797 protein-coding genes, 9 tRNA genes and 3 pseudogenes (1 of these 809 cut by a window edge) are annotated in these 922,746 nt (G+C 56.9%); 434 read left to right on the top strand and 375 right to left on the bottom strand.

The window, feature by feature from the left end; all coding sequences use genetic code 11:
- Positions 1-5: 5 nt before the first annotated feature.
- Together M504_RS09550 and fucP (M504_RS09545) are read right to left on the bottom strand one after the other, a co-directional pair.
- The gene (locus M504_RS09550) at positions 6-2,516 is read right to left on the bottom strand and encodes a hypothetical protein (protein ID WP_047494288.1); all 2,511 of its coding nucleotides are present in this window, start codon (positions 2,514-2,516) and stop codon (positions 6-8) included.
- A 123-nt stretch (positions 2,517-2,639) separates the two neighbouring features.
- Entirely contained in the window at positions 2,640-4,028 is a 1,389-nt protein-coding gene (fucP, locus tag M504_RS09545; protein WP_369792895.1) for an L-fucose:H+ symporter permease, read from the bottom strand.
- Positions 4,029-4,224: 196 nt separating this feature from the next.
- Between fucP (M504_RS09545) and M504_RS09540 the strand changes: the two genes are divergently transcribed.
- Positions 4,225-5,310, top strand: coding sequence for a substrate-binding domain-containing protein (locus M504_RS09540; RefSeq protein WP_198137563.1), 1,086 nt, complete (start codon positions 4,225-4,227; stop codon positions 5,308-5,310).
- A 112-nt stretch (positions 5,311-5,422) separates the two neighbouring features.
- The gene (locus M504_RS09535) at positions 5,423-6,685 is read left to right on the top strand and encodes an MFS transporter (protein WP_047490561.1); all 1,263 of its coding nucleotides are present in this window, start codon (positions 5,423-5,425) and stop codon (positions 6,683-6,685) included.
- Here the strand turns inward: M504_RS09535 and M504_RS09530 are convergent.
- The gene (locus M504_RS09530) at positions 6,673-7,437 is read right to left on the bottom strand and encodes a GntR family transcriptional regulator (RefSeq protein ID WP_232296227.1); all 765 of its coding nucleotides are present in this window, start codon (positions 7,435-7,437) and stop codon (positions 6,673-6,675) included. The two genes, M504_RS09535 and M504_RS09530, sit on opposite strands and share 13 nt — an antisense overlap.
- A 100-nt stretch (positions 7,438-7,537) precedes the next feature.
- Between M504_RS09530 and M504_RS09525 the strand changes: the two genes are divergently transcribed.
- The 5 genes from M504_RS09525 to M504_RS09505 all read left to right on the top strand — a co-directional run bounded on the left by M504_RS09525 (position 7,538) and on the right by M504_RS09505 (position 14,547).
- Positions 7,538-8,440, top strand: coding sequence for a dihydrodipicolinate synthase family protein (locus tag M504_RS09525; protein WP_047490557.1), 903 nt, complete (start codon positions 7,538-7,540; stop codon positions 8,438-8,440).
- Positions 8,437-10,023: a fucose isomerase gene (locus M504_RS09520; protein ID WP_047490554.1), complete on the top strand. Its 1,587-nt coding sequence runs from the start codon at positions 8,437-8,439 to the stop codon at positions 10,021-10,023. Before M504_RS09525 ends, M504_RS09520 begins: the two co-directional genes overlap by 4 nt.
- A gap of 96 nt (positions 10,024-10,119) precedes the next feature.
- Positions 10,120-11,643 (top strand): sugar ABC transporter ATP-binding protein, encoded by a 1,524-nt coding sequence (locus tag M504_RS09515; protein WP_047490551.1) that lies wholly within the window; start codon positions 10,120-10,122, stop codon positions 11,641-11,643.
- On the top strand, positions 11,640-12,593 hold the full coding sequence (locus M504_RS09510) for an ABC transporter permease (protein WP_047490549.1): 954 nt from the start codon (positions 11,640-11,642) through the stop codon (positions 12,591-12,593). The genes M504_RS09515 and M504_RS09510 overlap by 4 nt, the downstream gene beginning before the upstream one ends.
- Positions 12,586-14,547, top strand: coding sequence for a substrate-binding domain-containing protein (locus M504_RS09505; RefSeq protein ID WP_047490546.1), 1,962 nt, complete (start codon positions 12,586-12,588; stop codon positions 14,545-14,547). Before M504_RS09510 ends, M504_RS09505 begins: the two co-directional genes overlap by 8 nt.
- A 12-nt stretch (positions 14,548-14,559) precedes the next feature.
- Here M504_RS09505 and M504_RS09500 read toward each other — a convergent pair whose 3' ends face one another.
- Positions 14,560-15,690: a YncE family protein gene (locus M504_RS09500; RefSeq protein ID WP_084214248.1), complete on the bottom strand. Its 1,131-nt coding sequence runs from the start codon at positions 15,688-15,690 to the stop codon at positions 14,560-14,562.
- Between the two features lie 266 nt (positions 15,691-15,956).
- Between M504_RS09500 and M504_RS09495 the strand changes: the two genes are divergently transcribed.
- The gene (locus tag M504_RS09495; protein WP_047490543.1) at positions 15,957-17,030 is read left to right on the top strand and encodes a beta-propeller fold lactonase family protein; all 1,074 of its coding nucleotides are present in this window, start codon (positions 15,957-15,959) and stop codon (positions 17,028-17,030) included.
- Positions 17,031-17,162: 132 nt separating this feature from the next.
- Positions 17,163-17,498: a cytochrome c gene (locus tag M504_RS09490; protein ID WP_047490538.1), complete on the top strand. Its 336-nt coding sequence runs from the start codon at positions 17,163-17,165 to the stop codon at positions 17,496-17,498.
- A 46-nt stretch (positions 17,499-17,544) separates the two neighbouring features.
- Here M504_RS09490 and M504_RS21270 read toward each other — a convergent pair whose 3' ends face one another.
- Entirely contained in the window at positions 17,545-18,357 is an 813-nt protein-coding gene (locus tag M504_RS21270) for a zf-HC2 domain-containing protein (RefSeq protein WP_052200580.1), read from the bottom strand.
- The gene (locus M504_RS09480; RefSeq protein WP_047490535.1) at positions 18,354-18,929 is read right to left on the bottom strand and encodes an RNA polymerase sigma factor; all 576 of its coding nucleotides are present in this window, start codon (positions 18,927-18,929) and stop codon (positions 18,354-18,356) included. The genes M504_RS21270 and M504_RS09480 overlap by 4 nt, the downstream gene beginning before the upstream one ends.
- 197 nt (positions 18,930-19,126) lie before the next feature.
- Between M504_RS09480 and M504_RS09475 the strand changes: the two genes are divergently transcribed.
- Together M504_RS09475 and M504_RS09470 are read left to right on the top strand one after the other, a co-directional pair.
- Complete coding sequence (locus M504_RS09475) at positions 19,127-21,889, top strand: TonB-dependent receptor (RefSeq protein ID WP_047490534.1); 2,763 nt, start codon at positions 19,127-19,129, stop codon at positions 21,887-21,889.
- Between the two features lie 95 nt (positions 21,890-21,984).
- Entirely contained in the window at positions 21,985-23,094 is a 1,110-nt protein-coding gene (locus M504_RS09470) for an FUSC family protein (RefSeq protein WP_052200579.1), read from the top strand.
- 6 nt (positions 23,095-23,100) lie between these two features.
- Here M504_RS09470 and M504_RS09465 read toward each other — a convergent pair whose 3' ends face one another.
- Complete coding sequence (locus M504_RS09465) at positions 23,101-23,742, bottom strand: HAD family hydrolase (protein WP_232296226.1); 642 nt, start codon at positions 23,740-23,742, stop codon at positions 23,101-23,103.
- A 63-nt stretch (positions 23,743-23,805) separates the two neighbouring features.
- Between M504_RS09465 and M504_RS09460 the strand changes: the two genes are divergently transcribed.
- The 9 genes from M504_RS09460 to moaC are packed head-to-tail and all read left to right on the top strand — an operon-like array spanning position 23,806 to position 34,437.
- Positions 23,806-28,344 carry a DEAD/DEAH box helicase gene (locus tag M504_RS09460; protein ID WP_052200578.1) on the top strand — a complete coding sequence of 1,513 codons (4,539 nt, stop codon included), beginning with the start codon at positions 23,806-23,808 and terminating at the stop codon, positions 28,342-28,344.
- Positions 28,341-28,526, top strand: coding sequence for a DUF5522 domain-containing protein (locus tag M504_RS09455; RefSeq protein ID WP_047490529.1), 186 nt, complete (start codon positions 28,341-28,343; stop codon positions 28,524-28,526). The genes M504_RS09460 and M504_RS09455 overlap by 4 nt, the downstream gene beginning before the upstream one ends.
- Before the next feature lie 19 nt (positions 28,527-28,545).
- Entirely contained in the window at positions 28,546-28,818 is a 273-nt protein-coding gene (locus M504_RS09450) for an oxidative damage protection protein (RefSeq protein ID WP_047490527.1), read from the top strand.
- A complete protein-coding gene (hemE, locus tag M504_RS09445) occupies positions 28,819-29,907 on the top strand; it encodes a uroporphyrinogen decarboxylase (protein ID WP_047490525.1) in 1,089 nt (362 codons plus the stop codon).
- Positions 29,904-31,136, top strand: a complete 1,233-nt coding sequence (hemH, locus tag M504_RS09440) for a ferrochelatase (protein WP_047490521.1) — start codon at positions 29,904-29,906, stop codon at positions 31,134-31,136. Before hemE ends, hemH begins: the two co-directional genes overlap by 4 nt.
- Positions 31,137-31,139: 3 nt before the next feature.
- On the top strand, positions 31,140-32,504 hold the full coding sequence (hemG, locus tag M504_RS09435) for a protoporphyrinogen oxidase (RefSeq protein ID WP_047490519.1): 1,365 nt from the start codon (positions 31,140-31,142) through the stop codon (positions 32,502-32,504).
- A 10-nt stretch (positions 32,505-32,514) separates the two neighbouring features.
- Entirely contained in the window at positions 32,515-33,738 is a 1,224-nt protein-coding gene (gene glp, locus M504_RS09430) for a gephyrin-like molybdotransferase Glp (RefSeq protein WP_047494272.1), read from the top strand.
- A gap of 10 nt (positions 33,739-33,748) precedes the next feature.
- The gene (locus M504_RS09425) at positions 33,749-33,946 is read left to right on the top strand and encodes a hypothetical protein (RefSeq protein WP_047490516.1); all 198 of its coding nucleotides are present in this window, start codon (positions 33,749-33,751) and stop codon (positions 33,944-33,946) included.
- Entirely contained in the window at positions 33,943-34,437 is a 495-nt protein-coding gene (gene moaC / locus M504_RS09420; protein WP_047490513.1) for a cyclic pyranopterin monophosphate synthase MoaC, read from the top strand. Before M504_RS09425 ends, moaC begins: the two co-directional genes overlap by 4 nt.
- Before the next feature lie 24 nt (positions 34,438-34,461).
- Here the strand turns inward: moaC and M504_RS09415 are convergent, their stop codons facing one another.
- The 10 genes and pseudogenes from M504_RS09415 to M504_RS09370 all read right to left on the bottom strand — a co-directional run bounded on the left by M504_RS09415 (position 34,462) and on the right by M504_RS09370 (position 47,522).
- The gene (locus tag M504_RS09415; protein WP_047494268.1) at positions 34,462-35,370 is read right to left on the bottom strand and encodes a glycosyltransferase family 2 protein; all 909 of its coding nucleotides are present in this window, start codon (positions 35,368-35,370) and stop codon (positions 34,462-34,464) included.
- A 475-nt stretch (positions 35,371-35,845) separates the two neighbouring features.
- Positions 35,846-37,558 carry a capsule assembly Wzi family protein gene (locus M504_RS09410; RefSeq protein WP_232296225.1) on the bottom strand — a complete coding sequence of 571 codons (1,713 nt, stop codon included), beginning with the start codon at positions 37,556-37,558 and terminating at the stop codon, positions 35,846-35,848.
- A 359-nt stretch (positions 37,559-37,917) separates the two neighbouring features.
- Entirely contained in the window at positions 37,918-40,392 is a 2,475-nt protein-coding gene (locus tag M504_RS09405; RefSeq protein ID WP_232296224.1) for an SLBB domain-containing protein, read from the bottom strand.
- A gap of 515 nt (positions 40,393-40,907) precedes the next feature.
- Positions 40,908-41,738, bottom strand: coding sequence for a glycosyltransferase family 2 protein (locus tag M504_RS21265; RefSeq protein ID WP_052200575.1), 831 nt, complete (start codon positions 41,736-41,738; stop codon positions 40,908-40,910).
- Positions 41,739-41,824: 86 nt separating this feature from the next.
- Positions 41,825-43,063 carry a glycosyltransferase gene (locus M504_RS09395; RefSeq protein ID WP_047490509.1) on the bottom strand — a complete coding sequence of 413 codons (1,239 nt, stop codon included), beginning with the start codon at positions 43,061-43,063 and terminating at the stop codon, positions 41,825-41,827.
- Between the two features lie 81 nt (positions 43,064-43,144).
- Positions 43,145-44,317, bottom strand: a complete 1,173-nt coding sequence (locus M504_RS09390; RefSeq protein WP_047490507.1) for a glycosyltransferase — start codon at positions 44,315-44,317, stop codon at positions 43,145-43,147.
- Positions 44,301-45,239, bottom strand: a complete 939-nt coding sequence (locus M504_RS09385) for an NAD(P)-dependent oxidoreductase (RefSeq protein WP_047490505.1) — start codon at positions 45,237-45,239, stop codon at positions 44,301-44,303. Before M504_RS09385 ends, M504_RS09390 begins: the two co-directional genes overlap by 17 nt.
- Positions 45,240-45,277: 38 nt before the next feature.
- Positions 45,278-45,427 (bottom strand): annotated as a pseudogene (locus tag M504_RS22725) (DapH/DapD/GlmU-related protein); the annotation flags it as partial.
- Positions 45,428-45,974: 547 nt separating this feature from the next.
- The gene (locus tag M504_RS22660; RefSeq protein WP_084214243.1) at positions 45,975-46,556 is read right to left on the bottom strand and encodes a DapH/DapD/GlmU-related protein; all 582 of its coding nucleotides are present in this window, start codon (positions 46,554-46,556) and stop codon (positions 45,975-45,977) included.
- Between the two features lie 75 nt (positions 46,557-46,631).
- A complete protein-coding gene (locus M504_RS09370; protein WP_052200574.1) occupies positions 46,632-47,522 on the bottom strand; it encodes a hypothetical protein in 891 nt (296 codons plus the stop codon).
- 195 nt (positions 47,523-47,717) lie between these two features.
- Here M504_RS09370 and M504_RS09365 point away from each other — a divergent pair, with 195 nt between their 5' ends.
- Together M504_RS09365 and M504_RS09360 are read left to right on the top strand one after the other, a co-directional pair.
- Positions 47,718-49,070, top strand: coding sequence for a flippase (locus tag M504_RS09365; protein ID WP_198137562.1), 1,353 nt, complete (start codon positions 47,718-47,720; stop codon positions 49,068-49,070).
- A gap of 96 nt (positions 49,071-49,166) precedes the next feature.
- Entirely contained in the window at positions 49,167-50,399 is a 1,233-nt protein-coding gene (locus tag M504_RS09360) for a hypothetical protein (protein WP_156993654.1), read from the top strand.
- Positions 50,400-50,409: 10 nt separating this feature from the next.
- On the opposite strand, the gene M504_RS09355 is transcribed toward M504_RS09360, so the two are convergent.
- From M504_RS09355 to M504_RS21785, 3 genes are all read right to left on the bottom strand, one after another.
- Positions 50,410-51,603 carry a GNVR domain-containing protein gene (locus tag M504_RS09355; protein ID WP_084214242.1) on the bottom strand — a complete coding sequence of 398 codons (1,194 nt, stop codon included), beginning with the start codon at positions 51,601-51,603 and terminating at the stop codon, positions 50,410-50,412.
- A 635-nt stretch (positions 51,604-52,238) separates the two neighbouring features.
- A tRNA-Ala gene (locus M504_RS09350) sits at positions 52,239-52,314 on the bottom strand.
- Positions 52,315-52,405: 91 nt separating this feature from the next.
- Complete coding sequence (locus M504_RS21785; protein WP_084214241.1) at positions 52,406-52,729, bottom strand: YXWGXW repeat-containing protein; 324 nt, start codon at positions 52,727-52,729, stop codon at positions 52,406-52,408.
- A gap of 284 nt (positions 52,730-53,013) precedes the next feature.
- Here M504_RS21785 and M504_RS09345 point away from each other — a divergent pair, with 284 nt between their 5' ends.
- From M504_RS09345 to M504_RS09320, 6 genes are all read left to right on the top strand, one after another.
- The gene (locus M504_RS09345; RefSeq protein ID WP_047490492.1) at positions 53,014-53,769 is read left to right on the top strand and encodes a sigma-70 family RNA polymerase sigma factor; all 756 of its coding nucleotides are present in this window, start codon (positions 53,014-53,016) and stop codon (positions 53,767-53,769) included.
- Positions 53,766-54,401, top strand: coding sequence for an energy transducer TonB (locus M504_RS09340; RefSeq protein ID WP_052200571.1), 636 nt, complete (start codon positions 53,766-53,768; stop codon positions 54,399-54,401). The genes M504_RS09345 and M504_RS09340 overlap by 4 nt, the downstream gene beginning before the upstream one ends.
- An 83-nt stretch (positions 54,402-54,484) precedes the next feature.
- A complete protein-coding gene (locus M504_RS09335; protein WP_047490489.1) occupies positions 54,485-56,347 on the top strand; it encodes a lipopolysaccharide assembly protein LapB in 1,863 nt (620 codons plus the stop codon).
- A gap of 15 nt (positions 56,348-56,362) precedes the next feature.
- The gene (gene murQ, locus M504_RS09330) at positions 56,363-57,259 is read left to right on the top strand and encodes an N-acetylmuramic acid 6-phosphate etherase (protein WP_047490486.1); all 897 of its coding nucleotides are present in this window, start codon (positions 56,363-56,365) and stop codon (positions 57,257-57,259) included.
- Positions 57,260-57,301: 42 nt separating this feature from the next.
- The gene (locus tag M504_RS09325) at positions 57,302-58,576 is read left to right on the top strand and encodes an MFS transporter (RefSeq protein ID WP_052200570.1); all 1,275 of its coding nucleotides are present in this window, start codon (positions 57,302-57,304) and stop codon (positions 58,574-58,576) included.
- Between the two features lie 63 nt (positions 58,577-58,639).
- Positions 58,640-59,047 carry a hypothetical protein gene (locus M504_RS09320; RefSeq protein ID WP_047490484.1) on the top strand — a complete coding sequence of 136 codons (408 nt, stop codon included), beginning with the start codon at positions 58,640-58,642 and terminating at the stop codon, positions 59,045-59,047.
- 47 nt (positions 59,048-59,094) lie between these two features.
- On the opposite strand, the gene M504_RS09315 is transcribed toward M504_RS09320, so the two are convergent.
- Positions 59,095-59,171 (bottom strand) — tRNA-Arg (locus M504_RS09315).
- Between the two features lie 421 nt (positions 59,172-59,592).
- On the opposite strand from M504_RS09315, the gene M504_RS09310 reads away from it, so the two are divergent.
- Entirely contained in the window at positions 59,593-60,297 is a 705-nt protein-coding gene (locus M504_RS09310) for a hypothetical protein (RefSeq protein ID WP_047490481.1), read from the top strand.
- 401 nt (positions 60,298-60,698) lie between these two features.
- Here M504_RS09310 and M504_RS09305 read toward each other — a convergent pair whose 3' ends face one another.
- Positions 60,699-61,544 (bottom strand): TIGR03435 family protein, encoded by an 846-nt coding sequence (locus tag M504_RS09305; RefSeq protein ID WP_047490478.1) that lies wholly within the window; start codon positions 61,542-61,544, stop codon positions 60,699-60,701.
- Positions 61,545-62,096: 552 nt separating this feature from the next.
- Here M504_RS09305 and M504_RS09300 point away from each other — a divergent pair.
- From M504_RS09300 to M504_RS09245, 12 genes are all read left to right on the top strand, one after another.
- Positions 62,097-63,002, top strand: coding sequence for a cytochrome c3 family protein (locus tag M504_RS09300; protein WP_047490475.1), 906 nt, complete (start codon positions 62,097-62,099; stop codon positions 63,000-63,002).
- A 20-nt stretch (positions 63,003-63,022) separates the two neighbouring features.
- Positions 63,023-66,142, top strand: a complete 3,120-nt coding sequence (locus M504_RS09295; RefSeq protein ID WP_232296223.1) for a TAT-variant-translocated molybdopterin oxidoreductase — start codon at positions 63,023-63,025, stop codon at positions 66,140-66,142.
- The gene (gene nrfD, locus M504_RS09290) at positions 66,142-67,590 is read left to right on the top strand and encodes an NrfD/PsrC family molybdoenzyme membrane anchor subunit (protein ID WP_047490469.1); all 1,449 of its coding nucleotides are present in this window, start codon (positions 66,142-66,144) and stop codon (positions 67,588-67,590) included. The genes M504_RS09295 and nrfD overlap by 1 nt, the downstream gene beginning before the upstream one ends.
- Positions 67,590-68,132 (top strand): DUF3341 domain-containing protein, encoded by a 543-nt coding sequence (locus M504_RS09285; RefSeq protein WP_047490466.1) that lies wholly within the window; start codon positions 67,590-67,592, stop codon positions 68,130-68,132. Before nrfD ends, M504_RS09285 begins: the two co-directional genes overlap by 1 nt.
- A gap of 32 nt (positions 68,133-68,164) precedes the next feature.
- Complete coding sequence (locus M504_RS21780) at positions 68,165-69,271, top strand: c-type cytochrome (RefSeq protein ID WP_156993652.1); 1,107 nt, start codon at positions 68,165-68,167, stop codon at positions 69,269-69,271.
- 31 nt (positions 69,272-69,302) lie between these two features.
- Positions 69,303-70,655: a hypothetical protein gene (locus M504_RS09275; protein ID WP_047490463.1), complete on the top strand. Its 1,353-nt coding sequence runs from the start codon at positions 69,303-69,305 to the stop codon at positions 70,653-70,655.
- Entirely contained in the window at positions 70,645-71,379 is a 735-nt protein-coding gene (locus M504_RS09270) for a hypothetical protein (protein WP_047490460.1), read from the top strand. The genes M504_RS09275 and M504_RS09270 overlap by 11 nt, the downstream gene beginning before the upstream one ends.
- Before the next feature lie 22 nt (positions 71,380-71,401).
- Positions 71,402-72,319, top strand: a complete 918-nt coding sequence (locus tag M504_RS09265; protein ID WP_047494233.1) for an SCO family protein — start codon at positions 71,402-71,404, stop codon at positions 72,317-72,319.
- 88 nt (positions 72,320-72,407) lie between these two features.
- Positions 72,408-73,460: a cytochrome c oxidase subunit II gene (gene coxB, locus M504_RS09260; RefSeq protein ID WP_047490457.1), complete on the top strand. Its 1,053-nt coding sequence runs from the start codon at positions 72,408-72,410 to the stop codon at positions 73,458-73,460.
- A complete protein-coding gene (locus tag M504_RS09255) occupies positions 73,457-75,118 on the top strand; it encodes a cbb3-type cytochrome c oxidase subunit I (protein ID WP_047490453.1) in 1,662 nt (553 codons plus the stop codon). The genes coxB and M504_RS09255 overlap by 4 nt, the downstream gene beginning before the upstream one ends.
- A gap of 79 nt (positions 75,119-75,197) precedes the next feature.
- Positions 75,198-75,947, top strand: a complete 750-nt coding sequence (locus M504_RS09250) for a cytochrome c oxidase subunit 3 family protein (RefSeq protein WP_052200569.1) — start codon at positions 75,198-75,200, stop codon at positions 75,945-75,947.
- Positions 75,948-76,025: 78 nt separating this feature from the next.
- The gene (locus tag M504_RS09245) at positions 76,026-76,418 is read left to right on the top strand and encodes a cytochrome C oxidase subunit IV family protein (RefSeq protein WP_084214239.1); all 393 of its coding nucleotides are present in this window, start codon (positions 76,026-76,028) and stop codon (positions 76,416-76,418) included.
- Positions 76,419-76,544: 126 nt separating this feature from the next.
- Here the strand turns inward: M504_RS09245 and M504_RS09240 are convergent, their stop codons facing one another.
- Entirely contained in the window at positions 76,545-77,492 is a 948-nt protein-coding gene (locus M504_RS09240; RefSeq protein WP_047490450.1) for a helix-turn-helix domain-containing GNAT family N-acetyltransferase, read from the bottom strand.
- Positions 77,493-77,654: 162 nt separating this feature from the next.
- Here M504_RS09240 and M504_RS09235 point away from each other — a divergent pair, with 162 nt between their 5' ends.
- Both M504_RS09235 and M504_RS09230 read left to right on the top strand, forming a co-directional pair.
- Positions 77,655-78,002, top strand: coding sequence for a PadR family transcriptional regulator (locus tag M504_RS09235; RefSeq protein ID WP_047494226.1), 348 nt, complete (start codon positions 77,655-77,657; stop codon positions 78,000-78,002).
- A complete protein-coding gene (locus M504_RS09230; protein ID WP_232296222.1) occupies positions 77,999-80,674 on the top strand; it encodes an ABC transporter permease in 2,676 nt (891 codons plus the stop codon). Before M504_RS09235 ends, M504_RS09230 begins: the two co-directional genes overlap by 4 nt.
- 53 nt (positions 80,675-80,727) lie before the next feature.
- On the opposite strand, the gene M504_RS09225 is transcribed toward M504_RS09230, so the two are convergent.
- From M504_RS09225 to M504_RS21255, 3 genes are all read right to left on the bottom strand, one after another.
- A complete protein-coding gene (locus M504_RS09225; protein WP_047490447.1) occupies positions 80,728-81,255 on the bottom strand; it encodes an N-acetyltransferase in 528 nt (175 codons plus the stop codon).
- Between the two features lie 23 nt (positions 81,256-81,278).
- Complete coding sequence (locus M504_RS09220) at positions 81,279-82,295, bottom strand: hypothetical protein (RefSeq protein WP_084214406.1); 1,017 nt, start codon at positions 82,293-82,295, stop codon at positions 81,279-81,281.
- Positions 82,296-82,758: 463 nt separating this feature from the next.
- On the bottom strand, positions 82,759-83,520 hold the full coding sequence (locus tag M504_RS21255; protein ID WP_052200567.1) for a TIGR03435 family protein: 762 nt from the start codon (positions 83,518-83,520) through the stop codon (positions 82,759-82,761).
- A gap of 92 nt (positions 83,521-83,612) precedes the next feature.
- Here M504_RS21255 and M504_RS09210 point away from each other — a divergent pair, with 92 nt between their 5' ends.
- The 4 genes from M504_RS09210 (at position 83,613) to M504_RS09195 (ending at position 89,053) form a co-directional block, all read left to right on the top strand.
- Positions 83,613-85,601 carry a M2 family metallopeptidase gene (locus M504_RS09210; protein ID WP_052200566.1) on the top strand — a complete coding sequence of 663 codons (1,989 nt, stop codon included), beginning with the start codon at positions 83,613-83,615 and terminating at the stop codon, positions 85,599-85,601.
- A gap of 195 nt (positions 85,602-85,796) precedes the next feature.
- Positions 85,797-86,723, top strand: a complete 927-nt coding sequence (locus tag M504_RS09205; RefSeq protein ID WP_047490444.1) for an ROK family protein — start codon at positions 85,797-85,799, stop codon at positions 86,721-86,723.
- 187 nt (positions 86,724-86,910) lie between these two features.
- Positions 86,911-87,576, top strand: coding sequence for an OmpH family outer membrane protein (locus tag M504_RS09200; RefSeq protein WP_047490441.1), 666 nt, complete (start codon positions 86,911-86,913; stop codon positions 87,574-87,576).
- A gap of 322 nt (positions 87,577-87,898) precedes the next feature.
- Positions 87,899-89,053 (top strand): serine hydrolase, encoded by a 1,155-nt coding sequence (locus tag M504_RS09195; protein ID WP_047490438.1) that lies wholly within the window; start codon positions 87,899-87,901, stop codon positions 89,051-89,053.
- Here the strand turns inward: M504_RS09195 and M504_RS09190 are convergent.
- Positions 89,050-91,560: a glycogen/starch/alpha-glucan phosphorylase gene (locus tag M504_RS09190; RefSeq protein ID WP_047490435.1), complete on the bottom strand. Its 2,511-nt coding sequence runs from the start codon at positions 91,558-91,560 to the stop codon at positions 89,050-89,052. The genes M504_RS09195 and M504_RS09190 overlap by 4 nt on opposite strands.
- Positions 91,561-91,667: 107 nt before the next feature.
- Here M504_RS09190 and M504_RS21250 point away from each other — a divergent pair, with 107 nt between their 5' ends.
- The gene (locus M504_RS21250; RefSeq protein ID WP_232296221.1) at positions 91,668-92,243 is read left to right on the top strand and encodes a thiamine phosphate synthase; all 576 of its coding nucleotides are present in this window, start codon (positions 91,668-91,670) and stop codon (positions 92,241-92,243) included.
- On the opposite strand, the gene M504_RS09180 is transcribed toward M504_RS21250, so the two are convergent.
- Both M504_RS09180 and mutM read right to left on the bottom strand, forming a co-directional pair.
- Positions 92,244-92,786, bottom strand: a complete 543-nt coding sequence (locus M504_RS09180; RefSeq protein WP_047490432.1) for a hypothetical protein — start codon at positions 92,784-92,786, stop codon at positions 92,244-92,246.
- The gene (gene mutM / locus M504_RS09175) at positions 92,783-93,598 is read right to left on the bottom strand and encodes a bifunctional DNA-formamidopyrimidine glycosylase/DNA-(apurinic or apyrimidinic site) lyase (protein ID WP_047490431.1); all 816 of its coding nucleotides are present in this window, start codon (positions 93,596-93,598) and stop codon (positions 92,783-92,785) included. The genes M504_RS09180 and mutM overlap by 4 nt, the downstream gene beginning before the upstream one ends.
- A gap of 82 nt (positions 93,599-93,680) precedes the next feature.
- On the opposite strand from mutM, the gene efp reads away from it, so the two are divergent.
- Positions 93,681-94,256: an elongation factor P gene (gene efp / locus M504_RS09170; protein ID WP_047490429.1), complete on the top strand. Its 576-nt coding sequence runs from the start codon at positions 93,681-93,683 to the stop codon at positions 94,254-94,256.
- 23 nt (positions 94,257-94,279) lie between these two features.
- On the top strand, positions 94,280-94,639 hold the full coding sequence (locus tag M504_RS09165; protein WP_047490427.1) for a YidH family protein: 360 nt from the start codon (positions 94,280-94,282) through the stop codon (positions 94,637-94,639).
- A gap of 14 nt (positions 94,640-94,653) precedes the next feature.
- Here the strand turns inward: M504_RS09165 and M504_RS09160 are convergent, their stop codons facing one another.
- On the bottom strand, positions 94,654-95,811 hold the full coding sequence (locus M504_RS09160; RefSeq protein WP_047490424.1) for a hypothetical protein: 1,158 nt from the start codon (positions 95,809-95,811) through the stop codon (positions 94,654-94,656).
- Between the two features lie 164 nt (positions 95,812-95,975).
- The gene (locus tag M504_RS09155; protein WP_156993650.1) at positions 95,976-96,302 is read right to left on the bottom strand and encodes a hypothetical protein; all 327 of its coding nucleotides are present in this window, start codon (positions 96,300-96,302) and stop codon (positions 95,976-95,978) included.
- A 163-nt stretch (positions 96,303-96,465) separates the two neighbouring features.
- On the opposite strand from M504_RS09155, the gene M504_RS09150 reads away from it, so the two are divergent.
- The 3 genes from M504_RS09150 (at position 96,466) to M504_RS09140 (ending at position 98,838) form a co-directional block, all read left to right on the top strand.
- On the top strand, positions 96,466-97,788 hold the full coding sequence (locus M504_RS09150; RefSeq protein ID WP_047490417.1) for an adenylosuccinate synthase: 1,323 nt from the start codon (positions 96,466-96,468) through the stop codon (positions 97,786-97,788).
- Positions 97,785-98,072 (top strand): putative quinol monooxygenase, encoded by a 288-nt coding sequence (locus M504_RS09145; RefSeq protein ID WP_047490413.1) that lies wholly within the window; start codon positions 97,785-97,787, stop codon positions 98,070-98,072. The genes M504_RS09150 and M504_RS09145 overlap by 4 nt, the downstream gene beginning before the upstream one ends.
- A 199-nt stretch (positions 98,073-98,271) precedes the next feature.
- Positions 98,272-98,838: a nuclear transport factor 2 family protein gene (locus M504_RS09140; RefSeq protein ID WP_047490411.1), complete on the top strand. Its 567-nt coding sequence runs from the start codon at positions 98,272-98,274 to the stop codon at positions 98,836-98,838.
- 87 nt (positions 98,839-98,925) lie between these two features.
- Here the strand turns inward: M504_RS09140 and M504_RS09135 are convergent, their stop codons facing one another.
- Positions 98,926-99,093, bottom strand: a complete 168-nt coding sequence (locus M504_RS09135) for a hypothetical protein (RefSeq protein WP_156993648.1) — start codon at positions 99,091-99,093, stop codon at positions 98,926-98,928.
- Positions 99,094-99,374: 281 nt separating this feature from the next.
- On the opposite strand from M504_RS09135, the gene M504_RS09130 reads away from it, so the two are divergent.
- A complete protein-coding gene (locus M504_RS09130) occupies positions 99,375-99,995 on the top strand; it encodes a hypothetical protein (protein WP_047490406.1) in 621 nt (206 codons plus the stop codon).
- Positions 99,996-100,002: 7 nt separating this feature from the next.
- Here M504_RS09130 and M504_RS09125 read toward each other — a convergent pair whose 3' ends face one another.
- Positions 100,003-100,224, bottom strand: a complete 222-nt coding sequence (locus tag M504_RS09125; protein ID WP_156993646.1) for a hypothetical protein — start codon at positions 100,222-100,224, stop codon at positions 100,003-100,005.
- A 77-nt stretch (positions 100,225-100,301) separates the two neighbouring features.
- On the opposite strand from M504_RS09125, the gene M504_RS09120 reads away from it, so the two are divergent.
- Positions 100,302-100,877, top strand: a complete 576-nt coding sequence (locus M504_RS09120) for an HIT domain-containing protein (RefSeq protein ID WP_047490401.1) — start codon at positions 100,302-100,304, stop codon at positions 100,875-100,877.
- Positions 100,878-100,901: 24 nt separating this feature from the next.
- Positions 100,902-101,999 carry a hypothetical protein gene (locus M504_RS09115; protein ID WP_052200564.1) on the top strand — a complete coding sequence of 366 codons (1,098 nt, stop codon included), beginning with the start codon at positions 100,902-100,904 and terminating at the stop codon, positions 101,997-101,999.
- Between the two features lie 46 nt (positions 102,000-102,045).
- Here M504_RS09115 and M504_RS09110 read toward each other — a convergent pair whose 3' ends face one another.
- Both M504_RS09110 and M504_RS09105 read right to left on the bottom strand, forming a co-directional pair.
- Positions 102,046-102,891, bottom strand: a complete 846-nt coding sequence (locus tag M504_RS09110; RefSeq protein WP_047490399.1) for a hypothetical protein — start codon at positions 102,889-102,891, stop codon at positions 102,046-102,048.
- Positions 102,888-103,202 (bottom strand): PadR family transcriptional regulator, encoded by a 315-nt coding sequence (locus M504_RS09105; protein ID WP_047490396.1) that lies wholly within the window; start codon positions 103,200-103,202, stop codon positions 102,888-102,890. Before M504_RS09105 ends, M504_RS09110 begins: the two co-directional genes overlap by 4 nt.
- A 137-nt stretch (positions 103,203-103,339) precedes the next feature.
- Here M504_RS09105 and M504_RS09100 point away from each other — a divergent pair, with 137 nt between their 5' ends.
- The 10 genes from M504_RS09100 (at position 103,340) to M504_RS09055 (ending at position 113,924) form a co-directional block, all read left to right on the top strand.
- The gene (locus tag M504_RS09100) at positions 103,340-104,056 is read left to right on the top strand and encodes an ABC transporter ATP-binding protein (RefSeq protein WP_232296220.1); all 717 of its coding nucleotides are present in this window, start codon (positions 103,340-103,342) and stop codon (positions 104,054-104,056) included.
- Positions 104,049-105,719 (top strand): hypothetical protein, encoded by a 1,671-nt coding sequence (locus M504_RS09095; RefSeq protein ID WP_047490390.1) that lies wholly within the window; start codon positions 104,049-104,051, stop codon positions 105,717-105,719. The genes M504_RS09100 and M504_RS09095 overlap by 8 nt, the downstream gene beginning before the upstream one ends.
- A gap of 319 nt (positions 105,720-106,038) precedes the next feature.
- The gene (locus tag M504_RS09090; protein ID WP_047490388.1) at positions 106,039-107,070 is read left to right on the top strand and encodes a hypothetical protein; all 1,032 of its coding nucleotides are present in this window, start codon (positions 106,039-106,041) and stop codon (positions 107,068-107,070) included.
- 82 nt (positions 107,071-107,152) lie between these two features.
- Positions 107,153-107,776 carry a TetR/AcrR family transcriptional regulator gene (locus M504_RS21245; RefSeq protein WP_198137560.1) on the top strand — a complete coding sequence of 208 codons (624 nt, stop codon included), beginning with the start codon at positions 107,153-107,155 and terminating at the stop codon, positions 107,774-107,776.
- A 144-nt stretch (positions 107,777-107,920) separates the two neighbouring features.
- Entirely contained in the window at positions 107,921-109,180 is a 1,260-nt protein-coding gene (locus M504_RS09080; RefSeq protein WP_084214236.1) for a DUF3500 domain-containing protein, read from the top strand.
- Positions 109,177-110,307: a DUF3500 domain-containing protein gene (locus M504_RS09075; RefSeq protein ID WP_052200562.1), complete on the top strand. Its 1,131-nt coding sequence runs from the start codon at positions 109,177-109,179 to the stop codon at positions 110,305-110,307. The genes M504_RS09080 and M504_RS09075 overlap by 4 nt, the downstream gene beginning before the upstream one ends.
- Entirely contained in the window at positions 110,304-111,608 is a 1,305-nt protein-coding gene (locus tag M504_RS09070; protein WP_052200561.1) for a HupE/UreJ family protein, read from the top strand. Before M504_RS09075 ends, M504_RS09070 begins: the two co-directional genes overlap by 4 nt.
- 597 nt (positions 111,609-112,205) lie before the next feature.
- Positions 112,206-112,670: a hypothetical protein gene (locus M504_RS09065; RefSeq protein WP_156993644.1), complete on the top strand. Its 465-nt coding sequence runs from the start codon at positions 112,206-112,208 to the stop codon at positions 112,668-112,670.
- A 284-nt stretch (positions 112,671-112,954) separates the two neighbouring features.
- On the top strand, positions 112,955-113,443 hold the full coding sequence (locus tag M504_RS21240; protein ID WP_156993642.1) for a hypothetical protein: 489 nt from the start codon (positions 112,955-112,957) through the stop codon (positions 113,441-113,443).
- Positions 113,444-113,531: 88 nt separating this feature from the next.
- Positions 113,532-113,924, top strand: a complete 393-nt coding sequence (locus M504_RS09055; RefSeq protein WP_047490381.1) for a hypothetical protein — start codon at positions 113,532-113,534, stop codon at positions 113,922-113,924.
- Between the two features lie 960 nt (positions 113,925-114,884).
- On the opposite strand, the gene M504_RS09050 is transcribed toward M504_RS09055, so the two are convergent.
- Positions 114,885-116,867: a M14 family zinc carboxypeptidase gene (locus tag M504_RS09050; protein ID WP_047490376.1), complete on the bottom strand. Its 1,983-nt coding sequence runs from the start codon at positions 116,865-116,867 to the stop codon at positions 114,885-114,887.
- A gap of 170 nt (positions 116,868-117,037) precedes the next feature.
- On the opposite strand from M504_RS09050, the gene M504_RS09045 reads away from it, so the two are divergent.
- The 8 genes from M504_RS09045 (at position 117,038) to M504_RS09010 (ending at position 128,762) form a co-directional block, all read left to right on the top strand.
- Positions 117,038-117,874 (top strand): c-type cytochrome, encoded by an 837-nt coding sequence (locus M504_RS09045; RefSeq protein ID WP_232296219.1) that lies wholly within the window; start codon positions 117,038-117,040, stop codon positions 117,872-117,874.
- Positions 117,871-119,490 (top strand): acido-empty-quinoprotein group A, encoded by a 1,620-nt coding sequence (locus M504_RS09040; RefSeq protein WP_156993640.1) that lies wholly within the window; start codon positions 117,871-117,873, stop codon positions 119,488-119,490. Before M504_RS09045 ends, M504_RS09040 begins: the two co-directional genes overlap by 4 nt.
- A gap of 302 nt (positions 119,491-119,792) precedes the next feature.
- Positions 119,793-120,722: a c-type cytochrome gene (locus M504_RS09035; RefSeq protein ID WP_232296218.1), complete on the top strand. Its 930-nt coding sequence runs from the start codon at positions 119,793-119,795 to the stop codon at positions 120,720-120,722.
- 11 nt (positions 120,723-120,733) lie between these two features.
- Positions 120,734-122,428, top strand: a complete 1,695-nt coding sequence (locus tag M504_RS09030; protein WP_047490371.1) for an acido-empty-quinoprotein group A — start codon at positions 120,734-120,736, stop codon at positions 122,426-122,428.
- A gap of 18 nt (positions 122,429-122,446) precedes the next feature.
- Positions 122,447-122,941, top strand: a complete 495-nt coding sequence (locus M504_RS09025; RefSeq protein ID WP_052200557.1) for a DinB family protein — start codon at positions 122,447-122,449, stop codon at positions 122,939-122,941.
- Positions 122,942-123,116: 175 nt separating this feature from the next.
- Positions 123,117-124,034, top strand: a complete 918-nt coding sequence (locus tag M504_RS09020) for a DUF5996 family protein (RefSeq protein WP_047490364.1) — start codon at positions 123,117-123,119, stop codon at positions 124,032-124,034.
- Between the two features lie 130 nt (positions 124,035-124,164).
- On the top strand, positions 124,165-125,340 hold the full coding sequence (locus M504_RS09015) for a glycerophosphodiester phosphodiesterase family protein (protein ID WP_047490362.1): 1,176 nt from the start codon (positions 124,165-124,167) through the stop codon (positions 125,338-125,340).
- A gap of 83 nt (positions 125,341-125,423) precedes the next feature.
- A complete protein-coding gene (locus M504_RS09010) occupies positions 125,424-128,762 on the top strand; it encodes a TonB-dependent receptor (RefSeq protein ID WP_047490359.1) in 3,339 nt (1,112 codons plus the stop codon).
- A 70-nt stretch (positions 128,763-128,832) separates the two neighbouring features.
- Here the strand turns inward: M504_RS09010 and M504_RS09005 are convergent, their stop codons facing one another.
- On the bottom strand, positions 128,833-131,145 hold the full coding sequence (locus M504_RS09005; RefSeq protein ID WP_047490355.1) for a GH92 family glycosyl hydrolase: 2,313 nt from the start codon (positions 131,143-131,145) through the stop codon (positions 128,833-128,835).
- A 93-nt stretch (positions 131,146-131,238) separates the two neighbouring features.
- Between M504_RS09005 and M504_RS22295 the strand changes: the two genes are divergently transcribed.
- Positions 131,239-131,895, top strand: a complete 657-nt coding sequence (locus M504_RS22295) for a hypothetical protein (protein WP_052200555.1) — start codon at positions 131,239-131,241, stop codon at positions 131,893-131,895.
- Between the two features lie 49 nt (positions 131,896-131,944).
- Here the strand turns inward: M504_RS22295 and egtD are convergent, their stop codons facing one another.
- Positions 131,945-132,967: an L-histidine N(alpha)-methyltransferase gene (egtD, locus tag M504_RS08995; RefSeq protein WP_047490352.1), complete on the bottom strand. Its 1,023-nt coding sequence runs from the start codon at positions 132,965-132,967 to the stop codon at positions 131,945-131,947.
- Between the two features lie 8 nt (positions 132,968-132,975).
- A complete protein-coding gene (gene egtB, locus M504_RS08990; protein WP_047490350.1) occupies positions 132,976-134,295 on the bottom strand; it encodes an ergothioneine biosynthesis protein EgtB in 1,320 nt (439 codons plus the stop codon).
- A gap of 521 nt (positions 134,296-134,816) precedes the next feature.
- Between egtB and M504_RS21770 the strand changes: the two genes are divergently transcribed.
- The 4 genes from M504_RS21770 to M504_RS08970 all read left to right on the top strand — a co-directional run bounded on the left by M504_RS21770 (position 134,817) and on the right by M504_RS08970 (position 137,785).
- Complete coding sequence (locus M504_RS21770) at positions 134,817-135,551, top strand: ComF family protein (RefSeq protein ID WP_198137559.1); 735 nt, start codon at positions 134,817-134,819, stop codon at positions 135,549-135,551.
- An 86-nt stretch (positions 135,552-135,637) separates the two neighbouring features.
- Complete coding sequence (locus M504_RS08980) at positions 135,638-136,255, top strand: HNH endonuclease (RefSeq protein ID WP_052200553.1); 618 nt, start codon at positions 135,638-135,640, stop codon at positions 136,253-136,255.
- A 399-nt stretch (positions 136,256-136,654) separates the two neighbouring features.
- Positions 136,655-136,834: a hypothetical protein gene (locus M504_RS08975; protein WP_047490347.1), complete on the top strand. Its 180-nt coding sequence runs from the start codon at positions 136,655-136,657 to the stop codon at positions 136,832-136,834.
- Between the two features lie 60 nt (positions 136,835-136,894).
- Positions 136,895-137,785 (top strand): hypothetical protein, encoded by an 891-nt coding sequence (locus tag M504_RS08970; protein WP_047490343.1) that lies wholly within the window; start codon positions 136,895-136,897, stop codon positions 137,783-137,785.
- A gap of 229 nt (positions 137,786-138,014) precedes the next feature.
- Here the strand turns inward: M504_RS08970 and M504_RS08965 are convergent, their stop codons facing one another.
- A complete protein-coding gene (locus M504_RS08965; protein ID WP_052200552.1) occupies positions 138,015-139,880 on the bottom strand; it encodes a 30S ribosomal protein S1 in 1,866 nt (621 codons plus the stop codon).
- Positions 139,881-140,295: 415 nt separating this feature from the next.
- A complete protein-coding gene (purD, locus tag M504_RS08960) occupies positions 140,296-141,552 on the bottom strand; it encodes a phosphoribosylamine--glycine ligase (protein ID WP_047490337.1) in 1,257 nt (418 codons plus the stop codon).
- A 63-nt stretch (positions 141,553-141,615) separates the two neighbouring features.
- On the opposite strand from purD, the gene M504_RS08955 reads away from it, so the two are divergent.
- Positions 141,616-142,953 carry an Nramp family divalent metal transporter gene (locus M504_RS08955; RefSeq protein ID WP_047490333.1) on the top strand — a complete coding sequence of 446 codons (1,338 nt, stop codon included), beginning with the start codon at positions 141,616-141,618 and terminating at the stop codon, positions 142,951-142,953.
- A gap of 66 nt (positions 142,954-143,019) precedes the next feature.
- On the opposite strand, the gene M504_RS08950 is transcribed toward M504_RS08955, so the two are convergent.
- Positions 143,020-145,002: a YXWGXW repeat-containing protein gene (locus M504_RS08950; protein ID WP_052200551.1), complete on the bottom strand. Its 1,983-nt coding sequence runs from the start codon at positions 145,000-145,002 to the stop codon at positions 143,020-143,022.
- Between the two features lie 354 nt (positions 145,003-145,356).
- Between M504_RS08950 and acnA the strand changes: the two genes are divergently transcribed.
- Both acnA and M504_RS08940 read left to right on the top strand, forming a co-directional pair.
- On the top strand, positions 145,357-148,170 hold the full coding sequence (acnA, locus tag M504_RS08945; RefSeq protein WP_047490330.1) for an aconitate hydratase AcnA: 2,814 nt from the start codon (positions 145,357-145,359) through the stop codon (positions 148,168-148,170).
- A gap of 132 nt (positions 148,171-148,302) precedes the next feature.
- A complete protein-coding gene (locus tag M504_RS08940) occupies positions 148,303-149,202 on the top strand; it encodes a trypsin-like peptidase domain-containing protein (protein ID WP_047490327.1) in 900 nt (299 codons plus the stop codon).
- 141 nt (positions 149,203-149,343) lie between these two features.
- On the opposite strand, the gene M504_RS08935 is transcribed toward M504_RS08940, so the two are convergent.
- Positions 149,344-149,649 carry a DUF3861 domain-containing protein gene (locus M504_RS08935; protein WP_047490324.1) on the bottom strand — a complete coding sequence of 102 codons (306 nt, stop codon included), beginning with the start codon at positions 149,647-149,649 and terminating at the stop codon, positions 149,344-149,346.
- Positions 149,650-149,730: 81 nt separating this feature from the next.
- On the opposite strand from M504_RS08935, the gene M504_RS21230 reads away from it, so the two are divergent.
- Both M504_RS21230 and M504_RS08925 read left to right on the top strand, forming a co-directional pair.
- On the top strand, positions 149,731-150,456 hold the full coding sequence (locus M504_RS21230) for a hypothetical protein (RefSeq protein ID WP_052200550.1): 726 nt from the start codon (positions 149,731-149,733) through the stop codon (positions 150,454-150,456).
- Positions 150,457-150,487: 31 nt separating this feature from the next.
- Positions 150,488-151,357 carry a Nif3-like dinuclear metal center hexameric protein gene (locus M504_RS08925; protein ID WP_084214233.1) on the top strand — a complete coding sequence of 290 codons (870 nt, stop codon included), beginning with the start codon at positions 150,488-150,490 and terminating at the stop codon, positions 151,355-151,357.
- A gap of 18 nt (positions 151,358-151,375) precedes the next feature.
- Here M504_RS08925 and M504_RS08920 read toward each other — a convergent pair whose 3' ends face one another.
- The 3 genes from M504_RS08920 to M504_RS08910 all read right to left on the bottom strand — a co-directional run bounded on the left by M504_RS08920 (position 151,376) and on the right by M504_RS08910 (position 155,426).
- A complete protein-coding gene (locus M504_RS08920; protein ID WP_047490321.1) occupies positions 151,376-153,139 on the bottom strand; it encodes a VWA domain-containing protein in 1,764 nt (587 codons plus the stop codon).
- Positions 153,140-153,256: 117 nt separating this feature from the next.
- Positions 153,257-153,925 carry a peptide-methionine (S)-S-oxide reductase MsrA gene (gene msrA / locus M504_RS08915; RefSeq protein WP_047490319.1) on the bottom strand — a complete coding sequence of 223 codons (669 nt, stop codon included), beginning with the start codon at positions 153,923-153,925 and terminating at the stop codon, positions 153,257-153,259.
- A 37-nt stretch (positions 153,926-153,962) separates the two neighbouring features.
- Positions 153,963-155,426 carry a serine hydrolase gene (locus M504_RS08910; protein ID WP_047494168.1) on the bottom strand — a complete coding sequence of 488 codons (1,464 nt, stop codon included), beginning with the start codon at positions 155,424-155,426 and terminating at the stop codon, positions 153,963-153,965.
- A gap of 68 nt (positions 155,427-155,494) precedes the next feature.
- On the opposite strand from M504_RS08910, the gene M504_RS08905 reads away from it, so the two are divergent.
- The 3 genes from M504_RS08905 (at position 155,495) to M504_RS08895 (ending at position 159,370) form a co-directional block, all read left to right on the top strand.
- On the top strand, positions 155,495-156,739 hold the full coding sequence (locus M504_RS08905) for an NAD(P)/FAD-dependent oxidoreductase (RefSeq protein WP_232296217.1): 1,245 nt from the start codon (positions 155,495-155,497) through the stop codon (positions 156,737-156,739).
- A 59-nt stretch (positions 156,740-156,798) separates the two neighbouring features.
- The gene (locus M504_RS08900) at positions 156,799-158,277 is read left to right on the top strand and encodes an RNB domain-containing ribonuclease (RefSeq protein WP_047490316.1); all 1,479 of its coding nucleotides are present in this window, start codon (positions 156,799-156,801) and stop codon (positions 158,275-158,277) included.
- A gap of 67 nt (positions 158,278-158,344) precedes the next feature.
- Positions 158,345-159,370: a DUF4434 domain-containing protein gene (locus tag M504_RS08895; protein WP_052200547.1), complete on the top strand. Its 1,026-nt coding sequence runs from the start codon at positions 158,345-158,347 to the stop codon at positions 159,368-159,370.
- A gap of 65 nt (positions 159,371-159,435) precedes the next feature.
- On the opposite strand, the gene M504_RS21225 is transcribed toward M504_RS08895, so the two are convergent.
- From M504_RS21225 to M504_RS08865, 6 genes are all read right to left on the bottom strand, one after another.
- The gene (locus M504_RS21225; RefSeq protein ID WP_052200546.1) at positions 159,436-160,497 is read right to left on the bottom strand and encodes a sensor domain-containing diguanylate cyclase; all 1,062 of its coding nucleotides are present in this window, start codon (positions 160,495-160,497) and stop codon (positions 159,436-159,438) included.
- 121 nt (positions 160,498-160,618) lie between these two features.
- The gene (locus M504_RS08885; protein ID WP_047490313.1) at positions 160,619-161,800 is read right to left on the bottom strand and encodes an MFS transporter; all 1,182 of its coding nucleotides are present in this window, start codon (positions 161,798-161,800) and stop codon (positions 160,619-160,621) included.
- Positions 161,793-162,221, bottom strand: a complete 429-nt coding sequence (locus M504_RS08880; protein ID WP_047490310.1) for a MerC domain-containing protein — start codon at positions 162,219-162,221, stop codon at positions 161,793-161,795. Before M504_RS08880 ends, M504_RS08885 begins: the two co-directional genes overlap by 8 nt.
- On the bottom strand, positions 162,218-163,666 hold the full coding sequence (gene purF / locus M504_RS08875) for an amidophosphoribosyltransferase (RefSeq protein WP_047494157.1): 1,449 nt from the start codon (positions 163,664-163,666) through the stop codon (positions 162,218-162,220). The genes M504_RS08880 and purF overlap by 4 nt, the downstream gene beginning before the upstream one ends.
- A gap of 23 nt (positions 163,667-163,689) precedes the next feature.
- Entirely contained in the window at positions 163,690-166,200 is a 2,511-nt protein-coding gene (gene purL / locus M504_RS08870) for a phosphoribosylformylglycinamidine synthase subunit PurL (protein ID WP_084214231.1), read from the bottom strand.
- 49 nt (positions 166,201-166,249) lie between these two features.
- Positions 166,250-167,320, bottom strand: a complete 1,071-nt coding sequence (locus M504_RS08865; RefSeq protein WP_047490308.1) for an aldo/keto reductase — start codon at positions 167,318-167,320, stop codon at positions 166,250-166,252.
- Positions 167,321-167,418: 98 nt separating this feature from the next.
- On the opposite strand from M504_RS08865, the gene M504_RS08860 reads away from it, so the two are divergent.
- Positions 167,419-167,952 carry a GrpB family protein gene (locus M504_RS08860; protein WP_052200545.1) on the top strand — a complete coding sequence of 178 codons (534 nt, stop codon included), beginning with the start codon at positions 167,419-167,421 and terminating at the stop codon, positions 167,950-167,952.
- Between the two features lie 24 nt (positions 167,953-167,976).
- Here M504_RS08860 and dut read toward each other — a convergent pair whose 3' ends face one another.
- From dut to M504_RS08815, 9 genes are all read right to left on the bottom strand, one after another.
- Positions 167,977-168,411, bottom strand: a complete 435-nt coding sequence (gene dut, locus M504_RS08855) for a dUTP diphosphatase (protein ID WP_047490306.1) — start codon at positions 168,409-168,411, stop codon at positions 167,977-167,979.
- Between the two features lie 34 nt (positions 168,412-168,445).
- Entirely contained in the window at positions 168,446-168,607 is a 162-nt protein-coding gene (locus M504_RS08850; protein ID WP_198137558.1) for a hypothetical protein, read from the bottom strand.
- Between the two features lie 101 nt (positions 168,608-168,708).
- Positions 168,709-169,296 (bottom strand): histidine phosphatase family protein, encoded by a 588-nt coding sequence (locus tag M504_RS08845; protein WP_047490300.1) that lies wholly within the window; start codon positions 169,294-169,296, stop codon positions 168,709-168,711.
- 18 nt (positions 169,297-169,314) lie between these two features.
- Entirely contained in the window at positions 169,315-169,689 is a 375-nt protein-coding gene (locus M504_RS08840; protein ID WP_052200544.1) for a RidA family protein, read from the bottom strand.
- A gap of 23 nt (positions 169,690-169,712) precedes the next feature.
- Positions 169,713-170,144, bottom strand: a complete 432-nt coding sequence (locus tag M504_RS08835) for a RidA family protein (protein WP_047490297.1) — start codon at positions 170,142-170,144, stop codon at positions 169,713-169,715.
- 37 nt (positions 170,145-170,181) lie between these two features.
- Positions 170,182-171,960: a DNA primase gene (gene dnaG / locus M504_RS08830; protein WP_047490294.1), complete on the bottom strand. Its 1,779-nt coding sequence runs from the start codon at positions 171,958-171,960 to the stop codon at positions 170,182-170,184.
- Positions 171,961-171,973: 13 nt separating this feature from the next.
- A complete protein-coding gene (locus M504_RS08825) occupies positions 171,974-172,321 on the bottom strand; it encodes a cupin domain-containing protein (RefSeq protein ID WP_047490290.1) in 348 nt (115 codons plus the stop codon).
- Positions 172,322-172,324: 3 nt separating this feature from the next.
- Positions 172,325-172,843 carry a molybdenum cofactor synthesis domain-containing protein gene (locus tag M504_RS08820; protein WP_047494143.1) on the bottom strand — a complete coding sequence of 173 codons (519 nt, stop codon included), beginning with the start codon at positions 172,841-172,843 and terminating at the stop codon, positions 172,325-172,327.
- A gap of 71 nt (positions 172,844-172,914) precedes the next feature.
- The gene (locus M504_RS08815) at positions 172,915-173,955 is read right to left on the bottom strand and encodes a hypothetical protein (RefSeq protein ID WP_047490287.1); all 1,041 of its coding nucleotides are present in this window, start codon (positions 173,953-173,955) and stop codon (positions 172,915-172,917) included.
- Positions 173,956-174,910: 955 nt separating this feature from the next.
- On the opposite strand from M504_RS08815, the gene M504_RS21765 reads away from it, so the two are divergent.
- The 8 genes from M504_RS21765 (at position 174,911) to M504_RS08780 (ending at position 180,947) form a co-directional block, all read left to right on the top strand.
- Positions 174,911-175,471 carry a DUF177 domain-containing protein gene (locus M504_RS21765; protein ID WP_232296216.1) on the top strand — a complete coding sequence of 187 codons (561 nt, stop codon included), beginning with the start codon at positions 174,911-174,913 and terminating at the stop codon, positions 175,469-175,471.
- A 120-nt stretch (positions 175,472-175,591) separates the two neighbouring features.
- A complete protein-coding gene (gene rpmF / locus M504_RS21760) occupies positions 175,592-175,777 on the top strand; it encodes a 50S ribosomal protein L32 (RefSeq protein ID WP_084214228.1) in 186 nt (61 codons plus the stop codon).
- Positions 175,778-175,804: 27 nt separating this feature from the next.
- Positions 175,805-176,845 carry a phosphate acyltransferase PlsX gene (gene plsX, locus M504_RS08800; RefSeq protein WP_047490281.1) on the top strand — a complete coding sequence of 347 codons (1,041 nt, stop codon included), beginning with the start codon at positions 175,805-175,807 and terminating at the stop codon, positions 176,843-176,845.
- 248 nt (positions 176,846-177,093) lie between these two features.
- Positions 177,094-178,314, top strand: coding sequence for a S9 family peptidase (locus M504_RS08795; RefSeq protein ID WP_047490279.1), 1,221 nt, complete (start codon positions 177,094-177,096; stop codon positions 178,312-178,314).
- 6 nt (positions 178,315-178,320) lie between these two features.
- Positions 178,321-179,181 (top strand): hypothetical protein, encoded by an 861-nt coding sequence (locus M504_RS08790; RefSeq protein ID WP_047490276.1) that lies wholly within the window; start codon positions 178,321-178,323, stop codon positions 179,179-179,181.
- Positions 179,182-179,336: 155 nt separating this feature from the next.
- Positions 179,337-179,960, top strand: coding sequence for a 30S ribosomal protein S4 (gene rpsD / locus M504_RS08785; RefSeq protein ID WP_047490275.1), 624 nt, complete (start codon positions 179,337-179,339; stop codon positions 179,958-179,960).
- Positions 179,961-180,011: 51 nt separating this feature from the next.
- Positions 180,012-180,236 carry a hypothetical protein gene (locus tag M504_RS22050; protein WP_156785143.1) on the top strand — a complete coding sequence of 75 codons (225 nt, stop codon included), beginning with the start codon at positions 180,012-180,014 and terminating at the stop codon, positions 180,234-180,236.
- A 192-nt stretch (positions 180,237-180,428) separates the two neighbouring features.
- Complete coding sequence (locus tag M504_RS08780; RefSeq protein ID WP_232296215.1) at positions 180,429-180,947, top strand: hypothetical protein; 519 nt, start codon at positions 180,429-180,431, stop codon at positions 180,945-180,947.
- A gap of 99 nt (positions 180,948-181,046) precedes the next feature.
- Here M504_RS08780 and M504_RS08775 read toward each other — a convergent pair whose 3' ends face one another.
- Positions 181,047-182,444, bottom strand: a complete 1,398-nt coding sequence (locus tag M504_RS08775) for a hypothetical protein (protein ID WP_156993636.1) — start codon at positions 182,442-182,444, stop codon at positions 181,047-181,049.
- 132 nt (positions 182,445-182,576) lie between these two features.
- Between M504_RS08775 and M504_RS08770 the strand changes: the two genes are divergently transcribed.
- Genes M504_RS08770 through M504_RS08760 form a run of 3 tightly spaced genes read left to right on the top strand, consistent with a single transcriptional unit; the run spans position 182,577 to position 184,516 of the window.
- Positions 182,577-183,137, top strand: coding sequence for an RNA polymerase sigma factor (locus tag M504_RS08770; protein WP_232296214.1), 561 nt, complete (start codon positions 182,577-182,579; stop codon positions 183,135-183,137).
- On the top strand, positions 183,134-183,793 hold the full coding sequence (locus tag M504_RS08765) for a hypothetical protein (RefSeq protein ID WP_047490266.1): 660 nt from the start codon (positions 183,134-183,136) through the stop codon (positions 183,791-183,793). The genes M504_RS08770 and M504_RS08765 overlap by 4 nt, the downstream gene beginning before the upstream one ends.
- The gene (locus M504_RS08760; RefSeq protein ID WP_052200543.1) at positions 183,794-184,516 is read left to right on the top strand and encodes a hypothetical protein; all 723 of its coding nucleotides are present in this window, start codon (positions 183,794-183,796) and stop codon (positions 184,514-184,516) included.
- 65 nt (positions 184,517-184,581) lie between these two features.
- Here M504_RS08760 and creD read toward each other — a convergent pair whose 3' ends face one another.
- From creD to M504_RS08730, 6 genes are all read right to left on the bottom strand, one after another.
- Positions 184,582-185,988 (bottom strand): cell envelope integrity protein CreD, encoded by a 1,407-nt coding sequence (gene creD, locus M504_RS08755; protein ID WP_084214227.1) that lies wholly within the window; start codon positions 185,986-185,988, stop codon positions 184,582-184,584.
- 52 nt (positions 185,989-186,040) lie between these two features.
- On the bottom strand, positions 186,041-186,415 hold the full coding sequence (locus M504_RS08750) for a transcriptional regulator (RefSeq protein WP_047490263.1): 375 nt from the start codon (positions 186,413-186,415) through the stop codon (positions 186,041-186,043).
- On the bottom strand, positions 186,408-187,025 hold the full coding sequence (locus tag M504_RS08745; RefSeq protein WP_047490260.1) for a hypothetical protein: 618 nt from the start codon (positions 187,023-187,025) through the stop codon (positions 186,408-186,410). The genes M504_RS08750 and M504_RS08745 overlap by 8 nt, the downstream gene beginning before the upstream one ends.
- A 102-nt stretch (positions 187,026-187,127) precedes the next feature.
- Entirely contained in the window at positions 187,128-189,131 is a 2,004-nt protein-coding gene (locus tag M504_RS08740) for an LVIVD repeat-containing protein (RefSeq protein WP_198137556.1), read from the bottom strand.
- Complete coding sequence (locus M504_RS08735) at positions 189,128-189,763, bottom strand: DUF305 domain-containing protein (protein ID WP_232296213.1); 636 nt, start codon at positions 189,761-189,763, stop codon at positions 189,128-189,130. Before M504_RS08735 ends, M504_RS08740 begins: the two co-directional genes overlap by 4 nt.
- Positions 189,764-189,913: 150 nt before the next feature.
- Positions 189,914-190,804 carry an SDR family oxidoreductase gene (locus tag M504_RS08730; protein WP_047490254.1) on the bottom strand — a complete coding sequence of 297 codons (891 nt, stop codon included), beginning with the start codon at positions 190,802-190,804 and terminating at the stop codon, positions 189,914-189,916.
- A gap of 94 nt (positions 190,805-190,898) precedes the next feature.
- On the opposite strand from M504_RS08730, the gene M504_RS08725 reads away from it, so the two are divergent.
- The 3 genes from M504_RS08725 to M504_RS21220 all read left to right on the top strand — a co-directional run bounded on the left by M504_RS08725 (position 190,899) and on the right by M504_RS21220 (position 194,418).
- A complete protein-coding gene (locus M504_RS08725; protein WP_084214226.1) occupies positions 190,899-191,888 on the top strand; it encodes an AraC family transcriptional regulator in 990 nt (329 codons plus the stop codon).
- 161 nt (positions 191,889-192,049) lie between these two features.
- The gene (locus tag M504_RS08720; protein ID WP_047490251.1) at positions 192,050-192,715 is read left to right on the top strand and encodes a BON domain-containing protein; all 666 of its coding nucleotides are present in this window, start codon (positions 192,050-192,052) and stop codon (positions 192,713-192,715) included.
- 140 nt (positions 192,716-192,855) lie between these two features.
- A complete protein-coding gene (locus M504_RS21220) occupies positions 192,856-194,418 on the top strand; it encodes a zinc dependent phospholipase C family protein (protein ID WP_084214225.1) in 1,563 nt (520 codons plus the stop codon).
- A gap of 46 nt (positions 194,419-194,464) precedes the next feature.
- Here the strand turns inward: M504_RS21220 and M504_RS08710 are convergent, their stop codons facing one another.
- The 6 genes from M504_RS08710 to M504_RS08685 form a co-directional block, all read right to left on the bottom strand.
- Positions 194,465-194,776: a hypothetical protein gene (locus M504_RS08710; RefSeq protein ID WP_047490246.1), complete on the bottom strand. Its 312-nt coding sequence runs from the start codon at positions 194,774-194,776 to the stop codon at positions 194,465-194,467.
- 772 nt (positions 194,777-195,548) lie between these two features.
- The gene (locus tag M504_RS08705) at positions 195,549-195,773 is read right to left on the bottom strand and encodes a hypothetical protein (protein WP_047490243.1); all 225 of its coding nucleotides are present in this window, start codon (positions 195,771-195,773) and stop codon (positions 195,549-195,551) included.
- Positions 195,774-196,181: 408 nt separating this feature from the next.
- Positions 196,182-196,748 carry a hypothetical protein gene (locus tag M504_RS08700; RefSeq protein WP_047490240.1) on the bottom strand — a complete coding sequence of 189 codons (567 nt, stop codon included), beginning with the start codon at positions 196,746-196,748 and terminating at the stop codon, positions 196,182-196,184.
- Positions 196,749-197,020: 272 nt separating this feature from the next.
- Positions 197,021-199,399, bottom strand: coding sequence for a P-loop ATPase, Sll1717 family (locus M504_RS08695; protein WP_047490237.1), 2,379 nt, complete (start codon positions 199,397-199,399; stop codon positions 197,021-197,023).
- A gap of 30 nt (positions 199,400-199,429) precedes the next feature.
- Positions 199,430-201,382, bottom strand: a complete 1,953-nt coding sequence (glmS, locus tag M504_RS08690) for a glutamine--fructose-6-phosphate transaminase (isomerizing) (RefSeq protein ID WP_047490235.1) — start codon at positions 201,380-201,382, stop codon at positions 199,430-199,432.
- Between the two features lie 50 nt (positions 201,383-201,432).
- Complete coding sequence (locus tag M504_RS08685) at positions 201,433-202,539, bottom strand: alpha/beta fold hydrolase (RefSeq protein ID WP_047490231.1); 1,107 nt, start codon at positions 202,537-202,539, stop codon at positions 201,433-201,435.
- Positions 202,540-202,876: 337 nt separating this feature from the next.
- Here M504_RS08685 and M504_RS08680 point away from each other — a divergent pair, with 337 nt between their 5' ends.
- Positions 202,877-204,544 (top strand): cbb3-type cytochrome c oxidase subunit I, encoded by a 1,668-nt coding sequence (locus M504_RS08680; RefSeq protein WP_047494118.1) that lies wholly within the window; start codon positions 202,877-202,879, stop codon positions 204,542-204,544.
- A 59-nt stretch (positions 204,545-204,603) separates the two neighbouring features.
- Here the strand turns inward: M504_RS08680 and M504_RS22045 are convergent, their stop codons facing one another.
- Positions 204,604-205,233: a Crp/Fnr family transcriptional regulator gene (locus tag M504_RS22045; protein WP_052200540.1), complete on the bottom strand. Its 630-nt coding sequence runs from the start codon at positions 205,231-205,233 to the stop codon at positions 204,604-204,606.
- A gap of 183 nt (positions 205,234-205,416) precedes the next feature.
- Between M504_RS22045 and M504_RS08670 the strand changes: the two genes are divergently transcribed.
- Positions 205,417-206,469: an alpha/beta hydrolase gene (locus tag M504_RS08670; RefSeq protein WP_047494110.1), complete on the top strand. Its 1,053-nt coding sequence runs from the start codon at positions 205,417-205,419 to the stop codon at positions 206,467-206,469.
- A 5-nt stretch (positions 206,470-206,474) separates the two neighbouring features.
- On the top strand, positions 206,475-207,200 hold the full coding sequence (locus M504_RS08665; RefSeq protein WP_047490229.1) for a DUF72 domain-containing protein: 726 nt from the start codon (positions 206,475-206,477) through the stop codon (positions 207,198-207,200).
- Between the two features lie 145 nt (positions 207,201-207,345).
- Here M504_RS08665 and M504_RS08660 read toward each other — a convergent pair whose 3' ends face one another.
- On the bottom strand, positions 207,346-207,564 hold the full coding sequence (locus tag M504_RS08660; protein ID WP_047490226.1) for a hypothetical protein: 219 nt from the start codon (positions 207,562-207,564) through the stop codon (positions 207,346-207,348).
- A gap of 112 nt (positions 207,565-207,676) precedes the next feature.
- On the opposite strand from M504_RS08660, the gene M504_RS08655 reads away from it, so the two are divergent.
- The 3 genes from M504_RS08655 to M504_RS08645 all read left to right on the top strand — a co-directional run bounded on the left by M504_RS08655 (position 207,677) and on the right by M504_RS08645 (position 209,763).
- Positions 207,677-208,618: a sensor domain-containing diguanylate cyclase gene (locus tag M504_RS08655; protein ID WP_047490224.1), complete on the top strand. Its 942-nt coding sequence runs from the start codon at positions 207,677-207,679 to the stop codon at positions 208,616-208,618.
- 83 nt (positions 208,619-208,701) lie between these two features.
- Positions 208,702-209,439 (top strand): hypothetical protein, encoded by a 738-nt coding sequence (locus tag M504_RS08650; RefSeq protein ID WP_047490221.1) that lies wholly within the window; start codon positions 208,702-208,704, stop codon positions 209,437-209,439.
- 96 nt (positions 209,440-209,535) lie between these two features.
- Entirely contained in the window at positions 209,536-209,763 is a 228-nt protein-coding gene (locus M504_RS08645; RefSeq protein WP_047490218.1) for a DUF2892 domain-containing protein, read from the top strand.
- A 10-nt stretch (positions 209,764-209,773) separates the two neighbouring features.
- Here the strand turns inward: M504_RS08645 and M504_RS08640 are convergent, their stop codons facing one another.
- Positions 209,774-210,724, bottom strand: coding sequence for an energy transducer TonB (locus M504_RS08640; RefSeq protein WP_047490215.1), 951 nt, complete (start codon positions 210,722-210,724; stop codon positions 209,774-209,776).
- 20 nt (positions 210,725-210,744) lie between these two features.
- Positions 210,745-212,601, bottom strand: a complete 1,857-nt coding sequence (aspS, locus tag M504_RS08635) for an aspartate--tRNA ligase (RefSeq protein WP_255347717.1) — start codon at positions 212,599-212,601, stop codon at positions 210,745-210,747.
- Positions 212,602-212,720: 119 nt separating this feature from the next.
- Between aspS and M504_RS08630 the strand changes: the two genes are divergently transcribed.
- Complete coding sequence (locus M504_RS08630; protein ID WP_156993632.1) at positions 212,721-214,211, top strand: hypothetical protein; 1,491 nt, start codon at positions 212,721-212,723, stop codon at positions 214,209-214,211.
- A 14-nt stretch (positions 214,212-214,225) separates the two neighbouring features.
- Here M504_RS08630 and M504_RS08625 read toward each other — a convergent pair whose 3' ends face one another.
- Complete coding sequence (locus M504_RS08625; protein WP_052200539.1) at positions 214,226-214,909, bottom strand: TetR/AcrR family transcriptional regulator; 684 nt, start codon at positions 214,907-214,909, stop codon at positions 214,226-214,228.
- A 111-nt stretch (positions 214,910-215,020) separates the two neighbouring features.
- Here M504_RS08625 and M504_RS08620 point away from each other — a divergent pair, with 111 nt between their 5' ends.
- Complete coding sequence (locus tag M504_RS08620) at positions 215,021-215,797, top strand: VOC family protein (protein ID WP_047490205.1); 777 nt, start codon at positions 215,021-215,023, stop codon at positions 215,795-215,797.
- A gap of 71 nt (positions 215,798-215,868) precedes the next feature.
- Here the strand turns inward: M504_RS08620 and ggt are convergent, their stop codons facing one another.
- Complete coding sequence (gene ggt / locus M504_RS08615) at positions 215,869-217,650, bottom strand: gamma-glutamyltransferase (RefSeq protein ID WP_047490201.1); 1,782 nt, start codon at positions 217,648-217,650, stop codon at positions 215,869-215,871.
- 159 nt (positions 217,651-217,809) lie between these two features.
- Between ggt and M504_RS21215 the strand changes: the two genes are divergently transcribed.
- From M504_RS21215 to M504_RS08595, 4 genes are all read left to right on the top strand, one after another.
- Positions 217,810-219,264 carry an MHYT domain-containing protein gene (locus M504_RS21215; protein ID WP_052200538.1) on the top strand — a complete coding sequence of 485 codons (1,455 nt, stop codon included), beginning with the start codon at positions 217,810-217,812 and terminating at the stop codon, positions 219,262-219,264.
- Positions 219,265-219,523: 259 nt separating this feature from the next.
- The gene (gene rplU, locus M504_RS08605; protein WP_047490199.1) at positions 219,524-219,856 is read left to right on the top strand and encodes a 50S ribosomal protein L21; all 333 of its coding nucleotides are present in this window, start codon (positions 219,524-219,526) and stop codon (positions 219,854-219,856) included.
- Positions 219,857-219,969: 113 nt separating this feature from the next.
- Positions 219,970-220,227 (top strand): 50S ribosomal protein L27, encoded by a 258-nt coding sequence (gene rpmA, locus M504_RS08600; protein WP_047490196.1) that lies wholly within the window; start codon positions 219,970-219,972, stop codon positions 220,225-220,227.
- A gap of 192 nt (positions 220,228-220,419) precedes the next feature.
- Positions 220,420-222,189 carry a nitrous oxide reductase family maturation protein NosD gene (locus tag M504_RS08595; protein WP_047490193.1) on the top strand — a complete coding sequence of 590 codons (1,770 nt, stop codon included), beginning with the start codon at positions 220,420-220,422 and terminating at the stop codon, positions 222,187-222,189.
- A gap of 22 nt (positions 222,190-222,211) precedes the next feature.
- Here the strand turns inward: M504_RS08595 and M504_RS08590 are convergent, their stop codons facing one another.
- Both M504_RS08590 and M504_RS08585 read right to left on the bottom strand, forming a co-directional pair.
- A complete protein-coding gene (locus tag M504_RS08590; protein ID WP_047490189.1) occupies positions 222,212-222,976 on the bottom strand; it encodes a TIGR03435 family protein in 765 nt (254 codons plus the stop codon).
- A gap of 109 nt (positions 222,977-223,085) precedes the next feature.
- A complete protein-coding gene (locus M504_RS08585; RefSeq protein ID WP_156993630.1) occupies positions 223,086-223,781 on the bottom strand; it encodes an ankyrin repeat domain-containing protein in 696 nt (231 codons plus the stop codon).
- Positions 223,782-223,909: 128 nt separating this feature from the next.
- On the opposite strand from M504_RS08585, the gene M504_RS08580 reads away from it, so the two are divergent.
- Positions 223,910-224,656, top strand: coding sequence for a TIGR03435 family protein (locus M504_RS08580; RefSeq protein ID WP_047490182.1), 747 nt, complete (start codon positions 223,910-223,912; stop codon positions 224,654-224,656).
- A 253-nt stretch (positions 224,657-224,909) separates the two neighbouring features.
- On the opposite strand, the gene M504_RS08575 is transcribed toward M504_RS08580, so the two are convergent.
- The 9 genes from M504_RS08575 to M504_RS08535 all read right to left on the bottom strand — a co-directional run bounded on the left by M504_RS08575 (position 224,910) and on the right by M504_RS08535 (position 240,383).
- On the bottom strand, positions 224,910-227,627 hold the full coding sequence (locus M504_RS08575; protein ID WP_047490178.1) for a glycoside hydrolase family 3 C-terminal domain-containing protein: 2,718 nt from the start codon (positions 227,625-227,627) through the stop codon (positions 224,910-224,912).
- A gap of 94 nt (positions 227,628-227,721) precedes the next feature.
- Complete coding sequence (locus M504_RS08570; RefSeq protein WP_084214221.1) at positions 227,722-229,137, bottom strand: PAS domain-containing sensor histidine kinase; 1,416 nt, start codon at positions 229,135-229,137, stop codon at positions 227,722-227,724.
- A gap of 39 nt (positions 229,138-229,176) precedes the next feature.
- Positions 229,177-230,586 carry a sigma-54 dependent transcriptional regulator gene (locus M504_RS08565; RefSeq protein ID WP_232296212.1) on the bottom strand — a complete coding sequence of 470 codons (1,410 nt, stop codon included), beginning with the start codon at positions 230,584-230,586 and terminating at the stop codon, positions 229,177-229,179.
- A 17-nt stretch (positions 230,587-230,603) separates the two neighbouring features.
- Entirely contained in the window at positions 230,604-232,592 is a 1,989-nt protein-coding gene (locus M504_RS08560; protein ID WP_232296211.1) for a TolC family protein, read from the bottom strand.
- Between the two features lie 47 nt (positions 232,593-232,639).
- Positions 232,640-233,320: an ABC transporter ATP-binding protein gene (locus M504_RS08555; protein WP_047490175.1), complete on the bottom strand. Its 681-nt coding sequence runs from the start codon at positions 233,318-233,320 to the stop codon at positions 232,640-232,642.
- A gap of 36 nt (positions 233,321-233,356) precedes the next feature.
- Complete coding sequence (locus M504_RS08550; RefSeq protein WP_047490172.1) at positions 233,357-235,816, bottom strand: ABC transporter permease; 2,460 nt, start codon at positions 235,814-235,816, stop codon at positions 233,357-233,359.
- A 20-nt stretch (positions 235,817-235,836) separates the two neighbouring features.
- Entirely contained in the window at positions 235,837-238,335 is a 2,499-nt protein-coding gene (locus M504_RS08545; RefSeq protein ID WP_047490169.1) for an ABC transporter permease, read from the bottom strand.
- A gap of 49 nt (positions 238,336-238,384) precedes the next feature.
- Positions 238,385-239,110 (bottom strand): ABC transporter ATP-binding protein, encoded by a 726-nt coding sequence (locus tag M504_RS08540; protein WP_047490166.1) that lies wholly within the window; start codon positions 239,108-239,110, stop codon positions 238,385-238,387.
- 13 nt (positions 239,111-239,123) lie between these two features.
- On the bottom strand, positions 239,124-240,383 hold the full coding sequence (locus tag M504_RS08535; protein ID WP_047494092.1) for an efflux RND transporter periplasmic adaptor subunit: 1,260 nt from the start codon (positions 240,381-240,383) through the stop codon (positions 239,124-239,126).
- Positions 240,384-240,579: 196 nt separating this feature from the next.
- Here M504_RS08535 and M504_RS08530 point away from each other — a divergent pair, with 196 nt between their 5' ends.
- The 3 genes from M504_RS08530 (at position 240,580) to M504_RS08520 (ending at position 243,567) form a co-directional block, all read left to right on the top strand.
- Complete coding sequence (locus tag M504_RS08530) at positions 240,580-241,566, top strand: alpha-E domain-containing protein (protein WP_047490163.1); 987 nt, start codon at positions 240,580-240,582, stop codon at positions 241,564-241,566.
- A gap of 15 nt (positions 241,567-241,581) precedes the next feature.
- Complete coding sequence (locus M504_RS08525; RefSeq protein WP_047490160.1) at positions 241,582-242,580, top strand: transglutaminase family protein; 999 nt, start codon at positions 241,582-241,584, stop codon at positions 242,578-242,580.
- Between the two features lie 84 nt (positions 242,581-242,664).
- The gene (locus tag M504_RS08520) at positions 242,665-243,567 is read left to right on the top strand and encodes a glycerophosphodiester phosphodiesterase family protein (RefSeq protein WP_047494090.1); all 903 of its coding nucleotides are present in this window, start codon (positions 242,665-242,667) and stop codon (positions 243,565-243,567) included.
- A gap of 60 nt (positions 243,568-243,627) precedes the next feature.
- Here the strand turns inward: M504_RS08520 and galU are convergent, their stop codons facing one another.
- From galU to mfd, 4 genes are all read right to left on the bottom strand, one after another.
- A complete protein-coding gene (gene galU / locus M504_RS08515; protein WP_047490156.1) occupies positions 243,628-244,503 on the bottom strand; it encodes a UTP--glucose-1-phosphate uridylyltransferase GalU in 876 nt (291 codons plus the stop codon).
- Positions 244,504-244,621: 118 nt separating this feature from the next.
- A complete protein-coding gene (locus tag M504_RS08510; RefSeq protein ID WP_047490153.1) occupies positions 244,622-246,376 on the bottom strand; it encodes a DUF885 domain-containing protein in 1,755 nt (584 codons plus the stop codon).
- Between the two features lie 38 nt (positions 246,377-246,414).
- Positions 246,415-247,083, bottom strand: a complete 669-nt coding sequence (locus M504_RS08505) for a YdeI/OmpD-associated family protein (RefSeq protein WP_047490150.1) — start codon at positions 247,081-247,083, stop codon at positions 246,415-246,417.
- Positions 247,080-250,706 carry a transcription-repair coupling factor gene (gene mfd, locus M504_RS08500; protein WP_047490147.1) on the bottom strand — a complete coding sequence of 1,209 codons (3,627 nt, stop codon included), beginning with the start codon at positions 250,704-250,706 and terminating at the stop codon, positions 247,080-247,082. Before mfd ends, M504_RS08505 begins: the two co-directional genes overlap by 4 nt.
- A gap of 112 nt (positions 250,707-250,818) precedes the next feature.
- On the opposite strand from mfd, the gene M504_RS08495 reads away from it, so the two are divergent.
- Positions 250,819-251,733: a PD40 domain-containing protein gene (locus tag M504_RS08495; RefSeq protein WP_198137555.1), complete on the top strand. Its 915-nt coding sequence runs from the start codon at positions 250,819-250,821 to the stop codon at positions 251,731-251,733.
- A 66-nt stretch (positions 251,734-251,799) separates the two neighbouring features.
- On the opposite strand, the gene M504_RS08490 is transcribed toward M504_RS08495, so the two are convergent.
- Positions 251,800-253,809 carry a DUF3857 and transglutaminase domain-containing protein gene (locus M504_RS08490; RefSeq protein WP_047490145.1) on the bottom strand — a complete coding sequence of 670 codons (2,010 nt, stop codon included), beginning with the start codon at positions 253,807-253,809 and terminating at the stop codon, positions 251,800-251,802.
- 34 nt (positions 253,810-253,843) lie between these two features.
- Positions 253,844-255,838 carry a DUF3857 and transglutaminase domain-containing protein gene (locus M504_RS08485; RefSeq protein WP_052200536.1) on the bottom strand — a complete coding sequence of 665 codons (1,995 nt, stop codon included), beginning with the start codon at positions 255,836-255,838 and terminating at the stop codon, positions 253,844-253,846.
- 178 nt (positions 255,839-256,016) lie between these two features.
- Here M504_RS08485 and gatB point away from each other — a divergent pair, with 178 nt between their 5' ends.
- The 3 genes from gatB (at position 256,017) to M504_RS21210 (ending at position 259,844) form a co-directional block, all read left to right on the top strand.
- Complete coding sequence (gene gatB / locus M504_RS08480; protein WP_047490142.1) at positions 256,017-257,498, top strand: Asp-tRNA(Asn)/Glu-tRNA(Gln) amidotransferase subunit GatB; 1,482 nt, start codon at positions 256,017-256,019, stop codon at positions 257,496-257,498.
- A gap of 427 nt (positions 257,499-257,925) precedes the next feature.
- Complete coding sequence (locus tag M504_RS08470) at positions 257,926-259,395, top strand: hypothetical protein (RefSeq protein WP_047490136.1); 1,470 nt, start codon at positions 257,926-257,928, stop codon at positions 259,393-259,395.
- Positions 259,396-259,448: 53 nt separating this feature from the next.
- Positions 259,449-259,844, top strand: a complete 396-nt coding sequence (locus tag M504_RS21210; protein WP_232296210.1) for a DUF6496 domain-containing protein — start codon at positions 259,449-259,451, stop codon at positions 259,842-259,844.
- A 68-nt stretch (positions 259,845-259,912) separates the two neighbouring features.
- On the opposite strand, the gene M504_RS08455 is transcribed toward M504_RS21210, so the two are convergent.
- From M504_RS08455 to M504_RS08445, 3 genes are all read right to left on the bottom strand, one after another.
- Positions 259,913-260,230 (bottom strand): FmdB family zinc ribbon protein, encoded by a 318-nt coding sequence (locus tag M504_RS08455; protein WP_047490133.1) that lies wholly within the window; start codon positions 260,228-260,230, stop codon positions 259,913-259,915.
- A gap of 25 nt (positions 260,231-260,255) precedes the next feature.
- Positions 260,256-261,848: a phosphoglycerate dehydrogenase gene (serA, locus tag M504_RS08450; RefSeq protein ID WP_047490130.1), complete on the bottom strand. Its 1,593-nt coding sequence runs from the start codon at positions 261,846-261,848 to the stop codon at positions 260,256-260,258.
- Between the two features lie 127 nt (positions 261,849-261,975).
- Complete coding sequence (locus M504_RS08445; RefSeq protein WP_047490128.1) at positions 261,976-262,611, bottom strand: RNA polymerase sigma factor; 636 nt, start codon at positions 262,609-262,611, stop codon at positions 261,976-261,978.
- A gap of 127 nt (positions 262,612-262,738) precedes the next feature.
- Here M504_RS08445 and M504_RS08440 point away from each other — a divergent pair, with 127 nt between their 5' ends.
- Both M504_RS08440 and M504_RS08435 read left to right on the top strand, forming a co-directional pair.
- The gene (locus tag M504_RS08440; RefSeq protein ID WP_047490125.1) at positions 262,739-263,224 is read left to right on the top strand and encodes a MarR family winged helix-turn-helix transcriptional regulator; all 486 of its coding nucleotides are present in this window, start codon (positions 262,739-262,741) and stop codon (positions 263,222-263,224) included.
- 25 nt (positions 263,225-263,249) lie between these two features.
- Positions 263,250-264,050 carry an SDR family oxidoreductase gene (locus M504_RS08435; protein ID WP_047490122.1) on the top strand — a complete coding sequence of 267 codons (801 nt, stop codon included), beginning with the start codon at positions 263,250-263,252 and terminating at the stop codon, positions 264,048-264,050.
- A 92-nt stretch (positions 264,051-264,142) separates the two neighbouring features.
- Here M504_RS08435 and M504_RS08430 read toward each other — a convergent pair whose 3' ends face one another.
- Complete coding sequence (locus M504_RS08430; RefSeq protein ID WP_047490118.1) at positions 264,143-265,375, bottom strand: threonine ammonia-lyase; 1,233 nt, start codon at positions 265,373-265,375, stop codon at positions 264,143-264,145.
- Between the two features lie 46 nt (positions 265,376-265,421).
- Positions 265,422-265,919 carry a MarR family winged helix-turn-helix transcriptional regulator gene (locus M504_RS21205; RefSeq protein WP_052200535.1) on the bottom strand — a complete coding sequence of 166 codons (498 nt, stop codon included), beginning with the start codon at positions 265,917-265,919 and terminating at the stop codon, positions 265,422-265,424.
- A 41-nt stretch (positions 265,920-265,960) separates the two neighbouring features.
- Here M504_RS21205 and M504_RS08420 point away from each other — a divergent pair, with 41 nt between their 5' ends.
- A complete protein-coding gene (locus M504_RS08420) occupies positions 265,961-267,553 on the top strand; it encodes a DHA2 family efflux MFS transporter permease subunit (RefSeq protein WP_047490114.1) in 1,593 nt (530 codons plus the stop codon).
- Between the two features lie 100 nt (positions 267,554-267,653).
- Here the strand turns inward: M504_RS08420 and M504_RS08415 are convergent, their stop codons facing one another.
- The 3 genes from M504_RS08415 to M504_RS08405 form a co-directional block, all read right to left on the bottom strand.
- Positions 267,654-268,583, bottom strand: a complete 930-nt coding sequence (locus M504_RS08415; RefSeq protein ID WP_047490112.1) for a PDZ domain-containing protein — start codon at positions 268,581-268,583, stop codon at positions 267,654-267,656.
- Positions 268,570-269,535 (bottom strand): anti-sigma factor, encoded by a 966-nt coding sequence (locus tag M504_RS08410; protein ID WP_047490110.1) that lies wholly within the window; start codon positions 269,533-269,535, stop codon positions 268,570-268,572. Before M504_RS08410 ends, M504_RS08415 begins: the two co-directional genes overlap by 14 nt.
- A gap of 165 nt (positions 269,536-269,700) precedes the next feature.
- Positions 269,701-270,471: an RNA polymerase sigma factor gene (locus tag M504_RS08405; protein ID WP_047490107.1), complete on the bottom strand. Its 771-nt coding sequence runs from the start codon at positions 270,469-270,471 to the stop codon at positions 269,701-269,703.
- Between the two features lie 230 nt (positions 270,472-270,701).
- Between M504_RS08405 and M504_RS08400 the strand changes: the two genes are divergently transcribed.
- Entirely contained in the window at positions 270,702-271,487 is a 786-nt protein-coding gene (locus M504_RS08400) for an amidohydrolase family protein (protein WP_198137554.1), read from the top strand.
- Positions 271,488-271,497: 10 nt separating this feature from the next.
- Here M504_RS08400 and M504_RS08395 read toward each other — a convergent pair whose 3' ends face one another.
- From M504_RS08395 to serS, 4 genes are all read right to left on the bottom strand, one after another.
- Positions 271,498-272,610, bottom strand: coding sequence for a TIGR03435 family protein (locus M504_RS08395; protein WP_047490100.1), 1,113 nt, complete (start codon positions 272,608-272,610; stop codon positions 271,498-271,500).
- 83 nt (positions 272,611-272,693) lie between these two features.
- Complete coding sequence (locus M504_RS08390) at positions 272,694-273,365, bottom strand: hypothetical protein (protein ID WP_047490099.1); 672 nt, start codon at positions 273,363-273,365, stop codon at positions 272,694-272,696.
- Between the two features lie 76 nt (positions 273,366-273,441).
- Positions 273,442-273,822, bottom strand: coding sequence for a hypothetical protein (locus tag M504_RS08385; RefSeq protein ID WP_047490096.1), 381 nt, complete (start codon positions 273,820-273,822; stop codon positions 273,442-273,444).
- A gap of 4 nt (positions 273,823-273,826) precedes the next feature.
- Positions 273,827-275,146 (bottom strand): serine--tRNA ligase, encoded by a 1,320-nt coding sequence (gene serS, locus M504_RS08380; RefSeq protein ID WP_047490093.1) that lies wholly within the window; start codon positions 275,144-275,146, stop codon positions 273,827-273,829.
- 117 nt (positions 275,147-275,263) lie between these two features.
- On the opposite strand from serS, the gene M504_RS08375 reads away from it, so the two are divergent.
- From M504_RS08375 to M504_RS08335, 9 genes are all read left to right on the top strand, one after another.
- A complete protein-coding gene (locus M504_RS08375; RefSeq protein WP_047490090.1) occupies positions 275,264-276,943 on the top strand; it encodes an alkaline phosphatase family protein in 1,680 nt (559 codons plus the stop codon).
- 11 nt (positions 276,944-276,954) lie between these two features.
- A complete protein-coding gene (locus M504_RS08370; protein ID WP_047494076.1) occupies positions 276,955-277,860 on the top strand; it encodes a dihydroorotate dehydrogenase in 906 nt (301 codons plus the stop codon).
- Between the two features lie 29 nt (positions 277,861-277,889).
- Positions 277,890-278,204 (top strand): nucleotidyltransferase family protein, encoded by a 315-nt coding sequence (locus M504_RS08365; protein ID WP_047490087.1) that lies wholly within the window; start codon positions 277,890-277,892, stop codon positions 278,202-278,204.
- The gene (locus tag M504_RS08360) at positions 278,194-278,538 is read left to right on the top strand and encodes a DUF86 domain-containing protein (RefSeq protein WP_047490085.1); all 345 of its coding nucleotides are present in this window, start codon (positions 278,194-278,196) and stop codon (positions 278,536-278,538) included. Before M504_RS08365 ends, M504_RS08360 begins: the two co-directional genes overlap by 11 nt.
- A 6-nt stretch (positions 278,539-278,544) precedes the next feature.
- Positions 278,545-280,125 (top strand): bifunctional phosphoribosylaminoimidazolecarboxamide formyltransferase/IMP cyclohydrolase, encoded by a 1,581-nt coding sequence (gene purH, locus M504_RS08355; protein WP_047490082.1) that lies wholly within the window; start codon positions 278,545-278,547, stop codon positions 280,123-280,125.
- A gap of 124 nt (positions 280,126-280,249) precedes the next feature.
- Positions 280,250-282,373, top strand: a complete 2,124-nt coding sequence (locus M504_RS08350; RefSeq protein WP_047490078.1) for a tetratricopeptide repeat protein — start codon at positions 280,250-280,252, stop codon at positions 282,371-282,373.
- 47 nt (positions 282,374-282,420) lie between these two features.
- A complete protein-coding gene (gene dgt, locus M504_RS08345) occupies positions 282,421-283,533 on the top strand; it encodes a dGTP triphosphohydrolase (protein ID WP_047490075.1) in 1,113 nt (370 codons plus the stop codon).
- Between the two features lie 130 nt (positions 283,534-283,663).
- Positions 283,664-284,932: an amidohydrolase family protein gene (locus M504_RS08340; RefSeq protein WP_047490073.1), complete on the top strand. Its 1,269-nt coding sequence runs from the start codon at positions 283,664-283,666 to the stop codon at positions 284,930-284,932.
- Complete coding sequence (locus M504_RS08335) at positions 284,929-285,144, top strand: hypothetical protein (protein WP_047490070.1); 216 nt, start codon at positions 284,929-284,931, stop codon at positions 285,142-285,144. The genes M504_RS08340 and M504_RS08335 overlap by 4 nt, the downstream gene beginning before the upstream one ends.
- Here M504_RS08335 and M504_RS08330 read toward each other — a convergent pair whose 3' ends face one another.
- Genes M504_RS08330 through M504_RS08320 form a run of 3 tightly spaced genes read right to left on the bottom strand, consistent with a single transcriptional unit; the run spans position 285,145 to position 288,869 of the window.
- Positions 285,145-286,941 carry an ABC-F family ATP-binding cassette domain-containing protein gene (locus M504_RS08330; RefSeq protein WP_047490067.1) on the bottom strand — a complete coding sequence of 599 codons (1,797 nt, stop codon included), beginning with the start codon at positions 286,939-286,941 and terminating at the stop codon, positions 285,145-285,147.
- Positions 286,942-286,979: 38 nt separating this feature from the next.
- Positions 286,980-287,417: a tRNA (adenosine(37)-N6)-threonylcarbamoyltransferase complex ATPase subunit type 1 TsaE gene (gene tsaE / locus M504_RS08325; RefSeq protein WP_047490064.1), complete on the bottom strand. Its 438-nt coding sequence runs from the start codon at positions 287,415-287,417 to the stop codon at positions 286,980-286,982.
- A gap of 9 nt (positions 287,418-287,426) precedes the next feature.
- A complete protein-coding gene (locus M504_RS08320; protein WP_047490061.1) occupies positions 287,427-288,869 on the bottom strand; it encodes a DUF1015 domain-containing protein in 1,443 nt (480 codons plus the stop codon).
- 143 nt (positions 288,870-289,012) lie between these two features.
- Between M504_RS08320 and M504_RS08315 the strand changes: the two genes are divergently transcribed.
- From M504_RS08315 to M504_RS08270, 10 genes are all read left to right on the top strand, one after another.
- Positions 289,013-290,587, top strand: coding sequence for a DHA2 family efflux MFS transporter permease subunit (locus M504_RS08315; RefSeq protein ID WP_369792894.1), 1,575 nt, complete (start codon positions 289,013-289,015; stop codon positions 290,585-290,587).
- Between the two features lie 305 nt (positions 290,588-290,892).
- Complete coding sequence (locus tag M504_RS08305) at positions 290,893-291,924, top strand: VWA domain-containing protein (protein ID WP_052200534.1); 1,032 nt, start codon at positions 290,893-290,895, stop codon at positions 291,922-291,924.
- Complete coding sequence (locus M504_RS08300) at positions 291,908-293,017, top strand: VWA domain-containing protein (protein ID WP_047490047.1); 1,110 nt, start codon at positions 291,908-291,910, stop codon at positions 293,015-293,017. Before M504_RS08305 ends, M504_RS08300 begins: the two co-directional genes overlap by 17 nt.
- A gap of 117 nt (positions 293,018-293,134) precedes the next feature.
- A complete protein-coding gene (locus tag M504_RS22505; RefSeq protein WP_047490044.1) occupies positions 293,135-293,920 on the top strand; it encodes an N-acetylmuramoyl-L-alanine amidase in 786 nt (261 codons plus the stop codon).
- Positions 293,917-294,600, top strand: coding sequence for a GerMN domain-containing protein (locus tag M504_RS08290; protein ID WP_047490041.1), 684 nt, complete (start codon positions 293,917-293,919; stop codon positions 294,598-294,600). Before M504_RS22505 ends, M504_RS08290 begins: the two co-directional genes overlap by 4 nt.
- The gene (gene murI, locus M504_RS08285) at positions 294,593-295,408 is read left to right on the top strand and encodes a glutamate racemase (protein ID WP_047490038.1); all 816 of its coding nucleotides are present in this window, start codon (positions 294,593-294,595) and stop codon (positions 295,406-295,408) included. Before M504_RS08290 ends, murI begins: the two co-directional genes overlap by 8 nt.
- 91 nt (positions 295,409-295,499) lie before the next feature.
- Positions 295,500-296,399 (top strand): TIGR03435 family protein, encoded by a 900-nt coding sequence (locus M504_RS08280; protein ID WP_084214218.1) that lies wholly within the window; start codon positions 295,500-295,502, stop codon positions 296,397-296,399.
- Between the two features lie 636 nt (positions 296,400-297,035).
- Positions 297,036-298,484: a DEAD/DEAH box helicase gene (locus M504_RS08275; RefSeq protein WP_052200533.1), complete on the top strand. Its 1,449-nt coding sequence runs from the start codon at positions 297,036-297,038 to the stop codon at positions 298,482-298,484.
- Between the two features lie 169 nt (positions 298,485-298,653).
- A complete protein-coding gene (locus M504_RS22040) occupies positions 298,654-299,040 on the top strand; it encodes a hypothetical protein (protein ID WP_156993628.1) in 387 nt (128 codons plus the stop codon).
- Between the two features lie 73 nt (positions 299,041-299,113).
- The gene (locus M504_RS08270) at positions 299,114-300,532 is read left to right on the top strand and encodes a PepSY domain-containing protein (protein ID WP_047490032.1); all 1,419 of its coding nucleotides are present in this window, start codon (positions 299,114-299,116) and stop codon (positions 300,530-300,532) included.
- A 36-nt stretch (positions 300,533-300,568) separates the two neighbouring features.
- On the opposite strand, the gene M504_RS08265 is transcribed toward M504_RS08270, so the two are convergent.
- The 3 genes from M504_RS08265 to M504_RS08255 are packed head-to-tail and all read right to left on the bottom strand — an operon-like array spanning position 300,569 to position 303,613.
- Positions 300,569-301,018, bottom strand: coding sequence for a hypothetical protein (locus M504_RS08265; RefSeq protein ID WP_047490029.1), 450 nt, complete (start codon positions 301,016-301,018; stop codon positions 300,569-300,571).
- Positions 301,019-301,069: 51 nt separating this feature from the next.
- A complete protein-coding gene (locus M504_RS08260) occupies positions 301,070-303,220 on the bottom strand; it encodes a PQQ-binding-like beta-propeller repeat protein (RefSeq protein ID WP_156993626.1) in 2,151 nt (716 codons plus the stop codon).
- Between the two features lie 57 nt (positions 303,221-303,277).
- Positions 303,278-303,613 carry a hypothetical protein gene (locus tag M504_RS08255; RefSeq protein ID WP_047490027.1) on the bottom strand — a complete coding sequence of 112 codons (336 nt, stop codon included), beginning with the start codon at positions 303,611-303,613 and terminating at the stop codon, positions 303,278-303,280.
- Positions 303,614-303,678: 65 nt separating this feature from the next.
- On the opposite strand from M504_RS08255, the gene M504_RS08250 reads away from it, so the two are divergent.
- From M504_RS08250 to M504_RS08230, 5 genes are read left to right on the top strand one after another with little or no spacing between them, the layout of a single operon-like run.
- Positions 303,679-304,017: a YbjQ family protein gene (locus M504_RS08250; protein ID WP_047490023.1), complete on the top strand. Its 339-nt coding sequence runs from the start codon at positions 303,679-303,681 to the stop codon at positions 304,015-304,017.
- Positions 304,018-304,027: 10 nt separating this feature from the next.
- Entirely contained in the window at positions 304,028-304,429 is a 402-nt protein-coding gene (locus tag M504_RS08245; RefSeq protein ID WP_047490020.1) for a VOC family protein, read from the top strand.
- A gap of 25 nt (positions 304,430-304,454) precedes the next feature.
- Positions 304,455-304,937: a cupin domain-containing protein gene (locus tag M504_RS08240; protein ID WP_047490017.1), complete on the top strand. Its 483-nt coding sequence runs from the start codon at positions 304,455-304,457 to the stop codon at positions 304,935-304,937.
- Positions 304,938-304,988: 51 nt separating this feature from the next.
- Positions 304,989-305,627, top strand: a complete 639-nt coding sequence (locus tag M504_RS08235) for a thymidine kinase (protein ID WP_047490014.1) — start codon at positions 304,989-304,991, stop codon at positions 305,625-305,627.
- Between the two features lie 38 nt (positions 305,628-305,665).
- Complete coding sequence (locus M504_RS08230) at positions 305,666-307,039, top strand: phosphatase PAP2 family protein (protein ID WP_052200531.1); 1,374 nt, start codon at positions 305,666-305,668, stop codon at positions 307,037-307,039.
- Positions 307,040-307,103: 64 nt separating this feature from the next.
- On the opposite strand, the gene M504_RS08225 is transcribed toward M504_RS08230, so the two are convergent.
- From M504_RS08225 to M504_RS22635, 6 genes are all read right to left on the bottom strand, one after another.
- The gene (locus M504_RS08225; protein WP_047490012.1) at positions 307,104-307,772 is read right to left on the bottom strand and encodes a riboflavin synthase; all 669 of its coding nucleotides are present in this window, start codon (positions 307,770-307,772) and stop codon (positions 307,104-307,106) included.
- A gap of 9 nt (positions 307,773-307,781) precedes the next feature.
- The gene (gene ribD, locus M504_RS08220) at positions 307,782-309,002 is read right to left on the bottom strand and encodes a bifunctional diaminohydroxyphosphoribosylaminopyrimidine deaminase/5-amino-6-(5-phosphoribosylamino)uracil reductase RibD (protein WP_047490010.1); all 1,221 of its coding nucleotides are present in this window, start codon (positions 309,000-309,002) and stop codon (positions 307,782-307,784) included.
- A gap of 36 nt (positions 309,003-309,038) precedes the next feature.
- Positions 309,039-309,446, bottom strand: coding sequence for a hypothetical protein (locus M504_RS08215; RefSeq protein ID WP_047490007.1), 408 nt, complete (start codon positions 309,444-309,446; stop codon positions 309,039-309,041).
- A gap of 3 nt (positions 309,447-309,449) precedes the next feature.
- Positions 309,450-310,349: a signal recognition particle-docking protein FtsY gene (gene ftsY, locus M504_RS08210; RefSeq protein WP_369792907.1), complete on the bottom strand. Its 900-nt coding sequence runs from the start codon at positions 310,347-310,349 to the stop codon at positions 309,450-309,452.
- A gap of 419 nt (positions 310,350-310,768) precedes the next feature.
- Entirely contained in the window at positions 310,769-311,482 is a 714-nt protein-coding gene (locus M504_RS08205; RefSeq protein WP_047490004.1) for a response regulator transcription factor, read from the bottom strand.
- Positions 311,483-311,527: 45 nt separating this feature from the next.
- The gene (locus M504_RS22635) at positions 311,528-312,280 is read right to left on the bottom strand and encodes a response regulator (protein ID WP_047490000.1); all 753 of its coding nucleotides are present in this window, start codon (positions 312,278-312,280) and stop codon (positions 311,528-311,530) included.
- Between M504_RS22635 and M504_RS22290 the strand changes: the two genes are divergently transcribed.
- Entirely contained in the window at positions 312,261-313,253 is a 993-nt protein-coding gene (locus M504_RS22290; protein ID WP_047489995.1) for a hypothetical protein, read from the top strand. The genes M504_RS22635 and M504_RS22290 overlap by 20 nt on opposite strands.
- Positions 313,254-313,260: 7 nt before the next feature.
- On the opposite strand, the gene M504_RS08190 is transcribed toward M504_RS22290, so the two are convergent.
- The 3 genes from M504_RS08190 to arsM all read right to left on the bottom strand — a co-directional run bounded on the left by M504_RS08190 (position 313,261) and on the right by arsM (position 315,388).
- The gene (locus M504_RS08190; protein ID WP_047489992.1) at positions 313,261-313,749 is read right to left on the bottom strand and encodes a hypothetical protein; all 489 of its coding nucleotides are present in this window, start codon (positions 313,747-313,749) and stop codon (positions 313,261-313,263) included.
- 339 nt (positions 313,750-314,088) lie between these two features.
- Entirely contained in the window at positions 314,089-314,490 is a 402-nt protein-coding gene (locus tag M504_RS08185) for an arsenate reductase ArsC (protein WP_047489988.1), read from the bottom strand.
- Positions 314,491-314,509: 19 nt separating this feature from the next.
- A complete protein-coding gene (gene arsM / locus M504_RS08180) occupies positions 314,510-315,388 on the bottom strand; it encodes an arsenite methyltransferase (protein ID WP_047489985.1) in 879 nt (292 codons plus the stop codon).
- Between the two features lie 69 nt (positions 315,389-315,457).
- Here arsM and M504_RS08175 point away from each other — a divergent pair, with 69 nt between their 5' ends.
- A complete protein-coding gene (locus tag M504_RS08175) occupies positions 315,458-315,868 on the top strand; it encodes a metalloregulator ArsR/SmtB family transcription factor (protein WP_047489983.1) in 411 nt (136 codons plus the stop codon).
- Positions 315,868-316,974 carry an ACR3 family arsenite efflux transporter gene (gene arsB / locus M504_RS08170; protein ID WP_047489980.1) on the top strand — a complete coding sequence of 369 codons (1,107 nt, stop codon included), beginning with the start codon at positions 315,868-315,870 and terminating at the stop codon, positions 316,972-316,974. The genes M504_RS08175 and arsB overlap by 1 nt, the downstream gene beginning before the upstream one ends.
- 74 nt (positions 316,975-317,048) lie before the next feature.
- Here arsB and M504_RS22720 read toward each other — a convergent pair.
- The 3 genes and pseudogenes from M504_RS22720 to M504_RS08160 form a co-directional block, all read right to left on the bottom strand.
- Positions 317,049-317,180 (bottom strand): annotated as a pseudogene (locus M504_RS22720) (DNA translocase FtsK); the annotation flags it as partial.
- A gap of 4 nt (positions 317,181-317,184) precedes the next feature.
- Positions 317,185-318,387, bottom strand: a complete 1,203-nt coding sequence (locus tag M504_RS08165) for a S9 family peptidase (RefSeq protein ID WP_047489977.1) — start codon at positions 318,385-318,387, stop codon at positions 317,185-317,187.
- A gap of 171 nt (positions 318,388-318,558) precedes the next feature.
- Positions 318,559-321,270 (bottom strand): DNA translocase FtsK, encoded by a 2,712-nt coding sequence (locus M504_RS08160; RefSeq protein WP_047489975.1) that lies wholly within the window; start codon positions 321,268-321,270, stop codon positions 318,559-318,561.
- 410 nt (positions 321,271-321,680) lie between these two features.
- On the opposite strand from M504_RS08160, the gene M504_RS08155 reads away from it, so the two are divergent.
- On the top strand, positions 321,681-322,133 hold the full coding sequence (locus M504_RS08155; protein WP_047489972.1) for a PA2169 family four-helix-bundle protein: 453 nt from the start codon (positions 321,681-321,683) through the stop codon (positions 322,131-322,133).
- A gap of 70 nt (positions 322,134-322,203) precedes the next feature.
- Positions 322,204-322,587 carry a DoxX family protein gene (locus M504_RS08150; protein ID WP_047489969.1) on the top strand — a complete coding sequence of 128 codons (384 nt, stop codon included), beginning with the start codon at positions 322,204-322,206 and terminating at the stop codon, positions 322,585-322,587.
- Here M504_RS08150 and M504_RS08145 read toward each other — a convergent pair.
- Positions 322,576-323,715, bottom strand: a complete 1,140-nt coding sequence (locus M504_RS08145) for a hypothetical protein (RefSeq protein WP_047489966.1) — start codon at positions 323,713-323,715, stop codon at positions 322,576-322,578. The genes M504_RS08150 and M504_RS08145 overlap by 12 nt on opposite strands.
- A 108-nt stretch (positions 323,716-323,823) precedes the next feature.
- Between M504_RS08145 and M504_RS08140 the strand changes: the two genes are divergently transcribed.
- Positions 323,824-324,012: a hypothetical protein gene (locus tag M504_RS08140; protein ID WP_232296208.1), complete on the top strand. Its 189-nt coding sequence runs from the start codon at positions 323,824-323,826 to the stop codon at positions 324,010-324,012.
- A 48-nt stretch (positions 324,013-324,060) separates the two neighbouring features.
- Positions 324,061-325,392 carry an amidohydrolase gene (locus M504_RS08135; protein WP_047489961.1) on the top strand — a complete coding sequence of 444 codons (1,332 nt, stop codon included), beginning with the start codon at positions 324,061-324,063 and terminating at the stop codon, positions 325,390-325,392.
- A 21-nt stretch (positions 325,393-325,413) separates the two neighbouring features.
- On the opposite strand, the gene M504_RS08130 is transcribed toward M504_RS08135, so the two are convergent.
- The 7 genes from M504_RS08130 to M504_RS08100 form a co-directional block, all read right to left on the bottom strand.
- The gene (locus tag M504_RS08130; protein WP_047489959.1) at positions 325,414-326,331 is read right to left on the bottom strand and encodes a hypothetical protein; all 918 of its coding nucleotides are present in this window, start codon (positions 326,329-326,331) and stop codon (positions 325,414-325,416) included.
- A 159-nt stretch (positions 326,332-326,490) separates the two neighbouring features.
- Positions 326,491-326,925 (bottom strand): 50S ribosomal protein L11, encoded by a 435-nt coding sequence (gene rplK, locus M504_RS08125; RefSeq protein WP_047489956.1) that lies wholly within the window; start codon positions 326,923-326,925, stop codon positions 326,491-326,493.
- A gap of 122 nt (positions 326,926-327,047) precedes the next feature.
- Positions 327,048-327,686, bottom strand: a complete 639-nt coding sequence (nusG, locus tag M504_RS08120; protein WP_047489953.1) for a transcription termination/antitermination protein NusG — start codon at positions 327,684-327,686, stop codon at positions 327,048-327,050.
- A 52-nt stretch (positions 327,687-327,738) separates the two neighbouring features.
- A complete protein-coding gene (gene secE, locus M504_RS08115) occupies positions 327,739-327,993 on the bottom strand; it encodes a preprotein translocase subunit SecE (protein WP_052200530.1) in 255 nt (84 codons plus the stop codon).
- Between the two features lie 102 nt (positions 327,994-328,095).
- Positions 328,096-328,171 (bottom strand) — tRNA-Trp (locus M504_RS08110).
- A gap of 106 nt (positions 328,172-328,277) precedes the next feature.
- Positions 328,278-329,876 carry a sulfatase gene (locus M504_RS08105; protein WP_156993620.1) on the bottom strand — a complete coding sequence of 533 codons (1,599 nt, stop codon included), beginning with the start codon at positions 329,874-329,876 and terminating at the stop codon, positions 328,278-328,280.
- A gap of 30 nt (positions 329,877-329,906) precedes the next feature.
- Positions 329,907-330,569, bottom strand: coding sequence for a TetR/AcrR family transcriptional regulator (locus M504_RS08100; RefSeq protein WP_047489950.1), 663 nt, complete (start codon positions 330,567-330,569; stop codon positions 329,907-329,909).
- A gap of 35 nt (positions 330,570-330,604) precedes the next feature.
- Here M504_RS08100 and M504_RS08095 point away from each other — a divergent pair, with 35 nt between their 5' ends.
- A complete protein-coding gene (locus tag M504_RS08095) occupies positions 330,605-330,979 on the top strand; it encodes a darcynin family protein (protein ID WP_052200528.1) in 375 nt (124 codons plus the stop codon).
- Between the two features lie 77 nt (positions 330,980-331,056).
- Here the strand turns inward: M504_RS08095 and M504_RS08090 are convergent, their stop codons facing one another.
- The 3 genes from M504_RS08090 to gyrB form a co-directional block, all read right to left on the bottom strand.
- The gene (locus M504_RS08090) at positions 331,057-331,746 is read right to left on the bottom strand and encodes a hypothetical protein (protein ID WP_047489947.1); all 690 of its coding nucleotides are present in this window, start codon (positions 331,744-331,746) and stop codon (positions 331,057-331,059) included.
- 206 nt (positions 331,747-331,952) lie between these two features.
- On the bottom strand, positions 331,953-332,696 hold the full coding sequence (locus M504_RS08085) for a hypothetical protein (protein WP_156993618.1): 744 nt from the start codon (positions 332,694-332,696) through the stop codon (positions 331,953-331,955).
- A gap of 183 nt (positions 332,697-332,879) precedes the next feature.
- On the bottom strand, positions 332,880-335,540 hold the full coding sequence (gyrB, locus tag M504_RS08080; protein WP_047489940.1) for a DNA topoisomerase (ATP-hydrolyzing) subunit B: 2,661 nt from the start codon (positions 335,538-335,540) through the stop codon (positions 332,880-332,882).
- Positions 335,541-335,656: 116 nt separating this feature from the next.
- Between gyrB and M504_RS08075 the strand changes: the two genes are divergently transcribed.
- The 8 genes from M504_RS08075 to M504_RS08040 all read left to right on the top strand — a co-directional run bounded on the left by M504_RS08075 (position 335,657) and on the right by M504_RS08040 (position 343,797).
- Positions 335,657-336,112, top strand: coding sequence for a hypothetical protein (locus tag M504_RS08075; protein ID WP_047489937.1), 456 nt, complete (start codon positions 335,657-335,659; stop codon positions 336,110-336,112).
- A gap of 9 nt (positions 336,113-336,121) precedes the next feature.
- Entirely contained in the window at positions 336,122-336,517 is a 396-nt protein-coding gene (locus M504_RS08070; protein WP_047489934.1) for a cupin domain-containing protein, read from the top strand.
- A gap of 100 nt (positions 336,518-336,617) precedes the next feature.
- Positions 336,618-336,815 (top strand): 50S ribosomal protein L35, encoded by a 198-nt coding sequence (gene rpmI, locus M504_RS08065; RefSeq protein WP_047489931.1) that lies wholly within the window; start codon positions 336,618-336,620, stop codon positions 336,813-336,815.
- 227 nt (positions 336,816-337,042) lie between these two features.
- On the top strand, positions 337,043-337,417 hold the full coding sequence (rplT, locus tag M504_RS08060) for a 50S ribosomal protein L20 (RefSeq protein ID WP_047489928.1): 375 nt from the start codon (positions 337,043-337,045) through the stop codon (positions 337,415-337,417).
- A 119-nt stretch (positions 337,418-337,536) separates the two neighbouring features.
- Positions 337,537-339,165 carry a M1 family metallopeptidase gene (locus M504_RS08055; protein ID WP_047494054.1) on the top strand — a complete coding sequence of 543 codons (1,629 nt, stop codon included), beginning with the start codon at positions 337,537-337,539 and terminating at the stop codon, positions 339,163-339,165.
- A 69-nt stretch (positions 339,166-339,234) separates the two neighbouring features.
- Positions 339,235-340,908 (top strand): alpha-glucosidase, encoded by a 1,674-nt coding sequence (locus tag M504_RS08050; protein ID WP_047494051.1) that lies wholly within the window; start codon positions 339,235-339,237, stop codon positions 340,906-340,908.
- Entirely contained in the window at positions 340,905-342,104 is a 1,200-nt protein-coding gene (locus tag M504_RS08045; protein ID WP_047489926.1) for a serine hydrolase, read from the top strand. The genes M504_RS08050 and M504_RS08045 overlap by 4 nt, the downstream gene beginning before the upstream one ends.
- Positions 342,105-342,123: 19 nt before the next feature.
- Entirely contained in the window at positions 342,124-343,797 is a 1,674-nt protein-coding gene (locus M504_RS08040; RefSeq protein WP_047489923.1) for an alpha-L-fucosidase, read from the top strand.
- Here the strand turns inward: M504_RS08040 and M504_RS21200 are convergent, their stop codons facing one another.
- Positions 343,798-344,415 carry a hypothetical protein gene (locus tag M504_RS21200; RefSeq protein ID WP_052200526.1) on the bottom strand — a complete coding sequence of 206 codons (618 nt, stop codon included), beginning with the start codon at positions 344,413-344,415 and terminating at the stop codon, positions 343,798-343,800.
- A gap of 39 nt (positions 344,416-344,454) precedes the next feature.
- Positions 344,455-345,366, bottom strand: coding sequence for a TIGR03435 family protein (locus M504_RS08030; RefSeq protein WP_047489921.1), 912 nt, complete (start codon positions 345,364-345,366; stop codon positions 344,455-344,457).
- Between the two features lie 84 nt (positions 345,367-345,450).
- Between M504_RS08030 and M504_RS08025 the strand changes: the two genes are divergently transcribed.
- Together M504_RS08025 and M504_RS08020 are read left to right on the top strand one after the other, a co-directional pair.
- Positions 345,451-346,866, top strand: coding sequence for an FAD-binding oxidoreductase (locus M504_RS08025; protein ID WP_084214209.1), 1,416 nt, complete (start codon positions 345,451-345,453; stop codon positions 346,864-346,866).
- Between the two features lie 25 nt (positions 346,867-346,891).
- Positions 346,892-347,650 (top strand): hypothetical protein, encoded by a 759-nt coding sequence (locus M504_RS08020; RefSeq protein WP_047489918.1) that lies wholly within the window; start codon positions 346,892-346,894, stop codon positions 347,648-347,650.
- A 421-nt stretch (positions 347,651-348,071) separates the two neighbouring features.
- On the opposite strand, the gene M504_RS21195 is transcribed toward M504_RS08020, so the two are convergent.
- Complete coding sequence (locus M504_RS21195; RefSeq protein WP_198137552.1) at positions 348,072-349,127, bottom strand: DUF2076 domain-containing protein; 1,056 nt, start codon at positions 349,125-349,127, stop codon at positions 348,072-348,074.
- A gap of 28 nt (positions 349,128-349,155) precedes the next feature.
- On the opposite strand from M504_RS21195, the gene M504_RS08005 reads away from it, so the two are divergent.
- Both M504_RS08005 and M504_RS08000 read left to right on the top strand, forming a co-directional pair.
- Positions 349,156-349,977 (top strand): hypothetical protein, encoded by an 822-nt coding sequence (locus M504_RS08005; protein ID WP_047489909.1) that lies wholly within the window; start codon positions 349,156-349,158, stop codon positions 349,975-349,977.
- Positions 349,978-350,089: 112 nt separating this feature from the next.
- The gene (locus M504_RS08000) at positions 350,090-351,022 is read left to right on the top strand and encodes a peptidoglycan-binding protein (protein WP_047489906.1); all 933 of its coding nucleotides are present in this window, start codon (positions 350,090-350,092) and stop codon (positions 351,020-351,022) included.
- A gap of 80 nt (positions 351,023-351,102) precedes the next feature.
- Here M504_RS08000 and M504_RS07995 read toward each other — a convergent pair whose 3' ends face one another.
- Positions 351,103-352,278: an alanine--glyoxylate aminotransferase family protein gene (locus tag M504_RS07995; RefSeq protein WP_047489903.1), complete on the bottom strand. Its 1,176-nt coding sequence runs from the start codon at positions 352,276-352,278 to the stop codon at positions 351,103-351,105.
- A gap of 97 nt (positions 352,279-352,375) precedes the next feature.
- Between M504_RS07995 and M504_RS07990 the strand changes: the two genes are divergently transcribed.
- The gene (locus tag M504_RS07990; RefSeq protein ID WP_047489900.1) at positions 352,376-352,846 is read left to right on the top strand and encodes a GatB/YqeY domain-containing protein; all 471 of its coding nucleotides are present in this window, start codon (positions 352,376-352,378) and stop codon (positions 352,844-352,846) included.
- A gap of 17 nt (positions 352,847-352,863) precedes the next feature.
- Positions 352,864-353,253 (top strand): hypothetical protein, encoded by a 390-nt coding sequence (locus M504_RS07985; protein ID WP_156993614.1) that lies wholly within the window; start codon positions 352,864-352,866, stop codon positions 353,251-353,253.
- A gap of 24 nt (positions 353,254-353,277) precedes the next feature.
- On the opposite strand, the gene M504_RS07980 is transcribed toward M504_RS07985, so the two are convergent.
- Positions 353,278-354,570, bottom strand: coding sequence for a glycosyltransferase family 39 protein (locus M504_RS07980; protein ID WP_232296207.1), 1,293 nt, complete (start codon positions 354,568-354,570; stop codon positions 353,278-353,280).
- A gap of 33 nt (positions 354,571-354,603) precedes the next feature.
- Here M504_RS07980 and M504_RS07975 point away from each other — a divergent pair, with 33 nt between their 5' ends.
- A complete protein-coding gene (locus M504_RS07975) occupies positions 354,604-355,077 on the top strand; it encodes a DinB family protein (protein WP_047489893.1) in 474 nt (157 codons plus the stop codon).
- Entirely contained in the window at positions 355,077-355,451 is a 375-nt protein-coding gene (locus M504_RS07970) for a hypothetical protein (protein ID WP_047489891.1), read from the top strand. The genes M504_RS07975 and M504_RS07970 overlap by 1 nt, the downstream gene beginning before the upstream one ends.
- Positions 355,452-355,511: 60 nt before the next feature.
- Here the strand turns inward: M504_RS07970 and msrB are convergent, their stop codons facing one another.
- Both msrB and M504_RS07960 read right to left on the bottom strand, forming a co-directional pair.
- Positions 355,512-355,949: a peptide-methionine (R)-S-oxide reductase MsrB gene (msrB, locus tag M504_RS07965; protein ID WP_052200523.1), complete on the bottom strand. Its 438-nt coding sequence runs from the start codon at positions 355,947-355,949 to the stop codon at positions 355,512-355,514.
- Between the two features lie 73 nt (positions 355,950-356,022).
- Positions 356,023-356,421, bottom strand: coding sequence for a Rid family detoxifying hydrolase (locus M504_RS07960; RefSeq protein WP_047494035.1), 399 nt, complete (start codon positions 356,419-356,421; stop codon positions 356,023-356,025).
- 216 nt (positions 356,422-356,637) lie between these two features.
- Here M504_RS07960 and M504_RS07955 point away from each other — a divergent pair.
- A tRNA-Pro gene (locus tag M504_RS07955) sits at positions 356,638-356,714 on the top strand.
- A gap of 42 nt (positions 356,715-356,756) precedes the next feature.
- Here the strand turns inward: M504_RS07955 and gluQRS are convergent.
- From gluQRS to M504_RS07935, 4 genes are all read right to left on the bottom strand, one after another.
- Positions 356,757-357,605 (bottom strand): tRNA glutamyl-Q(34) synthetase GluQRS, encoded by an 849-nt coding sequence (gene gluQRS, locus M504_RS07950; protein ID WP_047489888.1) that lies wholly within the window; start codon positions 357,603-357,605, stop codon positions 356,757-356,759.
- A 59-nt stretch (positions 357,606-357,664) separates the two neighbouring features.
- Positions 357,665-358,546 carry a hypothetical protein gene (locus M504_RS07945; RefSeq protein ID WP_047489885.1) on the bottom strand — a complete coding sequence of 294 codons (882 nt, stop codon included), beginning with the start codon at positions 358,544-358,546 and terminating at the stop codon, positions 357,665-357,667.
- A 111-nt stretch (positions 358,547-358,657) separates the two neighbouring features.
- Positions 358,658-361,456 (bottom strand): phosphoenolpyruvate carboxylase, encoded by a 2,799-nt coding sequence (locus M504_RS07940; RefSeq protein ID WP_047489883.1) that lies wholly within the window; start codon positions 361,454-361,456, stop codon positions 358,658-358,660.
- 37 nt (positions 361,457-361,493) lie between these two features.
- On the bottom strand, positions 361,494-362,498 hold the full coding sequence (locus M504_RS07935; protein ID WP_052200522.1) for a CPBP family intramembrane glutamic endopeptidase: 1,005 nt from the start codon (positions 362,496-362,498) through the stop codon (positions 361,494-361,496).
- Between the two features lie 50 nt (positions 362,499-362,548).
- On the opposite strand from M504_RS07935, the gene M504_RS07930 reads away from it, so the two are divergent.
- Positions 362,549-364,348, top strand: a complete 1,800-nt coding sequence (locus tag M504_RS07930; RefSeq protein ID WP_052200521.1) for a TonB-dependent siderophore receptor — start codon at positions 362,549-362,551, stop codon at positions 364,346-364,348.
- On the opposite strand, the gene M504_RS07925 is transcribed toward M504_RS07930, so the two are convergent.
- Complete coding sequence (locus M504_RS07925) at positions 364,345-366,300, bottom strand: ABC-F family ATP-binding cassette domain-containing protein (RefSeq protein ID WP_047489880.1); 1,956 nt, start codon at positions 366,298-366,300, stop codon at positions 364,345-364,347. The genes M504_RS07930 and M504_RS07925 overlap by 4 nt on opposite strands.
- Positions 366,301-366,365: 65 nt before the next feature.
- Between M504_RS07925 and M504_RS07920 the strand changes: the two genes are divergently transcribed.
- A complete protein-coding gene (locus M504_RS07920) occupies positions 366,366-367,484 on the top strand; it encodes a hypothetical protein (RefSeq protein WP_047489876.1) in 1,119 nt (372 codons plus the stop codon).
- Here the strand turns inward: M504_RS07920 and M504_RS07915 are convergent.
- On the bottom strand, positions 367,459-368,664 hold the full coding sequence (locus M504_RS07915; RefSeq protein WP_047494027.1) for a glycosyltransferase: 1,206 nt from the start codon (positions 368,662-368,664) through the stop codon (positions 367,459-367,461). The two genes, M504_RS07920 and M504_RS07915, sit on opposite strands and share 26 nt — an antisense overlap.
- Positions 368,665-368,709: 45 nt before the next feature.
- On the opposite strand from M504_RS07915, the gene M504_RS07910 reads away from it, so the two are divergent.
- Together M504_RS07910 and M504_RS07905 are read left to right on the top strand one after the other, a co-directional pair.
- Positions 368,710-369,231: a hypothetical protein gene (locus tag M504_RS07910; protein WP_052200520.1), complete on the top strand. Its 522-nt coding sequence runs from the start codon at positions 368,710-368,712 to the stop codon at positions 369,229-369,231.
- 57 nt (positions 369,232-369,288) lie between these two features.
- Positions 369,289-370,200, top strand: a complete 912-nt coding sequence (locus M504_RS07905) for an alpha/beta fold hydrolase (protein WP_052200519.1) — start codon at positions 369,289-369,291, stop codon at positions 370,198-370,200.
- A gap of 89 nt (positions 370,201-370,289) precedes the next feature.
- On the opposite strand, the gene M504_RS07900 is transcribed toward M504_RS07905, so the two are convergent.
- Positions 370,290-371,246 carry a TIGR00730 family Rossman fold protein gene (locus tag M504_RS07900; RefSeq protein ID WP_047489873.1) on the bottom strand — a complete coding sequence of 319 codons (957 nt, stop codon included), beginning with the start codon at positions 371,244-371,246 and terminating at the stop codon, positions 370,290-370,292.
- A gap of 53 nt (positions 371,247-371,299) precedes the next feature.
- A tRNA-Met gene (locus tag M504_RS07895) sits at positions 371,300-371,376 on the bottom strand.
- Between the two features lie 128 nt (positions 371,377-371,504).
- Here M504_RS07895 and kdsB point away from each other — a divergent pair.
- Positions 371,505-372,248: a 3-deoxy-manno-octulosonate cytidylyltransferase gene (gene kdsB, locus M504_RS07890; RefSeq protein ID WP_047494018.1), complete on the top strand. Its 744-nt coding sequence runs from the start codon at positions 371,505-371,507 to the stop codon at positions 372,246-372,248.
- 57 nt (positions 372,249-372,305) lie between these two features.
- Here kdsB and M504_RS07885 read toward each other — a convergent pair whose 3' ends face one another.
- The 3 genes from M504_RS07885 to M504_RS07875 are packed head-to-tail and all read right to left on the bottom strand — an operon-like array spanning position 372,306 to position 374,870.
- Positions 372,306-372,974: an HAD-IA family hydrolase gene (locus M504_RS07885; protein ID WP_052200518.1), complete on the bottom strand. Its 669-nt coding sequence runs from the start codon at positions 372,972-372,974 to the stop codon at positions 372,306-372,308.
- On the bottom strand, positions 372,971-373,417 hold the full coding sequence (locus tag M504_RS07880; RefSeq protein ID WP_052200517.1) for a GyrI-like domain-containing protein: 447 nt from the start codon (positions 373,415-373,417) through the stop codon (positions 372,971-372,973). The genes M504_RS07885 and M504_RS07880 overlap by 4 nt, the downstream gene beginning before the upstream one ends.
- A 1-nt stretch (position 373,418) precedes the next feature.
- Complete coding sequence (locus M504_RS07875) at positions 373,419-374,870, bottom strand: phosphoglucomutase/phosphomannomutase family protein (protein WP_052200516.1); 1,452 nt, start codon at positions 374,868-374,870, stop codon at positions 373,419-373,421.
- A 94-nt stretch (positions 374,871-374,964) separates the two neighbouring features.
- Here M504_RS07875 and recA point away from each other — a divergent pair, with 94 nt between their 5' ends.
- The 6 genes from recA to M504_RS07845 all read left to right on the top strand — a co-directional run bounded on the left by recA (position 374,965) and on the right by M504_RS07845 (position 382,409).
- Positions 374,965-376,074: a recombinase RecA gene (recA, locus tag M504_RS07870; RefSeq protein ID WP_052200515.1), complete on the top strand. Its 1,110-nt coding sequence runs from the start codon at positions 374,965-374,967 to the stop codon at positions 376,072-376,074.
- 94 nt (positions 376,075-376,168) lie between these two features.
- A complete protein-coding gene (gene coaD, locus M504_RS07865) occupies positions 376,169-376,696 on the top strand; it encodes a pantetheine-phosphate adenylyltransferase (RefSeq protein WP_047494006.1) in 528 nt (175 codons plus the stop codon).
- A 49-nt stretch (positions 376,697-376,745) separates the two neighbouring features.
- On the top strand, positions 376,746-377,954 hold the full coding sequence (locus M504_RS07860) for a pyridoxal phosphate-dependent aminotransferase (RefSeq protein WP_047489869.1): 1,209 nt from the start codon (positions 376,746-376,748) through the stop codon (positions 377,952-377,954).
- A 4-nt stretch (positions 377,955-377,958) separates the two neighbouring features.
- Positions 377,959-379,104, top strand: coding sequence for a mannose-1-phosphate guanylyltransferase (locus M504_RS07855; RefSeq protein ID WP_047489866.1), 1,146 nt, complete (start codon positions 377,959-377,961; stop codon positions 379,102-379,104).
- Positions 379,105-379,997: 893 nt separating this feature from the next.
- Positions 379,998-381,959: a TonB-dependent siderophore receptor gene (locus tag M504_RS07850; RefSeq protein WP_047489863.1), complete on the top strand. Its 1,962-nt coding sequence runs from the start codon at positions 379,998-380,000 to the stop codon at positions 381,957-381,959.
- 168 nt (positions 381,960-382,127) lie between these two features.
- Complete coding sequence (locus tag M504_RS07845) at positions 382,128-382,409, top strand: hypothetical protein (RefSeq protein WP_198137551.1); 282 nt, start codon at positions 382,128-382,130, stop codon at positions 382,407-382,409.
- 65 nt (positions 382,410-382,474) lie between these two features.
- On the opposite strand, the gene M504_RS07840 is transcribed toward M504_RS07845, so the two are convergent.
- The 4 genes from M504_RS07840 to M504_RS07825 all read right to left on the bottom strand — a co-directional run bounded on the left by M504_RS07840 (position 382,475) and on the right by M504_RS07825 (position 385,884).
- Entirely contained in the window at positions 382,475-383,812 is a 1,338-nt protein-coding gene (locus tag M504_RS07840; protein ID WP_047489860.1) for a glycoside hydrolase family 27 protein, read from the bottom strand.
- A 51-nt stretch (positions 383,813-383,863) separates the two neighbouring features.
- Entirely contained in the window at positions 383,864-384,529 is a 666-nt protein-coding gene (locus M504_RS07835; protein ID WP_047489856.1) for a hypothetical protein, read from the bottom strand.
- Positions 384,526-384,993, bottom strand: a complete 468-nt coding sequence (locus M504_RS07830; protein ID WP_047489851.1) for a hypothetical protein — start codon at positions 384,991-384,993, stop codon at positions 384,526-384,528. The genes M504_RS07835 and M504_RS07830 overlap by 4 nt, the downstream gene beginning before the upstream one ends.
- A 150-nt stretch (positions 384,994-385,143) precedes the next feature.
- Positions 385,144-385,884, bottom strand: a complete 741-nt coding sequence (locus tag M504_RS07825) for a 3-oxoacyl-ACP reductase family protein (RefSeq protein WP_047493999.1) — start codon at positions 385,882-385,884, stop codon at positions 385,144-385,146.
- A 165-nt stretch (positions 385,885-386,049) separates the two neighbouring features.
- On the opposite strand from M504_RS07825, the gene M504_RS07820 reads away from it, so the two are divergent.
- Complete coding sequence (locus M504_RS07820; RefSeq protein WP_052200514.1) at positions 386,050-386,808, top strand: hypothetical protein; 759 nt, start codon at positions 386,050-386,052, stop codon at positions 386,806-386,808.
- A 258-nt stretch (positions 386,809-387,066) separates the two neighbouring features.
- Here the strand turns inward: M504_RS07820 and M504_RS07815 are convergent, their stop codons facing one another.
- The 3 genes from M504_RS07815 to M504_RS07805 form a co-directional block, all read right to left on the bottom strand.
- Complete coding sequence (locus M504_RS07815) at positions 387,067-387,903, bottom strand: TIGR03435 family protein (protein ID WP_047489848.1); 837 nt, start codon at positions 387,901-387,903, stop codon at positions 387,067-387,069.
- Positions 387,904-387,975: 72 nt separating this feature from the next.
- Positions 387,976-388,656 (bottom strand): response regulator transcription factor, encoded by a 681-nt coding sequence (locus M504_RS07810; protein ID WP_047489845.1) that lies wholly within the window; start codon positions 388,654-388,656, stop codon positions 387,976-387,978.
- Entirely contained in the window at positions 388,653-390,299 is a 1,647-nt protein-coding gene (locus M504_RS07805) for a sensor histidine kinase KdpD (RefSeq protein WP_047489842.1), read from the bottom strand. The genes M504_RS07810 and M504_RS07805 overlap by 4 nt, the downstream gene beginning before the upstream one ends.
- Positions 390,300-390,495: 196 nt before the next feature.
- Here M504_RS07805 and M504_RS07800 point away from each other — a divergent pair, with 196 nt between their 5' ends.
- The 3 genes from M504_RS07800 to M504_RS07790 are packed head-to-tail and all read left to right on the top strand — an operon-like array spanning position 390,496 to position 393,877.
- The gene (locus M504_RS07800) at positions 390,496-390,849 is read left to right on the top strand and encodes a PadR family transcriptional regulator (protein WP_047489840.1); all 354 of its coding nucleotides are present in this window, start codon (positions 390,496-390,498) and stop codon (positions 390,847-390,849) included.
- The gene (locus tag M504_RS07795) at positions 390,846-393,497 is read left to right on the top strand and encodes an ABC transporter permease (protein ID WP_047489837.1); all 2,652 of its coding nucleotides are present in this window, start codon (positions 390,846-390,848) and stop codon (positions 393,495-393,497) included. The genes M504_RS07800 and M504_RS07795 overlap by 4 nt, the downstream gene beginning before the upstream one ends.
- A 14-nt stretch (positions 393,498-393,511) precedes the next feature.
- Positions 393,512-393,877: a CHY zinc finger protein gene (locus M504_RS07790; protein ID WP_052200513.1), complete on the top strand. Its 366-nt coding sequence runs from the start codon at positions 393,512-393,514 to the stop codon at positions 393,875-393,877.
- Here the strand turns inward: M504_RS07790 and M504_RS07785 are convergent.
- Positions 393,862-394,341: a GAF domain-containing protein gene (locus tag M504_RS07785; protein ID WP_047489834.1), complete on the bottom strand. Its 480-nt coding sequence runs from the start codon at positions 394,339-394,341 to the stop codon at positions 393,862-393,864. The two genes, M504_RS07790 and M504_RS07785, sit on opposite strands and share 16 nt — an antisense overlap.
- A gap of 68 nt (positions 394,342-394,409) precedes the next feature.
- On the opposite strand from M504_RS07785, the gene M504_RS07780 reads away from it, so the two are divergent.
- On the top strand, positions 394,410-395,390 hold the full coding sequence (locus tag M504_RS07780) for a c-type cytochrome (protein WP_198137550.1): 981 nt from the start codon (positions 394,410-394,412) through the stop codon (positions 395,388-395,390).
- A gap of 83 nt (positions 395,391-395,473) precedes the next feature.
- On the opposite strand, the gene M504_RS07775 is transcribed toward M504_RS07780, so the two are convergent.
- Both M504_RS07775 and M504_RS07770 read right to left on the bottom strand, forming a co-directional pair.
- Positions 395,474-397,195 carry an FAD-dependent thymidylate synthase gene (locus M504_RS07775; protein ID WP_047489831.1) on the bottom strand — a complete coding sequence of 574 codons (1,722 nt, stop codon included), beginning with the start codon at positions 397,193-397,195 and terminating at the stop codon, positions 395,474-395,476.
- A 19-nt stretch (positions 397,196-397,214) separates the two neighbouring features.
- Positions 397,215-397,517 (bottom strand): helix-turn-helix domain-containing protein, encoded by a 303-nt coding sequence (locus M504_RS07770; RefSeq protein ID WP_047489828.1) that lies wholly within the window; start codon positions 397,515-397,517, stop codon positions 397,215-397,217.
- 91 nt (positions 397,518-397,608) lie between these two features.
- Between M504_RS07770 and M504_RS07765 the strand changes: the two genes are divergently transcribed.
- Positions 397,609-397,974 (top strand): VOC family protein, encoded by a 366-nt coding sequence (locus tag M504_RS07765; RefSeq protein WP_047489825.1) that lies wholly within the window; start codon positions 397,609-397,611, stop codon positions 397,972-397,974.
- Between the two features lie 101 nt (positions 397,975-398,075).
- On the opposite strand, the gene M504_RS07760 is transcribed toward M504_RS07765, so the two are convergent.
- Complete coding sequence (locus M504_RS07760) at positions 398,076-400,250, bottom strand: GH92 family glycosyl hydrolase (protein ID WP_047489820.1); 2,175 nt, start codon at positions 400,248-400,250, stop codon at positions 398,076-398,078.
- 141 nt (positions 400,251-400,391) lie between these two features.
- On the bottom strand, positions 400,392-401,021 hold the full coding sequence (locus M504_RS07755) for a TetR/AcrR family transcriptional regulator (protein WP_047489818.1): 630 nt from the start codon (positions 401,019-401,021) through the stop codon (positions 400,392-400,394).
- Between the two features lie 71 nt (positions 401,022-401,092).
- Between M504_RS07755 and M504_RS07750 the strand changes: the two genes are divergently transcribed.
- Positions 401,093-401,953, top strand: coding sequence for an oxidoreductase (locus M504_RS07750; protein WP_047489815.1), 861 nt, complete (start codon positions 401,093-401,095; stop codon positions 401,951-401,953).
- 48 nt (positions 401,954-402,001) lie between these two features.
- Here M504_RS07750 and M504_RS07745 read toward each other — a convergent pair whose 3' ends face one another.
- The gene (locus M504_RS07745) at positions 402,002-403,012 is read right to left on the bottom strand and encodes a pectinesterase family protein (RefSeq protein ID WP_232296206.1); all 1,011 of its coding nucleotides are present in this window, start codon (positions 403,010-403,012) and stop codon (positions 402,002-402,004) included.
- A gap of 232 nt (positions 403,013-403,244) precedes the next feature.
- On the opposite strand from M504_RS07745, the gene M504_RS07740 reads away from it, so the two are divergent.
- Both M504_RS07740 and M504_RS07735 read left to right on the top strand, forming a co-directional pair.
- Positions 403,245-403,781, top strand: a complete 537-nt coding sequence (locus M504_RS07740) for a peroxiredoxin (protein ID WP_047489808.1) — start codon at positions 403,245-403,247, stop codon at positions 403,779-403,781.
- Between the two features lie 101 nt (positions 403,782-403,882).
- Complete coding sequence (locus M504_RS07735) at positions 403,883-404,419, top strand: carboxymuconolactone decarboxylase family protein (protein ID WP_047489804.1); 537 nt, start codon at positions 403,883-403,885, stop codon at positions 404,417-404,419.
- Between the two features lie 71 nt (positions 404,420-404,490).
- On the opposite strand, the gene M504_RS07730 is transcribed toward M504_RS07735, so the two are convergent.
- The 4 genes from M504_RS07730 to M504_RS07715 form a co-directional block, all read right to left on the bottom strand.
- Complete coding sequence (locus M504_RS07730) at positions 404,491-405,015, bottom strand: DinB family protein (protein ID WP_047489802.1); 525 nt, start codon at positions 405,013-405,015, stop codon at positions 404,491-404,493.
- Positions 405,016-405,104: 89 nt separating this feature from the next.
- Positions 405,105-406,505, bottom strand: coding sequence for an NADP-dependent isocitrate dehydrogenase (locus M504_RS07725; RefSeq protein WP_047489799.1), 1,401 nt, complete (start codon positions 406,503-406,505; stop codon positions 405,105-405,107).
- A 200-nt stretch (positions 406,506-406,705) separates the two neighbouring features.
- Complete coding sequence (locus M504_RS07720; RefSeq protein ID WP_047493987.1) at positions 406,706-408,106, bottom strand: NADP-dependent isocitrate dehydrogenase; 1,401 nt, start codon at positions 408,104-408,106, stop codon at positions 406,706-406,708.
- A gap of 217 nt (positions 408,107-408,323) precedes the next feature.
- Entirely contained in the window at positions 408,324-409,103 is a 780-nt protein-coding gene (locus tag M504_RS07715) for a TIGR03435 family protein (protein ID WP_198137549.1), read from the bottom strand.
- 124 nt (positions 409,104-409,227) lie between these two features.
- Between M504_RS07715 and M504_RS07710 the strand changes: the two genes are divergently transcribed.
- The 3 genes from M504_RS07710 to M504_RS07700 all read left to right on the top strand — a co-directional run bounded on the left by M504_RS07710 (position 409,228) and on the right by M504_RS07700 (position 412,813).
- On the top strand, positions 409,228-410,919 hold the full coding sequence (locus tag M504_RS07710) for a hypothetical protein (protein ID WP_047489796.1): 1,692 nt from the start codon (positions 409,228-409,230) through the stop codon (positions 410,917-410,919).
- Positions 410,920-410,974: 55 nt separating this feature from the next.
- Positions 410,975-411,559 carry a hypothetical protein gene (locus M504_RS21190; RefSeq protein ID WP_052200510.1) on the top strand — a complete coding sequence of 195 codons (585 nt, stop codon included), beginning with the start codon at positions 410,975-410,977 and terminating at the stop codon, positions 411,557-411,559.
- A gap of 180 nt (positions 411,560-411,739) precedes the next feature.
- Positions 411,740-412,813, top strand: a complete 1,074-nt coding sequence (locus M504_RS07700) for a radical SAM protein (protein WP_047489793.1) — start codon at positions 411,740-411,742, stop codon at positions 412,811-412,813.
- A gap of 337 nt (positions 412,814-413,150) precedes the next feature.
- On the opposite strand, the gene M504_RS07695 is transcribed toward M504_RS07700, so the two are convergent.
- The 4 genes from M504_RS07695 to M504_RS07680 all read right to left on the bottom strand — a co-directional run bounded on the left by M504_RS07695 (position 413,151) and on the right by M504_RS07680 (position 416,814).
- The gene (locus tag M504_RS07695) at positions 413,151-413,849 is read right to left on the bottom strand and encodes an alpha/beta fold hydrolase (RefSeq protein WP_232296205.1); all 699 of its coding nucleotides are present in this window, start codon (positions 413,847-413,849) and stop codon (positions 413,151-413,153) included.
- 141 nt (positions 413,850-413,990) lie between these two features.
- Entirely contained in the window at positions 413,991-414,872 is an 882-nt protein-coding gene (locus M504_RS21185) for a helix-turn-helix domain-containing protein (protein WP_052200509.1), read from the bottom strand.
- A gap of 175 nt (positions 414,873-415,047) precedes the next feature.
- A complete protein-coding gene (locus M504_RS07685) occupies positions 415,048-416,328 on the bottom strand; it encodes an amidohydrolase family protein (RefSeq protein ID WP_047489787.1) in 1,281 nt (426 codons plus the stop codon).
- Positions 416,329-416,403: 75 nt separating this feature from the next.
- A complete protein-coding gene (locus tag M504_RS07680) occupies positions 416,404-416,814 on the bottom strand; it encodes an OsmC family protein (RefSeq protein ID WP_047489783.1) in 411 nt (136 codons plus the stop codon).
- A gap of 243 nt (positions 416,815-417,057) precedes the next feature.
- Here M504_RS07680 and M504_RS07675 point away from each other — a divergent pair, with 243 nt between their 5' ends.
- Complete coding sequence (locus M504_RS07675) at positions 417,058-418,107, top strand: cytochrome P460 family protein (protein ID WP_198137548.1); 1,050 nt, start codon at positions 417,058-417,060, stop codon at positions 418,105-418,107.
- A gap of 9 nt (positions 418,108-418,116) precedes the next feature.
- Here the strand turns inward: M504_RS07675 and M504_RS07670 are convergent, their stop codons facing one another.
- From M504_RS07670 to M504_RS07660, 3 genes are all read right to left on the bottom strand, one after another.
- Positions 418,117-419,106 (bottom strand): hypothetical protein, encoded by a 990-nt coding sequence (locus M504_RS07670; RefSeq protein WP_052200508.1) that lies wholly within the window; start codon positions 419,104-419,106, stop codon positions 418,117-418,119.
- A 103-nt stretch (positions 419,107-419,209) separates the two neighbouring features.
- Positions 419,210-419,518, bottom strand: a complete 309-nt coding sequence (locus M504_RS07665; protein WP_232296204.1) for a hypothetical protein — start codon at positions 419,516-419,518, stop codon at positions 419,210-419,212.
- A 148-nt stretch (positions 419,519-419,666) separates the two neighbouring features.
- The gene (locus tag M504_RS07660) at positions 419,667-420,413 is read right to left on the bottom strand and encodes a DUF4397 domain-containing protein (RefSeq protein WP_047493964.1); all 747 of its coding nucleotides are present in this window, start codon (positions 420,411-420,413) and stop codon (positions 419,667-419,669) included.
- Between the two features lie 234 nt (positions 420,414-420,647).
- Here M504_RS07660 and M504_RS07655 point away from each other — a divergent pair, with 234 nt between their 5' ends.
- Positions 420,648-422,165, top strand: coding sequence for a hypothetical protein (locus M504_RS07655; RefSeq protein WP_232296203.1), 1,518 nt, complete (start codon positions 420,648-420,650; stop codon positions 422,163-422,165).
- Positions 422,162-423,271 carry an FtsX-like permease family protein gene (locus M504_RS07650; protein ID WP_047489778.1) on the top strand — a complete coding sequence of 370 codons (1,110 nt, stop codon included), beginning with the start codon at positions 422,162-422,164 and terminating at the stop codon, positions 423,269-423,271. Before M504_RS07655 ends, M504_RS07650 begins: the two co-directional genes overlap by 4 nt.
- A 361-nt stretch (positions 423,272-423,632) precedes the next feature.
- Here M504_RS07650 and M504_RS07645 read toward each other — a convergent pair whose 3' ends face one another.
- A complete protein-coding gene (locus M504_RS07645; protein WP_047489775.1) occupies positions 423,633-424,838 on the bottom strand; it encodes an acyltransferase in 1,206 nt (401 codons plus the stop codon).
- A 171-nt stretch (positions 424,839-425,009) separates the two neighbouring features.
- On the opposite strand from M504_RS07645, the gene M504_RS07640 reads away from it, so the two are divergent.
- Positions 425,010-426,581 carry a glycosyl transferase gene (locus tag M504_RS07640; RefSeq protein ID WP_156993606.1) on the top strand — a complete coding sequence of 524 codons (1,572 nt, stop codon included), beginning with the start codon at positions 425,010-425,012 and terminating at the stop codon, positions 426,579-426,581.
- A 38-nt stretch (positions 426,582-426,619) separates the two neighbouring features.
- Here M504_RS07640 and M504_RS07635 read toward each other — a convergent pair whose 3' ends face one another.
- Entirely contained in the window at positions 426,620-427,801 is a 1,182-nt protein-coding gene (locus M504_RS07635) for an acyltransferase (RefSeq protein ID WP_047489772.1), read from the bottom strand.
- A 555-nt stretch (positions 427,802-428,356) separates the two neighbouring features.
- On the opposite strand from M504_RS07635, the gene rplM reads away from it, so the two are divergent.
- The 10 genes from rplM to M504_RS07585 all read left to right on the top strand — a co-directional run bounded on the left by rplM (position 428,357) and on the right by M504_RS07585 (position 438,593).
- Positions 428,357-428,788: a 50S ribosomal protein L13 gene (rplM, locus tag M504_RS07630; RefSeq protein WP_047489770.1), complete on the top strand. Its 432-nt coding sequence runs from the start codon at positions 428,357-428,359 to the stop codon at positions 428,786-428,788.
- Between the two features lie 27 nt (positions 428,789-428,815).
- On the top strand, positions 428,816-429,211 hold the full coding sequence (gene rpsI, locus M504_RS07625) for a 30S ribosomal protein S9 (RefSeq protein ID WP_047489768.1): 396 nt from the start codon (positions 428,816-428,818) through the stop codon (positions 429,209-429,211).
- Positions 429,212-429,358: 147 nt separating this feature from the next.
- Positions 429,359-430,279 (top strand): 30S ribosomal protein S2, encoded by a 921-nt coding sequence (gene rpsB, locus M504_RS07620; RefSeq protein WP_047489765.1) that lies wholly within the window; start codon positions 429,359-429,361, stop codon positions 430,277-430,279.
- Positions 430,280-430,372: 93 nt separating this feature from the next.
- The gene (gene tsf, locus M504_RS07615) at positions 430,373-431,035 is read left to right on the top strand and encodes a translation elongation factor Ts (RefSeq protein ID WP_084214191.1); all 663 of its coding nucleotides are present in this window, start codon (positions 430,373-430,375) and stop codon (positions 431,033-431,035) included.
- 154 nt (positions 431,036-431,189) lie between these two features.
- Positions 431,190-432,389, top strand: coding sequence for an RtcB family protein (locus tag M504_RS07610; protein WP_047489762.1), 1,200 nt, complete (start codon positions 431,190-431,192; stop codon positions 432,387-432,389).
- Between the two features lie 101 nt (positions 432,390-432,490).
- Complete coding sequence (locus tag M504_RS07605; protein ID WP_047489758.1) at positions 432,491-434,212, top strand: ATP-dependent DNA helicase RecQ; 1,722 nt, start codon at positions 432,491-432,493, stop codon at positions 434,210-434,212.
- Positions 434,213-434,339: 127 nt separating this feature from the next.
- Entirely contained in the window at positions 434,340-435,044 is a 705-nt protein-coding gene (pyrH, locus tag M504_RS07600; RefSeq protein ID WP_047489755.1) for a UMP kinase, read from the top strand.
- A complete protein-coding gene (locus tag M504_RS07595) occupies positions 435,044-436,195 on the top strand; it encodes an acyltransferase (RefSeq protein WP_047489753.1) in 1,152 nt (383 codons plus the stop codon). Before pyrH ends, M504_RS07595 begins: the two co-directional genes overlap by 1 nt.
- A gap of 239 nt (positions 436,196-436,434) precedes the next feature.
- Entirely contained in the window at positions 436,435-438,030 is a 1,596-nt protein-coding gene (locus M504_RS07590; protein ID WP_047489751.1) for an FAD-dependent oxidoreductase, read from the top strand.
- A gap of 74 nt (positions 438,031-438,104) precedes the next feature.
- Positions 438,105-438,593, top strand: coding sequence for a Rid family hydrolase (locus M504_RS07585; protein ID WP_047489748.1), 489 nt, complete (start codon positions 438,105-438,107; stop codon positions 438,591-438,593).
- 302 nt (positions 438,594-438,895) lie between these two features.
- Here the strand turns inward: M504_RS07585 and M504_RS22030 are convergent, their stop codons facing one another.
- On the bottom strand, positions 438,896-439,099 hold the full coding sequence (locus tag M504_RS22030; protein WP_156993604.1) for a hypothetical protein: 204 nt from the start codon (positions 439,097-439,099) through the stop codon (positions 438,896-438,898).
- A gap of 172 nt (positions 439,100-439,271) precedes the next feature.
- On the opposite strand from M504_RS22030, the gene M504_RS07580 reads away from it, so the two are divergent.
- The 15 genes from M504_RS07580 (at position 439,272) to dnaJ (ending at position 458,340) form a co-directional block, all read left to right on the top strand.
- Positions 439,272-442,799 (top strand): TonB-dependent receptor, encoded by a 3,528-nt coding sequence (locus M504_RS07580; protein ID WP_232296202.1) that lies wholly within the window; start codon positions 439,272-439,274, stop codon positions 442,797-442,799.
- A 189-nt stretch (positions 442,800-442,988) separates the two neighbouring features.
- Positions 442,989-443,369 (top strand): iron-sulfur cluster assembly accessory protein, encoded by a 381-nt coding sequence (locus M504_RS07575; RefSeq protein ID WP_047489742.1) that lies wholly within the window; start codon positions 442,989-442,991, stop codon positions 443,367-443,369.
- 143 nt (positions 443,370-443,512) lie between these two features.
- The gene (locus M504_RS07570; protein ID WP_047489738.1) at positions 443,513-444,733 is read left to right on the top strand and encodes a type II secretion system F family protein; all 1,221 of its coding nucleotides are present in this window, start codon (positions 443,513-443,515) and stop codon (positions 444,731-444,733) included.
- A gap of 35 nt (positions 444,734-444,768) precedes the next feature.
- Complete coding sequence (locus M504_RS07565; RefSeq protein WP_047489735.1) at positions 444,769-446,400, top strand: GspE/PulE family protein; 1,632 nt, start codon at positions 444,769-444,771, stop codon at positions 446,398-446,400.
- Between the two features lie 82 nt (positions 446,401-446,482).
- The gene (locus tag M504_RS07560) at positions 446,483-447,415 is read left to right on the top strand and encodes a VOC family protein (protein WP_047489733.1); all 933 of its coding nucleotides are present in this window, start codon (positions 446,483-446,485) and stop codon (positions 447,413-447,415) included.
- Between the two features lie 97 nt (positions 447,416-447,512).
- The gene (locus M504_RS07555) at positions 447,513-448,562 is read left to right on the top strand and encodes a hypothetical protein (RefSeq protein WP_047489730.1); all 1,050 of its coding nucleotides are present in this window, start codon (positions 447,513-447,515) and stop codon (positions 448,560-448,562) included.
- A gap of 1 nt (position 448,563) precedes the next feature.
- The gene (locus tag M504_RS07550; RefSeq protein ID WP_052200505.1) at positions 448,564-449,295 is read left to right on the top strand and encodes a fimbrial assembly protein; all 732 of its coding nucleotides are present in this window, start codon (positions 448,564-448,566) and stop codon (positions 449,293-449,295) included.
- Entirely contained in the window at positions 449,292-449,933 is a 642-nt protein-coding gene (locus M504_RS07545; protein WP_047489727.1) for a hypothetical protein, read from the top strand. The genes M504_RS07550 and M504_RS07545 overlap by 4 nt, the downstream gene beginning before the upstream one ends.
- On the top strand, positions 449,930-450,547 hold the full coding sequence (locus tag M504_RS07540) for a hypothetical protein (protein ID WP_047489722.1): 618 nt from the start codon (positions 449,930-449,932) through the stop codon (positions 450,545-450,547). Before M504_RS07545 ends, M504_RS07540 begins: the two co-directional genes overlap by 4 nt.
- The gene (locus M504_RS07535; RefSeq protein ID WP_047489719.1) at positions 450,544-451,518 is read left to right on the top strand and encodes a hypothetical protein; all 975 of its coding nucleotides are present in this window, start codon (positions 450,544-450,546) and stop codon (positions 451,516-451,518) included. The genes M504_RS07540 and M504_RS07535 overlap by 4 nt, the downstream gene beginning before the upstream one ends.
- Positions 451,519-451,783: 265 nt before the next feature.
- Positions 451,784-453,694, top strand: coding sequence for a molecular chaperone DnaK (gene dnaK / locus M504_RS07530; protein WP_047489716.1), 1,911 nt, complete (start codon positions 451,784-451,786; stop codon positions 453,692-453,694).
- Between the two features lie 380 nt (positions 453,695-454,074).
- Positions 454,075-454,245: a hypothetical protein gene (locus M504_RS22280; RefSeq protein WP_198137547.1), complete on the top strand. Its 171-nt coding sequence runs from the start codon at positions 454,075-454,077 to the stop codon at positions 454,243-454,245.
- A 277-nt stretch (positions 454,246-454,522) separates the two neighbouring features.
- On the top strand, positions 454,523-456,085 hold the full coding sequence (locus M504_RS07520; RefSeq protein WP_047489710.1) for a hypothetical protein: 1,563 nt from the start codon (positions 454,523-454,525) through the stop codon (positions 456,083-456,085).
- Complete coding sequence (locus tag M504_RS07515) at positions 456,069-457,052, top strand: Fpg/Nei family DNA glycosylase (RefSeq protein WP_047489707.1); 984 nt, start codon at positions 456,069-456,071, stop codon at positions 457,050-457,052. The genes M504_RS07520 and M504_RS07515 overlap by 17 nt, the downstream gene beginning before the upstream one ends.
- A gap of 76 nt (positions 457,053-457,128) precedes the next feature.
- Positions 457,129-458,340, top strand: a complete 1,212-nt coding sequence (dnaJ, locus tag M504_RS07510; protein ID WP_047489703.1) for a molecular chaperone DnaJ — start codon at positions 457,129-457,131, stop codon at positions 458,338-458,340.
- Positions 458,341-458,421: 81 nt separating this feature from the next.
- Here dnaJ and M504_RS07505 read toward each other — a convergent pair whose 3' ends face one another.
- A complete protein-coding gene (locus M504_RS07505; RefSeq protein ID WP_052200504.1) occupies positions 458,422-459,753 on the bottom strand; it encodes a glycosyltransferase in 1,332 nt (443 codons plus the stop codon).
- Positions 459,754-459,926: 173 nt separating this feature from the next.
- Between M504_RS07505 and M504_RS07500 the strand changes: the two genes are divergently transcribed.
- The 8 genes from M504_RS07500 (at position 459,927) to atpC (ending at position 466,709) form a co-directional block, all read left to right on the top strand.
- Entirely contained in the window at positions 459,927-460,397 is a 471-nt protein-coding gene (locus tag M504_RS07500; RefSeq protein ID WP_047489702.1) for an ATP synthase F0 subunit B, read from the top strand.
- A gap of 11 nt (positions 460,398-460,408) precedes the next feature.
- Positions 460,409-461,131, top strand: a complete 723-nt coding sequence (locus M504_RS07495; protein WP_047489701.1) for an ATP synthase F0 subunit B — start codon at positions 460,409-460,411, stop codon at positions 461,129-461,131.
- On the top strand, positions 461,131-461,670 hold the full coding sequence (gene atpH / locus M504_RS07490; RefSeq protein ID WP_047489700.1) for an ATP synthase F1 subunit delta: 540 nt from the start codon (positions 461,131-461,133) through the stop codon (positions 461,668-461,670). Before M504_RS07495 ends, atpH begins: the two co-directional genes overlap by 1 nt.
- 80 nt (positions 461,671-461,750) lie before the next feature.
- Positions 461,751-463,298, top strand: coding sequence for a F0F1 ATP synthase subunit alpha (gene atpA, locus M504_RS07485; RefSeq protein ID WP_047489698.1), 1,548 nt, complete (start codon positions 461,751-461,753; stop codon positions 463,296-463,298).
- Between the two features lie 59 nt (positions 463,299-463,357).
- Positions 463,358-463,597, top strand: coding sequence for a hypothetical protein (locus M504_RS07480; protein WP_047489693.1), 240 nt, complete (start codon positions 463,358-463,360; stop codon positions 463,595-463,597).
- 3 nt (positions 463,598-463,600) lie between these two features.
- Positions 463,601-464,734 carry a F0F1 ATP synthase subunit gamma gene (locus M504_RS07475; protein ID WP_047489692.1) on the top strand — a complete coding sequence of 378 codons (1,134 nt, stop codon included), beginning with the start codon at positions 463,601-463,603 and terminating at the stop codon, positions 464,732-464,734.
- Between the two features lie 24 nt (positions 464,735-464,758).
- Complete coding sequence (gene atpD / locus M504_RS07470; RefSeq protein ID WP_047489691.1) at positions 464,759-466,201, top strand: F0F1 ATP synthase subunit beta; 1,443 nt, start codon at positions 464,759-464,761, stop codon at positions 466,199-466,201.
- Positions 466,202-466,280: 79 nt separating this feature from the next.
- Complete coding sequence (gene atpC / locus M504_RS07465; RefSeq protein ID WP_047489690.1) at positions 466,281-466,709, top strand: ATP synthase F1 subunit epsilon; 429 nt, start codon at positions 466,281-466,283, stop codon at positions 466,707-466,709.
- Positions 466,710-466,762: 53 nt separating this feature from the next.
- Here the strand turns inward: atpC and M504_RS07460 are convergent, their stop codons facing one another.
- From M504_RS07460 to M504_RS07450, 3 genes are all read right to left on the bottom strand, one after another.
- Positions 466,763-468,457 carry a retropepsin-like aspartic protease gene (locus M504_RS07460; RefSeq protein ID WP_084214188.1) on the bottom strand — a complete coding sequence of 565 codons (1,695 nt, stop codon included), beginning with the start codon at positions 468,455-468,457 and terminating at the stop codon, positions 466,763-466,765.
- 114 nt (positions 468,458-468,571) lie between these two features.
- Positions 468,572-468,925: a VOC family protein gene (locus M504_RS07455; RefSeq protein ID WP_047489686.1), complete on the bottom strand. Its 354-nt coding sequence runs from the start codon at positions 468,923-468,925 to the stop codon at positions 468,572-468,574.
- A gap of 171 nt (positions 468,926-469,096) precedes the next feature.
- Positions 469,097-472,342, bottom strand: coding sequence for a TonB-dependent receptor (locus M504_RS07450; RefSeq protein WP_047489683.1), 3,246 nt, complete (start codon positions 472,340-472,342; stop codon positions 469,097-469,099).
- Between the two features lie 306 nt (positions 472,343-472,648).
- On the opposite strand from M504_RS07450, the gene M504_RS07445 reads away from it, so the two are divergent.
- From M504_RS07445 to M504_RS07425, 5 genes are all read left to right on the top strand, one after another.
- Entirely contained in the window at positions 472,649-473,566 is a 918-nt protein-coding gene (locus M504_RS07445; RefSeq protein ID WP_047489681.1) for a metallophosphoesterase, read from the top strand.
- Positions 473,567-473,763: 197 nt separating this feature from the next.
- On the top strand, positions 473,764-476,289 hold the full coding sequence (locus M504_RS07440) for a 2-oxoglutarate dehydrogenase E1 component (protein WP_047489678.1): 2,526 nt from the start codon (positions 473,764-473,766) through the stop codon (positions 476,287-476,289).
- Positions 476,290-476,386: 97 nt separating this feature from the next.
- Positions 476,387-478,132: an MFS transporter gene (locus M504_RS07435; protein WP_052200503.1), complete on the top strand. Its 1,746-nt coding sequence runs from the start codon at positions 476,387-476,389 to the stop codon at positions 478,130-478,132.
- A gap of 123 nt (positions 478,133-478,255) precedes the next feature.
- Positions 478,256-478,732 (top strand): hypothetical protein, encoded by a 477-nt coding sequence (locus M504_RS07430; protein WP_047489675.1) that lies wholly within the window; start codon positions 478,256-478,258, stop codon positions 478,730-478,732.
- Positions 478,733-478,738: 6 nt separating this feature from the next.
- Positions 478,739-479,149 (top strand): hypothetical protein, encoded by a 411-nt coding sequence (locus M504_RS07425; RefSeq protein WP_047489673.1) that lies wholly within the window; start codon positions 478,739-478,741, stop codon positions 479,147-479,149.
- 66 nt (positions 479,150-479,215) lie between these two features.
- Here M504_RS07425 and M504_RS07420 read toward each other — a convergent pair whose 3' ends face one another.
- The 7 genes from M504_RS07420 to M504_RS07390 all read right to left on the bottom strand — a co-directional run bounded on the left by M504_RS07420 (position 479,216) and on the right by M504_RS07390 (position 484,343).
- Positions 479,216-480,448 carry a cation:proton antiporter gene (locus M504_RS07420; protein ID WP_047489669.1) on the bottom strand — a complete coding sequence of 411 codons (1,233 nt, stop codon included), beginning with the start codon at positions 480,446-480,448 and terminating at the stop codon, positions 479,216-479,218.
- A gap of 6 nt (positions 480,449-480,454) precedes the next feature.
- Positions 480,455-480,952, bottom strand: a complete 498-nt coding sequence (locus M504_RS07415; protein WP_047489665.1) for a hypothetical protein — start codon at positions 480,950-480,952, stop codon at positions 480,455-480,457.
- Positions 480,952-481,986 carry a zinc-binding alcohol dehydrogenase family protein gene (locus M504_RS07410; RefSeq protein ID WP_047489662.1) on the bottom strand — a complete coding sequence of 345 codons (1,035 nt, stop codon included), beginning with the start codon at positions 481,984-481,986 and terminating at the stop codon, positions 480,952-480,954. Before M504_RS07410 ends, M504_RS07415 begins: the two co-directional genes overlap by 1 nt.
- Positions 481,987-482,016: 30 nt before the next feature.
- Positions 482,017-482,355, bottom strand: coding sequence for a phage holin family protein (locus M504_RS07405; RefSeq protein WP_047489659.1), 339 nt, complete (start codon positions 482,353-482,355; stop codon positions 482,017-482,019).
- A gap of 56 nt (positions 482,356-482,411) precedes the next feature.
- Positions 482,412-482,735 carry an Hpt domain-containing protein gene (locus M504_RS07400; protein WP_047489658.1) on the bottom strand — a complete coding sequence of 108 codons (324 nt, stop codon included), beginning with the start codon at positions 482,733-482,735 and terminating at the stop codon, positions 482,412-482,414.
- Positions 482,736-482,737: 2 nt separating this feature from the next.
- Complete coding sequence (locus M504_RS07395; RefSeq protein WP_047493944.1) at positions 482,738-483,121, bottom strand: response regulator; 384 nt, start codon at positions 483,119-483,121, stop codon at positions 482,738-482,740.
- A gap of 160 nt (positions 483,122-483,281) precedes the next feature.
- The gene (locus M504_RS07390) at positions 483,282-484,343 is read right to left on the bottom strand and encodes a deoxyhypusine synthase (protein WP_047489655.1); all 1,062 of its coding nucleotides are present in this window, start codon (positions 484,341-484,343) and stop codon (positions 483,282-483,284) included.
- A 242-nt stretch (positions 484,344-484,585) separates the two neighbouring features.
- Between M504_RS07390 and M504_RS07385 the strand changes: the two genes are divergently transcribed.
- Positions 484,586-485,833, top strand: a complete 1,248-nt coding sequence (locus M504_RS07385) for a DUF2264 domain-containing protein (RefSeq protein ID WP_047489652.1) — start codon at positions 484,586-484,588, stop codon at positions 485,831-485,833.
- 1 nt (position 485,834) lies between these two features.
- On the opposite strand, the gene M504_RS07380 is transcribed toward M504_RS07385, so the two are convergent.
- From M504_RS07380 to M504_RS07370, 3 genes are all read right to left on the bottom strand, one after another.
- Positions 485,835-487,289 (bottom strand): GH1 family beta-glucosidase, encoded by a 1,455-nt coding sequence (locus tag M504_RS07380; RefSeq protein ID WP_047489650.1) that lies wholly within the window; start codon positions 487,287-487,289, stop codon positions 485,835-485,837.
- Between the two features lie 342 nt (positions 487,290-487,631).
- Positions 487,632-487,823: a helix-turn-helix transcriptional regulator gene (locus M504_RS07375; protein ID WP_047489647.1), complete on the bottom strand. Its 192-nt coding sequence runs from the start codon at positions 487,821-487,823 to the stop codon at positions 487,632-487,634.
- Complete coding sequence (locus M504_RS07370; RefSeq protein ID WP_047489642.1) at positions 487,816-488,241, bottom strand: hypothetical protein; 426 nt, start codon at positions 488,239-488,241, stop codon at positions 487,816-487,818. Before M504_RS07370 ends, M504_RS07375 begins: the two co-directional genes overlap by 8 nt.
- Positions 488,242-488,396: 155 nt before the next feature.
- Here M504_RS07370 and M504_RS07365 point away from each other — a divergent pair, with 155 nt between their 5' ends.
- The gene (locus tag M504_RS07365; RefSeq protein WP_047489638.1) at positions 488,397-489,782 is read left to right on the top strand and encodes a nicotinate phosphoribosyltransferase; all 1,386 of its coding nucleotides are present in this window, start codon (positions 488,397-488,399) and stop codon (positions 489,780-489,782) included.
- A gap of 8 nt (positions 489,783-489,790) precedes the next feature.
- On the opposite strand, the gene M504_RS07360 is transcribed toward M504_RS07365, so the two are convergent.
- Positions 489,791-490,288 (bottom strand): DUF2062 domain-containing protein, encoded by a 498-nt coding sequence (locus M504_RS07360; protein ID WP_084214186.1) that lies wholly within the window; start codon positions 490,286-490,288, stop codon positions 489,791-489,793.
- Positions 490,289-490,442: 154 nt separating this feature from the next.
- On the opposite strand from M504_RS07360, the gene M504_RS07355 reads away from it, so the two are divergent.
- Complete coding sequence (locus M504_RS07355; RefSeq protein ID WP_084214185.1) at positions 490,443-491,234, top strand: GNAT family N-acetyltransferase; 792 nt, start codon at positions 490,443-490,445, stop codon at positions 491,232-491,234.
- Between the two features lie 68 nt (positions 491,235-491,302).
- On the top strand, positions 491,303-492,055 hold the full coding sequence (locus M504_RS21180; protein ID WP_198137546.1) for a 1-acyl-sn-glycerol-3-phosphate acyltransferase: 753 nt from the start codon (positions 491,303-491,305) through the stop codon (positions 492,053-492,055).
- Here M504_RS21180 and udk read toward each other — a convergent pair.
- Positions 491,967-492,611, bottom strand: a complete 645-nt coding sequence (udk, locus tag M504_RS07345) for a uridine kinase (protein WP_232296201.1) — start codon at positions 492,609-492,611, stop codon at positions 491,967-491,969. The two genes, M504_RS21180 and udk, sit on opposite strands and share 89 nt — an antisense overlap.
- Positions 492,608-493,459 (bottom strand): purine-nucleoside phosphorylase, encoded by an 852-nt coding sequence (locus M504_RS07340; RefSeq protein ID WP_047489635.1) that lies wholly within the window; start codon positions 493,457-493,459, stop codon positions 492,608-492,610. The genes udk and M504_RS07340 overlap by 4 nt, the downstream gene beginning before the upstream one ends.
- Before the next feature lie 166 nt (positions 493,460-493,625).
- On the opposite strand from M504_RS07340, the gene M504_RS07335 reads away from it, so the two are divergent.
- The 4 genes from M504_RS07335 to M504_RS07320 all read left to right on the top strand — a co-directional run bounded on the left by M504_RS07335 (position 493,626) and on the right by M504_RS07320 (position 496,666).
- Entirely contained in the window at positions 493,626-494,090 is a 465-nt protein-coding gene (locus M504_RS07335) for a MaoC family dehydratase (RefSeq protein ID WP_047489632.1), read from the top strand.
- A 54-nt stretch (positions 494,091-494,144) separates the two neighbouring features.
- Positions 494,145-495,191 carry an MBL fold metallo-hydrolase gene (locus tag M504_RS07330; RefSeq protein WP_047489631.1) on the top strand — a complete coding sequence of 349 codons (1,047 nt, stop codon included), beginning with the start codon at positions 494,145-494,147 and terminating at the stop codon, positions 495,189-495,191.
- Positions 495,192-495,260: 69 nt separating this feature from the next.
- On the top strand, positions 495,261-495,752 hold the full coding sequence (locus M504_RS07325; RefSeq protein ID WP_047489628.1) for a hypothetical protein: 492 nt from the start codon (positions 495,261-495,263) through the stop codon (positions 495,750-495,752).
- A gap of 35 nt (positions 495,753-495,787) precedes the next feature.
- Entirely contained in the window at positions 495,788-496,666 is an 879-nt protein-coding gene (locus M504_RS07320; protein ID WP_232296200.1) for a rhomboid family intramembrane serine protease, read from the top strand.
- A gap of 66 nt (positions 496,667-496,732) precedes the next feature.
- Here the strand turns inward: M504_RS07320 and M504_RS07315 are convergent, their stop codons facing one another.
- The 4 genes from M504_RS07315 to M504_RS07300 form a co-directional block, all read right to left on the bottom strand.
- On the bottom strand, positions 496,733-497,113 hold the full coding sequence (locus M504_RS07315) for a helix-turn-helix domain-containing protein (protein WP_232296199.1): 381 nt from the start codon (positions 497,111-497,113) through the stop codon (positions 496,733-496,735).
- Positions 497,114-497,348: 235 nt separating this feature from the next.
- On the bottom strand, positions 497,349-497,864 hold the full coding sequence (locus tag M504_RS07310) for a GNAT family N-acetyltransferase (RefSeq protein WP_047489622.1): 516 nt from the start codon (positions 497,862-497,864) through the stop codon (positions 497,349-497,351).
- Positions 497,861-498,610, bottom strand: a complete 750-nt coding sequence (fabG, locus tag M504_RS07305) for a 3-oxoacyl-[acyl-carrier-protein] reductase (RefSeq protein WP_047489620.1) — start codon at positions 498,608-498,610, stop codon at positions 497,861-497,863. The genes M504_RS07310 and fabG overlap by 4 nt, the downstream gene beginning before the upstream one ends.
- Positions 498,611-498,657: 47 nt before the next feature.
- Entirely contained in the window at positions 498,658-499,215 is a 558-nt protein-coding gene (locus M504_RS07300) for a D-glycero-beta-D-manno-heptose 1,7-bisphosphate 7-phosphatase (protein WP_047489617.1), read from the bottom strand.
- A gap of 197 nt (positions 499,216-499,412) precedes the next feature.
- Between M504_RS07300 and M504_RS07295 the strand changes: the two genes are divergently transcribed.
- The 5 genes from M504_RS07295 to M504_RS07275 all read left to right on the top strand — a co-directional run bounded on the left by M504_RS07295 (position 499,413) and on the right by M504_RS07275 (position 504,896).
- Positions 499,413-499,601 (top strand): hypothetical protein, encoded by a 189-nt coding sequence (locus M504_RS07295; RefSeq protein ID WP_047489615.1) that lies wholly within the window; start codon positions 499,413-499,415, stop codon positions 499,599-499,601.
- A 69-nt stretch (positions 499,602-499,670) separates the two neighbouring features.
- On the top strand, positions 499,671-499,988 hold the full coding sequence (locus tag M504_RS07290) for a hypothetical protein (protein ID WP_047489612.1): 318 nt from the start codon (positions 499,671-499,673) through the stop codon (positions 499,986-499,988).
- Between the two features lie 82 nt (positions 499,989-500,070).
- Positions 500,071-500,146 (top strand) — tRNA-Ile (locus M504_RS07285).
- A 333-nt stretch (positions 500,147-500,479) separates the two neighbouring features.
- Entirely contained in the window at positions 500,480-504,358 is a 3,879-nt protein-coding gene (locus M504_RS07280) for an alpha-amylase family glycosyl hydrolase (protein WP_052200501.1), read from the top strand.
- Positions 504,359-504,410: 52 nt separating this feature from the next.
- Complete coding sequence (locus tag M504_RS07275; protein ID WP_047489609.1) at positions 504,411-504,896, top strand: hypothetical protein; 486 nt, start codon at positions 504,411-504,413, stop codon at positions 504,894-504,896.
- Positions 504,897-504,908: 12 nt separating this feature from the next.
- Here M504_RS07275 and M504_RS07270 read toward each other — a convergent pair whose 3' ends face one another.
- Positions 504,909-505,403, bottom strand: coding sequence for a hypothetical protein (locus tag M504_RS07270; protein WP_047489606.1), 495 nt, complete (start codon positions 505,401-505,403; stop codon positions 504,909-504,911).
- Between the two features lie 89 nt (positions 505,404-505,492).
- Positions 505,493-505,843, bottom strand: a complete 351-nt coding sequence (locus M504_RS07265) for a YraN family protein (RefSeq protein WP_052200500.1) — start codon at positions 505,841-505,843, stop codon at positions 505,493-505,495.
- Positions 505,844-506,021: 178 nt separating this feature from the next.
- Here M504_RS07265 and M504_RS07260 point away from each other — a divergent pair, with 178 nt between their 5' ends.
- The 3 genes from M504_RS07260 to M504_RS21175 all read left to right on the top strand — a co-directional run bounded on the left by M504_RS07260 (position 506,022) and on the right by M504_RS21175 (position 511,373).
- Positions 506,022-508,652: a patatin-like phospholipase family protein gene (locus M504_RS07260; RefSeq protein ID WP_052200499.1), complete on the top strand. Its 2,631-nt coding sequence runs from the start codon at positions 506,022-506,024 to the stop codon at positions 508,650-508,652.
- A 123-nt stretch (positions 508,653-508,775) separates the two neighbouring features.
- Complete coding sequence (locus M504_RS07255; RefSeq protein WP_052200498.1) at positions 508,776-509,453, top strand: YceI family protein; 678 nt, start codon at positions 508,776-508,778, stop codon at positions 509,451-509,453.
- 78 nt (positions 509,454-509,531) lie between these two features.
- Positions 509,532-511,373, top strand: coding sequence for an alpha/beta hydrolase-fold protein (locus tag M504_RS21175; protein ID WP_052200497.1), 1,842 nt, complete (start codon positions 509,532-509,534; stop codon positions 511,371-511,373).
- Between the two features lie 68 nt (positions 511,374-511,441).
- Here M504_RS21175 and M504_RS07245 read toward each other — a convergent pair whose 3' ends face one another.
- Together M504_RS07245 and M504_RS22025 are read right to left on the bottom strand one after the other, a co-directional pair.
- Positions 511,442-512,440 (bottom strand): aldo/keto reductase, encoded by a 999-nt coding sequence (locus M504_RS07245; RefSeq protein ID WP_047489599.1) that lies wholly within the window; start codon positions 512,438-512,440, stop codon positions 511,442-511,444.
- 60 nt (positions 512,441-512,500) lie between these two features.
- Positions 512,501-512,641, bottom strand: coding sequence for a hypothetical protein (locus tag M504_RS22025; RefSeq protein WP_156993598.1), 141 nt, complete (start codon positions 512,639-512,641; stop codon positions 512,501-512,503).
- 109 nt (positions 512,642-512,750) lie between these two features.
- On the opposite strand from M504_RS22025, the gene mutL reads away from it, so the two are divergent.
- From mutL to M504_RS07215, 6 genes are all read left to right on the top strand, one after another.
- Positions 512,751-514,865 carry a DNA mismatch repair endonuclease MutL gene (mutL, locus tag M504_RS07240; protein WP_047489592.1) on the top strand — a complete coding sequence of 705 codons (2,115 nt, stop codon included), beginning with the start codon at positions 512,751-512,753 and terminating at the stop codon, positions 514,863-514,865.
- 244 nt (positions 514,866-515,109) lie between these two features.
- Complete coding sequence (locus M504_RS21170) at positions 515,110-517,824, top strand: hypothetical protein (protein ID WP_052200496.1); 2,715 nt, start codon at positions 515,110-515,112, stop codon at positions 517,822-517,824.
- Positions 517,825-517,992: 168 nt separating this feature from the next.
- The gene (locus tag M504_RS21165; protein WP_156993596.1) at positions 517,993-518,781 is read left to right on the top strand and encodes a TIGR03435 family protein; all 789 of its coding nucleotides are present in this window, start codon (positions 517,993-517,995) and stop codon (positions 518,779-518,781) included.
- Positions 518,782-518,919: 138 nt separating this feature from the next.
- Positions 518,920-520,194, top strand: a complete 1,275-nt coding sequence (locus M504_RS07225) for a S41 family peptidase (RefSeq protein ID WP_047489589.1) — start codon at positions 518,920-518,922, stop codon at positions 520,192-520,194.
- Positions 520,195-520,388: 194 nt separating this feature from the next.
- Complete coding sequence (locus M504_RS07220) at positions 520,389-523,016, top strand: penicillin-binding protein 1A (protein ID WP_052200494.1); 2,628 nt, start codon at positions 520,389-520,391, stop codon at positions 523,014-523,016.
- Between the two features lie 61 nt (positions 523,017-523,077).
- Positions 523,078-523,992, top strand: a complete 915-nt coding sequence (locus M504_RS07215) for a sugar phosphate isomerase/epimerase (RefSeq protein WP_047489587.1) — start codon at positions 523,078-523,080, stop codon at positions 523,990-523,992.
- Here the strand turns inward: M504_RS07215 and M504_RS07210 are convergent.
- The 4 genes from M504_RS07210 to M504_RS07195 form a co-directional block, all read right to left on the bottom strand.
- Positions 523,989-524,945 carry a bifunctional riboflavin kinase/FAD synthetase gene (locus M504_RS07210; RefSeq protein WP_047489583.1) on the bottom strand — a complete coding sequence of 319 codons (957 nt, stop codon included), beginning with the start codon at positions 524,943-524,945 and terminating at the stop codon, positions 523,989-523,991. The two genes, M504_RS07215 and M504_RS07210, sit on opposite strands and share 4 nt — an antisense overlap.
- A complete protein-coding gene (locus M504_RS07205; RefSeq protein WP_052200819.1) occupies positions 524,942-525,724 on the bottom strand; it encodes an MBL fold metallo-hydrolase in 783 nt (260 codons plus the stop codon). Before M504_RS07205 ends, M504_RS07210 begins: the two co-directional genes overlap by 4 nt.
- A gap of 121 nt (positions 525,725-525,845) precedes the next feature.
- Positions 525,846-526,643 (bottom strand): DUF1844 domain-containing protein, encoded by a 798-nt coding sequence (locus M504_RS07200; RefSeq protein ID WP_047489576.1) that lies wholly within the window; start codon positions 526,641-526,643, stop codon positions 525,846-525,848.
- 33 nt (positions 526,644-526,676) lie between these two features.
- The gene (locus M504_RS07195; RefSeq protein ID WP_232296198.1) at positions 526,677-527,657 is read right to left on the bottom strand and encodes a folate-binding protein YgfZ; all 981 of its coding nucleotides are present in this window, start codon (positions 527,655-527,657) and stop codon (positions 526,677-526,679) included.
- Positions 527,658-527,780: 123 nt separating this feature from the next.
- Between M504_RS07195 and M504_RS07190 the strand changes: the two genes are divergently transcribed.
- The 9 genes from M504_RS07190 to M504_RS07150 are packed head-to-tail and all read left to right on the top strand — an operon-like array spanning position 527,781 to position 537,161.
- Positions 527,781-529,352, top strand: a complete 1,572-nt coding sequence (locus tag M504_RS07190) for a hypothetical protein (protein WP_052200493.1) — start codon at positions 527,781-527,783, stop codon at positions 529,350-529,352.
- 29 nt (positions 529,353-529,381) lie between these two features.
- Positions 529,382-530,248 carry an S-methyl-5'-thioadenosine phosphorylase gene (mtnP, locus tag M504_RS07185; RefSeq protein WP_047489573.1) on the top strand — a complete coding sequence of 289 codons (867 nt, stop codon included), beginning with the start codon at positions 529,382-529,384 and terminating at the stop codon, positions 530,246-530,248.
- On the top strand, positions 530,248-530,574 hold the full coding sequence (locus M504_RS07180) for a hypothetical protein (RefSeq protein WP_047489570.1): 327 nt from the start codon (positions 530,248-530,250) through the stop codon (positions 530,572-530,574). The genes mtnP and M504_RS07180 overlap by 1 nt, the downstream gene beginning before the upstream one ends.
- Positions 530,575-530,578: 4 nt before the next feature.
- Positions 530,579-531,520, top strand: coding sequence for a PfkB family carbohydrate kinase (locus M504_RS07175; protein WP_047489564.1), 942 nt, complete (start codon positions 530,579-530,581; stop codon positions 531,518-531,520).
- Entirely contained in the window at positions 531,510-533,267 is a 1,758-nt protein-coding gene (locus M504_RS07170) for a hypothetical protein (RefSeq protein WP_047489561.1), read from the top strand. The genes M504_RS07175 and M504_RS07170 overlap by 11 nt, the downstream gene beginning before the upstream one ends.
- On the top strand, positions 533,264-534,076 hold the full coding sequence (gene dapF, locus M504_RS07165) for a diaminopimelate epimerase (protein ID WP_047489558.1): 813 nt from the start codon (positions 533,264-533,266) through the stop codon (positions 534,074-534,076). The genes M504_RS07170 and dapF overlap by 4 nt, the downstream gene beginning before the upstream one ends.
- Positions 534,073-535,017 (top strand): LD-carboxypeptidase, encoded by a 945-nt coding sequence (locus M504_RS07160; protein WP_047489555.1) that lies wholly within the window; start codon positions 534,073-534,075, stop codon positions 535,015-535,017. Before dapF ends, M504_RS07160 begins: the two co-directional genes overlap by 4 nt.
- 4 nt (positions 535,018-535,021) lie before the next feature.
- Positions 535,022-536,440, top strand: coding sequence for a UDP-N-acetylmuramate:L-alanyl-gamma-D-glutamyl-meso-diaminopimelate ligase (gene mpl / locus M504_RS07155; protein ID WP_047489551.1), 1,419 nt, complete (start codon positions 535,022-535,024; stop codon positions 536,438-536,440).
- Position 536,441: 1 nt separating this feature from the next.
- A complete protein-coding gene (locus M504_RS07150) occupies positions 536,442-537,161 on the top strand; it encodes a 1-acyl-sn-glycerol-3-phosphate acyltransferase (RefSeq protein WP_047489547.1) in 720 nt (239 codons plus the stop codon).
- A 75-nt stretch (positions 537,162-537,236) separates the two neighbouring features.
- Here the strand turns inward: M504_RS07150 and M504_RS21160 are convergent, their stop codons facing one another.
- The 8 genes from M504_RS21160 to M504_RS07110 all read right to left on the bottom strand — a co-directional run bounded on the left by M504_RS21160 (position 537,237) and on the right by M504_RS07110 (position 544,671).
- The gene (locus tag M504_RS21160) at positions 537,237-538,016 is read right to left on the bottom strand and encodes an SPOR domain-containing protein (RefSeq protein ID WP_052200492.1); all 780 of its coding nucleotides are present in this window, start codon (positions 538,014-538,016) and stop codon (positions 537,237-537,239) included.
- A 33-nt stretch (positions 538,017-538,049) separates the two neighbouring features.
- Positions 538,050-538,742, bottom strand: coding sequence for an outer membrane beta-barrel protein (locus M504_RS07140; RefSeq protein ID WP_047489544.1), 693 nt, complete (start codon positions 538,740-538,742; stop codon positions 538,050-538,052).
- 113 nt (positions 538,743-538,855) lie between these two features.
- Positions 538,856-540,193 (bottom strand): nodulation protein NfeD, encoded by a 1,338-nt coding sequence (locus M504_RS21155; protein ID WP_052200491.1) that lies wholly within the window; start codon positions 540,191-540,193, stop codon positions 538,856-538,858.
- Complete coding sequence (locus M504_RS07130; RefSeq protein ID WP_047489541.1) at positions 540,190-541,764, bottom strand: tetratricopeptide repeat protein; 1,575 nt, start codon at positions 541,762-541,764, stop codon at positions 540,190-540,192. The genes M504_RS21155 and M504_RS07130 overlap by 4 nt, the downstream gene beginning before the upstream one ends.
- An 8-nt stretch (positions 541,765-541,772) precedes the next feature.
- On the bottom strand, positions 541,773-543,455 hold the full coding sequence (locus M504_RS07125) for a glycosyltransferase family 39 protein (RefSeq protein ID WP_047489536.1): 1,683 nt from the start codon (positions 543,453-543,455) through the stop codon (positions 541,773-541,775).
- A 44-nt stretch (positions 543,456-543,499) separates the two neighbouring features.
- Positions 543,500-543,799 (bottom strand): DUF3467 domain-containing protein, encoded by a 300-nt coding sequence (locus M504_RS07120; protein ID WP_047489533.1) that lies wholly within the window; start codon positions 543,797-543,799, stop codon positions 543,500-543,502.
- Positions 543,800-543,824: 25 nt separating this feature from the next.
- Positions 543,825-543,909 (bottom strand) — tRNA-Leu (locus tag M504_RS07115).
- 213 nt (positions 543,910-544,122) lie between these two features.
- On the bottom strand, positions 544,123-544,671 hold the full coding sequence (locus M504_RS07110) for an asparaginase domain-containing protein (RefSeq protein ID WP_232296197.1): 549 nt from the start codon (positions 544,669-544,671) through the stop codon (positions 544,123-544,125).
- A gap of 319 nt (positions 544,672-544,990) precedes the next feature.
- Here M504_RS07110 and M504_RS07105 point away from each other — a divergent pair, with 319 nt between their 5' ends.
- The gene (locus M504_RS07105; RefSeq protein WP_047489530.1) at positions 544,991-545,650 is read left to right on the top strand and encodes a VOC family protein; all 660 of its coding nucleotides are present in this window, start codon (positions 544,991-544,993) and stop codon (positions 545,648-545,650) included.
- Between the two features lie 90 nt (positions 545,651-545,740).
- Complete coding sequence (locus M504_RS07100) at positions 545,741-546,523, top strand: SDR family NAD(P)-dependent oxidoreductase (RefSeq protein WP_047489527.1); 783 nt, start codon at positions 545,741-545,743, stop codon at positions 546,521-546,523.
- A 51-nt stretch (positions 546,524-546,574) separates the two neighbouring features.
- Here M504_RS07100 and M504_RS07095 read toward each other — a convergent pair whose 3' ends face one another.
- Complete coding sequence (locus M504_RS07095; protein WP_232296196.1) at positions 546,575-547,828, bottom strand: N(4)-(beta-N-acetylglucosaminyl)-L-asparaginase; 1,254 nt, start codon at positions 547,826-547,828, stop codon at positions 546,575-546,577.
- 105 nt (positions 547,829-547,933) lie between these two features.
- Here M504_RS07095 and M504_RS07090 point away from each other — a divergent pair, with 105 nt between their 5' ends.
- Positions 547,934-548,578 (top strand): HD domain-containing protein, encoded by a 645-nt coding sequence (locus tag M504_RS07090; protein WP_047489521.1) that lies wholly within the window; start codon positions 547,934-547,936, stop codon positions 548,576-548,578.
- Between the two features lie 7 nt (positions 548,579-548,585).
- On the opposite strand, the gene M504_RS07085 is transcribed toward M504_RS07090, so the two are convergent.
- The gene (locus M504_RS07085) at positions 548,586-548,855 is read right to left on the bottom strand and encodes a hypothetical protein (protein ID WP_047489518.1); all 270 of its coding nucleotides are present in this window, start codon (positions 548,853-548,855) and stop codon (positions 548,586-548,588) included.
- Positions 548,856-548,955: 100 nt separating this feature from the next.
- Positions 548,956-549,744 carry an HD domain-containing protein gene (locus tag M504_RS07080; protein WP_232296195.1) on the bottom strand — a complete coding sequence of 263 codons (789 nt, stop codon included), beginning with the start codon at positions 549,742-549,744 and terminating at the stop codon, positions 548,956-548,958.
- A gap of 95 nt (positions 549,745-549,839) precedes the next feature.
- On the opposite strand from M504_RS07080, the gene M504_RS07075 reads away from it, so the two are divergent.
- Positions 549,840-550,787, top strand: a complete 948-nt coding sequence (locus tag M504_RS07075; protein WP_047489515.1) for a GlxA family transcriptional regulator — start codon at positions 549,840-549,842, stop codon at positions 550,785-550,787.
- A gap of 104 nt (positions 550,788-550,891) precedes the next feature.
- A complete protein-coding gene (locus tag M504_RS07070; RefSeq protein WP_047489512.1) occupies positions 550,892-552,106 on the top strand; it encodes a hypothetical protein in 1,215 nt (404 codons plus the stop codon).
- Between the two features lie 223 nt (positions 552,107-552,329).
- Here M504_RS07070 and M504_RS07065 read toward each other — a convergent pair whose 3' ends face one another.
- The 4 genes from M504_RS07065 to hfq all read right to left on the bottom strand — a co-directional run bounded on the left by M504_RS07065 (position 552,330) and on the right by hfq (position 555,853).
- Positions 552,330-552,728, bottom strand: a complete 399-nt coding sequence (locus M504_RS07065) for a VOC family protein (RefSeq protein WP_047493891.1) — start codon at positions 552,726-552,728, stop codon at positions 552,330-552,332.
- A 57-nt stretch (positions 552,729-552,785) separates the two neighbouring features.
- Positions 552,786-553,571 (bottom strand): TIGR03435 family protein, encoded by a 786-nt coding sequence (locus M504_RS07060; RefSeq protein ID WP_047489509.1) that lies wholly within the window; start codon positions 553,569-553,571, stop codon positions 552,786-552,788.
- A 418-nt stretch (positions 553,572-553,989) separates the two neighbouring features.
- Positions 553,990-555,348, bottom strand: a complete 1,359-nt coding sequence (gene hflX, locus M504_RS07055) for a GTPase HflX (protein ID WP_232296304.1) — start codon at positions 555,346-555,348, stop codon at positions 553,990-553,992.
- 193 nt (positions 555,349-555,541) lie between these two features.
- Positions 555,542-555,853, bottom strand: coding sequence for an RNA chaperone Hfq (hfq, locus tag M504_RS07050; protein ID WP_047489503.1), 312 nt, complete (start codon positions 555,851-555,853; stop codon positions 555,542-555,544).
- 326 nt (positions 555,854-556,179) lie between these two features.
- On the opposite strand from hfq, the gene M504_RS07045 reads away from it, so the two are divergent.
- From M504_RS07045 to M504_RS07035, 3 genes are read left to right on the top strand one after another with little or no spacing between them, the layout of a single operon-like run.
- The gene (locus tag M504_RS07045; protein WP_047489499.1) at positions 556,180-557,343 is read left to right on the top strand and encodes a DegT/DnrJ/EryC1/StrS aminotransferase family protein; all 1,164 of its coding nucleotides are present in this window, start codon (positions 556,180-556,182) and stop codon (positions 557,341-557,343) included.
- A 7-nt stretch (positions 557,344-557,350) separates the two neighbouring features.
- A complete protein-coding gene (gene kdsA, locus M504_RS07040; protein ID WP_047489497.1) occupies positions 557,351-558,184 on the top strand; it encodes a 3-deoxy-8-phosphooctulonate synthase in 834 nt (277 codons plus the stop codon).
- The gene (locus M504_RS07035; protein ID WP_047489494.1) at positions 558,181-559,146 is read left to right on the top strand and encodes an SIS domain-containing protein; all 966 of its coding nucleotides are present in this window, start codon (positions 558,181-558,183) and stop codon (positions 559,144-559,146) included. The genes kdsA and M504_RS07035 overlap by 4 nt, the downstream gene beginning before the upstream one ends.
- Here M504_RS07035 and add read toward each other — a convergent pair.
- Positions 559,143-560,162, bottom strand: a complete 1,020-nt coding sequence (gene add / locus M504_RS07030; RefSeq protein ID WP_047489491.1) for an adenosine deaminase — start codon at positions 560,160-560,162, stop codon at positions 559,143-559,145. The genes M504_RS07035 and add overlap by 4 nt on opposite strands.
- A 22-nt stretch (positions 560,163-560,184) precedes the next feature.
- Positions 560,185-561,690, bottom strand: a complete 1,506-nt coding sequence (locus M504_RS07025) for an amino acid permease (RefSeq protein WP_232296303.1) — start codon at positions 561,688-561,690, stop codon at positions 560,185-560,187.
- Positions 561,691-561,827: 137 nt separating this feature from the next.
- Here M504_RS07025 and M504_RS07020 point away from each other — a divergent pair, with 137 nt between their 5' ends.
- Positions 561,828-562,934 carry a glycoside hydrolase family 130 protein gene (locus M504_RS07020; protein ID WP_232296194.1) on the top strand — a complete coding sequence of 369 codons (1,107 nt, stop codon included), beginning with the start codon at positions 561,828-561,830 and terminating at the stop codon, positions 562,932-562,934.
- 3 nt (positions 562,935-562,937) lie between these two features.
- Here the strand turns inward: M504_RS07020 and M504_RS07015 are convergent, their stop codons facing one another.
- The 4 genes from M504_RS07015 to M504_RS07005 form a co-directional block, all read right to left on the bottom strand.
- The gene (locus tag M504_RS07015; RefSeq protein WP_052200815.1) at positions 562,938-564,452 is read right to left on the bottom strand and encodes a glycoside hydrolase family 32 protein; all 1,515 of its coding nucleotides are present in this window, start codon (positions 564,450-564,452) and stop codon (positions 562,938-562,940) included.
- A gap of 86 nt (positions 564,453-564,538) precedes the next feature.
- Positions 564,539-564,691 (bottom strand): hypothetical protein, encoded by a 153-nt coding sequence (locus tag M504_RS22275; protein ID WP_198137545.1) that lies wholly within the window; start codon positions 564,689-564,691, stop codon positions 564,539-564,541.
- Positions 564,692-564,770: 79 nt separating this feature from the next.
- Positions 564,771-567,701, bottom strand: a complete 2,931-nt coding sequence (locus M504_RS07010) for an ATP-dependent helicase (protein ID WP_052200490.1) — start codon at positions 567,699-567,701, stop codon at positions 564,771-564,773.
- Between the two features lie 61 nt (positions 567,702-567,762).
- Positions 567,763-568,452, bottom strand: coding sequence for a ribonuclease T (locus M504_RS07005; protein ID WP_047493881.1), 690 nt, complete (start codon positions 568,450-568,452; stop codon positions 567,763-567,765).
- A gap of 249 nt (positions 568,453-568,701) precedes the next feature.
- Between M504_RS07005 and M504_RS07000 the strand changes: the two genes are divergently transcribed.
- From M504_RS07000 to M504_RS06985, 4 genes are all read left to right on the top strand, one after another.
- The gene (locus M504_RS07000) at positions 568,702-569,013 is read left to right on the top strand and encodes a hypothetical protein (RefSeq protein ID WP_156993592.1); all 312 of its coding nucleotides are present in this window, start codon (positions 568,702-568,704) and stop codon (positions 569,011-569,013) included.
- A 409-nt stretch (positions 569,014-569,422) separates the two neighbouring features.
- Positions 569,423-569,737: a hypothetical protein gene (locus M504_RS06995; protein ID WP_047489479.1), complete on the top strand. Its 315-nt coding sequence runs from the start codon at positions 569,423-569,425 to the stop codon at positions 569,735-569,737.
- Between the two features lie 196 nt (positions 569,738-569,933).
- Positions 569,934-570,491, top strand: coding sequence for a TIGR00730 family Rossman fold protein (locus tag M504_RS06990; RefSeq protein WP_052200814.1), 558 nt, complete (start codon positions 569,934-569,936; stop codon positions 570,489-570,491).
- A gap of 70 nt (positions 570,492-570,561) precedes the next feature.
- Positions 570,562-571,617, top strand: a complete 1,056-nt coding sequence (locus tag M504_RS06985; protein ID WP_047493875.1) for an alkene reductase — start codon at positions 570,562-570,564, stop codon at positions 571,615-571,617.
- 18 nt (positions 571,618-571,635) lie between these two features.
- Here the strand turns inward: M504_RS06985 and M504_RS06980 are convergent, their stop codons facing one another.
- From M504_RS06980 to M504_RS06965, 4 genes are read right to left on the bottom strand one after another with little or no spacing between them, the layout of a single operon-like run.
- Positions 571,636-572,361: a hypothetical protein gene (locus M504_RS06980; RefSeq protein WP_047489476.1), complete on the bottom strand. Its 726-nt coding sequence runs from the start codon at positions 572,359-572,361 to the stop codon at positions 571,636-571,638.
- A gap of 30 nt (positions 572,362-572,391) precedes the next feature.
- On the bottom strand, positions 572,392-573,633 hold the full coding sequence (locus M504_RS06975; protein WP_047489473.1) for a hypothetical protein: 1,242 nt from the start codon (positions 573,631-573,633) through the stop codon (positions 572,392-572,394).
- Entirely contained in the window at positions 573,630-576,866 is a 3,237-nt protein-coding gene (treS, locus tag M504_RS06970) for a maltose alpha-D-glucosyltransferase (RefSeq protein WP_047489470.1), read from the bottom strand. Before treS ends, M504_RS06975 begins: the two co-directional genes overlap by 4 nt.
- On the bottom strand, positions 576,863-578,995 hold the full coding sequence (locus M504_RS06965) for a maltotransferase domain-containing protein (protein ID WP_047489467.1): 2,133 nt from the start codon (positions 578,993-578,995) through the stop codon (positions 576,863-576,865). The genes treS and M504_RS06965 overlap by 4 nt, the downstream gene beginning before the upstream one ends.
- A 115-nt stretch (positions 578,996-579,110) precedes the next feature.
- On the opposite strand from M504_RS06965, the gene M504_RS06960 reads away from it, so the two are divergent.
- From M504_RS06960 to M504_RS06940, 5 genes are all read left to right on the top strand, one after another.
- Positions 579,111-581,009 (top strand): glycoside hydrolase family 15 protein, encoded by a 1,899-nt coding sequence (locus M504_RS06960; RefSeq protein WP_369792893.1) that lies wholly within the window; start codon positions 579,111-579,113, stop codon positions 581,007-581,009.
- A gap of 171 nt (positions 581,010-581,180) precedes the next feature.
- Positions 581,181-583,901, top strand: coding sequence for a malto-oligosyltrehalose synthase (treY, locus tag M504_RS06955; RefSeq protein ID WP_047489464.1), 2,721 nt, complete (start codon positions 581,181-581,183; stop codon positions 583,899-583,901).
- A 58-nt stretch (positions 583,902-583,959) separates the two neighbouring features.
- The gene (gene treZ / locus M504_RS06950; protein ID WP_047489461.1) at positions 583,960-585,723 is read left to right on the top strand and encodes a malto-oligosyltrehalose trehalohydrolase; all 1,764 of its coding nucleotides are present in this window, start codon (positions 583,960-583,962) and stop codon (positions 585,721-585,723) included.
- Between the two features lie 153 nt (positions 585,724-585,876).
- Complete coding sequence (locus M504_RS06945; RefSeq protein ID WP_232296192.1) at positions 585,877-587,115, top strand: DUF5666 domain-containing protein; 1,239 nt, start codon at positions 585,877-585,879, stop codon at positions 587,113-587,115.
- 90 nt (positions 587,116-587,205) lie between these two features.
- A complete protein-coding gene (locus tag M504_RS06940; RefSeq protein ID WP_232296191.1) occupies positions 587,206-590,217 on the top strand; it encodes a carboxypeptidase-like regulatory domain-containing protein in 3,012 nt (1,003 codons plus the stop codon).
- A gap of 68 nt (positions 590,218-590,285) precedes the next feature.
- Here the strand turns inward: M504_RS06940 and M504_RS06935 are convergent, their stop codons facing one another.
- Positions 590,286-591,638, bottom strand: a complete 1,353-nt coding sequence (locus M504_RS06935; RefSeq protein WP_047489455.1) for an aldehyde dehydrogenase family protein — start codon at positions 591,636-591,638, stop codon at positions 590,286-590,288.
- Between the two features lie 234 nt (positions 591,639-591,872).
- Between M504_RS06935 and M504_RS06930 the strand changes: the two genes are divergently transcribed.
- Complete coding sequence (locus M504_RS06930; RefSeq protein ID WP_047489452.1) at positions 591,873-592,358, top strand: nucleoside deaminase; 486 nt, start codon at positions 591,873-591,875, stop codon at positions 592,356-592,358.
- A gap of 5 nt (positions 592,359-592,363) precedes the next feature.
- On the top strand, positions 592,364-593,656 hold the full coding sequence (locus M504_RS06925) for a homoserine dehydrogenase (protein ID WP_047489449.1): 1,293 nt from the start codon (positions 592,364-592,366) through the stop codon (positions 593,654-593,656).
- Positions 593,657-593,659: 3 nt separating this feature from the next.
- On the opposite strand, the gene M504_RS06920 is transcribed toward M504_RS06925, so the two are convergent.
- The gene (locus M504_RS06920; protein WP_047489446.1) at positions 593,660-594,064 is read right to left on the bottom strand and encodes a hypothetical protein; all 405 of its coding nucleotides are present in this window, start codon (positions 594,062-594,064) and stop codon (positions 593,660-593,662) included.
- Between the two features lie 79 nt (positions 594,065-594,143).
- Here M504_RS06920 and nadC point away from each other — a divergent pair, with 79 nt between their 5' ends.
- The 6 genes from nadC to M504_RS06890 are packed head-to-tail and all read left to right on the top strand — an operon-like array spanning position 594,144 to position 601,398.
- The gene (gene nadC / locus M504_RS06915; protein ID WP_047489443.1) at positions 594,144-595,040 is read left to right on the top strand and encodes a carboxylating nicotinate-nucleotide diphosphorylase; all 897 of its coding nucleotides are present in this window, start codon (positions 594,144-594,146) and stop codon (positions 595,038-595,040) included.
- A 4-nt stretch (positions 595,041-595,044) separates the two neighbouring features.
- Positions 595,045-595,839: a biotin--[acetyl-CoA-carboxylase] ligase gene (locus M504_RS06910; protein WP_047489440.1), complete on the top strand. Its 795-nt coding sequence runs from the start codon at positions 595,045-595,047 to the stop codon at positions 595,837-595,839.
- Between the two features lie 30 nt (positions 595,840-595,869).
- A complete protein-coding gene (locus M504_RS06905) occupies positions 595,870-596,697 on the top strand; it encodes a type III pantothenate kinase (protein ID WP_047489432.1) in 828 nt (275 codons plus the stop codon).
- 7 nt (positions 596,698-596,704) lie between these two features.
- Positions 596,705-597,403, top strand: coding sequence for a hypothetical protein (locus tag M504_RS06900; RefSeq protein ID WP_047489430.1), 699 nt, complete (start codon positions 596,705-596,707; stop codon positions 597,401-597,403).
- Positions 597,404-597,406: 3 nt separating this feature from the next.
- The gene (rlmD, locus tag M504_RS06895) at positions 597,407-598,612 is read left to right on the top strand and encodes a 23S rRNA (uracil(1939)-C(5))-methyltransferase RlmD (RefSeq protein ID WP_052200488.1); all 1,206 of its coding nucleotides are present in this window, start codon (positions 597,407-597,409) and stop codon (positions 598,610-598,612) included.
- A complete protein-coding gene (locus M504_RS06890; RefSeq protein ID WP_052200487.1) occupies positions 598,609-601,398 on the top strand; it encodes a ComEC/Rec2 family competence protein in 2,790 nt (929 codons plus the stop codon). Before rlmD ends, M504_RS06890 begins: the two co-directional genes overlap by 4 nt.
- An 8-nt stretch (positions 601,399-601,406) precedes the next feature.
- On the opposite strand, the gene M504_RS06885 is transcribed toward M504_RS06890, so the two are convergent.
- The gene (locus M504_RS06885; protein WP_156993588.1) at positions 601,407-602,870 is read right to left on the bottom strand and encodes a YdiU family protein; all 1,464 of its coding nucleotides are present in this window, start codon (positions 602,868-602,870) and stop codon (positions 601,407-601,409) included.
- A 172-nt stretch (positions 602,871-603,042) separates the two neighbouring features.
- Here M504_RS06885 and M504_RS06880 point away from each other — a divergent pair, with 172 nt between their 5' ends.
- Positions 603,043-603,621 (top strand): YceI family protein, encoded by a 579-nt coding sequence (locus tag M504_RS06880; RefSeq protein ID WP_047489428.1) that lies wholly within the window; start codon positions 603,043-603,045, stop codon positions 603,619-603,621.
- Between the two features lie 446 nt (positions 603,622-604,067).
- Here M504_RS06880 and M504_RS06875 read toward each other — a convergent pair whose 3' ends face one another.
- Both M504_RS06875 and rpmE read right to left on the bottom strand, forming a co-directional pair.
- The gene (locus M504_RS06875; RefSeq protein ID WP_047489425.1) at positions 604,068-605,375 is read right to left on the bottom strand and encodes a tRNA-dihydrouridine synthase; all 1,308 of its coding nucleotides are present in this window, start codon (positions 605,373-605,375) and stop codon (positions 604,068-604,070) included.
- Positions 605,376-605,441: 66 nt separating this feature from the next.
- Positions 605,442-605,669 (bottom strand): 50S ribosomal protein L31, encoded by a 228-nt coding sequence (gene rpmE, locus M504_RS06870; RefSeq protein WP_047489421.1) that lies wholly within the window; start codon positions 605,667-605,669, stop codon positions 605,442-605,444.
- Positions 605,670-605,939: 270 nt separating this feature from the next.
- Between rpmE and M504_RS06865 the strand changes: the two genes are divergently transcribed.
- From M504_RS06865 to M504_RS06845, 5 genes are all read left to right on the top strand, one after another.
- A complete protein-coding gene (locus tag M504_RS06865; RefSeq protein WP_156993586.1) occupies positions 605,940-606,497 on the top strand; it encodes a hypothetical protein in 558 nt (185 codons plus the stop codon).
- Positions 606,498-606,605: 108 nt separating this feature from the next.
- Entirely contained in the window at positions 606,606-607,418 is an 813-nt protein-coding gene (locus M504_RS06860; protein WP_052200486.1) for an ATP-binding protein, read from the top strand.
- A gap of 250 nt (positions 607,419-607,668) precedes the next feature.
- Positions 607,669-608,196, top strand: coding sequence for a DUF2393 family protein (locus M504_RS06855; RefSeq protein WP_052200485.1), 528 nt, complete (start codon positions 607,669-607,671; stop codon positions 608,194-608,196).
- A 594-nt stretch (positions 608,197-608,790) separates the two neighbouring features.
- The gene (locus tag M504_RS06850) at positions 608,791-609,705 is read left to right on the top strand and encodes an OmpA family protein (RefSeq protein WP_047493851.1); all 915 of its coding nucleotides are present in this window, start codon (positions 608,791-608,793) and stop codon (positions 609,703-609,705) included.
- 456 nt (positions 609,706-610,161) lie between these two features.
- Positions 610,162-611,373, top strand: coding sequence for a TCR/Tet family MFS transporter (locus M504_RS06845; protein WP_047489415.1), 1,212 nt, complete (start codon positions 610,162-610,164; stop codon positions 611,371-611,373).
- Here the strand turns inward: M504_RS06845 and M504_RS21150 are convergent.
- Positions 611,370-612,728 (bottom strand): diguanylate cyclase, encoded by a 1,359-nt coding sequence (locus M504_RS21150; RefSeq protein ID WP_198137544.1) that lies wholly within the window; start codon positions 612,726-612,728, stop codon positions 611,370-611,372. The genes M504_RS06845 and M504_RS21150 overlap by 4 nt on opposite strands.
- A 548-nt stretch (positions 612,729-613,276) precedes the next feature.
- Here M504_RS21150 and M504_RS06835 point away from each other — a divergent pair.
- Together M504_RS06835 and M504_RS06830 are read left to right on the top strand one after the other, a co-directional pair.
- A complete protein-coding gene (locus tag M504_RS06835) occupies positions 613,277-613,990 on the top strand; it encodes a DUF4230 domain-containing protein (protein ID WP_047489413.1) in 714 nt (237 codons plus the stop codon).
- A gap of 38 nt (positions 613,991-614,028) precedes the next feature.
- Positions 614,029-615,033, top strand: coding sequence for a L,D-transpeptidase (locus M504_RS06830; protein WP_084214173.1), 1,005 nt, complete (start codon positions 614,029-614,031; stop codon positions 615,031-615,033).
- Positions 615,034-615,086: 53 nt separating this feature from the next.
- On the opposite strand, the gene M504_RS06825 is transcribed toward M504_RS06830, so the two are convergent.
- Entirely contained in the window at positions 615,087-616,040 is a 954-nt protein-coding gene (locus M504_RS06825; RefSeq protein WP_047489410.1) for a PLP-dependent cysteine synthase family protein, read from the bottom strand.
- A gap of 93 nt (positions 616,041-616,133) precedes the next feature.
- Here M504_RS06825 and M504_RS06820 point away from each other — a divergent pair, with 93 nt between their 5' ends.
- The 5 genes from M504_RS06820 to M504_RS22715 all read left to right on the top strand — a co-directional run bounded on the left by M504_RS06820 (position 616,134) and on the right by M504_RS22715 (position 620,776).
- A complete protein-coding gene (locus M504_RS06820; protein WP_047489407.1) occupies positions 616,134-616,580 on the top strand; it encodes a hypothetical protein in 447 nt (148 codons plus the stop codon).
- A gap of 135 nt (positions 616,581-616,715) precedes the next feature.
- A complete protein-coding gene (locus M504_RS06815; RefSeq protein WP_047489404.1) occupies positions 616,716-617,603 on the top strand; it encodes an SMP-30/gluconolactonase/LRE family protein in 888 nt (295 codons plus the stop codon).
- Positions 617,604-617,758: 155 nt separating this feature from the next.
- On the top strand, positions 617,759-619,408 hold the full coding sequence (locus M504_RS06810; protein ID WP_047489400.1) for a cellulose synthase family protein: 1,650 nt from the start codon (positions 617,759-617,761) through the stop codon (positions 619,406-619,408).
- Positions 619,409-619,429: 21 nt separating this feature from the next.
- Complete coding sequence (locus M504_RS21145; RefSeq protein WP_052200483.1) at positions 619,430-619,801, top strand: hypothetical protein; 372 nt, start codon at positions 619,430-619,432, stop codon at positions 619,799-619,801.
- 450 nt (positions 619,802-620,251) lie between these two features.
- Positions 620,252-620,776 (top strand): sugar phosphate isomerase/epimerase family protein, encoded by a 525-nt coding sequence (locus M504_RS22715; RefSeq protein ID WP_369792906.1) that lies wholly within the window; start codon positions 620,252-620,254, stop codon positions 620,774-620,776.
- Positions 620,777-620,842: 66 nt separating this feature from the next.
- On the opposite strand, the gene M504_RS06795 is transcribed toward M504_RS22715, so the two are convergent.
- From M504_RS06795 to aroB, 3 genes are all read right to left on the bottom strand, one after another.
- Positions 620,843-621,889, bottom strand: coding sequence for an NAD(P)-dependent alcohol dehydrogenase (locus tag M504_RS06795; RefSeq protein ID WP_047489389.1), 1,047 nt, complete (start codon positions 621,887-621,889; stop codon positions 620,843-620,845).
- Positions 621,890-621,987: 98 nt separating this feature from the next.
- The gene (ubiE, locus tag M504_RS06790) at positions 621,988-622,740 is read right to left on the bottom strand and encodes a bifunctional demethylmenaquinone methyltransferase/2-methoxy-6-polyprenyl-1,4-benzoquinol methylase UbiE (RefSeq protein WP_047489386.1); all 753 of its coding nucleotides are present in this window, start codon (positions 622,738-622,740) and stop codon (positions 621,988-621,990) included.
- Complete coding sequence (aroB, locus tag M504_RS06785; protein WP_047489383.1) at positions 622,737-623,852, bottom strand: 3-dehydroquinate synthase; 1,116 nt, start codon at positions 623,850-623,852, stop codon at positions 622,737-622,739. Before aroB ends, ubiE begins: the two co-directional genes overlap by 4 nt.
- Positions 623,853-623,907: 55 nt before the next feature.
- On the opposite strand from aroB, the gene M504_RS06780 reads away from it, so the two are divergent.
- Positions 623,908-626,151, top strand: a complete 2,244-nt coding sequence (locus M504_RS06780) for an alpha-galactosidase (protein WP_084214172.1) — start codon at positions 623,908-623,910, stop codon at positions 626,149-626,151.
- 48 nt (positions 626,152-626,199) lie between these two features.
- On the opposite strand, the gene M504_RS06775 is transcribed toward M504_RS06780, so the two are convergent.
- The 4 genes from M504_RS06775 to M504_RS06760 all read right to left on the bottom strand — a co-directional run bounded on the left by M504_RS06775 (position 626,200) and on the right by M504_RS06760 (position 630,209).
- On the bottom strand, positions 626,200-627,147 hold the full coding sequence (locus M504_RS06775; RefSeq protein WP_198137543.1) for a carboxypeptidase-like regulatory domain-containing protein: 948 nt from the start codon (positions 627,145-627,147) through the stop codon (positions 626,200-626,202).
- A gap of 178 nt (positions 627,148-627,325) precedes the next feature.
- Positions 627,326-628,477, bottom strand: a complete 1,152-nt coding sequence (locus M504_RS06770) for an SH3 domain-containing protein (protein WP_232296190.1) — start codon at positions 628,475-628,477, stop codon at positions 627,326-627,328.
- 86 nt (positions 628,478-628,563) lie between these two features.
- A complete protein-coding gene (locus M504_RS06765) occupies positions 628,564-629,700 on the bottom strand; it encodes a beta-propeller fold lactonase family protein (RefSeq protein WP_047489378.1) in 1,137 nt (378 codons plus the stop codon).
- 77 nt (positions 629,701-629,777) lie between these two features.
- Positions 629,778-630,209, bottom strand: a complete 432-nt coding sequence (locus tag M504_RS06760) for a Fur family transcriptional regulator (RefSeq protein WP_047493835.1) — start codon at positions 630,207-630,209, stop codon at positions 629,778-629,780.
- A gap of 179 nt (positions 630,210-630,388) precedes the next feature.
- Here M504_RS06760 and M504_RS06755 point away from each other — a divergent pair, with 179 nt between their 5' ends.
- The 5 genes from M504_RS06755 to M504_RS06735 all read left to right on the top strand — a co-directional run bounded on the left by M504_RS06755 (position 630,389) and on the right by M504_RS06735 (position 634,036).
- The gene (locus M504_RS06755) at positions 630,389-630,817 is read left to right on the top strand and encodes a DUF2203 domain-containing protein (protein ID WP_047489375.1); all 429 of its coding nucleotides are present in this window, start codon (positions 630,389-630,391) and stop codon (positions 630,815-630,817) included.
- Positions 630,818-630,870: 53 nt separating this feature from the next.
- Complete coding sequence (locus M504_RS21135; protein ID WP_052200480.1) at positions 630,871-631,350, top strand: twin-arginine translocase TatA/TatE family subunit; 480 nt, start codon at positions 630,871-630,873, stop codon at positions 631,348-631,350.
- A 16-nt stretch (positions 631,351-631,366) separates the two neighbouring features.
- Positions 631,367-632,152 (top strand): twin-arginine translocase subunit TatC, encoded by a 786-nt coding sequence (gene tatC, locus M504_RS06745; protein ID WP_047489372.1) that lies wholly within the window; start codon positions 631,367-631,369, stop codon positions 632,150-632,152.
- 120 nt (positions 632,153-632,272) lie between these two features.
- Complete coding sequence (locus M504_RS06740; protein ID WP_047489371.1) at positions 632,273-633,196, top strand: TerC/Alx family metal homeostasis membrane protein; 924 nt, start codon at positions 632,273-632,275, stop codon at positions 633,194-633,196.
- Positions 633,197-633,298: 102 nt separating this feature from the next.
- Positions 633,299-634,036 carry a DUF899 family protein gene (locus M504_RS06735; RefSeq protein WP_047489368.1) on the top strand — a complete coding sequence of 246 codons (738 nt, stop codon included), beginning with the start codon at positions 633,299-633,301 and terminating at the stop codon, positions 634,034-634,036.
- Positions 634,037-634,129: 93 nt separating this feature from the next.
- On the opposite strand, the gene M504_RS06730 is transcribed toward M504_RS06735, so the two are convergent.
- The 3 genes from M504_RS06730 to M504_RS06720 all read right to left on the bottom strand — a co-directional run bounded on the left by M504_RS06730 (position 634,130) and on the right by M504_RS06720 (position 639,096).
- Entirely contained in the window at positions 634,130-635,443 is a 1,314-nt protein-coding gene (locus M504_RS06730) for a beta-propeller fold lactonase family protein (RefSeq protein ID WP_232296189.1), read from the bottom strand.
- Positions 635,444-635,503: 60 nt separating this feature from the next.
- The gene (locus M504_RS06725) at positions 635,504-636,742 is read right to left on the bottom strand and encodes a beta-propeller fold lactonase family protein (RefSeq protein WP_047489366.1); all 1,239 of its coding nucleotides are present in this window, start codon (positions 636,740-636,742) and stop codon (positions 635,504-635,506) included.
- A gap of 278 nt (positions 636,743-637,020) precedes the next feature.
- A complete protein-coding gene (locus tag M504_RS06720) occupies positions 637,021-639,096 on the bottom strand; it encodes a M13 family metallopeptidase (protein ID WP_047489363.1) in 2,076 nt (691 codons plus the stop codon).
- 153 nt (positions 639,097-639,249) lie between these two features.
- On the opposite strand from M504_RS06720, the gene M504_RS06715 reads away from it, so the two are divergent.
- Positions 639,250-640,587, top strand: coding sequence for a Gfo/Idh/MocA family protein (locus tag M504_RS06715; RefSeq protein WP_047489360.1), 1,338 nt, complete (start codon positions 639,250-639,252; stop codon positions 640,585-640,587).
- Between the two features lie 203 nt (positions 640,588-640,790).
- The gene (locus tag M504_RS06710; RefSeq protein ID WP_198137542.1) at positions 640,791-642,578 is read left to right on the top strand and encodes a protease pro-enzyme activation domain-containing protein; all 1,788 of its coding nucleotides are present in this window, start codon (positions 640,791-640,793) and stop codon (positions 642,576-642,578) included.
- An 83-nt stretch (positions 642,579-642,661) separates the two neighbouring features.
- On the opposite strand, the gene M504_RS06705 is transcribed toward M504_RS06710, so the two are convergent.
- Together M504_RS06705 and M504_RS06700 are read right to left on the bottom strand one after the other, a co-directional pair.
- Positions 642,662-643,519: a TIGR03435 family protein gene (locus M504_RS06705; protein WP_084214170.1), complete on the bottom strand. Its 858-nt coding sequence runs from the start codon at positions 643,517-643,519 to the stop codon at positions 642,662-642,664.
- Positions 643,520-643,554: 35 nt separating this feature from the next.
- Entirely contained in the window at positions 643,555-644,193 is a 639-nt protein-coding gene (locus M504_RS06700; protein WP_047489351.1) for a redoxin domain-containing protein, read from the bottom strand.
- Positions 644,194-644,226: 33 nt separating this feature from the next.
- On the opposite strand from M504_RS06700, the gene ribH reads away from it, so the two are divergent.
- Together ribH and nusB are read left to right on the top strand one after the other, a co-directional pair.
- Positions 644,227-645,195: a 6,7-dimethyl-8-ribityllumazine synthase gene (ribH, locus tag M504_RS06695; RefSeq protein WP_047489348.1), complete on the top strand. Its 969-nt coding sequence runs from the start codon at positions 644,227-644,229 to the stop codon at positions 645,193-645,195.
- Positions 645,195-645,635, top strand: a complete 441-nt coding sequence (gene nusB, locus M504_RS06690; RefSeq protein WP_047489344.1) for a transcription antitermination factor NusB — start codon at positions 645,195-645,197, stop codon at positions 645,633-645,635. The genes ribH and nusB overlap by 1 nt, the downstream gene beginning before the upstream one ends.
- A 94-nt stretch (positions 645,636-645,729) precedes the next feature.
- On the opposite strand, the gene M504_RS06685 is transcribed toward nusB, so the two are convergent.
- Positions 645,730-648,084: a hypothetical protein gene (locus M504_RS06685; protein ID WP_047489341.1), complete on the bottom strand. Its 2,355-nt coding sequence runs from the start codon at positions 648,082-648,084 to the stop codon at positions 645,730-645,732.
- A gap of 288 nt (positions 648,085-648,372) precedes the next feature.
- Between M504_RS06685 and M504_RS06680 the strand changes: the two genes are divergently transcribed.
- Positions 648,373-649,194, top strand: a complete 822-nt coding sequence (locus M504_RS06680; RefSeq protein WP_232296188.1) for a DUF1080 domain-containing protein — start codon at positions 648,373-648,375, stop codon at positions 649,192-649,194.
- Between the two features lie 62 nt (positions 649,195-649,256).
- Here M504_RS06680 and M504_RS06675 read toward each other — a convergent pair whose 3' ends face one another.
- Together M504_RS06675 and M504_RS06670 are read right to left on the bottom strand one after the other, a co-directional pair.
- Positions 649,257-649,604: a YciI family protein gene (locus M504_RS06675; RefSeq protein ID WP_047489338.1), complete on the bottom strand. Its 348-nt coding sequence runs from the start codon at positions 649,602-649,604 to the stop codon at positions 649,257-649,259.
- Positions 649,605-649,731: 127 nt separating this feature from the next.
- Entirely contained in the window at positions 649,732-650,136 is a 405-nt protein-coding gene (locus M504_RS06670; RefSeq protein ID WP_232296187.1) for a DUF1801 domain-containing protein, read from the bottom strand.
- A 135-nt stretch (positions 650,137-650,271) separates the two neighbouring features.
- Between M504_RS06670 and M504_RS06665 the strand changes: the two genes are divergently transcribed.
- Positions 650,272-651,102, top strand: coding sequence for an alpha/beta hydrolase (locus tag M504_RS06665; protein ID WP_052200479.1), 831 nt, complete (start codon positions 650,272-650,274; stop codon positions 651,100-651,102).
- Positions 651,103-651,162: 60 nt separating this feature from the next.
- Here the strand turns inward: M504_RS06665 and M504_RS06660 are convergent, their stop codons facing one another.
- Positions 651,163-652,407 (bottom strand): MFS transporter, encoded by a 1,245-nt coding sequence (locus M504_RS06660; RefSeq protein ID WP_047489335.1) that lies wholly within the window; start codon positions 652,405-652,407, stop codon positions 651,163-651,165.
- 93 nt (positions 652,408-652,500) lie between these two features.
- On the opposite strand from M504_RS06660, the gene M504_RS06655 reads away from it, so the two are divergent.
- Positions 652,501-653,286, top strand: a complete 786-nt coding sequence (locus tag M504_RS06655; protein ID WP_052200478.1) for a helix-turn-helix domain-containing protein — start codon at positions 652,501-652,503, stop codon at positions 653,284-653,286.
- 11 nt (positions 653,287-653,297) lie between these two features.
- Here M504_RS06655 and M504_RS06650 read toward each other — a convergent pair whose 3' ends face one another.
- The 3 genes from M504_RS06650 to M504_RS06640 are packed head-to-tail and all read right to left on the bottom strand — an operon-like array spanning position 653,298 to position 654,978.
- Positions 653,298-654,170 (bottom strand): TIGR03435 family protein, encoded by an 873-nt coding sequence (locus tag M504_RS06650; RefSeq protein ID WP_047489332.1) that lies wholly within the window; start codon positions 654,168-654,170, stop codon positions 653,298-653,300.
- 32 nt (positions 654,171-654,202) lie between these two features.
- On the bottom strand, positions 654,203-654,628 hold the full coding sequence (locus M504_RS06645) for a hypothetical protein (RefSeq protein WP_047489329.1): 426 nt from the start codon (positions 654,626-654,628) through the stop codon (positions 654,203-654,205).
- Complete coding sequence (locus M504_RS06640; protein WP_047489327.1) at positions 654,625-654,978, bottom strand: PadR family transcriptional regulator; 354 nt, start codon at positions 654,976-654,978, stop codon at positions 654,625-654,627. The genes M504_RS06645 and M504_RS06640 overlap by 4 nt, the downstream gene beginning before the upstream one ends.
- A gap of 135 nt (positions 654,979-655,113) precedes the next feature.
- Between M504_RS06640 and M504_RS06635 the strand changes: the two genes are divergently transcribed.
- On the top strand, positions 655,114-656,649 hold the full coding sequence (locus tag M504_RS06635) for an aldehyde dehydrogenase family protein (protein ID WP_052200812.1): 1,536 nt from the start codon (positions 655,114-655,116) through the stop codon (positions 656,647-656,649).
- Positions 656,649-657,032, top strand: coding sequence for a DUF779 domain-containing protein (locus tag M504_RS06630; protein WP_047489324.1), 384 nt, complete (start codon positions 656,649-656,651; stop codon positions 657,030-657,032). The genes M504_RS06635 and M504_RS06630 overlap by 1 nt, the downstream gene beginning before the upstream one ends.
- 1 nt (position 657,033) lies before the next feature.
- Here M504_RS06630 and M504_RS06625 read toward each other — a convergent pair whose 3' ends face one another.
- The 3 genes from M504_RS06625 to M504_RS06615 are packed head-to-tail and all read right to left on the bottom strand — an operon-like array spanning position 657,034 to position 660,429.
- Positions 657,034-657,414: a carboxymuconolactone decarboxylase family protein gene (locus tag M504_RS06625; RefSeq protein ID WP_047489321.1), complete on the bottom strand. Its 381-nt coding sequence runs from the start codon at positions 657,412-657,414 to the stop codon at positions 657,034-657,036.
- Between the two features lie 41 nt (positions 657,415-657,455).
- Positions 657,456-660,071 (bottom strand): ABC transporter permease, encoded by a 2,616-nt coding sequence (locus M504_RS06620; protein WP_047489318.1) that lies wholly within the window; start codon positions 660,069-660,071, stop codon positions 657,456-657,458.
- A 1-nt stretch (position 660,072) separates the two neighbouring features.
- On the bottom strand, positions 660,073-660,429 hold the full coding sequence (locus M504_RS06615; RefSeq protein WP_047489315.1) for a PadR family transcriptional regulator: 357 nt from the start codon (positions 660,427-660,429) through the stop codon (positions 660,073-660,075).
- 228 nt (positions 660,430-660,657) lie between these two features.
- On the opposite strand from M504_RS06615, the gene dprA reads away from it, so the two are divergent.
- The gene (gene dprA / locus M504_RS06610; RefSeq protein WP_156993850.1) at positions 660,658-661,761 is read left to right on the top strand and encodes a DNA-processing protein DprA; all 1,104 of its coding nucleotides are present in this window, start codon (positions 660,658-660,660) and stop codon (positions 661,759-661,761) included.
- Positions 661,762-661,980: 219 nt separating this feature from the next.
- Positions 661,981-664,818 (top strand): type I DNA topoisomerase, encoded by a 2,838-nt coding sequence (gene topA, locus M504_RS06605; protein ID WP_047489312.1) that lies wholly within the window; start codon positions 661,981-661,983, stop codon positions 664,816-664,818.
- 77 nt (positions 664,819-664,895) lie between these two features.
- On the opposite strand, the gene M504_RS06600 is transcribed toward topA, so the two are convergent.
- A complete protein-coding gene (locus M504_RS06600) occupies positions 664,896-666,503 on the bottom strand; it encodes an ankyrin repeat domain-containing protein (protein ID WP_084214169.1) in 1,608 nt (535 codons plus the stop codon).
- Positions 666,504-667,166: 663 nt separating this feature from the next.
- On the opposite strand from M504_RS06600, the gene M504_RS06595 reads away from it, so the two are divergent.
- Together M504_RS06595 and M504_RS06590 are read left to right on the top strand one after the other, a co-directional pair.
- The gene (locus M504_RS06595) at positions 667,167-667,451 is read left to right on the top strand and encodes a DUF427 domain-containing protein (RefSeq protein WP_047489308.1); all 285 of its coding nucleotides are present in this window, start codon (positions 667,167-667,169) and stop codon (positions 667,449-667,451) included.
- 135 nt (positions 667,452-667,586) lie between these two features.
- The gene (locus M504_RS06590) at positions 667,587-668,282 is read left to right on the top strand and encodes a CDGSH iron-sulfur domain-containing protein (RefSeq protein ID WP_047489306.1); all 696 of its coding nucleotides are present in this window, start codon (positions 667,587-667,589) and stop codon (positions 668,280-668,282) included.
- Between the two features lie 44 nt (positions 668,283-668,326).
- Here M504_RS06590 and M504_RS06585 read toward each other — a convergent pair whose 3' ends face one another.
- The 6 genes from M504_RS06585 to M504_RS06560 all read right to left on the bottom strand — a co-directional run bounded on the left by M504_RS06585 (position 668,327) and on the right by M504_RS06560 (position 674,529).
- Positions 668,327-669,787 (bottom strand): ABC transporter permease, encoded by a 1,461-nt coding sequence (locus M504_RS06585; RefSeq protein WP_047489304.1) that lies wholly within the window; start codon positions 669,785-669,787, stop codon positions 668,327-668,329.
- Entirely contained in the window at positions 669,784-670,695 is a 912-nt protein-coding gene (locus M504_RS06580) for an ABC transporter ATP-binding protein (protein WP_047489303.1), read from the bottom strand. Before M504_RS06580 ends, M504_RS06585 begins: the two co-directional genes overlap by 4 nt.
- Positions 670,692-671,084: a GntR family transcriptional regulator gene (locus M504_RS06575; protein ID WP_047489301.1), complete on the bottom strand. Its 393-nt coding sequence runs from the start codon at positions 671,082-671,084 to the stop codon at positions 670,692-670,694. Before M504_RS06575 ends, M504_RS06580 begins: the two co-directional genes overlap by 4 nt.
- A 63-nt stretch (positions 671,085-671,147) precedes the next feature.
- The gene (locus tag M504_RS06570) at positions 671,148-672,062 is read right to left on the bottom strand and encodes an alpha/beta hydrolase (RefSeq protein ID WP_047489298.1); all 915 of its coding nucleotides are present in this window, start codon (positions 672,060-672,062) and stop codon (positions 671,148-671,150) included.
- A 96-nt stretch (positions 672,063-672,158) separates the two neighbouring features.
- The gene (locus M504_RS06565) at positions 672,159-673,670 is read right to left on the bottom strand and encodes an ATP-binding protein (protein ID WP_047489295.1); all 1,512 of its coding nucleotides are present in this window, start codon (positions 673,668-673,670) and stop codon (positions 672,159-672,161) included.
- 142 nt (positions 673,671-673,812) lie between these two features.
- Positions 673,813-674,529 carry a TetR/AcrR family transcriptional regulator gene (locus M504_RS06560; protein WP_232296185.1) on the bottom strand — a complete coding sequence of 239 codons (717 nt, stop codon included), beginning with the start codon at positions 674,527-674,529 and terminating at the stop codon, positions 673,813-673,815.
- On the opposite strand from M504_RS06560, the gene M504_RS06555 reads away from it, so the two are divergent.
- Positions 674,499-676,118 (top strand): DHA2 family efflux MFS transporter permease subunit, encoded by a 1,620-nt coding sequence (locus M504_RS06555; protein ID WP_047489289.1) that lies wholly within the window; start codon positions 674,499-674,501, stop codon positions 676,116-676,118. The genes M504_RS06560 and M504_RS06555 overlap by 31 nt on opposite strands.
- On the opposite strand, the gene M504_RS06550 is transcribed toward M504_RS06555, so the two are convergent.
- From M504_RS06550 to M504_RS06530, 5 genes are all read right to left on the bottom strand, one after another.
- The gene (locus tag M504_RS06550; protein WP_052200477.1) at positions 676,115-677,137 is read right to left on the bottom strand and encodes an NAD(P)-dependent alcohol dehydrogenase; all 1,023 of its coding nucleotides are present in this window, start codon (positions 677,135-677,137) and stop codon (positions 676,115-676,117) included. The genes M504_RS06555 and M504_RS06550 overlap by 4 nt on opposite strands.
- Before the next feature lie 79 nt (positions 677,138-677,216).
- A complete protein-coding gene (locus M504_RS06545) occupies positions 677,217-677,855 on the bottom strand; it encodes an NAD(P)-dependent oxidoreductase (protein ID WP_047489285.1) in 639 nt (212 codons plus the stop codon).
- A 151-nt stretch (positions 677,856-678,006) separates the two neighbouring features.
- Positions 678,007-679,029 (bottom strand): ketol-acid reductoisomerase, encoded by a 1,023-nt coding sequence (ilvC, locus tag M504_RS06540; RefSeq protein ID WP_047489283.1) that lies wholly within the window; start codon positions 679,027-679,029, stop codon positions 678,007-678,009.
- 88 nt (positions 679,030-679,117) lie between these two features.
- Positions 679,118-679,741, bottom strand: coding sequence for an acetolactate synthase small subunit (gene ilvN, locus M504_RS06535; protein ID WP_047489280.1), 624 nt, complete (start codon positions 679,739-679,741; stop codon positions 679,118-679,120).
- A gap of 6 nt (positions 679,742-679,747) precedes the next feature.
- On the bottom strand, positions 679,748-680,323 hold the full coding sequence (locus M504_RS06530) for a GNAT family N-acetyltransferase (protein WP_047489276.1): 576 nt from the start codon (positions 680,321-680,323) through the stop codon (positions 679,748-679,750).
- Positions 680,324-680,358: 35 nt separating this feature from the next.
- On the opposite strand from M504_RS06530, the gene M504_RS06525 reads away from it, so the two are divergent.
- The gene (locus tag M504_RS06525) at positions 680,359-680,811 is read left to right on the top strand and encodes a transposase (protein ID WP_232296184.1); all 453 of its coding nucleotides are present in this window, start codon (positions 680,359-680,361) and stop codon (positions 680,809-680,811) included.
- Positions 680,812-680,820: 9 nt separating this feature from the next.
- On the opposite strand, the gene ilvB is transcribed toward M504_RS06525, so the two are convergent.
- The 6 genes from ilvB to M504_RS06490 form a co-directional block, all read right to left on the bottom strand.
- Positions 680,821-682,599: a biosynthetic-type acetolactate synthase large subunit gene (gene ilvB / locus M504_RS06520; RefSeq protein ID WP_047493799.1), complete on the bottom strand. Its 1,779-nt coding sequence runs from the start codon at positions 682,597-682,599 to the stop codon at positions 680,821-680,823.
- A gap of 82 nt (positions 682,600-682,681) precedes the next feature.
- Positions 682,682-684,409, bottom strand: a complete 1,728-nt coding sequence (ilvD, locus tag M504_RS06515; protein ID WP_047489273.1) for a dihydroxy-acid dehydratase — start codon at positions 684,407-684,409, stop codon at positions 682,682-682,684.
- Positions 684,410-684,587: 178 nt separating this feature from the next.
- Positions 684,588-685,217, bottom strand: coding sequence for a 3-isopropylmalate dehydratase small subunit (leuD, locus tag M504_RS06505; protein ID WP_047489266.1), 630 nt, complete (start codon positions 685,215-685,217; stop codon positions 684,588-684,590).
- Positions 685,217-686,722, bottom strand: a complete 1,506-nt coding sequence (gene leuC / locus M504_RS06500) for a 3-isopropylmalate dehydratase large subunit (RefSeq protein ID WP_047489263.1) — start codon at positions 686,720-686,722, stop codon at positions 685,217-685,219. The genes leuD and leuC overlap by 1 nt, the downstream gene beginning before the upstream one ends.
- A 48-nt stretch (positions 686,723-686,770) precedes the next feature.
- Positions 686,771-687,871, bottom strand: a complete 1,101-nt coding sequence (gene leuB / locus M504_RS06495) for a 3-isopropylmalate dehydrogenase (protein ID WP_047489260.1) — start codon at positions 687,869-687,871, stop codon at positions 686,771-686,773.
- A 55-nt stretch (positions 687,872-687,926) separates the two neighbouring features.
- Complete coding sequence (locus M504_RS06490; protein WP_052200476.1) at positions 687,927-689,093, bottom strand: 2-isopropylmalate synthase; 1,167 nt, start codon at positions 689,091-689,093, stop codon at positions 687,927-687,929.
- Between the two features lie 121 nt (positions 689,094-689,214).
- Here M504_RS06490 and M504_RS06485 point away from each other — a divergent pair, with 121 nt between their 5' ends.
- Both M504_RS06485 and M504_RS06480 read left to right on the top strand, forming a co-directional pair.
- A complete protein-coding gene (locus tag M504_RS06485; RefSeq protein ID WP_047489257.1) occupies positions 689,215-690,138 on the top strand; it encodes a LysR substrate-binding domain-containing protein in 924 nt (307 codons plus the stop codon).
- 152 nt (positions 690,139-690,290) lie between these two features.
- The gene (locus M504_RS06480) at positions 690,291-690,893 is read left to right on the top strand and encodes an outer membrane protein (RefSeq protein ID WP_047489254.1); all 603 of its coding nucleotides are present in this window, start codon (positions 690,291-690,293) and stop codon (positions 690,891-690,893) included.
- A gap of 68 nt (positions 690,894-690,961) precedes the next feature.
- On the opposite strand, the gene M504_RS06475 is transcribed toward M504_RS06480, so the two are convergent.
- From M504_RS06475 to M504_RS22655, 3 genes are all read right to left on the bottom strand, one after another.
- The gene (locus tag M504_RS06475) at positions 690,962-691,552 is read right to left on the bottom strand and encodes an outer membrane beta-barrel protein (protein WP_047489251.1); all 591 of its coding nucleotides are present in this window, start codon (positions 691,550-691,552) and stop codon (positions 690,962-690,964) included.
- Positions 691,553-691,713: 161 nt separating this feature from the next.
- A complete protein-coding gene (locus tag M504_RS06470; protein WP_047489248.1) occupies positions 691,714-693,648 on the bottom strand; it encodes a hypothetical protein in 1,935 nt (644 codons plus the stop codon).
- Positions 693,649-693,758: 110 nt separating this feature from the next.
- Positions 693,759-694,892, bottom strand: coding sequence for a TonB family protein (locus M504_RS22655; protein ID WP_047489245.1), 1,134 nt, complete (start codon positions 694,890-694,892; stop codon positions 693,759-693,761).
- Between the two features lie 368 nt (positions 694,893-695,260).
- On the opposite strand from M504_RS22655, the gene galE reads away from it, so the two are divergent.
- Together galE and M504_RS06455 are read left to right on the top strand one after the other, a co-directional pair.
- Positions 695,261-696,232: a UDP-glucose 4-epimerase GalE gene (gene galE / locus M504_RS06460; RefSeq protein ID WP_047489242.1), complete on the top strand. Its 972-nt coding sequence runs from the start codon at positions 695,261-695,263 to the stop codon at positions 696,230-696,232.
- Positions 696,233-696,272: 40 nt separating this feature from the next.
- Entirely contained in the window at positions 696,273-696,821 is a 549-nt protein-coding gene (locus M504_RS06455) for a DUF421 domain-containing protein (RefSeq protein ID WP_232296183.1), read from the top strand.
- Here the strand turns inward: M504_RS06455 and M504_RS06450 are convergent, their stop codons facing one another.
- Entirely contained in the window at positions 696,822-697,019 is a 198-nt protein-coding gene (locus M504_RS06450; RefSeq protein WP_047489238.1) for a hypothetical protein, read from the bottom strand.
- A gap of 87 nt (positions 697,020-697,106) precedes the next feature.
- Here M504_RS06450 and acs point away from each other — a divergent pair, with 87 nt between their 5' ends.
- Positions 697,107-699,077: an acetate--CoA ligase gene (gene acs, locus M504_RS06445; RefSeq protein WP_047489235.1), complete on the top strand. Its 1,971-nt coding sequence runs from the start codon at positions 697,107-697,109 to the stop codon at positions 699,075-699,077.
- 21 nt (positions 699,078-699,098) lie between these two features.
- Here acs and M504_RS06440 read toward each other — a convergent pair whose 3' ends face one another.
- On the bottom strand, positions 699,099-701,516 hold the full coding sequence (locus M504_RS06440; protein WP_084214166.1) for a PAS domain S-box protein: 2,418 nt from the start codon (positions 701,514-701,516) through the stop codon (positions 699,099-699,101).
- A 9-nt stretch (positions 701,517-701,525) separates the two neighbouring features.
- Positions 701,526-702,059 carry a DUF4440 domain-containing protein gene (locus tag M504_RS06435; protein ID WP_047489232.1) on the bottom strand — a complete coding sequence of 178 codons (534 nt, stop codon included), beginning with the start codon at positions 702,057-702,059 and terminating at the stop codon, positions 701,526-701,528.
- A 58-nt stretch (positions 702,060-702,117) separates the two neighbouring features.
- Between M504_RS06435 and M504_RS06430 the strand changes: the two genes are divergently transcribed.
- The 3 genes from M504_RS06430 to M504_RS06420 all read left to right on the top strand — a co-directional run bounded on the left by M504_RS06430 (position 702,118) and on the right by M504_RS06420 (position 707,075).
- Positions 702,118-703,536 (top strand): dicarboxylate/amino acid:cation symporter, encoded by a 1,419-nt coding sequence (locus M504_RS06430; RefSeq protein ID WP_232296182.1) that lies wholly within the window; start codon positions 702,118-702,120, stop codon positions 703,534-703,536.
- An 81-nt stretch (positions 703,537-703,617) separates the two neighbouring features.
- Entirely contained in the window at positions 703,618-705,507 is a 1,890-nt protein-coding gene (gene dxs / locus M504_RS06425) for a 1-deoxy-D-xylulose-5-phosphate synthase (RefSeq protein ID WP_047493787.1), read from the top strand.
- A gap of 119 nt (positions 705,508-705,626) precedes the next feature.
- Positions 705,627-707,075 carry a GGDEF domain-containing protein gene (locus M504_RS06420; RefSeq protein WP_052200475.1) on the top strand — a complete coding sequence of 483 codons (1,449 nt, stop codon included), beginning with the start codon at positions 705,627-705,629 and terminating at the stop codon, positions 707,073-707,075.
- Here the strand turns inward: M504_RS06420 and M504_RS06415 are convergent.
- Positions 707,072-707,620 carry an SRPBCC family protein gene (locus tag M504_RS06415; RefSeq protein ID WP_047489229.1) on the bottom strand — a complete coding sequence of 183 codons (549 nt, stop codon included), beginning with the start codon at positions 707,618-707,620 and terminating at the stop codon, positions 707,072-707,074. The genes M504_RS06420 and M504_RS06415 overlap by 4 nt on opposite strands.
- A gap of 301 nt (positions 707,621-707,921) precedes the next feature.
- Between M504_RS06415 and M504_RS06410 the strand changes: the two genes are divergently transcribed.
- Genes M504_RS06410 through M504_RS06400 form a run of 3 tightly spaced genes read left to right on the top strand, consistent with a single transcriptional unit; the run spans position 707,922 to position 712,037 of the window.
- A complete protein-coding gene (locus tag M504_RS06410) occupies positions 707,922-710,627 on the top strand; it encodes a TonB-dependent siderophore receptor (RefSeq protein WP_052200474.1) in 2,706 nt (901 codons plus the stop codon).
- Between the two features lie 6 nt (positions 710,628-710,633).
- The gene (locus tag M504_RS06405; protein WP_232296181.1) at positions 710,634-711,323 is read left to right on the top strand and encodes a tetratricopeptide repeat protein; all 690 of its coding nucleotides are present in this window, start codon (positions 710,634-710,636) and stop codon (positions 711,321-711,323) included.
- Between the two features lie 33 nt (positions 711,324-711,356).
- Entirely contained in the window at positions 711,357-712,037 is a 681-nt protein-coding gene (locus M504_RS06400; RefSeq protein WP_047489227.1) for a Fe2+-dependent dioxygenase, read from the top strand.
- A 98-nt stretch (positions 712,038-712,135) separates the two neighbouring features.
- Here the strand turns inward: M504_RS06400 and M504_RS06395 are convergent, their stop codons facing one another.
- Complete coding sequence (locus M504_RS06395; protein ID WP_047489224.1) at positions 712,136-712,687, bottom strand: fasciclin domain-containing protein; 552 nt, start codon at positions 712,685-712,687, stop codon at positions 712,136-712,138.
- A 153-nt stretch (positions 712,688-712,840) separates the two neighbouring features.
- Between M504_RS06395 and M504_RS06390 the strand changes: the two genes are divergently transcribed.
- From M504_RS06390 to murG, 11 genes are all read left to right on the top strand, one after another.
- Positions 712,841-713,371, top strand: a complete 531-nt coding sequence (locus tag M504_RS06390; RefSeq protein WP_232296180.1) for a DUF2127 domain-containing protein — start codon at positions 712,841-712,843, stop codon at positions 713,369-713,371.
- Between the two features lie 446 nt (positions 713,372-713,817).
- Complete coding sequence (locus M504_RS06385; protein WP_047489221.1) at positions 713,818-714,258, top strand: division/cell wall cluster transcriptional repressor MraZ; 441 nt, start codon at positions 713,818-713,820, stop codon at positions 714,256-714,258.
- Between the two features lie 40 nt (positions 714,259-714,298).
- Complete coding sequence (rsmH, locus tag M504_RS06380) at positions 714,299-715,267, top strand: 16S rRNA (cytosine(1402)-N(4))-methyltransferase RsmH (RefSeq protein ID WP_047489218.1); 969 nt, start codon at positions 714,299-714,301, stop codon at positions 715,265-715,267.
- A 301-nt stretch (positions 715,268-715,568) separates the two neighbouring features.
- The gene (locus M504_RS06375; protein ID WP_084214163.1) at positions 715,569-716,084 is read left to right on the top strand and encodes a cell division protein FtsL; all 516 of its coding nucleotides are present in this window, start codon (positions 715,569-715,571) and stop codon (positions 716,082-716,084) included.
- A gap of 96 nt (positions 716,085-716,180) precedes the next feature.
- Positions 716,181-718,499 carry a penicillin-binding transpeptidase domain-containing protein gene (locus M504_RS06370; RefSeq protein WP_047489213.1) on the top strand — a complete coding sequence of 773 codons (2,319 nt, stop codon included), beginning with the start codon at positions 716,181-716,183 and terminating at the stop codon, positions 718,497-718,499.
- 56 nt (positions 718,500-718,555) lie between these two features.
- Positions 718,556-720,052 (top strand): UDP-N-acetylmuramoyl-L-alanyl-D-glutamate--2,6-diaminopimelate ligase, encoded by a 1,497-nt coding sequence (locus M504_RS06365; protein WP_047489210.1) that lies wholly within the window; start codon positions 718,556-718,558, stop codon positions 720,050-720,052.
- Positions 720,049-721,437 (top strand): UDP-N-acetylmuramoyl-tripeptide--D-alanyl-D-alanine ligase, encoded by a 1,389-nt coding sequence (gene murF, locus M504_RS06360; protein ID WP_047489207.1) that lies wholly within the window; start codon positions 720,049-720,051, stop codon positions 721,435-721,437. Before M504_RS06365 ends, murF begins: the two co-directional genes overlap by 4 nt.
- Before the next feature lie 123 nt (positions 721,438-721,560).
- A complete protein-coding gene (gene mraY / locus M504_RS06355; protein WP_369792905.1) occupies positions 721,561-722,670 on the top strand; it encodes a phospho-N-acetylmuramoyl-pentapeptide-transferase in 1,110 nt (369 codons plus the stop codon).
- An 11-nt stretch (positions 722,671-722,681) separates the two neighbouring features.
- The gene (gene murD / locus M504_RS06350; RefSeq protein ID WP_047489201.1) at positions 722,682-724,040 is read left to right on the top strand and encodes a UDP-N-acetylmuramoyl-L-alanine--D-glutamate ligase; all 1,359 of its coding nucleotides are present in this window, start codon (positions 722,682-722,684) and stop codon (positions 724,038-724,040) included.
- Between the two features lie 82 nt (positions 724,041-724,122).
- Entirely contained in the window at positions 724,123-725,214 is a 1,092-nt protein-coding gene (gene ftsW, locus M504_RS06345) for a putative lipid II flippase FtsW (RefSeq protein ID WP_047489199.1), read from the top strand.
- A gap of 1 nt (position 725,215) precedes the next feature.
- Positions 725,216-726,298 (top strand): undecaprenyldiphospho-muramoylpentapeptide beta-N-acetylglucosaminyltransferase, encoded by a 1,083-nt coding sequence (gene murG / locus M504_RS06340; RefSeq protein ID WP_232296179.1) that lies wholly within the window; start codon positions 725,216-725,218, stop codon positions 726,296-726,298.
- Positions 726,299-726,369: 71 nt separating this feature from the next.
- Here the strand turns inward: murG and M504_RS06335 are convergent, their stop codons facing one another.
- Positions 726,370-727,356 carry a YXWGXW repeat-containing protein gene (locus tag M504_RS06335; protein ID WP_052200473.1) on the bottom strand — a complete coding sequence of 329 codons (987 nt, stop codon included), beginning with the start codon at positions 727,354-727,356 and terminating at the stop codon, positions 726,370-726,372.
- Positions 727,357-727,561: 205 nt separating this feature from the next.
- Positions 727,562-728,713 (bottom strand): YXWGXW repeat-containing protein, encoded by a 1,152-nt coding sequence (locus tag M504_RS21130; RefSeq protein WP_052200472.1) that lies wholly within the window; start codon positions 728,711-728,713, stop codon positions 727,562-727,564.
- 201 nt (positions 728,714-728,914) lie between these two features.
- On the opposite strand from M504_RS21130, the gene murC reads away from it, so the two are divergent.
- The 3 genes from murC (at position 728,915) to M504_RS06310 (ending at position 734,273) form a co-directional block, all read left to right on the top strand.
- Entirely contained in the window at positions 728,915-730,285 is a 1,371-nt protein-coding gene (murC, locus tag M504_RS06325) for a UDP-N-acetylmuramate--L-alanine ligase (RefSeq protein ID WP_047493764.1), read from the top strand.
- Between the two features lie 110 nt (positions 730,286-730,395).
- Entirely contained in the window at positions 730,396-732,654 is a 2,259-nt protein-coding gene (locus tag M504_RS06320) for a GH92 family glycosyl hydrolase (protein ID WP_047489195.1), read from the top strand.
- Positions 732,655-733,145: 491 nt separating this feature from the next.
- On the top strand, positions 733,146-734,273 hold the full coding sequence (locus M504_RS06310) for a radical SAM protein (RefSeq protein ID WP_047489192.1): 1,128 nt from the start codon (positions 733,146-733,148) through the stop codon (positions 734,271-734,273).
- Between the two features lie 3 nt (positions 734,274-734,276).
- Here M504_RS06310 and M504_RS06305 read toward each other — a convergent pair whose 3' ends face one another.
- The 4 genes from M504_RS06305 to M504_RS06280 are packed head-to-tail and all read right to left on the bottom strand — an operon-like array spanning position 734,277 to position 738,803.
- On the bottom strand, positions 734,277-735,314 hold the full coding sequence (locus M504_RS06305) for an Atu2307/SP_0267 family LLM class monooxygenase (RefSeq protein ID WP_232296178.1): 1,038 nt from the start codon (positions 735,312-735,314) through the stop codon (positions 734,277-734,279).
- A gap of 31 nt (positions 735,315-735,345) precedes the next feature.
- Positions 735,346-736,617: an EAL and HDOD domain-containing protein gene (locus M504_RS21125; RefSeq protein WP_156993584.1), complete on the bottom strand. Its 1,272-nt coding sequence runs from the start codon at positions 736,615-736,617 to the stop codon at positions 735,346-735,348.
- Between the two features lie 60 nt (positions 736,618-736,677).
- On the bottom strand, positions 736,678-737,898 hold the full coding sequence (locus M504_RS06285) for a DUF1624 domain-containing protein (protein ID WP_047489180.1): 1,221 nt from the start codon (positions 737,896-737,898) through the stop codon (positions 736,678-736,680).
- Positions 737,899-737,909: 11 nt separating this feature from the next.
- On the bottom strand, positions 737,910-738,803 hold the full coding sequence (locus tag M504_RS06280; RefSeq protein ID WP_047489178.1) for a DMT family transporter: 894 nt from the start codon (positions 738,801-738,803) through the stop codon (positions 737,910-737,912).
- Positions 738,804-738,873: 70 nt separating this feature from the next.
- Here M504_RS06280 and M504_RS06275 point away from each other — a divergent pair, with 70 nt between their 5' ends.
- Entirely contained in the window at positions 738,874-739,782 is a 909-nt protein-coding gene (locus M504_RS06275; RefSeq protein ID WP_047489175.1) for a LysR family transcriptional regulator, read from the top strand.
- 31 nt (positions 739,783-739,813) lie between these two features.
- Here the strand turns inward: M504_RS06275 and M504_RS06270 are convergent, their stop codons facing one another.
- Together M504_RS06270 and M504_RS06265 are read right to left on the bottom strand one after the other, a co-directional pair.
- Positions 739,814-740,611 (bottom strand): type 1 glutamine amidotransferase domain-containing protein, encoded by a 798-nt coding sequence (locus M504_RS06270; protein WP_047489173.1) that lies wholly within the window; start codon positions 740,609-740,611, stop codon positions 739,814-739,816.
- An 80-nt stretch (positions 740,612-740,691) separates the two neighbouring features.
- Complete coding sequence (locus tag M504_RS06265) at positions 740,692-741,543, bottom strand: alpha/beta fold hydrolase (RefSeq protein ID WP_052200470.1); 852 nt, start codon at positions 741,541-741,543, stop codon at positions 740,692-740,694.
- 502 nt (positions 741,544-742,045) lie between these two features.
- Between M504_RS06265 and M504_RS06260 the strand changes: the two genes are divergently transcribed.
- From M504_RS06260 to M504_RS06245, 4 genes are all read left to right on the top strand, one after another.
- Positions 742,046-742,855 (top strand): AraC family transcriptional regulator, encoded by an 810-nt coding sequence (locus tag M504_RS06260; protein ID WP_047489170.1) that lies wholly within the window; start codon positions 742,046-742,048, stop codon positions 742,853-742,855.
- A gap of 168 nt (positions 742,856-743,023) precedes the next feature.
- Positions 743,024-743,362: a hypothetical protein gene (locus tag M504_RS06255; RefSeq protein WP_047489166.1), complete on the top strand. Its 339-nt coding sequence runs from the start codon at positions 743,024-743,026 to the stop codon at positions 743,360-743,362.
- An 87-nt stretch (positions 743,363-743,449) separates the two neighbouring features.
- Positions 743,450-744,076 carry an NAD(P)-dependent oxidoreductase gene (locus M504_RS06250; RefSeq protein ID WP_047489162.1) on the top strand — a complete coding sequence of 209 codons (627 nt, stop codon included), beginning with the start codon at positions 743,450-743,452 and terminating at the stop codon, positions 744,074-744,076.
- Between the two features lie 134 nt (positions 744,077-744,210).
- Complete coding sequence (locus M504_RS06245) at positions 744,211-744,678, top strand: hypothetical protein (RefSeq protein WP_156993582.1); 468 nt, start codon at positions 744,211-744,213, stop codon at positions 744,676-744,678.
- A 297-nt stretch (positions 744,679-744,975) separates the two neighbouring features.
- On the opposite strand, the gene guaB is transcribed toward M504_RS06245, so the two are convergent.
- Positions 744,976-746,493 (bottom strand): IMP dehydrogenase, encoded by a 1,518-nt coding sequence (gene guaB / locus M504_RS06240; protein WP_047489156.1) that lies wholly within the window; start codon positions 746,491-746,493, stop codon positions 744,976-744,978.
- Positions 746,494-746,670: 177 nt separating this feature from the next.
- On the opposite strand from guaB, the gene M504_RS06235 reads away from it, so the two are divergent.
- From M504_RS06235 to infB, 4 genes are all read left to right on the top strand, one after another.
- On the top strand, positions 746,671-748,344 hold the full coding sequence (locus M504_RS06235) for a hypothetical protein (RefSeq protein ID WP_047489152.1): 1,674 nt from the start codon (positions 746,671-746,673) through the stop codon (positions 748,342-748,344).
- Between the two features lie 177 nt (positions 748,345-748,521).
- Positions 748,522-749,127, top strand: coding sequence for a ribosome maturation factor RimP (gene rimP / locus M504_RS06230; RefSeq protein ID WP_047489149.1), 606 nt, complete (start codon positions 748,522-748,524; stop codon positions 749,125-749,127).
- A 152-nt stretch (positions 749,128-749,279) separates the two neighbouring features.
- The gene (gene nusA / locus M504_RS06225; RefSeq protein WP_047489146.1) at positions 749,280-750,971 is read left to right on the top strand and encodes a transcription termination factor NusA; all 1,692 of its coding nucleotides are present in this window, start codon (positions 749,280-749,282) and stop codon (positions 750,969-750,971) included.
- A gap of 174 nt (positions 750,972-751,145) precedes the next feature.
- Positions 751,146-754,388: a translation initiation factor IF-2 gene (gene infB / locus M504_RS06220; RefSeq protein WP_047489143.1), complete on the top strand. Its 3,243-nt coding sequence runs from the start codon at positions 751,146-751,148 to the stop codon at positions 754,386-754,388.
- 121 nt (positions 754,389-754,509) lie between these two features.
- Here the strand turns inward: infB and M504_RS06215 are convergent, their stop codons facing one another.
- The 3 genes from M504_RS06215 to ychF form a co-directional block, all read right to left on the bottom strand.
- The gene (locus M504_RS06215) at positions 754,510-755,280 is read right to left on the bottom strand and encodes an EAL domain-containing protein (protein ID WP_052200469.1); all 771 of its coding nucleotides are present in this window, start codon (positions 755,278-755,280) and stop codon (positions 754,510-754,512) included.
- A 68-nt stretch (positions 755,281-755,348) separates the two neighbouring features.
- Positions 755,349-756,500, bottom strand: coding sequence for a GGDEF domain-containing protein (locus M504_RS21120; protein WP_052200468.1), 1,152 nt, complete (start codon positions 756,498-756,500; stop codon positions 755,349-755,351).
- A 138-nt stretch (positions 756,501-756,638) separates the two neighbouring features.
- Complete coding sequence (gene ychF / locus M504_RS06205) at positions 756,639-757,736, bottom strand: redox-regulated ATPase YchF (RefSeq protein WP_047489140.1); 1,098 nt, start codon at positions 757,734-757,736, stop codon at positions 756,639-756,641.
- 214 nt (positions 757,737-757,950) lie between these two features.
- Between ychF and M504_RS06200 the strand changes: the two genes are divergently transcribed.
- The 7 genes from M504_RS06200 to M504_RS22270 all read left to right on the top strand — a co-directional run bounded on the left by M504_RS06200 (position 757,951) and on the right by M504_RS22270 (position 763,156).
- Complete coding sequence (locus M504_RS06200) at positions 757,951-759,213, top strand: FAD-dependent oxidoreductase (RefSeq protein ID WP_047493749.1); 1,263 nt, start codon at positions 757,951-757,953, stop codon at positions 759,211-759,213.
- Positions 759,214-759,267: 54 nt separating this feature from the next.
- Positions 759,268-759,750, top strand: coding sequence for a hypothetical protein (locus M504_RS06195; RefSeq protein ID WP_047489137.1), 483 nt, complete (start codon positions 759,268-759,270; stop codon positions 759,748-759,750).
- A gap of 103 nt (positions 759,751-759,853) precedes the next feature.
- Positions 759,854-760,663, top strand: coding sequence for a subclass B3 metallo-beta-lactamase (gene bla / locus M504_RS06190; RefSeq protein ID WP_232296177.1), 810 nt, complete (start codon positions 759,854-759,856; stop codon positions 760,661-760,663).
- A gap of 65 nt (positions 760,664-760,728) precedes the next feature.
- Positions 760,729-761,292, top strand: a complete 564-nt coding sequence (locus M504_RS06185; protein WP_047489131.1) for a DUF2911 domain-containing protein — start codon at positions 760,729-760,731, stop codon at positions 761,290-761,292.
- Between the two features lie 79 nt (positions 761,293-761,371).
- The gene (locus M504_RS06180; protein ID WP_047489128.1) at positions 761,372-762,553 is read left to right on the top strand and encodes a Xaa-Pro peptidase family protein; all 1,182 of its coding nucleotides are present in this window, start codon (positions 761,372-761,374) and stop codon (positions 762,551-762,553) included.
- Positions 762,554-762,572: 19 nt separating this feature from the next.
- The gene (locus tag M504_RS06175) at positions 762,573-762,986 is read left to right on the top strand and encodes a DUF6677 family protein (RefSeq protein ID WP_047489125.1); all 414 of its coding nucleotides are present in this window, start codon (positions 762,573-762,575) and stop codon (positions 762,984-762,986) included.
- Positions 762,986-763,156 (top strand): hypothetical protein, encoded by a 171-nt coding sequence (locus M504_RS22270; RefSeq protein WP_198137541.1) that lies wholly within the window; start codon positions 762,986-762,988, stop codon positions 763,154-763,156. Before M504_RS06175 ends, M504_RS22270 begins: the two co-directional genes overlap by 1 nt.
- 128 nt (positions 763,157-763,284) lie before the next feature.
- Here M504_RS22270 and M504_RS06170 read toward each other — a convergent pair whose 3' ends face one another.
- The 4 genes from M504_RS06170 to M504_RS06155 all read right to left on the bottom strand — a co-directional run bounded on the left by M504_RS06170 (position 763,285) and on the right by M504_RS06155 (position 768,771).
- Positions 763,285-764,721, bottom strand: coding sequence for an outer membrane beta-barrel protein (locus M504_RS06170; protein ID WP_084214155.1), 1,437 nt, complete (start codon positions 764,719-764,721; stop codon positions 763,285-763,287).
- A 726-nt stretch (positions 764,722-765,447) separates the two neighbouring features.
- Positions 765,448-766,230 (bottom strand): hypothetical protein, encoded by a 783-nt coding sequence (locus M504_RS06165; protein ID WP_047489121.1) that lies wholly within the window; start codon positions 766,228-766,230, stop codon positions 765,448-765,450.
- 134 nt (positions 766,231-766,364) lie between these two features.
- On the bottom strand, positions 766,365-768,374 hold the full coding sequence (locus M504_RS06160; RefSeq protein WP_047489118.1) for a M56 family metallopeptidase: 2,010 nt from the start codon (positions 768,372-768,374) through the stop codon (positions 766,365-766,367).
- 13 nt (positions 768,375-768,387) lie between these two features.
- Entirely contained in the window at positions 768,388-768,771 is a 384-nt protein-coding gene (locus tag M504_RS06155; RefSeq protein WP_052200808.1) for a BlaI/MecI/CopY family transcriptional regulator, read from the bottom strand.
- Positions 768,772-769,053: 282 nt separating this feature from the next.
- On the opposite strand from M504_RS06155, the gene M504_RS06150 reads away from it, so the two are divergent.
- Positions 769,054-770,832: a capsule assembly Wzi family protein gene (locus M504_RS06150; protein WP_232296176.1), complete on the top strand. Its 1,779-nt coding sequence runs from the start codon at positions 769,054-769,056 to the stop codon at positions 770,830-770,832.
- A 113-nt stretch (positions 770,833-770,945) separates the two neighbouring features.
- On the opposite strand, the gene M504_RS06145 is transcribed toward M504_RS06150, so the two are convergent.
- The 4 genes from M504_RS06145 to M504_RS06130 all read right to left on the bottom strand — a co-directional run bounded on the left by M504_RS06145 (position 770,946) and on the right by M504_RS06130 (position 777,737).
- On the bottom strand, positions 770,946-771,911 hold the full coding sequence (locus M504_RS06145; protein ID WP_047489113.1) for a formylglycine-generating enzyme family protein: 966 nt from the start codon (positions 771,909-771,911) through the stop codon (positions 770,946-770,948).
- Positions 771,908-772,780, bottom strand: coding sequence for a peptidylprolyl isomerase (locus M504_RS21115; protein WP_084214393.1), 873 nt, complete (start codon positions 772,778-772,780; stop codon positions 771,908-771,910). The genes M504_RS06145 and M504_RS21115 overlap by 4 nt, the downstream gene beginning before the upstream one ends.
- A 92-nt stretch (positions 772,781-772,872) precedes the next feature.
- Positions 772,873-776,172: a TonB-dependent receptor gene (locus M504_RS06135; RefSeq protein ID WP_047489110.1), complete on the bottom strand. Its 3,300-nt coding sequence runs from the start codon at positions 776,170-776,172 to the stop codon at positions 772,873-772,875.
- A 59-nt stretch (positions 776,173-776,231) separates the two neighbouring features.
- Complete coding sequence (locus M504_RS06130) at positions 776,232-777,737, bottom strand: sulfatase-like hydrolase/transferase (protein ID WP_084214391.1); 1,506 nt, start codon at positions 777,735-777,737, stop codon at positions 776,232-776,234.
- A 529-nt stretch (positions 777,738-778,266) separates the two neighbouring features.
- Here M504_RS06130 and M504_RS06125 point away from each other — a divergent pair.
- Positions 778,267-779,352, top strand: a complete 1,086-nt coding sequence (locus tag M504_RS06125) for a hypothetical protein (RefSeq protein WP_156993580.1) — start codon at positions 778,267-778,269, stop codon at positions 779,350-779,352.
- A gap of 130 nt (positions 779,353-779,482) precedes the next feature.
- On the opposite strand, the gene M504_RS06120 is transcribed toward M504_RS06125, so the two are convergent.
- From M504_RS06120 to M504_RS06110, 4 genes and pseudogenes are all read right to left on the bottom strand, one after another.
- Positions 779,483-782,710: an error-prone DNA polymerase gene (locus M504_RS06120; RefSeq protein WP_047489105.1), complete on the bottom strand. Its 3,228-nt coding sequence runs from the start codon at positions 782,708-782,710 to the stop codon at positions 779,483-779,485.
- Positions 782,703-783,680 (bottom strand): hypothetical protein, encoded by a 978-nt coding sequence (locus tag M504_RS22475; RefSeq protein WP_232296310.1) that lies wholly within the window; start codon positions 783,678-783,680, stop codon positions 782,703-782,705. The genes M504_RS06120 and M504_RS22475 overlap by 8 nt, the downstream gene beginning before the upstream one ends.
- 78 nt (positions 783,681-783,758) lie before the next feature.
- A pseudogene (locus M504_RS22470) lies at positions 783,759-784,208 on the bottom strand (DNA polymerase Y family protein); the annotation flags it as partial.
- A 2-nt stretch (positions 784,209-784,210) separates the two neighbouring features.
- A complete protein-coding gene (locus tag M504_RS06110; protein ID WP_047489098.1) occupies positions 784,211-785,242 on the bottom strand; it encodes an ATPase domain-containing protein in 1,032 nt (343 codons plus the stop codon).
- Positions 785,243-785,667: 425 nt separating this feature from the next.
- Between M504_RS06110 and M504_RS06105 the strand changes: the two genes are divergently transcribed.
- Positions 785,668-786,054 (top strand): hypothetical protein, encoded by a 387-nt coding sequence (locus tag M504_RS06105; RefSeq protein ID WP_047489095.1) that lies wholly within the window; start codon positions 785,668-785,670, stop codon positions 786,052-786,054.
- Between the two features lie 39 nt (positions 786,055-786,093).
- Here the strand turns inward: M504_RS06105 and M504_RS06100 are convergent, their stop codons facing one another.
- From M504_RS06100 to M504_RS06090, 3 genes are all read right to left on the bottom strand, one after another.
- Positions 786,094-786,465, bottom strand: coding sequence for a YidH family protein (locus tag M504_RS06100; protein ID WP_052200465.1), 372 nt, complete (start codon positions 786,463-786,465; stop codon positions 786,094-786,096).
- A gap of 73 nt (positions 786,466-786,538) precedes the next feature.
- The gene (locus M504_RS06095) at positions 786,539-786,916 is read right to left on the bottom strand and encodes a DUF1622 domain-containing protein (RefSeq protein WP_052200464.1); all 378 of its coding nucleotides are present in this window, start codon (positions 786,914-786,916) and stop codon (positions 786,539-786,541) included.
- A gap of 124 nt (positions 786,917-787,040) precedes the next feature.
- Entirely contained in the window at positions 787,041-788,327 is a 1,287-nt protein-coding gene (locus M504_RS06090) for an ATP-binding protein (protein ID WP_198137540.1), read from the bottom strand.
- Positions 788,328-788,810: 483 nt separating this feature from the next.
- Between M504_RS06090 and M504_RS06080 the strand changes: the two genes are divergently transcribed.
- A complete protein-coding gene (locus M504_RS06080) occupies positions 788,811-789,458 on the top strand; it encodes a response regulator transcription factor (protein WP_052200463.1) in 648 nt (215 codons plus the stop codon).
- Positions 789,459-789,461: 3 nt separating this feature from the next.
- Here the strand turns inward: M504_RS06080 and M504_RS06075 are convergent, their stop codons facing one another.
- Positions 789,462-790,337, bottom strand: a complete 876-nt coding sequence (locus tag M504_RS06075) for a bile acid:sodium symporter family protein (RefSeq protein ID WP_047489086.1) — start codon at positions 790,335-790,337, stop codon at positions 789,462-789,464.
- A gap of 115 nt (positions 790,338-790,452) precedes the next feature.
- On the opposite strand from M504_RS06075, the gene M504_RS06070 reads away from it, so the two are divergent.
- Complete coding sequence (locus M504_RS06070) at positions 790,453-791,658, top strand: hypothetical protein (RefSeq protein WP_047489083.1); 1,206 nt, start codon at positions 790,453-790,455, stop codon at positions 791,656-791,658.
- Between the two features lie 72 nt (positions 791,659-791,730).
- Positions 791,731-792,495 carry a hypothetical protein gene (locus M504_RS06065; protein WP_198137539.1) on the top strand — a complete coding sequence of 255 codons (765 nt, stop codon included), beginning with the start codon at positions 791,731-791,733 and terminating at the stop codon, positions 792,493-792,495.
- A gap of 170 nt (positions 792,496-792,665) precedes the next feature.
- Here the strand turns inward: M504_RS06065 and M504_RS06060 are convergent, their stop codons facing one another.
- Positions 792,666-794,237, bottom strand: a complete 1,572-nt coding sequence (locus M504_RS06060) for an arylsulfatase (protein ID WP_198137538.1) — start codon at positions 794,235-794,237, stop codon at positions 792,666-792,668.
- Positions 794,238-794,680: 443 nt separating this feature from the next.
- On the opposite strand from M504_RS06060, the gene M504_RS21735 reads away from it, so the two are divergent.
- Positions 794,681-795,187, top strand: a complete 507-nt coding sequence (locus tag M504_RS21735; RefSeq protein WP_198137537.1) for a YkvA family protein — start codon at positions 794,681-794,683, stop codon at positions 795,185-795,187.
- 170 nt (positions 795,188-795,357) lie between these two features.
- On the opposite strand, the gene M504_RS06050 is transcribed toward M504_RS21735, so the two are convergent.
- Both M504_RS06050 and M504_RS06045 read right to left on the bottom strand, forming a co-directional pair.
- Entirely contained in the window at positions 795,358-798,051 is a 2,694-nt protein-coding gene (locus tag M504_RS06050) for a glucosidase (protein ID WP_232296175.1), read from the bottom strand.
- A 779-nt stretch (positions 798,052-798,830) separates the two neighbouring features.
- Positions 798,831-802,361: a carboxypeptidase-like regulatory domain-containing protein gene (locus M504_RS06045; RefSeq protein WP_084214151.1), complete on the bottom strand. Its 3,531-nt coding sequence runs from the start codon at positions 802,359-802,361 to the stop codon at positions 798,831-798,833.
- A 262-nt stretch (positions 802,362-802,623) separates the two neighbouring features.
- Here M504_RS06045 and M504_RS06040 point away from each other — a divergent pair, with 262 nt between their 5' ends.
- Positions 802,624-804,051, top strand: a complete 1,428-nt coding sequence (locus tag M504_RS06040) for an ATP-binding protein (protein ID WP_047489073.1) — start codon at positions 802,624-802,626, stop codon at positions 804,049-804,051.
- A gap of 9 nt (positions 804,052-804,060) precedes the next feature.
- The gene (locus M504_RS06035) at positions 804,061-804,756 is read left to right on the top strand and encodes a response regulator transcription factor (protein WP_047489070.1); all 696 of its coding nucleotides are present in this window, start codon (positions 804,061-804,063) and stop codon (positions 804,754-804,756) included.
- A 415-nt stretch (positions 804,757-805,171) separates the two neighbouring features.
- On the opposite strand, the gene M504_RS06025 is transcribed toward M504_RS06035, so the two are convergent.
- Positions 805,172-806,764 carry an outer membrane beta-barrel protein gene (locus M504_RS06025; RefSeq protein WP_047489064.1) on the bottom strand — a complete coding sequence of 531 codons (1,593 nt, stop codon included), beginning with the start codon at positions 806,762-806,764 and terminating at the stop codon, positions 805,172-805,174.
- A gap of 127 nt (positions 806,765-806,891) precedes the next feature.
- Between M504_RS06025 and M504_RS06020 the strand changes: the two genes are divergently transcribed.
- The gene (locus M504_RS06020) at positions 806,892-808,058 is read left to right on the top strand and encodes a cell wall metabolism sensor histidine kinase WalK (RefSeq protein ID WP_047489061.1); all 1,167 of its coding nucleotides are present in this window, start codon (positions 806,892-806,894) and stop codon (positions 808,056-808,058) included.
- Complete coding sequence (locus M504_RS06015; protein ID WP_084214149.1) at positions 808,040-808,771, top strand: response regulator transcription factor; 732 nt, start codon at positions 808,040-808,042, stop codon at positions 808,769-808,771. Before M504_RS06020 ends, M504_RS06015 begins: the two co-directional genes overlap by 19 nt.
- Before the next feature lie 417 nt (positions 808,772-809,188).
- Here the strand turns inward: M504_RS06015 and M504_RS06010 are convergent.
- Positions 809,189-809,264 (bottom strand) — tRNA-Glu (locus M504_RS06010).
- Between the two features lie 123 nt (positions 809,265-809,387).
- On the opposite strand from M504_RS06010, the gene M504_RS06005 reads away from it, so the two are divergent.
- Genes M504_RS06005 through M504_RS05990 form a run of 4 tightly spaced genes read left to right on the top strand, consistent with a single transcriptional unit; the run spans position 809,388 to position 812,917 of the window.
- The gene (locus M504_RS06005) at positions 809,388-810,101 is read left to right on the top strand and encodes a queuosine precursor transporter (protein ID WP_047489055.1); all 714 of its coding nucleotides are present in this window, start codon (positions 809,388-809,390) and stop codon (positions 810,099-810,101) included.
- A complete protein-coding gene (locus tag M504_RS06000) occupies positions 810,098-811,063 on the top strand; it encodes a magnesium transporter CorA family protein (protein ID WP_047489052.1) in 966 nt (321 codons plus the stop codon). The genes M504_RS06005 and M504_RS06000 overlap by 4 nt, the downstream gene beginning before the upstream one ends.
- Before the next feature lie 52 nt (positions 811,064-811,115).
- The gene (locus tag M504_RS05995; protein WP_047489048.1) at positions 811,116-811,559 is read left to right on the top strand and encodes a MarR family transcriptional regulator; all 444 of its coding nucleotides are present in this window, start codon (positions 811,116-811,118) and stop codon (positions 811,557-811,559) included.
- The gene (locus M504_RS05990; RefSeq protein WP_052200462.1) at positions 811,556-812,917 is read left to right on the top strand and encodes a chloride channel protein; all 1,362 of its coding nucleotides are present in this window, start codon (positions 811,556-811,558) and stop codon (positions 812,915-812,917) included. Before M504_RS05995 ends, M504_RS05990 begins: the two co-directional genes overlap by 4 nt.
- Before the next feature lie 268 nt (positions 812,918-813,185).
- Here M504_RS05990 and M504_RS05985 read toward each other — a convergent pair.
- The 3 genes from M504_RS05985 to M504_RS05970 form a co-directional block, all read right to left on the bottom strand.
- Positions 813,186-813,272 (bottom strand) — tRNA-Leu (locus tag M504_RS05985).
- 207 nt (positions 813,273-813,479) lie between these two features.
- Positions 813,480-814,163 (bottom strand): lipid-binding SYLF domain-containing protein, encoded by a 684-nt coding sequence (locus M504_RS05975; protein ID WP_047489042.1) that lies wholly within the window; start codon positions 814,161-814,163, stop codon positions 813,480-813,482.
- 189 nt (positions 814,164-814,352) lie between these two features.
- Entirely contained in the window at positions 814,353-815,003 is a 651-nt protein-coding gene (locus tag M504_RS05970) for a response regulator transcription factor (protein WP_047489039.1), read from the bottom strand.
- Between the two features lie 486 nt (positions 815,004-815,489).
- Here M504_RS05970 and M504_RS05965 point away from each other — a divergent pair, with 486 nt between their 5' ends.
- The 6 genes from M504_RS05965 (at position 815,490) to M504_RS22265 (ending at position 821,578) form a co-directional block, all read left to right on the top strand.
- Positions 815,490-816,434, top strand: a complete 945-nt coding sequence (locus tag M504_RS05965; protein WP_232296174.1) for a DUF481 domain-containing protein — start codon at positions 815,490-815,492, stop codon at positions 816,432-816,434.
- Positions 816,435-816,579: 145 nt separating this feature from the next.
- Positions 816,580-817,803 (top strand): BamA/TamA family outer membrane protein, encoded by a 1,224-nt coding sequence (locus M504_RS05960; protein WP_047489033.1) that lies wholly within the window; start codon positions 816,580-816,582, stop codon positions 817,801-817,803.
- A complete protein-coding gene (locus tag M504_RS05955) occupies positions 817,803-818,855 on the top strand; it encodes a DUF4436 family protein (RefSeq protein WP_047489030.1) in 1,053 nt (350 codons plus the stop codon). Before M504_RS05960 ends, M504_RS05955 begins: the two co-directional genes overlap by 1 nt.
- Before the next feature lie 132 nt (positions 818,856-818,987).
- Positions 818,988-819,416: a response regulator gene (locus M504_RS22710; RefSeq protein WP_084214147.1), complete on the top strand. Its 429-nt coding sequence runs from the start codon at positions 818,988-818,990 to the stop codon at positions 819,414-819,416.
- Positions 819,417-819,694: 278 nt separating this feature from the next.
- Complete coding sequence (locus M504_RS05945; RefSeq protein WP_047489027.1) at positions 819,695-821,281, top strand: ATP-binding protein; 1,587 nt, start codon at positions 819,695-819,697, stop codon at positions 821,279-821,281.
- 105 nt (positions 821,282-821,386) lie between these two features.
- The gene (locus M504_RS22265) at positions 821,387-821,578 is read left to right on the top strand and encodes a hypothetical protein (protein ID WP_198137535.1); all 192 of its coding nucleotides are present in this window, start codon (positions 821,387-821,389) and stop codon (positions 821,576-821,578) included.
- Here the strand turns inward: M504_RS22265 and M504_RS22260 are convergent.
- From M504_RS22260 to M504_RS05910, 7 genes are all read right to left on the bottom strand, one after another.
- Positions 821,556-821,744 (bottom strand): hypothetical protein, encoded by a 189-nt coding sequence (locus tag M504_RS22260; protein WP_047489024.1) that lies wholly within the window; start codon positions 821,742-821,744, stop codon positions 821,556-821,558. The genes M504_RS22265 and M504_RS22260 overlap by 23 nt on opposite strands.
- 76 nt (positions 821,745-821,820) lie before the next feature.
- Positions 821,821-823,146 (bottom strand): BatD family protein, encoded by a 1,326-nt coding sequence (locus M504_RS05935; protein WP_047489021.1) that lies wholly within the window; start codon positions 823,144-823,146, stop codon positions 821,821-821,823.
- Entirely contained in the window at positions 823,143-824,774 is a 1,632-nt protein-coding gene (locus M504_RS05930) for a VWA domain-containing protein (protein ID WP_047489018.1), read from the bottom strand. The genes M504_RS05935 and M504_RS05930 overlap by 4 nt, the downstream gene beginning before the upstream one ends.
- The gene (locus tag M504_RS05925; RefSeq protein ID WP_052200460.1) at positions 824,771-825,820 is read right to left on the bottom strand and encodes a VWA domain-containing protein; all 1,050 of its coding nucleotides are present in this window, start codon (positions 825,818-825,820) and stop codon (positions 824,771-824,773) included. Before M504_RS05925 ends, M504_RS05930 begins: the two co-directional genes overlap by 4 nt.
- Positions 825,807-826,277 carry a DUF4381 domain-containing protein gene (locus M504_RS22705; RefSeq protein ID WP_084214145.1) on the bottom strand — a complete coding sequence of 157 codons (471 nt, stop codon included), beginning with the start codon at positions 826,275-826,277 and terminating at the stop codon, positions 825,807-825,809. Before M504_RS22705 ends, M504_RS05925 begins: the two co-directional genes overlap by 14 nt.
- Positions 826,274-827,203, bottom strand: coding sequence for a DUF58 domain-containing protein (locus M504_RS05915; RefSeq protein WP_047489013.1), 930 nt, complete (start codon positions 827,201-827,203; stop codon positions 826,274-826,276). The genes M504_RS22705 and M504_RS05915 overlap by 4 nt, the downstream gene beginning before the upstream one ends.
- 9 nt (positions 827,204-827,212) lie before the next feature.
- Positions 827,213-828,193 (bottom strand): MoxR family ATPase, encoded by a 981-nt coding sequence (locus tag M504_RS05910; protein WP_047493707.1) that lies wholly within the window; start codon positions 828,191-828,193, stop codon positions 827,213-827,215.
- Between the two features lie 247 nt (positions 828,194-828,440).
- Between M504_RS05910 and M504_RS05905 the strand changes: the two genes are divergently transcribed.
- From M504_RS05905 to M504_RS05890, 4 genes are all read left to right on the top strand, one after another.
- Complete coding sequence (locus M504_RS05905) at positions 828,441-830,024, top strand: arylsulfatase (protein WP_198137534.1); 1,584 nt, start codon at positions 828,441-828,443, stop codon at positions 830,022-830,024.
- 100 nt (positions 830,025-830,124) lie between these two features.
- Complete coding sequence (locus M504_RS05900) at positions 830,125-832,656, top strand: fused MFS/spermidine synthase (RefSeq protein ID WP_232296173.1); 2,532 nt, start codon at positions 830,125-830,127, stop codon at positions 832,654-832,656.
- A 246-nt stretch (positions 832,657-832,902) separates the two neighbouring features.
- Positions 832,903-834,096, top strand: coding sequence for a formylglycine-generating enzyme family protein (locus M504_RS05895; RefSeq protein WP_232296172.1), 1,194 nt, complete (start codon positions 832,903-832,905; stop codon positions 834,094-834,096).
- Between the two features lie 19 nt (positions 834,097-834,115).
- Positions 834,116-835,117, top strand: a complete 1,002-nt coding sequence (locus tag M504_RS05890; RefSeq protein WP_047489010.1) for an HAD family phosphatase — start codon at positions 834,116-834,118, stop codon at positions 835,115-835,117.
- Between the two features lie 66 nt (positions 835,118-835,183).
- Here M504_RS05890 and M504_RS05885 read toward each other — a convergent pair whose 3' ends face one another.
- Positions 835,184-837,382 (bottom strand): TIM-barrel domain-containing protein, encoded by a 2,199-nt coding sequence (locus M504_RS05885; RefSeq protein ID WP_198137533.1) that lies wholly within the window; start codon positions 837,380-837,382, stop codon positions 835,184-835,186.
- Positions 837,383-837,522: 140 nt separating this feature from the next.
- Between M504_RS05885 and M504_RS05880 the strand changes: the two genes are divergently transcribed.
- Together M504_RS05880 and M504_RS05875 are read left to right on the top strand one after the other, a co-directional pair.
- Complete coding sequence (locus M504_RS05880; RefSeq protein WP_084214142.1) at positions 837,523-839,826, top strand: FAD-dependent oxidoreductase; 2,304 nt, start codon at positions 837,523-837,525, stop codon at positions 839,824-839,826.
- 21 nt (positions 839,827-839,847) lie between these two features.
- Entirely contained in the window at positions 839,848-841,098 is a 1,251-nt protein-coding gene (locus M504_RS05875; protein ID WP_052200458.1) for an MFS transporter, read from the top strand.
- On the opposite strand, the gene M504_RS05870 is transcribed toward M504_RS05875, so the two are convergent.
- The 7 genes from M504_RS05870 to katG form a co-directional block, all read right to left on the bottom strand.
- The gene (locus M504_RS05870; protein WP_052200457.1) at positions 841,079-842,782 is read right to left on the bottom strand and encodes a glycoside hydrolase family 2 protein; all 1,704 of its coding nucleotides are present in this window, start codon (positions 842,780-842,782) and stop codon (positions 841,079-841,081) included. The two genes, M504_RS05875 and M504_RS05870, sit on opposite strands and share 20 nt — an antisense overlap.
- Positions 842,783-842,874: 92 nt before the next feature.
- On the bottom strand, positions 842,875-846,405 hold the full coding sequence (locus tag M504_RS05865; RefSeq protein WP_047489001.1) for a carboxypeptidase regulatory-like domain-containing protein: 3,531 nt from the start codon (positions 846,403-846,405) through the stop codon (positions 842,875-842,877).
- A 44-nt stretch (positions 846,406-846,449) separates the two neighbouring features.
- A complete protein-coding gene (locus M504_RS05860) occupies positions 846,450-847,736 on the bottom strand; it encodes a hypothetical protein (protein ID WP_156993578.1) in 1,287 nt (428 codons plus the stop codon).
- Positions 847,737-848,065: 329 nt separating this feature from the next.
- On the bottom strand, positions 848,066-850,360 hold the full coding sequence (locus M504_RS05855) for an FAD-dependent oxidoreductase (RefSeq protein WP_047488995.1): 2,295 nt from the start codon (positions 850,358-850,360) through the stop codon (positions 848,066-848,068).
- Complete coding sequence (locus M504_RS05850) at positions 850,357-851,655, bottom strand: MFS transporter (RefSeq protein WP_084214140.1); 1,299 nt, start codon at positions 851,653-851,655, stop codon at positions 850,357-850,359. The genes M504_RS05855 and M504_RS05850 overlap by 4 nt, the downstream gene beginning before the upstream one ends.
- Positions 851,656-851,733: 78 nt before the next feature.
- A complete protein-coding gene (locus M504_RS05845) occupies positions 851,734-852,762 on the bottom strand; it encodes a LacI family DNA-binding transcriptional regulator (RefSeq protein ID WP_047488989.1) in 1,029 nt (342 codons plus the stop codon).
- A 111-nt stretch (positions 852,763-852,873) separates the two neighbouring features.
- Complete coding sequence (katG, locus tag M504_RS05840; protein WP_047488986.1) at positions 852,874-855,159, bottom strand: catalase/peroxidase HPI; 2,286 nt, start codon at positions 855,157-855,159, stop codon at positions 852,874-852,876.
- A gap of 177 nt (positions 855,160-855,336) precedes the next feature.
- Between katG and M504_RS05835 the strand changes: the two genes are divergently transcribed.
- Positions 855,337-856,251: a LysR family transcriptional regulator gene (locus tag M504_RS05835; protein WP_052200456.1), complete on the top strand. Its 915-nt coding sequence runs from the start codon at positions 855,337-855,339 to the stop codon at positions 856,249-856,251.
- On the opposite strand, the gene M504_RS05830 is transcribed toward M504_RS05835, so the two are convergent.
- From M504_RS05830 to M504_RS05810, 5 genes are all read right to left on the bottom strand, one after another.
- Positions 856,235-857,035, bottom strand: a complete 801-nt coding sequence (locus M504_RS05830; protein WP_047488984.1) for an SDR family oxidoreductase — start codon at positions 857,033-857,035, stop codon at positions 856,235-856,237. The two genes, M504_RS05835 and M504_RS05830, sit on opposite strands and share 17 nt — an antisense overlap.
- A 28-nt stretch (positions 857,036-857,063) precedes the next feature.
- Complete coding sequence (locus tag M504_RS05825; protein WP_047488981.1) at positions 857,064-857,825, bottom strand: SDR family NAD(P)-dependent oxidoreductase; 762 nt, start codon at positions 857,823-857,825, stop codon at positions 857,064-857,066.
- A gap of 18 nt (positions 857,826-857,843) precedes the next feature.
- Positions 857,844-859,157, bottom strand: a complete 1,314-nt coding sequence (locus M504_RS05820) for an enolase C-terminal domain-like protein (protein WP_047488978.1) — start codon at positions 859,155-859,157, stop codon at positions 857,844-857,846.
- Positions 859,158-859,220: 63 nt separating this feature from the next.
- Positions 859,221-860,555, bottom strand: coding sequence for an L-fucose:H+ symporter permease (gene fucP, locus M504_RS05815; protein ID WP_047488975.1), 1,335 nt, complete (start codon positions 860,553-860,555; stop codon positions 859,221-859,223).
- Between the two features lie 53 nt (positions 860,556-860,608).
- Positions 860,609-861,463, bottom strand: a complete 855-nt coding sequence (locus M504_RS05810; RefSeq protein ID WP_047488971.1) for an amidohydrolase — start codon at positions 861,461-861,463, stop codon at positions 860,609-860,611.
- A 53-nt stretch (positions 861,464-861,516) separates the two neighbouring features.
- On the opposite strand from M504_RS05810, the gene M504_RS05805 reads away from it, so the two are divergent.
- Both M504_RS05805 and M504_RS05800 read left to right on the top strand, forming a co-directional pair.
- Positions 861,517-861,894 carry an L-rhamnose mutarotase gene (locus tag M504_RS05805; RefSeq protein ID WP_232296171.1) on the top strand — a complete coding sequence of 126 codons (378 nt, stop codon included), beginning with the start codon at positions 861,517-861,519 and terminating at the stop codon, positions 861,892-861,894.
- 53 nt (positions 861,895-861,947) lie between these two features.
- Complete coding sequence (locus tag M504_RS05800; RefSeq protein WP_047488968.1) at positions 861,948-863,237, top strand: ectonucleotide pyrophosphatase/phosphodiesterase; 1,290 nt, start codon at positions 861,948-861,950, stop codon at positions 863,235-863,237.
- A 72-nt stretch (positions 863,238-863,309) separates the two neighbouring features.
- Here the strand turns inward: M504_RS05800 and M504_RS05795 are convergent, their stop codons facing one another.
- Positions 863,310-863,762 (bottom strand): sulfur reduction protein DsrE, encoded by a 453-nt coding sequence (locus tag M504_RS05795; protein ID WP_047488966.1) that lies wholly within the window; start codon positions 863,760-863,762, stop codon positions 863,310-863,312.
- Positions 863,763-863,858: 96 nt separating this feature from the next.
- On the opposite strand from M504_RS05795, the gene M504_RS05790 reads away from it, so the two are divergent.
- Entirely contained in the window at positions 863,859-864,320 is a 462-nt protein-coding gene (locus M504_RS05790) for a nuclear transport factor 2 family protein (RefSeq protein ID WP_047488964.1), read from the top strand.
- 3 nt (positions 864,321-864,323) lie between these two features.
- Positions 864,324-864,728 carry a nuclear transport factor 2 family protein gene (locus tag M504_RS05785; RefSeq protein ID WP_047488962.1) on the top strand — a complete coding sequence of 135 codons (405 nt, stop codon included), beginning with the start codon at positions 864,324-864,326 and terminating at the stop codon, positions 864,726-864,728.
- Between the two features lie 47 nt (positions 864,729-864,775).
- On the opposite strand, the gene moeB is transcribed toward M504_RS05785, so the two are convergent.
- The 3 genes from moeB to M504_RS05770 all read right to left on the bottom strand — a co-directional run bounded on the left by moeB (position 864,776) and on the right by M504_RS05770 (position 868,522).
- On the bottom strand, positions 864,776-866,269 hold the full coding sequence (gene moeB, locus M504_RS05780; RefSeq protein ID WP_047488959.1) for a molybdopterin-synthase adenylyltransferase MoeB: 1,494 nt from the start codon (positions 866,267-866,269) through the stop codon (positions 864,776-864,778).
- 62 nt (positions 866,270-866,331) lie between these two features.
- Positions 866,332-866,760, bottom strand: a complete 429-nt coding sequence (locus tag M504_RS05775) for a Mov34/MPN/PAD-1 family protein (RefSeq protein WP_052200455.1) — start codon at positions 866,758-866,760, stop codon at positions 866,332-866,334.
- A 106-nt stretch (positions 866,761-866,866) separates the two neighbouring features.
- Positions 866,867-868,522 (bottom strand): CTP synthase, encoded by a 1,656-nt coding sequence (locus tag M504_RS05770; RefSeq protein ID WP_047488956.1) that lies wholly within the window; start codon positions 868,520-868,522, stop codon positions 866,867-866,869.
- Positions 868,523-868,644: 122 nt separating this feature from the next.
- Between M504_RS05770 and M504_RS05765 the strand changes: the two genes are divergently transcribed.
- Positions 868,645-869,709, top strand: a complete 1,065-nt coding sequence (locus tag M504_RS05765) for an SDR family oxidoreductase (RefSeq protein ID WP_047488955.1) — start codon at positions 868,645-868,647, stop codon at positions 869,707-869,709.
- 25 nt (positions 869,710-869,734) lie between these two features.
- Here M504_RS05765 and M504_RS05760 read toward each other — a convergent pair whose 3' ends face one another.
- Complete coding sequence (locus tag M504_RS05760; protein WP_232296170.1) at positions 869,735-870,559, bottom strand: pyridoxamine 5'-phosphate oxidase family protein; 825 nt, start codon at positions 870,557-870,559, stop codon at positions 869,735-869,737.
- 222 nt (positions 870,560-870,781) lie between these two features.
- Here M504_RS05760 and M504_RS05755 point away from each other — a divergent pair, with 222 nt between their 5' ends.
- Both M504_RS05755 and M504_RS05750 read left to right on the top strand, forming a co-directional pair.
- Positions 870,782-871,126, top strand: coding sequence for a PadR family transcriptional regulator (locus M504_RS05755; protein ID WP_047488951.1), 345 nt, complete (start codon positions 870,782-870,784; stop codon positions 871,124-871,126).
- Between the two features lie 9 nt (positions 871,127-871,135).
- Positions 871,136-873,760: an ABC transporter permease gene (locus tag M504_RS05750; RefSeq protein WP_047488948.1), complete on the top strand. Its 2,625-nt coding sequence runs from the start codon at positions 871,136-871,138 to the stop codon at positions 873,758-873,760.
- Between the two features lie 6 nt (positions 873,761-873,766).
- On the opposite strand, the gene M504_RS22015 is transcribed toward M504_RS05750, so the two are convergent.
- The gene (locus M504_RS22015; protein ID WP_156993576.1) at positions 873,767-873,937 is read right to left on the bottom strand and encodes a hypothetical protein; all 171 of its coding nucleotides are present in this window, start codon (positions 873,935-873,937) and stop codon (positions 873,767-873,769) included.
- A 105-nt stretch (positions 873,938-874,042) separates the two neighbouring features.
- Here M504_RS22015 and M504_RS05745 point away from each other — a divergent pair, with 105 nt between their 5' ends.
- Positions 874,043-874,936: an AraC family transcriptional regulator gene (locus M504_RS05745; protein ID WP_047488945.1), complete on the top strand. Its 894-nt coding sequence runs from the start codon at positions 874,043-874,045 to the stop codon at positions 874,934-874,936.
- A 17-nt stretch (positions 874,937-874,953) separates the two neighbouring features.
- Here the strand turns inward: M504_RS05745 and M504_RS05740 are convergent, their stop codons facing one another.
- Positions 874,954-875,535: a TetR/AcrR family transcriptional regulator gene (locus tag M504_RS05740; protein ID WP_047488943.1), complete on the bottom strand. Its 582-nt coding sequence runs from the start codon at positions 875,533-875,535 to the stop codon at positions 874,954-874,956.
- 130 nt (positions 875,536-875,665) lie between these two features.
- Here M504_RS05740 and M504_RS05735 point away from each other — a divergent pair, with 130 nt between their 5' ends.
- A complete protein-coding gene (locus M504_RS05735; RefSeq protein WP_047488940.1) occupies positions 875,666-876,640 on the top strand; it encodes an SDR family NAD(P)-dependent oxidoreductase in 975 nt (324 codons plus the stop codon).
- Positions 876,641-876,708: 68 nt separating this feature from the next.
- Here M504_RS05735 and M504_RS05730 read toward each other — a convergent pair whose 3' ends face one another.
- Positions 876,709-877,557 (bottom strand): aldo/keto reductase, encoded by an 849-nt coding sequence (locus M504_RS05730; RefSeq protein WP_047493677.1) that lies wholly within the window; start codon positions 877,555-877,557, stop codon positions 876,709-876,711.
- Between the two features lie 134 nt (positions 877,558-877,691).
- The gene (locus M504_RS05725) at positions 877,692-878,642 is read right to left on the bottom strand and encodes a pseudouridine synthase (protein ID WP_047488937.1); all 951 of its coding nucleotides are present in this window, start codon (positions 878,640-878,642) and stop codon (positions 877,692-877,694) included.
- Positions 878,643-878,742: 100 nt separating this feature from the next.
- Here M504_RS05725 and adhP point away from each other — a divergent pair, with 100 nt between their 5' ends.
- Positions 878,743-879,777 (top strand): alcohol dehydrogenase AdhP, encoded by a 1,035-nt coding sequence (adhP, locus tag M504_RS05720; protein ID WP_047493674.1) that lies wholly within the window; start codon positions 878,743-878,745, stop codon positions 879,775-879,777.
- Positions 879,778-879,786: 9 nt separating this feature from the next.
- Here adhP and scpB read toward each other — a convergent pair whose 3' ends face one another.
- Positions 879,787-881,061: an SMC-Scp complex subunit ScpB gene (gene scpB, locus M504_RS05715; protein WP_052200453.1), complete on the bottom strand. Its 1,275-nt coding sequence runs from the start codon at positions 881,059-881,061 to the stop codon at positions 879,787-879,789.
- A 96-nt stretch (positions 881,062-881,157) separates the two neighbouring features.
- Between scpB and M504_RS05710 the strand changes: the two genes are divergently transcribed.
- Complete coding sequence (locus tag M504_RS05710; protein ID WP_047488935.1) at positions 881,158-881,679, top strand: O-acetyl-ADP-ribose deacetylase; 522 nt, start codon at positions 881,158-881,160, stop codon at positions 881,677-881,679.
- Positions 881,680-881,699: 20 nt separating this feature from the next.
- Complete coding sequence (locus tag M504_RS05705) at positions 881,700-883,292, top strand: alpha-L-rhamnosidase (RefSeq protein WP_047488932.1); 1,593 nt, start codon at positions 881,700-881,702, stop codon at positions 883,290-883,292.
- A gap of 4 nt (positions 883,293-883,296) precedes the next feature.
- Here M504_RS05705 and M504_RS05700 read toward each other — a convergent pair whose 3' ends face one another.
- The 4 genes from M504_RS05700 to M504_RS05685 all read right to left on the bottom strand — a co-directional run bounded on the left by M504_RS05700 (position 883,297) and on the right by M504_RS05685 (position 887,639).
- Positions 883,297-884,232, bottom strand: coding sequence for a ScpA family protein (locus M504_RS05700; protein WP_047493668.1), 936 nt, complete (start codon positions 884,230-884,232; stop codon positions 883,297-883,299).
- Positions 884,233-884,297: 65 nt separating this feature from the next.
- On the bottom strand, positions 884,298-886,043 hold the full coding sequence (locus M504_RS05695) for a glycosyltransferase family 39 protein (RefSeq protein WP_047488929.1): 1,746 nt from the start codon (positions 886,041-886,043) through the stop codon (positions 884,298-884,300).
- Positions 886,040-887,032 (bottom strand): glycosyltransferase, encoded by a 993-nt coding sequence (locus M504_RS05690; protein ID WP_047488927.1) that lies wholly within the window; start codon positions 887,030-887,032, stop codon positions 886,040-886,042. The genes M504_RS05695 and M504_RS05690 overlap by 4 nt, the downstream gene beginning before the upstream one ends.
- Before the next feature lie 142 nt (positions 887,033-887,174).
- Complete coding sequence (locus tag M504_RS05685; RefSeq protein ID WP_052200451.1) at positions 887,175-887,639, bottom strand: MarR family winged helix-turn-helix transcriptional regulator; 465 nt, start codon at positions 887,637-887,639, stop codon at positions 887,175-887,177.
- A gap of 210 nt (positions 887,640-887,849) precedes the next feature.
- Between M504_RS05685 and M504_RS05680 the strand changes: the two genes are divergently transcribed.
- Positions 887,850-888,320, top strand: a complete 471-nt coding sequence (locus M504_RS05680; RefSeq protein WP_052200450.1) for a flavin reductase family protein — start codon at positions 887,850-887,852, stop codon at positions 888,318-888,320.
- Here the strand turns inward: M504_RS05680 and M504_RS21110 are convergent.
- The 4 genes from M504_RS21110 to M504_RS21725 form a co-directional block, all read right to left on the bottom strand.
- Positions 888,317-889,609, bottom strand: coding sequence for a TlpA disulfide reductase family protein (locus M504_RS21110; protein ID WP_198137532.1), 1,293 nt, complete (start codon positions 889,607-889,609; stop codon positions 888,317-888,319). The genes M504_RS05680 and M504_RS21110 overlap by 4 nt on opposite strands.
- Positions 889,610-889,857: 248 nt before the next feature.
- Positions 889,858-890,661: a DUF3106 domain-containing protein gene (locus M504_RS05670; protein WP_047488925.1), complete on the bottom strand. Its 804-nt coding sequence runs from the start codon at positions 890,659-890,661 to the stop codon at positions 889,858-889,860.
- A 53-nt stretch (positions 890,662-890,714) separates the two neighbouring features.
- Positions 890,715-891,119 carry a hypothetical protein gene (locus tag M504_RS05665; RefSeq protein WP_052200448.1) on the bottom strand — a complete coding sequence of 135 codons (405 nt, stop codon included), beginning with the start codon at positions 891,117-891,119 and terminating at the stop codon, positions 890,715-890,717.
- 27 nt (positions 891,120-891,146) lie between these two features.
- Positions 891,147-892,001 carry an RNA polymerase sigma factor gene (locus M504_RS21725; protein ID WP_084214135.1) on the bottom strand — a complete coding sequence of 285 codons (855 nt, stop codon included), beginning with the start codon at positions 891,999-892,001 and terminating at the stop codon, positions 891,147-891,149.
- A 289-nt stretch (positions 892,002-892,290) separates the two neighbouring features.
- On the opposite strand from M504_RS21725, the gene M504_RS05655 reads away from it, so the two are divergent.
- From M504_RS05655 to M504_RS05645, 3 genes are all read left to right on the top strand, one after another.
- A complete protein-coding gene (locus tag M504_RS05655) occupies positions 892,291-892,779 on the top strand; it encodes a GtrA family protein (RefSeq protein ID WP_047488923.1) in 489 nt (162 codons plus the stop codon).
- A 72-nt stretch (positions 892,780-892,851) separates the two neighbouring features.
- Positions 892,852-893,760 (top strand): NAD(P)-dependent oxidoreductase, encoded by a 909-nt coding sequence (locus M504_RS05650; RefSeq protein WP_156993574.1) that lies wholly within the window; start codon positions 892,852-892,854, stop codon positions 893,758-893,760.
- On the top strand, positions 893,760-894,743 hold the full coding sequence (locus M504_RS05645) for a glycosyltransferase family 2 protein (protein WP_047488916.1): 984 nt from the start codon (positions 893,760-893,762) through the stop codon (positions 894,741-894,743). The genes M504_RS05650 and M504_RS05645 overlap by 1 nt, the downstream gene beginning before the upstream one ends.
- A 69-nt stretch (positions 894,744-894,812) precedes the next feature.
- Here the strand turns inward: M504_RS05645 and rfbH are convergent, their stop codons facing one another.
- A complete protein-coding gene (gene rfbH / locus M504_RS05640) occupies positions 894,813-896,153 on the bottom strand; it encodes a lipopolysaccharide biosynthesis protein RfbH (protein ID WP_047488914.1) in 1,341 nt (446 codons plus the stop codon).
- A 48-nt stretch (positions 896,154-896,201) separates the two neighbouring features.
- On the opposite strand from rfbH, the gene rfbF reads away from it, so the two are divergent.
- The 3 genes from rfbF to M504_RS05625 are packed head-to-tail and all read left to right on the top strand — an operon-like array spanning position 896,202 to position 899,318.
- The gene (gene rfbF / locus M504_RS05635; protein WP_047488911.1) at positions 896,202-896,972 is read left to right on the top strand and encodes a glucose-1-phosphate cytidylyltransferase; all 771 of its coding nucleotides are present in this window, start codon (positions 896,202-896,204) and stop codon (positions 896,970-896,972) included.
- A 40-nt stretch (positions 896,973-897,012) separates the two neighbouring features.
- Entirely contained in the window at positions 897,013-898,086 is a 1,074-nt protein-coding gene (gene rfbG, locus M504_RS05630; protein WP_047488907.1) for a CDP-glucose 4,6-dehydratase, read from the top strand.
- A gap of 50 nt (positions 898,087-898,136) precedes the next feature.
- The gene (locus M504_RS05625; RefSeq protein ID WP_052200447.1) at positions 898,137-899,318 is read left to right on the top strand and encodes a diphosphate--fructose-6-phosphate 1-phosphotransferase; all 1,182 of its coding nucleotides are present in this window, start codon (positions 898,137-898,139) and stop codon (positions 899,316-899,318) included.
- A 1-nt stretch (position 899,319) separates the two neighbouring features.
- Here the strand turns inward: M504_RS05625 and M504_RS05620 are convergent, their stop codons facing one another.
- Entirely contained in the window at positions 899,320-900,369 is a 1,050-nt protein-coding gene (locus tag M504_RS05620) for an amidohydrolase family protein (RefSeq protein WP_047488905.1), read from the bottom strand.
- Positions 900,370-900,532: 163 nt separating this feature from the next.
- On the opposite strand from M504_RS05620, the gene M504_RS05615 reads away from it, so the two are divergent.
- Together M504_RS05615 and M504_RS05610 are read left to right on the top strand one after the other, a co-directional pair.
- Positions 900,533-901,738 (top strand): SIS domain-containing protein, encoded by a 1,206-nt coding sequence (locus M504_RS05615; RefSeq protein WP_052200446.1) that lies wholly within the window; start codon positions 900,533-900,535, stop codon positions 901,736-901,738.
- Positions 901,738-902,688, top strand: coding sequence for a carbohydrate kinase family protein (locus M504_RS05610; RefSeq protein ID WP_047488903.1), 951 nt, complete (start codon positions 901,738-901,740; stop codon positions 902,686-902,688). The genes M504_RS05615 and M504_RS05610 overlap by 1 nt, the downstream gene beginning before the upstream one ends.
- Here M504_RS05610 and M504_RS05605 read toward each other — a convergent pair.
- The 4 genes from M504_RS05605 to M504_RS05590 are packed head-to-tail and all read right to left on the bottom strand — an operon-like array spanning position 902,685 to position 907,315.
- Positions 902,685-904,448: an FUSC family protein gene (locus M504_RS05605; protein ID WP_047488900.1), complete on the bottom strand. Its 1,764-nt coding sequence runs from the start codon at positions 904,446-904,448 to the stop codon at positions 902,685-902,687. The two genes, M504_RS05610 and M504_RS05605, sit on opposite strands and share 4 nt — an antisense overlap.
- Before the next feature lie 7 nt (positions 904,449-904,455).
- Positions 904,456-905,637 carry a biotin/lipoyl-binding protein gene (locus M504_RS05600; RefSeq protein WP_047488896.1) on the bottom strand — a complete coding sequence of 394 codons (1,182 nt, stop codon included), beginning with the start codon at positions 905,635-905,637 and terminating at the stop codon, positions 904,456-904,458.
- An 11-nt stretch (positions 905,638-905,648) separates the two neighbouring features.
- Positions 905,649-905,897 carry a YtcA family lipoprotein gene (locus M504_RS05595; protein ID WP_047488892.1) on the bottom strand — a complete coding sequence of 83 codons (249 nt, stop codon included), beginning with the start codon at positions 905,895-905,897 and terminating at the stop codon, positions 905,649-905,651.
- On the bottom strand, positions 905,894-907,315 hold the full coding sequence (locus M504_RS05590) for a TolC family protein (RefSeq protein ID WP_052200445.1): 1,422 nt from the start codon (positions 907,313-907,315) through the stop codon (positions 905,894-905,896). Before M504_RS05590 ends, M504_RS05595 begins: the two co-directional genes overlap by 4 nt.
- 72 nt (positions 907,316-907,387) lie before the next feature.
- On the opposite strand from M504_RS05590, the gene M504_RS05585 reads away from it, so the two are divergent.
- Complete coding sequence (locus tag M504_RS05585) at positions 907,388-907,987, top strand: TetR/AcrR family transcriptional regulator (protein ID WP_047488889.1); 600 nt, start codon at positions 907,388-907,390, stop codon at positions 907,985-907,987.
- A 9-nt stretch (positions 907,988-907,996) separates the two neighbouring features.
- On the opposite strand, the gene M504_RS05580 is transcribed toward M504_RS05585, so the two are convergent.
- Positions 907,997-909,169 carry a PLP-dependent aspartate aminotransferase family protein gene (locus M504_RS05580; RefSeq protein WP_047488886.1) on the bottom strand — a complete coding sequence of 391 codons (1,173 nt, stop codon included), beginning with the start codon at positions 909,167-909,169 and terminating at the stop codon, positions 907,997-907,999.
- 133 nt (positions 909,170-909,302) lie between these two features.
- Complete coding sequence (locus M504_RS05575; RefSeq protein ID WP_047488884.1) at positions 909,303-910,085, bottom strand: trans-aconitate 2-methyltransferase; 783 nt, start codon at positions 910,083-910,085, stop codon at positions 909,303-909,305.
- Between the two features lie 69 nt (positions 910,086-910,154).
- Here M504_RS05575 and M504_RS05570 point away from each other — a divergent pair, with 69 nt between their 5' ends.
- The 12 genes from M504_RS05570 to recO all read left to right on the top strand — a co-directional run bounded on the left by M504_RS05570 (position 910,155) and on the right by recO (position 922,429).
- Positions 910,155-911,522, top strand: coding sequence for a dipeptidase (locus tag M504_RS05570; protein ID WP_047488882.1), 1,368 nt, complete (start codon positions 910,155-910,157; stop codon positions 911,520-911,522).
- Positions 911,519-912,178 carry a molybdenum cofactor guanylyltransferase gene (locus M504_RS21105; RefSeq protein WP_052200444.1) on the top strand — a complete coding sequence of 220 codons (660 nt, stop codon included), beginning with the start codon at positions 911,519-911,521 and terminating at the stop codon, positions 912,176-912,178. Before M504_RS05570 ends, M504_RS21105 begins: the two co-directional genes overlap by 4 nt.
- 4 nt (positions 912,179-912,182) lie before the next feature.
- Positions 912,183-913,154, top strand: a complete 972-nt coding sequence (locus M504_RS05560; RefSeq protein WP_369792892.1) for an ABC transporter ATP-binding protein — start codon at positions 912,183-912,185, stop codon at positions 913,152-913,154.
- A 71-nt stretch (positions 913,155-913,225) separates the two neighbouring features.
- Complete coding sequence (locus M504_RS05555; protein WP_047488880.1) at positions 913,226-915,268, top strand: CocE/NonD family hydrolase; 2,043 nt, start codon at positions 913,226-913,228, stop codon at positions 915,266-915,268.
- A gap of 249 nt (positions 915,269-915,517) precedes the next feature.
- Positions 915,518-915,934 (top strand): energy transducer TonB, encoded by a 417-nt coding sequence (locus M504_RS05550; RefSeq protein ID WP_047488879.1) that lies wholly within the window; start codon positions 915,518-915,520, stop codon positions 915,932-915,934.
- A gap of 139 nt (positions 915,935-916,073) precedes the next feature.
- Positions 916,074-917,843, top strand: coding sequence for a hypothetical protein (locus tag M504_RS05545; RefSeq protein WP_156993570.1), 1,770 nt, complete (start codon positions 916,074-916,076; stop codon positions 917,841-917,843).
- On the top strand, positions 917,827-918,579 hold the full coding sequence (gene pcaD, locus M504_RS05540; protein ID WP_047488878.1) for a 3-oxoadipate enol-lactonase: 753 nt from the start codon (positions 917,827-917,829) through the stop codon (positions 918,577-918,579). The genes M504_RS05545 and pcaD overlap by 17 nt, the downstream gene beginning before the upstream one ends.
- Before the next feature lie 45 nt (positions 918,580-918,624).
- The gene (locus M504_RS05535) at positions 918,625-919,311 is read left to right on the top strand and encodes a molybdenum cofactor biosynthesis protein MoaE (RefSeq protein WP_047493632.1); all 687 of its coding nucleotides are present in this window, start codon (positions 918,625-918,627) and stop codon (positions 919,309-919,311) included.
- A gap of 72 nt (positions 919,312-919,383) precedes the next feature.
- Entirely contained in the window at positions 919,384-920,307 is a 924-nt protein-coding gene (locus tag M504_RS05530; RefSeq protein ID WP_232296169.1) for a VWA domain-containing protein, read from the top strand.
- A 17-nt stretch (positions 920,308-920,324) separates the two neighbouring features.
- Positions 920,325-921,224: an inositol monophosphatase family protein gene (locus tag M504_RS05525; RefSeq protein WP_047488876.1), complete on the top strand. Its 900-nt coding sequence runs from the start codon at positions 920,325-920,327 to the stop codon at positions 921,222-921,224.
- Positions 921,225-921,351: 127 nt separating this feature from the next.
- Positions 921,352-921,612: a ferredoxin family protein gene (locus M504_RS05520; RefSeq protein ID WP_047488873.1), complete on the top strand. Its 261-nt coding sequence runs from the start codon at positions 921,352-921,354 to the stop codon at positions 921,610-921,612.
- A gap of 73 nt (positions 921,613-921,685) precedes the next feature.
- Positions 921,686-922,429 carry a DNA repair protein RecO gene (gene recO / locus M504_RS05515; protein WP_047488870.1) on the top strand — a complete coding sequence of 248 codons (744 nt, stop codon included), beginning with the start codon at positions 921,686-921,688 and terminating at the stop codon, positions 922,427-922,429.
- 30 nt (positions 922,430-922,459) lie between these two features.
- Here recO and M504_RS05510 read toward each other — a convergent pair whose 3' ends face one another.
- Positions 922,460-922,746 carry the final stretch of a hypothetical protein gene (locus M504_RS05510; RefSeq protein WP_156993568.1) on the bottom strand. Its footprint extends 556 nt past the window's final position, so only the last 287 of its 843 coding nucleotides appear in the window; the start codon falls outside the window, past its right edge; its stop codon occupies positions 922,460-922,462.

Raw genomic sequence — 922,746 nt, 5'->3', positions numbered from 1 at the left:
GGGGTCTACGCCTCCTTCTTGACAACGGGTTTCAACATGACTTCAGCGACCTGGCATCCGCGGCCATTGCCGCCGAGGCCGGCTTCACGCGTCCACGTGAGCAGAAGCTCGCCTGACGCGGTTGCTGATTTGGGAAGCGCGAATGTCTGCGGCGCAGGTGGCCACGGACGCAGCTGCATTGGATGAACTTCAGTGGACTCATTTGCCATCAGCTTCGTCTTTACATTCTTCGAATCGCCGGAAATCACGACCTGAAGGCTGTACTCCACATTCGGATCAAGGCCTGTGTAGTGCATCTTCAGCGGCTCTTCATAGAGGCTTTCAGCCCAATGCTTCCATGCCATTGGTTCATCGGCACCGAAGCGGTCGGGATAGTTTGTTCCAACGTGTGTCGAGCGGCGGAAGTCAAAGTCACCTTCGACGTTTTCGATGACGAGATGCGGCCGGTTGGTGATGTTGCCTAATTCATCATAGAAGCCACCGGGGCCGGGGTTGGTGCGATTCAGCAGAGCGCGAATCGCACTAATCTTTTCTTCCTGCACTTCAATGGAACTCAACGCGCGAAGTCGCTTAAGGAAGTAAGGGGCATCCGTTACTGGATGGTCGATCGTGTCGAGCGGTGCGCCACGTTCCACGCCTTCGCCCTGGAAGCGTTCTACCGAAAGTTGCTGATGGATGCCCTGGAACAGTCCATAGCCAAGCTCGCTGATTCGTGTGCGGAGTGCGGGAGCGATCTGCACCACGGCGGCCTTCCGCAAAATATCAATCGCTTCATCTACGAGATTTTGTGGATCAATACCGTTAGCGGGTATCGGTTCCGGCTTGCCTCCTGTGCCCCATGGAACGGAGGCAAAACCGAAGTCTTCGATGCGCTCCAACACGCTTTGCGCGCGTGCAAGCTCGCCCGATTCAAAGAGCAAACGTCTGCGCACGTATGCATCACAGCAGGCGCGGAACAATGCTTGTTGCCAGCGCCAGTTTTGCAGTAAGAAAGGCGAGGCTGTTCTCTCGATGGAAAGGAACTTCTGCAACGTCACATCGACGAGTTCATTCGTTGCAAGTCGACCTTCCCAGTTGTGTTCCAGATCAAGGAGGCCCTGCGCGTATGCGGAACCATCTTTCGCGCCGATGATGTAATTGCCAAAGTCGCGAACAGCGTCTGTGGCAGGCATCTTCGGATCCCAGGAGACGAGGCTCCAGACGAACTTGTTTACGTCGTCGTTGACGCCTTCGGAGTAACTGACGAAGCCGACTGTGTCCTTCAACATCGAACGCAGAATGGCAGCCTCAATCTCAGGACGCGGATTGATAATTTCGCGTCCTTCGGTGACAACATAAGCGATGTCCCAGTTGTTGATGGAGTACTGCGACTCGATGCTGTGCGTAATGTCCGGATAGAAGCGGATCGGATACTTTGCGGGAAGTGACTTGCGCAGTTCTGTGATGGAGCTTCTGTTCTGCGGACCGAAGACGATGCCGTCAAGCCATGACTGTGTATGCGGATCTGCTGCCAGCTTCAAAAAGTCAGCGAGCCATTCCGCATTGAACGATTGCGGCGACATCCACATCTGCAACTTGGGATGTGTCTTGCGCAAGCTGGCCTTCTGCTTTTCCAGCAACGCCAGCATGTATTTGGGCTCAGTGTGCCCCGGATCGCCGCCGGGAACAAATACTACGTCCACGCGCGGAAGATCGCGCAAAACCTCGGCCCACTTGCTCACTTCTGCGTCGACGGTTTGCGCATCGCCATAGTTCTTGGCCATGGCGGGATACCATACGGAAACATCGAGATCGTATTTATCGCAAATGCGTGACATTTCGATCATCATTTGCTGCGGCGGAATAGCGAAGTGCGGGCTGTCTGCATCATCGTCCGTGATAGGCGGCAGCAGTTCCACCGTGTTTGTTCCGAAGATGGCAAGTTCGCGGATGTATTGATCCCACATCTCCACGGTGAACGCATCGTATGCGTTCGTTTTCGGACGGAAGCCAAGCTGATGACCACGCACTGTGTAGTGCGGCGAACTGGTTAAGTTCATTACCTTCAGGTCGCCGGATACAGCGCGGCGTGTGAGCCGGAGCGAGCGCAGCATGCGCCCTGCGCCGAAGATGAGGCCTCGTTCATCGCTGCCACACACTGCAATCCAAGGGCTGCCGCCGTCATTGCCTGTGGCAATGGCATAGGATTCGGCGGGTAATTTTGCAGCTTTCGCAGAAACACTGGAGACGGCCGAGCCAAGTCCATGCCAGTTGTTGCGTGTGCCTAGATAGATTTTTACCGTGCCTGCAGACGCATTGTTGCCCTTGGTCCACGTGATACCGCAGTGCTTCAGGATTTCATCGACCACCATGTCGGCTGCAACGACTTCGCGTTTGGAAGGTGAGGTGGGAATGATCACCGTACAGCGATTCAGGTCGGTCAAAGTGCTGTCAAGCGCGTACAGCGCCCTGCTTCCACTGATGCAGGAGACTGCAAGCGATGCTGCTGTTCCCTGCAGAAAAGATCTGCGTTTCATTGTTCCTTCTCCCACCGTGTCGTCTGGTTCTTCCGTGCGCAAGGTACGCGTGAAGAATTCCATGTGCGGCTGTTCACTGGTTCGGACATGCGAAGTAATCGCAAGCAAAAGTAGAGATCACACTTATGCGTGCGCCGCGCAATCTGCAACGCGACGCTTTTCGTACTGGCCCATGTATGCTGCATAAGCTGCAACCCCAGCCATGCCCAGCATGGGGATTACAAAGGCGTGCGCGGTGCTGTGCAATGTTTCTGCGAGCCATCCCATAATCGGTGTGAATACGGCACCGCCAACGATTGCCATTACGATGAATGATCCGCCGATATTGGTGTTGGGGCCGAGGTCTTTAATTCCAAACGCAAAGATGGTTGGGAACATCACCGAAAGGAAGAAGCTGGTCAGCAGGAGTGCGATTACGCCAGCCCATGTGGGGAAAAACATGGCGAAGAGAAGCAGTCCCGCGTTGGTCAGGCCGTAGCATGTCATAAGGCTGCTTGCACTAAAGCGCTGCATGAGCGCAGTGGAAACGAAGCGTCCAATGCCGAAGATGATCAGAATGCAGGTGAGCAGAAGGCCTGCTTTTTTGTCGCTTAGGTTTACGTATTCCTTGGAGTACTGAATGAAGTAACTCCACATGCAAACCTGCGAGCCGCATTGGATGAACTGTGCGAAGACGCCAAACAGAAAGTGCGGCTTGTGAAGTAACGAACGCCAGTTACCGCTGGGAGTTTCGCAGCTTTCATCATTCGCATCGAGCTTGGGAAACGTTGTTGCGCCAATGAGTAAAGCCCACACCAGCGCGATCCCGCCAATCACCAGATATGGTGTGACGACGCGCAGTGTTTCCATGTGCAGATAGCTTGCATAGGTGTGATCGGCCTGCTTAACGGCCACTTCCGCAGGTGAAAGTTCAACGCCCGAGAAGATAAAGATTGTGCCGAGCAGGACTCCGGTGATGCATCCCAGCGGATTGAATGCCTGTGCCAGGTTGAGGCGGCGTTCTGACGTTGCCTCAGGGCCAAGCTGTGCAACGAACGGGTTGGAGGCTGTTTCGAGAAAGGCGAGCCCGCTTGCAACTACGAATAGTGCCCCCAGAAAAAAAGTGTATGTGCCAGAGATGGCTGCAGGTAGAAACAAAAAACATCCTGCGGCGAACAGGCATAGGCCTGTGACGAGTCCGCGCTTGTAACCGTAGCGCCTCATCATTAAGCCTGCGGGCAATGCAAGAACGAAGTATCCGAGATAGAAAGCCGACTGCACGAGCCCCGCTTCAAAGCGAGTCAGCGAGAACGATTTCATGAACTGACGGATCAACACGTCGTTCATGCTGTTCGGAATGCCCCACAAGAAGAACAGGCTAGCGACCAAGGCAAAAGGCCGGACTGCACCTGCAGGAATTAATCGCGCAGGAACATGGTGGCTTGCCATTGCATGATCTCTTGCATTGAGAGATGGGACTTCTGACTCTGCGCTGTCAGCACTGGCTTCCGTGCGAATGATTACAGGGTTCATGGAATCTTTGGACAATTCTGTAGTTGTGTTCGTATTATCTGTCATCGCTGCTTCCGGAACCTGTACTGATAGCTCAAGTGCAAGCTGGCGTATGAAATAGGTTTCGAAAGCGAACATTAGCCTTCGTCTCATAGAGATGACAAGCAGATGCAGGGGGAAATCTGTACTTACAGGTTCAATGAAGACACACAAGTACATGTCAGTATTCGAGGGGTTGCAGCGGGACATTCTCAGTGGGAAGTTTGCGCGTGGAAAGCGCCTTCCGAGCGAGACAGAACTCTGCTTGCGCTATAAAGTTTCTCGGCCCACGGCTGCTCGAGCTTTGCGTGAATTGCAACAGATGGGCGTTATCGTGCGGCGTTCCGGAGCGGGGAATTACCTGGCGTCGGAACCGGTCGTGCAAACGGCAAAGACGCATACGCTCGGCATCTTCGTGCCGGGTCTGGGTAAGACAGAGATTCTTGATCCCATCTGCAACGAGATCACCCGTTTCGCACAGACGCTTGGGTGCGCCGTGTTGTGGGGTGATGCCACGACTCCCATTGTGACCGGCGGCGATGCGCTTCAGCTTTGCAATGAGTTCATCGCTCGCAAAGTGGATGGTGTTTTCTTTGCGCCGTTTGAATCCATTCCGGATCGGAGCCACTGGAATCGCAAGCTTGCGGATAAGTTAAGCCAACAGGAAATTCCGATCGTACTGTTGGATCGCGATTTGGGTGAATATCCTTCGCGCAGCGAGTTTGACCTGGTGGGTATCGACAATGTCGCAGCCTCGATTGCGATCACGACACACCTGCTGGAACAGGGGCGCAAGAAGGTTTGCTTTGTCGCGCGCGACAACTTTCCTTCGACCACCGATCTTCGACTCCTGGGGTGTCGTGAGGCGGTGCGTCGATTTGGTTTGAAGGCCCGACACCAGATCCCGTACTTCGGCGATCCTGCTGATCCCAAGTTCGTTTCGAATCTGCTGAAAGTCTCGGAGCCGGATGCAATTCTTTGCTCCAACGATCAAACGGCAGCGTTGCTCATGCGGACACTTGCGCAGTTGAAGCGCGGGATTCCTGATGAGATTGCAGTGGCGGGCTTTGACGATGTGCATTACTCCACGTTGTTGACACCACCTCTGACGACGATGCGACAGCCTTGTCGTGAACTAGCCCAAACTGCGGTGAAAACGCTGCTGGAGCGCATTCAAAAGCCGGATCTCCCGTCCCGTCAGATACTCCATTCGCACACGCTGGTGGTTCGTCAATCGACAATCGCGTCGGACGCGCAGGCGTAATGGAGAAAACAGTCTGCGAAGATCTGTCACCAATTCGTACGTTGCTCATGGGTGTCGACATATGGTACACATTGCGGACTGCGGTCATTTCTATGTTTGAGTTGCCTGTTTCATGTCGCTAGCCTCTGATGATCCAAAGAACGGCCACGCCAGCTCGTATCGCTGGTGGTTGATTGCCATGCTGTGGTGCGTCTGCTTCTGCAATTACGCAGACCGCCAGGCCATCTTCTCCATCTTTCCGCTGTTGCGTACGGATCTGCATCTGACGGATCTGCAATTGGGTGTGGTGGGTTCGTCGTTCATGTGGATGTACGCGCTTGCAGGTCCACTGGCAGGATGGCTTTCGGATCGTGTTTCTCCGCGCAACGTGATCCTTGGCGCGCTGGCCTTCTGGTCTGTGGTGACGGGTGCAACGGCGGTGTGCCATAGCTTCGGCAGCATGGTTTTGTTCCGAACGCTTGGCGGCTTGGGTGAAGCTTTCTATTTCCCCGCGGCGATGGCGCTGATCGGTATGTATCACTCGGCTTCGACCCGTTCGCGTGCCATGGCGCTCCACCAGTCTGGTGTGTATGCCGGAACCATCGGCGGCGGTGCACTTTCAGGATTGATCGCGCAGGAACACGGATGGCGTAGTTCCTTCTTGATCTTCGGTGTTGCGGGAGTCGTGTTGATGGTGATTCTGGCGATGGCTTTGCGTCACCCGCCAGAGAAGACAGCGTCCAGCAACAATGAAAGCCGAGCAGACTTCTTTAGCGGCGTGCGCAATGTCTTGGCTAACGGCCGCGTGCTTACGCTGATTTGCGTGTTCATTGGCGCGAACTTCGTCGCTGTTGTGTTCCTGACATGGTTGCCCACCTACCTGTACACCAAATTCCACCTAAGCCTTGCCAATGCAGGTTTTAGCGCGACAGCATATCTGCAGATGGCGTCAGTTACGGGCGTTTTGCTGGGCGGCTTGCTGGCCGATCGGTTCGCATCGAAGCTTACTGGTGGACGCCAGTTGATCCAGGCGGCAGGCTTGTTCCTGGGGGTGCCATTCCTCTTCCTCACAGGATGGTCGTTGTCCATGGCGGGACTGATCGTGGGAATGATCGGCTTCGGGTTTTTCAAGGGCATGTACGACGCGAATATCTTCGCTTCGTTGTATGACGTAATTCCCGTGGAACGCCGCGGTGTGGCGGCGGGGACGATGAATTCGCTGGGATGGCTGGGTGGCGGATTTGCGCCCATCCTGATTGCGAAGGCTGCGGGACGCTATGGCCTGGGCGTCTGTATGAGCGCGACCTCGCTCATCTACCTCTGCCTGGGTGTGGTGCTTCTGCTGTTGGTGCGGAACATGCGAAAGCAGGCCACAACAGCAGATCACATCGCGTAAGGTGTGGCGGATTCCAACGCTGCAAGGTGGTTTTCGCGCTCCCAGCGATCGAATTGCTCCAATCGTTCGCTTCCGCTGGCCTGAATATGCTCGGCCAGCAGACGTCGGGCTTCTTCAGGATTGCACTGCAGAACAGCTTGCAGAATCGCACGGTGATGGCGATGGATGCGTTCCAACTCGTCGCGGCGATGGCCGCTACGCTGAATGGCGAAGATGCGCATCATCAGTCGCGTGTCATTGACCACCTTGAGGATGCGCGCGTTGGACGCGATTCGAATCAGAAGCGAGTGGAAGCCGAGGTCTGCAACGGTGAACCGCTTCATCTGTTCGGCGTTTAGCTCTGCGGAACCACTGCTCTTCAACTCTTTCAGCAACACCTGTGTTTCCGCCAGCAAACCTTCCAGCCGCTCCTTATCCGCGGGCCGCACACCATTCTGCGCGGCACGGCCGACTGCGAACACTTCCAGAGCCTCGCGCAATTCATACAGGTCAACGATGGCCTGACGTGTGAGTTGCGTCACGAGGAGGCCGCCACCCGGGCTAAGTTCCAGTAGTCCTTCCGCCAACAACTGGCCAGCGGCTTCGCGGATGGGGGTGCGGCTGCTGCCCAGTTCGCGCGCAAGGGCGAGTTCGCTAAGGAGTGATCCGGCGCGAAGCTCGCCCGAGGCGATCTTCTGTTGGATGAGTTGGTACGCCTTCATCCTTACGGACGGTTTGGGGCCGGGGTGATGTGTTTTCGAGCGACGGGGCACGGAGCAAGTGTATCGCGGACTTTGTGTGTGCAAATTGTCGACATACAGAACACGAGTCTGCTACATTTCCTTCGATCGGAAATTTTTGAACGGACCTCCCATGACACAAATCCGCGGAGTTTATGCTGCCCTACTGGCCCCTCGCAACGAATACGGTGCAATCGACACCGATAGCCTGCGCAGGCAATTTGACCTTCCTGAACGTGAAAGCATGACGGGCTATGCCGTTAACGGTGCAACTGGCGAATTCACCTACGCCACGCCGGACGAACTGGCCCTGACCCTGAAGATGGCACGTGCCGTCGCGCCGTCTTCGCGGATTCTGGTTGGAATTGGCGCGGGCGATGTGCGCGGCGCCGTGCTTCGCGGGAAGATTGCCGCCTACCACGGCGCGCAGGCGGTATTGCTGCCCATGCCGTCGTTCTTCCCGTACCGGCAGGATGATCTGCGGGCGTTTTCCATGGCCGTTGCGGATGCGGTGCCAATCCCGGTACTGCTGTACAACCTGCCGCAGTTCACCAGCGGGTTAGAGGTGGACACTGTGCTGTCTCTGTTGCGGTCGCACGACAACATTGTGGGCATTAAGGACAGCGGCGGGTCGCTGGATATTGTTCGCGCCATGACGGTGGAGAAGGTTTCGGGTACGCGCATCATCGGCAATGATTCCGCCTTGTGCCCAGCAATGGAAGAGGGCGTGTGTGACGGCGTCGTGTCGGGTGTGGCGTGTGCTCTTCCGGAGCTGATGACGGAGCTGTTTGCCTCCAAGCCCGGCAGCAAGAACTACGAGCTGAACAAAGAATTGTTGAAGGAATTCATTGAACATTTGAATCCGCTGCCTACGCCGTGGGGCCTGAAAGTGGCCAGCGAGGTGCGTGGATTTACGCGCGCAAGTTATCCTTTCCCCCTGTCGGCCGAGCGCGTATCAGAGATTGCTTCCTTGCAGACGTGGTTTGCGGATTGGGCCAAACAGGTAGTGAGCACAAAGGTAGGTAAAGCAGCATGAAGCAGGTCTATCTCGTCACCAGCGGCGATCTTCGCCTGAGCGCAAACCGTGTATGTTGGCCCGCGCAGGCCGAACTGGAAGCGCGTTTAACGCAGGTCTTTGCCGAAAACGGCTGTGAACTGATCCGTGCATTTCCCGTGGATGAAAAGGCTGGGCATGGCTTTATTTCGAGCCAGCGCATGGGTATGGATGTGTTCCGGAATATCCCTGCGGATGCGCCGCTGGTTTTCGCCACGGCTGCGTGGCAGTACACGCATCACGTGCTGCCGGGTATGCGCTCGCATAAGGGGCCGATCCTGACGCTGGCGAACTGGTCAGGTCAGTGGCCCGGACTGGTGGGTCTGTTGAACCTGAATGGATCGCTGGTGAAGGCCGGTGTTCGTTTCTCCACGCTGTGGAGCGAGAATTTTACTGACGACTTTGCTCTGCGCGGTCTGCGTGAGTGGATTACCACCGGCAATGTGACACACGATCTGTCCCACGTGGCACTGCTGGATACTGCCAACCTTCCGGCGGATGCAAACTCACTGGGGCAGAAGCTGGCAGCGGAGTTGCTGGAACGGAAGATCATCCTGGGCGTCTTCGATGAAGGCTGCATGGGCATGTACAACGCCATCATTGATGATGAGCCGTTGAATCGTGCGGGCTTCTTCAAGGAGCGGCTGAGCCAGTCGGCGTTGTTTGCGCGTATGCGGACCGTGAGCGACGCCGACGCACAGGCTGTGCGCACATGGCTGGATGCGAAAGGACTGAAGTTCAACACAGGCACTGACGAAGCCAGCGAATTGACCGATCGTCAGATTCTGGAACAGTGCCGTATGTACATTGCCGCGCTGCGCATGGCCGATGAGTTTGGCTGTGACAGCGTGGGCATTCAATATCAGCAGGGATTGAAGGACCTGGCTCCCGCTTCGGACCTGGTAGAAGGTTTGTTGAACAATCCTGATCGTCCTCCGGTAAAGAGCGACGATGGCCGCGAACTCTACGCAGGCGATGCGCTGCCGCACTTCAACGAAGTGGACGAGTGCGCCGGTGTGGATGGCGTCATTACGAATCGCTGCTGGAAGGCGTTGGGGCTTGATCCGTCGACCACGCTGCATGATGTTCGTTGGGGCAAGCCGTATGGCGACGATTACGTATGGCTATGGCAGATTTCCGGTGCCGCTCCGGCGAGCCACTTTGTGGGCGGCTATGCCGGTTCGCAGAGTGATCGCCAGCCTGCCATGTATTTCCCACTGGGCGGCGGCACTCTGAAGGGTATTGGACGCCCCGGTGATGTGGTTTGGAGCCGTGTGTTTGTAGAAGGCGGCGCAATGCACATCGATCTGGGATTGGCCAAGGTCATTACGTTGCCGGAAGACGAAACCGAGGCACGCTGGAACGAAACGACGAAGCAGTGGCCCATGGTGAGCGCAGTCACGGAGGGTGTGAGCCGGGATGCCTTCATGGCGCGCCATCGCGCCAACCATGTCAGCATTACCTATGCGGGCAGCCGCGACGAGGCGCTGAAGGCGTTGGCGACTAAGGCCGCCATGTGTTCCGCGCTGGGCATTACCGTTCACCTGTGCGGTGTGCACGTGTAGTCAACCGGTCCTGTTTCGCCAGAAGAATGCGCTCTGCGGTATAACGCTTGTACGCCGCAGGGCGCTTCTTTTTTTGCCGCGAAACTGAGACGATTCATGCCGACTGCTTCCGCTGAGCCACAAGAGATTCTCCGCGTGTCCGCGCTGACCAAGAGCTATGCGGGGGTACGTGCGCTACGCAATGGCTCGCTGGACCTGCGCGCAGGTGAAGTGAATGCGCTGATTGGTGAGAATGGCGCGGGCAAATCGACGCTTACGAAGGTCATCACGGGAGCCATCACGGCGGACAGCGGTGAGCTGAAAATCTTCGGCAATGTGGTGGGAACGAACGATCCCAACATGGCTCGTTCTCTGGGCATCAGCGCCATCTATCAGCAGCCTGCACTGTTTCCAGATTTAACTGTGGCAGAAAACATTGCGCTTGCTTTGGAGCAGGGACAGCGCGGCATTCGCGTGAACTGGAAACAGCGTCGCGAAAATGCACGCCGTTTGCTGGCAGCGGTTGGTAGCGATCTTGACCCTGATCGTCTTGCGAACACGTTGAGCATGGCGGAGCAACAAATTGTGGAAATTGCCAAAGCCATAAGCGCGGAAGCAAAGATACTGCTGATGGATGAGCCCACCGCGCTGTTGAGTGATCGCGAAGTAAACAACCTGTTTGCTCTGATTCGCAAGCTGCGTTCGCAGGGCGTGGCCATGGTGTACATCTCACATCGCCTAGATGAAATTCTTAGCATTGCCGACCGCATCACAGTGCTGCGTGATGGCGAAACCGTTGCCGTGCGGCATGCGTCCGATGTCACGAAGCCGGAATTGATTCAGCTGATGGTGGGGCGCTCCATTGAAAGTGTGTTCCCTAAGCGTGAAGTTCCCATTGGGGATGTGGCATTGCAGGTAAGTGGTTTGCATCATGCCGATGTCGGGCTGAGGGATATCTCCTTCGAGGTTCGCAGTGGCGAGATTCTTGGCTTTGCCGGACTTGTTGGTTCGGGACGCACAGAGCTTGCGCGCACGCTCTTTGGGCTGACTCCTGCAAGCAGCGATGTGATTGTTTTTGGCAATGTGGTGAAAATTGATTCACCTGCTGATGCTGTTGCCGCAGGCATTGCTTATCTTCCGGAAGATCGCCGACAGCACGGTGTGGTGTTGGAGATGCCGATTGCGCAGAACATCAGTATGGCCGACCTATCGCAGGTATCACGCAACGGCCTGATTCAACGCGATGCGGAAGAGGCACTTGCGAACCACTATCGCGAAAGCTTGCGAGTAAAAGCTCCGGATGTGCACGTGACAGCGGGATCATTGTCTGGTGGCAATCAGCAGAAGGTGGCACTGTCGCGATGGTTGGCCACCAAGCCGAAGATCATGATTCTGGATGAGCCCACGCAGGGTGTGGACGTGGGGTCGAAGGCGGAGATTCACGAACTCATCATGGAACTTGCAGAGCAGGGGATGGCGGTGATCCTGATCTCGTCGGAACTGCCGGAAGTGATGGGCATGAGCGATCGCATCGCCGTCTTTCATCAGGGCACGATTGCTGGTGTGTTGCAACGTGATACGTGCACGCAGGAGCGGTTGATGGCGCTGGCCTTCGGACATGCAGCGGAGGATGCTGCTTGAAGCGCCATACTCAGGAAATAGCGATTGCAGCAGCTAACGTTTTGCTGCTGTTACTGCTGGCGTTCACGGTGCAGGGATTCTTCACTGGGGAGAATCTTGCGGATCTGTTCCTGGCGAACATGCCGGTGATGTTGATTGCGCTGGGCATGACGGCCGTGATCGTTACAGCACAGATTGATATTTCGATTGGTTCCATCTTTGCGCTGTGCAGCATTGTTGCGGGTATTACGGCAAAGGCGGGTGCGCCTGCCCCCGTATTTCTTCTGGCGGCGATTCTTACCGGTGCCGCTTGCGGAGCGTTGAATGGTGCGCTGACCGCATGGGTTCGTATCCCTTCGATTGTCGTCACGCTGGGGACGATGGTGGCGTTGCGTGATGGTTTGCGATGGGCAACGCAGGGCGCTTGGGTGGGTGGATTGCCTGCATCGTTTGTGCGTTTCGGTTTGGCATCGCACACGTACACAGCGAGTGTTTTCATCCTTACCGCTTTGATGACTGCAGGATTCGCATGGGCGTTGCGCAATCTGCGTGTAGGGCGAGCGATCTTTGCAACGGGATCGAATGCGGCGGCCGCACAGCAGATGGGATTGAATACGCAGCGTGTTGTCTTCGGAGTCTTTGTCCTGACGGGCGCTTTGACAGGGCTTGCGGCCACGTTGAATGCAGTGCGATTCCAGCAGGTGCCGAGCAACAGCGGCCTCGGTATGGAGTTAAAGGTGATCGCGGCTGTAGCTGTTGGTGGTGCAGCGATTACTGGTGGATCAGCAACGATAACGGGAACGCTGCTCGGCGTTATTTTGCTCGGCATCATCGGTCCTGCGCTTACGTTCCTAGGTGTAAGCGCGTATTGGGAAAAGGCGTTGCAGGGCGCGATCATTCTTGTTGCCGTCAGTTTTCATGCGTTGAGCCAGTACCGCCGTAAGCGTTCCACGGAGGTGGCTCTTGGTTAAGCGCGCGCGTCTCTCTGTGAATGAAATTGCATTGCTCATTGCGCTGCTATTGGAGATTCTCTTCTTCGCAGCATCCGCACCGAGTTTTGCGACATGGGGAAATTTCTTTGAAGTACTGCGCTTCTCTGTAGAGCTTGGGCTGCTGGCTGTTGCGCTGACGCCGATCCTGATTACGGGCGGCATTGATCTTTCGGTTGGTTCCACTATTGGCATCACGGCTGTTTTGTTTGGCGTGATGACACAAAGCGCGCACTGGCACACGGGTGTTGCGATTGTGTTGTCGCTACTGATCGGGCTCGTTGCGGGTGGCATCAATGCTGCGCTGATTGCAGGGCTGCAACTGCCGCCGCTCATCGTCACGCTGGGAACTTATTCGCTTTATCGCGGTATTGCGGAAGGTATTACGCATGGTGCTGTGAGCTTCACTGGCTTCTCGCCTGCGTTTCTGCACTTTGGACAGGGATATTTCCTTAAGGTGATTCCGGTACAACTGCCGCTGTTTTTGCTGGTGGTGGCAGCCTATTGGGTACTGCTTCATCGTTCCGTGATTGGCCGCGCGCTGTATGCAATCGGATTCAATGCAGAGGGCGCGCGCTATGCCGGTATTCCTGTACGCAAGCGGATTGCACTTATCTATCTCCTGTCCGGCTTGGTGGCGGCACTGGCGGGCATTATTTATGTTGCGCATCTTGGACTTGCGAAGTCAGACCTTGGCACCGGGTATGAGTTGCAGGCGATCGCAGCGATTGTTTTAGGTGGCACCAGCGTCTTTGGTGGCCGTGGCACCATTTTCGGATCGTTGTTGGGACTGTTCTTCCTGAGCGTGCTGCAGAACGGCATGCACCTGATGGCGTTGCCGAGCGAACTGAACGGTGTGTTGACCGGCGTGTTGCTGCTGCTGATTGTTTCGGCGGATCAGCTTCGCAGGAAGAAGGCACCATCGGAAACGGGAGCGACAAAACGTACGCCTCTGATTGCAGTTGCCGTGGTTGCGCTTCTGGCAGTCGGTGTCTTCTTTGCGATGCGTGGAAAACATGGCGGCAGTGCACAGCAACTCACTGTCGCTGTCATGCCGAAGGCGAAGGGCGATCCTTACTTCATTAGTGCACGTGCTGGGGCGGAAGAAGCGGCGAAAGAGCTGCATGTGAACATGATCTGGGACGGCCCTACAAGTCTGGATGCGTCACAGCAGAATGAGCTGGTTGAAAACTGGATTACGCGTGGCGTGAACGCGATTGTGGTTGCCGTTGAAAACAAGGGCAGCATCTCTACGGTCTTGCGTAAGGCGCGTGAACATGGGATCGCAGTGCTGACCTGGGATGCTGATGCGCAGACAGATGCGCGCGATTACTTTCTGAATCAGGCGACGCCGGAAGGCATCGGTACTGCACTTGCTGATGAAGCGGCGTTGTTGTTGCCCCAGGGAGGTGACTTCGCCATCGTCACGGGCGCGTTGAGTGCGGAGAACCAGAATGACTGGATTCGCAATATCAAAGCGCGTGTTGCAGCAGCGCATCCGAATCTGCGCTTGGCGACTATTCAGCCCAGCGATGATGATCGCGACAAAGCATTCAGCGCTACGCAAACGATTTTGAAGGCGTATCCGCAGGTGAAGATGGTGATCGCAATCTCTGCGCCTGCTGTCCCGGGAGCGGCTGAAGCGGTGCAGCAATCCGGCCGTTCGGATGTTGACGTGATCGGGCTTTCGCTCCCGAGCATCTGCCGTACGTACATTCATCGCGGCACGGTGCAGGCGATCTATCTGTGGAACACCAAGGACCTTGGCTATCTGACTGTCTATGCCGGAACGATGAAGGCGGAGGGGAAGATTCCGGCCAACGCTACGTCGTTCCATGCGGGACGCCTGGGCGATCTGACGGTGCAGGGAAGCGAGATCATTCTGGGCAAGCCGCTGAAGATCGATCGCGGTAATGTCGATCAGTTGCAGTTTTAAGTTTCTATTTCTCTAAGGACGGGCAGCCCATGTCATTCCGTCTGGTTCGTCGCCGACTGCAAACTTTCCTGTCATTGTGAGTTGATTCAGATCGATGACGGCGACGTAGTTATCTGGTGAGCAGGCGACGAACGCACGCTTGCCGTCCGGCTGCATCACGATGCCTGCGGCGCCGTGCCCTATGGGAATTCGCTTCTCCACCTTGCGGGTATGTGCGTCGAGAATGGTTAGGTCGGAGCCGCTCAGGGTTGAAACAAGAACGCGACGACCGTCCGGTGTGAACTTCAGTCGGTTCGCTCCAGCAACATTCACCTGCAGGGTTTGCACCACACTTTTACTCTGACGGTCGATGATGGAGATGGTGCCATCCTGCGCATTGGCAACCCAGACCTCCCGTCCGTCAGGTGAAAGGTCGAAGCCCTCAGAGCCATTGCCTACGCGCACCACGGTTTGATTCCAGTCGGTACGCGCTCCGGGGCCACTCTGCGGAGGTCGCGGAGCACCCGGAGGTGGAGTCATGCCGGGCGGAGGTCCGGGAATGCGGACGGACTCTTTGTCGATGAGACTGACTGTGCCGGAACTGACATTCGTGGTGATGATGTGATCGCCGCCCGGTGTGACTGAAATCATGTGCGTGCGGTTTTGTCCCGTGCCCACGACGAGATCGACTTTGTCTGCAGCGGGGTCGTATCGGCCCATCACCTTTGCGCCTTCAGCGGTGAACCATACTTTGCCATCCACAAAGGTGAGTCCATGCGGTCCCGTCAGTGCTCCCAGATCGATGGCGGTCAGAGCTTGATGATGCACGAGATCAATCACCGCCAGAGAGTGAAACGCTCCGGAACCGTAGTTCGAAACATAGGCTGTGTGGCCGTCGGATGAGGCGGTGACTTCATGTGGATCGTCGCCGACGGGTACCTTTGCGATCACCTTCAGGTTGCTGGGATCTACGATGGCCAATGCATGTTCGCGTTTGGAGATGACCAGTAGGGCGGATTTGGGCGTGTCTTGCGCCTGCACTGTTATGCCGGCCACGAGGAAAGCAGCGATGATGGCTGCTGCTGACAGTCTTCTGGCGAAGCTGGCGGTTGCACTGAGATGATGGGGGCAAACGTGTTTTGAGTCTCTTGCAGGAATCGCCATAGAAGCCTCCGCAAATTCTCGAACTTGACCCATTCATGAAAACTCTTCCATGCCTTGTCAAGCGTTACGGCGGGGCTACTACGATGGGTTGATCCATTCGTAGCGGAGAATGGCGGGTCCGTAGGAATCGCCATCCGTACGGTGGGCTTTTATAATCGGCAACGCCAGCCGCCGCGTTGCGCCACTGCGGTGAAAAGCCTGAACAGGATCGGGCCGGACAGAATACGGAATCAAGCTACCTTCAACTTTTTGCAAAAGGACATCGCATGCGCTCTTCGCATTCCCTTCTTCTCTCGGCAGGCCTTCTCATGGTTCTGACCGGCTGCAAATCTGCTCCGAAAACCGAAACAGCCTCTGGTCCCGCTCCGCTGACCATGGACACGGCGAAGGGGCCGCGTATCTATGTGACGGATGAAGTCTCCGGCGAACTGACAGTGATTGACGCGACCACCATGACGCAGCTGGAGCAGTTGAAGATTGGTACGCGTCCGCGCGGTATCCACGCTGCTCTCGACGGCAAGACGGTCTACATTGCGCTGAGCGGAACGCCTATTGCCGGCCCCGGCGTAGATGAGAGCACGCTGCCGCCCAGCGATCACTCGAAGGACGGTATTGGTGTTTTTGATGTGGCGCAGAACAAGCTGGTGAAGATCATCCCCGGTGGCAGCGATCCGGAGAACTTTGATCTGAGCAAGGACGGCAAGAAGATTTACGTCTCCAACGAGGACGAATCGGCTGTTTCCATCATCGACATTGATTCGGGCAAGGTCGAAGCCACGATGAAGATGGGTGCCCAGCCGGAAGGTGTAAAGACTTCGCCGGACGGTACGTTCGTTTACGTCACCAGCGAAGAGACGGGTACAATCTCCGTGCTGGATCCGGTGAAGAAGAAGATCACGGGCACCTTCAAGGTGGGCCACCGTCCGCGCAATGTTGCTTTCACTGCCGACGGCAAGACGGCATACATCAATGCTGAGAACGACGCTTCCGTGGTGGTTGTGGACGTTGCGTCGCACAAGATGGTGAAGACGATTGAGATGGGAACGCCAGGACAAGTAAAGCCCATGTTTGTGCTGCTGTCGCCGGATGCTTCCAAGCTTTACGTTTCCACAGGCCGCGGTGGCAAAGTTGCCGCCATTGATACGGCCACCAACACGGTTGCCGGTGACGTGGCAGTGGGCAAGCGTCCGTGGGGAATTGCGCTTTCGCCTGACGGCAAGATGCTGTATTCCGCCAATGGCCCATCGAACGACGTAAGCGCTGTTGATTTGGCTACACTTACGGTCAAAGCTAAGGCACCGTCCGGCGGCAGCCCGTGGGGACTGGTCGTTCTGCCGTAAACTTTCCGTACTACGGCAGACGGAGTTTCACAGCATGCAAAGCCGTTGCAACGGCACCGCGACTTTGTATCTCCGTTTGCCGTCTATCTTTAGGACAGAACATATCCGGCAGCCAGTTTGCCGGAAAGGAAAATGATGCGACCGACCCTGACCCTTTCGCTCCTTGCCGCCACGCTGACCTTTGCCGCAGGCGCCCACGCTCAGTTGAGCGAGGCCGCCACTCACGGCAAGGCCACCTTCGATGCGAAGTGTGCCCTGTGCCACAACGCTGACAGCACCGACAAGAAGATCGGGCCGGGCCTGAAGGGGCTGTACGCACGCGGCACGCTGGCCGATGGCACCACCAAGGTCACCGATGCGACCGTTACGGAGCGCATTGAAAACGGCAAGGTCCCCATGCCGCCGTTCAAGGATCAATTGAAGCCGGAAGAGATCAAGGAACTGGTGGAGTATCTGAAGACGCTGTAAGCGGACTGAAGAATAGAAGGGGCGTGGCTATGGCCGCGCCCTTTTGCTATTTCACGTCGCTGGCTTTGGATTCAGAGTCGATGGCTGCCTGTACGCGAACCGGGCGATCCGCGTGAAAGGTCTTTTTGTAAGCGCCGATCCAATCAGTGGCAATCTGACGCTGTGCTTCTTCCAGTGTCATCTGGCCGCTGCACACCATGCCGTGCAGGCGGGTCTCCAGCGCGTCTTTGGCCTGAGCGTTCCAAACTGTAGCGTGATACGGTTCCGGCCACAGGTTTTGAAACTCGTCATTGCCACCAAGCTGGGGATTGATAAGGTAGTCCACCTGGTATGCGCGCGAGGCCCGATCATCCAGACCATAAGCCTCAAAGACCGCTCGCTGTTTTTCCGGGGTCACAACCGGATCCAGGTTGTCATCCGGCATGATGCACAGTTCCGATAAGTCCGCGTTTCGCACCGCTCCGGGTGTGATGTTGTGGTTCGGTTCCGGGCCGGTTTCCTCGTAGGAAACCATCGCGTTGCGGGGCAGTGCATAAAAGTGTCGATAGGCCAACGCACCGATGCCCAACAGGAGAACCGCGGCAACCTTCATCATGAGCCGAGGACTTAGCCACGCGGGACGGCGTGCTTCTGCGGTCACCGCGATACGTTGTGCCATGCCTTCGCGAACGGTATCCGGCGGTGCGACCTGCGGTTCCAGCACGGTGACTTCTGCGAGCAATCCGGTAAAGGCATCGCGGCGCTGGCGACATTCGGCGCACTGTTCCAGATGTTCGGCGACTGCGGCTGCATGACTTTCGGGCAACTCGCCATCCATCATCAGCAGGAGTGTCTCGTCCGAAATGTGAGGGGAGGTCATCGTTGTTCCATCCTCTGCAGGCGATCAAATGATCGCGCCAAAGATGCTGCCACACTGCCCAGTGAGATACCCAGTGTGGATGCGATTTCACGATAACGCAAACCATCTGCGCGCAGTAGAAGACACATGCGGTCTGTCTCTGTCAGCGCTTCCACCACTGCACGAAGACGATGCTGCCGTTCCTGGAAGAGAACCGTTTCTTCAGGGCCGGGTTGATGATCGCTGACTTCCATTTCGGCGTTGGCTTCCACCACAGCGACCCTCTGTTCGGCATGGACGCTGGCGCGTCGCTTCAACGAGAGATTGTGTGTGGTGCGATACACCCACCCGGGAAGATTTTCGCGTGAACGTCCGGCACGCAGGTGACGGAAGAGGGCAAGAAATACTTCCTGAAGAACATCTTCGCTATCTGGGACAGACAGACCAAACGAGACGGAATAGCGCAGCAATCGGCTGTGCAGCGTGTCGTAAAGCGAAAGTACTTCTGCCTGCAGCGCAGCCGTTTTCTCCGCCGAAACTATTGTCGCGGATGGGTTGAAAAAACCTTCAGGGCTGCTGGACAGGAAAGACATGATTCGCGACCCAATTATGCGTGACGAAAGGTGTGGTTGTCGCGCGGAAGAATTTCGAAAAAAATCCTGAACAAAATCGATTCCACCGGAATTAGCAATTGAATGCTCACTCCTTCCCTCCACTGGTCCCTGCCGGTGGAGTGGTTTTTCTTACGGGCTACAGCCCGCCGATTTTGTTTTTGAGGCCGCCTCGCATCATGTACAGATATCAACGCTCCGCTCTTTTGCTCGCCGGGTTAGGTTTGGCCCAGGCATGCGTCACGGCTACGGCACAATCATCAGCCGGTAATCTTCGTCTTCACGTGCGTGACTCTTCGGGCGCCGCTATCTCTGCCAAAGGTACTCTTTACGGCCCCACCGGTGGACATTCGCAGGCGGTGGAGGCCGCCTCAGACGGATCGCTTCAGGTCAGTGATCTAGCTCCGGGCCGTTACACGCTGGAACTCTCGCAGCCGGGATTTGCGGAGCGGCGTAGCACCTTCGTTGTGAGGTCGGGAACGACTACTACACAGGACATCATCCTGACCGTGGGCGGTGTGAATACGACGGTGGATGTCATCGCGTCCACGCCGATTGGCGCCTTGAATGTGCCGCTGAAAGATGTGCCCGTGCCGGTGCAGACATTGTCCGCGCAGACGCTGCTCGACACGAATGCCATTGATCTGACCGATGCCATGAAGCGCCGCCTGAATGGTGTCTACGTGAACGAGAATCAGAACAATCCGTTCCAGCCCGATGTGAACTATCGCGGCTACACAGCGTCGCCGCTTGTGGGCTCGCCTGCCGGACTGTCTGTGTATCTCGATGGCGTCCGCCAGAATCAGCCCTTTGGCGACGTGGTGCAGTGGGATCTGATTCCGAAGGTCGCCATCAGCTCCATGGAGCTGATCCCCGGTTCGAATCCGTTGTACGGCCTGAACACGCTTGGCGGCGCCATTGCTGTGCAGACCAAGGACGGTATTGCGAACCAAGGCTTTGTCATCTCCGGTTACGGAGGCTCGTTCGGTCGTCGCGCAGTGGATGCGGAGTATGGCGGTAACAAGGGGCCTTGGAACTGGTTTGCTGCGGGCACGCTGTATCACGAAGATGGATGGCGTACTCTTTCGCCGTCCAGTGTGCGGCAGGGCTTTGCCAAGCTGGGTTATGCGCATGGCGGCACGCTGGTGTCACTGTCTGGCGGTTATGCTATCAACAATCTGACCGGCAATGGAACGCAGGATTTCCGCGCCATCAATCGCACCACGGGCCTGAATCATGGCTACAACAGCGTGTACACCATTCCCGACGTCACGTATCAGCACCAACCTTTCGCCACTCTGAATGTGACGCAGGCGGTCTCCAGTTCTGTAACGATTAACGCGAATGCTTACGTACGCTATACGCGGCAGAACACCACTAATGGCGATGCGAATGACGATAGCTTTGACCAGTCGTTGTATACGCTAAGCGCCGGTGACAAAACAGCGCTGACCAATGCGGGTATTCCTTATCCCAGCACCGTGCAAAATGCTTCGACGGTTCCATTTCCTTATCTCCGTTGCATCGCGCAGACTCTGCAAAAGGATGAACCATACGAGAAGTGCACCGGCGTGGACACAGATACCGTTACGCGACAGCATGCCTATGGCTTCAGCGGCGTACTGAACTGGAACACGACGCATAACAAGCTCTCCGTGGGCGCAGGCTTTGATCGAGGTGGGCTGACCTTTCAACAAACGGGTCAGTTCGGCTATCTGAATGCGGATGGCATTAGCATCACACGCGTAAACGCATTTCTGGATGGCACGTACACCGACGACGACGGCTCAGTAGTCGACAACCGTGTGAACCTGCACAGCACAACAACGACGCCTAGCTTCTTCGTGACCGATACCTTCAGTCTGAACAAGTGGGTGCTGAATGTTGGTGGACGCTACAACCACACGAGTATCAACAATGTGGATCGCCTGCCTCCTGCCAGTTATCGCGGCACGCTGACAGCGGTAAACAACTTCCAGCGCTTCAATCCGACTGCAGGCATTGTGTACAAGGCCAGCAGTTTGCTCAACGGCTACTTCAACTACGGCGAAAGCAGTCGTGCCCCAACATCTACGGAACTTGGTTGCGCCGATCCGGACTTCCCTTGCTCGCTGCCGAATGCGCTCGTAAGTGACCCGCCGTTGAAGCAGGTGGTGAGCCGTACTTATGAATTCGGCTTCCGTGGCAATCCTGATGGACGCTATCGCTGGTCCGCTGGATACTTTCACACCAACAACTACGATGACTTGTTGTTCGTGGCAGCACAGGCCACTGGTTATGGATACTTCCAGAACTTTGGCAAGACGCGTCGTCAAGGCGTGGAGGCATCCGCTTCAGCACATCTGCGTAAGCTGGATGCGGGTGCGGAATACACCTTCCTGCAGGCGACTTATCAGAGCTCGCAGACGATCGAAGCAGACAGCAACAGCAGCAACAGCAATGCAAAGAGCGGCGAAAAGGGCGTGGCGGATGGAGGATTAATTACCATCCAGCCAGGCAACAACATTCCGCAGGTGCCGCAGCAGATGTTCAAGCTCTACGCGGATTATCATCCGCTGCGGAAGCTGGGCATCAGCGCGGACTTCAACCTCATCGGCTCAAGCTATGTTCGCGGCAACGAGAACAATCAGCATCAGGCCGATGGCGTCTACTACCTGGGCAGCGGCAAGAGCCCTGGTTATGGCGTTGTGAACCTGGGCTCCAGCTACAACATCACCTCACACTTCCAGCTCTTTGCGCAGATCAACAACCTGTTGAACCGCCATTACTACACGGCGGGTCAGCTTGCCACCACGCCGTATGACGCGAATGGCAACTTCGTTGCGCGGCCTTTCACGGCGTATGCTTCGGGCGACTATGCCGTACGCAACACGACCTACCTTGCACCAGGAGCACCCATCGCTGTATTTGGCGGTTTGCGTGTAGCGCTGGGCAAACGCTGATTGTCATCTACAAACATCCCACTAGGGCCCGCGATTTATTGCGGGCCTTTTCTTTTACATTTTTCTTATTCCTAAGGCGTTAGCATCAGACTGACGTGTCTGAATCTGTTCGCAAGTTAGTCGCCCGTTTTGACTGGCACAAGTCGGAGCCGCTGCACGCATTGCTTTGCATGCCGGGCTTGGCGCTGCCGTTGATTGTGGGCATCCACTACGGTTATCCCGGCACTGCGGCGCTGATGGTGGGCGGGGCGCAGTGTGTGGGCTTCGGGTCCTATCAGCAGCCGTTGTTTACGCGTTCGGGCGCGATGCTTGCAGCTTCGTTCGGCATCGCCCTCTCTGCTCTCGTAGGAGCGTTGTGTCGTGACAATACCGTCGCGCTGCTACTCACAACAATCCTTTGGGCTGTTCTCTATGCGTTCTCCAACAGCATCAGCACCGCGACCGCGTGGGTTGGGCAGCAATGCTGCATCTTCCTTGTTATTTCGGCAGCAGCTCCGAACACGCCGGGAACGACGCATGACCTGCTGTACTCCGCGTTGCTGAGAGGGGCAGGTGTGCTTGCGGGTGGCTTGCTGCAGTTTGCGATTTTGTGGGTCTTCCGCTTGTGGCTGCCGGAGGCACATACAAAGTTCAGCCGCATCGATTTTGATCCAACGCGATTCCAGAGAGCTTTTCTGAGGGAACAGCTCTCACCCGGCAGTGGCACATTTCAGTTTGCGCTGCGCATGGCTGTAACGGCGACTGTAGCTGTCTGGATCTATAAGGCGCAAACGTGGACGAGCGCTTACTGGATAGCCATGACCGCGCTGCTTCTTCCCAAGCCGGAGTTTGTGCAGACCATGGCGCGTGGTCTGCTGCGCGCTACAGGCACTCTGATTGGTGCGGCGCTATGCACGCTGATTGTGGTGGAGTTTCATCCCAGCGGCATGTGGCTTGCGTTTTATGTTCTGGTTTTTCAGGCGGCCACGTATCTGCTGAACACGGTCAATTACGGCGCATTTGCCGTCACGTTGACTGGCTACATCTGCTTCGTACTGGCGGTTGCGCGCCAGCCACCACGCGAGGTGCTACTGCATCGCGTGATGGCCACGCTCATAGGTACAGGTGTTGCATTGAGCGTCCATATTGCATTTCGCTACGGACGCAGGCTGCTGCACATTAAACCGCCAAAGATTCATTCACTAGAGGGAGATACGCAGGTCTAACATTTGCTATTGCACGTTATGGCCAATGTCGCGTGCGCCGCCAGCTTCACGTAAATAATCTTCAATTGCATCGGCGAGCACGCCTTTTGCTTCCAGCACGAGTTCGATCGCATCGCGTCCTGCACCGTGGCCACCGGCATGTGTCGTTACGTAATGTGCGACGGCCTTTACAGGCTCACGCGCATTCCACGTAGCAATGGCCAGACCCACGGAGCGCATAGGTGGAAGATCGATAATGTCATCGCCAACGTAGCAGATCTCCTCGAGAGTGACGTCGCCTTCCTGCATGATCTGGCGAATGGCGTCCATCTTTTGCTGCGATCCCTGGTGAATGAACTCCACTTTCAGATCGCGCAAACGAACTTCAACAGTGTCGCTGGTGCGTTTGGTGATGGCGCCAAAACGCAAGCCCGCAATGCGGCCAATGCCCATACCCAGGCCATCGTGCGCCGAAAACCCTTTAATCTCTACGCTGCTAATAAAGCCATCTTCACGTTTGCCAGTGGGAATGAACCATAGCGTTCCGTCTGTAAGTACCCCATCCACATCAAACACAATGACTTTGATCTTTTCTGCGCGTGCTTTCAGTTCTGCATCCATGTGTCCATCATCGCAGAAAGTGAATACGCTGACGCGTGGTCCAGCCATGTCGGAAGTAGCAAAGCCTTGTTCTTGAAAGCGAAGAAATGACGAACAGAATACAATGACCGCATGACTGCTGCCGTTACCCCCATCTCGGCAATCCATGCATCGCTGGCATGGGCGCACCCCGTCGTGCGGCATTGGTTCGTGCAGAAATTCAGTTCGCCTACCGAACCCCAGGTAGAGGGCTGGCCTTCCATCCTTCGTGGCGACGATACGCTTATTTCCGCGCCCACCGGCAGTGGCAAAACGCTCACGGCGTTTCTTGTTGCTATCAACCGGCTTGTCACGGAAGCGCTGGAGGGATCGTTGCCTGCGTATACGCAGGTTGTTTATGTCTCGCCGCTAAAAGCGCTAGGCAACGATATTCAAAAGAACCTCGATGAGCCGTTGCGCGAGATCCTCGCACTTGCATTGGAAGAGGGATATCTTTGTCCGCGTATCCGCACGGGTGTGCGCACCGGTGACACGCTTCCTAAAGAGCGTGTTGCCATGCTCAAAGAGCCGCCGCATATTCTTGTCACCACGCCGGAATCGCTGTATCTGCTGTTGACCGCTGGAAAGTCACGCGAGAATCTTCGCCACGTGCACACCGTCATTGTGGATGAGATCCACGCCATGGTGGATGACAAGCGCGGAGCGCATCTTTCACTCACCTTAGAACGCCTGGATGCTTTAGTGACGGGCGAGAACAGGCTTGCGCCCAGCGGCATGTTGATGGGGCTTGCGAAACGTCCGCAGCGCATTGGGCTTTCCGCAACCCAGAATCCGATTGAGCTGGTTGCGGATTACCTTACGGGCATTGCCGCAGATCGCACACGCGCCACCATTGTGCAGGTAGGGCAGAGACGCACACTCGATCTTGGTATTGAGATTCCATTCTCGGAACTCACCAGCGTTCGTGACAGCAAGATGTGGCTTGAAGTGGTGGATCGCATGGCAGAGCTGTGCACGCAACATCGTTCCACACTAGTCTTTGCGAACACCCGCAGCATGGTGGAGCGTTTGTGCTGTGCGCTGGGCGAGCGACTCGGACAGGACAATGTCGCGGCGCATCATGGTTCGCTCTCACGTGCGCTTCGGCTCGATGCAGAGCAGCGATTGAAAGCGGGCGAGATTCAGTGTCTTGTTGCAACAGCCTCGTTGGAATTGGGCATTGATATCGGCGCAGTTGATCTTGTTCTGCAACTCAACAGCACACGCGATATTGCGGTAGCCATGCAACGAGTAGGTCGGGCGGGTCATTGGCGCGGGGCTATTCCGAAAGGACGTTTCTTCGCCACCACACGTGACGATCTTTTAGAACAGGCAGCGCTCATTCGTGCTATGCGCACCGGGCAGCTTGACCGGCTTGAGATTCCGCCGCAACCGCTGGATGTGTTGATGCAGCAGATGGTGGCGATGTGTGGTGCGGAGCCGTGGGAAGAAGATGCGATGTACCGCGTGATGACTCGTGCGTATCCGTATCGTCTTCTAACCCGTGATGAGTTTGATGAACTCGTCACGCTGCTGCATACCGGCATTGAGAATTCGCGTGGACGTTATGGCGCGTATCTCTTGCGCGATGGCGTTGCGGGCATACTGCATCCACGCCGCGGTGCGCGTATGACCGCTATTGGCAACGGTGGCGCTATTCCGGATACGTCGATCTTCTCCGTTATCCTGATGCCCGAAGGTGTTCAGATTGCCACGCTGGGCGAGCACTTTGCCGTGGATAGTGGCCCTGGCGATGTGGTGCAGCTTGGCAATGCAAGCTGGCGCATCCTCACAGTAGAAAAAGAAGGCCGCGTGCTGGTGGAAGATGCGCATGGCGCACCGCCTTCCGTCCCTTTCTGGGAGGGCGAAGCTCCACAACGTACCGACGTACTTAGCGACTTCGTCGCAGGGCTTCGTGAAGAGATCAGTTTTCGAACAGAAGGTGTGCATCATGAGATGGTCACGCGCGATGATGTGCGTGTGGATGCAGCGCTGGCATGGCTCATGGAAGAGTGCAGCTTGTGTGAATCTGCTGCACTGCAACTGATTCAATACATCGCGAATGGCCGTGCTGTTCTCGGTCGTGTGCCTACCAAGAACACGATTATTGCAGAGCGTTTCTTCGATGAAGGTGGCGGCATGCAGTTGATCTTGCATGCACCTTTTGGTGGCCGCATTAATCGCGCGTGGGGTTTGGCGCTGCGCAAGCGCTTCTGCCGTGGCTTCAACTACGAACTACAGGCTGCCGCAACGGATAACGGCATCAATATCTGTCTCGCGGAACAACACAGCTTTCCGCTGGCCGATGTGTTCCATTTCCTTACGGAAGTCACAGCGAAGGAGTTGCTGGAACAGGCATCGTTGGCATCGCCTATTTTCAAGACGCGCTGGCGTTGGGCTGCGAATCGTTCTCTGCAACTGCTGCGCTTCCAAAAGGGACGCAAGGTGCCGCCGCAGGTACAGCGCACGCGTGGTGAAGATTTGCTCGCCAGCGTATTCCCGCAGGCGGCGGCGTGCTTTGAAACGATTGTTGGCGATATCGAGATCCCCAACCATCCTCTGGTCCGCGAAGTGATGCAGGACGTGTTGCAGGAGGCGATGGACCTTGCCGGCTTGCAGCAAGTTCTGCGCGACATGGATGGCGGTAAAATCCGTTGCATTGCCGTCGATACGCCGGTGCCATCGGTCTTCTCGCATGAACTGCTTAATGCGAATCAGAACGCCTTTCTGGATGAAGCTGATCTGGGCGAGCGTCGCGCTCGTGCTGTGTCCCTGCGCGGTAGTATTCCGGATTCTGTTTTGGGTGAGGCAGGACGACTTGATCCTGCCGCCATTCGGCAGACACGTTGCGAGATATGGCCCGACCTGCGCGACGAACACGAACTGCATGATCTTCTCTTCAGTGCCATCGCTTTGCCTGTGGCACTGTTCACAGAGCAGAATCCGCTGGCTGCATGTGCCGGTGAAGAAGTGCAGTCGCATCGCATCCATAGCAGTCGTCATTGGCCATTGTTTTTTGAACGTCTGCAACAACGCGGTCGTGCAATTCTCATTCGTTTTGGGACACAGGATTGCTGGGTTGCGACCGAACGTCTGCCTCACGTACAACTCCTGCAATCCATCTCGCAGAGCGTCTCTGTGCCTGTGGCTTGCGAACAGAGTGAAAACGCTGTAAGCATCGGCGAATCGCTCCGTCTGTTGACGCAGGGATTTCTGCAACTTCTGGGGCCGACTACGGCTACGCAGATTGCAGAGCTGCTTGAACTGCAGCCGCGCGCCATCGCGCAACAGCTTGTCGCTATTGAAGTGCAGGGGCTGGCGTTGCGCGGCATCTTCGAAGGCAGTGGTCCCGCAGAGAACGACCAGCATTTGGAGTGGTGCGAACGCCGCATTCTGCAACGCATTCATCGTCTTACGCTTGGTGCACTGCGCAAACAAATTGACGCCGTTACACCTGCTGTTTATCTACGCTGGCTAACGCGATGGCAGCATCTGCAACCGCAGACACAGCTCAGCGGTGAAGAAGGTGTGCTGGAAGCGCTGGTGCGGTTGGAAGGATTTGAAGCGCCCGCCATTGAGTGGGAGCGCAACCTATTGCCGCAGCGTGTGAAGGATTACGACGGCAAGTGGCTGGATGCGTTGTGCCTCTCCGGTGCCGTGGGATGGGGACGCATCTCGCCGCACCCGGCATGGGCTGCGGGTGATGGCGCGGCGCCGCGCCGCGTGATCCCAACGAACATGGCGCCCATCACGTTTTACCTGCGTGAATCCGCTGATTGGCTGCCTGCCGCGCTGGCACAGAAATCAATTGATGAAACGAAGCTGCAACAGGCGCTGAGTCCTGAAGCTCTTTCAGTACGAAATGCTTTACGCGAACGTGGCGCGTCCTTCGCCAGTGATTTGCAACGTTTCTGCGTACTCAGCAAACAACAGACGCAAAGTGCATTGTGGGAACTTGCAACGGCGGGTCTCGCTTCGGCAGATGGTTTCGATCAACTCCGCATCATGATGGACCCGAAGCGCAAACCGCTGGCCGCAGAGCCGGTGACAAACGCCGCGCGGCGAGCCACTCGCAGCACAGCCGGTCGATGGTCACTGTTCATCGAAGATGAGCATCGACAACTCACCATAACCGAACGTGCGCGAGAAGAAGAGACCTCGCTCGTGGCCGCTGCGCGTATGTTGCTGGCACGTTATGGAGTGGTTTTCCGCGATATTCTTACGCGTGAATCCAACGCGCCACGCTGGCGGGATCTGCAGCGCATGTTGCGCCGCATGGAGGCTCGTGGGGAAGTGCGTGGAGGCCGTTTTGTGCAGGGCTTCCATGGCGAGCAATTTGCTTTACCAGAAGCGGTGGAGAGCTTGCGAGCCACCCGCGATCTGCAGCACGAAGAAGTACTCACTCTTGCTGCCAGCGATCCGGTGAATCTCATTGGCATCGTGGTTCCAGGTGAACGGACCAGCGCCGTCGCGGGCCGGAAAGCGCATCTGCGCAATGGGCTGGCATGTGATGCTGAGGGGAATCCAATTGACGCGGTCGCGACGCCGCTGGGGATCAGACGGAATGCGTCTCCAAAGCTGGAAACCCCGCGTGCAGAAACACCCCAACCGCAGGACAGCTTGTTCGCATGAGCACGCAGCCGACGCTGGCCGATGAGGATTTCTATTACGACGGCCCGTTCCTGGTCTTTACAGCGGCATATCATCGCAAACGTGGTTCATGCTGCGGGAATGGCTGTCGCCACTGCCCTTACGACGAAAATGGCGATCTGGTGCCGGGCAAAGGCGAACAGCTTCCCGGCAATTTAGAATAGAAAACGGAAAGAGACACACATGGCACACATGGTTTTCTGCTCAAAGTACAAGCAGGAGCTGGAGGGGCTGGACGAGCCTCCCTTCGACTCCGACTTCGGCAACAAGATTTACAACACCGTCAGCAAGAAGGCGTGGGGCGAGTGGATTGAGCGCCAGAAGATGCTGCTGAACGAGTATCGTCTGCAGCCCTGGACCCCTCAGGCGCAGGAGTTCCTGGTGGAGCAGATGAACGAGTTCTTCTACGGCTCTGGCGGCGAGCTTCCCAAGGAATACGTCGCTCCGACGGCGTAAATGACGGACGTTTCTATAGTTATCGAATCATCAAAGCGTAACGTCGTTGACAGTCGTTTTGTGCGTGCGTGTCTGCGTCAGCCCGTGGATCGCACACCTGTGTGGTTTTTGAGGCAGGCAGGCCGCTACATGCCGGAATACATGGCAGTGCGCCGGCAGCATTCGCTGCTGGATATTTGCCGCACGCCCGATGTTGCTGCCGAGGTGACTATCACCGCAGCAGAACGGCTGGATGTGGACGCAGCCATCATCTTCGCGGATTTGCTGCTGCCGTTCACGCCCATGGGGCTTGATTTTGAGTTCGTGAATGGCGAAGGCCCGGTGGTGCATCAGCCCATCCGGACACGCGAACAGATCGAGGCTCTGCGTACTGACCGGGCGGAAGAGCTCATCTACGTCGCAAAGGCCATTGAAAAGGTGCGCAGCCACTTTGCAGCACCGCGTGCCGACGGCGACCGTCTTGGCATCATTGGCTTCATCGGCGCGCCGTTTACGCTGGCCAGCTACATGATTGAAGGCGGTTCTTCGCGCAACTACGTGGAGATGAAGCGCCTCATGTATGGCGATCCATCGTCGTGGTCGCTGTTGATGGAGAAGCTGAATACCGTGCTTGCGGAATACGCCGCACAGCAGGTGCAGGCAGGCGCAGACGTCATCCAGATCTTCGATAGCTGGGCTGGCGCGCTTGCCGTCAATGACTATCGCGACTTCGTGTTGCCGCACACGCGTGATCTGGTGCAGCGCGTCAAGGCGCTTGGTGTGCCGGTGATTTACTTCGGTGTGGATACCGCATCATTGCTCGGCACCATGAGCGAAACTGGCTGCGACGTTCTGGGCCTCGACTGGCGCGTACCGCTGGATGAAGGCTGGAAGCTTGCCGGAGACACATGCGGTGTGCAGGGAAACCTTGATCCTATCGCGCTGTTCGCTCCGCAGGATCTGCTGAAGCAGCGAGTAAAAGATGTTCTGGACAAGGCCGCAAATCGTCCAGGTCATATCTTCAACCTAGGACACGGTATTGTCCCCGGAACCCCCGTTGACAATGTGATTGCTGTCAGCAAGTGGGTGAAGGAGTTGAGTGCGCGATGAGCCTGCGCGATCTTCCTTTTTTTCTCATTGGTCTTGCGAGCGAGAAGCTCAAGCTGCAGGAGCAGATGACCGCGCCCGCCGTGGCGGCGAAGGAAGCGCGCATCCTTGCGCAGTACGAGATCAGCAATGCAGATCAGATTGCCGCGGCTATGGCTGCTCCTGCTGTGACGCAACCGGAACCAGAGTACTTTGATGCCATCGTTCTTCTCGCACACGGCACACCAGATGTGCTGGGTGAGATGGACGAGTATCTGAAGCTGGTCACTGGTGGCCGTGGTGTTCCCCCGCATGTAGTGCATGAGTTGCAGGAGCGTTATGCCGAAATTGGCTTGAAGGATGAGCCAACCGCAGAAGGCCCACATCTGACGCGGTGGACGCTGCGTGAAGCTGAGCTATTGCGTGAGCGTACGGACATGCCGGTTTACATCGGCATGCGCAACTGGAAGCCGTTTATCGCGGACACCGTGGCGCAGATGAAGCAGGACGGCGTGAAGAAAGTGCGCGCCATCTGTCTCGCGCCACAGAACTCGCGCACCAGTGTGGGGCTGTATCGTCGCGCTATGGAAACGGCAGCCGATGGCGCATTTGAAATCGACTTCGTTGCTGGATGGAGCGAACACTCGCTGCTGATTCGTGCCTTTACAGAACGTTTGCGCAAAGCGCTCGAAGTCGCACCGCAGGACAAGAAAACGGCTGTGCTATTTACAGCGCATTCCGTTCCTTGCCGCACGATCCAGTCAAAGCCAAGCGAACATCATGGCATGTTGTTGACCACGGAAGCGGACACTTATGCGATTGAGTGCAAAGCAACAGCGGCACTCATTGCGAACGAACTCAGCGAGCAGATCAGCGAAAGTGACTGGTATTTCTGCTTCCAGTCACAGGGCATGAGCGGTGGTCCGTGGATTGGACCAAGTGTTGAAGACACGCTGAAGGCACTGCGCGATGGCGGCTATCAACACGTGATCCTGGATCCCATTGGTTTTCTGTGCGATCACGTTGAGATTCTGTACGACATTGACATTGCGTTCCAGAAGACCGCAGCGGAACTGGGCATCACCCTATCGCGTCCTGAGAGCCTGAACGATTCACCGACACTGATCGGCGCCCTGGCTGATCTGGCACGACGCGGCACACGCAGTCTGCCACAGCATCCTCTCAACACAACGGCGCAGCCTGCGGAAGTTGTGCAGACACTTGCGCCAGTGGAAGAACAGGCATCGGTGTAAGGCATGAAGCGCATTGCCATTGTTGGCGGGGGCTTGGCGGGCCTATCGGCTGCTTATGAACTTCAGCGCAATGGCCATAGCTTCACTCTCTTTGAGCAAAGTGATCGCTTGGGTGGCATCGTAGACACGCTGCGACAGGATGGCTTTGTGATTGAACGCGGCCCGGATGGCTGGGTCACAGAGAAGCCGTGGGCGCGCGAGCTTGCAATTGAGCTCGGCTTGGAAGACGAGCTCATCACTTCCAACGATCACGAGCGCATCACGTGGGTGTTGCAGCAAGGCAACCTGCTTCCCATGCCGGATAACATGCGCATGATGGTTCCAGAAAACGTGGACACCATTCTGCAATCGCCATTGTTCAGTGAGGGCGCGCGCAGTGCATACATTGCTGAAGAGCGCCGTGCAGATGAGTTAAAGGCTGCAGCACCGGCACAGGATGAGTCTGTGGCGAGCTTTATACAGCGTCACTTCGGTGAAGAGGTTCTGCGAGTCATCGGAGCTCCATTGCTTGGTGGTGTCTTTGGTGGCGACGTGCATCAACTCAGCGTCCGTGCCGTGATGCCAGCGTTTGTGCAGATGGAGCGCGAGTATGGATCGTTGATTCGCGGGCTTGCTTCGAAGAGGGCACAACGTGGGGATCGACCTGCTTCGCCTGTCTTTACTTCGCTCAAGACGGGCACGGGAACTTTGGTGGAACGCATGGCAGAGACTTTGCCTGATGCTTTTATCCGCCTGAATGCAGGAGTAAAGAAGGTCGAGCGCACTACTGCCGGCTGGTTGATTGACGGTGAGGCGTTTGATCACCTGATGTTGGCGTTGCCTGTGCATCACGCATCGCGACTCCTTGCAGCGACAGATGAGCGCATGGCGGAATTGATTGTGCAGCCGACGAGTTCCGCCGTCATCGTTGGTTTTGGTTATCTTCCGGAGAATGCGCCTGCCACTCCTAAGGGATTCGGATTTCTGTCGCCAGAAGGTGAGGATTGCACGCTGTTGGCTGCAACGTTTTCTGATCAGAAATACACCCATCGCGTGCCGGAAGGCGGCAAGAGTCTGCGTGCTTTCTTTGGTGGCAGAGAGGCAGAAGCTTTGCAACAGGAAAGCGATGAGGCGATCATTGCAGCCGCGACTCGTGAGATGGAGAAGGTGCTGGGCCCCTTACCGCAGCCTGCCATTGCATTTGCGCGTCGTTTACCGTCTTCGCTGCCACAGTATGGCGTGGGACATGGCGAACGCATGGCAGAGTTACAGCAGCGCGTAAATGAGTTGGGATCTCTGCATCTGCTTGGTAACGGATATCGTGGTGTTGGGCTGCCAGATCTGATTCGCGATGGCCGAGCCGCTGCACGCGAATTGCTGGCATCCTGAGGACACTCGCATGGCGCTGATCACCTGCCAGGAAGCACTAGATCTCGTCGCTGCTTATATCGCCGCGTTCTCGCCGCGTACAAAGGTGGATCGTTTGCCATTGGAACAGGCACTGGGGCGCGTTCTTGCACAACCCATTCATGCCGACCGTGATCAGCCGCCGTTTCCCCGTTCCACTCGTGATGGTTATGCTGTGCGAGCTGTAGATCATGGTGTGAGGAGACTTGTTGGTTCCGTCCGCGCGGGTGAAGTATGGACCGGCGCGCCTCTAGCCCAAGGAGAAGCCATTGAGGTGATGACCGGTGCTCCGGTTCCGGAGGGCGCCGATGCCGTGGTGATGCTGGAGCACGTGGAGGTTGTGCCACAAGGAGTGAGCATCGCCGACAATCACTTGCCGAGTGCTGGTGACAACGTAGTTCCGCGTGGGCAGGAAGCACGTACAAGCGATGTCCTGCTGCGTGCCGGAGTCCGTTTGACTGCGGCAGAGATTGCCCTTGCGGCTTCTGTTGGGGCTGCGGAACTCAATGTGTATGTGCAGCCTGTGGCGGCGATATTAGCAACGGGCGATGAATTAGTGTCGGTAGATCAAACTCCTGCGCCGCATCAGATACGCAATAGCAACTCCCATACGCTGGCAGCGCTCACTCGACAGAATGGCGGTGTGCCGCGTGTGCTATCACCTGCGTTGGATAGTCGCGAATCTCTTCTGGAGCGTTTGACCGCAGCACGACACGGCGATCTGTTGTTGCTCAGTGGTGGTGTCTCAGCAGGGAAGTATGACCTGGTCGAAGATGTGCTGCTGGCGCTGGGAGCAGAGTTCTATTTCACTGGTGTTTTCATGCAGCCGGGCAAGCCGGTCGTGTTTGGGCGTTTGCCTGCGACCGACATACACGCGGAGCAGTGGATTTTTGGTCTGCCCGGTAACCCCGTGTCCACGCTGGTAACGGCGCTGCTGTTCGCTATGCCGATGTTGAGAGCACTGGGCGGTGAGTCCTCTCCAAAGCCACGATTTGTACAGGCGGCACTTGCATCTGCGATGAAGGTGCGTCCTGGCCTGACACGGTTTGTCCCCGCAAGGCTTTATTCGTCGCTGGATGTCGTAAGTGCTGAGCCTGTCGAATCACATGGCTCGGGGGACTTAGTCGGCAATGCTCGTGCCGACGGCTACATCGTCGTGCCATCGGATGCGGATTCTCTTACTTCCGGGGCCACTGTGACGGTGCTGCTGCGGTAGGCTCATACACATGAACAAGACCGCGCGCCTGGGCAAACTTTTGATTGGTGCAGCCGTGATCGTGCCTGCGCTGGCCGTGGCGGGGCTCATCGTGGAAAGCCATTACTTCCTGATCCATATTGAACAGAAGCAGCTATTGAAATGGCTTGCGGTGGATGCAGGCGTGCTGATACTGGGATTGATGCTGAGTCGCGGAGAAGATCTGTGAGCAAGCTATCGCACTACAACGAAGCTGGCGAAGCGCACATGGTCGACGTGAGCGACAAAAAACCAACGCGCCGCGAGGCGGTTGCCGAAGCGTTTGTGGAACTGAATGCCGAAGTTCTCGCTGCATTGCCCCAGAATCCTAAGGGAAACCCTCTGGAAGTAGCGCGTTTTGCAGGTATTACCGCTGCCAAGAAGACCGCGGATCTGATTCCCATGTGTCACCCGTTGCCACTTTCCTTCGTGGATGTGGAAGCGACCATTGTGTATCCAGCAGCGCTATTGAAAACCGGTGGAGGCGTGCGCATCCGTGCTACTGCAGCGACCGTCGCGGGAACAGGCGTGGAAATGGAAGCGATGACCGCCGCCGCCGTCGCGGCGCTCACTGTCTACGACATGACAAAGGCGCTGGATAAGGGCATCCGCATCCGCGAAGTGGTGCTGCTGAGCAAAAAAGGCGGCAAGGGCGGAGACTACGTCCGGTCTGAAGAGTAAGACGGCCCCTTCACGCACGTTGCGTTATGACGCATCCCAATACGAGCGCTGTCCAGTCAGTCTGAGCTTAAGGGACAGAGGTAGGTGTGCTTCCATGCGGCCGAGCTTGTAACCCAGATACTTGGCGAAAGTGAGCAGTACCGCGCGGGGTATTGCGAATGGTTCGTGCTTTCTGAGGTACTTCAATTCCGAAACGACAAACTTGCGACCTTCGCCTCCTGCTCCACCAAATGTTTCCATGAGCCACGGCATGCGCGCGTGATATACGCCAGTGTCAAAGTAGCGCGACAGTACCTGCGAGAAGTTGAAGTCGTGGGAATGAATTACCTTTGCGTCACTGCAATAGGCCGTTTTCCAGCCACCCGCGAGCATTCGTGCAGCCATGGTGGCGTCTTCACCAATGATGACATTAGGATCAAAGCCGCCGAGGGCATCGAAGGCGGTGCGTCGATAGGCGGAGAAGCTGTTTGAGAAAAAAGCAGCTCGAAAACCAACCCGTTTGCGGTCTTCGTACGCCCTCACATAGGGGCTGTCCGGGTAGTTGAACAGGCGCCCGTGACGCTCGATCGCGCCCGCGCCTTCTCGTGGAAGTTGTCTCCCGAACGCTGCACCGACCGTTGGATCATCAAAGGTATGGATGAGATTGCGAATGGCTTGCGTGTCCGCCAGCATCGCATCTTGCGTCATGAACACTAAAATTTTTGCATTTGGAACAAAGCTGGTTGCAAGCTGCCTGCTTTTTCCGTGACGAAACTCCCGCGATGGAATGCTTTGCACGCGAAATCCGGCGGCTGTCGCAATTTCGTAGGTTTGGTCTTTGGATTCAGAGTCGAGAACCAGAATCTGATGGACCTGCAAGCCGGACGCAAGGAGCGAGTCTCTGAGTGATGTGAACTCTGGGCCCGCGTTGTATGTCGGGATGATTACTGCCACGTCCGCGAGAGGGGACAGGGTTCGTTCGGTGGTTGTGTTTTCTGTTGTGGCAAGTGCTGGAGCTTGTTCGACTGTTTGTGACGGAGAGAGGTCGTCTTTCAGTTCTTCCTGGGGGAGGGAATCAAGTGGCTTCCAGAACGGTGATGTATGCGATGCCACTATTTCCGTCTCCGCTAAGTAATTCTTTTACAACAGCTTCAAGACCGATGTCTGGCATAAAGTTTCGTGCCGACGATGGGATGCCCCATCTAGATCACTTCAGGCGCATTTGATCGGGTTAAAACTGGCGTTTGTAATCCCGCTTCAGGGTTGCCAGAAAGGTTCCAGACTACACCTTCATTGTAATGAAGAACACCTGCCCGAGACTACGCGACGAGGCTGTCCAAGCGGCATGCAAGTGTCGGCTAGAAATGGTATTAAGGTTATTGCGCCGTCTGCTCTGAGATATCACAGTAGACGGCGTAATAACGGTACCTTAGTGTGAACGGAGGTTCGCGATTGCCTTTCCAGGATCCCAGGTGATCTGCACTCGGACGCTTCCGTTAGTTTGTCGTCCTGTCATGAATGCCGGAATGAGGAATCGTTCGACCTGCGAAAACAATTCAACATTCCAATCTCTTCCAATTGCATACCTTCCCAGGAAGAAGCCATCCGAGACGGTGCCGCCGTTGGTCAGATGCAAGGGACTGATCTTTTCCTGACGGTATCCGCCTTCGATGTGAGTCTTCGCAGAAACCCAATAGCCGAGACGTCCTTCGAAGCTCCGCGCATCTCTACCGGTAACATTCCCAAGTAGAAAGCCCTTGTTGGTGTTTCCATCGCGGTATTGGTTGTTGATGTAGATGCGGTGATTTCCCTCATCCTGCGAGAGTTCTTGGGTTGATGTCATCTCGAAGCGAAAATCCATATTGGGAATTCGTGGCAGTCGAGCGATATAGATGCCGGGTGCCCACGGATTTCTGCGAGGTGCAGCCAAAGGACTGAGATCATCATCCGCGTAGGAATCGGCGTAGATGGTTACAAAATTCGCAAGCCCTGGGACGTGCAAACGGAAATCAAATGCGCTTTTGCGGTCTCCCGGGTCGTTCCGTGCACCGTATCCTGTTGCACCTGTGGAGTTCGCGCTGAAGAAATTGTCTTTGAGTGAACCGAGGGTCATGGGGTGATTTACCCCCCAAAGGATGGACCATCGAGTAAAACTCATTTCGAGATTGCGACCAAAATTGAAGTTAATTTTCTGTCCGTTGAAATACGGTCGCGCGGGATAGTGGTGTCCAGAAAGTTTCCCGAAGACAAGATCGATACTGTAGGTTCCCAGAGAGGGAATGAACGGAAGGTCATGCGGGCGACTGGACATGAGGCGCAGATTGTATGTCGGTTCTGCATTGCTCGAAAACGACAGCGGTCCCATGATGTTTGGACCCCAATAGATTTCCTGTTTACCAAAGGACAGGTTGTATCCGCTAAAGGTCATGCCCGCATAGAGGTCGATCGGACGTTGTCGTACATAGGCTCCGATTGCCGGAGATGCAAGATTAAAGTCGGAAGGCCTGGAGCCAAAATTGTAATTGTCGATGTGATCGTAATAATCGGCCAATGATTGCGAGACCGCAGGTGCGCCAGGCGTGGTCTGCATCTCTTGCCGGACATGGAAGAAGTAGCGGCCGGAGGTAGCGCGCAAGGCATAGCCAGCGATCAGACTTCCCCCGCGGCCTAGGGGACGACCGTAATCATTCCACCAGGTCTGCCCGGTGTGAAAACCGTCTGTGAGCGCAGGTCCCATAATGGAACCATAGCGCGCGTAGACAGATTCCAGTACCACCTTGGATTGCGATTCCGGCTCGCGCAGGTAGTGCTCCAATTCTGGCAACATCGCTTCCGCCTCGGATTGCACGCTTGCGGAGACCGGATGGTCCATAGTGACAAATCCGTGCAGCGATTCCTCTGCCTCACGTACCTGCCTCCTGCACTCCTGGCGAGTCCATGGGCGGATGGCAACTTGCTGTGAGGGGATAAGTCCCATGGCGGCAAGCCGTTCCAGTGCTGGATAGACCCAGCTATCCATGGAAACTAGGGTTGAACCGGTATGGTCATTGTCCAGAGATTGATAGCTGGCGTCGTTTCCAGTACCTGATTGCGTTGCTACTGGATCGACAGAATTCGTTCCTGGCCCTGCTGGGGGCTCCATGGAGAGGAAGGAAAACCGAGGGACGGATGAAATTGCCGACGAAGATGGAGCGTTTGGGAGTTGCGCGACGGCCGCGGAACATGAGAGGAGAATCAGACAACCTGCAAAACGCGTCGACAAACTCAATGTACGATCACTCATCCGTGGATTCTCAAGTTCGCCGTCAATGCTGTAGCGCCCAGTGTTTTGTCTGCAGCCTTCCAAATGTTAACCAAGCCTGGTGAGGAGAAAGCCCGTGTGATTACCTACACGGGTCACAAAGACTTATGCCGTGCGCGGGGGGAAACGAACGAAGACGCACCACGCTGTCAACCTGATTGAGACAGGTTTGACAGCAGAGATACCCCACTACAAGAACGTTACTGAATGACATTGATTGCAGCGACGGCAAGGCCGAAGGCACTCAATATCTGAGAGTAATCAAGCAGGCGCTTGGTCAGGCTTGGCGCAATCGGCTTTTCCGGGATCACGATACTATCTCCAGGGTAGATCTGGCTTTCTTCAAAATGATTCGTGATGACCCCTTTCGCTCGTAGCCGGCTGTAGACGGAGCCATCCGCTCGAACAATGAACGCGTGGTCCTTATCGGCAATTCGATTGGGACCTCCTGCCAGCGCGAGATAGTCGGACACGTGTCGATTCTGTTTATAGAGCAGGACATTCTGTCCGTAGACGGCGCCAATTACGCTCACTGTATTAGGACGAGAAGGGACGTGGAATACGTCGCCATTCTCCAACGGAATATGTGGTACCACAACATTGCTCGAGCTATCAGGGGAAAACTCGAGAACAATACGTCCTGTTGCACGCAGCTCACGCAATTGCGAAACCAGATTGCGCTCCAGAGTCAGAGCATTGGGATCTGATACACCGGTGGATGTGGAAGCCCCGCGTACTGCGGTTTGGCGACTCATATCGGCAGAAAGTTGGGCGATGTAGTCATCCAGCCGCTGCTGTTGAAACGCACGCGTGCTTTCACGCTGAAAGCTGGATCCGTAGAGATAGGCGTTTGTTGTGAAACCACCGGCGCGTGTGACTAGTTCGTCGAGCGTTTCGCCCGGTTTTACGCTGTAGACACCTGCGCCAGGAAACTCTCCTTCCAAGCGTACAAACTTGGTTTGTTCCGCTTGGGGAACCAGGATGTCTCGCTGATTCAGAATCGTAACAATATCTCCTTGCTGCAGCTCCAGATTCTGGGTGGGGTCATGGTCCTGTACCAGCTTGCCAAGGTTGAATGGTACTAACTCCGCTTTCAGAGTTGTAGGATTCAGGCGTTCGATTACGGCATAAGACCAATCAATTTCGGGCGCCGGAAGACGGATAATGTTTTTCGAGAGTGTTGCAACGACGGGTTGCGGGGCTCGTTGTTGCTGTTGCAACTGCTGACTGTTCGTACCTGTTGGTAGATTCAGTTGCTGTCCAGCGGAGCCGGTACCCTGCTGTCCAAGAGGGGAGCTGTTCTGCACAGCAGAAGAGGGATTGAGGTTGGCCTGCCTCGAGCCAGCTTCCAGTGCGGCATTTCGATCCATCTGTGCGGCAGACTGCGAAATAACACCGCTTGCTGCCAACGTTCCCTGAGTCTGGTCTTCGCCTGTGGCATTCGGAGGCAATACGGTGGTGAGAGCGTTTCGCTGAGTTGTTTGTCCGGGGGGCGGTTCGATCACACCGTTTCGCATTTTGATTGAATCAGTGATCGAGCCCTGCGTGGCAGGGGGTGTATTGAACTCGTCGGGCTCAAACAGAGGAGTTGGTACTCCTAAACGATTCCGTTCGCGCCAGTAGTCACCCGTGAGCAGAGCCTCACGGTCCGGCAAAATGTCGCTCAGCCTCATTCCTGGCTTCCAGGCAAAACGCCCTGGGTTTGCCAAGTTGCCACGAATAGTTACGGTCCTCTCGAATCCGGATTCAATGTGGTTGGCGTAGAGAATGTCTCCGTCATGGAGCAGCATCGCCTTGCCTGCTGTGTCCAACGCGATCGTGACGGCGTGCCGCTGCAGATTCGAATCAATGCGCTCTAGACGCAGCTGGTTGGGATTGGCGGTTGGGCCGAGTCCACCAGCTACGGTCAGCAGATCGCTCAATGAACTGGCGACCTGTCCCGCGTTGTCTTCCTTTAGTTCATATACGGCTGGATGGCGCACGCTGCCTGCCAGTGCCACTTGTGGACCCACTGCAGGGATAAACAGCGTGTCTCCACTTTCTAACCTGATATCGCGGCTCTTATCCCCACGGAGGATGAGGTCGTAGAGGTCAAGCGTTGTAACTGTCTGTCCGCCGCGACGGACTTGAATATTACGCATGGAGCCGCCTACATTTGGCCCACCGGATGCGAAAAGCGCATTTAAAACGGTCGACAGGCCGCTGATCGTGTAAGCGCCTGGTCGGCGAGCCTCACCCACTACATAGATCTGAATGGAGCGGAGCCGCCCGAGGCTTACGGAGAGTTGATAATTACGAAAATAATGATCAATCTCTCTGGAAATACGAGCCTGTAATTCGCTAGCCCTGAGGCCCGAGACCTGGATTGCGCCCACACGGGGCAGATAAATCCTGCCTGACGTATCCACTGTGAGCTGGCTATTGTTGTTGACCTGGTCCACGCCGGTGATTCGAAGCAGTACCTCGTCCCCAGGGCCAATCACGTAATCGGGAGTCACAGGAATCTGGTCGGCCGGCGCAAATGTTGAAGGTGGTTGCTGAAACAGATCCCTTCCAAATACAGGTAGCGTCTGTCCAGTCGAAGAGCGAGCTAACTTCTGCAGGTCCGTGACAGGATCCGGGGGGAAGCGCAATTGGTTTCGCTCGTTGGGGATCGTACTACGCCTTTCACTCATTCCTGCCGAGTCCACATACACCTGCGTGGTGTCATTCTGGCGGGATGTAAGAGGGGTAGATTGCTGACTGTCCGATTGAGTCGATCCCTGATTGTTTGCAGAGGGCTGCTGGGAATCCTGGGTAGCTTGTGTTTGACACAACCCAGGAGCAGCAAAAAGGGAGCTATTGCAATCCTGGGCACAAATGTACTGTCCTGTCGCAACGACAAGAGCGGTGAGCATAAGTGGTCGAAGTAACGACCTTCGCTGACGGATGAAGAGGGAAATTCGATCGCGACGGCCAGAAGGTTCCACGTGCTGCTGCCCCATTTCTACGGATGATGCCGAACGTCTTTGGACATTCACAAAAGCGTTCTCCCCAGCCTATCACTACCTCTTGGCACGCCGAACGGTTGCTGGCGGGGCGGAATCGATGCAGGATTTAGCGGGGCGTGAATGGGGAATCGGGCCGACCGTGTGTCACGAGCCATCCGACACTGACCACCGTGCGGGTGCCTCGTCGTACGGTCCGATGGTCAATTCCACCGAGCGGTACGTCCGGTGGATCTCCGATAGAGGTCGGTGGCCCGTTTTAAGACTTGTTCGCCACCAAACTTTTGCAACAGAATCTTCGTCATGGTTTTCAGGTAGAAGAACCCCTCATTCCAGACATTGCGATATTCGACCTCGCGATTGACTCGTAACACCTCTTTCGCTCGCAGCCATGCATACTTCGGCTGTGTGCTGATACCGCCGAGTGGCGATGAGGTGACAACAACGTTCGCAAAGCGAGGCTCGTGTCTTAGCACACTGCGAATCACGAGCTTGCTGTCCGCGCAGATACGATACGACGTATCGAATGGAGTGTCTCCTGCAAGAAGCGCCCGACGGTGGAAGACTCCCTGGTGATGCGGGATCAGGGGACGCCCACCGCTCCATCGGCCTTTCGTTTCAGACCATGCTGCGTTTTCAATCTCTACGAGCCTTCCATCGAGGCTGACAATTGCGACCTGGCCATAGAGGATTTCGGCTTCCGGAGGAACGGCGGTCGCTGCCTTCGCGATTTCCTTTAAGACATTCTCGCTGTGGAGAACATCGCCAGCACCCAGAAATATGGTCCATTCACCGGTGAGTGTCTTGCTGCCCTTATTAAAGGCATCGTAGATGCCATTGTCTCGCTCACTGACCCAGTAATCGATGTCTTGCGAGTGTTCTTTAAGAACCTCAAGTGTTCCATCGGTTGAACCGCCGTCAATCACGATGTACTCAACGTTGCCATATGTCTGCTCACGAACACTGCGAAGCGTTTGCAGGAGAGAGTCTTTCGCATTGAACGTAACGGTTACGACAGAGATGGTCGGTTCCACCGGGTTCTTCCATGGAGAGATCCCAGTTAGTCTGCGCCCACCGCAGAAAGATATCGGCAATCTCTGAGCCTGATCAGAAGGCGCATTCATGGCTGCATCCTTGTGCGGCCTGCACCGAAGTCTATCCGGTCTTTATTCTCCACTAACTCCGTCACACGGTCCCATGCAAGCTGCATCTTTTGGTCGAACTCATGAAATTCCTGAATCTTCTCCTGTCCGGCTTTACTGATTTCCGCCGCTCGTGCAGATGAGTTGAGAATCAGAATGCAGGCATGGGCCAGCTCTTCTGCCGTTTCGCGTATGAGTGCATGTACCTCATTTTGGATACCAGTGCCTTCTGCACCGACATGCGTTGTTATCACCGGCAATCCCGCAGCCATGCATTCCAGCGTTTTAATCTTGATGCCGGCGCCGAGCCTTAAAGGAAGGAGAGCGGCAGTAACACTTGCCATCATTGCAGATACGTCATCAACGAATCCCACCACATGAACCCCTGCCGCGTTCTTGAGTGAGGGGGTAATGGTGTCACTGCCATGACCGGCAATATACAACCGGGCATCCGGGATTTTGCGCCGTATTCGAGGCAGAATCTCTTGGATGGCCCACGTGACCGCATCAACATTTTCCATGCGATTCATAGCCCCCCAGTACAGCAGCCTATTCTGCGGACGCGAACCTGTGGTGACAAGGTTTGTCCGAAGCGATTCAATCTTAGGATGAATATAAGTGGGTGGGTTTTTCGGTTGTGATTCGCGCAGGACGATATCGCGGTCCTTGCCACTAAGCGTTACAAGAAGGTCGGTTCTCTGAAATGCAGATCTCTCCCAGTGCCGCACGCGCTTTGTTTCGACTCGATATGCGAGGGTTCTTAAGGCGTTCTGCTCACTAGATGTCCGTCGCTCCCACATTTGCGAGTAGATATCGTGCAATGACCCTACTGTTACCGAACGAGGATCGCACAGAGGAAGGTACTGCAGCATCTGTCCGTGGTCCAAAATGACAACATCAAATAGGATGCTACGTTGAATCTCTTGGAAGGCCACCGCAAATGGCTCTGAGGACCGGGCAGCAATCAGTGTCGGTAGCGAGGGCGAACGAAGGAGTCCCTTGACCCGGTCTTTATTGGATACCGGAAATACTCTGCTGGATTTGAAGATGCTGCGTTGCGTGTCATCAAAGGTCTCCGCTTCCAGCGCCGTGGCGAATGAAAGCAAATGGACGTCGTGATTGCGCGCGAGCCATTCGCAAATGCCGTAACTGGTTCGTGACCCAGCCTGCCGCGCAGTCGAGCTTGGGAGATGGGCGCTTGCGAACAAAATCTTCATATCTTTAGCCCCCTGCACGCGAAGATGCAATTCGTAGTTTCTATGATGCGACGTGATGGACGGAACGACGAATTTGGGAAATTAGATCAGCGCGCGATCAAGAATTTCTGCATACTGTTTTGCAAAATGTTTTTGCCTCTCCGGAAATTCTTCGTGTGCACGTTGACGCATCGCACGGTCCTGTTCCGCGGAGAATGATTGCAATACAGCCTGCATGACGTTGGCCAATGACTCTGCATCGTTCACCGCAAAATAGTGTCCTAGCTTCGGAGCCTGTTCCTGATGAACAGGAATGTCTGAAAGGATGACGTGTTTCCCCATAGACTTTGACTCTTCGACGCTGGTGCTCCATCCCTCAAATTTTGAGGGGTTTAATAAGGCAACGCAGTCGCGCATAAGGCCAAGCAAATCATCAAATGGGATCTGCCCTAATACGCGGAACTGCTCGGTAACGTTCTGCTCCGCGACGTGAGCCATCAGGCTGTCGAAGAACTGTGGTCGACGGTCATCGTGTGTCGGGCCGGTTGCGAGTACAAGAATGCGTTCTCCGCGTTTCCTTAGGATGGCAAGCGCATCCACTACAACCTGGTGATTCTTGTGCTCCCAGAACTGGTTTGGCAGCAAGAAAAACGGTCCCGCAAATCCATATCGTTCTGCAATCTCTGCAGAAGAAGGTGAGTTAACACCAGAAATCGGACTTGCTACAAAACGAAGGCATTCGATCCGGCCAATGGACGACGAGTCGAACGCTTCAAGATCTTTCTGTGCGGAAAGGCTGCTCACAATAATCTTGTCGCTTGCACAGAGACCCTTCAGGTTGCGGTCGCGAAAGGCTCGTTCTTCCTCATCAAAAAACTGCGGAAGATGAACGTGCTGGAAATCAGGAATCCATGCCAAGGTGGGGAGGCCAACGGTGGCGTTGGCTTGCATGATGTGAGATAGCGCGACGACTGAGTGCCGACGAAGCAGTCGACCCAGTAGTATGTCTTTGCCCAGAGCAACAGAGATGGCTTTGCGGACTATCCAGGGTATGCTCTTGCGCGTGAGTAAAGGTGTTTGAACAACGGTCACGCCGGCGTAGTCGGTGGGCGAGATTGCGTTGTCGGTACCTGTGAAAACAATCGGAAGGTATGGTGTTCCTGGTATCGTCCGCATGGCCAGGAACAGGTTTTTCATATAGTTCTTGCCGCCATTCCAAAATCCCGCAGGAACCAGAAAAGCAATGTTACGTTGCGGGTTATTCTTGGACAGCATGTTCCGCCTTCCACCACTCCGCGTATGCTGTGATGCCATCGCGCCATTTTTTTGTGGGTTGCCAGTTCCATGCGCTTAGGCGGTCCATGGCGGCAATGTAGCGCATGGGGTCACCTATGCGTGCAGTCCCGGTAAAGCATGGTTGCGCCCCACACGCAAGAATGTTGCACAGACATGACACGATATCCCGGACCACGACGCCTTCTCCGGTGCCGCCGTTTACAACAGGACATTGCGAGGATGCAAAGCCCGATGCGTGGATCAGCAGGCTGGCTGCATCTTCGACATGCAGCCAATCGCGTGTCTCCTCGCCGGTGCCCATGAAACTGAAGTCACCTGCATGCAGCTTTTTGCAGGCATCCCATAGCAACTGTTTGCGTAATCCATTTCCATACACCGAGAACAAGCGAACGATGACAACCGGAAGGTTAAATTGACGTCCGTAGGATAAGACCATTTGTTCGGCCATGAGTTTGTGGATGCCATACTGCGAGATCGGCAGGATCGGGGATTCTTCCTGGATTGGCACGGTGGCCACCGTGCCATAGACGCTGGCGCTGGACGGATAGACGATGCGCGCCAAAGGTGCGTACAGGCGGGCATACTCCAGCACGTTGGCCGTTGCCGTTACGGTTCGCTCAAAGTCGGACAGCGGGTGATCAATCGAATACGCGACTGAGCCGCCACCTGCGCAATGGAAGATCAGCGAGGGCGTAATGTTCAATTCAACGAGTGCGTCGCGGTGAATGTCCTGTTCAGCCCAGCGACCGATGCCCCAGGCCTTCCACTCCGCTTCTTCCCATTTCCCATGACCGATGCCCACGACCTGGTAGCCAAGTGCGGAAAGTTCACGGCTGATGTGGCGACCAATGAAACCATTGGCACCGGTAACGAGAGCAGTATGGTGCAGGGTGTCTGGCATAAATCGGAATCTTTTTCATTCTATGCCAGCGACTCTCCAATTACGCGAGCCGGATTGCCGACCACAATAGTGTAGGGGGCCACATCCTTCGTGACAACGCTGGCCGCTCCAACAACCGCTCCCCGTCCAATCGTCACACCTTTCAGAATGGAGGCATTAAATCCGATCCAAGCATCATCCTCGATAACTATCGGGGCAGAGGGCACGTCGTGCAACTGCGTTGGATGGCCACCTGATGCAATTTGTCGGAAATGTTCGTGTCGCGCTCGGGCAGAAAGCGAATGAGAGTTGAAGTCATGAATATTGACATTGTGCGAGATCAAGACGCGGTCTCCGATAACGATCGAGTCAGCCGACCAGATCCGAGACCCTTCACTTACATAAGAGTCGCTGCCGATTCGAATGTGCCCACCATGTCCGAAGACATGCAGCTGTCCCGCAATTTGTGACCTCACCCCGATTGAAATGGCATTTGGGTTGTTCTGAGGATTATGAATGACGCTTGAAAGTGTCAGACGCGCATCTCCGGCGAGTACGCAAGCATTCTTATACCGCATTCGATGGAAAACGCTGGACAAGCGTGAGATAAAGCCGAAGAACTTCCCGGCAATTGAAGCCAATATCCTCATGATGGAGTCCTTCTTCGAGTCCATGACGCAGCATGTGCTGAGCGCTGTCTAGCGTAGAAATACTGAAGTTTCATCTCATATTCTGCATATGCGTTCGTTCCGGTGCTTATGTGTGCCGAGCCTCTTCGGGAATTTCTCGCAAAATACGGGCGGGGTTTCCAGCCGCGATAGTCCAGGGAGGAATGCTGCGAGTTACGACGCTTCCAGCACCCACCACCGCACCTTCGCCAATTTCTACACCTTTTAAGATGATAACGTTCAAGCCAATCCAACTCTTGTTTCCTATCCGCACTGGCCGGATTGGAACATGAGCCCATGATTTAAGGCCGTTGTAATGATCTACGACATCGCGGGAACGTTCGCTCCAGGCGATTGAATGCGAGTTGTGATCGACAATGTTGCATCCCCAGGAGATAAGCACATCACTGCCGACTTCGATGCGTTCTGCTGCCGCGATCGTCGAGCTTCCGATGAAGGTATTTTCGCCGATTATGATCGAGGCGCCTTCGCGTTCCGCTACGAGAGTACCCTCCACTATGCTGCCGGAACCTATATGCAATGTGCTGGCTGCATTGAATCGGATGCCGCGAAAGTTAACCTTTGCACCGGGATGGATCACGATGTTTGGAAGCGCAAGCACCTTGCGCCTAGCTTGGGATTGCAATATCCGCTTTGCTAAATCGAACATCTAAAGTCGCTTCCTAACAGCTTGAAGTCAGCCTACTAAGTTCACTCCGGTCCACTCTCGTATTTAGAGTGCCAGCTACGCAGAAAACAGTGCGTAGCGAAAACGGTTCCTAATGCGTTGCAGAAAACCTTGCCGGTACAGCGACAGAAAACGACGGTCGAGGCTTCGCATTGGCACGAAGTCGAGCGGGTGGATGAGAGGAAACTCAAGCTCAGTGGTTTTCTGAATGAGTCGCTCATCTTCACTCTGAGTGTGTGTGGCGCCCACCCCAAAACCTATGTTTGTAACTTGATTCACTCGAGGCATCGCGATAAGTGAATTATTTTTCAAGCACGAGAATATCCACTGGTAGTCCCAGGTGTTGGGCGCGTTTTCCTTTGCATACATGGTGTCGAACACGTCTGTCCAATATGCTATGACGTTGTTATCACTGAAGATTTCATGGAGTTTCTTCCCTGCCTTAAATCGAGGCCAGTCGTTGAGGTCGCGATCATAACGCTGCCACATCTCTTTCCAGGTTGCCCAGCCCCAAATGCCGCCTAACTGAGAGAAGTAATAGCTCTCAGATGTTGTGACGTAATTTTGCACGAGGTTTGTTCCCGAAATTGCCGCAATGCGATTATCGTGGCGATATCGCTCAAGCAATTCCTGACAAAATGGAAAGAAGGATTGGGCAGGAAGGCAATCATCTTCCAGGATGATTGCTTCTTCCACCAAGGAGAAGACCCAATCCAAACCGCTGATAATCCTCTCCTGGCAGCCCAGATTGCTGTCGGAAAAGTTGGTTTTCACATCACACTGCCAGTCCACCTCGTTGACAATGGAACGCACCTGTTCGCATGCTTCCGCTTCGCCAACTTTTGTTAAACGTGGCCCATCCGCAACCAGCAGCAACGTGCGTGGTCGTGCCTGTGCAACTGCACGGAAGACTCTTTGCGTGGTTGCAGGCCGATTGAAAACGAACATTACGACAGGAGTTTCAAGAGGCCTTGACTGCATAGAGACGCGGTACCAGTGCTAAGGATTTGGTCGCGGTTTTGAGGCGCATGGCATTGCATCAGCCTGTAGAACGACCCGTGGCTTGCGTTAGTATACAGTCTGCGGAAGACTTGCCCGTGCCTATCCGCGGCGTCTGTCAGGGTTCCAGCGCAGCGTAGAAGGGTGTTTCGTTTGACCATGCAGGCGTTTCGTGCAAAGCTTTCGGACAAGTTCGACAAACTCAGCCCAGGTCTTCGCAAAGTCACCGGAAACATGGGTTGGCTGTTCATTGACCGTATTGTGCGGATGGGCATGGGACTTGTGGTCGGGGTGTGGACCGCACGATATCTCGGTCCCGGCGACTTCGGGATTTTCAACTTCGGTATTGCGTTTGTAGCGCTCTTTGCAACGGCTACAACTCTCGGGCTGGAATCCATTATTGTTCGGGAGTTGTTGGAGAAGCCAGAACATGCCCGCGAGATTCTCGGAACATCAATTGTTCTGAGGGCCCTTTCGGGGCTGCTATCCATGTTCTTAGTGGTGGGAGCTGTCAAACTTCTGCAACCTCAAGATCATCTGGCCATTTTGATTGTGGCTATCCTGTCTCCCCAGCTCTTATTTCAAGCTTTTGACACCATTGACTCCTTCTTCCAGTCTGAGGTGCGGTCAAAAATAACCGTTTGGGCAAAGAACGGTGCGTTCCTGATCTGTGCTGGTGTGAAGGTCATCCTCATCCTCCTGCATGCCCCACTATGGGCGTTCGCTGTCGCCACTTCGGGAGAGTTCGGGCTGGGGGCTGTGGGGTTAGTGATAGGGTACCGCGTAGCCGGTGGTCATCTCGCGCAATGGAAGGTAAGCCGTGCACGGGCCAAAGCGCTCATTCAACAGAGCTGGCCGATCATATTTTCAGCAATGGCCATCATGGTATACATGCGCCTAGACATGATCATGCTGAAAGTGATGAAGGGTGACGCTGCTGTCGGCTTGTATTCAGCTGCCACTCGGATTTCCGAGGTCTGGTATTTCATCCCTGCGGCCGTTGTCTCATCCGTGCAACCGTCTATCATTCGCGTCAAGAACGATCCTGTCCTGTTCTATGAACGACAACGTAAGCTGTTCTCTCTGATGACGGTCACCGCTTGTTTGATCGGTTCGGTCGTGGCGTTGCTATCCAACACCATTGTCAGGTTGTTATATTCCCACAGCTACGCCGGTGCAGGGCCTGTCCTTGCTGCACACGTCTGGGCGTCCGTATTCGTCTTTCTCGGGGTGGCCCAATCACCCTGGAACATAGCGCACAATCTTTTGAAGCAGTCCCTGTATCACACCATTGCGGGGGCCGTGATCAACGTGGTTATGAACCTGTATCTTATTCCACGGTATTCCGTGATGGGGGCCGCGCTGGCCACGGTTGTTTCTTATGCCATCTCCAGCGTCTTCGCCAATGCCTTCAGTGCCAGCATGCGTCCAATTTTCTATATGCAGATGCGGTCGTTTCTTCCGACACGTTTCTGGAAGCATGACATTCCTGGCTGATGGACAGAACCATTTGCTGTGTGCCCAAGTGAACATGTTTCGCTTATAGAATGAAATCTCCTTCGCCAAGACATGGCACGTCTACAAACAACCCCTATGAAAACAAATCGCTTCCATCACGAAATATGGTTTGAGAGATTGTTTCTCGGGTTTTTGTTGCTGTCGCCACTGAACAACTCATTTGAAGTCGGGGCCATGATGGTGGGATTGTTACTGCCAGTCGATGGCGTCGCGCCGTGGGCTGTGGCACTCACTCCTGCATATCTTAAAGTCTTCAAGGATGTTTTTCTTGTCGGGGCTCTGCTACTGCTCGCACATGCGTGGCTACGTGATTCGAAGCTTCGCCGCATGTTTTCCCGAGGACCTTTCGTACTGCTGAATATTTTCGTCGTACTTATCCTTTTTCAGTCAGCAGTATCGATATTCTGGCTCCCTTTGGAAGTTGTTCTCATGGGAGTTCGCGGGTATTGGGTTCTAGGACTCGTTTACGCCGGAGCTGCATTCCATCATTTTTCCAGAAGGTTAATCAATAAGGCGTTCGTTGCGCTTTTCGTGCTGCAAATTGTGCTTCAGGTGTGGCAGTACGCTCTTGATCTCGGATATGCCGTGTATGCCGAACATCGGTCTCCCGGCATGTTTATTGTCCCGGCTACCGCGGGGTTTTTCGCACTGGTTATCTATGCCGTTGCTATTGATATGGACAGCACACTGTTGAAAGTCGGTGCATTGGCGTCATTATTGCTGTCTAATAGCTCCTCTGCCCGGCTGGTCTTCATTGTGTATTACATGTTTGCTTATCGCAACAAGATGAAGCCGCGGTTTATTGCATATCCGATCTATGCTTCGATTGTCGCCTTGATCGGGTTAGCTGTTGCGTTGAATCTTGGGGCCATCACCGGCCGTGGCGAAGGCGCTACTGAGTCGGCAAGCTCGCGCATAGGTATCATCGCTGATGTTTCATCGAATGTCGGAACGCTGATCTTCGGAAAAGGTATGGGCATCGCAACCTCGCAGGCCTTCATCTCGGGGCAGGATGGCGCCATCATTGCCGACAACACCTATGTAGGTCTTATCTATAACGCGGGAATAGTACCCGCCATCATCATGCTTGCCTTCATACTTACGACGTATCGATACTTCCGCAACAAAATGCTATTTTTCACTTTGATTGCTTATTCGGCAACAACAGTGATCTTCGAGATTAATCCGGTGGTCCAGATACTTCTTATCTTCCTTGGAGCTGACATTGGGAAAGCGATGAGCAATCCCGCGGAGATAACGGCGCCAGCACTAAGATCTGGTCTATCGGGACTTCCTGAGCGGGTTTAAAGCTACTCTCTCAAGCTGTTGGAGTAGAGCGGAAGCGTGAGCGAAGTTCCTCCATCTGATTGGTTGTCAGAAATAGAATGCGAAATACTCCTATCATCAAACCCACCATCATTCCTACTGCGATGAGCGCCATCCGTGGCGGGAATGACTTCATATCTGGGAGCTTGGCACGGTCCAGCACCTGAACTATCGTGCCTTCCTTTGCTTCCTCTAACCTGGCAGCTTCGTATTGTCGAGCAAGCATTTCAAACAAGGTCTCGTGATACTTAACTTCACGTTCTTTTCGAACAACCTCAAGAGCAACTTCAGGCACTTTTGCTGTTGGAAGTGCTCCCTCCTCACCAGAACCTGATTGCATCGAGTGCAGCTGTGCCTCAAGATTCGCAATTTGGCTTTTTAAGCGGACCACATCCACATTCTGCTCGGTGGATGTCTGTCGCAGAGCAGCTAGTTCCACCTGACGAGCAGCAATCTGTGACCGCGTCTCAGCAATGGTTCGCAATTGCAGCGTAGTTTGGCCTGCAGGTTGGAGAACGCCTGTCGCTTCCTGACTGCGTTTCAGGTCGACCTCGGCGTCAGCTAGTGCATTTTTCTCTGACTTCAGTTGCCGCTCAAAGAACAACCGTCGTTGCGCCGCCGACGTGATTGCCATCTGAGAGTTTGCGGCATCCAAGGCATCTAGGTATCCATTTGCCAGATCACGAGCACGCTCTGGCTTAGAATCAGTTACCTTGATGTAAACAATATTCTGCTTCGTATCTAGCTTCACGGATGTCTTACTCAGAAGACGCGTTTCCGCCTGGCTCATCTTCTTCGTGTGATAAACGTCGGTCAGTTGAAACTTGTTGATCAAACTGTCCAAGACAAGTTTGCTCTGCAGAATGCCCGCATACATTTCTCCGGGTGTCTTAACGCCCGATAGAAGTGAGCTCCCACCCCCGAGTCCAATCTGACTGGTTAGCGCCATTAGGCTTGATCCACTGCCTGACTCGGGTGGAATAAACGAAGCTTCGGCTGTAAATGAAAGAGGCAGAAGATACGCAACCACCCCTGTGACAAGACCAAGCACGAGCATATATTTGATTAGGACTCGTCGACCGGTCCACAGTCTTGCGGCTGTTGCCAAAAGGTCTATAGCTCCATCGTCTGCTGGTCGCTCTGTCACAGTGGGTTCAGTCTTCTCATTCTCTGGATCCGATGTCATAGCCGTTGTTTGCTCGCGCTCCGTTGTTTCTGATATTGGGACGGTCCGCTGTTGGCGACCGCTGTTGAATTGAGAGCCGTCCGTAAGTTTACTCGACGTGATAACAGAGCATGCTGCAATCCTCTCCTGCGGACTTCTCGTCCTCAATAGACGGCACCGCTTGCGGAGTGGAAACCACTTCAAAATTACTTTCAGGCAGCGAGCGAGGGAGTCTGTAGCGATATCGGTGCCATCATTGCTCGGCTGGTTTCTTTCCCTGCTATGTGCTTTCCTCCGCGATAGTTCCTGATCTAGTGGAGGAGATTTAGCTACCTTGCTTACTTCAGGTGCAGGGAAGAGGAAGATCGCAATCTTGGTGAAAAAATCTGTGAAGGTGTTCAAAAAATGCTGTGTCACCCGACCGTGCAAAGACCTCAGTCTGTTCCATACTGATTGTTCTGTCGTAGCGAATTGGTCGATGCGGCCCACGATGAGTTGTCGCGAGAAGGCCTAAAGGTAGGAATTGTTCTAGTGTGCTCATGGGTAACAGCGGCATGCCGGAGCCTCGGTTGAGGTCTCTTGAGCTCATTTATTCTGATGATTCGGGGATTGCTACTAAGCAGCGGATCGTAGGGCATTTTAGATGCCTGAATAGTTGGTGGACCTGATCGGGATCGAACCGATGACCTCTTCCATGCCATGGAAGCGCGCTCCCAGCTGCGCCACAGGCCCACTGGTTCTTAGAATACCGTGATTCCGCGATTCCGTAAACCTTACAGCCATGTCAGAGGCCACCCGTTGCAAGGTGGCCTCTGAGTTCTTTCTAGCGCCAGTAACCCTCGCGCCAGACCCATCCACGCGGTGTGCTGATCCATCGTCCGGCGACCCAGATCACGCCCGGACGAGGCGGGGCCATGTAGCTGCCAGGAACCCACACGTATCGTCCACCGCCCCAGCGGTAATAGCCGCCATGCCAAGCCCATCCTGGACGTGTCGGAGGAGGGCGACGTTCCATCGGCGGTGGCGGTGGGCCCATCCGCGGTCCAGGAGGTGGCGGGCCGTAACGGGGTTGCGCATCGACAACCACAGGGGCGAGTGCTGTTCCCAGCAGTATGGCTGTAAGTCCGATTCCGGTAAATTTCGTCATTTGTAAATCAACCTCTTTGCTGACCAATGCCTAGGTCGCCATCGTGTTCGGATAGACACGGCTACCTTATTTCAGGTTGCTGTCCCAAAAGAGAAATCTTTCTGGCGTATTGTGAAAATCTTTCTTGCAGGACGGGAACAAAGCCTGCGGCACCCGGTGTCTATACGTTCAGAGTGAGCGAGAGCACTCTTTCATCCGCCGGCGGATGAGCCGTTTTCTTCACCTCGGGAATGTGCCATTGCAAGGAAATGCACTGGGGCCGTACCTTAAAAGGAGCAGTAAAGATGAACGGGGCAGCGGTGATGGATCCGGTTACCGGCACGATCGGTGGATTTTCCAAGGCGGGCGGCATGACGGCCTCGCGTCCGGAACTGCCCGTGGAAGAAGTAGCCCTGGTGGCTGCTTTGCAGGCGGGATCTGAGGATGCCTTTCGCCAACTCATTTCACAATTCAGTGGCCCGTTGTATTCGCTGTTGCTGCGTTCGCTAGCCGACCCGGCAGATGCCGCAGACGTCACGCAGGACGTGTTCATCAAGATTTTTCGTTCCGTTGGCAGCTTCCACGGCGACAGCAGTCTTCGCACATGGATTTATCGCATCGCCATGCACGAAGCGTCGAACAGTCGCCGCTGGTGGGTGCGCCATAAGAAGGCCGAAGTCACGATTGACGGCGACAGCAACGAAGACGATGGTGAATTGAATTTCTCTCTGCGAGATACGCTTGCGGACCATCGTGAATCGCCTTTTGAGAGTGCGCGGCAATCGCAACTTCGTTCCGTGGTGGAAGCTGCGCTGCGCGAGGTTCCGGAAAGTTTTCGAACCGTCGTTATCCTGCGCGAGATCGAAGGCATGGCTTACGACGAGATTGCAGAGATTCTGAATATCCACATCGGGACGGTGAAGAGCAGGCTGATGCGTGGTCGCGCAGCTTTGCGAACGAGCCTGGGCGCACGCCTTCCCGAATTTGCACAAGTCGCGCCCAAAAAGATGCCGCAGGCAGCAGCGAAAGCCTCCTCTGCGACATCCAAGGAGGCACGATGAGTTTTTCGTCCAAAGATTTGGAGCACCTGTTGGGGCGTCTTCATGAAGATGAGTCGCAACAGGAGGAATTTGGTTTTGAGCGTTCGCTGACGGATAACGCCTTGCGTACGCTTGCTCCGGCTCAGCCACCGCGCGATCTTTCGTTGCGCATCCGCGTCGCTCTCTCCAAGGAACGCGTGCGCGCACAACATAATTGGCTGCATCGGGTGAAGGAACGTGTGGAGTTGTTCCTGGAGAACACGTTGCGGCCTATGGCCGTGCAGGCTGGCGTCGCAACTGTGGCGTTGGTATCGATTACAGGCGGCGCTCTCATGTTGAGCGCTCCGCAACAGGCTGTGGAAGCAAACGACGAACCCCTGGCTGGCTTCTCTGCACCGCGTTATCTGTATTCGCCTTCGGGAGAATTTCCGCTCGCCAGCGTGAATGAAGCGCCGCTTATCGTGAAGGCAATGGTGGATTCCACTGGCCGCGTGTATGACTACCAGGTACTGTCAGGCGCGTTGGATTCCAATGCTTTAGAGGCGTTGCGTCAACGCATGCTGACTGGTGTCTTCCAGCCTGCACGTGTCTTTGACCATCCGGTCCGGGGCAGCGTGCTGCTCACCTTTGGCGATGTTGTGGTGCGTGGCTGATTAGTGCGCGGGTTTGACCACCTTTCGCCAGCAGCCTAGACTCAGCCTCTGGTACACCTTTCGCTGAGGTCCGTCGAACATCCGTGCGACTTTTTTCCCGTTCCGTCCTTTCTCTCGTAGCACTCCTGGTGTTGTTGCCCGTGCATGCGCAGAAATCGTCCTCGTCTTCGTCTTCCACCGGTGAGCAGGTGGAAGAGCAGCCGTCTTCCACGGTGATTCCGCGTCGCGGTGTGGAGCAGGCAGGCTCTGCTGTTTCGCTGGAAACCAGCGAGACTATGTTCACAATGGCGGCCGCGCTGAACTCCTGCGGCTATGACAACGGACTGGAAAGCTCTTTGCCGGTGCGCGCGGAGATTCGTGCGGAGGTGAGTTCCGCACTGGATCGTTCCGTTGATGTCCGTGAAAGCCAGATCGCACTCTGCAAATACATTGCGAGCCACTCGCAGGGCGGTGCGCAAAACCTGGCGCAATACGTGTCTCTGGCATTGTTCCTGTCGCCTCCGCCCGACCTCACGTTGTCAGTGAGCGAAGGTGATCTTTCGCCCGATGCAGGACAGGTCGTTGGTGTGTTGCCGCTGTTGAAGGACTTTGCGCAGAAGGTGGATCTGCACCTCATCTTCGTGCGTCACCATGCCCAATATGAAGCGGCTGCCGCTCAGGCGCACGACAGCATGACGCGTCTCCTCCTGGAGACGAATTCGTACCTGCACCAGCCGGTCAGCATTTATGACGGGCGCCGCTTTCTCGTTCTGCTCGAACCCATGCTCAGCCCGCAGGCAGTCAATGCCCGTGTGTATGGTTCTGACTATTTCATCGTGACGTCACCGACGAGCATTGATGAAAACACGCCGACCAAGTCGTCGTACGGCTCACGTTTGTCTATCGGATCCCATGCAGGTGGGTTGCAGATGGAACAGGTGAAGCACATCTATCTGCTCTACCAGGTTGATCCGCTCATTTATGCGCGTGCGCAGGCGACGAACCGTCTTTTGCCGATTCTGAAGGTGGTTCAGGATGCGCCCATTGACTTCAATTACAAGAACGACATTGTTGCATTCACCACCGAGTGTCTTGTGAAGGCCATTGAAGCACGTTTGATGGATGTTGGCTTTGACAAGCCTCGCAAGCCGGGAACGGTAAAAGCACGGATCGATATTGGTGATTACAACCAGGCGTTGATCGACTATGACCGTCGTGCCGAAGCCGTGCGTCGTAAGCAGGTGGTGCTCGACATGGAGTCTGGATGGGTTCTTACAGGCTCGTTCTATGACTCGTTGATGAAGGAAGACAAGGACGGCATTACGCTTCGGGATAGCATCGCCGAGATGGTCTACGGTATGGATGTGCCGCATGAAGCGGCTGCAGCGAAGAAGATTCCGTTCTTCGCGCCAGACAGTAACAACCTTGTTGCAGGAGCGGGCGTCACGCGCGCACGCGCTCCCAAGCGCACGCTCTCGGTGATGGATCAGGCCGAGCTGAAATTGCAGAAGGGTGACAAGCTGGGCGCGGAGGAAATTGCAGAGAAGCAGCTCGCGGCCAATCCCTCAGATGCAGAAGCGCAATACATGCTGGCGCGTTTGAAGTTGCTGCAAGGCGAGCCGCAGGAGGCGTTCGACCGTTTCCAGAAGATCGTGGTTTCCGCCAAGGATCCGCGCACCGTTGCATGGTCACATGTGTACCTGGGCCGTTTGTATGACGCACAACAGAATCCGGATCGTTCGAAGGCCGTTGCGGAATATAAGTCAGCGATGAATACCCCGGGAGCGCAGGCGGATGTGCGTGCGGCTGCCGAGCAGGGAATCAAGCAGCCGTTTGCGGCCCCGAAGCGCACCATCCAGGACAGTGATCAGCGGCCCAGCGCGGATGATGAGGAGCTTGATCCCACAGGTAAGAAGCAGAAGGAAAGCTACAGTCCCAACGAAGAGAAGGCACCTCAACCGCGTTGATCTAAAGGCAGAGAGATGAAGTTAGGAAACCTACTTACCGAATCGCGCAATCCCGCATCGGAAAACATCGACATCGTCTCGACCGAAGAGATGCTCGCCATCATGAATCGCGAAGACGCGACGGTGATTCAACGCGTCAATGAAGTGTTGCCGCAGATTGCACAAGCAGTCGACGCGATCTTTGAGCGTGTTTCGGAAGGCGGCCGACTTTTTTATATGGGTGCCGGCACCAGTGGGCGGTTGGGAGTACTGGATGCCAGCGAGTGTCCTCCTACGTATGGGGTGCCTCGCGACATGGTGGTGGGCATCATTGCGGGTGGTGAACCGGCGTTGCGTGTTAGCCAGGAAGGCGCGGAAGATAGCCGCGAGCAGGGCAGCGCGGACCTGTTGCTGAATGGGTTCAACCAGTCGCCGGGACTCGATGTGCTAGTGGGCATTGCTGCGAGTGGACGTACGCCGTATGTGTTGGGTGCTATGGAGACGGCGCGGAATCATGGCTGCCTGACGATTGGTCTGTCATGCGTTCCGGGATCACCCGTGGAGCAGGCGGCGGACATCGCTATCTCGCCTGCGACTGGTGCTGAGGTTGTGACAGGTTCTACACGCATGAAGGCAGGCACAGCGACCAAGCTGGTGCTGAACATGCTCTCTACCGGCCTGATGATCAAGCTGGGCTACGTCTACGGCAACCTGATGACGAATGTGCAGACCACCAATATCAAGCTGGTGGATCGCGCCGAACGCATTATCAGCGCTGCAACCGGCATTCCGCAGGAGCAGGCAGCGGAGTTGCTGAAGCAGGCGGGGAGTGTGCGCGTGGCGATCGTGATGCAGAAGCGTGGCTTCTCTCGCGCGGATGCAGAAGCGGCATTGGAAGCCTCCGGTCAGAGCATTCGCCGCGCGTTGCAGTAGCCAAATCGCGAGAAACCCTTAAAACTCCAGTAAAATTGAGGGATGCAGCACGACGCTCCCCCCACCCACCCTAAAGCACACCTTGGCTTCCTCGGCCTCTGTTGCGGCGTGGGCGTGTCAACCATCTACCTTTGCCAGCCACTGCTCCCTGAGATGGGGGCCACGTTCGGGGCCAATGCCGCTGCGGCGGGGCAGGTGGGTGTGGCTACGCAGGTGGGGTATGCCATTGGCATGCTCACGGTGACGCCGCTGGGCGACATCCGCGAGCGGCGGGGGATGATCCAGCGGATGTTCGGGCTGGTGGCGGTGGCGCTGCTGCTGCAGGCCTGTGCGCCGTCGCTGCCGCTGCTTCTGCTACTGAGTGCTACGTCAGGGTTCATGGCGTGCGTGACGCATCTGGTGCTGCCCATTGCGCCGGATCTGGCGGCTCCTGAGGAGCGTGGCAAGGCCATTGGTGCGGTGATGACTGGCTTGCTGAGTGGCGTTCTGCTGGGACGTACGTTTGCCGGATGGTTGTCTGAGGGCGCGGCACACCTGACGCATCGCGTGGCAAGCTGGCGCGTGGTGTTTGCCGTGGCAGCGCTGGTGTCTGCGGCGCTGGTACCGCTGGTTGGCCGCATGATGCCGGAGCTTCCACCGAAGAGCACGTTGACTTATCCGCAGGCGATGCGGTCGCTGTGGGAGCTGCTGCGTGAGGAGCCGTTGCTCCGTGAGAGTTGCTGGATGGGCGCGCTGTGCTTCGGTGCATTCTCCGCTTTCTGGAACACGTTTGCGTTCGTGATGGAATCGCACGGATTGGGCGCGGCTGTGACCGGGAGCTTTGGGTTGGTGGCTACGGCGGGGGCGTTGGGGGCCAGCGTGTGGGGCCGGATGGCGGACCGCAAGGGACCGCGGCATGTGCTGTCCATCGGCGTGGCGCTGATGGCCGCTGCCTACCTGAGCATGTACCTCGTGGAACGTTATGCCGTCCGTGCGCAGGCTGCGGGACATCTGCATGTGATCCTGTACCTGCTGTCGCTCGGGTTTGCCGTCATCTGGATGGATGTGGGCATGCAGGGCATGCAGATTGGCAACCAGGCCCGTAACTTCGCCCTGCGACCTGAGGCGCGTGCCCGGCTGAACACCATCTACATGACCGCGTACTTCGTCGGTGGTTCCATTGCGTCGGCCTTTTCGCCGGTGCTTTGGCAGCACTTTGGCGCTGCCGGCATCACCACGCTGGAGTTCGTGGTGATCGTGTTGGCGGTACTGCGGCATGTCACTGGCAAACCGATCGTGGCCAGCGCAGAGACCGCGCCTTACACGGTTGCCGAATAGCACCACGGCGGGCATCTCCTGCGCGTGGGGCGGCTTCTTACCTCTGCACAGGAGGGCACCACGATGAGCTTCTCTGGCAGACTTGCACTTCCCCTGATGGCAGTGGCGCTGATGGCGCCAGTAGCCATTCACGCGCAGAGTTCCGGGTCGAACACGTCGGGCTCCACTAATGCAGGATCCACCGCATCCAGTACGGGCACTTCCGCAACGGCTCCCCAGCCGAAACAGACCGGAAAGCGCCACGGAACGGCAACATCCACCGGCACGCCGCAATCCACCAGCACACCACAGTCCAACAGCACGGCACACCCTAACAGCATGGACGTACCCGAGACGCCTGCCGGTGATAAGCCGGTGGTTGATCCAGTGAACCCGAGTTCCAGCCCGGAACCGCCGGTTCCAACCACTTCTGGACCGCCGCCCGCACCGACGACTCCACCTACGAACCAGCCGCAACCACCGCAGAAGTAACGGAGAAGGGGATCGCAGACGCGATCCCCTTTCTCATGTGCAATCTGTGGTGAACCAGGCAGGACTCGAACCTGCGACCCTCTGCTTAGAAGGCAGATGCTCTATCCAGCTGAGCTACTGGTTCTTCCGGTTTTCAGCATATCGTGCGCTGAACGAGATGAGAACTTTTCAGTTTGTACCGGGAGGGTACCCCTCCCCCCTGTTTTTCTAAAATCGTCTATCTATTGGGCTTACGGCGCGGGTGGCTGTAAAATCGTCTGCCCATTGGGGTTAGGGGCAAAATTATCTTTCTAAAGGAGTTACTGGTATCGGGTTCCGACTTAGTAACTCAACCTGCGTGGTGCCTGTTTCTATTTTAGAGCTTTCAGCGAAATACCATGCCAACTTTATTTGCTTTGGTTTGTTGAAGTTGAGTGGTTTTGGGGCTTGACAGGATTCTGGCTTGCCGGGGATTTCTGTTCTTTGAAGTCGAGTAGGATGGGTTTGCATTTTTGTTTTGCATCCCCTATTTCTCTAGCCATTCTTCTTTGAAGGAAACGAGATCTATGAGCTTTCGTCGGCTTTCTTTCGCCTTGTTGTTTGCTATTGGTTTGTTCGCGCCAGTGGTGTGGTCACAGACCTTGATCCGCGTGTATGTGCAGGCGGGTAGCGGTGATTTTGCTGCGAATGGGGCGAGTGATTCCGCGCTGGATCTACGGAAGGCGTTGCTCGGCAAGTCGCAGACTTTGACGGTTGTCGATTCTGCAGCCGATGCCGATGTGGTGGCTCGCGTGGATTCTCGCAACGTCCGTAAAGAGACGTCTGCGATGAACACCTATTCCAATAAGAGCGACGATGGTAAGTCCACAACGAAGACGACCGTTCCAACTGTCCAGACGATCAATGAACTGCATGTGACGTTGCTGGTGGGGAATTCTGAGATTCCAATGCAGTCGGAGTCGTCGCTTTCGTGGAGGCTGGCTGCGAGCAATATGGCTTCGAGCATTGACCACTGGACGAAGGAAAACTCAGCCAAGCTGATGGGGCGTCGTGGTGCCGCTTCTGCTTCACCGGCACCTGCCGCCGCGGCTGCGCCGGGGCCTGTTGCTACGCAGGATGCCTCCATTGCGCCGGGTATGACTGAGGCGGATGTTTTGAAGGCGCTGGGTGCTCCGGACAAGAAGGTCAATTTTGGTCCGAAGTCCCAGTGGAGTTATCGCGGGATGCAGGTGGTGTTTGAGGATGGCAAGGTTACGGATGTGAAGTTCTAGTACTTCGTACCGTTCTCGACGCTACGCGTGGTCGCACTTCGTGCGATGGCAGATTTGTGGCAGGCAGGATAGGGCGGGCCTTTGGCCCTTGGGGTTCGTGGGGCGGGGCTACCTAGGCCTTCGGCCTAGGCTAATATCTGGTCGCGCCTTTGGCGCCTAGTGCGCCGGTTCCCCGTGCATCTACTCACGCCTCTAGCGCTTCGTTCGTTGGTACCTCATACATGCCTGTCGTTGTTTTCGGCGTTGATGGCTTCCAGAGAAATTGCAGTGAGGGATGGGAATGCAGGTCCTTCGGCTGCGCTTCGCTCCGTTCAGGATGACGGCCTTTCGACCATTTGAGCTTCGCTGGTGGACGAACTTCGTTCGTTTGAGCATCGCTTTCCGGACCTGCTGTTTTGTTCTTAGTTTTCGGTGGGTTTGGTGATGTTGTCGAAGACCAGGTTGGGTACGGGTTCGCGCACGGATTCGAGTTTGAGGCCGAGTTGTTCCTGGACGGCGGTGAGGATGTCCGGGAAGGTGTCGGGGTCGTGAGCGGACCATTCGCGGCCGATTTGCAGGGTGTAGTTGTAATAGCCTGCGAGGCCGGTTTTATCCATTACGGGCGCTTCCATCATGGTGCTGAGCACGCTGGTGATGGCCTGCATGTTGGCGTTGGTGCCTACGAATTCCAATCCATGACGCGAGGGGTGCGCCTGCGTATCGACGGGCGGGACGCGAGGCTTTTCACCGTCGGCTGAGGGCGCTGGTGTCGGTATGGGTGTCATCTTCAGGCCGCCTTTGGCGACGACGAGATGGAAGATGGCGCTGCTGCGCGTTTCAATGTGGGACTTGAGGTTCATCCGGTCCGCGAGGAGCAGGCGGATGGCATGGCGCTTTTCGAGACGCACTTCGTTGACAGGGAGTTTGGCGAGGCGTGCGTCGGCGGCTTCGTCAGAGCGTGCGTGGATGTCGTAGAAGCTGTTGTTGACCCAGTCTGGTGCGTTGACGAAGGGAGCGTCGTAGCCGTAGGCGATCTGCAGCAAGGTGCGGACGGGGAGGTTGGTCGCGTCGAAGCGGCTGGAGTCGCGTGGGCTGGTTACGGAGACGCGGAAGTTGGCTCCCGGTGGCGGTGCGACGCGGATGGTGGCTACGTCGAAGGTGAGCGTCGGTTTGTAATCCGGTTCTTCAGTGATGGGTGTTTGTGCGAGGGCGGAGAGGGTGGAGACACAGGCGAGGAGAACGAAGAGTCGCTGAGCGAAGCGGAGCATGCGTTTGAAACTCCTTGATGTGGATGATACGGACAGCGGCTCGGGGTGGTTCCTGTGGACGCGTGAAAAGACCGGGATACCTGCTTGTTTTGCCTGTTGCGTGACGGTCGTCACAGTGCTTTCATGTTTGGTCTGCGATAGTGATTTTCGTAGTTGCGCGAAGATCGAACAAAAGAACCCGGACCAATTTGGACGGAATTTACAAGCCGGATGCCTGTGCGAGAGGGTAGATGTTGTGGTCTGGTGCAGAACCAATGCATCGGGACACGATATGTAGTGCCGCAGTGGTTGGACCATTGGTTCGATTATCGAAGTCGATGAAAGAAAGTCGTTTCGGCATAATGCGACGTACAGTTCAAGCGGTTTCTACGCTGCTATAGTTTTAGGTGGAATCACACTTAGACTCCACCTCGGCCGAAAGGTCGCAGGAACGGATTAAACAGGGCAAACCCGTGGTGGGTTTCCCTGGGTGTTTTGCAGGTTTCAATCTTTTCGAAGGGTAGTCCCCCGCCTAACCTTCGGGATGGACAAGAGAGAGCAGGAAGCACTCACATGGCGCAAGTTTTTGACCGCAGTTCGAACGCTCTGGCCCGTGCAGCCCTCGTGCTGACGGGACTGATCGTGGTCGCACTGGGCGTGGCACTGAACCAGTTGCAGCGCTCCCCGTGGGTTACCCGGCAAGGCCAGCGGGCTGACCAGCCGGTGCCGTTTTCGCATCGCCACCACGTACAGGGCGTTGGTCTCCAGTGCCAGTACTGTCATACGTCGGTGGAGAAGTCGATGTATGCCGGCATCCCCCCGACCAAGACCTGCATGAACTGCCATGCGGAGATCTGGACGAACGCGACGATGCTGGAGCCGGTTCGCAAGAGCTGGGCAACGGGCGAATCGATTCCGTGGGTCCGCGTGCATGATCTGCCGGACTACGTGTACTTCAATCACGAAATCCATGTGAACAAGGGCATCGGCTGCGCAAGCTGCCACGGCCGCGTGGATGAAATGCCCATCATGTATGCCGAGAACTCGCTGCAGATGGAGTGGTGCTTGAACTGCCATCGCGATCCGGTGAAGAACCTTCGCCCGACGAGCGAGATCTACAACATGGCCTGGGCTGGCGCTTCCGGCGACAAGCCGGTCTGGTGCGCCGATACCGGCAAGCTGGCTCCCACGTCGCAGGCTGTTACCTGCACGACAAAGGATCCGGGCGAGGGTAATCCGCAGCTTGCATTCCTGCAGAAGGGTGCTTCGGATGGCCAGGATACGAGCGGCGGCGTGAGGCTGCAGCCACATGCTCTGAACGGCGCTGGCGCAACGATGTCGGATGTACCTCCGATGGCGATCCTGCCGTCCAGCTATCACAAGTTCACGTCGCAGCGCGAGCTGGGAACGTACCTGGCGGATAAGTACCGCATCCGCACACCGAATGAGCTGCAGAGCTGCGAGGTGTGCCACCGATGAGCAACCCGAACGGAAATGGTATGGCTGAGAACAACGCAACCGGCGCAACCGTGATCACTTCGATCGCTCCGGCCAAGATGACGCTGGCGGAGGTTCGCGCCAAGCTTGACGGCAAGCGTGGCAAGCGCTTCTGGCAGAGCATGGATGAGCTGGCCGAAGCGCCGGGCTTCACCGAGATGCTGCACGAAGAGTTTCCGCAGCAGGCTTCGGAGCTGACGGACGGCATCAGCCGCCGCGGCTTCATGAAGGTGATGGGCGCGTCGCTGGCACTGGCTGCAACCACGGGTTGCACCAAGCAGCCGGACGAGCCGATCTTCCCGTATGTGAAGGCTCCTGAGGACCTGGTTCTCGGCAAGCCCAACTATTTTGCAACTGCCTACCCCTTCGCGACGGGCGCTCTGCCGGTCCTGGTGAAGAGTGAGGCATACCGTCCGATCAAGGTCGACGGTAACCCGGAGCATCCGGTATCGAAGGGCCGCAGCGATCTGTTCGCGCAGGCTTCGCTGCTGGATCTGTATGATCCGGACCGTTCCGCGCATGTTGTGAAGCATGTTGGCGGCATGTCGCTGAACTCGGATTTCGGTGCGTTCTCCGATGCATTCCGTTCGGCTGTGCTGATGAGCGGTGGTCAGGGTATCTATGTCCTGTCTGAGCCGATCGTTTCGCCGTCGTTGGCGGCGCAGTGGAAGCAGCTTGCTGCAAAGTATCCGAGCGCGAAGCTGGTTCAGTGGTCGGCGGTCAACAATGATTCGGCACGCATTGCTTCGAAGGCTGCACTGGGCGACTACTACGACGCGCAGTACAAGTTGGAGAATGCAGACGTCATTCTCTCGCTGGATGCTGACTTCCTGTCCTCGTCGGCGTACCCGGGCTTCCTGCCGCTGTCGGCTGCGTATGCAGAGCGTCATCGTTACGAGTCGGGCAAGGTAATGAACCGCCTGTACACGGTTGAGAGCATGCCGACCGTGACCGGCGCGAAGGCAGAGCATCGTTTGGGCCTGAAGCCGAGCGATGTTGCGAAGTTTGCATCGGCGCTGGCGAATGGTGGATCGTTCGCAGGCGACGAGTACTCGCAGAAGTTCTTTGCTGCAGTTCTGGCCGACCTGAAGAAGGCTGGCAGCCGTGCGGTGGTGATCGCGGGCGAACAGAGCCACCCGGCTGTTCAGGCTGCGGCGCACGCTCTGAATGCTCAGCTTGGCGCGGTGGGTTCCACCGTGGTCTACACCGAAACGGTGCAGGCACTGCCGTCGGTGGGCGCGGATGATCTGAAGGCGATGGTTGCCGCGATGAACTCCGGTCAGGCGCGCGTGGTGGTGATCCTCGGCGTGAACCCGATCTACAGTGCTCCGGCTGATCTTAAGTTCGGCGATGCAGTTTCGAAGGTGCCGTTTGTTGCGCACCTTGGTCAGCACCTGGATGAGACCGGTCAGCGCGCTCACTGGCACGTGAATGCTGCTCATTATCTGGAGAGCTGGTCGGATGCGCGTGCATACGACGGTACGATCTCGATCGTGCAGCCGATGATTGATCCGCTGTATGGCGGCAAGACATCGCACGATGTTCTGCAGGCTGTTCTGGACAATCCGCAGAAGACGTCGTACCAGGTGGTTCAGGAGAACTTCAAGACCTACGCAAAGAGCGGCGACGCTACCGCGTGGCAGAAGGCCCTGCACGACGGTTGGGTTGAGGGAACAGCGTTCGAGCCGAAGTCGGGTGTTTCCGGCAAGGCTGTTTCGCTGGATATCTCTGGCTTGGCTGCAGCGGCTGGCGCTTACGAAATCGCGTTCAAGGCTGATCCTTCGGTTTACGACGGACGCTTCGCCAACAACGGCTGGCTGCAGGAAGTTCCGAAGCAGGTCACGCGTATGGCGTGGGATAACGCCGCGCTGATGTCCATGAACACCATGGACGCCCTGAAGGTAGAAGAGCGCGATCTGGTTGAGTTGAACATCAACGGCCAGAAGGTGAACTTCCCCGTACTGATGATTCCGGGACACCCGGATGGCGTGATCACGGTCCACCTTGGTGGTGGTCGCTGGTTTGGTCGCGTGGGTCAGTATGTGGGTTCCGATGCGAACAAGCTGCGTTCGATCAATGCGCAGTGGTCGCAGGCTGGCCTGCAGGCGAAGAAGACCGACGGCGTGTATGACCTCTGCGTGACCCAGGTGCATGATCTGGATCACCGTGGCAAGCTCGCCCAGAGCGATCTTCTGCACCCGACTGATTCGAAGGCTGCAATCTCTGAGCCAGGCCATGAAGCGATGGAGCGCGGTGTGATCCGCACGGCCACGCTGGCGGAAGCACAGAAGAATCCGGGCTACGCGCACGAAGGCAACCTGCTCTACGAGACGCCGCCGAAGGAAGAGTCGTTCTTCCCGGATGACTGGAAGTACGACAAGACCGACAAGTCCAGCGGCAAGATGCAGAATGCCTGGGGCATGTCGATCGATCTGAACTCCTGCATTGGCTGCAACGCCTGCGTGGTGAGCTGCTACGCCGAGAACAACAACCCAGTTGTTGGTCGCGAGCAGGTGAAGATCGGCCGCAAGATGGACTGGATCCGCATCGACACCTACTTCGAGGGCGATCTGCATGCTCCGAAGGCGCACTTCCAGCCGATGCTGTGCCAGCACTGCGAAAACGCCGGTTGCGAACAGGTTTGCCCGGTAGGCGCTACGGTGCACTCGCCGGAAGGCCTGAACACCATGGTCTACAACCGTTGCGTGGGTACGCGCTACTGCTCGAACAACTGCCCATACAAGGTTCGTCGCTTCAACTTCCTCCTGTACTCGGACTTCGATACGGAGAGCCTCAAGTTCATGCGTAACCCCGATGTCAGCGTTCGTTCGCGCGGCGTGATGGAGAAGTGCACCTACTGCGTGCAGCGTATCCAGGCCGTGAAGATCGAAGCCGACAAGGAAGGTCGCGCAATCCAGGACGGCGAAATCGTTACGGCATGCCAGCAGGCCTGCCCGACGGACGCGATCGTCTTCGGCAACATTAACGACAAGAGCAGCCGGGTTGCGAAGCGCAAGGCTGAGGAGCGGGACTACCAAGTTCTGGCCGACCTCAACTACCGGCCGCGCACCAGCTACACCGCTGGCGTGTCTAACCCGAATCCTGAGCTGGAGATGGCGTAATGGCGACCAAACCTCTTCACGATCCATACCGCCAGCCGGTGAACGACCCGATGATCGACCCGGTAACGGGCGAATACGTGGTCCTCGCTCCGGGACATAACTTCACCAGCGTCACCCGCAAGATTGCGAACGTGGTGCTCACCTCGCACACGCCCCTTGGCTGGTTCTTCGGCCTGATTGTGGCGGGAGGTATCGCCTCGGTTGGCCTGATCGCGATCACGTGGCTGGTGCTGAAGGGCACCGGCATCTGGGGTGTAACGATCCCGGGCGCGTGGGGCTTCGCTATCGTCAACTTCGTTTGGTGGATCGGTATCGGCCACGCCGGAACACTGATCTCGGCCATTCTGCTGCTGTTCAAGCAGAGCTGGCGTAACTCGATCAACCGTTTCGCGGAAGCCATGACGATCTTCGCCGTGGTCTGCGCCGGATTGTTCCCGGTACTCCACGTCGGACGTCCGTGGCTTGGTTATTGGCTGCTGCCGTTGCCGAACACGATGAACATCTGGCCGCAGTTCCGTTCGCCACTGTGCTGGGACGTGTTCGCTGTGTCCACGTACGCGACGATCTCGGTGGTGTTCTGGTACGTCGGCATGATTCCTGACTTCGGAACGCTCCGCGACAAGGCGCAGATGCCCTTCGCGAAGTGGTTCTACGGTCTGCTGTCGCTCGGCTGGCGCGGTTCAACCCGCCACTGGATGCGTTATGAAACGGCATCGCTTTTGCTGGCCGGTCTTTCAACGCCTCTCGTGCTCTCGGTACACACCGTCATCAGCTTTGACTTCGCGGTCGCTGCTCTGCCGGGCTGGCACACCACGATCTTCCCGCCGTACTTCGTTGCGGGCGCCGTGTACTCCGGCTTCGCCATGGTATTGACCCTGGCCATTCCGATCCGCAAGTTCTACCACATGGAAGACCTGGTGACCCTGCGTCACCTGGACAACATGGGTAAGGTCATGCTGGCAACCGGTCTGATCGTTGCGTATGGCTACGGCATGGAGGTCTTCATGGCCTGGTTCTCTGCCAGCCACTGGGAATTCTTCATGATGTGGAACCGTATGTTCGGACCCATCGGCTGGGGCTACTGGCTGCTGATCATCTTCAACATTGCGATTCCGCTGTTGACCCTGTGGTGGCGCAGGCTCCGGACGAACGTTGGGTTCCTGTTCTTCCTGTCGATCGTGGTCAACATTGGTATGTGGTTCGAGCGTTTCGTGATCGTTATCACCTCGCTCTACCGTGACTTCCTGCCTTCCAGCTGGGGCACGTACCGCGCTACCAAGTGGGACTACCTGCTGTACCTGGGCACGTTCGGTATCTTCACCTTCCTGTTCCTGCTGTTCGTCCGGTTCATTCCGATGATCCCGATGAATGAAATCAAGATGATGCTGCCGCAGACCAAGTTCTCAGGTGGTCTGGACGCAGAAGAGACGATTGAGGAGACTGCCTGATGCCGGTCGAAGAGGGAGTCTACGGCCTCCTGGCCGAGTTCAATACGCCGCAGGCGATGGTGAAAGCCACTGTTGCCGCACGCGCCGCGGGCTACCGCCGCATGGAATGCTACTCACCCTACCCGGTGGAAGAAGCAGCCACCGCGTTGGATGTGCACCGCAACCGTGTTCCGCTGCTGACGCTGATGGGCGGCGTGATGGGTCTGACGACAGCGTTCCTGATGCAGACGTGGATGTCCGCGCTCTCGTATCCGATTAACATCGCGGGTCGTCCGCTGTTCTCGTGGCCGGCGTTCATTATCCCGGCGTACGAATGGACGATTTTGTTCGCGGGTCTCTCCGCGGCGTTCGGCATGCTGGGACTGAATGGTCTGCCGCAGCCGTACCACCCGCTGTTCAACGCGCCCAACTTCCGTGTTGGCGCGACGGATGACAAGTTCTTCCTGTGCCTGGAGGCGACGGATCCCAAGTTTGAGCTTGGCGAAACGCGCGAGTTCCTGGAGCAGTTCCGCGCGGTAAGCGTGGTGGAGGTAGATCTGTAATGCAGGCAATCGGCAACAGGGAACAGGGAAACATGTCCCGCCGCCTTCTGGCTGCGTCGGTGGCCTGTCTGAGCATGCTGGGTCTTGCCGGCTGCCGTCAGGATATGCACGACCAGCCGAAGTTCTTCCCGCAACGCGGAACGTCGTTCTATGCTGACGGCCGTTCGGTGCGTCCGCAGGTGCAGGGCACCGTGGCACGTGGCCAGGAAGACGAAGGCTCTTACTACCGCACTGGCCTGATCAGCGGCGCAGAAGGCGATGGCCTTCCGGTGCCGTTGACGGCAGAACTGATTGAGCGTGGCCAGGAGCGGTACAACATCTACTGCACATCCTGCCACTCGCGTACCGGCAATGGTCGCGGCATGGTTGTGATGCGTGGGTTCTTCCCCGCAGGCAATCTGCACACGGAGCGCCTGCGTTCGGCTCCGCTGGGCCACTTCTTCAACGTGATCTCGAACGGTTACGGCGCGATGCCGGATTACCAGGCACAGGTCACCGTGGAAGACCGCTGGGCGATTGCAGCTTACATCCGCGCTCTGCAGCTCTCGCAGCACGCTACGACGGCGGATGCGGGCGGCGCAAAGATTGAGAAGATGGAAGATGTGGAGAAGGCCGAAGGCCTGTCTGCGAACTTCGTAAAGGAATGGGACCTGCCGGCAACGGCTGGCCAGATCCAGAAGTCGCAGGTGATGGCCGCTCCGCTTCCGCAGCCCATGCCGCAGCCCGCTGTCGATGCAGCGAAGCCCGCGCAGGTATCTGAAGCAAACCCTAAGTCGGCTCCCCTGGCATCTGCCCTGCCAGTTGGAGCCAAGCCGACCGCGGCAACCGCTGCGGCAGCCAAGACGGAAGCCAGTGCTTCGGTTCCGTCGGCCGCTGCTCCGCATGCCGCCGCGGGCGATGTAGCGAATGGGCAGAAGCTATATATGGCGAACTGCAGCGTGTGCCACCAGCCGACACGCCAGGGTATGCCGCCAATGATTCCGTCGCTTGTGGGCATTGTGGCCCGCGTAGGAGCGGCACATATTCACGCGCAGGTGGCCAACGGGTCACCCACATCGAAACCGCCGATGCCGGCGTTTCCACAACTTTCCAACGAGAACGTGAACGACATCGTCGCGTTTCTGGCAGCAAGCAAGTAATCGAGTTCCCTGAAGGATAAGGCCGCAACGAATGGCACACGGACACGAACATTACGCACTGGAAGGAGCCGGCGATCCCGGCGCAGCTCATAGCGCGCTGCACGCCGATCACGGGCCGCGAGTGCTTCCAGCCGACCTGAGCGCACCCCCAGCGGTTGCCGCGTGGAAGACACGCAGCCTCATCGTTGCAGTGGTGGGCCTGGTGCTCTCCGGAATTCTTGGCGTCCTCGACTTTAACCACGTCGCCCGCGCCTACCTGCAGGCATGGATGCTGGTCTTCGGCCTGTGCGGCGGCGGACTGTGCGTTCTGATGCTGCAGTATATTTCCGGCGGTAAGTGGGGCCTGGTCCTGCGTCGTCCTCTGGAAGCCATGGCGGCTACGTGGTGGGTTGTGGCTGCACTCTGCATCCCCTTCTTCGTGTTTGGCAAGCGCCTGTGGCTGTGGGCTGCTTATCCGACGCATGAAAAGGTCGAAGAGGCTCTGCGTAATCATCTGCTGACCGAAAGCCAGGCGCATTCGCTGGATTGGAAGCGCATCATGCTTTCGCCCGCAAGCGTGACTGTTCAGATTGCTATCGTTCTGGGATTCATCGCGGTCTGTACGACGTTGCTGAACCGCTGGTCGCTGCAGCGTGATGCTGATCCTGAGCGTGGTACACAGGCGTCGTACGAGTACTGGCGTATCAAGTCGGAGAACCTGTCGGGTATCGGCATCCTGCTCTACTCGGGATTGCTGACCCTGGTTGCCATCGACTTTGTGATGGCTCTGGACATCACGTGGTACTCCACGATGTACGGTCTGATCTTCCTGGTGGGGCAGGGCTATGCGGTGCTGGCGCTGGGTGTGAATACGACCATCCGCCTGAGCCTGTACGAGCCGCTGAAGACCATCCTTCGCAAGACCGAGCAGTACGATCTGGGCAAGTTCATGCTGGCCTTCGTCATGCTGAACATCTACCTGAGCTTCGCGCAGTTCCTGATCATCTGGTCTGCGAACTCGCCGGAAGAGATTCCGTGGTACCTAAACCGCATTGGCGGTGGATGGTGGGTGTTCACTTCGCTGGACTTCATCTTCCACTGGGTTGTGCCGTTCTGCTGCCTGCTGAGCCGCAGCTTCAAGTACGACAACCGCAAGATGCTTGGCCTGACCATGTGGATGGTGTTTGCTCGCTGCTTTGATCTGTTCTGGCTGATTGAGCCGAACTTCCCGGATGCTGCGCGCAACTTCCACCTGAGCGCCGGACTCTTCGCATACGTTACTGTGCCGGTCGCCATCGGCGGCATCTGGCTCTACTTCTACTTCACGAACCTCGCCTCGCGGCCGCTGCTTGTCCTGAATGACCCGCACACCGCGGAGGTCCTGGAGCCCGAACATGCCCACTGAGTTCAACGAGCGCGATCACATCGAGAGCGTCAAGGGACCCTCGACCTCTCACGACGAACACGGTCTTCCGAAGCCGGAGCCGCATCCCTCGCCGAAGTTTGACCCGGAACATCCGGGATACGAAGTCACGGACGTTAACACCAACGGTGTCGCAGTGTTCATCGGCGGCCTGGTTGGATTCCTGATCATCTTCTTCGGCCTGTGCTACGTGATGGGTAAGGCCATCAACTATGGCCTGCTGAAGCAGGATATTCAGGATGCGTCGAAGTCGCCTTATGCGGGCGGTAGTCCTCAAGCGGTGCAGCATCGCGGCGCCAGCCTGGCGACGAATCCGGAGCAGGAGCAGGCAGATGCAGCACGCATCGCGCAGAGCTTCCCCTCGCCCCGTATTCCGGTGGACGACGATGATCAGGAAACCGCGGATATGCATGCCCGCGAGGACCTGCTGCTGGAGCACTACACCTACGCCGATCCGTCGGAGGGCCCGGAAGGGACCATCCACATTCCGGTGGAACAGGCGATGGCTCTGGTTGTGAAGCGTGGTCTTCCGACGGCAGCTTCCCCGGCAACCTCCGTGCAGACGAAGATGGCGGGCGACAAGCAGTTCCAGGCCGTTGCGCCGCTGACGAACGGATTTGCGCGCACCGGCTATGAGCTGGAGCAGATTGAAAGCCGCGAGCAGAAGATGGCCGTGGAAAAAGAAGCACAGGAAGCCAAGAAGTAAGTCGTAGTTGATGGAGATGGGAATGAAGCTGCAGAAGACAATCCGGAGAAAGCGCATGGGCGGCCTGTTGGCTATGCTGGCGTTGATGTTCGGCCTGTTGCCTGCGGCTGTTTCCGCCCAGGTATCCAGCATTGGGGATAAGACGACCGGAGAGAATTCCGGCAGCGAGCTTCCCTCTGTGTTGAAAGGTGCGGTCATTGATCAGCATCTGAATACGACTCTGCCGTCCGTTCCTTTTGTGGACGAGACGGGAAAGCCGGTCAATACGACCGACTACTTCAGCAATGGCAAGCCTGCGGTTCTGGCGCTGGTTTACTTCAAGTGCCCGATGCTGTGCTCCGAAGAGCTGGATGGTCTGGTTCAGGGCCTGGCGATGGTTCATCTTGATCCGGCCAAGGACTTCAATGTCCTGGTGGTCAGCATCGACCCGACCGATACGCCGACCGATGCTCTGAAGGAAAAGAAGCTGTACACCAAGCGGTATGCGCGTCCCGGTACCGAGGGTGGATGGCACTTCCTGACTGGCCAGCAGGCTTCGATCGATGCTGTGACCAAGGCTGTGGGCTTTGGCTATGTGAAGATTCCCAGCCCGGACGGCAAGACTACGCAGTTTGCGCACGCCAGCGCGATCCAGATTCTGACGCCCGAGGCGAAGATTGCGCAGTACTACCTCGGCGTTGAGTATGCCCCGAAGGATCTTCTTCTGGGACTTGTGGAGGCGTCGGATCACAAGATCGGATCGCCGGTCGCCAACATTTTGACGTATTGCTATCACTACGATCCGCACCGCAACAAACACAGTCTGATCGTCGCCCGCGTTGTCCAGCTTGGCGGCATGATCACCGTGGCGGGGCTGGGCGGATTTATGTTTTTGATGTTTCGCCGCGACCTGAAACTTGGCCGTGAGCAAGCTTTGACCCGCAAGGACGACCGGACGTAACGACCGGCGCACCAGCGCATTGAACTTTGCGGACAAGAGACCGCAGGACCCGAACGAGAGAACGGACAGGAAGAGATAAAGGCCAACGATGCAGATCAGTCCAGTGCTTTGGCAGTTCCTAACCAAATGGCTCACCAGCTCGGCGCTTTGGCCCGACCAGGCCTCCACAATTGCGCCCTGGGCGGACGCGCTTTACATCTTCCTTTGGCTGATGACAGTGGTGGGCGTGATCCTGGTGGGCGCGCTTGTGCTATTTTTCGCCATCCGCTACCGCAAGGAGCGTCATCCCGAGGCAGTGCAGATTGAAGGCTCAACGCTGCTGGAAGCCACGTGGACGATCATTCCACTGGGTATCTTCCTGTTTGTGTTTGTGTGGGGCGCATGGCTGTACTTCCGCATCTACAACCCGCCAGCAGATGCAATGCAGGTGTACGTTGTGGGCAAGCAGTGGATGTGGAAGGCTGAGCATCCCGGCGGCCAGCACGAGATTAATGCGCTGCACGTTCCCACGGGACGTCCGGTGCAGTTGACCATGATTTCGCAGGACGTGTTCCACTCGTACTCGATCCCGGCCTTCCGCGTGAAGCGTGAAGTGATCCCCGGTCGTTACACCACGGTCTGGTTCAACGCGACGAAGCCGGGAACGTATCACCTGTTCTGCACGCAGTACTGCGGCACGTTGCACTCGGGCATGATCGGTGAGATCACCGTGATGGATCCGGCGGATTACCAGAAGTGGACCGAGGAATCGACGAGCGGCATGAGCCTTGCGCAGAATGGCGAACGCCTCTTTGCATCGCTTGGCTGCATCTCCTGCCACTCGGGCAATGCGACGGCCTCTGGACCGAGTCTGGCCGGTGTTTACGGGTCTAAAATTAAGATGGACGACGGTACGGAGCAGGTGGCCACGGACGGCTTCCTCCGCGACGTGATCCTGAATCCTTCGCAGCACGTTCCCTACGGTTACAAGCCGATCATGCCGACATACCAGGGGCAGATCAGCGAAGAAGGCCTGATTGACCTGGTGGAATACATCAAGGGCTTGAAGACCAACTATCGTGTGCAGCAGACGCTGGACACGTCAAAGTCCGATGACGCGGCGCCCATCACACCCGTGGCTTCGCAGAAGGTGACGCAATGAGTACCATCGTCTCGCTCCCTGATCAGAGCACGGCAACGCTGCCGAAGAAGAACTACATCAACGCCGAGCACGGCCTGCTGAGCTGGCTGCTGACTGCGGATCACAAGCGGATCGCGCTGCTGTACATGTTCAGCATCACGTTCTTCTTCTTCATCGGCGGTTTCTTCGCGGGCATGGTTCGCCTGGAACTGCTGACACCGGCTGGCGACCTGATGGCTGCCGACACCTACAACAAGATGTTCACGATGCACGGCATTGTGATGATCTTCCTGTTCCTGGTGCCGTCGGTCCCGGCAACGCTGGGTAACTTCTTCCTGCCGATCATGATCGGTGCGAAGGATCTCGCGTTCCCGAAGATCAACCTGCTGAGCTGGTACCTGTACATGGCCGCCGGTATCTTCGTGATCACGACGCTGGTGCTGGGTGGTGTGGACACGGGCTGGACGTTTACGACGCCGCTCTCCACGCATTACCTGAACACGCACGTTGCGACGACTGCGACCGGTATCTTCATCGCGGGCTTCTCGTCGATCTTCACCGGTCTGAACTTCATCGTGACCGTGCATCGTATGCGTGCACCGGGTATGACGTGGTTCCGTCTGCCGCTGTTCGTGTGGTCGAACTACGCAGCTTCGGTGCTGATGGTTCTGGGCACCCCGGTTCTGGCAATCGCGATTGTCCTGGTGGCTCTGGAGCGCACGATTGGTATCGGCGTGTTCGATCCGACCAAGGGTGGCGATCCGCTGCTGTTCCAGCATTTGTTCTGGTTCTACTCGCACCCTGCCGTGTACATCATGATTCTGCCCGGCTTTGGTGTGATCTCGGAAGTGGTCTCGACCTTCACCCGTAAGCGCGTCTTCGGCTACACGGCTGTGGCGTTCTCCTCGGTGGCGATTGCGGTGTTCGGCTTCTTCGTATGGGCCCACCACATGTTCATCATGGGTGTGTCGAACTACTCCGCGCTGGTCTTCTCACTGTTGACCATGCTCGTGGCGGTTCCTTCGGCCATCAAGATTTTCAACTGGGCGTTCACCATGCAGAAGGGCTCCATCACGTTTGAGACCCCCATGCTGTATGTGTTCGGCTTCATCGGCTTGTTCACCATCGGCGGTCTGACGGGCGTGTTCCTCGGCTCGCTGGGTATGGACGTGATGCTGACGGAAACCTACTTCGTTGTGGCCCACTTCCACTTCGTGATGGTGGGCGGCATGCTGATGGCGTTCCTCGCGGGCATTCACTTCTGGTGGCCCAAGATGACCGGCCGCATGTATCCGGAAGGCGTTTCGAAGTTCGCTGCTGTGGTGACGTTCATCGGATTCATCCTGACGTTCTTCCCGCAGTTTGTGGTTGGCTACCTTGGCATGCCGCGCCGCTACGCAGCGTATCCCGCTGAGTACCAGGTGCTGAATGTGCTGTCGACCGCAGGCGCTACGGTTCTGGGTGTTGGTTACATGTTGCCGCTGTTCTACCTGGCCTGGTCGCTGAAGTATGGCGCCATTGCAGGTGCGAACCCCTGGCAGGCAACCGGCCTGGAGTGGCAGATTCAGTCGCCGCCGCTGACGGAAAACTTCATCGAAACTCCGATCGTGACGCAGGAAGCTTACGACTACGAGTGGCTGGCGAAGAAGCAGGAACGCGAACTGCAGCACGTTGGCTAACGGCATTTGATTTATCGGGCTGCAGCGTAAAACCTCAGCCCGGGCAACACAAGATTTACGCAGTACGAGAGGGTATTCGATGTCGATCGCTTCGACCATTACGCATCCGCCGGAGCCGGAGATCCATCCGTCGCACGACGTGCATGAGCACCCGTTCTATCAGAAGCACCACTTCGAGACGGCGGAACAGCAGCGTGAAGCCGCCAGCTTCGGCATGTGGTTGTTCCTGCTGACGGAAATCATGTTCTTCGGCGGCCTATTCTTCGCGTACCTGCTGTATCGCAACTGGTACTACGAGGCATTCGTCTCTGCTTCGAACTCTCTGAATATGCCGCTGGGTTTGGTCAACACGATCGTGCTGATCTCGTCTTCGTTCACCATGGCGATGGCGGTGCATTCCTCAGAGATTCGTGACCTGAAGAAGTTGAAGCTGTTCCTGTGGGTCACCATCCTGCTGGGATTTGTCTTCCTTGGCATTAAGACCGTCGAGTACCACGACAAGTTCGTGGAGCACCACGTCCCTGGCGCCTCGTTCGATATCAAGGACTTCGTGAACCCACCCAAGGGCAGCCTGGAAAAGCCGCTTACCGTGGACATGGCGAACAAGACGCAGATTTACTTCTCGCTGTACTTCGCTATGACAGGCGTTCACGCCCTGCACATGATCATCGGTATCGCCATCCTGTTCGTTCTGGTTTGGAAGGCGCGCACCGGTATCTACACCTCAGGGTATGTACAGCCGATTGAGAACTTCGGATTGTATTGGCACTTTGTCGATATTGTCTGGATCTTCCTGTTCCCGTTCCTCTACCTGATTAACAGGCACTGAGTTCGGCCAAGTAATGAATCAAGGGCAGACGGTATGTCTGCCCGGTAACACCGAAGAGATCGCAGTAAAAGGAAGCGCATGAGCGACCACCAGGCAACATCGCAGAACCTGACGCCCGTCGACGCACAGCATCACAATCTGGATGTGCACGATCCGGCGAATGTTACAAACCCGGAGCACGTTGCTCATCACATTGTGAGCCCGGCGGTTTACGGCATGATCTTTGGCGTGCTGATGGTTGGCACGCTGCTGACCGTGGGCGCGTCCATGGTGAACCTTGGACCGTTCAACGCACCTATCGCCATCGGCATCGCTGTGACGAAGGCCGTATTCGTGGTGTTGTTCTTCATGCACGTGAAGTACAGCTCGCGACTGGTGAAGCTGACGGTTGCGGCCGGATTCTTCACCTTCCTGATCCTGGTGTTCATGAGCCTGCTGGACTATGTCTCGCGCGCATGGGGTCAGTGGTAAGGTTCAACCGATTTAGTTAAAAACAAGACACATGGCTCGCCATGTGTCTTTTGTTTTTGGTCAGTGCTGTTTCTGTCGTTGTGGCGGCAACGGGATAGTGGTTCGGCGCGCTCATTCTGTGGCTGGTTATATCGTTTCGCGCGACTTGTTTCCGTCGGCCTTCAAATCGAGCATCCAGGTCTGACCTACGAGGTCCTTGCCAAACATGTGGTGGCTGTTCTCTTCGGTCAAGGTGAATCCGGCAGCCTGATAGATCTTTCGTGCGGACACGAGGACGTCATTTGTCCAGAGAGTCAGCTTGCTGTATCCCAAGTCCCGCGCACGCTGAATGCATTGCTTGACCAGGCGGGAGCCGATACCCAGCCCGCGGGCAGATGGCTCCACGTACAGAAGTCGCAGCTTCGCGATTTGTGCGTCCTGGCTCTTTATGAGGAAGACAGAGCCCGCAACTTCTCCTTCAAGCTCGGCTACCCAGGCGTCTTCGCGGCTCGTATCGAAGTGGGCAACGAAGTCACCTAAGATCTGCGTTACGAGCCCCTCGTACGTCCAATCCCACCCATACTCCTGCTCATAGAGGACTGCTTGTCGATGGGCGATCCATCCCAGATCACCCACCCTGAGCGCTCGAAGTTGCACATCCTGCGGTGACAGCGTTTTTGCGGTCAGCATGTTTTGAATCTCCCGCATGTCCTTTGCAAGGCGTCGGCGATTAGCAGGAGAGAGTGGCTCGAGGAGCGAGGCAATCTGAGACTCGGTGCCATCATTCAGTCTCTGAAATGCCTTTCGGCCAGCGGAGGTCAGTGATAGAAGTTTGTGCTTGCCGTGCTCCGGGCTGATTCGATGTTTCAGCAGGCCTGCTTCTTGAAATCGCGCGACGATTCGGCTGACATGAGCCTTGTCCATCCCGAGGCTGCGAATGATGTCTGCAGCGGTCTGTTCCTGGCATTGGGCCAGCTCATACAGCACCCTGGCTTCCGCCAGGCTGAAATCGCTTGCCGGGAGATGTTCGGCTAGCAGTCCGATCTCTCGCGTGTAGAAGCGGTTGAATGTTCTGACTTGTTCGATGAGGCTCATAGGTACGGTCTTTCTGCAGTGTTGTCATAGACAACATAGCCTATGTAAAACCTCTGCGCAACGGGCATGTTTTGAGGTGTTCGAAATTCTCAGATCAGATTCCTGTTGCTTTCCAAAAGGAAGGTGTGGCACTCTTCTGTTGGTTACCTACAGGTTGGTGCGATGGGGCAGAAGACGGATGTGAAGCAGGGCACGTTGGCCCTGATGGTGTTGAAGACGCTGGATGTGCTGGGGCCTTTGCACGGCTATGGCATTGCGCGGCGGATTGAACAGATCAGTGGGGATATGTTGTCAGTGAACCAGGGGACGCTCTATCCGCTGCTGCTGAAGCTGGAGAACGAGGGTTCGATTGATTCGGACTGGGGCGCGTCGGAGAACAATCGCCGGGCTCGCTACTATCGGCTGACCAAAGTTGGAAGCCGTCAATTGCAGAGCGAGGTGCTGGAGTGGCAGCAGACGACGGAGATCATGGCACGGTTTCTCGCGGCGAGAGCAGAGGAGCTGGGATGAGAGCGCTGCGACGGCTGTGGTTGCGAGCGTGGAATTTTGCGACTCGTCGCAGTGGCGATCAGCGGCTGCGCGAAGAGATGGAGCAGCACATTGCGTTGGAGACCGCTGCCAACATTCATGCGGGAATGACAGCCGCCGAAGCGCATCGCGCAGCAAGGATCAAGTTCGGCTCGGTCGAAGCGGTCCGCGAAAGCTATCACTCAGAGGAAGGGTTGCGCGTTATGGAAACGATTCTGCAGAACTGCGTGTTTGCTCTGCGCATGATGCGAAAGTCGCCGGGCTTCACGGCACTTGCTGCGATCACGCTGGCGCTGGGAATTGGCGCTACTTCCGCCGTTTTCAGCTTGATTCAGGGCGTGTTGTTGACGCCTCCTCCTTACCAAAAGCCGAGCCAGTTAGTGTTGGTTTCCGCTGTGCGCACCGACGGGCACAAGATGGACAGCGAGCGAGGCTGGGCGGCGCAGCAATGGATGGACTGGAACAAGAATGCAATGACGTTGCAGGGCGCTGCGGGGTATAGCTGGAACTTCAATTTCCTGATTCGTAACGACGGCAGCCAGTCGATGCAGGGAATGAATATCAGCAAGGAATACATCCGGCTGATGGGATTGAAGCCAATTACTGGACGGCTTTTTGATGACGCGGAGTATGGGCCTTTTCAAGGCTCGGTTAAGTCAGTTGTTTTGGGATATGAGTTCTGGCAGCGTGAGTTGGGTGGTGATCCAGCGATTGTTGGTAAGACCATACGCGTTAGTCGGTGGAACGCGGCGACGACTGTCATTGGAGTCATGGAACCGGGTGTGCGGTTTCTACCTTCGCCGGGCGCCTCGAAGGAACCGAACTACGATGTCAACGCGACGGTTGACCTATGGGTTCCGATCGAGCCGGCACTTAAGGATTTGAAGGCGCCAGATTGGAATGTGGTCGCGCGATTACGCGACGGTGTGACCGTGCAGAAGGCGCAACAGGAATTGGCTGTATTGACGGCACAGCAGGCGAGTTCCGAGAAAAAGTTTGAAGGATTCACGCCGAAGTTGCAGACCGTGACGGCGGAGATGAATCAGGATGGGCAGAAGATTCTGTATCCGTTGCTTGGTGCGTCGGCGCTTGTGTTGTTGATTGCCTGCGGAAACGTGTCGGCGTTGTTGCTGGTGCGTGGTCTGCAACGGCAGCAGGAATATGCGATTCGCATTGCGATGGGCATGGGGCGCGGCGCGCTGTTGCGACTGATCATGACGGAGAGTTTATTGTTAGCTCTCATCGGTGGTGCGCTTGGCGTGGGGATTGCGTTTGGTGCGGTGACGATGTTCAAGCTGATTGCGATTCACGCTGTGCCTCGGCTGGATGCGGTGACGGCGCGCACAGCAGTGCTGGGTTGGGGATTTGCTGCAGCGGTGGTTGCGGCGTTCATTGCTGGAATGATTCCTGCTCTGCGCGTGTTGCGGCTGGACCCGATGGAAGTGTTGAAGGACGGCGGATCGAAGGGAACGGCTGGAGTTGGAGAGCGTCGCTTGTTGCGCGCGGTGGTGGTGCTGCAAACGTCGTTGACGCTTGCGCTTCTTGTGGGAGCAGGTCTGTTGATACGAACGATGGCGAAGATTGCATCGGCCCCTTCGGGCTATGACACCAGCAGGATTCTGACCATGAGTGTGACCGAGGTGCAGAATCAGGCGTCGTGGAATGACTTTCATCATCGCGCGCTGGAACGCGTTGCGGCGCTGCCCGGTGTGCAATACGCGGCCTTTGCGTGGGGTGTGCCGTTGACCGGGAATAACTGGCCCGGAACGGTGGAGATTGAAGGACAGCCTCCTGCAGTGAAAGAGAGTGACAAGACAGCTCTACCGCTGCGTTCGGTTACGCCTGACTACTTCAAACTGATGGGGCTTGCGTTGTTGAACGGTCGCGGGTTCCGTTCGACTGATGATGGGAAGGCACCGCAGGTGGCAGTGGTGAACAAGACATTTGCAGATCGCTTCTTTCCTGGCCAGACAGTGATTGGAAGAAAGATCTGGCAGAGTGGTCGCGACAAGCCTGGCATCGAGATCGTTGGAGAGATTGCGGATGGCCGCACGGATGATTTAACGCAGCAGGCATCGCCGGAGGTGTACCTGTCATTCTGGCAGGCAGGGCCTTATTCGAAACATCTTGTGATTCGAACTGCAGCTGATCCGCAGGCGATTGTTGCGGGAGTGGAGCGCGAGGTGCGCAGTGTGGATCCTTCTGCGGCGATTGAAAACGTGAAGACGCTGGAGCAGATTCGTGATGACTCTCTTGCTTCGCGTACTTTCGTGATGCGTCTGCTGGTTGGGTTTTCGGTGATTGGAAGTGTGCTGACCCTTGTTGGGATTTACGGCGTGCTTTCGCTGTCCGTGGTTTCGCGGCGTCGAGAACTGGCGATTCGTTGTGCGGTGGGTGCGCAACAGAGTGATCTTCGCCGACTCATCTTTAACGAAGGACTACAGGTGATTGGCGGTGGTGTGTTCTTTGGCGTGATTCTGGCGCTGATCTCGTCGCAGGTGCTGAGTGCGTTTCTTTATGAGGTGCGACCGACCGATCCTGCCACGCTGTTGGTTACAGGTCTGCTGTTTCTAGGAGTGGGGTTGCTGGCGTGTTGGGTTCCGGCGTGGCGCGCGGAGAAGGTGCATCCCATCGAAGCCCTACGGTATAGCTGAGTGGAGTCCTGAGTAGTTAGGTCTGTTACCTAACTACTCAAAGACTTCTCGGTTTAGACTTCGCGGGCCATGACGGCATCGTGGTGAGTGGTGCTGCCTACGGTGAAGAAGCGTTCGCCGATCTGCGTGAAGCCTGCTCTCTCGTAGAAGCGGATGGCGGCATGGTTCTTACCGTAGACACCGAGGATAAGGCGTTTGCGGCCGAGTTTGCGTGTGTATTCGATGGCGCGATCCATCAGCACTTTGCCAATGCCGAGACCCTGGAAGCGATGCAGCAGGTAGATGCGGCGCAGTTCGTAGTCGCTGGGAAGTGTTTCGATAGGGAAGTCTGGTTCGCAGCAAATGATGTAACCCACGGGCACATTGCCTGGAGGAACTTCTGCAACAGCGACGCGGCCGGTGGGCATGGCCATGTATTTCCCGTACATCTCTGGCGAGTGGTTCTTATGAAAATGCGCGAGGATGTCCGGTGCGTCCAGGACATCGGCGAAGGCCTCGAGAAAGCTGGCACCACCCACCAGCGACAGCATCTGTTCATCGCCCGGGCCGCACTGGCGCAGGCGGAATTGGGTCTCAATCATTGAGTAAGGATACCGTTCCCGCTCTATTGTTTCTTCTTTGGATCGTCCGTTGCGCTCTCGGTTGTTGGAGAGGTTGTGGATGCGCCGAGTGCTTTGCCGACTGCATGCAGTGAACGTGACAGAGCGTGGCCGGTTGCATGTGTGGCCGTGCCGAGAGCGTTACCGGTGTGGTTTCCTGCAATGGCGATGGCTGTGTCTGTGGAGCGCGCTCCTGTAAGCGCGCCGTCGATGGCCGCGTTGCCGCCCAGGATGGCGCCCTGTGCGGGGCGCTTCTCAGGATTGGCCCACGCTACATCGGTTGTGGGGAGGCGCAACAGGCGCTCGAGTCTTGCGTCGGTGAAGTCGCTTCGGCTTACCTTGTCCATCAGCGGCCATTGCGTTGAGGTCATCCAGACGGCACCGCCCATGACTGCGCCCGGTTCGCCGAGATTCACTACGGGAAGGCGCGGGGCCTCGTAGCTGTTGCGGCAGACATCGCCGCCGCAGCCGTGATTGCAGAGCTCCGCGTTCAGGAACGATGCGTGTTTGCCGTCGGAGACCCAGATCATAGCGCCGTCGTGTTCCGCGTGCAGCGTGGAGGCGCGGGTTACCTGGCTCGCGTCGCAGACGGTGTCTTCGTGTGCTGCGGCGTACCAGTATTTTGCTTTCCAGTTTTGCGGATCGTCATGCTGCTTGCCGTCGGGTAACAAGAGGGCCGCTACGTGTTCTGTGTCGAGCCAATGTCCGAGGCGTCCGCAGTCTCTGCGCCACAGATGGTAGAAGTGCAGTTCGATGGCGTTCTGGCCGCGTACGCGTCGTGGGGTGGCCTGGCCGTAGAGCGTGCCGTTGTCGGCTTCCGGAGTTGGAGTTGCAACACCGGACGTGAACTGTGCGGGTAGTGCCGAACAGTCGTTGGTGCTGACCATGAGTGTCGGCGCAAATTGCTGAAGAAGCGCTGTTTCCAATGCGTCGGACAAGCCATCGTGATCGCTGTCGACGGCTTGTGCGTGCGACGACAGGGATGCTGCCAGCAAAGCGCAGGCCAGGAGAAGAGATCGCAAGATGAGGCCTCGTTCGGGGGAATCGTGGCAGGGCACTTTGAAGTGCCGATGGACTCCTTGATGATAGCCCTCACCCATAAGTGGTACATCGCGCGCGATGGCGTGTTATGACGCATGCCACCGAGGATTGTTGCAGGCTGCTTTTGGTGAATGGTGATGACGTGGATTTGGCGCGATTCTCATCTTGTCAGAGAGGGCCGCCCTCTCGGGAAGTGAGAAACCGTTATGCATGATTTGATTGTTGCCTTCGCGTTTATCGCCATGATGATGATTCCGTGTGCTGTCGCTAGCTTTGCCGGTAAGGCAGAGGCGTAATCGCGGAAAAGATTTTGCTTTCATCGTTTTATTTCTGACCGCCTCAAACACGCGGTTCCATCGAGATAAAGCTAGTTCCTTCTCCCAGGAAATAAGGCCCGGCGAAGTTTGCCGGGCCTCTGTCATGTGTAGAGAGAATAGACAGATCTCAGTTCTCTGATGGCTTTTCGGCGTGGTCGATCACCAGGACGTCGACGGGCATTTTTTCGTAGACGAGCTTCAAACCTAATTGCTGTTGCAGCGACGTGATGAGCGATGAAGCGGCGTTGTCACCCGCTTCCCATTCCAACGTGATGTCGTAAAAGCCGGTCAGGCCGGTCTTGTCGATGACGAGATTGCCGCGGAATGGGCGTTGTTGTGCGATGCGGTAGGCAAGCGCCGACATGGGGATGCCGGTACCAATCATCTTCGCAGTGCCCTGCGTGCCGTTTTGATTGATGCCCTGCATGGAATTCTGTGGTTGGCCTGTTGTTGCCTGCAGCCTGGGGCCACCGTTGGCGACGGTAAGCGCGTATTCCTTCATGGGGCGCGTCTCATGATGCACGGTGAGGTGGAAGCGATCTGCGAGAAGCTGCTGCAGCAGGGGGCCGAATTCCGCGTTGGAAACGGGTTGGCCGTCGCCTGTATCAGCCTGAAGGTCAAAGCGTGCGGTGGATAGCCAGTTGGGGCCGCCGATGATTTGGAAGTCTAAGACGCCATAGGCCTGCTGAATCATGATGCGCAACGAAAGGTTGGTCGCGGCGATTTTGGTGCCGTTGATATTGACGCCGTTGTCGTGCTCCGAACCGCTGCGGTTTTCGCGTACGGCGGAGATTTCAAAATGTCGCGCAGGTTGTTGTGCGAGCGACGTTGAAAGCGGAAGGAATGTCGCAAGTGCAAGCGTGAGTTGATGCCACACACGAACGGACATAGGTCACTCCTCTTTCTGTAGATACGATTTCGCAGTGCCGATGGGCACATCAAAACTACCACTCCTGCTTTGCAAAGCAGTAGACTTCCGGCATGCGTATTCCCTCCGTACTTTTAGCCTGCTCGCTTGCCGTTTCCGCTGTTGCTCAGAAGCCTTCTACTGCGCCTCCCTCTGTTGCTGAGGCGAAGGCGTTTCTGGATCGTGCGAATGCTGCATTGTTGAAAGCCGCGACCGATGGCAGCCATGCGGAGTGGCTGGCGGAGACGTACATCAATGAAGACAGTGAAGCGACGACGGCTCTGCTGAATGAGCAGGGTTCGAAGCTGTCGCTGGATTTGATTGAAGAGAGTCATCGCTTTGACAAGCTGACGCTGCCAGCGGAGATGCGTCGGCAGATGATGCTGTTGCAGGTGGGGGCGCCTGCTGCGCCGCATGATCCGAAGTTGCTGGCGGAGGAGACGCGGCTGGCAGCGTCGCTGACGGGTGCGTATGGCAAGGGTAGGTACTGCCCTCCAAAGCCAGAGATTCCACAGAACTCCCCATCGATATTGAAGGCTCTATTCAACTGCATGAGCGTGGACGATGTGGATACGTTCATGGCGCAGTCGCGTGATGCGGCAGAGCTAACCCGCGTGTGGGTGGGGTGGCATAGTGTGGGGGCTCCTATGCGTAAGGATTACGAGCGCTTCATTGAGTTGCAGAACATTGGCGCGAAAGAGCAGGGCTACAAGGACACGGGCGACCTGTGGCGTGCGGGCTATGACATGACTCCTGCGCAGTTTTCTGCGGAGGTGAATCGAGCGTGGGCCCAGCTTGAGCCGCTGTATCGCGAGCTACATACTTACGTTCGCCACCGGTTGATTGCGAAGTATGGTGTTGCGGCGGATCGTAAGGATGGCATGATCCCCGCGCAGTTGCTGGGGAATACGTGGGCGCAGGAGTGGGGCAATATCTATGACATTGTTTCGCCCACCGATCCGAAGCTGGCGCAGTTCAAGCCGGTAAATCTTGAGCAAGCGCTGAAGAAGCAGATCGAAGCTAACGATAAGGTTGGCCTCAAACCGAATACAAACGGCACCATCTACTTTGGCGCTGACTGCGAAAATGGTGTAAGTACAAGGGGTGCCCACACGGGCCCCTGCTTCAAGCCTGGTTCCGACGAGTTGCAGGCATCTCGTCTTGCCGCAGCGAAGGACATGGTGAAGTATGGCGAGAGCTTCTTTACTTCACTTGGATTCATGCCGTTGCCAAAGACGTTCTGGGAGCGGTCGCAGTTTGTTCATCCGCGCGATCGAGATGTGGTGTGTCATGCGAGTGCGTGGGACGTGGATCAGGTGGATGATCTGCGCGTGAAGATGTGCATTGAGGTGAATGATGATTACTTCACCACGGTGCATCATGAGCTGGGACATAACTTCTATCAGCGTGCGTATAACCAGCAGCCGATGATCTTTCGCAGTGGTGCGAACGATGGCTTTCATGAGGCCATTGGCGATGCCATTGCTTTGAGCATTACGCCGTCGTACCTGAAGCAGATTGGATTGACGGACAGTGAGCCGCCTGCGGAAGCGGATATTCCGCTGCAGCTTCGTACGGCGTTGGATAAGATTGCGTTTCTGCCGTTTGCGTTGGCGCTGGATACATGGCGTTGGCAGGTGTTCAGCGGCGAGATCAAGCCTGCGGACTACAACAAGGCTTGGTGGCAGTTGCGCGAGAAGTATCAGGGCGTGGCACCGCCAGTGAATCGGAGTGAAGCGGACTTTGATCCAGGTGCGAAGATGCACGTTCCATCAAACGTTCCGTATGTGCGTTACTTCCTGGCGCGGATTTATCAGTTCCAGTTCTACAAGGCGATGTGTGATGCCAGTGGATACAAGGGGCCTTTGAATCGCTGCTCGTTCTATGGATCGAAGGCCGCGGGCGATAAGCTGAATGCGATGTTGATGGCAGGCCAGTCGCAGCCGTGGCAGCAGACGTTGAAGACGATGACGGGCAGCGATCATCTGGATGCGGGGCCGATGATGGAGTACTTTGCGCCGCTGTACAACTGGCTCAAACAGCAGAACGCCGCAGCGAAGTAAGCGGTTACGTCATACGGGATGCGGACCTTTAGGCGGCGGGATGCTGCGCCATGGCAAGCATCCGTCTGCTTTTTGCTTGCGTCTGAAGTGTTTATCAGCGGATAATCCCCGGCACGGCACCTGCTGTTTTTAACCCTTGATTCCCTTTGTTTGCTTTGGGGACAGCAGGTCGCCGGGAAAGCATAGGTTGCTGTTATGAGTGGTCAGGCATGCACCATCGGAGTTGTTCTTTCCAAGCGCATCATTGCAGGTCTTCTGAAGCCGGATGGGACGCTGGATCGCATTCATTCGTACCCGGAAGATGAGTTATACGAAGACGCCCTGGTGGAGATGCCGCGCGAGCATCTGATTGCAGCGCTGTGCGACCAGGTACTTGCCGTGATCAACGCTAATCCGGATGTGCGTCTGGCGGGTATTGGGGTTGCGCTGCCCGGACTGGTGCGCCATGGCGTGGTGGAGGATTCGCCGAATCTGCCGCAGATGAAGGGCGCTCGGATTGTGGCGGAGATCTGCAATCTGTTGAAGGAGCATGGCATCGATCTTCCAGTCACTGCTGTGAACGATGCCGACGCTGTGGCGGCCGGGTTGTCGCACCAGCAAGGCAAGCTGGACAGCATGATTCGCGTATGGACGATTGGCACCGGTATTGGTTTTGGGCGCTATCCGCTGGTGGAGGGCGTCGGAGAAGGCGGCCATACGGTTGTGACGCTCGACGATCGCGAGACTTATTGCGGATGCGGTGGTCGCGGCCACATGGAAGGCATTATGGGCCACCGGGCCATGCGTCTGCGGTTTTTGGATATGGAGCCGGAGGACGTATTTGAAGCGGCGGACAAGGGCGACCAGCGCTGCATTGAATTTAAGAAGCTGTGGCATAAGGCGTTAGCCGCAGCGACAGCGAGCTCAATCCATGTGAGTGGCGCGGGCAAGTTCTATCTGACCGGGTACAACGTTCGGTTCGTGGAACTGCCGCTGCTGAATCACTATATTCAGCAGATGGTGCGGTTAAGTCCTCTGCAGGCATTCTCCGTGGAGATCCATCCGCACAACCCGGAGACGGTGGTGACCGGGGCGGCGGTGATTGGGCGTACGGCTTCGCTGGTGCCGACGGCCGCGGCGTAATCCGGCAATTGACCGCAAAGGAATAGTGCGGGATATAATCGGTGCATTGCGCGCGACCTCCCGGACGCCCCGTTTTGGTGCGTCTTCGGGAACCACGGCCACCGCGGCAAGGGCTAACGGCGACCGCTTCCACGGCGTCGGGCCTTCGACGGACCTTCAGGTGTCCCAAGGAGCTTTACCAGATCTCATGAACCGTGTCTCGAAGTTTGCGACGCTCGCCGTCGGCCTCATTACTCTTGCGTCGTCTCCCGCTGTTTTCGCACAGGCCTCGCCCGCACCGGCAGCAGCCGCGCCCGCAGTGAAGCCCGAAGCCATTCCGGCGAAGGTCGGCCTGATTGCCTTTGAACAGGCTGTCTTTGCCACCAACGAAGGTCAGCAGGCAGTTGCCGCCCTGGGCAAGAAGTACGAGCCCCAGAAGACGAAGATTCAGGGTGAGCAGACGGAAGTAGACAGCCTGCAGAAGCAGCTCCAGGCCGCCACCACCATCTCCGACGAAGATCGTCAGAGCCGCGTGCGCACCATCGACGCAAAGCAGAAGCAGCTGCAGCGCGACGGTGAGGATGCCCAGGCCGCCTACCAGAATGATCTGCAGGAAGCTTATGGCCGTCTGGCTGGCAAGGTAAATGCCGTGATGCAGAAGTACGCTTCTGACAATGGCTTCACCCTGGTGCTGGATGTGAGCGGACAGCAGAGCAATGTTCTGTGGGCTAACGAGAAGACCGACGTTACCCGCGCTGTGATCGAAGCCTACAACGCGCAGGCTGGCGTTGCTGCTCCGGCAGGCCCGGCGCCCGCAGCTGCACCGCGCTCGGCCGCACCGCGTCCGGCTGCCACCAAGCCGCCCGCAAAGTAAATCCGCGACGATCTACCAAACGGGGAGCAGAACTTCAGGTTCTGCTCCCCGTTTTCGTTTCCCGCAGGACATCTCCAAATCACCCATTGGGGGTATTCTTCCTGTGGAAAAAACTGTGGAAGACGCGCAGCCCCAAAAACCGCCTGAACGCGATTGAGTTCCGAAGACATTCGTCCCCTATCAGATTTTGCGTGTAAATAGCAGATAGTAAGATGTTTGCTGCGGGCATCCAGATTGCATCCAATCCGCGGCAAAAGTTACATTTCTGTGACTGCGGCGGACGCTTTCCACAGATCACCCACAGGCTTCCTCAGGAGTCTTCGTGCGATTTTCGCTTGCCACTTTGATTTTGATTGAGTTATTGGCGGTCCGTGGTGGACTGGCGCAGAGGCGGCCGGAGGCGTCCGTTGGGCAGCGTCTGGCGGCGGATTTGACCTGGACGCAGGCGCAGCGGGACGACCGCTTCGGACATATGGATGGCATCTTTCCTGTGCATCGAGTGGCGCGGGGGAAGGTTGTTCGGCCGCTGCCGGCTGGTAAACGGCTGCTGCCGGATTCTCAAGTCGACGATCTGATGCGTGCGGAGCATTTGGCCGGGGTGCTGGTGTTGCAGGATGGGCGCGTTCGTAATGAGCGCTATGGTCTGGGACTAACCCGCGCGGGACACTGGACCAGTTTTTCCATGACCAAGGCTGTTACCGACACGCTGGTGGGCGTGGCGTTGCGGCAGGGGAAGTTGCACTCACTGGATGACGGCGTGACTACATACCTGCCGGAGATGAAGGGCAGCGCCTATGACGGCGTGACGGTTCGGCAGTTGATGACGATGACCAGCGGCGTTCGGTGGAATGAGAATTACACGTCGACGGATGCCGACAATGTTCGGCTTTACACGACGGACGTGGCTCCCGGGAAAGACGCGACCGTGGAATACATGCGGACCCTGCCCCGTGCGTCCGCGCCTGGTACGGTGTGGCACTACAACACGGGCGAGACGGACCTGCTGGGAGTTCTTTTGCGCCGTGCGACGGGCAGGACGCTGGCCGCGCAGTTGTCCGGGGCCATCTGGAGTCACGCAGGAATGGAGCGGGACGCTACGTGGATTGCGAATGATGCTGGACCGACTGGAGAAGAGTTTGGCGGATCGGGGCTTTCGGCTTCGCTGCGTGACTTCGGGCGGTTGGGGTTGTGGGTGATGGACGGCGGCGGGTCGCAGGTGCCTGATGGCTGGTTTGCAGAGGCTACGAAGTCGCAGGTGAAGGCTGGCGGAGCCGCGTATGGCTATGGCTGGTGGCCGCAGCCTGACGGCAGCTTTGCCGCGCTGGGAATCTTTGGTCAGTCCATCCTGATCGATCCGCAGCGGAAACTGGTGGTGGTGATGCTGGGGGATTGGGACCAGGCTACGGGCAGCGAACACAGCAAAGTGCGCGCTGCCTTCTGGCATACGGTGCAGAAGGCAGCGGACGCGGGGCGCTAGCTTACCGGCAGCTTCCAGATGTCGCGGCAGTACTCGCGGATGGTGCGGTCTGAGGAGAACTTGCCGGAACGTGCTGTGTTCAGCACTGACATGCGACCCCATGCGTTTGCGTCTCGATAGGCGTCGCTTACCTGCGTGTGAACGGTGTCGTAGCTGTCGAAGTCGGCGAGCACGAAGAATGGATCCCAACTTAGAAGATTGTCGACCAGCGGAGCGAAGGTCGCGCTATCGCTGCCAAAGAAGCGGCCTGAGGAAATGCCATCTATTACTTCTTTGAGCAGAGGGCTGCGTTCGTAATAGGTGCGTGGTTGGTAGCCAGCGTGTAGCGTGTCTGCGATCTGTGGTGCTGTGAGTCCGAAGAGGAAGAAGTTTTCTTCGCCGCACTCTTTGCGGATTTCAATGTTGGCTCCGTCGAGCGTGCCGATGGTGACGGCGCCGTTCATCATCATCTTCATGCAGCCTGTGCCACTGGCCTCTTTGCCCGCGGTGGAGATCTGTTCCGAGAGATCGGCAGCGGGATAGATGTGCTGGCCGAGCGATACAGAATAGTTTGGTAAGAAAACTACCTTCATAACGTCGCGCGTGGCAGGATCATTGTTTACAAGGTCCGCTACGCTGCACACCAGCTTGATCATGAGTTTCGCCATGACGTAGCTGGGAGCGGCCTTACCACCGAAGAGATATGTGGTGGGCGTGGGATTCTTTAGCGTTCCGTCCTTGATCTGGCAGTAGAGCGAGAGGATGTGGAGTGCCTTCAGGTGTTGGCGCTTGTACTCGTGAATGCGTTTGACGTGAACGTCAAACATTGATGCGGGATCGACGTTGATGCTGAGATTCTCCGCGATGTATTTTGCGAGACTTGATTTGCAACCTTCCTGCGCCTGACGCCAGCGGGCAAGGAAGTTGTTGTCGTCTGCGAAGTGTTCCAGACCGCGCAGGCCGTAGAGATCTTTGTGCCAGCGCGTACCGATTGTTTCGTTAATGAGGTCAACCAGACCGGGATTGGTGAGCATGAGCCACCGGCGTGGTGTTACACCATTCGTCTTGTTACTGAACCTTTCGGGGAACGCTTCGTAGTAGTCGTGCAGCGTGTCCTGTTCCAGAAGTTGTGTGTGCAACTCTGCGACGCCATTGATGGCTTTGCTGCCGATGACGGCAAGTTTCGCCATCTGCACGCTGCGTTCGCCCTCTTCGCCGATGATGCTCATGCGCTGCATGCGTGCATCGTCATTGGGATAACGCTGACGCATGTCGTCGAGGAAGCGCGCGTTGATTTCGTAAATGATTTCGAGATGACGCGGCAGTAGACCGCCGAAAAGGTCAAGAGGCCAGCGCTCCAACGCTTCTGGCAACAGCGTGTGATTTGTATAGCCGAAGGTCTTTTGCGTTACGTTCCATGCGTCATCCCAGGAGAGTTTGTGGTTGTCCATGAGGAGACGCATCAGTTCCGGAATGCCGATGGAAGGATGTGTGTCGTTAAGCTGGATCGTCCACTTCTCGTGGAAGGCGGTGAGTTTGCCGCCGCGCATGCAGTGCAGGCGCAACATGTCCTGCAGTGAGCATGAGGTGAAGAAGTATTGCTGCATCAGGCGGAGGCGTTTGCCCTGGATCTGTTCGTCGGGCGGATACAGCACTTTGCTGATCGTTTCGGATTCCATCTTCTGTCGTACGGCACCCATGTAGTCGCCGCTGTTAAAGATGCTCAAGTCGAAGCTATCAACGGCCTCGGCCTTCCATAAACGCAAGCGGTTCACAGTACGCGTTTGATAGCCGGGGATGGGAGTGTCGTAGGGAATGCCCTTCACGGTGTGGTCGGGCACCCAGCGATGACGCAACAATCCTTCTTCATCGTTATAGGTTTCTGTGTGGCCGAAGAAACAAACGTCGTAGCTTGTGGACGCGCCGATCTCCCATGGATTGCCGTATTGCAACCACTTGTCGGATTTTTCTACCTGCCAGCCGTTGACGATCTCCTGACGGAAGATGCCGAATTCATAACGCAGGCCATAGCCCAGGACAGGGACGTCGAGCGTGGAGAGCGAATCCATAAAGCAGGCGGCCAGACGGCCAAGACCGCCATTGCCCAAGCCCGGCTCCGGCTCCTCTGCGGCTATGGTCGCCAGATCAAGTCCGACGTTTTTTAATGCTTCCTCCATCTGTGGTCGCAGTTCGAGGTTTAGCAGTGCATTTTCAAGGTGTGGGCCGAGGAGATATTCCGCGCTGAGGTAGCCCAGCACGCGGACGTTGTGCTGCTTGTAGCTTTCGATGGTTTCCAGCCACTGATCCATCATGCGGTCGCGCACTACGGCAGCGAGCGCATGGTACTGGTCCAGAGTGCTGCTGTTTTCCAGCGGGCGGCCCACGGTGTGGGTCATGTGGTTGCGGAAGGAGATTTCCAGATCTTTCGCAGATGTGCCCGCGCGATTTTCGTTGGGGTGCGTATCCTGCGCCTGCTGTTCGGGTTCGTGCTGCTGCGGGCGCGGCGCTTCCTGATCCTGAAAGGGCATTGGTCTGGGTCTCCTGCGAAACGTCTGTCTTATGTGGGATGCACGGAAAGCAAGAATGTCTTCGGAAAGCGTGCGCGGTGGCTCATATAAGACGTATTGTGAAAGTCATGTTGCGATATGCGATTACAGACAGACAAATGTTTCCGGGTGATGAACGTTCGCGTGAGGACGCGCTGATTACGCAGGTGGCCCGGCTGTCGAGCGAAGGCGTGGACTATGTTCAGATGCGCGAGAAGGATCTGGGAGAAGCCGCGCAGGCCGATCTGGCGCGGGCGTTGATGCAGGCGATTCGCGATGGCGGTGGTGAAACGAAGTTGCTGCTGAATGGGACGGCCGCATTGGCGCAGTGGGCCGGTGCGGATGGTGTGCATCTGTCTACGACAATGTTTTCGCAGAACCTGCAGTCACATCATGGCTTGCTGGTAAGCGCTTCCTGCCACACGATCAGTGATGTGCGTCGTGCTGCGGAGTTTGCGGACCTGATCCTGTTTGCACCGGTGTTTGAAAAACGAGTGGGCGGGGAAGTGGTGACTGAGGGCGTTGGGCTGGATGCGCTACGTGAGGCATGTGCCAATGCGGGTGATGTGCCGGTGCTGGCGCTGGGTGGCGTGACAGCGGCGAATACGCAAGCGTGTGTGGATGCTGGCGCTGCTGGTGTCGCTGGGATTCGTTTGTTCGTTTGATTAGCGATTTAGGCCAAGCGTGATCAGGTCGCTATTTTGTGTGCTTCCAGAGGGTGTATCAGGAAACATGGAGTAGATTTCGTCTTTGATATGGAAGACCTGTTCTTCCGTAACATAAGGCATGAGCAACGCGTGGCTCCAACCGTGCGATGAATACAGTCCCTGAACCACATCTTTGCCATCACCCGCCAGGAAGTGAAGTTCACCAATATTGAGACGGTCCAATTCGGTGGACCCAACTCTCGACTGAAAACGCACCGTTCGTATATTTATCTCGAGCAGTGCGTGGTCAGGATTCCATGCGGTGTAGAAGCTCCAGCCTGAGCCGATGAAGACGAGCCCAATCCAGGCGAGGTTGTGAGAGTTGAGCGCGTGCCGATGGGCTACGGCGTACCAAATCGCAGAGACGAGAAAGCCAGCGGTCACTACAAGATTTAACGGCGAGATTGACTCGACGGCTTTCACGCGCAGGAGACCCGGTAACCTCTCGTAAGACACTTGAGGTGCTCGATAACGAAACGGCACAGGCCAGTCGATTTTCATTTCTGACAAATCTTACAGAAATGAGTAGACCTACCTCCTACGACAATCTTCTCGATCGGCTTGCCGCAGTCTATGCAGGGTTCGCCGGTGCGGCTGTAGACGCGGTGTTCCAGTTGGAAGAAGCCGCGGACGCCGTCGGCATCTACGTAGTCGCTGACGGAGGAGCCGCCGAGTTTGATGGCGTGTTTTAGTACGGCTTGCAGCGATGCGTGCAGCTTATCGAGTTCGGCGCGTTTGATCTTGCCTGCCGGGCGTGTTGGCCTGATGCCTGCGCGGAAGAGGCTTTCGTCTGCGTAGATGTTGCCTACGCCGTGCAGCAGCGATTGGTTTAGCAGCGCGGCTTTGATGGCGATCTTGCGGCCTTTGAAGAGTGCGGCAAAGTCGTCGGCGGAGATGGTCAGCGGCTCTTTGCCTGGGCCTTCGTAGGTGGTTCCTTCGTCGACGATGCCCACGCGGCCGAAGCGGCGTGGATCGACGAAGCGGAGGTCGCGGCCGTCGTGTAGATGAATGTTCACGTGAGTGTGCGGGGGCACGGGAACATCGCGTTGTGAGACGAGCAGGCGGCCTGTCATGCCGAGGTGGATGGTTGCCTGTGCAGGCTTTTTGTTGCGCTGCTTTACGTCCATCACAATGGTTTTGCCTACGCGGCGGACGTGCTCGATCTTCGCTCCGGTGAGCGTTTCTTCGATGTGTGAGGGCGTGGATTTCAGCGGTTCCTTGTGGGGGCCGATGGTGACAGCATCAATACGGGCGCCCCGCACACGTTCGTTCACGCCATTGGCAACGGTTTCGACTTCCGGCAGTTCTGGCATACCAGACCATTAGACGCCAGCAGGCGCATCTTCGCTTCCGCTATGCTGGATGTGGCTTTTAAGCATTTGGGAGAAGAGAACCATGGCAGGACTGATCGAGGCCATCGACGTTAAGCGCAAGATGTATTTTGAGTTGGAAGGCGTGCCGTATCACTGCCTCGATAAGGAAATCTCCACGCCGACGGCGCGTGGTGGGCAGACGCTGGTGCGTTTGAAGATGCGTAACCTGCTGACGCGTGCGGTTTTTGATAAGACCTTCAAGGCCGACGAGAAGTTCAAGGAACCCGACCTGGAAGATGTTGAGGCGACGTTCCTCTACAGCGATAACGATGGCGGTTACTTTCTGGACCAGACCAGCTTTGAAACCCTGCAATTGAACAGCGAAATGCTGGGGGATGCGCTGGACTGGCTGCTGGAAGGCACGGCGGTTCAGATTGAGAAGTTTGAAGGAAATCCCATTGGCATCCAGTTGCCGATCCATGTGGAACTGGTTGTGAAAGAGACGGAGCCCGGCTTCAAGGGCGATACCGCTACCGGCGTTACGTACAAGCCTGCGACGCTGGAAACCGGCGCGGTGGTGCAGGTGCCCGCGTTTGTCAAAGAAGGCGACAAGATCAAGGTGGCGCCCGAGACGAAGGAGTTCGCGGGCCGCGTCTAGCGTCGCTTTCAGGAGCGTTGTTGATGGCAGATTTGCCGCAGGATGATCCGCGCATTTACTTTGCCGCGGAACGCACCTTCCTAGCGTGGATACGCACCGGGCTCGCGCTGATGGGCGTGGGCTTTGCGGTGGCACGGTTTGCTTTATTTCTGCGGCAAATGCGTGGCAATGCGCAGGTGGGGCTTTCCGTCTATGCGGGCGTCGCGGTGGTGCTGCTGGGAGTTGTGGTGCTGGTGGTGTCCATAGCGCAGCACCTGCAGCTCATCCGCCAACTGCGCGAAGGATCATGGAAGCCAGCAGTGTCACGTACGGCGATTGTCGTCGCGGCAATGCTGGCGATCATTGGAAGTGCGATTGCCGTTTATCTGCTGGTGTCGCACTGAAGCAGGCGTAGCGTTTAGAGGACTTCGTAATCCGCACGGAAGTCGTTGTTGCCAGGAAACGCGACGCCGATGGAACGAGCCACGGTGCCGTGCCGCGCCATCCGAACTGCGCGGATGCCGAGCAACAACGGAAGCGGCGCCTTACCACCCTCCCAGAGCTCGCTCATCGGGCGCATCACACCTTCGCGGTCTTTGTGGAAGGCACGCTCGTCCCAACGCTGCCATCCTGGCATGAAATCCGGATAGTCCGTGACGGCGTCGAGTGTGGAGGCCAGGATGCGGCGCTTCCAGGGCTGCGCATATTGCGGCATGAAGAGCACGTGGCTGCGACGTTCCACTCGAATCTCATGCACGAATTCGTGGAAGTTCTGCGCGTGGGTCAGGTTGATGTTGGCGTTCGGTTCCAGGCCGTGACGGTCGCCTCCGCTGATGAGCAGATGGCCGGTGGAGCGGGCCAATGCGCTGACCTGCCGGTTCTCGCTGGCATGGCGCAGGCCGTTGAGTTCGATGGCGTGCATGCAGTCGCCGACTGCGGTGAGGAATCTGCGCACCTCTGCCATGTGGACCTCGTTGCCCACGGTGTAGAGGTCCCACAGAGGGTGGTTGAAGACGAGAAGCACCTGCGGAATGGCGTGCAGATCGCGCAGGATGGATTCCACTTCGGCTTCATCGGTATTGCTGGTGGCGGCGGTCAGAAGTTCCATCCACGCGCGAGCATCGGCGGTGGGCAGGTTGTGGATGCCCAGATGGAAGCAGGTGCGTCCCCACGGTGCGGTCCATTCCACGGAGACGGGTACGGTGCGGGCGTGCGGCACCATGCGAATCTGCAGGGGAGCGTCGATGTTGTCGTGATCGCTGATGGATACCAGCGGCTTCAGATCAAGATCAGTGATCTGACGTTCTTCAAGGTCATACGCCATGAGAGGCCGTAGCGGGGGGCGCCAGTGGGCGCTTTGAAAGTCGAGCGTCAAGCCGTAGGTGTCGCGGCACTTTGCGGTGTAGTGATCAAACAGCTTTTTGACCAGCGGTAGACCTTTGCTCATGTCGTGAATGAAGGAAAGGCTTTCCTCCGACATGCTGGTATGGCTGTGAAGGGAGACACCCGTGGTGTATGCAGCGGATGCTTCCTTGTTCTTCCAGAGGCACGAGATGGTTGAGTGCGTCGCTTTCATGATGTGCTCCCACCGAGGCGCTGTCTGCCCTCAGCTTGGGCGCACTTTGCGAATGGAAGGTCACCAGAAAACGAATGCTTGCACAAAACACAGTGCAAGGGATGTAACGGCAGGATTGACGGACGATGAATACGTCTGTTTTCAAAGAGGTTGCGGCTTTGCTTTTAGTGATAACTCTCATGCGCCAGCAAGCGCAGGACAGCCTCAGCCTCTTCTCGTCCGAGGCCCAACATGATCTCAGCATTTTCTCCGGCAATTGACATTGCTTGCCGTGACGCGGCAGTCAGTAGCGTCTTGTCTTCTTTCGGCAGGGCGTGGAGGCGGGTGAGCATTTCGTCCGGGGGGAAGTCTTTGAGCTCTTCATCGAGCCGCACCAGGTGCTCTCGCATGGTCACATCTGTGAAGGCATCTGCAGAAATGCTGCGAAGCAAAAGGTTCAGTGCGTTGCCCGTGAGAATCCAGGCGTGAAAACTGCTTTCGGGGGTCTCCAAGTTAAGGCTCCTCTGGTACCGCCGCCCAGTATAAAATGAGGCAGGCGGCAGTTCGTCCCCGTTCGCCTGTCGAACGCATCCAATTGACATTGCGCGAAGTCCTCGGCGGCGCTGTTTCAGGCCGGTTTAGTGGTGTGTGCGTGTGTGTGTGGAGATTTTTTAAATGGCTATGAAAAAGACGGCAGTGGTTCTGGGCGCGCAATGGGGCGATGAGGGCAAGGGCAAGATTGTCGACGTCCTGAGCGAGCGTTACAAGGTAGTTGCGCGCTACGCGGGCGGCCACAACGCGGGCCACACGGTCATCATCGACGGCAAGAAGTTTGTACTGCACCTGATTCCTTGTGGCGTGTTGCGTGAAGGCTGCCTGGGCATCATCGGCAACGGCGTAGTGGTCGATCCGGCAGCTCTGCTGAACGAGATCAAAATGCTGAAGGCGCAGGGCCTGCCGGTGGACGGACAGTTGTTTGTATCGAACCGCGCACAGGTCATCCTGCCGTACCACCGCATGATCGAACTGGCCGCAGAGAATGCGCCGGGACGCACGAAGATTGGCACCACCTCGCGCGGCATTGGACCGGCGTACGAAGACAAGATGCACCGCAATGGTCTGCGAGTTGTGGACCTGCTGAACACTCAGCTGCTGCGCACTCACATCACGAACGCCTGCAACGAGAAGAACCAGATTGCGCATGCTCTGTTCGGTACGGAGCCGCTGAACCCAGCAAAGATTTACGAAGAGTATGCAGCGTATGCGGAGCAGATTGCGCCGTACGTTACGGACACTGCGATTTTGCTGAACAAAGCGATCAAGGACGGCGAGAGCGTGATGTTCGAAGGTGCGCAGGGCGCTCTGCTGGATATCGACCACGGCACGTATCCGTTTGTGACGTCATCCAGCGCGACGGCTGGTGGAGCGGTCATTGGAACCGGTGTGGGGCCGACGACGATCGGCACCGTGATTGGTGTCACGAAGGCGTATGTCACGCGCGTTGGCGAAGGCCCGTTCCCGACAGAAGATTTCACTGCAGTAGGCGATGAGCTGCGTGCTCGTGGCCAGGAATACGGCGCTACGACGGGACGTCCGCGTCGCTGCGGATGGCTGGATCTGCCGTTGCTGCGCTACAGCAACATGGTGAACGGTACGGAATGGCTGGTGGTGACCAAGCTGGACGTGTTGGACTCGCTGAAGGAGATTCCGGTTTGCACGCACTATCGCATTGACGGTGTGGAGACGGACGTTATCCCGGCGGATGTTCGCAGCTATGCGCACATCGAGCCCGTGTACAAGAACCTGCCCGGTTGGCAGACGTCGACGGTGGGTGCGAAGAACTTTGAGTCGCTGCCGGCGAATGCGCAGAAGTACCTGCGCTTCCTGGAAGAGAACAGCGGGGCTCGTATCGGCATGGTCAGCACTGGCCCGGATCGTAACGAGACCTTCTCTGTGCCCGAGTTTGACGTAGCAACGAATGTGGAGGCGGGACTGTGATCTCGTTTACCGTTCGCATGCGCTTTGCGCCGGAAGATCGCGCGGAAATCCGTTCCATCTTGCAGAACCTGGGAGCGGCTTCACGCCAGGAATCGGGGTGCGTCAGCTATGTAGCGCATTCTGTGGAAGCCGATCCAGACGTCATTCTGATCTACGAACAGTATCAGGATGCGGAGGCACTGGAGGCCCATCGTTCCTCGGCGCATTTTGACCAGTATGCGACGAACGGCCTCTACCGCAAGGTGCGGGAACGTACGCTGGAAACGCTCCAGGAGATCGTCTAGCCAACGCTGCGGATTCTTTGTTGGGTTTATGCGAAAAGCATGGACTTGGCGTTGGATTTGCGGCAGGATGACGATACGCACTTATCTGTGAATATTTAGAAAAACGGACGGCCATATTTGCTGGTCAGTCGTTCTTCCACGCAGCTCGGTGCAACTGTTTTGACGAAACCGGAATCCTCCGAGTAGGATGCGATTCTCAATGCACTGGCGCATAGACATCCCGTATCGCTTCTCCCGAGCAGCCGCCGCGGTTCTGTGCATGGTTCTGTGCTGCAGCGCGGTGCTAAGTGCTGCTGCAGACAAGCCCGCAAAACCGAAGAAGGAAAACCGTCGTGCCGAGTCGCACCAGATTGAAGTGCTGGAGCAGAGCTGGCTGCAGGCACTGACGAAATCCGACACGACCGTGTTGGAAAAGCTGATGTCAGATGACTTTCTTGCGATCTCAGCGAACGGGACTCTTTCTGACAAAAAGCAGTATCTGCAGCGCGTAAGTTCCGGGGTCAATTCCTTTACCACCATTGACGTCATGGATATCAAGGTGCGGATGCAGCCGTCCGCTGCTGTGGTGGTGTCGCAGGTCCGTGTTTTGGGGCAGTTAGACAGTCACCCTGTCAACGCTGTGTACCGTTACACCAAGGTGTATGGCCGTACGACAAATGGACAGTGGCACGTGCTGAATCTGGAAGCAACACGCGTTTCGGGGCCGGAAGAAATGGGTATGCACCGCGGCACTCCGCTCAGTTTGCGTCCTAACCAGGAGCATTGATCTTTTCGCCGTGTCGAGTTTGAAGACAAGAAAAGCCCCGCCTATGCTGCGGGGCTTTTATGTACCCTGGGGAGGACTTGGTTCGTCTTACGCCACCTTTAGAGCCGTGGTCGGCTGAGACGAGGCGGAAGCGACGGGCTTGAGATTGAGGGCCAGCAGACGGCGATCAAGGGAGCGCGTCATACCGGTTAACTGTGCATCTTCAGGTTCAGACATTGCGATGGCGGAACGCTTTCCAGGAAGGGAAGCTGCCATCTCGGGGAAATCCATCCGGCGACGAGATGAGCCGGGTCGGATTCCTGCATCGGCGCGCCAATTGCGTTGAGTCCCGATCATAAAATCCTCCCGATTGTCGTTATTTGGAGCGATGAGCCCACGTCAAATGGGATGGAAAAAGCGGCGCGCGAGTTGCCCCATTATTGGCAGTCGGTTCGTGTCGTGAAATGCCGTAGGACGGAAAAACACAGGCATCGTGTCCTTAAAGCACTGCTTCTAACGTTGAGGTTTGTCTTAATGAAAAAGGCGATAATACATCCGTGAAGTCTGCTTTCGTTCTTCTTTCAGCTCTGTTCCTGATTGGCCCGAATTCCAGGGCGCTAGCGCAAGCCAATCAACCCACTGCGATCCGCAAACTGGCTCCGTCGGCATTCGTTATGGTTGGTGGCACCTATACGGGGGTTGGCAGCTTTGGGAGCGCTACACACCGCAACGGCGGCAAGAATATGACGCTTACAGCCGGCGGAGATCTTGGCTTTCTTTCTTTTGGCCGTTACATGCTGGGTGCAGAAGTGCGCGGCAGCTATCCGATCGATAGTGGTCACATCGTGGGAGAGAAGTCCATTCTGGGCGGCGCGCGGATGTCCTACGAGACGGGTGGATTGATTCGGCCCTATGTGGATGGTCTGTTCGGGCGCGGCCAGATGAACTATCAGAATGGTGGCTACCAGGTAGGGAGCCTTTTGTATTCACAGACAGCGACAAACATCTACGATTTCGGCGGCGGCGCGGAGTTCGACGTCTTCCGCCAGATTTCGTTGAAGGTAGACGTTCAGGCCCAGCACTGGAATACGCCGGTGATCGCGAATGGACACGTGTGGAGCGCGCAAGGATCGATTGGGGCTGCCTATCGGTTCGGCGCCGGGCAGGGGCCGCGATAACGCAAGGCTATTCGTCCTGCTTGCGACGGCGCAGAAATGCAAAGCCGCGAATGCCGCACGAAGTGCAAAGGACGGCGATGGCTACTACCGTTCCTACTGCAATCAGCAGCACTGGCAACAGGTGAGACAGGATGGCAACAGCCAGTGCTGCGATGGCCGCGGCCATTGCATGGATTAAGTACGTGATGATGTGAAAGATAGCCACTCGTCGACGAACCCTGTGCAGCATGGGATGCAAATCATCGATTCAGGGTGTCTTATACCGTCGCGGAAAGATGACATGCAGTTGATGGCTATACTGCGGTGATGGACAGGCTTTGGACTCCGTGGCGTTACGCGTATATCACCGGTGAAAAGAAGAGGTTGCGGCAGGGCGTCCCCGTGGAGTTGGATGGTTATCCTGAAGACCATCGCTCCGTCTTCCTGAACATGATCGGCTCTGTGCAGTGGGCCATTCGCGAGAAAGTGATGCCCGCCACAGATGCGGAGAAAGCCGCAGGAGTTCTCCTGCAGGCAGAGCACAACTTCATCTGTCTGAATGCGTTTCCGTACACCTCAGGTCACGTGATGGTGGTGCCATATGAGCACCTTGATTCACTGGCGAAGCTTCCGTCGGAAGCGGCCACTGAGATGATGTCACTTGCGCAACGGATGGAGGCAGCGTTGCGCGCCACGTATCGCCCGGACGGCATTAACCTGGGCATGAATCTGGGCGAAGCGGCAGGTGCCGGTGTTGCAGAGCATCTTCATCTGCATGTTTTGCCGCGCTGGTTTGGCGATAGCAACTTCATGACGGCGACTGCAGAGACGCGCGTGTTGCCGGAGGCGCTCAACGTTACCTGGGATCGTTTGCGCGGCGCACTTGGATTGCCCGTGGAATAGGGCATTTTCATATCTCGTACGACCATGCGACCTTTTTCTGCATCCATCGCAGCAATGGATGCCTGGCGTTGGCGAGTGTTGGCTGTACTAGGTTTGTTGGTCTTACTGTTGCTCGCCTTTTGGGTAGGCCGCAAAACCACGCGTACTGTTACGGTCACGCAAGCCGTTACCGAGCCAATCAAACCTGATCCTTCTGTACCGGATAGCCAGCAGACACGCCTCTGGGCGCATAACCTGCTGTTGCGCAAGGGACCGCACTTCCGCGTCTATGTGCGATGGATTCGCGGACGCATGGTGCGCACCCAACGAGATCGCGTGCCAGATCTGGATGTGCCGGAATCGTTTGTGCTCGAGATTGAAAAAGGCATGGTGGATGCCAAGCTCTCGGATATTGCGGAGTTTATAAACTCTGGCCAGCGCGGCGATCCGCCATTGAAGGACATGAAAGTGGAAAACCACGATGGCATAGTTCAGATCAACGGAACGGCCCATAAGGGTGTTTCTGTGCCGGTTCGGCTCGATGCGGAACTCACGCCTCTTCCTGATGGGCGGCTGAAACTCCACGTGAAGAAGTTGAATGTGCTGAAGGTCCCGGTGAAAGGTCTGTTTGGCCTGTTTCATCTGAAGCTGGACGACCTGATGCCAAAAACGACAGTGCCCGGGATGCAGGCTTCAGGTGATGACATCTACCTGGACACGCAGAAGTTGCTTCCACCGCCGCACATTCACGGACACATCACTTCAGTGCAATTACTGAATGATCGAGCAAGGGTTATCTATGGCGGTGTGACCGAGACAGAAGAGGAGCTGGCGCAGTGGCATAACTTCCTGCGTCTGTCTGGCGGAACTGTTTCGTTTGGAAAACTAACCATGAGAGATGCGGACCTGACGCTGGTCGATGCGGGCAACGACGCATGGTTTGATCTGGACCTGACGAACTATCAGACTCAACTTATCTATGGCACCATGCGCACGACTGCGCAGGCGGGTGTTGAGGCCTACATGCCGGATCTTGACCACCTACCGCCGGGTGCAGAAGCGGTGGCACAGGGTGTCTCGGTGGAATGGTTGAAAAATCGCAACACGGTTCCGCCGTTGGAAGTGGCGCATACAAAACGATGAGTTGTAGCGCCAGCATCGATCGCATGGACATCAGCCTAAGGGTTACTTAATCGCGGAAGAGTTCGCGCCAGGTGCGATCCAACTGTATCCACCGGGCGTTCTCGAACCAGCTTGTTCTCCATTCCGGCTGGTGCAGCAAGCCATGCCCCTGATCACACATTTCTTCGGTTGCGTTGGCGTGGAGGAGAGTCCACGAAGGAACGCCCATGTGTGCCGGGTTTCGTAACGACCGCATGCAGGTTGGGCAGCGCTGCCGCTGATCAGTGAAAACCCACGTCATGGTAAAGGCATTGAATATCAGGCCGCATGCGATGGCCAGGCCTCCCTCCAGCGGTTTCAGAACGGGTGGAAGCAGCAATATCACTTGAACCGCAAGGAAGTAACCGCAGAGAGCAGCCAATACAAACTTCGTGATGAGGAAGCGCCACCTAGCGAAGCGCTGCCATGCTGAGGCGGCGTCACCGCGGTAGGCTTCGCAGGCCCCGTAACCGGAGACAACAACCGTCGACGGGACCGCGAAGATGGCCAGCGTGACGAAGGTCCCGAACGTCCACACTCCCCATATTGAAGAAAGCAAATGGCGTACATGAGGCTGAAGGAAGTTTATGGCGAACAAAACGGCGAGGCAGCCGATGAGAAATTTGATGCAGACCGAAGGAGCTCGCCAGTCAATGCTTTCCCAGCGATGTTGCAAATCAAGCTTTCGGAGACTGATTGCATCGGGCAGAAGGCCCTGCGCCAGGCTATCTGCCGCGGCTGGATCTTCTAAGTACACGTAGCTGATTTCTGCGACCCACTCTGAGTGCCACGTGCTTCGCCGGCTTTTCGGCACAATGGCGCCTGCAATGCGAAGCATGCGATGAAGGCGATGCATCTGGTCGTGCGGGCTCATGCCTTGGCCACCTTTGGGCGTGCGAACTGCGCAATCAAAGGGTACTTCTTTTCTGCTTCTGCAAGCGCTTGATTGCCTGCGCGAGAAATTTTGTAATACCGGCGCGCTGGACGATCTTCACGCAGGGCCTTCTGCTCGCTTTCCCACGAGCCTTCAATCAGTTCCATGGCTTCCATGCGCCTCAGCGCCGGATATACGGTGCCGCTGGGCAAACCTGTGACCTCCATGATGTCGAAGCCGTAGGCCAGGCCCTCCTTGAGGGCCTTCAGGATAAGGGCGGCGGTGTGGGAGAGGCGGGCGGGATCGGGCACGGGACTGAGCCTCCGAAGTATCTATGTAGAAATCTACTTGACTATGCTGAATCGTCAATGTAAGAAGAATGCTACATAGGGTACTGCCAATGCTTGAGCTGAGACAAGTAACAAAACGCTACCGAGGGATACCGGCTGTGGATGACGTCAGCTTCCGGCTGGAGGCGGGGACGGTACTGGGATATCTGGGACCCAATGGTGCCGGGAAGTCGACCACGGTCAAGGTGATCACTGGGATGATTGAACCCACGCATGGGCAGGTGCTGTTTCGGGGAAGGAGTATCTATGAATTCCTGCCTGAGTATCGTGCGCGGTTGGGATATGTGCCTGAGGAGGCGCAGGTGTATACGCACCTGAGTGGATTGGAATACCTGCAGTTGGTGGGCCGACTGCGGGCGATGTCAGAGGATGCGATCGCGCGACGGGCACGCGGCATGTTGAGCCTGTTTGGCTTGGAGCACGCTGCAGAGTCGCCCATCACCGACTACAGCAAGGGCATGAAGCAGAGAGTGCTGCTAAGCGCGTCGTTGATGCATAACCCCGAACTCATCATCTTCGATGAGCCGTTAAGCGGTCTTGATGCTGTGACAGCGCGGCTGTTCAAGGACCTGCTGCTGGTGCTGAAGCGCGAGGGAAAAGCGGTGCTGTACATCTCTCATGTGCTTGAGGTGGTGGAGCAGGTTTGCGATCAGGTCATCATTCTTGCCGGTGGCAAGGTGCTGGCGAACGCTGCGCCGCAGCAACTGACGCAGCTTACATCTCTCCCAACGCTGGAGCGTGTCTTCGCGCAGATGGTGCAGCAGACGGACACTGTCACCGCAGCCGAAGACCTAGTGAGGTTGATGCATGCGTGAGCGTCGCGCTCCAACGCCGCTTCAAGCGTTGTCCCGGCATTTTTTCTGGCGTTTCTTTCAGACGGAGAATGTGGGGGAGGGGGATACTTCGGACACGCCGGTGGTTCGGGCGCTGTCCGGGGTGGCCGTGCCGATGTTGATGGCTGCGTTCTGGAACGCTATGCTTGCGGTTCCCACGACGGCGTGGAATGAAGCTGGTATACACTCCCTGTTCGTTGTGTATGCGTTCTGCTCCATGGGCTGCATTACTGCGCTGCAGTGGGACAAGCTGTTTCCGGAACGTATCGACTTCCTGATCCTGTTGCCGTTGCCGCCAAAACCGCGTGTGCTGTTCCTGGCGAAGCTACAGGCTGTTGCATTGTTCCTGCTGATGTTCGTGGTTGCCGGGAGTATCTTCGGGACGCTGCTGTTGCCTGCGCTTGCGGGCAGGCGTGTTCTCTGGGCCATGCTTGCCCACGGGACCGCGGTGATGTCTGCGGGGATTGCAGCGAGTCTGGCTGTGCTTGCCTTTGAGGCTGTGGTGATTGCTGTGACGCCTGATCGCTGGTTTCGCTATGTTGCGGCTGCGTGCCAGGTGATATTGGTGGCTGCGTTTCTGCTGATTTTCCTTAGGGTGGGAACAATCGATGAGCGTCTGCGGGAGTTGCTGGGTGGCTCGGTGTGGGGGGCTGGGTGGTTTCCACCGCTGTGGTTCGAGTCGGTGTATGAAGTGCTGTTGGGCAGTGGTGCAGCGACTGGCTTTGCGCATGTGTTGGCGATGCGGGCTGTGTACTGTTTGCCGTGGTTGTGTGCGGCGGTTGTGCTGACGTATCCGTTGGCCTGGGCCAAACGGCGGCGGGCTGCGCTGGAAGGTGTGAACGGTCGGCGGTTGCGCGATGGTGTGTGGATTCGTGTGGCGCATCGCACGGTGTTGCGGAGTGCGGATCAGCGCGCGGTGTTCCACTTCATCCGGCAGACACTGTCGCGGCTGAGTCAGTATCACGTGCTTCTGGCTGCTTACTGTGGATGTGGATTGGCTTTGGGGATTGCGTTTGCAGTGTCGGTCAGTTCGGTTGCGGGGCATCTTTATGTGTCGCTTTGGCGGACTGGTGTGCAAGGCGCTGTGCCGTTGCTACTGTTCTGGGCGATTGCGGGTTTGCGTGTGGCTTTCCTGTTGCCTACGGACCTTGCTGCGCGGTGGATCTTTCGGCTTGCGCCGTTGAATACGCAACGCGTTGTGACCACAACGAAGGTGCTTGTGTTCAGTGTTGCTGCGGTTGTGTTGGCGGCTGTTGTTGGAGTGCTTGCGCTATTTGGATGGAGCGCTCGCGACCTGGCTTTGCAGGCTGTCTTTGGACTGATCTATGCGATGTTGCTGACGGATATCTTCTTCTACGGTCAGTCGCACGTTCCGTTTACACGGCCTCGTCTTCCTGGTCGCAGCAGCTTACCGATGACGATTGCCGTGTTCCTGTTCGGCGTGCCGCTTTGTATGTCACTTGCGGTGATTCTGGAACGATGGGTTCGCTATTCGCCGGTTCGCCTGCTGGAGACTTGCGTTGCGGTGTTTGTGTTCCATGCGGTTCAGCGTTGGCTGCGTGGTTTGCCTAGTCACTCGGCGTCTGAAGATCCTTTTCTTGGCGAACTGGATCAGGATGTGCAGACGCTGGGCTTGAGTAGCTAGTCCCCGGTGGGTAGGTACCCCCCCTCCCCCCTGTTTTTGCAAAATCGTCTTTCTATTGGAGTTACGGCGCGAGTGTCTGTAAAATCGTCTGCCCATTGAGGTTAGGGGCAAAATCGTCTTTCTAAAAGGGTTAGGAGTAGGCACAGCCCGTCTGATCGGTTTTGAGTTGGACCTGTTTCTATTGTAGTAAGGTCGGCAGGAAAACATGCCAACTGTATTTGTATTGGAATGAGTGGGTTAAGTGGTTTAGGGGCTTGACAATATCTCGGGTTCAGAGATTCATATTGAATACGTACCAGTTGGTATGTAAATTGAATCTATGAATTCTCATATTTCGCTCTTCTCGCCGGGTCTTGCTGCAATCCTTTCGCGCTTTCTTTTTGCGTTTCTTCTTACCGGTACCGGGGGAATGTTGCCCGCGCAGCGGGTGGAGAAGATCCCCGCTCTGGCTCCTGCTGCGGCCACGGTCGAGTGGCAGTCGCTGAGTGCGCAGCATGCCTATGGGTTTCCTGAGGTGAAGCCGAATAGGAAGGGCACGCTGACCCTGGATGAGGCGGGACTGACCTTTACCGGCAAGACGTTCAACACGACGCTACCGCGTGAATCCATTACGGCGGTGAATGCAGGGAATGATCGTGTGGAGTTGTGGGGGACGGGGGGACGCCTGCTGCGGATGGCCATTCCGCAGGGTGGTGGGTTGGCTGCGGCGGCTGTGATGCACCACCGGGTGGATATGTTGACGGTGGAGTTCCGTGACACGCATGGAGGGGCGCACTCCGCGGTGTTCTACCTGCCTGCGACTGAGGCAGACAAGGCGCTGACGCACTTCACAGTGACACCCGTTACTGACACGACGACGGCAGTGCGAGGATGCGACCAGAACCCGGTGGATCCGCATAGCGTGCTGGTGAAGATGCCGGAGTGGAAGAGTGTGGAAGTGCCTGCTGCGTATCGCGCACTGGTGTATGAGCACATCATCGACCGGATGAAGGCGGTGAAGGATGTTGGCTCTGTGTATCGCGAGGGTGAGCTGACACATGGCATGGCATGCCCGCATTACACCGTTGCGGTGGCGATTGAGGGATACAAGAAGGGCAACCAGGTGGTGCGTGCGGCGACCGGGCCGATTGGCATGTTTATGAGCCCCACGCAGATGCGTTTCGCCGTGACCTATAGCGATGCGATGGATGGTTCCGTGAAGACGGAGGAGGTCAAGGCGACGGTTCGTTCCGAGTCAGAGAGTACGACCGTGGCAGATATGGCGGCGAAGAAGCTGGCGAAGCAGTATGACCATCTGCTGAAGGAGCAGGCGAAGGTGGCGACGGCCTCAGCGAGTCCGCATGTCCAGTAGCGTGATGAAGCTTCCTGCGAGTGTGTGGGAGCTGGAACGGGACAGGTTGCTGACTCCATCCACTAGGATGGAATGCGACCTGATGATAGCCAAGAAGCCGAATCGCCACGAACAGAAGACCCGCGAAACGCGCGAGCAGTTGCTGCTGGCGGCTGAAACGGTGTTTGTGCGCGATGGCTATGAGAAGGCCGACCTGCTGGAGATTGCCAAGCTGGCAGGTCGGACGAAGGGCGCGATCTATGCGCAGTTCAAGAGCAAGGAAGAGGTATTCCTTGCTCTGGTGGAGAAGCATGCACTGCAGCGTCGGGCATTGATGCGGGAGCGCCTGGCTGAGTCCTCCACGGTGGAGGGCAATCTGGCTGCGTTGCGTGCGTACTATGTTGGCCTGGCGGAAGATGATGTGTTCGGCATGCTGATGCTGGAGTTTCGGCTGTATACGATTCGTCATCCGGACGTGCGGGAACGGCTGGCTGAGCTGTACCGATCCCTTCTTCCTGAGAACGAGGAAGCGGCTTACACAGCGATGCTGGGGTCTGCGGGTTCAGGTGAGGATGCGATTCCTCGCGCGACTGCAGTTCATACCGCCTTCATGATGCAGTTTGCGCTGCAGGTGCAGATGAAGTTTGAGCCTGAGGTTTTTCAGTCGACATCGCCGAAGGTGATTGCGGGGCGGATCTTCGATTCGCTGTTTGAGCTGCCCAAGTAAGGCATCCAATCAAGAGGCGATGTCTAAGTAAGGCTTATTCAAAATGAGATGTCGATACCTATAGTGAAACTCTTCCACTAAGAGGTCGTCATTATGTTTACAGGTTTGTCGTTGATTCACGTGCGCACCCTGTGTAGCAGGAGAATGATGAGACGACTGATTGTGCTGGGCTCCGCAGTTGCACTTACGTTTGCACCGCTGTACCTGGGAACCATTCGGGTGCAGGGGAAGACGATCGAGAAACCATCTGCTGACGGCCAGACGGTTGCCGTGGTGAAGGCTACATCTGACTTTCTGGCTTCGTTAAGCGCGGATCAGCGGCAGAAGGTGCAGTTTGCTTTCACTCCGCAGCCGCTGGGCAGCAAGGCACCATTTCACAGAACTGCAGATGGTGGTGTGGCACCGGGTGCACCCGCAGGTGGACAACAGGGAACTGCAGGTGGGCCTGGTCGCGGTCCGGGCGGCGGCCCAGGGGGACCCGGGCGTGGTCCCGGTGGTGGACCAGGTGGAGGAGCTGGTATGGGACCTCCGGGTGGGTTCATCGGCGAACAGTATGGGCAAGCCGTTTGGTCGAATTATCCGGTAAGTGATGTGTTGCGGCCGGGGCTTCGATTGGGAACGCTTACGGCATCGCAGCGCGCCACTGCTATGCATCTGTTGAAGACAGTGCTTAGTCCCATGGGTTATCAGAAAGTGCTGGATATCATGGGCTCCGATCAAGCTTTGACGGATGCCGGTACAAACTTTGCTTCGGGCGAGGCGGTTTACACCATCGGCATCTTTGGCGAGCCAAGCGCGACGAAGCCGTGGATGCTGGAGTTTGGTGGACACCATCTGGGATTGAATATTGTGATTGCCGGTGCAGGTGGAAGCATGACACCAACGCTGACCGGTGCGCAGCCATCTGTGTACAAGCGCGGCGATAAGGTGGTGCGTGTGCTGGCGCAGGAGAACGATACAGCGTTTGCGTTGCTGGATACCTTGACTTCGACACAGAAGAAGCAGGCCATTCTGAACTATGAAGTGAATGACCTGGTGCTTGGGCCGGGGATGGCGGGCAAGCAGATTCAGCCTGAGGGATTGAAGGCTTCCGAGTTGAATGCACAGCAGCGCGCGTTGCTGCTGCATGTGATTGCGCAATGGGCTGGCATTGTGAATGACGCGTATGCGAAGGTTCGCATGGCGGAGATTGAAGCGGACTTAAGCGAAACATACTTTGCATGGAGCGGGCCCACCACGCACGAAGTGGGTAAGAATGGCAGCTCGTATTACCGCATACAAGGTCCGCGGTTGGTGATTGAGTTTTCGCCGCAAGGTGTGGGTGGTGATCCCACGATGCACGTTCACACGATTTATCGCGATCCCACCAACGACTATGGTGTGAAGCTTACGGGGGCGAAATGAAGAGACTCTTTGTTCTTGCGACTACAGCAGCGCTATCGTTTAGTTCATTTGTTTATGCGCAGGCGAATCGTTCCACCGAAGCCGTGGTGCAGGCTGCTGACAGTTTTCTTGCAACGCTGACTGCGGATCAGAAGCAGAAGGTGATGTATGCGTTTGACGACGCAACGCAGCGGGCGCGCTGGTCGAATTTTCCAACGGGTGTGGTTGCGCGCGGTGGCATAAATCTGAAGTCGATGAGTGCTGCGCAACAGCAGGCTGCGATGAAGCTGATGAGCACTGTGCTAAGTCCCATGGGCATGGAGAAGGTGAACGAGATCCGTCAGGCGGATGATGATTTCAAGGCCAACGGATCGAAGCGTGGGCCGGGTGGTGGCGGGCGTCCGCAGGGGCCGCCTCCGGGTGGGCAAGGTGGACCTCCCCCACAGTTTGGTGGTGGTCGTGGTCCCGGTGGGCCGGGTGGTCGTCCCCCGAGTGGCGATCTGTTTGGTAGTGATCTCTACTTCATTTCGTTCCTGGGGAAGCCTTCTCTGACGCAGCCGTGGATGTTGCAGTTTGGTGGTCATCATCTGGCGTTGAACATCACGATCGCCGGCGGCAGAGGTGTGTTGACGCCAACGCTGACGGGCGCGCAACCGGCGATGTTTACGCTGAACGGAAAGACGATTCGTCCTGTGGGGCGTGAAAGCGATAAGGCGCTGGCGTTGTTGCAGGCGTTGGATGATTCGCAGCGCAAGCAGGCGGTGTTGAGTTATCAGGTGGCGGATCTTGTGCTGGGGCCGGGGCAGGATGGGAAGAAGATTGCACCGGAGGGGCTGAAGGCGTCGAGCATGAATGCGCAGCAGCAGGCGATGTTGTTGGATGTGGTTGCAGAGTGGTCCGGCATTCTGACAGAGCCGTATGCCGCCGCGCGCATCGCGCAGATGAAGGCGGACCTGAAGGACACGTACTTTGCGTGGAGTGGAGCTACGGATGGGAAGGCTGGGACGAACATTACGGCGTACTACCGCATCCAGGGGCCGCATCTGGTGATTGAGTATGCTCCGCAGAGTGACGAGCCGGGCAATCATGTCCACACTATGTATCGTGATCCCACCAATGACTATGGAAGTGCGCTGCTGAAGCCATGAAGTGGAAGCTGGCAGCAGTAATCGTTGTGTGCGTGCTGCTGTGTGGGAATACAGCGTGGGCGCACCGGATCGATGAGTATCTGCAGGCGACGATCCTGTCGGTGGAAGCGAACCGCGTGCATGCATCGATGCGGTTGATTCCCGGTGTGCTGGTTGCGCCTGCTGTGATTGCCGCTATCGACAGCGATCACGATGGAGTGTTCTCCGAGACTGAGAAGCGCGCTTATGCAGAGCGTGTTGTGCGCGACCTTTCCATCACAGTGGATGGCAAGGCCGCGCATCCGGAACTGGATGCTTGGACGTTGCCGGAAGCGACGCAGCTGCGTGATGGTCTGGGTGAAATCCATATCGAATATCACGTCGATGTTCCGTCGAGTGCAGGTGCGAATCGCAGCCTGGTGCTTGCGAACCATCATCTGAATGATGCTTCGGTTTACCTGGTGAATGTGGAAGCGCCGCAGGATCGCGCGCTTCGCATTGTGGATCAGAAACGAAATGCGAAGCAGTCAGTTTATGAGCTTGACTATGAGCAGGTGGGTGGTGGGGATACGTCTGCGGGGGCTCGGCGTGGGATGCGTGCGTGGTGGGATGGCGTGCAGGTAGCGAACCTGTTCCGGCTTGGGATGCGGCACATTGCGGAGGGTACGGATCACCTGCTGTTCCTGCTGGTGTTGCTATTGCCTGCGCCGCTGCTGGCTGTGGATGGAAGATGGTCTGCGACGGCTGGAGTTCGGCATAGTCTTCTGCACATTGTTGGTATTGTTACCGCGTTTACTGTGGGACATTCTCTGACGCTGACGCTGGCGGCGATGAACGTTGTCCATGTGGCGAGTCGTCCGGTGGAGGTATTGATCGCAGTGTCCATCCTGCTGTCTGCGATCCATGCTCTGCGGCCCATCTTTCCCGGACGTGAGGCATGGATTGCCGCATTCTTCGGGCTGATTCATGGTCTGGCGTTTGCGTCGACACTGGATCGTTTGGGGCTTTCACGCTGGGATCGCGTTGCAGGGATACTGTCTTTCAACCTGGGAATCGAGACGATGCAGATGCTGGTGGTTGTGCTGGTTCTGCCGTCGTTGCTGTTGATGAGTCGTACTCGGAGTTATGCTGTGCTCCGCGTTGGCGGTGCGGTTTTGGCGAGCGTTGCTGCTGTTCTGTGGATTGCTGAACGCGTGCTGAACGTGCAGACGCCTGCGGATGCTGTGATGAATGGCATTGCGCATCGAGGGTTGATGCTGGCGACTTTGTTGTTCTTTGCGAGTGTTGTTTGCTGGACGTTCGCTCGCAGGCGGGTCTCCTAGCGTGGGGGTACCCCCCCTCCCCCCTGTTTTTGCAAAATCGTCTTTCTATTGGAGTTACGGCGGGGGTATCTGCAAAATCGTCTGCCCATTGGGGTTAGGGGCAAAATCGTCTTTCTAAAGGGGTTAGGAGTAGGGAGTAAGACAGTCAGCAGGTCAGCGAGTCAGCCCTTGTTTTTATTGTAGTGAGGTCGGAGGGGAAACATGCCAACTGTATTTGGATTGGAATGAAGGGGTTAGGTGGTTTGTGGGCTTGACAAGATTCTCACAACTCTTCGACAAACGGGGCGGCTATTAGTCGTATTTGGCGAGTGAGGTTGTTCTCGTGCTCGGTTGCAGGCGGAGCCGTTACAGCAAAGCTGGGCGTGTAGTAAGGCTATTTCGCAGTGACACAAAATTTGACGTTCGTTGCTCGAAAGCTAAGACAACCCGGCCTCAGTCTTCGTCCTGCGCCCTACGCTGCAAAGAGCTGAGGTGTAGGGCAGGCCGAACTATCTTGAGCCATACGGAGCGAATAGATGATGCAATTTAGCGTTGTTAGGTCTTATGCTCATCGCATCAGTTTTGCTGCAACTCTTAATTCTGAAGATTGGAAGGCCCATGCCTGATTCAAAGATCGAAATCAAAGTTGGTGCTGTCTCATTCTCTGGAGAAGGACCAGGGGAATGGCTTTCAAAGCAGTTAGATAAAGTTCTTGCAAAACTCCCTGAACTTACACAGATCGTGGGTTCTGAGGATCATTCATCTGACCATTCCACCGACAGGACTATTGCACCCAAGCGACATAACAATAGCAACGTTACCCTTGCAGCATTTCTGAAGGAAAAGAAAGCGACCTCGAATCAGGTTCGTAAGTTCCTAGCAACGTCGGTGTGGTTGCACGACCATGAAGGCAAGGGACGGGTGACAACCAATGATGTTACGACCGCGCTGAACAGCCACAATCAGGGGAAATTAACGAATCCCACGCAATGTCTTAACCGTAACGTGGGAAAAGGACACGCCGTAAAGGATGGCAGCCAGTTTTATGTATCGGACGATGGCCGCACGGAGCTTGGTAATTGACTCCGGCGTCGACGGCGTTATCGTCTATCCCGTCAGGCTTGCGGATTCCTTTATTGTCGGAGTACCAAACAATCCTCCAGAATTTTTTGGAACATCGGTGGCTACCCTCCGAATTGAGCGGCGGAAGGTTTAGCGAGATTGTGTTCACAATCCTTGATGGGCAAGCAAAGCAATCTTATGCAAATGCCCCAGCTAAGCCGAGGGATTTTGTAGGCTCATGTCGAAAGCTAGAAAGCAATTCTCTGCCCCATGTACCCCGCAGCTTTCAAATATTGATACCGCGAATGCTTCCGGCACTGTATGAGATCCGGAACAACCGAAGTGTCGGGCATGTTGGAGGTGATGTTGATCCTAATCACATGGACGCAGTTGCTGTGTTATCGATGTCGAACTGGATTATGGGCGAGTTGGTTCGGGTATATCACGGTCTCTCGGTCAATGACGCTCAGCGGGTAGTCGACGCGCTCGCAGAAGTTCGTGTGCCTGCCGTTTGGTCTGACGGCGATGTGAAGCGAGTGCTACAGCCACGTCTTAAGATGCCTGACCAAATCATCTTGTTGATCGCGACATCGTTGCCCACGGTAAGCTCCGTTGAATTGCTTCGGTGGGTGGAAGCGTCTGACAAGCGGTATTTTATTAAGCTGCTCAGAGCGCTTCACAAGAAGAGGTTCATTGAGTTCAACGAAGCCACAGATTTGCTGCAAATTCTACCGCCCGGTGCGCAGTATGTTCAGGAGCTGGTTCGGTCGAAAAATCTAACTAACATCCTTTAGTACTCGTCTACGGCATGACGAGACGTGGGACGCGTTCTATTTCGAACATTAGGCTTCGATGAGCGGATGAGGCGAGGTGAGATAACAGATGGGATTGATCGGAGATGGCGTAGAGCTGATGAAGCTCGTGAATGTCGGAGTTAACGCAGACTTATACGAGAAGCTAGCGAAGTACGTGGAACGGTCTCAGGAGTTACAGGCAAAACTTGAGGATTTGGAATCAGAAGTCGCTACTTTGAAAGAAAAACTCAAGTTCAAAGGAACTGTAATTAGACGCGGTGGCGTGACCTACGTAGAAGGTGATGATGATCCCGTCTGTTCGCATTGCGCGGAAGTCGACAACCTACCAGTCCATGTTACCCAACAACACACCAAGGATTTTGGAGTCAAAGCGATTTGCCCACGATGCAAAAACCAAGGAAGAAATATTTCACGTTTTCGGATGGAGCAAATGCTTGCAGAGAAAGCCGGGCAGTTTTAGCTAGACTGCATCCGACCTTTAGAGAAGATTTTGAAAATGTAAGGTGGAAGTGTCCCAATTAATGAGTGGACACTTCCACCTTCATCGTCGCAAACCGATATCTCATGAGAGAGAATGCGAGAGCCGTGCTTTGCCAGTTCTTGGTCCAGACTTCGGCAATGGGGTATTTGTTTACTGCTGAGGGTTGGTAGTTGCTGGGTTCGATCCACTATTTGAGGCGGGCGTCGGGGTCGTGTCAATCCGTTTTTAGAAGCTGCCAGATTCCCGGGGCTATTTGATCTTCTCTGAGACACGGACGCCATCGGGTGATGCATTCGAAGCGGAGGTCCGTGAACGCTCGTTGCGTGGCTTCAGATTCTTCTGTTGTAAACAGCGCTTCGAGTCTGATGCGTCTGTAGTGGATGTAATGGTGATCGCTTGCGCCATCGCTGCTGTGCAGACCCGGCTGATCTCTTTCTATAAATCCTGCTTCGAGTGCAGGCCAATAGGTTTGATTGCGATGCCACATGCTGGTTGGCAGACTGACATCGAGCCCTAACGATTTTTCGGAGACGGTTCCCTGTGAGATGAGCACTCTCGCGGATGCGCGAGAGCTTCGAAGGCCCAAATGATCGAACATCCGGGAGATAACATGAGGGCTATCTTCGTAGACGAATTGAGGAGCGTCAGGAAGCTGGTTATTCAGTTCAATGATGTATTCACAGTCGCTTGATTTCTTGCATTGCACTACGGTAGTGGACCAATGTTGCCACCGATGTACTAGCGATTCTGCATCTGCCTTGGTCGTGCCGTTTATATGCAAGTTAAGTACGTCGGCATGCAGTTGTTCTGCATGCCGACGGAATTGCCATTGCCTTAGCCACAACGCTGTCCATGCCATGAGAAGCAGCAAGGGCGGTACCGATATCCAGAGCAGCGGCTTTCTCATATTGGTGCAGTAAACACGAACAGAGGTTGAAGTTACCAGTTCTTGGTCCAGACTTCGGCTATTGGGTATTTGTTTACTGCTGAGGGTTGGTAGTTGCTGCGTTCGATCCACCATTTGAGGCGGGCGTCGGGGTCGTTGGCGAAGGTTGGGTCGCTGTCTACTTTGGATTGGAATTCTTTCCAGAGTTCGGGGTGGTCGGCGGCTTCTTTTGTTGCGATGGGGACGCTCAGGTATTCGGCTGCGCCGATGCGGCCCATGCGTTCGAAGATGTTATCGAAGAAGCCCCAACGCACTAATGCGTCAGGTGCGGCGGGGTGCAGCATGGCCATGATGATGCGGGCTCGCGGTTGGTTCATGGGGATGTAATAGCTGCCTGCGGGCATGTGCATCTTCTCTTTGACTGGCGTCAGTTTGTAGTCCGTAAACGTGCGGCCTTCGAAGGGGAAGTTCTGCTTGGTGATGTCAGAGAATCGCCATGTTTCAAAGGTCTGATCGCTGAGGTCCTTGGTGGTCTTCTCCATGACGACGCCTTGCAGGGCGAGTTCGTCTGCGATGGATTTCCATGCGATGGGGATGAGGAAGCCTGCGGGGACGGGTGCGGAGGCGGTGGTGTCGACGCCGTCGTGCATGTTGACGGTGAAGTCGTCTTTCTCTGCGGTGAAGTGCTGCACGGGTTTGCCGGTGATGGGGCTTACTTCCGTACCGCGCTTGAGCGAGTGGTAGGTGATGGGGTGCGAGCTGGCTGCGGTCTTGCCGCCGAGGAACATCTCCTGATCGCGCTTGCCGGCGAGTGCTGCGTCTGCGGCGTCGCTGTCCTTTACTGCTTTGCGCAGGGCCTGCGGGTCTTCTGTGACGATGTCGATGGAGTGGACCATGATGTCGTAGTTGGACCATGCGCGCGTCTTGGGCAGTTTGAGCGAGTGCGTTTCGACCAATAGGCATGGGCGATTGCGTGCGCCGGACCAGTAGTGCGAGTAGCGCGGGGAGAAGACTTCGACGTTGAAGTCGCGCTGGCCGTTGGTGCTGGCTGGGGCGGCGCGGCGTGCGCGGTCGTCACCACCACTGCTTCCGCCGTTGCCGCGTGCGCCTGCTGCGGGAGGTGCGAGTGGGCTGCCGCCGCCACCGGCGAATCCCATGCCGTCGCCGCGGAGAGCGCCGTAGGGCGAGACGAGATGGCCGTCGGCTTCCATGCGTTTGTTGAGCTGCGGGATGAAGCGGGAGTTGACCCAGTCGCGTGAGCCGGGGCCGATGTCGTCGTGGTGGGTCATGTCCCAGGTGACGTCGTACTGGTAGTCGGCGCCGTCGGTGACGTGGTTGTCGAACATGAAGTCAGGCAGCCATGCGTTGTAGAGCTTGAGGAAGTTGCGGGTTTCGGGGGCGTCGGCCTTGATGTAGTCGCGGTTGAGGTTGAGCTGCTGTTCCTGCGGGCGGGTGCCGGTGATGTCAGGGCCGTTCTGGTTGGCGCGGTTGTAGGGGCTGCGGTCTTCGTGGCCGTCGATCTCGTAGAGGGGGATGACGACGAAGATGGCTTTGTCGAGCCATGCGGCCTGCTTGGGATGGTTGGTGACGGCCATGTCGCGCATGAGCATCATGGCTGTGTCTTTGCCTTCGATTTCGCCGGAGTGGATGCCGCTCTGGATGAGGATGACGGCCTTGTCGGTCTTGTGTGCGGCTTCGGGTGTGAAGGCCTTGTCTTTGCTGATGATGGCGGCGTACATGGTGCGGCCTTCGGGCGTGGTGCCGAAGGGGATGACCTTGATGAACTTGCTGCGCTTCTCGTAGAGACGCATCATGGCGACGGTTTCGTCGTAGAGGCCGGTCTTCTCCCAGTTGGTTTTTTCGCCGGTGGTGAGCTCGTCCTGCGGTACGCCGGCGGTGGAGTCGGCGAGGGATTTTGCGGCGGCTGCGGCGGGAGGCTCGTACATGCTGTGCGGGCGGAGCTGCGTGGTCTGCGCGAGAGCTGCGATGGGCATGAGCAGAACGGCGGTGCGGGCGAGAGACGTGGCGCGAAGCATGCGGATTCCTTCCGTGGTGCGAGAAAACGTAAAGCGCAGGCCGTGACTTGGCTGCGGTGGTGCGCGCTTATCGGTGTTGCTTATGGGTGCTGCTTTTCTGCGGTATGACGAAGATGCTACAAACAGTTCACCCCAAAATGGAAGCGTCAAAGTCTGTTGTGATTCGAATTATGTTGCGTTGTGCTGTGGCTGCGGTGCTGCTGTGTGTTGGCGCGCGGGCGCAGCAGGGTGCTGTGTCGCATACGGAGGCGACGCACCAGGCGGCTCCTTTTGGTGTGGTGGCGTATCCGGATCGGCCGGAGCAGCCGAAGGAAGTGCTGGATCGCGGTAAGGCGGCGTATAGCGTGAACTGCTCGTTCTGCCATGGGGCGGATGCGGCGGGTGGTTCGGTTGGGCCGAACCTGTTGCGCAGCGAGGTGGTGCTGCGGGATGTGCATGGCGAGTTGATTCTGCCAATTGTGCATGGTGCGCGTTTGGCGCAGGGGATGCCGAAGATTGATCTGCCGGATCTGACTGTCGCGGATATTGCGGCGTGGCTGCACAGCTTGAAGACGGGCGGAAACATGACGCCGACGGAAGAGATCAACATTGTGACGGGGAATGCTGCGGCGGGGAAGGTGGCGTTTGATCGCCGGTGTGGGACTTGTCATTCGGCGAATGGCGATCTGAAGGGATTTGCTGCGAAGTTTGCACAGCCGATGCAGATGCAGCAGACGTGGATTTCGCCGGGAGTGATGAAGGGGCCTGGGATGCCGGGACTGCATGTGCCTCCGGTGACGGCTACGGTTGTTTCCAAGGGCAGGAAGATTACTGGGAAGTTGGGGGCTTATGACGACTTCTCTGTGGTAGTTACGACGGCGGATGGTGTTGCGCATACCGTGCCGCTGGATAACGGTGTGCCGCGTGTGGTGGTGCATGATCCTTTGAAGACGCATCGGGAGATGCTGCCTACTTTGAAGGATGCGGAGATTCATGACATCACGGCTTATCTGGAGTCGTTGCGATGATGCGTTTTTTCTATGCAGCGATGATGGCGGTGTGTGTGTCGACGGCGGGTGCGCAGTCGCTTGATCCTTCTTCGATTCTTCAGCGTGATGTGAAGGCCTGGCCTACTTACTCGGGTGACTACACGGGACAACGGTTTAGTCCGATTGCGCAGATCAACACGAGTAATGTGAAGGGGCTGGTGGAGGCGTGGTCGCAGAAGCTTCCTTCTGAGGTGACGCATAGCGGTGGCGTTGGGACTACGGTTGCGCCACTGGGGCGTGTGTCGGGATCGATTGTGCAGGTGGATGGTGTTCTGTTTGTCACTACGCCTGACAATGTTTGGTCTATGGATGCTGCCACGGGCAAGGTGAATTGGCACTATCAATGGAAGACGCGCGGCGGTACGCACATTGGGAATCGTGGCGTGGGTGTTTGGCGCGATCGTGTGTTCTTTGAGACTCCGGATAACTATCTTGTGGCTTTGAATGCGAAGACGGGCGAAGAGATATGGCACAAGGAAATTGCTTCGTTTGATTTGCAGTATTTCTCCACGATGGCTCCGCATGTTGTGGGCGACCACTTATTAGTTGGTACGGGCAACGATCTGGATGAACCGGGCATGTTGCAGAGCTTCAATCCACAGACGGGCGATGTGGAATGGACGTGGTACGCCACGCCGATGAAGAAGGGCGATGAGGGCTTATCGACGTGGGCTAGTGTGGATGCGGCTTCGCATGGCGGCGGCAATGTGTGGGTGAATGGATCGTATGACTCGGAGACGCACCTATACATCTTTGGCACGGGGAATCCGAGTGCGGCGTTTACGTCGCAACTGCGTGGGCCGGGCGCGAATCTGTATACCTGCTCTACGGTTGCGGTGAATGTGGATACGGGGAAGTTGGCCTGGTATTACCAGACGTCGCCGCATGACACGCATGATTATGATTCGGCGCAGACGCAGGTGCTGGTGGATGGAACGTGGCAGGGTAAGCCACGCAAGCTAGTGATGACGATGGCGCGCAATGGTTATTTCTTTGTGCTGGATCGTGTGACGGGTGAGCACTTACTTACTTCGAAGATGTTTGCTTCTACGAACTGGGCTGAAGAGACGCTGGATGCGAAGGGTGCTCCGGTGCGGATTCCGGCGAAGGATTTTGATTATGCCGGTGCATTGGTTTCGCCTTCAACGCAGGGTATTGTGAACTGGCAGCCACCTGCTTATAGCCCACAGACGGGGTTGTTCTATGTGAATACCTCAGAGACGTGGGAGATGTACTACCTGGCGACAACCGATCCGCGCGGGGCGATGGGATTGGGCGGCGAGCAGTTGATGAATCTGCCATCGAATGGCGGATGGTTGATGGCGATTGATTACACGACGGGGAAGCCGCGGTGGAAGCATCGCTATCCCGGAGTTACGGGTGCGCTGGCGGCTGGTGTGATGACGACGGCAGGGCACTTACTCTTTGCGCCGGATATTCATGGCAACCTTATCGCCTATAACTCTGCGACAGGGCGGCAGTTGTGGCATCAACACATTGGTGCGTCGAATGCGCCGGAGACGTTTGTGTTGAACGGCAAGCAGTATGTGCTGGCTGCTGGTGGCGATACGTTGTATGCGTTTCGTTTGCCGTAATCGCTAAGTCCGTGAGATGTGGGTTGCACAATTGCCCGGGTGAGCTTCGCGCGCCTGGGCAATTACGATTTATTCCCTCCAGAAAAAATAATCAGCACAGAGCCTTTCGTTGCGGCTAAGGCACGCGTCCGTTCGTATTTTGGACAGCGGCTTTTCTTCTGTACGAAGAAGGTGCTACAAACAGTGCGCATAAGAGAGAAAGCCTGAAAGCAGGGTGTATGCGGTTTCCTTTGAGTCGTCTTTGCAAGGGTGCTGTATCAAGTGCCTTTGTTGGAGTGGGGGTCCTGGTGTTGGGGTATGCAGTGCGGCCGTCGACGGCGGTGCATGCGCAACAACAACAGCAACCACGCGGAGGTCGTCCGGGCGGATCGGAACGTCCCGGCGGTGGTGCGGCGGCGGGACCGAACGAAGGCGCGCAGGCGCAGTCGGCGGATCAGTCGCATGGCGCGGCGATGCAGCAGGCTGCACCGTTTGGCATTGTGGCTTACCCGGATCGTCCCGCAGCACCGAAAGAAGTTTTGGATCGCGGCAAGACCGCGTTCAGTGTGAACTGTGCGTTCTGTCATGGGTCGGATGCCGGTGGCGGATCGGTTGGGCCGAACCTGTTGCGCAGTGAAGTTGTGCTGCAGGATGCCGCTGGCGAAAAGATTCTGCCGATTGTGCACGGCGGGCGTGCGGAACAGGGCATGCCGAAGATTGATATTCCCGACAGCAGCGTGGTGGATATTGCGGCGTGGCTTCACAGCTTGAAGACGGGCGGCAATATGCGCTCGACCGAGAAGATCAACATTGTGGTGGGTAAGGCGGATGCGGGCAAAGCGGCGTTTGGTAAGCTATGCGCTTCGTGCCATTCCGTGGATGGTGATCTGAAGGGATTTGCTGCGAAGTATGAAGACCCGCGCAGCATGCAGCAGGCGTGGATGTTGCCTGGTGTGGTGGCGTTTGGACGTCGTGGCGGCGGTGGGCCGCCTCCTCCGCAGCTTCATGTGCCGCCGACTACGGCAACTGTGACGCTGGCCAGCGGCAAGAAGGTGACCGGACGGTTAGGCGTGCTGGATGACTTCTATGCGGAGATCATCACGGACGATGGAGTGGTGCATCGCTTCACGTTGAACAACGGTGTGCCGAAGGTGGAAGTGAATGATCCGCTGAAGGCGCATCGCGCGATGTTCCGCACCATTACCGATACCGAAATCCACGACATCACGGCGTACCTCGAGTCGCTGAAGTAAAGGACAGCCACATGCGTATTGTTCGCAAGATCCAGTGTGCCGCTGCTCTGTGCGCGGCGATGACGATGATGACCACAGCGTTGCAGGCGCAGTGGCTTGACCCGAAAGACATTCTGAAACCGAAACCCGATAGCTGGCCTACGTATTCGGGCGATTACAGCGGGCGTCGGTATAGCTCGTTGACAGAGATCAATTCGCTGAACGTGAAGGGACTGACGCTGGCTTGGGCGCAGCGTTTGACCGGTGGCGAAGGTGCTCCGGCGGGTGGTGGCGGAGGTGGCTTTGGCGGTGGTGCTGCTGTGCCGACAAATGTTGGTGGTGTGGGAACTGCAGTTGCGCCGATGGGTACGATCAAGGGCGCGATTCTGCAGGTGGATGGATTTCTCTACGTAAGCACGCCGGATAACGTGTGGGCGATGGATGCCATGGATGGGCATGTGCTGTGGCACTACCTATGGAAGACGCGCGGCGGCACGCACATTGGCAATCGTGGTGTGGCCATGTGGCACGATCGTTTGTTCCTGGAGACGCCGGACGATTATCTGATTGCGATTGATGCGAAGACAGGCAAGGAGATCTGGCACAAGGAGATTGCGTCGTTTGATCTGCAGTACTTCTCGACGATGGCGCCGGTGGTGATTGGCGATCATTTGCTGGTTGGTACGGGCAACGATCTGGATGAGCCGGGTATGTTGCAGAGCTTTAGTCCGGAGACTGGCGATGTGGAGTGGAAGTGGTTTGCTGTGCCGATGAAGAAGGATGATCCCGGCATTGAGACATGGCGCAACGTGGATGCGGCTTCGCATGGCGGCGGCAATGTTTGGGTGAACGGATCGTATGATCCGGAGACTCATCTCTACATTCTTGGCACAGGTAATCCTACGGCTGCGTACACGTCGCAGATGCGTGGGCCGGGCGCGAATCTGTACACGTGTGCGACCGTTGCGATCAATGTCGATACGGGCAAGATGGCTTGGCATTACCAGACGTCGCCGCATGACACGCATGACTTTGATTCGGCACAGACGCAGGTGTTGGTGGATGGCATGTGGAAGGGTAAGCCGCGCAAGATGGTGATGACTGCTGCGCGTAACGGCTACTTCTTTGTGCTGGATCGCACCACGGGCGAACATCTGTTAACGAGCAAGCTGGTGGATTCGCCAAACTGGGCGGAGGACAAGCTGGATAAGAACGGTGCGCCTGTTCGTATTCCGGCGAAGGACTTTGACTATGGTGGTGCGCTGGTTTCGCCTGCGAATGGCGGCATTGTGAACTGGCCTCCTCCTGCGTTTAGTCCGCAGACGGGCTTGTTCTATGTGAATGCGAACGAGAGTTATGCCATGTATTACCTGGCCACCACAGACCCACGCGGTGCGATGGGGCTCGGTGGCAAGGATGAGGTTGGGCTTGGAACGCTGGGCACGTATCTCGTTGGCATGGATTACAAGACGGGCAAGCCGGCGTGGAAGCATCGTTATCCGGGTGTTGGTGGCGGGTCGCTGATTGGTGTGATGGCGACTGCAGGGCATCTACTGTTCAGCGGCGATCAGCATGGCAACCTGGTGGCTTATGAATCGGCAACCGGTAAGCAGTTGTGGCATACGCGCATTGCTGTGAGCAACGCGCCGGAGACGTACATGCTGGATGGTCATCAGTATGTGCTGGCCGGAGCGGGTGACATGGTGTACGCGTTCCGTTTGCAGTAGCTCGAGCCGGGAGGCGCAGTGTCAGCAGGATTGAGTGGCGAAGAACTACTTGCGTGGAACGACGCCACCTTCGTCAGATGGATGGAGTTGGTGAAACGTCATCCTGAGATACTGCGCCTGCCTTGCGATGTGTATGGCGTTGCGGATATCAATGGCCTGCTGCACCATATTGTTGCTGCAGAACTGCGTTATGCACAACGGCTTTGCGGTGAGGCAGAGACTGCATATGAAGACATTCCTGCGGATGTGGCGGGGATGGAAGCGGCACACGTTGGAATGTTGAAGCGGGTCCGCGAACTTTTGGCGGATGACACGTTTGACTGGGAACTGTCTATTTCATTCCAGACGCGAAGTATGGGGTCGCTGCGGGCTTCGCGGCGTACGGTGCTGAATCATACTTTGCTGCATGGGATCCGACACTATGCGCAGATGGTGATGCTGGTGCGACAGGCTGGTATTGCTCCGGGATGGCCTATGGATTATCTGTTCATGGGAGTTACGGGAAGGGAATAGGAATGTCTCGCGGAGCACAGATGTGCGCTCTTGCAACGTGAGTTCGGGGCGCTGCAAAGTTTGTTGTCCGGTCCGCGATGGATTGCAGGATCGAGACGCTCGGACTAAGCTTCGCGTGTGAAGGTTTTCTTGTAATTCTCCATCGACCCTCGAAACTCCCCTTGGAGGCTACGTCATGTCGGCAACAAAGAACGTCTCTCTCGATTCCTGGCCCGCTCTTGCCTATTCAGATTTCGCGGCGACGCAACACCTTCTTCATATGTGCCTGCAGGTTGTGGGCAAGTTGAAGTTGAACGAACCATTTCAATCGCAATGGGCAGAACTGCCTCTGTGGCTGTCTGCGCGAGGATTGACGACTGGGCCGATCCCGTATGGCGACGGTGCTTATGAGATCTATGTTGATCTGCTGTCGCACGCAGTGGAGTGTGTGACGAGTTGGGGCTTCACGGGACAGTTGCCATTACGGTCCATGTCGGTCGCTCAGTTTACGGAGCAACTCTTCGACTTGCTCCGCAAAGCGGGCGTTGAGGTTTCCATTAACTTGAAGCCGCAGGAAGTACCGAATACGATTCCTTTCGATCAGGACACAGAGCAACGTCCGTACGAGGCATCGCTGGTTACGAGCTGGTGGCGGATTCTTTTGAGCACGCAACGCGTGATGAGGATTTTTCAGGGGCGGTTCAAAGGGAAGACGCAGCCCATTGGCCTGATGTGGGGAACGCTCGATATTCGCGATGTGCGCTATAACGGAAAGCCCGCTTCTGCTGGTCCGAAAGCCGACTACATCCGAAGAAATGCAATGACCGAGGAGTTAGTGGAAGTGGGATGGTGGTCTGGCAGCGCTGCATATCCTAAGGCGGCGTTCTACTCCTTCACGTATCCACAGCCAGAGGGAATTGAAAAGGAAAGCATCAGTCCATCGAGTGCTCGATGGGATGCAGCTATGGGCGAGTTCCTATTGGATTATGACGATTTGCGTAAGTCAGCAGACCCGGACGGCGATCTGCTCGCGTTTTTCGAAACAAGCTACCGTGCTGGTGCAGCGCGCGCAGGATGGAATCCAAACCTTGTTGGGACTGGAACTCCGGAGTAGCTACTACGATTGCTTCTGACTGTATGCTCCTTGGGTGGATGCCGCAGGCCCTTGCGGGTATCGTCGCGTCTCAGATCAACTGCTGGTGATTTACCTTCTCTTCATCTGAATGCTCCATGGTGGACTTGCTATGAATCTTCGACTGTTTCCCACTGCTGTTTTTCTTCTCGCCGCTGCGCCGCTTGTTGCACAGCAGGCTGCATCTACTTCTGATATGCAGAATCCGTGGATCACGCTGATGACGAAGGCCGCTGCTCATGCCAAACAGCATGGCGCGCGTACTCCGCTGCTGTCACCCAATGACCACACTGTGGTGCGCATGACGGGTTCACCTGCAGATATGCCGCTGGTCCCTGTGAAGCAGTTGCAGGCGATGGGCATTCACGTGGTGCCGTGGACGACAAATGATCCGGAACAGATGCGCGCTATTATCCGCACAGGTGTGGATGGACTGATCAGCGATCGCCCGGACTTGCTGCAGCAGGTATTGAAGGAAGAGCGTGCTGCGAATCCTAACGATGAGACGCTGAAGCGTTTTGTTGTGAGCGCGCACCGTGGTGGCCGTGGGCTGCGTCCGGAAAATACTTTGCCGAGTTTTGAAAGCGGTCTGGATCAGCTTGCGACGGAGCTGGAAACAGATACAGGTGTTTCGACCGATGGCGTTTCGACCATTTGGCATGACCAGTTCTATAGCCCGCAGGCATGCCGCAAGGCCGATGGTTCCGCGTACACGATGGAGAATCGCATCTATTTGCGCGATATTTCGTCGACCGATGCGGGGAAGACGCTGATCTGTGACGTGATTCATTTTGGCAATGCGCAGAAGAATGATGCCGCGCTGTCGCCGGTGACGGTTGCGTTTGCGAAGAAGGAAAGCATGCCGTCGATCTATGCCCCGACGAATGTGCCGCAGTTGTTCCGCTTTGTGAAGTTCTATGTGGACTACTACACGACGGGCGCGGGAAAGAGCGATCCGCATGCGAAGGAGCGCGCTGCGAATGCGCGTACGGCGCACTTCAATATTGAGACGAAAATCGTTCCCGACGTGACGATGAGCAGCCAGGGACGTCCGGTGCCGAAGGGTTTCGAGAACCATACGAAGCCGCCGCAGGCGTTTGTGGATGCGCTTGCCGGAACCATTGCCAAGGAACACATGGAAGGCCGTGCCGCAATTCAGAGCTTTGACTTCCGGACGTTGCAACTGATCGAGGAGCAGTATCCGAAGATTCAGACGTTTTATCTGACGGAGAGCCCCAAGACGCTGAGCAGCGATTTTGTTCCTGCGCAACTTCGTGTTGGACGGTAAGTAACTTTCAAAGGTTTACTCTGTAACACTCTGTTGACGCGCCGTTCGCGGCGCGTTTACTTTTGCCGCCTAAGTTTGAGCCTATGCGTACAAGATTTGTATCTTCTCTCGTGATGGCGGCAGTGTGCGTTACTGTACCCGCGATCTCCTTCGCACAATATGAAAACGGTAGCGTGGTTGGAACGGTTCGCGATGCTTCGGGCGCGGTCATTGCGAACGCGACGGTCACCGTAACGAATCGCGCGACGGGCGTTGTGAGCACGCGTCAGAGCGACGACCATGGCGACTTTGAAGTACCTGCGCTGCGCGTGGGGCAGTATGACGTGCAGATTACCAAGGAAGGCTTTGCACCGACTACGGCTACGAACATCACCGTGTCGGTGGCTGCGCGTCAGCGTGTGGACATGAGCCTGGCGGTTGGCACAGCAAGCACCACGGTGGAAGTGAGCGACGTGGCGCTGCGTGTGGAAACGGATACGAGTCAGCGTGGCGAAATTGTGACGCAGCACCAGACGGCAAGCCTTCCGCTGGTGGGTCGTAACTACTCTGACCTTGTGGGTCTTGCCCCGGGTGTTCGCCAGACGGGCAATGCAATTACCACCACCAGCAACACGGGGCTTGTGCGCGAAGGTTCATTCAACGTGAATGGCCAGCGTTCCATGTTTAATAACTATCTGCTGGACGGTATGGATAACAACGCTTACGGCGAATCCAACCAGGGTTTCAGCAACCAGATCATTCAGCCGCCGCCCGATTCCGTGGCTGCTTTCCAAGTTGTGACGAACAATGAGAGCGCGGAGTATGGCCGCGGCAGCGGTGCCACTGTCAACGTGGCTTCGGCGCAGGGTACGAATACGTATCACGGTCGTGTGTATGAATTCATTCGCAACACGGACCTGAATGCGATTGGATTCTTCGCGCCTCCGGGTGGCAAGAAGCCGCAGTTTAACCGCAACCAGTTTGGCGGTAACGTTGGCGGTCGCATTATTCGCGACCACGCGTTCTTCTTCTTGGATTACGAGGGATTGCGCCAGGTGCGTAAGCAGGTGACCTCTGCGACTCTGCCGACGCCTACGCAGTTGAATGGTGTGTTCAGTAAGACTGTGTATGACCCGTATAACAGCACGGCTTATGCCGCGGGTACTTCGATTCTCGCTTCGTCGAATATCTCGCCCATTGCGCGTACGATCGCGGGCTATATCAAGACATTGAATCCAGGAACCGCGGCTGCTTCTAACTTCACGACGCTTCAGCGTTCGAATAACCGCACAGACAAGGGCGACCTTCGCCTGGACTATACGTTTAATCAGCGCAACTCCATGTTTGTGCGCGCGTCGCAGTTGAAGACGAATGCATTGGATGCTCCTGTGTTTGGCCTGCCGCTGGATGGCCAGTCGAATGGAAACCAGCGCATTCTGGATCAGCAGTTGGCAGGCGGTTACACGCGTGTGATTGGTGCGAACCAATTGCTCGATGTGCGTGTAAGCGTTTCGAAGACGAAGGCTGGTAAGTACTCCACTTCGATCGGTACGAATCCGGGATTCACGTTCCCTGGTCTGCCGACAGATCCTACCGTTGCAGGCGGTATCCCTGGAATCGGTATCACTGGCTTTGCTGCACTTGGACGTCAGACGACGAATCCGCAGTTCCAGAATCCTGCTGTGTTCAACCCGAAGGTGAACTATTCGTGGATGCGCGGTAACCATTCGCTGAAGTTTGGTTACGAATATCAGAAGGTTTGGATGGATGTGCAGGACACCAATCCTTTGTATGGCGGCTATACCTTTGGTGGTGGCTTCACGCGCTTCCAGAATGGTGTTGCGCAGGGTACAGCGAACAGCGATAACTACTTTGCGGACTTCCTTTTCGGCGCAAGCAGCGTATATTCACTGTCCAGCTACTTTGTGGCAAAGCTGCGTACCAATGGAAGTTTTGCTTATGTGCAGGATGATTGGAAGGTCTCGCCGAACCTCACGATTAACGTGGGCCTGCGTTATGAGTACGTTTCGCCGTACTCCGACGCGCAGAACCGTTTGACGAACTTCGATCCGACCTCATCGGGTGCCCAGACTGGTTCTATCTCCGCGTTTGTACCTGCAAGCAGCAGTAACAAGTACGGCTTCAGCCCTGACTTCAATAACTTTGGACCACGCGTTGGCTTCTCGTATGCACCGGATTCGAACACCACGGTGCGTGGAGGCTTTGGTATCAGCTTTGCTCACTATGACCGCGCAGGATCTGGCAACGTGCTTGCCATCAACCCGCCAAACGCACTCTTTACCAATGCTTCGCAGACGGCTCCCGCTGCAGGCGGAAGTGCTGGCACGTATGTACGTTTCGATGCGGGCTTCCCATCCACGACACTTACCTTTAACCCGATTACAGCGAACCCAAGCTACATCGATGGCAAGCGCTACCGCGATAGCTATGTGGAGAGCTACTACCTAAGTGTGCAGCGCCAGCTTGCAAAGAACACACTGCTGGATATCGCTTATGTTGGCAATCATGGTTTGAAGCTGCTGCAGCTTGCGAACTATAACCAGAAGGACCCGAACAACAATTTCGCTCGTCCGCTGCCAGCGTATGGTGACATCACGTATCCCATCCGCGAAGCTTACTCTCACTACGACTCCATCCAGGTGAAGTATGAGCAGCAGATGGTGGCAGGACTGACGTTGTTGAACAGCTTCACGTATGGCCATGCGTTGGATAACGCTGGTGCATCGCTGGAGAGCAACACGCCTGCACCGCAGGATCTGCGCAACCTTGGCGCGGATTATGGCAACAGCGATTACAACCAGCCGGTTTACAACGTCACCAGCCTTGTATACGAGTTGCCGTTTGGTCGCGGTCAGCGTTATATGAGCGGTGGCGGTATCACGAATGAAATCGTGGGTGGATGGCAGATTTCTGCGATCAACTCTGCGGCAAGCGGATACCAGTTCAACATCACGGATACACCGGCGGCGAACCTGCAGGTGACGGCGAGCAGCGTGCCGACGTATCGCGGCGGCAATATCTATCGCCCGAACCGCATTAATCCCTCGGCTCCGCTGTACACGCTGGATAAGAAGCGTTCCACTGGAACGTCACTGCAGTACCTGAATGTTGGTGCGACGTATACGCCGTCGAGCGGTGCTGTACTTGCGATTCCGACCGCAACACCGTTCGGCAACATTGCGCGCAATGTTGGGCGTTCGCCTGCGATCAACTTCCTGAACCTTGCTGTGAACAAGCGCTTCACCGTAACAGAGCGTGTGAACATGGAGTTCCGCAGCGAGCTTTACAACATTCTGAACCACACCAATTTTGCATCGCCGGGCGGTGGTATCTCCAACAGCGGTACCACGCTGGCTGGTGGCACGATCAACGCGACGCTTGATCCTCGTATTGTGCAGTTTGGTTTGAAGGTGATCTTCTAAGCTACGACTGTCAAAACAAGAAGAGGAGCAGCTAACCGGCTGCTCCTCTTCTTGTTTGTGTGTTGGTTTTCTATTTCGTCATGGAGTATGGGGCAGTGTGGTTTTTCATGGACCATGCTGCCTTTTCTTTGGTGCTCATGACGAAGTGGAGTTCGCCGCCGTTCATTAGTTCGTCGTGGGTGAGGAAGCTGCGGTCGAGTGGCTTGCCATTGAGTGTGACGTTTTGTACGAAGGCGTTGGTGTCGCTTAAGTTTTCCGCGGTGATGGTGAAGGTCTTGCCGTTGGGCAGGTGCATGGCTGCGTGATCAACGAAGGGTTTGCCGATGACGTATTCATTGCTGGTGGGCGCGACGGGATAGAAGCCGAGCGATGTGAAGACCAGCCACGCGGACATCTGTCCGAGGTCGTCGTTACCGACGAGGCCATCGGGTGCAGGTTTGTATTGCGAATCGACGATCTGCTTGAGGCGTGCCTGTGTGCGCCATGGTTGACCGGCGTACATGTAGAGATAGGGAAGGTGATGGCTTGGTTCGTTGCCGTGGATGTATTGGCCGATCATGCCGGAGATGTCTTCCACGTCAGCGTACTTTGCGGGATCGACTTTCTGATCGAACATCTCGTCGAGTTTTGCGACTAACTTATCGGGGCCGCCGAGTAACTTGATAAGGCCGAGTTCATCCTGCGGCTGATACCAAGAGTATTGCCATGCATTGCCTTCGGTGAAGCCGCTGTTTGCGCCTGCTTTGGTGGGGTCAAAGGGCGTGCGGTAGTCGCCGTTGGCTAGGCGCGGTTCTACGAATCCATCTTTGGTGTTGAAGTTATTGCGCCAGTATTGTGCGCGTTTGTAGAACTCGGTGGCGATGTCTTTGCGGCCCAGTTTTTCTGCGGTCTTGGCGATGGTCCAATCGTCGAAGGCGTATTCGACCGTCTTCGATGCGGCTTCCTGATCGTTGTCCACGGGGACGTAGCCGAGCTTCATGTATGCGCCGAGGTTGCCGTAGGGCGCGTACTTTGCGGATGCAACCATGGCATCGAGTGCGGCGTTTTTGTCGAAGCCGGGGATGTCTTTGGCGATGGCGTCGGCGAGGACGGGTACCGCGTGATAGCCGATCATGCACCATGTTTCAATGCCCTGGAACTGCCAGACAGGGAGGATGCCGAAAGGGCTTTCCTTTTGCGAGGCGAGCATGGAGTTGGCGAAATCACTGGTGCGTGATGCGGGTTGCACCAGCGTCATCAGCGGCTGTTCTGCGCGGTAGGTGTCCCATAGAGAGAGGCTGCTGACGAAGTTGAAACCAGTTGCTTTGTGGATCTGGTTGTCGGGGCCGCGATAGCTGCCGTCGACGTCCATGCTTACGGAGGGAGCGAGGAGCGTGTGATACAGCGCGGTGTAGAGGCTCTTGCGTGTGTCGGCGTCTGCGGTGATTTCGACTGTGCCGAGCGCCTTTTCCCACTGCGCAGTGGCTGCGTGATGGGCTGCGTCAAAGTCGAATGCGGGAACTTCTGCGTCCATGTTGGCGATGGCTTCGTCTTCGCTGGTGGGCGAGATGGCCACCTTCACAACTAAAGGCTTGGGAGATGAGGCGAAGTCGAAGACGCCGATGAGGCCGCGGCCTTCCATGCTCTGCGTGTCTTCCGGTGTGTTGCCGGGAGACTTGAATCCGTTGTAGAGGATGGGTTGCGATTCGCGGTTGTAAAGATGATGCGCGGTGAGTGGTTGCGAAAAACGGATGGCGAAGTAAAGCTGGCGTCCCGGTGCCCAGCCTCGGGTTTCGCGCATGCCGGTGATGGTGCCGTCGTTGCGTACGCGCAGGCGCGACCACAGAACTTTGCCGGGGTAGTTATAGATGCTGGAGCGCAGGTCGATGAGGATGTGTTCGGGCTTGTTGGCGGGGTAACTGTAACGATGTACGCCGACGCGCGTGGTGGCGGTGAGCTCGGCTTTGATGCCGTAGTCTTCGAGCGTTACACCGTAGTAGCCGGGTGATGCTTTTTCCGATACGTGGCTGAACTTTGAGCGATAGCCTGGATGTTCTGCATCGCCGGGCTCGAGGTTCACGTCGCCGCTGATGGGTTGCAGAAGGACATCGCCTAAGTCCGAGTGGCCCGCACCGGAGAAGTGCGTGTGCGAGAAGCCGAGGATGGTGGTGTCTTCATAGCGATATCCGGCGGCCCATTTGTAGCTTTGTTTGAAGGGGCGGATCTGTGTGTCGGGTGAGAGCTGCACCATGCCGAAGGGCACAGCTGCGCCCGGAAAGGTGTGACCTTCTGGGCCGGTGCCAATGAATGGATCGACCGCAGCAACGGGGGATTGCTGAGCGTGGGCCGCAGCCAATAAGAACAGGCTGCACGCGACGAATGTGTGAAGAGATGGGAAACGCATGCCGCTTCAGAGTAAACCCGCGCGATGGACAGATAGAATCGTCAGGCACGGTTTACTGTTTCATGGCATCCAACCAGAGATCGGGAGCGAATCATGCCATTTGATCTAAAGCGTTTTCTGCCTGTTGTTGCGCTTGCAGCCGCAGTTGTTGTGAGTCCGGGCTACGTCAACGCGCAGCCCGGGCAGGGTGGTCCTCCGCCAGGACAAGGCGGCTCACCTCCGGGACAGGGGCCAGGGAACGGCCAGCAGCGGCCACCGCAGAATGGAAACCAACGTCCTCCGCAGAATGGCCAGCGTCCACCGCAACAAGGAAACCAGCGTCCGCCACAGAACGGGCAACGTCCGCCTCAGCAGGGAAATCCGCGGCCTCCACAGAATGGCCAGCGTCCTCCGCAGCCGGGACCACAGCGTCCACCGCAGAACAATCAACGCCCGCCGCAGCGTCCTCCGCAAGGTGGTCCGGGACGGCCTAACTTCCAGTTTGATCAGCACTATCGCAATCAAATGGCGCAGCACTATCGTTCGGATGCGATGCGTTATCGCAATCGGAAGCGTCCGCCATTTGCGCCGGGATATGCGATTCCTCGCAACTACTCGATTCGTCCGGTGCCGTCTTCGTATTGGAGAGGGATGCCGCCACCGCCTCCGGGATATCAGTATGGCTACTATGACGGCTACATGGTCGCCTATAACCCGACTACGCGCATCATTGCAGACGTGATGGATCTGGTGACAGCTTTGGTGAACTAACAGAAGTTTGCTGCAAATGTTTTGGGCTGCCTCTCGAGGCAGCCCATTCTTATTCGGGGGTCGCCAGTGTCACGGCGAACCAATGTTGTTCATCTGTCCATTGTTCTACCGGCGCATAGTTTGCAGTGCGCAGCAGGGAAGCAATGGATGGGCTAGTGAATTTGTAGCTGTTCTCGGTGTGGATGGTTTCACCCTTTGCGAAGTGGAAGGACACATTCAGCGCGGGAATGCGGACAGTCTGTTCCCGCAGTGATTGCAGATGCATTTCAATGCGCGATTGTTCTTCATTCCACACTGCCATGTGGCGAAAGCGTGCGAGGTCAAAGTTGGAGCGAAGGTCCCGGTTGATGCGGCGCAGCAGATTCAGATTGAAGGCTTCTGTCACGCCGTCGTGATCGTTGTATGCGGCTTCAAGCTTGCGGCGATCCTTGACCATGTCTGTGCCCAGCAATAGCGTGTCGCCGGGCTGCAGTTGTCTGCGTAGATTGCAGAGGATAGTGGCTGCTTCCTCTGGATCGAAGTTGCCGATGCTGCTGCCGATGTAGAGCGCCATCGTGGGGCCGTCGTGCTGCGGGATTTCCAACGTGTCGGTGACGTAATTGGCTACCTGTGGCGATACCGTGACGCCGCTCTGCACGCGTCCCATGGAGGCGCATGCTTCGGCCATTGCAGACTCGGACACGTCGATGGGCAGATACTCTGTCTGGCCCTGGCGACGCACTGCGGCGTCGAGCAGGATGCCCGTCTTCGTCGCCGTTCCTGCGCCGAGTTCAAGGATGCGGAGACGGCCGTTCCGACCGGGATGTTTCTGTTGCCATGTGCGGATGGCGGTGCCGATGATGCCGTCGGCGTAGCCCGCGAAGATGGCGCGTTCGGTGCGTGTGGGGTAGTACTCAGGCAGCGTGGTGATGCGTTCAAACAGGCGCGAACCTTCCGCGTCGTAAAAGAGCCACGCGGGCAGCCACTTTGGCGTGCAAGACAAGCCTTCATGCACTGCTGCAGCCACGGCATCCTGAACGAGGTCTGCGGCTGGTGGTGTTAAAAGCTCAGGGGCAGAAACGGATGTGCTCACCGATGGTCCTATTCGTTATGTGAAAAAGCGCGTGCCAGTCGGATGCCGGAAAACTGCCAGCGTGTGCCCGGCGTAAAGAAGTTGCGATAGGCGGTGCGGATGTGGCTTGTCGGTGTGGCGACGGAGCCTCCGCGAAGCACCATTTGGCTGGACATGAACTTGCCGTTGTATTCACCTAGCGCGCCGGGAAGTGGGGCGTAGCCGGGATAGCCGGTGTAGGCGGAGGCTGTCCACTCCCATGCGTAGCCCAGCATTTGTGTGAGGCCGTCGGAGGTGGCGGCGAGAGGATGGAGTCCACCTTGTTCCAAAAGCCCGGTTGATTCCATAGCTGCTTCGCTTGCTGCGTGTTCCCATTCCGCTTCGGTTGGGAGTCGACAACCACGCCAGCGTGCATAGGCGTCGGCTTCAAACAGGCTTACGTGGCATACGGGCGTGGCCAGCATGGTGGAAAGGCCGCGCCATCCACCCATGGTGAAGATGCGCCAGCCTGTGCTGTCATCGGTACATCGCTGCCAGTAGAGCGGCGCTTCCCAGTGTTCCTGTTCGATCGTGTCCAAACCTTCGCTGAGCCACAGTTCGGCGCGCGTGTAGGCGTTGTCGTTCATGAAGGCGAGATATTCGCCGCAGGTGACGAGGCGATTCTCGAGAGCGTAGGGCTGCAGGTACACGCGGTGTTGCGGGGTTTCATTGTCAAAACAGAAGTCGAGCGGGTCCGCTGTGTTGAGGGGGTAGCCAATCTCCTGCACGCCGCCCTCGAACTCTATCCAGCGCGAAGGTGTGGGTTCTGCGTCTGCCGCTACTTGCGCTTCGCGATAGATGGGGTGTAGGGGGTTGGTGAAGAAGGCGTGCTTGATGTCGGTCAGCAGAAGTTCGAGATGCTGCTGTTCATGCTGGATGCCGAGCACGATGCGGCGCAGTGCGTCGTCGGGCACATTGTCTTGCTGCAGCAGTTCTTCGACGTGGCGATTTACATGCGCCCGGAAGGCGACGATGGTTTCCAGAGACGGGCGCGAGAACGATGCTCGGAGTTTTTTCTCAGGAATTTCGTTGCCCAGGCTGCGGTAGTAGCTATTGAAGAGCCAATGGAAATCGGGATGGAATGGCTGGTAGCCGCGCAGGAACTTTGCCAGTACGAAGGTCTCAAAGAACCAGCTTGTGTGCGCCTGATGCCACTTGGTGGGGCTGGCTTCCGAGCAGGACTGCACCATCTGATCCTCGGCGGTCAGCGTGCGGCAGGCTTCCTCGGTGGCTTGCCGAGCGGCCAGAAAGCGTTGCAGCAGCGTGGCTTGCACGGGACTTACGACCTTTGAAACAACAGTGGTGGCCATTCGCATGAAACCTCAGGCAAGGGATTGAGCGCGTGCGCGGACTGGGTAGAGAGGAAGATGTTGCCGTGAGTGGATTGGATGCAGATTTGACGCACTATGTTCTTCCTTCTCATGGAGGGTGCGCCACAAAAAAGTTTTAGGTGGCACGATCCGTGGATGGTGGTGGAATCTTTTCGGATTCCGGGGGACGCGCCCCTTTCGCGGGAGGCGCGAAGCGGCATATACTGCCATCAAATACATCTCCATGCCGTCCTGGGCCGGAAATTACAGGCAATTCCAGGGCTTCGCAGGGGACAATGCCAGCGAGGTGCGTCTTCTCCGAGACGTTGTACGCAGGTCCTGAATTCGAAGTGACAATGGCAGCAGATAGTACTTCCTGCGCCACGAATTTCGTCTCGCCCCGTTCGCTGATCCGCTCCGCTCTCCATTCTGCTACTGCTTTCCTTGCACCTGCTCGATGCCGGATGTGCCGCGTTCAGCCACTGGCCGATGGACGGCTGGTCCCGCTGTGTGATGGATGCATGGCATCCGTTGAGAGCGGTCGCCTGGGTGGTCGCTGCTATCACTGTGCGGAGCCGTTGGGGTATGAGCCGTCGTATCAGGCGTCCGGCGACGAGATTCTTTGCGCCGATTGCGTAGCAACTCCTCCAGCTTTTATGCGCGCGACAGCTTTTGGTTCTTACGAGTTGATGCGGCATGCGCTTCGGCTGTTCAAGTTTGGCAATGTGCGGTCGCTGGCGCGGCCTATGGGGGCATTGTTAGCAGAGGCCGTTCTGGCCCAGGCAGAGGGCATGCCGGAATCGCTGCTGGTGATCCCGGTGCCGCTCTTCCGGCGACGTCGTTTGTATAACCAGAGCCATCTGCTGGCGCTTGCTGCGATGCGTGTGGTTCGGCGACGCCATCCGCACTGGAGGATGGAACTGGCTCCTCGGCGGATGAAGCGCGTTCATCACAGGGAATCGCAGTACCGCTTGTCGCCGGATGAGCGTCGCGAAAATGTGCGTGGCGCGTTTCGCGTGCGAGGCTCCGTTCGTGGACGCCATGTGCTGCTGGTGGATGATGTGTATACCACTGGCGCCACCGTAACGGAATGTACGGAAGTGTTGTTGGCCGCAGGGGCCGAGAGTGTGCGTGTGGTCACGTTGGCTCGCGCCGGTACTCAGACGCCTATGTTGTGGAGCGCGCCTGTAGAAGTTACCGACCATCCTGCGCGCAATAAATTTGGGAGCCCTAATTACTCGCATTCGGTGCCGTAGCCGAGCGCCAGTGCAAAGAGATAGGTAAGAACGACCGGCAAGCACGAACAGATCGATATCGCCCTTCGCAAGGAGCAGTGCTCGAGATGCATTCCGCCAAAGCCCGTAAGCAGAAGTCGCTCGCCAAGTGCCACACCCTCACTCCACCCGGTGAGGATCCGCGTCCGCGTCGTGGAGGAACCACGTTGCAGACGCCAGTGCTGGTATTGAATGCCTCCTATGAACCCATCAACATTTGTGGTGCGCGTCGTGCGCTGGTGCTGGTGCTGAAAGGTGTGGCACGCACGGAAGAAGAGCATGGGCACACGCTGCATGCAGCCTGCATCCGCATGCCTATGCCGTCTGTGATTCGTCTGCTGGAGTATCGTCGTATTCCTCACCAGACACGCGCGCTGTCACGCAAGAACATTCTTCTGCGCGATCGGAACACTTGCCAGTACTGCGGTTGCATCCTGACTGCGAGCGAACTGACGCTGGACCATGTTCTGCCGCGTTCGCGTGGAGGCACGTCTACCTGGGAGAACCTGGTGGCATGTTGCCATGATTGCAACCGGCGCAAAGGAAACCAGCTATTACATGAGCTGCAGGATATGAAGTTGATGCGCGAGCCGCGACCGTTTTCGCTGCATACTTCCCGACATATCATGCGAATGTTGGGGTCTGGAGACGCGGCCTGGAGGAAGTATCTGTATTTTGAAGCGTGAAATATGTTGAATCTCATACACGCGGCGCTCTTTTTTTAGAAGAGCGCCGCTCTTTTTTGATAAGTTCTTCTTAACATCTCCCGGTCTTAATCTAAGACTTTGCACAACACTGCCGATAAGAGCAGTAGCCTCCTTCCTCAGTCCAACGGGTTAGTGAGTGCCGCCGGTGTGCACCGGCCTTCCGAAAGGTTGTGGATTGTGCGCAGGGATTCCTCTGATTTCACGCGTTCTTTTGTTCTGAGGGGTCTTTCTCCTGCTTTCCTAAAATGACTTCAGTAACTGCGCTTGTTATAGGCATTGCTATGTCGTCGGAATGAATGGACGCGGCCTTATCGATCACTTAGGGTAAGTCTTGCCCGGGGACAAGTTTCCGGAAGAGTCTTGGAGGACTACCCAAAAATGAAGAAGACCGTTGTTACCTCTGCCGTGATGTCGCTCCTGCTGGTGCTGGGCGCCGCTTCTACCGGATCTGCAAACGCACAGACCAAAACCACCAAGAAGACGACCGCGACCTCTGCTTCGATCCCCCCGCCGACCTGCCCCCCGGGAGATCCGAACGGCTGCGGTATCTACGACTAAGTTTTTCTGGGTCAGCCGGAACGCTGCTCCTTGATATGCTCTTGCTCAAGGAGATTTCCGGTGTCCACGTTCCCGCTCTACAACACGCTCAGCGCGATCGAAATTGCGCTGAGCGTTGTTGCTTTGGTGTTTCTGGTTCGCGCAGGGGAACTAAAGACATACTGGCCGATGCTGATTGTCAGCAACTGGCAGACAATCCCTTTCTTTACGTTTGAATGGCTCCGCGCACACGGACGCGCGCATGGCATCAGCGCCAGGGCCGCCTACAACATTTACTTCTATTCCTTCTGGTTGTGTTTTGCCCTGGAAGCTCTGTTTGCTGTTCTGATGACCTACTTTGTATTGCGCGAGGCCATGCGCCCTCTCAAAGGTCTCCAGCAACTCGGCAATATCGTCTATCTATGGATTCTTGCAATCACGATCTTTCTGGCGTTTGACGCTTCCCACACGACTGCCGTGCACGGAGAACACGTGATGGTTGGGTTGGTGAGCGAGCTCCAACGCATTGGCGGAACAATCACCGTCAGCCTGGTGATCTTTGTCTGTCTCGCGATTCGTCCTATGGGGCTTTCGCTGCGTAGTCGGGTCTTCGGAACGAGCTTCGGCCTGGCCCTTACGTCGCTGATGAATACGCTGCAGGCTCCTTATTTCTTCCAGACCCACTATCTCTACCGTCCTTATGCAATCGTGCAGATTCTGACGAACTGCACGGCAGAACTGATCTGGATCTGGTATTTCAGCCGGCCCGAACCGAAGCGTAAGTTTGTGCTTCTGGCTACGACATCGCCCTTCCATGCGTGGAACCGCATCGCAGAGCAGTTTGGCGCGGAGCCGGGATATGTCGCCATTGGTGGCGTGCCACCGGATGCCTTTGCTGCGGCTGAGATTGAGGTCTTCCATCGCGCATCGGCGAAGATGACTTCCGAGGACGAGAAAGAAAAAGAGAAATAGATCGTCGTCCTGCTCCCACTGATATGGAACGCGCGACACCGGGACAGGAAAGCCTTTCCTTCTACTTCACGGCGCTATCGCCTGGGATGATGAGCCTTGTTCATCCCGAGGGATGTTCTTTTGAAGTACCCCAACGGAAGGGAACATCGGTAGGGAAGGTCAGGGAAGATCGTAAAGCAGAAGGGCCACCCTTGCGGGTGGCCCTTGCTGATGTTGCATGAGGCGAGAGTTACTCGCGCTCGGAGCGCTTCCAGTTGATGAGGTCGCCCAGCGTGGTGCTGGAGGACGAGCTGCTGGAGGAGCTGGTGGAAGGAGTCTTGTAGCTCTCCACCTCTTCGCGGCTGGCTTCTTCGCCGATACCACGGAGGCTGAGGCCTACCTTCTTCTCGTCGGGGCTCATCTTCACGATCTTGAACTCGTGCTCAGAACCAACCTGGAGTTCCGCCTGCTTGCCGGTCTCGTCCACTGCTTCGGAGACGTGGCACAGACCTTCAACACCCTCGGCGATCTCAACGAATGCGCCGAACTGTGCGGTGCGAAGAACCTTGCCCTTGACCACATCACCAACGCGGTGCTGAGCGAAGAAGGTATCCCATACATCGGGCTCGAGCTGCTTCACGCCAAGGCTCAGGCGACGGTTCTCCGGCTCAACACCGAGAACAACAGCCTTAACCTTCTCGCCCTTCTTCAGAACTTCCGAAGGATGCTTGATGCGCTTCGTCCAGCTCAGGTTCGAAACGTGAACCAGGCCGTCGATGCCGTCTTCGATCTCGATGAATGCACCGAAGTCGGTCAGGTTGCGAACGCGACCCTCAACCGTTGCACCGGTGGGGTACTTGTTCTCCAACTGCTCCCACGGATTGTCCTGCAGCTGCTTCATGCCAAGCGAGATGCGGCGATCGTTCGGGTTTACCTGGAGGATGATGGTGTCGACTTCATCGCCGGGCTTGACCATCTTCGACGGGTGCTTCATCCGCTTGGACCAGGTCATCTCCGAGACGTGGACCAGGCCTTCGATGCCCTGTTCCAGCTCAACGAATGCGCCGTAGTCGGTCACGGACAGAACACGTCCCTTGACCTGTGCACCGATGGGGTAACGCTCGGTCGCGTCGAGCCACGGATCAGGCGTGAGCTGCTTGAATCCGAGCGAAACGCGGTGCTTATCCTTGTCGAACTTGAGGACCTTCACCTGGATCTCGTCGCCCACCTGCACGAGATCGCGCGGGTGGGTGAGGCGACCCCAGCTCATGTCGGTGATGTGGAGCAGGCCGTCAAGGCCGCCCAGCTCAACGAATGCGCCGTAGTCGGTCAGGTTCTTCACAACGCCGGTCAGCACGGTGCCCTCTTCGAGGGTCTCCAGCGTGACGGACTTCTTGGCGTTCTGCTCTTCCTCAAGGATTTCCTTGCGGGAGATAACCACGTTGCCGCGCTTCTTGTTCAGCTTGATAACGCGAACGTCGAGCTGCTGGCCGAGGTAGGTGTCCAGGTTGCGAACAGGGCGAATCTCAACCTGCGAACCGGGGAGGAATGCCTTTACGCCGATGTCGACGGTGAGACCACCCTTAACGCGGGAAAGAACCGTGCCGGTGACGGGGGTCTTGTCTGCAGCAGCCTTCTCGAGCTGATCCCACAGGCGGTGGCGCTGAGCCTTCTCGTAGGAGACGAGGTATCCGCCTTCCGACTCTTCACGCTCTACAACCACTTCCACTGCATCGCCCACGGCCAGCTTCGGCTCGCCGGTGTGATCCAGTACCTGCTCCTTCGGAATCAGACCCTCGGACTTGAGTCCGATGTCGACAACAACGTGCTTGTCGGTGATCTTGACCACGGTGCCGGTGATGACCTTGTCCTCTTCCATAGCGGAGGAGGCAGCGGCCTTTTCTTCGGCCTGTTCCCGGTCAAAGCTTTCGAGCGCGGCTGCAAAGTCAGCTGCGTCGTAATCGATGTCATCGGGGCCATCGGTAATTTCGGCGGTGGTGGTTTCAGGAGCGGGCGTGACGAGGTGGTTTGCGCCTACAGCGGGGTCGCTTACGTTCTCGGTCACGGGGCCATTGGCTTCGTGCAGGTTGTCAGGAGTGGTGGTTTCGGTCGGCATGGTTTCCAGTTCGGTGCTCAGAGGTTTGCTCTCAGTTTCAGAATTTAGCGGGGGATGGCAGCGGGCAGCCACCCAGCTATTGACGCTCCGCAGTGCCTTCAGGATTCAAAAGGGGGCCACTACCGGCAGTGCGCTGAAACGTGTTTCGATGTGTTAGCAGACGACGCACAGGCGCCGCTGGTTGAAACCGCAAGAGCGAATTGTCCAAGGTAGCCCGCGCAAAATCCCCAAAGCGCCAGAGCTTGGTTTAAGTATAGGACTCGAAAAGGCGTGGGTCAATGAAATCAAGCTTTCGAAGGCAAGCGCCAGAAACGGCCAGATGATTGAAGAAGGTTCGCGAGACGAAAACAGAAACAGGGAGAGCCCCTGTTGCGGCTCTCCCTGACTCCTGCTTGAGCGGCTTTGAGATCGTCGGTTATTCCCGTTGGAGCGCGCGCCAGCCGATGTCGCGACGCATCTGCATGCCCTTGAAGGAGATGCCAGAAACGGCGTCGTAGGCCTTTCCGGCGGCTCGGCGAAGGTTCTCTGCTTCGGCAGCGATGGCCAGGACGCGGCCACCTGCGGTAACGATTTCTCCCGCTTCATTGCGCGCCGTTCCGGCATGGAAGACCTCGACATTCGCAGGAAGAGAGGCGTTCAGGCCGTGGATGACGACGCCCTTTTCCGCGCTGGCCGGGTAGCCCGCGCTGGCCAGGATCACGCTGATGGCTGCGCCCGGCTTGAGGCGGATGTCGAGCTTGTCCGCCGTGCCGTCGATGGAGGCATCGACAAGGTCCAGGAAGTCGATTTCGAGGCGGAGGAGGATGGCTTCGGTCTCCGGATCGCCCCAACGCGTGTTGAATTCAAGGACTTTAGGGCCGTTCGGTGTCATCATGAGGCCGATGAAAAGGATGCCGCGGAAGGGGTATCCCTCGGCCTTCATGCCGTCAACGGTGGGCTGTGCAACCTGTTCCAGCACCCAGGTTTTGAGGTCGTCGGGCAGCAGCAGGTCCGTGGAATACGCGCCCATACCGCCGGTGTTGGGGCCAGTGTCGCCTTCGCCGATGCGCTTGTGGTCCTGCGCGGCGGCGATGATTGCCGCGTGCTCGCCGTCGCAGAGGGCGAAGACGCTGAGTTCGTCGCCGGTGAGGAACTCTTCGATGACGAGTGAGCCGTTCATGGGGAGCAGTTCCTGGACGGCGGCGTCGGCTTCGGCGTCGGTGGTGGCGATGATGACGCCCTTGCCCGCGGCCAGGCCGTCGGCCTTCAGGACCACGGGGAGGGAGAACTCTGGCAGCGCGGTCTGGGCTTCGTCTAGGGTGTGGACCGTGACGTAGCGGGCGGTGGGGATGTTGTGGCGCTGGAGAAAGTCCTTGGTGAAGGCTTTGCTGCTTTCCAGTTGTGCTGCGGCCTGTGTAGGGCCAAAAACGCGGATGCCGCGTTCATTGAGAGCGTCCACAATACCTGCGGCCAGAGGGACTTCCGGGCCGATGATGACCAGGTCAGGCTGCACAGCGTCGGTGACGCGCAGCATGTCGGCCACGTCGTCCTGCTTTACGGGCAGGCACTTTGCAATGGTTTCAATGCCCGCGTTGCCTGGTGCGCACACCAGTTCGTTCACACGCGCGGACTTTCGCAACGCCCAGCAGATGGCATGTTCACGGCCGCCTGCACCAATCACCAGAACCTTCATGGTCTCTAGTATCTCGCGGGAATTGTGTGGAAGGTGGCTCAGATGCTGGTATGCTTCATTTAGGTGAGCCTAAAGACTGCCATTTCGGAAGAGAAGGCTGAGACGCGCATCACGATGCGCGAGCTATGGACGTTCTTTGGCCCGGCGTTTGTAGCGTCAGTCGCCTATATCGATCCCGGCAATTTTGCTTCGAATATCGTCGGCGGCGCCAAGTATGGCTACACGCTGCTTTGGGTTTTGCTGTGGTCGAATGCGATGGCCATGCTGGTGCAATACCTGTCCGCGAAGCTGGGAATTGCGACAGGGAATACGTTGCCAGAGTGTTGCCGCGAACATTTCTCAAAGCCTGTGGTGTGGCTGTTGTGGGTGGGAGCGGAGATTAGCGCGATTGCCACGGATCTGGCGGAGTTTCTTGGCGCGGCGCTCGGTTTTTATCTGTTGGTAGGGCCATATTTCCTCGCTCATGGCATGAGCCGTACGACCGTGATGTTTCTGGCTGCACTTGCCACCACGGTGTTTGTGTTTTTGTTACTGGCTTTGAATCAGCGTGGCTTTCGGCATTTTGAGGGCGTGATCATTGCGTTGGTCAGTGCCATTGGTTTCTGCTACGCGATTGAGATCTTCCTGGTACATCCGGATTGGTCGCAGGCGGTGCGTGGAACGCTGGTGCCGCACCTGAATCACGAGACGCTGTACATTGCCGTGGCCATGCTGGGCGCGACGGTGATGCCGCATGTGATTTATCTGCACTCGTCACTGATGCAGCCGCGTTTGTCGACGTTTGTGGAGCATGGCGTCAGCGGTGGTGCCAGTCGCGCGCAGGCAGCAGGTCGTTTGCGCGACTTCCGTCGGCGTTATCTGCGCTTTGAACGTATCGACATCATCTTTGCGATGAACGGTGCGTGGCTGATTAACTCGGCCATGTTGATCATGGCGGCAGCGGCGCTGGGCGGCGTGGGCGAGGGTGCCATCAGCAAGCTGGAAGGCGCGCATCAAACGCTTGGACCTTTGCTGGGGCCCATGGCGCAGGTTGCGTTTGCCGTGGCGTTGCTGTGCAGCGGTTTGTCCTCATCGACGATTGGTGTGTTGGCCGGGCAGGTGGTGATTGAAGGATTCCTGCATGTTAAGTTTCCTATCTATCTGCGTCGCCTGATCACAATCATCCCGGCGCTGGTGGTGATTGCGATGGGACTGGATGAGTTGAAGGTGTTGCTGCTGTCGCAGGCGGTGCTGTCCTTCGGTATCCCCTTTGCGCTCGTGCCGCTGTTGCTGCTGACGGGCAAGAAGAGTGTGATGGGTGAGTTCTGCAATAACCGTGCGACAGCGGTTGCAGGATGGACTGTGGCGATGCTCATCATTGGGCTCAACTGCGTTCTGCTCTGGCAGATGTTCACGGCATAGCGGCAAAAGAAGAGGCCGCACCTTTCAGCGCGGCCTCATGCAAGTTTCCTTCTTTACTACGACAGCTTAGTGACGGTGTTCGCCACCGCCTCCGCCGTGAGGCGCCTGTGGTGGCGGGGCAGCGTGTTGCACCTGCTGTTGCTGATGCTGCATTTGCTGCTGCATCTGGTGTTGTTGCTGTACCTGCTGTTGCATCTGGCGTTGTTGATTCTGTTGCGCCTGATGCTGCTGCTCCTGCATGTGCTGCTGTTGTTGCTGCATCTGTTGCCGCTGCTGGTCCTGCGCCCGCTGTTGTTCGCGTTGCTGATTCTGTATCTGCTGCTGACGCTGTTGTTCCTGAGCGCGCTGTTGTTGCTGTTGCTGGTCACGCTGCTGCTGCTGCACCTGCTGCTGGCGTTGCTGTTCCTGCTGGCGCTGCTGGTTCTGTTGATTTACCTGCTGCTGCCGTTGTTGCTCCTGCTCACGCTGTTGGTTCTGTTGTTGCTGGCGCTGCTGATCCATCTGCATGCGTTGCTGGTTCTGCGTGTTCTGCTGCTGTTGGCGCTGTTGTTCCTGCTGCTGCCGCTGCTGGTTTTGTTGGTTCTGCAGGTTCTGTTGCTGCTGTCGTTGTTGTTCCTGCTGCTGGTGTTGCTGGTTCTGCAGATTCTGCTGTTGCACGCGCTGCTGCTGGTCGAACTGCTGGCGCTGTTGCTGGTTCATGTTCTGTTGCATGCGCTGCTGGTTCTGCAGGTTTTGCTGTTGCTGTCGTTGCTGGTTTTGTTGGTTCTGCTCGAACTGCTGGCGCTGCTGCGGATTCATGTTCTGCTGCATGCGCTGCTGGTTCTGCATGTTCTGTTGTTGAACACGCTGCTGTTGTTCAAACTGCTGCCGTTGCTGTTGATTCGCGTTTGCGGGCAGTGCGCCGTTGAAGCCGTTCTGTCCGGGGTGCAGATTGTTTCCGGGCATGGGGGACATGGTCCGGGGAGGCGCAACGATGCCGCGTTGTGCAGGCAGAGGCTGTGCTGTCGTGACCATGTTGGGGCGGCCGCGATTCTGCTGGAAGAACTGCGAACGGTTCTGCATGGCTGCCTGGCGATTCTGCACCTGCGACTGCATCGGAGGTACACGTTGCTCGCGCACTGCAGCAAATTCCTGCGGTGCAGGGCCGCGGCGAAGACCGCCGTTGCCGCCGTAGTAGGAGACACGCGAGTTGTTGACGTACGTGTTGTTGATGACTTCCACGCGGCGGTTGTAGACGTAGTTGTTTACCCGCCCTGGCTGCACGCGATTGACTGCGGTGTTGTACCAGAAGTGATTGTTATTCCAGTAGCCACCCTGGTAGCCGAAGCCGATGTAGCCGAAGCCGTAATTGATGCCACCGTAGTAGCCGATGTGTTGGCCCCAATAGCCGTGGTGCCAGCGATAGCGACTGCCGTACCAGCCCCACCATCCGGGCGTCCACAACGCACCAACGTACGGAGGCGCAACCCATGCTCCGGGGACGTAGTAGTAACCGGCGGTTGCGTAATCCCAATAGCCGGGGGTCCACATATAGTCAGGGCCGGGGGCTACAGGCTGTTCATAGTCCTGGGGCAATGGGGGAGGTGGTTCTGTTGCAGCGGGAACGTCGGGATCGAGCAGGGCGTTGTATTCGTCGTATTCCGCGGCGTTGGCAGCCTGCTGGTCAGTGTAGGGCTGGCCGTTGCTGTATTGCTGTGGCTGCGAGTTGTCGTAGACGGGCTGCTGCGGTTGTTGCTGCTGATCGTCGCCCTGATAGGCCGGGGGCGTGGTGTTGTACTGCAGAGCTTCATTTTGCGTGTTGCGGCCAGCCTGTGGGGCAGCCTGCGGAGCGGCTTGCGGTGCGTAGCTGGTGCCATTGCTCTGCGGCATGGCGGCGTAGCTAACGCCGGCCACCTGGGTGGGAAGCAGGTTCGCATTGGCAGGATCGGTGGCGGCGGCGTTGCCGTCCACGATAGGCGCGGGATTCGCCGCGTTGCTGCGGCATCCCGTCAGGACGAGGCCCAGCGAGGAAATAAGTACTGCAGACCGGTAGAGCGATACGTTCTTCATAAAAATCCTCAGGGATGGTCAGATGCTGTGGAACTGTCTGCCGTTGATCCCATCCTGCATGAATCAAACCCCGTCTGGGAGAAAGGGTTGCGAGAAACTATTTCCGCATCTCCGGCACTTTTGAAGAGTACCCGTTCCGCGTTACCATAGACCCCATGGACCGCTCCCTGATCAGGTCGAAGCGTTTCCGCCGCGGCAGGCATGATCGCGGCCGTATCTCTCTGTAATTCTGTATCGCTCCTGTTTTGCTACTCTTGATTGCCACAGCCGCCTGGGCCAGGCTTCGCGTTGCGAATGCCGCATGGTCTGCGGCCAGACCCCGCGCCTTTTCAGACGCGACTGAGGACTGTCCTAATGAGCACTTCGTTGAATACTTTCGCAAGCCGCGCCACCCTTAACTCCGGCGGCAAGAGCTACACCTATTACCGTCTGGATTCGTTGGCAGAAAAAGGCGTGGAACTGGCGCGCCTGCCTTTCTCGCTGCGGGTTCTGCTGGAGAATCTGCTGCGCCGCGAAGACGGCGTGACCGTCACCGCGGACGACATTGAATTTCTTGCCAAGTGGCAGCCCAGCGCGGAACCTTCGCGCGAGATTGCCTACATGCCTGCGCGCGTGCTGATGCAGGACTTCACCGGTGTTCCGGCGATTGTGGATCTGGGTGCGATGCGCGATGCCATGAAGGCGTTGGGCGGCGACGCGGAAAAGATCAATCCGCTGATCCCTGCTGAGTTGGTCATCGACCACTCGGTGCAGGTGGATGAATACGGTCTGAAGAACGCGTATGACATCAACTCGCTGCTGGAGTTCCAGCGCAATCGCGAGCGCTACGCCTTTCTGAAGTGGGGACAGAGCGCGTTCAACAACTTCAGCGCGGTGCCTCCGGGCATGGGTATCTGCCACCAGGTGAACCTGGAGTACCTGGCGCGCGTGGTGTTTACGACGCCGGGCGGTGAAGCGTATCCCGATACGTGCGTGGGCACCGATTCGCACACGACGATGGTCAACGGCCTGGGTGTTCTGGGTTGGGGTGTGGGCGGCATTGAGGCAGAGGCTGCGATGCTGGGCCAGCCGGTGTCGATGCTGGTGCCGCAGGTGGTGGGTTTCCGCCTGACGGGCAAGTTGAAGCAGGGAACCACGGCTACCGATCTGGTCCTGACTGTGACCGAGATGCTGCGTAAGCATGGTGTCGTTGGCAAGTTTGTGGAGTTCTTCGGCAGCGGCATCAGCGAACTTCCGCTGGCTGACCGCGCCACGATTGCGAACATGGCTCCGGAGTATGGCGCGACCTGCGGCATCTTCCCCGTGGATGCGGAGACGTTGGCGTACCTTCGCCTGACTGGACGCACGGATGAGCAGGTAAAGCTGGTTGAGGATTACTACCGCGCGCAGGGCATGTTCCACACTGCGGATGCGCCGGAAGCGCAGTACAGCAGCACTCTGGAACTGGATCTTGCCACTGTGGAGCCGAGCGTTGCCGGACCGAAGCGTCCGCAGGATCGCGTGGCGCTGTCGCAGACTGCGGCATCGTTCGCGAAGCAGTTGCCGTCGCTGTATGGTCCGAATGCAAACACCAAGGGCGATCGCCAGATTGTGCGTTGGGTAGGCGAGGGCGGTCATGCATCGGCTGATGGTTCTCTTGAATCCACCGTTGCTACGGCTGAGCCGGGCAAGGATGGCAGCGAACCGATTGCGTCGATCAAGGATCGCTTTGGTATCGACGTTGATCCTTACCTGCATCACGGCAGCATCGTGATTGCGGCGATCACTTCATGCACGAACACGTCGAACCCGTACGTGATGTTGGCTGCTGGTTTGCTGGCGAAGAAGGCCGTTGAAAAGGGACTGAAGACGCCGCCTTGGGTGAAGACTTCACTCGCGCCGGGTTCGCGTGTCGTGACCGACTACTACAACAAGGCTGGGTTGCAGACGTATCTGGACGCGTTGCGCTTCAACACGGTTGGTTATGGTTGCACGACCTGCATCGGCAACTCGGGCGCCCTGCCTACCGATGTTTCGAAGTCGATTGAAGAGCATGGCCTGGTTGCGGTCAGCGTGCTGTCCGGCAATCGTAACTTTGAAGGCCGCATCAACTCGGATGTGCGTGCGAACTATCTGATGTCGCCGCCGCTGGTGGTTGCGTATGCGCTGGCTGGTCGTATCGATTTTGATTTCGATAACGAGCCCATCGGCAAGGGTAAGGACGGCAGCGATGTCTTCCTGAAGGACATTTGGCCGTCGCAGGAAGAAGTTAACAAGACCGTTCACGACAGCATTGATGCGGAGATGTTCCGCACGCAGTACAGCACTGTTTCTGACGGCGATCATAACTGGCAGGCGCTGAAGTTCCCGCTGGGCGATGTGTATGGATGGGAGGCTGACTCCACGTACATCCGCAAGGCTCCGTACTTTGACGGCATGCCTGCGACGCCTGCGCCGGTAACGGACATCCATGATGCGCGCGTGCTTGCGGTGCTGGGTGATTCGGTGACGACGGATCACATCTCGCCTGCTGGCTCTATCAAGCTGAACGGTCCCGCAGGCAAGTACTTGACGGACAACGGCGTGAAGCCTGCGGACTTCAACAGCTACGGTTCGCGTCGCGGTAACCATGAGGTGATGGTGCGCGGCACGTTTGCGAATGTGCGTCTGCGCAACAAGCTGGCCCCGGGAACTGAAGGTGGTGTGACGCGTCTGCTGCCGGAAGGCACCGGCATGAGCATCTATGATGCGTCCGTTGAGTACGCGAAGCGCAACACGCCGCTGGCGATTCTTGCCGGTAAGGAATACGGTTCGGGTTCTTCGCGCGATTGGGCTGCGAAGGGACCGCGTCTGTTGGGCATTCGTTTTGTGCTGGCAGAGAGCTACGAGCGCATTCACCGTTCGAACCTGGTGGGCATGGGCATTCTGCCACTGCAGTTCCAGGAAGGTGACAATGTGGAATCGATGGGCCTGACTGGCGAAGAAGTGTACAGCGTGCCCGGTCTGAAGGACATGCTGGATGCGAAGTTCGCCAACGGCAAGCAGATCACCGTGGAAGCGAAGAAGGCTGACGGTACCGTGCTGCATATTCCGGCAACAGTACGCATCGATACGCCGCAGGAGATCCTGTACTACCAGCACGGCGGCATTTTGCAGTATGTGCTGCGTCAGTTGGCGGGTAAGGCGTAGACGTTCTTGCGGTGGAATTTCCTGTAAAGCTGTTGAAAATCAGGAAAGACAAGGTGCGGACCAGTCATCCGCATCTTCTCCCGCGAATGTTCTCGAGATTTGAGGAGTTCTCGGAGGTGTCCTTTGAAGCGTATGCTCATGGCTTTTGTCTTGGTTATCTCTTCTACCCGTTGGGGCCTTGGGCAAGATCAACAACGATCGTTTCCTAGCGACAATTTAGCGAGCGCCGTTCTGATCGAGGACTCCGAAGGGTCTGGGTCTGGCTTTTTCTTTTCTTACCACGATGCAGTTTATTTAGTGAGTGCACGTCACGTTCTCTTCAAGCCGAAGCATCTCCCAGCGGGTGGGCTGTCGGCTGACTTTGAGCCAATAGCACACGAGTTGACCTTGACGTCATATTCGCAAGATCCAAGTGATACATCAGCTAACGTTTTCAAGATCGACCTCGATGCAGTGGTTCAAACAGCAGTTGCTAAGTATCACCGCAGCCAAGATGTGGCGATTGTGAAAGTCGCGCAGTTAGTCCCATACTCTGATGAAGAGCGAAAGCAGAATCTGACGATAGGCCCGACTGCACTCAAGGCTGTAGGTGTCCCTGGTGTAACGCTTCAAAAGGCATCGAGGAAGGGGCTTCTTGGAGTGTCTGCCGAAAATACGAAGCGTCTCTCGGAGACTCTGATTGGAAACGATATTGTTGTAATGGGCTATCCATCTTCGATTGGTCTGGCAGATTTAAAGCAGATCGACTACGCTAGACCGCTCGTCCGTAGAGGAGCACTTGCAGGAACGAACGCGGCAAATAAGAGTCTTGTGCTTGACTGCCAAGTATTCTTCGGAAACAGTGGAGGCCCGGTCTTTGAGATTGACCACCAAGGGCTTGGCTACTCGTTCAACCTTATTGGAGTGGTGAGCCAGTATGTACCGTTTGCTAATACAGCCGGTTCACAAACTGTGGGTGTTCAAATTCTGACAAACTCAGGCTATGCCATAGCCGTACCCACAGATTTCATCTACGAGCTGATTGATCGTTAAAGGTGCAATATATTCTGCAGGAGATCCTGTACTACCAGCACGGCGGCATTCTGCAGTATGTGCTGCGTCAGTTGGCTGGCAAGGCGTAACGGAAAAATCGCAACAACATGCAGAGGCCCGGATTGCTCCGGGCCTCTGTTGTTACTGCGAGTTTGAAGGCAGTGCTTTCAGGCGTCCGATGAACTCTTTGATGTGCGGCATTAGTGGCTCGAAGAGGGGATCATTGCGGTGATGCAGTGCGACCTCTGCGAACATTTTGAAGCCGATGGCGAGTTGGGCTGCTGTGTCGTCATCCCATAGGCCTTTCGCTTTCTGGCGTTCGAGGATGTTGAACAGATCGTCGTGGTTGTAGGCCTCAAAGGTGATTTTGTCGTCGGCGTTTCCACGTACCACGCCGTCTTTGCCTGCTACGCGTTCCAACGTCAGTTTGTAACGGTACTGATCCATACCTCATTCGACGCAGGGAATGCGAGCTCGGATTCGGGTATGGTGTTCCTTGAACACCTGCTTTAAGGAGCCCGTAAGTAAATGGAAGTGCACGTACCGGAAGAGCCGGTGATGACCTGGCGACAGTTCTTTATTCATATGGGCATCGTGGTGTTGGGGCTGCTGGTTGCCATTGCCCTGGAGCAGACTGCGGAATGGATGCATCGTCAGCACCAGCGGCATGAAGTGCGTGAAGGCATGCAACGTGATCTGGAGATCGCTGTGACGAATGCGGAAGGTGCGCAGCGATATTACGAGGCCATGGTGGCGCGGGACGCTCGTGTGATTCGGCAGACGCAGGATGCGTTTCTGCATCACACTGCGATCCCCGCATTGCCAGAGGTGCCGGGTGTTGCAGACTGGGATCAGCCGAACGATCCTTCCTATCAAGCCGCTAAGGCAAGCGGTCGGTTGGCGCTGTTGTCTGAAGATGAGATTCGTGTCTTTTCGGAAGTGGATGGTCCGATCCAGAATCTGACGGCGTCGTTTAACGTGCTGGATGTGGCGGGTAGCAGTCTGAATGAATTCACCGCGCGCTTCGGTACGCCGGGTGCTGCTGCGAATACATGGAAGGACGCGACGCCAGATGATGTGCGACGTTACATGGCAGCATTGGCGGCGCAGCAGAATCAGGCCCGTAGCATTGCGCTTAACTTTGCCACGATTCACGCCATTGCGGAACAAGCTGTGCATGGAGAGCGTGATCTGCAGACGATCTACAAAGCAGAAAACGAAGCGTACCTGAAGGCGATGCAGCGTATGCAGTAACATGCTGCCGGGATAAGGGAGAGGCGTGCCGATGCATTCACTTGGAAAACGATCATGGTTGGTGGCGGCCTTGTTGCTGGCTACTACTGGTATCTCTGCACAGCAGGCGCTGACTGCGGAACAGTTGATTGCGAAGATGCGTGAGGCTGCCGGGATTGTACCGGGGCCGAACACGGTGGACACGATTAAGGCAGGTGATCCGCAGACAGTGGTTACCGGAATCGCGACGACGATCTCACCCACGATGGATGTGTTGCGCAAGGCAGTTGCTGCGGGCGACAACCTGATCGTCACGCACGAGCCGAGCTTCTATAACCATCTGGATAAAACGGATCTGTATCCGAACGATCCGGTACTCGCCGAGAAGCTGAAGTACATTGCAGATCACAAACTGGTGGTCTTCCGCTGGCATGATGGGGCGCACGCGCATCAGCCGGACTTCATCATGGAGGGCTGGAAGGCGAAGGCGGGTTGGGCCGAGGCTCATCGAGAACCTGGCGCTCCGATGCTGTATACGGCCAAGCCTGTGACCGTTGCAGCACTGGCCGAGCAGTTACGGAAAGCGACCGGCGCGAAGATTGTGCGTGTGATTGGTGACCCAAAGTTGGTGGTGACGAAGATTGCGTATGCGCCCGGCGCGCCCGGTGCGGAGCGCCAGATTAAAGTGCTGGAACGCGATGACGTGGAAGTGCTGGTGGGCGGCGAGATTCCGGAGTGGGAGACGATTTCGTATGCGTGGGATGCTCAGCAGCAGGGACGTCACAAGGCGCTGATCCTGATGGGGCACTACACCAGTGAAGAACCTGGAATGGATAACTTTGCGAACTGGTTACGCAAAACCATGCCCGGCCTGCGCGTGGATTTCATCCCCGCAGGCGAGCCTTACTGGCTGGCTCACTAACGTTGCGATAGCGGCCAATTAATGGGGCTTTGCCGAGGTGCGTATGGCATCCATCGCCATCTGCACTGTGCCTAACTTGTCGGTCATGGCGTCGTGTATGGCAACGCGAACGTAGCCATCGCCCTTGTCTGGTATGGCAACAGTCTGGTGATAGCGCATGCCGCTTTTCATCATCGCCTGATAGCGTGTGGCGTCCAAGGCAAGCGTGGCGCGGTCGTTGCGCGAATCCAGCACTTTACCGTTCTTGTCATAGATGACGGTGGCGACATCCACCACGCCATGCATTTTGCCATCAGCGTCGGGTGAGAACTGCAAGGTGGAGAAGTCCACCAAAGTATTTAATTGATACGTGCCATGAGGTAACGCTTCAAAGACGGGGGCGCCAATGATTTGGGCCTTCACTGTTTCTGAGGCAGGTTTGGAAACCTCAACCTGAAACAGTACCTCGCTGCTTTGCGGCGCCATGGCTTGCATATTGAACGAAGTCTTCTTCGTATTCAGCGGAGTCAGTTCATTTTTCGATGGCCCCAGTGAGTAATAGCCCTTGCGGTAACGCAGGCGCAAGTTTTTGCCCTTGACTGTAACGTCAATGTCGCGAAACTGGCCAGATTTGGCCGAAGCGGGCGGCGTGTACGTCAGCGTATAGAACTGCGATCCGTCGGCTGAAGCTTCGCTGAGAGCGCCACTGATGTCATTGGTGTTGAAGTAGGCCCTGCCGCCGGTGGCATCGGCGAGTTCCTCCATGATGCTGTGTTCCTGATGCTGATCGTTGTAGTACCCCTTGTCCTGCGGGGAGAAGGCACTGCTGGCATTCATGCGCTGCTGTGCTCCTAGGTCGCCCGTGCTACCCCCTTCGGAGGGAAGAGCTGACGGCGGGACAGGGAGGCCGCGCGGATCTACGGGATACAACGCAATCTGGTTTGAGGCGAGGGCATTTTGCAGGTCACGCATTTCGTGATCGAGAACCTCCGTCCCTTGAAATGGCGACGTGGTCGTCTCCGGATCCTTCATGATGTAAATGGGAAAGCCACCTGAGATCCAGACCAGATTTTTACGTCCATTCACACCGCTGAGATATCTCGCCACATCGTGCAGACAGCTCATCGTGTCCAATGATTTGAGTCGTTGAAACTGCATCTGCTCCAGCGCGGTGTATTCAGCAAGTGACTGCATGAGCGCGCTGATCTGCTGTTGCACCGTACTGTTAGAACCTTCATACAAGGTTTCCAGCGATTGCATCCGTGAATCCGGGCCCCTCTGAAGCAACTGCGTGTAACTGGAGAACCTGGTGCCCAAGCGAAGAGCCGCTAGTTTTAATAGGTTGGGATCGGATGTGAAGTCCTGCAACAAATGCACGGATGAATTCATGGTGAAGATTGCAGTTTGCGTGCCGGGTTTCTCTGATGCCAGAAACTTTACGAGCTGATCGCGAAGGTAACGCTGATCCGTTGGTGGAGTGTTCAGGAAGTCGATCAGAATGACGTTGCTCACGCCGCCGCGCGCTACGGTGGCATTCGTAAAAACGCCGGGCGGTGGAGGGTCATAGACGGTGGGTGTATTGCCAAGGTGCTCTTCGAAGTTGCGAATTGTCTGCGGCTGTTTGTTTTCGAGGACGGAAAAGTCGTCTGCCTTCAACCCGCGTACGGGGGTACCCTTTTTATCGGTAACAATGACGTCCACCGTGGTCAGGCGCACATCGGTTCGCAGCGTGGGGACGGCGTTATTTTGGGCAAGTGCTGCGGCAGGGACGATCAGGCAGGCAAACAGGGCAACGAAACGCATCAACGGCAGGCTCCCTCCACGGCCCCAGAAAACGTGGCTCGCATGGTGTGGGAAAGAGCCTATCACCGTCGATGCATGTGCGACTAAAGAAAATGACTCTACGGTCAGCGGTGGCGTTTACTGACCGTGGTACTCCACGAACAGGTCTGGGTATTGCTTCTTCAACGCGCTGATCTTTGGGCGGTCGCATACGAGGATGTACGGGTTATCGGGATTCTTCAGAGCGTAGTCCTGGTGGTAATCCTCGCCGCGATAGAAGCCCTTCAGGGGGGCGACTTCGGTGACGATCTTTGACTTGAAGATGTGCGCTGCGTCCAGTTGCGCAATGTAGGCTTGCGCGATCTGTTGTTGCTCCGGCGTCATGAAGAAGATGGCGGAGCGATAGGACGTGCCAACGTCTGGACCCTGGCGGTTGAGCTGCGTTGGGTCATGCGCTACGGAGAAGAAGATGCGTAACAGTTCGCCGTAGGTGATCACAGACGGATCGTACTGCACCTCAACGCTTTCAGCGTGGCCGGTGGTCTCTGTTGTCACCTGATCGTAAGTCGCTGTAGATGCCTTGCCGCCGGCATAGCCCACGACTGTTTTCTTGACGCCCTTCACGCGTTCAAATACGGCCTGCGTTCCCCAGAAGCAGCCGCCTGCAAATACTGCTGTCTGCAGCTTGCCGGGAGCCTTTGCTGCGTCGACCTTCGGCACGGGAAAGGTGCCGCGATCTACCGCGAAGCAGGCAATCGTGACGGAGAGAAGAGCCGCGGCAAGGACAACACGGAAGAATCGGTGCATGGCGAACCTCACAGTGATTGGACGCGCGGGACAGGCTTTACGGTTCTACCAGGAACTGTTCCAGCTTGCCGTCGTTTTGCGTGTAAGTAGTTACGTCGAGGGTTTTGCCCGCGAACTCTGCATCGTAAGTCCGGAAGATCATGCCACCACGTAGTTTTTCTGACGTTTGGGTTACGGTCTGCAAAGTGCCGAGCGGTTGAAGGCTGGATTTAAAGTCCCCGATCGTCGTTTCGTTGAAATAGAAGTTGGCGTCGGTGGTGAACAGGTTACGATCCAGCGTCCCCTTCTGCAAGCCGAGCAGAATTGTCTTTACCTGTTCTGCATGGGCCTTGTCGTAGATGGGTTCTGCGGGCGCGGTGGCTTCTTCCGGTTTTGGTGTGGCCTTGTTCGGAGCCGCGTTTACCAGCGACGGCAACAGGGTGGGCACAAGAGCGCTTGTTGCCGGGGCTGCTCCGGGGCCTTCGACGTTGGTGAGCGCTGCAAAGGCTATGTCGTCATCTACGTCGATGACGTTGTTGGAAACAAAGCCGCCTACTTCACCGGAATGCGACACGATGCGCTTGCCATTGCGTACCTGTGAGGTCACACCCAGCCCATAGTGCGAGTCGGTTCCATCTTTCAACAGGTAGGGCTTGATCATCTCGTCGTAGCTTGCGGGCTTCAGCAGTGTGCGATGCACAATGCTCTCGTCCCACTGGAGCAGAGTGGCTACGGGCATTGCCAATCCGCCGTCGCCTGTGTACCAGCCGGGCGACTCCAGAATGGCGGGACGCAGCGGCCCCATCGCGTGGCGCTCGTAGCCGCGCACCTGCAGCTTGGCTCGGTCGGTGTCCAGATCCAGAACGCCTTTCAGCTTCAACGGTGTGATGACATTTGCCCAGAGGAAGTCATGGAATTTTTGGCCGCTGACTTTTTCAATGATCAGCGCGGCCAGTTGGAAGTTGGTGTTGCTGTACTGCCACTGTGTTCCCGGTTCAAAGTCGAGCGGCTTCGTGGCCCATTCGCGTATCAGCGTTTCGCTTTTGACTGGCTTGGTCCACGCTGGAATGGTGTAGTCCTGCGGAGCGTAGTCGCTATAGCCGCTGGTGTGTGTCATGAGGTTGCGGATGGTGACTTTGTTGGCTCCCGAGAAGTCGGGAAACCACTTGCTGACGGGATCGTCGAGCTTCAGCTTGCCACGCTCCTGTAGTAGCAGAATGCATGCGGCGGTGAACTGCTTGGAGATGGAGCCGATGGGATACGCCATGGCAGCATCTGCTGGAACGGCGGCCTGGTGGTGTGCTCCCCGCTCTTCCAGTACGGCATAACCAAAGGCCTTGGTGTAAATCACGTTGCCACCACGAGCAATGCCGAGGGAGATGCTCGGCGTTCCGGTGTCGTCCATGACCTTCGTCATGGCCGATTCAATCTTTGTCCGGTCGGCATCGTTGAGCTTCTGGGCGTGCAGGAGGGTAGGGGCTGTCAGCACAACGGAAAGTGCAAAAGCTGGAAGGATTCGCAAGGCGGCATCTCCTGCATTACAGATATTCGCAGTGTAGTCCAAGGATGGTGGCACAATGGACACCTGCCATGAGTACTCCATTTGACGTCATCGTTGTCGGTGGTGGCCCCGCTGGTTCAACGGCTGCCTATAAGTTGGGTAAGGCTGGGGCTAAGGTTCTGCTCATCGATAAGGCTACGGAATTTCCACGTGAAAAGCCGTGTGGTGGTGGACTTTCCGCGCGATTGTTGGATCGTTTTCCCTATGTGCGCGATTTCTTCGATGCAGGTGAAGTGCCGGTCAATCCTGTGAGTCGCGTGCATCTGGAGTCACCGGATGGAACGCGTGTGACCTATCAGCAGGGCGAGCCAATTCTGTATCTTGTGCGTCGCTGGCAGTTTGATGAGGCACTCTTCAAACTTGCAGCATCTGTATGCACCGTGCGGTTGGGAACGATGATTCGCAAATGCGAAGTGAAGCCAACGCATGTGGAGTTGGACACGACGGAAGGCGAGATCATCACCGCGCCAATGATTATCGGTGCGGACTCTGCGAACTCTGTTATCGCGCGGCATACGGGACTTCGCAGTGAAGCGGCGCATAAGGAATATGCCGTGGACATGATGGAGGAGACGGATTATTCGCGGTTGGATGTGAAGGATCGGGATGCCATCTATCTTTTTCTGACACTGACAGAGACCTTTGGTTACGGATATATCTTTCCCAAGACGCATCATCTGAACCTTGGTTTTGGATGCAAGCTGGACTGGTACCTGAAGGAGCTGCGTGGCAAGGGCGCGGAGCATCATGCGCAGTGGGTGGAGACGTTGAAGCAGCATGGTGACGTGACCGGGGAGACGAATCGTAATGGCTACAAGGCGTTCCCTATTCCTGTCAGTGGGCCGCTCGCAAAGACCTATACAGACCGTGTGTTGCTTGCAGGGGACGCGGGTGGATTTGTGAATGCGTTTACTGCAGAGGGTATCTTCTATGCGATGACCAGCGGTGCGCTTGCAGCGGATACGGCACTGAACGCGATTCGGGCAAAACAGTATGACGAGCAAGTGCTGTCAGCTTATGAGAAGGCGTGGAGGCAGGAGATTGGTGACGACCTTTTGCATTCCGTGGATATTCAGCATCGTCTGTTCAACGGTAGTGGGCGCATGGATGCTCTGGTGCGCAAGGCGAAAGAAGATCCTGAGCTGCTGCGTTTGATCATTGGTTACAGCATGGGCGCATCCACCTATGAACAGCTTCGCAATCACATGATGCGTAGTACGGTTCCCACGTGGGTCTGGAATAAGGTGAAATCTGCGGTGGGGTTTGCTCTCTGATTCCTTCATGGCCAGGATGGAATTGACTTCGCAAGGCAATCGGCATCCTATGGATTGCGATGCATAACCATACTCCGTTTAACCTTACGAACGCTGCCGCGGAAGAGATGAAGCTGCAGGGGTTTGAGCTGACACCTTTTCCCGGTCACCAGCAGCAGCTTGCAGACATTCTTGCTGGCAATGTGAAGGATCACCGTAAGCGTACCGATCTGCGCGGGCTTGCGTGGTCGTCGATTGATAACGACACTTCGCGTGACCTTGACCAGATTGAGTGGGCGGAGCGGCTTGAAGATGGCAGTATCCGTGTGCGCGTTGGCGTCGCCGATGTTACATCGACCATTGCCAAGGACACACCGATCGATAAGTTTGCTGCGCGTCAGTGTGCCACGATTTATACCGCGGCTCGCAACTTCCCGATGCTGCCCATTGAGCTGTCTACCGGTTTGACCAGTTTGAATCCCGGTGAAGAGCGGCAGGCCATGGTGGCGGAATTCGTTGTGGATGGGGATGGTTCCGTGCGTGAGCAGCGCATCTTTCCTGCGCTGGTATGCAACTCGGCGCAGCTTGCTTATAGCCATGTGGGGCCTTGGCTTGTGAATCCGGAACATGCCGTGGCGCCTGCGATTGATCCTGCGATCCTGGATCAGCTTCGTCTGCAGGATGAGGTTGCGCAGCGTTTGCGTCGGCATCGGCAGGAAGCAGGTGCGCTGGATTTCCGCCGCACTGAATCGACGCCTGTGGTGGCCGATGGACGCGTGCTGTCGCTGGAAGATGTAGGGCGAAATCGTGCGATGGATCTGATTGAAGATCTGATGATTGCAGCGAACGAAACGGCAGCGCATCTGCTGTCGCAGGCGCATCGCAGTGGTCTGCGTCGTGTGGTGAAATCGCCGGAGCGTTGGCAGCGCATTGTGGATCTGGTCTACGTTACGAGTGCGAATCTTTCGCATCGCGTTACGTTACCTGCAGAACCAGACGCGAAGCCGCTGAATGACTTTCTGTGCAAACAACGCGAACATGATCCGGATCACTATCCCGATCTTGCGCTCGCCATCATCAAGCTAATGGGTGCGGGCGAATATGTAGTCGTGCACGCGAATGATCCTTATCCGCCTGGACATTTTGCACTGGCGGCGAATGATTATTCGCACTCCACGGCGCCGAACCGCCGCTTTCCGGATATGGTGACGCAGCGTGTGTTGCACGCAATGCTGGACAACGCTCCACCACCCTACACAGACGAAGAGTTAGCGGCCATTGCAGATCATTGCAATGAGCGTGACAAGGCTGGCCGTAAGGTGGAACGCTCCATGCTGAAGCGTGCACAGGCGCTGGCATTGGCTTCGAGGATTGGTGAGCACTTTCGCGCGGTGGTTACCGGGGCGGGCAGGAGCGGTACGTTTGTCCGCGTTCTGAAGCCTGCGGTGGAGGGCATGCTGGTGCATGGCGCTGAGGGACTGGATGTGGGCGATCGGTTGAATGTGAAGTTGGTTCACACGGATCCGGCGCGCGCGTTCATTGATTTCGTACGCGTGTAAGCGTTCCTAATTTCAGTCGCGCCTTTGCAAGATCATCTTGATCGTGCCCTCGTATTGGAGAGTGTGAATGCTGAATCGGCGGGAGTTTCTTACAGCTTTTCCGGCAGGTGCGACGGCGTTACACGCAATGCCAACTGCGGTGAAACCGATTGCGGGAAGCTGGTTTGAGTTTCAGCATAGCGGCGCGGTGCAGGCGGTTGATTGGAACAGCCGCTGTGCACGCTTTACTACCGAGCAGTGGCAGGAAAAGGTGCGCGAGATTGCCGGTGCGGGCATGAAATACCTAGTGCTGATTGCTACAGCGCTGCACTACCGCGCGTTCTGGGATACCGCGATCTATCCAAAGTATGAGCTTGCGTGTGCCGATCCGATTGAGGCCGTGCTGGCTGCTGCAGACACATGCGGGGTGAAGTTCTTCATCGGTACAGGCTTTTATGGTGATCTGGGGTCTCCGGGACTGATCAGCGATGCGGATGCGATGACCAAGCGGCTGCAGTCTCTTGAGGAACTTGTGAAGCGCTATGGCCACCATAAGAGTTTTTACGGCTGGTACTGGCCAGATGAGACGCAGATCAATCCCCACTTTACGCCCGAGTACATGACGTATGTAAACACGCTGTCGAAGCGTGCGCGAGCATTGACGCCTAAGGCACAGATTCTGATTGCGCCGTATGGCACGCGACTGGTGAAGCCCGATGATGAGTACCTGCGTCAGATGGATTCGATGGACGTGGACATAATGGCGTATCAGGACGAGATTGGTGTTCAGAAGACGCGCATTGAGGAGTTGCCGCGCATCTTTGCAGGCTTGCGCAAGGTACATGATCGCTCGGCAAAGGCGAAGCTTTGGGCGGATGTAGAGATCTTTGAGTTTGAGGCAAAGCCATATCGTTCACCGGTGCATGCTGCGTCGTTTGAACGCGTGCTGCAGCAGATGACGGCGGTCTCTCCGTATGTGGATGAGATTTTGATTTACCAATACATCGGGCTGGTGAATAAGCCAGGAACGAAGGCTGTTGCCGGGCGTGGCCCTGCCGCGACCAAGTTTTATGACGACTATCGGCGATGGCGCGGTGGCAGCGGCGCACGCTGATTGAGTTCATGCGGATATCGCATGAACTCCTGCACACGAATTACCGGCGTGCAGGAGCTTGATGTCTAGACCCCGACGGCGTCAGCGATCTTGTCGGCATCGTACGATGCGGCGCCGACTTCGACACGATTGCGTCCGGAAGACTTGGCTCGATAGAGTGCGCTGTCAGCGCGGCCAATCAACGAACTAATCGCGTCCTGCACGGCATTTTGCACGATGGAATAGCCAATGCTGCAGGTGACCGCGATAGTTAGTTCTCCAAACGATATGGGCGAGGAGGCGACCTCCTGCCGAATCCGTTCGCTGATGTGTGCGGCTGTTACCAGGTCTGCATCGGGCAGGATGACGAGGAACTCTTCGCCACCGTAGCGTCCCACGGCATCGCTCTTACGAACGGCAGAGCGCAGGCGAGATGCTACCACCCGCAGCACTTCGTCACCGGCGGGGTGACCATGTGTGTCATTGATTGCCTTGAAGTGGTCAATGTCGAGCATGAGCGCGGCCATGGGCTTGTCGATTTGAGCGGCCGCGCATTCTGCATTGGCGATATCAAGAATGGCGCCGCGGTTCCACAGGTGTGTCAGCACATCGATGCGCGCCTTCATCTCCAACTCTTCGTGCGACGCAGCGAGAGCCACCTGTGCTTCTGATAGCGCAGCCAATTGAAGTTCGCGTTCGGCGAGCGAGGCCAGATCGATGAGCGAACTCATCTTCTCTTCATCAAAATCACGCGGATTGCTGTCGCCGATGCAGAGCACGCCGACACGCTCTCCTTCAAAGTGCAGTGGTGCACCGGCGTAAAACACCCAATAGTCTGCCAGCACGCTGTCGAACACTCGCGCATCGGTTCGCGCATCCTGCACCAGACAAACGCCGTCGTCCAGCACCCTGTAATGGCAATAGGAATCTTTACGCAGACCCTCAATGCCATCGAAACCCTGCACGCTCTTCAGCCATGCAAGCTTTTCACCCACGATATCCAGGCACGCCATGGGAACTTCAAACATATGACGTGCAAGGCGAGTGATCTTGTCGAAGCGCTCTTCCGCGGGCGTTCCCAGAAGGCGGAGTTTATGAACAGCAGCAAGACGCCGCGCTTCAAAGGGGGAAGTCGGTGCAGAAGGCATGTCGGTCCTCAATGGGCAGGAGTGAATGTCTTGCAGCGATCATAGGCAGCCACAATTCGGCAGGCTATGCCGCGAAAGCAGTAGGCAATGATGCAGATTTTTGTTGCATTCGTGGCGCGATTCAGCCTGCGTGCATGCGGAGAAGCGCGTCGCTCTTCATGCGATCTGTCCGTTCCCACACCATAGCAAGCAGGGTGAGCGCCGCTGTGAGCGCAGCTACTACAGAGCTTGCCAACGCGAGGCTGCGATAGCCGAAGCCGTGCGTGAGTACAACTGCACCCAAGGCTGCGCCAAGTGCGTTGCCCAGGTTGAAGGCGCCCTGATTCAGCGTGGATGCAAGGTTCTGTGCACCGCGTGCCTGATCCACCACACGCGTTTGCAGCGGCGCGCCAACTGCGAAGTGCAGCATGCCCCACACGGCGATCGCGACCAATACGGACGGCACATGTTCTTCGGCTATCGGCATGATCACGAAGAGAATTGCAAGCGCCAGAAAGCCAAAGGCAACAGCCTGAATCCCCTTCCAGTCCGCCATTACGCCGCCCAACAGGTTGCCGACAGTGATGGAAACGCCAAACAATACCAGCACGCCCGTTACACCATGCGGCGAGATGTGCGTGACGTCCTCAAGAATAGGTGTGATGTACGTCAGGATGCAGAACATGGAGACGGACGACATGGTGCTGATGGCCAACGTCGTCAATACGCCGCGGCGCATCACGGACTTCAATTCGTGCTTGAGATGGACTGGTTCCGAATGTTGATGCGGCACTAATCGCCACACACCTATGGCTGCAATTAAGCCAATGGGCACAATGGCAACGAAGGCTGCACGCCATCCAAAGGCTTGTCCTAGTGCTGTTCCGGCAGGTACACCGAGAACATTGGCCAGCGTGAGTCCGCTGAACATGATAGCGACGGCGCGTGCGCGTTGGTCGCGCGGGACAACGTTCGACGCAACGATGCTGCCGATGCCGAAGAAGGAGCCGTGCATCAGCGCGGTGAGAATGCGAGCCGTGAGCAGCAGACCAAATGTTGGCGCAAGCGCGCACGCCGTGTTGCCCAGAATGAACAGGGTCATCAACAGGATCAGCGCGTTCTTGCGATCGACCTTTGCCAGCGCCAACACCAGCAGCGGCGAGCCGATGGTGACGGCAAGCGCATAGGCGCTGACCAATGTGCCTGCCTTTGGGATGGACACGTGGAAGTCGCGTGCCAGATCCGGCAGCAGTCCCATGATGATGAATTCTGTTGTGCCAATGCCGAATGCGGCAACGGCAAGAGCTAACAGTGGCTTACGCATGGTCCTCACTGGAACAGCACTGGCTGCAATCGCTGCAGAAGGTGTGATTCATCCGGTGCGCTGCAATCATGAACGCGCTGCCGGTCGTGGTGATCCCGACCTCATATAGGTGCAAGGGTAAGCTGTCGCCGAACCATGCACCGAAGAAGATGAATGCGAGTCCCGCTGCCATGAGTGCAAGAATGCGTTTGCGACCGTGGATGCGGAATCCACGGATAAGCGCAATGCCTCCGGCTGCGGCCACTACAGCCGCCAGCGTGCGATGAACGCTCTCTTCTGCTGGCAGGAAGTGAGCAAGCACTGCAGACATGGAAATGAATAGCGGTGTCGCGATGCAATGCACAACGCACAGCGCGGACACCCATATTCCAAAGGTGTCCGCGCCGGATTGGTGTGCCTGTTCTTTCAGTTCCTGCGTCATGCTCCTGCAACCGCTGGCAGGATATCTTCCACGTCTACCCATTGGGTCGGGTACTTGCCGGTGTAGCAGGCGGTGCAGTAGCCGTTTGGCTTCTCATCGCCGGTGGTGCAGCTATGCACGACACCTTCGAGTGAGAGGTACGCGAGCGAATCAGCTTCGATGTATTTGCAGATCTGATCCAAAGAGTTGTTCGCGGCGATCAGGTCGCGCGAGCTGGGTGTATCCACGCCGTAGAAGCAGGGAGAGATGGTTGGTGGGCACGAGATGCGCATGTGGACTTCCGTGGCACCTGCGGCACGCACCATGCGTACGATCTTTCGCGACGTGGTGCCGCGGATGATGGAGTCGTCGATGAGGATGACTCGCTTGCCTTCGAGCAATGCGCGTACTGGGTTCAGCTTCATGCGTACACCGAAGTCACGCACACGCTGCTCCGGTTGAATGAAGGTGCGGCCCACGTAATGATTGCGGATGAGGCCGAAGTTGAACGGGATGCCGCTTTCGTTTGCGTAGCCAATGGCAGCGGTGACACCGCTGTCCGGCACGGGAACGATCAGGTCAGCAGGAACGCCGCTTTCACGCGCAAGTGTGCGACCCATCTCTTCGCGGCTCTTCTGTACCCAGCGGCCAAAGATGCGGCTGTCGGGGCGTGCGAAGTAAACGTGTTCGAAGATGCAGCTTGCCTGCTTGGTTTCGCGATTGAAATAGCGCGAGGTCACGCCGTCTTCGCTGACCATAACCAGTTCGCCAGGCTCTACATCGCGCTCGTACTTTGCGTGCAGCAGATCGAATGCGCAGGTTTCGCTGGCGAAGACGAAGGTGTCAGGAGCGCCGTCTTTGCCTGGGATGCGGCCCATCGACAACGGACGGAAGCCATGCGGATCACGCGCCGCAAAGATGCGATTGCGCGTCATCATCACGATGGAGAAAGCGCCATCGACCTGGCCGAGCGAGTCGGCGATGCAGTCCACCAGCGTGGTCTCTTTCGAGTGCGCGATGAGCTGCACGATGATTTCGGAATCGCTGGTGGTCTGGAAGATGGCGCCGTCGCGTTCGAGACGCTCGCGCGCGGTACCCAGGTTCACCAGGTTGCCGTTGTGCGCAATGGCGATGAGGCCCTTGGTGGATTCCACCTTGATGGGCTGAGCGTTCAGCAGAGCGGAGTCGCCCGTGGTGCTGTAACGCGTGTGACCAATGGCCATGCGGCCGGGCAGCTTTTCCAAAACGGGGTCGGTAAAGATTTCGCTGACGAGGCCCATGCCCTTCAGGTCGTGAATCTCTTCGCCATCGGCAGTAGCAATGCCGCCGCTCTCCTGTCCGCGATGTTGCAGCGAGTACAAGCCCCAGTAGGTGAGGCGTGCGGCATCGTCATGGTTGTAGATGGCCATGACGCCGCATTCTTCGCGCAGCTTGTCGAAGTGCTCTTCCGCTTCGTGATCCTGCATGTCGGTTACTTCGATTTCGTCGATCACGCCAGCACCACCTCAGCTTCCAATTCTTCTTCCAACGCGCCGGAGAAAGCTCCGGCAAGTTCTGCTGTCGTTGTATTCACAACAGCATCACCATCCAACAGCACTTCAAGGCGATCTGCCGTGACCGTGCCCAGCGGCGCAACAAACACACCGTCAATGCCCGCGATTGCGGCGCGCACCTGCTCCAATGTTCCCGGAGCAATGGTGGCGATAACGGACGAACCAATCTCACTGAACAAGCGTTCGATGCGCAGCAACGGATCGTTGCCAACGTTCATTGCAATGCGTGCGCCCAGGCCCTTCGGGAATGCTGCGCGTGCAAACGCGGTGAGGCAGCCACCATCCGTCAGGTCAGAGGCACTGTTCAGCAAACGCTTATCCGCAAGCTGAACCAGCGCCTTGTGCAGCGCAGCTTCTTCCTGTACGTCCAACGCGGTTGGCTTGCCCCAGACTTCACCCAGCACTGTCTGCGCGAACGCAGAGGAACCAAGATCGCGCTGCCATTCGCGTCCACCGCCGCGATACGCGGACAAGAAGACGATCTCATCGCCTACGTTCTGGAAGCCATTGGGCACAGCCTTGGTGACGTCGTCCATGATGCCCACAATGCCGAGTACCGGCGTGGGGAAGATGCCTTCACCCTTCGTCTCGTTGTAGAGCGAGACGTTGCCGCCGGTGATGGGCGTGCCGAGCGCAGTGCAGGCTTCGCTGATGCCGTCGATGGCCTGCGAAAGCTGCGCCATGATCTCAGGCTTCTGCGGGTTGCCGAAGTTCAGGCAGTTTGTTGCCGAAACAGGCGTTGCGCCGGTGCAGGCGACCTTGCGCGCAGCTTCTGCAACGGCGTGCATTGCGCCAAGCTTCGGATCGAGCCATGTCCAACGACCGTTACCAGCAAGCGCCATGGCAAGGCCGCGTTCCGGCTTGCCGTCGCCCCCAGTGCCCTTGATGCGGATGACACCGGCTTCGCAGCCGGGGCCCTGCACGGTGTTGGTCTGCACCATGCTGTCGTACTGCTCGTAGATGTGGCGCTTATCGCAGATGTTTGGCGATGACAGCAGCTTCTTCAGGTCCGCGGTGTAGTCGCGGGGCTTCTGCAGTTCTGCGAGCACAGCGGTAGGAGCGTCGAGTGATACCGGAGCCTTCCACTCGCCTACGGGGCGGTGGTAGACCGGAGCGTCGTCCGTCAGCGATTCGTTCGAGAGGTCCGCGACCAGTTCGCCGTGGTGGCGCACCTTCATGCGGTTCTCCGGGATGACCGTGCCGACGACCGAGGCGTCGAGGCCCCACTTGTCGAATACGTCCAGCACTTCCTGTTCGCGGCCCGCATGGGCTACGAGCAGCATGCGCTCCTGCGATTCAGAGAGCATGATTTCGTAGCTGGTCATGCCGCTGTCGCGCTGCGGAACGAGGTCGAGCTCAATCTCAAGTCCAACGCCGCCACGTCCACCCATCTCGCAGGTGGAGCAGGTGAGGCCAGCCGCGCCCATGTCCTGAATACCCGCAACTGCGCCTGTCTTCATGGCTTCCAGGCAGGCTTCGAGGAGGAGTTTTTCGAGGAACGGATCGCCCATCTGCACGTTGGGGCGCTTCTGTTCGCTGCCTTCCTTGAACTCTTCGCTGGCCATGGTGGCACCGTGGATGCCGTCGCGGCCGGTCTTTGCGCCCACGTAGATCACGGGATTGCCCACGCCGGTGGCCTTGGCGTAGAAGATTTCGTCGTGGCGCACGAGGCCGAGTGCAAATGCATTCAGCAGGGGATTGGTGCTGTAGCACTCTTCAAAGCGCGTTTCGCCGCCTACGTTGGGCACGCCGAAGCAGTTGCCATAGCCCGCGACACCATGGACGACGCCTTCCATTACGCTGCGATTCTTCGCGTAGTCGATATCGTCAGAGCCAGAGGACTTAGCCGTGCTGTCTGCTTCTTCCGAGGTGTCTTCCGTCACACCGTGGAAGGACTCTTCTGCGGAGGCGCGCTTCGTCACGTCCTTGGAGCCAGTAGCAGGCGACAGCGGGCCAAAACGCAACGAATCCATCACTGCATACGGACGCGCGCCCATGGTGAAGATGTCGCGCAGAATGCCGCCCACGCCCGTTGCTGCGCCCTGATACGGCTCAATGTAGCTGGGGTGATTGTGGCTCTCGATTTTGAAGGCGCAGGCCCATCCGTCGCCCACGTCGATAATGCCGGCATTTTCACCGGGACCCTGCATGACAGAGCCTGGACCGCTGGCGCGTGTGCCCTTGGTGGGCAGGCGCTTCAGGTGGACGCGGCTGCTCTTGTACGAGCAGTGCTCGCTCCACATGACGGAATAAATGCCAAGCTCCGTGAGCGATGGAGTACGACCCATCGTGGCGAGAATCTTTGCGTATTCCTCGTCGGTGATGTTGTGTATTTTCAACAGCTCCGGCGTGACGTTACACGGCGTCGGAACTTCTTGTGACTGGGCTGCGGCAGGCGTAGTGGCAACCGCCTCCGCCTCGTGTGGGATGGCTGTGGGCTCGCTCACCCTTCTAGTGTCGCATGAACGACGCCCCGGTTTGCACCCGGAAAGCCGGTTAGCGCCAGCCTTCTACGTCTGTTCCGCTGAAAACGCGCTCCCGGTGCAGCATTCCTGTGAAAAACATGTACGGATGCAGCAGATCCAGCGCGCCCGCAGCGTTCAGTTCAGTCATTTGTTCCGTGGTTAGTTTCACTTCCAGCGAAGCGATGTTGTCCTGTAACTGTTCCAACTTGGTGGCGCCGATGATCAACGAGGAGATGGCCGGACGTGCAAGCGCCCATGCCAGCGCTACCTGCGCCATCGGCCTGTCAATTTCTACAGCCACCTTGCGCAGCGCTTCCAGCGTGGCCCAGTTCTTCTCCGTGTACTTGTGAAAGACGGGGTTCGCGCCGCCGCCCAGAACGCTCAGACGTCCTTCGCCGCTGCCCTTGCCGTCGTCTTCACGCTTGTATTTTCCAGCCAGGAAGCCGCTGGCCAGCGGGCTCCACGGGGTGATGCCGATGCCGAACTCTCGGGCGCAGTCCACGTGCTCGCGTTCAATCGTGCGTTCCACCAGCGAATACTCCAGTTGCAGGCCGATTGGCCCTGGAACGCCATGTGCCTGCGCCAGCGTGGCGACTTTCGCGGCGTACCAGGCTGGGACGTCGCTGAAACCGAAGTAGCGAATTTTTCCTGTTCGTACCAGATCGCCAAGCGATTGAAGCACTTCCTCCGCTGGCGTGACCGTGTCCCAGGCGTGCATCCAGTACAGGTCGATGTAGTCTGTCTGCAGACGTTTCAGGGACGCATCGAGAGCGCGGTACATGTTCTTGCGACCGTTCGCGCTGCCGTTGGGATTCCCCTTTTGCGCTTCGCAGGTCATGGTGAACTTCGTTGCCAGCACCATGCGATCGCGCAGATTCCGTGCGGCCATGTAGCCGCCAATCAGCTCTTCGCTGCGCCCGTTGGCATAGGTGTCGGCGGTGTCGATAAAGTTGCCACCTGCGTCTACATACGCGTTGAAGATGGCTTCGGAAACCTCATCCGGCGAGCCCCAGCGCGGTGTTCCCATGGTCATGGTGCCAAGGCAAAGCGGAGAGACAACAAGTCCCGAACGGCCGAGCGTGCGATAGCTGGTAAGTGTCATAGCAGATTCAGCATACCCCGCGTCGCTATTCGGACTGCTGGCTTGGTTACACTGTCTTTCAAATGCATAGGGTTGAAAATACGAGGCGAGTTTTGGGCATGGTTCGCATCATGCCGCCGGATGCCTCATGGCCAGAGATGTTTTGGCACGAGCGGGAACGCCTGAAGACGTTTCTTGGCAACGTCGCGGATGAGTTGGAACACTACGGTAGCACTGCGGTGCCTGGGCTCAGCGCGAAACCCATCATCGACATGATGGCTCCCATCCCATCGCTGGAGGATGCCGATGCATTGGTGTCGATCCTGGCTGGAGCCGGATATCGCAAGCTCGACGCGGGATTTTTCAAACGGCGCTTCTTTCGCAGAGAGCCGCGGGGACAGCAGCCGGCATTTCATTTGCATCTGGCCGTGTGCCCGAGATGGCCAATCAAGAATGAGTTGCTGGTGCGCGACTGGCTTATCCAACATCCAGACATTGCGCGAACCTATGAGGCCCTAAAGATGGACCTTGCGATGGCGTATGGCGACGACATGCCGCGATATACAGCCGCGAAGACCCCTTTCCTGCGCCACATCACAAATCAGGCACGCGAGAGTCGGGGTCTTCCAATGGAACACGACTGGGAAGAGTAGCCTTTGCAGTTTTTGAAACGGGACCTAGTTGTGTCCCGTTGAGCCGAAGCCGCCTTCGCCACGATGCGTCGCTTCCAGATCGTCCACTTCTTCAAACGTGGCCTGCAGCTTCTTCACAATGCGTAGCTGCGCGATGCGGTCGCCCGCGCTGAGTGTGATGGGGGCATCGGTCACGTTGGTCAGGACGACTTTGATTTCGCCGCGATAGCCGGGGTCGATGACACCCGCGAGCGTGGTGATGCCTTTCACGGCCAGACCGCTGCGGTCTTCCACCAGCGCGCCGTATTCCTCAGGAAAGGCCATCGCCAGACCGGTTGCAACAAGGGCCGTTTTGCGCGGCTCTACCGTGGCTTCGTGAACGCTGTAAAGGTCGGCGGCCAGATCGCCCCATGCGCCCTCATGGGCATACTTGGGCAGCTTGGCATCGGAGTGAAGGCGCTTGGTCGGAATGTGCGGCATGCCTACAAGCTTAGAGCCTTAGGCTGAGGGAATCCTAGACGCCAGCCAGTAACTGCTTCCGCTTGCGCAGCAGCAACACGGCTCTCGCCAGCATAACCATCTGCACGGCAACCACCGCCCACACTACGGACGGATGCTGTGTCGGGTTCACCATGACTGAAATGAACGTAAGGCACGCCGCTGCAATAACCGTCACAACGGACTTCTTCCGCAGCTTGTTCGCTTCGTCCTGCGTCGATGGGTCACAACCGCAGTTGCACATACGTTTATTGTGCGCCTGTTACGGGGCGAAAACAATCACGGAGCGGCATTCCAGCGTGTGATGACGCGGGTGCCATGCTCCCATCCCAGGACGCTGATGGTGGCCGTGGACAGCGCAAGCCGCTGCCCGAAAACGCCCGGTTGCTCAGCCCACACCGCCGCCAGAATGCGGAATATGTGGGCATGCGCGAACAACGCGCAGCGTCCGCCATGCTGCAGGCAGCGATCAATCACCAACTGTGCACGCGCGGCGACCTGATCTATGGATTCGCCACCGGTAATGGGATCGTCCCAAACGCTCCATCCTGGTTCGGCCGCCTGAATCTCCGGAGTGCTCTTGCCTTCGTACACGCCGTAGTTCCATTCCTGCAGATTCGGCTCGACTTCCGCGCGATCACCCAGTCCAGCAAGCGCTGCGGTATCGCGTGCGCGTTGCCGCGGGCTGGTCAGCACCAGGTCAAACTGTGTCTTGGCAATCACTGACGCAAGGGCTGTTGCCTGCTCACGTCCATGTTCCGTCAACGGAAGATCTGTGTAGCTGGTGTGCTTGCCGTTCAGCGACCACTCTGTTTCACCGTGACGAAAGAGCCACAGCTCCGCCTGCCTTGTTTTTTGTTCTGTCATTGCACTCTTTGGATGTGATTAGAGGTAAGCCGTTACATCAAAGCCCACGATGCTGTTCTTCGGCAGCTTCGATTCAATGGTGGTGCGTGCGGGCGCGTTCTTGCCGAAACGTCCGGTGTAAACCTCGTTCATGGCGACGTAATCGTTCATGTCACGCAAGTACACAATAACTTTCAACACCTTGTGCATGGACGAACCGGCGTTCAGAAGTTCCTTCTCCACCTGATCCAGAAGATATGCTGTTGCGGCGCGGATGTCGTCTGGTTCCGGTGCAATCCACGATGTTTTCGCCGAGAGATACACCACGTTGCCGAAAACAACTGCAGGCGAATAAATGCCCGCGTTGGGGTGGTTCGGGTTAATGGCAAGATACTTTGCTTCTTCGGTGCTCATGTCTCTTATTCTCTCGCATGCCGTCAGATGCCGGCGACCAAATCCATCTCTACCAAAGTGGGATGAGGTGTACGCGTGATGATGGTGGTACGTGCAGGTGGGTCTTTGGGAAAGTGCTGCGCAAAGACTTCGTTCATCGCAGGCACATCCTCTGGGCGTTGCAGATAGACGGTGATCTTCAGCACGTTCTCCAGCGATGAGCCTGCATTGGCAAGCTCCTTTGCAAAGGCGTCCAGAACATGATTCGTGCAGCTACGAATATCAGTTGGATCAGGTGCAGTGCCTGAGCCTTTGCCGGAGAGAAACAACAGGCTGCCCCATTGGACCGCGGCCGAATAGACCGCAGCGGTGGCTGGCCCCATGCGATGAATGCGTTTGCGCGGTGGTGCATCTACTGCGGGAATGGATGCAAGCGCGAGTGCGCGCGTGGCAAAGGATCGACGCGTGATCGCCATATCTTCCTCCTGAACGGAAACGAGAGATGCTTATTCGCTACAGCATGCGCAGTGCGCGGTTCACTTCCACAGCTTCCATTTGCAACTGCGTCACCATGTCGGTATCGCCACGTCGTTCGGCTTCTGCAATGAGGCCGCGCAGTTCGCTCTTACGACGCTCCAGTCTGCGTCGTTCAAGCGTATGCAGTACATTGCCCACTTCGTTGGCAAGCATCGCAGGATCGCCTATGGCGTCTTCGTGCAGCAGGCGTGCCAACATCTCTCGGCTACGATCGTCAGGCGCTGACTCCAGCGGATTATCCGTTAAGGGAGCACCGGCAAGCGCTTCGATCAACTCTCCTGCAGCAAGGCCATCAAGCCATTCAGGATGCGCGGTGAGTTCGCTTGCAGCACGTTGGCGTGCGCGGTCTGTTTCAGGCTGCACCAGCGCTCGCAGCAGGATACGCTCTGTCTCGCTCAACTGCATGGCTGACGTACTGCGTACGCTCTCCAGCCGATGCGTTGCCGCATGTTGCAACTCCTGCCGCATCAGGGAGGAGTCGATGCCCAGCTTCTGCGCGGCATCATCGACGAACTGCGTGCGCTGAATTGCAGAGGGCAAACGACGCACATGAGGCAGCAGGAAATTGACTGCTTTTACCTTTGCCTCGGCGGTGCGCTGCGGAAACAGGGTGCGTGCTCGGTCAATCAGGTACTCCGCATGGGGCTTCGCATTGCGCAACGCTTCGGCATAGGCTGCAATGCCACGTTCCAGAACATACCGATCAGGATCAAGGCCACCTTCAAGCGTCATGATACGGACTTCAAACTCCGCTTCAGTTAACAAGGCTAACGATTTCTCGGCAGCGTTTGCGCCTGCAGTGTCGGGATCAAAATTTACGACGACGCGTTTGGTGAATCGCGATAGCAATCGCACCTGATGTTCTGTGAATGCCGTGCCGCTGGTCGCGATCACTGGCTGCAATCCGGATGTGAATACGCGGATGCAATCCATCTGTCCTTCCACTAGCAGCGCGTAATCCTGCGAACGGATCGCGGCCTTTGCCTTGTCGAGGTTGAAGAGAACCTGGCCCTTCGTATACAGCGGCGTCTCGGGCGAGTTCAGATACTTCGGCCCGCTCTTTTCATCGCTGTCCAGAGCACGCGCTGTGAACGCAATCGTCTTGCCTGCTTCATTGCAGATGGGGAAGGTGATTCGCTTGCGGAAGCGCGCATATAAGGACCCAACGGGTCTGCCTTCATCACTCTGCTCGCGCGAGGAGAACAGGCCGCTGGAGCGCATCGCCTCATCATTGAAGTGCTTGGAGAGCGCTTCGCGCATGTGATTGAAATCGTCTGGCGCATATCCGATGCGGAACATGTTGATCGTGTCCGCACTGACCGCTCGGGTGGAGAGATATTCACGCGCACGCGCCGCTTCTGCCGATTGGAGCGCCTGCTGGAAATACTGCGTTGCGGCTTCATGAATGTCGATGAGCTGCCGCCGCAATCCCGCCTGCGCTGCCTCCTCCGGTGAGTTCCATTCGCGTTTCGGCAGCGGGATTCCCATCTTCTGTGCGACGACGCGAACGGCTTCAGGAAACGAGATGTTTTCAAGCTTCTGCACGAAGGTGAATACGTCGCCCTTGGCATGACAGCCGAAGCAGTAAAAGTATCCATGCGCCGCATTCACGCTGAACGACGGTGACTTTTCCTGGTGAAAGGGGCACAGGCCGCTGAAATTTTGCGCGCCACTCTTGCGCAGGCGCACATATTCGCCGATCACCTTGACGATGTCGGTGGCGGCTTTTACCTGTTCTTTGAAGTCGTCGGCCACTGCTGTTTACAGGTTACGCTGGCGTGCGGTCGCCGTGGCTGGGCGGCTGGCTGATGACGAGCATGCGCACGTCAGCCTGGCTGCGGTTGATGGCGGTATGTGCCTGGCCGGGGTGGACTTCGACGCCCTTGCCGGTAGTGACGACGAAGTCATGATGCTCCACTTCCAGCGTTAGTTCGCCCTCCAGCACAAAGAAAAACTGCCGTGACTTTGTGTGGGAATGGCGTTCCTCGCTGCGTCCCGGCGGCATACGTTCCTCAATGACGCTGAGTTCTTCACCTTTGACCAAATGCCATCCATCGCAGTCGATGCCCCACGTGTAATGTTCTGCGTTGCTGGTATCGACGATGCGCGTGGGCATACCTTACTTCTCCTTCAAGCGGGGCATCAGTGCCACAAGATTTCCGGGGCGGGTGCGGCGGTCGAACTGGTGGACAAGTATCTCATCCCATGCCTCAAGTACGGCATTGGTTGAGCCTGGAAGCGCAAAGAGTAACTTGCCGCCACTTACTCCGCCGAGAGCACGCGATAACATCGCTGCTGTTCCAATCTTCTGGTAGGAAAGCATACGGAATAACTCCCCGAAGCCTGGTAATTCTTTGTCCAGGAGCGGTCTCACTGCTTCTGGGGTGATATCGCGTCCTGTGATTCCTGTGCCGCCAATGATGAGGATCGCATCGATCTCCTCAACCGCTATCCATGCACGTAAACATGCTTGAATGCTGGCGATTTCATCGTGCACAACATTGCGTGCTGCCGACAGATGGCCTGCATCGGTCAGCCGCTGCACCAGTGCATCGCCGGAGCGATCATCGGTGATGTTGCGCGTATCACTGACAGTCAGAACCGCAATGCGTATCGGTTGGAAGATAACTTCAGGCATAGATTTCGTTTCTTCGGAAAGAACGAAGGGCATCCTTTTTCGGATGCCCTTCGAGTACTTCGTTGCCTTACTTACATGTTGAAGTTTGGCTCATGCTCATCTTCCACGCCGTAGCGGCGCAGCAGATTCGGCAGGTTCTGCGAGAAGGCCGCACGCGGCATCACAGAGTTGCATCCCGCTTCCACGGCCTTCGCCTTCAGGTCGCCCTGCAGATGCGATAGGAAGCCGATGATTGACGTGCCCTTCTTCAACTTGGCCTTCAGCTTCGGAATCAGGGTAAGCGGCTTGGCGTTGGCATTGTTCAGATCAAACACAATCAGCGACGGATGATCGTGTTCCGGCAGTTCCGCCAGATGGGCAACAATGTCCTTTTCCGGCTTCATGAATGCGACCTTCACACCCTGTAGGCGCGCCGTCTCCTGGATCTTCGCAGTAAAGAACAGGTCTTCAATGAAGAAGTAGATGTGCGTTGGTGCATCTTCCGGAATAGCCACGGCGCGCTGATGGTGCATCAGTTCGGGCGGAAGCCGGTCTTCGTTGAAGTGGTGGTTACGGTGGTTGTTCTGCCGCGAGCGATGGTTGCCGTGGATCTCAATGGTGCTGGCCGGCGTGTCGGCATAGTTGCCGTTCACCTCGCGGTAGCTGTGATCCATGGGACCCACGAACGAACGCGGTCCGCGCTGCTGCTGCTTGCGGTTGCGGCCACGGTTGCCAATGCCGGAGTTACTGCCCTGCAGGCTGTTACCCGGCTCGGGGCGAGGCTGACCATCGCCCCGTCCACCGTGTTTCTTCTTTTTCCAGCGCTTGCCCTGACCCTGGCCTTGGCCCTGCTGCTGACCATTGTTCTGGCGGGGTTGCTGCTGCTGGTTGGCATTCTGCGCGGGAGCGGCCGCTTCGCCACCCTCTGCGCCGACTGTTGCCTGCGGTGTCGCGCCTGCCTCACCGTTTGCGGCACCAGGACGACTCTTGCGCTTGCGACGACGACGGCGGCTCTTTCCTGCTGCTCCGCCGGGAGCGCCATTCGATGCACCTTCCTCGCTGGCTGGGGAGGAAGACGTCGGAGCCACAACGGCAACATTGGGCTCGGGGAAGTTCAGTTGCTCTGCGTTCATGCTTCTTCTTTCTGTCTCTGGCCCTGCGTTTTTGTGCGCGCAGGACTCTTCTGGCGGTTCTTAGCCGCCTTCGTTACGGGTGCCGGGTTGGCCGGCAGACACGGGATGCGTTCAGAAGGGAAGTGCGTCTCAAGCGTTAACTCGAAATCCTGCGGGAGAGGGGCAAATATCTTGCCCGTTTCGTCCCGGAATCCTTGTGCAGTTCGTTTGCCATGCATGCCGCTTACGTTGCGACAGCGTTTGGTATTTCGGCTTGCATCTGAAGGTCGCCGGAAGCGGCTGGCACACAAACGAAATAAAAGGATGTGGTGCCGAGCGGTTCTCTGCGCCTTATCTTCTGCTCTCTGTCCTCGGCACACGAAACCCGGGCCGGACGGAGAGAATTCACTTTCAGTGTCTAAATGATTTCGTTCCTGCCTGCGATCTTCAGCGAGCGGCTACCCGGGCGAAATGCGTGGGCCATGCTCAGCCGGTTCATCAGGCAACACCAATCTACTCGTATTGGAGCAAGGATGCAAGTCCCTCGATGCACTATTTTTTGTGCAATGAAACTCACTCCAACGGAAAACGGCCACTCCGGGTGGCCGTTTCGTCGAACTTAATGGCCATCACTGGCCTCCTAAAGGGTCTTGCTGCCGGGGCCGGGGCGCCGTCTGCTCAGTCCGGACCACTTTGGGTCTCGAATCTGGCGCGGTCTGCATCGCCGGGCCGGGTGGTTCTGGTGCATTGGGCTACCAGCTTTGCCAGCAGCACCTATCCGCACATTCTTCCCGCCTTTCCTTAAAGCAGGTTGTGTGCCAAACCAGTAGTTTCCGTTTTTTACCGGAAATTCGCAGAAATGGTCTGCATATCGTTCTTGCGTATACCAAATTTGGAATATCCGTGAATATCACTTTCTGACAGATGGAATCTGTCCCCTTCTGTGCAGGAGCAGATTGTGGAGGATAATAGATGTGTGACCCGCATTACCCCCGCCGACCTTAATCCCGACCCAATGACACTGGACCTGCGCCTGGAGCCCGGTTCCGTGGACTATGCGCGCGACGTCCGCCAGATCGGCCCGTTGGCCGTCAAGGGCACAGCAGAGCGTCTCGAGGAATATCGCGGTCCCCGCGAGATTGTGGAAGACATTCGCCTGCGTGCACATCTTGCGGGCGACTTCGAATTGCTGTGCGGCCGCTGCCTGGAGCCGATTCAGCGGCACGTGGAGCAGACCTTTGACCTGGTTTTCCGGCCTGCCGGTGCGGATTCTGACCCTGGTGAGCGGAGTATCAGTGAAGCCGAGACAGAAATCGGGTATTATGAAACGAGCGGCCTCCTGCTGGAAGACGCGGTGCGCGAGCAGGTGCTCCTTTCCCTGCCCGATCGCTCGCTCTGCCGGGAGGATTGCAAGGGACTTTGCCCCCACTGCGGAGCGAACCTGAATGAGACAACCTGTAACTGCGGAGAGCAACATAGTGATCCGCGGTGGGCTGCGCTCCAGGGCTTGGGTGTGGAGAAGTTATCCGGCAAGTGACGTGCTGAACGCTGGCACTGCGAGGTTGCACCAGTTCGTAACGAACGCTTCCGAACACGCGACAAAAACGAGCGTGAACGGGGGCGATTGTGTTGATTTTCGTATTGAAAGGTAAGACCGATGCCGAATCCAAAGCGTCGCCATTCCAAGCAGCGTACGGCCAAGCGCCGCTCGCACGATTTTTTGACCGCCCCCAACTCGGCTAACTGCCCCAGCTGCGGCGAGCGCAAGCTGCCTCACCACGCCTGCCCTAAGTGCGGCGAGTACCGTGGTCGGGCCGTTGTGGCCGCGACCAAGGAAGCTTAAACAGCCCCGCATTCGTATTCCTTCTGAATGCTGACTGACATCGTCCTTGACGCAATGGGCTCCGAGAAGGGGCCTGAGCCGGAAATCCGCGGCGCTATTGCCGCGTGCCGACACTACCCAGTGCGTATTCACCTGGTGGGGCCGGAAGACCGGATTGCGCCCGCGCTGAAGCACCATCTGATGGGCGAGCATCTGCCCATTGAGGTGGTGCACGCCTCCGAGTGGATCAGCATGGACGACAAGGCCGCGCAGGCTGTCCGCCAAAAGCGGGACAGCAGCATGCGTGTAGGCCTCAAGCTGGTCCGTGAGGGCAAGGCTCGCGGCTTTGTGACTGCCGGTAACACCGGCGCCGCCATGGCTACGGCCAAGATGGTGCTGGGTACCCTGCAGGGCGTTGACCGCCCCGCCTTGGCGACCATTCTGCCTACGCAGACAGGTTCGCCGTGCGTCATGCTCGACTCCGGCGCCAACGTCGACAGTGATCCCCACAACATCGTTCAATTCGCCCTGATGGGGCAGATCTATGCGCAGAACGTGCTTGGCATTCCTAAGCCACGCATTGGACTGCTTTCCATTGGCGAAGAAGACTCAAAGGGCAACGCGCTGACCCGCGAAACGCTTCCGCTGCTTCGTGACCTGCAGGAGCGGAACGTGCTCTATCACTTCTTGGGCAATGTGGAAGGCCGCGATCTGTTCAACGGCCGTTGCGATGTGGTGGCCTGCGACGGTTTCGTGGGCAATGTCGCCTTGAAGACCACGGAAGGCATCGCCAAGCTGGTATCCGAAAGCCTGAAGCAGACCCTAAAAGCGACGATCACCTCTCAGGTGGGCGCGCTGCTCTCGCGTAAGGCATTCAAGAACTTCAAACGTCGTCTCGATTACTCCGAGTACGGCGGTGCGCCGCTGCTGGGCGTACGTGGCGCATGCATCATCGGGCACGGATCGTCGAACGAGACTGCCATCCTGAACGCCATCCGCGTCGCCAGCCAGTTCGCGCAGGCGGATGTCAGCCGCCACATCGAAGCAGCGCTGGAAGCCGCCAACGGCACAGCGGCTGTCCAGGCCTAAGCACGCCTTAGTCGATCCATCCCACATTCCTTCCGCACGTTCACGCTCGGCGCACCCCTCATTGAGCCTTGCGTTCACCCGGTCCAAGTCGTCATAGACCTTAATGGTCGCTCTCGAGCACGGGGCAACCGAACGTCGTAAGCCCTGTTATTGGGGCGATGTTTCGCCGATATACTGAGGCCATCCCGCACATCCTCTTCACGCTCGCTGCGTGTTTGTGCTGCACCCTCTTGTTTTTTGGAGCTTCTATGTCTCGGATTCGCCTCATGCTGTCACTCGTCTTTTTGAGCGGAATGTTGCTGCATACACCCCAGGTCCGCGCGCAGGAATCCGCAACGGTGCAGGTGTCTTCGGGAGTAAGCTACCAGTTTCTCGGGCGGTGGGATGCGGCGAAGTTGAACCAGGTGCTGAAGGTGGACGCGCCAAAGTTCTTCGGCGTGAACGTGGCCTATACGCCGGCAGTGAATGCGGTGAAGCTGTATCGCATAACTTACTCGTCCGTGATCCCGGAGCGAGGCAATAAGCCTACTGTCGCCAGCGGCTTGCTCGCTATCCCCGATACAGGCGCTTCCAGCTATCCGATGATGTCCTACCAGCACGGCACCGTGTACGGGAAGCAGCAGGTGCCGTCGTTCCCAGAGCAGTCGCCGGAGACGCAGCTTGCTTTGGCCCAGTTCGGCGGCCAGGGATACATCGTCATCGGCGCCGATTACTTCGGCATGGGTACATCGAAGGATCCTGAAGGCTACATGGTGAAGGGAAGTCATCAACAGGCTACCTACGACATGTTGATCGCGGCGCGCGCGGTTCTTACGCAGATGAAGATCGCTTCGCCCAAACTCTTTATCGGTGGCTGGTCGCAGGGCGGTTTCGTGACCATGGCATTTCTTGAAAAGTTAGAGAGCGCGGGTGTCACTGTTTCTGCCGCGGCAACTGCCAGTGCACCGGTGGACGTCTACGCAACGCTGAGCGGCTTCCTCGATTTCCCGCGTAAGAACGATGCTGATTGGGTTACGACGCTCTTCATCCTCTCGTCTTTTTCTTATGAGAATTACTACGGCGTTCCCGGCCTGGCGCACTCCCTGCTGAAAGATGAGTATTACGAGCTGAGCCGTAGCGCCTATGAGCGCACGCCCTTCGACGCGACCAAGGTTCCCACGGACGTCCACAAACTCATCCGCGACGAATACTTCGACCCGCAATTCTTCGCTAACTCAGCCTACGGTCGCATCGTGGCTCAGGCACAGACCTATCGCTGGATCATCAAGAGCCCGGTACACAACTACTATGGCGAGACCGACGAGGCCATTACGCCCGGCATTGGCAAAATGGCAATGACTTATCAGCGCGCGATTGGTGCAGGTAATACCAAGGTGGAGGCGATCTCCACGGGCGATACATCGCATCGCGGAACCTATGCCACTGCGGTGCCGCAGTGGAAGGTGTGGTTCGATTCGCTGGCAAAGTAAGTCGCAATGAACTTGCATCCACGCGTCCTCACTTCCACTTTGCTTGCTGTCGCAATGTCTTCCGGCATGCACGCACAAAACAAAGCCGTGGTGTCCGTTGCAACGGCCCCCGCGGCTGCCACCAATCCCACGTTCCTGTTTCGTTCGCTTTCCATCAGCAACGAATGGGATGGTGTCCATGCAGCAAGCGATACCAACACAACGACGCTCAGCTATACAGAGCCTTTTCGACATGCCGCGAACAGTCTGGGCGTTTCGATTCCTCTCGCAACGACAAGCGATTCCGCGTCGACATCAGAGCCACCTTCGCATCCCTTTGTCGCGTCCACTGCGTCCACAATCGACAAGCCGTCCGTCGTGCTCGGCGATATCTCCGTCAGCGGCCAATGGATTCCATGGCTCACACGGCATAACGGCGTCCTGCTGACAACTACCGTCGGCGCTCCCACATCGCAGGACAGCAGCGTAGGCAAAGGCAAATGGGTTGTAACGCCCAGCGTGGCTGTCTCGCATTTCTGGGGACCGCACTTCCTGCTGGCGCAGTTCTTTCAACAGAAGGTCTCATTAACTGGGCCTGCTTCGCGTCCTGATGTGAATCGGTCCGACCTTGACCTGTACATGAGCGCCAGCCCCCACAGCCTGCGTTGGTGGATGACGGCAGATCTGAATCTGGGCATCGACCAGGCGAATCACAATCACACGCCTTCTTCCGTCACCGCCAGCGTGGGTCGCGGCCTCCGCAAAACGCGAGGCGGATCGCTCAACGGTTCAGTGATGGTAGGCGCGGGTATCGGCGCTTACCGCCCCTACGACGTCGTGGTCACCGCCGGAATCTCATTGGTTGGCTTTCAGTGGAAGCAGCGGTAATTCACTTAAACCGCATATCAGACCATTCAGGTCCTAAATCATGCCATTCGCTGATTTCTCGTCTCGGCTTTAACTAGGACTAATCTAGTCTTCTTTTCGAAGCAGCGTTGAGGGACGTTGCTCTTTCCAGACTCTTCGGAAGGAGTGCAAACAGCATGAGCCATAAAACCAAGTTTAAGATTCAACGCGCCTTAGGTATCGAGCTACCCGGTCTCGGCAAGCCTGGCGCTCTGGAAAAACGGAACTATCCACCCGGCCAACATGGGGCCAGCCGCAAGGGCAAGCCGTCGGAATTTGCCCTTCAGCTTCGTGAGAAGCAGAAGGTGATGTTCCACTACGGCCTGCGCGAGGAGCAGCTTCGGCGCTTCGTTCGCGAGGCGCGCCGAGGCAGCAACAGCGGCAACTGGATTGAGCAGTTGCTCAGCCTGTTGGAACGCCGATTGGACAACGTGGTGTTCCGCCTCGGCTTTGCGCGCAGCATTGCCGCCGCCCGCCAACTGGTTTCCCACGGTCACGTTCTGCTGAACGGCCGCCCGGTCAACATTGGCAGCATCGTGGTTCGCGTGGGCGATTTCGTTCGCTTGACCGAGTACGCTGCCGGAAACATGACGGAACCGGCGCGCACCAATCCGCGTCTGGATCTGCCCAGCTATCTTCAGTTCGCCACACCGGATACCAACACGCACGGCCGAATCCTCAGCATGCCGGGATCGCACCATGTTCCGTTTGAGCTGAACACGAAGCAAGTGGCCGAGTACTACGCGCAACGCGGCGTCTAAAACCTTCCCCTCAACCTTTCACAACTGCAGCAAACAGGAGAACACCACCATATGTGCATTCCGGTACGCAATCATCTCCTTGCCGAACGAGAAGGCCTCGGCGGTGTCTCTCTCTGCGGTTGTGGCACGCTCCACCTCTCTGTAGGCGGAGTTACCCTTCGCCTCGCGCCGGAAGCATTCCATGCCATGCTCACCATGTGCCAGGACGCTGCGCAGCAGCTCCTATTGGAAGGCGGCTTTCCACCGCTCCCAGCTTCCGCCCGCGTCCTCCACTAGCCGCATTCCCGCCGGGGCCTCTTGCTCACGTAAGAGGCTCCGTCCCGCCTTTTATCATTTCCCCGGCTCCAACGCAGCTCTCTTAGGCCATATCCCTGCCATCAGGCATGCGCGGCTCCAGCCGGCACACCTGCTAAACCTGACAGTTCCCCCAGACTGCGAATCGGGTGAGAGTGAGTCAGGAGATGCGCAATGAAGAGACCCTTCCTTACAGTGTTGGCATTCGGCAGTGTGATGTTGCTCGCCCGCATTCCAGCGATTGCACAGGACACCCAGGCACAGACGTCTGCAACCCAAAGTTCTCAGGGTTCAACGGACAAGGATATTGAGCTGCTGCGGAAAGATATTCGATCACAGAAGAAACAGCTCATCGCGGCAAACGTGCCACTAACGGATGCGGAGGCGCAAGCCTTTTGGCCGGTCTACGACAAATACACTGCCGATCTTGTGAATGTGAACAACGACAAATACGAGTTGATCAAGGAATACGCACAGGGTTACGACACGATCACCGATGCGCAGGCCGACGACTGGAGTACGCGTCTGTTGAAACTGGATTCGGCAGTCACATCACTGCGGCTCCAGTATCAGCCCGCCTTCCGTAAAGTTCTGCCGGCCAAAAAAGCCGCGCTATACGAGCAGGTAGAGCGGAAAGCGCAACTGCTCATTGATGTACAGGTTGCTGTAGCGATTCCGATTGCACAGCCGTAGCCTCGTTATTCGTCAAGATAGATTCCATGTAATCCAAGCAGCATTCACCTTTTGGGAATGCTGCTTTTCCTCCAAGTACCGTTCCACGCGTGACTCTGCTCACGGAACCAGTTCGAACTGGCGGAGTTGCATCTTTGCGCCGGAAAGACTGCGTTGCGCAGCAAGGTGGAACTTCACTACAACTTCATTGAAAGCCATGTCGTTCGCGTTCTTCATAGAGAAGCGCAGATCCTCGCGCACGGCAGGGCGATAAATCGAAATAGGGCTTTGCAGGCTGGATACCACAGGCACGCGTCCCAGGGAGCGTTCTATGGTCTGTCCGTTCGCCATCCGGTTACGCAGAATCAATTCCACATCCACACGTCCCAGACGGTTATCTGCATTCGTCAGAGCTACGTGCATTGCAGAACAGCAGCTTGCGTCTACGCGATTCGCCAGCGGCTGCACTGCTTCCATGGTTAGCGGTGATTGGTCGGCGGAATGAACGTTGGCTTTCAGTGGATCGCCTCTCTGCGTGCGTACGCCCGTGGCGCCGGGAAGAGGGTGCACTTCAAAGTAGCGATAGGCGCCATCAAACGCGATCACTAAAGGCTGCGTAGGGCGCATGGTTTGCGACATCGCAGCGATGGACTTCGGCGTGATGTTCACTAGTTTCTGTTTGGGCAGGGGCGGCGCCAGCAACACAATGCCGCGATAACCGAAGAACACGCTTTGTATACGCGGTGGCTGCATGGTTTGCTTCATTCCTGCCAGCACCACGGAACTGACTTTGGAAGAGCCAAGCCCCATCCGTAGAAACGGCGTCAGCGCAAGGCAGGTCAACAGGAAGCAGGGAAGTACAGCAGCGCGGCGACTGTGTGTGCCAATCTTTCCGGTCACGCGTACATCCGCGGGAGCAAGCGTGGTGAAGCACCACACCGTTGCGGCCGTCAGCACAATCATCAACGACATTGCAGTCGTGTTGCGCCCGCCTGCGCCCGCTGCAATCGTCCCCAGGATCAACGCGGCAAGGAACACGGCTTCACGCGCCGGTGGTGTGCGCCGAAGTTTACGCAGCGAATCGAACAGTTCCCACTCTGGGGTGGACGGCATCTCGTCGTGTTCGGCTGCGGTCACGGCCAGATGTTGGCGACGAAAGAAGTGCGTCAGAATCGCAGCAATCGGCAACGGTGCCAGCATCAGCCACACGGCATGTTCGTTCCATACCAGCGTAAGCAATGGAAGCCAGAGGGCCGCGCTCCACGCATACGCTCGCAACGATGCTGTTGGGCTGCCAAGCTCTTCACGAAAGACGCGGCAGATGCCCCAGATCATAGCCAGAGCGCAACCCGCCGCCAGCGCCATCAGCCACGCCGACCGCGAAAACAGCCGTGGCCACGTGAGCGAATGAGCCGCAGGTACGGACACAAATGCCACTACCAACCACGCAGAAAGGAACCCCACCACCATGGGAAGTACCCAGCTGCGCCAGTGCTGTTGCGTCTTTGCGTTGTTCATGAACCGCATTCTGCCTGAATGAATGAACCGCTTGCAGCAAAATTGTGCCTGACGAAAAAATATCGAGCGCACAGCGTGCTTCCCCGTCTGTACCGTTAGAGAGCCATGATGATCTCCGCGGAAGGGTGCCGTTTGACCTTGGCAGTAACGGACAGCATAGAGCAGACCACGCATACCAATGCGGCGGATTCGGTCGCTTCGTTGGTGCCGCTCTATGGCACGCTGCTGTTCCGCGTGGCTCACGCTGCTCTCCGCAATCGGGCAGAAGCGGAAGACGTAGTGCAGGAAACGTTTGTGCGTGTGTTGCAGCATCATCACACGTTGCAGGAAGTGCGCGACATGCGCGTGTGGCTTGTACGCATTGCATGGAATCTTGCGCTGGATCGTCGTCGCCGTATCCGTCCATCGCAGATGGACGATGCTTTTGCCGAAGCGCTCGCTTCTGCTACGGTGCCTGCGGATAAGGCGCTGGTACAGTCGGCCCATCTGCGGTCCGTGTTGGAAGAGATGGAACGATTGCCCAAGGCAGAGTGTCATGTGCTTCTTCTGAATGCAGTCGATGAAATGGGAACCGCGGAAATTGCGGAAGTGCTGCAGAAATCAGAGTCCGCCGTACGAGCGCTGCTTTTCCGCGCACGTACACGGCTTCGAGAACGAGTAGAACGCCGATGGCAGACAAGGAGAAACGCATGACGCACCAAAACCAACATGACCCGGCTATCGAAGATGTCCTGCATGCGCTTCGCACCACGGAGCCATCGCAAGGCTACGAAGCCCGCATTTATAACGCGCTGGCGAGCGCCCAATCAGAACGGAGCGTAGCGAAGGGCCCACTGGCCTCTCTGCTGCCACGTCTCTCGTGGGCAGCAGCCTGTGCAGTCGTGGTTGTACTAGGTATCGCCGTACGGTCACATCTGCAATCGACCTCCATGCAGCAAAGCAGCCCTCGTAATATCGCTCAATCGAATGAGCTATCGCCACAGCCAGACGCTGTCACGACGGCAATGACACCGGTGACTGCACCCAAGAAGCAACCACTGCCGCCACGTACAAAGAACGCACAAAATCTCGAAGAGATCGCGCAGCCTCGGCGTATTGAAGTCGCCATTCAGACACACGAATACATCCCCGAACCGCCCTTGCCGTTGACCCGACAAGAGCGTCTGGTCATTCGCATGATGCGCCATAACACTGCGCAGCAACTCTCCGAATACACACCTGATGCGCGTGCGCGCCAGCTACATGATGACGCGCAGGCTTATCACGACTATTTTGCGGCAACGTCTCTCGATGGCCAGCCCATCTACGTGCAGTCCATGGAACATCCACAAATTTCTGGAGCAAACTAAATGAAACTGTCCGCCCTCGCACTGACCATCACAATGCCTATGGCTCTCGTGCAGTCCCATGCGCAATCCAACGCGCAACAGACCTATCCAATTCACAGTTACCAACTTCACTACGCCACATCGCAAGCAGAACAGAATGAGATCCTCACCGCCATCCGTAATGTCGGCTCGCCAAGCGTAAAGATGTTTCTCGTTCCCAGCCAGAGTCAGATCGTCGTTAGCGGCACGCCAGAGCAGAACGAGCAGATCGTCGAAGTGCTCCACATGCTCGACGTACCGGCCCCGCTCTATCGCCTCACCTACATCTTTACGGAGACCGATGGTGGGAAACGCATTGGTGCACAGCAATACAGCATGGTGCTCGCACCGTCGCAGCGTATGCAGCTAAAAGAAGGTGACAAGGTCCCTGTGATGACCGGTTCCTTAGACAAGGACACAGGCGGCGTCAGCAAGCAGACCACATACCTCGACGTAGGCTTCAGCTTCGAAGCGACCGTCACCCCCTATGGTTCGGATGGAGTTCGTCTTCAGAGCAAAGTGGAGCGTTCCGCCATCGCGCAGGAAAAAACCAGTGTTCTAGCGGAAGACCCACTCATCCGGCAAAGCATGATCAACGGTGTCGTAAATCTCAGCCTCAACAAGCCACAACACCTCGGAAACATCGACGTCATCGGTAGCCCGCGTCAACTTCAAGTGGATGCGCTCGTTGAGGTTGTGAAGTAGCCGTCATCGCCTCCAGTGTTCGGATATCCCGCTACACGCGCAGCAGCGGGATACATCCACACCGCTCAGAGTTCACCCACACGCAATGTTCTGGTCTCCGTCTCGGCGAGTGACTTCACTTTGCCAAACCAGTCCATGTTTCGCGTGAAATACATCGCTGCGGCTACGGTCAGGAAGCTGCCAATCGCGCCGACCATCAGCGCATTGTCCTCAAGCCTTAACAGCAGATAGATCATGGAATACAGCGTGCCGAAGACACCCAGAGCGCGTAGTGCCTGTACACGTGATTCGAAGATCCATCCTGCGTTTGCCGCCAGCAGCAATACAGTGGCACCTCCACCCAGCGCAAAGCCGCAGCCGAATCCGATGTGTTCCGCGAAAGAAAGTAACAGTAGATAGAAGATCAACTGTGCCACGCCCACCAGCACATACTGCGCCACATGTACGCGTCTTCCAGTTGTTGCCTCAAATACAAAATAAGAAAGAAAGATAACGCCAAGAAACAGCGGCGCATACTTCAACGCACGCGTCACCGATTGATAGGGATCGGCTACCTCCACGAGTGAAACGCCCATCGCGGTGGCGTCGAGCCCACTGATATTCTCAGTAACACCTTCTGAAGCTACACCGCGCGCAATGAATGGAATGTTCCACGTTGCGCGGAAACCTTGTGGTGTCACTTCACGCGATACGGGGGCAAACGCGCCATCAAATCCAGGACTAGGCCAGTCGCCCACTTGCGTTACGCGTGTCGATCGTCCATACGCTAACAGTGCGATATGCTGCGCGCCAGATAACTTCATCTTCACTGTCACAGACGTGATAGTCCCACGCGCGATCGCATCGTTGATACCTGTGCCGAACAATGCAACGGACTGTGTATTTTTCTCGGACGAGAGTGACAGGCGAGGCGAGATACGTGAAGGCTGCAGTGTATGTACTGTTCCATCAAGCTCTGCGACTGCATCTGATTGCGCGCCACGAGCGTCACTCATGCCCACCACAATCTCTGCGTCTTTCCAGGCGATTTGCGCATTTTGAGGCAGGTTTGCACTTAATCGATTTGTATCGAATGTGGCACGCATCTCTGCGTCTGCCTGGAATACTGGGACGCGAAACAACGACCGCCGCCGCTCCTGCGTCTGGATCTTCACCGTTGCGTTGGCATCTGTTGCAGAGAGGAAGTACACCTCATGCAGCTCTGGTGCCTTATCTACCGCGGGAATGGAATACGGTATCAGCAGTGTTGGTCCCAGCAGTGTCTGCGCACCACCCACACTGCTACTGATTTCCTTCACAATGTCGCTTTTGCGGCCCGTGCGCTCTTCCACCAGTCCATTGATCCATATGGCAAACAGGCTAAGGATGATCGTGAGCAGAGTCAGAACAAAAAGCTTCATGCCCATCGATACGCTGGTGAATAAACGCCCTGTAACTGCGCTTATAGGTGAGACAGGGGATGTGGATGCCATGCGAACTTCCTCCTATAAAGAACTTTGCAATGTAAAGTTACGATGCAAAAAATTAAACTTCTGCGGGACGCATCCGGCCGCGAGGACTTACCTTCGATCCTTCCGCTACTTTGGCAGCGTCACGAACCACTTGCTCTAGCGTCTCCAAATATTCCAGATAACGCTTCTTTCCATGCGGAGTAATTCGGCACAATGTCTGCGGACGATTCTTCTCGTGTCCTTTTTCAATCACCACCATGCCATCCTGTTCGAGGATGCTGAGGTGGCGACTCAGATTGCCATCCGTCAGAGAACACATTGCTTTGAGTTCAACGAAGGTAAGCCCTTTGGGGTGCGTCAGTAACGATGTCAAAACGCTCAACCGCGCGCGTTCATGAATCAGTCGGTCAAGCCCCTCGTATGCAAATCGTCCTTCCTGTTCAGGCATCGGCATCCTCCTCGGCAGCACCATCAAAACGAAGTACCGCAGCGATCAACATCTGCCCCAGCGCGAAGGGCACACCCATCACCCACGGTGATAGCGCACGTGCGTCGCCGATGGCCATCGCTGCAACGCCTGTTCCCAGGTAGAGGCATGCAGGTGCAAACATTGTCTTTGGCAACGAGCGGCAGGAGGCAAACACTCCCAAGCTGAAGATCACCTGCCACAATCCTGGCAACATCCAAACCGCGTGCGGCACTGCGAGCACCAGTACGAGCGTTACTAACAGGCCCGCGAGCAATGACGGCACAAACTGTTGCGCCGCCATACGAATCATTTCGTCGGATAAGCCTGAGTGCATCCTTCGGCTGCGTGTATAGACCGTTACCCCAGATAACACCAACGACAAGATTGCTGTGGCAAACCATACTGCGAGATAACGCACCGGCATATGCGATGGATCGGGCACCAGATACGGCTGTACCGTTGCCGCGATCACAGCAAACAAGGCCGTACAAACCACGGCAACAGGCCCATAGCCCCGAAACTCGGTGCGATCCGCTACTTGCTTTCGTATCGCGTGAATGTCACCCAGCGCCCGCCGCAGATCCGTCATGGCCGCCCTCTACTTTGCAATGTAAAGTAACTCGGCGAAATGTTGCAAGCAAAAAGAAACGGCCTCTACCGAAGCAGAGGCCGTTTGTTGGAGTGCAATGATTTAGACAGTCGGATTATTCAGGATTGCGGTAAGTGCTTCAATGCGCTTGGCATCTGCGCCTGTGCCGCCGGAGACATCCGCAGCTTCAGCCTTCAGCTTGGCCACATCTTTTGCGGCCAGCTTTGACTTCTCCGCGGAGCTGATCGCCTTGCGCAGCGATGCAATCTTTGCAGAAGGAAGTGCTTGTGAACGCTCCAACTGATCGAGATATGCCTTCGCAACAATCAACTTTGCAGGCCATTCAATGCGTTGCTGATCCTGCACGTTCAGTTCATTCACCTGCACGCTCTTTGCTGCATCGATTTCGTTCTGGGTCAGGAACTTCGACGGCAGAAGTTCGAATACGTCCAGGCCGCGTGAAATCTCGCTGCCGTAGATGTTGCCGTTGTACCAATACGCGGACCAGTCGCCGCCAAGGATCAGCATCTTCGGATCAATGGGGCCGCGATCGAAGTAGCCAATCTCAAACGGCTTCATCGGGTCGGTAAAGTCCATGATGCTGATGCCGCCCTGATACCACGCCTGCACTTCGATATCGCGTCCCGGAACTGGGATGAGCGAACCGTTATGCGCTACGCAGTTTTCCGTATCGCCCTGTGCGGCGGGCAGTTTGTAATAATTTTCAAAATTAAGCTTGTCATCCTTGATGGCAAAGATGGCATCCGCGCCCCACTTCAGCGGATCGTTCGGACGGCAACGCGCGCCCAGACCGCCGCCCCATTCGTCGGTGAAGACAACCTTTGAGCCGTCGTTGGAGAAGGAAGCTGAGTGCCAGTACGCATAGTTAGGATCGTTCACTGCATCTACGCGCTTCGGGTTCACCGGATCCTTAATGTCCAGCAATAAGCCATTGCCAGAGCATGCACCGGCAGCCAGACCAATCTGCGGATAGACAGTGATGTCGTGGCACTGGTTCGTGTCAGCCTTCTTCGTCGGATCCTTATCTTCGTGACTACCGCCGTTGTTCAGGCCGTTGAACGCACCCGTGCGTGCATCCATGAATACACGCGGATGGCTCACAATCGCGGCATCCTGTGGATGCGAAACTGGCACCTTGATCACATCGATGCGGAACAGCGCGGTGTTCTCATCCTTGTCTGGTGTGCCGCCGCTGCATCCTGCAAGCTCTTCGCCCTGACGGACGAAGGACGTGCCAGAGACATAGACGTACACGTTGTCCTTGTCGTTGGGGTCAACCAGCAGCGTGTGCGTGTGTGATCCACGGCAAGTCTGAACAGCAGCTACCTGCTTCGGATTCTTGATGTCAGAGATGTCGAACACGCGCACGCCGCGGAAGCGATCTTTCGATGCAGCAGGCATCGAGTTCTCACGCGTGGGCTTGGTGCCTTCCGGAAGCGGCGGGTTCAGCGGGAAGCCCTGCGTGCCGCAATCCACGCGGCCGTTTGGCATCTCGACACTCATAAACATCAGATGGCCATAGACAGAAACGTCGCCCTGTCCACCGGGGCAAACCATCGTTGTTACCAGCGAAGTCTTTGCCGGATTGCTGATGTCATAAATGCTCACGCCATAAAAATTGCCCTGAAACAGATACTTGCCCTGAAAGGCGAAATCGCTGTTCGCAAATCCAAGATCAGCCAGCACGAGCTTCAGTGGCGCGGGAATCTTGGATGGATCGCCAGCGATGACCTGCTTCAACGTTTCGGTGGTCTTTGCCGAGTTTGGATCGCGAGTACCAAGCTGGAATGCATCGGGCTTCTTCAGCGATGTCAGTCGTTTCATGCCCATAGCGATCTCGCCCGCGTCGTACAGGCCGGGCTTCAGCTTGAAGCGTGGGTCATTCACGTTTGCGCCGGTCATGCCCGCTGGAAGCGGCGGGGCAGGCTGTGCTGCAAATTCGTCCAGTTCGTCTTTCGGCTGAGCTTTCGAAGTAGACTTCGCATCGGAAGACTTTGCATCCTGCGCGAACGAGTGCAAGGGGGAAAGGCTAAGTATGGCAACGGCAAGCGCCGCACATGCCCAGCGTGAGATTCGTGCGTTCATCGGGTCTCCTTCAACATGTCCTGCATAATGCGAATCTCCGCCCGCTGCGTGTTGTCTGCATCGGTGGCGAAGTTAAATAAATCGGCATCCTGTCCTGCTCCGGGAGAGGCAAACAGGTCTTTCACCATCACCAGTGCGCCGTTGTGGTGCTGAATCATCCCGGTTAGAAACAGGTGATCAAACTCAGCTCCGTGCGCTTGTTTCAGTGCATCAATCTGTTGTGGTGTCAGCATACCGGGCATAGGCTTCATGGGCTGACCATGCATGTCCATCTCCGGCATACCGGGCATTGCCATACTCGTTGGTTGTCCACGCGCAATCAGCCAACGCTTCATAAAATTCATTTCATCCGTCTGCGAGGAACGAATCTTGGCACCAAGCAGTTGAATCTTCGGATTCGTGGTGTGCGACGGAATCATCTCTGTCATCTCTACCGCTTGTCCGTGGTGCATGATCATGCCCTGCATGAAGTCGATATCGTCTTTCGACGGCGCAGGCAGCGTGCCATGAGTGTCCGCAGGCAACTGTTTCGACGGTTGCCCAGGAGCACCTGGCTGCACCACGCTGGGCTTCTGCTGCGCTGCGCACAACGTCGTGCTGAGTAACAAAACGAAAATGGGGGAGTTCTTCACGATTGCGATAAGGACAAACTACCATGCTGCCAACGGCGTTACTCAACCCATACGTATCGCGAATCCCCGTGGTTCCCGCCAGATTCCGCCGAAAAACAAAGCGCACCGGCATCCCGTAGAAGGGAACCGGTGCGCATGTTGGTTCTGAGTTTATGCCTGCGAATAGTCCATGGCGTCCAGATCCGCGATCAGGCTGGGGCCGATCGGCTTCCAGTTCAGCTTCTTCTGTGTCAGCGCGCTGGAAGAAGGCATGTCGTGCGGTGCAAAGTGAGCCAGCCAGCCAAAGTGTTCCTGCGCCTGCTCCAAAGGAATGCTGACCGCCGGAATCTTCAAGCCGCGTGCGTGCGCCTCTGCAATCTCCTTCATGGACACTCCCTCTTCACCTACCGCGTGATAGATCGCGCCCGGCTCGGCCTTTTCAAATGCCAGTCGATAGAGCTCTGCCACGGAGGTGATATGTGCCGCGGGCCAGCGGTTTTTCCCTTCGCCAATGTAGGCGGACACGCCTTTTTCCCGCGCTACAGCCAGAAGATACGGCACCAATCCTTGCCTGCGAGTGTCATGCACCTGCGGCAGGCGCACTACGGATGTGTTCACGCCGCGCTCGGTCAGCCCTCTTATCGCTGCCTCGGACGCGCCACGCGGATTCCACGAAGCCAAGGGGCTATCTTCGGTGGAAGGCTTGCCATCGACATTCGCGGCGATGGCCGTTCCAGAGGTGACGACAAACGGACGATCCGATCCTGCCAGCACCTCGCCGATGGCCTCAATCACTCGGCGGTCATCCTCGCAGTTTTGTTGAAACCGCGAAAAGTCATGGTTGAAAGCAAGATGGATTACGCCATCAGAATCGGCGGCTCCTCTGCGCAGGCTGTCCAGATCCTCAATGTTGCCGTGAAGCGGCTGGGTACCAGCGGCCTGCAAAGCTTCCGCGCCGGCTTCTGAACGTGTCAGTCCCACTACCTGATGGCCTGCCTGAATCAGGTTCTGCACAACCGCGGAACCGATGAACCCTGTTGCTCCCGTAACAAAAATGCGCATGATGAATCTCCTCTGAACGCTGCGAAAGTGTTTTCGTCAGCCGTCGATCAGTAGATGGGAGCGCCATGCAGGACGATCTATACTGATAGTCCGCATGAATGGCTCAATCGTCCTGACGGAAGCCTCGGATGTGCAACCCGTCACTGCCGCGGTCTTTGGCCAGGGGCAGACGGTCGATCCTCTTTCGGAAGTTCTCGCACTGCTGAGGCCACGAAGTCTTGCCTGTGGCGCCTTCGCCATCCCGGACGATCTTGCTATCTCGTTCCCAAAGCATCAGGGCATCAAGTGTTACGCGGTTCTGGCGGGCAAATTTTGGCTGACGCTGGACGGCATGGCCGATCCCATTGAGATGAATGTGGGCGATTGCTTCATTCTGCCGCGCGGCCTCCCATTCCAACTTGCAAGCGATCTTGCGTTGAAACCCGTTCCCTATACCGTGGCTCTGGACAGCCTGAAGAAAAGCGCCGAGACGCCGCACCTGGACGATGGCGCGCGGTACATGGCAGGCGGCTTCTTTGCGTTTACTGGAAGTCACGCTGAGATGCTCCTACACTCGCTGCCGCCAGTCGTTCACATTCGCCGTGAGCAGGACAAGGCTGCATTACGGTGGTCGTTGGAACGTATGCGCGAGGAGTTACGCAACCCACAGCCAGGTACTTTCCTAATTGCCGAACAACTTGCCTACATGATGCTGATTCAGGCGTTGCGCTTGCATCTGGCAGATGCGGCAAGCGTTGCGCCGGGATGGCTTTCCGCATTGTCTGATCGACACCTGAGTGCAGCGATTGCATGCATGCACAACGATCCAGGCCATCCCTGGACGTTGCATTTGCTCGCTCAGCGTGTCGGCATGTCGCGCTCCGTCTTTGCCCACCGATTCCGTGAAACCGTGGGCGCGACACCTATGGAATACCTGACGCGATGGCGGATGCTGTTAGCAGCCGACCGGCTTAAAAGTTCCAACGAAGGTCTTTCTGCCGTTGCACAGTCTTTGGGATATGACTCTCCGAGTGCCTTCGGCAAGGCGTTCCGGCGGGTCATGGGATGTTCCCCAAAACGTTACGCACGACCTACCGCTGCCTGATCTGGATGAGGCGATCGCGTCTTGTCCGGCGCCTCTCGTGCGGCAGCAAAATTTTGTTCTTCGTCCGAACAGCAAACCACCCTGGCTTCAGCGTCTTATCTACGTGGAAGCATCCTTCAAATCAATGCATACCGGTACGTGAGTACGGAGGAACGTTAGCAATGAAGAAGATTCTGCTTTGGACTATGACGGCAGCACTATGCGCGGGACAGGTCGCCGTAGCGCAGCAAAATGCGGCCGCACCTACACAACAGCAGCAGATGGAATACAACCAAAAAACCTGGTCGGCAGAGGACGCGCAGCGCATCGTGCAACAGGTGCGTCATGAACTGCTCAGCCTTACGAATTACGGTGTGTTCGATTCGCTTAGTTTTGGCATTCAGGGCAAGACGATTGTTCTGCACGGATACGCTTCGCGGCCTACTCTGAAGAGCGATGCCGAGCGGGCCGTGAAAAAGATCCCAGGTGTGGCCAGCGTCGTTAACCAGATCAAGGTGCTGCCTAACTCACCCTTTGACGATCGGATTCGTGTGGGCGTGTATACACGCATTTACACACAGCCCGCATTGCGTAAATACACCGGTAGCCCGGTTGGTTTCGGAATGGGCCCATCCGTGGCCCGTGCCGCCGGTGGTATCACGCAGGATCCTCCAATGGGCTATCACGCCATTCATATCATCGTGAATAACGGTCACGTCATTCTTACTGGCGTAGTTAACAACGAGTCTGACGCGAGTATCGCAGCGATGCAGGCTAACTCCACACCAGGTACCTTTTCCGTGGACAACGACCTCATGTGGCCCGGCGAAGTGCCCAAGGAAAAGTAATCGTAAGCATTACGAAACAGAAAGCCCCTTCGCATTTCGGAGGGGCTTTCATCTTTTGCGCCTAGCTCCCCATTGGTTCCACCACACGGAAAGGAACCCCATGAGAATTCTGGCAACTATCGTGGCGGTGGCGTACTCTTATGGCTTCCATGCCTCTTAGCCCGATGAAGTCCCTGCGTCGATGCGTTCTCTGGATGATCTGTCTATTTGGTGTGGGCGGTGGCCAGCCTGTGCGTGCCTACTCCGTCATGACGCACGAGCAACTCATCGACCTCACGTGGGATGCTTCCATCGTCCCGCTCCTGCGCAGCCGGTATCCTTCGTTAACACCGGAACAGTTAGAGCAGGCTCGTGCCTATGCCTACGGTGGATGCGTCATCCAGGACATCGGTTACTATCCTTTCGGCGACGCCTTCTTTAGCAACCTGACGCATTACGTTCGCAGCGGAGACTTCGTTGTAAACCTCTTCCGCAACGCAGAGAACGCCAACGAACTCGCCTTCGCCATCGGTGCCTTGTCGCATTACATCGGTGACAACGTAGGCCACGCCACAGCCACCAATCGCGCTGTTCCGGTAGAGTTCGAAAAACTGCAGCAGAAGTACGGCAGCACCGTGAACTACGCGCAGGGAAAACATCAGCATGTTCGCGTGGAGTTTGGTTTTGACATCAACGAGGTGGCGCACCGCCGCCTTGCACCGCAGCACTATCTGAGTCACGTGGGGCTTGAGGTATCCACGCGGCAGTTGTCGCTGGCCTTTTACCAGACCTACGGCATCCGCGCCGACTTCACGGTAAAGCGCTCACATCGCATCAATGTGGACAATTATCGCTTCTCTGTGCGCAGCTTCATCCCGCGCATCGCTTATGCCGTGACGCTACTGCATCACAAGAAACTGCCTCAGGAAATACCCAGCGATGACGTTCTCAAGCTGGACGCAGAGATCGCTACAGTCGCAACGCAGAATCATTGGGATGACTATCGCCAGAAACCTGGCATCGGCACATACTCCCTCGCCGCTCTATTGTGGGTTTTGCCGAAGGTGGGGCCGATTAGTCTGGCGGCGGTGAAGGGGCCCACCCCTGGTACCGAAGCGGAATACATTCACTCCGTGCTGGTCTCCACAGACAGGCTGAATGCGGCGCTACGGCGCTTTACCCCTCCTCCTGCGACAGTAGATGCGCAGACCACTGTGCTGCGCGCACCCACAGGAAAGCTCGACGCGGAACTCACAGGTGAGATCGTGCCTGCAATCGCTAGCGCCTCTTCCCCAGCATCGGGGCCGGGGTCATTGCCTTCCGCAACGTTGGCAAGTGGAACGTCTCTGGCGATTGAGCGGCAGGGGACTCGGACGCCGCCGGACCCCCGGCATCCTCTGGCTAACCGGGACCTGGATACGGGTGTGGTGGTGCGGCCTTCCGGGTATCCGCTTACGGACCAGACGTTCTGCAGGCTGGTGCACACGCTGGTGGAGCAGCCGGGGCTGGCGATTCCGCCGGGCATCAAGCGGGACATATTGGCCTACTACTCCAATATGGGGCTGCCGTTCGATACCCGGAAGCATCCGGACCAGTGGAAGCAGTTGCAGGCTGACCTGGTGACGCTGAACGCCATGGCTACCAGCAACGAGCCGACGCCTTATCCGACCTTCGGGGAAGGGGATGACGATGAGGCTCCTGCCGCTGAGGGCGGAAGCCACTAAGTCAGGTGTGGCGGATTGCCACTATTCGTGATCGTCGGTGGAGACGCTAGGGATGAGCTCCGAGCCAGCGGCGGGCGGTAAAGTCCGTGGCAACGCTGGCTGCGAGGAGGGCTACTGACAGGCTGATTGCGCCTGCAGCCCACAGTAGCGAGATGTGGCCGCGCTGGAAGAAGAAGTCCAGGATGCCGAAGACGAGTACCAGCACCGCAGCCTCTGCAAAGAAGGACGAGCAGCGGCGCGAGGCGATGGTTACCAACTCTGCGCGGGAAGACTGCGTGGAACGCGTGCTGTCTTCCGCCGTGACGAGACGAGGACCTTTGTTCTGGAGGAATGTATTTGTTGCATGCTTGTGGAACATAAAAATACCCTTTGTTACTTATTCAAGTCTGACCCAGATAAGTTACAAAGTCGAGTTAATTTACGGCAAATGCAACAAAACGCGCTATTTATGTATAAGTATACGGAGTTATGCATAGTTATACAGGCTATCCGGGGAGGGTACCCCCCTCCCCCCTTCTTTGGCTAAAATCGTCTTTTCATTGGGTTTAACTTCGCAGGTGGCGCTAAAATCGTCTGCCCATTGGGGTTAGAGGCAAAATCGTCTTTCTAAAGGAGTTAACTTAGGATCGACGGGGCGAAGTTATGCCCTGTATCTAGTTTAGCGGCTGCATGGAAATAACATGCCAACTCTATTTCGTTTCGTTTGTTGAGTTTAAAGGACTTTGGGGCTTGACACGATTTTTAGGCGGTCTTCAACAGCGTCGTCAGCATTGGAGTTCTGCGCTTCGCGGCCAGCCGCCAAATTCTGTGCGAGGCGCGGGATAGGCGGTCTTCTCCTGCGTAGATTGTGGCCGCGCCTTTTCTTTCTTTGGCTTTTTACGGCAGGGCTGAAGGCACTTCGTGCCGTTCTCGGTACTTCGTACGGTTCTCGACGGCTTCGCCGTGGGCCTGTGAAGCGCGCTTAGATTGAGGGAACATCGTCTGCATCAAAGTTCTGCGCTTCGCGGCCAGCCGCCAGATTCTGTACGGGGCGCGGGATAGGCGGGTTTTCTCCTGCGCAGACTGTGGCCGCTCCTTTTCTTTGTTTGGCCTTTACGAAGGCTCAAGCCATAAAGAAATGAGCTCGCGGCTTACGCGGCTGAAGATCGCTTTGCGATGCTACCGGCGGCCTGCTTGAGAATGCGGAGAGCGGCGTTTACGGATTCCGAGTCAGGGAAGGTGTCGAGGAGATCGGCGTCAAGAACGATGATGTTTCGCGACGCCATCGCGCGATCATGGTGTTTGCCACGCGCGCCTTTGCTGAAGTCGAGATTTGGGCGCTCCGCCAGTGGGTCGAGTTCAGCCGACTTCTTCATATTGGTGCCGTTCCGTCGCAGTCGCGAGACGTGCGCCGATGATGCGCACGGTGGATTCGGTTTCAGTGTAGATGAGCTTCGCGGCAAGCCGCCGGATTCTGTACATGGCGCGGGGGAGGCTGTTCTCTCCTGCTTAGATTGTGGCCGCGCCTTTTCTTCTTTTGGACTTTTTACGGCAGGGCTGAAGCCCTGCCCTTCCGAAAGAAGTCGCGCTTTGCGCGATGGAGTGGCTTCCGCCGCTTGTGGTTCCTCGCTTGCTGCGCTCGCGATGGCACTTCGTGCTGTTTTCGACACCTTTGGGCGTGGCGCTTCGTGCTGCTTTCGTCGCCTTCGGGCGATGGCACTTCGTGCTGTTCTCGACGCCTTCGGGGTGTTTTCTTGCGGAGCGAGGGAATGGGGCTGGAGTGTTTAGTGGGTGAAGACGATCTGGCGGACGTCCTCCACGAAGATGGTGAAGGGGCCCAGGTCGCTGTCGCCTGCGAAGGCGTAGTTAGTGCGCAGGTCGCCGGGGACGGTTCGGCCATCGTTCAAGGTGATGGTTACGGCTACGAGGTGCGCGTCGCCGTTGACGTTGCCGAAGTCGATCTGGCGGAGCTTCTCAAAGTCGATGGTCTGGCCGCTATCGAGGTTGAGCATGGTTCCCGTCATGTTGTGGTGGAAGGTCTTGCCTTCCAGGCGGGTGGTCAGTTGCTTGCGCGAGGTAAGGCTCACCGCTGTTATGGGAGTGGCTGATCCTGCGTTGACGGCCGCTGAGGTTTGCGCTGCGGTGCTTTGCGGCGTTGTGCTGGACGAGGGGCTGGTGGCTGCGCCGGAGGTGGGGCCATCGATAATGGCGGCCTTGGGCGGCTTTGCCGGACTGTCCTGATGAAAGATTGCCCAGAAACCCGTGAGGGCTGTGAGCACGGCAGCGATGCCGGTGAGTACGCCGGGGAGCGTGGTGAAGAAACTTCCTTTGCTGGGCTGTTCGTCTGGCAAGGCGTTTTCCCTCAGGAGGAGAGTACCTGAGGTGCCGGGATTTTCATACTTCGTATTGTTCTGGACGGCTTCACCGTTGGGCCGTTTCGTAGCTTCGCGGCCAGCCGCCGGATTCTGTGCGGGGCGCGGGGTGGGCGGTGTTCTCCTGCTTGAATTGTGGCCGCGCCTTTTCTTTTGATTGGTTCTTTACGGCAGGGCTGAAGCCCTGCCCTTCCGAAAGAAGACACGCTTTGTGCGATACCCAGGTTAGCTTTGGGTGCCCGAGGCCCGGCTCAATGTGAACATTGCAAAACCGACCGAAAGGCAGGGTGGATTATGAACTGAGTAGTGTCGTTAGCTTCACGCAACATTCTCTTAACCCCGTATTGGTACATGTATGAATACTTCTCTTCGCCGCTTCTATCCATGATCCCGATAAAGCCAAACCAAAGCAGAATATTCATGGCTTCATCAAGCTTGTCGTCGGTAACCTTCATTTCGATCAGCTTTTCGCGCAGACAGGATTGATCAAACGTAAAAGAAGAGCCTATGAAGCCATAAGGAATATCGGCAAACTCGCTGTTGATGTCTCTGAGTTCATCGAATATCGCTTGCAACTGATCTTCTGAATACTGCTTCTCGGCCTGCAGTATGTCAGCCTCATTGACTTTAGTGTTCCCTCTGTTTACAGCCGTGTTGATGCACAGTCTGAGGAAGCTCAGCAAATCGCGAGGCCGCATCATAGTTCTTCCTAGAATGTAGCTGAAAGAATGTTCCCCCCGTATATATGCTTCGAAGAACAGAGACCACATGTTTTCGAAACTTTCTTCTATTTTTGTACTGGCCATCATGCGGCGATGAATAAGAAGCTTAAATGCTTCTTCGTCGTTCCAGTCCAAAAGAATTGCGGTGTCTTTCCCCTTGTCGGGAATCTGCCCGAGTAGGTGTTCGTAAATATCGTTACGAATAAACACAACGGCTCGGCAATCGATATCGTTCTTCGCGAGTTGCCTTTGGAGTTTTCGAGTAGCTTCCATCAGGCTTCGGATAATCATCATGTCTGCGTCGGTCGCAGCATTGACAGGCCAGCTTTTGTCCAAGTTGTCGATGAGGATGAAGATGCCATCCTTGAACTTCATATACGCCTGTAGAGTCTCTTGAAGACCCCTAATATCTGTTTCGTAAATCAGGCGAGAAATCTCACTTGTTCCTGTGAAGCCCTCGATCTCCACCTTTCTGGCAAGTAGTCTTTCTACGAGAAGCAATAACCTCTCAGAAAAGTCACCTTGCTCTGCATCGATTTCCGGCCCCAGAATCTGAACCAGCCGATCGTATAGCTCGAAGCGTTCGTAATGTTTGTTGGCAATTCTTGAATCTGTCTCAATGACTTTTGCCGCGAGTTCGACAAGTAGCAGATAGTTCCAGAACGCCGTCAAGACATGTTCCTGAACGCCCTGTGAGAGTGAGTTGAGGAGGTGCTCACGTAGTGTGAGGAATTGGTGTCCCTCGGGCTTCAGATCTAGGACGATGTGCTTAGTGCTACTCCAATAGGCGCTACGGACGCCATAAAAGATGGCGGTTTTCCCAGCGCCTTTACGCCCCACGACTAGGCGCGCGTGGCCGCGCTTTACATCGTTGTATTGAGCTGTAGGTAAGAAATAACTCTTCAGAGAGTTGATTTCATTCTCTGCCGCCACGTCGCCCAAATCGAGGGTTTCAAGAGCGTTGAGTGGCAGGGTTATAGGAACGAAACGAGTGCTTTGAATAGCTTCGTAGATGGACTTGATAAAAGGCGTGATGAGGTGTTGGACCTGCTCACCATCCGTGTGAGACTGTACGACATCTCGGTAGTCAATGGGCTGTTGATGTTGCCCTTCTTGAAGGACGCAAACATAAGCACCAGAACTAAGCGCCAGTCCTGCCACAAACGCGCCTCTTGCATTTGATACCGTCGCTCCCTTCCTGAAGTCGGCGAGCAGATAGACACAGACACCCATAGAAGTCTTCACCTGTCGAAAGGCGTCTTGTAAAGAGAGGCGAGGCTGTTCTTTGGGGTCATAGGACCTGAATCGAAGACTAGATTTCTTGATTGCAGAAAGCACCTTGACGAGGCCGTTCGTTGCAATCGGGCTTCGAAGAAGGAACAAAGGGGAACTGGAATTTGGAGTGTATTGAGTCGCAATCGGTATCGCTGCGGAAGCTATTGCAGCTGGTAGCTTCTGCGCAAGCTCTTCCGCATTTTGGAAATCCAAATAGCCCAGTGTGTCTATGAGGCCGAGTGCTTCAAATTCTGCAGAGTCCAGAGTGCAAGTTGTGTCGCGTATAGGTATTACAGGTATTCCCAACCCGAGTGCAAAGCCTAGTTCAAAGAGGAGATTGAAATTCATCGTGGTAACGTCTACCACCGCGACTCTTGTTGAGCGCTGAGCCTTGCATATCTCACAAAATATAAGTTGGCCATTGATAGGCAAATCCCGCCATGTCTTCACATTCCATGAAGAATTTCGGGTTCGCAGCAATTTAGCTGCTTCCTCTATCGTGTCGGCAATGACATCCGGCTTACTCGAATAGAAGAAAAAAACATCTGCACGGGAAATGCCATCGAAGGTTTGATTGCAAGCGCCAGCCGAATATTGGCAAAACTGCGGTGGGACCAAGAGTTCCGAGGCCATCAGCATTCTCAATTGTGGAATGTCGATACTTTACTCGACGGTTACACTCTTGGCTAGATTTCGTGGTTGGTCTACGTCGCAGCCTCTTCTTACAGCTATGTGGTAGGCGAGTAGTTGTAGCGGGACTACTTCGAGGATGGGCAGGAGTAGTTCCGGGGCTTGCGGGATGGTGATGGTGTGTTCTACGAGGCCGGTGAGGTGGCTGTGTTCGATGGGGTCGCTTTCGGTTGCGATGGCGATGACGCGGCCGCTGCGGGCGGTTACTTCCTGAATGTTGCTTAGGGTCTTTTCGTACTTGAGGACGCTGGTGGGGTCTGCGGGGTCCTTGGTGGCGATGCAGACGACGGGGAGTGTTTCGTCGATGAGGGCGTTGGGGCCGTGCTTCATTTCGCCGGCGGGGTAGCCTTCGGCGTGGATGTAACTAATCTCTTTCAGCTTGAGTGCGCCTTCGAGGGCGATGGGGTAGTGGATGCCTCGGCCGAGGAAGAGGAAGTCGCGCGCGGTGGAGAAGGACTTGGCGAGTTCGCTGCATTGGTCGTCGACGGAGCGCAGAATTTCTTCTAACTTGCGGGGGATTTCGGCTAACTCGGCGACGTATTGCTTTGACTGCTGGGGTGTGACGGTGCCGCGTTGTTGTCCTAAGTAAAGCGCGAGGGTGAAGAGTGCGGTGAGCTGGGCGGTGAAGGCCTTGGTGGAGGCGACACCGATTTCCGGGCCTGCGTTGGTGGTGATGACTCCGGAGGCTTTGCGGGTGATGGCTGATCCGACGACGTTGCAGATGGCGAGCGTGGGTGTGCCTTTGCTGACCATTTCAAGCTGCGCGGCGATGGTGTCTGCGGTTTCTCCGCTTTGGGTGATGAGCAGGCCGAGTGAGCCGGGGATGGGGTCGCGGTAGCGATACTCGCTGGCGTAGTCGACGTCGACGGGGATGCGGGCGAGGCGCTCGATCATGAACTTGCCGGCGAGGCCAGCGTGCCAGCTGGTGCCGCAGGCGGCGATGGTGAGGCTGGTGGCTTTTTGTATGTCTTCCCGGGTGAGTTGGAGGTCGGGGAGGAAGACTTCGCCGCTGTCGAGGGAGACGCGACCGAGTGTGGTGTCGCGGACGGCGCGGGGCTGCTCGTTGATTTCCTTGAGCATGAAGTGCTTGTAGCCGGCCTTTTCCGCCTGGATGGGGTCCCAGGTGATGCGCTGTGGCGTGCGGGTGTGGGGCGTGCCTTCGAAGTCGGTGTAGATGACGCCTTCTTTGGTTAGGACGGCGACTTCGTTGTCGTTGAGGAAGACGATGTCGCGGGTGTGGTGGAGGATGCCGGGGACGTCGGAGGCGAGGAAGAATTCGCCGTCGCCGATGCCGATGACGGCGGGCGGGCCGAGGCGTGCAGCGACGAGCTTGTTGGGCTCGCGCGCGGAGAGGACGCCGATGGCGAAGGCACCGGTGAGTCGCTTGACGGCTCGTCTTACGGCTTCTTCGAGCGGGATGGGCGAGGCTGGCGCGGTGACGATGGCTTCGGCGGTGTTGGCTTCGATGAGTTGCGGCGCGGAGACGGTGAGTGCGGCTTTCTCGAGTTCGTCTTCGATGAGGTGCGCGATGATTTCGGTGTCGGTTTCGGAGACGAAGCGATGGCCGCGGGCGATGAGGTCGCGCTTGAGGGCGAGGTAGTTTTCGACGATGCCGTTGTGCACGACGACGAGTGTTCCTGTGCCGTCGCGGTGTGGGTGCGCGTTCTCTTCGGTGGGGCGGCCGTGCGTGGCCCAGCGGGTGTGGCCTATGCCGTAGGTGCCGTGGAGAGGCTTGTCGCGGAGTACGGACTCGAGGTTACTGAGCTTGCCGGGGGCTCGGCGGACGTCGAGTAGCGTGGGGTTATCCGCGATGCCAGCGACGGCGATGCCGGCGGAGTCGTATCCGCGGTACTCAAGGCGGCGCAGGCCTTCCACGATGAGGGGGACGACGTCTTTGGGGCCGATGTAACCAACAATTCCGCACATAGTTAGTGAGTGTAGACGCGGTGCGTGAAAAGAGGTTGCGCGGGTCTTATTTAGTGCGTGGGCTGGGAGCGGCGCATGAGTTCGAAGAGGTAGGGGCGCCAGATGCTGGCGAGCATGTTGGTGCCGTGGCCGCGCGTTTCCGGAGAGATGGGCAGCAGGATGAATTTGCCTTGCTTCAGTTGTGGGGCGTAGTGCTCGGCGATGCGGAGTTCGGGTGGGTTGATGAAGTCGTCTGCGGTGTTGACCCAGGTGATGGGGACGGTGATGCGGTCGAGGTGCTGCGAAGCGTCGTAGTTGCGCGAGCTGTCGATGTAATAGAGGAAGTTGTTCGCGTCGGTGTTGGCGTCGCGCTGTGGGATTGTTTGATCGACGTAGGCTTCAGCCTGCTTGCGTGTGGGTGCGATGCCTTGCAGGACGAGCGGGCTGGTGCCGGTGACAAGCAGGATGGTGTTTGCCGTGTGGATGCTGGGCGGTTGGGTTTTGTATTCGCCGTTGTTGTACGCGGGATCAGTGCGAATGGCCTGCATGGCGGCGTAGCGCATCATGCGGTTTCGTCCGGCGAGTGGCACCGGCAGGCAGGTGAGTGGCATGAGCGCGTCCGCGAATCCCGGATAGGTTTCGCCCCAGACGAAGGTCTGCATGCCGCCCATGGAGACGCCAAGGATGAGTCGCAGATGATCGATGCCGAGTTCTTCGGTCAACATGGCGTGTTGGGTTTGCACCATGTCGTCGTAGTCGTAGTGCGGGAAGCGCGCGTGCAGGCCGTCAGAGGGTTTGCTAGACTTGCCGTGGCCGATGTCGTCAGGGAAGAGGATGTAGTAACGGGTGATGTCGAGCGGATCGCCGGGGCCGAAGAGTGGATCGGCAAAGACGCTGGTGAGCATGCTGTCGCTGCGATCGCCGGTGCCGTGGAGAATCAGGACAGCGTTGTCGATTTTGCCTGCGGCGTTGCGATGCGGCTTGCCTAATGTCTTGTAGTGGAGGCGCAGTGTGCCCAGCGTTTCTCCAGTGCCGAAGTGGACGTTGCGAAGTGCGACGTCGGCGTCGACTGCTTCGCGCTGATATCGGTTCTGCGTGGCCTGCGTGCTTTGCGCGACGCACGGCATTGCGAGCAGAGTTGCCAGTGCGACGAGGCGAGGGATGCGGTGCAATGACATGCGCAGTAGCTCCGGTATGGGTTCTTTCACTCTATCTGCGTTATCGGGATTCGTGTGGGTTGGGCTGACCGTTTCACCTCTTGTGGAGAGCATTGAGGCTCTGGTGACGAAACCCTGACAAACGGTGTGATGGCCGTCACAGATTCGTTTTGCGATTGGGCTGAGGATACGCATACGAGGTTCTGCCCATGCGTATTCCGTCGACGAAGATCTGCCCCAGCTCCAACCGGCCGTGCACCGGTAAGTGTGCAGGCTATGGCACCAGCTCCAACTGCCCGCCGCTGATCGTATTGGCGGTGCTGGCCACATCGGTATGCGATGAAGCGGGAGCATGCCGATGAGTGCTGTTGCACCTGTTTTGCCGGACGTGCGAGCGCCGCGTTACAACGAGCGTAATTATCTGAACAACGGGCATGGGCTCAAGAGCTGGCTGCTCACCAGTGATCACAAGCGCATTGCGCTGATGTACATGGTGGCTGTGACATTCTTCTTTGCGGTGGGCGGCATCTTGGCCATGATTGTTCGCATGGAGCTGCTCACGCCGGAAGCAGACCTGATGAGCTACGACACCTACAACAAGATGTTCACCATGCATGGTGTTGCGATGGTGTTCTTCGTGTTGATTCCGGCGGTGCCTGCCATCCTTGGCAACTTTCTTGTGCCGTTGATGATTGGTGCGAAAGATCTGGCGTTTCCAAAGATCAATCTGCTGTCGTTTTATCTGTATTGTGTTGCCGCTTGTTTGTTGCTGTACACCATCAGCGCAGGTGGCGTGGATACGGGGTGGACGTTCACGACTCCGCTCAGCACACATTATGTGAATACGAATGTGGTGTCTGCTGGACTCGCTGCGTTCGTTGCGGGCTTTTCGTCTATCTTCACCGGACTTAATTTTGTTGCGACGATTCATCGCATGCGTGCGCCGGGGCTTACGTGGTTTCGACTGCCGCTGTTCATCTGGAGCATGTATGCGGCCAGCGTCATCATGATCCTGGGAACGCCTGTGGTGTCGATTGCGATTGTGCTGGTGGCGGTGGAACGCATCTTCAACTTTGGCTTCTTCGATCCTGCCAAGGGCGGCGACCCGCTACTGTTTCAACATCTGTTCTGGTTCTATTCGCACCCGGCTGTGTACATCATGCTGCTGCCCGGCATGGCGTGCATCAGCGAGATCATTGCGTGCTTCAGTCGTAAGCGTGTTTTTGGCTATACGGCTGTTGCGTTCTCTTCCATTGCGATTTCGCTGTTTTCGTTCTTCGTGTGGGAGCACCACATGTACATCATGGGTGTATCGCAGTACTCGGCTCTGGTGTTCAGTTTGTTAACCATGTTGGTGGCGGTGCCTTCAGCGATCAAGGTGTTCAACTGGTCGTTCACTTTGTACAAGGGCTCGATTACTTTCCGCGCGCCCATGATCTATGCGATGTGCTGCCTTGGTTTGTTTGTTGTAGGCGGATGCACGGGCGTGTTTCTTGGTTCGCTGGGTATGGATGTACACCTGACGGAGACGTACTTCATCGTGGCGCACTTCCATTTTGTGATGGTGGGCTTTGTGCTGATGGCGTTCCTGGGTGGCGTTCATTTCTGGTGGCCCAAGATGTTTGGACGCATGTATCCCGAAGGCCCTGCAAAGGTTGCTGCGGTGATGATCTTCGTGGGCTTCTTCGTGACCTTTGGGCCGCAGTTTATCCTTGGCTTCCTTGGAATGCCGCGTCGTTATGCTGCGTATCCGCCGGAGTACCAGGTGCTGAATGTGATGTCGACGGCGGGCGCAACCGTGATGGGTGCTGGCTTCTTCTTCACCATGATCTATCTTGTGTGGTCATTAAAGTTCGGCGCTGTTGCGGGTGATAACCCCTGGCATGCGTATGGGCTTGAGTGGCAGACACAGTCCCCGCCAATCACGGCGAACTTTCTTGAGACTCCGGTTGTCACGCATGAAGCGTATGACTATGAGTCGCTTGATTTCCCGCACCGTGAGCGTCGCGCTCCGGTCCACATCTAGCAACACTTCCGTGCCGCGGCCTGCTGTCTTCTCCTGGCAGGCCGCCCTTTTTTCTTGGACTACTCAGCGCAGTGGCGCAACTGTTGCATGTCTTTCAGGTGCAGGGTGTTTCCATCCATCTGCAACAGACCTTCTTTTCGGAAGGAGGACAGAACGCGGGTCACCGTTTCACGCGAGATGCCAGCCATGTGGCCCAGCTCTTCATGGGTGAGCGGCATGTGGAATCGAACCGAGTTAGGGAAGCGACCGTTGTGATCGTCGTGTTCGCCAGCCAGTACAAGTCCACCCCACTCCACCAGAACGCTGGCGAGTTTTGCGGATGCAGAACTGGAAAGCGCGAGACGTCGTGCGCTGAGAACGGCAGAGTCATATTCGCGCGCCATCGCCATTACGGAGTTGCGACTGACTGCCTGAAACTCTTCCATGAACAACAGGAACTGCGTGCGTGGAATTGCTTTCACCTGGGTGGGCTCCAGCGTTTCCGCGGTGGCTTCGTAACGGCTACGTTTGAGAGCAGCGGCGAGGCCGAGAACATCGCCGGGGCCGACAATGCGCAGCAGCAGCAATCGGCCATCGGGAGATGAAGTTGTCAGCTTGATGGTGCCGCGGCAGACCACGTACACCTGTTCCGGCGCGTAGCCTTCGCGCAGCACAGGTTCATGCGCGCCGAGCTGCATGAAGTGGCCCATGCCGTCGAGCCTTTCAAGGGCGACGCGGTCCAAAGAACAGAAACAGTGCGGACCTTTCGTCTCGCATTGAAGGCAACTGCGGCGCAGCGGCATGGGACTCCCTGCTTCCAGTGTATGGGAGTCGCAAAATTCCCGTAGCTGGCGGGGCTTCGTCTGAAGTAGTTTGGGACGGGGGAAATGGCCATGTTGCGTGTGTCGGTTGCGGTTCTGATGAGTGCGTTTGTGTGCGGTGGCATGTGTGCGCAGGAAAATCCAGCGGCAAACATTCAGACGAATCATGCGGTTACGGAGGCAGACGGCACCGTCCGTATGCAGCGCGTGGTGCCTTTGCCCAAAGGACTTAGCCCGGAGGCGAAGGCGTGGTTGAGTCGTCCTGCAGGTGATGCGGATGTGCCGCAGACGTTGGAGCAGCGCCGCACGATGCTGGATAAATCGCAGGCACAGCACCGCGATGTTCTGTTGAAGATGTTCGAGGTTACTGTTCGCGACAGCACGGTCGCTGGCGTGCCGGTGCGTGAAGTTTTGCCGAAGGAGATGAAGCACCCGGATCGTGTATTGATCTGCCTGCATGGCGGCGGATTCAATGCTGATTCCGGCTCGTACTCGGAATCGATTCCTGTGGCTGCAATGACGGGAAGCCGCATTGTTAGCGTGCTGTATCGCATGGCGCCGGAACATCCGTTCCCCGCTGGTGTGGACGATGTCGTTGCTGTCTATCGCGAACTGTTGAAGAAGTATCGACCGCAACACATCGCTATCTTTGGCAGCAGCGCAGGCGCGGGGCTGACCATGCAGGCAGCGGTACGCATCAAACAGTTGAAGCTGCCCATGCCCGCGGCGCTTGGTCCGTTCTCTGTGCCTGCAGCAATGGATGACGGTGGAGATTCGCGTTCGCTTTACAACACCGATGGTTTGCGCGGCTATGTGCCGGTTCCTAACAACGCAACGCCGAATCCGTACGTTGGTAGTACTGATCCACGCAACCCTGTGTTGTCGCCGTTGTATGCGGACTTGAAGGGTATGCCGCCTGCACTCTTCCTAACGAGTGAGCGCGATCTGCTTCTCAGCAGCACCACCATGCTGCATCGCGCGTATCTTCGCGCGGGCAGCGATGGCCGGTTAGTTGTCTTTGAAGCTCTGCCACATTGTTTTTGGAATAACGCATCACTACCGGAAACCCGCGAAGCATGGACTTACATGGCAGACTTCTTCAACAAGCAACTTGCGCATCCATAGCATGAGTGAATATTCGCATTGGAACCGCAGGATGGACGCTGCCAAAGCAAAGCGCAGCTTTGTTTGCAGAAGAAGGGTCGCACCTGGAACGTTATGCATCGCGCCTCTGTTTTGTAGAGGTGAACAGCAGCTTTCACCGTCCGCATCGCCGCACCACATGGGAGCGATGGGCGCGCAGCGTGCCGCAGGATTTTCGTTTTGCGGTGAAGATGCCGAAGAGCATTACGCATGAAGCAAAGCTGGTGAATACCGGGGCGCGGCTTCTGCCATTCTTTGAAGAGATCAGCGGGCTGGGTGAAAAGCTTGGGCCGGTGCTGGTGCAACTGCCACCGAAGCTGGAGTTTGATGAGGGCGTCGTACGCGACTTCTTCGGCGTGCTTCGGGAACTATACGCAGGTGATACCGTCTGCGAAGCGCGCCACCCAAGCTGGTTTGATGGCCGTGCCGATCGTCTGTTGCGCGAGTTTGATATTGCCCGTGTAGCAGCCGATCCGCCGAAAGGATCGCCACACGCCACAGAGCCCGCGGGCAGCGCGCATCTGCGTTATTGGCGATTGCATGGAACGCCGCGCACATACTATTCGGAATACGGCGAAGCCTTCCTGCACGGCCTTGCAGAGCGTGTGCGACAGCACCCTGAAACGCCTGTGTGGGTGGTGTTTGATAACACGGCGCTCGGCCATGCCACGCCAAATGCGCTGCGTCTCTGTGAACTTTTGCAGAGCGTGTAGTCCGCGCCGGAGGGCCTGCGGTCACACGTGCCATGAAGGGTTACTTTTATCACGCTGCCGCGACAGCGCTTCTGCTGCTGTTTCTCTCCATGGCCACACTTCTTATGCTGCGCGTTTAAGTGCACAGCATAAGAAGGAAAGTGGGTTAACTTTCTTTGCGATAGAGCATGTTGCGGATGGTCTCGCGCCGCGCAGCATCCATTTCGGATTTCTCTTTGCGCTGGTCGGCATCCATTTTTTCCTTCTGTGCTTCCATCTCTTCTTCGGTGCACTCAGGACAGCGGTTAGCAAAGCCGGGCTTGTCCGGCTTTAGTTCGAACTCTTCACCACACACGACGCAGGTTTTGATCGGGAACAACGGCATAACAGGTTTATTTTATCCAGCCGAAGCGGTAGTGCGTACGGGGTATTCGCGCACACTGACGTGGTATGGCGTCCCTCTAAGGTGTTTCCTACACTGCCCAAGAGTCACAAGAATGGAACCCTCCCCCGCAATCGATTTCCTCGCTTTCGCCGAACACAGCGCAGACCTGGTCTGCCGCATTGGTTTGGATTACCGCACCAGCTATGTTTCGCCTGCATCGCGGCCGATTCTTGGTTTTGCGCCGGAAGAGATTTCCGGTCGGAGCGCGGCGGAAATTATTCATCCAGAGGATCTTCCGGCTGCACTGGCAGCGGGCGAACGCCGTTTGCAGGGCGACGAAAGCCAGGCCACGGAGATGCGTGTTCGCAATCGGCAGGGTGACTGGGTGTGGCTGGAGATGCGTGGCAGCGTTCTGCGCGACGCAGAAGGGAAGCCGCTGGAATTCCTGGTTATCTTTCGCGACATTGCTGCGCGCAAGCAGATGGAGCAACAACTGCAACGGCTGGCCATGACCGACGGTCTGACAGAACTGCCGAACCGCCGCGCGTTTGACGAAGCCCTGGACCGCGAATGGCGTCGCGTTTTGCGTGACGGAACGCAGGCTTCGTTGTTGCTCCTGGATGTGGATCATTTCAAAGGCTTCAATGATGAGTACGGCCACGTGGCGGGCGATGACTGCCTTCGTGCTGTGGCGCATGCGGTGCGTGGGGTAACGAAGCGTCCTGGCGACATGGTGGCTCGTTACGGTGGTGAGGAGCTTGCCATCATCCTTCCGGGGACCGATATGCAGGGCGCTCTGCATGTGGCAGAACTTGCATGTGCGGCCATTGAAGAGCTGAATATTACGCACGTTGCCAATGAAGAAGGCCACGGACGTGTCACGGTCAGTATCGGTGTTGCTACGGCGCTGTCTCGCGACGGCGGACGTCTGAAAATGCCGGAAAGCCTGCTGATGGCGGCTGATTCTGCGCTGTATAAGGCGAAGCTGCGTGGACGTAACCGCGTTGCTCATTCGTTGCTGGTGGCCTCGCGCGAGTCTGTCGTAGCCACGTAGTTTGTCCTTGCGGATCAGCGGTTTACCGCGCAAAATACTTTCAATCGTCCTTAAAATCTCTGCTTCAGGAAAAGATCGCTTCCATGGCGACATCCGCGCTTTCCTGGTTTACCGGCGGTGACAGTAAACGTCCCGGCGTGCTTTATCCCTATGCCCAGTGGTGGTTTCTGCTGTGCATCGTGCTCACGTGGGTTGGTTTCGCCCAGAGCTATTTCGCACAGATCAGAACGCAGCCGCTGCTGCACCACATCCATGGCGCGCTCATGGGCGGATGGATTCTTACGCTGATTGTGCAGCCTATCCTTTATCAGCAAAATCGCATCCGGCTGCATCGCACGTTGGGACGCTGGGCTGTGTATTTGCTGGTTCCCGCCATTGTGGTCTGCGCATTCCTGATGCTCCGCAGCATGTTGCGCTTCACCCACATTCCACCCATGTTCGTGAACCATCTGGCGTTTCTGGATGTCGCCGGGCTTATTCTGTTTCCACTGTTTGTTGGACTTAGCGTCTGGTATGCCCGCAATACACAGTTGCATGCGCGATACATCGTATGCACGGTGGTTCTTCTGATGCCGCCTGCATTAGTGCGTGCCGCGCCGCTACTGCCGTTTCTGCGGCGCAGCTTCCTTTTCGATTTGAACCTGATCATTGGCCTCATGAGCTTTGTGCTTCTGCTGCTCATGGTGGATGACAAGCGCAAAGGCAAGCTGTATGCCGCTTATCCCGTCGCGTTTATTGCAAATACCATTGTCGGAATCTGCGCCAACTTCGCGCAGGACTGGGGCTGGTGGCATGTGCTGACGGCATGGATCAAGGGCTGAAATTCACCCAAAAATCTTTACTGGACAACAATCTGTGCGCGGGCGTACTGTGACGCCGCTGGCTGGAAATCTCTCAGCGCAGCGGAGGTGAGTGTCATGGACGAAGTAAACGTCGGTGCGCTCGATATGTTCGTGCGCTTTCTGATTGGAATGGCGCTGTTCAGCCTGGCAACTCTACTCACAGGCAACTGGCGCTGGCTCGCGCTGCTGGGCTTTGTCCCGCTGCTAACCGCGGCATACCGCTTCTGCCCATTGTGGGCGGCACTCGGAATCTGCACATGCGAAGAGCAGCGACGGCTACGAGCTGCTCGCGCCGGACATTAAGGATTGATTGTTAGCGCGGGAGGTCTGGGGCTCGTTGAACCGTGCTGCAGTTTAGTGCGAAATGCAGCGTCACATCGACAGTTTTCTTGGCATCTTCAGCTTTGAAGATCCACTTCTGAAGCGCAGCTTTTGAGGACACCTCGAAAAGTTCGGGGCCGCTTGTCCTACTCGATGATGTCAGGCGGCCGTCCTCCCCGATCACGCCCCGCAGTTCTATATCGCCTTCAACATGTGCGGCTTGAGCAATCGGTGGATAGCCGGGTAAAACGTGTACTCCAGGTTGCACTGTTGAGGACACAAGCGTTACTTCGCTCGACCGTACAGGCACTTGCGATTCGGCATACAGTCTCGATAAGACGTGAGGTGGACGAGCATATAAGTTGTCGTATGCACCCTCCGCGAGCGCGTGTGTTACATCCGTTTGTTCAGTGGAGTTCGATGGGTGCGATTTGAATTCATTAGCCAATCGCTCCATCAGAGACATGGCCCAGGAAACGCCCTTTGGGGGATTGGGACGATCGCTGAATAAGTCTTCTTCCAAAAATTGCATCGGAATGATGCGTTCTTTACCCGAACAGGAAAGACGCATGCTCAACACTGCGCCGCTGAATTGCAGCCCTCTCTTCCTCTTGCTTTCCTTAAGGATTTGCTTATCTGTGATTGTGCACGGGTCATGTTCCAAAAGCGACGCGAGAGTCTTATGTGCGACTACCTGCGAATGCTCAAAGGTCGTCTGCGCATTGCATTGATTTGCCGGTGGAGTCAGGCTGAGAAGATCAATCGATGTATTCTGCCCATCGGGTCTCAGGACGTAGACGTTGTAGAAGCTGAAAGGCGGCCCAAAGTCGAAATAGGAAGCATTCCCAACAATGACTTCATGGCCTGGGTCTTGAGCTTCGACCGAGAAAGAGGAGAAAAATACAGCCAGCAGGAACAGCGTACGTGCGAGCATGGCTGCCATTCTCGCACGTACGCCATAACTTAACTGCGGACGGCTGTCCTCAAATGTAGGTCGCGCATCTGCTGTTCGGTGGGCGCACTTGGCGCGTCCACCATCAGGTCCACAGCCTTCGCGGTCTTGGGGAATGCGATCACTTCACGAAGCGAAGTCGCACCTGTAAGCAGCATCACGATGCGGTCCAAGCCGAGGGCGATGCCGCCGTGCGGCGGTGTGCCGTACTCCAGCGCTTCCAGGAAAAAGCCGAAGCGTTCCTTCGCCTCTTCTTCTGACATGCCGAGCGAACGGAAGATCTCCGCCTGCACATCCTTGCGGTGGATACGGATCGAACCCGAACCAAGCTCAAGACCGTTCAGCACCACGTCATAGGCCAGCGCGCGGACTACGCCCTTGTCGTTGAAGAGTGCGCCACTCTTGATGTCGTCTTCATGCGGCGCAGTGAACGGATGATGCGCGGCATCCCACGTCTTCTTCTCTTCATTGAATTCGTACATCGGGAAGTCGGTGACCCAGAGGAAGCGATAGTCCTCCGCGGTGCCCTTCTTCTCAAACAGCTTGTGCTTGTCGGCGTACTTCTTCGCGAGTTCGAGACGCAGACCACCCACACGCTTCGGAATCCACTGGCGATCGAAGTTCCACATTGCAGGCGTGCCCAGCTTGGGTGTGACCACAACTGCGAGGTCGTCTGTGGTGAAGCTTTCGCCGTTGAAGGCAATGGTGGTCGCGTTCAGATGCGAACCAATCTCTTCTGCCAGAGGCACAAACTGCTCCGCAGTGCGCAGACGTACGAGGTCCAGCGCATCCAGGCCGCTATCGCCAAAGAAGGTACGAATTTCGCTGAGGAGCGCCTTGCGAGCGGTGCTGCTCAGTTCGCCGACCTTCGGAATCACAAAGCCGTAGACTGGCAGGCCCTGCTCGATCTTCAGCGTCGTGCGCAGCTCGTCGGTCAGCACGGTGGACAGGTCGGCCATATGCGGCAGGCGCATATCCGGCTTGTCGATGCCGTACTTACTGATGGCTTCGTCGTACGTCATGCGCAGGAAGGGCGTGTTGATCTTCTGTCCTGCAGCTTCAAATGCGGCGACGAGGAAACGCTCGGCCACACCGAAGATCGTCTCCTGCGTAGGGAAGCTCACTTCAAGGTCGATCTGGGTGAACTCCGGCTGGCGATCAGCGCGCAGGTCTTCATCGCGGAAGCAGCGAGCAATCTGGAAGTAGCGATCAAATCCGCCGACCATCAGAATCTGCTTAAAGATTTGCGGTGACTGCGGCAGCGCGTAGAAGTTGCCGGGATGCACACGTGAGGGAACCAGGTAGTCGCGCGCACCTTCTGGAGTGGAACGTGTCATGAACGGCGTTTCAATCTCAAGGAAGCCTTCGCTGCTCAACTGCGCACGCACAGCCTGCGCAACCTTATGGCGCGTCAGGAAGTTGTGCTGCATCTCCGGGCGGCGCAGATCGATGTAGCGATACTGCAGGCGCAGTTCCTCATTGCCAATGCCTTCTTCGGCAGGCGAGAACGGCGGCGTCTTCGCATCGGAGAGCAGCAGCAGTTCCGTGCAGACGACTTCAATATCGCCGGTGGGCATATTCGGATTCGTCAGGCCTTCGCCGCGCACGCGGACGGTGCCCAGCGACGCCACCACGAACTCGGGGCGAGCGACTTCGGCCTTGGCCAGTGTCTCCGCGCCGGAATTGGAGCGGTCGACCACGATCTGGGTGATGCCGCTGCGATCGCGCAGGTCAAGAAAGATCAGATCGCCGTGGTCGCGGCGCCGGTTAATCCACCCCATCAGGGTGACGTTCTGTCCTGCGTCGGCTGCGCGCAGGTCTCCGCACATGTGTGTGCGCTGGTGTTGGCCGAGAAAATCGAGAGTCACGATGACCCTATTGTACGAAGTTTGGTCACGGATGGCCCTATCCCGCGTCGACTGAATCTGATGTGACTGATTCTTTTGCCAGCTTTCCCGTTCTATGAACCCGGATACCGTCTCTACGAATGGTCGGACTTCGTAGATTCGGGCAATTGGCCGTCTGCGCCTTCCTGCTGGGAAGCTTCGCCCTGCCGGCACAATCCATCCTGCCGGATTCTCCCGGCACGACTATTGAGATATCCCTGCGTCCCCCGGTGCCTTCCGCCCCTGAGCCCCTGTTCACGTCGGCGCGCCGATCGAATCAGCCAAACATTACCTACGCTCCAAATGAAAAATTCCACTGGAAGGGCCTAATTCTGCAATCCATGGGATTCCTGCTGCTGCAGCATAGCGTCCGCATTTCCATGGCCAACGACCATGACATGCACCTGTTGGTGAACAAACCGTATTGGAGTGACTATTGGGCCTCCGTCGACCAATTCAACTGGCGGCGCTGGAACGACGGTGACAGCTTTCCCGTGAATTACATCGGGCATCCCGTTGAGGGAGCCATCGCCGGATACCTGGAAATCCAGAACAACCCTCGTGACCGCGCCGTGAAGTTCGGGAATAACCGGCCCTATTGGATGAGCCGTCTGCGCGGAGCTGCCTGGGCAGCCGTTTACAGCACGCAGTGGGAGCTGGGGCCGCTGGGCGAATCGGCCATCTTTAATCAGGGCGGTTTCACTTACCCGATTCAGTGCAAACCTAACTGCGGACCCTACTCCAAATACACTAACAATACCGGCTGGGTCGATTTGATTGTCACCCCGACCGTTGGAACGCTCTGGGTTGTTGGTGAGGATGTTCTGGATCGCTATGTGACGGATCCTCTTGTGCAGAGACATCCGGGATCGTTTCCGTTCCTGTTGCTGCGCGCGGGCGCCAACCCCTCACGTTCGCTGGCGACGATGCTTCGCGGTCATTACCCCTGGTGGCGCGACTACGAACATTTGGGACAGTACGATTCCGCAATGATCCATGCTTTTCAGAATGCATTGGATAAGGAGCCGGTGGAGCGCGGAGACGTCTCGCTGTACTTCCAGTCACAGTATCTGCGCACGAACCGCGATGGCTGCACGGAATGCAGGCGATGGGTGCGTGGCGGAGGCATCACGGTGGCAGTGCAACTGCGGCGCTACCTGGATGTTTTCGGCGATTTCAGCATGGCGCCGGATGCCAGCCCAGAGTCCAGCACAAACGTTGGCGGCAATATCAGCGAAGCCATGTTCGGACTTCGTTCTGGCTACAACGGCAAACGGTTTTCCGTGAAGGCGTTCCTCGCGCCCGGATTCGTCAGTTATTCCAAAACGTCCGACAGCCCTCCGGGTACGTCTAACGCCAACTACTACCGCACCACGGACTTCGCAGCCACCGTGGGCATCAATTCCGACGTCAAGATCGCGCACAACGTGGGCGTGCGCTTTGAGGTGCACAACACCCTCATTCGATACAAAAGCTGGTATCGCGATCCGGAGGGCATTGGCACGCCGCCGAATCTTTACTTCCTATCGCACGACAACTACATCAACTCAACGAACTGGGGTGTACGCGTGGGGCCCGTCTGGCGGTTCTGACTGGTTTTTCAGTCTCAGGCGCTCAAGCCTTTTTCCACCATATCCAGCAGCCGTTTTCCGAACATCTGAGCGGTCGCTGCATCGAGGCCGCGTAGCGGCCCATCCAGCATCAGCAGCGCCATGCCGTGCACTGTAGACCACGCCAGAAACTCTACGCCCGGTCGATCTTTGGCTTTCAAAATGCCCGCAGCCAACATGCGATCCAGCGCCAGACTCAGTAGCTGAAACGGATTCAGCCCGGTAGCGCCAGCATTCGCAGGGTTCGGCGTCTCAAAGACCGGCGCGGCAACGCTGAACGCTGTTTTGAACAGTCCCGGTTGGCTCAACGCGAAGGTCAGATAACCCGTACCCACCGCTCGAAGACTGCGCCGTGCATAACTTGCTGGATCTTTCCCCGGACGAAGGGTATTCATCTCGGCTTCAATCGCCATGGCCAATTGCGAAATGCACTCGGAACGAACAGCGGCCAGTAAGTCGTTCTGATTTGCAAAATGGCGGTAGGCCGCATTCGGCACCACGCCTGCCTGCCGCGTCGCTTCGCGCAGAACCACAGCTTGCGGGCCGCCCTGCCGCGCCATCTCGATTGCGGCATCTAACAATGCACGGCGCAGATCGCCATGTCGAAACGTGTCGCGCGCAGTGCCTTTCGCAGCTCGTTTTGCGGGTTTTTGTCGCGGCTTTGGTTCGGTTTTTGCCATGGCTGTGAAATCAATTCTAAATCGAAGTTTCATCAAATCGCGTAGACAAAACGCGCATCCGGTGGTTGAATGTGGACACCGTACACATACGGTGAAATGAGGGAGCGGAAAATGGCAGGCAAGGCAGGATTCGTCTGGTATGAATTGACGGCCAGCGGCGACGTGGATGCCGCTGCAAAATTTTATGGCGATGTAGTGGGCTGGGACGTGCGCGATGCCGAGATGCCCGGCATGAAATATCTCATCTTCGGCAAAGGCGGCAAGGATGTTGGCGGCATCATGAGCTGGAAATCCATTGGCATGGACAACCCCAGCGTGTGGAAAGCTCACATCTACACGCCGGATGTCGACGCGGAAGCAGAAGCCGTCAAACGCGACGGGGGCACGGTACATCGTCCCCCGCAGGACATTCCCAACATCGGTCGTTTCGCCGTCGTTTCTGATCCTCAAGGCGTGGAATACATGTTGTTTCAGCCTTCCCGGGAGTACGCGCCGCCACGCCTCGCGCAAAATGAAGTGGGTAATGTCGGCTGGCACGAACTCGTGACCACGGACTGGGAAAAGGCATGGGACTTCTATTCCAAGCATTACGGCTGGGAAAAAGACTTTGCCATGGATATGAAGGAGATGGGCATTTACCAGACCTTCCGCATCGACACGGACAAATATATCGGCGCTATGATGACGCTGCCTCCTGATGGCAGCATGGGGCCCGCGCGGTGGACGTACTACTTCCAGGTGGAAGATGTGGACGCGGCAGTGCCGAAAATCGAAGCAGGTGGTGGCAAGGTCACGCTACCTCCTATGGATGTTCCCGGTGGATCGCGTATTGTGCAGGCAATCGATCCGCAGGGCGGTGCCTTCGCCCTGGTGTCCACCAAGAGCTAAACATCTACAGTTGCCCCAAAAGGAAAGGGTCGCGATGATTCATCGCGACCCTTTTCCTGACCATGAGAGCATCAATACCCATCTGCCTTGCCGTACGGCTTGCGCGTATCGTGGCCGCCGAGTAGTTCACCCGTCTTGGGGTCGACGGCAATCAATTCGCTATCGCCCCACACTCCGGGATTCTTCTCATCGAACTCACCGGAACGCTTGATGACGTATCCGCTTGCCTTCAAAGTATCCGCAACCGCTGCAGGAAACTTCTTCTCCACCTGAAGTTCATCGGGCAAATACTGATGATGGAACCGCGGGGCATCCGCTGCTTCCTGAATGTTCAATCCGTTATCCAGAACACTGATCATGTCATTGGCAACTGTGGTGATGATCGTTGGTCCACCGGGCGATCCCAGCACAAGCCGCACCTTGCCACCCTTGGTCACAATCGTCGGCGTCATGGCAGAGAGTGGGCGCTTGTATGGAGCAATGGAATTGTTCGGCCCTTGGATCAGTCCGAACCCATTGGGTACACCCACCTTACCTGTGAAGTCATCCATCTCGTCGTTCATGGCAAACCCTGCGCCCTTGATCACGACTCCCGAACCGAACAGAAAGTTCAGTGTGTAGGTATTGCTAACGGCGTTGCCATCGGCATCCACCACGCTGAAGTGCGTGGTTTGCGTGCTCTCATGCTTGTCGGTTTGCTTCGGCGGCTCCGGCATAAATCCCGCAGGACGCACCAGGTCTTTTGAGGCTGTTGGCTTCACCGGATCAATCGTCTTGCGCCACGCCTTCGCATAGTTCTTGTCGGCCATCTGCTTCAGCGGCATGGTGGTGAAATCCGGATCGCCAAGATAGTCGCTGCGATCCATAAACGCGCGGCGATAAGCCTCCGTGATGATGTGTACCTGTCCGGGCGAACGGTCCGCGCCCAGCTTCTTCAGGTCATAGCCGGTCAGGATGTTCAGGACTTCCTGCAACACAATGCCACCACTGGAAGGCGGAGGGGCCGTCAGGAATTTATAGCCGCGGTATTTGCCTTCGAGGGGCACACGGTCTTTCACCTGATAGGCGGCCAGATCGGCCTTCGTAATGTTGCCTTCATGCGCCGCCATGTCTGCGGCAATCGCATCGGCAATCGAACCCTTGTAAAAATCCTCGGGATCATTCGAAATGCGTTCCAGCGTCGCGGCCAGATCGGGCAGCTTTACCGTCTCGCCACCCTTGTAGAAATTGCCATCGCGCTGGTAGATTCTGCGTCCCTCAGGATTCGCAGCCAGCACCTTACTCTTCCACGTGCTCAGTTCTTCTTCGGTGGCCACATAACCGTCGCGAGCGTATCGGATCGCGGGCTGCATTGCGGCCTTCAGGCCCAGTTTGCCGTAGTGCTTTTCCGCATATGCCATGCCTGCCACGGTGCCGGGAACACCGCTGGCCTTGTATCCCTGTCGGCTCATGCCGGGAATCACATTGCCATCCTTGTCCAGGTACATATCGCGAAACGCCGCTGCCGGAGCCTCTTCGCGATAGTCAATGAAGTGCGCCTTGCCATCGCCCAGCTTCTTTTCGCCGTGCTTATGAGCCGGGCGAATCAGCATGAATCCACCGCCGCCAATGTTGCCTGCCTGCGGATACACCACGGCCAGCGCAAACGCGACAGCCACGGCAGCATCCACCGCATTACCGCCCTGCTTCAGCACTTCCACGCCAGCATCTGTTGCCAGGTGGTGAATGCTGACGACCATCGCGTGTTGTGTGCGGACGGGCGTGGGCGTGGGCGACACCTGCGCCACCAGCGCGGAAAACGGCGAAACGCCAACAGCGAGAGTTACACATGCGGCAAGCCAGCGAGTCTTCATCGGTCCGGGAAGCACCTCAGCAATGGATGGGATTGGTTCTGAGCATATCGCGAGTACACAGTGACCGCGCTTTTTCACTAGCGAAACATCCCACCTCTACGCTTACAGTAGGGGAACGCAACGCCACTCCCGGAATATCTGCAAGGAAACATACCTTTCGTGCCTGGCACTTTTGATCTTTGGACTGTGTTGTTCTCATTCACCATTGCCTCACTTGCGGGGTTTGTGGCGTTTGAGTCCATGGAGCATACCCGTTATAGCCCGCAGCCCGCGGTGTGGACGATGGTGAGCGGACTTACTCTGGGCCTTGGCATCTGGTCCATGCACTTTGTCGGCATGCTGGCGTGGCAGCCGCCCTTTCCGCTGTACTACTCCATCACACCAACAGTCCTCAGTGTTCTGGTGGCGATCCTCTCGTCGTGGCTGGCCATGTACCTCACCGTCAGCAACCTCAGCAACTCGCGCAACATCGTCCTGGGTTCATTCGTGGTGGGCGCGGGCATCTGCTCCATGCATTACATCGGGATGGACGCGCTGAAGTTCTCCGAGCCGGTCGCGTGGAGTGTCCCCGGTGTGGCGCTGTCTTTTGTGATCGCCATCTTCGCTTCGCTTGGCGCCATGGCCATGCTCCGTCACAGTGGCAGCTTCAGTGTGCGGCGCCAGGTGGCGGCATCGCTCGTGATTGCTGTTGCAATATGCGGCATGCATTACACCGGCATGCTGGCCATGATGCTGCCCGCGGGGGCCGTCTCTGTCCAGCAATCGCACGAATTTTCCGGAGCGTCGCTCGCTCGCGTCGGCGTGGGCAACGCACTTGTTTTCATGGCGTGCCTCCTAGTGGTCTTCTATCGCGACAAGGTCCGGCTTCTGGAAAGCACCACGCAGGCGCAACAGCAGGCCGTCGCTGCGGCACGCACGGCAGAACGCATGGGAGCAGCCGGTCGCATCGCCGCCTCCATCGCGCACGAGATCAACAATCCGCTCGAAGCCGTAACCAACCTGCTTTATCTCGCGGAAAACGGAACCATCGGCTCTGAAGAGCGCAAATATCTGCAAACCGCACAGGACGAGCTTCGCCGCATCGCCGAAATCACCACGCACACTCTGAAGTTCTACCGTCAGCCCTACGCCCCTGCGCAGACCTCGTTGGTGGAACTCATGGAATCCACGCTGGCTGTCTTCCAGAATCGTCTTGAGAAGTGTCGCATCGTCGTTGTCCGCGAATGGGATCCTGCCACTCCGTCGGTTTACTGTCGCGCAGGCGAAATCAGGCAGGTGCTGGCCAATTTCGTCGGCAACGCAATCGATTCCATGCACGCGCACGGCGGTACGCTCACTCTAAAAATCAGCCCTGCGCCTTCCGGCGGGTGCGAAATGCTTGTCTCTGATACGGGCGGCGGCATCTCCGCAGATGATCAAAGGCGCATCCTGGAACCCTTCTTTACAACCAAGGGAGCGGGCGGTACGGGCCTTGGACTTTCCATCTGCGCGGAAATTATTCAGCGCCACGGCGGAACCCTGGACTTTGAGAGCAGCACCACACCAGGCCGTAGCGGCACCACCTTCCGCATCCTGCTGCCCGCGCAGATGCCTTCCGACCCTGCCAAAGCCTGATCGATCACCGCGTGGATCGCAGCAACCATAACGAGAAAGGGAGTTTAGCGCACGAGGCAATTTGGGACGCAATCACCCTTGACCCCATCCCCGATTCACGATATTCTTGTCAGGTTTGGCGCATCAGGCGCATGGCTGTGGGGCATCCGGCCGCGTCGTGGTGGGGTCTGATTTAAAGACCACTCCGTATCGCCTCTCACATATTGAGCTCATGGTGTTTCAGGCGCACCGGCAACACGGCCGGGCGTGGAGGTTTGTGATGTACGCAGTGATCCGTACCGGTGGTAAGCAGTACCGTGTCGCCCCCGGCGACACCTTGAAGATTGAAACGACAGAACACAACGACGGCGCGATCGAGTTCGCAGACGTCCTGGCTGTCAGCGCCGAAGAAGGCAAGTTTGAGCAGGAACTGGGCGGAGCCAAGGTGCTCGCCTCCGTCGTGGGCGAAGGCCGCGGCGACAAGATTCTGGTCTTCCACTTCAAGCGCAAGAAGCAGTACAAGAAGATGCAGGGCCACCGTCAGAACTTCGTTGAAGTCAAGATCAACGAGATCCTGGTCAACGGCAAGAGCTTCAAGGCCGAGAGCAAGTAACTCGCGCCACTGCGTTCCAGTTTTGGTAGTTCGCCGCGTCAGCGGCACAATATTTCTGAAGATTCGCGGACCACGTCACTGAAAGACGATGGCAACCGCAACGAGGCAAAGCAATGGCACATAAAAAAGGTGGCGGTTCCTCTTCCAACGGTCGTGACTCCAACGCGCAGCGCCTGGGCGTGAAGGCCTTCGCTGGCGAGTTGGTCACGGGTGGCAGCATCATCGTGCGTCAGCGTGGCACACCGCTCAAGGCTGGTCTGAACGTCGGTCGCGGCAAGGACGACACCCTGTTCGCCAAGGTTGGCGGACGCGTGATCTTCTCCGATCGTGGCAACCACGGTCGCTTCGTCTCCATCGAGCCGGCTGCTTAAATCGCAGCTTCACTAATTTTGAGAAAGCCCTGCTTCGGCAGGGCTTTTCTGCGTTTGAAGATCTTGTCGGAAACGCTTACCAAAGTTCGCCAGAGAAGTCTTACGCCTATGTCTCCCCGACTGCGTTTTGCTGCCTGTGTGTTGTTTTGTCTTTTTGTTTCATCTTGTTGGACTAGTGCCGAAGCGCAGCGAGTGATTCATGTGCCCGCGGATGCGCCCACGGTTCAGCAGGCGATTGCTGCGACTTCCAATGGCGATACCGTTTCCGTTGCCCCGGGAACCTATAGCGGTGTAATCGACTTTGCTGGCAAAGCGATTACGGTGCAGGGCACAGCCTCTGGCGTGATTTTTCAGGGAGCGAGCGCAGGGCCAGTGGTGTTGTTTCATCATGGCGAGGGCCGCGGGTCAGTACTGGACAACGTGACAGTACAGGGCGGCGCGGCGACTGCAGCGATTGATGCTGGCGGCGTGTGGATTGATCATGCTTCGCCCACGGTGAAGAATTCGACGATCACCGGAAATTCCGATTGCGGCATTGGCATTCACTTCGGCGCGCCGCTAATCACCGGGAACACGATTACTGCGAACAACGGTGGCCGTACGCGTGGGTGCATTCCGCTGTATACAACGGGCAACATTGGAATCGCTGGTGGTGGCCTCACGATTGAGGGCGCGCCCGCTGGCGGCCAGGTCGCGGAGATTTCTGACAATACGATTGCACAGAACACCGCTGTGTGGAGTGCCGCCGGAATCACGGTGCAGGATGCCGGTCACGTGGTGATTCGAAACAATGTGATCACTGCGAATACATCGAATGGCGCAGGATCGGCCATCGCTCTCTACAAAGACGTCTCCGCCGAGATTGTGCAGAACCTGATCTACGCGAACGTGCTAAATCCCACGTTGGGGAATCCGGCGTATGCAGACATTGGTGCGGGTCTGAACCTCGATCTGACGGCAGGTAGCCAGCACAGCACACGCACTGTGGTGGTGAACAACACGTTTGCAGATAACGTTCTGCAGCTTGTTTCCGGAGCGCGGATGGCTGGCAGTCAGGTGCTGTTGTTGAATGCGTATGACAGCATTTCGTTTTACAACAACATCATTGCGTCGTCAGACAGCTTGAGCGCGGTGGACTGCAAGCGAGGTACGCAGCAGCCGATTCCACTGCCTGTGTTTGATCACAATCTTGTGTTTACGCAGGGAACTGCAGGTTCCAGCTTCAGCGCGGATTGCTCGTCGCCTGCTGGTACGAATGGGAACCTGTTTGTCGATCCGCAGTTTGTGGCTCGCAGCGGGAACGCACCGTATCAAGTGGCGAAGGTGTCGCCTGCAGTCGATAGCGGTAACAATAATGCGCCTTCGTTGTTGCCGACGGACTTGCTGGGGAACAACCGTTTGCAGAATGCTACTGGCACACCTTCCGCTGTGATTGATCGTGGAGCCTACGAGGTAGCAGGTGCAGGAGGGACGTTGCCTCCCGCAGCGGGGCTGTCTCTCAGCGTGAATCCTGCTTCGCTTTCCTTACCTTCGGGAAGCAGTGGTGTGGTGCAGGTGACGACTGTGGTGACGGGAGCTTTGCAAGGGCCGGTGCAGTTAGCGTGTACCAATCTGCCTGCGTATGCGACATGTGTGTTTGGTCAAAGCTCGTTGGCGATCAACGGGGCCGGAACATACAACACTAACCTAACGCTGGCTGTAAACAACTCAACCGCGAGTGTGCGTGGTTCATGGGCCGTGTTGGCTGCGGTGATGATGCCAGGAGTATTGCTGGGCCTGCGTAAACGATCGCGTCTGGTGGCTCTAACGGTGTTGCTGATGTCTTGCAGCGTGTTGTTTCTGAGTGGCTGTAAAGACATCGTGTCGATTATCCCGGCCAGCTATAACGTGGTGATCACAGGAACGGATTCGACTTCGGGACAGACTGCGCGGGCGAACCTCCCGCTTACAGTTACGCCGTAGATTGGCGATGCTATCGCTGTCTCTATTGCTCGTCTTTTGGGTGGTCTACGTGATCGATGACGAGGGATGGGACTGGGCGTTCGGCAGGTTTGAGCGTCAGGCCCATCTGCTTTTTCAGCGCCGTTGCGAAGGTATCGCCCTGAGTTTCGTTGGTTCCCATAAGCGGCGAAAAGTCGATCGTCGAGTTCCACTGGCCGGGTAAGTTGGTGTCATCGACGATAGGCCCGCGCTTTTGCCCACCCATGTAGTGGCCCAGGCCGCTGAGCGTGTCTGCAATCTGTGACATGGTTTGGCCGGTGAAGGCCATGTGAACCATGCCGTCTTTCCAACGAAAGTCACTGGTGCAGTTCGCGGGTTGTTGCTGGCACATACCTTTAAAGGGCGCAAGGTTGGTTGACGTGCCAGCCTGCTGAAGCAGCAGGACGGGCATCGTGCGGTTGTCCCAATGTGTGGCGAGTGCGAAGCGTTCTTTGAGAAGCGCCTGGAGCATGAGCCGCAGGTCGGCGAGCGTTGCGCCTTCGGGGATGCGGGTGGTGAGGTGGTACGTCTCTTTCATTGCCCAGAGCGGCAGTTGCGCCATAAGCGCGTCATGCATGCCGCTGTTGGAGACGGAGTAGGCAGTGACGATCATCTCGAATAGGTTGAGATCGATGGTGAGGAGCGAAGGTGCCTTCCAGATGCCCGGATGCGTGGCATCCAGAACGTCAAGCTGGGTGTAATCGGGCTTTGCACCTTCTGGCAGCAGGCGCAGCGAGGCGGCCTCAAAGGTTTGTGCAGCACAGCTCATGCTGATGCATAGAAGCAAAGTGAGTATGAGTCGCAAGAGTGGTCCTGTGGCCAGCACTAACTTAAGACGCTATTCCCAGCACGATACCCGATCGCGCACGAAGAGCAAATTACGGAACCGAGGGAAATCCCACCAGGTTCGCTCGCATCGATTTTCGGTCAGGACGCACTCTGAACTTATCGAAACAGAGCAGCCGCAAAATGGGATCAGGCCGAAGATACCAGCTCGCCCAGCTCAGTGGAGACTCTCCGTTCGCATCTCGGGCATCCACTCTGGCGCCATGTTTGAGAAGCAGCTCGATGGTGTCTTCGCATCCAAAGGCTGCGGCACGATGCAACGGTGTTTCGCCCTTTGTCCTCGCATCACGCATAAAACCTTCTGTCTCCACACCGTTCTTCGTGGCTACATTCGGGTTTGCGCCGCTGTAGAGCAGTACCTCCAGCACTCGGTCGTGCCGGACGCGATCCGTTGTGCACAATGTGCTATGAAGGGGACTCTCGCCGGTTCGGATATCGATGAAATTCGGGTCGGCTCCTTGCTCCAGGAGGAATTTGCATAACCTCCAGTGCCCATGGAAACAAGCTCCGTTCAGGTCAAAGTTTTCGCCCAAAGAAGTCAGGCTTGCACCTTTCGAGAGCAGGTATCGCATCGCGCTGACATCTCCGTAGTAAGAGCACCACTGCAGAAGCGAGACTCCGCTTTCATCCTCACTATTCGGATCAACAGCCGCTTCGATCAGCCCGGATATCAAGTCAGTGCGTCCAGCTGCAAAATCCCGCAACATTGAGGTGAGCCTGTCAGCCATGATGCCCTCCCGGGGAAAGAATACGCCCGGCTTGATCACAGTGGCGAAGTTAGAAGTCTCCACGGGCAAACAATCCACGGAACCCAGGGGCAAAGTTTCGCGTATCGCACGGGGAGGCTGACCAATCCATGCGACTTTCCACCTGTGCGCTCGTTCTTGCGCTTGTTGTCCCCACACTGCACGCGCAAACAAAGCCCATCCATGTTGAAGTTGCTGTAGTTCATCCGCACAAAATCACTGGCGATGATCCATCGAACCGCCAGGTGATCGGCGGACGCTTCGTTGCCACCGCCACCACGGTGCAAACGCTCATTCGCACCGCGTTCGGCATCGATCCCAAAGCCATCGTGAATGCGCCTGCGTGGACAGAGAGCGAACTCTTCGACATGCAGGCCACCATCGCCGACCATGCGGAGATCACCAACCCGGAACAGTTCCAGCAACTGATTCTCTCGCTGCTGCAGGATCAGTTCGGCTTCCGCTTCCATCGCGATCAGCGCGAAGGCCCTGTCTATTGGCTCGTCGTCGATAAGCCCGGCAAAATCGGCCCGGCACTAAAGGAAACCAAACCAGGCACGCCCATGAACATGAGCATGAATGGCGACCGCCGCATTGATATGCGGGTCACCAACGTCTCCATGACGGACTTCGCGAAATCCATTCAGAAGCGCGCAGGCCGCACCGTTGAAGACCACACCGGACTCACCGGCAAGTACGACTTTCAAATTCGCTGGGCCACCGATCCCTCGCCAGAATCCGACGACGCCACGCTCTTCACCGTTATCCGAGAGCAACTCGGCCTCCGCCTGCAATCCGCAAAAGGCCCCATCGATGTCATCGTCGTGGACAACGTGACTCAGCCGGTTTCCGAGTAAATGCTGTCAAGCCCTCTATGCGAATAAACCCAACAAAAGAAAAGAAATAGAGTTGGCATGGTATTTCCGCGAATTCACTAGAATAGAAATAGACGGAAAGGGCCGCGCTTGTGCGCGGCCCTAACTCTTTTAGAAAGACGATTTTGCCGCTAACTCCAATGGAAAGACGATTTTAGCGGCACAGAATCCGTAACTCCAATAGAAAGACGATTTTAGAGAAACGGGGGGAGGGGGTACCCCCACCTGCGCTTGGCTAGTGCGGCAACTCCTGCGTTCCGTCGATGGTGAAGGCTGCTGTCTGTGCTGCGGCCGTGGCACGAGCGTCCTTCGGCTGCGCCCCGCCAACGGCGATGGAGTAGCTGCCCGGTTGCACGGCACGCACACCCTGCGCATCCACCTCGGAAAGCTGGCGCGGAGAAAGCGTGAAGGTGATTTTCTTCGCTTCACCGGGCTTCAGCGAAACGCGCCGGAACCCTTCCAGTTGCTGTTTCGGCGACAGTCCACCATTGCCGTCTGCAGGAGGAAGAAGGTAAAGCTGCGCTACTTCCTCGCCAGCCATCTTGCCGGTATTCTTCACCGTCACTTCGGCGGTCAGCGGTTCACCCGCCTTCAGCTTCGCTGTAGACAGCTTGAGCCCGGAGTAGGCAAAGCGTGTGTAGCTCAGGCCATAACCAAAGCCATACAGTGGCGCACCCGTGAAGTACCGATAGGTCCGGTTCTTCATGGAGTAGTCGTCGAAGGCAGGCAGATCGCTTTCGGCCTTATAGAAGGTCACCGGCAAGCGTCCGCTGGGATTGTTCTTACCCGTCAACGTGTCGGCAATAGCCTGCGCTCCGGCCTCACCCGGATACCAGGATTCCAATACGGCATTGGCATTCTCATCGGCGAAGTTCACGGCGAGTGCCGAACCATTCAGCAGCACGACGACGGTTGGTTTGCCGGTAGCGACGATCTGCTTCAGCAGCTCGTCCTGCGATGCAGGCAGGTTGATGTCGGAACGGTCGCCACCCACAAAGCCCGGCAGCTTCACCGGCATCTCTTCGCCTTCCAGGTCGGGCGACAGGCCCAACATGGCGATCACAACATCCGCCTGCTTCGCGGTGGCAATGGCCTCAGGCAGCAGCGTCTCGGGCTTGGGCGACCATTCCAGGCGGATGCCGGAACCAGCGGATGCAGAGTCCCGGGAGAACTCTACCGTGATGTCGTGTTCCTGCTTGGTGTCGTCAAAGGTGATCTGGAATACGCCGGGACGGTTGGCGCGATCCACCTCAGGCAATCCCGTGGTGCCGTTGATGCGACCTCCCGGAGCGACAGGAGCCTGCCGCTTCAGCTCGGTGACCTGTTTGCCATCCACCGTGACGGTGTATCCCTGCGCGGGACCACAGCCGCGGCAACGGCCGGTCTTCACCAGGAACTCATACGTACCCGCCGCCGGTGCGCTGATGGTGCCACTCCACCGCACGGCAAAGGGCCCGGCAGGAGTAGCGCGCAGCGGGCTGACTCCCGACCAGTCGAAGTTCAGCTCCGGATCGACGCGTGTGGTGACGGGCGAACCGCTGAAGTTCGCCGAGGTGAAGTATTCCGCCTTCAGACCATGCTCCTGCGAGCCTTTGGCGGGATGCAGCATGGTGCGCGAGACCGGCATGGCAAAGCCCGCGACATACGGCGCACCCGGCGCATACAGCACACGTGTGCCACTGAGTGACGTACGCAATGCATCGACCGGCATCACCGGATCATGCGGCTGTCCGTTGTAGTTGCCTTCCAGTGACGACAACGCGGCACCGTTGGGACCAATGACGGCGACCGTCTTGTACTTCTCCCCCCGCAGGGGCAGAATGCCATCGTTCTTCAACAACACCATCGACTCTTCTGCTGCGCGTTTTGCCACCGCAGCATTCGCAGGTGAGTTCACCGCGCTGAAGGGAATCTGCGCATAGGGAACCATCGATGGCGGATCGAAGAGTCCCAGACGAATCCGTGCCTCGAAGAGTCGGCGCAGGCTCACGTCGATGTCTGACTCCTTGATGAGTCCGGCCTTCACTGCGGAATCCAGCTTCTTGTAGGTGCCTCCGCAGTTGGTGTCAGTACCAGCGAGCAGAGCGGTCTTGTCCGCGTGTTCGGCATCGGGATCGGTCTTGTGTCCGTAGCTGCGGTAGAAGTCGTCAATGGCGCCGCAGTCTGAGGTGACGAAGCCCTTGAACTTCCAGTCGTTGCGCAGGATGTCCGCTAGCAGAGTCTTGCTGCCGCATGCGGGAGCGCCATCGATGCGGTTATAGGAGCACATGATGGAGTCGGCTTTGGCATCGACGATGGCCGCGCGGAACTGCGGCAGATAGGTGTCCCACAGATCATGCGGCGAAGGCTGCACGTCAAAGCGGTGGCGGCTTTCCTCCGGGCCCGAGTGCACGGCAAAGTGCTTCGGTGTCGCGATCACCTTGTAGTACTTGGGGTTGGTACCCTGCAGACCCTCTATGAAGTTCACACCAAGCTGCGCAGTCAGGTGCGGGTCTTCACCATAGGTCTCCTGCCCACGCCCCCACCGGGGATCGCGAAAGATATTGATGTTCGGCGACCAGAATGTGAGACCGAAGTAGATGTCGTGATTGTTGTGGCGCAGAGCTTCATTGTTCTTGGCGCGTGCCTCGGTGGAGATGACATCGCCAATGGTTTTCAGCAGAGGCGCGTCCCATGTGGCGGCCATGCCGATGGCTTGAGGAAACATGGTGGCGTAGCCGGAGCGAGCGACACCGTGTAGCGCTTCATTCCAGTAGTCGTATGCAGGAACGTTGAGCCGGGGAATGGCAGCGGCGCCATTGACCATCTGCGCAGCTTTCTCTTCCAACGTCATGCGCCCCACCAAGTCTGCGGCGCGCTGCTCGGGCGAGAGAGAGGTGTTTTGATAGGCCGGTTGCTGCGCTTTCGCAGAGAGGACGGTGGTGAAAAGTAGTGCCGCGATCAAGCGTCGCATCGGATCTGCTCCGGAGGTTCAGGTGAAGGTAGGTTCGCCTGAAGCATAGCCGGAAGGGGATGGCTGTGGCAATTACTTCGCGTGTCGAACGAAGTCAGGCGGGGATGGTAATGCTGACGATGCAACCCACCCGGGAGGGATGATTTGCAAGCTGGACGGTGCCGCTGTGGGCCTCCACGACGTGCTGAGTCAGCAGTAGGCCGATACCGCTGCCTTCCGGTTTGGTGGTGTAGAAGGGCACGAACAGGTTGGATTCGTTCAGGACGCCCAGGCCGTAGTCGCGGATTTCGATGATGAGATCGTCGCCAGCAACTCGCCACATGACTTCAATCGGCCGGGTGGCGCTGCCTTCGTGCGTCGAACGCTCCAGTGTGGCCTCTGCTGCATTCTTGAGAAGGTTGATCATTGCCTGTTCCATCAGCACCGGATCGATCAAAGCGATACGATCTTCGGATTCAGTGATGGTTACAGGAACACCATGATCCAGAGCCGTGACCTGTTGCATGAACGCGAGGATTGCAACCGGCTGACGTTGCAACGCAGGCAGGGTGGAAAGCTTGCGATAGCCCTGCAGGAATCGATTGAGAGAGTCAGCACGCGCCTCAATGATGGCGAGGCCTTTTCTTAACTGCGCATCTCTCGAGGGAGTGTTTTCAAAATCTATCTCGGGGGCGAGACGCAGTTGCAGTGTTCCGGCAATGGACTTGATTGGGGCAAGCGAATTATTGATCTCGTGGCCTAGAACCCGGATGAGTCGTTGCCATGCCTGGCGTTCTTCTTCGCGGAGTGCTGAGCCAATCTCGGTCAACATCACCAGCAAATGCCTACGGCCCTGCAGGCGGAAGGCGCTGCGTCGAAGCATCCATCGTCCGGCAAGGCCACGGGGCGGTTGCGGCATCAATGTGCTGTCCTCTAACTCGAGGAGCGATTCCACTTGTAGTTCTTCTGCCGCGCGGCCTATGTCTGTGAGTTGTAGTCCCAGTGCAGTACGGGCAGCGCGATTGACCATGGCCAATGCGCCATCCTCTGCGAACGCCAGTACTGGCGCGTCCATAGTGGAGAGAACGCGATCGACTAATGCTCGCGCTTCAGTCGCGTCACGTTTCTGTGCCTGCAGCGACTCAGAGAGCAGGTTGATTTCCTTGGCGAGATCGCCTGCGGCATCGCCACGTCGTGCTCCACGCACACGAAATGAAAAGTCCTCGCTGCGAATGGCTGCGATGACATTTGTGAGTGTTTGCAGAGGCGTGACGATACGGTGAAGCGCGCGCTCTGCAAGGAAGAGCCAGAGGATGCCGAGAGTGAGAAGCGCAACGCTATTGGTGAAGCCATCGACGCCCCATGTATGGAATAACGTGCCGCTGAGCAACAGGAGAATTGCGCCGATTGCCGCAAGCCACAATCGCATGCGCAGTTCGTAGCTCACGCTGCGCGAGGATTGTGTGCCGTCTTGTCCGGGCTTCCATGGCGCGGAATCCAGAAAGACTTCGGAACGTTCTTCTTCCTTCATGGAGTCACTCCAGCGAGCAGCGCAACTTGCGTGCTGCGGCTAAAGGCCATATTTTTCCATGCGGCGATATAAAGCGCCACGGCTTAGTCCCAGTGCCTCTGCTGCGGCGCTCACGTTGCCCTGATACCGATTGAGTGCCTTGCGGACCAGGTGCGCTTCCACTGCCTCAAGATCCATTTCATCCAGAGAGTTCGTGGTTGTGGGGCCGTCTGCCTGGAGAGCAAGGTCTGAGAGCGAGAGGTACTCCGCGCGTGCCATCAAGACGGCGCGTTCCAGCGTATGATCCAGTTCGCGCACGTTGCCGGGCCATGCGTAGTACAACATGCGTTCCAGCGCAGCAGGCTCAAAGCCATGTACGGGGCGGCGATACTGTGCGGCGTAGCGTGAAAGGAAATGTGCCGCCAGCAGCGGAATATCTTCGCGCCGTTCGCGCAAAGGCGGCAGGCTGATCTCTACCGTATTAAGGCGAAAGAGAAGATCAGGGCGGAAGGTGCCTGCGGCTGCAGCGGAACGGAGATCGGCGTTGGTGGCAGAAATGACACGGACGTCCGACTTCTGCGTGCGCGAGGAACCGAGGCGTTCAAACTCTCCGGTTTCCAGTACGCGTAAGAGTTTGGCCTGCTGGCGCAGAGGGACGTTTGCGATTTCATCAAGAAAAAGAGTCGAACCGTGCGCGAGTTCGAATCGGCCAACACGTTCTGCGCGGGCGTCTGTGAACGCACCTTTGACGTGGCCAAAGAGTTCACTTTCAAAGGTGCCTTCCGAGAGCGCACCGGTATTCACAGCGACCATGGTGCGCTGCGATCGGAGCGAGATGCGATGCAGCGTTTGTGCGACGACTTCCTTGCCGCTGCCATGTTCGCCGGTGATGAGAACGTTGGCATCCGAGGGACCAACGCGTGAGATCAGTTCCATCACGCGCTGCATGGAAGGCGCCGTTGCGATCATGACCGGAGCGCCTTCTGTATGGAGCATCTTGTTCTCTGCTTCCAGCAGTGCAGCAGAGCGCTGCATCCGGTACAACTCAAGCTGGGTGCGCAATACGGTCAGCAGTCGCGTATTGTCCCACGGCTTTTGGATGAAATCGCTCGCGCCGCTGTGCATTGCTTTTACAGCAAGATCGATGTTGCCCCACGCTGTCATCACGATGATGGGGAGATGCGCATGGTGTCCGCGAATGCGTTCGATGAGTGCAAGACCCTCTTCGCCGCTGGTGGTGTCGCGGGTGTAATTCAGGTCCATCAGGATGCCGTCGAAGTCTTCGCTGGATAGTGCAGAGATAAGCAGCGCAGGTGTACCCGCACGCTCAAGCACATATCCTTCCGGTTCCAGAAGAAGTTCCAGCGCGTCCAGAATGTGCGGTTGGTCATCCGCTAACAACAGACGGCAGGGACGCTGCTGCGTTGCCAGGGCAGCAGCGTGATGCGACGAGTTTGATACGGTTTCCAAAGTGTTTCCTGATGCGACTAGGGCGTTTGTGTTTGCACAGTTGCTGTGGCTGAAAGCTGTGCTTGACCCTGCTTAGCTGATTCTATCGATATGCCATTGTTTTCCAATGTCATACCACCGGCTCGCTCCAATTCGACACGAGCCTTTTCACGTGCATCCACGGCTGCGAAGTAGGCGGATTCAGCAGTCGTAAGGTCATTGCGTGCTGCAAGGGTTTGTACAGCGCTGCCCGCACCAAAGCTCTGTTCCTGCTGCATGATGTCAAAGGTGCGGCGCGCCAGGTCGCGTGCCTTGTCCGCGGAGACAACGCGAGCTTCGGCCTGTCGCAAAGCATACTCGGCGTTGCGGACTTCGATACGAATCTGCTTCTTTAACTGCTGAAGCAGCAGCTCCGCCTGGCGATACTCCAGTTCCGAACGATATTGATCGCTCTTGTTCACGCGGTTGCGGATAGGAATGTTGACGTTGACGCCCACATAGTAATCCGGGGCACTCCCATTGAAGGCGTTGCGGAGTGCTCCGCCGTAGTCTGAAGGGACTGTGGGAGTGACGCCGGCAAGCGGATTGTTCACGCCAGCAAGGCCTGTACCTGCCCAGTAGCCGGTTAGCGCAACCGTGGGAAGCAGTGCGTTGTTTGCCGCCTTGCGGCTGATCTGACGATTGCTCAGATCCAGGTTTTGTTCTTCCATTTCCAGCCGTGAGGACAATGCGCGTGTGACAAGCTCATCGCCTGTGGGCATAGGCTGCAGCGGACGCGACACATCCATGGGAACCACAGGCATCGCTTCCAGCGTTGGATCATCCAGGTTGCGTGTCAGTGCGTTCTTCAACAGTAGCGACTGAAACTCCAGCGTAGACTTTGCAATGCTGAGATCCTGTTCACGCTTTGCAACCTCTGCTTCGTCCTTAAGTACGTCCATAGCAGGAATGGCCTGCAGTGCAAGCTGCTGGCGTCCGGTCTCAAGGGTCTTCTGAGCAAAGTCGAGAGACTCTTGCTTCACGCGTTCGTCCTGCCATGCACTGACAAGATCCCAATACATGTTTTCAATCTGCGAGACCGTTGCGATGATCTGCAGACGGAAAGCAGCATCGGAAATCTTCTGGTTGTTCTTTGCAATACGCAGATAACGAAGGTTTGGACCGAGGCCGAAACCTGCAAGCAGTTGTTGCTGAACTAGCACGCGGAAGTAACTGTCGAGCTGCGGATTCAGGAAGTTGCCCTTACTGTTCGTGGCCACACGATCACCAGAGAAGCTGACCTTCACGCTGGTTCCGGTAGCAAATGCTTGTTGAAGGCTCATGTCGCCTGCAACCGTATTGGATTGCAGAATGGGTACACCGTTGAGCAACAGGTTCGAGAGCGGCTCTGCAAAGTGATGAACGTTGAAATCCCCTGCAAACATAGGGTCATAAGAAGATACTGTCGTACCTGTGCCGAGCGTAGATTGCACAAGACCGGATGCGCCAGCGCCCGCACCGCCTGCGCCCGCACTGGTGCCACCTGCACCACCACCGCCAGAGCTGCCAGAACCTGCGGACCCACCGCTGGGCGTGTTCGAGACGATGCCGGTATTTACGCCGCGAGTTGATCCGCCGGCGCGCGTACGCATTACGTCTGCTTCTGCGATGGGTAGGTTGTATCGCGCAATCGCAAGATCAAGATTGTTTTCCAGCGCGAGTTCGATGGCATCGCGAAGATGCAGCTCAATCTTGCCGTCGTGCGTGAGCGTTTCCAAGCGCGGCGAATTTGCGATGCTGGCAGGCGCTACCGAGCTGGGCATATAAGCACGGAAGGGGTTCCACGAGTGTGGCACGGTGGTCGGCAGCGGCGCGGGTAGCGCGGTTGCGGTGCCTTTCAATTGAGTCGTTGTGGGCGCAGGATTCTGCGGTAGCGGTGCAGCAGCGTCCTGTGCGTGCAGGTGCACAGCGGAGAACGCGAGCGCCATTGTCCCAATGCATGCCGTGCGGAGAAGCTCGCAGTATCGGTCGTGTTTTGCAGATGCCATCAGTCGATCCTTCATAAATTGCGTTTGTTCCGTTGGGGAAGAAAGTGTCATGCAGGTATTTCGTTTTCCGGTGTCATCCAGCCATCGCGCAGTTCGATGATGCGTGAACCAAAGCGCGCATTTTCCATGGAGTGACTTACCTGGACGATGGTGGTGCCTGCCTGGTTCAGCTCTGTGAAAAGCTGCATGACCTCGGCGGCTTGTGCTGAGTGCAGATTGCCAGTGGGCTCATCCGCAAGCAGAAGTTCAGGCTTGTGAATGACTGCGCGCGCGACACCCACGATCTGTTGCTGGCCGCCGGAAAGTTGCGAGGGATAGAGGTCCTTCTTGCCGACAATCTGAAAGCGATCGAGTGTGTCGGCTACCAGCGCCTGCCGTTCGCTCCGCGGCATGTTCTTATAGCTGAGCGGAAGCTCAATGTTTTCCGCCACAGTAAGGTCATCCAGTAGATGAAAGCTCTGAAAGACCATGCCGATCTTCCGACGTGCGACTTCTGCGCGTTGCTTGCGATTCATCGCGTGAATGGGTTCGTGGTCGAGCCAGTATTCTCCTCGCCATCCATCGTCAAGCATGGCGAGTACGTTCAGCAGTGTGGACTTGCCTGCGCCGCTGGGGCCCATCAGCGTGATGAACTCACCCGGACGCACTGTAATGTTGATGCGTCGCAAAACCCACGTCTCGCCGACGGCGTGTTTGTAGCTTCGTTCAATGCTCTTTAGTTCAATCATGGGTTTGCTCGTCGATCCGTCGTAAATGAGAGTGTGCTATTCCGCACGTAAGGCCTGCATCAGTTCTGTGGATGCAGCGCGTTGGCTGGGAATGACTGTGGCTGCAATGGCTAGGACAAAGACCAATGCGGCGGCAATGACAAAGGAGGAGGCATCAGCTTTTGGTAGCTTGCCCACATTCGCGCTGACGACACGCATCAAGGCAATGCTGCCAATCACGCCAGCAACAATTCCAAGCGCTGCGACGATGGCAGAATGAAGCAGCACCATGCCTGCAAGTTGTTCGCGTTGAGCGCCGAGTGCGAATCGCAAAGCAAACTCAAAGCGACGCTGCGCAACGGAGTAGGCTGTGACGCCGTACATTCCAACAGCCGCTAACAACAGGCTAACTGCTGCGAAGGACGCGAGTAGTGTGCTGCGGAAACGATCGGTGCGCTGGCTTTCGCCGATGTTTTCTTTCAGCGTGGATGCAGTTGCGGCAACATCTGGAAAGTTGTTCTGAATGGAGGTGCTCAGTTGCCTGGTCATGATCGCGGGATCGATCTTGGTGCGAGCGATGAGCTGAATGTCAGAAGCGCGTGCAGGATGTTGTGCCAATGGGATGTAGAACGCGGTGCCTGCAGGTGTTCCGGGATTGTCATGACGCACATTGCCGACAACACCAACGATGGTCCACCACTCGCCCTTGCTATCGAGGCCACACATGATCTGCTGGCCAATGGGGTCGGCGTGGGGAAACTGTTCATCAGCGAGCGCCTGGTTAATTACGAGAACCTTCGCTGCACCGAAGTTATCTGCGTCAGTGAGGTTGCGCCCACGCAGGATGGGAACGCCCATTGTGGCGAAGATCTCTGGAGTGACGGTGTGCACGTCTGCATAAGGCAACGTTACGCCGGGTGCGAAGACGGTGCGTCCGCGGATGGCGTAGCCCACATCCGGACTGCCTGCTCCCATGGGCGCGCCGTCAATAGCGGCAGCGGCTTCCACACCGGGTGTTTTGCGAACGGATGTCAGAAGAGCATCAAGACGTGCCATGCGACGAAGACGCCATGCCTGGCGTTCTGCAAGTAGCTGGGGCGTTTCCTGGCCTTCACTGCTAAGGCCGGGGTAAGCATCGCTGGAAACCTGGTGGGTGTCCACCATGAGCAGGTGTTGCGGTTGGAAACCGAGTTCCTGTTGCGCATCCTGCATGAGTTGGCGCGTGAGTGTGACTGCAGTGACGGAGAGCGCGAGCGTGAAGGCGACTTCCGCAACGATGAGCCCGTCACGCAGGCGAACAGAGCGGCGGCTTTCGCTGGTGCGTTCAGAGTCAGCACGCAGAACGGTGGCAGGATCAAGTCGCCATGAGCGCCACACGGGCAGGATGGACGTCAGCAGCATCAGCACTACGCTGACTGAGAGCGAGAAGAGAAAGACATCGCGATTGAGATGAATGTCTGCGAGACGCGGTGTGTCCGGAGGAGCCATGTGCGTAAGTGCGCGGAGGCCGAATGCGGCAACAGCGAGTGCGCCAACGCCACCCGCAACAGCAAGCAGCAGCGACTCCGTCATGGCGCGGATGAGGAGGTCTTTGCGTGTGGCTCCGAGCGCAGCACGCACGCTGATAGCGCGGAGCATGCGCGTGGAGCGGACCAGTTGAAGATGTGTCACGTTTGCGCAGACGATGAGGAGCACTATGCCGACTGAACCCATAAGCAGGCGCAGCGTGGGACGCAGGTTGCCAACAATGGATTCTTGCAGCGAGCGCGCAACGAGTGCGTTTGTCTTCTCTTCGGGATACGTCACCTGCAGGCGATGCGAGAGCCCGCCCAGTTCTGCATCAAGTTGCTTTTGTGAGACGCCCTCACGGCGCTTGCCGACAGCCCACTGGTTGTAGGCAGTGCGGTTCTGCACTTCGGGTTGGATGAGTTCTTCCAGCCAGACTTCACTTTGACGAGGAAAACTGAATCCTGGAGGGAGTACACCGACAATGGTGTAGGCGCGAGCGGCCTTGATTGTTTGACCGAGAGCATTCTGCGCAGAGCCGAAGTGATCGCGCGCGAAGGATTCGCTGACCATGGCTTTGTCTGCTGCGTTGTCATCTTCGCGGAAGGTGGTTCCGGCAACCGGGACAACGCCCATCACCTTGGGGAAGGTTGGGCTGACTCCGCCAATGGGAAGGTAGTATGCCTGTCCTGCGACGGAGATACCGGACTTGCCGTAGAGGTAGTAGTAGGAGACGGAATCGAGTCCTTGTACCTGCTGCAGATCTCTGTAGTCTGCGCCGCCGATGCGCGGATTCAGATGGCCACTCTGTAGCTTGAGTGTGCCGAGCGCAACGATGCGATTCGCATCGTTATAACCGAGTGGTCGTAGCAGAACAGAATCGACCATGGTGAAGATGGCTGTGTTCAGGCCGACACCCACAGCGAGCGTAAGGATCACCGTCATGGTGAAGAGCGGAGCATTGCGCAGGCTACGCCATGCGTAACGAATGTTCTGAAAAAGCTCGTTCATCTTTGGCCTTCCTTTCTGCGTTATTCGCTGCGAAGCGCGCGCATGGGATCAATGGAAGCGGCGCGGCGCGCGGGAAGAGCGCTGGCAATTGCCGCAATCAAAAGCATCAGCATCAGTGCGGTGGCGGCTGCATTCACTTGTTGCAAAAGCGGCATGTGCAGGCTGCCATCGGGTGTGAAGATAAAGTCTGACAGAATGCGGTCAATCAGTCGCGGCATATATGCGGAGGCCAGCATGCCAATGCAAAGCCCAATGGCCGTAAGGCCCATGCCCTGCCACAATACATGCGTCAGCACTCGGCTGCGGCTGGCTCCCAGCGCCATGCGGACGCCGATTTCGCGCGTGCGCTGCACCACTTGATAGCTCAGCAATCCGAAGACACCAATGGAAGTGAGTAGAAGCGTGAATGAGGCGAAGGCGCTGGACATCCATGAGAAGAAGCGTGGCGCGGCTACTGTTTCATCCACAACAGTTTGCATGCGTTCAAATTTTGCGACGGGAAGTTCCGGATCAGCCTGCTGAATTGCGTGCGCAACGGCGGCTGATAGATCCACGCCGCCAGCCTGACGAATGACGAAGGTCGTCGGGAACCAACCGTTGATCATGGTCATGAACTTGTCGTCGATCTGCGTCAATGGGATGTAGAAGAGAACACCGGGACGATCCATCAACGAACGCTCGTGGGTATCCTGCGCGACGCCTACGATTTCAAATTCGCCTGCAGAACCAATCGTGATGCGCTGGCCAAGTGCGGATTGATTGGGCCACCATTTCTTCACCGCGGTCTCACTGGCAATGGCGATGTGTGGTGTGTTGGAGCGGTCTGCATCGGTAACGTCGCGTCCTTGCAACAGAGCAATTCCCAGCGACTGTATGTAGTGCGGTGTAACGAAGCGTGCATTGACGACTCGCCGTTGGTCTTTGTGGTCCGCAGGAGCACCGCTCAGATTCAGCCCACGATCCAAAGGAAGGCCATTTACCGCGCCAACTTGTCTTACTCCAGGCTGCTGCTGAAGGTCCTGCAATACGTTTTGAACGAACTGCACGGTGTGTTGCGCGTTGGCGTATGCCTCACCTTTCAACGTCACCTGGGCAATCGATATCTGTTGCGTATCAAAGCCGGGAGCAATAGAACGCATGCTGAGGAACGCATGCAGCGTGAGCGATGCTGCGGACAACAGGGTGAATGCCAGAGCCACCTGCGCTACGACAAGCACGCGACCGGTACGGCCGTAGCCAACGGATTGACCCTGCGAGCCTGCATCGCGCAGGCTGTCATTTACACCGCGACGCAGCACTAACAAGGCCGGTAGCAGACCGAAGCAAATCGTGGCACATGCAGCCAGAGCGCATTCCACCAACGCCATCATCCAGAGATTGGAAGAGGCATGGAAGTGGGGAAGCGAGATGGGCGCATACGCAACGAATGCGATAGCTGCTGTGCGTGCGACCATGAGGCCAAGCAGGGCGCCCCCGATGGCGAGCAGGATGCTCTCTGAGAGCATGAGGCGCAGCAGATCAGAACGGCTTGCTCCCAGCGCGGTGCGCATGGCGAGTTCGCGTGAACGTGCGATGCTGCGTGCAACCGTAAGACCAGCGAGATTGAGACACGCCACCAGTAGCACTGCTGCGACCGCACCCATCAGAACGATGAGGCTGCCGCGAACGTCACCGACCAGTGCTGTCTGCAGCGGCCACACATGAAACTCATTCAGCGTGCCGTTGGGTGCTTTCCATTGGTAGAACCAGGCGTGCTGTTGCGCAAAGGCTTGTTGCAATGACTGCATCTCTGCCTGTGCCTGCGAGATGGTTACGCCATCACGCAGGCGCGCGATCATCTGATAGTTGTCGCCGTCGTAACCTGGATCTTTCGAACCGAGTTGAAGGGGCTGCCACAGACCGGCGGGAGCGGACTGCGCGGTCCCGCCATAAAGATCGCCGAGTACTCCTTCCGGGAGAACGCCTATCACTGGAACGTCGTCACCGTTGACGCGCACGGTGCGACCCACAATGGTGGGGTCGCCCTGAAAAGTAGTCTGCCAAAGGCGATAGCTCATTAGTGCTGCGCGAGGACCGCCACTGCGATCCTCTTCAGCGGTGAAGAAGCGACCCAGTGCAGGATGCAGTCCGAGCGTGGGGAGGAAGTCACGCGACACACGCAGTTGCTGCACCTGGTACGGGCGGCCACCGCCGGTGGCAGACGGTGCAAGATTCACTGCGGTCGTGCCACCATCCGCAATGCCGAAGGAGGAGAAGGAGTGCGCATGCTCAACAAGGAAATCAGCGACAGAGCCCACCTGCGATGTAGAGGGCTTCTCGTTAGGGAACTGAAAGGCGATGGCGACCAAGCGATCCGGCTGCGCGTATGGCAGCGGTTCCAGCAGCAGCGATCGCACCACGCTGTACATGGCCGTGGTGACACCGATGCCAAGTGCTAGCGTGAGCAGCGCAGTTGCCGTAAACACGGGGCTGCGCCGCAATTGCCGAAATGCGTACTGGAAATTTTGGCCGAGCATCATCGTTGTCGTCCCTTCTGGGCAACTGTCGCCGAACTATATCCGCGGTGGTTTATGCCAGTGCGGCTTCGCTGAGCAGTGCGTTTAATTCGCCTTCGCTGACCACGCGTCCGTCAAAGAGATGAATCTGACGTTCCGCATGCGCGGCGAAGCGCGGATCGTGCGTCACCATGCAGATGGTCGCGCCGTCGGAATGCAGCTCCTTCAGCAACGTCATCACGGCTTCGCCATTCTTTGAATCGAGGTTTCCGGTCGGTTCGTCCGCCAGCAGGATGCTTGGTGAACCGGCCAGTGCACGCGCTACAGCCACACGCTGCTGCTGACCACCGGAGAGCTGTGCAGGATAATGCCGCATGCGGTGCGCCATGTTTACGCGCTCCAATGCTTCCTGTGCGCGACGCTTGCGTTCGGTGGAAGACATGCCAGCGCGATAGGTGAGCGGCAGTTCCACGTTCTCTGCAACAGTCAGGTCGCCGATCAGGTTGAAGCTCTGGAAGATGAAGCCGATCTCCTGGTTGCGGATGCGCGAACGCTCTGCAAAATCCAGTCCGGCAACTTCGCGACCATTAAGCTGGTAGCTGCCGGCAGAGGCGGTATCCAGCAGTCCGACGATGGACAGCAGGGTGGATTTGCCGCAGCCGGAAGGGCCGCTCATGGCCACGTATTCGCCGCGGCCAATCTCAAGCTGGACGCCGCTGAGCGCATGCGTCTCCACTTCATCGGTGTAGAAGACCTTCGTGAGTCCATCAATGTGGATGACGGGTTGCGTGCTTGACATGCGTTTCTTCTCCTTATTCCAGGCGAATGCGGTCTGTGTTGTCGTATTTGGACATGTCCGACAGGATGACGGAGTCGCCAGCCTGCAGTCCGTTCAGAACCCGAAGGTTGTTTACCGAGCCCCGTCCTACCTGTACAGGGACTCTTACGGCTGTTTTGCCGTCGGAGTTCAATTTGAAGAGGCTGATTGTGCTGTTTTCTGCTCCGTTGGCCGGTCGGCCAATTTGCAGAACGTTGCCCATGTTCTCCAGGTTGATGGTGCCGTCCACGCTCAGGTCAGGCCGTGCGCCCTGCGGCAGATCGCCCGCCAGCTCCACATCCACCGTGACCGTGCCGTTCACAACGGCAGGGTCAATGCGCATCACCTTGCCGCTAATTACGCCGTTATGTGTGTCCACTTCCGCGGGCTGGCCAATCGAGATGTCGCGCGCCTGTGTTTCCGGAATCTTCAGGCTGGCCTTCAACTGGTCCGGCTGCACGACCTTAGCCAGCGTCGTGCCCACCGCAATGTGTTCGCCCACCTGGTGTGGCAGGTCTACCAGAACGCCATCAATCCCGGCGCGAACGGTTAGCGCGGCTCCCTGTTTCTCTTTCAGGTCAAGCAAGGCACGCGCCTGATCCACCTTGGTTTGCTGCACTGCAAGCTGCGTCTGGATGGCACGCTCATTCAGCGTCAGGCGCTGCCCTTCAATGCCGTTGCGGGTGTTCAGCTCTTCGGCCTTGCCCTTGGAAGCGGAGTAGGTCAGACCGCTGATCACGCCAAGGTCGTACAGGTGCTTGTCCGTCTCAGCCTGCAGCTTGGCCTGCTTCTCATCCTGAGTCACAGTAGCGGCGGCGCCACGCTGTGTCATCAGATCGCTCTGCAGTTTGGCCTTGGTGTTCACCATGTCCGCTTCCGCAGCTTTTAGTTGAAGACGCGCGTCCATAAGCTCTTGTGACAATTGCGGATCCACCAGCTCCATCAGCGGCGTGTCCTGCGACACATGCGCGCCGGGCAGCACCAGGATGCGCACCACGGTGGCCTCTGTTTGCGAGGGAACAAGCCGCAATTTATCTTCACGGGGCGTCAGAGTTCCAGGCCCGCGGACCTGGCGAAGGAGCGGGCCGTTCTTCACGGTGTCCGTCCAGATGGACGCTCGGTCCACCTCGGGCGCTCCGGGCTTCAGGCGAGAGACGAAGTAAACAGTGACAGCAACGGCAATCGCCGCAACGATGCCGATTACCAACCGGCGGCGAGCTTTTGTGCGCTTTAGATCTGGCCTTGCGATGTCCATGGTTACGTATTGAATACGCAAGCCATGCGCCATTTCGCAGCAAAATAAAACACTGGTTTTATAGGCCTTACGGATAAGGGCAGAGGAATGAGAATGTCCATAAATGGATAAAGTGTCCATTAGCGGACGAAAATGCTGGTGATTCGGTCAGGTGTTGTTACTCTAGACTCCACTCTCCACAGGAGTTGTTCCCCAAATGCTTTCACGAGTCGCCGACAGCCTTTACTGGATGAGCCGCTATCTGGAGCGGGCGGAACACACGACGCGTCTACTGGACGTGAACCTGAACCTGATGCTGGATGAACCAACCAGCGTCGCCGATCGACGGTGGCAGCGTGTGTTGCAGGCGCTGGGTGCGCCGCGCGATGTGCAGTTTGAAGGCGATGCCATCGCACTTGCACGCAGGCTCACGTTCGATGCCTCCAATAGTTCCAGCGTGCTGGGATGCATCATCGGGGCCCGGGAAAATGCGCGGCATGTGCGCGAGCAGATTTCCACGGAGATGTGGCAGCGGTTGAACTCACTGTATCTGCAGGTGACGCGGCCGGAGATGCAGAGCGATACGCATGCCGAATCGCTGTTGCAGCACAACGAGGGCCCTACAGAATTTCTCGGTCAGGTGATGGAAGGCGTCCACCAGTTTCAAGGCGTGACCGACTCCACCATGAGCCACGGGGAAGGCTGGCAGTTCATCCAGGTAGGCCGGTTCATGGAACGCGCGTCTGCGACGGCCATGTTGCTGGAGGCGTATCAGCCGGAACTGTGGGCTAACACGGACGCTCTACCGGATTCGAATGAGTACCTGGAATGGATGGGACTCCTTCGCAGTGCAACGGCGTTTGAAGCCTACTGCAAGGTGTACACAGCCGATCTTTCTCCAGACTGGATTCTGGAGTTTCTGTTGCTGGATGCTGACTTCCCGCACTCGCTGCGATTCTCCATTGACGCCATGCAGCAGGCGTTGGAAGTGGTTCAGGGGCTAAGCGGCGGAGCGCGTGGCGATAAGTTGACACGTATCTCAGGCAGGCTGCGATCCACACTGAGTTACTCCAGCGTGGAAGAGATTATGAGCGGTGATGTGGTGACGTATCTGCACGATATTCAACGGCAGTGCCGCGAGATTCATAACGCCATCTACGAGCTGTATGTTGATTACTCTATTCAGGCTGCGCTTGCAGGTTAGTGAGGAACACGAACTATGTATTACACCGTGCGGCATCTGACCAAGTTCGTATATTCCAACGACGTAAGCGAAAGCATTATGGAGACTCGCATGCATCCGCGTTCGGATGCGTTACAGCGATGCCTGAGTTTTCAACTTTCGGTATCGCCTCGTTGCCGTGTGTTTTCTTACCGTGATCATCTGAACAACAACGTGCATCACTTCGATATTCCGGGTGGGCATGCGCAGCTGGTGATTGTTGCGGAGAGCCTCGTGGAGATGGAAGAAGTTGCTCCCGTCCCGGCGTTTCTGTCGCCTGATGCCTGGGCAGCTCTCGATGCCGATGTTCAGGCGGGAGACTTCTGGGAGTTTCTCTTTCCCAGCGAATTTGCGAAACCGTCGCCGTTGCTGGCTGAGTTAGCAATGGCTTTGGATGTGCGCCGCCGCGACGATCCACTGATGGTGTTGCATGATTTGAACAATAAGCTCTACCACTACTTTGACTATGTTCCGAAGTCTACAGACGTCGATTCACCCATTGACGTAGCACTGACCCAGAAGTGCGGTGTGTGCCAGGACTTCTCACATGTGATGATCGCGCTGGTACGTGAATATCTCAAGATTCCATGCCGTTACGTGAGCGGTTATCTCTATCACGGCGAACGCGACAACGACCGCAGCATCAACTCGGCAACGCATGCGTGGGTGGAGTGTTATCTGCCGCAGCTCGGATGGGTGGGATTCGATCCCACAAACTGGCTCGTGGGGAGTGACCGTCACATCCGCACGGCCGTTGGCCGCGACTATGCGGACGTTCCGCCCACGCACGGCATCTTTCGCGGTTCTGCTTCTTCAAAGTTGAGCGTGGCGGTACAAGTTAGTCCCAGCGAAGGTACGCCGCTACTGGATCAGGAGATGCCGGTGCCTGAGGACTGGTCCATGCTGGTGGAGAAAGCGCAGCAGCTTCCTGCGCCATCGAATCCCGTGGCCGATCACATCAAACACATGCAGCAGATGCAACAGGCACAGCAGTAATAACCCTGTTCACAGCCGGAATGTTTTGAGAGCAATTTCCAAACGGTTCATCGTACGTTGATTGCCGTGATGGATGCTGCATGGATGCGAATCAAACACGTCTTCACTCTGCTGTTATGCACCGCTGCGTGCAGCGCACAAATGGTCGTGGTGCATGGGCATCGCGGATCGCGCGCCACGCGGCCTGAGAACACCATTCCCGCTTTTGAATACGCCATTGCCCATGGTGCCGATGTTCTGGAACTGGACCTCGCGGTCACCAAAGACAATGTTCTGGTGGTGTCGCATTCACCCGTGTTGAACTCAAGCTTTCCTGGCGAGCGCGAATGTGTTGGCCCACCGCTCGCTAAGGACACCCCAATTCATTCGCTGACCTTCCAGCAGTTGCAGCAATATGATTGCGGCGCTAAGACGCTGACAGCATTTCCAAAACAGGTAGCCGTACCCAACACGCATATTCCCACGTTTGGTCAGGTACTGGACCTGGCACCGAAGGGCACCTTCCAGTTCAATGTGGAGACGAAAATCTTCCCGCTGCATCCGGAGATGACACCTTCGCCTGAGGTCTTCGTGCAGATGATCGACACGGCTGTGCGCAACCATCATCTGCAACAGCGGGTAATCCTTCAGAGCTTTGATTTCCGCACACTGCACGCCATGCAGACGCTTGATCCGGCGATTCGCCGCTCCGCTCTCTTTGGTCAGGCGAAGTACGACAAGCTGATGGGCATCAACGAACCTGATAAGAGCTTTGCGAATATGGCGAAGGTGTCAGGCGCAAACATCCTTAGCCCTGATGCAAGCCTCGTGACACCAGAAGAAGTGAGTGTTGCGCACAAGCTTGGTCTGCAGGTGCTGCCGTATACGCCCAATACTCCGGAAGAGTGGAAACGACTGACGGACGCCCATGTCGATGGCATCATCGTGGATGATCCTGAAGCGCTGCGGGATTGGCTGCGTAAGCAGACTCCGCCCTTGCACCAGTAGTGCAAAAGCGAAATGGGATGCGATCATCGCATCCCATTTCGCTTTGTAATGAAGCGCTGCTTACAGGGGGAAGTTCTTCAGCCATTCGCGGAACTTCGGTCCCAGGTCAGGCCGCTGCAGAGCGAACTCTACCGTTGCCTTCAGGAACCCGAGCTTGTCGCCCGCATCATGACGCTTGCCTTCATAGGTAAAGCCATAAACGCTCTCATACTGCAGCAGCGCCTTGATGCCGTCAGTAAGTTGCAACTCGCCACCTGCACCGGGCGTGATTGTCTCCAGCATTTCGAAGATGCGCGGGGTCAGAATGTAGCGGCCAATGATTGCGTTCTGGCTCGGCGCTTCGCTTGGCTTCGGCTTCTCCACCATGTCGGAAACCTTGAGCAAGCGTGAGTCCGAGGCATCAGGTGCGCATGCAAGACAGCCGTAGTTCTGGATCGCATCACCTTCTACGACTTCGCTACCGAGAATCGACGAGCCCGTCTTTGCGAAGGCTTCTACCATCTGCTTCATGCAGGGTGTTTGCGCGTCGACGATATCATCCGGCAGCAGAACAGCGAATGGCTCATCGCCAACGAGCTCCTTCGCCATTAACACGGCATGCCCTAGTCCGAGCGCCTCCGGCTGACGCACATAGGTGATCTTCGCCAGCTTCGTGGTGGAGAGTGCTATGTCCAGCAGCGCATGTTTGCCACGCTTTTCCAGCGAAGCTTCCAGTTCAGGAGCGCGATCAAAGTGGTCTTCCATCGTGCCCTTGCCGCGGCCAGTCACAATGATGATCTCGGTGCACCCTGCAGCCACGGCTTCTTCCACGCCGTACTGGATCAGGGGCTTGTCTACCAGAGGAAGCATTTCCTTCGGTGTCGCCTTGGTTGCAGGCAAAAAACGTGTGCCCATGCCTGCGGCGGGAAAAACAGCTTTACGAATGGTCTTGGTCATCTCTGGCTTATCCAATGGAGGTTTTCGTACAAGACGCTGGGGGCGATTTCGTCATGCTATCGGATTTAACCGAGTTAACCAAATAGCGTTCCATGAAAACTTGTCATCATCTGCGCGATTACAAGACTGGCGAATTATCTTTAAGCATTGCCTGTCGCATAATCTTGATCGGCACAGGTCCTTGCCTCATAAAGTTGTCGTGAAACTGCTGCAAATTGAACGCCGCACCTTGTTTTGCTTTCAGATCGGCTCGTAGTTTCAATATTTCCAGCTTACCGAGCGTGTAGTACAGATAGGTTGGATCGGACGTGCCTCGTTTTGTTTCCATCTTCGCAACAGAAGGGGACTGATATCCCTCGGTTATGAAATACTGCTCAGCCTGATCCGTGCTCCAACCTTCGGTATGCATCTTGATGCCAACTGTGAACCGCGCGTTGCGTAGCAGCGCGTCTTGAATTTGTCCCAGGCGAATCAGCTTCTGTGTGCGAACGTCCGCGCCGGGTGTCTGGAAGCCCTCATCTAACATCATCTGCTCTGTGTAGTGCGCCCACCCTTCCACATTCGTGTTAGCTCCGATCAACTTACGAACGCGCGATGGGAACTGGTTTTGCCATAGGAATTGGGTGAAGTGGCCGGGATAGGCTTCGTGCACGCTGGTGCTTACAATCGTGCCCACGTTGAACTCCGCCATGTGCTCGGCAATATGTTCCGGAGTCCAGCCTTTTTCCGGCAATGTCACGTTGAAGTAAGCCTTGGTAGAGCGTGTTTCAAACGGCCCTGGCGGGTCCATGCTGGCTGATGTGGTGGCGCGCATAAAGGGTGGCGTCTCCTGCAGCACTGGCCGCTCATCGTTGGGCATCGTGATGATGTGATGATCCTTGATGAAGGCAATCTCCGCGGCAAAGCTGTCGCGGAAGGCGTCCAGCAGCTTGTCCGGTGCGGGATGGATGGTCGCCAGTTGCGCCAACACCTGCGCGGGTGTCTTGTTCGGATCAAACTCCTTAGCAATACGCGCAAAGTCCGCCTGGTTCTGCCGCATGTTCGCTTCATTCACTGCAAGCAGCTTGTCCAGCGGCGTGTCCACCATCTCGTCATACAGCAGCTTTTTGCGATAGGTATCTGCGCCAAGCCGGAAGTCGCCGTTAGAGCGCGGCAACAGATCCGACTTCATCCATGTGCCGTAATCCTTTAACGCCTGAATCACCGCGGCGTTCGTCTTTGCAAACTGCACCTTGGCAATGCGATCTGTCGCATCGTTGAAGGCAGAAGGCACATCGGTCTGGAAGAAACTGACAATGCCGTCAATCTGCTCCAGCGCGATCTCCGTGGATATCTTTGCGGGATTCTGCAGGTTCTTTTTCGCTTCTTCAAACACCTGCGGAATCAGGCGTTCTCGAGCAATGACATCACGCAGACGGACATTTGCAGGTGCGAACGGACGCTCCATCAACACAAAAATGCTGCTCGTAACGCCAGAAGAATACGCATCCGGATTTTTGTCCAAAGGTCGAATCACTTCTAGAGTGAGCAACTGCGACCGGATGGAGTTCAGTAGGATTTCGCGGTCCGCGGCGACGGAGGCATCTAGCCCATCTGCGGGAATGTCTTCGAACTTCTTTTCCCAATCATGCAATCCGGCAATCTGCTTTGTACGAGCCGCAGCGGAATAATCCTCCAATTTGGTATCAAACTGGTGATACCCAACGGACGTTCCTGATGTTGGCGTCTTCGGGAAATAAAACTCATCGAAGTACTGGTTCGACAGCACATCAAAGGTCTGCATGGCGCCGTCGGCAGAGATGCGTTGCGCCTGCAGGCTGCATGCCGTGAGGGTCAGAACGGAAACGGTAAGAGTGCGTAGAAGCAGTCGCATGGCTTGCGAACATATTACTGCGCGGTCGGAGTTGTGGATTACTTTCCGGCGCGTTTTTCCGCTTCGTCGCATAACTTCTGAATGCGTTTGGCGCGCGATTCCGGCGTTTGGTAGTAGCCCACGGCCAGCAATCCATTGCGGCGCTGCAACTCTGTCATCTTTGCCCAGCCAGCCTTTGCTTTGGGACGCGCATTCAGCGCCTTTGCAATGGCAGGCGGAAGCTCGCGTTCCCCCTCCATTGCAAACAGCATCCGTTCTGCGCCCTGCTGCGCACGACGCATCCTTGCCTCGTCGCTTTTCACACCAAGAACCCACTTGCCCATCTCGCGGCGCGTGTACTCCGTAAAGGATTCGTAGTATTCACGAAGGCCAGGCTCCTCATCCAACAGTGCGTCCAGTTCTTCCGGCAACTCCGCAGGCCGCGGATCAAGATCAGGCTCAAGCGTGAACGATGCCACATGGCCCAGAGATGCGTTACCTCCTTCTTGCATGGCACGATTTACCAGCAAAAAGTAAGTGCCGGTTTTTCCCGTCACAGGGAAGAGCGAAGTGCGGAATGCAAAGCTGTTGATAGTGCCTTTGACGCGCTGGCGAATCTTCTCTGACCACACCTTCGCAGGATCAAACGGCACGGGGACAATGGTCCAGCCAAGCGTGTCCTGCATCTTTTCTAGCGTGGCCTTAAAAGATTGCGGCTTTGTCTTCATGCAGTCACCGGCGTCAGATCAAGCTGTTCCAGCAATGCTTTCGTTTCTGCAATTACATCTGCTGATTGCGCGCTGGTCAGAGGCCAGTACAGGACACCCTGCGGTGTAAACTTTGCGCCCTTTTTCGTATTGCGCGACACCAGTTTCATCAGCATGCCAGGATCGATCTTCGCTTTCGGATCGAACTTGATGATGATCATCTCGCGGAAGACCTTCTGACGGTTCTCTTCCATCTGCACACGTTTACGATCAAGCTGCGCAATGCTGATGCGCTCGCTCTGCAAACGAATCTCCGCTGCGGCAAGCAGGTTCGCAACGGAGTCAGGAAGCTCGCCGTAGCGATCAATCATCTCAGAACGAACGTCTGCGAGAACACCCGTATCCGTTGCGCCAGCAATACGCTTGTACATGCGCAGGCGTTGGTTTTCTTCTGCGATGTACGTCGGATCAATGCGCAGCGAGATGCCAAGGTTCAACACCACGCCCGGACGCTCATCCTTCAGTTCACCCTTGATGCGGCTTACCGCTTCTTGCAGCATCGATGTATACATCTCAAAGCCGATGGCTTCAATGTGGCCGCTCTGTTCGCCGCCGAGCATGTTGCCAGCGCCACGCAGTTCCAGATCAAGCGCCGCAATCTTGAAGCCCGCGCCCAGATCACTGAATTCTTTCAACGCGGCAAGGCGTCTGCGTGCAACCTCAGTAAGTTCGTTCTCAGGCGGAATCAGAAGATACGCATAAGCTCTACGATCGCTGCGGCCCACGCGACCACGAAGCTGATAGAGCTCACTTAATCCATGGCGATCTGCGCGATTAATGATGATCGTATTTGCGCGCGAAATGTCGAGGCCGTTTTCAATAATGCTCGTGGCGCACAGAACGTCATACTCACCATTCATAAAAGCGAGCATCGCCTTTTCAAGTTCACCTTCTGCCATCTGTCCATGCGCCGTGATCACGCGCGCCTGTGGTACCAGTTCGCGTATCTTCGACGCGAGCTCGTAGATTGTCTCTACACGATTGTGTACGAAATAGCATTGGCCGTTACGTTCCAGCTCTAATTCAATCGCAGTACGCAGCAGCTTCTCATCAAACTTGGCCACTATGGTTTGAATCGCCATGCGGTCTTTGGGGGGCGTTTCAATCACGCTCATATCGCGCAGGCCCAGCAGGCTCATGTGCAGTGTGCGTGGAATCGGCGTGGCACTCATCGCGAGCACATCAATGTGTGCACGCATCTGTTTCAGGCGTTCTTTATGTCGCACACCAAAGCGCTGCTCTTCATCCACAACGAGCAGTCCCAGGTCCTGAAAAACAATGTCTTTCGACAGCAGGCGATGTGTGCCGATGAGGATATCGACTTTGCCCTCTGCAGTGTCTTCCAGAATCTTCTTTTGTTCCTTTGCCGTGCGGAAGCGTGAAACAAGTTCAACGTTCACAGGGAAGCGCGCGAAGCGTTTCTTGAACGATTGAAAGTGTTGGAATGCGAGTACCGTCGTTGGCGTAAGAATCGCCACCTGTTTTGAATCCTGCACTGCCTTGAACGCAGCGCGCATTGCTACTTCGGTTTTGCCATAACCTACGTCACCGCATAGCAGCCGATCCATTGGCTGATTCGATTCCATGTCGTTCTTGATGTCCGCAATCGCGGCAATCTGATCGTCCGTCTCGTTGTAATCGAAGGCGTCTTCAAACTCACGCATCATCTGCGTGTCTTGCGTGTATGCAAAACCCATGGCGGCCTGCCGCTGCGCGTACAGCTTCAGCAGTTCTTCCGTCATGTCCTGCATGGCTTTCTTGACGCGAGCCTTGGTCTTGGCCCACGCCTGCCCGCCCAGCTTGTTCAGTTCCGGTGAAGGCCCGGCTTCGCTGCTGCGATATTTCTGAATCAGATCAAGGCGCGTCAGCGGAACATAGAGCTTTGCCTCGTCTGCAAACTCCAGGATCATCAGCTCCAAGGGAGCGCCTTCCTGGTCAATGGTGCGAAGGCCCATGTACTTCGCAATGCCGTGTTCTACGTGGACAACGTAGTCGCCCACGGTAAGGTCGCGGAAGTCACTGATGAAGGCTGCTGTTTTTGACTTACGCTGAACGGGCCGCGCCTGGACGTCAGCTTCATCATTTAGGTCTTGCGCGCCAAAGATAATGAGTTGCCGCGCCGTCGCTTTGTCCAGATCAAGAAACTGCACGCCAGCAGCAAGCGGCGTACGCACGATGACGGGCGTGCGAATGTCGCCGGTGAGATAGCTACTCTCTTCGTATACCGTTGCAGAGCCGCTCTGCTGCTGCACGCGCGAACCAATGCGATAAGCCAGTCCGTACTCCTGCAACATGCCCGCAAGCCGTTCCACTTCGCCCTGATTGGGCGCGGCGATCATCACGCGCGCATCCGCCTGCTGCAGTGATTTCAGATGTTCTGTGAAGGCAGGAATCGAGCCGTGAAAACGCATCGTGGGACGCGATGCAAATTCAATCTCTGTCTGCGAAGACGTGTCTACTTCCAACACATCTACAGCGCCAAGCTGATCCAGTTCCACACCGGGATAGCGGCGAATGCGATCCTCAAGATCCCATGGCGAGATATAAATATCGCCGGGCTTAACAAGATTTCCAATGCCACTGCGGTCGTGCCGCTGCTCAATCTTGTTCCACCAGCGCTCGCCCTGGTTCTTCACCATGGCGGGCTCTTCCACGTACACGCGTGTCTTCGGGCCCATCAGGTCCAGCAGCGTGCTTGCCGCGCCTGCCACAGGTGCGAAAAACTCCCATCCGGGAAAGACCGAAACATTCCCAACGCTGGATGCAATCTCGCGCGGCTCTTCGCCGCCTTCCAGCTCTGCGCCGGCAGCGCCACCACGAACAAGCCGCGCGTGTACTGCGCCCAACAGCTTTTCTGTTACGGGCGTTTCCGTCAGCGGTAGCAGGGTGATTTCATCCACGGGTGAAGACGAGCGTTGCGTCTCCGGATCGAACTTGCGCATGGACTCGATCTCGTCGCCGAAGAAATCAATGCGGACAGGCCGATCCATCTCTGGCGAATAGACATCCATAATGCCGCCGCGCAGAGTCACCTGTCCGGGCATTTCAACCACATCCACGCGCGTGTAACCCACCGTTAGCAGATGCTCCAGCAGCATGGTGGTGTCATGCTCTTCACCGCGCTTCAGTTCAATGGTGAGTGCCGCGTAATAATCACGACCGAACAGGATCATGCACGCGGCTTCCAATGGCGCAATCACCACACGCGCCGCGCCTGTGCAGATCTTCCATAGAGTGCTTGCGCGCTGCTCGGCAATTTCGGCGTGCGGCGACAGATTCTCAAACGGCAAAACATCATGTGCGGGCAGGCGTAGAACCTCTTCGCACTTCAGCGCACCGGTCAATTCGCATGTGGCATTAAGCTGCGCATGGAGCGCTTCCGCGGCCTTGTTATCGCTTACCAGAATCAGCGCCGGAGCATTGCTGGCGCGAATCATTAACGGCAGATAAATGGCGCGCGCTGTTGCAGTCAGCCCAGAGACGCGGCGTCGCCCCGACCCGCCGGAAAGATGGCGACGCAGGCGCTCAAACGGTTCGGTATGTTCCAGGTCCGCAATCATGTCGCGGACAAAGGGGAGAATCATTGCCTTTTCAGTGTAGTCTTCCGTCGTTCAGAAAAGTGGTGTCAGGTTGTGCCGTGAAGGCGGGATGATGGCTCGATACAGCGTAATTTTAGGATGCCTTGTTACAGGGGCAGTGGTTGCACAGCAGGCAGCAACACCGCCGCCTCAGCCATTGCGCAGCCGCATGTGGATCTATCGCATGAATGACCACAAGACACACCAAGTCTTTCAGGCGGACGCGGTGTGGGAGGCTCCCACATGGTCGCCGGATGGAAAATTCCTGATTGCAAACTCAGGCGGCACGATCTATCGGATGGATCCGCAGCCCGATGGATCTTTGAAGCCACAACGCCTACAGATTCCTTCGGAATATCGCTGTAACAACGACAAGGGCTTTTCGCCGGACGGCAAATTGTTTGTGTTTTCTGCTACGAAAGCTCCCGCAAAGGGATCGAACGTATATCTCGCAAATGCAGACGGCACAAACATCCGTCCGTTAACGACGGAATGGAACAGCTACTTTCACGGTTTCACCCCGGACGGCAACACGATTGTCTTCGTTGCGCAACGCAATGGCACAAAGCAATTTGATCTATATAGCCTTCGGCTCAATAGTGGTTCGGAGGTGAGACTGACAACAGACGAACGCCGCGATGACGGACCGGACGTTACACCGGATGGCCGCACGATCTATTTCAACAGCGAGCGAACTGGGCAGCAATCAATCTGGCGCATGCCTGTTACGGGCGCGGGCCAAGCAGATGAACGCGCTGAGAAGATGATTGCCGATGGCAATGAGGACTGGTTCCCGCATCCATCGCCCAACGGAAAGATGCTGGTTTACATTGCCTACCCGAAGGGAACAGCCACGCACGATCCTCGCACGGTACAGGTGCAGATCATGGGAGTGCCATTGCACAAAGGAACACCAGCATCGGCTCCTAAGCCGTTAGTCACGGCGATCGGTGGGCAGGGAACGATCAATGTAAATTCGTGGTCGCCGGATTCTCATTCGTTTGCCTACGTGACTTACGAACCTATCCCCTGAACGCTACAGCACACACGAAAAAAGAGGCGCTCCCGAAGGAGCGCCTCTTTTTCTATGGATGATTGATTACTGTGCACTAGCGGAAGCAGCCGTTGAGGCAGTGGCAGGGCTGCGTTTGATAACGACATTACTATGATCTTTTGCTTCAAAGTCGTTGTAGAAGGTGCGGAGTTCCTTGTACTTATCATTCGGGAAATAGATATCGCCCATAATGAAGTCGCGCCGCAGTGTGATGGTGTTCGCTTTCTGCTGCGAGGTGAGAGTATAAGCTGCCAGCTTTTCAAACGAGGTTACCTGGTTGACAGGAGCGGAATCTACGGCCCAGCCGGCGGGAAGCGTATAGCGTACGGCATCCTGGCTCAGCTCCGAGTAAGGAAAATAGACGGCTTGATCGCGCTTTTCATGCGGGAAGCGCGGATTGTTATTGTTCTCAAACAATACGCTGGGCAGCATCACACGTGATCCAACACTGTTGCCGATGCGGCCACTTACAGTGGCTTCTACCTTCAGCGGGAGCTCGCCGTTAGTAAGGTTTCCAATCGATGCCACGTTCACTTCAGAGCCACTTGGCAGCATCGATTCGATTTCTTTCTTCAGTTGATCCTTCAGTTCTGCATCGTCGTTCTTCAATGCAACGTGGCGCCAGCGGAGTGCGGGGCTGCCTTCAAAGGTCAACGTCACCTTTCCGGTCATGTGACCATCGTCTGCAATCGTCAAATCTCCCACGCGCGACGTGTGCGAGTACTTATAAGTGTCACTAGGAGTCATGGTGAACTGCTGCGCTGCGTTTTTATTGTCTTCTCGGATACCGCCGGAAATAGTGTGATCCCATTCCAGGTGGCCAAAGGGGGTGTAACGGCTGCCCGGATCCAGGTAATGGTCCTGGCCGCCATAGTTCACAATCGCGATGGTGTCCGTAAGCTGCGAAATATCCAGCCAGCTCACGTCCAGGATGAGATAGGAGCGGTCTGAGACGAGCATGGCATCTGCCTTCAGCCCAGCAGCACGTGCCAGAGCGACATACGTCATGGCAATCTGGTTTGCAGATCCATGCTTCCGCTTCAGAACATCTTCCGCCGACTTGATCTCTTTCTTTTCTTCTTGCGATGTCCGCTCGCGCGTGTAATCCGTATTCTCGAGCGTCATTACAAAGGCATAGAGCTTTCTTGCCTTATCCTCATCCGTGGTTGCGCCTGTAGTGATCTCGTGTGCAGTGGAAGAAACTGTGCTGTTGCTGCCTGTGAACTTGTTGGTGTCGGAGTTCCAATACTTGATCTCCGTATCCCAGTAATCCTTACCGTTGTAGTAAGGCGTGTAATAGAAGAACACGTGGTAACGCGAAGAGTAGATGGGAGGCATGTACTGCTCGTTCGCAAACGGCATAACGTCGGATGCAGTGACCTCAAACTGAATGCGACCGTTCGGCGTCTTAATCTGCGCTACATCCAACCCTGCGGGAAGTGCCTTGGCCCAGGTCAGACGTTCCGAAATATTCTCGCGGCCACCGCGTGATCGTGTCACAAGCGGATGGTCTGTCGGCTTCCAAAGGTAGTGCTCGCTCTTGATATAGAGGTCGCCCTGCATGATCCACCGCGGTGACGAGAACCAGTTATCGTCACGCCGGATCGAGTAGCGATATTCCAGGATGCTGCCCACCTTAGCGGCTGGCAAGGTGTAAGCGCGTCGGGTGTAGTTATTAATTGCGTCCTTCTCCAGGACCTTGTCCATGCCTTTGCCGGTAAATGGAACGATTGTGCCGTCCGGCTGCACAGTGCGTGCAGAGAACTCGCCAATGGTGTAACCGGACGAATCCGTTTTCTTATTGAAATCAACTTCGATGTCGGCGTACTTCAGACCTTTTTCCGTCAGAACTTTGATGCGCATGTAGTGGTGCTGCACATGCATGTCGTCATCGTCGATCTCTTCCTTGTTCAGCACAATGGCATCGGCGCCCGGAACGTCGGCGAATGAAGTCATCTTCAACTCTTCCGGAGTAGGTGCGGTCCATTGTTGTGCATGGTTGAGCGGTGTGATCGCAAGAGCAAGTGCAGCGGCTGCGATAAGGCGGAACTTCATAACGTGGAACTCCTAAGTGGGTCGTACTGAGAAATTAATTGGCGCGCTTTAATACAGCGCTACTTTGTTCGTCGGCTTGAATGATGCGTGCCAACTTCTGCACATCGGCATAACGCTCGGCAGGCAGGCTTACTTCGCGCACGGTGTACGTGCGGCTGTAATGAATCGCATGGTCCACCACTTTGCTCTCGCTGGTATAGGAGGCAAAGCCGAGGTCTATATGTACCGGTGGCGGCAGTTCATCCACAGAGAAGCCTGCTGGTAACTCGATGGTGAAGTCGTCATGGATGAGGCGCGTCTCCCCAAGATCAATGGGAAGGATGCGTGGCTTCTCATCCACCCGCATTGATTCAGTTCCCAGCACGCGCGGACGGATAGCGAAAAGATTGCCGACAGGCTCTGCAAAGTGGTCTGCCTTGATGGTGTATTGAAGCTGCAGGTTGCGATCCAGCGCCGCAGTGTTCTCCATCTTCATGCCTTCCACGTGGAAAGCTCGAAGATCCCTGGCCAGTGACCGATCCAATGCTTGCTGCTGCGTTTTCTCGTCATTCAGAGAGAGCGCGCGCAGGGTACGTGCAATGTCGCCGCCTTCCTCTTGTGTCACGGTTCCTGAAAGCGTGCCGTCTGCTGCGAGCTGGAAGCTGGCTTTGCGCTGAACGTGATTCTGTTCTGGTTTCAGAATGGGGAGACGGATGGCCTGACTGTCGGCTCCATCCACCAGCAATGCATCGCTGCCCTGGAGTTCATGCTCAAGTTGGCCGAACGGTGTCTTCTCCCATGTGGGATCGAAGATCAGAAAGCGTTTTCCGCTCTTCGCTATGACCACGCTATACATCTCTTTGGGCATGTAATTCGCGGGCAGCTCAATGGCGGCAATCATATGGTTGCCCATAAGCGACGGCGCGTCGCTACTGATCATGCCGCGGTGGGTATCCACCATCACCCATGTGGAGCGCACGCCAACTGCATCCAGCATGGCACTCAAAAGTGTGGCCTTGTCCTTGCAGTCGCCATAGCGCGCTCGGAAAATATCCGCTGCGGGATGCGGCTGATTACCACCGACACCAATTTCAATCGCAACATAGCGAATATCACTCTGCACGAAGTTGGATACCGCAGCCACGCGATCACGGAAGTCGGTTTTGCCGGCGACCAGCTCCTGCGCCTTTGCAGTGATTGCTGGGTCCGGCTTGTTACGGTCCTTGGCCAGCCGCTCGTACCATTCGCCAATGCTCTTCCAATCGCCCGTCATCGCTCCATACGGAGTCGTGACCGGACCCTGGTAGAAGATGTCCATGCGCGGTGCAATGGCGAATTGGTTGGGCGATAGCGGAACGCGGTCGTGCGTTACCAGTGACTCCTGGTTCTCCACCTCCCAAAGCGTCTTTCCATGTTCAGCATCCACGGGCTGGGCCTTGGGTTTGCCTTTCCAGGTGGCTTTGTAGGTGTAACCGTCCGGCAGGTTCAGGGTCAGGCGCTCCCGCAAAATCGGGATGTCCTCCCCTGGTCTCCAGATAATGTCGTTTTCGTAGGGTTGTTCCTGCCGCTCATATTCCATGGCGGCAATGCCACCCACATCCATGGCCGGGGGCGTCAGTCCACGGACGCGGAAATCGCTGTACAGTGCGAATCCGCCATCGGTTGCAAGATCGCTTTGTTCCTTGTCTTTGGGGGCATATTCCTTGCCGTCCGGGCCAATGCTCCAGATGTGCAGATAGTTCAGCTTGTCCCGCGAACTGCGGTAGTAGGCAAACATCTCTGTCTGCTTGCGGCCCTGCGGACGCAGAATTTTCACCACGCGGCGCACATGTTCCACAAGCGAACCATTCGGCGCAACGGTATATGCGACTTCTTCCAGCAGGACGGCGGCGTCGGCTTCTCTCGAAACCTTATCGGTGGAGGTTTGGGCTGCGGTTTTCACCCAGTCCGGAACCTGATCTTTGGCAAACGCGGGAATGCAGCATGCTGCCATCAGCCAGGATGCGGCGACGGCGCGAAGCAGGCTGCCAGGCAGGGCAACGGGCGGCATGGGAAAAGTACCTCAAAATATCTGCCGGACAAAGAATTCACCCGGCAGTGTCAATCAGAAAATCGGGATACAGGAGTAATACGTGACCGCGTGCTAACGTGCAAGCGGTCGGAGGACTGCGAATTCTGCGATTCCCAAAATGGTTCTCCACCCGCCTTCGCTAGAATGAAAGATAGATATGTCGCTCGTTGCCGGTGTTTCTCCTGAGATTCTCGCTAAGTACCAGCCCGTGATCGGGTTGGAGGTCCACGTACAGTTACTGACGCAGACGAAGGCCTTCTGCGGCTGCATCAACAAGTACGGTGGCGACCCCAATACCCACGTCTGCCCCGTATGCCTGGGCTTGCCCGGCGCGCTGCCTGTGTTGAACCGGCAAGCGGTGGAGTTTGCTGTGCTGGCGTCAAAGGCGCTGAACCTCACCATCAACGAAGAAAGCATCTTCGCGCGCAAGAACTACTTCTATCCCGACTCGCCCAAGGGTTACCAGATCTCGCAATTCGATAAGCCAATTGCAGAGAACGGATGGCTGGACGTCAGCGATGGCAAGGGTTGCACACGCCGTATCGGCATCACGCGTCTGCACATGGAAGAGGACGCGGGTAAGAGCATTCACGACGGCTTCGCCGATAGCGCCAACCGCACTTATATCGATCTGAACCGCTGCGGAACGCCGCTGGTGGAGATCGTCAGCGAACCCGACCTTCGCACGCCGGAAGAAGCCTACGAGTACCTCACCAAGCTGAAGGAAATCCTTCTGTACACCGGCGTCTCGGACTGCAACATGGAAGAGGGGTCGCTGCGTTGCGATGCCAACGTCTCCGTCATGCTGAAGGGCGCGCCGGAGTATGGCACCAAGGCTGAAGTGAAGAACGTGAACAGTTTCCGCTTCATCCGCGATGCCATCCATTATGAAATTGAGCGTCAGGTGGAAGTGGTGGAGAGCGGTGCGCGTGTGGTGCAGGAATCGCGCCTGTACAACTCTGCCGAAGGCCGCACGTACTCCATGCGCAGCAAGGAAGCCGCGCATGACTATCGCTATTTCCCTGAACCCGATCTTCCGGCACTGATCGTCGATAGCGCGTGGAAGGAATCCATCCTTAAGAATCTGCCGGAGCTTCCGGAAGCCAAACGTGCGCGGCTGATTGCGGAGTATGACCTCACGGCACAGGACGCAGCAACGTTCGCATCGGACCGCAGCTTCGCCGATACCTTTGAAGCTGCGGCAAAGACGGCAAAGAGCGCGAAGCGTGTTGCGAACCTTTTGCTCGGTGAGTTGATCGGACGTTTGAACGCCGCAGGTCTTGAACTTTCGCAGTCGCCGGTATCGATGAAGGGCATTGTGCAGGCTGCGGATCTTCTGGAAGAAGGCAAGCTTTCTTCCAAGCAGTTGAAGGGTCTCTTCGACATCAGCTTTGAGAAGAACGAAGATTTCGCCACAGTCTACGATCGCGAAAAGCCGGAACAGATCAGCGACACCGGTGCGATTGAAAAGATGATCGACGAAGTGATCGCTGCAAATCCAAAGCAGGTGGAGCAGTACAAGGGCGGCAAGACGACAGTGAGCGCATTCTTCGTTGGACAGGTGATGCGTTTGTCGAAGGGCCAGGCGAATCCCGCACTGCTGAACGAACTCGTGGTGAAGAAGTTGAACGAAGGATAGGAATCGTGGGCCGTTTTGATCCCAGGATCGAAGCCCCCAGAGCTCGAGGTGAGAGATGCGCCAACTGACAAGGCTGGAATTTTGGCTTGGCATCTTTCCATCGCTACTCGCAACAGCGATTGCCCCGGTGTTCTTATCAAATAGCTATGCAGGCGTCATAGCCCACGGCCTTGTTGCTCTTTTGACTTTGCCTGGATTCGTAGTCCTTGAACTGGGCCGACTCGCCTTGAGAATGGGCAGTCTACACGGAGACGGGTGGGATCTCCTTTCCATCCCGTTGTCGATCATGGTCTCCCTCTTGCTGATATGGCCTTTCCCTCAGGTAGACAAGAAACAACGAGAGGTCTAGACGCCAAGAGACCTGGCGCATTTTTCTGGTGCATGTCTATATCGACTTCGCGATGCAAAGGTGCATCGTATAAGTTGCATGCGCGCATGGGACGTTCTACGACTCTCCACTCTCTTGCTTCTCGCTGGATGTGCGACGAAGGCGGATGTTGCGCGGAACATTGCCAACGATCAGGCTGCGTTGCCGCCAAACACAGTTGCGCTTTCGCAGATGATGAGCGAGCTTTCGGCGCAGCCGGGCTTCACGGAACAGCTTCTGGATTATCTGAACAAGGGCGGTAAGAACGGCGCATATCTAACGCCGAAGCTCTTTGACACTCTACGAGAGATGATCCTGGGTAAAGACTGGACCGGGCTGGATCGCTTTCCGGGATGGACGATTCATCACGTCACACAAACGGTAGACATCGGCAGCCGCATGGTCAAGACAGACAACCAGCCCTATGACGTTGCCGCCGGCGTGAACATCGGTCCGTACAACCTGACGCAGCCGCAGACAGAGTCGCTGGATGTTCCCAGCGACCGTCCTGAATTTAAGGCAGACATCACGCCTCTTCTGGCGGGGGTAACGCACGGCGATGGCCCCGATCCGAAGATTGCTCCACTGCATAGTGAAAGCGCACGTCTGGCTGAGGTGATGAATCGGCTGTCGCTAAATAGCTATCGCGATACATCGAACTTCACGGTCACGTTGGATCAGCATACCGCACACACACCGCAGGAATTAGTGCAGGCACTCGTGGCCACAGGCCATACAGTCACGGTGGCTGACGCACGTTACTTCGCAAACTTCGGCCACTTCCACTACAACGGCAAAGACGTCGAGATGCCGTTCTTCCTCGACAGCCTGTTGCTGGTACCACGCGATCATTGGTGGAAACCAAAACGTCGCTTGCTGATCCCCGTTGCACATGCTGAATATGAGTGGCTCATCAGTGGGCCGAAGATCAACGCGAACGTTGCGTTCTACTTCGGTATCGACGGCCGCGCAGAATTTCGTACCAACGACGAACAGAATCAACCCTGGGTGATGGGCCGCCACGCCCATGAATACAACGGCGCGGACGCCGTAGAAGTCACGCGACTAACCGGCAACATGCTGCGAGCCTATGCGTATCTCCATGCGGCGCACGCGCAACTACCCTTCGGTGGCTATTACACGCTCGGCGTCTGCCAGGACGTAGTCAACGCGATTGAATTCAAGATGACAGGGAAGACCACGCTCTTTCCCAGCACTGCGCAAACCGAGTTATTCCGAGATCAGCCCGACGCTGAAATTACGAAGTTGATGGAGGCGGTGCCGAAAGACACAGGTGGTGCACCACCGGATCCTGCGCGTATTTTTGGATCACTCCCGACAACGGACTATGCCACGCTCACCGTTCCCGGCCTGCGCGACGATGTGCAGCGAAGTTACGACGCGTGGCAACACGGAACCCTCTCTCGCCGCGTAGTGCTTACCGGCGAACAGATGACGATCATTGGTATCGTCGCCGCAACAGGATTCGTTTTGTGGGTACTGCGCAGAAGGCGTAGCGCCAAACCATGACGCAGCAAAGTCACCCCGCACGAAATGTAGTACCGCATCAGGGAGAAGTAGTTATGGCAACGAAAAAGGCAAGCAAGAAATCTGCAACGAAGAAATCCCCCGCAAAAAAGACCACGGTGAAGAAGTCATCCGTGAAGAAGTCCGCAACGAAGAAAGCTCCGGCAAAGAAGACGACTGCCAGGAAGGTTGCGGCGAAGAAGACAGTTGCAAAGAAAACGGCTGCCAAAAAGACCACCGCAAAGAAAGCTGCGAAGAAGAGCAGCACTCGTAAGTATTCGCCCGCAGCGGGTAAGCAGGTTGAGCGAGAAATGCGCGAGATGAAGGAGGGCACGTTGAAGAGTGGACGCAGCGGCAAGAAGGTCACCAGCCGCAAGCAGGCCATCGCCATCGGCCTCAGCGAAGCTCGCAAGGCAGGCAAGAAGGTGCCGCCCGCACCGAAGAAGAAGTAGCTCTTCGTTCGAAGTGAAGAAGGCCGCAGGCATTTGCCCGCGGCCTTCTGTTATCTGTCGTAAGTTAGTTACTTCGTCGTGCTGCTGGTCGATGCAGTGCTCGGTGCCGCAGTGGAAGTGGTGCTGCTGCTCGACGAGGAAGAATCCGACGAGGACGTAGTGCTTGCTGCAGCGCTTTTATCCCCACCAGATTTTGTTCCACCCTTCGACGACGAGTACAGGTCGGCATACCAGCCGCCGCCTTTGAACTGCACCGCAGGTGCGGATAACAGCTTTTCCAGCTTGCCGGCGCAATGCGGGCATTCGGTCAATTCCGGATCAGAGAACTTCTGCCGCTTTTCCAGCGTGCGGCCGCAGTTCTGGCATTGGTATTCGTACAGTGGCATCGGTGGTCTCCTTTCCTGAAATGCCTTACGAGAGTTCTACGGTGCGAACGCTGGCAATCGCGTCCACCTTGCGCAGGGCCTGGAGCAACTCCGCCACCTTCTCCGGCGTAGCCTCAATCTGCACCACAGCCATGGCCTGTCCCTGCGGCACGCGCTGCGAACGAACGCTCTTGCCCAGTGCGAAGTTGGCAATGTTCACGCCGTGCTCGCCAATCACAGTGCCGATGCGGCCGATCACGCCCGGCACGTCGTGGTTGCGGAAGACAAGCAGCGTGCCCGTGAGCGGCGCTTCAATGTCAATGCCATCCAGCGACAGAAGACGCGGAGCATTGCCATGCAGCACGGTAGCAGAAGCAGACGCATCGCCTTCAGCCGAGTGCAGCGTCAGTTTCAGCACGGAACCCGCACCACCACTGGCAAATTCCTTCTTATCTTCCTGCACGCGGATGCCGCGATCGTTGGCAACAGCGGTCGCGTTGATGGTGTTCACATCGGAATCGCTCAACACTCCGCTGATAACCGCATTACGAATCAGGTCGGTCTTACCAGTGGCGATGCGACCGGAATAGGCAATGTCCATGTTCTCCAGGTTGCCGGGTGTCGCAAGACCAAGGAAGGTGCCCAGGCGCTGCGCCAGGTCAATGTACGGTGCCACTTCGACGTACTCCTCACGCGAAAGCGACGGCACGTTGACCGCATTCTGCACCACGCCATCCTTCAGGTAAGCGCTCACCTGTTCTGCAAGCTGGATGCCGATAGCCTCCTGTGCTTCGTCCGTCGATCCACCCAGATGCGGCGTCAGAATGATGTTGTCGATACCGAAGTACGGCGATTCCTTAAGCGGCTCCTGCCGGAAGACGTCCAGCGCAGCGCCGCCAACAGTACCAGTCGTCAGACCCTCTGCCAGCGCGTCATCCACAATCAGTTCACCGCGGGCGCAGTTCACAATGCGGATGCCCTTCTTCATGATCGCGATGGAGTGCTTGTTGATCAGGCCTTCCGTCTGCGGGGTCAGACCCACGTGCAGTGTCAGGTAGTCGCTGCCCTTGAAGATGGTGTCAATGTCAACGAGCGTTACACCGTTTTCGCGTGCAATCACCGGAGCAACAAACGGGTCATAGCCAATCAGGTCCATGCCGAAAGAGCGTGCACGGCGAGCGACTTCCAGGCCAATGCGACCCAGGCCCACAATGCCCAGCGTCTTGCCGCGCAGTTCGGTGCCCTGTAGCGACTTCTTCTCCCACTTGCCGTTGTGCAGCGCGGCGTTTGCCTTGGGGATCTGGCGCGCCATGGTGATCATCAGGCCCAGCGTCAGCTCGGCGACCGCCACGGCGTTTGCGCCCGGCGTGTTCATCACCACAATGCCGCGCTTGGTTGCAGCGTCCGCATCAATGTTGTCCACACCCACACCGGCGCGACCAATCACACGCAGCTTCGGCGCATGCTCCAGCAACTCCGCCGTCACCTGTACAGCAGAGCGGACAACCAGCGCATCAGCATCGGCCAGTTCAGCTTCCAGGTTGGTGATCTTGTCTGCGGTGACTACCTTCCAGCTTGGTTCCTGCTGGAAGACGGCAAGGGTGGCGGGCGAAACCTTCTCGGCAAGTACGATCTTCATCGCTGCAATATTTTCCTTCTTGGATGACGGAACGGGTGCAAGAACACGGCGGAAATCGCCGGTCCGGAATGAAACAGGTCCCCTCTTATTGTAGCCAACCGTTCCGTCTTGTCCGCAGAAGGCACATTTAGTGCTGCGCAGCCGCCACCGGGACGCTGCTGCCGGTCAGCGCTTCCCGCAAAAACTGCTCAAAGAATCCAATCGCACGGTACAGGCGCGATTTCACTGTCGGCATGTGAATGCCGGTCTTTTCGGCAATTTCACGCATCGTCAGGTCTTCATAAAAGTGCATCTGCAACACTTCGCGGTGGATGGGTTGCAGCCGGTCCATCGTGGCATGCAGCAGGCAGGCCTGTTCGGCCAGCCGAAAGGCTTCCAACGGAGACAAATCAGCAGCCGGCGGGTCGAATGCGGCCGAACCTTCCTCGTCGGGATGCATCATCTCGTCCAGCGAAACCGTGCTGCGGCGGCGGAAATGATCCAGCGCGCGATTGCGTGCCACCGTAAACAGCCACGCATCAAAGTCGCCGCGGTCGTCATACAGATGGCCGCGTTCCAGCACGCGGATCCACGTTTCCTGAAACAGGTCTTCGGCCAGATCCGTGCGTCCGGTCAGGCTGCAAAGGTAGCGCAAAAGGCGGTGTTGGTAACGGTTGATCAATTCCTGCAGCAGGTCCGGATCTTGGCGGCGGAGCCCGGCGGAAATGCGGCGGCGTTCGGTAAGAATTTCGGCGGGGGAAAGTACAGTTTCCGTTTGGGCCATGGCGAAGCAACTCCGGTACTTCGATTTTTCAATAGTACGACAATCGAAGTATCCCGGTTCCGTATTAATTTGGAAAATTTTGTGTCATTACGGCATCGAACCTTTCCAAGCGGGGAGAACTACGCTTATGCTGAGCCAAGAGATGTCGCGCACGCCGAAAACACCGCCCGTTGAAGACAAAACTCCCATGGAGTTCCTGATTGCCCTGTACGGTATGTTTCGGCAGATGTCGATGGCGCCCGGTTCGCGTTCACTGCAAAAGATCAAGACCACGCCGCAGGAAGGCCGCGCTCTCGGCTGGCTTAACCAGCACGGGCCTGCGCTCATGTCCGAGCTGGCAGACTTTATGGACATCCCACTCAGCACTGCCACCAGCCTCGTGAACCGCCTTGTGGAAAAGAAGCAGGTTGTGCGCCAGCGCTCGGAGGAAGATCGCCGCATTGTGCGTGTTCACCTCACACCTGCAGGCCAGCGACTCAGCCAGCGCATGCTGGAAGTCCATCTGGAAGCCAGCAAATTGCTGCTGGAGAAGCTTGGCCGCGACGACCAGCAAACCCTGATCACTCTGCTGCGCAAGGCGGGCTATAACCCTCCTGCAAAGGACGTTTGTTAGTCTCCTCTTTGAGGGACAACGAACGATGTCTGAGACAACAACCGCATTGGAAACACCCCTACCAACGCGCGATCTTTCGCATAACCCCAAGCGTTACCTGGTTTTAGGTGCCACCAGTGGCATCGCAGAAGCCACCTGCCGCATCTGGGCCGCAGAGGGAGCCAACATCTTCCTCGTAGGCCGTTCTGAGGAGAAACTGCGCGCCATGGCGGGCGATCTCCGCGTCCGTGGTGCGGCCTTTGTCGATATTGCCGCCACCGACCTGGATCGTCTTGAAGATCATCCCGGCCTGCTTGCCCACGCCATCACCCAACTCGGCGGCCTGGACGTGGCCTATCTCGCCTTTGGCATCCTGGGAGACCAGCCCAAAGCAGAAACGGACGTGGCCCACGCCGAACAGATTCTGCACACCAACCTCACAGCCCCGGTAAGCATGCTCACATGGCTGGCAAACTTCTGCCTGAAGCAGGGCCGCGGAACGCTGGCAGTGCTGTCGTCTGTGGCAGGTGACCGTGGCCGTAAGAGCAACTACGTCTACGGCGCGTCAAAAGCTGGCCTGACAGCTTTCGTCGACGGCCTCCGCAACCGCATCGACCGCGATGGCGTAGGGGTGCTCACCATCAAGCCCGGCCCTGTGAAAACCGCGATGACGGCAGGCATGCCCGGCAGCGAAAAGTTCGCAGATGTAAATGCCGTAGCAAAGGACATCGCCAATGCGATCGCCAAGGGCGAAGGCGGTGTCATGTACGTCCCCGCCAAGTGGCGTCCCATCATGGCTGTCGTCCGCGCCATCCCGGACTCCGTTTTCAAAAAGCTGAACCTCTGATCACCCAATCCTCAACAAAAAGAAAAAGGGATGCGATCAACTCGCATCCCTTTTCGTTTGTCATCACGCCGACTGCGTCGAGAACGGGGAAGTTAAAGCACTCGCGAGTGCCGATAGCCACCCTCGGTCAACGCATTCAGCAGTTCTTCCACCTGATCGCGTCCGCGCGTTTCCATGGTGATGTCAATGGTCGTATCACCCAAATTCACTCCATAGTAAGCGCGGTTATAGAGCGTATCCACAATATTGACGCCATGTTTCGCAATCAGCGTGGTCAGGTCCTGCAACGCACCAGCGCGGTCAAGCAGGTGAATGCGCAGCCGGATCAAACGTCCATCCTGCACCAAACCGCGTTCAATTATGCGGCTCAGCAATGTGACGTCGATGTTGCCGCCGCACACCAAAACCGCAGTCTTTGCATTCTTCAGCGAAGTCCGTTTTTGCAGCAGCGCAGCAAGAGCAGTAGCACCGGCGCCCTCTGCGAGCGTCTTCTCACGTTCCAGCAGAACAAGGATTGCCGCAGCAATTTCGTCTTCATCTACCGTGACAATTTCATCGACATACTTCTGCACCAGCGGTAGCGTGATGTCGCCGCTGCGACGCACGGCAATGCCGTCGCCGATAGTCGTCGCAGCATCAATCGTGACAGGATGCCCCGCTTCCACAGCAGCCTTCATGCTGGGCAGCCGCGAGGTCTGCACACCCACCACGCGGATGTTCGGGTTGCGCGACTTCACCGCGCAGGCAATGCCGCCGATCAGACCGCCGCCGCCAATGGGGACGACCACGGCTTCCAGCCCATCCACCTGCTCCAGCAGCTCCAGGCCAATGGTGCCCTGACCAGCGATGACCTCCGCATCATCGAAAGGATGAATGAACGTAAGCCCCTCGGCATCGCACAGCCTGCGCGCTTCCGCGTACGCGGCGTCGTAGTTCGGCCCATGCAGAATCACGTTTGCGCCAAAGCGGCGAGTCGCATTCACCTTCACCATCGGTGTCGGCTCGGGCATCACAATGGTCGACTTAATTCCGCGACGTGTCGCGTGATAAGCCACGCCCTGCGCATGGTTTCCAGCGGATGCCGCAATCACGCCGCGCCCAGCCTGTTCCGGTGTCAGCAGGCTAATTCGGTTCAGCGCGCCGCGTTCTTTAAACGCGCCGGTCATCTGCAGGTTCTCCAGCTTCAGGTGAACTTGCTGCCCGGTCAGTTCTGTCAGCGTGTGCGAGAAGGCACACGGCGTATAGTACACGGCGTCGCGCACGCGCTCGCGCGCTGCCTCCACGTCGGCAAGTGTAATGGCGAGTTCAGTTTTTACGGATGGCATGTGCGTCTACCTTCTAGGGTAAATCGCCTACGCAGACAGGGGGAACCTAAACAGGACCATGTTTCAGCATGGGGCGGTCATGCAGGCTGTTCAGGCGAGGCTGGAGGTGGTCCACAGCCAGATTCAGAATCCGGTGCAGTTCTTCCATCTCAGAGAGCTGAATTCCGCCCCACATCTCCCTGCTAATGATGGTCCACAGCTCCATGCCGCGCTCCAACACGCCTCGCCCCTTCGCTGTCAGCGTGGTGGTCAGGATGCGACGGTTCTGCGGAGAAGGGGAGCGCTTGATCCATCCTTCGCGTTCAGCCCGCGCTACCAGGGTCTGCATGCTCTGCGGCGTGACAAAACAAGCGCGTGACAGTTCCGCGGACGAGAGCTCCGCGGTCTCCTCCAGCGTCTTCAGCATGCGCAACTGTGCCAGCGTAATGCCATCGGGCTCCAGTTCCGCCTCCAGCAGCAGGCGCCCTGTGCTGACCAGCCGCTTCATCGCAAGCGAAATGCGGAGTGCCGCTTCATCCCGAATTTCCTGCTTCGATTTCCGCATCCGTATCAGGTCCCTGATACTCTATATATCAGTAACCTGATATGGCTGCAACGACCACAACTCATCACGAAGCTGTCTGGAAGCCGAAGCACAACCCGTGGCTCGTGGCCATGACCGTTACCATCGCCACGTTTATGGAAGTGCTGGATACCTCCATTGCAAACGTCGCGTTGCCACATATTGCGGGCTCCGTAGGCGCCTCGCAGGATGAAGCCACCTGGGTGCTTACCAGCTACCTGGTTGCGTCGGCCGTCATCCTTCCTATCTCCGGATGGATCTCCAATCGCATCGGGCGCAAGCGTTTTTACATGATGTGCGTCGTGATGTTTACGGCGTGCTCGCTGCTGTGCGGTCTCGCGCCCACGCTGCCGTTCCTTATCGTCGCGCGTATCCTTCAGGGACTTGGCGGCGGCGGTCTCGCTCCCAGTGAGCAGGCCATCCTGGCCGATACCTTCCCCATTGAAAAGCGCGGCCAGGCCTTTGCCATGTATGGCGCTGCCGTCGTCGTCGCGCCTGCCATCGGCCCCACACTGGGCGGATGGCTCACCGACAACTACAACTGGCACTGGATCTTCTTCATCAACCTGCCCTTCGGCCTGCTGTCGCTGTATCTGTCGAACCGCATGGTCGAGGACCCACCGGAACTGGTGGAGCGCACCAAGCGCAAAGACCCCGTCGACTTCATCGGTCTTATCAGCGTCGCACTCGGCGTGGGCCTGCTGGAATTCACACTGGACAAGGGACAGGAGAAGGACTGGTTCGGCTCCGGTGAGATTCAACTCACCGCGGCGCTCGCCGTCATTATCCTCATCTTCTTCGTCTTCTGGGAGTGGAACCACCCCGACCCCATCGTGGACTTGAAGCTGTTGAAGAACCGTAACTTCGGCACTGCCGTCTTCCTGCAATTGGTGCTCGGCATGGTTTTGTTCGGATCGACGGTGCTGATCCCGCAGTATCTGCAAACGATGCTTGGCTACACTGCGGAGCTCGCAGGTAAAGTGCTAAGTCCAGCCGGTCTGGTCATGATGGTCATGATGGCCGTCGCAGGCAAAACACTGGGCAAGGGAGATCCGCGCCTCACCGTAATGCTTGGCTATCTCGCGGTCGCTGCAGGTTTGTATAACCTCACACGGCTCGATCTGTACTCGTCTTTCGGAACAGTAACGCTGTGGCGCATGCTGCAGGTCATCGGCCTGCCGTTTATCTTTATTCCCATCTCCACGCTGAATTACGTGGGTGTGCCGCGCGAGAAGAGCAACCAGATTTCGTCGCTCTCCAACTTCGCTCGAAACATCGGTGGATCGGCGGGCACGGCGCTGCTCACCACGTATCTGGCGCGTTCTGCGCAGGTGCACATGAGCAACCTCGGCGCGAACATCACAGCAGGCAGTTACGCATTGCAGGCATACGTCAGCCGCTTTGCCGCAGCCACGCACACAACCTACGCGCAGGCACAATCCATGGCCATGGCATCGGCCTACGGACAGATGGCGCAGCAGGCCACCATGATCGCGTACAAGAACGCCTTCGCTATGCTCGCGTGGGTGGTCATGGCTCTGTCACCGCTGGTGTGGTTGATGCGACTGCCACCCAAGAATGCCAAGGTCGATCCGGAACAGATGGCCGGTCACTAAACCTTCTGGCAAACGGAAAAGAGAAGGGGCGCGGAGAATATCCGCCCCCCTTTCGAATGCTGTCATTTTTCTTTGCCCTCAGAATCAGGTCGGAAACGGTCTAGGGCATCATCAGCATAGGTTCTTCAGACGCGGGCATTTCCACTGAACTGCGTTTCTTGCCATCAGATACCATCGTCAGCGTCTGTTCCTTACGATCGCGCACAATCACCATGGTGATGGGCTTGCCTTTGCCGTCATGCAACGCGCGTGTCCAGTCCTTCTCGGTATTCACGCGGTTCCCATTCATGCGTGTGATCACATCGCCCGCATGAAGGCCCGCAGCAGCAGCAGGGCTGTTGCCTTCTACGGCATGCACCAACAAACCATTGCCATCCTTCACGCCAAAGTAATCCGCAAGCTGTGCGCCCATCGTGTCCACCGTAGCGCCGGTGTAAACAGGCAACAGCGGCAACAGATGGCTTGACATGAACGAATGACCAAACACGCCGCTACTCTTCGGCGCTGCCGGTGGAGGAGCGGGTTCTGCGGAAGCCGTACTCTCGTCGGGATTCGGAACAGTCCAGCGTTGCAACCGTGCCTGCTTATCCACTTCTTCACGAGTAGAGAGCGTGGCCGACAAGGAACGCTCCATGCCATCGCGCCACACGGTAAGCGAAATCGTTCTACCGGATGGCATATCGTGCAGCAGCTTCCGCAGTTGCTCTTCGCCTTCCACGGTCGTTCCGTTCATGCTTAGAACAACGTCGTGCTCACGCAAGCCAGCCTTGCCGGCAGGCCCGTCATGATCCACCATCACGATCTCAGCGCCACGTTTGTCTCTCAGATGTTGCGAGTTGTACGTGGAGTCCGAAACATCATGAAACATGATGCCCAGGTAGCCCTGCACAGGTGTGCTGTGTCCGCCAGCTCCCGCACCATACATCGGTGGCGGTTCCAGGGAACACACCAGCACTTCCTGCGCATGCGCAACCGGTACCGCCAGCAACGTGAGGGAGATCGCGGCCGCAGCCAGGTTATTGAATGCCATCGATATTCCCCAGCGCTTGCATGGATGCATTGCGGATGTAGGGGTTATCGTCCTGTGTGGAAACCGTGTGCAGCACCTGCCGTACGCTGGTGTCGCCTTCCACCGGCTCCAGCATCGCAATGGCGCGTGTACGCACATCGGCATTGGAATCGTGCATCAGGCTTTCCAGCACAGCATCGCGTACGCGCAGGTCTTCACCAATGAAACGCTGCAAACCTTCCAGGGCACGCAGGCGAACCGTCGCGCTCTTGTCATAACGCAGGCTTACCAGCAGCGCATCGCGAACGCCCGTGCGGTCGCCATCGCCATGTTCACAGTGATGTCCTGCAACGCATTCTTTTGCCAGCAGGTCGACGCTGGTTTCGCGCACATCGTTGTTCAGGCCCTTCTGCGCCGCCAGCGTCAGTAACTGACGCACCTGCGGATCATCCAGACGGCCCTGCATGGTCATGGGAACAACGCGGTTATAACGAACTTCCACGCGGTCAGCATCAGGCAAGGGAAGAATGCCGCTGATATTGCTCACAGCGCCTTCCGTGTCGTTCATGGAGACCACGGCGGGCTGGGGAATCGGGGTGCTGGCCAATTGATAACGCGTGAGCAGGTTGCCGCTCAAAAATCCAACACCCACCAGCAGCGTCGCCAGTGCGGGCGCGGCATAAAGATGCTGCCACGTACCCACCAGGGTGTTTCGCAGACGCATTCGCCAGGTGCTCTGGCTGGCTTCGTCCAGCGCTTCATCCAGTCGCAGACGGCTCGCAGCCAGCAGGTTCGCGGGAACCTCCGGTCGAGTCTGTTCGGAAAGAATGGCGGTCAACTCGGCCATGGCATCCGCCTCGGCCTGGCAATCGCTACAGTTCCGCAGATGCAGCTGAAGCTCCGCGTGATCCTCTTCCGGGATCTCGTCGTAAGCCAGCAGAATCAGTTGATCTTTTACCTCATCGCACTTCATGACGCTGTGTTCCTTGTGTATGGCTTCCTGAAAGTTGTTGCTTTTGCGGCGGCGGGTCGTAACGTTTCGAAAACGCTATCGCCTGTCGTCTGATTTGCCCCCGGCTTTGCCGGTGGGGTGTTGCTGCGTCGTACTGGGGGAACGTCTTGATGCGTTCTTGGTGCTTTATGCGTCTGCCAGATTGGCGCGCAATTTACGCGTTGCTCGAAAGAGTGTGTTCTTCGCCGTCTCTTCCGTGGTCTGCAGCATCTCGCCAATGGCGCGAAGCTTCAGACCCTGGTAGTGCTTCAGTTCAAACACCGTCCGCTCGCGCGGTGTCAGTTGGTCCAGCGCTTCCTGAATGCGCCGGTTCAAAGTCTTGCGTCGCAGTTCCAGGTCCGGATTGGCCCCGGCGCGGTCGTCGCTCACGCTGCTCATCAGGTCAATCGTGTCGCCCGAACTGTCGGTGACGATGCTCGGATCTTCGCGGCGGCTCTTACGCCGACGCAGCGCGTCCAGGCAAAGGTTCGTCACAATCCGGTAGAGCCACGTATAAAACGAGCACTCAAACCGAAAATTCTGCAGATGCCGGTATGCCTTCAGGAACGCTTCCTGATGCACGTCCTGCGCATCTTGTTCATTTCCAAGCATATGCAGCGCCAGGCGCAATACCGCGCCATCGTACCGCCGCACAAGCTGGTCAAACGCACCGCGCTGGCCCTTTTGGGCCTGCCGGATCAGCTCGTCATCTTCCAGACGTTGCTGCGCCCGCGCTTCCATCTGCGCTGGTGTCAGCGCCGCTCGCCCTGCCCGACCTGCCGCTACTTTCGCCACTGCTGGCGATTCTACCGCGACCACGCCCGGCGCGAACGCACCGCCTGCATTGAAAACACTTCCTACGGCCGGGTCGTTCAAAGTGCCCGCCGCCAAACCACTGCCAACAATCTGTGTACCCATCGTGCGCTGACTCCGGAAGCCAGAAGATCCGATCTTGTTGTGATAGACCCGGCAATCGCAAAAAGGTTAGTTCCAGTCCGTACCTCAGCACATCAGAAGAAAAATCAGGAACCTCACCACCATCCCAAACGTATCCGCGAGCTATGAAACGAATCCTCCCTGCAGCAGTTGCACTTCTGATATTCGGTGTTTCCGGTGGTCAAGGATTCGCGCAGCAGTACAAAGGGCCCGTGATTGACGCCCACGCCCACATCCGTTTTAGCGACGGCGACGCGGTAAAAGTGGATCAGCCCATCGGCACGGAAAAACTGCTGCAACTGGATTCGCAGGCCGGCATCCGGCAAAGCGCCCTGATCGTGATCGCGTCCAAAGGCCAGCCGGAACAGACCCGCGCCAACAATGACAAGGTATTAGCGGTAGCGGCTGCTTCGCAGGGACGTTTCTACGCCGTCCCGTCGGTGCACCCACTGGATGGCGAAGCCGCCCTGGAAGAACTGCGTCGCCTTGCAAAACTTGGTGTTCGCGAGATCAAACTCCACCCCAACTCCCAGAACTTCGACGTCTCCGATCCAGCAGTCGGAACAGTAGTCGAGGAATGCGGCAAGCTGAATATCGCCATCCTCTTCGACTCCTACAAACCATGGGACCCCAGCCAGCCGGGCAAATTCCTGCTCCTGGCCGTGCAGCATCCGCAGACGCACATCGTGCTGGCGCACATGTTTTTCTCAGAGTTTCGCGAAGCGCTCACCTTCGCGCAGATGAGCAAACTAGGCATGGCGGCAAACGTCTCGTTCGATCTGTCCGCCATCGCCGTCGCTTATCAAGGCTCGCCCGTCGTGCCGGAACTCGTCTGGACAATCCGAAAGATAGGCACTGATCACTTCCTCTTCGGCTCCGATTGGCCAGTCGACAACCCCGGCGATGCGCTCAAAGCCGTCCGCTCCATGGGCTTCACCGCGCAGGAAGAACAATCCATCCTGCACGACAACGCCGCCAAACTATTCGGATTGAAATAGCGAGAAAAGTTCAGTTCGGAGAAGGCCGCGTCACCTGGTCAATCACCATGACCGGAACCGGCGCGGATTTTGGCACAAGCCGGAATCCCAACGGCTGCACAGCGCGTAGAAATGCTGTTGTCTTTTCGCCGCTATCCGCGCTGTCCAACGCAGCAGACGGCAACACCATGCTGAAATCGAATGCCCCGCCCAGCCCCGTCTCGTCCACAACCTGCCGACCCTCAATGAAGTTCATCAGGATATCCACAAACTCCGGCATGGTTTCGTACGTGAAACGGACTTGGGTCGTATCGCCGCCGGGGTCCTGCTTTAGCGAAATGCCATAGCTGTTTAGGCCCGGATTGCTTTTGTTCAGTCCGGGATGTGGGGCGGCCAACGTGAGCGCATACACGGGAAAGGCTTGCTGCACCGTATGAAAGCGGAAGCCGAATCGTTCCGCCAGCAGCTTCTTAACCATGGTGCGGTACTGATCCACGTTCGGCTGGCCAGGAGTATCCGGCTTGGCCGTGATGTCGAACTTCTCCTCGTCCATCCACGCCGGTGCACCAGAAATCTGTCGCGCCCGCACCTGAAACGCAAACTTCACAAGATCGGACAGGGAAGCATTGTGCGCACCGAAATCCCGCGTCCGAATGTCATAGCGATGCCCCTTCGTTCCAGGCGCACTCGGACGAATGCTCGCCACCTCAAACGCCGGATCGGCTGTCCTCGCCATCGCGGCAACAGCCGCGCCGCCATGCTGCCAAGCCTGTTCCGGCGCCGTTCGCATCAGCGTCAGGGAATAGCTCTTTTGGTCCTGCATCCACGCGCCGACCAGCGATTGTCCATCTGCTGACAGCTTGCCGTGAAACGAAACACCGACAACATCAGACTCCGCCGCCAATTCACCGGCATGCAGCTTCACGGAAGAGAATGCGATACCGGCCGGCTCGCGATCCACCCACTGAAACGTACCCCTTGGTGCACCTTCTACAGGCAGGTCCAACCGAAGCACCAAACGGGCGTCATGGTCCACAGGCAGCGTACCTTGCCACACCCCATTCGGTGTTTGTGCCTGCAGCGCCTCAGTCAGCAGACTAAGAAGCAGAAGGCAGATGCCGAACCAACGGTGCGGAAATGTCAAAAGGGCGTCCTCTCGGGTGCTGTCACCAGAAAAGACGCCCTCTACGCGTTTTCGCTCAGAAAAAATGAAAGAGTTTCGCGTAACTACTTCTTCGCGTACTTCTTTGTATCCACCGACTTGTTGTAGCGAATGTTTGTGTAGAACGCGGTACGCGTATCGCCCTCAGGCGTGTACGAAAGCTGCTTCAGCGAAATACCACGCGTCGTGTCGATCCAGATCGTCACATGCGTGAACATGTTCGCCACTGACGGATCCTTCGGCACCAGATCCAACTTCACAGTCGAGACGTTGTCCACTGTCTCTGTGCCCTGCTGCGTAATAGTCCACTGCTTTTCGAGGTCCTTGCCGCTACCGCCAAAACCCAGCGTGATAAAGCTCTCCACGCGCGCCTTGTCCTGCCCCGCATTCAGCGGCGTGTCCTTTTTAGCGATCACGTCGTACATGTCGCCCTTGCCATTCGCAAAGTGGAGATACTTTGTAGGCGGCGTACCCTGTTTCGAGGTCAACGTCGCACCATACTCTGTGGAACTGCCCTTACGGATCACGTACACCGAGCCAAACTGCGACGTCGTCTCGCGCACTACCTTCTCAAACTGATCCCAACGCAGATCCGCCTCGGCGCTCTGAAACTTCGCGGAGGCCGCATCCAGATCGCGCAATGTCTTATCCAGTGCCGGATCGGTGGCCGCGTGTGCGGCGGTGAAGGTGCTCAGAACAATGGCGGCTGTGGCGGTTGTGCGTGCGAAAAAAGTCATCTTGCTCCTGTGGCCCTCAAACCAATTCATTAGACACAGGTTTGAGCGGGATGGCTGCGTCGGTGGCGTTGCGATATTAACGATGAGCCCAGACGCGGTACGCCGTAGTCTGCCCATCGGCGCCAGTGACCGGCTCATAGCGCTCAATCAGAACATCACCCGCAATCGGCTCAATCAATCGGCGCAACGCCCGGCGCATACGCTTTTCCGAATCGTTGCTGGAGACATGCTGAAGGCTCTGCTGCACATCGGATGCCTTCACCTCGTAGGTAATGCTGCCCGTGCCATCGTTCTGCACCATGATCTGCGACGGCAGGTTGTACACCGGCCGGTCGCGGAAATTGATCACATGCGGCGACACAAAGATGAACAACAGAATCAGCGTCACCATCACGTCATAGTGAAAGCTGCCACGTTCATACGTCCAGAACAGGTAGCTGCGTAGTGTCTTCAGCATCGTTTTATAGCCCTGCCTGCTTGGTAATTACGGTCAATCCGCCCATGTACGGCACCAGCACATCCGGCACACGGACGCTGCCATCTTCCTGCAGATAGTTTTCCAGAATCGCAAGATACGTGCGGCCCACGGCCAGACCGCTGCCGTTCAGCGTGTGCACATATTCTGTCTTCTTCTGCCCCGCAGGACGATAGCGGATATTCGCACGACGCGCCTGGAAGCTGCCCATGTTGCTGCACGAAGAAATCTCGCGATAGGTGTTCTGGCTCGGTAACCACACTTCCAGATCGTAGGTCTTCATCGATCCAAAACCCATGTCGCCGGTGCAGAGCAACATGCGGCGATAGGGAAGTCCCAGCTTCTCCAGAACCGCCTCAGCATTCAGCGTCAGCTTATCCAGTTCAGCCATGCTGTTATCCGGCGTGGTGAACTTTACAAGTTCGACTTTCTGAAACTGGTGCTGCCGAATCATGCCGCGCACATCGCGCCCATAGCTGCCCGCTTCGCTACGAAAGCAAGGCGTGTAAGCGCAATAGCTGATCGTCGGATTCAGCTCAATCGTTTCGTCGCGATACAGATTCGTCACCGGCACTTCGGCAGTCGGAATCAGCCAGTGATCGTTGTCTTGCAACTCGCCGGGGACGTAAGCGCCCTTGTCGTCGCAATGGAACAGGTCTTCGGCAAACTTGGGCAACTGGCCCGTTCCAAACAGGCTCTGCGAATTCACCATCACCGGCGGCATCACTTCGGTGTAGCCATGCTCGTTGATGTGTAGGTCCAACATGAAGTTCGCCAGCGCGCGCTCCAGACGAGCACCCGCGCCCACCTGCACCACAAAACGTGAGCCAGAGATCTTCGCGGCACGCTGAAAGTCCAGAACACCCAGCGCTTCGCCAATCTCCCAGTGCGGCTTCGCGTGAGCCAGCGCCTTCGGCTCACCCCAGCTCTTTTCCAGCTTGTTGCCGGTCTCATCCTTACCATCAGGAACGCTGGCGTCGGGGATGTTTGGGATGGCTTCCAGAATGTTGCGCAGCTTCGCATCATGCGCAGTGGCAGCGGCTTCCAGTGATTCCGATTCCTCGCGCAGCGCGCGGACTTCCTCGGTTAGCGCAGAGGCATCGCCGCCCGTGCGCTTTAGCTTGCCAATCTCTTCTGACAGGCGGTTACGCTTCGCCTTCAACTGCTCCACGGCAGTAATGGCCTCGCGGCGGGCGGAGTCGATGGCGGCAAAATCGCCCAGCAGGGCGGCGGGGTCAGCGTTACGGCGGCGAAGCGCAGCTTCCACCTCCGGGAGATTGCCCCGGACGTATGCAAGATCAAGCATTCCTCTATGGTATCGGTTCCGGGCGCTTTAGGCGTCAGAACTCGCCGATGGCAGTCTCTGACGCAATTGTCAGAATCCTGTAAGGATTCGCCGCAAGCATCGCAGTACCATGTCTGCATGCGTTCGTTCCGATCTTTTGCTGCCTCTCTGCTCGTTGCTGCCCTTGCGTCTGCAGCCGTGCCCGCGCTCCACGCACAGGCTTACACCGGCTCGCCCAAACTCGTCGTTGAACTCGTCTTCGACCAGTTCCGCGGCGACTATCTGGACCGCTGGCGCGCCGACTTCAAGGCAAAGAACGGCTGGAACCTGTTCCTGAAGCAGGGCGTGCATTACACCGACTGCTATTACGACTACGCAAACCTCGTCACCGGCCCCGGCCACTCCACCATCGGCACCGGCGCATATACCGATGGTCACGGCATCCCCGTGAACGATTGGTATGAGAAAGGCCCCGACGGCAAGATCCGTTCCGTCCAGTCCATCGACGACGACCGCTACACCATCGTGGGCGAAGCGCCCGGCGCCAAGACGTCCCCCGGCGCCTCGCCACACTTTCAGGTGGCATCCACACTGGGCGATGAACTTGTTCTCGCCACCGGCGGCAAGGCCCGCGTCTACGGCGTCTCGCTGAAAGACCGCGCCGCCATCCTCACCAGCGGCCACGCCACTAAGGCCGCTTTCTGGACCGACCACGAATCCGGTCGCTGGATCACCTCCACGTACTGGATGAACCAGCTTCCATCGTGGGTGGAAGACTTCAATAAGGGTGAGGAAGTCGCAAAGGCACGCGCCGCCTCGAATATCCCGAAAGGCAGCTTCTACGAACTCGTGGGCGCAACGCAGCAGGGCGTGGGCTACCAGCTCGACTTCGCGAAGGCACTCATCCAGAACGAGCACCTGGGCCACAACCCCGATGGCGTGACTGACCTCATCACCATCTCCATCTCGTCCACTGACATTGCCGGTCACCGCTACGGCCCAGACGAAGGCCACCAGCGCGCTCTGGTTGACGGCACAGACGTGGAGCTTGACCGCTTCTTCACCTGGATCGACCAGACCGTCGGCCTGAAGAACGTGTACGTCTCCCTCACCGGCGACCATGGCGTTTCCGCCAGCGTCAACGCGGCCATCGGCATGGGCATGCCCGCACGCGGCATCGCCACCAAGCCGCTGTATGACTTCGTGGAGAAGGCGCTGCACGACAAGTTCAAGCCCAAGAACAGCGTGAAGTACGTGCTGGGCGGCGAATCGCCCTGGCTGCAAATCGATCCCGAACCGTTTGAGGCGCAGGGCATTACGGAAGAGCAGGCAGAAGAAGCTACTTCCAAGGCGGTCTTTGACTACTTCGGCAGCCAGCCGCGCGACACAGCGCAGCACGCCGGTGCCGTTGGCGGACGCCTCCCCGAACCCATGCGCGTGCAGTACGTTTACACCGCAACCCAGCTTCGCAACGGTCAGGTCCCCGACACCGATCAGGGCCGCCGCGAACTTCACAGCTACTCGCCGGTCGTTCGCTGGGCCGTCCATCTGAACTTCGGCGCATACCAGTACTACGGCTCGGAAACCGGTACCACGCACTATTCGCAGAACTCTTACGACCGCCACGTGCCGCTGGACTTCTACGGCGCTCCCTTCCAGCCCGGCACCTATCGCAACATGGTGCAGCCGGTGGACATCGCAGCAACGTTCGCCTCGCTGCTGCGAATCAACCGCCCGTCCGCGGCGGTGGGAACGGTACGCATCGAAGCATTGAAACCCGAACGGACCACGGTGCCAGCTACTACACTGAAGAAGTGAGCAAGCCAAACATGACAGTAGAGGTGGCCGGCGTCGCAATGCGATCGCCGGTCATCGCTGCAAGTGGAACCTTCGGCTATGGCGTGGAGTTCGAGGAAATCCTCGATCTCGCAAAAATCGGCGCTTTCGTCACCAAGGGCCTGTCCCTCCACCCCATGGACGGCAACAAGGCGCCCCGCATCATCGAAACCGCCTCCGGCATGATGAACGCCATCGGCCTGCAGAACATCGGCGTCGATGCATTTATCAAAGACAAGATGCCAGGCATTCGCCGCATGCCCGGCGTCGTCTGCATCGCAAACGTCTTCGGCTACACCATTGAAGACTGTCTCGGTGTCATCGAGCGCCTGAACGACGCCGAAGGCATCGCCATGTACGAACTGAACGCAAGCTGCCCCAACACCAAACACGGCGGCATGGTCTTCGGCACAGACCCCGACTCTCTCGGCGATCTCGTCCACCAGTGCAAAAGCATCTCCAGGCGCCCGCTCATGGTGAAGCTCTCGCCCAACGTCACCAACATCGGCGGCATGGCGCGCGTAGCCCAGGCAGCAGGTGCAAACGCCGTCTCTCTGGTGAACACCTTCCTGTCACTGGCCATCGACGTGAAAACCCGCAAACCCAAGATCGCCAACGTAACCGGCGGTCTTAGCGGCCCGGCCATCAAGCCCATCGCCGTCCGCATGGTGTGGGAAGTAGCGCGCTCCGTCAACATCCCCATTGTGGGCATGGGCGGAATCGTCAAGCCGGAAGACGCGGTAGAGTTCCTACTCGCAGGCGCAACCGCCGTAGAGGTGGGCACCGCCAGCTACGCCGACCCCCGCGCCGTAGAGAAGATCAGCACCGGCCTCGAGCGCTGGTGCGCCGCCAACGGAGTGGCCAACGCAGCCGATCTAACCGGCGGTCTGCGCACATAGCGTCTATTTCCGCTTGCTAAACTATTGCTATGAACGGCCGTCACGAGATCGAATCGCGGCGCGAACAGATAGTAGCCATCTGCCGCGAACACGGCGTCGCACGCCTTCTCGTCTTCGGCTCCGTCACCCGCGACGACTTCAATCCTGAGACCAGCGACATCGATTTTCTCGTGCAGTTCCTCCCAGGTGCCGAAAGGGGATGGATGTCCGAGTTTACGGATCTGAAAGAGGCTCTTCAAAAACTCTTCGGACGAAAGGTCGACGTTATCAGTGAACGTGCTCTAAAAAATCCCTACATGATTGAGAGCGTCGATCAAGACAAAGAGCTTCTCTATGCTGCCTGAAATCAGGCTGTATCTCTCTGAGGTAGTAGGTGCGGCGAGTGAGGTTGTGGAGTACACATCCGGCCAAACCTTCGTTTCCTATATGGCCGATGGCATGCGTCGCCGCAGTGTGGAACGCTGTCTTGAAATCGTGGGAGAGGGCCTTATCCGCATTCGCCGTATCGACGAAGAGTTTGTTCAGCAACTTCCGGATGCTGGCAAGATCATTGGACTCCGCAACATCCTCGCGCATGAATACGGCGTAGTGGATCACGAAATTCTCTGGAAAGCTGTGCGGGAGCAACTGCCGGACTTTCTTAATGCAGTACAAGCTGAACTCGACAGGATTGGATAACTGGAAATGGGTAAGATTACACGCGCACTGCTGAGCGTTACGGACAAGACAGGACTTCTCGATTTTGCAAAGCGCCTCGACGCGCAGGGAGTGGAACTGGTCTCCACCGGCGGCACCGCCAAGATGCTGCGTGACGGCGGCCTCGCCGTCCGCGACATCAGCGATCTCACCGGTTTCCCTGAGATGCTCGACGGCCGCGTGAAGACTCTGCACCCCAAGGTCCACGGCGGCATCCTGCACATCCGTTCCAACGCCGAGCACGTTGCCGCGGTGAGCGAGCACGCCATCCAGCCCATCGATATGGTCGTGGTCAATCTCTACGCCTTTGAAAAGACCGCCTCCAAGCCCGGCGTCAAGCTGGCGGAGATCGTCGAAAACATCGACATCGGCGGTCCCAGCATGGTCCGCAGCGCCGCCAAGAACTACCAGGACGTCGCCATCGTCACCGACGCAGCAGACTACGCAGCCATCGCTGACGAGATGGAAGCCAACGGCGGCTCGCTCTCGCTGCCCACCAAGTGGCGTCTCGCCAAGGCAGCCTTCGCCACCACCGCTGCGTATGACACCGCCATCGCCAATTCACTGGAGAAGCTCCCCGAGCCCGACGGCACCCACGAACAGGCCGCTACGTTCGAAGACGTCCTGCCCAAGTCCCTCCGCCTGAACCTGCCTTTGAAGGGAACGCTGCGTTACGGCGAGAACCCGCACCAGAAGGCCGCCGTCTACACCGACGGCACGGACAAGGGCATCGCCAACGCGAAGCAGCTCCAGGGCAAGGAACTCTCCTTCAACAACCTCGTCGACCTTGACGCCTGCTGGGATCTCGCCAGCGAGTTCACCGAACCCGCCGTCGCCATCATCAAGCACACCAACCCCTGCGGCGTAGCCACGGGCGACACCGTAGCCGACGCCTACCGCAACGCCCTCGCCGCTGACCCCATCTCGGCCTTCGGTGGCGTCATCGGCATCAATCGCGAAGTCGGCGCTGACGCGGCAGAAGAAATCGCCAAGCTCTTCGTGGAAGCCATCGTCGCTCCCAAGTTCACGGCGGAAGCAGTCGAAGTTTTCGCAAAGAAGAAAAATCTTCGTCTCATCGAAATCGATCCGGCACCCGCAAAGATCGCTCTCAAGCAGATCTCCGGTGGCATGCTGCTGCAGGACGCCGATCGCGGCTCGCTGGCCGACGTGGAACTGAAAGTCGTCACCAAGCGTCAGCCCACGCCCGAAGAACTGACCGCTCTGAAGTTCGCGTGGACAGTCTGCAAGTACGTGAAATCAAACGCTATTGTCTACGCCCGCACACACGAGCGCCACGGTCAGTCCGTCGGCATCGGCGCAGGTCAGATGAGCCGCGTTGACGCAGCAAAGTTCGGCGCGCAGAAGGCAGTTCTTCCGCTCACCGGCACGGTCGCCGCGTCTGACGCATTCTTCCCGTTCCCTGACGGCCTGGAAACAGTGGCACACGCTGGCGCAACGGCCATCATTCAGCCGGGTGGCAGTGTGCGCGACAATGAAGTCATCGAAGCTGCGGACAAATTAGGCATTGCCATGATTTTCACGGGAATGCGACACTTCCGTCACGGCTGAGATGTCTGTACGTACAGGTACGCATCCACCGGAGCCCCGTCTTCGTCTAACCTGCTAGCACACATCTGTTGCAAGCCTGGTCGCGCGAGCGAGCGGACGCCGGGCAGAAGGATTGGTTCTTCTGATGATTGGTCCGCAGAACGCTGTTTTATCGTCTTCCCTCCGGCGCGTCTCGCGCTGGATGCCTCTGGTCGCCGCGGCACTCATCGTGTCCGCGGCGCCGCTGTCTGCCCAGAAGAACACGAACGCTCCCGCACCGCTGCCCCCGGTCGCGGCGTCGCAAGACGCCTCAGGCCCCAGCGCGGCTTATTACCACTACGGCCTGGCACACATCTACGAGGAACTCGCCACCGCGCAGGGTCGCAGCGATTACGCCACGCAGGCCATTGAACAGTACAAGCTCGCGCTCGGTGCTGACCCCAATTCCGTCTATCTTCAGGATGGTCTCGCTGGTCTGTACTTCAAACTGGGCCGCATCCGCGAAGCCGTGCAGGTTTCGCAGGACCAGATCAAGAAGAATAACGACGACCTCGAAGCCCATCGCCTCCTCGGTCGCATCTACTACCGTTCACTTGGCGACGCGCAGGGTCCGCAGCAGCAACAGATGGTCGATCTCGCGCGTGCGGAATACGAGATGCTCGTCAAACTCGAGCCCAACGTTGCGGAGAATCATCTTCTGCTCGGTCAGCTTTACGAAGTTAGTCACGACTCGGCAAAGGCTGAGGAACAGTTCAAAGCCGCGCAAAACCTCGACGGTGGCACGGAAGAATCTCTGCTGAACCTCGCGCGTCTCTATAGCGAACAGGGCGACACGCAGCGCGTCGTCAACACGCTCTCCGCTTTGCCGGTGGAAGACCGCACCGCACGCATCGAACTCGCCATCGGCGCCAGCTACGACCAACTGCATAAGCCCAAGGATGCCGCCGCCGCCTACCAGCGCGCGCTGGACAACGAAGGCGACAACATGGACGCCATGCATGGTCTTGCGAACGCGCTTCTCGCGCAGGACAAGCTGGACGATGCGCTGAAGGTATACAACGACATCCTTGCCGCCGAACCGCAAGATGCTCAGACATACATCAAGATCTCGGAAATTCAGCGTCGCCAGGGTCATTACGATACGGCTCTCGCCACGCTGCAGAAGGCGAAAGCCTCCATTCCGGACAATGAAGAACTCATCTTCAACGAAGCTCTACTGTACGACGCTCTCGGCCGTTATGCCGACGCAGAAGCTGCGCTGAAGGGCGTCCTCCAGACCACCGCAAAATCAGACAACAGCTACACCGACGGCGAACGGAACAACCGCGCCATCTTCCTCGATCGCCTCGCCACGCTCTATCGCGAAGAGAACAAGATCGACATGGCCGTGGATGTTTACAAGCAAATGACGGCACTCGGCGGCGAGTTCAAGTCGCGCGGCGTCGGCGGTGCAGTCGATGCCTATCGCGACGCACACGAGTGGGATAAGGCAGAAGCCGTTGCTGCTGCGGCAGCCAAGGCAGCGCCGCAGGATCGCGATGCGCAGATGCTCTGGGCTGGTCAGCTTGCAGACACCGGCAAGGCAGAGGAAGGCATTGCGCTACTGAAGAAGCAGTTGAACGGCAAGGGGCCAGACGATCGCATCACATACCTCACACTGGCACAGGCATACCTTCGTCTGCGCAAGTATGACGATGCGAACGCAGCGCTGGACAAAGCCGAACCGCTCTCCTCGCGCAATGAAGACAAGCTTTACCTCTGGTTCCTGCGCGGCACCATTGACGACAAGGAAAACAAGAAGGACGAAGCGGAAACATGGTTCCGGAAGTCGCTCGACGTCGATCCCACCAACGCGCAGACGCTCAACTATCTCGCGTACATGTTCGCGGAGCGCGGCGTGAAGCTGCCGGAAGCGCTCAGCATGGTGAAGAAGGCCGTGGAGCTTGATCCGCAGAACTACGCTTATCTGGACACCGAGGGTTGGGTCTACTTCAAGATGGGCGAATACGCCCTGGCGGAAGATCTGTTGCAGAAGGCCGTGGAACGCAACGCCACAGATCCCACCGTCCACGATCATCTCGGGCAGGCGTTGGAAAAGCAGGGCAAGCTGAAGCCTGCCGTCGCGCAGTGGGAACGCGCGCTGATGGAATACAGCCGCTCCTTGCCCGCGGATATTGAACCCGATGACGTCAGCAATTTGCACAAGCGTCTTGACTCCGCCAAGGTGAAGCTCGCGAAGAACGCAGCGGGAACGAAGGTGATGCCGTAGGCACAGTCGCTCCAATCGACGCCTGCTATGACCTGCGCGCCTGTAGCGTGCGTGGCGTAGCAGAGCAGGCACTCCTGCAGCGCGAGTGGTCTGAGACTGCAGAGGTTCGTGCCCCCGGCTTTGAGCGTGACCGCGAACGCGTGGTGCAGGCGCGCGCCTTCCGTCGCCTCGCAGGAAAGACACAGGTCTTCACCAGCCGCGAGTCGGACCACTTCCGCTCACGCCTCACCCACACCATTGAAGTGGTGCAGATCGCGCGCGAAGTAGCGCGATGCCTGGGCCTCAATGAAGAACTCGTTGAAACCCTCGCACTCGTTCATGACATTGGTCATCCACCCTTCGGTCACGCGGGCGAACGTGCGCTGGATCAATGCCTGCGGAAACACGGCCTTCGCTTCGATCACAATCTCCACGCGCTCCGCATCGTCGAACACTTTGAAGACTGGTACGCTGCGCATCGCGGTTTGAATCTCACACTCGGTGTGCGCGAAGGCATCGTGAAGCACTCGCGCGACTACAGCGCCATCGACTATCCCGCGCTGCAGCCATACTTTCTCAATCAGCGTCCGCCGCTGGAAGCACAGGTCATCGACCTTGCAGATGAGATCGCATACCTCACCGCCGATCTTGACGATGGCGTGGAGAGTGGCCTTCTCGATATCGAACACATCTGCGCCAACATCGGCATCATGGGGCGTGCCTACGAAAAGGTGCAGGAGATTCATCCCGGCGTCTCGCAAAAGTTCCACTTCCACGAGGCACTGCAGGTCATGCAGAGCGAACTCACCTGCGACCTCGTTGAAAACACCGCCGCCAATGTCATGCAGCATCGCCTGCGTTCACTCGACGATGTGCGCAACTGCCCCGAGCGTGTCGCCACTTTCTCTCTTGCAATGGAAGCGCAACGGCAGGAAGAAAAAGCGTATCTCTACGGCAAGCTTTACACCTGCGACTTCCTCGAAGCGGAACATGCCAAGGCTGAGCATGTCGTCAGCACGCTCTTCCACTTCTACACGCAGGATCCCTCGCGCATGCCCACAGGCTACGTGGAAGAAAGCGCTGTCGACGGCCTTCCCCGCACCGTCGCCGACTACATCGCAGGCATGACAGACAACTACATCCTGCAGCAGTTCTGGATAGCCTCCAAGCTTCGTCGCTAGAAATTTTTCAACGTACATAACACTCACGTGGTCTTGCTGCGCTGCTTGTTGCGACAAAAGGCTGAAGCCGTTCGGGCGAAAAGCTTTCATAGAAAACTGACGTCGCCTCCGGTATGCTGCGAAAACACGCATGAAGATTGCTTCCGTAGCCTTCGCCCTGCTTTGTCCCGCGGCGCTGCTGGCACAACAGCCGCCTCACACCGTCGTGTTGCACGCAGCACGCATCCTCGATGTAGCAGCAGGAAAGACGCTCACTCCCGGCGAAATCCTTGTAGAAGGCAACAAAATTAAGGAAGCAGGAACGCACGTCACACATCCTGCCGGTGCAGAAGTCATTGACCTTGGCGAAACAACACTCATGCCCGGCCTCATTGACGCGCACACGCATCTCTTCCTTCATGTAGGTAACGAAGCTAACCAAACTGTGGACGAAAGCGTTCCGGAGCGCACACTCATCGCCGCCGACGCCGCAAAGCACGATCTCCTCGCAGGATTCACCGCCGAACGCGACATGGGCACCGAAGGCGCGGGCTGCGCAGATGTTGCGGTGCGCAATGCTATCAACCGCGGCCTGATCCCCGGCCCGCGCATGCGCGTCTCCTGCAACGCCATCGACATCACCGGCGGCCACGAAGACAACAGCGGCAAAAATCCTGACCAACATCTGTTAAGCAACGCCGACCGCGCCGACAGCACCGACGAAGTCATGCACACCATCCGCGAACAGCGCAAGCAGGGTGCTGACTTCGTGAAGATCTACGAAACGGGCCGCGACAGCCTGCATGACGGTGTCTTCACATCGCCCTATCAATACACGCAGGAACAACTCACCGCAGCCGTCGCAGAAGCCAAACGCACCGGCAGCCGAGTCGCCGTCCACGCCACAGCAGAACCCGGCACAGGCTACGCTGTCGCCGCCGGCGTAGCATCCGTCGATCACGCCGATTTTCTTTCTGCCGAAACCATGAAGCAGATGAAGGAGAAAGCCATCTTCGCTGTGCCCACCTTCGCCATCAGCGAATACTTCGCAGAACACGCGGAATCACCCACCGCCACGCAGCGTCGCCGCGAAAGCGAAGCCTTTCACGCTGCGGAGTTCAAGAAGCAAATCGCAGCAGGCGTACCCTTCGCCGTAGGTTCTGACGTAGGCCCATTCCCGCACGGCACACAGGCACGCGAGATGGAACTCATGGTGAAGTACGGCATGAGTCCTGCAGACGTCCTGCGCGCAGATCTCATCAACGGCGCAAAGCTTCTCGACTGGGAAAACAGCATCGGTCAGTTGAAGCCTGGCTTCTTCGCCGATGTCATCTCTGTACCCGGCGACCCCGTCAAAGACATTACGGCACTAGAACATGTGCAGTTCGTAATGAAAAACGGCGAGGTGATCAAACGATGAGCCTCTTTACCCGCGCACGCTACGACAAAAAAGGAAAGCGCATCTGCGCTCGTTGCGGCAGCGACCGCTTCGAGCGCGTCCTCCGCGAAGGCATCCTGCAGACGCACATCATGCCGTTCTTCCACCAGTATCCCTGGCGCTGCGTCATCTGCAATCTGACTTTCTACCGCCCGTTGCGCCGCAACGCGGAAGACCCAGCTGAGTGGCGCTGATCACATCGCGCGATCGGCCAGCACTTCCCATCGCGCATACAGTTCCGCCAACTCGCCCTGCGCATTCGTCTGCTCCATCAGCGCATCCTGCAGCGCCGCGGCATCCACTGCAATCGCGGGGGTTGCCAATATAAGCTCGGCCGCCGCGACACGCGATTCTGCAGTGGCAATGCGCTCTTCCAGCGTTGACCACTCACGCTGCTCGTTGAAGCTGAGCTTCTTCTTGGCAACAGGAGCTTCCACGACAGGCTCTGCGACCTTCGCAACTTCCGCAACCACAACTGGCTTCGTATTCATCCAGTCTTCCCACTGCGCAAAGTCCGCAAACTGTTCCGTGTTGCCGTTGCCATCCAGACCAAGCACCGTCGTCGCCACGCGGTTCAGCATGTAGCGATCGTGCGTCACCAGCATCAGTGCACCGGGATACTCCAGCAGGCTCTCTTCCAGAATCTCCAGCGTAGGAATATCCAGATCGTTCGTAGGCTCATCCAGCAGCAGCAAATCCGCAGGCTGCAGCATTAAGCGCGCAATCAACACGCGCGCCCTCTCGCCACCGCTCAATCGTTCAACCGGCTGATTCAACTGCTCACCCGTAAACAGAAAGCGCGCAGCCCAACTGGCCACATGGATCTGCCGACCATTGTGAACAACCGAATCACCTTCAGGTGACAGTGCCTGCCGCAGCGTCAGCTTCGTATCAATCTCACGAGCCTGCGAGAAATACACCACGCGAAGCTGATGTGCCCGTTTGATCGTTCCGCTGGTCGGTTCCAACTCACCGGTTAGCAAACGCAGAATCGTAGTCTTGCCACTGCCATTCGGCCCAACCAAACCAACGCGCGCACGCGCTGTCATCACATAGTTAAGATCACGAACGACCGTCTTCCCATCGAGCTCAAGCGACACGTTCTCTGCTTCAATCAGCCGTTTCGTCTGACGGTCCGTGGCAACAAAATCAATATTCGCAGAAGACTTCTGCGCACGCGCATTACGATCAGCCAGTTCGCCAATCATCTCGTGCGCTTTATCAATGCGTGCCTTGCTCTTCGTCGTACGAGCCTTCGGTCCGCGGCGCAGCCACTCAATCTCCGTCTTCACCTGGTTACGCAGACTCTCCGTCTGTTTCGCCTGCGCTGCCAGGTACAACTCGCGCTCTTCCAAAAACTTTGAGTACGCACCATGCACACGGAAGATGCCGTCAGGATACACACGGTTCAACTCTGCCGTTTCGTTGCTCACAGCCTCAAGAAAATAGCGATCATGCGAAATAATCACGCACGCGCTGGGGATGTAGTTGAGTAAGTCTTCCAGCCACTCAATGCCACCCAGATCAAGATGGTTCGTCGGCTCGTCCAGCAGCAATACGTCGGGCTCAACGATTACGCCTTCGCAGATCGCCAGCCGCTTGCGCCAGCCGCCCGAAAGGCTCCGCGCCTCCGCGTCTTCGTCAGGAAATCCAGTGCGGCCCATCAGCTCGCGCAGTCGCTGTTCATGCTCGTTTTCCGGCACGTTGCCGTCCACCAGCGCACGTTCCAGAACGCCGCGCACAGTCACACCGGCAGGGAACTCGCTGATCTGGTGGATCACACCAACACGCGCGCGCTTGCGCACTGCTACTTCGCCGCTGTCAGCATCTTCGCGTCCAGCAAGAATGTTCAGTAGCGTGGACTTGCCAGCGCCATTCGGCCCTACCAGGCCAAGTCGTTCGCCATCGGAAACAACCAGCGAAACATTCTGAAACAGGACACGTGCGCCATAGCGCTTCGAGACGGATTGCGCGTTAAGAATCGGCGGCATCGTTCTAGTTTATCGGTTTTATGCAAGGGAGAACGTGCCTACAGCATCTGCACAAAGAACCAGCGCTCATCCGGCTCCTCGCCCTGCGTGATCACCACCGCGCCGCGCGCCCGCTGCAGCAGCGACGGAAACTTATCGCCCCACTCCACCAGCACCAGCGCATTCGGATCGGCTTCCATCTCCTCAATGCCCAGCGAAAGCAGTTGCTCGTCTTTTTCAAGACGATACAAATCCAGGTGATACAGCTTCAGCTTCGTGCCTTGGTACTCATGCACCAGCGTGAACGTGGGACTCGTCACGTCCTCAGCATTTGCGCCAATGCACTGCGCAATGCCTCTCACCAACGTGGTCTTACCCGCGCCCAGGTCGCCCTTCAGAATCACGAGGCGCGGCGCAGGCAACATCAATTCCATGATGTTCTGCGCCAACGCCATCGTGCCATTCACGCTGCGTGTTTTCAGCCGTTTTTCAATCATCTACTTCAATTAGTCCAATGCGTAGAAAGCAAGTCCACTCAGCAGCTTCGGATAAAAGTCGGTCGATTTCTGCGGCATCACTTCGCCACCCAGCGACACTTCCTTCATCTGGTCCAGCGTTACGGGCTTGATCAGGAAAGCAATGTCTGCTTCACCACGCGCAACCTGTGCTGCTGCATCTTCCGCACTACGCAGATAACGCAGATTCTCCTGCTGACGAATCGATTCCGGCGTGAGCTCCAGCAACTGCTCCAGCACCAGCGCATGCAACTGAACCACATCCATCACACGCTGACGCGGCGGCACATGCTGTAGCGCGCCTTCCACCGCAGCCTTCTTCGCCTTCAGCAGCCACGTTCCATCAGCCATCACAGCCAGGAACGCAACGCCTTCCGTACCATTCAGCGGTGCAAGACGTTCCGCGGCACTCTCAACACCTTCGGCGTCAGAACCCGCAGCCACAGCCTTCGCTTCCACCTTGCTCACATCGAAGAACTCCGCAGCCTTATCCAAAAACGCCTGCGACGAGAAATTCTTCAGTCCATACACAATGCGGTGCGTCGGCAGAATCGTGATGCCCGGAGCATCCGTGTTCACCAGCGTCATCATCATCGCGGCTTCGGGGAACGGAGGCACCGGCAACTGCGGTCCCATCTTCATGTCCGCATCGTTCGACGGCGATTCGTCTGACTCACCCACCTGCTTCTCACTGTGTTCATGCTGACGCGTCGAGTCCGCAACGCCCAGCTCTGCAGCGCGCTCACGCGCATACGCAGTCGACGTCTCGTAGCGATGGTGTCCATCCGCAATGATCAGCTTCTTGTCAGATAGCGCGCCCACCAGCAGGTTCAGCACATGCGGATCGGTCACCTTCCATACGGAATGAACCACGCCGTACTCATCGGTTACGGTCTCATCCGCAACAATCGTCGGCTCGCCGGAACGGTTGCCAAACACCAGACTCTCCACCGTGAACGAGGGATCGCTGTACAGCATGTAAATCTGTTCGCAGTAAGTACGCGTCGACTTGAACAGCGAAAGACGATCGCTCTTCGGCTTCGCCAGCGTCTGTTCGTGGCGATACACCACCTGCTCGGCATAGTCGTACAGGTGGCCCAGGCAGATCAGGCCGCGGCGCTCGCGCACTTCGTTGGTGCCCGGCACGGTGTAGCGCTGCGCATAGCCAAACAGCGCGGGTTCACGCTCTTCCACCAGCACGGCTTCCTTGCGCCAGTCCTGCAGCGTCTTCGCCGCGCGGCTGTACACATTCTCCGTCTCTGTATCAGCGGGGAAGCGCTTGCCCAGGATCACACGGATCAGGTTGTACGGGCTTTTCTCGTAATACGCTTCCTGCATCGCAGGCGAAATCTTGTCGTACGGCTGTGTAACAACGTCTTCCAGCTGTACTTTTTGCGTGTTGTAACGGAGGGCGCGGAAAGGATAAATACGCATGCGTGCCTTGAGAGGGGTGCTCCTTGCGATTTTCGTTGCCACTCCATTCTATCGGGCCGGAAATCCCGCTTCTTTCCAAGTGTTCACAAAAGCCGTAAATACTCTGGGAAAAGTTTCTGCATCTACCTAAATACATGGCAGACGTGGCGCACGAACAATGGAAACCGCGGGTCAATCCCTGGCTCATCGCTGGTACCGTCGCGCTCGCCGCCTTTATGGAGGTGCTGGACACCTCCATTGCCAACGTGGCCCTGCCCCACATTTCCGGTTCACTTGCTGCCAGCCAGGACCAGGGAACATGGGTGCTCACCAGTTATCTGGTGTCCAACGCCATTGTGTTGCCCCTGGGCGGCTGGGCCTCCAGCGTCATCGGCCGGAAAAACTTCTTCCTGCTCTGCATCACCATCTTCACCATCGCCAGCTTCCTCTGCGGCATCGCTCCCTCGCTGCCTTTGTTGTTGCTATTCCGCGTCTTGCAGGGCGCAGGCGGCGGCGGTCTGCAACCCATGGCGCAGGCCATCATGGCCGACTCTTTCGACCCCAAACAGCGTGGAACGGCGTTTTCGCTTTACGCGCTGGTGGCGGTCCTCGCACCTTCCATCGGTCCCACCCTCGGCGGTTGGATTACCGACAACTACTCCTGGCGATGGATTTTTTACATCAACATCCCCGTCGGCATCCTTGCTTTCCTGCTCGTATCGCGCCTCGTAGACGATCCGCCATGGATTAAGGGCGACAGGAAAAACCTGCTGAACGTCGACTACATCGGCCTGACGTTCCTCACCATCTCCATGGCGGGTCTTCAGATTGCTTTGGACAAGGGCGAAGAAAACGACTGGTTCGCCTCCAACTTCATCCGTACCTTCGCGGCCATGTTCGTCTTCGGCATGATCGCGCTCATCTGGTGGGAACTGCGTGCCAAAAATCCCATCATGAACCTGCGTCTCTTCCGTTTCCGAAACTTCGCCATCTGCTGCTTTCTCATGATGTTGGTCGGCGGCATCCTCAACGCCGGAACGGTGCTGCAACCCCAATTCACCCAGCAACTGCTCGGTTACGACGCCACCAACGCGGGTCTGGCGCTTACGGCGGGCGGATGCGTGCTTCTGGTGTGCGCACCCATCGCCGGAATCCTGTCTGACAAACTTCCTGCGCGAACGTTGGTCGCCTGCGCCTTTGTCTTCTTCGCCTGCGCCTACTGGTACATGTCCACGCACATCACGCTGGGCATCAGCTTTGGCCAGAACTCATTCCTGCGCGTCATCCAGGTCATACCCATCCCGTTCTGCTTCATCGCCATCACGAATGCGGCATACGTGGGCTTGCCGCGCGAAGCGTCGAATCAGGTCAGCGGCCTTGTGAACTTCGCACGTAACATCGGCGGTTCCATCCTTATCGCCCTCTCCGGTGCGCAGGTCACCAATCGCACACTGTTCCACGAAGCACGCCTGCAGAACTACATGAACTACGCCAACGACCAGTTCAATAGCAGCGTTCAGCAGGTCGGCAGTTTTCTCGGCATTCATGCGGGGCAGGCGCAAGGGCCGTATGCCGCACAGGCCAACGTGTACCAGCAGCTCAACCAACAAGCCGCCGTCATGGGCTATGCCGATGTCTATCGCATGCTGGCGTGGATGACAGCAGGCATGTTCTTTCTCGCCTTCCTCCTCAGCAAACCAAAGGGTGGCGAAAAGGCACCCGAGGGCGCCGTGCACTAAACGCATCACTTCTGCGAGCGATCCGTATGCCTGTTTCTCTTCTGATCGGATCGATCGTCAGCCCGCGCACCCGTCTGGAAACCCCTCGCCGGAAGTGCTTTAGCCACACTGTACGTCGCCGGCGCATGCCAACTCTTTGTCACCTTATCCGGCAACATGCCGAAGAAAAACTGTGACAAAGGCACTAACCCCATCGCGTACAATCGTCTTCCCACGGGGGCGTAGAAAACCTCTGCGGGCCGAAACCGTCCAAGTAATGACGAGACGGTTTGCCGAACGCTGTAAGGGACAGCCGGGGGCGATATATGTCAACACGTGGCCGTAATGTCGTTGCGTTACTGTTCTTCTCCTTGCTGCTGTTTCCTGCAGCAGGAACCCTGCGTGCGCAGGAAAACCCGTTGCAGAACCCCCACACTCCCACCAAGCCGGATCCCCCCAAGCCGCCTGCGGGCGAAGTCATCACCGGCAAGGACGTGACAGCCAAAGGCGCGCTCCGCCCCGGCGCCCCCCTCCGGGTCGAAGCGAACCTCGTCCTCGTCCCAATGACGGTCACTGACGACCAGAACCGCCTCGTCACCGGCCTCGAGCGCGAAAACTTCTACGTCTACGAGAACAACCAGCCGCAGACCATCCGCACCTTCTCCACAGACGACGCGCCCATCTCCATCGGCATCATCTTCGATCTCAGCGGCAGCATGAACAACAAGTACACCCGCTCCCGCCGCGCCCTTAGCGAGTTCATGCGCACCAGCAACCCGCAGGACGAGTTCTTCGTCGTCGCCTTCAATGACCGCCCCAACATCGTTGTCGACTACACCAATAACGTCGACGACGTAGACGCGCGCATGGTCATGCTCAAGCCGCAGAACCGCACCGCGCTCATTGACGCCGTCTATCTCGGCCTCGACAAGCTGAAAGACGCCAAGTACGAACGCAAGGCGCTACTGGTGATCTCTGACGGCGGCGACAATCGTTCGCGCTACACCGAAGGGGAACTGCGCAAAGCCGTCCGGGAAAGCGACGTGCAGATGTACGCCATCGGCATCTTCGAACAAAACGCGCCAACCGAAGAAGAACGCAACGGCCCGGCGCTGTTAATGGACATGTGCGATCAAACCGGCGGACGCCTTTTTCACGTCACAGACGTAGCAGAGCTGGGTGACATCGCGTCGCGAATTTCCGCAGAGCTCCGAAACGAATACGTCATCGGATACAAGCCAACGGACCTTCATCACGATGGCAACTGGCGTAAGCTGAAGGTGAAGCTGAATCCGCCACCCGGATTGCCACAGCTCTCCGTACACAATCGCCAGGGTTACTATGCACCGTCGGATTAACTGTTTTGCACCACTTTTGTTCGCTTCCACTCTGACGATGCTTCCCGCGCTCTCTGCGCAGCAAGCCCCCGCGCCCTCGGCTCCATCTCTCAACGTCGACCGCGATCCCATCCCCTCGCCCGACCCTGAGACAGCCCCCACCGCTGCCGGTGCCGACACCAACGGACAGCAGCCCTCCATCGACCAGATTCAGCGCGCCGGTGGCACATACACGCTGCACACTGAAGTCGGCGAAGTCCGCCTCAACGCCAGCGTCATCGACGGCAGCGGACGCTCCGTGCAAACGCTGCAGCCCTCCGCATTCACCGTGTTCGAAGACGGCGTCCAGCAGACCGTAGCCAGCCTGCGCCATGAAGATCTTCCCGTCTCACTCGGCCTCCTCATCGATTCGTCAGGCTCCATGTACGACAAGCGCGCCGCCGTCGGCAAAGCCTCGCTCGACCTCATCAAGCTGTCCAACCCCAAGGACGAAGCCTTCCTCGTCGATTTCTCCTTCGACCCCTACATCGACGCTGACTTCACCCACGACATCAAGAAGCTCGAAGACGGCCTCAACTACGTAAAAGCCAGCGGCGGCACCGCGCTTTACGACGCCGTCATCGCTTCCGCCGACTATCTCTCGCGCAACGCCAAAGAACCAAAGCAGGTCATCCTGCTCATCACCGACGGCGACGACAACGCCTCGTCCTCCACGCTGGAAGAAACCATCCGCCGAGTGCAGGAACTCGATGGCCCCGTCATCTATTGCGTCGGCCTGCTCTTCGGCCCCGATGAAGACAAGCGCGAAAGCCGCCACGCCCGTCGCGTTCTGGAAACGCTCGCAGAACAAACCGGCGGCGTCGCCTACTTCCCCAAGAAGCTCGAAGACGTGGACGCCATCGCCGCGCAGGTCGCCGCAGACATCCGCCAGCAGTACACCATCTCCTACAGCTCCACCAAGTCCGCGCGCCTCGGCGGCTACCGTACAGTCCACGTTACCGCGCAGGCCAAAGGCTTCGGCAAACTCACGGTCCGCACCCGCAGCGGCTACTTCCCCAAGGGTTCCCAGCCAGCTGGCCCCGCACCCGGCCTGAAACCGGAAAACCAAAAGTAAAAGTCCCCAATCCTTCGCAAAGCGAAGAACACGCGAAGCGTCGAGAACGGCACGAAGTGCAACACGCGAAGCGTCGAGTACGGTACGAAGTACCAGCTACAATCACATAGCCATCACGTGAAGCTGCTTATCCCATCCCTCCTGCTCGCTGTCAGCGCCGCCGCCCAGCAGCCGCTAGTGCTCATCGATCCCGCACGCGGAGGGTCCAAAGGTGGCTCGCACATCGCAGACCGTGTCGAAGAAAAGCAGGTCACGCTGCAGGTGGCGCAGCATCTCGGCAATCTCCTGCGCGCCCGCGGCTTCGCCGTGCAGATGACTCGCGAATCCGACGTGGACACCACCAACGACCAGCGCGCCGCCATCGCCAACACGACGCATCCCATCGCCTGCATCCTGCTGTACGCCTCCAGCACTGGCAACGGAATCCATCTCTTCACCACCACGCTGCCGCAGCCGTCAATGGTTGACCCTGCCGCGCCCGTCGTGTGGGACGAAGCACAATCCGCCTACGCCGCGCGTTCGCAGGCACTGGCCAGCGGCTTGCGTGAAGCCTTCGGCCGCACACGCATCCCCATCGCCAGCGGAACCACATGGACGCGCCCACTCGACAACATGCAGTGCCCGGCAGTCGCCATTGAAATGGGGCCTCAGAAAGACGGCACCGCAGCCGACGATCCGCCGTATCAAAACCGCGTAGCCGAAACGATCGCAGACGTTCTTCTTTTCTGGCGCAACAAGGTCGGCAACATGACGCCACCTGCTCCACCCAAGCCGGAGCCTGTCGTACCAACACCCGCACCCAAGCCAGCCACCCCGCAGGCAACACAGCCTGCGCCCAAGCCCGCAGTCCCGGCGCAACCAAAACCGGCAACACCCAAACCCACAGGAGCAGCGCAGCAATGATCCCTCGTTACCAGCGCATCCTGTTCATCGTGTTGCTAAGCGCATCGGTCTTCATGGCCATCTTCCTCGTCTACATGCACCGCAAAAACTTTGCAGATGTGAAGAACGCCGACCACACACCCCTCGAAGCGCCCGTCTATTCCGCGTCGGAACAGGTCACGCTGGACCTCGCAGACGACTCCGACTTCACCCTCACGCCCACCGTGCGTTCCATCGCACTGCCGCAGAACGCCGCCGTCCGCGCACGCGCTCTCGTGGAGCATCTGCTGGCGGAATACTCCCTGCCGCGCTCAAACCATCCGCTCGACGGTGGTATCGCGGTCGACGATGTCTTCCTCGTCCCACTCCCGCTCGGCTCCTCAACGGGTTCCTCATTGCAGCGCGCCCCACTCACAAAAGACGCGCAGGCCGACCCTTTGACACAGGCCACCGGCGAACTCGCCGTAGTGAACCTGCGCTCCTCCTGGGTCGACGGCCACCCCGCCGGCATCACCTCGGAGACGCTCACCATCCAGTCCATCGTCGGTACCCTCCGCGCCAACCTGCCTGACATCACCAAGGTGAAGTTCCTCGTCGATGGCAAACCGCGCGACACCCTCGCAGGCAGCGTGGAGTTCGATCGCATCTTCGATGCAGATACCTCCATCACCGCCCCGGTGCAGACCGCCACACATGACTAACCGCCCGCTCATCGGCGTCTTCGATTCAGGCTTCGGCGGCCTCACCGTGCTGCGCGAACTCCTGCACCATCTCCCCGGCGCAGACTTCCTCTACCTCGGCGACACCGCCCATCTTCCCTACGGCTCCAAATCACAGGCCGCCATCACCCGCTACACCCGCGCGGCCATCCGCGAACTCGTAAGCCGCGGCGCAGAACTCGTCGTCATCGCCTGCAACACAGCCTCGGCATTGGCACTGCCATCCCTTCAGGACAACGCTCCCGTGCCACTCGTCGGCGTCGTCGGCCCCGGAGCAGAAGCCGCAGCCGCCATCGTTCCTCCAGGCGCAACCGTTCTGGTACTGGCCACAGAAGGCACCTGCAACTCCCACGCCTATGCGGAAGCGTGCGCCACCCACGGTCTTCAAGCCGTAGAAAAACCCTGCCCACTCTTCGTCCCGCTGGTAGAAGAGGGCTGGACCGACGGCCCCATCACCGAACAGATCGCCGACGTGTACCTGCAGGAGGCGCTCGCCGCCGCACCACAACCGCCGCAGGCCATCGTCCTCGGCTGCACGCATTACCCTCTGCTTCGACCACTGTTGCAAAGGGAAATAGCGAAACTCGACAGCAACATCCCCATCGTCGACTCCGCCGAAGCAACCGCCCGTCACACCGTCACCCTGCTACCCGCCGCAACAACCCCCGGCAGCGCGGAACCCAAACTGCACTTCCTGGCCACAGACGCAGCCGCCAAGTTCCAGCGCTTCGCCCCCCGCTTCCTCGGCCGCGAAATCCCCACGGTAGAACTCATCACCCTGGAAGACTGATCCATCCTCAAGCGCGAATCCCTTCTGTATCACTGGAACCGTCGTGCCCGATTCTCCGTACCAGAACATAATCGAGAGCGAGGGTCGGGGCATGCGCACGTCTTCTAGGAGTCTGTTGTTCTCTGCAGCAATGGGCTTATTCGTTGTTCCATCTTCGTCTGTCCACGCCCAACCTCCCGCCGCTCCATTGGCATCCCCAAATCCAGCTCTCGGTGAGAACGGTACACCGCTGACATTCGCCGTTGCGTCGGTACGCCGAAACATCACCGGCACAGGGTCCTGTGATCCGGAGCACTTCAGCCTATTGCCCGACGGCTTCCACATGGCCAACTGCCCGTTGATCGCTGTCCTGTTCTTTGCCGAGGTCCCATCCGACGGCACCACGCTTGGCTTTTCGACCAGTGGCCGCACCGTCGGCGCACCGGAATGGATGTCATCCGAGCGGTACGACATTGAAGCGCGCCTGGAAGAGGCCGATCGAGCGGAATGGCAGAACTCCGCCGCGCAGAAAAAAATGTTTCCTACGCTTCTGCAGGCTCTCCTAGAGGAACGCTGCAAACTCACTGTCCACCGCGAACTGCGGGAACGGGCTGTATACGATCTGGTGATCGCGAAAAACGGGCCCAAGCTGTCATCGGCAGAATCCACCCTGCCTGCGGACATCCTCGCGAAACATCCGGGCGTGGGCGCCGTTCCCGGCAGTGGCGGCATGTTTGCAGTGGGTCCCGGCGGCAGCATGGCTCTCTACGGCGTTTCGATGAGGACGCTCTCAACCGTCCTGTCGAACAGAGCCGGACGATTGGTCGTCGACAGGACCGGGCTCACCGGCCTCTATGACATCCACCTTGACGCTCCGGAGCCACACACAGACGAGACCGAGTCCTACATCTTCACCATGCTGCAGGAAAAGTTCGGACTCAAGCTGGTCTCCGCGAAAGAGCAGGTTGAGACGCTTGTCATCGATCACATCGAACGACCGTCCGAGAACTAGGTTCCGCCGAAGGCGTCGAGAACGGCACGAAGTGCTGTCAAGCCCTCAAACCACCCAACCCCAACAAACCAAAAGAAATACAGTTGGCATGGTATTTCCCCGAACCTAATCAGCTAACTCTTTTAGATAGACGATTTTTCCTCTAACTCCAATCAATAGGCGATTTTACGGACACTAGAGCCCTAACCCCAATAGAAAGACGATTTTAGAAAAACAGGGGGAGGGGGGTACCCCTGACTTGTGCTACAATTTCCACAGAGTGATTCTGCTCTGTACGTCGCAGGGAACGGCCCGAAGTGGATTGGGGCTGGCCAGAGACCGCGATGTTCTGTCCCACCGCTGCATGCCATCCCTTGAACAAGAGAGAGGGAAGCGTTGGTTGCTCTGGCTTTGAAGATCACCTGGACTCTCGAGAGATAAACGCATCAGACGTTTACCAGACCGGAGCAGCAGGGATAACGATCTCGCCGTGCAGCAGCAAAGGCCTATCAAGTCAATGCTGATCGAATCGATCCATAGTGTTCCGCTCCACGCCTAAGGAGTGAAAACACACCTGCATCACTACAACGAACTGGCAGGCAGGCAGTCCGCACTGAACGAGGACCGCCGCCGCACACAGACAGAGAAAGATCACACTTGAACACTGGCAATACTGCAGTCGCTGAGCAGAACGCTCCGGCAACCTCTACCGAAACCACCACTTCTTCCCCCCTTTTCACCGACTTCAACCTCTCCCAGCGTCTGCAGGACCGTCTCGCTGCGGCAGGTTATGTCACGCCGACGCCCGTGCAGGCGAAGGCAATCGCTCCCGCTCTGGAAGGCCGTGACGTACTCGCCACCGCAGCTACAGGCACCGGTAAGACCCTCAGCTTCCTCATCCCGATGATCGAGCGCATGGACGCGAACCCGCTCCAGGCTCCCGCACCGGGCGAGAAGCAGGGCAAGCGCCAGAACAAGCCCATCCGCGCCCTTATCCTGCTGCCCACGCGCGAGCTGGCCATGCAGGTGCTCGACAACTACGCCAAGCTGATGCCTGGCCAGAAGAACGATGCCGTGCTGGTCTGCGGTGGTCTGAGCGAAGGCGCACAGCTTGACGCCCTCCGCCGTGGCCCGCGCCTGGTCGTTGCCACGCCCGGACGCCTTGAGGACTACCTGAAGCGCGGTGAGATCAGCATCCGAAACGTGGAGATGCTGGTACTGGACGAAGTGGACCGCATGCTCGACATGGGCTTCCTTCCGGCCATCCGCCGCATCGTCGGCGCTCTGCCGAAGACCCGCCAGACCATGTGCTACTCCGCCACCCTCGACGCCAACATCGCCGAGATCGTGCGCGACTACGTGCAGAAGCCTGTCCGCATCCAGATTGGCACCACCTCCAAGCCGAACGAGCGTGTAGAACTGCGTGCTTATACCGTGATGCAGGACCAGAAGCTGGGCCTGCTGGAGCAGATGCTGAACGAGGAAGAGGGAACGTTCCTGGTCTTCAGCCGCACCAAGCACGGCGCAGACCGCATCGGCCGCAAGCTGGAGAAGCTGGGCTACACCGCCAGCATCATCCACGGCGACCGCTCGCAGTCCCAGCGCACCTCGGCCCTGAAGGCGTTCGCCACCGGCAAGAGCCGCATTCTGGTCGCAACGGACGTCGCAGCGCGCGGAATAGATATTTCCCACATTGCGCACGTTGTGAACTATGATCTTCCCAACGCAAGTGAGGACTTTGTCCACCGCATCGGTCGTACCGGCCGAGCAGGCAAGGAAGGCCTCGCTACCACCTTTGTCATGCCACAGGAGCGCAGCGATGCGCGCCGTATTGAGCGGGAACTGAAGATCTCGTTCATCTGGCGGGAGGCAGATAAGAATCTGGCTAAGGAAGAACGGAACTCACCGGTCGACCTGAGCAAGGTGAGCGACATGATGCAACTGGAGACCCGGGCTTGGAAGACCAATCCGCAGGGCACCAGTCTGGAAGACGCACCCGTACCGCAGGGCCGCAATCACTCGGGCCGCGGCAACGGCAACAGCCGCAGTAGCGGCAATGGTGGACGCGGTGGTGGTGGCGGTTTCCGCCGTCGTCGTAGCCGGTAAAGAATGGTTGATTTCGCGCGGACCCCTTGCGAAGGGCGGCGACGATCGCATCACTTCCTCGCAAACCAGCCTAGTTCTCTCCGTATAAAAGGGACGCCTTCGGGCGTCCCTTTGGACTTCTACACGCAATCCGTTGCCGTGAACGCACGCGTGTGGTTCCATAGCGATATTGCGTAAGCTTCTCGCCATTCTGTTGCTGGTTGTCTTCGGCCTGCCGTTGGCATCGTCGCTCTTCGCGCTCACACCGAGCAGTGAGGCGTCATTGCCTGCCTGCTGCCGCCGCGCCGGCCTGCACCACTGCACACAGATGGCGGAACAGGATTCACAGCCGACGGAACACCGGCACATCTCAGTGGTGCAGGAGAAGTGCCCCTGCTGCCCGGCAGTGCTAAGCCTGGGCAGCATACCCAATCTGCTCGCACCTCCTTCTGCGCCGATGTTGTTCACGGCTCTTCAAGGACAATCAGCGGTTGTCGTACAGGCGGAAGTCAGCCAACGCATTGCGCACGATCGTGCTCGCGGAAAACGAGGGCCTCCTTCCTTACTTACTCGGTAACGCGTCGAGTTCTGCTGCCTGGCAATGCAGCAGAGTCTTCGTCTCCGCTTACATAGAAGGAAGGAAACCTTGCATGGCAACCGCTCCCGCAAACGTCCCTGTCGAAGAACGAGGACGTCGTTTGTATCGCACTATCTGGCGCTGGCATTTTTACGCCGGCATCTTCTGCATCCCTCTTGTCATCTGGCTATCGATTACAGGTTCCATCTATCTGTTCAAGCCGCAGATCGAACGCTGGATGGATCGTCCCTACAACCGTCTGCATCTCACTGGTCCGCGAGCTACACCCGAACAGATCGCTCGCACTGCTGTTATTGCAGTTCCAGGTTCAACGCTGCATTACTACGAATTGCCACCAAGCGACGATGCGGCGGTGCGTGTGATCGTGGGCATGGGCAAGAAGGAGTATCGCGTCTACGTAAACCCGCAGACGCTCGCCATTCTGCACACCATCAGCGAGGACCAACGCTTCATGACGGTTATTCAGCATCTGCATGGTGAGTTGCTGGTGGGAACACCAGGTTCGTACCTGGTTGAGCTTGCTGCTTCATGGGCGATCGTCCTGCTGCTTACCGGCTTGTATCTGTGGTGGCCGCGACAGACGGAGAAGCTTGCGGGTGTTCTGTGGATACGCACACGCAGCGGCAGCCGCATCTTCTGGCGAGACCTCCACGCTGTCACTGGCGTGTGGATCTCAGCCCTGGCACTGTTCCTCATACTCACCGGACTCCCATGGGCCAAAGGTTGGGGCGGCTACTTCAAGAAGGTCCGCCAAGTGACAGGTACATCTGTCGCCAAGCAGGATTGGACGATAAGCCGTGCAGATGCGCTGAACGATCGCATGGCGCAGAACAGCAATAGTCTGAGCAATGCCATGGACGACATGCCGGGCATGGATCACTCCGGCCACATGGGCCACTATATGGACGGCATGGATATGGGCACCGATCCGTACCAACCATTCAACGTACTCGTCCCAGTTGCAGCAACACTGCATCTGGCCGCCCCGGTGGAGATCATGCCTGCCATGAAGACTGGCGGTACCTGGACGATCAAGTCTGACGCACAGAACCGCACACTACGCGATGTGTTGCAGGCCAATCCGGAGACGGGAGCTATCGTAAGCCGGAAGAACTTCAACCAGGGAATGATCCTTGATCGCATTGTTGGTACTGGTATCGCCGCGCACGAAGGACAACTCTTCGGCCTGATGAACCAGTTGCTGGGATTGATCACGGCAATGGGATTAGTGCTGCTTTGCGTGAGCGCAGTTGTCGTCTGGTGGAGAAGACGGTATGTCGGAGTGTTAGGTGCGCCGTTGCCGCTGGCACGTCCGCGCTGGAGCTTTGGATTGGTGGCCGCAGTGGTCGCGCTTGCAATCTATCTGCCAGCGATGGCGTTCTCGCTGATTGCGATATTGCTGCTGGAATGGACGGTGTTATCACGAGTCCCGTCAGTTAGTCGCTGGCTTGGACTTACTGCCATGGCATAAGTAGAAAGGCTGGAGAATAACTCTCCAGCCTTTCCGTTACTTCGAATAAGTGTATGTGCCACACAGCGCGGAGGAGTTATTCAGATCCTCTGCCTTCATACTCGGCATCTTGCTGCCAGAGAAGAAGGCTACCTGCATGGTTTTGCCTTGCACTGCAGTCGCCATGTACTGCGTCTCTTCAGCTCCGCACAGCGTGTTCTTGTGCAGGAATTTGCGGTCGCCCGCGATGCTTAGGCGATACAGCTTGCCATGCACGCCGTCGGGACTGTCGAAGTTGAACACCGCTGCAATCTCTTCCGCATTCAGTTCACGCAGGTCTGCGATGGTGAAGGGCTGGAAGTAAATGGACAGTCGTTCACCAGAGATGATGATGTCACCTGTCACGGAACGCGCAGTATTGCTTGTGGCTTTCCAGTAGCCGTTGTCCTGCGCTACGGCAGATGCAGACAACAGTAGGGCGATCGCGGTGATGACGAGACGCTTCATGACTACAGCATGACACCGTAGAGGAAACATCGGCAAATCATGGTCAGCGATTTATGGCAGCGCAAACGCGACATACTTCGTGCCGTGTTTCGCCTTGCTGTTGTGCGCGCTACTGTTTGCGATGACGACATACTGCTTGCCATTCACCATATATGTGGCAGGTGTGGCGTTGCCAGCGTAGTCCATGGTGTACTCCCACAGCACTTTGCCAGTCTTTGCGTCGAAGCAACGCAGCTTGTTGTCGAAGTTAGTTGCGCCAATGAACAGCAGACCAGTTGCCGTGAGCACGGGGCCACCGTAGTTCTCGCTACCGGTGTTTTTCATGCCCTTTTCAGCGAGTTCCGGATATTCACCCAGCGGTACATGCCATAGGTACTTGCCGGTGTTCAGGTCCAGTGCATTCAGCGTTCCCCATGGTGGCTGGATGGCGGGATAGCCATCAGGGTCGAGGAACTTGTGATATCCCGTGAAGCGATATTTCGCTGGCGGCGCGGCATTCTTGCCGTCGCCGGAAGCTGCTTCCTGTTTGTCGCTGCGGTCGGTTGGTGTGAGGTCGCCGCTGCGCACGTAGGAGAGGAGTGCGTTCAGCGAATCGCCCGTCAGGTTGGTGAATCCCGGCATGCGTCCGCGGCCATTGTGAATCACCTCCGTCATCTGTTGTGCGGTGAGTTTCTTTGTCGCCTCAAGCAATGATGGAAAAACGTCTGCCTGACCTTTGCGGTCAGTGCCGTGGCATACAGCGCATTGTGCATTGTAGAGCGTTGCGCCCGCGCTTTCACCACTCTTTACTGCGGTCAGACCTCCAGTCCAGGCGACATCGTTTGCATTGATATAGAGCACGCCGGTGCGGGGATCGGCTGCTTCGCCACCCCACTCCGCGCCGCCATCGAAGCCGGGGAACACCACCGTTTCCTGATCTACGCGGAAGGGAATGAATTGGCCATCGCTGATGAAGGTGCTGAATTTCTCAGCGGCCCATGCATGCGCCTCCGGCGTGCGGCTGGTCAGCATCTCCGCTGTTAGACGCTGCCGCGCGAATGGCTCAATTGCTGTCGACGTGGGTTGAGTGGGTGATGCAATTTCGCCGGGCACTGTGCTTGCCGGGAACGGTTTCTCTTCGATAGGGAACAGCGGCTTGCCCGTGACACGATCAAAGACGAAGACCTGACCATGCTTTGTTACCTGCGCTACAGCATCGATAGATTTGCCATCCCGATGCAATGTCAAGAGCACTGGCGGCGAGGGGAAATCACGATCCCACATGTCGTGATGCACGGCTTGAAAGTGCCACAGCAGTTTGCCGGTTGCGGCGTCGAGCGCCAGTAACGAGTTTGCGTACAGATCGTTGCCTACGCGATCTGCACCGTAGAAATCGCTGACTGCGGAACCGGTTGGCGCATAGAAGATGCCGCGCGCTTCATCGAGCACTCCGCCTGTCCAGTTATTGGCGCCGCCGGTGTATTTCCATGCGTCTTTCGGCCATGTTTCGTAGCCCGGTTCGCCGGGATGCGGAATCGTGTGAAAGCTCCAGACGAGCGCTCCCGTGTGGATGTTGTAAGCGCGGATATCGCCGTGTGGTGAAGGTTCCGTTTCACCAGTACGGAAGCCAGTAATGAGGACGTCTTTGTAGATCATCCCTGGCGTGGTGATGGCGACGGTGCCTTGCGGCGATTCGGGGCCAAGGTCATTGCGCAGATCGATGTGTCCATCTTTGCCGAAAGGCTGCATTGGTTTGCCGGTGGATGGATCGAGTGCCCAAATTGCGTAGAGTGTCTGCGCGAAGAGGATGTCATGCGAACCTTCGGAGCTTTTCCAGTACGCAAATCCACGCGCAGGTTGGCCGGTGTGGATGCCGGAGTCAAACTTCCATAACTGTTTTCCCGTGGCCGCATCCAGCCCGAATACGATCTGTTGAGGTGAGTAGACGAACATTCTTCCTTGAGCGATCAAAGGGTGCGTCTGCAATCCCGCCAGCGATTCGCCTGTATCAAACGTCCAGGCCACGCGAAGCTTCTTCACGTTGGCGCGGTTGATCTGCGTGAGGGGAGAATAGCGTTGGCCAGCCTTGTTGCCGCCGTACACATTCCAGTCCGTTGATTGCGGATCACTGGAGGCGTGCGCGATGGTGGTGTGCGGAAGGAGGAAGACACACGCCAGAGAGGTAATTGCACCGGTTCGCAGCAATGAAGGAAACAGTTTCATGGAGGCCAGAATTGTAGCCTGCCCGTTTCTCATTTTGAACGTTTGTGTTTTCGATCGTTAGCGAATGTCGAAGTTGATTTCGCGTACCAGGCCGTCACCCGTGGTGGTCCACATGATGGCCGTGTTGAGTGGAGTGGCGGCACCGGGTTGTGTCACCACCGCGTCCGTCTGGCGAAGCGGACAATCATTTACCTGAGCTGCGCCGCTGTCATCCACCAGGATCTTCGCCGAAGCGTCTTTTGTCATGCCGGTGCAGACAATGTGCACGTGACCGTGAAAGTTCGCGGGCACCTGAATCTGCACCTTGCTGGCGCAACCCAGCAAGACGATGCCGGATACCGCGAGTGCCGTGACAAAGTGATGCTTCCGAAGATGAGTCGCAGGGGATTTCATACGCGTACCCCTACGCTATCACGCGTTTGCTCTACAATTGCGGTGCAAATCAGAGAGGAGTCCGCGTGGCACTTCACCCGGCTTTCGTCACTACCGCTCTTGATCTTCCCGGTTATCGCATTGTCCGCAGCCTTGGTCTGGTACGAGGCATCGTGGTCCGGTCGCGTTCGGTGTTTGGTACTATCGGCGCCAGCTTGCAAACGCTGGTGGGCGGCGACATTACGCTCTTCACCAATCTTTGCGAACGCACGCGACATGACGCGCTTTTGCGCATGGAAGAACATGCCGTTGCCATGGGCGCGAATGCTGTTGTTGCTTTTCGCTATGACGCGAATGAAGTAATGCAAGGCGTCACAGAAGTGTTGGCGTATGGCACTGCAGTTGTTGTGGAACCACTTTCCTAGGAGACTACACATGGCTTCAGCGGGCAGAGTTACTGGCGTCGGCGGCGTTTTCTTACGTGCGCGTGATCCGAAGGCACTTACGGACTGGTATCACAAACACCTTGGGTTTCCGCTGACCGATCACGGCATCACGTTTATGTGGACCGATGAAGTCCCCAAAGGCACAGGCATGACGGCGTGGAGCGCCTTCAAGGAAAGTACGGACTACTTCGGCAAAGGCAGCCATCAGGCCGTGATGATCAACTATCGCGTGGACGATATGGATGCTCTGCTGGACAAGTTGAAGGCGGCTGGCGTGGAGATTGATCCGCACCGCGACGACGCAAGTTATGGTCGTTTCGCATGGATTGTTGACCCTGAAGGCAATCGTGTGGAACTCTGGCAGCCGCTTGCAGACAATGCTTCGTCATAGATTGAAAAAAACAGGGAGTTTGAACATGAAGTGTCTTTCTGGCGCTGCATTTGCGCTTGCTGTTATTGCATCGCCACTCGTCGCGCAAACCGCTACGCCGCCCAGCGAAATGATTACCGCCACCACGCTTCGCAGCACGGGTGACGATCTGTTGAAGCAGGCGCTCGCGTCGAAAGATGGCATCGCGTTTAAGGTTCTGCTGACGCGCCCGGATGGTGCAGAACAGCTTGCGGTGCGGGTGAAAAGTGGCCAGGGAGAATGGCATCGCGACTTTGCAGATGTCTTGATCGGCCTGGAAGGTGAAGCGGAAGTAGTGACCGGCGGTACGGTGGTGAACGCGAAAGACACGGCGCCGGGAGAAAAGCGCGGCGACAGTGTAAGTGGTGGCAAACGCCAGCCGTTTCATGCAGGTGACGCCATTCGCATTGAACCAGGCGTGCCGCATCAGATGATCCTGAAGCCGGGCAGCACCTTCCGTTATTTCGTCGTAAAAGTGCGGGCGAAGTAGCGAAGATTTTCACCTAATTTTTCACAAGCCGCTTGCCGGTACGATAGGCCAATGCAGGTTGAAACCAGTTCTCCCTGCCCGGCGACGCCGGGTGTGCTGGAAGTGATCGTTGGACCCATGTTTTCCGGTAAGAGTGAAGAGCTCATCCGGCGGCTGAAGCGTGCGCGCATTGCAAAGCAGCGTGTGGGCTGCTTCAAGCCCGATATCGATCTGCGCTACCACCGTACAGCTATTGCATCGCATTCGGAGCAGACGCACGAAGCTTCTGTGGTGACACCGAATTCTGACCGCCTCCGTGAAGAGCTGTTCGCCACGGGATTGGTGGATCGCGTTGAGGTGGTTGGGCTGGACGAGGTGCAGTTCTTTGATGAAGGTATCCTGCCGCTGACGATGGAACTGATCAATCTGGGCAAGCGGGTGATTCTTGCGGGGTTGGATACGACCTTTGCCAATGAGCCTTTCGGCCCTGTGCCGAACCTGATGGCGCTCGCGGACAAAGTGACGAAGCTGAATGCCGTGTGTATGGTTTGCGGGCAACCTGCCATTCACACGCAGCGGCTGGGCCATTCACAGGAACTGGTTGTGGTGGGTGCAGTCGGCATGTATGAAGCGCGCTGCCGGGCGCATTTTCAGCCCTACGTGGAAGAGCCTGCCGAGCAGATGGATTTGCCAGTCGTCGCCGCAGTGTAGGTTTCTGCGACTACCATGGTACGCGGGAGTCGTTTGTCATGCTGAATCGTCCTTATCGAATTGCCACAGGTCTATTTCGCTTTGTAGCGATCGCATCGCTTTCCATTGCTTGTGTCTCTGCGATTGCGCAATCGCCCAATGACACTGCGCTCCGTGGCCTGTCTCCCGTAACGACCCTCCACAAAACGGCGGACGGACAGGCGGCGCTGAGCGCGAACCTTACCGTCACGGGTGGTATCCAGACGGGCGCTATTCCGCAACCGACGTTGCTTCCGACGGAAGAACAGCGTCAGCTCGCCTTGCGCGATGCGGCGATTACTTCGGCGAATGCGGCGCAGCTTGCGGATGCATTAGGCACAGCGCTTGGCTCAGCGTATGTGGCGCGCGCGCATTACATTGATCGCTCGCATTTCACCGTAGCGTCGCAGAGTGTCACGCAAGTACTTAGCGTCGCGCTTACCACCAGCGGCGCGCATTCGGCTGTCGCGAAGTTCTTCTTTGCTAACGGCACTACTGATGGCAAGACTGTAGCCACGGGCCCTGCGGCAGATGCGATGCATGCAGCGAATGGTGTAACTGATCCGTTTGGCCGTGCGTATCATCTGCCTGCGGGCAGTCCGAATGCAGACATGTATGGCAACTCGCGTCCGTTTCAAACCGAGCCGGAATTTCGCCGCATCGTGGGCCGCGACTACTTCAATCTGGTTACAGATAACACGGTGTACACACGTGGTCCTGTGATGGACCTGACCAACAGCCCGTCGTATCCCAGTGGGCACACGACGTATGGTTATACGGCGTCGCTGGTACTTGGACTATTAGTGCCGGAGCGTTATTCGCAGATGATTGCGCGTGGTGCCGAGTATGGGAATAGCCGCATCATTGTTGGTGCGCACTATGCAATGGATGTGCTGGGTGGACGCACGCTTGCGCTGCATGACATGGCGCATCTGTTGGCGAATGATCCTGCTTACCTGAAGAACAGCAAGATTCCTGATTTTCGTGCGTCAGTTGTTCAGGCTCGTACAGACCTCGCTCATGTGTTGGAAAGTGCTTGTGGCAAGACTGTGGCGGAATGCGCTACAGAAGACACCAGCCGCTACAGTGACGCGTCCGCCGTGTCTGCTTTTTACGCGGTGACGCAGACGTATGGCTTGCCTGTGGTTCACCCGGAGATTGCAGCGAAGGTGGAGGATGTGGGCAAGGTTGCACCGGAAGCGGGTTATCTTCTCACGGTAGCTTATCCATCGCTGACGCTGGCAGAGGCTGACCAAATTCTGACAGAGACCGAAGGCCCAGGCGGTGGTTTCCTGGATGATGGCTCTGCTTTCGGTCTCTATTCCCGCATCAATCTTTATGAAGCAGCTGTGCGTGCTGCTGCGTTGACGAAGTCTCGTGCCGGAACAAAATAGATAGTTCCAAACACGAATGACTGCGTTAAGCCGGGTAGTCGCTTCTCGAATGCAGAACTGTGTTTCAGAATCCCGCAGCGATCAATGAGAGTTCGGTAATCGTTTCGGCCTCGTTCTTCTTCGCTGCACGCTGTTCCGCGTATTTCGCCAGCACATCCACTTCCAGGTTTACAGGATCGCCTGCCTGTAACGTGTGCAAATTGGTCACTGCGTAAGTGTGTGGGATGACGGCCACTACGACTTCTTTTGCGCCGTCTGCTGCAGGTTCTGTCTTCGCGACAGTCAGGGAAATGCCGTTGATAGCAATGGACCCTTTTTCCACGATGTAGGGCGACAGCGAGGCAGGCGCGGCGATCTTTAATGTCCAGTCGGTGTAGTCTGCGTCGGATGTTACCGCTGTGAGTGATAGCAGATAACCCACGCCATCCACGTGTCCCTGCACAACATGGCCACCCAGCGGAGTTCCCGCAGGTGTTGGCAGTTCCAGATTCACATGCGTTCCCGGTGAAAGGTGCGTCAGCGACGTCCGCCGGATGGTCTCTTCCAGAAGGTCGGCTTCAAAGCTCTCCGGAGTGATATTTAGCGCCGTCAGGCATACGCCGGACACGGCAATCGAATCACCTGTGCCAAGCTGCGCGGCCAGAGTGGGGGCGGCAACACGTATGCGTGTAACGCCTACCTTTTTCTCCAGCGAAACTACGGTGCCCGTCTCTGCAATCAGCCCAGTGAACATAGCTCTATTTTAGCGACTTGCGGCGGAAGTAGGTGTGAGCGTGAACGTCTCGGCCCACGGATCGTGCAGTGTGCCGCGTACACACGCGTCAACCTGCCGCGCGCCATTGCTTAGGTCGCTTACAAAATCACAGCGGTCTATATCGGAAAGTTGCTCAATCAAACCAAACGCTGTTGGCCCATGCGAGGCAAACGGAATCGCGTTGCTACCGAGTTCTGTTTCGGAGAAGAAGAGTACGGCTTTATCGACAAGTCCTGCATTGAGAAATGCGCCGTTCAATCCGGAGCCGCTTTCCAATAAAACGCTAAGAATGTCCAAGTCACCAAGCCGCTTCAGCACGGCGCGCAAATCCAACTCCAGTCTGCGTCCTTGTGTGCCGCGCTGTGCGGGTGTCAGCGTGGGAATAGTTTCTACGGTAACGCCGCGCTGACGCAACGCACGTTGACGATCATTTGGCGCGCTCTTCGCGCAGAAGACGATCAGATCGTCATTCACGCTTTCCGCAAGGCGTGATGACAGCGGCAAGCGGCAATGCGTGTCCAGAACTATGCGCAACAGACGCCTACGGCGTTGCAGGTTACTGCGGTCGGTCATCATCGGATCGTCTGCCAGCACAGTGCCAATGCCAGTAAGAATTGCATCGCTTGCGTGACGGAAGCGGTGCACCTCTTCGCGTGCGGCAGTGCCGGTGAGCCAGAACGGTGCGTTCGCAGTGCGTTGCACAGGCAGAGGAGCCAGCATCCCGTCCACACTCAATGCGGACTTCAGGGTGACCAGTGGCATACCTGTAAGAATGTGCCGCGCAAACGCATCGTTCATGCGTCGTGCTTCACGTTGCAGCAAGCCGTGTTCTGCGATGACGCCGCCGTCTTCGAGAATTGCCATGCCCTTACCAGCAACCAGCGGATTCGGGTCAAGCGTCGCTGCTACGACTCGAGCAATGCCCGCATCGAGTAGAGCGTTAGAGCATGGGCCGGTGCGTCCATGGTGTGAACACGGCTCCAGTGTCACGTATGCGGTTGCGCCGCGCACGCGTTCGCCGGCCTGCTTCATGGCAACGATTTCCGCGTGATCGCGCAGGTCGTAGCGGTGTGCGCCCTCGCCTACGATCTCGTTGCCATGCGCAATGACGCAGCCCACCTGTGGGTTTGGTGAGGCCAGTCCCAGCGTCGCGCGCGCCAGTTCCAGCGCTCGCTGCATGTGGGCTTTGTCTGTCGCAGAAAAAGGCATCCGTGCATGTGATGCTACCGCACGGCGGAACGACGCTTATGCGTAGGCCGTCTGCACCTTTACGCCGACCTGCCGCGAGGCCAGCTCGTACAGCAGAAGTGGAAGCAGATTTACCGAATGAGCCAGGTCGCCTGTTTTCGCAGCTGACGGGTCCAGCTTGAAAGTGAAGATCATCTCCAGCAATCCGTCTTCACCGGCAAATTCCGCGAGTGTTGTCTCGTGCTCCTTCACAAAGTGAAGAAGCCCCTCCAATGCCAGATCAAAGTGCTGCTGATTGGCGCCCTGAAATAACGGAGCATGCCACACGCTCGTCTTTCGGACGGAACCTCCAACTTGTTGGCCCGCGCTCATGCAGAAGACTGGTTGTGTGGCGAGTGATTCTGTGAGGAAGTGCAGATCGCGCGATACGTGATGCACCTGAAGGCTGATGGTGAAAGGTGCCATGCGTTACCCCAGCAGTGAATCGAGAAATGCGTCGCTGTTGAACGGGAGAATGTCTTCCATCTTTTCACCCACACCTGCAAAGACCACGGGAAGCTTGAGTTCGCGCGCAATGGCGATAACGATGCCGCCTTTTGCGGTTCCATCCAATTTTGTCAGCACAATGCCAGTAACGCCTGCACTCTCAGTAAACAGGCGAGCCTGCTGCATACCGTTCTGTCCGGTCGTCGCGTCGAGCACGAGGAACACCTGATGAGGAGCGCCCGGCACCAGCTTCTGCGCGGTGCGCCGCATCTTGTCCAACTCGGCCATCAGGCCGGCCTTGTTGTGCAGGCGCCCTGCGGTATCGACAATGACGATATCCGCACCGCGCGCTTTGCCTGCAGTCAGCGAGTCATAGAGCGCGGCAGAGGGATCGCCACCCTGTTTGGTCTTGATGATGTCTACGCCGGAACGCTGTGCCCACACCTCAAGCTGCTCAATTGCCGCAGCGCGAAAAGTATCAGCTGCGCATAGGAGTGCCTTGCGTCCATGCGTGCCATACAGCGCAGCCAGCTTGCCACTGGTGGTGGTCTTGCCCGTGCCGTTCACGCCAACCATCATGATGACTTCGGGCGATTGCGCAGGATGATTCGTGGGCTGTTCCACGGAGTCGAGGATGGCGCGAAGCTCTTCCTTGAGCATCTGCTTCAGCTCGTCCGTGGTTGCCTTCTCACGGAGTGCGCGCTGACGCAGGTTTCGCATGATTTCGCTGGTCGTTGTACTGCCAATATCCGCGGTTAGAAGAACGGCTTCCAGCTCATCGAGTGTGTCCTCATCAACAGTACGGCCCAGGGCAAGAACGTTGTCCAGCCCTGCTCCTAATTGCGAGCGTGTGCGTTCCACAGCATCACGCATCTTGCCCATGAAGCTGGCGTCTTCCTCGGCTTCGCTGGCATAGCCTCCAAAGGAAAATGTGGAGGTCATGGGCTTCAGACCAAACTCGTTGCGTTGAGTATCTGCTACGCGGGCGGGAGCAGGCGTCGTCGCCTGCGGTGCCGGTATGTATTCAACGGCTTCGCTGGTAGTTGCGGAAACGGGGTCCGCCAACGCTTCGACTGGCAGAGCCTCTTCAACCTCGCTTGCGGGCAGTTCGTATGCGTTTTGCGAAGCTGCGGCTTCCGCAGGAATGGAAGGTAGTTCCTCAGCAGGCGTGGCAGATTCAGCGCTCTCGCCGGTTACGGCAGAGCGAACACGTTCAAAGAAACTTGGCTTTCTCGGCTTGTCGTCCGAGTTGAAAAGCGAAATCGGCATCCCTAACAGTCTACGACCGTTGGACGGGTTGACTAAACCGGCTCTACCAGCTTGTGCGAGATGGCGAACAGTGCCAGTTCCAGTCGTGTGGATACGCCTGTCTTATCGAACGTGTTCGAGAGATGACGCTTCACCGTCTCTTCGCTAATGGTGAACTGCTTCGCAATGTCCTTGTTAGAGCAACCTTCGACAATGCACTGCACCACTTCCAGCTCACGTGGCGTGAGGCCGAAGGTCTTCTTCTCGGGCACGGCAGATGCCTGCATCATCAGGCCATGCAGTGCCTGCAGCAGGTTCACGACGCGCTCGCCGCCGATCCAATAATCTCCGCTTGCAACGGCGCGGATCGCTTCGCTCAGATCGCCCGCAACGGAATCCTTCAACACAATGCCGCGTGCGCCAATCTGTAGGGCTTCGATGACCTGTTGCGTGGAGATTGTGCTGGTCAGCAGGATGATTTTTACCCGCGGTGACTTCGACATGATCGCGCGCATTGCCTCCAGACCAGGCAGTTTGGGCATCTGCAGGTCCAGCAGCAGGAGGTCTGGCTCATGCTCCAGGGTTTGGGTAATGGCGTCCTCGCCGTCTTCAGCCTCGGCAACCACTTCAAAGCCCGGATCCATCATCAGCATGTTCTTCACGCCAAAACGGACTACGGGATGATCGTCCGCGACTACCAGCCGGATGCTGGGTGTGCCGGAACGGGGACTCGTCTGGGAACTACCGCTCGGTGCGCTCTTCTGCAAAGTCCTGGTCTCCAACGGTTATCGCCAATGCTTTCTCTGACGGCGCTAGAACTCGCGCAAAAGAAGCTCATCCAGCATACGGCGTATGTGATTGATTTCCCGAAGAAATTCCGGAAAGACGGGGGGTGGCATCGAACTCGCCAATCCGACGTCTTCTAGCGTGGATGCTAATGTGCGCAGACGGGTGGCACCGATCATGCCGCAGGAGCCCTTCATGGCGTGGGCTTCGTTGTGGAGGGTGGTGGGGTCGTCGGCGGTGGCGGCGGCCTCCATACGGTGTACCCGCTGCTCCGCGTCGGTGAGGGCGAAGTCGTAGAGGGCACGGAGCTGGGGCATGGTCATGGCCCTCCGGATGCGCTGGAAGGTGGTCGGGTCGATGGTCTGGTCCTGTTCCAGAGTAGTTGGGGGCTTGGAGATACGGCGGACTTCGGAGGGGGCGAAGGGCTTGGTCAGGATGCCGTCGTAGCCTGGGACGTTGCCCTTGGGTGTGGCGGTCATGGCCAGCAGCATGGGCTTGTTGGGACAGGCGGAGCGCAGATGGGAGGCTAGTTCCTCCCCGCTTATACCGGGCATCTGGAGGTCGCTGAGGATGACTTCGGGTGCGATTGACGGCGCCATTGCCAGGGCTTCCTCGCCGCTGGCGGCTTCGGTTACAACCCATCCTTCGGCGGTGAGTAGGAGCGTCAGCACTTCCCGAGTGGTCTCGTCGTCGTCAATCAGGAGAAGGCGTTCCATGCAAGCACTGTACAGGGTTCTACAATCGGCTGAATCGAGTGTGATGAAGTTTTCCGTTGCCATTGCCGGTTCCTTTGCTTTCATTGCTTTTGCTTCCGTGGCTGTGATGGGGGCGGTAGGGGTGACGGCGCAGGATGGGGCTGCTCCCGAGGCGTCCGTGTCAAGCCCGGTGGATGGGACGGCTGCGCGGTGGCAGAGGGTGCTGTTGCCGCCTGCTGCTACTCCCATGGCGGAGCAGTGCGTGGTAGTGGACGCCGACCTGTATGCCCATGCCGCGCCGGGGTTGCGGGATGTGCGGCTGGTGCAGGATGGGCAGGAACTGCCGTATGCCATGGATGTGAGCTTCGACACCCGCGTGGGTGATGCTGCCGCGCCACCTACGGACGACCGCGCCCTGTATGAGCCGGTGCAGACCATACGGCTACTGCCGCAACCTGCGGCGGGTGTCGCTGGACTGCAGATGGGAGATGTGCCCGATACCTACTACAACGAGACCCTGCTCTCCGCGCATGTGCCGGTGGAACGTGTGCGGATCGTACCTGCGCCCAAGGCGGAGGCAAAGGTGGAGTTACGTGCGTCGGCCCGCATGAACCTGGGACAGGCGGAGGAGCTGCGTGCGGTGCTGACTGCAGACCATCCGGTTGTGCCGTTCACCATTGGGGCTAACCTGCAGGAGCCTGCGGACATACTGGTGCACGTGGTGGATCATGGCGGCGCGCCGCAGGCCATTGTGCTGGAGATGCGGCGGAGGGAGATCTGCTACCAGCCACGGTCCATGTCAGCGGTGCATATGCTGCTGGGTGATGCGACGGCGGTTCCACCGCGTTATGACTATGCGCTACGCTTCCGGCCCAGCGCGCAACCTCTGCTGGCTGCGATGGGGCCGATGGCGGCCAACCCGTCTTACCAGATGCCGCAGACGCCAGCGCCTGTGCTGCGGGTAAGTGCAGGAGTGCGCACCGCGGTGATGCTGGTGATTGCGCTGGGGTCGCTGGCTGTGATGGCGTTTGCCATTGTGGAGCTGCGGCGGAAGTAAGTCCGTCCTACTTCGGCGGTGCAGTGCAGCCTGTTGGATCGCGGCCGCTATCGATCGTCTCCATGGCGCTCTTCGCTACGGTCACATACTGCTCATATCCTGGCGCGTGTTCGGCCTTCTGGAGGAAGTCTTCCAGGGCTACCTTTGCCTCGGGCAGCTTGCACTGGTGCATGAGGTACTGCGCGTGGCTGAAGTAGGGTCGATAGCACTTGGGCGCGGCTACGATGGAGAGTTGCGCGAGGCGTTCCACCTCATTCCACTCGCCGCGTGCGCGTGCGCCTTCGATGGGAAGGATGTACTTCACCTTGGGTGATGTGTCCGTGTAGTGTTGGCCGGACTCGCTGTCGGAGACGATCTGTACGCCGTCAACCGCGCAGGTGTAATGGATCGTCGCGGTGTCGTTGACGGGTTTGTGGTCGTCGTCACCGCCGCGACCCTGCGCGTGGAGAAGAGGAGCGGCAAGGAAGATCAGCAGCGCAGTGGAAGCGAATCGCATGGCGCAGCAATCCTACCAGCATTCTGAAACGATTCAGAAGTGTCTTCCTACGACACCGTAAGGTGGGGTACCCCCTCCCCCTCGTTTTTCTAAAATCGTCTTTCTATTGGGGTTACGGCTGGAGTGGCTGTAAAATCGTCTGCCCATTGGGGTTAGGGGCAAAATCGTCTTTCTAAAAGAGTTAGGGCCGCGCAAATGCGCGGCCCTTTTCCTCTTTGTTTCTATTTTAGCGATTTGGCGGAAATACCATGCCAACTCTATTTCTTTTGGATTGTTGGGTTTGAATGGTATCGGGGCTTGACAGGCACTCGTGCCGTTACGACGATGTTCCCCCGCAACTTAAGTGGAAATGGCCTCGGCTTGCAAAAGGTTCTCGACTCTTTGTTTCACTTCCTCGCGAATCGTACGGACCTGTTCGATGGGGAGTCCTTTGGGATCGCGTAGTGGCCAGTCGTCACGGCGTAGCCCTGGCACGTAAGGGCACTTCTCGCCGCAGCCCATGGTGATGAGGAGATCGGCGGTGCGAGCCAGCTCCTCAGTGAGCTTTTGCGGCTGCGCGGTGCTGAGGTCGATACCGATCTCGCGCATGACTTCCAGAACCTCAGGGTGGACGTGTGTGCCGGGCTCGGTTCCTGTTGATACCGCTCGCGCTTTGGATGGGTCTGCAAGCGCATTGAAGAATGCAGCGGCCATCTGTGAGCGGCCGGCATTGTGAACACAAGCGAAAATTACAGTCTTCATTTTTCCTGTTCTCTCAGAACTAAGGGCGGGGTTTGATGGCGTAGACCTTTACGCTGGCGGCGGCCTGATTTACGTCGTAGGTGTCGAGCAGCGCAGACAAGTCATTATGCAAACTGGTGGCCGTTGGTTCAGGTGTACAGCATGCTTCCTGAACCACGGCGAACGGGTTGGACTCATTCATGGCGGGGGAGCAGCACCCGGCTTGATTTTCAACTTTCTTGTATGCGTTCAGATCGGAGCCGTTGTCGACGATTTCGACATACTCGAACCCGGCTTTCAATAGTTCTTCGCGATAGGTTTCAATGCGGATTGCTCCAGCTATACAGCCGACATACGCAGCAAGGCTTGTCGCGATAGCCTCTGGCAATTCTTTCTTGAGCGCGATATCGCTCACTGCCAAGCGGCCTCCGGGCTTAAGGATGCGTGCGATTTCGCGGAAGACTGCGGGCTTATCTGGCGCAAGGTTTAGAACGCAGTTGGAGATGACGCAATCGACCGAAGCGTCAGGCAGCGGAATGTTGTCGATGTTAGCCAAGTGGAATTCGACATTGGTGTAATCACCCTTCTCCGCATTCGACTTTGCACGTTCAATCATTGCGGCTGTCATGTCGATGCCGATGGCCTTGCCTGTTGGTCCGATCTGTTGGGAGGCGAGGAACACGTCAAGTCCACCGCCAGAGCCCAGGTCCACAACCACTTCGCCGGTTCGCAGGTTTGCAGTGGCTGTTGGGTTGCCGCAGGAGAGACCCATGTTGGCTTCTGCGGGAATGGAAGTTAGCTCTTCGGCGCTGTAACCGAAGGCTTCCGCGACGGCCTTCACGCCCGCATGGTTGCTGGAGAGGGAACTCTCTGCCACCGCGCCGTACTTTGCTTTTACCGAATCCAGAATCTCTGACATGTTCCTCATATATTTGCTAAAGCGAATATATGTATTGCATACATATTCGTCAATGCGTATATATATAACATGGCACGAAAAACGGAATTCGACATGGAGCAGTTCTTTCAGGCGTTGGGGGACAGGACGCGCCTGCGATTGCTCAACCTGATGGGGGAGCAGGAAGTCTGCGTCTGCTACTTCGTTGAAATTCTTGATGCGCCACAGCCGAAGATTTCGCGGCATCTTGCTTATCTTCGCAAGGCCGGAATTGTTTCAGCGCGACGCGAAGGTAAGTGGATGCACTATCGCATCGTGATGCCTGCGCATGTTGGTGCGACACAGATTCTTAAGCAGACACTTGCTTCATTGAAAGAAGAGAAGTCGATGCAGATGGACAAAGCGCGGCTGAGTAAGGCCTGTTGCTCTCCGGCGAAGTACGCACTGGATGGAGCGCCAATCCCTGCGTCAATTTCTGAACCGTGCTGTGAGACCTGCTAATGGCCACCGCTTCCTTTACCAATGGCCAGATCTGCGCTCCTGCAGCGCGCAAGCGGCTTTCGTTTCTGGACCGTTTTCTAACGCTATGGATTTTTCTTGCGATGGCGATTGGCGTTGCAATCGGTCACTTCATGCCGTCGTCTGCGACTTTCGTGAATGGATTCCAGAGCGGAACGACAAACATTCCTATTGCCATTGGCCTCATCGTGATGATGTTTCCGCCGTTGGCAAAGGTGCGCTACGAAAAACTTGGCGAGGTGTTTCGTAACAAACGCGTGCTTGGTCTTTCGCTGGTGCAGAACTGGCTGATTGGGCCGGTGCTGATGTTCCTGCTTGCCATTGTTTTCCTGCGTGGCGAACCGGCCTACATGCGTGGCTTGATTCTGATTGGTATTGCGCGTTGCATTGCGATGGTGCTTGTTTGGAATGAACTGGCAGAGGGCGACACAGATTATGTCGCTGGGCTTGTGGCCATTAATAGCGTCTTTCAGGTGCTGTTTTATAGCGTGTATGCGTGGATGTTCCTGACGGTTTTGCCGAAGTGGTTCGGGCTGACTGGAAGCGTTGTTTCGATTGGCATTGTCGATATTGCGAAGAGTGTTGGCCTGTATCTTGGCGTGCCGTTTGTTGCGGGGTTTCTGACACGCTTCGTGCTGATTCGAGCTAGAGGTGAGGAGTGGTATCGGACTCGCTTTGTGCCGCGCATCAGTCCGCTTACGCTTGTGGCGCTCCTTTTCACCATCCTTGTGATGTTCTCGCTTAAGGGCGACTTGATTGTGCGGCTTCCGCTGGATGTGGTGAGGATTACGATTCCGCTGGTGATTTACTTCCTCATCATGTTTGTGGTGAGCTTCTTTATGGGCAAGCAGCTTGGAGCGGATTACGCACAATCTGCCACGTTGTCGTTCACTGCGGCAGGCAACAACTTTGAGTTGGCGATTGCTGTTGCTGTGGCTGTCTTTGGTTTGAACTCGGGCGAGGCTTTTGTGGGGGTTGTTGGGCCGCTCATCGAAGTGCCCGCGCTGATTGGGTTAGTGAAGGTGGCCTTCTGGTTGCGAGGACGACTGTACGCCGCTCCGGTTCGTAAGGTGGAAGTCGGCTTGTAAGTGTTTTACCTGCATAAAGAACTGCCCTGCGCTTGGTGGCGCAGGGGCAGTTTGTTTTTACAGAAGTTATTGAGTTAGCGAAGTGCTTCGTCTACTTCGCGGTAGAAGTCTGGGGACTTTAGGATTTCGCGGGGCTTGCTGCCGTCTGCGGGGCCTACCAGGCTGTCGCGTTCCATCATGTCGATTAGGGCGGCGGCGCGACTGTATGCGTTAGAACTGCTCGTCGAGCCAGTCAAGAGCTTTGCGGTTGAACAGAGAACGGTTCTGCATTTCGCAATGGGTTCCGGCTCCTTCTGCTGACGAGAACTTGATGAGTGTCTTCGGGCAGCGCAAGGCATCGAGGAAGTATGGCGCGGAGAAACTTAGTCGATCGTCTTCGGCGGCGGTGAGAAGCGTTGGACATTGAATGTTCTCAGCTCGGCCGTCCATTGTGTAACGTTCTGCTTCGCGGAAATAGTCACGTAGATTGCTTACTCCATGAACCCAGAAACCGCGTTGCACAACCTTCCATCGAAGATCCCGGTTGTTTTGGATCATGGAATCCAAGCGTTGCATCGTGGCGTCGTCAAGAGTGCCGAGGTTTGCGGCGGCCTCGGGGGAGACGCCGAGCTTATGAATCGCAGCTTCTTTGAAACCGCCAGCGATGCTCCAGGTGCCGGGGTCTGCAATGAGGGCCGCGATGCGGGGTTCGCCGGAGGCTCCGCGAGGGGCAAGATAGCCGCCCAGACTTGCTCCGCTTAGAGCGATGCGAGTGGGATCGACGATGGGTTGCTGTATTGCAAAATCGACGACTGCTGAGATTACAGTTTCCCAATCGGGACGCAGACGCACGGCGTGTTCATAGAGCATTTCGCCCTGGCCTGGGCCGTCGAACAACAAGCAGTGATAGCCGCGACGCGACGCCGCTACGGCAGACGCGAAGTAGGTGTCTGTCACTGTCGAGTCATATCCGCCATTGAGGATGATGAGCGGTCGCACTTCGTTTGCGCGGCCTTCCGCTGGCACCAGATACGCGGGCATCGAGATCGATTCGAAAGGAATGCGGAGGGGCAGAATGGCTGGTTCGAACAGAGCTAGACCACTGTTCATACTTTCGATTTGTTTGCGGAAAGCGTGGATGAGGCGAGGATCAACCGGCTCGCCGTAGAGTGGGTGATACGAAGCTGCGTAGAAGGAGCTGGCACGCAGGAAAAGATCGCGCGCGCTCTGTTTATGTCCATGCGCCAGTGTGTCTGCTGCCTGCTGTGCGAGACGGTCTGCTGCCTGTAGCCAGGCTGTGTAGTAGGCTGCGTCGTCGCCGCTGCCGATGGCATCAGCTACCGCTTTGACTTCTCCGTAATCTGCGCCGCCGTACGGGATATAAGCCAACGGCCATGTTCCAAAGCTGTCATGAAGTTCGTCTTGAAACAGCATTCGATTCCCCTGAGTTGTTCGGATCGCCCCATAGTACATCCCGTTGCGAGATGGAGAGTTTTAATTGCGGAAGGGAATTCGAGGAACCTGTTCTCATCGCTTTCTTCCATGAGCAAACAAAACAGCCCTGCGCTTGGCGCAGGGCTGTTTGTTTTGCAGATGCTTGTTGAGTTAGCGGAGGGCTTCGTCTACTTCGCGGTAGAAGTCTGGGGATTTTAGGATTTCGCGGGGTTTGCTGCCGTCTGCTGGGCCTACCAGGCCGTCGCGTTCCATCATGTCGATTAGGGCGGCGGCTCGGCCGTAGCCTATGCGTAGGCGGCGTTGCAGTAGCGATGTGCTTGCTTTGCCGAATTCGAAGACGAGGCGGACTGCGTCGTCGAAGAGTTCGTCCTGGTCGTTGTTGCCTTCGCCGTCGAAGAGGCTGTTGCCCTTGTCGTCTTTGGGGCCTTCGAGGAAGCCTTCTGCGTATTCGGCTTCGCCCTGCTGCTTCCAGAACTCGACCACGTCGGAGATTTCCTTCTCGGTAACGAAGGGTGCGTGGACGCGCTGGAGGCGTGATGTGCCGGGCGGCAGGAAGAGCATGTCGCCGCGGCCGAGGAGCGATTCCGCGCCGTTGCTGTCGATGATGGTGCGGCTGTCGACTTTCGTCGCCAAGCGGAAGGACATACGTGTGGGGACGTTGGCCTTGATGAGGCCGGTGATGACGTCGACGCTGGGGCGCTGTGTGGCGAGTACGAGATGGATGCCGACGGCGCGGGCCATCTGCGCGAGGCGGGTGATGGACTCTTCGACGTTGGCCTTGTCGAGCATCATGAGGTCGGCGAGCTCGTCGATGATGATCATGATGTAGGGCAGGGGCTGCTGCTCTTCGCCGTCTTCGTTGAAGAGCTGGCCGCTGTCGAAGAGTTTGTTGTACTGGTCGAGGTTGCGGACATGGCGCGATGCGAGGAGTTTTAGGCGGCGCTCCATTTCGCGGACGGCGTTGCGGAGTGCGTTGGCGGCGAGTTTGGGCTCGGTGATGATGGGCGTGAAGAGGTGCGGGATGCCCTCGTACATGCCGAGTTCGACGCGCTTGGGATCGACGAGGATCATGCGGACTTCTTCGGGTGTGGCCTTGAAGAGGACGCTCATGATCATGGCGTTGATGGCGACCGATTTACCGGAGCCGGTTGAGCCTGCGATGAGGACGTGGGGCATGGCCGCGAGGTTGGCGGTGACGATGCGACCGTTGATGTCCTTGCCCATGGCCATTTCGACCTTGGAGCGGGAGTTGGCGAAGCCTTCGGATTCGACGACGTCGCGGAGCCAGATGGTTTCGCGGTCGCTGTTGGGGACCTGGATGCCGACTGTGGATTTGCCGGGCATGCGTTCGATGAGAACGGACTCGGCGGCCATGGCGAGGCAGAGGTCGTCGGCGAGGCCGGTGACGCGGGAGTATTTGACGCCGGCGTCGGGACGGAACTCGAAGGTGGTGACGACGGGGCCGGGGTTGATCTGGGTGACCTGGCCGTCGACGCCGAATTCGCCGCACTTTTCAACGAGGACGCGGGCTTCTTCGCGCAGGGCTTCTTCGCGGACGGCGGCGTGCTTGTTGTCGTGGTGCAGCAGCGACGACGGCGGCAGCTTGTAGCCGTGGACGGATTTGGCGGTGAGCGTGACGGTCTTGATGGACTCGTCGGCGCGCTTGCCGAAGGAGATCTTGTCTTCCGGCGGAGCGGGCGGTGCAGGGGGTTCCATGCGAACGGCTGCCGGAGCAGGGAAGGGAACGACTTCGGCGGTGCGCGGGCGCTGCTGTTCTCCGCGGCTGTTCATCCAGTCGAAGGGCTGGTCGTCCTGCGCGCTGGGTGCGGATTGATGCCAGTTGGCGAAGTTTTCCTGTGCGGGTGCGGCTTCGAGCAGGCTGCCGTTGAGCGGAGCGTCGATGCCGGTGACTTCGGCCTGGAGTGCTTCGTCGGCTTCCTGCTGCAGGTGGTGAGGCAGTGGCGCGAATTCGGGGTCGGGTGCTGCGTCGACGTTGGTGCGCGGCATCTTGGACCACATGGTGCGGGAGGCGGGCATGTCGTCGATGACTTCGGCGTCGGGACGGATGCCCTTGCGCCAGAGGCTCCACTTGGCGAAGAGGCTGGTGATGAGCGAGCCGCCGCTGGCGGCGCGTTGGGCTGCGGCTGCGGCCTTGGCGTCGATGGCGTCCTGCCGGGCGATTTCGCGTTCGCGGCGGGTTTCCAGCTTGTTGGCGGCGCGTGCGGCTTTCAGGTCGCCACGGTCGCCGCGCCATGCGAGATAGCGCTCGCGGAGGCGGCCGAAGATGCCGAGGCGCTGGCCTGCCCAGTCCTGCGCGGTGTTGAAGGTGAAGGTGGTGGAGAGATAGAGGCTGAGAAGAACGAGCAGGCCCACGACGACGCAAGCGCCGGGGTAGTTGAGCAGGCCGACGATGAAGCCGGAGAGGACGCGGCCGAGTGCGCCTTCGATGGGTAGAGCGCCGCGCCACAGCAGGTGCATGGGCAGGAGTGCGAAGGCAGTGGGTGCGGCGAGGATCCAGAGGACGAGGCCGATGGTCTTGGCGGCGGGGGAGCCCTGCGCCTGCGAACGTATCCAGCAGATGCCCAGACGACCGAGCATGAGGGGGAAGACGAAGGCGGCGATACCGAGGATCTGCAGGAGGAGGTCGCTCAGGAGCGCACCGATGCGTCCGACCCAGTTGTGGACGGGACGGAGGGCGGTGGCTCCGCTGAATCCGCCGACGGTGTTGAGGGAGGGGTCGTCGGGGGTGTAGCTGACCAGCGAAAGTATCAGCAGTACAGCAGTTGCCAGCAGCAGCAGGCCGAGGACTTCGTTCAGCCGACGGCTGCGGGTGGGGGTCATCTCCAGGCGGAGCGGCTTCATAGGCAGCAAATCTCCTGCGAACCTTTCCCTGTACGCGGAAGTGCGGACACGGAGGGTATCATGCCCGATTCTCTACTGGCGGGGAGCGGAAAGGGGGCGCAATCTGGGGGAGGAACCCGCGTGGGCAACCCGCGCGGCAGCAGATGGCTCCTAAGGTTCAGAACAAGCCGGGAAGTTTCCGGTCTACACACTGAACCCGCAGCATGAGCCGCGGGTCCTTGACACAAAGACCATGGCAGGGCGGTGGCGGGGGTTTTCGCGATTTCCTCCCCTCGCCTCCGGCCAAGGAGAATCGCAATGCAACCGGGGGACATCGCCCACGGCCATGGCAAGGATTTTGTTTCTCTCGCAACATGCGGGGATCAATCTAAAACGACACAGGGCAACCAGCCCGCAAGGAAACGAACGCAATGGCAGAGCTGCTGAAGGAAACGGAATCGGTCCTGAAGGACGTCATCGAACGACTTATCGATGGGCAGGAAGGCTTCAAGGAAATTGGCGAGAAGCTGCACGACGAGACTCTGAAGCGCTACTTCCTGGCTGAGAGTCTGAAGCGCGCCTCGTTCAAGGGCGAGCTGGAAGATGTGCTGATCAAGTCCGGCGTGTCTGATGCATTCAAGGAGACGGGCAGCGTGTCCGGAGCCATTCATCGCACGTGGGGCGATCTGAAGGCGAAGCTGGGTGGTGGCGATCACACCCTGCTGGAGACTGCGGAACAGGGCGAGGATGCGGCGAAGAAGGCGTATGCCGATGCGCTGAAGCATGACCTGCCGCTGCCGGTTCACCAGTTGCTGAGCACACAGGCCGCTCACGTGCAGACGAGCCACGACTATGTAAAGGCTGCCCGGGATTCCCGTAAGTAAACGGGACTCTCTGCGCGAAAAGTGCCTCGCTTCGGCGAGGCTTTTTCGTTTGCGGCTGAAAGGGAAATCTATGCGCCGTTGGCTATATCTTGCGGGACTTGTCGTACAGGCGATCTTCTACGTGGCTGCCGGGGTGAATCATTTCTGGCATACGGCGATGTATGTGGCGATCATGCCGCCGCACTACAGCCATCCGGTCGCGCTGGTGCAGATCAGTGGTGTGGCAGAGGTGTTGGGTGGTGTTGGTTTGCTGATGCCGCAGAGCCGACGGTTTGCGGCGTGGGGCATTATTGCCATGTTGGTGGTTTACTTCGACGTGCATATCTATATGGCAATGCATCCAGAGCGTTTCGCCGGGATTCCTGCATGGCTGTTGTACGGGCGTATTCCGTTGCAGTTTGTACTGATTGCATGGGCGGCGGTGTATACGAAGCGCGACGCCTTAACGGCCTGACCATGCTGCGAGCAGCAACTCCGCAGAGCGAATGCCCGTGGCGCCCATGGGGCCCGCAGCGATCAGGTACGCCAGCCATGCAGCGATGTTTTCATTGTTTGTCCATTGCGTGAGTGATTCGCGGACCGCGGTGTTGGTTTGTGCGAGGGCGAGGATGAAGAGGCTGGTGCTCATGCAGGCTGCGCCGATCCATCGCGTGAAGTCATGTCCCAGGTAGCAGAGCATGAGTGGCGAAAGAAAGAGCAGGCATGTGATGGCTTGTTGCCATGAAGGCATGGCTGCTGCGCGCATGGAGCGGCGAAGAAGTTTGCCAAGAAGAAAGAAGTATGGCGCCGCGATGCAGAACGTAAGCGCAAACGATCTCCATATGCCGGGTGTATAGAGGCGGACAACGAGAGCGCGCTGTTCTGCGAAGCTGGAGGCCATTACGTCGTAGACCTGACGTTGAACGCCAACGTCGGTTCTTGCCGTGGACTCTTGAAGGATGGTGTCCGGTGAGACTTTCAATGTGCCGAAGTGCAGGATGGCGAGAAGGGCTGCGCCAATGATAGCCACGTGAGCGATGAGGGCGATCCACGGTAGTCGGCGTGTTCTGCATTGCTCGATCAGGATGGCGACCACGAGCGGATAGAACATAAGCGAGAACGCTTCATGGGCGCAGAGAGCGATGATGCAGAGCGGGATGGTTGCGCATGCGGCTGTAAGCGGCGGCATGGTGAACAGCAGCCACATGCAAAGCAGCAAGAGAAGGAACAGCGTGACGTCGGGTTGCGCGAAGAGATAGCCGATGTGTGGCAGTGCTGCAGGTGCGCTTAACAGCAGCACGGCGATCAAGGAGGTTTCGCGATTGCGAAAGAGTGTGGGGCGGAAGACGACGTAGCAGAGCAGGTAGGCTGCGGCGAGAAAGAGGTATTCCGCGAGCAGAAGCTGGCCGCGTGTGAGATAGGTGAAGTGCGAGAAGAGTTCGCCCACCAATCCGCGTTTGACGAAGCCGTGGTTGTAGTTGAGGAAGTACAGTGCGAAGCCGTAGTTCCAGCCGACGGGGCCGTAACTGGCGAATGCAGCGACGATGAGCGGTGTCCAGGGCAGGAGGGAGGGTCTGCGAGAGACCGGCTGCGTGGCTTCCATGGAATGTAGGATGCGATTATGGGGCTAACGCTTTGCGCGGGGAACCAACCCGGCATGGTGCTGCCCGCGTCCACACAAGAGAAGCATGGGAGATGGATAGTTATGAACATGAAGCGTTTTGTATTTCTGGCGACACTGGCCGCGGGTGTGACCGCCGCTTATCTCATGCAGAAGCGCGGTGAATCGCTGCTGACCATCATCAAGAAGACTGTGAGCAATCCACTGGGCGCGCTGGCTGAGGAGCTTCGGCTGGCACTGTTGCCGGCGTCGCAGCGTTCGCTGCCTTCTGCTACGTAGTTTCTTCTTTTCGGAAAATGTCTTCGTGGCGCGCTTTATACTCGCGCCATGAAGACATTTGCGTTTGCCCTTTCCGCCGCGCTGCTGGCGACCTCCTGCGTTGCACAGATTCCTACAGCTACGCTGCAGAGCGATGCGGCTGCGCAGATGCCTGCGCTGGAGAAGACGTACCTGATGCTGCATCAGGCTCCTGAGCTGTCGCGACAGGAGGAGAAGACGTCTGCGTTTGTGGCGTCGCAGCTTCGCGGGCTGGGCTACCAGGTTACCGATCACATTGGAAAGTATGAGGACGGGAAACCCGCGTTTGGCGTTGTTGGTGTGCTGAAGAATGGCAACGGGCCGACGGTGCTGATCCGCACGGATATGGATGCGTTGCCGGTGACGGAAGAGACTGGCGTGGCGTATGCCAGCAAGGTGCGCGCGAAGAATGCGCAGGGTGAGGAAGTGGGTGTGATGCAGGCGTGCGGGCATGACATTCACATGTCAGCCTTCATTGGCATTGCAACGGAGCTGGCGAAGCACAAGGATGCATGGCATGGCACGGTGTTGATGCTGGGGCAGCCTGCGGAAGAGGTGATCCAGGGCGCGAAGGCGATGATGGCTGATGGCTTGTACACTCGCTTTCCGCGACCGGATTATGTGCTGGGCATGCATGACTTCGGCAACATTGCTGCAGGCACCGTGGGTATTAGTTCGGGGCCGATGATGGCGAGTTCGGATTCGATCACGGTGGTGTTTCACGGTGTGGGCGCGCATGGATCGCAGCCGCAGAACTCGAAGGACCCCATCTTTATGGGCGCGGAGTTTGTGACGCTGTTGCAGGGCGTGGTGAGTCGGCAGATTTCTCCGCAGTCGCCCGGTGTGATCACGGTGGGCACGTTCCATGCGGGAACGAAGAACAACATCATTCCGGCAGAGGCGACGCTGGGCCTGACTGTGCGCAGCTATGACGAAGCGACGTTGCAGAAGCTGTTGACGGGTATTACGAATGCAGCGAATGCCGTGGCTGTTGCATATGGGTTGCCTGCAGACAAGATGCCGACGATTACGCATCCTGAATCGACTGCGCCGACGGTGAATGATGCGGCGTTGACGGAGCGCGTGCGTAAGGTGGCGATTGCTACGCTGGGCCCTGATAAGGTGTTGCCGCAGCAGGCGGTGATGGGCAGCGAAGATGTGGGCTTTCTGACCGACGGATACAAGATTCCGATGACGTTCTTCCGGCTGGGTGCGGGTGACCCGGCAAAGGTGGCAGAGGCGAAGAAGAAGGGCGTAGCGCTGCCGGATATTCACTCGCCGCTGTATGCGCCGGACTACAAGCCAGCGATTGAAACGGGTGTGGTGACGATGACTGCGGTGGCGGTTTCGCTGTTGCAGTAGCTTGTCGGTTTTGCCGCTGGATTATTTAGCTGGAGCTTTCGGCATCTTCGGGAAGAGTAGCGCGACGGATAAGCGCATGCTCCACGGCGAGCCGCTGGTTGGATATGCTGCGTTCCCGTAGAACTGCGCGCTGATGTTGACGGGCTGGAATCCGAGACGCATTACACGACCTGCTCCTCCACCGAAGGGAACGGTCCATACATTGCCGCTGGCGGCCTTCCAGTTGGCCATAATGATGGGGGCTGAGGAGAGAAACCAACCTTTCTTCAGGTTGTAGTTGACGAAGTACTGGAGATTCATCTGGTTCACATCGTTGCGGCTGGAGTCGCCTGCAACGGACCAGACGTTGCTGATCAGGGTGCCAACCGTCCAATGCCCGGGCTGAACCAGAGCCAGAACGGAAGGTCCTATGCTGAATTTGCCTTGCCCGAGCACCTTGCTGGTGGCGGTGGGCAGGACGAACATGGGGCCTGTGCCGAAGATGACCTTGTGGGTTTTGGCGGGAGTAAAGAAGAAGGTCGGAGCCATGTCGCCGAAGCCGCCAATGGCTGCGTGTTGCTGTACGTCCACAGCCGCGAAATACGCGGGTGTGTCCTCGTTGATGCCATACACCTGGAGGTTCGCTGTTCCTGGCGCAGGCTGATAGACGATAGGGGCGATCCAGCGGACGATAAGGTTCAGTTCCGGTGATACTTTCACCGGAACGACTGGCTGGACATTCAACACATTCTGAATACGGTCGTATGGGCCGATGCCGAAGTTGCTGTTGTTCTGGAAGGGAACACTGATCATGCTGGCTACTGGGTTTTGGGTAGCCTTCTGCAGGTTTTCCGTGGAATGCGCTTCTTCTGTCTGAGTCTGCTGTCCTGTTGCGATTCCGCAGAGAAGGCCCATCGATACAAGAGCAGCAAGTGGAAGACTCAGGATGCTTTTGTGCACGCTATACCCCTGTTATTAGAGGAAGGTATTGGGTGCATGCTGTGGCGTCACCTGTCAGTATCAACAGCTGGAAAGAGTACGAGTCATCCGCGAAAAATGCGCAAAGACGAAGGGCGCGGAGAATGTCTCCGCGCCCTTCGACCTATTTCGAAACGATGCTTAGGCGACTACGTCGAGGCCCATGGAACGGGCGGTGCCCTTGATCATCTTGATTGCAGCTTCAACGGTTGCTGCGTTCAGATCGGGCATCTTCTGGGTGGCGATCTCGCGAACCTGAGCTTCGGTTACGGTGCCAACCTTAGCCTTGTTCGGCGTGCCCGAACCCTTTTCGATCTTGGCAGCCTTCTTCAGGAGCACCGGAGCCGGGGGCGTCTTGGTGATGAAGGAGAAGGTACGGTCTGCGTATACGCTGATGACGACCGGGATGGTGAGGCCCGCCATCGACGGATCCTTGGTGCGGTCGTTGAACTGCTTGCAGAACTCCATGATGTTGACCTGCGCCTGACCGAGCGCGGGGCCGATCGGGGGAGCCGGTGTGGCCTTGCCAGCCATCACCTGGAGCTTGACGTATCCAGTAATTTTCTTCGGTGCCATTGTTCTTGTCCTTTTCGATTCAATCGCAAGCGCTATCGCTTACGGCTGGGTCGCGAGCAGGGTAGAAGCCACCGGTACGCGACAGGGTTCATTTGTGCAGGAGAAGCAACGGGTAGTTTCCGCTACTCGATGGTCTTCTCCACCTGCGAAAATTCGACTTCGGTCGGAGTGGGACGTCCGAAGATGCTGACCATGACCTTCAGGGTCTGTTTGTCTTCGTTTACGTCGTCCACAGCACCGTTGAAGTTTGCGAACGGGCCTTCGGTGATGCGGACCTGCTCGCCCTTCTCAAACTTGACCTTCAGCTTGGGCTTGTCCTTCACTACGTCAGCACGGTTCAACATGCTGTTGACTTCAGCTTCGCTGAGCGGGGTGGGGGTGTCGCCGGTCTGGAGGAATCCAGTGACTCGCGGAGTGTTCTTCACCAGGTGCCAGAGGTCGTTGTCGAGGTCCATTTCGACGAAGACGTAGCCGGGCAGGAAGACGCGGTCAATGGTGTACTTCTTGTTGTTGCGAATTTCGGTGACGGGCTCAGTCGGGATCTCGATGCGGCCGATCTTGTGGCCGAGACCGAAGGCGTGCATCCGGCTCTCCAGCGACTCTTTGACCTTGCGCTCAAAGCCCGAGTAAGCGTGGATGATGTACCACTTCAGGTTGCTTTCGGGAGCAGCGGCTTCTGTGCCCTCAGCGGTCTCTTCCGCTGGAGCCGCTTCGGTCGTCGCTTCGGTTGTTTCTTCCGTCGGTGCGAACTCTTCAGCCATCGTGTCCTTCTTCAAAAACTCAAAAAGTGTGCGCCAGGGCGCGGGGTGGAACTTAGTGCGCTGTCAGCTTGGTGATGAGCTTGTTCAGCGTCTGGTTGATGCCGAAATCGACAAGCCAGAAGTATGCAGCAAAGGCGAAGACCGTGACGATCACGACGGCTGTCGTGGTGCGCGTTTCCGCGGTCGACGGCGTTGATACCTTGCGCATTTCGCTGCGCACGTCGCCCAGGAAGTCACCGAGCTTCTTGCCGGGTTCCTTCATCTTCTGGAGTGCTGCGTTCTCTTCTACTACTGCTGCCTTGGCCATGATTGCCTCAACCTTCGTAACTGCTTACTGCATTTACCTTTACTGCTTCCGGACACGCCGCAACAAACCTTCGGCAATGTACAGAATGTGCTGCGGGAAAACTGGCAGGGGAGCTCGGATTCGAACCGAGAAGTTCGGTTTTGGAGACCGACAGTTTAACCGTTGAGCTTACTCCCCTGCATCCAGAGCTATCGCCCTGAAGGAGCACATGCACCACTCAACAGCAGGCACGGCCAACCACATAATGATACCGCATCGCGCGTCACGGGGAAAGTCCGGGGCGATCAGGGTTGGTAGGCGGCGGGAGGTGGCCCGGATTTGCGATACGGGGCGTACCAGTTGTGCTTTGTGGACCACTTTGTCTGGTATTTCCGGTTCTGCGGGCCGGTGGGCAGGCTGTCTTCCGTGCGCATGAACCACATCATGAGTTCGGCCATGAGGGAGGCCTGTTCTTTGGCGTGGGCGGGCTGGTTGAAGAGGTTGTGCAGTTCGCAGGGATCAGCTTTCAGGTTGTAAAGCTGGCCGTAGCCCATCATGTCGAAGACGAGCTTCCAGTCGCCCATGCGCACCATCTTCTGATTGCCGCTGAGGGTGACTTTGTTGAGTTCGTCGAAGGCTGCGCCCTTTGGGTCTTCGGCGATGTTGTAGGGCACGTTGTCTTCATCGGTGTAATACAGGCCGCCGAGGCCGACGCTGGAATAGATGCTGCGGAATTCTTCTGGCGGATAGGACTCGCCCTGGAGCAGAGGCCACAGGCTGCGGCCTTGCACGCCGTGCGGGATGTCTGCGCCCATGACTTCGCAGAGTGTGGGCATGATGTCGGCCATGGAGGTGAAGGCTTGTTGCACCTTTTCGTTGTGACGGACGCCGTGGCCGTTGAAGATGAGTGGCGTGTGCGTGACGGTTTCGCGCAGATCCGCGCCCTTGTGCCCGAGACCGAAGTTCATGAGCGCGTCGCCGTGGTCTGAGGTGAAGAGGAAGAGTGTGTTGTCACGCAGACCGCGTGTGTCAACGTGGTGGAGCAGGCGCTGGATCTGGTCGTCGATGAGACGCAGCATGCCCATGTAGTTGGAGAGGTAGCGGCGCCAGAGCGGTTCGGTTTGTGGTGATGCGTCCTGTTGCATGCGGTATTCCCACTGCATGCGGAAGCCGGTGTCTTTGAGCTTGTCGGGGCCTGCGCAGCGTTCGGGGATGGACTCCGATGGGAACATGTTCCAGTAAGGCGCGGGCACTTGTTCCGGGTTGTGCGGTTCGGGGACGCTGACCTGCGCGAAGAACGGTTGCTGGCCTGCGTTGTCGATGAACTCGATTGCGTCGGAGACGATGCGGTAGGGGAGTTGTGCCTCGACGGGGAACGGTGTGGGCTTGTCCATGACGTTGTAATGCGTGTCCTGGAGGTATTGGTCGAAGGCGGCGTGTTGCGCGTTGTTGGTGTGTGGGCCGCCGGTGTGTGTGTACTCGCGCCAGAAGTCGACGTGGTCTTTGCGCAGGTAGGTGTGGTTCTTGCCGCAGAGAGCGGTGGTGTAACCCTGATCGTGCGCAACCTGGCAGATGTCTTTTTCGAAGTAGGCTTCTGAGGTCATCAGGTTGTTGCGAACGCGATGTGCGTTGGCCCATCGGCCAGTGAGCATGGAGATGCGGCTGGGCACGCAGAGCGGCATGGTGCAGTAGTTGCGTTCGAAGCCGATGCCTTGTTGCTGAAGGCGATCGAGTGTGGGGCTGGTGTCGAGAGGGTAGCCGGTGGCTTTGCTGAGGCCGAAGGTGCGCTGGTCTGCAACGAAGAGGATGACGTTGGGGCGTTGTGGTTGGCTTTGCCCTTGCATCGGCACATGGCTGCCTGCTGCTGCCATTGCGCTTAGTTTGAGGAATTCTCTGCGCTGCACCCTGTTCTCCTAACCAATTCAAGAGCCATCTTAGTGGGATTCGTTGGGTTGATCCTGCCAGAACAAATATGCCGTGAGAGCCCGGACAGTTCTGCGCTCTGCTGTTGCGGCGCTGAGGCCTTCGCGGAGTGCGGCGTCGACCATGGCGCGCGAGATGGTGATGGTGTCGTGTACGGCTTCTTTCATTGGTATGCGCAGGTGGTGGCGATGCTTGCGCAATAGCGCAGCTACGAGAGTCGCGAGTGTCTCTTTGTTTTCAGGGATGTGTTGTTGCAGGCGTTGCTCTTCGGCTTCTAAAACCACGTTGAGTGCGGAGCGGTGGATGTGTGTGCCGTAGAGTGCGCGAACGACGCGTTGGAGTGCCTGTGCCAGTGTGTCGTGTTGCGAAGCAGCGATGGCGGCTTTGACGCTCTGCAACAGGTCGTCTTCAAAGGAACGGATGAGTGCGATGGTGAGCGCGTCCTTACCGGGGAAGTACTGGTAGAGCGAGCCGATGCTAACTCCTGCTTTTTCCGCGACGACGTTGGTGTTGTAGCCCTCAAGGCCGCGGGATTCAAGAATGCGAGCAGCCGCTTCGAGTATGACGGCGACAGTCTCACGCGAACGCTCTTGTGACGGCTGCTTACGCGGGTTTGCAACGGCTTTGCGTGTGGCTTTCTTCTTCGCTGGAACGCGAGTTTTCTTTGCGAGCATTTGCTCACATTCTATTAAGGAAGGAGAAAAACACAATGACTACTGAATCATTAGCGCCGGATGCGGTGCTGCCGGAACATGAAGGCCTGGCGGGCACGTTTCACATTTTTATGAAGGTGAAGACCACGCGGCATTGGCTGGACCTGCCGAACCATGAGCGGGAGGCGTTCTTCCGTGATGTTGTGTGGCCGATTCTGCGGCGTCGTCCGCAGGTAACGCATCGGTATTTCGAATGCGAGGCGTTCAGCGCGGACGCGTCGGACATTCTGGTGTGGGAGACGAAGGACCTGAATGCGTGGGCGTGGGTTGCGGACCATCTGCGCGAGTGCCTGTGGTGGGATCACTACTTTCAGGTGGTGCAGATTCTGCCTGCGATGGAGGCGAATTATCCGTTGACGATGGGAGGGTGACACGGGCTGATCTTTGGCCCCTTGGAGCTCGTGACCAGGTGTACTCCACCTCTCAGAATCGATGACTGGACACTCCTTTATTGAGGGGTGGGGATGGGGAGTAGAGCGAGTGGGGTGGTGCTGCGCAGGTTGATGTTGGTGGTGGCGGAAACGAGGGTGGAGTTGGGTTGGAGGGTGATGCCGGGAATGGTTGAGCCTACGGTGGCCACTGGGACTACAGGATCGGCGGGAAGGGAATTGGGTCGGTCGTGGTATTGCCGATCGATTTGTTCTGGTGTGGGGAGGACGACGCGCGTGTCGTTTGGGGCGCCGTTGGTGGTGCCGGGGTTGCGCTGGACCGCTGGCGTCGGGATGGTGGAGCGGGCGCTTTCGAAGGGTGATCGAGAGTCGGCGTCGAGACTGGATGGGGCGCTGAGTCCCGCTACAGGCGGCGCTGCGGCGAGGCCTGCGATACCAAGGCGGACTGGCACTGTCTGGCCTCCGGCGAGTTCGGCCTGATCGAAGACGATTGTGAGGCGCGAATCGGTGGTTCCTTTGGAGAGTTTGGAGACCTCTGTGACGTGGCCGAGGATGATTGCACCGGGAGGTATACGTTGGCCACCGATTGCGACGAAGCCGGAGTAGCCGCGGACTTTGACGGTGTCGCCAACCTTGGCTTTGCGCGCGTCAACGTTGGTGATCAACACCGCGTTGAGAGGCGTTGCTGCCTGGGCTGCGGCGAGCAATGGTGCAAATGCCATGGCGATGAGTGCGATGGACCGTTTCATCCGAACCCCTCTTTCGTGCGCTGGGCCGCACGGCCAACATCTTACATGCGAGATTGCTGGTTTGAGGTTTGATGGATAGGCGGCCTTCGGCCCCTTCATGACAGGGGCCTGATTGTGGCTGAGGCGCGGGCTGATATAGCGGCGCGCCCTTGGTGCTTATCGCATGCGACAACAGTGGTTTCAAACACGATGCTGTGTTTGTTGATTTATTGCTGTTGGTCTGCGATTGGTAGGAGAACCAGTGGCATGGTGTTGCTCAATGAAACATTGGTTGAGGTGGAAACTAGTATCGATTGCGTTGTTGGGTTGGGCCGGAGCGAAACGCCAGGAATGGTGGACCCAACGGTCGCGATGGGAGCGGTGTGGCTCACGGTTGCGGCGGGGCTGTTCATTGCGTCGTTGTAGGCGAGCTGGCCGAGCGATTTGCGCGTGACACGGTTTCCTCCCGTGTTGCCAGTCGTATTGGTGGATCTGGGTGGTGCGTTGGGATCCATGGAGTTGCCAGTGGAGCGGGTGTTGGGAAATTGCGACTCCGCGCTCATTGCGCTTGTTTCTTCGAGGGCCTGAGGGGGTGGAGCTGCTGCGAGTCCAGCGATACCCAAGTGCACGGCCACCGTTTGGCCACTGGCGAGTTGAGCCTGGTCAAACAGAACGGCGAGACGTGATTCCACGGAGCCTTTGACCAGCTTCGATACTTCCGTGACGTGGCCGAGGACCACTGATCCCGGAGGTACCCGGGTGCTGCCCGGTGCGACAAAGCCGGAGTAGATACGAACCTTGACCGCGTCGCCCACCCTGGCGTGTCGCGTGTCCACGTCGGTCATTAATACAGCGCTCAGTGGCTGGACCATCGGTTGAGGAGCGCTTCTGATGGGGGAGGGTTGATTTGCCTGTCCTGAGGAACACACCGGTACGAGCAGCACGATCAGCATTGTTAGAGAACGCATCATGATGAACCTCCCGACACAGATATTTCGAATCTGCTTCTGGTTCCGCGCCGATCAACATAGCACCACCGTGAGGGTGGAATTGTCACCGAAAAGTAAAAGGGATGCGCTGTGAAGGCGCATCCCTTTATTGGGCTTGATTGTTTTTCACGTCGCGAGAGCGACGTCGAGAACCGAGCGAAGCACCTAGATGTCGAGGTTCTTAACGTCGAGGGCGTTTTCCTCGATGAAGCGGCGACGGCTTTCGACGTCTTCGCCCATGAGGGTGGTGAAGATTTCCTCGGTGGCTGCGATGTCCTCAAGCTTGACCTGCAGGAGGGTGCGGCGTTCGGGGTCCATGGTGGTCTCCCAGAGCTGTTCGGCGGTCATTTCACCGAGGCCCTTGTAGCGCTGCACCTGGTATTCCTTCTTGCCCTGTTCGATGACGTACTCGAAGAGTTCGCGCGGAGTGTCCTTCTGGACAGGGTCCTGGCCGACCTTCGAGCTGCGCTTGGCGCCCTTGGCTTCCGTTGCGGTGCCGGGAGCGGCTGCGATGGTCTCGTTCACGTCCGTCTCGGCGGCTTCTTCTGCCTCTTCCTCTTCTGCGACGGCAGCGGCCTTACCGGCCTTCTGCGCGTATTCGACGAGGAATGGCGGCTTCAGATATTGGCTGATCTGCGCGTACTTGCCGAGCATCTGCCGCATTTCCGGAGCGGAGATGGTGGTGAAGTCGATGTGGCGCGTTGCACCCTGAGCGTCGGTGTAGTCCAGTGACCAGGTGCTGTGCTCTTCGTCCTTCACGGGCTTGCCGACGGCCTTGAACTGGAATTCGCGGGCGATGGACTCGAGGTACGTCGCCATTTCTTCCAGCTTTTCAGGTGTTTCAAAGTCGGAACGCTTTGCCTGCTCCTTGCCCTCGTGGGCGAAGAGTTTTGCGACCTGCTCGGTGACCTTTTCGTTGCGGAAGCGCTTGTCTGCCTTGTCGAAGAAGCCGATGTACTCGTTCAGGTTGCCCATGAACTTGGTGAGTTCGGCACCGTCAATGGTCTGTGCTGCGTCGCCGTAGCGAACGACCATGCCGTCGGCCGCGCGCTTGACCATGACCTTAACGAAGTCGCGATCGTCCTTGATGTACTGCTCGAAGCGACCCTTCTTGATCTTGTAGAGGGGCGGCTGCGCGATGTAGACGTGGCCGCGCTGGATGAGCTGCGTCATGTGACGGAAGAAGAAGGTCAGTAGCAGTGTGCGGATGTGCGAACCGTCGACGTCAGCATCGGTCATGAGGATGAGCTTGCCGTAGCGAAGCTTGTCCAGCGTGAAGTCGTCTTTGCCGATGCCGGTGCCGAGCGCCGTGATCATGGCGCGGATTTCTTCGTGGCCCAGCATCTTGTCGTAGCGGGCTTTTTCGACGTTGAGGATCTTACCCTTGAGAGGGAGGATCGCCTGGAAGCGACGATCGCGGCCCTGCTTGGCGGTACCGCCTGCCGACTCACCCTCGACGAGGTAGAGTTCGCAACGGTCGGGCTGACGCTCAGAGCAGTCGGCGAGCTTGCCGGGCAGACCGCCGCCGTCGAGTGCGCCCTTACGGCGTGTAAGGTCGCGGGCCTTGCGGGCTGCTTCGCGTGCGCGAGCGGCGTCGATGGCCTTGTTGATGATCTTCTTGGCGACCTGCGGGTTCTGTTCAAAGAAGACGCCAAGGCGCTCGTTGACGAAGGACTGCACCTGGCCCGCGATGTCGGAGTTCAGCTTGCCCTTGGTCTGGCCTTCAAACTGCGGCTGCGGCAGCTTGACGCTAACGACGGCTACAAGGCCTTCGCGGACGTCGTCGCCGCTGAGCGCTTCCTTCATGTCCTTGAAGAGACCGAGGGACTGACCTGCCGCGTTGATGGTGCGCGTGAGCGAGGTGCGGAAGCCGGAGAGATGGGTGCCACCGTCAACGGTGTTGATGTTGTTGGCGAAGCTGAAGACCGTCTCGGAGTATGCGTCGTTGTACTGCAGCGCGATCTCCATGGTCAGCTGGCCCTTTTCGGCCTCCATGTAGATGGGCTTTTCATGCAGCACGATCTTGCCCTTGTTCAGGTGGCGGATGAACTCTTCAATGCCGCCCTTGAAGCGGAAGTTGATCTGCTTGAACTCGCCGGATTTGGCGTCGGTGGTGCGCTCGTCGGTGAGGTTGATCTCAATGCCCTTGTTCAAGAAGGCGAGCTGGCGCAGGCGTCCCGCAAGGGTGTCGAAGTTGTACTCGTGGACGGAGAAGATGGACTTGTCGGGCAGGAAGTGGACCTTGGTGCCGCGGCGCTGGGTGACGCCAACTTCGCGCACTTCGCTGATGGGGTCGCCCTTGGAATAGTCCTGCTGGTAGGTGTGACCGTCGCGCCAGACTTCGACGTCGAACTCTTCGGAGAGCGCGTTGACGCAGCTTACGCCCACGCCGTGCAGACCGCCGGAGACCTTGTAGCTGTTGGCGTCGAACTTGCCGCCTGCGTGCAGCTTGGTGAGTACGACCTGGAGAGCGGGCATCTTCACGCCGTTGCCAAGGTCCTTCATGTCCACGGGGATGCCACGGCCGTCGTCGATGACGGTGATGGAGTTGTCGGCGTGGATGATGACGTCGATCCGGGTGGCATGGCCGGCGAGGGCTTCGTCGACGGAGTTATCGACGACTTCGTACACGAGATGGTGCAGACCCTGCTCGGACGTGGAGCCGATGTACATGGCCGGGCGCAGACGAACCGCTTCCAAACCTTCCAGCACACGGATGTTGTCGCTGGTGTAGGTGGGCTGGCCGGTCTCCGACGTGATTTTTGGCTCGGGAGCGTTGGTGGGGTCAGTCTGCTGCAGGTCGATCAGGGGTGTCTCGGTGGCCACTCGTTCTCCTAAGGTTCCGGGTGAGCGCAAACCGGCGAAAATGCAAGGAATTTGCAGGATTTCCGGAGGCTCTGTTCACCTTTTATTCTACCATTTCGGTGGGGGAAGACCGACTAATGAGGTCGTGGCTGGATTTGGTTCTGCTGGCAGTTCAGCTGTCTGTGGCGGGTGCTGGCGCCGTTCTGTATCAGGCGAGCTTTCTGGGGCATGGGGGGCATGGTAGTGAGTTTTTTGTTCCGTCGTGGATTGCGCTGGTGTTGAGCACGATTCCGTCGGCGTATCGCGATCATCGTTTTTTCAAGCAGTATTGGGGCTTTGGTATTTTTGCGATCCAGTCGCGTTTTCCGGGCAAGTTCTTTCCCGCCCGAGAAGAAGGGTGGCTGAATCCCGTGGGATGGGCGCTCTTTGCTTTGGTCGGCCTGCACTTCTTATTAGCGAGCTCCGTTTCCATGTTGAGTTCAAAGAATTGGAACAGTGAATTGGGTTATCAGGGGTTAATGCTGTTTGTAGGGGGCATAATGACCGCTCTTGTTCGTTTCTATCCGCCAACGGAGAAACCGGATCACTCGTAAACTGTGGACATGGAGATTCAACGGGCGGGTTCGAAGGCGTCGGGTATTGGTCCGGCGGATTACTTTACTGGCGCGGTGAGGATTGACCCGTTGTTTCAAGCACCTGATCCTGCACTGGTTGCGGGTGCGAGCGTGACGTTTGAGCCGGGCGCGCGGACGGCCTGGCACACGCATCCGCTGGGACAGACGCTGATTGTGACGGCGGGTCTTGGCTGGGCGCAGCGTGAAGACGGACCGGTGGAGGAGATTCGGCCGGGTGATGTGGTGTGGTTTGCGCCGGGAGAGAAGCATTGGCACGGGGCGACGCCGACCAACGGGATGACCCATATTGCGATTCAGGAGCGACTGGATGGCAAGGTGGTGAATTGGATGGAACACGTTTCCAACGAACAATACCGCCGCTAACCGGGGAAATTGCGCTACAATCAAAGGGTTGTCCAGAACATCGGCGCAACACTCAGGCGGACGCGGTTTCTCGCGTCCAGCTCAAGACAGGAACACCCCAATGCCTAAGATGAAGACCCACACAGGGGCGAAAAAGCGCTTCAGCAAGACTGGCACCGGCAAGATCAAGCGCGGCCAGACGAAGAAGCGTCACATCCTGACCTCCAAGTCGACCAAGGTAAAGCGTAAGTTGACCTCGCAAGCCTATGTGTCCGACGGCGATCACGCCAAGGTCTCCCGGATGATTCCCTACGCCTGAGTCCTGCCTTTCGAGGCAGTCAGGTGACTGACAGAGATTTTCCGCCCAGCCGCTGATGTGGTTATCAGCAACGGTCCGCAAGCGTTACCGGGCCCTCGTTCTTCGAAAGCAATTTTGAAGCGCGATTACGAGGCAGGAAAGCAGCAAGCGTGTGAAGAGGCTCGATCCCGCAAGGGTGACCTTACCTCCAGCCGCTACCAACGAAGTACGCAAAAGGAGATATAACTATGCCCCGCGTAAAACGTGGCACAAAACGTAGAGATCGCCGCAAGAAGATTCTTCGCCGCGCGTCTGGCTACTTCCTCACAAAATCGAAACTGTACCAGGCAGCCCAGGAAGCCGTTGAGCGCGGCCTGAAGTTTGCCTATGTTGGTCGTAAGCAGAAGAAGCGTCAGTTCCGCTCGCTGTGGATCGTCCGAATTGGTGCAGGTGCTCGCCTGAATGGCCTGAGCTACTCGACGTTCATCAGCGGCCTGAAGAAGGCCGGCGTTGAGCTGGACCGTAAGGTTCTGTCGGACATCGCGACGAACGACGCCGCAGGTTTTGCTGCTCTGGCTGCACAGGCTAAGGCTGCAAACGAGAAGGCCAAGGCAGCAGCGTAAGCTTCTCTCCCATATCGGGAAAGTGATGAAGACCCGGTCCCTTAAGGGACCGGGTCTTTCGTTTGCTGGAAGGCAATAAGTTCTGTTCCGAACGCAGTTCTTTCGGCGATACTTTGGCCATGAAGTATTGGGTGTCATTGTTTTTTGTTTTATTTTTGATGGCCTGCTGTCGCAGCTTCGCGCAACAAGATGTTGCTACAGCAAAGAAGATGCAATTGCTGGGTGAGTACGGTCCGTATCGCGCAAACAACGACCTGCTGCATTACACGCTGACGGTACGCGTAAATCCTGAAGATCAGAGCATTGCCGGAGATAACCAGGTGCGGTTTCGCATGCTGGAGGATGGGCAGCGAATTCAACTTGACCTGGCTCAGGAACTGGCGATCGACAAGGTGCTGTACCGCGGGAAGCCAGCGAAGGTGACACGCGAGGAAGAGTCGTTCTTTGTGGATGTGCCACGTGTGATGCGCAAGGGATCGGTGCAAACACTGGATGTGTTTTACAGCGGCCATCCGCGCAAGGCCGGGCGATTTGGCGGCATGAGTTATGAGAAAGACTCTGCGGGCAAGCCGTGGGTGTTTACCGCGTGTGAAGGCAATGGCGCGCGCGTGTGGTGGCCGAACAAGGATCAGTGGAAGGACGAGCCACAGCAGGGTGTTGATCTGCGTGTGAGCGCGCCCAACGGGCTGATGGACGTTTCCAATGGCCGGTTGTTGGGGCATCGCGATCTGCACGACGGATACACGCAGTGGAACTGGCGCGTGACGTATCCGATCAACAACTACGATGTGACCCTGAACGTTGGCAACTATGTTCATTGGAATGATAAGCCGTTAGGTAAGCTAACGATTGATTTTTATGCCAAGCCTGAAGACCTGGAGAAGGCAAAGGCTCAGTTTGTGCAGGCGCGGCCGATGCTGGAGATCTTCAATAAGAAGATTGGCGAGTATGCCTTTGTGCGCGATGGTTACAAGCTGGTTCAGGTGCCGTATGCGGGTATGGAACATCAGAGTGCTGTGGCGTACGGTAACGGCTTCGAGAACAGTTATCACGGTGGTGACTGGACAGGCGTAGGGATTAGTCCGCGGTTCGATTTCATCATCATTCACGAGAGTGGGCATGAGTGGTTTGGCAATGCCATCACAGCGGCTGACCCCGGGGATATGTGGATTCACGAGGGCTGGTGCACTTATGCCGAAGATATCTATGTGGAAGGTCGCTGGGGCAAGGATGATGCCATCAAGTATGTGAATGGCTACAAGAAGAAGGTGAAGAACCAGCGACCAGTTCTGGGGCCGCGCGGCCAGGATCGAGAGCCGCGGGATGAAGATCAGTACTTCAAGGGTGCGTTGTTTCTGAATACGCTGCGTTCTGTGGTGGATGACGATGCGAAGTGGTATGCGGGAATCCATGCGTACTACGAACACTTCAAGTACAAGACGATTCTTACGGAAGATGTAGTGTCGTTCTGGAACAAGTACACCGGCCGCGATCTGACGCCGATCTTCAATGAGTATCTGCGACATGCTGCGTTGCCGAAGCTGGACCTGAAGTTTGATGATGCAGCGGGCACTGTGCAGTATCGGTGGGACGCCGAAGAAGCGGGATTCAATATGCCTGTGAAGGCAGGCGATCCTCAGCACTGGACGTTGCTGCATCCTACGGCGGCGTGGCAGACGATGCGGGCGAAACGCGACAGTTTCAAGGTTGCGGAAGATCTGTACTACATCGATGTTGTAAAGCAGTAGCGAACGCCAAAGTAGAAAACGCCGTGATCCCGAGTGGTCGCGGCGTTTTCATTTGCCATCAGAAACTATATGCAAGATGCGTTGATCCACGGGCAGACGAAACATTGGTGGAAGGAAGCGGTCGTCTACCAGATTTATCCGCGTAGCTTTCAGGATTCCAATGGTGACGGCATTGGCGATCTGCCGGGCATCACGTCGCGGTTGGATTATCTTCGCGATCTTGGTGTGGATGTTCTCTGGCTGTCGCCGCACTACGATTCGCCGAATGCAGACAATGGCTATGACATTCGCGACTATCGAAAAGTGATGCACGAGTTTGGCACTATGCAGGATTTTGATGCGCTACTGGCGGGAATTAAGCAGCGTGGCATGCGGTTGATCGTTGACCTGGTTGCGAACCACACTTCGGATGAGCATGTGTGGTTTATTGAGAGTCGCAAGAGCAGGGACAATCCGTATCGCGATTACTACATCTGGAGGCCGGGAAAGATTGCAGCGAGTGGAGCGGAGCTTCCGCCGAATAATTTCGGGTCGGCATTTTCTGGTTCTGCGTGGACTAAGGACGGGGCGAGTGGGGAGTACTACTTGCACTTGTTTGCAGAGAAGCAGCCGGATTTGAATTGGGATAATCCTGCGGTGCGTGAAGAGATTTACAGCATCATGCGCTTCTGGCTGAACAAGGGCGTAGATGGATTTCGCATGGATGTGATCCCGTTCATCAGTAAAGACGCCACGTTTCCAGATGTATTGCCGCATGAGAGCCAAGTGCACATCAATGCGAATGGGCCGCATCTGCATGACTATCTGCAGGAGATGAATCGCGAGGTGTTGTCAAAGTATGACTGCATGACGGTGGGCGAGGCGCATGGCATCAGTATTGAAGAGACGCCGACGCTGGTGGATGAGCGTCTTCACGAATTGAATATGATTTTCAACTTCGATGCGGTGCGACTGAATCGTGAGGGTCGTAACTGGCGGCAGTGGAAACTTACTGAGTTGAAGGCCATCTATGCGCGTCAGTATGAAGCGTTGGGCATGCATTCGTGGAACACGATCTTCTTTGCAAATCATGACAATCCTCGATTGGTGAGTGCGTTTGGCGATGACAGCGACGCATACCGTGTACGCAGCGCGAAGGCGTTGGCTACGATGCTGCTGACGCTGAAGGGGACTGCTTATCTGTATCAGGGTGATGAGTTGGGGATGACGCATTATCCGTTTCGGTCGATCGACGAGTACGACGACATTGAAGCGAAGAATGCGTGGAAGTTCGACGTACTGACGGGTAAGGAAACCGAGGAGCACTACCTGGACAATCTGGCTAAGGTCAGTCGCGATCATGCTCGTACGCCCATGCAGTGGGATGATTCACCGAATGCGGGATTCACTTCACCGGATGCAAAGCCGTGGCTGGCGGTGAATCCAAACTATCCGAAGATCAATGCGGCGGATGCGCTGTGTAATCCCGATTCGATTTATCACTACATGCAAGATTTGCTGCGGTTGCGGAAGCGCACGCTCGGGTTTGTTTATGGCGACTATGAGGACCTTGCACCAGAGCATCCTTCCTTGTTTCTGTATGCGCGCACGCTCGGCGAAGAAAGGTTTCTGGTTGCGTTGAACTTCTCGCAGGAAACCTTTGCCTTGCCGGATGAGTTTTCGAGTGGACGGATGGTGTTGTCGAACACGGCTTCAATTTCTACGGAACTTGGAGCATGGGAGTCGCGTATTGTGTTGGCATGATCGCTCGTGCCGTTCTTTCGTTGGCTGTTCTTTCTACTGCTGTAATCGCGTCTGCGCAGAATATACGCAAGCTGGATGGTAGCCATGTTTCTGTTGCTGAGGCGGAGCAGTTTGCTGCGAAGACGCTAGCGGCGAACCATGTGACGGGTGCGCAGATTGTTGTAGTGAACGATGGCAAGGTTGCATGGAGCTATGCCTATGGTTTGCGGCGTAAGAATCCTGATCTTCCGATGACGACCAACACAACGACGTGGGCTGCTTCGATTACGAAAGCGGTGTTTGCGACGTATGTGATGCAGTTGGTGCAGCAGGGCAAGTTTGATCTGGATAAGCCGATGCCGCAGCAACTTCCGAAGCCGTGGACCGAGTACGAGGCTTATAAGGATTCCGCTTCAGAGATTGTGAACGATCCGCGATGGGCGAAGCTGACGCCGCGTATGTGTCTTTCGCATACCGGTGGGCTGTTGAACATTGTGAGTATGCAGGAGCCGGATAAGAAGCTGCGTTTTCACTTTGAGCCGGGCGATCATTACTCGTATTCGGGTGAGTGTCTGAACCTGGTGCAGTTTTCGATTGAACAGCAGCAGGGAAAGTCGTTGGACATCCTGATGCAGGATGCGATCTTTGGTCCGTTGCAGATGACGAGAACATCAGAGATTTATCAGGCTCGGTTTGCGGAGGATGTTGCGGATCGTTTTGATAAGGACGAGAAGTTTCGCTCGCAGACCAAACGATTTCCTGCGCGTGCGAGTGGCAACATGACGTCAAGCGCTGCTGATCTTGGTCGCTTCGTCGAAGCGCTGTTTGCAGGAAAGATCATTGATGCGACGACGCAGAAGAAGATGTTGACACCGCAGGTGCAGATCCGCACGCTACATCAGTTTGCCCTGGCCAAGGATGAGCCGGAAGGAACAGAAGCCAAGCAGGTTGGGCTGGCGTATGGACTTGGATGGGGTTTGTTGACGAAGACAAAGTTCGGGCCTGCGTTCTTCAAAGAAGGCCACGGTGATGGCGCTCAGAACTACATGGTGTGCTTCACGCGCCGCAAAGACTGCATGATTCTGCTGACCAATTCGGATAATGGTGAGTTCGCGTTTCAGCCGTTGCTGGAGACGATCTTTGGCGATACGGTGACGCCGTGGGAGTGGGAGATGTATACGACTTCTGCGATTGAAGCGGCGCGCAAGGTGCAGTAACAACAGCTATGATGCGGGGATGAAGTTTCTTCCTCTTGTTCTTGCTGCCGCCGTTTCCACCTCTGCAATTGCGCAACATGCTGTGCAGGACAGGCCTAAGCCTCGTTCGTTGCCGCGGCCTTCTGCGCAGACGGTGCAGCAGTGGCAGGGACAGAAGTTTGGCATGTTCATTCATTTCGGGCTGTATTCGCAGCTTGGCGGCATGTGGAAGGGCAAGCAGATCGACAACGGGTACAGCGAGCAGATCATGGCGAATGCGCCGATCCCGCTGGATGAATATGCCGCGACCGCGAAGACGTTTAATCCTACAAAGTGGGATCCGGATGCCATTGTGAAATTGGCGAAGGATGCGGGGATGAAGTTCATTGTGATCACCTCGAAGCATCACGATGGCTTCAACATGTTTCATACCGCGCAGACGAAGTACAACGTGGTGGATGCCACGCCGTATCACCGCGACATTGTGAAAGAGCTTGCGGATGCGTGCAAGCGCGGTGGCATTGGGTTTGGTGTGTACTACTCGTCGATTGACTGGCATGAGCCGGGGATGGATACGTACATTCCCACGAACAGTAATCCGCTGAGCGATGCGCATGCGAAGTTCAACGTGGCTCAGTTGCGTGAGTTGATGACGCAGTACGGGCCGATTCGCGAGATATGGTTCGACATGGGCAAGCCAACGCCCGCGCAGAGTGATCTGTTTGCGACGACCGTGCACAAGTTGCAGCCGCAGACGATGGTGAGTGGTCGCGTGTGGAACTACGAGGGCGACTTCACGGTGATGGGCGATAACGAAGTGCCGCAGTACGGATTGGATGAGCCGTGGCAGACGCCTGCTTCGATGTTCAACGCGACGTGGGGCTATCGTTCGTGGCAGGCGCGGAAGGATGTTCAGGGAAAGATCAACGAGAACATTCTGAAGCTGGTGCAGGTGGTGAGCCGTGGTGGCAACTACATCCTGAACATTGGGCCGGAAGGTGATGGCAGTGTTGTGCCTTATGAAGCGGATGTGTTGGGTGGTGTGGGCGCCTGGTTGAAGCCGCATGAAGAGGCGATCTATGGCACGCAGGCTTCGCCATTTACGCAACTTGATTTTGGCTATGCGACGGTGAAGCCGGGAACGGTTTATTTGTTTGTGAAGTCGTTGCCGAAGGATGGGAAGTTGCGTTTGCCGTTGGCGGGACGCACGCGGTTTGTTTCTGCGAAGTTGTTGTCGTCAGGCACGGCGCTGAAGGTAGAGCGTGCGGGTAGTGATGCGGTCGTGTCAATGGATGCGTTGTCGCAGGGGTATCTGCCGGTGATTGCGGTGAAGTATAAAGGCGCGTTGTTGCTGGATAAGGTTTTGGTCGCGAAGGGCGATGCGCCGTACGCACTGAACCAGAAGAATGCAGAGATGTTCTGGAATTACAACGGCGAAGGTTATGAGGCGAAGAAGACGCTTTATAAGTTGCGCTGGCTGGTGCCGCAGGGATGCTCGACGATGACATTTCACGTGAGTGGTGAAGGCAAGGTTGCGCTGATTGCAGCGGGTAAGGCTCGCGAAGTGATGCTGCGCGATGGTGTTATGGAGAAGGTCGCGGTGGGTAAGGATGAGTCGTTTGAGATAACGCCTGCGCAGCCTTTTGTGAAGGGGACTCCGCTGCCGTTGACTGTGAACGCTGTGGATGTGGTGCCGGGGGCTTGTGGTCGCTAGTTATTCGCGGTCGTTATCAATCCACTGGGCCTTGCATGCATTACAGCGCCATTGTTGTTCCTGATGCTGGATGCGAATGCCGGTTAACCACTGGATAATGGTGGCCAGTCCCGCAACGGGCGTGACGCGATTGACGTCGATGGAACTGCATTCCGGACAGAGATAGTCTTCGCCAATCCATGTCTCTGCATTCTCTTCGAATGGGATGCCCAATGCGGAAGCATCCATGGGAATGAGGGCCTGTTCCGCGGCTTCGCGATCGCGTTCGAGAACATCCAGACGCAGGCCGCCCGCGATGCCGCTCATGTGCCACGCATTGCGAACGAAGTTTTCGTCACGCAGGAAGCAGGGGATGTTTGCTGCTTCTATAGCAGCTCTTGCGGCCATTGCTTCTGAGATGTCGACAAAGGTGCGGAGTGTGACGATCTTTTCGTCAGGCATTTCTTCCAGAGAGCCATCTGCCAGTGGAGGCATTGGGAGATGACGCGATGCCAATTCTCGTTTGAGAACATCCTGTGCTGTTTCCGAAAGCTCGTTTCTTGTTCTGGCTGCATGCAAGAGTGTTTCGTCTTCCATGTCGCGGTAATAGGGAACAAGTTCCTGTTCGCTTGCTTGCATGCCGCATATTAGCAAGACGTTGGAAGCGCGGTGCTGCCATTAGTTGGCTGATGGCTCTGGATTGATGTGGTCGATGAGCAGGATTGTGACTGGGGCGGTTCGGGGTTCTAGTTTGATGCCGAGTTGATCGCGCAGTGCTCGTTGTAGGTAGGTTTGGCGGCTGTTGCTGTCCATGGGTTCGGTGTCGGAATCTGGTCCCCACTCGAGCGTCAGGTCGAAGGTGCCAGTTAGACGTGTTCCGTCGATGATGGGACGACGGAAGCCTCCCATCTGGCCTAATTGTGCGGCGAGTAATGTGAGCGGGACTTTTTGTCCGGTGATGCGGACGTGGCTGGGCGATGATGCTACGCCGTTGCTTCTTAGACTGCCGCAGAAGTTAGGAGTCGAGGCGATGGATGGTTGGTTCGGTGATGGTGCTGCGCCGGAGCAGGTGTTGTCTGTCGTGGGATGTGCGTGGAGTTCGGGGCCAAGCTTGTCAGGGGTGATCAGGACTATGGCGAGTGTTGGAAGCTCTCGCGTTTCTGTGTGCGTTTGCAGAGCGAAGCGGTCGGCGAGCAATGACTGCACCATGAGGCGCATCTGGTCTTTGGTGGGGTTGGGCACGTCAGACTTGGCGGTGATGTCGAAGCGTTCGGTTGCGATCCATTTGGGCCCGCTGGCTTCGAGGAGGGCGACCTGGCCGTCGGTGAGTTTCCAGGCGAAGCGGATGTAGTCCAGCAGGTTGATGTTCTTTGTGAGGAAGCGTCCGCCGGTGCTGGTGTAAGCATCGCCAGGGCCGAGTGTGAAGTTGCCGCTGGCGGATTCGTCGGATGCGTTGGGTTTGATGGTGGCGACCTCAAAGGCGAGGTGAGTGCCTGCGGCGGTCTGCCAATTGGGCGTGTCCTGGGCGGAAGCGCTGCCTATCGTGATCAGAGCCAAAACCACAACCGTGAGTTGCAGATGCGCCAGCATGCCGCATGGTACCAGGACGTTTGATTGCCGAGGATTCACAAGTTGTTCGGCGGGTTTTGACAGTGGTCCGGTAGACTGGAGGTAATGGATACCCCCGTTCAATCTCCGGAATTGCAGCATCGCACTGTGGCGGCGGATGTACCGCCGGTACGTCCTGAATCGCATTCGGATGACCAGTTTGAAGGCAAAGTGCCGTTTAGCTCGTGGGGGCGCTATCCGAATTACAACGCGACCGTGGTGCCGCTGACCTGGCAGACGGACTATCCCGCCATTGTGAAGAAGTATGACGGCATGCCTGCTGGCGCGCTGGCCGTGGGTATGGGCCGCAGCTACGGCGATAGTTGCCTGCTGAAGGATGGCTTCCTGCTCAATGCGACCGGCATGAATCGCCTGCTGGATTGGGACCAGGAGACTGGCATCCTGACTGCCGAAGCAGGTTTGACGCTGGCGCAGTTGCTGGATTTTGCGGTGCCACGCGGATACTTCCTGCCGGTGTCGCCGGGAACGAAATATGTGACGTTGGGCGGCGCGATTGCCAATGACATTCACGGCAAGAATCATCATGTGAATGGCACGTTTGGCTGCCATGTGACGCAGTTTGAACTGGTGCGCAGCGATGGTACACGGATGCACTGCTCGCCTACGGATAACCCGGATTGGTACGAGGCCACGATTGGTGGGCTGGGGCTGACGGGTGTGTTGACGTGGGTGCAGATCAAGCTGAAGCCGATTGTTTCGCGGCTGATTGATTACGAGGGAATTCAGTTTCACGGTGTGGATGAATTCCTGGCCCTGACGGAGCAGTACAAGCACATTGAGTACACCGTGAGCTGGGTGGACTGCACGGGCACGGGCAAGAACTTTGCTCGTGGCGTGTTCATGATCGGTGACCACTCGAAGATTCCGGATAAGCTGACGCCTTCGCCCGAGCCAAAGCTGGTGTTTCCGATGGATCTTCCGGGACAGGCGCTGAACCAGTACACAGTGACTGCCTTCAACACAGTGTTCTTCCATAAGCAGATCAAACAGCGTGTGCGTGCGCTGCAGGATTACGAGCCGTTCTTCTATCCGCTGGATAAGGTACTGCACTGGAATCGCATGTATGGCAAGAGTGGCCTGCTGCAGTTCCAGTACGCCATTCCGTGGGAGAGCGCGCGCGAAGGTACGATTGCGATTCTGAATGAAGTGTCCAAGTCTGGGCTGGCGAGCTTCCTGGCGGTGCTGAAGGCGTTCGGCGATGTGAAGTCGCCGGGCATGATGAGCTTTCCGCAGGCGGGTATTACGCTGGCGTTGGACTTTCCTATCAAGCCGGGTAAGAGTTTTCCGTTGTTTGATCGGCTGGCGAGCATGACGCTGGATTATGGCGGCAAGCTGTATCCCGCGAAGGATGCGCGCATGACTGCGGCGCAGTTCCAGAAGAGCTATCCGCAGTGGGAGCAGTTCGCGCGGTATAAGGACCCGCTGCTCTCCAGCAGCTTCTGGGAACGGGTTACGCAGTAACGTCGCGCGTGTAAACTGGCTGGCCATGAGATGGCTTGGCGGGGTTTACGCGGTGAGTTTTCTGGTGCTGTGTGTGCCTGCGTGTGCACAGCAAGAGGATGGCGGCGTTAGCTACTTTGGACGTGGGCAGGAGGTGCTGGAAAGCATCTATGTGCCCAACGTGAAGGGTGCGCCCTTTAGCCTGCAGCTTGCCACGGAATGGACTCGTCCTCTGCTGAGCGGTGGAACGATGACAGCCGTGAATTCGCGTCCCATCAAACGCGATAGCGAAGGCCGCATTTACATGGAGCGATGGCTGTTGGTGCCGAAGGGTACGAACGTTCGTTCGCAAATGAGCTACATCCAGATTGATGATCCCGTTGCGAACCTCTATTACGAGTGCAATGCGCGGACGCATGTGTGCACATCGAGTCCGTATGAGGAAGCGCCGCCGCTGAAGGAACCGCCCTCCATGACAAAATCCGGGCCGATTTCAGGCGGCAGGGCGTACAGGCAGCACGAGGATTTGGGCGCAGATACGGTCAAGGGTGTGCCGGTGCATGCGTATCGCGACACGATCACGGTGCAGGCTGGCGCGATGGGAAACTCGCAGACGATGACGTATTACCGCGAGATGAAATATTCGCCGCAGCTTGGGTTCAACCTGGTGTCGATTGTGCAGTTGCCGTCGTTGGGTGAGCAGCGATTTGTGACGACTGAGATTACGACGAGTGAGCCGGAGGCGAAGTGGTTCAAGCCGCCGGAGGGATACAGTGTTGTGGAGAAGAAGAAACAGGTGCAGTAGTGGAATTCGAGACTATCCCTGGAATTCATAAGGATGGAAAGTCGTTTCTAAGTGCTGTATCTCGATTGCAATTGTGCTACGGTGCTGTGGCATGAGACATAAATCGAAGCAACAGATGCGTTCCCACAAGAAGAGGCTTGAAAAGAAGCAGATGGACAGTCGCCAAGATGTTGCCATAGCGATTGCCAAGCAAATTTTGTCTTCTGAGCCGAAGGCTAAGTAGTTAATGGGGGACTCCACAGCGGATAAACGATCTGGTTTTCTTATGCATTGCAGTTTGGCACGTAGAAAAGCAGGTCCTTCGACTTCGCTGCGCTCCGCTCAGGATGACGAACTTCGTTCGTAAGAGCTCCGCTTGTCTTAGACGCAGTAGAGAGTTAGGAGGGCTGCATTCCGATCGGGATGCAGCCCTGATCCTTTACTAGTTGTCGTCACTTGCGCCGAAGTCGCCACCGCCGTCGTCGTAGCTGCTGGAGTCATCGAAGTTGCTGCCGTTGTCGGCGAAGGCGTCGGAGCCGCTGTTGTCGCCTCCGTCGAAGAAGCCGTGGGATTCGCCGCGACGGTCTTCAATGTCGGAGGAGATGTTGCCGTCGTAGCCGTCGGCCTGAGCGAGACGGTCGCCGAAGCCACCAGCACCACTATCGCGGTCGCCAGAGTTCTCGTAGTAGTTGTTCACGGTTTCGCCACCGGTGAAGCCGCGTTCATGGCCGCTGGAGAAGACGTCTTCCAGCGCACGGAAGGCCATCTCGCCCGCGACGACGCCAGCGGCTGTCCGCATGGCTCCTTGCAGGAAGCCGCCACCACCACCGAACATGCCGCCACCCATGGGGGGAGCGGGGTAGCCGCCACCGTAATAGCCTCCCTGTGGCGGATAGCCGGGGTAGGCCTGCGGGGGAGGTGGCGGGGGATAGCCCTGCTGTGGTGGGTAGCCTTGGGGCGGGTAGTAGCCGGTGGGCTGTGTGTAGGCTGGCGGAGCGTTGCGGACCGGGGCGTAGCTGGCGTTGCCCGCGCTGGTGCCGGTGGGGTTGTTGTATTGCGCAGGCGGCTCTGGCGCCTGCTGGGGCTTTTCCTGCTTGTTGAGGCCAAAGAGGTTGCCGAGGAAGCTGCCGTGCGTTTCACTACCGCCATCCTCCCTGAGACGCTGGTTTTCTTCGCGGGCGGCCTGCAGGTCGGTCTGTGATTTTTCCATGGCGAACTGCTGCACCAGGACTGTCTGGCAGAGGATGTAGAGCGCATCAGGGTTCTGGCCGAAACGCGTCTGGAGGAGGCGTTCCGCGTCGGTGTCCTTGGATTGAAGCTGGGTGGAGTTCACACGTTCGATGAGGCCGTTGAGAAGCTGCTCTTCCTGCTGTGTCATTGCTGCCTTTCCGGTGGGCGCTGAGCGCCGATCACCGCAACCATTCCAATGGACGCGTGCGCCCGTGGAAAGTTGTCCTTCCAGTGACAGGGTACGCTCGGATTGATTTCGCGGTTCCATTTTCGTTCCGCAGCGTCTTACGGATGCGATGATGATTTCCATGCGCAAAGTCCTCCCCCTTGTCCTGCTTGCGGCGACGGCCGCCTCCTCCCAGACGAATAAGCCGCTACCCGACATCGAGAGCCTGCGCGCGCGGGCTTTGGAAGTGAACAAGGCTACCGAGGCGCAGCGGGAGCGCTACCTGTGCCGCATCCGCACCGAGACGATTGAACTGGACCCCAAGGGAAACCAGAAGAAGGTGGACGCGGACGAGCGCGAGATCTTCTTTGTGAAGCAGCGGCAGATTACGCAGACGGTAACGCACAACGGCAAACCGTTGAGCGAGCACGATGCGAAGAAAGAAATCGACAAAGTTAAGAAGCAGATACAGGATGCGGAAGCGGGAAAGCCAAACGAGATGGGGATTTCACAGGCGCAGATCATTAAGTTAATTAAGTTAACGAATGAACGCCGCGTGATGATTAATGGTCGTTCGACGATTTTGTTCGATGGTGTTGGCAATCCGCAGGCTAAGGCCAACGGCATGATTGAAAAGGCTGTGCAGGCGATGGAGGGCACCGTTGCCGTGGATGAGGCGACGGGACATGTGCAGGATACGAATGTGCATGGCGTACGCGATGTGAAATTGGCGGGCGGACTTTTAGCCAATATTCATAAGGGTTTTCTGCTGCACATTATTACGGCTCCGCGCAATGACGGTGTGTGGTTGGTGCAGGAAGTGTGGGGTTCTGGCGATGCGCGTGTGGGGTTGTTTATGCACCCAAGTTATCGCTTTCACCAGATCACGGAAGGTTGCCGTCTCTTTGATGTGAATGCGGATTCTGCTGAGGCTTTACAGGAAAAACACTGATCGAAAAGAAATTGCTTGCCGCAGGATTCGGTGTCTTCTAGGGTAGGGACGCTGCGCTTTCTATCTCGAAAGTAGCGGTGTTTTGCGTCCATCTATCGCTGGAGAGAGAACGATGATCACACCCACGCAGAAGCAGACGATCCAGGGGATCGTGAATATCTTTGAGACGGGAAGCGTCACGGGGGATTATGGCAGCGTCGTAGTGATTCCCGGCGATACAGGGCACCTGACCTTTGGCCGGTCGCAGACGACGCTTGCATCGGGCAACCTGGGAAAACTGCTGCACCAGTACTGCGACAATCCAGCGGCAAAGTTTGCAGGGAAGCTGGCGCCCTTTCTGCCTCGATTCGATGCGATCGATCTGACGCTGGATAACGAGCAATATCTGCAGAATGTTCTGCGCGCGACGGCGGATGACCATATCATGCGCGAGACGCAGGATGCCTTTTTCGATGCGGTGTACTGGGGTGCGGCAACGCGTGCAGCGGATGCCGTTGGCATCACCACGCCGCTGGGTGTTGCGGTGGTATACGACAGCACCATCCACGGGTCGTGGGCGAAGATGCGCGACACCACGACGGCGAGTGCGGGAGCGTTTGCGACGATTGGCGAGCAGGCATGGGTTACCGCGTATGTGGCGACACGGCGGAACTGGCTGGCGACCAGTCCACGGAAAGATCTGAACGCCACGGTGTACCGGATGGATGCATTTACGCGGCTGATTGCGTTGGGTGAATGGGGGCTGGAACTGCCACTGGTAGTGCGCAGCAGCGAGATTTCCCTATTGACGTTGAACGCGACGCCGAAGGGCTGCTATGACGGACCTGTTCCGGGTAGCCGCAATGTGTCGGTGCAGACTCCGTTGCTGACGGGACTGGATGTGCGACTGTTGCAGCTTGGACTATCGGCAACGCAACCGGGGATCAAGGCAGATGGTGTGTTCGGACGTGGTTCGGCTGCCGTGTTGCAGGCTTACCAGGCAGCGCATGGACTGCCGGCAACGGGCGTTGCGGACGCAGCCAGCTTTGCGGCGCTTGCGGTCTGACGTTTCAGGTTCGATTGGTCCCGGTTCTAAAACACTAAGGCCCTGCGTTCGCAGGGCCTTTGTGTTTGTTCTGATTGCGATTACTTTGCGGCAGCTTCGGCGAAGACCTTCTGCGCCGGGATGAGCGCGGTGCCGAACTGGACGTTGGGCAGCTTCAGGTCAGTGACTGCAACCTGCTCCAGTGCTGCAAGCAGAGCCATCGTGTCGAGGAAGTCAAAGAAGCCGAGGTGAGCGATGCGGAAGAGCTGGCCCTTCATTTCGCCCTGGCCGTTGGTGATGATGGCTCCGAAACGCGTCTTCAGCGCCTTCACGATCACACCCGAATCAATGCCTTCCGGCGAGAGAACCGCGGTGGCGGCAGGCGACGGCGAGGTGGAGAAGAGCTTGAAGCCGAGAGCAACGCAGGCTTCGCGCGTCATCTTGGCGATGACCTGTGCGTTGTCGACGAGCTTGGCGCGGCCTGCGGCGAGATCGCCGTCAGCCTGACCTGCGATGTAGTCCAGCGCAGCACCGAGAGCAGCGATGAGCGCGACTGCAGGGGTGTATGCGCTTTCACCGTTCTTCGCGTTCTTGCGCTCCTTGCGGAGATCGAAGTAGTAGCGCGGATTGTAGGTGCCTTCCATGCGCTCCCATGCGCGTTCGCTGACGGCGAGGTAGCTGAGTCCCGGGGGAATCATGACAGCCTTCTGCGAGCCACCGACGAGCACGTCAACTCCCCATGCATCCATGTCCAGCGGCGTGGTGCCGAGGCCGGTGATGGCGTCAACGATGAGCAGCGCTTCGCTGTTGACTTCCTTCAGGAGCTTGGCAACGCCTTCCACATCGTGGCTGGTGCCGGTGCTGGTTTCGCTGGCCTGCATGAACACGGCGCGGGTCTCTAGCTTGAGCGCTTCCTTGACTTCGTTCAGATCGAAGGTCTGACCGTAGGGCTTGCTGATGACGTCGACGGAGCAGCCGAATGCCTTGGCGAGAGCCGTCCAGCGCTCGCCGAACTTGCCTGCGGTAAGGACCAGGACGCGGTCGCCGGGCGAGGTCAGGTTCGAGACAGAGGCTTCCATCGCGCCGGTGCCGGACGAAGAGAGGATGATGACGTCGTTCTTGGTGCCGACGAAGTCCTTCAACTGTGCGAGGACGCGCGAATACAGGGCGCGGAACTCTGGCGTGCGGTGATGAATATCCGCGGCTGCCATGGCGAACTGAGCAGCGGGAAGCAGTGGCGTCGGACCGGGCGTGAACAGGCGTGTTTTGCGGATCATGCTTCTAGTTTATCGAGTCGGCGGGGCGGCGGGTTCGCAAGGCAGCGATTTCTTGTCCTATCAGCGGTAAACTCTAGCTGAAAGAAGGTTTGGGACGATGGCTATCGGAGAAAAGATCGGCAAAGACATCATTGAAGCGATGAAAGCACGGGACAGCTTTCGCACCGAGACGCTGCGCATGGTGAAGTCCGCGTTGAAAAGCAAGGAGATCGACAAGCGCAGCGCGCTAACGGAATCCGAAGAGTTGGGCGTGCTGCAGACGATGGTGAAGCAGCGGAAGGATGCTGCGGAGCAGTTTGCCAAGGGCAATCGTCCAGAGTTGGCTCAAAAAGAGCAGGACGAGATCAAGATGCTGGAAGCGTACATGCCGCAGACTGCCAGCGAAGAAGAGATTCGCGCGGTGGTGCAGGGTGCGCTACACACCATGGCGAATGACGGTGCGAAGCCGGGGCCGAAGGATATGGGGCCTGCCATGCGCGTGGTGCAGCAACGCATCATGGCCGATGGCTTGCACGTGGATAACAAGCTGGTGAGCTCGATCGTGAAGGAAGAACTGACGAAGGGGTAGCGCTGGTGGGTTTTCCTGTGGCATGGCAGATCCGGAACGAGGAGTTGTTAAACGACCATGAGTCCCCCGGCGGAGGTAAGGATATCGCCTACCGCATCTGGTTTTCGGTAGGAGTCATGAGCTCACTTGCTGCCGGCTGGAGCCGCGATCATTACGCCGTTCTAGCGCAAATAGCATGGACAATCATCGGTCCTGGGTTCACGCTGTCGCAGATTTGGAAGGAGTTTAGTGCCCTAAAGTCCTACGCATACTTTGGCGTTTTGCTGGCCTTTCATTTTCTGCTGATGCGGTTGATTTTCCGGAGGCTCCCTTTTGGCCATTTTGGTTACGTGCTGATCGCGGGCTTAATTGAACTCATGACCGTCGGATTCGCTTTCCAGGTGTGGTCTCGGCTCCGAACGCAATGAGATGTTCATCGTCAATCGATGGTGTCAATTATCGTCTACCGTCTCGTTGCGTAGTTCTGCGGATTGGAAGAGGTAGACACCGAGGATGCAGATCAGTGGTTCCAGCGTGTGGCGGAAGCGGGCCTGCACGGTGACCAGATAGTAGGGCAGTGGGAGCAGCAGGAATGCGGACAGGAAGACCCATGCCGCGGGTTTCTTGCGCCATACTGCGAGCACTGCACCGAGGATTCCGCAGAGTGAGAGGAACTGGAAGCTCATCAGGCGGAAGTATTCGAGGACGCCTGCTTCTTCCACACTTTTGGGTACGCCCATCCAGTACATCCATGCGCGTTTTATGCTGAGTCTCATGAAGCGGGCGGGGTGCGCTTTGATCCACGCGTTGGCCTTTGCGGCGCGGTCGGCGGCCCATGCTGGTTCGCCCATGCGTGCGTACTCGGCGAGGATCTGGTGGTTTTCCAGAGGCACGGTACGGCCCCACGGGAAGCCGGTGGACCAGTCTGAATTGCCATAGTAGTTTTCTGCTCCGAAGTTGTCACGCAGCGGAATGAAGCGATGGAAGACGGCGTAGTTGCGTGCGGTCCACGGTGCGATGACGGCGAGAAAGAGAACGCCCGCTAGAGCTGCGTGAGCAAGGCGTTTGGTTTGCCATTGCGGAGCAAACAGGATGTAGAGGGCTGTCACCGGCAGCATGATCAGGGGCGATGGATTGACCATGGCGAGTATTCCCCAGAGAAGGCCGAAGGCGGCCCACTGTTGCCATGTCGGTTCAGAGCGTTCTTTGTCGCCGATGCCGCGCATACGCAGCATGAGGACGAGCAGCGCGGTGAAGATGCAAGTGGTGGCGGTCATCTCCCAGATCCAGCGGACGGCATATTGCAGGGCGGCGGGATAGAGCGCCCAGAGCCAGCCGCTCCAGAGTGCGACGCGGCGATTGAAGCAGCGCAAGCCGATCTCGTAGCAGAAGACGGCGGTCAGCGCGGACAGCAGGGAGTTGAACGTGAGCAGGACGAAGGCGGAGAGTTTCGAGTACACGCCGAAGATGCGGAAGACGCCGCCAACCAGCAGGGTGTAGCCGGGTGGAACCCATGCCGTGGGGCCGGTGTGCCCGGTGAAGGGATCGCTGTAGCCGTGGCCGGTGGCGAGGGAGCGGCCGATGCGTCCCATCTCCCAACCGAATTCAAAGTGGTCGTCGCTGGGGCGCACTTTGAAGGTGTGGGCCAGCAGGATGTACAGCACGCGCACGACGAAGGCGGCAGTGAAGATCTGCCAGAGGGCGCGGCGGTTATTGGCTTGGGCTTCGGATTGCAGTTCAGTCACCTCAATTACCTTAACGCGCGATACAGTGTTCGCATGAACCCCTATGCGAGTTACCTGGAAGGCCGCGACGCGGCGGAGATCATGAAGTCCACGCCTGCGGAGTTGCAATCGCTGCTTAGCGGCATGACGACGGGACAGATGGATGCGCCGACTGCGCCCGGCAAATGGAGTGTGCGCGAGATCCTGGCTCATCTGGCGGACTGCGAACTGGTTTGGGCTTGGCGTATTCGCCACACTCTGGAAAAGCCGGGCGCTGCGGTGGCTCCGTTCGATCAGGATGTTTGGGCCGAGCGCTATGCGGCGTATTCGGCGGAGCTTAGCCTGCGGACGTTTCTTACGCTGCGTGAGTGGAACCTGGCCGTTTTGAACACGGTTGCATCTGAAGAGTTTGGGAACCTGTTGACCCATCCGGAGCGCGGGACTTTTCCGCTGTCGGAATTGCTGGAGATGATTGCGGGCCACGACCGCAACCACATTGTCAGGTTGAAGGAGCTGTTTGGACGTTGATGGCTGTGTTTTTCAATCGTGCTGGGCGGTGCTTCGGAGCAGTTGCACTGTTGTTGCCGATGTCGGCGTTCTCGTTTGGCTGCCCGGCTGTGCTGACGACGGCGGATGCGAAGCAGCTTGCGATGTTTACGCCGAACGCTCGCGCTTTCCATGACAACCTGCACGCAACGCTGACGCCTGCGGTGGTGGAAGCCGGTGGCGACACGGTGAGAGTGCGCGTGACGGCGAGGCAGCCGGGGCGGAGCGTGGAGGAAGTTGGGACGTACACCGTGCATCTGCGGACTGGGCGCGTGACGGACGAGGATCAGGAACCCGCGGATGATGACAAGACGGTGGCCCTGAGCAAGCGATTGATGAAACGGCACTGTCCGTGATGACGGAAAAGCGAAAGGCCGGCGATTGCCGGCCTTTTTACTTTTGCGATTTGCGACAAGTTATTTCGCCGTCTCGTCGAAGTTCAGCGATGCAGAATTAATGCAGTAGCGCAGGCCCGTGGGGTTGGGGCCGTCTGGGAAGACGTGTCCCAGGTGAGAACCGCAGTTGGCGCAGACGACTTCCACGCGACGCATGCCGTGGCTGTTGTCTTCAATCGCTTCAATGGCGTCCGGCGAAACCGGCTCAAAGAAGCTGGGCCAGCCGGAGCCGCTGTCGAACTTGGTGTCGCTCTTGAAGAGCGGAGCGTCGCAGGCACCGCAGTGATAGATACCGTCTTTGTGGTTGTCAACGAGTGCGCCGGTGAAGGCGCGTTCGGTGCCCTTCTCGCGCAGAACGTGAAACTGTTCCGGGGTCAGGAGTTGCCGCCACTCTGCTTCCGTTTTCCGCATGCGAGGGCCGCGAGAAACGTTGGCATCGGCTTTCAGATTTTCTGTCATGAGGTTTTCTCCCGTTGTATTAGACGCTGTTGGGGGTGCTCACGAACCATAGCGGCTCCCCCGGACACAGACGCTAGTTTGTTGGGAATCGTGCAGTGATTTCGATCTCTACGAGTGCGTCCTTGGGCAGGCGGGCCACTTCGATGGTGGAACGAGCCGGGGGAGTGGCGCCCTCTGGAGCGAAGCGCTTGGCGTAGGCTGCATTCATGATGGCGAAGTCTTCCATGTTCTTCAGGAAGACGGTGGTCTTGACGACATCGGCAAAGCCAAGTCCGGCAGCAGTCAGCAGGGCTTCAATGTTCGCAAGAACGCGTTCGATCTGCGCGGGCATTCCGCCCTCAACGACCAGGCCGGTTGCGGGGTCGAAGCCGACCTGTCCGGACGCGAATAGAAGATCGCCCGAGCGGATCGCCTGAGAGTATGGGCCAATGGCTGCGGGAGCGTCGGGAGAAGAGATGGCTGTCTTTGTCATGCCTCGATCATATCCGGCACGGTAAACGTCGACGGAAAAGATGTATGAAGAAGCAGTAACGTGGTCATTCCAACGCAATTGAAAAGGGAGGGGATTCCCGCCTGCGCCTTTTGTCCCGCAGCCCGTTTCGGCGGCGAAACTCTGTTACACTAGGCAAGTTGGCTGCTGAGGCGATCAGGCCCCTCGGCTCCTTGTGCCAACCGATCCACCTTGCATCGGGGAGTGGCTCAGCCTGGTAGAGCACCTGGTTCGGGACCAGGGGGTCGGAGGTTCGAATCCTCTCTCCCCGACCATCTTTTTGTGAAAGGGCTACCTTCGGGTAGCCCTTTCTGCTGTTATTCGATCTCTTCCAGAGCCATTTTTCGGACTTCCTGAGGCGTCAGGCCGGATTCGCGCAGGTAGCGGAGACTGCGGGCGTCGTCGCGCTTGGCGAGGCGTTCGCCACGCTCGTTGCGCATGAGTTCTACGTGAGCGTAGGTCGGGATTGGATGGCCGAGGGCCCGTAGGAGCAGGATCTGCCGTGCGGTGGAGCGGAGAAGGTCACGGCCGCGGACGACTTCGGTGATCTGCATGGCTGCGTCGTCGACAACGCACGCGAGCTGGTAGCTGGGAACGCCGTCGCGACGCATGATGACGAAGTCCCCGAAGTCACGCCCGGCGATGAAGGTTTGAGGGCCGAGCAGGGCGTCGCGGAAGCTGACTTCTTCGCCGTCCGTTACACGGAATCGCCACGAGGCGGGTTCGTCTGAGTCTAGGTTTCTTTCGCGACAGGTGCCGGGGTAGAGCGGCTCGTCTTCGTCGTCCGCGTGGGGCGCGTGCGGGGCCGATAGGAGGTCTTTGCGGGAACAGACACAGGGATACAGGAAGCCGGCTTCGTGTAGTTGGTGGAAGGTTGCCGTGTAGAGGGAGCTGCGCTGGCTTTGGGCGTATGGGCCGAGGCTGCCCGTTTCCGCGCCGTTTGTCTGTGGGCCTTCTGCCCAGCGGATGCCGAGCCATGCGAGGTCTTCCAGCATGGCGTGAACGAACTCGGAGCGGGAACGCTGTGTATCCAGATCGTCGTTGCGCAGGATCAGCGTTCCGTTTGCGGCACGTTCTGCGGCAATGAGAAACGTGCGTGCGTGGCCGAGATGCAGAAGCCCTGTGGGCGAAGGCGCAAGTCTGCCACGATAGGGCGTTCCGATCATGTATTCAGAATAAAAGGGCTGCCGCGCGGCAACCCTTTTCGTTGATCGAAAGAGTTTTGTTAGAAGCGATACCCGAACCCGAAAGAGAGAACCGGGAAGACGGATGCGTAGCTCAGATTGTGGTTCTGGCGAGCGGTGAAGCGGGCCAGATCTTTTTGGAAGTCGATGTCCTGATTTACTTTCTGACAACCGATGGCGGGCGGTTGGGATCGATCGCAAGCGGTGCCAGAAAAGTCGATGACCAAATCTGGTTGACCGATGTAATAGAACCCAAGTTCCACCGGGAAGGACCAGTGAGAGCCGAGGCGACGCGGTGCGAGATTGCCGTAGCCAATGGTGAAGCCTGGGGCAACATTGCGTACTCGCACAGTGGCTGAACCATGAAGTGGATCGGTGGCGCTGGAGGCGTAATCGCCGCCGCTGAGGCTGATGGTCTGGCCTGGCGGCACGACTACCGTTACATCTGCTGACGTCTGCACGCCGAAGTACATTTGAGGGCTGATATAGAAGCCGTGAGTGCTCCAAGGGAAGTAGTCCAGGCTGACGTGGCCGCCACCAAGTTTCATACCGGCTTCCACCTGAGCGCCGTCGCTGGTGAAGGATTCATCAAAGCGGAAGTATCCGCCTCCCCCACGAATATTGAAGTGCTGCGCGATGGGTTCAGCTATTTCCAGTCCGATGCCGTTGATGCCTACCGCGAAGCCGAGGCCCGGATGCTTCCATAACTCCGATGAGGGGATGTAGCCGCCTTTGTTTCTTAATTCGGCGGGCGGGATTGTGCCGCTCTGTTGGTCTTGTGTGTCTGCGGAGGACAGGCTGCTGGAACTGGCGGAAATAGAGGGAATCAAAGAGTGAGTGGGGAACCCTTGCGCCGCGATGTTCAATACGGGAACAAGAAGTGAAGAGCAGAAAACCAGGCCGAAGCGCTGGATACGATTCACACGGGCCTCCTGAGCCGTGGCGGTCTATCGCTCACAGCTGGTCGGTTAATAAGTTGTGAACAGCTTCACCGTATTAATGTGCATTCCGGCATGTCTCCCAGGTGGGAGATGTCAGCCAGTGTTACGCAAGCCTGCGGAGATACCGTTAATAGTTCCGGTAATGGCGCGATTCAATGCATCTTCTGGCTGGTCTGTGCCAGCCTGTTTGCGGCGTAGAAGCTCTACCTGGATCCAGCTCATGGGATCCACGTAGGGATTGCGTAGACGGATGGAACGAGCGAGGACGGGGTTGCCTGATAGAAGGTCGGACTGCTGCGTAATCAGCAACAACATCGCGTGTGTCCGGTCGAATTCCTCCTGCAACATCGGAAAGACACGGTCGCGAAGTGCCTCATCCTGCACCAATGAGGCGTAGAGTTCGGCGATGCCGAAGTCGCTCTTCGCGAGTGCTGATTCCACGTTGCGCATCATGTCGAGGAAGAGAGGAAATTCCTTCATCATGCGTTGCAGTTGTTCCAGGCCGTCGCTGTGTTCGCGTGTGAAGCGTTCCAGCGCAAAGCCCACGCCGTACCACGCGGGAACGGTGTGACGCGACTGCATCCATCCGAAGACCCACGGGATAGCGCGGAGATCTGCAAGCGAACGCTTACCTGTGCGCTTGGCCGGACGTGAGCCGATGCGTGCATGTTCCAGTTCGGCAACGGGTGTTGCCTGCTGGAAGTAATCGAAGGTGTCCGGGTTGTCGAGGATGTCCTGACGGTATTGTTCGAACGACCAAGCGGACAGGGAATCCATCGCCTGTTCCCACTCGGGTAGCGCGACGCCGGTGAGGTGTGCGCTGCATCCGCCGCAAGCCTTGCTGTCAGGGCGCGCCAAAGCGTCGAGCGATGCGGCGATCATCAGTTCCAGGCTGCGTTCTGCGAGGACCACGTCGCTGTACTTGAAGTTGAGTACTTCACCCTGTTCGGTGATGCGCAGTTCGCCATTGAAGCTGTTCAACGGTTGCGCGTAGATGGCACGATGCGTTGGACCACCGCCGCGCCCTACTGTGCCGCCGCGTCCGTGAAAGAGGCGCAAATCCACGTTGCATTCGCGTGCTACGTCATAGAGCGCGCGATGTGCTTTCCAGATGCTCCATGTGGAGGCAATCATGCCGCCGTCCTTGTTGGAGTCGGAGTAGCCCAGCATGACTTCCTGCTTGCGTCCCCAGCTTTCCAACAACGGTGCATAGGCTTCGCTGGTCCACAACTGACGGCAGATGTCTGGAGCATTTTCCAGGTCTTCAATGCTCTCGAAAAGTGGCGCGATGAGCAGGCCGGGATCGTTCTCTGATTTTTCAGCGGTCACACCACCGAGGCGCGCGAGCCACAGTGTCTTCAACACGTCGTCAGCAGAGGTCGCGCCGCTGATGACATATTGGCGGATGCTCATGGGATCGTCATTGTGCTTGACCGCGGCGACGGTGCGGAAGGTGTCGATGACCTCCGCGGTCATGGGCGATGGCGCTGGTGGAAGCGAGCCATTTTCGCACCATGCGCTGAGTTCTTTCACTGCTGCAGAGTGCACCTTGGCGTGTTGACGGATGTCCAGCGTCTGCAGATGAAGGCCGTAGGTGCGCGCCTCAAGGATCAAGGGATCGATGATCTCCTCGGCTATGCGCAGGCCGCGATTGTCCGCAAGCGAATTGCGGATGAGTTGGAGGTCGCGCAGGAATTCCTGTGAGCTGCGATAGAGCGGAAGTGCTTCATGCTCTTCGCGCACGATGGTGGTGGTGTCGCCCATGCGCAGCATCATGCACGTCAGCATGAGGCGAAGATGTTCGCAGAGAAAACGTTCGCGAAGCTCGGCTGATACGCCGGGCATCTGCGAGAGGTATTCGTTGACCGCTGCTTCCAAGTCGGGATTTGCCGCGGCCTGCTGCGTGGAAGAAGATACCCGCTGCGCTGCCGCGATGAGGCGTTTGCGATAGTGCGCCCATACGACTTCGCGCGACATGGCGAGTGCTTCCTGCGTCACTTCAGGCGTAACGAAGGGATTGCCGTCGCGGTCGCCACCAATCCATGAGCCGAAATTCACCAGTGTAGGTAGTTCCGTTAACGCGAGATCGAGTCCGTATTCATGGCGAAGAGCATTCGCGACTTCACCGTAGAGCAGGGGCAGCGTTTCAAAGATGCTGTCGTGGAAGTAGTCCAGGCCCATGCGCACTTCGTCGGCCACGGCGGGGCGCTGCAGACGGACATCGTCTGTCTGCCACAGGCCGGTGATCTCTGCGAGCAGTGAATCTTCGCGCTGCGCAATGGCCTCTGCGGTCTGCGGAATTTGATCGAGCTCTTCCAGCAGTGTGGCGATGCGGCGACGCTTGGAGATGACGGAACGACGCGCGACTTCGGTGGGGTGTGCCGTGAAAACGGGTGTGATGCAGATCTCGCTCAGGAAGGCGAGCGCTTCATCTGCGGTGTAGCCCGCTTTGCGCATGCGGCGCAGTGTGCCCTGGAGGCTGCCACGCTGTGGTTCTGCGTCTGGGTTCAATCCACCGGCAAGGCGGCGGCGCTTGCGATGATTCGTTTCTGCAAGATTGATGAGTTCGAAATAAAAGCCAAAGGCGCGAGCGAGTTGATACGCGCGATCTACCGGCAACTGGTGCACCAGCAATAACGCCTGCTGGAGGGCGGATTTCGCCCTGGCGCTGTCGCCCTGGAACTCTGCCTCGCGGCGTTCCGTGGCCAGACGACGCAGCGTCTCCACCTGTTCAAACAGGTCGTCGCCAACCTGTTCGCGCAGCACTTCGCCCAGCAGGGTGCCCAGCGAACGCACGTCACGACGCAGCGGAGCCTCTTTTAGCTCCGTCTCAGTGGCCTGCAACTCGGCAAGCCGCTCACTCCAGTTTCTTGCCTGCCACAACCCGGCCATGTGCCTAGTAGACCAGTGAGATTGCCTTTGCAGCAAGTCAGATGGACGACACGTTCGATTCTGCCGCGGGAGAACCGGGTTGGGGCTTCAATGTGAGGGCGACGATAGCAGTGACCAGAAGGATGATAGCTAGGACCAGAATGCTGCCCTCCGGCCCTGTAAGGCCGCCACTCAGCAGTAGCGGGCCCTGGGGATGCGTGCTCAACAGGCGATGCTGCGAGACGCCGCCGCTGTCTGCCACGCCCCAGACGAATGACTGCGTCCAGTCCCATGCGGCGTGGTATCCAATGGCCCACCACAGGGAGCCGGTGCGCCACAGGCTGTAGGCCAGCACGAGACCGATGAGGCCAGCGCTCAGCAGACCAATGGGCGATTCGCCGGGGTTATTGCCATGCAACAGGCCAAACAACAGGGAGAAGAATCCCGCCGCGACCCAGAAGCCGATGCGTTTGCAAAGTGCTTCGCGGTGACCCATGCGTGAGGCGATGGCTGCGACGCCGCGTGCCAGCTGGAATTGCAGAAAACCGCGCATGAGGTATTCCTCAGCCAGAGCTACGGCAAAAAATGCCAAAGCCCAGAGCACGCCCCATTTCACGATGTCTGTGCCGCGCAAAAGAAGACCGTTAAAGGCCATGGCGCCTGCTACTTTCAACGCCAGCATCAGCAGGCACATGGTGGTGATGCCAATTGCGAGTCCAGCAGAAAACTGGCGGATGCGATTCGGTCGCAGAGCGTCGACGCCGTACTTTCCGAAGCTTCGCTTTTCGATCCGGGAGATCAGGAAGGCAACAAGAGCCGCAACGGCGAAGAGTACTCCATCCACGAGCAGCGTGAAGGTCACTGGCAGTTCGCCTGTGTTCTTCATCACAAGCTGCTGCTGGTGGAGATAGCCGCGAAATGCTCCGAGTGTGACTCTCCCAAGAACGATCGCCAGCGCAAGGAACAGCAGGATGGACCAGATTGCGCGCAGGCCATCGTGTCCGAAGAAAATTCGCCGCACACTGTTGCGTGGTGATGCATCCGGGTTCTGATCGTCCTGCATGCTTACTCCCTATGTGTTCTTCACCATATCCCAGCTACACTCAGCATGGAATGTTTGTTCATTTGCGCCGCGTTGGTTACTTGTTCTCTACGTTTGCTGCTGTGTCATCTTCTGTTGCGTATGCGCAGCAAAGTATTCAGCAGACCGTTACCGTTGTGGGCGAGGCTGAGCCCGTTGCACAGGGACAGACCGCTCGTTCTGTCCAGGTAGTGGATACGCAGCCGATGACGCTTTCGTTGCAGGAAATTGCAGACGGCCTGCGTTCTGACGCGTCCGTGGATATTCAGCAGCGTGGCGCGATGGGCGTGCAGTCTGACGTGAGCATTCGCGGTGGCACGTTTGAACAGACGCTGGTGCTGCTGAATGGATTTCGCGTGAACGATTCGCAGACATCACACTTCAACCTGGATGTGCCGGTACCGCAACAGGCGGTTGCAGGGCTTGCGGTGCTGCATGGTTCGGGCTCGACGCTGTATGGCGCGGATGCGCTTGCTGGGGTGGTCCACGTGAGTACGTGGAAGCCGCAGGAAAGTTCGCTGCGACTGCGCGCAGGCGGCGGAAGCTTTGGTGGCAATCAGCAGGCGATGACGGGTGCGCTTGCGAATCAGATGAGAAGCCTTGTTGCTGCAGGAGAGCGTGATTTCTCTACGGGCTTTATTCCGGGGCGTGATTACCGCAGTGAAGGCGCAAGTGCTGAAGGACGCACGACATCGTCGTTGGGCGAATCGGATTTGTTGTTGGCGGGAAGCGATCGTTCGTTTGGTGCCAATCAGTTTTACGGAAACTACAACTCATGGGAGCGGACGAAGGGTTGGTTTATTGGGTTCACGCAGGCGTTCCGTGAAAAGACCACCGCTGCCGTTGCGTATCGGCGCCATGCGGATAACTACATTCTGATTCGCACGAATCCCGCGTATTACGCGAACAATCACGTCGATGCGAGTTGGCAGGGAGCGTTGCGGCAGAGTGTTTCGCTGGGGCGTGCAGGAAAGCTGTTTGTGGGCGCGGAAGAGAACACGGACAGCATTCACAGCAATAGCCTGGGGCAGCATGGCCGCAATCGCACATCGCTCTATGGTGATGCCGATTTGCATCGTGGAGCCGCGAATTTTTCTATCGGATTACGCGAAGAGATTTTGAGCGGTGGGCGTGTGGTGTCTGCGCCTTCGTTTGCTGCGAGTTTGCTGGTGCATAACGTATGGAAGCTGCGTGGAAGTGCGGGCTATGGTTTCCGGTTGCCGACCTACACCAATCTTTATTACAACGATCCCACGACGACCAGTAATCCTTCACTGAAGCCGGAGACGGCGTGGAATTTTGATGGTGGCGTTGATTGGTATCCGTCGACGCGCGTTGCTGCATCGGTTACGGGCTTTTACGCACGCCAGCAAAACGCGATTGATTATGTCCGGCCCTCCACTGCGGATAAATGGCAGGCGAAGAATCTTGCATCGGTGCGCTTAACCGGTGTGGAAACATCTGTGCAGATGCGGTTGCAGGGTGATCAGCAATTGCGGGTGAACTGGACGGCTATCTTTGGTTCGCAGGATGTTTTGCAGGGGCAGCAGTCGCAGCTTGTGTTCCAGTTCCCAACGAATCGTGCGCGTGTGGAAGCGTGGCTTCACGCGACTTCACAAGTGGCGTTGCGTCCAGCCTTCAGTGTGACGCAGCGTGTGGGACAGACGCCTTACAGCACGGTTGATTTTGCGGTGTCACGCGACCGTGGCATGGTGCGACCGTATGTGCAGGGAACGAACCTGTACAACACCGGCTATGCGGAGATTCAGAACATCCGCATGCCGGGGCGGGGCATCCTTGCAGGTATCGAAATTTCGCTGTCGCGGCGCTAGACGGCTGCGCCTTGTTCTTCCAGTTGTGTAGAGAGGTCTTCCCATTCCAGCATGAGAGATTCGTGTTGGCTGCGCAGTTCTGCAAGCTCTGCGGTCTGACGCTGTGACTCTTCTGCGGAAACGAAGTTGCCCATTGCCGTTTCGATCGCGGTCATGCGGTCTTCCAGGCGTGGCATCTCCTCTTCAGCAAAGCGCACTCGATCCTGCATCTGCTTCAGCTTGATGGGATTCAGCTTCTTTACGTTCGCGGCAGGTGTTGCTGGCGGTGGAGGTGGAGGAGGTGGAGTCTCGATGACAGGGATGTGCGCCTTCTGCATTTCGATGGCGGCCGCCTGCATCTGCTCTGGGCCACCATTCTTGCGCCAAAGATAGTCTTCGTAGTTACCGGGATATACCTGCACCCCGCCGTGTTCGCACTCGAAGACACGCGTGGCGAGGCCGTCGATGAAGTAGCGGTCGTGCGAGACGAACAGCACTGTGCCTGTGAAGTTGCGAATCGCTTCCAGCAACACGTCCTTCGCACGAAGGTCGAGATGGTTTGTGGGTTCGTCCAGCAGGATGAAGTTTGCAGGCGAGACGAGCATGCGAGCCAGTGCGTAACGATTACGTTCTCCACCGCTGAGTACACCGAGTTGTTTGAAGACATCGTCGCCCGTGAAGAGGAATGCACCGAGCAGGCTGCGCAGTTCTACTGTCGGAATTTTCGGTGCGGCGGCGCTGATGTCTTCCAGCATCTTTGCCTGCGGATCAAGCACCTTGTACTGATCCTGCGCGAAGTAATCGGCGAGGACATTATGGCCGTAGCGAACTTCTCCGGTAGTGGGCTCTTCCAATTTGCTCAACATACGGATGAGCGTGGATTTACCCGCGCCGTTCGGACCTACGAGTGCAATGCGATCGCCGCGTTCGATGGTGAAGTTGACGTTGCTGAGAATCTGTTTCGGTTCGTAGCGCTTGGAGAGTCCGCTGACCTCGCACACGATGCGGCCCGATGCGGGCGGCTGCGGGAAGGTGAAATGGATCGTCTCTTCATCTTCAGGAACTTCGATGCGCTCGATCTTGTCTAGTTCCTTGATGCGGCTCTGTACCTGTTTGGCTTTGGTGGCCTGGTAGCGGAAGCGGCCGATGAAAGCTTCGAGTTGGTCGATGCGTTCTCGTTGCGAAGTGTAGTCGCGTGCGAGTTGTTCGCGGCGCTCTGTCTTTTGCTTTACGTACTTTTCGTAGCCACCGGTGTAGAACCACACGCGCTTGTTCCACACTTCGGTGATTTTGTTCACGGTGACGTCGAGGAAGTAGCGGTCGTGCGAGATGAGGATGAAAGCGCGTGGGTACGACTTCAAATACTCTTCAAGCCAGTTGCGGCTTTCTAGATCGAGATGGTTCGTGGGTTCGTCCATCAATAGAAGCGATGGTTTTTCCAGCAGTAATTTTGCGAGCGCGATGCGCATCTGCCATCCACCGGAAAATTCGCCGCAGTCGCGTCGCCAGTCTTCTTTTTGAAATCCGAGTCCGCCGAGCACTGCGCCTACTTGAGCGTCGAGGTTGTAGAGATCGAGCGCCTGCAGCGTTTCACTGACAACAGAGAAACGGTCAGCGGCAATTTCATATTCCGCGCTGGCGGGGTCGAAGTGCGCGAGCTTGTCGCTGAGTTCGCCCATCTCGTGTTCCATGTCCTGGGCCGCTTTGAAGACGCTGAGACATTCGTCGAAAACCGTGCGTCCGCGTAGCGCGAGGCCGTCCTGCGGAAGGTAGCCGATGGTGAGACCTTTGCTGCGATTGAGCTGGCCGTGATCCAGATGCTCGATGCCTGCGAGGATTTTCAGCAGTGTCGATTTTCCGGTGCCGTTACCACCGACGAGACCGGTACGTTCGTCCGGTGTGATGAGCCAGTTGGCCCCTTCAAATAACAGCTTGTGGCCAAAGCGCTTGGCCCCGTCGGCGAGATGCAACATATCTCTATTGTCGCAAATGGCGCGGGATACTGATTTCTGCGGATTTCGACTTAGTATGGAAGGCGATGGTGAGTCGTCGCCAATTCGTTGTTGGATCGCTGCTGGTGGCTACGAGCGCGCGTGCGCAACAACTTGCCCATGCGGGATGGCGGGGCAATGGGATCACGCCTGAGGTGTGGTGGCTGCATGCGTCGATGATCCGCTGTGCGCAGGATGTGACGTTTGCCGACGCGGCGAAGATGCTGGACAGAATGAGCGATGTGGGCGCGGATAGCATCCTGTTGCCAGATCTGGAACCGACGACAAAACAGCCGTATGCGGAGCGTTTTGGTACCGAAGAGGAACTGGATGCCTTGCTGCGTGAGATGTCTGCACGGCGGATGCATCTCCTGCTGCATATCCCGTTGCAGCGTGCCGCAAGCAATGCTGGTGAAGTTCGTTTCTGGATGAGCCGTGGTGTGGCTGGGCTGGATCTAGGCACGCTTGGTTCCGGTGACATGGATGCGGCTCGGCAGTTGCGCGCATCGTTGGATCATTATCCGGGTCATCGCATTCTGCTGGCGCGAACCGCAGGGCAGGAAGCGCAGGCTGTGGCGTCTGCTGCACGCAGGCGTGGTGCATCGTCTTCTGATCCCATCACACTGCACATTCTTTCGCCGCAGGACACTGAGAGTGGAATACGTCATCCAGGTGAAGTGAATGCGGTTGAGATTCCCGGTATGCCGGTCGGCGATGAAAAAGCAGATGCCGCGGCGGCGACGTTTCCGGCCGCTGTTCCGTATGTGAGGAGTCTGTTCCCGCTGCTGCTCGCATCAGGATCGCCGATTCTGGATAGTCGTCTGCTCACGTCGGATATGGCGCGCAAATCAGTGCAGCAGGTGCTCGCATTTCGAAATACACACACGGTGGTGCGTGACGGAAGTGTTGTGGTATTGGCAACGGCACAGCCTTCGTTGCGGGTATGGCTTCTGCGTGCGAAGGGAGCTCGCGGTTCGTTGCTGTTGGCTGCGAACGATGGCACGACACCCGCAAACTTGCTGCTAACGGCGGCGTTGGCATCGAATGGATTTCGTAATGTGTATCTGCGACCGCTGATGCGATCCGATCGTGGCATGGGTGCCATCAATGTGGAGATAGGATCGCTGCCGCCGGGTTCCGCTATTGTCGCGGAGATTCTGCACTAAACTTCAGCGGTTGTATTGCTGGCGTAGTTCGCGGGTATTCAGCGACAACGGCATCGAAGATGGCATCCCACGAACAACCTATGGCATATGTGCGAGCGGCTTCTCCCATAGTGCGAAGACGTTCACGATCCTTCGTAAGTTCTACGATCCCTTCGATCCAGGCCGATGTCGAGCGCACGATACCGGTGCCTTCGTTGGTCACAATAAACTTTGGACCGCCACCATCTGTGACGGCAGCGGGTACGCCACTGGCCAATGCTTCCAGCACTACGTTGCCGAAGGTATCGGTCTCGGATGGGAAGACGAAGAGATCCATGTTGGCGTAGGCCGTCGCGAGTGCTTCACCGCGCAATACGCCTGCGAAATCAGCGTTTGGCAGTGCCTGTCGAAGTGCCGCTTCTTCACCACCATGTCCGATGATGCAGAAGCGCGCATTGACTCTTGCGACGTCGAGCGCCTGCTGAAGAAGAGGAAGAAGAGCGACGTTCTTCTCGATGGAAAGCCTGCCCACGTAGCCAAGAATCAATTCGTCGTTATGGGTGGGACGCGTTCTTCGTGTGGGGGAAAAGAGTTCTGTGTCTACGCCACGACGCATCACGTGGCAGGTGCGCTGCGTTTTGTGCTCGAGCAGAGTGCACAATTCTTCATTCGGTGCGTAAAGCACTTTTGCCAGTCGATAAAAACTTGATGTGGCATGGAGTGCACCAGATTCGATCCATTGCGGCGCTTGTGGCAACATTGTTGCCAGCGGTGCACTACGGCGGCCTGCATACTCATGGAGGTTGGTATGCCAGCTTGCAGCCAGTGGAATGTTTTTGCGCCATGCGAAGTATGCGCCGAAGATGCCGAGTTCGCTGGGACCTGTGATGTGAATGAGATCGGGTTTAAATCGATCCAGTTCCTGGTCGATGGTGATCGCATAACGACTGAATGTTGGATCGAAGCTAAGATCTTTTTCCATCGCGATGCTGAAGGCGCTTCGCGGAAGATCGACTTCAGTAACGGAGCCGTTGGTGTTCAGGTTTGCTTTGCCGCGAACACCCGGAGCGCCGGCGCGGATGCAGAGCATGGGCAGGTTGTGGCGTTTTGCATAAGCAGCAAAGTTGCGCGCGGTGTGCGCTACGCCGTTTACCTCGTGGAACGAATCTGGAAAGAACGCAACGCGCGGCCCAGTCCCCATGCACGTCACCATAGCACTTCTGCATGAGAGACTGTTTGCACATTTATGTCGAACGATCCCGTTCCGCTTCATCGTGTGTTGACAGAGATGTTGCGCCATCCGCTGAGGCTGCTACGCGGATGGAACTGGAAGGCCGCGTCCTTCTCCGCAATTCTGCGTAGTTTATTTTTCCTTTTCGCAAATCTTCACCGTACGCACCATGCCGCAGCAAAGGCGGTGTTGACGGAGTTTGTGTACGGCACATTCGCGGCGGGTGTAGCGGGTGCGGCGCTACAGCGACTGCGCCATGCGGAGCCTGTCAGGAAAACGGCGTTCGTGGTGTGGCTTGGGATTCCGTCAGTGCTGTTGACTGCACAGGCATCAGTGCATCGCGCGATGGGAACGCAGCATATGCGCACTGGGCTGATTGCTTCGTTTGTGTTTGCATCGTTCGCATCAGGATTTAACTGGTTTGCAATGCGCCGTGGCGCGTTTGTGATTGGCGAACAGCGTTCGTTTGCACGCGATCTTCTGCTGGCTCCAAAACTGATCGTGCAGTTTCTGTTTACACCGTTGCAACGAGAGTAGGGTGTAATCTTGAGTGCAAGAGGGACGACCTTCGGATGAAGGCGGCCACTAAACATAATGAAGACAATACTCTGCCTCGCAGCCTGCCTCCTCGCATCTTCCGCAGCCTTTGCACAGAACGCCGATATTTTCGGTCGTCCGCTTCCTGCACAAAAACACACACGCGTCTTCGGACAAGAGATTGCCTATTACGACATGGGTGCTGCCAAGGCTGGTGAGCCCGTGCTGGTGCTGTTGCATGGTTATGGTTCGCAGGCCGATGTGGACTTTGGCCCGTCTCTTCCGTTGTTGGCAAAACACTATCGCGTAATTGCGTTGGATCAGATTGGCGCGGGGCAAAGCGCTAAGCCGCTAATTGCATATCGCGTGCAGACCTACGTTGACTTCCTTGCAGAGTTTTTGCGCACGCAGGGAATTATGCATTTTGATCTGCTTGGTGAATCGCTTGGGGGATGGACCGCTGCTGCGTATGCGCAACAGTCATTGACTTCTGGAAGCACGTTTCCTAAGCCAACTCGATTGATCCTGGAAGATGCTGTCGGCCTCACCGTGCCGGAGAACGTGCTTTCTTCGAATGCCGGTGTTCATTTTTCAGTAAGCACTGTGGGCGACGTTGTTACGGGGCTGCGAGCGGTTTTCTATAACAAGTCGTGGATCACGGAAGAGGTTGCACGGCGTCGTTTCATCACGAAGCTGGCGGCCGATGACGCGATGGCGACGAGTGCGTTCACCGGAAATCCTGCAGTGCGTGGGGAGGCTTTGGGCGAGAAGGCTTCCAGCATTACGATTCCGACGTTGGTCGTGTGGGGCGCGCAGGATACCCTTGTGCCGATTGCAACAGGACAGGCTTTTGCGAAGGCGATTCCACAGGCGAGGCTGGTTACCGTTGATGAAAGTGGGCACATACCTTCGCTGGAGCAGCCACAGAAGTTTGTGAAGGCTGTCGAAGACTTTCTGAGCATGAAGTAAATCCGTTTCAGCTCACGTTCTTGTCTAAAAGTTCAGCGGCATTGCATCTCTGCAATGCCGCTGCTGTTCTTTGCTCAAAGGATAAGAATTTATGAGCGCGTGGCGGAGATATCTGGCCCCAGCAATTCCTGTGCGCTCGGTGCTGGTGTGTCGGGAACGCGTTCGTTCGAACCGGACGCGGAGAGATACTTTTGCAGACCCTCTTGCAGAATGGCGAACGCCTCTTCCGGCGTGTCGGCAAAGCGAAAGAGGTCTGTATCGCCGACAGAGATGGCACCCTTTTCTGCAAGCAAATCCAGGTTGATGACGCCGTTCCAGTACGAGCGGCCGTAGATGATGATGGTCATCTCCTTGGCCATCTTGTGGGTTTGCGCGAGTGTTAGCAGCTCAAACATTTCGTCCAGCGTGCCAAAGCCTCCAGGGAAGACAACAAGTGCCTTTGCCAGGTAGGCGAACCAGAACTTGCGCATGAAGAAGTAATGGAACTGGAAGTTCAGCGCAGGCGTGATGTATGGATTTGGTCGCTGCTCAAATGGCAGAGCGATGTTCAGGCCAATGGTCTTGCCGCCCGCTTCATATGCGCCGCGATTGGCCGCTTCCATAATGCCGGGACCACCGCCGCTGCACACCACGAAACGATGGCGTCGACCAGGGAGGTCCTTCGACCACTCCGTGAGCATGTAGGCGAGTTTGCGCGCGTCTTCGTAATAGCGGGCCATCTCCACTGCTGCGGCTGCGCGCTTGCGCTGCAGATCGCTTGCTTCTGGTGAGGCGTCGGGCTGTTCCTCGGGAGGTGCGGGATGATTGGCATAGGAGTTCGCCAGCAGCTCCATCTCATGGTTCGCCACGTCCAGTGCGGCAAATCGCGCAGAGCCGAAGAAGACCACGGTGTCCTGGATGCGTTCGCGGCGAAAACGCGTCATCGGTTCCTGGTATTCGGCCATGATGCGGAAGATGCGCGCATCCGGCGTTTTCAGGAAGTCGTCATTTTCGTAGGCCAGTGGGGCCTGATCCAGCAGAGTTTCGGGAACGGGAAGGTTTGTCATCCGTTACCTAGGATGCACCATGGGATGGTGACGCGAAAACTGTTGTGAAAGAGTGGTGGCGGTGACTGGAATCGAACCAGTGACCTACGGGTTATGAGTCCGTCGCTCTAACCATCTGAGCTACACCGCCATGGTGTGTGGGACGTGCCTTGCGCTTGGGCGGCGGGGAGCCAGGCCAGAAACGCGCGGGGGCACTCGATGTAGTTTACTGGAAGTCGGGCTTCGGCTCAAATTGCCGTTGTCCGGATGACTGCACGCATGAGTGAAACACGCATTTTGGGAGTAATTCCCGCCCGCCTCGCCTCCACGCGCCTTCCTGGGAAGGTGCTGCGCCCATTATTAGGTAAACCCATGCTGCAGTGGGTAGTGGAGGCCGCATTGCGGTGCCCGCAGCTACAGGAAGTCGTCGTTGCTACGGATTCTGAGGAGGTTGGCGAGCTTTGCCGCACGCACGGATGGCAGTGGCAGATGACAGACGCCGCGCTGCCCAGCGGAACCGACCGCATGCGTGCGGTGGCACTGGAGCGCGAGGCGGACATCTACGTGAATATTCAAGGCGATGAGCCGCTGCTGAAGCCGGAACACATTGATGCGTTGCTGCGTCCGTTTTCGCGTGGCATGCATGTGGAATGCAGCACGGTGAAGACGCTTTGCGCGCCGGAGAACATCCAGAATCCGAATGCTGTGAAGGTCGTGCATGCGACCGATGGCCGTGCGTTGTATTTCTCGCGTGCCACCATTCCGTACGACCGCGATGGAGCGGGTAAGGCCACGTACTGGAAGCATCTGGGACTGTATGCGTATCGTCGCGATGCGCTGCTGCGCTTTGGCACGCTGGCGGCCAGTCCTCTTGAGCAGACGGAGCGGCTGGAACAGTTGCGGCTGCTGGAGAACGGGCTGGCGCTGTACGTTGAGGCCGTGGAGTTCGATACGGTGGGTGTGGACATTGAGGCCGACGTCCCGCGGGTGGAAGCTTTGTTGCGGGAACGATTCGGTGTCTAAAACGAAAGGGCAGCACTCATGGTGAGCGCCGCCCTTTGTTCTTCGCTTTGTTGGCGGCTAGTTCTTTCTTGCCAGCGGGATGTCCACTTGCAGGCCATCAGCATCGGATGTGACCTTTACGATTGCCAGCGAGCGGGCGATCCATGTGGCTGCCTTGAGTTCTGCACGTGGTGTGGAGCTAAGGACGGCAAGCACGCGGCAGCCAGCAGCAATACCACTTTCCACGCCAGATACGGCGTCTTCCACCACGATGCAATCCTCGGGTTTCAGACCAAGCGCTTCAGCGCCGCGAATGTAGGGTTCGGGATCAGGCTTTCCCCTGGAAATATCGTCTGCGGAGACGAGCCTGGGCGGTTCCGGCAGGCCTGCTGCTCTCAGTCGAGCTTCCAGCAGGCGGCGCGTGCAGGAGGTGACCACCGTCCAGCGATCGGGCGGTAGGCTTGCGAGCAATTCACGCACACCGGGCAATACTTCGATGTCGCCTACGTCTTCAATCTCCATGTCTTCGATGACGCGAAGGCCTTCGTCCGGATCAATGTCGGGGCGAAGCATGATGACGATGTCGCGTGCGGGACGACCGTGTGGAAGGACGAAGTTGTCCGCGTTCGGCACCTTATACAGCTTGGCCCAGCGTTTCCAGCATCGTGTGGCCGATGCAATGGAACTGATGAGAACGCCGTCCATATCGAAAAGCAGGCCTTGCGCCTGCACCTGAATCTTACTCACAACAAGTTCTCACTCTCCCAGGCGCCTACGAAGATGCTTGCGCGCTCCGGTCCCAGATACATTTCAAAATCGGTTCGGTACGTTCGTTGAAGACTGCTGTTCCAAATGCGAGACCACGCATCGACGATGCTTTGGGGAAATGGTCCGACGGCGTCGAACACGGCATAGTCTCCGGGCTCCAGAAAAACATCGCGCATGCCTTCCGGCAATGGCGCATCGTCCTCAACATGCTGTCCGAGCAACAGTGTGTATGGCCCTGAAAAGTCACTCTCGTACTCGAAGTACACAGCGTACATACCGCTGCCTTGCAACCGCGTGGGAATGTCCTGTTGTGTGTACTGCGCCCACAGTGCGTGGATGGCTTCAGGCTGGCTATTGACGCATCGCGCAGAGATGCCTGCGATGCGCCGAGGGGTGATCTTTTCAAATCCGTCGGAGGCCAAGTTAGCCCTCCAATACGAATTGTTCCGCTGCTTTAAGGATCTTGTGCACGGCTTCCTGCGAGGTGGATTCGCTGTAAACACGCAGTAGTGGCTCGGTTCCGGAGGCGCGCAACAGCAGCCATGTTTCGGCAGCATTGGACTTGGATTTTGCTTCCGGATTGTCGAGGAAGAACTTGATGCCGTCCATGTCCTCGGTCTTGAGAATGCGGTAGCCGGCGATTTCCGTGAGTCCGCTCGATGCGCGATCGATGGCAGACTTTTTCAAGCGGTCGTCGATGTGCATGTCGATACGGCCGTACTGGTGCTCGCCGAATTCGCTCTGCAACATGGCGACGAGTTCGCCCAGTGTCTTGCCTTCTTCTGCCATTACGTTTGCGAGTAGCAGCGCATTCAGGATGCCGTCACGCTCAGGCAGATGGCGCTTGATGCCAACGCCGCCCGATTCTTCGCCGCCGATGAGGATGTCTTCCGTCAGCATTAAGTCACAGACATATTTGAAGCCGATGCCATGCTCGTGGAGTTTGCGGCCGTATTTCGCGGCGATGCGATCAAGCATCTTGGTGGTGTTGAAGGCACGCGTGATCTCGCCCGGCCACTTCTTCTTTTCCAGCAGCCACCACAACAGGATGGAGAAAATCTTGTGCGCATCGACCACGTTGCCGTGTTCGTCGACGGAGCCGATGCGGTCTGCGTCGCCGTCGGTGATAAGGCCGGCTGCGCACTTCTCTTCAACGACTTTCTTCTGCGTCAGCGCAATGTGCGGCAGGATGGGTTCGGGGTTGATGCCCGGAAAGAGGGGATTGCGCTCTGAGCGAATCTCAATGCAGTCCACGTCAGCGCGTTCAAAGATGCCTTTCAGCACACCTGCGCCAGCGCCAAACATGCTGTCGATGAGGAAGCGCTGCTTCGATTTGGCGATCAACGGCAGATCGGCGAATGCTTCTACCGCTGCGATGTAGTCGGGCATGAAATCCACTTCGGTAATGGCAGCGGGTGTGGCGGCCACGGGGACGTCTTTACCAAGATAGGTCTCGATGCTCTTGATGATGCTCGGCGAACCCGAACCGCCGTAGCTGGCCTTGTACTTCACGCCATTCCATTGCGCCGGATTGTGCGACGAAGTGATCATGATGCCGCCCGCAGCCTTGCGATGTGCCACGCCGTAGCTGAGTGCGGGCGTTGCGGTGACATCTTTCGCCAGCAACACGGGAATACCGGCTTCGCTCAACACCTGTGCTGCCACGCGCGCGAATTGCGGCGAGCCGAAGCGGGTGTCGTAACCAATGCACACACCCTTCGATGCGTCTTCGTGCGCCAGCACGTAATTGGCAATGGCGCGGACGGCGATGCGGACGTTGGCGTAGGTGAAGTCGTCGGCAATGATGCCGCGCCAGCCGTCGGTTCCAAACTTGACCGGACTGGAGAAGGGGGCGCTGGAAGTGGCTTCGCTCATAGTGGCTTCCTGATTTTATAGACCCGTCCGATGATTTTGGGTGTATGGAATTACTTCGCTTTTTCTTTGCCATGCGGCGGCGACGGATGCTAGGATGAGGTTCACTGAAATTGAGGAGATAGATCGCGTGGCCGTGGACGAACGCAGCAGAGCCGTAGAACTTGCCCTGGCGGGCATTGAAAAGCAGTTTGGCAAGGGTTCCATCATGCGCCTGGGCGCGAAGGATGCCATTGTTCCCATCTCCGTCATCTCTACCGGCTCGATCTCGTTCGACGCAGCACTGGGTGTGGGCGGTGTACCGCGTGGCCGTGTAGTTGAGATTTACGGCCCTGAATCTTCGGGTAAAACGACCATCACCCTGCAGATCATTGCAGAGGCGCAGAAGGCCGGTGGTCTGGCCGCGTTCGTCGACGCGGAACACGCGCTTGATCCCGTCTACGCGCGCAAACTCGGCGTAGACACGGATAACCTGCTCATCTCGCAGCCAGATTATGGCGAGCAGGCGCTGGAAATTACAGAAGCTCTGGTGCGCTCTGGCGCGATTGACATTCTCGTGGTCGACTCTGTTGCTGCGCTGGTTCCCAAGGCGGAACTCGATGGCGAAATGGGTGACTCGCACGTCGGCCTGCAGGCACGATTGATGTCGCAGGCGCTGCGTAAGCTGACCGGCACCGTGGCAAAGAGCCGTACCTGCCTGATCTTCATCAACCAGATTCGCGAAAAGATCGGCGTCATGTTCGGCAACCCGGAAACCACCACAGGCGGTCGCGCGCTGAAGTTTTACTCGTCTGTCCGTATTGACATTCGCCGCATTGGTGCGGTGAAGGAAGGCGACGTTGTCGTTGGCTCTCGTACGAAGACCAAGATCGTGAAGAACAAGGTTGCTGCGCCCTTCCGCGAAGCGGAGTTCGACATTCTGTACGGCGAAGGCATCTCTCGTGAAGGTGACGTGCTGGATCTTGCCGTGGTGAACAACATCGTGGAAAAGAGCGGCGCCTGGTACAGCTACGCTGGAGAACGCATCGGCCAGGGACGCGAAAATGTGCGTAACTTCCTCAAGTCCAATCCGGAAGTCTTCCGGCGCATGGACGCTGAGCTTCGTGCCAAGCTGAACATCGGTTCATCTTCGACTGCTCCGATTCCTGCTGCACCTGCGGATGGTGAGGAAAAGGCGCAGGAGGCCGTTAAGCCTTCGCGGAAGTAGTTATTGCAAAAACGTCAACAGAAAGGGCCGCAAACTGCGGCCCTTTCTGTTGTTTGCAGCGGCTAGCGACCTGGTCGGGTATGCTTCCTTTGTCATGGGAATTATCCGCGCCATCTACCCCGGCACCTTCGATCCACCGACGAACGGCCACTTGGACCTGATCAGCCGTGGGGCGAAGATCTTTGATGAGTTGGTGGTCGCTGTATTGCGCAACACCAGCAAAGGTGTCCCCTTGTTCACCACCGAAGAACGCGCGGAGATGCTGAGGGAGGTGACGGCTCCGCTCGGCAATGTCACCGTGGAGACGTTCGACGGCCTTCTGGTTGACTTCGCGAGGGCGAAGCAGGCCAGCGCGGTATTGCGCGGCATTCGCGCTATTTCGGATTACGAGTATGAGTTCCAGATGGCCATGATGAATCGCAAGCTGGACAAGTCGTTGGAGACGGTCTTCATGATGCCTGCGGAGAAGTACACGTATGTTTCGTCGCGGCTGATTAAAGGTGTGTATCAGCTCAACGGCGATATCAGCGAACTGGTGCCGCCATTGGTGCTACGGCGATTGCAGGAGAAGCGAGCCGCACACACGGCTTCACTTGGCGGCGAGGTTCCAGGCGAGGTGTAAATGCCTTTCATTCAGGCAAAGTCTGTGTGGCTCCGTTAGAATCGGAGCCATGAGCGCAGCCGCTGAAGTCCTTACAGGGAAGAAGACCTTCTCTGATCGCATCAACCGTATTGAAGTGTCGGCCACCATGGCCATTACGGCGGAGGCGCTCCGCCTGAAACAAAGTGGTATTGATCTGGCCGACTTTGGTGCTGGCGAACCGCATTTTCAGACCCCGGAACACATCAAGCGCGCCGCGATTGAGGCGATTGAGAAGGGCTACACCAAGTACACGGCGGTGGCGGGTATCCCCGAGGTGCGTCGTGCAGTGGTGGATCGCCATGCAGCAGACTTCGGATCCAACTACACGCCGGAGGAATGCTGTTTTGCCACGGGTGGCAAGCAGGCACTGTTCAACGCCATTGAGTGCCTGGTGGACCATGGCGATGAGGTGATTGTGCCGGTGCCGTACTGGGTGTCGTACAAGGACATCATCCAGTTCGCGGGTGGTACGCCGGTGTTTGTGCAGACCAACGAGGCGGACAACTTCCGGGTGACGCCGGCCATGATCGAGGCGGCTATTACTGACCGCACGAAGGCCATCATCCTGAACTCGCCCTCAAACCCGTCTGGCGCCGTGATGAGCGCCGGGGATGTGGAGGCGATCATCCGCCTGGCACACCGCAAGGGCATCTACATGCTGCTGGACGAGTGCTACACCTACCTGAACTTCATCGGTAAGCCGGTGAGCGGTGGCTCGTTCACGGACTGCAAGGAGCATGTGGTGGTGTTGGGTACGTTGTCCAAGACCTATGCTATGACGGGCTGGCGTGCAGGATTCGCCCTCGGGCCGAAGGCTATTGTTGCCTCTATCGCCAAGCTGCAGTCGCAGAGCACCAGCAATGTGTCCACGCCAGTGCAGTATGCTTCGGTGGCAGCACTGACTGCGTCGCAGCAGTGCGTCGAGGACATGAAGGTGGACTACATCAAGCTGCGTGACCGCATGTTGGCCGGGTTTGCGACCATCCCGGGGCTGACCTGCACCGTGCCGCAGGGCGCGTTCTACGTATACCCGAACATCTCGGCGTTCCTGGGACGCGAAGGCGCGGCGACGGCGTCGCAGGTGGCGTCGCGGCTGCTCAACGAGGCCCATGTGGTGTGCGTGCCGGGTGAGGCGTTTGGTACGGAGCATCATCTGCGGTTCTCGTATGCCACATCGGCAGACGTGATCGACAAGGGCATTGAACGTATGCGTACCTTCTTCGCGGGGCTGGCATAAACCTATGAGCGACTCCGTGACGAAGTCCCTGAAGCTTACGCCGCTGGTGCTTGCCGGTGGTAGCGGTACACGGTTCTGGCCACGCTCGCGGAAGTCGCGGGCGAAGCAGGTGCTGGCGCTGTCCGGCGGCACGGAGACCATGATCCAGGAGACGGTGGCGCGGTTGCTGCCGCTGGCTCCTGCGGATGACTTCCTGGTGATCACCAACGGGTTGCTGGTTGGGACGATTCGGGAGCAGTTGCCGGAGATTCCTCACAGCCGCATCCTGTGCGAGCCGATGGCGCGGAATACGGCTCCGGCTTGCGCGCTGGCGGCCATGATTGTGGAGCGGACCGCGCCGGAGACGATTCTGGGTGTCTTTCCGTCGGACCATGTGGTGACGGATGATGAGCGCTTCCAGCAGGTGATCCATGCAGCCATGCAGATTGCCGCGGCGGGCGAGAACATTGTGGTGCTGGGTGCGCCGCCGACGCGTCCGGAGACGGGTTACGGCTACATCAAGCAGGGAACTGTAGCGGCCGAGTTCGCCGATCTGGGAATGACGGCGCGCTGCGTGCAGCGGTTCACGGAGAAGCCGCAGATCGACCGTGCCATCGAGTTCCTGGCGGACGGGAATTATGCCTGGAATGCGGGCATCTTCCTGTGGTCGGCGAAGACGCTGGCGAATGCTATCCGCGAGCATCGGCCTGCGGTTGCTGGACCGTTGGAGACGATTGCCGCAGCTTACGGAACGCCGGAGTTCGAGGCGGTGTTTGCTGCCGAGTATCCGAAGGTTGAGAACATCTCCATTGACTACGCAGTGCTGGAGCCACGTTCCGCGAAGGGTGCGGCGAGCAACATCTATTGCCTGCCTGCCGATTTCGGCTGGAACGATCTGGGTTCATGGACGGCTCTGCACGAGCATGCCATGGCGAAAGGCGGAGTAAGTCGCGGTCACGGCAACATTGTGGAGTGCGACCAGGCGTTGCATCTCGAGGCGTTTGGCAACTACGTCTATTCGCCGGGTAAGACGGTTGCGTTGTTGGGTGTGAGCGATCTGGTTGTGGTGGAGACGGACGATGCGATCCTGATTACGACCCGCGCGCATTCGCAGGAAGTTGGGCGTGTTGTAAGTGAGCTTACGAAGCGGCAACGTCTGGATTTGATTTAGGTAGTGATGGGGTACCCCCCTCCCCCTGTTTTTCTAAAATCGTCTTTCTAAACGGGTTACGATTTTGATGGCTGTAAAATCGTCTGCCCATTGGGGTTAGGGGCAAAATCGTCTTTCTAAATGAGTTAGGGCCGCCCATTTGCGCGGCCCTTTTCTCTCTATTTCTATTCTAGAGGTTTGGTGGAAATAGTATGCCAACTGTATGTCTTTTGGTTTGTTGGTGTTGGGTGGGATAGGGGCTTGACATCACTCCGTGCTGTTCTCGACGCCTTCGGCGTGGGACAGCTACTACGTTTCAAGTCGGCGAGCGTCAACGGCGGTCATGCGGCTGGTTCGATCCAAAGGATTTCTTCTCGAACCGTGAGCGAAGGGTGGTTTGATCCTGTGTATGTGTGCATCCCCTGTTGTCGACAGTCGAGGACGATAAGCCGGCTTGTCGTTACTTCTGCCCGCTAGTCGGGAATTCGCTTTGTTGCTTTCGGCTATGCTTGAGACGTGCAAGGACACACCACATGTCGCAAGCGCCTGATGGGCTGGCTGTTGTGCGTTATGGTGATCCTGTTTGCGCTTTGTCCTGCAGAATGCACCGCTTGCGATGGAAAATTACCAGTTCAGCGAGCGGTTTCGACCCAGCACGCAGTCGCGGCAGTTCAACTGTTCCCTGCAGATCACTGTGACGGTGCTTGCTCTTGCTGCCTATTGCAAGTACTGCCGACGCATTTTCTGGTGCAGATGCAACAGGAGCGGGTTTCTGAAGCAGTGATGCCCGAAAAGGTTGAACACGAACTCGTTCGTCCTTCCGTTCACTTTCGCCCTCCCCGCCTTTCCATCGTTTCGTAGTGGCCCTCGTGCGCCCTTGAGCGCAAGACACTCACTCGAACTTTGGAGAACCCATGCGTATTCTCGCAACTGCGTGCGCGGCAGCAGCTATCTGCTTGCCGTTGAGTCCCCACATCTACGCGCAAACTACACCACCCAGCAAGCCCTCTTCTGAGACACAGGAAAAACCTGAGACCGTGCAGCAACAGGTAACGGTATACGCGACCCGTACCGAGGGTCGACTGGAAGATCAGCCAACTCGCGTGGAGTTGCTGGATCAGGAAGAAGTGGATGAGAAGACGATGATGACCCCCGGCAACATCGTGATGATGTTGAACGAGACCAGCGGCATCCGTGTGCAGAACACATCGCCTTCGCTCGGATCTTCTACCGTCCGCATCCAGGGCATGAAGGGCCGTTACACGCGCTTTCTTGCTGATGGTCTGCCACTCTTCGGGCAACAGGGCGGCGGCCTCGGGCTCCTGCAAATGCCGCCCGTTGATCTTGGGCGTGTCGAAATCATCAAGGGCGTTGCATCAGCGTTGTACGGGGCTGGCGCGATGGGTGGCGTGGTGAATCTGACCACGAGACGGCCGCAAGACAAACCGGCACGAGAGTTCATCGTGAACCAGACAACGCTGGGGGGCACTGACGTATCGGCTTACATGGATGGCAAGCTCTCGAACCACACCAGTGGATCTCTGTTGGGCATGGGCAACTGGCAGATTGCTCGTGATCTCAACGACGACGGATGGGCCGATGTCGCGGGGTATGATCGCGGCGTTGTTCGGCCTCGCTTGTTCTGGGATACGGGTAAAGGTTCGAGCGGCTTAGTCACCAGCGGAGTGACCTACGAGGATCGTACTGGCGGGACCATGCCAGGACGCACCCTACCGGTAACGGGACTGCCATACATCGAATCACTGCACAGTCTTCGAGAAGATATCGGCGTTTCATCGCAGTTGCTCGCAGCCAGCAAGTATGTGCTCACGCTGCGTGGATCGTATTCAAGCCAGCAGCACCGCCACTTGTTTGGCGACGATCTGGAACGAGACCGTCACGAGTTGTTGTTTGGAGAGGCGTCGGTGCGTGGTGTGCATGGCAAGCAGTCGTGGGTAGCCGGAGGTGCATATGAGCGCGATGCGTACCGTCCCAAGGATGTGCCAGTCTATCGCTACACCTACCGCAATCCCGGTATCTTCGTGCAGGACGACATACAAGCGGCAAGCTGGCTAACGGTGTCATTCGGAGCGCGTGCCGACTTCCACAGCCAATACGGCACGCTCTTCAGCCCGCGATTTGCTGCATTGATGCGGGGTCACGGATGGACGAGCCGCCTGTCACTGGGACAAGGCTTCTCAACTCCAAGTGCATTGACGGAGGACACGGAAGCTGCGGGCCTGAGAAGGCTGACAGTCATACGACCGCTATTTGTGGAGCGTGGCCGTGGGCTTACGTTCGATCTCACTCGAAGTTGGGCTCATTGGACAGCAACGAGTACGTTGTTCACCTCGAATGTTCACCATCCGCTCTATACCGAGCAACAGACTGCGTATACGCTACGCAATCTTGCCGATCCCACCCAGAACATCGGAGTTGAGAACGTGGCGAACTGGCGTAGCGGAAAATTTTCAGCCGTCGCTTCCTACACGTACACGCAGGCGCGAGAGAAGCCCGGCGCGGTTCGGCAGGATGTGGAGCTCACCCCTCGGCACAGTGCTGGCCTTGTCGGAACCTGGGAGCGAGAGAATGTTGCCCGCATTGGAGTTGAAGCCTATTACACCGGAACACAACGCTTGGACGACAATCCGTATCGCACGCAATCAAGGGCTTATGTGTTGTTCGGTTTTCTGGTTGAGAAACGGCTTGGGCGGTTCAAGGCATACGTGAACGCTGAGGACTTGGGGAACGTTCGCCAGACGAAGTATGACCCACTGCTCCGCCCTTCCCGTGGACCCGACGGCAGATGGACTACGGATGCCTGGGCTCCACTGGATGGACGTGTCTTCAACGGAGGCATTCGTGCGAGCTTTTGAGCATTAGTATCGAAAAACGCCGATATCTAGCGCAATGCCAACCCCATTCCTGACTGCGATAGGGTCTCGGTGGACACTCGGCAGTGCTATGAGTGGGACATCAGCCGACATTTGTCGCGACAAGCCGAAGGGGCTGTCCCATACTGCCTAGCAAGAGGGACTCGACTTATGATCGTTCAACCCATGCTTGCGCTCGCCGTTGTGGCGTCGACAGCCGCTACGGATGCTGTGTATGTGCTATTCACCGCTGCTGTCGCCTCGCGCATGCGAGTCAGGGCAGCCACCTGGAGCAGCCTTTGGTATCTTCTCTCGGCGTTCGCGGTCATTAGCTACACGAGACATTGGGTCTACGTCGTCTTCGCCGCCGTAGGATCATGGCTGGGCGCATTCGCTTCTGTGACGTGGCTGAGGTCGTCGGGTGATAAGTCCGTGCAACGTATCGCGTCGTGAAAATCACCTCGAAGCGATTATGACTTTGTGCGCTTTGATCTCAGGTGTGAGATGTTCGTGAGTTTTTATTTGCTCTTAGTTGAGAGGAGCATGGATGCGTGGGGATTGAGGCGGATGTGCAGCGTCTGGCTCGCCGGTAACGTTGTGCCGGTCCACGTGTCTCGCAGAGGCTTGTTGGGGTTTGTGATCCCGATGCTGGCCCATGGCAGATCCTGCTCGATGGGTTGATCTCCTAAGTTGATCATCGCGATGTAGTCGGACGCGCCACCCTTTGTTGTTCGAGCTGTCCATATGCGAACGTCTTTTTCTTTGTAGGCCAGTTTGTTTCCGGTGCCGTGTTGATTTATCGCGAGCACGTCGGCATTTGTAAGCAGGCTGCGCGTGAATGGATCAAGCGTGGCAAGGTCGCCACCGAACATGAGCGGAGAACGCGCGATGCCCCAGAGAGTCATCATCGTCTTCTGTTCGTCCTGCGTCAGCCGCGATTGGCGGTCATCTCCTCGTTCGGCGCGGATACCGATGTGTCCAAGAGGAAGCATGTCGGCGTCGGGCCAATGTCCAGGCTCGACGAGTTGCCACCAGTTCTCCATTCGAGAAGCCATGTTCCTGACTGACTTCCAGTCGTCCCATAGGTCATCCTCGATTCGCCACATCTGCGCGTTTGTACGGAGTGACACGACTTTATCAACAGGGGCGGGGCCGGGCGAGAGGCTTAGTACGATGGGGCGGCCCGAATGCGCGATGGCTTTGTGAAGACCTTCAATCTCTGCATCGTGATAGGGACGGAGCATGTCGTCGGCCTTGATGAAATCGACGCCCCAGCCTGCATACATGGCGACGAGTGAATCGTAGTAGGCCTGGGCTCCGGGCTTTGTCATGTCGACACCGTACATGTCGGTGTTCCAGGTGCAGACACTGTTGCGATCTGCAACGTCTGCGGCGTGAAATGCTGTGCCCATGATGGGCGTGTTCTGCGCGACCGCCTGCCGCGGGATGCCGCGCATGATGTGAATTCCGAATTTCAATCCTTTGCTGTGGACATAGGTCGCTAACTGCTTGAAGCCGGCACCATCCTTCGCGGAGGGAAAGCGATTGACTGCTGGTACGAGTCGACCATTGCTGTCCATGGCGAGCTGCGCGCCTGCGCGATAGCCATGAGCCTTTGCATTGGGTTCATACCATTGAATGTCAACGACGATGTATTCCCAGCCGAAGCGCTTCAGCGTGGCCATAGCATCTGCATTTGCCTTGACCTCTGATTCGCGGACTGTTGTTCCATAGGAATCCCAGCTGTTCCACCCCATCGGTGGTGTTGGAGCGAGTTGTTGTGCGGGCGTGAGGGGTGTTGCGAAGCTGGCGAGAACGGCGGCGAAGAATGCGATTCGTTTCCAGTTGGTGTGCACGATGCATCCTTCGTCGTGAGATGGGGAACTTTGCGTTGGTGAGATTGGCTCTTACTGCGCCCTTTTCTCGAGCATCTCGTTTTGCCGCTTCTGCTGGTAGGCTTGACCGATTTGCATCATGTCCACATACACATCCATCAAACGCCGCGTCGTGGTCACATCGCTGTACTTCACGCTGCTCTGGTAGTTCGGCAGATACACCTGGACCCGCTTCCGCCAGGTCACCAACCTCGTTTCCAAAGTTGTTCGATACTTCTGCGACTCCTCCGCATCAATCGCAGCGGTACTCTCCGCGGCATTCTGCTGCCCCTTTTGCATGCTCGCCACGGTGGCGTCTGTGTGCCTGCCATTCCACTCCATCTGCAGACTCTGCACCTTTTGAGCCAAATCCTGGCCTTCTTCGTACAGCTTCACCACGTCGATTGGTGCCCCGGCCATAGGGTTCAGCGCTGAGCCGACATCTGTCATCTGCGCGCTCAGGTCGTCCAACTTCTTGTTCACATCGCTCAGGTCTAACCGTTCGGCCAGTATCTTGTTCATCAGCGCGATAAGTTGATTTGCCTTCGCCTCGGACATTCCAGCACATCGAATCGTCACGATGCTTTGCGCGCCTGTCACTACCGGGCTGCACGCCCCGGACGTCTTCGTCTGGCCCTGGCCCAATGCACCTGCGCTTGCCGCCAGCAGCGCCACGCCAACCCACCAATGACCTTTCATGGTTTCTTCTTTCCCTTCTTATCGGAATCCGCGGGAACGACGCCGCCGATGTTGACAACTGCTCCGTCACCCGTCACCACCGGCGACTGCGGCCCCGATGTCTCGTTTTGATAGATCACTCGAGATTGAGTTGGCGGCTTCACCGTCGTCAACGGAGTCTGCACAGACTGCCCTGCAGACGTTCCCTTTATCGGAGGATGGAAATAGGACCAACCCAACAGGCCCACACAACAGCAGCAGATCAACACGATGGTCCTCAAAGACCACTTCACGGGTTTCCCTGTCAATTCATTGCTGCGAAGCCACGCCACCGCAATCGTCAGAAGAATCGAGGTCCCCGCTAGGATGTAGCCCACCATTCGGAAGTCGCTCATGAATGAGGCCGCCGTCGAGGTTGCCGTCGCTACTGCCGCGATCGCTGTCGCGTGTCCGTCCCAAGAAAACCCCTGTTGCGCTCGAGTCATCGGTTGCATCTCCGCAGACAGCCGCTTCCTGCTGCAACAATGAGCCGCGGCTGTCTGCCCACGTGGGAAATGTACTTCAGATTGGACATGAGAGGTTTACTTTTTCATGAAGGGCTTGGCCAATCATTTGGCTTAGAGTAACCATGCAAATCAGGCGTCGAAGCCGCCGTCGATCAGGATGCCGGCACCGGTGATGTATCCGGCTTCGGGGCCGGCGAGGTAGGTGACTAATCCTGCGATCTCTTCGCCTTTGCCGTAGCGCTTGAGGGCCATGAGGCCGAGCATTGTTTCTGCGAAGGGGCCGTTGGCTGGGTTAGCGTCTGTGTCGATGGGCCCTGGCTGGATGTTGTTGACCGTGATGTTGCGTGGGCCGAGGTCGCGCGCCAGACCCTTGGTGAAGCTGAAGATCGCGCCCTTGGTGAGAGCGTAGACTGAACCGCCGACAAAGGGCATGCGGTCGCTGTTGACTGAGCCGATGTGAATGATACGTCCACCGTTTGGCATGTGGCGGGCGGCTTCCTGCGTTGCGGTGAAGACGCTGTGTACGTTGATGGCGAGAATGCGTTGGAAGTCTTCCTCCTTGATATCGGTAATGGGACCGAGGACGATGATGCCCGCGTTGTTCACGAGGATGTCGATCTTGCCGAAGTGATCTGCTGCCTGTTGCACGGATGCGCGCACGGCTGCCTGATCAGCTGCGTCGGCCTTGATGGCGATGGCTTCGCCGCCGTCGTTTGCAATCTGCTCAACGAGGCGATTTGCGTGTTCGCTGGAGGCGCTGTAGGTGAACGCTACTTTGGCGCCTTCTTTTGCCAGTCGCTGCACAATGGCCGCGCCGATACCGCGGGAACCACCTGTTACCAAAGCCGATTTGCCGGTCAGAGTTGCCATCACTATCTCCTGAAACTGTTTGCGTGCAATTGAAACATTCAACGCGCCAGAAAGCACTTGAAATTTGAGAGGGCTGATTTTGATGGATGACTCGGTCGCGAGTGGCTGCTTGCAGCATGGCAAAAGATCTGCGGCTACACTGGGGCTGTCGCCGCGCGGATGTCCATGGTGCGCGGCGTTGAGGAGTTGCGCCGCATGCAGCCGCCGGTGGTTCCCACATCGCATCGTGGAAGTGTTCCCAGCTTTTCTGTGATGGCTCGGCAGCCGATGCGGCCTTCCGCGGTGCTGCTGGCGGTGATGATTGCTGGTGGCGTTCTGTCGATGGTTGCCATGGGGCTGGGGCATGGCAGGGCGAGGCACTTTCGCAGCGATGAAGGTGGTAGTGCTGCGCGCGGTGGTGGTGGTTCTTCTTCGAGTAGCTCACACGCGGATGATGATGACGATGACGACCCTTCGCAGGTGGATACGATTGTGCTGGGTGATGCGGGGGATGCGCCTGTGCCTGCGAAGAAGGGGCAACGCATCAGCAATGTGCATGCGACGGTGATCGTGCATCTGCCTCGGTTTGGAGAGCAGTCGGGGTTGATTCCGGATAGTCCTGCGGGGCATTTGTTGTATCGGTGGTTGGCTGCGTTTAACCAGAATAGTTATTCGGACCTGGAAGATGCTTTGCCGAATGATGCTGTGGCTGCGACGGCTGCGGCGCAGATGGAGTTACGCAGGGAGACTGGCGGTTTCAACCTGTTGTCGGCGAAGGAAGTGGAACCGGGGTTGATTGTTTTTCGGTTGCGAGATCAGACTCCTGAAGCGAGGCAAGTACTGGGCACTTTGTACATGCGTCCAAAGTCTGATCCCGCTGCTGTCGCCAGCTTTAGTTTGAGGGCCGTTGAGGTGCGGGAACAAAAGAAAGCCGATGTGCGATAGTGTGCGCCGAATCGTTTGCACGTCGGACGTGTGAGAGAAATGTCCTTCGGCTCTTAGGAAGAGGATGTTGGGTCTGACGAAGCGGAAGATCGGATTCTCCATTGTGATTTTTATGGAGACGTTTTGAACTGCGACTTCAAGAGATATTGGATGAGCTATGGTGCGGCCTGTTGGGGAGCATTGCATGCGCTGAGGTGACGCATGCAATGAGAGTAGCAATGCTGTTGCGAGGATGAATTTCATGGCGGCGCTCCTCACTTAGTTTTCGGTTGGTGCTTTTTCGATGTGGTCGACGATAAGCATCTGTAGCGGTGCTTTGCGTGGCTCGAGTTTGAGGCCGAGGTCCTGTATTGCTTCGAAGAGGGTGATGCGTGGTTGTGCTTCTGCGCCTCCGTCTGCTCCCTGACCGGGGGCGCCGGGACCTCCGCGCATGCGCATGTTGTCTGGCATGAAGGTGAGGTCGATGTCGTAGCGTTCCGGCAGGCCCGTCTGGTCTACGACGGGTTGATCGACAAACATGGATAGCGTTTCACAGAGGCGGCTGAGGGTGAGAGCGGGGCCTTTGAGATGCATGCCCGTGGGACTGCCCATGATTTGGAGATCGCCTCGTACGGGCGTGCCGGGTTTGCGGTTGGGGCTGTCGGGGTAGTCTGTTGCTTTGACTTCGGATGGTTTCAGTTTTGGCCCGTTCTTGCCTACGACGAGTGCGAATACGGCGTGGTCTTTCGTTTCGTTGTGGAATTGGAGTTTGAAGCGGTCGCGAAGGAGAGATTGCAACATCTCCGGCACTTGATCTTCTGTGGCTCCGGCGGGGTATTTGGCTTCGATGTTGTAGCGGTTGCGGATCCAGTCAGGGCCGGTGACCTGGAACTCCTTGACGTTGTAAGCGACGCGGATCATGTCGCGCAGGGACACGTTGACGTAGTGGATCATGGAGCGTTCCGCGTTCATGCGGATTGCGATCATCTCCGCATCTGCGTCTGCACCGGGGCGGATGGAGGCGACTTCAAACGACAGGTTGCTTTGCGGCTGTTGTGCTGTTGCCACCGCGAACGATGCGACGAGTACGAGCGGAAGGACCGAGAGGAATTTCATGACCCTGATTGTGTCGCGATGTGCAGGTCAGGCGTGCAAATTGTATGTAAGGAATGTAAAGGCGCTGCGAGATCAAATGGCGAGTTTGTATCCTGCGCCTTTGATGGTGAGAAGAAAGCGCGGATAGCGCGGGTCTTCTTCGATCTTTTTACGCAGACCTGCAACGTGCACGTCGACGGTGCGGCTGAGCATGCTGCCGTCTGCGGACCACACGTTTTCAAGCAGCTCTTCGCGGGTGATGATGTTGCCGCGATGTTGGTTAAGGTACCTAAGCAACCGAAACTCGATGGGCGTGAGAACTACGGGTATGCCTGCGCGTGAAACTTCATGTTGGCGGAAGTCGATACGGATGTCGCCGAGGGTTGCGATGTCGGGCGATGTTGCAGAGGGTTGGGATCTGCGCAGGAGGGCTTCGATGCGTGCCATGAGTTCGATGGGTTCGCAGTTCTTTTGCACGTAGTCGTCTGCGCCGAGTTTGAGGCCGAGGACGCGGTCGATGACTTCGCCGCGCGCCGTGAGCATGAGTATCGGTGTGGAGATGTTGTCGCGGCGTAGGTCGCGGCAGATGTCGAAGCCGTTCTTTCCGGGGAGCGAGACGTCGAGCAGAATGAGATCGAATGTGTTTGCTGACGCGGCCTGTTGACCTGCGTTCCCGTTGCTCTCCCATTGCACTTCATAGCCCTCTGCGCGCAGGCGGTCGATGAGGCCGATGGCGAAGGCTTGTTCATCTTCGATGAAGAGGATGCGTGTCATGCAGGGATTCTCAGTGTAAAGGTGCTGCCTTGTCCGGGTGTGCTTTCGACGGTGACGGAACCGCCGTGTGCTTCTGCTGCAGAGCGTACGAGGCTGAGGCCGATGCCGGAGCCGGGGATGTTTGTTTCTGTTGCTGCATGGCCGCGATAGAAAGGCTCGAACAGATGTTCGCGATCGGTGGCTTCGATGCCGGGGCCGTGGTCGGAGATGTGTACGAGGATGGCGCGATTGCTGGTGGAGTATTCGGCATGGATGCCGATCCAACGACCGTTGGCTGCGTACTTGATGGCGTTTGAAAGCAGGTTGTCGATAGCTATGCGGAGTAAGCTGGCATCGCCTTGAATTGTCGGAAGGTTGTTAGGGATGTTTTGCTCGACTTGAAATTGTGCGCGGGTTAGTTCGTCGTTGTGCACAGACAGAGCGGTGGTGATTATGTTGGCGATGTTAACTGGGGTGCGTGTTTTTGTGCCGAGGTTGGAGTGGATGCCCGCGTATTGAAGCGTCTGCTCGATCATTTCACTGAGGCGTCGTGATTGTTGGTGGATGAGTTCACCGTATTGCGTAACCTTATCTGCGTCAGTCACGAGGCCGTCTGCTTGATTGCGCGAAAGCATGGAGATGGAGGACACGGGTGTTCGTAGTTCATGTGAAACGGCTGCCACGAATTGCATGCGCTGTTCTGCGGCGCGTTGCATGCGATGTGCGCTCAGCACCAGAAGGATGATGGATGCGCCGAGGAGAAATTCTGCAGCGACGACGAGCAGGAGTTCCTGCTTGCGTTCACGACGGAAAGCGGCAGCTAGAGGCAGGCCGCGATGTGCAACCTGCAATTCCCAGATGTCGCTAGGTGGTGAAGGAGGGCCGTGTGTTTCGGTTTGAATCTGATAGCGCTGGATGATTCGGCCGGGGGGAGTTGGTGCGGTTGATGGGCGGCCTGGTATGGGTGGAAGGTTTCGCAGCGATACGGAGAAGAAAGGCTTTCTGAAATCCGGCTTGATCCTGGGGCCGTAGATTTGCTGTGCATCGCGGTGGCGCGGGACGATAGCGAAATCGTAGTCGTTTATGGAAGATTTGCCGAAGCTTTGCTGAAGCAGGTTTGGAACGAGTGTGGTCTTGATGAAGTCTTCATTGAGCAATGCGACGAAGCAGTGATTGGCATGCGAGATGAGAAAGAGGCTTTGGCCTTGTTTCGTCTTTTCGACGACGGGTTGAAACAGCGGTGTGGTGATGGCGAGTGGTTGCTGGGAAATAGTTGCGGCACATTCTTCGGGATGCATCCAGTTGGGGGTTGCCACTGCTGAGAATGTACCGGCGTTGTTTGCGCGTAGGGCGTGAGGTTGTGCGCCCGAGATGTCGACGAGGTAGAGCTCTTTTATCAGTGTCGGAAGAGACGGAAGTGGTGCGTTTGTGGTCCATGCGGTTTGCGCGTCGTTCTGAAGGAAGCCGACGGCATCTGCGAGGTTGCGGTTGAAGCGTGATGCGAAGAGTGAGGCGGAGAGATCGAGATGTTCGCGTTCGCGCTGGAGATCGGCGGCGAGTACACGTTTTGACCATCGGTACTGCACAAATGCGACGACGCCGAGGAGTACGGCGAGCGTGACGCAGATGGCGATGAGAGTCCGGAAGCCGAAACGCAGGTGCATGGACGTGGATTGTAGCGGTCGAGGGTATGAGATACAAGGCGCGCTTCGTTAACGTAAGTGGTTTGTATGTCGGTGCTTGGACGGTGTTGCGATGGATTTTGATGGGAGAGGGTTAATTTCAAACGGTTTTCTGTTTCCCATAGAAATTCGAGTGGTGTAGTATTCACTCCCATAGGAATTCGAGGGGAGAGCGGTGATGGCGAAGAAGAACCAGGTGGACAGCGAGATGTTGAAGGGGACGCTGGACATGATGATTCTGCGGACACTGGTGGGTGGCGACGCGCATGGTCACACCATTGCCAAAGTGATTGAGCATACGTCAGAAGATGTGTTGGAAGTGGAACAGGGATCGCTGTATCCGGCGCTGCATCGGTTGGAGGATCGGCGTTGGGTTTCTTCGTATTGGGGAGTGAGCGAAAACAATCGCAAGGCGAAGTTCTACAAGCTGACAGCAGAGGGACGTAAGCAATTAGCACGTGAAGTGACGCGGTGGCGACAGATGACTCGCGCGATTGGGTTGGTGATGGGCGAAGAGGGAGGTGCGCAATGAGCTGGTTCCGGTTCTTTCGTCGTAAGCGTTCCGATGCGGAGTTGCAGGAAGAGATGGCGTCGTTTCTGAATGAGGAGATGGCCGACAATGTTGCGCGCGGTATGTCAGAGGAAGAGGCGCGGCGACAGGCTTATGTGAAGTTGGGCAGCAGAGAAAAGGTGCGCGAATCGTTGTGGGCGCAGAACTCATTTCAGCCACTGGCGAGTGTTGCACGCGATGTGAAATTTGCCAGCCGCACGCTGCGACGTACGCCGGGGTTTTCGTTTCTTGCAGTGCTGGTGGTGGCGTTGTGCATTGGTGCAGCGACATCGCTGTTTACGATTGCGCGTTCGGTGTTGCTGCGTCCGTTGCCGTTTCACGATCCGGACAAGCTGGTGATGTTGTATGAGGCTCGAACGAAGAATGGCGTGCCTCCTGCAAAGCCGACGTATAACCCGGTGTCTCCCGCGGACTTTTACGATTGGCGATCGAAGACGCATGGCTTTGAGGACATGGCCGTGACGCGTGGCGATGGCTTCAACCTGACGGGCGAGCATGGTGAATTGCCGGAGTCAGTGGTCGCTGCTGCAGGGTCGTGGAACCTGATTCGGTTGCTGGGTGTGCAGCCTGCGGTGGGTCGCTGGTTCACAGAGGCAGAGGACAAGCCGGGTAGCACCGTAGTGATGCTGACGTGGAGTGTGTATCAACGGCGGTTCGGCGGTGATGCGTCGATTGTGGGTCACCAGATTCATCTGGATGACAAGCCATACACGGTGGTGGGTGTGTTGCCGTCGTGGTTCCGTTATCCCGATGCGTCGATTGTGTTGTGGGTGCCGTATCAGGGCGATATGGGAGAGACGCTATTGCACCATGACTACCACCAGAGCCAGGTGATTGCGCGCATGAAGGATGGCGTGTCGTTGGCGAGTGCTGTGGCGCAGGTGCAGGCGGTGCAGATGCAGCTTCATCTTGCCTATCCGGAGCAGCCTGTGCATGACCTGGTGGAAGTGCGTCCCATGCATGAGGACGTGACGGGTGATGTGAAACAGCCGTTGCAATTGATGCTGGGCGCGGTGGCGTGCATGTTGCTGATTGGCTGTTTGAATGTGTCGAACCTGATGGTGGCGCGTGGGGCAGCACGGCAGCGTGAGGTGGCGATTCGCAGTGCGTTGGGTGCGCAGCGTGGTGCGTTGATTCGCGAACAGATGACGGAGAGTGTGCTGATCTGTATCGCTGGTGGCACGCTTGGCGTTGCGTTGTCGGTGCTGGCGACGCAGACGCTTGCGCATGCATGGAAGGATTTGCCCAGCGTGCAGAGCATTCATCTGGATGGAACAGTGATTGCTTTTGCTTGTGCGCTGGTTTGTGTGGCGGCGCTGGTTGCAGGGCTGCTTCCTGCGTTGTCGTCTACGGACAAGACGATGCTGAGCGCGATGCAGAGTTCTGCGCGCACCGGTGCCAGCAGCCTTGGGCGTACGGCGTTGCGCAAGTGGATGCTGACTGCCGAGATTGCGATTACGGTGGTGTTGCTTGTTGCGGCGGGGTTGCTGGGTAAGAGCTTTTTGAAGCTGCGGGCAACAGATGTTGGTTGTGTGACGAAGGATGTGCTGACGCTTCGTTACAGCCTGCCGAGCAAAGAGTACGACACGCCGGAGAAGATCAATGCGTTTCATCAATCGCTGCTGGAGCGCGTACGCGCGTTGCCAGGAGTGAAGGCAGTTGCGTTGGGCAATACCGTTCCTGCTGCTGGCTACTGGGGAGACTTTGTATTCACGGTGAAGGAGCATCCTCCTCTTCAGGCTGGGGCACCCATACAAGTTGGATTGGAGCGGTGGGCTGATCCAGGGTACTTCACGGGGTTAGGAATTCCGCTGGTGCGTGGGCGCTTCTTCACGATCCAGGATCAGTTGGACCGTGCCGACAAGGTGATCATCAGTAAGCAACTGGCGGACCGTTACTTTCCGGGTGAGGATGCAATCAGCAGACATCTGCACATTGCCGCTCATGCACTGAAAGGGAAGCCGGATGCACTGGATTACGAGATTGTGGGCGTAGTCGACGATGTGATCTACCAGGTGGGTAAGGAAGCTAAGCCGATGATGTACTTCCCGCTGCTGGATGGAACGATGAGCGGTGCAACGCTGGCAGTGCGTACGCAGTATGATCCGTTGCAGTTTGCGTTGCCGGTGCAGAAACAGATTGCGTCGCTTGATCCGGGACTGCCGGTGGCGGATGTGCGGACGATGGATCAGGTCGTCGGTGAGTCGCTGGGTAATCAGAGTCTGAGCGCTGGGTTGGTGCTGGCGTTTGCTGTGCTGTCTTTGTTGCTGGCCTCTGTTGGTTTGTATGGTGTGTTGTCTTACCTGGCGGTGCAGCGGACACAGGAGCTTGGCATTCGGATGGCGCTGGGTGCGCAGCGCGAACAGCTGCTGCAGCAGATGCTGGTGGATGGTATGAAGCCGGCGCTGTTCGGGCTTGGCCTGGGTATGGTGGCAAGCTTTGCAGTGACACGTGTATTGCAGTCGATGCTGTTCGGAACGAAGCCGCTTGATCCGGCAGTGTTGTTTGGTGTTGTTGGAACGCTGCTGGTGGTGGCGATGTGTGCTTGTCTTGTGCCGGCGTGGCGGGCTTCGCGCATTGAACCGATGCGGGCTTTGCGAATGGAGTGATCGCAAGAGGCTTCATGCAAATCTTTCGCGGATGTGTTGCGATAGATTGCGTGGATGTTTTCGGCGTGCAGGTGCGGGGTGTGGGAGTGGATGCGCAGACGCGTTGCGCTCACTATCACTCCGTGCTGGATGTGATTGCGATTCGCATGGCTTGTTGTGGTGAGTACTTCGCCTGCAAGGATTGCCATGAGGAAGTGGAGGGCCATGCGATTACGGTGTGGCCGCGTTCGCAATGGGATACGCGTGCGGTGCTTTGCGGCGCATGCGGTTATGAGATGGCGATCCACGAATATATGGAATGCGGCAACCGGTGTCCGCGCTGTGAGGCTGCGTTTAATCCCGGTTGCCGGAACCACTACCACTTTTACTTTGAAGTTTGAGTGCGCTCGATGAAGCCGCCGATGATGGTGGCGCATGCTTCGAGGAAGTCGCGATCTGCGGCGGTGAAGGCTGCGGCGTCGTGGCTGTCGATGTCGATTTCGCCGATGGCTTTGCCGTGGGCGTGGATGGGCACTACGATCTCGGATTTGGTTTCGATGGAGCAGGCGAGATAGCGCGGGTCGGAATGGACGTCGTCGACGATGACGGTTTGATTTTGCGCTACGGCGGCTCCGCAGATGCCCTGGTGGATCGGGATGCGTGTGTGTTCCGTGGGCGCGCCGTTGAAGGGGGCGAGGACGAGCATTTCCGCGTCGTTGGGGTCGAGCATGTAGAAGCCGGTCCAGTTGTAATGCGGCAGGCGCGACGGAATGATGTCGACGACGAAGTTCTGCAGGGATTCAAGCGATGGGGCGGTGGCGGCGAAGGTGGTGATCTCTTCGAGGATACCGTTGTAAAGGCTCATGCAATTATTGTGCGCTTTTCCTCGCGGTGACGTTGCCAGATGGGCCTGGAATGCGGCAGGATGGCTGGGTGAATTCACACAAGGTTTTTACTGCGTTGTTTGCCGCGCTGGCTGTTGCTGCGCTGGGCTCGTCCGTTGTTCATGCGTATCCGGCTGATGCGCCGAAGGTTCCCGCGTGGGCTTATCCGCAGGGCGTTCACGAAGAGCTTGCGCCGGATGATGGCAAGCTGTATCACCTGCCAGGTACGACCCAGGCGTTTACGGACACGCAGATTAACCGTGTGAATGCGACGATTGACTGGTTTCCCAAGTCGCATCCGACGCCTCCTGCTCCGGTGATCACGGGCACGGAGAAGTATAAGGCGTGTGGCACGTGTCACCTGATGAATGGCGTGGGCAAGCCGGAGACCGGTGATCTGCAAGGGTTGCCGGTGGCTTACCTGCTGCAGCAGTTGGACGATATGAAGAATGATCGTCGTCATCCTGCGTATGTGCCTTCGAGCCTGACTGGCATGGTTGCGATTGCGAAGGCGTTGACGCCGGAAGAGGCGCGACAGGCAGCGGAGTATTTTCACTCGGTTCCGCCGGTTGAACATATTCGGGTGGTGGAGTCGGCGGATGCGCCGGTGACGCATCCGGGACCGCATACGATTCAGCTTCCTGATCCGTCAGGTGCTCGTGCGCCGCTTGGTACGCGCATTGTGGAAGTGTCAGAGAATGTGGAGCGGACGAAGCTGCGTGATCCTTCTACGGGGTTTGTTGCTTACGTTCCGGTGGGCAGCATTGCTCGCGGTGAGGCTCTGGTGAAGAGTGGTGGCGCGAGCAAGATGGCTTGCACGATGTGTCATGGTGCGGATTTAAAGGGGATGGGCGATGCGTTCCCGTCGCTGGCGGGACATTCACCTACGGCTATGGCGCGGCAGTTGTTTGATTTTCGGAGTGGCTCGCGCGATGGGAAGAATGCTGCGGCGATGAAGCCTGTGGTGGCTGGGCTTTCGGACGCGGACATTGTGGATGTGTCGGCTTATCTGGCTTCGTTGAAGCCTTAGCTAATCGATTCGCTTGTGCAACTGCCCAAGTCTTAAACGCGAGACGTGGGCAGTTTGTTTTTCGTAGGTTTGATTTCGTCGATCTAGCGGACCAGCAGGTCGATGGGTTCGTGCGGGTCTCGGATGCGGAAGTGTTTTGCCAGTGATGGGTATTGCTTGGCTACTTCCGAGTACATCTGCCACGCTACGTTGCGATAGCTCCAGTGGCCTGCCGGGGTGCTGCGGAGTTCGCTGATGTAGACGGCTTCTGCGAAGTCCATGGTGAAGAGCGAGCGGCAGCGTGTGGCCAGGGGCAGCACGTAATCGGCTGCGTGCGGGTTGCACTTGTGGGGCTTGTTGTCTGTGGTGGAGGTTGCACTGGACGTTGCAGCCCACTTCATCTGGATGCCTTGTCCGTTGAAATGCGGCAACGGCACGGCCGCTGCGGAATGCGCCGCGAGCTTGGGTGATGTGATGGCTGCTGTCGCGTTGGCAGGGACGCCGGTGGCCTTCGCGTGGAAGGCGAATGCCTGCTGGATGAGTTCTGTATAGCGCGCGAAGACGGGCGATGCTGAGAGCGCGGGCTGCGAGGGGAAATCAGGCAGTTCGTAGCCGTGCGCCGTGGCCCAGGGCTGCAGGAGCTGTGTGCAACGGCGGTGGCGGTGCATGTCGCGGAAGCCGCCGATGTCCATGAGGATGTCAAAACGCAGGCCGTTGGCGGCGGCGAAGGCACGGGGCAGTTCGTCGTGGCGACCGCGGTGCTGCAGGCCGAGGTCGATGATTTCGCTGATGCGCTTTTCGCTGAGTGCGGCGACGGCGTTGCGGATCTGGCGGAAGCGGTACTGCGTGTGCGGGTAGAGCAGTGAGGTTGCGAGGTCGATCTCAAGCGAGAGCGTTTCACCGCCCGGTGGCGTGATGAGTTCGACGTTGGGTGAGTCCGGCGGCATGGGGACGATGGATTCGCCGCCGAGGAGTTCGGCTGCGGCCTGTGCCAGCAGGGGCTTGGTGACGCGCGCAAATTCGCTGGGCGTGGTGTATTTGACGAGCGTGGGGCTTACGCGGACTTCGCGGCGGATGAGGTCGTCGGCGGTTTGCGCGATTTCGGGCTCGAGAGCGCGGATGGCTTCGACAAGATCGCTGCAGGCGACTTCGTTGACCTGCCATGCGGGACCTGCGGCTGCGTCGCGAAGTTTTTCACCGAGCGCGCGGATCTCGGGGTAGTCGCTGCCGAGGAGGCGGGCTACCTGGCCTTCGAGGGTGCGGGCGTTGGTGATCTGGCCGAGCGAGGTGTTGGTGGCCAGCGGCAGCAGGTAACGCGCCATGTCGTAAGCGCGGGCTCGGAGGGTGCGCGTGTACGCAGCTTCGTCCATGCCCTCAGGGCGCGGTGCGTGCGCCTTCAATTCGGTAAGCATGCCTTCGCCGATTTCGGTGTAGCCGTCGAAGAGGCTATCGATGACTTTCGTGTAGTCGGCTTGCTGGTCGGGGTCGTCGAAGGTTGGCGTGTAGTAGCCGGATTTGCGGAAGTTCTGGTAGCGCGTGCTGCGCTCCTGGCCGTCCCATCGCTGCTCGTCGACGAGGTCGATGGCGGCGAGGAGGGAGAGGCGCTCGATGGCGAAGGCGACGTGCGCAAGATCCGCGATGGAGCGATGGCCGTACTGGAAGTAGAAGGTGTTGAGGAACTGCTCAGCCTTCTGCGAGGAGATTTCCGCCAGCGATTCGCGCAGGGTGAGTGCGGAACGGGAGTACTTGGCCATGGCGTAGGCGAGGACTTCGGGGTCGGCCCCGTGGATGGCGTAGACGTCTGTTTCGTTCTGGAGAGTGCTCATTGGCGGTAGGGAAAGGATACTATCGACGGCGTTGTCTCCACGGACGGAGGACGAGGTATTCGGGAGTCGCGGTGGCAGAGGCATGGGTAACGCTGAGGAGTTGACGCTGGATGAGCCATGCGACCGCGGATTGCGCGGCAGAACGGGAGAGGCCTGTTTCGCCAGCGAGCGCAGCGTAGCTAATCGTGATCTTTCCGGCGTTGCGTTCCGATTCCGCTGCAAGCCAGAGATAGACGACAAAGGCCGTGGGTTTGTGATCATGACCGATGAGGTCGCGCATGAGGGTGTGGATGATATAGGCATCCAACTTGATGGATTCCATGGCTGTACCGATAAAAAGTATAGCAATGAATGGGACATTGCATTGGCTTTACGTTGCCTCTAGTCTCCTGCGTGGAGATGGAGAAAAGTCAATGATTCGAGGAATTAAGTTCATCAGCGTGCCGGTGAAAGATCAGGATGCATCGCTGGCGTTTTACACCGGGAAGCTGGGATTCCGTGTGCAGACAGATCAGCCGTTTGGGCTGGGGCAACGCTGGATTGAGTTGGCGATTCCGGGCGCAGAGACGGGAATTGCACTGTTCACGCCGCCCGGACACGAGGACAGGATTGGCGGGTTTCAGCCAATTTCCTTCTGGTGTGATGATGTGTTCCAGACTGCCGAAGTGCTGAAGGCGAAGGGCGTCACGCTGGTGAAGGAACCAAAGAAGGAGTCGTGGGGAACATCCGCCATCTTTGCGGATCTGGATGGGAACCAGTTTGTGCTTTCGAGCCGTTAGACTCCGCGGGCCATTTTTTGGTTCTGAGCATTCTCATCGCACATAGGAACGCCCGGATCTTCAGGAAGTCCGGGCATTCGTATGTGCGATTGTCGGTAGCTTTATTGGAACTTGGTGGGGTCGGTGTGGATGCTGGCTGGCGGGAGGTCTGCGTCCGCGGTGCCGAGGGTGGTGTTGGGGATGTTGCTCATGTTCAGGTTGAGCGTGCCGCCCGAGGTGAGGGTGTTGTGCGTGAACCAGAGGCGGTTGAGCGGTTGGCCGTTCCATGTGGCGGACTGCACGTACTTCGCGTCGCGGCTGGTGTTGGGTGCGCTGACGATGAAGTCCTTGCCGCTCTTCAGGTGGATGGTGACTTTGCTGAAGATGGGGCTGCCGATGTCATAGACCGGGACGCCGGGCGAGATGGGGTAGAAGCCCATCATGGAGAAGACTACGAAGCCGGTGAGGCCGCCGCCGTCTTCGTCGCCGGGGATGCCCTGCAGCGTGGCTGGGAAGAAGGCGTCAATCAGTGAGCGGATGCGCTTCTGCGTTTTCCACGGCTGGCCGAGACGATTGTAGACGTAGGGGATGGGCAGCGAGGGCTCGTTGGCCATGCTGAATTCGCCCATCATGGATGTGCTGTCCGGGAACTTGGCCTGGAAGGTGTACTTGTTTGCAGGCAGCGGCTCGCGGAAGAGTTGATCGAGATTGGCGACGGCTTTCTGCTTGCCGCCCATCAGGTCGAAGAGGCCGTCGTAGTCGTGAACGACGTCCCAGGTGTAGGTGTAGGCGTTGTTCTCGTCGTAATAGTCGCGACCGCCCATGCCGCCGTCGAACTTGGGATCGATGTTGATCCAGTTGCCCTTGTCATCCTTGGGCCATGCGAGGCCCTTGTCAGCACGGAAGAGGTTGCGGTAGTTGGTGCTGCGCTTGAGGAAGAGTTCGCGGTCTTCGGGCTTCTTCAATACGGTGGCGAGCTGTGCGATGGACCAGTCGTCGGTGCTGATTTCATACGTGACGGCAACGGCCTGGCGTTTCTCGAAGTCGCTGACGCCTGCGACGGTTTCCTTTTCGCCGGGATGCAGCGCAGGCATGTAGCCGTGAGTGCTGTAGAAGTCGTCGAGCGAGGTCTTGGGGCCGAGGCTCCAGGGGAGCACGGAGGTGTCGAGCGCGCGCTTGCGCAGACCTTCGTAAGCGGTGGGCAGATCGAAATTGCGGACGCCCTTGTTGTATGCGTCGGCGATCCATGGGGCAGCGTGATAGCCGTTCATGGTGGCGCCGGGGCCGGATGCGAGCGCGAAGGTGGGCATGATGCCGCCCTGCTGATACATGCGGACGTAGGACTGAATCTTGTCGGCCTGCATGTCAGGATTCAGGATTGTCTGCAGCGGTTCCATGGCGCGGAAGGTGTCCCACAGCCAGTTGTCGACGTAGAAGGGGCGCGCGTCGGTGTGGACCTTGTGGTCGTAGGCGGAGTAGTACTTGCCGTCTTCTGTGATGAGGATCATGCGCTCCATGCAGCGATAGAGCGAGGTGTAAAAGACGCGGCGCTGTTCCGGTGTGCCGCCCTCAATGTCGATCTGGCCTAGTGCTTTGTTCCATTCGGCTTTGCCTTCGTCGCTGGTGCGCGTGACGTCCCAGTGATTGATTTCACGGTGCAGGTTCTTCTTTGCCTGCTCGACAGAGATGAAGGAGACGCCGTAGCGGAGTTCGAGATCAGATGTGTGCGCGGTCAGCGTGAGTTTTTTATCGCCGGGTGTTGCGGTGACGGGATGGTTTGTCTCCGCATAGAAGTAGGCGGTTAGGCCCATAGCCTTCTCTTCGCCAGAGATGGCGTCTTTGCCTTCTACCTTGAGCGAGCCGGGATGCAGATTACGCAGCGTTACGGTTGCCGTATCGGTGTCGTAATGAAAGCGGAAGATGCCGGACTGATGCGACGGTGCGAACTGGATATCAATCTTCGATTGATCGAGACGACTGGTGTAGAGATACGGCGTTGCGTGTTCGTTATCGTAGCTCTGCGCTGTGCCGTCGCCGGGAAGGACTGCGAAGAGATCGGGCTGACGATGAGAAAGGATGGTCAGCGGGAAGTACTGAATCTGGTCGTCGAGCGCGTCTTTGCGCACCGGATAGACGCGCACCATGCTGTTGGGGCGGTAGGCAGTGGGACGCGTGGGAACAAGCAGGATGCCGACGTTGCCGATGGTGGTGTCCACTTCGTCGACGGGGGATTTCTGCTGCGCATACGAGGTGGTGGTGGCTACGAAAAGGGCTGCAATGGCGATGAGTTTGCGCAACGGAAAATGCTCCTGCTTAGGGTCGAAGGAAGGATATCGCAGAGACGATACAGGACGGGTTTATGGGTGCTCAAAGCTGTAAGTGTTGCCTTCGCCTGATGCAGGTCTCTTGAAGCGTTTCGCAAGATGTTTGTTGGTGCTTCAGCGCGTGCAGGTTTTCAGGTAGGCGTGGACCATGTCGAGCAGTTGTTCGCGGATGGCAGGCAGGAGCTTTTGTGTGGGTTTGTCTTCCAGCAGGCGACGTGTGACGCCGGTGATGCAGCAAAGAACCATGGTGGTGATGAGTTCCGGTTTGCAGGTAAGGCGTTCCGCTGCTGTGCTGAAGAGTGCGGTGGTGCTGCGGTGCGCGCGGTTGCCAACGTTGCGTGCGATGCGCATGCCGTCTACGTCGGTGGCAATGGCGTAGAGGCTGGCGCTGTTGTTCACGTCGTTGAGCTTGGCGTCGAGATAGGTGTCAATGAGCGCTGTGGCTTGATCGAAGATGCTGCGGTTGCGCTCAGATTTGCAGGTGTCTTCCACGGCCGCGATGACGTGGTCCATGTGGCGGCGCAGCGTGGCTTGCAGTAACGCGCTCTTATTGGGGAAGTATTGGTAGAGCGTGCCAACGGAGACCCCGGCGCGTTGCGCGACGAGTGTGGTGGTGAGTTTTTCCTTGCCGACGTTGACCAGAACCTGAAGCGTGGCCTGCAGAATGGCGTCGACTGTGGCTTCCGAACGCGACTGAACTGGCGTCTTTCTTGGCTGAAATGCGATGGCGAGGGTGGCTGGCAAATGCGAACTCCAAAGCTGAAGGTTTCTTCATCTAAGTGTACGTGCCGCGATTTGTGGCGTGGAGATGAGCGATGAGTGCAGGAACGTATGTTCTGGGTGATGTAGCAGTAAACCGCATGGGATATGGTGCTATGCAGCTTGCAGGACCGGGTGTGTGGGGTCCGCCGAAGGATCGCGCCGCGGCCGAGGCTGTGTTGCGTGAGGCTGTTGCGAGTGGCGTGGATCACATTGACACCAGCGATTTCTACGGGCCGCATACGGTGAATGCGTTGCTGCGCGAAGTGCTGCATCCGTATGAGGGACTGACTGTGGTGACGAAGGTGGGTGGTCGTCGCGGTGAAGATAAGTCGTGGATACCGGCGCAGAGTGTGCCGGAGCTGCAGAGCGCTGTGGAAGACAATCTACGCAATCTGAAGGTGGATGCGCTGGATGTGGTGAATCTGCGCCTGTGGGGTGCGAATGGTCACGTTGTGAATGAAGAGTCGATTGCGGAGCGGTTTGCTGCGTTGGCGAAGCTGCGTGAACAAGGCAAGATCAAGCATCTGGGACTGAGCCATGCGTCGCGTGTGCAGGTGGAAGAGGCGCTGACGATTGCGCCGGTGGTGTGTGTGCAGAACCTGTATAACGTGGCGCATCGTGAGGATGATGCGTTGATTGATTTCCTTGCAGAAAAGGGAATTGCCTATGTGCCGTACTTCCCGCTGGGTGGGTTTACGCCGTTGCAATCTTCTTTGCTGAACGATGTTGCCGCGGAGTTGAAGGTGACGCCGATGCAGGTGGCGTTGGCGTGGCTGTTGCATCGGTCGCCGAATGTTCTGCTGATTCCGGGAACGTCATCGGTTGGACATCTGCGGGAGAATCTTGCCGCAGCGGATTTGGTGTTGAGCGCGGATGTTGTGGCTCGGCTAGATGGGATTGGGAAGGCTGCTTAATACCGTCGTTATAAGAAGAAGCCCACCTTGGTTGGTGGGCTTCTTTCGTTACGGCAGTTGAGCTGATTCGGCTTCTGGGTTCCAGTTGTCTTTGCCTTTGAGGAACTCGCGGGTTTCGAAGTGTTTCAGGTCTGCGGCGGTGAGCTTGCGTGCGTCAGGTGTGCGGGTGGTGGGGCTGGCACCGGGGCCGGTGGAGTTTTGTTCGGCGTAGAAGGCGGTCTTCAGGATGCCGCCGTTGTTCCAGTCAGACCAGCCTGCGGGCTCCAGGCCTTTGTCGATGTTCGTGTTGATAAAGATGACGCGCGAGTAGTTGCGCCAAGGGCGACCGAAGAAGACGCCGTGGGCGGTTTTGTGCGCGGCGCTGTCGGTCATGGCTGTGCCGTCGGCGCCGGGCGCGAAGGTGAGGTGGCTGTCGCGGATGACGTAGCCGGTGGGTTCGGTTTCGCTGAGTCGGCTTTGCGCGGTGATGTAGCCCGGGGCTATAGTGTGGAACTCGGTTTTGCTGAAGACGGCGGTGGCGTTGCCGAAGACGTAATCGACTGCGCCTTCGATGTAGTCGTCGGTGTAGAACTGGCGACCCCAGTTGGCGAAGAGCGTGTCCTGATAGCCGAGGAAGCGACAGTGTTTGAAGATGGCGCGGTCTGCGAGTACGGCGACTGCTACGGCTTGTCCTACATTTCCTGCGGAATTTTCAAAGGTGAGATTGGCAGCGCGGAAGCCGTCGCCCAGGACTTCGACCGTTTGCGTGAAGAAGGTGCCGCCGCTTTGTTTTGCGAAGTGGTCCGAGGTGATGACGGTGTCTTCCGGCTTGCCGAGGCCGACGAGCGTTAGGTTCGGGCGGTTGCGAGGGATCCAGAGACGCTCGTGGTACGTGCCGGGCGTGATGCGGATGGTTACGCGGCCGTTGGCGCCGGGTTCCGGCGCGTGGTCGATGGCGTTCTGGATGGTGGGGTAGACGTCCGGGCCGTTGGGCTTTGCGCCGGGCTGGACGAGGACTGTAACGTCCTGCGCGTGGGACGCGAATGGGGCTGCGAGGGTGGCGAAGAGGATAGCGCTCAAAACGTTTCGCATGCGGCTAGTAGAGCAGCCCGGTTTATCAGTCAGCAAGTGATTGCTGGAACGCTGGATAGGGTTCGGTGGGCGATCTTCGGACAGAAGGGGATGCGAAAGATTGCTGGACAATAACAATTCTTGTTCAATAGGTTTGTGGGGTTTTGTGCTTTTGGGAAATTTTGCAGTACTGCAACACCCTCCAGAGCAATAGAAGCCATTCAAAACAAGGAGATCTACCATGCTTGCTATCGGCGAACAGTTTCCCGACTTCCGCGTGACCGCGGTTGTTTCCCGCGATAAGAACAATGCCTTTCAGACCGTTGACAACACGACCTACGAGGGCAAGTGGCTCTGCGTGTTTGCGTGGCCGAAGGATTTCACCTTTGTGTGCCCGACCGAGATTGCTGCATTTGGCAAACTGAACCGCGAGTTTGCTGATCGCGATTGCCAGATCCTGGGCCTGTCGATCGACAGCGAGTTTGTGCACCTGGCGTGGCGCAACAACCACGACGACCTGAAGGACCTGCCGTTCCCCATGCTGGCGGACATCAAGCGCGACCTGTGCGGTCAGCTTGGCATTCTGGATGAGAAGGAAGGCGTTGCGCAGCGTGCGACGTTCCTGGTTGATCCGCAGGGCGTGATCCGCTTTGTGTACGTGACGGACCTGTCGGTGGGCCGCAATCCACAGGAGGTTCTGCGTGTACTGGATGCTCTGCAGACCGATGAGCTTTGCCCCTGCAACTGGCAGAAGGGCGAAGAGACCATCAACGCTTAGTTCCGTTACCTAACGAAATGAAACTCGCGGGTCGCAGAGTGTTTCTGTGACCCGCTTCTTCCAGTGGCTTGTTCTATGTGGCTGCGGAAAGGAATGTTTGTATGTCTCTTGATGCTTTGATTGACTCGCTTCCGGATTATGCGAAGGATCTTCGTCTGAACTACTCGTCGCTTGTGCGTAACAACACGGAGCTGACGAAGCAGCAGTTGTGGGGAACCGTTGTGGCTTCTGCAGTCGCTACGCGCAATGCTGCGTTGACTGCGGCTGTTGTAGCGGAGGCTGCGAATCATCTTTCGCCGGTGGAACTGGATGCGGCGAAGGCTGCTGGGGCCATCATGGGGATGAACAATATCTACTACCGTTTTCATCACCTGTCGTCGAACGAGAAGTACAGCACGCTGCCTGCGAAGCTGCGCATGAATGTGCTGCGTTCGCATGGTGTGGATCACAATGATTTTGAACTGTGGTCGCTGGCGGTTTCGGCCATCAATGGTTGCGGCAAGTGCGTGGACAGCCATGAGAATGTGGTTCGGCAGAAGGGCGTGACGGAAGAGACGATTGCTGCGGTGATCCGTGTGTGTTCTGTGGTTCACGCGATTGGGCCGGTGCTGGAAGAGAAGGCTGCTACGGCTGCTTAAATCGCTCCATGACCTTCATGAAGAAACGCCGCGGTTTTGTCCGCGGCGTTTCTTATTTGTTTCGTTACTTCCTACTGCATGACGGAGAGGAACTGTGCCCAGGGGCCGATCTCTGGTTTGAGGCGGCGTGCGAGCGTGCGATGAATTTGTACGAGATGCGCCTGATCATGTGCGGCCCATGTGGCGAGTAGTTGATGTGCGGTGGTTTCGCCGAGCGTTGGATGTAGGCCGCACAGAGTGAGATGGTGGTCTTGTAGATTGAGTGCGCGCAATTCCTTCAAGCCTTCTTCGCGTGCTATGCGGAATTCGCGGAGTAGTTGCTCCATGCCTTTGCCCGCGCTCTTTGTGAATTGCGCTTCGCGGTCGAAGGGATCGAATGGGACGCTGGTGCCATGTTGCAGAATGCGCCGCAGCCGCGGCATCCAGTCTTCTTCTTCTGCATGAATCATGTGTCCTACAACGACGAGTGGACTCCATTTGCCTTCGCCTTCGGTTGCGTTGATCCATTCATCGGGCAGGCCGCGGAGTTGTGCTTCGAGAGCAGCAGGTGTGCGTTCAAGAAGAGGCAGGATGGTTGTCAACAGGTCTTGGCTCATGGGGTTTTTATGGCTCTTTCGTTTTTCAGATGAAACAAACACGCCGCGGATTCACCGCGGCGTGTCGTTTGTTGCGGCTGATGCGTGGTTTACATGTTCTCGATCATCTTGCTGGCGAATTCGCTGGTTTTGACTTTGGTTGCGCCTTGCATCTGGCGTTCGAAGTCATAGGTGACGAACTTCTGCTGGATGGTCTTTTCCATGCTGTTTTCAATGAGGCGTGCGGCTTCGCTCCAGCCGAGGAAATCGAACATCATGACACCGCTCAGCATGACGCTGCCGGGGTTGATGACGTCGAGGTCCGCGTATTTTGGAGCGGTGCCGTGTGTCGCTTCGAAGCATGCGAAACCATCGCCAATGTTGGCTCCGGGAGCGATGCCGAGGCCGCCGACCTGCGCGGCTGCAGCGTCGGAGATGTAGTCGCCGTTGAGGTTGGTGGTGGCGAGCACGCTGTAGTCGCTGGGGCGGATGATGATCTGCTGGAAGATGGAGTCGGCGATGCGGTCGTTGACCATGATCTTCGACTTCCATTTTCCGTTGCCGTGTGTCGCACCGACTTTGGCGATGACCTCTTTGATTTCGGCGACGACGGAATCTCCGAACTCTTTAGGAGCAAATTCGATGCCGGGTTCGACGAGTGCTGCGTTCTCTTCCGGCGTGAGATTCGGATTGCTTTCGAGGTTGCCGAGAATCCAGCTTTCGCGTTCGGTGACTACCTGGTCGCGGAACTCCTCTGTAGCTACTTCATAGCCCCACTCGCGGAAGGCACCCTCGGTGAACTTTTGGATGTTGCCCTTGTGCACGAGTGTGACCGTCTTGCGGCCGCTGGCGATCGCGAACTGAATCGCTGCGCGCACGAGACGCTTGGAGCCGGTGATGGAGATGGGCTTGATGCCGATGCCGGAGTCGGTGCGGATTTTCTTCTTGCCACCTTTGAGCATGGTGTCGTTGAAGAAGTCGATGACCTGCTTCACTTCCGGTGTGCCCTGGCGGAACTCGATGCCTGCGTAGATGTCTTCCGTGTTTTCGCGGAAGAGAACGACGTCGAGCTTTTCAGGATGCTTCACGGGGCTGGGCACTCCCTGGTAGTACTTCACGGGGCGCACGCATTGATAGAGGTCCATCAGTTGGCGCAGTGCCACGTTGAGCGAACGAATGCCTCCGCCTACAGGGGTGGTAAGTGGTCCCTTGATGGAGACGCGGAAATCAACCGTGGCTTTGACGGTGTCATCGGGGAGCCAGTTCTGTGTTTGACGATAGGCTTTTTCACCGGCGAGGACTTCGAACCAATTGACTTTGCGCTTGCCGCTGTAGGCTTTTTCAACGGCCGCATCGAAGACCCGTTGCGATGCCTTCCAGATGTCGCGACCGGTGCCGTCGCCCTCGATGTAGGGGATGATCGGGTTGTCAGGGACGGTGAATTTTCCGTTGGTATACTCGATTGCCTTGCCTTCGGTCGGGACAGCAATGCCGTTGTAGCTTGTCTGCATGATGAGAATCGCTCCGTGAATTGCCCTGCAAAGATGGCTGTCTGGCAACGCGAAAAAGCGAGGCGCTGCTGACGCACGACACTATAGACTGCACGGCAAACGACCGGCTACCCTCTGCGCGGCGTTGATGAGCGAAGTTAGCGATAAACATAAGAAAAGGCCCGGAAATCCGGGCCTTCTTTTCATCGTGAGTTTACGGTTTACAGGTTTTCAATCACTCGGTCAGAGAATGCCGTGGTGCCCACCTGCGTGGAACCGGGCATGTTCTTTGCGAAATCGACCGTGACGTACTTCTGACGGATAGTTTCTTCCATCGCCTTTTCGACGCGGTCAGCAGCTTCGTTCCAACCGATGAGGCGCAGCAACATGGCGCCGGAGAGGATGACCGAGCCGGGGTTCACGACGTCCTGATCGGCAAGGCGCGGTGCGGTGCCGTGCGTTGCTTCAAAGACAGCGTAGCCATCGCCAATGTTGGAGCCCGGAGCGATGCCGAGTCCGCCTACCTGCGCTGCAGCGGCGTCCGAGAGGTAGTCGCCGTTGAGGTTGGTGGTGGCCATCACGTCGTATTCCACGGGCTTCATCAGCAAGTCCTGGAACATCGCGTCGCAGATGCGGTCATTGACGAGGATGAGGTCCTTCCACACTCCGTTGCCGTGCGTGGTGCCGATCTTTGCGATGACATCTTTCACTTCAGCCACGATCTTTTCGCCGAATGCGGCAGGAGCGAAGTCGATGCCGGGTTCAACGATCTTTGCGATGGCTTCCGGCGAGATCTTCGGGTCTTTGTCGAGCGCGGCGAGGATCCAGCATTCGCGTTCGGTGACGATCTTGTCGCGGAATTCGGTGGTGGCGACTTCATAGCCCCATTCGCGGAAAGCACCTTCGGTGAACTTCTGAATGTTGCCCTTGTGGACGATGGTCATGACCTTGCGGTCGTGATCCACGGCGTATTGAATGGCCGCACGCACAAGGCGTGTGGAGCCGAGTTCGCTGATGGGCTTGAGGCCGATGCCCGCGTCGTCGCGCAGCTTCTTCTTCGTGTTGCCGAGAAGTTCGTTGTTCACGAAGTCGCGCAGCTTCTGCACTTCAAGCGAACCGGCTTTGAACTCGATGCCCGCGTAGATGTCTTCGGTGTTTTCGCGGAAGATGACTACGTCCACATCGTCGGCGTTGTTCACGGGGCTGGGTACGCCGGGATAGTGCTTCACCGGACGCACGCATTGGTACAGGTCCATGGTCTGACGCAGCGTTACGTTCAGGCTGCGGATACCGCCGCCGATGGGCGTGGTGAGCGGTCCCTTGATGGAGACGCGGAAGTCGAGGCAAGCCTGCACGGTGTCTTGCGGCAGCCAGTCGTTGTGCAGGCGGTAAGCCTTTTCACCGGCGAGAATCTCGTACCACTCCACGCGGCGCTTGCCTTCGTAGCTCTTGGCAACGGCGGCATCGAGAACGCGGCGTGCGTTCTTCCAGATGTCGCGGCCCGCGCCGTCGCCTTCAATGAACGGGATGATGGGGGTGTCCGGCACAACGTATGCGCCGTTTACATAGGTGATTTGTTTTCCGTTCAGAGGAAGGGCGATGCCGTTATAGCTGGTTTGCACGTTGAATCTCTCTCCGTTGCGAGGGGGTTCCGAGCGGCGATTTTCGCCGCGGACGTTCACCTTCCAGTGTATCGGGTTTGGAGGAGGGAGAGCGAAGGGGCGGAGAGTCGTTTGGCGCGGTTTTAGGCGGTTATCGCATGATTTCCTGTAAGCACAGGGACAGCGTGGGAGCTTACTAAGCCCCACGCCCTTCTGTGACGGAGAATGTCGCCGTGTTCTAGTCGGCGCCGGGTTTCTGGACTGTGTCGACTACGAGGACATCCACCGGGCCTTTTGTTGCTTTGAGTTCGAGGCCGAGTTGCTCACGCATGGCGGTGAAAAGGCCGGGAGCGGCATCGCCTTCTGGCGCTTTGATCTGATCGGGCAGCCAGTGGAGAGCGAAGTCGTAGCGTCCGATCAGGCCGGTTTTATCGACTACCGGGCGATCCACGACGTGCTGTATGCCCAGCAGAAGGAAATCTGCCATGGTGCTGTTGGTGAATGTCATCGTCTGGCCATCTGCGCCGTTGTGACCTCCCTGATGCGGGAGGTTGTCTTTGGTCCACGTGGTCTTTGCGAACTTGATTCCGCCGGGCATGACGCGCAGCGCGTAGTCAGGGAGGTCTCGTTTGGCATTGTGCATGTGCAGGCCGAAACGATCCGTCAACAGGCGCTGCAGCAGATACTGATACTGGACGAGGTTTGGCTCGCCTTCCACGTCGGGAACACCGTCTATGTCGAAGAACTCCGCGCTCACCCATTCGGGCGCATCGACCACCTGTTTGGGGTGAAGGGAGTAGGCAAAAATGATGATGTTCAGCACGGATTCGCGCTTCAGCAGGATGTGTCGGCCCTGCAGATCGAAGCCCTGACGGCTTTCGTCGGGAGGCGCGGGCTTTACCGTTACTACTTCAAAGCCGGGTTTCGCATCGGGTGGCATGGACTGCTGGGCGCGTGCGGTCGCAGTGCAGAAGAGTGCGATGGTGACTGTTGCGCGCAAGAGCGTTTTCAGCAGCATTGTCTTTTGTCTCCGGAAGAACGACGGGAATTGTTCTGGAAGAGCAATACGGCGGTTTAGGGTCTTCGGTTCCTCGTATTCAGGCGTTTCCATATCGGCCGTCTTGTACATTCAATGCAAGCCCATGAAGAAGATTGTCCTCACCACCCTGCTTGCCCTGTCTACATCCGCCTTTGCTCAGAAGGTAGAAGTCACATTGCCTGCCGCTGCACAGCATGGTCATTTGATTGTTGTGTTTGCGAAGGACGCGAAGTCCGAACCGCGCATGCAGATGAACGAGCAGTATCAGTCGGCACAGGGATTCGGCGTGGATGTAGGCATTGACGGCATTCCTTCGGCGAAGACCGTGACGGTGGATGCGAAGACGTTTGGTTATCCGCTGCGGTCGCTCACGGATATTCCTGCGGGCGATTACTTTGTGCAGGGTGTCTTCAATGTGTACGAGCAGTTTCATTTGGCAAATGGAAAATCGCCGTGGTTGCCACCGGATAAAGGTGAAGGGCAGAAGTGGAATCGCAAGCCGGGCAATCCTTATTCGAAGCCGGTGAAGGTGCACTTTGATGGCAAGGCGAACTCCTCCATCAAGCTGAATCTTGATCAGACCATTGCTGAGATCAAGGGGACGAAGCAGGATCCCGAAGTGATTGCGCAGGACCCGACGACGAGCAAGTGGCTCAAGTACATGCGCTTTAAGTCAGAGAAGCTGTCGAAGTTCTGGGGCCGCGATATCTATCTGGGCGCTTGGGTGTTGTTGCCGGAGGGGTTTGACGAGCATCCGGATGCGCACTATCCGCTGGTGGTTTGGCAGGGGCATTACAGCGCGGGCATGCAGCCTGCATTTACTGCAGTCGCGGGTGGTGGCGGACGCCGCGGTGACAGCGGCTATCGCTTTTTTCAGGATTGGACGACGGGCCGGTTGCCGCACGCGATTGTGCTGTATGTGCAGAATGCAAACCCGTACTACGACGATTCGTATGACGTGGATTCCGCGAACGTGGGGCCGTATGGATCGGCGATCAACGATGAGTTGATTCCTGCGGTGGAAACGAAGTATCGCGGCATTGGTGCAGGCTGGGCACGCGCTACGGCAGGTGGATCGACCGGTGGATGGGAGGCGATTGCTACGCAGGTCTTCTATCCCGATGGCTACAACGGCACCTACGGTGCTTGCCCTGATCCGGTAGATTTCCATGCGTACCAGAACATCAATCTGTATGACGATCCCAACGCGTTCTTCCGCCACGGTGATTTTGGTAGTGTGCCGGTTCCGGCAGATCGCAAGCCAGATGGCTCGATCCTGGCTACTACGGGCGATGAGTTTGCGTTTGAGTATGTGCTGGGAACGCATGGCCGCTCGACCGAGCAGTGGGGCATCTGGCAGGCTGTGTTCTCGCCGCAGGACAAGGATGGATATCCGGTTGATGTGCTTGATCCCATAACCGGCGAGATTCACAAAGATGTCGTGAAGTATTGGCGTGAGCATTACGACATCAATGCGATTCTGAAACGCGACTGGTCGACGCTGGGACCGAAGGTGGAAGGGAAGATGCATATCGCTGTGGGCGATGGCGATACGTACTTCCTGAACAACGCAGTCCATCTGTTGGATAACCAATTGAAGCTGACGCGGGATCCGCGTTCGGATGCAGAGTTTCAGTATGGGCCAGGCATGCCGCACTGCTATACGGGTGGCCCAAGCGAGTACTCCATGCAGCAGAACAATGCGAACTGGATTCAGCGGTTGTTGCCGCTGATGACGGAGCACATGAAGCAGACGGCTCCGGCTGGTGCAGATGTGAAGAGCTGGGTTTACTAAGGGCGAGCGCGAATCGTGCGCGTTTCTAGAGTTCCAGGCTGAGGGGAATGACCAAGTGAGCAATGGGGACAACGAGGCTCGCGTCCGCGTTATTGCGGAACATAGAACCCGACTGGCGCTAACGCTAGCGGTCATCGCCGTAGTTCTTCTGCCGATCGTTATTCAGGGCGAAATGCCCAGTGGCACCTCAGGGCCGGCGTCAGCACCGGATGTTCAGAGTGCAGACAAAAGTCCAACGGGTGTCGAGGTTCTTTCTGATACACGTGGCGTTTCCTTCAGCCCTTACCTGAAGACGATTCTCTCGGCCATCAGGACCAATTGGCTTGAACTGCTGCCATTGGAAGCCCACCCGCCAACGTCGATCAAGGGCGAAACGGACATCCGGTTCACGATACTGCCCGACGGCACGCTTGGCCCGAACTCCATGCACGTGGACGGGAGTACACACGTCTCAGCACTTGATGTACCTGCTTGGGCCGCCATCGTTAAGACGAAATTTCCGCCGCTGCCGAAAAAATTTGATGGGCCTGGTCTGGAGCTCAGAATCAAATTCCGCGTCAATCTGCAGGACAACGAAGGCCTTTCTCACACTTCTCCGCAGCTAAGCACTCCTGATGCAAGACCCGCTCCAGCGCATTGATGCAGGCTTTGATCTTCCGCTGGAGCTGCGCCCGTTGCCATCGTCCTGTTCTCCGCCGCAGCACTCTTGGGGGAGACAGGTTCGACTGTTCACTCCATTCAGTCCGTGATGGTTCGCTGCAACTCATAGATCGATAAGGTTCTCAGGAGTCCAACCGCATTCCGGTAGAATCTATTCAGTATGTCTACTGCAGTTGCTACGCCTCCGACCCTGGAACTCAAGCCCGGCCACCGGCCCATGCCGCTTCGTCGGCGCTGGAAGGCGGCTACGCGCCGCATGCGCGAGTTGATGGGGATTGGGCATGCGCTGCTCTCGACCGGTCACCCGTACATGGCACAGATTGTGCCCATGCGCCGCTGTAACCTGGCGTGCACGTACTGCAACGAGTACGACGACCATTCTGCACCCACTCCGCTGGATGAGATGCTGCGTCGTATTGACCATCTGGGACGGCTTGGTACTACGGTGATCACCATCTCTGGTGGTGAGCCGCTGATGCATCCGGATCTGGATGAGGTCATCAAGCGCATCCGCAAGACCGGCGCTTTGGCTGGCATGATCACCAACGGCTACTACCTGAACAAGGAACGCATTGAGCGGCTGAACAAGGCTGGCCTTGATCACATGCAGATCTCCATCGACAACGTGATGCCTGACGCCGTGTCGAAGAAGTCGCTCAAGGTTCTGGATCAGCGCCTGATCTGGCTTGCGGAATATGCGGATTTTCATGTGAACATCAACTCCGTGGTGGGTGGCGGTGTGGCCAATCCCCAGGATGCGTTCACGGTATCCAGCCGCGCGCTGGGACTTGGGTTCTCGTCGACCATCGGTATCATCCACGATGGCAGCGGGCAGTTGAAGCCGCTGGGTGGCGAAGAGCGCACCGTCTGGGAGCGTGTCCGCAAGCTGACGCGCCGCAGCTACTCGCGGTTCAACCACTTCCAGGAAGCGATTGCCAACGGACAGCCGAATGATTGGCGCTGCCGTGCTGGTGGGCGCTATCTCTACGTCTGCGAGAACGGGCTGGTGCATTACTGCAGCCAGCAGCGCGGCTACCCGGCGACTCCGCTGGCGGATTACACGACCGCCGACGTGAAGCGGGAGTTCCTGACGGAGAAGGGTTGCGCACCAAACTGCACCATCTCCTGCGTGCATCAGGTCAGCTACATTGACCACTGGCGCGCACCGCAGACCTCGCAGATTACGCCGCCAACCGCGCACAACGGGCATGGCGAACTGGTACAGATCAGCTAGGCACTTCGTGCCGTTCTCGACGCCTTTGGCGTGCCAGCAAGCCAGCGGTTTCCGCTGGCTTTTGCTTTTGGGCTTGGTGCAGGTAAGGGGTACCCCCTCCCCCCTGTTTTTCTAAAATCGTCTTTTGATTGGACTTAGGGTTTTGTTGTCTGCAAAATCGTCTTTCTATTGGGGTTAGCGGCAAAATCGTCTTTCTAAACGAGTTAGGGCCGCGCATCGCGCGGCCCATCCTGTTCCTACTTCTATTGTAGTGAGTTGGCGGAAATACCATGCCAACTCTATTTCTTTTCGTTTGTTGGGTTTGATTGGTTCGGGGGCTTGACAGCGTTTCGAGATCCTAGCGCTTGCCGGTTGCGGCATCCTCGATGAGTTGTGCGACTTCTTTGGGATGGGACAGCATGACCACATGGCTCGACGGCAGGGAGATGGTGGTGGCGTTGAGCTGCTTGGCCATGCTGGCCTCGTGCTCGGGAGCGATCATGCGATCGTTCGTGGCGACCACGTACCACGATGGCTTGGTGTGCCATGCCACCTGGGTTGGCTGGGCTACGAAGATTGCGCCGGAGGTCTGTGGCTGACCGGCCACCATGAGAGCCTTTTCTTCGTTGCTGAGGTCCTGCGCAAAATCCTCTTCGACACCCTGCGGAGACAAGAGCAGGAAGCCATCGCCGATGGGAGCAGCTTTTTGTGGACCGGGAGGGGGAGGGAAGGGCTTGCTGATGTCGACGATGGACTGTCCTGCATCTGGAGCGAAGGCGGCGACATAGACGAGGCTCGTGACCTTGGGATCATTGCCAGCCTCTGTGATGATCACGCCGCCGTAGGAATGTCCCACCAACGTGACTGGGCCGTCCTGCGCGGCGATTGCGCGCTTCGTGGCTGCGACGTCGTCCTGGAAAGACGTCAGCGGGTTTGAAACAGCGGTCACCTTGTATCCCTTGGCAAGCAGCAAGGGAATTACTTTCGACCAGCTTGATCCATCAGCGAATGCGCCATGAACAAGGACGATGTTTTTTGAAAGCGTGGCTTGAGACAAGAGTCTTCCCTCCAGATTGAGACGGCCACGGCTTAACTCATCCCACCATGGGAGGCTTTGATGACCGTCTCTGAGGCAATTCTGAAGCGAGAAAGAACAGCAGCCGTTACCAGATCTTGCTGCCGATTGCCTTTGCTTGCGTTATTGTTGCGCGACCGCTCGAAAGAGAGATGGTGCCATGCCCACTTCGCGGCGGAAGGCACGCGAGAAGTGACTGACATCTTCAAATCCCACGTTGAGGCCGATCTCCGTTACAGATAGAGCGCTGTTCGCAAGCAATGTTTTCGCCTTGTCCAAGCGGCGATCCAGAACGTAGCGCGCAGGCGTTGTGCCAAGACTTTCTTTGAAGCTGCGCAGAAAGTGGAAGACGCTTAGCTTGGCAACGGTGGCAAGATCGGCTAACGCAATTTGTTGGTGAAGGTGATCTTCAACGTAGGTTTGCACGAGACGAATCTGTCGCGGTGTAAGTTTTGGTCCGGTTTTTGTTGTTGTTCGTGTTGCTCCTGCGTAGTCGCAGATGGAAAGAGCGATGGCTGTGGCGATGCATTCAAGTCCCATGCCCTCTTCTGTTGACTCAGTGCTTTCAAGCAGCAGCGCGCGCATGAGGTGTTCGATCTTTGGAGGGCAGTCGGTCAGCGATTGCATGATGGGGAGATTTCGTTTCCCGCCGTGAGACTCCACCAGATCGTCGAAGTAGGAAGGGTCAAACGCTAATGCAATGCCTTCTACTTTGCTTTCAAAACGGACTCCGTGTCTGCAGCCCTCAGGCATGATCCACAGCGCGCCGGAACGGATCCAGCGCAGACCTGTGAACTCAGGGCTTTTGATTTCTGCCTGAGCCGCTTGTCCGGTGTAGAGAAAGATGTTGTGTTGCAGAAGCTCCCGCTCAGGGAATTCCGTTGGCTCTACGGCATGTTGTTCTACGTGGACGCCGCGTGTGGCAAGGCGTGCGTGCCTTCGCAAGACGTTGGGCACGATGGGAATGGTTGCGCTGCCTTGCCGAACTGTAATTGAGCCTTCCACGGTCCACGCTCCCGATCTTGGATGCCTTTTCAGGATTGTCAGGCAATGGCCTGCAGAAGCAAAGCCGTGATTTCTGTGACGAGCGTCTGATGCAGGTTGGCTACAGGATGGTTCGTCACGAACGGAGGGTTGATTCTCTGCCTTGAAAGAAGGCGCGCACCGCATGATGAGAGCGTTATGGCCGGTCTTCGATCACGATGTGTTCGCCCTGCTTCCAACGGTCGACGATGTTGTGTGTCTGTTGCCAGTTTGTAAGTGGGTTGCTGCTGAGGACGAGGAAGCTTGCTTCGTAACCGGGGCGGAATTCTCCTAGCTTTCGTTTGGGGAAGATTGCTTGTGGAGTGGTGACGCAGGCCATTCTTAGTAGCTCGAGGTTTGTCCAGACTCCCAGGCTCTGCAGGTAGTCCATTTCGTGCACCGAATCCTGTCCGTAATGATCCGAGCCAATCAGGATGGGCACTTGCGCCTTCTTCAGTCGCGTGAGGTTATCGATTTGCGATGCTTGTCTTGCTTTGAGATCAGCAGCATCTGTGTGTTCGTCGACGTCGATACCTGCGGTGGCTTGCACCTTCACATGTCGTTGTTCTGCTTCTTGAATGAGTTCATCGGGCAGCCGAACAGTTGCGGGATTGCCCTTGGCTGAGAGGCCGTATCCGGGGAGATGGCCGAGTTCGTCGACGCCTCCTCGAATCGCGATGGCTGCGTCGGTTGCTGTATCGACGTGAGCGGCTACTTTCAAACCGACTGCGTGAGCTTTGGTTGTGATGAGAGGAACAAGAGTGGGATTCAAGCCGAGTCCGAGTCGTGTGTCGGATGAAGATGCAGGTTTCCACTCTTCGCTATTTACGAGATACACCTTGATGAGATCTGGATGGGATGCGAGTATGCGCGGCCAGAGTTGATCTAACTCCGCCGGTGTTTCCATCTCCCAATAGGCCAAGCCGGAACGGCTGTTCGCACGGATTACTTTGTCTTTCTGCTCTGCAGTGGCGGGATAGAAGAAGCCGAGAGGGATGGATTCATACACCTCTTTTGGATGGCCGTTGTAACCGGTAAGACCGCCGTGCGCATAGGTGGCATCCACGGTGGACGGCGTGTTCACACGCTTTGCCTGCTTGACGGCTTCAGCGCCGGTAGAGACATCGGTCATGCCTTGTGCGTAGAAGACTCCATCCTGTAGATAGAGATTTCCCTGCGCCTGCGCTCGCTGGAGGTTGTCAAAGTTGTGTTCGTGCGCATCGCCGTATGGGGGAACGACATAGCCACCCTTCAGGTCGATTTGAAGAGATTGGTGGCAGGGCGTATGGGTCAACACGCCGGAGTCGCTATAGAAGTCATCCTGAGGGAAAGCACGACCGTTGAACCAATGGCCGTTGATGAAGTGAAGACAACCTGCATAAGAGTTGCTGCAGAGTGTGAGTAAGCAACTCAGGAAGAGGGTCTTGTTGCGCCGCATGTTTGCCCCTTTGGACCGGTCCGTTTCGCTGGATTAGACAACGAGATGGGCACACGGTTAGGGAACAAAGAACTGCTACAAGACAATGCACTCCTGCAGAGTGACACGGTTCGTTTGGCGCAGGGTGTTATGAATCTCGGCTACGGTGTCGGTGTGGTGCATGAGTGCGAGGACCTGTTCACGCGGTGCGGGGGATTGAATCGTGGCGCGGTACTGAATTTCCTGCGCGGGTTCGCCGCGACCGCCGAAGCTGCCGGCGACTTCGACCTGAACGGAGTCGATAGGGATGTTGAGGTCTTTGGCTTCGCGATAGATGTCGTTGCAATAGCAGGTGGCGAGCGCGAGGAAGAGCAGTTCGCCACCGTTGATGGCGGAGCCTTGTCCTTCGGTTTTGGCCGGGATGTTGAGGGTTTGCTGGTTATTGCCGGTACGAACTGAGGTTTTGTGTTGTCCGTTTTCATGCAGGACGGTCGCTGCAATCACCATTCTTTTATCCCTTGATTGTTTTTAGACAACGATGCGCCTAGAGTGCACAGGTAACGAAGGTATGTTGACCACGATCTTTTTGAGATTGTTATTTCTCACCTATCAGGTGAGATGTAGTCTTCCCACGTTTGCAGTATGGGAGCAGATGTAGAAAAAATCCATTTCAATTCGTCGGACATCTCTGTTTTCAAAGTCGGTAGTACGAACCATGCGGGATCAGAAACATCCTCTGAGGAGTGCTTCATGCCTGAACTTTTGAGAAACATCGTGGGTCTGTCATGCATCGGTGGCCTGAGCGAAAGCAAAGCCAGCACGCTGAAACATACATTGATAGTTTGTGCGACCGGCGTGATGCTGGGTGGTTTCCTTCAAGGCTGTTCTGCGGGAAAACCTTCTGCGGGTGAAACCGGTCTGGCGAATGCAGCCAAGGACGTTACGATTCCGTTAGAGGCAGGGAAGATGAAGAACCCGCTGCCTGAGACGGATGAGATTGTGAGCCAGGGGCAGGAAGTGTTTCTTGGCGAGTGCGTGCAATGCCATGGTGCAGAGGCTCGTGGAGACACGACTGTGGGACGGAACATGACGCCGCCTGCGATGGACCTTACCTCAGCACACGTGCAGCATTGGAGCGATGCGGAGTTGTTCTGGATTATTCAGAACGGTGTGCGTCTGACGGGTATGCCTGCGTGGAAGTCGACTATCTCAGCGAATGACACTTGGAAGCTGGCGCGTTATATCCACAGTCTTCCCAAGGCTGGTGCTGCTACTGCTTCGATGGCAGGTTCTACGCAGATGCAAGCAGCTACCTCATCGCAGGACAAGTACACGTTGAAGATTCCGAATGGGCTGGCGTTTTCGGAGTTCCGCGGATATGAGGGATGGTCGGTGATTGCCATTAGTCACAATGGTGGTGCGCTTGCGGCGATCCTTGGGAATCCTGAGATGATTGATGCCTTCAAGGCAGGCATTCCGGGGAACGGTAAGGCATTTCCCGATGGAGCCAAGATGGCGAAGGTGCATTGGACTGCGAAGGTGGATTCCACTGAACCGGGTGCGCCGACGGTGCCGGGGCCGCAGCATGATGTGGACTTCATGCTGAAAGACAGCAAGCGATTTGCAGACAGTGGTGGATGGGGTTACGGCGCCTTTGAATATGACGCCGCATCCGGGACGTTCCGGCTTGCCAACTTAGGTGACAAGCCACCGCAAGGCAATGATGCAAAGTGCGGTTTTGCGTGCCATACGAGCGTGAAGAACAAGGACTATGTCTTCACGTCGTACGGCCATCGCTGAGTGGTGTGGCTACTTGGTTAGCCACATGCCGTCAGGGTATTTGCCTGCGGCGACAGTCTTTACGGTTACGCCTTTTACGAGGTCGATCTTTGCGAGGCTGTTCATTTTGGGTGAAGATGCGTAAGCCCACTTGCTGTCTGGCGAGACGACGATTTCATTGAGGCCGGTGATGCTGGGGATGGTCTTGGTGACTTCGAGCGTCTTCAGATCGACGACTGCGACGTTGTCCTGGTTTGCCATGGCGACGAGAACGTATTTGCCATCGGGCGTGGGTGTGGAGCCGTAGCCGACGGCGGGGAGTTTCACGCGTTTCTTGATGGTGTCGGTCTTGGTGTCGATGACGACGAGGTCGGGCGTGGTCTGGTCCGCGGTGAAGATGTAGGCGCCATCGTTGGAGCAGGAAAGACGCTGCGTGTTGTCGGAGATGGGGATGACCTTGATGACCTTGCGGTTGGGGACGTCCATCACGGAGACGCTGCCGGGGTGCACGTTGGCGGAGTAAAGCTTCTTGCCGCCGGGGAGCAGTGTGATCATGTGCGATTGCTCTGCGCCGGTGGGGACTTCGCCGATGATCTTGCCAGTCTTGGGATCGATGATGGCTGCGGCTTTATCGAGTTCGGCAGAGACGAGGAAGGTGCCGTTGGTGGCGTTCCAGATGGGGCGGTGCGGACGCACGCCGTGGGGGAACTTGATGGTGCCGGTGAGCTTGCCGGTGGCGACGTCGTAGATGTCGATGTGGTCGCCGTCCGTGCCCGCGCGGCCTACTCCGGCGTTGCCGTAGATGGGAACGTAGGCGGTCTTGCCGTCGGGTGTGGCCATGACTTCGTGGCCCGCGTCGTCGCTTTCCACGGTGGCGCTGAGCTGTTCGAGGGTTACAGGGTCGAACACGCGGAAGGTGTGGTCTCGCTGCGAGGTGAGCAGCAAACGCGACTGCGCCGAGGCGGTGGCGACGGAGGTGACAGCGAGGCAGAGCGGCAGGATCGTCCGGAGGTTGCGCATGGAAAGCGAGTATAGATCGCGACGATTGCTGTAGAACAGCCTAGAAAAGGAAAGGACCTGCGTGATGGCAGATCCTTTCGCTGATTCAGCCTCCGGTCGCGGCTTAGCGCACGTGCGCGTTGTGCTTATCGCGATAGATGCGGCGGCTCTCAGCATTTTGCTGGCTCTTCAGGGCGCTGCGATCGGCGTGGGTGAGATGGCCGTTGTCTGCCTGACGCATAGCGTGCTCTTCGTGGTTGATCGCGGCTTCCTGGTGCTCCAGGTGCGACGTTTCACGCGGTGTGAGCTCGCCTGAGCGAACGCCATTGGCGATGCGGTCCTGCTGATCGACTTTGCGCTGCTGAATGTCCTGTTGCGCGGCGGCCGTGAGCGTGAGGGTGGAAACGAGTGCGAAGGTTGCAAGCTTCATCATGTGTTACTCCCTTTCGGCGGCGTTGCGAACACCGCTTACGTTCGGGATGAACACGGCTTTTTCAACGGGAGTTGCTGTCGTTGAAAAAGTATATTTTTCTGATTTAAGGCAACTTTTGGGGATAAAAAGGGTCGCTGTGCTCAGCCAACTACTGGGTCGCGGTGGCGGAGTCGTAGTCGTTCGCCATCACTACCTGAACAGATGAGGTGGTGAGGATCTGCTGATCGAGCAGAACGAATGTGCGGGCGCTGCCGGCGGGGTAGGTGGTGGAGGCGCCGGTGTACATGGGCACAGTGGTGGTGGCGACGACTGTGCCTGCGGAGACGACGTAGAGCGTGTACGTTCCGGTGGGCACGTTGATGTATGTAGGCGTATTGCCGAAGTTGACGTTGGTCAGCAGGGGGTTGACCTTGTCGATTGTGGAGCCGTTGGGGACAAGGTAAAGGTCAAGCGCGCCGGGATAGATGGCTTCATCAAGGAAACGCAGGGCGATCTGTCCGGAGGGCGCTGGCTGCGACTGATCCGTGAGCACCTGGGCCTGGAGCGAGGCGGCCGCACTGTTGAAAAGGAGCGTGTACTGCTTGCCGTTCAGGAGCGATGCTCGCACGGACGCGAGGGCTGTCTTTGTGCCGCTGGCGTTCGCTGCAAGGGTGTAAGTCCCTGGATTCATGGGGATGTACGAGGTAATGGTGCCGTAACCCAGGTTGTAGGTGAGGACGCTGCTGCCTGCGTAGATGTCGATGCCGCCAGCATCGGGCGAGGCGTCAATGACACGGAGCTGCGAGACGTTGGCGCTGGTGCTGCCATTGACTCCGCATCCGCTCAGGCCCAGTACGGAGGCAGCGCCCAAAAGGACGAGGGACAGTTGCGCCGCTCTGGCGAAAAAAAACTTCATTCCGGACTGAACCGCAAAAAGAATCATGAAGCAAAAAGACCGTCTGCACTTCGTCAGGATCGCCGCAACGGCAGGCACGTCTTCACTTTATCCCAAACACGCGGATTCCACACGGTTTGAGCGGGATATGCCCGGATATGGACTTTGTTTTCCACGGCTTTCGATATCAGGTTGCAACTCGAGCGGGGTGTTGAGAGGCCGCTGCTTTAGCCATATCTTGCTAGACTGACGCAGATGAAGCTTGCGATGAAGGTCACTCTGCCGACGCACGTACCCATGCGGTACGTATTTTCGGCTGTGGGTGTTCTTTTTGCGCTGCAGGTGCTTGAGGGCACGAGCGCGTATACCTCGCTGGCCTACTGCGCATTCATCGTGGTGATGTCAGACGCCTTCAATGCCTGCGGAGGCATGGTCTATCCCAGTGGAGCGGCCATTTTCTTTATCGGCCTTCTGACTGTGACCGTTGGCGGACTTGTGAAGACAGTACTGGGCGAGCCATTGGATTCGAATGTTCTCGCTCCGCAGAGAACCATGTTGGTCTATCTTGTCGGCGCTTGTTCTCTTTGGGTCGCGTCCAGGATCAATGCGCGCATCCGAAGGAAAAAGCCCTTCCTCCAGTCACTACAGATTCGCGACGGGTTTCAGCAAGCAGCGATGGGGGCTGCGCTGATCGGACAGTTCGGCGCGATATTAGTCCCTACTGCTTTTCTGTCCACGTTCAACCAATTGAACAACTTTCTGCCGCTTGCCATCATGCTGTCCGTATACGGGACTGTGCGGAAGAGCGATGGATGGCGTTCCTTCAGTGTTCTCGCTTTTTTTGTCTCGGTGTGGTTTACGCTGTTCTGGGGAATATTTTCTTTTTCCAAGGCGGGAATGTTCACAGCTCCGGTTGCGTGGGTGCTGGCCGCCACGATCGCTGGCTACTGGATGACAACGAGGCGATTTGTCTTCGTCGCGACGATTGCAATTTCGATGTCCGTGTTTCTGACACCGATTTCGCAATTGGGACGAGTCTACAGGGATGATCCGGATGCACAGGCGAAGGCTCTGGACCTGCTCTTTCACCCTGTGCGGACGCGTGAAGAGTATCAGGTGCAGACGGATCTGCAATTGCAAACCAGCAGCAACTCTTATCATTGGTTCAATGAAGGCCTTGGGTTATTGGATCGCCTTACGGTATTTCCTATTGATGACGCTCTGATCCATCTGACGGACGAAGGGCATTCCGCAACCATTTTCCCCATTGAAACCTATGTGCTGAACATGATCCCTCGTTACCTTGTGAGCGAGAAGACGACGCTTCGCTGGGGTAATGTTTATGCGCACGAGATCGGCATGTTGGGCGCCAATGACAATACGACGGGAATTTCGTTCAGCCCATTCGCCGACGCTTACCATTGCGTGCAGTGGTGGGGAGTGACGCTGGTCATGCTTCCTACCTTCCTGGTGGCGTTCTGGGTCATGGATTCGTTCACGGGAAGCACGAAACAGACGTTCTGGGCGTCCATCTACATTCTTTGGCTTGCCCATGGCGCTGCTGAAGGCATGATGAGCGCTCCTTTTTTTGTGATGAGTGTCGTCACGTTCATGGTGATTCTGGCTGCGTTCTTTGCGACGTATATCCTGCCCCTGGTTGGAGGCCTGTTGATCCCTGTTCGCAGGACAATATTGCCTCTGTCGGTGGATCCTGTGCCGAGACCTGCCCCCTCGTTGGGGCTAGGCCCACGTACAATCGAAGAGAAGCTATGAATAAATTGGTCGTCGGCAACCTGGTCCATCGCCCCCTGCGCTCTCTTATCTCCGCACTCGCGGTTGCGATTGAAGTCATCATGATCCTGTCGATTGTGGCGATCATGCTGGGCATGTTGAACGGCCAGCGAGTGCGCACAAACGGCATTGGCGGTGATGTGATCGCCAAGCCGGGAACAGCCTCAAACCTGATTGGTGTGAGCGGCGCGCCTGCGTCAGTAAAGGTTGGCCCAATTCTGGCGAAGTTGCCGCATGTTCAGGTGGCGGCGCCCGTCTATATCCAACTCACCACATCCGGTGGACGAGTCGAGAATATCTTCGGCATCGAGTACGAGAGCTACAACGCATTGAAGCCGTTTGTATTTCTTGAAGGCGGACCATTCACTGGGCCGGGCGACATCATCATCGACGATATTGCGTCGCACTCTGACAAGGGCTATCACGTGGGAGACCACATGAAGCTGCTTGGACGCGAGTTCCGCGTCTCAGGCGTCGTGGAGCATGGCAAGGGCGGCCGTAAGTTCATCCCCATGGAAACCATCAATGCCATCAACGGCACTGACAACCGTTGCAGCTTGTTCTATCTGAAGACAGAAGATCCGCCGAAGTGGCAGAACGCTGTGCGTGATGAGGTCCATGCCACTGAAGGTATGCAGCAGTGGGATGTGCAGACCCTGGAAGAAGTGCTCTCGCAGATGACACCGGAGAAATACCCTGCATTCAACATCGGTTTGAGTGTGGTGATTACGATTGCCGTGGTGATCGGATTCCTGGTGATCTTCCAGTCGATGTACACCGCAGTGATGGAACGGACCCGTGAAATCGGCATTCTCAAATCGCTGGGTGCGTCGAAGGCTTACATCGTCGGTATTGTGTTGCGGGAGTCTGGACTTCTGGCATTGTGTGGCATTGCAATCGGTGTTGCTATCACCTATCTGCTGCGCGCGTTCCTGGCTGCCAAGATGCCCCAGCTTGAGTTTGAAGTGACGGCAGCGTGGGTGGCGAAGGCTGCAGGGATTGCATTGGTTGGCGCGATCTTTGGCGCTCTGTATCCGGCATTGAAGGCTTCAGCGAAAGATCCGATCGACGCGTTGGCCTACGAATAAACCAGCACTTGCAATGGATGATGCCTACGCATGCCTATAGAGCAATTGGGCGTCCGTGCACGTGGCGGACGCGCGTTTGAGCTCGATGCTCTGCGTGACCTTGCGGTGATCCGGCGCCACCTGCACTTGCCCTGCCCACAGGCGAGGCCTATGCCTGATATCTGGCTTATTACGTCAGGGCATCAAGCGGTATGTTTGTTTTCGTACTTTGCGGATACGTGCTTTCAATGCACTTAATAGGCGCGGCGTATGGCTTAGGGTGACTATCTGATACGTCACGTCTTCCGCACGCATATGGCAAGCGTCTCACGACTCCGAGGGCGATCAAAACACTCCAAAGTGAACTGAGTTCCTGATCACACTAGGATTCGGTCGTGAAGGCGTGGCGATGAGATGTCAGTTCGCGATCGTATTCGAAGTGGATCTTGTAGCGCAGGAAGCGTGATTCAAAGTAGTCATAGCTGACCTTGGATACGAGGAACGTGACGACGAAGTTTGTTGTCAGAGCAACGACGCCTCCCACTGCCATCGAGTGAAATTTCCCGAAACACCAGACGAGGAATTCGATCCAGACCCAGCGGAAGAGCAGATGGTAGATGTAAAAGCCATAGCTGTACTTTCCGAGGACGCGTAGCGGCTTGAGATTGAACAGGCGATACGCAGGACCGCCGGTACGCAACGTCATGCCGATAAGCCCAGCGAAGGCGAGTGCGTAAACGGTGAGTCCTACAATCATTCCCCAGGCTGAATCGTACTCCGGAGACAAGACGAAGATCGCGATTGAGGCCGCGGTTCCGGCGAGGAACACCCACTTGCAACTCCGCTGTATGCGATCCGCGTGCGGACCGCGGAGCAGGAGTGCGAGCATGCCACCTATGAGCAACGCATCCATGCGGAAAGGCAGTGTGCGAACGATCCAACGTTCTGCGACGACTGGTCCCTGCCATGCGAATTCTGCGGCGCGGAGCGCGATGGCCAGCAGGGAGATTGTGACGCCCGCAATGAATATATTGCGACGTTTCCGAAGCAGGAAGACCGCAATGGGCCACAGCATATAAAACTGCTCTTCCACGCAAAGCGACCAGAAATGGCCGATGTTTGCCAGCAGCATGTGGCTGCGCTGCGACTCAACCGAGTAGTACGAAAAGTCGTAGTTGCCCAGAAAGTTTCCCATGTAGATCAGGAAGAGCGCGTGTCCCCAGTGCCATTGGTAGAGCGCGATGGGAGTCAGCAGTAGAAGGACTGCGAAGACCAGATAGTAGATGGGAAAGATGCGAAGGCTGCGTCGCGCGAAGAAGCGCAAGAAGTATCGGCTATCGCCGAGCGTGTCATACAGGATGCCTGTGATGAGAAAGCCAGAGAGCACGAAGAAGAGGTCGACGCCCAGCGATCCGTAGCCACGCAGCAGATTGATGAGATTGAGAATTTTTCCGCCGTGGGAGCCGCCGCCGTAGTGAGCGGCGAAGACACCGCAAATGGCGAGTGCGCGAAGGCCATCCAAAGCAGGAAAGCGCGTACGGAAATCGATGGGGGCGAAGTAACGTGCCGACTGCTGTGTTTGAGGCATGTAAAGGTATCCGGGTTGTTGGTGTAGCGTAGCATGCGCATTGGCTTGTTCTGATGAGCGGTGCGACGCGGCGTGATGGATGTGTGAGTCAAGACTCTAGAATGGGGAGATATATTGTCCCTGATATTGCGCCCTGTAATGGCGTGACTGAATGGCGCGCGGAGAGAACGGATGCAATTGGCAGGTGGCCGGTACGGTAGGAAAAAGACGCTGATCATACCCGCGCTGCTTCTCCTGCTGGCAGGTGTGTTCTGGGCTTTGCACCTGGTGCATCTACGCGCAGATTTTCCGAACCGGTCGCCGTGGGTGGACTGGGCGAAGTACACCGATGAGGGTTGGTATGGCGACGCGGCCATCCGACATTATCTGCGTGGAACGTGGCGATTGCCCGGTGACTTTAATCCTGCTGCGGCGCTGCCGGTGTGGCCGCTGTTAGAAGGATTGGTCTTTCGCTTTGCCGGTGTGGGAATTGTAGCGGCGCGTGCGCTGACCGTGTTTGTGTTTGCCGGTGTGCTGGTGTGTTCGTTTGTGGTGCTGCAGCATGAGGCGCGAGAGGACGAGTCAAAACACCTGCGATGGATGTTTACCGCCGCTGCTGTGTTGTTGATGGCTACGAGTTCGTTCCTGTACGTGTTTACGCGCATGGCGATTCTTGAGCCGCTGCTGGTGTTGTTGACATTGCTGTCGTTGTTGGCGGCGCAGGCGACTCGAAGTGCTTCCACGGAACGACAGCGTGTCTTGTTTGCTGTTCTTGTAGGGGGGCTGGTGTCGTTGATGATTGGCACCAAGACGACCGCGGTGTTTCTTCTGCCAGCAGTCGCGTACATGTTGGCGGATGCTGCAGAGTGGCAACGGCGGCGGGTGTTGCGCATTGCGGCTGTGACAGGTGGTACTGTCGCCATACTTTGGGGCGGCTACATTGCGTGGCTGCTGTATCGCGGCTACTGGAATGACTTCCGCTATCTGTTTGCGGCGAACAATACGACCATTGCAGGGCTGCCTTTCTGGGAGACGGTTGGCAACACGCTGAAGAACGGCACGTGGATGGGGGAGTTGTTGTATCCGCTGGCGATTGCCCTGGTGGTGCTGGCGGGTTTCCACAAGAAGACGTGGCGCGATCCGCTGTTTGTGTCGTTGCTGCTGTGGGTGACGGGGTATCTGTTCTTCCTGGCGTACCACGCGAACATGCAGCCGCGGTACTACGTTGTGGTGGCGGTGCCGCTGATTCTGCTGATGGCGCGTGCCGCGCTGCATATTGCTGCGTGGCATCCTTCTGCTTCGCTGGCGTTTGCGTCGTTGCTGGTGCTGCTGGTGGGGCGCGAAGCGCATGTGACGGTGAGCTATATGCGTCATCCGGAGTACACGTTTCAAACGGCGGCGAACCGGATTGAGCGAATTGTGGAACTAGACCCGACCCACAGCCATACGGTGTTGTCGATCTCGGGAAGTGACCTGTCGCTGATGACGGGCGTTCCCAGCATCTGTGACGACTTTGGCACGATGGATCTGGAGGACCGCATTGCGGCGTATAAGCCGGGGTGGTTCGTGTCGTGGAACTCCATTGAGGACGACAAGATGGAGGCGCTGAACAAGTTTTACCGGTTGACGCGCGTGGCGGAGTTTCCGGCAATGGATGATCCGGACCGGAACGTGATGATTGTGTACCGTCTGGACGCGAAGGATGGGGTCACGCCGCAGCGGAAACACAAGAAGGCAAAGGCGTTGCCAATCTCGCCGGGATAATGCTTGCGGCCCTCAGGATTTCTGGTCGTGAGGGGGGACTACATGACGGCCGGTCGCGGTAAGGGCTTTTTCACGAAGCGAATTCCCAGGCGGTTGCGCAACGTGATGCGAAGCGGGCGTTCGATGTAGATGAACGCCAGCAGAGCCACTGCCTGATTGATTGCAAGTAGAAGAAGGAAACCCCACCAGTGCTGCTGCGGTGCCTCGCCCGGGGTTACGGTCAAGAGGTCTCGCGAAGAGAAGCGCAGCCAGACCCAGAGCACGGAGTAATACACGGCAAGCTGGAGCAGGTAGAAGGAATAGCTTGCTTCTCCCAACAGCACCATGATGGGCCTGCTAAGCAGGCGGCTTGGCCATCCCCTGCTTGCCAAACCGTAGATCAGGCACACGATGCTCAAGAACTTGGCGGTGTTGGGAAGAACGCCGGACGGAAGCCACTGTGCATTGGCAACCGTGAGGTACAGGACGGCGGGGATGGGTAGAAGTATGGCGAAACGCGCCTGTGGAAGTGAATGCCACCGGAGATAGAGTCGTGCGGCAATGATACCCAGAACAAACACGGGCAACATTGTGACTGGATTGCGGGCATGGTTATCGAGGATAGGGGGAAGGCCATAGGCCCATCCCGCGAGCAGGCACATGACTGCTCCAAGTGCGACAAGGCCAGCCGTGCCAAGGCGCACGATGCCCCGCAGCAACCACGGGAACATGAGATAAAACCCGGTCTCAATAGATAGTGTCCATGCGGGACCATTCCACGACACGGCAAAGCGGTCACTGATCCATGACTGGACGAGGAAGACTGATGCCAGGCCTGACCCCACTGCCTTACGTGTTGCCAGCCCTGTGGGTTCAGTCAGAAACCGATGGTGCAAGATAAACGGCGCAAACCAGGCGAATGCCAGTAGATAGACCGGGTACATGCGCGCAAACCGCGCAATCCAGAATTTCTTACGCGCATCCCAGTCGGGTGCGCTGGATTCCATCCGCTCGTAGGCAATCGTCAGGATGAAGCCCGACAGGACAAAGAAGACGTAGACCGAGTCGGTGAATCCATTGCGAATGGAGGAGATAGCCGGACTGGGGTGTGCAAACCAAAGCTCGTAGACAAAGAAGTGCGCCGCAAAAACAGAAAGTGCTGCGAAAAACCGCAGGCCCGTAAGAGCATCCAGATCGTGCTGGCGGGCAATCTCGCCAGTGTTTGTCTTCTCTTGACTCATGCGTGCGGCTATTCCTCTGCGGCTGTGTGCTGGCTTTCAGCGGTTGGCTTTGGGAAAGAAGGTCTTCTAAGCTGCATGGTTGCATGATTCGAAATCCCGGGCAAATGCCGGCGGTGTTGTGTTCTGCCGGTGATATATAGAGGAGCGTAGGACCGCATGGCGCAAAAGCCGTTTGTGATCCGGTCGCCAGAAACCGCTAAAATTTCAGCCAAGTTTCAGGGAGTATCGATGTTGACTCCTGTTCGGATACCGGATATTCTAGGAACTCGCGCAGACTTGCGTCTGCATGCCTGAGGCCGTATTTGGGCTTTTGGGGATGCGGAGGCGGTGACGCGGTGGATCCTGCGGACGTCGGCTCTTGAGTGAGCCGTTGGGGTCTTCGGAGCAGGTGGCCTGGAGCAATTCGGGCTGCGGCGGGCGAAGAGTTTCAGTTCCGGCACAGCACCCACTCGCATTCAGCGGAAATAGCCCCGAGAGGGGTTCTTTGCGTGTGCACGAGACATTGGTTGAGTTGTAGTTAGATTTACGAAATTTGCAGTAACGAAGGAAGACTCGATGTCGACGTTTGTACCCAGTTCGAAGGATTTGAACCGTAAGTGGTTCGTTGTGGACGCCAGCGGAAAGACCCTGGGCCGTCTGGCCAGCGGTGCCGCGCGCGTTCTCAGCGGCAAGAACAACACACAGTACACCCCGTACATTGACACCGGCGATCACGTCATTGTGATCAACGCCGAGAAGATTGTACTGACGGGTCTGAAGTCGCAGCAGAAGCTGTATCGCCGTTACACGGGTTTCCCGGGCGGTCTGCGTGAAGAAGAGTTCACGAAGCTGCTGGCTCGTAAGCCGGAAGCGATTGTGGAGCAGGCCATCAAGGGCATGCTGCCGAAGAGCAAGCTGGGCCGCCAGATGGCGACCAAGCTGAAGGTCTACAAGGGTGACAAGCACCCGCACGATGCTCAGCAGCCCCAGCCACTGGTAGTGGCGTAACCCGTTCGCGAAGGATAGAGAAGAGATATGGCAGATCTGGTGCAGTACTACGGAACGGGCCGCCGCAAGTCGGCGATTGCACGTGTATTTCTCCGCCCCGGCAACGGTGGCTTCACGGTTAATGGCAAGGAACTGAAGGTTTACTTTGTGACGGAACAGCAGCGCGCTGCTGCAGTCCGCACGCTGAAGACCGCTCAGGTGGAAGGCCAGTTTGACGTCATCACCACGGTGAAGGGCGGCGGCGTGACCGCTCAGTCTGACGCTGTGAAGATGGGCATTGCCCGCGCCCTGCTTGAGTTCAACATTGAACTCCGCAAGACGCTCAAGGCAGACGGCCTGCTGACCCGCGACGCTCGTATCAAGGAGCGTAAGAAGTACGGTCAGAAGGGCGCCCGCAAGCGCTTCCAGTTCTCCAAGCGCTAGTCGCTGGGGTCTGGCTCAAGTCCTGCGGCGGATGGTTTGTATGATCATCCGCCGCCTTGCAGTAAAACCCTCAGGAGTTCAATCTCCCAGACGAACGGGATTAATCCCGGCCTGATCCGTCGGGATGCCGCATACAAGGAGCCGATAATGGCATCGATCACAATGAAGGAACTGCTGGAAGCCGGCGTACACTTCGGCCACCAGACCAAGCGTTGGAACCCGAAGATGAAGGAATATATCTTCGGCGAACGTAACGGCATTTACATCATCGACCTGCAGAAGACGCTGAAGATGTTCAAGGAAGCGTCGAAGTTCGTCACCGACCTGACCTCGACCGGTAAGGTGATCCTGTTCGTAGGCACCAAGCGCCAGGCACAGGATGCAGTTGCTGAAGAAGCGAACCGCGCTGGCATGCCGTACATCAACAGCCGCTGGCTCGGTGGTCTGCTGACCAACTGGGTTACCTGCCAGAAGAGCGTAAAGCGTCTTGCTGAGCTGGACGAGATGGCAGTGGACGGCCGCTTTGAGCTGATGACGAAGAAGGAAGTTATCCGCCTGGAGCGCGAGCGTAAGGCTCTGCACACGAACCTGGCCGGTATCAAGAACATGCGCCGCCTGCCGGACGCGATCTTCGTGATCGACAGCAACAACGAAGCGATTGCCGTTTCGGAAGCTCGCAAGCTGGGCATTCCTGTTGTGGCTGTTGTGGACACGAACTGCGATCCGACCGTTGTGGACTACGTGATCCCGGGCAACGATGACGCTCTGCGCGCCATTCGCCTGTTCACCACGAAGATTGCCGATTCGGCCTTCGAGGGTGTGCAGATGATCGGCGACAAGTCGATCGCCAGCGAGTACGCCGATGTGACGCCGGTTGCAACCGAGTCGCACTTCGTTGGCCTTGAGGACGAGGAATCGCAGGAGTCCAACCCTGTTGCAACGACTGCTGCTGAGGAAGCTGAAGAAGAGACGGTTGATCTCAACGCAGCTCTGGGCGGCGGTATCCGCAAGCAGCCGACGTCTGACACCGATGCTGATGAGCCGGTGGCAGCGGAAGCAGGCGCGTAAGCTTCTCCGAATGATTTACACGGAGAGCGTGGCTGCCGCCACGCTCTTTGTGTGTGCAGTGATTGTTTCAAAACAGTAAAGGATACAAACACGATGGCTACCGAGACCGTGAAGATTGATGCAAAGCTGGTGAAGGAACTCCGCGAGAAGAGCGGCGCTCCGATGGGCGATTGCCTGAAGGCGCTTCAGGAGGCCGCTGGCGATATGGAAAATGCATTCGTTGTGCTGCGTAAGCGCGGCATGGCGTCGGCTGCGAAGAAGGCTTCGCGTGCTGCAAACGAAGGCGCTGTGGGCACCTACATTCACGCTGGCGGCAAGATCGGCGTGATGGTGGAACTGGCTTGCGAGAGTGACTTCGTGGCTCGTACCGATGGCTTCCAGGATCTGCTGCGCGATATCGCAATGCACATTGCTGCTGTTGATCCGCGCTTCATCGGCCGTGATGAAGTGACCGAGGCAGACATCGAGCGCGAGAAGGAAATCTACCGCGCACAGGCTGCTGCAAGCGGCAAGCCTGCAAACATTATCGAGAAGATGCTCGAAGGCAAGATGGGCAAGTTCTACGAGGAAGTTTGCTTGCTCGATCAGCCGTTCATCAAGGAACAGTCGCAGACTGTTGCCCAAATCATTGCCACGCAGGTTGGCAAGATGGGCGAGAACATCACGGTGCGTCGTTTCGCCCGATTCAAGATCGGCGAGCCGAACGCAACGTTTGCTCAGGCAAAGGTTGTAGTTTCCGAGGAGCCGCAGGCATAAGCCTCACTCCAGATCGGTACCAACGAGCCCGGGCGACAGCCCGGGCTCTTTCTTTTGCGTACAACGCGAGGAGCGCCGCGGACGCAACCCAACCCCGATTGCGCATGTGCGAGGAACAGCCGTGCGGCGTGATTAGAAAGGAAAGACGAGGAAGATGAAGTACATCGACAACATCCCCGTATGGGGAGTGCATGAAGACAACACGCTGGAACAGGCGAAGGCTTGCGCCCAGAGCGCGGAACGCTTTGCGCTGATGGCAGACGGACACCTGGGCTACGGTGTTCCTATTGGCGGAGTGATCGCGGCGGAGTCGCGAATTTCACCTACGGCAGTGGGATTTGATATCGCTTGCGGCAACAAGGCTGTGCGATTGGATATGCCCGGCAGCGAGTTGCGCGCGAACATCCACTGCATTATGGACGACATCTGGAACACGCTGTCGTTCGGTGTGGGACGGAAGAACAACGAGGCCAACGAACATGCTCTGCTGGGGCGGAACGCGCATCCCGGATGGGATACAGAAGCTGCTGCGCCGCTGAAGCGTAAAGCAGAAGCGCAGTTGGGCACCATTGGTTCCGGCAACCACTATGTGGATCTGTTCACGGATGAGCAGGACCGCGTGTGGGTTGGCGTTCACTTCGGATCGCGTGGTTTGGGACACGGTATTGCGACGTGGTTCCTCAAGGCGGCGGGAGCGAAGGATGGCATGATGGTTGATCCTGTGTGGCTGGATGTGCAGAGCGATCTGGGTGCGCAGTACATTGCCGCGATGCAGTTGGGCGGTGAGTACGCGTATGCAGGCCGTGACTGGGTGTGCGCTCGTGTGGCTCGTCTGTTGGGTGCGGAGGTGATGGAGGAGGTGCACAACCATCACAACTTTGCCTGGAACGAAGAGCACGACGGTCGCATGCTGTGGGTGTGTCGTAAGGGTGCTACTCCTGCGTTCCCCGGCCAGCGTGGATTCGTGGGTGGCACGATGGGTGAGGTGTCCGTGATTTTGGAGGGAACTGAAGCTGTCGATGCAGAGACTCGTGAAGCGCAGCGTGCGGCGATGTTTTCTACCGTGCACGGCGCAGGCCGTGTGATGGGAAGGAAGCAGGCAGCGGGTGTCTACGATCGCAAGACCGGCGCGTGCAAGCGCGAAGGTCTGGTGAAGCCGGAGATGATGAACGACTGGCTGCGCCAGTCCAACGTCGTGCTGCGCGGCGGTGGATTGGATGAGTCGCCTCACTGCTACAAGCGTCTGCCGGAGGTATTGGCGGAGCAGGGTGAGACGGTTCGCGTTCTGCACACGCTGACTCCTGTGGGAGTGGCGATGGCAGGAGCGAACGAGTTCGACCCCTACAAGGACTAAATGCAGAAGGCCCGGTGAATGCCGGGCCTTTCTGCTTGCGTTCGGTATCGGATATACAGCAGGCTGTTGCGGTAAGAATTGCATCCTAATTTCGTCTGGCTATGAAGAAGCTTGTTGAAGAAACCGTGCCCTGGGATTTGTTGAAGCGGGAGGCTAAGGCTCGCTTTGGCATTGCGAAGTTTCGTAGCGCACAGCGGGAGACGCTGGAGGCGGTGATGCGTGGGCGCAGTGTGCTCGCGATTATGCCGACAGGGGCGGGTAAGTCGCTGACGTATCAGTTGCCTGCTTTGTTGTTGCCGCATACGGTGGTTGTGGTTTCGCCTTTGATTGCTCTGATGCAGGATCAGAAGCTGAAGGCGGAAGGGGCTTCGATTGAAGTCAGCAAGATCGATTCGACGCTTACAAAACATCAACGTGAGGAAGCGGACGAAGCGTTGGCTGCGGGGATTCCGAAGCTGTTGTATGTCACGCCGGAGCGATTGGAGAATCCGGAGTTTCTTGCGGAATTGAAGCAGGCGGGTGTGTCGTTGTTTGTGGTGGATGAGGCGCACACGATTGCGCAGTGGGGACATGATTTTCGTCCGGCGTATCTGGGGTTGCGATATGCGCGTGAGGCGCTGGGGAATCCTCCGGTGCTGGCGTTGACTGCAACTGCGACGGAAGATGTGATCCACGAAATCCTGGAGCAGTTGAACGCGAAAGATGCGGTGTTGATTAATGCCGGTAGTGATCGCACGAATCTGTTTCTTGCGGTGCATCCCACGGTGAACAATGATGCGAAGCTGGCGCGGTTGATGCAGATGCTGGCGAACCTGGATGGCACGGGCATTGTGTACACAGCATCAGTTCGTTCGGCTAACGAACTGTATGAGCGATTCAAAGAATCGGGGATTGCCAGTGGGAAGTATCACGGCAAGATGACGGCTCGTGAACGCGAGCGTGCGCAGGCTGAGTTCATGAACGACACCTGCCGCGTTATGGTGGCGACGAAGGCGTTTGGGCTGGGAATTGATAAGCCGAATATTCGGTTTGTATTTCATTACGAGTTTCCGGATTCGCTGGAGAGCTATTACCAGGAGGCAGGGCGCGCGGGGCGCGATGGTGATTCGGCGCAGGCGGTGTTGCTGTATCGGCTGGAGGATCGTCGGATTCAGAGCTTCTTTGCGGCGGGGCGGTATCCGCGGGCCGAGGAGTTGCGGGCTGTGTTGGAGACGCTTTCTGCGACGGACGCGGTGAATGCTGCGTCGTTGCCGGAACGTGCAGGGATTGGGAAGCGTCGGGCTGAAGTGATCCTCTATCTGCTGCGTGAGATGAAGATCGTGCGACGAGTGCGCGCTGGGTATGTGTTGCGGCATGCGGAGCCCATTACGGATGCGCATGTGGAGATGTTGCTCGCGGGGTATATCGAACGCTCCGGTGCCGATCGTTCGCGGCTGGACGAGATGATGCAATATGCGGAGACGGTGCACTGCCGCATGCAGGTGATACGCCGCTATTTCAACGAAGATGAGGGCGCGTTGTGCGGCAAGTGCGATAACTGCGTGAATCGTGCGTGGGAGATGCATGAGCCGGAGGTCGCGCTGCATGGAGCGAGCCAGGACGAGGGCGTGACTCGGATTGAGACGCTGAATGGGCCGATTCTGACGACGGCTCCTGAGACCTTGCCGCAGGTTGTTCCGGTGAAGTTTCAGGAGGGAGTGGTGGTTCGGCACAAGCGGTTTGGCCGCGGCCGTGTGCGGGACGTGGTGGGCGACACGGTGATGGTGCAGTTTGAGGATGGTGGGTGCAAGCGGCTGAAGGATTCGTTCCTAAAGAACGCCTGAAGGGTGATATCAGGAGGGCTTCGGGCCAGCTTATTTTCGGTGTCGTGTAAACCGAGGTTGATGGCGGGTATTCGGTCTTCTGGGCCTTCGGGGAACCGTAACGACCGTGCGATACTGGGGAGCGGTGATGTATAAACGCGTTCTTCTCAAGATTTCAGGTGAGGCACTGGCTGCGGGCCGGGGCTTTGGTATCGACGCCATCTTCGTAAGCCGTGTGGCTTCGGAGATTGTGCAGCTTGCCAGTAGCGGCTGCCAGGTGGCCGTTGTGGTGGGTGGTGGCAACTTCTTCCGTGGCGTAGCGGAACAGGCCATTCATATGGACCGCGTTGCGGCTGACCACATGGGCATGTTGTCCACCGTGATCAACGGAATTGCCATGCAGGACGCGATTGAAAAGCTGGGCATCCAGTGCCGCGTGATGAGCGCGATTGAGATGCATGAAGTGGCCGAGCCCTACATTCGCCGTCGTGCGATCCGTCACCTGGAAAAGGGACGCGTTGTGATCTTTGGCGCGGGTACGGGTAATCCGTATTTCTCCACCGATACCGCAGCTGCGCTGCGTGCCATGGAGATTCGTGCGGATGTGCTGCTGAAGGCGACTTCGGTGGAAGGTATCTACAGCGCTGATCCGAAGAAGGACCCCGACGCGACGATGTTCACGACGATCACGTATATGGACATCATCAAGATGGGCCTGCGTGTGATGGATACGTCGGCGGTGTCGCTTTGCAACGACAACAATATGCCGATGGTGATCTTCTCCATGCGTGAAGAGGGCAACATTGTGCGTGTGGTTGGTGGCGAAAAACTCGGAACGCTTGTGACGTCGTAATGGCGGAAGTGACCGCGGTTGCTCCGCAGAAGAAACCGCCATTGCCCGGATTGACCGGCATCCGGACGTTTCTTGCCATCGGCATCATGTTCTTTCACTTCACGCCTCCGCTGCCGGAGTTTGTGAAGCCCGTGATCAATGCAGGGTTTACGTACATCAGCTTCTTCCTGCTGATCAGCGGATTCGTGCTGGCGTACAACTATGCGCATCGCGCGGATACGCTGAAGCCGGGCAAGTTTTACGCGGCTCGGCTGTCGCGCTTGTATCCGGTGTATCTGCTGTCCTTGTTGATATCGCTGGAAATGCTGCATGCGGAATGGAAGATCCGTCCGCTGAGCGAGTTTGTGCGCGGTGTGGTGCTGACACCGCTGTTGTTGCAGGGTTGGAGCCCGACGCTGGCCACGTTCTGGAATACAGTGGCGTGGACACTGGCTACGGAAGCCATGTTGTATCTGGCGTTTCCGCACATCATCCGCATGAAGTTCTGGCCGCGCTCGACGGGCAAGCTGCTGGCTCTGTTTGGTGTGTTCTGGCTGTGGGAGTTGCTGCTGCCGACGATCTATACGGTTCTGAATCCCGATGGTCTGTACAACATTGATCGCTACTCGTCGGGCTATTGGCTGCGCGCGCTGAAGTACACTCCGCTGCCGTTTGTGCCGATTTTCCTGGCGGGAATTACGCTGGGTCGCCTGCATGCGATGGTGGAACTGAGTGATCGTGTGAAGCTGGGCCTGACGTTGTTGTCGGGTGGTGCTGCTCTTGCCGCGTTCTATCTGCTGGTGCCGCGCTTGCCTTACGTGATGTTGCATGGCGGTATGCTGACGCCGGTATTCGCACTACTGGTTTGGGGTTTGACCGGCGATCACTGGGTTTCGCGGATTCTGGGATGGGGACCGATTGCGGCATTCGGGCGTGCGAGTCTGTGCCTGTATCTGCTGCACTTTAATACGTTTCTGTTCATTCACGATCACCATTTGCCGGAGCGTCTGGGCGTGGCGAAGTATGATCCGTGGATCAGCTACGCATTCATCCTTTGCTTTGCGTATGCGGCATTCAAGCTGGTGGAGCATCCCGCGCAGAAATATCTGCTGAGCCGGTGGGTGTATCGCGAGCCGAAGCCGCCGGTAGAGGTCAGCACTCCTCTCGGTTAGTTCGGCATCCTAATCGTCTGGACCGGCGCGGCAGCTTTCATCGATTTGCGCATTCCGCAGGTTTTCCATTTCGCCTGCGGAAATTGTCTGGCATACTGATGTTGCAATCCTTTCACAATTCATTCAGGGGACCGCGTGTGGTGCGCGTGCTCGTAACGCACATTCGCGTTTTGATTTCCTGTCGCTGTTTGTAACCGCCGGAATTTTCCGGCACAGCAGAAGAAGGAGCCATTTCTTCGATGTCGATGACCCGTCGTAACTTCCTTATGCGCGTCGGCCAGGCCGGCGGTTATTCCGCAACGTTTGCCACCATGCAGGCTCTCGGCGTTATGCCGATGAAGGCTCAGGTGGTGAAGCCGATTGAGGCTCAGGCTGGCGTTGGCAAGGGTGTCAGTGTGGTGATTGCGGGGGGCGGTGTCGCCGGACTGGTGACCGCGTACGAACTGCGCAAGCTGGGCTACAAGGTAACTTTGCTGGAAGCGCGCAGCCGACCCGGTGGACGTAACTGGAGCGCGCGCAACGGCACCAGCGTTGAATTTATTGATGGAACGAAGCAGCAGTGTACGTGGGAGCCGGGGCATTATCAGAACCTCGGTCCCGGCCGACTGCCTTCGGTTCACACCACCATCCTGGGCTATTGCCGCGAACTGAATGTGCCGCTCGAGGTGGAGATCAACACATCGCGCTCGAGCCTTCTGCAGAATGACGCAGTCTATGGCGGCAAGCCAGTCGTGCAGCGCAAGGCCTTGAACGATGCGCGCGGTCACGTGAGTGAATTGCTTGCCAAGTCCATCAAGGGTGGCGCGCTCGACACTGATCTGACTAAGGAAGACAAGGATCGTATGTTGAGCTTCCTGCGCACCTATGGTCCGCTGGGCTTTGACGGTAAGTATCACGGTTCTGATCGCGCTGGCATTAAGCAGTATCCCGGCGCCGGTTCGCAGACCATGCAGATTGAAGAGCCGTTGGACATGCACTCGCTACTGGATGCGAATTTCTGGTCGGGCATTTTGTATGAAGAGGCATGGGACTGGCAGGCAACGATGATGCAGCCGGTGGGCGGCATGGACCGCATTCCGTATGCCTTCGCACGTGAGTTGGATAAAACCAAGACGATCATCTACAACGCTCCTGTGACGTCGTTCAAGCGCACGGGCGCGAACAAAGGTGTGGAAGTCACCTACATGCAGAACGGCAAGGAGCAGGTGATCAAGGCCGACTACATGGTGAATGCCATGCCGCTGCCGATCATCAAGAAGATGAAGAACGATCTCTCTGCGCCGTACAAGACTGCGATTGACGGGGCGACCTATGCAAACAGCTACAAGCTGGCTTGGGAGTCGAACCGCTTCTGGGAGAAGGAATACAACATCTACGGTGGCCTGACTTTCCGTGCACCCGGACCGACGACGGTGATCTGGTATCCATCGGCGAACCTGATGTCAGATAAGGGCATTCTGTGCACGGGCTATGAGGACGAGTTGAACTGGGGATGGGAGAAGCTGACGCTGGAAGAGAAGTTTGCCACGGCGAAGAAGCAACTTGAGAAGGTTCACCCCGGCCACAGCCAGGAGTTGACGAAGCCGATCATCTGCATGTGGCGCCATATTCCTTATAACGAAGGCTCGTGGATTCGCAGCTACGGCGGCGGTGATGCTGGTTACAACACGCTGATTCAGCCAGATGGCCCCATCTTCTTTGCGGGCGATCACACGACGCACGTTGTGGGCTGGCAGGAAGGCGCTTCGCAGTCTGGTCGCCGCGCGGCCGAGATGATCAGCGAGCGCGTGAAGTCTGCACGGATGGCTGGTGACTTCAGCATCGTGGAAGCGTAAACCGATAACGTTCGGGGGAAGGCGATGAGCCTTCCCCCTTTGTCTTTTGCAACGATCACAGAAGGAGCATTCCCATGAAGTTGAAGAGCACGATTCTGGCCGGTGTACTGGCTACCGCCGCTGTTGTTTCCAGCCACGCACAGGTAACGGTGAAGCACATCCAGACCGAGAAGTCGCCCATTGCTACTGCTGTTTGGGCGGGTGACACGCTGTACGTGAGCGGTCAGCTTGCTACGCCCATCACGCCCGCTGATGCAGCAAAGGGAACACCCGCGGTCTTTGGCGATACCAAGCAGCAGACCTTCGACATTCTGACGAAGATCCAGAAGATTTTGCAGGAGCAGGGCCTGGATATGAAGGATGTTGTGAAGGCAACTGTGTTTCTGGCTGCTGATCCCAAGCTGGGTAAGATCGATTTCCCCGGTCTGCAGGCAAGCTTCACGCAGTTCTTCGGGACGAAGGAGCAGCCCAATAAGCCAGCTCGTTCCGCCTTCCAGGTAGCGAATCTTGTGGCGCCTGGATATCTGTTAGAGATCGAAGTGATCGCAGTAAAAGGTAAGTAAGAAAACTAACCGTAATCACAAGCCTTGATATATCAGGCCGGTGATATACGAAAAGTAGTAGGCAAAGAGCGCAACGTCTCCGTGGAGGCTTTGCGCTCTTTGTATTTTGTGTGTGATTTGTTGTGGGAATGGTGCATGCATCTTATTGATGGGAAGAAAAATAGTTAGTTTTCCTTCTCAACCATCATTTCTTCGTTGACACGTTATTGACCTCTCCGTAATATCAGTTCAACCAAACACAACCAACGTGCTTCTTCTTCACCACTTGTCCTAAGTGGGAACTTGATGCACAGCTAGCTGAACTACTTGAAGACGCACCCCTGATAAGGGTGGAACCTTCGCAGTCCCGCAGCACCTTTTGCAAGACGTACCGCCCGCTTTGCTTCACCTGAAGTAACACCGAGTACCTGCAACAACGATCGCAACCCCGGATCAATCTCCGGATATTGCATAGCAGGCACGCCGAACGCAAACGCCTTCGGGGTGACGAGCTGTACCAGCAGCACCGAGTAGCTAATTCATTCTTTGTTACGCGTCGCAACGGAACGCGACGTGGCCGCATTGTTGCATCCTCATGTGCTTGTCGCGTGAGAACGCATAACCATACCTGTCCCGGCGCACCAGAGCGCTGCGGGCAACGAACAGCTATACCCATTTGCCGTACTTAGCAGGAGGCCCATGATGTTCAGACATTTTCATTTCTCCCGACCGTTCGCACTCGCTCCCGTTGTGCTGTTGGCTGCGGCTGTACCCGGACATGCACAGTCGTACTACGGCACATTGAAAGGTCTGGTGAAAGATCCCAGCGGAGCTGCAATTCCGAATGCTGAAATTACGCTGACAGATACGGGAACCAAGATCACGCGTAAGACTGTGACGACAGGCGCTGGCGAATATGTTTTTAACGCGGTTGATCCTGGAACATTTGACCTCTCTGTTTCCGCAAACGGTTTTACAACCTACACGCAGAAGGGCGTGGTGGTTGCCACACAGCAGACCTTAGCCCTGGACGTTCCGCTGACAGTGGGAAGCTCTGGTGTGGTGGTTGAAGTAACCAGCGCAGCGCCGACCATTGATACGGCAACTGCGCAGAACGGCCAGGTCTTTGACTCGCAGAAACTGGTTGACCTGCCGAATCTGGGACGCAATCCATTTCTTCTTACCAAGCTCAACAACAATGTGACGGCAGTTGGCGATCCACGCTTCAATCGTTTTCAGGATCAGTCAGGATCATCCGCGATTTCGATCGCCGGCGGGCCGGTCAACATGAATAACTATCTGATCGATGGTGTTCCGGTGACGGATTTCTCCAATCGCGCGGTGATTATCCCGTCTGTGGAATCCGTGCAGGAAATGAAAACGCAAACGAACACCTATGACGCAGAAGCAGGGCGCACTGGTGGCGGCGTATTCAATACTCTTCTGAAATCCGGAACCAATGCGTTGCACGGCAACCTATACGGATCCACGCGTCAAACGAACTGGTCTGCGAATACATGGATCAACAATCGTACAGGTGCGCCTCGTCCGAATATTGCGCAGTATAGCTACGAAGGTTCTCTCGGCGGTCCTATCTGGAAAGACAAGACATTCTTCTGGGTGACAGAAGAAGGCTATCGTCAGCGTTCTCCCCTGGGAGCTAACTACTATCTTCCGACTGCGGCGGAAAAGGCTGGTGATTTCTCTGCACGCGGTACTGTGTCGAATGGTGTTTGTACCAGTGGCCTTTGTATCTATGATCCGCTGACCACGGATCCCACCACTGGTATTCGTACCGCCTTCGCGGGCAATGTCATTCCGTCGAACCGCATCAACACAGTGGGAAAGAACCTGCTCACCGCACTACCCACATGCGCCGCGGGTTGTAACTCGTCCGCTGCTTATGGCGCTACGAACTTTCAGCCAACCGATCTCTTGGGTGATCGCGCGGATGAGTTCATTGCAAAGGTTGATCACCAGATGACTAAGTGGTGGTTGGCTAATGCTTCTTACCTTCACTATGGATCGAAGGAGCCAGGTGGTAACCCACTGGGATCGTTTGCAGGCGGTACGACTGCTTACCTGCTCTACCGTAAGGTGGATGCGTTCAATCAGAACAACGTAATCACGCTGAACCCTACGACGATCCTGACCGTGTCGTATGGACAGAATCGCTTCCCGAATAACACGCTGGACTTAACTTCCAACTATGACCAGACGCAGCTAGGATTTCCCTCCAGCTATGCGAATAGCTTGCAGAAGAAAGCGTTCCCAGCCATCACCATGCAATCTGCAGCGTCCTTTGGAACGAATAACTCCGGACCCGCGGTATTTTATTCACGCAACATTGTGGTCGCTGTAGCGAAGAGCCTCGGACGGCATTCCGTGAAGGCTGGTTATAACTTCCGCACTATCTCCGTGGACTTTACTAACGTAAGTACCGGAAACGGAAGCTATACCTTCCAGAACACGTTCACATCGCAGAATCCGTTGGCTGGCACGCGCTCTGGCGGTGCGGATGTTGCAGACCTTCTGCTCGGCTATCCCACAAGCGGCTCTGTGCAGGTTGTAACACCGCTTGCGCTGAACGTGAAATACAACGCCGTCTACTTCCAGGACGATATCCGCTTAACGAACAAGCTCACGATCAATGCAGGTCTTCGCTATGAGCTTGAGCCGGGTATTCATGAGCGCAGCAATCACTATGCGGTTGGCTTCGATCGCAACATCACCAGCCCGCTGCAGACGACCGCAGGAGTTACGACCAAGGGTGCGATTGAATACGCCGGACAAGCCGGATACAGCGACCACTGCTGCAGCAATCACTCCATCAATCTCTCACCTCGTATCGGTGCGGCGTATGCGCTGGATGAAAAGACGGTGGTACGCGGCGGCTTTGGTGTCTTCTACGCTCCGCTCTTTTACTCCACCAGCGCCAGCCTTGCTCCTGGCTACGCTGCAACGTCGACCTATGTTGCATCGAACGACAGCAACCGTACCCCTGCTAACTCGCTGAGCAATCCGTTTCCGGGAGGTTTGACGCAGCCCTCTGGTAACAGCCTTGGCCTCTCTCAGGGTATTGGCACCAGCCTCACGACGATTGATCAGGATCGTCGCATGCCATTGATCCAGCAATGGTCACTGGATGTGCAGCGTGAGTTTGCGTTCGGTATGTCTGGAGAACTGGGCTATGTTGCATCGCATGGCCGCAACCTGTTGCCAAGCAATGGTGGTACTTACAACATCGATCAGATCAACCCGGGTGCAATTCCGTACGGACAGGGTGCATGCCCAGCCAACACGGGCAGCAGCACATTCCTCACGGATAGCAGCACCAATCCTTATTCCGGCAAGGGTGGTGCGGGTGTGATTGCGGCAGCAAAGATTGCTAACAATCAGCTCTGCCGTCCATTCGCGCAGTTCAGCGCAGTGAACATTCAGCCCAGCGTCTCAAAGTCCAACTATGAATCGCTGATCATGAATACACGCAAGCGGTTCTCGCACGGCTTCTCTCTGACGGCTGGATATACGTGGTCCAAGAATATGGACAGCGTATTCGCGCAGGGCAGCAACCTGAACGTGGGTGCTAACGGACCGCAGAACTTCTACAACATCAACGGCCCCGGCGGCGAGTACTCGCTGGCCATCAACGACATCCCGCACCGCTTTACCTTCGGTGGCACGGGCGAACTGCCCTTCGGCAAGGGACGCGCGTTCCTGAACAACAACCGTTGGCTTGACCTGATTGTTGGTGGATGGAGCGCGAACGCAACCTTCGTCGGTCAATCGGGCGGCCCGGTGCCGATCCAGAACAACACGAACCTGAACTCTTCCATCCTTGGAACGGCGACGCAGCGTCCGAATGTTCTTTACGGGGTTCCGCTGTGCACGTCCGGTTCGACGCAATCGCGCCTGACCACGTTCTTTAACCCCGCTGCATTCGCTACCCCGCAGCCAGGTAACGGCCAGTTCGGCAACCTGTCCCGCACCAGCAGCGCCTGCCGTGCACCGGGCTCTCGCAATGTGGATATGTCTGTGTTCAAAGACTTTCAGACGGAGCGGGTACACTTCCGGTTCCAGGCGGAAATGCTTAACCTGACAAATACCCCGCTGTTCGCACTGAACTCCAATGGTTTGAAGTACGGGAATGCATCGTTCGGCTCGGTGAACACCTCGGCCATCAACTTCCCGCGCCTCATCTCGCTTGGCGGCAGGATCTCGTTCTAACGCCAAAAAAGGGTGTAACTGCCTCGGGGCCGTAGCCTTGTGCTGCGGCCTTTCTTTTTGATTTCCCTTCCAGACCGCAACTTCCCTGGCTCTGGAGCATCTAGTATTGAAGATCAAATAGCGACCGGCTTGATCGGAGATTGCCGGGGGCTTACACTAGAGATTGAAGTTTTGAAGGAGACAACCACCATGGCAACTGCCGCTCCCACACCCGAAGTAGTCACAGGCCCGGCCCCGACGACCCAGCCCGTTGCGCTGACGCCCTCCGCCATCGCCAAGGTGAAGGAGATTATGGCCACCCAGGATCCGCTCCCGGCTGGTCTGCGCATTGGTGTGGTCGGTGGCGGATGCTCCGGCTTCCAGTACTCCATGAGCTTTGAGAACCAGCAGGGCATGATGGACAAGGTTGTCCGTTTTGAAGACCTGAAGGTTTTTGTGGACGCCACCAGCGCCATGTACCTAAATGGCTGCACCGTGGATTATGTCGAGACGCTTGAAGCTGCTGGCTTTAAGTTCGAGAACCCCCAAGTGAAGAGCACCTGCGGCTGCGGATCGTCGTTCTCGGTCTAAATTTTCAGAAGTTATGCTGCGAACCTGCAGCACCAGTTCCAAAAAGGCCCGCGCAAGCGGGCCTTTCTGTTGGCTATGTTGAAGAAATTGTGCGCCATCCACGTTTGGTCGCCGTAGCCGTCTAAAATTGTGCAGACCATCCGATGACGGAATATGTAGTTAAACTCGCAGACGAACGCGGTCGCGTGCAGGAACAGACCCATCCTGCCGCCAGCGCGGAAGAGTTGCGTGCGCGCTTTTTGCAGGCCGGCTACCTCGTCTATTCCGTAAAGCCGAAGGGCGCTCTTGCGGGTGGATCGACACAGAAAAAGGTGAAGCTGCAGCCGTTTCTGGTGTTCAACCAGCAGTTTGTCACGTTGATCAAAGCGGGTTTGCCTATTCCCGGATCGCTGGAGCTACTGGCGCGTCGGCAACGTGACGAGAATTTTAAGGCGCAGCTGGTGAATGTGGCCGCGCGCATTAAAACGGGCGAGTCGCTTTCCGGTGCGTTCGATGCGCAGGGTGGCTTTCCGCTGATTTTCACCACCACACTGCTTGCTGGCGAACGTTCCGGCAACCTGGCGGAAGTGTTGCAGCGTTATGTGGACTTTCAGCGCGTGTCGCTGACGGTGACGAAGAAGCTGAAGAGTGCGCTGGTGTATCCCACGTTGTTGATCACGCTTGTGGTGGGCCTGTTCATTTTCTTGATTTCGTTTGTGGTGCCACGGTTTGCGCAGTTGTATGACCAGTTGAATGCACCGTTGCCGAAGATTACGGTGTTCCTGCTGGATGTGGGTAACGCTTCGCAGAAGTATGGTTTGTACGTGTTGCCGTTTGTGCTGCTGACGGCATTCCTGGTGTATCGCTGGTCAAAGACGGATGCGGGCGCAACGGCGATTGATCGTGTGCGTTTGTCGATTCCGTTGATTGGCACGATCTGGTTGAAGTATCAGGTAGGGTTGTTTGCGCGTACTCTTTCCACGCTGTTGACGGGCGGTTTGCCGCTAGTGCCTTCACTTGAAACTGCGGCGCGATCGATCTCGTCGCGCCAGGTTTCGAATGCGGTCTTCGCATCTGTCACGCAGGTGCGCGAAGGGCAGGGCTTGAGCCGTTCGCTGGAATCCACGCGCGTGTTCCCGGAGCTTGCGCTGGAGATGATTGAAGTGGGTGAATCCACCGGTGCGTTGCCCGCGATGCTGAACTCTGTTGGCGGCTTCTTTGAAGAGGATGTGGATACATCCACTGCCGCGTTGTTGAGTTTGATTGAGCCCACGCTGCTGATCTTCATGGGCATTGTGGTGGCTGTGATTTTGATTTCGCTTTACCTGCCGATTCTTCAGCTTGGCGCGGGCGCGGCAAGTGGTCAGCCCGGAGCAGGGCAGTAAGTCTTACCTAAGGTTTTAGGAGTTCAAACGAACTTATGGCATCTCCTCTTGCAATCCCCATTGCGAATCCGGAACTGAACGAGACAGAGCGCGCGCAGTTGATGGCGCGGCGCTATCACTGCGAATTCGTTGATCTGCGCGACTTCAAGATTCAGCATGAACTGGTGAAGTCTGTGCCGGTGGAACTGATGTTCCGCTACAACTTCATTCCATTGGAACAGTTGCAGGATCGACTCGTTATCGCTGTCAGCGATCCTTCGCGACTGATGGTGCTGGATGAAATCTCTGGCTTGCTTGGGCAGCGGTTGCTGACGCGTGTGGCCACGCTGTCGCAGATTACCGATCTGCTGAAAAAGACGGAACAGTCGCAGCGTGTTCTGGAAGAGGCAACGGAAGGTCTTACGTTTGACGTTCTGTCTGCGGAAGACAATCCAGACGAGAATATTTCCATTGAACGACTAACGAGTGAAGACGATATCTCACCGATTATTCGACTGGTGGATACGACGATCTTCTCCGCGTTGGAACGGCGCGCTTCGGATATTCACCTTGAAACATACGACGATTCACTGCTGGTGAAGTACCGCATTGATGGCGTGTTGCAACAGGCGATGGCGCCCATCGCGCGTGAACATCATCAGACGATTCTTTCGCGTATCAAGGTTATGAGCGAGCTGGATATCGCTGAGCGCCGCGTGCCGCAGGACGGTCGTTTCCGTGTGCGTTACAAGGGGCGTCTAATCGACTTCCGTGTGTCGATTATGCCCACGGTGCATGGCGAAAATGCCGTGCTGCGTGTGCTGGATAAAGAGTCGATGAGCGAGAAGTTCAAGAAGCTCTCGCTGGATGTTGTGGGCTTTGGCGCGCATGATCTGGAGCGTTTCCGTCGTTACATCAAAGAGCCTTACGGCATGGTGCTTGTTACGGGGCCGACTGGTTCCGGTAAGACGACAACGTTGTATGCAGCGTTGAACGAGATCAAGAGTGAAGAAGACAAGATCATCACGATTGAAGATCCGGTCGAATACCAGATTCGCGGCATTACGCAAATTCCGGTAAATGAGAAAAAGGGCCTGACGTTTGCGCGCGGTCTGCGTTCGATTCTGCGTCATGACCCGGACAAGATTCTTGTGGGTGAGATTCGTGATGCGGAGACGGCGCAGATTGCTATCAACTCTGCGCTGACGGGCCATCTTGTATTCACTACCGTTCACGCGAATAACGTTGTCGATGTGTTGGGTCGATTCCTGAACATGGGCGTTGAGCCTTACAACTTTGTGTCGGCTTTGAACTGCATTCTGGCGCAGCGGCTGGTGCGACAGATTTGCGATTTCTGTGCGACGCATCGTACGTATAGCGATGAAGAACTGGTGGAGAACGGCTTGAATCCCGAAGAATGGCGCGGGTTTCAATTCCGCGAAGGCACTGGCTGCATTGAGTGCGGTGGTACGGGATATCGCGGTCGTTCGGCCATTCACGAGTTGCTGGAACTGGATGATGAAGTGCGCGAAATGCTGCTGGAGAAGAAGCCCGGCAGCGAGATTCGTCGTAAGGCTGCGGCGAAAGGCATGCACTTCCTGCGCGACTCCGCACTGGAACGCGTGCGCGCTGGCGTGACCACGCTTCATGAGATCAATAAGGTGACGTTCATCGAAAGCGGTCGCTGAGCCGCGCATCTTTTGATTGATTCGTACTATGCTGGTGCCGCTTCGCTGCGTGATATTTCTGCGCAGCGTACGAGGGCGAACGATGCGGCTTGGCTTGCGAATTCTTGTTTCTCTTCTAACGGTTGGAGCGGTTGTTGCGCAGGCGCAGCAACGGCCGAAGATCATGGGCATTGCGCATGTGGCGTATGCCTCGCATGAAATTGATGCGTCGCGTGCGTTTTATCGCGACTGGCTTGGGCTTGAAGAGGTGAATGCGTGGATGAGCGAAGGCAAGCTCGCGTTCACGTTTTTCAAGATCAACGATCGCCAATTTGTGGAACTGACTCCTGAGAAGGGAGCCGGTACCGATCGTTTTGGTGATGTTTCGTTTGAGACGAATGATGCTGAGGCGATGCGTCGTTATCTGGCGGCGAAGGGTGTGGTGGTGCCGAAAGAAGTGACGCAGGGACGCATTGGCAACGTGGCGTTCAAGATCGTCGATCCTGCAGGGCATCAGGTGGAGTTTGTGCAGTACATGCCGCAGGGCAAGACTGTGCAGGACTTTGGCAAGCATCTTGGGCCGGAGCGTATTTCGACGCATATGACGCATACCGGACTTATCGTGACGGATCTGGATCCGGAGTATCGCTTTTACACGCAGGTGCTCGGGTTTACGGAGACGTGGCGTGGATCGTCGGACGGCAAGGTGCTTTCATGGATCAACCTGAAGATGCCGGACAGCACGGATTATGTGGAATTCATGCTGTACAAAGATGCGCCTGAGCCCACAAAGCGCGGAGGTGCGCATCACATCTGCCTGGTGGTACCGAGCGTGCCGGAAGCGGTGGCGAAGCTGAAGACCAGGCCCTATGCCGCGACGTATAAGCATCCACTGGAAGATGACCACGTGGGTAAGAATCGCAAACGGCAATCGAACCTGTTTGACGCTGATGGAACGCGGACCGAGTTGATGGAACCAACAACGATTGACGGGACAGTCACGCCGCCTTCGACGGCACCCTGGCCTCCCAAGTGATTGAAATCTCCCATCATGGGACTGCTTAGGTCGTGTCCGTGCTATCGGACGGGCGCAAATCCCGTCTCAAGCATGTAGTCTGGATTAGCTCCGAAGTATGCCTTCCGTTCTTCCGAAATCGACGATGCAGGTGCGCCCCCGCGTGGCCGTAGAGGTTCGCCCTGAGGGCGTGTATGCGGCCTCGTCTCCGGATACCGCGGGACTGCTGGCGCAGGTTGCCTCGGCTACGCTGCCGGTTGGCGCGCTGGTGCCGTCGCTAAGGGTGGGCAACGTGGTGGACCGCATTGCAGTGATTGCGGCGCTACGCAAGGTGTTGAACGCCGTACAAGTGAGCAAAGGGCGCGATGTGACGGTGATCGTGCCGGATACTGCTGTGCGCGTACTGTTGCTGGATTTTGACGAGCTGCCTTCGAAGGCAGAAGAGGCGCTGGCTGTGATGCGTTTCCGGCTGGCCAAGCTGCTGCCGTTCAACCCGGAGCTGGCGCAGGTGAGCTGGCAGGTGATGAGCCGGTATTCGATGGTCCTGCAGGTTCTGGTGGTGGCTATTCCGAACGAGGTGCTGGCGGAGTATGAGTCCGTGGTGCGCGAGGCGGGGTTTGAGCCGGGTGCCGTGTTGCCCAGCACGCTTGCCGTTGCGGCGGCGATTGACGATGTTGCGCAGTCCGCGTCCTTGCTGGTGAACGGCAGCGAATATGCCGTGACGACGGCCATTCTGCGCCGGGGAGAGATTCTGCTGCACCGTACGCTGGAGTTGAAGACGGACGCCATGGCCGAAGCGGCTGCCATCGTGTCTCAGGAACCCGCGAACGTGGCGATTCATGACGAGCTGATGCAGGGCGAGGCAAGCGAAGTGGCCGTGGCAGAGATGGTGCAGGCGAGTGTGCTGGCCAGGACTGACGATCCGTCGCGTGTGGAGTTGGAATTGCTTCAGGCTGTAAGTGTGGCCGCGGCTTATTTTGAAGATTCGTTGAATGTTGCGCCGGAGACTGTATTGACGGCTGGGACGCTGTCGCCTGCAGCGTTGGAAGCGATGCTGGCCGAGACCGGTTTGCGCGCGGAAGAGGTGCTGACGTCGGCAGATTTGTTGTCGGCTACACCAATCGCCCACGGACTGCTGGCGGGTTTACGAGGAGCGCTGAAAGGCTAACGTGCGCGTCTCGATTAATCTCGCAACCCGGCCTTATATAGAGCTGGATCGGCTGCTGAAGCAGCTTCGCATTGCCATTGGAGCACTTGCAGTGCTGGCGCTTGCGTTGGGCGTTTGGCTGTATTCGCAGTCGTCGAAGGCGCGGCAGCAGCAGAAAGAACTGAAGGCACTGCAGACGCAGGAGCAGAAGCTGCAGAGAGAGCGCAATGCGAATGAAGCTCGTTTGCGGCAGCCAGTGAACGCCGCCACGTTGAGCCGTAATCAGTTCCTGAACACGTTGTTTCAGCGCAAGAGTTTTTCGTGGACGGCAGTGCTGATGGATCTGGAGGACGTGCTGCCCGAGGGTGTGCAGGTGTCGTCCATTGAGCCGGTACTGGCGCCGTCGGGTGAAGTGACGATCCGCATGCGTGTTCTTGGGCAGCGTGAGAATACGGTGCAACTGGTGCGCAATCTGGAGAAGTCACATCGGTTCATCGCGCCGCGTCTGGCGGGCGAAGCGCAGCAGACAGCGCAGCGGAACGCTTCGACGATGGGAGCGAACGGATTGCCGCAACCTGCTGCGGTGGTGACCGGCGTGAACGGTCTGCCAGCTATCTCCGGTGTGGAATTTGAGATTGTCTCCGGCTATAACCCGCTGCAGCCGCGTGTTCGTGAAAAGACCGCAGAGAAGGACGACGATGAGGCCGACGACAAGACCGCGGCCAAGACCAAGCCGGAGGTGAAGAAGCCATGAAGCTGCCTTCCGGAATTACAGTGCCGGGTGTGAACCTGAACGATGCGCAGCGCGAACGCATGCGCAAGATCGCCACGCCGGTGAATGCGCATCTCGTCGTGGCTGGTGTGTTGGTACTGCTCTGCCTTTATCTGGGTGTGCGGCTGTACATGGTCAGTGGCAGCACCGGAGTCCAAGGCAGCGAGGCCATCGTCGTGGAGCAGTCGCGCGTGGCCGCGGCAAATCTTGCTGCAGAAAAACTGCGCGGCGTGGATTCCAAGCTGCAGGCTTCGGATACGGAAGCACAGAAGTTTTATACGGATCGACTGCCTTATGCGTACTCCGATGTGGCTGCGGCGATTGGCACGCTGGCGAAGGAGACGAATGTTCGCTGGAGCCGCGCGTCGTATGTGCAGGCCGTGTCCACGGATGGCGTGACGGAACTGCGCATTGATGGTGCCGTGACTGGCGACTATGTCTCCGTGGCGCACTTCATCAATGCCATGGAGCGCAGCAAGAGCTTCTTCCTGATTGAGAACCTGGCACTGACGGGCGCGCAGGGTGGTTTGGTGAATCTGCAGCTTCGCATTGGAACGTATATCCGCGAACCCATGCCCGCGTATGCCACGGCGCAAACCACCGCAGGAGCGCGGCCATGAGCGCTATGAAGGTGGGCACTGAGGATAAGAAGAAGCTGATTGTTGCGGGAGCCTTCGGGCTGTTTGCCGTGGGGTCTCTGGTGTACACCTTTGTCGGTGGCAGCAACAATGAAGCGCCATCCGCTCCGCCTCCAGCCGTGGTGCAGACCGCTCCTCCTGTTTCGACGAATGCTGTAAGTCCGGCGGCGCAGGCCACGGCGCGCGTCACGCCGTCAAAGCTGGATCCCACATTGCACCCCGAAGGAATGCTGCTGACGGAGTCGCTGGTCTACGCCGGGAAGGGCCGGAACATCTTTGCGCCTCCGGGAACGCCATCTGAGACGGCCCAGGCGGCGATCCCGAAACCAATCGCCTCACCGCGCTATGTTCCGCAGGCCCCGGTCAATACGGGACCGCCGCCTCCACCGCCCATCAATCTGCGGTATTTTGGCAATGCGACACGCACAGACGGTGTACGCCAGGCTTTCCTGCTGCAGGGCGAGGACGTCTTCATCGCAGGGAAGGGCGATATCGTCAGCCGCCGCTACAAAATTGGGGAAGTATCCGCGCACGACGTCGAAGTCACGGACCTGACCAACAACAACACGCAGCGCCTTCCACTCATCATGCAATGACCACGCAGAAACCAGTCCGCAAGCACTCAGAAGGAGAGGAAGGGTATCTCCTGTTGGGGTTGGTGGTGGTGTGCTTCTTGCTGCTGCTGGTGTTGGGTGTGGCTGCGCCGCGTGTGGCGAAGCAACTGGAACGCGACCGCGAAGTGGAATCGGAACACCGCGCCCAGGAGTATGTCCGGGCTATCCAGCTTTTCTATAAGAAAAACACTCGTTATCCCACGTCGATCGACGAGCTTTTGGGGAAGGGACCGGGCGGCGGCATGAGCCTGGGTGGCACCTCCACAAACGCGCATTATCTGCGGCAGGAATACAAAGACCCGATTACGGGTGGTGACTATCGTCTGATCCACTTTGGCGAAGCTAAAACAGAAGTCAAGGGCTTCTTTGGCGAACCGCTGCAGGGCATGCCTGCAGGCAATCTGGGCAGCGCCGCTGGCATGGTCTCGAACCTGGGCGGAAATTCCGCGTCGGGCAATCCAACCGCAACAGGCGGATTGGGAACTTCGAATCCCACGAACGGTGCGACCGGAGGCACGAGCGGAGCTACCGGGACAACGGGAAGTACCGGCGGATCGGGTACGCAGAACGGTTCCCAGACGGACGTTACTTCCACGCTCGGTGGCAACAATGCCACGTCATTTCAGGGCAGCAAGGGCGCCATCATCGGCGTTGGCAGCAACGGAAAAGGCCACGGGCTGGTGGAGTGGAACGGATCCGAAAACATCGAGGACTGGGAGTTTCTCTACGATCCTCGTGTGGAGCTGCTGAAGGCCAGGGTGAGCATCTTCGGCGGAACTCCAGCCGCTAACGGGAACGGATCGTTTGGCAGTTTCGGCAATGGGGTTGGGTCACCTCCGGGAACGACAACTCCGGGTAGCCCAACCGGGACCGATCCCAACTCTTCCAGCGGCACGCCGTCTACTTCGGCTCCGACAACCGGAACTCCTTCTACTGGCACAACCCCCCAGTAGAGCCTTCAGCATCGAAAAACTTTGCAGTCGGCAGCGATGTCGGCTTTTTTGCCTCCCGAACCTGGGTTCGTACCGTTTTCTTGCTGATTTTTGGGTGGGAGAGGCAAAATGCGACCAAAAGGTGGTTTACGACATCATATACATTGACAGCAAGTCACTCACATGTGATTCTGGACGTGCCTGAGGTAGACGGCGTCATACTAAGTTTGAGCAGGAAATTGCGGCCAGCACCCTGACGGGAGGCCGCCGGAGGAGCAAGAGACCCATGGGTAAGATCATTGGAATTGACCTTGGAACCACTAACAGCTGCGTTGCCGTGATGGAAGGCGGCGAGCCGAAGGTGATTCCGAATGAAGAAGGCGGTCGCACCACGCCGTCTATCGTTGCGTTTACGAAGAGTGGCGAACGCCTAGTTGGTCAGGTGGCAAAGCGCCAGGCAATCACAAACCCCGAGAACACCATTTACTCCATCAAGCGCTTCATGGGCCGTCGCCCGAACGAAGTGAATGAAGAGATGAAGATGGTTCCCTACAAGGTAGTCGCAAAGGGCGACAACGTTGTTGTGGATGCACAGGGCAAGGAATATACCGCGCCGGAAATCAGCGCGATGATTCTGCAGAAGCTGAAGAAGGCTGCTGAAGATTATCTGGGACAGAGCGTGACGGAAGCCGTCATCACGGTTCCCGCGTACTTCAACGACGCACAGCGTCAGGCCACCAAGGACGCAGGCAAGATTGCCGGTCTGGATGTGAAGCGTATCGTCAACGAGCCCACTGCGGCTGCGCTGGCTTACGGCCTGGATAAGAAGAAGGACGAGACCATCGTTGTGTATGACTTCGGTGGCGGTACGTTCGACGTATCAGTGCTTGAAGTTGGCGAAGGCGTTATTGAAGTGAAGGCCACCAACGGCGACACGCATCTTGGTGGTGACAACCTCGATCAGCGTCTTGTGGATTGGCTGATTGATGAGTTCCGTAAGAAGGAAGGCCTGGACCTGCGCGGCAAGGGCAACGAAATGGCCCTGCAGCGCCTGAAGGACGCGGCTGAGCGCGCGAAGATCGAGCTCTCCACAACCATGGAGACGGAGATCAACCTGCCGTTTATCACGGCAGACGCGACAGGACCGAAGCATCTCGTGGAGAAACTGACACGAGCGAAGTTCGAGAGCTTGGTTGAGGACCTTCTGCAGAAGTCGGTTGGCCCCTGCAAGCAGGCGATGGCTGATGCTGGCATCGACGCTTCCAAGGTGGATGAGGTTGTTCTCGTCGGTGGACAGACGCGTATGCCTCGCATCCAGCAGCTTGTGAAGGAGCTGTTCGGTAAGGAACCGCACAAGGGCGTGAACCCGGATGAAGTTGTAGCGATTGGTGCGGCGATTCAGGGTGGCGTTCTGGGTGGTGAAGTGAAGGACCTGTTGCTGCTGGACGTGACGCCGCTGACCCTGGCTATCGAGACGATGGGTTCGGTTGCGACGCCGATGATCCCGCGCAACACGACCATCCCGACGAAGAAGAGCGAGACCTTCTCGACGGCTGCGGATAACCAGACAGAAGTGGAAGTTCACGTTCTGCAGGGTGAGCGTCCGCTGGCGAGCCAGAACCGTACGCTGGGCAAGTTCAAGCTGTCGGGCATTCCTCCCGCACCGCGTGGCGTGCCGCAGATTGAAGTGACGTTCGACATCGACGCGAACGGCATTCTGAATGTGACGGCGAAGGACCATGCCACTGGCAAGGACCAGAAGATCACCATCACTTCCAGCTCGGGTCTGAGCAAGGAAGAGGTGGAGCGGATGGCGAAGGAAGCCGAAGCTCATGCGGGCGAGGATAAGGAGAAGCGCGACGAAATCGAAGCGCGGAACCAGCTCGACAGCATGGTCTACAACGTGGAGAAGACCTTCCGCGAAAACGGTGACAAGATCAGCGGCGCAGAGCGCGGCGATGTGGAAACTGCACTGGCCGATGCGAAGAGCACGCTGGCAGGAACGCCTTCTGCGGCTGATCTGAAGGCTGCGAACGAGAAGCTGACCGCTGCCAGCCACAAGCTTGCCGAAGCCATGTACAAGGCTGGTGAGGCTCCGACAGACGGCGCTGCTGCCGCTGCGGGAACCACCACCGAAGCGCCCAAGCAGGAAGAGGGCGTGATCGATGCCGAGTACGTGGATGTCGACAACAAGTAAAGCACTTCGTGCTGTTCTCGACGCGCTCTGCGCGTGAATGCAGAGAATGGCAAACAGGCTGGAAGCCGGGGAACTGAAACAAGTTCCCTGGCCTCCTCCGAAAATTTCTACGGATTTCAGTAGAAATAGGAACAAAGACACGAGTCGAAACGTAGTTTCCAGTGTCTAAATAAGTGTGAGTCGCGCTGCTGCAGTCGGCGTGATTCTTGGCAGAAGATGGGGTGCTGCAATCACCGTATCGGAAGCCAGGTGACGAACACCGCCGCGCACAGCACGGCGATGCGAATCGAAACACGAAGAGGGCGCTCGAAAGCCAATCAGCGCATCGAGCGCCCTCCGTGTATATAAGCGCAGACTATCCCGGGAAAGGGGAGAAGGCCATGAATACAGTGATCTGGAAGTGCGAGCAGTACGTCGCAGGCAAGCTCCACGAGAAGACCATTTTTGAGAACGAACAGCAGGCAAGGGACTTCGCCCGCAAGCTCTATGATGTTCGCCCGGATACGATCCTGCGCATTGAACCAATGCCGATTCAGCATGTGTGGAACTAAGTAAGACCAAGTCTAGGAGTAGACGTGCCGATGGCTTATAAGCCATCGGCATTTTGCTTTTGCCCCCGAACATCCGGTGGTAGCAGCGGTGTGTTCAGATGATTGACTTGGATAACGTCACAGACTAGTTGGCCTGCGAAAAGTCGTTGACCTTTGCAACGTGGGCCCTGGTGATTGCCACCAGGGCTGCTGGTGTTGGACTTGTGGCCCCGGGACCTGTCGTGGAACGCCGCTTGGACCCAACAGTCGCGCTTTATGTGGTTGCTATACTGCCGCAATGCAGCCAACACAATCGGGCACACTTCCTCGCTGGGCTCTCTGGTTACTCGTACTCCTTGGGCTGGCGATGCTTGTGGTCGTAGCAGTATTTCCTCTGTTGACGGTGCCAGCGGAAGATGCCGTGATTCTGCATACGTACAGCCGTAATCTGGCGCAGCACGGACTGATCAGCTTCAATCCCGCAGGGCCGCCGGCAGAGGGTGCGACGGACTTTCTGTGGATGCTTTACATTGCGCTGGTGATGAAGCTGGGTACGAGTGCGGAGATCGCCACGGCTGTTGCCAACGTACTCTCTGCTGCGGGGCTGGCATGGGCTCTGCTGCGCTTGGCAAAGGTGCGGTGGAGCTTTCTGGCTGGTCTTGCCGTGATTGGCAGTGTGGCTCTGCTTCCGCAGATACAGTCTGCACTTACAGGCTTTTCTGTTCTCCCGTTTGGCTTTGGACTAGTGTTGCTTGTGCTCTTCAGCGAGGAAGATCGCGATGTGCCTCTGGCAATTGGAGCGCTGCTGCTATGCCTCTTCCGACCAGATGGTGTGGTGTTTGCCGTCCCATTGCTGATCCGCCAGTATCTCAAGCAGCCAACCGCGCGCAAGCTGGCGATTGACGCCGGAGTTTTCGTCATACCCGGGCTAATCTACTTCCTGTGGCGCTGGCATTACTTCGGGCTGTTCTTTCCACTGCCGTTCTACGTAAAGTCCGACACGCATCGGATTCTTGGACTCTATGAACCGTCCAACAAGCAGATCTTCCCTTACCTGATCTTCAGTGTTGCGGTTCTGTGCCTGGCGGTGTGGAAGCGTTTGACGCGGCCAGTGATCACGTTGCTAATTGCAGTGTTCCTGGTGCCCACTCTGTTCTATCTGCGGATGCGTCTGGACCAGAACTGGAATGGTCGTTTCTATTTCTATCTACCGCTGGTGGCTGCTGCTGTGCTGGCCATCATGTGGCATCAGTTGCAGATATCCCGGCGGTCGATTGCGTTGTGCATTGTGGTGGCCTACGCGGTGACGCTGGCGCGTCCAGAACGTTTTGGTGTGGCCATGTCGTATGAGTACCAGAGCGATCTGAGAGCGCGCCGTGCACTTGCGCGGGACATGGATCGCCCAGAGCTGCACGGCACGCTGCTGATTAGTGAGACCGGCGTGATTCCGTTCTATTCCCGCTGGACTGCCTACGATCCTTGGGGCCTGAATACGGCGGAGTTCGCGCAACACCTGATTCAGCCATCTGCAGTGGGCGCGTTACGACCCGATGTAATCGCATTGCATGCCCCGGATTGCGCGGTACGCGTGCAGGACGCACGGCAGGCACGAAGCTGGGACAACATGCTGGTAAACGTGCAGACAGGAATTGCTCAGGACGGCACCTACGTTGCTCTACGGCGCAAGGACCTGCCCTTTGGAAATCTGGGGCCGCTGTTCCGTTTCCGCCAGGGTTCTGGCGAGCAGCTTTGTTGGTACATTTCCAACCGCTACGCTCATCAAGCCGCGCTGGTCGAGATTCTGAAAAAGCATGGAACCGAGGCTCTGACAAAGGACGGAAGCAATGCCGGAAGGCAATGAGATACATCGATGGGCTGAGCGGCATAATGCGGCCTTTGCTGGGCGCAAGGTAAATGTGTTGCCGGGGCCGAACCATCGTTTCAAAGATGCGCATCTGGTGGATGGCAAGAAGATGCTGCAGGTGCATGCGGTGGGCAAGCATCTTGGCTACGAATTTGCGAATGGGCTTTATCTGCACATCCATCTTGGTCGCTTTGGCGATTTCACTGAGGGACTTGGGTCACTGGTAGAGCCGAAGGGAACACTGCGTGCGGTGATGCAGCGTGCCGGTTCGGGCAAGGTATCGCGTAGCGTGAAGGGCAATGCGCACGCGCTGACTGGGCCGTATAACGGGCCTCCTTCGAAGGACGATGGAACGCAGCCGTTCCCCGCTGAAGATGTGGACTGGTGGGAGTTGCGTGGACCTACGGATTGCTCTATATACGACACGGAGAAGTGGCAGGCGTTGCTCAATCGGCTAGGGCCTGATCCTCTGGCGCATGAGCCGGGTGGGCATGACGAGCCGGAACGCGCGATTCACGCAATCCTCGCAAAGAAAACGAGCATTGCCGAGATTCTGATGGATCAGGAGATCATCTCCGGCATTGGAAATATCTATCGCGCGGAGCTGCTCTTTCGTCATCGTGTGAATCCGTTCACACCGGGCGATGCAATGGATGCAAAGACACTGAAGGCTATCTGGAAAGATGCTGCTGTCCTGATGAAGGCGGGCATGGTGGATCGGCGCATCGTTTGCACGAAGAAGAGCGATCGACCATCGAAACAGGAGCCTGCGCTGCGTGGCGAGGAGCATTACGTTTATCGTCGTCATGGTAAGCCGTGTTTCGTGTGTGGAGAGACCATTCTGCGTAAGGATGTGGCAGGCCGTACGCTGTACTGGTGCCCCAACGATCAGCACACCACGAAAGAGCAGACAGCATCGGCTCTGAAACCGGGAATAAGCCTGCGTTCGCAACGTGTGAAATGATTTTTTGTTGCTGTATGAGACACGGCGACGCCGCTGAGTGACTTTCACTCATCTAATCTGGTAGCAAGAAAGACAAATGGCACCCACTCAGACCAAGGACTATTACGGCGCACTCGGCGTGAAGAAGACGGCCACTGCGGATGAGATCCGCAAGGCCTTCCGCAAACTCGCGCGTAAGTATCACCCTGACGTGAACCCCAACGACAAGAAGTCTGAAGAGAAGTTCAAGGAAATCTCTGAAGCCAATGACGTCCTGAGCGACGAGAAGAAACGTAAGATCTACGATCAGCTCGGCTTTTACTCGGACAACATTGACCCGGCGGCGGCGGAGGCAGCAGCCCGTGGTGGTTATGCCGGCGGTCACGCTCACGGCGGCGGCCATGCAGGCGGCGGTGTGCCGTTTGATTTTGGTGGATTCGACTTCTCCGGTGGGAACCCTCAACAGCAGGCGGGTGGTGGATTTGGTGGTTCGTTCCGCGATATCTTCGGCAGCATGTTCAACGGTGGTGGTGGACGCCAACAGACACAGGCTGCGCGTGGGCCGCGTCCGGGAACAGACCTGGAGTACCAGGTAGAAGTTGACTTCTGGACGGCCATCCGTGGCGGCACCACGAAGATCGAAATCTCGCGGCAGGAACAGTGCGGCACGTGCAAAGGAACCGGAACGATTGGTGCTCCGCAAACGTGTCCGCAGTGCAATGGCAGTGGTCAGATCACGCAGATGCAGGGTCGCATGAAGTTCAACGTGGCATGCCCACGTTGCGACGGCACGGGCCGCTTACAAGCAGACTGCGGCACATGCCATGGCGCAGGCACGGTCACGAAGCGTCAGACACTGGAGTTCCGTATCAAGGCCGGCACACGCGATGGTCAGCGTATTCGACTTGCAGGCAAGGGCAACGCGGGAACTGAAGGCGCTCCCGCAGGCGATTTGTATCTCATCATCAAGTCCGGCCCGCATCCGGTGTTTACGCGTGCTGGTGATGACATTCGCGTCACCGTACCAGTGCTGGCGTTTGAAGCAGCGTTGGGAACGAAGATCGATGTACCCACGATTGATGGCCGCACGCAGTTGAAGATTCCGCCGGGAACGCAGACAGGGCAGAAGCTGCGTCTGCGGGAGAAGGGTGTGCCTTCTGCTTCGCAGGATGGTGTGCGTGGCGATCAGATTGTGGAAGTGCAGATCGTTGTGCCGAAGATCCAGGATGAGCGGTCGAAGGAGATTCTCCGCGAGCTTGCCAAGCTGAATCCTGAAGATCCTCGTGAGGAGATGTTCGCGAAGGTTTAGTTACATAAACTAACTTGTTTGCTTCGCCATCCTGCGGCTACCGCTCAGGATGGCGAACGTTTTTTTGAGGCTTTATTGAACCTACGAGACAGTCGCGAGCAGGCGCTCTACAGCGTCTACGGCTGTGGTCGTGCCGTTTTCATTGCGGATCAACTCACCAATCTGCGCGGCGCGTTCTGCGAAGCTGTTGTCGCGTATCAGGCGTATCAACGAGTAATGCGCCTGCCGGTCTCTCCACATTCTGCGATCATGCTTCAGGCCGACGCCGAGTCGCACAATGCGTGCGGCGTTATCGGGCTGATCGAAGTTGAAGGGGACGACGACTTGTGGGCGTCCGGATCGCAGGGCTTCTGCGGTGGTGCCGATGCCTCCCTGGTGCACGATGATGGCGGCATGTGGGAAGAGCTTGCTGTAGTCAGCGTAAGGCACCGTGAGGATATTTGGCGAGCTCAACCCGCGTGGATCGCCTACGAGGATGGCACGCATCTTGAGACGATGCGCGGCGCGAGCACTGATCCAGAAGAAATCGCCGGCTGCGTGCACTGCCGCAGAGCCCAATGTGAAGACGATGGGTGGTGTGCCCGCTTTCAGGAAGTCGTCAATGCGTTCCTGTACGCCATCGTGTTCGGGTTGCGACTCCTGTTCGTAATGCGCGAATCCCGTTTGCAGTGTGTTCGCGGGCCAGTCTGGCTGCGGCTTTGCAAAGTGAGATGAGAACATGGCCAGCACGAGATTCGCCTTCAGCTTGCCGGTGCGCAGGGTCTCGGAATCATCTGGTAAACCGAGACTCTTACGAAACTCGCGCAGGGAAGTACTCCAGCGACGGAATGCAAGGGCGGGCAGCTTGAGAAGCGCCTTCTGGAAGCTCAATGGCCAGCCGAGTGTGAACGATAGGAACTGAAGCGCTGGCAGTACGGAAGGATCATGCGGCGAGAGGAAGCTGATGGGCGAGAGCAGAACGGAAACCCAGGGTATGCCCGTCTTTTCTGCAAAAATGGGCGCGGCCAGCACCATTTCACCTGCGATGAGAAGGTCAGCGTCGGCGCAGATGCGCTCCAGTTCCGCGTACATCTGCGGGATGTGCGGCAGAAACATCTTTCGGAAGAGATATTCCGGGCCGCGGGTGGTGCGCATCAACCGATGCAGTAGTTCCGGGTCCTGTGGAGAAACTGGGGGGCCCAGCGGCTCAAATTCAAATCCGAGGGCCTGAATCCGCTCGCTGTAAAAGGGAGCCGTGGCTATGACGGGGTGGTGTCCGCGGTTGCGAAGCTCCTGTGCCAGCGCCAGAAACGGGTGAAGATCGCCCAGCGATCCAAATGACGCGATGACAATACGTTTTCCAGGAGTTTCAGTCATGCCATCATTCAGGCTACCGTAAGCGTCCGGCTTGAGTGAAAGTGCCGTGAAATCCACAGGAAAACCCCTTCGCCGAAGGTCCGCATACCGCCCCGATTCATTGACCAGAACGGTCCGGGATTGGTATAACAAAGGGGTTGCCGTTGTCCCCTTTGCTCCGCCAAGGTGCCCTCTCCGGGCGCTTGAACGAGAGTCGGGAGCTCCCTTTAGGGCACGGCCCACGGTCCTTCATGCAAGCGATTCTGAACCAACTTGGCGATCTTGTGCTCGGCTCTGTGCCGACCGCCGTCTTTTTCCTGATCCTACTGGCCGCTTACCAGGTGCTTGTCCGCAAGCCCATGGAGAAGGTGCTGGCGGATCGCCATGGCCGTACGGGCGGAGCCATGGATGAGGCAAAAGCAGCGATTGCTGCAGCGGAAGCGAAGACCACGGCGTACGAAACCCGTCTTCGCGATGCCCGCAGCGAAATCTTCAATGCCCGTGCCGCCCGCCAGAAGGCAGCTTCCGATGCGCGCGACAAGGCGCTGGCAGAGGCTCGCACCGCGGCACAGCATCGCATTGGTGTTGCACGTGAGGCCGTGGAGCAGTCCGGAGCCGAAGCGAAGGCACAGATTGAGACGCAGGCAGCCGCCCTGTCGCAGCAGGTGATGGCAGCTATCCTGCCGCATCGTGCTGGAACCGGCGTGGGAGTAGCCCGTTGAAGATTTTCCGTATGAAATTCGTATTTGCAGCACTGCTGGCGCTCACGCTGGCCGCGCCAGCTGTTCACGCCCAGGAGCCTGCTCCCGCATCGCCTTCTACTGCCTCCGGGCAGAAGCTTGAGCCCGAGGCGGTTCCCGAGAAGAACAACCCCGAGCGCAAGGAAGCTGAGGGAGGCGAAGAAGCCTTCCGTAAGTCTCCGTCAGTCATCAAGCTGGGCCACATGCTGGGCATGGAGCCGGGAACGGCTTCTGCAGTATTTGAGTGGTTTAACGCCATCATTCTGCTGGGTGCTGTTGGTTTTGGCCTGGTGAAGGCTCTGCCGAAGGCATTCCGCGCACGTACCGAAGGCATCCAGAAGAACATTGTGGAAGCCCGCGTGGCCACGGAAGAGGCGAAGGCTCGCCTGTCTGCTGTGGAAGGCCGCCTGGCGAAGCTGGATGGCGAGATTGCGGCTCTCCGGATCGAGAACGAAAAGGCTGCAGCGGAAGAAGAAGTTCGTATTCACGCGCAGGCTGAAGAAGAGAAGAAGCGCATTCTGGAAGCTGCAGAGCAGGAAATTTCTGCTGCTTCGGCTGCTGCTACCCGCGATCTGCGTGCCTATGCCGCAGAGATCGCTGTGGACCGCGCTGCTTCGCAGTTGAACATTACGCCGGAAGATGACCGCATCCTGATCGAATCGTTTGCGGGAAAGCTGTCCTCTGTTAAGCCGGGCGCAGAAGGGAGCCGCAACTAATGGCAGCCTTCGAACTCCGTTACGCGCGCGCATTTCAGCAGGTTGCTGCTGCGCAGAATCTGAACATTGACACCATCCGCCAGCAGGTTGCGGACTTTGCAGCCACGCTGGATGGCAGCCGCGAACTCCGCGAGTTCCTGCTGAATCCGGCTCTGGATCATAAGGACAAGGTCAAGGTTCTGGATGCAGTTTCCAGCCGCGTAGGTCTGGACAAGACTGTTCGCAACTTTGTTGCTGTCCTGATGGATCATGGTCGCCTGGAATCGCTGAAGGACATTGCTGCTGAGTTCAGCACGCTGGCCGATCTAGCGAACGGCATTGCCGAAGCAGAGATTGTTACGGCAAAGTCGCTCTCGGAAGACGAGAAGCAGTTGCTGGGCAGCAAGGCAGGAGCGTTGGCAGGAAGCCGGGTTCGTGTCACGTGGACTCAGGATGCGTCGTTGCTGGGCGGAGCGGTGATTAAGCTTGGTTCGCAGGTGTACGATGGCTCGGTTCGCGGACAGTTGCAGCAATTGAAGCGGCACCTGGCAGGCGCTTAAGAAAAGTTTTGCAGTAAACAAGTTTGTATCGCGCCAAGGCAATCGAAAGTTGCACGGGGCGCAGGAGACGAAAGAGACACATGGCACAGCTCAAGGCAGACGAGATTACAGAACTGCTTCGTCAGCAGATCGAGAACTACGAACAGAAGATTGCAGTCGATGAAGTCGGCACGATCATCTCGCTGGGTGACGGCATTGCACGCATCCACGGCCTGGATAAGGTTATGGCCGGCGAACTCATTGAGTTCCCCAAGGGCATTAGCGGCCTGGCTATGAACCTGGATGAAGATCAGGTCGGCGCTGTGCTTCTGGGCGACTTCACTGAGATCAAGGAAGGCGACACGGTCAAGCGCACCGGCAAGATCATGAGCGTGCCCGTGGGCGATGCCATGATTGGCCGTGTGGTCAACGCACTTGGTCAGCCGATCGACGACAAGGGCCCCATCGAAACGCCGTACACGCTGCCTGTTGAGCGCCTGGCTCCTGGCGTTATTGACCGTAAGTCCGTGACCGAGCCGATGGCGACCGGCATCAAGGCCATTGACACCATGATTCCGATCGGCCGTGGCCAGCGTGAGCTGCTCATCGGCGATCGTCAGACGGGCAAGACTGCCATCGCTCTGGACACGATTCTGAACTCGGCGAAGAACGACCTCATCTGCATCTATTGCGCAGTAGGTCAGAAGCGTTCGTCTGTGGCTCAGGTTGTGCAGACGCTGGAAGAGTACGGCGCTATGGCGTACACGATTGTCGTTGCTGCGACGGCCTCTGAGCCCGCACCGATGTCGTACCTGGCTCCCTATGCTGCGACCGCGATGGGCGAGTACTTCCGCGACAACGGCAAGCACGCTCTGATCATTTACGACGATCTGTCGAAGCACGCTGCGGCGTACCGCGAGATTTCGCTGCTGTTGCGCCGTCCGCCGGGCCGCGAAGCATACCCGGGCGACGTGTTTTATCTCCACTCGCGTCTGCTTGAGCGTTCGTCGAAGGTTTCGGACAAGCTGGGCGGCGGTTCGCTGACGGCTCTGCCGATCATCGAAACGCAGGCTGGCGACGTATCCGCGTACATTCCGACCAACGTGATTTCGATCACCGATGGTCAGATCTTCGTGGAAACCGATCTGTTCAACTCCGGTATCCGTCCGGCTGTGAACGTAGGTCTGTCGGTATCGCGTGTAGGTTTTGCAGCCGCGATGAAGGCCACCAAGCAGGTTGGCGCTACGCTGAAGCTGGACCTGGCTCAGTACCGCGAACTGGCTGCCTTCGCGCAGTTTGGTTCGGATTTGGATCCTGCAACGCAGAAGCAGCTGAACCGTGGTTCGCGCCTGGTTGAGATTCTGAAGCAGCCGCAGTTCCAGCCGTTGACCGCTGCACAGCAGGTTTCGATTGTGTTCGCAGGTACCAAGGGCCTGCTGGACGATATCGAAGTGAAGCAGGTACAGGCGTTCGAAGCAGGCTTCCACGAGTACATGAAGACCACCGGCCAGTCGATTCTGGACGCGATCATGGCGAAGAAGGCTCTGGATGACGAGATCACCAAGAACCTGACCAACGCCATCAATGATTACAAGGCCACGTTCAAGGCCGCCCATAAGGACAACAAGGCCGCCCTGGCGACGGCATAACAGGAATCGCCGGACAGGAAGCAGACACTTCCTGCCCGGCCCAGCCAAAGGTTATTCCCATGACGACCTCGGTCGTAGTTCTCGTAGTTGTTTTCGCGGTTCTTAATGTGGCGTTTCTGACATGGTCCCACTGGATGCAGACACGCCGGATGAAACAGATGCACTACCGGCTTGATATTCATTCGCACGATCTGGGCCGGGTGCAGGCGGAGCAGCAGGAAATCGAGGCACGCGTTTCCGTGGGTGAGCAGGAACGCCGCTGGCAGGAAGAGATTCGCAAGGTTTCGGAAAAGTTCTAAACGATGGCAAACGTACTGGATCTAAAGCGGCGCATTCGCTCCGTGAAAAACACGCGGCAGATCACCAAGGCCATGAAGATGGTCTCGGCGGCGAAGCTGCGTCGTGCGCAGGAGCGTGCGTTGCAGGCACGTCCGTATGCGCAGATGCTGGCTAACGTACTGCAATCGCTGGTGCGCCGCGCTGCTCTTTACGGTGACGAAGGCAACGGCGATGTGATGCATCCGCTGCTGGTCGAGCGCGAAGAGAAGAATGTGCTGCTGCTCGTCGTCGCAGGCGACAAGGGCTTCGCAGGCGCATTCAACTCCAACATCGGCAAGGCCGCGCAGAAGTTCATCGACTATCGTCGCGAACCGAAGCAGGTGACCGAAGACGATTCGCGTCCGGGCGAGCAGAACATCGACGTCGAGACGGTCGGCCGCAAGGCACGCGACCTGTTCAAGCGGAAGTATCCGGAAGCCGTGTGGAAGCATATCGATGAGGAGCACGACGAGCCCATCGGTATCTCGCACCACATTGAAGACCTCCGCGAGCGCAAGGCGCCGGTGGAAGTTACCAAGGATCTCGGCTTTCTGCTGGCAAAACTGAACTTCACGGAAGTGGACAAGGCTGCGCACTCGATCATTGACCGCTATGAGCGCGGCGAGATCGATTCGGTCTACATCGTCTACAACGAGTTCAAGAGCGTCATCGCGCAGCGCGTGGTTGTTGAGAAGCTGCTCCCGATTCGCAAGCTGGGATCGCCGGAAATCACTGTCGCGGAAGAGATGTCAGAGGAGTTGAAGGAAGCATCTGCTCGCGCTGCTTCTTCCTCGGGTGTTTCTATCAACGAGCCGGAAGAGACGGAGCTTGACCGCGAGGCGAAGAAGTTTGGCACGGCTGACGTGGATTACATCTACGACCAGGAGCCCGCGAAGCTGTTCAAGCACCTGCTGCCGCGCTACGTGACCACGCAGATTTACCATGCGCTGCTGGAATCCAGTGCCAGCGAACATGCCGCACGTATGACGGCCATGGACGCTGCAAGCAGCAACGCGAGCGACATGATTGATTCGCTGACACTGACCATGAACCGCGTGCGTCAGGCAGCTATCACCAAGGAAATTATCGAGATCGTTTCAGGAGCGTCAGCCATCTAGGCTGCGCCTCTAAAAGAGAGACTTATGGCAGAGAACATCGGCAGAGTAATTCAGATCAGCGGCCCGGCCGTTGATATCCAGTTCGACGAGAAGCACATGCCGCCTATCTATCAGGCGCTGCGCATCACGTCGGAAGGCTTTGATATCCCCACGCCGCTTTCGGTGATCGTGGAAGTACAGCAGCACCTGGGCGAAGGCCGTGTGCGTACGGTTGCTATGGAAGCGACCGAAGGCATGGTCCGCGGCATGAAGGCTGTGGACACCGGCAACCCAATCATGGTTCCCGTGGGCCGTGAGACGCTGGGCCGTGTGCTCAACGTAATCGGCGAGCCCGTGGATCAGCTTGGCCCTGTGCAGACGGAACTGCGCAAGCCCATTCACCGCCAGGCGCCTGCGTTTGATGAGCAGGCAACGGGCGAAGAAATGTTCGAAACTGGCATCAAGGTCGTCGACCTGATCCAGCCGTTCTTGAAGGGCGGTAAGATCGGCCTCTTCGGCGGCGCTGGTGTAGGCAAGACGGTTCTGATCCAGGAACTGATCAACAACGTTGCCATGCAGCACGGTGGTTTCTCCGTGTTTGCTGGCGTGGGTGAGCGTACTCGCGAAGGCAACGATCTGTGGATGGAATTCCAGGAGTCGGGCGTTATCGATCCGACCGACTGGCGCAAGAGCAAGGCTGCTCTGATCTACGGCCAGATGACCGAGCCGCCGGGTGCGCGTCTGCGCGTGGCGCTGACCGGTCTGACCATTGCGGAACACTTCCGTGATGAAGAAGGCTCGGACGTGCTGCTGTTCATCGACAACATCTTCCGCTTCACGCAGGCGGGTTCTGAGGTTTCCACGCTGCTGGGCCGTATGCCTTCCGCCGTGGGTTACCAGCCGAACCTGGCCAGCGAGATGGGCCAGCTCCAGGAGCGCATTACGTCCACGAAGAAGGGTTCCGTTACGTCCGTGCAGGCCATTTATGTGCCCGCTGACGATTTGACCGATCCGGCTCCGGCGACGACGTTTGCCCACTTGGACGCGACCACCGTGTTGAACCGTGCGTTGACGGAAATCGGTATCTATCCGGCCGTCGATCCGCTGGCTTCCACGTCGCGTATTCTTTCGCCGCGCGTTGTAGGCGAAGAGCATTATGCCGTGGCTCAGCAGGTGAAGGGAATTCTGCAGCGCTACAAGGATCTGCAGGACATCATCGCCATCCTGGGTATCGACGAACTTTCGGAAGACGACAAGATTACCGTTGCGCGTGCGCGTAAGGTGCAGAAGTTCCTGTCGCAGCCGTTCCACGTTGCGGAAGTCTTCACCGGCAACCCGGGCAAGTACGTCAAGGTAGCCGACACGGTGCGCTCCTTCAAGGAGATCATCGAAGGCAAGCATGACAGCGTACCGGAGCAGGCCTTCTACATGAAGGGCGGCATCGACGAAGTACTGGAAGCCGCAGCGAAGATGAAGGCAAACGCGTAAGACAGTTTCGGGTATCAGTTGCCAGTTCTGATAAGGGACTGGCAACTGATCACTGACTACTGAGAACGAACAGGAACACATGGCAGACGCAACCACACATTCCGGCCAGCTCGCAGTCCGCATCGTTACGCCGGACCGCGTTCTGATTGACACCACGGCAGACGCGATTGAGCTTCCAGCTCTGTCGGGCTATATTGAAGCGCTGTACGGCGCTGCGCCGCTGCTCGCGGAATTGGGCGCGGGTGAAGTGAAGCTGCACGGCGGCAACTCCGGCAATGCGAAGTTCTTCGTGGCCTGGGGTTTTGTCGAAGTGCTTCCGGAGCGCGTGACCGTTCTCGCTGAGACGGCACTGAAGCCTGAAGAGATCGACGGAGCCAAAGCGCAGCAGGAACTGGCTGACGCAGAGAAGGATTGGGCTCAGGCAGGCGACGATGCTGCGAAGTACGACTACGCCCGCGCAGAGATTCGCGTGGCAGAAGAGAAGATCGCAGCTTCGAAGGATCGCTAAGTAGTTTTCAAAAACAAATACAAAAGGGGCCGGATTTCCGGCCCCTTTTGTATTTACCGCTGTGTGAATGCATCGCTTTGGAACTTTGAATTCACCGGACGCTTAGGATCGTAGGCGAAATGGATCAGCCCATCTCGGTAGTCGATCTGCAATGTCATTTGTCGCAGTGCAGAGAAACCAAGGAAGCCGGAGATATCCACGCTGGCACCTTCTGACAGTCTGTCTGTTGGAATAGAAATCATGCTGTTGAGCGGCAGGTATAGCTTGCCGAAGTGCAGCACGATTTTGTCTGTTAGATAGTTCTGCTGTGTGCGGCCCGATATGCCCACCATGGAGACCCGGCCTGTTGTGGAGACCTTCGTAACAGTTCTGGCGGCGTCTGGATCGATAACGCTTTCCTGCGCACCTGTGTCGGCCATCATCAACTTGATAGGGCCATCATTCAATTGGGTGGGGATCAGAAGGTAGTGATAGATGCGATAGAACTGCGACCAATCTGCCATTTCAGGACTCTTGTAGCGGTCGCGGAGTGGTTCATCCACACCATCTCCTGAGTGCGAGCCGACGCCGCCGCTTGTGTTCAGTGACATTTCCGAAGCTTGTTCACCTTGTCGCGCGGGTAGCTGCGAAACTTTCAGCTCACCCGCCGGATAGTCGAGTGTAAGCAGAAATTTCTGGAAGACATCGCCGCCGATAAGTCCATCAATTTCTTCCATGGCGACCGGGAAGCCGTAGGAGGCGTCCATCATGTCGCGCGGTGGAAGGATGTACACGGCGCAGTTGGAGAATTCCAGGTCACCGATTTTCAGTGAAGCTACGTGAGTGACTTTGCTTTTCTGGCTGCCTTCGTCACCGATGCCGCTGAGAAACGCAGTGTCTTCTACGGCCAGGCCCAGGCGTTCGGCTGCACCTGCCGTCAACGTAAGGCCCGAGGCGCCTGTATCCAATTCAAGTCGGCGTTTTTTTCCATTGAAGCTCATCTCCAGGCCGTAGGCCGGCGGGGAACTTGGCGAGAATCGAATGGCTGAAAAGGGAATGGTGGATTCTTTGGTTGCGGACGTTAGCTTGCATTCCGGCTCACGAGGCTTGTCGCCGTATTTGGTGAGCCGAGCCTTCGCTGCTGTGCGTTGCTTCTCTGTGAAAGACACGCTGGATTCCACAAATTTGCGATATTCCTCCAGAGCCTGAGCCTTTGGCTTGAGAAAAATCCATGATCCTGTGATCTCGTCATCATTTGGATTCAGTACGTGGGCCAGATCGACGTGCTTCTTTTCCGTGGCGTACATCGCGATCATTTGTTCGTACTCGCTCAATACGTAATAGGCACGCCCGTTACAGGGATCGAGCTTCTGGGCTTGCGAGGCCGTCATGTAGGACTCTGGCAGTTGGCCTCGGCGCATCAGTACTTCTGCTTTGGTTGTCAGTGCCAGTCCCGAATCCGGCTTTTCTGCTACCCATGCATTGGCCTTCGTAGAGGCCTCTGTGATGTTCCCTTGTGCCAGTAGATTGCGAATTTGCCAGGCTCGTAGAGAGCTCTTATCTGGGTGAGCGGCGAGCTCGGTAACGAAATGATCGGCAGCCGTCTTGTATTCGTTCTGTTCAAATTCAATCTGCGCAGGGCTGAGAGGCTCTTTGTCAGCTTTGCAGGAAACATTTTTAGAAGGTGCTGGCGATGCGGGTGTAGGTTGCTGGGCCACGGCAGAAAAGCATGCCAAAGTTAGGCATGCGGCCACACAAATGGACTTCATAGATAGAAAAACTCCGTCTCGGGTGTACGAACATTGTGCCACTGCGCATCTTCATGCGTGAATGGAAATCCGTGAATCTTGCGGAGTGATCCCTAAAGAAAAGGTCGGTCGCTTCTATTGTTCTGTCGCGATCGCTAAAGGATGTTTGGGCTGGTAAAGTCCTATCCTCCCGCCGCCAGGCAAAGATATGTAGCAGATTGAACCCCAGCGGGCTTCTTCGACTGCGGAGCACGTGACGTTCTTACGCGTCAGTGTCTCGATTTCTGCATGCAAGTTATCGCACATCAGATACAGCTCATAACCGTTATTGGTTTCGGCTGGGTGGATAGCTGCTTCTGCTGGTGGTAACGCGAAGATGAGCCAGCCGTGCCCTGCATCTACGGCTGCAAAACCCAACACATCACGCAGGAAGGCACGATCCGCCTCAGCATCTGTGCTGGCGAGAACAACGTGTGCGCCAAAGATCATCGGGACACCTCAAATCGTAATTGTTCTTTTGCCAGAAGCTGAAAACAGGTCACAAACATTGTGCCACTAGAGGGATCTGTACTAAGAGCTATTCGTTTCATGTCGAGGGGGAAAATAAGACGGGCCGGAGAGTTGTCCGGCCCGTCTGCTGCTTTCAGTTTGCGTGAAGTTTTAGAAGGTGAGCTTCAGTCCCGCCTGCATTACGCGTGGGCGGATGGGGCCCGTTGCGGTGATACGACCGTAGGTGCCACTGGTGGGATTGTTATTGGGTGTACTGAAGTTGGTGTGGTTGAACGCGTTGAACAGCTCCCAGCGGAATTGCAGATGGTAGCGGTCGCGTGCGGTCCAGTTCTTCATAACGGCTGCATCGCTATAGTTCACGCCCGGTCCTTTCAGGATGTTGCGACCAGTGTTGCCGAAGGTGCCCACAGCATTGGTGGTGAAGGCGGCAGTGGTGAAGTACTGGTTCAGCCACTGTTCCTTGTTGCCTTGGTGCGTTTGTACTGTGACGCCCGGAACGTAGTCCGCGCGATCTCCGCCTTCCTGTGCACCGGAGTTATTCCCAGTGCCGCCAGAGATACCGAAGGGGCGACCCGACTGCATTGTGTAGATCGCACTGATCTCCCAATCGCCCAGCACGCCGCGTGCAACGCTGTTCCAGCCGTGCAGAGCAGGTGTGGTGTAGACAAGATTCGTCACTGAAACCAGCGGCACATTGAGGTCAGAGATACCGCGGTTGTAGCGAAGGTTATAAGGGTTGGCGATGCTGCTGGTGAACGAGGCATTGCCACTTGAGGATATGTCGAGGTTTCTGGACCAGGTGAAGCTGGATTGCGCCTGGAAGTTATGTGAGAAGCGCTTCTCAATCTGCGCCTGTAGCGAGTTGTAGCTGGCTGTACCAATGGACTGGATGGTGAGTATCTGACCAAAATTGGACATGGGGCGAATGCCATACGCTGAGCCCGCGGTCTGTCCTGGGTTCGCATCCAGAATCAGAGACTGGTGATAGCTCTGGCTGCCAACGTATGCAAGATGCAAGACCACGTCGTTTCCAAGTTGCTGTTCTACAGAGGCGTTCCAGCTTTGCGTCATACCGAGTTTGAACTTGGGCGTGAATGCTGCGGGAACCGATGTGGGTGAAGCGAAGGTGGAGTTGCTGGGTGGTGTGCCGCCCGAATACACAAACGGCGGGAACGGACTAACGCCGCCTGTGCCAGCGAAGTTCGCCCACGGGGTTGAGAAGTTAATCGGTGAGGCTGCAGTTTCATTCAGCGTGTACGTCGGGCTGAATGGAGTCACGTCTGCAACGTGGTTGTAAGAGGAGTAAGGCAGCGGTGCAGTGAACAAACCAAAGCCCGCACGAACAGTGGTCTTGGGATGCACCTGCCATGCCACAGCGAGACGTGGTTCAAAGTAACCGTAGGTGTTTGGTGCCAGACCAGCGCTTACGCCGTTGTCGCCGGGGAAGACGAGGCCCTTAGGAGCGTTCGGGAAGACGGTGCTTTGTTGTCCCGGATTCCACACAGCGCCGCGACCGTCCTTCGATTGCGGAGCAAGATTCGGATCCCAGCGAAGACCTGCAGTAACAGTGATGTTGGAGCGCAGCTTGAACTGATCCTGCGCGTAGACGCCGAGCAGGTTGCCGCTGACATCAGCGATTTCGCCCGCGCCTTGTGTGTACGTGCTGACGCGACCCAGCAAGAAGTCCGCAAGGCCGAAGCCAGTGGAATAGCCGTTGAAACTAATGATCGGAGCAGCGGGATAGTAGGTCAGCTCACGTGCGCGCTGATGCCACAGATCGACGCCTGCCGTGATGGTGTGATTGCCAACGATCTTTGTGATGAAGTCAGAGAAGCCCCACGAACGGCGCATCTCGCCGGTGTATTCGGAGTACTGCAAGCTAAAGCCGCCGCTGGCATTTAGGCCTTCGCTATAGCAGGTGCCCGCGGGTTCACTCACGTTGATGTAGCGCGACAGGCAAAACGGAGAGCCGCTGCTGTCCAGTGGTTGACCCACGTTGTAGACGTGCTCCTGGTTCCAGAACAATGACAGCGCGTTGATGAGGCTGGGGCTAACCGTCCATGTGTGGTTCAACACTTCGTTGAAGAACTTGCCCTGCTTGCCTGTGTTCAGCGCAAGGATGTTGCCAGGCGTCGCGGCCTCGCCGCGGTTGTAGTACTGAATGAAGCTGCGCAGCGTCAGGCGATGCTTGTCGTTGGGCGTGTAGTCAATGCGGCCTGTGCCTTCGTTGTACGTCTCAATGGTCTTCGGCACGGTGTAGTAGACAAGACCGCTGGCGGCATCCTGCCCCAGTGGCAGCGCGGTCTTTGCGATCTGCACTGCTGCAGGATTGAACAGCGAAGGATCAATGCGGTTGTTGACGAAGCCGCCGGTCAGCGCCTTGGGATATGCAGAGAAGTCACCATTCAACATGGCTGCTGTCGGCGTGTTCGTGCTGTTGGCAGTGGATGTGGTGGACTGGCGCGTGCCTTGATAGTTGCCAAAGAAGAACAGACGGTCCTTGATGACAGGACCACCCAGGAAGCCGCCGAACTGATTACGCTTCAGCGAGTCAACCTGCTTCGAGAAGTAGTCCGCAGAGTTCAGCGCATTGTTGCGCAGGAACTCAAACGCGCCGCCATGCAGTGCGTTGGTGCCACTCTTCGTGTCGATAGAAACAACCGCGCCCGGCGAGAAGCCATAGTGCGCGTCGAAGTTGTTGGAGATGACGCGGAACTCGCTGGTGGCATCGGCATTCGGAGTCGGTGCAGAGAGCGACATGTAGGTGTCCATGTTCGGAACACCATCGAGAAGATACAGCGTGCTGCCCTGACGTCCGCCACCTGCGGATGCACCGCTTTCATTGGGGAATGTGGTCTCACCCTGCAGCGTGCCTGCGCCCGTGTTCAACACATTCACCGTACCGGGCGAGAGCAATACAAGGCTTGAAGGATCGCGGCCATTCAATGGCAGTTCGCGGATGGCGTGTTCATCCACGGTGTTGCTGACTTCGGCGTTGGTGGTGTTCATCAACGGCGCGCCAGCAGTTACGTTTATCGTCTCTGACTCGCTGCCTACGTGCAGGCCAATGTCGATCGTTGCCTGTTGGCTAACGGTCAGTACCACGCCTGTCTGTTGGAATTTCTGAAAGCCGTTTACGTTCGAAGTGATGATGTAACGGCCGGGAGGAATCGTGGGGAAGCGATACAGGCCGGAGCCGTTGGAGTCAGCATTCAACACCAGATTGGTGTCCACATTGGTGGCGGTCACATGCGCATTGGGAACGGCCGCGCCGCTTGCGTCGGTGACTGTACCGCTCAGGACTGCACTGCCACCCTGAGCGAGTGCTGCAATTGAAAAAAGAGGAACGAGAGAAGCGTATAGAACGGGGCTCCGAAAAAACGGATGAGATCGCATCAAAAGTTAAAGCCTCAAAAGGGGAATCTCAGGCAGCGCAAATGTCTGTGGTTTTGTTCGTTGCCTGTTGTGTTGTTTTAGGCAGGGAAGAAAGGGGAAAATGCCGTAAACAAACGGCAAAAATGCCAACAAATAGCAGACAAAAGCATAACGAGTGAGATGGATCAAAATCCTGCTACGAGACACGCCGGATTGTGCCGTTGGCCTTGCTGGCAGAGCACGGCGCGAATCGGCATAAAACGAGAGGCAGAGCAGGTGATGCCTTTTCTTTTCAGAAAGTTCATGTGCAGTGGGTAGACTCCGCACATGCCGATTCTTGATCGTCGTCGTTTTCTATCGCTTAGCGCGGCCGGAGTTGCCGCATCGTCGTTGCCCTCGTTTGCCTTGTCGCCCGCAGCGTCAGAGGATTTCAGCTTTCTGTTCGTGACGGATACGCACATCCAGCCGGAACTGCACGCAACAGAAGGCTGCAGTATGGCTTTCAAGAAGGCGCGTACTCTGCACGCTGATTTTGCAATCCAGGGTGGCGATCACATCTTCGACGGGCTCGCTGTCCCTCTCTCACGTTCGCAAGAGTTGTTTCACCTGTATGGCGAGACGGAGCAGCAGTTAGGGCTAAAGGTTTATCACGCGATGGGCAACCACGACGTGATCGGACTCTTCCCGAAGAGCGGTATGGATCTGACAGATCCGAACTACGGCAAGAGCTACTTCGAAGACAAGATCGGCCCGCGCCATCAAAGCTTTGATCACAAGGGCGTTCACTTCATCATCCTGGATTCCATTGGCTTCACGCCGGAACGCACCTACTTTGGATTTCTTGATGAAGGCCAGTTGCAGTGGCTGCGTACTGACTTGGCAAAGGTGTCGGCAACCACGCCGGTCATCATTGTGTCGCATATCCCACTGATCACGGCGTATGCCCAGTACTCCGCCCCTCCTGTCACGCCGGCCGTTCATAACAGCCTGTCCGTTTCCAACACGTATGAGATTCTGCCGCTGCTGGCAAAGCACAATGTCATCGGTGTGTTGCAGGGACATACGCACGTCAACGAACGTGTGGAGTTCAACGGCATTACTTACATCACAGGCGGCGCTGTCTCTGGCAACTGGTGGAAAGGCATTCACGAGGGCACCCCGGAAGGCTTCACTGTCTGCACCGTAAAAGACGGAAAGCTGACCACGCGCTACGAAACTTATGGTTTTCATGCGGATGCTGTCTAGATAGAGGATTGCAAGCGGTTCTGCGAACTGGGGTATATCAGCCGATTTAACGAAAGGGCTGATATACCCCAGTTCTATTTGCACGGGATCTCAAAATATGGTGCGAATATCGAACATGAACACCGTAAACCGCACAATGCCACCTCCCCAGCCGTCGTTTGGAAGGTCTATCCTTATAGGCACGAAATCGAGGATGTATGGCAACCAGGGCGAAGGCGAACGGGAAGCAGGCGGCAGGCGTGGCAACACCGGAACAGGACAACAGCAATACGCAGTTGCGGACGGAAGTATTTGAGATTTTCCGCCGGTGGGGTTATCTCCAGGCGACGCTGGATCCCCTGAAGCAGTACCTGCCCCAGGAACCGTTTCCCATTGATCTGCCGGAAGGGTCCGACGCCATTGCAGAAGAGGCACGCCGTTATTACTGCGGCAATGTCGCGCTGGAGTTCTCGCATATCGCGTCGCCGGAGAAGCGTGAGTGGCTCCAGAAGAAGATGGAGCAGACGCACGTTGAGACGCCTCAGCAGCAGGCGACGACGCTGACGCAGCTCATCAAGGCAGATCTCTTTGAGCAGACCATCCAACAGCGTTACCTGGGCACAAAGCGATTCTCGTTGGAAGGCCTGACGGCGCTTGTTCCGTATCTTGATCGCACCTTCGAAGTGTCGTCGGAACTGGGTGTTGATGTCTGTCTGTTCGCTATGAACCATCGCGGTCGTTTGAACGTGATGGTGAACACGGTGGGCCGCAGCGCAGCCGATATCTTTACCAAGTTTGAAGACGTTGATCCGCGCAGCCATTTGGGCGGTGGCGACGTGAAGTATCACCAGGGTGCAACGGGTACATACACTTCGCCGACAGGCAAGACGATTGACCTTCATCTGGCGTCGAACCCTTCGCATCTTGAGGCGGTTGATCCGGTGATCATGGGCCGTGCGCGAGCACGTCAGGTACGCATTGGCGAAGATGGTCCGAAGAAAGTGCTGCCAATCATCATTCACGGTGATGCGGCGTTTGCAGGACAGGGCATTTGGGCTGAGACGCTGGACCTTGCCACCATCAATGGCTACATCGTGGGCGGCACGATTCAGATCGTTGTGAACAATCTGCTTGGATTCACGGCTGAACCGCAAGAATCGAACTCGTCACGCTTTGCCACGGACATGGCGAAACGTCTTCCGATTCCCATCTTCCACGTGAATGCGGAAGACCCGGATGCTGTGGTGCGTGTGGCTGCGATTGCTGCGGAGTATCGCGCTACGTTTGGTTCGGATGTTGTTGTCGATCTCATCGGCTATCGCCGTCATGGTCATTCTGAAGTGGATGATCCTACTGTGACGCAGCCGCGCCGTTACGCAAAGATCAAGGAAACACCGGTGCTCTACAAGAGCTACGCAGAACGTATTGGCGTAGATGCAACGGTAGAGATCAAGCAGATCAGCGAGAAGTTTCTTGCGGACCAGGCAGAGGGCAAGCAGGCGCAACATGTGCCGCATCTGTCGTCGTTGCCAAAGTACTGGGACAACTACAAGGGCGGCTATCTGCCTGCGGATGAGCCAACGAAGACAGGTTTGCCTGCGGCGGAGATCACGCGCCTGACGCAGCTTCTGTTGAAGACGCCCGATGGCTTCAATATCCATCCCAAGATCAAGGCTCTGCTGAAGCAGCGCGAAGAGATGGGCAATGGTGCCAAGCCGTTTGACTACGGAACGGCCGAGCTTGTGGCGTATGCATCGTTGTTGGAGAAGGGAACGCCTGTGCGCCTCTCCGGACAGGATTCGCAGCGCGGCACGTTCAATCAGCGTCACAGCTTCTTCACGGACACCGAGACGGAGAAGCGATGGTCGCCGCTGCAAAACATCGGAGACAAGCAGGGCCGTTTCGAAGCGTATAACTCCATGCTGAGCGAAGCCGGTGTGCTTGGCTTTGAGTATGGCTATGCGCGTGACTATCCAGAAACGCTGGTGCTGTGGGAGGCGCAGTTTGGTGACTTCGCCAATGGCGCGCAGATCATCATGGATCAGTTCATTGCAGCGGGCGAAGCGAAGTGGGGCTTGCTGAGCGGTGTGGTTCTTCTCTTGCCGCACGGCTATGAAGGCCAGGGACCGGAACATTCGTCGGCACGCATTGAGCGCTATCTGCAGCTCTGTGCGACGGACAACATGTATGTGACGCAGCCGTCAAATGCAGCACAGTATTTCCTCCTGCTGCGTCGTCAGGCGCTCAGCGAGTATCGCAAACCGCTGATCGTGTTCACACCGAAGTCGATGCTGCGCCACCCGGATGCGGTGTCGCCCATTGCCGATTTCGGCGCAGAGAAGTTCCAGACGGTGCTTGCGGATACTGAGGCAAAGGATCCGCGCCGCATCCTTGTCTGCTCTGGCAAGATTGGTCACAACCTGCGTGTTGAGCGCGCGAAACGCGGCGATTACTCTACCGCTATCGTGTTTGTGGAACAGCTCTATCCGTGGCCGGAGGAGGCGCTGGCAAAGGCGCTGGAGATGTATCCGAACGCGGAAGAGGTTGTTTGGGTGCAGGAAGAGCCTGCGAACATGGGGCCGCTGACCTATGCGTATCCATTGTTGAAGCGCACTGCCGGCAACCGTCGCGTACTGCGTGTATCGCGTTCTGCTGCGGCCACACCTGCAACCGGTTCGGCCAAGGCGCATGACCTGGAAGAGAAGGCGCTGATCGAATTGGCGTTGGGTAAAGCGAAAAAGTAGTCGTGTTGATCTGTTCGTGCAAAGGTCGGGCGTGTGCCCGGCCTTTGCATTGTGTAAGGTAGCGCGAGTGCTGCATTCTGCATCTAGCAAAGAGAGCATGAATCCAGAAGCAAGCCCTGACACCGTCGAAGAATCGCCCGTACCCGTGATTGCGGCTGCCGCAGCAGCACCACGTCCGGCACAGAACAACGGGTTTGGCCCACTGAAGATACCGCTGTTTCGTGATCGCTGGATTGCTTCCACTGTGTCCAATGTGGGCACGTGGATGCAGGACACTGCGGCCACATGGTTGATGACGGCGCTCACAGGATCGCCGCTACTCATCGCGTCTATGCAAACCGCAGCGAGTCTGCCGGTGTTGATGCTTGGGTTGTTTGCCGGAGCTACGGCAGATATCTTTGAGCGCCGCCGTTTATTGATTTTCTGGCAGGCATGGCAGATGGCCGCCGTGTTTCTGATGGCGGTGCTGGCACTCTTCGGTGTCATCGGTCCCATGGCACTGTTGTCGCTGACGTTCCTGATGAACGTGGGCGCTGCTATGAACAGTCCGGCATGGCAGGCAATTGTGCCGGAGTTGGTGCCGCGCGAAGAAGTGCCGAACGCTGTTTCGCTTGCTTCTGCCAGCAATAATCTTGCACGCGCTGTGGGCCCTGCGATGGGCGGATTGATGGTGGCGTTGTTCGTCAAGGCCAGCACTGGGGCGGGATGGGTCTTCGCTCTGAATGCGGGGTCTTTCGCGGCTGTCATCTGGGTGCTTTACAACTGGAAGCGCAAGCCGATGTTCAAGAGCGCTCTGCCTGCGGAACGCATCTTCGGTTCAGTTGGCACGGGGCTGCGCTATCTGCGTTATGCGCCGGTGTTGCAGGCGATTTTTCTGCGCGCGTTTCTCTTCACGTTTTCTGCTGCTGCCGTGTGGTCATTGCTCTCGCTGATTGCCAGGCGTGAATTTACGCATAGCCATTACATCTCCGGTGCGACGGGCTACGGTGTGTTGAATGGCTCAATGGGATTGGGCGCTGTGTTGGCCGCTGTGGCATTGCCACGCATTCGTGCAAAGTTTTCTGCGGATCGAGTGCTTGCAGTTGCCAGTGTGCAATTCCTGGCCACGCTCTTGGTGTTGGCGTTCATTCACTCGGTCACGCTGGATATTCTGTTCCTCATCGGCGGTGGTTTCGCGTGGACCTGCACGATGGCCACTCTGAATACCGGTGTGCAGTTGTCATCGCCGGGATGGGTGCAGGCGCGCGCTCTGGGCATGTACCAGATGATCTTTCAGGGTGGACTGGCACTGGGTTCGTTCGTCTGGGGCTATGTTGCAGAACACAGCAGCGTGACTGCGTCCATGGCAAGTGCAGCTGTGCTCATTGCGGTGGCAATGCCTGTCACGCTGCGATTGCATGTGTTGCGCGGCAGCTTACCCGACCTTACGCCGTACCAGTTCAAACGTCCTGTGCCTCATCTGGAATTGGAACCTGCTCCGGAGGATGGCCCTGTCCGCATTCTTGTGGACTACATCGTAGACGTGGAGAACTACAACGAGTTTGTCGGTCGTATTCACAAGCTGCGCGAGGTGCGTCTCCGCACAGGAGCGATCCGATGGGCCGTGTTTCGTGATGGCAATGACGCGGAGCGGTTGGAAGAAAGCTTCGTGATGGAAAGCTGGCTGGAGTATCTACGCAGCCGCGAGCGCATGACCACAGCAGACTTCGCCATATTGCAGTGTGTGCGTGACCTGCACAAGGGCGAGGAACTACCCCGCGTGACACATCAGGTGTATGCGAAGGAACGTACGAATGTTGAGCGAGATCCAGAAATTTCTACCGATTCTGGTGTAACAAGTTGAAATCCTGTATGCGCAGTGGAATAAAATCGGAACATGTGCGCAGTTCGCCATTCTCGCAACGCTATTACAAATGGTGATTTTTAAGCTTTACCTGGCTGCGAAATCTTCATTAGTGTTGGTCTCATGAATACCAACCGCATTCACGTGGGTGCTATCCCCGTTCTTTTTGTAGTCGAGGGATGGATGAGAGCCGCGGTTTCGCAGGCGACGACTGTAAAGCCCGAGCGGGATCTGAAGATATTTGAAGCCGCAGTTAGCCTTAGCAATACTCTGACGTCCTGGGCCTTGGTTATGATTGGTGGATCGATCCTGGCTATTCTGAGCACGAGCTATTACCGTCCTAAGTCGCTTTGGTTTCGAAGCACGTATCTGGCTTTTGTGCCGGCCTGGGTGTTTCTCTCTTTGTCGATCTATTCGGGAACGAGAGTCCAGAGCGTATATCTGGCGGCTCTTTATTCACACAACGGCAGTCTGGATAAGCTGGAGGCTGCCCTCAATAGTGATGCCTATGCGCAAATATTCCGGATGGAGGTAGGATTATGCCTCTTTGGACTATGGATATTTGCCTATCTGATGTGGTGGATTTTCAATAAGGAGTAAATAGTAATGGTCGGAAAATATGCGTTTGTCGTACTTTTCGCCGGTTGCCTCTCCTTGGTTCCTATGGCCTGGGGCTGCGACTGTACTCACTTTCCAATCACACCTGCTGCGTGTCTGAAGCCATGTCAAACGGCAGCCCTTTTTAAGTCAGATCAAAACGAGCTCACCAGCATATTCGGCCTGGATGACAGTACGGCCAAGCTGCTTGTCAATAAGCGTGCATCGCTTCCTTCAGAAAGCTCATACGAGTTAAAGCAGGTTATTCCCTCCAATAGTTACTCGAAAATTGTTGCAGGCGCCAGCTCTATCTCTGCGGAAGATACGTCAAAGCTTGCATTGAAATATAAGCTGGACAACGTTGATACGGACAGCGTGATCAATCGTTCGGCGAAGAAACCACAAGCAAAGAACAGGTAGAAGTCAGACACGCATTCCTATTCCTCGCTGAAGCTGTAGTGCAATTCCTCGTGGAACACAGGTCGACTAAGAGGAAATGAACTGCGCCTTGTTGCTGTGATTACGAATGCGCAACAGCGTTAGCAATGGCGAAGTCATGATCGTGGTCACCAGCGCGACAACGACCAGTGCTGCAAACAATGCCGGGCCGAATACGCCCTGCATGTAAGCGATATTCAGCACGATCAACTCAACAAGCCCGCGCGTGTTTAGCATGGCGCCAAGCGCAAATGCGTTGCGCCATGATTCGCCGAGTGGCCTTGCCGCAATAACGCCGCCACCAATCTTGCCCACAACAGCGAGAAGCAAGAGCAGTAGTGTCCACGAAAACACTCCGCTGCCTTGCAACAGATCCAGACGCGTGCGAAGCCCTGTGAGCGCAAAGAAAAACGGCAGCAACAACGATGTGACCGGCACCTGTAACGAATCGTTGAGTGTCTTCTGCCATTTTGGAATGCGTGGGAACGCGAGGCCTGCAACGAATGCTCCAAACAATGAATGGAGTCCAAGCGCATCCGTAGTTGCAGCGGAGAGCAATGCCACCAACACTGAGCCTGCAACGATCGATGCAGAAAGCGAACGTTCATTGTGCCGATTCGCAATGGCTTGTGCGAAGCGCGTCACTACAAGCATCACCAGTAGATACGCGGCGAACAGCATCATGCGCACCGGCATGGAGAGTGCGCTGCCGTTGTGCGGCATGATGGACATGGCTACCGCGAGCAACATCCATGCACATACATCATCGGCTGCAGCGCACAGCAGCGCTGTTACACCCAACGGTGTGGCTGTGAGCCCGCGTTCTTCCAGGATTCTTGCGAGCACAGGAAATGCTGTGATGCTGAGCGAGATGCCAAGGAACAATGTGAACGGAAGTAGCGCGACCGAAGTGGGGAAGCGTGTCATGGTTGGCTTTGCCACCATGACACCCAATGCAAATGGCAACAGCAGGCTTGCCAGCCCTGCGGCAGCAGCGGTCTTCTTCTGCTGATGCATGTGGCTGTAGTCAAGTGAACTGCCAATCAGAAACAGATACAGCACCAGGCCGAGTGTGCTTAGCACATCAAATGCGCTAAGCGTTGCAGGCGTAAAGAGTGCATGCCAAGTGGAAGGCATGAGTCGACCAAGCAACGTAGGCCCCAGCAAGATGCCCCCGGCCATTTCGCCGATCACGCTGGCCTGCCCAAGCCTGCGAGCAATCCATCCACATACAAGAGTCGTGGACAACACCACCAGCATGGAAACGAGAAGAGGGTTCATGCGCTCTTACGCAGCTGCCGCAGCTTTCTTTTTCGCGTTGTGTCGCGCAGTAAGCACCACGAGTCCCTCTGTTACCAGCAACAGCGCGCCGGGAATTGCAAGGCGGGAACCAATGGTGGAAGGCCATAGCAATCGGTAGTCCTGAAAGACGTCGATGGAGAACAGGATGGATCCCACGACAAACAGAACACTGCCACCCCAGCGCCGGAACTGGCTTAGATTGCTTTCGCCTTTGAAGGACTTGCCTGCCACTTCAAACAACGGTGCACCCACCAAGCCGTGTGCGTCATACACGCGGCATCGAACCTGCGGATGGTCGATCACATAGTTCTGCGCATAGGCTTCTGCTTCCGCTGCAGAGGCGAACACGTCGCAGTATGGTGAGCCAGTAAAGCCGTCCGGAAAGCTGGAGTAATGCACGGCGAAGTCACTCGCACCGATGCGCTGGTTCCATGACGATGGTTGTGCCGCCGGATCAAACAGCGGCACGCGTTTGCTGATCATTACTCCCAGCCTTCCAGCACGATCTTGCCAATGGAACGTCCGCTTTCAATCCATGCATGCGCCATCTTCAGATTCTGCGCATTGATCGTGCCATAGCTCTTCGTCATGGTGGTCTTCAGAGTGCCCAGGTCCATCAGCTTGCTGACTTCGGTGAGCGAATCATGTTGGCGAAGGATGTCCGGCGTCTCGTAGTAGCTGCGCGTGAACATGAACTCCCAACAGATGGACGCACTCTTGCGCTTCAGAGGACGCGCATCCACTGGCTTTTGCGGATCGTCAATGATGGCGATCTTTCCCTGTGGCGCAAGCAGTTCTGCGATGCCGGGATAATGCGTATCCGTTGCGGAGAGCAGGGCAATGTATTCCACCTCGCCCAGTCCCAGCTCCTGCATCTGTGTGCGGATGTCGCGATGATGGTCAATGACATAATCCGCACCCATCTGGCGGCACCATTCGGCAGTCTCAGGGCGCGAAGCTGTTGCGACAACAGTCAGCGGCGTCATGTGCGATGCGATCTGCATCAGCATTGAACCCACACCGCCCGCAGCGCCAATGATCAGAATCGATCCCTTACGAGGGGCTCCATAGCCAATGCGACGCTGCTCCACGCCAAAGCGATCGAACAGAATCTCCCAGGCTGTGAGCGAAGTAAGCGGAAGTGCGGCAGCTTGTGCAAAGCTCAATCTCTTTGGCTTGATCGCAACGATGCGTTCGTCTACAGAATGAAACTGCGCATTCGCACCCTGCCGAGCAATGCAACCGGAGTAGTAGACCTCATCGCCCTTCTTGAACATTGAGGTCAGCTTGCCCGTGCCCACAACGACGCCTGCGCAATCCCAGCCCAGCACTTTGTACTCTTTGCCCGCGTCGGGCTTCGCGCTTTTGCGCTGCTTAATATCGACGGGGTTCACGGAGATCGCGCGGACCTCTACCAACAGGTCACGGTCACGCGCTGTGGGCATCTCAAGTTCAATGTCCAGCAATGCGTCTGGGTCTTCGATGGGTAGGGGGGTGTGGTAGCCAACAGCCTTCATAGACCGAGTCTACCGTGCCCCCGCCCGTCATTACACGATGTACGAAAGAAGAACGTTCACCACGGCAACGACCAGCGCGCAGAGAAATGCCGCCGTGAAGTTCTTCACGGAAAACCCTCGCACAAAACGCGACACGATGTAGATCATGATGGCGTCGCAGATCAGGTACATCAAGCCGGGGAGCAGCCACGTGATGGGAAATGCCACCAGGCGGATGAGAAAGCCCAGCGTTGCGTTCAGCAGGCCGATCAGCACGGCAGCAATCAGCGCTGTGCCAAAAGAATCGATCTCCACCGAAGGAAGGAGGTACGCTGCAACAACCAGCGCAAGCGCACTCAGGAGCCATACCAACAAAGCATGAAGAATCATGCCAGTAGGATTAGCACGAAAACACTATCGGTCGGCGCAATATTTTATGACCCTGTTCAATCGGACAGGTGTGGGGCGAGGATTGCTGTCAACGCGTCCACTTGTTCCTGCAGTCGTTCCGGTTGTGGAAGGCCATTGTGATCGAGCGATTGTTCAACTGCGCGTGCAGCTTCGGTAGCGCTGTGCAATCCGAACATTCCCAACGAACCGGCCATCTTATGAGCCGTGGAAACGGCCTCACCTCGCAGATCTTCTTCAAGCGTTCGAGTCGTGCTGAGGTGGTCTGCTGCACGCTGTAGCAGGGTTAAGCGGTCGCGTGTCTGATGCAGGTTTTTCTTCCAGATGGCGGCCAGCGCCGCCTGCATGGGGACTTCTTCCATGGCTAGGCGGCCACACTATCCCAGTGCAGTACTTCGGCAATCTGTTGGGCCAGTGTCATGGGATCAAAGGGTTTGAATAAGACTGCGGCCACACCCAGGTCGGAAAACCGTCGCTGATCGACACCTTGTACCTTAGCCGTCAGAAGGATGACGGGAATGTTCGCCAGTTCCGGGATTTTCTGCATTTCACGGAAGGTGGTCGGGCCGTCCATCTCGGGCATCATCACATCCATCAGGATGGCTTCCGGTTTTTCAGCTAGTGCTGCGCGAATGCCAGCGGTGCCGGAGTCCGCTGTGAGCACACGCCAACCCGCAGTCACTTCCAGAGTGAGCGAAGCCACCTCTCGAATATCGTCTTCGTCGTCAATCAGCAGAATGCGATGCATCGTCGAAGACAATCTTACGGCTGCTGGAAGGCGCGCGTCATGCAGCTTCTGTGGGATATCGGACTCTTCTGGTGTGGTCAGTTGCAATCTGGGAATGCGAGGCAATAGCAAGAACGGCGACCCCGAAGGGCCGCCGTCGATTTTCCTACGGAGGATGCTCTTACGCCGTGACCGGCTCAAGCACCTGGGCAAAGGCCTTGGCGGTGCGGGCTGCGTAAGCCTTCTTGTGGTACGCATAACCGGCGATCAGCGGCAGGGCGATGGTCGCCTCGCTGTACACCATCTGCTCCCAGGTCAGGTCGACCTTGCCCCACGAAGAAGCTTCCTTCAGGGTCGAGCCGGAAAGAGCGCCGTCGCGTGCGTCAGCAACCGTGATCTGGATGGCGTACTTGTGCATGGAAGCTTCCACGCCCAGAATGTCCGCAGCCACCACGATGTCCTGCGCGAAGTTCTTCGGAACGCCGCCGCCGATCATCAGCAGGCCGGTGGTCGGGTTCTGAATCTTCAGCTGGGTCAGTTCGTAGAAGTCCTTGCCGCTGTCAATCGAGCACATGGGCTTGCCCTGGCGAGCGTGCTGGTGAGCCACGATGCCGAAGCCGAACGAGCAGTCAGAGAATGCGGGGCAGAAGATGGGGATGTTCAGCTCATAGGCAGCAAGGACGATGGAGTCTTCGTTGCCGTTCTTGGGCGTGCGGCCGTTCTCGGCCAGGTACTTGCCCATTTCCTTGATGAACTCACGCGAGGAGTACGCACCCGGCTTCATGCCGTTGATGATCTTCTCGGTCGTTTCGTCGCAGATGCGCAGCTCTTCCTCATCGATGAACGTGTCATAGATGCGGTCGATCATCATTTCGCGCAGCTCAGCGTCGCCCGCGCCGTACTTGTACTCTTCGCCGGCAACGTAGTGCTTGAATCCGAGAGCTTCAAAGAAGTCCTGGTCAACGATGTTTGCGCCGGTGGAGACGATAGCGTCCACCATGTTGTTGCGCAGCAGGTCGATGATGACCTGCTGCAGGCCCGCAGAGATCAGCGATCCGGCGAGGCAGAGGATGACGCCGCACTCGGTGTCGCGCAGCATCATGTCGTAAATCGTGGCAGCGCGTGCAAGGTCGCGGGAAGAGTAAGCCATGTGGTTCATGGCATCAACCAGTGCGACAACGTTGTGCTGCTTGATGTCGATGTGCTGGATCGGGTTCTGGAGGAGTTCCTGTTTCGTTGACATAACGTCTACCAGTGTATCGCGTTTTCGCCAGTCGGGACGCGGGTTTTATGAAGATTTCGTGAGCAGAAAACAGTTGCCTTTCTTCACCTTATATTCGCTGTAAAAACATCTATTTCACCGGCAGAAAGCCTCAACAAGTCGCCAAGGCATGTCTTCCGCTGCGATAGGTGCGTTTGAATGTGCAACGTGCAAGCTACCAAATGCACGCGGTAGGATGCTGCACACGAGGACAACAACCGAAGATGAATCGCCGTAACTTTCTCGGAAGCGCAACACTTGCCGCCATCGCTCCCGCTTTCTCCAAGGCACAGTCATCACAAACTGTTTCCAGTACGACCAGCACACGCGAGCAATGGCTTAACTGGGTCGAGAAAGTTTCTGAGCCTGTACTCGCGGCGTTATCGAAACGTGAACTGCGCAAGACCATGCCGGTGGAAGCAGTGAAAGGCCACGAAGCAGAACGCGCGATCGGGACACATCTTGAAGCGCTCGGTCGATTGATGATGGGTCTCGCACCGTGGCTCGAACTTGATCCCGTTGCGGGTGAAAGCGCACTTGAGACAAAGCTGCGCGAAAGGTATCGTGCGATGGCGAAGGAGGCGATCGCATCGGCGGTCGATCCTGCGTCGCCGGATTACATGCGCTTTGGCGATTCCTCGCAGACCGTGGTGGACGCATCGTTTCTTGCGCTTGCCATGCTGCGTGCACCAAAGCAGTTGATCGACACGTTATCGCCAAAAACAAAACAGCAACTCATCGCTGCGATGATCGCGGAACGCAAGGTACTCACTGGTCTCAATAACTGGGTTCTGTTTTCTGCGATGGATGAAGCGCTGCTCTTCCGCCTTGGGGCCGATTACGACAAGATGCGTGTCGCCTATGCGCTCAATTCACTGCATAGCTGGTACAAAGGCGATGGCCTTTACGGTGACGGGCCAGACTTTCATGCGGATAACTACAACAGCTACGTGATGCAACCGTATCTGCTGATGTTGATGCAGGTGTTGGGGGATGAAGCTGCAGTGTGGAAGAACATGCGTGAGGAGATTGCGAAACATGCCACACGTTACGCGGCTATTCAGGAACGAATGATCGGCCCAGACGGCGCATTCCCCGTGCTTGGTCGTTCCATCACCTATCGCGCAGGGGCGTTCCAGTTGCTTGCTGATGTTTCGTTACGCGGACTTCTGGACGAACATGTAAAACCTGCACAGGTGCGAGCAGCACTGACGGCGGTACAGCATCGGACACTGGATGCGGCAGGTACGTTCGACAGCAAGGGCTGGCTGCAGATTGGTCTGGCAGGTCATCAGCCATCGCTAGGCGAAACGTATATCTCCACCGGAAGCCTGTATCTCTGTAGCGCTGCGTGGTTGCCGTTGGGCCTACCGCATTCCCATCCATTCTGGGCCGATGCGGATGCTGCGTGGACGCAGAAGAAGGTATGGGCGGGCGAAGATGCACCCGCCGATCATGCCATTACCGGATAACTTACAGAGAATTCTTGGCGATCACGTTCTTGTAGAAGTCGCTGCTCAGTTTCGGCGTGCGCTTTTGCGTTTTGAAGTCAACATAAGTAATGCCGAAACGTTTGTCATAACCATCAGCCCACTCATAGTTATCCAGCAGGCTCCACAAAAAGTAGCCCTTCACTGGAATACCTTCGCTTACTGCACGTTGCAAATGCATCAGGTAGTTGCGCAGATACATTACGCGGTCTGTGTCATAGATGTGGCCATCGCCTGCGACTACGTCAGAAGAGGAGCAGCCGTTTTCCGTGATGTAGATTTCGTTGATGCCAAACGCTTCGTGTACCAGCTTCGGCGCCCAATAGAGGGCATCGGGGCCAATTGTAAGCCACGGACTTTCCATGTGCGGATACGATGCAGGATTGCCCACCATGTCAAAGCCCAGTTCGTTATTCACCGCACGCGCGTACGTTGCCGTGTAGATGTTCAGTCCCTGGAAGTCCAGCGGTGAACCAATCGCCTTCATCTCATCTGGTGTGAACTTGGGCGCATCCGCTCCCAGCGTCTTCAGGTAGTGATCGGTGTATTTGCCTGTGCGCATCACCGTTAGGTATCCAGCGTTTTGCTCCACCATCGCCTTGCGTGCTGCCGCCACATGTTCCGGTGCGTCATATACCGGCACAATGGCGCTCAGGTTCTCTGCTGCGCCTACCTTTGCTTTCGGCGCCGCCGCCCGCACGGCACCAACAGACAATCCATGACCCAGCACAGCGTGATGCCGAACCTGCGCCAGTTCACCGCGTGACAGTTTCAATCCGGGCGCATGAACACCATTGCCGTAACCGAGTTCCACAAAGGTCCAGATTTCATTCATGGTCATGAAGTTTGAGCAGAGATCGCTGAGTTTGCCCGCGGTGTAGCCTGCGTAGTCAGCGAAGATCTTCGCGGTGTCATGATTGCGCCATCCGCCTTTGTCTTCCAGCGCCTGCGGTAGATCCCAGTGATAGAGCGTGCAATACGGTTCAATGCCTGCCGCCCGCAGCGCTTCGCAGAACTTGCGATAGTGATCGATGCCTTTCTGATTCACCTGTCCGCTGCCCGTGGGAAAGATACGCGACCACGCAACCGAAAACCTGCATGTCTTTAGACCAAGTTCTTTCATCAGCGCAATGTCTTCGGCGTAACGATGGTAGCTGTCTGTCGACACGTCACCCGTATCGCCGTTGTGCGTTTTGCCCGCGGTATGGCTGAACGTATCCCAGATGCTGGGACCGCGCCCGTCTTCATTGACAGCGCCTTCCACCTGATACGAAGCAGTTGCTGAACCCCATAGAAATCCCTTGGGGAAAGGGAGACCTGCATGTGCTGTGGACTGTGGTTGCGCCACGTCTGCAAACAGACGGAGAGGAGAAGCGGATGCGGCTGCAAAGATGCCTGCGAGTTTTCCAAATCCACGGCGGGAGATACGGTACGGCATGGGAGAAGGACCCCTTTCGGAAAAACTTCCTGGTGTCGATAGTAGACCCGGGTTATGCCGTACCGTGTACCGCTTATTTCTGTAGCCAATTTAGAGAGGTAGTGGCGAACTCTCGTCCATCGTGCAAACGCTATGCGCGTGCTGATGCGGAGTATCCTGTGACGGCCGCGTGAGCAACATGAGCGCAGCAAGAACCAGTGCAAGCGGAAGAGCGTAATCGCGAAAGCGGAAATTAGAGTTCATGGAGCTGTCCTTTCAGAAGATGCATTTTGAAGACAAGAGAGGGCGAGCGCGCAGTTGTGCAACTGCCGCAGGAACAAGCTTGCAAGTGTTTTGTGGAATTTAGTCGGCGGTGAAGATTTTTTCGATGGGCAGGCTGAAGAGCTTCGCAATACGGAAGGCCAGCGGCAACGACGGATCGTACTTGCCGGTTTCGATGGCGTTCACGCTTTGCCGTGAGACCTCAAGCTGCTCGGCTAGATACGCCTGTGACCATCCACGTTCGGCTCGAAGATCGCGCAGATGATTATTCATCTTCAACTCCGCGATTCATCATGGAATGGATGGCCTGCACCAGACCCACCGTGATCCAGAAGGCAATGAATTCCGTGAACGCTGGCAATTGCGTGTCGATGCCATAGCTACGCAGAAAGCCGGAGAAGACCGAGAGTGAAAGCGCCACGCCTGTGGCCCACAAAAGACTGCGCACAATCAGGTCGCGTTGGTATTCATCGCGTTCTTCCTTCAGATAACGCGCCACAATGTACGTGAGGCAAAGGATTGGAATGGTGGGCAGGGCAGCAGCCACAAACAGGTGCCAGCCCTTAGGATGCCAGTGGTTCACCATAATGCGTGACGACACAACCAGGCCGACGTACGACATCATGACTCCGAATGTACCCTGCAGATAGCGGTGCTTCGCGGGGCTCGTGCTTCCAGAACAGAACATCATGTGTGATTTCTCCTTCACTCGATGCACCAAAGCGGCCGTTCTCTGATGACAAGTAAACTTTACGTAAAGCTTCCTTGTCATGTCAAGCGTGCTTGTCAAATTATTTTTGACCATTTTGCGACCCTTCGGCGCTTGCTACCCTCTTAAGGACAGCCATGATCATTAACTTCTCCGAGCGCGCGCATAACCATAACTGGGACCTTGACCCCATCGTGCGGTCGCTGCTCGACACAGACTTTTACAAGCTGCTGATGTTGCAGTTCATATGGAAGCACTTTCGCGATACGCGAGTTACGTTCAGCCTGAACAATCGAAACCACAAGTTTCGATTGGCAGAGATGATTCCGCGCGAGGCTGTGATCGCGCAGTTAGATCATGTGAAGAGGCTGCGCTACCGCAAGAGCGAAATGATCTGGCTCGCGGGCAATACGTTCTACGGAACACGCGGCATCTTTGAGCCCGCTTTTCTTGAATGGCTGGAGAACGACTTTGCGCTCTGTGACTATCACTTGTCCGAACGTGACGGTCAGTTTGAATTGACCTTTGAAGGTTCGTGGATCAGCGTGACAATGTGGGAGATTTACGCGCTCTCCATTCTTAACGAGTTGAAGACGCGCGCCGCATTGAAGGGCATGAGCGAGTTCGAACTCGACATCCTGTATGCGCGTGCAAAGACGCGCCTCTGGGGAAAGATCGAACAACTTCGTGATGTTCCTGGCCTTGCTGTTGCAGACTTCGGTACGCGTCGTCGCCATTCGTTTCTATGGCAGGAGTTTGTTGTGGAGGCGATGCACTCGGAGTTGGGTGCAGCGTTCACGGGCACAAGCAATACGTTCCTTGCATACAAGCACGACATGGAAGCCATTGGCACCAACGCGCATGAGTTGCCCATGGCCCTCGCTGCGATAGCCACGAACGATGAAGAGCTGAAAGAGTCGCAGTACCGCATCCTTGAGTTGTGGCAGCAGACGTATCACGGCGCATTGCGTGTGATGTTGCCCGACACGTACGGCACGACGCAGTTCCTGGAACATGCACCGGACTGGGTCGCGGATTGGACCGGCCAGCGTGTGGATTCGAAGGATCCCTTTGTTGCAGGCGACGAGTACATCAGCTGGCTTGCGTCCCGCGGCAAAGATCCGAAAGCAAAGCTGCTGATTGCCAGCGATGGTCTGGACGTGCAGACAATCCTGAGCCTTCATGCGTATTTCTCAGGAACAGTGGCACCGGGTGTGAGTGTGCGCGATTTCCGCAGCGCATCGGATTTCCTCGATACCCGCAGGTGGGAGCTGGATCGGCGTATCCGTTTCTCTGCAGGTTGGGGAACTCTGTTAACGAACGATTTCCGCGACTGCCATCCGCGCAGTGAAGAAGCCCTGGAACCCATCTCGCTGGTCTGCAAACTCACGTCGGCAAACGGACGCCCATCCGTGAAGCTTTCCGACAACTACGAGAAGGCAAGCGGGCCCCAGGAACTGGTCGAGCACTATCGCGACGTCTTCGGTCTTGCCGGGATCAGTCGTATTCCTGTCGTGGTGTAACTGTTCTGTTAAACCGCCGTGCGGGGTTTGCGTGCGGCGCGCTCCAGAATGCGCGTCAGCAGCGTTGCCAGTGCTGGGGTTAAGACTGCAGCCATGACAACCCACAGCACCAGTGCATGCCATTCCCACGTCCACAGCGTGCGCAGCAGATCCAGCGGATGCGTTTTCACCATCTGCAATATTTCTGATGGCTGCAGGGGCAGCGGCCCCATACCGAACACAAGTGAGCCTGCCTGAAGAAAAGGTAGTAGCAGCAGAATCTGAAAAGGATAGGCACTATGCGTGCCAAGCTGCGACGCGGGGTGGTTCAGGCGGAACAGGTGCGAGACAGCAATGGTTAACACTGTCGTGGAACCGATCACCGGATTAATGCCGATGATGAAACCAATCGTCAGGCTCCATGCCAGGCGCTTTGGTGAGGCTCCGCGGCGAAGCAGTCGCACCACGGGCGAAACAATGGTCCGCCGAAGCCATGAGTGCCGCACATCCTGAGCAACTGTAATCACCTGCGTCAGACTACAGGAAATGGCAGCGTGACGTGATTCATCGTTGGCTCACACAGGTGTTCCCGTACTTTTACATTCTGTTTTCAAGTTGTTCTCACAGTCGCGGCACACTCGATTGCAGTACGTCAAAGAACACTGCACTGCCGGAGCCGCTATGTCGACAAGTGTCCTTGTATCTCCTGTCTCCGCGTATCCATTGTCTGCGGTTGCTTCACCATCCCCAGTCATTGCAGAGTTTGGCGCCTATCGTGCGCGTCTCGCAGCCACCATGGACGATCGTCTTGGTGCGTATCGCCTTCGCTTCCTCGTGTTTAACGTGGAGTTGAACGAAGGTCTTGCCTCGTCATACGCCACCGGCTATGACACGGATCAGTTTGATGATGTCTGCGATCACCTGATCGTTGAGCATGCGGGAACAGGCGAAATTATTGGCACATATCGTTTGCAGAGCGGCGATGTTGCAGGACAGTACTTCGGCTATTACTCCGAACAGGAATTTGATTTCTCGCCTTACGCAGAGATGCGCTCCAGCGTACTGGAATTGGGCCGCGCCTGCGTGCATCGCGATCATCGCTCTCCCGAGGTTTTGAACCTATTGTGGAAGGGCATCATGCGCTATGCGAAGTCGCGTGGTCTGCGTTATCTCATGGGCTGCTGCTCACTCACGTCGCAGTGTGCAGACGAGGGAACCGCGGTATTTCGCGCACTGGAACCGCACTTGATTGAGTCATCGCTGATGACGGTGCCCACCAAGGCGTTCGCCATGCCGATGCGCGAAGGTGTGGAGACCATGCAGGAACCGCCGCGCTTGCTGCGTGCATACCTTGCTGTGGGTGCGCGCATCTGCTCCACACCTGCGATCGATTGCAGCTTCGGCACCATCGACTTTCTTACACTGCTTGATCTGGAGACGATGCATCCGCGCATCGCACGCCGCTATCTGTGAGAAAACAGCTTTACTCCATCCCGACAGCATGCATCAGGCTTACATGCCTGTTCGCGATGTTGTTTGGCATGTGGATCGAGAGTACAGTCCGGCCTCTGCGTACCATGCATGAACGTGCGTGCTGGTCGCAGAAGTGGGCTCTTCGCATCCTGCGTTTTCTTCGTTGTCCCGTGCAGATGCGTGGCGCATTGCCGTCGCGTGGTTTAATAGCGGCCAACCACATCAGCTACACGGATGTGCTTGTGCTTGCTGCGTTGACCCCGACGATCTTCGTTGCAAAGGCGGAAGTGCGACGCTGGCCTTTGATTGGCCTATTGTGCGAGCGTGCAGGCGTACTGTTTCTTGATCGCTCTTCCATGCGCGCTGCGGCTGCTGCCAATCGAACCATTGCAGAGGTTTTGCGTGGTGGCCAGTCGGTCGTTGTCTTTCCGGAAGGAACCACGTCAGGCGGAGAAACAATACTGCCGATGTACGCAGCGCTGTTTCAGTCAGCGCTGGATTCCGACGAGCCGATCGTCCCTGCATGGATCACATACGGCGACGCCGCGCAGCGCGAACGCATTGCCTACTGGGGCGACATGACTCTCATGCCGCATCTGCTGCAACTCATGCGTCTGCGTTCGATGGACGACGTATCCGTACAGTTCCGCACCACCGGCATCCCGGCACGGCATCGTACGCAGGCTGCAGAAATGTGTCGCGTGGTGTGGCAGCAGATGATGGAAAAACGCGTCAGGCCGACAACAGGAGACTGCGACGACGCAGCTCCGACAGCACCACTTCAATCGACCAGTCCAGCGCTTCTGTCCCTTTCACAGTGACGTCGGCGCGGTCGCGGCTGGGTAGCACATACTCGTCGGCCATGGGGCGTGCATGCCGTTCGAACTGTTCGCGAACGCTTTCTTCTGTGCGTCCGCGCTCCCGCGTATCGCGATAGATGCGTCGCGTCAGGCACACATCGTGTGGTGCATCGACGTACACCGTCAGGTCATACAGCGGCTTCAAGCCAGCATAGTGAAGCGCAAGAATGCCTTCCACGATGATGAACGCCTGCGGCTCCAGGTGATCTGTCACACCCTTCACACGCGAGTGCGTATTGAAGTCGTAGTTGGGTCGATCAATGGGTTGGTTCTGACGCAACTGCTCCACATGCCGCACGATCAGATCGTGCTCCAATGACTCCGGATGATCGAAGTTGTAATGATCACGCTCTTCACGCGATAGATGAGCCAGGTCGCGATAGTAGAAGTCCAACGGGAACAACACTGCGTCCAGTTGCGCTGCCAGTTCGCGTGCCAGTGTTGTCTTGCCGCTGCCGGAGCATCCACCCACGCCCAGCACCACCGGCTTCATCGTGCTGCCGGAAGAGTTGTTCATGCTTCTGTGACCGCCTTCGGAACAATCGCTGTCAGCAGGGCAGAGAAGCGCTCTGCCGCATGTTTCCCATGCTCCATCACTTCACTGTGATCGATCGATTCGCTTGTAACTCCCGCTGCAGCATTTGTCACCAGCGATAGTCCGAGAACTTCCATCCCCATGTGGCGAGCCACAATCACTTCATGCACAGTGCTCATGCCGACAAGGTCTGCGCCCAGCGTGCGGAAGGCGCGAATCTCCGCGGGTGTCTCATAGCTTGGTCCTAACACGGCAATGTACACGCCTGTCTGCATCGACCATCCGTGTTGCTGCGCCGTCTCCTGCGCCAGTTGCAGCAGTCGCGGTGTATATGCGGTGGTCATGTCGAAGAAGCGAAGGCCGCTGCCGTGCGTCACAGCGAAGCGAGGTTCATTGCGTCCCAGTGCGGCGTTGGTGCCGGTCAGGTTGATGTGATCGGAAATTCCTACGATTGACCCCGGCGCGAAGTCTGTACGGATGCCACCCGCAGCATTGGTCACAATCAGCGTCTGCACGCCCATCAGGCCGAGCACGCGCGCGGGAAAGGTCACCTCATCCATCCGATAGCCTTCGTACGCATGCACGCGGCCCTGCATCACGGCCACGGGCACACCGGCAATCGTTCCCAGCACCATGCGTCCCGAATGGCCTTCCACAGTTGATTGCGGGAAGTGCGGGATCTCGGAATAGGGAACGGCAACGGCGTCTTCCACGCTGTTAGCAAAATCGCCAAGGCCAGAGCCTAGGATGATGCCAAGTTTCGGACGGTGCTTTGTCTGTGCCAGAAGATGGTCGGCGGCGGAGCGTGCTTGTGCGTAAAGGTCACTCATAGGAAACGGGCAAATCTGCCTTCAACAGTGAATCACAATCCGCGAATCGGACGGCAGCTGACCGGATACCGCCCGTGGAACCGTTACAAGCATCGCCTTTGATAGACTTCGGCTCTTATAAAGAGAAGAGAGAATTCCGCGGTACCCGAGGGGAGACAGTTCCACCATGGCAGACGAACTCTACTTTGAAGATTTTCAGCTGGGCCAGAAGTTTGAATCCAAAGGCAGCGTGAAGATCACGGCGCGCGAGATTACAGAGTTCGCTGAAAAGTACGATCCTCAGCCGTTCCATCTGGACGAGGCCGCTGGCAAGAGCACGTTCTTCAAGGGGCAGGCTGCCTCTGGATGGCTCACCGCCGCGATAGTGATGCGAATGCGCGTGGACACCATCAAGGTGCACGGCGGCATGATCGGTGCGGGCGTGGAAGAGATTCGCTGGACGGAACCCGTCCGCCCCGGCGATTCGCTGCATACCGAGACGGAAGTCATCGGCCTGCGAGCCTCCAAGAAGCGCCCGGAACTGGGTCTGGTGACGATTTACACCAACACCTTTAATCAGCGTGGCGAGATTGTGATGAAAAGCACCGTCAAGTTCCTGGCACCATTGCGGAGCGCGCAGCCAGCGGCCTGAATCAACCTAGTTACTACCTCGTAATCCACGTTACGAACCAGTAAACTACCAATCATGATGCGTATGACGGTTCTCGCCTCGGGGTCTAAAGGCAACAGTGCCGTGATTGCGTCGTCGCGGACGCGCATCTTGGTGGACGCTGGCTTTTCCTGCCGCGAACTGATGCGCCGGATGAAACTCGTCGGCGAAGACCCATATGCCCTGAACGCTGTCATCATCACGCACGAGCACGCAGACCATGTAGCTGGCTTGTCCGTTCTGGCGCGTAAGTTGAACATTCCCGTGTACTTCACGGAAGCCACGCATCGTGCCTGGGTGCGTCAGATGACCCCACGCACCACCATGGGCTACAAGCAGTGGTTGGAGAAGACGCGCGCGGAGAAGGAAGCGCGGCTGGAAGCACAGGCTTTAGCGCACCAGATAGCCACTTCCTCGCAGGAGGATCGTCCAGACGATCACTTTTTCGCCACGGACATCGACGTGGATGCCATCGATGCCACCACCGACCCGGAAGCAGCCTTACAGGCTGCCGCGGCAGACGATCTCTGCGAGGACCTGCCGGCAGAGGCGAAGTCCAGTGTGCGCGACAATCCCTCGTATCTCCCTGCAGTGGAGTACTTTGAGGCCGGGAAGCGGCTCTGCATCGGCGATATCGATGTCCTGCCTTTTACCATTCCGCACGACGCGGCAGATCCCTGCGGATTTGTCTTTGAGGGCGAGGGGCTGCGTTTCGGGTTTGCGACGGATCTCGGCTATGTGCCGCAGAATGTGAAGCTTGCTCTCAAGAAGTGCGACGTCCTGCTGCTGGAATCGAACCACGACCTGGAGATGTTGCGGGACGGGCCCTATCCGTGGAGCGTCAAACAGAGGGTGTTGTCGCGGGTGGGACATCTGTCGAATGCCGCCGCGGCGGAATTTCTCACGCGCGATTACGACGGCGGAGCGCATGCGATCATCCTGGCGCACCTCTCAGAAAGCAACAATATGCCGGAATTGGCGCGTCTCGCCGCAGAACAGGCAGTGGGGAACCACCCAAGCCTCCTGGGCAATCGAATTTTACTTGCGGATCAGGCTGCGCCGATGGAACCTCTGGTTATGTAAAGCGTAAGACAAAGTATTGAATCACTACTGGATTCCTTGCGTCTGAACAACTAGAATGGATATGAATCAATGATGAATACCGAACCGAAATCCTACGTGCAAGACCTTCGCACACGCGGATTCGCTGCGTCCATGCTGGGCAGTGAAGACGGCTGCGAAGATCAGGTTGTCGGGGACATCCTCTCCGGATGGCGGTACGACCTTTCATCGGTCTCGCCTGAGGTTCGTGGTGTTTACGAAGATCATCTGCACCAGTGCTGGCACTGCCGCGCTCGTCAGCGTCTTCATCGCACGATCGATGTCGTTCTGCTCTCTGTTTTCACGCTTTCAGCGTTTGCGTTTCTACTGGCGACCATGGTGATTCACCGCGGCCCCTGGGCTCAGGTGACCTTTGCTGAACTCCACATGCGCCACCTTTCGCTTGCGCTTACCACGCAGACCATTGCGGTTGCGGGGTTGCTCCTCTCCGTGCTGATGTGGATTCTGGTTGCGATCGCGACACCGGCACCCGGTGTGATCTCGCACAGTGTTCAGCAGCGCCGTCGCGAACGCGTGCTCTAAACCTATTCCCCTAAGGCCGCACCGCGAACGCTGCGATGTCTATCGAATCTTCCCCGGAGTTTGACGCCTCCCGCTACGGTCCTCCGGCGGATGATGTGCAGCGGGAAGATGCCGCGTTGCAGAATGCCGCAGCGCGTCGCTCCATGGGCAGCCGCATGCCGCGCCTTCGGCAAGCCCCGGCGACGTATCTCCTGCTCGGCATCAACATCGTCGTGTACCTCTGGATGATTCTTCACGGCGTTGATCCCATCTCGCCCGATCCGGATGCTCTCGTTCATTTCGGCGCAACGTATGCACCACTGGTCTTTCTGAATCACGAATGGTTTCGTGTCGTCACAGCCATGTTTGTGCATGTGGGCGCGCTGCATCTTGCTACCAACATGTGGTGCTTGTGGAACCTTGGCGTCATCGGCGAGCCGCTGCTGGGCTTCTTCGGTCTCTGCTCGGTCTACCTGCTGACCGGTATCTCCGGCAATCTGCTCTCGCTCACCTTCAACGCGCGGGGAGGAGTCGTAGGTGCTGGCGCCTCGGGAGCGGTCTTTGGGATTGCTGGCATTCTGATCGTGCTTTTTTCCAATAAAAAGCTGGCAGAGCCGCGTGACGGCTTCCGCGGCATTCCCTTGCAGGATCTCTATGCCATCCGCCGGTCGGTGATCTCTTTCGCAGTGTTGAATCTGTTGATCGGTGTGGGGTCCATGTCCGGAGCACTGATGCATAGCGTTCATTTGGATGGCTTACGCATTGATAACTTCGCACACATTGGTGGGTTAGTTTTCGGATTGCTGTTGGGTCTCCCGCTGCTTCCACGCATGACCAGCGGTCGTCAGGCTTATCTGAGCCGTCAGAAGGTCACGTTCGCCGGGGCGCTGCTCGCGCTGGCGCTCTACGGCTACTTCCTCTCGAACCTGCAGTAACTTCAAGCCAACAAAGAAGGGGACGGCGTCTTCGCCGTCCCCTTCTTGCTCTTGGAGGAGTTTTGTTTAGGTTAGCGCCGTCTGGGCGAACTTCCGCACCATGGCCAGCAACAGCTTGCGGTCGCCGTCAGACAGGTGGGCGCTGTAGCGCTGAATCTGCGTGAGGAAGCGAATCTCGTCTTCAGTGAGGGCGATGGCAGCCACATCTCGGCTGACCGGATCGTCTGCGAAGAACTGGCTCAGCGGTACGTCCAGCGCCGCGGCGATCTTCTGCAGCGTCTCAAGAGACGGAACGGTATGGCCGTTTTCCACGCGCGACAGATAACACCGTAGAAGCCCTGTCCGCTTTTCAATATCGCCTTGCGACATGCCCTTCTGCAGGCGATAGCCGCGAATCGTCGTCCCGATGTTCATCGCCGCGGGGGCCGCCTCTTTTGCCGGAGGCATTGGTATCGGCATCATGATGTGCATGTCAGCCATTGACCAAAAGGTAAAGAGGCTGGTTACTGCTGACAAGAACAAAGTTCATGGTTTAGCGGTTTGGAACCACCGCGGATTCGTGACAAGGGAGAGACCAGCGTCGAATGCCCCGAAAACGGTGCAAAGGCGCGGCGAAAGCAAATCTGCGAATCGGCATTCGCGTATTGCGAAGAGCCACAGTCAATGGCGGCTTGCACACAGGCTACAGCAAATCCATCTTCATGAAGAGCAGTCCAGGGATTGGATTCGCGTTGTGGCGTTCCGTTTCCACAAATCCCATGCGACGGTAGAGCATGACGGCTTCCGGCATGGCTTCTGCAACCGTGTCCAGCAGCAATTCCTTGGCGCCTTCAGTACGCGACCACTCCATGGCCGCCTGGATGAGTTTCCGTCCTAGCCCTGCGCCACGGGCGGACGGTTCCGTCCAGAGGCGTTTCATCTCGCAACTTCCGGGGCGGTCCTTCCGCTGCTTCACCGCGACACATCCCACGGCTTCGTCTGCACGGAACGCGAGCAGCAATACCGCCTTCGGTTCCTGATAACGCTCTGGCAGTGCCGCGAGTTCCTCTTCGTAGTCCGCGAGGCAGATGTTTACCGGCCCCGCGGGATTGTGCAGCAGAAACTCTCCATAGTGGCGCAAAAGCAATTGCGCCGCGTGCAGGTCCTGAGGCCAGCGCGCGGCGCGTATGGTGATCGAGGTTGCTTCGGGGACGATCATCCCATGTACAGGCCACCGTTCACGTCCAGCGTGTGCCCGGTGATGTAGGCTGCGTCATCGCTCGCAAGGAAGCGCACGGCTGCCGCAATGTCAGCTACCGTGCCTGCGCGGCCTAGCGGAACGGCGCCCAGCATAGCGTTTTTCTGGTCTTCCGTCAGCACGTGGGTCATATCCGTTTCAATGAAGCCCGGAGCGACGGCGTTGACGGTGATATTGCGGCTGGCGAACTCGCGCGCCATGGACTTTGTCAGGCCAATCAAGCCTGCCTTCGATGCGGAGTAGTTGGCCTGTCCCGGTGCGCCCAGTTCGCCGTTAACGCTGGAGATGTTGATGACACGACCCCAGCGAGCCTTCATCATGGGCTGCAGCAGGGCCTGCGTGAGCAGGAAGGCGCCCTTCAGGTTGGTGTCCAGCACGTCGTCCCAGTCGCTGGTCTTCATGCGCAGCATCAACGTGTCGCGCGTAACACCGGCGTTGTTCACCAGGATGTGGACGGCGCCGAGCTTTGCAACAATGTCCTTTGCCGTGGCCTTGATGGCTTCTTCGTTGTTCACGTCGAGTGCAAAGCTTTCGGCCTTGCCGCCGGCGGCTTCAATCTCAGCCTTCACTTCAGCTAGCTTGGCTTCGTTGCGAGCAGCCAACGCTACTGTGGCTCCGGCCTTCGCCAGTTCAAGTGCAATGGCCTTGCCAATGCCCTGCGATGCTCCCGTTACCAGCGCGACGCGCCCTTCCAGACTTGCTGCCATGCTCGTTCTTCCAACCTCAACTTTCAGGTGAGATTATACGAAGTTGCTTACGCGGACAGGGTGCGCAGTGTGGTTTCGACTTCGCTCAGCGAGTCGATCTTGCGATACGAACCTTCGCATGGCGCTGCCTCTGTGTTGCCAAAGAGAAACAGATGCGGGATGCCTGCTGCCGTACCGGCTGCAATGTCAGTGCAGCGATCGCCTACAAGGACGGAGCGGCTGATGTCCAGTCCGTGTTCTTCCGCAGCGCGCAGAATCATACCGGGTGCGGGTTTGCGGCAATCGGTATCCAGCTTGTATTCGCCCACGCCGTGTTCGGGATGAAAGGGTGAGAAGTAGATGGCATCCAGTCGCGCATCATGCGGAGCAAGTTCGGCCTGAATATATTCCATCAGGACGTGAAAGTCAGCTTCGCTATACATGCCGCGGCCAATGCCCGCTTGATTCGTAATGACAATGGTCACGAACCCAAGCGACTGTGCAGTTTGCAGCAGTGGAATGATGCCCGGAACCAGACGGCAATCCTCTGGCTTCCACAAATAATGAACTTCTTCGTTGATCACGCCATCGCGATCCAGAAACAGTGCAGGCCGCAAAGTCCTCATCCTTTATCTCTCCACGGTCTTGCCGTGCGACGGTAATCGTTTGTTGTGTCCGTTGAACGAGTGTTGCCCATCGCGACACAAGTCCTTGTCTTCTATCGTCCCATTAATTTTGCAAGGCTGTGCGAAATGCGTCATCGCGGCACCACAGGCATCTTCGAAAGCTCAGTTGTAGTCCTAAGCCGGGAAGGAGTGAAGCCATGGCAGACCCACATCCGGCGAATCAACCCACACACGCTGAACCGAGCGGCCCTCGCGGCGATAATCCAGCCACGGCCGGTCCCGGCAATACGGGTGTCCGTTCCACCACGCCGGAGAATAACGCGGGAAAGATTAATCCTTCTGCACCCGGCGATACTGGAACCACCCCCGGTACGAACGCACAGTAAGCGATCGTTGCACAAAGAAATGCACGGATGGCCGGGTTAGAATTGGGCGGTACCAGTCTCTGTTAACCCATGCCCAAGCTAACCCGTCCACTCCTTCTATCGCTGATTCTCTGCGTGTCTGTCTCCATTGGCTGCACGCGAGAAGTTCACGTGGAAGTGCCAGCGGGATTTCACGGACACGTGGAGATCATCTGCGGCGATGTTGAGCAGGACCAGGACAGCATCATTCGTGTTGGAGAGTCTGGAACGTTGTCCGGCGTAAGTTGCCCGGCGAGGCAGGGCCACTTGCTCATCGCGCGTCCCAGCGGACAGCCCATTCAGACACGCGAAATCTGGAGCACCACCGGCGATGGTATTGTCCGCGAGATCACCTTTGACGTGCCGTAGGGATGCAGATCGGCGCGTGGAACCATTGAAAGTGTTCCACTTGCCCGCAGCGAAGGCTGTAACCCGTTAAAATTACGCTTACGGGCCTATAGCTCAACGGTCAGAGCAGGGGACTCATAATCCCTTGGTTCCAGGTTCGAATCCTGGTGGGCCCACCATACCCTCTCGCCGCCCGGCGTTTGCCGCTGGTTTCAAACACTCCCTGGTGTTTTCGCCTTCTTGCCAACAGATGAATATCCGCAAAATTCCTTGTCTATCGTCCGTGGCGGCGCAATGGAACCGCGATTCCATGCCCCGCTGGAATACTCTAGCGTCAGACACACGATGCGGAATTGCGGCAGAAGCAAAGCCCCGCCCGGACCGTGCATCTTAGTCTCAAGACGCTTCTGTTTGCCTATCCGCAATACTTCGTATGCGCAGAGAGTAAGCTCATGCCGTGGGCTCTGTGCCCGTCCCATTCGCTGCCTGATTCTTGAGGTCCTGAGGTGTTCATGGAGTTCCATATTGCCCGTGTCTTTCGCGACCGATTTCAGTTGCGCGATCTGCTGTTCTCTTACACGGGTAATGTCATCTTTGCGAACGTAGCGGCCAGCCGTCACCTCGCTCAGCAGATGAATGATGCGCGCGTGGCCATGGGCGGTCCCACGGCGCAAGAAGACCCGAATGCCGTGATCCATGCAGGCCAGTTGTTTGCCATGGGTCTCATCGACGAACTGAGTCACGCCGTCATAGAGCACTATCGCAAGCAGCAGGATCCCGATGTATTGAAGGATGCACTGCGCTGGTTCGGCGAGCGCGTGGGCGCAGAGAACGTAGACGCACTTCTGCTCTCGTTCACGGAGCGTTTCCCGAACGTTGCGATCTATAACGGCAAGCTGACTGCGAAGCAATGGCTCGCAGGATCGACTGACGGCATGCCGCATCGCGAAGCCGCGTTGGAAGAGTTGTTGTTGCTGTGGCTGGCAAATCAGAACCCGGCGTACAAGCCTTTCCGAATGCTGTTTGACGATACGACTCTGCGCAATACACTGCCCGCCTACCGCGAGATGCAGAAGGACGCAGATGCCTATTTCGAAACGCGTCCGGAGTTCTCAGCAGAGGCGAAGACGTTGTTGAAGGCGTTGCGGGCACCCTTCGAAGCATCACCCGATTCTCTCAGCGGACAGCTTGATTTCATTCGGCAACACTGGCCGGAGGTGCTTGGTCCAGCGCTCTCGCGTACCCTCCTTGCCATTGATACGTTGCGCGAAGAAGAGGTGGCCATCTGGATGCAGTTTCATCCTGCGGGCCACAACGTGCGCCATCATGGGCCAGTGGAATACGGCGGCAAAGAAGGCTTCGTTGGCGATGAATACATCGGGTTTGACGAGTACTGGGAAGACGTTCGTAACGACGACGGCAGCATCTCGCGCCGCCGCCGGACGCGCGATCAGCGTTACGCAAGCGATTACCAGGCGCCGCTGAACGAGTACGAGGCTTTCTCCGTCGATGATGCGTGGATGCCCAACGTGGTGCTCATGGCAAAGAGCACCTATGTGTGGCTGGAGCAGTTGTCGAAGAAGTACCAGCGCCACATCTATCGGTTGGATCAGATTCCGGTAGAAGAACTGAAGCTGTTGCGCGATCGTGGACTCACAGCGCTGTGGCTTATCGGTCTATGGGAGCGTTCAAGAGCATCACAAACCATCAAGCGCTTGCGCGGCCAGGCGGACGCCGTGGCGTCCGCATATTCGTTGATGGATTACCACATTGCAGAAGACCTCGGCGGCGACGAGGCCTACCAGAAACTGCGTGATCTGGGAGCCACTGTTGGCCTTCGCTTGGCCAGTGACATGGTGCCGAATCACATGGGTCTCGACTCCAATTGGGTGATCGAACATCCGGAGTGGTTCCTGCGTCGCGGCGAAAGTCCGTATCCCAACTACCGTTTTGAAGGCCCAGATCTTTCCACGGATTCTCGCGTTGAGATCAAGATCGAGGATCACTACTACGACCAGACGGATGCCGCTGTGGTGTATCGCATGCGCTGGCGTGATGATTCGAATCGAACAGAGTTCATCTATCACGGCAACGACGGAACAACGTTTGCGTGGAACGACACAGCGCAGCTTGATTATTCGCAGCACGCCGTGCGCGAGCACGTGATTCAGGTCATCCTTGAAGTCGCGCGCAGGTTTCCCATCATCCGTTTCGATGCGGCGATGGTGCTTGCGAAACGTCATGTGCAGCGACTGTGGTTTCCGTTGCCCGGTGTTGGTGGATCGATTCCATCGCGCGCGGAAAACGCGCTTACGCAGGAACAGTTTGATGCGCTGATGCCGCATGAATTCTGGCGTGAAGTCGTCGATCGCGTGCAGCAGGAAGTTCCAGGAACGCTGTTACTTGCAGAGGCGTTCTGGCTGCTTGAAGGCTACTTCGTTCGCACCCTCGGCATGCATCGCGTGTACAACTCCGCGTTCATGGTCATGCTGCGTGATGAAGAAAATGCCAAGTATCGAAGCTATCTGAAGAAGACCATTGAGTTCGATCCGGACATCATGAAGCGCTACGTAAATTTCATGTCGAACCCGGATGAGAAGACAGCTATCGAGCAATTCGGCACTGGCGACAAGTATTTTGGCGTGGCGACGATGATGGCAACGATCCCGGGTCTGCCCATGTTCGCGCACGGACAGATTGAGGGTTACACCGAGAAGTACGGCATGGAATACAAAACGGCCAAGTATGACGAATGGCCGAATGACGAACTCGTCGCACGCCACAAACGCGAGGTCGCTCCATTGCTTGCGAACCGCGCACTCTTTGCAGAAAGCGAGAACTTTGTGTTCTTCGATTTCTGGACGGAACACGGCACGGTCGATGAAAACGTGTTCGCTTATTCCAATCGTCGTGGCGATGAGCGCGCATTCATTATCTACAACAATGCGTATGGATCCACGCGTGGCACGGTTCACCTTTCTGCTGCTTCGATGAACAAGTGGACTGGCCAGTTGTGGCAGCGTCCCATTGCAGATGCGCTGGCTGTTCCGCGCGGGAATGAGTTTTTCATTGCATGGCGCGATGTCTCATCGGGACTGGAATACATTCGCCGCTCCAATGACCTTGTCCACGGTGGTCTTTCCATGGACCTCCGCGGGTACCAATACGCTGTGTTGCTGCATTGGCGGGAATTGCGTGCCACGGCAGAGCAGCCGTGGGATCAGCTATGCGATGGTCTGCATGGCGCTGGCGTTCACAATCTGGATGAAGCACTCACTCACCTCCGCCTTCGTCCGTTTAGCGAGGCATTGCGCCACGCCGTAAGCCACGATGCCGTACGCCTGATCGCACCCAAAGGCGAGCATCCCTACGCTGAGACAGAAGCAGCACGTAAGTGGGGAGAGCACACAAGGGATATCTTCCATCGCTGGGCAGAGCTGGAAACGCCATCATCTCCAGTCGCTACGGATGACCGCTACGTCTCCACCGCGACAGCACTCGGAGCAAGCGCGTTGCAGGCAGTTGCCCTGGCAAAGACGGCTCACGCTCTGCCGCCGCGGATGGCCATGGAAGTACATCCAGAAGCTCTGTGGACGCCTCTGCTCACAGTTGCCGTATTACGTGCACTGCCGTCCGAATCGAAGGACATTGTGGATGATCTTGGCCTGCGTTCCGCCCTCGCTGAGATATTTTCAGAGGTCGGCGTTCTCGGCGAAGACTCATGGCGCGCAGCAGCACGCGTCCGGCTTGCGCTTATGCAGCCAAAGTTCGATGACGTCGCGTTCTGGAACGAAGGCGACGTGCAGTGGCTCGCCGCCGTCAACGAACACGAAGGCGCGCGTTATATAAATCATGAGGCGCTGGAACAGCTTCTGCAGTGGCTTACTCTCACAGCGGCACTGCAGCCCGCCGGTGCAGCAGAGAAGAAGGTGCCGTTAGCTGAAATCCTTACTGCAGCCGAGTCTGTCGACTATTGCTACGACGATTTGGTGAAGTTGCTTACTGATAAGTCGTCTGTGACGAAAGCCGAAAAGTCGTCGGTGAAGCAGCCTGCACAAGTCAAGGATGTTGTTATCGAAGAGATTATGGATGTTGTTATCGAAGAGATAACGACAATGCCAGAGAAGACCGAGGCGAGGGAGGTTCTCACGAAATCGGCGGCAGTCAAAGAAGCGCCGACAAAGCCATCGACAGTAACGTCTTCTGCAAAGACCTTGGAAACCAACGCAGTCATCACACAAAATGGCGATACGTTGAAGGCGCACGCAGCGGACGGTCATCCGACGGTGGACACGGCCAGCATCCCTGACAAGTCAGAGGCAGGCAAGACGGCAGCGGAGACGCCGACGACAAAGAACGTTCCAGGAAAGAAATCGACGCCGGCGCTCTAACGAAAGACGTATTACCGGGTGTAGTCTCTCGCTGAGAGACGGAGGTTTCGCTATGCGTGGTTCCGGAATCGCTCTTCTTCTTGCGTTTGCTTCCATAGCTGCTGCCCAGACTGGCATCATGCCTGCGACTGCAATGGCTATGCCGCAGGGAAGTTGTCCCATTGGTATCGACGTGCACCAGCAGGCGCACAGTGCCTATTTGTTGACTGGCACAGCCGGTTCCTTCCATCCGTCGTTTGTGATCTCGTTTCATCCACGCGGAGATCACGCCATCCAGCAGGTGGTAATGGATGGCTTCGGCCCAAGCGGATTAGGTATCCGTGAAGCGGCCACATTGACCTCGGCTACGCCAAACGCAGATGCCGTGGAAACATTCACCCTCACTGGCTCTGGCGATGCCACGATTGTCACGAAAAAGCTAACGGCTGTGGAATGGTTCAGCCTTGTATCGGTTACATACGCAGATGGCAGCAGTTGGCATCGCAGAGGAACGGATGCCTGCTACGTTCCGCCCAACGGCTTTGTGCCAGTCCACTAAGCGTGGCTCTGCTTAATACGCAAAGATGTGCGGCGCGGGATAGGTAAACGTGCCATCGCTACGCTGCACCGCGATGAAGAGTCGTTTATTCGGATCGCCGTTGATCGTAGCTGCCACGAGCAGTGTGGTGCCGAATGTTCCGGAGCCATCGCTCACGCTTTTATCCACTTTGTGCGATTGGATGGGGCCAACCGGTGAGTACTTCGTCCAGTCTTCCGTGAAGCGCTGCAGCGAATAGCCGCTGTACTTGTCTGGATGCTGTTGCCAGTCGCTGTCGTTCTGGTAGATGCCGTATGCGGTGGCAAAGTCCTTCTGCTCGATCGCGGTCAGGAATTTATTCACGCGATGTTCCGTGTACATGTTGCTGAAGAGCCATCCGTGTCCTGAGATGAAGCCCGCAAACGTGGCGACAATCAGCAATCCCACCAGAATCCCCGCGCCGATCAGCGCATAACGCATCCGTTTGGCTTTTCCGGCGTCGTAGACAGGTGCATTCATCAGCGTCATGGATCGTTCCTCTTCCTGGGCGGTCTTTGCCGCCTCTGAAGCATTAGACACCGCGGCGGTGGAAATTGGTCAACGTGCGCCTGAAAGTTTCAGAAGACATTGCGGATCAGCTGCACATCCGGTCTGCCTTTGTCGCGCAGATGTACCAGCACGGCATCATAGCGAATGGCCACGTTCGGCCTGCGCCCGTCGGGCCAGGGTAGTTCGCGTACATACGCATCCGCCTGGCGCTCCATTGCTTGTTGCTTGTCACCATCGATCGCGGCTTCTGCGGCAACGGGGGAGTTCTGCCTGCGTGTTTTCACCTCAATGAAGCACAGCGTCTCGCCCTCCCAGGCCACAACGTCAATTTCGCCTGGCGTAAAGTCACTCTCCCAACGTTGTGCAACAACCCTGAATCCCTGTCGGCGCAGATGAAAATAGGCAGCATCTTCACCCATGTGGCCTCGCATGGTCGCGCCATCTACGCCTCTTCGCTGGTCGTGCCAGCGCGTTGAGATTGCCGTAAGCCGTTCCATCAGAGCAACTAAGGGGTGTAATCGCAGCATTCGCGTCCAGTATGTCAAATCTGACAGTCGTCACGGAGCGTTTCTGCATCCAACCTGCTAAATCATGGGGATGATGTTTTCCGGAAGCTACAGCCGCCTCTTGGCCTGCACGTTGATGGCAGGGCTTTTCCTACCCGAATTGTCTGCCCAGGCAAACGGAACAGTGCAGGCTCCTGCTTCCGGCGGCGGCTCCAATCAACAAACGACCCCACAGCAGGGTCCGCCTCAGGGCGCCTTGGCTCCACCCCCCATGCAGGGCAATGGCGCGCCCAACTCTCCGGGCGATCCTTTTCCGGATCTCGGTCGTAAACGTATCGGCCTCGCGCTGGGTGGTGGCGGTGCGCTCGCTCTCAGTGAAATCGGCGTGCTTCGATGGATGGAAGAAAATCACATTCCCGTGGACGTTATCGCGGGCACCAGCATGGGTTCGTTGGTTGGTGCGCTGTATGCAACAGGACACACGCCAGATCAGATCTCCGCGCTTACGAGCGATACGGTCTTCTCGAAGGTCTTTCGCATCGACACGGATTTTCGTCAGTTGAACTTTCGTCGTCGCGAAGACCAGCGGTTTCTTCCCGGAGGCTTCAACCTTGGTTTGAAGCACGGTGTTTCCATCCGCAACGGTGTTCTGCTTGACTACGGCCTGAACCAGTTTCTGAACGCACAGTTCCTGCCCTACGGCGCAGACTTCTCGTTTAACAATCTGCCACTGCCATTTCGCTGCGTAGCCACCGATATTCTCGTTGGCCGCGAAGCGGTGTTTACGCGAGGCCCGCTTGCTGAAGCGGTTCGTGCTTCCATCTCTATCCCCGGTCTGTTTCCGCCGCTGGAAGATGGCGGCCATATCTACGTGGACGGCGCGCTGACAGAGAACCTACCTACGGATCTGGTGAAACGCGAGCTTCATGCGGATGTAGTGCTTGCCGTCTCGCTGCCATTGACGCCTCCGGGCGTGGGCGATACCAGTTCGCTCCTCGGCATTTTGGGTCGCAGTTTTTCTGTCGCTTCCTGGAGCAACGAAGTTCGTTCCCGGCAGCTTGCAGACGTTCTCATTGAACCCGTCGCGCCTGCCGGTGCTGGTACTTCGGATTATGCCAAGGCCGATGTCCTGGCGAAGGCGGGTTACCTTGCCGCGCAAAAGATGGCCCCGCAGCTCCTGAAGTACCGCGTCAGCGACGAGGAGTGGGAAGTCTACATGGCCCACCGCGAGCATCGCGAAGCGCGTCCACCGCGCAACATCGCGTCGGTCAAAATCTATGCGCCAAACAATCACAGTGCTGTCGGTGTTCGCGAGACGGTGGACGATCTGCCCGGCAAGCAGCTGAAGACAGACCAGGTAGAGGCCAAGCTGAACGAAGTCCGCAGCGACGGTCGTTACAACACGGAATATTTCCTCTCGCAGCCGGGTCAGGTGCTAAATACCGAAATCACCGGACCGGCCAACGTAGGCCGTCACGTCGAGGGCAGAGAATTGCTGCATCCCGACGAAAAACGCGGCCCCGGGGACGATACGCTGCCAGAAATGGTGGAAGCGGCAGAGCAGCCGGCCGAGACTCCTAACAATACCGTTCCTCCCGGCAAGTCAGAGAAGAAGGAATCGAAGAAGAAAGAACCGAAGCCGGTCTTTGAAACCGTCGCTCCCAGCAGTGCGCGCAAGGTCGCCACTGCCATCGCAACCAAGCCCGGCTATATCGCAGGACCCGGTGATGTGGACTTGAACATGGTGGTGCGTGACCGTCCTGGTGGTCCACCGTATCTCCTGCTTGGTGCAAACATCATTTCTCAATCCGGCGGTACCAATCGTGCCACTCTCGATGCCATCTTCACGCAGCAGGATCTTGGCACATACAAGAGCGAAGGTCGTCTGTTGATGCGGATCGGTCGTGTCACACAGTTTGTACCGGAATACTACTGGCGCCCGAACGATCACAACTTCTTTATTGCGCCACGTCTCCAGCTCTATCGCACACTGGAGCCCGTATGGGTAGACCAGCACAAAGTTTCAGATCGACTGACGCAGACAGCCGGTGGTGGTGTGGATTTTGGTTATAGCCAGAGCCACTTCACCGAGTGGCGTTTCGGTTACCAGATGACCCATCAACTCTGGAACCTCAGTACTGGTAGCGATGGTCAACCTGACATCCATGGCAACTCTCAACAGGTGCGTCTGCAGTACAGCTTCAACGGGCAGGATCGTGCCATGGTGCCGCGTCATGGTCTGCGTACTGATGTGTCCGCGGGATATCTGTTCAATACCGTTAACACTGTGAACGCACCGGTTCTTCAGGCTTCTGGTGCATACTTCTACGACCTTGGGCACAACAACACCGTGTCTTTCAGTCTGGAAGGCGGCACCATGGGCAATCGTCAGGTCGCCGATCCTTTCCGCTTCACGCTCGGTGGACCGCTGCGTCTGACGGCATCCGCATACGATGAATACCGCGGCACAGACTACATGCTGATTCGTCCTGCTTACTTCCGACGCATCGCCCAACTGCCCATGCCCCTGGGGCAAAGCATTTACATCATCGGCACGTATGAGCTAGGCCGCATGTACGCACCAGACCGCGACACGCTCATGCGGCAGGACGTTTTCTTTGGGCTGGCGGCGGAAACACCCATCGGTGCGCTCACCTTCGGTCCGGCAATCGGCGATCACGACCACCGCAAATTCGTCTTCACCCTGGGAAGGTTCTTCTAGCGGCGGAAGATCTGAAATGGAACAATCTCGAAAAGGCCGCAGATTTTTTCTGCGGCCTTTTCTTCTGGCAATCGTCTATTCTGCACAGCATCAGATATCCGAACTTTCTTCTGGAGACCAACCATGTCCCTTCGGCGCATCCTGCCCGCCGCCCTTCTTGCCCTCAGCGCATCGCTCGCCGTAGCTCAGGCCCCCGGAGGCGGGCAGCGTGGTCCCGGAGGCCCCGGTGGTGGACCGCCGCCCCCACCTCCGCCGCCCACCGCGGGCGCTAAGCTCGACATCATTGAAGGTTCGTCCGCCAGCTACCGCGTCACCGAACAGCTTGCCGGCATCGACTTCCCGAATGAAGCTGTTGGCACCACGACGGGTGTTACGGGCACCATCCAGATCATGCCGGACGGCTCCATCGCGCCCAACTCCAAGCTCACCGTCGACCTGAAGGGACTCACCAGCGACCAGGGCATGCGCGATGGCTACATCCGCAACCGCACGCTGGAGACGGATAAGTTCCCCGATGCAGTCTTCGTCCCCACCTCCGTCACGGGCGTTCCGAAGATGGTGCCGTCCACCGGTCAGGTCGGCGTGGCCCTCACCGGCAACCTCACTGTCCATGGTGTCACCAAGCCAGTCACGTTCAAGGGCATCGCAACGCTCGATCCGCGCTCGTCCACCGTGGCAGGCCGTGCATTGGCGACGTTCACCTTCGCCGACTTCAATCTCACCAAGCCCACGCTCGCACGACTGATGAGCGTCGATGACAAGATCACGCTGGAACTGGTCTACAAGTTCAAGCGCAGCTAACGTAGGCACAACTCAGAACCGAAGTGCACGAAGTCCTCACGATGTTCACAGACTGTTTGTGAACTCTGAGCAAACTTCGTGCACTTTGTCTTTCTCGTCTCCTATACTTCGGCCCACATGCGCGCCGCCCTTCTCATCTGCTGCCTATTACTGTCCCTGACCGCGAAAGCGCAGGAACCCTATCCGCTCACGCCCGATTCGGAAGTGCAGAACGTCCCGCACGGCACGGTCGAAAAGACCACGCTGCCACCGGGCCAGTTCTATCCCGGCACACCACACACGGTCAGCATCTACCTGCCACCCAACGCAGGCGCAGAGCCATTGCCTTACATGGTCTTCCTCGACGGCAGCGGCTATCTCGGCGGACGCATGCGCGCAGCCACCGTCTTTGACAACCTCATCGCGAAGCATCAACTACCACCGATGGTCGGCATCTTCATCGACCCCGGCGTGCTACCCGCCATCCGTCCCGATGCGCAGAACCGCTACGAACGCGTCTTCGAATACGACTCGCTTTCGAATCGCTACGTGAACTTCCTCATGCAGGAAGTTGTGCCCTTTGTTGAGAAGCGTCACGCATTATCGAAAGACCCCAACGCACACGCCATCGGAGGCACCAGCACCGGTGCAGTCGGCGCGTTCGTCGCAGCATGGCATCGCCCAGACCAGTTCCGCCGCGTGCTCTCACTTATCGGCACGTACGTCGCGATGAAAGGCGCGGACACCCTGCCCGAACTCGTCCGCAAGACCGAACCCAAACCCATCCGCATCTGGATGCAGGACGGTGCCAACGACCACATCACTCCCGACGAACCTTACGGCACCTTCTTCGCAGGCACCTGGCCACGCGCGAACCAGTTACTCTTCGACGCTCTACAGTTTAGTGGTTATGACGCAAAACTAACCATCGGCACCGGAGGCCACGACACTAAGCAAGGCTCCGCCGAATTGCCCGATGCCTTGAGATGGCTCTGGCGCGACTACTCCCCCGAACACGGCATCGGCACAATCGAAGTCCATCCACCCGCGGCGCAAAGCACCGCAGGCTTCGACAAACGAGGCAGTATCTGGGCCACTGTGGATGCGGTTGGTGGTTGGCAGGAAATTGGCCCCGATTGGGCAGCATCTGACCTTCAGCCAACATCAACAGGCGACCTGTACTTCGTCGATGGTGAAGATCACTTACATCGCTTCGATGGTCAAGTAAGCACGCAACTACACTATGGCGGTTGGCCACGCGCATATACGCTATTCCATGGAGGACCCAATCTTCTCGCTCCAGGATTTTATGACTCGTTGGACGAATACTCCCCGAGCTTACAGAAGCTTAAGGAATGGAAGATGCCACACGCGGAATGGATATGGTCTCTTCTTTCTCTCTCTGATCGAATGGTGTACCTGCTCACAAGCAGGAGTCCAACGAGTCGTGAAGATACTCGAATCTATTGGGCAGACCTCACTACAAGAACGGCCAAGTTCAATTCCGTTAAAGCTCCAGGGTCTCTTCTTGGCACACTAACTGCATCACCTGATCAAGCGATGCTCGTAATCACAGACCGCGAACATCGCCACCAATGGTCCATGCAGTTAGACAAAGACGGCAAGCCCATCAACCCTGAACCCTTCTACCGACTCGAAGTCCTCGACGACGAAACCGGCGCAAAAGGCGCAGCCTTCGACAGTATTGGTCAGGTTTACTTCGCGACAAAGATCGGTGTTCAAATCGCAGAGGCGAACGGCCGCATTGCCATGATCCTCAACAGCCCCATTCCAGACAAGCCGGTGGATAACATTGCATTCGGTGGCCCCGACCAGGATTGGCTCTACGTCACGGTCGATGGCAAACTCTATCGCCGCAAGATGAAAACCCACGCAGTCCCCGTCGACAAACCCGAGAAGCCACCACAACCACCGCTATAGAAACAAAAACGCAGCGCCCACTAACTTCAAGTGAGCGCTGCGTTCGTTAGCTCTTGAAGCGTGCGGTGTTAACGACCGATGGTCTTCATGCCGCCCTCGTTATAGCGATCGCCTGCCACTTCATCGGTAGGCACAGCAGCCTCAAGCTCTGCCACTTCCTCCGCACTCAACTTGATAGAAGCCGCAGCAGCATTCTCTTCCAGATACTTCACACGCTTCGTTCCCGGAATCGGTGCCAGATCATCGCCCTTGGCAAACACCCATGCCAAAGCCAACTGCCCAAGCTTTACCCCGCGACGTTCTGCGATCTCCGAGATGCGATTCACAATCAACTGGTTCTTATCCAGGTTCTCGCCCTGAAAACGCGGATACCGCGCTACACGCGCATCCTTGCCATCGTTCAAATTTTCCTTGGTCAACGCGCCAGTCAAAAAGCCACGCCCCAGCGGGGAATAGGGCACAAAGCCAATACCAAGCTCGCGAAGAGTAGGCAGGATCTCTGTTTCCACATCGCGCGTCCACAGCGAATACTCGCTCTGCAGCGCGGTAATGGGATGCACCTTGTGCGCACGACGAATCGTCTCGGCACCGGCTTCACTCAGGCCCAGGTACTTCACCTTGCCTTCCTTCACCAGTTCCGCCATCGCACCGACGGTCTCTTCAATTGGCGTGTCTGGATCAACGCGATGCTGGTAGTACAGATCAATCACATCCACGCCGAGTCGCTTCAGCGAGGCCTCGCACGCCTGCTTTACATACTCCGGCTTGCCGCTGATTCCCCAGAAATCCGGTTTGGAACGATCACGGAGATTCGCAAACTTGGTCGCCAGAAATACCTCGTCGCGTCGACTCTTGATGGTGTTTCCCACCAGAATTTCGTTATCGCCAAAACCATAAACATCGGCGGTGTCCAGAAAGGTAATGCCAAGATCCAGCGCGCGCAGAATCGTAGCGGCGCTCTCCGCATCATTGCGTTCGCCGTAAAACTCGCTCATGCCCATGCAGCCAAGACCTTCGCGGCTGACCACGGCACCCTGTGATCCAAGTTTGATTTGATCCACGCTCATGCGCACTTGGATGAGGTCTGAGCCTCCCACGATTCGCGTGGCGCGATACGGCTTTTAGCCTTATCCGTGTCCCACGTGAACCTGGCTTGTCAGGGCGAGAATGCAGAAGACTGCCAGGATCCCAAGCATGGTGGTGATCATGCCCCAGAAATAAATCCCGTCGAAGTTTCTGTGGCGCGCGTTTCCTTGCTCGTCGGCCATAACGTTCCACTCCGCTACGAAATTAGACGCCTCCGTTGCCCCAGACTTTGCCTGCTACAGAACATTGCGTACCTTCTTTTCCACTACCGGAACTCCGTAAAATCAATGCATGGGCCGTATCCGCGTACTTTCCGACCAGGTGGCGAACCAGATTGCCGCAGGCGAGGTCGTCGAACGCCCCGCCTCCGTCGTTAAAGAGCTGCTGGAAAACGCCATGGACGCGGGCGCCACGCGCATCCGCATTGAAATTGAGGGCGGCGGCCGCAAACTGATCCGCATCGTCGACAACGGCCACGGCATGGTCCGCGACGACGCCATGCTCGCCTTCGAGCGCCACGCCACCAGCAAGCTGCGCAACGCGGAAGACCTGAACCACATTGCCACGCTCGGCTTCCGCGGCGAGGCTCTGCCGTCCATCGCCTCCGTAGCGCGCGTCGAAATGGACACACGCAGCGAAGACGATGCTGTCGGAACGCGCATTGAAATCGTCGGCGGCAGCATGACCAAGGTGGAAGATGTGGGCGCGCCCACCGGCACCACCATTGCCATCCGCGACCTTTTCTTCAACGTCCCGGCACGCAAGAAATTCCTGAAATCGGAGCCGACAGAGCTGTCGCACGTGGCCGCGCTGGTCACGCATTATGCGCTGGCGCACCCGAACAAGCATTTCGAACTTCACACCGCGACGAACGCGCTGCTCGTGGCGCCCGCCGTCCGCGACGCCAGCGAGCGCGTCTTCCAAATTCTCGGCGGCGACGTTTCGCGTGACATGATCCCAGTCGCAGCGGAGATCGATTTCACCCGCGCAGGTCTGCCCGAACCCCCACCCTGGCGACGCGAAGAAGACTATGTCCCTCCCACCCCCGGCTTCCTGCGTGTGAGTGGCTTTGTCTCCAAGCCCGAGCTGCAAAAGCTCAATCGTGGCTCGATTTACGTCTTCGTCAACGGCCGACAGGTGCGTGACCGTCTCATCCTTCACGCGCTGACTGAGGCTTACAAGAACATCCTTCCGCCCACATCGTTTCCGGTGGTGCTGCTGTTCCTCGAAATGCCTGCTGCGGAAGTGGATGTGAATGTCCATCCCGCGAAGACGGAGGTGCGCTTCCGCCAATCCAGCTTTGTGCATGACTTCGTGCGGGATGCGGTGCGCAACTCGGTGCTGAAAGCGCGGCCCGCAGCCAGCTTCCTCACGGCTGTCGCCCCGCCCATTACGCCACGCGCAGGTGACAACTTCCTGAATGCAACGGAAGGATTCGATCTCGATCCCGTAGTGCGCGGACCGGGCCCCGGCAGTGATGCACCTTGGAGTGAACATCAGATATCTGAAGCGGAGGCGCAGGATCGTCAACGCGAACTGGAACGCGTCAGCGACCGCATCGACGCGCAGGACGCGGAAGGTTTCTCGCTAACGGCAAAGCCCACCACGCCAGTAGCCGGTCGCTTCAGCTTCCCATTGGAAGATCGGGAAGACCAATTCGAAAATCATCCTGAGCGGAGCGCAGCGGAGTCGAAGGACCCGCATTCCTCTACACCGCCATGGACATATCCGGGAAGCGACCCTCACGCCGCAACCCATTTGCCCATCGGCACCCCAAACCAAGCCCCCGCTGCCGAACGCATCGAAGACACCGCCCGCCTCGATGGCCTTGGCGGCCTGCGTCCGCTCGGCCAGCTTCAGAACTCCTTCATCCTCGCCGTCAACGAGCAGGGCCTTTGGATCATCGACCAGCACGTCGCCCACGAACGCATCCTGTTTGAAAAGGTCCTGCGCGAACGTCAGGTGGAGAAGGTCCAACGCCAACGCCTGCTTATGCCGTTGCTCATCGACCTCATCCCGGCGCAAATGGCCAACTTTGCCCAGATGGCCGATGAACTCTCCCGTAACGGCTTCGAAGCAGAGCCTTTCGGCCCACGCACCCTCGCCGTCAAGGCCGCTCCCGTCGGGCTCGAAGGCAAGGAACTCGAACTAGCTCTGGCGGAACTGCTGCAAACCGACGATGACGCTCCGCAGGCCGATAACATGGAGGAGCGCCGCCGCCGTATCGCCGCTTCCATCGCCTGCCATGCCGCCGTGAAGATCAATATGCCCTTGGAACAGAGCAAAATGCAGTGGCTACTCGACGAATTGGGAAAAACTGAGAATCCAATGGCATGTCCACATGGCAGACCCATCGCTTTGCGTTATTCTCATAAAGAGATCCAGCGGGCGTTCCAGCGCATTTAGTTTGCGCTTCTCAGCATCGCCGCAGGCTTTGGGATCTTCCACGAACCATGCAGGTTCCTCTGGACAGCGGGAAGACGACACCCCGCCGGGCAGCATCAGAAAATGGCACACAGCCATTCCATGCTCCCCTTACATCGAATACAGAAGCACAGGCAGCAACGCGGGTCGTCTCCGCGACATGTTGTGCTGTGCATATGCGTAAGCGCCACTCATAAGAACAGGCGCCGGAAAGAGAACTCCGCTCATGGCAACTTCGCCAGTAACCCCTACCCAAAACCAATTAAAACTTGCGCGCGTGGCCCTTTGGCATCAGGACGGCAACGCCCTCCAAACGCTTGACGATCTCCGCACATGGCTCGACGAAGCCGGCATCGTCGCGTACACGCCCCACGCCCAGTTCGCCGCTGCGCCGCAGCCCAGCTTCTCAGAAGCTGTCCTCGGACGCCCCGAAAAGAACTGGATTCCCCAGGCAGAAACCGAAGAGACCGACGGTCCCAGCGAGGATGAATCCTACGCCGTCGAAGTTGAAGATGAAGAACCCGCCGACGAAGTGGAAGACATCGACGAAGACGACGATGAGCCTGCCGACGCTGTAGAGTTCGCTGACGATGAAGCTTCCGATGACGAAGTGATGATCTCCAACGACGACGAGTTCGCAGAAGACGAAGGCGACGAGATCGCCGAAGAAGACAAGATTGAAGCAGACGCCGAAGCAGCTGCTGAAGAGGCTGTCGAAGCGCCGAAGGCCATCAATGGCTTCTCTCTCGAAGAGCGCGAAGAAGTCCGCCGCATGCTTGCCCGTCTCGTTGAGGACGGCACTGCAGTGCCGCTGAACCTCCTTGGTAACTCGCTCGGCGAGCCAGACTTTGTCTGCTCGGCACAGGCGTTTTCGTTTATTTACACCCTCCGCGGTGACAAGAACTTCAAGAACGAACCCTCCCAGACCGGCGCGATGCGCGTCTCTCCTCTCGCTGCCAAGGCATACGATCTGCTGAAGGAAAAGGGCGCCATGGCGCCGCACGAACTCAGCACGGAACTCGGCCAGGGCATCGTGGATTCGGCTGTTCTGCGCGCTCTCAGCGAGCTGTGGTCCATCCTGCGCGTCGTTCCCATCCCGAATGCAGACGGCGAGCCCGCCACCTGGGAAGTTGCCAGCGGCCGCTACCTGCGCCACATCAAGGCAGGCGCCAACGCGGGCCAGCCCACGGCGCTGTCAGCGCTGCTGTCGCTGTACCTGTCGCAGACCGTTGCTGCCACCAGTGACGAGATGGAAATCTTCCTCTCGCCGCTTGCTGCACGTTCGCGCGTCCGCGAAGTCGTGAATGGCCTGTCGGCCTCGCGCCAGCTTGATTCCATCGTGCTGGACGGCAAGACCGCCCACTTCCTCCCCGGCGCGCTCGACAGCCTGCCGGAAGACAACACCGTAGCCTCCACGGAACCCTTCGTGCAGCAGCGTTCGCGCTATGAAGACGACGACCGCCGCGCCATGATCGAAGCCCGCAACGCCCGCTTTGCCGCAGAAGGTGGCACACCGGAAGAGCGCAAGCCCTTCCGCCGCGAAGGCGAACAGGGTGGCTTCCGTCCCCGCCGCGAAGGTGGCTTTGCGCCGCGTCGCGAAGGCGGATTCACCCCGCAACGCCGCTCCGGTGGCTTTGGCGGCAACCGCGAAGGCTTTACCCCGCGTACTGACCGCGAGCGTCGTCCCTTCACCCGCCGCGACGAAGGTGGAACGACCGACCGTCCTCGCAACGAATTTGCACGTCCCTGGGACGAGGATCGTGGAGAGCGCAAGCCCTTCACCCCGCGCGAAGGCGGCGAGCGTCGTCCGTTCACGCCTCGCGGTGACCGCCCCTCCTTTGGCGACCGCAAGCCTTTCGGCGAGCGCAAGAGCTTCGGTGACCGCAAGCCCTTCACCCCACGTGAAGGCGGCGAAGGCCGTCCGTTCACTCCCCGCGGTGATCGTCCGTTCACGCCTCGTGGCGACCGTCCGTTTACCCCGCGTGGTGATCGTCCTTCCTACGGCGACCGTAAGCCCTTCGGTGATCGCAAGCCGTTCGGCGAACGCAAGAGCTTCGGCGACCGCGAAGGTGGCGAGCGTCGTCCCTTCACACCTCGTGAGGGCGGTGATCGTCCGTTTACACCTCGTGGCGACCGTCCTTCCTACGGCGACCGTAAGCCGTTCGGCGAGCGCAAGAGCTTCGGTGATCGCAAGCCCTTCACCCCGCGTGAAGGTGGCGAAGGCCGTCCGTTCACTCCCCGCGGTGATCGTCCGTTCACCCCTCGTGGTGATCGCCCCAGCTTCGGCGACCGTAAGCCTTTTGGTGACCGCAAGCCCTTCACTCCACGCGAAGGGGGCGATCGTCGTCCCTTCACACCTCGTGAGGGTGGTGACCGTCCGTTCACGCCGCGCGGCGACCGTCCTTCGTACGGCGACCGTAAGCCGTACGGTGATCGCAAGAGCTTTGGCGACCGCAAACCCTTCACACCTCGTGAAGGCGGTGAAGGCCGTCCGTTCACCCCACGTGGCGACCGTCCCTCGTATGGCGACCGCAAGCCGTTCACCCCACGCGAAGGCGGCGAACGTCGTCCGTTCACCCCGCGTGGCGATCGTCCCTTCACCCCACGTGGTGACCGTCCCAGCTTCGGCGACCGCAAGCCGTTCGGCGAACGTAAGTCCTTTGGTGGCCCGCGCAAGCCCTTCGGTGCAGACCGTGGCGGCAGCTTCGAGGGTCGTGGCGAGCGCGCTCGCTTCTCCGGCGAACCCGGCGAAGGCCGTCCGTCCTTCCGTAGCGGCGGACACTCGGCAGGTCCCGGCGGAGCCAAGTTCGGCGGCTCAGGCTTCGGACGCGACCGCAAGGGTGGCCCCGGCAGCTTCGGCAAGCCAGGCTTCAAACCCTCCCGCAAGGGACCGGGCGATGGCCCAGGCCGCGGCGGAGCACCCAAGCGCCGCCCCGAATAACCAACCAACTCTGAACATAACTACCCCCGTCCGTGACATCGTCACGGGCGGGGCTTTCTTTTTGTAGGTAAGCAAGTCCCACGGGAAGACCTGTCGGGGTTGGGAATCTATACTGGCCGCGCAGCGATCAAGTCATTCTCAGCAAAGTGGAGCATCGAGGTTTTGCAGATGACCAGGCACAGTCTTCAGTGGATTCTCGTTCTCTTAAGCCTGCCTGCAACCGTTCACGGGCTTAGGGCTCAGCAGGTTCACCAGGACGTCACCTCACCCCTCAAGTTCGACGCGGTGACCGTAAAGCCAAACAAAACCGGCTCATCGACGATGGCCTCCATGTACCACAGTGGTGACATGCTGCAGTTGGAGAACATCACGCTTCAGGTTGCCCTATGGGACGTATTCGACCAGCAAGAGTATTTGATTGATGGCGTTCCCGACTGGGGCAAAAGACTTCACTTCGACATTCAAGGCAAGATCCTCGACGCCACACCGCAGGCCATCGACGCCCTCACTCTCGACCAGAGAAGAGCCATGGTGATCCGGGTGCTACAGGAGCGTTTCGGCCTCAAGACCCACTGGATCACACGCGACGCTCCAGAGTATGCGTTGGTTGTGGCAAAGGGCGGGAGCAAGCTCACACCGACCACTTTCACACGGACGTCCAGCGGTCGAAATCTATACAACTGGTCTGCCGAAAGTGTCACCACGGACGATCTCGCGAAGGGGCTGGCGGGAACCCTTAGGCGTCCCGTCGAAAACCGTACCGGATTGACAGGGCAGTACGACTTTCATCTCAAATGGTCTGCCGACAAATCGGAATTGTCCCCCGGTTCAGCAGCCGACGATGCGCCTTCCATCTTCACTGCTGTCAAAGAGACTCTGGGACTTGAACTTAAGCCAATCACTGGGCCGGTGCAGGTGCTCGTCGTGGATACACTCGAGCTTCCCGACGAGAACTGACAGCCGCCGACTCGAGACATCCCGCCCCGAGCCGCTTCCAGCCTGTCCCTGTGCTTCCTGTACAGAAGGCGTATGCTATCCGAACCGGGGCTGCGTCCAACCGGTGTAGGTCATTGTTCGTAAGGGGTTCGTTACCTGATGCCGAAGTCGCTCAAGATTTCCACGCTGGCTGTTTCCGCTGTTCTGCTGCTCACCATGTTTCTGGGCGCAAACCTGCGTCGGGTACATGCGTCCGGACAGGCGCAGGACGGTGCCTATCGCCAGATGCAGGTCTACAGCGAAGTCCTTCGCCACATTCAGTCTGACTACGTGGTCGACCCCAACATGCCCAAGGTGACCGACGCCTCCATGCGCGGCCTTCTTGAGTCGCTCGACGCCGAATCCAGCTACCTGTCCCCGACTGAGTACAAGCTATACAAGGAGCACGTCGGCAAGCCGCAGGCGGGCATCGGTGCCGACGTAGGCAAGCGTTACGGCATCGCTACTGTTATTTCGGTGGTCGCAGGCGGACCGGCAGACAAGGCTGGCCTCCACAGTGGCGATCGTATTGAATCCATTGGCGATCGCAGCACAATGGAAATGTCGCTGGCAGAAGTACAGATGGCACTGGGTGGCGAAAAGGGGACGCCGGTTGTGCTTTCCATGATCCGCCCCATGAAGAACGCCCCGGAGAAGCTCACGCTCACACGTACGGACACGTCGCTCCCCTCAACCGGCGAAGTCTTCTATGAAGGCGGCTCCATCCTCTACATCAAGCCCGGCATCATCGACAAAGATCACGTGCAGCAGGTGGAGCAGAAGCTGAAGGCCATGGGTCGCACCAACTCCAAGAAGATCCTGCTCGATCTGCGTGACGTTTCCTCGGGCGACGACGCCGAAGGCATCCGTCTGGCCAACCTCTTCCTCAAGTCCGGCACCATCGCCATGCTTGAAGGCCAGAAGGTAGCCAAGCAGACTTTCACCGCAGAGCCCGGCAAGACCGTGAACGAGAAGGCTCCCATGGTTACGCTGGTGAATCGCGGCACCGCGGGCGCGGCTGAGATCGTCGCCGGGGCGCTACTCGATTCCAAGCGCAGCGAACTCGTTGGTGAAAAGACCTACGGCGACGGCGCGCAGCAGCGCGTCTTTGAACTCGCCGACGGCGGCGCCATCATCCTCTCTGTGGCCAAGTTTGAAACGCCCTCCGGCAAGAAGTACCAGGACGAAGGCCTGACACCCACCACCACGGTTGCCACAGCTCAGGAACTGGCAATGGCCGATGGCGACGAAGACGGCGACAGTGAAGCCGCCAGCACCGCCACGGTGAACTCCTCCAAGCCCGCCGCAGCCGCAACCACCGTTGCCAAGCCCGCTGCCAACATCGACGAGCAGCTCAACAAGGCGCTCGACATCCTGAAGGCAAAAGCGGCTTAAAAATATCCACAGAATTTGGCTGAAAGAGGCAGGGAATCCCTGCCTCTTTCTGTTTGCTGCGGGGACGGAACGAGAGCAAAACGCATCACACTTGGGTATACGAAATCGGCACGAAACGCCGTTGACGAACGTGTTTCCTCCGCGTTCGTTCAACTCGGAAACGCCTGCCACCCCGTGCTACCGTTAGGATTGCCGTGCCCAGCCTGTTCACTCGCGAAACTCCGTCCTCCAGCGATCGCAAGTCCGCACCCGGCAACGGCAAGGGACCGTGGCGCCCGCCCCAATCCGGAGGCAGGCCCCCCAAACGCGTCCCCTACGCGCGGACCTGGTGGTACAAGTACTTCCCCACAAGGGCAAAGGCGCGCCGCGCCATCTTCTACAGCCTGCTCGGCTGCTCGGCCGTTTTCGGCTCGCTCGTCGGCCTCACGCTGGTCAACACGGCCGACCTGCCGCAGATGGAAGACCTGGAGCATTACCGCCCGGCCACCACGACCGAGCTGCTCGACATCCACGGCCGCACCATCGGCTCGTTCGCTCTTGAGCGCCGCGTTGTCGTCCCCTACAACGATTTCCCGAAGGTGCTGCACGACGCCATTCTCTCCATCGAAGACAAGAGCTTCGACAAGAACGCAGGCGTAAACCCCTTCCGCGTCATCGGCGCGGCGTACGTTGATCTGCGTTCCAAGGGCCGCCGTCAGGGTGCATCCACACTCACCATGCAGCTTGCGCGCAACCTGTTCCTGACGCTCGATCAGACGTGGAGCCGCAAAATTCAGGAAATCCTGCTCTCTGTCCAGATCGAACGCCACTTCACCAAGGAACAGATCTTCACCCTCTACGCCAACCAGATCTATCTGGGCAGCGGCGTCTACGGGTTTGAGGCGGGCAGCGAATACTACTTCTCCAAGAAGGCAAGGGAACTCACGCTGCCCGAGGCTGCATTGCTCGCGGCACTCCCTAAGGGGCCCAGCAGCTACTCGCCGGTGCGCCATCCGGATCGCGCTCTCAAGCGCCGCAACCTGGTGCTCAGCGAAATGCTCGGCGACGGCTTCATCACCGAACAGCAATTTCAGGAAGCAAAGTCCGCACCGCTGGGCCTCAACATCGAGCCGCCTGCGAACACCATCGCTCCTTACTTCGTAGAAGAAGTGCGCCGCCAGCTTGAACAGGAGTATGGTGCCGACGCCGTTCACGGCTCCGGCCTCAAGGTCTACACCACCATGGACCTCGACCTGCAAACCGTGGCGAACAAGGCAGTGCTCGACAACGTAGCCGCCTACGAACGCCGTCACGGATGGAAGGGCAAACTCACCAACATCTTCGAAACCAACGGCGACCTGCAAACCTACCAGCATCCCGACTGGACGGACTCGATTGAAAACGGCGCATACTTCCACGCGTTGGTCATTGAAGCCACACCCCGCCGCGTCATCGTTCGCATCGGCAAACGTTACGCAGAGATGACTGCGAACGACTGGGCATGGACCACCATGGGCAATGGTGACAAGCTTCTGCAAAAAGGCGACATCGCCTACGTCCGCATTGAAGACGCCACCAGCGGTACCGCCACCATGCACGCGTCGCTGCAGCAGGACTCTGGCGCTCAGGCGTCGCTCATGGCCATGGATAACTCCAATGGCGACGTGCTCGCCATGGTTGGTGGACGCGACTTCAACCTGTCGCAATTCAATCGCGCTACGCAGTCGGAACGCCAGACCGGCTCCAGCTTCAAGCCATACGTGTACACCACGGCGGTTGAGCAGCTTCACACCAAGCCCACAGACATCATCGTGGACGCGCCCACCAGCTTCTACACGCCCAACGGCCCGTACACGCCGCATAACTACGAGCCGAACTACGCTGGACCAATGACCATTCTCAACGCCTTCGCGGAGTCGCGAAACATCCCCGCACTCAAGCTCGCGAATCAGGTTGGCATCCGCAAGGTCATTGAAGTGGCGCATCGCTTCGGCGTCACGTCGAACATCCCCGCGTTCCTGCCGGTGGCCATCGGCTCTGCGGGCATCAAGTTGTCAGAGCAGGTCGGCGCATACTCTGTCTTCCCCAACGACGGCATCCTCGTCAAGCCGCACGTCATCCGCCGCATCGTGCAGGCAGATGGATTGCCGCTGAAACAGGTCTCGCCGCAGGTGAAGGAAGTTATCAGCGTTGAGACCGCGCGCACCATGATGACGCTGCTGAAAGCTGTGCCGCAATTCGGCACGGCAGCCCAGGCAGGCGCTGTGCTGAAACATCCGATCGGTGGCAAAACGGGAACAACCAATAGCTATACCGACGCGTGGTTCCTCGGCTTTTCTCCCTCCGTCACATGTGGCACATGGATCGGTTTTGATGATCCCCGCCGCACACTCGGCGAGAAAGAAACCGGCGCACGAGCCGCGCTGCCCATGTGGATCGACTTCATGAAGGTCGCCATCGCACGGTCGCCGAATGAGCAGTTCCCAACCGCCGCGAAGAAGGCGCTCGCAGTCGACGCAACGACCGAATCCACAGACAACGCAGCACCCGTCGTGAAGAAGCCCGTAGCCCCGAACGACGATTCGGATGACGACTCCGACGACTCTGGCGACAACGCAAAACCCGCAGCGAAACCCGCTCCGGTTGTGCGCGATACACCGCCTGCAGATAACTCGAACGAGACCATGCCGGATGATGCACCCGCAACAAAGACACCCGCCAAGCCCACCGCGCCGGCAAAGGGCTACGTCGCCTCGCCCGTAGGCCCATACAAGCCCTACAGCGGACCACTGCTGCAAAAAGGGCCGTCCCCCGCAGGCGGAAGCTCGCCTCCACCCCGTTAGCTCGTTCGTCCACCCTTTCGATCCACGTGTACGATTGGGTGCGCTATCGAAGGGGACAAACGTGACGCTTCAGCATTCCCGCAGAACATTCCTGGTACAAGCAGCATCGGTGGCTGCGCTTTCTCTATCGCGATCGAACACCGCGTGGGCCGCGGAGAGCAGTCCAATCGGGCTGGAACTCTACACCGTCGGCGCGGTACTGACTCAGGATCCCGCAGGCACACTGAAGCAGGTAAAGGCCATCGGCTACGACGAGGTTGAGGTCTCAGGCTTCGCCAAGCTCACACCCAAAGCACTGCGCGCGCTCATTGATGAGAATGGCCTGAAGTGTCCTGCGGCTCATCTTCAGTTCGGCTTTGAAGACACGGCCAAAATCCTGCAACAGGCAAACGATCTCCGCGTACCTTACGCTGCAAGCTCCATCCTGTTGCCTGAAGCGCCCACCGCAGGCATGGCGGGTGTTCTGGACAAACTGAACAAGCTCACCGCAGACGACTTCAAGAAGATCGCAGAACTTGCCAACCGCATCGGCGAGCAGTCGCAAAAAGCTGGCGTCCAGTTCGCGTATCACAACCACGCACACGAGTTTCGTGATCTGGGCGACGGCAAGACGGGCTACGAAATCCTGTTGGCTGAGACAAACCCCGCGCTGGTGCAGTTCGAACTCGATTGCGGATGGATGATTACAGCGGGTGCGAATCCCGTGGACTACTTCCGTCGTTTTCCCAAGCGGTATCGCGTGATTCACGTAAAGGACTTCCCGGCATCGACCAAGGTCACCACGGTAATGGGCGGCCCGGGGATGCCTCATCCCACGCAACTCGGTGAAGGCCACATCGACTACAAACCGGTAATCGCTGCAGCGCGCACTGCAGGAGTACAGCATTTCTTCGTCGAGCAGGATCCGCCCATGACCGGTCACACGCCACTCGAAGCAGCCGCAATTGACTACAAGTATTTACAAAGCATCTTCTAGCGGACGTTGGTGGACAGCGCGCGCCGCAGTGCAAACCATCGCTCTGCGCGCGCCACGTCCTTGAAGATCTGCGCCTTCAACGCCTCAGGATCAGCAAACTTCTGCTCACTGCGAAGACGCTTATGAAACGTCATCCGCAGCGGCGTCTCTTCCGTCAGATCGACAGGATGAAAGCGCAGCAGGTACGTCTCCACGGCAAACGAATCCGCACCAAACGTAGGCCGATTGCCAATGTTTGTCACACCCTCGAAGCTCTCATCACCAATCCGCAGATCGGTGATGTACACACCATGCGCGGGCAAAAGATTGTCATACGCGGCAAGGTTAATCGTCGGTACGGCATACTTTGTGCCATATCCACGTCCACGCGCAGGCGTTGAATCCACAAAGAACTCGCGACCCAACATGTGCCGCGTCGCAGCCATATCGCCTTCTGCAACGGCATGACGAATGCGGCTGGAAGAGATACTCGTGCGGCCTGATTCAATCGCAGCAAAGGTCTTTGCAGTGAATCCAAGCTTCTGTCCCAGCGCTTCCAGCGAATGCGTATCCGCCTCCGCACCTGAGCCAAAGCGGAAGTTCTCGCCCTCGTACACTTCCACAGCATGCAACGTATCGCGTAGTACCGCAGTGCAGAAGTCCTTCGCACTGGTCGCTGCAAACTCACGCGTAAAGGGCAGCAGCAACACCGCATCCAGCCCGGTCTTCTCCAGCAACTCCAGCTTCACATCCGTAGGCGTAATCAGTTGCAGTTTGCGTTCGGGGCGCAGCACGCGAGCGGGATGCGGATCAAGCGTTACCAGCACGGCCTTCGCATGCAGCGCATGCGCTCGCGCAATCACTTCGCGAATCACTGTCTGATGACCGCAATGAACACCATCAAAATTGCCAATGGTTACAACCGTTGGACCAATGTCAGCGGGCACTTCCGCAAGGCTGCGATAGATGTTCACTGCGCGGCCTCGTTGTTCGTGTGAATGCGAAAGGGAAGCCGCAAGCCGTCATAAGCCAGGTGAATGCTCTCAGGCAATTCCGCTTCCGTTGGCCAATGATCCAGGTCGTGCGAGATGTGCGTGAAGTATGTCTGCTTCGCGCCAATGCGCTGTGCAATCGCAATGGACTTCTCCAGGTGCGAGTGGCTGGGATGCGGCTCGCGTCGCAGCGCGTCCAGGATCACTACGTCCAGCCCCTGCAGCCTCTCATACGACTGCTCTGGCAGATCGCTCATGTCTGTCAGGTAGGCAAGCGAACCAAAGCGATATCCCGCAATTTCATGCCGCCCATGCAGCACTGGAACCCGCTCGATCGTTGCGCCAAACAACTCAATCGTCGTGCCCGGCTCATCACTCAACCGGTGCAGGTCCACACGCGCGCTCGTGGGATAGCGATCCCTCTTGCGAAAGGTGTAGTCGAAGATGCGTTCGATGACATCCGCAGTGGAATCGTCCGCATACAGCGGCATGTTCGCATCTTTCCCAAACGTCAGCGGACGCAGATCGTCAAAGCCCAGCACGTGATCCGCATGGCCATGTGTGTACAGCACGGCATCCACGTGATTCACGCCAAAGCGCAACGCCTGCATGCGGAACTCCTGCCCGGTATCCACCAGCACAGTCCGCTCCGTGCCTTCTGCATCGTCATACCGCAGCGCAATCGATGACCGTGTCCGATTGTTGCGCGGATCGGTCGACGCGCATACGTCACACGGACAACCCAAAGTGGGCACGCCCATAGACGTGCCTGTGCCAAGAAAAAGCAACTCGGCGTCGGGTGCTACTACGTTTGGCTCTTGCTCGACGATCGTTCCGTTCCTTCTCGGCTAACAAAGATCAATGCAGATAGGATGTTCCAGCCTAGCGAACGATCTTCGGTCCGCCACCGCTGAAACCACCGCCACCAAATCCGCCACCACCACTGAAGCCACCACCGCCACCGCTGAACCCGCCACCCGAAGGCGTTCCCGGAGGAGGAGGCGTGGTCTGCCGCGACTGCGCCTGGCGCGCCAGCAACTGCGTAATCTCCAGGAAGCCCATGCGCAGCTCAAACAGCGCGGAGTTCAGCAGATTCTTCTCTTGCTCCGTCAGGTTGCCAGCAGTCTTCTCTTCGATCACCGAGAGCATATCCACGCTCTGCTTCGCACCCAGCAGATCCACACGTGCCTGCTGCCCCTGCTGCGTCCCCGCACCAAGCTGAATCATGGCTGACATGTAGATGGACTGCACCAGTTGCGAGAAGTCCATGGGCGGCAAGTGCTCCGCGCCCAGGTTCTGCGACCGCATCATCGTCTCAATGCGTTCCGCCGTGGCTTCATACGCGGAGCGCACCTGCTCCATCTCTTCAGCGGTCGGCGGCGGCAGCTTGCCCTCTTCTTCGCCGGCAGCCGCGGCTTCCGCAGCAACTTCTTCTTCTGCAGGCTCCGGCACCGGCGTTACCGTGTGTGCGGAGTTCGATGCAGCAGCAGCGTCGCGCACCGGGAAGGGAATGGGCTCCTTGTTCACTGCAGGAGTCGGTTCCGGCGTCGCGGCCTCAGCTTCTGGCGCTGCGGTCTCTGCAACAGGCTCTTCCGGGCGAGGCTCTACGGGTTCGCCGTCCATGCGAAATTTGCGACGGTCGTTAATCACAAAGGGCTTATTTTGTTCGTTCTCAGACATGGGTCGTGTCTCTTTCGGGGATCGTAAAAATCTTTAAGGTGTTGTGGCAGTTTCCAACGCGTTTGCCTGCACCGCAACTCCGCCGGCGTAGGTTATCGCAAGGCCACGATCCAATGCTTCGCGGCGAATAAATCCAAGGGCTAATCGTCGGCCGTCAATCTCTGAAGTGGCCACTGAAGTCAGTTCACCCACCGGTTTTCCTTCCGCCTCCAAAGGCGTTCCCGGCGCGGGTACGTCACCAGTCAAAGCAAAACTGGTAAACGTGCGGTGAACATTGCCGCGCGAACGGATGCGTTCCACAATTTCCTGTCCCAGGTAGCAGCCCTTGTTAAAGTGCAGGGCGCGCGTCTGGTTCGTCTCCTGCGGCAAATCGCGATCGCGGATATCGGTGCCGTAGCGCGGAGTGCCTTCGGCAATGCGCAGCAACTCAAGTCCTTCTGCATCGCACACGGCAGCGCCATCCTGCACCAGTGCCGCACGCAACTGCTCCAGCACAGCGGCATTACGCGACCAAATCTCAAAACGCGGCACCAGTGGGCTGTAAGTGCACACCACCTGAACATCGCCGCCCGCGTAGGGAACCGCCAGCTTCTTCAACAGCTTCGTCGCACGCACGGCAACACCCGCTGCGGTCAGTTTTTCCGCTGCCTGCGGTCCCGCCACCAGCATGCCGTGCCACAGGGCGCTTTCATCGCTCAGTTCCACATCGTCCATGATGATGAACCGGTCCAGCAGCGCCACAATGTTTTCCACCTGCTCCGGGCTGGTCTCCAGCAACAGCAGATCGGGCTTGGCCCAGATCATCAGGTCGCCCTGAATACGCCCCTGCGCGCTCAGCAAAAAGCTGTACGCACCCTCGCCGGGCGTCAGCGCCTGCACGGAGTTCGTCACCATGCCATTCAGCCACCGCACGCGGTCGCTGCCGGTCACGGCAATCCATCCGGCGGCAAGCGAAGCCAAGCCTGCGCCGGTGCGAAAGGCCTGGAGTTGGTCAACTGCGCTAAGAGTCGTCATTTCCTGCATAAGGCACACTTCGGCAAGCGGTTCGGTGCGGCCAAACTGGCCCACTTGCCCGTACACTGGATTATAGGTTCCGCGACGGTGAAGCTGCCTGTACGCCCGCGGACATGCGGAGTTGTGACTGACTTGAAGCCTGCCTGCAGTGCCCCCTGGACGAAGCTCGCCGTGATTGCCGTGGTTCTTTCCCCGGCCCTGTTCTATGCGCAACAGGTGCAGCCTCCGCCGCCAGCACCACCCCCCGTCCAAACCGCCAAACCGCAGTCCGACGCCGACACCCACATGACCAAGTCGCAGGCCGCCGACCTCTTCAAGAGCGTCGACGAGGTTATTGGCTTCGTCGCCTCCGATTCGCACCTGAAGGCCACACGCCCGGTCAAACGCCGCCTGCTCACGCGCCCAGAAGTCAATAAAGAGTTGATGGACCGCATGAAGGAAGACGAAGGCGCCAAACGCCTTCAGCGCAGCGAACTGGTGCTAAAGAAGTTCGGCTTCATTGAGCGCGACTTCCACCTGCAGCCCTTCCTGTTGAGCCTGCTCACGGAACAGGTCGCCGCCTTCTACGATCCCAAGACGCGCACGGTAAACATGCTCGACTGGGTCAAGCCCGACGAGCAGAAGCCCGTCCTCGCACACGAACTCACGCACGCCGTGCAGGACGACCGCGTGAAGCTCGAAAAGTGGGGCAGCCCCGCTCCCACCGCCATCGCAAAAAACGTGCGCGAAGACAACGAACACATCCAGCTAGACGAAGCCTCCACCGCGCGCGAATCCGTCACCGAAGGCCAGGCCATGGCCGTCTTCGTCGATTACGAACTGCAGCCCATGGGCAAAACGCTGAAAGACGCGCCAGAATTTGGCGAACGCGTGCGCGAAATGTCGTCAGACACCAGCGGCTCACCCGTCCTGTCGCGCGCCCCATTGCTCTTGCAGGAATCCCTGCTGTTCCCCTACGGCCAGGGCCTCGCGTTTGAGCAGGCCATCCTGCAGGCAAAGGGAGTGGACGCAGCCTTCGCCGGCACGCTCGATCGCCCGCCCACGTCGTCGCATGAGGTCATGCACCCTGAGGTCTACATGGCAAAAACACCAGTCCCAGTGCTCACCATGCCCAACGTGCATACGTTGCTCGACAAGGATTGGGACCCGTATGACGTAGGCGTCATGGGCGAACTCGACGTTCGCATCATCACGGAACTCTTCGGTGGCCGCGCCATGGCTGACCCGCTCGCAGTCGCATGGAATGGCGGCATCTACTACGCAGCGCAGAAGAAGACGGGGGCAGATAAAGCCTCGCCATCCTCCATCGGCATCGTGTATTACTCGCAGTGGAAGAATCAGGATTCCGCTCGTTCGTTCCTGAAGATTTACGCCAGCCAGCTTCCGCGCAAGTATCGCTCGTTGAAGCAGGTAGATATCCCCAACGGCGACGACGATCATCTCCTCTTCTCCACGGAAGAGGGCGACGTTTGGCTCTCACTGGATGCAGGCGGCGGCGTCTTCCTCAGCGAAGGCTTTGACCGCGACACCGCGAAGAAGCTGGAAACGCTCTATCGCGAAGTGCAGGGACACGGCCCGTTGCAACAGGCATCGGAGCAACCCATGCACGAACTCACCTCAGGTTTGCGCAACTTGATGCCCGGCATCCCGAAAGCAGCACTCGATTACGGGATGCGCACGGCATCGCATAAATAGTTTTGTTACATAACCATTTGGAGAACACATTGGCACAGGCAGAGATCGGCATCATCGGCGGCAGCGGTTTATACAACATGCCGGGATTGACGGACACCACGGAAATCAAGGTGGAGACGCCCTTCGGCGACCCATCAGAAACCATCGTGCTGGGCACGTTGGAAGGTCGTAAGGTTGCGTTCCTCGCACGCCACGGCCGCGGTCACCGCATCCTCCCCACGGAGCTGAACTTCCGCGCCAACATCTACGCCATGAAGAAGCTTGGCGTCAGCTTCATCCTGTCCATCTCCGCAGTGGGATCGCTGAAGGAAGAGCACAAGCCTACTGACTTCGTCATCCCCGACCAGTTCATTGACCGCACCTTCGCACGCAACGCCACCTTCTTCGGCGACGGCATCGTCGGTCACGTAGCGTTCGGCGATCCGATCTGCTCCGTTGCAGCCAAGGCATTCGAACAGGGCTGTAAGGAAGCAGGCGTCGTAGGCAAGCTCGGCGGCACGTACATCAACATGGAAGGCCCGCAGTTCAGCACGCGCGCCGAATCGAACCTGTACCGCTCATGGGGCGCAGACGTCATCGGTATGACCAACTTGCAGGAAGCCAAGCTGGCCCGCGAAGCTGAGATCAGCTACGCCACACTCGCCATGGTCACGGACTACGACTGCTGGCACGAAAGCCATGACGACGTCACCGTCGATCAGATCGTGCAAGTCATCCACGCCAACACTAAGAACGCGCAGGAAGTGCTGAAGGGCGCAGTCAAAGCGCTGCCCAAGGACAACAGCAACACTCCCGTAGCCTCTGCACTGAAGTTCGCCATCATGACTGACAAGAAGGTCATCCCCGCAGCCACACGCGAGAAGCTGGCCATCTTCCTGGATAAGTACGAAGGCTAATGATGACCACCGCGAAGCGCTTTAAGTTGCTGCTTATAGCCTTTGTTTTAGAGGTCGCTGTAACAGCGCTCGTGGTGTCATTTCCTGATGTGGACAGGGGATGGTATATCCCGCTGGTTCCGTTCTTTGCACCGGGTTGGGTACTTATGTTTCTTGTCGGCGGTGGTAATTCGCTGATGGATGGCATTGTTCCAGTCGGGCGGGAAAATCTAGCGTTGGCCTTGGGTTTCCTCTTAAACACGGCGATTATGTACGGCTTCTGTTATCTCGTGACTAGGGTTCACAGCGAAGTCAGACCAGTATTTCGATGGAAGGATTTGAAATAGAAATATGTCGATTGTTGTAGTTGGTTCAGTAGCGTTCGATACGTTGACCACACCGAAGGAGCATCGTGCTCGTATCCAGGGCGGTGCTGCGTACCACTTCGCGCAAAGCGCTCGTTTCTTCACCGACGTGAAGGTCATCGGCGTAGTCGGTAACGACTTCACCGCAGAGCATGAAGCCACCCTCACCAAGCACGGCATCGACACCACCGGCATAGAACATGCGGACGGCCTCTCTTTCCACTGGACCGGTGAATACAAAGGCGCCATGAGCGAAGCCATCACGCTCAACACAGAGCTGAACGTCTTCGGCAGCTTCGATCCCAAGGTCCCCGAAAGCTACAAGTCCTCCGACTATCTCTTCCTCGCCAACATCGAACCTACGCTGCAACTCCGCGTGCGCCAGCAGTTCCCCGATGCAAAGCTCGTCGCAGGCGACACCATGAACTACTGGATCGCAGACCACAAAGCGAACCTGCTCAAGACCATCGCAGAGCTCGACGTTCTCGTCATCAACGACGGCGAAGCCCGCCTCCTTACCGGCGAACACAACCTCGTAACCGCTGCGAAGAAGGTGATGGAGATGGGCCCCAAGTCGCTCGTCATCAAGCATGGTGAATACGGCGCAACGGCTTTCTTCTGCGATCGTTCGTTCCCCGGCGCCATGAACACCGTACCCTTCCGTGCTCCGGCACTACCCATTGAAGAAGTGGTAGACCCCACAGGCGCAGGCGACATGTTCGCCGGCGGCTTCTTCGGTTACATCGCATCGCAGCCGGAGCTCACGCCTCGCGTCTTCCGCACGGCGCTGTTTTACGGCGGCGTAATGGGTTCATTCGCTGTAGAAAAGTTCGGCTCTGAACGCGTGCAGGAACTTACGCGCGAAGAGATCGAAGCACGTTTTAAACTGTTCCGCGAAATCTCGCACCTGGATCTCGATGCCGCGTAAATCCATTCCGGGCCAGCCGTTGCGTTCGCCTCGCACCATCGTGCGCAAGAGCGTTGTGCCGCGTCGCCCATACGATCCAAATGCTGTCTACCCAGCCACGCGCGATGAGTTACGACCCATCGCGCTGGCCTCGGTTGTGCTTGGCTTCCTCGCGTTGATGGTCGTTGCATCGCGCGGATGGATGTTGCTGTATGGCGATGCCGTAGCGCATCTCGGCATCGCACGCCGCATCCTCGACGCGCATTATCCCGGCATCGCGCAACTCGGCGGTGTGTGGTTGCCACTACCGCATCTGCTCATGCTGCCGTTTGTGCAACGCATGGATTGGTGGCAGAACGGTGTCGCTGGTGCATGGCCTTCGCTTGCCGCATACGCCCTTGCGAACACCGGCTGTTATGCGCTCGCACGCAAGCTGGTTCCTCCACCCTGGGCATTCGCTGCAACGGCTTTCTTCGCACTCAATCCGACCCTGATGTCCCTGGCCCCCACCGCCATGACAGAGCCGCTGTTCCTCGCGCTCATGGTCTGGTCCATCGTCGTCGCGTATGAAGCAGTGGAAGCCCTGCAAGCCGCAAAGATTCGCAGTGTGAAGTGGCGCTTCATCATCAGTGGCATCCTCACCTTCACCATGGTCATGACGCGCTACGACGGATGGATCCTCGGCGCAGCCATCTGGCTCGTACTCGCCATCGCATGGTGGCGTTCCGGCGAAGCCACACGCAAAGCCACGCAGACTTCGTTCATCGTGCTGACGCTCATCACCGTCGCTGGCCCCGTCCTCTGGTTCTGGTACAACGCCAAGTATCAGGGCGACTGGCTCGACTTCATGCGCGGACCATATTCCGCAAAGGCCATCGAAGCAAAGACCACGCCACCGGGATCGAAGCCGCGTCGCGGCATGTACAACCCCGGCTGGGCCTTCATCTACTTCACACGTGCCGCACAAGTGGATGCAGTCGCATACGAACTCGGCTTTGGCGTTCTCGCCACAGCCATCATTGGTTCGTATCTCGCGTGGAAGCAGCGACTCTCTCGTGTGGTGCTTCTGCTGTGGGTGCCGTTGCCGTTTTACATCTACTCCATCGCATGGGGCAGCGTGCCCCTCTTCGTGCCGCAGTTGTATCCGGGTTCGTATTACAACTCGCGTTACGGCATGGAACTCCTGCCAGTCTTCGCGATCTTCACCGCAATCGCATGCGCTGCCGTGGAGCGCAAACTCCGCACACAAAGCAAGAAGAAGGCCGACATCTTCTTCTTCCTCGTGCTCGTCGCCATCCTCTTAAACATGATCGCCATGATGGGCAGCTTCGGCAACTTGTTGCAGAAGGTTCGCGGTGAAGACGCGAAGATTCCCAAGTGGCTCAGCGCGCCGCCGCTGGTCTTCCAGGAAGGCATGGTCAACGCATCCACGCGCATCCCGTTTGAGAGAACGCTTGCGCAGGAGATGTTGCGCATCGGCCCAGGCGACACCATCATGTTCAACACCAACGACCACATCGGCGCGATTCAGGACGCAGGCATTCCTCTCAAGCGTCTCATCAGCCCGCTGGATTCCGAGACCTTCAACAAGGCAGCCGAGGCACCTGCAAAGTATGCCAAGGTCATCGTCGCCATCGATGGTGATCCCGTAGCGAAAGCAGTCGCCGCACACCCCGAAGGTCTCAGCGAAATTGAAGTGGTCTGCAACAGTGGCCAGGGCTGCGCGCGTTTCTATCGCAGCGATGTGTATCAGGGAGGCGTTCAGTGATTCCGTTTGTAAAAGCGCATGCGTGCGGCAACGATTTCTTAGTCGTCGAAGAGACGCTTGCCAACGGCAAACACGCGCAGATGGCGCGCCTGCTGTGCTCGCGCAATTACAGCGTGGGCGCAGACGGCGTGGAGTTCCTTGCACGCAAGTCTGACGGCTCTTTCTTCTTACGCCTCTTCAACGCAGACGGCTCGGAAGCAGAACTCTCTGGCAACGGCACACGTTGCGTGGCTGCATGGCTCGGCTTCAACGAAGGTCTTCGCGAAACAAAGATGGGCACACCCGGCGGTGAAAAAATCTGCCGCGTCATCGAGTGCAACGAAGAACACTTCCTCATTGAAACGTCCATGGGCATTCCCAAAGTCGAAGAACGCATCGTCCACGTCGAAGGTGTCGGCGATATCGCTGGCGCAGTTGTCGATGTAGGCAATCCTCACTTCGTCATCTTCACCAACGACGAAACCTTCGCCTCACACGGTCTCACATGGGAAGACCTCGGAGCACGCATCTGCACGCACAAGGACTTCCCTAAAGGAACCAACGTCGAGTTTGTGCGCGTCATCGCTCCCAACGAAATCGCATTCCGCATCTTCGAGCGCGGCGTCGGCCCCACGCAATCCTCCGGCACAGGAACATCAGCATCGTCTGCGGCCAGCATCGTTCTGCGTGGATGCAATCGCACACTCGAAGCATCATCTCTCGGTGGTGCGCAGCGAGTCGTATGGAATGAAGGCGAGCAGTTAATGCTCACTGGCCCTGCGCAGATCGTCTGCAAAGGCGAAGTCAGCCTGCAGGGGATGGAAGCGTGATTCGTCCTGCACGATTGAAAGCAGGCGCGCGCGTTGCCATCGTGTCGCCCGCCAGCACGCCAAAAGAACCATTGGTGCGACTCGGCATGGAGCGCTTCGCATCGCTTCGTTACGAGCCAGTGCTGTTTCCATCCGCACTCGCATCCGGGCCGCTCTATTACGCAGGTGACGTTGCTGCACGCGTAAAAGACCTTCACGATGCCTTCAGCGATCCCGCGATCGAAGCCATCATCTGCACACGCGGTGGGTGGGGTACAGCAGAACTTCTGCCGCATCTCGATGCAGAATTAGTCAAAGCCAATCCAAAACCCTTCATCGGATTCAGCGATCACACCACTCTCCATCTATGGTTCGCGCAAACCTGCGGCCTGCAGACGTTTTACGGTCCCATGATCTCGCCAGACTTCGCACGCGGCGACGTGCTTGCAGACGGCGTCGATCTGCACTCATGGCGTCATGCCTTAGAGCAGACACAGCCGTGGTCGCTGAATGAACGCGAAGGCATGCGTGTTCTTCGCAGCGGCGAAACAGTAGAAGGCACGCTGTACTGTGGATGCCTCGCGCTTCTGACAGAATCCCTCGGAACACCGTGGGCCATGCAGATGCCGGAAGGCGATATCATCCTCTTCGTCGAAGAAGTCGGCACGCACCCCTATCAGTGGGATCGCATGATGCTGCATCTGCAATACGCTGGCTTGCTTGATCGCGTGAAAGGCATCGTCTTTGGCGACATGGCACAATGCGCAGCAGATGCAGAAGAAGCTGCGCTGATTGAAAAGGCATTGCTGCACAATCTTCGCAACTGGAAAGGCCCAATCGCTATCGGTCTGCAGTGCGGCCATGTGAATGCGCCCAACGTGACGTTACCGCTGGGCGTGAAGGTACGCCTCACCTGCGCCGAAGCCGCAGAGTTGCAGATATTGGAATCAGCGGTGGAGTAAGGAAATGCAAGGAACGAAACACATCCATCTCATCGGCATCTGCGGCACGGCCATGGCATCACTCGCAGGCATGTTGCAGGCGCAGGGTCACCGCATCACAGGCTCAGATGCAGCAGCGTATCCGCCCATGAGCGACCAACTGCTCGCCATGGGCATCACGCCCCTGCAGCCCTACAACGAAGCGCATCTCGACCCCACACCAGACCTCGTCGTCATTGGCAACGCCATCTCGCGCGGCAACGTGGAACTTGAAGCGGTGCTTGATCGCCGCTTGCCATTCACCAGCATGGCCGCACTCATTCACGATGAATTCCTGCGCAATCGCGAGCCACTCGTCGTCAGTGGCACGCACGGCAAAACAACAACCACCAGCATGCTCGCGTGGATTTACGAGACTGCATCGAAGCTCGATCCGCAGTTCACCCCATCGTTCTTGATCGGTGGAGTCGCAGAGAACTTCGGCGCCAGCTTCGCCGTACGCGAGTCATCTCCCTTCATCCTCGAAGGCGACGAATACGATACGGCGTTCTTCGATAAAGGCCCCAAGTTCCTACATTACTTCCCATCTGCGGCCATCCTCACACACGTCGAGTTTGACCACGCAGACATCTACGCCGATCTCGCCGCTGTTAAAACGGCATTCAAGCGTCTGGTCAATCTCATTCCCCGCAGTGGACGATTGATCGCTTTTGACGGCAGCGAAAACGTAACTGAGTGCATCGCCAAAGCCTTCTGCCCGGTAGAGCGCTACGGATTTAAAGAAGGTTCGTTCTGGAAACTAACCAACTTCCAGGCCGGAGCTACCTCGCGCTGGACACTACTGCGGCAGGGCGAACACTTCGTAGACCTCGAACTCCCCATGGCAGGCGAACACAACGCGTTGAACGCGTCCGCCGCCGCCGCACTCGCAGCAGGACAGGGCGTTCCCGCTGCCGCCATCATCGAAGGGCTCAAAACCTTCCGCAGCGTCAAGCGTCGCCTGGAAGTGCGCGCCGAGATCGATGGCATAACTATCATCGACGACTTCGCACATCACCCCACGGCCATTCGTGAAACGCTGCGAGCTCTGCGCGGATCGTACCCAGGCCGTCGCCTGGTGGCTGTACTCGAGCCACGCTCCAACACACTACGCCGCAACGTCTTCGAGCGCGAGCTTGTTGAAAGCCTTGCAATTGCTGATCGCGTCGTGCTCGCAGAGGTCTATCAATCCGGCAACATCCCCGCGGAAGAGCGCCTACATCCCGCTGCTGTAGTTGGTGCATTGAACATCGCAGGCGTCCCGGCCACACTGTTGCCCGATGCAGCTGCCATCACCACGGAACTCGCATCCTCGCTGCAAAGCGGCGATGTCGTAGCTATCCTTTCCAACGGCGGTTTCGGCGACATTTACAACAAGCTGCCCGCAGCCCTGAGGTCTCGTTAATATGTGGGCCGCATTCAAAATGGTCATCACCTTCGCCGGGCTCGGTATCCCGGCGGGCCTCGTCCTCATCCCATGGACGTTCCTCACGAAGAAGATTCAGCCCATGTATCGCGTGGGCAAATGGATCTCCGCAGCGGGCATTCGCGCAGCGGGAATCAAAGTAGAACAGCACGGACGCGAAAACATTCCCGAAGGCGCGGCCATCTTCGTGCCCAATCACATCTCCAATCTTGATCCGCCAATCATGGTGCCGCTCATTCCCGGTACACCCAGCATCATGTTGAAGGCGGAACTCCTCAAAATCCCCGTGCTAGGCAAAGCATGGGAGATGGCGAAGTTCGTACCGGTCTACCGCGAAGGTGGCCGTGAAGCCGCAGTGCGCACGGCTCGTTACGCCGAACAGGTGATTCGTGGCGGCCTATCGATGCTCATCTTTGCGGAAGGCACACGTTCAAAGACTGGCCGTCTGCAAGCGTTCAAAGCAGGCCCATTCCACTTCGCTCAATCCACCGGTGCACCGATTGTTCCTGTGGCCATCGTCGGCACGGAATCCATGATGCAGAAGGGCAGCTCAAGGGTCTATCCAGGCGTCGCGAAGGTCACCTTCCTGCCGCCGGTCGATCCCGCTGACTACCCCAATCGCGCTGAAATGGTTGCAGAGGTACGGCGACGCATTATCAGCGCGTTGCCAGACTCCATGAAGCCACTAGAAACCGAATAAGCTGACAAACGGAATAACCCACGAACTCAGCAGGAAACCAGGGCATTCCTTCCAGCCAGGAACACGCACGAAGTGCTATTTCAGGAATGCGTTGTAGCCGTCGGACAGCAGCTTCTGCCGCGTAACTTCTGCAGACTTACGATCCGTGAACGGACCAATCTGCACATGGATCAGGTGATCGTTCGCGTCGCTGCGTTCCACCACCTTGTATCCGCGACGCCCCAGCGCGCTCTTCAGCACGTCAGCATCTTCCTGGTGTGAGACGGCAGCAATCTGCACAAACACTGAGCCAGGCGCAGCAGCAGCGGTTGTTACAGGAGCCGCTGCCGGAGTAGGAACTGCTGGAGGCGGGGTGGTTCGCACAACAGGTGCAGGCGCAGGAGTCGTTGTTGCAACAGCCGGACGCGTAGGAGCCGGAGCAGCAGGCGTCACAACAGCCGTACGAGCGGGAGCCGTAGCAACATTCTGGGTCGACTTGCCGTTCGCATCGTTCGCTTCTTGCTGCGACATGTATCCCGGCACAGGCTGAATTGCTGGCGACCCAGGAGCAGGCTTGTCTGACGCGGAACTATGCGATGCCGCGTCGTCCGCGGAGCTGTCGGTCGCAGTGGAATTCGCTGCGGTCACCGGCGCCTGCGTGGACTTGCGGCCCATCGAGTAGCCAAAGCCGAAGAAGACGGCGCAGATAAGTGCCAGTGCAAAGAACAGCGCCAGCACCGTTCCGGTGTTCAACGTCACTTCACGATCCGCGGGCGAGTGATCGGCCATTTCCACGGAACGTTCGCGGCTGCGATCCTCCGCACCACGGCGGGTGCGGAGAGAAATATCGTCATCCGTATCGAACAGGGAACTCATCGCCGATTGCCTTTCGCAGGAATTTCTACCGCGTTAGAAGTGTACGAAAATTCCCGCTTCAGGTTCCGTGGTGAAGGTGGTCTTCTTGATACGCAGGTAGTTCTGGTCGAAGTCGGGAGCCTTGTAGAACAGCTGGCGAATGCCAAAGCGGAAGCCAAAGTGGTCCGAGAACATCTTCTCGCCACCCACGTGATAGTAGTACGTCATGCGTGCCTGTGTTTGCAGGCTCTGGCCGCCAAACTTCGTCGGCGTGAACGAGTACACACCCGCACCGCCACTGATGAACGGCTGCACTCCGAAGAATTCATGCGGAGGCCGGACCAGGTAGCCGAGTGTGTATTCGTGGGCCGTTGTCTGCGTGGCAAACGGACCGCTGTTGGCACCTGTGCTGGCGTTCAGGTTGCAGCAGGTATAGCTCTGCGTCACACGGCCATAGCTGTAGTTGAATTCCAATCCCTTATAAGCCGACTTCTGCGCGCGGATCGTTGCCAGCACACCGGCTGCGGTGCTTGCGCTCTGCGTCAGGTTGTAGGGAACATTGGGAGCATTGCTGGTGATCGAGCCGCTGACATCCTTCGTGAAGAAGGCCATGCCGGAAACGCCAAGATCAAAGTGCGCGAGAAACTTGCTCGTGCGGGTGGCGGTGGGCTGGGTGTCCTGCGCGTGAGACAGCGCCGGAGAAAGGGACAGAAGAGCAATCAGTAGAGTTGCAAACCGCTTTGGCATCAGACAGCAAAACCTCGGCCGGGCGTATGTTCACCGGATGTTTTCAGTTTACGCGAAGCCAGCCGGATCTGGTCTGGTTCCGCAGGATGGAAGCCGGAACCGCCGGAATTACGTCAGACATTTTCCGTCGCTTGTCGGTCCAGGCTGGAAGCAAGGGGGACGGCCGTTACCTCCAGCAACATGCCGTCGGCGCGCAGCACCTTCACGTGGTCGCCTGCTGCTACGGCACTATCTTTTGAGGTCAGGCGCGCCTGCCAGAGCTCCCCGCGCACCAGAACGTGGCCTTCCGGAGCCAATGGCGTTTGTGCGATAGCCAGCCATCCCAGCATGGCGTCTGATCCAGTTCGCACCTTGGAGCGCCGGGCCTCCAGGCCCAGCACCAACAAAGCGGCGGTAACGCCCCCGAATCCGACACCTGCTCCAATTGCAGTCGCCCAGCTTACCTGCAGTTCCGGAAGTGGGCCGTTGACCAGCCCGGCCAGTCCCACCACCATGCAGATAACAGCTGCTGTCGCGAACCATCCATGTCGGATGCTCTTCGCTTCCAGCATCATCAGCGTAATCGCAACAAGGCACAGCGACATACCGTAGCCTGTCAGCGGCAGCCGCGACAGGGAATACACCGCCAGCAGAACCAGTAGGACACCTGCTGCTCCCGGAACAACCACGCCGGGCGTATTAATCTCCAGGTAAATCAGCAACAGCCCCAGCGTCAGCAGCAAAACACACAGGTTGGGGTTCATCAGGGCAAGCAGCAGATCCGTCTGGGGCGATGGCCAATCGGATTCCACGCGAGCGTGAGTCAGGTCCAGCGTCGTGCTCGTGCCGTTCTTTCGATATCCCTTGTCGCGGAGAAAGCGAAATACATCCGCCTGTTTTTCTGCCACGCCATCAATCAAGCCCATTTGCAGCGCATCGGTCGCGTTGAACCAGTGAATGCCGCTGCTCAGTTCATCCACACCATCCAGTCGTCGCCCATGCCGACGCTGAGCATCCACCAGCGCCAGGGTAAGCCGCTTGCTTCCTGCGGACCTCTCCTGTGGACGCAGTTTGCGGGGCGTCTCTGTCCACAACGGAGTCAGATAACTAGTCTTATCCATCAAGGCCACATCGGCCTCCGCCACCAGGCGCAGCGCCTCTCCGCTCACCCGGCTATCCCCGGCGCCAAGCCACACAATGATCGGTGTCTGCGAACTCCGCATCGCCGCCACCATGCGATCTGCGGACTCACTCATTCCTCCCGGCGAACTCAGATTCACCAGAATCGCGGCTGCACGCAACCGGTTCGCGCGTCTCACGGATTTCACGAACACCTCAGCCCGAGCCGGCTGCAGAGTGTCATGAAACTCAATCACGATCACACGCGGTGGAGGTGGCAACTTCGGCGGTTGAGCACCGTGAAGGTGCAAAACAGACGACAGCATCAGGAGCAGCAGAACAAATCGCTTCATGGCAGCGACACCCCACGTCCTGCCAGCAGATTTTTCATCGCCAATGCCGATCCGTTCTGTGGTTCCAATCGCAAAGCATTGCCCACATCTGAAGCAGCAGCCACGTTGTTATTCACGCTGATATCCAATCGCGCCAATACCAGGTATGCGGCGGCATTCGGCTTGGCATTCAAACTTGCCTGCGCTTCCTTGCGTGCATCGTCGGCATTGCCAGAACGTTCCCGCACCATCGCCAGCCCCACATGCGCCTCTGACGACTTCGGATCAGCCTGCAGTGCCGACTGGAACTCGCGTTCCGCCTCCAGCACCAGGCCCTGGTTCAGATAATCCTGTCCCGCCTGCGTATAAGCGGCGGCCTGCTGATCTACGGGCAACGAAGCAAGGTGCGCCGCACGAATCTGGTCCAACTGAAATGCCGCCTGCCGGAACGCCGCTTCAGAATACGTGCGACGAATACGTTCCTGCGGATCAAATCCTGCAGGTGCCTGCTGCGTCCCGCCAATCACTGCCTGAAGCTGTTTTGCATCCGCATCGTTCGGACGCAGCTTCACCGCCTGATCAATCTGTTCCTTGGCGTGAACGTTATCGCCCTTGCGCCGATAGCTGACCGCGAGATTGAAGTGGTAATCCGCATCCTGTGGGTCAGCCTGCGAAGCTCGAGACAGTTGTCCAATGCCGTCTTTGTGTTGACGAGCCATCGCCACGCCCTGGTTATTCACCACTTCCGGCAGCGGAAGCTTGGTGCTCACCGTGGCAAACGCGGCCTCAGCATCGGCATACTTCGCGCTGTTGAACTGAGCCAGTCCACGATAGAAACCTGCCTCCAGTGCCAGCGGATCATTCGACGGCACCTTGCCCAGCGTCGCCGCGGCAGCTTCATAATCGCCGCGTGTGTACTGCATCTTGCCCAGCGCCAGCAGGGCATCGGTGTTGTCTGGCGCAAGCTGCACAGCCGTCTTCAGGCGATTCAAACGTTCATCCGCAGTAGGAGCCGTAAGCCCGCGGATATAGCTCTCATACGCATCCAACTTCAGCCCCGCCGATGCCGCCTCAAACGTCGTCTGCGACACGTTGAACTTCGGGTCCATCGTGCGCGCCACCAACCACGCCAGGTTGTTCTCCACATCCAGCAGCCGCGGCAGCCCCGCACTCTGTTCCAGCGGCGTAGTCATGTTCAGCTTGTTGACGGCCAGCACTTGCGCACCCGCAGTCACAGTTCCATCGGCAACGTTGAAGCTGCCCACCACCACAAACTGCGCGTCCAGCGTCTGTGCAATACGGATCGTCGTAGCGCGTGAAGGCCGAAAGCCTTCCGGCAATCCAAGGTGATCCAACGCATACACGCGGTCATCACGAGAAATGGTAAGGAAGCCAGCCGACCGTAGTCGTGCGTTCAACGTGTTGGCAAACGACTCGCCAATCCAATCCAGATTCGCCTGTCCGGAACGGTTATCAAACGGCAGCACCAGCACCACACGCCCGCCCGCTTCCTCCTGGGCTTGCGCCGCAAAGGCCGGAACAACGGTGGCAACAGCCACAAGAGCAATCCGGCTGAATGAGGTCAGACGCATAGGCAGGATTATAGTTGTCGGCCCCCACCCATGCCGCGAAACGGAAGTCGTAAGCGCACATCATAGCCGCGCGGGAACGTGATCACCGCAGCCCACTCGCCCTTGCGATCTTCCTCCCAAACAACCTGCCCATGCAGCATCGCAGCGGCCTCCGCTGGCAACAGGTCAGCGTGCCAGTCATAGAAACGTTTGTCATCATCCCGACTATGCCCGGCCAGGTTCAAACCACCCACCGGCGGGTCATACTTTGTGGAAAACACAATCACCACGTCATACGCACCGGGGTCCACCGTGGCCTTACGCAACTCTTCACGCGAAAAATTGTCGACAGCCGCCGTCTTCATCGGCGCTTTGAGATAACCCAACTCAGGCCGCTGCAAGTCCGCCAGCACCGGCCAAGCCGTCAGCACGGTCGCCTGCGGATAACGCTTCGTCACAAAATCAATCGCATGCTGGTGAACCACAATCATGTCGCGATACGCCAGGTTATCTTCCGGCGCAAACGGATACGGCGGATTCACTTCGCACCCAATGCCAAACGCAATCAACGATAACCCGGCAATCAGCGGCCAATGCCGCGTCCGGCTCTGCCATGCCGCCACACATGCCATCAACAACAGCGGATACGCAGGCAGCACATACCGCGTCAGCAGCGCTCCGCCAAGAACGGAGAACGCAACCCACTGCACCACCAGCAACACCGCAATCATGCGCAACGCAGGTTTTGGAAGAATCGGTTTGCCTGTTCGCGAAGGCAGCAGAAAAATCACAACGGCTGCTATCACCGGCAGGAAAAGATTCATGTGCGTTGTCAGATGCACCATCCGATGCCGCAACGACGAAAGCACTCGTGCCACCGACATATTCGCCGTAGCGTTGTAGCGCAGATATTCGGGATTCCCGAACGTGAAGCCCGTCTTCCAGTGGTGATACACGTACCAAAGCACCAGCACCAACGCCGGAGCAACAAGCGCCAGCAACCATCGCCAGTCCAATCGATGAGGCCGCTCTGCATCTTCCGGTAAAGCATCTCCGTGGATGCGAGCCATCACCGCGGGCCGACGATCCGCCAGCAGCATCAACTCAAAACAAAACAGCGCCGCCGGTATAACAATCGCCGTTTCCTTCGCCATGCAATCCAGCGAAAACAGCACGGCAACCCACACCGCATTATGACCAACAGAATTATGCGAACGAGATAAGGTCCATCCCGGCCGATCCGCATAAAAACAAAGCGCCCACAGCGTAAACGCGGCAGCAAACATATCCGCATGCGCCAGTGTGCTCTGCGCAAACCAGACTGGATAAATCGCCGTAAGCACCAGCACAGCAAACGCCGCGGCCTGCCCCACGAACATGCGTGCCAGCTTGAACACAGCCAGCAGCGCAAACGTCGTGACCACGCACATCAACAAACGTGTCGAAAGAATGTGAAAGCCGAAAATCTTCCACCACGCCGCCATCACAACGCTCGGCAGAGGAGGATGCGCATTGCGCACCGTAGTCACGGGAATGACTGTGCCTAAACGGAAAAAGTCCCACGCTGCAGGAATGTAATAGCCACCTTCATCCCAGAAGTAGGGCAGGCGAAGCAGCGTAAGGTGCAGCAGAGTAACCACTGCAAACACAGGAGCGAAGAGACTCGTGACAGAGATCGGCGCGCGTTCCTGTGCGTCCGTCCTGCGTGTCACTTGCTCTTCGCTCCGTGGGTCTTGCGGAAATTAGAAGGAACGGTTTACTGAACCGGTCCGCCCTGTGCCTGCGGCTCCAGCTTGATTTCGCCGAAGGTGCCTTCGTACTGTGCCAGGTTCTGGCCCAGGATGTTGAACAGAGCCTTCGCCTGCTGGGGCGACAGGAAGATGCCCTGCTTCGTGAGGAAGGTAACCTCGTCAGGCGAGTTGGACTGCATGGTGCCGAAGACAAGCTGGAAGTCCCACACGCTCATGCGGATCTGTACGCTGTTGGCGTACACGTCGTTGTAGTCGTCGCTCTGGGTCACGCGAAGGGTGGGTTCGATCTGTGTGTTGTCGCTCATGATCTCTCTGGTGAAACAGGATTCGTGGTGCGGGAGAGGGGACTTGAACCCCTACGGATCGCTCCGCTAGATCCTAAGTCTAGTGCGTCTGCCAATTTCGCCACTCCCGCGGCCGTGCATCCAGTCTAAATGCCTTTTGCTGCCGATACCGACCCGGAACCACGCGGAAATCGTGAATAGTGCAGAAACATTCCGCCACGCCAAAAAGTAGCTCCGGAATCCTAAGCGCCAACGGCGCGACCAAATATTAGCCTAGGGCGAAGCCCTAGGTAATCCCGTATAAAACGACGTAAGGGCGAAAGGCCCGCTCTATCGTCTTTGGCTTATACGTGCCGGAAGCGGCTGTTTTCACGATCTTTAGCCACACGCCCGATAGGGAACACATCGCCATGAAAGACCAGAAACACCCCACCGTTCAACAGTCGGGTGGCAAGCAGGCTCTCTGTCAGGTTCTGAATCGCGTCTGAACCCTCAATTCCAAACGGCGTCATCGCCCCGGTAAACACCACCGGCACATTCCCCGACCCGGAATTGCGCGCCAGTGCATCGGCCACCACCTTGCCGGTTTCCACAACGGTGTCCGTACCATGCGTCACCAGAACCGGAACACCTTCAATCGCCTTCGCCAAAGCTCGTTCGGCAATCAGCCTGCGGTCCTCATCTGTCATGAACAAAGAATCCTTGTTCATCAACTCTTCAACGGTGATTTCAATATCCGGCAGCCGAAGCAAAGAAAGGCAGCGGCGAATCTGCGGCTCAGTATTCTCCATGGAACCTGCCTGCTCCACATACCGCTTCTCAATCGTGCCGCCAGTAGTAATCAGGTGAACGCGATGCATCACCACATCATAAGGCGATACCGAGAAATACATAGCTTATTCGCAGATCTTCACTTGATTGAAGGTGTACACTTCGGCACGTCTGGCCACCATTGCGCGCTGATACATGGAAATGTTTAGCGCAGAAATAACTGCAAGTTTCTTCAAGCAAACAGATCGACAAACTCAAATCCCTGACAGCTTGCCTCTGCCCTCAGACGGCGACATGTCAGCACGCAGCGTCGAGAAAGTCTCCCAATAAAACGTAAGCGGTATTGAGTGTGGCGCTTTTGGAGCTGTTGCCTCTACCCATCAGACGTTCGCATTCAGCCACCAAACTTCCCATGAAGTCGAGCCTCGGAGGAGGAAAGACATGGCAGACGTGAGCATCGCGAAAGTTGACATGAAGTTTGAGATCGTTGTGATCCCTGTCTCAGATATTGATCGCGCCAAAGAGTTCTACATGAAGCTGGGATGGAGATTGGACGCCGATTACGACAACGGCACGGACTTCCGTGTGGTTCAGGTAACGCCACCGGGTTCCGGATGCTCCGTCATCTTCGGCAGAAATGTCACAGCGGCAACGCCCGGCTCCGTCGAAGGTCTATACCTCATCGTTTCTGACGTTGAGGCTGCGCGTGCGAACTTGCTCAGCCTCGGCGTCGCCGTCAGCGAAGTGTTTCACGGTGGAGATAATGTGTACTCCGGCCCGGATAAGCCGTATCTGTTTGGCAGCATTCGCGTCAAAGGGCCTGATCCGGAGCATCGTAGCTATCGTTCTTTCGCCTCGTTCAGTGATCCCGATGGCAACGGCTGGATTTTTCAAGAGATCGTCGCCCGACTACCAGGCCGCATCGATTCCACCGCAACCACATTTGCATCGGTGAACGATCTAACAGCGGCGCTTCGGCGCGCTGAAGCGGCACACGGCGAACATGAAGCCCGCAACGGTGGAAAGCGCGACGAAAACTGGGCGGATTGGTACGCGGTGTATATGGCGGCGGAACAGTCCGGCGCTCCTCTCCCGCAATAGTCGGTTGCTTCATCACGGATGACATCGAACGAGCAACCAGCTCCGTTCGGAAACCGGCTCGTCGATAGTCGAGCAATACAAGGAGAAGTCATGAAGCTCTCAGGCAAAAAGGCTCTCATCACAGGCGGAAACAGCGGCATCGGTCTCGCCACCGCACGCCTCTTCGTGTTGGAAGGCGCTGAAGTCGCCATCACCGGTCGCGACCAAACAACACTCGATGAAGCAATTCTCGAACTTGGCTCGCAAGCGCATGGCTACAAGGCCGACGTGACCGTAGCAGAGGAACGCAAGAAGTTATTCGCGGATCTAGCCAAAGATTTTGGAAGACTCGACATCGTATTCGCCAACGCCGGAATTACAGGAAGAACACCCGTCGGCACAGCAGACGAAGCGGTGTTTGAGAATGTCATCCGCGTTAATCTCAATGGCGCATTCTTCACCGTCAACTCCGCCGCCCCGCTGTTGAACGACGGCGCCAGTGTCATCTTCAACGGTTCAGTACATAACTATCTGGGCCAGGCCGGAGTAGCTGCCTATGCAGCCACGAAGGGAGGAGTCGTCGCCATGGCTCGTGCCATCGCTGCCGATCTTGCGCCTCGCAACATTCGCGTCAACACAGTCTCGCCCGGAGCCACCAGGACTCCCATCTGGAAGCGCGGATCTCGCGCCTCAATCTCCGCGGAACAGTCCGCCAAGGTAGATGAATTATTTTCCTCAACGGTCCCGTTAGGCCGCTGGGCTGAAGCGGACGACGTCGCGAAAGCCGTACTCTTCCTCGCTTCCGACGACTCGTCTTACACCAACGCCGTTGAGCTAATGGTGGACGGAGGACTAACGGGCGCTCCGTTTGGAGCGCCTTTCCTGCGCGGTTGATGACACGAAGTATGGACGTCACCGCTCTTGAAGAGCGATGCATCGCTGCGCCTAAAACGGATGGATGCTCAGCGTGGTTCCTTCAAACAGATACTCGCAAGGCTCTGTCCGCTGCGTTCCATCATGCACCACAAACTTCTTCCGCGACTCAATCCCACGCGTACTCCACAGGCTCACACCTGCATACGCGCCATCCTTGCGAAGGATGTAGTAAATCATGTCCAGATACCGCAGCCGGCTCATGTCGTTGTTGTAGTTCTTCGCAATGCGACGAAGCGCTTCCATCCCCGCTTCCTTCGGACTCCGCCCCTGGCGCATCAGTTCCACAATCGTGTGAGCACCCACCACCTTGATGTTCTCTTCACCATTGCCTGTGGCACCCGCGGAACCAACCTCAGGATCAACAAAACATCCCGCACCCACAATCGGAGAATCACCCAGCCGTCCCGGAATCTTGAACGCCATACCTGAAGTCGTAGTAGCGCTGCTGATCTCACCCTTCGGATTCAGCGCAGAAACATTGATCGTCCCCGTAGTAGGCCACAACAATTCGCGAACCGCGGCCCGCTGCAACGACTCCGGAATCCCAGCCTCCTTAGCAAGCGCAAGACCTCGTTCAATCTGCTGCTTCACCAGAGGCATGTGTTCCGGCCCAGGATGACGCGGCAGTTGCGTAATCGCTCCCGGAGGAGTCGCACGTTGCGCATCGGGCGGCAGCTTGAACTCCGGCGAATCCAACCCCGGCCCCCAGAAGCCGCGACCATGCTCCTTCCACAGCAGCCAGATCTTGCGCGCAGGTTCCGTCAGCAGATTCTCCGCAACAAAACCCTCAGCCACCGCGAAGTCATGCGCACCCTGTCCCGCCAACATCACATGCGCCGTCCGCTCCATCACCGTTCGCGCAAGCTGCCCCACATGGCGAATCTCCGGCACACCACCCACCGCACCACAACGACGCGTCGGCCCATGCATCACCGAAGCATCCAGCTCCACCACACCCGCCTCATTCGGCAACCCGCCATACCCCACCGAGTGATCCGCAGGATCATCCTCGCGCGCAGAGCAAACATGCAGCGCAGCAGTCAGCGTGTCCTCACCCTGCAGCAACATCTGGTAAGCCTCTTCCACTGAGTGGTCACCCGTCTCGCGAGTAATCAGCACAGGCTTCTTCGGCGCACTAAACGTAGGCTCCGCATTGGCAGTGGCTCCCGCAAGCATCGGCCCCGCAAAAACAGAAAGAGCCCCAGAACGAAGAACAGAACGACGTGTCGGCATAAGTGAGAAGAGTGTAGAAGACAAACCCATCCAGCGTCTCGCACACGCTTTATCGCGATGTCATAATTTGCTGGATTTTTGTCATGGAAAACCGTGTAACCAGCCGCCTAAAGTGAAAAGCGAAGGGGCATCGCAATGTCAGTTTCCCGCCGCCACCTCGGCATCCCTGATTCAGTCCTCGCAAACGAAGCCACTCAAATCCTGCGTGAGCACTCGACCGATCTACTCATCAATCACTCCATCCGCGTCTTCCTGTTCGCGGCGGAATACGGTCGTCAAAGCTCGTTGCGTTTTGACACCGAACTCCTCTACGTCGCAGCCGCCTTCCACGACTTCGGCCTCCTCAAAAAGTTTTCAAGTCCCGATGAGCGATTCGAAGTCGACGGCGCAAACGCAGCCCGCCAGTTCCTCACCACGCATCACATCCCTGAAGACGACGTGCAACTGGTATGGGAAGCCATCGCGCTCCACACCACGCCCGGCATCACGCAATATATGCGGCCAGAGGTCGCGTTGCTTTATTCAGGTGTAGGACTCGACGTACTCGGAAGAGGCATCGATACATTCCCTGAGGCATTGCGAAACGAAATCGTCGCTCAGTACCCGCGCAAACAATTCAAGGAACGCTTCATCCGGGAGTATTTTGCAGGCTTCGCACACAAACCTGGCAGTACGTACGGCACAGTCAACAGCAGCGTGTGCGATCGACTTCTACCAGGCTACAAAGCTCCAAACGTATGCGACCTGGTAGCAGCCTCGCCATTTCCTGACAGCGAATAAAGCAGCACTACATCATCCAGTGGGTGTATGCATAAATCGCAATCGTGCCCAGAAGCGGTCCCATCGCAGTCTCAAAGTAAAGGCCCATAAGGATCGCAACCATATGATCCTGATCAAACTCCTCAGAGCTATAAGGATGGACCTTCGCCAATCCACTGGCCAAGTGTTTAGCCGCGGTTATGCGCACTGACTTGAGTGAAGTGCGCAAGCCTGCCTTCTTCGATTGCGATGAAGGCACCGTGCCGGAATAAGGAAAGGTTGAAGTTAGTGTGCTCATGACGACATCTCCTTTTGCGTTGAGTAACTGTGAAAGTAGTGGATCCGCGATGTTTCCAAAGCGCGGATCCAATGAAGTGACGAATGTTCAAACAAGCGCGCTAAACCTCTGAGTTCTGAAAGGGCGAATTCTGAATCTGTTCATAAAAATTGCTGCGTTTGTAGTTACGAAGAAAGTGCGAGCAGATGTCTTCGTTGCACGTGCCTTCCGCCGTCACGGTCTTATGTTCAAAGCCACCAAGAAAAGCTTTGGCAATACCTTGTTTGAAGTCGACACGCGGATACTCCGCCACAACCTTTTCGCGGATGTCTTGTGGGAAATCCTCATATCCAATACCCAACACATCCAGCCCAACGCCGTTGTAAAGCAGCTCAACCTCAATTGGTTTGTAGGCCACAATGCCCGGCGTCGTATGCAGCGCAATCGCATCCCACGCTGTTTGAATGCGAGCATTCGGCACTCCATGGTGCTCCAAAAATTGCCGCACAGCATTCGCACCATCCACCTCAAACCGATCGGCCTCACTGCTGAACTTCTTCAACAGCCCAAGATCATGAAAAGCAGCGCAGATGAAAAGCAACTCCGCATCAAACTTCTCTCCCGCCTGCTTGCCCTGTTCATTCGCCCAAAAGAAAACGCGGTGCGAATGATTGAACAACAGCGGAGTACTGAACTCCCGCAACAATCCCGTCGCTTCGCGCGTCAACTTGCTATCAGGTACGCCCGGCTGCACATGTTGAAATTCAGCGGCAGGTGTCGGCACGGGAATGATCACCTTCGGACGACGAAACATAGTCACCGCTTCTGACCCGCCTTGAGCAAGACCTTCCAGCGCAGGATCCGTCAGTGTGGCCGCGTTCTTCAGAATGTTGTGGGTGTTCGATGTCATATCGTTCTCCTTGTGCATAAACGTAGCCCCGGGCAATCTCCGTCGCCACGACGCGAATACAGCAAATTAGGACATCGCAGCCGTAGAATCCCCGTATGCGAAGGGTCGTCATCGTAGGGCTTCCACCGGTACAAATTCTCGATGTCAGTGGTCCGCTTGAAGTGTTTTCAAGCGCGCCCGGATACACCGTGCAACTCGGCAACCCCGGCACTGACACCAGCCTGCAAACCAACAGAGGAATCGCGTTAGCCGGAGCCCTTCCCATTCACGAAATCACCGGCCCAATCGACACTCTGGTGATCGCAGGTGGCCCGGGCTCTGAAACAGGTTCTTACGATGAAGATTTCGTCGCATGGATCGCCGATGCCAGCACACGCTCCCGCCGCGTAGCATCCATCTGCACCGGAGCCTTCCTTCTTGGCGCAGCCGGCCTCATCGATCACAAGAACGTCGTAACGCACTGGAAGTTCTGTGACGAACTTGCCCGAAAGTTTCCTCTCGCGTGCGTTCAACCTGACCCCATTTACCTGAAAGACGGAGCCATCTATACCTCCGCCGGCATCACCGCAGGTATCGATCTTTCTCTGGCCTTAGTGGAAGAAGATCTTGGTCATGAAGAGGCATTGAAGGTCGCACGATTCCTCGTCATGTTCCTCGTTCGCCCGGGCGGACAAGCGCAGTTCAGCCACATGCTCTCGCATCAAGCCATCACATTTAAGCCTCTACGAGAACTGCAGGTGTGGGCGTTAGAGAACCTGCGCGAAGATCTCACCGTAGAAAAACTCGCAGAGCGAATCGGCATGAGCCCACGGCATTTCACACGCGTCTGCCTACGCGAAACAAAGATGAACCCCGGCCAATTCGTAGACCGCATGCGCGTCGAAGCAGCGCAGCAAATGATCGACAGCTCCGCCATGGGCCTGAAAGAAATCGCAGACGCATGCGGCTTCAGCTCAGCAGACGCAATGCGTCGAACCTTCCTGCGAGTACTAGGAGTCACAGCAGGCGAATACGCAGACCGCTTCAAGAGCACGATGGCTTAGATGTACCAGCCCATTCATAAATCCCAGGAACCGCACTCATTATTTCTTGACTGTTCATTTCTGACTCGGGAACTATCTGACGATCTTGGGTGTCTACCTCAAACATGACGTCTTATAAGTGGGCAGTACGCGTTGTCGCCTTCATCGTCATAGCAGCAGTGTTTCTTTTGCTATTTGCTTTCCTGGCGGTCCAAACGCAGCAGCGCATGCTCCGTTGGCGAGCACAGCAACTATTAACGGATATGCACCAAATCCGGCTTTATCAAACCAACTGGACGGATGCGCAACGGCTTATGTCCCATTGGGGTCCGTGGGGACATTCCAACGGGACTTGCTCAGCGGCAAGCTGCGAGTACGAAATCACAATCAGCAATTCCCCGACTCATGCGTGGCAGACCTGGCTTCTTGCGCATGATCGTTTCAACCTCTATCAGTGGTTTGGCGGCCGCTACTCCGCGTTTCAAGAATCTTTTACCGTTCACAACGGAGCCATTTGGAGGCAAAGCACCTACATTGCCGTCAGCGTCCCCACGAGAAAAATACGAAGAGAGAATGATTTCGACTGGTCTCTTTCGATAGGTGCCGAAAGTTATCAGAGACTTCATCGGACGCTCAAAAATTGGACGCCCTTTATCGATGATTCGGACTTCCAGCTAGCGCAACACCCTTACTACAAAGTAGGCCGCCCGAGTGGCTGCATGGTTAACTGCGAGATAGGTGTCGCTTACTATTCCACCCATACACCGCAAAACGAAATAGAGAACATCACCTCATACGATTTTTCCTGTTTCACGCGGTTCAGCCCATGCACTAGGCTTGAAGATCTGTTGCCGGCAGCCAAAGAATGGCACCTGTACGACAACGCATACGGGCCCGTGCCCATAGCAGACCCTCCACCACCTCCCTGCAATACCATTCCCGTGTGGGCGCAGGCACGAGACGCCCGTTACGTGTTGGTCATCGAAGCTCTATCTGCTAACGACGTGAACGGCGAAAAGAGCAACAGCGAGGATCAGCAAGCCCAAAAGACGGCACGCGTGCTTGGCTCATTGAAGGAAGCCGCCCCATGGCAACCAGGTGACACCGTAAATGTTGGGAACCGTTATGTATCTCAGACTGCTCTGAACGGTAAAGGAGTCGAAGGCATGATTCCAGGAAAGCGATATATCATCTTCCCCATCGGAAATGATCGGCGGGATCAAGTGGTAACCAGAAGTTCTCCACTCACATTCGAACAATGCGGACTTCGCGAAGACACTCCTGAGATACGACAAGAACTCCAAAAGGGCTTCGCGCAAAACGATGTATTTAACCCCTAGAGCGCATGTATAGATTCACCTTCCGGCCTCAAGCCGAAGCTAAAGGAGCTGGGAAGTACCGCGAGGGTCAGCCAACCCGAACCAGCAAGCGGGTCGACTTCTTTCGGAAGGGCAGGGCTTCAGCCCTGCCGTAAAAGCTTCGATGAATAAATCGCGCGGACCACGCCTTTCGCAGGAGTGTAACTTCCTCACCCGCGCGTTCACAACCGCATATGGCTGGCCCTCACGCCGAAGGCGTCGAGAACGGTACGAAGTACCGGGAGGGCCAGCCCACCCGAACCAACAATCCATCCGGCCCAGCAATCCCAACCTCATACAGTCCCCACTCACGATGTCGCAGGACACCACCGGGACGAATGATCAAATCATCCACTCGAGCGGCCACCGCCTCCACATCGGGCGTACGAATAAACACACCAAATGGATTGTGTTCCTCTGGCACGCGCCATGGCCCAGTACCCGCCTGTGTCAGATGTACCTCACATCCCCAGCCCGTCATGATCACGTAATTGGCGTCGCCACCCGTGCGGGCAAAGCCCATTCGCTCCCAGAACGGAATCGCGGCTTTCAGATCATTACTCGGAACAATCGCAAACGCACCAACGCTCGGCATTTCAGACATACGTTTCATTTCCCCAGAAGAATGGAACCGATAAGTTTTCCAGGCACAATCGTGGAATCAATTCTCCGTCGGAGGGGCGGCCGCATCGACGTGAATCGTTCGCACCGGCGCGCGTCCCGCAGCCAGCTTCAGCCCTAACGCATCCACCATCAACTGCGCTCCACGAAGCTTGTCCTTGTTCTCGGGCTCGATGGGTGCCACGCGAAAGTCGTAGACTCCCTCGACTCCGGTCTGATCAATCACCGGACGTTCCAGCGGCCATTCCAATTGCTTCACCAGAAAGCCCATCGTCAGGCTTTGGCCAAATCCCTCGCCCGTAACAACGTCGCCACGCATCACCAACCCACCACGCGGATCGGCAGCCCGCTCCGGGAACTTTGGAGCGTCCAGCTTAAGCGGCCCCTTGCCTCGTTTCAGTATGTAAACGGGCATCTCTACTTTCTCTTCGTGGTACTGCAATCTGAAGCGTTCTTTCAGCATGTTCAGAATCATCGCGCGCTGTTCCGGGGTTGGTGTAGCGGTATGTCCCGGCAGATTGAGTTTTCGGCTTGGAGAATCATCCGGCGGATAGGCCTTCACGTCGTAATACACATTGTTCGCCCAGGCCGGAACGCCGAATACCTCTTGGTCGTCGATATCCAAGGCATACCCGATCAACCTTGAAAGCTTTAAGGTGTCCAGCTCTACGCCACCGCCAGGCGAACTGTAAAAACCGATCTTTCCCGGTTGCCCCTGCGCATGGATATGAATGCTCACCACCTCGAACGCTGGCCCACCAGGAGACTGGGCCGCAGCAACAGAGAACGAAAGTCCAAGCCAGAGGAAGAGTGCGAATTCGCGCATGTCAGTTCACCGGTGCGATGGAGTGTCGGTGTCAGTGAAGACGCGCAGGTACACAACCTGTCACCAGATCAGAACTCTATTGCAAAACTGTCGACCGAACCTAGGGGCAAAACCTGTCAAGCCCCTAAGTCACTCAAGCCAAACATTCGAAAAGGAATAGAGTTGGCATGTTATTTCTTCCAACTCACTAGAATGGAAACAAGGGCAACGAACAGCGGGAAACAATGAGAAACGTCTTCAGTTAAATCATTTAGAAAGACGAATTTGCCTCTAACCCCAATGGGCTGACTATTTTAGCGCCACCAGCGAAGTTAAACCGAATAGAAAGACGATTTTAGAAAAACAAGGGGGAGGGGGTACCCCTGACGTCGGCCCACACACCGAAGGCGTTGAGAACCGCACTAAGTGCCGAAGTGCCTTATCGAGGCGAAGTTTTCGTGCGTGTCCGAATCCTTGGCCGCGCCTCAGTAGGTTCACTCTCCGGCAATTCACCGTGCTCCTGCACAATGTAGCGCCGATAACGCTGCAGCAGCGACGAAGGTCCGCTCGCGGTAAACGTCACCAGATTGCCCTCGTACTTCTTCCGCTCAATGAAGCAGCCAGCTTCCAGCGCCGCCAGGATTCGGCCTTCACGCTGCGGAATCCGGAAGGTCGCCGTAGCAGTCGGATCAGCCGCTTCTGCGCCGCCAATCCGTTCCTCGATAGCCGCAATCAGCGTCTCAATGCCTTCGCCCGAGTGTGCAGAGACGGCAATCGTATCCGGCGCAGGAAACCGCTGCAGGTCAAACCGATCATCCGCGGGCAACAGGTCGATCTTGTTCAGTACCTGGATCGTCGGCGTACGCGATACCTCAAGCTCCGCCAGCACCTTCTCCACCTGCATCTTCTGCTCATCTAGATTGGGCGAAGCAGCATCGCGAACATGCAGCAGCAACTCGGCGCGTTCCACCTCTTCCAGCGTGGCGCGGAAGCTGGTCACCAGAGCATGTGGCAGATTGCGTATAAATCCCACGGTATCGCTCAGCAGTACCTTCCGCCGAGAAGGCAGGTTCAACTGCCGCAGCTTCGGGTCCAGAGTGGCAAACATCCGCGACGACTCCAGAACGCCCGCTTCGGTCAGCCGGTTGAACAGCGTGCTCTTACCCGCGTTGGTGTAACCGACCAGCGCGACCGTAGGAACAGGAACAGCCTCACGCCGCTGCCGTTGCTGCCGCCGATTGCGGCGGACGTTCTCCAACTGTTCCTTCAGCCGATCCACACGCGCACGAATGCGCCGACGGTCCGTCTCCAGCTTGGTTTCACCCGGTCCACGAGTGCCAATACCGCCGCCAAGTTGGCTCATCGCCTTGCCTCGTCCCGCCAGTCGCGGCAACTGGTACTCCAACTGCGCCAGCTCCACCTGCAGATGCCCCTCGCGGGTGCGTGCATGACGGGCGAAGATGTCCAGGATGAGCTGCGTCCGGTCGATCACGCGGCAGGGAAGCGCGCGATCCAGGTTGCGGAGCTGCGATGGTGTCAGGTCATGGTCGAACAGCACCAGGTTGGCGCCAGAGCTGGCCACAACGGCCTCCAGCTCCTCCACCTTACCCGGCCCAATCAGTGTGGCGGGATCGGGCTTGCCGCGTCGCTGGATCACGGTGGCGGCAATCTCCGCCCCAGCCGAAGCCGCCAGCTCCTGGAACTCCGCCAGTGCGGCGTCGAAGTCCATCTCCGCAACCGACTCCAGAGGAGAGTCCTCTTCGCCGTCGTGGAGGCTTGCGGCCTGCCGAGCCAGCATAGCGGTGCTACTCAGCTTCCGCCGGTCGCCGGTAATCTCCACGGCCACCAACACGGCACGCTCCCGAGGAGTCTCCGTCAGGTGACCATCCTCTGGACGCACCTGAGCCGCAGCAGCCTCTTCCAGCCGCGTGCGACCTCGGGTGTTGGTCCTCTTGGTAGGTGTTTCGGTCAGTCCGTGCCGCCCTGGCTCCTTAGGAGCCTACCGTTCCGCCCACTGCGGATGCGCCTTCCGTGCCATGCTCCCTTGACACGGGAGCATGCGTTCCATGGGGACGATCCGTGTGGACCCCACCACCCCGTGTCGACACCACAGTGGAAATCGCATGCTTAAAAATCAATTGTTCCTGCGCGTTGTTTTCGAGCAGAACCGAGTACTTGTCGAAAGAGCGAATCTTGCCCGTCAGCTTGACGCCGCTAACCAGATAAATGGTCACTGCGCTCTTGTCTTTACGAACCGTGTTCAGGAAGGTGTCCTGAATATTCTGTGCCGGCTTGGAATCCATGCTTTGCCGATCTCCTTTTGCGCTTCCGAGCAGCGCTGTTATGAAACTGCCTCAAACAAAACCCGCCAACGCAAGTTCAGCGCTTTCGGGTGAGTACGAGGGGCCTTAGCCCCTAAGACAAAGAACAATACGGGGACACCCACTGCCGTGGCAAGCGAAAAGCGCACGGAAAACCCCCAACCGTTTTGACGGTCATTTTAGACCGCGAAGCGTCCTGGCGATTCCGCCGAGCAACTCCCTCGCATTAGGACGCACGAACAAGCGGAATTGTTCCTAAGCCTGTTCGATTTTCGCCACGAAAACATGATGCCACTGATTCGCCTAACATGGAACTGATGTCGCAGCCTACTTCACCTCCCGTTCCGATTCTTGACCTTAGTCGTCAATATGCCGCTGTGGGTGCCGAAATTGGTGCAGCTATCGCGGACGTTTGCTCCGCTGGCCGCTTCGTCCTCGGAAAAGAAGTCATTGAGTTAGAACGTCAGATATCCGACATGACAACAGCGACTGAAGGTGTGGGATGCGCGAGCGGTACCGATGCGCTCTGGCTCGCCATGGCGGCGCTGGGGATCGGACGAGGGGATGCTGTGGTGACTACCCCGTTCTCGTTCTTCGCAACGGTCAGCAGCATTCTGCGGGTGGAAGCGCGACCCATTCTGGCAGATATTGATCCGGTGACCTTTAACCTGAGTTCGGTGGCTGTGGCAGACGCGATTGCACAGCACGAAGACGTGCGCGCCGTTATGCCGGTCCACCTCTATGGTCAATGCGCCGACTGGGAAAGCTTCGACCGCATGGCAGCCGAGAATGATCTGCTGCTGATCGAAGATGCGGCGCAGGCCTTTGGCGCGGATTGGAACGGCACGCCTGCGGGTGCGCTTGGGCATGCCGCTGCTTTTTCTTTTTATCCCACAAAGAACCTCAGCGCGTGGGGCGATGCTGGACTGACTACGTTTCGCTCGTCAACGATTGCAGAACGCGCGAGGGCGTTGCGCGCACACGGAATGCGTCGTCGCTATTACCACGATGAGGTGGGTTGGAACTCTCGTCTGGATACGGTTCAGGCGGCGGTACTTCTGGTGAAGATGAAGTATATCGCCCAATGGAATGAGGATCGTAGGCAGGTTGCGGCGCGCTATCACAATCTGTTCCATGCAACGAGCTTGTTAGGGGCGGTGGAAGATGGCGGCATTGTGTTGCCTATAGCCGATGCTCGAGGCACACATGTGTGGCATCAGTATGTGATTCGTACGCCGCGTCGTGATGAACTGCGCACGTATCTTTCAGGGCAGGGGATTGGTAGTGAAGTCTATTATCCCGTCCCATTGCACATGCAGGATGCGTTGAAGCACCTGGGATATCGCGAGGGCCAGTTCCCGGAGAGCGAGAAGGCGGCACGCGAAGTGCTTGCGTTGCCTATGTATCCCGAGCTTCGTGTCGATGAGCAGGAGCGTGTTGTCGCGGCAATGCAGAGCTTCTTTGCCGAGTAGGTGACGAATGTTGAACACAGTTGCAATCAGAGACGTTAGGTTTTCCAACGCACTGCCGCTCGCGTTGATCGCCGGGCCATGCCAGATGGAAAGCCGCGCCCATGCGTTGGAAGTGGCTTTTGCGCTGAAAGAGATGGCGACGCGGCTGGGTATTGGACTGGTGTACAAGTCCAGTTTTGATAAGGCGAACCGTACGAGCGCGAATGCTGCGCGTGGCATAGGGCTGGAAGCATCGCTGCCGATCTTTGCGGAGATTCGCGAAAGTCTTGGATTGCCGACACTGACAGATGTTCACGAATCATGGCAGTGCGCGGAAGTGGCACAGGCTGTGGATGTGTTGCAGATCCCCGCGTTTCTTTGCAGACAGACAGATTTGTTGTTGGCCGCTGCCGCCACCGGAAGAACAGTCAATGTAAAGAAGGGGCAGTTTCTCTCGCCGCAGGAGATGGTGCACGTTGTGAAGAAACTGGGCGATGCAAAGGGTGGTGTTCTTGTTACAGAGCGCGGCACTACCTTTGGTTACAACACGCTGGTGACAGATATGCGTTCGTTGCCTGTGCTGGCCCAGACGAATGCCCCCGTCATCTTTGATGCGACGCATTCTGTGCAGCAGCCAGGCGGATTGAATGGAGCAAGCGGTGGTCAACGTGAGTTTGTTCCTGTGCTGGCGCGCGCTGCTGTGGCGGTTGGGGTCGCCGGTGTGTTCGTTGAGACGCATCCTGATCCTGACCATGCGCCCAGTGATGGTCCGAACATGATCGCGCTGAAGAATCTGCCGCAGTTGGTTGAGGACCTGATGGCGTTTGATCAGCTTGCAAAGCAGCGTGCGCTTCGAGGATGAAGACTTCTCGGCAAATTGCGATAGAGACGATTGCCTGCGAACTTCGCGGTCTTGAGTCATTGCGCGAAGCGTTTGCAGGTCCGTTGGGTGATGCATTTGCGCGTGCGGTGGATGTGATTTCCGACGCGCCGGGACGCGTGATTGTTACCGGCGTGGGCAAAAGCGGCCACATCGCGCGGAAGATTGCAGCCACGCTTGCTTCTACAGGGAAGCCTGCACACTTTGTGCATCCTTCGGACGCGAGTCATGGCGACTTGGGCATGATCCGCGAGAACGATGTTGTGTTCGCGCTATCGTGGTCTGGTGAGTCGTCAGAACTATCCGATATCGTGGCGCATTCGCGGCGATTCAACGTTTCGTTGATCGTCAGTACAGGCAACGCAAACAGCACGCTGGCGAAGGCGGCGGATGTGCTCCTGGCATTGCCGCAGTGCGAAGAAGCATGTTCTGACCTGATGGCTCCGACGACGAGCACCACGATGCAGCTGGCACTGGGTGACGCGCTAGTGACAGCATTAGTGAACAAAACGAACTTTTCCGGTGAAGACTTTCACGCATTGCATCCTGGTGGGCGGTTGGGGGCTCGTCTGCTGCGTGTTCGCGCGTTGATGCATACAGGACACGAAATCCCACTCTTGCATGAAAACGCCACGTTGTCCGACGCGATCGTCCGCATGACAAGTGGGCGTTTTGGTATTACGGGGGTGGTGGATGCCGAAGAGAAGCTTGTTGGTTCGATCACGGACGGTGATCTGCGGCGCGCTTTCTCGCAAGGGTTCCATGATCGTCCTGCAAAGGGCGTGATGGGCAGAGCGCCACGCATTACCGTGCCGGATGAGTTCGCACATCGCGCGTTGGCTCGCATGAACGCGGATTCGATTACCAGCCTGTTTGTGGTGGAGGATTCCCGTGTGATTGGCATTCTTCACATCCACGATCTGCTGCGCGCAGGACTCGTTTAGCGGTAGCGTTCCACTTCAGCCAACAAAGCGATCTTGCGCGCAGGTGGAAGGAAGCTCGCTTCTACGGAGTTTGCTGCCAGCTCGCGCATCTGTTCGTTGGTGAATTCAAATTCACGCTGCACGGTTTTGTACTCGTCGAGCAGATTCGCTCCGAACATGGGGGGATCGTCGGAATTGAGCGTGATCATCAGACCGCGCTCAAAGTAGTGGCGGACGGGATGTGTCTCGATGGACTTGCAACAACCTGTGCGCAGATTGCTGGTGACGTTGAGCTCGAGGGGAATTTGTTTCTCTGCAAGCACGTCGAGCAATTCAGGATCATCGACCGCTGACAACGCGTGACCAATGCGCTCTGCGCCGATGTTGATCGCGCTCCAGATGCTTGATGCCGGAACACTCTCACCCGCATGCACGGTCAAGTGCAAACCGGCTGCTTTTGCTTCTGCGTAGAGATCTTTGAACTCAGCGGCAGGACCGCGCGCTTCGTCGCCACCAATACCAATGCCAACGATGCTGGGATATTGCTGTTTCAACTCTGCCGCTTTTGCAAACACCACCGCAGCTTCTTCTACGCCGAAGTGACGGACGGCGTCGAAGATCCAGAAAATGGTGGTGCCGAAATCCTGTTCGGCAAGTTTGCGCCCGCGTTCCACGGCAGCGATCATGTCTTCCACAGTGATCTGTTGCTTGAACCGCAGAAGGATGCCAACGGAGATATAGACCTCGGCATGCTTCACGCCCTGCTGTGAGAGGCGATGGATCATCTCGTAGGTGATCAGCTCGTAATCGGCAGGTGTCTGAATGCGTTCGCTTACGGCCTTGAAGGCCATCAGAAAGCCGATGAAATCTTCGTAGACGTAGAGCTTTTCTGCTCCCCGAAGGGTTAGGGGCTCGGCATCATTGCGCTGGGATAAACGAACCAGGGTTTCGGGCACGATTGTGCCTTCCAGGTGCAGATGCAGCTCGCACTTGGGCAGGCCGCTTAGCCATTCGCGATCAACTTCAATCTTCGTCACTTAGGACAGTGTATTCCGCAGGCTAAGACTGGGCGAATTCGCTGCGCTTGCGGCTATAGAAGAAGTAGACGAACAGGCCGATGATGAGCCAGACGAAGAAGCGCTCCCATGTACGGATGGGTAGGCCGGTCATCAGCAGAACGCAGAAGAGCACGCTTAGCGTTGGGATTATGGCACCGCCGGGGACTCGGAATCCGCGATAGCGGTCTGGCTGGCGACGCCGCAGGACCACCACTCCAATGCTGACCAAGACGAAGGCGAAGAGCGTGCCGATGTTCGAAAGTTCAGCGAGTGTACCTACGTCGAACAGGCCCGCAGGAATCGCCACAAGGATGCCTGCAACCCATGTTGCAAAGGCGGGTGTGCGGTAACGCGGATGCACCTTGGAGAAGATGTCCGGCAGCAGGCGGTCGCGGCTCATGGCGAACCATACGCGTGCTTGACCTAGCTGGAAGACCAGGATGGACGAGATCATGCCCACCAGCGCGCCTAGAAGCACGATCAGTCGTACGATGTGCAGCTTGGTGGAGTGCGTGTCGGTACTGAGGCGCTTCAACGCATTCACGACTGGTGCCGCATCGCCCGCAACAGAGGACCACGGCACCATGCCGGTGAGAACGAGCGCTACGCCGATGTAGAGAATGGTGCAGACGATGAGCGTAGCGATGATGCCAATGGGCACGTCGCGCTGTGGCTGCCGGCATTCCTCACTCGCAGTCGAGACGGAATCAAAACCGATGTAGGTGAAGAAGATGATTGATCCACCGGCAAGCACACCGGGCCAGCCGTTGGGTGAGAACGGGTGGTAGTTGCCGGGATGGATGAAGCTGATGCCCGCGAAGATGAAGATCAGAATTGCAGCAATCTTCACCAGCACCATGATGTTGTTCGTCTTGGCTGATTCGCGAATACCGCGGACCAGGATCATTGTGAGGATGATGACAATGAGGAAGGCCGGGATGTTGAAGCCAAAATGCCAGCCGGACTTGTAGATGTCGTGCCCTTGCAGATCCTGCAGGCCAAGCGGAAGGTATGCGGGCGAGAGCCACTTCGGATGGAAATGGAAACCCAGCCAATCCAGCAGATCAACTACGTGTGCGGCGAAGCCCACACTGACGCTCATGTTGGAGAAGGCGTATTCCAGGATGAGGTCCCAGCCGATGATCCAGGCGATCAATTCGCCCAGCGTGGCATAGGTATAGGTGTAGGCCGATCCGGCGATAGGAATCATGCTCGAAAGTTCGGCATAACAAAGACCGGTAAAGGCGCAGACGATGGCCACCAGGATCATAGAGATGGCCAGCGCCGGGCCAGCGCCTGGGCGTCCGGCAACTGCCCCGTGGTGTAGCAGGAAGTCAATGACCGGAGAGTCCCAGAAAGTGGCCGTTGTTGCAGGGTTGCCCGCGATGGCCGTGCCGATGACGGTGAAGATGCCGCTGCCAATAACGGCGCCGATACCCAGCGCAGTCAGCGAGACAGGCCCCAGCGTTTTTTTCAGCGCTGTTTCCGGCCGCTCCGATTCGTCGATGAGCTTATCGATGGACTTGGTGGCAAAAATCTGTCGGGGCAGGATGGTGTCTCTCGGCTGAATTTACGGTGGTCGCAGGTGTAGTTTAGCGTGTTGCTGGCGGAGATTCGCAATGGGAATCCGCTGCGGGAGGCAGTGTGCGTTTGGGATTGGCCGTAGGTGTCGCAGTGTTCTTGGGGCTGGGAGGGGCTGCGGCAGCGCAGTCGCCGTTTGGAACGTGGACACGGCCGGTGGATCAGCCGGTCATTCGCCCGGTCAAAGACACCACGTTTGTCGATCCCATTACCAGCCAGACCGTGCATTGGCAGGCGCTGCACACCTTCAATCCAGCGGCAATTGTTCGCAACGGCAAGGTCTATGTCCTTTATCGTGCGGAGGATGACTCAGGTTCCATGACAATTGGCGGCCACGTCTCACGGCTTGGTTTGGCGGTGAGTGACGACGGCATTCACTTCCAGCAGATGCCAGAGCCGGTGCTGTACCCCGCGAAGGATGCGCAGGAGGAGCGGGAGTCTCCGGGTGGTGTAGAAGATCCGCGTATTGTCGAATCACCCGACGGAACGTATGTACTGACCTACACGCAGTGGTCACGTAAGCTCGACCGATATTCGGTTGGTATCGCCACTTCGCGCGATCTGACGCACTGGCAGAAGCAAGGGCCGGCATTTCAAGGCGCGCTTGATGGGCGCTACGACACGTATAAGTACAAGTCGGCTGCGATCCTGGCGGAACGCAAGGGCGACAGGCTGGTGGCCGCAAAGGTGAATGGGAAGTACTGGATGTTCTGGGGCGACCTGGGCATTCGGCTTGCGACGTCAGATGACCTGATTCACTGGACGCCCGTGGAAGCCGTTCCGGGCGAGGTGAAGGTCGTCCTAAAGCCGAGGGCCGGGTTGCCGGACAGCGATTTTCCCGAGGCCGGACCGCCTCCGGTGTTAACGAAGCAGGGCATTGTGATGCTCTACAACGGCAAGAACAAGGATGGCGAAGGCCGCGACCCAAAGTTGAAAGCCGGAACCTATGCCGTGTTGCAAGCGGTGTTGTCAGCAGACAATCCTGAGAAGATCGTGGCCAGAACGGATGCGCCAGTCTTCCAGCCGCAACTGCCATTTGAGCAAAGTGGCCAGTATGCAGCAGGAACGACGTTTTCTGAAGGGCTGGTGCTATTCAAAGGCAAATGGTGGATGTATTACGGCTGTGCCGACTCGTTTGTCGGCGTAGCCACAGCAGCTGTGAATCCATAGAGGTCAATGTTTCGCTGCCAGCGTGGATTGCAGATGCCACGCTTCACCGGTGATGCGAATGCCTTTTCCATCCTCAGTAAATGGTTTGAGGGTGGCTGCAGACGTCAGCGGGAAGACAAGATTCGTCATCGCAATGCTGCCGTTCTGCGCGAACGATTCCACTGAGATGCGATCAAGCACCAACCGCAGATCAAGCGGACGTTCCAGTGAGATGGGTGCTTCTGTCTTCGTCGGGAACGATGAGGTGATCTGCATACCGGAGTGCGTTCGGTCCATCCACATCCGCTGGCGCGAAAGATCGAATCCAAGTTCCGTCCAGTGAGAATCGTCCGAGTAAAGGCGAACGCCAAAGATCTTTGCATCCGTCGGAATGAACTTCAGATTCAATTCCATCGGAGCCTGTCCGAGAAGAGTGCCTTTGTCATCCGCCGAAAGGCTTATTGAAATAGCTTTGCCGGTTCTCAGCGGTGAAACAACGGGTTCTTCTGCAAGGGCGATGCCGGCTTTATCGCGCAGCAACGTCAATGTGCGCGGTACCGTCATTTGTCCTCGCCATGGGAAGGAGGGCTGCCTATCGGCGTATTGCCAGTTGTCCATCCAGCCAATCAACGCAGGTTTATGACCTGCGGGCCGATTGTTGTACGACAACGCGCAGTAGCTGTCTTTGCCGTAGTCGCTCCAGCCATGTGAGCCGGACTCAGTGCTCTGCGTGAACTGCTTCCCATCGAAACTACCCAGGAAATACTGCTCCCCCGAACCGCCTTGCAGGCCGCCTGGATTGATGCCGATCTTTAGTGCCCACAGTGATGTGCCTGAGGCGTCAGAGACCTTCACCAGATTGGGGCACTCCCATTGACCGCCGACTGCGCCGGTGGGGCCAAAGCTGCTTACTTTTGTCCACGTCTTCAGATCAGGCGAGGTATAGAAGTACACCTGGTGCATGTTGGGAAGGGCTACCACCATGGTCCACCGCTTTGACTCTTCGTCCCAGAGGACGCCAGGATCGCGGTAGTCAGACATGTGAAGATCAAGGACGGGGTTGCCGTTGTACGGGGTAAAGGTGCGCCCGCGATCCTGGCTCACGGCAATCTCCTGCACCTCTTGCTGTGTTTTTCCGGAGCCGTAGTTTCCGGTATAGATGGCGACGAGACAGGCTTTGCCGTCTTTGCAGAGGCCGCTGGTGTTGTGTTCGTCTACGACAACGCTGCCGGTAAAGATTGCTTCTTCGCCCCGCGCCGGAATGGCGACGCCAAGCTCCTGCCAATGAAGCAGGTCTGTGCTGACGGCGTGTCCCCAACTCATATGCGCCGGGGTCATACTCTCTGGTGCGTATTGATAAAAGAGGTGGTACTCGCCATCAAAGTAGACCAATCCATTCGGATCATTGGTCCAGTTCTGTTCTGGTGAAAAGTGGACGCGCGGACGCAGATCACTCTCGGACGCAGGTTGCTGCTGGGCAAGACTGTGAAGAGGCATTACGGCGATAAGCAGAGCGAGAGCGCGAAGAGGGCGATACATGGCTGCCTGAAACCTTAGTCCAATGGGGACCAAACGAAAAGCCCCGCATTGCTGCGGGGCTTTTCCGTTATTGATTTCGTAAGAGACTAGCGCTTGGACTGGCCCTTGCTGAGCGACTTGAGCTTCTTCTTGTTGCTGCCGCGGGGTTCGGTACGGGCGGCCTTCGGGGCTGCGTTCTTGCGGGCGGTGCGCTTTGCGGTTTTGCGCTCTTCGTGGGACAGTGCCTTGGTGTTTGCCATTGCTTTTGACTTCTTCCTGACTATTTAAAAATTTCGCCGGCGATGCGCCTGCGTGGGCGCTTTCGTTTCCAAGCCCATTTCAGAGCTTTTCAAGCTGGGCGAACTTCTCAACCAGCTTCTTCACGCCGTGCTGTCGAAATTCTACCGTAATCTTGGCGTCGGAGCCCGAACCTTCTCGCGATACCACCCTGCCTTCACCATATTTAGGGTGTCGGACGCCCGCCCCGCGGCTCAATTCGGTAGATCCAGTGGCTTCCGGGATGTCCATCTTCGGCCGTTTGTGGCCACTGAACTGGGTCGATCCGCCGAAGAAACTGGCAATGTTATCGATGCTGTTCGGGTTTGCGGGCTTCTTATGCGCGCCAAACTGAAGGCCGTAGTTACTTTTTGGCTTCTGAGGTGGCGTGGCACCGCTCTGATCTTCGTCTTCGTAGCTGTAGTGGCGTTCGCCAAACTCATCGTCGCCGCGCTTCTTGCCCCAGCGATTACCGCCGCCATAGCGATTTCCACCGTATTCACTACGGAAGGCGGGCCGATCTTCGGGGGAACCGAGGTCCTCCACCAGGCGTGACGGAATCTCTTCCAGAAACCGCGAACCAACGCTGGCATCCGGCATGTCTGAGCCGTAGCGGCGACGATACCGTGCACGTGTGAGAACAAGTGTGTCCATGGCACGCGTCATGCCGACGTAGCAGAGGCGACGCTCTTCTTCCAGCCCATTGGGGTCCTGCAGCGTGCGCGAGGAAGGGAATAGCCCCTCTTCCATTCCGCAGAGGAAAACCAGAGGAAACTCCAGGCCCTTGGACGCATGGAGCGTCATCAGCGTGACACGCGCATCCATGTTGATGCTGTCAGCGTCGCTGACGAGGGCAGCGTGGTCCAGAAAGTCAGCCAGCGTTTCGCCGCGCTCCTGCGCATCCTGCGCAGCGTTGGCAAGTTCCTTCAGGTTTTCAATGCGGCTGAAGGATTCCGGTGTTCCTTCGTTCTCAAGCTGCTTGATGTAGCCACTGCGATCGTTCAGAAACTTAATCAACTCTGGCAACGTAGCTGGATCACCGGGCGCACGAAAGCCGTCAATCCGCGTGCTGGTTTCGACGGGCGTCGTTTGAGATTCAACGATAGGTGTGGCCTTTTCGCGGAGTTCTGCGAAGGTGTCCTGCGCGGAGCGCTTCTGCTTCTTTGCGGCTTGCTGCTTGCTCGCTTCGAAGGGATTGAAAGAAACAGTCTGCTGCGGTGCCGCAAAGAGCGATGGCGTCGCAGATCCGTTGCCGTTGAAGCTGAAATCGAAGCTGGTGTTTTCGCTATCAGTGTCCGCAGCTGCGGCTAGCGCGAGTGGTTCTTCCTCCGCATAACCGAAGTCGAAGCTGGCATCTTCGATGTGCGCATTTTCTGGTGCGATGGTGCTGCGCTCTTCGCTTGGACCAAAGTCGAAACCGAAGTTGAAGCTGGTGTCGAATGAGGTGCCTTCATCCGCGTCGCTTTCGGTGGATGCATTCTCCTCTTCGCCTACGAACTCCGTAGTGGCTGCGATCCCTGCATCTGCGGCGAGAGCATCACCAAAGCCCGAGCCCAGCATAGCGCGCGCATCTCTGATCAGTTGCTGGAAACTGTTCAGTGCAGTGAGCGCGCGCGCAGGGAGGAGCTGCTGCTCTTGTGCGCGCTGAATGGCTTCCCATGTGCTCATGCCCGTGGTCAGCGCAATGCGTTCCAGCGTCTCCATCGTAGTTTTGCCGATGCCGCGTGGGGGCGAGTTGACGACGCGATTCAGCGCGATCGAGTCGTTCGGGTTCTGCACCAGTTTCAGATAACTGAGCAGGTCCTTCACTTCTGCACGATCGTAGAAGCTGAAACCACCGACCATGTGGTACTGGATGTTGTAACGGCGCAGCGACTCTTCTACCAATCGCGATTGCGAATTGGTACGGTACAGCACAGCGCACTTGGGTGTATCGCCTGCTTGGGTAGTTTCGCGGATGTATGTGGCGATGCGATCTGCAATGAACAGCGCTTCATTCTCGCCATCGGGCGCTTCGTAATAGCCGATGAGCGAGCCGCCCTCGCGAGTGGTGTAAAGTTCTTTACCCTTGCGCTGCGTGTTGTTGCGGACGACCGCGCCCGCGCCTTCAAGAATGATCTGCGTGGAACGATAGTTCTGTTCCAGACGGATGATCTTCGTATTCTCGAAGTCTTTCTCGAAATCAAGGATGTTTTTGATGTCCGCGCCGCGCCAGCTATAGATGGACTGATCTTCATCACCAACGACGCAGACGTTGCCATGTTTGCCGCTAAGCAGACGCATCAGTTCGTACTGTGGACGGTTCGTGTCTTGATACTCGTCGATGAGCAGATAGCGGTATTTGCGTTGATAACGTTCGCGAACTTCCTGGCTCGTCTTCAGCAAGCGCACGGTCTCCAGGAGGAGATCGTCGAAGTCCATCGCGTTGTTCTTGTTCAACTCATCTTTGTAGATCTTGAAGATGTGTGCGATGCGTTCTTCCAGCGGATTGGTCGATGCCAGGAAGTATTCCTGTGGATCGATCATGTGGTTCTTCGCCCACGAAATGCGACCCAGCGCTACGCGCGGCTTCAACTGCTTGTCATCCACGCCGAGGCGTTTCAATGCCTGCTTGACGATGGCCTGCTGATCGCTCTCGTCATAGATGACGAAGCTTTTGGTCAGGCCCACACCATTCACACGCAACGCTTCAATGTCGCGTCGAAGAATACGCACGCAGAGCGAATGGAAGGTAGAGATGAGCGGCTTGGCAAGTGACGAGTGACCGATTAGCGCTTCGACACGTTCACCCATCTCCTTCGCGGCCTTATTGGTAAAGGTGACGGCGAGGATAGAATCTGCGGGCACACCTTTGTCTTCGACGAGATGTGCGATGCGATGCGTGATGACGCGCGTCTTACCAGAACCAGCACCGGCGAGCAGAAGGACAGGGCCGTCCACCGTCAGCACGCCTTCCTGCTGCTGCGGATTCATTTTTTCCAGGAAGCGCGACACGATACGAGGGAACTCCAGACCTCTTCATTTTATCGTGTCCGCCTGCTGTGGATGGCGTTCCCTATTGGACGATGCCACCGTTGTTCTGTGGAACGATCTTCACGCTGTTTGCGTGGCAGGCACGAAGGCTTTGGCAGGCAATGGCGTGGATGTCTTTGTCAAAGCATGCTTCGATGGCTGTCAGTTGGTTGTTGCCGCAGGAGAGATTGAAGCTGCCTTGTGGGAATGTGGGGTTTGCTTTGTAGAACAGCGTGACGATCTGCGCGGGGGACATCTGCGCCTCATGATCCAAAGACTGAAAGAACTCCGGGATGGTCACTGACGTGTACGCCTGGCGCGCTGTAGCGAAGAACCCTTCCGGCGATAGTGTTGTGCAGGTGCCGTGTTTGTTCCACTCATGCTTCAGCAACGCGATGTTTGGTGTCATGTCCAGATTGCGTTCCAGGTTTCGTGGACCCGGGCGTTGCGCACATGATGAAGGGTACGAGCCGTTGAAGTTTTGCGGCCACAATCCGTGAAGCACAAACGCACGCGGTGCGGAACACTCCAAGTCTTTGCCAGCACTATTGCGTTCGCTCTCATTCAACGTCTTCATGTTGTCGCAAAAGGCAGGTGACCAGGAGAGGTTCAGCACGTAGTAATCGAATTGTCCCGGTGCTGACTTGATCTCTTGTGCTGAGGCGCGTGGTGACATGTGTCCAAGAACGGACGCTGCAATTGCAAAAGCGGACAGTATGTAGAAAGGTCGCATCGGCTTCTCCGTGAATTGAGAGTAAATGCATGCATGTATGACTATTTTGTAAATCTTCAAATCATCAGTGATGATGCGGTGTTTCGCAGTGTTGAAGGTGCTGATGATGAGACATCGAAGCATTGTTGAAACTTTTTTGAAAAAAGTATGGAACGGAAGCAATCGTGCCACGTATCAGTCAGTGCGCGAACGATGTTCAACTTGCAAGGGAACTTCGCCAGCCTTAACGAAACACCAGGAGAAGTCACCATGATCCGTCGTACTGTTTCCGCTATCGTCCTCGCCGCCTGCACCTTCGCACCGATCGCATCCCACGCATTTCCTCTCTTTGGCAAGAGCGACACAGCACAGGCCAAGGTAAAGACGGTGAAGCTGACGCTGAAGAATAAGAGCGCCGCACCGATGGAAGTGTTCATTGAAGACAAGAGTGTGACGCTGGCCGCGAATGGTGGCGAATATGCACTAAATGCCCCCGAAGGAACCAAGGTCTACGGAGCTGACAAGACCGTGAAGGTCACCGTTACGCGTGATCTTGCAGGCACCGTCTGCTCGTTCCGCTAAGACAGATATCAGTTTTAACAAGCTCGGTTCGAGGGCAGCGGCGCCCTTGAATAGCTCTCCCTTAGAAAAGGCCGCGGTCGTGAGCTGGACGTGAGGAAATCCCTGCCTCACGTCCGTTTTTCTTTCACAGGTATTTCTTCCCCGCAAATGGTTAGTTTTCCTAATGAAAATGGAAAATAAATCCACGGTTAAATAACACTTGTCAAGCTTTTGAGTAGTTATTAGCGGCCGTAGAATACGGCTAGAGTCGATATTCGGAAACCACCCCGGAAAAATCGTGAATACCCCATAAAAACTGGCTTTTCCGGGTAACTTTTCTTAGTCGAAGAGCGTATAAATTCATGCGCGACGATGTTTCAATTGCAGTGGGACTTCGCCAGCAACACAAGCAGTACTTGGAGAAGTCAACATGAAGAAGTTGAGCACCGCTCTCGTCCTTGCCGCCTGTATCATCGCACCTTTGGCATCGAACGCCGCCGATAAGAAGTCTGAAGACAACAACGCGAACATTGCACAGGCCAAAGGCCCCATTGTGCATGTCACGCTAAAGAACCGCAGCGATGTTTCCCAGGACCTTATGGTTCAGGGCAAGCCGATGACGCTGGCGGCAAACGGCGAAATGAAAGTCAATGTGCCTGCAGGTACCCAGATTATGGGGACGGATGGAACCGTAAAGCTGACGATCGTGAAGGAATACGATCATGCAACGGCTTCGTTCCGGTAAGAAGAAAGCGAAAGAGCACGGGCCTGCTCCTGAAGGCCCACGGAGTACAGTACACCGCGTTCCCGTGACCAGCCATTAGAGACTGTGTTTGCGGGAGTATGTTAACCAAAGGATGGACGTGGCGCACGCTGCAATCGCGCGCCACGTCCTTTTCTTTTGCACAAAGTGTTCTGCAGAGACGTTTATCCTCGAAAAGATGCGATTGAAAACGTTATGTGTCTTTTGCGCTTCAGCAAGTGGAGTGCGAGTGGAGTATCAGAGGGATGCTGAGGCTTTGGGCATTGAATTGGCGCGCCGCGGTATCGGTCTTGTCTATGGAGGCGCCAGTGTCGGCCTGATGGGAGTCGTTGCGAACGCCACGTTGAAAAATGGGGGCCGCTGCATCGGTGTTATTCCGCACGTCCTAGTCGATAAGGAAGTGTCACACATTGGCCTGACAGAATTGCACGTGGTGGACACGATGCACACGCGTAAAGCTCTCATGGGCGAGAAGTCGGATGCGTTTCTCATCCTGCCCGGCGGTTACGGAACCATGGAAGAGCTGTTTGAAGTGCTGACATGGCAAACGCTACGCCTCCATGCAAAACCCACGATTCTGCTGAACACAGCAGGGTTTTACGACCGCCTATTGCAATTCCTTGATCATTGTGTCGAGGAGGGCGTGCTGAAACCTGCGGCAAGGGCGAATCTGATGGTCGCCGCCACGGTAGAGGATGCACTGGATCAGATTGAGATGGCGCTCGCTTCAGAGTGAATCCCGCAGACGATAAGTGCCATCGAAAGAAACGCATCTTCCAACCGGGAAGACGGGGAGCGTTCCATCGATGCCGACTTTATTTGATCCCATTCGCGTGGGTGACCTTGATCTGCCGAACCGCATTTTTATGGCGCCACTGACGCGTCTGCGTGGCACGGTCAACCATATTCCACGTCCGGAGCTGATGGCGGAGTATTATCGCCAACGCGCTTCGGCGGGATTGATCATCAGCGAAGGAACGCCGGTCGATCCGAAGGGTGTGGGCTATCCACAGGTGCCAGGTATCTGGTCTGCAGAGCAGGTAGAGGCGTGGAAGCCCATTGTGGAAGCGGTCCACCAGGCGGGTGGCCGCATCTTTTCGCAGATATGGCATGTAGGGCGCATCTCGCATTCTTCGTATCTGGATGGGGAGCCGCCAGTTGCTCCCAGCGAGATTGCAGCGGATGGTCATGTGAGCCTGGTGCGCCCCATCACTGGATTTGAGACGCCTCGCGCACTGACCGTTGGTGAAATTCACGGTGTGGTGGAGCAGTTTGGACGGGCCGCGGAAAATGCCAAAGCTGCTGGTTTCGATGGTGTAGAGCTGCATGGAGCGAATGGTTATTTACTGGATCAGTTCCTGCAGAGTGGAAGCAATACACGCCAGGATGAATATGGTGGTTCCATCGAGAATCGCGCACGGCTCATGTTGCAGGCCACGGATGCTGCGATTTCGGTGTTTGGCCCGGGGCGGGTAGGCATGCATCTTGCTCCACGAAGCGACTCCCACGGGATTAGCGATGCCAATGGAACGGAGACGTTTTCCTACGTGGCCACAGAACTCGGGAAGCGGACGATTGCATTCCTGATGGCGCGCGAGCATGAAGCCGCCGATAGCCGTGGGCCGATGTTGAAGAAGTTGTTCGGCGGCGTTTATGTGGTGAATGAAGGATTCACTCTGCAGAGTGCGAATGCGATTCTTGCGCGTGGAGACGCGGATGCGGTCGGATTTGGCAAGGAATTTATCGCGAATCCTGATCTTCCGCGGCGCTTGAAGGAAGGTGCGGCGCTCAATGCTCCCAACCCCGCGTCGTTCTATTCACACGGGCCTGAGGGATACACAGACTATCCTGCGCTTCCGTAGTCGATGACACAGTCTGCATTAAAAGTGGCGCACGCCGCGGGGTGTATCACTGCGTTCCGCGGCGCGGTCGATCGGTGTGGCCTTCTCCGCAGTGCGCTCCATCGAGCGCGCCACGACATCGCGTGAACCGAGTCCGAAGGCCAATGCCAGTGCCAGCACCATTCCTCCGAAAAGGATGCCGAAACCGATCTCAACAATTCGTCCGCCAACATCCATATGATCCAGAACCATTGCGGCTGTGAATATCAATACAAGCCACTTCACGCCGAGGGACAGTGCGCGCGCATAGTTCAAACGCGCATTGACGGCGCTGATGAGCACGGAGCGCGAAAGGTAACGTGCAAGGATGGTGCCCGCGATCAAGATGATCAGTGCGCCGACAGAGTGCGCGAGATAGGGCAGGATGAACGGAGCAAGATCACTTGTTCCAGCGGCATCGTATGCTGATACGCCGATGGCAAAGCCCAGCACCACGCACATCCAGAAGACAACACGGCTGATGAGCAGCGAAGGACTATGCGACGGTGCCCAATCAGACACGCCGGCGGAGTTGCGTTCTCCCACGCGTTCGTCAAAACGAAGACGCGTTAGCATCGCTCGAATAGCCCATGCCAATGCAGCACCGATCAGCGTCAGTAGCACTACTGCCAGCAGCAACGCCAGTACGCCAGGCAGAAAGACAGCCAGCTTGGTGAGCACCCGGCTGAAGGAATCCATGAGAGCATCTTTGACTTGCGAAAACATGATGGAAATCTCCTGTGTGTTCCGGACGTGCTAAGGGTTGAAGCGATCGGGCCAGCGCCAACGCGAAACCAAATAGGGTTTGTCTGCCTCAAAGGCGCGCGCAAGTATCTCTGGAGGGTTTTCTACGTTGGAGTTGGCTTGTATGTGTGACGCAACCCAGGCCAGATACAACGGGGTGAGCGCACCCAGAAGGTGTCCGCGGTTGATGGTACGCAGGCGGTGCGCGAGCACAAAGTCATAGACGATGCGCACCCACAACGTATCTGGCATGGTGAAACTCTCTGCGGGCAGACGGGACAGGTGCTTCAGGCCAAGAAGTGTTTGCGGCGGCAGTACGAGCGACCATAGCTCATGCAGGTTGCCGTAGCCTATGCGAAAACTCTCGATCAGCTCTGATGTTTCTTCCGGCGACACCGACGGTGCTGGAGCGTTCACGTCAGGCACGTCGTTGATCGAATGCATAACAACGGGCGGACGTGTGCGCTGCCAATAGCTGGCTTTCGTTTCAATTTCGGTGAACAGTGATGCAGTCAGCGCGCCGAGAATGGTGGCGAGGTCAGCCGTTGTTGGATGGGGTATTTCGCGAACACCGGAAGAAACTTCAGCAACTGAGAATCCGGCAGCCGCGGCTTCAACCGTTGGCCATAGTAGGGCGTCGGGTTGTCCCGTGGCTGTTTGTTGTTGGGCCGCTGCGGCCATACGTTCAGCCGCTCGTGTGGAAAGTGCAAGATCCAGCGCCATAGGAAAGGCGTTTCGCACGCCAAAGAGTGCGCGGGTGAGTGGATGAAGGATGGCCGCATTGATCAGACCGTCGTGAGGCCCGATGCTGTAGCGGGGAAGCGCTACGTCTGCATGTTCCATGAGGACGGCATCGAGCAGGCCGCGAATTGCGATCGGAGATAGCGAATGTGCTTCTGCACCCAGCAGCATGCCGCACGAAGCGTCGTGTGCCCGCATGACTTCGTACAAGCTCAGATATGCCGCGGAGGTTTGCACGGTCAATGTGTGGATGCTCGCGAGCGACTGGTACGGTTGCAGCGATAAGCCATCTTCATGCCATGAAGAAGCTTCGGGATCGGAAACCGGATAAGCGATCAGCGTGGATGCAGCCCGATCACCAAGGGCCTCACGCAACACCGCTAACAGCGGTTGCAGATGATCAAAGGGGGCATCGGCATACCATGATCCGAGACAGAGGACAGTCTCCGTGCTCACGGCATTGCTCGCCACCTGTGATTCCATGCGCATCTCCATGGCTGCGGTGGTACTCATGCCCGGCCTCCTGTCATATCCAGCAGACCAAGTATGCCAGCGAGCGGAATAGCAATCCAGTCGGGCCGATTATTTACTTCATAAATGATCTCGTAAAGCGCCTTTTCCAGTAGATAGGCTCGCAGCAGGGTTGCTTCCACTTCCGTGGTCGCACGGTGCGATGAAACAGTGGCTTGTCGATAGCCTTCAAGGAATGCATTTGCTGCGGCATGCTCCCACGCCTCGCGTTCTGCGGAGGGTTTCGTCCCAAAGCCCGCTGCCGCTGCATAAGAGAAAGAACGAAGCATGCCAGCGACGTCGCGCAGCGGCGATTGTTTCATCCGACGTTCCTGAAGTGAACGGGCTGGTTCCCCTTCAAAATCGAGCAGGACGAAGTCTTCTTTTGTGTGAAGTACCTGGCCAAGGTGGTAATCGCCATGGATCCGTGTGCGGATGCCTGCATCTGCTGCCGAAAGATGGCGGAGGCTTTCTGCAAGAGTGAACATGTCATCCCGACGACTGATGAGCGTTGCCACCGATGGGAGAAGGGCATCGGGCAATTTCGCGAAGCTCATCTTGAATGAGTTGATGGCAATGTTGATTTGCGATTCCAGACGCTCGCCATCCCGACCCAGAGCGTCGGTATCGGTTGTTTCCGCTGCAAATGCAGGATTGCTGGTCGGCGTGGCAAGTGCGCGGTGCATCTCGCCAGTTCGTTGCCCAAGCAATCGAACTGCATTGGCGTACGCAGGGCTGTCGGCTGAGTGACGGATTTGCGACAGCATCCACTCCCATCCGTCACCTTCATTCGCTATCAGGCCCTGCAGTAGGCCCAATGTGGTCGTATCACCATCCTTCGGGGTGTACAGCACTTCTCCTGCGAATGGAGCAATGTGTTGGAAATGGGCTGTTTCGGTTAGGAATCTGCCAATCTCCGCGTCGGGATTTTCGCCAGGCTGCAGTCTGCGGAACAACTTCAGGATGAACGAGGCACCGTAGAGCAGAGATGAATTACTTTGTTCTGCAGAAGTTTTGCGCGATGGAATGTTTTCTTCAGTTCCGCGCAGTGATGCAAACGCTGAACTGCGTTTTCCTGTAAGCGCACCTTGGGCATCGCTGGTGAGCGTCAGCTCGGATTCGATGATACGGAGCAATTCCTGGCGGACTTCTTCTATGACGAGGCCATCTACCAGTGCACCGCCTGTACCTATCCCCATCTGCGCCGCGGCAATGATGCTTTGTGGCGATTCTGCGCGAATGTTGTCCGCGCGTCCGGCCGAAATATAGGCAACGGGAAATGTATAGAGATCGCTATCGCCTTCGACGTAGCAGATTTCCAGAATCAGAATTGCCGCGTCGAATCGCTGCAGGGGAACGCTCCCTGTAATGCGAATCGCTTTGATGGTGCGTGCCTTTGCCCCGAACCATCGTTGTGTCAGCAAGAACTTGGGAAGGAACGTTTCCTGCAACAGCTCTGCTCCCGCTCCTGTGATGGCGCTTTGCAGGTTGCCAGCGGGCAGAACCAGCTCGGCTGTTTGCACGTCCAGCGTCGACGGAGTTTCTGATTCATCCTGTGGTGCAGGCTGCAGTTCCAGCCAGAGGAAAGCGTATGGGCCAAGCGTCACGGGATAAGGTTCATCGGTGATCTTGGGAAACGGTACGTACCCAAGCATCTCTACCGGAACCATTCCTTTGAAACGTGAAAGATCGAGTGTCACAGGCTGCGCGAAGCGCGACAGATTTGCAACGCACACCACGCGTTCTGACTCGTACTCACGGAGATACGCGAGTACTTTCCGATTCTCTGGTCGCAGGAACTCCTGTGTGCCGCGACCGAATACCTGGAACAGTTTGCGCAACGCAATCATGTTGCGTGTCCAATGCAGCAATGAGGAGGTGTCGCTTTCCTGCGCCTCTACGTTGATCGCTTCATAACCCCAAATGGGGTCCATGATCACAGGTGAATACAACTTAGCGGGAACGGCGCGGCTGAAGCCTGCATTGCGATCGCTGTTCCACTGCATCGGCGTACGCACACCGTTGCGGTCGCCGAGGTAAATGTTGTCACCCATGCCGATCTCATCGCCGTAATAAAGAATCGGCGTACCGGGGAAGGAGAGCAGAAGCGAATTCAACAATTCAATGCGGCGCCGATTGTTATCCAGAAGTGGAGCAAGCCGGCGGCGAATGCCAACGTTGATACGCATACGCGGGTCTGCCGAATAGGCCAGATACATGTAATCGCGCTCATCGTCCGAGACCATCTCCAAGGTGAGCTCATCATGATTGCGCAGGAAGATTCCCCACTGACAATTCGATGGAATATCCGGCGTACGCGCCATGATTTCTGTGATGGGCAGGCGGTCTTCCTGTCGCAGAGCCATGTAAATGCGCGGCATTAGCGGAAAGTGGAAGGCCATGTGGCATTCATCGCCGTCGCCAAAATACGGTCGCACATCTTCCGGCCACATATTCGCTTCCGCCAGAATCATGCAGTTTTCGTATTCCGACTCCATGACCGCGCGAAGTTCTTTGATGACCAGATGCGTCTCTGGAACGTTCTCGCATGAGGTTCCATCACGCTCGATCAGGTAAGGAATCGCGTCGAGGCGAAGTCCATCAACGCCCATATCCAGCCAGTAACGCATGATGTCGGCAACTGTTTCGCGCACTACCGGATTGTCAAAATTCAGGTCCGGTTGATGCGAGAAGAAGCGATGCCAGTAGTACTGTCCAGCAACCGCATCCCATGTCCAGTTGGATTTTTCTGTATCGGTGAAGATGATGCGGACACCTTCGTACAGCTTGTCCGTATCGCTCCACACGTACATGTTGCGTTCAGGCGACCCGGCCGGTGCATTGCGTGCAGCCTGAAACCACGGGTGCTGATCGCTGGTGTGATTGATGACCAGCTCGATCATCACCTGCATGCCGCGCGCGTGCGCAGCAGCAAGGAACGCCTGAAAGTCGTTGACGGTACCGTAAGCGGGGTTGACGCTCAGATAGTCAGAGATGTCATAGCCATCGTCACGCTGCGGCGAAGGGAAAAAGGGCAACAACCAGATGCATGTGACGCCAAGCTCCTGCAGATAATCCAGCTTTCCCATCAGGCCGGGAAAGTCACCAATGCCATCGTTGTTGCTATCAGCAAACGCTTTTACGTGCAGTTCATAGATAACCGCATCTTTGAACCAGAGCGGGTCAGTGGCGCTGCCGGACTTCTTCCTCTTCGGACGTACGATGCTTGCGCTCAATCTTCGGTACTCTCCGCGGCGGTATGTTCGGAAAGATGCTTGGGATGCAGTAACAGGATGTGTGCCGGCATTTTTTCCGGATTCAGGCTGACATAGTTATAAGACCCTTGCCACAGGTAAGTCTCTCCACTGAGAAGGTCGTGGGCCTCGTACTCACCCGCCAACGGCATGCCGAGGTCCATCAGTTGCAGGTCCGTCCATCCAACCTGAGTTTGATGTGGATCAAGGTTCACAATGGTCAACACTACATCGTCTCCTGCTCGTTTGCTGTAGGCGATGAGCGAATCATTGCCAATGCCGTGGAAGTGGAGAGAATCGTTGGTCTGTAAAGCTGGATGGGCGCTACGCACCCGATTCAACAGCGTGATCAGGGGTGCAATCGAAACTGGATCGCTGCGATCCCATGTGCGGAGCTGATACTTTTCGCTGTCCAGATACTCTTCGCTTTTGGGTTTCGCTGGAACGTGTTCGCACAGTTCATAGGTGGGGCCATAGATGCCGTAGCTGGCGCTCAGTGTTGCGGCAAGAATGACGCGTTGCTGAAAGGCTGCCCGGCCACCCTCCTGCAGAAATTCAACCAGAATGTCAGGGGTGTTTGGCCAAAGGTTAGGCCGGAAGAATTCGCTGACGGGAGGCGTCGTGATCTCCTGCATATATTGCGTGAGCTCGTGCTTCTCCGTTCGCCACGAGAAATACGTGTAGCTCTGCGTGTAGCCAATCTTTGCCAACCCGTACATCACGTGCGGGCGTGTGAATGCTTCTGCCAGGAAGATGACTTCAGGATGTGCGTGATGAATTTCGGCGATGCACCACTCCCAGAAGGGAATTGCCTTCGTGTGCGGATTGTCTACGCGGAAGATGCGTACGCCTTTGTCGATCCAGAAAAGAAAGACGTTGCATAACTCTTCCCACAGGGCACGCCAGTCGTCCGATTCAAAATTAATGGGATAGATGTCCTGGTACTTCTTGGGAGGATTCTCCGCGTATTGAATGCTGCCATCTGGACGAATTTTGAACCAATTTGGATGATCGTGAACCCACGGATGATCGGGGGCGCACTGGAACGCGATGTCTAGTGCGATTTCCATGTTCAGTTTCTGCGCTGTGCCGATGAGTTGTTCAAAATCGGCGAAGGTTCCTAGTTCACGCAGGATGGCTTTGTGGCCTCCATCACGATTGCCGATAGCCCATGGACTTCCCACGTCATCCGGCACGGCAAAGATGGAATTATTCCGACCTTTGCGAAATGCTGTGCCGATGGGATGAATCGGAGGGAAATAGACCACATCAAATCCCATCGCTGCTACGTCCGGAAGTAAAGCCATCGCATCGCGCAGCGTGCCGTGTCCGCCGTTAGCACCGCAGGAGCGCGGGAAAAATTCGTACCACGTGGAGAATCGCGCGCGTTCGCGATCCACCCAGAGCGGAAACCCTTTGGAGTACGTAGTGACGAAGCTTAAATCTGGGTATTGAAGTGCCAGGAGGATGAGGTCGTTGCTGAGAGGGAATTCATAGAAATTCGCGTTCTTTTCCGCAAGAAAACGAAGGGAGCTTGCCGCTCCTTTGAGAGTCTGCGCGTCTGAAGTGCGTGCGCGTGCTGAGGCTTGATCAAGCAGAATGGCGCCAGTACGAAGGGCCAGCGCGATATCGTTCGAGGGGGCTGGGGTGCTGGCTCCTGTGGGTGACTTTTGGGGCGCTTTCAGATCTTCCAGGGCAACGGTATTTCCGTCTGTCGCAGAACCACCCTCGTTCTGTTCAGGACCGCCGGGCATTTCGGTGGGGGTTGCTGTCGTTTGCGCGTCGATTCTCTTATGCAGATCGTGAACCCACGTGCCGAAATGATCGACCCATGCCTGCACGGTGTAAACCCACGGACCTATGGCATCCGCCGTAAACTCAGCTTCCCAGACATCATTGCCGCGTTCCATAAAAGGCGTGGTGCGCCAGGTCTCTTCTGACTCGCGGCGGTAGAGAAGTTTTGCTGCAACGTGATCGTGTCCATCCGAATAGATGGCCGCTGATATAAGAACGCGGTCACCTACTACGCGCTTGACTGCATGGCGTCCGCAGTCTACCTGCGGTTGCACATTTTCGATGATGACGCGGCTTCGGCCTTCCTTCGGCTTCAAGCAATTCCTCCTTGCCGTCCTTTGCAGACACTCCGTGGAGGCCGTTGCTGCATCCAATCACGCTGAGTCGTCCCAGCACGTCTTCAGGTAAGGATGCCGGAGATGAATCAGGCGTTTGCCTGCGTTGCCCTTATACCCCTTATCTACCGGGAGAAATTCCTTGACCAAGGAAGAACACAAAACAGAGAAGCCTCTACACGCGGCTCGGATTGAAGACTACGCCTTGATTGGGGATTGCGAAACGGCAGCGCTTATTTGCCGAAACGGGTCACTGGATTGGCTCTGTTGGCCAACATTTGCTTCCGGTGCATGCTTTGCGGCGTTACTGGGAACGGCGGAGCATGGTTATTTTCAGATTCGGCCATCAGAAGACGAAAGGGTGACCGGCGATGAATGGCGATACAAGCCCCACACTCTGATCGTGGAGAAGGTGTGGAAGACGCAGAACGGCGAAGTTCTTGTCAGCGACTTCATGCCGCCTCGCGGGAATAATTCAGATGTTGTGAGGATTGTGAAAGGGCTTCGCGGCTCTGTAAAGATGCGGATGGACCTCGTCCTGCGATTTGACTACGGCCGCACTATTCCCTGGGTAGAACGCGTGGATCATCACATGAGAGCCATCGCGGGACCAGAACTCGTCGTTTTGCGGACAGCGGCTCCTCTACATGGCGAAGACCTCACGACCGTGAGTGATTTCGAAGTCAGTGAAGGGCAAACAGTCTCCTTTGTGCTGTCGTATGGTTCTTCGCTTCAGGAAGCTCCTGTCGCATTCGATCCTCAGGATGCTTATCGCGACACGGAAGTCTTCTGGACGGACTGGACATCGCAACGAAAAGGCAGCACGGACTGGGAGGACTGCGTTGAGCGATCCCTCATTACCTTGAAGGCTCTGACGTATCGTCCTACAGGCGGCCTGGTCGCTGCGCCGACTACGTCATTGCCAGAGGAGATCGGTGGCATTCGCAATTGGGACTATCGATTCTGCTGGTTGCGCGATACAGCTTTCACTCTACTAGTGCTTCTGCATGAGGGTTACACAGAGGAAGCATTGGCGTGGCGCGGCTGGCTGTTGCGGGCCATAGCAGGTTCCGCGGAACAAATGCAGTCGCTCTATGGACTCGGTGGCGAGAGGCAACTGACGGAATGGCAGGCCGATTGGTTACCGGGATATGAGAATTCAATGCCAGTAAATATCGGGAACAAAGCAGCAGAACAGTTGCAAATGGACGTGTTCGGAGAAGTGATTTCGGCACTCGCGCGCACGCCGACACTCAAAGACGATATCTGGAGAACAGCCGTGCGTTCTCTGGTGGTCAACATGCTCGAACACCTTGAAAACATCTGGCGGCAGCCCGATAGTGGCATTTGGGAAACGCGCGGGCCACAACAGCATTTTGTGCATTCCAAAGTGATGGCTTGGGTTGCGTTCGCGCGTGCGATCGAAGCATACGAGCGCTCGGGCGATCCAGGTGATGAGACATTACGGCAGGCCGTGCAAAGGTGGCGCGGCGTTCGCGATGCGATTCACCGCGATGTATGTATCAACGGGTATGACTCTGACAGAAATACATTTGTGCAGGCTTATGGTTCGCACGCGTTGGATGCTGCACTGTTGAGGATTCCTCTTGTTGGATTTCTGCCGGCGAATGATCCGCGTGTGGTGGGAACCGTGCAGGCGATTCAAAAGGAACTGCAGAGGGGCGATCTTGTCCTCCGATACAACGTGGAGAGTGACGATGGTTTGCCACCAGGCGAAGGCGCGTTTCTTGCTTGTTCTTTCTGGATGACAGGCGTGATGTACCTGACGGGACAGAAAGAAGAGGCACGCGCCATGTATGAACGTCTGTTGAAGTTACGGAATCCGCTGGGGTTGATCTCCGAAGAATATGACATGCGAGAAATGCGTCAGGTAGGCAATTTCCCGCAAGCGTTCTCGCACCTCACGATGGCTCACGCGGCCACCATTCTCAGCGGTGGAAAAGGTCCCTGGAGCGAGGCTTTGGAGTTTGCATAACGCTGTTGAATCGGCGCAGAGTGGCGGCGACTGCCGCCGACTGACGTGGGCAGCCTCGCACCGAACAACCTCACACCGCTGGAGCGGCACCTAAGGGGGGAGAACCACAGGATCAGTACAACGAAAAAGGTTGCCACTGTGCGCGGCACGGAGCAGCCTGTATAGGAGACGATGCGCACACCGCTATCTACATATCGCCTGCAGCTGCATGCCGGATTTACATTTTCCCAGGCCATTGCAATTGCGGAGTACCTTCGTGATCTCGGCATTTCCCATGTATACAGCTCACCCTATCTCCAGGCGGGCAGTGGATCTACGCACGGTTACGACGTCGTCGATCATCATCGCGTGAACGCGGAATTGGGCGGGGCAGAGGGACACGAGGCTTTTTCGAAGAAGCTCGGACAGCTTGGGTTAGGCCAGGTTCTGGACATTGTGCCGAACCACATGTCCGTCGATCGCACGAATCGCATGTGGTGGGACGTTCTGGAGAATGGACCGTCCAGCCGTTTTGCCACGTTTTTCGATATCGACTGGAACTCCTCAGAAGAAAAGCTGCGCGATAAAGTGCTGATGCCGGTTCTTGGAGATCAGTATGGTCGCGTGCTGGAAAAGCGCGAAATACACATCGATCGCGAAGGCGTGCAGTTCAGAGTTCGTTATGGCGAGCAGGAATTTCCTGTTGCTCCACGTTCCTTGTATGGTCTTCTGGCGCGCGCTGCAGAGCTTGCACCTTCTGACACGCTGAACTTCCTTGCTGTTTCCTTCGCACGTTTACCTGCGCCCGATTCCACCGATCGCAGTGTGCAGCTTGCGCGGCATCGCGATAAGCAAGTGTTGCTTGGGCTGCTGCAACGACTGTGTCGCGAAGAAGAAGCCATCTGCCGTTCGATAGACGAAGCGCTTGCAGAACTGAATGGGAACATTGATGCTCTGGACGAAATCCTGAATGCGCAGAACTTCCGTCTTGCTTACTGGCGCACCTCTGATCAGGAACTGGGATACCGTCGATTCTTCGATGTCAACTCGCTCATCGGTCTGCGCATGGAGCGTGAATACGTCTTCGAAGAGACGCACGAGCTGATTTTGTACTGGCTGGACAAGGGCGTGCTGGATGGTGTGCGCATTGATCATCCTGATGGTCTGCGGGATCCCAAACAGTATTTGGAACGTTTGCGGTCACGATCCCCTCATGGGTGGATTGTGGTGGAGAAGATTCTGGAGCCAGGTGAGTGGCTGCGGCAGGATTGGCCTGTGCAGGGAACAAGCGGCTATGACTTCATGAATCTCTGCAATGGTCTGCTGGTGGATCCAAACGGTTTGCGCAGAATTGATGCCATCTATCGTGACTTCACGAACGAACAGGAAAGCTATGCCGATGTCATGTTCGAGAAGAAATCGAAGATTGCGCAGGAAACATTGGCAAGCGATGTAAATCGCCTGGCGAACATATTTGTTGCTATTTGTGAGAACAACCGCGATAGCCGGGACTATACGCGCGCACAGATTCGACGCGCGATTCGTAACGTTGCGGCGTGTTTCGATATCTATCGAACCTATGTCGTGTGGACGCCGGAAGAGCAAGAGATTACGGATGAAGATCGCGAACACATCGGTAAAGCGATTGAAGAAGCGAAGCGGCGGAAGCCAGACATTGATGCTGGCCTGTTTGATTTCATGCGCGACGTTCTGACATTGAAGATTACGGGAAAGTTGGAAGGCGAATTCGTCGCGCGTTTCCAGCAGTTCACCTCTCCAATCATGGCGAAGGGCGTGGAAGACACTGCTTTCTATACCTTCAACCGACTTACCTCGTTGAACGAAGTGGGTGGCGATCCGGGCCTGGATGGCAACAGCATAGAGCAGTTTCACGCTTACAACGCGCACATGCAGGCGACCTTTCCCACGACGATGTTGACGTTGTCCACGCACGACACCAAACGTGCGGATGATGTGCGCGCAAGAATTGCTGTGTTGGCGGAGATGCCTGCGCGTTGGGCCGCAAAAGTAAAGCGATGGTCACGTGTCAACGCGAAGTATCGTACGGGCCCGTACCCTGATCCGAATACAGAGTATTTCCTGTACCAGACGTTGATAGGTGCATGGCCCATTCCTGAAGACAGGTTGAAGCAGTACATGCAGAAGGCCATGCGCGAAGCAAAGCGCATCACGTCATGGCTGGCAAACCATCAAGCCTATGAAGATGCTTTGAACTTGTTCATCGAACGGATTCTGAACGATGCTTCATTTGTTGCCGAGATGGAATCGTTTGTGCAACGCATTCGTCGCGACGGATGTGTCAATTCATTGGCGCAGACGCTGCTGAAATGCACCTCGCCGGGCGTTCCCGATCTGTATCAGGGTGCTGAGCTCTGGGACTATTCGCTGGTAGATCCGGATAATCGCAGACCGGTGGACTACGATCTGCGTCGCAACATGCTGGCTGAGCTTCGGAACCTGTCACGTGAAGACGCTGCACGTTTTGCGCTGGCTCATTTTGAGCAGGGATACCCCAAGCTTTGGGTGATTTTGCAGGCACTGCAACTTCGTTATGAGCGTCCAGCATCTTTCGATCAGTCCGCGACGTATGAACCGCTTCTCCCATCGGGATCAAAGGCGGATCACGTGATCGCTTATGTACGTTCAGAAGATGTAATCACGGTGGTGGCGCGATTCCCACATAAATTGGACAACAACTGGAGCGGTACGGTGCTTGCCTTACCGCCGGGCAAGTGGACGGATCGCATGACGGGTCGTATACACACCGGTGGTGCGCAGATTCGCATCAGTACACTGCTTGATGATTTTCCTGTTGCGTTAATGGTGCGTGACAGCGAGACGACCGACGGTCGTGACGTAAGAAAGACGCGCGGTCGCGACTTGACCGTTTAATAGCTAGGCATCTGAGAAACGAGAAGCGGCGCACGAAGAGCCGTGGGGAGGATTTGTGATGCATCATTTTTCGGTTTGGGCGCCTCGGCGCAACAAGGTATCCGTACGCGTAGACGGCGTGGATTATCCGATGGAGGGACCGTCACAGCGAGGCTTCTGGAAGACCGACGTGGAAGCAGCGGGCCATGGCAGCAACTATGCCTTTCTTCTCGATGACGATCCACGACCATATCCCGATCCACGTTCGTTTTGGCAGCCGAAGGATGTGCATTCTGAATCGCGCGTGCTGGATCATTCTCATTTCCCATGGACTGACGAGAAGTTTCGGCCAATTCCCCTTCCTTCTGCGGTGATCTACGAGATGCACGTAGGGACGTTTACGAAGGAAGGAACCTTCGAAGCAGCGATTGGAAAACTCGACTACCTTTTCGAGCTGGGCATTACTCATATCGAACTGCTTCCCATCTCATCGTTTGAGGGAAAGTTCTCGTGGGGTTATGACGGTGTCTCGCCTTATGCGCCAGACGAAACATACGGTGGCCCAGATGGAGTGAAGCGGTTTGTCAACGCGTGCCATGCGAAAGGGCTCGGCGTCATCCTGGATGTGGTCATGAACCACTTTGGGCCAGCGGGCAATTACACGCAGATGTTCGGGCCGTATTACACGGATCGTCATCACACACCGTGGGGCGCGGCCATCAATCTGGAAGCGGGTGGAAGTGACCAGGTGCGTCGTTTCTTCATCGATAACGCCATCATGTGGTTGCGGGATTACCACTTTGACGGCTTGCGCCTGGATGCAGTGCACGAACTGATTGACCGTTCCGCCATGCATTTCCTGGAGCAACTGTCGCGTGAGGTAGAGGACCTGTCGGCATCGCTGGGTCGCTGCCTATTCCTGATCGGCGAAACCGATTTGAATGACCCGCGCTTCGTCACCCCACGTGAGGCAAATGGTTTTGGTTTGGACGCGCAATGGAGTGACGACTTTCACCACTCATTGTTCACGCTGCTACGCCATGAGCCGCATGGCTATTTCGAAGACTTCGGCACGATTGAAAATCTGGCGACCACGCTTCAGCAAGTGTTTCTGTATGACGGTCGCTACTCCCGTTTCCGCCAGCACAATCATGGACGTCAGATTCACAAGATCAGCTTTCACCGTTTCCTTGGCTACATTCAGAATCACGATCAGATCGGCAATCGCGCCAACGGCGAACGGTTGGAACAACTGGTGGGCATGCGAAAGGCGAAGCTGGCAGCGGGAGTTGTCATGACAGCTCCGTTCCTTCCCATGGTGTTTATGGGAGAGGAATGGGCGGCTTCCTCGCCGTGGATGTATTTCGCTGATTTCCAGGACGAAGAGCTGCGCAAAGCGGTTCGTGAAGGCCGCAAGAAGGACTTTCAAGCATTTGGGTGGACGGAGGATGTGCCTGCGCCGGAAGATCCGAAGACATTTGAAGCTTCCATTCTGAAATGGGACGAGTTGCAAGAACCGAAGCATGTCGAAATGTATCGCTGGTATCGCGATCTGATCCATCTTCGTCGCAGAATGCTGGCTTTGAATCTTGGCGATTTCGGTCGCATGGTGGTGCATTGCAATGAAGAGGAGCGGTGGATTTACACGGATCGTGGCAATGTGCGGACAATGATGAACTTTGCGGAGACAGCGACCAGCTTCGCGGTGGAGCCGGGATCGGAACTACTGTTGTGCAGCGATGTTGCTCCCGACCGGAAAGAGGACTTTGTTCAGCTTCCGCCGCTAAGCATGGCTGTGTATCACTGGCCGCCGCAGCCGCTGGATCAGGACCCACCGGAATAGCGGATGGCGTTGGATTGCTGAAATGACAGGTTGCGCCGTTTTTTGCCAGAAATAGCTTTTTCTAACGAAACTTTCACAAGACACGTCCGTATTTCTAAGTGAGTACAGGATTTCCGCACTCCTGGAAGACCCTTTCATCACTGGAGCAGGACGTTGAACCATCGCTGGATGCAGTCGGGGACGCTACAAACGATTTCACGGAGACTGGCGCTGGCCGCCGTCATGGGCGCTACAATCGCGCCTTTGGCATGGACTTCGGTCGCGTCTGCGCAGGCCGCACCCGCAGCCGGTCGCGTGCTGGGCACGGTGAAGAGCATCTCTGGCAACACTCTGACCGTGGTTCCGGACGGCAGCGCTGCTGCCACGACGGTAACGGTTGGAGACGGCGCCCGAATTCAGCAGAGCGCAGACATGAAGACCGTTTCCGCCGCGACGCTGGATCAGCTCGCAGTGGGTGACCGTGTTCTGGCCACAGGAACTCCCGGTGATGGTGGAGCGCTGACGGCCACCCGCCTCATCATGATCAAGTCCGCGGCCATTGCGCAGCGCAATGCGGCTTCGCAGGCGGATTGGGCGAAGCGTGGTTCAGGCGGCATCGTGAAGTCTGTGGATGCGGGTGCGAACACCATCGCCATCAGCTCCGGCAAGAAGGACGTGACCGTGACCACCACGGGCAGCACCATTTATCGCCGCTATGCTCCGGGATCGGTCAAGTTTGAAGAGGCGCAACCCAGCACGCTGGCTGCGATTCAGTCGGGAGACCAGCTTCGTGTGCGTGGTGACAAATCGCCGGACGGCACAAACATTACCGCCGATGAGATTGTGTCCGGCACCTTCAAGAATCTCTCCGGCACGATTGTTTCCATCAATGCGGCCGCAAATAGCTTTGTAATCAAAGATCTGGCCACAAAGAAGAACGAAACTGTGCTCATCAGCGATGCCAGTGATCTGCACGCTATGCCGCCGGAAATGGCTGCTCGGTTCGGCGGCGGTGGTGCGGCTGGTGCGCGTCGTCCTGGAGGCGAAGGAGCCCCCGCGGGCGGCGGTCAGGCTGGCGCTGAGCGTCCTGCCGGTCCTCCGGCAGGTGGTCCTCCTTCGGGTGGTGCCCCGTCGGGTGGCCCCGGCGGTTTCGGCGGACGTCCTGGCGGACGTGCTGCTGATTTAGCTACCATGATTCCGCGTCTTCCCAAGACGACCTTGGCAGCCCTGAAGCCGGGAGAGGCCCTGATGATTGTGGCCTCGGGCAATGGCAGTGCCGGTCCGTTTACGGCAATTACGCTGCTGAGCGGCGTAGAACCCCTGCTGACCGGACCTGCGGCCAGTGAGATGACAATTTCGCCCTGGAGCCTTGGCTCTGGCGGCGCCGAGGGTGGTGGGGGCGGACCGCAATAGCGTTTCGCCTCTCAACCGCGAGATAGACCAACAACTCCTGTGCTGCGGCGGTAACACCGAAGCATACACACTTCACCTTCTTTGAGGGTCATGATGAACTTTTGCCTTACAAGCTCTCGACGACTGTCGATTGCAATTCTTTCGGTAAGCTTGGCCGGTAGCGCAACCCTTTGCGCGCCGATGGCGTATGCCCAGACGGCATCCGCGGCCACTGTTACAGGATTTGTGCTGGATCCGGATCAGGCTGCGATCCCCGGCGCCACAGTGACACTGACGCCCGCTAAGGGCCAAGCGCTGGTGACCACCTCCGGTGCGGATGGAGCGTACACGTTCCGCAATGTTCCGTCCGGCACCTACTCTGTGACGGTTACGATGCAGGGTTTTGCTTCGTTCGTGCGCCAGGGTGTGCGAGTGGGCACGGCAACCGTGAACCTCAATACGGCCATGACGGTTCAGGCAGAGTCTACGGAAATCAACGTGACCACGCAGAACACGCAGGTTTCCACCGATCCGGATTCCAACGGCAGCTCTGTCGTCATCAAGGACAAGGACCTGGAAGCACTCTCTGATGACCCGGATGAGCTTTCCAGCGAGCTGTCGGCACTGGCCGGTCCTTCGGCGGGTCCGAACGGCGGACAGATTTACGTGGACGGTTTCACGGGCGGTACGCTTCCGCCGAAGTCTTCGATCCGCGAAATCCGCGTGAACCAGAATCCGTTTTCGGCTCAGTTCGACAAGCAGGGCTTTGGTCGTGTGGAAGTCTTCACGAAGCCGGGTACGGACAAATACCACGGTAACTTCAGCCTGCAGGGCAACGACAAGTCGTTCAATACGTCCAGCCCATTCCTCGGTGCCGCAAACCAGCAGCCGGATTATCACCGCATCTTCTTCATCGGATCGCTGACTGGTCCCGCGACCAAGACCAGCTCGTACTCCATTGCCGGTAGCTACCGTGACATTGAAGACAACAGCATCTTCGCTGGACAAATTATCAGCACAGGCCCGGCTTCCAATGTGCTTTGCCAGCCCGGCGATCTCACCTGCGCTCTGAACACGTTTCCGGATGCGTCGCGCGCAACGTTCCATCCACAGAAGCGCTGGGATCTGACCCCGCGTTATGACGTGGCCCTGGGCGAGAAGAATACGCTGACGATCCGCTATCAGTTTGAGCACAACACCGCCAACAACGCTGGTCTTGGTTCCACGTCGCTGAACACCACGGCCTACAACACCGGAAGCCACGAGCACCAGCTCACCATCAGTGACACGCAGATCATCAGCAGCAAGCTGATCAACGAAACGCGTCTGCAACTGGTTCGTGAGATCACTTCACAGGCGCCCCAGACTACAACGCCTACATTGACACTGACTGGCTACTTTACGGGTGGTGGTTCCAGTGCAGGAACCCAGAACAGCACGAACGATCATCTGGAACTGCAGAACTACACTTCGATCGCTCTGCAAAAGAACTTCATCCGCGCGGGCGTGCGGTTGCGTGTCAACCGCGAAGCCTTGTATTCCAATGCAGGTTCAAACGGTGCGTTCACCTATGGTCCCACCACCAACTGCACGACCACGACTACGGTGACGACCTGCACTCCTACAACATCGGATTACAACTACGTCCATGGTCAGCCGTTCCAGTACCGCGTCACCACGATTAATAATCCACGCGCGGAACAGTCGCTGACAGATGTTGGTTTCTATGGTGAAGATGATTGGAAGATCAAGCCGAACATGACGCTGAGCTATGGCGCACGACTGGAATCTCAGGGTGCGATTAATAGCAAGGCCGATATCGCTCCGCGTGTCGCTCTTTCCTACGGTGTTCCTTCGAAAAAGGGGAATCCTGGTACTGTGATTCGCGCCGGGTGGGGCATCTTTTATGACCGCTTCAATCTGAGCGATGTTATCCAGACGCAACGTCAGAACGGCATCAACCAGATCACGAACATCTATAGCGGCCCTCGCAACGCGGATGGCAGCGTTGGTGCAATCACGACAAATTGCGGCCCTTCCAATCCCGGAAATTGCGGCACGGGAACAGCCGGTTCGAAGACGATCTATCAGCTTGGTCCGGATCTGCGTTCTTCTTACAACATGCAGCTGGCCCTGGGAGCCGATCAGCAGGTGGGCAAGCGGTCTACGGTCTCGTTCAACTACCTGAACACGATCGGCGATCACATGTATATGTCGCGTTCGATTCCGACAGCAGCTGGAAACTACGTGTACCAGTACCAGTCTGGCGGTGTGTATCGCCAGAACCAGCTCATCGTGAATGTACGTACGCAACTCAGCCCGCGCTTCTCGCTCTTCGGCTTCTATGTCTATAGCAATGCGAAAGCGAACACGAATGGCGCGGATTCCTTCCCGACGGACAGCCTGAATCCGAAGACAGATTACGGTCGTGCACTGTTCAATGCCACGAACCGCGTCTTCCTCTTCGGCAACTGGAATGCGCCGTACGGAATCAACCTGAGCCCGTTCTTCAGTGTGAACTCCGGTAGCCCGTACAACATCACGACCGGATCGGACCTGAATGGCGACACCATCATCAATGACCGTGCTGGTTTTGCGAACGGCATCTCCGGAAACTGCAAAACGGCTACGGACTTCATCGCGACTGGCGTTACTTCCGGAAACCGCGTTCCCCAGGGCTATTGCACCGGGCCGTCGAATGTGCAGGGTAACCTGCGTGTCGTGAAGGTCTTCGGCTTTGGCGCTAAGACAGGCGCTGCAGCTCGTGGTGGCCGTAACGGACAGAATGGCCAGAACGGCCAAAATGGTCCTGGCGGTGGAATGCCTCCGGGTGGTGGCGGTCCTCGCGGCGGTGGTGGTGGCGGTCGTGGACCTGGCGGTCCTGGCGGCTTCGGCGGCGGCGGCGCATCCTCAGGACACAAGTACACGCTCAGCGTAGGCGCACAGATTCAGAACCTGTTCAACTACGTTCCGTACTCCACTCCCAACGGCTCGCTGAGTTCGTACAACGCGGATCCTTCGAAGAACCTCTTCGGCAAGTCCACCTCGTTGTCCAGCATGGGACCGGGCGGCAGCTCCGCCGCAGTCCGTACGATCACGCTGCAGATGAGCTTCAACTTCTAATCGGCAAGTAGACAAATGAAAGAGGCGCACCTTGCGGGTGCGCCTCTTTCTTGTTTTGTAGAAACGGACTATTTGCCGAGCGAGACTGTCTTGGCAACCAGAAACTCGCGCATGCCCTGGCTGCCAAGTTCCCGCCCATATCCGGAGCGTTTCGCGCCGCCCACCGGCAGCCGTGGGTCATCCGCTGGAAGCGCATTTAACGCAACAAAGCCTGCATCCACACCGTGGATGAGCTGCTGCTGTTCCCCTGGTTCTTTCGTCCATATGGAAGCAGCGCGTCCCATCGGCGTGTCATTCGCGATTGCGATGGCATCCTGCAGATCGTTGGCTCGGAACAGCATACAGAGAGGACCCGAGAAAGCATCGCGTGCCACCGCAGAGTTTCGCGGGACGTCGGCGAGCAATGTCGGCTCGAAGAAATTTCCGCGGCCCACCATGCGGGTTCCACCGGTCAGAAGGCGGCCACCCGCGGTAACTGCCGCCTTCACCTGCTCCTCCAGAAGCTTCACCGCGTCGGCTGTTCCCAGTGGGCCTATGCGCGTCTCTTCTCGCAGCGGGTCTCCTACAGATAGCGATTCCACAGCGGCGATGAGTCGTCCCATGACCGCTGTATACATCTCAGAGTGCAGGATCACGCGTCGAACGCTGTCACCCCTGCAGATGGCGTCAATCACGGCAGCAATGGCGGCATCCTGATCGGCAGAAGGCATTATGATCATCGGATCGTTGCCCGGCAGTTGGAGAGCGCTTTTCTTCAATTGCCATCCGGCTTTTGCCGCCAGTGCGCGCCCGGTGGCTTCCGTTCCGCAGACAGATACTGCGGCAACGTAATCGTCCGCCAGCGCCGTCTCCACCAGTCTGTCTTCGATTAACAGGGCAGTGACAGCGCCACGGGGAAATCCAGCGCGTCGCACCAGTGCCTCAATGCGAAGCGAACACTGCGGCACACTTCCAGCGTGCTTTAACAACAAGGTGTTTCCCGCAACCAGGGCGGGTACACAAAAGCGGAAAGCGTGCCAAAACGGAGACTCCCACGGCAGGACGACCAACACCACGCCAATGGGACTCCATTGCACGTAGGCATGCTCCCCCTCTCCGGGCAGAAGTTCAGGAGCCAGCATCCGCACGGCATGTTCGACATAGTAACGGCATGCGTCAGCGCATCGCGCCACTTCGGCTGCAGAAGCAAGAATGGTTTTCCCCGTCTCCTGCGTAATGGAGCGCGCTAGTTCTGAACCTTCTTCTTCGAGAAGAGAGGCGAGTTTTCGTAGGCATAGGAGACGATGTTCAAGGGGAAGCATGCGTTGGAGGGTGGCCGCTTCATGGGCTTGCGCAATGCGTGTTCGCAACGCCTCTTCGTCCCACATCTCAAAGGTGCGGAGCACGTCTCCTGTTGCCGGATTAAGGGACTGCAGTGGCATCAAACTCCTCGGCTGCTAACTCTGACGGCATACCCGTGACAACCGCGCGGCATACCGTTGCACCGGCGTATGGCTCCGGTCTCCATCGCATCTACGGTAGCAAACCCAGTCTGCAGTTGGCTTTCCACTTCACCACTCGGGCGAAGGTTTTATAGTAACGGGCCGGACCATGACGGTGCCCTGAACTCGCCATTCTCATGGCGCCCTGCGATACTTAGGGGGAGGCATTACCGAATGAGCAATACCGTTTCCCCCGATCCGAAGTTCATGCGCATGGCAATTGAGCTGGCAACAGACAATGTCATTTCGGGTAACGGCGGGCCGTTCGGGGCGGTAGTAGTGCGCAATGGAGAAGTCATCGCTGCTGGGGCAAATACTGTTACCAGCACGAATGATCCCACGGCACATGCCGAGGTAAATGTGATCCGCGCGGCGTGTGCGAAGTTGGAGACCTTTCAGCTTGAGGACTGTGACATCTACACCTCATGCGAGCCCTGTCCCATGTGCATGGCGGCGCTCTACTGGTCGCGATGCCGGTCGGTTTTTTATGGGAATACCAAAGCCGATGCAGCCGCGATAGGGTTTGACGATCAGTTTTTGTATGACGAAGTCAACAGGCCGCTCGAACAGCGACGCATCCCGTTTCAACGCATGTTGCCGGACGAAGCCATTCGCTCGTTCCAGGCATGGCAGAACAGCAATGAAAGGATCGACTACTAAACACTATGGCGAAGCAGACTGCGGCAAAGGCGGCAACAAAGGTTGCAATTCTCGGCTTCGGCACGGTGGGGTCGTCGGTGGCGCAGTTATTGCGCGGCCAGAAGTTCCCTGGCATCGAACTTACGCATATTTACAACCGCGGCGTGGAACGCAAACGCTCTGGCGCGACGGCCAAAGGCCTGAACAGCGGGATTGTCTGGACGGAAAACATTCAGGACATCCTGAAGTCGGATGTCGATGTCGTCATTGAGACCATCGGTGGTATCGATCCCATTGAAGGCTGGCTGCGTAAGGCTCTCAGCAGCGGCAAGCACGTCGTCACCGCGAACAAGCAATTAATCGCTTACAAAGGCGCAGGCCTTGCCAAGCTGGCGCGTGAGAACAATCGCGTCCTGGTTTACAACGCCGCAGTTGCCGGTGGTGTCCCGGTCATTCCGGCTACGCTGCATGGCTTGCAGGGCGATCGCATTACGCGTCTAAGCGGCATTCTGAACGGCACCTGCAACTTTATGCTGTCGCACATGGAGCAGGGGGCGGAATACGCGGATGTGCTGAAGCAGGCGCAGGCGGCGGGCTACGCCGAAGCTGACCCCACGGCGGACGTGGATGGTTACGATGCGCGCGCGAAGCTCTGCATCCTGGTGCGTGCCGCCATGCAGATTGGTATCAACCCCGATGAAGTGCCTGCGCAGACCATCCGCAACGTGAGCGCCGTGGACTTTGCCTATGCAAAGGAACTTGGCTGCACTGTTCGACAGATTGCACGTGCTGAGCTTCGCGCTGGCGTGCTGCGTGCACGCGTCGCGCCCATGCTGGTGCCGAAGAGTTCTCCCATTGCCTGGTCCCACGGTACGCAAAATATGGTCGTAACGTCCGGTGAATTTGGTGGCGATGTTGTTTTCAGTGGACACGGCGCTGGTGGCAACCCAACGGCGGTGGCCATCGTCAGCGACCTGTTGGCCGTGGTGCATGGTTCAAACTCGGTAGCACTGCCGGTCAAGAAAAAGGCCGTTACGGGCGAGTTCCTGGCACCGCACTATCTCCGCTTCATCGTGCGGGACAAGCCGGGCATAGTGTCGGCTATCTCGGGTGCTTTGACCAAGGTGGGGGCGAACATTGACAGCATCCTGCAGCGGCCCGGCTATCCCAAGGATGCGCTACCCTTCGTTGTTACCACGGAACCCACGTTGACCTCCACGGTGGAGGCCGCGGTAAAGGCCATTGCCAGAATGAACACGATGCTGGAGGCGCCGTTGTGCCTGCAGATGCTCGTGGACGACGACAGGGCGGAAGACTAGCTCCTATTCGGGCTTCTGCGCTTCTTCCACGGCGATGCTTACATTTTCGTGCTTGATATCAAGTCGGAGACGGTTGTAAAGGCTCATGTAAACGTTGGCGAGGTAAACCAGCGCGAACTCAGCGAGAACGTAACCCCGCCAACCGGAGTACAACAGTTGGAAGTGGGTAACAAGCAGCACCAGTGCGGTGACGTAATGGCTGAAGCAGTATTCGCAGGTGAAGAGGTAGAAAAACTTCCGTCGCGGCAGGGAACGTGCGTTCTGGCTGAGATCCTTGCAGTATTCGCGCGGTTCGCGAAACACTTCTTCATGCGTCACTGTCCAACTCATGCAGGCAATGGGGATGGCCAGCAGAATCAGAATGGCGGCCTGATGGGCCAGGGTTTCGGGCAGCATTTCAGGAATCATTTATCTCGCAGCCGACGCGCATTGCCGTTATGGCATCTTTACCGTAGGATGCGCTTTGCACCTTTAGGATTGTGATCGGATGGACTGGAAAAGCAGAAAAATTGCAGCAATCGTGGAAGCCGCTCTCGCGGAAGATAAGGCCACCAGCGACGTCACGACGGCGCTGGCAATTGATCCGAATCTGCGCGCATCCGCGGCGATCCTCGTGCGACAGGATTGCATTATCTGTGGCCTGGGCGTAATTTGCGCTGTGTTCGACGCATTTGCAGCGATGCAGACGCGTAGTGGACAGAAGAGCAGTGGCCGCTATGAGGTCATCAGCCATTCAGAAATGTTCGATGGCGTACGTGTGCGGAAGGGCCAGACCGTGGCCGTTATCCGGCATTCCGCAGCGGCCATCTTTTCCTGCGAGCGCGTCATTCTCAACCTGATGCAGCGCATGAGCGGTATCGCCACCCTGACGAATGAGTTTGTGCAGCTCACCCAGGGAACACACGCGAAGATTCTGGACACCCGCAAGACGGTACCCGGCTTACGACTGTTGGACAAGTACGCTGTGACTTGCGGCGGCGGTGCGAACCATCGTTTGGACCTGCAGGACGGCATCATGTTGAAGACCAGCCACGTGGTTATCGCAGGAGGCATCACGAAAGCCGTACAGCGAGTGGCAAACGCACGCAAACCGGGACAGAAGATCGAGATTGAGGTCCGCAGCCTGGAGGACGCGGAGGATGCGGTCGCGGCGGGTGCCGATGCTCTCCTGCTTGTCGGTTTGTCGCCAAAGCAGACTACCGAAGTCGTGGAAGTGATGCGTGCGAAAGCGCCGAAGGTGGTGCTGGAGGTTGCGGAACACATCTCACTGGAAAATGCACGGGAGTACGCGGAAACGGGCGTGGACTTCCTTTCCGTGGGTGCGCTCACGCGATCGTCTGTAGCGGTGGATTTGAGCATGCGTATTACGGCGGATGTGTACTGAGGCGATGGGTAGTTTTGCTGTCGGTCGTGTGAATGAAGCCCTGCAAGGAACCATCTTCCACGGCAGACTGCAGCACTTCGCCACCATCGGCAGCACAAACATACAGGCGCTCGCCGATGCGCAGGCAGGGGCGGAATCCGGCAAGGTTTACATTGCAGACGAGCAGACCGCAGGGCGAGGACGCGGCGGTCACACGTGGCATTCAGAGCCGGATCGCGGCCTCTATCTGACCATGCTGGTGCGACCGGCATTGCGAAGCTCCGAAGTACTGAAACTCTCCATGATCACGGCGCTGGCTGCCGTTGAAGCAGTTGGACAAGTTACCGCGTCACGCATCACGGATATTCGGTGGCCAAACGATCTGGTGACAGGTGCGAATCCTGCACGCAAGGTGGGTGGCATTCTGACCGAGGCGGTTTCCACACCATCCGGCGAACTCCGGCACGCGGCCATCGGGCTTGGGATCAACCTGAACCAGCTGGAATTTCCTGCGGAACTTGCCACTGTTGCGACGTCATTGCGTCGTGAGCTGGGGGTTAGCGTGAGCAGGGAAGAGCTTGCCATTGCCCTGCTTCTGCAGATGGATGGGGAATTGCGGCAACTTGACTCGGACAGCAATGAGGTCTTCCATCGTATGGAACAGAAAAGCTCATGGGTGCGCGGCAAGCGCGTTCATGTAGCGGAGCAGGAAGGCTATACTGGCAAAACCGCCGGACTCACAACCGAGGGCCTTCTCCGCATCCATTGCGACGACGGCACTGAACGAGTAGTGCGCCATGGCGGAGTTCGCGAGTTGTGAAACAACCGACGACAAGCAGGGAGTAAAGGAATGCTGCTGGCGATCGACGTAGGCAATACCAACACAGTACTAGGGCTGTACCGCCCGGCCAGCCCAGAAGCGCCCGTAGCGCAAACGCACTGCTGGCGTATTGCCACTCCAGTGCAAAGAACGCTGGATGAACTGCGCATGGTGTTGCGCGCTCTCTTCAACATGGATGGAGTCGATATCACGGCGGTAACCGGAGTGGCTATTTCATCCGTGGTGCCTCCGATTGATTCGCTGTTCCGCGATGTCATTGAAAAGTTGTTTGGCGTGAAACCGCTCTTCGTGGAGCCGGGTGTGAAGACGGGCCTTCCAGTGCTGGTGGACAATCCGGCTGAAGTGGGAGCAGACCGCATAGTGAATTGCGTCGCGGCTTTTGAACGTTATGGTGGGCCAACCATCGTTGTGGATCTTGGCACTGCGACAACGTTTGATGTGATCTCGCAACGCGGCGAATATCTGGGAGGCGCAATTGCCCCTGGTATTGGCATCAGTGCAGATGCGTTGTTTGAGCGTGCAGCAAAATTGGGACGTGTGAACATTCGCAAGCCGGGCAAAGTGATCGGTACCAACACGGTGGATCACATTCAGATCGGGCTCTATTACGGCTATATCGGCCTGGTGGACGGCATCTGTGAGCGAATGATTGCTGAGTTGGCAACTGAGACTAAAGTGGTGGCCACCGGAGGTTTTGCGCGCATGCTGGCTGAGACCTCGCGTACGATTCGCCACGTGGACGAAAACCTGACGCTGGATGGTGTTCGCTTGATTTACGAGCGCAATCAGGATCGCGTGCGCCGCCGCACCATGACCACAACACAACGCTCGGAGTAAATGCGCGTTGCTGAATTACTTCAACTACTTTACAGAGATCGAAATCCGTTTCCAGCAGCGCAGAGGAACCCTGCTACTGCTCAGTACGTTGGATTGGGCGCTGATTGAAATGTGGAGAGAGGCAGGCGTGCCTCTGGAAGCCGTTCTGCAGGGCATTGACGACGCGTTTGATAGATACGATCAACGCGCACAAAAAACTGCTGGACGCGTTCGCAAGGTCAACGGGCTCGCATGGTGTGCACAGGCCGTCATGGCTGCAACAGAGGCAATGCGTGATGCTGCTGTGGGTGTCGCGAAAACAGCTGTAAGCGAAGAAGACAGCGGATTTCAGCCACAACGCATCGCAGCCTATCTTCGCCAGAATGCAGCAGCTGTTAGGGCGCAGCAGGACGCTGCATTCGTCTCGCTTGCGGAACGGCTCCGCGCTCTTGCAGATGAAGTGGAGACGGAGTCGGCGCCATCCACTGAGGGTCTGGAGATTACATTAACTGCTCTGGAAGAGCGCATGTTTGCTGCCCTGATGCTTTCTGCAACGGAAGAAGAAGTGGTGGTTCTGCGCGCGCAGGCAGCGCGCGAATTAGCTCCCTATCGCGGTAAGATGTCGGCTGTGCAGTTGAAGCAGGTAACCGAACAATTTGTTCACAAGCGTCTGATGGAAGCGCGCGGCGTGCCGCGTCTTAGCCTGTTCTACATGAGCGTCGAATAAGCGATGAGACACGCAGCACAGATCGCGCCGGAACAGAAGCTGCTCTCCATCATTGACGCCATGCCGCATCGTGTCCCGGCTCGTTGTCCGCATTTCGGCCAGTGTGGCGGATGTCAGGTGCAGGACATCACTTACAAAGATCAACTCATTGCAAAGCAGGCCATGTTGATAGATGTTCTGCACGCATCAGGTATTTCCTCTGTTCCTGCCATCGAAACACACAGCGCCGAACCATGGGAATATCGCAATCGCATCCGCTTGCGCATTGACAACGACAGCATCGGCTACAGTCGCCGCGGCAGCAATGATTTTCTCTCGATTGATGAGTGTCCTATCGCTTCTCCGTTGCTGATTCGCATGGCATTGAGGATGCGCGATCTTGTACGTGAAGAAAAGCTCTGTTGGCCGGAAGGAGCGGTTGCGATGGAGCTCTTCACCGATAGCGAAGAGCGAGGCGTTCAGATATCCATGCATTGTGATGCGCCGGTCGCAGAAGTAAGTCGCAATGCGCCTGCGCAACTTCGTCTCCTTTGCGATACGGTGCGAAATGAATTTCCTCAACTGGTTGGAAGCGGTCTCTCCGCAGCCGCTCCAGACAAGGCACAATCCAAGCGCGTGCAGGCCACGCAGCGCATTGAAATTGCCCGCTGGGGCGAGTCGCAGCTAGCCTATCGCGTTGCAGACAGTATCTATCGCATCACACGCAATGCCTTCTTCCAGGTGAATCGTTTTCTCACTTCAGAGATGGTGAAGGTGGTGGTGGATCATCGCAGCGGCAATTTCGTTTTGGATCTGTTTGCAGGCGCGGGACTTTTCTCTGTCCCCTTGGCCAAGCGTTTTGATCAGGGCATCGCTGTAGAAATTGGCGAACCAGCGGTATCCGATCTGACGTCCCTCATGGCGGAATACCCGCGGCATCGTGTAGCCCACGCAACGGTTCAGGACTTCCTTTCGCGCGCGTTTGTTACGCCTGATCTTGTTGTGATGGACCCACCGCGTGCCGGCGCTTCCTTGTCCGCATTACGGTCACTGCTACGGCTCAAACCGCACGAAATAGTGTACGTTTCCTGCGATGCAGGCACATTTGCGCGGGACGCAAAGACGTTGTCAGAAGGCGGCTACACCTTCGCAGCTTTTCATCTTCTGGATCTCTTTCCGCAGACATTCCACACTGAAACGATCGCTATATTTCGACGCGAGACCGCGTGACAACCAAGGGCATTGAGGCAAAACACAATACGGCAATCGAGTGTGTCAAAGGTGCGCGCAGCATGTTCTTCGGCGAGGTCTATACGCACCCCGCCCAATTCAGTAGCGTGCAGCCGCTGCGCCTCCACAACAGTCCCGCGCTGGTGATAGCCGGATGTTTTGCGCTCGGCATCCTTTTCCGCAATTGGTGGCAACCGCCAATGCATGTCTTACTCACGTGCGTTCTTCTTCTTGTTGTTGCTGCATCGGCAGTGGCAAGAGCTCCACGCATGGCGTGGTTTGCAACTGCTGTTGCCTTCATCGCACTGGGGTGGGCGACTGTATTGCTGCGGCCATCCACACAGAATGCATCGCTGATTCCTTACGCCGATACACTGCAGCGCAAGGTAGAAGCTGTGGTGACGAACTCCCGCATGATCTCCACTTCTGTTGCATCAAAGCCTGATGATGACGCTTGGGAGGAGGAGGAAGCGGAAGGAAATGCACGTGAAGTTCTGCAGCTGAATGCTTTACGTGCTGAAGAAATCACGCCCGACATTTCGGTGATGCGCCCCGTGAGTGGGGGCATTCAGGCAACGCTTTCATCACACAATGCCATACAGGATGTTCCCTATCTTCCTTGCGGCACACACGTAGAACTTACGCTCCGCATGCATCCTCAGGATCGATTTCGCGATCCGGACATATGGAACTATGCGGATCGGTTGCAGGATGCCGGAATCATCATCGCGGCAACTGCCGATGTGAAGCAACTCCGCGTACTGCCTCCGTCTTCTATTTCGTTTAGATGTTGGTTTCAACGTGCGCAGCATTGGTCATCTGATCGCATTACGTTACTCACCATCTCTCCGTGGATGAGATATCTTCCGTATGTCATGCAGTGGAATGCAACGGATGCTTCTATGTTGCGCGCAATGCTCTTTGGGGACCGTACGGCGCTGCAACGTAATGTCCGGATGGCGTTTGAGCGCACGGGGTCTTTTCACCTATTCGTCGTCGCAGGAGTTCACATTGCGATCCTGATGGCTGTGTTCTATCAGTTTTTTCTACGGCTTCGCATGGCACCGTGGGGTGCAGCTCTCTGCACGCTGTTGGGGGTAAGTGGATATGCGGTGCTGACCGGTTTTGGAGAACCGGTCCGTCGCGCACTGTTCATGTCCACGATCTACCTTCTCGCAATGGTTCTCGACCGCGAACGCCAGGTGATGAACGCTCTCGGTATTGCCATTCTGGGAATGCTATGTCTCGACCCGAATGCACTGTTTGAAGCAAGCCTGCAGATGACAGTGCTTTCTGTGTTTGCAGTGGGTGGTATCGCCTTGCCGCTTGTATCGCGCACGTTAGGCCCGTGTGCCGATGCGCTGAAATACATCGAACACACTCATCTTGATGTGCATTACGCGCCGTATCTGGCCCAGCTTCGCATCGCTTGCCGCGTTGCGGGCCGGCTATTTACGGGCTGGTTGCCGAAGCGGTATGGCATGCCCATCGCGCAGCGTGTGCCCGCATGGTTACTACGGATAATCTTGGTTGTTTCCGAAGCCATCCTGAGCATACTCATGGCAGAACTTGTAATGACCTTGCCAATGATGGTGTACTTCCACCGTCTGACGCCATTCGCAGCACCTGCAAATCTACTAGCACTTCCATTGATTGGATTTGTTATGGGATGTGCCATGACAACGTTCCTGCTTTCTCTGCTGCACCCCTTACTTGCACTAATTCCGGCAGCGATGACGGCCCTTAGCCTGCATGGCATTGGTTATGTCGTGCGCACGCTGAATGCGTCTCATGGTGCGGATATGCGAGCCCCATCACCGCTTCCCGCATGCATTGCTGCAGCATGTTTGTTGTGGCTACTCGCGATACTTCTGCTGCATGAACATCGACGCAGATCTGCATGGATTGGATGTGTTCTGACGGTCGCTGCATTCGTCGTCCTTTTACTACCGTCTCGTCCGGCGTTTGCAGGTGACGCGTTGTCCTTCACATCGATTGACGTGGGGCAAGGAGACTCGGAGTTTGTGACAACGCCCGAGGGGAAAGTCATGGTCATTGATGCTGGCGGTCCCATGGGATCACGGACGCAAAACACAACTTCTAACTTCGATATCGGGGAAGAGATTGTTTCACCCATGCTGTGGCGACAAAGGATCCGCACGATTGATGTGCTTGTAGTCACGCATGCGCACAGCGACCATATCGGAGGCGCGCTGGCCGTTCTTCGCAACTTTCATCCACGGGAATTGTGGATCAGCGTGGATGCCGCATCGCCCTTGCTGCAAGACCTCGTTGAAGAAGCGGGGGCCGATAACGTTAGCGTTCGGCGCATGCACTTAGGAGATACCGCACAACTTGGAAGCGTTAGCATTACCGCAGAGAGTCCTGTGCCGGGATATCAAAACGGAAACGAACCAGCGAATGATGACTCGTTAGTGCTTCGCTTGCAGTACGGCAAATCATCAGTACTAGTGGCTGGCGACGCGGAGCGCGCTTCTGAAGAAGCAATGTTGCGCCATGGTTTGCCAACTTCTACGTTGTTAAAAGTTGGCCACCATGGAAGCAACACATCCACCAGTGAAGAGTTTCTCCAACAACTTCAGTCGCAATGCGCGGTGATCTCTTGCGGAAGAGGAAATCCATTCGGTCATCCACGCATGCAAGTGTTGCAACGGCTTCAAGGGGCACATGTGAAGACGGCACGAACAGACACTATGGGCGCAATCCGCTATCTCCTGCATGCTGATGGCAGCATCAACATGTCGGCTCTTATGTCAGAGCGATAGTTACATCTTTATGTACCGCAGAATGTCTGCAGCAAACGCTCTTCCGGCTTTGCAGGTGCGCTGTAGTGTTCCAGCCCTTCGCGCTCCACGAAAGGCTGCGACGTTACCTCCAGAAGACGCTCAAAGGGAGTAAAGTCCTCTCGCAGTACAGCGGCATCAATCACTTCCTGCACAAGATGATTGCGAGGGATGTAGATGGGATTAGCTGCACGCATCGAAGCGATGCGATCTTCTACCGATCGATTCTCTTGTGCAGTGCGAGCTTGCCAACGCCGTGACCACTCAGCGAAGGCAGATGGATCGCGGAACAGGGAAGCGACGGGATAGTCTTCGTGCTTTTCCAGGACATCAGCAAGGCGGCGGAAAGTGAGCGTGAAATCAGCCTGATTCGCGGCCATTCGCTGCAGCAGATCGGCAGCAAGGTCCAGGTCGTCAGCATGTTCTGATGCCAGGCCTAACTTACTCCGTAGTCCGTTGACGTGGGCTTTTTCAAAAGCTGTTTGAAAGGAATTCAGTACTTCATAGGCGGCGTCCAGCGCGCCTTGTTCGCTGCCTTCCTCTTCTTGCAACAATGGCAGCAGGCATTCAGCTAATCGTGAGAGATTCCAGATCATGATGGCTGGCTGGTTCTGATAGGCGTAACGGCCATTGCGATCGATGGATGAGAACACTGTGGCGGGGTGATACTGCTCCATGAATGCGCATGGCCCGTAGTCAATGGTTTCGCCGCTGATGGCGGTATTATCCGTGTTCATTACGCCGTGAATGAAGCCCAGGTCCATCCACTTGGCGATGAGCTTCGCCTGGCGATCGCCAATGCCTTGCAGCATTGTCTTGTACTTCTTCGAAGTTTCTTTCGCTTCGGGGTAATGCCTGTCAATCACATAGTCCGCAAGGATGCGTACGGAATCGTTGTCCTGACGCGCGGCGAAGTATTGAAACGTCCCTACCCGAATATGACTCGATGCGACACGAGTGAACACAGCGCCGGGCAGTATCTCCTCCCGCATAACCTTTTCGCCCGTCGTAACCGCAGCGAGTGCGCGCGTCGTCGGCACCCCGAGCGCATGCATCGCTTCGCTGAGTATGTATTCACGCAGCACCGGGCCGAGTGCGGCTTTGCCATCGCCACGTCGCGAGAACGGCGTGCGCCCTGAACCCTTCAGGTGAATGTCTTTGCCATTGATTTCGCCAAGAAGATTGGCGCGGCCATCACCAAGTGCTGGGACGAAGGTGGCGAACTGATGGCCCGCATAGGCCATAGCAAGCGGCTCGGAGCCATCTGCGACCTGGTTGCCAGAGAAGATTTCGGCAAGGTCGTCCCCGGGAATAATGTTGAGTTCTTTGGCCAGCCCTTCGTTAAAACGAATGACGCGTGGCGATGGGACCTGCGCGGGGTTCGCTCGACCGTAAAAGTTCTCAGGTAGTCGTGCGTAAGTGTTTTGGAAAGGAATCTGCGATCGGCTCATCATCACTTTTGATGATCGCAAAACGCGAACGACGCGGCGAGCATGGGTGCGGAGGGAAAAGTTTTATACCGAATGAATCCGAACGTGGGACGGCGCATCTATTTCGACATAGAAGGATATTGTGGCGGCGGTTGAGACTGCGCCACGGACTGAATCGAAAGAGGAATTTGACCCAATGATCCGTCGCACAACTCTCGCTCTTGGCGCAGCGCTGCTGCTTTCCCCGCTCGCTCCCGCTCAGATCTCAAACTGGAAGCCGGACGCCGCACATAGCGGGATCGACTTTGCCACTACCCACCTTGCGATTTCGAAAGTACGTGGCCACTTTGCTGTCTCCGGTGGCGATGTGACGTTTGATGAGAAGGACATCACCAAATCCAAGGTAAACATCACTATCAACACTGCGTCGGTCGATACGCAGAACAGCATGCGTGATGACGATCTGAAGAGTGACCACTTCTTCGACACTGCGAAGTATCCGACGGGCGAGTTCACCAGCACGTCCATCAAGAGGGGCAAGGACGGCCTGATCATCAACGGCAATCTGACGGTGCACGGCGTCACCAAGCCTGTGGTCCTGACGGTCGATGGACCGAACGGCCCTGTGACTGGCCTGGACAAGAAGCAGCACATCGGCTTCTCCGCAACAACCACCGTGGATCGCCTTGCGTTTGGTTTGGCCCCAACCTATCCGGCTTCTGTGATCGGTAATGATGTGAAATTGACCATCGATCTGGATCTTGCGAAGCAGTAAGTGAACTTGTGCTGAAACGGCGGCCCTTAGGGCCGCCGTTTTGCTTTTTAATCTGTTGTCCTATTTAAACTTGGCTAACCATACGCGCAATTTGTTGCGTGAGAGGATCATGCGATGAAAGTGATTTGGCGTTGGCGGTGTCGATCCGAAGTTCCGATGCTTGACGAAGAAGAGTTCGCTTCGATCAGTCAACTCTACGGCGAGTGCATGAGTGCAACCCAGGAGTTTCGGAGACTTCGGAATCTACCGCTGCAAGGCATGACGATTGATGAGCGTTTTGGGCCTGTGCGTCTTCGATATGAAGAACTCACAGGTTTGGTTGGTTGTCATGCAAACGTTGTCATACACCATCGGCTTTCGCTGTATGGCTCACCTTGTAAGGCATGCGGAAAACCTCTGCGGACACCCAAGGCGAAGCTTTGTGCTGCCTGCATGACAGCCGTTGTTTAGCTGTCTTGGAAGTCTGCGAAGGCGGCGGGTTGCAGGTCGGCGGTGCTTTGTATGCGCTGGGCTGGGTCCATCGCGAAGAAGCGATCGACTGCGTCCATGACCTGTTCGGCCTGCTTGCTTTCGAAGATGCTGCGGCGCAGAGTGGAACCGCCGGGGACTCCGTGTGTGAACCAGCTTGCGAACTGCTTCATCTTGCCGATGACATCGCGGCGGGCGCTTTCACGATCGCGGACCTTGTTGCGCTCGTGGTTGTAGGCCGATAGCTCTGCTGGCGTCATGCTCTCGGTGGGCAGTGGTGTGAAGTCGATCTCTGGGTGTTCCTGCTCCAACTCATCGAAGAGCATGGTGAAGTAGGTGCGGATCATGCGATAGCGATCTTGTTCGGTGGCCAGTGTGTAGGTGCCGGTCCCGGTCGCAGCCTTGGTTGCCGTGTACTGTGCGATCTGGCGGAAGATCCACGGATTGGCGGGTGCAGCGCGGCCGATCATCACGGCATCGCAACCAGTCGCAGCAATCATGTTGGCGGCATCTTCCGGGGTGCGCACGTCACCGTTGCCGATAACGGGAATCTTCACAGCATCCTTTACCGCGGCGATGTACTCCCAGCGCGCGTTGCCGGTGTAGCCCTGTTCGCGTGTGCGAGCGTGCAGAGCGACCGCGTTCAGGCCGCAATCCTCAGCCATCTTTGCCAGCGGAACGCAGACGAGTTGGTGGTCGTTCCATCCCATGCGGAACTTGACGGTGAAGGGAATCGACACCGCGCCGCGGACGCGCTTGAAGATGGTTTCAATCAACGGCAGATCGCGCAGCAAACCGCTGCCACCGTTGCAAGCGACAACGCGCTTTGCAGGGCAGCCCAGGTTAAGGTCGACGATGTCGAAGCCTGCGTCTTGGCAGATGCGTGCGGAGTCTGCAAGCGTCTCCGGGTTCGATCCGAAGATCTGTGCAGAGATGGGATGCTCATCGTCGTAGTAGGTCAGGTAGCGTTTGCGCTTGACCTCGCGCATGCGCGACAGACCGTCGGCGGAGGTGAACTCCGTCATGATGAGGCCGCATCCAGACTGCTGATTGCTACGTGCCTGATCGACATTCGCAATGTCGCTGGTGGTTTCTTCGCTAAAGAGCGAGGCGTTCTTGATGAAACGACGAAAGACAGTGTCGGTGATACCCGCCATGGGTGCTAGTACGGTCGCCGGTGCAATGCGCACATTGCCGATGGTGAATTCGGCAGGGACCGGCAAGCCTGTTTCACGCGGAGCGTGATCGGCGACAGCGGCGGCGTAGTTGTACCAGTCTTTCTTCATCGTGTGTGCTCATGGAAAGAGCCTCCGGCGGACCGGAGGCTCCCCAGGTTGTTGCTTGTCTGCGGGTTACTTGGCAGCGTTGGCGGCGTCGCTCTTGGCGAACTTGCGCTTGAAGCGCTCGATACGACCAGCCGTGTCGATGACCTTGTTCTTGCCCGTGTAGAACGGGTGGCAGACATTGCAGATTTCGAGGAAGATGTCGCCCTTGTGGGTGGACTTCGTCTCAAAGCTGTTGCCGCAGGCGCACTTAACAGTGGTCGCGACGTAGTTCGGGTGGATTCCCTGCTTCGGCATTGCGAATACTCAACTCTCTGAAGATGGTCGCCCAGTCGCGGTTCGCTTGCCTGCGGTGTGTTCACGCGGCATCGAGGTTCCATGCGCTGACCTGTTAAAAACGGGCGCTTCGATCATTTTATCGCGGTTTCTGGGCTTGGGCAATGGGTAGGCGGGTGGGGCAAATTGTTCCGGCCAAAGCGGTAGTTTCTTCCGTAGACAACTCGATACCTGCTATTCGACTCTCCATAAAGAGAGTTAGAATCACGCGCCGTAAGGGGGAGCCACAAAATGAATGCAGTATCGTGCAGCATTGCTTTAGGGATGGCGTTATCTATGGGAGTGGTGGCGGGGGCGCAGACTAGCGCTAATGGAATGGCCACCCCACCGGGTACCCAGAACAAGACCAGTGCCACCCACCCGTGCGCCAACATGGACGCCAGCGGTCAGCCGACGACGCAGGCGCAGGTTGAGGCCGGGTGTACGGGGCTGGCACCGGGGTTCGTCTCTCCCAGCACCAATATGCCTCCGCCGGAACACCATGACGTTACAGCCGTCATCCGTGTGAACTCCGTGGTGGCGAAGCCGGACAAGTTCCCCTACCCGATGGACTTCCAGGTGGTGGGTGACGCCACCATGCTGAAGGCCAAGCTCCCGCAGGTGCGTGCGTGCCTGGGTGTGGCCAAGAGCTGGACCAAGCGTGCCAATGCGGCTACTTCCACCACCTGCGTTGACCACAAGGGCGAAGTCGTGGCTTACCAGGAGTGCAAGCCTGCCGATGGCGCCGTGCCGATGGTGTGCAACGCAGCCGAACCCGTCAAGGGCGACGCTGTCGCAGCCGTGCAGTAACCCTTCCATCCAGTGCGCCGTTGCCCACAGCAGCGGCGCACTTCTCCTCAGACATCCACAGCTACCTCTCCGCTGCCGCATCGGTTACCGTTAGGGAAGAGTATTCCCATGGCGACGGTAGATCAGATCGGGTTTGGTACGGAGTTGGAGCCGGTTTGCACCTACTGCGACGGGCAAGGCATGCGCATCGTGGAGGATGCACAGGGACGCCGGTCGGCTGTGCCTTGTGTGTGCCGTGCGCAACGGCGTACGCGACGAGTGCTGAACCTGGCTCGTATTCCTCGCCGGTATGAACACTGCACGCTGGATTCCTACGAACCCAACTTCGGGGATGGTGCGCACCGCTCTCTGCAGTCGGCGCTACGACGTGCACGGCAGTTCGTGGATGGCTATCCGTTGGTGAACGATGGCAGCGGTCTGCTGCTGACGGGTGCGATCGGCGTGGGTAAGACCCATCTTGCTGTGGGTGTGTTGCAGGCTCTGGTGGAAGAGCGGGGTGCAACTGGCCTGTTCTACGACTACCGTGAGCTGCTGAAGCAGGTGCAGAACAGCTACAACCCGCGCGTTGCCTCGACCGAGCTGGAAGTGCTTGCGCCGGTGTTCGAGGCTGAGGTGCTGGTGCTGGACGAGATCGGTGCGTCGAAGCCAACCGATTGGGTTTGGGACACTGTCGCGCACATCCTGAATACCCGCTACAACGACAAGCGGACCACGATCATCACCACGAACTATCCGAACCTGCCGCCGCGTGGTGTGGCGTCAGAGGAGACGGCTCCTTCGGCCCGCTACGTCACGCGCGAGGAGACGCTGGGCGATCGCATTGGCGAACGTATGCGTTCACGGTTGATGGAGATGTGTACGACGGTCGAGATGCAGGGCGAGGACTTCCGGCAGAAGATCAAGCGCGCTCGGCTGGATTAGAGCCTCAGGCTAGAAGAACAGGACCCATAGAAACAGGAGTCCGCAGCCGCATGCCGCTATGCGGTAGGTCCATTCGTGTGTGGCATTCACGGTATGCATGGCCGTTTCTCCGGGGGGAGAGGTTGTGCCGCTTACAAGCGGCACAGACACAGAGACAAGTCGGACAATGTTGCTTATGGTCACTTTGCCATAAGCGGTGTTACCTGGTGATAAATCCCTATAGAGGAATCTGCGTAGTAGACTCCAAGCGATGGAAGATGAGCAGAAGCATACGCCTTTCCTTACGAGTGCGGAACCAGAAAGCACCGTTTCTACCAAGACGTGGTTGATTGCGGCTGGCGCTGTCGTACTTCTCATCGTGATTGCTGCCGTGGCGACACTGCGGCGGACACCGGCAAATGCGGGTGCTGCGTTGCCGCCGGACGCGAACGCCACGCTGCTGCCTATCAGTGACCGTTCCATGTCCGAGGCGACGAACGGTGCTGGCGGCAAGTCGACCTATCTGGATGGCACTATCACCAACAACACAGCGAAGAGTCTGACTGCGGCAACCGCACAGGTGACGTTTGCCACGACGGATGGAACGCAGCCGCATCGTGAGACGACACCGCTGATGCTTGTCCGGACGCGCGTGCCTTACGTGGATCTGCAGATGGTTTCCGCCGATCCCATCAAGCCGGGCGACCATCGGGACTTCCGGCTGATCTTTGAATCGGTTCCGGCGAACTGGGATGTGCAGCCGCCAGTGATTACGATTACCCATACGGAGTTGCGGTAGGGTACCCCCCTCCCCCCCTGTTTTCTAAAATCGTCTTTCTATTGGGTTTACGTTTTGAGTGGCGCTAAAATCGTCATCCCATTGGGGTTAGAAGCAAAATCGTCTTTCTAAAGAAGTTAGGGACGCGCTACGGCGCAGCCCTTTTCTCTCTGGTTCTATTCTAGCGGTTTGGCGGAAATACCATGCCAACTCTATTTCCCTTATTTTGTTAGGTTTGAATGCTCTGAGGGCTTGACACCGTTCCCGAGGTGGCTTGTGCTCGCCCGTTTATGTTGTCTGGTCCCGGGGGTGGCTCCTGGTGCCCGAAAGAGATGGCGAATTTCCGGGGTAAATGCCCAGTGTGCAAGAGATTTACCACTTTTAACATGCTGCTTATGGAGCGATGGCAGTGGGCAGAATTTGGTCAGATTCTTCTTTCCGAGAGGGAAGAAAATTCCGTGAATTGATCGGACGTTAATACTCACCTTTTCTTAAGAGAAAGTAATTAAAGGTGTTACGGATTTGGTGTGGTTTGGCATGTTGACTGCTCTTGTATCTGGCGTAACAGCGTTGCAGAAGCTACTGCAGCGTTCCCCCGGAAGGAGCAACACACTTATGAAGAAGCGGAATGATCTGATCAAGACTGCAACTCTGTCGGTTACAGCACTGCTACTGACAGGAGTTCTTGCTGCGCCTTCTTACGCGCAGAATTCGACCGACCAGGCACAGGCTACTCAAACCCAGGCTGCTCCCGCAGCGAAGCAGGATGCTGCCGATAACTCCAGTTACTCGACCGGCCAGCCCCTGCAGATGCAGTCGAAGGAAGGCTTCTGGGGTCATATGAACCCCCTGGCCCGCAAGAAGTGGGTAAAACGCCAGATGGACCCGGTCAAGGACCGTGTGAACGAGCTGGATCAGCTCCAGGCGAAGAACGCTAATGACATTCGCGACGTAGACACCCGCGCTACCGCAGGCATCAAGAAGGCAAGCGACTCGGCTGCACTGGCCGACCAGCACGCCACCGAAGCCGGCAACCGCGCTGACCAGGCGAACACGACCGCAACGACTGCTTCGACCAAGACCGATGCTCTGGACGGAACGGTTCAGAACCTGGACCAGTACCAGACTGTGGAATCGACCCCGGTGGCATTCGCCAAGGGCCGCACCGCACTGGGACCGAAGGGCAAGGCTGATCTGGACGAGATGGCCGACAAGCTGGCCAGCGAGAAGGGCTACATCATCGAAGTACAGGGTTACAGCCGTGGCGGTGTTCAGACCTCGACTGCAATGGCCGACTCGGTGGTTCGCTACCTCGTAACCGAAAAGCAGGTTCCGATCTATCGCATCTACCGCTCGGGCATGGGCAAGGCTAAGGCCGCCACCGCTGACGGTGAGCAGACTGTTTCCAACGGCGTACGTGTGACGCTGCTGCACAACAGCCTGGCGAGCATGGATAGCCCCACGGTTTCGTCCACGGGCGCTCCGAATAACAACGTTGCCGGAACGACCGGTAGCGGATCGCTTCAGTAACTTTCCCTCCTCCGGGGAAAACCGGGCGTCGTATACGCAGCCACGCATACGGCGCCCAGAGTCACCCAGAGAAGGCAACCAAAGATTCGCGAAAGGAATCTCTTTCGCCGACAAGTTCAGCAACCGAGGTAATGAATCTCCGGTAGCTCAAAAGATTGGCTGAGTGGTATCGAGAACCGCTCGCCAAGCAGGCTCTCCAAAGCAGAGAGAACCAAGGCAGATTGGCCCTCCTCCCGGAGGGCCGTTTTTTTGCCCATAAACACCTGCTTTGCTCAGAAGTGAATGTGGTATCGTCACAGTTGGTCCGGCACTCCGGATTGATGTGACGCATTGATGAGGATCTCCACCCAAACCGTGAAGTAACTGCACTGCGCGTTCCCTAAGCGCGCACCTTGTGCATGCCTGCCGCTGATTGCGGCGACCACGTTGTTTGCAGTGAGTGTGGAGTTCTTTCTTATGGCGCGAGCCCGCCTTCTTATTTTCTTTGTCGTTGTTCTTGATGCCATGGGCATCGGGATTGTGTTTCCTACGTTGCCGGGATTGCTGCGTTCGTTGATGCACGATTCGGGCGACCCTGCGCGTGCGTATGGCTTCCTGCTGTCTGCGTATGCGCTGAGTATGTTCTTTGCTTCGCCGGTTCTGGGTGCCTTGAGCGACCGCTTTGGGCGCAGACCGGTGCTACTGCTTTCACTGTTGGGCACGGCCTTTGATGACCTGATGATGGGGCTGGCGCCCACGCTGTGGGTTCTGTATGCGGCGCGTATCCTGGCTGGATTTTCTGGCGCGAATCTGACCGTCGCGAATGCCTATCTGGCGGACATTACGCCGGAAGAAGAACGGTCTGGCGCGTTCGGAAAGATGAATGCGTGCTTTGGTGTGGGTTTCATTGCCGGGCCAGTGCTGGGCGGCATTGCAGGCATGTATTCGTTGCGTGCGCCGTTTTTTCTGGCGGCCGCTTTGAACATTGTGGGCGCGGTGCTGGCGGTGTTTGTGTTGCCGGAGTCGCGGAAGGTGACGGAGGTGAAGCGGATCACGCTGGCGCAGTTGAATCCGTTTGCATCGTTGCGCAATGTGTTTCGTCTACATGGCATTGCGCCCATGCTGTATGTGTTTTGCACCATGGATATGGTGGGGCAGGTGCCTTCGGTGTTGTGGGTGATCTATGGCAACAGCCGGTTTGGATGGACGCCGTTTGTGGTGGGTGTTTCGTTTGCCGTGTTTGGGCTGTTGCACGCGATTTTTCAATCGATACTGCCGGAACGCTTTCAACGTTGGGTGGGAGAACGAGGCAGCGTGCTGGCAGGTATTGTGGCGGATACGGTGGGGTATGGGCTGTATTCCATTGCTTCAACGACGCTGGCTGCGTTTTCAATTCTGCCGCTGCTTTGTCTTGGTGGGATAGCGCTGCCGTCCGTGCAGTCGATGTTGTCGCGCAGTGTGGATGAGTCGCGACAGGGTGAGTTGCAGGGTGTGTTGACGAGCCTGAACAGCCTGATTGCAGTGGGTGGGCCGGTGGTGGCTTCCAGTTTGTATTCGGTCACGCGGACGCGGATTCCGAAGTATCCGGGGGCTATCTGGCTTGCGCCGGTGCTGTTGTATGTACCGTGTGTGGCGATGCTGTTGTGGTGGCGCGGACAGAGGAAATCGATTGAGGTTGAATCGGTTTAATGCACCTGGTAGCTAGAGCTCACGCCTTGTCCAGCTTCTGGGAGCGGGATCGTTGTGAGGGGAATTCTGGATTTGGATACACGGTTTCTTCCGGTTGACTTTGCCTGATAGAGAGCCGCATCGGCCAGTTGGAATAGCTCGGTAGGAGAGTTGGCATCGCATGAGGCTGCGATACCGATACTTACGGTGACGATATCTCCTATGGGTGTCTTATTTCTGAATTGCAATGCTTCAATGGCGCGACAGATACGTGTCGCCACCTTTTCAGCTTTGTCTGCGTCGACGTCGTGCAGTATGAAGGCGAATTCTTCACCGCCGTATCTTGATATGTAGTCGCGCTTGTTGCGCGAGACGGAGACCAAGACATGCGATACAGCGCGCAGGCATAAGTCGCCTTCGTGGTGTCCGAAGAGGTCATTCAATATCTTGAAGTGATCGATGTCGATCACGAGCAGGGCGAATGAGCGGGATGATTGAGCTGCCCACTCCCATGCCTGAACGAGATGGATGTCATAGCCGCGTCGGTTTCCGATTCCAGTGAGCGGGTCAGTCAGTGCGAGGTCTTGAAGCTGCGTGTGGAGCGCCGCCATGCTTGATTGACTCTCGCGATAACGAACCTGCACACGAATGGTCTGGATTGCAAAGACGCCTAAGGAAATGCTGGTAGAGGCCAGGGAAACGAAGAAGTAGGCTGGGGCGATCAGTACGCTCATGACTCCGGCCGCGATAGGCAATGCGACGGGTGCACCGTGATCCAAAACAGAGACCAGAAGGTCCTGCGTTGAGGAACGCGAATTGTTGTGACGGACGGGCGGAAGATGCACGGCGAGAGAGATGAGCGTTAGTTCCGCAAGTGACAACAACCATGCCCAATGCAACGAAGCGTGCGGGTAGGACAAGGCGATCACGTTGTAAGTCAGGCTGGTTACGGCATAGACAGATGTTGCAATAAATGCGACCGCAAAGAACTGCCGCACCGATGCTGAACGCGGTTTGCTCCACCAACGTAGGCCCGCGACGATAGCGACTACGAACTTGGCTGCAAGGAAGGCTATGAAGGCTTTATTGCCTGAATCTAATGCCGTTTGTGGCCTGAGGAATCGGAAGCCACCAAAGGCGAAATAGGAAAAAAGAACTAATAACAATGCAATCTGAAAGGCGCTTGCCCAATAGAAAAAACGATCCTTTTCGCTTTCTGTTGGAACGCTCAGTAACAACACGAGCGGTAAGAGCCATGCGAAGAAAAGAAGGTCGGATGGATGAGTGTAATGGGGAGGGACTTTCCATATCTTCTCTTCCACGGCTTCAAGAAGCAGGGCGCAGGAACGGATGGAAGCTGCGATGACGAGGCACATCCAGAGGCATCGTCCAGCGTTGTCTGAGGTGAGGAATCTGCGGAAACAGAAATACGCAGCGGCGAGGCTTTCTGCAGTCAGCAGTATCCTGCACCACCAAAACGCAGTTGAGGCGGAGAGGACATACGGGACTACCGATCCTACGAATAGAACAATGATGCAGGACCAAAGCAGAATGGGCGGCGCTTTCGAAAGCCATGCCCGAATACGCGAATTTTCCTCGCTCAGATGCGCTCCGACGTTCATGAGATTACGGCTATCTATACGGAATGATGAAAACTTGTTATCGAGGATTCATTTATGGGAGATAGTCGTCTCAAATACGGCAGATCTGGATCTTTTTTGCTGTGGTGTCTTTTGACACTCATGATGAAGAGCTAATTCATTCTCATATAGCGGAATGACAACTGGCTATAGCAAATGGCAGGGAGTTGTACGAAGATTGGGTGGCTTGCTTCGCTCGCTCCCGGGGTATAGGAACGGCCTTCTTATCTTCCTTTTATCGTGCAGAGAGGCAGCGCGGGTTTGCGCCGCGCATCGTACTAACTATGGCAGACGAACCTGTGGTGGATGAGGAACGGTGGCGCCAGTACCAGGTGGCGCGCGAACAGAGGGTTGCTTACAAGGAAAAGCCGCGCAGCCGTGTGGGTGCGGTGTTGCTCGGCTTGCTGATCTTCTTTGTGCTGGGATGCGTGGGCGCGGTGTGGCTGCTGCGTCATGCGGGCAACAATGATGCTGCCGGGAAGGTGGCAAGCTTCCTGATGGGTGGTCGCGACACGTTCAACGCCAGTGCGCCGGATGTGGTGAGCCAGATTCAGCGGCTGAACCGGCTGGAGACGGTGAGCTATTCCGTGGACACGGTGGTTGAGGGTAAGCACCAGAATGCGGTGTTGCCGGATTTGCTGTTTGGGGATCGGCTGATCCTGGTGGTGCATGGGCAGGTGATTGCCGGGGTTGATCTGTCGCAGTTGAAGCCGGAACAGGTGAAGGTGGATGGGCGGTCGGTAACGGTGGACCTGCCGCCTTCGCAGATCTTTACTTCGAAGATTGATACGGCGAAGACGAAGGTGTTTGCACGGACGACGGGGTTGCTGGTGCAGGCGGACCCGAGCCTGGAGATGGATACGCAGAAGACGGCAGAGCAGCAGATTCTGCAGGCAGCTTCGAACGACGGCATACTGGACACGGCTCGGGCAAATGCCAGGACGGGAATGGAGAGCTTGTTGCGTGGTTTGGGGTTCAATCAGGTGACGGTGCATTAGTGGCGGTGCGGTAAGCTCTGGCTACGGAGGTTCACAGAATGCAGTGGACGCGGCGCGATGTGGTGGCTGGAATTGCGGTTTCGCTGATTGGGTTGCGGTTGGCTGCGCAGAAGAAAGCGCCATTGCCACCTGAACCTCCGTTGACTGGCGACGATGCGGAGACGGCGATCCGGGCGCTGAAGCCGGGGCAGTTTCTGTGGGCGCCGTCGCTGGCGCCGAGTGGCCCGATCCTGGCGATTGTGAGCTTATCCCTGCAGCGTTGTTATGTGTATCGCAATGGTGTGCTGATTGCGGTATCAACCTTGTCTTCAGGCAAGACTGGGCATGAGACGCCTACGGGCGTGTTCACGGTGCTGCAGAAGCAGGTGGTGCACCACTCGAATCTGTATGACAACGCGCCGATGCCGTATATGCAGCGGCTGACGTGGGGCGGCATTGCGCTGCATGCGGGGAACCTGCCGGGATATCCGGCGTCGCATGGGTGTGTGCGGTTGCCGAAGGCGTTTGCGCAGAAGCTATATGGCGAGACGAAGCTGGGCATGACGGTGGTTGTGACCGATAGCGATGCGGTGCCGAGGATTGCGCCTGCTCCGAATTTGTTGGAGGCGGCGCAGGCGGTGGATCAGAACACCCTGGCGGGCGGTGTGGTGTGGCAGCCGGAGAAGAGTCCCACGGGGCCGATGTCGCTGGTGTTGAGCGGTGCGGACAAGCGGCTGATGGTGCTGCGGAATGGTGTGTTAATCGGGTCTTGCCCGGTGACGATTGATGGGCCGATTGCGGAGACGATGGGCTTCACGCTGAAGTCGATTGAGGGTGCTGACTTCCGCTGGCTGCAATTGCCGTTGCCGGGACAGACGCTGTCGCCAGGGCAGGAGATGAGTGCCGCGGAACGCGCTCGGGTGAAGATGCCGGAGGAGTTTCGTTTGGCGCTGGATCGAGAGTTGACGCCGGGCGTGACGCTGCTGGTGACGCAGGATTCGATGCGGGCCTCGAGTGCCGGAACGAAGGTGATGGTGTTTGAAAGCGGCAGCGGGCAGTCTTGACTTTGAGCGGAAATGAAAACCCCGTCTGGCGACGGGGTTTTCTTGTTTCGGGATTAGTTTTCTGTCCAGAAGCGTTCGCTGAGGTACTTTTCTGCGCCGTCGCAGAGGACGGTGACGATGACGGCTTCTCGGCCAGCGTCTGACTCTTCCTGCGCGATGCGGAGGGCGGTGTCGACGTTTGCGCCGGCGGAGACGCCGACCATGACGCCAAGTTCGCTGGCGAGGCGCTTGCACATGGCGTAGGCGGGTTCGGTTTCAGCCCAGATGTTGCGGTCGGCCAGGTTGGGGTCGTAGATGGGCGGAACGATGGCCGTGGGCATGTGCTTGAGGCCTTCCAGGCCGGTGAAGGGCGAGTCAGGCTGCATGCTGATGCACTGAATTTTGGGATTTAACTCGCGCAGCCGGCGAGTGTTGCCCATGAAGGTGCCGCTGGTGCCCATGGCGGCGATGAAATGCGTCAGGGTGCCTTCGGTCTGCTGCCAGATTTCGTTGGCGGTGGTGCGGTAATGGGCCTTCCAGTTGTTGTCGTTGCCGTACTGGTCGGCGTAGAAGTACTTGTCCGGCTCTGACTGGTAGAGTTCGCGGACCTTGCGGATGGCGCCGTCGCTGCCGTCGCCCGCGGGGGTGAAGATGACTTCTGCGCCGTAGGCCTGCAGGATTTTCTTGCGCTCCGGGCTGGCGGAGGCGGGGACGCAGAGGGTGACGGGGAACTGCAGCGCCGCGCCCAGCATGGCGTAGGCGATGCCGGTGTTGCCGCTGGTGGCGTCCAGGAGGGCGCGCTCGGGTTGGGCGTCGCCGAGTTCACCGGCGGCCATGGCGGCCTGCACAATGCTCAGGGCGGGGCGGTCTTTGACGCTGCCGCCGGGGTTGGCGAACTCCGCCTTGCCCAGCAGGGTGATTCCGGGGAGGTGGCTGACGATACGGGTCAGGTTGAGCATTGGGGTGTTCCCAATGCGGTCCACGACACTTTTTCCTAGCTTCGAGACGTCGGTTGCGGTGGCTGCCATGGTGATGTGATTGGCTCTCCCTGCCTGCAATATGCGAAAGTAAATCGTAACCCGTTTGCGTCGACGAACGGAAAAACGCCCGAGGGACGTTCCATGTTTTTCAAGAAGAAGACCGAGAAGCGCAGCTTCAACGATGTTCTATCCGCGCTGGGTTCGCAGAAGTTTGATGTTGCACAGGGCGGCGGCGGTTCGGGAACGTATCGCGTTTCGAAGCATGGCGTGGCTGCTGAGATCCGGCCGAACCCTGCGGCGAACGAAAAGATTGTGCCCGCGCCCGCACCGGCAGAGATTGTGTCGCGCGCCGGATGGGTGTTGAACGGGCAGATTGCCAGCCTGGTGGACAAGGGCTACCAGAAGTTTCTGAAGGCCGGGAAGCTGGAGATTGTGGCCACCGCCGACCATCTGCGTGCGATCCACGACTTCCAGCAGGAGCTGGATGAGGCTGCAGGCGCGACCATGCTGTACAACGAGAGCCTGGGCACGACCAGCGATAAGTACATGTATGACCGCGTGGCCGGGCGTGAAGTGCATTCGCACTAAGGTTTGTGGTTTTGATGAAAGGCCCTCCTTCGGGAGGGCTTTTATCGTTTGCGGGTTACATACGCAGTGGGGCTTGCGGTATCCTTCGTCTGCCTCTTCCGAGGCCTTTCGATTTCCTTTCTGCGGAGTTCTGCTATGACGATGAAGTGTGTTCGCGGCCTTGCGCTTGGCCTGGCTTTCGGTGTGGGACTGGCAGGGAGCATTGCGTCGGCACAGGTGCTGATTGGCGACGAGAAGTCGCAGCCGGAGAGCCTGACCGTGGCTCCTGGTGGAACGCTGTATGTAGGCAGCGCGAGTTCGCCGTTTGTGTACAAGGTGGCTCCCGGCGCGACGACTGCGGAAAAGTTTGTGGATGCAAGCGCCGAAGGGCCGGGGACGTTCTTCTTTGGCATGTTGGCGGATGGTGCGACGAACACGCTTTGGACGTGCCAATTGACGCCGGTGCCGAATACGAAGCCGGCGCAGCGGCATACGGCGTTGCGTGGGTTTGATTTGAAGACTGGCACGCAGAAACTGCGTTGGGCCCTACCGGGCGACAACACCACCTGCAACGACTTTGCGATTGGCCCGGACAAGGCGCTCTATATCTCGGACACGTCCGTGGGCAAGATCTATCGTCTGCCTGCCGGAGCGACGACTGCAGAGGTGTTTTCTGATAACCGCGTGCTGAACGGCATTGATGGCATCACGTTCCTGGATGGCGTGCTGTACATCAACAACGTGTTCTTCAACAAGCTGTACCGCATTCCGGTGGACGCGAACGGTAAGGCGGGCGCGCCGGTGGACATCTGGATGGATCAGCCGGTGAAGGGACCGGATGGCATGCGGGCGGCCAATGGAAAGATTTACGTGGCGGCGAATGGCAGCGGTATGGTGGCTTCGCTGACGATTGATGGCGACCGCGCGCATGTGACGGTGATCAAGGATGGTTTGAAGACGCCGACCGGCGTGGAACCTGCGGGCAATACGCTGTGGATTGCGGAACGTGGCGCAGGAAAGGCTGTTCCGGTTCCGTTGAAGTAGGCTTTTGGCGGTTATTCAATGCCCACGTCTCATCCTGGGGGCGTGGGCATTTTGCTTTATCACCCACAAATTGCGATTTATCAGGCGGTTTGACCTGCTCCGGTAGAATCAGGGGAGCCATTTTCATCTGCGGAGCAACGCTTCTGTTCACCTCAATGCACACCCTTGTCCTGACTCTGCTGTTTCAGCAGCAGCACGGTCTTCAGCACTATTGGAAGACCCACTACATGCAGAACACCTTCAAGGGCATGTATCACTGGAACAGCTTTGATATTGCACTGCTGATTCCTTACTTCATTGTGATGGTGATCCTGGCGTTTTACGGCATCCACCGCTACCAGTTGGTGTGGCTGTACTTCCGCAATAAGAAGAAGGAAGCGACGAGTACGAACGCTCCGATGCAGTTTGCGGAGAACGAACTGCCGTTCGTGACGATCCAGTTGCCCATCTTCAACGAGCAGTATGTGGTGGACCGGCTGGTGGATGCGTGCTGCCGCATTGAGTATCCGCGTGACCGGTTTGAGATCCAGGTGCTGGATGACTCGACTGATGAAACGCACGAAGTAGCTGCTGAGATTGTGCGAAAGTATGCGGAAGGCACGGCGGGGTTGGAACCGCAGCCGATCTACTATCTGCATCGTACGGATCGCCATGGTTACAAGGCCGGCGCTCTGGATGCGGGATTGAAGACCGCGAAGGGCGAGTTGATTGCGATCTTCGACGCGGACTTTGTGCCGCCGACGGACTGGTTATATAAGGTTGTTAATCATTTTGCAGAGCCGGGCGTGGGCATGGTGCAGACGCGCTGGACGCATCTGAATCGCAACTACAGCTTCCTGACGCAGGTGGAAGCGATCCTGCTTGATGGCCACTTTGTGCTGGAGCATGGCGGACGTTCGCGTGCGGGTGTGTTCTTTAACTTCAACGGCACCGCGGGTGCTTGGCGTCGTACGGCGATTGATGAGGCCGGTGGATGGCAACATGACACGCTGACCGAAGATACGGACCTGAGCTATCGTGCGCAGTTGAAGGGATGGAAGTTTAAGTATCTGCAGGATGTGGAATGCCCGGCAGAGCTTCCGATTGAAATGACTGCGTTCAAGACGCAGCAGGCGCGTTGGGCAAAGGGATTGATCCAGACTGGCAAGAAGATTTTGCCGCGTGTGTTGGCCAGCGATGCGCCGAAGCATACGAAGCTGGAGGCGTGGTATCACCTGACGGCGAACATCAGTTATCCGTTGATGATCATCCTAAGCGTGTTGCTGATGCCGGCGATGATTATTCGTTCGTGGCAGGGCTGGGTGCAGATGTTGCTGATCGACTTCCCGCTGTTCATGGCGAGTACGATGTCGATCTCAAGCTTCTACCTTGTGTCGCAAAAAGAGCTGTTCCCGAAGACCTGGTACAAGACGTTTCTGTATCTGCCGTTTCTGATGGCGCTGGGTGTTGGTTTGACCATCACCAATACCAAGGCGGTGATGGAAGCGTTGTTTGGTGTGCAGAGCGCGTTTGCGCGTACGCCGAAGTATCGCGTGCAGAAGAAGGGCGAGGCGACTGTTGCGGCGAAGAAGTATCGCAAGCGGCTGGGCATTATTCCGTGGATTGAACTTGCGATTGGATGTTACTTCGCGTTCACGGTCTGGTATGCGTTCAGCAGCGAGAATTACTTCACGGTGCCGTTCCTGCTTTTGTTTGTACTGGGTTACTGGTACACGGGTTTGTTGAGCCTGCTGCAAGGACGTTTTGAGCGCGGCGGGAATGCGGGTGCAGAACTGCATGAGAAGCCGTATCCTGTCGGCATCTGACAAATTAGTGGAGGGCAGTCCATGGGAGCGTTTGCAGGTATTGTGCTTGGGTATCTTGCTGCGATTGCGGTCCACCTGGTGTTGGGCTTCCTGATTACACGCGAAGGACGCGGGGTGCTGACGGACGGCTCGCGCATGAGTCGTGCTTACTATATGCAGCTTGGACTGTCGTGGATTGTGGCGGGCGCAGTGGCAGCGTGCACCGGGTTGTACTTTTTCTCGACCATGCCGTTGGCTGCGGTGACCCTGGCGGCGATTGCGGCGTTGCTTTGCTTCGCGATGATCCGCGCACGGAACAAGATGCCGCATCAGCAGACCATTGGCGACACTGTGTTGCTGATGCTTTGTGTGTTGGTGGGATGTGCGATTCCCGCCTATATCCAGTTGAGCTAAACGCACGCAGGAGAAGAGATGCTGAATCGGCGGCAAGTGTTGAAGGGAATGGGCGCTGCGGCATCGCTTCTGTCCATGCCATCGTGGGCGTTGGAAGTGGGTGGTGTGCAGCTTGGTTTGCAGACATACACCTTTCACAATGTGCGTCAGGGTGGGCTGCAGGCGATTGACACGATCCTGGATGGCACGCGCCAGTTGAAAGTGAATCAGCTGGAGCTTTGGGCGCCACAGGCAGAGCCGTTTGCGTTGCCGGTGCGTTACTGGTCGCCGTGGAGTGGTGCTGCGACGGAGCCTGCAACACAGGTTCCGCAAGCCGAACGCGAGAGCCGCAGGAATGCGTTACGGGCGTGGCGTACGAATACTCCTCCGGGGCATTTTGCGGATATTCGACATCGGTTCGACCTCGCGCATATCGGCTTGTTTTCTTATAACTACAGCTTTGAACCGACGATGACCGATGCGGAAATTGAGCATGGTTTTATGGCGGCGAAGATCCTGCGCCTGAAGTTGATTACGGCTTCCAGCAAAGTGTCGATGGCAAAGCGCGTGGCTCCGTTTGCAGAGAAGCATGGGATCATGGTCGCGTTTCATAACCACGCGGTGACGAAGGATCCAGATGATCTTGCGACGATGGATCACTTCCGCCAGGTGCTGGCTATGTCGTCGATGTACCGCATCAACCTGGATGTTGCGCACTATGCGGCGAGTGGTCTTGATGCTGTGGCTGCGCTGGAAGCACTGCATGACAAGATTACGAACATGCATGTGCATGACCGCAAAGCCAACGATGGAGCGAGCGTTCCGTTTGGTGAGGGAGTGACGCCGGCCGCGCAGATACTGAAGATGAATCGTGATCGTGGATGGAAGATTCCGTGTTTCTACGAGCTGGAGTATGTGGGCGCGGATGGACGTGATGTGATCGCGGAGACTCGGCGCGAGCTGGATTATGAGATTCGCGTGTTGAACGAGAAATAACCAGTGTTTATGCATACGAAAAGGGCATGGCTTGCGCCATGCCCTTTGTTGTTTTGCTAATGCGGTTTACTTCTTCAGTGACTCGAGGTCGATCACGAAGCGGTAGCGAACGTCGCTCTGCAGCATGCGTTCGTAGGCTTCGTTGATGTAATCGGCCTTGATGACTTCAATGTCGCTTACGATGTTGTGGCGACCGCAGAAGTCGAGCATTTCCTGCGTCTCTTCGATGGAACCGATCATGGAACCAGCGAGGGACTTGCGGTTGGCGATAAGGCCGAAGGAGTTGAGTTGCGAGTTGCCTTCGGGTGCGCCGACCAGAACCATGGTGCTGTCTTTCTTCAACATGAAGAGGTACGGTGTGAAGTCCATGGCCACGCCCACGGTGCTGATGATGAGGTCGAAGCTGTTGTGGAGCTTCTTCACCGTTTCAGGATCGCTCATGGCGTAGAACTCGTCGGCGCCGAGCTTCTTCGCGTCGTCTGCCTTCTTCATGCTCTGGCTCAGTACGGTGACGTGTGCGCCCATGGCGTGTGCCAGCTTGACGCCCATGTGACCGAGGCCGCCGAGACCAACGATCGCAACGCGCTTGCCGGGGCCTGCACCCCAATGCTTCAGCGGGCTGTACAGCGTGATGCCTGCGCAGAGCAGCGGTGATGCTGCGTCGAGCGGCAGGTTCTCAGGAATGTGGAGGACGTAGTTCTCGTCGACAACGATGTGGTCCGAGTAGCCACCGTAGGTGGGCTGGCCCTCCTTGTCGCGACCGTTGTAGGTGAGCGTGATGCCTACCTGGCAGTAGTTGTCGTCGCCCGCGGTACATTCCACGCAGGTGCGGCAGCTATCGACGAAACAACCTACGCCGACGTTATCGCCTACCTTGAAGTGCGTGACAGCGGAACCGATGGCGCGGACTACGCCTGCGATTTCGTGGCCGGGAACCATGGGGAAGATGCCGCCGCCCCACTCGTCGCGTACCTGGTGCAGATCCGAGTGGCAGATGCCGCAGAATTTGATGTCGATGAGAACATCGTTCGGGCCGGGCTCGCGGCGCTCAAATGAAAAGGGGCCGAGGGGTGTCTTTACCGACTGCGCGGCGTAAGCGGATGCCTGTGACATCGTGTTGCTCCTGTGTTTTGTTGGTGGAATTCGCCGTGGGTCCCCGGCTCACTTATGAGATGCCGCACCCAGTATGCAGGATGCTGATGTTCGAGTTGTTACAAGGCGGTTGCGGACCAGAGGCCCGCGATGCCGAAGAGATATGGCTGCCAACGAGTTTCGTTGAATGACGCGGCTTCCATCATGCGTAAGAAGTCTTTTGGTGCGGGAAAACGCTCTACGCTGGCGGGAAGATAGGCGTACGAATCCTGCGAGCCGGAGATCATGCCGCCGATGCGTGGCAGAACATGGCGGAAGTAGAGACGGTACATCTGCTTCAGCGGCGCGGGCGGCATGGAGAAGTCGAGGATGCCGATGCGGCCGCCGGGCTTGAGGACGCGACGGATTTCGCGCAGGCCTGCGTTGTAGTCTGCGAGATTGCGGAAGCCGAAGGCGCTGACGACGAGGTCGAGCGATGCGTCATCAATGGGCAGGTTGAGGGCGTCGGCCTCGATGAATTCGACGGGTTTGCCCTGCATCTTGATGCGACCGCGTTCGATCATCTCGTGCGAGAAGTCGACGGCGAGGATGGATTCTGCGTTCGCAGGACGACGCGCGAGCAGAGCCGCCGTCATATCTGCGGTGCCGCAACAGAGGTCGAGCACGCGCGATTGTGGCTGCTTCAGTGTTGCGTCGAAGAAGCGTGCGGTGCTGTTCCACCAGACGCGGTCCATGCCCATGCTGAGGATGTGATTGGCGCGGTCGTACTGCGGCGCAATCTCATCGAACATTTTTTGTACGGCGATGGCTGCTTCTTCGTCTGTTGTTGCGCCTTCGGGACGTGCGCCTTTCGCGGATTGCAGAGCGGTCATGCAGTCACCGTCTCAGGTGCGCGCATCTCCGCAAGCATGGATTCCACGGCGGCGAGGAGTTCCGCTTCTGTGACGTCGCGCACAATATCGACTGTGCCGATGCTGGTGGGCAGGATGAAGGAGAGTGTGCCGCTGCGCTTTTTCTTGTCAGAACCGGTGAGGGTGACGAGACGCTGCGCTTCTGCTTCAAACGGCGGCAGGGGACCAAAGGCATGCACCAGATTTGTGATGCGTGATGCAGTGGCTTCATCGAGCAGGTTGCGCGATTGAGAGAGGCGGACAGCGGCGATCATGCCCCATCCGATGGCTTCGCCGTGCAGCAATTGCTTGTAGCCGGTGGCTGCTTCAATGGCGTGGCCCACGGTGTGGCCAAAGTTCAGGATCATGCGCAGGCCGCTTTCGCGCTCGTCTTCTTCAACGACTTCAGCCTTCATGCGGATGCTGTCTTCAATGACGCGCTGCAGTACCGTGATGTCGCCGTTGCGAATGGCTTCTGCGTTCTGCTCCATGAATGCGAAGAGCTTGGGATAGCGGATGACGCCGGCTTTTACGCTCTCCTGCAGGCCTGCGTGGAGTTCGCGTGGCGGCAGTGTCGATAGCGTATCGAGGTCTGCGAAGACCGCGAGCGGATGATAGAACGCGCCTACGAGGTTTTTGCCTGCGGCGAGATTTGCGCCGGTCTTGCCACCCACGGAGGAGTCCACCTGCGAGAGCAGAGTCGTAGGCACCTGAATGAATGGCACGCCGCGCATCCAGATGGCGGCGAGGAAGCCGGTCAGGTCGCCGAGGACGCCGCCGCCAAGTGCGACGAGGAGTGTGTCGCGGTCGGCTCCATGCTGCGCCAGTTCTTCCAGCAGGCGCTCGATGGTGGTCATGCGTTTGTGCGATTCGCCTGCAGGGATGAGTAACGTCGTTACCTGTTTACCGAGGGCTTCAAATCCGTTGCGGACGGACCCGGCCCAAAGTAGGTCAATCTCCGGCGAGGTGACGATAAAGACCTGCGAAATCTTCTTTGCGAGAGGCGCTGTGCGCGCTGCGATGGACGCGAGGATGTTGCGGTCCACATGGACGGTATAGCTTGCGGACGCAGCTTCAACACGGATATCGCTCATACATCCATTATTGCAGGGTCGCCAGCGGGGCGTGGAGCGCGATAGAGTTGCTGACATGCTGAAACAGATGGTTTCGTTGGTTCTGTGCGCCGTGGCGAGTTCTTCGTTGGTGGCGCAGGTTGCGGTACGCGAAGACGCCGCGAAGAAGACGTGGTTTGTGAGCGCGGGCACGATGACCTATGCCGTGGGCGTGAACGACCTGGGCATGCTGCAGTCGTTGTACTGGGGCCCGAAACTGCCTGCAAACGCGGCGCTGCCTGCGGTGAAGGCTCCGCCGGAGCGCGCTTCGTTCGATCCACAGATTTCAACCATGCCGATGGAGTATCCAGCGTGGGGCGAGGGCCTGTTCACGGAGTCGGCTCTGAAGGCGGATTTCAGTAATGGCGACCGGACGTCGATCCTGAAGTTTGAATCCGCGAAGACCAGCGCGGATGAGCTGGAGATTGTGCTGAAGGATACAGCGCAGCCGTTGCGCGTTCACCTGTATTACAAGGCGTATCCCGAGGGTGTGATTGCGCGATGGTCGCGCATTGAGAACACGGGTAAGACGCCGGTGCAGTTGGAGCAGGCTGCGAGCGCTACGTGGACGCTGCCGCAGTATCCCGAGACGGAGAAGTCTGCCTACAGTCTGAACTGGCTTACCGGCATGTGGGGCGGTGAGTGGCAGTTGCATAACGAAAGGATCCAGGCGGGCGAGCGTGTGCTGGAGAGCCGGAAGGGAAGCACGTCGCATCGCGCGAATCCCTGGTTTGCGATTGGCCGTACGGACCAGACGACGGAAGATGCGGGGCCGGTTTGGTTTGGGGAACTTGGCTGGAGCGGAAGCTGGCGGATGACGGTGGAAGACACGAGTCTGCACATGGTGAAGGTGACGGGCGGGTTCAATCCGTTTGATTTCCATGCCACGCTGGCTGCGGGACAGTCCATGGAGACGCCGAAGTTTTATGCGGGTTATACCGACGGCGGGCAGGGTGCCGCGTCGCGTGTGCTGCATCGTTTCCAGACGGATGAGATTCTGCCGCTGCGACAGGGTGCGGGACAGCCACCGAAGCCGCGCGCGATTGTCTACAACAGCTGGGAAGCGACGGAGATGAACTTTACCGACCAGATGCAGATGCAACTGGCGGAGAAGGCAGCGAAGCTGGGCGTGGAACGCTTCGTGATTGACGATGGCTGGTTTGGTGAACGCAATGACGATCATCGCGGGCTGGGTGACTGGTATCTGAACAAGCAGAAGTTTCCGAACGGTTTGAAGCCGCTGATTGATAAGGTGCATGGCCTGGGTATGGATTTCGGCATCTGGGTTGAGCCGGAGATGGTGAACCCGAACAGCGATCTGTATCGCAAACATCCTGAGTGGGCGATGCAGATGCCGGATCGTCAGCGTACGGAACAGCGCAATCAACTGCTGCTGAACCTGGCGCGTGAAGACGTGAAGGAGTGGACGTTTGAGTGGCTGGACAAGCTGGTTACTGAGAATGACATTGCGTATCTGAAGTGGGATTACAACCGCAACTGGAGCGAGCCGGGATGGGATACAGCTCCGGGTACGAGTGCTGCGCATCGTGATGTGGATGCGGAGAAGGCCATCAACGTGAAGTATGTGCAGAATCTGTATGAGATTCTGGATCGCCTGCGGAAGAAGCATCCGAAGCTGGAGATTGAATCGTGCAGCGGTGGTGGTGGCCGTGTGGACCTGGGTATTCTGGAGCGCACCGATGAGGTGTGGACCAGCGACAACACCGATGCGTTGGATCGGCTTGATCTGCAGTATGGCTTCAGCCACGCCTATACGCCGCAGGTGATGGTGGCGTGGACAACAGATATTTCGCACCCGGAGCGGCGCGGTATCCCGCTGCAGTATCGCTTTGTTGTTGCGATGCAGGGTGCGCTTGGCGTTGGCAACAATCTGAACAAGTTCAGCGATGCGGATATGGCGCTGAGCGCGAAGCTGGTGTCGTTCTACAAGACGATTCGTACAACGGTGCAACAAGGCGCGCAGTATCGTTTGCAGTCGCCGCTGGATCGCGATGAGACGCAGATGCAGTATGTGTCTCGCGATGGATCGCAGGCTGTGCTGCTGGCGTATCTGCATTCGCAGCGGCTGCGTGTGGCGTATCCGCCGGTGCGTTTGAAGGGACTGGATGCGAATGCCATGTATCGCGTGCGTGCGCTGGATGCGGAGAAGTATCGCGGCGAGCAGACTGTGAGCGGTGCGGTGCTGATGGGCGCGGGCGTCACGCTGAATATGCGTGATGACTACGACTCAACCGTTGTGGTGTTTGAGCGCGTGAATTAAGGCTTCGTTGCGAGCGAGTTGTTCGGACTCGCTCGCAACGGATACATCTCATCGTTTGTCGCGTCCGTGCAAACGCGGCGTCAGCTTGGGGACCACGAACTCCTGCATCATTGCGCCGAAGATGCCGAACGCTGTTCCTACGGCCGCATTCTGTAGCGTTAGTCCTGCTCCGTTGCGATCGCTGGCGGGATAGTAGAGATTGCTGATGCCTGCAGAGGCGAAGTTCCCAATGACATTGGAGTAGTTGAAGACCGTCTTGTTCTGGTCGTTGCGGCAGAAGATCACGCTGGCGGCGGCGTGGCGCGTGCGGGATAGGACAGAACCTGTTCCCTGATAGCGATAGCGCGGGTCCTGATGAAAGACGACCGGAAGAATGGCGCCGCCGAGGAATGTGCTGATGGCTCCGTCTGCGAAGGATGCACCATAGCGTTTGGCATAGCCGGAGGGGCCTGTGCCATAGCCGCTGAAGCTGTTGTTGGCTTGTTCTACTCCGGCGACGATGGCCGCACTTGCAAATGAAAACGGGTCCAGCGTGGAACGCCATGCCAGGTGAAACTTCTGTCCCTTGGAGAGAGGAGCCGGGCTCGCATCGTAGACCACATAGAAATTGGGGACGACGCCGAGTACGCGCTGCTTCATCTCGAGGTTCACCTGCTCCGTGGCGACCTCTTTTTCTGTCGCGATCACGGTGACGGTCGCGAACTCACCAAGGGGACGCAGCTCAATCGAATCCAGATCCTTCTCTTCGCCGGGAAGAATCTCTCCGGTGCGCGTGTCCGCGAAGAAACCGTTCGCGGTGATGTGCAGTCGATAGGTGCCGGGCGTGACGCCGTACGCGTGAAAGACGCCATCTTCGTCGGCGAAGGCGACCACGGTCACACCGCCGGACAGGACTTCCACGCGCGCGCCGGGCAACAGGGCGCCGTCTCCGTCCTGTACCGTGCCCACGAGAGACGCCTTGGCAAGCATGGATGCTTGTCCGGCTTCCTGTGCCATGACAACGTTCGGTGTGGCGGCGCAAAAAAAGATCAGGCCGCACAGCCAAGGCAAAAGGCGCATGAAGTACAAGACGGTCGGGATTCGCAGAAGTTCTTTTCGTGGAACGCCATACCGCGTCATTCAGTTCCCATTTGGGAGAAAGACGCGAAACGGAGAGGAAACGTTGGATGTGGGGTTAGCGGCGCTTCTTGCCTGCCTTTTCCTTCTTCTCCACGGGTTGTAGCTGGGCCTCGGCGGGCGGTTGGGTGCCTGGAGGAAGGACGCGTCGCGTAATGTTGCCTTCCAGGCGGTATGTCTTGGTAACAAGCTGGCCCTTGGCCACGCGGATCTGGCCATTCGTGTCGGCCTGCGGCACGGGTGCACCGGCTGCCAGCACAGTGTAGATGTAGGTGGGGGCGGGGCCCGTACCCGGCAGGCGGTCATGCGCTGGAGTTCCGGGATCGGAAGCAATCTTTACGGGGAAATAGCCCAGGATGTTTCGATCGCGGTTCGCCGTTTCGTAGCGATGCCGCTTCAAATTCCACGAGTAGACGCGAACCTGATTGAAGTCGTAGGGCAGGCCGGCCTCGTATGGGCTGGTGACGGTGACGTACTGCGGGACCTCTTTGCTGGCGCCCTCAATCTCCGGATCTATCACCTTGTTGATGATGTAAGCGCCCACGATGCGCTGGCCCTCGGCATAACGCGAGATGGCCTCCGGCACATCGGTGTTGAGCAGGCCGCTGGTCATCCAGCCAGTGTGATTCTTCGTGTCGCGCACCAGCCACCAGTCCTGCATGGGCGGTTTCAGCACTTCACCTTCCTTCACCTGGATGCCCTTGGCGCGAGCCATGCTTTCCACGGTCTGGCCGGGAGGAAGAGGCTTCTGGATGGAAGCGCGTTGGAGAAGCTTTAGCTTGTCGCCGTCGGCAAGACGGTAGAAACGATCCGTCTGAATGCCGGGGGAGATGTGCAGATAGACATCGTCGCTGACCGTGCCTGTGGCGACGACGGCATCGTTCTCGTGGTCTTTCTGGAGCTGCTCGAAGGCGTCCGCAATTTTTTCTGTGGCGACGGCGCGTTCGTCAATCCAGCCAATCTCGCCGTTGTCCGTCTTCACACGGTAAAAGCGGCGATTTTGTTCCAGAATTTCCAGCCGCTGACCGTTGACCACGTTGCCGGTCCGGTTCGATACCGCGGCGATGCGATCGCGGAGGAAAGTGCCCTTGGCCGTCACATAGACGTAATGCGTCAGCACCTTCGGCTTGAAATGATTGCAGCCGGAGACCAGCGAGACCGTAGATCCCAGGGCTAGAACACACGCAAATCGGGCCGAAAATGGAGACAATCGCAACATCCGCACTGAGTCTGAGGATAGCATCGCCACGTTGACGAGGCGTGTGACGAACCACGCCTGAGGCGGGAGGCAACCCTTTAGTACGAGAGCGCGACGATGCTGGCGTTTGTGCCGGTGGACGATGTTGCGGCCGAATTCAACTTGCCTGCGGTTGTGCTGTCGAAGCTGTACAGTGTGACATCCGGTGACCCAGAGTATGCGGCTGCGGCGATGTATTTGCCGGTGGAATCTGCTCCCAACGACGTCACAGCGACACCGGACGCAAAAGGCGATCCGCTGATGGCCGTCAGCTTCGCGTTTGCGTCAATCGACCAGCCCGAGATGTTGTTGTCGCCGCGATTGGCCACGTAAACGTACTTGCCGGATTTATCCAGTACTACGGAGTACGGTTGTGACCCGGCGGTATAGGTCGTTGACGTGGTCGGCGTGAGAATGCCGGCGGCTGTGATGGTGTTCACCACGAGGCCCGGATTGGTGCCGCTGCGTGCTTCGTAGAGATAGCTGCTGGTACTGTCGATCGCGATGGCATTATCGCTGGTGAAACTGGGCGGTGCGGTCTGCGTCAGGTATTGAAGCGCTCCGGTGGTGCTGTTGAAGCTGAAGAACAACTCGCCCGCAGTGCCCATAGCGGCAATGACGAACCCACCCGAGGGCGCAATGCGGAGTTGCTTGGGCACGACCGTCCCCGAGACAGTGAATCCAATGCCTCCGCTCGGTCCGATGCTCAACGAGCCATCGCTGCCAATGCTGAACAGATCCAGCGCATTGCCGCTGCCATCGAGCACGATGAGCCATTTGCCATCCGGCGAGGTCTGCATGTCCGCACAGTTTGCGTTGGCAATGGCGTTACCGCTGTTCAACGAACTTAACGTGCCGTCGCTGCCAATCGTATAGCCGAAGATCTGTGAGACGGTTCCCACCCACACATACTTGTTGTCGCGGCTGACGGTAACGGCCGTGGGCGGAAAGCTGTAGGTGAGAGGCGAGCCGTTGAGCGTCGAGAGGGTTCCCGAAGAAGAAATGCTAAGGCCCGAGACCGTATTCGCACCTGCATTCGCAACGAAAAGATAATTTCCCGAGTTCGTTCCACCGCCGCTGTTCCCGCCGCCGCCCGAATTACCGTTTTCCGGCGTGAAGAATTTGCCGGTGCCGCAACCGTTCAGGAGCAACAGGCCAGATATCAGTAAGGGAACAGCGCGACGAAACGGAAGCATGGAAAAAACACCACTCCTGACGGCAGGGAAAGTCAATCCATTGGACGCAACAGGAGAGGAATCATGCTGCAAAATCTTTAGTTTGGCCGAGCCTGGCAGTCAGGGCAGATGCCGATCACGTCGATAGAAACGCGTTCCACCAGGAAGCCAGCCGGCATTGCGACCTGCAACAGGGGGGTCCCGAGATCGCCGTCCGGCAGGTCCGTTACCTTACGGCATACCGAACACACCATGTGATGGTGCGGCATATCGTTCATCTCCACGCGCAGGGTTCCGTGGTGGATAGAAACCTCGCGAAACACGCCGCTTTCCACGAAAAGATGGATGTTCTTGTACACGGTAGCCAGCGAGATGGACGGAATACGCTTCTTCACCGCCTCAAAGACTTCTTCCGGCGACGGGTGGCCATACATGCTCTGCATCGTCTCGTACAGCACCTGCCGCTGATGCGTCACCGCAATCCCGTGGCGGGCGCAGAGTTCGCGGAAGGATCGGAGAGTCTCAGGCATATCAACATTTAGTAGAAATGCCTCAACTGGCAGTGTCAAGACAGATACCCAGCCCCCACCGGTATGAATTTCTCCCATCGGGCATCGCTGATGCGGATAGGATGAAACTCCCTTGGTTGAACTTAGGGCCCATGCGCCGTATCCTTGCGCGAAGCCCCTCTGCGGAAAGGAGAAACCCCATGCGTACCTTTACTCTTCCCGAAGCACACACGCTGCTTCCCGTGCTGGATTCTCTGCTGCAACGCGCGCAGGAGGCCGCCTCCGTGGCCACCATTCGCGAAAACTCACTGGCAGGGCTGTCACAGGCCATTTTCCTTTCCGGTGGCTTGCGTGTGGACCTGCAGGAAGTGTCCCGCATCAAGGCCGAACACACCGCCGCCGTTACCCAGGCAAAGGACACGCTGACTGAGATTGAGGCCATTGGTGTGGAGGTCCACGACCTGGCCAGCGGCCTGCTGGAATTTCCATTTCAGCTCGGCGATGAGGTTGTGATGCTGTGCTGGCTGCAGGGTGAAAAGAACATTACCCAGTGGCATGCGGCTGAAGCGGGATGGGATGAGCGCAAACCGTTGGATGAACGCTTCACCCGCGGCGACAAACTGCAGTAACTGTCGCGCTAGATGTCCCGTAGCGTCTCCAACTTGTTATCCTTACAGTCACGATGCCCAGCTTTCAGGACTCCGTTGTCATCTTCATTCTGGCCCTCATCTTGGTGGGTCCGAAGAACCTGCCCAAACTGGCGCGCCAGCTTGGCAAACTGATGGCTGAGTTCCGCCGCGCCTCCAACGAATTCCGCATGCAGATGGAAGATGAACTTCGCGTGGAAGAGCAGAAGGAGCACGAGGCAAAGGTGGCCGCGCTCGCTGGCCCTGTCTCTGAGACTCCTTCCGGCGAAACCATTGAAGGTGCTGTCACAGAATCCACGCCCATCGCTGAAGCTGGATCGTTGAAGATGATGCCGCCCTCCACCGGTTTACCCACGGAAGCCGGCAGCTATCCCACGCCGGACTTCGCCACAGCCGAGCATACCGAGCATCAGGAGATCACCTCTGAAGCTGGCATCAGCAGCGAAGAACCTCGCGAAGAAATCCACGAACTTGTTCCGGCCGACACGGATGCCGACCACCGACACAACGACTGATAGTAAGAAAGACGGAATGTCCGACGTAATCGAAAAAGCACGCGAAGCGGTACACGAACGCGCCGAACTCCCTGGCATGAGCTTGATGGAGCACCTCACTGAGCTGCGCTCCCGCCTCATCCATTCCGTCGTTGCACTGCTGATTGGTTTTTGTGTTGCGTACTACTGGCACGAGCAGCTCTTCAACATCGTGCAGCGGCCAATGGATCAGCTGCACTATCAGCTCAACATCACTCACCCTACTGACGGTCTGAACATTTATCTGAAGACTGCCTTGTACGGTGGTGGCATCCTGGCTGCGCCTTACATCCTGTATCAGCTCTGGCTGTTCATCTCGCCGGGCATGTACAAGAACGAAAAGAAATTTGTGGTGCCGTTCATGGCAGCCACAGTTCTGCTCTTTTTCTCCGGAGCATACTTTGGCTACCGTTGGGTTCTGCCCTCGGCTCTGCACGTTCTCATTGGTGAGTTTGGCCATCGCTTCAACGCCATCATCACAATTGATGAATACACCAGCTTCTTCACGGCCATCATCTTCGGCCTGGGCATCACCTTTGAACTGCCCATCCTGATTTTCTTTCTTTCGCTGTTCGGCATCGTGGACGCCAAGTTTCTGGTGCGGCATGCCCGCTACGCCATCCTGATCATCTTTGTGATTGCGGGCATCATCTGCCCGCTGCCAGACCCGCTCAGCATGTGCCTCTTTGCAGCCCCAATGCTCGTGCTGTATGGACTCAGCATCGGCGTGGCCTACGTTGCACATCCAGCCCGACGCAAGAAGAAGGAACTGCCTGCAGGCTAGTCGTCTGCTTTCATAAAAATGATCTGACCCCGTTCGTGAATCGCGAACGGGGTTTTCTCTTTTCGCAAACTGTTGATTTCTCGCGGACTCGCGCCAAAAGCATTAGCATCAAATCTACTGATGCCCAACGCCCAGCCCATTGATTGGATTGTCTTCCACGTCTTGCTGCTGGTTTTGCTGGCGCTTGAAGTCCTGCTGCTGCACAAGACGACACCGGAGAGCGCGCCCAAGCGTTCCTATGCAGCAACAGCCCTGTGGATACTGGGTGCTGTTGCCTTCGGAGCGTATGTCTACGTCCACCTGCATCCGCAGCTTGGACAGGAATTTCTGGCGGGCTATGCGTTGGAAGAGTCGCTTTCCATCGACAACCTCTTTGTCTTTCTGCTGATCTTCAAGAGCTTCCGCATTGTGCCGGACAAGCAGCGCCGTGTCCTCTTCTTCGGCATCCTCGGAGCAGTGGTCATGCGTGCAGGATTCATTGTTGCCGGTGTGGCGATCCTGGAGAAGTTCGATTGGGTCACCTATATCTTCGCAGTCATCCTGCTCATCGCTGCGGTGCGTCTCGTGATGCCGGAAGATCACGTACATCCAAAGAAACCGAAGTGGCAGATATGGCTGGAGAAGCGCCAACCCATCTCGCTTTCGCAGGATTCTTTCACGGCTGTTGAGAATGGCCGACGCATTCCCACGGTGCTTGCTTTAGCGCTGGTTGGCATTGCGTTTGCAGACTTCGTGTTTGCGCTTGATTCCATCCCTGCCGTGCTTTCGATTACACGGCACACGTTCATCGCGTACACGTCGAACATCCTCGCGGTGATGGGTTTGCGTAGCCTGTTCTTCGTTCTCACACACGCGCTTGAAAAGCTTGCCTATCTGCACTTTGGACTTGCGGCTGTGCTGGCCTTCGCCGCAGCCAAGATGCTGGCGGCGCCCTGGTATGAGGTCACACCGCTGGTATCGCTCGTGGTGATCTTTGCAATGCTCGCGATCACGATTGTGGTTTCGCTGCTGTTGCAACGCAATCATCCGCAACCCGCGGAGTAAGACTTTCACCACTCGAATTTCGAGTTCGATTTCATAGCGCAGGCTGCTTGCCAAGCATTGTGTGTGAATGTGTACAATGTCCACATTCAGGAGACGCACCCCATGTCGTTGACTCCAGCTACCGAACTTGCAGCAAAGAACAAGGCAAATCACCCGAACGAATCGTCCACCTACCGCCAGGCTCGCAACAAACTTCTGGCTGAAGAGATTGAACTGCGGCGCCACATTGCAGCCGTAGCAGAGAAGCGCCGCGCCCTGCCGATGGGAGGTGAAATCCCCGAGGACTACACACTCGTTGGCCCCAATGGTCCGGTGAAATTCTCCGACCTCTTCGGCGACAAGGACACGCTGCTGGTTTATAGCTACATGTTCGGGCCGCAACGGAAACGTCCCTGCCCCATGTGCACGTCCATGCTCAGTTCATGGGAAGCCGCGGCACGCAACTTCATGCAGAAGGCTTCTCTTGCGGTGTTCGCACGTTCGCCCATCGAACGGCTTGAGGACTGGAAGAAAGAACGTGGCTGGAAGTACCTGAAGCTGTATTCCGATTCCGATGGTGCCTTCACGCGCACCTACGTTTCACCTGAGGATGCCGACGTACCCGGCATGAACGTTTTTGCTCGTCGCGATGGCCGTATCTTTCACTTCTGGGCTCCTGAAATGAGCATGGAGATGAACGACCCGGAACAGGACCCGCGTGGTGCACCGGATCCTGACACGCTGTGGACGATGTTTGATATGACGCCGGAAGGACGCGACCCCAAGTGGTATCCGAGCCTCGATGGTGTGGGCGGCATACTCCACCAGATCGACCTCGACGCAAACCCACCTGCTAAATAGATTCGAACGAGCTCTTCAGGGAAGGGAATTGAAGCGCAAAAGCGAAAGGGATGCGAGTTGATCGCATCCCTTTCGTCTGTTCTGACTTGATGGTTACTGTGTGACCAACTGTGTCGAGTGCGTTCCGTTGGCGACAGCCGCTGCGCACGACGGGCCCGACGATGCCGGGAACGGCGTGTTGCGGATCTTCACCAGTTCACCGGTTGCGGGCTTCAACTGCAGGCCACCAACGGTGTTATCCAGGAAGTTCGACGTGTACAGGTAGATGCCCAGCGCGTTTTCAATCGTCACGCATGTCGGTCCCACGCCACCGGTGGACTGTGCGCCGGTGCTGGTGGAGGACAGAGCACCGGTGTTGCTTGCGATCGCGTAAGCGCCCACGGTGTTGGAGTTGTAGTTCGCGGTGTAGAGGAACTGGCCGCGAGGATCAATCGTGAGGCCCACTGGCTGCGACTGTGTCGCGAACGGGCCGGTCAGGATAGCCTGCGGGATGCCGCTCGACGGAATCGTGTACCCGATGATCTGGTTCGCGCTCTTATCCGTGATGTACAGACGGTTGCCGAGCGGAACAGCTGCGATACCGGATGCCAGAACGCCGGAGTTGTAACCGGTGGAGGTACCCGTTCCAGGAGCGATGGTCGTCTGGCCGATGGCAGTGATCACGCCGCTGCTGAGCGTACGGCGGAATGCCAGCAGGTTGTTCGTCGTGTTGGCGTCCTGGTCAATGACGTAGACATACGACGAGCAGCTGCTATCGGTGCAATCGGTTCCGTTGATGGAGCTCGGCGTGTTGTTATTCACGTTGCTCGTGACGGAGATGCCTGCCGGGTTGAAACCAAGCGGGAAGTAGTTCAGGCCGCCGTTGGAGAGCGGGGTTCCCAGGGAAACCGTACCCGTGCTGGTATCTGTCGACAGCGGGAAGACTTCCACGCCGCCGGGACCCGGGTTCGCCGTGGTGTAGCCCGGCTGATAGGTAAAGGTGACGTACAGGAACTTGCTGTCGCCAGAGATGGCGAGCGCCGTGGGGAACGAACCCGCTACGGTGACCGTCTTCTGCGCGTACAGCTTGCCGTCCGTGCCGATGGCGAAGTTGACGATATTGCTATCGTCCTTGTTCACCACGAAAACGGTCTTCTGGTTAGAAGTGATGGCAAGCGCCACAGGGTTACGGCCGCCGGTGTCCTGGCCGGACGATGCCAGGCGGATCAGCGATCCGGTCTGGTAGTCGATGCCGAACTCGTTGAGCACGCCGTTCTGGTTGGTCGTCGTGCTGGCCTTGGACGAGGTCACATAGAGAAAGCCGACCGTATAGTCGCGTGAGCAGGCGGTAAGGCCGAGGCAGGCTGCCAGCGAGAGAACGGAAGCGGCGCCGAAACGGCTGATCTGGTTGAACTTCATGCGTTGCATTTCCTCAAATCGTGTTGCCGGTTGCGGGATGACCTTGCGACCATCCCGCATATTCCCGTGCTAGCTCGTGATGCCGCTGACGACCAGGCAGGCCGGACGTCCCGTTGCCTGGAAGGTGGAGCCGTGCTGCAGAACCTGCAGCGTGCCCTGATTGTGATCGATGTGGTAACCCGTCACCGTTCCATCCTGGTTGGAGGTGTACACCCACTGCTTGGAGGGGTCTTCCACCATGCAAACCGGACCGGAACCTACAGAATACGGGTTCAACTGGCCACCCTGCTGCTGCAGCTGGCCGGTGCTCAGAATCTGGTACGCGCCGACGGAGCTCTTGGACGTGGAGGTGGAGGTATTGTTCTGATTCAGAACATACAGCCACTTGTTGGCGGAATCCGTCAGGGTCCAGACCGGGGTCGCGCCGCTGACGAAGTTGGCCACCTGGCCACCGGTTACAGGCTGCAGAACGCCTGCGCTGGAAACCGTGTACTGCAGGATGCGGTTGTTTGCACCATCGGTCAGGTACAGGTAGCTGCCACCAAGAGTGATGGAGGTGATGTTGATGGTCTGCGTCTGGTCGATGACCTGCGTCGAGTTCGCATTCACCGTCAGCTGTCCGCCAGTGCCCACTGCGAGTGAGGTCACCGTCTGGTCGCCGTTGACGACGATGACAGAGGCAGACGAAGTGGTCTTGATGCGGGTCGGCTGAGGGCCGGTCGAGGTGTAGGTCAGGTACGTGCCGTTGTTCTTCACGGACTGGTTCTGCACCAGCGACAGACGACCAGTGTCGGCGTCAATCGCGAAAACTGTGATGGCGCCGCATGCAGCCGTCAGCAAGCCGGTCGCAGAAGCGCAGGTGGTCTTGCTGTCCGGGGACACCTTGTCCAGAACATACAGATAGTCGCCACCAGTGCTGATGTCCATCCAGACGGGGGTTCCGCCTTGGCTGGCAAATGCCTGCTGGAAAGTCAGTACACCGTCGCCGCCGACGCTGAACTGAGAAACGGAATTATTCGCGTCGCCCTGATTCAGAACATACAGGTAGCGTCCGCCGGGCTTCACAACGCCCATAACAGGGTTGCTGCCACCGGCCGGGAAGGGCGAATGCACCATCTCCGTCAGGTTGCCGGAGTAGTTATCAATCTTGTAGCCGGTAATGGTGCCCGCGGCGCTATTGCTGCTGGTTTGGCCTTCCATTACCCACAGGTAGCCAACCGTATAGCTGCCGCACGAGGTGATTCCCAGGGAGAGACCTACTGTTGCCGCACAGGCCAGAACGTTCCGGCCGATTCCACTCAACTTCATGTGTTTCCTTCGATTCCCATGGGCGGCCCCGGACACATGCCACCGGCAAGACACACGTTCGCCTGGGAAGTGAAAATGCTCTGTTGATTGTATGCGCCGCGGGGGATTTCCGCCACCGCCGCTGTCAGAACCTTTACCGCTTCTTATTACTGTGCCGAGTAGACGGCGATTTGTGGCAAAGGTTAGCCCTAAGTTCTGGCTCGAAAAGGAATTGTTTTCCTCAGAAAAAGGCGCGGCTACGTGAGCCGCGCCCTTCCTTTAAGGGAGTGCGTGTTCGTTTACCAGACGCGGCAAGCGTTTACCGGTGCCATCGGCTGTCCCTGCTTGCAGGAGAACGCCTTTGCGAAGTTCGCCTGATTCTGTACGCCGCCGTTGGTACGGAAGCGGCCGGGCGAGTGCGGATCGGTCTTGGCGCGAACGCGTGCTGCTTCGTCGCGGGTGTTTTCGCACCACACCTGCGCGTAGCCCAGGTAGAAGCGCTGCTCCGGTGTGTAACCGTCAATGGACTTGCGCGAATCCGGACCCAGCTTGTCCAGTTCCTTCTGCATGGCCATGTAGGCTACCTGCAGGCCACCGTTGTCCGCGGTGTTTTCACCCAGCGTCAGCTTGCCGTTCAGCTTGGTGCCCGGAACCGGTTCAAACGATCCGTACTCGTCCACTTCGCACTGGGTGCGCTTGTCGAACTCAGCCTTGTCGGCGTCTGTCCACCAGGAACGTACGTTGCCCTGCGGATCGAACTTGCTGCCCTGATCGTCAAAGCCGTGCGTCATCTCGTGGCCAATCACCACGCCGATGGCGCCGTAGTTCACAGCCGGATCAATCTTCAGGTCATAGAACGGCGGCTGCAGAATGCCGGCAGGGAAGTTGATGTCGTTCATCGCCGGGCTGTAATAGGCGTTGACGGTGGGCGGTGTCATGCCCCATTCCTTCTCGTTTACCGGCTTGCCGATCTTGTTCAGGTCACGACGATCCGTAAAGATATCGACGCGCTGCAGATTGCCCAGGCGATCATCGCGCTTCACTTCGAGCTTGCTGTAATCGCGCCAGACTTCGGGATAACCAATCTTGTCGCGGAAGGCTGAGAGCTTCTTCAGCGCCTCCTGCTTGGTGGTGGCGCTCATCCAATCCAGGTTCTTGATGTCATCACCCAGCGCTGCTTCAAGCTGGTGCACCAGTTCCTGCATGTTCTTCTTGGCTTCGGGGGTGAAGTACTTTGCCACCCAGTCCGCACCAACAGCTTCGCCCAGTGCGGCATCGGTCTGCTGCGTGCAACGCTTCCAGCGCGGTGCCTGTTCCTTCTGGCCCTGCAGTGTCTGCGCGAAGAAGCGGAAGTTCTCCTGATCAAACGCCTTGCTCAATGCGCCCGCCGAGCCGTGAATCACATGCCAGCGCATATAGCTCTTCAGGTCGTCGGTGCTGGACGAAGCGATCTGATCGTTGAATCCCTTGAAGAAATCCGGCGTGCCCACGTTCAGGTTTGTCACCGGCGTCTTGATGGCAGTGAAGTAGTCGCTCCACTGGAAGTTCGCCGTGTAGCCCTGCAGTTCGGTGATCGGCTGCGGGTGATAACGCTTCGCCGGATCACGCAGTTCCACGCGTGGCATCGAGGCCTGCGCCAGTGCCGTTTCAATCTTCAGCACGGCCTGAGCTTCGGCGGCGGCCTTCTCCGGTGAGTCGCCCGCAAGGACGAACATCTTCGTTACGTGCTCCACATATTGTTTGCGCAGCGTGACCATGCGCTCGTCGTCCTGCAGATAGTAGTCACGATCGGGCAGCGATATACCGCCCTGGAACAGTCCGGGAATCTGCTTGCTGCTGTCCTTCTGGTCCTGCTGCGAACCGAAGCCGTAAAACAGCGATGTGCCGTAAACGTCTTCCAACGTACCCACCAGCTTTGCCAACTGTTTCTTGTCGCTCCAGCCGTCGATCTGAGCCAGCACGGGCTGGATTGGTTTTGCGCCCAGCTTCTCTGCCAGATCGTCATTCATGCAGGCTGCGAAGAAGTTGCCGTACTTGGTCTGCAACGGTGTCTTCGGGCTGGCGGCGGCGTCCTTCAGCAGCGCGTAGACGGTATAGACGTTGCGCTCCTGCAGTTCGTCAAAGCGGCCAAAGCGCACCTTGTCTGCGGGGATGGGATGATCCTTGCGCCAGTTGCCGCAGGCGTAGGCGTAAAAGTCAGTGCAGGGATCGGCCGTCTTATCGATGGCGGCCAGGTCCATGGATACCGCAGGCTTCGGAACGGTGATGGAAGCTTCCTGCCCATCCAGAGCAAGAGACATCTGCTGGGCAGAGGCGGTCATACCAAGGCCAAATACGGCAACGGCGGCAATCGCAGAACAGGCGGGAAACTTCATGCGGGGTCCTTCTGGTGCGTTTGGAGTGAAGTGGAAACGTACCCCATACTGTATTGGAATTTCACCTGTCAGTGCAGCATTTTCATTCGCCCTGTTGGGCAGATGATAGGCGCATCGCTTACGATGACGGGTGCTGCTGGAGGAATACAAAGCATGTCATTGAATCGCCGCTCATTTTTGCGGAATGCCGGCCTTGCTGCTGCGGGAACACAGATTCCGCTGTTGAGGACCTTTGCCCAGGAACGCCGCCTGGGGCCAAACGACCAGATCCACGTTGCCCTGATTGGTGCGGGCGGACGCGGTCAGTCGATCACGAAATCCGCGCTGACGTTGCCCAACGTCAAACTGCTGGCCGTGGCCGATTGCTACGACGGTCGACTGGCCCACTCCAAGGAGATGTGGGGCAATGACCTGCAGACGACCAAGGATTACAACGAAATCCTGAAGCGCAGCGACATTGACGCTGTCATCATCGGCACGCCGGACCACTGGCACCGCAAGGTTGCCATCGATGCGATGGCTGCGGGCAAGGACGTCTACTGCGAAAAGCCGATGATCCACGAATACGCGGATGGCCCGCTGATGATTGACGCGGCCAAGAAGTACAACCGCGTCATCCAGATCGGATCGCAGCGCGTGTCGTCGATGATCTACATCAAGGCGAAGGAACTGCTGGCTGCCGGTGCTATCGGCAAGCTGAACCTGGTCCAGGGCCACTGGGATCGCAACTCCGCGCAGGGCGCATGGGAATACACCGTGCCGCTGGATGCCAACGAACAGACCTGCGACTGGCCGCGTTTCCAGGGCGCCGCGCCCAAGCATGCATGGGACCCGGAACGCTTCTTCCAATGGCGCAAGTACAAGGATTACGGCACCGGTGTGGCGGGCGATCTATTTGTCCACCTGTTCAGCGGAACGCACTTCATCACCGGCACCAACGGCCCTTCGCGAGCCTATGCCACTGGTGGTCTGCGTTACTGGAAGGATGGCCGCGATGTTCCCGATGTTCTGCTGGGCCTGTATGACTACGGTGACTGGAACCTGGAACTGCGTGTGAACTTCGTCGATGGTGGCGAAGAGAGCGAAGGCTTCACCTTCGTTGGCACGGAAGGCAGCATGGAGATCACCAGCCGCGGCGTCATCGTGAACAAGGTCCCGCGCGAAAAGGGACCGGGTATGAGCATTGGCTCGTTCACCAACGAGATGCAGGCTCGCCTGAAGGCCGACTACGCGCAGAAGCATGCGGAAGACGCCGCTGCCCGTGCTGCGTTGATTGGAACGGGTGTGGAGCGTTACATCGCTCCCGCCGGTTACGACGACACCGCCGACCACTTCCGTACCTTCTTCAACTGCATGCGCACCCGCCAGCAGCCCACGGAAAACGCGGTCTTCGGCTATCGTGCGGCTGGCGCAGCTTTGCTCAGCCTGCTCAGTATGGAGAAGGGCACCGTCGTTCATTGGGACGCCGATGCCATGAAGCTGAAGAGCTAGATCAACAATCCATAAACAAGAAGCGCAGCGAAAGGCTGCGCTTTTTGTTTATGCGGTTGGGGCTTAAGCCTCTTGTGCATTGCTTTGCCAAATGGTGCATGCGACTCTCGCAGGCACCCCTATCCATGGGTCCGCATCACGGAGCGGAGTATCGCTCTGGCTGCGTCCCCCTTTTCTTGTGTCGTCTCCCGGAGGAACTGGACGTGAACACCATAAAGACTTGCCGATACGTCGCCGCTGCTGCCATCGCACTCACCGTTACCAGCGCATTTGCTGCGGAAAAGGCGCTGGACAAAGGCCGCGCGCCGTCTTCAGAACAGGTGGGATTCAATATCTACCTGCCTCTGCAGAACCGCGATGCGCTCGACAATGACATCGCCGCATTACACGACTCGACCTCATCCCGCTATCAGAAATGGCTGACGCCGGACGAGTTTAAGGCGAAGTACATGCCTTCCACCTCGCTGCTAAAGGAGGTTCTTGCTCAACTGGCAGCGCAGGGAATTGATGTGACCGTTGCCGGTCCACAAATGCTGCATTGCAGCGGCAAGGCATCCGCAGTGGAAGCGGCGTTGCGCACTACGCTGCACGATGGAGCGTTCCACAATGGCCGTAAGACTGTGATGGCGGCGCAGGCTCCGACACTCACCGGTGCGCTCTCGCAGAGCGGCGCAATCGTGTCTGGTCTCTCCGGTTTTGTGCGCGCGCGTTCGTATGTACACACTGCACCCGCGGCAAACCCGCAGAATCGTTACAGCACGGCAGGCCCCTATTGGTTCACGGACCTGAAGCAGGCGTACGGCTGGCCGTCGTATACCGCGTACACCGGCAAGGGCGTCACTATCGGCATTCTGATGACGGGCGATTACAACCCGACGGATGTGAACGCATATTTCACTCACGAGAAGATCGCTACGCCAAAGATCTCCACGGTGCAGATCAATGGTGGTGCGCCGTATGATCCTGTTGGTTCCACGGAGACGCATCTTGATCTGCAGCAGTCCGGCGGTATGGCGCCGCAGGCGAAGCTGATCCTGTACAACATGCCAGACCTGTCCGATGACAGCATCATGGCGGGCTTGTCGCAAATTGTGAACGACAACAAGGCCGACGTGGTCAGCATGTCCTTCGGTTCGCCAGAGATCTTCTACAAGGCGGAATACAACGACGGCACGGACTTCAGCTACCTGCTGAAGGAAGAGAATGACCTGCTTGCGCAGGGAACGGCGCAGGGCATTACCTTCATTGCCAGTTCGGGCGATGCAGGCGCGTTGACCGCCTTCCCGCCAGCCTGCTTTGACGGCGTCCCGGACTGCGGACCTGCCATCGCGGCGGTCAGCTTCCCCGCATCCAGCCCGCATGTCGTCGGTGTCGGCGGAACGAACCTGGTGACAACGCAAACCTCGTCCACCGATTTGAACTCTGTCTACGTTCGCGAGCAGGCTTATGCTGACCCGCTGGAAGGCGACATCTTCTATGGCACGTCATCCACCGGCCAGTACTGGGGTTCGGGCGGCGGCGACAGTGTTTACTTCCGCAAGCCGCTCTTCCAGGCGCTGGTAAACACCGGCAATGCAAAATACCGCACCGTGCCGGATGTATCGCTGCACATGGGCGGTTGCCCTCAGGGCGCAATCACCTGCAGTGCCGACGATAGTTCGGACATCGTCACCATTGGCGGCTTTAATTACTCGGTCATTGGCACCAGCGCTTCTGCGCCGGATTTCGCAGGACTGACGGCTCTCGCGGTACAGCGCTACGGCAGACGCATTGGCAACGAGAACTATTACATCTACGCTCTGGCTGCATTGCAGAACCTGGGTCTGACGAAGGTCTATCGTCAGGGCATCCCCGGCTTCAACGGCCTGTACTCCACCACCAACAAGGGCTACAACCGCGTTCTCGGCAACGGCACGGTGATCGGCAAGCAATTCCTTCTTGCCCCGCTGGTTCCTTCGGCCGGAACGCCGCAGACCCCCAGCAACCCGTAGTCTGAAGTTGGATAATCCAGTAACAAAAGGCCCCACGACGAAAGATCGTGGGGCCTTTTATTTTCGGGTTGCAACGTGGACGTTTAATTCTCCGGGGGATGTTGATCGACGTGGTCGATCACAACAACTGGAATGTCCCCGCGCGATGCTTTCACGCGTAGCCCGAGATTCTCTTCCAGGCTGTGGTCGAGTGTCGGCATCGGATTCGTATCATCTGGCCTTCGATCCGCATCGAAGCGCCCGTAGTACGGCACCACGAAATCGTACTTCCCCAAAAGGCCCGTTTGATTCACCACGGGACGTCCAAACTGGCCGTTTAGTACATCGCAAAGCATGGCCATGGAAGCACCATGTGCGACCAACTCGTACCCGGCTTTACTGCTGCTGCGTTGGTACAGCGGTGGGTAGGTCCTCCCGTTATTTTCCTCTTGAGAAGATGCATCGCTCGTTTCTTTAAGCAGCCCCAGCTTTGATACCACCAAGTCATAAGTAGGGCCTTGCCGAGTTTCCCAGTGCACCTGAAGATGAAACCGCTCCGCAAGCAGAACCTGCAGCATGTGCTGCTTTTCCAGCCGCGCATTACGATCGCTCAGTTGTGCGAGCTTTGCATCCGCGTCGGCGTCCGATTTTGCTTGGATGGTGTACAGCGTCTCAAAATCCCAACTCGGGTTTCCCGACAGCTGGTAATACTGCACACCGTAGGCCAGAGTTACCAGATTGGACAGGTTGATGTTCTGCGTGCGAAACGTGCTTGTATGAGGCGGGTAGAAGGTTGAGTGGACAATCTCGTTGCCCACCTTCGATTCTCGAATCGAAGCGACATCGAAGGTCATAGTCGGGTGATAGTCCGTCGACGAAGTTCCAAGAGGGCTCGACTGGCCAAAGGCTTGCGAACCAGCAAGGGCAATCCATACCAGCTGTGAGAAAACTGCTCTGCGCATTCCGAAGCACTCCCTTTACTTCGAACCTGACGATCTCACTTCCACTTGATGTTGCAACCCAGGCTAGGCACCTGGTGTTCCAGCGGCGGATTTCCCGCGATCAGGTTCTTGATCGCCGCTTCCAGATCGGCTCCATGCGCTGCCTGGTGGATTTCGGGATGCCGTTCCACACCAGCCTTGCCGTCGCTCTCGCGGTAGGGGCGCGTGCGGTCAAACTGCGCGTGGTACACCAGCTTCCGATCCTGATCGAAAAGATACAGGTCAGGCGTGCAGGCCGCGTGAAATTCCCGAGCCGTCTCCTGCGAACTGTCTTGCAAATAGGGAATTGTGCAGAGATCGGCGCCTTTGTCCCATCCCAGCCGTTCTCCTTGCTCACGCATGCCTTCGGGGCCGTCCTCCGGAAAGGCAATCTCATCGTTCGAGCAGATGCACACGGTGGCGATTTCACCGGCATACTTCTTGGCCAGTGCGGTGAAGGCCACTTCCATGTGCTTTACAAACGGGCAGTGGACGGAGACGAACGCCACCAGCAGGCCTTTTCGGTTGTACGGATCGTCTGGTCCGGCGTAAATATCGTCGCGCCCCAGCGCTTTATCGCAGAGAACGCATTCCAGTTCAAACGCCGGGCAAACCGCGCCCAGGGGAAGTTCGGTGTTCGATTCCGTACGTGCCATGAATAGATGCTACCGCTCTTCTACAATCAAAGAATGATCAAGGGTTTGACCGTAGTGAAGCCGGTGGGTTCGTCGGCGGCGTGGGAGCGGCTCAGCACGCTTTTTTCGGAGCTTGGCTTCGAACCGGGCAAGGGATGGGACGACGGCACAGGCCGTGGCGTCAGCTTCCTCGCGCCTCTCGGAAACGCGGAGTTCGTCACTGGCCGACCGCCTGCAGTGCCGGAGCTGCTGATTGAATGCACGCAGCTCGACATTGTGCACGGCATCGTAAAGCGCTGGCTCAGCGCCGAGTTGCGCACGGAAGAGATCAGCGGACGCCTGTCGGGTGTTGCAGAAACACATTGGAAATCGCGCCTGTTCACGGTCGATCTGGGCGATGGCCTTGTCTTCGGCTTCTGGGAGCGCGAAGACATTCTGGCCGGGCGCCCCATTGCCATCGAAGGCGATCTGTCGGCCGCTGGCATGAAGTTTGGCATCGTGGTCGCACGTTGGAACGCCGTCATCACAGATCGCTTGCTGCAGGGATCGCTCGATGCGATTGCACGCAGCGGTGGCAAACTGACCGACGTACAGATTGTCCGCGCACCCGGAGCATGGGAGATTCCCGCTGCCGCGCGCATGATGGCGGACCTTCGCGATGACAGCGGCAAGCGCAAGTTTGACGCCATCATCACGCTGGGCTGCCTGCTGCGCGGTGAAACGGCGCACTATGAGGCGATTTACAACGAAGCCGCCCGTGGCATCGGTCAATCGCAGCAGGACACCGGATTGCCACATGCCTTCGGCGTACTCACCTGCGAGACACTGGAGCAGGCGTTGAACCGCGCTGGCATCAAGGCGGGCAACAAGGGATTTGAAGCAGCGGTCGCGGCCATTGAGATGGTCAGCATCGCTCGCAAGATTGGTCATGCGGCTGCCGGTGAACACGAAGGCAGCGGCGTGACCGCAGGAAAGCTGGCACAGGTCGACGTCGACCGTGCCTCGGAAGGATTTCAAAAGTAATGGGACAACGTAGAAAAGCTCGCGAACTTGCCATGCAGATGCTCTATCAATCGGACCTGGGCAAGCAGACCGCCGTGGAAGTGCGTCGCGTGTTCTGGAAGAGCCGTCAGGACGATGAGGGGAATCCCACCGTCGATCTGGAGACGCAGTCTTTTGCAGAAGACCTGTTTCGCGTGGCGATGGAACGGAGCAATGAGATCGACGATCTGATCGACAAGCACTCGCAGAACTGGCGCGTGCATCGCATGGCCGTGGTGGATCGTAACCTGCTGCGTACGGCAGTTGCGGAGATGATTGCGTTCAACGGAACGCCGCACCCCATCATCATCAACGAAGCGCTTGAAATCGGTCGCAAATATGCCGCTCCGGAGAGCATCACTTTCCTCAACGGCGTGCTGGATGCCATCTCGCGTGCCGTGATGGAACAGCGCTACTCGTGATGTACCGAACGCAGCGAACGCGCTCCTGATTCGCAACAAGACAAAGAGAAAGGCCGCCAGCGATGGCGGCCTTTCTCTTTGTCTGTTATTTCGATTAGTTGTTGGTGACCGAACGCGGGTACTGGACCAGCAGATTCGGAACCGCAGTGCCACCGGTCGTCGTCAGGCTGGGCAGCTTCGGATTCAACTGGGTGGAATCGGTCAGCGTGGAACGCGTGATCTGATGCACCTGGTTGTCGCCGGACGTACCTGCAAAGAAGAACTTGTTGTCCGAAGACAACACACCCGTTACCGGTGCAGTCGCTCCGTTCGCCAGCGTCACGGAAGTGACTGTTCCAGCGGTAGCTCCAGTGGTCGAGTAGACCGGCAGTTTGGTGCCGTTAGAAGCTGCACCGCTCACCGCCAGATAGGTGGTGAATGCCTGGGTCGAATCTGACGTGGGATAGATTCCCGTGACAGAGGTCGTCGTCACACTGGTCGATGCCGTGGTGTTCGCTGCCATACCAAATACCGGAGCAACTCCAGCTTCAGGGCAGTCGCCTGTGGGAAGCACACCAGTGAAGGTGCGCGTTCCGTTAGCGCCGTCATTCGCCGTCGAGGTCGGGAAGGTGATGTCGTTCACGACCGGCGTTCCGCCAGAGGTGGCCAGGCGAACATCCAGCAGATGCTTGCCATCGTTGGTGGTAGCCGCACGATCGTTTACTGCAGCGGACAGTGTCAGGTTTCCTGCCTGCGGATAGAAGATGGTTGGGGTCCCGACGGCTGCGCAGTACGAACGCGCATTGACTGCCGTATTGCCGGTGACAAACGCACCTACCGACGGGATGGCAACTGCTACATCCGTAGTGCCAGTTGCAGACAGGTCATAGTTCTGCCAGCTTGTGAAGGCCGAGTACACCAGCAGGTGGTTGTCCGTGGTCAGAACGTACAGCGTGGAGCCATCCGGCGTGTATGCCGCGCGGGTCGCTACACCGTTATAGGTGGTAACAATCGCGGGCGTCGCCGTGTTGAAGACCGTGATGACCTTGCGGCTGCTATCGGAGATAACGGCTGTCGCGCTGTCAGGTGAGACCGTCAGCAACGAACCCTGGATCGTTGGGTACGAAGCCAGTAGTGCGTTGTTCGTAGTGCCGAACGTCATCAGCGCTTCAGGCGATCCCATAAAGATCGTGGTGCCGTTCTGGGCCATGATCATCGAGGTCGGCGTGTACGGCAGCTTGATGGGCGAGGGAATGACGTTGGTCGTCAGATCGATCGGCACCAGGTACTGCGAGTCGGTGCTACCCACCCAGAGACGGGTGCTGTTGCTACCCGGCGTGGTGGACGTAATGGTGTTGGAGGCCACCGGCTTGCCCGTGCCCAGCAGGCCCACATTGCCGTAGGGAGCTGGGTTGCAGCTCGGCGGCAGGCAGAATGCATTAATCGCTGCGACGCCAGGGAAGACCGGGGCAATCGAAGAAGACGATGCCGGGGCGGCAACCGGGTTGGTCGAAGTTACCGTCAGGGTCAGACCCGTCAGCGTAACGCCGTTCACATCCTTCACCACGGCGGTGAGGGGTTCCGTGGTGTTCGGATTGATGATGACGTTGCCGTTCGTGGCGTTCGCCGTGCTGATGGTGATCGTTTTCGGCGGGCAGACGGACATCAGGCCGGCCGTCGAAGTGGACTGCGCGATGTTCGCGGTCACAATCGTCGTTCCAGGAGCGATCGCAGTTGCCACACCGCTGGTGTCTTCAAAGTTCAGCAGTCCGGCGGTCTGTGCGGTAAAGGTCGCATGGCCGGCGGAGTAGGTGACGTTCTGCGCTCCCGCAAAGAAACGCGTGACAAGCTGCGCGCTCTGGCCGAAGGAGATGCAGGTATTCGGCACATAAGGAGAAGCAGACGTCACAGCGGAAGCCGTGTACTGTGGGCAGTTGGTCGCAGGGTCGTTGACACAGTCGGTTGACGCCGTTCCCAGCGTAATGGCCGTGATCAGCGGATGCACATAGACCAGTACTTTATTGCTGTTTGCGCCGCTGCCAGCCGCAGTCAGTTCGGCTACGCCGGACTTGCCGCTGGAGGTGCAATAGGTGTAGTCCGCCACACCGCCCGGGTTATTGCGGTTCCACGTGCCGGCGCAAAGCTGGCCGGTGGTCGGGTTTACGTCCGCCACAGGGATATTGGAGGCGTTGTTCGGATCCACCGTGGAGTAGGTGATCTTCGAAATACTTACCGTGTTGTTCTTGCAATCCACTGCGGTGGGCGTGGTCACGTTCTGCGTCTGACCGTAGCTCATGCTGAGGCCGCCAACAGTCGGATTCAGGGTGATGGTCTGCGGGTCGCCGACCCGAGGCCCAATGGTGCCGCTGCAAAACGCGGAGCTGGTTCCCTTGGCGCAGCCGGAAAGCGAAATCCCGACAGGCAAAGCGAAGAACAACAGGATGAACAACGAGAGGAAACGACGACGCAAAGAAAACCTCCCCGCAGTGCCTGATGCGTAGTGGCGCTGCGGTCTGTACCTGGGACGGAAAAGTGCCCGGAAATGTCTACGGTTCAGTGTAAATCAGAGTCGGAGAAACATTCGGAGGCACCCGGCGATCCGAATGTTTTCTTCCTATTAAGACGGACGACCCCACCGCCTGGCAGCAGAAGTTCTGTCGAATCTTCGAGGGGCCGCGGCCGTGGAAAGCTGTAAGGACGCCATTTTTGCTTTGCTGGCTGTCTACGGCGCTCCAGATGCGGTATTCTTCGCTGCACCATGATGCCCGCACGCTTTTTCGCTCTGAGTCTTCTTGCTGCCTCGTCTCTTCTGGCCGTCAGCGCCACGGCCCAGACGGCTGCTCCCAAGCCGTCCCACGAAGATACCGAGTTTTACCACCCGGTTCCGCCCGTCGTAACCCCGGCAGCTACCGTTGGCCAGCCGCCATCGGACGCCATCGTCCTCTTCGACGGCAAGGACACCTCGCAGTGGGTTGCCGCCAAAGACAGCACCACCCCCGCCGACTGGGAAGTGCATGACGGCGTCATGACTGTAAAGAAGGGCGGCGTGGGCAACATCGAGACCAAGCACCGCTTTAAGGACTACCAGCTTCACCTGGAGTGGAAGATTCCCGCCAGCATCACCGGCGAAGGTCAGGGTCGCGGCAACAGCGGACTCTTCCTGGCCTCCACCGGCAAGGGCGACGCAGGTTACGAAGTCCAGATCATGGACAGCTACAACAACCCCACCTACACCAACGGTATGCTCGGCAGCGTCTACAAGCAGGCTGTGCCGCTGGCCAATGCCGCCCGCAAGCCCGGCGAATGGTCCTGCTACGACGTGGTCTGGACCGCCCCCCGCTTCAACTCCGACGGCAGCCTGAAGACCCCGGCCTACGTCACCGTCTTCCTGAATGGCGTTCTGGTGGAGAACCACTTTGAATTGAAGGGCGAAACCGCCTATGTCGGCCATGCGGAATACAAGGCCTACGACACAGCGCCCATCAAGCTGCAGGCTCACGGCGACAAGAGCGAGCCCATCAGCTTCCGCAATGTCTGGGCTCGCGAAGTAAAGCCCTGGACCGAACCCATGACGAAGTAACGTCTGAAATAACGAAGCAAGGAGAGGGGCGCGCAAGCGCCCCTCTCCTGTTTTTGAGTTCGCTATTCGCCTGCCGGAACAAAGAAAATCTCCCGTACCTCGCCTCGCCCACCTGTCAGGGCGATACCTTTGCGCGACCATGTCACCGCCTCGTCCATATCCGCGCATTCCAGTATCCAGAAGCCGCCGATGTGTTCCTTGGCTTCCAGATACGGCCCATCGGTGATCAGCATTTCGCCGTCGCTCTGCTTTTGCAGGGATTTCGTGGCACCAAGGCCGCAGGCAAATTTCCTGACCCCGGCAGCCAGCATCTCCTGGTTGAGCGCATGGATCGCAGGGCCAACGGATGCATCCATCGTGGACATGTCGAAGTCATCGGGGAGGTATCCAGCAACAAAATACTGTGGCATCGTCTTTCTCCATAAGTTTGGGTCGGGCAGGACTGTTTTCTGCTTCTATCTCTACGACGAACGGTGGTTTCGCAATTCGACAACGATCAACGAAATTTTCGATTTAAATGTGTGGCGCCAGTGACGGCTATCCGCGTTCTACAAGTTCCTTCGCATCGGAATACGCTCGTTCGATCAGCTTTCGCAGTGACGAGGCGTCGACGTCCGCTCCGGGTTGCAGCTTTACATGCCGCATGAACTTCCCCGTACCTTGTAACAGGCCTGCATGATTTGGCAATGATGAGCCCTGATAAAACCCCACATTGACGTGAGATTTGAAGACATTCACATAGCAGAAAGCAACATCACCCACACACGCCACCGGGCAACCGTCATGAAAAACTTCTCTGACCTCATCGCCGCACTTTCGCATGACCTCAAACCACTGCCCCGCGATGGCGCCAAGCGCACCTCGTTCCTGTAGCCAACGGTCAATCGCAGGATCATGCTCAACCGTTCCATTCAAACGGAACAATTCTGTCCTCATCATCATGACGTCCCCGCATTCGAGAACATGCTACTCGTTACTCATAAAATGGCTTGAAACTCGATCTCTGGAAATCCGGCGTGTCATTCTTTAGCTTGAGACAAGCCACCCCAAGTAACGACTTCCTATGTGGAGAAGCTCATGATTCGCTGGTGCATGTTTGTTCTGCTTGCCGCTCTGAACATTTCTGCACATGCGCAAACATGGGACCCGCCCATCGGCTATCGCGTTACATATAAGACCGTCGATGGCCGCGATCTCGGCATGTGGATCGTAGAGCCGAAAGACATGGGCGCGAAGGACTACGCAGCGAAGCGTCCCGCTGTATTGCTGGTGCATGGCGGAGGCTGGACCAACGGCGCTGCAGGCGTGCACAACGAACAGGCAAAGGCCATCGCGCAACATGGTGCTGTGGCAATTCTGTTGCAATACCGCCTGCTGCCACCGAATCCGCATGAAGAGCCGCGCATCTGCGTCGAAGATACAAAGAGCGCGATGCGCTGGCTTCGCGCACATGCCGCTGAGCTTCATCTCGATCCGAACAAGATCGCAGCAGGAGGCAGTTCCGCAGGTGGGTACAACGCAGCCTATGCTGCAGTCGGCCCCGGTTGGGACGACTCGCACGACGACCTTCGTATCTCCGCACGCCCCGATGCATTGGTGCTGTTAAACCCCGCGTTGGACATTCACTACTCCGCCGCGATGTTTCATAACGATCAAAAGCTTTCGCCGATGAGTTACATCAACAAAGACGTTCCGCCAACACTCATCCTCAGCGGCAGCAAGGATGAAGTGATCCATGCCGACCTTTTGCGTGACTATGCGCAGAAATTAAATGCCGCAGGCGCACGGTGTGATCTGCACATCTATCCCGATCAGGTCCACACCTTCTATCGCAACGAGCCGTACCTCACGGAAACCAACGCGCAGATCATAGCGTTCCTGCATTCGTTAGGGTTCGTCGCTCCCTGACCAAAGAAGAACGCCACCGAGCAGCAAGCAAGGTGGCGTTTCAACATCAGCAGCGGATACTTAGGCTGATTGTTCTTCAGTGTTCATCAACGCAATCGCCTCGGCGTTCGTCGATCCGCCATCGTGCTTCTTGCTGGTGTCAGGCAGGAAGCCGGTCAGCAATCCAAGCGCAGGCAGGAACGAGCACACCTTATAGACATAGTCGATGCTCGTATGATCAGCCAGCTTGCCCAGCAGCGCCGCGCCCAATCCACCCAGGCCAAACGCCAGTCCGAAGAACAATCCTGACACCATGCCCACGCGTCCCGGCATCAGTTCCTGCGCATACACCAGGATGGCGGAGAATGCTGAAGCCAGCACCAATCCAATCAGAACGCTGAGAAAAACCGTGACTGGCAGAGTGACGTAAGGCAACAGCAGCGTCATCGGCAGCACGCCAAGGATTGAAATCCAGATAACTTTCTTGCGTCCAATGCGGTCACCCACCGGCCCACCAATCACCGTGCCTGCAGCCACCGCGGCAAGGAACAGGAACAGGTAGAACTGCGCATCCTTCTGCCCCAGATGAAAATGCTGCATCAGGTAGAACACGTAGTAGCTCGTAATGCTTGCCAGATAGAAGTACTTCGAAAGTGTCAGCACCACCAGCACAGCAAGCGCACCGCCCACTTTTTTCCGGTTCAGCGTAAGCACGGTGGCCACAGTTTGTTTCTTCTGGATAGCGCGTCCATGCAGCTTGTACCAGTGGCCCAATCCCGTCAGCAGAATGATGCCGAACAGTGCCGCCAGCGTGAACCACGCCATGCTCTTCTGCCCGCGCGGCAACACAACAAACGCAATCAACAGTGGCCCAAGCGAAGATCCAAAGTTGCCACCCACTTGAAACACTGACTGTGCCATGCCATGCGCACCACCCGATGCCAGCCGCGCCAACCGCGACGATTCCGGATGAAAGATGGACGAGCCAATGCCCATCAGCGCACCGCCCACCAGCAACATGCTGTAGTTCGTTGCAAACGCAAGTACCAGCAAACCAGTCATGGAGATCGCCATGCCAAAGGGAAGCGAATACGGTTTCGGCTTACGATCCGTGTAAAAGCCCACAAAGGGCTGCAGCAACGAAGCGGTGATCTGAAACACCAGCGTCAACGTGCCAATCTGTCCGAAGGAAAGATTGAAGTTCCCTTTGAACAGCGGATAGGCTGCAACAAAAAGCGATTGCAGCATGTCATTCAGCATGTGGCACAGGCTTGCTGCGCCTAACACGCGATACGCAGTGGTGGATTCCTTTGAGTTCTGGCTCATGGCATCATCTGCTTTCTCTGGTGTTTCGAAGCTTATGTCTGGACAATACAATGTTGGTTATGAGGCCCACCACCTGAGCTGGGACAAATTTCTATGCGAATGGGCCACCGTTTCAGCGTCGACATCGATAAATACTTCACGGATCGCACACGCCCTGTGCTCGCCTTGGCTGGAACCTATCCCGCCTCGCATCGTGTTCGTCCCCATCGACACCGTCGCAGCCAGTTGTTCTGCCCGCTTACGGGAATGATGATTGCATCCACATCGCAGGGAACGTGGGCCGTCCCAGCACGTCGCGCTTTATGGATTCCAGCGGGAGTGCGTCACGAACTTCGCGCACAGGGCGAGGTCAAGATGCAGAGCCTTTACTTCGAGCCAGACACGCTGGTGCCCATGCCCGATCACTGCCAGGTGGTCGATGTTTCACCACTGATGCGAAGCCTCATGGATGAAGCTGTGACGCTGCCTGTTCGCTACAGTCATGATGGCCGTTCGGGCGCATTGATGCAGTTAATTCAATACGAAATCGGAACGCTGCCGGAACTGCCGCTTTCACTCCCGTTGCCCACAGACAAGAACCTTGCGCGCCTGTGCCGCAGATTCCTGCAACACCCTACAGCGAAAGACAACATTGATGATTGGGCCGCAGCGCTCTATCTCAGCCGCCGCACCTTCACACGCCTCTTCCGCCGCGAAACAGGTCTGAGCTTCGTCGCATGGCGACAGCAGGCGTGCGTTCTCGCATCATTGCCAATGCTGGCATCAGGTGCATCTGTAACAAACACAGCGCTGGATCTTGGCTATGAAAACCCCGCGGCGTTTACGACGGTCTTCAAGCGAATACTGAACGCATCGCCCAAGGAATACATCACGCACTAAGCCATGCGCGTCTAGTTTTCTGAAGGACGATCGATGCTGTCCACCACCAGCACCTCAACCTGACCGCGCGACGGCGTCATCTTCAATCCCATCTGATCCTGTATCGCCTGGAAGAAGAATTGGTTCGTGCCTTCAGAGCCTTCCTGCGACCATTGAAGGTCGCATTCGTAAGGCCCTTCCAAACCTGTATCGTCAATCACCGGCTTACCGTTCAACTCGGGCTGATGGCTCAACGAAGTTGCAATCAACCACCACGGCCAGCCCTTCGTGTGCATGTGCAACGATCCCATCATTCTCTTCCACTCCGCAGGTGCAGGCTGATGCCATCCCGGCGGCGGAGGCGGAGGAGCAGGCGCTGCGGACCAGCGAAAACGCGGCTTTGAAGGATCAGGAATAGCTGGTTGCGAAGTCGTATCGCGAGGACACTTGAATCCGCCTTTCGCAATCTGCAGTCGATACACCGGCATCTCCCGCGCTTCAAAGTGATACGTCAGATGAAAACGTTCCTTCAGTAGCGACTGCACCATCAGGCGCATCTGCTCTTCGCGATCATCGCGGCTCATCGACTTAATGCTCGCGGCTTCCTCTGGATCCAACTTGCCATTGATGTCGAAGCGCTCATTGCGCATCCATGAGGGCCCGCCATCCAACTCCTGGTCGTAACCCATGCCAAACGCATACGCCAACACATCTTTCATGGTGGTACGTTCGGCGTGATAGCTGTCCTGGTTCACACCGCTGTTTGTGCCTTGCTCGTCTGGTTTGCTAAGCCGCACACTCACCACGGAAAAGCTCGGCATAGGCGAAACAGGATGCAGCAATGGCACAGGCGCTTGCTCCGCCACAAAGACAAAGCCAAGCAGAAACAGTTTCGAAAGCATCATGCAAACACCCCGTCTTCATTGGTGATGAAAAATCATTCGCAAGGAACAGCAACACGTTCCGGATGCTGTCTTCTCGCTTCGCACAGACCCCATCCCGCACGTCGCACTTCAAAGGTTTTCGCCGGCTTGGGCAATGGAACAGACTGCGTCAGCAACTTGAAAAATCCCAACGCAACAAGAGTGGCCAATATCGTTACCTGCGCCAGAAGCTGCGGGCTGAGAGATTGCGTTGGCACTCTTCCAAACATGCCGTCGTCCGCACGCGGACTCACATCGTTTGCCACCCACTGCTTCATCACAGACAGTGTGCCGTCAGCCAGCGCATGGCACACTCCGGTGTCCGCAACGCTCTGGTCAAACACCCAAAGCATCTCCTGCGCAAAACGTTCGCGAAACCCAGCAGGATGCAGCGCCAGCAGTAACTGGTACGCCCGGCGTGCGCAGCGAATCCGCATCATGCTCGACCACCTTCGTCAGCCAACATGCGATTGGCCACACGCACAATACGTTTCATGCGCGTGACATCTGCTGCCAGAACGCGACGGCCCTCGTCGGTGATGCGATACATCCTTCGCGTTTCGCCGCTGCCGGATTCCTGCGACTCGTAATCCTCCACCCACTCTTGCTGGAGCAATTTCTTCAAATTGTCATAAAGCGTCCCGGAACCAACGCGATACGAGGCGGACGAAAGCCGACTCACCTCCTGGATGATTCCGTACCCGTGCCGATCCTCAGACGCCAGCGCAAGCAGGACGTAGAGTGTGGCGGCAGGTAAAGGAGTTACGGTTTCGTTTTCAGCGTGTGCCATGGTCGGTTCCCGACTATATCGGAATCCGACTATAAAACACAACAACGTTCGCGCTTGGCAAACGTCAATAGAAAGGAGCAGGATGTACACCATCAAAAAGACGCCCTGATCGCGTCTCTTCTGAAGGAGCAGCACATGGCAACAGCAGAAGTCACCTTGGATCCCACGCATTCCGGTGCAACCCCCGTCCCCTTCCGTAAGCGTTACGGCAACTACATCGGCGGCGCGTGGGTAGAGCCCGTTGAGGGGCAATACTTTGAAAACATCACGCCGGTTACCGGCAAAGTCCTGTGCGAAGTGCCGCGTTCCGGTGCGAAGGATGTTGAGAAGGCGCTTGATGCCGCCCACAAGGCAAAGGCCGCATGGGGCAGAACATCCGTAACGGAACGTTCCAATCTGCTCATCCGCATCGCACAGGTCATTGAAGAAAACTCAGACCTTCTCGCCGCAGCGGAAACATGGGACAACGGCAAGCCCATCCGCGAAACCACCGCAGCAGACGTGCCGCTCAGCGCCGACCACTTCCGCTATTTTGCAGGCGCCATTCGCGCACAGCAGGGCGGCATCTCTGAGATCGATCACGACACCGTCGCCTATCACTTCCACGAGCCGCTCGGCGTCGTCGGCCAGATCATTCCGTGGAACTTCCCGCTGCTCATGGCCGCATGGAAGCTGGCTCCGGCACTCGCCGCAGGCAACTGTGTCGTGCTCAAGCCTGCAGAACAAACGCCCGTATCCATCCTCATCCTGATGGAACTCATCGGCGACATCCTGCCCGCCGGCGTACTCAACGTGGTGAATGGCTTCGGTCGTGAAGTGGGCAAGGAACTCGCCACCAATCCGCGTATCAACAAAGTTGCGTTCACCGGATCAACGGTCACGGGACGCATGATCATGCAGTACGCATCGGAAAACATCATCCCGCTCACGCTGGAACTCGGCGGCAAATCGCCCAACATCTTCTTCGAAGATGTGATGGATGCCGACGAGGACTACATCGACAAGGCGATTGAAGGCATGGTTCTCTTCGCCTTCAATCAGGGTGAAGTCTGCACCTGCCCGTCACGCGCACTCATCCACGAAAAGATCTACGACAAGTTCATGGATCGCGCCATCAAGCGCGTTGCTGCTATCAAGCAGGCCAACCCGTTTGACCCTTCCACGCAGGTGGGCGCACAGGCATCGAAGCAGCAGTATGAAAAGATCCTGTCCTACCTCGACCTCGGTCGCAAGGAAGGTGCGGAGCTTCTCGTCGGCGGCAATGCAGCCAAGCTCGAAGGCGATCTTGCTGGTGGTTACTACATCCAACCGACAGTCTTCAAGGGCAACAACAAGATGCGCATCTTCCAGGAGGAAATCTTCGGACCGGTACTCTCCGTGACCACCTTCAAGAACGATGACGAAGCTCTTGAGATTGCGAACGACACGCTCTACGGCCTGGGCGCAGGCGTGTGGACTCGCGACATCAATCGCGCCTACCGCTTTGGTCGCAACATTGAAGCAGGCCGCGTCTGGACTAACTGCTATCACATGTATCCCGCACACGCAGCCTTCGGCGGATACAAGCAGAGCGGCATCGGGCGCGAGAACCACCTGATGATGTTGAACCACTATCAGCAGACGAAGAACCAACTCATCAGCTACAGCACCAAGGCATTGGGATTGTTCTAATGGCCACTGCTACATTGCCGGAACAGGTAACGGCCACGGCTGAAGCCCTGAAGCTCATCGATGAGCTTCAGGGCCAGCACGGCCCCATCATGTTTTATCAATCGGGTGGATGCTGTGAAGGCAGCGCGCCCATGTGCTTTCCTGTCGGCGAGTTTCGCATCGGTTCGCGCGATAAAAAAGTCGGTGAAATCGGTGGCGCAGAGTTCTTCATCTCGCCACAGCAGTTTGAGTACTGGAAACACACGCAGATCATCATCGACGTGGTGCCCGGCTTCGGCGCTGCGTTTTCACTTGAAGGCCCGGGCGGTTTGCAGTTCCACACACGTTCCCGCGTCTTCACAGATGACGAGATTCATACGTTACGCGACGCTGGAAAGATCTAGCCTATTCCCACGGAGCGCGGTCCAGCGCTGTCGGATCGTGCTCTAACTTTCCGACTGCATCTTCAAATAACTTCATCGTCAACAGGCCATGCCCCACGGCCCCGCCTGCGCGCAATGCCGCTGCCATAAATACGGTCTCGGCAATTTCTTCGCGTGTGGCACCGGCCTTCGCCGCATTGCGCGTATGTGAATCCAGGCAGTAAGCGCATTGCGTCGTAAGCGCCACTGCAAGCGCAATCAACTCGCGATACTTCGCCGGAATCACACCATCGCTGCGTTCCGTAACTGCCTTTAGTTTGAAGAAAGCCTCAGCTTCTGCTGGTGCTCCCTCAATCAGCTTCTTCGCATAACGCATGTCATTCGGGCTTTGATACTCCGCCATGTGGCTCATCCTCCAGCACAGCGAAGCATATCGGATAAACGTCATTCATTACGTAGCGCCTGCATCGGGTCCAGTCGAGCAGCGTGCCACGCAGGCAGAAAGCATGCGAACGCGGCTACAGCCAGGAGCAATCCTGTAACGGAAGCAAACACCGCAGGGTCAAGCGGCTTTGTGCCGTACAGCATGGAACGAATCCACTGCACACACACCGCGCTTGCAACCAGGCCCACAATCACACCCAGCAGCGCAGGCCGCAGACCATCCACCAGCATCTGTTGCAGCACGTCTTGCCGCTGCGCGCCCAGAGCCATGCGAATACCAATCTCGCCGGTGCGCTGCGTAACGAGGTAAGACAACACGCCATACAAGCCAACTGCTGCAAGTATCAACGAAATCACTGCAAACGCCAGCACCAGCATCGACGTAACGTTGGCATCCATCGTCGCCTTGCCAAGCGATTGCTCCATCGTCAATACGTTCGCAACAGGCAGGCCTGGGTCAATCTGCGCAATCAGTTTCTGCACTGGCAGCGCAAGGCTTTCCACGTTATGGTCTGCGCGCACTGCAATGGTCGCGTTGTTCCATCCGCCGTAGTACAGGGGGAAGTACATCGTGGGGCCTTCCTGCTCATCCAGATGCCAAAGCGTGTTGCCCACCACGCCCACAACTTCAAATCCACCCTCGGGAAAATTGCCAAAGTTTATCGCTTGAATGTGTTTTCCTAGCGCATCTCCATGGGGAAAAAACTGTCGAGCGAACGACTCGCTCACAATCACACTGCGCGCATTCTTCAGACGTTCACGATCTTCAAAGAAGCGGCCCTGCTTCAGCGGAATCTGTACCGACTTGAAGTATCCAGGGTCCACGCCGCGCAGCATTGCCACATGCTGATTCTGTCCCAACGATGGATTTTCAGGAATGCTGAAAGGAGTATCACCACCATAACCCTGTCCTGGCAATGCAGTAGAAATGCCAGCCGCAGTAACACCGGGCAACACGCGGATACGCTCAATCAACTGCGAGTAAAACGCAGTGATCTGCTGATCCGTTTTGTAGATCGCATCCGGTAGCCCCACTCGCATGGTCAATACGTTTTGCGTGGTGCAGCCGATATCGGTGGAGCGCATCTGTCGATAGCTCTTCAGCAACAAACCTGCGCTCACCAGCAGCACCATCGTCACTGCCACTTCGGTCACGAGCAATGCTTTGCGCAAACGAGCTGCTGATAATCCTTTGCTACTGCCGCGCGATGCTTCCTGCAGATTCTCCAGCAGCGGCCCGCGCAGTAGCGTCAGGCTGGGAATAATGCCCGCCAGTACTGCGCACAACGCCACAATGCCCACGGCGAATATCATCACTGTGCCATCCATCTGCACAGAGTCGATGCGTGCCATGTCCGGTCTTGCCACCATCAGCCATCGCACCTCCGCCCACGCCAGCGGAATACCAATTGCACCTGCGGCCAGCGCAAGCAACACGCTCTCCGTTACTTGTTCTCCAAGCAGCGTCCATCGGCTGCCGCCCAGCGATGCGCGAATTGAAATCTCTTTGCGTCGCGCTGCAGATCGCGCCACCAACAGGTTGGCCACATTCAAACATGCGATGAGTAGCACGCATCCCGTCGCACCAAACAGCACATAGAGTTGCGTTCGCGCATCATGCACCACGCCTTCCAACATGCTTCGTGCATTCGCGTTGTTGCTTACAAAGCGCGACGAACTGTTCTGATGAACGCGCTTCGTCACCGTATCCACTTCGCTTAACGCCTGCGCTAACGTTGCCCCGGGCTTCAGACGCGCGATCACGAAATAGTTATGAATCTGAGGGCTCTCCATCGCCTTCGGATCCTGCTCGTGATAGATGGGAGTCCACAGTTGCGTCTCAGTATCGGGATACATGAACCACGCAGGCAACACGCCCACCACGGTGTAAGGTTGCGAGTTCAGTTGAATGATCTTGCCAACAATGTTGCGGTCGCCGCCATACCGACGCATCCACAAACTATGCGTCAGCATTACCGTTCCAGGCGCATCGTGTTTATCTTCATCCTTTGTGAATGAGCGTCCTAACTCTGGCTGCACACCCAGCGTGGTAAACAGATCCCACGATCCATACGCAGACCGGATGCGCTCTGGTAACTGTCCGCCACTATCAGAAAGGTTGTTGCTGTCCGTGCCATAAACACCCATCTGTTCCACGCTGGGCATATCGCTCTTCCACGCAGCGTACATACCGCCTGCTACATAGCTGAACGGACGCGCACCGTTACCTAATTGCTCATACAACTGGATGAGCCTCTCAGGTTCTTGAAAGGGCAATGGCTTCAATAGAACATTGCGAACCACAGTAAACATCGCCACATTTGTGCTGATGCCCAGCGTCATCACGGCAATCGCAACCAGCGCAAATGCTGGAGCGCGCATCAGCGTGCGCACGCCGTAGCGAACATTGCGCCACAACGAATCCAGCCAACCCCAACCCCACGTCGAACGAGTCTGCTCACGAATCAGAAGAGGATTGCCAAAGGCGCGCAACGCCGCATGCTTCGCGGCTTCTGCATCCAGTCCGCTCTCGCGCTGCTCTTCCTCTTCCAGTTCCAGGTCGGCGCGAAGTTCGCGCTCCAGGTCAGCATTCTGTTTGCTCGTGGGCCATTTCATGTCAGTTCTCCTCTGCCGCGGGCCACATCACACGCGCCACGGCCTCAGCCATCTGCTTCCACTGCGACTCTTCCACCACAAGCTGCTTCTTACCCTCAGCCGTCAGGCGGTAGTACTTGAACTCACGATTGCGATCCGGCGCCGTCTCCCACTTCGCGGTGATCCAGCCCTTCTTCTCCATGCGGTGCAGCGCGGGATACAGCGACCCATGCTGCATCTGCAAAAAGTCATTCGTTGTGGCTTGAATGTGTTTACCAATCTGGTGGCCATGCGCCGCGCCGTACAGCAGTGTGCGCAGAATCAGCATGTCCAGCGTGCCCTGCAACAGGCTTGATCGTTGCGTGATCTCTTTCGCCATAGTCGGATGTCTACCCTCGAATTTGTACTGAGGGTAGACATCCGACTATCAGCTGTCAACTGATTCTTTTGCCCAATTTCGACTCCACAGGGCGGTGTTGTATAACCATCGCACCGGAGACATTGGGTTTTGGCGACAACTGTAGTGGGAGAGGCTGCGCCTCGTCTGGAAAGCGCACAGCATGATCTGAATCGACTGGCCTGGCTCGCGCTGGTGCTCACGCCCGGCATGGGTGCCACACGCACCATCCGCGCCATGTCCCTGGCCTCGTCGCCTGCGACAGTCTTTTCCATGTCGCTCACAGAGTTGGAAGCCCTCCAGATGCCCGCAGCTTCGGCGCGCTTCATCCACGAGGGCAAAGCGAAAGCCGCCGCGCTGGAAGAAGTCCAGCGACTCGAAGAGCAGAACGCTAACTACATTACTCATGGCTGCCCGGAGTACCCTGACCGCCTCCGCGAAATCTACGACCCACCCGCCGTCCTCTGGTACCGCGGCGACGTCAGCATCCTCGCCGAGCCCGGCATTGCCGTCGTCGGCACGCGCCATCCCTCGGTCTACGGAGCAGGCATGGCCCAGATGCTCTCCCGCGAACTCGCCGCGCGCGGCATGGTCATCCTTAGTGGCATGGCCCGCGGCGTGGATACCGAGGCACACAAGGGAGCGCTCGACGGCCGCGGCAGAACCGTGGCGGTCTGGGGTACGGGCATCGACGTTATCTATCCCAAAGAAAACAAACGTCTCGCCGAGCAAATCCTCATGTACGGCGGCTGCATCCTGTCGGAGTACCCGCTGGGCACCTTCCCCGCACCGCAGAATTTCCCCGTCCGCAACCGCATCCTCTCTGGAATGAGCGTCGGTGTCCTCGTCATTGAGGCAGCGGAACACAGCGGCACCCGCATCACCGCGCGCTGCGCGATGGAGCAGAACCGCGACGTCTACGCCGTCCCCGGCAACGTCACGAACAAAGGTTCCTGGACGCCCAACACCCTCATCAAACAGGGCGCTCGCCTCACCGCCACCTGGGAAGACGTCTGGGAAGATTTGCCCACGCAGGTCCGCCTCTACCTGGAAGAGAAGTTGGAGAAGCGCGAGGGCAAGTCTGAATCCGCGGCGGCTGTCACGGCATCTCTATTCGACGAGCGGGAGCTGCCGCCGGTCGAACGCGTTGTCTTCGAGCAGCTTCGAGCCGACGAAAGCGTGCAACTCGATGATCTTATTGAACGCCTGGAAGGGAAGTTGCAGTCGCCGGAGATCTTCACGGCGCTCTTTGAACTCGAGCTTGCAGGCCGAGTTCGCCAGCTCCCCGGCAAGAATTATGTGAGGACGTTCTAGCCGTCGAACCTCTGTGGAAAACCCCTCCCGAATAACGGAACTTGCGACTTTTTCGATCCGTAAGAGTCGAAGGGAAGGTTGGCTGTGCGTGACGTTCGTCTTAAACCGTGTTAGGTTCTCACACTGAGTAGTGACGTTGAAAAGGGCAGGGCTGCCGGGCGGGCGGTTTCGGTCCTGCAAGGGAGCGCGAAGAACGCTCCAGGAAGTTCAGGAAGTGTTATGGCAAAGAATCTCGTGATCGTGGAATCGCCGGCAAAGGCGAAGACGATCAACAAATATCTCGGCAACGATTTCACGGTGGAGGCCTCGCTGGGCCACATCATGGACCTGCCGAAGAACGACATTGGCGTCGAACTGAAGAAGCGTACTTTTGAGCCCAAGCTCATCATCTCGCCTGGCAAGGAAAAGCTCGTCGACCGCCTGAAGAAGCTCGCCGCCAAGGCCGACGCCGTCTATCTGGCGCCCGATCCTGACCGCGAAGGCGAGGCCATCGCCGCGCATCTTCAGTGGCAGCTTAAGCCATCCATTAAGAGCTCAGGCAAGATTCAGCGCGTCACGTTCAACGAAATCACCAAGGCGGCCGTTACCGACGCCTTCAAGCGGGCCCGCGACGTCGACCAGAACCTGATGCTCGCGCAGCAGACGCGCCGCGTCCTCGACCGCCTGGTGGGCTACGAAATCTCGCCCCTGCTCTGGGATAAGGTTCGCCGCGGTCTCTCCGCCGGACGCGTGCAGACGGTGGCGCTCCGCCTCATCGTCGACCGCGAAAACGAAATCAAGGCCTTCAACCCCGTCGAATACTGGCCCGTCGACGCGAAGCTGACCCCCGCCGGCAAGAAGCAGGAGTTCCTCGCCCGCCTCTACGCCATCGACGGCACCAAGATCAGCGTCGACACAGTAAGTCCACCGGCCCTTCCCGACGGCGCAACCGCCGCCACAGTCAAGGCAGGCATGGAGAAGGCAAAGTGGTCCGTTGCCTCGGTAGAGGCGAAGGAACGCCGCCGCTACGCCCCCGCGCCCTTCTCGACGAGCCAGCTCCAGCAGCAGGCCTCCAACCGTCTCGGCTTCAACGTCAAGCGCACCATGGGCGTCGCCCAGCGCCTCTACGAAGGCATTGAGATCGGCAACGAAGGTACCGTCGGCCTCATCACCTACATGCGTACCGACAGCACGCGTGTGGCCCCCGTCGCCATCGACATGGCGCGTGACTACATTAAGACGCTCGGCAAGGACTACCTGCCCGAAAAGCCCAACCAGTTCAAGGGCAAGAAGGACGCGCAGGACGCCCACGAAGCCATCCGTCCCACCAACGTCGCGTACACGCCGGACAGCATCCGCAAGTACCTCAGCGACGAGCAGTTCCGCCTCTATAACCTCATCTGGTCGCGCTTCGTCGCCTCGCAGATGACGCCTGCCGTCTACGACCAGACCAACGTCGACATCACCGGTCGTGGTGACAAGACCTACTCCGTGCGCGTCTCCGGTTCTGTGCTGAAATTTGACGGCTTCCTCCGCGTCAATAATCCCAACCAGGGAACTAGCGCGCAGGAAACCAAGTCCGAAGATGCTGATGAGGGTGGCGTGAGCCTGCCCGGCCTCAAGAGTGGCGATGCCCTCGACCTGCTCGGCGTTGTCACAGAACAGAAGTTCACCGAACCGCCGCCGCGCTTCAACGAAGCATCGCTGGTCAAGGAACTGGAAGAGCGCGGCATCGGCCGCCCCAGCACCTACGCGTCCATCATCAACACCATCCAGGACCGCGACTACGTCAAGAAGCTCGCGCGCAAGTTCGTGCCCACCGAAATCGGTATGGTCGTCACCACGTTGCTGGTGAAGAACTTCCCATACATCTTCGACATGGACTACACCCGCAAGCTCGAAGACGAGCTCGACGAAATCGAAGCGGGCAACGAGAAGTGGACCGATCTGCTCGGCGGTTTCTACGGCCATCTCAGCGACGAAATCAAGGTCGCCGAAAAGTCCATGGAAGACATCAAGCGGATGGAACACCCCACAGAAGAAGTCTGTGAAAAGTGCGGCTCGCCGCTCGTCCTCAAGTGGGGCAAGTTTGGCTCGTTCTATTCGTGTAGCAATTTCACGAAGACCAAGCCGAAGACCATTGCCGTCTCCGCCTTCAAGAAAGACGCCAAGGCGGTCGTCAAGCGCGTCACCGATGCCTTTACCTATCCCATCACCGTCAAGGGCATGGTGGACGACGCAGAGGCCTCCAGCGAGGAAGTCCACAGCGATAAGGAACTGCTCTCAGCCCTCAAGGTTGCTGCGGAACGCGGCAAGAGCATCCTCATCGACCCCGTAAGCTGCGACTTCACCAAGGAAAACTTCGCAGACAAGCCCGACCTCGCCGCCATGGAAGCAGGCGACACCGAGGAAGAGGAGTTCTGCGAAAACTGCGGCAAGCAGATGGTCCTGAAGAACGGCCCGTGGGGTCCCTTCATGTCCTGCCCGGACTACAGCGCCGACCCGCCCTGCAAAACGGTGCGCCGCCTGAACCAGAAGGTCCAGCAGAAACCGCCAGAACCCACCGGCGAACCCTGCCCGCAGTGCGGCATGGAACTGGTCAAGCGCCAGGGTGCCTACGGCGAGTTCACCTCGTGCTCCGGCTATCCCAAGTGCAAGTACGTGAAGCAGGTACTGCTTGACGTCCCATGCCCGAAGGACGGAGCGCCCATCGCCGAACGCAAGTCGAAAATGGGCAACGTCTTCTACGGCTGCACAAACTATCCCAAGTGCGACTTCAGCAGCAACCAGAAGCTGATCGCCAAGCCGTGCCCCAAGGGCAACTCGTCATACCTAATCGAAGTGCCCAACAAGCAGGACGGCTACATCCACGAGGTCTGCCCGCACAACCACGACGCCCTACCCAAGCGCCGCCCAAAGAAGGGTGCCAAGGTTGAGGAGCCGGTGGAAGATCCCATCACCTGCGACTACGACCACAAGACCAACCGCAAGATCGAAGCCAAAGCGCCGGTAGAAATCCCAACCCTCCAGCGCCCGGACCCGAACGCAACGCGGCCCATCGTGGAATCGGTAGCGTAAGCATCTAGCTGTTAGCCAAAACATCGAAGCCCCGAATTCGCCAAACGGATTCGGGGCTTCGCCGTTACCAGCGAAGGTCAGCCGCCCAGCAACACATCAATCTCGTCATAGCCGGTCGGCAACGAGATACCTTCCTTTGAGGCTCCCGCCTCCAGCAGCATCTTCACAATCTCCGGCGTGCGGCGGTTCATCCAGTAAGAATCCACGCAGGCCTTTACTGCAAGTTGCAGTGCAGTTCGTCCCCAGCTATCCAGCGCATGTACGGGGCATCCGCGTTCGATCAGCAGCTTTGCGGTTTGCGGCCAGGCCTTCCATGCGGCTACATGCAGAGCAGTGCTGTCTTTTGCAATCTGGTAGTAGCCATCGCCTGCATACCGGGCCGACACGTCCACTCCCAAATCCAGCAGAAGCTTCACTCCCTCGCGGCACCCCGTCCCTGCAAACTCCGCCAGGAACGTTCCTTCATGCGCCTTCAGCCGCTGCAGTGCTGCCGCATCTTCCCTTGCAATCGAGTGCGCCGTGGCCTTATCCCCTAAGGCACAAGCCGCCAGCAACCCATCCACACCCGTAACCTCAATCGCAATGCCACGCTCTTTCAACAACGCCAGAACATCGCTGCGCCCACGCCGCGCAGCCAACGCAAATCCGGTGTGACCATCCTTATCGGCAAGTGACATATCGCCACCGTGTTCCAGCATTAGCCGGATGTTGGCCAGCGCATTGTCCCGTCGGATCGCCTGATGCAGCGCTGTATAGCCCCACCGCGTTGCGCGGCTGGGCTCTGCCCCATGTTCCAGCAACAGCTTGATGCCGTCATGGTCATGCCAGTCGGCTTTACGCAGCAGCATCGTCGTCAGGCTCTCCGGCTGCAACGCACCACTCTCCAGTAGCACACGCAACACGCTCAGGTCGTAGCTCTCAGGTACGTGGTACGGCGTCTCTTCATCATTCGGATCAGCGCCGTATTCCAGCAAAAGCCGAGTCAGCTCGGCATGCTGTGCAATGCCGGCCGCGCCGTAGATGGCGCTCTCCCAAAAGTTGCGCTCCTCGCCAGTCTCCGTCTCCCACCATCCGGTCTTGGCATCGGCACCCGCTTCCAGAAGAAGCCGCGCGGTCTCCACCAGGTCCTCGCTCTTCGTCTTGTCGAGACGCAGATGGTGCGAGAAGCAAAGGTAGGTCAAAGCATCCCACCCATGCGGACCACCCTTGGCGGTCGCCAGGGAAGCATCCTCACTCAGCCATCGCCGAACTTCGGTGGCGTCGCCCAGCACCGCTGCCACATAGATGCTTGCGTTACAAATCTCCGGATGCGTCGCAAGCAGCTCATCAGCGCCAATCAGGTTTCCTGACGTGTGACCAGCCCCGCCCACCGGCACACTGGCGGCAATCAGGAAGGCCGCAACCGGTCCCTGCGTTTCAACAAGGAGTTGTAACCTGCGTCGCTCGATCTCCCGCGCAAACTTTGGCCAGCTTGCGAAACCATGTTCACGGGCAATCACAAACTGGGCGTCGCTCAGTCCTAGGCTTTCGAGGGAAGGCACAGCCACCTGCGCATGAACGCGCGAGACTGCGGCAGCATTACCAATCTTCAGTTGTTTCAGGAGTTCTTTCGCCTGCTTTTTGTACTGGTCCAGGTCTGGACGGGCAGGCAGGCCGGAAAGCGAAGGGGATTGTTTAGCGGTCATACGAAGCTCCTTTCACGGTTCGCCTGGAGTCCGCTCTCATCAGGCACGAAAGAAGTTTCGTTACAGCATCAATTGGTAAGGTGGGCACTGCCCTTTCCGCGGACCGGATGCGCCCTTCGCGCTTGAACACAACCTATCTCTTGGGTGATGCGCTGTCAAAAGAAAGGCCCTGCGTTCCAAAGAAAATCTGAGGCGCATGGCGCAAGTCATATCCGCGTATAGCAGGCCGCTAAGACTGGCTGCCTTTGGGAACTACCGGAGAAACCTGTCAAGCCCTGATGTCACTCAAGTCAAACAAACCAAAAGAAATAGAGTTGGCATGGTATTTCTTCCAAACTTCTAAAATAGAGAAAGGACTGATTCGCAGGGCTTTGCCGGTCGGGAGACGTCGCGGCTAACTCCTTTAGATAGAAGATTTTGCCTCTAACTCCAATAGGAAGACGATTTTACAGCCACTGGCTCCGTAAACCCAATAGAAAGACGATTTTAGAAAACAGGGGGGAGGGGGAGGGTACCAAGGTCTGAATCCGACAGGGACCATCTTCCATCTAATCCACAGGACTGATACCCTAGTAGAAGGCCCGAACTTTGGGCCGCGCTGCGCATCCCGACGGGTGCTTGTAGAGTTTCGCCCGGTCGATTTCTTTGGAGAAAAAGTCAGCAATGGCAAAGGCAATCTGGAATGGCCAGACGGTGGCCGAAAGCGAGAGCTTCGAAACCGTTGAAGGCAATGTTTACTTCCCCGAGGAGACGGTGAAGCGCGAATTCCTGCGCCCCAGTTCCACCTCCTCGTCCTGCCCGTGGAAGGGTCAGGCGCGCTACTTTACCCTGCTGGTCGATGGCCAGGAGAATCCCGACGCTGCCTGGTACTACCCCGATCCCAAGCCCGCGGCGCGACAGGTAAAGCACCACATCGCCTTCTGGCGCGGCGTAGAAGTCTCTAAGTAGTTATCCGACGACTCAGTATTGACAGAGGCGGCCTAAGGGCCGCCTCTGTGCTTTTAGGCGACTCGGGAATATATTGATGCCACCGAAGGCTGTCGCGCTAATGCTTCAGCAAGGTTCATCACAGGGAGCTGATCCATGACTTCGCCGACGAAGGGTAAGGTAAGCGTCACTGTCTCTGAGAACGGTCCGTACATCGTCACAGGTGACATACCTCTCAGCAAGCAGACCATCATCACGGATGCTAAAGGCGGCTCTGAGGAGTGGCGGGAAGGCGAGGCCATCCCCCATAAAGGGACCTACGCACTCTGTCGGTGCGGCCATTCGGGATCAAAACCCTTCTGTGACGGCACACATGCGAAGGTTGGATTCAAGGGAGCGGAGACAGCCAGTCGTGAACCCTACGTCAATCAGGCGCAGGTGCTGGATGGTCCAGTACTTCAGCTCACCGACGCAGAAAAGCTCTGCGCATTCGCCCGCTTCTGCGACCCGAACGGTCAGGTCTGGAACCAGGTGGAAAGAACCGATCGTCCGCACATCAAGGAGCTGTTCATCCACCAGGTGAATAACTGTCCTTCAGGACGCCTCGTAGCCTGGGACAAAGCCACAGGACAACCCATTGAACACGCGTTGCCGATATCAATAGGTCTGGTGGAAGACCCGGCACAGCAATGCAGTGGGCCGCTTTGGCTGCGCGGAGGAATACAGGTCACCTCTGCAGATGGATTCGAGTATGAGGTGCGTAATCGCGTCACGCTCTGCCGTTGCGGAGAGTCCAGGAACAAGCCGTTCTGCGACGGCACTCACGCCGCAATCAAGTTCCAGGACTCGTAGACGCTTCGGTCGCCAACATACAACGTGGGCGTATAAGCGCAGCCTCAGTGCCCAAGATAGTCAGCAAGTCGGATGGATGGAATGTCCAGCGACGTGCGGAAGCGCGTGACAGGACGATAGATGGTTGTAGTCAGCGACTGTACCTCGCAACTTCCGCCTCTTGATGGGCCAGTTGCACCAGTTCGGACAGGCCAATGCGTCAAAGGGTCGAACCCTGTGCCTCCGTCATACGATGGCACCTGCATGGGCACCTTGGGGACTGGGCAAGCCTGCGTCATCGTGGCGTCGGTCTCTATCGGGTACGGAACCGAGTAGGCAAAGTGGCAGACCACGCTCGTTGCGGCGGAACGCCCCTCGTAGGGTGGATTGGTCGCGTCACAGCTACCTCCTCCGGGAATGGCGAAGCGGTTGCGGATAGCGGTAGTCTGCGGTTGGTCAGGTGCAATCTCCTCGGCAGCGAGAGACACGGAAAGGTGCGCATCTGCCTGCCCCGCATGATCCATGACGGATGTCGGCACGCGGAACGTCATGCCCTCCGGTGTCAGCGCTGTAGGCCGCCATGGTGACGTGTAGCTATACCCACCCGCCTCCAGGCGGTACTGCATCGCCGCATTATGCAGACGATGTCCTTCTGGCAAACCAAGAAGTTCAATCGGAACGGGAACGGCAAGCAGCCACGAGCTGTTCTGGCCCGCATGTCCCGAGAAGCGTCCTGGAACGTATTGCAGATGAAGCTGTGGTGCAGCTCCATCGCGATAGCGTGCCTTCAGTAGCAGCGTCCCCAATGATGCAGGAGACATCTTCGATACCGAGAAGATCAGTAGCAGAAAGAACACTCCGGCAGAGCCCATCAATATGCGGCCCAGCTGGAACGACCGTTTGCGATACAGCAGCACCAGAAGGAATGCGAAGATAGCCGCGAAGAAGACCGCGAGAAACCACCGGGCGAACGGTGCATCGGCTTCAGGACCGTTGCCGCCCAGAATGAAGGCGACCACTCCCATCCAAGCGACAACGCTTCCAAGCGTGGTGAAGAAGGTGGAGACGAGTGTGGATGTAACGCATGCAAAGAGGAACATCGGGATCCACACGATGAGCAGATGCATTGCCACTGACATGGGGAACCCTCGTACGAATGGCGATACGCCGCCGTAAAAGGCAAGGCACCACTGCATCACAAAGTGCGGCAGCGCAATGCATACCACCACGAACAGCAGCTTGGCTCCAAGCAGACTGCTCCAGCGATAAGGCCTCGTCGTCCAGAACTGCCGGTCACCTACGATTGCCTCTTCGTGCACAAGCCGCGCAATCATCACCAGCCAGAACACCGGCACAGCCACCTGCAATAGTGATCGCAACAGCGGCAGCATCTCGTTGGAGTACCAGCGCCCAGGCCACCCCGTCGGCACCAAGAAGCCCGTCAACATCAGCAGCGCGAAATAGATAACAAGATCAACTTTCTGATGGAGAAGATCTTTACGGAAGATGTGCAGGGCCTGTGTCATGCGACGCTCCGTTGTGTGCGGGTTACAGCCAGAAAGATCTCGCGCAGCCCGATGGATGTGGATTCGATCGTCTGCGTCGAAGGCAATGCGCTGCGAATCTGTTGTGGCAATGACTCGGAACTTCCGTTGGCATGAACGAATCGCACAACAGCGCCAGAGCTTTCAGGACATAGCCAATCTTTCGGGAACGTCCGAACACCATGCGATCCGTCTGCGAGTGTGACTGTGACCTCGCGGAAGCGGTCGAGCAGCATATCCAGAGGCTCAGCAAACATCAGGTGACCGTTGTGCAACATCGCTGCATGCGTTGCAAATGGCTCAATCTCTGCAAGGTCATGTGTGGAGATCAGCACAGTTGGCGGTGTGCCGTCTTCCGTAGCAAGCCGGTCAATCAGCGTGCGTGTTAGTTCATCGCGCACCAAAGGATCAAGGCCAGAGAAGGGTTCGTCCATCAGGATGAGTTCTGGACGAAACGCAAGCACGCTGGCCAAAGCCAGCTTCATTCGCATGCCGCGTGAGAGGTCGCGGATGCGCCGATCTTCCGGCAGATCAAGATCAGTGAGTAGCGAGCCTTCTTCCCATGTTGGATAGAACGGCTGCAGATAGTCCATGAACTCACGCACCGTCATCCACTCTGGCATCTCCTGGCCCTCCGCCACATAGCCAACGCGTGTGAACATCTCGCTGGTCAGTTCAGTGGAATCCGTTCCAAGCAATGTCACAGAACCCGCTGTCGGATGAAGGACGTTCAACAGAAGCTTCAGTAAAGTGGTTTTGCCTGCGCCGTTGTGGCCTGCCAGCGCATACACCGATCCTCGTGGGATGGCCAGATCCAGCGGTGCAAGCGCAGTGTGTTTGCCAAAGCGCATGGTGAGTTGGTGCGTCTGAATAACGGCGTCCGATGTCATTCGGCATCTCCAGGGAAAAGTCGGCTCCAGTGTTTTTCCAGCGCTGCTGTCAGGTCTCCCAAAGGAATAGAGAGGCGTTTTGCTTCCACCGCTAACTCTTCCATCTGTTTGCCCAACAATTCTGTTCGCTGTGAGGCGGTGGAGCGTGGAGGCTCGGCGACGACGGTGCCAATACCGGGCACGGCCTGCAGCAGGCCATCGGCAATCAACTGACTGATAACTTTGTGCGCGGTGTTGGGATTGATCGAGAGATCGCGGGAAAGCGCACGTACAGAAGGAAAGAGGTCGCCTGGGCGAAGTTGTCCCGCCACAATCGCGCGCGTTGCGGCATAGACCACCTGTTCGTGTATGGGCTGGCCGGGTTGTAAGCGTACCCGAAATGGTGTCACGGGTGTAGTAGTACAACTAGTACACCCGTTGAAGCAACAGAAAAACTTTAGTGATCGATTATTTTATGGACGCGGAACAGGGCCGGGTTTGCCGAGAACGTGAATGGTGTGCAACCACGCTTCCGCCAGTGTTGGCCATCGTGAGATGGGAAGTTCCGTAGGACGCAGGCCGAAGCCATGTCCACCCTGTGTAAACAGGTGTAATTCCGCCGGAACTTTCACGTCTTTCAGCGCTTGAAAATATACCAATGCGTTCTCGACGTGTGCAGTGTAGTCATCCTCGGCCATTACCAGAAATGTTGGAGGTGTGTCAGTCACGGGCTTTACTGTGGGGTTCACCTTGCCATCGGCGCCGTTCAACCAACCGGGGTAGAGCAGCATCTGCCAATTTGGTTTGGCGTCTGCGGTCGATGATGGAACGTTCTTGCCTTGGAAATCCGAATGCGTACTGAGCGCCGCTGCAAGATGCGCTCCGGCAGAGAAACCAATCGCACCAATGCGTTGCGGATCAATGCCCCATTCGACAGCATGGGAACGCGCAATACGCATGGCTTGCTGCGCATCTTCCAGATCTTCCGCGTTGTCCGGATAATGGCCTGTCTCCGGAACGCGATACTTTACGAGAAGGCCCGTCATTCCAATGGAATTGAGCCAATCACAGACCTCAGTTCCTTCCAAATTCCATGCCAGCCGTAGATAGGCTCCGCCGGGAAGCACCAGTGCTGCGGCTCCTGTGTTTTTCCCTTTCGGCGGCAGGTAAACGGAGAGCGTCGGCTTACTCACGTTCGTGATACGCACTGTCACCTTGCCAGAGACAATGCGATTCGCGTCCGTTGTCGGATCGGTTTCGGGGCCAGTGATTGTCGACGATTCGGGATTGCCATTGGGCCAGATCGGCAGCGTCTGTTGTTGGCTGAATGACGCGCAAGGCACCAGCGCAAACAGTGAGAAAGCACAAACCCAACGTGCAAGACGCATGACGAATCCTCCGATGATTTCGCAGCGGCGTGGAGCCAACTGCGAGATCACCGGAAGGGTATAGCAGATATAAGAAAGTGAGAAGGACGTCTGCGTTTAGTACGCGCCCGTCTGCTCGATGGGCAGACGCACTTGAATGCAGGTGTCGCCGGGTTTGCTATGCAACACGCTGAGTTGTCCCTTGTGCTTAGTTACGACGCGGTTTGCCGTATCCAGTCCCAGTCCAAGAGCCTGTCCGATGCCCTTGGTCGTGAAGAAGGGTTCGAAGATGCGTGAACCAATCTCCTGGGGAATGCCAGGGCCGTTGTCGCAGACTTCCACCAGGACTGTGCTGCCGCTGAGCGATGTACGCAGAGTGAGCTTGGGCGTGTAGGAAGCCTCACACTGTCCCATGGCGTCCAGCGCGTTTTCAATCAGTGCAGTCCACACCTGATTCAATTCGCCACCGTAGGCCAGGATCTGTGGAACCTCATCGCCATAACTACGATCCACTTCCACGGAACCCAAACGCGAATTAAGCATCGCCAACGTATTGTCCAATGCTTCACGCAGATCAATCTCCTGGATGGGAGCCTGATCCATGTAGGAATAACCACGGATGGCGGTGATCAATTCGAAGATACGACGCGTGGAATCAATCACTGCATCGGTCATGCGTTCGGCATTCATGCCAGAAGCGAAGGACGCAAGTGCAACGGTAAGAGCTTCACCCTGAAGAACCGCTGCGAGCGAGTCGAGATGTGAGGTCTCAATGACCGTCTCGGCAATCACAGGAGCAATGCGCCATGCGTCTTCAACGCCGTGCGCTTCCATCCAACGCAGCATGACGTCTTCGCGCGCTGCTACATCGACAGCGTCAGAACGATGTGGCCGTCCATCGGGTTGCAACAAATGCTGCATGGAGGCGATCCAATCGTTGTATGCGACCTTGATATCACCACCGATACAAAGTGCACCCAACCGAAACTTCTGATATCCGTAGTTGCGCAATTCCGTCCACAGATTGTTCGCTGCGGACCGAGCTGCGGAAGCTGGATTGTTCAGTTCATGCGACAAATTGGCGGCCAACTTGCCAAGCGCATTCAGCTTCTCTGCCTGCTGCTCCATACGTGTGACTTCGCGTGTGCGGTCCAGCAGTGTGGAGACAACGATCTGCGTGAAGCCCGGAACAGCATGAAGTATCTCGGGGAATGAGCTCTCTTCAAAATCCAGTGTCCAGACTTCGCCTGCGGCATAACCATCGCCGCCGTAGCTCTTCATACGGCTGAACGGAAGTTTGCCGGTGACAGCACCGCTGCGGCCAATGAAGAAGGCAACAGGTCCGCTGGCACGGCGCACATGCACTTCGCCTTGAAGAAGGATGGTCATGTGGTGAACCGGAGCGCCGCCGTGGAAGATGAGCGTGCCATCATGGGCTTTGCGTTCGGTGCCATGTTCGGCCAGCCACACAAGATCGTCGTGGCTGAGAGTATCCAAAGCCTTCACGCGACGCAGTGCCGCTACACGATCCGGAATGCTTGTGGGCTCTTCCGGTGCAAGCTGCGCGAAAATCAGGTCGTCCCCAGATAGGGCACCGTTTGCCGGATTGGCGACTGCGGCGGTTGCCATGGTTCGCCTCCTGAGTCTTCAGGATATCGGATAAGCTGCCTCGCACCAGCAGATTGCGGCGAACGGCTACTTTTTTCGATTCAATGGTGAAACGCCTGCACCGAGAGGAAGGTTCCTTCTCCGATGGCCGTGGCGCATCTCGTCATGTCTTGTGAGCGGCCAGAAGCAGTTCCATGGATTGGCGTACGTGCTTCAACGCCCGTTTGTTGCCGTCCAGCCTGACCAACATGAGTGCCCCTTCCAGCGTGGCGATGATAGTGTCCGCAAGTTCCGCAGGATCAGTCGACTTGCTGATCTCGCCGTCACGAATCCCTTGACGGACAATGGCTGCGACGCGGCGTCTCCAGTCGACGAATGCTTCTCGCACCAGATCGCGCAGGGCGGCATTACCATCGTCTGCGTCGATCGCAGTGTTCATCAATGGACACCCGCCTTTCATGGGCGATGGTTCGCTGACGAAACGATCCATTATGTACCGCAGCTTTCCCACCGATCCCGGGATGCTCTCAAGATCATCAGTACGCAGCTTTCGGATCTCTTTTACAGAAAATCTGAAGGCCTCTGCGGCAAGTTCTTCTTTCGATTCGAAGTACCGGTAGATGCCTCCTTTTTCCAGCCCCGTCGCCTCCATGATGTCCGCGACGGAGCAACCGGCGTAACCGCGCTGATTGAACAAGGGCGCGGCCAGTTCCACAATGCGCTGGCGCGTTTCTTCACCTTTTGTCATTTCGATCCTCCTTGTCGCCAAAAAAGACGAATCGGTCGCTTTCTCTATTTCATCAGATGCAGTAAAGAGACCGTTCGGTCTTTTATGGGAGATGCTCCGAGATGAATTCTGAAGCTGTGGCCGTTCTTTCACAGCCTAATGTAAAGCGGCCTGCAGTAAACCCATGGGTGGTGGCATTGACGGTCACCCTGGCGACTTTTATGGAGCTTCTGGATACCTCGATTGCGAATGTGTCGTTGCCGCACATTGCTGGCGGTCTGGGGCGCAGTTTCGATGAAGTGACATGGGTGTTGACGACCTATCTGGTGGCGAATGCCGTGGTGCTCCCTATGTCGGCATGGCTTAGCCGTGTCTTTGGCCGCAAGAACTATTACATGGCGTGCGTTGCTCTGTTTACCGTGACTTCGTTACTGTGTGGTATCGCTCCCACTCTGCCGTTCATGCTGATGGCGCGGATTTTGCAGGGCGTGGGTGGTGGCGGATTGGCTCCTGTGGAACAAGCCATTCTGGTAGATACCTTTCCACCAGCAAAACGAGCATCGGCCTTCGCGCTTTACACCGTCGCTATCGTCACTGCTCCTGCTATTGGCCCCGTCTTGGGCGGATGGATCACAGACAACTATGACTGGCGCTGGGTCTTTCTCATCAACATCCCCATCGGAATCCTGTCGCTCTTTCTCACCAACCGCTTTGTACATGATCCGGAGAGCTTCGCCGCAGAACGCGCAACGGTGTATAAGCCGAATGGCCGCCTCAAGGTGGATGGCGTGGGAATCGCTCTCATCGGACTTGGATCGGCTGCACTGGAAGTGTTGTTGGATAGAGGCCAGATCGAAGACTGGTTCGGCTCAACCTTCATTGTGTGGATGGCCATCGCTGCAATCGTCTGTCTTGGGTCTGCAGTGATATGGGAGTTGCGACAGACGGACCCGGTGATCGATTTCCGTCTATTAAAGGTGCGCAACTTCGCTATCGCGTGCGCATTCTATTTCCTCTTTGGTGTTGGCCTCTTCGCATCTACCACCCTCATACCGCAGATACTGCAATCGCTCTATGGATATCGCGCCATTGATGCTGGGCTCGTACTTGGACCGGGCGCGTTTGTGATTACAGTTCTCGCTCCGGTGGGTGCGCAGCTTGTGCAGCGGCACATTATTCATCCACGCGTACTCCTCTTCGGTGCAGTTACTGTTGTTGGCATATCGTTCCTTCACTACAGCAGCTTTACCCTGCAGACGGATTATGCGCACTATGCTTGGGCGCGTGCTTTGCAGGGACTCGGATATGCCTTCTTCTTTGTGCCGCTGACTATGCTGGCTTATTCGGAGTTACGGCCTGATCAAAACAATCGAGCTTCCAGCCTGACCAATTTCTTCCGCAACTGGGGCGGGTCCTTCGGAATCGCGTTTGCCACGGCACTTGCAGAACGGCGTGAGAATCTGCACCAAAGCAATGTTGGTTCCTGGTTGAATGGATCTTCCGCTGCATTGCAGAACACCGTGCAACAAACGACGGCCTACTTACAGACGCACGGATTCTCACATGCGGATGCGGTGTCCGCAGCGTATGCGCGTATCTATGGGCAGCTACAGGCGCAGAGCGAGTTGCTTGCCTTCATGGATTGCTTCTTCCTTATCGGGGTCATGACGCTGGCAGCAGTACCGCTTCTGTTTCTTGTGCGTAACTTCCGCGTTGGTGGCGGCGGAGGTGGCGCGCACTAAGACGGAAAAGTGATAACAGTCTTGCCAAAGTGGTGGGCTTTCTCAAGTGCGTGAAATGCCTCTTTTGAGCGTTCAAACTCAAACGAGCGATCAATGATGGGATGGATATCGTTGTCTGCGAACGCCTGGAGCGATTCCGCCAACATTGCTCGCGATCCAACATAAATGCCCTGAACACGCAGTGTCTTCATCAGGATCTGCCCGATGTTCAGCGGCTCTTCGAGGCCTGTGAGTACGCCGATCACACTCACTTGCGCACCGATGGCTGCGGAGCGTAGCGATAGCGGCAGCGTACCTGCGCCTCCCACTTCAAGTACGTGTGTAGCGCCGACTTTACCAGTGATGTCACGCACCTGTTTGTCCCAATCAGGATGACGACGGTAGTTGATGCCATGGTCTGCACCCAGTGACAAGGCACGTCCCAGCTTCTCGTCAGAACTACTGGTGATAAGGATGCGTGCACCGCGCAACTTTGCGATTTGAAGACCGAAGATGCTGACGCCGCCTGTGCCTAGCAACAGCACCGTATCCTGCGGGCCAATGTTCGCCGTACTCACCAGCGCGTGCCATGCGGTGGTTGCGGCGCATGGGAAGGTGGCAGCTTCTGCATAGCTGAACTTTTCGGGAATGGCGACGAGCGCACGTTCTGGAAAAATCTGGTGCGTCGTTAGTGTGCCGTCGATTGCGCCACCCAATGCAGAGGCTGGCGCCGCAGCAGTCGGGGGACCGTCAAGCCAGTCGAGAAAGAAGGGCGCCAGAACGCGATCGCCCTTGCGAAACGTGGTGACAGCAGAGCCAATCGCAACAACTTCCCCTGCGCCGTCGGAGCAGGGAATCCGCGGCTTTTGCACATGCGGATCGTACCGACCCTGCACCAGCATCAGGTCGCGATAGTTCAGCGATGCTGCGTGAATCTTCACCAGAACGTCATGCGGCGCAGGCTCGGGCAGCGTCACATCATCAAAGGTCAATGCGTCGATGGAGAAGTCTCCACTCAGGCGAAGTGCTGTGGCAGTCATGTTCACTTGGATGCATGCAGACAGAAAGACGCCTCACCGAAAAACGATGAGGCGTCTTTGGGGTCGTTGCGAATGCGGTTTAGTAGCCGATGGTGAAGCGCTGGTTCAGATGCTTCGGTGCTTCCAACTCATTCACCAGTGCGATGGCATAGTCTTCAAACGAAATGCGGCTGGTGCCCTGTGCATCTGCCACAAGATTGTCCGTATCCAGACGGAACTTGCCGGTGCGCTCACCCGGCTCGAAGAAGCCTGCGGGGGCAAAGTACGTCCAGGTGATGCCGGTGCCATTCTTCAGGCTGTTGTAAAGATTGATGTGCGTGTCCACGATGGGAAGCCATGCCTCCGGCAGATAGCCGCTGTCACGCAGCGTTACGCCGGGAGCCACGAACAATCCGCCAGCACCGCCAACCACAATCAAGCGAGGTCCGTTGTTCTGCTTGATCGCTTCCACCAGATTTGCAGAGATGGGCAGCAGGGCATCTGTGTTATCCAACGGCGGGCCAAGTGCGGAAACAACCGCGTCCGCATTCGCATCCTTCAGGATCTGTGCGGTTTTGGCAACGTTCGTCAGGTCATCCTGCACCACGCTGACGTTCGCCAGTTTGTCCACGTTCTGCGGATTACGCGCCACGGCAACGACCGTATGACCGCGATCCACCAACTCTTTCAAAATCACCTTGCCGGATTTTCCAGTAGCACCGTAAAGAACAACCTTCATGACGAAACTCCTTTTCGCAGCAGCACATTCTCTGCGCTTACAGACAATCAGATGTACTTCGATATCGAAGGATTCATCCCAACCACCAAAAAGATAGGCCGCGGAGAAAATCTCCCGCGGCCCACCATTCTATTCCTCGTACCTAAGACGTTTAAGCCTTTACGACTGTGCCGTTTTCCACCTTCACCGGATCCAGGAAGGGCATGCTCTTGCGGAGCTCTGCACCGACTTTCTCGATGGGGTGATTGCGATCCTGTGCACGGAACGCCTCGAACTCCTTACGGCCGCTGTTCTGGTCTGCAATGAAGCGCTCTGCGAATGCACCGGACTGGATGTCATCCAGAACGGACTTCATGGCCTTCTTCACTTCCGGCGTCACAATGCGCGGTCCGGTCACGTAGTCGCCCCACTCTGCAGTGTCAGAGATGGAATAACGCATGTACTCCAGGCCGCCGCGGTACATCAGGTCGACGATGAGCTTCAGCTCGTGCAGTACTTCGAAGTAAGCCAGTTCCGGCTGATAGCCAGCTTCCACCAGCGTCTCAAAGCCAGCCTTCACTAGTGCAGCGGTACCACCGCACAGAACAGCCTGCTCGCCAAACAGATCGGTTTCGGTCTCTTCTGTGAACGTGGTCTGCAGAACGCCTGCACGAGTGCAGCCAATGCCCTTGGCGTACGAGAGGGCAAGCGCAAGAGCGTTGCCGCTGGCATCCTGCTCCACTGCTACGAGGCCCGGAACACCACCACCTTCGGTGAACACTTCGCGCACGCGATGGCCCGGCGACTTCGGCGCGACGAGCGACACGTCAACGTCTGTAGGAGGCGTGATGGTGCGGAAACGGATGTTGAATCCGTGGGCAAACATCAGCGTCTTGCCTGCGGTCAGGCCCGGCTCAATTTCCTTGTATACGGCGGCTGCGGTCTGATCCGGAACCAGAACCATGATCACGTCAGCCCACTTTGCAGCGTCGGCTACGGCGAGCACTTCCAGCCCAGCAGCCTTTGCCTTCTCCGCACCCTTGGAGCTTGCGCGAAGACCAATCTTTACATCCACGCCGCTGTCCTTCAGGTTAAGCGCGTGTGCGTGGCCCTGCGAGCCATAACCAATGATGGCGACCTTCTTCGCCTGGATAAGGGAAAGGTCTGCGTCCTGATCGTAGTAAGTCTTTGCCATGATGTTTGTCTGTCCTTTGCCGTGTATCTAAAAGTGTAGTCGTCGTTACCGACGTGTGCATGATCCTGTTATCGGAATTTCCGATGGCTTAAACATCGTGTTCCGCAAATTGATTTGGCAGTGCATCCATAGGATCCAACTCGCCTGGTTCGTTGATCTGAAAAACAGTCTGATGCGCCTTGCTGCCAAGCGCTTTCATTACCTTGCCACTGTGATGTCCACGACGCATCGCCATACGTCCGGTACGGCTGACTTCGAGAATCTCGTACGCGCTCTCACGCAACACCTGGATCAGGCCTTCAATCTTGCTGGCGCTGCCGGTCATCTCGAGCATGACGCTCTCAGGAGCAAGATCGACAATGCGTGCACGGAAGACCTGTGCCAGTTCGAAGATCTGCGTGCGTGAGTGTACCCCGTGCGGTGCGTTGGGGCCAGCGGCAACTTTGACCAGGCAAAGCTCACGGATGACAGCTTCGCTGCGGCCCACTTCGTCCACGTCGCGCGTAATCTCCAGCTTGTACAGCGATGCCTTCACACGGAACGCAGCGTTCTCCGGTGCGTCGCAGACGATGGTCATGCGCGAAACATCTTCACGCTCTGTCTCGCCCACAGTGAGCGAAACAATATTGATGTTCAGGCGGCGAAACAGGGAAGCCACGCGCGTGAGGACGCCGGGCCGGTTATCAACGTGTGCGATGAAGGTGTGAAGCATAGTGCGTTAAACCTCTTCTCGGGTTGTGCTGCGCGGATTGACGAGACGGTAAAGAACGTGCCGCTGAAGTGTGTGACCGGTTGGCACGTTGGGATGATCGAAGTCCAGTGATGCGTCATGATGCATGCCAAGCTTGTCCATGACGTGGCGAGATGGAGTGTTGTTTACAGCGGTAATCGCGACGACTTCAGCGAGACCATGTTCCTGAAATGCCGAGTTTAGGATGGCGCGTGCACCCTCAGTGGCGTAGCCCCGACCATGCTGGGCGCGGTTTAGCCGCCATCCGATTTCAACCGCAGGCTGAGGCAGATTTGGGACGGCGAAGCGCATCACCTGCATGCCGATGATGCCTGCGAATTCGCCGGTGAAACGTGCCCGCGCTGCAAGGAAGCCAAATCCGTTCTGCTGAAAGTGAGTGGTGTAGCGTGTGAACGCTGCGTCGCTCTCTTCGCGTGTCATCGGTGAAACGAAGTAGGTCATCACGTCTGCATCGGCGTTCATGGCGGCGAAATCATCGCGGTCGGCTTCGTTCAACGGACGGAGCAGCAGCCGGTCAGTTTCAAGCTGGAAGGTAGTGGTCACGCCGCTACCCTTTCCGCGGCTATACTCGTGCCACCATGCAGATCATTGATCATGTGTTGCTGCACGTGATCTTCAGCACGCAACGGCAGCAGCCGGTGCTGAAGGACGATGCGCTTCGCGCCGCTGTGTATGCGGCCATTCGCGACCGGCTCAGTCATTCCGAGAACATCTGCCTCGCGGTTGGAGGAACAGCTGATCATGTTCACGTTGCACTGTTCCTTTCGCGCAAGATGACTGCGCACAAGCTTGTCGATCATCTGAAGAAGGTCACGGTTCCCGTTGTTCGTCAGAGCGGGGAACCGAACGCCTTCTTCAAATGGCAGCAGAGTTACATGGTCTTCTCGGTTGGCCTTGCGGACCGTGATGCGCTCATCCACTACGTGCAAACGCAGGAAGAAGTCCATCGCGCGCGAACCTTCCAGCAGGAATTGCTGGCCATGTTCGCAAAGTACGATGTCGGCTTCGACGAGCGTTTTGTGTGGAAGTGAATGCAACGCTTAGTCCTCGCTCGTCTCAATCAACGGATTCGGACGACGCACCATTTCATGCAGAGCCGATCCCGGCGCAATCATCGGGTACACACCGTCTTCCTTCTCAACCGAGAAGTTGATCAGGTATGACGAAGTCCCCGTGCGTGCCTTCGTAACGGTCGGCACAACATCCTTACGTTCTGTGACATGCGCTCCCGGAATACCGTGGGCATCGGCAAGCTTCACAAAGTCCGGCGACAGAATCGGAGAGCAGGAATAGTTTTTGTCATAGAACGCTTCCTGCCACTGCCGCACCATGCCCAGAAAGCCGTTGTTGATGACAGCGATGTTGATGTGCAGACCTTCCTGCTGAATGGTGGAAAGTTCAGCAGCAGTCATCTGGAAACCACCGTCGCCAGCGATCATCCACACATCCTTCTCGGGGCATGCAATCTTCGCCCCGATAGCTGCAGGCAATGCAAAACCCATAGTGCCAAGACCACCGCTGGTCACCAGTGAGCGCGAGTCTTCATGCCTGAAGTACTGCGCCTCCCACATCTGGTGCTGGCCTACATCGGTTGCAATGATGGTGTTGCTCAGGCGTCCTGCAGCCTTTGCTTCCTGCCAGATGTCGTTAATGACATGCGCGGCATACAGGTGGCCGTTGTCAGGCAGGTTGATGATGTCGCGCACACTGGCGTCGCCCTTCATCGCGCGAATCTCTTCACGCCACTGCTTAGTGGCATCCTGCGTTGCGGGTGCGCCAGTTGCGTCGATCAGCGGAGCCATCGTCTGCAGCACCTGCTTCAGATCGCCGATGAGCGCAACATCGACTCGCACATTCTTGTTGATCTCGCTCGGATCAATCTCAATGTGAATCTTCTTCGCGTTGGGCGCGTAGTGAGCCAGGTTGCCGGTCACTCGATCGTCAAAGCGCATGCCGAACGCAAGCAGCAGATCCGCGTTCTGAATCGCATTGTTCACCCACGATTCGCCGTGCATGCCCATCATGCCCAGTGCCAGCGGATGCGAAGCAGGGAAGGCACCAAGCCCAAGCAGAGTTGTGGCAACAGGAATCTTGTGGCGCTCTGCAAAGGCAAGTACTTCAGCCTCTGCTTCAGAGTGGATGATGCCGTGACCAGCGAGAATTACCGGACGGGAAGAAGCGCGCATCAGCTCAATCGCAGCCTGCATCTCTTCCGACTCGGCCTTCAACATGGGGTGCGGACGATAGGCACGCGGCTTCGACATTCCAAAGTCGAATGAGCACGCGGCCTGCTGTGCATCCTTCGTGATGTCTACCAACACGGGGCCGGGGCGTCCACTACGTGCAATCTGAAAAGCCTCGCGTACAACGGATGCGATGTCCTCCGCCTTTGTGACTACGAAGTTATGTTTCGTAATGGGCAGCGTGATGCCGGTGATGTCTACTTCCTGAAATGCATCGGTGCCCAGCACCTTCGACGCAACCTGGCCTGTGATGGCGACCATGGGAATGCTATCGAGCATGGCCGTCGCAAGACCCGTAACAAGGTTCGTCGCGCCGGGGCCACTGGTGGCCATGCACACGCCTACTTTGCCACTGGCGCGCGCGTATCCGTCGGCCATGTGAGCCGCGCCCTGTTCGTGGCGTGTGAGCACATGGTGAATCGATGGAAACTTGCGCAGCGCGTCGTAGATGGGAAGGATGGCTCCGCCGGGATAGCCAAAGACTGTGGTGACGCCCTCACCCGCAAGTGTGGCCCACAGAATTTCTGATCCGGTGAGAGTGGGTGCGTGATGGGCAGTGTTCGCTGTGTCGCTCATGCGTGCGGCTCCTGCTGGTTCCTGTGGCGTGCCTGCATTCAGCAGACACGCCACAGGTTTCGTATGTAGTTCGTTAAGAAAACTAGCTGGTCACTGCGCCAAGGCTGGCCGAGCTGACTGTGTTGGCATACTTCGCAAACACGCCACGCTTATAGCGAGGTTCCGGCCTCTTGAAGTTCGCCTTCCGCTTGGCAAGCTCTTCTTCGCTGATGTTCACGCGGAGTTCGCGTGCCTTGATGTCGAAAGTGATGGTGTCGCCTTCGTGTACAAAGGCGATCGGTCCACCGTCAAACGCTTCCGGTGCCACGTGACCAGCCATCAGGCCACGCGTTGCGCCGGAAAAACGTCCGTCGGTAAGCAGAGCAACCGTCTCGCTCAACTCAGGAATGCCCTTGATCGCAGCGGTAACAGCGAGCATTTCGCGCATACCGGGACCACCTTTCGGTCCTTCGTAGCGAATCACGCAGACATCGTTCGGCTTGATCTCACCAGCTTCCACAGCCTTGAAGCAAAGGTCTTCCGAATCAAACACACGTGCAGGGCCAGTGTGGAGAACGCGTTCATGTCCCGCTACCTTCACCACACAACCATCGGGTGCAAGATTGCCCTTCAGGATCACAAGTCCGCCAGTAGGCTTCAGCGGGTTCGACCAAGGAAGGATCACATCCTGTCCCGGAGTTTCCTGTGCAGCTTTTGCTTCTTCGCGAACTGTCTTGCCGCTCACGGTTGGGGTGTTGCCGTGGAGCAATCCCTTTTCAACCAGACGCGCTGCCAACACACGCGATCCACCAGCGTCCTGATAATCGCGTGCGACACGCTTGCCACCCGGCTGCAGATCGCAGATGAACGGAGTCTTCTCGCTGATGATGTCGAAGTCGTCCATGGTGAGTGGCATCTTCAGTTCATGCGCAACGGCGATCAGGTGAAGCACAGCATTGGTGCTGCCACCGCTGGCGCACACTGCAGCAATGGCATCCTCCATGGACTGACGCGTGAGGATGTCTGAAGGCTTAATGTTCTTGCGCACCAGATCCATCACCAGCTTGCCAGCTTCGCGGCTCGCGGCGTGCTTGTCCTTACTCATCGCCGGGACGCCGGTGATTTCCATGGGGCTGATGCCCAGAAATTCACCCGCCATAGCCATAGTGTTCGCCGTGAACTGGCCACCACATGCGCCGGGTCCGGGGCATGCGGTGCCTTCGGCTTCTTCCAATTGCGCATCGTCAATCTTGCCCGCTGCGTGCGCGCCAATAGCTTCAAACACCTGCTGAATCGTGATGTCGATGGTCTTGTCGCTACCGGGCTGCGGCGTCTTGCCATCCGCACCCACATGCATGTGGCCCGGGGCAATCGAACCGCCGTACAGCATCATGCCGGGTATATCCAGGCGCGCCAGCGCCATGATTGCGCCGGGCATGTTCTTGTCGCATCCTGCGATACATACCAGTCCATCAAAACTATTGCCACGCGAGACCAGTTCAATGGAGTCAGCAATCATGTCGCGCGAGATGAGCGATGCCTTCATGCCTTCCGTGCCCATCGTGATGCCGTCGGAGATGGTGATGGTGTTGAATTCCATCGGTGTGCCGCCTGCAGCGCGGATACCTTCCTTCACTGCCTCAGCAATGTCGCGGAGGTGATAGTTACAAGGACCAATCTCTGTCCAAGTGTTTGCAATGCCAATGATGGGCTTGTGCAGGTCATCCTTGGTAAAACCAACGCTGCGCAGCATGGCGCGTGCAGCTGCACGATTGGGGCCTTCAGTAAGGACGATGGAATTACGTTTACCGGGATCGAGTTCGTTGCTCACTTGCAATCCTCTAATTTTTCTCGAGCTTGTAGCTCGTTCTTGGCGTCTCGCCATCCAGCTCGCCAACTGTAATCTGTCCAGTAGCTAAACAATCCCAAACGATCACCCCGCATTTTTGCATCCCAACCCTCTTGGTAGGTTGTCTGGTTGAGAAGCTTTAGGGATGAGCCGAATGTGTTCATGCCGTTTTCGGCGCGGACCAGAATTCGTTATCGTGCTTCGCTTCAAAATCGTTCAACGCATCTACATGGCGCAGTGTCAGGCCGATGTCATCCAGTCCATTCAGCAGGCAATACTTGCGGAAGGGATCAATGTCAAAATGCGCTGAGAAGCCATGTTCGTCGGTGACCGTCTGCGCTTCCAGATTTACTGTGACCTGGTTGTTCGTATCTTCCGTGCAATGCGTCATCAGCGCGGTCACATCTTCTTCGCTCAGACGAACAAGGATGATGCCGTTCTTGCCTGCATTGGAGTAGAAGATGTCTGCAAACGTTGGTGCAATCACCACGCGAAAGCCATACTGGAAAATGGCCCACGCCGCATGCTCACGCGACGAACCGCAGCCGAAATTCTTTTCTGCAATCAGAATTTCTGCGCCTTGATATTCCGGCTTGTTCAGCACGAAGTCCTTGTTCGGCGAAACATCATCCGGAACGTCCAGGTTGTAGCGCCAGTCGTAGAACAGAAAGTCGCCATAACCTGTACGCTCAATGCGCTTGAGGAACTGCTTCGGAATGATCTGGTCCGTGTCGATGTTCGGCAGCGGCAGCGGCATTGCTTTCGATGTAAGAACGTTAATCGGTTCCATTAGCGCGCCTCCTTCTTCCACTTACGAATGTCGGTGAAGTGCCCGGTGATTGCGGCAACTGCGGCCATCTCTGGCGAAACAAGATGCGTACGTCCACCACGTCCCTGACGACCTTCAAAGTTGCGGTTCGATGTAGAAGCGCAACGCTCGCCGGGCTGCAGAATGTCAGGGTTCATGCCCAGGCACATGGAGCAGCCGGGTTCACGCCACTCAAAGCCTGCTTCCTTGAAGATGGCATCCAGACCTTCTTCTTCAGCCTGCTTCTTCACATGCTGCGAGCCGGGAACCACCATCGCACGAACCTTCGTGGCAATGTGGTGTCCTTTGATCACTTCAGCGGCGGCGCGAAGATCTTCAATGCGGCCGTTCGTGCAGGAGCCAAGAAAGACGGTGTCAATCTTGATCTCTTCCATCGGCGTGCCTGGTTTCAGATCCATGTACTCATAGGCCTTGGCAAAGCTCTTACGATCAGCCTCGGTTGGCGCATCGTCCAGCGTCGGCACCTTGCCATCAATGGTGGCGTGCATACCCGGCGATGTTCCCCACGTTACTGCGGGAGCCAGTGTTGCAGCATCGATGAACAGTTCACGATCAAAGACAGCGCCTTCATCCGTAGGCAATGTCTTCCAGTGCGCAACGGCTTCTTCCCACTGATTGTCGTAGGCGTCTGTTGCAGATCCAAGCTGTTGCCCATCGGGCACAGAGCGCGGAGGACGTGCATCAAGATTCGTAGGGCGCGTTCCCGGAGAGAAGCGGCGACCCTTCAGATATGCAAAGGTTTTTTCATCCGGAGCAATCATGCCGGCGCGCGCACCAGCTTCAATGCTCATGTTGCACACTGTCATACGGCCTTCCATGCTCAGCGCGCGGATGGCAGAACCGGCGTACTCAATCGCATATCCTGTCGCACCATCGGTGCCAATGCGGCCAATGATGTCCAGGATGATGTCCTTTGCCGTAATGCCGAAAGGAAGCTCGCCATCCACCGTAATGCGGAAGGTCTTTGGCTTGGATTGGGGCAGCGTCTGCGTGGCCATCACGTGTTCCACTTCGCTGGTGCCAATACCAAAGGCGAGCGCACCGAAAGCGCCATGCGTCGATGTGTGCGAGTCGCCGCAGACAATCGTCATGCCCGGCTTGGTTGCGCCAAGTTCCGGTCCAATCATGTGCACAATGCCCTGCGACGAATCCTGCACATCGAAGAACTCAATGCCAAACTCAGCGCAGTTCTTACGCAGCGCATTCACCTGCGCAGCGCTGACCTGGTCGGCAATCACAAGGCGATCTGCTGCACTGGTGGTAGGAACGTTATGGTCCACCGTTGCAATATGACGATCTGGACGGCGCAGCTTGCGGCCTGTCATGCGCAGACCGTCGAAAGCCTGCGGCGAGGTCACTTCGTGCACAAGCTGCAGATCGATGTACAGAATGGCAGGTTCGCCTGCCGGTTCTGCAACCAGATGCTGCTGCCAGACTTTTTCAAACAGTGTCTTTGGTGCGGACATTGTGGCTTACCTCTGGGGCAAAAGCCCGGTGTTGCTCAACAGAAATGTTTAGGACGCAGCAGCGCCCAACTCGGCAGTGACCTGGTCAAGGACGAGTTGACCCATCTTTGAGGTGCTGACGGTCTGCTGTCCGGGAATGTCGCCACGTGCAATGTCGGTCGTGCGATATCCCGCCTCCAATACCTTCACCACAGCGTCCTCGATGATCTTTGCTTCGGCATTCAAGCCGGCGGAATGACGAAGAACAAGCGCAGCAGTGAGGATCGCGCCAATCGGATTAGCCTTCCCCTGTCCTGCAATATCCGGTGCGGAGCCATGCACGGGCTCGTACAGGTTTACCTTGCCGCCAAGCGTGGCAGAGGGAAGCATGCCGAGCGATCCAGTGATGACGCCGCTCTCGTCGGAGAGGATGTCGCCGAACAGATTCTCCGTAAGCACTACATCAAAATCACGCGGACGATTCATCAGATGGATCGCCATCGAATCCACCAACTGGTGTTCGAGGGTGACGGTGGGATAGTCCTTCGCAACTTCTGTAACAACTGCGCGCCACAACTGCGAGCATTCCAGCACGTTCGCCTTGTCAACGCTGGTGACCTTCTTCTTATCGCGCTTCGCGGCGATATCGAATGCGATCCTGGCAACGCGCTCTACTTCATGGCGTGTGTAGACCATCGTGTTGTGCGCGCGGTCGGTCGTCTTGTCCCATGCGCGTGGCTGGCCAAAATAAAGACCGCCCAACAGTTCCCGAACAAAGAGAATATCCACGCCCTCGGTGATTTCAGGGCGCAGCGGCGAGTTATCCGCAAGAGCCTTGTACGCCGTCGCAGGGCGAAGATTTGCAAAGCCGCCAAGCTCCGCACGAATCTTCAGGAGGCCAGCTTCCGGACGCTCGCTGGGCGGAAGGGAATTGAACTTGTTGTCACCAACGGCGCCAAGGAATGCAGCGTCGCTGGCAAGTGTCTCTTTCAGTGTCTCTTCCGGTAGCGGCGTTCCGTGTGCGTCAATCGCTGCGCCGCCAATCAGCAGCGAGGTGTACGTAAAGGTGTCTCCACCCGCGGCTGCAACGGTGTTCAGTACATTCACTGCTTCGTTGGTAACTTCCGGGCCGATGCCGTCACCGGCGAGGAGCGCAATCTTCAGATTCATCGTGGTCGAAACTTTCCTTGCAAAATGGTTGCGATGAAACGGTTAGGAACAAGAACTAAACAGTGGTAGTTTGCGGCACAAGCGCCGTAATGTCCTGATCGTAGATATCCTTCTTGCGATCAGCCAACGCGGTAAAGCGCGTGTATACCTGGTCCAGTTCTTCCTTCGTCAGGTTGAATCCAAGTTCCTTCAGGCGATGTTCCAGTGCGCGGCGACCGCTGTGCTTGCCCAGCACAATCGTGTTGGCATCCACACCAAAGTGCGCGGCGGACATGATCTCGTACGTTAGCGGGTTGGCCAGCACACCGTGCTGGTGAATGCCGCTGGCATGCGCGAATGCATTCTTGCCTACGATTGCCTTGTTGGGCGAAGGCGTGAAGGAGATGATCTCGTCCAACATGCGGCTCGTTGGTCCAATCTGGTCCAGAACCAGATTGTTGGTGTACGGGAATACGTCATTCCGAATCTTCAGAATGGCCGCAACCTCTTCCAGAGATGCATTGCCGGCACGTTCGCCAATGCCATGCATTGCCACTTCCACTTGGCGCGCGCCGCCTTGCAGGCCTGCCACTGTATTGATTACGGCAAGGCCAAGGTCATCATGGCAGTGCGTCGAGAAGATGATCTTGTCAGCATTGGGAATGCGGCTGCGGATCATTTCAAACATGGCGCGGTATTCCGCTGGCGTGGAGTAGCCCACGGTATCTGGCAGGTTGATGGTGGTTGCTCCTGCGTCAATCGCCGCCTGCACAATCTGCACCAGAAAATCTGGATCAGAGCGAGTAGCATCTTCCGCGGAAAACTCCACGTCGTCGGTGTAGGTCCTGGCCAGGCGAACGCATTCCGCAGCCTGGTCCAGCGCCTGCTGGCGCGTGATGCGGAGCTTCGCTTCCAGGTGCAGATCGCTGGAAGCGATGAAGGTGTGAATGCGATTTGAGGCGGCCGACTCAACGGCTTTTCCGGCGCGTTCAATGTCAATGGTCTTGCAGCGGGCGAGTGCGGCAATGCGCGGTCCTTTGACCTCGCTCGCAATCGCACGGACAGACTCAAAATCGCCATCGGATGCGATTGGAAACCCGGCTTCAATAATGTCCACGCCAAGCGATGCAAGCTGGTGGGCAAAGCGGAGCTTCTCCGCATGGTGCATGGTGCAGCCCGGTGATTGTTCACCGTCACGCAACGTTGTGTCGAAGAAATACACGCGATCGGAAGCAGTGCTCATCGTTTTCCTCTGAGACACAGTATAGCGATAAGGAATCCTTATATGCAGTGATAGCGTCATCAGAAGTGCTTATAGTGGAGAGAGCGGCCGGATTGAGTGTCGGCTTCTTCGGAGATACGCCGTGGACCTGTTTGCCCTGGAAACCTTTCTCGCAGTAGCGGAAGAGCGCAGTTTTTCTCGCGCTGCCGTCCGCCTGCACCGAACGCAGCCTGCTATCAGCCAGGCCATCTCAAAGCTGGAGGGCGAACTTGGCGAGGCGCTTTTTGACAGGGCAGCGCGTGAAGCCTCATTGACGGACGCGGGCGAAGTGCTTCGCGAATACGCCCAGAAGTTGCTCAATCTGCGTGTGGAGGCAAAGCACGCCCTGGGTGAGCTCCGCAGCCTGCATCGCGGGAGCCTGAATCTCGCCGCGAACGAATACACCTGCCTTTATCTGCTGCCTGTGTTGGATCGTTTCCGGCGAGTGCATCCGCGCGTCAAGGTCAGCGTGCAGCGTAGTCTGGCCAGCCGCATCCCGGATGATGTGCTTCTGCATTCGGTGGAGATTGGAGTGCTCAGCTTCAAGCCGGAAGACCGGGCACTGAAATCGATCGTCGTCTATCGGGATGAGCTTGCGTTCGTCGTGAATCCTCGACATCCGATGGCGAAAACCGAGGAGGTGTCGATCCGCGACCTCGGCGGCCAGCACTTTGTTGCGCACAACGTGCCGTCACCGCAGCGCGACAAGGTGTTTGAGGCTTTCCGCAGGCATCGTACGAATCTTCGCATTGATGTGGAATTGCCTAGCCTGGAGGCGGTTCGCCGTTTCGTGGAGCTAGGAAATGGAGTGGCGCTGGTTCCTGCGCTGACGGTGGAGCGCGAGCTGAAATCAGGGGCTCTCACTCGCGTTCGGGTCAAAGAGCTACAGATGGAACGTAAACTGAGGCTGGTTCATCGCCGTGAGGCGAACCTGTCTCATGCCGCGATTGAGTTTCTGCGTGGCGTCCGAGAGTATGCGGAGCTCACCGGAGGGTCCTATTGTTTCCTTCCAGAACGTGGAGATTAAGCTTCCGAGTAGAAGGAAAGTTTCATTTCTGCAAGATTCGCTGCTCACCGAATGGCAGCGCCGCAGTCCTAACAGGTACAATCAGAAGCTGTACGTCCTCTGCGCGCGCCCAAAGGGCGCCACACCGAACGACGTTGAGGTTGGTCATACGAATGAAGAAATCGATGTGGATGTGCGCCCTGCTCGCTGGCGCGTTAGCGGCTCATGCTCAGGAGAGCCGGCAGGATGTAAGCATCAGCGCTTTGGGGAATATTCCTCCCCAGGTCAACGGACGCGGTATTCAGGTCAATGCAGATATGGCATTGGGTGCGCTGGCAAGCTACCGTTTCATGCTCACGCCGCGTAGCGCGCTGGAAGCGAATTACTCCTTCTCGCAGTACATGACGCAGCTGCGGAACACCAGCTTTAACACCTACCAGATCCACACGCGTCAGCAGGAAGTCTCGTTTGGCTACGTGTATAGCCGCAATTACCGTAACTACAATCCGTTTGCGGAAGTCGGTATTGGCGCGTACGTGTTTTCGCCCATTCGCGATTTCGACACGCAGTCGCTGGACGCCAAGCGTCAGTTGAGCCTTGGCGGCTTCTTTGGAGCCGGTGTTGCGTATGAGATCAGCCCCAGCTACGACATCCGCTTGGGCTATCGCGGTGCCGTAGTGAAGACGCCCAGCTTCAAGCTGCCGTCGGACGCCTACAACACGGGCCGCTACGAAGTGATCTCCATGCCGACGCTCGGTGTGGCATACCACTTCTAAGCCTCGCACAACGTTAAAAAGCCCCGGAGCAATCCGGGGCTTTTTAACGTTGTCGCTTGAACCACGATCTAGTGGAAGTGGTACGCCACGCCAACGCTGAGGGCCTGCGGAGAGAGGGAACGGTTGTAGTTAAAACCGGTGTTATCCGGAAAACTAAACCAGTGTTGATAGTCGTAATCTCCGCGGATGTTGATTGAGCGGGTGAGGTTGTAATCCACGCCACCGCCGAACGCCATCAGGTTGAAGGCGAGGTTAGCGCCGAACGGAAAGCCGTTGTAGCCCGGAGGGAAGTTGAATACGCCTCGACCATACGAAGCACGCGCATAAGGATTGAAACGGTGTTTCCGTGTAATGACGTAGCGTACTCCGAGTTCATAGGTGCGCTCGGAGAGGTCATTGTCGCTGGAGTTCGCCTGGCGGAAATTGAATTCCGCGCCCCAGTGAGGCTTGAAGTCGTAAGCGGCATATGCGCCGTAGCCTAGAAAACGCCGCCCATAGTCCGGGTGCACGACTGAAAAATATCCGCCGACTTGAAGATCGGAGTTGCGATAAGCGGTGGCGGTAGTGGCCTGACCGTTTGCACGCGCCGAAAATTGTGAAAACAAGAATACGGTGGCAAGCACCGCAGCAAATTTGGCTTTTTGGATTCGTAGCGGCAAGAGGACTCCTTTATGCCTGTAGCTCAATTCCGTCTGGGCTTTTACTTCAGCCCTTGCACACACCGTGGGAGCTTACAGAGGAACAAACAGTTTCTTGGGTCGACCATCTTTGGAACGTTCTAAGCCGGACGAGTAGGTACGCACCCGTCCGGCTTAACCCATTACTGTCGTGGTGCCGGCGGGTTCGCCGTTCCAGTTGTGCCAGCAGCTGGAGCCGGCGTAAGTGTTGTGTCCGCAGGAGGTGCTCCTGCAGAAGGTTGAGCCTGTGCGGGAACTGCCGTGGTCCCTGTTCCTGCCGGTGGTGCGCTGATGGCATTGCCGTTGGCATCGGTCGTTGCATTGGCGCCCGCGGCTGCTGCAGCTGCTCCGTCCGCTGCAGGCTTGTAGTAGCTAAGCTTCAGGTACACCGGAGTAACTTCAAACGGCATCTTGTCGCGCGACGACAGCAGAGGTTCATAGGACGCGTGCATCTGTACCACTTGATCGGTCCAAGGGTCGAAGCGCAGGAACGATGACAGTGGCATAGCCGCATTCTGCTTCAGGTCGTTTGGATCCAGCTTCGGACCTTTGCCAATCAGCGGCTGAAGCCAGAAGGTATTCGTCTTCACGTCCTTTACCAACGAATCGCCAACCATCGGCTCGTTCAGCGCCGTAAGGGCCTTCGAGCGAGTCTGCAATTCTGCCAGATAGAGACCGAACTGACTTCCAGCGTCGTTCAGTTCCTTCGGCTGGAGCAATTCCAGAGCCTTCTTCGCTGCCTCTTCGTTGTCCTTATCCGTGTGATGCATCGGGATCTTCTCGAAGGTCGAAGTATCGGGGAAGAGGAGGCGATCGTTGAACGCGTACTTCGTATCCAGGCGATGTCCCTGGATGATGTGCGCCACCTGGAAGGCGATAATCGCGTACAGGTTGTTCACCTGTTCGTTGTTATTGCCAGGAATCGCCGTGGTATCAATCAGACCCTTCGAAAGCACGATCGTGTTGCCGATGGCCAACGATTCCAGTGGTTCCGTCAGCAACGTACGCACACGAATGGGGCGCGCCACCTGAATGTTGTTGTAGGCCAAGATGTTTCCGGCAACCTGCTCCAGAATCTTGTCGAAGTCTGAGGGAGCATCCAGCAAGCCCGCCTGGAAGAGCCGGTTTACAACGTTATCCTCTGCCTGCTGTACCCAAGCGCGCTGCGCGCCAAGAGGCGATGTATCCTGTGCATCGTTCGAGACGTCGGTTGCGCCCTGAACCTCCACATCGACGTTCTCGGCATCGCTGGTGGGAACCTTCAGAGCGTACCCCCACACGTGATTCACAGCCTTGAACTTCACCGTATTTTCGGTGCTCTTGGGATCGCTCTCTTCTACGTAGAACGACGTCGGCAGCCACAGGTTCTCCTGTACGTTCGTGCGCCAGGAATCGAAGTGATAGAACTCGCGGAAGTCCTTCTCGCTGCCAGCAAAGGAGCCGTTGAAGCGAACGATGTTTCCGTTCCGGCGTTCCACCCAGATGCGGCCAAAGAAGCGTCCGCGGCTGCTGCCCTTAGCGGGTTCCACGTCGAACACCATCGTTGGAACCGAACCGAGAAAGTCATTGCGAACAAAGCCGAAGTTGTAATTCGTCTTGTCGAACCCGTGGGCATCCACCAGGATCATCTGGACAAAGCCCACTTCATTGAACTGCAGGTGGAACGATTTGTTGATGCCCGTGATGAAGGAAACGGAATTCTTGAAGAATCCCATCTTGCCCTTTGCCTTGTGATTGTCAACGGTCTCGTAGGTCTCTCCGTTGAGAACCTTCTTGAACTCCACACGGCCCAGGAAGTGCTGATCGGAGACAGGAACCTGTAGAAGCGCCGGATCGGGCTTCATGTTCTGGATATAAGTCTCAACGAGTGGTGCGCGCTCCTGAATGACTTTGATGACTTCCTGCTCGCGCGCAATGGCTTTGTCCAGAAGAGCGGACTGGGTCGGGGTGAGCTTGCGTGCGGGTAGATCATCCTTTTTCTTCTTGCCTAGGATTGGAAATGCCAGCGCCGGCACCGTTGATGCGGTAAGAAGTGTGGCGGCAACACCCGCGATGCAAGACCTGCGAAGGTTCCTCATGGTTTGGATGGCTCCTATGAAAGTCCCGGGTAGGGAACTGTTTCAGCGTACAAAAATCTAAGCGGAATTGGGTCAGAATCTCCGGCTCTGTGCAGAAGATCCATCTCCCCTCAACCGGCGAGCTGGAAGTTAATGTTGACCACGCCGTCCCAATCGGTCGGTTGACCATTGGCCATTGCGGGTTGGAAACGCATGCCCTGTACCGCTCTCACCGCAGCTTGATCCAGGCCATGGCCAAGACCGCTTTGCACGCCCATCACGGAAACAGATCCGGATGCTGAGACGTGAATTTTGATGTAAACGGTGCCTTCAAGGCGTAGGCTTCGGGCTTCTTCCGTATATTCCGGCTTCGGTTTATAGATAACCTTCGGCGCACTCTTGGCTGGACCGGTATTGACCTGCGCTTGCGGGATTGCCGGAGGGGTAGGTCCCTTTGCAATCGCAATGGCACCCACGGGCTTCGCGGTCAGAGGGCCGGTGCCTCCTGGAACGCCAGTATTGATGCCCTTGATCGGCTGTGCAGCCCGGTCGTGGCCACCCATCTGACCGTTCGGCGAGCCGGAACCGGCAATGGCAATGGCCGATGGCGGGCCATAGCCGGTATTGCCTGCGGGCATTCCCGGTGCGCCACTGTGTCCCAGGTTTACCGGAGACACTGCAGGGCCACTGGTGTTGTTGATCGGATTGGTCATGCTTCCCAGGCGAACAGCGGACGGGTGAGCATCGTGATTTGGAACGGATGCTGCCTGCGCAATGCTGATAGCTACCGGCTTCGGCGCGGGAGGAGGCGTTACCGCTTTCGGCGGCGCGGGCGTGATGATCGGCTGCGCCTTCAGAACAGGCTGCGGCTGGATCTTCGGTGGCTCCGGGACCTCAATCTTTGGAACATTCGGCAGGATCTTCGGCGGCTCGACCTTCACCACCGGCGGCTTGGGGAGCTTTGGAGGTGGCACCGGCTTCGGAGGTTCTGGTGGCTTCACATTGTTGAATGTGATGGTCTTCTCGATATGCTGCTCGACGACGCGCCTCGCCGTCAGAACGCTGATCCAGATGAGGAGCGCAGCCAGAGTGGTGTTGATGAAAAACGCAGCCAAGAAGCGGTTCTTGCGCTTCTCTGTGTCTTCCATCACGCCAAAAGTCTTAAAGGCTAAATCCCGCTGCGAAGGAATCGTATCGTTTGCCGGAGACGCATTCTGGCTCCCGGGCACGCGGTTCCGCTCGTGATCAGGCACTTGGTTTGCCATATGTGGTGCAATCCTCAAAAATTCAGTTTCGATAGGCGATGACCAGAGTCTTTGGTCTGCCTTGGAACCGGGTTCTTGTGTGCGCCGCTATTACGGTCGCGTTGTTCTACGAATGGCGCTTCCACGTAATTCATCCGGGAGGATTGATCGAGTGTAAGGCAGGATTGCGCCGGAACTTAACAGCTATGATAAGCGAGCCGGACCGCAACCTGATCGAAATCCGTTTCACTTTCACGCAAAATCAACTTCAGGAATCGCCTCCATAACTCCAACAGGGGATGAGACGGTGGAAACACGAAAAACGTACACATGCCTATGCAAGAATCGTAGGCAACGTTGTATTCCCATCGACGAGTGACGATAAACCCATGAATTATTTGGTTACCGGCGGTGCCGGCTATATCGGTGGCACAGTCAGCCGCCTCCTGTTGGACCGTGGCCATAGCGTGACGGTTTATGACAATCTTTGCCACAGCAAGAGGGAAGCGCTCCCCTCATCTGCAACTTTTGTGGAGGGTGATATCGCCGATGCGAATCTGCTGAGCCAAACCCTCCGGGACGGCCAGTTTGATGGCGTACTGCATTTTGCCGCTCTCATCGAAGCGGGCGAAAGCATGAAGCGCCCGGATGTCTACTTCCGCAACAACACGGCGGGCACACTCACCCTGCTGGAATGCATGCAGCAGACCGGCACACAGCGCCTCGTGTTCTCCTCCACTGCTGCCTGCTATGGCGAGCCCAAGCGCGCTCCCATTGAAGAGACCGACGATCTGAAGCCAACGAACGCCTATGGCGAAAGCAAGCTCCTCAGCGAATACATGATGCGCTGGTTCTCGGAACGTATGGGCCTTCGTTACGCTGCGCTGCGTTACTTCAACGTGGCCGGAGCCATTCCCGGTTACGGCGAGGCGCACGAGCCAGAAAGCCATCTGATCCCGTTAATTCTGGACACCGCACTCGGCTTGCGCGACAACATTCGCATCTACGGCGAGGACTATCCCACGAAGGACGGCACCTGCGTCCGCGATTACGTTCACGTAGCCGACCTGGCGGAAGCTCATTTATTGGCGATGGAGTCGCTCGCAACGCAGGAGAGCGCCATCTACAACATCGGCAATGGTCAGGGATTCACCGTACGCGAGGTGATTGATAGCGCACGCCGTGTCACGGGCCGTGAGATCCCGGTCATTGTGGAAGCGCGCCGCCCGGGCGATCCCGCGGTGCTGGTCGCCAGTTCCGCAAAGATTCAGCGTGAACTCGGATGGGCACCGAAATTCGATCAGCTCGATGCGATTCTTGCCACGGCGTGGGATTGGCATCAGAAGCTTCGCGCTGTTTAGAAGCTCCCTAAGGATGTAGGCTGGCGGCATGTTGCATGACATGTTGCACGTGCCCCTGCCCATCCTGGAGAAAATCCTTCGCCCCATCATCGTCTACTTCACGTTGATCCTCCTGCTTCGCGTATTCGGCAAACGTGAACTGGCTCAATTGAACCCATTTGATCTGGTGGTTCTGCTGTCGCTGTCGAACACAGTCCAGAACGCCATCATTGGCGAGGACAATTCGTTGCTTGGTGGCCTGATCGGTGCAATGGCATTGCTTGCCGCCAACTGGTCCTTGAACCGTGTTCTCTTCGCGATGCCGAAGCTCAATAGGGCTCTGCAGGGAAGCAGCAGGACCCTTATTCGCAATGGCAAGGTGGATGAAGCTGCCATGCGCGATGAAATTCTCACCCATGAAGAACTGGTGGAAGTTCTGCACAAGCAGAGCGTGCGTGGATTTGCGGATGTGAAGGAATGCACGCTGGAGCCTGGCGGCACGTTTTACGTGGAGACGCGCGAAGAAAGTTTTCCCAGTGCGCGGCATCAGGAAATCCTGAAGAGGCTGGACGCCTTGACGGCGGAAGTGAAGGCGTTAAAACAGGCCTGATTACTTTTTCCCTTCCATCTTCTTCACTTTGGCCAGCTCTTCATGCCAGCGCTTGGGCTTGATCGCCAGGGCCATGTCGCGTAGAGCCTCGCGGTACCCGCCCATGTAGATGGAATACATCACTGCCAGGGCGCATCCCACGCCAAACATGAATCCAAGTGCAACACCGATCAACGTGGAGATAGCAAATCCGTACATGCAAAAAGCGTAACAAGTACCGAATACTTGAGACGATTCGGGTGCTGGCATGGCCAGTCGTATTGTCGGCAACGTAGAATGTCGCGCATGGCTGCAGAGACAACCAGCGTTCCCTCTTCCTTCACGTCGTCCCTTCGCGAAGACCGCATTTTTCCACCACCAGCCGAGTTCGCGGCGCAGGCAAGCATCCGTTCCCGTGAGCAGTACGATGAGCTGTATCGTCGCTCCATTGAAGACAGTGATGGCTTCTGGGCTGAACAGGCGCAGCTCCTCGACTGGTTTAAGCCCTTCCATACCGTGCTTGAATGGGATGTTCCCCATGCGAAGTGGTTCACTGGCGGCACGCTGAACCTTTGCTACAACGCAGTGGATCGTCATGCACAGGGTGCACGCGCCTCCAAGACGGCATTGATCTGGGAAGGCGAACCGGGTGAAGTTCGTTCGCTTACCTATGCAGAACTACACATTGAGGTGCAGCGCTTTGCAAATGTGCTGAAGAACCTCGGTGTGAAGAAGGGCGATCGTGTCGCCATCTACATGGGCGTGTCGCCAGAGATTGTTTTGGCTGTACTCGCCTGCGCGCGACTGGGCGCGGTGCACAACGTTGTCTTTGGCGGATTCGCTGCTCACGCACTCGCGGACCGCATGGCAGACTCAGAATGCCGCGTGCTCATCACGCAGGATGCGGGCTTCCGTCGCGGACAGGAAGTGCCTCTGAAGTCCATTGCGGACGAGGCTGTAGAACGTACGCCCGGCATCGAGCATGTGCTGGTCTATCGTCGCAGCGGACGCGAAGTTTCCATGAAGGAAGGTCGCGATCACTGGCTACACGAAGAGCTTGCCAAGGTCAGCAGCGAATGCCCTGCTGAGCCCATGGATTCAGAAGATCCGCTCTTCATCCTGTACACCAGCGGCACCACCGGTAAGCCCAAAGGACTGGTCCACACCACCGCTGGATACGGCCTTGGGACCATGCTTACGTCCAAGTACATCTTCGATCTGCAGGAGCAGGATGTGTACTGGTGCACTGCAGACGTGGGTTGGATCACTGGCCACAGCTACGTCGTCTACGGTCCACTGTTGAATGGCGCTACGGCACTCCTCTACGAGGGCGCACCAAACTGGCCTGAGGTCGATCGTTTCTGGAATATCGTCGATCGCCACAAGGTGTCCATCTTCTACACAGCACCCACCGCCATCCGTGCCTTCATGAAGTGGGGCACCGAACATGTGCGCAAGCACTCACTCGCCACACTGCGTCTGCTTGGCACAGTGGGCGAGCCCATAAACCCCGAAGCGTGGATGTGGTATCACCGCGAAATTGGCCACGAGCGTTGCCCGATTGTGGATACGTGGTGGCAGACAGAAACGGGCTCCATCATGATCGCGCCCATTCCTGGTGCAGTCGCCACAAAGCCCGGTTCTGCAACGCTTCCGTTCCTGGGAATCTTGCCGGAGATTGTCACGAAGGAAGGCGAGCCAGTTCCGCCGGGGCACGGCGGCCTGCTGGTCATTCGTAAACCTTGGCCTGCGATGGCTCGCACGATCTATGGCAATCCGGAGCGCTATCAGGCCGCTTACTGGAGCGAAATTCCCGGCAGCTACTTCACAGGGGATGGCGCTCGTCGCGATGAAGATGGCTACTTCTGGCTGATGGGCCGTGTGGATGACGTGTTGAACGTCAGCGGACATCGCCTGGGCACCATGGAAATTGAATCGGCTCTCGTCGCGCACACCAAGGTCACCGAGGCGGCTGTCGTCGGGCGCCCCGATGATTTGAAAGGTGAAGGCATCGTTGCTTTCGTTTCCGTTGAAGACGGAATCGAAGTCGACAAGGCGCTTGCAGATGAGTTGAAGAAATTCGTCGCCAAGGAGATCGGTGCGCTTGCGCGTCCTGATGAAATCCGTTTCACGCAGGCGCTACCAAAGACGCGTTCAGGCAAGATCATGCGCCGTCTGCTGCGCGAACTGGCTGCGACGGGCGATGTGAAGGGCGACACCACGACACTCGAAGACTTCAGCGTGGTGGCCAAGTTGAAAGAGAAGGACGAGGAGTAATCGTTCGCTAAGCTAACGAATCTACTTGTGCAGATGGCTGCTCGGTTCCGTAGGAAGTGTGAACAGGAACCGGGCGCCGCTGCCCAGTTTGCTCTCAGCCCAGATATGTCCACCGTGCTGTGAAACGATGCTGCGGCAGATGGCCAGTCCCAGTCCCGTGCCACCCATCACACGCGCATCCGAAGCATCCACCTGCTGAAAACGCCCAAAGATCAGTTCCAGTTTGTCGCTGGGAATGCCGCGACCGTGGTCTCGCACTTCAATCGTGGCCTCTCCCGGGGCGCTGTAGTGCGCTTCCATGTGGATCTCGCCACCGCTAGGCGAGAACTTAATGGCGTTGGAGAGCAGATTTGTAAGCAATTGCAGAATGCGATCACTATCCGCCCACACGTGCACGCCCGGCTCGCCATAGGTGAAGCGGATGTTATGTTTGGCGGCCATACCGCTGAGCAGATCGGTCGCACGATGCATCAATAGGTACACATTGACGTCGCCCGAATGCAGTTCTGCTTTACCGGAACCGATGCGTTCCAGTTCCAGAATATCGTTCACCAAATTCACTAATCGATCCGTGTTCCCAATGGCGATGCCCAGCATCTGCTCTGCTTTTTCGGGGCGTGTTTTCAACGCGCCTGAAGCAATCAGTCCAAGCGATGCACGCATACTCGTCAACGGTGTACGAAGTTCATGCGACACGGTGGAGACGAATTCGTCCTTCATGCGATCCAGCGCGCGTCGTTCTGTTGTATCCGTGAACGCCACCACAATGCCCGTTGCTCTACCGTTATCCACCATGGGGCAGGCGACATACTCCACTGGAAAGCTGGTCCCATCTTTCCGCCAGAAAACATCCCTGCTCACACGTACCGTCTTCGAATCATGGGTGGAGTTGAGGATCGGGCAATCGCTCTCTGCATACGGCGATCCATCCGCGTGCGTATGATGCGTCAACGCGTGCAGACTTTGTCCCAGGATCTTGCTTTCAATCTCATCTGGACGATATCCCAGCATCTGCGCCGCAGCAGGATTGCACACGGTGGTGATGCCATTCAGATCCGTGCCGAAGATGCCATCGCCAACGGAATCCAGAATCGAATTGGATTGCCGGGTCAGTGCAGAAAGACGTTCTTCGGCGTGAACTTTTTCGGTGATGTCAACGGCGAAACATAGCGCATAGTGCTCGCGAGTGCTGGCTTCAATCAGGCGGTTGCGATAGGCCAGCACGCGTACTTCACCATCACGATGGCTGAACTCGAAGGTTCCTTGCGCCTCACCCGTTTCACCCAGCGTATGAAGATAATCTTCAAATGTCTTCTGGTGTCGTATCGGCATGAAGTCTGTCAGAGAACGGTTCGTCATCTCCTCCATCACATAGCCCAGGTGCTCTGCACCATAGGTGTTGATGGAGATCAGCGTTCCATCCATCGCATGCGTGAACACAGCGCCGAGTGAACCTTCAATCAAGGTGCGGTAGCGAGCCTCGCTCTCACGCAGCGTCAGTTCGGCCTCGCGTTGCAGTGTGACATCTATACCCGTCGCAATCAGAAAGGCTACTTCGCCCTGAACATCAGGCAGTGCGGTCGCAGTCCATTGAATACGACGAATGGAGCCATCGCGCGTGAGCCAGCGATTCTCATAAGCAAAGGGGAAGTGTCCATCGCGCAATTGCTGATACGTTGCAATGTTCGCCTCGCGGTCTTCCGGTGGCACTAGCGTGTCCCACTCCGCACGTCCAACGACATCGCTCAGTGAAAGCCCGGAAATCGTTTCGCAGATGCGATTGAAGCGCACGATGCGTCCGGCAGTATCCAACACCACCACAAGCGCGCCCACTGTATCCAACACAGCAGATACGAAGTTGCGCTCGACTGTCAGCGCCGACTCCACACGCTGTCGCGAACGAGCATCACGGTCAGCCATGCGTGTGGTCAGGTTCAGCTCCAGCCGTGTCATCACCTGCCGCGCCATCACACGCAGTGTGGCTGCTTCCATCTCGTTTAACAGCCGCGGTTCTTCGTCAAACACGCAAAGCGTCCCAACCACCTGCCCATCGGCCGTGCGCAACGGTGCGCCCGCGTAGAAGCGATACGCAATATTGCCGACCGGGATGTAGCCGTCTGGATAGTGCCCGTCATTTGCGGCATCGGGAATCTGAAAAATGTCATCGCCCAGCACCGTCTCATCGCACGGAGCGTCCAGCCGAGGCATGGTGCGCGAAGGCAGCCCCACGCGCGACTTGAACCACACACGATCGCGCTCTACGAATGAAATGGCAGCGGCGCTCGTATCGCATATCTGCGCCAACAGCTGTGTCATCTCGTCCAGCGCAGGTTCGGGCAGGCTGTTAATTTCCAGCCGTTCCAGTGACTGCAGCCGCCGTTCCTCCGGCAGAACCGTGGAGCGTGACCTGGGATCGCGTTGAAGTCCGGTTATCGTCATCAGTCGGTCTTATGGTTTGGGCAGTCTGCAGCATTCTCCCGCATCTGCGGGTTCGTTCGCGCTGGCATCGAGCGCCACCTTCCATTGGCCGTTGATCTTCTTCCAGACGGTGATGTATCGGCCAGAGAGTACAACCTCCGCGCCATTCTTATCCTTGCCGTGACCATCGTAGTGGCCCCATGTAAATCCCATGTCGCCGCTCGGGCCCATCTGCGCGCCCAGCGGCTGCCATTTCAATTCGTATTCGCTGGGATTCCAGTTAGCTGACGCGGCAATGTTCGCTTTGCCGTAGGTCGGTTGCTTGCCGTTATTCAGCGTCAGGGCATCGTCGGCAAACCAGCTTGAGAACACCTTGCCGCCTCCCTTCGCAGTCTCATCGCTGAACTTTGAATCCAGTACGAGCAATTCAACGGTCCCGGGCGACAGTGTGGGCTGTGTCACAGGATTGTTCGTCGGCGCCTTCTTCGACAGAGGATCAAGCTGTGCCGCTGCCGTTAAAGGCAAGAGAAGAAGCAGTGCGAATCCGGAAATCGTCTTCAGCATGGAAATCCTCAATGTTTCACTTTACCCGCAGCGGCCGGAAACAGGTAGAGTGTGGGGGATGCCCTCCGATAACAGTCTGAATACCTCCATGCGTTCCATCCGCATAGAAATTGCATTGTGGGTGCTTTCCGCATTGGCTCTTACGGTGGGCTTTGCACTTGTTTCTTCGAGCGGCACGGCGCATACCGTCGGTCTGGTGCTGCGTGTCGGCGGTGTTCTGTTACTGGCAGCATGGGCAACGTTTATCCGCCCGCGCCTCACACCCTGGATCGTCGTGGGCATGGTCGCCGGTGTCGAACTGGGGCTAGATGCACCTTCCATTGCCATCGGATCACACTTCCTCTCCAACATCTTCCTGCGACTCGTAAAGACCATCGTGGCGCCGCTGATTCTTGCCACACTCATCAGCGGCATTGCTGGCCACGGCGACCTGAAGAGCGTTGGCCGCATGGGATGGAAGAGCCTGTTGTACTTTGAAGTGCTCACCACCATCGCGCTTGTAGTCGGCCTTGCTGCGGCAAACATTTCGAAGGCGGGCGTAGGTCTCGCGTTGCCTGCGGAACTTGCGGGATCGGTGCCTTCCGCCGCACCGATGCACTGGCAGGAGTTTCTGGAACACGTCTTCCCGGAGAACCTCGCCAAGTCCATCGCAGAGGGACAGGTGTTGCAGGTGGCGGTCTTTGCAGCCATCTTCGGCATGGCGCTGGCCATGACACCCCGCGATAAAGCAGAGCCAGTCCTTCGTCTGACCGAAGGTCTCAGTGAAACCATGTTTCGTTTCACTAACATCGTCATGTACACGGCTCCGCTGGGTGTCATGTCGGCTATGGCGTACACCATCGCAAAGATGGGGCCGGGAGTACTGGTTCATCTCGGCAAACTGCTGCTGGTCTTTTACGCAGCCCTGCTGGTGTTCATCTTCTGCGTCCTGTTGCCGGTAGCGCTGCTAGCGAAACTGCCGTTGAGGCGCTTGTTGAGGCATCTCTCCGGCCCCGCCGCCATCGCATTCGCCACCGCAACCAGCGAAGCCGCCCTCCCACGCGCCATGGAAGAGATGGAGGCATTCGGCGTCCCGCGCCGCATCCTGTCATTCGTCATTCCCGCGGGCTACTCCTTTAACCTCGACGGCTCTACGCTGTACCTCGCCATGGCGATGGTCTTCGTGGCGCAGGTGGCAAACGTCCCACTCGGCTTCGGCACGCAGATCTTCATGATGGGCACGCTCATGCTCGCGTCCAAGGGCGTGGCCGGTGTGCCGCGTGCCGTACTCGTGGTCCTGCTGGCCACCGCAGGCACTCTGCGTCTCCCCAGCGAGCCCATTCTCGTCCTGCTGGGTATCGACGCGCTCATGGACATGGGCCGTACCGCCATCAACGTGGTCGGCAACTGCCTGGCGTCTGCCGTGGTCGCGCGCTGGGAGGGAGTCCTGTTTGAGGAGCCTGCCACCCCTGCCGTTATCGCTGGGATGCAGGAATAATTACAATCAGTAAGGCGGAAATATTCGCTGTCTACGGCGGATACCCCGTCGCGTGTGGCAGCGTCCTATCCGCAAGGAAACATGAGCGACCACCTCTCGACGATCAAATCTCCGGCCGACGTAAAGAAACTGACCATTCCGCAACTGACGGAACTGGCGCAGGAGATTCGTGAACGCCTTATCCAAAGCGTAGCGCGCACCGGCGGCCACATTGGGCCCAACCTCGGCGTGGTGGAACTCACCGTCGCCATGCACTATGTTTTTGACACGCCGAAGGATTCGTTCGTCTTCGACGTCAGCCACCAGGCATACGTCCACAAACTGCTCACCGGCCGCGAAGATCGCTTTGACACCATCCGCCAACCGGGCGGACTAAACGGCTTCATGCTCCGCACCGAGAGTGAGCACGACAGCTTCGGCGCAGGCCACGCGGGAACCGCACTCAGCGCCGCCCTGGGCATGGCCGTCGCACGTGATCTCAACGGTGGCAGCGAACACATCGTAGCGCTCGCGGGCGATGCAGCATTCACCTGCGGCATCAGCTACGAAGCGCTAAACAACGTGGCCGCGCAGACCAAGCGCCTCATCATCGTGCTGAACGATAACGAGTGGTCCATCGACAAGAATGTCGGCGCCATCGCCGGCTACTTCCACAAGATCGTCACGCACCCGCGCTTCACGTATCTGCACGACCGTGCATCGGAGCTGATCGAACGCTTCGGTGGCAAGACCGCGAAGCATCTGCAGCGCAAGGCAGAGGAGAGCGTCAAAGGCCTGCTCGGTCCGTCCATGCTCTTTGAAGAGTTTGGTCTGGATTACTACGGCCCCATCGACGGCCACGATCTTCCGCTCCTCGTTGCCACCTTCCAGTTTCTCAAGGCGCAGAACAAGCCCGTGGTGCTGCACGCACTCACGCAGAAGGGCCGCGGCTTCCAGCCCGCCATGGACAAGCAGAAGAAGTTCCACGGCCTCGGGCCCTACGATCCTGAGACCGGCGAAACAAGCGCCACCGGCCAGAAGACCTACTCCGAAATCTTTGCGGAAACAATGGTCAAACTGGCCAACAGCGACCCGAAGGTCGTTGCCATCACCGCAGCTATGCCCAACGGCACAGCGCTTGATCTCTTCCGCCCCTTTCACCCCGGCCGCTACTTCGACGTGGGTATCGCAGAAGAGCACGCGGTAATCTTCGCCGCAGGCATGGCCACCAAGGGCTACAAGCCCTTCTGTGCCATCTACTCCACGTTCCTTCAGCGCGCCTTCGATCCGATCGTGCACGACGTCGCGTTACAGGAACTCCCTGTGGTCTTCTGTATGGATCGAGGTGGCCTTAGTGGCGACGACGGCCCAACGCACCACGGCCTTTTCGACATCAGCTACCTGCGCTGCATCCCGAACCTCGTGCACATGGTGCCCAAGGACGAAGACGAACTCGCAGACATGATGCAGACTGCGCTCCTGCACAACGGCCCATCCGCCATCCGCTATCCACGTGGCACAGGCCCTGGAACCGCTGTGAAAGCACAGCCAGCGGCACTTGAAATCGGCAAAGCGGAAGTTATCGAAGAAGGTTCTGACGTTGCCATCTTTGGCCTGGGCGCACTTCTTCCCATGGCAAAAGAGATGGCCGCACAACTACGTGGCCTCGGCCTCAGCGTAGCCGTCATCAATCCGCGCTTCGTGAAGCCCATCGACCGCGAATGCGTCGAGCGTTACGGCCGCACCTGCGGTCTCGTCGTCACGTTCGAAGACCATGTGTTGGCCGGCGGCTATGGTTCCGCAGTGCTCGAAGCGTTGAATGCCGCAGAGATCAACACACCTGTGGTTCGCATCGGATGGCCCGATCAGTTCATCGAGCACGGCAAGGTAGATGCTCTACGCGAGAAATATGGAATCAGCGTGAGCGGAGCCATGCAACAGGCACAGCCGTTCCTCCACTCACTTCTGCAGAGTCGTCTCACAACCCACTAAACGTTTTTCATCCAGCAAAAGGCTTAAACGCATCGCGCTGAAAACTTTCAGCGCGATGTTGTGTTTCAGAGGTATAACGTTTTGCTTCCATGACTTTTTTAGGTGGTGTTTTGAGCACGATGAAGGAACCACAGCAGCATGACTTTGATACAGCCAAAAGAATCGCCCAGGAATGGACCAGTTACGTAGATGAGCTGCCTGCAGACGTACTGCCTCTTTTGCAACGGATACTGAATACGAATTACGAGGATCTACGCCAGCGTTACATGGCGTATCTGACCGGCGACGAAGGTATTGCTGCGGTAGTTACCAGGGATGAAACCCGCACAGAATTTACAGGTATATTCCTTCGCTGGATTACCGATCTGCTTTCTCTGCCGGATCTGTCTGTAGAAGTGTTTTGCGCAAAGCAGATTGAGGTGGGTTACATGATGGAGCGCATGGGCCTTCCGGCCTATGCGGTATCTCGTGCCATGCGGAAGCTGAAACTCTGGTTCCTTCGCTATCTTGCACTCGAATCTCTATCCGCTGCGCTCTTAGTGGAGTCCATGCATGCCGTCATCAGCCTTGTAGATTTTTCCGTGGAGATTCGCGAGGTTAGTTACCAGTCCAGTGCCGCCACTCATGCGCGTACGGAAGAGGCGTATCGTTTGCAGGCACTTGGACAAAACCTGGCAACGGAACGCGAACGCCAGCGTGCGTCGTTGATGGAGTGGGGCAACATCGTGCTTACCGCCTTTCATCAGGGCGATTCCTCAGGGCGACTTCCGAGACTTTGGAAGTCTGACTTCGGACTGTGGGTAAATCACAAGGCGGACCTGATTTTTGGGGGTGTTACGGAAATGGGGCAAATTGTTGCAGCCATCAACCGTGTAGATTCCGATCTGATCCCCGGGCTGGCACAGTCTGCACATGCGGAGCGTGCTGTTATCAGCGAGTGGCTGCGTCGCATTCAGGAAGAAATCTCCTGTATCAAGTTCTCTCTCAGCGCCATGTTTGAAGCGCGGCTTGAGGCAGAAAACGGTCGCGATCCGCTCACCCAGCTTCTTAATCGTCGTTTTCTTCCATCTCTTCTTGCACGTGAAATTGCCCTTCAGAAGCGTAGATCGGATAGTGGATTCTGCGTTCTCATGCTGGACCTCGATCACTTCAAGAACATCAACGATCAGTATGGTCACCAATCTGGCGACATAGTTTTGCGTCACGCTGCTGAGGTCATTATCAGCACGGCCAGACCTTCAGACTTTGCTTTTCGCTACGGTGGCGAAGAATTTGTCCTGGTGCTTGTAGATTGCACGCTCGAACACGCAGAAGAGGTAGCGCAACGCATCCGACAGCGTATTCAGGAGATGGAGATCATGCTTCCGACCGGAGATCAGATCCGGGTGACCGCAAGCTGCGGTGTCGGACTGTTCTCTGACGATCTGGATTATGAGCTGTTACTGGCGCGCGTGGATGAGGCCCTGTACCTGGCAAAGCACAAAGGCCGCAATCGGGTTGAAGTTGCGCACCCGCCCTCCATCTTCGTCGCCTCGAAGAAGGTCTCCGGCAGCTTGCTCCGGACTTAACCGTTATCTCGGCGTCTCACCAGAGCTTCCACAAACTTCGGAACCAGCTCCGCCATCCGTTTCTTCCGGTAGGCGAAGATCCGCTCCATCTGCGCCTTAACGGTGATCGTATGCAGCAGATCGCCCACCGGCCCCAGGGGCAGTTTGTACTCCACGCGGTCTTTCACCAGCGTGCCCAGCACCCCATCCCGTAGCTCTTCCTTCACACTGTGACGGTGCCGCCAGAACGCAAAAGGCCCAGCGATCTGCCGATCGACGAAGTGATCGTTCCACTCAAATTCGGATATCGCGGCATGCCAGTTCATCCGCATGGGAAGCCCCGGCAGCATCCTGAAACTGAGGATCATGGTCGTCCCAACGCCCGTTCCCAACCGACTCGGTGATCCGGCCGGAGGCGCAGGCGGTGCAATCAGCCGCAACTCCTCAATCCGCGCCTGCTGCCACGCAGGCATCAGCGGCGGCAGATTCTGCGGATTCGCAAGGAACGCGAACACCATCGGGACAGAGAAGGGAAGCCACTGTTCCGACTCCAAAATATGGCGCATTGTTCTTAATCTCTCCGATCCAGTTAGCAGTGTAGAGGCGCCCCGCGAACATTCCGTTGCCGGTAATCGATCAAGGACCAATAAAGTCCGAAAAATAATGGACTCAATCGGTCCTTGTTCGTGTAATCTTTTTTCATATCGGACTGCTGCGGTCGTAGATGTGGTTCCCGCTCCCGAGCGGTGGCTTTTCCCGCGTCCTGCAGCCGGTTCGTTTGAGCGCGTAGTTGAGGGACTTCGCACGTGAATGATTTAGGGCACGCACGCCTTGCGCGCGAGCCCAAGCCCCGGAGCGTTACTGAAAATGAAGAAGAACGAAGATTCTACTCGCCTGCGCGGAAAGCTGATGCTGACCGGCACCCTTGCCATGTTTGCCATGGGAACCCTGCAGTCGGAGGCCGCCACCACTGCTGACAAAGATAAAGAAGGTAACAAGGCAAAGCCATCGACCGACACGGTTCCTACCGAGGAGCAGGCGCGGCCCAGCCAGCAGGTCCACAAGTTCGACATTCCGGCCGGTACTCTGGGCCAGGTTGCTGCCTCGCTGGAAACGGCACTCAGTATTAAGGTGTCCGTTCCCGAAAAGTACGCATCCATGCCTTCGCCCGGTGTGCACGGCGTACTGACCGCTCAAGAGGCGTTGACCGCTGCACTGCAGGGCACCAACATGTCTGCGGATTTCATTTCCTCAGACCGTGTACAGCTCGCATTGCACGCCACAGGACAGGACGTGACTGTTACGGCAAGCGCAGAGATGATGTCTCTGAAGTACACCGCGCCGTTGCGCGATCTGCCGCAGACGCTCACAGTTATCCCGGAGACGATCATCTCCAACACCGCCTCCACCACACTTGTCGAAGCGCTGCGTACCGTACCGGGCATCGCATTCGGTGCTGGTGAAGGTGGCAATCCCATCGGCGACCGTCCGTACATTCGTGGTGTGGACGCGCAGAGCAGCACATTCGTCGACGGCATGCGCGACATCGGTGCGCAATCACGCGAAGTGTTTGACGTGGAGTCGGTGGAAGTCTCGAAGGGACCCAGCGGTACATTCGCCGGTCGTTCCGCTGGCGGTGGCAGCATCAATCTCAACTCGAAGATGGCTCGCCGCGAAAACTTCCTCAACGGAACGTTCAGCCCCGGTACCAGCAATTTCTTCCGTGGCACGATTGATGGCAATGCAAAGCTGACAAGCTGGGCCTCTGGCCGTCTGGCTGGTATGTGGACGGACGCAGACGTTGCTGGTCGTGACTTTGTGCACAACGGCCGCTACGGTCTCGCACCGTCGCTTTCGTTCTCTGCCACCAAGCGTTTGCACTTCGACACCAACTACTACTGGTTGAAGTCGCATGATCGTCCAGATCCTGGCATTCCGTACAACAACCCCACCTTCTTTGCCCGTATCGACGGTCGCGCGCAGGTCTATCAAACGGGCGATGGCCAGCCGTTGCTGGTGAATCGTAAAGCGTTCTACGGCTTCAACTCCCGTGACTTCAGCGATGGAAACGTGAACACCGCGTTTGGCCGTGCGGAATACAAGCTGACGGAAACCTCGGTCATTCGCAATTCCTACCGTTACGGCAAGTCGAACCAGAACTACGTCTACTCCATGGCCGACGACAGCCAGGGCAACATCTATTACGGCCTTGTCTATCGTCGCGCCCAGCAGCGCCTTGCATGGGTAGACACCAACATCAACCAGACTGACATCGCTGGCTCTGGCAAGATCGGTACGATTCAGCACACCTACGCCGTGGGCGCAGAGTTCTCTCGCGAGCGCAGCTGGAACTCGACCTACTCTGTTGGTGCTCTTGATCCGACGCAGGCAATCACTGCCACCACCGGACCTGACATTCCCGTGGTTCCGACCTTCAACGTGAAGAACTCGGTGACCGGAGCGACCGTTGCTCTTAGCGAAACCCGTTGCGCTGTCCTCGGAGCAGCCGGCGGTAACTATTGCACGGACCTGCTGAATCCCACCGGCGACGACGCATGGGCCGGTGTGACCTCGCGCAAGGACGGCGGCACGTCTGGCGTTGTGATGACGAACTCTATCCTTCGCAACAACATCCCCAGCCGTCAGGTCATCGGCACGCGTTCGGTCTATGGCTTCGACTCGGCGCGTCTCGGAAAGTTCCAGTTGACGGGCGGCATCCGCTACGACCACTACAACACGACCTACCGCACACCGATTCTGGGTATGCGTGGCATCACGGTTGCTCCCACCATCACCCCCGCGCAGTTTGATCTGGTGAACTATCAGGCTGCAGTGGCCTACAAGCCGACGCAGAAGGCGACCATCTACGGCACGGTGAGCAGCTCCGCGACGCCTCCTGGTAACTCTCTGGGACAGGGACAGGATCCATCTGGCCTGAACACCGCAGGCAACAACACTCTGCCACCCGAAAAGACCCGCATGGAAGAAGTGGGCGTGAAGTATGAACTGTTCGGCGGCAAGGCACTCGCAACCGGCGCATGGTTCCAGTCCGATACGCAGAACGTGCGTATCACTCTCGCGGACAGCACCATTGCCGCAGTTGGTACACGCCGCAACCGCGGTGCTGACTTCGGTATCACCGGCTATCTCAACCGCAAGTGGCAGGTGTTCGCTGGCTACACGTTCATGAACGCCATCCTGACGAATGCAGGTGGTGCGGGTGTGGCAGCAGGTCTCCAGAACGGACGTCGTTACCCGAACACGCCAGAGAACAGCTTCAGCATCAGCAGTTACTACAGCCTGACGCGCAAGCTGAACGTTGGTGGTGGTCTGTACGGTGCAGGCAAGATCTTTGGTGCTGATAACCCGACCACGATCTACTCCACCAAGTGGGTACCCGGTTACACGCGTGTGGATCTGTTCGCAGCCTATCGCTTCAACTCGCACCTGGAACTCCAGGGCAACCTGCTGAACGTCGGCGACAAGGCGTACTTCCTGCAGGCTTACACAACGCACTTCGCACTGTTGGCGCCGGGCCGTACGGGCCGCGTGGCTTTCAACGTTCACTGGTAGACAACAGTGCAGAAACAGGCAACACAAGACGATCTGGACCTCGTACGTGCCGCAGCAGAACGCGGCGTGTGCGAGGCTCAGCTCATCTACGGACAAATGCTGCTGGACGGCAAACTCGTCCCGCATAACGCCACTGCAGCACTCCATTGGTTTGAACGTGCAGCGCGTGGTGGCGATGTGATGGCCATGAACATGGTGGGTCGTTGCCTTGATCAAGGATGGGGCGTCGCGCCCAGTGCCACTCTCGCTGCGCCATGGTTCCGCAAAGCAGCAGAGAAAGGCCTCGACTGGGGCATGTACAACTTGGCTACGCTCCTCACGCTGGGCAGTGGGGTGCCGGAAGACAAGGTGGAAGCGATCCACTGGTTCCGCACAGCGGCTGCGTTAAATCACGTGAAGTCCATCAACATCCTTGGTGGCTTTTACGAAGATGGCTGGGTGGTCAAGAAAGATATGGCCATTGCCCGCGAGCACTATCTGCGCGCTGCAGAAGGTGGCGATTTCCGTGGCCAGTTCAATCACGCGCGCATGCTCATCACCGATGGCGATATCGCCGGTGCCATCCAGTGGTTGAGCAAAGTTCCTGAAACTGCAACACCCGCTTTCATCGCAAAGATGAAGCACTTTCTTTTGCAATGGCCTGTGCCTGCGCTGCATGCATTTGCCCAAACACTGGCGGAGCCGCAAAACGCATAAGCGTTCTTACTCCGCTGAATTGAGGTTCAAACTGTGCTGATACAGGTTCCAGAAGTTCTTACCGCCGAACAGGTCAAACGTCTTCGCGCCATGCTCGACTCCACCGATTGGGTCGATGGCAAAGTCACCGCCGGATATCAATCCGCGCAGGTGAAAGACAACATGCAGTTGTCAGAGACGAACCCTGTTGCTATTGAGATCGGCAAGGAAATTCTTACAGCCCTGAATCGCAATCCTGTCTTCGTCTCAGCGGCATTGCCAAAGAAGATCTTTCCGCCACTCTTCAATCGCTATACAGGTGGCCAGTCCTTCGGCAATCACGTGGACAATTCCGTACGCCGCATCAACAGCACCGGCGAATACGTCCGCACCGATCTCTCCATGACGCTCTTCTTCAGCGAGCCCGATGAATATGACGGCGGCGAGCTGGTCATTGAAGACACGTACGGTAGCAAGAGCGTGAAGCTACCCGCAGGCGACGCAATTCTCTATCCCTCCACCAGCCTGCATCACGTACGTCCCGTCACGCGTGGTGCACGTGTCTGTTCGTTCTTCTGGATGCAGAGCATGGTGCGCAGCGATGATCAGCGTTCGCTTCTGCTTGGCCTTGATGTGGCCATTCAAAAACTCAACCGCGACGTGCCCAATCACGAGTCCGTGGTGGAACTGACTGGCGTGTATCACAACCTGCTCCGCCAGTGGGTTGAGCTGTAGTCACATTCGCATTTGTTCGCGCTGATTGGCCTCTGCGTGAACAAAGAGCGAGGAGCCGGGATGCCGCCCTCACGGCACCGGCTCCTCGCTGTTTCTGATTAGTTCGGCAACAACACTGCGTCCACGATGTGAATCATGCCGTTCTTCTGCGGCACATCCGCAGTCAAAATCACGGCCGAATCCCCCTTCGTATCCGTCAGCGTAATCAGATCACCGGCAGCCTTCACGGTGATGGCTTCGCCTACCATGCTGGTCAGCGTGGCGGTGCCATGTCCCTTATGCACCATCTTCTTCAGCTTCGAGGAAGTGATCTTTCCCGGCACCACAAGATAAGTCAGCACCTTCGTCAGGTCAGCGGTGTTCTCCGGCTTCTGCAATCCATCCACGGTCCCCGTAGGCAGCTTCTTGAAGGCGTCGTCCGTCGGAGCAAACACTGTGTAGGGACCTTTGTCATTCAGTTTGTCTTCCAGCCCGGCGCTCTTCACATTCGCTGCAAATGTTGTCAGAACAGGTGACGTCGCTGCGTTTTCTGCAATCGAACTTTTCGACAACATCGGAACACCACCCACCTCCGTGGCCTTCTGCTTGGCTGCGTACACACTGCAACTCACGCAGATCAGTGCTACGGCAGTTCCCATCAAAGTCTTCATCTCATCTCCTGCTGCTTGTTCTGATGTCTTTCAGCATCTTCGTGTCATCTGTTTTTAACGCCAAATCCCGTTCCAATACGTATAACCATGCGGATGCCTTCTCTTCAGGACATTGACAATGCCCGACGCGAACTTTCAACTATGGGAGTGGATGTGAATTTACAGCAGGCGACGGTGCAGGAGGAAACCCACAAAGCACCGCATTCCTCCCATCATCTGGAGGCGCGCGACTCCGGCCTGTACCTCATCGGCCTGTTCAAACTGGCCAAGGCAATTTTCTTTCTCGGCGTCAGCCTTGGTGCGCTGCACTTCATCCATCACGATCTGGCGGATACGGTCGACAAGGTCTTCCGCGAATTGCACTTCGATCCGGAAAGCCGCGTGGTCGATTTCATCACCGACAAGGTCGCGCTCGTCACACATCACAAGTTGCGCCTCATCAGCCTGGGCAGCGTTCTCTACGCCATGCTGTGCTGCACGGAAGCCTATGGTCTGCTCCGCCGCCGAGTATGGGCAGAGTTCGTCACACTCTGGCTATCAGTCTCGTTCCTGCCCTGGGAGAGCTTTGAGATCTATCGTGCCCCAACGTTTTGGCACTGCTCCATCCTGTTGGTGAACCTCGCCGTCGTGGCGTACCTGGTCTGGATGCTACAACGAAAGAAGCGCCGCAAGGGCAGCGCCTAAGCAATCGATCGACAGCCGGAAGGCTCCCACAACCTCCCACTGGAGGCCCGAAAAGAGCTGTTTTCCCCTCCGAAACACCTCAAGCGTTCGCCGTTCCTTGCGGTAACCGGGTTGAGCGCTCCCTAAAATGGGCAGTTACTATGCGGGCGTCGGTCTCCACAAGTAGCAGGCAGCGTACGGAACCACCGAAATCACTACTACCAATTGTGGTGTTTGAGAAAACCTATCTACAGGTGTGATTTTCCACAAACGCGCCAACAAAGCGGAAAAATCCCTGAATTTCTCTCTTGTGTTTCGCCTCACTAAGAGAGACGATGTGGGCTGTGGTGGGAAAAAGTGGATGAAAGTGTCCAACCATTCCTCACCTGAAGCGATTCTAGGCTTCCTGTGGACCAAAAGACAGCCTTTGGAACCACAGGCGGTACGACAGAAGGGTGAACGAACCGATGTTCAGGGGAAATCACACAGCACGCGTGGACGAAAAGGGACGGCTCAAGCTGCCCGCGGAGTTCAAGCGTCGTGTCGATGAAGCCTACGGACCGCAGTTCTACATCACCAGCAAAGATGGCAAGCGCGCGGAAATCTACCCCATCCGCGAGTGGGAAAAGGTCGAGGAAAAGCTGGCAGCTATCCCCAGCATGAACCCGGCCCGTAAGAAATTTCTGGACGTAACGAACTATTACGGCCAGATGGCGGAGCTGGATGCCGCAGGGCGCCTTCTCCTGCCGCAGATTTTGCGTGAAAGCGCAAAAGTGACTGCAGAAGTGGTGGTCCTCGGAGCGCAGACCTACCTCGAAGTCGTGAACCACGAAGACTTCAAGGAAAAGCTGGATGCCGAGCCACTGAACGAAGAAGATTTGACGGCCCTGGCGGGCTTGGGTCTGTAGAAGTTTTCGCCCTGAGTGGGCGCGCATGGAGGGCGGAGAAATGAGCGATCCGCAACATGTGCCGGTTCTTTTCGAAGAAGTTTTAGACCTTCTCAAAGTGCGCCGCGGTGGAACGTACGCGGATGCCACGCTGGGCCTTGCGGGCCACTCCAGCGCGATTGCGCGCAGGCTGGGGCCGCAGGGAACGCTGATCGCATTCGATCGCGACCCGCAGGCTATGGAGATTGCGAAAGCCAATCTCGAAGCGTTGCGTGAGGAGCTTGGACCGGAGATGCCGCAACTACGGTTGATCCCGCGGGCATTCTCATCGGCAGCAGAAGAGATTGAGCGTGCATCGCTCGATGGTCTGCTCGCTGACTTCGGCGTAAGCAGCCTTCAGCTCGATCAGGCGCACAGAGGATTCAGTTTTCGGCAGGACGCACCGCTGGATATGCGTATGGATACGCGCAGCGGTGAAACTGCCGGGCAAGTGGTAAATCAGGCGGACGAAGAAGAACTCGCCAATCTGATTTACGAATTCGGAGAGGAAAGGAGGTCGCGGAGAATCGCCAGAGCCATTGTGAGGGCGCGGCCGATACTTACTACGGCGGAATTAGCCAAAGTAATATCTGCCGCTGCCCCAGCAATGAAATCCGACAAGATTCATCCTGCGACAAGAACCTTTCAAGCTATCCGGATTCGCGTGAATGACGAACTCGGAGAGATCCGGTCGCTGCTCGAAAGCGCGCCATCTCTTCTTAAGTTCGGTGGAAGACTTGCGGTCATCAGCTTTCATTCGCTGGAAGATCGCATTGCGAAAGATGCGCTGCGTGAAGGTGCGCAGCACGGTATTTGGAACGTAATCACGCGTAAGCCAGTAGTTGCGAGTGAAGAAGAAGAGCGACGCAATCCAAGGTCGCGCAGTGCGAAGTTACGAGTTGCTGAACGAGTCAAGCCGGAGCGTTCAGAAGTTACAAGGAAGATACCTCCGCAAGGTGGAAGCAGTCGCGGATATCGTCCTAGCAAATAAGTTGGTTGAGGAAATTGTGGATAAACCTGTGGACAATGTGAATAACTCCGCAGGAAATTCACTCAGGAAGTAAGTAACACTCTTCTGCCCCTGTCGTTAGAGCAGATTTCGCTCAGGGGACAAGGACAAAAGAGTGTGTGGCATAACAACCAATTCGGTAAGTTCAAGTTACCGAATCAGCTCTGGTAATAAGACGCCCTCCATAGCGGAAGGAAGCGGTCTTCGTCCAGAGATAAGTAAGTGGGAATCAAACTGGATTCCTTCCCTGACTTAAGGGAATCCGGAGATGGAGAGGGCAGTGATGGAAGGAACGATGACAGCACCGGGTATGGTCGCAGGCCGCGCACAGCGCGAACGCGCCGAGTCGTTTCGCGATCACAATCGCACGGTCTTCGAAACACAGCGCCGTGCGCGCCGCGGCCCCACACCTGAAATCTTCTTCACCAAGCACCTGGATAACAGCCGCATCGTGAAGGCAGACGATCCTGAGCGCCGCAAGGAAATGCGCTCGTTCACCGTCGCCATGAGCATCCTGTTTCTCTTGGTGATGACCTATGTGTGGCAGCACTTCTCGTCCATTGAAGTGGGTTACAACATCGAAGCGAAGAAGCTTCAGGTGGAAAAGCTTCGCGAAGAAAATCGCCAGCTTCATCTGACGGAGGCACAGCTTTCGGATCCTGATCGCATTGACCGCATAGCGCGCCAGCTTGGTCTGGATACACCGCAGCCTGGTCAGGTGGTTCGTCCGGATGGTTCCTTTTCGAGTTCTGCGCCGGTGCTTGCAGAAGTGCAGGTATCTCCCGCGATTCTCCAGTAGTAAAGAAAGCCGCATAGATTCGGGGCTTTCGCTGAAATAGTGGAGGGGAGAAGTTAATACAACTTACTCCCCGAACCACCAGGGCCGGAAGCAACGATGAATTCCTCCTCACGCCAGCCATTGACCGCACCAATCCGCCGCATCCGCTTTGTCTGGATGGCGATCTTTTTCATTGCGTGGACAGGCATCATTGGGCTGCGTCTGGTGTGGTTGCAAGTCGTTCGTCACCACGACTGGACAGAGCGAGCCGCCAAGCAACAGCAACGCACCTTTGAAGTAGCTCCGCGCCGCGGAGTCTTGTACGACCGCAATCTTCGCGAACTTGCCGTTACTGTTCTTGCGGAATCGGTCTACGCGGTGCCAAGTGAATTAGGCGACAACCGCGCCAACGTTGCAGAGCTTGTTTCAGGCATCGTTCACGTCGATCCAACGGATACGTTCACGTCGCGGGGAGCGATCCTTGCGCGTCTCAATGCTTCGCGTAACTTTGCATGGATCGCACGCAAGCTCACACCGGAGCAGGTCCAGCGCGTCCGCGAGCTGAACCTGAAAGGTGTTTACACCCAGAAGGAATTCAAACGCTTCTACCCCAACACTGATCTCGCCGCCCAAACACTGGGTTATGTCGGCATCGACGACATAGGTCTTGGCGGCATGGAACGCGAATTTGAAGATGATCTGCACGGAACACCTGGCCACGTCCTGACTGCGGTCGACGCGAAGCGCCACGCACTGACCAGCGACGAGCGTGAGCCTTTGCCCGGTCAGAACCTCGTCCTCTCCATCGACACCAACATCCAGTACATTGCGGAACGCGCTTTGGATGCGCAGATGGAAAAGATGAAAGCTGCACATGGTACGGTCGTTGTGCAGGACCCGCACACGGGCCAAATTCTCGCGCTCGCCATCTCGCCGCGTTACAACCCGAACGATCTCAAGCATCAGGATCCAGCAATCCTGAAGAACCTCGCTGTCAGCGACGTCTACGAACCGGGTTCCACCTTCAAGCTTGTAACCTACGCGGCTGCGTTGGACGGAGCAGGCGTTCAGCCAACAGACATCGTCGATTGTCAGGGCGGCGCGATGACCATGTTCGGACGCACACTGCATGACGATAAGTCAGATCACTTTGGCCGTGTCACAGTTCAGTTTGCACTGGAGCATTCCAGCGACGTTGGCGCCGCAAAGATGGCGCTGAAGCTGGGCAATCAAAAGTTCTATGACTACATTCGCGGCTTTGGTTTCGGCGATCGCAGTGGTGTAGAACTTCCCAGCGAAACACGCGGACTTCTGCGCGCACCGCGCAAATGGGAAGCCACCAGCATTCTTTCCATCGCCATCGGTCATGAAGTCGCGGTGACACCGGTTCAGCTTGTAACGATGGTCTCCTCCATCGCCAACGGCGGAACCTACCTGCCGCCGCACATCCTGCTGAATGAAACAGAACACTCCAAAGGCGATGGTCAGCTTCAACCCGCCTCATATCATCCCTCCAGCGCTATTCCAGAGAAGATGCCGGACGGCGCACACCGCGTCGTCACGGAACTCACTGCTGCAAAGATGCGCATGATGATGCACGGCACCATCACGGAAGGCACCGGCTCAGAAGCTGCGCTAAACGGATACAGTGCCGGCGGTAAAACGGGCACCGCGCAGAAGATTGATCCTGTAACGCACACGTATTCGCATTCCAGAACGGTCGCCAGCTTCGCCGGTTTCGCGCCGGTCAATAACCCTGCAATTTCAGTCGCCGTAGTCATTGACGATCCGCAGGTAGGCACGCGTTACGGTGGCACCACAAGCGCTCCGGTATTTGCGGAGGTCGCGCAGCAGGTGCTGGAATACCTCGGCGTCCCGCACGACCAGCCACTGAAGCCTGCAAAGAAAGACGCATCCCCGCCAAAGATGGAACTGGCTTCCACGGAAACGCCGAATGAAGATCCCGGCGATCTGAATGCGCTGTACGAAGAACTGAACACGCTGCCAGCCGACGATCCTCTGAAGCAGAAGAACGACGCAGCGGTCGCAACAGCGACGGCGAAGGCAGCACCAATGCAGACATCCGCACCGGAGAAGAAGGGTGTTTTCGCTGCGCTGCCTGACAAGATCATGAAGGCCTTCCGCGAACACGGCGGTTCCTCTCTGATGACGGATGAAGCTGATAACAAGCCTCTTCCCAAGGCCGCACCGCAGCCGCAAAGCACCTCACGCTCGGATGGAGCAGTTGTCGTGGATGCCAGCGCAAAGGTTGCAGTGCCTGTGTTGGATGGAGGCCTTCGTAACGTCATTCAAAAGGCATCCGCGGCAGGTCTGCGCGTGCAACCTGTAGGCAGCGGACTGGCGCGTGAACAGGTTCCAGCTGCAGGCACAATGGTGCCCATTGGCACAGAAGTAGTCGTGCGGTTCACCCGATGACCAGTGCTCAATGGTCGCCCATCCGCATGCTCGTTCAGCGATAAAATCGGCCCAGCATGCAATGGTCTGAAGTCATTCACGGACTCCCCACGCTCACGCTTGGCGACTCCGAAAACGCAGCGATACTCGCCATCACCTATGACTCGCGCGAGGTCCGCCCCGGCACACTCTTTGTCGCCATGCGCGGCGAATCCACAGACGGCAATCGCTACGTGCGCACCGCACTGGACGCAGGCGTATCCGCCGTTGTCACAGATTCACGCGAGAGTTTCGCATTTGCGGATGCGCATCATGTGCCAGCGGCATTGATCGAACATGGCCGTCAGGCGCTCGCCATCGTCAGTGCCAACTTCTATCAACATCCCGAACGCGTGCTGAAACTTACCGGCATCACGGGCACCAATGGCAAGACCACTACAGCGTTCCTGGTAGAAGGTCTGCTACGCAGTGCGGGAAGAAAATCTGCGTTGCTCGGCACCATCGAAACGCATGTTGTCGATGAAATACGCCCCAGCCCACACACCACGCCCGAGAGTCGCGATGTTCTCGCTATCTTTGCAGACGCCGTAGCGGCGGGAGCAACAGAAGCCGTCATGGAGATGAGTTCGCACGCACTCGCGCAGGAACGGGTCTTCGGCATTCCGGTCGACGTGGCGATCTTCACGAACCTCACACAGGATCACCTCGACTTTCATGGCACGATGGATGCATACGCCCAAGCAAAGGCCAGGCTCTTTCAGGGAGTGGGCGCACCGGCGCCGCGTATCGCAGTCATTAATGCAGACGATCCCTACGCCGCTACGATGCAGCAAGCCGCGTCAGATAGCGAAACGGTATGGACGTACGGCATCGATACAGCCGCTGATTTTCAAGCAACAGGTGTTGTGCTTCGCGCAGGTGCGACCAGCTTTGCGTTGTCCACACCTTTCGGCAATGCGGAAGTCGTCTCGCAGCTCACAGGGCGTGTCAATGTATACAACCTCCTTGCTGCCATCGCGGCAGTCGTGGGCCGCGGCATCGCATTAGAAGATGCAATTGCATTCGCGGCTGAACTGAAACCCGTCCCGGGACGCTTTGAAACAGTGGCAAACACGCTCGGCTTCAGCGTCGTCGTCGACTACGCACACACTGACGACGCATTGCGTAATCTCATCACATTGGCGCGCGAACTCACTGGCAACGCGCGCGTTCTCACAATCTTCGGTTGTGGTGGCGACCGCGATAAAACCAAGCGCCCAAAGATGGGTCACGCTGCGGGCGAGGGAAGCGATGTCGTCATCATCACCAGCGACAATCCACGCAGCGAAGATCCAGCAGTCATAGCGCAGGAAGCTCTCGTGGGAGTCGAAGCAACCGGCAACAAGAATGTCCGTATCGTGCTCGACCGTGCAGAAGCCATTTCACTCGCAGTCAACGAAGCCCAGCCGGGCGACATCGTATTGATCGCAGGTAAGGGGCATGAAAAAACACAGACTGCAAAGGGAGTGTCACTGCCCTTTGACGATGTTGCTGTGGCCGCCACCGCACTGCGCAAAAGGGAAACACAAGCATGACATTGACACTGGGCCAGGTGGCCGACTGGATTCACGCAGAAGGCGACTTCGATCTGCAAACACAGGTGTACGGATATTCCATCGATTCACGCACCGTCGGCGCTGGCGAACTCTTCTTCGCGGTGCAAGGCGAACGATTTGACGGCCACGACTTCGTCGCCATCGCATTGCAAAACGGCGCAGCTGCCGCAGTTGTCAGCATACATTGGGTCGTCCCTTCGGAAGTCGACAGCGCAAAGCTGCTGCGCGTTCCTGAGAGTGAAGACTGCGTGTTGAAAGCTCTCCAGGGACTTGCACGCGCGGTACGTCGCCACTGGGGAAAGCGTGTCATCGGCATCACCGGTTCAGCGGGCAAGACCACCACGAAAGAATGCGTCGCTGCGGTACTCTCTGCAAAGTTTCGCGTGCTCAAATCTGCGGGCAATCTGAATAACGGCTTCGGTGTACCTCTGCAACTGCTGAAGCTTGAGCCAGAGCACGAAGTCGCCGTGATTGAAATGGGCATGAACCACGCGGGTGAAATCGCTGCGTTGGCAAAGATTGCGGAGCCGAACTGGGCCGTCGTCAGCAACGTCGCACCCGTACATCTGGAACATTTCGCAGACGGCATCGCTGGTATCGCAAACGCAAAGTACGAACTGGTGCAGTCGCTTCCGAAAGACGGCATCGCATTTCTGAACGCTGACGACCCATACGTCTCCACCTTCGGTCGTGACCGCGAGAACCACGCACGCTACTTCGGCCTGCAAGCCGCGCCCGCAAACGTACGCGCCATCAACGTGCGAAGCGAAGGCGCTAACGGCATGAGCTTCACCGCGCAGGCAGGCGAGGAATCGCAACCCGCACACATTGCGCTACTGGGAGAGCACAACGTCTACAACGCTCTCGCAGGAATATCGGTTGGCCTCGAAAGCGGCATGCAACTTAGCGAATGCATCGCTGCTCTGCAGCAACTGCATCCCGCTGATAAGCGCGGCGAACAGATACTCTTCCGCGGCGCACGTATCATCAACGACTCCTATAACAGCAACCCCCGCGCACTGAACGCCATGGTGGAAGCACTGATGGCCGTCGGGGCTACCCGCCACATCGTTATCGCCGGAGAGATGCTGGAGCTGGGCCCAGAGGCTGCAGCTCTGCACACACAATCCGGTGAATACATGAAGGCGCATGGTGTCGATGCGGTTATCGGTGTTCGTGGCCACGCCGCGGAAATTGTTCGTGGCGCAGGCGATATCGCTCTCTTTGTGGATACGCCGGAAAAAGCAGGCCAGTGGATGCTGGAAAATCTTAGGGAAGGTGATGCCGTTTTGTTGAAGGCATCGCGAGGCGTCCAATTGGAACGCGCACTCACACCCCTCGGCATCCAGGCCACCGGGCATTAATTTTTGTAACTGCTGTGGAACACCAGCATGTTTCCGCAGGCCATCCACGCGTAAGCTGGAGGCGTACTTTTCGCGCACACCCATCGGAGGGGAACGTTGCTCTACTGGCTGCTTTATCAGAAGATGTACCCCATTTTCAGGGTCTTCCGCATCTTCCGCTACCTGACCTTCCGCTGCGTCTTTGCCAGCCTCACCGCGCTTGCCATCGGCATGCTCATCGGCCCATTCGTTATTCGCCGTCTCCGCGAATTTCAGATCGGTCAGTACATCCGCGACGAAGGCCCGGAAAGCCACAAGAAAAAGACTGGCACACCCACCATGGGTGGCGTGCTCATCTGCATCTCCATCCTCGTACCCACGTTGCTCTGGAGTGACCTCTCCAATCCGTTAGTGTGGATCACTATCCTTTCCACCACGGCCTTTGGGGCTATTGGTTTTGCCGACGACTACATCAAGGTCGTCCACAAGCGAAACCTCGGACTCACCAGCAGCCAAAAGCTACTTCTGCAATTCATAGCCAGCTTTGGCGTTGCGGCATCGCTTGTCTTTCTTGAATCGCGCGGCTTGTATTCCACGCGCCTTGTCTTCCCATTCATCAAACAGTTCCGTCCTGACCTCATCATCGGAACCTTCCAGCACATTCACGGCCTCTACTGGCTCAGCTTCCTGCCGTTCGTCGTGTTTGTAATGTTGGTCATCAGCTTCAGTTCAAACGCTGTAAATCTTACCGACGGCCTCGATGGCCTTGCGATCGGCTGCACTATCATCGCTGCCGCAGCACTCACCGTATTGACCTACGTCAGCGGCCACATGGTCTTCAGCGATTACCTCGAACTACAGCGCATGCCGCTGGCGGGCGAACTCACCATCTTCTGCGGCGCCATGGTTGGCGCTTCCATCGGCTTCCTCTGGTACAACGCACATCCGGCAGAAGTTTTCATGGGCGACGTCGGTTCGCTCGCACTCGGCGGCGCCATCTCCACAGTCGCTGTACTCGTCAAGCAGGAGTTGCTCCTGCCGTTCATCGGCGGTGTCTTCATTTTGGAAGCAGTCAGCGTCATGCTGCAGGTCGGCAGTTACAAACTGCGCGGCGGCAAACGCATCTTCAAAATGGCGCCGCTGCACCACCACTTCGAATTAAGCGGATGGAGTGAAAGCAAAGTCATCACCCGCTTTTGGATCATGGCCCTCATCTTCGCCCTGTTCGCATTGACAACACTCAAGCTGCGGTAAGCTAAGAACCCATGGATTTCAAAGGCAAACGCGTTCTCGTCGTTGGACTCGGCAAAAGCGGAGTCTCCGCCGCGCTGTATCTGCGCAAGCTCGGCGCGCGCGTCACAGTCAGCGACAGCCGCCCCGGTGAAGCCCTTGCCAAAGAAATCCCCGCATTACTTGATGCAGGTGTGATGGTAGAAAGCGGTGGCCACGGTGTGCTTACCTTCCGCCGTCAGGACCTCATCGTCCTCTCGCCCGGCGTGCCACTGTCCACGCCTGAAGTCCAACAGTCGCAGCGTTTCGGTGTACCGATCATCGGCGAAGTCGAACTCGCGTCCCTCGCGCTGCAAGGCAAGATCATCGCCATCACCGGCTCCAACGGCAAGACCACGACGACCTCGCTCGTAGGTCACATTCTTCTGCACGCCGGTTATGAAACAAAAATCGGCGGCAACATCGGCCTGCCGGTCGTGGAGATGGTGGAAGACTCAACCGAAAAGACATGGAGCGTTCTCGAAGTCTCCAGCTTCCAACTGGAAACCATTGAGACCTTCCGTCCACACATCGCCGCCGTATTGAACATCACGCCAGATCATCTCGACCGCCACGGATCATTCGAGAACTACGCCGCAGCGAAGGCGCGCATCACAGAAAACCAAACGCCGGAAGACTTCCTGGTCCTCAACGCGGAAGACAAGCCCACGCAAATGGTGGCCGCTAAGACCAAGGCACAGATCTTCTGGTTTAGTGGTGTTCGCCGCGTGAAGCAAGGCGCATTCGCACACAATGACGGTATCTACTTCATTGCAAAAGAGGGCGGCACACCAGAGCCCATCATGCCACTCGCTGAGATACCTCTGCGCGGCGCACACAACGTCGAGAACGTCCTGGCCGCCATTGCCATGGCAAAACTCGCGGGCATTGCAACAGACGAGATTCGCGAAGCCATCGCCTCCTTCACGGCAGTCGATCATCGGCTGCAGTTCGTCGCAAAGAAGCGTGGCGTGGAGTATTACAACGACTCAAAAGCCACGAACGTCGACGCCACCATCAAGGCGCTCGAATCGTTCCCCTCCGGCATCCGTCTCATTCTGGGCGGCAAAGACAAGGCATCCGATTACACCCAACTCCTTCCACTGCTAAAAGAGCGCACCGTAGCCGTATACACCATAGGTATGGCGGCAGACATCATTGCGAAGCAGATTGGCGATCAGGTAAAGCTCACACCCGCCGTAACTCTAGCTGAGGCTATACGCCTCGCATCCGAATCCGCACAAGCGGGAGAAACCGTACTCCTCGCCCCGGCATGCGCCAGCTTCGATCAGTTCACCAGTTACGAACATCGCGGCCGCGTCTTTGTCGAGTTAGTCCAAAACTTACCGAACTAACCCACAACAGCCGAACCAAGTTAGATACTCTGCCCCAACGGCGTTGCAGAAATTCTCACGCAAAGAAACTAAGCTTCGAAATATGGCGAAGCGTGTCGGCGCGGATAAGTGGTTGTTTGGCACAGTGCTGGCACTGGTGCTCTTCGGCCTTGTGATGATCTTTTCCACCTCGGCCATCCTGGCCAAGGCGCAGTTCGGCTCGCCGTATCACTTCGTCATCAGCCAGTTGGTCTTCGCCATCCTCGGCATCATCGCGCTCTTCGTTCTCATGCGCGTGGACTACCGCAAATACAACAACCCCAAGGTCGTTTTCCCGGCCATCGCCATCACGGCATTGTTGCTGCTCGGTGTGTTTTTCATGGGCGGCATGAACGGCGCGCACCGCTGGATTCGCGTGGGTGGCCTCACGCTGCAGCCCTCGGAATTAGCGAAACCACTCATAGTCCTCTTCCTCGCGTACTTCTTGCAAAGCCGTATCCACCAGATGGACGACATCAAGGGCACGCTCATCCGCGCAGCTGCCGTGCCGGTGCTCTTCATTCTGCTCATCGTCAAAGAGCCTGACCTCGGCACCGCCCTCGTCTGCGCAGGCGTTACAGGATTGATGCTCGCGCTGGCAGGCATTCGTCTTCGCTGGATCGGCATCGCCGCACTCGTCGCCATGCCGCCTCTTTACTACATGCTCTTTCACGTGGCCTTCCGCCGCGCCCGCATGCTCGCCTTCATGAACCCTGAGGCTGACCCGCGCGGCGCCGGCTTCCACATCCTGCAATCGCTCATCGCAGTGGGCTCTGGCGGCTTCTTTGGCAAGGGGCTGACTGAGGGCATGCAGAAACTTTTCTATCTGCCCGAACCGCAGACCGACTTCATCTACGCAACGGTCTGCGAAGAACTCGGCCTCATCGGCGCGCTGCTTGTGCTGGCAGCCTTCGCATTCCTCGGCTATCGCGGCCTGCGCGCCGCGTATCTTTCCACCGACCCCTTCGCACGCTTCCTTGCCTTCGGCATGACGTCGGCCATCCTTATCCAGGCCTTCTTCAACATGAGCGTGGTCATCGCTCTGTTGCCCACCAAGGGCATCCCTCTACCATTCATCTCCAGTGGTGGCACCAGCGTTTTCATCACGCTGGCCAGCATGGGCGTGTTGCTCAACATCACACGCGAGATTGACTGACGTGGCTCCAAATAACTACCTGCGCGTTCTCATCGCAGGCGGTGGCACCGGCGGACACGTTATCCCGGCTCTCGCCATCGCACGCGAACTCCGTGACCACCACGCTGCAGAAGTTCGCTTGCTTGGAACACCGAGAGGCATTGAAACAAAGCTCGTCCCTGAAGCGGGCTTCCCACTCGAACTCATGCAGGTAGGCCAATTAGCCAACGTGTCATTGTGGACGCGCGTGAAGACACTCGCTGACCTTCCACTTGGCATCCTGCACTGCATTCGCCTCATGCGCAGCTTTCGTCCGCAGGTAGTGGTGGGCGTCGGCGGATACGCCAGCGGCCCTGCAATGATTGCGGCCACACTCCTGCGCATTCCCACACTTGCGTACGAGCCCAACGCCGTACCCGGTATGGTGAATCGATTTCTCGGCAAGCGAGTCAGCGCAGCGGCCGTTGCATTTGAAGAAACCAAAACATACTTCCGCAACGCCGAAGTCACGGGCGTTCCTGTTCGTACAGAGATCTTTTGCATCGGCCCTCTCGTCACGCAGCCGCCGCGTCTGCTCATCACCGCAGGCAGCAACGGCGCGAAGGTGTTCAACGACACCTTGCCTGTGATCGCGGCTGATCTACTCGCAACGATTCCGAATCTCACCATCGTCCACCAGACAGGCGAGCGTGCTTTCGCCGCAACGGAAACGGCCTATCGCAACGCGGGCATTTCCACGGAACGCGTAACCGTACTGCCGTTCCTGAAAGACATGCCACAGCAACTCGAACAGGCCACGCTTGTCCTTGCACGCAGCGGCAGCACCGTCGCAGAACTCGCCGCGGCAGGCCGTCCTGCGTTACTCGTTCCATTCCCGCAGGCGGCAGACGACCATCAGACAAAGAACGCGCTCGCCATGGTCCGCGTCGGCGCAGCAGAGATGCTCCCGCAGGCGGAACTCACCCCAGAGACACTCCGCACGCGCCTGGTCGCTCTACTCACGTCCCCAGAACATCTGCAGCAGATGTCTGAAGCGGCCAGATCAGCAGCAAAGCCGAACGCCTTGCAGAACATCGGCAATCGCATCGCTTCTCTAGCGAGCTAGCCAAAGAACCAAAGAAGAAAGGCCCGGCAATGAGCCGGGCCTTGATCCCTCTGGGGGAGGGAAGTTGATTGTTACCGGTGACCGCCGCCACCGCCACGGGAACCTCCGCCCCCGCCGCCGTGGAATCCGCCACCACCGCCGCCGCTGAAGCCACCACCACCGTGGAAGCCTCCGCCGGACGGAGCAGAGAAGCTACGACCGCCGCCACCGAAGCTGCCACCACCCGAAGGCGCCGAGAAGCTACGTCCACCGCCGAAGTTGCCGCCGGGCTGCGAGAAGCTCCGTGCGCCGCCGTTAAAGCTCTGTCCACCGCGGTTGAAGTTGCCACCCGGTTGCGAGAAGCTGCGGTTCTGTCCACCGAAGTTCTGTCCGCCACGGTTAAACGACCCGCCAGGCTGTCCGCCACGGTTGAAGTTGCCATTTGTACCGCCGCGGAATCCGTTCGTTCCGCCGTTGAAGCCGCCACGCGCGCCGCCATTGAAGCTGGCGCTACGGAAGTTAACCGGGGGATGCGCGTTGAATGCCACACCACCGCCGCGCAGGCCACCATGCCATCCGCCAAAGCCACCGTTGTAATAGCGACCGCCAAAGCCGGGCCCAAAGTGACCGCAGTTGCGGTTGTACCAGAAGCGCCCGCTGTTCCAGTAGCCACCATAGAAGCCCACGCCGAAGTAGCCCCAGCCGTAGTTCACGCCACCGTAGTAGCCCACAGTTGGGCCCCAATAGCCAGCGTTCCACAGCCATCCGCTGCCATAGCCAGGACCCCACCAGCCGGGCGTCCACAGGGCGCCAGTGTAGGGGGGCATCACCCAGACGCCGTTCACCCAGTAATAATCGTTGGCAACACCGTCCCATGCCCAATAACCGGGCGTCCAGATGTAGCCGTCGCCGGGTGCAACTGGTTGATCGTATTCAGGAATCGCCGGGGGAGCGCCAAAGCTGGCCGCAACCACCACCTGGGCCTGCGCGCTATTCGTTGTCATCAGCGCGGCCACGGGTGCAACAGACAGGGCAGCAATCAAGCCAATTTTTCCAAACTTCGTCATTTCCATCACCATGCCGGATCTTCTTCGCCTGTCCGTCCCCTTGCGGCGGGGTTCGATCGAAGCCCGGTCTGTTTCCGGGACTCGCCCCGGAATCAACGTCATTGGTTAGAACACCAAAACAGCGCACAGGTTGCGGTCGAATGAGAAGCGCCATGCCAGAAAGCAAAAACAGCAAAGCCGGCAGCCCAAACAGGGCCACCGGCTTTGCTCAAACACCTTAGAATCTGCCGAATCCGCGCATACCGGATGGCGCATTGTGATTGCCCTGGGGAGCGCTGAAGTTCGGGCGATCCCCCCCACCAAACCGATTCCCGCCCTGCGGCGCCTGTGCGCCACCGCCACGGAAATCATTCGGCTGGGTGTTCTGAGCCGGACGATCCAAGTTCCGAGGCGCAGGCGCGTTCTGTTGCACCGCGTTTCCGCGTCCACCATCGGTCGGAAAATCCCGGCGAGGGGGATTCGGAGCATTCACCTGCCCCTGGGGAAACGCATGCTGAGGAGGATTTGGTGTATTCACCTGCGGAGGCCGATTCTGGTTGTCGTTACCACCGGACCAGCGCATGCCATTATTGCCGCCATTGGGCACTGACTGCTGCCCATTGCCAGCAAATCCATTGCCACGGTTGTCGTTTCCGCGTCCATCATTGCCACGTCCGTCATTCCCACGGAAGTCCTGTGGATTCTGCCCACGGAAGCCGTTGTTCGACGGACGAGAAACCACGCCACGATCAAATCCACGGTCGCGCTGCGTCATCGTAGGTCCAAAGCGTCGATCCTGCATCGCCCGCTGCTCATCGCGGTTAGGCTGCATACGCAGTCCGCCGGGGCCGCCGTTGAACGACACACGCGCACCGCCACGGTTCCAATCGCCTCCCACCGGACGCACAAACGTGTTGTGAACAAACCGCATATCCACGCGGTTCACCGTCGTGTTGTAGAAGAAGCGATTGCCGTTCCAGTAGCCGCCCTCATAGCCGGTGCCGAAATAGCCAAAGCCATAGTTCACACCGCCATAGAAGCCCACTTCCGGACCCCAATAGCCTGCGTTCCATGCATAACCGCCGTTGCCATAAGCCCAATATCCGGGCGTCCACAACATGCCGGCTTCCGGTGCCATCACCCACTCGCCGTCCACCCAGTAGTAGTCCTGCACCTGGTCATCCCAGGCCCAGTAGCCGGGCGTCCAGATATAGCCGTCGCCGGGAGCCAAAGGCTGTTCCATCACCGGCAACGGAGGAGGCGCCGTCCGCGCCACGCCGACGTTCACTGCAATGCCCCACTGCGCGTGCAGCATGGGCGCTGCCATCAGGCTGGCTGCGGCGATGGCTAGGGTTGTCACGGAGGTCCGAACTGCGGTGGGAACGTTCATGGTGCTGCTCCTTCCGCCATGCCGCCCCGCATCCCGCGGGTAAGGCTGGCTCACATTCACTCAAACGCAGTTTTGCGACAAAAGTTGCGCATCCCGGCACCGCATCGCCCTGAAAATAAACGTTTCGCGTGGAAATGCTCCGCAGGCGGCGTTCACACTGCTACAGTGATTTCTGATTCAGAAACGGGAGAACAGTTCGCCTTGTTCGCAGCGGCGCAGCGAGTACACTTTATCGGGATTGGCGGCATCGGCATGAGCGGCATCGCCGAGATCCTGCTTTCCATGGGATTCCCAGTCAGCGGATCCGATCTCCGAACCTCGCCCACCACAGACCGGCTCAAAAAACTCGGCGCGGCCATCTTTGTTGGCCATGCCGCGGAGCAGGTGCGTCCGGCCGACGTCGTCGTCATCAGCTCTGCGGTTGCCAAGGACAACCCTGAAGTCGTCGAAGCCCAGGCTCGCCACATCCCCGTCATCCCTCGCGCAGAAATGCTCGCGGAACTCATGCGTCTGAAATACGGAGTCGCCATCGCAGGCATGCACGGCAAGACCACCACCACCAGCATGGTGGCGGCTGTGTTGGAAACAGGCGGCCTCGATCCCACGGTTGTCGTGGGTGGTCGCGTGGACATGTTTGGTTCCAACGCGCGTCCCGGTCAGTCGCAATATCTTGTCGCAGAAGCTGACGAAAGCGACCGCAGCTTCCTCAAGCTATCGCCCATCCTCGCAGTGGTCACCAACCTTGATCGCGAACACATGGAAAACTATCGCGACATGGAAGACGTGGAGCAGTGCTTCGTCGATTTCATGAACAAGGTGCCGTTCTACGGAGCTACTACCGCTTGCATCGACGATCCACTGCTGCGCTCCATCCTTCCGCGCGTCACCAAGCGCGTGATGACTTACGGTGAAAGCTCTGAGGCAGATTTCCAGCTCGTCATGCTGCCCGCAGAAGCCGAGAGCTACTCAACATTTGAAGTGAACGCACGCGGCATCGTGCTTGGTCCGTTCAAGCTGCACGTACCCGGCAAACACAACGTCCTGAACGCAACCGCTGCAGTAGCAATCGGCGTAGAACTCGGTGTTCCACCCAAGCAAATCGCTGCAGGCCTCTCGCGTTTTCGCGGTGTTGATCGTCGCTTCCAAACCAAGGGAGAAGCGCGCGGCGTCACCGTCATCGACGACTACGGCCATCACCCCACAGAGATTCGCGCCACACTGCAAGCCGCGCGCGACGTGGGCTACCGCCGCGTCCACGTTCTCTTCCAGCCGCATCGTTACACGCGCACACGCGATCTCTTTGAAGACTTCGTCCTCGCATTTGCAAACGCGGATCGCGTAGAAGTCGTCGACATATACGCCGCCAGCGAACAGCCCATTGAAGGCATCTCCTCCGGCGCACTCGTTCGCGCCATGCGCAACGCAGGCATCGATGCCAACTACGCACCCAGCCTCGAAGCTGGCGCACAACGCGTAGCAGAATCCGCTGCCAAGGGCGAAGCCATCCTCACACTCGGCGCAGGCAGCATCTCGCAGGCAGGCCCCATGATCCTCGAAGCTCTTCGTAAATAGCAGAGCGGCCGGTAGTGATGACGCGATTCGTTATTTCGCCCTGCGAAACGCGAATCCGATCCGCATGTTGAGAGTGACGTTCGTGAGCCGATGCAAGGTAAAGTGTTGCCATGCTTCGCAAGGCCCTTTCACTCGCTCTCTGTGCCGTCACGCTCTCTGCCGCTGCTCAAAAACACACGCTCGCCGACGACATTAACCCGCTCGTAGGCACCTCCGCTGAAGGCAACACCTTCCCCGGAGTAGGCGTGCCTTACGGCATGACGTCATGGACGCCCGCGATCACACGCACAGAGAAGAAGGGCACCGTTGCATACCTGTACGACGCGCCGAAGCTCTACGGCATCCGCGCCACCCACTTCCTCTCCGGCTCAGCCGTGCAGGATTACGGCAGCTTCCAATTCCTCGCAGGCACCGGCAGCTTCCCCACAGACGCATCGCAGCGCGCTTCAAGCTTCCCACACAACGACGAGCACTCTTCGCCCTATCGTTACGACGTTGCCTTACCTGACCTGCACGTCAAAGCCAGCGTAACGGCGCTCTCGCGCAGCGGCCTGCTGTCGTTTACCTTCCAGCAGTCCGGCCCTGCATGGCTGCAGGTGGAAAACCTCGCACCCGGCGGCGACGCGACTCTTAAAGTTGACGCCGCACACCGCGAAATCACCGGCATCAATCCCGTGCGACGCTTCTATCGCGGTACCGGAAAATCTGCAGGCTTCGCAGGCTACGTCGTCATCCGTTTCGATCACGACTTCAAGACCGGCCCATCGTGGAAGGCCAACAACGCTCCTGCATCAGGCACACCGAATGAGGAACAGGCAACGCAAACGACGATCCACCTCGCTGCCGATTTCCAACCCGCCGGCACCGCCATCACCTTCAACGTGAAGCAGGGTGAAACGGTGCGCGCACGCATCGGCACATCCTTCGTCTCCATCGACGAAGCCAGAAAAAACCTCGAAGCAGAAATCCCCACGTTTGACGCAACGGCGGTCGAAGCAAAGTCACACACCACATGGGATCGTGCTTTAGGCAGGATTGAAATCAATGGCCCGGAGTCTGATCGCCGCGTCTTTTACACCGCCATGTATCACGCCATCCTTGTGCCTCGCACCTTCAGCGACGTCAGCGGCACGCGGCCCAAATTCGCAGTCGGTGGAACAGTGAAGGGAACCGGCGACTACTACGAAGACTTCTCCGCCTGGGACACCTTTCGCGCGTTGCATCCGCTACTCACCATCATCGACCCTAACCGCGACGCCGCCATGGTCCGCTCGCTCATCTCCAAAGGTGAAGAAGGCGGCTTCCTGCCCATCTTCCCCATGTGGAATAGCTACACCTCCGCCATGGTCGGCGACCACGCCGCCGTCATCATCGCCGACGCATACCTCAAGGGCATCCGCGGCTTCGACATCAATCGCGCCTACCCGCTCATGCGTCGTAATGCCTTTGAACAGCCGAAGACCATCGACGAATACAAGGACGGCAAAGGCCGCCGTGCTCTCGACGACTACATGAAGCTCGGCTACGTCCCGCTTGAAAACAAGGTGCTCGACGCCTTCCACCAGCAGGAACAGGTCTCGCGCACACTCGAATACGCCTATGACGACTTCGTCGTCGCACAAGTAGCGAAGTCACTCGGCAAGACCGAAGACGCAGCCGCATTGATGAAGCGTGCGCAAAACTACCGCAACGTCATCGACCCGCAAACCGGCTTCGCACGCGGCCGCCACGCCGACGGCACATGGGATTCGCCCTTTGATCCATCAAAGCCCTACAAGTACATTACCGAAGGCTTGCCCTTCCAGTACACCTTCTTTGTTCCGCAGGACATCCCCGGCCTGATCAAGTTGGAGGGCGGCAACGCGGGCTTCACCAAGAAGCTCGACGAACTCTTCGCACGCAAACTCTACGACCACGGCAACGAACCCTCGCACGCCATCACCTATCTCTACGACTACGCAGGCGAGGCGTGGAAGACACAGCAGGAAGTCGCCGTAACCCGCAAGAATTGGTATCAGGACCGCCCCAGCGGCCTCGCAGGTAACGACGACGCAGGCCAGATGTCCGCGTGGTATCTCCTCAGCGCCCTCGGCTTCTACCCCGTAACGCCCGGCATCCCTGCATACGAAATCGGCACACCCCTACTGCCCGACGCAAAGATCCACCTCACCAACGGCAAAGCCTTCCACATTCACGCAGAAGGCGTTAGCCCGCAGAACATCTACATCCAGTCCGCCACACTCAACGGAAAACCGCTAAACAACTTCTGGATCAAGCACAACGACATCATCAACGGCGGCGAACTCACCTTCAAGATGGGCCCCCAACCGAACAAGAGCTGGCCATCCGATATGGCTCTCCCCCGTTAGTCATGAAGCACAGTGGGAATCACAGGAAGAGTCGCCTCAAGGACATCGGTCTCTATGTCCTGATTAGCCTCGTTGTCATTTCATTTCCACTGTGCGCGCTATTTCTGGACTGGCCATGGACACCCTTCATGCACTGGTTCGGCTTCTTCTTATGCATGGTCCTCCTGCTTGGACAGTTCGTCATGAACAACAGAGACTCTTGGCGCAAACGTTCCTACTGGGGCCCCACGGCATTGCTGCTGGTGATCAATACGTTAATCTTCGCCATCTTCTCTCCGATAGATAAGCAAGTTCCAGTAGCGGTGTGGTTCATCATAGTAAGTTTAGAAATAAGTCTTATCCCATGGCTGAGCCGCACCCTCGCCCGCAGGTCTGGTTCCTTGGATTCATAAAGCGAGCCTAAGCGGGTCGTTGCTGCGATCATCTTTCCACAACTACCTCTTGACCCAGCCCAAAACAACGCCTAATCTCACCTCAGGAAAGGCGAACAAATGGCGAATACAGCAGACCTCTTTCCCATCCTCCCCCAGCCCCGCGTCAACGGCCTCAGCCGCATGGCCCAGGAAAGCGAACACCTCGACGTAGGTCACGACGTCGACTTCCGTTCGCTCGCCGTCCGCTCCATCCTGAACAAGTCCGTCTCCAAACGCTTGCACTGGATGGCGTGGTCCATCAATCCTTACCGAGGCTGCGAGTTCGGCTGCCGCTACTGTTACGCCCGCTACACCCACGAGTTCCTAGCCCCCACCGCCACCGAACCAATCCGAGGCACTCTCGCCGACGCAGAAGCCTTCACAAAACCAACCGAGGAGATGAACCTCCGCGACCCCGAAGCCTTCGAGCGCCGCATCTTCGCCAAGCAAAACGCAGCATGGCTCCTCGAACAAGACCTGCGCCGCATGGCAAAGCAACACAAGCTGCACGAAGAAATCGCCCTCGGCACCGCCACCGACCCGTGGCAGCCCATCGAACGCCGCATGAAGATCACGCGCAGCCTGCTCGAAGTCCTCGCACGTCATGAAGGCCTGAAGATCGGCATGGTCACTAAGGCGACGCTGATTGAACGAGACATCGATCTGCTCCAGCAGATCAACGAACGCAGCACACTCGTCGTCCACATCACCATCACCACGCCCGACGCGGAACTCGCACGCAAGCTCGAACCCCGCGCCCCACGCCCCGATCTGCGTTTCGAAACCGTGCGCAAACTCCGCGAAGCAGGCATTCGCGCCGGCATCCTCAACTGCCCTCTGCTACCTGGCATTACAGACACAGCAGAAGCCATCGACCGGATGGCCGCACTCGCAAAGAGTGTCGACGCCAGCTTCCTCGGCGCCAATCCACTCTTCCTCAAACCCTGCTCACGGCCCACATACTTCGAGTTCATCCGCGAACACTTCCCGCATCTGCAGGTGCTTTACATGGAACGTTTCCGTGACATGGACTTCGCATCGCGCCCGTACCGCGAACGCCTTCGCGCACTCGTCAAAGCAAGCTGCATCCGCCACAAAGTAGGCCAACGCCAAATGGACACCCTGGTCAGCAAAGAAATGGCAGAAACAAAAAAGCCCTCACGCTCTGCAACATTCGCAGAAGCGCAAGGGCGTCTCTTCGCTTAGGAGTTACTTCGAGCGCAACAAAGGAGCCACTTTCTCTCCCAGCAACTCAATGCCACGCATCATCGGCTCATGCCGCAGAGCAGCCACACTCATCTGGAAGGTCACACGCTCCAACCCACCCAGATCCTCGCTCATCTGCGCCACCTTATCTGCAACAAACGAAGGCTCACCCACCATCAGCGCGCCCTTCGGTCTGCGCAGCGCCTCAAACTGCCCACGTGTCACCGCTGGCCATCCGCGCTCCTTACCAATCTTCGTAAACGCAGCAGCATAGCCAGGGAAGAACGCATCTGCCGCAGCCTGATCCGTATCGCCCACAAGCCCCAGTACATGCACGCCAACTTTGAGTACATCGTCGCCATAACCGGCGCGCTTACCCGCCTCACGATACAGATCAATCAACGGACGAAAACGATGCGGCTCACCGCCAATGATTGCCACCATCAGCGGCAACCCAAGCGCACCAGCGCGAGCAAACGAAGCGGGCGTCCCACCCACTCCCAACCACACCGGCAGCTTCTTCTGCAGCGGACGAGGAAACACACCCTGTCCCGTTAGCGCCGGACGATGCTTACCGCTCCAGTTCACGTAGGTCTCATCACGCAGCTTCAGCAACAGATCAAGCTTCTCAATGAACAGGTCGTCATAGTCTTCCAGCTTCAAACCAAACAGCGGGAACGACTCAATGAACGACCCACGTCCAACCACAATCTCCGCGCGTCCACCGCTGATCAGATCCAGCGTGGCAAACTCCTGGTGCACACGCACCGGATCAGCCGCGCTCAGTACCGTGACAGCGCTGCCAAGACGAATGTTCTTCGTCTGCGTAGCGGCCGCCGCCAGAATGACTGCGGGCGCCGCGTCCAGATATTCCTCGCGATGATGTTCGCCCAAACCAAAGAAATCCAAACCAGCCTTGTCAGCTAGTTCAATCTCCTCCAGCAGCCGCGCCATACGCACAGCTGCGGTGGGCTTCACATGGGTGATGGGGTCTTCTACCAGTGCCGCGAAACTATCGATTCCGATTTGCATAACACCCATAGGATGCATGCATCAGAAAAAAGATTCGATATCAAACAAATGCGTCCTGCGCCTGTTGCAGAATGCTTGCGGCCCACACCTGGGCTTCCAGCAGAAATCCGGCGGCCTTCGCTTCTGCCATACGCAGGGTCGATGCAGCCCGTTCCAGCTGCTCCCAGAGTCCTTTTTCGCAAGCCTCCGCCACCTCCAGCAACTGGCGGTACACGTTGTCCGCGCCATCCAACGCTGCAGACATCTCGGGTGTCATCCGCAGTGTCTGGTTCACCTCTTCGCCTGTCACCTGCAGCGTCTTCCGCACCACGCTCATCATGCCAAACAGGTACATCTCGCCCGCTTCCATCCCCATCGCCACGCCCAGCAGTTCGCACAGCCGCGCTCGTTGCAGAATGAAGCGAATCGGCTCCAGCGAATTGCCGCCAGAAAACTCCGTAGCCAGCGCCAACGTCGCCAACCGCCGAAACTGCTCCTCGCCAATCATGGCCAGTGCGCCTTCCAGGCTCTTCACCGGCTGCCGCAAACCCAGCGCCGCAGAGTTCGCCACACGCAACACCCGATACGAGATCGATGGCTCTTCCTTCAGCAGTCGCACAATCTTCGGTCGATCCATCTCTGCATGGCTCAGTTCCGCCAGGAATCGCAGCTTGTTCACCACTGCTGTCAGCGAAGGCCTCGCCATCACCACGGGACGCATAAAAAAGTAACCCTGAAACAGGTGGAATCCTTCATCCATCGCCTGCTTCACTTCCGCTTCCGTTTCCACCTTCTCGGCCACAAAACGGATGTTGTGGTACTTCAGCCGATACATCAGCCGGATACGTTCTTTCGCACAACTCGTGCGAAAGTCCAGCTTGATGTAGTTCACAAAGGGAATCAGGTGTTCCCACTTTTCGGAGAAGTCGAAATCATCCAGCGCAATGCCGTAGCCCATCATGCTCAGTTCACGACATGCCTGAATCAAATCGGCGTCCACGTCGGAGTCTTCCAGCACTTCCAACACGGTACCCGCCGGCAACACAGCAGGCATGCGGTTTAACAGCAGCGCGCGCGTACAGTTCACAAACGGAATGGACTCGCCCACAATCGAGTCCAGCCCAAAGCTCACCGCGTTATCCAGAATCTGTCGCGACGCAGCCTCACCATCCGCGCAGAAACTGTTCTCCCATCCAGAACGAAACAGCAACTCATAGCCAAACGTGCGACGCATGCGATCCACAATCGGCTGACGCGCAACAAACCGGCAAAACCCTCCAGTCGGTAACGGCGGCTGTTGCTGCTCTCGAACCCAATGTGAATGAAGTAGCATCAACGTGCTTATCGGCAGCCATCCGCTTTTGTTTAACTTCAGTTCGAACAATCGTGCGCATTACAGATAAGCTAGCCACCAACTGCGATTGCGATCCTTAACCCGGCTGAACCACAAGCAAGCGGGATACAGCACCAGCACCACAGCAATCCAGATCAGGTACACCACCGGCAAGCCAAATCCCCAATCATCCAGATGACTCGTAAACACCACATCCGGAGTAATCCAGAAACGCCAGTTCGCTTTTGTTGTATAGGCAACAACCAGCGCTGCAGCGTGAATCAGGAAGATATGAAGGATGTAAAAGAAGAACGGCACCTTGCCGAACACTTCAAGAAATCCCCGCAGCTTACTTAATTTTGCCTCTTCCACAACGCGATCAATCAACGCGAACAGCAGCAACACCACGCCCAGCGTAGCCAGCAAATAATGCAGCGACGGCGGATACTTCTGCACGGACAGGAACGACATCACCGTGTGGCTCGCCGATCCCAGATGCTGAAATCCATCACCCGGATCGCCATACCCATGCAACAGTCGCAGCACGGCAAACAACATCAGGCTTGCCGCACCCATCGCCACACACCAACGCTGTCGTTGCGCAGCAGAACGCAACAACACCGGCCCCAGGCAATAACCAAGCGCCATCACGCCCACCCACGGCAGCAAGGGATATCCGTACAGAGCAAATGGATGATGGTGATACGTCAGGAAGCCGCGCTCATGCAAAAGCTCCCAAACATCTTTCCATCGACCAAGAGTGTCTGCATGAATGCCATCCAGTAGGTCATGCCCAAAGATAACGACCGCGCCGAACAATCCAACCGCAGGTAACGGCAGCCACAGCAATCCCGCAAGCACAATCATGCTCGCGCCAATCACCCATATCACCTGCAGAATCGGTAGGCCGAAGTTGAACGACCACCCCAGTGTCACCAGCGTGATCTCCAGAAAGATCAGCCACAGCCCACGCAGCAACAGGCTTCTGCTCACCGTCGCTGCGCTCTTGCGCTGCCGCTGAAGATACACACTCGCTCCCGCCAGCAGAATGAATCCCGGCGCGCACAGATGCGTGATCCATCGCGTAGCAAACAACGCAGGCCACGAATGAACCGGATCTGCAGGATCAATCGGCGCACTCGAAAAGAAGTCGCGGGTGTGGTCAATCGCCATCAACACCATCAACAAGCCGCGCAACACATCCAGCGATTGAATCCGATAACTGCGACCTAACGAAGCTGCAACCGACGTATTGGGAAGAACAGAAGCAGTGGACGCCATGATGATCTCCCTCAAGCTTCCTGCAACGTGGGCTTCGGTGCGGGCCGTCGATTCAACAACACCAGCCCCAGCACAACAATCGCCGCACCCGCATACGCAATCGGAGCAATCGATTCATGCGCCACCGATCCCCACACCATGCCCCACAGCGGCAGCAGGTAAGTCACAGCAACCACCTGCGTTGCGGAAACATGCGCCAGCAAGTTGTAGTACAGAAGGTACGCAATCCCGCTTCCTGCCAAACCCAGCACCAGAACCGCCAGCACAGAAGAAAGTGGAATCTGTGTTGGATGCGGCCCAATCAGCGCCACCGGCGAAAGCATCAGGGCAGACAATGAAAGCTGCGTCGTCGCCAGACCAATCGGATCCAACCCCTGCAGCTTCGCCTTCGCAATCACCGTCGCAATCGCATATCCGAGCGCACCCAACGCAATCACTGCGGCACCCAATAGCTGTTGTTGTCCCGCTCCTCCGGCGTTGTCTGATTGTTGCGACGTCACCACAATCGCCACGCCTGCAAATCCAAGCAGTACACCGAAAATCGTGTGCATCTGCGCGCGTGTCTTCGTAACAGCCAGCGACAGCAGCAGCGTCCAGATCGGCGTTGTGCCGTTAATCACCGCGGCCACACTGCTCGGAACAATGCGTTCTCCCCATGCAAAACAGAAGAAGGGAAGCGCATTATTCGTCAACGCCACCAGGAACAACCAGAGAAACAAACGACGTGGCGGCAGCTTCTTCCGTCCCATCAACAACACAATCCATAAGAATGCAGCGCCCGTCATGCTGCGCAACAAACCCACCCACACCGGCGGAAAGGCAACATCCGCAATGCGAATCATCAGAAACGAAATTCCCCACACGGCGGAAAGCAGCAACAGTTGGGCCACATAGCGCGTCTTCATAAGAAAAGCTTCGCTTCCTCCTGTCATCGTGTCCAATGAATTGATATGATCGCATCCATCGGAAATGGCGATGGAACAACTTCTCGATCTTCGGCAGGTTCGCACCTTTGTAGAAGTGGCGCACACACGCAGCTTCACCCGTGCGGCGTCTCAACTTCACTATGCGCAATCCAGTGTAACGGCGCAGGTACAGGCGCTTGAATCAGACCTTGGTTTGCCGTTGTTCAATCGTCTCGGCCGTCAGGTGGAGTTAACCGACGCAGGTCGCCAGTTCCTCACTCACGCGGAAAAGCTCATCTGCACAGCAGAGCAGGCACGCCTCTCCGTCCAGAAGGACGACCGGATCATCGGCCCGCTGGTAGTAAGCGCAGCAGAAAGTCTGCTGACGTATCGCATGCCCGAACTTCTGCGTGTCTTCCAGGCCACCTATCCCGACGTGCGTCTGACGCTTCGTGCAGACGCCTCCTGTTCCGCGGCCGTGCAGGAACCTGGTGTCGATCTCGCCATCTCCATCGACACTCCCATTCGTGTGCCGTCGCTGCTCGCGCAAAGTCTTCGCAGGGAGCGCGTGCTCGCGCTGGTGGCCGCAGAGCATCCTTTGGCAAAACAGAAAAAGCTCTCTGCCAGTGATGTAGCAGAGCACCAGATTTTGCTCACAGATCATTCCTGCAGCTACCGCGCCGTCTTCGAGCGCACCATGGCCCAGGAAGGTAGCCGTGTAAACCGCGTGCTTGAATTCGCCAGTGTTGAGGCTCTGAAGCAATGCGCCATCGCGCGCATGGGCGTGGCTGTACTTCCAGAATTAGTCGTCGCAGCAGAACTGCAGCGCGGTTCGTTAGTGGCACTCGCATGGCCGCAAAAACCGGTCTATGTCTACACGCAATTAGTACGGCACCGCGACAAGTGGTTCTCACCCGTAATGCAGGCTTTCTGGAAAATGGCACAGCAACTTCTCAATCCAGCTTCGAAGTCCTCATGAACTAGCCCGCTGCCGTTTGGCTATTGCCCATTCATTTCTTCTTCGCGTTGAGTGCCGGCAAAAGCAGGTTCAGAACGGCTTCATCGGAGAACGGGTTCTGGCCTGAGATCAACTCGCGATCCTGAAGTACGTAGCTCTTCCATGGAGCGACCACACTCACATCACCACCCGCCGTTTGCAGGGCGAAGTCCGGGTAAAACTGAACCTTACCTCCAATTTCGAGAGGCTCCCGCTGCTGTTCTTCCGCTGTTGAGAAGATGGTCATCTTGTATCCGGCATAGATCCATCCCTGTGCCTTTGCCCGCGCCCCATCGTTATCGCCCGCCACCAGCGCTGCTACAAACTCCTTCGAATTTGGAAGCGCCGACAGGAGTGAAATCGGACCGTGGCACAGTACCGCCGTAGGCTTGGCCGTCTCATGAAAATGCCTCATCACCACGCCCGCATCAGGATCATCAAGAAGATCGATCATCGGGCCATGACCACCGGGAACGAACACAGCGTCATACTGCTCCAGACCCGACGCAATGACATCCGAAATGCGACTTGGATTTTTAAGCCCGGTCAGACTATCGCGAAATTTTAGATAGTCCTGAAGCTTGGCCTCGTCTCCGCCGAAGAAATCGGCCACGGCGGAATGCACATCCAGTTGTGGCGTGTTTCCTTTCGGATTGGCAAAAGTGATTTCGTAGCCCTCCTTCATCAGCGCACGAACGGGCACCGTCAGTTCGTTGAGGTAATAGCCAGCACCGGCATAGACCTTGCCATCTTTCAACGGCAAGCCGTGACCGCTTGAAACGAGTACCAGAATTTTTCCCTTCGTTGCCATGTTGTTCTCCTTCGTAGGAATTGATCTGCTTCATTGATAGCCAACGATTCTGCAGGCTCCATCTCCATTGAGAGCCAACATCACATCGGCATTGCCAATATCGCTAAGGCGATCTCCTCAAGATTGGTTTCCAGTGCAAAGTGCCCGGCATCCACAAACTTCACCACTGCATTGGGCACGTCTCGTTTAAATGCTTCTGCTCCCGGCGGAATGAAGAAGTTGTCATTCTTCCCCCATATCGCCAGCAATGGTGGCTGATGCGTACGGAAGTACTGTTGGTACAGCGGATAGCGTTCGATGTTGGCCTTGTAATCCAGTTTCAGATCCACTTGCCGCTCCATCATGCCCGGTCGCGCGAGCAAAGCAGCATCCAGCCAATACGCTTCCGGTTCGATGATGGCGACATCTGCAACACCGTGGAAGTACGCCTCGCGAACACCATCCAGCGACATACGTCCTTTGATCTGGTCACGAATGGCCGCAGACGGTTGCTTCCAATACGCATGCAACGGAGCCCACGGTCCTTCGCCCAGCCCCTCTTCGTAGGCGTTGCCGTTCTGCGAAATGATTCCGCTAATGCGGCTCGGATCTGCCACTGCAAGATTGAACCCAATCGGCGCGCCGTAATCGAAGACGTAGATCGCAAATCGACGCAGCCCCATCGCGCCTACGAACGCTTGAATGGTTTGCGTCAACTGCGCGAAGGTGTAGCGATAACTGTCACCTTCCACTTCGGTAAATCCAAACGAGGGCAGGTCCGGCGCAATCAGATGAAAGCGGTTCGCCAACAACGGCATCAGGTGCCGAAAGTAGTGCGATGAGTTTGCGAAGCCATGCAACAACAACAAAACCGGATTACCCGGTACACCGGCTTCTCGATAGAAGACCGTCACCTGACCGACCTTGAGTGTGGAATGCCGCACCGTTGTCATATCAATCCCTCTGTCGGTTGATAATCGCGATCGATGATCCCAGCATGTAGATGACAACGAAGATGAGCTTCTTCTTCGCAATGAGATTTGCGAAATCCAGCGACCAGCGGGCTTCTACGATCGCTGATGGATCAGCATTTTCAAAGAGGTGAGAGGTATGGCTTTTCGTTGACGGAGCCGCGCTGTTAAGAACCTTGGCAGGGTGCCACTTTTACATCCGCGAAAGTCCCACGTTCGCCGAGATCATCGGCCCGATTCTGCAGCGTTGTCAAATGAACTGTTCATGAAGTCGCTGACCCGGACAGAGCGTAGTGCCTCCGGAGCCGCGTCATCAAACCGCTGCTAAGCCCCAAATGCGCCATCGCGCGCAACGGACGTGGCCATCCTTCGGGAACTCGTCGTCGCAGAACCTTCCCGCACATCCTAAGCGGCGGCTGATCTTACGATGGCCGTTCGATCAAATTACGAGTCGACACTTGAAGGACGCTCATCCAGGACAGCGATGAGCGAGATGCGCTATTTCGTCCACCAACCAGGCGGCGTGCTTCGCCGCTATGTGCGCGAAATCTTGTGTGTCCACTCAGAGAGGCCCCGGGTACAGGTTCTGCTGCCGGAGACCACGCTCACTCTTGTCTTGCGCCAGTCTGGCTCTGCGTCGATGCGCAACGAGGCGCTTCCCAACGCGATTATTTCGGGCCTGCAACAGCGAACGCGTTTCGTCGAGCACGCGGCGAACTCCTCGCTGGTTATCGTTCGATTCACTGAGGTTGGTGCCCCGGCAATACTGCATGATCGTGCAGATCTTCTCTATGATCGGACGGCGCCACTCGATTCCGTCCTGCCTCGGCGGGAGATCGACCGTGTCCAGAACTTACTTATCAGTACGCGCGAGTTACAGCAGCACTTCATAGCTGTAGAACGCTTTCTCGTCAGTCGTATTCGCGCACGGAACGGAAGCATTCATCAGAGCATTTCTCCCCAGATTGAGGCGGCCGCACAGATGATCCGCAGTACCCACGGGCGGTCTTCCATTGCCGCAATTGCGCGTCATGCCGCCATGAGCCAAAGCGCACTGGAAAGGCATTTCCGCGTTGCGGTGGGCGCAACCCCGAAGAAGCTCAGTCGATTGACACGTTTGCAGCATGTCTGCAGACTTTGGGACAAAGGAAAGTCTCTTACAGAAATTTCCTTTGAGGCTGGCTACTGCGATCAATCGCACATGGTGCGCGATTTTCGGCTCTTCACCGGTACATCACCGGAGGAGTTTTTCCGCGAAGCCCACTCACGCAATCTGCCGATTTTTTCCAATTAGCGACTATCCTTCCTTGGCTACCTTCGAGGAATGAGACGCCCTCTCTTCGGAACCCGCATTTCCGTCCAGTGTAAAGCGGCGTGTCTGTACTCCCTCGTATTGCTCGCTTGCTTTGCCACTCTTTGTCAAACCTCTCGTGCTCAGATAACCAGCTCCAAGGAGAAACCGATGAAGCACTACGCTCTGATCTTCTATTCCACACGCACACTTACTCCCGAAGAGCTGAAGCAGCGTCCAGTTGATATCGCAACCTGGGTCAACCAAGTTACGGATATGGGAATCACACTCGACCCGCGAAATTTCGGAGACGTGGAAGCTGACTTCTCAGCACCAGGAAGTGTGTCTGGCCCCGGTAGTGAGCACGGGCTGGTCACGATTGTTTTCTTCGGGTCAGACGACAGAGATCAGGCCGTCAACATTGCACGAACGCATCCTGGCCCGCGCTACGGTGTCGCTGTCAAGCTGCGCGAATGGACTTCGCCTCGGCAGGCACTGGCAGCGCAATGAACGAATGCGGCCTTTCACCTGCGAAGCAATTCATTCATCGCAGAATGTCGACTGAAAACAAGACGGCAAGATGGAAAGGAATGATCCATGAAGCTGGTAGTTCTTGGTGCCACTGGTGGCATCGGAGTCGAAATTGTTCGGCAGGCAATGGAACGCGGTCATTCCATAACGGCTTTTGTCCGCAAGCCCGGGCAACTCAGCGCACTTGCCGGTCGCATCCAGATCATTCAAGGCGACATGATGGATGCTGCGAAACTTGGCCGGGCAGTGGAAGGTCACGATGGAGTCCTGTCAGCGTTCGGACCTCGTCTGCCTTTGTCGAAGAAAGATGCCGACTTGTTGGAACGCTTCGGCACGGCGTTGACGAATGCGATGCTGCGAACGGCAGTTAGGCGCGCGGTCATCGTGTCGACAGCTTTTCTATTCAAGGATTCGATCATCCCGCCCACCTATTTGTTTGGCCGTCTGTTCTTTCCGAGTGTCGTTGCTGACGCCGCGGCGATGGAACGGATTGTGATGGCGAGTCCACTCGACTGGACCCTTGTGCGTCCACCTCAACTCACTGACAAACCACAGACCGAGCGGTATCGCGTGAGGGAAGAACATCTCCCCATCTTCGGCTTCAAGATCGCGCGTGCTGACGTGGCGTATTTTATGGTCCGGTGTGTTGAGAATCACGCGTCGAGTCACAAGGTCGTTGGCTTGTGTAGCTAACCAAAGTGCAACCCTGAACAGCGCATATAAGCCATTTCAGATTGAGGGCAATCATGACAATCTATACGGGTGTTCTCTTCGTTCACACAATAGCCGTCCTTGTCCTCACTGCGGGGCTGACGGTGGAAACGTGGATGCTGTTTCAACTCAGGCGAACCTCGAACCCGCACGAAGCTCGCTCGTGGGCGGGGCCAGTTCCGGTGCTCACCGTGACCAGCATAAGTTCCCTGGCGATTGTGTACATCACGGGAGCATATCTGACAGAAAGCCTGAAGGCATGGGGGCTCGCTTGGCCGAGATTTGCGGTGCTGGAAATTATCTTGTTTGCTGTTTTAGGCGCGCTGACGGGACGGCGTCTACGCGCGATCCGAAGGCTTTGTAACAACGTGGGAGGAAAGGAATCCGAGCTGAAGGCAGGATTACGGAATTCCTTGCTGAAGATTTCTTTGAACATCCGTATTTGGATTGTTATCGGAACACTTCTGCTGATGGCAGCCAAGCCAGGATTTGAAGAATCATTGAGCATTGTGATGGCATCGGTCTTATTCGGGTGGGTCTCGACGCGGATGACGCTCGGCCGATGGGAAGCGATCTCAACGTGAACCACGTCTTGAGAAACGCATCTCTTGTTCCTGGGAATAATTGATCCGCTTCACTGAAGCACAAGCAAAGACATTGAGAACACAGGAGACCCGTCAAGCCCCTGATCGATTCAACTCAAACAAACCAAAAGAAATAGAGTTGGCATGGTATTTCTGCCAAGTCACTACAATAGAAACAGGGAAGAAAAGGGTCGCGCAAAGCGCGACCCTTAACTCTTTTAGAAAGACGATTTTGCGTCTAACCCCAATAGAAAGACGATTTTAGGAAAACAGGGGGGAGGGGGATACCCCCTCCCATTACTCTGCGTGGTAGTTCGGTGCTTCGCGCGTAATCACCACATCGTGAACATGCGATTCGCGCAATCCAGCGCCGGAAATCCGCACAAACCGCGCATTCTCCTGCAGTTCCGGAATCGACCCGCAACCCAGATAGCCCATGCCCGAACGCAGACCACCCACAAGCTGATACACCATGTCGCCCAGCAGTCCACGGTAGGGAACACGACCTTCGATGCCTTCCGGAACGAACTTATTCAGCCGGTTATTCGCCGTCGGTTCTGGGGCGGTGAGGGAAGGCTTCGGTCCTCCGCTGAGGTCGTCCTTGCCCTGGAAGTAGCGTTCGCCGGAACCCTGAGCCATGGCCGAAAGCGATCCCATGCCGCGATACGCCTTGAAGCTGCGGCCCTGGTACAGAATCGTCTCGCCCGGCGACTCGTCCACGCCAGCGAAGAGTGAGCCGATCATGATGCAGCCAGCACCAGCGGCAATCGCCTTGGTGATGTCGCCGGAGTACTTGATACCGCCATCGGCAATCACGGTGATGCCGCGTTCCTTGGCCGCGCGATAGGCCTCGCTGATCGCGGTGATCTGCGGCATACCCGCGCCGGTCACCATGCGTGTGGTGCAGATGGAACCCGGCCCAATGCCCACCTTCACGGCATCCGCACCCGCGTCGATCAGGGCAAGGCAGCCGTCATAGGTGGCAATGTTGCCCGCCAGCAGGTCCACATTGGGGAAGCGCTTCTTACACTCACGCACCGCTTCCAGCACCCGGCTGGAGTGGCCATGAGCGGAGTCGATGGCGAGAGCGTCAACGTTCTCCTCCACCAGTGCGGCAGCCCGCTCCAGGAAGTCGCCGGTAGCGCCAATGGCCCCCGCCACCCGCAACCGTCCCTGCTCATCCTTGCACGCATTCGGATATTTCAACTTCTTCTGAATGTCTTTAACGGTGATCAAGCCCTTCAGTTCGAAGGAGTCATTCACAACGAGGAGTTTCTCCACGCGATGCTGATGCAGGATGTGTTCCGCATCTTCCAGCGTTGTTCCTACAGGAACAGTGATCAGCTTCTCCTTGGTCATCACGTCGCTGACCGGAATGTCAGTGCGCGAGACGAACCGGAGATCGCGGTTAGTCAGAATGCCAACCAGCTTCTTGTTCTTGGTTACTGGAACACCGCTGATCTTGTACTTGCGCATAACTTCCAGCGCAGCAGCGACGGGGGCTTCCGGCTCGATCGTCACGGGATCGACGATCATGCCGCTCTCACTGCGCTTCACCTTGTCGATCTCGGAGGCTTGCTGCTCAATGGAGAGGTTGCGGTGCACCACGCCCATGCCACCGGCCTGGGCCATGGCAATCGCCAGCCGCGACTCGGTAACGGTGTCCATGGCGGCGGAGAGCAGAGGTGTGTTCAGGGTGATACGGGAGGTAAGGCGAGTAGAGGTATTTACTTGGGTCGGCACCACATCCGAGAAGGCAGGTACCAGGAGGACGTCGTCAAACGTCAGGGCTTCGGGAATCGCGCTCAATAGCATAAAGTTCCATAGATTGTAGTCCTATTGCGTGTCGGCGCAACTGTCACTCCCTCTCGGTTGAAGCCGAGTATCGCGCAATCCCTGGCCGGAAAGCACCGCCAGGTCAAACCATGAGCAGCCAGTTTGCGTCTCAGTGCAGAACGTAACGATCCCCCTCTTTACGGAGTTCCGGCACGGATGGTCCAGCATCGGCAGATGAGACTTGGCGGTTTACGTACTGTAGCGCTTGCACTTACCGCTGGAGTGGTCATCCTTTGGGCAGTCATGTGGCATCTCGCGCCACAACCCTTCCGGTTTGACGACGCGTGGATGTTCCTTCGGTACGCAGCCCGAGTCCGTGAGGGATTGGGCCTGAGCTGGAACCTGGACGGTGTCCACACCTACGGCATGACCAGCCTACTGTGGCAGTTCGTGGTGATTGTGGGCAGCTTCCTGCCCGTGCAACCGGGAACTCTGCTCTACACCCTCTCCTACCTATTCTCAGGTGTGGCACTCCTGACCGTCGCATTGGCAGTCAGTCGCAATGCCCGTGGCCCCCTCCGCTTCACACCCTACGCCTTCCTCCTCACCGCACTGCCCTTGGTCGACAACTCCATCTTTCAGTTCAACAGTCTGAACGGGATGGAAACCATGTTGGCCGCGGCTCTTATCGCAGCAACAGCAGGACTCGCGGTGGCCCAGTCACGCGGTCTGCATCGAGTGAAAGGAAGCGGTTGGTTGACCGGTATTGTTGCGGCACTCGCGTATCTCACACGACCGGAGAGTGCGCTGCCGATCGTAACGATGCTGATTCTGATTACTCGCTGGCGCAATCGTGAACAACGAATATCAGCGTTCCGTGCACTGGGTGTCTTGTCTGGTGTTGCAATCATCACAGCGATTGGTTGCAAACTGTACTTCGGAAGCTATGTGCCACTCAGCTTCTACCTGAAATCGCAACACGCCTATCAAGGCTATGCGTCGCGCTGGTACCCGGTGACCATGGCATTCCAGTTCCTGCAGATGTTCTGGCCGTTTCTGTTTGCCACAGTGATTTTCTGCCGGCGAAGCGATCGCCGCATGGTCGTCGCTACGCTCGGCGCACTCGCTGTCATCATGTCTTATCTCTGCACCGTGACGCAGATTATGGGCGGCTCGGTTCGATACTTCATTCCATACTTTCCTCTTTGCGTGATTCCCGCTCTGTTGCTTACGGATGAGAGATTGCACAAAGGCGAGACGTTCCGATCGATCTTCCGCACACCACAAGTGGTGGGTGCGGCCTTCGTGTTCATTCTGGCCGTCGTCACACCGCGACAGGTTATGGATTGGTTGGAGTGGTATGCGGAACCCGTTCTGCGCTATTCGGCGGTCCAGGTAACGACTGCGGATGGGCAAACTCTGCCGGGACTGAATTACTGGGTTGCCATTGAAGGCATGGTGGATCTCGCGAATGCCATGCCTATGGGAGGCACACTGGCATCCAGTGAGGTTGGCCAGTTGGGTTACGAGGCCCTGAATAAGAATGTGATTGATGTTGCCGGACTGAACGATACGGAGATCGCTCTCCAGGGATTTCATCCAGATCAGTTTCTGGATCGCAAGGCGGATCTTATCTGGCTTCCCCACGACGACTATACGTGGCAACGCGGCATACTCATTACCGCTCCGCGATTCCTTAAGGAGTATGACTTCTATCCCGGTGCCTATATCTACGGCATTGCCATTCGCAAAGACGCTCCGTATCACGATGTACTGACACGTAAGCTGGCCGCAGACTGGCCTGCAATCTACCCCGGAACGAAACCGGAGCAGCATTTGGCTTTGACCGTATCCTGGGACCGCCAAGCCACGATCCCCAAAGTCCACTGAGCATACCGGATGGCGCCATTGAACTGATTACGGAAGTGCTGTATCCTTATAAAGAAATCAGAGTCCCGCCCAGGCTATTCAACCCTCGGCGAAACGACTGGTGGGCGAGAGCCCGCCATTTTCTTTGGTTTATTCGAGATTCTGGCGTCACTTTGCCGTAAAGGAGGGCTTTTCGCAATGGCAGTTTCCATGGATGTAATCCGAGCAGCGGCAGAACGCGTTGCGGCAAGCCACGGGCTTGAAGTGGTCGACGTCGACTTTACGGGCGCAGGCAAGGCGCGTGCTCTCCGTGTGTTTGTGGAGAAGGATGCCGCCGGTCGTGATGCTCTGAAGGCGAAGGTTGCTGAGGTCGCGAATGATCCGGAAGCCGAATCGCTTGGTCTGCCCAGCGGTGTTCCCGTAGAAGCGCTGTCGGGCGTGACGCATGAGGATTGTGCCGTTTTTGCGCAGGATTTCGGCACCATGCTCGACGTGGAAGAACTTGTCCCCGGCACACAGGAGTACGTGCTGGAAGTTTCGTCGCCCGGTATTGAGCGCAGGCTGTATAAGCCCGCGGATTACCAGCGATTTCAGGGCTTCCTTGTCGCGGTGAAGTTGTTCACGCCAATCAATAGCATGAAGACGCTGACCGGACGCATGACCTTTGCAGACGATGCCGTGACACTGGACCTTTCCGCCGTGAAGCAGAAGGGCAAGAAAAAGAAGGGCACCGAGCCTCCACCGCAGACAGTTACCATTCCGCTGCGGGATATTGAGAAGGCTAATCTGGTGGCCGAGTTCTAGGTCCTTCGTTCGAAAGCCCACAGCAGACGTTTGCTGCCTCGCGCGAAGACTGCTTCGCTCGGTCCGGAACGGCTGAATTCCTTGGCTTTACTTAGAACTGCATCAAAAGAACATCGCAACACCACAACTGAATACGCAGGAGTATCACAACAATGGCAAGCGCACTGTATCAGGCAATTGAAACCATGAGCCGCGACAAGGGCATTGAGCCCGAGATCGTGGTCACCGCCGTTGAGGACGCCATCGCACTTGCAACACGCAAGTACTACAAGACGCAGGAAAACATGCGCGGCGAGTTTGACAAGGAGACGGGCGAGATCCGTGCCTATGTCTATAAGACCGTCATCGAAGACGACACTGAAATTGAGGAAGACCCCGAGAACTACATCACGCTGACCGAAGCGCAGGAAATGGCGCCGGGCGTAGAAGTGGGCGCGGAACTGCGCTTTTACAAGGACACCTCGCCGCTGGGCCGTATTGCCGCGCAGATGGCCAAGCAGGTGATCTTCCAGAAGGTGCGCGAAGCAGAGCGCGACACGGTCTTCAACGAGTACAACCACCGCGTGGGCGAGATTCTGAACGCCACGGTGAAGCGCATTGAGCCGATGGATGTGATCTTTGACCTGGGCAAGGCCGAGGCTCGTATGCCGAAGCGTGAACAGTCGCGCCTGGAGCAGTTCACCGTGGGTGAGCGCATCCGTGTCGCGCTACTGCGCGTGGATCGTGCCGCCAAGGGACCGCAGGTGATTGTGAGCCGCGCTGCTCCGGCATTGGTGCAGACCCTGTTCCAAAGCGAAGTTCCGGAAATCTACGACGGCACCGTGATGATCCGCGCGATTGCACGTGAGGCCGGCGAACGTACGAAGATCGCGGTCGTTTCGCGCGACAAGGACGTTGATCCGGTAGGCGCATGCGTGGGCATGAAGGGCATGCGTGTGCAGTCGATCATCCGCGAACTACGTGGCGAAAAGATCGACATCATTGAGTACTCCGATGAGATCACCACGTTTGCCGAGAAGGCTTTGCAGCCGGCAAAGGTATCGCGTGTTTCCATCACTGATCTTGGCGAGAAGCAGCTTGAGGTGATCGTGGACGATACGCAGCTCTCGCTCGCTATCGGCAAGAAGGGCCAGAATGTGCGTCTTGCAGCGAAGCTTCTGGGCTGGAAGATCGACATCAAGAGCGAAGAAGAGAAGCGGCAGGAAGTGGAGCAGGCCATGGCTGCGTTGGGCGGCGGACCTTCCACTCCGATCGAGCAGGTCACCGAAATTGGCGAGAGTGTGCTGGAGAAGCTGATCGCGGCGGGTATCACCACGGTCGAGCACCTTGCGGATATGACTGCAGAGGAGCTGGGCGAAGTCCCGGGAATCGGTGAAAAGTCCGTCGAGAAGATCGCAGTTGCTGTGCGTCACTACTTCGGCCAGTACGAAGAGGGTGAAGAGCGACCGGCCGCAGCCAGCGTTGTAGCGGAGTCGTTGGGCGACAACGGCGCATCTGAATCGTCTGTGTCGCACGAAACACCCACAGAAGCAGACGGCAAGCCGTCCACGGACGTCGTGGACGTGGACAGCGACGAAGACGAGGAGGGGCTCATGGGTAAAACACCGGAAGCAATCATCGCGGAACGCGGCCTGAATGGTGTGGAACCGATCGAAGTAAGCGAGTCAGCAGACGATTTGCTGGAGCGCGAAGAGGCGGAAGGCCAATTCGACGGTTTTGGTAGCGATGCAGATGTGCGCGAAGCCATGATCGAAAACGACAACCAAACGATCGAAGATCTGGCCGAACAGGCTGGTGAATTCAGCAACGAAACCATCGACCCGGATGAGAACACCCGTGGTTAGCGTGAAGAACGGCGGCACCGAATACCGTGTCGCCGACTTTCACGGCGCTTTGAAGTGCTTTGGAGGCGCGAATTGTACCCTCCTGAGCGATAATGAATGTATTGGATTTGATTCCTTCTGGAGTGGAGCTGCCATGAACAGCTAGCAGAGGGCAACGAAGTAAGACGAGGGCGGATGAGTAAAGTACGCATCAACGATCTGGCGCGTGAGCTTGAGGTCAAGAGCAAGGAAATTCTTGACGCGCTTACAGCAGTCGGAGTCATAGAAAAGAAGACCCACTCGAGTTCCATCGAGGACGACGAGGCGGACAAAGTTCGCAGGCACCTGACTGGTGGCCGCGCGCCCGCACGTACGGCAGCGGCAACTGAGCCGAAAAAGATTGATCTGTCGGCCGCGCGCAAGCCCGGCGATATTCAGCGGATGCTGGCGGAACGCCGTCAAGCTGAGCAGCAAGCCGCTCAGGCTCCTGTGGCGGTGAAACCCGCTGTTGTGTCGACGGCGCCGAAGCAGCCGGTAGTTGCTGTGGTGGCACCACCAAAGCCAGCTGCTCCTGCTCCAACACCTGCCCCCACTCCCACTCCCGTAGTCGCGGCACCGGCGCCTGTGGTGCAAGCTGCGGCAGCACCAGTGGTTGAGAAGCCAGTAGTCGCTCGTCCGGTCGCTCCGGTTGCGCCTCCTGTGGCCCCTCCAGCTCCTCCGGCAACGCCTTCGCGTCCTCCCATTACGCGCCCCGTAATGCCAACGCTGAAGATCGCCCAGCCACGGACTGAGGCAGCAGCTCCGGAAGCGCCGCGTCGCACCATCGTTCCGCAGGCACGTCAGGCTCCCGTTATCGTGCATCCCGCACCGAAGACGGGCCCGGCGATTGCCTCGCGTCCTCCGCAGGGCGTGGTGGTACGTCCGGGACAGCACGCAGGGGAGCGTCCGGCCATTGCTGGCAACACGCCTCCGCCGCAGGGCGTAGTCGTTGCGCGTCCGCCAGCCCCAGGATCAACTCCTTCACATGCTGGCGCAGCTCCTGCTCCAGTCACCCCGCCTCCTGCTCCGGAAGCGGCAGCACCGGTGGCTGCGGCTCCTGAAGAGCCGAAGCGCCGCGTCATCATGCCGCAGACCGGACCGCGTCCGTCGTACACGGCGCCCCCTCAGGCTGCCAACGTGCCGGCACGCCGTCCCATCTTCCAGCGTCCTGGTGGACCTGGTGCTGGACCGGGTGGACCCCGTCCTCCTTATGGTGGTCCCGGTGGCCCCGGCGGTGGACCTGCTGGCCGTCGTCCGATGCACCCGACCCGTACGTTCCCCGGCGGACCTCCGACCGGCCCCGGCGGACGCCCTGGCTTTGGCCAGCGTCCGGGCTTTGGTGGCCCTCGTCCTGGTTTTGGCGGTCCACGTCCTGGCGGCGGTGGCCTGATTGCCGAAGGCACACCCGGAGCACAGAAGCCCGGTATGCGTCCTGCGGCCAAGAAGGGCGCAGCGAACAAGAAGCGTTACGAAAAGAGCAAAGAAGGCCCAATGAAGGGCTTTGCGCCGCCATCGCGATTCGGTGGAGCGCAGATTGCCATGGGCGACCAGCCGATCACGCGCACCATTACCGTTACGGAAGGTGTCACGGTAAAGGATCTTGCGGAAGCGTTGGGTCTGCGTGGCAAGGATCTGATCGCAACGTTGCTGATGCGCGGTGTGTTCGTCACCGTGAACCAGTCGCTCGATAACGACCTGGTCAAGTCTGTGGCTGCCGCCTACGGTGCGGACGCGCAGATCCAGACCGTGGAAGAGCAGATTGAGAATGAGGCAATCGAAGGCGTTCTGACCGACACCAGCGGTATGACGGAAATCGTCCGTCCGCCGGTTGTTACGGTCATGGGCCACGTCGATCACGGTAAGACTTCGCTGCTCGATGCGATCCGTTCTACTGACGTAGCCAGCGGCGAAGCTGGTGGTATTACGCAACACATTGGTGCGTACAAGGTGCACGTCACCAAGGAAGATTCGCCCGCCTTTGGGCGTGAGATCGTCTTCCTGGATACGCCGGGCCACGAAGCCTTCACCCGCATGCGTGCACGCGGTGCCAAGGTTACGGACATCGTCGTTGTGGTGGTTGCAGCGGATGACGGCGTGATGCCGCAGACGATTGAAGCCATTGATCACGCGAAGGCGGCGAAGGTGCCGATCATCGTGGCGATTAACAAGATCGACAAGCCCGGCGCGGACAGCAACAAGGTGAAGGGCCAGCTCGCTGAGCGTGGTCTGCAGCTTGTGGGCTGGGGTGGCGACGTGGAATTCGTTGAAGTTTCCGCGAAGCAGCGCATCAACCTTGACGGCCTGGAAGAGATGATCTGCCTGGTTGCCGATACGAACGCACAGAAGGCAATTCCTGAGCGTCCGGCAGTGGGTACCGTGATCGAAGCCAAGCTGGATCGTGGCCGCGGTGCGGTGGCGTCCATCCTGGTGCAGAACGGAACGCTGAAGGTTGGCGACAGCTACATCGTTGGCAACACCTTCGGTAAGATCCGCGCCATGTTCGATGATCGTGGTCGTTCCATTGAAGCTGCAGGACCTTCAACACCGGTCGAAATCCTGGGTCTGGAGAGCATTCCGGATGCAGGCGATACGTTCATCGTGATGAGCGATCGTGACCGTGCCAAGGAAATTGCACGCTACCGTACGCTCAAGGAGCGCGAAGCGCAGCTTGCGAAGAGCAGCCGCGTTTCTCTGGAAGGCCTTGCAGAACAGATCAAGCAGGCTGGCGTCAAGGATCTCAACCTTGTTCTCAAGGGCGATGTGCAGGGTTCGGTGCAGGTACTGATCGACAGCCTGCAGCGCATGACGACGGAAAAGGTACGCGTTCGCGTGCTGCACTCCGGGGTGGGCGCTATCACCGAAAGCGATGTGCTGCTGGCAACCGCGTCGAACGCCGTCATCATCGGTTTCAACGTGCGTCCGGAGCGCAAGGCTCAGGAACTGGCCGACCAGGACAACGTGGAAATTCGTCTGCACTCCATCATTTACGAGCTGCAGGACGAGATTCAAAAGGCCATGCTTGGCCTGCTGGATCCGGTCTTCCGCGAGAACTACCTGGGCCGTGCAGAAGTGCTCAACGTCTTCAAGATCACGAAGGTCGGCCAGATTGCCGGCTGCGTGGTTCGCGATGGCACGATCACCCGCAACTCGCAGGTACGCGTGATGCGCGATGGTGCCGAAGTCTGGAAGGGCAAGATCACCAACCTGAAGCGCTTCAAGGACGATGTTCGCGAAGTGACCAACGGCATGGAATGCGGTATCGATCTTAGCCTCCGCGATATTCGCGTGGGCGACCTGATCGAGGCGTTTTCTACAGAGAAGATGGCCGCAGAACTGGGCGAGAATCTTGCAGATAAACGAGCTGCCGAGGCCAAGTCTTCAGAGCCGGCTACCGTGTAGTTTGTTTCACATCACAAAGAAAGAGCCGGGCGGTTGCCCGGCTCTTTCTTTGTTGGCGTCAGAGCCGACGCGTCCTTCCTGGGCATCAAGCGAAAATCTTGCGACGTTGTTTTTTGCGCGATCACGCATGCATCGCGGTAATCGTTGGTAATGCGAATTCAGGAAGAGATTCGAATGCGGGCCTCGCAAACAGATATCCCTGCATGTATTCCAAGCCGCAACGTAACAACGCGAGATACTCTTCCACGGTTTCCACGCCTTCTGCAATCAGATCGATGCCTTCTGCGGTGCATGCGTTCTGCAGAGAGACAATGGCTGCCTGAGCACGGGGGCGCAGGTGCAGGTTCCGCGTGATGGCCATATCGAGCTTTAAAATGTCTGCTCGTATTTGCTTGCGCACAGACTTTCCGGAGACCGCTGACCCCAGATCATCGATGGAAATGGCAATGCGAAAACCATGGCGCTGATACTCGCGCGCGATCGCCTCGACTTGCTCCGCGTCGAGGACACGCTCTGACTCCGTCACTTCAAAGATCAGCCGATTGCAGGGAAAGTTCAGTGACCGGGCGGCAGTAAGCGTCATTGTGCTGCATGCTTCAGGAGTGCGGATGGCCCGCGGAAGAAAATTGATTGATAGTGCCGCATCCAGTTTCACGATGCCCAGATTTGTTGCCAGGGTCATGGCGCGGCTGCGGGAGCCTTGGTCAAACAGAAACAAGTCGTCTTCTTTAAGGCGTGCGAGTATGCTCGCAGCACTTTGTCCCTGGGGACCGCGTACCAGCGCTTCGTAGGCATAGACGCTACCAGTGGTGACGTTCACGATGGGTTGAAACGCCATGCTGAACGGGACGACGGTCTTGAGCTCATCGGAATCGGGGGAAGATAGTTCCATGTAGGCTATATCGGCGCGAAACCGGAATCGGATGAGTCACAAAGCAGGATTTTTCATAGCGAACGCGGTTACAGCGCAGTATCGCTTGCTGGGTCATAGATCATGGTTCTATTACGGCCCAGATGCTTCGCATCGTACATTGCCTTGTCCGCTTCTTTTTGTAGCTGGTCCCAGGTGACATCTGTGCGAGCGCGCGTGGATGTCACGCCGATACTCACTGTGTTGGGGCCGGATTCCAAAGGAGTGCTTGCTTCAAATCGTTCGCGGATGCGTTCCAGTACCAACATGGCCGCATCTTGTGATGTGTGAGGAAGCAGCAGCATAAACTCCTCGCCACCGCTGCGGGCAGAGACGTCATAGCTTCTCAACTCTGTCTGACAGATCACGGAGAAATCCACCAGAACCTCGTCGCCAAAGGCGTGGCCATGTCTGTCGTTCAACTTCTTAAAGTGATCAATGTCCGCCACTGCAACGGCGAATTCCTGTTGCGAACGGGAGTAGCGCTTTAGTTCGCGATCCGCGGCTTCGTTTAGCCCGCGACGATTCAGAAGCCCGGTTAATGGGTCCAGCAGGCTCTGTTGCAATAGATTCGCGTGATCGCGAGCGTTCATCATCCACACGATAGTGAAGGGAAGCAGACCACTCAGCACAGTGCCGTTGATGAACAAACCAACATTGCGTAGCCAGACATCGTGGGCAGTTTTTGCCGAGAGCACAAAATGCACCTGGTTCAGGCGGTATCCCACGGAAATCAGAAACAGGAATGCCAGTAGCACGCGAGGAATGCGCGTCGACGATTCGCTGGAGCGCATGACCACAAGTACAAGAAGCGCCTGCTGCCACGCGAGAACAAAGTAGTAGACCGCAAGCTGCCGCGGTCCAGCCAACGAAGTGAATGACAGGCCGATGAGTAGGAGCGAGACTCCGGCAAGGAGGAAGGATATCTTCGAAGCCCACTCAGAATTGCGGGTGAAGTACACCAGACCTGCGGCCAATACTGCGTAGCGCAGGCTTAGCACTGTGAGAATGCCAGCATTGGTCAGTGGGCTGTAGGGATGTGGCAACGTAACGTCGATGATGGACACCAGCGTTGCCAGCAGATAACTGCAGCAGACAAATCGGATGGTGCGATCGCGGCGCGACTGCAGCGCCATAATGCTGAAAACTAATGCGAAGCAAGCGAATTGAAGATCTTCTACGTAGTGGATGATTGCTTCCATGCAGAATCATCCTAAAGCTTGATAGCTCATGTGCGCTTCAGAAGTTGAGACTAAATTGCAACAAGCGGTGCCATGTTCCGCATCAGTTTCTCCTGATGACAGGGCATGACACCGCTTGGTGTAGGTTCGATCTTGTAATCAGACGTTGAACTTGAAGAAGAGAATATCGCCATCTTTCACGATGTACTCCTTGCCTTCACTGCGCAGTAGTCCTTTTTCCTTCACAGCCTGTTCGCTCCCAAGCCTGAAAAGATCTTCGCAGTTGTAAGCATCGGCGCGGATAAAGCCACGTTCAAAATCAGAATGGATCACGCCCGCTGCACCCGGGGCTTTTGTGCCTTTGCGAATGGTCCACGCACGTACTTCCTGTACACCCGCTGTGAAGTATGTGATGAGTCCCAACAGGCGATAGGCCGCATGGATGAGGCGGTCCAGTCCTGGCTCTTCCATGCCCATGCTGGCAAGAAATTCGTTACGCTCTTCAGGATCAAGCTGCGAGATTTCCGCTTCCATGGAACCGCAGATGCGGACGACATCGCTGCCTTCACTGGCTGCGCGTGCTTCCACGGCACGTGTGTGTTCGTTGCCTTCTGCAAGAGACGCTTCGTCCACGTTGGCAACGTAGAGCGTCGGCTTCATCGTGATGAGGAAGAGGTCGCGCACGAGTGGCTTCTCTTCCTCCGTCAATTCCACGGCGCGCGCCGGTGTGCCTGCGTTCATGGCCTCGCGCAGCTTGCCCAGAGCACTGAATTCATTCTTGATCTTGCTGTCCTGCGATGTACGGGCAAGCTTCTGCGACTTCTCGTAGCGGCGTTCCACAGTATCCAGATCGGCGAGAAGAAGTTCAGTGTTGATGACATCAATATCTGCCAGCGGATCGACTTTGCCTGCGACGTGGATCACCTCAGGGTCTTCAAAGCAGCGCACGATGTGCAGCGTGGCATCGGTCGAACGGATGTTGGCCAGAAACTGGTTGCCCAGGCCTTCGCCCTTGCTTGCGCCCGCCACCAGACCCGCAATGTCCACAAACTCAATAGTGGTAGGGACAATGCTCTTTGGCTTCACCATCTCCACGATACGGTTCATGCGCGGATCCGGCACGGTGACGATGCCCACATTGGGATCGATGGTGCAGAAGGGATAATTTGCAGCAACCGCTTCGATTGCGGTGAGTGCGCTGAAAATGGTGCTCTTGCCCACGTTGGGAAGACCGACGATGCCTACGTTCAATGCCATGACTGCTTCTATTGTCTCGCAGACGCGGGGAAGATGCGCTACTCCGTGGGCAATTCCGGGGAAAATGAGTGTTTCTGCATGTGAAAACGAGACATCTCGGTTATAAGTGAGGAAGTACACCCTCGCTCATTCCGCAGACATTTTCATTTATAGCCGTGCATCCGCATGGCTTCTTGCATGGTTTTCTTTCAACCACGAAGGGAGAGAGATTTCGATGGACCGTCGTTCATTTCTTCATGGATCGGCAGCACTTACCGGCTTTAGCCTTCTGCAGGGGTGCGCAAAGCACGTTACAACGCCTGCTGCCGCAACAGCACCCGCACTTCCTTTTTATGATGTGCCGGGAAACATTCTTCCCATTCGCGCGGATGTAGACCGCATCTTTCGCATCACTGTATGTCTGCGGCCGTTTCGTGCAGTGGGACCGCGAATGGATGTGGTGAAGGTGGGCGATAAGACCGTCGTGACGAACTACGGTCATGGTGGCAGCGGATGGTCGCTTTCATGGGGTGCGGCAGATGTGGTCGTGCGCAAGGCGATGGAAGCCGCACCGGGAGTGAAGGAATGCGCTGTGATCGGCGCAGGTGCGCTTGGGCTGACGACGGCGTTGACCGCGCAACGCATGGGCTACAAGGTGACCATCTACGCGAAAGAGACGGCGCCGTATATTCGCAGCGTACGTGCCACTGGTTCCTGGACACCGGATTCACGCGTGGCACTCAGCACGGATGCGTCTGCAGATTTCGCTGCACTGTGGGAACGCATGGCGCGCACCTCATGGACTATGTACAACAGCTATCTTGGCGTGGCCGGCTCTCCGATTGAATGGACCGATCGTTATCAGCTCTCGGATGATCCGCCGCGCGATCGCAATCGTCCTGTTGATCCCAATACCGCGGCCGATCCTGCTGACAGAACAAAACAGGTGCACGAGTTCGCGCGCTACAGCCAAAGCATCGCGGACATCACGCCGAAATCGAAAGACATGCCGTCCGGCTCGACACCGTTCCCCACGAAGTATGTGCGTCGTAATTCGTCGCTGACGTTCAATGTTGCCGGATACGCGAAGTTGTTGATGCAGGAGTTCTATCTTGCAGGCGGACGCCTTGAGATGCGCGAGTTCCATGAACCCAATGAGTTCGCCTCGTTGAAAGAGAGCGTTGTGTTTTGCTGCACAGGCTATGACTCGAAGGCGTTATGGAGCGACCAAAGCATTGTTCCGGTGCGTGGCCAGATTGCTTGGCTCATCCCACAGGAGGGCGTGAACTATGGCATCGGATACAAGGGCCTGAACCTGCTTGCGCGGCGTGATGGCATTGTGGTGCAGCCGAATATTGGTGGCGAAGAAGAAGGCTGGAACGATAGCAATGAGTCGCCAGATCATGCTGCTGCCGAAGCAGGCGTGAAGATACTGCAGGAACTGTACAGCCGTATGGAACCCATCGTTGCGAAGCGTGGAACCAGGGTGACAGCTTAGGGCGATGTGTAGATTCAGCAGCAAAGCGCATCTAATTGTTGAGTGAGGACAAGGATGCGTTGTTGCCGTCTGCTTATCGCCATGCTGTTTGCTTTTACCGTGCTGCCCCTGTGTGCGCAGAAAGCGCCAGGGCCTGGTTGCACACTTGAGAAGACGGATTACTACCAGTGCAAAGGCGATGCATTTCAACACCTGCTTGCGGTATCAAAGACTGTCCGCGTAGACACGGGCCGCATGGACTCTTTCGGACGTAGGCAGATGACGAAACTGGTGGCAGATCTCGGCAAAAAGCTTGTAGCACCGGAGCAACGCCCAGACCTCGTCTTTGAACTGGCATGGATTGACCGCAGCGGACGTATTGACTTTGGCCCGGGAGATGTAGCGGTGGCACGTCTGAATATCTATGATCCCTCGCGCGGGCAGGGCGAACGGAGCTTGGTATGGGTGGAGACACTTACAGCCCAGCAAGACCTTCCGTGGCCTTCCATGGTCACTCAACTTCTTCAGCAATTCCAGCATCATGTTGCTGGGGCGTGACCATTTTGTTTTGTGCAGATATGTCAGTCGCCGTTAATCTTGGCGCATGACTTTCCGTGTTCTCTGTTCCCTACTGGTGGCAACCATACTGCAACTGCCTGCAATGGCTCAGAACAAAGCCGACTGGGTTGCGCCCACTGCGCCGTTTCGAATTTCGGGCAATCTGTACTACGTCGGGTCTCGCGATCTTGCGGCTTACCTGATCACGACGCCAAAGGGCAACATCCTAATCAATGCGAATCTTGTGACGTCGCCTCCGCAGATACGTGCCAGTGTTGAAAAGCTTGGCTTCAAGTGGAGTGATACGAAGATTCTTCTTAGCAGCCAGTCACATTACGATCATGCCGCTGGTTCCGCGGAGGTGATGAAGGAGACAGGCGCGAAGTTGATGGTGATGGATGGCGATGTGAAGGTGATGGAAGATGGCGGCGCATCAGACTATGACCACACGCTGGATCATTTTCCACCGGTACATGTCGATCGTGTATTGCATGACATGGACAAGGTGCAGTTGGGCGGCACCACCATCGTTGCACGCAAGACGGCGGGTCATACGCAGGGGTGCACTACATGGACGATGGAGACGCAGGAGAAAGGACGTACGCTACACGTGGTGATCGTGGGCGGCATGTCATGGAACCCTGCTGTACGACTGGTTTCCTCGCCGGGCAAGCCGGCATCGTATCCGGGTATTGAGCAGGATTTTCAGAAAACATTTGCAACGTTGAACGCACTTCCCGTGGACATATTTCTTGGTGCGCACGGTGTGTATTTCGATCTCTTGGGGAAGATGGCGCGCTGGCCGCAGCAAGGCGATGCAGTCTGGATTGATCCCGCTGGTTACCACCAAGCCGTAAACGAGAAGAAGGCCGCCTTTGAAGCAGAAGTGGCGAAGGAAAAGTCTGAAAAATAGCGTAATGTCTGCTGTCTTCCGATACTTCGTTTCGTATAACGTGTGAGGCGCAAAAGGAGTTCGTCATGAAGATCAAGAAGCTGGTCGTTGCCGCTGCACTGCTGTGTTGTGGCTTGAGCCTTTCGGCAATCGCGCAGGGTGGGATGGAAATGGCTCCCCAGAAGCCGGGCGCTCCATTGGCGAGCCCACGGAAGCAGGCGGAGGCCAGCATCAATGGCGCCACTGTGAAGGTGGATTACGGTGCACCCAGCATGCGCGGACGAAAGATCATGGGCGAAGTGGTGCCGTACACCACCTGGTGGCGTACGGGTGCAAATGAGGCCACGCTTTTCGAAACGAATACCGATCTGATGGTGGGTTCATTGCATGTTCCTGCAGGCAAATATACGCTGGTTACGCTGCCGTCTGAAGGCGAATGGCAGTTGGTGTTTTGCAAGCATCTTGGACAGTGGGGAACAGATCGCTTCGAGGCCGATGACCTTGGCAAAGTGCCCATGACGAAGGCATCGTTGGCTTCGCCGCAGGAGATGATGTCCATCGAATTCGGGAACACGACTGCGAAAGGTACGGAGATGCATGTGAAGTGGGAGACCACGGACGTGTGGGTTCCCGTCACCTTTATGAAGTAACTAACGCGAACGAACGCAGCACCCTCAGTGGGGGCTGCGTTTTTGCTTTTGCGCGTAGCATGAATTGCGAGGTGGTGTGATGGACGTTGTGAAGGTACAGGAGGCTCTCAAGCAGGCGGGCGTGGATGGGTGGTTGTTCTATGACCACCATGTGCGCGATCCGTTGGCATATCGCATCCTTGGGCTTGACCCATCCATGCACGTCACGCGTCGTTGGTTCTATTTCATTCCTGCGAAGGGTGAGCCACGCAAACTGAACCATCGGATTGAGGCGGGCAAGCTGGACACGCTGCAGGGCGAACGTGTGCTGTACTCCACGTGGCAGGAGATGGAGTCGGCGCTGGAGCAAATGCTCAAGGGCGCGACGCGTATTGCCATGCAGTATTCGCCTCGTAACGCCGTGATGTATGTGGCGATGGTGGATGCGGGCACCATCGAAGTGCTCAACGGTATGGGCAAGGAGATTGTTTCCTCGGCGAATCTCGTTAGCCGATTTGAGGCGGTTCTGACGGAGCACCAGGTAGAGACGCACTACATCGCACAGCGAAAGATCGATCGCATCTTGGAAGATGGCTGGCGTGAGATGGGCTCACGCGTACGCGGTACAGGGACGGACGAGTTCGCCATGGTGGAGTGGCTGCAGGCTGAGTTGGCGAAGGAGGGCCTGGTGTGGGAACACGGGCCAAACGTCAGCGTCGGACCGAATGCAGCGGACTCGCATTACGAGCCGGTAGCAGGGAAGTCGTCGCGGATTGAGCGCGGCTCGTTTGTGCTCATCGACATCTGGGGCAAGCTGAAGGATGATCTTTCGGCGGTCTGGTACGACATCACGTGGACCGGTGTTGTGGACCGCGATCCCACGGAGTTGGAAGGACGCGTCTTCCGCACCGTTGTGGACGCTCGTGATGCGGCGATTCGACTCGTAGAACAGCGGTTTGCAGCAGGGAAGCCGATTGCGGGTTGGGAACCGGATGCCGCGGCTCGCCAAGTGATCGTCAACGCCGGGTTTGGTCAGTGGTTTACGCATCGCACCGGGCACAATATCGGCACGGAGCTTCACGGCGCCGGCGCGCACCTGGATAACTTTGAGACGCATGACGAGCGCCTGATCCTGCCGATGACCTGTTTTTCCGTGGAACCGGGGATCTATCTCCCGCCCGGCCCCGAGTGCTTTGGGGTGCGAAGCGAGATTGACATGATGACGAAGCCGGGAAGCGCCGTTGTTACCGGGAAGATTCAGCGGGAACTGGTTCGAATCTAACTGATATGATCGACAACGAATGGCTGTGACCCAAACAACGAGTGTGCCGGTACGGCAGAGTGCAGTGTCTCCTACGCTGGTGTTGCTGGCTGGATGGTTAGTGCCGGGGCTTGGACATGTGCTTGTGAAGAAGCCCATCCGTGCGGCGCTGTTGTTCGTTTCCATCGTCAGCATGTTCTTCCTGGGCATGATGATGCACGGCAAGGTCTACTCTGCAACCAACGGCGACGTGCTGGATCTTCTGGGCTTCGTGGGGCAGATGGGTTCGCCGCTGCTGTACGTGATCGCCCACGCGGGCAGTCTTGGTGGCCAGGCGTTGACGGACACGGTTTCCGACTACGGCAGCAAGTTTGCCGTGGTAGCCGGACTGCTGAACGTAATGGCCGCGGTGGATGCGCAGTCGTTGGCCAACGGCCGCAAGGAGAGCCTGTAATGTCGCACTTCGCAGCCCTTGTCGTCTATGCCTTCTTTGCTTCCATTGTGTTTGGAATCACCCAGCGTACGGAACCCAAGAACATGATCCGGTTCGGAGCACTTTGCTTCGGCGGATTTGTGGTTGCCGCGATCGTAGTGAGCTGGGGCATGTTCCTTTTGAAGCATTAAGCCAAAAGATAATGCCGGCAATTGAGTGCGCAAGGCGAATTGCCCGTAGATTTTAACTTCGTTTACCTAGAGAATGGCCGCTGGTTTCTACCAGCGGCCGTTCTCTTCTTCGGTACATAGGAAACCAACTAAAACTTATAGATCAGATCGGCACCGACAAAGAACTGGTTTCTTGCGGTGCCATTGTTGTAGCCCGGTCGATCCCACGAATGATCGAAGCGAATCTCGGGTCGCAACATGACCGTCGTCCCAAAGTACTTTGTCGCGTAAAGCGTGTTTTCGGTGTATTTGGTCGCGATGCCGGTGCGCTGTCCTTTCTTGTCATTCAACAGATCAGACCTGAAACCGACAGTAAGGTGAGGATTGACCTCGCGATTGATGTAGTTGACGATCGCGTACTCGGGTGCCGTGCAACGGACCTGTCCCGGAGCACAATACGCACCATTGGCGCCTGTTTCTATTGGCACAGGATTAGCCACGTTCTCGGCGACGTTTGGAACTTCGCGTTCGTACATGTACCAGGCCTCTGTTGCCATATGCCACTTCGCATCGAACTTGTGATACCAAGTGGCGTCATAGTGCTGCAGGTTGTTGTACGCGTATTTGCCATCGTTGATGCCATTCGCGCAGGCATAGAAGTTATTGCGATTCGAAGCTGTCGAGTAGTTGACGCACGCAATGGCTGAGGGTTTGCGATCGTCTGACCAAGGCGCAACGTCATGCCCTGCGGACAGGCCAAGCTGAACCATCCACTGCTTTGACAGCTTCAGAGAGCCAATGATTCCAGTGTCGGTAAATGGATCGATTGTGTATAGCAGCGAATGGGTCATGTTGTAGTTGTTGGGTGCCAACTGCGCTTCGATACCGGGTACAGAAAGAAAACGACCGATGCGGATATTCAGACCTTCTTTCACGGGGAAGTAGAGGTCAGCATATTCAAGGACTGGGTCGAATCCGTAGCGACGGTTCTTCTGCAGAAGTTGTTGACTGAGATAATCCTTTGCCGTTGTGAAGCGATAGTCGTTCCCAAAAAATCCAGTGATGTGGTATCCCCAGTCGAAATGCCTGTTCTGCACCGTGTCTAGAAGCCGTTCGATGTATATGACGGCTTGATTCAGAACGACGCTGTTGGGGAATACGTCGTAAGAGACAGGGAAGTTGTTCTTGTCGGAGGTGCTGTAGTTGAAACTCGGTGCAACCCATCCGTAAATCTTTGTTCTGCTGTTCTGTAATTTGAGTGCCGACATCAGCGGATATGTATTGCCATCGGGAACTCCGATGGGACTAGATCCTCCATAGCCCCAATCGCTGCTGGGATACGGCGGCGAATCGAGTGGTGGGTCCAATGCACGCCGCTGCGGCGTAGGCGTAGATGGCAGAGTTCCGTTCCAGTCATGAAGATAGAAGTGACCAAGCCGCTGAAAGAAATTACCCTGCGTCAGATCGCTGCTTTGTAGGGGAGCGTCCGATGGTGTGGTGTCCGAAGTCTGTGCATGAAGTGTGGCTGCGCTGGCGAGAAGAAGGCCGGTTAATAAAATGCAGCCTTTGGTACGAAACGAAATCATGGTTCTCCATCCTGGTGCGCGCACTTGCTCTACCTGCATGCACCATTGGCGATGCTATGTGGCGACCCATCAGGAACCCATAAAGATTGTGCGTGATGTTCGTAAAAGATCTGCGGTTTTGATCTCGTTTGAAATCGTGCTAAGCCAGTTCTTACAACTTCTTTATGCGCTCTCTCTGTAGTCTGTACTTGTGAGGAAGCTACCGGTTTCGCATCATCTGGTCTTGGAAGGTGTGCAATTGTATTTGCTTACGGAGAATTACTTTGGACATAGGTTTGTGACGCCGACAGAGCAATTTCATTGAGGCTAGCTTTCGCGTAGAGGAGTCAATGGCCGCGGATGCTTTCTCCAGGGACAGAAGCCGATTGTAGTGGTGAACCCTGATGGCCGGTACATGCTGGTGAGCATGTCAGGCGCACGGACAAGTCGATGTGTTCTGGCTCTTGCGTATGATGGGACGCGTGCGTGTGACGAAACTCACAGTGAGCATCTATACACGTGAATTGGAAGGCCCATTGAGCCGTTCCACCGCGAATCATCAAATGCAGCCCTTGAATATTCTGAATGCTCTTTTGCCCCGATTTCGCTGTAAGGTCGGTGGGTCTCACTGTGGGTGTTACAGAATTCATCGGCGCTGCTATAGCCAGCGAGCAAGCTCCCTGACTTAGAAGCACGGCAAGCAGTATCTTGTGTGCCATTGGTGTGCTCCTTCCAGTGTTTTCGGGTTTAGTTATCCAGCTTGAAGATCTTGATCTGAATCAGCTTCTTTAGAGTGAGGTCATTCAGCCCGCGAGCGCGCATGCGCTCCACGAAAGGGCGATCGATTTTGAAGACAGCCATCTGAATCAGGTCTTGTTCAGAGGGCTGAAAGCCGAGTGACTTTGCTTCTTGCACCTTTTCTGGTGTGACTCCAACGGCCTTCATCTCTGTCAGTTTTCCTGCACGCAATTCCGGATAACCAGCCGCAGCCATTGCGTGTACGTAGTCCGCATCGACATGCAAAGCACGCAGTCCCTGCAGGCGGTTTGTGTTGAGTTCTGTGATGCCGAGCGATTGCATCTGTTTCGCCCAGGCGGGTGTAATGTCCAGCATGAGCATGCTCAACTGCTTGCGCGGCACAATGCCGTCAAAGCCAAGCGCAGCCATGTTCGTAACGAATGTCGGATTAGCATCGAAGCTGAAACGGCCTGAAAGAATGCCGTCATGCACGATGCCGTTACATGTAAGTGAGCCTGCGTCACCATTGAGCTTCGCGTCGATAGTTGAGCTTTCGTGATGCAGTATCTCTGGCGAAACGCCAGTCCATTGGCGCCACTCGGTGGATGTATTCGACATCTCCATGCAGTTGCGACCATCGGTTGCGCAATTGTTTTCCGACAGCATGACTCTGGCTACTGGCGTTCCATCTTTGTGCTGACCTTCTGAGATCATGCAGACTCCCGACATGGTTTGCGCCATGCACGGTGCAGAAGCGGCGATCATTACCAACGCGATCCATGTACGTTTCATCAGGTTGTCTCCTTGGTTTAAAGCGTGCTTTGTCATGCACGCCGGAAAAAGGCGTGGCTCCGCCGTTGCGGCGAATACGCCGCAACGACAAACCGTTTGCAATGTTTAGGTGTTTGCCCGGTGCTGCTGAACGTTTAGTTCAGCAAGCCCGACATCTTCAGCTTCGTCAGCTTATCCAGATCGGTCCCGTTAAAACCGTGCGCCTTGGCATCGGCGACGAATTTGTCGTCAATGTGGAAGGTGATTGCCTGGCGCATGGCGTGCAAGTCTGCGTTCGGGAAGTTGGCTTTCAGCCACTTCGCATACTCCGGCGTCATGCCCTGTGCTTTCATGCTGACCAGGTCATGTGCGGAGTTTGCGGAGAAGCCTGCAGCTGCCATGGCACTTGCATATTCCGGTGTAACGCCTACTGCCCGCATACTTACCAGTTCATGGAAGTCTTTCGGTGCGAAGCCCGAGCTCTTCAATCCGGCAGCATATTCGGGAGTGACGCCCACGGCCTTCATGCTGGTTAAGTCATGCATAGTAGGCTTGCCGAGCCCCAATGACTCCATCTGCTGCGCATACTCTGGCGTTACACCGAGCGTCTTGAACGAGATCACATCGTGAAAGTTTGCCGGCGCAGAAGATGAAGCCTTCAGCGACTTTACATAGTCAGGTGTCACACCGACAGCCTTCAGCGTGGTCAGTTCTTTCAGCGTGGGTTTGCCCATGCCCGCTTGTGCCATCGCGCCTGCATATTCGGGCGTTACACCAACGGAGCGAAGGCGGATGATCTCATCGAGATCGTTGTTGAGATCCAGCGGATAGCCAGCTGCCTTCATACCGTCGAGATATTGCATGCCGTTCTGCTTCACTTCTTGCGAAGAGTTCTGATTGACTGCACGTGGAGCAGGTGCAGGATTTGGCTCGGGATTTGCATCTGCAATGTCTATGTTCGTCGATTGAACTGTTTCAACGTCGACCCTCGGTTTTACCGCGATAGAAACTTCCGGTGTTGATTGTGCAGCCACGCGTGGAGCAACTTCTGCTATCGGTGCAACCGCAGCTTTTGGCTTTATTTCCATCTTCATGCTGTGCGCTACGTGCGGAACTGCATACAGTCCCACCAACGCCAGCCCTGCCGTCATCATTCGGATTCCGCTCATCTGTCTTTGCTCCATTGCTTTCTCTCCCATAACTCGCCGTACTCGTTGCAAAAGCGTCCCACCATTGCCGTTCAATGCCATTGCCAGTCGTGGCTGAAAGCGTTGTTCCTCCATCTGCAGTAGCGCTGCTGCATAGATTGCAGGATCCGCGCACGTTTGCGCTGCAGCCTCGTCACAACACACTTCTCGAAAATCTCTGACACGGTGGCTGATCCACCACACGGCCGGATGGAAGAAGAAAAGGCACTCCGTCACTGTTTGCATCAGGTTGACGAGGTAATCCCACCGCCGTACATGGGCGAGCTCGTGCGCGAGTACGGCCTCCATCTGCTCGGGTGTCAACTGCGCAACGGCACTCAGTGGTACAAGAACCACGGTGCGCCACGCGCCAAACACCATCGGCGAAATCACCTCGTCAGACATGCGCAGTAGGACACCACGGCTCAATTCATACCTGCGCTTCAATCGTTCAAATGCAACTTGGACGTCGGCTGGTACGGCGGTGCTGGCTCGCAACTTCAGTCCGCGTAGCTGCCACCATCCGCCGGCGGCGCGCACTGCCAGCAAGACCACACCCAGAAGCCATACGGCATCCATACACGGCAGTAGCAATCCGGCATTTTCTGCGATCCAAAGTTCACTCCCGCTTACAACAGGGGCTGCAGCAGGCAACTCATCCAGAATCGCAGTGTGCATACCGCCCAGGCGCGAGGCGACGACCGGGAGTTGTTGCTCCGCCTGCGTAGACGACTGCACGCTGTGCAGCGCCGGAACCACCAGCCGTTCCTGCTCCACAAAGGTTGCGATCGCGGCAAGCGGCATGAGTGCGAGTGCAATTACCGCGATGCCATAGCGAATCGATGCAGAGGCGTTGCGTGTGAGTCGATCGATCAGCACATAGAGCACTGCGATCACTGCGCTCTGCCAGCAGAAGTGCAGAAGTGTCCATCCCAGCGCAACAACTTCGTCCGTGTGTACCCCAAGGTAAGCGCTCACCTCTTAGCTCCTTTCAAGACAGTTTCTTTGCAATGAGACTGCGGATCTCGCGAAGATCTTCTTCGCTGGCGGGCTCCATCTCCAGCGCCCGCAGTGCCAACTGCGCTGCTGAACCTGAGAAGAACCTGTCGCTTAACTCGCGCATGAAACGGCGCTCTGTATCTTCCTTTGCGATGGCAGCTCGATAAACGTGCGCACGTTCCGTGACGTCGCGCTCAACCAGGCCTTTGTCCAGCATGATCTGCATAAGTTTTTGCACTCCCGTGTACACCACGGGACGCCGTTCATTCACGGTTTCAAATACGTCGCGAACGGTAGCGTCGCCTCGCTCCCAAAGTATGGTCAGGAGCTCAAGCTCACCCTCTGTCGGCTTCGGAACTTGCTTGGTCATCTTCATGAGGAGGAACATATCCGAAGGTCTTCGTAGTTGTCAACGAAAATCTTCGTACGATGTGTGTCGGATGTCTAGATGTCTGATTTCATAGGTTCAGAACACGACAGTTTGTCCCACCAGGTTCGATGTTTTTCGCCTGGAAATCAGAATGACCGCTAAAATACAGCCAGGGCGACCCTCCGACCCTACCAAGATCTTTCCCCGTGCCTCACGTGCGTTTGCCGGCGGATAAACCTTTCAAAAACCAGTCGGCGGCGCGCTGGCATAGGCGTCACAGGGAAAAACGTGAGCTTAAATAAGACGCGCAATGCAACGGGACTTCTTCCCAAAAAGACAGTGATGCGGCGAGTCACGGGGCTTTTCAGTCTGGGCCTCATCATGACACCGATGGTCCGCACCTGGGGACAGGAAACCAGCAAGATCGCTGTTACTCCATCCTCGGCCGATGAGGAATCGTCAAAAACTGATCGTTTTGGATCAGTGAATGTTCCCATGGATAGTTGGGTATATCCGGCCCTGGATCGTCTTGCCAACCTAGGCTTCATCGGTTCACAGAGTGTCACGATACGCCCGTGGACGCGTAAGGAATGCCTGCGGCAACTCCTTGAAGCGCGCGACCTTTATTTAAAGGGCGAGGTCGCAGGACATGCGGACGGTGAAGTCGAACGTCTGCTCTCGGACCTTCTACGGGAGTTCAATCTGCCCTCGGATACGCCGGAAGCAGCCGTTGAATCGATCTACTTCCGTGAAGGAACCATTGCTGGACCAGCGCTGACGGATGGTTACCATTTTGGACAGACCTGGTGGAACGATTATGGAAGGCCGCTTGGTCGTGGTAACAGTGCGATTCTTGGCTATTCCGTGCGCGCCAACCGTAGCCGGTTCTTTTTTTATGCTCGGCAGGAGTTGCAGCAGTATCCAACGATTCAAGGCACGACACCACAACTTTCCAGTCTGATTAACTATCTGGATGAAACTACTAAAATTCCGGGTTATGCTCCTGTGACCCCGAATACTCCGGCAGGTGTGCGCCAGCGTCCGATTGAGCTGTACGCCGGACTGGGGTTTGCCGGGACACAGCTTTCCTTTGGCAAGCAGGTTATCTATTGGGGACCCACGAATATGGGGCCTCTGTCGTTTTCAATCAATGCGGAACCCACTTACAACCTGCGATTGTTGTCCACACGTCCACATTCCATCCCGTTCACTGATGGACATGTAACCTATCGCTTCGACCTTAATTTCGGAAAGTTATCTGGCCATCATTTCCCTGCGCGGCCCTATTACAACGGACAGAAAGCTGAGTTCACTTTCTTTGACACTCTTGAACTAGGCTTCACCCGATGGTCGATCTTGTGGGGGGTGGGACACCCGATGACAGTCGGAAGCCTTTGGCGAAATCTCACGAGCCATGCTTCTACCGGGACAAATTTCGCGTACGGAGATCGTGCCGATCCAGGAGACCGCAAGGCGGGGTTTGATTTCCGGCTGCATGTTCCGGGGCTGCGCAAATATGTGACCATTTACAGCGATTCCTACTCTGATGATGATGTGAGTCCGCTCAATGCGCCCAGGCGGGCGGTGTGGAGTCCGGGTATATATTTCTCTCGCTTACCTTTGATTCCGCATACGGATCTTCGGGTAGAAATGGCCAGCTCTGAAGAGTTAAGCGAGGACGAAGGGCGAGTTCGGAATTTTTCCAACAATCAGTACAGAGATGGCAACACGAATAAAGGCTTCATGCTTGGGAACGCGGTTGGTCGTGATGCGAGGGCGATCGAAGGTCGCGTGACGTATTGGAAGTCGGCGAACACCACCTTTGGTGGGGGTTTCCGCCAAACCAAGGGAGGAAACATGCTCCCGGGTGGGAGTACGGTCTCGGACGTTTTCGGGAATGTGACGGCGGGCATTGGCAGAGAGTGGACCATCAAGGCCTTTGTTCAGTACGAGCGATGGCTGCTTCCGGTATTGCAGCCGACGGCACAACAGAACGGCAGTGGCTGGATACAAGTGATGTGGACGCCGCAGAACTCAGTGTTGCGCAGGATTGGAAAGGCAAAGTAAGGGCGCCTGTCTGAAACCATCTGAGGCATCTGAAAGAACATAGATCCAATAAGGAACGTAAATGCGCATGGAGGTGTTCTCCATGCGCATTTGCTTTTGATCGCGGAGTCTTTCTAAGCTACGTCGCGAACGCAACGGAAGCCGATGTTCGTCGTCGCGCTGTCGGGCGTGTTAGAACTGCGAGCTGCGACGCGATAGCGATTGCAATAAGAACGATGACACAGATAGGAACCGCCCTTGAGCACGCGCGCTGTCCCTTGGGGCGGACCGATTGGATTGTGGCGAGTTGCAAGCTGGTGATAGGTGGGGTGAAACCAGTCTGCGATCCACTCCCATGTGTTGCCCGTGATGCCGAATAGCCCGTATCCATTAGGTGGAAATGCATCCACAGGGCAGGTCGAAGCGTAGCCGTCCTCTGCCGTATTCGAAGCAGGGAAGACTCCCTGCCAGATGTTGCACAGATGTTTTCCGCCCGGTGTAAGTTCGTTACCCCAAGGGTAGGCCTGCTGTTCCAGTCCTCCGCGCGCAGCGAATTCCCATTCAGCTTCGGTCGGTAGGCGTTTGCCCGCCCATGTGGCGTATGCTGCGGCGTCATTCCATGAAACCTGTACGACCGGGTGGTCTGTGCGGTCGGCGAGATTTGAACCAGGGCCCTCCGGATATAGCCAAGTGGCGCCTTCGATGACACGCCACCATTCTGTTCCGTGAACCGATTGTGCATCTACTGCAGAAGAATCTTCTGGAAGATCACCTGCAAAGACAAAGGACCATCCAATGCGTTCTGCTTCGGTGATGTACTGTGTGTCCTGCACAAACTTCATGAAGTCGCGATTGCGAACAGCATACTGATCCATCCAGAAAGAATCGACCGTCACTTGCCGCACCGGACCTTCTCCATCATTCGGAAAAGTGTCTGCTGACTCGGAACCCATCAGGAATGGTCCACCGGGCAGGAGGATCATTTCATCTGTACTACCGCTGATAGCGCGGATACGTGAGGATGAATCCTGTTGCGAACCCTGCCACAGGTCGCCGTGTTGTTTGCTCGGAACACAGCAGGGAGACGGATTCTTCTTCATTGCACTCTCTCCCCAGCAGCGATGCTGCGTTCGGGTTCCGGCAACATTTCGATTTCTGCACGACGCATCAGGTCTTCTGTGATCTGATTCAGCAACACCTGCTTGCGCTCTTCAAAAATATGTCGGGCAAGGTCAGTTCTGACTTCATCCAGTGGCTGAACGCCCGCGGGTTTCCAATCATGCAGCATGGCCAGATGAAGCCCGAATGTCGTTTCAAAAATGTCGCTGAGTTTGCGTTGTTCCAGTGCGAAGACCTGCGCTTCAAATTCGGGGACCATCATGCCGCGGCTGATCCAACCGAGCGACCCCCCATTGCCTTTGCAATCGGAGTAACGATCAGCAACCGCAACGAATGATTTTCCACGTTTGAGTTCGTTCTCAGCCTGTTTCAAAACATCGGTTGCTCTCACGCGTTCCGCTTCTGTCTCGGCGATCTGAACAATATGTGAAACCAGCCAGCGTTCTGGAAGTGTGAACGCCGCAGAGTTATTGCGATAGACTGATTCCACTTCGCGACGGTCAGGACGTTGTACATGTCGCGTTAGATACTGCTCTGCTTTCTTCACCATCAGGCGCGACATCATATCTGCGGTGATACCAATACCGCAGGACTGATTCGCAGCACTGCCCCACGTAGAGCGGCGTTCCTCCCCCGCTTCTTCATCGGTGGCAGTTATCCCTTCTGACACTGCAAGCTGATGCAGAAGGACCACGCGAAGCGTGTTACGTTCCGCTGTCTGCAGCATCCGGTGGTATTCCATAGGAGCTTGTTCCTGTACCTGCTGCGGCGTACGGCCACCGGAAATCTCGACGAATTCGCGATGAAATCGCTCGTCGCTGATGATCTCTCCATTAACGCGAACTGCCATGCCAACAGTGTACTTCTCGTGTTGTGCTTTGCTCTCTGTTGTCCAAAAGGAAAAGGGCACAGCACGCGGCTGTGCCCTTCGGGGTAAATGGATTAGAAGGTGATACGTCCTGCAATCTGCACAGTACGCATAGCCTGTGCGCTGGTGATCTGGCCAAATAGCGTGTTTCCAAGCGTGGTATTTGGGCTGCCCCACATGCGATGGTTCAGAACATTGAACCCTTCAATACGGAAGTTCAGGTTTGCGCCTTCCCACTTGGGAATGCCGAAGTTACGTTGCAGGCTCAGATCCACACGATTCTGTCCTGGCGACCGGATGGATCCCTTGCCTGCGTTGCCGTATGTGTACAGCGCATTTGTCCCAAAGCAACTTGTATTGAACCACTGCTGCCGGGTGTTGGGCGCCGTATGAACGGCGGAGCATAGTTGGTTCGGACGGTTCGTGGCGCCGGAGTTGGCGTTGTCAGAGCTGGTCGTTGGCGTGAGCGGCTGACCAGACTGCCACACCCACACGGGAGACGCAGCCCATCCACCAAGGACAGCCGATGCGATGCGGCTGTTGAAGATGGCGTGGCTGCCACTAGGAGCGGCAAACATGCCTGTCAACACTTCGCGGAATGGGATGTCGAAATCCGCTGGACCCCAGTTGATTGCGTGGTTGTACGCATCCTGTAGCGTGTCGCCTGCGGTTGAATTGTCGTTGACGTCCAATGCCTGGCTTAGCAAGCTGAAGGTACGACCATAGGTAATGGAGTTACGGAACTGGACACCCTGTGCGAAACGCTTCTCCACCTTGGTGGAGAGACCTTCATACTGCGAGGCGTTCCAATCGCCAATTTGGTTGAGCGTTGCGGCCGCAGTGTAGCCAAGGAACGGACGACGCGACGCGACGGACGTGCTGTTCAGCACCTTGGGCTGATTCAGGTTCGAGCGACCCAACAGGTGAACGCCATGGTTGCCCACGTAATTCACTTCCGCAAGTAAGCCCCATGGAAGCTGCTTCTGAGCAGACAAACTCCACTGCGACACATAGCCGTACTGCATGTGTTCTACCCAGCTGGTGATGGTGCCGGTATAGGCAGGATCAAGAGTGAAGGTTGCCGGATCAACTGCCGGAGAGCGCGGAATAGACTGCGTTGGCGACAGCTGGAACGACGTGCTGGTATTGAGCTGATCGCTGGTCTGCGAGATGGCGCCGTAGTTGTTGTAAGGCGGATTGGTGGACAAGCGGCTGGTGATACCAAGACCCTGATCCTGTGAATAGAACATGCCGAACGAACCACGCAGCGTCATGTCTTTTACATTGGGAACCCGATAGGCAAAGCCGACACGTGGTGCAATATTGTTCTTATCCGCATAAACCAGCGCGCGGGGAAGACGCTTATCGATGCCTGCCTTGATGTACTGCAGATAGAGCGGGCTATCCGGATCGGTGATGAAGTTCGCTTCGCCGTTGTTCACATCGTAGAACGGCATGAAGATTTCATAACGAGCGCCGTAGTTGATGGTCAGGTTAGGTGAAATGGTCCATTGGTCATTGGCATAACCGCCGTAATACCAGCCACGCTCTTCGCTTTTCAGAATGGTGCCTGTGTTGACGCTGTTGGCATAGCCCAGCAGCAGATCGGCCACACCGTAGCCGCTCGTGGAACGTGCTGTTGGAGATTGGGTAAATGCACCCGTGAAGCCAAGGCCGCCGCGCCCGTTGGATGCAGCCTGTGTGTTCGGACGAATCCACATCATTTCGCCACCGAACTTGGTCAGGTGCTTACCGTGCGACCAGGAGACGTTATCTGCCCAGTCCCATACGCCTGAGGTCTTGTGCAGTGGCGAGTTTCCAACTGCCTGAGAGCCAATGGTGCCAAGGCTGGTGACAGCGAACGTGGGCCAGCCTTCCGTAAGGTTTGGATCCAGCAGACCAGGGATGAATTCCTTGCGTGCCACCGTGCCCAATCCATCATCTGCAAGTGAGGTCCACGAGAATCGTAGTTCGTTCAGCAAGGATTGCGTGATGATGCGTGTATATCCAGCGCCAAGGCCTTTGGAGTCCACACGACTGTTGCCAGGATCCTGCGCACCGGGAAGACCTACACCTGTGTATGTATTGCTCAGCGTTTCGCCGTAGCGTGCAAAGATGCTGTCCTTGCTGCTGATGGTGTAGTCCACACGTCCAATACCGTTCTTAACGTCCGTCTTACTGGGAATAAACGACGTGTAGTAGTGGGTGTATGGATCCGTTGCGCTGGTGGCATTGGGCAACGGATACAGAGCGGCGAGCTGCTGTCCCATGGAGTTCAACTGCGCTGTCGGAATCTTGTTACCCGCAAAGGGCGTACGCACATACGAGCCATTCACCAACCGAGTGGTTGTTGGATCGTAGATGATGTACTTCGATTGCGAGAAGTCACCAGAGCGTTCCAATGCTGTGGGTACAGCCCCGTTGTTTTGTGAAGACGACTTGGTGTGACGGCCTTCATACGCTCCAAAGAAGAAGACCTTGTCCCTGATGATGTGTCCGCCAAAGCTGCCGCCGTACTGGTTCTGCACCAATTGCTGCTTGTTTACAGGCGTAGTGGTGAAATTGTACGGACGGGCATCCAGTACCTTGTTACGGATGAAGTCGTAGGCAGATCCGTGCCATTTGTTACTTCCGCTCTTGGTGATGGCGTTAAGAATTGCACCTGCACCTGCACCGAATTCGGCAGAATAGTTCGATGTCTGCACGGTGAATTCCTGCAGTGCATCGAGCGGCGGTCGCACCATGTCTCGTTGGCCGTTATCCAGACCGCGGATGTAGTTCACGTTGCGTGCGCCATCGAGCAGGAACGAGTTCTGCAAACCATCGTTGCCATAAGCAACGAAGGAGTTATCACGGCCTGAGTTCTGCGGCACTACACCGGGAATGAAGTTCGCCGCCTGGATGTAGTTGCGGCCGTTCAAAGGGATGTCGGTGAGTTCTTTGTTCTCAATGACCTGCTGTACGGTCTGCGACTTGTCTTCAATCAGTGGCGCCTGTGCGGTCACAGTGACGGCGTCGCTGGCTGAACCAAGTTCCAGTGCCGGGCGCAACGTGACGGTGGCGCCCACCTGCACGTTGACCGCTTGCTGCTGATACGTCTTGAAGCCCGACGCCGTGATGCTGACGTTGTAGTTACCCGGCGGCACTAGTGGAACTTCCGCGATGCCGTGGTCGTTGGTGGTGAGCGTACGTAGTTGCACGCCTGTGTCTGTACCTGTGACTACTACCTGAGCATTCGGCACAGCCGCGCCGCCCGCGTCGAACACGGTGATGCTGATGGCACCGGTTGAGTTTTGGGCGTGCAGCATCGTGGCTGAAAGAAACAGAGCCGGGAGTGGCGCATAGGCAAGAAGGTGTCTTAATCGGTATGTCATTTTTATCCACGACCGGGGTCGTGGCCTCCTGAAATGTTGTTGCTGTCGTTCGTTCCGGCTTAGTACGAATTGCCGGTTTTCACGGCAGGCGGAGCATCAATGTCCAGCGGGTCGCCTAGCCGTTTTTGTTCGGCCTTGAGCTTTGCGATCATGTCCGTCTTCACCGACGCGTATTGCGGATCGTTGATGAGGTCGTGCATCTCCCAGGGATCGTTCTCAAGGTCAAAGAGTTGATAACGCTTGATGGGCACGTAGAAGATCAGCTTGTGCTTCTTCGTGCGGATGGAGCGCTGGATGACGTTCAGCCATCCGAACATCGCATCGTGCAGCGGCGCAATGGACTGCCCCAGCACCATCGGTTTCAGGCTGGGGAACTCCACGTGCTTCGGAACGGGGACGCCCGCCAGTTCGCAGGTGGTGGCATACATGCTGTGCTGGTAGACCATCTCGTCCACGTGCGTTCCGGCCTTGATGCCAGGGCCACGCATGATCAGAGGCATACGCATGGAGCATTCGTACTGGTTCTGCTTGCCCATCAGTCCGTGCTCGCCAACGGCAAGACCGTGATCGGCGGTCAGGATCACGTAGGTGTTCTTCGCCTGTCCGTTCTTGTCCAGTGCATCCAGCACGCGGCCAATCTGCGCATCCATGTGCGTGATGATGGCGTAGTACTCCTTACGGTGCGTCTTCACGTCGAGTTCAGTCCGGGGGAAGGGAGCAAGCTGCTCGTCGCGCGTATGGAAGTCGCCCTGATCAAAGGGGTGCTGAGGAAGGTAGTTCGGCGGAAGTGCGATCTTATCCACCGGATACATCGCCTGGTATTCCTCAGGAGCCTGTCGCGGATCATGCGGTGCATTGAAGCCCACGTACATGAAGAAAGGCTTCTCGTGCTTCCCGCGTTGCCCATTCAGGAAGTCGATAGCGGAGTCTGCATAGACTTCGGACGAATGCTTTGTCTCACCTTCGGGACCATCGAGCCAAAGATGCTTGTCTAGCCAGTGTCCTTTCAGAGAACGGTCAGTCGGGCTCCACACGTTTCCTGGCGCAGGCCGCAGGTACATGTTGTGGGCTGGATCTTTCGGATCGTGAGTGGAATCCAGATAGCCAGGTCCGGTCGTCTTCAGATCGCTGAACGAACGCTGCAGGGAAACGGCGTCAAGATGCCACTTGCCAGTCTGGAATGTCCGGTACCCTGCATTGCGCAAAGTCTGACCCCACACAGGAATCATCCCGGACTGGTTGTCCACGAGCGCCTTCTGGGCTTTGAACGGAGACAGCCCGGTGTTGAGCATTGTTCGGCTGGCGATGCAGACGGCGCCTGTCCACGAACCGGAGTGGAAGCAATGGGTGAAATGGATGCCACCGCGAACCAGCCGGTCGATGTTTGGGGTATGGACTTCGGGGTTGTTGATGGAGTTAATCGTGCGGAACATCAGATCGTCCGCAATGAAGAAGAGGAAGTTGGGCCGGCTGTCGGCGGTCGCCGATGTGGATGCCATTGCGGCTCGTGCCTGTGTGGCGGCAAGAGCGGCAGAGGAAAGACCTACAAATTCACGTCTGTTCATCGTCATTCTCAAGAGGGGAAAAGGCCTTCGTATTTATGGGAAGGCGGTCAAAGGATATGGAGGCATGGAAACAGTGCAACCCTGAAGGGCCGCGCATACCACTGGCAAGGGTCAGCAGGAGATTCACGGTGTTTCACGTGTGAAACACGCGAGAAATCCCGGTTATTCCTTCATTTTGGGAGGATTATCGACAACAACAACAGGTCGGAATGCGCTGCGAAATTGCGCGCATTGCCGTACAAGGCTTGGGTCGCACTTGTGAGTGGAAAGAGGAAGGTGATAGAAGCATGACGTGTCTATAACGCCTGAGACTGTGGCAAATACCGAAAGTTCGGCAGAGTTGCTGGAACTGGAACGTGTCCTAACCAGTCATTCTTTCGCCAAGTCTCCGCGCCTCTGTTCCCTCCTTGGGTTCATAGTAACGCACTCACTTCGGGGCTCCCATGGAGACCTGACTGAGCAACAGGTCGGTATCCAGGTCTTCGGACGGACTCCTGGTTACAACTCCTCAGAGGACACGATTGTCCGCGTGACTGTCCGGCAGCTGCGCCAGCGATTGGATCTCTACTATTCGTCCGAGGGGGCAGGAAACGAGTTCCGGATCGATATTCCGAAGGGCGGCTACATCGCCGTGGTTGAGAGGCAGGCCGTAAGGAAGGTCTCGGAAGCTCCGGCGATTATTGCTCCGGTTTCGCCGCCTCCATCTGTGTCAGTCGCATCGGTTCCTGTGCCACCGACTCCAAGCCGAAAGCCATACGTCTTCGCGATTGCGTTGCTGGGTATTGCGGTTTTGGTTCTGGGAGACATCTGTATTCAGCAGCGTCGCGTCGCTTCTGTTCCCGTCGCACGCAAAGGCCCCATTCCTCTCTGGCAGGCGCTGTTTACGTCGGACCGAAAGACTTTGATTGTGCCTGGTGATGCCGCACTCGACATGTTCACCATATGGGAACAGAAGTCCGTGCCATTGGACTGGTACGCCACCCACACGTACGACAGGGAGTCGAAGGCGAGCGTGCCCCCCTCACACACAGACGTTCCTCTGGCCACGCGATCTGTTACACCCATGGCTGACCTGGCTCTCGTTGCCAATCTCGTTCGCGCACCCGAACACATGGGAATGCCGGAGCTGGAAAAGAACATTGAGGTTCGATATGCGCGCGATATCGTCGTGGCGGATACGCACGACAATAATCTGATCCTCATCGGACCAGAGAGCTTTGACCCGTGGGTCACGCTGTATCAGCCAGAGATGGATTTCGTCGCTCACTATGATTACGTGTCGGATGTGTACACCATCCAGAACAAATCGCCCCGAGCGGGGGAGCAGGCGTCTTACATCTATCGACGCATTAAGCCGAATCTAAAAAACTATACGCACATTGCACTGCTAACAAATTCCCAGGGGCAGGGCCGCGTACTGATCGTGGAAGGCACTTCCATGGGAACGACGTACGGAGCTGTGAACTTCCTCACAAGTGAATGGCTCTATGCCCCCGTCCTCCGGCAGGCCACGGATAGTTCCGGCCGCCTCCATGATTTTGAGGTGTTATTGAGCGGTGACTTCATTCACGGAGGCGTTGGCAATTCAAAGGTGGTCGCTTTCCACGTGCACTAACCTTGGTGAAAGACCGTCGAACTGCACCGCACAACGCTTCTGACTCACGTCAAGGTAAGCTTGGCTCGTCTCCGCGGTGCAGGCTTCTTTTGACCGACTTCGTTCTAAATCCACCATTTGTGCCCCCTTGTTAGTGGAAATCGTGAGATGTCACCTGAAGATTTCCGACGTTACTGTCGAGTGAAAGTTCTTTGAATGAACTTGCCATGACGTGAATGATCGGACCTTCTTTCTGCAGAGGGCCTTCTATTGCAATGAACTTTGCACGCGTAACCACTTGTCTATTCCGTTCAAAGAATTCCGGGGATACGAAGACATTAAAAACCCCTGTTTCGTCGGCAACTGACAGGAACACTACTCCTGATGCCGTGCCGGGACGCTGCTTAGCGATTGCGAGACCAGCAGTCCGGACATATGCCCCATTACGCTGCTGCGCGAGATCCACCGCACGCAGATAGCCTTTGCGTTGAAGTTCCTGACGGCGAAACCACATCGGATGCGGTCCCGTTGTTACGCTACTGACGGCATAATCCGCTACCAGTCGCTCTTCTCCTGTCATGGGAAGCAATGGCGACTCGGCATCCTCCTCATGTAGCCATCGGCTGTGTTGCATCAACAGTGGCCCCTCCAGCTTACCTGCACGTTCGATTTGCCATAGTGCATCCCTTCGGTGCTCCACTCCATCGAGACTGTTCAACGCTCCGACATTTGCCAGAAGTGATAGTTCCTTGCGGTTTAGTTGTGGTACTCGGAGGACAAGATCATCCACTGTGGTAAATCGTGCGAGCCTTCGCGCTTGTACGATCGCCTCTGCACATTGACCTCGTAGTCCGCGGATGTATCCGAGGCCCAGCCGTAACGATAAGGAATGATTGGCTTCATGTTCAATCGAGCAGGGCCAATCGGAGTTTTGGATGTCGATGGGTTTCACGCGCAGGCCATGACGCCTTGCGTCTTCAACAAGCACTGACGGGCTGTAGAAGCCCATCGGCTGGTTGTTGAGCATGGCACATGTGAACGCGGCCAGATATTTCACTTTGATAAAGGCCGACGCATAGGCAATCAGTGCGAAGCTGGCGGCATGGCTCTCGGGAAAACCGTACAGTGCAAATGAACTGATGTTCTGGATGATCGTCTCCTGTGTCTCGGTATCCAATCCGTTCGCCGTCATTCCTTCACGAAGTCTTCCTTCGAGATTTTTCATGCGTTCCCATGAGCGACGCATGCCAACTGCACGTCGCAGCTCCTCCGCCTCGGAGCCAGTGAAGTTTGCGACGACCATTGCCATGCGCAACAACTGTTCTTGAAAGAGAGGCACCCCGAGTGTTCGCTTTAACGTGGATTCAAGAGAAGGATGCGGATAGCTCACTTTTTCTTGTTCCTGGCGCCGCCGCATATAGGGATGCATCATTTTTCCTACGATGGGACCTGGTCGGATGATTGCGACCTGTACGACGAGGTCATAAAATTCCTTGGGACAATTGCGCGGTAACGATGCCATCTGCGCCCGGCTCTCCACCTGAAACATTCCAATTGTGTCCGCACGTTGCAGCGTGCGATAGACCTCTTCGTCCTCGGGAAGCTGCGCCAGATCGAGCGGTTCTCCGTAGTGCTGTGGCACAAGGGTAAGGCAGTCTTTCAACACTGCCATCATGCCAAGACCCAACAGATCAACCTTGATAATGCCAAGGTTCGCGCAGTCTTCTTTATCCCACTGCACCACGGTACGCCCAGCCATCGATGCACGTTCGAGCGGAACTACCTTATCGAGTGCGTTCTGACAGATCACCATGCCGCCCGAGTGCTGCCCGAGATGACGTGGTAGATCCTGAACCCGCATACAGAGCTCAAGATACTTTGCGATACGCGGATGCTGCACGTCGAAGCCCGCATTGTGAAAAGAACGAGCCATCGTGTCATTCGGGCCTTTCCACTCATAGTTTGCGACTAATCCAGAGAGGCGCTGCAGCGATTCAGGGTCAAAGCCAAGCGCCTTTCCGACTTCACGCGCTGCTGACTTGCCACGATAGGTGATGACGTTAGCGGTCATGGCAGCGCCGAGTTGACCATAACGTTCGTACACGTACTGGATGGCCTGCTCGCGCTTTTCTTCCGAAGGGAGGTCGAGATCGATGTCGGGCCACTCGCCTCGGCTATCGGACAGAAAGCGTTCGAAGAGTAATTCCATCCCAACCGGATCGATTGCTGTTATCTCCAGCGCGTAGCAAACCGCAGAATTCGCGGCACTGCCACGACCCTGAATAAGAATTCCGTTCTTTTTACAAAACTCGACGATGTCCCAAACGATGAGGAAGTAGCCAGCGAAGCCGAGCCTTGCGATCAACTTCAGTTCATGTGCAACTTGCTTCTTCGCACTTTCTAAGAGTGCAGCGTCACGGTTCGGTCCATATCTCCGTGTAACACCTTCTGCAACACGCTTCTCAAGGAAGCTATCCATTGTTTCGCCATCAGGTACGGGATAGCGCGGGAATTCATAGCCCAAATCCGAGAGCTGGAATTGCAACCGAGAAGAGAGTTCCAGCGTGTTTTCAATTGCGCCAGGCACATCGCGAAACAACGCCGCCATGCGATTCGCTGGACGGAGATGCCGTTGATTGTTCGAAGCGAGCAAGCGTCCGGCATCGTCGAGGCGCGTGTGGTTGCGTACCGCAGTGAAAAGGTCTGAGATCTCACGGTCGTACCTGGTGGCGTAGCGGACCCCATTCGTTGCAAGCACTGGCAGCCTAAGCGACTCCGCGATTCGGATCGCAGCCTGATTCCTCCATTCCTCTGCGCGCTCTCGGTGACGTTGCAACTCAACGTAGACATTGTTCGGACCGAAGATGCGAACGAGTTGTTCGACTGTCTCGCGACCTGCCGATTCACCACCTCGCATGAGTGCAGCAGCTAGCGGTCCTTCATCGCCACCGGTTAGGCAAATCAGTCCTCGCCCGTACTCTTCAAAATCCCCAGGCTTGGCGGCGCCTTCCAGCTTCGTGGGTTCTCGCATTTTGAAGCGTGTAATGAGTTGGCATAGGTTCTGATAGCCCTCGCGCGTTTCACAAAGCAGTGGGAGACGAACTGGCTCGGGTACGTGTTGATGAGGAAGCCATACAGGTGGAACGAGTCGTTGTCCAAAACCCGTGACTGCCACTTCAGCCCCTACATGCGCGGTGATCTTGTTCTCTGACGCGATCTTGTGAAACCGAGCCGAGCCGTAAAAGCCATTGCGATCCATGAGTGCCAGTGCCGGCATTTCAAGCGCAAATGCACGCTCGGCGAGCGCTTCCGGTTGGGATCCTCCTTCAAGGAACGAGAATGCGCTTGCCGAATGGAGCTCGATGTAGCGATCAGTCATACAGACCTTCCATACGCCACTCGTTTTGAACGAAATCTCTCGCGAGTCTGCATGCGAGAAATGCGTTGTCTTTGGATCTCGCGATCACATCCCACTGTTCATTGCCCCAGATAGCTTCGTTCCACCAATCGCCACCATTCAGCCAGGGGCCGTAGGCTTTCTCCACCGCATAACGACGAGAGCGGAAGTAGATCTCGCAGGGGCGTCCCAATCTCACAGCAACCGTTGTCCGTTCGGCGGGGCGCAACACGCGCAGACACAAGCGCTCTGTGGCGGTGAAGGGAAGTGGCTCGGTAGACACAATTACAAAAGGTTCAATATGGAAGTCATCTGAGCGCCGCGTGTCGTCGAGAACGGCTTGTCCGACATTGCCTTCGCCAACAATGGCAGTGATACGAGCCAGTGTGATGTCCAATCTTCCCGGCTCCGGCAATTGTGGTGAAAAGAGACCAAGCTGTACTTTGCTGGTGGGACCCGGTTCTGCGTGCAGATGAACTCTCAGGATCGAAGCTTGTGGAGGATGGTTATGTAGATCGAGATGAAGCAGCTTTAACCAAAGCTGCTTGTCATTTGTGGGAACGCGCGGATTCACGGTACGTTCGTACTTTCCACCATCTTCGAGATACAGAGTGATTGTGATCGACGCCAGAGCGTAGACACGTGACTTCGCTCGCAGAATCAACTGCTCCATCATTGTGGAGAGGCCAAAGAGCAATGACTCCAAGTCATCGAGTGGCGAATCCAGTTCCCTTTGTTCTTCCAGAATGAACGGCACATCAATTGGCTGCAGGAGATGTGGATGTTCTCCCCGCGCCAGTTGAAGTAGGCGTTTTCCATCTTGCCCAACTCGCGAAATCAGTGACTTCTCCGGCAGAGCCGATAATGCACCGACAGTGCGAATGCCCCAAGTACGAAATGTCTCTTCTTGTGTTTCGCTCATGTCGAGCACTGACAGCGGAAGAACAGACATTGCTTTCGCTTCATCTCCTCGATGTACTACCTGAATCGGAATTCCGCCACTCAAACTCCTAGCGAGACAGATCGCAGTATGGAAGTTCGAACTGACTGTGATTGATGCTGAGATACCGATTGCCCGGAGCCGTTGTCGACGCTGCTTGCCAAGCATGAGTGGTGGCCCGAAGAGACTTTCCGTTCCCGATGCATCCAGAACACAGATGAAAATGCCGTCGACACTGCGGTCTTCCATACGCGGCGAGAAACTTCCTGCACACTCTAGGAGAATCGTTCGCACAGCATCTTCAGTGCGTAGGGACCGATCCAGGACTGTGACGCCTTCGAAAGTGTCTATCTCAACTCTTGTCATCCCACATTGAAGACCTAGAAGTCTGGCGCGCGTATTGAATCCGCATATGGCTTGTTGCGGTGCTTCTCCTTCGACGATCACACACGGTCTCTCATGCAATTCCGGTCGAAGGCGAAGCAACGCTTGCGCAGGAAACTCCCGCGCGTAGACGCACACATAGAGTTCAGGAGGCATCTTCATTTCTTCCCCACCCAACTCGTGCGTTGTTGCCAGCCAGCTTCTGTCGCTCGTTGCGGAGGTTTACGCATGGGAATGACATTCGAAGGGGTCTGCGCGAATCGCTGACGCAATACCTCCACACGCGTATTGAGTCCTGTGAATACCGTTCCCTCTTCACGGAGGTCATCCATCGGATGCAAACGCAACTGCAACTCAGAACTGCTTTTCGCACAGGGATATTGCGAGAGGAGAAGAATGCTGGACTGCGTTTGTTCCGCTGCCAGGCGGTAGCGATGCCACGTCGATAGTTCGATCTTTACGGCGTACTCCGGTGCAACGCCACCAAGGTCCAGCACAATCGCACTAAAACCTCCCGTCTGAATCAGGAGATCAGTCGCTCGCATTGCCTGTTCGATCGCATCGTAGGTACGGGCACGGCGGCGTATTGGCTTTGTGGTTGTTGCGGGTGTCAGGCTTGATTCGAATGTCCGCGGAATAGGCCGAGGCTTCGCGATCGGCTCAGCACATCGGGCAGCTACGACTTCGTCACTCAGGAATCGATCCACAGCAGCAGAAAGTCTCTTCGCTTCAGAGCGTGGATGCGTTCCATGCCCACCGCCATGCAATCCCTTTGTCACAACCTTCGGAGCAAAGCAGGCCGCAGTCAAGGAGAATTGTTTCGTCTCCTTAACAGCTATGCGTTCCCGTGCACCACACCGCACCCAGAGCAGGCGCTTGAGATCGACACCTACCGAAGCTGCAGAAGCGGGATGGAGAGTGTCAGATACATCGATCCATGCGCAAACCTTTCCAGTAGCCGTGATTGATGCGAGGAACGAAAGAGCGACCGATGTCCTCCCCGTGCATTCTTCGCCCACGAGTTCCGTCACGGCGCCAACTGGGAAACCTCCACCAATAAGATCATCCAGCGCAGCAATTCCGACGGGGCTGGTTGGCCGGATGATCTTCGGCGGAGGTGTCAGTGCAGAGGGGATTCTGGAAGCTAAAGCGGCTTCGATTTGCACCCGGATTGTGTTGGGGGAGGGCATGGCGTCTTCGCCATATATTCGCCTATCGATGCCGGTCGCCGTCAAGTCACAGATGCACCCACAAATGTGCAAAGAGAGCCTAACTCTTTAAAAGAGAAGGCCTAAAATTTTCGGTGATGTGGAGATCTCCACCGCGATACTTTCAGCTCGCCCTGGGTTCAGCTGAAGGTGATACATGGGGTATCAGGGAGACGGAGAGCGTTTGATCGCAAAGTGTTTGGCTACACGGGACGGCCTCCTTCTCACTCTTCGACATGAGTACGGACCATGTCGTTACTCTCAAATATCACTGTCGGCCTATTATGCTCATGCTTATGGGAAGACAGTGATTGCTGCGATCTATCGCTGTAATCGCGATTCGAACTACGGCTACTTCGAGCTGAACTACAAGTTCCAAAAGCATCTTTAGGAGAGTGTTGCATCGTATGAAATTGAGAATCAAAGATAATTCCATACGTTTCCGCCTGCTAAGGAGCGAAGTCCAAGCGTTGGCGGAGGAGGGAAGAATCGAATCGCACACGCTATTAAGTATCAGTAATCCTGCTGGTCGATTGTCCTACTCGATAGAACACGGCTCTCATTACAGAGTGATCATGGCGGAACAAGATGGCCTTTCTATTCGTGTCACTGCGCCCACAGAGGATATTGTTGGGTGGGCAAAGGACAATAGCGCCGTCGGCTTGTATGCCGAACAAGTCGTTTACGGGGGCGAGATGTTGCAGATCACAATTGAAAAGGATTTCGCCTGCATCGATCGTAGTGATGCGGATAATGTCGATACATTTGACAATCCGAACGCCAAGCACTGTTAAATGTGTGGAATTTCTAAGTTGGCATCTTGATAGGCAGTATCATTCGCGGTGCAAAATCGATATCAGTGCGATTGCCCCCAGCAATGCGATCAAGATAGAAAGTACCAAAGCAATCGAAAAATGTGTTCTGCTTTCCTGACCCTTGAGAGACGTGATTTCACGTACGTGCTGAATTGTTGCAAGAGTCAGGGCGATAAGGCCAAAACTAATCATCAGTATGGCGAAATCTCTTGAGCTCAAGAGAGCGTGAGGATTTGGCGGACGTTCTTCAAAAAACTTGTAGATTGTAAATCCGAAGCTGATCATTGACGTCGCGGTCCTTATCCACGCCATCAGTGTTCGTTCATATGCTAGCCATGTGCGGTCTGAAGCCAACTGATTGCTGTTGAGCATTGGCACCGAACTATCCATTACGTCCTCCTGCTTTCTAAGAAACACGTATCTCGGTTCGTGGCACATATAGAGAAAATGATGGTGCCAAAAATTAGATAGAGGAGGTTTTGTCCAGCGTGCCTTCCTGTGGGCGAAAGTCTTCTCTGGAAGTATTAACCTTTTCGATATCTTCATCGAGAAAATAGCTGAGGAACGTTCGAATAGCGGCGATTGCGGCCAGCTGACCAATGTCGGACCATGTCGGGGCAATTGCGGTGCGGATTACATCGGCTGCAAGTTCGAATTCCAGTCCCAACAATAGCCACGTCGCGAAGTGCATCCATATTTGCATCTTTTCGCGTGTCGCCGCGCGAAAGCGCCATATGGACATCACGAATGCTTGAGCCGCTCCGAGGGTAATCAAAAACGCTGCTGCACCCTCCACGATTGTCGCCGCGATACCCCAGAAGCTTTTGAGAATTTCTTCCATTGCTTTGATCCCTGGATGTTCACCACTCTGTTGGCAGGATTCTCAGGTACTCGCCATTCGGAATCAATTGGACCTTGGTCGTAGAACGGGTCTAAACCGTTTGAGTTATGCCAGATCGATAACTCTATGGAGCCAACGGTAAATCAACCTGGAATGTTGCGCCGCCCGCCGCACTGTCTTGCAATTCAATCGAGCCGCCGAGGGTATCGAGAATACGCCGACAAATTGCCAAACCCATGCCAAGTCCATCCTTCTTCGTTGTAACAAAGGGTTGAAAAAGACTTTCCCGAATCGCTGTTCGAACTCCTGGCCCTTGATCCTCCACCATAATCGAGGCATTGTTGACTGCGGCATGCACTGCAAGCCTAAGGGTAAGAATCCTTCGTTCTATCGGTGCTTCACTCATTGCGTCTATTGCGTTGGTAGCCAAGTTGAGGAGCACCTGCTGTAGAGGAATCTCATCTCCAAACGCATAGACGTCTTCTGTCGGCAATGCTGTTTCGATTTGGATGCTGTGCGCCTGTGCCAAACTTCTGATCATGAGAGTCACGTCTGTGACAACCTTATTCAGACTTATCTTGTGCAGTGTTACAGGTTGTTTCTTAAGCAGGGCTCGAACATTGTTGAGTACGGTACGCGCTCTCTGATCGTCCTCAACTACATCGTGCAGCGCTGCGCAGATCTCGGCCAGATCCGGTTCAGCTTTCGACGCAATCCGTAACGCAGCCTGCGCGTTTGTCAGGATCGCGGCCATCGGTTGTGCCAGTTCATGCGCGAGTGTAGCCGCCAATTGCCCCATCTCGGTGGCGCGATTTAGAAAAGCGGCCTCCTCCTGTAATTGTTTTCTCTCCAACTCTGCCCGCTTACATTCCGTGATATCGAAATGAATGACGAGTGCGCCACCACTAGGTCGGGATAGTTGCACCGCGGTAATGCGAAACCATCGCGTTTCGACAGGTGATGAGCAAGAGCATTCACTTTCGAATGTATTTCGCGAGCCATCCAGTACGTCCTGGACCCCCGCTAACACGGTCGATGCCTCCTCTCTGCCAACATCCTTTCGGGGCGCGCGCAGATAATTCGTCCCGACTTTAACGTCGGTGGGCGATGGGATGTCAGTTCTCTCGGAAAATTCGGTCCAACGTCGGTTTACTTCGAGAATCACGCCGTAACGGTCTAGCACAGCCACATCGCCTTGTATCAAGTTCAGGACGGCTTCTTTGAGCACTTCGCTGTCATGCAAGGCCTCGGAGGCGTGCCGCCTTCTCCATTTGAACAATCGATACAGAAGGAAGCATCCCGCCACCATCACTAGGAGCAATAGACTAACAAGATAATTTTGATGGGCCTGCTGAGAGTTTAGAGCTGTGGCTATAAATGTTCCTGGTGTCACAGCGGCAACGATGGACATGCACTGCGAAACGAACCTTGGCATGGCCATGAGTATAGTTCTGCAGTCTTTCCTCTTCTATAGGTTGTAGAGGTTCAGCTTAGCTCCCTGAGTCTAAGGTCCAACTCAAGCAAACGCTGCATTCCTTAAGTGTTGCGTCACTTGTGGCACCCTGAAGCTGCCCTGAGTGATCCCGTTTTCTCAGATGGACTGTCAAATAGTACAGGTCGAGATGGAAGAGATGAGTGGGTTTTCGCTCAGCGACCGGCCTCGATGTGCTCAGTCCAGGTGTCTCAGGATTTTAATAACTGCTCATATAGAATCCGATTTTCCCGAACATCATAACGGTATCTTGCTGTTAACCAAGCCCTTTGAAGAAAATCAGCTTATCGTTTTCATTCAGCCCTACTGTTGATTCTGCCAGCTAAGCGACAGACGATTTCGTCTTATAGTCCTGCTCAGGAATGGCGATTGCCACTCCGAAACAAACGAGGGTAGGGAACGATGACGGATTGCACTGTCCATATCGTCGATGATGACTCGAGTCTTTGCCGTGCCATGTCGCGGTTGTTGAGGGCGTACGAATATGGTGTTGAAACCTACGCCCACCCAGCTCAATTTATTAATCGAGTGTTGCCGCCCGTACCAGCATGCGTCCTGCTCGATCTTAGGCTCTCTAAGGTCGATGGGTTGGATGTGCAGGAGATCATCTCTCGTAACGCCGATGGTCCTCCCATTGTTTTCATGAGCGGTCACGCGGATGTCGAAAGTTCACTGCGGGCACTCAAGGGCGGTGCGGTGGATTTTCTGCTGAAGCCATTTGACGACCATCAGTTGCTCGCATCCGTGCAAACGGCACTGTCTCTTTCGGAACAAGCAAAGCGCAAACGCGACAGTATCCGCAGAGATCATATGGCGTTCGCCAGCCTCACATTAAGAGAGCGCCAAGTCTGTCTTCGTATCGTCCAGGGTCTTCTAAACAAGCAGGTGGGATACGAACTGGGAACTACAGAGAAAACGGTGAAGGCTCAGCGCGCCCATGTGATGCAGAAACTGGGCGCGGATTCTCTGCCGGATGTGGTCAGGCTGGTGGATCGATTGCGGTCTGCGGGCTTTCTTCAGTCAGAACTCCTGGCCGTCCCAAGATCTTGATCGTTACGCCACGCTGGCGTCCTGTGGAGCCCCAATCCGCTTTTTACGCTGCCATGCGACATAAGGGATCGTAAACACGATGTTAAGTAGTAAGTAGAGAACGATTGCGGCCAGAACAAGGTGCTCTTTAGGAATATTGGTCATAGCGATCGCGAGCGCAAGCGCGGGATGTCTACAAGCGGTGCAGAGCGCGAGCGATACACGCTGTTCAGGATCCGGGCCACCAAGAATATGGCCAGCGGCCAGACCTACGGCTACAAAACAGAGGAAAGCCAAAATTGTCCCATTGCCAATCAGCGACCAGACGGCGGGGAGAGCGACCGTTAGGAGACAAAGCGCACCGAGAATCAATATGATTCCGCCGATACGAATAGCCGGCCTTGTGAGGCGGCCCGCGAGATTTGGCGCCCACACACGAACGAGCATGCCTAGGGCCAGCGGCAGCAAAATGGAAATACCCACCAGTTTGGCCACAGGGATGAGTCCCATGGCAAAGGGACGCCCGAAGTACTTTCCAAGCAGATACACCGCCGCCGGAATATAAACGATGGACAACGACGCGGCTGTAACCATCAGTCCCAATCCAAAAGGCGTCAGGCCGCCAGCTTTCTTTACTCTCTTGGGAAGAATTGGCGGTACTGGGGATATGGAAAGAGTAATGAGAGCAATAACGACGGGCGGGTTGAGTGAGACGAAGTGAGTAAACAGAAGGGCAAATATCGGCATGACCAGGAACATTGACGTCAACGACCGTGCCAGCAGCCCGGGCCTTCGAAATACATAGAGGATATCTTTATGGTCTGCTTCTAACCCAAAGCCGAATACGGTGAGCATGATGCTCACTTTGAGGGCCAAAACGATAATTGTTTGCGTTGTCATTCGGCGACTGCTTTCTTCTGATCACTATCGACTCGTGGTTTGGCTGAAACAATAGGACCTTGGTCCAATTGCCTGCTCACCTCGTACAAAATATCGTCCGTAGTCTAGGAGCGATATGGATCAGTGGGATACAGCGACTTGGCAATCAGAGGAATCATGGGCTGCGATCTGGGCTCGTGAAGTCTCCTTGATACGCGGCGGTCCCTTCTATCGCGGACAGGAATCCTTCAATCTTCTCAGTTCGCAGCGCTGGAACCTTGGACGTCGAGTAGCAATCGTGATCGGTGTAGCCTGGATTCCGCTGGTTATTATTACCCTTGTTTTTCAACCATCCGCCATCGGCAGTCTTCTAAGCGACTACACCGTCAACACACGCATGTTGATCGCTCTGCCTGTGCTGTTGGCAGGGCAAGTCATTATGGAAAATGCGTTCCGGCTGATCATTTATCAAATTCGTGACGCTGCCCTCCTGGCTCCTTCAGAAGAGGCCAAGATGGACATCACATTATCCTGGCTCGTTCGTCTGCGAAACTCTGCCTTTGCGGAGATCGTGATTGCTGCCGGCGCCTATGTCCACGTCGTCAATATACTTGTAACCCGAATAAACATTGCACAGCCTTGGGTGCTTGCAGCCCCGGGGTCTGGATCTGTTCTTTCGGTAGCGGGCTACTATTATGCCCTGGTAGGTCACCCGCTGTACCAATTCCTTTGGGGAGTTAGTTTATGGAAGTGGTGCATCTGGATTTGCTTTCTCTTTCGTCTTGCACGTTTGAAGCTACAACTTGTTCCAACCCATCCTGATCAACATGGTGGAATAGGTTTCCTGGGAATGACACCGCTGGCACTCTCCCCGACAATCTTCGTCACCACAGCCGCAATCGGCGCTACATGGCGGAGCGAGATCCTGCACCATAATGCGCACCTTATGGATTTTAAGGTCCAAGCGATTGTCCTGGTCCTGATTAGCATTTTCGTTGCTGCAGCTCCGTTGGTGTTTTTTGTTCCGCGGTTAATACGTCTTCGCCGGCAAGGAATCCTCCAATATGGGACTCTGGGCCAGATTCACAGCGTTGATTTTCATAAGAAGTGGATACTCCGTCGGGCCGGTCATGAGGGCGAATTCCTCGATTCAGCGGATATTAGTGCGCTTACGGACTATGCAAGCAGCTATGAGAATGTCGAGAAGCTGAAGCCCTTTCCGGTCGACCATATGGCAATCCTTGGCTTGATTCTCACAGTCGGGATACCAATCCTCCCAGTAGTACTCACCGAAATACCGTTCATGACCGTGATCAAAGCATTGATGGATGCGGTGAAGTAGATACGCACGCGGTGATGGAATCCATCTCGACGCATCCCCAGATAGAGAGGAAGCAAGTACATGAGGAATCTTTTGAACTATCCTTTGCTCGTTTTTTTCGGCTCACTTGTCATCCTGTGGCTATCGGCTCGGCTTGGTTTTCTTCTCCACTCGCGTCAGGGAAACGTTGACGACAATGTCCGTCATGACCTCGATTTGATTCGGACTGCCTCATTTACTCTCTTTGGCCTAATTGTCGGATTTACGTTTTCTATGGCAACCGGCCGTTACGATCAGCGCATGAATTATGAAGAAGCTGAGGCAAATGCTATCGGGACCGAATATGTCCGCGCGGATCTTCTTCCTGCCGCAGACGCTGTAAAGGTCAAGCAGTTGCTGACCGATTATGTGAACCAAAGAATCTTGTTTTATGAAGCCCGTAGTGCGAGACAGCTTATACCGATCAATGCACGTACCGTGCAGCTACAGACTGAGCTATGGTCCGCCGTCCAGGCGCCTGTCCAAACACAGCCCACGCCGGTTTCTGCATTAGCCGTCGCCGGCATGAACGACGTACTGAATAGCCAAGGCTATACGCAGGCTGCGTGGTGGGATCGCATTCCTGTTGAGGCATGGGCTCTGATGTTGGCCATTGGTATTGGAAGCAATCTGTTAATGGGTTACGGCCTACGAAGCTCGAATAGACGCACCTTCCTCATACTGGCTCTGCCTTTGATTGCCTCCATTTCATTCTTTCTCATCGCAGATATCGACAGTCCACGTGGAGGCGTCGTTCGCATATCTCCGAAGAATTTAATCAGCTTGTCGCAGTCGTTGCAGCCCGCCGACCACAGATGATTGATAGTGGCATGAGCCACATCGGTTTTCCGATGGGTAGTTCGTAAGCCACGAACGCTTAGTGTGTATTCTCCCTATAAATAACAATCAAGAAATATGGCCACCCTTCGAAGAGTGGCCATACTTCTTGATTGCATTTCCTTGGGTGGGATATACCCAGAGAAATTCGGTTAATTTCCGGTTGGTAGCGGGATAGCGATTCCACTCGTCGCAAGAGATTCCCGAATATGCGCAAACCTCTCGTACTGCTGGATCGTGATTGGGCCCGTGTACGTTTCGCTCTGGATCTTACGGGGCGGAAACTGTATGTACGTCTTCATGAGTTCTGATATTGCCTCATTGATTACGACCAACGTCCAGGTACGTTCAGTGTAACTGTTCATGAAGATGTCGTATCGCTCCTGTGGGTCCTGCCACAGATCAAAAACCTGCGGAACTGTCGCCACGTAACTTTCGGGACCCTTCCAGCCCAGGTTGGAGTCCACGGCCAGGCCTCCAGTGGCCATGCCGTTGTCGCCGCGCAGGTTGAAGACGGCCTTGTAGTTGCCGACTCGCGCTGCGCCGGGACTTAGTTCGCTTTCCGTGAAGTAGAACCAGGAGATGCGCTTCGACTTTCCAGTTCCAAACCAAACAGGCGACATGTCGATACTGTCGAAGATGATCGGCTTGTCTTCACGGTCCTTTGTCGGAAGTTTCACGCCTGCGATTGCAGCAAACGTTGCCATCAAGTCGAGGCTTCCCAGAAGGTCGTGGTTCTTGGTCCCAGGCTTGATCCTGCCCGGCGCCCACACAATGGCAGGGACGCGAGCTCCGCCTTCGCGGACCGTACCTTTCGTGCCGCGGAACGGTGTATATCCCGCGTCTGGATACACATCTTGCCAGGCGCCATTGTCCGTCGTCCAGAAGATGATGGTATTTTCGCTGATCCCCAGTTCACGTACCTTGTCCATGATGCGTCCCACACGCGCATCCATCTCCACCACCGAGTCGGCGAACTTGCTCTTCGACAGCGATTTTCCGATGTAGTCCGGGTGCGGCAGATTCGGCTGATGTACCTTCATGAAATTAATGTTCATGAAGAACGGCTTGTCGGACTTACCTGCCTGGTCGAGATAATCTATCGCAGCCTTCTCCACATACCCATCAAAGAATGGGATTCCTACTACTCCCTTTTCTGGGGTGTCGACATATTGCCCATTAATTTTGAATTCTTCTTTGGGTTTCTCGCCAGCCTTGCCGGACAGCGCGCCCTTTGTGACCTTGGCAAACATGGCCCGCAGCTTGTCTCCCATGTCAGGGAACCAGGTTGGGTCGGCATATGTATATGCGTTCAGATGGTACAGGCCGCAGTACTTCATCTCATCGAACCCATGGGCATTGGGCAGCGCAGAGTCGTCTTCGCCAAGATGCCATTTGCCGGTGAAGAAGGTCTGATAGCCAGCGGTCTTCAACACGGAAGCAATTGTCCATTCTGCCGCCGGCAAGCCTCCTCCCTGTCCCTGGAAGGCTACTGTGGTCATTCCGCTACGATTCGGGATGCGACCGGTGATGATGGCCGCACGTCCGGGGGTACAGCTAGGCTGGCCATAGAAAGAAAAGAATGTCATGCCCTCTTCCGCCAGCCTGTCAAAGTTCGGCGTGGGCATGCCTCGTCCTTCTCCACCTCCGTAGGCACCCAGATCTCCCCATCCTGTGTCATCGGTCACTAACAAGATAATGTTCGGCTTCTTGGCTTCGGGCATGTTAGTTCTCTCCATAAATCTTTGGATTGGCGTAGAAACCCTACTGCATGAGCATGGCTTCGCCTGAAGTGGACTCTAAGTCGCGTGTGGGCAGTAGAGCAATTGGACCTTGGGCCTATATAAAAACTAGCTCGATGGGAAAATCACGCTTCCGCGATAGTTTGCGGGCATTGCAGCTGGCACTTTATGCAAACACTGTTTTGTTTATGTAGCAGTAATGGGCGGCAGCACTACAACGATTGGGACCAAAGTCCAATTGCGGCACCACGGATGAATAGCGAAAACTGTTTGCGGATTGGTCATAGATGCAGGTCATATTCACATATACGAAAGCGTCAGCGTTCTTTGGTTTTCGTAACGTTGAAATGGTTTTCTGCGGATACGTCTACGACTCAACCTCCTGAAACAGCGTTTGCCTGCGAACCAGGCCGGGGAGAATGCCAGTGAGTTTGTTAAGCTCATCGCCTATTGAGACATTGATCCCTGCCCAGTTTTCATACATGCCGGAGATACTTCCCGACGTGACCGCGCAGAAATCAGAACAATCGTTCCATATCGATGTCGCGGCTGCCGACATCGATATGAAAGAGGCAGAACGTGAACAAGGTACAGAAGAAGCGCGCCCCGTTCTAGTGGCAATTACGAGTAAATTAATTTCGCATGCTGGCATCTTAGTTCTGGATGTGATTTTCCTTTATCGCTTGCTGCGTCATCCGGGAACGCCATGGTATGCCAGGGGGGTGCTGTTCCTTCCCGTAATGTATCTCTGTTCCCCTATCCAGTTAATACCAAACTTTATCCCGGTCCTTGGCCAGGTGGATGATGTCTTCATGGTGTGGGTTGGAAAGCGATGCGCTGAGAAGTTAGTTCATGCCGAAACGCGAAGAGAATGTTATGACGCGGCGGCGGCAATCAGAAGATCTCTTTTCAGACGTTTAAATATTTCTTGAAAACAGAGAGCCCGATGCGCCGAGACTTCTACGTCTGGCACGAGACACGACTGCCACGCGACAGTGTATGGCTATCGATCTAATTGGATAACCCGGAATCAATGAAAGACGATTGGAACCGCATTTGCGTGGCAAATAAACGGTTCCACCCGTCGTGAATGTAAGTTCCTTCACTGCTTTGTAAAGATATCGCTTTTGCCTCGTTCTAAGAAGGAAGCTGCAGTCGTTCGTTGGAAGATATCCATAAGCGTGGCAATGATACCGGTCCATCCTGTTTGGTGCGATGCTCCCAGCCCAGCGCCATTGTCTCCATGAAAGTATTCGAAGAAGAGAATGTGGTCTTTCCAGTTCGGATCGCTCTGGAACGTTTCTGTGCCGCCGTACACGGGACGCCGACCGTTCTCATCGCGCAGAAATATTTTCGTGAGCCGGTTCGTAATTTCGTGTGCTACCTCATATAGATTCATCAGCTTTCCCGAGCCGGTTGGGCATTCGATTTTGAAGTCGTCGCCGTGATAGAGGTAGAGAGAAAGGAGAGCGCGAATCAGTAGCCCATTCACTGGCATCCATATCGGACCGCGCCAATTGGAGTTTCCACCAAACATGCCTGTGTCTGATTCTGCCGGAAGATACCATACGCCATACTCGCGTCCGCCAGCGTCGAACAGGTAAGGATGTTCTGCATGGTAACGGGATAGAGATCGAATCCCATATGGGCTTAGAAATTCGTTTTCATCCAGCATGCGCGTTAGAATGCGCCGCAAGCGTTCAGGGGTTACCAGTGCAACTATGCCGCGCTCACCGTAGCCAAGGTGGCCCAGGCCCGTAGGATGAATGTTGTTGAGCAACTCGGGCATACGGCGCAGCCGTTCTCGCAGAGCTTCCACTACTCTCGGAATGCGCTCCCGTTGCCACGGTTCGATGATGGTTACAGCGCACAGCGGCAACAGTCCTACCATTGAGTGGACCTTTAGCCTCTGACAACTGCCGTCTGGAAGACGGAGTATGTCATAGTAAAAGCCGTCCTCTTCATCCCACATTCCCTCTGCCCCTGTCTGATTTAAGGCCTTGGCGATCCAGAGGAAGTGCTCCGCAAACTTCGTCGCCATGTCCTGGAAGAAGCTGTCATGGCTGGCAAGTTCGACACTGATTTCCAACATGTTCTGACAGAAAAGCGAAACCCAGGCGGTGCCGTCCGCCTGCTCAAGGCAACCGCCGGTGGGTAGGGGAGCGCTACGGTCGAAGACACCGATGTTATCCAGACCGAGGAAGCCACCGCCGAAGAGATTATTTCCGAAACGATCTTTCCGGTTTACCCACCAACTGAAGTTGAGGCTGAGCTTGGCAAATGATCGCTTCAGGAATTCAATATCTTCCATCCCTGCGCTTTGTCCCATTCGATAGAGAAAGAGAGTTGCCCAGGCATGTACCGGAGGATTCACATCGCTGAAGTTCCATTCGTATGCGGGTATCTGACCGCTGGGGTGCAGATAATTGTCCTCAAGCATCAGGTCGAGCTGGCTCTTGGCAAAGTCGGGATCCACCAGGGACAACGCGATGGTATGAAATGCCAGGTCCCATGCCGCAAACCAGGGATACTCCCACTTGTCTGGCATGGAGATCACATTCTGGTTCAACATATGGAACCAATCGCTGTTCCGCATTTCGGTGGGAATCCCCGCCATGGGATTGGCTTCGTGTTCGCGTAGCCATTCACTTAGATCGAAATAAAAGAACTGCTTGGACCAGAGCATTCCCGCGAGTGCCTGCCTCATCACTGCAGCCTGACCACTGCTGGCCATTGCAGGGATGACTTTCTTATAGAAGAGGTCGGCTTCCTCGCGACGATTCTGCATCGTGGAATCGAACTTTTCAAAAGGGGAGGGAATAATTCCAGACGCATGTGGAGACAGCCGAAGACGAACTACCGCTGACGTTCCTGCTTCCACATTGAGGTGATAATGAGCCGCAGCCTTGGTGCCGGTCTGTGCCGGCCGCACCGCGTCCTGCTCTCCGTTTACGATAAAGCGGTTGATCCCATCCTTGACGTAGGGATTGAGGTTGGGTTTCCCGAAGATGCGTTCCTCATTGGTTTCATTGTCGGTAAATAGCAGTGGTACATTACCGTCGCAGAATAGATATCCGTTGCCTAACTGCTCATGTGAAATTGTGACGACTTGCACATCGTCGCGCCCCTTCTCCTGCTGCAGGGATGGCTTTGTGGCATCTTTGGACCATGACCAGGTATTCCGGAACCACAGCGTTGGCAGTAAATGGATCGTGGCCGTATCCGGCCCACGATTGGTGGCTGTGATCTGTATCAGGATATCTTCGGGGTCTTGCTTGGCATATTCCACCAGTACATCGAAATAGCGGTTCTCCGCAAAGATACCGGTGTCAAGGAGTTCGAATTCCATATCTCCACGGTTACGGCCCCGATTTACTTCGATCAATTGCTCGTAAGGATACGCCGCCTGCGGATATTTATAGAGATACTTCATGTAGGAATGGCTTGGCGTGTTATCGAGATAGAAGTAATATTCCTTTACATCTTCTCCGTGGTTTGCCTCACTATTCGTTAAGCCAAAAGCACGCTCTTTAAGAATGGGGTCGTTCCCATTCCAGAGAGCAAGGCTGAAACACAGGGTCTGATTGTCATCGCTGATACCGGCCAGTCCATCCTCACCCCAGCGGTAGGCTCTTGATCGGGCCTGGTCATGGCTGAAATAGTCCCAGGCATCTCCATTCTGGCTGTAATCTTCGCGGACCGTTCCCCACTGCCGTTCGCTTAGATAGGGTCCCCACTTGCGCCAGGGAACATTTGCGGTGCGCGCCTCTGATACTCTCGCCGATTCCGGATCCATGGGCATAAGGCCTCTGCTCCTAACTGGTACAAGTTAGTTATTGATAGAAAGTCGGCCACACAGGATGTCGGTCTTCGAGATAGCCGATATGCATCGCGTTCGACATGAAACGTAGCCGGTGACGCGAGCGCTTTCTACTGGTAGAAAGCACAGTTGGCCATGAATGGCCAGTGAATGTTTAAAAGTCCACGCGAGGAACCGGAAGTATTCGTCACATGTCCAGAACGCCGAGTTCCGGGGGAAAGACCGGCGATCTCTTTTCCGTACGCTGCAATTTGTTGGATACGAAAAAATATACGCGCGGGCAATCCGGACTGTAAGTACTGCCAGTTCTCGTCCCCAAATGTGATTCGTACTCAGAACGCGCGTTACCTGATATTGAGTGCGCGGTTGTCCGCACGGTTAAGTCATCGTTGCAGAAATGAACAGCGTTGGTCAGTTTGTGACACATTCTGCTATATACCCGATGTGCTTTGTGTGGACACTCTGGATGATCGGCCTGATTTCGTCCTGAGTGAACGATCGGGTTTGATTGTCGGCCACCGGCTATCCGACAAAGATATCGAGGGCGACGCGGCTTGGAAAACAAAAATGCCAATGCGGTCAAGGGAGGTAGGACGCTGGCGGCGATGGGAACACCGTGAGCATATTTTCAAAATGATGTCGAAACTGAGGAGCATCGGTTTAGACGCGTAAGCGTGAAAACCCTTTTGATGCTTTGATCCCAGGCAAAGAAAGAGCCGCAGGCCGAGCCTGCGGCTCTTTGCTTTTAGACGCTCCTAAAATTCCAAACGCAATGCCGCTTGTCCGGTTCTATTACCCGCGTTCTCTGAGGTTTGCGCCGCTGACAGAACACCAAAGGTTGACGGGTTATCGATCTGTGTTGCCGGAGGAGCGAAGTTCGTGTGATTCAGCACATTGGTAAAGCTCGATTCGAATCGCAGATGGATATTTTCGTATATCGCGAACTCCTTTGCGGTACCAAGACTGATAGCGATGGTGCCTGGACCTTGCAGCATGCCTACCGCTGCATTTCCAAAGCGTCCTGCTCCCACTGGTGTTGCGGAGAAGGCAGACAGATTGAAGTACTGTTGTCGTGATTGGCCGCGATAGAGATCACGTGAGATCACATCTGGACGGAGTGTCGCCGCACGGTTGGTGACATTGGTGTTGGACTGATCGTTGGTCTGTGATTGTCCAGCGCCGGTGTTTGGACAACTTCCATCGTTGCTTGCATTTGCCTGACAGCCACCAGGGCTGATGCTGGGTGTGAGCCATTGGCCGGTCTCTAACAACGTCACTGTATTGAGGTCCCAACCTCCGAACACCCGGCTCATCCAGCCAGAGCTGAGATGTGCTTTGCCGGGTCCAAATGGTAGCTGGTATACGCCAGTGATCAGTGCGCGATGCCGCCTGGTACCGGAGACGTTCCCATAGTTGTTGCCAACGTGGAAGCGATCGGTGATAGGGATGCCGTAGTTGACTTCGCCGGCAAATGCTGTTGGCGTGTCACCTTGATTGTCCGCAAGATTCTTTGCCATCGTATAGCTGGCGTCTAACGTCAAGCCCTTGCTACTCGTGTGACGCTCTTCCAACTCAAGGGCATCGTAGTTGGCTCGGCCGGCATTGAAGGTACTGAAGAGTTCAAACCAATTAGGGTACGGTGCACGTGGATCGACATAGGGACTTGCTGTCGTGGTGGCGTATGGAGTCTTGCTTGCCGCGATCTGATTCAGGTCCTCTGTGATGCTGAGGCGATAGGTATGCATGCCCACGTAGCTCGCACGAAGCGTATCGGCTTTGCTTACCTGATGTTCTATCGTAAGGTTCCACTGATTCGACTGCGGATCGCGATAGTTCGGATCGACACCCTGGTCGAGACTGCCTCCGCCGTATTGTGTTGTGACTGTAGAGGGAGAAGTTTGCGGGAACTGAATGGCCGGATGCGTTCCCGATGCGTCCGTCACGAGTGAGTTGGTGTAGGTGTGAAGGTTTGACGTGGGGTTACCGCTGTTGTTGAAGGACAACGGGCCAAGGTTCGTCATGGTAAAAATTCCGAAGCCGCCACGAATGACTGTTTTTGTGTCGTTGAAAGGACGATAAGCAAATGCGATGCGTGGTTGCACGTTGCCCCAATACGTGTTGCGTAGACCGCGAGGAACGCCAGCCTGACTCGCCGTCTTGTAGTTTGTGCAGGGAAGCGCGCCATAGCCAAGGTTACAAGCGTTGAACGACTGCTGAAAGGCAAGGTTTGAGTTCTGAAGATTCTGTTTCTTCAATGTGTCAGCAAGAGCATCAGGAACAATGATGCTGTTGGTACGCTGGTCGAAGTTGGCTGCATCGCCATCAAGGAGATAGAAGGGTGGCAAGACGGTCCAGCGTATGCCAGCGCTGATGGTCAGTTTCGATGTGACTTGAAACTCATCCTGCAAAAATGCGCCCGTCTGCCATGCGCGGCCGGCAACGTCGGGGCTTGATACCGCGAAGAAAAGGTTGGTTGGCGCTCCGATCAGGAAGTCGCCAAAGGCATTGCCGGTAAACGTGGATTGGAACGTGAACTGACCAAAGTCGTCGGAGGGAAGGAACAATTCCACATCCTGATAACGCACGCGGCGAATGTCGATGCCTGCCTTGAAAGTATGTTTGCCCAATGCAAGCGTAACGTTATCCGAGAACTGAATGGTATTCGATTTCGTTATGCCTGTTTTATCGCGACCGATCTGAGTAAAGCCTGTGCCGTTGCTGAAGTTGAAGGTTGGAAACGCGTTGGTATTGGGATGTTGACTGGTGTCAACACCCTGCAGGTCAAGCTGATGCAATGCATCAATACCCCTGATTCCGAAGTTCACGTTGGTGAGGACATTTGTGAAGCCGAAGCGAAACTCATTCAGCAGATGCGGCGTGATGGTGTAGGTGTGAGAGACGAGCAGGCTGCGGTTGTGAATGCTATCCACATCGTTTGGCAGCAGCGGATTCGCAACATTCTGCGTGATGTTTTTGCGGCTGAAACGTGCGTAGATAGACTGCTTGCTGTTTATGGTCTGATCGATCCTGAGATCGGCGCCATCCGTGCTGGCGGGTGTTGATTGGAAATGCTCGTAGTTATAGTTGGACTGCCCTGAGACATTGGGCAACGGATAGTATGCGAGCAATGCCTTTGCTGTTGGGCTGATCCTGCTTGCCGCAATCTGCGGGCCTCCAAGATCCGAAAGGTCGCCATTGCGTTCTGTCTGCGTAGGTACAAGGAATTGTTGTGCAACGGATAGTCTGCGGCGATTGCCCTCGTAGGTGGCAAAGAAAAATGTCTTGTTGTGGCCGTCATATATATGCGGTAGAGCGATTGGGCCACCGATGGAGCCGCCAAAGGTATTAAATCGCTTCGGAGCTTTGCCACTGAAGCCGTAAGGCGACGCATCAAGCGCATCGTTCTGTAGATACTCAAACAGGCTTCCGTGGTAACTGTTGCCACCGCTCTTCGTAACGAAGGTTACGTCACCCACCTGTGAGAATTCCGCATTGTTGTTGAAGGCCGTAATCTTCATGGCCGCGATGCCTTCCTGCGAGGGATACGCGTCCTGCAGAGCACCGTTCGAACGCACGTTCGCGGTTGAGATGCCGTCCACGGAGAAGTTCACCATGGAAGAGCTGGCGCCCCCAATGGCAATGTTGCCGGAGCTATCTGTCTGTACGTTTGGCGAAAGACCAAGTGCGCCGATTGGGCTGGTGGTGCTGGCACGATTGTTCAGCGGAAGCTGCGTCAACTCCAGGTTGCTTTTCTCATCACCAATTGCTGCGTTTTCCGTATTGATGACGGCACTGCTCGCTTCTACGTTGACCACTTCGCCGTTTGAGGATACGGCGAGCGTCACCGGGATGCGAAGCTCCTGCCGCGCCGCAAGGGTGACGGAGGACATGATCGAATCAGCAAATCCATCACTGTGTACAGTCACACGGTATTGACCGGGCTTCAGGTTTTCGAGGTTGAATTCGCCAGCGCCGTTACTCGTCACAATGTGGTCGGTGTTTTCTGCCATGGAGTGCACCGTTACCGTAGCTGAGGGGACGACTGAACCAGTTGCATCCTGCACGGTGCCCCGTACGGTTCCGAAGGTCGATTGGGCATTGGCGACAGCGGCCATGGCAAGAGAGAGTACGACAGCCTGTAATCCGTGCTTACGGAGCGAGCACTTGGTCGATGAGCCGTGGCTCGCACGCTTTGCGTGGATGAGCCAGCGAAGATACGCGACTGAGGTCGTCGAAACCGTGCCCGTGCGGTGCGTATCGCCCTCCTTCTGAATTGAGTTCTGCATAAAAAGCCTCCTTCGGGTTAAGGCCCCGATAAGGCGATTTCAAGACAGATGAGATCAGGAAGGCATAAGGATCGTCGTAGGAATCGTAAAGAATGTGAACTATTTTCAGAGCAGCAGGATTAGGCACTTCGGTATGCAAGACAGGCACTCGCCGCATGCCTCGTCTTCGAGTGAGGGTTGGATCGCTTCAAGGCTCGATGTGTAGCGGGAAGGGGCTTCTTTACGGACTTTTTATGCGCTCCATCGCTATTCTTGCGTTGTCATGGTCTCGATCAGAGAGCTGCCCTTTAGATCGATTGTTTGGGCTCTGGGCGGCAGTCTGATCGTGTTGGTAACGGGCTTTCTCTCTCTCGCCCGCGCCTTTGAGCCTTCGGTCACGATCCCGTTGTACTTGCTACTGACGGTTATCATCGCGTGGCGGGCAGGTTTTGGGGCTGCGGTCGCTGTTGCAACGTGCGCCACCCTGGGTCTGGATTTCTTCTTTACCGAGCCCCGATTTTCCTTTGTGGTCACGTCAAGACAGGACGTATTCTCTCTCCTGATCTTTGCGGCTGTATCCCTTCTCATAAGCCATCTGTCCCGACGTATTCGAGCGAATGCCGATCGGCTTGGGCATTCAGAAGCAGAACAGCGTGCCCTCTACGAGTTATCTCGCAGTGCACTTCTTCTCGATTGGAAAACGTCTGTTGATGAACAACTGTGTTTTCTGATTCAGGAGCGCATGAGACTCAAGGGTGTTGCACTTTGGGATGAACGTGAAGCTACGTTCACTTCCTCTGGAGATACTGGCCACGCTTCGGATCGTTTACAAGCAGCCTTCCGAGCAGAGCGGAGCTATGATCTTCCGAACCATCTTGAAAGTGTTCGTATCCTGCGATTTGGAGTTCGCTCGGTAGGTGCGATGCTCTTTCGTGGGGATATCGATCAGCTTACTGCCGATTCCATTGCCACATTAGTCGCCACGCACCTTGAACGCATTCGCGCACTGAAAGCGGAGGTGGCAGCGGAATCGCAGTCCGTATCGGAGCGCTTGCGTACCGCTGTGCTTGATGGCCTGGCTCATGCGGTCAAGACTCCGTTAACAACGATTATTGCATCCAGTTCCGGTCTTCGCGAGATTGGCAGTTTGTCCACTCTTCAAGACGAACTTGCCCGAGCGATCGAAGAGCAAGCCTCGTATCTAGCCGATTTAACGGATCGTCTCCTGCGAACTGCGAAGCTCGATAACGCGGCTGTCTTGCTCAAACCCCAACCGACACATCTTGAGGATTTGATTCATGCTGCCATCGGAGAATTGAGGACGGCATATGATACGTCCCGTATTCATATTGTCGGCGAGACCGATTTAGATGTGTCCGTCGACCCGGAGCTGTTCCGGATGATCCTCGTCCACGTGTTAGAAAATGCTCTGAAGTACAGCGTCGATGCGACTGCGGTCACGATGCGTGTCGGGGTAACAGGCAATGCCTTGATCTTCTCCGTTCACAATGAAGGCTCGTACGTTCCGCAAACGGAACGAGAGCTTGTATTCCAGAGGTACTACCGGACCGAGTCGATGCAGCATCGTGCGCCCGGAACAGGTATTGGGCTGTCTGTGGCGAAACAGGCCGTCGAAGCCCACGGCGGTCGCATTTGGTTGGAGAGCGATCAAGATGCGGGCACAACATTCCTTATCACGATTCCCGTCTAGGAGATCATTGTGCATCAAGGATCAGTATTGATCGTAGAAGACGATTCTGCTCTTCGACATACCATCTCCAGCACGCTGAGTGCCCTGGGATTTGAAGTACGCGACGTGTCGAGTGGCGAAGCAGGGATGGAAGAATTGAGACATCATCAAGCGGAAGTTGTGCTGCTGGATCTCAATATGCCTGGCATGGGAGGTATGCAGGCGGCAGCTAAAATGCGTGGAACTTATCCCGGACTCGGAATCATTGTCCTGACCGTCAGGGACCGTGAGGAAGACAAAATTCAAGCTCTTGATGCGGGAGCGGATGATTTTGTGACCAAGCCCTTTCGCATTCCTGAACTGGCCGCTCGGATTCGGGCCGCGGTACGTCGCTCTCGAACCTCCACAGATGAACCTGTGACCCACTTGAAGTCAGGCGACATCCACCTTGATCTGACTGCGCATCGTGTAACGAAGGCCAACGAGGAAGTGCACCTGACGCCAAAAGAGTTTGAGCTTCTATCCGTGCTTATGCAGTATGCCGGAAGCCCCTTGTCTCACCATAAGCTTTTATCCACCGTATGGGGACCGGAGTATGGAAATGAGCGGGAGTACCTTCGTACATTTATCAGTCAACTTCGTCGAAAGCTTGAGAGAGATCCATCCAACCCGGAATATCTACTTACTGAAAACTACGTTGGGTATCGATTCAGCGCTCAAGACTGAGAAACCGACACTCTTCGCTCATCTGTTTGTCGCACCAAGCCTATGTGATCTATAGGGCTTGGTGCCGCTCGTTCATGCGATAGTTCATAGTCAGGTGAGAAGGCCGCGAACGACACAACCACTCAGGAAAAGTCCCGTCGCGAGCAGGAGTACCCCGATCACGCAACGAGTCGAGGTACTCAGTTGTCCTTGATTGATCACTTTGAGTGCTCGCTCTTCGCCAAGAAAAGCTGCTAATGCCTTAGCCATGGTTTGAGTTCGCATCATCTGCCAACCGAGGGTCAACAACAGACATGCGAATGCCGCGATACCAAAATAGGCGTATAGGTTCAAGAGAAACATTGTCGGCCCGAAGCACCTTTCAACTCATGGCGAGGATGGGAAGACGATGACGGAGAGGGCAGGGAAGGAGGTGTTACCACGCTCCTTTCTTTCCTCCGTACCACCAGACCAAGCCAAGAGTCGCCGTGTCCTGATGATTCACGTGGGCTCCCGCGGTGCCGCGCGGAAAGAAAGCCTGATTGCTCCAATCTCTCCGATACTCCAGCATGGCTTGAAATCCGTCACCAAAATGATGGGTGTAAGTTGTCGTCACTTCCTTGAGCGCCTGTGTTGTTCCGCTAAACAGACCGCCGCGGTCCGAGAGATATTCGGTGCGCGCCGCCAGCGAGGAAGACGGTGTGAGCTGATAGCTTGCATACGCCGCGCCGCCGTCTGTATGCGACGGTGCTGAGGATTCTCCCGGTGCAGCATTTGCCCATTGACGTTGGATCACGTAATCCGCTTCTCCACCCAACAGGAGCTTGGGCGTCACTTGCCAACTGGCATAGGTGTCGAAGATGTGAGTCTTGCCGTTCTGCGGGTCAGCAATCGGAGTAAAGCAAAGTCCCGGTTGCAAAGGGGCAGTGCCACAGTTGCTGGAGGTCGCCACGTCGGGGTGTTCCTGGCCCAGGTAATAGTTCACAGTCCAATTGATCGACTTAGTCGGTGTCAGGTTGAGTCCGAACATTTCGTCCTTGAAGGAATTGAAAGGCTCTGTCTGCTGCGTGCCGTTGGTTAGCCAGTAGTTGAATGCGACTTTGTCGTTGAGCTGATAATTCGCACGTAAGCCCATGTGATAGAAGGGCAGGAAATAGAAGTAGAACGATCTGGTGTAGTTCAGCTGGTCCTTTGTATAGTTCGCCTCGTAGCCCAGCGAGCTTGCCCACTTTCCAAAGTCGACAGTCAACCCTTTTCCGAGCGGCGCGACGTAACGGCCGTAGGCTTGAAAGACGTTGCGATAGATATCCGGACGATTCTCATTCGCGGGATTGCCTTGTAATGTGGCAGTCGCTTGTCCAAACTGAAGATCCACGCGTCCTCCGAAGCGCCGACCTTCTTCGGGTGCCGTCGGCAGCTCAAAGATCACACCTGCTTGATTCAGACTGAACGCGTTGCTGAGAACGTCATACGCGCGCAATGAATTCACGCGGCCCGCTGGATGGTTGGTGTTGTATTCGTAATATCCATCCAAAATTACGTTGACGGTCGCTCCCAATGGCAAGGACAAAGAGCTTTTGGGTGCGGCATCGATCGCCGGTTTGGGTTGTTCCAGTGTTGCGCTGGTCGTCGTCCGTTGGGTAATGGGCGACGTGGGTGTATGTGCATTGTGCAGCTCGAGAAGCTGTTTCTTTAGCTGGTCCAGCTCATTCTGCAGGTCTTCGACTTTCTTTTCGAGATCAACCGCATTGGCAGCCTTCGCCTGGTCGTTTGCCGAATTGCCTTGCGCGGACGCGGACAAAGAAGTGAACAGAATTGCCAGCGTGACGACGGCAGTTCGCACTGGGTAGGAATAGTTTCTACCCTCTGGAATGTGGTTGTTTTCCATCGTGGCTTCGTTCTGGTGATATTGCGAAGCCCTGAATCGCTTGCCATCAACGTGGAAGTGGTACAACACCCAAATTAGGAAGGAAAGTACAACCGGGCCCAACACGAATGCTAGAACCTGGGCCAGGGGAACAGTTTGCATCAAAGGCCTCCAACTACAGCCTCATTACAGGTCCGAAGGCCATATCAGAGACGTTAAAAGTTCATATGGAAGTCATATGAATGCTGACTGCGCCGATTGCATACAATTATCGTGAGCGCGGTTCACCATGCAGATTCTGTCCTACCTCTCTCGTAAGAACATCGCTCTTCGTTCCTTCCTGTCTGTGTTGTTTATCTCTGGTCTTATTGGGGCGCTAGCTCCTCTTCACCGGGCGCTGAGCGTGACTACCATTGGATTCACTCTGTTGCTCGGTGTCTTGTTCATCTCAATCCATATGGGGAGCAAGCCGGCGTTGGCTGCGAGCGTCGTCGCTATGCTCGGATATAACTTCTTTTTCCTGCCACCTCTCTTAACGCTGACGATTGAAGACCCGCAGAACTGGGTGGCGCTTGCCGCCTTTTCGATCACCGCAGTCGTAACCGGCCAACTCTCAGCGCATGCGCGACAGCGTGCCCTGGAGGCAGAGGAAGCTCGACTAGAGTCCGAACGCCTTTACCGGGAACTCCGTTCTGCCTTTGAGATCGCAAGCCAAACCGAAGCGATCAAACGCAGCGAGCAAATGAAGTCGGCGCTGCTGGATGCCGTTACTCACGACCTGCGGACACCGCTGACATCGATCCGCGCCGCCGCAACAACCTTGCGTAAGGCATACGTCTCTGGTCAGCACATCGAGAGTGAATTAGAGGAAGAGTTGATCGGTATGGTCGATGAGGAAAGCCTGCATCTTGACCAACTGATTAGCAGCTTCGTTGAGTTGGCGCGCGTGGAGTCGGGCCACATGTTGCTTAAAACAAGTTGGAGCTCTCTTCAGGATGTGACAGGTGCTGCTATCAAACGGGCGGAGAGAATGAGCGGGGAGCACGCGATCGTGGTTGAGATTCCCGATACGTTGCCGTTGCTGAATATTGATGAGCGCGCGCTTTCTGAAGTGGTGTATACGCTCATCGACAACGCTAAGAAATACTCGCCTCCCAGGTCGAAAGTAACTGTCACTGCAAGAATGTCGGAATCGGGCATTGAGGTTTGGGTTCACGATGAAGGAATCGGCATAGCGGCCGCGGATGCAACACGGGTCTTTCAGAAGTTCTATCGAGGCGACGAGACGCGTGTCAGCACACCACACGGACTTGGCGTGGGCCTCGCGATCGCAAAGGCGATTGTCGAAGCCCACGGCGGTGTCATCTGGGTAGATCAGCCAGGAGGAGCGACGGGCACGACGATTAAGTTTCATATCCCGGTGCGCGAGGAGAATGTATGCCTACCCAACCAATGACTGTGCGGCGACGCGTGCTGGTGGTCGACGATGAATCTTCCATCACACGAACTCTCCGCGCCAGCTTTCTGGCGAATGGCTACGACGTGCGAACTGCTCACGATGGAGTTTCCGCACTCAACGTCTTGGAAGACTGGGATCCTGAAGTCGTTGTGACAGATCTGACCATGCCAGAAATGGATGGCGTTGAACTCTGCAAGCGAATTCGGAGTTATTCGTCCATTCCGATCATCCTGCTATCGGTACAAGACGCTACAAGTGCGAAGATTCGCGGTCTTGATGCGGGTGCGGACGATTACGTGACCAAGCCCTTTAGCATCGATGAGCTACTGGCGCGTGTCCGAGGTTCTCTTCGACGCCTGGACGCCTTAAGGACGTCAGATTCAACATCAACCGAACCCAAGATGCTGCGCACCGGTGATTTCAGTGTCAACACTCTCACCCGTCATGTGACGGTGAGCGAAATTGAAGTGAAGCTCACGCCGCGAGAATATGACCTGTTGTTATTTTTTCTGCGAAACGTGGATCGTGTCCTGACGCATTCTTCGATTATTCAATCGATCTGGGGACCGCACAGCACGCATCAGCCAGAGTATCTTCGTGTTCTTGTGGCCTCGCTCAGAAAGAAGATTGAACGTGATCCGAACCATCCACAGTATTTGCTTACCGATCCCTGGGTCGGCTATCGCCTGAATCCTAATCCCGAGGACTAACACTCGCTTGCTTCCGACCTTCGCAGCAGATCAAGTTACATCCAGCAAAGCGAAACCCAGTCAGTGTGATAGGCAGATTGGCATAGCTCAATAAGAAGCTGTGTTTCCGCAAAGTCGCTTTTCTTCAATGTGCGGATAAGTGAGCGCTTTTTGTTGATTCTCATCCAGGCCGTAGAACGGCAAAGACGAGCTGCGCGTCTTCGAGACACACCGATTTTGAAGGGACGAAGGATACTTCTTTCTCAAACAAAGAACGGGGCCGCACGTATCGTCTATTTGAACGACCTCGGGATGAACATCCTGAATTCGTTGGTACGCTATCGGACGACTCTGGCACCAAGAAGTAAAGCCGTTACCACAGCGTGACCGTCTTCTCAAACGAGAAGTTATTTATGAAGCTAAGTTGTTGATGGGAAATGGCGTCCCCGACGGGATTCGAACCCGTGTTACCGCCGTGAAAGGGCGGTGTCCTGGGCCACTGGACGACGGGGACGCACCTGCACTCAAGCGTGGGATCACGCTGTGCCATTTCCAAGATTAGTCGTATCTGCGCTCGATGTCAAAATTTGCAAAATGTTCTTCTGTGGAACGGTGCTAGTCTCCAGTGGAACGCAAAATGACTCACACGCACAGTCAGCCCTCTCGCCGTTTGTTGGATGTATTGCAGGTGGCATTCGTCGTCATTCTGCTGGTGTCGAATCTTCTCGCGCAGAAGATATGCCTCATTGGCGGTCTGCCAGTTTCAGCGGCTATTTTGCTCTTTCCCATCACGTACATTTTTGGAGACGTATTCACGGAAGTGTATGGATACGCTGCTTCGCGTCGTGCTATCTGGCTTGGCTTCTTTGCTACGGCTTTGCTTTATGTCGCAGCAGCATTGGCGATTAAGCTTCCAGCCGATCCCTCTTGGCACAATCAGGAAGCTTTCTCGGCTGTCTTCGGATTCATCCCTCGCATTCTTGCTGCGAGTCTTGCGGCTTTCTGGTTCGGAGAATTCGCAAATAGTTACGTCATGGCCAGGTTGAAGCTGCTGACAAACGGACGCTGGCTGTGGACCCGCACCGTCGGTTCCACCGTCGTTGGACAAGCGATCGACACAAGCCTGGTGGTAGTGCTCACGTTTGGTGGCATCATTCCCGCAAGAACGATGTTCTTCATGATTCTCAGTAGCTATGCGTTGAAAGTTGGATACGAAGTATTGGCAACACCGCTCACCTATGTCGTCATCTATGCTCTGAAGCGAATCGAAGGCGGGGAAAGTTTCGATCGGCACACGTCCTTCAATCCGTTTCGGTTTTCAGAGAGAAAGGCTGCTTCCTCCACAGAATGATAACGACATACTACGATCGCGCGGGTCAGTTGGAGATCGGTGCAGAAGGCGATTTGAAGGATGCTGCATGGATTGATCTCTATGCGCCGTCTCCCGAAGAAGAACAACGCGTAGAAGCAGAATTAAAGATCACGATTCCGACTCGCGAAGAGATGCGTGAGGTAGAGAGCAGCAGTGCGCTCTACCACGAAGGCGACGCCACTTATATCACGGTCCGTGCGGTGGAGCGGGGAAGCAGGGGAGAGCCCGGACTGACGAGCTTTACACTCGTCCTGGTACGGCAGCAATTCATCACGCTGCGGTATGCAGAACCAAGATCCTTTGCGCAGTTTCTCGCACGGACACACAAGCCTGAGCAGGCCTTTCCATCGTCGCAGTCGTTGCTTCTCTGTCTGTTGGAAACAATGGTCGACCGTGATGCTGACATCCTTGAAGAAATTGGCGATGCGCTGGATCCCATCTCGCTTGAGATCTTCTCGCGCGATACGTCTTCGTCTATGGAAAGCATCGCAGCAAAGGATTTAAGCCAGGTCCTGACACGCATTGGAAATGCAGGGGAACTCGCAGCGCGCGTACGCCAAAGCCTCCACAGTATCGGTCGCGCTCTTCCTTTCTTGAAGCTTGAAATTGAGAGCCATGCAGCTCTTGATACAAGACTGAAAACGCTCACGCTGGATGTGCAGTCGCTACTGGAACACGACAACTTTCTTCAGACGCAGATTCAATTTCTGCTTGATTCCAATATCGGGCTCATCTCCATTCAGCAGAATGCGATTATGAAGACGCTGAGCGTGGCGGCGGTGATCTTTCTGCCGCCCACGCTAATTGGTTCCGTTTACGGAATGAATTTTGAGCATATGCCTGAATTGCACTGGGCCCATGGCTACCCTTTTGCGCTCGGTTTAATGCTCTTATCAGTCGTTCTTCCTTTGGCGTTCTTTCGCATGCGCCGCTGGTTCTAGTCGGCGGACAAAACGATGCAGCTTCATACATATATCGTGATACGATATATGTATGAAGCCGACTTCCGTAGACAAGCAACTGACGGTAGCGCTAGCAGCCTTTCGCGCAGATTTACGCCGCTTTCTGCATTACAGCGAGCTCGCTGCGGAAAAAGCAGGACTCCTCCCGCAACAACATCAGCTTTTGCTGCAGGTTGCAGGAGCACCCGCAGATACGCTTGTCACAATTGCCTATATCGCTGAGCGTCTGCAGTTGCAACACAACAGTGCGGTGGAACTCTGCAAGCGATGCGAAGCTGCCGGCTTCCTAATACGCGACAAGCTGAAAGAAAATCGCCGCTTTGTGATTCTGCAGCTGACGCCCTCCGGTAAGAAGATGTTGGGCCGACTTTCCAGAGATCACGCGCGCGAACTGCGCCAGTGGGCGCCTGAACTCATCGCCTCGCTCCACAAGATTGTCTTGTTCGATGGCGAATTCGAAGGAGACATAGAGTGACAATCGAAAAGCCCCGGGCAGGTTGGTTAAGCCGTTCTCTTCCGTTGGTGCACGAAGACCTTTCCAGTACCTATGAGCGGAATCTCCATCGCTGGTTGATCGTAGCTCCCATCGTTGGCATCACAGCGGGCCTGGGTATTACTGCGGTTGCAACTGTACTGCTGCGCTACGTCTGGCCTCGTGTGCTTGCTCTATATCTTGCGCATCATTGGATCATCATTCCCGGCCTGACTCTTGGGGGTATTGTTACCGGCCTGCTGATGCAGTTCGGAACGCCGGATCCCAATCTGCATTCGACAGAAGAAGTGATCGAGATGTACCACGAGAACAATGGGAAGATCGATCTGCGTTCGACGCCTGTGAAGTTAATCGCGGCTATCACTACGGTTGGCTCTGGTGGCAGCGCTGCGTTGGAAGGTCCCGCGATCTATGGCGGAGCGGCCATCGGCACGTGGGTATGGTCGCGATTATCCAAAATCTCAAGGCTCGGACTTACCCCGCGTCATCGTCGCATCCTGTTGCTCTGTGGCGCAGCGGCAGGCATGTCCGCGGTATTTCGCGCACCTCTCACGGGCATCGTATTTGCATTGGAAATGCCATACAAAGACGACATGGCACACGAAGCGCTTGTGCCATCTCTGATTGCATCTGTCGTTTCATATATGACACTCGGTGTCTTTTTCGGGAGCGAACCACTCTTCGCATTCACGGCTTCGTCTTCGTATGTGCCGAAAGACCTTGTGTGGTGCGCGCTGTTGGGCATGTTGATTGGTCTGATTGCCATGACCTTTGTCATCACATTCCGCAGACTCCGTCGATTCGTCGTCGAGTGCCCGGTTGCGCACTGGATCAAGATGGGAATCGGCGGGTTGGCGACGGCCCTATGTGGTCTTGCATTCCTGCATTTCTATCCTGGGACACTTGTTCCGCTTGGCCCCAATTACGAAGCAGTTCGGATGATCATTGGGCAGAATCACTCCACGCCAGAACTGTTGTTTTTTACCTTGATGAAGCTCGCAGCAACTGCCTGCACACTAGGAGTGGGCGGCGTCAGCGCCATGTTCGTTCCACTGTTCCTAAGTGGCGGCAGTCTCGGCGCAGCGTTTGGGCAAAGCGTCGTTCACACGCAGACCCTGGGACTATATGAGGCGGTGGGGATGACCTCTTTCATCTCGGCAGCATACAAAGCTCCGCTGGCGGCGGTGGTGTTCATGGCGGAAACAACGGGCGGTCATGGATTCTTAATTCCCGCTCTTGTAGGTGCGGCCATTGCCTACGTGATCTCTGGCGACGCATCCATCTCACCAGCGCAACACGTGCATTCTCGCGCTGAACGTCAAAGCCACGCCACGGCGTAGGAGATCGGGAAGGTTAGAAACAGTTCCGCACTCCAGGTTAAGGTCCCGTCTTGCGAAGCACTAAAGCCCAAAGGCAGCCTTGAACCGCGTCACGCTTCGACGGTCGTTCGATGTGCAACCGCTGGTCGGCGATTTAGTTTCCCACAATCTGAAGAAGTTCCTCCTACAAGCCCGCTTCCTAAAACGGCCAGCTACAAAAACAGCCACCTAAACAATTTTGGCCTCTCGCTAGCGAGGGGCCAATTTCGTATAAGTGCTTTGTTTTCTATGGTGCCGGGAGGGGGGGTCGAACCCCCACGAGGTTGCCCTCGGCGGATTTTGAGTCCGCTGCGTCTGCCAGTTCCGCCATCCCGGCGCTCGCTACTTTGGTCGGTGGGCGAGAGGTCAAGTATCGCATCAAAGGGAATGGTGTTGCAAACACGCATAGACATCTGGCTGGAATCACGCACAAGCCAGACGTTTTTATACGGGGCATAAGGAAGAGCCAGAGTCGTGGGCACAAGGAAAGCGCCAGTGGGTTGGACTTTCGTCCCGCCTCACTGGCGCTGCATGCGTTGTAGGTTTAGTGGCTGCTGGGCGAAGCCGTGGTCAAGACTTTGATGAGGGATTTACCTGCGGGTGTGACAGTTGCGCCCCCTTCGCGAACGATTTCTGTTGCTGTGATGTCCTTGCCATACACGGCCTTGTTCGCGTCGTCGTCGGTCACCATTGATGCGCTACCGAGAGAGGCGCCGGCGAAGAGGCCACCTTTGGCGCGGGTGTATGTCAGAACATCGAAGTTTGTGTCATTTGCTCCCACGGCCTTGGCACCGCTTGGGCCCGCAACTGCGCTCGCATCGGCACCCAGCTTCAGCTTGCCGGTGAGCAATTTGAGAGCGCTCTTCTTGTTTTCAAGAAGCATGACGTAGTCCGTCTCCGAGCGGCCAAGCTGTAAGCCAAGACTGCCTACATCGAGCTTGTACATGGCGGGGGCAGACCAGGGCCCTTTCATGTCCGTTCCGGTTCTGCAGACGAGTACACCACGACCGTAGGTAACGCCAAGACCTACGCCTACTTTCTTTACCGCAGGAAAGATAAGCACGCACACGGATCGATCCAGGTAGGTCTTGGGGATGGAATCCGGGTGTGCGATCATCTGGCGCAGCACTTCGGCTGAGTTTCCGAGTCGGTCGTCGATTTTGTTTTGGGCAAACGCGGGAAGCGCCGTGCCAAGAATGAGTAACAGTAGCGCGCGATATGTTTTCATGTACGGGCCTCTCTCCATTTGCTTCCTCGGAAGCGAACTCCTCTTGTGCTCAAACACTATCGGGATACTTCTTTGCAGCAATACTGTCAAAACTTGCAGGTCAGCGGGATCGGCGAGCGGCCCGAAGAAAAATGTCCAGGCTGAGAATCAAGAGCAGACACAGAGAGCTAAGTAAGAGCTTTCTGTGATTCAAGAAAAACGCGGATCCTCCGCGACCAGGCGTTCATGAAGGGCAAAGCGCACTAATTCAGCGTTACTCTTCAGGCCGAACTCTTCCATGATTTTGTATTTGTGAAATGCAATCGTACGTACTGCTACATCGAGAACTGCAGCGGCTTCTTTCATAGAACGTCCCTCGGCAAGAAGTTGAAGAACCTCGCGTTGGCGCGGCGTCAGTTCTTTATCTTTGGCCGGCTTCGGATTGCGAATGAATTCATCCATGAGTGGCTGTGCAATGGAAGGTGTAACGTACGTTTTTCCACGCAAGATCGTGCCAAGTGCACGCTTTAATTCTGTGCCCGCAGATTTCTTCAGAAGATAGCCCGAGGCCCAGTTGTGTAGAGCAACCGAAGCTACATCTGGATCTTCATTCATGGTGACGACAACAAACTTGGTTCGCGGCAGAATCTTTTTCAGTTGTTGACCAGCGTCAATCCCGTTCAGCAAAGGCATGCCAAGGTCAAGGATCACAATCTCCGGCTTCAATTCCACAGCACGTGACAGTAGTTTCTTGCCGTCATGCACAAGGTCCAAAACTTGATATTCCGGTTCCAGAAGCGCTCGTAGGGCTTCCGCGATGAGGATATGGTCGTCTGCAATTAGAACACCAGGCCGATTCACGGTGTACTCCTTTCTCCCACCTCAAAATCATTCCGCGTTCGTTGTCCTGCAAGACACGTCAGAGGAAACCGGGCTGGCTCTCAATCTCATGCGATCCATATGCATGATGAGAATAAGAAGTCTCACGAGGAACACCCCGTTCTTCCCAACCCACAATAGAACTGCTCGTTACTTGACCACCGAGCATAGCACCCACGATGAGAGATGCACCTGTAAGAACTGGCAGTGGCGACTAGATTGAAATTCCAATGTGATGCTGCTACACGCGTAGCAACCTGCGTGATCGTGGGCCGCCGAATCCTATAGGAGGGAGCAGTGCTACTTAATGTTCTCAGGAGCGGTGGACTGCAGTATCGTGTTGTGCCAAAGGAGTATAGGGAGTGGAATGCGAGATACTGCTTCTGCTGGATTTGGCTGATCCTCGTCATCATTATGATGGCAGTCCCTGCCTTTGCTGGGAACAGGCTGAGTACAGACACGATTACGTTGAAGAACGGCGACGTTATCACATGCGAAATTCGCTCCCTTGAAAAGGGGCAGCTGACTATTAAGCAGCCCAATGCAAGTTCCACTGTTGTTTTGGATTGGAAGAGCATTGCAAAAATTCAATCGCAGCAATCGTTCGTTGTCATTGATACCAATACAAAAACATTTAGCGGGACGATCCATCAGGATGCCGTTGATTCTGTTCTTCAAGTCGAGGGCCCTGTATCGGCTGCCATACCTCACAATCTGGTGGTCAGCATTGAAGAGACGAATCCGAATTTTTTTCGAAGGCTGCGTGGCAATGTAGATCTGGGTATGAGTTTTTCCCAATCCAATTCACAGACTCAGGTGACCTTACAGGGAAGTCTGGCCTCACAAACAGTGAAGCATATCCTGGGAGCGACGATGAGCACGCAGTTCACCAGCCAGTTAGAGACAAACAATACTCGCGAAACAGATATTAAGACGGAGTATTTTTCTCAGATCAGGCAATCACGATGGGCAAATGGTGCGATTGCTAATTTTCTCTCCAGTTCAGCTCAGAAGATCAATTTGCGAACCTCTGTAGGAGGAGCGATTGCGTTCCAGGGAATCAAGACGAACAAGACGGAACTCATCTTTATCGGCGGCGTCGCCTACACGATTGAACAGAATTCCATAGAGGAAACGAATTCTCGTTCCAATAGCGTTGATACCGCGTGGGCCGTTCAGTATTCCACCTTTCGCTTCGATTCAACAGACTTTGATACCACAATCTGGCTCTACCCAAGCATCTCGCAGGCTGGCCGACTGAGAATGACACTGAACGAAGATGTGTATGTGAAGTTTTATAAAGACTTCTATGTTCGCGGCAGTTTCTACGATAACTACGATAACCAGCCTACAGTGACAGCACCCGCGAACAATCTCGGCACTTCGTTGACTGTGGGGTGGTCCTTCCGGTGAGGAGAGCGGCGATGTCTGGCAAATCTGCCAGTGGCATGTAGCAGTGTGCGCCGATACGTTGACAGGGTGCCGTGGCAGAAAGCAGCCCCGCCTTTATCGCTCGTGCGAACACATCCCGAGATCCATCAGAAAGGGGACGCCCTCTATGGCAGGAATTCGTTCTGGACTCGTCCTGGCGATAGTGTTGCTTTCTCGCGTGTTAAGCGCGCAGAATGCCGCTCCCGTGACGCCTCCTCCATCTGAGAGCAAAGGTTCACCAATTCTCTTTGGAACGAATGTGGATGCCGATGAAGGTACAGAGAGCAGAGGAGCAAGTCTTGGTCTGGGTGCTTACGATTCAAAGAAGAAGGATCAAAAGAAGAAAAAGCATCGTGGTGAATTCGCGATTGCTCCAATTCCTTTGGTAAATCCTTCCATCGGGAATGGAGGCGGCCTTGGTGTCATTTACGCCGTCGATCTGGATGGGAGTGCGGAATCACCGCCATCAGCATTTGGGGCCGCAGGTTTTATCACTGAAACTGGAAGTTGGTTCGCCGGTGTTGGCGGGCAGATCCACCTCCGCAACGATAAATATCGAACGTTGGTTGCATTAGGCGGTGGCAAATTCAATTACAACTTCTTCGGTATTGGGGCCGATAGTGGCAGCAAGAGTATTCCGCTCACGCAGACATCGAAAGCCTTCCTTTTAGAGCCGAAGATGCGCGTTTATCGAGACTGGTATTTGGGACCGCGTTATCACATCATTAGCAGCACTGCTGGCTTGAATTCACCCAAGTTGGATCCCAGCAAACTTCCCGTTCCGCTGCCGTCTACGATCGATCTTCGAACGGCGGCGTTGGGAATCCGATTGCAGCGTGACTCCAGCGATAGCTCGTTTTATCCCAAGAAGGGCTCATTGTTCGACGTACTCGCAGATTTCTATGCGCCGCAACTGGGGGGCGCGCGAACGTATCAGAATCTGACGCTAGCGTATGACAAGTATCTTCCTCTGGGACCGAAGAACGTCCTTGCCATCCGTGCTTCTGCCTGCATGGTGACGGAGGGAGCACCGTTCTACGATGTGTGCCTGCTGGGCATGTCCAAAGACCTTCGCGGCTACCAGGTTGGAGAGTTTCGCGATGACCGCATGTTGGTAGGGCAGATGGAATTCCGCAGAGAGTTGTTCTGGAGGCTCGGAGCCACGGCATTTGCTGGAGCGGGGGCCGTTGCGCATGACTGGAGTGGCTTTGGCAATTCACATGCGGAACCGGGGGGAGGGTTTGGTCTGCGGTTTGTCCTCGCCAAACATAACCACATCAATCTCCGAGCCGACTACGCATGGGGTGATAACAGCCATGCAGCCTATGTCAGTCTGGGCGAGGCCTTCTGATGTCGAAGAACAATCCAACATCACCTGGCCCGAAAATTGAGAAAGCACATCGATATTGGATCAGCAGAACAACGCGGGCCATTGTTTTGCTGGCACTGGGCGCGTTGTACCTCCTTTCGCTCTGGTCGAGCCACACAGAGGAGAGTCGGAGATCGATAACGCTGACGGAAGCAGCATCATCCGAGGATTATGTGCAGATGGACGTTCATGTCACGGATATCGATCCCGTGAAGGCGTTGCTCTATGAACGCATTCGCCTGATTCCAAGGGGGAAATTCGCGATTGATCGTAACCGGCCCGCACAGGATTTGACGCTGCTGCTGAATTCCGTAACTGGTCAGCAGACAATCCGCTTCCCAAAAGGAGAGCGAATCGAGCCAATTGATGCGGCTGTCAGTCTTGTGGGAGATAGCAATAAATATCCCTTCGACGTATACCACGCAGACCTCGATGTTCTGGTGAGCGAAAAGGCGGCACGCGCGCCCGTAAAAATACCGTTCGGCGGCCCGGACGTGCTATCGGATCCAATAGAGCCAGGAGGGCTTGTGGTGAGTGCAGGCGATCTGGAAAAAGATATTCCTGTACCGGTTCTGGAGAGAGTGAGCGCGTCTATTCCGCAATTCAAATTCAAAGGATCCATAACGCATGACGATGCGGATAAGCTGACGCGTACCGAAATTTCCGCGCGTCGTGCGAACAATGTCATCTTCTCGTCCTTGGTGATCATGATTACGATGATGGGCCTGGCCGTCAGCATTACAGCTATGGCGATTAAGGCAACGCGCCCAGGTATGCAGTTTGACCTGCTTCCTCTTTCGTTATCCATCTCGTTGATTTTCGGTCTGCCGGCGCTCCGCAATACGCAGCCAGGGGTGCCCGGTGTCGGCGTGCTTGGTGATTATGTGTCGTTTATCTGGGCGTCGCTCCTGGTTGCGCTATCGGCCATTGCACTGGCCTGGACCTGGATTTTTAAGACTCCTCAACAGCACGAGGCGGGAAAAGATCGCCATGCAACCGACGAAGCCGTCGAAAGTCGCGACGGTGACACATAACCCTTTCGAGCCGTGTCAGAATCCGATATGCTTCACTACGTTCCCTAAAAACATTCCTCGGTCGGTCCCTGTGATTCACAGTTCGCGGACTGTATTTGTGCACAGTTGCGGACGAAGTTCCGTCCCAGCAGGATGAGGATGCGGAGGCTGTATAGCGTGCAAGAAGTTTTGCATCGAGCGACATTGGTGTGTGCGGACGATGACGCAAGCGTGACCTCGCGCGTATGCACTATGTTGTCTGACGCCTACGACATCGTGGCAACGGCCGGCGATGGGTTAGAAGCTCTCGATCAAGTACTTCGTCTCCGCCCCGATTTTGCCATCCTGGATATATCCATGCCTCGCATGGACGGCTTGATGGTAGCGCGAGCTATACAAGATGCGGGATGTCTTACGAAAATTATTTTTCTAACACTAATACAGGATGAAGACTATATATCCATCGCCAGAATAATTGGAGACGGATATGTCCTGAAGAAGAAAATCAGTAGTGACTTAGTTCAGGCGCTACAGTACGCTTCCCGAGGGCAATTTTACTGTTCCATATCGAACAGTAAATAGTGATATGTTACTGATTTTCATAGACCGCTGACATATCACCTTACCTGTCTTCTTTGACAGGTAGTTATCCTTTTGATTTCACGCACAAATGCTAAGTACTTCGTGTAGGCTATTCGCGAGCGCATCTGTCTGGAAGCAATGGAACGATCGTAAGTGTCCGTAATCCACAGTGCCTTTTGCATCTGGTGATAGCTGAGAATCTGAATGATCTGAAGTCCTCCGACTCAATCCCCCCGGGTTACGCGTCGACATGACGTGTGAGCGAAATCGAGGATCTTATGGACAAGTCTGCGAAGGTACATCCCAATCATCGATCGTTTGTTCCAGGGTCACTGAAGCAAACAGACCATGGGTTTAACAAGCTGGCCAATCGCTCACCGCTTTATAGCCAGGATGCATATGACCCAGTTCGCAAGGGCATCGATGCATTCGCGCGCCTCCATCACTGTGAATACGTAGCATGGTTACATCTTCTGGATGGGGGCCGCCTTGAGCCGGTACATCCTTCCTCGCCAAAGTCTGTTCTTCTGCGCTTCTTACATGGCAGCCTGAATGGTTTTCCAGGACTTCTGGAAAAGGTGGGCCAGAGCATTCCAGCATACTGGCAGCGTAAAGAAACTGCGCCCGTTTCCACTGAGAACGTTCAGTGTGCTCCCATCAACTCGATGACTGTTTTCCCACACAGTCAGGACGGGTTTGGCCAGACGGTTCTCATCCTTGCTTCCCGTCACCAGGAGATCGCATGTTCTCAAGACTTCGCGGCCCAGGCCAATCTATTGCTTGACCTTATGGTTAACGCGGAGCAGGCGCGCCGGTCTGTTGAAATGGTTCATTCGTCGACCTACACCGAAGAATTGCTGCTCGCGTCCGTTCCGTTTCCGCTGGCTATGCTGGATGCTTCCGGGAAAATTCTTTCAGCAAACCCGCACTTCCAAACAGCTCTGGGCTATTCACAGCAGGAACTGGCAGCCATGCAATACAGCCAGCTCGCCGCATGGCATTCAGGTGCCGCGATGCGCAAGAAGGGAAGCGATCATTCTTTAGGTGATCCCCAGGACCAGTTGCTAACTCGCAAAGATGGGTCTCCGCTGCATGCGCATGTTGCTGTGACAACCATGGATGGCCTTGGAAGTCGACAGCTTGTCGCGTTGAAGACAGCGTCTGGCATTGAGACAAGGGAACGAGAAATCGAACAGCGGAAGCACCAGATCCGTGTGCTTACAGCTCAATTGCTTCGTTCGCAGGAAGATGAACGGAAGCGTCTTTCGCGTGAACTGCACGATGATATCGGGCAGCGGCTTTCATTGGTGACGAGTCAGATTGCTTCACTGACAGATGATTCTTTACTGCTACCAGACACCTGTTCAGGGCAGCTAAAGCATATTCACGATGAACTCGACGCTCTCTGCACGGACCTGCATGAGATGTCGCACAATCTTCATTCCTATAAGTTGCAACACCTTGGTCTGGCACCCGCGATGAGGGCAATGTGCAGAGACTTCGAGCGTCCTGTCTTTCATGTCGATTTGCATATCGATGACTTCGCCGAATCCGTATCAGAAGATATTGCACTCTGCCTCTACCGCATAGCGCAGGAGGCACTGAACAATGCGCTCCATCATGCGAACACGGAGAAAGCGTGTGTTGTAGTCACGAAGCTTGGTTCAACCTACTACATGTCCATTCAGGACGCGGGCTGCGGATTCGACACAGGAATTGCCAAGGCCGGACTCGGCTTGATCAGTATGACGGAAAGGGTGAAGCTGCTGAACGGCGAATTCAGGGTCCATTCCATGAAAGGCCGCGGCACTGAAATATGGGCGTCTATTCCTGACGGGGTGGCCTCAGGCCTGACTTCGGCTTGATGATGTAACCATTGCGCATTACGGCTTGCACCTATTTCTTCAAATCACCTTTCCCAGGGCTTCCTGCGCTGAAGTGGATTGGAGTACGGCGCTTGCGGAGACACCATGGAGTTGGATCAGCCACGCTATCAGGCCGGTTCAACCCGTCTGGTGGCTCGCTCCAATGCCAGCACCGTTGTCGCCATGGAAGTACTCGTAAAACCGCACCAGATCGCGCCAGTGAGGATCATTGTTGAAATAGTCTTCACCGCCGAACACCGCACGTTTGCCCGCCTCATTTCGAAGCACAATGCTTGATAGTCGTTTTCGACAACTCTCCCGCCACTTCAAACAGCGTTACCATGTGTCCGCTACCCGTCGGGCATTCGATCTTGAAGTCGTCACAGTAGTAGAGATAGAACTGATGCAATGCTCGCATCAGCATCATGTTGACAGGCATCCAGACGGGACCACGCCAGGTCATGAAGCTCTCTTAAATGACAGTTGTGTTTCGAAAATGGATGATAAAGTGCGACATTTTAGGTCGATCAATATCGTCTCTATGGATTCAGTCCAACCAAAGAGCCATGTGTCTGTGCTCGCGTTTTCCGGGCAACGGCTGTCGCGCGAAACTGTCGAAGCTCCTTTGCGAAGGATCGTCCTGTCCATTGCGATGAACCTGTCTCCGCATACAGTGAACCGGTCAGTTCCGAAATCTGTGCCTGTAAATCTGGTGTGATATGTAAGGCCACGACATCACTGAAGGACTGATTGGGATATACGCGTACAAACCATTGCAAGAGACACCCGTAGCTCAACTGTGCATCGTCTTTCTTTGCCGCATGAATCAGCCGGTGGAAGTAGGCTCCTTCGGACTGCTGTTGTTTCTTCCGTAGCGCAATTGCATGAGGCGCTAAGGTTCGAACCACCAGGTAACAGAGGAAGATGACTGCGAGGCAGAGAATTCCTTGCAACGTGATCAATGCATTCCGCCGCCAGTGGATGGCCGCCTTCTTTGTCGGTGCTTGCATGGTCTGTGCGTTTGGCTGTGGTGGCGGTAGCTCTGCGATCAGGCTGGGATTAGCGGCAGCCTGGAACGATATGGCTGGCAGTGATGCTGTGGCCAAACGATGTGTATTGAGATTCCACCACTGCAGCTCGATCGCAGGTAACGTATAACCGCCCGGCTTTTCAACGTAGTATTTGGCCGTTTCGACACGTTGCCCATAGATGAAGTCGCCACGCGGTGTCTTTTGTTCGCGTACGACGGGTTCACTGCCGTAAATGCGAAGACCATCTGGTGCTGAAAACTGCAGTGGAGGAATCAACATGGCCTGCGTCTTGGAAGCGGTGATCGTAACGGTGCGCTCGACAGTGTCGCCGGCCCTAACCTTCTTCAAAGAAGGCGACCACTTCTCCGCGATGGTGAGTTGAGTTGTCGGTAGAAAGTAAGAGAGATCACGAGCGGCAGCAGGGACATCTGCGCGAAAGCTGAGACTGGGAACCACAACTTGTGCGGTCGTGGTCTGAGGTGGCGTCTTCGCATAGGGGACGGACAGCTTGATGGTAGGCAGATGAAAATCGCCTGTCTGCTCCGGATAAATCACATACGTTTGTGTGATTCCGAAATACTTCGCATCACCAATCTGCGTGTTTGAATTCTCAGGTCGATCCTGCGGCATAACCACCACCGCATTCTCCATCTCAAACTCGGGAAAATCTGGCGCTCCGGTAAAGTAGTTCGGGACAAAGACAGAAACGATTAACTTCACCGGCTGCCCAACCATGATGTTCTGTGACGGTTCAAGGTGAGCGCGCACCACAGGCGATTGGGCGGCCACATGCAAGGTCGTGCATAGGAAGATGATTGGGAGGAAGCGCTTCACGGATGGCGCTCCTTCGCATCCTGCATGGCAAACCGGCGCCGAAGAAAATCAGCGGGTGAGGTTTGAATGTTGCGCATCCATATATCCGCGGTGGTCACAGGCTTGATACTGGTGCGCGCCTTCTTTCCTTGCTTTCCTTTGTCGTCAAAGCGAACCTGATCCGGAGGCAGATTCGGCGCCTCTTCTGATTGTTCCTTGTCCTCTTTCTTCTGCTCTTTAGGCTTGGGAATCAACGACTGTACAAGCGCCAGATTGTCTTTCGCTTCTTGCCAATCAGGACGTCGCAGCAATGCCTGACGAAACGCTTCGACTGCTGCGGGGTATTTGCCGCTGTGCGCCAACGCGTCTCCCTGATTGAACCAGGCTTCAGCGCTATCGCTTAGCGCAAAGGCATTCAGTGCCGCGTCGTAATCTCCCAAACGCGCCAGAGCGAGGCCACGCCACATAGGATCTTCAAATCGCTCTGCTGCCTTTTTGTAATCCTGTTTTTGAAAGTAATAACGACCCTGCTGATCGGGCGTCATCCAGATGTTCATCCACGAGAAGTGCGACGACGTCTCGTTCTCTTCCATCGCGAAAGCAGAGGATGGCAGCAGTAGAGCAAATGCGAGAAGCGCTACGGTCCAACGGATCGTCCAGCCTTTGCGAAACCAGAAGGCACTCAATACAGCAAGAGGTATAGCTAACAGATAACCCTCATCAATCCATCGGGTGCGTGTGTCTTTCTCTTCTAACATCTCCATGTGGTGCTGTGTGTGATGTTGAATCCATTGGATGTCATCGTCATCGGGAGTTAATGTACTGGCATCGATGCCATCGCGGCTTAATGCGCGCAGAGCAGCAACATCCAGTTTCGAGAACACACGTCGTCCACTGCGATCTTCCAGGAAATGAGAAGGTCCATCCTGGACCGGCCCTCCCTCGGAAGTACCTACACCCAGAACCAGAATTTCATTAGGTTGGTCCTGCTTTGTTGTGAACTGCTGAAAGGAAGCCATTGCGCTCGGTTCAATGCCATCGGTAACAAAAAGGATTGTGCCGGGGACGGTTTCGTCTTTCAGAAACTTTTCAATCGCATGCAACGCCCCTGCAGAATCCTTGCCTTGGCGAGGCATCAGGTTGGTCTTTAGCGTGTCCAGATAGATATCAAACAACGATTCGTCCGTGGTGAAGGGAAGCACCATGTATGCATTTTCGGCATAAGCGAATAATGCCGTGCGTCCACCATCGCGCCGATGAATCAGGTCGCGCAACTTTAACTTCACGCGCTCCAGTCGCGTCGGATTAAGGTCAACGGCGTTCATGGTCGTCGACAGATCAAGTGCAATGACAAGCGGTGCTTTGTCTTCTGCAAAGGGAGGTTGTTCACGCCGCCAGGTTGGTCCTGCGGCTGCGAGCGATCCAATTGCGATCAGTAGCGATAGTAGATGCACTGGACGAAAACGCCACCGATGTTTGCGTGGGACTATCAGGTGATCCAGAAGAGCAGGTTCAATCAGTCCCTGCCACGGCCGGCGAGCGTTCTCTCGTATGAAGAGGGAAGCATAAAAGATCGGGATAGCCAGCATCATCCAGAGCCAATGAGGTCGTAGAAAGTGAAGTAGCTGCCACCATTCGCGCAGGCTCATAGGCGTACCTTCAGCATGGCGATCTCCGCCGTCTGCGTGTCCAAGGGCTTCTGCGCGCGACGATGCCACAAACTCATGCCAATTCCGATGAGGAGCATCAGCACGTTGTATCCCACCGTGAGCAGAAGAGCCGTGCCGATGGGAATCATTGCTAGTTCACGGCGTGGTTGATAGCTTAGCGTCTTGAAGTTTTGCGGTGTGATTCTGTCCAGCTCGCGATAGGCACTCTCTAACTCGGCGCGGTTCTCCCCATGGAATACCTTGCCGCCCGTAGAGCTCGCAATCTGCGCTAAAACCGCATAATCCATCTTGTCTTCGCCGGTTGCGTGTGGATCACCGAGCCCAACCGCATGGATCACAATGTGATTCTCTTTTGCAATCTCCGCCGCACGTCGCGGTGGCATGCGGCTTCCCGTATCGTTGCCGTCGGTCAGCAGGATCAGAACGCGTTGCTTTGCGTCGCTCGCGTTGAACTGTTTGATCGCGAGACCGATGGCATCGCCAATCATGGTTTGCGGCCCCGCCATGCCGGCATCAATCTGAGCCAGCATCTGTTCGCATGCTTCATGATCCAGAGTGAAAGGAGTAACCGGATATGCTGATTGTCCGAAGACGATCAATCCAATCTGGTCGTGCTTTCTTCGACGGATAAAATCTGCCACCACTTGCTTCACTGCATCCACGCGGCGCATCCGTGTTCCATCGGGCGTGCGGAAGTCGGGTGTTTCCATCGATTGCGAGATGTCGAGCGCCAGCATCAGATCGCGCCCCGGTTCAGTCTTCTGAATGGGCGGCTCTATGTACTGTGGCCGCGCAAGAGCCACAACGATCAGGCTCCAACTGACCACGCTAACAATCTTTTCCAACCAGTTGGTTCGCAAGATCACAGCTTGATGTTGCGGTGTCAGTTGGAGAGAGGAAGCCACGTAATCAAAGAAGGTAATCCGAAGCGAATCCTGTTCCTCACGATAGGGTGGCAGCAACCAATACAGGATGAGAGGGAGGGGGAGAATCGCAAGTAGCCACGGATGTTCAAGCCGATACATGCTTCTCCCCCTTTCGCGGCGCCGTATGGTGCGTTATCCAAAGAGAAGCGGCACTCCGTATTGACGACTCGGCTTCTTGAGACGGCTTCGAAGACGAGAAGGCCGTTGCCTCGAGCTGGTCTACAATTGAACGGTCGAAAGACGCTTGCCTGGCGGACCCATTTAGGAACGCCAGCCATGCTGGCCCTGTCAATGATGCGACTTCTGCGCGCGGCCATGCGGATAGCGCCGTGCGTTTCAGCAATTCTGAGATATCGCCCACGTCCGTGTGTGCAAGCTCGTGTAACGCCTCACGACGATAGCGATTTCTTCTCCAGCGATGCCAGAGGAATGCGGCCAACGCAATCAATAAAATCGCGAGCATAGAAAGGGCGACATAAGATCCCACCGTTTGTGGCCGCCACGAAGGTGGTGGTGGTTGATGGAAGCCATGCAGTCGTTCCAACGGAGCGTTCATAGCCGCCTCCGATGTGTGGCGACATGCCCCAGCAGATGGCGAACTTGTTGTGATACGTCTTCGCTTGTTGAGAGCGGAAGAATTGGGATGTTCAGCTCATGCTGCCACGACAAAACCTCGTTCAAACGCGCTTCCAGTGCTGCGTGAAGATCATCGCGCACATTCTGTTTTTCCAGATGGAGTTCGATCTGCAAAGTTGCATTCGAAACGACGAAACGGCCGTGGATGGTGGAAGCGAGCGCAAGGGGATCGTAAACGAGGCAGCAAACCACATCGTTCGACTGAGAAAGATGAAGCAGAAGTTCGCGTGTGCTGGTATCCGCACCATCGAAATCGCTGGCGATAAGAATCAGCGCATCACGCGGGCATAGGCGTGCCGTCTTCTCCAGGACCTCGTTCAGCTTTTCGGGGGCTGAGGGCTGAGTTTGACCACTGTGTAATTGCCGGTTGAGTGTGACAACGCGATCCAATATGCGCAGCACAGTAGCGCGGCTGCGTCGCATGGGAACCTGCTCGCTTCCGGTGTCGTTGAAAATATATGCACCAATGCGATCGCCCTGGGAAAAGACACGCCACGCTAGCAGTGCAGCCACTTCCGCAGCCACAACAGACTTCATGCTTCGACTGCTACCAAAAAACATATTGATGCGTTGATCTACCAGAACCAGCGTGGGACGATCCCGTTCTTCCGAATACACACGGACATAGGGCTTCTGCGTGCGTGCTGTGACATGCCAATCGATGGAGCGAACATCGTCGCCTGCCACGTAGTTGCGAAGCTCTTCAAAGTCCAGACCGCGGCCACGAACATGCGAGGTGCGGCGACCAAAGAGAAGACTGCGGACCGGTTGATTGTGGCGCAGCGAAAAGCCTCGCGCACGAAACTCTAACGCGATGAGTGAGTCGAGTTCCGCGTATGCTCCCATGCACTTCTCTTAAGCAACTGCTACGAGTTGCACAACTTTATCGATGATTGCATTCGCGGTGATGCCCTCTGCCTGTGCGTCATAAGTCAGCAGAATGCGGTGGCGCAGAACATCATGCGCAATGGCCTGTACATCATCCGGCCTCACATAGTCGTGCCCTTTGAGCCATGCATAGGCGCGAGAGCATTTATCCAGTCCAATGGTTCCGCGAGGACTCGCGCCTATCTGTATCCATTTGCGTAAATCTTTGTCGTAACGTTCCGGTGTTCGCGTGGCCTGGATCAGGTTCACAATGTACGTTTCCACAGCATCTGCCATATGGATTGCATGGATTTCCTTGCGTGCGTCGAAGATCGTTTGTTGGGAAACCTTCTGCGTCGTGGCGCTTGCATGAGCAGAACTGCCATCCTCCTGCTCCTCATCGCGCACCAGACGCATAATGTCGCGCTCGGACGCTTCCGCTGGATAGTCCACATAAACATGCATCAGGAAACGATCAAGCTGCGCCTCCGGCAACGGGTACGTGCCTTCCTGTTCAATAGGATTTTGCGTCGCCATCACAAGAAACAACGGGGGCAATGGATGTGTTGTTCCTGCGACTGTCACTTGCCGTTCTTCCATCGCTTCCAGCAGAGCCGCCTGTACTTTCGCCGGCGCTCGATTGATTTCGTCGGCCAGTACGAGGTTGTTGAAGACAGGGCCAGGTTGAAAACGAAACTCGCCTCTGCCTTCTGCCGTGTAGTAGACCTCCGAGCCTGTGATATCTGACGGCAAGAGGTCTGGTGTGAATTGAATGCGCGAGAGACCAGCGTCAAGAAACGTGGACAGCTTCTTAATAGCGCGCGTCTTGGCCAGACCTGGAAGTCCTTCCACCAGAAGGTTCCCGTTGGCCAGAAGGCCGATCAATAGCCGTTCGATCATGGCTTCCTGACCAAGTACGGTGCGGCCTATGTCCTTACTGAGACCAACAATGGTTTCACGAGGAGACAAAACGCTTTCTCCAATCCCGAGCATTTCCCGGCAACTGCGTTTGTGCGAGGTCCAAGCCTCTTGAAAGCCTCCATCAGGGAGTGCTTCATGGTTCCTCATTGTGCGTTGAAGGAAAAGTGGCAGCCACTGTCGGAACTGACAGTGTGAGTTTCACCAGCCTCGCTCCTATGATTGCCGAACAGTGCGCTCCCGGACGGTGCCGAACGGTTCGCGTGTGCAGGGTGAACTCTTCAAAAGGAGACGTGCAATGCTTTCGAAGAAGAAAATGCTGCGGTGGGTGTGCGGCATGCTCGGGATTGTGACGCTAGCAGGCGGCCTGGCGCGAGACGCAAGCGCGGAAGCCGGTAAGCCGAACATCCTTGTCATCTTTGGAGATGACGTAGGGCAGGCAAACGTTAGTCGCTATACCCATGGCGTCATGGGGTATAAAACGCCGAACATCGACAGTATTGGTGAACAGGGCATGACGTTCACTGACTACTATGCGGAGAATAGTTGCACGGCGGGCCGTTCTTCTTTCATAACGGGCCAGTCTCCGGTCCGCACCGGACTTTCTAAAGTGGGCGTTCCGGGCGCACCTGTGGGTATCCAGAAACGCGACATCACTATCGCAGAAGCCTTGAAGCCGCTTGGCTACGCGACCGGACAGTTCGGAAAGAATCATCTCGGCGATCGCGATGAATATCTCCCTACCAACCATGGTTTTGATGAGTTCTTCGGCAATCTCTATCACCTGAACGCCGAGCAAGAGCCAGAGATGCCCTACTGGCCCACCGATGATCCGACTTTCCTAAAGGTCTATAACCCGCGCGGTGTCCTGCACAGCTATGCGGATGGAAAGGTAGAAGATACGGGGCCGCTGAACATCAAGCGAATGGAAACCATCGATGATGAGACGACTGGTTCTGCCATGGACTTTATGGATAAGCAGGTGAAGGCAGGCAAGCCATTCTTCACTTGGATGAACTTCACGCGCATGCATATCTTCACGCATGTGCGTCCGGATTACATCGGGAAAGCCGGTCTTGGGAAAGGCTACGAATATGCCGATGGCATGTGGGAGATGGATCAGAATGTCGGCAAACTGCTGAAGAAGGTGGATGACCTTGGCATCAAGGACAACACCATTGTTCTGTTTACCACCGATAATGGCCCAAACATGTTCACATGGCCAGATGCCGCCATGACGCCGTTCCGCAATGAGAAGGACTCCAACTACGAGGGGGCCTTCCGTGTTCCGGCGGTCATTCGCTGGCCCGGGCACATCAAGGCCGATCAGTGGTCCAACGAGATTGTCTCTGGTCTTGATTGGTTCCCAACACTGGTCGCTGCTGCAGGAAATCCAAACATCACGCAGCAGTTGCTTAAAGGGACAGGGCCAGGCGGCATGGCCCACAAGGTCCATCTGGACGGTTACAACATCCTTCCGTATCTCGAAGGCAAAGAGGCACACTCACCACGCAAGAATTTCTTCTACTTTGACGACGATGGGGTTCTTGTAGGGGTGCGCGTGAATAACTGGAAGTATGTATTTTGCGAACAAAGACGGCCCGGCGGATATGAGGTATGGTCCAACCCGCTTGTCTGTCTTCGCATTCCTAAAATCTACAACCTGCGCATGGATCCTTATGAACGTGCTGATATGTCGTCTGACCAATACAACGATTGGCAGGTCCACAATGCATATCTCGCAATTCAAGGACAGTTGGCCGCAGGCGACTTTGTAGAGACGTTCAAAGAGTACCCACCAAGCCAGCCGCCAGCCAGCTTCACAATTGATCCCGAAATAATTGTGAAGGCCGCAAGGCAGGCGGCAGCACAGAAGAAATAGTTGCAAGGTAGAAGTCGTACATAGTGTGTAGCCCTCTTCCTGGCCGGACAAATCGCAATCACGGGTTTGTCCGGTCAAATTTTCTTCTCACGGAGAACGTATGACGGCAGCAACGATGCTTGCTATTCAGGAAAAAGTTACGGATGCAACATCTGCGTTTCATCCGAAGCGCATCACGCTCATCGTCGCACTTGCTCTCTCAGGTGTCTCCGCCCTCATTTTTCAGGTGTTGTGGGCACGTCAACTTTCGTTGGTGGTTGGCGTTGAAGTTTATGCGATCACCCTTGCAGTTTCTGCGTTCTTCGCAGGAATCGCAGGCGGCAGTGCCCTTTTCGGACGAATGGCCGATCGCGTAGGAGCTCCCCTTCGTCTCTACGCAATTCTCGAAGCCAGCATTGCTGCAACGGCGTTAACCGTCACCCTTCTGCTGTCATCAATGGCAGTTGTGTATGCGAAGCTGCAGGACCACGTCGGTTTCTTCGCTCTAGTGCTTCCCTTTGTTATTGTGAGCATGCCTGCATTGCTCATGGGAGGGACCCTTCCTGTTGCCGTCCGTGCTATGCGATCGTCATCTCAGCGCATGGCGGTGGACGGTGGTTTCCTCTATACCGCTAACACGGCGGGTGGCATCGTCGGTGTTTTGATTACGAGCTTTGCTCTCATCCCGTGGATTGGCCTTCGCGGCACTGCACTTGTCGCGGCGCTTCTCAATCTCATCGCGTATGCTGTGGTGTGGCAACAACGAACGGAGATGACACAACAGGCGGAGAAAGCAGTCGTGACAGAGAAACGTCATGCGTCTTCAATCGTTCCATCTCATCTTCCGCTCATCTTGTACGCGCTTGCCGGCGCAGTTGCGCTTGGATATGAAGTGGTCTGGTCCCAGGCCATCGCACAATTTGTAAGTACACGCGCATTTGCCTTTTCCATTGTGCTTGCGGTGTATCTTTCCGGCCTTGCGCTCGGTGCATGGTTCGGCTCGCGGTTGGTAAAGCGCGCGCAGGATTCCTGGGGCACGTTCGGGCTACTCATCAGCGGCGCGGGGCTGATCTCCATGCTGGAATTTTCTGTGATGGGTCGCTGGACAGTGCTTACGCAGATGCGGATTGGTGAGTTTGTCCTGCAAGCAACGGGAACAGACGCCTTGCGCATGTATGCAAGCTTCGCAACCGCAGGTGTCGGACTCGTATTCCTTCCAACGCTTCTGTTGGGCGCAGCATTTCCCGTCGTTCTAAGACTGGTCACTGGGAAGTCTGGCGCAGGCAGTGCTGTTGGAAACGCGTTAAGCGCGAACACAGCGGCAGGAATCGTTGGAACCATGATCACGGGCTTCGTGATGATTCCAATGCTGGGCGCTGTACGAACCCTCTCACTACTTACCATCGTCGCGGCGGCGATCGGTGCCGTCGCAACGCTCTTTGCCCGGCGTCGCTGGATGAAGTTGGTCGTAGGGTTCATTGCTCTATCGACGATGGTTGCAGCCGCGGTAACTCCCGCGAACCGTCTGGCAAATCTGCTGCTGCTCACGCGTGGTGGTGGTGCACTGGTCTTCTATGAAGAGGGACGCGGCGCGACGGTTGCAGTGGCCCAACAACGATCTAAAGACAACGTATTTCGTCGCCTGTTCGTGCAGGGTGTATCGAACTCCGGTGATGCTATGCCATCCATGCGTTACATGCGTTTGCAGACGATGATCCCGTTGTTGATACACAACGGTGAGCCAAGGTCTGTGATGATCGTTGGATTTGGTACAGGCATCACAGCTGGTGAAACACTTCGCTATCCTGGCCTGACAACGCGCGTGTGTGCAGAACTTTTGCCCTCTATTGTGCGTGCTGGGAAAATGTTCCCGGAAAACTATAACGCCTGGAACGACGCCAGGTTGAACATCCGAGTGCGGGATGGACGTCAGGAACTGATGCATAGCGATGAGCTCTACGACGTCATTACGCTGGAGCCGCCGCCTCCTTCTGCACAGGGTGTTGCAAATCTCTACTCGTTCGAGTTTTACGAGTTGGCCAAAAAACGTCTGAATCAGAATGGAATCCTCGCACAGTGGCTCCCCATCGCAACGCAGAACGAACAGCAAACGCGTGAATTGGTACGCAGCTTTCTGGATGCGTTTCCTTATGCAACGCTCTGGACCACGGAGTTGCACGAAATGTTGTTAGTAGGTTCACCCCAGCCGATACGCATTGATATCCACGCTCTGCAGGAGCGGTTCGCACCAGAAAGCGTGGCAGCAAGTATGAAGGGAGTTGGCATCGATTCTCCCGCTGCGGTTCTGGCAACATGGGTCACAGGCCGCTCCGGCCTGGAACGGTTCGCGGGTGAGGCGAACCCTGTGACGGATGATCATCCACGTATCGAGTACGGGCCGTGGGTGCGTCAGGATGAGATCACCCACGTGTTGCCGAAACTGCTTGACCTTAGAACCGAGGTTCCTGTAATCGGTTCGAACGCTGAACTCAATGCGGAGGTCAAGCAAAGGCAGTCTGCACTCTTCGATTTCTATACCGCGGGCCTGGCCGCGTATGCGGGCGATAGGACAACGTGGGAGAAAGCAATTCGTCGCGTCGCAAGCGTCGACCCAGAAAATGCCTACTATCAATGGATCATCGGAAGAGAGTAGTGCAGGAGCGTGCCGACATGCCTGATCTGACATTGTCTACCTGTCACTTGTGACAGTACGGCGCCTCTGCCCGATCTGCGATACCTGAAGCACGAATGTCTTTGCATGCTAGCCCGCAAAGTCTATGGAATAGGTTGCCCCATGAAAGCTTCGAAAAGGTCCGCTTCTAAAAGGCAAGCCAGAACGGGGGCGGCGCCGTACATTCTTGGCGGAGTGTTGTTGGTTGCTGCTGTTGCGGTTGCAATTGTGATTCGAAAACCTGTCAACGCCATCGTTGCGGTGCCTGCAGCTTCTGAAGATGGACACGATACCCCTCCCTCTGAAAGCGCGAAGGCCGATACAGAGAAGCCTGACGCCATGCGGCGTGAAGGCCAAAGCAGCAAGAACGAGCCAGCCTTCCAACTGACTGTCTTAAATACCGCCAAACCATCCAGTACAACTCCTGAGGAAATGTCTTGGATTCCGGGAGGTGAGTTTTCAATGGGAGCGCAGGCACCTGCTGGAACCAACGACGTTGGCATGAAAGCAACTTATGATTCGCGTCCCATTCACAGGGTCTACGTCGATGGTTTTTACATGGATAAGACGGACGTAACCAATGCGGAGTTCGCCAAATTCGTTAAGGCCACTGGCTACGTCACCGTTGCGGAACGAAAGCCTCGCGCAGAAGACTATCCCGGTGCACCTCCGGAAAATCTCGTTGCAGGGTCTGTGGTCTTCACGCCTCCGGATCATCCTGTGTCGCTCGATAACTACTTTCAGTGGTGGCGTTATGTTCCTGGCGCAGACTGGAAACATCCGCAAGGTCCAAACTCAAACATCGCTGGTAAAGAAGACTATCCCGTAGTGCAGATTGCCTACGAGGACGCACAAGCCTATGCAAAGTGGGCGGGGAAGCGTCTTCCGACAGAAGCGGAGTGGGAGTTCGCGGCACGTGGTGGACTGACGGGGAAACCCTACGTGTGGGGCGACGAGTTTCGTCCGCATCAACACTGGATGGCCAACACTCATGAAGGACATTTCCCCGACACAAATACTGGTGAAGATGGTTATGTTGGAACCTCTCCGGTGAAACACTTTGCTCCCAATAACTATGGCTTATATGACATGGCGGGAAATGTATGGCAATGGACCTCGGATTGGTATCGGCCCGATTATTACAAGCAGTTAAGTGCGCAAGGCGGAGTCACTCGCAATCCCCAGGGCCCCGATTCATCATGGGATCCTTCTGAGCCAAGACACAAGAAAAAGGTTCACCGTGGCGGATCATATCTTTGTACGGATCAGTACTGTTCGCGCTACATGTTGGGAACTCGCGGCAAGGGCGATGCGGATACCGGAACAAATCATCTCGGATTTCGCTGTGTAAGAAACGCCGCGCCGAATGCATCCATGGCGTCTGCAAGAGAGCCTCAGAAACAGGTGTCCAAAAAATCCTAAGCCAGATGAGGCGAGCATTATGCTGATTAAAGTTTCGACCGTTGTTCTGGCATGCAGCCTACTGTTATCGGGATGTGAGAGCTCACCTGATGTAAAGACTGCAGGTGTGGACCCATTACCGTCATGGAACGACGGCCCAGCGAAGAAAGCCATCGTTGATTTTGTGGGTCAGGTGACGGCGAAAGGCCCGAACTTCGTTCCGTTGGAAGACAGAATCGCCACGTTCGATAACGATGGAACGCTTTGGGTAGAGCAGCCCATCTATACCGAGGCCATCTTCACCGAAACCCGTATTCAACAGATGGCAGCGGACCACCCGGATTGGAAGAAGAAAGAGCCCTTTGCTGCAGTGTTGAATCACGATGAAAAGGCACTTGCGGCAGATGGAGAGAATGGGGCCGCAGAGTTGCTCGCAGTTACTCATACCGGCATGACGGATGAACAGTTTGATGGGATTGTGACAAGTTGGATGCTGAATGCAAAACACCCGCGCTTCCAGCGCCAATTTACTCAATGCATCTATCAGCCCATGGTGGAACTTCTTCGCTATCTTCAGGCGAACGGCTTTACTAACTACATTGTGTCCGGTGGTGAACAGGAATTTATGCGCCCTTGGACAGACAAAGCCTATGGCATTCCACGCGAACATGTTATCGGAACGCAGATGAAGACAGCGTTCGTGAACAGCGGAGGGGCCGCTGTTCTAATGCGTTTGCCGCAGCTTGATTCGATGAATGACGGCCCAGGAAAGCCAGTCAATATCGGTCGATTTATCGGCAAGCGACCGATTGCCGCTTTCGGGAATTCTGATGGTGATCAGCAGATGCTGGAGTACACCACTGCAGGCAATGGTCTGCGGTTTGGGGCATTGGTGCATCACACGGATGCGGTACGAGAATACGCCTACGATAGGGCGTCGAAAGTGGGAACTCTCGATAAAGCGTTAGATGAAGCCGGTGAGAAGCACTGGACGGTCATTGATATGAAATCCGATTGGAAGACAATCTTTCCCGGACAATAAGGCATTGAGATGAAGTTATGTGCAACCTGGGTAAGTAGGTTGATGATCTATTCACCCAGGTTCGTCTCAGCGAGTGGTAACCGTATAGGACTCGCCGGCTACAGGATGGAAACTGTACCCGAATCCCGCCTTGCTAATTGCAACTTCTTTCCCCGAACGATCCTTCACTACGATGTTGCGTGCGCCCTTCAGCGGGGCGGCAACGGTTACACGGATCGGACGTGGATCGTCTGGCAGTGACAACGTAGTAGAACCCTTGCGAGCGACAGGATAGATGCAGGCGAAGATATCCTTGTTTTGCTTTTCCAGCGTGATCCCAGTGCCTCCAACAAATAGAGGAATCTTATCCACTGGTAACGCAAAGGCGCGTAGTAGCTGATTGCCGTTATAAAGAGTTCCTGTTTCGAAGTCCATCCATTCACCCGCGGGAAGATAGATGTCTCGTGTAGTCGCAGTGGCGTAGTCATTGCCGTACAAGGGGGCCGCCAATAATGCTTCGCCGATCAGCCACTCATAGCGATGATCTGTTGCATTCTCGTGGGCGTAGACGGCGCTGTCATTCGGGTAGGCGATGGGCAGTGGCGTCATGGTCCACGGATAGCCGTCAGCGGCAAAGCGTCGTCCGTACTGGAACAAGTAGGGTGAGATGCGGTCATGAAGTTGTGCCGCTTTGCGCATCACGTTAGCGACTCCAGGACGGAAGCTCCACGGTGGTTCGCCCATACCCATGCTGCTATGCAGCGAGGCCCACATGGCGTTGCGCATCATGTAGGTCTCCATCTGCGGCGTGCGCTGTGTGTTGAAGTGGCTTTCACCGAACGTACCGCCAACAATGTCTGGATACACCAGCGGAAATCCTGCATAGGCCAGAGCGAGCGCGTTCACCGGACCGCGATCTTGATCCTGGTTGTAGTTGAAGTCGTTGATGCGGTGCAGATCACCGTTCGAAGAGAGATAACCATTGCGTTCAATAATGAGTTGATTTTGCGCCATCAGTCGGTCATTGGTTGGATCTACCTTGTCATCACGTAGCGGATACTTTCCATAGCCATAGAAGTCCTCTTTCCATCCGCTCACACCATAGTCCTGCCACTTCTTGACCAGACCCATGTACCAATCCAAAGCAGCAGGATTGTGTGCGTCCAGAAGGTAATACGGCATCTTGGGCCAGCCGCCGGTGAAGGATTCCGCTTTTCCGCTTGCATCTTTCAGAAAATAGCCATGCTTCACGCCTTCATCAGAGTAGGGGCCCGTCGTGATGAAGGTGATGCGAAGACCAAGCATCGACACGAGTCCTTCTTCCTTGAAGTGCTGGAACATGCCGCGCGGGTCGGGATACTTTTCTTTATCCCAGTAGCCGAAAGACGTGGTTTCATGCATGGATTCGGGTTGCGAGGGCCAGAAGCCGGAACCGACCACAATCCAGCGAAGAGGGAAGCCGTCCTTCAGGTAATGATCAATGCTCTCTGTATCCGTCTTCTGATTGGTGTCCCAGCCAAGTGCGCCAAATGCCTCCCAACCCACACCGAAAGCGGCATACTTCGGCACCATAACCCGATATCCCGCGGCGTTTCTTGCGGCTAGGTACGCTCCATAAATTGCATGCGGATCACCGAAAAAATAATGCATGCGCACATCGCCATGCGCATGTTCGACACCCTGAACAATCTCACTGCCGCTGGTGTGCACAATTTTGCGGTACGGATCGATCAAGACTTCCGCAAATCCCTGCTTCGGATAAATGATGAAGTTGCTGACGAGCCGCGTAAGGCCCTGGCCAGATAGGAAAATATCGTCTTTGAACCCCGTTACATCCGTATTGAATTGTTTGTTCTCAAGCGTGGAGAATTGCTTTTGCTCGGCTGCGTGATCTGCCAATCCATACGCAGGCGATGCGCCAGCTGTGATGAATCGCACTTCCGCTCCCTCGTGCGCTGGATGCACGGTCATAGCGACGTGGTGAGGCTCAATACGGATCGAGAGAGTCGCCAGGCCGCCGGCGGACGTCTTGCCGTGCAGAGTGCAGGGAGATGCCGTGCAGCTATCTGTGAGAGTCAACGGACTCCCGTTGATCAAGATACCGGCAGCAGGCGAAGCCGCGACCGTTTTATTGCCATTGCTGTCAATCGAAAAGCGCGCGCCCGTACGCTCCGCATGAAAGACAATCCCGGAGGAAGAAAGCTGGATATTGCTCTGAGCAATGGCGCTGAAAGGAAGCAGGACGGCGACAGCCATAATCGCTGTCGAGGAACGAAAAGGAAGCAAGTTCAATCCTCCAACGGGCGGCCATGAAACGATATCAAAATCCGCCCGGTTCTTTACAGGTTTAACGTTTAACATGTACTCTCTTCGACGTTAGCTTGACAAGCTCTTTTTCCTCCTCGAACAGACGGGATTATGACGGTATGCATGAACTGAAAGACACAATCGGCGCGACTGGGGCTAGTACGACGGCTGGACCGAGGACTTTGCGCCAGCAGACCATGGACGCTGATCTGATAGTGGTTGGCGGAGGACTTTCTGGCGTCTGCGCCGCCATTACCGCTGCGCGGCAGGGCGTACGGACCGTTCTGGTGCAAGACCGGCCGGTGCTTGGTGGGAATGCGTCGAGCGAAGTGCGGCTTTGGGTATTGGGAGCAACATCTCACATGGGCAACAACAATCGGTGGGCACGTGAAGGCGGCGTGATCGATGAGTTGCTGGTGGAAAACATGTGGCGCAACCCGGAAGGGAATGCCATTGTTTTTGATTCCATTCTGCTCGAGTGGACGCTACGTGAAGCCAACATCACACTCTTGCTGAACACCGCAGTGGATTCCGCAGAGACAGAAGCCGGAGACGGCCGCATTACAAGTGTGAGTGCATTCTGCAGTCAGAATCAGATTCGCTACAACATTACAGCGCCGCTCTTCTGCGACGCGTCTGGCGACGGCATCCTGGGATTCCTTGCCGGCGCAGCCTTCCGTGTGGGGGCGGAATCGCGCGCGGAGTTCGGTGAGCTATTGGCTCCTGAAACAGAGGATCACTCACTGTTGGGGCATTCGCTTTACTTCTACACACGCGATACCGGCAGGCCCGTGAAGTATGTGCCTCCTGCATTCGCGTTGAAGGATATTACCGCGATACCGCGCTTTCGCGAACTGCGTGTAACGGATTCAGGATGCCGCTTGTGGTGGCTTGAATACGGCGGAGCCCGTGACACGGTGTACGAAACGGAAGAGATCAAGTACGAACTGTGGAAGGTCGCGTACGGAGTCTGGAATTACATCAAGAACTCCGGTGAATTTCCAGAAGCAGAAACGCTGACGCTCGAATGGATGGGAACAATTCCGGGCAAGCGTGAAAGTCGTCGTTTTGAAGGCGACTACATGCTGATGCAGCAGGACGTGATTGAACAACGCCATCACGACGATGCTGTTAGCTTCGGCGGATGGGCTGTCGATCTGCATCCGCCGGATGGTGTCTATAGCTCACAGCCGGGTTGCACGCAGTGGCATAGCAAAGGTGTTTACACCATTCCGTATCGCACCATGTACAGCCGCAATGTACCCAACCTGTTTCTTGCGGGTCGCATTCTCTCGGCTTCCCATATCGCATTTGGTTCTACGCGAGTGATGGCCACGTGCGCTCACAGTGCACAAGCAGTGGGCATGGCTGCCGTGGTCTGCAAAAGCGAACGGCTTCTGCCGCGTGATCTGACACAACCAGCGCACATGGTTCGACTGCAGCAAGTCCTGCTCGCACACGGTCAACACATTCCCGGTGTGCGTTTGCAGGATGCTCAGGACAAGACACAGAGTGCAATTATCACGAGCAGTTCCACGCTGAAACTCGCTGAGCTTGAGCCCTCTGGTGAATGGGAGACACTGTCACAGCCCATGGCTCTTTTAGTGCCGCTGCTTGCTGGTGCTGTGCCACGGTTTACATTGGCTGCGCGAGCAAAGGCAACTACCGAACTCCGTTGTGAGTTGTGGATCAGCAGTCGCGACGGCAACACCACTCCTGACGTGAGGGTAGACGCACTGGCCGTCACACTCAAGGAAGGCGAGCAGGAGGCAGTGATTGCGTTTTCAGCAAGCATGTCCAACGAGGCTCACGCGTTTGCCATTCTGCATACCAACGAAGATGTGTCTGTTGCCTTGAGCACCGAGCAAGTAACGGGAATTCTGACGTTAGCTCAGAAGATGAATAAAGCAGTTGCGAAAAGCTTGGTACAGTCGCCGCCGGAAGGTTCAGGGGTAGACACCTTCGCGTTCTGGCTCCCCACGCGCAGACCACAAGCACGCAACCTTGCCATGCAGTTTGAGCCAGCGCTTGATCTTTTCACTGCGGCGAATGTTCGCAACGGAGTTGCACGCCCGTGGAGCGGCGCGAATGCATGGCTGCCTGCTAAGGATGATTCACAGCCTACGTTGAAACTAACGTGGGATGAACCTCAGTCCATCCGTGAGGTTGTGCTTGGCTTCGACACGGACTTTGATCATCCAATGGAATCCGTGTTGATGGGCCATCCAGAACGCGTTATGCCAGCATGCGTTACGGCATTTGAAGTTCGTGCGGGTGATAGAGTTTTGGCGCATGTGAAAGAGAACCATCAGACGCGCTACACGCTAAATCTTGCAGAGCCAATCACGACTGGAGAGCTCGCCATAAGTATTGTGGGTCATGGTGATGCAATCCCCGCGATCTTTGAAGTTCGTTGCTACTGATCGTAAAAACAGGAGAGCGCTGTGGAGAAGCAGAACAGCCGGATGAGCGCGCGGCAGTGGCAATTGGTGGTGTGGCTCTTTTTGATTGCGCTGGTGAACTATTTTGACCGGCAAAGTCTTTCCGTTGTAGCGCCGCGCATGCAGGCGCTTTTGAATCTGGATGACCAGGGCTATGCGCACATAGTTAGCCTTTTTCTGTTCGCCTCTGCAATTGCCTATGGCATCTCAGGATTCATCTCCGATCGGCTTGGAACGCGTCGTTCCATGGCGCTTTTCGTGGGCTGGTGGTCGCTAGCGGAAGCTGCAACCGCATTCGTGCATACAGCCTGGCTCCTCGGTCTTGCCCGTTTTTGCCTTGGACTTGGCGAGCCCGGCCTTTGGGTCGCTGCGCCGAAGGCTGTCGGCGAAACCTTCGATGAGAAGCGGCGTCCGCTGATGATTTCCATTTACACGATGGGTGCGACAGTAGGTGCGATTGTGGCGCTACCCATCATCACAGCGGTTACAACACACCTTCCATGGCGCTCGATCTTTCTCTTGGACGGTGTTGCGGGTTTACTTCTCGTTCCTGTGTGGTTCTGGATCTATCGCAGCAACGAAAGTGCTGCATCGCAGCAGCCTGCAAAGGCCAGCGCCCTGGCCGTACTACGGCGCTCCGCAACATGGAAGCTTCTTATCGCGCGCAGCATCACTGATCCGGTGTGGTACTTCCTGCTGTTCTGGTTTCCGAAGTATCTACTCAGCGCACGACACCTTCCGCTGGGTTCGGTAGCAAAAGTGGGATGGATTGTTTATGCAGGTGGTGGACTTGGCACGTTGCTGGGCGGCCTGATCTCAGGACGCATGATTCGCTCCGGGTTGCGCCCGGGACTTGCGTATCGCCGCATCATGCTTGCAGCAGCCTGTATTGTTCCTTTGAGTCCGCTTGCAGCATTCGTTCCCGGAACACTTTCATCCATCTTGATCGCTGCACTGATTGCATTCGCACATATGGGGTGGCTTGCTACGCTGACCGCCGTGTTGGTGGATCTATATTCGCAGCAGCAGTTGGGCAAGGCCGCAGGTTTGGTTGCAATGGGCAGCGGCTTTGGTGGGATGCTCTCCAGTGAAGCCGTTGGTTATTTCGTAATGCACGGCGGCTACACGCCGGTGTTTTGCTTAATGGCTGTATTGCATCCCATTGCGATTACGCTGCTGTGGCCGGTGTATACCAGCAGGGAAGAAGGTCACCTGCCACAGCAGCTTGAAGTGGCTACGGAAGTTCCGTCTTAAACAACTGCTGTACCACCGGGTAGCTATCGCGTTTCTGGCGCATGAAGTCGACCACACCCCAACTACGAATCCCGTTGTCCGGTGTGCCGCCGATGAATGAGCGATAATCCGCCCACGTCCACAAGGAGCCGCCAACCATCCACGGACGCGCTTTCATCGCATTCACTGCATCGGTGATGTCTGCAGTGCGTTTTGGATCGTGCATTCCCGGTTCACCCATCTTGCCAAATTCAGTTACAAAGATTGGCTTATCAGGATAAAGCTGGTGTGCGTAGTCGAAGCGCTTTGCGTAATTGCCATAGACGTTGATTGAGACGAAATCGCTGTACTGGCTCGCATCATCAGAGCCTTTCTTCACTGCAGGATCGCCTGTATAGCGATCGGCAAACGTGATCAAGCGCGTGGGATCCAGCTTCAATGAAAACGCGCGCATATCACGCGTCCATGCCTTTCCTTCGTCAGTGTAGGATTCGTACTCGTTACCCACGCTCCACGCAATGACGGATGGATGGTTCCATTCCTGCTCGATCATCTCTTGCTGCTGCTTCTCGAAACGCTGGCGAATATCAGGATCAGCCATCTGCCACGAACTCATGTTCCAATTACCGGCTTCAGGAATGATCAACATCCCGTGCTTGTCTGCAAAATCCAGCAGCGCTGGTGGCTGCGGATAATGTGCAATGCGCATCATGCGCATGTTGAGCGCCAGCATATCGCTCATGTCACGTTCAATCGTGGCGTCAGACTCAATCAATCCATCGAGTGGATCTTCACCGACGCGATTCGCTCCATATAGATGAACCGTCTTGCCGTTGAGCTGCAGCTCTGTGCCAACAACGCGAATGTCACGCACGCCAACCTTCGCATCAAGCGCGTCTCCGGTCGTCTGCAAGTGTGCGTCGTACAGGAAAGGATCGGCGACACTCCAGAGATGGGCGTGCGATAACTTTCCGGTCCAGGTCAGCTCTTCGTCGGCATTGGCACCAATTCGTTTATGAGGGAACGATACGGCCAGTCCGGCCACAGTCCCCGTAATGTCGGTAGTGTGATCGGTGTTGCCGCCGTTGTGTGCCCATGCGTGAACAGTGATGGTGGCATCGCCGGTCTTTAGATCAGGCTTCGCATCCACCTTCATGTTGCGAAGATAAACTGCATCTGTCACCAGCAAGCTCACCGGCCGCACAATACCACCATACGGCAGCCAACCCACAACCGTGATGCGGCCGTCATTGTTCACGGAGGAAGGATTGCCAGTTGCCAACGCAGGAATCGAACTGATCGTTGGAATATTGTTCGTCTCTACCAGAATGCGGTTCTTGCCCGGCTTCAGAAGCGAGGTCACATCGTATTCAAAAGCTGTGTAACCACCTTCGTGTGTGCCCAGGCGCTTGCCATTGACCCATACCGTTGCCACGTCGTACACGGCGTCAAAGTGAAGACGAACGACCTGTCCGGGTTTGAGTGATGGCGCGTCAAAATCGCGCTGATAAAGCGCCGAACCAATGTAATGACGCCACCGTTCTGTACCGGTCCAGCAATGTGGAACTTCTACGGGAACCGGATTATCCAGTGTTGTCTTGAAAGTCCAGCCGCTGCCATCCAGTGAGATTCGTTCCGCGGCGAAGGCTGTGCTGGCAAATGTCATCAGTGCAAGTGCTGCAGCGGTGGTACGAACGAAGTTCATCTGTTGAGTCTCCTGTGTGTTCTTCCGTAAAGAAAAGCAGGACGGAGAAGGGATTCTCCATCCTGCAAAGTGGGGAGGCAGTCTTCCAATCCTTAGAAGATGATCTTGCCTGCAAGCTGTAGCGAACGTCCATCCGCAGCCGAACTGATCACACCAAAGGAAGAGCTCGTATTGCAGCCACCCGCCCCTGCTGCAGGGCAACCGGCACTGACACCGTTGCCGTTCACTACAGGATTAGTGGAAGCGCCGAATCCTGTTCCTGGCATACCAAAGTTCGGATGGTTCAGGAAGTTAAATGCTTCGGCTCGCAGTTGCAGCTTGAAGCGGCCATAGATCTCCGTCGTTTTGAAGATTGAGAGATCGAAGTTCTGGGTTCCCGGTCCACGAACATGAGGCAGGGTACGCGGAACGTTGCCGAAGGTGTAGTCATCCGGATTCTGGAAGGCCAACGTGTTGAACCATGCATTGATGTTCTGAGACTTATTCACCACGCTCACACCCGGAACATAGTTTGGACGGGTTGCAGTGCCTTGTGAGTTTGCGCCCGTAATGGTGAGCGGAGTACCTGTCTGGAAAACGCCGATCAGGTTGAGTTGGAATCCGCCAACTACGCGGTTGAGCAAGCCACTATGAAGATCGAAATGTTGTCCTTTGCCGAAAGGCAGATTGTAGAGGGCGCTGATTGTGGCACGCTGCGAAACGTCCGACGGGTCCAGAGAGTATTCGGCAGCGCGGTTGTAGGGATTCTGATAGCCATTATTCGATGCCAAGCCATTCAGATATGCCAGTGGTGAATTGACACTATCCGTGAGCAGTTTGCCCATGGTGTATCCGAAGAGAACGGTCAGGCCATTCTTAGCTTGCCGCTGTGCAGACAGTTCCAGATAGTCCGCGTGCAGGTTGCCCACATGCGCGTTGTATGTACTGATGTTCGAGTAGTAGGGGAAGGGGTTGAGCAAAGTCTGTCGTGACACCGTTGCTGCACCGAGTGAACCCGCAAATTTACCGGAGTATGGATTGGCGACCTGAGTTTGCAGGTATGTCTTACCCAGAGAGAAGTAGCTAGGATTCAACGAATTGATATTCCAACCACCCGCTGGAAGATGAACGCCGTGATTGCCAACATACGTTGCCTGTAATACGACATCGTACGGAATCTGCCGCTGCACGCTCAATGTGTATTGCTGTGACTGAGGCGACTTCCACGCGCCCGGAGTTTGATAGCCAACGGCCTGGCCGAGGAAACCAAGCGGACCATACGATGCGCCTCCAGGTTGAAGTGGGTCATAAGGGAATCCATTCTTAAACTGGAAGGCCGCCTGGTTGGTTGTTGCGCTGTAGTTGGTGCTTGTGGATGAGAAGCCATTCGTTTGGCCGGTGTAGATGGAGTTAAAGAACAGCGGATAGTAAATGCCGAAACCGCCACGCAACACAGTCTTGCCATCGCCCGTGAGCTGATAGGCGAAGCCAAAGCGAGGACCAAAATCACGATAGCTCTCTGGAACGAAGTTGCGACCTACACCTGGCGTATTTGCATACTGCATGATGCCGGTATAGCCACCAGAGGTGAGTGTTGGATTGAAATTGCTGTAGCCGTTGTTCTGTTCAAAGGGCTGCTGCTGGAAGTCATAGCGCAGGCCAAGGTTCAATGTCAGACGATCAGATACGGACCAATCATCCTGAATGAAACCAGAAACACTGAACGCGCGGTCTAACTCGCCAAGATTTGTGGTGATGCCTGCTGAACTGACGGCGCCTGCAAGAAACGTCGCGTAAGTATTTCCGGTATTTGTTGTTCCGGCAACAGCAGCAGTGCCGGATGGATCTTGGGTAAGACTGGCTGCGAAGCTGAAGGTTCCGGACGGTGTATTGCGTTGCAGGTTCGCACCAGCGTTATAACGCCAGTCGAAACCGAAGCTAAGCGCATGCCGCTGGATGACTTTGCTGACGGTATCTGTAACTTCCGGAAGTGTGTAAGCACGAAAGCCGATGGTCTGATTGGAACCCGGCAGTCCGTTGCTCACTGTAGGAATGGCAAAGTTGGGAACGTTTGAGGGAAGACCCAACTTCTGTGGCCAGTTCTGTCCTGCGCTGGCTGCCTGGAAAGGGAACTCTTGGCGCTCAATGGAGAGGCGAAGGTCATTGATCAGCGAGGAAGAGAAGACGTGCGTGTCTCCAACGAGCAGTTCTTCCGCGGTGTATGTGTCATAGCGGTTGGCTACGATTGGATTGGGATAGTATGTGCCGCCGCCCGTACCGCCGTTAGTGTAGTTCTGATAGTAAGCAAAGCGCGCAAAAAGCGTGTCCTTCTCACCGAGGTGATAGTCGAAACGGCCCAATGCGTTGTACATGTGCGACAGGCCCTGTGCGTTAAACAGGTAGTTGTTCGTGTTCGTGCGCTGCTGTGCAACCGTCGCTGGGACGTTATTCGGTAATGGGTAGAAGTTGTTCTGGTAAGAAACAGCGACCGGGTCAAGATTCGTTACCTGGTTATTGGCATAACGCTGACGCGTATAAACCGTGTTGCCACCTGTGGTGGTGGTGGTCGTCGTGTAAGGGTTATAAAGCGGAATAAAGTTGCCGTTGGCGTCGATCAGTTGGCTGAAGTCACCCGCTCGTTGCGCGGCAGTAGGCACGCTAAGAAATTGGGGCGATGCCTGCTTGAACTGGTACGTTTCAAAGTTGCCGAAGATGTACGCCTTGTCCCTGATAATTGGGGCGCCCATGGCTCCGCCGAACTGGTTGTAACGCAGTACTGGCTTTGCGACCACACCGGTGCGGGCGAAATAGTTGCGTGCGTTGAACACGTCATTTCGCAGAAACTCATAGGCTGAGCCGTGAATGCTATTCGTACCGCTACGGCTGACCAGGTTGACGACACCACCCAGCGTGAAACCATACTGTGCAGAGAAGACACCGCTCTGCACTTTAAATTCCTGGATGGCATCTACCGTTGGATTAACTGCGATTTCGCCGGTCGTAGTGGAAAGATTGCTCTGACCATCAAGGATGTAAGAGTTCGATCCAGTGGGCGAACCGTTGATCGAGATAGCCGACAGATTTGTACCACGGTTCGCAAATCCGGACTGTGCCACCGTGGTGTTAATACGAACACCCGGCGTCAGCGTCGTGAGAGCGATGGTGTTACGACCATTCAGCGGCAATTCTTCGATGGATTTTTCACCGATCACGGCACCCAGCGTCGCGGATGTCGTGTCGAGCGCGGCTGCCTGTGTGGCTTCGACGACGACCGTATCGTTTACGCCACCAACGGTCAGAGTCGCGTCTTCATCCACGCGTTGGCCTACGGTTACGATCACATGGCTTATGACTGACTTTCCAAAGCCATCCCGAGTGATTGTCACGCGGTAGTTGCTGCCTGGATTCAATGGCGGAGAACTATAGAAGCCCGCGTCATTCGTCTTCAGATGGATGACATCGTTACGGTCAACGTTTTCAATGTCTACGGTGGCGTTCGGAACCACCGCACCGCTGGAATCATGTACTGTTCCAGAAATGTTGCCCGTTCCCTGTTGCGCATAGAGCGGAAGCGCGCACAGGAAAATGGGCGTTGCCAGCACTGCTGTTCGTGCCAGTTGCGTTTGCCTCAAGGACTTCAACATACCTTCACCCCAGGATAGGTCTACGTTCTTCTATGTATTGCTACTTACCCGATCCAGAACTCGAAGCTCTGCGGTGGCACCGTGATTACGAGGTCCGCAGATACTTTCTTGTTGGAAAGAGAAACGTCACGTGACTGCACGGTGTAGCGGTGTCCGCTAAGCTGAGCGGAACGCACTCCATGCAGATGGAACTGGAACGGCGCGGTGCCTCTATTCGAAAGAGCGACGCCCAATCGGCCGTCCTTCGAGCGCCAGACGAGAATGCGCTGGTCATTACGAACTTCGCTCTCGTCAACGGCAAGCCGAGTGGAATCCCACGGTAGATACTTCAAAAATCCCGCAATCGCGTTATAGCTGTGCGGGTTGTAATCCCAATGACCTGGTTGGATCTGGGGTGCAATGTTGTTTTTCAGCTCACCTTCGGGGCGCCAGAATCCCAACGCATATCCAGTGGCTTCTAAATTCGAGACAGGCTTCAGCGCATGAAGCCAGTACCAGACTGGCGAATCCTCAAACGTCATCCAGTTCATCAACGCTTGCCCCGTGTTCATGAAATAGCCATCAACTGGCATGTTCTTGTCCCAAGGCTGGTACTCGAATTCATTTTGGTAAACCGCTTTACCTGCGGCACCTGCCAGGTACTTCTCGCGCAGCGTGATCTGGTCATTTGAATTGTGGCCAATCTGATGCCATGTCCATGCATCAATCTGCTTCAGCAGCGCGGGATCTTTACGAATCTCAGCGGCATACAGGCCTGCGGGGCCATCCCAGCTTGGGGCATGAATCTCTACAGCAGGGAACAGCGCATGGACCTTCGGCGCGGTGGGCGCAAGGACCGTGTGATAGTCCTCAGGCGAATAGAAGCAGGTAGAGTACGACTGCCCTTTATCTGTGCCAGCAGCGGCGCCGGGCGTTGACTTCAGATGACCCACCACGGGTTCATTCTGAAGACCCCACTGTGCAACGTGTAACCCATGCGATTGCAGATAGCGAAGATCCTGCACCATCGCATCACTGAACTGATTCACAAACTGTGCGTCATGCCCGGCAATGGGTCCGCCATAGTATGTTTTGTTCTGCTTCCAATAGGGCGCGGGAGACCAGTACTCCACATCGAATCCCTGGATGCCGGACAGGTCCTGCATCTGCTTCAGATCGGCCATCTGTCCCGGATAGCGCTCCACAATGTGCTTTTGTTCCGCATCCAGACCGCGTAAATAAAGGCCCATCGCCAGTCGCGCATAGCGGAAGCCATGCAACATCTCTTTGGCGAAGCGCACCTTCTCCTCAGGTGTCAGATCATGCGGAACAGCAATTACTTCTTCGGGCATTCCCGCATTGCCAGACGCGATCGAATCACTTTGGATTTCAAATCCGAGTCCGCGAATCACTTGATGCGGCTGGTCATATCGAAGTGTGTAGTCACCTTGATTCTGCGCAACAGAGCAAACGGGAATTGCTGCAAACAGCAGGAGTATCGCAGTGGATCGGCATTGCTGTCGCACGATTCGAGATGTGATCAAGGAACTTTGGAGTGACATGGTTAATCGATTAACTAGACGGCGGCGAGATTAGAAAAACTGTGAATGCATTGTCAAGACCTTTTCTCGGGACCGTTTTGTTTTCGCGGAAAAGGTTACGTATCGGGCGCGAATACCTGTTAGTACAGGCGGATTTCGTAGATCGCTGCCGAAGGATCGCCAGGCGTCGCGAGTACTACAACGCGCATGCGATCTGTGCGAATTGGTTCGGCGAATGTGACTACGTTTCTTCGCTGATAGTTACCGCGAACTTCAGCAATGGTGCGCCAGTTTTCGTTGTCGCGAATCTGTATGTCGTAATCACGAACACACTGCGGATCGCGATACATCGGTGCATACGCGTGGTATTCCCGCAGTAGATGGCCGGGGAAAGTTAGGATTGCTTCCGAAACGTTTTGCGGTGTTGCCCAAGCCAGCTCCAGCCATTGTGGAAGCGGTTGTTTCGGATCAGAGCGCCACAGATTGGTGGTGGCATGCGGGCGCGTTACTCCGCTCAAAACGTTTGCAGCGGCGAACGACCTCTGTGGTGGTTCTACCTGCATGGAGAGCGTGACACCGCTTGAATAGCGGCGCATCTTGCCTGGTGACATTTCAAACGCAGACACGTGCCCCGGCTCCACGGCGTTGGCGACATGCCATTGAACATGACGGTTTGGCAACAGATCCACGCGAATGTAGCCATCTTCGTGAAACGCAGCATCTGCAGGAATTTGCCAGTCAATCCATTGCTTCGGCCCTGGAAACAGAATGACTTCACCTGCGCAGATTTCCATCGCATCGTCCACGCGATAGTCCCAGATGTGCTGCACCTTCATCAGCTTCACAGAGACTCGCTGCGGGATCTCACTTGTGTTCGACAGGTAGAAACGCAACGTTTGTAACTTCTCACCACCAAGAGCCACCCACTGTCCACGGCGTTGCAGCAATTCTTCTCTCAGGGGCACTGCCTGATCACGCCAGAAGGCAAGACCTTCATGTGCGCCAAGACTCTCCGGACCCACGCCCATGAAGCTTGCTTCGCTTGACGCAGAGACGGTGGCACGTTGAGCTAGATCGCCCGCATCTTCATTACGCACATTGGGCAGGAAGCAGCCCTCGCGTAGAAGCATTTGCTGTACCTGTTTGTATTCAACCGTTGCAATGTGCGCGGGCGAAGTCTTCCGTTGAGTAGCCAACGCAGCGGCTACACCAGCAGCTTGTCCCATCAATGCAGTAGTAGCCATTACGCGTACGGTGGACAATGCGCAATGTGTAGCGCTCACGTTGCGACCTGCCATCATCAGGTTGTCGACGTCCTTGGCCACAAGGCTTCGCAGGGGAATTCCATAGGGGCCAGCATAAGAGCGTGCCGCGTATTCGCTTGTCTCGGAATAGCCTTCTGCACTCGCGGGTTCGCTGGTAGGAGCCAACAACCCGCCCGGTGTATGGATGTCAATGAACCATCCGCCGAAGGCGATCTCATCTTCATGAACGGTGCAACGAATCGCATCCCATTCGTTCATCAGATAGAGGCCCATGATGCGACGGCTTTCGCGTTTTCCGGGAACCTGGCCAATCCAATCCAGCGCCCATTTCTCCGCAAGCTTCATCGTCTTTGGGTCGCGATTTTTAATCCAGTCCCACACGCCTAAAGTGTGCCGCGTAAGTTCATGACGAATCTCTTCCGCCTGATGAATGGTGTCGTAGGGAACGCCGATCTCAATCCACCAATAGCCACCGCGGATCTCTTTCGGAAGGCGGCCCTGGTCATAGAAGAAACGCGCATCGTCATAATGCATAGCCCATTCCGGTCGCTTAAAAGGGACGGGACGCCCCATGTCACGCGCGCGGAAGTGAATCGAGTTTCCCATGATGTCGCCGTTGGCTACGGCAGGTGCGTGGGGCTCGTTGAACTCGGCTTTGCCTTCGCTGCCCATGCGCCATTCGCAACCTGCCTCGGCTGCAACCATGCCATCACCTGTGCAGTCGATGAAGACCTTTGCTTCCAGGGTGAGGTCTACTTCCGCATTGCCAATGCGGCAGCGCACTGCCTTTAGCGTGCGCCCTTCCATCTCAACGCCAAGCACCGCGGTGTTCAAATGCAGAGTCAGATTAGGCGTGCGCTGCACCAGGTCGTACTGCACCATGTCCCACACGGAGTTGGTCCAGCCGTTCTCGAAAATTTCTTCGTGATTCTGAGCACGTTCCTCGATCAAGAGTTCCGAGAGAATGCCGGTTTCGCGCGCGTAAGCGTGAAATGCAGCAGCGCCATGCGGCGTTACGCGAACCTCGGAAGAACTGTTGCCGCCGAGCACCGGCCTGTCCTGCACCAGGCATGTTGCGGCACCGCCTCGCGCTGCCGCAATGGCCGCGCATACACCTGCAAGACCGCCTCCGCACACCACCACGTCATATTGTTCCGTCTGCTGCTTCATCCCTGTCCTCCTGCAACTGCACGCGATCCAATGCGCCACCACAACAGCAAGGCAGCCAGCGGATGCAGCATGCACAACCCGTAAAACACAGGCGCATAGCCATGTGTCTGAATACTTGAGCCAATCATGGCGGCTGTAATCAACCCACCGGCGGCGCTCGCAGAGCCAATCATGCCTTGCACAGTCGTTGCCATGGAGCGCGGAAACAGGTCAAGGGTCATCACTGTGGCATTTGTCATCCATGCCATATGGCATAGCGCCAATGCGCTGAGTATGGCAATCGCTGCCCCGACGCTATGCAAGTGCGGCACGGTGCAAAGTGCAAACATGCACGCAGCTACTGGAAGCATGACTACAAAACGAGCACGCAGTGTGCCCAAACGTGGGACAAGTTTCCCAGAGATAAATCCACCCAGAAGCGAGCCTAAGTCGGCAGACACGTAGAGAATCCAAAGCGTGGTGCCAACAGTCTTCAATGTGAGTCCGTGTGCGTCCTGCATGTACTTCACAGACCAGAACAGGAAGAAGTACCAGACGCTATCTGTCATGGTGCGCGTGATGAGCAGCACTGCGATATGGGGCTGACGTAGTACAGTGAGCCAAGGCACCGAGGCTGCGCGTTCATGCTGCACTTCGGGGTCGCGATACAACAGCATCCATACTGCTGCCAGGACAGCCCCAAGCGCTCCGGTGACGAAGAATGCAGACCGCCATCCGAAGACCGTCGCGAGGCCTGCAGCAATCGGCACGGCGACCGCCGCGCCCAGCGTGCCGCCCATGCTGTAAATACCGACTGCAATGGAGCGCTCGCGTTCGTTGAACCAGTCTCCGGAGGCGCGCAGAGAGGCGGTGTAATTGCCTGGTTCGGCTGCGCCAAGTGCGAAACGGCTCATGGCCAGCGAGAAGAAACCCCGCGCAAATCCTGTACATGCATCGGCGACCGACCAAACCAAAAGAAACACGCCCTGGGTCCATCGTGCGCCGAAACGATCCACCAAACGTCCGGAGAGTGTGTACATCACCATGTAGGCCAGCAGGAATGCCTGCACAACATGGCCATAGTCCACATCGGTGAGATGCAGATCATGCTGCATCGTGACCGCGAGCACCGACAGTGTTTGCCGATCGACGTAATTCACCACCGATGCGAGCAATAGCAGCCCAGCATAGAGCCATCGCCGTGGGCTGGCATGTGCAGCGTGCAACGTCGTCTCTCCTCCGCTTTCAGCAACCTCAACGCCCGTGAGGGGCGGCGGGATACTGAAAGCCGAATCAGACGAAGTTTGGGAGCTCATAAGAGGTTAACCGTTTAACGTCGATTAACCTAACAAGGCATTCCCTCCTGTGTCAAACACTTTTATTTTTGGGTCAGGCTAGGTAGTGTTCCCGGCGGAGAACGTGAAGGGCAGTAAAACGCGCTGTGGTGGCCGCTCCGGCTTTTCGATAGCGTCAATCACCATGTCTGCAGCGAGTTGTCCCATCTCGAAGACAGGAATAAAGAATGCCGTTGGACGTGGTCGCAAACCACCCGCATTCGCGGAGTTGGCGCGAGCCAGAATGGCTACATCGCCGGGTGCGGATAGGCGGCGTGCTTCCATGTAGTCGTAGATGTGCACCAGCAGTGTGTCGTCTGCTGCAAAGATTGCGGTTGGGCGATCCTTCTTGCGCGCGAACCAGCCGTCCATAATGCTGAACGCCTGCGTTTGGTCGTAATGCGTGCAGCCGATATGCTCCTGCTTTAATTCCAGGCCAAAATCGATCATGGCTCTGCGCAGCCCCTGCAGCAGATGGATATGCGTGGGCAATGTGCTTTCACCGCTTAGGAATGCGATGCGCTTGTGGCCACGCTGCACAAGGTAACGAATGGCCGCTTCGCCGATTGCAGCGTCATCCACGCCCACATAGTTCACCGGGGCGCGGCCGTAGTAGCTGTTCATCATTGCGAACCGAATCTTCGCTTCATTCAGCTCATGAATGGTTTCGTTGATGTCGCGTGCAGAGCAGGAACGTGTGTTGATGAAGAGCAGGCCATCCGTAAAGCGGCTTTCCAGTATCTGATCGCGGGTAGTGCGACCAGGGCGTCCGGAAGGCGAAAAGATCAGAAGGTTATAGCCCCGCTTCATCAGCGTGGACTGGATGCCCGAAAGCGCCTGCGCGATGAATTGATTGAAGAAGATCGGATCGCGCATGGGAACAACGAGTCCCAGAAGGCGACTGCGTTTCTCAGCCAGTGCCTTTGCCAATTCGTTAGGAGAATAGGAGAGTTCGTCGGCGATTTTATAAATCAGATCGCGTTTTGCGGCACTTACGCGCGTAGTGTTGCGGTCGTTCAGTGCAATGGAAACTGCTGCGATGGATACGCCAGCGCGTTTGGCGATGTCACTTAGCCGGGATGCTGCCATGGAGGCAATCCTACCGTACTCACAGATGGAATGAATAACGTCGAACGCCCGATCCTTAGCCGATACGGTAGAGGAGCGGGCGTTCGCGTCGTTATTGTGCCTGACTTAACTTTATGCAAGATCAAAGCGGTCTAGGTTCATCACCTTGGTCCATGCTGCAACGAAGTCGTTTACGAACTTCTCCTGCGTGTCGGAGGAACCGTATAGTTCCGCCAGCGCGCGAAGCTGCGAGTTGGACCCGAAGATCAGATCTGCGCGTGTTGCAGTCCACTTCGGTGTACCTGTCTTGCGATCGCGAATCTCAAACGACTCGCCATCGTTCGACGTCGACTTCCACTCGTTATTCATGTCCAGCAGGTTTACGAAGAAATCGTTTGTCAGCGATTCGTTCCGTGACGTGAACACACCATGCTTTGTACCGCCATAGTTTGCATTCAGTGCACGCATGCCACCAACAAGTACGGTCATCTCCGGCGCAGTCAAAGTCAGCAATTGTGTCTTGTCCAGAAACAGGGCCTCGGAAGGAATGCCGTACTTTTCCTTCACATAGTTACGGAATCCATCAGCAACAGGCTCCAGAACACGGAATGACTCTACGTCGGTCTTTTCCTGCGTGGTATCCATACGGCCCGGCGTGAAGGGAACAGTGATGTTAATCCCTGCGTTCTTCGCGCCCTTTTCCACGCCGACGCCGCCAGCAAGAACAATCAGATCGGCAAGCGAAATCTTCTTGCCGCCTGTGAGTTTGCCATTGAAGTCCTTCTGAATGCCCTCCAGCACCCCGAGTACTTTGGCAAGCTGCGCAGGTTGATTCACCTCCCAGTTCTTTTGCGGCTCCAGGGCGATGCGTGCGCCGTTCGCGCCGCCACGCTTATCAGAGCCACGGAAGGACGAGGCGGAAGACCATGCGGTGTAGACCAGTTCTGGAATCGTAAGGCCCGAGGCAACAATCGCTTTCTTGATTTCAGCGATATCGTTTTCGTCTACAACCTTGTGATCCAGAGCGGGAATCGGATCTTGCCAGAGCAATTCTTCTGCAGGAACTTCCGATCCCAGATAACGCGACTTGGGACCCATATCGCGATGCGTCAGTTTGAACCATGCCCGAGCGAACGCATCCGCAAGCTTGTCAGGGTTTGCATAGTAGTCGCGCGAAATCTTCTCATAGATCGGATCGAAGCGCAGCGCCAGATCCGACGTCAGCATCCGCGGCTCAATCTTCTTCGATGCATCAAACGCGTGGGGTACGGTGCCAGCGCCGCCGTTGTTCTTGGGCTTCCACTGGTGCGCGCCTGCTGGGCTCTTGGTCAGTTCCCACTCATACTCAAACAGGTGCGTGAAGAAATCATTGCTCCATTGCGTGGGCTTGGTTGTCCATGTCACTTCCAATCCGCTGGTGATGGCGTCCGCACCCTTGCCAGAGCCGAACTTGTTGTGCCAGCCAAGGCCTTGCATTTCCAGCGGAGCACCCTCAGGCTCTGGTCCAACGTTGTCTGCTGGCCCTGCACCATGCGTTTTGCCGAAGGTGTGACCACCAGCGATCAGCGCAACGGTTTCCTCATCATTCATGTGCATACGGCCAAAGGTTTCGCGGATGTCATGCGCGGAGGCAATCGGATCGGGATTTCCATCCGGGCCTTCAGGATTCACGTAGATTAAGCCCATCTGCACAGCAGCCAAAGGATTTTCAAGCAGACGTTGGTTTGTGCCTTCAGCGGTGCGATCTGTTTCCGTTTCATGGATTGGAGCATCCGCAGGCAGCGTAGCAGTGCCGCCTTTGGCATAGCGATGATCGCCGCCCAGCCATGTCGTTTCGGTACCCCAATACACATCCTGTGCAGGCTCCCACACATCTTCGCGTCCACCAGCGAAACCGAAGGTCTTGAAGCCCATCGACTCGAGCGCAACGTTACCGGTAAGGATGAGCAAATCTGCCCATGAGAGCTTATTGCCGTACTTCTGCTTCACTGGCCAAAGAAGGCGGCGAGCCTTGTCCAGGCTGACGTTGTCAGGCCAGCTATTCAACGGAGCAAAACGCTGCAGGCCTTGTCCTGCGCCGCCACGGCCATCGCCCATGCGATAGGTACCAGCGCTGTGCCAGGCCATGCGGATAAACAATGGGCCGTAGTGTCCGAAATCGGCGGGCCACCAGTCCTGCGATGTGGTCATAACAGCGTGCAGGTCTTTTTTCACGGCTTCCAGGTCGAGGCTATTGAAAGCGTCCTTGTAATTGAAATCCTTGCCCATGGGGTTGGACAGTTCGGAATGCTGATGGAGGATGCCAAGCTTCAGTGCGTTGGGCCACCAGTTCTGATTTGATGTACCTTCGCCTGCCGCATGGTGACTCGGGGCGCCTGCGCCGGGCTGATGAAATGGGCACTTTGATTCGCTGGACATATGTTTCTCCTCTACTTGCCTTTGAAGAACCGCATGCAAGGTCTGGGTGCACCATTGCACGGCATTGTGAATTGTCTATGACGGCGGAAACGCACACCGCGGAGCGAGATTGAATGTAGCACCGGGGCAATGGATAGGGGAAATATATAATTGCCATGCGAGGCATAGAAGAAAACTATGGAAATTCAACAACTCCGATACGCCTGCGCAGTTGCTGAAACAGGTAGCTTTAGCCGTGCTGCGGAGTCATGCCATATTGCGCAACCATCGCTATCGCAGCAGATCCAAAAGCTGGAAGAGGATTTGGGTGCCAGGCTCTTTGACCGACTTGGCCGTCGTGTGCGACTTACGGAAGCCGGGCAGGCCTTTCTTCCGCATGCACGAACGATCTTGTCGCAGCTTGACGCAGCACGTAATAGCGTTGCCGAGACGTCGGCAGATACGCAAGGCAAGATCACTGTGGGTGTTATTCCCACCATTGCCCCGTATCGAATGCCGGGTTACACGGCTAATTTCACGAAGAAATTTCCTGCGGCAAAGTTGCGCATTGTGGAAGAGACAACGCCTGTACTGATCGACGGTTTGCGCGATCTCTCGATTGATATCGCCATCCTTGCGTTGCCACTCCGACATAAGGATCTGGAGACATACACGCTTCACACCGAACCCCTCTTCGCTGCACTCCCGAAGACACATCCGCTTGCTCGGAAAAAAGGGCTCACGATGAAGGAACTGCGCGGTGAGTCATTTGTGATGCTGCGCGACGGGCACTGTTTCCGTGATCTAACCATCGCCGCTTGTACACATGCGCGAATCACACCAAACATTGCCTTTGAAAGTGGGCAGTTCAGCAGCCTGCTGGGTATGGTGGCAGCAGGCATAGGCGTATCCATTGTGCCGGAGATGGCCGTCGACACAGGCGCAGCGTGTCACTACGCGAGAATCCTTGAACCGCGAGCCTCTCGCACAGTTGTGGCTGCTGTACTGCGCGGCCGGAGCTTCAGCCATGTGCAGCGGGCATTTCTCGCGGACATGGCACGGCAGTCGTCGCAGGGGAAGAAGACGCAGCAGTCCCTTAGTGAAGCGCCTTAACTGTCAGCATCCTGTCCAGATGCACATAGCCGCCGTCTACGTGGATGTGTTGGCCAGTTGTGTGGCTTGATTGTGTGGGAGACAACAGAAATACCGCAGTCGATGCGATCTCCTCTACGCGTGTCATGCGGTGTTCCAGCGGCACTTGCGCCGCAATATGCGCAACAGTTCCGTCGGGATCCGCAAGTGTGCGCAGCCACTTTGTGTATTGCGGCGTCATGACTTCGGCGGGAATGATGCAGTTCACACGCACGCTGAAGGGAATCAGCTCTGCGGCCCACTCACGTGTTAACGCTAACAATGCGCCTTTGGATGCAGCATAGCCTGAGGTGCCGCCTTGGCCAGTGACAGCGACCTTGCTTGCAACATTCAGAATGGAACCACGGCTGACCTTCAGTAGAGGAACGGCATAGTGAGCAAGTGCATAGCAATGCAACAGGTTCACCCCCAAACTGCGTTGGAAGCCGTCAATCGAACCGTGTTCTAATCCCACGCCGTCGTTGAAGCCGGCATTATTCACCAGCGCATCCAACCGTCCATAGCGTTCACGCACATATTCCATTGCGCTGCGACAATGCTCTGGATCATCAAGTTCGGTTACGCGAAGTTCGCAGGGAAGATGGCGGTCCCACATCTCCTGCATAAACTCTTCAACCCCTTCCGAGATGCGGCTCAGCACGAGTACACGTGCGCCTTCTGCAAGGCAGGCGCGTGTAATCGCCTGACCGATGCCACTGGCACCGCCCGTAACAAGAATGACGTGATCCTTTAGTCCAAGGTCCATTGCGTGTACTCGTAAATCTGCCGTTGATCTATCGCAGGTTGGTGAAGCCACCGTCAATCAGAACATCGGTGCCCGTGATGAAGCTGGACGAGTCGGAGCAGAGAAAGAGTGCGAGTTGTGCGATCTCTGCTGGCGTTCCCATGCGTCCGATGGGTTGTGCAGCAGAGAGTGTCTTCATCATTTCCTCTTCACGGCCGGGATAGTTCTTTGCCAGGAAGCCATCGACAAACGGCGTGTGAACCCGCGCGGGCGAAATGCAGTTAATACGCAAACCTAACGACAGGCAGTCTTTCGCCGCAGACAGAGTCATGGAAAGAACGGCGCCCTTCGTCATGGAATACGCAAAGCGGTCCTTGATGCCCGCTGTTGCGGCGATGGATGCCATGTTCAGAATGACGCCGGCGTGCCGCGGCTCCATATTGCGGACAGCAGCCTGCATGCACAGATAGGTCCCACGCACATTCACGCGGAATAAACGATCAAAGTCATCGGACGATGTATCGACAACTGTGCCGATGTGCGCAATGCCAGCACTGTTCACCACGATGTCCAACGCACCCGCCTGCGCAAAGGCGGCAGTGACGCTCGCGTCATCAGAAACATCGCATGCAATCGCATGGCAGGTTGCATTTGTCTCTTTCGCAATGCTGTCTGAAGTCGCTGCGACTACACCCTGATTCAGGTCCAGCAGAATCACTTCCGCACCAGCCGATGCAAATGCTTCTGCAATCGCCCTGCCGATGCCGCTTGCTGCACCCGTAACCAGCGCGCGCTTTCCCTGCAATGTCATGTATCTCTCCCTACGTGTTTAAGCAGTGGTGGAGGCAGAAGCCCAGTACGTTCCCTGCGGAAAAGCGTATTCCTGCAGCGATTCCTTACGGACCTCGATGCTGTATCCGGCATCTTCCGGCAGCATGTAGCGACCACGTTGAATGCGAGTGGGAACAAGGAAGTGCTCGTGCAAGTGATCAACGAACTCCACCACGCGATCTTGCAAGGACGCCGAAGCCCAGATGTAATCAAACGCCGCCAGATGCTGTACATATTCGCAGAGGCCTACACCACCGGCATGTGGGCATACCGGAAATCCAAACTTCGCGGCCATCAGAATGATCGCGAGGTTTTCATTCACGCCTGCAACGCGGCAGCTATCAATCTGGCACACATCAATGGAGCCAGCCTGCATCAATTGTTTGAACATTACCTTGCTGTGGCAGTGTTCGCCGGTGGCGATGCGAACGCCTGTTTCGCGGCGAATGCGAGCGTGGCCCAGGATGTCATCCGGGCTCGTGGGCTCTTCCATCCACCACGGCTGCAGTGGCTTCAGAGCGGTCGTGCGGTCAATGGCTTCCAGCACACCCCACTTTTGGTTCGCGTCCACCATAAGCTTGTTTTCCCAGCCGATTTCTTCACGTACCAGCAGGCCGCGGCGAAGATCGTCCGCAGGATCACCGCCCACCTTCAGTTTGAAATGTGTCCAACCGTCGGCAAGAGCTTCCTTGCAAAGTCTGCGAATCTTCTCATCGCTAAAGCCAAACCAACCAACACTGGTGGTGTAAGCGGGTAGACCTTTTTCACGCAGGAAGGCGATACGCTCTGCACGAGTTGATTCGTTACGGCGAAGGATCTCGAGCGCCTCTTCCGGTGATAGAGCATCATCGATATAGCGGAAGTCAATGCACTGCACAATCTGTTCCGGCGTCATCTCCGCAAGCAGCAGCCACACCGGCTTGCTCTCCACGCGCGCCCACAGGTCCCACACTGCATTCACCAGCGCAGCAGCGGCCAGATGAATGACTCCTTTTTCCGGTCCCAGCCAGCGGAATTGTGTGTCGCCTGTCAGTTCGCGTGCGAACGCCCCCATGTTGGAGGTGATCTCTTCCAGCGTGCGACCTACGACGAAGCGCGAAAGAAACTCAATGGCCATCACGCAGAGTTCCGTGCCGCGTCCCAGCGTGAAGGTAAGGCCATGTCCTTCCACACCGCTGTCAGTTTCCAATACGCAGTAGGCTGCGGAGTAATCCGGGTCTTTGTTCACGGCGTCGGACCCGATGCTGAAACGTGATGTGGGGAATCGCAGATCAACTGTGCGACAACGCGTGATTCTGGGTGATGCGGCCATTACTGAGTTCTCTCCGACAGAAGCTTTGAGTGAAAGTATATGCAACATGTACAGCGAAGGAACTTACACCTCGAAGGTGGAGAGCGCCTCGCGTTGGCGATGGTAACGAGTCATAAAGAGTGCGAAGCCCAGTGTCACGATGTAGCCCACAAGCGGTACGAGGTAGCTAAGCGCGGTGGAATGCAGATGTTCCGCGATCAGTCCCATGATGGGCGGCATCACGGCGCCGCCAACAATCATCATCACCAGTAGTGACGCAGCAACATTCGTATTGGGGCCAAGGTCTTTCAACCCAAGGCTGAAGATAGTAGGGAACATCAACGACATGAAGAAGCTGGTAGCCAGCACGGCAGACAACCCTGCCCAACCCGGAACGAAAATTGCCGTAATCAGAAGTGCGATGTTGCATCCTGCATAGATTGCCATTAATCGGCTTGGGAGAATGCTGCGCATCAGGTACGACGACAGAACGCGTCCTAAAGCGAAGGCGATCAAAGTTCCTGTCAACATCCATCCCGCAGTGCGTTCGGCAGCATGAACATAGTCATGCGCGTATTGGATGACGTAGCTCCACGATCCAACCTGCGCACCCACATACATGAACTGTGCCAGCAGCGAGAAGAGGAAGTGTTTCTCGCGCAGCAGTTCAGAAGGTTTCCCAGCTACTTCTGCGGTGTGTTCTCGCTGAGTAATGAACGCAGGAAATTTTGTAACAGCGATCAACCCTGCCCACACAAGCGCAAGTATGCCGAGCACCACATAAGGCGCGGCAATGCGCAGCGTTTCTTTGTGTAGATACTCCGCGTAAGTCCCCGCAGCCTGCATAGCGGCGCGTTGCTGCGGTGTGAGTTCTACACCGGAGAAGATGAACAGATTGCCTGCGACCACGCCAAGGATGGAGCCAAGTGAATTGCACGTCTGCGCAATGTTCAAACGGCGCTCTGATGTTACTGTCGGTCCCAACTGCACCATGAATGGATTGGCCGCGGTTTCAAGAAACGAAAGCCCCATGGCAATCACAAACAACGCAGCAAGGAAGTAGCTGTATTGCCCGGAATTTGCAGCGAAAGGAAAGCTCAAGCAGCCAGCAGCAAACAGGCAAAGGCCTGTCAGAAAGCCAGCCTTGTAACCCTTGCGGCGCATAAGGATGCCAGCGGGCAGCGCAAGCAGGAAGTAACCCAGATAGAACGCAAACTGCACCAGACCCGCCTGAAACCGGTTCAGTTCAAAGCTCTTCATGAACTGGCGGATCAGTACATCGTTCAGGTTGTTGGGAATGCCCCATAGCAAAAAGACAAACGCGACCAGCAGAAACGTACGGAATACGCCTGCGGGCAGAAGCGGTGCGCCGCTGGGGTCGTCCTGTCGTGATTCGGGAAGCTGAGTTGCAAACGCCATGGTTTCTCCCTGAAGTGATCAACTGTTACCGGTGCAGCTGTGCGACGCTGTTTTCAAGACCGTAAGTTGTAAACGCGCATAGCGGTTCCGCCCAGGATCATGTCGCGTTCCTGCTGGCTCAAGGGCGCAGTCCAATCTTCTACGGTCTTCCACCAATTGGAATAGGTGCAGCCAACGGTAAGCACAGGCCAGTCTGTGCCGGTCATCAGCCGGTTCGGGCTGAATGCTTTCAGCGCAGTTTCAAAATAGGGATGCAGTTCGACGGACGACCAGCGATTCCAGTCCGTTTCCGTGACCATGCCTGAGAGCTTGCACGTAACGTTATCGCGTCGCGCAAGTTCGCGAAAACCCTCTGCCCACGCGGTGAAACCATGATTGCGGATATCGGGTTTGGCAATGTGATCCAGCACAAACGACTGCGCGGGATGGCGATCGACAAAGCGGATGGCTTCTTCCAGTTGGCGCGCATAGATGAGGATGTCGTACACCAGCCCCGTGTCCCGCAACTGCGCTATACCCTGGTTGAACGCGTCCCCATCCAGAAAACCAGGCTGTTCCCCCTGCACAATGTGTCGCAGACCGCACAGACGGTTGGAGTCCCGAACGGTCTCCAAAACAGCAGAGAAGCGTGTACTCGCAATCGGAAGCCATCCTACAACGCCACGAACTGGCGAATCATCCTTCTCTGCAATTCCCAGCAGCCATTCTGTCTCTTCCAAAGTCTGCCGAGCCTGCACGGCCACGGTGCCATCCACACCCGCATCGGCGAGTTCTCGCCGCAGATCCTCCAGCAGAAAATCGCGGCGCAGCGAAGACATGTCATCGCCAATCCAACCGTATTCCTCTGGCGTGTAGTGCCAAAGGTGGTGGTGACTATCAATTCGCTGCGAGTAGGCGGTTTCCGTCATGCGGAGGATGAGGATAGCAATTCGTCGTAACGATTGTCCCGCAGGCCAACCGAATGGTAGACATTGAGACGTATAAGAAAGACGAGGTACCGATGCAGCGCTTTTGCCTGACGTTGAAGATGCGGCCCGATCCTGTGTTGATGGAAGAGTATGTGCAGCGCCATGCCGCTGTGTGGCCGGAGATTCTGGAGTCAATCCGCGCCGCTGGCGTGACCGGTATGCAGATCTTTCGCGACGGCTACCGCATGGTGATGATCATGGAAACCACGGACGATTTCACCATGGAGCGCAAGGCGGAGATGGACCGTTCCAGCCCCGTGGTCATGCGATGGGAAGCGGAGATGGCCAAGTATCAGCAGAGCGATCCCAGCGCCGACGCCAGCGCGAAATGGCTCCCCATGGAAAAGATTTTCGATCTGCAAACAAGCTAGGGCCGTGCCGGAACGGCTAATTCTGGCGCTGTCGCTACACTGGGTAATAGCCTATGCTCTCCGCTCTTCGCACTCTTGTTGCAGCCTCCGCCGTTGTTCTGGCCACCGCAAATGTTGCCGCACAGGCCAAGCATCCGGCATACGGTTCGGCCCGTCCGATGCCGAACCTCATCGTGGATACCGGTGGTGCGCCGAACGATGCGCACGCTATGAAGCAGCATTACGTGGTGTTGGTGTCGCTGGACGGTTTCCGTTACGACTACCCAAAGCTGCACGGTGCGCCACATCTGGATGATTTAGTGAAGGTGGGAGCGACCGCTCCTGATGGCATGTTGCCGTCCTATCCTTCGCTGACGTTTCCCAATCACTGGACGCTCGTGACGGGATTGCTGCCGGAACATCACGGCATTGTGCGCAACAGCTTTTACGATCCAGCGCGGGACGAAACCTACCAGTACAAGGACCCGAAGACCAGCGGCGACGGAAGCTGGTACGGTGGTGTGCCGTTGTGGTCGCTAGCTCGTCAGCAGGGCATGCGCGCGGCAACGTTTATGTGGCCTGGGTCAGAAGCTGAAGTCGCTGGCTATCGTCCCAACAACTACGCAAAGTTTGAAGATCAGCTGGACGGCCATGTTGGCATCGAACAGGTTATTGCGTGGTTGAAATTGCCCGCAGAGCGACGGCCTCACCTGATCACGTTTTATATGCCCACTGCTGATCACGCAGGCCACTGGTATGGCCCGAACTCCGTGCAGGAACATGAAGCAGTTCATATTGTGGACTCGCTGATGGGCGAGCTGGGTGCTCGTTTGAACGCGACAGGATTGCCGGTGGATCTGATCATCGTGTCGGACCATGGCATGATTCTGAACGACAACAACTGGATTCAGTGGGATCAGTATGTCGATCTGAAAGATACGAAGGTCGTGGAGTGGTCCTTCTATCCGAAGACAGAAGCAGAAGCGCAGTCGCTGTACGAGCAGTTCCGCGCGCATCCCGATCCGCGCTTCACGGTTTACCGTCGTAAGGACGTACCCGCTTATCTGCACATGAACAAGAACCCGCGGAATGGCGATCCCGTAGTGGTTCCCAATGGGCCGTACATCGCGCATCCCCACGTGACAAGCCCGCGTGAAGACCTGGGCGACCACGGCTACGATGTAACTCGCATGCCGGAAATGAAGGCATTTTTCCTGGCCACGGGACCCGACATTCGCAAAGGCGTAAAGCTGCCCTCTTTCAGCAATCTGGACGTGTATGACTTCGTAGCGAAGCTGTTGGACCTGAAGCCTGCTCCCAACGACGGGACCTTGAAGCCGCTGTTGCCTGCATTGAAAAAGTAGTGACCAGCGACGTATCTCGCTTGAAATAAAAATGCCCGGCGATTCGCCGGGCATTTTCTTGTTCAGAGAGAGTTACTTGGCTTCCGTCTCGTCCAGCACGGTCCAGCCTTCAGCCTTCTTCATGACCTTTTCGCGACCACCGGAGGGCACAGTGCCAACGCCGGAGTGAAGCTCGCTGATCTCCATGTGGTTTGCCTTCATGGACGCGTGGCAGGCCACGAAACTGACGTCCTTATCGAGCGAGCCGGTGACAATGCTCTGTCCCTGCATGTCCTTGTTCACCAGCTTCAGGCCGTCACCGGTAGCCAGAATCTCCACCACGGCAGTGCCTTTGGGCGCTGTGGACATGATGCTGTTGGCCTTATCCAGCGACGCCTGCCACACCTTGGGATCGTTCGAGTGGACATGGATCAGAACCTTCTGCGTGGGCGGAACGGGCGGAGCAGCCGGTGCGGCTGCCTGCTGCGCGAAAACAGCCGCAGGCATAAGAATGATCGAAGCGGTAAGTGCGGCGATACGTTTCATGCAACGAGTCCCTTCGTGGTGGATGTTTCTGCAAGCATATCGAATCCTGAACATTTATGAGGAATATCGACGCTTTTGAGCGGTAGAATCGGGCGCATGAATCCGCATCGCGTATGCTCCCTCATTCCGGTTGTTGCTGCATTTCTCCTACCGGCAGCTATCAGCGTGGCTCAGACGCCCTCGGAACAGGCTGTTCTGGCTCCTATCCAGGCGATGTTTGACGGCATGGCGAAGCGGGATGCCGCGGCGATCGCGGCTCCCACGCTGCCCGGTGGAACGATGGTTCTGATGCGCGATGGCAAAGCCGCGCAGATGACTTTTAGCGACTTTGCAGCCCGCGTCGGCAAACCCGGCACCACGAAGATTGAGGAGCGCATACACGATCCGCTGATTCGCATCGACAACGATCTTGCGGTCGTCTGGGCACCGTTCGATTTTCTCGTCGATGGCAAGGTCGATCATTGCGGCACCGATCTCTTCAACATGGTGCGTGTCGACGGCACGTGGAAGATCGCCAGCGTTGCCGATACCGGCACGAAGATCTGTGGAGGAAAGTGACCCATGTCCGAGACAACCGAATCTCTTCGCCGGGCCTACGCGGCGTTTAATCGACGTGACGTGGATAGCGTTCTGGAGTTCATGACGCCTGACGTCCGCTGGCCTAAGTCCTCGGAAGGCGGCACTGCCGTGGGCAAAGACGAGATTCGTGCCTACTGGAAGCGACAGTGGCAAGACTTCGATCCCACCGTGGAGCCACTTGAGATGAACGAACAGGAAGATGGCACTGTTCATGTCCGGGTGCACCAGATCGTCAGAAACACGCAGGGTGATCTTCTATCGGATAGTGAATTTGTACACGTCGTCACGATACGTGATGGACGGATTGCTGCCCTGGGCCTGGGGCACAAAGACGGAGTGCCCACCGCGCCATCCGCCGCGTTCGCACATGACCCTGAAGGCAAATGAAAAGGGGCGTCCCGAGGGACGCCCTTTCCAGTCTTGAGTTAAGTTGATTAGTACTTTGGCAGGCTCGGATCGATGCGATCGGCCCATGCCAGAATGCCACCTGCAACGTTCTTCACGTTGGTGAAGCCCGCGTTCTTCAGAATCAACGAAGCTCTCTGCGAACGTGCACCGCTCTTGCAGTGAATGAGGACTTCCTTGTCCTTGTACGCGGCCAGCTCGCCCACGCGTGCTTCAAGTTCACCCACCGGGATCATAGGTGCGCCAATGGAGACGATCTGCGCTTCATGCGGTTCACGCACGTCCAGAATGAACGCCTTGCCTTCTTCGCGCTTCGCCTTCAACTCTTCCACGCTGATCTGCGGAATGCCGTCCTTGTCTTCCAGGCCGGTCACCACGCCATGCGATGCCACTTCCAGCGGACCAACCTCTGCCGGTGCTGCAACACCGCAGAACTGGTTGTAATCAATCAGCTCTTTGATCTCGTGCGTTCCGCAAGCGGGGCAGTTGGGGTTCTTGCGCAGCTTCAGCGTGCGGAAGGTCATGCCCAGCGAATCCACCAGCAGCAGGCGACCAATGAGCGGCTCGCCAATGCCAAGGATCAGCTTGATCACTTCCGTAGCCTGAATCACGCCAACAAGACCCGGCAGGATGCCAAGTACGCCACCTTCTGCGCACGAGGGAACCAGTCCCGGCGGCGGCGGTTCGGGGTACAGGCAGCGATAGCAGGGGCCTTCTTCCGTGGCGAAGACAGATGCCTGTCCCTCAAAGCGGAAGATGGAGCCATACGCATTGGGCTTGCCCGTCAGAACGCAGGCATCGTTTACCAGATAACGCGTCTGGAAGTTGTCCGTGCCGTCGGCAATGACGTCGTAATCCTTAAAGATCTCCAGAGCATTCGCAGAGGTCAACATCGTGTTGTGCTTCACAACATTGATGTTCTTGTTCAAACCCTTTAGCATCTGTTCGGCGCTGTCTACCTTCAGCTGACCGACGGTGGACTGCGAGTGGATGATCTGGCGCTGGAGATTGCTCTCGTCGACTACGTCGAAATCAACGAGGCCGATGGTGCCCACGCCCGCCGCTGCAAGATACAGAGCCAGTGGCGCGCCAAGGCCGCCCGTGCCTACGCACAGTACCTTCGCGGCCTTCAGTTTGCGCTGGCCGTCCATGCCCACTTCCGGCAGGATCAGGTGGCGCGAGTAACGCGCAATCTCTTCGTTGGTCAGCGTCGGCAATTCTTCTGCAATCGCTTCTTCCGCAATAGCGGGTGCGCCGCCAGCGATGGACGGAATGATGGAGATTTCGTCGCCAGCATTCAACGCCGTCTCATCCTTGCCCGGCAGATCGCGGATGTCGTCGTCGTTCACATAAACGTTCACGAAGGAGCGCAGCTTGCCTTCGGCGGTGAACAGGTGGCCCTTAATAGCGGGATGCGCTTCAGTCAGCGCGGCAAGAGCTTCTTTGACATTGGCTGCGGTTACGTCAACGGTGGACTTGTTGTCCGTAAATCCACGCAGCGGTGTTGGAATCAGAATCGTCATAACTTCCTTTGGATTACGGCTGCATGCTGTTGGATGCAGCGGGGTGTTCCGGGTGAAGTGAACTAGCCGACGACGACTTCTTCGTCCTCAAACTGCTTGTCCTCTTCGCTGGTGCCGCGCAGAAGGAATGCATTCGTCACCTCGGCCTTGCCCTGCGCTACGGCCGTGATGACGTAGCTACATCCGAACCAGTGGGCTTCGGCAAAGTCCGTAACGGACCACTGCGCCGGATGGTCGGGGTGCGAGTGATAGAAGCCGACGATATCCAGTCCCTTCTTCCGCCCCTCACGCTGCGCCTTGATAAGTTCCTGCGGTGCAATGTGATAGCGGTTGTGGGCGGAGTCAGTGCGCGTATTGCCCGCACGCATAATCTCGACCACCTGGTTCACCTCGCCCGCATGGCCCAGAAGAATGCCGCAACATTCGTGCGGATAGGTTTCTTCGCCATGTGCGCGCAGTGCTTCGTAGTCGGATTGGCTCAGCTTCAACATCTATATCTCTCTTTTGATCGTACAACGTGCGCGGAGGATGCAGGATTCTGCGCTACGCAAAACCGCCGCGGCGTGGTTTGCCGCGGCGGATCAGGTTTCAATCAAATTACGATTGCGCAATTCCGGTGAGCGATTCTTGCGAGAGAGCCCGCCCACGGCCCATGCGGTTCTTGTAGCTGGCCTTCACGAATTCGCGGAACAGCGGATGCGGCTCCAGCGGCTTCGATTTGAATTCCGGATGGAACTGGCAGGCTACAAAGTACGGGTGCGTGGGGATTTCCACGATCTCAACGTAAGTAGCGTCTGGCGTCGTTCCGGTCAGCCGCAGACCCGCTCCGGTAAGGATGGGCTCGTACTCGCGATTGAACTCGTAACGATGGCGGTGACGCTCGCTGATCTCCGTGGTGCCGTACGCCTGTGAAGCCTTCGAATCCGGCTCCATCACGCACGTCCACGCGCCCAGGCGCATGGTGCCGCCCATCTCTTCCACGCCAGTCAACTCGCGCAGCTTGTAGATGATGCGGTGCGGTGTCGCAGGATCAAACTCGGAGGAGTTTGCGTCCTTCAGCCCAGCCACATTGCGTGCGTACTCAATGCAAGCCGTCTGCATGCCAAGGCAGATGCCGAAGTACGGCGTCTCGCTCTCACGCGCATAACGAATGGCGTTCAACATGCCTTCGATACCGCGCTTGCCGAATCCACCGGGAACCAGAATGCCGTCGAACGTATCAAGCTGCTGTTCGTAGCTCTTATCGTCGGTCTCCAGCCCTTCGGCTTCGATCCAGGTCACCTTCAGCTTCAGGTTTGCATCCAGAGCGCCGTGAACCAGCGCTTCCTTCAGTGACTTGTAGCTGTCTTCGTACTCAACGTACTTGCCGACGATGCCAATGTGGACTTCGTCCTTAGGGTGGTAGGCCCTGTGAACCAGTTCGCGCCACTTCGTCATATCTGCTTCACCGGCGTCAATGCGCAGATAGCTCAGTACAAGCTGATCGACATGTTCTGCTTCAAATGCCAGCGGCAGCTCATAGATGCTGGCCACGTCGCGAGCGGCGATCACAGCACGCTCTTCCACGTTGCAGAAGGCAGCAATCTTTCCGCGCATTTCGCGGGGAAGGTTGCGCTCCGAACGGCACAGTAGAATGTCCGGCTGGATACCGATGGACAGCATCTCCTTCACAGAGTGCTGCGTCGGCTTGGTCTTTAGTTCTTGTGCAGCGGCAATCCACGGCACCAACGTCACATGGACGAAGAGCGTGTTGTCGCGGCCCAGGTCCTGACGCATCTGGCGGATGGCTTCCAGGAAGGGAAGCGATTCGATATCGCCAACCGTGCCGCCGATTTCGACGATGGTCACATCGCAGTCGGTGGCCACCTTGCGCATGGCGTTTTTGATTTCGTTGGTGACATGCGGAATCACCTGCACGGTCTTGCCCAGGTAGTCGCCGCGGCGCTCCTTGGTGATGACCTGTTCGTAGATGCGTCCGCTGGTCAGGTTGTTATCGCGAGAAAGTTTCGCGTGGGTAAAGCGCTCGTAATGACCCATGTCCAGGTCGGTTTCCGCGCCGTCGTCCGTCACAAAGACTTCGCCGTGCTGGAAGGGAGACATAGTACCCGGATCCACATTCAGATACGGATCAAACTTCATCAGGTTTACGCGTAGACCGCGCGCTTCCAGCAGGCACCCGATAGAAGCTGCTGCCAGCCCCTTGCCGAGTGATGACACAACGCCGCCGGTTACAAAGATGTATTTCGCAGACATCTCCGCCTCGTTCTTTTTGAATTGTCGTGATTGGCCGTGCGTGGGGTGCACGATCAAGTATAGCAAGATTTGGCGCTGGGGCGAATGAGTCGCGTCCTATCTAAAACGCATCTCTAACTTTCATGAGCGATCGTGTTGCGTTAGTCGTGGGTGCAAGCGGAATTGTGGGCCAGAACCTCGCTTCATTGTTGGTGGAACAGGGATGGCAGGTACTGGGATTGGCGCGCAATCCATTGCCACAGCCTGGTGTGATGCCGATCCCAGCTGACCTGCAACAATTTGACTCGCTCAAGGAGGCACTTGCGGGGCAGAAGCCGACGCACGTGTTTCTCTCCACATGGCTCCGTCAGCCCACAGAGGTGGAGAACATCCGTGTGAACGGAGGCATGGTGCGGAACTTGCTGGAGGCTGTGGCTCCGGCCGGAAGCGTGGAACACGTGGCGCTTGTAACGGGCCTGAAGCATTATCTCGGACCGTTCGAGAACTACGGCAAGGGCACGCTGCCGCAAACTCCGTTTCGTGAAGAGCAGGGCAGGCTCCCCGTAGAAAACTTCTACTACGCGCAGGAAGACGAGGTGTTTGCTGCTGCACAACGCGACGGCTTTACGTGGTCCGTGCATCGCCCTCACACCATCATTGGCTATGCGCTGGGCAATGCCATGAATATGGGTGTGACGCTGGCGGTCTATGCGTCCCTGTGCAAGGAAGCGGGCACGCCGATGATCTTTCCCGGATCTTCTGCACAATGGCACGGGTTGAGCGATATGACCGACGCTCGCATCCTGGCGAAGCATTTACTGTGGGCTGCGACGACGGATGCTGCGAAGAATCAGGACTTCAACATTGTGAATGGGGATGTATTCCGTTGGAGTTGGATGTGGGAACGGTTGGCCAGCTTTTTCGGTGTGGAAGCCGCGCCGTTCACAGGCCAGGGTATTCCGCTGGAAGAACAGCTTGCGAACTCTGCTCCGCGTTGGAAAGCCATTGCAGAGAAGTATGGTCTGCAAGAATCCGATATAACCCGGCTTGTCTCGGCATGGCATACCGATGCTGACCTGGGGAGACCGATTGAAGTGGTGGCCGACATGAGTAAGAGTCGCCGCCTTGGTTTCCTCGACTTTCAGCCCACAGACGATAGCTTCTTCGATCTATTTACGCGCCTGCGTGAAGACCACATCATTCCCTAACACTTCTTTCAGCAGATCGCCGGTGTTAGGCGGCATGCGGATGTGGATTGAAGGGCGATAGCTCGGAAGCTCCTCGTGAGACGGGCCCACCTTCTTCTGTGTGCCAAGCGACAGGTGTAATGTCCACGAAGCGATGTGTGCCGCCTGTGCTGTCATCCTCATCGCGATCGTGCCAGGCAACGGTGGCGGTGCCAGTGATTTGAAGAATCGTGCCAGTACGCAGATTGGGGATCGCAATCCCGATCCTGGGATCGATCAGAAGATTGCCAAGGCTGTTGAACAGCGAATTTCCCGTGTAGTCCGGTATGCGGATGCGGCCATCGGGCAGCAGTTGAACAAAGCCGGGATCACCTCCACGATGGGAGACGTCCAGGCCGCGTTCAGGATGAGTCGTCGCGAGAAAGAGCACGTCTGTTTCGCTTAGCAATTGCAGGTGTTCGGCAAGAAGCCGCGAGCCTTCGTGTTCGTCCCTCTCGCCGTCCGTTTCGGAAGGTAGAGCTGTGCGACGCGTGATGTATTTTGGGCAATTGAAGAACGCTTCCTGAACGCTGACGTGGAGACCTGCGGGCAGAGCCGTGGCAGTTCCGTTAATGCGCATGCGCTGGCGGCTGATCAGATCGATAGCAAGCAGACCGATGTTGCCGCCGCTTTTCAGATTGGCAAGGACAGTTTGTGGCATGGTGCGTTCGACCCAGAGATGGGTCCCGCTCGCATCCGGCTGCAGAAATCCGGGCTTACCAGGAACAACCGTCGCCCACAGGTGGCCAGCACCGTCTATCGTTGCGATCGCAAGGAACGTTTGCTCTCTCAACCACGCGAAAACCTGTCGTGGAATTGTCGATCTCACCATTCCTTCGCGAGCGTCCGCGATGTCCTGCTCGCCCGCCAGTCGTTGGGCCTCGCGCTCGCCGGAATGGTATTGGCTGTGCACTGCTGATTAGATTCAGTCCCGACTACACCGGATGCGAGCCCTGTCCACCGATAGGAATACACCCATTCCAGTGGTCATAAAGTGAAATTTCGTCGATATACCTATTTCCAAAATAGGTATACGCGGTATAGACTCCGGCACATGGGAAAGAGTCCTCAACATCGTGACCTCTTCGCTGGTGCGTTGGAGCTGATGGTCCTGCATTCGCTGCGCATCAGGCCGATGCATGGCTACGCTCTGGTCAAACACATTCAGCAGGTTTCTGACGATCTTCTGCAGATTGAAGAAGGTTCGCTGTACCCCGCGCTGCAACGGATGCTGCGCGAAGGCTGGCTGGAAGCGGAAGAGGGAGTTTCCGCAAAGGGACGTCCCACGCGCATTTACCAACTGACAAAGTCCGGTATGAAACGGCTGGAGCAGGAGAAGTCCAGCTTCGAAAAGATGTTTGCAGGAATTACCCGCGTGCTTGCGGTGGTAAAGGCTTAGGAGTTCACCATGGGATGGCTCAGTCAGCTCTTTTCGCGTCGTCGCCGTTATAACGATCTTTCTGTTTCCGTGCAGGAGCACCTGGAAGAGAAGATTGACGAACTAATGGAAGAAGGCGTGTCGCGCAAAGATGCGGAACACGCCGCGCGCAGGCAATTTGGCAACGTGTTGTTGACGGAACAGCGTGGCCGCGAAGCGTGGCAATGGCAGAGCGTTGAGTTGTTCTTCGCGGATATTCGTTATGCTGCACGACAGCTTTGGAAGTCACGCGGCATTACGGTCGTTGCCGTTCTGATGCTTGCGCTCGGCATCGGGGCTGCCACTGCAGTATTCAGCGTGGCCTACGGCGTGTTGGTCAATCCATTTCCGTATCGCGATGTGAAAGAACTGGCGACACCAAGACTGTGTTCCCCTGAAGACTCGCGTTGTTTCTGGGACGACTACACTCCCTCAGAGTTTCTTGAGATTCAGCAGAAGACCAACATCTTTCAGGGCGTGACTGCCTCCACTGTAGGTAACGTAACGCTGACAGGCGACGGCGAAGCCCAGCAGATCCGTGGCAACTACATCACGGCGAATACGTTTGATGTGCTGGGCGTGCAGCCCATGTTGGGGCGCTCTCCGAACGATGCAGATGTTTCTGCGAACCATGAAGAAGTGGCGGTTCTGAGCAACCGCTACTGGCTCTCTCACTTTGGCGGCAGCCAGTCGGTGGTGGGAAAAGTCATCACGGTGGACGGCCATGCTCGCACAGTCGTCGGCGTCATGCCGCCGCGTTTTTTATGGCGTGGTGCCGACGTTTATCTTCCCGTGGCGATTACGCCTGTGCAGGAGATTCAAGGGCATTCGCGACTCACGCTGGTAGGGCGTGTTCGCCCCGGCGTCACCGATGTGCAGGCTGCAGGCGAACTGCAACCTCTCTTCAATGATTTCGTAAAGCAAGACCCGCATCGTCATCCAAAGAATCTCCGCATCGGTGGCCTGATGCCTTTTGCCGAGATGTTTCAGTCGGGTCTTGCTGGAACCCTGTATCTGTTACTCGGAGCCGTTCTTGTTCTTCTCCTGATCGCATGCGTAAACGTATCGAGCCTGCTGCTGGCTCGCGCTGTACGCCGCGAACATGAGTTTGTACTTCGAGCAGCCATCGGCGCTTCACGCTTACGCTTGTTCCGCCAGGTCATCGTGGAATCGCTTCTCCTGATGGCGATCTCTGTTCCTATGGCGATCCTTTTCGCCTATGGCGGACTCAACGCCATGTTGCATCTGGTACCCGAAGGCACCATCCCAGATGAAGCATTGATCGCGCTGAATGTGCCAGTGCTGCTTGTTTCCATCGGTATGGCTGTGTTTTCCGTGCTGGTGTTCGGCGTTTCACCCGCATGGCACAGCGCGAATCCACGACTGGCTGCTGCGCTGACCAGCGTTCGCTCCACGGGGAGCCATGCGCATCGGCGTTTGCTGAATGGTTTTGTTGTAGCCGAGATTGCGCTTTCGCTTGCGTTGATGACAGTCGCCGGTCTGATGATGCGATCGATGATCTCCGTGGAGAAAGTACCGGTTCTCTTCCAGCCGGAACATACGCTGATGATGCGTGTACCGCTGTCTCCACAACGCTATCCCAAGGATGAAGACAAGATTCGCTTCTTCAGCGAGATGCAGAAACAGATACAGAATGTGCCCGGTGTGAAGGCCGTCACGTTGGATGCAGAGTTGCCATTTCTATGGGGCTATGGAAGCCGTATTCAGCTCGGTAGCAGGCCATTTCAGCGGAACGATTACAGCAATCTCCACATGGTCACTCCCGAGTACCTCGCAATGTCTGGTCTACGCATGATGGAAGGTCACTTCATTGACGAACGCGAGATCTCAGTGCACGCGCACGATGCCGTGGTGACACAGGATTTTGTTACGCACTACTTTCCGGCGGGGAATGCTGTTGGTCAGACATTCAAGATGGTCGATGCTTCTCGCGCAGACAAGGAACTTACAGAGAACACATTCACGATTGTGGGCATCATCCAAAACCTGCCCATACATCCTGGCTATCGCCAAAACTTCCCGCACATGTTTATTCCGTATACGGTTGCGCCAGTGATGGATACGTTGGTGATTGCAACGAACCTGCCTGCGGAAAGCCTTCTGCAACCCGTGCGTAAGGTGGTAGCCGCCATGGACAAGGATCAACCCGTAACGGATGCTATGGCGTTACGTCAGTTGTTGGAGCGCTACGGCTACGCTGGGCCGCGCTTCGCCTTAATGTTATTTGGAACCTTCGCGGCGTCGGCTCTGCTGCTTTGCCTCATCGGTATCTATGGTGTGTTCTCGTTCGCCACTTCGCGCAGAACGCAGGAGATTGGCGTTCGCATGGCGCTGGGAGCAGATCGCGGCGACGTGATCTGGATGGTGCTGCGTCAGGCCTGCGGTCTGGCCGCACTTGGCATCGCCGTGGGGCTGCCGTTGGCCTTTGTTGCAGCGGGCTTCGCAAAGAGCCAGTTGTTCCAGACTTCGCAGTATGACCCGGTCACGTTTGCGCTAGTTATGTGTACGCTGCCATTGCTTGCAGTGGTGGGAACGTGGCTACCTGCGCGTCGTGCTGCCGCCGTAGATCCGATGGTCGCCCTGCGTACGGAATAGATAGATCTACAGCACGCGCGACAGGATGAAGGCGAACATCGCCGCAGCACCCGCTACCGTAAGCGCCAGCATACCGGTGATGTAGCGTGCTGCGGTGCGTTCGCGGTTCTTTCCCGGAGGCGTAATGCCTACGGTAAGAATGAAGCCTTCGCTGAGCTGTTTCGTGATGTCTGCCATGGTGTGTTCACCTCGCTGTATCCGGTATAGCGGCGGGGCGGCACGGCAATATGCAAATCTTGCGGTGAACTGCATCCTCTGCTGCGGTTAGAGCATAGTAGAAGCATGGCTGCATCTGCCACAGAACGAGTGATCGTGGTTCGCAACAGCAGGGAAGAACCCCTGCTGGCAGGACGACCTCGTCTCACTTCGTCTGATTCGCCGTGGAAGGGCATTGTGCTGGAGCGCCACACGGTTGGTTCCGTTGAAGTTCCGGAACACGATCACGGCAGCCTGTGCATGCACCTGCAATTGCGCGGCGATGTCGAGATGGAATGGTGGTCCGAAGGCCGCAATGCTATAGAGCAGCCACGCGCCGGTTCGATGATCCTGTTGCCCGAGGGCACAAGAGATCGTCTGCGATGGGAAGGTACGTCGGAACGATTGATCGTCTCCGTAACTCCTGCGGTCATGAGGAGAGCCGCAGAAGAAGCTGGCCTTAAGACTTCGCCTCATGTCGCTATGCAATGGCATCTCCATGATGAAGGTCTGCGCGCGCTATTGGCGGAGATGGGCCGTGAAGCAGAGGCGGGCTGGCCTGCCGGATCACTCTACGGAGAACTGCTCGGCATGTCGCTGGCTCACACACTACTTCGTCGTCATGCCGCATTGCCTGTCGCACTGAAAGACGCGCGCGGAGGTATTCCTCTGGCGCGGTTGCGTCGAGTCTTGGAGTTCATTGAGGCGCACCTGCACACGGATGTGCGGTTGGAACAACTTGCCGCTGAGGCAGAACTAAGTCCGTTTCACTTTGCACGACTGTTTCGTGAAACTACCGGCATCACACCACACCAATACGTGCTGGAACGCCGCATCGAACGTGCGAAATTGCTGCTGCGGTTAAAGCAGATGCCCATCGTTGACATTGCGCAGCAGAGCGGGTTCTCTTCCGCAACCAACTTCATCCGAAGTTTCCGGTCGCGTGTTGGCATCACTCCCGGCGAATGGTTACGCGCCTAAGCAATGACCGCCTAGAGTTATTGCTGTCGGGAACCCAGAATAAGAATGTCCACCAGGCGATGGGCGCTGCTCTTCCAGTTCGGGGCAGAGGCCACATTCGAAACACCGACAAGTGCGCGGAGTAGATCCATCGGGTCCAGGTCCGGTCGGATGTCCCCAGACTCAACAGCGCGTCGCACCAGCGATTCAATTGCACCAGTCAATATGGCGCCGCTATCGGCATAAATGCGCGATGGCCCTCCCACAATGTTGTTCAGCGCAGGCGCAATGATCTGCTTTGTAGCAATGTAGTCCACAAACAGGCGCATCCACGCGCGAAGCGCTTCCACCGGCGAGTGCGATTTGGCCAGCGTTTGTTCAGCGTCCGATAGCTTTTGCAACTCGCTGCGGTAAACGGCTTCAAGAAGGTCGTCGCGCGTCGGAAAGTGCCGGTAAAGCGTTCCCGGGCCCACTTCGGCCTGCTTCGCAATCTCGTCCAGGCTTACGTTCACGCTGTCGGCCGTGAAGGCATCGCGAGCGACAGCGAGAATGCGTTCACGGTTCCGGCTGGCGTCGGCGCGCGGTTTGCGGGGAGCGGGTTGCGATTCTTTCTTGGGCACGAGTTTCTTTTGAATCGGAGAGTGTCTCCGCTTCGTCTATTCCTTTGAACCGGAGAGATTCTCCGGTTACGGGTGGATACCCGCACTTCATTGTTGCATCACGCCGTTTCGCACGGCAGGGGATTAGAAAATGAGCGTATTTGGAGCGAAAAGCACGACAGAAGAGGTGCTGGCCGGCGTCAATCTGAAGGGTCAGCGAATCCTGGTAACGGGCGTGTCTGCCGGCCTGGGCGTAGAGACCGCGCGTGCGCTGGTGGCCCACGGAGCCGACGTGGTGGGTGCTGCGCGTGACCTGAAGAAGGCGGAAGGCGCGACCGCAAAGGTTCGCGAGGCCGCTGCTGCAAGTGGCGCTCGATTCGAATTGATCGAACTTGATCTTGCTGACCTGGCGAGCGTCCGTGCCTGCGCCGACGCATTGCTGGCACGTGGCGAATCGTTCGATGTGGTGATCGCGAATGCAGGTGTGATGGCGACGCCGCAGTGGCGCACCAAGGATGGTTTCGATATGCAGTTCGGAACCAACCATCTCGGCCATTTTGTACTGGTAAACCGCATCGCTCCGGTGATCAAGGATGGCGGACGTTTCGTAAGTCTCGCTTCTTCCGGCCATCGCTTCTCGGATGTCGATCTGGAAGACCCGAACTTCGATCACACGGAGTACGCGCCCTTCGCGGCATACGGACGTTCAAAGACGGCGAACATCCTCTTCGCAGTCGAGTTTGATCGTCGTCACAAGCATCGCGGCGTGCGCGCCACTGCTGTGCATCCCGGTGGAATCTATACGGAGTTGGCTCGTCACATGGGCGATGGTGGACTTAAGCAGCTTCTCGATTCGGTCAACCAGGCTTTGGCTGATCAGGGCCAGCCTCCGTTCGAATTCAAGACGGTGCCGCAGGGCTCGGCTACTTCGGTATGGGCAGGCGTGGTTGCTTCCGGAGAAGAGGTCGGAGGCAAGTACTGCGAGAACTGCCACGTGAGTCGCGAGGTCGATGACGACGTAGTCATCACTCCCGTCAGCGAGGGTGTTCGCCACTATGCGCTGAACCCCGAGCGCGCAAAGGCGTTGTGGGCGAAGAGCGAAGAGATGGTCGGCGAGAGTTTCTAGTCTTTCACTTCACCAATAGAAAAAGGCCGCGGATAGCGGCCCTTTCTATTTCCTGTTTCGCGATTCGTTTACTTCGCGGCAGCTTCCAGTTCTTTCCACTCAGCATCGCTCAGTTCCACATCCTGCGACTTCACATTCTGTTCAAGATGTTCGATCGAGGTTGTTCCCGGAATAGGCAGAATCACCGGGCTGCGATGCAGCAACCACGCCAGTGAAAGCTGCGACACGGTAGCGTTATGCTTCTTCGCTGCCTTATCCAGAGGGCCGCCTTCCTGTGCCAGCTTGCCGGATGCGACAGGGAACCACGGAATGAAAGCGATGTTGTTCTTCTCGCAATAATTCAGCGTGTCTTCGCTCTTGCGTTCGGCAATGTTGTACTCGTTCTGAACGGAGACAATGGTTGCGACTTTGCGCGCCTGATCAATCTCGTTCGGCTTCACTTCCGACAGGCCAATGTGTTTGATCTTGCCTTGCTTCTGCAACTCCACAATGGGAGCCAGCGAATCCTCTACGGGGACCTTCGGATCAATGCGGTGAAGTTGCCATAGATCGATCACGTCGGTCTTCAGGCGCCGCAGACTCATCAGCGCTTCCTGCTCCAGATACTCCGGGCGTCCCAACGGCAGCCACTTGTTCGGACCCGTGCGAGCGAGGCCAGCCTTCGTGGCAATAATTAAACCCTTCTTATACGGCGCGAGTGCTTCGCCAATCAGATCTTCGCTCACATACGGGCCGTAACTGTCGGCGGTGTCAATGAAGTTGACACCCAGTTCCACGGCTTTCTTCAGCACCTTGATGGCGCCGTCGTGATCCTTGGGAGGCCCCCAGATGCCGTCGCCGGTGATTCGCATTGCGCCATAACCAAGGCGATTGATTTCAAGATCGCCACCGAGGAGGAATGTCTTCTGGATGCTCATGCGCATTTGGATGGCGCTTCTCAGCAAGAGGGTGCAGCGTTGCGCGTCGTGGCATTTGATTTTTTACAAAGCAGAAATCAAAACCCACTCGCACATGTCGCAGCGAGTGGGTTCGTTCGATGTTGCGAAGGTATTTAGAAACGCGGACGCGCGCCGCGGCTACCGGTCTTCTGTCCTGGCTGTTTCAACCGGGCAGCTTCGGGAAGCTTATGCTTACGTTCCACTTTCTTACCTGCGGCAGCGCGACCCAGCGCCTGCACTTCGCCCTGCGTCAGTTCGCGGAATTCACCGGTAGGAATATCCAACACCAGCGCGCCGTAACCAATACGACGAATTTTCTCTACGTGGTGGCCAATCTCTTCAAACATTTTGCGAAGCTGACGATTGCGGCCTTCGGTCAGCGTTACTTCGTACCAGGGATTTTCGCCACCGCGCGCCAGCTCCACCTTTGCAGGCGCTGTCAGAACACGGTCACGACGATTGCCTCGCGTTTCTGCGAGACGGCCGCGATCAATCATCACGCCGCTACGAAGCTGTTCCAGAGCCTCTCCCGTGGGGCGTCCCGCGACCTTCACCAGGTAGGTCTTTTCTACGGAATTGGCAGCTTTTGAGAGCGAGTTGGCGAGGTCGCCATCGTTGGTCATCAAGAGCAAGCCTTCCGAGTTGTAATCCAGACGGCCTACCGGGTACAGACGCGTGTCCAGCTTCTTGCCGGAAAGTCGTGCGGACTCCTTCAGCAGATCCACCACGGTATCGCGGCGTTCCGGATCGCTCATCGTGGTTACATAACCGCGCGGCTTGTTCACCATGAAATAGCGGTGTTCCTGCGGTCCCTGCAGTAGCTTGCCGTCAACGCGGATGTGGTCTTTGGCGGCATCGGCGCGAGTGCCCAGTTCGGTGACAATCTCACCATTCACATGGACGCGGCCTTCCAGGATCAGTTCTTCGGCTTTGCGACGCGAGGCGATGCCGGCGTCGGCGAGGATCTTTTGCAGCCGAGTCCCTACCGGTTCTTCTTTTGCGGGAACGGTGGACTTCTTGGCGGGTCTGGCTGCCTTCACGGCGGTCTTACGTACGTTGTTCATCACGTTCTATTATCGCCCGTTTTTCTGACAGTTTCGTGTCTCCCGTCACAGTCTTATGGTCACTGCGGGCGTAAGTTGAGTCGTAAGGAGGGAAATGGGCATGGCAAAGACGATGAAAGCGGCAGTGGTGCGGCAGTTCGGTAGTCCGCTCAGCGTGGAAGAGGTTCCCGTACCGGAGGTGGGTGCAGGGCAGGCGCTGTTGAAGGTCATGTCTACCGGCGTTTGCCATACAGATCTGCACGCCGCGCACGGCGACTGGCTTGTGAAGCCAGCGGTGCCCTTCATCCCCGGCCATGAGGGCGCAGGATATGTCGCTGCTGTAGGCGCAGATGTGAAAGGCCTTCGCGAAGGCGACCGCGTCGGCATCCCCTGGTTGCACAGTGCGTGCGGTGTTTGTGAATACTGCCTCAAAGGGTGGGAGACGCTCTGCCCGTACCAGAAGAACAGTGGCTACTCCGTCAACGGCAGCTTCGCGGAGTACGTCCTGGTGAATCCGAATTTTGTGGCCCACCTCCCGCCAAAGATCGGCTTTTCGCCCATCGCGCCCATCCTCTGTGCAGGCGTCACGGTCTACAAGGGATTGAAGGAGTCAGAGGTGAAACCCGGCCAGTGGGTCGCCATCTCCGGCATTGGCGGCCTCGGACATCTGGCGGTGCAGTATGCCAAGGCGATGGGCATGCATGTGGTTGCCGTGGATGTGGCGCAGGACAAACTCGACCTCGCGAGGAAGCTGGGAGCAGAGATTGTCGTGGATGCCAATGAACCCGAAGTTGCGGGCAAGGTGATTGCTGCAACCGGTGGAGGTGTTCACGGCGCACTAGTCACAGCGGTTTCGCCTGCCGCGTTCAGCCTCGGCGTAAACCTCCTGCGCCGCATGGGAACCATGTCTTTGGTGGGGCTACCGCCGGGCGAATTCCCCGTTTCCATCTGCGACCTGGTGCTGCAGCGGAAGACACTGCGCGGTTCCATCGTCGGCACGCGCATGGACATGGCAGAATGCCTTGATTTTGCCGCGCAGGGACAGGTGAAATCCACTTACTCCACGGAGAAGCTCGAAGACATCAACAGCATCTTCGACCGCATGATTGCAGGCAAGATAGAAGGACGAATCGTCATGGAGATTGCGTCAGAATAAACCGGCGAATCAGGACGGCTGTGTTTCGCCGTCCTGATCCACTTCGGCAACTTCTTCTTCAGTGATCGTGACCGTTTCTTCCGTGGTGACTTCTTCTACTGAGGCATCGGCTTGTGCTTCGGACTCCTCCGGCACATCCGTATTCTCGGCTTCGTTGGAAGCAACTTCCGCTGGCTCTTCATTCTGAGGGGCAGAAGTTTCCTCTTCACCCGAGGTCGCTTCAGCGTGCTGCTCGTGCTGAGTCGCAGAAGCTTCTTCCTCACCGGCTACGTCTTCGGTGCCAGCTTCTTCATCGTTGGCTTCGCGTAACATCTCCGCATCGCCGCGTGCATTTGCTTCTTCGATGATCGCGTCGGGCGATTCCATCGGCAGGTCTTCCTGTTCAGCCAGTTCGCCCGCCATGCGCTCGAACTCTTCCATCGACGGCAGTTCGTTCACATCCTTCAGGCCAAAGCGCAGAAGGAAGTCACGCGTGGTCTTGTACAGCATCGGACGCCCGATGACCTGCTTACGACCTGCGGTGGCAATGAGCTTGCGCGTCATCAATCCACCCAGCACGCCAGCCGAATCCACACCACGAATCTCACTGATTTCCGCGGCCGTCACCGGCTGCTTGTACGCCACAACCGCAAGCGTCTCCAGCGCGGGAAGCGTCAGCTTGAGAGGCGGTTTCAGGCTCTTCACAAAGCCGCGCACGGCATCGTGATATTCCGGCTTGGTGCCCATGCGATAACCGCTGGCAACTTCGCGAATTTCGATACCGCGATCACTCTCGGCATATTCGCGGATCAGCGTATCCACCACCCAACGCACGTGCTCACGCACGGCTTTCTCGCGGTCGCGCTGAATGCGCTTGTCTTCTTCGGAGGAGACTTCAGCCGGCTCAGCCACTTCGGGAGCCTGCTCGTCGGTCGGAACGGCTTCTGCGGACACGTCAGATGCCTGCTCTTCAGAGGGGGCAACTTCTTCCGTCGATTGCTCAGACGAATGGGCAGGAGCTTCTTTCGGAGCGGCGTTTTCTTCGTTGGGTGCCGCCTCGCCCTCGGGCGCGGTTTCTACCTCTTCTGTTACCTCAACCGCCTCATCCGGCGTGACATCCTCAGCGACCTCGTCGGAGGATGCGGCCTCAGCATCGCCCTCGTCCAGGGGCAGACTGGCCTGGTTGGCGGCAAGTGAATCCAGTTCGTCCTGCGCCTCACCAGCCAACAGGCCAACAAGCTGAGCAAGGGTAACGGGCTCTTCCGAGGCGTAGATGACGGCTTCGATCTTCGACTTAAGACTCATTCGTTCTCAGGGCTTAAAGGGTTCGGCGACTGCGCACAGCGGCCTCAAAGCAGTGTACCTGTATTGGCGCATCCAAGGGGGAGGGGAGGACGACCCTTGGGCAGGTTAGACAGCATTCTGGCGGACATCACCACCCTGCGGGTGGACGCGATCGTAAATGCCGCAAATCAGCAGCTAAAGGGTGGTGGAGGCGTCGACGGAGCCATCCACCGAGCCGCCGGTGCACAGGAGCTGCTGGCTGCAACGGCAAAATTTGGCGGCTGCGCCACGGGAGACGCCGTTCCCACCCCCGGATTCCGCCTGCCTGCCAAGTGGATCTTCCATGCCGTCGGCCCTGTCTGGAGCGTGACGCGCGGTGGCACTGCCGCTGAAGACCGCGCCGACGCATTGCTTTCAAGCTGCTATCGCCGTTGTATGGAACTGGCCCGCGAACACGACGTCCGTTCCATCGCCTTTCCCGCCATCAGCACCGGCATCTACAGCTTTCCGCCAGACCGCGCCGCACGCATCGCCCTCGCGACGGTGAGCGAAGTGCTGGACGGCAGTGGTGTGGAGGAAGTCATCTTCTGCGCCTACAACGACGAGACGCATGCTCTGTACTGCAATCTCCTTCGCTGAACTTTGCTAGTCTTAGCCGCATGAATCGGCGTGAATTCCTTGCGGGATCGGCGGCTGTGCTCGCCACAGTGCGTCCGGCGTTCGCTCTGGCAGGCGATGCTCCGGTGTATCGAACCTCCAACGCACGCTGGCAGCGGACGTATGACAAGGCACTCACCGTGCTCGCAGGCAATGTCCGCGTTATGCCGCGCTATCCCGGTCCTGTGCTGATTGAAGGATCGTCTTATCTCGGCATCTGGATGGAGTGTGGCCCCCATGAATCGCTGCTCTATCGCAAGTTCCGGCCAGATGTTGCGCGCCATAGCCATCTGACCTTCTTCGCGCTTCAGGCAGCGGATGGCCAACTCCCAGCAAACAACAAGGCGAACGTTGACCAGCCAGGCTGGGCGCAGATACAGATGGTGGTTCCCATCGCGGCCACCGCGTGGGACGTCGCAAAGGCCACGGGCGATCAGGAGTTGCTGGAGAAGGCATACCTCTCCTGCTCGCGCTGGGATAGCTGGCTCATGAAGTATCGCAATACGCGCGGCACAGGATTGGTCGAGGGTTTCTGCACCTACGACACCGGCATGGACAACAGCCCACGCTGGCGGGGCATGCGCAACAACTGTCCTGACGGGAGCGCGCGCAACATGCCCGCCAATCCGTCGTTGCCAAGACTATGCCCGGATCTCTCCGCAACCGCCTACGGCGCGCGAATCGCGCTTGCGGCCATGGCGAAGGCTCTCGGTAAAAACGACGATGCAGCCCGGTGGGAAGAGCATGCCGCTTCGCTTCGCAACCTGATTCTCCAGAAGCTTTACGTCGCAGAAGACCACGCGTTTTACGATCTCGACGCCCAGAACAAATTCGTCAAAATCAACTGTGACATCCTTGCCCGCGTGTGCGGTGAGCATGTGCCGGATCAGGCGCTCTTCAACACCCTGTGGGAGAAGCAGATCCATCGCAAAGACGGCTTCTGGCCCGTGTACCCTTTGCCGTCGTCGGCCATGGACGAGCCAAGCTTCGTACGCCCCATCCCGCGCAACTCGTGGGGTGGAGCATCGCAATCGCTCACCGCTATGCGCGCCCCGCGATGGATGGATCACTACGGCCGCTCCGCGGAATTTGCGCAAATGATGGACGCATGGTGCGCGGCGCTGCAGCGAGACGGTACCTTCCGCCAGCAGATTGATCCCGTCAGCGGCGCTATCACGGAAGCGGAAGCGCCAAACTACTCGCCATCCTCGCTGGTCATGGTCACGTACACATGGCGACTGGCTGGGGTACATGAAGAGGGCGACGAACTCTGGTGGAACGTGCGCTGCAATCACCCCGCAGCCGAAGATGCCATGTTTATGGCGAAGTGCGACAACGGAAATCAGGTGGAACTTCGTTACGGTGCTGGTGCCGCAATGCTATCGATCGATGGAAGAACCATCGCCACAGTGACCAGTAACGGCGTTCGAGTGATCACGTCCGCAGACGGAAATCTTCGAGCGCTCGTCGGTATCGCGGAGCAGGGAAGTACCGTGGCCATGTCCGCACCGGGGCGCGCCAACGTTCATCTATCGCTACGTCCGAACGAACGGAAAGTGGTAACACCCAACCGCATGAGAGCCATGCAGCGTTAAAGTGTTACCTCCAGTCATCGCGCATACGTTCCTGATGTGCAAGGACTTCGTCGAAGTTGTCGGTCTTCTTGATCAGGATGTCGCCGAACTTGTCGCCCTGGCGCAGCATGATGGCTTGCAGTCGCACCAGTTCCAGCATCGCCAGGAACATGCAGATCAGCGCCTGTTGCGAGTGCGTGTTCTGCAGCAGGCGACGCAGGCTTGTCGGCTTGTCTTCCAGCATCAGGCGGCGCTTGGTGTACTCAATCATCTGTGCCACCGTGACCGTCTCTTCGTTCACGTTCAGCACAGGACGCTTGCGCAGTCGTTCCAGAATTTCCTGAAACACACGCGCCAGATCCGTGGTGTCTGCGGCAATCTCGCGTTCGGCGCTGGCCTGCTCTTTGAACTCGCGAATGCCGGGCTGCGTCCACGTCGCGTCTTCAATCTGCTGTTTCTGCATCAGCATCTGCGCAGCGCCCTTGAAGCGTTCGTGCTCCAGCAGACGTTCCACCAGCTCGCGCCGCGGATCTTCAATCTCGCCAGCCGCAATGCCGGATGCCTCGCGCGGCAGCAGCATTTTGCTCTTGATGTGGATCAGCAGGGCAGCGGTGTAGATGAAGTCGCCCGCGGAGTCTACATCCGTCTGCTTGATCTGTTCCGTGTACATCAGAAACTGCTCGGTGATTCTGGCAATTGGAATGTCGTAGATGTCGATGGACTGTTTGCGGATCAGGTCCAACAAAAGGTCCAGCGGACCTTCATAGACCTTACCCACGGTCAGCATAAAGGGCGACTGAGACACCTCTTCCTTCGAGGGCGCAGGCTCTTTCTTCTTGATCGGTTTCGGCGGCTCCGGTACAGGAGGCGATTGCAGAACCAGTGGCTCTGCAGCGGAGGAGGCCTGCTCTTCAGCCGCTACGGGCTGTTCCTGTTCCAGTTCTGCGGTCGTGTCGCTCACGACATCAGTATCTCCCACCCGGCTGCCTGGCACTGTTCCGGGCTGAGGAAAGCAGGGTACGAAATTTAGCGGCTGCGTTGGAGAATATGAATCTCCCGGTCATAGGGCGGCAGCCAGGTGCGGTATGGAACTGTTCCAAACGATGAGGGTTCCAGGCAGGGAACGATCTGGTGAGCCAGGAAAAATTCCGGTTTCACGACGGGAGTGCTCTTGTAGAGCAGCCCATAGCACGACTTCGGCAGGTCTGCCGGATACTCGGGCTTTGTCACCACATGCATTTCCGGCGGAAACGTGACTCGCGGATCCACGATCGTGCCAGCCAGGCGGATCTGCGTCATGCCATTAAATTCGTACCCCGCGTTGATGTGCTCCGGGGGGATACCTGCATCTCCAAGCCGCGCAACGGCAGTCAGGCGTGCGCGATGGCTCTCCAGCCAGTCATGCGTTCCCGCAACCGCAAACAAGGCCCATACAGCCAATGTTGCCCAGGCCATCGTGGGAACGCGTTTCCCCAGCCGTTCCTGATGCAGACGAAGCAGAACCAGAGCCGCTACGGGAAGCAGTGGCAGTAGGTAACGATCCAGCACCTGGAACCAGATGGCGCGCGGAATCAGCAAGCCGAGATAACCGACCAGCAGTCCACCAAGCAAAATGATTTGCGTGTGCCAGGAACTTGCGGCGGAGGGAGAGTCTGTTTTCTCGATCGCACGGGCATTCCACAGCGAAGCGGCTCCGGCAATTGCGATACCGACGATGAGATACGAACTCACAATGCGGGCGGTGTGCGAGAACAGCATCGGTTCCACACCCAGCAGCCAGCCAGCGGGGTAATCATAGACACCGAGATGTTCCACCACGTCCCCGGTCCACGGCATCCATCCCTTCTCAACAAGGTGAAATGCGACGAAGAAAGAGATCACCGTGACCGCTACTGTGGCTGCAGATAGCTTCAGCCAGCCGCGTACCGTCCACTGCGAACGTGGAGGAATCGCGGCTACAAACACCGGGAGTGCCAGCATCGTCAGGCACAAGAGTCCTGCCAGCTCCGTACCGGCAAGTTCGCGAAAGGAGCGAAGACCGAAGTGGCCCTGAACGAGAGGTTCTGGCACGGATAGTGGCTGATGCTTGAACCAGCGCAAGCAGGACGCGATGGAAGCGACGCTGATCACCCAGAGTGAGATTGCCAGGGCTACAACGCCCTTACGTCTGCGCAATAAAAAGGCCGCAGCGGGCATCATGGTCAGCGCACCCACCCACACGATTTGCCGCGCAGTGCCGCCGATCACGCTGGCGGCTGTGGCGAGTACTAACCACAGGTACACGCTGCGATCGGTGCGGCTATCGAGGGCGCGCAGTAATCCGTACCAGCACAGTGTCAGGGTTAGCAGTCCACCTGTATCTGTCATGAAGGTCGAAGACAGGGGAATGAAGACAGGCGACAGGCCTGTCAGCAATGTTGCAAAGATTGCATGGGAGCGGTTCAGTCCGGAGCGACGCATTACGCTATGCAGCAGTGGCATGCATAAGCCGGCCAGCACCAGCGTCGACAGATGCAACGGCCACACATGATAGCCAAACATCTTGACGAACAGCGCGCCCCAGGGAATCTGCCAGCCCAGCATTGCTGTCGCCCAGCCGTTGTAAACAAAGTGGCCGGTACGTGCGTAGATGAACGCCGTTTGGATATACGAGAAATCGTCGATCAATCCCATCTCAAGGAAGGGATGATCCAGCAGAATTGCGAGTACGACGATGAGTCCACAGAGCAGACCATCCCAGCGACCGCTTCGGGTCGCATCCGGACGCGTCATGCAGACTGTGTGCGGGAGAAGATTTTCTCCACCGTCCGCACATACGGTTTGTAGTCCACGATCGGCAGAATCAGCCGTTGCACCCGGTTATTCAGCAGGCTGAGCAACGATGTCAGCGAAGTAAAGAACGCCTGCAACACGATGATGATCAGGCTGAACGTAACCGTCGTGGCCCAACCGGGAGTGGCATATGCGGGCACGAACAATCGCAGCAGGATAGCGGTTGTCGATGCCACAACAGTGATGCCTGCTCCAACCAGTGTTGCCAGCAGCAATCGAACAAAAATCGTATCCGCATACACGCTGATGGCGCTGAACCCATGCACGATCAGCGAGGTGAAATTCATCTTGCTCTTGCCGGCATAGCGAGTCCCACGGTCAATGAACACCTGGTGGATCGGCAGGCGAGAACGCATGAGCGCGGCAGCAAGGTTGTTCCAAAGGTCCGGCAGCATCACCAGGCGCGAAGCGTATCCGGCAGAGAGCAGAGAGAAATTGCCGTGGCCAATCCGCTTGCCCGTCACTGCCTTAAAGACGTTCTTGTAGATGATGTACGACATGCGGAAGGTAAAGTTTTCCGAGCGCTTCCGCCGCGCACCAACCACGCAGAAATCCTTCTTGCCGCTGGTTGCCGCCAGCAATTCTGGAATTGTTTGCGGTGGGTCTTCGCCGTCGGAATCCATGATGAGCACGGCGTCCATATCCGCGGTATCGCAGGCCAGGCACAGGCCGCAAGCGATCGCGCGCTGATGTCCCACATTCGTGGACAGCCGCACGATCTCGACCTCTTCCAGCGATTGCAGATGCTCCACTGATGTCAGCATGCCCTCGGAGCTCTGAATGGAGCCGTCATCTACGGCGGACACTACCACTCGATACGGCAGGGCAGGGGCTACCGCGTCCAGCTCGCGAAGCAGGATGTTCAGGCTTTCCCAGTCATTGAAGACGGGTATCACGATGCGCAGGCGTTTAGGGGTTTCAATCGTCATGCGTGGCCTCATCATACGCGATGGCCATGACGAGAACGGCGGAACTGCCGTAAGCGCTATGAATTTTCAGCCACACCGTTGCGCCGGGATACAGCTTTGCAGCGAGAATGCGAAGCGCATCCTCGGCGGCGGCGTAGGCTTCTTAAACTGGTTCGCCGGCAGATTCCAGAATCAGTCTCAGCGATTTTGTTGCGCGATCCAGTGCGGTGCGTTCCTCAGCCCCCAGTTCAGAGAGGCGTTCTGCTAACCAGTCTGCACGGCGTTCACTCACGGCGCGAAGATACTGTGTTCCGGTTCGAGTGACGGACAGCCCCACGCGGCGGCGATCCACCTCTCCCTTTGCGGTTTCCCGCTGAACATAACCCAACTGCATCAGCCGCTTAATGTGGGCGCTCATTGCGGGGCGGCTCATCTGCTCCATGTCTGCCAGTTCTGACACACCCAGTCCGGGTTCTTCCCGAAGTGTGCCCAACAGTTGCATATCCACGGACGAGCTTCCACCGCGGAGAGCTTCCCGGCGAAGATGACGGCTAAGACGGAGAATCGAGGGGCGAAGTTCGGCGGCCAGTTTGACCGTTTTTTGTACCGAAGGCGTGATGTTACGCATGTGCTGCAAAACTCCCAACAGGTTCGGGGAAAAGGGAACTACACTCCCGAACCCACAACACACTACATCGCTTCTCGTTACAATGGCAATCGTTAGGCGGTAAATACGTGCGATTGCTGGTTCCCGCCCTTTGAAATGACTGAGATTGATGCAAACCGAAGGTCCGACCTCTCCGCGTCCCAGGAGCTGATAGAAGGTTTCCGCCAGGCAATGCGCCGTCTAGTGGCCACGATCACCATCGTGGCCGCAGGCGATGAGGATGGTAGAGCTGGCATGGTAGCTACGGCTGTTATGAGCGTTGCCGCCAACCCTCCATCGCTTGCTGTCGGAGTGAACCGCGACGCTGGCGTGTGGAAGGCCATCCAACGTAGCGGACGCTTTAGTGTCAACCTGCTCTCCAACACTCACACCAATCTGGTGCTGCCGTTCAGTGGTCAGCTACAGGGTGAGGAGCGTTTCACGCTGGGTGAATGGGAGACGCACCACACTTCCGTGCCTTATCTCGCCGATGCGGTAGTCACCCTCTTCTGCAAATCAGAAGCTTCTGTCGATTACGGCACCCACACCGTCTTCATCGGCGCTGTGGAGGACATCCGTTTCTCCTCAAACGCAAACGAGCCGTTGCTGTGGCGCAACGGCTCGTTTGCAAATGCGGTTTCGTTGGAAGACCTGATCGGTTAGCGAGCCGCGGGTTCTGCCAGTAGCTTCTCTACCAGTGCAAAGGTCTCTTTGCGCAGATCGACATAGGCTTGTCCCGTCGCAGGTCCGCTGAATCCAGCATGGATCTGTTTCACTAGACCGTCACGGCCAATGAAGAACGAGGTAGGCCACGCGTTCAGATTCTTGCCCTGCGGCAGCTTCGCATTCAAGTCATCGGGTGTGCCCATCAGTAGAACCGTATAGGGAATCTTGTACTTCGTCACGAATGAACGTAGACGTTCCGGGTTCTTCAACTGATCGTCTTCCTCAAACGACAGATCAACAATCTCCAACCCACGCTGGTGATACTTGTTGTAAAGCTCCACCAGCAACGGTGCTTCGTCGTGGCAGTTCGGGCACCAGCTACCGCCAATAGCGGCGATGACAACCTTGCCCTTGAATTCCGGATCGGTGCTGCTAACGATCTGCCCAGTCAGATTCGGGCCCTGGAAATGGAGCGGCTCTGCAGGATTCTCCAAGGTCGTCTGTTCCGTCGCTTCCGTGGGAGGCGCCAGCTTCTCCTTGCGTGCGTCCTCAGGGCGGCGCGCTACGTTGTTCTCCTTCGGGTCACGCGGATTGATCACCTGCAACGTGCCATCCGCATTCGGACGCAGGGTGTAGATAGTCGCACCGAAATCACCAAAACGACTGACGTGATATTCGCCTGCGGCCTCATCAAACCGGCCGAACAGAGCGCCGCTGTCGCCATCAATGCGTTGGATCACAGCGCGGATCTCGCCGTCGCCACGGAAGGGTGCAACAGTCATCGTCCATGCGTCTTCGCCCTTGTCGCTCTTGGTGGGCAGGGCAATCTCCCACGTACCATTGATGGTTGTTCCCTTATGCGATCCTGTGGCCTTGGACGCCGCAGCGAACACCGTCGCAGGCTTGCCGTCTGCGTCGCGGTGCAGGGTTATGGTGTAAGGCTTCTTGATACGCGCACCGCCAAATGTGCCAGTGAAGGTGTCGCCGTGAATGTCGCCTTCGAGGGTGCGCGCAAAGGAGTGGAACTGCAGCTTCAGGTGCGATCCGGTCAACGTGCCGCGGCTGGAAGGCGAGCGCAGGTCACCATTCAGGAACGTACCGGTGATTGAGCCATTCTTCGCGGGTGCAGAGAGATCCAGTTCCACCGGGATATTCGTTGTAATGTCGTTGCCGTTGTTGGTTACAACGGCGGTTCCGGCCCAGTGCCGAGCGGGACGCTGCGCCAGGGCAACGGATGCCGTCAGGGCTGCGGCGATCAGGGCGGTGGTGAATATCTTGGTGGTCATGGTAGTCGTGCTCTCCGGAAACAGTGGATGCGCGAGCGGCATGTCCCGATGCAACGGAGGAATCGCGACCAGCGCGCATACTCCGCATGTGCGGGGCGTAGCGTCGGCGCAGAGTAATGAAAAGAAAAGGGAAAGAGGTGACCCAGCGCGCTCGGCTACGAACAGCGGCGGCAACAACAGGTCTGGACAGGGATCGTCACAGAACCATTTTATCTTTCAAAAGGTGTCGTGGTCAACGCAGGGCAGGACTACTGATTCTGAGGCAGCATGGGGCTCACGGACAGCAGATTGCCCAACGTTCCGCGTTCCTGATCGCTGAACTGCTGGTGATACTGCGGCGAATTCAACATCTGGTTCTGCTGCTCTGGCGGCATGGATCGCAGTTCGCGGAAGGTGCGGGCCACTGCGCGACGACGATCGTCCGGCAGAGCACTCAACTGTCCCATGGCACCGCGCACCTGCACACGTTGCTGCGGCGACAGACGCTCCATGGCTTCGCCACGCTGAATGACCTTCTCCCGCTGCTGTGGCGGCATGCTATTCAGCCGATTCAGCCGGTCCTCCATCCTCTGCTGTGTCTGCTGAGGAAGCTGGTTGAATCCTGGTTCTTTCTGCAGAGCTTTTTGTTGCTGCTGCGGGCTCAGATTCTGGTGCTGTTGCATCCACTGACCCAGATGTTCACCACGCGGCCGCTGCGGCCCAATCACGGCACCCTGAGACTGCCCTGACTGTCCTGCGAAACCATTACCGCCGGGACGACCGCTCATCTGCTGCCCACCCTGCTGAGGCATTCCTCCAGGGCGCACACCGTTCGAGCCTCCATAATTCGGCGCACCGCCACCGTAGTTCGGCGCATGAGGAGCACTGCTTCCGCCGTAATTCGGAACATGGGGAGCGCCACCGCCAACGTTCGATGGGTGAGGAGCGCCACCGCCAGAAGAGGGCTGTCCGTGCTTTCCCTGAGCCATGCAGGTAGTTCCCAATGCCACAAACAGAGCCGCGACGGCAGTCTGTCGCAGCTTGAAAGTAGTCATCGAGAAACGCGAAATCATGGCTTCAATGTCCGTATTAACAAATGTTTACAGATAATAATAAAAGTATTGGTTTATCCCTGCGGCGAGTCGTCATCCAGCAGCTGGCTCATGCTCTGGATCGCCTGATCGTTGTTATCCAGGATTTGCAAGTCCTGAACCGTTGCTGAAATCGAAGCAGGATGTTGCGGTGCGGAGAGATGTGTCATCTCAAGATATCCGCCACCCACGCCCACCAGCAGCAGGGCAAGCGAACCCACCATGACCGGCTTCATGAAGTTGCTGTTGCCAAAGAGCCAGCGATCGCGCAGCCGCGCGAACAGGCTCTCAGGCGGTCGCTGCGTCTCCTCTCGGAAGCGCGCCATCATCTTGCCGTCAAACCACGGCGACGGCTCCGGAGCTTTCCAATCGTCCAGCAGGGCCATCATCTCCCTCATGGCCTGCTCATCGCTCACCGAATTTTTCTTGGCAGAAAACATCGCAATATCCCTCAAACCTTAGTTACGTTACACAAACTCTTTTAGTCGCTCGCGCAGTGTCTGGTAGGCGCGAAACAGCAGAGATTTCGTTGCAGACTCGCTCAACTTCAGTACGGCGCCAATCTGCTTGTAATCCATCTCTTGGTACTTGTGCATCAGCACGGCCATGCGCTGGCGTTCCGGCAGGGCCAATACGTGCGCCTTGATCGCTTTCATCCGTTCGTCCCGCAGCAGGTCGGCTTCCACGTTGGGCGTTACGTCCGCCACGTCATGCATGCTGCCGGTTTCCGGATCCGGTTCATCCAGGTGGATGGTCGGAGCGGTCCGCTCGTTCTTGGTGTCGCGGGCGTAGTTTACCGCCAGATTCGTGGCAATGCGATACAGCCACGTCGTGAACCGGGCTTCAGCGCGATAGGTTTCGCGGGCACGATACACCCGCAGAAATACCTCCTGCGCCATCTCCTCCGCCACTGCCTGGTTGTGAACCATGCGGAACATGAAGTGAACGATCGGGCGGCGATACTTGTTCATCAGGTACTCAAAGCAGTCCAGATCGCCTGCCTTCAGCCGGAGCATTACATCCGCGTCGCCTGTCTCAGACGCCTTGCCTGCCGTGGCTACCGCGTTCAGATCAGCCGCCAGACCCTTACCGCGGACGTCCTGATCGACCTCCGCACCGCCCAGCATTCCCGGATTCAGCGCCAGCGTACCCATATCTTCTCCGACCCCATCGGGGTCAGATTGTTGCGCTTCCGGGGAATTTTCTGTCTCTTCGGCGGCCTCTTCCGGCTCGATTACGTCGAGCGAATCCTCAGACCCACGAAAATCGTGGCCATTCTCTGGCTCTTCCTGTCCGGGATGGGGGCTCTGCTTGCGATTCATGTTTCATGCGGGCCCCTTCGGACACGCTCATCTCCTGTGTTTGTACCCGTTTGCAACTCTTTCGCAAAGTGCAAAAGCGAGCACGCGCGAGTTCCAGAGATAAGATGCTCCAGAACGCAAAAGCCGCCTCCTTCTATCTTAAGGAAGTGAAGGCGCTTGCGTGTTCATCGTCGTTTTGCGGACAGATGCTGTAATAAGCGCTAAAGATGGCCGTTCGTCGATGCATCTCTGCATCCAAAGGCCATCAGGCCAGTCCGCCGAAAGATGCTGACGAGGGGATAAGGAAATTTTGAAGGCACGCATTACCAGCATCTTTCAGTCCGGCGAATTCGTGAGGTTTCTCCTGGTCGGCGTCTGTAACACACTGTTTGGTTACGTTTGCTACGCGGCATTTGTGGCGGTGTACAAACACTTCCTTCCGCAACACATGTTGTACCTGACGGTGGATCTTGCATCCATCACAGCCACGCCGCTCGGCGTCACTTTTTCTTTCCTCACGTATAAGTTTTTCGTCTTTAAGACGAAAGGGAACTATCTTCGCGAGTGGCTTCGCTGTCTTATGGTCTATGGAGCTGCGTCGCTCCCGAATCTGATTCTGTTGCCTTTGGTGACGAAGCTGCTGATGACGGTGCAGGCCGCGCGCGGTGTTGCGCCTTATCTTGCTGGTGCGATCGTGATGGGTGGTGTGGCCCTCTTTACCTACGTGGCACACAAGAAGTTTTCCTTTGTTCCGGGTAAGCCTACCCAGCCGTTAGAGCCAACAGGCGCACTTTCCTAATTTCCTTCCAGTTCAAACAGCGGCAAATTGCCCTGTCATACTTGTGAGACATCCACGAAGGAAGGCGGTCGTGTGCGCAGGGTTATCGTTACCGGTGCAAATGGATTTATGGGATTGGCCCTGACGCGCCGTTTACTGGCGGAAGGGGCAGAGGTTCACGCATTCACCGGCAGGAACCACGACTCCTTAGAGAGAGAAGCGTCAGGGGCTGAGATTCATTCGCTGCACGGACGGCCTCTGGAGGCCGCGGAACTCGTCCGGCAGATTAAGCCTGAGACGATCTTTCATCTCGCAACGGTCGTCGCAGAACCGAACGATGCAAACGGACTTGGTGCTCTGCTGGAGGCCAACATTTCACTGGGAGCCAGCCTGTTGCAGGGTGCTTCGCAATGCACCAAGCCACCTGTGTTTGTGAATGCCGGATCGTACTGGCAGTTCGACACCGACGGCTCGCACCTCCCCAACACGCTCTATGCAGCCACTAAGCAAGCGTTTGATGAGCTGTTGCAGTACCACCGCAGAAAGTATCGGGTTCCAGCAGCGACGTTGATCTTGTACGACACCTTTGGTGAGGCGGACACGCGGAAGAAGCTTTGGCGAAGCCTGCTAACGAGCCCTGCCGGAACTGATTTCGCACTGTCTCCCGGCGAACAGCGCATTCACGTTGTCCACGTGGACGATGTTGTGGAAGCCTTTTTGCATGCAGCTTCGTTGTTGCGTGAGGAAAAGCTTGAGGGCTCGCACTATTCAGTACACTCATTGCATCCACGTTCCCTTCGTGAATTAGTGGAGTCGATAAATACAGCCGCCGATCTGCAGCTCAGCCTGAAGTGGGGCGCCTTGCCCTATCCGGCAGATCAGAAGTTTGAACCGTACGTTGGTGAGCCTCTGCCCGGCTGGTCGCCGCGTGTTGATGTGCTCGACGCCATGGTTCGTTACGGACGCAATGCAGCAACGCTGCAGGAGGAAAAAGCCCGCTGATGGAAGGAACGAAAGTGCATCCCCTAATCTCTTTCGTAGTTCCCGTATTTGACGAAGAGATGAACATCGAGCCGTTCTATCAGGCAGTCTCAGCCGCGATTGCGCCGCTGGAAGATCGCTACCGGTTTGAGTTCGTGTTCACGGACAATCACAGTACCGATGCTACTTTTCAGTTGCTCAAAGCTCTGGCGCAGCGTGACTCACGCATCAGCGTCTTCCGGTTCTCACGTAACTTTGGCTATCAACGTTCCATCATGACGGGCTATGCTCGCGCACGTGGCGATGCCGCCATTCAGCTCGACGTCGATCTGCAGGATCCTCCCGAACTGGTAGGCCGTTTCCTGGAGGAGTGGGAGCGCGGTGCAGACGTTGTCTACGGCGTACGTGTGAAGCGTCAGGAGTCGTGGTTTATCAACGTGCAGCGCGGCATCTTCTATCGCATGATTGATCTTCTGAGTGAAGACAAGATCCCCGTAGATGCAGGCGATTTCCGTCTTATCAGTCGCCGAGTTATCGATCTCCTCAAGACCTATGAAGATGCGCAGCCCTATCTTCGAGGCACTATTGCCACGCTAGGCTTCACACAGGTAGGCATTCCGTATAGCCGCAATGCGCGCGAACGTGGTGAAAGCAAATTCAGCTTCTCCAAGCTGATCAGCCTTGCTCTGGATGGCATCCTGAACCATTCCACGGTGCCACTACGCCTTTCCACATACTTCGGATTGACGGTGTCGTTTCTGACATTGCTTTCGATCGGTGGTTACATCGCTGCAAAATTCATAACGGGTGCAACATGGCCTGCGGGCTTTGCCACGCTGGCTGCTCTCATCCTTGCGTCGTTAAGTATTAACGCGATGCTTCTCGGCATTATCGGCGAATATCTTGGCAGAATGTATCGGCAAGTTAAGAAGCAGCCACTGACGATTATTGAAAACGCAGTCGTAGGATCTGATCTTGACGCACGTGGAGCGAATCAGCGCTAAGTTGCTGTAACGTGAGTAAGTCAACAATAAGGGGCATGGCTTAAGCCATGCCCCTTATTGTTTCGCCACTTAAAGTACGTTTAAAGCAGGCTGTTCCTGTGTCGCATAGTCCAGAATGTTCTGCACCACATAATCGAGCATTGCATTCGATAGACCGGGGAATACTCCAATCCAGAATGTCTGGTTCATTACAAAGTCTGTGTTCTTGAGATCGCCAATTACGCGATGCTCGATGTTTGCGTAAGCGGGCTGCCGCAACAGGTTGCCAGCAAAGATCAGGCGCGTGTGGACAGCCTTGGAATCCAGATAGCGTGTCAGTTGATCGCGTGTGAAGCCTGCGTCTTCTCGAACACCAATCGGGAATCCGAACCAGCTTGGATCGGCATGTTCAGAGGCTTCCGGAAGAATGAGCTTGTCTGCAACGGGCTGCAGCGCCGCTTTTAGATATGCAAAATTTTCTTTACGACGCGCGATGAATTCAGGCAACTTGTCAAGTTGCGTAACACCAAGCGCTGCCTGCATGTCCGTACCCTTTAAGTTGTAGCCAATGTGGGAGTACGTGTACTTGTGATCGTAGCCGCAGGGCAGTGTGCCCAGTTGCCAATCGAAGCGCTTGCCGCAGGTGTTATCCACCCCGGGTTCGCACCAGCAATCACGGCCCCAATCGCGCCAGCTTTCAATCAACACGCGCAGCGCAGGCTTGTCTGTAAGAACTGCGCCACCTTCGCCCGTGGTGATGTGATGTGCGGGGTAGAAACTAACTGTTGCTATATCGCCAAAGGTTCCGACTTTTTGTCCGCGCCATGTTGCACCCAGTGCATCGCAGCAATCTTCCACGAGCCACAAGTTGTACTTCTTGCAGAACGCGGTGACGGCATCCAGGTCGAAGACATTGCCCAACGTATGAGCAATCATTACGGCCTTCACCTTGGGGCTGTAAGCCGCTTCCAATTGCGTTGTATCCACTTCATAGCCCGGCACTGTGACGTCAAGAAACACAGGCACAAGGCGATTCTGAACGATGGGATTGACCGTGGTGGGGAAGCCCGCAGCAACGGTGATGACTTCATCACCGGGCTTTAACTGTCGTTCGCCAAGTTGCGGAGAACACAGTGCGCTCAATGCAACTAGATTTGCAGAAGAACCGGAGTTCACAAAAGACGCAGAGCGCACGCCAACGAATCGCGCAAGCTTGCGTTCAAAGTCTTTAGCCCAGCGACCGGTTGTGAACCATCCATCAAGTGTTGCATCGACAGCAGCAACCATGTCTTCGGCGCGAATCACTTTGCCGGACACAGGCACCTTAGAAGTTCCGGGGACGAACTCCTTTGCTGGAAATGCAGCAGCGTGGTACTGCTGAACAAGATCGAGAATCTGGTTGCGCAGAGAAGCTGATTGTTCCGTGGACATTAGGCCAAGGATACAATATGCGCAACGATCGTCATACATCGAGGCCAAATGAAAGCTGTGATTCTTGCGGGTGGATTAGGCACCCGTCTTGCAGAAGAAACTTCAGTGCGGCCTAAGCCGATGGTAGAAATCGGTGGGCGTCCCATCCTTTGGCACATTATGAAAATTTATTCACAGCATGGCATTCATGACTTTGTCATCTGCTGTGGATACAAGGGATATGTCATCAAAGAGTTCTTCGCGAACTACTATCTGCACACATCGGACGTTACGTTTGATATATCGCAGAACAAAATGACAGTACATGCATCCGTCGCAGAACCATGGAGCGTTACGCTCGTGGACACAGGTGATGCCACAGGCACCGGTGGCCGACTGAAGCGAGTTAAAAAATATCTCAATCCTGATGAGCCGTTCTGTATGACTTACGGAGACGGCGTTGCGGATGTGGATATCACAGCGTCCATTGCATTTCACAAGAGCCATGGAAAGTTAGCCACACTAACTACTGTGCGCCCCGTTGCGCGTTTTGGCGCACTCGGTTTGAATGGAACGCAGATCACTGCATTCCACGAGAAGCCTTCCGGCGAAGGTGGCTGGATCAATGGCGGCTTCTTTGTACTGGAACCATCTGCTCTGGATTCCGTCACGGACGATGCGCAGATGTTTGAACGCGAGCCGATTGAAACGCTGGTGGCGCAGGATCAAGTACGTGCTTATTACCACCACGGTTTCTGGCAGGCCATGGATACACTGCGTGACAAACAGCATCTGGAAGAGCTCTGGCAATCAGGCAAAGCTCCCTGGAAGACTTGGTAAGTCGCATACAGCCGCACACAGCAAACCCGAAAGGAAATCCGTGACAGCAAGCAGCAAGTGGGCAGGACGCCGTGTCTTTTTGACCGGCCACACTGGGTTCAAGGGCGGATGGCTTGCCCTTTGGCTTACTCGGCTAGGCGCAAATGTACGTGGCTATGCGCTGGATCCGTATACGAATCCCAGCCTGCTCGAAGCTGCGCGGATTCCTTCGCGTGTAGAAGACGTGCGCGGTGATCTTCGCAATGGTGCACAACTCGAAAAAGCCGTCACCGAGTTTCAACCGGAGGTGGTGTTTCATCTCGCCGCGCAACCGCTGGTGCGTGCCTCGTATGTCGATCCCATTGGCACTTATGAAACCAATGTGATTGGCACAGCGCGGTTGTTAGATGCAGTGCGTCGCACGCCTTCGGTGCGTGCTGTTGTCTCCGTGACGACAGACAAGTGCTACGAAAACAAGGAATGGCACTGGGGATATCGTGAAACCGATCCGCTCGGCGGCTATGATCCCTACTCCAGCTCGAAGGCGTGTGCGGAGATTGTGTCCGCCGCATATCGCCAGTCGTATTTTCCGGTAGAGAAGTGGAGTGAACATCGCGTTGCCATAGCAACGGCACGTGCGGGTAATGTTATCGGCGGTGGTGACTGGTCAGATAATCGTCTCATCCCGGACTTGGTGCGAGGCTTCCTCAAAGGCGAGCCTGTGCTCATCCGCCGTCCTCATGCCATTCGCCCCTGGCAGCACGTGATGGAGCCTTTGGCGGGATACATCCGTCTTGCCGAACATCTGCTGCAGCCGGATGCTACCCGATACGCTACCTCGTATAACTTCGGTCCTAGTGACGATGATGCACGTCCCGTATCGTGGATTGCAGATCATCTTGCAAAGACGTGGTCCAACGATGCCAGGTGGGTGTTGGACCAAGATGCTGGTGTGCACGAAGCGGGTTATCTCAAACTTGATTCCAGCCGTGCGCGTGCCGAACTCGGTTGGCGTCCACGTCTGCATCTTGCTGATGCATTGGATTGGACGCTCGACTGGTTCCGTGCCCATGCGGCAGGTGAGGACATGCAGCAGTACACGCTTCAGCAGATCGAAGCATACGAAGCTCTGTAATGACAACATAGTCCTGTTCGTTTGGCATCCTGCGTCGTAGCATGGGAGCCATGCATACCGATGGTCTGATGATTGTGCAGGGCGGTGGGCCCACTGCTGTGTTTAACGCAAGCCTCGCAGGCATTGTTGCTGAAGCGCAGCAGCTTCGCTTCAGCAGCATCTACGGCGCGCGCTTTGGCATGAAGGGCCTTTCCTGTGGCGATGTGATCAACCTCACCTCGCTGACGCCAGACGCACTGGAAGGCATCCGTCTCAGCCCCGGCGCTTCACTCGGAACGTCGCGCTTCAAGCCCTCAGGGGAAGATCTCGATCGTTGCATCCAGGTGCTGCAATCGCACGGCATTGGCCACATGATCTTTCTGGGTGGCAACGGCACCATGAGCGGAGCGCAACGTTTCCAGGAGTACTGCGCTTCACGCGGCCTCGCTCTGCAGGTGATGGGTGCGCCAAAGACCATCGACAACGACATCAATGCAACCGATCGTTGTCCGGGCTTCGGCAGCGCCGCTCGTTACGTCGCGCAGTCCATGGTTGACCTTTCCATGGACCTGCAATCCCTGCCGCAGCCAGTCTCCATTATGGAGACGCTCGGGCGCGATGTTGGCTGGCTGGCCGCAGCTTCCGTGCTGGCAAAGCAGCATTCTGACGATGCACCACACATCGTTTGCATCCCGGAAATCCCCTTTGTGATGGACGATTTTCTGCAACGCGTAGACGCTACCGTGAAGCGCATCGGCTGGGCCTCTGCCGTCGTATCGGAGGGAACCTGTTATGCCGATGGCACGCCGGTCTTTGAACAGGTGCCGCCCTCCGGTGGCAAGATACCCTTGCGTCCTCTCATCGGTGGAGTTGCCCAGCATCTGGCCGGCTTGCTGGCAGAGCGTCTGGGCCTTCGCTGCCGCAATGAAAAGCCCGGTCTCATCGCTCGGTCCGCATCGCCGTATGTTTCCTTGCAGGATCGTGCTGATGCAGAACTCACCGGCCGCGAATGCGTTCGCGCTCTGGCCGCAGGAGCCAGCGGTTACATGGTTTCTTTGTGTTCCGTCGGTAGTGATCCAGCCTTTGAATTGATACCGCTTACAGAAGTAGCAGGCCAGCATCGCGCCATACCGAAGGAATGGCTGCGTCACGACGGCCTCGCCGTGAACGATGCATTCCTTGAATACGCACGTCCCATCGTCGGGCCGCTGCAACGATATCCTGCATCGCTCAGCGGCCATCCCGCGCAGTAACTTACGACACCTTCGGCAACAGCTTCAGCGCGTTCTCTCGATACACTTTGCGCAGAACATCGTCCGGCAACGACAGGCCATAGATATTCCATCGGCCCTGTCGTGAAGCATGCGAAGGATAGGGGAAGTACTCATCCGCTGTTTCCAACATGCGGTAATACAGCCGATACATCTCTGTCTCTGGCAGGAGATCGCTGCCAAACAGGATGCGGTCGGCATACTTCAGGAAGAACTCCCGAGCGCGGAACGGCTGCCGCCCCAACTCAGAAGCACGCGCGCTGATGTCCACCATCAGGTTCGGCAGGGCATCCATCTGTTCGCACAGATAGCCCAGATCCTCGCTGCTTTCCGCGCAGTGTGCGCCCACAAACGTAATGCCGGGATGCCGTGCAATCACACGATTGCGCTGCTCCAGCAACGCACGCTTCGGCACCGGCGAATCGCTGAATCCCCAGTCCGGGTGCGCCGCCAACTCCTCATAGCGTTCATTGAAACGATCAATCGGATCAAAAAATGCCGTCGGGTCAGCCGTATGAAACATAACCGGTAATTGCAGCTTTTCGCATTCTTCAAAGATGGGAATCCAGCGCTCATCATCAATGCGCAATAAATTGCCATCCTTGCCGCGGATGGTAAGGCCCATGTCTTTCCAGAACTTGATGCCGACAATCCCATGATCCACAAGCCGCTTCAGACGATCGGCCGTGACATTGACGAAGTCATCGCGCTCCACACCAGACCAGTCCATCCATCCAATGCTGGAGAAGCGAGGTGACGCAGAGTGATAGCGATCAAGGATGGCAATGGCCTCATCGCCCACCTTCATGGTGATGTTGATGATGTGCTCCACACCGCAGCTATCCATGATGCGCAACACATCTTCAGGCTGCATGGAGTCGAGGTGATTGTGATAATCGATCACAGGAAAGCGCGGCATCAAAGGCGTATTGTCCGGTGTCACAAGTGCCGACTTCGGCTGAAACTCGCCCAGCGGGAGCGAAACCTCCGCGGTGGCACTTACCAATGCAACAAACTTGTCCTGCTCCGTCATGGGTGCGCTCCGTCCTCCAGCCTGCTGTCGCGGCAAGTGTAAGTAAAGCAGATACAACAGCAGATGTGCTACGCAAACCCATCGAGAATGCTGCGCTGCGTTATCCTTGCTCCTGAGTGGCTCATGAATTTTGCGAGCCTATCCCGTCCTTGGAGTCACCGCATTGTCTTCCGGCAGCAACGCATCTTCGTGGTCGCAATCATCCACTATCACAGAGCTACTTCAGCGCGCAGAACAGAAAGACGGACTGCGCGACACGTTGCGAGAGATACTGCAACAGCCCGAAACATGGCGTGAGACTGTAAGCAGAGTGAAGGCTGCGCTACCGCATTACACGGCTGTTCTCGATGGGCTACAAGCTGTCCTTCTTACTGGCTCTGGCAGTTCCGAATACGCCGCGGAATGTGCCCGCACAGCCTTTCAACGATTGTTTCCGATCACCGCGCAATCCATCGGTTCAGGTGCCTTGCTGACGGATAGCATTTCCGTCCTGCCACAGTCACGACCAGCGTTGATGATCCACTTTGCGCGTTCCGGTGACAGCCCAGAGAGTGCTGGCGCGCTTAAGGCCATGCTGCATGACGATGAGCGAATTCGTCAGCTTGCAATCACGTGCAATGCTGAGGGGAAACTTGCAAAGACCGCAGCCCGCGATGGCCGTCTGAAGGCTCTTACGCTGGACGCACGCACCAATGACCGTAGCCTGGTTATGACCAGCAGCTTCACCAACATGGTGCTGGCAGCCATTGGTATGGCATCGCATGCCGACGCAGAAGCCTATGTATCCTCTGCGGAAAAGCTCGCCACTGCTGCGGAAACCATCCTCACCACAGCATTCGAAAGCTTCTATACGTCGTCACTGCAAACATGCTCTCGTGTCTTCTACCTCGCTGATCCAGCCACTTTCGGCGCAGCACGCGAAGCTGCTTTGAAAATGACAGAGATGACCGCGGGGCGCGTGATGACCGTGGCAGAAACGTATCTCGGCCTGCGCCACGGGCCCATGAGCGCTATTCACAAAGACGCATTGATCGTGTGCTTCCTATCGGCCGAGCCACTTGTTCGCGCGTACGAAGAAGACCTCATCAGAGAACTCAATGCGAAAGAACTGGGCGCGGCGAAAATCTTTATCGGTTCCAGTGTGCCGCGCGAACTGGTTCACAAGGAAGACATCGTGATTGAAAGCGAAGTCTTTTCGCAAATATCCGTCGCATTCCATTCATTGCTTCACGTCGCTGCAGGACAGGTGCTCGCGTTCTATCGCTGCTTGCACGAAGGGTTAAAGCCAGACGCACCTTCTGAAAGCGGCGTAATCAATCGCGTCGTGCAGAAGTTTCAGCTTCACGGCGCAGCAGCGGAGCAGTCTTAATGAGCAATAAACGTTTCGATGTAGCTATCGCCGGCGAAATCAATCTCGACCTCGTGCTCTACGGCCTTCCAGAAGTGATGCCCTGCGAAAGGGAACTGCTTGCGGATAACTTCGCCATGACACTTGGCAGTTCGTCCGCCATCCTTGCGCACAATCTTTCCACGCTCGGCATCTCTGTCACTATGGCAACTCTCGTAGGCTCGGATCCGCTTGGCGAAATTGCTCTGCAACGCCTGCGTGAGGCACATGTTGATCTCGGTGGCGTTCGCCACACCGATGTCTGCAGTACCGGCGTAACGCTGATGCTGCCGCATGGTAAAGAGCGCCACACCCTCACCTATCCCGGCACCATGGCGAAGATGTCGCTGGCTGATCTCGATCTGGATTATCTGTCGAACGCACACCACTTCCATCTCTCGTCGCTGTATCTTCAGACCGCACTTCGTCTTGACGTGCCTGAACTCTTTCGTCGCATGAAGTCTGCAGGGCTGACGACCTCCCTTGATACAAATGACGATCCCGACGACCGCTGGGAAGATCTTCTGGATACCGTGCTTCCTCTCGTGGATATCTTTATGCCCAACGAAGATGAAGCTCGCCGTATGACGCGCACCACTTCAGCAGAAGCCGCGATTGAAATACTCGGAAACATCGTGCCACTCGTTGCAGTGAAGTGCGGGAGCCGTGGAGCACTCGTTCGCTCCGCTGGTGTCGTGCAGGAAATCGCACCAGTACCCGTTACGCCGGTCGATACTGTCGGCGCAGGCGATAGTTTCAACACAGGATTTCTCTTCGGCTATCTTCGCGGTATGTCACCTGCGGCTGCTGCGCGTTGCGGCAACATTTGCGGTGCTTTATCGACGCAGCGCTCCGGCGGCACCGAAGCCTTCCGTGACAAAGCGTTGCTCGATTCTTTCCTGGCCGCCCAGGGCGGTCTCGCACAGGCTTAACGCGAGTGGCTTTCCAGCGCCTGCTGCATGTTGCTGTAAAAGCGTGCAGCGGCCGCTTCCGTCTCGCGCCCCAACCGGCTGCTGCGTACCAACTCCTCGCGATAATCCTTGCCAAAATCAAACCATGCAGATTGGAGTAGTGTCTGCATGGTCGCAAGATCAGCGGATACCTCCGCGCGCATCGCAGACATCGCGGGAGCCTTTGCCGATGCAGTCATTGCGTCCGCATTATGAACCACGCGATTCCGTATCACCTTAAGCGCATGCGACGTACGCACAGGCCATATCTGGTCAAACACAAACAACATCACAAGGATGCCCAGTGCAATGCCGAACACGCGATCGCGCGCTGGTGCAATCTGGCTTGCCGCACCAAATCCCGAAAGATCTGTAATGAAGAACGCGAAGGCAATCTGCACGCCCGTATAACCAATGCGAGGGCTGCGTGATACCCAAGCCGACAGAAGGCAGACGGACCCCGTGACCAGCACCAGCGATGTGATTGAGTCCATGTTCGGAAACAGCAGCGATTCCACAAGAATCGCCAGCGCGCCACCAATGGCCGCGCCAAATAAGCGATACAGTTGCTTCTGCTTCATCGCGCCGGTCGAAGTCAGTCCCGTAAAAAGCACGGTCACAACGCAGGTCAGAATACCCGGCCAGGCCACCGCGTTGTAAAGGATGTAGCAAACACTCGCACTCAACGTGAGCTTTAGCGCATACAGCGCCGCATCCGGTGAAGTGAAAGCATCGGAGTGAAAGAAGCGGAAACTCCTCGCAGGCGCGGGAGCATCATGACGAATCGTCACGCCTTCCTGGGCCACATTACAGTAGAGGTTCAGCTCAGTAAAGATGCGACGTAGTCGTTCCGGTGCATCGGCAGAGGGTGCCTCGGGCTTCTTTAGATGTTGATCGAGAATGAAGTCGCACTGCTCTGCGATACGCAGATGCGCTTCCGCGGCATTTGCATTTGTGTCAAAGCCGGCAAGATTGCTCTCCTCCATGACACGTGCAAGCACGCCAATGCGGAAATGAACACCCGGCGGCATCCGCCGCGGAAATCTGCTGCGAACTTCTTCATACAGTTGGTTTAGTTTCAGATCACCTGCGTGACTGTATTGCACCAACTGATGGTGCAGTGCAGACATGCCAGCCTTCTTTGGCATCTCTGCTTGTTCGCGATGAAATGCGGCAAGCAATCTGATCCGCTTCGTTAGTTCCTCAGCAAGTGCATCTGCGGGATGCCGCGAGCGCAGCAGGAAGTTCACCAGGCTCGCTGTTCCCAATGCCAACGCAAGCGAGGCAAGGTTGTAGAGCGTTGCGGTCACAATCGCATTCGCTGAACGATGCGTATCCCACGCGGATAGCGCTACAAATCCGTAGAAACCAAAGATAGTGAAGAACAGCGGAACACGTGTCGCTGTCATGCAAAAGCCGGAGAACGACACCAGCAGCAGAAAGCCGAGAAAACGGAAGACCTCTGTTCCATCCGTTATCTGAACCCACACAAAACATGCAAGGGATGAAGCCGCCGCGCCTCCCCAAATCTGGAGAGTATTGCGCAGGGTTACTCCTGGGCTTTCGCGCTGCAGCATCAGAATCAGGGCCAGCGCTAGACCAATGCCGGGAACGCGCAACGTGTCTGCCAGTACCAACGCCGTCACCATGCACAGCGTGTCCTGCAACGATCCCGACATGCGGCCGGGATACGACTGCAGTTCAGATCGGATGACGCCGAAGATTCGCTCGAAGCGGCTCATAGATTTCTTAACGAACCACCGTGATGGCTGTGGCGCCAATGCGGAACGCGTTCGGATCGGGATTCAACACACGAATGCGAACAGGAAAGCGGGCGGACAGATGCACCCAGTTCAACGTGCGGTCTACATTTGGTAGTCCACCAACCACGCCGCCGTCTTCCGGAAACACGCCGCGTCCCACGCTATCCACCACGCCGTCATAACGACGGCTGGGTTGGTCCATCAAATACACGTCTACGTGTTGTCCTTCACGAATGTGTTTCAGCTTCGACTCGCGATAGTTCGCCAATACCCACCAGTGGCCTGTGTCTATGAGTGTGAAAATCGGTGTTCCCACATGGGCATACGCGCCCTGCGAGATATTCATGTTCGTTACATAACCATCGAAGGGTGCGCGAACGCCGGTCCAGGCCAGATTCAATTCCGCCTGATGCACCTTAGCTCCGCGTGCCGGTCGTTGAGCGATCAGCGTATCCAGCGTGTCAACCGCATGCTGTGCCTCACCCACCTTGGATTGGGCGGCCTGCAGATTTGCGCCTGCGGCTTGCTTCGAAGCTTCAGCCATCTTCTCCTGGGCTTGTGCCTGCAGCAGTTGCGACGCAGCCTGATGACTTGCTTCCTGTGCCACGCGAACTGCGGTCTGTGCCTGATCTACCTGTTGCGTGGTGACGTAGTGCTTTTCCAACAACGGTGCAATGCGGTCCAGGTCGTTCTGCGCATACTTCAGTTGGGCATCCGCAGAAATCTGCGCCGCATGTGCGTGCTCCACAGCAGCCTTTGCTGCCAGCACGGAACCTTCTGCTGCGGAGATGTTGCTCTGCGAACCAGCCACGCCAGCCTGCGCTGTACCCACGGCTGATTTCTCCGTGGCAATGCGCCTGCGTTCATCGTCAATCTGGCCTTCCAGCGAAGCCTGTTCGGAACGAGCCTGCTGCAGCGCGTATTCATAGGGGCGAGGGTCAATCTGGAACAGCAGATCGCCTTTGCGAACGGCCTGGTTGTCCTGAACATTCAGGGCCACAAGTCGCCCTTCTACTTCAGGTGCAAAGGCAATGGCATTAGCGCGTACCGTCGCGTCATCCGTGCGCGGATTGCGGTCCACAGACCAAACGGCGATCAGCAACACGACAACGGCTGCAGCGGCGATGAAGTATCCAATGCGTCGAACGGGAAACGTTGATTCCGGCATGGTGTGTGTCCTTATGCGAAGAGCAAGAGCCAGAGAAGGCATGTGAAAAGTGTCAACAGCGCGGGATACAGCAGGGCTGGATGTCCGAAGTCCTGCGCGGGGTAGCGCTTGCGAATCAGCAGATGCGTGAGCATGGTCAGCGCCACGCCAATCACCAGCGAAATCATCCAGCCGGGAAAGTACGAACCCACGATTTCTACGTTTGGGTTACGGCTGCAGCCGGTAAGAAACAGTGCTGCGAAGAAAGTAAGTCGCTTCATGGCCGGGCTCCCACGGCAAAGTTAAGTGCAGCAGCGCTCAGCGCCACCTGTGCATTCGCATCCACAACGGCCAGTCGTGCCTGTGCCAGTTGTTTCTCCGCCTGCACCACATCCACCAGCGAACGCACGCCATAACGGAATGCATCCAGAGAAGAGTCATATGAGATTTGTGAAGAGGACAGGAAACTCTGCGCGGCCTTCTGCTGTTCTTCCGCTGTTTGATAGTCCACGTACGACTGCCAAACCTCGCGCGTTACACGATCTTTTGTTGCTCGCTGTTCTTCAGCGGCAGCACGTTGTTCCGCCAACGACGCTGCGACCTCATGTTTGCGCGCACTGTTGAATATCTCCCACTTCAATGACACCGCAGCAGACCACGTCGTCACGTTGGCATAACCCAGCTTCCCGAAGTCAGCGGTTGGCCACGTTGCTGTTTGTCCACCCGTACCCACGAGTCGCGCGAAAGGAAGATACGCTGCATGTGCCACGCGAGTATTCTGCTGCGCCCGTTTCAATGCCTGAGCCCTCGCCAGCAGATCGGGGCGCGAACTCCATGCGGACTGAATGAGTTCTTCGACCTTCGAATCCACGGCGTCCGAAGAAACAGCGTCCGATTGCTCTGGCAATACAATTTCAATAGACGGCTCCACACCGACAGCTTCTGTGAGTGCAATTTTTGCCTTCTTCACAGCGCCTTCTGCCGAGGCAAGAGAGAATCGCGCTTCAGCCACACCGGCCTGCGCATTCTGAAGATCAGGTAGCGTGGTGCGCCCATTATCAAACTGTGACTGTGCGTTATCGCGCAGCGTCTCCGCATCCTGCAAGATGGTCTTAGCTGCGGAAAGACGACCTGCCTCGAGCTGCTCGCGGTAATACAACGCGGCCACGTTGTAAGCAATCTGCTGATGCGTGCGGCTTAGCGTCAGTGCACCGGCCACCTCCGTTGCCTTGGCTGCTTCCAGCTTTGGGCCTCGCGCAAAATTCAGCAGCGTATATTCCAATTCCATCTGCGCCGCTGCTACCGGCTGCTCGACGGTAACATAACCACGTGGCGCCAGTGGCTTGGGGAAGGGGACAATTGCTCGCACATCGCTACCCTGTGCAGCAAAAGCTAGCACAGGAAGATAGGATGCCCTCGCAATCCCTGCCTGCTCCATACTCGTCTTTGCTCGCGCCCAGGCGATTCTTCCCTCGGGACTGTTACTCTCCGCCAGGTCGATCAGCTCTGGAAGCGTGTAGGTGTGGTCGTGTTTCAATTCCTCTACCGGCAAAGCGAGAGCGCTCCCGATGCACTGTGCCGCATCACGCACGTTCGTCACTACAGCGCAGGAAACGTGCTGCGCCACAGCCGGTCCCGGACACCACAGCAGCGCCCCGGCTGCAATCAGAAGGCCCGTAATGAATACATCCGTTTTCATTGTGTACACCGTAAACTTAATGTAAGTATACGCCGTATACAAATAATGTGTACAGCGTATACTGGATTCGTTATGAAAAAAGAATCCGGCCAGGACTATTCCACTGACACGCTAAAGCAGAAGATCGTTCAGGCTGCGTCTCATCTCTTCACCTCGGGTGGCTACGACGCGCTATCCATGCGCCGGGTGGCGCACGAGGCAGGATGTTCCCAGATGGCAATGTACCGTCATTTCGAGAACAAGGAAGCACTGGTGCAACACATCTGTGCGGACCTTTACACAAAATTCGCAACACGTATCAACGGCGAAATCGCGGCAGAACCAGACGCTACTCGAAAGCTAGGACGTTTTATTGCGGCGGTACTGCAGTTTGCGGAACAGTACCCTGACCATTACTCTCTGATTTTTCTTGTGCGCCATGCAGACCCGGAGGTGGTGGCTACGCGTGAACAGCTTGGCCAGCAGTTCCTGGAAGGCATTGCGGGAATTGTACGGGAGGCGTTGCCGCCGGGAACTCCACTTACGCAGGTCAGGACGACGCTGCGTCGCATGATGGAGGTTCTTCATGGCACAACCGCACTGTGGATCGCCCACCCTACTGCTTACAAGCTAACGCGGCAGCGCGCCATGGAAGACGTGGAGGCCATCTGGAGACTTCTGCTAAATCAGTAACGTGTTGTGCTAGCCGAAAATAGTCTGAAACGCCTGTTCAAGGTCGGCAATCAGATCCTTCGGCGACTCAAGCCCGACGGAAAGACGAACCAGGCGATCTGTAATGCCAAGCCGATCGCGTTCCTCCAACGGCATATCGCAGTGCGACGCCGTGGCGGGATGCGTGACGAGGGTCTCGACACTACCAAGACTCTCGGCGCACGTGCATAGCTTCAGCGCCTCGATAAAGTGCAGCGTCTGCTCCGTCGTACCCTTCAGCTCAAACGACATCATGCCGCCAAAATCCTTCTGCTGCTTCGCCGCCAACGTATGCTGCGGGAACGATTCCAGGCCGGGATAGTTCACTTTTGCTACATGCGGATGCTTCTCCAGCCACGCCGCTACCTGCTTCGCGTGCGCGCAGTGTATGGCCAGCCGCGCGGGAAGCGTTTTGATGCCTTGCAGCGCCAGCCACGAATCAAACGGCGCCTGGATGCTGCCAATGATTTTCCGTACAAAGCGCAGCCGCTCGGTGATGGCTTCATTATGCGTGGCCAGCGACCCGCCCAGCGTCGCGTTGTGCCCATCGATGTACTTCGTCGTGGACAGCATCGAAATGTCCGCCCCCAGATCCAGGCAGTTCTGCAGTAGCGGTGTCAGAAATGTGTTGTCGACCGCGACGAGGATGTTTTCATGACGATGTGCCATGTCCGAAAGCTCTCGAACATCACTGAGCTTCAGCGTTGGATTCGCGGGCGTCTCCAGAAACAGAAGACGCGTTTCTGGTCGAATCGCTTTCTCTGTCGCTTCCACCGATGAGGTGTCCACAAAGTCATACGCCACACCAAAGTGGCCTAGCACCTGATGAAACAGGCGCGCGGTACCGCCATAGATCACGTCCGACAGCAACACATGGTCGCCGGCATTCAGGAGTCCAAAACACAGCGTCGTAATCGCTGACATGCCAGAGCGGAAGCAAAGCGCCGAAGCGGTGCCTTCCACAGCAGCAATCGCCTGTTCCAGCGCGTTTACGGTTGGGTTGGCGCCACGCGTGTAGCCATAGCCCTTCGTTACACCCACACTCTCGTGGATGTACGTCGCCGTCTGATGAATCGGAAACAGGATCGAGTTCGACTGCTTCTCGTAGCTACGATTCGAGTGGATGACGAGTGTGGATGGATCAAAGTCTGGTCGGTCTGACACGATGACGCTCTCCTTGAAGGAACGAGGGGCAGAGAGTCAGCGCGTACGCGGTTCGCCTGAGCCAGCCGTTTCATGCAAGATGCGGAAAGTGGTTAAGAAGATTCCGCTTTCTTTGTATTCAATCACATGGCGGTTATCCGCGAACGGCATGGAAGCGCAAACGAACATAGTCGCCCCACCACACGCCATCCGCATCGCACAACGCCGGACGCAACAGCGTAACGGCCTGATCAATCGCAGATTGCCTATCAGCTTCGGACAGTTTGCTCAGAATGCCATTGCGAAAGGTGTTCAGCCACTCATCCATACCACTCTTCAGCAGGGTAGGGCGGGGAATCAGTTCGATGCTTGTAACACGGAACCCGGCCTCTTCCAGAATGCCGCGCATCTCATCGCGCGATGGATAGCGCGATGCGGCATCCTTTTCTGCATCAATCCCAAAGTTGGCCATAACGGATTGCAAAGCCACGCGGATAGCCGCAATATTCCCCAGCCCACCCATCTCCGCCACAAAGCGTCCGCCGGGCTTGAGTGCACGATGAACACTCTGCGCCACGGCTGACAAGTCAGTTACCCAATGCAGCGCTGCGTTGGAGAATACGGCGTCAAACTCGCCCTGGAACGGCAGCGAACGCATATCTGCAGCAACGACATTCAGCCCCCGTTGTTTAGCAGATTCCAGCATGGATGCCGAAGCATCGCACCCGGTCACAACGGCTCCATACTCCGCAATCTGTTCGGTCAGCGCGCCGTCACCGCAGCCAAGATCCAGAATGTGTTCGCCCGACTGCGGAGCCAACAGTGCCACCACATCCTTAGCAAGGTCAGCCACGAAGCGGCCGTTGGCGGCATATTGGCTGGCATTCCACGTCTGTCCCGTTTGCGTTTGCTGAGTAGTCTGTGATGTGCTTTCCATGCATCTGATTGTTTGCCTGTATGCAGTTTCGCCGCAACAAACATAAGAAATTTGGAAGGACGTAGAAGCATGCTGGATACCGCGCTGCAATTTATCGAAGCAAATAAGGCCAACGCGTTGGACGAGTTGAAGCAGTTTCTGCGCATCCCATCCATCAGCACATTGCCGGAAAACGCAGGTGATGTTCGTCGCGCAGCAGAATTTCTTGCCGCGGAATTGAAGCGCATCGGCATGGAGAACGTGCGGCTGATTGAAACCGCAGGCCATCCCTTGGTCTACGCAGACTATCTTCACGCTGCAGGCAAACCCACCGTGCTTTGCTATGGCCATTATGATGTGCAGCCGCCCGATCCGCTTGATGAGTGGCTCTCGCCACCCTTTGAACCCGAGGTGCGGAATGGCAATATCTATGCACGCGGCGCAGTTGATGACAAAGGCCAACTCTGGATGCAGGTGAAGGCGCTCGAAGCTCTGTTGAAGAGTGGATCGTTGCCAGTCAATGTGCGCGTGCTGGCTGAGGGGGAAGAGGAAGTCGGTGGCGAAGGCATTGCTGAATACCTGCGCGCACACCCGGAAGAAGTGAAGTGTGACGTAGCTCTCGTATGCGATACGGAATTGTTCGCGCCCGATCTTCCCACGTTGTGTGTCGGCCTGCGCGGCATGATCTACACCGAGATTGAAGTACGCGGCGCAAAGACCGACCTGCATAGCGGCATGTACGGTGGCGCTGCGCCGAACCCGTTTGTGGCACTCTCTCAGATCATTGCAAAGTTGAAAGACGCTGACGGCCGCATCCTCATCCCCGGTATTTACGACAGCCTGCAAAAGCCAACCGACGCGGAACTCGCCGCATGGAAGTCATTGCCCTTTAACGAGGAGCACTATCGTGAAACCGAAGTAGGCAGCAGTGAACTTACGGGCGAGCCCGGCTACTCTGTGCTGGAACGCACTTGGGCACGCCCCACGCTGGATGTACATGGCATGCCCGGCGGTTTCACCGGAGCAGGTGCAAAGACCGTAATCCCCGCAAAAGCATTGGCGAAAGTATCGTTGCGTCTTGTGCCGGGGATGACCCCAGCCGATACCTTCCGCAAGCTTCAGGACTACGTGGCAACCATCGTCCCACGTGGCGTATCCGCAGAAGTCCGCATGATCCATTCCGGCGATCCTATCGTCGTTGGCACAGACAATCCCTTTATTCATGCAGCAACGGAAGCTATGCGTGAAGTCTTCGGCAAGGAAACGGTCTTTGTGCGCGGCGGCGGTTCCATCCCCGTTGTGGGCGACTTCGCGCGGCAGTTACACGTCCCCACGGTAATGATGGGTTTCGGTCTGCCGGATGACAATCTGCACGCGCCGAATGAAAAGTTCAACATCAGCAACTTCTACCGCGGTACAGAATCCATTGTGCGCTTCCTGGTGCACGCGGGCCAATGAAGCCAAACGCCAGCGGCTACGTGCTGGCCGGTGGCCAGAGTTCGCGCATGGGCCGCGACAAATCGTTGCTGCGCATCAACGGCTATACGCTGCTGCAGATGGCCCTGCTCAAACTGGAACAGGTATGCAGCGATGTCTCCATCCTTTGTGGCAGTGAGCCTCACGGCGAACAGCTCGCCCCATATGGTCGTGTTGTCGTCGATCGCATTGCAGCCAGCGGCCCCCTCAGTGGTCTTGACACGGCGCTGCACGATGCGCGTGAAGAGTGGCTGCTGGTTGTGCCTGTTGACGTGCCTCTTCTGCCTTCATCCGCAATGCAGGAACTACTGAATCGGGCAACGGACAACGGCAAGCCGAACGTTGCCTGTTTCCATTCGCCTGGCAAGCTCCAGCCGCTTCCCGTGGTGCTGCACCGTTCCACACGTGAAGTTGTTGCGCAGGCACTGCATTCGGGCCGACGTACACTATTGCCGGTGCTTCGCGATGCCGCCGATGCAGTCTGTCCGCTGGGTATGTGCGTTCTTCCCGCGGAAAAGCTAACGGATGAACTCACGGCGTCCATCTGGTTCACAAATGTAAATATGCCGGACGATTTCGAGGCTGCGAAGGAGCTGCTGCGCACGGAGAACACTTTTCCGCAACGCGCATCTGAATAAAGAAATGGCAGACGGCATACAGGAAAATGGCTCGCAGAAAGAGCCTGCGGAACACGTGGAGCAGTTGCAGCCTAACCATGAAGGCATGCATGCAATCGCAGAGAACACCAGCGAAGAGGAACTGAATAAGCCATTGGTGGAGGCGGTCTCGGAGGATGTTGCCGAGGAAGTCGGCGAATTCTTCGAACAGGCAGCAGAGCAGAACGAAACCAACATCGACGAGAGCAACAAGCCTTACATCGCCTTCCAGCACGTCTACAAATCCTTTGGCGGTTTCAAGGTTCTGGAGGATGTCAGCTTTTTCGTGCGTCCCGGCGAAACCCTCTGCATTCTCGGTCGCTCTGGCGTGGGTAAATCCGTTTCATTGCAAATGTTGATGGGCTTTTTAAAGCCCGACAAGGGAATGATCCGCGTCGCGGGTGAAAACATCTGCAGCTTCACCGAACGAGAAATGCTTGCCGTGCGCCGCAAGGTCACGATGGTCTTTCAAAACGGCGCGCTCTTTGATTCCTTTTCGGTGGGTGAAAACGTAGCCTTCCCACTTCGCGAAAAGAACGAACTCGACGAAGAGCAGATCCGCCAGATTGTGAAGGGTTTGCTCGAGATGGTCGGCGTCGCCGGTATGGACGACCTGCTGCCCAGCGACCTTTCTACCGGCATGAAGCGTTCCGTCGCCATTGCGCGCGCCCTCGCATCGCAACCGGAAGCCATCCTCTACGACGAGCCTACGACCATGGTCGATCCGTTGATCGGGCACCTGCTCGGCGACCTCATCGAACGCCTCAAGCGACAGCTTCACCTCACCAGCATTGTCGTCACGCATGACATGCGCTTCGCGAAGAAACTGGCAGACCGCTTATTGTTTCTGCACGAGGGAACAGCGCGTTTCTTCGGCACGCTGGAAGAGCTGGAACACAGCGACGACCCGGTACTGAAAGAATTCATGGCCTTGGACGAACTCGTATTGCCGCAGTAAGTCGCTATCGCGAAGCGCATTTCACCTGCGATAATTCCGGCATATTTAAAGATTCGCAGGGGACGTCTCCAATGCTCGCAACACGCCGTCTTGCTATGGCGACGCTGGCCGTACTGGTCAGTGCTTCCGCCGCTTCGCTTCATGCCCAGGAACCGCTCGGTACGCGGCCCACGGACAAGAACATGATTCCGCCTACGTTCACGCCGCCCAGGCATGATCCGCCCATGCAGCAGCCGCCTCTGCCGCTGGACTATGAAAAGCGCGTCGTCATGATCCCCATGCGCGACGGCACCAAGCTCTACACTGTCATCGTGATCCCCAAGGGCGTGAAGAACGCGCCCATGCTGATGACGCGTACCTGCTACAACGCCGCAGCCCGCGCCCACGCCGCGCGCACCCCGGAACCGGCTGCGCCGGCCGCAGGACGTCGTCCTGGCGCAGGTGGTCCCGCCGGCCCCGGAGCCGTGAAGCCGCCCGCCTCGCACATGGTTGACGAATTGAACCTAAGCGATGAGGTCTTCGTGCGTGACGGCTACATTCGCATCTATCAGGACGTCCGCGGCAAGTATGGCTCGGAAGGCGTCTATCTCATGACGCCGCCGCCCGTTGGTCCATGGAACCCCACCGGCGCAGACGACACCACAGACGCCTATGACACCATCGACTGGCTCGTGAAAAACGTGCCGGAATCGAACGGTCGTGTCGGCATGATCGGCTCGTCCTATGAAGGATTCACCGTCGTCATGGCGCTGCTGCATCCGCATCCTGCGCTGAAGGCAGCCATCCCGGAAAGCCCCATGGTCGACGGCTGGATGGGCGATGACTGGTTCCAGTACGGCGCTTTCCGCCAGCGCATGTTGGACTACTTCATCTCGCAGACCTCTGCGCGAGGAGCCGGTGCACGCGCCACGCACGAGGGCAGCGACGACTACGAGAACTTCCGCAAGCTCGGTTCCGCTGGCGACTTCGCGCGTTGGCAGGGACAGGAACAGTTGCCCTTCTGGAAGATGGTCGAAAACCACCCCGCATACGATGCCTACTGGCAGTCGCAGGCGCTGGACAAGCTCATCGCCAAGGCTGACCTGACTGTTCCCACCATGTGGTTGCAGGGTCTCTGGGATCAGGAAGACATGTACGGCGCGAACCACTCTTACGCCGCATGGGAGCCCAAAGACAAGACCAACACCATGAACATCCTTGCGATGGGCCCCTGGTTCCACTCGCAGATCAACCGAGAAGGCAAGCAGACCGGCCCGCTCATGTGGGACGGCGACACCACCGCCTGGTTCCGCGACAACGTGCAGTTGCCGTTCTTCAACACCTACCTGCGCGAAAACGGTCCCAAGGCTGATATCAAGCCGGTGTACATCTACAACACAGGCGAGAATCGTTGGGACACGCCCACCAAGTGGCCGCTCTCCTGCGAATCCGGTTGCGACTGGAAACCCAAGCCCCTTTACCTCGGCGCCAACGGCAAGCTCAGCTTTGATGCGCCCACCGGCGCAGGCAAGGCCGACGAGTACGTCTCTGATCCCGCAAACCCCGTCCCATTCCTTCCGCGCCCCATTGAAAACAGTGGATGGCAGACGTGGCTGATGCACGATCAGCGCTTCATCGACGGTCGCCCGGACGTCCTGGTCTATACCAGCGACGTGCTGAAGGAACCCCTCCGCGTCAGTGGCGTTCCCAAGGTCAACCTCGTCGCCAGCACCAGCGGCACCGACAGCGACTGGGTCGTGAAGCTGATCGATGTCTTCCCGGATGGCCACACCAGCGAGATGAACGGCTATGAGCTGCCCATCTCCATGGACATCTTCCGCGGACGCTATCGCAACAGCTTTGAAAAGCCGGAGCCGCTTAAGTCCGGCGAAGCGCTCACCTTCAAGTGGGACATGCCCAACGTGAACCACGTCTTCCAGCCGGGCCATCGCATCATGGTTCAGATCCAGAGCTCGCTATTCCCGCTCTACGATCGCAACCCGCAGAAGTATGTGCCCAACATCTTCAACGCGAAGCCCTCGGATTACGAGAAGGCAACGCAGAAAGTGTTCCACGAAGCAGGGAAGGCCACCTTCATCAGCCTCCCGGTCGTTCCGGTGGACCTGAAGAACTAGACATCACCCATACCAAAGCAACCAACTCAGAGAGGCCGCCTTTTTGCAAGGCGGCCTCTCTGTTTGCATATCGGTAACCGCACCGGCTGACTAAATATGTGCAAAATAAGGCTGTTAATCGAACATGCGAAATAATTTCAGAAAATGTTTGACAGCGATTGCTTGATGGATTTATTTTGGTGTTGAACACACCGAGGGACGCCTCGATTAACAGTTAACGCAAGCCGATCGAAATAAGGAGATCACCCAATGCGCTCTGTCCTCGCCGCCGCTCTTCTCGCTATCGTTCCCGCCGCAGCTCCTGCACAGGCTCTGCACTCCGGCATCTCTCACCTGGTTGCTTCCGTTGACGCTCCGGCCTTTGGATTCCAGGCAAGCGCAATCAACGCTGCCAAGCCGCGCATCTTCAGCGGTATCGTTGCTCCCATCCGTCTGACGGAAGTGAAGCTCGCTGGTTCGTTGAACACGCCGCACGTTTCTGACGTCACCGTTCAGTACACCGTGAATGAAGCTGGTGTTCCCGAGAACGTAAAGGTTGTTACGCCGATCGATGCTCTGACCGCTGCTAAGGTGTCTGACGCTGTTAGCAAGGTTCGTTATAAGGCAGGCACGCTCGACGGTCAGCCGGTTGCTGTTCCGGTCACCCTGCACGTAGCACTCCGCTAAGACACTCCCTCAGGGCAGGCCTCAAAACCTGCTGTGCGACGAAGGCCATCCAAGCTTGGGTGGCCTTTGTCGCATTTGTATGCCAAACCCAGTCGCGCCAGTCACATTCGGTCTGCGGCGGGATATAGTGGCATTCATCATGCCCGGATTGTCCCCCCGCATTCTTGTCCGTCGAGCCACGGTCGCGATGTTTCTCAGTGCTGCGTACGCAACGTCCCTTAACGCACAGGCACTACCGTCTTCCTCTGGCGAACTTGATGCGCCGCGGGTGCAGATTTATACGGGCTACTCCTACTGGCATCCCATCGACGCCAGCATCAACAACGTCCCATTTCCCGATGTGAAGTTTGGCGCGATAGGCAGTGCAACCTACTTTCTGCGCCCGTGGCTAGGCGTGACGGCGCAATTCGGTTCGCATGTGGACGACGCCCACGGCCCCGAAGGCAACATGGATCTGGGACTCCAGTTCCAGACCTCCGCGCATCGCTTCACACCCTTCGTCCACGTGCTCGGCGGTTCTACGTTCCTTGGCGGTCCTGCGAATAACGGTCGCAAATACGGGTGGAACGCCACCGCAGGTGTTGGCCTTGACTGGGTACCCACGTACCACCACGACTGGCTCGCTGTACGACTCTTTCAGGGCGACTACGAATACAACCACGTAGACTTCGGTCCATCTTCCGCCGATGGTCTCTCCGGCGGCATCGCCAAGAACAACACACTCAATGCCAGCACAGGGTTGGTCTTCCGTTTCGGCGGTCATCACCGCCTGGATATGCAACCGCAGATGAGTTGCTCCGCCAACCGCGTCGACGGCATCGCGGGGGACCGTGTCACCGTCAACTCGCAGATTCTCGGCTTCGATGTTCTAAAGCCCATGCAGTACACATGGCACACCACCGGCGGCATGATCCTTGGCGGTGGTTCTGACAACGCCATCATCGATACCGCTGGTCTTCCTGCAGGCGACTATCGCGTGACCGGCCTCGTCACGCAGGGCAGACGCGCCGCGCAGTGCAGCGCTGCCTTCTCCGCCCGCCAGCCGCAGCCGCCCACGGTAAGCTGCATCGCATCGCCCACCAGTGTGGCTCCGGGAGGCAACGCTACCGTGACGGCAACCGGCATCAGCCCGGACAACCGCCCGCTTGTGTACGCCTTCAACTCCACCAGCGGCCGCCTCAACGTGAACGGCAACACGGCCACTATCACCGCGCCGGTCTCACGTGACGTCAACACCGTCACGAGTAGCAACACGACCATCACCGTCACCTGCAACGCGCGCGACGACCACGGCCAAATGGCTTCCGCTGCCGTCACCATTCCGGTCACGCTACGCGAAACCTATACAACCGATCCCAACCTTGCGCCGCTGCCGTTGCAAAGCGACATGTGTTCTGTCTCCTTCGAGCGCGATCGGCGTCGTCCCGCGCGCGTCGACAACGAAGGCAAGGCATGCCTCGACGGTGTGGCGCTCTCGCTGCAGCGTCAGCAGGACGCGACACTCGTCATCCTCGGCGATCACACATCACGTGAAAGCGTGGCGATGGCTGCAGAGCGTGCGGTGAACGTGAAGCTCTATCTCACACGAGAGAAGGGAATCGACGCCTCGCGCATCAAGGTCCGCGTGAAGGATGGGGGCATCGCGCAGGTACAGAACGTTTACCTGTCCGTCGGTTCCACGTTCAACGAAGAAGGCCGCGCGATCAACGAACGCGCCGTCGTACACCACAGCGAGTCGTATGGCCGCACCGGAGCACCAGCGACAACACATCCGCGACGCCGCACCACAACGCGCAAGCCAAAGGCAGCAACGCAGAACACAGACACGTCTGTGGCGCCAGCGTCCTCCGATCAGACCTTTCAACCGCCAGCCGGTCAGGTAGCGCAACCCAATGATCCTTCATCATGAACTCGTGGGAGAGCGCGATGCGCCATGCATCGTGCTCTCCACGTCGCTCGGCGCACGCCTGCAGATGTGGCAGCCGCAAATGCAGGCGCTCACACAACACTTCCGCGTCCTGCGTTATGACATGCGGGGACACGGCGCCAGCCCATCACCAGCCGGGCCATACCCCATCGCCGTTCTCGGCAACGACGTGTTGCAACTCCTTGATCGCCACAACATCCGCAGTGCACACTTCTGCGGCATTTCCCTGGGCGGCGTCATCGGTCAGTGGCTCGGTATCCACGCGCCAAATCGGGTTGAAAAGCTGATCCTCTGCAACACTGCCGCAAAAGTTGGCACAGAAGAAGGCTGGCAAAAGCGCATCGCCGAAGTCCGCGCCAACGGTATGGCCTCCATCGCAGATACGGTTATCTCCCGCTGGTTCACCGCGCCCTTTGCCACATCACATCCCGAAGTCATAGCTTCCATCGACGAAGGCATGCTTGCCTGCAACCCGGAAGGCTACATTGCTTGCTGCGAAGCTCTCCGCACGTGTGATCTACGCGGTGAAATTGCCAACATCACCGCACCTTCTCTGATCATTGCTGGCGAACACGACGCAGTTTGCACCATCGCAGACGCGCAGTTCCTTCACAGCCAGATTCCCAATACTCAGCAGCAAACGCTATCCGCCGCGCACCTCTCCAACGTAGAGGCCGCGGAGCAGTTCAACCAATCCCTGCTTAGCTTTCTCCGATAACTGGTAGCCATTACCAAGTTCTGCGATGCACGTATGCTGGAGGACATGCAGTTGCGTGTCTTGTTTTTCGGCGTGCTTCGCGATCACTTTGGCCCGGAGGAAGTGCTGGAGCAATTCCCAGGCGCGAATGTCGGCGACCTGGTGCGCTACTATCGCGTGCTGTCGCCGGAGCTGGGACCGTTGTGGGAGAAGATTGCGGTTGCCGTGAATCAGCAATATGCAACGGCATCGCAGGAGTTATCCAAGCACGATGAGGTGGCGCTGTTGCCGCCAGTGAGTGGTGGCGCGCCTTCGCGGGTTGAGCTGACACATGACGTGATTGATGTGAAGTCGATTACGGACGCGCTGAAGGCCGATGAGGATGGCGCTGTGACTGTTTTCGACGGCATCGTGCGAAACAACACGCGGGGGCGGCAGACGCTGTTTCTGGAGTATTCCGCTTACGATGCGATGGCGCTGGCGCAGATGCAGCAGCTTGCCGCTGAGGCGATTGCGAAGTTTGGTGTGCGCGATGTCGCCGTGGTGCATCGGCTCGGCCGTCTTGAAGTGGGTGAGACCAGCATCCTGATTGCCGTGGCTTCCGCGCATCGTGGCGCTGCGTTTGATGCTTGCCGATGGCTGATTGACACCATCAAGAAGCAGGTGCCCATCTGGAAGAAGGAGCACTTTGTCGATGGTGCGGTGTGGGTGGATGGTGAGCCGTTTCCGGAAACGATTGTTCCCACTGTGTAACTGCTCACGGCCGAAAGATCGTCAAAGTCCAATGAAGTAGGGTGTATGGTTGCCCTTGGAGTTCTCCCTCTCGTGAAGCGTCTTCGTTGCCTGCTGCCTGCGTTGCTTCTCATCGGTTTGCCCTTATTTGCGCAAGACGCGCCGGTAATCCGTGTGGAGACGCGGCTGGTGAATGTGCCTGTAAATGTGGCCGATGTGCGCGGCGCGCCTGTTTCTGGGCTGACGCAGGACGACTTCACAGTGAAAGAAGACGGGCGCACGCAAAAGATTGCCATCTTTGAGCGCGAGGCGAGTACGCCGCTGTCCATTGTTATGGCGGTGGATACGTCTGGTTCTGTCATCTCGCAGTTTCGTACGGAACGCGATGCGGCAAAGAAGTTTGCGCAGCAATTGCTTCGTCCGGAAGACGAAATGGATCTGATTTCGTTCGCGTATGACTCGACGGAAGTAGTGTCGTACACGAATGACTGGCGACGCATTGACGATGGCTTGAAGCGACTCAACAAGGGCGAAGATACGGCGCTTTACGACGCGATCTACGTTGCGAGTGAGCGGCTGACCGAGGCGAAGCCGGATGCCACGCGCAGGCGTGTTCTGGTGCTCATTACGGATGGCGGTGATAACTCCATTCGCAAAGAGATTGGCTATCAGAAGGCCGTTGCAGAGGCGCAGCGTGCCGGTGCGGCGATCTATCCGATCATCATCATGCCGATTCTGTCGGATGCAGGACGTAATGTTGCCGGGGAGCATGCGCTGATCCAGATGGCCGAGGATACAGGCGGGAAATACTTCTACGTGACGGAGAAGGAAGACCTGAAGACGGCCTTCGCGCATCTGTCGGACGATCTGCGAAATCAATACCTGATCGGCTATTACTCGCCGAAGCGGGGAAACGATTCCAGCCTTCGCAGAATCAGTGTGACGCTAAACGATCCAACCGCTGCACAGACGCTAAGCGTGCGCAGCAAGACCGGCTACTACGCAGACGCTCGCTGACGCGTAGACTGGTGGCGATGCCAGAACTTGATGCCAGCCAGTTTCCGTTTGCCGTTCCCGCTGCCGCCATTGCCCGTGAAGCAGGAGCATTGCTGAAGAGCTATTACGAACGCGGTGTGACAGCCGAGTTCAAGGGCGATGTGGACATCGTCACAGAGGCGGACCGCGCCAGTGAAAAGCTGATTGGCGAGCGTCTCAAAGCGGCGTTTCCGCAGCACGGCGTGTTTGGCGAAGAGGGAACGCGACAGCAACTGGACAGCGAGTATCGCTGGTACATTGACCCGCTGGATGGCACCACGAATTTCGCGCATGGATTTCCGTACTTCTGCGTGTCCATGGGGCTTGAACATCGGCCTGCCGGAACGCCTTCGGATGCGGATGGAGTGATCGTCGCCGGTGTGATCTACGAGCCGCTGCGCGACGAGTTGTTTATTGCCGAGAAGGGCAAGGGCGCGTACCTGAATGGCCGCAGGATTCATGTTGCGCCGACGGCGATGCTGCAGGAGTCTCTGATTGCAACGGGCTTTCCTTCGCGTAAGCGGCATGAGAGCCCGAACATTCACTTCTACCAGGAGTTCACACTGCGGTCGCATGGCGTGCGGCGAGCAGGCGCTGCGGCGGTCGACCTCGCCTATGTGGCGTGCGGTCGCCTGGAAGGCTTCTGGGAGTTCAACCTGAATCCGTGGGATACGGCGGCGGGTTCGCTGCTCGTGACCGAGGCGGGCGGCGAGATTACGCGGTTTGATGGATCGCAATTCCGGCTGGATTCACACGAGGTGTTGGCCACGAACGGCAAGATTGCGAAGGAGATGCGTACGCTATTTGCGGACATGTTCGCGGGGCGTAATGTGTCGCCAATTCCCACGCCAGAAGAGTTTAAGAAGCGTCGGGACGAGGCTGCCGCGGCGGAACGATAGCTCGGTTGGATATCCGTCCGCAAAAGTCCGATTTCCACAACTGTTATTATCTTTTCGAAGCCCAATAACCTGTTTGAGGGAACAGCCGCGGGCCACATTTTAGTTGTTTGGAAAGGATTCACCCACCATGGCATACGTCATCGCAGAACCCTGTATCGGAACGAAGGACACGGCCTGCGCCGATGCCTGCCCGGTAGATTGCATTCACCCCAAGAAGGGCGAGGATGGCTACGACGGCAACGAACAGCTCTTCATCGATCCGGTGGAGTGCATCGATTGCGGCGCATGCGTCCCGGTCTGCCCGGTGAGCGCGATTTACGCAGCGGACGATCTGCCCGACAAGTGGGTAGACTTCGCACAGAAGGCTGCTGACCACTACGGTCGCTAAGCTTTCATTGCAAATGGTTTCAGGACGCGCAGCTTCGGCTGCGCGTTCTTGCGTTTGCGGCACAATGAGATGAGTGCCTACCGCACATCAATCCGAGGCGATCGTTCTTCGCACGTGGCCGTTTGCCGAGGCGGACCTGATGGTTGCGTTCTTCACGCGCGAGCAAGGCGTGGTGCGCGGCGTGGCGCGGCATGCCATGAAGTCTCGCCGACGATTTGGTGGGGCGCTTGAGCCCATGACGCAGGTACAGGCAGCGTGGGTGGAGCGTCCCAAGCAGGACGTGGTGCGGCTGGAGCGGCTTGAGATTGTGTGGTCACCCTTGAGAGAGCCGGTGGATTACACGCGCGCCGCAGGGCTGGCGTTTCTGGCAGAGATTCTGGAAGGCGCATTGCCGGATCATGCGCCCGAAGATGATGTGTTTCGCCTGGCGGTGACTGTTGCGCCCATGTTGCGACGAGGCACAACGGCAGTTTCAGCAACGTACTTTGCGCTTTGGATCACGCGTTTGCTGGGATGGATGCCGGACCTTGGGCGCTGTGCGTTGAGCGGTGAGTCCCTGCGGAAGCGTGCAGTGTATTACTCGCCGCTGCGGGACGGTGTGTTCAGCGAAGAGAAACGCCCGCAGGGTTCTGTGATGTTGCCTACGGAAGCCATTGCAGCGGCAGCGCGGATCTTTCGCGAACCATTGCCGCAGTTGATCGAAGAAGGAGAGATGTCACGCGCCGCGTTGCAGCAGTTGCGGCGGTTCGCCGTGAGCACGCTGGAGCGGCATCTGGAGGAGCGGCTGAAGAGCGCCCGGGTTCTGGCTACGTTGTAGCCGGAAGATTGCTGGCGTGTCTGGCCTCGGCTAATGCTCTGCGGCTTCCTGTTCGGTCAAGATGCGTGATCTGACTTGTAACTGATGGCAGTTTCGATACTCACTATGAAATGACCATGTGGTTTGGTTGAATGTGCCCTCGCCACCGATGACCTTGAGATTGATGACAGAGGGAAGCCAGAAACTTGTCCGATCAAAGGAAACAGGAGAATAGTCGATCGTGATTGTGCGTTTTCCTCGGTAGGGAGTCACGTATTCGTTGCCCGGCCGGATGACATGGTGGGACGTGTTGATTTCCAAATGCGTTATTTCAGACG

Origin of the sequence: Terriglobus sp. TAA 43, from assembly GCF_000800015.1 — a bacterium.
In the GTDB taxonomy this organism is placed as follows: Bacteria; Acidobacteriota; Terriglobia; order Terriglobales; family Acidobacteriaceae; genus Terriglobus.
This window is presented reverse-complemented; position numbering and strand designations above follow the sequence as displayed.

Coding starts and splice junctions, on each gene's coding strand:
- M504_RS09550 (WP_047494288.1), bottom strand. CDS start 2,516: ATGAAACGCAGATCTTTTCTGCAGGGAACAGCAGCATCGCTTGCAGTC.
- fucP (WP_369792895.1), bottom strand. CDS start 4,028: ATGAACCCTGTAATCATTCGCACGGAAGCCAGTGCTGACAGCGCAGAG.
- M504_RS09540 (WP_198137563.1), top strand. CDS start 4,225: ATGTCAGTATTCGAGGGGTTGCAGCGGGACATTCTCAGTGGGAAGTTT.
- M504_RS09535 (WP_047490561.1), top strand. CDS start 5,423: ATGTCGCTAGCCTCTGATGATCCAAAGAACGGCCACGCCAGCTCGTAT.
- M504_RS09525 (WP_047490557.1), top strand. CDS start 7,538: ATGACACAAATCCGCGGAGTTTATGCTGCCCTACTGGCCCCTCGCAAC.
- M504_RS09520 (WP_047490554.1), top strand. CDS start 8,437: ATGAAGCAGGTCTATCTCGTCACCAGCGGCGATCTTCGCCTGAGCGCA.
- M504_RS09515 (WP_047490551.1), top strand. CDS start 10,120: ATGCCGACTGCTTCCGCTGAGCCACAAGAGATTCTCCGCGTGTCCGCG.
- M504_RS09500 (WP_084214248.1), bottom strand. CDS start 15,690: ATGGCGATTCCTGCAAGAGACTCAAAACACGTTTGCCCCCATCATCTC.
- M504_RS09495 (WP_047490543.1), top strand. CDS start 15,957: ATGCGCTCTTCGCATTCCCTTCTTCTCTCGGCAGGCCTTCTCATGGTT.
- M504_RS09490 (WP_047490538.1), top strand. CDS start 17,163: ATGATGCGACCGACCCTGACCCTTTCGCTCCTTGCCGCCACGCTGACC.
- M504_RS21270 (WP_052200580.1), bottom strand. CDS start 18,357: ATGACCTCCCCTCACATTTCGGACGAGACACTCCTGCTGATGATGGAT.
- M504_RS09480 (WP_047490535.1), bottom strand. CDS start 18,929: ATGTCTTTCCTGTCCAGCAGCCCTGAAGGTTTTTTCAACCCATCCGCG.
- M504_RS09475 (WP_047490534.1), top strand. CDS start 19,127: ATGTACAGATATCAACGCTCCGCTCTTTTGCTCGCCGGGTTAGGTTTG.
- M504_RS09465 (WP_232296226.1), bottom strand. CDS start 23,742: ATGGCTGGACCACGCGTCAGCGTATTCACTTTCTGCGATGATGGACAC.
- M504_RS09460 (WP_052200578.1), top strand. CDS start 23,806: ATGACTGCTGCCGTTACCCCCATCTCGGCAATCCATGCATCGCTGGCA.
- M504_RS09455 (WP_047490529.1), top strand. CDS start 28,341: ATGAGCACGCAGCCGACGCTGGCCGATGAGGATTTCTATTACGACGGC.
- M504_RS09450 (WP_047490527.1), top strand. CDS start 28,546: ATGGCACACATGGTTTTCTGCTCAAAGTACAAGCAGGAGCTGGAGGGG.
- hemE (WP_047490525.1), top strand. CDS start 28,819: ATGACGGACGTTTCTATAGTTATCGAATCATCAAAGCGTAACGTCGTT.
- hemH (WP_047490521.1), top strand. CDS start 29,904: ATGAGCCTGCGCGATCTTCCTTTTTTTCTCATTGGTCTTGCGAGCGAG.
- hemG (WP_047490519.1), top strand. CDS start 31,140: ATGAAGCGCATTGCCATTGTTGGCGGGGGCTTGGCGGGCCTATCGGCT.
- glp (WP_047494272.1), top strand. CDS start 32,515: ATGGCGCTGATCACCTGCCAGGAAGCACTAGATCTCGTCGCTGCTTAT.
- M504_RS09425 (WP_047490516.1), top strand. CDS start 33,749: ATGAACAAGACCGCGCGCCTGGGCAAACTTTTGATTGGTGCAGCCGTG.
- M504_RS09410 (WP_232296225.1), bottom strand. CDS start 37,558: ATGGAGCCCCCAGCAGGGCCAGGAACGAATTCTGTCGATCCAGTAGCA.
- M504_RS09405 (WP_232296224.1), bottom strand. CDS start 40,392: ATGAGTGAAAGGCGTAGTACGATCCCCAACGAGCGAAACCAATTGCGC.
- M504_RS09395 (WP_047490509.1), bottom strand. CDS start 43,063: ATGAAGATTTTGTTCGCAAGCGCCCATCTCCCAAGCTCGACTGCGCGG.
- M504_RS09390 (WP_047490507.1), bottom strand. CDS start 44,317: ATGCTGTCCAAGAATAACCCGCAACGTAACATTGCTTTTCTGGTTCCT.
- M504_RS09385 (WP_047490505.1), bottom strand. CDS start 45,239: ATGCCAGACACCCTGCACCATACTGCTCTCGTTACCGGTGCCAATGGT.
- M504_RS22660 (WP_084214243.1), bottom strand. CDS start 46,556: ATGTTCGATTTAGCAAAGCGGATATTGCAATCCCAAGCTAGGCGCAAG.
- M504_RS09370 (WP_052200574.1), bottom strand. CDS start 47,522: ATGTTCGTTTTCAATCGGCCTGCAACCACGCAAAGAGTCTTCCGTGCA.
- M504_RS09360 (WP_156993654.1), top strand. CDS start 49,167: ATGAAAACAAATCGCTTCCATCACGAAATATGGTTTGAGAGATTGTTT.
- M504_RS09355 (WP_084214242.1), bottom strand. CDS start 51,603: ATGACATCGGATCCAGAGAATGAGAAGACTGAACCCACTGTGACAGAG.
- M504_RS21785 (WP_084214241.1), bottom strand. CDS start 52,729: ATGACGAAATTTACCGGAATCGGACTTACAGCCATACTGCTGGGAACA.
- M504_RS09345 (WP_047490492.1), top strand. CDS start 53,014: ATGAACGGGGCAGCGGTGATGGATCCGGTTACCGGCACGATCGGTGGA.
- M504_RS09340 (WP_052200571.1), top strand. CDS start 53,766: ATGAGTTTTTCGTCCAAAGATTTGGAGCACCTGTTGGGGCGTCTTCAT.
- murQ (WP_047490486.1), top strand. CDS start 56,363: ATGAAGTTAGGAAACCTACTTACCGAATCGCGCAATCCCGCATCGGAA.
- M504_RS09325 (WP_052200570.1), top strand. CDS start 57,302: ATGCAGCACGACGCTCCCCCCACCCACCCTAAAGCACACCTTGGCTTC.
- M504_RS09320 (WP_047490484.1), top strand. CDS start 58,640: ATGAGCTTCTCTGGCAGACTTGCACTTCCCCTGATGGCAGTGGCGCTG.
- M504_RS09310 (WP_047490481.1), top strand. CDS start 59,593: ATGAGCTTTCGTCGGCTTTCTTTCGCCTTGTTGTTTGCTATTGGTTTG.
- M504_RS09305 (WP_047490478.1), bottom strand. CDS start 61,544: ATGCTCCGCTTCGCTCAGCGACTCTTCGTTCTCCTCGCCTGTGTCTCC.
- M504_RS09300 (WP_047490475.1), top strand. CDS start 62,097: ATGGCGCAAGTTTTTGACCGCAGTTCGAACGCTCTGGCCCGTGCAGCC.
- M504_RS09295 (WP_232296223.1), top strand. CDS start 63,023: ATGGCTGAGAACAACGCAACCGGCGCAACCGTGATCACTTCGATCGCT.
- nrfD (WP_047490469.1), top strand. CDS start 66,142: ATGGCGACCAAACCTCTTCACGATCCATACCGCCAGCCGGTGAACGAC.
- M504_RS09285 (WP_047490466.1), top strand. CDS start 67,590: ATGCCGGTCGAAGAGGGAGTCTACGGCCTCCTGGCCGAGTTCAATACG.
- M504_RS21780 (WP_156993652.1), top strand. CDS start 68,165: ATGTCCCGCCGCCTTCTGGCTGCGTCGGTGGCCTGTCTGAGCATGCTG.
- M504_RS09275 (WP_047490463.1), top strand. CDS start 69,303: ATGGCACACGGACACGAACATTACGCACTGGAAGGAGCCGGCGATCCC.
- M504_RS09270 (WP_047490460.1), top strand. CDS start 70,645: ATGCCCACTGAGTTCAACGAGCGCGATCACATCGAGAGCGTCAAGGGA.
- M504_RS09265 (WP_047494233.1), top strand. CDS start 71,402: ATGAAGCTGCAGAAGACAATCCGGAGAAAGCGCATGGGCGGCCTGTTG.
- coxB (WP_047490457.1), top strand. CDS start 72,408: ATGCAGATCAGTCCAGTGCTTTGGCAGTTCCTAACCAAATGGCTCACC.
- M504_RS09255 (WP_047490453.1), top strand. CDS start 73,457: ATGAGTACCATCGTCTCGCTCCCTGATCAGAGCACGGCAACGCTGCCG.
- M504_RS09250 (WP_052200569.1), top strand. CDS start 75,198: ATGTCGATCGCTTCGACCATTACGCATCCGCCGGAGCCGGAGATCCAT.
- M504_RS09245 (WP_084214239.1), top strand. CDS start 76,026: ATGAGCGACCACCAGGCAACATCGCAGAACCTGACGCCCGTCGACGCA.
- M504_RS09240 (WP_047490450.1), bottom strand. CDS start 77,492: ATGAGCCTCATCGAACAAGTCAGAACATTCAACCGCTTCTACACGCGA.
- M504_RS09235 (WP_047494226.1), top strand. CDS start 77,655: ATGGGGCAGAAGACGGATGTGAAGCAGGGCACGTTGGCCCTGATGGTG.
- M504_RS09230 (WP_232296222.1), top strand. CDS start 77,999: ATGAGAGCGCTGCGACGGCTGTGGTTGCGAGCGTGGAATTTTGCGACT.
- M504_RS09225 (WP_047490447.1), bottom strand. CDS start 81,255: ATGATTGAGACCCAATTCCGCCTGCGCCAGTGCGGCCCGGGCGATGAA.
- M504_RS21255 (WP_052200567.1), bottom strand. CDS start 83,520: ATGTCCGTTCGTGTGTGGCATCAACTCACGCTTGCACTTGCGACATTC.
- M504_RS09210 (WP_052200566.1), top strand. CDS start 83,613: ATGCGTATTCCCTCCGTACTTTTAGCCTGCTCGCTTGCCGTTTCCGCT.
- M504_RS09205 (WP_047490444.1), top strand. CDS start 85,797: ATGAGTGGTCAGGCATGCACCATCGGAGTTGTTCTTTCCAAGCGCATC.
- M504_RS09200 (WP_047490441.1), top strand. CDS start 86,911: ATGAACCGTGTCTCGAAGTTTGCGACGCTCGCCGTCGGCCTCATTACT.
- M504_RS09190 (WP_047490435.1), bottom strand. CDS start 91,560: ATGCCCTTTCAGGATCAGGAAGCGCCGCGCCCGCAGCAGCACGAACCC.
- M504_RS21250 (WP_232296221.1), top strand. CDS start 91,668: ATGTTGCGATATGCGATTACAGACAGACAAATGTTTCCGGGTGATGAA.
- M504_RS09180 (WP_047490432.1), bottom strand. CDS start 92,786: ATGAAAATCGACTGGCCTGTGCCGTTTCGTTATCGAGCACCTCAAGTG.
- mutM (WP_047490431.1), bottom strand. CDS start 93,598: ATGCCAGAACTGCCGGAAGTCGAAACCGTTGCCAATGGCGTGAACGAA.
- efp (WP_047490429.1), top strand. CDS start 93,681: ATGGCAGGACTGATCGAGGCCATCGACGTTAAGCGCAAGATGTATTTT.
- M504_RS09165 (WP_047490427.1), top strand. CDS start 94,280: ATGGCAGATTTGCCGCAGGATGATCCGCGCATTTACTTTGCCGCGGAA.
- M504_RS09160 (WP_047490424.1), bottom strand. CDS start 95,811: ATGAAAGCGACGCACTCAACCATCTCGTGCCTCTGGAAGAACAAGGAA.
- M504_RS09150 (WP_047490417.1), top strand. CDS start 96,466: ATGGCTATGAAAAAGACGGCAGTGGTTCTGGGCGCGCAATGGGGCGAT.
- M504_RS09140 (WP_047490411.1), top strand. CDS start 98,272: ATGCACTGGCGCATAGACATCCCGTATCGCTTCTCCCGAGCAGCCGCC.
- M504_RS09135 (WP_156993648.1), bottom strand. CDS start 99,093: ATGGCAGCTTCCCTTCCTGGAAAGCGTTCCGCCATCGCAATGTCTGAA.
- M504_RS09125 (WP_156993646.1), bottom strand. CDS start 100,224: ATGCTGCACAGGGTTCGTCGACGAGTGGCTATCTTTCACATCATCACG.
- M504_RS09120 (WP_047490401.1), top strand. CDS start 100,302: ATGGACAGGCTTTGGACTCCGTGGCGTTACGCGTATATCACCGGTGAA.
- M504_RS09115 (WP_052200564.1), top strand. CDS start 100,902: ATGCGACCTTTTTCTGCATCCATCGCAGCAATGGATGCCTGGCGTTGG.
- M504_RS09110 (WP_047490399.1), bottom strand. CDS start 102,891: ATGAGCCCGCACGACCAGATGCATCGCCTTCATCGCATGCTTCGCATT.
- M504_RS09095 (WP_047490390.1), top strand. CDS start 104,049: ATGCGTGAGCGTCGCGCTCCAACGCCGCTTCAAGCGTTGTCCCGGCAT.
- M504_RS09090 (WP_047490388.1), top strand. CDS start 106,039: ATGAATTCTCATATTTCGCTCTTCTCGCCGGGTCTTGCTGCAATCCTT.
- M504_RS21245 (WP_198137560.1), top strand. CDS start 107,153: ATGATAGCCAAGAAGCCGAATCGCCACGAACAGAAGACCCGCGAAACG.
- M504_RS09080 (WP_084214236.1), top strand. CDS start 107,921: ATGATGAGACGACTGATTGTGCTGGGCTCCGCAGTTGCACTTACGTTT.
- M504_RS09075 (WP_052200562.1), top strand. CDS start 109,177: ATGAAGAGACTCTTTGTTCTTGCGACTACAGCAGCGCTATCGTTTAGT.
- M504_RS09070 (WP_052200561.1), top strand. CDS start 110,304: ATGAAGTGGAAGCTGGCAGCAGTAATCGTTGTGTGCGTGCTGCTGTGT.
- M504_RS09065 (WP_156993644.1), top strand. CDS start 112,206: ATGCCTGATTCAAAGATCGAAATCAAAGTTGGTGCTGTCTCATTCTCT.
- M504_RS21240 (WP_156993642.1), top strand. CDS start 112,955: ATGCTTCCGGCACTGTATGAGATCCGGAACAACCGAAGTGTCGGGCAT.
- M504_RS09055 (WP_047490381.1), top strand. CDS start 113,532: ATGGGATTGATCGGAGATGGCGTAGAGCTGATGAAGCTCGTGAATGTC.
- M504_RS09050 (WP_047490376.1), bottom strand. CDS start 116,867: ATGCTTCGCGCCACGTCTCTCGCCCGCACCGCCGTTCTGCTCATGCCC.
- M504_RS09045 (WP_232296219.1), top strand. CDS start 117,038: ATGTTGCGTTGTGCTGTGGCTGCGGTGCTGCTGTGTGTTGGCGCGCGG.
- M504_RS09040 (WP_156993640.1), top strand. CDS start 117,871: ATGATGCGTTTTTTCTATGCAGCGATGATGGCGGTGTGTGTGTCGACG.
- M504_RS09030 (WP_047490371.1), top strand. CDS start 120,734: ATGCGTATTGTTCGCAAGATCCAGTGTGCCGCTGCTCTGTGCGCGGCG.
- M504_RS09020 (WP_047490364.1), top strand. CDS start 123,117: ATGTCGGCAACAAAGAACGTCTCTCTCGATTCCTGGCCCGCTCTTGCC.
- M504_RS09015 (WP_047490362.1), top strand. CDS start 124,165: ATGAATCTTCGACTGTTTCCCACTGCTGTTTTTCTTCTCGCCGCTGCG.
- M504_RS09010 (WP_047490359.1), top strand. CDS start 125,424: ATGCGTACAAGATTTGTATCTTCTCTCGTGATGGCGGCAGTGTGCGTT.
- M504_RS09005 (WP_047490355.1), bottom strand. CDS start 131,145: ATGCGTTTCCCATCTCTTCACACATTCGTCGCGTGCAGCCTGTTCTTA.
- M504_RS22295 (WP_052200555.1), top strand. CDS start 131,239: ATGCCATTTGATCTAAAGCGTTTTCTGCCTGTTGTTGCGCTTGCAGCC.
- egtB (WP_047490350.1), bottom strand. CDS start 134,295: ATGGCCACCACTGTTGTTTCAAAGGTCGTAAGTCCCGTGCAAGCCACG.
- M504_RS21770 (WP_198137559.1), top strand. CDS start 134,817: ATGGCATCCGTTGAGAGCGGTCGCCTGGGTGGTCGCTGCTATCACTGT.
- M504_RS08980 (WP_052200553.1), top strand. CDS start 135,638: ATGCATTCCGCCAAAGCCCGTAAGCAGAAGTCGCTCGCCAAGTGCCAC.
- M504_RS08975 (WP_047490347.1), top strand. CDS start 136,655: ATGAAGAAGACCGTTGTTACCTCTGCCGTGATGTCGCTCCTGCTGGTG.
- M504_RS08965 (WP_052200552.1), bottom strand. CDS start 139,880: ATGCCGACCGAAACCACCACTCCTGACAACCTGCACGAAGCCAATGGC.
- purD (WP_047490337.1), bottom strand. CDS start 141,552: ATGAAGGTTCTGGTGATTGGTGCAGGCGGCCGTGAACATGCCATCTGC.
- M504_RS08950 (WP_052200551.1), bottom strand. CDS start 145,002: ATGAAGAACGTATCGCTCTACCGGTCTGCAGTACTTATTTCCTCGCTG.
- acnA (WP_047490330.1), top strand. CDS start 145,357: ATGAGCACTTCGTTGAATACTTTCGCAAGCCGCGCCACCCTTAACTCC.
- M504_RS08940 (WP_047490327.1), top strand. CDS start 148,303: ATGCTCATGGCTTTTGTCTTGGTTATCTCTTCTACCCGTTGGGGCCTT.
- M504_RS08935 (WP_047490324.1), bottom strand. CDS start 149,649: ATGGATCAGTACCGTTACAAACTGACGTTGGAACGCGTAGCAGGCAAA.
- M504_RS21230 (WP_052200550.1), top strand. CDS start 149,731: ATGGAAGTGCACGTACCGGAAGAGCCGGTGATGACCTGGCGACAGTTC.
- M504_RS08925 (WP_084214233.1), top strand. CDS start 150,488: ATGCATTCACTTGGAAAACGATCATGGTTGGTGGCGGCCTTGTTGCTG.
- M504_RS08920 (WP_047490321.1), bottom strand. CDS start 153,139: ATGCGTTTCGTTGCCCTGTTTGCCTGCCTGATCGTCCCTGCCGCAGCA.
- msrA (WP_047490319.1), bottom strand. CDS start 153,925: ATGCACCGATTCTTCCGTGTTGTCCTTGCCGCGGCTCTTCTCTCCGTC.
- M504_RS08905 (WP_232296217.1), top strand. CDS start 155,495: ATGAGTACTCCATTTGACGTCATCGTTGTCGGTGGTGGCCCCGCTGGT.
- M504_RS08900 (WP_047490316.1), top strand. CDS start 156,799: ATGCATAACCATACTCCGTTTAACCTTACGAACGCTGCCGCGGAAGAG.
- M504_RS08895 (WP_052200547.1), top strand. CDS start 158,345: ATGCTGAATCGGCGGGAGTTTCTTACAGCTTTTCCGGCAGGTGCGACG.
- M504_RS21225 (WP_052200546.1), bottom strand. CDS start 160,497: ATGCCTTCTGCACCGACTTCCCCCTTTGAAGCGCGGCGTCTTGCTGCT.
- M504_RS08885 (WP_047490313.1), bottom strand. CDS start 161,800: ATGCGTAAGCCACTGTTAGCTCTTGCCGTTGCCGCATTCGGCATTGGC.
- M504_RS08880 (WP_047490310.1), bottom strand. CDS start 162,221: ATGACGCAGGAACTGAAAGAACAGGCACACCAATCCGGCGCGGACACC.
- purF (WP_047494157.1), bottom strand. CDS start 163,666: ATGCAGGATCACGAAGCGGAAGAGCACTTCGACAAGCTGCGCGAAGAA.
- M504_RS08865 (WP_047490308.1), bottom strand. CDS start 167,320: ATGACACTTACCAGCTATCGCACGCTCGGCCGTTCGGGACTTGTTGTC.
- M504_RS08860 (WP_052200545.1), top strand. CDS start 167,419: ATGGTTCGCATCATGCCGCCGGATGCCTCATGGCCAGAGATGTTTTGG.
- dut (WP_047490306.1), bottom strand. CDS start 168,411: ATGCCGCACATTCCGACCAAGCGCCTTCACTCCGATGCCAAGCTGCCC.
- M504_RS08845 (WP_047490300.1), bottom strand. CDS start 169,296: ATGACAGAACAAAAAACAAGGCAGGCGGAGCTGTGGCTCTTTCGTCAC.
- M504_RS08840 (WP_052200544.1), bottom strand. CDS start 169,689: ATGAGCACCGAAGAAGCAAAGTATCTTGCCATTAACCCGAACCACCCC.
- M504_RS08835 (WP_047490297.1), bottom strand. CDS start 170,144: ATGGCGATCACGCGTCGATCCTTTGCCACGCGCGCACTCGCGCTTGCA.
- M504_RS08825 (WP_047490290.1), bottom strand. CDS start 172,321: ATGCCCACGCGCATCGTCGATACCAGCAACGCAGAACATTACACGTGG.
- M504_RS08820 (WP_047494143.1), bottom strand. CDS start 172,843: ATGCCTGAAGTTATCTTCCAACCGATACGCATTGCGGTTCTGACTGTC.
- M504_RS08815 (WP_047490287.1), bottom strand. CDS start 173,955: ATGAACGCAGAGCAACTGAACTTCCCCGAGCCCAATGTTGCCGTTGTG.
- rpmF (WP_084214228.1), top strand. CDS start 175,592: ATGCCGAATCCAAAGCGTCGCCATTCCAAGCAGCGTACGGCCAAGCGC.
- plsX (WP_047490281.1), top strand. CDS start 175,805: ATGCTGACTGACATCGTCCTTGACGCAATGGGCTCCGAGAAGGGGCCT.
- M504_RS08795 (WP_047490279.1), top strand. CDS start 177,094: ATGTCTCGGATTCGCCTCATGCTGTCACTCGTCTTTTTGAGCGGAATG.
- M504_RS08790 (WP_047490276.1), top strand. CDS start 178,321: ATGAACTTGCATCCACGCGTCCTCACTTCCACTTTGCTTGCTGTCGCA.
- rpsD (WP_047490275.1), top strand. CDS start 179,337: ATGAGCCATAAAACCAAGTTTAAGATTCAACGCGCCTTAGGTATCGAG.
- M504_RS22050 (WP_156785143.1), top strand. CDS start 180,012: ATGTGCATTCCGGTACGCAATCATCTCCTTGCCGAACGAGAAGGCCTC.
- M504_RS08780 (WP_232296215.1), top strand. CDS start 180,429: ATGAAGAGACCCTTCCTTACAGTGTTGGCATTCGGCAGTGTGATGTTG.
- M504_RS08775 (WP_156993636.1), bottom strand. CDS start 182,444: ATGAACAACGCAAAGACGCAACAGCACTGGCGCAGCTGGGTACTTCCC.
- M504_RS08765 (WP_047490266.1), top strand. CDS start 183,134: ATGACGCACCAAAACCAACATGACCCGGCTATCGAAGATGTCCTGCAT.
- M504_RS08760 (WP_052200543.1), top strand. CDS start 183,794: ATGAAACTGTCCGCCCTCGCACTGACCATCACAATGCCTATGGCTCTC.
- creD (WP_084214227.1), bottom strand. CDS start 185,988: ATGGCATCCACATCCCCTGTCTCACCTATAAGCGCAGTTACAGGGCGT.
- M504_RS08750 (WP_047490263.1), bottom strand. CDS start 186,415: ATGCCTGAACAGGAAGGACGATTTGCATACGAGGGGCTTGACCGACTG.
- M504_RS08745 (WP_047490260.1), bottom strand. CDS start 187,025: ATGACGGATCTGCGGCGGGCGCTGGGTGACATTCACGCGATACGAAAG.
- M504_RS08740 (WP_198137556.1), bottom strand. CDS start 189,131: ATGAACGCACGAATCTCACGCTGGGCATGTGCGGCGCTTGCCGTTGCC.
- M504_RS08730 (WP_047490254.1), bottom strand. CDS start 190,804: ATGCGCATTTTTGTTACGGGAGCAACAGGGTTCATCGGTTCCGCGGTT.
- M504_RS08725 (WP_084214226.1), top strand. CDS start 190,899: ATGAATGGCTCAATCGTCCTGACGGAAGCCTCGGATGTGCAACCCGTC.
- M504_RS08720 (WP_047490251.1), top strand. CDS start 192,050: ATGAAGAAGATTCTGCTTTGGACTATGACGGCAGCACTATGCGCGGGA.
- M504_RS21220 (WP_084214225.1), top strand. CDS start 192,856: ATGGCTTCCATGCCTCTTAGCCCGATGAAGTCCCTGCGTCGATGCGTT.
- M504_RS08710 (WP_047490246.1), bottom strand. CDS start 194,776: ATGTTCCACAAGCATGCAACAAATACATTCCTCCAGAACAAAGGTCCT.
- M504_RS08705 (WP_047490243.1), bottom strand. CDS start 195,773: ATGAAGAAGTCGGCTGAACTCGACCCACTGGCGGAGCGCCCAAATCTC.
- M504_RS08695 (WP_047490237.1), bottom strand. CDS start 199,399: ATGGCCTCGGAACTCTTGGTCCCACCGCAGTTTTGCCAATATTCGGCT.
- glmS (WP_047490235.1), bottom strand. CDS start 201,382: ATGTGCGGAATTGTTGGTTACATCGGCCCCAAAGACGTCGTCCCCCTC.
- M504_RS08685 (WP_047490231.1), bottom strand. CDS start 202,539: ATGTCATTGCACCGCATCCCTCGCCTCGTCGCACTGGCAACTCTGCTC.
- M504_RS08680 (WP_047494118.1), top strand. CDS start 202,877: ATGAGTGCTGTTGCACCTGTTTTGCCGGACGTGCGAGCGCCGCGTTAC.
- M504_RS22045 (WP_052200540.1), bottom strand. CDS start 205,233: ATGGGCCACTTCATGCAGCTCGGCGCGCATGAACCTGTGCTGCGCGAA.
- M504_RS08670 (WP_047494110.1), top strand. CDS start 205,417: ATGTTGCGTGTGTCGGTTGCGGTTCTGATGAGTGCGTTTGTGTGCGGT.
- M504_RS08660 (WP_047490226.1), bottom strand. CDS start 207,564: ATGCCGTTGTTCCCGATCAAAACCTGCGTCGTGTGTGGTGAAGAGTTC.
- M504_RS08655 (WP_047490224.1), top strand. CDS start 207,677: ATGGAACCCTCCCCCGCAATCGATTTCCTCGCTTTCGCCGAACACAGC.
- M504_RS08650 (WP_047490221.1), top strand. CDS start 208,702: ATGGCGACATCCGCGCTTTCCTGGTTTACCGGCGGTGACAGTAAACGT.
- M504_RS08645 (WP_047490218.1), top strand. CDS start 209,536: ATGGACGAAGTAAACGTCGGTGCGCTCGATATGTTCGTGCGCTTTCTG.
- M504_RS08640 (WP_047490215.1), bottom strand. CDS start 210,724: ATGGCAGCCATGCTCGCACGTACGCTGTTCCTGCTGGCTGTATTTTTC.
- M504_RS08630 (WP_156993632.1), top strand. CDS start 212,721: ATGGTCGGACTTCGTAGATTCGGGCAATTGGCCGTCTGCGCCTTCCTG.
- M504_RS08625 (WP_052200539.1), bottom strand. CDS start 214,909: ATGGCAAAAACCGAACCAAAGCCGCGACAAAAACCCGCAAAACGAGCT.
- M504_RS08620 (WP_047490205.1), top strand. CDS start 215,021: ATGGCAGGCAAGGCAGGATTCGTCTGGTATGAATTGACGGCCAGCGGC.
- ggt (WP_047490201.1), bottom strand. CDS start 217,650: ATGAAGACTCGCTGGCTTGCCGCATGTGTAACTCTCGCTGTTGGCGTT.
- rplU (WP_047490199.1), top strand. CDS start 219,524: ATGTACGCAGTGATCCGTACCGGTGGTAAGCAGTACCGTGTCGCCCCC.
- rpmA (WP_047490196.1), top strand. CDS start 219,970: ATGGCACATAAAAAAGGTGGCGGTTCCTCTTCCAACGGTCGTGACTCC.
- M504_RS08590 (WP_047490189.1), bottom strand. CDS start 222,976: ATGAGCTGTGCTGCACAAACCTTTGAGGCCGCCTCGCTGCGCCTGCTG.
- M504_RS08585 (WP_156993630.1), bottom strand. CDS start 223,781: ATGGCTGACAGGCTCACCTCAATGTTGCGGGATTTTGCAGCTGGACGC.
- M504_RS08580 (WP_047490182.1), top strand. CDS start 223,910: ATGCGACTTTCCACCTGTGCGCTCGTTCTTGCGCTTGTTGTCCCCACA.
- M504_RS08575 (WP_047490178.1), bottom strand. CDS start 227,627: ATGCGACGCTTGATCGCGGCACTACTTTTCACCACCGTCCTCTCTGCG.
- M504_RS08570 (WP_084214221.1), bottom strand. CDS start 229,137: ATGAAGGAAGAAGAACGTTCCGAAGTCTTTCTGGATTCCGCGCCATGG.
- M504_RS08560 (WP_232296211.1), bottom strand. CDS start 232,592: ATGGCATCTGCAAAACACGACCGATACTGCGAGCTTCTCCGCACGGCA.
- M504_RS08555 (WP_047490175.1), bottom strand. CDS start 233,320: ATGATTGAACTAAAGAGCATTGAACGAAGCTACAAACACGCCGTCGGC.
- M504_RS08550 (WP_047490172.1), bottom strand. CDS start 235,816: ATGAACGAGCTTTTTCAGAACATTCGTTACGCATGGCGTAGCCTGCGC.
- M504_RS08545 (WP_047490169.1), bottom strand. CDS start 238,335: ATGATGCTCGGCCAAAATTTCCAGTACGCATTTCGGCAATTGCGGCGC.
- M504_RS08540 (WP_047490166.1), bottom strand. CDS start 239,110: ATGTCAAGCACGCAACCCGTCATCCACATTGATGGACTCACGAAGGTC.
- M504_RS08535 (WP_047494092.1), bottom strand. CDS start 240,383: ATGGACATCGCAAGGCCAGATCTAAAGCGCACAAAAGCTCGCCGCCGG.
- M504_RS08530 (WP_047490163.1), top strand. CDS start 240,580: ATGCTTTCACGAGTCGCCGACAGCCTTTACTGGATGAGCCGCTATCTG.
- M504_RS08525 (WP_047490160.1), top strand. CDS start 241,582: ATGTATTACACCGTGCGGCATCTGACCAAGTTCGTATATTCCAACGAC.
- M504_RS08520 (WP_047494090.1), top strand. CDS start 242,665: ATGCGAATCAAACACGTCTTCACTCTGCTGTTATGCACCGCTGCGTGC.
- galU (WP_047490156.1), bottom strand. CDS start 244,503: ATGACCAAGACCATTCGTAAAGCTGTTTTTCCCGCCGCAGGCATGGGC.
- M504_RS08510 (WP_047490153.1), bottom strand. CDS start 246,376: ATGCGACTGCTTCTACGCACTCTTACCGTTTCCGTTCTGACCCTCACG.
- M504_RS08505 (WP_047490150.1), bottom strand. CDS start 247,083: ATGAAGACAAAGCCGCAATCTTTTAAGGCCACGCTAGAAAAGATGCAG.
- mfd (WP_047490147.1), bottom strand. CDS start 250,706: ATGATTCTCCCCTTTGTCCGCGACATGATTGCGGACCTGGAACATACC.
- M504_RS08490 (WP_047490145.1), bottom strand. CDS start 253,809: ATGAAGTTCCGCCTTATCGCAGCCGCTGCACTTGCTCTTGCGATCACA.
- M504_RS08485 (WP_052200536.1), bottom strand. CDS start 255,838: ATGCCGCCCGTTGCCCTGCCTGGCAGCCTGCTTCGCGCCGTCGCCGCA.
- gatB (WP_047490142.1), top strand. CDS start 256,017: ATGTCGCTCGTTGCCGGTGTTTCTCCTGAGATTCTCGCTAAGTACCAG.
- M504_RS08470 (WP_047490136.1), top strand. CDS start 257,926: ATGCGCGCATGGGACGTTCTACGACTCTCCACTCTCTTGCTTCTCGCT.
- M504_RS21210 (WP_232296210.1), top strand. CDS start 259,449: ATGGCAACGAAAAAGGCAAGCAAGAAATCTGCAACGAAGAAATCCCCC.
- M504_RS08455 (WP_047490133.1), bottom strand. CDS start 260,230: ATGCCACTGTACGAATACCAATGCCAGAACTGCGGCCGCACGCTGGAA.
- serA (WP_047490130.1), bottom strand. CDS start 261,848: ATGAAGATCGTACTTGCCGAGAAGGTTTCGCCCGCCACCCTTGCCGTC.
- M504_RS08445 (WP_047490128.1), bottom strand. CDS start 262,611: ATGGCCCAAACGGAAACTGTACTTTCCCCCGCCGAAATTCTTACCGAA.
- M504_RS08440 (WP_047490125.1), top strand. CDS start 262,739: ATGCTGAGCCAAGAGATGTCGCGCACGCCGAAAACACCGCCCGTTGAA.
- M504_RS08435 (WP_047490122.1), top strand. CDS start 263,250: ATGTCTGAGACAACAACCGCATTGGAAACACCCCTACCAACGCGCGAT.
- M504_RS08430 (WP_047490118.1), bottom strand. CDS start 265,375: ATGCCATCCGTAAAAACTGAACTCGCCATTACACTTGCCGACGTGGAG.
- M504_RS21205 (WP_052200535.1), bottom strand. CDS start 265,919: ATGCGGAAATCGAAGCAGGAAATTCGGGATGAAGCGGCACTCCGCATT.
- M504_RS08420 (WP_047490114.1), top strand. CDS start 265,961: ATGGCTGCAACGACCACAACTCATCACGAAGCTGTCTGGAAGCCGAAG.
- M504_RS08415 (WP_047490112.1), bottom strand. CDS start 268,583: ATGGCATTCAATAACCTGGCTGCGGCCGCGATCTCCCTCACGTTGCTG.
- M504_RS08410 (WP_047490110.1), bottom strand. CDS start 269,535: ATGAAGTGCGATGAGGTAAAAGATCAACTGATTCTGCTGGCTTACGAC.
- M504_RS08405 (WP_047490107.1), bottom strand. CDS start 270,471: ATGGGTACACAGATTGTTGGCAGTGGTTTGGCGGCGGGCACTTTGAAC.
- M504_RS08390 (WP_047490099.1), bottom strand. CDS start 273,365: ATGACTTTTTTCGCACGCACAACCGCCACAGCCGCCATTGTTCTGAGC.
- M504_RS08385 (WP_047490096.1), bottom strand. CDS start 273,822: ATGCTGAAGACACTACGCAGCTACCTGTTCTGGACGTATGAACGTGGC.
- serS (WP_047490093.1), bottom strand. CDS start 275,146: ATGCTTGATCTTGCATACGTCCGGGGCAATCTCCCGGAGGTGGAAGCT.
- M504_RS08375 (WP_047490090.1), top strand. CDS start 275,264: ATGCGTTCGTTCCGATCTTTTGCTGCCTCTCTGCTCGTTGCTGCCCTT.
- M504_RS08370 (WP_047494076.1), top strand. CDS start 276,955: ATGACAGTAGAGGTGGCCGGCGTCGCAATGCGATCGCCGGTCATCGCT.
- M504_RS08365 (WP_047490087.1), top strand. CDS start 277,890: ATGAACGGCCGTCACGAGATCGAATCGCGGCGCGAACAGATAGTAGCC.
- M504_RS08360 (WP_047490085.1), top strand. CDS start 278,194: ATGCTGCCTGAAATCAGGCTGTATCTCTCTGAGGTAGTAGGTGCGGCG.
- purH (WP_047490082.1), top strand. CDS start 278,545: ATGGGTAAGATTACACGCGCACTGCTGAGCGTTACGGACAAGACAGGA.
- M504_RS08350 (WP_047490078.1), top strand. CDS start 280,250: ATGATTGGTCCGCAGAACGCTGTTTTATCGTCTTCCCTCCGGCGCGTC.
- M504_RS08340 (WP_047490073.1), top strand. CDS start 283,664: ATGAAGATTGCTTCCGTAGCCTTCGCCCTGCTTTGTCCCGCGGCGCTG.
- M504_RS08335 (WP_047490070.1), top strand. CDS start 284,929: ATGAGCCTCTTTACCCGCGCACGCTACGACAAAAAAGGAAAGCGCATC.
- M504_RS08330 (WP_047490067.1), bottom strand. CDS start 286,941: ATGCCGCCGATTCTTAACGCGCAATCCGTCTCGAAGCGCTATGGCGCA.
- tsaE (WP_047490064.1), bottom strand. CDS start 287,417: ATGATTGAAAAACGGCTGAAAACACGCAGCGTGAATGGCACGATGGCG.
- M504_RS08320 (WP_047490061.1), bottom strand. CDS start 288,869: ATGCGTATTTATCCTTTCCGCGCCCTCCGTTACAACACGCAAAAAGTA.
- M504_RS08305 (WP_052200534.1), top strand. CDS start 290,893: ATGTCAACACGTGGCCGTAATGTCGTTGCGTTACTGTTCTTCTCCTTG.
- M504_RS08300 (WP_047490047.1), top strand. CDS start 291,908: ATGCACCGTCGGATTAACTGTTTTGCACCACTTTTGTTCGCTTCCACT.
- M504_RS08290 (WP_047490041.1), top strand. CDS start 293,917: ATGATCCCTCGTTACCAGCGCATCCTGTTCATCGTGTTGCTAAGCGCA.
- murI (WP_047490038.1), top strand. CDS start 294,593: ATGACTAACCGCCCGCTCATCGGCGTCTTCGATTCAGGCTTCGGCGGC.
- M504_RS08280 (WP_084214218.1), top strand. CDS start 295,500: ATGCGCACGTCTTCTAGGAGTCTGTTGTTCTCTGCAGCAATGGGCTTA.
- M504_RS08270 (WP_047490032.1), top strand. CDS start 299,114: ATGGCAACCGCTCCCGCAAACGTCCCTGTCGAAGAACGAGGACGTCGT.
- M504_RS08265 (WP_047490029.1), bottom strand. CDS start 301,018: ATGAAGCGTCTCGTCATCACCGCGATCGCCCTACTGTTGTCTGCATCT.
- M504_RS08260 (WP_156993626.1), bottom strand. CDS start 303,220: ATGAAACTGTTTCCTTCATTGCTGCGAACCGGTGCAATTACCTCTCTG.
- M504_RS08255 (WP_047490027.1), bottom strand. CDS start 303,613: ATGAAATCCCCTGCGACTCATCTTCGGAAGCATCACTTTGTCACGGCA.
- M504_RS08245 (WP_047490020.1), top strand. CDS start 304,028: ATGGCTTCAGCGGGCAGAGTTACTGGCGTCGGCGGCGTTTTCTTACGT.
- M504_RS08240 (WP_047490017.1), top strand. CDS start 304,455: ATGAAGTGTCTTTCTGGCGCTGCATTTGCGCTTGCTGTTATTGCATCG.
- M504_RS08235 (WP_047490014.1), top strand. CDS start 304,989: ATGCAGGTTGAAACCAGTTCTCCCTGCCCGGCGACGCCGGGTGTGCTG.
- M504_RS08230 (WP_052200531.1), top strand. CDS start 305,666: ATGCTGAATCGTCCTTATCGAATTGCCACAGGTCTATTTCGCTTTGTA.
- M504_RS08225 (WP_047490012.1), bottom strand. CDS start 307,772: ATGTTCACTGGGCTGATTGCAGAGACGGGCACCGTAGTTTCGCTGGAG.
- ribD (WP_047490010.1), bottom strand. CDS start 309,002: ATGCCTTTTTCTGCGACAGACAAAGCCCACATGCAGCGAGCGCTGGAA.
- M504_RS08215 (WP_047490007.1), bottom strand. CDS start 309,446: ATGGCACCTTTCACCATCAGCCTTCAGGTGCATCACGTATCGCGCGAT.
- ftsY (WP_369792907.1), bottom strand. CDS start 310,349: ATGGGCAAGATGCGTGATGCTGTGGAACGCACACGCTCGCAATTAGGA.
- M504_RS22290 (WP_047489995.1), top strand. CDS start 312,261: ATGAAGTTTTCCGTTGCCATTGCCGGTTCCTTTGCTTTCATTGCTTTT.
- M504_RS22635 (WP_047490000.1), bottom strand. CDS start 312,280: ATGGCAACGGAAAACTTCATCACACTCGATTCAGCCGATTGTAGAACC.
- M504_RS08190 (WP_047489992.1), bottom strand. CDS start 313,749: ATGCGATTCGCTTCCACTGCGCTGCTGATCTTCCTTGCCGCTCCTCTT.
- M504_RS08185 (WP_047489988.1), bottom strand. CDS start 314,490: ATGAAGACTGTAATTTTCGCTTGTGTTCACAATGCCGGCCGCTCACAG.
- arsM (WP_047489985.1), bottom strand. CDS start 315,388: ATGTCAGAGATTCTGGATTCGGTAAAAGCAAAGTACGGCGCGGTGGCA.
- M504_RS08175 (WP_047489983.1), top strand. CDS start 315,458: ATGGCACGAAAAACGGAATTCGACATGGAGCAGTTCTTTCAGGCGTTG.
- arsB (WP_047489980.1), top strand. CDS start 315,868: ATGGCCACCGCTTCCTTTACCAATGGCCAGATCTGCGCTCCTGCAGCG.
- M504_RS08165 (WP_047489977.1), bottom strand. CDS start 318,387: ATGCTGTTTCAAGACGAACTTCATGACAGCTTTGGAACATGGCCGTTG.
- M504_RS08160 (WP_047489975.1), bottom strand. CDS start 321,270: ATGAAGCCGCTCCGCCTGGAGATGACCCCCACCCGCAGCCGTCGGCTG.
- M504_RS08155 (WP_047489972.1), top strand. CDS start 321,681: ATGGCAGAGCTGCTGAAGGAAACGGAATCGGTCCTGAAGGACGTCATC.
- M504_RS08150 (WP_047489969.1), top strand. CDS start 322,204: ATGCGCCGTTGGCTATATCTTGCGGGACTTGTCGTACAGGCGATCTTC.
- M504_RS08145 (WP_047489966.1), bottom strand. CDS start 323,715: ATGGAAGCCACGCAGCCGGTCTCTCGCAGACCCTCCCTCCTGCCCTGG.
- M504_RS08140 (WP_232296208.1), top strand. CDS start 323,824: ATGAAGCGTTTTGTATTTCTGGCGACACTGGCCGCGGGTGTGACCGCC.
- M504_RS08135 (WP_047489961.1), top strand. CDS start 324,061: ATGAAGACATTTGCGTTTGCCCTTTCCGCCGCGCTGCTGGCGACCTCC.
- rplK (WP_047489956.1), bottom strand. CDS start 326,925: ATGGCACCGAAGAAAATTACTGGATACGTCAAGCTCCAGGTGATGGCT.
- nusG (WP_047489953.1), bottom strand. CDS start 327,686: ATGGCTGAAGAGTTCGCACCGACGGAAGAAACAACCGAAGCGACGACC.
- secE (WP_052200530.1), bottom strand. CDS start 327,993: ATGGCCAAGGCAGCAGTAGTAGAAGAGAACGCAGCACTCCAGAAGATG.
- M504_RS08100 (WP_047489950.1), bottom strand. CDS start 330,569: ATGCTCGCAAAGAAAACTCGCGTTCCAGCGAAGAAGAAAGCCACACGC.
- M504_RS08095 (WP_052200528.1), top strand. CDS start 330,605: ATGACTACTGAATCATTAGCGCCGGATGCGGTGCTGCCGGAACATGAA.
- M504_RS08090 (WP_047489947.1), bottom strand. CDS start 331,746: ATGAAACGGTCCATCGCACTCATCGCCATGGCATTTGCACCATTGCTC.
- M504_RS08085 (WP_156993618.1), bottom strand. CDS start 332,696: ATGATGCGTTCTCTAACAATGCTGATCGTGCTGCTCGTACCGGTGTGT.
- M504_RS08075 (WP_047489937.1), top strand. CDS start 335,657: ATGAGGTCGTGGCTGGATTTGGTTCTGCTGGCAGTTCAGCTGTCTGTG.
- M504_RS08070 (WP_047489934.1), top strand. CDS start 336,122: ATGGAGATTCAACGGGCGGGTTCGAAGGCGTCGGGTATTGGTCCGGCG.
- rpmI (WP_047489931.1), top strand. CDS start 336,618: ATGCCTAAGATGAAGACCCACACAGGGGCGAAAAAGCGCTTCAGCAAG.
- rplT (WP_047489928.1), top strand. CDS start 337,043: ATGCCCCGCGTAAAACGTGGCACAAAACGTAGAGATCGCCGCAAGAAG.
- M504_RS08055 (WP_047494054.1), top strand. CDS start 337,537: ATGAAGTATTGGGTGTCATTGTTTTTTGTTTTATTTTTGATGGCCTGC.
- M504_RS08050 (WP_047494051.1), top strand. CDS start 339,235: ATGCAAGATGCGTTGATCCACGGGCAGACGAAACATTGGTGGAAGGAA.
- M504_RS08045 (WP_047489926.1), top strand. CDS start 340,905: ATGATCGCTCGTGCCGTTCTTTCGTTGGCTGTTCTTTCTACTGCTGTA.
- M504_RS08040 (WP_047489923.1), top strand. CDS start 342,124: ATGAAGTTTCTTCCTCTTGTTCTTGCTGCCGCCGTTTCCACCTCTGCA.
- M504_RS21200 (WP_052200526.1), bottom strand. CDS start 344,415: ATGCAAGCAAGCGAACAGGAACTTGTTCCCTATTACCGCGACATGGAA.
- M504_RS08030 (WP_047489921.1), bottom strand. CDS start 345,366: ATGCTGGCGCATCTGCAACTCACGGTTGTGGTTTTGGCTCTGATCACG.
- M504_RS08025 (WP_084214209.1), top strand. CDS start 345,451: ATGGATACCCCCGTTCAATCTCCGGAATTGCAGCATCGCACTGTGGCG.
- M504_RS08020 (WP_047489918.1), top strand. CDS start 346,892: ATGAGATGGCTTGGCGGGGTTTACGCGGTGAGTTTTCTGGTGCTGTGT.
- M504_RS21195 (WP_198137552.1), bottom strand. CDS start 349,127: ATGGAACCGCGAAATCAATCCGAGCGTACCCTGTCACTGGAAGGACAA.
- M504_RS08005 (WP_047489909.1), top strand. CDS start 349,156: ATGATGATTTCCATGCGCAAAGTCCTCCCCCTTGTCCTGCTTGCGGCG.
- M504_RS08000 (WP_047489906.1), top strand. CDS start 350,090: ATGATCACACCCACGCAGAAGCAGACGATCCAGGGGATCGTGAATATC.
- M504_RS07995 (WP_047489903.1), bottom strand. CDS start 352,278: ATGATCCGCAAAACACGCCTGTTCACGCCCGGTCCGACGCCACTGCTT.
- M504_RS07990 (WP_047489900.1), top strand. CDS start 352,376: ATGGCTATCGGAGAAAAGATCGGCAAAGACATCATTGAAGCGATGAAA.
- M504_RS07975 (WP_047489893.1), top strand. CDS start 354,604: ATGAACCCCTATGCGAGTTACCTGGAAGGCCGCGACGCGGCGGAGATC.
- M504_RS07970 (WP_047489891.1), top strand. CDS start 355,077: ATGGCTGTGTTTTTCAATCGTGCTGGGCGGTGCTTCGGAGCAGTTGCA.
- msrB (WP_052200523.1), bottom strand. CDS start 355,949: ATGACAGAAAATCTGAAAGCCGATGCCAACGTTTCTCGCGGCCCTCGC.
- M504_RS07960 (WP_047494035.1), bottom strand. CDS start 356,421: ATGACAAAGACAGCCATCTCTTCTCCCGACGCTCCCGCAGCCATTGGC.
- gluQRS (WP_047489888.1), bottom strand. CDS start 357,605: ATGATCGGAACGCCCTATCGTGGCAGACTTGCGCCTTCGCCCACAGGG.
- M504_RS07940 (WP_047489883.1), bottom strand. CDS start 361,456: ATGGCCGGGTTGTGGCAGGCAAGAAACTGGAGTGAGCGGCTTGCCGAG.
- M504_RS07935 (WP_052200522.1), bottom strand. CDS start 362,498: ATGCAGGACGATCAGAACCCGGATGCATCACCACGCAACAGTGTGCGG.
- M504_RS07930 (WP_052200521.1), top strand. CDS start 362,549: ATGTTTGTTCATTTGCGCCGCGTTGGTTACTTGTTCTCTACGTTTGCT.
- M504_RS07925 (WP_047489880.1), bottom strand. CDS start 366,300: ATGTTGCATCTCGCCGACGGGGCCAAGCGCTTTGGCCACAAGCTGTTA.
- M504_RS07920 (WP_047489876.1), top strand. CDS start 366,366: ATGGTGAGTCGTCGCCAATTCGTTGTTGGATCGCTGCTGGTGGCTACG.
- M504_RS07915 (WP_047494027.1), bottom strand. CDS start 368,664: ATGGGGACTGGGCCGCGCGTTGCGTTCTTTCCAGATTCGTTCCACGAG.
- M504_RS07910 (WP_052200520.1), top strand. CDS start 368,710: ATGTCGAACGATCCCGTTCCGCTTCATCGTGTGTTGACAGAGATGTTG.
- M504_RS07905 (WP_052200519.1), top strand. CDS start 369,289: ATGAAGACAATACTCTGCCTCGCAGCCTGCCTCCTCGCATCTTCCGCA.
- M504_RS07900 (WP_047489873.1), bottom strand. CDS start 371,246: ATGACAAACCTTCCCGTTCCCGAAACTCTGCTGGATCAGGCCCCACTG.
- kdsB (WP_047494018.1), top strand. CDS start 371,505: ATGAGTGAAACACGCATTTTGGGAGTAATTCCCGCCCGCCTCGCCTCC.
- M504_RS07875 (WP_052200516.1), bottom strand. CDS start 374,870: ATGAGCGAAGCCACTTCCAGCGCCCCCTTCTCCAGTCCGGTCAAGTTT.
- recA (WP_052200515.1), top strand. CDS start 374,965: ATGAGGTTCACTGAAATTGAGGAGATAGATCGCGTGGCCGTGGACGAA.
- coaD (WP_047494006.1), top strand. CDS start 376,169: ATGGGAATTATCCGCGCCATCTACCCCGGCACCTTCGATCCACCGACG.
- M504_RS07860 (WP_047489869.1), top strand. CDS start 376,746: ATGAGCGCAGCCGCTGAAGTCCTTACAGGGAAGAAGACCTTCTCTGAT.
- M504_RS07855 (WP_047489866.1), top strand. CDS start 377,959: ATGAGCGACTCCGTGACGAAGTCCCTGAAGCTTACGCCGCTGGTGCTT.
- M504_RS07850 (WP_047489863.1), top strand. CDS start 379,998: ATGCGTATTCTCGCAACTGCGTGCGCGGCAGCAGCTATCTGCTTGCCG.
- M504_RS07845 (WP_198137551.1), top strand. CDS start 382,128: ATGATCGTTCAACCCATGCTTGCGCTCGCCGTTGTGGCGTCGACAGCC.
- M504_RS07835 (WP_047489856.1), bottom strand. CDS start 384,529: ATGAAAGGTCATTGGTGGGTTGGCGTGGCGCTGCTGGCGGCAAGCGCA.
- M504_RS07830 (WP_047489851.1), bottom strand. CDS start 384,993: ATGACTCGAGCGCAACAGGGGTTTTCTTGGGACGGACACGCGACAGCG.
- M504_RS07825 (WP_047493999.1), bottom strand. CDS start 385,884: ATGGCAACTCTGACCGGCAAATCGGCTTTGGTAACAGGTGGTTCCCGC.
- M504_RS07820 (WP_052200514.1), top strand. CDS start 386,050: ATGGTGCGCGGCGTTGAGGAGTTGCGCCGCATGCAGCCGCCGGTGGTT.
- M504_RS07815 (WP_047489848.1), bottom strand. CDS start 387,903: ATGAAATTCCTCTCGGTCCTTCCGCTCGTACTCGTCGCATCGTTCGCG.
- M504_RS07810 (WP_047489845.1), bottom strand. CDS start 388,656: ATGACACGCATCCTCTTCATCGAAGATGAACAAGCCTTCGCCATCGGC.
- M504_RS07805 (WP_047489842.1), bottom strand. CDS start 390,299: ATGCACCTGCGTTTCGGCTTCCGGACTCTCATCGCCATCTGCGTCACG.
- M504_RS07800 (WP_047489840.1), top strand. CDS start 390,496: ATGGCGAAGAAGAACCAGGTGGACAGCGAGATGTTGAAGGGGACGCTG.
- M504_RS07795 (WP_047489837.1), top strand. CDS start 390,846: ATGAGCTGGTTCCGGTTCTTTCGTCGTAAGCGTTCCGATGCGGAGTTG.
- M504_RS07790 (WP_052200513.1), top strand. CDS start 393,512: ATGCAAATCTTTCGCGGATGTGTTGCGATAGATTGCGTGGATGTTTTC.
- M504_RS07785 (WP_047489834.1), bottom strand. CDS start 394,341: ATGAGCCTTTACAACGGTATCCTCGAAGAGATCACCACCTTCGCCGCC.
- M504_RS07775 (WP_047489831.1), bottom strand. CDS start 397,195: ATGAGCACTCTCCAGAACGAAACAGACGTCTACGCCATCCACGGGGCC.
- M504_RS07770 (WP_047489828.1), bottom strand. CDS start 397,517: ATGGAATCCATCAAGTTGGATGCCTATATCATCCACACCCTCATGCGC.
- M504_RS07765 (WP_047489825.1), top strand. CDS start 397,609: ATGATTCGAGGAATTAAGTTCATCAGCGTGCCGGTGAAAGATCAGGAT.
- M504_RS07750 (WP_047489815.1), top strand. CDS start 401,093: ATGAGTGCAGGAACGTATGTTCTGGGTGATGTAGCAGTAAACCGCATG.
- M504_RS07740 (WP_047489808.1), top strand. CDS start 403,245: ATGCTTGCTATCGGCGAACAGTTTCCCGACTTCCGCGTGACCGCGGTT.
- M504_RS07735 (WP_047489804.1), top strand. CDS start 403,883: ATGTCTCTTGATGCTTTGATTGACTCGCTTCCGGATTATGCGAAGGAT.
- M504_RS07730 (WP_047489802.1), bottom strand. CDS start 405,015: ATGAGCCAAGACCTGTTGACAACCATCCTGCCTCTTCTTGAACGCACA.
- M504_RS07725 (WP_047489799.1), bottom strand. CDS start 406,505: ATGCAGACAAGCTACAACGGCATTGCTGTCCCGACCGAAGGCAAGGCA.
- M504_RS07715 (WP_198137549.1), bottom strand. CDS start 409,103: ATGCTGCTGAAAACGCTCTTGCGCGCAACAGTCACCATCGCACTCTTC.
- M504_RS07710 (WP_047489796.1), top strand. CDS start 409,228: ATGAAGAAGATTGTCCTCACCACCCTGCTTGCCCTGTCTACATCCGCC.
- M504_RS07700 (WP_047489793.1), top strand. CDS start 411,740: ATGTCTACTGCAGTTGCTACGCCTCCGACCCTGGAACTCAAGCCCGGC.
- M504_RS07685 (WP_047489787.1), bottom strand. CDS start 416,328: ATGCGGCGCAACAAGACCCTCTTCCTGAGTTGCTTACTCACACTCTGC.
- M504_RS07680 (WP_047489783.1), bottom strand. CDS start 416,814: ATGGTGATTGCAGCGACCGTCCTGCATGAAAACGGACAACACAAAACC.
- M504_RS07675 (WP_198137548.1), top strand. CDS start 417,058: ATGCCTGAACTTTTGAGAAACATCGTGGGTCTGTCATGCATCGGTGGC.
- M504_RS07670 (WP_052200508.1), bottom strand. CDS start 419,106: ATGCGCAACCTCCGGACGATCCTGCCGCTCTGCCTCGCTGTCACCTCC.
- M504_RS07665 (WP_232296204.1), bottom strand. CDS start 419,518: ATGATGAAGCTTGCAACCTTCGCACTCGTTTCCACCCTCACGCTCACG.
- M504_RS07660 (WP_047493964.1), bottom strand. CDS start 420,413: ATGAAGTTTTTTTTCGCCAGAGCGGCGCAACTGTCCCTCGTCCTTTTG.
- M504_RS07655 (WP_232296203.1), top strand. CDS start 420,648: ATGAAGCTTGCGATGAAGGTCACTCTGCCGACGCACGTACCCATGCGG.
- M504_RS07650 (WP_047489778.1), top strand. CDS start 422,162: ATGAATAAATTGGTCGTCGGCAACCTGGTCCATCGCCCCCTGCGCTCT.
- M504_RS07645 (WP_047489775.1), bottom strand. CDS start 424,838: ATGCCTCAAACACAGCAGTCGGCACGTTACTTCGCCCCCATCGATTTC.
- M504_RS07640 (WP_156993606.1), top strand. CDS start 425,010: ATGCAATTGGCAGGTGGCCGGTACGGTAGGAAAAAGACGCTGATCATA.
- M504_RS07635 (WP_047489772.1), bottom strand. CDS start 427,801: ATGAGTCAAGAGAAGACAAACACTGGCGAGATTGCCCGCCAGCACGAT.
- rplM (WP_047489770.1), top strand. CDS start 428,357: ATGTCGACGTTTGTACCCAGTTCGAAGGATTTGAACCGTAAGTGGTTC.
- rpsI (WP_047489768.1), top strand. CDS start 428,816: ATGGCAGATCTGGTGCAGTACTACGGAACGGGCCGCCGCAAGTCGGCG.
- rpsB (WP_047489765.1), top strand. CDS start 429,359: ATGGCATCGATCACAATGAAGGAACTGCTGGAAGCCGGCGTACACTTC.
- tsf (WP_084214191.1), top strand. CDS start 430,373: ATGGCTACCGAGACCGTGAAGATTGATGCAAAGCTGGTGAAGGAACTC.
- M504_RS07610 (WP_047489762.1), top strand. CDS start 431,190: ATGAAGTACATCGACAACATCCCCGTATGGGGAGTGCATGAAGACAAC.
- M504_RS07605 (WP_047489758.1), top strand. CDS start 432,491: ATGAAGAAGCTTGTTGAAGAAACCGTGCCCTGGGATTTGTTGAAGCGG.
- pyrH (WP_047489755.1), top strand. CDS start 434,340: ATGTATAAACGCGTTCTTCTCAAGATTTCAGGTGAGGCACTGGCTGCG.
- M504_RS07595 (WP_047489753.1), top strand. CDS start 435,044: ATGGCGGAAGTGACCGCGGTTGCTCCGCAGAAGAAACCGCCATTGCCC.
- M504_RS07590 (WP_047489751.1), top strand. CDS start 436,435: ATGTCGATGACCCGTCGTAACTTCCTTATGCGCGTCGGCCAGGCCGGC.
- M504_RS07585 (WP_047489748.1), top strand. CDS start 438,105: ATGAAGTTGAAGAGCACGATTCTGGCCGGTGTACTGGCTACCGCCGCT.
- M504_RS07580 (WP_232296202.1), top strand. CDS start 439,272: ATGATGTTCAGACATTTTCATTTCTCCCGACCGTTCGCACTCGCTCCC.
- M504_RS07575 (WP_047489742.1), top strand. CDS start 442,989: ATGGCAACTGCCGCTCCCACACCCGAAGTAGTCACAGGCCCGGCCCCG.
- M504_RS07570 (WP_047489738.1), top strand. CDS start 443,513: ATGACGGAATATGTAGTTAAACTCGCAGACGAACGCGGTCGCGTGCAG.
- M504_RS07565 (WP_047489735.1), top strand. CDS start 444,769: ATGGCATCTCCTCTTGCAATCCCCATTGCGAATCCGGAACTGAACGAG.
- M504_RS07560 (WP_047489733.1), top strand. CDS start 446,483: ATGCGGCTTGGCTTGCGAATTCTTGTTTCTCTTCTAACGGTTGGAGCG.
- M504_RS07555 (WP_047489730.1), top strand. CDS start 447,513: ATGCCTTCCGTTCTTCCGAAATCGACGATGCAGGTGCGCCCCCGCGTG.
- M504_RS07545 (WP_047489727.1), top strand. CDS start 449,292: ATGAAGCTGCCTTCCGGAATTACAGTGCCGGGTGTGAACCTGAACGAT.
- M504_RS07540 (WP_047489722.1), top strand. CDS start 449,930: ATGAGCGCTATGAAGGTGGGCACTGAGGATAAGAAGAAGCTGATTGTT.
- M504_RS07535 (WP_047489719.1), top strand. CDS start 450,544: ATGACCACGCAGAAACCAGTCCGCAAGCACTCAGAAGGAGAGGAAGGG.
- dnaK (WP_047489716.1), top strand. CDS start 451,784: ATGGGTAAGATCATTGGAATTGACCTTGGAACCACTAACAGCTGCGTT.
- M504_RS22280 (WP_198137547.1), top strand. CDS start 454,075: ATGAATACAGTGATCTGGAAGTGCGAGCAGTACGTCGCAGGCAAGCTC.
- M504_RS07520 (WP_047489710.1), top strand. CDS start 454,523: ATGCAGCCAACACAATCGGGCACACTTCCTCGCTGGGCTCTCTGGTTA.
- M504_RS07515 (WP_047489707.1), top strand. CDS start 456,069: ATGCCGGAAGGCAATGAGATACATCGATGGGCTGAGCGGCATAATGCG.
- dnaJ (WP_047489703.1), top strand. CDS start 457,129: ATGGCACCCACTCAGACCAAGGACTATTACGGCGCACTCGGCGTGAAG.
- M504_RS07500 (WP_047489702.1), top strand. CDS start 459,927: ATGCAAGCGATTCTGAACCAACTTGGCGATCTTGTGCTCGGCTCTGTG.
- M504_RS07495 (WP_047489701.1), top strand. CDS start 460,409: ATGAAATTCGTATTTGCAGCACTGCTGGCGCTCACGCTGGCCGCGCCA.
- atpH (WP_047489700.1), top strand. CDS start 461,131: ATGGCAGCCTTCGAACTCCGTTACGCGCGCGCATTTCAGCAGGTTGCT.
- atpA (WP_047489698.1), top strand. CDS start 461,751: ATGGCACAGCTCAAGGCAGACGAGATTACAGAACTGCTTCGTCAGCAG.
- M504_RS07480 (WP_047489693.1), top strand. CDS start 463,358: ATGACGACCTCGGTCGTAGTTCTCGTAGTTGTTTTCGCGGTTCTTAAT.
- M504_RS07475 (WP_047489692.1), top strand. CDS start 463,601: ATGGCAAACGTACTGGATCTAAAGCGGCGCATTCGCTCCGTGAAAAAC.
- atpD (WP_047489691.1), top strand. CDS start 464,759: ATGGCAGAGAACATCGGCAGAGTAATTCAGATCAGCGGCCCGGCCGTT.
- atpC (WP_047489690.1), top strand. CDS start 466,281: ATGGCAGACGCAACCACACATTCCGGCCAGCTCGCAGTCCGCATCGTT.
- M504_RS07460 (WP_084214188.1), bottom strand. CDS start 468,457: ATGAAGTCCATTTGTGTGGCCGCATGCCTAACTTTGGCATGCTTTTCT.
- M504_RS07455 (WP_047489686.1), bottom strand. CDS start 468,925: ATGATCTTTGGCGCACACGTTGTTCTCGCCAGCACAGATGCTGAGGCG.
- M504_RS07450 (WP_047489683.1), bottom strand. CDS start 472,342: ATGCGATCTCATCCGTTTTTTCGGAGCCCCGTTCTATACGCTTCTCTC.
- M504_RS07445 (WP_047489681.1), top strand. CDS start 472,649: ATGCCGATTCTTGATCGTCGTCGTTTTCTATCGCTTAGCGCGGCCGGA.
- M504_RS07440 (WP_047489678.1), top strand. CDS start 473,764: ATGGCAACCAGGGCGAAGGCGAACGGGAAGCAGGCGGCAGGCGTGGCA.
- M504_RS07435 (WP_052200503.1), top strand. CDS start 476,387: ATGAATCCAGAAGCAAGCCCTGACACCGTCGAAGAATCGCCCGTACCC.
- M504_RS07430 (WP_047489675.1), top strand. CDS start 478,256: ATGAATACCAACCGCATTCACGTGGGTGCTATCCCCGTTCTTTTTGTA.
- M504_RS07425 (WP_047489673.1), top strand. CDS start 478,739: ATGGTCGGAAAATATGCGTTTGTCGTACTTTTCGCCGGTTGCCTCTCC.
- M504_RS07420 (WP_047489669.1), bottom strand. CDS start 480,448: ATGAACCCTCTTCTCGTTTCCATGCTGGTGGTGTTGTCCACGACTCTT.
- M504_RS07415 (WP_047489665.1), bottom strand. CDS start 480,952: ATGATCAGCAAACGCGTGCCGCTGTTTGATCCGGCGGCACAACCATCG.
- M504_RS07410 (WP_047489662.1), bottom strand. CDS start 481,986: ATGAAGGCTGTTGGCTACCACACCCCCCTACCCATCGAAGACCCAGAC.
- M504_RS07405 (WP_047489659.1), bottom strand. CDS start 482,355: ATGATTCTTCATGCTTTGTTGGTATGGCTCCTGAGTGCGCTTGCGCTG.
- M504_RS07400 (WP_047489658.1), bottom strand. CDS start 482,735: ATGGAAGAAGTCCCCATGCAGGCGGCGCTGGCCGCCATCTGGAAGAAA.
- M504_RS07395 (WP_047493944.1), bottom strand. CDS start 483,121: ATGCATCGCATTCTGCTGATTGACGACGAAGACGATATTCGAGAGGTG.
- M504_RS07390 (WP_047489655.1), bottom strand. CDS start 484,343: ATGTCAACGAAACAGGAACTCCTCCAGAACCCGATCCAGCACATCGAC.
- M504_RS07385 (WP_047489652.1), top strand. CDS start 484,586: ATGAATCGCCGTAACTTTCTCGGAAGCGCAACACTTGCCGCCATCGCT.
- M504_RS07380 (WP_047489650.1), bottom strand. CDS start 487,289: ATGCCGTACCGTATCTCCCGCCGTGGATTTGGAAAACTCGCAGGCATC.
- M504_RS07375 (WP_047489647.1), bottom strand. CDS start 487,823: ATGAATAATCATCTGCGCGATCTTCGAGCCGAACGTGGATGGTCACAG.
- M504_RS07370 (WP_047489642.1), bottom strand. CDS start 488,241: ATGATGTTCTGTTCTGGAAGCACGAGCCCCGCGAAGCACCGCTATCTG.
- M504_RS07365 (WP_047489638.1), top strand. CDS start 488,397: ATGATCATTAACTTCTCCGAGCGCGCGCATAACCATAACTGGGACCTT.
- M504_RS07355 (WP_084214185.1), top strand. CDS start 490,443: ATGTCGACAAGTGTCCTTGTATCTCCTGTCTCCGCGTATCCATTGTCT.
- M504_RS21180 (WP_198137546.1), top strand. CDS start 491,303: ATGTGGATCGAGAGTACAGTCCGGCCTCTGCGTACCATGCATGAACGT.
- udk (WP_232296201.1), bottom strand. CDS start 492,611: ATGAACAACTCTTCCGGCAGCACGATGAAGCCGGTGGTGCTGGGCGTG.
- M504_RS07340 (WP_047489635.1), bottom strand. CDS start 493,459: ATGAGTGACCTTTACGCACAAGCACGCTCCGCCGCCGACCATCTTCTG.
- M504_RS07335 (WP_047489632.1), top strand. CDS start 493,626: ATGGCAGACGAACTCTACTTTGAAGATTTTCAGCTGGGCCAGAAGTTT.
- M504_RS07330 (WP_047489631.1), top strand. CDS start 494,145: ATGATGCGTATGACGGTTCTCGCCTCGGGGTCTAAAGGCAACAGTGCC.
- M504_RS07325 (WP_047489628.1), top strand. CDS start 495,261: ATGATGAATACCGAACCGAAATCCTACGTGCAAGACCTTCGCACACGC.
- M504_RS07320 (WP_232296200.1), top strand. CDS start 495,788: ATGTCTATCGAATCTTCCCCGGAGTTTGACGCCTCCCGCTACGGTCCT.
- M504_RS07315 (WP_232296199.1), bottom strand. CDS start 497,113: ATGCCTCCGGCAAAAGAGGCGGCCCCCGCGGCGATGAACATCGGGACG.
- M504_RS07310 (WP_047489622.1), bottom strand. CDS start 497,864: ATGATCGTCCCCGAAGCAACCTCGATCACCATACGCGCCGCGCGCTGG.
- fabG (WP_047489620.1), bottom strand. CDS start 498,610: ATGGCAGCAAGTCTGGAAGGGCGCGTCGCGCTGGTAACGGGAGCATCG.
- M504_RS07300 (WP_047489617.1), bottom strand. CDS start 499,215: ATGAGGACTTTGCGGCCTGCACTGTTTCTGGATCGCGATGGCGTGATC.
- M504_RS07295 (WP_047489615.1), top strand. CDS start 499,413: ATGGCAGACCCACATCCGGCGAATCAACCCACACACGCTGAACCGAGC.
- M504_RS07290 (WP_047489612.1), top strand. CDS start 499,671: ATGCCCAAGCTAACCCGTCCACTCCTTCTATCGCTGATTCTCTGCGTG.
- M504_RS07280 (WP_052200501.1), top strand. CDS start 500,480: ATGGAGTTCCATATTGCCCGTGTCTTTCGCGACCGATTTCAGTTGCGC.
- M504_RS07275 (WP_047489609.1), top strand. CDS start 504,411: ATGCGTGGTTCCGGAATCGCTCTTCTTCTTGCGTTTGCTTCCATAGCT.
- M504_RS07270 (WP_047489606.1), bottom strand. CDS start 505,403: ATGACGCTGATGAATGCACCTGTCTACGACGCCGGAAAAGCCAAACGG.
- M504_RS07265 (WP_052200500.1), bottom strand. CDS start 505,843: ATGGGTGAAGATGCTGCCTATTTTCATCTGCGCCGACAGGGATTCAGG.
- M504_RS07260 (WP_052200499.1), top strand. CDS start 506,022: ATGATGTTTTCCGGAAGCTACAGCCGCCTCTTGGCCTGCACGTTGATG.
- M504_RS07255 (WP_052200498.1), top strand. CDS start 508,776: ATGTCCCTTCGGCGCATCCTGCCCGCCGCCCTTCTTGCCCTCAGCGCA.
- M504_RS07245 (WP_047489599.1), bottom strand. CDS start 512,440: ATGAGCGTGGATCAAATCAAACTTGGATCACAGGGTGCCGTGGTCAGC.
- M504_RS22025 (WP_156993598.1), bottom strand. CDS start 512,641: ATGGCCGACGAGCAAGGAAACGCGCGCCACAGAAACTTCGACGGGATT.
- mutL (WP_047489592.1), top strand. CDS start 512,751: ATGGGCCGTATCCGCGTACTTTCCGACCAGGTGGCGAACCAGATTGCC.
- M504_RS21170 (WP_052200496.1), top strand. CDS start 515,110: ATGGCAACTTCGCCAGTAACCCCTACCCAAAACCAATTAAAACTTGCG.
- M504_RS21165 (WP_156993596.1), top strand. CDS start 517,993: ATGACCAGGCACAGTCTTCAGTGGATTCTCGTTCTCTTAAGCCTGCCT.
- M504_RS07225 (WP_047489589.1), top strand. CDS start 518,920: ATGCCGAAGTCGCTCAAGATTTCCACGCTGGCTGTTTCCGCTGTTCTG.
- M504_RS07205 (WP_052200819.1), bottom strand. CDS start 525,724: ATGGGCGTGCCCACTTTGGGTTGTCCGTGTGACGTATGCGCGTCGACC.
- M504_RS07200 (WP_047489576.1), bottom strand. CDS start 526,643: ATGTCTGAGAACGAACAAAATAAGCCCTTTGTGATTAACGACCGTCGC.
- M504_RS07195 (WP_232296198.1), bottom strand. CDS start 527,657: ATGACGACTCTTAGCGCAGTTGACCAACTCCAGGCCTTTCGCACCGGC.
- M504_RS07180 (WP_047489570.1), top strand. CDS start 530,248: ATGATGACCACCGCGAAGCGCTTTAAGTTGCTGCTTATAGCCTTTGTT.
- M504_RS07175 (WP_047489564.1), top strand. CDS start 530,579: ATGTCGATTGTTGTAGTTGGTTCAGTAGCGTTCGATACGTTGACCACA.
- M504_RS07170 (WP_047489561.1), top strand. CDS start 531,510: ATGCCGCGTAAATCCATTCCGGGCCAGCCGTTGCGTTCGCCTCGCACC.
- mpl (WP_047489551.1), top strand. CDS start 535,022: ATGCAAGGAACGAAACACATCCATCTCATCGGCATCTGCGGCACGGCC.
- M504_RS07150 (WP_047489547.1), top strand. CDS start 536,442: ATGTGGGCCGCATTCAAAATGGTCATCACCTTCGCCGGGCTCGGTATC.
- M504_RS21160 (WP_052200492.1), bottom strand. CDS start 538,016: ATGAGTTCCCTGTTCGATACGGATGACGATATTTCTCTCCGCACCCGC.
- M504_RS07140 (WP_047489544.1), bottom strand. CDS start 538,742: ATGCCAAAGCGGTTTGCAACTCTACTGATTGCTCTTCTGTCCCTTTCT.
- M504_RS21155 (WP_052200491.1), bottom strand. CDS start 540,193: ATGAAGCGATTTGTTCTGCTGCTCCTGATGCTGTCGTCTGTTTTGCAC.
- M504_RS07130 (WP_047489541.1), bottom strand. CDS start 541,764: ATGCGTCTGACCTCATTCAGCCGGATTGCTCTTGTGGCTGTTGCCACC.
- M504_RS07120 (WP_047489533.1), bottom strand. CDS start 543,799: ATGAGCGACAACACACAGATCGAACCCACCCTTCGCGTGACCCAGAGC.
- M504_RS07110 (WP_232296197.1), bottom strand. CDS start 544,671: ATGTATTTCTCGGTATCGCCTTATGATGTGGTGATGCATCGCGTTCAC.
- M504_RS07105 (WP_047489530.1), top strand. CDS start 544,991: ATGGCAGACGTGAGCATCGCGAAAGTTGACATGAAGTTTGAGATCGTT.
- M504_RS07100 (WP_047489527.1), top strand. CDS start 545,741: ATGAAGCTCTCAGGCAAAAAGGCTCTCATCACAGGCGGAAACAGCGGC.
- M504_RS07095 (WP_232296196.1), bottom strand. CDS start 547,828: ATGGGTTTGTCTTCTACACTCTTCTCACTTATGCCGACACGTCGTTCT.
- M504_RS07090 (WP_047489521.1), top strand. CDS start 547,934: ATGTCAGTTTCCCGCCGCCACCTCGGCATCCCTGATTCAGTCCTCGCA.
- M504_RS07085 (WP_047489518.1), bottom strand. CDS start 548,855: ATGAGCACACTAACTTCAACCTTTCCTTATTCCGGCACGGTGCCTTCA.
- M504_RS07080 (WP_232296195.1), bottom strand. CDS start 549,744: ATGACATCGAACACCCACAACATTCTGAAGAACGCGGCCACACTGACG.
- M504_RS07075 (WP_047489515.1), top strand. CDS start 549,840: ATGCGAAGGGTCGTCATCGTAGGGCTTCCACCGGTACAAATTCTCGAT.
- M504_RS07070 (WP_047489512.1), top strand. CDS start 550,892: ATGACGTCTTATAAGTGGGCAGTACGCGTTGTCGCCTTCATCGTCATA.
- M504_RS07065 (WP_047493891.1), bottom strand. CDS start 552,728: ATGTCTGAAATGCCGAGCGTTGGTGCGTTTGCGATTGTTCCGAGTAAT.
- M504_RS07060 (WP_047489509.1), bottom strand. CDS start 553,571: ATGCGCGAATTCGCACTCTTCCTCTGGCTTGGACTTTCGTTCTCTGTT.
- hflX (WP_232296304.1), bottom strand. CDS start 555,348: ATGCTGGCTCGGCAGGCCGCAAGCCTCCACGACGGCGAAGAGGACTCT.
- hfq (WP_047489503.1), bottom strand. CDS start 555,853: ATGGATTCCAAGCCGGCACAGAATATTCAGGACACCTTCCTGAACACG.
- M504_RS07045 (WP_047489499.1), top strand. CDS start 556,180: ATGGAACTGATGTCGCAGCCTACTTCACCTCCCGTTCCGATTCTTGAC.
- kdsA (WP_047489497.1), top strand. CDS start 557,351: ATGTTGAACACAGTTGCAATCAGAGACGTTAGGTTTTCCAACGCACTG.
- M504_RS07035 (WP_047489494.1), top strand. CDS start 558,181: ATGAAGACTTCTCGGCAAATTGCGATAGAGACGATTGCCTGCGAACTT.
- M504_RS07015 (WP_052200815.1), bottom strand. CDS start 564,452: ATGTATCGCCCTCTTCGCGCTCTCGCTCTGCTTATCGCCGTAATGCCT.
- M504_RS22275 (WP_198137545.1), bottom strand. CDS start 564,691: ATGGCAAACACCAAGGCACTGTCCCACGAAGAGCGCAAAACCGCAAAG.
- M504_RS07005 (WP_047493881.1), bottom strand. CDS start 568,452: ATGCGACCTTTCTACATACTGTCCGCTTTTGCAATTGCAGCGTCCGTT.
- M504_RS07000 (WP_156993592.1), top strand. CDS start 568,702: ATGATCCGTCGTACTGTTTCCGCTATCGTCCTCGCCGCCTGCACCTTC.
- M504_RS06995 (WP_047489479.1), top strand. CDS start 569,423: ATGAAGAAGTTGAGCACCGCTCTCGTCCTTGCCGCCTGTATCATCGCA.
- M504_RS06990 (WP_052200814.1), top strand. CDS start 569,934: ATGCGATTGAAAACGTTATGTGTCTTTTGCGCTTCAGCAAGTGGAGTG.
- M504_RS06985 (WP_047493875.1), top strand. CDS start 570,562: ATGCCGACTTTATTTGATCCCATTCGCGTGGGTGACCTTGATCTGCCG.
- M504_RS06980 (WP_047489476.1), bottom strand. CDS start 572,361: ATGTTTTCGCAAGTCAAAGATGCTCTCATGGATTCCTTCAGCCGGGTG.
- M504_RS06975 (WP_047489473.1), bottom strand. CDS start 573,633: ATGAGTACCACCGCAGCCATGGAGATGCGCATGGAATCACAGGTGGCG.
- treY (WP_047489464.1), top strand. CDS start 581,181: ATGCGCACACCGCTATCTACATATCGCCTGCAGCTGCATGCCGGATTT.
- treZ (WP_047489461.1), top strand. CDS start 583,960: ATGCATCATTTTTCGGTTTGGGCGCCTCGGCGCAACAAGGTATCCGTA.
- M504_RS06940 (WP_232296191.1), top strand. CDS start 587,206: ATGATGAACTTTTGCCTTACAAGCTCTCGACGACTGTCGATTGCAATT.
- M504_RS06935 (WP_047489455.1), bottom strand. CDS start 591,638: ATGCCACTGCAGTCCCTTAATCCGGCAACAGGAGACGTGCTCCGCACC.
- M504_RS06930 (WP_047489452.1), top strand. CDS start 591,873: ATGAGCAATACCGTTTCCCCCGATCCGAAGTTCATGCGCATGGCAATT.
- M504_RS06925 (WP_047489449.1), top strand. CDS start 592,364: ATGGCGAAGCAGACTGCGGCAAAGGCGGCAACAAAGGTTGCAATTCTC.
- M504_RS06920 (WP_047489446.1), bottom strand. CDS start 594,064: ATGATTCCTGAAATGCTGCCCGAAACCCTGGCCCATCAGGCCGCCATT.
- nadC (WP_047489443.1), top strand. CDS start 594,144: ATGGACTGGAAAAGCAGAAAAATTGCAGCAATCGTGGAAGCCGCTCTC.
- M504_RS06910 (WP_047489440.1), top strand. CDS start 595,045: ATGGGTAGTTTTGCTGTCGGTCGTGTGAATGAAGCCCTGCAAGGAACC.
- M504_RS06905 (WP_047489432.1), top strand. CDS start 595,870: ATGCTGCTGGCGATCGACGTAGGCAATACCAACACAGTACTAGGGCTG.
- rlmD (WP_052200488.1), top strand. CDS start 597,407: ATGAGACACGCAGCACAGATCGCGCCGGAACAGAAGCTGCTCTCCATC.
- M504_RS06885 (WP_156993588.1), bottom strand. CDS start 602,870: ATGATGAGCCGATCGCAGATTCCTTTCCAAAACACTTACGCACGACTA.
- M504_RS06880 (WP_047489428.1), top strand. CDS start 603,043: ATGATCCGTCGCACAACTCTCGCTCTTGGCGCAGCGCTGCTGCTTTCC.
- M504_RS06875 (WP_047489425.1), bottom strand. CDS start 605,375: ATGAAGAAAGACTGGTACAACTACGCCGCCGCTGTCGCCGATCACGCT.
- rpmE (WP_047489421.1), bottom strand. CDS start 605,669: ATGCCGAAGCAGGGAATCCACCCGAACTACGTCGCGACCACTGTTAAG.
- M504_RS06865 (WP_156993586.1), top strand. CDS start 605,940: ATGAATGCAGTATCGTGCAGCATTGCTTTAGGGATGGCGTTATCTATG.
- M504_RS06860 (WP_052200486.1), top strand. CDS start 606,606: ATGGCGACGGTAGATCAGATCGGGTTTGGTACGGAGTTGGAGCCGGTT.
- M504_RS06855 (WP_052200485.1), top strand. CDS start 607,669: ATGGAAGATGAGCAGAAGCATACGCCTTTCCTTACGAGTGCGGAACCA.
- M504_RS06850 (WP_047493851.1), top strand. CDS start 608,791: ATGAAGAAGCGGAATGATCTGATCAAGACTGCAACTCTGTCGGTTACA.
- M504_RS06845 (WP_047489415.1), top strand. CDS start 610,162: ATGGCGCGAGCCCGCCTTCTTATTTTCTTTGTCGTTGTTCTTGATGCC.
- M504_RS21150 (WP_198137544.1), bottom strand. CDS start 612,728: ATGTGCCTCGTCATCGCAGCTTCCATCCGTTCCTGCGCCCTGCTTCTT.
- M504_RS06835 (WP_047489413.1), top strand. CDS start 613,277: ATGGCAGACGAACCTGTGGTGGATGAGGAACGGTGGCGCCAGTACCAG.
- M504_RS06830 (WP_084214173.1), top strand. CDS start 614,029: ATGCAGTGGACGCGGCGCGATGTGGTGGCTGGAATTGCGGTTTCGCTG.
- M504_RS06825 (WP_047489410.1), bottom strand. CDS start 616,040: ATGGCAGCCACCGCAACCGACGTCTCGAAGCTAGGAAAAAGTGTCGTG.
- M504_RS06820 (WP_047489407.1), top strand. CDS start 616,134: ATGTTTTTCAAGAAGAAGACCGAGAAGCGCAGCTTCAACGATGTTCTA.
- M504_RS06815 (WP_047489404.1), top strand. CDS start 616,716: ATGACGATGAAGTGTGTTCGCGGCCTTGCGCTTGGCCTGGCTTTCGGT.
- M504_RS06810 (WP_047489400.1), top strand. CDS start 617,759: ATGCACACCCTTGTCCTGACTCTGCTGTTTCAGCAGCAGCACGGTCTT.
- M504_RS21145 (WP_052200483.1), top strand. CDS start 619,430: ATGGGAGCGTTTGCAGGTATTGTGCTTGGGTATCTTGCTGCGATTGCG.
- M504_RS22715 (WP_369792906.1), top strand. CDS start 620,252: ATGACCGATGCGGAAATTGAGCATGGTTTTATGGCGGCGAAGATCCTG.
- M504_RS06795 (WP_047489389.1), bottom strand. CDS start 621,889: ATGTCACAGGCATCCGCTTACGCCGCGCAGTCGGTAAAGACACCCCTC.
- ubiE (WP_047489386.1), bottom strand. CDS start 622,740: ATGACCGCTCTGCAATCCGCGAAAGGCGCACGTCCCGAAGGCGCAACA.
- aroB (WP_047489383.1), bottom strand. CDS start 623,852: ATGAGCGATATCCGTGTTGAAGCTGCGTCCGCAAGCTATACCGTCCAT.
- M504_RS06780 (WP_084214172.1), top strand. CDS start 623,908: ATGCTGAAACAGATGGTTTCGTTGGTTCTGTGCGCCGTGGCGAGTTCT.
- M504_RS06775 (WP_198137543.1), bottom strand. CDS start 627,147: ATGGCACAGGAAGCCGGACAAGCATCCATGCTTGCCAAGGCGTCTCTC.
- M504_RS06765 (WP_047489378.1), bottom strand. CDS start 629,700: ATGCTTCCGTTTCGTCGCGCTGTTCCCTTACTGATATCTGGCCTGTTG.
- M504_RS06760 (WP_047493835.1), bottom strand. CDS start 630,209: ATGCCTGAGACTCTCCGATCCTTCCGCGAACTCTGCGCCCGCCACGGG.
- M504_RS06755 (WP_047489375.1), top strand. CDS start 630,389: ATGCGTACCTTTACTCTTCCCGAAGCACACACGCTGCTTCCCGTGCTG.
- M504_RS21135 (WP_052200480.1), top strand. CDS start 630,871: ATGCCCAGCTTTCAGGACTCCGTTGTCATCTTCATTCTGGCCCTCATC.
- tatC (WP_047489372.1), top strand. CDS start 631,367: ATGTCCGACGTAATCGAAAAAGCACGCGAAGCGGTACACGAACGCGCC.
- M504_RS06740 (WP_047489371.1), top strand. CDS start 632,273: ATGCCCAACGCCCAGCCCATTGATTGGATTGTCTTCCACGTCTTGCTG.
- M504_RS06735 (WP_047489368.1), top strand. CDS start 633,299: ATGTCGTTGACTCCAGCTACCGAACTTGCAGCAAAGAACAAGGCAAAT.
- M504_RS06730 (WP_232296189.1), bottom strand. CDS start 635,443: ATGCAACGCATGAAGTTCAACCAGATCAGCCGTTTCGGCGCCGCTTCC.
- M504_RS06725 (WP_047489366.1), bottom strand. CDS start 636,742: ATGAAGTTGAGTGGAATCGGCCGGAACGTTCTGGCCTGTGCGGCAACA.
- M504_RS06720 (WP_047489363.1), bottom strand. CDS start 639,096: ATGAAGTTTCCCGCCTGTTCTGCGATTGCCGCCGTTGCCGTATTTGGC.
- M504_RS06715 (WP_047489360.1), top strand. CDS start 639,250: ATGTCATTGAATCGCCGCTCATTTTTGCGGAATGCCGGCCTTGCTGCT.
- M504_RS06705 (WP_084214170.1), bottom strand. CDS start 643,519: ATGCGCAGAGCAGTTTTCTCACAGCTGGTATGGATTGCCCTTGCTGGT.
- M504_RS06700 (WP_047489351.1), bottom strand. CDS start 644,193: ATGGCACGTACGGAATCGAACACCGAACTTCCCCTGGGCGCGGTTTGC.
- ribH (WP_047489348.1), top strand. CDS start 644,227: ATGATCAAGGGTTTGACCGTAGTGAAGCCGGTGGGTTCGTCGGCGGCG.
- nusB (WP_047489344.1), top strand. CDS start 645,195: ATGGGACAACGTAGAAAAGCTCGCGAACTTGCCATGCAGATGCTCTAT.
- M504_RS06680 (WP_232296188.1), top strand. CDS start 648,373: ATGATGCCCGCACGCTTTTTCGCTCTGAGTCTTCTTGCTGCCTCGTCT.
- M504_RS06675 (WP_047489338.1), bottom strand. CDS start 649,604: ATGCCACAGTATTTTGTTGCTGGATACCTCCCCGATGACTTCGACATG.
- M504_RS06670 (WP_232296187.1), bottom strand. CDS start 650,136: ATGATGATGAGGACAGAATTGTTCCGTTTGAATGGAACGGTTGAGCAT.
- M504_RS06665 (WP_052200479.1), top strand. CDS start 650,272: ATGATTCGCTGGTGCATGTTTGTTCTGCTTGCCGCTCTGAACATTTCT.
- M504_RS06660 (WP_047489335.1), bottom strand. CDS start 652,407: ATGAGCCAGAACTCAAAGGAATCCACCACTGCGTATCGCGTGTTAGGC.
- M504_RS06655 (WP_052200478.1), top strand. CDS start 652,501: ATGCGAATGGGCCACCGTTTCAGCGTCGACATCGATAAATACTTCACG.
- M504_RS06650 (WP_047489332.1), bottom strand. CDS start 654,170: ATGATGCTTTCGAAACTGTTTCTGCTTGGCTTTGTCTTTGTGGCGGAG.
- M504_RS06645 (WP_047489329.1), bottom strand. CDS start 654,628: ATGATGCGGATTCGCTGCGCACGCCGGGCGTACCAGTTACTGCTGGCG.
- M504_RS06640 (WP_047489327.1), bottom strand. CDS start 654,978: ATGGCACACGCTGAAAACGAAACCGTAACTCCTTTACCTGCCGCCACA.
- M504_RS06635 (WP_052200812.1), top strand. CDS start 655,114: ATGGCAACAGCAGAAGTCACCTTGGATCCCACGCATTCCGGTGCAACC.
- M504_RS06630 (WP_047489324.1), top strand. CDS start 656,649: ATGGCCACTGCTACATTGCCGGAACAGGTAACGGCCACGGCTGAAGCC.
- M504_RS06625 (WP_047489321.1), bottom strand. CDS start 657,414: ATGGCGGAGTATCAAAGCCCGAATGACATGCGTTATGCGAAGAAGCTG.
- M504_RS06620 (WP_047489318.1), bottom strand. CDS start 660,071: ATGAAATGGCCCACGAGCAAACAGAATGCTGACCTGGAGCGCGAACTT.
- M504_RS06615 (WP_047489315.1), bottom strand. CDS start 660,429: ATGGCGAAAGAGATCACGCAACGATCAAGCCTGTTGCAGGGCACGCTG.
- dprA (WP_156993850.1), top strand. CDS start 660,658: ATGGGTGCCACACGCACCATCCGCGCCATGTCCCTGGCCTCGTCGCCT.
- topA (WP_047489312.1), top strand. CDS start 661,981: ATGGCAAAGAATCTCGTGATCGTGGAATCGCCGGCAAAGGCGAAGACG.
- M504_RS06600 (WP_084214169.1), bottom strand. CDS start 666,503: ATGACCGCTAAACAATCCCCTTCGCTTTCCGGCCTGCCTGCCCGTCCA.
- M504_RS06595 (WP_047489308.1), top strand. CDS start 667,167: ATGGCAAAGGCAATCTGGAATGGCCAGACGGTGGCCGAAAGCGAGAGC.
- M504_RS06590 (WP_047489306.1), top strand. CDS start 667,587: ATGACTTCGCCGACGAAGGGTAAGGTAAGCGTCACTGTCTCTGAGAAC.
- M504_RS06585 (WP_047489304.1), bottom strand. CDS start 669,787: ATGACACAGGCCCTGCACATCTTCCGTAAAGATCTTCTCCATCAGAAA.
- M504_RS06580 (WP_047489303.1), bottom strand. CDS start 670,695: ATGACATCGGACGCCGTTATTCAGACGCACCAACTCACCATGCGCTTT.
- M504_RS06570 (WP_047489298.1), bottom strand. CDS start 672,062: ATGCGTCTTGCACGTTGGGTTTGTGCTTTCTCACTGTTTGCGCTGGTG.
- M504_RS06565 (WP_047489295.1), bottom strand. CDS start 673,670: ATGGCAACCGCCGCAGTCGCCAATCCGGCAAACGGTGCCCTATCTGGG.
- M504_RS06555 (WP_047489289.1), top strand. CDS start 674,499: ATGAATTCTGAAGCTGTGGCCGTTCTTTCACAGCCTAATGTAAAGCGG.
- M504_RS06550 (WP_052200477.1), bottom strand. CDS start 677,137: ATGACTGCCACAGCACTTCGCCTGAGTGGAGACTTCTCCATCGACGCA.
- M504_RS06545 (WP_047489285.1), bottom strand. CDS start 677,855: ATGAAGGTTGTTCTTTACGGTGCTACTGGAAAATCCGGCAAGGTGATT.
- ilvC (WP_047489283.1), bottom strand. CDS start 679,029: ATGGCAAAGACTTACTACGATCAGGACGCAGACCTTTCCCTTATCCAG.
- ilvN (WP_047489280.1), bottom strand. CDS start 679,741: ATGCTTCACACCTTCATCGCACACGTTGATAACCGGCCCGGCGTCCTC.
- M504_RS06525 (WP_232296184.1), top strand. CDS start 680,359: ATGCAGATCATTGATCATGTGTTGCTGCACGTGATCTTCAGCACGCAA.
- ilvB (WP_047493799.1), bottom strand. CDS start 682,599: ATGAGCGACACAGCGAACACTGCCCATCACGCACCCACTCTCACCGGA.
- leuD (WP_047489266.1), bottom strand. CDS start 685,217: ATGGAACCGATTAACGTTCTTACATCGAAAGCAATGCCGCTGCCGCTG.
- leuC (WP_047489263.1), bottom strand. CDS start 686,722: ATGTCCGCACCAAAGACACTGTTTGAAAAAGTCTGGCAGCAGCATCTG.
- leuB (WP_047489260.1), bottom strand. CDS start 687,871: ATGAATCTGAAGATTGCGCTCCTCGCCGGTGACGGCATCGGCCCGGAA.
- M504_RS06490 (WP_052200476.1), bottom strand. CDS start 689,093: ATGAGCACTGCTTCCGATCGCGTGTATTTCTTCGACACAACGTTGCGT.
- M504_RS06480 (WP_047489254.1), top strand. CDS start 690,291: ATGAAGAAATCGATGTGGATGTGCGCCCTGCTCGCTGGCGCGTTAGCG.
- M504_RS06470 (WP_047489248.1), bottom strand. CDS start 693,648: ATGAGGAACCTTCGCAGGTCTTGCATCGCGGGTGTTGCCGCCACACTT.
- M504_RS22655 (WP_047489245.1), bottom strand. CDS start 694,892: ATGGCAAACCAAGTGCCTGATCACGAGCGGAACCGCGTGCCCGGGAGC.
- galE (WP_047489242.1), top strand. CDS start 695,261: ATGAATTATTTGGTTACCGGCGGTGCCGGCTATATCGGTGGCACAGTC.
- M504_RS06455 (WP_232296183.1), top strand. CDS start 696,273: ATGTTGCACGTGCCCCTGCCCATCCTGGAGAAAATCCTTCGCCCCATC.
- M504_RS06450 (WP_047489238.1), bottom strand. CDS start 697,019: ATGTACGGATTTGCTATCTCCACGTTGATCGGTGTTGCACTTGGATTC.
- acs (WP_047489235.1), top strand. CDS start 697,107: ATGGCTGCAGAGACAACCAGCGTTCCCTCTTCCTTCACGTCGTCCCTT.
- M504_RS06440 (WP_084214166.1), bottom strand. CDS start 701,516: ATGACGATAACCGGACTTCAACGCGATCCCAGGTCACGCTCCACGGTT.
- M504_RS06435 (WP_047489232.1), bottom strand. CDS start 702,059: ATGCTGAAGACGATTTCCGGATTCGCACTGCTTCTTCTCTTGCCTTTA.
- M504_RS06430 (WP_232296182.1), top strand. CDS start 702,118: ATGCCCTCCGATAACAGTCTGAATACCTCCATGCGTTCCATCCGCATA.
- dxs (WP_047493787.1), top strand. CDS start 703,618: ATGAGCGACCACCTCTCGACGATCAAATCTCCGGCCGACGTAAAGAAA.
- M504_RS06420 (WP_052200475.1), top strand. CDS start 705,627: ATGAAGGAACCACAGCAGCATGACTTTGATACAGCCAAAAGAATCGCC.
- M504_RS06415 (WP_047489229.1), bottom strand. CDS start 707,620: ATGCGCCATATTTTGGAGTCGGAACAGTGGCTTCCCTTCTCTGTCCCG.
- M504_RS06410 (WP_052200474.1), top strand. CDS start 707,922: ATGAAGAAGAACGAAGATTCTACTCGCCTGCGCGGAAAGCTGATGCTG.
- M504_RS06395 (WP_047489224.1), bottom strand. CDS start 712,687: ATGAAGACTTTGATGGGAACTGCCGTAGCACTGATCTGCGTGAGTTGC.
- M504_RS06385 (WP_047489221.1), top strand. CDS start 713,818: ATGTTCAGGGGAAATCACACAGCACGCGTGGACGAAAAGGGACGGCTC.
- rsmH (WP_047489218.1), top strand. CDS start 714,299: ATGAGCGATCCGCAACATGTGCCGGTTCTTTTCGAAGAAGTTTTAGAC.
- M504_RS06375 (WP_084214163.1), top strand. CDS start 715,569: ATGGAAGGAACGATGACAGCACCGGGTATGGTCGCAGGCCGCGCACAG.
- M504_RS06370 (WP_047489213.1), top strand. CDS start 716,181: ATGAATTCCTCCTCACGCCAGCCATTGACCGCACCAATCCGCCGCATC.
- M504_RS06365 (WP_047489210.1), top strand. CDS start 718,556: ATGCAATGGTCTGAAGTCATTCACGGACTCCCCACGCTCACGCTTGGC.
- murF (WP_047489207.1), top strand. CDS start 720,049: ATGACATTGACACTGGGCCAGGTGGCCGACTGGATTCACGCAGAAGGC.
- mraY (WP_369792905.1), top strand. CDS start 721,561: ATGTACCCCATTTTCAGGGTCTTCCGCATCTTCCGCTACCTGACCTTC.
- murD (WP_047489201.1), top strand. CDS start 722,682: ATGGATTTCAAAGGCAAACGCGTTCTCGTCGTTGGACTCGGCAAAAGC.
- ftsW (WP_047489199.1), top strand. CDS start 724,123: ATGGCGAAGCGTGTCGGCGCGGATAAGTGGTTGTTTGGCACAGTGCTG.
- M504_RS06335 (WP_052200473.1), bottom strand. CDS start 727,356: ATGGTGATGGAAATGACGAAGTTTGGAAAAATTGGCTTGATTGCTGCC.
- M504_RS21130 (WP_052200472.1), bottom strand. CDS start 728,713: ATGAACGTTCCCACCGCAGTTCGGACCTCCGTGACAACCCTAGCCATC.
- M504_RS06320 (WP_047489195.1), top strand. CDS start 730,396: ATGCTTCGCAAGGCCCTTTCACTCGCTCTCTGTGCCGTCACGCTCTCT.
- M504_RS06310 (WP_047489192.1), top strand. CDS start 733,146: ATGGCGAATACAGCAGACCTCTTTCCCATCCTCCCCCAGCCCCGCGTC.
- M504_RS06305 (WP_232296178.1), bottom strand. CDS start 735,314: ATGGGTGTTATGCAAATCGGAATCGATAGTTTCGCGGCACTGGTAGAA.
- M504_RS21125 (WP_156993584.1), bottom strand. CDS start 736,617: ATGCTACTTCATTCACATTGGGTTCGAGAGCAGCAACAGCCGCCGTTA.
- M504_RS06285 (WP_047489180.1), bottom strand. CDS start 737,898: ATGGCGTCCACTGCTTCTGTTCTTCCCAATACGTCGGTTGCAGCTTCG.
- M504_RS06280 (WP_047489178.1), bottom strand. CDS start 738,803: ATGAAGACGCGCTATGTGGCCCAACTGTTGCTGCTTTCCGCCGTGTGG.
- M504_RS06275 (WP_047489175.1), top strand. CDS start 738,874: ATGGAACAACTTCTCGATCTTCGGCAGGTTCGCACCTTTGTAGAAGTG.
- M504_RS06270 (WP_047489173.1), bottom strand. CDS start 740,611: ATGGCAACGAAGGGAAAAATTCTGGTACTCGTTTCAAGCGGTCACGGC.
- M504_RS06265 (WP_052200470.1), bottom strand. CDS start 741,543: ATGACAACGGTGCGGCATTCCACACTCAAGGTCGGTCAGGTGACGGTC.
- M504_RS06260 (WP_047489170.1), top strand. CDS start 742,046: ATGAGCGAGATGCGCTATTTCGTCCACCAACCAGGCGGCGTGCTTCGC.
- M504_RS06255 (WP_047489166.1), top strand. CDS start 743,024: ATGAAGCACTACGCTCTGATCTTCTATTCCACACGCACACTTACTCCC.
- M504_RS06250 (WP_047489162.1), top strand. CDS start 743,450: ATGAAGCTGGTAGTTCTTGGTGCCACTGGTGGCATCGGAGTCGAAATT.
- M504_RS06245 (WP_156993582.1), top strand. CDS start 744,211: ATGCTGTTTCAACTCAGGCGAACCTCGAACCCGCACGAAGCTCGCTCG.
- guaB (WP_047489156.1), bottom strand. CDS start 746,493: ATGCTATTGAGCGCGATTCCCGAAGCCCTGACGTTTGACGACGTCCTC.
- M504_RS06235 (WP_047489152.1), top strand. CDS start 746,671: ATGGTCCAGCATCGGCAGATGAGACTTGGCGGTTTACGTACTGTAGCG.
- rimP (WP_047489149.1), top strand. CDS start 748,522: ATGGCAGTTTCCATGGATGTAATCCGAGCAGCGGCAGAACGCGTTGCG.
- nusA (WP_047489146.1), top strand. CDS start 749,280: ATGGCAAGCGCACTGTATCAGGCAATTGAAACCATGAGCCGCGACAAG.
- infB (WP_047489143.1), top strand. CDS start 751,146: ATGAGTAAAGTACGCATCAACGATCTGGCGCGTGAGCTTGAGGTCAAG.
- M504_RS06215 (WP_052200469.1), bottom strand. CDS start 755,280: ATGGAACTATCTTCCCCCGATTCCGATGAGCTCAAGACCGTCGTCCCG.
- M504_RS21120 (WP_052200468.1), bottom strand. CDS start 756,500: ATGGAAGCAATCATCCACTACGTAGAAGATCTTCAATTCGCTTGCTTC.
- ychF (WP_047489140.1), bottom strand. CDS start 757,736: ATGGCATTGAACGTAGGCATCGTCGGTCTTCCCAACGTGGGCAAGAGC.
- M504_RS06200 (WP_047493749.1), top strand. CDS start 757,951: ATGGACCGTCGTTCATTTCTTCATGGATCGGCAGCACTTACCGGCTTT.
- M504_RS06195 (WP_047489137.1), top strand. CDS start 759,268: ATGCGTTGTTGCCGTCTGCTTATCGCCATGCTGTTTGCTTTTACCGTG.
- bla (WP_232296177.1), top strand. CDS start 759,854: ATGGCTCAGAACAAAGCCGACTGGGTTGCGCCCACTGCGCCGTTTCGA.
- M504_RS06185 (WP_047489131.1), top strand. CDS start 760,729: ATGAAGATCAAGAAGCTGGTCGTTGCCGCTGCACTGCTGTGTTGTGGC.
- M504_RS06180 (WP_047489128.1), top strand. CDS start 761,372: ATGGACGTTGTGAAGGTACAGGAGGCTCTCAAGCAGGCGGGCGTGGAT.
- M504_RS06175 (WP_047489125.1), top strand. CDS start 762,573: ATGGCTGTGACCCAAACAACGAGTGTGCCGGTACGGCAGAGTGCAGTG.
- M504_RS22270 (WP_198137541.1), top strand. CDS start 762,986: ATGTCGCACTTCGCAGCCCTTGTCGTCTATGCCTTCTTTGCTTCCATT.
- M504_RS06170 (WP_084214155.1), bottom strand. CDS start 764,721: ATGATTTCGTTTCGTACCAAAGGCTGCATTTTATTAACCGGCCTTCTT.
- M504_RS06165 (WP_047489121.1), bottom strand. CDS start 766,230: ATGAAACGTACATGGATCGCGTTGGTAATGATCGCCGCTTCTGCACCG.
- M504_RS06155 (WP_052200808.1), bottom strand. CDS start 768,771: ATGAAGATGACCAAGCAAGTTCCGAAGCCGACAGAGGGTGAGCTTGAG.
- M504_RS06145 (WP_047489113.1), bottom strand. CDS start 771,911: ATGAAGAAGAATCCGTCTCCCTGCTGTGTTCCGAGCAAACAACACGGC.
- M504_RS21115 (WP_084214393.1), bottom strand. CDS start 772,780: ATGGCAGTTCGCGTTAATGGAGAGATCATCAGCGACGAGCGATTTCAT.
- M504_RS06135 (WP_047489110.1), bottom strand. CDS start 776,172: ATGACATACCGATTAAGACACCTTCTTGCCTATGCGCCACTCCCGGCT.
- M504_RS06130 (WP_084214391.1), bottom strand. CDS start 777,737: ATGAACAGACGTGAATTTGTAGGTCTTTCCTCTGCCGCTCTTGCCGCC.
- M504_RS06120 (WP_047489105.1), bottom strand. CDS start 782,710: ATGACTGATCGCTACATCGAGCTCCATTCGGCAAGCGCATTCTCGTTC.
- M504_RS22475 (WP_232296310.1), bottom strand. CDS start 783,680: ATGTCTGTTCTTCCGCTGTCAGTGCTCGACATGAGCGAAACACAAGAA.
- M504_RS06110 (WP_047489098.1), bottom strand. CDS start 785,242: ATGCCCTCCCCCAACACAATCCGGGTGCAAATCGAAGCCGCTTTAGCT.
- M504_RS06105 (WP_047489095.1), top strand. CDS start 785,668: ATGAAATTGAGAATCAAAGATAATTCCATACGTTTCCGCCTGCTAAGG.
- M504_RS06100 (WP_052200465.1), bottom strand. CDS start 786,465: ATGGATAGTTCGGTGCCAATGCTCAACAGCAATCAGTTGGCTTCAGAC.
- M504_RS06095 (WP_052200464.1), bottom strand. CDS start 786,916: ATGGAAGAAATTCTCAAAAGCTTCTGGGGTATCGCGGCGACAATCGTG.
- M504_RS06090 (WP_198137540.1), bottom strand. CDS start 788,327: ATGTCCATCGTTGCCGCTGTGACACCAGGAACATTTATAGCCACAGCT.
- M504_RS06080 (WP_052200463.1), top strand. CDS start 788,811: ATGACGGATTGCACTGTCCATATCGTCGATGATGACTCGAGTCTTTGC.
- M504_RS06075 (WP_047489086.1), bottom strand. CDS start 790,337: ATGACAACGCAAACAATTATCGTTTTGGCCCTCAAAGTGAGCATCATG.
- M504_RS06070 (WP_047489083.1), top strand. CDS start 790,453: ATGGATCAGTGGGATACAGCGACTTGGCAATCAGAGGAATCATGGGCT.
- M504_RS06060 (WP_198137538.1), bottom strand. CDS start 794,237: ATGCCCGAAGCCAAGAAGCCGAACATTATCTTGTTAGTGACCGATGAC.
- M504_RS06050 (WP_232296175.1), bottom strand. CDS start 798,051: ATGGATCCGGAATCGGCGAGAGTATCAGAGGCGCGCACCGCAAATGTT.
- M504_RS06045 (WP_084214151.1), bottom strand. CDS start 802,361: ATGCAGAACTCAATTCAGAAGGAGGGCGATACGCACCGCACGGGCACG.
- M504_RS06040 (WP_047489073.1), top strand. CDS start 802,624: ATGGTCTCGATCAGAGAGCTGCCCTTTAGATCGATTGTTTGGGCTCTG.
- M504_RS06025 (WP_047489064.1), bottom strand. CDS start 806,764: ATGCAAACTGTTCCCCTGGCCCAGGTTCTAGCATTCGTGTTGGGCCCG.
- M504_RS06020 (WP_047489061.1), top strand. CDS start 806,892: ATGCAGATTCTGTCCTACCTCTCTCGTAAGAACATCGCTCTTCGTTCC.
- M504_RS06015 (WP_084214149.1), top strand. CDS start 808,040: ATGCCTACCCAACCAATGACTGTGCGGCGACGCGTGCTGGTGGTCGAC.
- M504_RS06005 (WP_047489055.1), top strand. CDS start 809,388: ATGACTCACACGCACAGTCAGCCCTCTCGCCGTTTGTTGGATGTATTG.
- M504_RS06000 (WP_047489052.1), top strand. CDS start 810,098: ATGATAACGACATACTACGATCGCGCGGGTCAGTTGGAGATCGGTGCA.
- M504_RS05995 (WP_047489048.1), top strand. CDS start 811,116: ATGAAGCCGACTTCCGTAGACAAGCAACTGACGGTAGCGCTAGCAGCC.
- M504_RS05975 (WP_047489042.1), bottom strand. CDS start 814,163: ATGAAAACATATCGCGCGCTACTGTTACTCATTCTTGGCACGGCGCTT.
- M504_RS05960 (WP_047489033.1), top strand. CDS start 816,580: ATGGCAGGAATTCGTTCTGGACTCGTCCTGGCGATAGTGTTGCTTTCT.
- M504_RS05955 (WP_047489030.1), top strand. CDS start 817,803: ATGTCGAAGAACAATCCAACATCACCTGGCCCGAAAATTGAGAAAGCA.
- M504_RS22710 (WP_084214147.1), top strand. CDS start 818,988: ATGAGGATGCGGAGGCTGTATAGCGTGCAAGAAGTTTTGCATCGAGCG.
- M504_RS05945 (WP_047489027.1), top strand. CDS start 819,695: ATGGACAAGTCTGCGAAGGTACATCCCAATCATCGATCGTTTGTTCCA.
- M504_RS22265 (WP_198137535.1), top strand. CDS start 821,387: ATGGAGTTGGATCAGCCACGCTATCAGGCCGGTTCAACCCGTCTGGTG.
- M504_RS22260 (WP_047489024.1), bottom strand. CDS start 821,744: ATGACCTGGCGTGGTCCCGTCTGGATGCCTGTCAACATGATGCTGATG.
- M504_RS05930 (WP_047489018.1), bottom strand. CDS start 824,774: ATGAGCCTGCGCGAATGGTGGCAGCTACTTCACTTTCTACGACCTCAT.
- M504_RS05925 (WP_052200460.1), bottom strand. CDS start 825,820: ATGTATCGGCTTGAACATCCGTGGCTACTTGCGATTCTCCCCCTCCCT.
- M504_RS22705 (WP_084214145.1), bottom strand. CDS start 826,277: ATGAACGCTCCGTTGGAACGACTGCATGGCTTCCATCAACCACCACCA.
- M504_RS05915 (WP_047489013.1), bottom strand. CDS start 827,203: ATGGGAGCATACGCGGAACTCGACTCACTCATCGCGTTAGAGTTTCGT.
- M504_RS05905 (WP_198137534.1), top strand. CDS start 828,441: ATGCTTTCGAAGAAGAAAATGCTGCGGTGGGTGTGCGGCATGCTCGGG.
- M504_RS05900 (WP_232296173.1), top strand. CDS start 830,125: ATGACGGCAGCAACGATGCTTGCTATTCAGGAAAAAGTTACGGATGCA.
- M504_RS05890 (WP_047489010.1), top strand. CDS start 834,116: ATGCTGATTAAAGTTTCGACCGTTGTTCTGGCATGCAGCCTACTGTTA.
- M504_RS05880 (WP_084214142.1), top strand. CDS start 837,523: ATGCATGAACTGAAAGACACAATCGGCGCGACTGGGGCTAGTACGACG.
- M504_RS05870 (WP_052200457.1), bottom strand. CDS start 842,782: ATGAACTTCGTTCGTACCACCGCTGCAGCACTTGCACTGATGACATTT.
- M504_RS05865 (WP_047489001.1), bottom strand. CDS start 846,405: ATGTTGAAGTCCTTGAGGCAAACGCAACTGGCACGAACAGCAGTGCTG.
- M504_RS05860 (WP_156993578.1), bottom strand. CDS start 847,736: ATGCCCGAAGAAGTAATTGCTGTTCCGCATGATCTGACACCTGAGGAG.
- M504_RS05855 (WP_047488995.1), bottom strand. CDS start 850,360: ATGAAGCAGCAGACGGAACAATATGACGTGGTGGTGTGCGGAGGCGGT.
- M504_RS05850 (WP_084214140.1), bottom strand. CDS start 851,655: ATGAGCTCCCAAACTTCGTCTGATTCGGCTTTCAGTATCCCGCCGCCC.
- M504_RS05845 (WP_047488989.1), bottom strand. CDS start 852,762: ATGGCAGCATCCCGGCTAAGTGACATCGCCAAACGCGCTGGCGTATCC.
- katG (WP_047488986.1), bottom strand. CDS start 855,159: ATGTCCAGCGAATCAAAGTGCCCATTTCATCAGCCCGGCGCAGGCGCC.
- M504_RS05835 (WP_052200456.1), top strand. CDS start 855,337: ATGGAAATTCAACAACTCCGATACGCCTGCGCAGTTGCTGAAACAGGT.
- M504_RS05830 (WP_047488984.1), bottom strand. CDS start 857,035: ATGGACCTTGGACTAAAGGATCACGTCATTCTTGTTACGGGCGGTGCC.
- M504_RS05825 (WP_047488981.1), bottom strand. CDS start 857,825: ATGACATTGCAGGGAAAGCGCGCGCTGGTTACGGGTGCAGCAAGCGGC.
- M504_RS05820 (WP_047488978.1), bottom strand. CDS start 859,157: ATGGCCGCATCACCCAGAATCACGCGTTGTCGCACAGTTGATCTGCGA.
- fucP (WP_047488975.1), bottom strand. CDS start 860,555: ATGGCGTTTGCAACTCAGCTTCCCGAATCACGACAGGACGACCCCAGC.
- M504_RS05810 (WP_047488971.1), bottom strand. CDS start 861,463: ATGACGGAAACCGCCTACTCGCAGCGAATTGATAGTCACCACCACCTT.
- M504_RS05805 (WP_232296171.1), top strand. CDS start 861,517: ATGGTAGACATTGAGACGTATAAGAAAGACGAGGTACCGATGCAGCGC.
- M504_RS05800 (WP_047488968.1), top strand. CDS start 861,948: ATGCTCTCCGCTCTTCGCACTCTTGTTGCAGCCTCCGCCGTTGTTCTG.
- M504_RS05795 (WP_047488966.1), bottom strand. CDS start 863,762: ATGAAACGTATCGCCGCACTTACCGCTTCGATCATTCTTATGCCTGCG.
- M504_RS05790 (WP_047488964.1), top strand. CDS start 863,859: ATGAATCCGCATCGCGTATGCTCCCTCATTCCGGTTGTTGCTGCATTT.
- M504_RS05785 (WP_047488962.1), top strand. CDS start 864,324: ATGTCCGAGACAACCGAATCTCTTCGCCGGGCCTACGCGGCGTTTAAT.
- moeB (WP_047488959.1), bottom strand. CDS start 866,269: ATGACGATTCTGATTCCAACACCGCTGCGTGGATTTACGGACAACAAG.
- M504_RS05775 (WP_052200455.1), bottom strand. CDS start 866,760: ATGTTGAAGCTGAGCCAATCCGACTACGAAGCACTGCGCGCACATGGC.
- M504_RS05770 (WP_047488956.1), bottom strand. CDS start 868,522: ATGTCTGCGAAATACATCTTTGTAACCGGCGGCGTTGTGTCATCACTC.
- M504_RS05765 (WP_047488955.1), top strand. CDS start 868,645: ATGAGCGATCGTGTTGCGTTAGTCGTGGGTGCAAGCGGAATTGTGGGC.
- M504_RS05760 (WP_232296170.1), bottom strand. CDS start 870,559: ATGGTGAGATCGACAATTCCACGACAGGTTTTCGCGTGGTTGAGAGAG.
- M504_RS05755 (WP_047488951.1), top strand. CDS start 870,782: ATGGGAAAGAGTCCTCAACATCGTGACCTCTTCGCTGGTGCGTTGGAG.
- M504_RS05750 (WP_047488948.1), top strand. CDS start 871,136: ATGGGATGGCTCAGTCAGCTCTTTTCGCGTCGTCGCCGTTATAACGAT.
- M504_RS22015 (WP_156993576.1), bottom strand. CDS start 873,937: ATGGCAGACATCACGAAACAGCTCAGCGAAGGCTTCATTCTTACCGTA.
- M504_RS05745 (WP_047488945.1), top strand. CDS start 874,043: ATGGCTGCATCTGCCACAGAACGAGTGATCGTGGTTCGCAACAGCAGG.
- M504_RS05735 (WP_047488940.1), top strand. CDS start 875,666: ATGAGCGTATTTGGAGCGAAAAGCACGACAGAAGAGGTGCTGGCCGGC.
- M504_RS05730 (WP_047493677.1), bottom strand. CDS start 877,557: ATGAGCATCCAGAAGACATTCCTCCTCGGTGGCGATCTTGAAATCAAT.
- M504_RS05725 (WP_047488937.1), bottom strand. CDS start 878,642: ATGAACAACGTACGTAAGACCGCCGTGAAGGCAGCCAGACCCGCCAAG.
- adhP (WP_047493674.1), top strand. CDS start 878,743: ATGGCAAAGACGATGAAAGCGGCAGTGGTGCGGCAGTTCGGTAGTCCG.
- scpB (WP_052200453.1), bottom strand. CDS start 881,061: ATGAGTCTTAAGTCGAAGATCGAAGCCGTCATCTACGCCTCGGAAGAG.
- M504_RS05705 (WP_047488932.1), top strand. CDS start 881,700: ATGAATCGGCGTGAATTCCTTGCGGGATCGGCGGCTGTGCTCGCCACA.
- M504_RS05695 (WP_047488929.1), bottom strand. CDS start 886,043: ATGACGCGTCCGGATGCGACCCGAAGCGGTCGCTGGGATGGTCTGCTC.
- M504_RS05690 (WP_047488927.1), bottom strand. CDS start 887,032: ATGACGATTGAAACCCCTAAACGCCTGCGCATCGTGATACCCGTCTTC.
- M504_RS05685 (WP_052200451.1), bottom strand. CDS start 887,639: ATGCGTAACATCACGCCTTCGGTACAAAAAACGGTCAAACTGGCCGCC.
- M504_RS05680 (WP_052200450.1), top strand. CDS start 887,850: ATGCGCCGTCTAGTGGCCACGATCACCATCGTGGCCGCAGGCGATGAG.
- M504_RS21110 (WP_198137532.1), bottom strand. CDS start 889,609: ATGACCACCAAGATATTCACCACCGCCCTGATCGCCGCAGCCCTGACG.
- M504_RS05670 (WP_047488925.1), bottom strand. CDS start 890,661: ATGATTTCGCGTTTCTCGATGACTACTTTCAAGCTGCGACAGACTGCC.
- M504_RS05665 (WP_052200448.1), bottom strand. CDS start 891,119: ATGTTTTCTGCCAAGAAAAATTCGGTGAGCGATGAGCAGGCCATGAGG.
- M504_RS21725 (WP_084214135.1), bottom strand. CDS start 892,001: ATGAATCGCAAGCAGAGCCCCCATCCCGGACAGGAAGAGCCAGAGAAT.
- M504_RS05645 (WP_047488916.1), top strand. CDS start 893,760: ATGGAAGGAACGAAAGTGCATCCCCTAATCTCTTTCGTAGTTCCCGTA.
- rfbH (WP_047488914.1), bottom strand. CDS start 896,153: ATGTCCACGGAACAATCAGCTTCTCTGCGCAACCAGATTCTCGATCTT.
- rfbF (WP_047488911.1), top strand. CDS start 896,202: ATGAAAGCTGTGATTCTTGCGGGTGGATTAGGCACCCGTCTTGCAGAA.
- M504_RS05625 (WP_052200447.1), top strand. CDS start 898,137: ATGCATACCGATGGTCTGATGATTGTGCAGGGCGGTGGGCCCACTGCT.
- M504_RS05620 (WP_047488905.1), bottom strand. CDS start 900,369: ATGACGGAGCAGGACAAGTTTGTTGCATTGGTAAGTGCCACCGCGGAG.
- M504_RS05610 (WP_047488903.1), top strand. CDS start 901,738: ATGAGCAATAAACGTTTCGATGTAGCTATCGCCGGCGAAATCAATCTC.
- M504_RS05605 (WP_047488900.1), bottom strand. CDS start 904,448: ATGAGCCGCTTCGAGCGAATCTTCGGCGTCATCCGATCTGAACTGCAG.
- M504_RS05600 (WP_047488896.1), bottom strand. CDS start 905,637: ATGCCGGAATCAACGTTTCCCGTTCGACGCATTGGATACTTCATCGCC.
- M504_RS05595 (WP_047488892.1), bottom strand. CDS start 905,897: ATGAAGCGACTTACTTTCTTCGCAGCACTGTTTCTTACCGGCTGCAGC.
- M504_RS05590 (WP_052200445.1), bottom strand. CDS start 907,315: ATGAAAACGGATGTATTCATTACGGGCCTTCTGATTGCAGCCGGGGCG.
- M504_RS05585 (WP_047488889.1), top strand. CDS start 907,388: ATGAAAAAAGAATCCGGCCAGGACTATTCCACTGACACGCTAAAGCAG.
- M504_RS05575 (WP_047488884.1), bottom strand. CDS start 910,085: ATGGAAAGCACATCACAGACTACTCAGCAAACGCAAACGGGACAGACG.
- M504_RS05570 (WP_047488882.1), top strand. CDS start 910,155: ATGCTGGATACCGCGCTGCAATTTATCGAAGCAAATAAGGCCAACGCG.
- M504_RS21105 (WP_052200444.1), top strand. CDS start 911,519: ATGAAGCCAAACGCCAGCGGCTACGTGCTGGCCGGTGGCCAGAGTTCG.
- M504_RS05560 (WP_369792892.1), top strand. CDS start 912,183: ATGGCAGACGGCATACAGGAAAATGGCTCGCAGAAAGAGCCTGCGGAA.
- M504_RS05555 (WP_047488880.1), top strand. CDS start 913,226: ATGCTCGCAACACGCCGTCTTGCTATGGCGACGCTGGCCGTACTGGTC.
- M504_RS05550 (WP_047488879.1), top strand. CDS start 915,518: ATGCGCTCTGTCCTCGCCGCCGCTCTTCTCGCTATCGTTCCCGCCGCA.
- M504_RS05545 (WP_156993570.1), top strand. CDS start 916,074: ATGCCCGGATTGTCCCCCCGCATTCTTGTCCGTCGAGCCACGGTCGCG.
- pcaD (WP_047488878.1), top strand. CDS start 917,827: ATGATCCTTCATCATGAACTCGTGGGAGAGCGCGATGCGCCATGCATC.
- M504_RS05535 (WP_047493632.1), top strand. CDS start 918,625: ATGCAGTTGCGTGTCTTGTTTTTCGGCGTGCTTCGCGATCACTTTGGC.
- M504_RS05525 (WP_047488876.1), top strand. CDS start 920,325: ATGCCAGAACTTGATGCCAGCCAGTTTCCGTTTGCCGTTCCCGCTGCC.
- M504_RS05520 (WP_047488873.1), top strand. CDS start 921,352: ATGGCATACGTCATCGCAGAACCCTGTATCGGAACGAAGGACACGGCC.